This is a genomic window from Arthrobacter sp. PvP023 (genome assembly GCF_017832975.1).
Classification (GTDB): Bacteria; Actinomycetota; Actinomycetes; order Actinomycetales; family Micrococcaceae; genus Arthrobacter.
The window spans coordinates 1,595,709-2,511,666 of sequence record NZ_JAFIBI010000001.1 but is presented as its reverse complement, the minus strand read 5'-3'; the positions used below and the strand labels follow the sequence as shown (position 1 = coordinate 2,511,666).

Sequence of the window (915,958 nt, the reverse complement as noted above, 5' to 3'; positions counted from 1 at the left end):
ATGCCGAGGTATTCCTCGGGTCCGCCGACCAGCACCACGCGGGCCGGGGTCACATCGCGCCAGGTGGCGGTCGCTGACGTCGCCGGCTTGGATCGTGCTTTTTGCGCAGCGGCCACTCTTGGTTCCTCCCGGACATCCGATTAATACCTCTAAGACTCCCACGGTGGCGGCGCTCATCCAAGCCGGAGAAACCGGGCCACAGATCCAGCAGATCGACGGTCCTTCGATGCGTCGCCAGGACCAGCTCCCACAGGGCACGCGGGTGCAGAACAAGCCACAGCACAAGCAGGGTGCAGCCGGACAGCGCCGCCATCGTGGCAGCGCCGAACGGCCCCTCAGGCCACGGCAGGGCGGCACCGGGCAGGCCAGAGAAGAACCGCGCAACGGCCGCGACTCCGGCCGAGCAGCCGCCCGCCACCGCCATCGGAACCACGGCTGCCCACGGGGCCAGCGGCACCACGGGCACGGCGGCGGTCCCGAGGATGGTCACCGGTGCCACTAGGGGAGCCGCCACCATGTTCGCCGGCAGTGCGTAGGACGAAAACTGGGGCTGCAGCAGGACAATCACCGGACCGCAGAGAAGCTGGGCGGACAGCGGAACGGCAAGGCCGGCCGCCAGCCAGCGTGGCACCACCGGCGGAAGCCATTCCATGATCCGCGGTCCGGTCGTCACGATGCCGAGGGTGGCAAGCACGGACAGCAGGAAGCTGAAACTGGTCCCGAGTGCCGGATCGGCCATGAGGAGTCCGATCACGGCCAGGCAGAGGAAGCTGAGCCCGCGTCCGGTCCGGCCGCCGGACAGGGAGACCAGTCCGATCGCGCCCATAAGCCCAGCCCGGAGGACGCTGGCGTCAGGACCCACCATGAGGACGAACAGTGCCAGGCCGGAGAGGGCAGCCGCGGCGGCCGGAGCCCGCGGCAGGCGGATACTTCGGGCAGCCAGCAGCAGCGCGCCCAGGATGAGGCTGCAGTTCGCTCCGGACACTGCGGTCAGGTGGGTCATGCCGACAGTTTTCATGGCGCTTTCAAGCTGGTCATCGAGGCGGCTGGTGTCACCCGTGACCATTCCCGGCAGGAGGCCGCGGGCATCGCCACCGATCCATTCCGCAGCCTCTGCAAATCCGCTGCGGAGGGCGCCGGGTCCTTCCTGCCATGCGGAGGGGGCATCCGTGGTGGCTGGGCCGGTGGTGGCGGCCAGGGTACCCGCCTGTGTTTGGCCGTCGTCGGCCGGCCTCAGCTTTCCCGTAGTCCGGATCCGCTGTCCGGGGAGCACGTGCTGCCAGTCTCCCCCGCCCACCAACAGCAAGCGGGCATCGCTTCTGATGAGCCCGCCGTTGGCAGTGATCGCATATGCGGTGGCCTCAACCGCCCACCGGTCCGATCCGGCGCGGCCGGGAATCTTCAACTGGCGCGGTGTCCCCGCAATCTCCGCCTCAACCACCACAGCGGAGCGCGCCGCGACTGCATCCGCTACAGGCCCGTCGTGCTTCTGCGATGCGGCAACCGCCGAGTGGGACGCGATGGCAGCCGACAGCAGCAAGGCAATGGTGAGGGTGGTCAGGAAGCTCCGTGGCGCGCGCCCGACAGCGTGGCGCAGCGACCGGCGACGGCGCATCGCAGCAAACAGCACCACGGCTGCCAGAAGCAATCCCGCGATAAGGACGCCGAGCGCGGGCATCGGCAACCAGACGCCGGCGACGGCAGCGGCCCAGGCGAGGAGCGCGGGAGGCACAAGGCGCAGGTCGGTCCGGCGCCGCGGCCTGTCGCCGGTTGCACATCCGGCAGGCTTCCCTGTCCCCTGCACCCGGGCCTCCGGTCCGGGAAGGAGGCGCGCCGCAATGACGTCCCGCAGGCCGGACGCCGTTCGCGGCACGATGCCCCTGATGCCGGCAGCACGGACTTCCGCAGCCCGGCGGGGGGTCGACGGGTCGTCAGCGGTGCGCGGCAGTCGAGGGGTCCCGCCCACCTCACCTCTGACGGCTGCATCGACGAAGCGGTGCCACGGACTGACCTTGCCCACCTCAGGACACCCGAACGAGGGGCAGCAGCGTTTCCAGCATCTTGGGGCCAACACCGTCCACCGCGTCGAGCTCCTCAACGGTGCTGAACCGGCCGTGTTCCTTGCGCCAATCGACGATGCGCTGGGCCAGCACGGGACCTACCCGGGGCAATGCGCCCAGTTCCTCGGCGGACGCCGCATTCAGGTCGATCTTCGCGCCTCCCGCTCCCGATTGGGCAGGCACTGGGTCCGCCGATCCCGGGGCGCCCGGACCGGTGGCGCCGGCTGCCGCGCCGGAGGCATCCGCCGGCTCCCCGATCCGTGGAACGTGGATCTTCTGGCCGTCGGACAGGACGGCGGCAAGGTTCAACCGGTTCAGGTCAGCCCCTTCCGCACTGCCACCTGCCGCGGCTATCGCCTCGTGGACCCGGCTGCCCTGTGGCAGTTCCACAACGCCCGCCCGGTTGACGGCCCCCGCCACGTGGACAACGATCTTCGCTCCGGATGCAGCATCTGACGCCTGTCCACCCGTTGAGGCACCGCCGGATTCTCCCGGACCTGGACCGGGATGTCCTTCCTGATGCCCGCTGCCCTCCGTGCTGCTGACGTCGCTCAGCGGCACCACGTGGGGACGGCTGGCGCCCACATCCCACCAGAACCAGCCACCGAGCAGGAGACTCAGCAGTCCCAGCAGCACGGCAACGCGGAATCCCGTGCGCCACCTGAACTTCGCCGGTCCATGCGTCCCGGAAACGGCCGATGAATCGACGGCAGAGCCGTCTACCGCCCGAGGTTCCGGCTGCGCACCGCCGTCGTACGCAAAAGTCACTTGGCCGCTACCCCCGGCACCGTGCCCCAGAAGCCCCGCTGAACCTGGGTCCCCGGCTTCGGACCCGCCGCTGCCATCGCCGCCGCCGGAAGGCCCCAGGGTGGTTGTCAGGCGCCGCCGCGCACGGCTGGCCGCGGCAGGTGCTCCCGCTTCCGCGTTCCGGCGTGACATACCCCCACGCTAGGCAAATGGATGCGGAACAGACAGCGCGGATGACGTTATGTGGAAAGCGCCGCTGGCGGCCTTCTCCGCGATTCTCCGGCCGGCTACTTCTGGTAGGTGATATACGCCTCGTACTGGACCCGCCAGGACGCCGGTGCCTTGGGGTCGGGAACAGTCGTCGTCAGGAACTGGACGCTTGTCACCTGGCCCTTAAGGTACTTCAGCCAGTTGGTGACTTCTTCGGACACGTCCTTGTCGAACTGGGCAACATGGTGCACCTGCATTGTCATGGGAGCCTCCTTGCTTGGTGGGGAGACTGTACTACCGGCACAGCTATCGGACCAGAGGGGGTTCCTTCTGCGGAGTGCTGCTCTCCCCCACGATCACTGCCAGGACACCCAGTCCGGCGTGGGCAGCGAGTACGGCCGGGAGCGAACTGATCTGCGCCGCAGGGACTTCCGGGAGCGCGGCTGCCAGCCGGTCCGCAAGCTCCGCTGCCTCACCCGGGTTGCCGAAATGGTGGACTGCCAGCCTGGCCTGGCCGGCAGGCCGCGCTGCGGCGTCGGCAACCACGATTTCCTCAAGGCGCGCCACGGCCCTTGCCGCGGATCTGACCTTCTCCAACGGAACGATCTTCCCGTCATCCACGGCGAGAATCGGCTTGATGGCGAACATGGTTCCCCAGAGGGACGCCGCCGCTCCGATCCGGCCGCCGCGGCGCAGCTGCTCGAGGCTGGGTACATAGAAATAGACTTTGGTGCGGGCCATTCGGTCTTCGGCGAAGGCGCGGACTTCGGCCGCAGGGCGGCCGTCCGCGGCCGCTACCACTGCGCTTTGCACACCCATCCCCAGCGCCATTCCCACGGTCTTCGAATCGACCACTTCCACGGGGATGCCCACACGAGTTGCCGCGAGCCTGGCGGAGTCGGCAGTGCCGGACAGCGCGCCCGAGATATGCACGGAGACCACCGCCTCAAAGCCGCGTCGCAGTGCCGCAAGATAGGCCTGCTCGAATTGGCCGGGTGACGGCCGTGACGTCTTGACCGGCATCCCGGTGGCCAGCGCCACGGCGATCGTGTCGGTGATGTCATCTTCACCCTCGCCGTAAATCTCCGCCCCCACCATGACCGGCATGGGCACCACGGTCAGCCGCCCGTCGGCGGCGAAGTCCGTGACCCAGTCCGCAGGCAGCGCGGCTGCGGAATCGGTCACCACCGCGGTGCGCACGACGGCGGCCGGGACCACGGCTTCCGGCGCAGCCCCTGGCTTGGAAACCTGCCGCAGGCGGACAAGCCGTTCCTTTAGCCACGGCCAGCCGGCCGGCTCCCGGTCGTTCACGGCGTCCCCCTGCTGCTCCGGTCAAACGTCATGGCCGGCCGCCGGCAATACCGGCGGCCGGTGCCCGGGCTACGCCGGGACGATGTTGACCAGTTTAGGCGCACGCACGATGACCGTGCGGATACCCCGCCCGTCGAGGGCGCGCTGGACGTTCTCCGACGCGAGGGCCAGTTCACGCAACTCGTCTTCGCCGATCTCCGGAGAGACTTCGAGCCGGTCGCGGACCTTGCCCTGGACCTGGACGACGGCGGTCACGGTGTCCTGCACCAGGAGTGCTTCGTCATGCGAGGGCCAGCCGGCGTTCGCCACCGAGGCGGGATGCCCCAGAACGTTCCACATGTCCTCGGCCGTGTAGGGCGCGAAGAGGCTCAGGATGACCGCGACGGCTTCCGCTGCTTCGCGGACGGCGGGATCCGCCCCGCCTGCGCCGGAGGCTGCATCTATGGTTTTGCGGGTGGCGTTGACCAGCTCCATCAGTTTGGCCACCACCACGTTGAACTTGTTGCTGTCCAGCAGTGCGGCGGCGTCGGCAATGGTGCGGTGCGTGACGGAGCGCAGCGCCCGGTCTCCCTGGGCGGCGTCCGTGCCGGGCGCGCTGGTGACGTCCTGCGCCAGGCGCCAGGCCCGGGCGAGGAACTTCGCAGAGCCCGACGGCGAGACGTCCGCCCAATCGACGTCGTCCTCGGGCGGGGAGGCGAAGATCATGGTGAGGCGCACGGCGTCGACGCCGTACTTGTCCAGCTGCTCGCCGAGGTCGACGCCGTTGCCCAGGGACTTGCTCATGGCCTTGCCCCCGTTGAGGACCTGGCCCTGGTTGAGCAGCGCGCTGAACGGTTCGTCGGCCTCGATCATGCCGAGGTCGTGGATGACCTTGGTGAAGAACCGCGCGTACAGCAGGTGCAGGATGGCGTGTTCCACGCCGCCCACGTACTGCCCCACAGGCATCCAGTCATTGATCTTCTCCGGGTCGAAAGGACCCTCGGTGTACTGCGGCGACACGAAGCGCAGGAAGTACCACGACGAGTCAACGAACGTGTCCATGGTGTCAGTGTCGCGCTTGGCGGGACCGTGGCAGTCGGGGCATTCAACGTTGACCCAGGCTTCGGCCGCAGCCAGCGGGGAGGTGCCCTTCGGGGACAGGTCCTCGCCGCGAAGGTCAGCCGGCAGGGTGACGGGCAGCTGGTCGTCGGGAACAGGAACCTCGCCGCAGGCAGGGCAGTGGATGATCGGAATCGGTGTGCCCCAGAAGCGCTGGCGGCTGAGCAGCCAGTCACGCAGACGGAAGTTGACGAACTTTTCGCCCGTGCCTTGTTTCTCCAGCATGTCGATCGCCGCGGGGATGGCCTCGGCCTTGGGCAGGCCGTCGAGCACGCCGGAGTTGATCAAGGTGCCTTCCCCGGCGGTGGCCTTTCCGGTCACCGCGGGGTCGTCCTCCCCCGTGTCCAGTACGGCGCGGACGGGCAGGTCGAAGGTCCTGGCAAAGTCGAGGTCGCGCTGGTCGTGGGCGGGGACCGCCATGATGGCGCCCGTGCCGTAGTCTGCCAGCACGTAGTCGGCAGCCCAGACGGGCAGGATTTCGCCGTTCAGAGGGTTGACGGCGTAGCGGCCGGTGAAGACGCCCGTCTTCTCGCGCTCGGTGGACTGTCGTTCGATTTCGGACAGCGCCTTGACCTGTTCGCGGTACGCGTCCAGGGCCGCGGCGTGCTCGTCCGTGACCAGCTCCACTGCCAGCGGCGCATCTGCTGCAACCACAAAGAACGTGGCACCGTACAGGGTGTCGGGGCGCGTGGTGAAGACGGTGACGTCCTTGGCCGGCTTACCGCCGGCGGCTTCGATCACGAAGTTCACGTGGGCGCCTTCGGACCGGCCGATCCAGTTCTTCTGCATGGCCAGGACCCGTTCGGGCCAGTGGCCGCGCAGTTCGTCCATGTCGTCCAGCAGCCGGTCGGCGTAGTCGGTGATCTTGAAGTACCACTGGTTCAGGGACTTCTTGGTGACAGCGGTGCCGCAGCGCTCGCAGGCACCGTTGACCACCTGTTCATTGGCCAGTACGGTCTGGTCCTTGGGGCACCAGTTGACCGGGGAATCCTTCCGGTAGGCCAGGCCGCGCTCGTAGAAGCGCTTGAACAGCCACTGGGTCCACCGGTAGTACTCCGGGTCCGAGGTGTGCAGGCGCCGTGACCAGTCTGCCGAGATCGCGTAGCGCTTGAAGGACGCCGCCTGGGTGTCGATGTTGGCGTAGGTCCACTCGCTGGGGTGCGCGTTGCGCTTGATGGCGGCGTTCTCGGCGGGCAGGCCGAAGGAATCCCAGCCGATGGGGTGCAGGACGTCATAGCCCTTCTGGCGCAGGTAGCGCGCCACGACGTCGCCCATGGCAAACGCCTCGGCGTGACCCATGTGCAGGTCGCCTGAGGGGTAGGGGAACATGTCGAGGACGTAGCGGCGCTCGCGCGAGCCGTCGTCGACGGGGGTGAACACCTTGAGGTCTTCCCACACCTGCGGCCATTTGGCCTCCATCGCGGCGAAGCTGTAGGTGCCCTCCTCGGGACCTTCCGTCGCGACTGCTGCTGTTCCGGTCTCTGTCTCCGGCTGAACGCTCACTGCTGCCCTCTTCTGTTCTGTACCGCTTTTCGTACGGCCCGGGCTTGCTGTCCAGCCCCGGCCCCCTAATCCCCTGCTGCCGGCCCCGAAGGGCTCCAGACACACAAAAGCCCCTCGACATGGAGGGGCTGCCGCGCGGTAATCCGAGTTGGTCCGGGATACCGGGCGGCTAGCTAAGCAGAAGGATCGCACGCATAGAACTACTTTAGCGCACCCGCACCACCCGCTAAACGTAAGTCGCCACGAGTGGCTGAATCGCTGACGGTTGTGTTGATGGCAGCCGCACCTCGCCCGGGTGTGGTGGGCACCCGTGGGGGGCCCACTGCTGCGAGGGCCCCGACACGAGCTTGCGAGTGTTGGGAGCAGCAGGGGACGGGCGGGGCAGGTGCGGCTGCCATCAACGACAGGTCAGGCTACTTCACGTCCTCGTCGACCCAGTCCATGGACTTCGTGACGGCCTTCTTCCAGAGGCGCATCTGGCGGTCCCGCTCGGCGTCGTCCATTTGCGGTTCCCAGCGCTTGTCTTCGGACCAGTTGGCCGAGCACTCCCCGAGGTCCTTCCAGAAGCCGACGGCCAGGCCGGCGGCGTAGGCGGCACCGAGGGCGGTGGTTTCCACAACTTTGGGCCGGATCACCGGAACGCCGAGGATGTCCGCCTGGAACTGCATCAGGGCGTCGTTGGCGACCATGCCGCCGTCGACCTTCAACTCAGTCAGCGGAACACCGGAGTCCGCGTTGACGGCGTCGAGCACCTCACGGGTCTGGAAGGCCGTGGCCTCCAGCGCCGCACGGGCGATGTGGTTCTTGTTCACGAAGCGGGTCAGGCCAACAATCGCGCCGCGGGCGTCGGACCGCCAGTATGGTGCGAAGAGGCCGGAGAACGCCGGCACGATGTACACGCCGCCGTTGTCCTTGACCGAGGCCGCGAGCGTCTCCACTTCCGGGGCACTGCTGATCAGGCCGAGGTTGTCACGCAGCCACTGGATCAGGGACCCGGTGACGGCGATCGAGCCTTCCAGAGCGTAGTGCGGAGCAGCGTCCCCCAGCTTGTAGCCCACGGTGGTCAGCAGGCCGTTCTTGGAGTGGACAATTTCCTCGCCGGTGTTGAAGATCAGGAAGCAGCCCGTTCCGTACGTGTTCTTGGCTTCGCCGGCATCAAATGCCGCCTGGCCGAACGTGGCTGCCTGCTGGTCGCCGAGGATGCCGGCAACCGGCACTTCCCGGAGCAACTGGGAGGTGTGGACGGTGCCGTAGACCTCGGAGGAAGACTTGATGGCGGGCATCATTGAGGCGGGAACACCGAAGGCGTCAAGGATCTCCTGGTCCCAGGACAGCGTGTCCAGGTCCATGAACATGGTCCGGGAGGCGTTGGTAACGTCCGTGACGTGCACGCCGCCATCCACTCCGCCGGTGAGGTTCCACAGCACCCAGCAGTCAGTGTTGCCAAAGACCAGGTCGCCGGCTTCGGCTTTGGCGCGGGCGCCTTCCACGTTGTCCAGGATCCACTTGATCTTGGTGCCGGAGAAGTACGTGGCCAGCGGCAGGCCCACCTTCTGCTTGAAACGCTCCGGTCCGCCGTCCTTGGCCAGTTCATCCACGATGTCCTGGGTCCGGGTGTCCTGCCAGACGATGGCGTTGTAGATCGCCTTGCCCGTTGTCTTGTCCCACACGACCGCGGTTTCGCGCTGGTTGGTGATGCCGACCGCGGCGATGTCGTGCCGGGTCAGGTTCGCCTTGGACAGCGCCGAGGCAATGACCTCGCGGGTGTTGTTCCAGATTTCGGCGGGGTCGTGTTCCACCCAGCCGGCCTGCGGAAAGATCTGTTCGTGTTCCATCTGGCCGGAGGAGACGATGCTGCCGCTGTGGTCGAAGACGATGGCGCGCGTGCTGGTGGTGCCCTGGTCGATGGCGATTACGTACTGGTTCATGTTGACGTCCTTGTCTGTTGTCTGAGGTGCTTGACGGGGGTGTTGAAACGTGGGCGGATCAGGAAGCTGCCGAGGCGATGATCGGCACTACAGCTGCGACAGCGCCGGCCAGGGTGCCGCCGACCAGCGGTCCAACGACCGGGATCCAGGAGTAGCTCCAGTCGCTGGAACCTTTGCCCTTGATGGGGAGCAGAGCGTGCGCGATGCGGGGGCCAAGGTCACGGGCGGGGTTGATGGCGTAGCCGGTGGGACCGCCGAGGGACACGCCGATGCCTACAACGAGCAGGGCCACAGCGAGCGGGCCGAGGCCCGAAGGGGTGCCGCCGAACGTCAGGATGACGAAGACGAGCACGAACGTGCCGATGATCTCGGTGATCAGGTTCCAGGGGGTGGAGCGGATGGCGGGTCCGGTGGAGAACACGGCGAGCTTGCTGGCGGGTTCCGGTTCGGCGTCAAAGTGCTGCTTATGGGCCAGCCACATGACCACGGCGCCCAGGAACGCGCCCGTGAGTTCTCCGCCGAAGTAGGTCAGTGTGGATGCGAAGTCGACGCTAACGCCGGGAGCATACTCCGCTTTGCCGTTGACCAACAGGCCAAGGGTCACGGCCGGGTTCAGGTGCGCGCCGGACCTGGCGGCGACGTAGACGCCGGCGAAGACCGCGATGCCCCAGCCCCACGTGACCATCAGGAATCCGCCGTTGTTGCCCTTGGTGCCTTTGAGCGCGACGTTTGCCACAACGCCGCAACCCAGCAGGGTCAGCATTGCGGTTCCGAATACTTCGGAAAGGAAAACAATTCCAAGAGACATCTTTGACTCCTCTATTTTCTGTTGTCAGCCCCTAGCGATTTGAAGGGCTGTTGGGCCGGCAACGTTGTTGCGTTGCCGGCCGGCTGCTGCGCCGGCTGCTCCTCCAGCGGAACCGCGCAGCCCTTGCGCCCGGGCAAGTCCTCCCCGGGCACGCAAGCTGTCTAGGCGACCAGGCTGTGGACCTGGACGCCGTGGAAGCGTTCAAGCACCTCCTGGGCATGGTGGATTTCGGCTGCCCTGGCAGCCGCGTCCCATCCCAGCGGGGCAGCGAGGACATCTGCCACCTCGTTGAGGAGTTCGCCCGTCACCAGTCCGCGGAAGGCCAGGGAGGTGCGCCGGATCAGCACATCGACGAGGTGTCCCACCTGTTCGTTCCGGGCCATGAATTCCAGTTCGCGGACACTGAGTTCACGGGTGGAGTGCAGGAGCCGGTCGGGGCCGGCATCGAGGTAGCGAAGCACCTCTTCGGCGCGGGTCCCGTAGCGGGTCAGCAATCCGGAAATCCGGTCAGCATCGCGGCCGGCGGACATGTGGGCCTTGATCCACTGCTGGACTCCGGCCTGGCTGTCAGGGAAGCCGGCTCCGCCGCCAATGGCGAGTTTCGCCGTCGAGACTTTCCGGTCCAGGCCCAGTTCCTTGAGCACGTCGTTCGTGAGGTGTTCGGCCAGCGCCCGGAATGTTGTCCATTTGCCGCCCACCAGGCTGAGTACGACGGCGCCGCTGCCGCCGGCGTCCGCTGTTTGGCTGCCGGCCCTGCGTTCGATGCGGTAGTCGCGGCTGACGAAGCCGGGCTGGGTGGCGTCGTGCCTGGGCAGCGGGCGAACACCGGCGAAAGTGTAGACAATCTGGTCCCGGTGCACTGCGACGTCCGGGAAGACGTGGCCGATCAGGTCGAAGAAGTAATCGATCTCGTCGTCGGTGCAGACGGCATCCTCTGCCATGTCCGCGTCCACGTCGGTGGTGCCCACGAGGACCCGGTCGCCCATCGGGTAGATGAGGACGATCCTGCCGTCAGTGTGTTCGAAGAAGATCTCGCGGCCGTTGCAGGCTTCGAGGAGGCCGGGGTGGTCAAGCACGATGTGCGAGCCCTTGGTGCCGCCCATGAACGTCGAGGCGGCGCCCATGGCCTCGTTGGTCAGGTCCACCCACGCACCAGTGGTGTTGACGATGACGTCGGCCGTGAAGTCGAAGACCTCGCCGGTCAGTTCATCGCGCAACTGGACGGTGCTGCCGCCGGTGGAGCCGGCCGACGTGCCGGCAGCTCCGCCCATGGCGACGAGCGAGAGGTAGTTGCTGGCCCGCGCGTCGCTCTGGCCGCTGGCGCCGGCTTTCTCGCCATCCTGGAGCACGTCAAGAGTGAGTCGCTCGGGGTTGTGGACCGAGGCATCGAAGTAGGTTGCGGCATATTTGATGCCCGGGTGCAGCCGCGGCAGTTCCGCTAGTGCGCGCTTACGGCCCCGGAACTGGTGGCGCGGGACAGTGCCGCCGTCGCGAGAGAAGAAGTCGTACATGCTCAGGCCGACCTTGATGAGGAAGGCTCCGCGTTCCTTCGGCTTGCCCTGCTGCTTGTGGGTCAGGAACCGCAGCGGCGCGGACAGTACGCCCGAGAAGGTGCTGAAGATGGGGATGGTTGTCTGGAGCGGCTTGACGTAGTGGGGAGCGATGCGCAGGAGCCTGTTGCGCTCGACGACGGACTCCTGGACCAGCCGGAACTCACCGTTTTCCAGGTATCGGATGCCACCGTGGATCATGTGCGACGATGCACCACTGGCCCCTTGGCAGTAATCCCCCCGCTCAACGAGCGCAACGTCCACGCCCTGTAGCGCCAGATCGCGGAACGTGCCGACTCCGTTGATCCCGCCGCCGATGATCAGGACTTGGGCTCGGGGCCGCTTGCGCAGGTTCTGCACTGATGACCGCTGGCGGCTGGTAGCCGGATGGCCGGATGAATCGTTGGTTCCCAAATCTGCTCCTTTGGGTTTGGTCCTGTGCGACGCGCCTCACAGCGCGGCGCCGTTCATCACTATTCTTTGGAGTAATGGAAAATGGAGTCAAGCACTATGCACAAACGTGCAGAACGGAAGCAGAATGCCGCGCTCACGCCACTCAGAAGCCCTCAGGGCTGCACAACTGTATTACCTCCAGGACCTCACGATGGACGCCATAGCCAGAGAGCTCAGGACCTCCAGATCCACGGTTTCCCGCCTTCTTTCGGCTGCCCGGGAGACCGGCCTGGTCCAGATCCAGATCCGCAATCCGCTCGACACCGGGCCGGAACTGGAAAACATGATCCGCACCCAATACCGGGTGGATGTCCACGTCGTTCCGGTGCTGGACACCCTTAATGAAGCGGAAACCCTTGACAGGGTGGCCATGCAGGCCGCAAGGACAATCGGGCCGCTGGTTGACTCCAACGCCATCATCGGCGTCGCCTGGGGATCCACCCTCAGCGCCGTCAGCAGGCATCTCACTCGCAAGATCACCCACGACAGCGTGATCGTCCAGCTGAACGGCGCCGGCAACATGCAGACCACCGGCATTACCTACGCCAGCGACATCATGCGCAGGTTCGGCAGTGCCTACGGTGCGCGCGTTGAACAGTTTCCCGTTCCGGCCTTCTTCGACCACGCAGCCACCAAAACCGCCATGTGGAATGAACGCAGCGTCCAGCGCATCCTGGATCTGCAGTCACGCATGAGCATCGCCATCTTCGGCGTGGGGTCGGTGGATGCCGACTACCCCAGCCACGTCTATGCCGGCGGATACCTCGACGAAAACGACCTGAATATTCTGGCGAACTCGGACGTGGTGGGTGACGTAGCCACCGTGTTTTTCCGCGGGGACGGATCCTCTGACGGCATCACGCTCAATGAGAGGTCCACCGGCCCTGCCTTGGCGCAACTGCGGCAGGTCAGGCGGCGGATATGCGTTGTTTCCGGGGCCTCGAAGATCAACGGACTGCGCGGCGCGCTTGCCGCCGGCCTGGCCACGGACCTGATCCTCGATGAAGCCACCGCCCGTCGCCTCGTCAGCTTTGACGGACTGTCCTGAAGCCTGCTGCAAGTCCCGCCCGGCCTGTCCCGGGGAGCGGACGGCGCCGAGTCGGTAGAGTCAGTCCTATGAAGAACTCGCCCCGCCTGAGCCTCAACAACGGTGTGCTGATCGACCAACTGGGCTTCGGGCTCTATAAGGTTCCCCCTGCAGACGCCGCCGGCCTGGTGACCATGGCCCTCGAGGCCGGCTACCGCCACTTCGACACGGCCGCCATGTACGGGAATGAGACCGGGGTAGGCAAGGCTATCGGCGCGCTTGCCGGGTTCGCGGGCGGCGGTCCGGCCGGAGGCTCCGGCGAAGCAGCACCAGCGCTTTCCCGCGAGGACCTCTTCGTCACCACGAAGGTGTGGAATGACGACCATGGCTATGACGCCACCATGCGGGCCTTCGACACGTCCATGTCCAACCTCGGCATGGAATATGTCGACCTGTACCTCATCCACTGGCCATGCGCCCGCCGCGGACTTTTCACGGAAAGCTACCGGGCCATGGAAACCCTCTACCGCGAGGGCAGGATCCGGGCCATCGGGGTGTCCAACTTCCAGCCCGCCCACCTGGAGCATCTGCTGGAGACCGCCGAAGTCGTCCCCGCAGTGAACCAGATCGAACTCCACCCCTGGCTCCAGCAGGACGAACTCCGCCAGCTGCACGCCCGGCTTGGCATCCGTACCGAGGCCTGGAGCCCGCTGGGCCGGGGCCAGGTTCTTGCGGATCCGGTAGTCCTGGAGCTGGCAGCGGCGCACCGGCGGACAGCGGCGCAGATCATCCTGAGATGGCACGTACAGCTGGGCAATGTGGTGATCCCGAAGGCCAGTTCCTATGCCCGGATCCGGGAAAACCTGGACGTCTTCGGGTTCACCCTGGACCCAGCGGAGATGGCTGCCCTCGCTGCCCTGGAACGCGGCCACCGCACCGGCTCCAACCCTGACGACGTCAACTAGGATTCAACACCATGGAACAAGTGGACACGGGACCGGCACAGGCACCGCCCCTCTTCAGCGGGCAACTGGACGCCCGGACGCGGTCCGCCAGCGTGGACCTGGACGGCTGCAATGTGGACTACTGGATCTATGAACCTGTCAGCGTGACGCCAGAGACCCGGACCATCCTGGTGGTCCACGGATTCCGGGGCGACCACCACGGCCTGCTTCGGGTGGCGGACCAGCTCCCCGACATGCGGCTCATCATGCCCGACCTTCCCGGCTTCGGCAGCTCGGATGCGTTCACGGACGGCGGGCACAGCGTGAGGCGGTACGGGCAGTTCATCAACGATTTCATGGCCGCACTGGGCCTGGGACCGGACACGGTGCTCCTGGGGCACTCGTTCGGGTCCATCGTCGCCAGCCACTTCGTGGCTGCCAACCCCGGCGCCGTGTTCCCGCTGATCCTCATCAACCCCATTGCCGCCCCGGCGCTGGAGGGGCCCAAGGGCGTTATGACCAAACTGGCTGTCCTGTACTACGAGGCCTCCGCCAGGCTCCCCCGGGCCCTCGGCCTCTACCTGCTCCGCAGCCGGCTCATTGTCAGGGTGATGAGCATGGCCATGGCCAAGACGAGGGACAAGCAGCTCCTGCAGTTCATCCATGGACAGCACAACGCCTACTTCTCCGCCTTTGCCAACCGGGACAGTCTGCTTGAGTCGTTCAAGGCGTCAGTGGGAAGCAATGTCTCCGAGGTTGCCCCGGATCTTGCCCTGCCCGTGCTGCTGATTGCCGGGGAGAAGGATGAGATCGCGATGCTCCCGGACCAGCACAAGCTGCAGGCACTCCTGCCGGACGGCACCCTCGAGGTGATTCCCGGCGTGGGGCACCTCATCCACTACGAGACACCCCAACCGGCCGCCGGCTTCATCAGGCGCTTCCTGAAGGACCATCCCGCGTGAAAATCATTATCGACGCCCGCTTCACCCGCCTGGACCACCACGACGGCATCAGCCGGTACGGCGCCAGCCTGATCGCAGCCACGGCCAAGATCGCCGACGTCTCGATGCTCATCAGTGATCCCCGGCAGCTGGCCCTCCTCCCGGATGTGCCCTACACGCTGATCAACAGCCCGCTCTCCCCCGCGGAACTGTTCGTAGCCGGCAAGGTCAACAAGCTGGGCGCCGACGTCGTGGTGTGCCCGATGCAGACGATGGGGACCTTCGGCCGGAAGTACGCCCTGGTGCTGACCCTTCACGACCTCATCTACTACGAGCACCCTTCCCCGCCGGGCTTCCTGCCGGCACCCGTCCGTTTGCTGTGGCGCCTGTACCATAAGGCGTACTGGCCGCAGCGGCTGCTCCTGAACCGGGCGGACGTGGTGGCCACCATCAGCCACACCACCGAAGCGCTGATCGCCAAACACCGCCTCACCCGGCGTCCGGTCCGGATTGTGGGCAATGCGCCGCAGCACGGCCATACTCCGCGCGACCCCGGTGCCGGCGCGGACAGGACGCTCCTGTACATGGGTTCGTTCATGCCGTACAAGAACGTGGAAACCATGGTGCGGGGAATGGCCGAACTTCCGGACATGACGCTCCACCTCCTCAGCCGCATCACGCCGCAGCGGCGGGCGGAGCTTGAAGCGCTGGTGCCGCCGGGGGCCAACGTCGTGTTCCACAACGGCGTGACGGACGCCGAGTATGAGGCGCTGCTGGGCCGGACAACGGCCCTGATCAGCCTTTCACGAGCCGAGGGCTACGGCCTCCCGCTCGTGGAGGCCATGTCCCATGGCACACCCGTGATCGCCAGCGACATCCCGATCTTCCGCGAAGTAGGGCATGACGCGGTGAGTTATGTCCACCCGGATTCCCCTTCGGAGTTTGCCAACGCGGTCCGCAGGCTGGAAGAGCCGGAAGTGTGGAAAGCTCATTCACTCCGTTCGGTGGAGCGGGCCGCGGAATTCAGCTGGGACCACTCGGCCCGGCAGCTTGTGCAGCTGGCCGAGGAGGCCGCCCGGACCAACCGCCGCTGAGGTGGCGCCGGCGGGAGCGCATCAACTACAGCACATCCACGCCGTCGAGCCTTAACTGGACGGGATCGTCGCTGCGCCGCGCCGCTGCAGCCGCCTTGACGGCCCGCATCACCCGCGTGGCGTCGGCCGCCTGCGCGTACGGAATGAACAGCAGGGTCCTGACGTCCTCGCCGGCCTCCCGCCGCGGCGCGCGTGCGTCCGTGAGTACCAGCGGGGCCGGTCCGGCGGTGCGAAGGGTGATCCCCTGCCTGGCAAGGCTTTGTTCGATGGCGTCGGTGAAGTGCCCGACGGCGGTCCGGCCGCCGGTGACGGAGGCAATTCTGACCGCGGGGGGCAGCTGGAGCTCCTGGCGCAGTGAGAGCTCACGCTGCGCGTACCCCCCTGCGTCCCAGCGCAGCAGCGCGCCGACCCCGGCTGTGTCATCGGCGGTGATAACGACGAGGCCGCCCTCGCGGGCAGGCCTGACCAGCGCCGCGGCATTGAACCAGCGCCGGACGGCGTCCTCCCCCGCGCGGAGGTTTTCGCGGCGGAGGAGCGTGTCTCCATCCAGGAGAACTGCGGCGGCATAGCCGCCGGCCGCCACAGGTTCCGCTCCCACCGTGGCGACCACCAGGGCGTTCGTGTCCGGGACAGCGGCTTTGACGTGGTCCCCGGACGAAGTGATGACCGGCTTGCCGGGAAATGCCCGGCCCAGTTCCTCCGCGGTCCGCAGCACGCCGGTAGCGGAGCGGCGCAGCCTGGGGCTCGTGCAGTGGCTGCAGCGCCAGTCCGGCGCGGAAGCGGAACACCAGCGGCACTGCGGCACTGCCGAGCTGCCGGCGGCACCGGCAACAGCCAGGGGTCCGCTGCAGGCTGCGCACCGGGCCGGCTCCCGGCAGGAATCACAAACCAGTGACGGCGCATAGCCGGAACGGGCCACTTGGACCAAAACGGGTCCGCGTTCCAGGCCCTCCTTGGCGGCACGCCAGGCTGCACCGGGCAGCCTCGCGATCCTGGCCAGGGGGTCGCGCTCCTGCTCGAAGCTATCCGCTGTGTTCACAACCCGCGGTACTGTCCGGCGGACCTCGGGACGGTCGGCGTCCACAGGTCTGGCCCAGCCCGCCTCCACCAGCCGCTGAAGTTCTGTGCTGCGTGTATGCGCCGCCATGAGGCACGCCGCGCCGTCTTGTTCCGCCCGCAGCAGCAGGACCTCCCGGGTGTGGGCGTACGGCGCCCGCTGTTCGATGTGAAGGTCGTCGCCGTCATCCCAGCACACCACAAGACCCAGGTTGTGCACTGGAGCGTAGGCCGCCGAACGGGTACCGACGGCAACGCCGGCGCTGCCCGTGAGCACCCGCAGGTAGCTGCGGTAGCGGGGCGTTGGTCCGTCGTCGGCGGTGAGCCGGGCAATGTCTTCCCGGGGCAGCAGCTCCGCCAGCGCCTCCTCGACCCGGTCCAGGTCGCGGTAGTCCGGAACAACCACCACCGCGCCGCGGCCGGAGGCGCGGGCGGCTGCAACGGCCTCGGCAACGAGGGCGGGCCAGCCGGCGGGGCCGAAACCCTGCAGCGCGCTCAGGACGGCCCGCGGCGATTCGCCGGCCGCGAGGTGCTGCAGGAACGCCGCCCCGTTGATGTAGCGGGACCAGTGGCCCGGTGCGGGAGGAATGCGGTCCGCCTCCGGACCGGGATCCGCGGCTGGTTCGGCAGCAGTACCGCGGCTCAGGCCGAGGGTACCTTCAGCGGCAAGCTCCTTTTCCAGCCCGGCCACCCGCGGCGGAATGGCTACGCGCAGCACGTCGCTGATGGTGCCGGCGTAGCGGGCGGCCACTTTGCCGGCGAGTTCGGCGAGTTCCGGCGTGAGCACCCGGACGGGCGAAACCACTTTGTGGAGGGGCACCAGGGTATGGCCTGCGTCGGATTCCGCCAGCCTGTCCAGGATGTAGCCGCCGAGCTCCTGGCCGTTGAACTTGACCTTGACCCGGACGCCCGGCTGCGCGGCGTCGTCAATGGCTGCCGGCACGCTGTAGTCGAAGGGCCTGTCCAGGTGTGGCAACGAAGACTCGATGAGCACCCGGGCAACGGGTAGCGACGGGGCGAGGGCCGGGCCGGATGGAGACACCGGGCGGCCCGCCGGGAATCCTTGCAGGAGTGAGAGCTGGAACGGCTCGCCAGTGGCCGTTCCGTCGGAGGAAAAGGAGGTCATGGGGCCGCCCTCCGTTCAACATCGTGCCAGTTATGGTGCCAGTGGTTCCGGTGCAAGGGGCCCGGCGGCATTGGCCGGAAAGCACTGTAGCAGGGCCGCCCGGACGGGGACCCTGCTACAGCCAAGCACATGGCACCGACATTTACTCCAACCCGGCACATTGGTGCCGCGCGGATCGCGTGCGCCGCGGTTTGTTGCGGGCGGCGGTTCTCAGGCGTTGAAGAAAGCCTTGAGCTCGTCAACCCGGTCGAGCCGTTCCCACGTGAAATCGGGATCGTCGCGGCCAAAGTGTCCGTGCGCCGCCGTCTTGGCGTAAATGGGACGCTTGAGGTCCAGCGCGTCGATGATCGCACGGGGGCGAAGGTCGAAGATCTCCGAAATCGCGGCGCTGATACGCTCGGGATCCACCGTTTCCGTGCCGAAGGTCTCCACGTAGGTGCCCACGGGGCGTGCCTGGCCGATGGCGTAGGCGATCTGGATCTCGGCCCGCTTGGCGAGTCCCGCAGCCACCACATTCTTGGCCACCCAGCGCATCGCGTACGCCGCCGAGCGGTCAACCTTGGACGGATCCTTGCCGGAGAAGGCACCGCCGCCGTGGCGCGCCATGCCGCCGTAGGTGTCGACGATGATCTTGCGGCCCGTCAGGCCGGCGTCTCCCACGGGGCCGCCGGTCACGAATGCACCGGCGGGATTGAGGATGTTGTGCGTACGGGAGATGTCCAGGTTGGCTGCCGCCAGCACGGGATTGATCACGTGCGCGGCGAGGTCGGCGCGCAGCTGTTCGAGGCTGGCGCCTTCCGCGTGCTGGCTGGAGATCACGATGGTTTCGACTGAGACGGGCCGGTCGCGGTCGTAGCCGATCGTCGCTTGGGTCTTGCCGTCCGGGCGGAGGTACGGCAGGTCGCCGTTCTTGCGTACTTCGGTGAGCCGCTCCGAGAGGCGGTGCGCAATCCAGATCGGGACCGGCATGTACGACGGCGTCTCGTCGCTGGCGTAGCCAAACATCAGGCCCTGGTCTCCGGCGCCCTGGAGGTCGTAGTCATCTTCCTGGCGGCCTTCGCGGGCCTCCAGGGAATTGAAAACGCCGCCGGCGATGTCGTTGGACTGCTGGCCGATTGACACGGAGACGCCGCAGCGGGCACCGTCGAAGCCGTTGGCCGAGGAGTCATAGCCGATCCCCAGGATGGTCTCGCGCACAATCTGCGGAATCTCCACATAGGCGTCGGTGGTGACTTCGCCCGCTACGTGCACCAGTCCGGTGGTGGCCAGTGTTTCGACTGCCACACGGGACTCGGGGTCCTTCGCCAGCAGGGCATCCAGGATGGCATCGCTGATCTGGTCGCAGATCTTATCGGGATGGCCCTCAGTCACGGACTCCGACGTGAAGAGACGAAGGGATGGCGGCGTCGCGCCATGGGGAGCGGGAATGTGCAGCGGTAAAGTCACTCAACTACCTTACTGGTTGGGAATCGGTCAGGCCTCAGCATGTGTCCCCCTGCTAAGCAGGCTTTGCACACGCCGGTCTCTGAGTCTCCGGGAAACAGCTTCTCGAAAATCATGATCGTGGAAAAACACGGCTCAACTCGGAGCTGATGCGGTCAATAACGGCGGCCGCAACATCGTCCTTTGAACCGGATGCCGCCTGTGGTTCGGAGCCGGTGCGGGAAAGGATGACCACCGAGTTGTGGTCCTGGCCGAACACCAGCCCTTCACCCACATGGTTGACCACCAGCAGGTCGCAGCCTTTCTTGCGCAGTTTGGCCTCGGCGTAGGCGAGCACGTCACCGTCGTCGTCCCCGGTTTCCGCCGCAAAACCTACGATCAGCTGCCCGGGCCGGTTCGCCGCGCGCACCTCCACGAGCTCCTGCAGGATGTCCGGGTTGCGCAGCAGGCTGATCACCGGATCGGCGGTGTCGTCACGTTTCTTGATCTTGGTGTCCGAAACGTCCGCAGGGCGGAAGTCCGCCACGGCGGCGGCCATGATGACGACGTCGGAATCGGCTGCCGCGCGCAGCGCCTCTTCCCGGAGTTGCAGCGCCGTCTCCACGCGGACCACCTCGACGCCGTCGGGCGCCGGTACGTCCATGTGGGCGGCGAGCAGCCGGACGCTCGCGCCCGCGTCCCGGGCGGCCACGGCAAGTGCCACGCCCTGTTTCCCGGAGGAGCGGTTACCGAGGAACCGCACCGGGTCAAGTGGTTCACGCGTGCCGCCTGCGCTGATGGTGACGGTGCGGCCGGCCAGCGGCAACTGTCCGCGAACCCCGCTGTCCTGCGTCAGCGCCATGGCGGCAGAGAAGATTGCCTCCGGCTCGGGCAGCCTGCCGGGACCGGAGTCGGACCCGGTGAGCCGGCCGCTGGCCGGTTCGAGGACGGTGACTCCACGGCTGCGCAGCGTTTCCACGTTGGCCTGGGTGGCGGCGTGCAGCCACATTTCGGTGTGCATGGCAGGTGCCATCAGCACGGGACCGCTGGCCATCAGCAGGGTGTTGGTCAGGAGGTCGTCCGCGTGGCCTCCGGCGGCGCGGGCCAGGAGATCCGCGGTGGCCGGAGCCACGACGATGAGGTCCGCCTCATGCCCCAGGCGCACATGGTTGACCGACGGAACGTCGTCGAAGACGCTGTTGCTGACCGGATTTCCGGACAGGGCTTCCCAGGTGGCCACTCCGACAAAGCGGTTGGCGGCCTCCGTGGGGATCACCGTGACGTTGTGTCCGGCTTCAGTAAAAAGCCGGAGGAGCGATGCCACCTTGTAGGCGGCAATCCCTCCCCCGACTCCGAGGACTATGCGCACGTGACCTCCGTCAACAGGCAGTCTGTATTCCGATGAGATCCAGTCCGAAGAGTTCTTACTCTGCAGGCTCGATCGGCGTGGAAACGAGCTTGCCTTCGTTGATCTCGCGCAGGGCGATGGAAAGCGACTTCTCGTTCAGCTTGGTGTCGACCAGCGGACCTACGTACTCGAACAGGCCCTCGTGCAGCTGCGCGTAGTATGCGTTGATCTGACGTGCACGCTTGGCACCGAAGATCACCAGGCCGTACTTGGAATCAGCTGCCTTCAGCAGCTCGTCGATCGGCGGGTTGATGATGCCTTCAAGGTTCGTGGACACGAATTCTCCAAATTCTAACGGGCCGATCCGACCCTGCGGCTAGTGCGGGTGCGGGGTCAGCCCCATGAGTGAAACAAGCTCGTCCGCTGCGCGTCGAACGTCATCATTGATAACGGTGTGATCGAACTCCGGCTCAGCGGCAAGTTCTAGTTTAGCGGTTTCCAGTCTTTGCTGCTGTTCCTCGGCCGTTTCGGTGCCGCGGCCCACCAGGCGGCGGACCATTTCCTCCCAGCTGGGCGGGGCGAGGAAGACGAACTGCGCCTCCGGAACGGCCTGCTTGACCTGGCGTGCGCCCTGCAGATCTATCTCCAGCAGCACCGAGCGGCCATCGGCGATGGCGGCGTCCACGGTGCTGCGGAGGGTGCCGTAACGGTTGCGGCCGTGCACCACGGCCCACTCCAGCAGTTCGCCGTCAGCCACCAGGGCGTCGAATTCCTCGGCGGACTTGAAGAAGTAGTGAACTCCGTCCTGCTCCCCCGGGCGCGGTGCACGGGTGGTGGCTGAGACGGAAAGCCAGACTTCAGGATAGTTGTCCCGGATGTAGGTGGACACGGTGCCTTTGCCAACAGCCGTCGGACCGGCAAGGACTGTCAGTCCCGGTTTCTTGCTCACATATTCCTTTGGGCGTTATTCGGATGGACGTGGTTCTCGTTCATAAAATCTACCAGCGCCCGGCGCTGGTGAACGCCGAGTCCCCGCAGCCGGCGGGACGCGGCAATGCCCAACTCGTCCATGATGGCGGCCGCCGTGACGCGGCCGATACCGGGCAGTGCCTCAAGCATCTCCGAAACCTTCATCCGGGCAAGCGCGGAATTTCCGTCGCCGGAGGCGAGGAGGTCCGCCACGGCGAGGGTTCCGGACTTCAGCTGCTCCTTGGCTTCCGCCCGGGCAGCCCGGGCCGCTGCCGCCTTCCCCAGGGCTTCCGCGCGTTCCTGGTCTGTCAGGGGCCGCAGGCTCACTCAAGTCACCGCCGAATCGTCAGTCCGAACCAAGGCAAGGGCCGTTGGAGTCTTCCTGAACCTACCCTTTGCCCGGTCCGGAAATCAATGGCGCCGAAATCAATGGATCAGCCGGCCAGCAGGGGTTCCAGGGTACGCAGTGCAGCCTCCCGGAGGCCCCCGGCGGAGGGACCTGCCGAGAGGATGTCCCGGCTTGAGGTGCCCAGGACCTGCGAATAGGCGGCACCAAACGTTGACCGCAGATCAGCGGCCGTGGCGCCCTGCGCGCCGAGCCCGGGAGCGAGGATGATCCCCCGGACAGCCGCCAGGTCCAGCTGCAGATCCTGCAGGGCACCTCCCACGGTGGCGCCGACCACGAGGCCAACCGAACCCAGGGCACCCGCGTACCGGCGGTTTTCCCCGGCGGCGGCTTCGGTGATCCTGCGCGCAACTGAATCCGCACCGCCCACGTGCTGGACGGAGGCGCCTTCCGGATTGGACGTCAGGGCCAGGACGAACACGCCGCGGCCGTACTCTGCGGCCAGGTCGAGGGCAGGGCGCAGCGACTCGAAGCCAAGGTAGGGGCTCAGGGTCACCGAGTCCGCAGCAAGTGACGAGCCGTCCCGGAGCCAGGCGTCGGCATAGGCCGCCATCGTGGAGCCGATGTCGCCGCGTTTGGCGTCGGCAATGGTCAGCACACCGGCGCCGGCGGCGGCCGCGAGGGTGCGTTCGAGCACCGCCATGCCCGCCGAGCCGTGCCGCTCGTACAGCGCCACCTGCGGCTTGACGGCGGCAGCGAGCGAACCCACTGCGTCCACAACGGTGAGCGAGAAGCGCTCCAGGCCGGCGGCGTCGTCGTTCAGTCCCCAGGCCTTGAGCAGCGCCGGGTGCGGATCAATCCCCACACACAGCGGACCGCGGTCCGCCATGGCCCGGCCGAGCCGGGAGCCGAAGGACTCCCGGCCGGCCGTCACTCCTGCCGCTTGCTCAGCCATTCTGCAGGGCCTTCAGGTTCTCGGCGTGCTCCTGCAGGCTGGTTACGGACCATTCGTAGGTCCGCTGCGCTTCAATGGCCTGCACTGCTGCGTTGAATTCGGCAACTGTAGTGATGCACGGAATGCCGATGGACGTTGCCGCGGCCCGCAGTTCGTAGCCGTCGATGCGGGCCTCGCCGCCGGAAGGCGTGTTGAACACCATGTCGATCTCGCCAGCGATGATGAGGTCGGCAATGGTCCCTTCGCCCTCGGCGCTGCTGCCCTCGGCGACCTTGCGGACCGGGGTGGCCTGGATGCCGTTGCGGCGCAGGACGTCCGCGGTGCCGCCGGTGGAGACGATCTCGAAGCCGAGGTCCGAGAGGCGCTTCACACCCATGATCACCGAGCGCTTGTCCCGGTTGGCCACGGACACGAAGATCTTCCCTTCAGTGGGCAGCGCGTTGTTGGCGGCGGCCTGGCTCTTGGCGAAGGCGGTGTCGAAGTGCTTGTCGATGCCCATGACCTCGCCGGTGGAGCGCATTTCCGGGCCGAGGAGCGAGTCCACGACCTTGCCTTCCGGCGTCCGGAAGCGGCTGAACGGCAGCACGGCTTCCTTCACCGAGACGGGTGCGTCGAACGGCAGGGTGGAACCGTCCCCGGTTTCCGGCAGCATCTTGTAGGCGCTGCGGAGCTGGTTGATGGTCACTCCGGTGCCGATCAGTGCCGCCGCCTTGGCCATCTGGACGCCCGTGGCCTTGGAGACGAAGGGCACAGTGCGGGACGCCCGCGGGTTGGCTTCGAGGACGTACAGGACGTCAGAGGCCAGGGCGAACTGGATGTTGATGAGGCCGCGAACGCCCACGCCCTCGGCGATGGCCAGGGTGGCGGTCCGGACGCGTTCGATCACGTTGTTGCCCAGAGTGATCGGCGGCAGGACGCACGCGGAGTCGCCGGAGTGGATGCCTGCCTCTTCGATGTGCTCCATGATGCCGCCGAGGTACATTTCGGTTCCGTCGTAGAGGGCGTCGACGTCGATTTCGACGGCGTCTTCCAGGAACCGGTCGATCAGCACCGGGTGTTCGGTGGTGATCTCGGTGGCGTTGGCGATGTAGCGCGAGAGGTTGGGCTCGTCGTAGACAATCTCCATGCCGCGTCCGCCCAGCACGTAGGACGGGCGGACCAGGACCGGGTAGCCGATTTCGTCGGCGATCTTCTTGGCGTCCTCGAACGACACGGCGGTGCCGTTCTTGGGCGAGATCAGCCCGGCCTCGTCCAGCACCCGGGAGAAGGCGCCGCGGTGCTCGGCAAGGTCGATCGCCTCAGGTGACGTGCCCAGGATGGGCACGCCGGCGTCGGCAAGCTGCTGCGCGAGCTTGAGGGGGGTCTGGCCGCCGAGCTGGACGAACACACCCATCACGCCGCCGGTGCGCTCCTCCGCCGCGATGACTTCCAGGACGTCCTCGAGGGTCAGCGGCTCGAAGTAGAGGCGTGTGGAGACGTCGTAGTCGGTGGAGACGGTTTCCGGGTTGCAGTTGACCATGACGGTCTCGTAGCCGGCCTTGCGGAGTGCCATGGAGGCGTGCACGCAGGAGTAGTCGAATTCGATGCCCTGGCCGATGCGGTTGGGCCCGGAGCCCAGGATGATGATGGACGGCTTGGAGTGCAGCGCAACCTCGTCCTCCTCGTCGTAGGACGAGTAGTGGTACGGCGTGTACGCGGCGAATTCGGCGGCACAGGTATCCACCGTCTTGTAGACCGGCCGGATGCCCAGGGCCTGGCGGACGCCGCGGACCACGGCCTCCTGGTTGTTGGTGAGGGCGCCGATCTGCTCGTCGGAGAAGCCGTGGCGCTTGGCGCGCTGCAGCATTTCCGGGGTCAGGGCCGTGGACTTGCGGATCTCCTGCGAGATCTCGTTGAGCAGCTGGAGCTGGTCCAGGTACCAGGGGTCGATCTTGGTGGCCTCGAAGAGCTGCTCCACCGTTGCGCCGCCGAGCAGAGCACGCTGCACCTGGTGCAGGCGTTCTGTGGTGGGCCGTTTGGCCTTTTCGATCAGCTCCGGGACTTCCCATTCCGGAACGTGGCTGAAGTCCAGCTGTGAGCCCTTCTGTTCAAGGGAACGGAGCGCCTTCTGCAGGGCCTCGGTGAAGTTGCGGCCCATGGCCATGGCCTCGCCCACCGATTTCATGGTGGTGGTGAGGGTGGGGTCCGCTGCCGGGAACTTCTCGAAGGCGAAGCGGGGAACCTTCACCACGACGTAGTCGAGCGTCGGTTCGAAGGAGGCCGGGGTCTTCTGGGTGATGTCATTGGGGATCTCGTCCAGGGTGTATCCCAGGGAGAGCTTGGTGGCGATTTTGGCGATGGCGAAGCCGGTGGCCTTGGATGCCAGCGCGGAGGACCGGGAGACGCGGGGGTTCATTTCGATGACGACGACGCGTCCGGTGTCCGGTTCGACGGCGAACTGGATGTTGCAGCCGCCGGTGTCCACGCCCACTTCGCGGATGACCGCGATGGAGATGTCGCGCAGGCGCTGGTACTCACGGTCCGTGAGGGTCAGCGCGGGTGCAACCGTGATGGAGTCGCCGGTGTGGACGCCTACGGGGTCGAAGTTCTCGATGGAACAGACGACAACCACGTTGTCGTTCTTGTCCCGCATCATCTCGAGCTCGTATTCCTTCCAGCCGAGGATGCTCTCTTCGAGCAGGACCTCGCTGGTGGGGCTGTACTGCAGGCCCTGGCCGACGATCCGACGCAGGTCGTCCTCGGTGTAGGCGAGGCCGGAGCCGAGGCCGCCCATGGTGAAGGACGGGCGGACCACCATCGGGTAGCCGAGGTCCTCGGCGGCCTTCAGTGCTTCATCCATGCTGTGGATGATGTGGCTGCGGGCGGACTCCGCGCCGCAACGCTCCACGACACCCTTGAACTTCTCGCGGTCTTCGCCGAGTTCGATTGCAGCGATGTTCGCGCCGATGAGTTCCACGTTGTACTTTTCCAGCACGCCGTTCTTGTCCAGCGCAATGGCAGTGTTGAGGGCTGTCTGGCCGCCCAGGGTGGGCAGGATCGCGTCAGGCCGTTCTTTGGCGATGATCTTTTCCACCACCTCCGGGGTGATGGGCTCCACGTAGGTGGCATCGGCGAACTCGGGGTCCGTCATGATGGTGGCCGGGTTGGAGTTGACCAGGATTACGCGCAGGCCTTCCTCCTTGAGGACACGGAGAGCCTGGGTGCCGGAATAGTCGAACTCGGCGGCCTGGCCGATCACGATGGGGCCGGAACCGATGACCAGGACGCTCTTAAGGTCAGTTCTCTTAGGCATTACTTCTTGTCCTCAGTCTTGGATTCGGTGGCAGTCTTTGTCTCGGAAGCAGAGTCGGCAGCGGCGGCTGCCTTCTTCGTGTCCGCCATCAGCTCGATGAAGCGGTCAAAGAGGTAAGCGGCGTCGTGCGGTCCCGAGGCTGCTTCAGGGTGGTACTGCACTGAGAAAGCGGGGATGTCCAGGCAGGACAGGCCTTCCACGACGTCGTCGTTGAGGCTGACGTGGCTGACTTCGACGCGGCCGTACCGCTCCTCGGGAGCCTGGGTGGCGCCGTCGAGCGGGGCGTCCACGGCAAAGCCGTGGTTCTGCGAGGTGATCTCCACCTTGCCGGTGCGGCGGTCCATGACGGGCTGGTTGATGCCTCGGTGTCCGTAGCGGAGCTTGTACGTGCCGAAGCCGAGGGCGCGGCCCAGGATCTGGTTGCCGAAGCAGATCCCGAAGTACGGCAGCTTCTCGTCCAGCACCGAGCGGAGCAGCTTGACCTGGTTGTCTGCCGTGGCGGGGTCGCCGGGGCCGTTGGACATAAAGAAGCCGTCCGGGTTGACCGCCTTGACGTCGGCCAGGGTGGCCGTTGCCGGCAGGACGTGGACGCGGACTCCGCGTTCGGCGAAGCGGATGGGTGTCATGCGCTTGATGCCGAGGTCGATTGCGGCGATGGTGAAGCGCGGCTCGCCGTCCCAGCCCCAGTCCTTGGGCTCCACGACGTAGGCCTCGTCAACACTGACTTCCTCGGCGAGGCGGGACCCTTCCATGGGGGCGCTGGCCAGTACTGCGTCGAGAAGTTCCTTGTCCGTGGCGCGGGCTGCCTCGCCGGAGAAGATGCCGGCACGCATGGTCTTGTGTTCGCGCAGGTGCCGGGTGATGGCCCGGGTGTCCACGCCCTGGATACCCACGATGCCCTGCTCCACGAGTTCGTCGTCCAGGGAGCGTTCGGAGCGCCAGTTGGAGGGCCGGCGGGCGGCATCGCGGACAATGTAGCCGGCCACCCAGATGCGGTGCGATTCGGCGTCGTCCTTGTTGACGCCGGTGTTGCCGATGTGCGGGGCGGTCTGGACCACGAGCTGGCGGGCGTAGGAGGGGTCCGTGATGGTTTCCTGGTAGCCGGTCATGCCGGTGGCGAATACCGCCTCGCCGAGGGCGGTGCCGGTGGCGCCGTAGCTGGTGCCGCGGAAGGTGCGGCCATCCTCGAGCACCAGCACCGCGGGTGCGGCAGTTCCTTGTTCAGGTGCAGTATCTGCGTTTGCTGTTACTTCGGTTTCTGTCACGTTGTTACTTTCCACTATCGGCATCTGCCTGAGGGGCTGCGGAGATCAATTCTTGAAAGGCTGCCAGGACGGGCGGCTTGTCGGCGGCACGGCGGGTCCGGAACCCGGTATCGAGTTCCCGGCCGCCCAGGGTCCAGCTGACCACCAGGAGTCCGTCTTTTTCGACGAACTTCCCGGCCATGCCGCTGTCCTGGCGGATTCCGGTGAGCCGGTCCGCCGGGATGAAGACCGGCCCGGCCCCGGAGCGCTCGAACAACACGCCCTCCGGGTGGACGGTGAGTTCAGCGTTGGTGCGGATGCCCAGGCCATGGACGGCGATGCGGTCCAGCCAGTCGCCGGCCGTCGTGGTGGCAACATACTGGCCGTCGGCGGTGGCCAGCGGCTGGCTCAGTTCCGCCGGAACCGCGGGCAGCTGTTCGACGTCGGACTGGCGCCGCAGGCGGTTCCGCCACCCGATGCCGAGCAACACGAAGGCCACCGCGATGATCGCCAGCATGGCGAGTCCGGGGAGTACTTTGTCCATCAGTACCCGCCCGCCGGGGCGGCGGCGGTTGTTTCCTGGTGGGGCCCGTGGCGGTACGGGGTGTTGAGCTCGCCGCTAAGGACGGTGGGGTGGCCCTTGAAGAACGTCGCCACCACCTTGCCGGGGAGTTCCCTGCCGGCGAACGGAGAGTTACGGCCCATGGTTGCCATCTTAGAAGGGTCCACAGTCCAGCGCGCAGCCGGGTCCACCAGTGTGACGTTCGCGGGTTCGCCGGCCTCCAGCGGACGTCCCTGGTCCGCCACCCGTCCGATCACGGCGGGAGCGGTGGACGTCACCCGGGCAAAATCGGCCCAACCCATCAGGCCGGTCTCGATCATGGTTTCCTGGACGACGGACAGCGCCGTTTCCAGCCCGGTCATGCCCATAGCCGCCTGCGCCCACTCGCATTCCTTGTGTTCGCTCGGGTGCGGGGCATGGTCCGTTCCGACGACGTCGATCGTGCCGTCGGCAAGGGCGGCACGCAGGGCCTGGACGTCGGAGTCCGTACGCAGCGGCGGGTTGACCTTGTAGACGGGGTCGTAGCTGCGGACGAGTTCATCGGTCAAGAGCAGGTGGTGCGGCGTCACTTCGGCCGTCACGTTGATCCCGCGGGCCTTGGCCCAGCGGATGATCTCCACCGAGCCGGCCGTGGACACGTGGCAGACGTGCAGCCTGGACCCGACGTGCTGGGCGAGCAGCACGTCCCGGGCAATGATGCTTTCCTCGGCCACGGCGGGCCAGCCCGTCAGTCCGAGAACTGCCGAGACGTCGCCTTCGTTCATCTGGGCGCCTGCGGTGAGCCGGGGTTCCTGCGCGTGCTGTGCCACCACGCCGTCGAACGCCTTCACATATTCCAGCGCACGGCGCATGATCACGGGGTCGTGGACGCAGATGCCGTCGTCGGAAAAGACCCGGACCTTGGCACGGGAATCAGCCATGGCGCCGAGCTCGGCCAGTTGTTCGCCTGCGAGGCCCACGGTCACCGCGCCCACCGGGCGGACGTCCACCCAGCCCGCGGCACGTCCCAGGGTGTGCACCTGTTCCACCACGCCTGCGGTGTCCGCAACGGGATTGCTGTTGGCCATGGCGTGCACGGCCGTGTAGCCGCCAAGCGCGGCGGCGCGCGTGCCGGTTTCCACTGTTTCGGCGTCTTCCCGCCCGGGCTCACGGAGGTGCGTGTGGATGTCCACCATGCCGGGCAGTGCTACCAGGCCTTCGGCCTCAATCACGGTGGCGCCGTCTGCTGCGTCGGTGCCGGCAAGGTCAGTGCCGCGTGCGGCGATAATGCCGTCCCGGATCAGGAGGTCTTCGGCCGCGCCGCCGAGAATCGCTGCGCCGCGGATGAGGTATGCCCCGGTGGTGGCTGCATCCTGTTGATCGTGTGCCATCAGTGGCTCTCCTTGGTGGAATAGGCGGCGTTGGTGGTTACGGCTGGTTCGCGGGTGTCCCCGGAGAGCAGCAGGTACAGGGCGGCCATCCGGACGGACACGCCGTTGCGCACCTGTGCCAGCACGGTGGAACGGGGTGAGTCCGCGGCCGCGGAGGAAATTTCCAGCCCGCGGTTCATGGGGCCGGGGTGCATGATGATGGTGTCCTTCAGGCCCAGGCTGTCCAGGGCGCGGAGGCGGTTGTCGTCGAATCCCCAGCGGCGGGAGTATTCGCGGGTCGTGGGGAAAAAGGAGGCGTTCATCCGTTCCCCCTGGACACGCAGCATCATGACGGCGTCGACGCCCTTCGCCAGGGTTTCGTCCATGTCGTAGCTCACGTCGCAGGGCCATTGCCCGACGCCGATGGGCAGCAGGGTGGGCGGCGCCACGAGGGTGACCTCGGCGCCGAGCGTACGCAGCAGCCAGACATTCGAGCGGGCCACACGCGAGTGCAGGACATCGCCGGCGATGGCCACGCGCATTCCCTTGAGGTCCGCCCCGGCGGACGCCGTCCCGTGGAGCCTGGCCCAGTGCCGGCGCATGGTGAAAGCGTCCAGCAGCGCCTGGGTGGGGTGTTCGTGGGTTCCGTCGCCGGCGTTGATGACGGCGGCGTCGATCCAGTCCGTGGCTGCCAGCCGGTGCGGCGCACCCGAGGCCCAGTGGCGAATGACGACGGCGTCGGCCCCCATGGCTGCCAGCGTCTGGGCTGTGTCCTTGAGGGATTCGCCCTTGGAGACGGAGGATCCCTTCGCGGCGAAGTTGATGACGTCCGCGGACAGCCGCTTCGCTGCTGCTTCGAACGAGATGCGGGTGCGGGTGGAGTCCTCGAAGAACAGGTTCACCACGGTGCGGCCGCGGAGCGCAGGCAGCTTCTTGACTTCCCGGTCCCCCACGGCCGCCATTTCCTCTGCCGTGTCGAGGATGCGGATGGCATTGGCCAGGCTGAGGTCTTCGGTGGAGAGCAGGTGTTTCATGCGCCTGCCTCAATGACCACTTCATTGACGGGGGTTCCGTCAACGGAATCGGTCTCTTCGAGGCGGACCCGGACCTTTTCGGAGGAGGAGGTGGGGAGGTTCTTGCCGACATGGTCTGCGCGAATGGGCAGCTCGCGGTGGCCTCGGTCGATCATGACGGCCAGCCGGACGATGCGCGGGCGGCCGAGGTCCACGATGGCGTCCAGCGCTGCGCGGATGGTCCTGCCCGAATAGAGGACATCGTCGATCAGGACAACGACCTTGTTGTCGATGCCGGTGCGGGGCAGCTGCGTGGGATAGGGCGGCCGTGTGGGCTGGTGTGACAGATCGTCCCGGAACATGGTGACGTCCAGCTGGCCCACGATGGCGGCGGCATCCACGGTGGGATCGGCGGCGGCGATTTTCTTGGCCAGGCGGACTGCCAGCGGGTAGCCGCGGCGCGGAATGCCCAGCAGCACCAAATCCTGGGAACCCTTGTTGGCCTCGAGGATCTCATGGGCGATACGAGTGAGTGCACGGTCAATGTCCGCAGAGTTGAGCACAACCCTGGCCGGAACCGGTGCTTCTGTGACTGAAGTCAACGCTCGTCTCCCCTTTCCCCGCCTCACGGGACGGAATTAAAAAAGGAACATTTGCCCTTCAAAATTACCACACGCAGCAGCCACGCCCTGCTGGCCGGCGGGCGGCGGGAAGGCGTTTAACATCACACCCCCGGGGTGGTGAGGCGTGCCTTTCCCGCGCGTCTGTCGTCTTGGAAGCGACGGTTACGGGACATAGGCTCAGTTCCATGACATCGAACGCACCCTGGCCGCAGCACGATCCCTCCGGCGGCCACGGATACGGGCAGCAGCCGCCATGGCCCCGGCAGGAGCTTCCGCAGCAGGCCAATCCCACCTGGATGGGCCAGGTCCGGCCTGATCACTACCGTGCGGCACCCGCCAGCAGCCACGCGCCTGCGGTGAACACCATGATGCCGCCTGCCGCAGTCCGCGGCCGCTCAAGTGCGGGAGTTATTGGGCTGGTGGGCGGCGGCGGCTTCCTGGCTTTTGCCAGCCTCTTCCTGGTCCTCCCCTACCTTGTGGGCAACACCGGCGTCACCGGATTCGTGATCGGCTTCATTGCGTCCCTGATCCCCTTGAGCGCCGTGCTCCTGGCCGTCTACATCATTGACCGCTGGGAGCCAGAGCCCAAGCGACTGTTGCTGTTCGCCTTCCTGTGGGGCGCCGTCGTGTCCATTTCCGTCACACTGCTGATCCAGCCGGTCTTTGCGCTGGCGGCGGTGCCCCCGGCCGGCGTGGACTACCGGACTTTTGCCGTCACCGTGCAGGCCCCCGTGGTGGAGGAGTTCGCCAAGTCCCTGGGCCTGTTGCTGCTCCTCGTGCTGGCCCGGAAGCACTTTGACGGCCCCGTGGACGGTGTGGTGTTCGCGTTCACCATTGCGGGCGGCTTCGCCTTTACGGAAAACATCCTCTACTTCGGCCGGGCCATTGCCGAGTCCGCCACACCGGGCACAGACCTCGCGGTCGTGTTCTTCCTGCGGGGCGTCATGTCGCCGTTCGCCCACGCCATCTTCACGGGTACCACCGGGCTCATTCTCGGTTTTGCCGCCCGGCGCTGGCACCCGGGGATGTCCGTCGTGGCCTTTGCCGCGGGCCTGGTCCCGGCGATGATCCTGCACAGCATGTGGAACAGCATGGGCCAGGACTTCCTGGCGCAGTACATCGTGGTCCAGGTGCCCATCTTCGTGCTGGCCGTCGTCGTTATTGTGCTGCTGCGCGTGGCGGAAAACCGGCTGACACGGCAGCGCCTCCAGGAGTATGCGGCCGCGGGGTGGTTCACGCCGCCCGAGGTGGACATGCTTGCAACGGCCGGCGGACGCCGTTCCGCTGTCCGCTGGGCGAAGCAGTTCGGCCGGGGGCCGCAGATGAAAGCGTTCCTGCGATCGGCCACCCGGTTGGCCTTCATCCGGCAACGGATCCTCAGCGGCCGAGATGTTCCGGCCCACCAGCTGGATGAGCACCGCCAGCTCGCGGAAGTCGTGGCCAGGCGGGACGCCGTGCTGCGCTAAGCGGGAAAACAAAAAGGACCGGCGCCCGCCTGGGCGGGGACCGGTCCTTTCTCGTGGTGCTATGCCAGCAGCGACGGCTTCAGCTGCTGGAGCCGGCCCAGGAGGCCGTTGATGAAGGACGGCGACTCGTCCGTGGACAGCGTCTTGGCAAGGGCGACAGCCTCGCTGACGGCCACGCCGTCGGGCACGTCGTCGTTGTAGAGCAGTTCCCACGTGCCGATGCGCAGGATGATGCGGTCCACCGAAGGCATGCGTTCCAGTGTCCAGCCCTGCGAGTATGTCTCCAGGAATTCGTCGATGGCGGCCTGGTGGGAGACCACGCCTTCGACGATCTCGAGGGTGTAGGGGTTGACGATCTGGTCGGTTTTTTCACGGCGTGACCGCAGCACATCGAAAGCCGAGAGGGAGCGCTGCTCCGCCTCGAAAAGAACATCCAGGGCCCGGTTACGGGCCTTACCGCGGGCACTCACTAGTCGTTGACCCGGCCGAGGTAGCTGCCGTCGCGGGTGTCGACCTTGACCTTGGTGTTGTTCTCAACGAACAAAGGCACCTGGATCTCGTAGCCGGTTTCCAGCGTGGCCGGCTTGGTGCCGGCCGAGGAGCGGTCGCCCTGCAGGCCCGGCTCGGTGTAGGTGATTTCGAGCACGACGCTAGGCGGCAGTTCAATGTACAGCGGGGTGCCTTCGTGGATGGCGATGTTGACCATCTGGTTTTCCAGCATGAAGTTGGTGGCGTCGCCTACAGTGGCGCCGGAGACCGTGATCTGGTCGTAGTCCTGCGTGTCCATGAACACGTAGTCGGCGCCGTCCTGGTACAGGTACTGGTAGTCGCGGCGGTCCACGGTGGCGGTCTCGATCTTGAGGCCGGCGTTGAAGGTCTTGTCGACCACCTTGCCGGACATGACGTTGCGCATCTTGGTGCGGACGAATGCGCCGCCCTTGCCCGGCTTGACGTGCTGGAACTCGATGATGTTCCAGAGCTGGCCCTCAAGCTTCAGCACGGTTCCGTTCTTGATGTCGTTTGTGGTTGCCACGGGTATCCTCTGGTTTGTCTCTGACTGCTTCAAGCCGCCAGCCGGTTATGTCAGGCAGGCACGCCAAAAGGCCGCCAGCGAGTATTTGTCAAAAATCCAAGAACCATTCTACCGGTATTGCCGGCCGGGTGCTGCGACAGCCCCTAGGACGACCTTTCCAGGACGTTCCGGGCACGCTGCAGCGCGACGGTGGACGAGTAGATCAGCGCTGCATCCGCGGCCCCCGCAACGCGAAGGTCCAAGGCCTTGGCGAACTCGTCGACGGCAGCTGCCGTGTTGCCCCCGGCGTAGTAGGCACGGCCGAGGTGCTGGTGCGCCATGGCCTCCAACTCGGTTCCCTGGACCTCCGCCAACAGCTGGCGGTAAAGATCCACGGCCCGGTCATAACGCTTGGAAACCCGGAGGACCTCGGCTTCAAAGGCTCGGAGCCGGAAAGATTCGGGATCGTTGTAGCGTGCTTCGGCCAGAAGCTCCGCGGCATCGCCGGCATGTCCTTCCGCCAGGAGGACCATGATGCGGTCCGCCGGGTCGGAGGACGCCTGGAGTGCCAGGCTGCACGCCTCTTCGTTGACGATTCCCGGCATGAGGGTGTCCGGGTTGATCTTGACACCCGGGAACCCTGCATCCGGCCACTCACTCGTGCCGCCCATGGAATCAATCATGACGCCGCCCGTCATCAAGAGGCAATCTCCTGGTAGGCGGCGAACAGGAGGGATGTGTCCGGAACGTCAAGGATTCCCGGGCGGGCGATGCCGTCCAGGACCACGAAACGAAGCAGGTCGCCACGGGACTTCTTGTCCCGGCGCATGCCGTCCAGCAGTCCCTGCCACCGGTCGCGGCGGTAGGTGATTGGCAGTCCGAGCGTTTCCAGGATGCTGCGGTGACGGTCGGCGTCGGCGTCGCTGAGGCGACCCACACTGCGGGCAAGTTCAGCGGCGAACATCATCCCCACCGAAACGGCAGCGCCGTGGCGCCAGGAGTAGCGTTCCACAAGCTCGATCGCGTGGCCCAGGGTGTGCCCGTAGTTGAGGATCTCGCGCCGGCCGGTTTCCTTGAGGTCTTCGGACACGACGTCGGCCTTCACGGCGATAGCGCGCTCGATCAGTTCGCGGAGGACTGCTGACTGCGGGTCGGTGACTGCGGACGGATCCTTTTCCACAAGGTCCAGGATGGCGGGGTCGGCGATGAACCCGCACTTGATGACCTCAGCCATGCCCGAGATGAGCTCGTTCTTCGGCAGGGTGCTGAGCGTGTCGAGGTCCGCGAGGACGGCGGCCGGCGGGTGGAACGCACCCACCAGGTTCTTGCCTTCGGCGGTGTTGATGCCGGTCTTGCCGCCGACGGAGGCATCCACCATGCCGAGCAGGCTGGTGGGCATGTGGATGACTTTGACGCCGCGCAGCCAGGTGGCCGCCACGAAGCCCGCGAGGTCCGTGACAGCACCGCCGCCTACTGCCACCACGGCGTCGGAGCGGGTGAAGTCGTTTTGTCCCAGGACCTGCCAGCAGAACGCGGCGACCTGAATGTGCTTGCCTTCTTCGGCGTCCGGAATTTCTGCGGTCAGCGCAGTGAACCCGGCCGAGGCCAGCTCGTCGCGTACGGTGTCGCCGGTGAGCCGCAGGGCCCGCGGGTGGATGACCAGGACCCGTTTGACGCGCTCCCCCAGGAGCTCGGGAAGGCGTTCAAGCAGGCCGCGGCCCACAACGACGTCGTAGTTGTCAGCGGCGGACTTGCCGGTGACCGTGATGACGGTTGATTCGCTACTCACTTTTCAACTTCCTTTGTGGCGGCCACTGGCTCCGCCGCCGCGGTTTGTGCCGCCGCGTACTCACGCAGCGCCTCTTCCAGCCGGTGCCCGAGATCCGTGACGGATCCGTGGCGGACATCGAAAACAAGGTCGGCAAGCCGTTCATAGACCGGTTGCCGGGTGGCAAAAAGCGCACGCCAGCGGCCCATGGCGTCTCCGGCCAGGAGCGGTCGGCCGGAATTGCGGGCTATGCGCTCCGAAACGGTGTCGGCGTCGCACTCAAGGTAGACAACGGTGCAGCGGCGCAGCAGCTGCTGGGTGCCGGAGTCGAGTACGGCGCCGCCGCCGAGGGAAATGACGGTGCCGGTGGTGCTGGCCTCTTCGATGACCCGGGCGACGGTCCGCGCCTCAATTTCCCGGAACGCACGCTCGCCGCGGGCGGCGAAGATGTCCGGGATGGTTCCGTGGTTTTCCACAATCACGACGTCGGTGTCGACGAACGCCGCCCCCAGCTGTTGAGCAAGCTGGTGGCCGATTGCCGACTTGCCGACCGCCATGGGTCCGATGAGCGCAATGGGCCGCCGGCCCGCAGTGCCGTTCCTGCTGTTGACCGGCACTACTGTCCGATCGAGTCCAGGGACGCCGGAATGTTGTCCAGGTAACCCTTGATGTTCCGTGCCGTTTCCGCGACTGAATCGCCGCCGAACTTCTCCGCCACTGCCTCGGCCAGTACCAGTGCCACCATGGCCTCAGCGACGACGCCGGCGGCCGGAACAGCACAGACGTCGGAGCGCTGGTGGTGGGCCTTGGCGGCTTCCCCGGTGCTCACGTCGATGGTCTTGAGGGCACGCGGAACTGTGGCGATGGGCTTCATTGCCGCACGGACCCGCAGGACGTCACCGATGCTCATGCCGCCTTCAATGCCGCCGGCGCGGTTGCTGGTGCGGATGATCCGGCCGTCGGAGTCCTTGACGATTTCGTCGTGGGCGGCCGAACCCCGGCGGGAAGCCGTGAGGAAGCCGTCGCCAACCTCAACACCCTTGATGGCCTGGATGCCCATCAGGGCTGCGGCGAGGCGGGAGTCCAGGCGGCGGTCCCAGTGGACGTAGCTGCCGAGTCCAGGCGGAAGGCCGTAGGCCAGCACCTCCACCACACCGCCGAGGGTTTCGCCTTCTTTGTGGGCGGCGTCGACTTCGGCCACCATGGCGTCCGAGGTTTCCCGGTCAAAGCAGCGGAGCGGGTCTGCGTCGAGCGCAATCACATTGGCGGGTACCGGCAGCGGGCGCCCTTCCGGCACGGAGACACTGGCGATCGACACTGTATGGCTGACCAGTTCAATGCCCAGTTGCTTGAGGAACTGCGATGCCACGGTGCCCAGTGCAACGCGGGTAGCGGTTTCGCGGGCGCTGGCGCGCTCCAGCACGGGGCGTGCTTCGTCAAAGCCGTATTTCTGCATGCCCGTGAAGTCCGCGTGGCCGGGGCGCGGCCGTGTCAGCGGTGCGTTGCGTGCCTGGTCGGCCAGGATCTCGGGTGCCACGGGGTCTGCAGACATGATCTGCTCCCACTTGGGCCATTCAGTGTTGCCCACCTGGATGGCCACCGGGCCGCCCTGGGTGATGCCGTGGCGTACGCCGCCAAGGACGGTAACGACGTCCTGCTCAAATTTCATCCGGGCACCGCGGCCGTAGCCGAGGCGACGACGGGCGAGGGCTTCGGCGATCTGGCTGCTGGTGAGTTCAACACCGGCAGGGACGCCTTCAATTATTCCGACCAGTGCCGGTCCATGGGATTCACCGGCAGTCAACCAACGCAACATAAAATCCATCCTGCCACGTAGGGCGGTTAGAACACTCGTCGGGGTGCCCCGACTGCGTCACACATCACATCTATGACTTCGGCCGTGACGTCGTCGCCAAGGCCGCTGAAGAACCGGACTTGCTCCACCGCCTGGTAGAGCAGCATTTCCAGCCCGGGAACCACTGTGCCTCCCCCGTCCTGCCAGACGGAGGCCATCCTGCTGGGCCAGGGATCGTAGGCGACATCCAGCAGCACTCCCGGCGTCCGGGCCCCAAGGGCCGCGAGCTCATCCGCCAGGGCGTCGGCCCCGCGGGGCGGGAGTGTGGAAATGACGACGTCGGCGGCGGCCATTGCGGCGGCCGCGCCGGATAGCGGGAGGATGCGCACGGGAAGGCCCACACCCTGGGAGGCGGCCCGGGCTTCTGCCGCCCGTCCCACATCGCGCACGTAGACATCAGCCGACGGTGCGCCGAGATCCTTGAGTGCCGCGATAGCGGCGGCAGCGGTACCGCCGCCGCCCAGGATCACGGCTGACGGTGCGGAGACGACGCCGGCATGCCGCACGGCGTTGACGATGCCTGCGACGTCGGTGTTGTAGCCGACCCGTCGCACGGACGTCCCGTCGGCCTCAAACACCACCGTGTTGACGACTCCGAGGATGCCGGCTACGCCACGGACCTCGTCAACCTCGTCAACCATGGCCGTCTTGAGCGGCATCGTGACGGACAGTCCGCACCAGCCGGGCTGGTTGCGGACCGACGCCATGAAGGCCGGCAGCTCGGGAACAGTCACATCGATGGCGGAATACTCGACGTCGATTCCCAAACGCCCGTAGGCAGCGCGGTGCAGGGCCGGGGACTTCGAATGGCCGATCGGGTGCCCAAGGACGGCAGCCTTCAAGGTCACGTGCAACGTCCTGCGTTGGCGGCGCACCAGGCGTTGTACTGCTCCACGTACTGGTTATGCTCAGCCAGCGTCTTGGAGAACTTCGTCTCCTTGGTGTCCAGGTTGATGGTCACCCAGTACATGTAGTCGTTGGCCTTCGGCTTGGCTGCCGCATCGATGGCGTTCTTGCCGGGCGAGCCGATGGGTCCCACCGGAAGACCCTGGTTGGCATACGTGTTGTAGGGGTTCGACTTGTCGGCTTTCTGATCCTCGTCGATGTGGAAGCTCTTGATTCCCAGCCCGTACGTCACTGTTGCGTCGGACTGGATCAGGCCGGCCGTCTCGGTGTTGTTCGGCTTGAGCCGGTTGTAGATGGCGCCGGCGACGTCGCCGTACTCGGCCTGGCCGCCTTCAGCCTGGACGATGCTGGCGACCGTGACGACGTCGTACTGCTTCGCGGGATCCGTGACTCCTTGCGCTTTCAGCTCGTCGGTCGTGGTGGTCACAAGGTTTTGGAGGATCTCCTTCGCCGGCGTTCCCAGCGGGAACCGGTGCTCGCCGGGCGCCAGGTAACCTTCAAGGTTCTTGGCCTTCGCCGGCAGTCCGAACTGGGCCGGGGCGTCGCTGAGCGATTTGAGTTCGGCAACGGGGATACCCGAACCCTGGGATATGGCCTGCAGTGATTCGCCGATCCGCAATCCGGCACTCAGGGCGAAGTACATGACTTTGCCTTCGCCCTTACCCAGCAGCACGGCCACGGCGTCGGAATTCTTCATTTCCTGGCGGAACTGGAATTCCCCCGGGGCAATGGTGCCGCCGGAAGCTGTGAGCTCGCGCAGGAACGTGTCCGGATTGGCAACCACCTTCTGCTCCGCGAGCTTGGTAGCGACAGACCGGGTGCCTTCACCGGGTTCCACGGAGACATTCACCTCGCCGGTGCCGGGGCCGGGGTAATCGGCGATGGTGTTCCCGCCCAAGAGGGGTTTCAGGAACTGGGCGCCCACCACCAGGGCAGTCACGAACACTCCCAGGGTCAGCAGTAGTGCGAGCCAGCGTCGGCGACGGCGGACCTTCTTGGACGTTGCCGGAACGACCGCCACGGACGAGCCGCCGGCCATCAGCGGATGTGCAGGTTCGTCAAGATGCTCCTCGGGGTGCTCCCCCGCTGCATAGACGTGGGCGTCATCGTAGACGTGGTGCGCCTCGTCCTCGTGGTGCTCTCCATAGGCGTGGTGCGCGTCATCCTCGCGGTGTGCCTCGTCCCCGTGCTGAACGGGGTAGCCGTGGTGGGCAGCGTCTCCGTGCGGCTCGGCGTGGGCGTCGTAGGCATGCGGAGCGAACTCGGCAGAGGCATCGTGGCGCACAGGCTCTTCGGGTTGCACGTCGTGCTGCACCGGCTCGTGGTGGACGGCCTCCCGGTGGACAGGTTCCTGAACAGCGGCCTGTTGGACGGTGGGCGGCTCCGCCGGCATGGCGGGCGGAACCTGCGGCGCGTGGCCGGTTTCGAACGCCTGCGGTGGGACGACGTCGTTGCCTTCGGTGGTCAGGGATTTCTCCCTGGCTCGAATTTCCTTGCGCGTCAGCTGACGTCCGGAGTCACTGAATTCCTCACCTGAGGACTCTCCGCTGTTAACCGGGCTCACTGTTGCCTTCCATTTTCTGAAGATTGCACATTGATTCCCGGGACTGCCTGATCAGCGTTCTCCGCTGCGGCGTCCCCGGAAAGCCCCGGCTGGGAAACCGCGAACACGCGGCTTCCTACATCCGTTCCCCTGGCTTTTTGCATGTCGATTGCGTGCTGCAGTATTCCTGCGGCGGCAACCTGATCCACTACCTTACGGTGATTCCGGCTGCTCATGCCAGCTTCGTGCAGGTTGCGGTGGGCCGTCACCGTGCTCAACCGTTCGTCCACGAGCTGCACTGGAATGTCCGATCCGGAGGCCGTGAGTGCTTCCGCCAGCAGCTCCGCGTAATCCGTCGCCATCCGGGCCGAAGCATGCTCTTCCCCTTTGAGCGTGCGCGGCAGCCCGACAAAGACCTGCACGGCGCCAAGCTCGGAGGCCAGGGCCGCCAGCACACGGACATCCGTATTCTTCTTGGCGTTTCGCTCGAGCGTCTTCAGCGGTGTGGCCAGGATGCCGTCGCGGTCACACACCGCAACGCCTACACGGACCGTGCCCACGTCCACCCCCAGCTTGATGCCGCGGGGGTAGGCGTCGGATTCAGCAGATTGGTTCACGGTTCGGTTATCGCCTCGTGATTGCGTCCACGACGGCGGTCAGCGCCGCCGGCACCTTCGCGGCATCGGTGCCGCCGCCCTGGGCGACGTCGTCCTTGCCGCCGCCGCCGCCGCCGAGGATCCCGGCGGCGAGCCGGACGAGTGCTCCGGCCTTCACGCCCGCGGCACGGGCCGCTTCGTTGGTGGCGACAAGAATCACGGGGCGGTCGTTGCTCACACCGGCAACCGCAACTGCGGCGGCCTCGGAGCCAAGGCGGGTGCGGAGGTCGAGGGCCAGTCCGCGCAGGTCGTCAGCGCCGCTCACCTGTCCGGCGTCGTGCGCAATGACCTTCACCCCGGCAGCGTCCTTCGCCGTACCCACCAGCTGCGCGGCGGCAGCCGTCAGCTGCTCCTTGCGCAGGCGCTCCAGTTCCTTTTCCACCGTCTTGAGCTTGGTCAGGGTGGTGGCGATGCGGTCGGCCAGCAGCCCCGACGGCACCTTCAGCATTTCCGTGAGCTCCGTGACCAGCGCCCGCTCGGCAGCGAGGTGCCGGAAGGCCTCCATTCCCACGAAGGCTTCAACGCGGCGGTTTCCCGAGCCGACGGACTGGTCGCCCAGCAGCGACAGGCTGCCGATGAGCGAGGTGTTGGCCACATGGGTGCCGCCACAAAGCTCGCGGGACCATGCGCCGTCGATTTCCACGACCCGGACCTCGTTGCCGTAGTTCTCGCCGAAGAGCGCCATGGCGCCGAGTGCCTTGGCCTCAGCCAAAGCCATGACTTTGGTCTCCACCTGGAAGTTGTTGCGGATGGCAAGGTTGGAGACTTCTTCGATTTCGGAGCGCGTGGCGGCACTGAGTCCCTCGCCCCAGGCGAAGTCGAAACGCAGGTAGCCGGCCTTGTTGTAGGAACCGCGCTGCAGGGCCTCCGGGCCGAGGATCTGGTGCAGGGCGGCATGCACAATGTGGGTGCCGGTGTGGGCCTGCTCTGCGGAGTGCCGCCGCTCGCGGTCCACCGCAGCCTGCACGAGCGAGTCCGCGCCGATTTCGCCCTCGCGGACGATTGCCTTGTGCACGCTCAGGCCCTTGACGGGGCGCTGGACGTCCAGGACTTCGACGACGAATCCATCTCCGGTAATGAGCCCGGTGTCGGCAGCCTGGCCGCCTGCTTCCGCGTAGAACGGGGTCTCGGCAAGCACCAGTTCGATTTCGTCGCCGGTGGAGGCCTGGGAAACCTTGCGGCCGCCGGAAAGGATGCCGCGGACCTTGGATTCGCCGGCAAGCTCCGTGTAACCGGTGAAGACCGTCTCCCCCTCGGCCAGCAGCTCCTGGAAGGCGCTGAGGTCGGCGTGCGAACCCTTTTTGCCCTTGGCGTCCGCCTGGGCGCGCTGGCGCTGCTCAAGCATCAGCTTCCGGAATTCGGGTTCGTCGACCTTCAGGCCCGCTTCTTCAGCCATTTCCAGCGTCAGGTCGATCGGGAAACCGTAGGTGTCATGCAGGGCAAAAGCATCTGCGCCGGACAGCGGCTGGCCGGCTGCCTTGGAATCCTTCACGGCGTCCTCGAGGCGGGCGGTGCCGGACGCAATGGTCCGCAGGAACGCCTTCTCTTCGGCGTAGGCGATGCGGCTGATGCGGTCGAAGTCAGTCTCCACCACCGGGTAGACGCCCTTCATGGCGTCGCGGGAAGCGGGGAGCAGATCGGGCAGGCAGGCCTTTTCGACGCCGAGGAGCCGCATGGAGCGCACGGCACGGCGGATGAGGCGGCGGAGCACGTAGCCGCGGCCTTCGTTGGAGGGCGTTACGCCGTCGGCGATCAGCATCAGTGCGGACCGGATGTGGTCAGCCACCACGCGCATCCGGACATCGTCGGTGTGGTGGGGATCGTCGGCGGACTCGGCCGAGGTGTATTCCTTGCCGGACAGTGCCGCGGCCTTGTCGATGACGGGACGGACCTGATCGGTCTCGTACATGTTTTCGACGTCCTGCAGGATCATTGCCAGGCGTTCCATGCCCAGGCCGGTGTCGATGTTCTTCTTGGGGAGTTCACCGGTGATATCGAAGTCCACCTTCGAGCGCACGTTGTCGATCTGGTACTGCATGAACACCAGGTTCCAGATTTCCACGTAACGGTTCTCGTCGGCGATGGGGCCGCCTTCGACGCCGTAGGACGGGCCGCGGTCGTAGTAGATCTCGGAGCAGGGGCCGGCCGGGCCGGGCTGGCCGGTGGACCAGTAATTGTCCGCCTTGCCCATCCGCTGGATCCGTTCCGCGGGCATGCCGGTGTTCTTGAGCCAGAGCTGCTCGGCCTCGTCGTCTTCTTCGTAGACGGTGACCCACAGCTTCTCCGGCGGCAGGCCGTAGCCGCCGTCGGAAACACTCGTGGTGAGCAGTTCCCACGCGAACTTGATGGCGTCTTCCTTGAAGTAGTCGCCGAAGGAGAAGTTGCCGCACATCTGGAAGAAGGTGCCGTGCCGTGCCGTCTTGCCGACTTCCTCGATGTCGCCGGTGCGGATGCACTTCTGCACACTGGTGGCCCGGTTGTAGGGCGCCTCTTCGCGCGCCGTCAGGTACGGAATGAACGGGACCATGCCGGCCACCGTGAACAGCAAGGAGGGGTCGCTGGAAACCAGGGACGCCGAAGGCACCGCCGTGTGGCCCTTACTGACAAAAAAGTCGATCCAGCGCTTGGTGATCTCCTGCGACTTCATAACCTGGTTACTTACCCTTCTTGGTGTACTGCGTGTAGTTCTGATGCGTGCGGTTCACGCAATGCAACGCGTGGCTGCCCTGGCACATGCCGGAGCCACCGGTTTAATTCTCCCCTACGCCGGGCATTGCGATGTCCGCGCGGGTACCGGACCGGCTTCCGGGCCGTTCCAGTGGCTGCAGGTTAGCGCCGGGCCAGGTCCTGGCTGTCGATGCCCAGTGCCGCGCGCAGGTCGGTTTCCCGTTCCTGCATGCCGTCCCGGACGGCGTCTGCAAAGTCGTAGATGCCGTCGGCCAGCCGGCCCACCGCCCTGTTGAGGCCTTCAGGACCCAAGGTGGACTGGGCCTCGGTGATCTTGCGGAAGGCTATGACGCCGATGGCGACGCCGATTCCCATCCAGAGGATTCTTTTCATTGAGTGCTCCGTCGGGATTAGCGGCTGCGGCGGCCGGTGGCGGGTTTCTTGCGGGCGGAAAGGGCGGAGCGGACTCCGTAGCTGAAGGCTGCCATTTTGATCAGCGGAGATCCCACGGTTGCCGCCACCAGGGACGACAGCGCCGAGATGTTCGCTGAGGCGTCCGAGACGTTGGACGAGATGCCGTCAACCTTCTTGAGCTGCTGGTTCGTGGTGGACACCGTTGCAGTGACTTCATCCATGAGCGGTGTGGCGCCGTCGCTGATCGAACGGATGGACGTCCGGACTTCGTCAAAAACCCGTCCGAGTTTCAGGATCGGCACGGCGAGTAGCAGCACGAGGAGCGCAAACACCCCTGCCGCGATCAGGCCGGCAATATCGCCACCAGACATAGACGTTCATCTCCTTGTATTTCCGTGGACTGCTGCGGGTTCCGCACCGGCGCCGTGGCCGCTCTTGCGGAACTCCCCCCAGTACCTTACATACAAAGAAGCCCGTGGCGCTTGCCACGGGCTTCTTTGTATACGCTGCGTTTATTTAGCGTGCGTAGAATTCGACGACGAGCTGCTCTTCGCAGGTTACGGGAACCTCGGAGCGCTTCGGGCGACGAACCAGGCGTGCCTGCAGGGCGTCAAGCTTGACGTCCAGGTAGGCCGGAACCTGGGGCAGAACGTCGCGGTGTGCGCCGGCTGCTGCAACCTGGAACGGAGGCATGGTTTCGCTGCGGCTGTGGACGTGGACCAGCTGGCCCTCGCCGACGCGGAAGGACGGGCGGTCAACGCGGATTCCGTCAACCAGGATGTGGCGGTGCACAACCAGCTGGCGGGCCTGGGCGATGGTGCGGGCGAAGCCGGCACGCAGCACGAGGGCGTCGAGACGCATTTCGAGCAGTTCGATCAGGTTTTCACCGGTCAGGCCCTTGGTGCGGCGTGCTTCTTCGAAGGCACGGGTCATCTGGGCTTCGCGGATGCCGTACTGGGCGCGCAGACGCTGCTTTTCGCGCAGACGTACGGCGTAGTCGGAGTCCTGCTTCTTGCGGGCACGGCCATGCTCACCGGGGCCGTACGGGCGGCGCTCCATGTACTTGGCGGCCTTGGGGGTCAGAGCAATGCCGAGTGCACGCGAAAGGCGTGCGGTACGGCGAGCACGAGTGTTGTTAGCCACTTGTGTCCTTCCAATATCTGCGGTGTGTCAGTGTTACTGGCCTCCACGATGGAGAGCATCGGCCAACCGCTGCCTTTTGCTACTGGGCGCCGGGCGACAGACCACCAAAAAAATCAGAGCAGCATGAAATGCTGAAAATCAGTGGATTGCGCGTCCGTGCCTTGCCAGACAACGAACTATCCTACCACGATGCGGTCCGCCGTCCCTGACGCCTGCCGTCAGGTCCGCGCGTGGACGCCGCGGCTGGCCGGACGGCCGAAGGACGCGGCGCCCAGGAACTCGACCGCGATGAACGGCTCGTTCCCCACCACCCATTCATCGTGGCCCGGCGGCAGCGTGTATGTGTCGTTGGCATGGATCGAGGAACGGACGCCGTCGGGGGTTTCCACTTCCATCACACCGGAGACGCAGAATCCGAGGTGGTTGTGCTGGCAGAAGTCGGTCTTCTCGAGGGGCTTGATGCTCTCCGACCACCGCCAGCCGGGGTTGAGTATCAGCCGGGTCACTGAGTAGTCGTTGACGGTGACCAGATCGAACTCGGCCTTGTCGGGGCAGCGCTTCTTGTCCGGAGCGTCGAACGACTTCACGGACATTGCGGTGACGAAATTTGCGGACATGTGACACTACCTCGGAAGTGGGAAAAGGAGCGTAAAGGCTGTGCCGGGCTGATTCCGTGCCGGCCGCCGGCCCGGGGCCTGAGCGTATGAACAACCGGCATGTGTGCTGATGTCCCCCCCCCTCAGGGCACGCACGTACAGCAGATCTTTGCTGACGTAATTCAACGTTAGCCCTCCGCTGGCGGAAGTCAACGGAGACTTGTACCGACCGCCCGGGGCCGCCCGTCAGCCGCCGCGAATGATCTTCCGGAGCCGCTCCAGCCTGGTGGAAATCTCGCGTTCGGCGCCGTTGGCGGTGGGCTCGTAGTAATCCCGGCCGACCAGGTCGTCGGGCGGGTACTGCTGCGTGGCAACGCCGTGCGGTGCGTCGTGCGCGTATTTGTAACCCTGCCCGTGCCCGAGCTGTTTGGAACCCGGATAGTGCGCGTCCCGCAGGTGGGCCGGGATGCCGTTCCCCAGGCCGGCCCGTACGTCGGCCGTGGCTTTGTTGATACCCATGTAGGCAGCGTTGGACTTCGGGGCCGTCGCCAGGTGGACCACGGCCTCAGCCAGCACGATCCGCCCCTCGGGCATGCCGATCAGCTGTACGGCCTGCGCCGCCGCGACGGCGGTCTGCAGCGCGGTGGGGTCTGCCATCCCGATGTCCTCCGCGGCCGAGATCACGATGCGCCGGGCGATGAACCTGGGGTCCTCCCCCGCCTCCAGCATGCGGGCCAGGTAATGGAGTGCGGCGTCCACGTCGGATCCGCGAATCGATTTAATGAAGGCACTGGCAACGTCGTAGTGCTGGTCCCCCGCACGGTCGTACCTGACCGCGGCCACATCCAGGGCGCGTTCGGTGTGCCGCAGTTCCACCGCGACGGGACCGTCGTCGGCGTCGTCGGCATCACCAAAAGCCACGCCGGCGGCCGCCTCTAGTGCCGTCAGCGCACGGCGCGCGTCGCCGCCGGACAGCCTGACCAAGTGGGCCAATGCCTCGTCACTGAGCTTCACCTTCCCGTTCAGCCCGCGGGGATCAGCCACGGCCCGCTGGACCAGTCCCTCGATGTCGGCATCGGTCAGCGGGCGGAGCGTCAACAGCAGCGAGCGGGACAGCAGCGGGGACACCACCGAGAACGAGGGATTCTCGGTGGTGGCGGCTACGAGCACCACCCAGCGGTTTTCGACCCCCGGCAGGAGCGCGTCCTGCTGGGCTTTGTTGAAACGGTGGATTTCGTCGAGGAAAAGCACAGTGGTGGTCTTGTAGAGGTCCCGAGCCGTGAGCGCATCGTCCATAACGCGCCGCACATCCTTGACGCCCGCGGTGATGGCGGAGAGTTCTACGAACTTCCGGCCCGGGCCTTTCGCGATCACATGCGCCAGCGTGGTCTTGCCGGTTCCAGGAGGACCCCACAGGATGAGCGAGGTGGGGCCGGCCGGACCGGCGGAATCGGCCCCGGCACCGGCGGCCAGTTGCCGCAGCGGGGACCCCTGGCCCAACAGGTGCTGCTGGCCCACGACGTCGTCGAGGGTGCGGGGCCGCATCCTGACCGCGAGCGGGCTCCGGGGCTGCGTCCGGCCGGCGGCCAGCCCGGAAACTGCCGTCCCGGACGGCGTCACCGTCCCGCCGTCGTCGTCGTTGTCCGGCCCTTGGCCAAAGAGATCATCCACATAGATAGGCTACTTCTAGTTCAGGACGCCACTAACAACGGAGAACCACGCCATGACTACCCCAGAGTCCCGTGTGGCATTCGTCTCCGGTGAACGGCTACCGGGGTGGGTGGAGCGGTTTGCCGCAAGCCACGGCCCCCTGGTCGAAGAAGAGCTCGACGGCGGCCTGCAGCTGTCCGCCGCGGACGGTGCCGTGGCGCTGTTGCAGCCGCCGTGGCCGGCGGACGGACGGCCCGGCCGCGGCGGCGACGGCGTAGCGCGGATGGCGTCGCTGGCGGCGCAGTCCCGGACGCTCGGGCTGGTGCTTGTCCGCCGGGGCGGTTATTCAGTGGCGGCGGTCCGTGACGGCGCCGCGCTGGCCTCGAAAACCGGCACCCGCCACATCCAGTCCAGGACCGCTGCGGGCGGCGGGTCCCAGCAGCGGTTCGCCCGGCGCCGCACCAACCAGGCGGACGCCCTGGTGGAGGCGGTCGCCGGGCACGCCGACCGGATCTTCGCGGAGCACCGGATCGAATATCTGGCGCCGGGCGGCGACCGCGCCCTGGCCGAGCAGGTCCTCGCGGAACCCGCGCTGAAACGCTACGCGGCGCTGTCCCGGCTGCCGTTCCTGGACGTCCCGGACCCGCGCGCTTCTGTGGTGAAGCAGGCTGCGGCCGCCGCGTGCTCGGTCCGGATCCTGGTGACCGACCCGCCGGCTTAACCCGCCCGTTGCTGCGCCGAATCCTCCGGTGCAAGCGTGACGGTTACTCCGAAAGCCATGCGGCCGAAGGAACCTAGCAGCCGGTCAGGTGCCGCTTGGGCCGTTCCTGCCGGTAGTAGTAGCGTCCGGCTTCCGTGAATCCCGAACGGGCATAGAGCTCCCGGGCACCGGCATTGGCCGCCGTCACCAGCAGCCAGTAACCGCTGAGGCCCCGGGCGTCACCTTCACGCAGCAAGGTCCGCAGAACCCGGCTCGCGTAGCCGCGGCGCCGGGCATCAGGACGGGTGGCCATGGCGTACAGGCCGCCCTCCGAGCCGGACGGAACGGCAAGGCGCCCGACGGCGGCGGGCACGCCGTTGTCGTCCCGCACCAGGGCGTACAGCGACCGGCAGCCTTCGAGGATGCCGCGGGCGGTGGCGAGGGACTCCTCGCCACCGCGGCCGTCCACACTCCACCAGAGCCGCAGCCATTCAGCCGACGGCTCTGCCGAAAGTTCAACGCCGCCGTCAGGCGCTTCGTCAGCGGATGCGGGCTCCGCGCCGGCGTCGCGGACCAGGACCAGGGTCTCCGACTGCCGGGTGAAGCCTTCCTCGTCGAGGACAGCGTTCAGAGCGGTACTGCGTGAGTCATCGAAGACCTGGAAGATCACCGGAAGCCGGCGGCTGCGGTACCAGGCCCGGGCATCCCGGAGCCAGGCCACGCGGTCGTGCCGGGTGCCGGAAGGCTCCGAACGCGGCCAGACCGAGTTGGCCCGCTGGGTCACGCCGCCCGCGGCACGCAGCACCCAGCCGCCGGATTCTTCCCGGTCGGGGGCGGGCCAGGCGGCGTCCATGGCGGATTCAATGTCAGACAGTGCGATGCGAGCCATGCGGCTCCCTCCTATGTCAACGGCAAGAGGCTCCCCGGTTGTCCCGGGGAGCCTCTTGCTGGTGTCCGTGCCTCGGCAGATCAGGCCTTCGTGGCGCCGGGATCCGTCTTCTTTGCCTCGGGCTTGAAGTCGACGCCGGCTTCCTTGCGCTGCTGCGCGGTGATCGGCGCGGGAGCCTGGGTCAGCGGGTCGTAGCCGCCGCCGGACTTGGGGAAGGCGATGACGTCGCGGATCGATTCCACGCCGGCCAGCAGTGCCACTACGCGGTCCCAGCCGAAGGCAATGCCGCCGTGCGGCGGAGCGCCGAACTTGAAGCCTTCCAGGAGGAAACCGAACTTCGTCTCGGCATCCGCCTTGTCCAGGCCCATGAGTTCGAAGACACGCTCCTGGACGTCACGTTCGTGGATACGGATGGAGCCGCCGCCGATCTCGTTGCCGTTGCAGACAATGTCGTAGGCGTAGGACAACGCGGACTCCGGGTCCTTGTCGAACGAATCCATGAATTCCGGCTTGGGCGAGGTGAAGGCGTGGTGGACTGCGGTCCACTGGCCGGCACCGACGGCGACGTCGCCCGAGGCCACAGCGGCTGCGGCGGGTTCAAACATCGGCGCATCCACGACCCAGCAGAATGCCCAGTCGGCGGGGTTGATCAGGCCGGTGCGGTGTCCGATTTCGACGCGGGCGGCACCGAGGAGGGCGCGGGAAGGCGTCTTCTCGCCGGCGGCAAAGAAGATGCAGTCTCCGGGCTTGGCACCGACGGCGTCGGCGAGGCCGGCGCGCTCGGTATCCGTGAGGTTCTTGGCCACGGGACCGGCCAGTTCGCCGTCTTCCTTGAAGAGGACGTAGGCGAGGCCCTTGGCCCCGCGCTGCTTGGCCCATTCCTGCCAGGCGTCCAGCGCGCGGCGGGCCTGCGAGGCTCCGCCCGGCATGACGACGGCACCGACGTAGGGCGCCTTGAACACGCCGAAGTTGGTGTCCTTGAAGAACTCGGTGAGCTCGGTCAGCTCCAGGCCGAAGCGCAGGTCCGGCTTGTCCGAGCCGTAGCGTGCCATCGCGTCGGCGTAGGTGATGCGCTGGATGGGCGTCGGAATCTCGACATCGATCAGCTGCCACAGGGCTTTGACGATGCTTTCGCCGAGCGAAATGATGTCATCCTGCTCCACGAAGCTCGCTTCGATGTCCAGCTGGGTGAATTCCGGCTGGCGGTCTGCACGGAAGTCCTCGTCGCGGTAGCAGCGCGCGATCTGGTAGTACTTCTCAAACCCGCCCACCTGCAGGAGCTGCTTGAAAAGCTGCGGTGACTGCGGCAGCGCGTACCAGGAACCCGGCGCGAGGCGTGCGGGGACCACGAAGTCGCGGGCGCCTTCCGGCGTCGAGCGCGTGAGGGTGGGTGTTTCGATTTCGACGTAACCGTCGCGGTGGAGCAGTTCGCGGGCCACGCGGTTGGCCTCCGAGCGCAGGCGCATGTTGCGGGCGGGGCCCGGGCGGCGCAGGTCGAGGTAGCGGTGCTTGAGGCGGGCTTCCTCACCCACCTCGACGTGCTCGTCGATCTGGAAGGGCAGCGGATCGGAGGTGTTGAGGATGGTCACCTTCTCGGCGATGACCTCGATCTGGCCGGTGGCCAGCGCCGGGTTTTCGTTGCCCTCCGGACGCTGAGAAACGGTGCCGATGACCTGCAGGACGTACTCATTGCGGAGTCCGTGGAAGACCTCTTCTTCGCGGACGACCACCTGGGAGACGCCCGAGGCATCGCGAAGGTCAACGAATGCCACACCACCGTGATCACGACGCCGGCCCACCCAGCCGGCCAGGGTTACGGTTTGTCCAATGTGCTCGGAGCGAAGGGATCCGAGGTCATGTGTGCGCAGCACAGCACGCCTTTCTTAGGGAGACAGCAGGAATACAGAGATGATGTTCAATGGGACCGTTAGGGAACAGTCCCGTTCGAGTTTACCCGTTGGAGAGGCTTTACTTCCGCCATGCAGACCCATCAGCGGCTACAGCGACGGCTCGGAGTGTTTGACGCCACAGCAATCGGGCTCGGCTCCATGCTCGGCGCCGGCGTGTTCGTCGTCTTCTCCCCTGCCACCGCACTGGCCGGCCGGCTCATGATTGTTTCCGTGCTGATCGCCGGCGCGATTGCCTACTGCAACGCCGTCGCCTCCGCCCAGCTGGCGGCCAAATACCCGGCCAGCGGAGGCACCTACGTTTACGGCCGCAAGCAGCTGGGCGAATGGCCGGGATTTGTTGCCGGCTGGGGTTTTGTCACCGGAAAAACTGCTTCGTGCGCGGCCATGGCCCTGACTTTTGGCTACTACGCGGCCCCGGACTATGCCACGCCCGTGGCCGTTGCCGCCGTCGCAGTGCTGACGGCTGTCAACCTCATGGGTATCACCCGCACAGCGCTGCTGACCAGGGTCCTGCTAGGCATTGTTCTCGCCACCCTGGTGTTTGTCGCGGTTGCGGGCCTGATGGGCCCCCATCCGGAGCCGGGCGTGTCGGCGGAAAGCACCGGCAGCGCCTGGGGAATCCTCCCGGCCGCCGGGCTGATGTTCTTCGCCTTTGCCGGGTACGCCCGGATCGCCACGCTGGGCGAGGAAGTCAAAGATCCCACCCGTACCATTCCGCGGGCGATACTGGCCGCACTGGCCGCTGCCTTCGTGATCTACCTGGGACTCGCCGTGCTGCTGCTTTGGCACCTGTCCCCGCAGCGGTTGGCCGGATCAGCGTCGCCACTGCTGGACGCCGTCGTGTTCTCCGGCCTCCGCGCAGGCAGCCCCCTGGTCCAAGCCGGCGCAGCCGCCGCATGTCTGGGAGCCCTGCTCGCCCTGATTACCGGAGTGGGCCGCACTGCGCTGGCCATGGCCCGGGAGCGCGACCTCCCCGCGCCCCTGGCCCGGGTGGGCGGACGCCACACTGTTCCGGTCGTCGCTGAGCTCTCCGTGGCCGCCGCGGTGGTTGCCCTGCTCATCACCACGGACGTCCTCACCGTGGTGGGATTCTCCAGTTTCGGCGTGCTGATCTACTACTCCGTGACCAATGCTGCCGCCTTCACCCTGGCCGAGCGGCCGGCGACCGCACCCCGATGGATGAACGCTGCGGGATTCGCGGGGTGCCTGCTCCTGGCCGTTACGCTGCCGTTTGCCTCGGTTGCGGGCATGGCAGCGGTGCTGGCCGCCGGGATTGCCGGCCGGTTCCTGGTACTGAAGCTCCGGAAGCGGCAGCCCAGCCCTTAAAGCCGCCTAAGGCCGCTCAGGCCTTGCGGATCCGGACGTGCAGGTCCTCTTCGGCCGGCGTCCAGGAAGCGGGGTCGGCGTCCGTCTGTTCGCCGGACCGGATGTCCTTCACCTGGTGCTTTCCGTCGTCGTCCGTAAACCAGACGAACGGGATGCCCCGGCGGTCGGCGAACTTGATCTGCTTGCCGAATTTTTCCGCTTTGGCGGCCACCTCGGTGGAAATTCCGCGGGAGCGAAGCTGCGCGGCGACGTCCTGTGCCGCGCCCCAGCTGTCGTCGCTGTTCAGGGCGACCAGCACTGCGGTCGGCACCGAACGCGTGGCCTGCGCCAGTTCCTGGCTCAGGATCCTGGAGACCAGGCGGGTGACGCCGATGGACAGGCCGACGCCCGGGAACTTCCGGTTTCCCTTGCTTGCCAATGCGTCGTAGCGCCCGCCGGAGCAGATGGAGCCAAGCTGTTCGTGGCCCACCAGCACGGTTTCCACCACGGTTCCGGTGTAGTAGTCCAGGCCGCGGGCGATGCTGAGGTCCGCCACCACCTTTCCGGGCGCACGCTGGACCGCGGCGGCAATGACCTGCTCCAGCTCGTTCAGGCCCTCATCCAGCAGCTCGTCCTTCACGCCCAGGGCACGGACTTTCTCAACGAAGGAGGTGTCCTCGGTGCGGATGCCGGCCAGGCTCAGGGCGGCCTGCGCCTGTTCCTCGGACGCCCCCAACTCGGTCTTGAGCAGATCGGCCACCTTGGCAGGGCCGATCTTCTCGAGCTTGTCGATGCTCCGCAGGACTCCGGCGGTATCGGTCAGTCCGATTCCGCGGTAGAAGCCTTCGGCCAGCTTGCGGTTGTTGATGCGCAAGCGGAAGTCAGGAATCGGGAGGGCGCTGAGGGCTTCAGCGATCACCAGGGCGATTTCGACGTCGTAGCGGAACGGCAGCTCGCCGTCGCCGACGATGTCGATATCCGCCTGCGTGAATTCGCGGGCGCGGCCCTCCTGCGGCCGCTCGCCGCGCCACACCTTCTGGATCTGGTACCGGCGGAACGGGAAGGCGAGGTATCCGGCGTTTTCGACGACGTACCGGGCGAACGGCACCGTCAGGTCAAAGTGCAGGGCCAGAGAGTGGTGGTCGCCCTTGGCGGCCCTTGATTCCTCTTCGTCCTCCTGCAGGCGGCTAAGGCCGTACACCTCCTTGTCGATGTCGCCCTTGCGGAGCAGCTGGCCCACCGTTTCCACGGCACGGGTTTCGATCGAGGAGAAGCCGTGCAGCTCAAAAACCCGCCGCAGGGTGTCCAGCACATGCAGCTCCACCAGCCGCTCCTCGGGAAGCCACTCGGGGAATCCGGACAGGGAGGCGGTGCGTGCCATGGTGGATTTTCTCCTCAGGTAACAGAAGGCTGACGTCCCTTACCCGGCATTCGGGTTCCGCCATGCGGTCAAAAGCGGCGGTTAGGGCGGGAGTCCAGCCAGTCATGCATAAACTATGTGCGGCAGTCAGTTTATGCTTTCGGCGCCGGCAACTCTAATGGAGCGGCCCCGGAGCATCGCCTGCCGCTTGCTGCCGGACACCGGACGTCGCCCATGGCCCGTTCGACTGGCCGGCCCGACAACCAGGAGGACTTTTGGCGGCCAGTTCACGGAGCGCCCGCGAAGCAAAGCGGCGCATCCTGCAAATGGAAGCGAAACGCGAGCTGCGTCGGCACCAGGAGAAACGCCGCAGGCGCGACAACATCATCGCTGTCAGCGCCGGCGCAGGCGCCGTGGTGCTCGCCGTCGTCCTCCAGCTCACTGTGTTCGCCGGCAACCCCTCCGAAGAGGAATACGCGGCCGCGCAGGCCGGCCTGACCAGCCCCTCGGCGTCGCCCGCACCGTCCGCCACGAACGGCCCCAACATCCCCAAACCCGAGACCGCGGCGGGCAAAATGTTCACCGGCGAGCTCAAACTGAATGGCGGCGCCCTGGGCGTTGAGCTGGACGGAACGAAGGCACCGCAGGCAGCGGCGGTCTTCAAGTCCCTAGCCGACGAAAACTATTACAACGGCATCAGCTGCCACCGGCTGACCACAGGCGAAACGTTCGGCGTCCTGCAGTGCGGATCGAAGACAGGTGACGGACAGGGCGATCCCGCGTACACCTGGGGCCCGCTGGAAAACACGCCGGCGGACAACAACTATCCGGCCGGAACGATTGCAGTGGCGCGGACCGGCGGCAACGCCTACGGGAACGGCACCCAGTTCTTCATCGTCTACAAAGACACCGTCATCCCGGCCGATGAAGCCGGCGGATACACGGTGGTGGGCAAAGTGACCTCCGGCCTCGATGTGGTGACCAAGATCGCCGCCGGCGGTATTAAGACGGGCGCAAGCGCAACAGACGGCGCTCCTGCGGAACCAGTCACGATAGACTCGTTCTCTCTGAAGTAACCAGCCCCGGCCTCCACGCTGCGGGTGCTGGTATTTCCCTCCAAGCGAAAGACTTTTAGCGGTGACAGACAGTCAGAAATCCGACGAAACAGTAACAGCAACCTCCGAAGAAGCCGAGACCGTGGCTCAGGTGGCTGACGACGCACAGGCAGCTGGCAACGAAGCAGCTCCCGAGGCTACGGCAGAGGCGCAGTCCGCTACCCAGGAAGTTTCCGCACCGGAGGCTGAGGCACCCGCCGAAGACGCCCCCGCGGCCGAGGCACCCGCCGCTCCGGCAGAGGCCGCAGACGCAGCCCCGGAGGCAGAAGCCACCGCCGCTGCGTCCCCGGCACCGCGTCCGGCAGCCCGTCCGGCGCCCTCGCCGGCAGCCTTCGCGGCGCGGCCGAAGGCAGCGTCCTCTCCTGCGGTGCCCGTCCCCGCTCCTGTTTCCTCGGCTGCCTCCCTGGCCGAAGCCGCACGCTGGGGCCGCGTTGAAGGCGACGGACACGTGTTCCTGACCATCGACGGCGAAGAACACCCGGTCGGTCAGTACCCGGACGTCAGCGACGAGGAAGCCCTTGGCTACTTCGCGCGCAAGTACGATGACGTCGTGGCCCAGATTGTCCTGCTCGAACAGCGGGTGGGCTCCAAGGCCCCCACCACCGATATGCAGAAGACCGTGACGCACCTGCGCGAGCAGCTGGCGGAACGCAACATGGTGGGCGATCTCCGCGCCGCCGAAGCCCGTCTCGATACGTTGTCCACGCAGATCGCGGAACTTGAGAAGGCCGAAAAAGCCGAACATGACGCCGTGCGTGCCGCCGAGCTGGCCGCACGCGAAGCGATCGTTGCGGAGGCGGAAGAAATTTCCGGCCACGACCCCGCGCAAATCCAGTGGAAGACTTCCAGCGCCCGCATGAACGAGCTCTTCGAAAGCTGGAAAGCGGCACAGAAGAACGGCGTGCGGCTGGGCCGCAGCAACGAGGACGCCCTCTGGAAGCGGTTCAGGGCAGCGCGGACGGTCTTCGACCGCCACCGCCGGGCCTACTTCTCCCAGCTGGACAGCAACAACTCCGCAGCCAAGGCCGCGAAGGAAAAGCTGATCGCTGAAGCCGAGGCACTGTCCTCCTCAACGGACTGGGGTTTTGCCGCGGGTGAATACCGGCGCCTGATGGACGAATGGAAGGCCTCGCCGCGGGCCAGCCGCAAGGACGACGACGCACTCTGGGCCCGCTTCCGCGCCGCCCAGGACGTGTTCTTCACCTCGCGGCAGGCTGCCAACGATGAGATCGACCAGGAGTACGGCGCAAACCTGACCGTGAAGGAAGCCCTCCTGGTCGAGGCGAACGCCCTGCTGCCCATCACGGACCTGGCTGCCGCCAAGAAGGCCCTCCAGTCCATCCGTGACCGCTGGGAGGAAGCCGGCAAGGTTCCCCGTGCGGACATGGGCCGGATCGAAGCCGGACTTCGGAAGGTGGAGGACGCCGTCCGCCACGCCGAAGACGAAAACTGGAAGCGGTCCAACCCGGAGACCAAGGCGCGGACCAACAGCGCACTTTCCCAGCTGGAAGCCGCCATCGCCGGGCTGAAGGAAGACCTCGCGAAGGCGGAGCAGGCTGGCGACCAGCGTAAGATCAAGGCCGCCCAGGAAGCCCTGGAGGCCCGCCAGGCATGGCTTGACCAGATCTCGCGCTCGGCCAGCGAACTGTCGTAGCCAGTCAGGCTCAGCGTACAGGCCCCGTTCCGGTTATCCACATAGCCGCAGCGGGGCCTGTACCGGTTTAAGGCGGCAGGAAAAGATAGCTGAATGGCTAACTCGTTCCCCGCCCCCGCCAATTCCCGGCCTGCAGCATCCGGACGCACAGATATCGGGTCCGCAGAACTGTATTCACCCGGCCGCGTGTTCTCGTGGCCGGAGCTGCAGGCCATGGCTGCAGACGGCATTCTGAGCCAGCTGTATCAGCGCGGGTACATGCTCCCCGGAACTGCCGCCACGCCCCAACTGCGCGCCCGCGCGGCCTCCTTCGCCGTGCCGCCGGCTATCCGGCAGCGGGTGGTTGCGGGGCGGATGACAGCGGCGTGGATTTACGGCTGCGCCGGGGAGCCGGACCGGCTTGCGCTCCTCGTGGATGCCACCCGGCGTGTCTCCAGCCTGAGGTCGACCCGCGGCTGCACCCTGCACGAAGTGCGGCTCGGTCCGTTTGACGTTGTCAGCCTGGGCGGCCTGATGGTTTCCAGCCCGCTGCGGACCGCATTGGATATCGCGCTGCACGTGGATGCAGAGCGGGCACTGCCGGCGCTCCGGAAAATGCTGTCGACCCCCGAACTGGACGTCAGGCTGCGGCTGCTGACCCTCGCCGTCGAAGCCACTCCCCGGGTTCCGCACAAGAAGGCGGCACTGGAAAAACTCGCTGCCCTGCGGGCCCAGCCCGGCTAGCAGCATGCCTGTCCGGGTGGCAGAGCATGCCAGCCGGCGCGGCCGGCAGTTAGCTGCGCCGGCGGTTTCCGGTTGTGCGGTACACATCGAACACGCCGTCGATGCGCCGCACGGCGCTGAGCACATGGCTCAGATACTTGGGATCGCCCATTTCGAAGGCGAACTTCGAGATGGCCACCCGGTCCGTCGAGGTGTGCACACTGGCGGCCAGGATATTCACGTGGTTTTCGGAGAGGATGCGGGTGACGTCGGAGAGCAGCGACTTCCGGTCTAGCGCCTCCACCTGGATCTCCACAAGGAAGACGCTGGACTGGGTGGGCGCCCATTCCACCTCTACGATCCGGTCCGGCTGGTCTTTCAGGTCCGAAACGTTCGTGCAGTCCGTACGGTGAACCGATACTCCGGATCCCCTGGTCACGAACCCCAGGATGGGATCCGGGGGTACCGGCGTGCAGCAACGGGCAAGCTTGACCCACACGTCGCCCACGCCCCGGACAATCACGCCGGAGTCGGAGTACTTCGTCTTGCTGACCTGCGTGGGGATGCTGACCTCTGTCAGGTCATCCTCCGGGCCCTCATTGCCGCCAAGGGTCTCCACAAGCCGTTCCATCACGGACTGGGCCGAGGTGTGCCCATCGCCCACACCGGCGTAGAGCCCGGAGATGTCCACGTACTTGAAGTGCTCGGCCACTTCGGCGAGGGCGTCATGGGTCATCAGCCGCTGCAGGGGAAGGTTCTGCTTGCGCATCGCCTTTGTGAGGAGTTCCTTGCCGCGGTCAATGGCCTCTTCGCGGCGCTCCTTGCTGAACCACTGCCTGATCTTGTTGCGCGCGCGGGCGCTCTTAACAAAATGCTGCCAGTCCTGGCTGGGTCCGGCGCCTTCAGCCTTGGAGGTGAAGATTTCCACCCAGTCGCCATGGTTGAGTTCACTGTTAAGCGGAACCAGCTTGCCGTTGACCCTGGCGCCGATGGTCCGGTGGCCCACTTCAGTGTGGACAGCGTAAGCGAAGTCCACGGGGGTCGACCCGGCCGGCAGTGCCATGACCTCGCCCTTGGGCGTAAACACAAAAACTTCGCGGGCGTTGATTTCGAACCGCAGGGAGTCCAGGAATTCGCCGGGATCGGACGTTTCCTGCTGCCAGTCAACGAGGGACCGCAGCCACCCCATGTCGCCGTCACGGGGGCTTCCGGGGCCGGCGGCCGTCCTGTTCGGCTGGTCCTTGTACTTCCAGTGCGCCGCGACACCGTACTCGGCGCGGCGGTGCATCTCATGGGTGCGGATCTGGATCTCCACCGGCTTGCCGCCAGGCCCGATCACCGTGGTATGCAGGGACTGGTACATATTGAACTTGGGCATCGCGATGTAGTCCTTGAACCGCCCCGGGAGCGGGTTCCAGCGCGAATGCAGCGTGCCAAGGGCTGCGTAACAGTCACGGACGGAGTCCACCAGGACCCGGACGCCCATGAGGTCGTTGATGTCGTCGAAGTCCTTGTCGCGGACAATCATCTTCTGGTAGATCGAGTAGTAGTGCTTGGGCCGGCCCGTGATGGTGGCCTTGATCTTCGCGGTCCGGAGATCTTCGGTGATCTGGTTCCGGATAACGCTCAGGCTCTTCTCCCGCTCCGGCGTCCGGTCCCCCACCATGCGCACTATTTCCTCGTACACCTTCGGGTAAAGCGCTGCGAAGGACAGGTCTTCGAGTTCCCACTTGATGGTGTTCATGCCGAGCCGGTGTGCCAGCGGCGCGAAAATTTCCAGCGTCTCGCGGGCTTTGCGCGCCGAAGACTCAGCCGATACGAAGCGCCAGGTGCGGGCATTATGCAGCCGGTCGGCGAGCTTGATCATGAGCACCCGGATGTCCTTGGCCATCGCCACGACCATCTTGCGGACCGTTTCGGACTGTGCGGCTTCACCGAAGCTCACCTTGTCCAGCTTTGTGACGCCGTCGACGAGCATGGCCACCTCGGGGCCGAAGTCCCTCTTTAGGTCCGCCAGCGTGTACGGCGTATCTTCAACAGTGTCGTGCAGGAGGGCGGCTGCCAGCGTCGTGCCGCTCAGGCCCAGTTCCGCCAGGATGGTGGCCACCGCGACGGGGTGGGTGATGTACGGATCGCCGCTCTTGCGCTTCTGCCCCCGGTGGCTCTGTTCCGCCACGACGAAGGCACGCTGGATGAGGTCGAAGTCCTCTTTGGGATTGTTCGCCCTGACGGTGCGGAGCAACGGTTCGAGTATGGGTGAATACGTCGCCGTGCCGCGGCCGGTCAGGCGGGCGAGCCTGGACCTTGTGCGTTCGCGGCGTCCGGGGAAGGTCGGACGGAACCCGGAACTGTCAACCGGCACGCCTGCGTCCGGGCGCCCGGACGCTACCAGACCGGTCTGCGGACCCTGGCCCGGACCTTCACCACCGTCGGCCGTTGGCGCCGACGTCGAACGTTCTTCCAATGAAGCACCCCTCACGACCCGTTAATTATCCCAGTCTATTCCCGCGGCAGCGCACTTCCGTAACCGGAACGCAGATGCGAAGGGCCGGACCCCGTCACGGATGACGGAGCCCGGCCCTTCAGGCACGGACAGCTAGGTTGTTGCAGTCTCCGGCGCAGCCGATTCCTTCGCGGCCGATTCCCTGGCAGCGGACTCGGCCCGGCGGCGTTCCACACGCTCAGCCTGCTTCACCAGCTGCGGTTCGCCCTGGCGCAGCCAGGCATACAGCGGGGCCGCGATGAAGATCGTCGCCGCTGTGCCGATCAGGATGCCGACGAAAAGTGCAAGCGACAGATCACGCAGGGTACCTGCGCCCAGGAGGCCGGCGCCGATGAAGAGGATGGCACCCACGGGAAGGATGGCAACCATCATGGTGTTGATGGACCGGACCAGCGTCTGGTTGACGGCAAGGTTGACCTCTTCCGCAAAAGTTCGGCGGGTGGAGGCGTCAATGTCGGCCGTGTTCTCACGGATCTTGTCGAAGACCACCACGGTGTCGTACAGCGAGTAGCTGAGCACCGTCAGGAACCCGATGATGGCGGACGGCGTGACTTCGAAGTCGCTAAGTGCGTAAACGCCCGCCGTGACGAACATGGTGACGAGCATGCCCACGAGCGCCGAAAGCGACATCTTCCAGGTGCGGAAGTAGAGCGCCATCAGGACCGCCGCGATGACGACGAAGATCACCAGGCCCAGGAGTGCCTGCTTGGTGACGTCGGCACCCCAGGTGGGGCCAACGAACGTGGAGGTCACCTCGTTGTCCGTGACACCGTAAGCGGTGGTCAGCCCTTCCTTGATCCGGAGGGTTTCCTCATCAGTGAGCTTGTCTGTCTGGATCCGCATGGTGTTGCCGGCAACGTTGGCCACGCGAGGAATACTGCCCTCCACCACGTCCTGGACGGCCTTCTCACCGAGGGACGCATCCGTGGTCTTCACGTTGGACACGGTGAATTCCGATCCGCCCCGGAACTCGATGCCCAGGTTGAACCCGCCTTTGGCCACCGGGAGGAGGATGGAAAGCGCCACGGCGACGGCCGCAATCAGGAACCAGATCTTCTTGGCGCTGACAAAATTGTACGAGCGCTTGCCCGTGTAGAGCTCATTGCCGAACGTGGCAAAATTCGTGGTCATTTACTTGCCCTCCTTGGTCGTGCTCTTGGAGGAACCGGCAAGCTGCTCCTGCTTTTCCGCGAGGCGGCGTTCTGCGATGGTCATCCGGCGCTCCGCTTCGGCGGCTGCTCCGGTGTTTTTGGCGCGCACCACGGCCGGCTTGTCTTCCGGCGTGCGGAGCCTGCCTGCACCACGGTAGAGCGGCACTGCGCCGAGGCGCTTCGGGTCAAGGCCGGAGAACTTGTGGCCCTCGCCGAAGAACTTGGTGCGGGCAAGGAGCTGCAGGGTCGGGTGGGTGAACATAAAGACGACGATGAGGTCGGCGATGGCCGTCAGGCCCAGGGTGAAAGCAAATCCGCGCACGTTGCCCACGGCCACGAAGTAGAGGACCAGTGCCGCCAGCAGGTTCACGGCCTTCGATGCCAGGACCGTGCGCTTGGCGCGCTTCCAGCCGTTCTCCACGGCGGAGACCAGACCCCGGCCCTCGCGCAGTTCGTCCCGGATTCGTTCGAAGTAGACGATGAAGGAGTCGGCTGTCTGGCCGATGGCCACGATGAGGCCGGCAACACCGGCAAGGGACAGCCGGTAGTTTTCAGTCCACCCCAGGATGGCAATCGCCAGATAAGTCAACGCTCCGGCTACCACGAGGGAGAAAATGGTGACAAAGCCCAGCGCCCGGTACTGGAAGAGCGAGTAAACCACCACCAGGAGCAAACCGATCACGCCTGCGAGCAGGCCCATCCGGAGCTGCTCTCCGCCCAGGGTCGCGGAAATCTGCTGCTCGCTCTGGATGTCGAAGCTGATGGGGAGCGCACCGAACCGGAGCTGATCGGAGAGTGCCTTCGCGGAGTCCTCCGTGAATCCGCCCGTGATCTGGGGACGGCCGTCTGTGATCACGGCGAGGGAACGCGGGGCGGAGATGACCTGGTCATCGAGGACGATTGCGAACTGGGCCTTGGGATCGTTGCCGGACTCGCCGCCGGCAGCCACGAAGAACTGGTACAGGCGTTCGGTGACTTCCTTGAACTTGGCGGTCCCTGCCTCATCAAACTGGATGTTCACTGCCCACTCGTTGGTGACAGCACCCTGTGCACCCTGCTGCAGCTGGAAGGAGGAGGACTTGATGTTCGAGCCCTTTACTTCCACCGGACCCAGGATGTACTTGATGGCCGGGGAAGTGGCCGTAGCAGGCTCACACGTCACCAGCGGCTTGGCGGGGTCCGAGCGCTCCTGCTTGTCCTGCGAGGGGTTGTCACAGTCCAGGGTCTCGAATTTCTTGTACACCTCAGCCGTGACCCAGTTGACGTCGCTGCTGTTGGTCGGCGCGGCCGTCGGCTTGGGCAGCTTGTCCTCGGGCGTCTGGGATTCCGCGGGCACTGCGGCGCCGGGACCGGCCTGGAGAACGGGCCGGAAGTTCATGTCGGCCGAGGCCTGGATGAGGGCGCGGGTCTCCTTGGAAGGCGTACCCGGGAGGCTGACCACCACATTGCGGCCGGACTGCGTGCTGATTTCAGCTTCCGCCACGCCTGAGCCGTCGACGCGCTGGCGAATGATCGCAACGGCCTGGTTGAGCTGATCCTCGTTGATGTCCGAACCGCCCTCGACCTTGGGCGCCAGGATCATCTGGGTTCCGCCTTCAAGGTCAAGTGCAAGCTTTGGTGCCCAGCTGGCCTGGCCGGAAATGGAGCCGCCGGCGAGCACGGCAGTCATGACGGCGAGGATAACGCCGAGCCAGACCAGCACCCTGAGTGCTGAGTTTTTGGGGCCAGTACGTGCCATTGTCGATCTTTCTATTGTTTACGGAGGAGCCGCCGGGGTGAGCTGGGCTCACACACCGGCGGCAGCCCGCGGCCGTCGTTAGTTCTACTTAGCGGGACTTGGCGGAAACGCCAGACTAGCTGTCTTTCTTGCCTTCGTCGTTGAGACGCTTCAGCGATTCTTCCGGCGTCTCGTTAACAGTCTCGGTGCGGTTGACGGCGTCGGCGCGGTCGGCGTCGTGGCCCGTCAGTGACGAGGCGTCGTCCGGAACGACGGCGGAGTCGGCGGGGGCTGCAACCGGCTCGACGATCTTGGTCACCGCCTGGCGGTGTACCGTGGCCAGGTTGCCCGGGGAAAGTTCGATCACAACCTTGTTCTCGGCCTCATCGATGGAGACAATGCGGCCGAAGAGGCCGAAGCTGGTCATGACCTCAACGCCGGGCGCGAACTGGGACTGAAGCGTTGCCTGCTGCTGCTGGGTCTTCTTGTTGCGGCGGAACATCATGAAGATGAAGAGTCCGAGCATCACGAAGAGCAGGATGGTCATGATGTCGATGCCGCCGCCGGCCTGCGGCTGGGTCTGGGCAGTAATGTGTCCGAACACAGGAAGTTTCCGTTCTGTACTTGCGTAGCTGATTTACAGCAACGTCGGCTTCGTTTCGGCCCACCCGGCAGAAAACCATGCCCAGCCAACGGCGGCCGAAGCCGCCCACAGAAACAAAGACCCGAACGTGCCGAGCGTCATACCAGTCTAAAGGGAAAGTCAGCCGGACGCTGCTATTGCCCGTTGGGCAGCCACTCCGCCACCGGCTCGACGCCGAGGTCTTCCACCTCAAAAAGCGCCAGCGCCTCCTGGCCGAACACCCCTTCCGGAACCGCGTAGCCAAGGTGCGTCCAGGCGGGAGCCATGGCGATCCGCCCACGCGGCGTCCGTCCCAGCAGGCCCTCGCGGACAAGATAGGGCTCAGCCACGGTTTCCACCGTTTCCGGTTCCTCCCCCACCGCAATAGCCAGCGTGGAAAGTCCCACCGGGCCGCCGCCGAACTTGGTGATGAGGGCTTCGAGGACGGAGCGGTCCAGCCGGTCCAGGCCCCTTTTGTCCACTTCGTACATGTCCAGCGCGGCCGACGCTGCCCGGGCATCGATTTGCTCGATTCCGTGGACCAGCGCCCAGTCGCGGACTCGGCGGAGCAGGCGGTTCGCAATGCGGGGGGTGCCCCGGGACCGGCCCGCGATTTCGCTGAAGCCTGCCGAATTGACCTTGAGGTCCAGCAGCCCGGCCGAACGCCTCAGGACTAGCTCCAGCTCCTCCACGGAGTAGAACTCCAGGTGGCCCGTGAACCCGAACCTGTCCCGCAACGGTCCCGGAAGGAGCCCGGCGCGGGTGGTGGCGCCCACGAGGGTAAACGGAGGCAGCTCGAGGGGAATTGCCGTGGCGCCTGCGCCTTTGCCCACCACGATGTCCACACGGAAATCCTCCATGGCCATGTACAGCATTTCCTCCGCAGGACGGGACATCCGGTGGATCTCGTCCAGGAACAGGACCTCCCCCTCCGACAGCGAGGAAAGGATGGCGGCGAGGTCGCCGGCGTGCTGGATGGCCGGACCACTGCTGATCCGCAGCGGAGCATTCATCTCTGCGGCGATGATCATGGACAAAGTGGTCTTGCCGAGGCCGGGCGGGCCGGAGAGCAGGACGTGGTCGGCACTGCGTCCGCGCATCCGCGATGCTTCCAGCACCAGCGACAATTGCTTGCGGACACGGTGCTGGCCTACGAAGTCGTGCAGGTTCTTGGGACGAAGGGCCGCCTCAATGACCCTTTCCTCGGGCTCCTCTCCCCCGCCCACCAGGGAAGAATCAGCCACGGCTGCCTACCCTGTTGCCGGCACGCGCGCCGTCCTGCCCCAGCCAGCGCAGCGTGGCCCGCAGGATTTCGGCCACCTGGCCGCCGGCTTCGAGTTCCGGGGAATCAGAGAGTGCTTTGTCGATGCTGGACGCGGCGTCTTTTTCGGACCAGCCAAGACTCGTCATTGCCGCCACCACCTGCGGCTTCCAGGGCGCGGGCGCGGATGCTGCCGGAGCCGCCGCTGCACCGGTCCCGTGCGGCACGAGTTTGCCGGCCAACTCCAGCACAATCCTGCCGGCAACCTTGGGTCCGATCCCGGGGACTTTGGTGAAGGCCTTTCCGTCCCCGGTGTGCGCGGCCACCCGGATTGCCTCGGGATCATGGACGGCCAGCACGGCCAGGGCAAGGCGCGGCCCCACGCCGCTCACGCTGAGCAGGACATCGAAGACCTCGCGTTCGTCGTCGCTGGAGAACCCGAAAAGCGTCAGTGAATCCTCACGCACGATGAGGGAGGTAAAGAGCTTGCCCTCTTCGCCGGTGCGCAACCCGCTGAGGGTTTGCGGTGTGGCGTTAACGCTCATGCCGGCGCCGTTGAGGTCGATCACGGCGGAGGACAACCCGACGTGCGCTACGGTTCCGCGGAGAAAACTGATCAAGGCCGGGCTCCTGGGTCTACAGCAAAATGCAGCCGGCGCTAAACCGGCTATCCGAACATATCTACGAATACCCTAGCAAGGGGTCCGGACATTCACCGTGCACGGCGCGCCTTGGCTTCCGCCTCGGCCCACGCGCGCTGGGCCGGGGTCAGCGACTGGCTGCCCGGTCCGGTGGTCGCTATGGCGGCTCCGCTCCCGGCCCGCCACGCATGCGTGATGGCCAGTGCCAGCGCATCGGCGGCGTCCGCCGGGCGGGGCGGGGCATCCAGACGGAGGATCTTGGTGACGAGTTTCGTGACGGCGTCCTTGTTGGACGTTCCGCTGCCGGTGACGGCCGCCTTGACCTCCGACGGGGTATGCAGGGCAACCGGGATGCCGCGCCGGGCGGCGGCGGCAATCACCACACCGGATGCCTGGGCGACCCCCATCACCGTGCTGACGTTGAGCTGGGAGAACACCCGCTCCACGGCAAGGACGTGGGGTTCGTAGCGGTCCAGCCAGTCGTCGATGGACGTGGCGATAAGCAGCAGCCTCCGGTCCAGGCTCTCATCCGGGGACGTACCCACCACACCGACAGCCACCATGGTGGCCCGCCGGTTCTTCTCGACGTCCACGACGCCGATGCCGCAACGGGTGAGGCCCGGGTCGACTCCCAATACTCGGAGGGTCAAGGCCGGGCCTCAGTTTCACAGCAGGGCTGCGGGATCACTCGGCTTCCAGTGCGGCCTGCACTTCGTCGCTGAGGTCGGCATTGCTGTAGACGTTCTGCACGTCGTCGAGCTCCTCCAATGCGTCCACCAGCTTCATGAACTTCTTGGCGGCGTCGAGGTCCAGCGGGACCTCCATGGACGGGACGAACTCCGCTTCGTCGGTGTCGTATTCGATCCCGGCTTCCTTGAGGGCGTCGCGGATGGCCTGGAGATCCTTCGGGTCAGAGTGGATCTCGAAGGTTTCGCCGTTGTCCTTGACTTCCTCGGCGCCGGCGTCCAGGACGGCCATCAGGACGTCGTCCTCGCTGAGGCCGTTCTTGGGCAGGGTGACTACGCCCTTGCGGGAGAAAAGGTAGCTGACGGAGCCGGGATCGGCGATGGTGCCGCCGTTGCGGGAGATGGCGAGGCGGACCTCGGACGCGGCGCGGTTCTTGTTGTCCGTGAGGCACTCGATGAGCAAGGCCGAGCCCTGCGGGCCGCGGCACTCGTACATGATCTCCGTGTAGTCCACGACCTCGCCGGTGAGGCCGGCACCGCGCTTGATGGCGCGGTCAATGTTGTCAGCGGGAACTGAGGTCTTCTTGGCCTTTGTGACGGCGAGTTCCAGGCTCGGGTTGCCCGCGAGGTCCGGGCCGCCCATCCGGGCGGCGACTTCGATGTTCTTGATCAGTTTGGCGAACGATTTTGCCCGGCGGCTATCAAGGATGGCCTTCTTGTGCTTGGTCGTCGCCCATTTGGAGTGGCCTGACATGCTTTACGCTTCTCCTCTGATCATTCGAATAAACAGTTCATGCACGCGCTTCTCCCCCGTCACTTCCGGGTGGAATGAGGTGGCCAGCAGGTGGCCTGAACGCACTGCAACAATTCTAGCCGTCCCCTGCAGCGCGGCCGCATGCGAAGCATGCTCCGGATCCGCGGGTTCCACCTGTGCCAGGACCTCCACGCCCGGGCCTACGCGCTCCACCCAGGGGCCGCGGATGAACACCGCGTGTACCGGCGCGACACCCGAACCGGTGTCGCTGAAGCCGAGCCCCTTGAATTCGAGGTCGGTTTCAAAGGATTCCCGCTGTCGGCCGAACGCGTTGCGTCGGACGGTGATGTCCAGTCCGCCGAACGTCTGCTGTGGATTGCCGGCCAGGTCCGTGGCGGGGTCCGCGATCTCGTCGGCGAGCAGGATCATGCCGGCGCAGGAGCCGTATACGGGCAGTCCTTCGGCGATGAGCTTACGCAAGGGATCCGCGAGTTCGAAGGCCCTGGCCAGCTTGTCGATCGCGGTGGATTCGCCACCGGGAATGATCAGGCCGTCGATGCCGTCAAGTTCGGACGGGCGCCTGATTCCGATGCCGGCGGCGCCGGTAGCTTCTGCGGCGCGCAGGTGCTCCCGGAAGTCGCCCTGAAGGGCCAGGACACCGATTCGCAGGCCTGCGCCCGCGCGGGAATAGTCCGTGGAAGGGGGGTTGGTCATCCAATCAGCATAGTGGCCACCGCGGTCGGAGGCTTGCCGGAACAGGCCGGCCGGCCCGGTTCCATGCCGCGACTGGGATATATTACTGAGCATGCTTTACATCAGCGTTCCGCTCGGCAAGCTCGTCCGCCGGGTCTCCCGGCTCAGGGGCGGAGGCTCCGCCCTCCCCGGCCTTGTGGTGGAGAAAATCGACCCCGGATTCATGCAGCGGACACTGTCCACGCTCCCGTTGGGCGTCGCCGTCGTGAGCGGAACGAACGGCAAAACAACCACCACCAAAATGGTGGTGGAACTGCTCGAGAGCCAGGGGCTGAAGGTCTTTACGAACCGCACCGGAAGCAACTTCACCCGTGGTGTGGCTGCGGCTTTGCTGGGCGACGTCGACTGGCGGGGCCGGCTGAACGCGGACATCGCGGTGCTGGAGCTGGATGAGGCGCACGCCGTCCACTTCGTCAACAGGGTTCCGCCGCGCTACAGCCTGCTGCTCAACGTCCTCCGCGACCAGCTGGACCGCTTCGGCGAGATCGACAAGACCGCCCAACTCCTGCAGCACATCGCTTCAAAAACCACCGGAACGGTGGTCCTGAACCGTGAGGATCCCCGCGTCGCCCGGATCGCCGACACCCTGCACGGACCGGACGTCCGCTACTTCGGGCTCGACGATTCCCTGCTCAGCACGTTCCCGAACGACGACGACCTCCGCGCCGGCCCGGGCAGCCCTGTGCCGGCAATGCCCGAAAAGCCGCATGCCGACGTCGTGCTCAGCCGGGTGGGGGCGGACGACGCCGATTTTGAGTACGACGGCGCCACGGTCACCACCGGGATGAAGCTCCGGGGGGTCTACAACATCTTCAACGCGGCGGCCGCGCTTGCACTTGCCCGCTGCATCGCCGGGAACGGCGACACCCCGACGGATCATGATGGCCTCCTCAAGGCCCTGTCACAGGTAGCACCTGCCTTCGGCCGGGGTGAGAGCCTGGGGGTCGACGGACTGCCCCTGGACCTGGTGCTGGTCAAGAACCCCAGCGGTTTCCGCCTGGGCCTGAAGTCCTTCCCGGCCGGCGGCTACGCCACGATGGTGGCGATCAACGACAACTATGCCGATGGCCGCGACATGTCCTGGCTTTGGGACGTGGAGTTCGATTCTCTGCGTGAAGGCGGCGTGGACCAGTTGACCGGTTCCCGGGCCTACGACATGGCCCTGCGGCTGCAATACGACGACGTTGCCGTCGGTGCCGTCAACCCGGAGATCGCGCCGGCCCTCGCGGCCTTTATCCAAGGTGCGAAAGGTAAACCCAAACGCATCTTCTGCACCTACACCGCAATGCTCGCCATCCGCCGCGAGCTCTCCAAAATCACTACCGTGGAGGTGGTCTCATGAGCAAGGGAACCATCCGTGTCCTGCAGCTGTACCCGCGCGACATGAACATCTACGGCGACTGGGGCAACGCGCTGGTGATCCAGCAGAGGCTGCGCTGGCACGGCTACACCCCGGAACTCCTCGAATACAACGTCGGCGACGAGTTCCCGGCCGGCGTCGACCTGATCGTGGGCGGAGGCGGCCAGGACAGCGGCCAGCTGGTCATTCAGGACGACCTGCTCTCCCGCGAATCGACGCTGAAGGAACTGGCAGAAGCAGGTACGCCCATGCTGCTGATCTGCGGGATGTACCAGCTCTTCGGAAAGTTTTTCAAGACCCGCACGGGATCGGTCATTCCCGGTATCGGCGTGTTGGACGTGGAAACCCACGGAACCGACGAACGCCTGATCGGGAACGTTACGGTGGCTTCTCCCGAGTTCGGCGACATCCTCGGTTACGAAAACCACAGCGGACAAACGACGCTCGGCCCCGGGGTCCAGCCCCTTGGCAGCACCCCCAAGGGCATCGGCAATAACAGCAAGGACTGTCAGGAAGGGGCGCGCTACCGGAACATCGTGGCCAGCTACCTCCATGGATCGCTCCTGCCGAAGAACCCTGCGATTGCCGACTTCCTGATCCGCACCGCCGTCGAACGCAAATACGGCAGCTTCACACCGGGTGCGCCGGATGACCGCTACGCCGTGCTGGCGCGTGAACACGCCTCACGGCGGCCACGCTAGGGACGGCCGGTTCAGTTCCGCCTGCCTTTCCGCGCGGAACGCCGGTGACGGTTTGTGACCGCCAGGAGACCGGGCGTGGGAAACTGGTCCCATGGACACCGCAGCTGCCAGCTTCCCGGAACACCTTCGCAACCCGTCCCGCCCCCGCGATCCAGGGGACGCCTGGGTCGAAGGCGCTCTGGGCAGGTTCTGGGGCCGCTTCGGGTCTGCCGGGCTCCTGGTACAGGATCCCGGCAAAGGCATCCTGCTCCAGCACCGGGCCACCTGGAGCCACCATGGCGGCACCTGGGGCCTGCCCGGCGGGGCGTTGCACCAGGGCGAAGACGCCATTACGGGCGCCCTGCGGGAAGCACACGAAGAAGCGGCCGTCCCGCCGGACAACGTGCGCGTCCTCTTCACGTCCGTGTTCGACGTCGGATACTGGTCATACACCACCGTGGCGGTGCGCGTTGTTGAATCCTTCGAACCGGCCATCAACGATCCGGAGAGCATCGAGCTGAAGTGGGTCCCGGCCGGTTCCGTTGAAGACAGGGAACTCCACCCGGCGTTCGCCACGGCCTGGCCTGAGCTATGGCGCCGGCTGGTGCATCCCCGCTGATCCCCTGGTTTTTCTGCCTGGTTTCTCTGACGGCGTAGCAGTGGCCGGACTAGTGGCGCGAGCACAGCCGTTGACATAGGTAGGCACCATGTCAGGAGGCACACCATGGCGGCAGCCAGCAGCGGGATCAACGGAACCCACACCCTTGAAGACCCGCTCGATTCCTATTCCGCAACAGTCATCCGCGTCGCGGAAACCGACACCCCGCACGTAGCTGCCGTCGAAATGACCGGCACGGGCCGCAACGGCAGATACCGGGTTGGCGCAGGCTCGGCTGTCCTGTTCACCTCCGACGGCTACCTGGTGACCAACGCGCATGTGGTGGGCTCTGCGGGAAAAGGACACGCCGTGTTCGCCGACGGCACCCGGACGGCTGTTGAAGTGGTGGGCGCCGATCCCCTGTCCGACCTCGCTGTTGTCCACGGTAAGGCACCCATGGTCCGGCCGGCCGAATTCGGCGACGCCGAACTCCTCAAGGTCGGGCAGCTGGTGATCGCGGTGGGTAATCCGCTGGGACTCTCGGGCTCCGTGACCGCAGGAGTGGTCAGCGGCCTGGGCCGTTCCATCCCCGTGTGGTCCGGACGCAACCGGCGCGTGATCGAGGACGTCATCCAGACCGACGCCGCGCTTAACCCCGGCAACTCCGGAGGCGCCCTGGCCGACGCACGGGGCAGGATCGTGGGCATCAACACGGCGGTCGCCGGAGCGGGACTGGGTTTGGCGGTTCCTATCAACGCCACGTCTCGCCGGATTATCGCCTCGCTCCTCTCGGACGGGCAGGTCCGGCGGGCCTACCTGGGGCTCGTGAACACACCCGTGCAGCTTCCGGTCAGCTCGGTGGTCCGAACCGGCCACCGGGATGGCCTACTGGTTGTCGAAGTGCTTCCGGGATCACCCGCCGAACGGGCGGGCCTTCGCGCCGGAGACGTGCTGTTGAGCGTAGGGCGGAAATCCGTTTCGAACGCGGAGAGCCTCCAGAAGCTGCTCTTCTCGGAGGCCATCGGGGCACCGTTGGACATTTCGGCGCTCCGCGACGGCACCGAACTCCACGTAGTGGCCGTACCGGAGGAAATGAGCGCGCCGTAACATTCCGGAGGGCCGGGGTGCGGAACGATGCCGAACGGCCGAAATGGCGCCAATTTCACACAAATCCGACAGAGGCAGCTGATGAAACTGTCCCGCGATGAGGATACCGCAATCCCGCCTGTAATAAACCCCTGAGCCTATTCTGATCCGGGTCACACCGCTATCGTTGTTAGTGGACATCCCCCCGGTTCACAGCGACGTGGCGGACGGGCGATGTTCCGGCTTTACAGCCGGGTTGCCGGACCACTGTTCCTGGACCCGGGTTATTGGGGTATTGGGGTAGGCACCGGGGGGTGCCCTCATATCGATACCGTGCACCGACGCCAGTTATGCGCAGCGCGGTGCGCGGGGGTTTCCCGAAAGCGGCAGGACTCTGCGTTGCCGCGATGAATCGAGTCGCCAAAAATGGGGCACAAGCCGATTCACGGAACGTATCGCCGCATAAATTTGGGGCCACAAACCGCAGGCAAACATTCGAACAGGAATCTTGAGTCCGGCACTGTCCACAGCGGGCGCACCGGAAGTCATGCGATTCACCACCGAGATTCCGCCTGCCCGGATGAGCCTGCGGGCAACCATCAGGAATTAACCACAAGTTAGGACGATCTCATGAAGAGGTCAATGGGATTACTCGCATCCACCCTGCTGGCCGCGGGACTCGGTATTGGCGGAACGGCAATGGCTGCCGGACCTGCCGCAGCGGATACGGGACTGCAGTCCGTCACGATTTCCGCTGAGAACTACCAGGGTTACACGGACCACAAGAGGGACGACGACAAGCGCGACTGGCGTCACGACCGCAGGTGGTGTGAGCGGAACGGCTACTGGCACCACCACAGGGGTGACCGGGACCACAGGGGTGGCTGGCACTTCCACAGCTACTGTGACGACGACCATCGACGCGGCCACCACTAGGCTGCCAACCGGCGCCTGACCGGCCGGTCTCAGGCGCCGCCGGTCTGAGGCGGCACGGGAGGGGCACCGCATCACAGCGATGCCCCTTCCTTGGGCGCCACACCCTTCCCGTTCCGGCGATTGGATGCCAGAGTCAGTCCATGAATACCTGGGACCCACGGGCTGCCGGCGTCGTCAGCTTCCCCTCCGGCAGGCTGATCCGCGCGCGGGCGCTCCGTCAGCCGCTACCGCCGGGTCCCCGCCCCGACTTCGCCGTGTACCTGCTCGGCAGGCGCCCGGCTCCAGCGGGATGGGAGCAACGGTGGGTGCGTTGGCCGGATTTCTGGCTGCCGGTCCACGAGACAGATGCCCTGGATGCGTTGCGGGAAGCATGGCTGCGATCGGAGGCGGAGCGGGTTGAAATCGCCTGCCGGGGCGGTCGCGGCAGGACCGGCACTGCCCTCGCCTGCCTCGCCGTTATGGATGGCATCCCGCCCGGGCGGGCGGTGTCGTTCGTAAGGGAGCAGTACGGGCGGGCGGTGGAGGCACCCTGGCAACACTGGTTTGTCAGGCATGTTGCCCGCAGGATCAAGTGAACCGCTGTCCCGCAGCCATGGCCGACTGCCCAAGGTTCGCGAACTCACAGGTCCCGCTTCTCCAAGCCAGCACTTGGCGCCGTCTCTATCGTTCGGCGGAAATGATCAGTTCCCGGGCACCCGCCGCTGCGGCCCCCATGGATTCCACTACCGTCCGGGTCCTCAACCGCGTGGCAGCGTCCGCTTCGGAGCCGGCGCACGGTCCCTGCGGCGCATCGGCAGCCACGGAACACCAGCGGTAGGGGTTGCGGACGATCACCGAGGGCACCCAGGCAAGGTCCGACGCCTGCCATTTTCCGACTGCGTCCTGGCTGAACTGCGCCCGCACCAGCAGGCCCTCGTTGTTCACCACATACCAGGGGGACAGCTCGGTCACGCCGTTGCCCAGACCGTAAACGATCCACGTCCCTTTGTAGTTTTCAATGGGCAGCACGGAGTGTGTGTGATGGCCGTAAATCATGGTGAATTCGCCGCTGTCCACCAGGGCATGGGCCGTGTCCTGCTGCTGGGCGTTCGGGGTGCTGGCATATTCGTCACCGGCGTGCATGACTCCAAGTACGATGTCCGCACCGAGCGCCTTGGCCTTCTTCGCTTTGGCAATCATGGCCGGCGCATCGAGCATGTCCACCTGCCAGGCGTGCTCGGGGTATTGCCCGTTCAGGCCGTAGGCGGCTTCGATCACCGCTATCCTGGCGGCATCGGTCTGCAGGATCAGGATGCCCTGCGAGTCGGCCTCGGTCCGGTAGGAGCCCGTGTGTTTCAAGCCGGCGGCATCCAGCGCGTCGAGGGTCCGGACGAGGCCGCTGGTCCCTTGGTCGATGGTGTGGTTGCTGGCGGTGGTGCAGGCCTGGTAGCCAACGTTCTTCGACGCGGTGACGATCTGTGGCGGCACGTTGAACGAGGGGTAGGCCGAGAAGGGACCCTCCGGTTCCGCGACCGGAGTTTCCTGGTGGCAGATGGCGAGGTCGCTTGCCCTGATGTACTCACGCTGGCCTTCGAGCAACGGGGCGAAGTCCAACCCGGGTTTTCCGAGCGCCGCCGCGTCGGCACGCGCCTGGTCCCACAACTGGGCATGGACCAGCATGTCCCCGGTCACCAGCACGGACGAGCACCGGACAGCCGCGCACGCCGGGCCCTTGCCTGCTGTCGGTTCCGGAGAAGGGGCCGGCGCCTCAGGTGCAGCTGACGACGGCGGTGCGGAGGCCGCCGTCGTGCCCGCCGCTTCGGCGGAACGCTGCCCGGCGCCCTGTTCGGCCACAACGCCGCACGACGACAAGCTCAGCAGCAGGGCAACAGCGGCCAACGCCGCGACTCCCCGTCCAGCGGTTGATTTACGGTAGCATCCGTGCGATTCCCCCATGGGCGCCATCCTACGGCGGGCCATCCCGGAATACCGAAAATTCACCGTTGAGAACCGCCCGGTTACATGAAAGGGTTGCTTCATGACCAACCCCCTCCTGAGCCCCAGCCCTTTGCCGTTCGGGCTCCCCCCGTTTGCCGAAATCGAAGAGTCCCACTATTCCGAGGCGGTCCGCGCAGGCCTTGCCGGGCACTTGGCTGAGATCCGGGTAATCGTGGGCAATCCGGAACCCGCAACCTTCGAAAACACCGTGCTGGCCATGGAGCGTTCCGGGCAGCTCCTCCAGCGCGCCGCCGCGTCGTTCTACACGCTGGTCTCTGCCGATGCCTCGGACGGCATCCGCGCCCTCGAGACGGAACTGTCCCCGGAGTTTTCCGCCCATCAGGACGCCATCTACATGAACCGGGGGCTGTTTGACCGGTTCGCCGCCGTGGACGTCACCGGGCTCGACGAAGAATCCGCCAGGCTCGTGGAGGAGTACCTCAAGGAGTTCCGCCAGTCGGGCATCCAGCTCGATGACGCCGGGCAGGAACGGCTCAGGACGGTAAACGCGGAGCTGTCCCGGCTCGGAACTGAATTCGGTCAGCGCACCAAGGAGGCCATGAAGACCTCGGCCCTGCTTCTCGACGACGGCGCGGAACTGTCAGGGCTGCCGGCGGACGACGTCGCCAGCGCCGCCGAAGCAGCCCGCGCGGCCGGGCACGACGGAAAATTCCTGCTCGCGCTCATCCAGCCCAGCAACCAGCCCGCCATGGCGTCCCTGGAAAACCGCGACGTCCGGCGCCGCCTCTACCAGGCGTCCATCAGCCGGGGAAGTAGCGGGGGCAGCCTCGATGTGCTGGAGCTGGTGCAGTCCATGGTTGCGCTCCGCGCCGAGAAGGCCCGCCTGCTGGGGTTCGCCAACTACGCCGAGCTCACCGTGGACCGGCAGACGGCACCCGATTTCGAAGCTGTGCAGACCACGATGAACCGGCTGGCTCCTGCCGCCGTCCGGAACGCCGACGCCGAAGCGGCCGCCCTGGCAGAGGTGGCAGGCCATCCGCTCGAGGCCTGGGACTGGGCCTACTATTCCGCGAAAGTGCGGCGCGAGCGGTACAGCGTGGACGAGCAGGCGTTGCGCCCGTACTTCGAACTGGACCGGGTCCTGCGCGACGGAGTCTTCTTCGCCGCCACATCCCTGTACGGGGTCACCTTCCACGAACGCACCGACCTCCAGGGCTACCACCCCGACGTCCGGGTCTGGGAAGTCCGCAACGAGGACGGATCAGAGCTGGGCCTGTTCCTTGGGGACTACTACTCGCGTGAAACCAAACGCGGCGGCGCCTGGATGAACTCGCTGGTGGACCAGTCCGCGCTGCTGGGCACACAGCCGGTAGTGATCAACAACCTGAACATTTCCAAGCCGCCGGCCGGAGAGCCCACACTGCTGACCCTGGACGAACTCCGGACTGCGTTCCACGAGTTCGGGCATGCCCTGCACGGACTGTTTTCCCGCGTGACCTTCCCGCGGTTCTCCGGTACCGCCGTTCCGCGGGACTTCGTGGAGTACCCCTCCCAGGTCAACGAAATGTGGATCATGTGGCCCGAGGTGCTGGCCAACTACGCCCGCCACCACGTCACCGGCGAGCCCCTGGCCCAGGACATCGTGGACAGGCTCAATGAATCGCAACTGTGGGGCGAAGGTTTCGGCACCACGGAGTACCTGGGCGCTGCGCTCCTGGACCTTGCCTGGCATGTCCTGGACGAATCCGGGGTCCCGGCCGATGTCCTGGCGTTCGAAGCCAAGGCCCTGGCGGCCGCCGGTGTTGCGCACCATCTGATTCCGCCGCGGTACCGCACCGGCTACTTCCAGCACATCTTCGCCGGGGACGGCTACGCTGCGGGCTACTACTCCTACATCTGGAGCGAGGTACTTGATGCGGACACCGTGGAATGGTTCAAGGAAAACGGCGGGCTCAGCCGGGTCAACGGCGATTTCTTCCGGAACGAACTGCTGTCCCGGGGCAACAGCCGCGAACCGCTGGATTCGTTCCGTGCCTTCCGGGGCCGGGACGCCCGGCTGGAGCCGCTGCTGAAACGCCGCGGTCTCGAATAGCTTCCTCCCCCCCAACTGACTGGCAGTTAAGGTCGTGAAAGGCGAGTTTCGCGACGTTAACTGCTAGTCAGTTGGGTTAACCGACGACGGCGGCGGGCCACCTTCCCGGGTGACCCGCCGCCGTCGTACTGCTGTTGAGCTGTTACCAGCCGCGCTCGGCGAGGCGGTGCGGCTGCGGGATTTCGTCGACGTTGATGCCCACCATGGCTTCGCCCAGGCCGCGGGAGGCCTTGGCGATCACGTCGGGGTCATCGAAGAAGGTGGTGGCTTTCACGACGGCGGCGGCACGCTGGGCCGGGTTGCCGGACTTGAAGATGCCGGAGCCGACGAACACGCCGTCAGCGCCGAGCTGCATCATCATCGCGGCGTCGGCCGGGGTGGCGATGCCGCCGGCGGTGAATAGGACGACGGGGAGCTTGCCGGCGGCAGCAACTTCCTTGACCAGTTCGTACGGGGCCTGCAGTTCCTTGGCCGCGACGTAGAGCTCGTCTTCGGGCAGGGCCGCGAGCTTGGCGATCTCGGAACGGATCTGGCGCATGTGACCGGTGGCGTTGGAGACGTCGCCCGTACCGGCTTCGCCCTTGGACCGGATCATGGCCGCGCCCTCGTTGATGCGGCGCAGCGCCTCACCAAGGTTGGTGGCGCCACAGACGAAGGGAACCTTGAAGTTCCACTTGTCGATGTGGTTGACGTAGTCGGCCGGGGTCAGGACCTCGGACTCGTCGATGTAGTCCACGCCGAGGGACTGCAGGACCTGGGCTTCGACAAAGTGGCCGATCCGGGCCTTGGCCATGACCGGCACGGAAACGGCTTCGATGATCTTGTCGATCATGTCCGGATCGGACATGCGGGACACGCCGCCCTGGGCCCGGATGTCGGCCGGAACGCGTTCCAGCGCCATCACGGCCACGGCACCGGCGTCTTCGGCGATGCGGGCTTGTTCGACGTTGACGACGTCCATGATGACGCCGCCCTTGAGCATCTCTGCCATGCCGCGCTTGACGCGGTTGCTGCCCGTGACGCTGTTGGCGGACGAGCCGGCTTCGCTGCTTACATCAGGTGTAGACACAAAAACCCCTATGGGTAGCTAGATGTTACGTAGATCCGGTCTCTCGGTTCCGGCGCAGGCGGCAGCATAGACGGGATAAGCCACGCCGCGCGCACACCGGATTACCGGATCCAATGACCAGGTACTGCTAATACTAGTCCCACGCTGCGACGCAGCTGAATTCGGGTTACCCCGGCAGTCCCGTCTCTTCCAGCGACTGCCGGTGCACGGTGGCGATCCGCTGGATCACGGTGACCAGACTGGCAGCGGCCAGGAGGACCAGCGTCACCAGCAGGACCACGCTGGGAAGGCCGATCCCGGTGAATCCGGTGACCACGAGCACCGACACGAGCCGTTCCGCGCGCTCGGCAATGCCCACGTTGGCGTGGAAGCCCAGGGCTTCGGCCTTCGCCCGAGCATAAGAGACCACCATGCCCAGCACCAGGCATACGACGGCGGCGACGGCGATCGCGCGGTCCGCGCCTCCCGTGAAATACCAGATGGCAAGGCCGGCAAACAGCGCGCCGTCGGCGACCCTGTCCAGGGTGGAATCCAGGAAGTTGCCCCAACGGCCGCCGCGCTCCTGCATCCGGGCCATGATCCCGTCGAGCACGTCCGAGAAGATGAACGCCGTTATAAACAGCGTTCCCCACCAGAGCTCGCCCAGCGGGTAGAGGACCAGCGCGCCCACCACGACGCCGGCCGTGCCCACAATGGTGATGGCGTCCGGTGAAACACCGATCTTCAGCAGCCAGCGGGCAAGCGGTGAGAACAGGGCGGTGAAGAACCCGCGGGCATGCCGGTTAAGCATGTTCGTCCTGGGGCCAGGCCTCGGCAACCTGCTGGCGGACCTCGCCCAGCGTCTGGGTGATCGCTTTTGTCTGGGCGATGATGGGGAAGAAGTTGCCGTCCCCTCCCCAACGCGGGACCACGTGCTGGTGCAGGTGGCCGGCTATTCCGGCCCCGCCCACCACGCCCTGGTTCATCCCGAGATTGAAGCCACCGGGGTTGGAGACCTTCCGCAGGACCCGCATGGACGTCTGCGTCAGTGCCGCGAATTCCGCCGTTTCCTCCACGGTCAGGTCCGTGTAATCCGGGATGTGGCGGTAAGGGCAGATCAGCAGGTGGCCCGGGTTATACGGGAAGAGGTTCAGCACCACGTAGCCGGTGCGTCCGCGGTAAACAATCAGCGAGTCTTCGTCGCTGCGGGCAGGGGCCACACAAAACGGGCAGTCATCCTTGTTCTTGAACTGGTGCTGGCCACCCTTGATGTAGGCCATGCGGTGCGGGGTCCACAGGCGCTGGAAAGCGTCCGGGACTCCGGCCAGACCGAATTCATCGGTCACGTCGCCGTCGCCCGGATATCCCCCGCCAGCGCCTGTGTTCTCCTGCACGTCGCCTGCCATTCCGCTTTCGCTAGCTGGTCCGGTTGCGGACGGCTTCGACAATCCTCTGGACAGCCTCGGCCACCGGCACACCGTTGTCCTGGCTGCCGTCGCGGAACCGGAAGGACACTGCTCCGGCCTCGGCATCCTCGCCGCCGGCAATCAGGACAAACGGAATTTTGTCCTTGCTGGCGGTGCGGATCTTCTTCGGGAAGCGGTCGGAGGAAATGTCCACTTCCGCCCGGATGCCTGCGGCCTTGAGCTGATCCACGACGTCGAACATGTAATCGTTGAAGGCTTCCGCCACGGGGATGCCAACAACCTGCACGGGTGCCAGCCACGCCGGGAAGGCGCCGGCGTAGTGTTCCGTCAGCACGCCCATGAACCGTTCCACGGAACCGAACAGGGCGCGGTGGATCATGACCGGACGCTGGCGGGTGCCGTCGGCGGCCTGGAACTCAAGCTCGAAGCGCTCAGGCAGGTTGAAGTCCAGCTGGATGGTGGACATCTGCCAGGTCCGGCCGAGCGCGTCTTTTGCCTGGACGGAAATCTTGGGGCCATAGAACGCGGCTCCGCCCGGATCCGGGATGAGCTCCAGCCCGGACGCTTCAGCCACCTCGGCCAGCGTGCGGGTGGCTTCCTCCCAAGTAGCGTCGTCTCCCACGAACTTGTCTTCGTTCTTGGTGGAGAGTTCCAGGTAGAAGTCGTCCAGGCCGTAGTCCTTGAGCAGGCCCAGCACGAAGTTCAGCGTGGTGGTGAGCTCGTCCTTCATCTGCTCGCGGGTGCAGTAGATGTGGGCGTCGTCCTGTGTCATGCCGCGCACGCGGGTCAGGCCGTGCACCACGCCTGACTTTTCGTAGCGGTACACCGAACCGAATTCGAAGAGCCGCAGGGGCAGTTCCCGGTAGGACCGTCCGCGCGAGCGGAAGATCAGGTTGTGCATGGGGCAGTTCATCGGCTTCAGGTAGTAGTCCTGGCCGGGCTTGCGCACGGTGCCGTCCTCGTTCAGTTCCGCGTCGATGTGCATCGCCGGGAACATGCCCTCCTTGTACCAGTCCAGGTGGCCCGAGACTTCGTAGAGGTGCCCCTTGGTGATGTGCGGCGTATAGACGAAGTCGTAGCCGGCATCCACGTGGCGCTGGCGGGAGTAGTCCTCCATGGCCTTGCGGATGATGCCGCCCTTGGGATGGAACACCGGCAGGCCGGAGCCAAGCTCGTCCGGGAAGGAGAACAGGTCCAGCTCGGCGCCGAGCTTGCGGTGGTCGCGGCGTTCGGCCTCCGCGATGCGCTCCTGGTAGGCCTTCAGGGCGTCCTTGGTGGGCCAGGCGGTTCCGTAAATGCGCTGCAGCTGCTGGTTGTTCTGGTTGCCGAGCCAGTAAGCGGCTGAAGACCGGGTCAGGGCGAACGCGTTGGAGATGAGCTTGGTGTTGGGCAGGTGGGGTCCGCGGCACAGGTCGCACCAGACGCTGTCCCCGCTCTTGCGGTCCACGTTGTCGTAGATGGTGATGTCTCCGGCGCCCACCTCGACGTTGACGCCTTCTCCGGCGTCAGCCGCGTTGTTCTTTTTGCCCAGGAGTTCGAGCTTGTAGGGCTCGTTCTTCATGGCTTCGCGTGCTTCATCCTCGGACACCACGCGGCGGACGAACTTCTGGTTCTGGTTGATGATTTTGAGCATCATCTTTTCCAGGGTCTTCAGGTCTTCCGGGGTGAACGGCTCGGCGACGTCGAAGTCGAAGTAGAACCCGTCCGTGATGTAGGGGCCGATGCCGAGCTTGGCGTCAGGACGCAACTGCTGCACGGCCTGGGCCATCACGTGTGCGGTCGAGTGCCGGAGGACATTGAGCCCGTCCGGCGAATCAATGGTGACGCCTTCGATGTCCGCCCCCTCGGGGAGCGGCTGGTCGAGGTCCTTCAGTTCGCCGTTTACTCGGGCAACTACAACGTCGCGGCGCTCAAAGAAGAGTTCCGCGCCGGTGGTCCCGGTAGTCACCTTGGTCTCTTCGCCGTCGACGATGAGGGTGATCTGCTGGGCATCTGACACGGGTGTCTCCTATTCAAAGTTAAGGCTTCGTAGCTTGTGGCGTACGGGGACCACAGCCAGCCTCGTCCATGCTATCGGTTGAGAGATGGGCCGACCAAAGCGGCGCGCGTCCGGCCCACGCGCCTGGCCCTTCCGGAGGGAAGCTCAGCCGCCGAGACCCGTGATGGCCAGGCTGCGGCTGATTCCGTCCAGCGGCCCCTGCAACTGGAGGGCCGGATCCCAGGAGTCGGCGGATTGCTTTTCCGGGTACGGGAGGGTCTCGGTGCGGCTGAGGTCCCACGCCATGGTGGCGCTGATGCTGATCCCCCGCGGCCCGGTCCTGCGGGTGTTGCCGCGAATCAGGAGCAGCCGGGTGCCGAACAGCAACGGGCCGGCCAGCTCCTGGGCCTCATGGAAGAACACCGAGTCCACGCAACCGGTGCCGTCGTCGATGCTGATGAAAACGACCCTTCGCCCTCCGCGCATCGGAGGCGTCTGCGTGGCGATCCGGACCCCGGCCACCAGTACTTCGGTGCCGTTCCTGAGCCCCAGGAGCTTATCCGCCGTGGTGACTCCCAGTTTGTCGAGAAGCGGCCGGTGGCTTGTCATAAGGTGTTCGCTGACATCCACTGCCATCAGGTCAAGCTCTGCCCTGACGTTCTCCACCATGCTTGGCGCAGGCAGGGCCGCTTTCAGGTTCCGAAGTTCAACATCGCCCAGGGGCAGCGACAGTTGGCCGTCGATGACCTCAACACCCTTCTTTCCCGGCCGGTTCTGGAGGGTCTGCAGGTGCTGGACAAGGTCTGCCCGGTTGGCGGCTCCCCCGGATTCGCGATGCAGGGCGTCGAAGGCTCCCAGCTGGGCAAGCCGCTTGATGCTGGGCTTGGTAAGCCTGGAGCGGGCCCGCAGGTCTGCCAGCGAGTCATAGGGCTGCCCTGCCACGATCCTTTTGAGTTCGGCCCCTGAGAGCCCGTAGATGCCGTTCAGGCTCAGCCGGATGGCCAGCTTGCCGCGGTCCGGACCGGACGCGACCCGCTCCACCCTGTACTCGGCCTGGCTCCTGTTGATATCAAGGGGCAGGATAGGGATTCCCATCCGCCGCGCTTCGGCCACGAGGAGCCGCTTGGGGTACATGCCGGGATCGTGTTCCCACAGACCGGCCAGGAAAGCCTCCGGGTGGTGGGCCTTCAGCCAGGCCGACTGGTAGGTGGGCACGGCGAAGGCAGCCCCGTGTGCCTTGCAGAAGCCGAAGCTGCCGAAGGCCTTCAGCGTTCCCCACACCTTGTCCACGACCTCGGGGGTGTACTTCCTTTCCCGGGCTTCCTTGCGGAAGAACTCCTCCACTTGTGGCTCCAGGAGTTCGTTCCCCAGGGCGCGCCGGAACTCATCGGCCCTGGCGAGCCCGCAGCCGGTCATGACATCAAAGGTCTTCAGGATCTGTTCATGGAACACCGTCACGCCATGGGTTTCCTGGAGCACGGGCTTGAGGTCCGGGTGCGGATAGACCTCCGGCGCAAAACCGTGGCGGTGTTCCAGGAAGGGGCGCACCATGTCCGACTTCATGGGCCCCGGACGGAACAGCGAAATATCGATGATGAGGTCGTTGAATTCACGCGGGGCCATCTTGCCGATCAGTTCCCGCTGCCCGGGGGATTCGATCTGGAAGCAGCCCAGGGTGTGCGTGCTCCGGATCAGCTCGTAGGTTGGTTCGTCGTCCAGGGGTACGGCGTTGAGGTCTATGCGCCCGTCAGTTGCGATGAAGTCCGGTCCCGAACCGTCCGGCCCGGGAGGATGGGCACCGGCCGCCACCACTTCGGCCTTCGAGGGGTGCAGGCGGATGACCTCACGGACAGCAAAGGCCATGGCACTTTGCATCCGGACGCCGAGGACATCCAGCTTGAGCATTCCCATCGGGTCCATGTCGTGCTTGTCGAACTGGCTCATGGGCAGGCCGAGCCCGCTGGGCTGGACGGGTGTCCGGTCCAGCAGGGTGGCGTCGCCCAGGATCACCCCGCAGGGGTGCATGGAGATGTGCCTCGGCAGGCGGTCCAGCCTCTCGGTCAGGTCAACGAGAAGGTCCAGTTGCTGGTTTTCAGTGAAATCGCGCTGCTCCACCCGGCCCGCGAACTCCTTAAGCTCGGGTTTTTCCGCCAGGGCTTCCCGGAAGTTCCTGGCAGAGAAGCGCCATAGCTGCTTAGCGATTTCGCCGATGTCGCCGTCGTCCATGCCAAGCGCCATGCCGGCATCACGGACGGCACCGCGAGCGCGGTAGCCGTTTTGCATGCTCATGAGGGTGACGCGTTCCGCTCCGAAGCGGTCAAAGATCCGCCGGTAGACATTGTGCCGCTCGGCACTTTCGACGTCGATGTCGATGTCCGGCAGGGTTGCCCTGTCGCGGGAAAGGAACCGCTCGAAGATGAGGTCGTGCTGCAGGGGGTTCACCTGGCTGACATCGATGAGGTAGTTCACCAGGCTGGAGGCACCGGAGCCCCTGGCCGCAGCCCTGACCCCCATGTCCAGGATCATCCGGGAAACCTCGGCCACGGTCAGGAAGTAGGAGGCGAACCGGAGGTTGGCGATGATACGCAGTTCGTGGTCCAGCCGTGCCCGCATTTCCGCCTCTGCCCGCCCTGATATGCCCGGAAACCGCCGGCCGATGCCGGCCTCGCAGCGCAGCGTCAGCTCCACCAGGGGGTCGCCTTCGATGCCAATGACGGAAGCTTCAGGAACAACTGGCTGCTTCCATCCCATATCCGTCACGGGATCCATCCGGCAGCGGTCCGCGAGCGCCTCGGTTTGGCCGAACAGCCTCGTAAGGTCAGTGGCGCCGTATCCCGCGGCATGGATGATTTCCTGCCCGAGTTCGACCATTTGGGCGGATGTTTTCAGCCACCCCCGTCCGTTGGGCTGGAGCAACGGCTCCGCTGTCAGTTCGGGCAGCGATTTCAGGGTGCGGGCTGAATCCAGCACATCCGCCGTGGCGGCGCCGTCCTCCGCGCAGTACCGCACCGCGTTGGTTAGTACTGCCGGAACGCCGTGCTCGGCGGCCAGCTTGAGCATGCGCACCGCGTGGGCGGTGCTCAGCGGCTCCCCGGGGGCACTGAGATGCGACACCACTTCGGCTGCCACGGTTCCCTTCGGCATGCCGTCCAGCCATTGTTTGAAGAGCGTGCGGGGGCGAAGGTACCGGCGTCCGCCCATTGCCCTGCCGACGTCTGAATCCGGCCCCACCAGCACCGTCAGCACCGGTTCGAGGGTTTCCGGGTGCAGTACCCGGGAAGCGATTTCGGCGCGGGTCACCGCGACGGGCACCGCTCCCCCGGCTTTGCCGGAGGTACGGGCATGGGCATCCGAAATCAGCCGGCAGAGGGCGCGGTAGCCGGCACCGTTGTTGTGTCCGTGGGCAAGTACGACGACGCGGCCCGCGAGCTGGGTGCGGAGGTCGCCGTCGTCGTCAAAGACCGCAAGGTCAACCCCGACGACAGGATCCAGGCCCGACGCCATACAGGCTTTGAGGTGTTTGACGGTGCCATACAGTCCGTCCCTGTCAGTGCAGGCAAGCGCCGTTGCCCCGTCGGCGGCAGCCGCCTGGGCGAGCTCATCCGGCCAGGAGACACCATAGTGGGCGCTGAAGGCGGTGGAAACGTGAAGATGGGTGAAACTCATGCTGATTGCGGCCTCAGGGCATCGTGGATCTTCAGCAGTCTCCACCGTCCGCTTCCGACGTTCCGAGTCAGGTCCAGGGTGAGGGTTTCAGGGGGTTCCGGTGCTGCTTTGGCATCGGCAAGCCGGACCTGGACGCGCCAGATCTCGTGATCCACCAGTCCCGGGCCGGTTCCCAGCGGCGCCCGGGTTTCCTCGACCCACCACTGCCGGCGTTCAAACCAGTGCACGGGCTCTTGGCAGACCGTGTAGTGCCGCCCTGCCCAGGTGAGCGCGGACGGCTGGCCGGCGGGCGTGCAGAGGACGTCGACACCCTCGCTGAACAAGCCCATCGGCGCCTCCCGGAACTGCACTCCCCTTCCCGTAACGGGCGATCGCACCGCCGGGAGGTAGAAATCTGAAATGATTAGTTCGAATATATCTTCGAATAAATCAAGTCTACGCCGGAGCCCGGACAAAACCTACACATGTTCCCGGTCCGGCCTCCGACGAACGGGTTGCCCGGGTTTACCCCCACGTATTCAGCGGCGGTAGGGCAGCTGGCACCCCCGGCTTCAGCGCTGCCAACGATAGGGGGTTGTTGTTGAGACCCGGAGAAACCCATAGCGCTCAAGGATCGGTCGGGAGCATTCGGTCGAATCACTGTGGATCAGTTTCTTGCCCTGCCTCAAGGCGGACTGAGCCCGGGCCGCGGTGACGGCCCGGTAGATCCCTCGGCCACGCCACTGTTCGCGGGTCGCCCCGCCCCAGATTCCCGCGAATTCGGTACCCGGAACCGGCTCCAGGCGGCCCGCGCTCACAATCGACCCTCCGTGTTCGGCAACCCAGAGTTCCATCCCGTCGTCTTCCGCCAGGCGGCGCAGGAGCGCCTCTGCGTTGCTGTCCGACACTGGACCGCCGAAAACTTCGTCCTGCATTGCGCTCATGGCGCGGATATCCGGCTCTTGATCCACTCTCCGCAGGGTCACCCCGGACGGCAGTTGCACATCGACATTCAATGCAAGGGCGTGGCCGATCATGATCGACTCCGTCTCATCAGCCTCAAATCCGTTCCCCAGCAACGCGTCATGGAGGCCGGGCGCAGCATCATGACCACGCGTTTTCCACTCCACCCGCACGATACTTGGATCTTTGCGGAAGTGAGTGAGCGCTTCGGCCACCCACTGCGCAATCGCTTGGGCGCCGGCTCCCTCGAGGTTTCCGTAGGTCACAAAACCCCGGCCGCCCACGAAGGTCACAAGGCGCAAGGGCCCCAGCCGTTCGACGGCGATCGCACCTGGAGTCTCCGCATCCGTCCTGAGCTGCCGGTCGTACGCCGCGAGTAAATGCTTCGCAGAAGTCATAGTTCCCCACGGTACCGCCGCCGGCCTTGCGCCGGAGGAGCCGGAGGACCGGATCGATGCCGGCAGTCCGGCTCTACTCGAATATATCTTCTAATAAATAACGGCCCGGTCGAAGCCCGGACAAAACCCCGATCAGGGGTGGACGGACGGGAGCGCAGGGAGCAGGATGGAGCCATGAGCTCCCATGACGCACTCCTGAAGCACGTAGCCATCGCCGCCAAGGACTCCACCTTGGTGGCGACTTTTGATATAGACGGAAACATCCCCGGGGCGGGCGCCTACGTAGTGGGGCTTGTCGCGGCCACGCCGGATCATTCCCATCAACGAAGAATGGGCATTGAGTTCATGAACGGCGAGGCTGTGTCCTTCTACTGCTTCAGCCACGACGGCACAGAGGAGAATTTCGACCTCAGCGGCGTGACGCACTCAGGCAACACCATTACCGGCAACTTTCCCATGAGTACCGTCCTGGGCCTGGAAAAGGGTCACCTGATGACTGCCTTCAGCGACGCCGACGGCAGGGACTATCAGGCCAACGTGCCCGTGGAAGAATCCCTCTGAGCACCTAGTTGCCGGCAGCTAGTTGCTGGCGTTGTGCACTTTCATCTCAAGCTCGGTGAAAGCCGTGATCATCGCCCGGTAGGTCTTCTCCACGATGTCCGGGTCGATGTCCTTCTTCTCGGCGGCGGCGCGGACATGTTCGATGACCTTCTCCACCCGTCCGGGAGCCCGGACCTCCGCGTCATCGCCCTTCAACGTGCCTGAAATCCGGATCAGGCGTTCACGGCGGGCAATCAGGGTAACAATCTGCTCATCCACTTCATCGACGGCCACGCGGACAGCTGCGAGCTGCTCCCTGTCGGCCTGGGCGTCTTTGTCGTGTCCGTGATTTGTGGGCATGTGCATGACAGTATCTAAGAATGCAGCCTCGAGTCGACTTCATTTCATTGGGCGTCCGCAGTGTTGATGCCTCCCGCGCCTTTTACGTCAACGGCCTCGGCTGGCCGGTCCACCGGGAAGTCCCCGGCGAGGTGGTGTTTATCCAGGCCAACCACGGCCTCATTCTTTCCCTCTGGGATGCCGGCCAGATGCAGACCGAGGCCGCCGTGGACAGCCCTGCCGGGGTCCCCTGCATCACATTGAGCCATAACGTGGGCAGCACGGCGGACGTTGACCGGGTCATGGCCGATGCCGAGGCAGCCGGGGCCGCCGTGGTGGCCTCGCCGAAAACCCAGCCATGGGGCGGGTACACCGGATATTTCGCGGACCCGGACGGATTCCGCTGGGAAATCGCCTTCAATCCCACCTGGGCCGTGGACGCAGCCGGCAACGTCACGGTCTGAAAGCCGGCTAGAACAGGCCTTCCACCGGCCGGATAAGTTCCGGCGAGTCATTTTTTACATTCCCGACGGCGGTGCCAACGGCGTCGATGGTCCAGCCTTCGGCAACGTCGTGCGCACCGGCCCGGACCAGATCCACCAGCCCCGCGGCATCGTCCGCCTGCGGATCCAGCCATGCCTGCATGGTCCCCCGGTCCATGGGCAACGGCACCCTGTCGTGAAGGGCGGTGAGTTCAGCCAGCACTCCCCCGGCGTAGCCGTCCGGCGGCGAATCGGTCGTCATGATCGAGGTGGACAGCATCCAGCGCTGCGGGTCTCCCTCGGGCTTGGACGGATCTTTCCACCATTCATACAAACCGGCGAACACTAGCGGCCGGCCGTCCTTCGGGTGCACGTAGTAGGGCTGCTTGCTGCGGCCTTCACCCTTCCACTCGTAGTAGCCGTCTGCCGGAACCGCGCAACGCCTGGACCGGGTCGCCTTGCGGAAGGCCGGCTTCTCCAGGACGCTCTCGCTTCGCGCATTGATCATTTTCGAACCGATGGAAGGGTCCTTGGCCCAGGACGGCACCAGCCCCCAGCGGGCCACGTGCAGCTGCCGGACCGGGCTGCCGTCCACCAGCCGCTCCAGCAGGATGGGCACGTCCGCGGTCGGGGCAACATTCCACGACGGCGGAACCACCAGCTCCTCTTCCAGTTCAGCGTCAAATTCTGCCAGCAGGTCCCCGACGGCCCTGGCCATCACGTAGCGTCCACACATGGCACCAGCATGCCACCGCCCGCATGCAGTGTCACCCGGCGTAACCCGGGAGTGGCTTCGGCGGCCCGGCGTCCGGGGAATACCGGCAGCCGGGTTACGGTTGAGGACAAAGACATCTGATTTGATAACGACGAGCAATAACGAGCTTGAGGAGAACTCCGTGGATTTCACCCCCGAATCCGGCACCATCACCATGTTTTCGACCACTTGGTGCGGATACTGCAACCGCCTGAAGAAGCAGCTGGACGCCCAGGGCATCGGCTACACCGAGATCAACATCGAAGAAGTCGAAGGCACCGCTGACCTCGTTGAACAGCTCAACGGAGGCAACCGCACCGTCCCCACCGTGCTCTTCCCGGACGGTACCGCCGCCACCAACCCGTCGGCAGCTGAAGTGAAGAGCCGGCTCGCGGCCTAGGCGCCATCTCTTGAAGTTCATAAGGCCGGGCACCGCGGGTGCCCGGCCTTTTGCGTGCCCGACCGCCGTCCGGGCAGACCCCCAGTCTCCGGCCCGCCCGCCGTCCGGGCAGACCCCCAGCCTCCGGCTAGCCCCGCAGGCTGGCGAAGTCCGCGTAGTCCAGCTGCGCATATCCGCCGTAGGTGTTGATGACGGCCGCTTCGATGGCCGCAACGTCGATTCCGGGAACCAGGTCATCCACCGCGCCGGCGGTTGCAGGGTCCCAGTCGAGCCCCAGTGCCGCGTAGCTGGCTTCCAGGACTTGGCGGATCGGTGCCGAATTCTGCACCACGATGACCGAGCTGAACAGCCAGCCGCCTGAGACCACCCGCTGGGCCGTGCCGATCAGTTTGACCTTGTGCTGCGGATCTGCCGGGTCCAGGCCGTGGACGCTGAACTCTCCGGGGCAGTACTCGCCCGGGATTTCGCCGACGGCAGCGTGGACCCCGGCGCTTCGAAGCGCGTCCGCCAGCATTTCGCCGAAGACGGCGAAGCGTCCCTTGGCACCGGCAATGGCGTCGGCATGCGGTTCCACGTGGTCGACGATCAGCGTTCCCTGGTGATACGCCGCGGCCCGGCCGCCGGCCTTCCGCACCAGCGGTTCAAAACCCAGTTCGCGGCAGGCCCGCGCGGCAGCCTCAAAGCCCGGAAGGTGCGCGTCGCGTTGGCCGAAGGCCACAGTGGGAGCGGGGCGGTAGAGCCTGAGCGTCGGGCCGACCTGCCCGGTCTTGGCCAGGCCCAACAGTTCGATGCCGAATTCGAGGTCACGCGCCGCACCCAGCGACTCCTCCTGCCGGACAATGGTCAGCGTGGCGGGTGCGCCGGCCGCATGCTGCATCTTGCTAAGCTCCCTCATGGTCATTCTGCAATTCCTGGTCGTCGCCGCTGCGTTCGCCGTCATTGACGCCATCTGGCTCAAGACGATGAACCCCTATTACCGCCGACAGATTGGTGGGCTGCTGGCCGACAAGCCCAATCTAGGGTACGCGGTGGTGTTCTACGTGATCTACATTGCCGGCATTGTGTTCTTCGCCCTGCGCCCCGCGCTCGACGGCGGCAGCTGGCTCAGCGCCGTTGGCTACGGTGCCGCCCTGGGCACCTTCGCCTACGCCACGTACGACCTCACCAACGCCGCGACGCTGAAAACGTGGCCCTTGCAGCTGATCATCGTGGACATTCTGTGGGGCGCGGCGCTGACCGGCCTGGCCACACTGGCCGGCTGGCTGGTGTTCCACCAGAACTAGGGACAGCGACAACAGCGCCGCACCGGGGCACTTTCGCAGCAGCTACGTCCTGCGGAGGGTCAGGATCTGCTCTGCCCGGCCGAAGGGCCCGGCGAGGTCGTGGAGCACTGTTGACGTCAGGCCGATGCCATCCACACCGAAGGAGACTGCGTTGTCCAGGCCCAGCCAGTCACCGGAGGGTTTCCGGTACATGTGGATCTGCAGGTCCAGATTGGGGAACGCGTAGCTGTCCTTGCCCGGAGGCACGCGCGCCGCTATTCCGTTCGCAGTATCAACCAGCCCCATCAGCCGTGCGACGTCGCCGCTGTCCGCCCTGTCAGTGAGCGGATGCGAGGTGCGCAACCAGACGGTCCCGGAGCCCGGACGGTGTCCGTCCGCAACGCGCATCTCCAAGGACCGGATGTAGCCTCCCGGCCAGACGCTGGCGCCGTCGTATGGCGAGCACTCCTCCGGCCCGGGAATACGGGTGTCTTCCACCGCGGCCACTGCCGATGTGTCGGAGGTGATCATCCGCCATGCGGTGGCCCGGATGGCCACCCGCCCCTCAGCAACCAGTTCGGCCTGCAGCAGTTCAATGGTGCGTCCGGGCCGGAGCGTGGTGGTCACGACTTCGAAGTCGCCGCCCGGGATGAGTCCCAGGATCTCGTAACTCAGGCGGGCCATCCTGACGTCGTCGCGCGGGGAGTGCCGCTCCAGGCAGTCCGCCATGATCCCGGAGGCGGGCGCCATGTGCTGTTCATGCTCGTTCCAGGCGCCCTGGGCGTGAATCGTTGAACGGAACCGTCCGCCGCCCAATGACTGGTAATAGAACCCGCCCTCGGCAAGTTCCGGAAGTGGAGCAGTCAACGTCGACCCTTTCGCATGGCTGGTGATGATCCCAGAACACACTATCGCCTGCGGGCCCGCACCATCCCCTCATCCTCACAGCTTCCTCATATCAGGGCCTCATGGCCGGCGTAAGTCCGAAGCCTAGAAATAAGGGCATGACTCTTCTCAAGAACAAGCAGCGCAAGGGCAGCCGCGTACGGCGCGCCGTCGTGGCGGGGGCGGTTGCCCTTACCCTTTCGGCCGGCGGGGCCACCGCCTGGGCGCTGGACCGCTTTGTGGTCCAGCACGTGGAAATCCCGGACGTGTCCGCCTACCAGGCGAGCCAATCCGGCACAGCCACCGGAAACACCGCCAAAGAATCCGGCAGCACCTCCTCCGCCGTCACCACCGACACTTCCTATGACTCGGACAGTTCCAACATCAACATCTCCACGGTGACCACCGGCAGCGGCGACAGCACCGTCGCCTACTACGTTGCCGACGTCGTACTGGATGACGCCAATACGCTGCAGTCCGCGTTCGCGAACAACAGCTTCGGCGAGAACATCACCGAAACCACCTCGGCGATCGCCGAGGCCAACAACGCCGTGTTCGCCATCAACGGCGACTATTACGGATTCCGCGACACCGGCATCGTGATCCGCAACGGTGTGGTGTTCCGCGACGACGGCGCCCGGCAGGGCCTGGCCTTCTACCGCGACGGAACGGTCAAGGTCTATGACGAAACCGCCACCACTGCCGAGCAGCTGCTGGCGGACGGTGTCTGGAACACCCTCTCCTTCGGCCCGTCCCTGCTCGACAACGGCGAAATCGCCGGCGGCATCGAGGACGTGGAGGTGGACACCAACTTCGGCAACCACTCCATCCAGGGCGAGCAGCCGCGAACAGCCGTCGGCGTCATCGACGAAAACCACCTGGTGTTCGTGGTGGTTGACGGCCGCAGCCCCGGGTACAGCTCCGGCGTGACCATGACGGGGCTGGCGCAGATCATGAAGAACCTCGGCGCCACCACCGCCTACAACATCGACGGCGGCGGATCCTCCACCATGTACTTCAACGGGGAACTGGTCAACAACCCCCTGGGCGAGAACAAGGAACGCGGCACCTCCGACATCCTCTACATCGCGCAGTAGGCGGCGGACATGATCATCCTCATCCCGGCCTACGAGCCGGACCAGCAACTTCCGGCCCTGATCCGGTCCATCCGGGATGCCGAGCCGCGGGCCACCGTGGTGGTGGTTGATGACGGCAGCGGACCCGCGTTCCGGGACGTGTTCGACGGCGTCAGGGCACTTGGGTGCCACGTCATCGGTTACGCCCTAAACCGCGGCAAGGGCTTCGCGCTCAAGACCGGTTTCGGCTTCATTGCCGACCACCTGCCCGGCCGGAACATCATCTGCGCCGACAGCGACGGGCAGCACACCATCGTGGACATCCTCAAGGTGGCGGCAGCTGTGCAAAGCACACAACACGGCGGCTCACCGGCCATGGTCCTCGGCACGCGAGGCTTCACCGGCAACGTCCCGGCCCGCAGCAGGCTCGGCAACAACGCCACCCGCCTGCTGTTCACCCTCGCCACCGGCCAGCGGATTTCCGACACCCAGACGGGCCTTCGCGGTTACCCCGCCTCCATGGTCCCCTGGCTCCGGTCCGTCCACGGCGAGCGCTACGAGTACGAGCTGAACCTGCTGCTGGAAGCCAAACAGGCGGGATACGCCATCAACAGCGTGGACATCGCGACGGTCTACCTGGACCACAACTCGGGTTCGCACTTCAGGCCGGTGGCGGACTCCGCCCGGATCTATGCCCCGCTGCTGAAGTTCCTGGCGTCGTCCTTCACGGCCTTCCTGGTGGACACCCTGATGTTCCTGGCCCTCACCGCGGCCACCGGCTCCCTGCTCCTGGCGGTGGTTGGCGCCCGGGCCGTAAGTTCGGCCGTCAACTTCGCCGTCAACCGGCAGTTGGTCTTCCGGCGCGGCCGCGAGAAGCCCGCGGCCCGGACCGGCGCCCGCTACTTCGGCTTGGTGGCGGTGCTGCTGGCCGCCAACTACGGGTTGATTGCCGCCTTTGAAGCGCTGGCCCTGCCCATGCTCCCCGCCAAGATCCTTGCCGAAACCGCCCTGCTGGCCACCAGCTACGCGGTGCAGCAGCGGTTCCTCTTTGCCGGGAAAAATGCCGGCAAGGTCAACGGCAAAGCCGCGGCGGAAACAGCAGATGAACTCCCGGCAAACACTCATATTCCGGCCTAGGTTCCGTCACAGCACCTGCACAGTTCGGCCGTGGATCGTGGGAACCAGTCCACCAATCAGATTCCGGAGAATTCCATGACACCACTCGTCCTCATCGCCGCCGACCTTGCCGCGATCAGCATCCTGACCTTCGCCCTGTACCTCCGCCGGCACCGGCGCCGCGACCTGGTGGTGTCCTACCTCGGCATGAATGTCGGCGTCATGGCAGTTGCGGCCGCACTCTCCGGCTCGGCCGCCGGCGTGGGCCTGGGCCTCGGCCTCTTCGGAGTCCTGTCCATTATCCGGCTGCGTTCCACCGAACTGGCCCAGCACGAGGTGGCCTACTACTTCTCGGCCCTCGCCCTGGGCCTCATCGCCGGCCTCGGCATCGACCCCGTGTGGCTGCCGCTGGCGCTGATGGGCATGATCCTGCTGGTCATGTTCGTCGGAGACCATTCCCGTGTCCTGCCCGCCTACCGCCACCAGACGGTGATCCTGGACCGCGCCATCGCCGTTGACGAGGAACTCTACGCCCGGCTGGAAGAAGTGGTCCACGGCAAGGTCCACTCGGCCACCGTGCAGGAGCTGGACCTGGTCAACGACAAGACCATCGTTGATGTGCGCTACGCCTACATTCCGGCAGCAATCCCCGCCGCAAGCTACCTGGCCGCATTTCCCGCCCCGGGCCCCGTCTCCGCTCCGGCTTCCGGTCCCGTCCACGCCTCGGCCGGTGCGGCATGAGCGGCCCGTCGCAGGCCGTCATCCCGGGCACCCTGCGCCTGCTGCCGTCCGTGGGGCTGGACGAACTGAATGCGGAAGCCGCCCTGCAGACCCGGGTGGACCGGAAGTATGTGGTCCCCGAGGCGCAGGCGCAGGAGCTCCTGGCCTCCTTCGAAGCCGACGTCCGGGTGCTGGAGATGGACGGCTGCCGCTGCTTCGCCTACGACTCCGTCTATTTCGACACGGCTGAGCTGGACAGCTACCTGCTGGCCGCCCACGGCCGCCGTCGGCGCTACAAGGTCCGTACCCGGACCTATCTGGACAGCGCCGTCAGCTTCCTGGAGGTCAAAACGGAAGGCGCCCGTGAGGCCACGGTCAAAGAGCGCATCCCGTATGAACTCACCGACCGCGCCCGATTGACGGCGGAGGGTCTGGAATATGTCCGCGAAACCCTCACCGCCGCCGTGGGCGCAGTGCCGGACGGACCCCTTGGCCCCGTGCTGGAAACCCGGTATCACCGCACCACCCTGTACCTGCCGGAATCCGGCAGCCGGGCCACCATCGACACGGATGTTACCTGGCAGCGGCCGGGCGGGCAGCCCTGGGTGCTGGACGGCGCCGTGATCCTGGAGACCAAGTCCGGATCGACGGCTGGCCCGCTGGACCGGCACCTCTGGGCCCATGGTGTCCGGCCGTCCAGGATCTCCAAGTTCGCGACCGGCCTGGCAGCCCTCTGCCCCGAACTGCCGGCCAACCGCTGGAACCGGACCCTGCGCCGGACCCTGACGCTCCGTCCTGCGGCCTGAACGCGGCTCCCCCTTCTCCTTTCCTCCGTATCACCCACAAACTTCCCGAAGGAACACACACCATGAAAAGCTTCCGCACTTACCTCTCCGTCACCGCCCTGGCCCTTGCCGTGGGGCTGGCCGGCTGCTCCGCCGCCGGAACCACGTCCAGCGGCACCTCGATCACCGGCGGCACCGGCTCAGGAACGTCGGCGTCGTCCGGAACGGCAGAGGCCGTCTCCCTGGACACCCTCGCTGCGGACACTCATTACGACGCCGATGACCTCACCTGGGACGCCGCCTCCGAGGTGGCCGTGACCCTGGCCGACGGCGCCAGCTCTGTGACTTCGGGTTCTTCGGACGCGATAAAGGTCGACGGCGATACCGTCACCATCAACGGTGCCGGAACCTACCGCCTGAACGGATCACTGTCGGACGGCCAGGTAGTGGTCGCGGCCGGCGAGGAGGACGTTGTGCGCATCATCCTGGACGGCGCGGACGTGGCCAGCTCCACCGGCTCACCGTTTGTGGTGCAGAGCGCCAATGAGGCAATCGTCTTCCTGGCAGACGGCACTTCCAGCACCCTGAGCGATGCCGCCGGCTACACGGACCAGGGTGACGATGCCCCCAACGCGGCGCTGTACTCCATGGCCGACCTCACCATCGCCGGCACCGGCTCACTGACCGTCGATGGCAACTACAACGACGGTATCTCCGCCAAGGACGGCCTGGTGCTGGCGGCGGGCAAGGTGACCGTGGACGCCAAGGACGACGGGATCGTGGGCAAGGACTACGCAGTCCTCCTCGATGGCGCCTACCAGGTCACGGCCGGCGACGACGGATTCAAATCCGACAACGAGGAAGACGAAGGCCGCGGCTGGGTCCTCGTCAACGGCGGCACCCTGACCGTGAGCGCGGGCGACGACGGAATCAAGGCCTTCAACACGCTGACCATCGCGGCCGGCACCGCCACGGTGAAAAAGTCCGAAGAAGGCCTGGAAGCCCAGCACATCGTGATCTCCGGCGGCACCGCCAACGTCACCTCGAACGACGACGGCGTGAACGCGTCCGGGGGCAGCACGGGCACCACCTCGCAGGGCGGCATGGGCGGCGGTATGGGCGCCGGCGAGATGGCCGCGGGCGATTACACCGTGGAAGTCAGCGGCGGCTCCCTCACCATCAATTCACAGGGCGACGGCCTGGATTCCAACGGCAGCGCCACCATCACCGGCGGCACGGTGGTGGTCAACGGGCCCACCAACGACGGCAACGGCGCGCTGGACGTCAACGGCGAACTTGTGGTCAACGGCGGAACCGTCGCAGCAGCGGGAAGCTCCGGCATGGCTGTGACTCCGGGAACGTCCTCATCGCAGTCCGGCGTTCAGCTCACCTTCGGCACAGCCCTTCCGGCCGGCACCACCATCCAGCTCGCGGACCCGAGCGGCGCCGTGGTGGCGACCTTCGTGACGGCGAAGCAGGCAGCTTCGCTGGTCTACTCCTCCGCGGCCGTCACGGCCGGCCAGGAATACACCGTTTACACCGGCGGCACTGCCCGCGTCACCGCCGGCCTCGGTGAAGGAACGCTCGACGGCGCCCAGGAGCAAGGCACTGTCACAGCCGGCGAATACACGGCTGCGCGCGGACCCGGCGGGCACTAACGGCACGGCCGCCCGGCAGGCGGGGGACGACGGCACGGCCGCGTCCCCCGCCGTGATGCTGCAGTGTTTCTGTGGTGTCTTTCTGTGCTGTCTTCCTGTGCTCAGCACAATGCACGGACTAGACTCAGGAGTCGGTTCTCCTAACTACGCTCGGAAGAGGTAATCCCCTGATACGAGTCATCAGCTACAACCTTCGCAAGCACGCGGCACGCGGCGAACTGCTGGATCTGGCCCGCGACTTCGGGATAGATGCCTTGTGCCTGCAGGAATGCGACACCACGGATTTGCCGGACACGCTGGGCCCGCTTCACCTGGCCGATTCAACGAAGGGCAACCGGCTGGGGCTCGCCATCTACTACCGGATGGACCGATTCACGGCCTTTGATACCAACACGTTCGCGTTGAAGAAGTCGTTGCATGACCGGGTTCTGGCGCCGGCCCATGAGCGTTTGATCGGCACACGGGTGGTGGACAATGAAACGGACCATGAGCTGGTGATCGCCTCATTCCATGCGGCGCCCCTGACGGCCTCCAATTCGTTGCGCCGCAAACAGATCAAGGCGGCACACGCGGAGCTCCTGGGCATGGGCAGCGGCCTGATGACGCTTATGGTGGGCGACTTCAACTATCCGTTCTTCACCAAAAACCTCACCGAACACATGAAGAATTCCGGCTACGAACTCTCCCTCAGCGACCGGCGGACCTACACGCGGTACAAGGTCTTCAAGGGCCATTTCGATTTTGCCACGTCACTCGGCTTGGATATCGAGAGCGTGGAAACCCTGCCGCGCGGTGCTTCGGACCACCTTCCCATCCTGGTATCCGCGGAGTACGGCCAGGATTATGGCCCCATCCAGGGAACGCCGCAGCCCTGACGCCGACCACCAGCCCGGGAGGCCACCAGTGCGCCGCGATTGGATCCTGAAAGCCGTTCCGGGCATCCAGCTGGCACGGACATATCAGCGGTCTTGGCTCCAATCGGATCTGGCCGCCGGAGCAGCCCTGAGCGCGGCGCTGATTCCGGCCGGAATGGCCTACGCAGAAGCCGCCGGTCTTCCCGCGATCACGGGACTGTACGCGTCTGTGGTTCCCATGCTGTTCTACGCTGTTTTCGGGCCTGCCCGGGTGATCATCGTGGGGCCTGATTCTTCGCTGGCGCCCATGATCGCCGCCGCTGTGCTCCCCCTGGCAGGACGGGATCCTGACCATGCCGTGGCGCTCGCAGGTGTCCTGGCCATCCTCATTGGAATCTTCCTGGTCGCCGGCCGGATCTTCAGGCTGGGTTTCGTCACCGGACTGCTGTCCAAGCCGATCCGGGTGGGCTACCTCAATGGCATCGCGCTCGCCATCATGGTCAGCCAATTTCCCAGGCTGCTCGGCATCACGGTCTCAGCAGACTCGCTGCCGCCCCGGGCCGCGGAGACGGCCGAAGCCGTTCTGCGGGGAGCCACCAACCCCGTGGCGCTGCTGTTCGGGGCTGCGACGGTGGCAATCATCGTGGCCGGCCGCTTCCTCCCCGGCAAGGTGCCCGGCGTGCTCCTGGCTGTGGTGGCCTCCATCGCAGCGGCAGCCGCCCTGGACCTCAAGGATGCCGTGCCCATGGTCGGAGCGCTTCCGGCGGGCCTGCCCGCACCGGCCCTTGAGGGCATCACCATGGACGACGTTGCCGGTCTCATCGGCCCTGCTGCCGGTATCGCCCTGATCGCCTTTGCCGATACCTCGGCGTTGTCCAAAAGCCTCGCAGGACGGCGCGGCATCCACACAAGCGGCAACCAGGAAATGGGGGCGCTGGGGATCGCCAACGTGGCCAGCGGCATGCTGGGCGGCTTCCCGGTCTGCGGCAGCTCATCCCGGACACCGATAGCGCTCGACGCAGGGGCGCGCACCCCCTTCAGCGGCATCGTGGCCGCGGCCCTGGTAGTGATGTTCATGGTGGCAGCCCCCGGGGTGACAGCCTTCCTCCCCACCACCACACTGGCCGCCGTCGTCATGGTTGCAGCGGCCTCGCTGGTGGATGTCAAAACCCTGCTCCGGCTGGTCCGGATGAGCAAGATGGAAACGGTCCTGCTCATCGCCACGTTCCTTGGGGTCGCTTTTGTGGGGGTGCTGCAGGGCATTGTCATTGCCATTGCCCTCTCGCTGATCGCGTTCATACGGCGGGCGTGGGATCCGTACCGCACCGAACTGGCGAGCCTGGAAGACATCCCGGGCTACCACGACCTCAGCCGGCACCCGGAGGGCAAGCGCGTCCCCGGCCTGGTGATCGCCCGCTTCGATGCGCCGCTCTTCTTTGCCAACGGAGCGGTTTTTGCGGAACACATCCGCAATCTTGTGGCGAACGCCCCGGGGCCGGTGAAATGGGTCATTGTGGCCGCCGAGGCCATCACGGACCTGGACACCACCGCTTTGGACGACCTCGTGGAGCTCGACGACGAACTTGCCGGCCAAGGCATCAGCCTGGTTTTTGCAGAGTTGAAGGGACCGGTCAAGGACCGCCTGCTCAAGTTCGGCGTCAGCAGCAGGTTCGGACCGGACCACTTTTTCCCCACGGTCAACAACGCTGTGCGCACCTACAAGCGGACGTTCGGAATCTAGCCGCTGTTGTGAGCCTGCTCAGTCCGAACCCAACGGGATCACCTCGAGCCGCGATCCCGGGCCTATGACTACGAGGACGCGGTCCGCCGCGACACCCTCCAGTGCCTGGGCGAGCCGTCCGGGCAAGTCGCCCGCCGCACCCTCCGCAGTACCGGAAGTCGCGGTACCGGCGGTCGCAGCACCGGGAGTCGCGGCACCGGCGGTCGCAGCACCGGGAGTCGCGGCACCGGCGTCCGCAGCGTCGGAGGTCCCGGCGTCGGCCTTCCGCCAGACGGTGACAATCGCACCGGTAACCTCCGCCGCCACGCGAACCAGCGGCTCCGGGTCACCGCCGGCCACCAGGATCACTTTCCGGACCGTGCGTTTGCGGGGCGCAGCGGCTGCGGTGAGGGAACGGTCATGCCGCCATACCGCGAAGTGGTAGCCGGCGGCGAGTCCCGTGGCCACGAGCAGGCCCAAGGGCGCCCTGAGGCGGTCCACCAGGCTGCCGCCGCTGATGTCGTCGAGCAGGAATTCGAAGACCCGGTACCCGATCACCAGGAGCGTGATGACGGCGACGATCGCGCTCAGGCCGAAGACTGCGATGAGGTAAACGCGCCGGCCGCGGCGGCCAAGTTCAGTCGGTTCCGGCGGCACCCCGGGCTTCCAGGTCAGCCACCACAGCGGGCCCCCGACTGCCAGGGCACTGATGCCGCCCAGCAGGAGGGTACGAATACCGTCGCCGGCCAGAGGCGTCGCTGCGATGCTAAGAGCCGAGTTGACCACGATGCCGATGCCGGTGGCCGCAGCAACCAGGCCGACGCCGGAGGTCACTAGCTTTGCTGCCTGCAGGGTGGTGTCTGACCGTCCCATGGAAACGGTCCGGTGGTAGGCCCAGATGAGGGAACCCACCGCGCCCGCAGCTATCGCCGCGCCAAGCGGTTCCAGGATTTCGCCGACCGGGTCCGAGCGGTCAAAGGCCAGCCGGAGCAGGACGAACAGGACAGTGCCGGTGCCACCCACAGTCAGGAGAACGGCCCCGAGGATTCCGACCACCACCAGCGCCACGTTGGCAAAGTCCGTTTTCAGCCGGCGCCCGCCGTCGTGGATCCAATGCCACCACCAGATGGCGGCACCGCCGGCGCCCCAGGCGAGCGACTGCAGCACGAACCTCCACCACGGATCCCCGATGGACGCAGATGACGTAAAGCCCTGGATCGCAGTGTCGAGGAGATTTGCGAGCGCTGTCACAGTGCCGCCCACACCGATGATGAGTCCGAAGACCGACCCCACCACCGTCGGAACATCCGGAATCAGCGAGGGGCTCTTTCGCGGATGCCGCCACATCCAGCGATGCCAGGCCAGCACTCCTGCCCAGACCAGCCCGTTGGACAGTGACAGCTGCCACCCCAGACGTTCGCCTCCGATGACGGATGCCGCGGCGCTGAGCAGCCCGGTGGCAGACGTGATGAGCGAAACCGCATACATGCCGGTCAGGTAAAGCCCCCAGCCCGCGGAGGACCGCTCAACGGCGTCGTCGAGCCGCCGCCACACGAACCACCAGAGGGCTGCTGCCATGGGCCCGCCGATCAGTGTGAACGCCAGCGACCGGGCCAGGCCTGCCACGTCGCCTGCGACAAGCACCGTGCCGGCGCCGAGGAGCCGGCCCAACAGGCCGCTCAGGCCGATGGCCGTCACCACAACCAAGGCGAAAAGCAGAGTGTATACGATGAGGCGGCGGACCGTCGGCTGGGCGGAACCCGCCGCCGGAGCAGGCACCGTCCGGGCGGCGGTCATTGCTTCACCGTCCGGTTCGTACAGACCCTGAGCTGCCATGGCGCGGAATCGATCAACCATTTTCCGTCCGTCTTGACGAGGTCAAACACGTCCTCCGTCTCGTACTCCGAGTTCCCGAAGGGTCCGCCCCCGTTGGACACCACGATAAGGACCCGTACGTCCGCAGACGAGGCGCGCTCCGTGGTGGACACCAAAGTGACCCGCAGGTTGTCCGTGGAGGCCCGCTCAAAGTCGACACACTGCGTCCGGGCGGATTCTGTCAGGTAGGCGGTGGCCGCCGACTCGTCGCCGTCGATGACGGCTGCGGAGTAGCGCTGCACCACGCCCTGTGGCGTGGACTCGTCCAGCAGGGCCGGTTCGCCCCGCGAGAAGACCACCGCCAGGGCAGCCACCGCCAGGACGGCAATGACTGCCAGGATAATCACGAGGATCCTGTTCGGTCTTCCCGCCGCTGCTTCCATGTGGTCAGTATGTCGCACTGCCCACACCCTAGCTACGGTACTTTCGGCCCTATCAGCGGTGGCTGGCATGAACGAGGCTGAAGACAATCGTTGCCTCATGGGAAAGGAATCATGCGGAGAGCACTGGCTGCCGTGTTGCTTGTATTGCTCGGCCTGCTCTGCGGTTCAGCCGCCGCCCTCGCGGAGCCGCCGGTGGAGATTGTGGTGGAAGACGGTGCCGGAGTCCTGGACCGCACCCGGCTGATCCCGGCGGTGGAAGCCATCGACTTCTACGAACCAACCCGGGTTGCCGTATTCACGTACCGGGGCTCGGCGGATGCCAACCTCAATGAAGAAGTCCTCCGCTTCGCCCGGGCCGAACATCCGGAATGGATCAGCGGGGACGGCCAGAAGTGGGCGGACGGTCTGTTCATTTTCGCCGTGGACCCGGTGGGACGCCATGTGGGCACCTACATGGGCGAGGACCGTAAAGTCTCCCTGGAACAGCGCGAGAACATCCAGGACGCCTCAAAGGATTTGCTTCGGGATGCCCAATGGACGGACGGAACCATCGCCGGCATCCGGCGCGGGGCGGAGCTGATCAACCAGCCCTGGTACCGGTCCACGGCATTTCTGGTGACGGCATGGAGCTCTGTGGCCGCGGCTGTCCTCGGTGCCGCGGCATGGTTGATTGTGCGCTGGCGGACCAGGGCGGACAGCCGCAAGGAGCTCGCCCGCGGGGACGCCAGCTACTCCAACGTCAGCATGGATCTGCAGGTCACCGAGCTGAACGCCGGCACCATTCCGGAGTCCTCGCGGTACGGCAGCACCGTCCTGGAGAAGCACCGCACGTTCCTGGCCAGGTACAAAACCGCCACCGAGCTGGCCAACCGGGCGCACGCGCTGACTCCACGGGCCATGAGCCGGCGGCCGAACCTCAAGCTGGTGCGGGATTTTGCCGACGCTTCCGCTGAACTGGATGCCCTGGATGACGTCATTGCGGACACCAACGCATTGCTCAACCGCGGATCAGCGTGGGCTTCCGCGTGGGACCGGCAACTCGCACCATTCCGCAGTGACCTGGCAGCCCTGGAACAAATGCTCAGCAAGCGGCACGCCGCGGGGGACTCGGCGACCGCAGCGGCGCTGCGGTCCTTCCGCGACGAGAGCCACCGGGAGATCGAACGGTGGTCGGCCGAACTCGCCGAGGGCACCATCAGCCCGGAAACGGCCCTGGACCGGCTGCGGGATGCCCGGACGCACCTGACTGAGCTCCTGAAAAGCCACGCAGACACAATAATCGCAGGCTTCGCCAAGACCGACCGGGAAGCCAGGCTGATGCGCGAGGAAATGGAGAGCTCCCAGGCCGGTACCAAGGTCAAGCACGGCCGTACCTACGAGCCCAGCATCCTTGGCACGGTCTATCCGTCGTACTACTTCTTCTCAGTCCCCGCCTTCAACACGGGGTTCAGCACCGGCGTGGGCAGCGTCAGCACAGCCCGCGGCGGGGGCAGCACCACCGGCTACGGCGGCAGCGGAGGCAGTTTTTCCGGGTCCGGGAGTTCGTCCAGTTTCTAGGCGCCGACGGGTCTCGACAAGGATCCCGGATCGGAGGAAGCTGAGCATCGTATAGCGATCACTTCATCGGTTCGCCGCATCGATCCAGACCAGGCAGACCGACTCCGCTGTCCGGTCGCGCTAGCGGGACCGGACAGCCCCATCCGCAACTCCGATTGATGGAGAGAGCCATGACCACAAATGTTGTCGCTCAGCTGGCAGTAAAGTCGCACAATTCTCCGGACGAAAAGCGCCGCCCTGACAAGACGGAAGTGGATCTTGTATCCGTCGACGCCTACACCATCGGAAGATTTACCTTTGAACCCGGCTGGCGTTGGTCCGAATGCATCAAGCCCGTCGCTCAGACCGATTCATGCCAGCTCAGCCACGTTGGTTTCTGCGTTTCCGGCAAACTCACGGTCAAGACCTCTGACGGCAGCCAGATCACCATCGCCGCTGACGACTCCTACAGCATCCCGCCAGGGCATGATGCATGGGTTGAGGGAGACGAGCCCTTTACGGGCATCGAGTTCGTCAGCGCCGCAGTGTTCGCCAGGGCACCCGAATAGCAGACAGGCGGCGTCTGGCGCCCAGGCAGCGAACCAGCCCAGCGGCTTCACAGTTCACAGCGGCTTCGCTACTGCGGGTGGATCCTGTCAATAACGAAATCCCCGCCGGGAATGACCGTGGTTTCATGGCCGTCGTCGAAACGCACCACGTAGGGCGGCGCTCCGTCAGCGCCATGGACCTCAATGATCTGGCCGTGCCGCTCCGCCGATCCGACCGTCTTGCCCCGGATAGTGATCCGGTCTCCCTGGGTTGCCTTCATGGCAATCACCTCCAAAGACCAGAGTACGAGTGTCGGGGCATGGATAACAGGGCCGTTCCGCACTGGCAGGCCGGGGTATCGGCCGGGCTTCCATGCGGCACCACCCGGGATCTGGCGCTGGTGGCCGCCTGGCAGGAGTATTGGGATACAACGGATCTTGACCCTGGCACCGGACCGAGGGGGAACGGCTATGGCGGAGGAGAAACCCACCAGCTGGTGGGCTACGCTGCCCGGTCTGCTGACCGCCGCTGCAGCGGTGATCACCGCTGTGACGGGGCTGCTGCTTGGCCTGGGGCAGCTTGGGGTGTTCGACGCCGGCAAGCCCGCCGCTTCAACGGCGGGCTCCTCCGCCACCGGCGCCTCCGCACAGCCGGACGGCACTGTCCCGCCGTCGGGTGCCGGGTCCGGCGGCGGTAACAGCCCGGAGTGGGCGGTAGCCCTGCCGGCCGAGCACCGCTACAGGGCTGCCGACGTCGAATATGAAATTCTTGGTGCCCGTGCGCGCCCTGACGTGTCCGGCAAGATCGCGTTGACGTTCACGCTCAGATGCACCAACCACGGCAGGTATGACATCAACTTCTGGGACTCAACGTTCAGGCTCGGCGCCGTCGGAGTCAGCCACTCCCCCGATTCCGGCCTGAACGAGCTGGTGGCTGGCGATTCAAGCAAAACGGGCGATGTCCGCTTCACTATCCCGGCGGACACCCGCGATGCCGTCCTGCGGATCAAGTTCGCACAGGGCGAGAGCACGGTTCCGGTCGCGATCTCCCCGCCCTGAAACCCCGGGCAGATGTGTGGCGACGGGGAAGGCCGGTGACCGGCTGCCCCCAAGGCAGCTGATCACCGGCCTGTCATCCGGTTTCCCGGCCCCTCGGGGAGAACGGGACCGGCAGGCTAGGCTCCGGCGCGGACGAAGGTCACGCCGCCGGTGGCCGTCAGCCAGGACAGCGGGTGGGTGACGGTGGCGTTGACACCGTTCATGCCGCCGCTGATCACCTGTCCGTCGCCGATGTAAATGCCCACGTGGCCGGACTGGACCACCATGTCGCCGGGCTGGGGTTCCGCCACCACTGAGCCGTAGTTCATGAACTGCATGGGTCCCAGGTCGCCGACGGGAATGCCGGCGGAGCCAAGTGCCTTTTCCACCATGGCGGTGCAGTCCTGGGTGATGCCCAGTTGCGCGTAGGCGGCAGAAACCATGGCGGCGTTGACACCGCCGGCCGCCGGGGCAGGAGCCGGAGCCGGCGCAGCTGCCTGGACCTGGACGGAAACGGCAGGAGCCGCCGGCGCCGCAACCGGTGCCGGCGCTGCAGCCGGGGCCACCGCTTCTGCCGGGGCGGGCTCGCCAACCGGCACTTCCACTGGAGCGGGGGTGGTGCTGACGTCCGGCCGCTCGAAACTGATCCTGACGTGGGAGTCCGCGCTGAGCGGGGCACCCACCTGGGCCTTGGCGTCGAGGCCGGATGCCGGTGCCGAATCGCGTTCCGCGGGAGCCTCGGCGGCCTGCGCAGCCATCCCGCTGGACAGGACCAGGCCAGAAGCCGCCGCAATCGCCGCGGCCTGGCGGCCAACCTTGCTTCTGCCGCGGGCCGTTGTGACGCCGGAGCGTCCTGCGGGCGCGGTTGACGGATGGTGAGCGGGCAGTTTGCGTGAAGACATGAAGTAACCTCTCCCGATGCCTGCGAGGTTAGCTGTCGGATTCGGATGGGAGACACCCGGCCGCAGTTGCCATCCGCTCAGCGGACGGCTTGCGGCTTCACCCCGAAGACCTGCACAACAATCCTGCAGGCCAAAAGTGGTTTCCCCGTCCCTGCCGGATGGTTTCGATCGGATCCCGGGCCGCGGCAGGGTTAGGCAATCCGCCCGGGAGTGCCCGTATCGGAGATAACCGGCACTGTCCCACCGTACGCGCGCCCCTCGGCCGATGTCACATTCGGATAACGCACTGCCGAACCAAGCGCGGAATGCAGGTAGCTGCGGTGTACTCGGGTACTGCGTTAATCAAAGTCGAGTGTTTTGCCTTGACGCCACGAGGCGTAGTCTACGTGCATGTTCTTGCGGGGGGACTCACACGCTTGGAGGCATCATGCGTTGGTCCAATCAGCCTGTCCGCAAGCCCGCGCGTCACGTGGCGGATCCCCCTGAACCTTTGGCCGGAGGCCCGCACGGCAGGCGCTGGGTTGCAATCCTGGGTGCGCTGCTGCTTGCTGTCAGCACAGTGGCGGGCGTGGCCGGCACTTCGAAGGCCGCGGGGCCGACCATCGTCAGCCTGACGTTCGACGACGGACTCGGCAGCCAGTTGGCCGCAGCGCAGGAGCTGAAAGCCCACGGCCTGGTAGGAACTTTCTTCATCACCACGTCCTTTGTGGGCCAGTCCGGGTTCCTCACCCAGGCAAACCTGAACACTCTCGTGGCCGATGGCAACGAGATCGGCGGCCACAGCGTGACCCACCCGGACATGACAACGCTCAGCGCAGCGGCCGCCAGTGCGGAGGCCTGCAACAGCAAGTCCACCCTCGAAGGCTGGGGCTTCACCGTCCGTAACTTCGCCTACCCCTTCGCGGCGGAGAACGCCACTGCCCAATCAGCGGTCCGCGGCTGCGGCTACGCCAGTTCCCGGGGCCTCGGTGACATTCGATCTCCGGCCAGCTGCGCCGGCTGCCCTGTTGCCGAGACCCTGCCGCCGGCTAACCCCATGGTCACCCAGGCACCGGACCAGGTGGACAGCACGTGGACCATGGCAACTCTTCAGGCTGCCGTCACCAACGCCGAGTCAACAGGCGGCTGGCTGCAGCTGACCTTCCACGAAATTGCCACCGGAACTGATCCGACGTTGTCCATCAGCCCCGCACTGTTCAAAGAGTTCGTCACGTGGCTGGCTGCGCGGACAGCAAACGGTACGACGTCGGTCCGTACAGTGGCGCAGGCGCTGGGCCAGTCCCCTGTGGCGTCACCGCCTCCGTCACCTTCGCCGTCACCGTCACCATCACCGACGCCCACTCCTTCAGCCGGGCCGGCCGTTAGAGGCGCCATTGGGGCGCTCTGGGTGGCGCAAGGCGCGGGAAACGGACCGCTCGGTTCCCCGGTCACGAATGAAGTCTCAGGACTCCGAAACGGAGGCGTTTACCAGAGTTTCCAAGGCGGCCAGGTCCATTGGTCGCCGACTACCGGAGCGCACAGCACCAGGGGTGGAATTGGCACGGTCTGGGCTGGGCAGGGATGGGAGAACGGTAAACTCGGCTACCCTCTTTCGAGCGAAATCCCGGGGCTAAAGGGCGGCGGCGTTTACCAGGTCTTCCAAGGCGGACAGATTCACTGGTCACCAGCATCAGGAGGACATGCCACGCTAGGGGCCATTGGCGCTGCGTGGTCCGCGCAGGGGTGGGAAAACGGTGGTCTGGGATACCCGGTCTCACGTGAAGTCACAGGGCTCAGGAATGGCGGCGCCTACCAGGTTTTCCAGGGAGGTCAGATCCACTGGTCGGCCGCTACGGGCGCCCACGGCACCAAAGGCGCCATTGGCGCGGCCTGGGCAGCTCAGGGGTGGGAAAACGGCCTCCTCGGCTACCCCACCAGTGACGAATACATCGCATCCGGTGGCGTCGCAGCACAAAATTATCAGGGAGGACAGGTTACGTGGTCACCGGCTCGGGGAATCTCCATCACGTACTAGGCCGAACCACTGCATCGGATGACGCGGCAATCCGTCTTAGATGGGCGGTCCGTAGGTGAAAAACTATTGCGTGGCCATCTGCCAGCTGAGCGATCAGCCGCCGGAGGATTTCGACGTCAACACGGAGCTCTTGATCCTCGAGGGCAAGGAACTGCATGTGGCGACGTGGGACGCCGAGCCGCGGGACGGCGGCTTTGACGTCCTGGTCCTCAACGACCGCGTCAGCGCCCTGGGGTTCATGGTGGTTACAGACTGGGAGTTCCTGGAGGGCAGGGCCTACGCGGTGGTGGAGCGTCGGGCCGGCGGCTGAGCGGCGTCCCCAAGCGACAGCGCCGCCGCGCGCCTCAGCCACGGATCAGGATCCCGCGCCCAGCGCCCCAGCACAGCATGTGCCCGCATCCCAGCTTGTCCTTCCAGCGCCGTCACCAAGGGACGGACGACGTCGACGGCGAGCGGGTCCACCAGCTCACCCAGCTGCGCCTCCCGCACAAAGCCCTCGATCCGGGTGAGGTCGGAGTTGTTGAGCAAGGCCACCCTGGACTGCAGCAGGACAACCGCCGCCAGGCGGCGCTCGAAGACGGGCACGGACCACAGCTCGGTGCTGAGGGCAGTGATGTCATCGTGGACGAGGTCACGGTGGCGGCGCAGCATGTCACGGATGGTCCCCCGCACCGCGCCGACGGATGCACCGTAGAACTGAAGCCGGTCGCCCAGCCGGGCCTGCGCCTCTTCTGCCCTGAGCCAGGAACTCTCCCGCTGCAGCGAGGCATCCACGAAGTCACAGGCATCGGTCACCCGACTATTCTGTCCTAATATCGTGTGTCGCACATGGGCGCCGGCGCCCGCGTGCGGCCCGCGAGCGCGTTCCGCGGCAACGTGAGAAACTCAGTCCCATGCGTGAACTGGTCGTCCTCGGAACCGCCTCGCAGGTCCCCACCCGGACCCGAAACCACAACGGCTACCTGCTTCGATGGGACGGCGAAGGGCTGCTCTTCGATCCCGGCGAAGGCACTCAGCGGCAGATGATCCACGCTGGCGTTTCAGCCAGCCAGATCACGCGGATCTGCCTCACGCATGTTCACGGGGACCACTGCTACGGGCTTCCGGGCGTGCTCTCACGAATGGTCCTCGACGGCGTGCAGCACCCGGTGGACCTGCACTTTCCAGCCGCCGGCGGAGATGTGGTCCGCGCCCTCGTGTCCCTCGCCTCCCCCGGCCTGGACCTGCGGCTGCATCCGCACTCCGGTCCGGGCCCGATCGCGCCCGGGCTGGAGGTGCGGCCCCTGCGGCATCGCATCGACACATTCGGCTACCGGCTGGTGGAGCCCGAGGGGCGAACACTCCTGCCCCATCAGCTCGCAGCGGCGGGGATCGCCGGGCCGGAGATCGCGCGGCTGCAGCGTGAGGGGACAGTGCGCGGCGTGCGCCTGGCGGACGTGAGCGTTCCGCGCCCCGGCCAGAGCTTTGCCTTCGTCATGGATACCGCGGAATGCGACGGTGCACGGGAACTCGCCGACGGCGTGGACCTCCTCGTGGCGGAGTCCACCTTCAGCGACGACGACGCCGCGCTCGCCGCCCGGTATCTTCACCTCACCGCCGGGCAGGCAGGCGCGCTGGCCGCCACCGCCGGGGCCGGCACGCTCCTCCTCACGCATTTCTCGTCTCGCTACAGCGACGTCAGTGGGCTGGCGGAGCAGGCCCGTGCACGTGCGCGCCTGGCAGCCGTCATCGCCGCACAGGATCTGGACAGAATCCCCTTGCCCAAACGGCAACGGGACTCCCGGCCGGCTGGCGAGTTTGCCGCCCCGAGGGGAACAGTGTCAGTAGACGAAGATGTCGATCCAGGCGCGGTTGTGTGCATGCAGCAGGACCAGGAACAGCACAAAGTCGAACAGCAGGTGTACGGCCACGATGTAGGACAGTGACTTCGTCCGGGTGAAGATGAACGCCTGGAGCATGGCGAAAGGAAAGATAAACACCGGCGCCCACGCGTGGAAACCCAGTTCCCAAAGGAACGATGTGAACAGGACGGCCTGCAGCACGTTGGCTTGCGCAAGCGGCAGGTGCCGGCGCAGGAGCGCAAAGACGGTGCAGATAAAGAACAGCTCGTCCCAGATGCCCAGCGCGTTGGTGCCCAGGAAGAGGCGGAAGATTCCTTCGGGGTCCGATACCGCTGGCCAGTTGCTGTATACCCCGGTATTGACCATGTACGCCGGGAGAAGGGCGTATCCCATCAGCACGACGGCGGCGAGGTACCATTTTTCCGTTCGCGTCCATGGGTGCCCGGTCAGCACGGGAAACCTGACCGCGTGGTCCTTGAAGACCCATCGCGACACCGCATAGGGAACTCCCACCGCGACGATCATCGCCGTGCCCATGACCACCATGTGCCCGGTGCTGATGTCAGTGGTGATCGGGACCAGGCTGATGGCTACGAGCCCGGCAGCGATCAGGGCGAGGTCCCGGAGGAGCGCACGGTCAATGAACCCCGCCAGCACCAGGGCCAGCGCCAGCAGCCCGTACCCCGGAAGTTTCTGTTCCAGGACGTACAGGACGAAGCCGGAGAGCGACACGAGGGACGAGGGAATCAGCTTCAGCGTTAGGCCGTTGCGGACGCTGGTTCCCGCCGCGGGCGCACGGCTAGACATATTTGCCGAACCAGGCAAGCGTGTCGTTCCAGGCTGCGGTGGCCTGCGCCTCGTTGTAGCGCTCGCCGGTGTCGTTGTGGAACGCGTGGTCGACGCCGGGATACACCTTCAGCTCGTGCCTGACCTCAGTGCCCGCAAGGGCATCCCGCAGGGCCGGCATCGCACCGGTGATCCGATCGTCGAGTTCGGCATAAATACCGAGGACGGCGGCTGTGATGGCGGGGACCTTGTCCAGGTCGGGAGCAGGTCCGTAAAACGCCGACGTGGCCTTTAACCCGGACAACTCCGTGGCCGCCTGCCAGGTGATGCCTCCGCCGAAGCAGAAGCCCGTCATGGCGATCCGCCCGGCGTCGACGAAGTCCTGCGAGTCCAGGAAGTCGAACGCTGTCGCGAAATCCGCAACGTGGCGTTGCACTCCCGCCCGGGTCAGCGCGCCGGGGACGGCGTCCCGGTCCAGGCTTTCAGTCCCGCCCTCCCGGCTCAGCAGGTCCAGGGCGAGAGCTGCGTAGCCTGCTTTGGCGAACCGACGGGCCACATCCTGGATATGCGGGGTCAGCCCGCGGTTCTCGTGGCAGATGAGCACGGCCGGTCCGGCTTTGTCTCCCGCAGGCCGGGCAAGGTAGCCGCCAATCTCGGTGCCGCCGGCGGGCAGCCGCACCGTAGCTGTCAGTAGTCCGGCCGCGCCTTCGGGAACGGATAAGGGACTTTTGGCGCCCGGCACGGCGCCGGCGGCAGAGGAGCCGGACGGCGTGCCGGTGCCGGTTGGCGTTGCGGACGGGGTGGGCGTCGGCATCGGGTCGGTGCTGCGCGGGAGTTCCTGCGGCGTGCAGCCGACCAACGCCATGGCGGCCGCGGCGGCCGCCATGGTGCCGGTGATGAAAGCCACCCGGCGGGTGAACGTGAGTTGGCTCATGGCACCGGCACGGTAGTCGTCAAAGAACTCCTCGATCAGGTATCTCTCAAACTTGCCGAGCTGCACTGTCATGGCGGGCCTCCTGCCGTTTGCCACATATACTCCCCTGCCGCCCGTCGCGAGGCAAGGGCTCGAAGTCAGCCATTACGCGCGCTCGGCGCCCTGCCTAGAACGGGTTGAGCAGCCGGTCCACGAACTGCCGGGTGCGTTCCTCCCGGGGGTCTCGCAGGACGGTGTCCGGATGGCCGCGTTCGACGACGACCCCTCCGTCCATGAAGATGACCTCGTCCGCCACCTGCCGGGCGAACGCCAGCTCATGGGTGACCACCACCATGGTCCAGCCTTCATCCGCCAACTCCTTGATGACGGTCAGGACATCCCCAACAAGCTCCGGGTCCAGGGCCGAGGTCGGCTCGTCAAAAAGAAGGAGCTGCGGCCGCAGGGCCAGGGCACGCACAATGCCCACGCGCTGCTGCTGCCCGCCGGAGAGCTCGAAGGGGTAGCTCTTCTCCTTTTCTGCGAGGCCGACGCGGGCCAGAAGGTCCCTGGCCTCGGCAATAGCATCGGGTTTAGGGCGTTTCTGCACCTGGACCGGGCCTTCGATGATGTTCTCCAGCACGGTTTTGTGCGGGAAGAGGTTGTAGTGCTGGAACACCATGGCGCTGCGGTCCCTGAGCGCGGCCAGCTGCTTCTTTGAAACCGGCCCGGAAAAATCGACGGCGAGTTGGCCTACAAAGTCCACCACGCCGTCGTCGGGTATTTCCAGTCCGTTCAGGCACCGCAGGACGGTCGTCTTGCCGGACCCCGACGGTCCGATCAGGGCGACGACTTCGCCCCGGCGGACGTCCAGGCCGACGGATTTCAGCACCACATGGCTGCCGAATGCCTTGCGCAGTCCGCGCACGGAAAGCAGCGCCGCGGCGTCAGGTGGTCCGGGTTCGGTGGGCGTCGGCTCAGTGGATGACGGTTCAGTGGGCGACATAGCGGTCCAATCTCTTCTCCAGGACGGACTGGCCGCCGGCGAGGACCAGGCAGATGATCCAGTAGCTGACCGCTGCCTCCAGGTACAACAGCATGAATTCCTGGCTGAATGCCGCCACCTGCTGCGCCTGGCGGAACAGCTCAGTAACGAGGATCAGGGATGCCAGCGACGTGTCCTTGACCAGGCTGATGAAAGTGTTGGACAGGGGCGGGACCGACACCCGTGCCGCCTGCGGCAGGATGATCCGCACCAGCGACTGGCGGCGGGACATGCCGATCGTATGGCCTGCCTCCCACTGCCCCTTGGGAACGGAGAGGATGGCCGCCCGGATGACCTCCGCAGCGTAGCCGCCCACGTTCAGGGAGAACGCGATGATGGCACTGGGCCAGGGGCTGATAGTGACGCCGATCGAGGGAAGCCCGTAGAAGATGACGAACAGCTGGACCAGGAGGGGCGTGCCGCGGATAACCGAGATATACATGCGCGCCGCGGTTGAAAACACCGGGTTCCGGCTCAGCCGCATGAGAGCGACGAGCAGGGCCAAGAGGAGACCGAGACCGAAAGACGCCAGTGCCAGCGGAATGGTTCCGGTGATGGCGCCGATGAGGATAGGCCCCAGCGAGCTCCAGACGAGGTCCCAGTTGATGTTCATGCTCTGATGCTGCGTTCGCCGCCGGCTTCCACGTGGCTACTTCGAAACGTCCGCGTCAAAGTACTTCTGCGAAATTTTGGTCAGGGTGCCGTCGGTTTGCAGCTCGTTGAGGGCCTTGTTCACGGCCTCGGCCAGGCTCGTTGACCCCTTGCGGAAGGCGAGGGCGCTGAGCGACTTGTCCGTGGTCTCGGCGGCGATCTTGATGTCGCTGTCCTTCGCGGTCTTTTGGTAGTCCAGATAGGTCAGTTTGTCGTTGATGGTGGCGTCGACGCGTCCCTGTTTGAGTAGCGTGACCGCCTGCGCCCAGCCTTCCACGGCCTCAACATTGGCGCCGCTCTCCTGCGCCAGTTTGTACCAGTTGCTGGTCAGCGATTGCGCAGTGGTCTTGCCCTTGAGGCTGTCGAAGGAGCTGATGCTGCCGTCATCGGCCTTGGTGACAATAACGCCGGTGCTCACCGTGTACGGCGCGGAGAATTCGTATTTCGCCTTGCGTTCGTCGGTGATCGAAACCTGGTTGGCCACGACATCGAACCTTTTGGCCTCCAGGCCGGCGAAGATGGCGTCGAACTGGGTTTCCTGGAAGGAGGGCTTCACCCCGAGCTTCCCGGCGACGGCGGTGATGATCTCGACGTCGTAACCGGTCAGTTCGCCGCTGCCCTCAGCGTGGAAGGAAAAGGGTTTGTAGGTGCCTTCCGTGCCGATCTTGAGCTCGCCGGCGCTCTTGACGTCACTCAGGGAGGTGTCCGCGCCGCCCGTCGGCGCCGAGCCGGACGGGGTGGTGGACCCGGACCCGCAGCCGGCCAAGGCAAGGGCTGCCGCTGCAACGAGGCCGAGAGCGGAAAGGCGTGTGCGCTTCATGCTGAACCTTCGTCCTGTAGCCGGAAGGGCTCGCCAGCTGTACCACACGCCGGCAGTCCACTTCCGACGATAGCAAGATCTGCTTTTGGGGAGAACAGTTGCCCCGTAGGCTCATGTCATGTCGCCCGATCGCTACCTCGCCGAGCTGGCCGGTTTCCTGGACAGTCTCACGGCACTCGCCCGCCAGCCCGACGATGTGCTGTCCCGTTCCGTTCCGGCGTGCCCCGGCTGGACACTCGAACAGCTTTTCGGGCACCTCGGTTCCATCGAACGCTGGGCTGCCGCTGTGGTTCGTGGCGGGAATTACGTTGACGAGCCGGCACCCCCGGCCGCGGGTGCCGCCGCATGGTTCATCGAGGGCACTGAACCGTTCTTAGAGACGATGGCGTCCCTTGAGCCCGCGGCACCGTGCTGGAACTTTGGACCTCCGCCACGCACGGCGGGTTTCTGGCTTAGACGCCAGGCGCACGAGCATGCCATCCACCTCATCGACGCCAGCCGGGCGTCCGGACTTGCTGCGCCGGTTCCCGCCGCGGACTTCATGCTCGACGGCGCCGACGAGGTCCTGTCGATATTCACCCCGCGACAGCTGCGATTGGAGCGGATGCAGCCACCGGAGCAAGCGGTCGCGTTCCATGTGGCGGGGGCGGGCGCGTGGACGGTGGGCAGCGGTACCGCGGCGGCGTCTGTCACCGCGTCGGTAGCGGACATGTACTTCGGCCTCTGGGGCAGGGCCAGCCTCAAAGACGGGGCGATCATCGACGGCGACGCAGACCTTGCGCTTCGCGTCCTCCGGGGGCCGCTCACACCGTGAGCGGGCCGTCCCCCCGCCAACGGCCGCCGTCGTGCCGGTTCAGGGCCGGGGAAACAGCCTTTCGATGCGGCGCAGCCAGCGCCCGCCCGCAGTCCCTGTCGGTCACAGTCGGACGGAGGCTACGATCTTGCAGGGTAACCAAGCACGCGGCTAGGAGTACAGGTGGTCAAGACGCAGAGCGGGGATGATGGCGGGAGCGGGCCAGCGAGGCAAGGCGGACCGCACTGGCGGCGGGTGCTGGCAGCCCTCGGCAACGATGATGCACGGACGGCTTACGCTCAAGTAGTGCTCGGCGCCAAGCTCCCGGAAGCGATCGCTGATCTGAACGAACAGCGGCGAAACCGGGCCGTTACTGCCCTGCTCGAGTCCGGGCTCGTCGAACCCAACGCTGCCGGCGAGCTGGAGGCTTCCGGGGCGATCTTCCGCCGCCTTCTCACGCAACAACCCCGGCGACAGCCGCAGACCGGATTGGACCGGTTTTTGCGCTTGGGCAGGATCGAGCGGTATCCGGCCAACAAGGCGGAACGACGGGAGCTCCTCGCCTGGATTCTCAGCAATTCCATCAGGCCCGACGAAGACCTATCGGAACGACAGGTCAATGAACGGCTTCTCAGTTATACGGACGATGTCGTGCTGCTGCGCCGTTACATGGTCGACTTCGGCCTGTTGGAACGGACCCCTTCGGGGTCCTCCTATTACCGGCCGAAGGAAACATAACGCCTAGGGCGGCAACGGCTGATGGCGGTTCCAGCAGCCGCATCAATAATGTCAGTGGCTCCAGAGATGCTGTGGGTATGGACAGCAGCACAGCCTGGAGCGGGGAGATGAGGGAGGCCATGGCGGCCGTCCTGGCCTCCACTGCTGCGCTTTCGTCCATTATCGAAACCGGCATGGACCGGGCCGGTCCGCCCGGCACCGATCCGCTGCGGGATCTGGCAGATGACTGCCTGGACGGACTCGCCGAATTGGCCCGGCTGGAAGCCCGGACCGCCGCGCTGAAAGTCAGGCTGGCTGCCGACTATGTGGAGGCAACCAGGGCTTTGGCATCACCGGCGGCATCCCTGCAGGACCGCACCGCCCAGGAGATGGCCACCGTTGCCGAGGTCGCCTGCGTCCTGACCGTCAGCGAACGTTCCGCCGGAGCCCTCCTGTCCGACTCCCTGGCACTGACAACCTCGCTCCCGCTGACGCTGGCGGCACTGCGGGCCGGGAAGATCTCCTGGCAGCACGCCCGGATCATCGTCGACGAAACCACCAGCCTGGATCCCGCCGGAGCGGCCGCCCTGGAAGCGCACTTCCTGAATCCCGAAGCCCCCAACCCCGCCCGCGGATGCACAGCCGGGGACCTCGTCCCGTCCCGCTTCCGGGCCAAGGCACGCACCTGGCGGGAACGCCACCACCCGGTCAGCATCGAAACACGCCACACCAAGAGTGCCGGGGACCGGCGGGGCGAGTACCACCCGGACCGGGACGGCATGGCATGGCTCTCCGCCTACCTTCCCGCCGACACAGCTGCGGGAATCTGGGAACGGACCACCGCCGCCGCGCGCTCCCTGCAAAGCCCGGACGAGGCCAGGACCCTCACCCAGCTCCGCGCCGACATCGCCGCCACGTGGCTCCTCGGCGGCCACGCCATCGGCGGCGGAACCGCTGACGGAACGGCCGACGGCGGCACCGGCTTGGGTGGGGAACTGGCCGGAGACGTCCCGTCCCCGAGGGCGCAGGTCCTCATCACTGTCCCGGTCTTGTCAATGCTGGGCGCCACGGATGAACCGGCCATGCTGGACGGGTACGGGCCGATCCCGCCGTCCACGGCCCGCCGCCTGATCGCCGACGGCGCCGATTCCTTCCACCGCGTCCTGGTCGACCCGCGCGACGGTGCCCCGCTGGAAATCGGACGGACCAGCTACCGGCTCACGAAGGCCCAACGTCAGTGGCTCCGCCTCCGCGACGGCAGATGCCCGTTCCCCGGCTGCAGCAACCAGTCACTGGACAACGAAGCCGACCACCTCCTGGCCTGGGCCGACGGCGGCACCACCGGCATCTCCAACCTGGGCCAGCCATGCCGCAAGCACCACCGCCTCAAACACAGCTCTGCCTGGACACCAGCCGGTGCCAGCAAGGACAACCCGCCCGGGTGGACTTCGCCGGCAGGGCGGCACTACCCCAGTGAACACCAGGACTGGGAGCCACCCCGATGGCCGGACAACCTGATGATCGGGGACGCACTCCCGGAATCCGACTCGGCACTACCGCAGGATCCCTTCCCGGAATGGCACTTATTCACGTCCGCGTACCGGCTCCCCGCCCCAGCCGTTGACGATATGCCGTGGCCAATGCCCTTGGACCACTTCCTCCCTGAAGAGCTCATGCTCCAACGGGTCTGATCGACCACCTTGGTGCCGTTTCTGCGCGCCCCTCGACGCACTGTGCAATGCCCCGGCCCGGATGCATACTGAGATATGACCGACGCCGAAGATTTCTTAGCCTGGGTTAAGTCCGCGCTGCACGAAGCGGAACGGGCGCTTCATGACGGCGATGCGACACCCCGGCGGGCACTATGGTCCCGGAATGAACCCGTAAGCATCCTGGGCGCATGGCGCAATGCGTACGGCCGTGAGGAGATTGAAGAAGCCTTCGCCGCCCTGGAGAAGTCCTTCTCCAACTGCACGTCCTACAGTTTCGAATTACAGGCCTATGACGTGGCCGGCGCCATGGCATACACCGCCGGCCTGGAGCATGTCTCCACCTCCGTGGACGGTCAGCCGCGCAGCTACACCCTGCGCGCCACCCAGGTCTACCGCCGTGAAGACGGCGGATGGAAGGTGGCGCATCGGCACGCCGACACCGTGACCGAGTGAGAACCGCTAACGGCACCCCGGAAGTGTCCCTGCAACGACGAGTCTTCCGCGGACGCGTAGCCGTCGTGACGGGCTCGACACGCGGTCTGGGGTTTGCGATGGCCCGTCTGCTGGGCCATCACGGCGCAACTGTGGTGCTGGCATCCAGGTCGGACGTCGACGTCGCGGCCGCCGTCGAGATCCTGCACGCGGAAGGGATCGCGGCGTCCGGACGTCGCTGCGACACTGCTGACCTGGCCGACGTCGAGGCCCTGCGCGACGAGGCCCAAAACCATGGGACGCTTGACATCTGGGTCAACAATGCCGGAGTCTCCGGTGTCTTCGGGCCCACGGCGTCCACGCCGGTCGACGACTTCACGCGGGTGGTTCGTACGAACATCCTCGGCACGTTCCACGGGTCCAGGGTTGCGTTGCCGGTCTTCCTCGGCCAAGGCCGCGGCGACCTTGTCAACGTGTACGGCCAAGGCGACCAGGGGCCGGTGGCGCTACAGAACGCGTATGCGTCGAGTAAGCGGTGGGTCCGCCAGTTCACCGAGACGTTGCGGCTGGAGACCCGAGGCACCGGCGTCCGGGTGCATGGCATGAACCCGGGCCTGGTGGTGACAGACATGTTGGGGCACGTTACGACCCAGCCGGGGTATGAGCATCGACTGGGCGGCCTGCAGGTCGTCGTCGGACTATGGGGGCAGACGCCCGACGAAGCCGCGCGCCCGCTTCTGGACCTCGTAACGTCGGACGCAGGCGAGTTCCGGTATCTGACCAAGACGAACATGGTGACCCGCGGGGTGCGCAATTTAGTCTCCGGACGCCTCCGCCGCGCCAAGCGCATGCCCCTGGACGTCACCGTTCTCGACACGGACTCCAAGGGCTGACCAGGCCGGGTCACCCTTGCGGCATTTGTGCAGGACGGTTCATCCCGACGGGGGCGTGAACTGGCTGACAGTGAACTCCGCTCCCTGGGGGTCCCGGATCAGTACTGTAAGCGTCCACTTGGTTTCGTTTTGGCGGAGGACCTGGGCGCCCAGTCGCCGGCATCGGTCAGCACCGCACTTCCGTCGCCTTCGCCCGCATCGGCAGGCGCCGATCGCACCGCGGCACCGGCAGCAACCGACCGCTGCACTGCGACATCCGCGTCCTCGACGGCTATGTAGGTGCTCCACACCGCGGCACCGCCCTGGGTGCTGGCCAACCCGCCGACGTCCTGGCCGTTGAGCTTTGCTATCAAGTGACGGCCCGGTACTCCCGGCCGCGTGACGTCTTCGAATGTCCAGCCGAAGAGTCCTAAGTAGAACTCTGCGGCGGCCTCGACGTCAGATTGCCCGGTATCGATCCAACATGGGACGCCCTGCGGGTAGGTCCGTTCAGTCATGTCTGACTCACCTCCACCATCGCCGGCAGCCCGGTTCATCGCAGGGCTTCGCATCCCCCTGTAGGCGGCCCCGGCCCCAGCCAGGAAAATCAGGACAGTGAGGTTAGACCGGGCCCAGCTGCCCAAGCGTGGCCAGACCCCACGGGTAATGGGCGGGGAGGGCCACTGCGAGCCCGACGGTCGGGACCATAACGGCTGTTGCGAAGGCCCACCGTTCACCTCGGCCCACCCCGCACCAGGACAGGCCCGCGATGGCCAGTCCTGTCACAGAGATGAAGCCGCTGAGCGCAATGTGCAGATGGCTGATGTCAAGGAAGACCACGGCGTACGCAACGAAGGCCAGTCCGGCAAGCGTCAAGAGTGGCTCCGGAACAGGAGACGCGCGTGGGCGGCGACCACGAAAAGGATACTCTCCTCGACACATTGTGGTGTGCGGTCGCGCAAGAAAGCCGCGCCACAGGATGCGGCGCGGCTTTCAAGGGAGGTCGGCTGAACCTCGAAGAACAAGAAGACTTAGAAGTCCCAGTCCTCATCCTCGGTGTTGACAGCCTTGCCGATCACGTAAGACGAACCCGAGCCCGAGAAGAAGTCGTGGTTCTCGTCAGCGTTCGGGGACAGGGCCGAGAGGATGGCCGGGTTCACGTCGGTGACGGAGGCCGGGAACATGGCTTCGTAGCCCAGGTTCATCAGGGCCTTGTTGGCGTTGTAGTGCAGGAACTTCTTGACGTCCTCGGCCAGGCCGACGGAGTCGTAGAGGTCGTGCGTGTATTGGACTTCGTTTTCGTACAGCTCGAAGAGCAGTTCGAAGGTGTAGTCCTTGATCTCCTGGCGCTTCTCCTCGGAGACCTTCTCCAGGCCCTTCTGGAACTTGTAGCCGATGTAGTAGCCGTGCACGGCCTCATCGCGGATGATCAGGCGGATCAGGTCTGCCGTGTTCGTCAGCTTGGCCCGTGAGGACCAGTACATCGGCAGGTAGAAGCCCGAGTAGAACAGGAAGCTCTCCAGAAGCGTGGAAGCCACCTTGCGCTTCAGGGGGTCGTCACCCTGGTAGTAGTCCATGACGATCTGCGCCTTCTTCTGAAGGTTCGCGTTCTCGGTGGACCAGCGGAACGCCTCGTCGATCTCCTTGGTGGAGGCCAGCGTGGAGAAGATGGATGAGTAGCTCTTGGCGTGCACGGACTCCATGAAGGCGATGTTCGTGTACACGGCTTCTTCATGCGGGGTGATCGCGTCCGGGATCAGTGAGACGGCGCCAACGGTGCCCTGGATGGTGTCCAGCAGGGTCAGGCCGGTGAACACGCGCATAGTGAGCTGCTGCTCGTCCGGCGTCAGCGTCGCCCACGACTGGACGTCGTTGGACAGCGGCACCTTCTCCGGCAGCCAGAAGTTGTTGACCAGGCGGTTCCAGACATCCACGTCCTTGTCGTCCTGGATGCGGTTCCAGTTGATGGCCTCGACGTGGCTAAGCAGCTTGACCTTCTCGGTCATGTCATCCCCTAAACGTTGGGTGGTTTCTCTAAGTTAAAGCGTACGACGGCGGGCGGGCGCCCGCCGTCGTACTCAAGCTATGGTCTCGACAGGCTCGACCACGGGGGTTACAGCATGCAGCTGACGCAGCCCTCCACCTCGGTCCCTTCCAGCGCAAGCTGGCGGAGACGGATGTAGTAGATGGTCTTGATGCCCTTCTTCCAGGCGTAGATCTGGGCCCTGTTGATGTCGCGCGTGGTGGCGGTGTCCTTGAAGAACAGCGTCAGGGACAGGCCCTGGTCCACGTGCTGCGTGGCAGCGGCGTAGGTGTCGATGACCTTCTCGTAGCCGATCTCGTACGCGTCCTGGTAGTACTCCAGGTTGTCGTTCGTCAGGTACGGCGCCGGGTAGTACACGCGGCCCAGCTTGCCTTCCTTGCGGATTTCGATCTTGGACGCGACCGGGTGGATCGAGGAGGTGGAGTTGTTGATGTAGCTGATCGAGCCCGTCGGCGGAACGGCCTGCAGGTTCTGGTTGTAGATGCCGTGCTCCATGACGGACGCCTTCAACTCGCGCCAGTCATCCTGGGTGGGGATGTGGATGTTCTTGAACAGCTCCGCAACCTTGGCGGTCTGAGGCACCCACTCCTGCTCCGTGTACTTGTCGAAGAACTCGCCCGAGGCGTACTTGGACTTCTCGAAGCCGCCGAAGGTCTGGCCTGTCTGGATGGCCAGCTTATTGGAGGCGCGGACCGCGTGGTACACCACCGAGTAGAAGTAGATGTTGGTGAAGTCCAGGCCCTCTTCGGAACCGTAGTGCACCCGCTCACGTGCCAGGTAGCCGTGCAGGTTCATCTGGCCCAGGCCGATGGCGTGGCTCTGGTCGTTGCCGCGGGCGATGGACGGCACCGAGGTGATGTTGGACATGTCCGACACAGCCGAGAGCGAGCGGATGGCCGTCTCGATGGTCAGGCCGAAGTCCGGCGAATCCATGGTCTTCGCGATGTTCAGCGAGCCCAGGTTGCAGGAGATGTCCTTGCCGGTCTGGTCGTAGGACAGGTCATCGTGGTACGTGGTGGGCTGCGAAACCTGGAGGATCTCGGAGCACAGGTTGGACATGATGATCTTGCCGTCGATCGGGTTTTCCCGGTTCACGGTGTCCTCGAACATGATGTACGGGTAGCCGGATTCGAACTGGATCTCGGCGAGGGTCTGGAAGAACTCGCGCGCCTTGATCTTGGTCTTCTTGATCCGGGAATCGTCCACCATCTCGTAGTACTTCTCGGTGACCGAGACATCGGAGAACGGCATGCCGTAGACGCGTTCGACGTCGTACGGGGAAAACAGGTACATGTCCTCGTCCCGCTTGGCCAGCTCGAAAGTGATGTCCGGGATCACGACGCCGAGTGAGAGGGTCTTGATGCGGATCTTTTCGTCCGCGTTTTCCCGCTTGGTGTCCAGGAACCGGTAGATGTCCGGGTGGTGGGCGTGCAGGTACACCGCGCCGGCACCCTGGCGGGCACCGAGCTGGTTGGCGTAGGAGAAGCTGTCCTCGAGGAGCTTCATCACGGGGATGACGCCGGAGGACTGGTTTTCGATCTGCTTGATCGGCGCGCCGACTTCGCGGATGTTGGTCAGCGCGAACGCCACGCCGCCGCCGCGCTTGGACAGCTGCAGGGCGGAGTTGATGGAACGGCCGATCGACTCCATGTTGTCTTCGATGCGGAGCAGGAAGCAGGAGACGAGCTCGCCGCGCTGCTTCTTGCCGGCGTTCAGGAACGTGGGGGTGGCCGGCTGGAAGCGGCCCTCGATGATCTCGTCCACCATCTGCAGGGCAAGCTGCTCGTCGCCGCGGGCCAGGTGCAGGGCAACCATGCAGACGCGGTCCTCGTAGCGCTCCAGGAAGCGCTTGCCGTCAAACGTCTTCAGCGTGTAGGACGTGTAGAACTTGAACGCGCCCAGGAAGGTCTCAAAGCGGAACTTCTTCTTGTAGGCGCGGTTGAAGAGTTCACGGATGAAGTTCATCGTGTACTGGTCGAGGGTCTCGCGCTCGTAGTACTGGTTCTTCACCAGGTAGTCGAGCTTCTCTTCCAGGTCGTGGAAGAACACGGTGTTGTTGTTCACGTGCTGCAGGAAGTACTGGTGCGCGGCCTCGCGGTCCGCCTCGAACTGGATCTCCCCGTTCGGTCCGTACAGGTTCAGCATCGCGTTCAGTTCGTGGTAGCCCAGCCCCTTGTAGGCGGCGGGCAGCGCGGGCTTCTCTGCGGTCTTCTCGACGGCGGCCCCCGCGCGGGGACCCTGACCCTCAGGCATGGTTACTTCTGTGTCTGCGACAGTAGTGTCCAAAACTTGTCCAATCCTTGGTTTACCAGGCGGACGTCTTCAGGCGTCCCCATGAGTTCGAAGCGGTAGAGGTGCGGTATCTGGCATTTGAAGGCGATGATGTCGCCCGCCATGCAGTAGTTGTCCCCAAAATTCGTGTTTCCTGCGCCGATCACCCCGCGGATCAGAGCCCTGTTCTGCGGGTTGTTGAGGAACCGGATCACCTGTTTCGGCACTGAACCCTCGCCGCCCGTTCCTCCGTAGGTGGGAACCACCAGGACGAAGGGTTCGGTAGCTACGAGTTCAGTTTCACGCTGATGCAGGGGAATCCGGGCTGCATCCCGGCCGAGCTTCTCAATGAAGCGCCGGGTATTCTCGGAAGCCGAGGAAAAGTAGATGAGGTGACTGGAGGTCCGGTTCATGGGCGTCGTATTCACAGCATCTGCTGCGAGCGGCGCATCGGCAAGTGCCGGCGCTGCCATGGGAGTCACCTCATCTACGTAAAGTTCTTTGCCGGAAGCGGCGGGCGGCGCCTAGGCCACTGAGGCGGCTGCGCTCAGCGCCAGCTCCTCGATCTTGTCCGGGCGGAAGCCTGACCAGTGATCCTGGTCCGTGACCACGACGGGAGCCTGCATGTAGCCGAGGGCCTTCAGCCGCTCGAGGGCATCCGCGTCCTGGGAGATGTCGACGCTCTGGTAGGTGATGCCCTTCTTGTCCAGCGCGCGATATGTTGCGTTGCACTGAACACAGGCCGGCTTCGTGTAAACCGTAACGGTCATGGTTCCTGTCCCCTTTGTTGAAGTCACTGCTTTTTGAAGTCTCTGGATCATCGTTGCGGTAGACACTGCCCGGATCTGAAACCCCTGCTCGATGCCGGTCCTGCGTCCCGCTCAATCTGTATGTCGATACTACATGTAGTGCACGGCCCCGATGTGGACCCCAACATGATGTATTACAAGTATGTCATTTAATGCACCGTTAATCCACAGGCCAGGGGCTGAAAAATGTCCGTGTTTCAGCTGTTTTAATGGACGAAATCCACACCCTGTGGAGGAGTTAGCCACAATTAATCCCCCAGCGTGTCGCGCCGTAGACGGCGTGTCGCCGCCGCGCGGCAGGCGTGTCGGAGGGCACACAAAAGGGGTCCTGAAACCTTTTTCAGGACCCCCGATGTGATGAAAGGAACTGCGTGGCGGCCAGAGCCGACCCGCCGGACGGTGTCGGGCTCAGCCGCGCGGAGCCGGCCGGCTGCAGAGAATCTGTTCCACGCCCATCCTGCCTTCAGCGAAGCTGCGCAGGGCACCGACGAGGTAGAGCCGCCAGACGCGCGCTATCTCCTCCCCCATCATGTCGACGGCGGCTTCCTGGTTCGCCTCGAAATTGGCGTACCAGGCCTCAAGGGTGCGCACATAGTCCGTCCGCATTGCCTCCACGGCCTGGACCTCAAAGCCGGCATCCTCCAGGAAACCGAGGGTCTCGCCGACCGGGCGCATGTGCATGTCCGGTGCGATGAAGGATTCGATGAACGGCCCTCCCCCGGGGTGCTTTCCGCGCCGGGACATCTGCTGGACCAGAACGCGCCCGCCGGGAACGACGTTATTGAACAACGCAGCTGCATACACGGGGTAGTTGCGCTGGCCCACGTGTTCGCCCATCTCCAGGGAGGCGACGGCGTCGAACGGCCCGTCCGGGATCTCGCGGTAGTCCTGGATCCGGATGTCCACACGGCCTTCCAGTCCGCGTTCGCCGATCCGGGCGTCGATGAAGGCCTTCTGTTCCGTGGAAAGCGTGACACCCACGACGTCGGCACCGTAGTGCTGTGCTGCGTGCAGGCTCAGCGAACCCCAGCCGCAGCCGACATCGAGCAGGCGCATGCCGGGCTTAAGCCCGATCTTCCGGCAGACGAGGTCCAGCTTGTCCCGCTGGGCGTCCTCCAGCCCGTAGTTCTCGGAGGAGTCCGTCCAGTACGCGCTCGAGTAGGCCATCTGGGGATCAAGGATGAGGCCGTAGAACTCGTTGCTGAGGTCGTAGTGGTGGCTGATGGCCGCCCGGTCCCGGAGGAGGCTGTGGAGCTTTCCCTTCACCCGGGCCTGGCTGGCGGGCGGCTGCGGCGGAGTGCCGATGGCACCTGCCGCCTTTGCGATCCTGCCCACGCCTGCCAGGACGGCAGGCGTGGGCCGGATCCCGGAGAGTCCTCGTTCGCGGACCACCTTCCAGAGGTGTTCCAGGGCTGAGTTCAGGTCGCCGTCGACGTCCAGTTCGCCGGTGACGTACGCCTGGGCTGCCCCGAGCTCCCCCGGCGCCCACAGCAGCCGGCGGATGGCGTCGGGATCCTTCAGCCGCACTACCGGAGCGTCGGCCGGGCCCGCCTCGCTGCCGTCCCACACCTTGAGCCGGACGGGAAGTTCCCCGCCGACCACCGGGCGCAGGACCTCGGCGATGGTGTCCGCGAGCGGAGCCGTCATACTGCGGCTCCGCCGGCCGCACGCCTGGATGCTGCGTGGTCCAGGACAATCTGCTGGACGTCGAGGTAGCCCGTCTCAAAGCCTGCCCTGGAATAGCAGAGGTAGAACAGCCACATCCGCTGGAAGATCGAATCGAACCCCATGGCCGCTACCTCGTCGGCGCGGGACATGAAGCGTTCCTCCCAGAGCCGCAGGGTCTGCGCATAGTGCTCGCCCATGGCGAGGCGTTCGCGGACCCGGAGCCCGGTCTGCTTCTCGGTGATTTCCTCGATGGCCCGGACGGATGGAATGACGCCGCCGGGGAAGATGTACTTGTGCACCCAGGTGTAGCTTGTCCGGGTGGCGATCAGCCGGTCGTGCGCGATGGTGATCGCCTGGATGGCCACCTTCCCGCCGGGTGCCAGGACGCGCTCGATCGTCTGGAAGTAGGTGGCCCAGTATTCGTAGCCGACGGCCTCGATCATTTCCACCGAGACAACGGCGTCGTACTCGCCTTCCACCGCCCGGTAGTCCTTGAGCTCAATGGTGACGGCATCGGCGTAGCCGGCCTCGGCCACGCGCTGGCGGGCAAGTTCCTGCTGTTCGCTGGAGAGCGTGACCGAATACACCGTGGCGCCGCGGGCAGCAGCACGCAGCGCGAGTTCGCCCCAGCCCGTGCCGATTTCCAGCACGCGCGTCCCCTCGCCGACGCCGGCTTTGTCCAGCAGCCGGTCGATCTTCGCCTGCTGCGCGGCGGCGAAACCGTCCCAGGCCACCGTCCGCAGGGAGTCGCCCCGTTCCGGGAACAGCGCACTGGAGTAGGTCATGGTGCTGTCCAGGAACGAGGAAAACAGTTCGTTGGAGAGATCGTAGTGCCGGGAGATGTTGGAGCGTGTGTTCTGTTCGGTGTTCCGTTCCCTGCGCGGCTGGCGCGGCAGGTAGAGTGCGCGCAGTTTCTGCAAGGGCTCGGGCACGAGGGTCCCGACGCGGGCCGCGAAGACTTCCATGACGGCGGTGAGATCGTCGGCGTCCCAGTCGCCGGCCATGTAGGACTCGCCGAGTCCGATCAGCCCGCCGTCGCCCAGCCGGGCAGCGAAAGCCTCCGGCCGGTTCATGGTCATGACCGGGTACGGATTGCCGGGTGCCGGATCGGACGCCGCTTTGCCGAGGACGGTGCCGTCCGGGTACCGGACTTCCAGCGGCAGGGTACGGACGGCGGCCCTGAAGATGGCGTCCGCAATCCGCCCGGCCACCCGTGCCTTGAGGCTGTCAGGCGTGGTGGCGATGCTGGGCCAGATGGCGGCGTCGATAGTGACGGGCGGCTGTGGAACCGAGTACGGAACCCGGCCTGCGTGGCCTTCGCCCTGTCCGCGCCCCGCTGCGGATCCGGTAGCTTCGGTGATGGTCACTGTACTGCCTCCTGTGAAGGGTGTTGTGGTCGTTTGATGATGGGCAGCCGACGCGCCCAAAGTTTGATGCCCTGCCAGCGGATCTGCGCAGACACTCGGAGCGGCGCCAGCGGAACCGCTAGCGCGGCGGAGAGGATGTTCGGCACCGATGCCTCGCGGCGTTCGCCGTCAACCGTTGCCACGAAGGGCTTCTGGCCTTCGCGCTCCAGCACGATGGATACTGCGAGCCGCTCCCCCGGTTCCGGAAGTTTCATCCGGTACTGGCCTTCGACGTCGTTGAACGGGGAAACGTAGAACGCTTTGGGAACGCTGGCCCTGCCAGAATGGTCTGTTTCGAGCAGGTAACAGTGCCGTTCACCATAGGTGTTGTGGACCTCCGCAACCACGCAGCGCAGGCCGCCGGAGGCGTCATGGCACCAGAACAGGCTGAGCGGGTTGAACACGTGGCCGAAAACCCGGGCGCTGGCCAGCATGGTGATCCTGCCGCCGTCGAGCTCTATTCCCCGGGTCCGCAGGAACCGTTCGACATTGCCCCGGAGCGAGCCGGCCGGGTCGCCAAGATGATCCGAGACGCGAAAACCGGCCAGCGGCCGGAGCGGCCACGGAAGTAACGGAAGCCTGTCGACGTCGACGTACCAGCTGTAGCTGCGGTAGGTAAAGGCATTCTGCAGGGGTGTGCGCCGCACATGGGCTATGGACGTACGGTAGATGGCTGCCCCTTGCATCAGGCGACCTCCGCGGCAACGCTCTGCAAGCCTGGACCGGAAACCGGCTGCTCCTCCCAGTTCCGGCCAAGCCGGGCAGCCGCTTTCACGCCGGAGAGGGCACCGTCCTCGTGGAAGCCCCAGCCGTGGTACGCGCCGGCGAAGGCCAGGTGTTCGTCCCCCAGGGCCAGGATCTGCTGCTGTGCCCGGAGCGAATCCGGCGTGTACTGCGGGTGCTCGTAGACCATCCGGTCCAGAACCGTCCCGTCGGCGATGAGTTCGGATTCCCCGAGGCTCACGATGTAGCGTCCGCCGTCGGCAGGTTCGAGTCGCTGCAGGCGCGTCATGTCGTAGCTGACCAGCACCTTGTCCGGACGTGCGTCGCAGGACGGCAGACGGTAGTTCCAGGACGCCTGGGCGTTTGCGCTGCGCGGCAGGACGGCTTCGTCGCGGTGGAACAGTGTCTGGTTCACCGAGTAGGGCATGCCGGCGAGCGCCTCGCGCTCGGCTGATGAGGCATCGGCGAGCATGCTCAGCGCCTGGGCCGGGTGGGTGGCAATCACGACGGCGTCGAAAGATTCCGTGCCCTGCGCGGTGGTCAGCTCAACGCCGTCACCGCGGCGGTGCACCGAGGTGACCGGGCTGGACAGCCGGATGTCCGTCAGCGTCGCGGCCAGCTTATCCACGTACGTGCGTGAGCCCCCCTTGACCGTCCGCCACTGGGGTGAGCCTGACACTCCGAGCAGCCCGTGATGGGCAAGGAAAGTGAACAGGTAGCGGGCCGGGTACGCCAGCGCCGTGGCGGGGTCGCAGGACCAGACGGCGCTCACCACGGGGGTCATAAAGTGCGAGATGAAGTAGTTGCTGAACTTCTCCCGGGCGAGGAAGTCCCCCAGCGTCAGTTCCGGTTCCCCGCCGGCGGCCGCATTCCGGGACGCCCCGGCAAGCAAAGCCCGGGCACGGCGGTGGAAGCGTGTCACCTCCAGCAGCATCAGCAGGTACCGGCCGCGCAGGAGGGTGGACGGCCGGGGAATGATGCCGCGCCCCTTGGCGCGGGCGCCGGCATATTCCAGGCCGCAGCCGTCGCAGCGCACCGACATGCTCATCTCGGAGTCCTGCGTCTCCACGCCGAGCTCCGCGAAGAGCCGCAGGAGCGTGGGGTAGGTGCGTTCGTTGTGGACGATGAAACCCGTGTCCACGCCAAGGTCAGGGCCGCCCTCCTGCCCTACATCGTGGGTGTGGGCATGCCCGCCCAACCGGGAGTCCGCCTCGAATAACGTCACGTTGTCCCGCTGGTTCAGGACATATGCCGCGGTCAGTCCTGCCACGCCGCTGCCAATGACGGCTACCCGCCGGCCGTCCGGAATGCTTGCTGCTTGCGACACTGATCTGCTCCTGTTGGCTTCGCCTGAATCGTCCTGATGAATCGTCTTATGGGCAATTCGTCACCGAGGGGTTCCCGGATGACTACGAATTCCAGCCGGGCGCCTTGACGCGATTCTGCCCCATGAACGCGGCCCGCCTGACGCGACATTCCGGGGCTGAGGGGCGATATGCCACAATGAAGCGGGATTTCCAAGGCGAAGGGCAACAATTGATCAACCCCGTTCATCTGCGGACCCTCGTGGAGGTCACCCGCCTTGGCTCATTCGCGGCAGCCGCCAACCGGCTGGGCTACACGGCTTCCGCGGTTTCCCAGCAGATGTCTGCCCTGGAACGGGACACGGGCGTGGACCTCTTCCAGCGTTCGGCCAGGAGCATCCAGCCCACCGAGGCCGCCCTGGTGATGACGCGGCACGCCGCCAAGGTCCTCACCGACATTGAGGCCCTCATGGCGGCCGCCTCCCGGACGCACGACGCCACCCATCAGGAGCTCAGGCTGGGCATCTTCCCGAGCCTGGCAACGTATGTCCTGCCGCGGATCCTGCAGAACCCGAAGTGGAAGGACCTGGGCATCGACCTCAGGGTGTCCGTGGCTGAGCCGTCCCAGACCATCCAGGGGCTGCGCACTGGCGGCGAACTAGATGTGGCCCTGGTCTACCAGGTGGGCCAGTCCGGCCTGGCATGGCCCCACACCGTGAACCGGCAATGGATCGGCGACGACGAATTCCGTGTGGTGCTGCCGGCAGCCTGGGGTTTCCGTGCCGAGGCCAAAGTGGCGGCGGACCATCTGTCCGATATGCCATGGATCGTCCACCACCCGGGCACCAGCGACGCCACGGTCATTGAACGGCTGTTCGCCAGCTGCAACCTGCACCCCCGCGTAGTGGCCTACAGCGACGATTTCCATGCCAGCCTCGAAATGGCCGCCGCGGGGCTGGGCGCCGCGCTGGTCCCTGAGCTTGCCCTGCGTCACCGGCCTGCCGGGGTGGTGGTCCTGGACGTTCCGGAGATCCGGCTGGCACGGAACGTCTTCGCCCTGCTGATCAATGACAAGCGGACGGCGCGGGTGCAGCTCTTCGTCGAACTCCTGGCTGACACCCTGCACAGCATGGGAACCGCCCGCTAGGCCTGAGGGGCACCGGGACGGCCGACTTTCGGACGGCCCGCTCTCGGACGGCCCGGCACCCGCCCGGCCAATGACAGCAGGGCGGTCACCACCTTGTCTTTCGCCCCTCCGTAAGGCGGATAGGCCAGCCGGAGGGTGTCCGGCCACATCGGCTTGTCCATGCCTGCCCGTTCGTGCGAGAACGTCCGCACGGAATGTTCACCGTGGTATGCCCCCATGCCGCTGCCGCCCACCCCGCCGAACGGGAGGCCCGGAACCGTGAGATGTGCCGCCGGTGCTCCGTAGGCCAGCGCGCCCGACGACGTTTCCGCTGCGAAGGCGCTGCGCACGGCGTCCTCTTCACTGAAGACATACACTGCCAGCGGCTTGGAACCGGAATTGATCATGCGGATGGCTTCATCACGCCCGGATACCGGCACCAGCGGCAGCAGCGGACCGAAGATTTCCTCGCCCAGGACTGCATCGCCGGGGGCGGGGCGCAGCAGGGTCGGTGCAAAATACCTGCTGCCCGGGTCCCGCTGGCCGCCGTGCACCACGGTGCTGCCGTCCGCCAGTTCAGCGATTCTTTCAAAGTGCCGGCCATCCACGATCCGGCCGTAGGAAGCGCTGGACGCCGGGTCCTTGCCGAACATGGCGGTGATGGCGTCCACAAGCAGCGGTTCCAGCGCGTCCAGAACCTCGGGGGCGGCCAGCACATAATCCGGTGCGACGCACGTTTGCCCGGCATTCATGAACCTGCCCCAGGCAAGGCGTCCGGCGGTGGTCGCGAGGTCGGCGGTCCCGTCCACGAAAGCCGGGCACCTGCCACCCAGTTCCAGGGTCACCGGCGTCAGGTGTTCGACCGCAGCCCGCATGACCACCCGGGCCGCGTCCTGGCCGCCGGTGAAGAAGATGTGGTCGAAGCGCTCTGCCAGCAGTGCCTTGGTTTCCGGGATGCCTCCGGGCACCACCTCGGCGGCACCGCCCAGATACTCCGGCACCCAGCGGACCAGGGCGGCCGATGTGGCAGGGGCGTGCTCGCTCGGCTTGACCACCACGGTGTTGCCGGCCGCCAGGGCCCCGGCCATCGGCGCCAGCGTCAACTGGACCGGGTAGTTCCAGGTACCGATCACCAGCACCACTCCGAGCGGAGTCAGCTCGGTCCAGGCCCGGGCCGGCTGCACGGCAAGCGGAACGTCCACCCGGCGGCGCCGAAGCCAGCCCGCAAGATGCCGCTCCAGGTGGGCCACTTCCGCGGTCACAAAACCGATCTCGGTCAGCTGGGACTCGCTGCGGTGCTTGCCCAGATCGCTGAGCAGCGCAGCGGCAAAATCCTCCCGGTGTTCAGTCAGCATCCTGCGCAGATTGCCCAGCTGTTCGAGCCGCCAGGCCAGCGGGCGGCTCACCCCGCTGTCGAACAGTTCTCGGGATCGGGCGACGGCGGCAGCGGCAGTAAGCATCCGATCAATGTACCCGGGCAAGGACGCAACGAGGGTTATGGACCGGGGGTCCGGCGCCAGATAAAAATCCCTGATGCTGGAATGGACTGCCCGAGAGGACTATGTTGAACATATGAACAAGGTAGCGAGCCGGCTCTTTGGTGAGATCGAGCTTAACCACGGCCGGGACCACAACATTGCAGCGAAGCATGAACTGGGCGGGCAGCCGGTTGAGCTGGACCTCAACATCAATGCGCACGACCACTTCGACGAGGCGGCCATGCACAAGGTGGACTACCGGCTGCGGTACCTGCCCGAGCTCGTGGACCAGGTGCGGGACATGATCGCCGAGGAGCTGGAACAGGAGGGCACCAGCCCCCAGGAGTACCGGCACTTCCACTGCAACGCCATCAAGGATGAGCACCTCAAGAAGGTCTTCGGCGTGGAAGACAAAAGCCAGCTGACGAATGCGGTGTTCCTGAAGGCCCTGAAACTCGGCCACGTGGGAATCTACCCCGGCCAGCCTGAACGCTACTTTGTCCTCGACTTCACCCTGGGCGAGCATTTCACTGACGAAGTCCTGGTGGCCTCCGCGGATGAAGACGGCGTCGTCGACGACGAAATCGTCTGGGAGTCCTAAATCGACTGCTCCGTGGGCGCCCTTTTGAGCGGTCAAAAGGGCAGTTGCTCAGCAGTCGATGCGTGATTAACGACGACGGCGCCCGGTCACCTAAAAAGTGACCGGGCGCCGTCGTGCTTTAGTCAGTGGTTGTTACCTGGCTGCTTCGAGCAGTTCAGCGCGGACCGTCTTGGTGGCCGCGACGAGGTTACGCAGGGACTCTTCGGTCTCTGCGTAGCCGCGGGTCTTCAGGCCGCAGTCCGGGTTGACCCAGAGCTGGCGGGACGGGACGTGCTTCACGGCGGTGCTGAGCAGCTCGGTGACTTCCTGCTCACCCGGGACGCGCGGCGAGTGGATGTCGTAGACGCCCGGGCCAACGCCGCGGCCGAAGCCGTGGGACTCGAGGTCGTGGACAACTTCCATGCGGGAGCGTGCGGCCTCGATCGAGGTGACGTCAGCATCCAGTCCGTCGATCGCGTCGATGATGGCGCCGAACTCCGAGTAGCACAGGTGGGTGTGGATCTGCGTGGAATCGGCAGCACCGGCAGTGGCCAGGCGGAACGAGTTGACGGACCAGTCCAGGTACGCGGCCTGGTCGGCTTTGCGCAGGGGAAGGAGTTCGCGCAGTGCGGGCTCGTCCACCTGGATGACCTTGATGCCGGCTGCTTCGAGGTCGGCGATTTCGTCGCGCAGGGCCAGGCCGACCTGGTTGGCGGTTTCGCCCAGCGGCTGGTCGTCGCGGACGAAGGACCAGGCCAGGATGGTGACCGGACCGGTGAGCATGCCCTTCATCGGTTTGCTGGTCAGCGACTGGGCGTACTCGGCCCACTTCACCGTGATGGGGGCGCTGCGGGTGACGTCGCCCCACAGGATGGACGGACGGGTGCAGCGTGAGCCGTAGGACTGGACCCAGCCGTGGACCGTGACGTCGAAGCCTTCCAGGTTCTCGGCGAAGTACTGGACCATGTCGTTGCGCTCGGGCTCGCCGTGGACCAGGACGTCGTAGCCGAGCTCTTCCTGGAGCTCCACAACGCGCTTGATCTCGTCCTTCATGAGCTGCTCGTACTGCTCGTCGGTGAGGTCGCCCTTGTTGTTACGGGCGCGGGCGGAACGGATTTCGGAGGTCTGCGGGAAGGAGCCGATGGTGGTGGTGGGCAGCGGCGGCAGGTGCAGGGCCTCTTCCTGGGCTGCTTCTCGGACCGAGTACTCGGAGCGGTTGAAGTCGGCCGGGGTCAGGGCGGCGGTGCGGGCCCGGACATCGGCGCGCTGCACACCCTCGGCGGCGGCGCGGGACGCGATGATGCGGGTGGCTTCGTCGATGGCCTGCTGCACTGTGTTTGTTTCAACACCGGCGGCATCCGTCAGCAGGCCGGCGAGGGTTGCCACTTCAACGGCCTTCTGGTCGGCGAATGCCAGCCAGCTGCGGAGCTGCTCGGACAGCTGGGTCTCTTCCTCGACGTCGTGCGGGACGTGCTGGGTGGAGGTGGAGGTGCTGACCGCGAGCTTGGCCACGGACTTCTTCAGTTCGGCGATCTTCTCCGCAGAGGCGGCGAGATCGTTGCGCCAGATGTTGTGGCCGTCAACGACGCCGGCGACCAGGGTCTTGCTGCCCAGTGCAGCGAGTGCCGCTGCGGAGGGAACCGCGCCCTTGAAGACGTCGATGTGCAGGGCGTCGATATTGGTGGCCGCGAGGGTGCCAAGCTGGCCATTGAGTGCGCCGTACGGGGTGGAAACGAACAGCTGCGGGCGGCGGGCTGCAGCGGACAGGACCTCGTAGGAGCGGGCAACGGCGGCCTGGATCGCTTCGGCGGAGGTGTCCTGGTCAACCACGAGGGCGGGCTCGTCGAGCTGGATCCAGCTTGCTCCGGCGGCGGCCAGCTTCTCCAGCAGTGCAGTGTAGACCGGCAGGACGTCCTCGAGGCGGGATAGCGGGCTGAAACCGGCCGGGGCGTCGTCGGAAGCCTTGCTCAGGAGCAGGAAGGTGACCGGACCCACAATGTACGGGCGGGTCTCCACGCCGTTGGCGAGGGCGTACTCAAACTCCTCTACGATGCGGTTGGAGGTCAGCGCGAACTTGGTCTCGGGGCCGATTTCCGGCACCAGGTAGTGGTAGTTGGTGTCGAACCACTTGGTCATTTCCAGCGGCTGCTCGTCCTTGGTGCCGCGGGCCAGGGTGAAGTAGCCGTCGATGTCCAGCTGTCCCTCGGCGTTGAGGAGGTTGCCGAAACGGGCCGGCACGGCGCCGAGGTGGGCGGCGGCGTCGAGCACCTGGTCGTAGAAGGAGAAGGTGCCCGGAACAGCGGCGGCTTCGGTCAGGCCGAGTCCCTGCAGGCGCTTGGCGGTGCCCAGCTGGATTTCCTTCGCTGCGGCATCGAGGGCGGCGGCGTCGATCTTGCCGGCCCAGTAGGCTTCGACGGCCTTCTTCAGTTCGCGGCGGCGGCCGATGCGCGGGTAGCCCAGGATCGAAGCGGACGGGAAGGGAGTGGTCACGGCCGGGGTGTTCTGCTCAGTCATGTGGAATTCCTTGGGTGTTGGTGAAAGTCAGGGGTGTTGGATGAAAGTGTCAATGCCGGAGGGCGCGCCGGAGCCACGGGCGGGCGGTGCTGCCGAACGTGCGGTGCGTGCCGCGGGCGGGCGGTGCTGTCGGGCGGGCGGTGCTGTCGGGCGGAGCCGGCTCAGCTGGCCATTTCCTGGTGGCGGCGGGCAATGGCATTGAGCCTGCTCGCCGGACGGGCCGGGCGCGGCAGGGCCAGCTTGTCCAGGACCTCCAGAGCACACGCGTGTTCGTTGAAGGTGTACAGGTGGATGCCCGGTGCTCCGGCATCCAGGGCTGCGTTGGCCAGGTCCACCGTTGCCCGGACTCCGATCAGCCGGCGCTCGGCGTCGGTGTCCGCGGCTGCCAGGCGCGCCATCAGTTCCGGTGCGGGTTCGACGCCGGTCAGCTCAGCCAGCCGGTTGAGCCGCCGCACGCTGGTTAGGGGCATAACGCCCGGGATGATGGGGATGGTGACCCCGGCCCGGCGCGCCCTTGTGATGAGGTCGGCGAACTGCTCCGTGTGGAAGAACACCTGCGTGATGGCGAAGTCCGCCCCGGAGCGCTGCTTGGCGAGCAGCACCTCGACGTCGTGGGCTTCGGTGGGTGATTCCGGGTGCCGCGTCGGGTACGCGGCCACGCCGACCGCCACTTTGCCGGCACACAGCAGGGCCGAACGGCGCTGCTCCACGCGGCGGATCAGTTCGATCAGGTCCTGGGCGTACCGAAGGGAACCGGTAACCGGTGCCGCTCCGTCCTTGGGCCTGTCACCGCGGAGGGCCAGGATCCCGCGGACGCCCACGTCGAGGAGCTCACCGATGATCTCGGAGAGTTCCTCCGGCGTGTTGCCTACGCAGGTCAGGTGGGCCAGCGGGCGCAGCGTCGTCTCGAGCAGGAGCCGGTTGATGAGTTCGACGGCGGTGTCCCGGTTTGATCCACTGGCGCCGTACGTCACGGAAACGTAGTCCGGGTCCGTGGCTTCCAGCTCGCCAATAGTCGTCCAGAGCGACTCGGCGGCCGCCGGAGAACGCGGCGGGAACAGCTCGTACGAAAGCGCCACCGGGGCGGCGTCGGAGAGATTCGGATGTGTGTCAATAAGGCTAGGTGGAGACATTTGCGTCCTTGGCTTTGAGCCATTGCCGGCAGCCGAGCCTCAGTCCAGGGGACCTCGGAAACGCTGAACCGTCAATGAATTTGAGTTTGGGAACACGGAGAAAACTTCGGCAGGGCGCAGCCGCGACTGTTACGCCTGACAGGAAGTTGTCCGTGAGCAAATGTCAGGCCCACATGGGGGCACCCACACCCTCCTGCCGGAGGATCGCTGACACGTTACCTCGGTAACTTGTATAAGACTCTAGGGCCCTGCTCCGCGGCGTTCAAGCTGGCTCCCGAATTAAGACGCACCTTTACGCTCTGTTGCGTCGCCGCGCAGAACATTGTTCGCCGAAACGCCTGCAATTGACCAGCACCCGGAATGATGTGCGCGGCTGCCTGCGGATTCAGGGCTGGCGGCCGGCTGCCTTCCGTATCCTCCGGTGCCCCAACCACACCGCGGCGGCCATCAGGCCCAGGACATCGGCGAATCCAAGGATCGCTTCCCAGGGCAGCTCGATATCCCCGCTGTTGAGGTTGTTGAAGAACGAACCCAGCGGGGTGAGCAGCGGCCACAGGACAAGAACGTTCCGGACCAGCGCAAAGGCCACGGCGTAGACGACGCCGAGGCCGAACAGGAAGACCATCCCTTGCCCGCTCATCCCGTAGCCGACGTGGTACACCGCGTACAGGGCCGCCGCCAGCGCGATCCCGGGGGCCGGGCCCAGGCTTGCACTCAGGCGCGTCTGGACGAATCCTCTAAAGAAGACCGTCTCAAAGGCCCCGACGGTCAGCGACATCACCAGCAGCGGAATCCAGTCCACGGGCGCCGGCAGCGTATAACCCCGGAGGGTGATGGCGAACTGGATTGCGGAAAGGACAAGGCCCAGGATGACAGCCTCTTTCCAGTTTCCCAGCCACAGGCCCAGGTCAGACAAAGGCCGCCGCCGCCGCACCGTGTAGAAGACCGGCCCCGCGACTCCCAGGACAAGCCCGGTGCCGAAGCACAGGAAGAGGCCCAGGACGTTGGCCGTGGTGAAGACCGTGAATGCCAGTCGGAAGAGCGCGACGACGGCGAGGTACAGTGCCGCAACCACGGCCAGGTCCAGCTTGTCGACTCGTGGCCGTGCGTTCCCGGACCTCCGGAGTCCGGGACCTGCGAGGAGAGCGAGCACAAGTGCTGAAGCCGGGATCACCAAACCGTAGAGAGTCAGGTCCAGGAACGCCAGCGAGAGCATCGCCGCAACCAGCCACGAAGCCCACATCCATTGAGGCCCGTTGACATACCTTGCGATTTTCATCCGCTGCCGCCGCTCTGTTGTTCGGCTTCCCCCTTATCAGCGTGGTGGAGGATAACTCCCGGCGCTAGGGGAATTGGTCGCAACCTCCGCGGATCACCAGGGTTTGTCTGTGCTAGATCCGGTGTCGGCCTTCCTGAGGTACTCGTCCCGCTGCATGCCACCGTTGCGTTCCCGCTGCGCGGACCTGGCCTGCTCCGCCAGCTTGTCCAGCTGGCTCTGCTGCGGTTCCGGATCGGGCTGCGGCTGCTTGTCGCCGGACCCGGGTTCGGTGCCGGACGCGGCGTCTCCGAGTTTGTCCGCTTTGCCCTGCAGCCGTTGTTCCGCTTCCCTGAGGCGGTCGCCTTCGCCGTCCGCCCCGTTGGCGGCGGCCTCGCTGCCCTGGGGATTGAAGCACCCGGGCGGAGCGGCCTTGACCGCCGCCAGTCCGTCGCCGTAAAGGTGGCCGGCTTCGGCGCCGGAGCCACCCGACTCGACGGCCTTGTCTGCCAGCCGTTCGATGCTCAGGACCAGGTTGACGCGCACCTTGCATTCGTCAGCCGGCGGGGCGTCAGCGAGGGCTGCCTCGAAGAGGACCCGGGCACCGTCGTAGTCCCCGCCCAGCACCAGTGCATCGGCGGCCGCAAAAGGCGCTTTGTGCCGTTCCACGATATTGGCGATGCCCAGTCCGGATGCCGCGGAGGCAAGGGCGGCCTGGTCGCCGCGGCCGAACGATCCTGCCGCCTCGCCGCCCAGGTAGCCGACGCTCAGGAGCTTGACGGCGAGCGCCACGGCGATTGACCCAGGCACTGCGGACCCCAGCAGCAAACGGCGCCGTCGACGCTTGCGCAGGTCCTGCACCGGTTGCAGGCCCGCGGCCCGGGTCATGCGCGGGCCTCCTGTCTTCCGGGCCTGAGCTGCCTCAGCTGGCGGAGCACCGTGAGGCTCTCCCACAGCGCGAGGAAGAACGCGGCCAGTGCCGGGGCCCAGTACAGTTCCACCCTGCCCTCGAGTGACTCCGTTGCTTCCTTGAGGGCGCCGGGCCGGGCCGCCTGCATCATCGGGGCCACTGCATCCCCAGCTGCCCGGTGGACATAGGGAACGCCGAGCTGCGCTGCGATCCCCCGAAGCCTATCCTCGTCGATTCGGGACACGGCGTCCCCTGCGTTTTCCCCGCTGCGGTCCTGGATGTAGCCGGTGGCTTCGTCGGCTGAATAGCTGCTCTTCTCCTTCATTCGCCCGCCCTGGCCTGTGCCGTAGCCGAGCACCGCGCCGCCGTTGACCAGCGAAGCATCCACGTTCATAGGCTCCGGTGCCCTTCCGCTGGTCTGCTCGCCGTCGCCGAAGTAGTAGACGATCCGCGCCCGCTCCGGGTGGCTCTCCCGCGCTGCCCCCAGCCGTTCGTTAAGGACGGTCCGGGCGGCAGTGACGCTGCTGCCTGTCGAGTACATGGTGATCTGGGGTTCCAGCACGCCGGTCAACGTATCAAGGGCTGATGTGTCCGTCGTCAGGGGCATCCGGACCACCGCCTGTGAATCGAACGTGATCATGGAGAACCGGGCCCCGGCCAGCTCCCCGGCTATGGCCATGATGTCCTTCCGGACGCCGTCCAGTCTTGGACTTCCCTTGCCGTAGTCTTCGGCGGAGATGCTGCTGGTGGTATCCACCACGAAGAAAACGTTCACGTCGGTTGCCGCGGCCCGGACGCTCCCGCCGGGCACACCCGGGCGGAGGGCCGCCAGCAGCAGCAGGACCACAAGTCCGGAAGGCAGCAGCAACCCGCGAAGGCCGGCGCCGCGGAGCCGGCTTCCGACGGCCGTCCACGTAAGGAAGACGACGACGGCGACAACAACTGGCAGCATGATCCACCACGGCCAGATGGGCTGGAACGTCATGACCGCAGCCTCCACGTAGCGCCGGCCAGCACCAGCCCGGACAGCAAAGCGATGCTCAGGGGAATCTCGGCACGGTCCGAAACGGCAGCTTGCGGGGCGGCTTTGAAGACGCTGGCCTCTGTGGACTGGACCCTGCGGATGATCTCCGCGACGGCTTCCGGGCTGTCCAGCGGGTAGTAAGCACCGCCGGTGCCTTCCGCAGCGGTGCGTAGCTGAACGCCTGGCTGGTCGGGGTCCGTGCCGTAGTCGAAGTCTCCGGGGTTGAGGGCGTAGACCCGGACGTCCTTCTTTTTGGCCAGTGCCGCTGCTTCCTGCAGGGTGAAGATGGGCTCACCGGAAATGAAGTTATCGGTGGCCAGTACTACGGAGCGGGATCGTTCCTCCGTGCCGTCGGTTGCGTTCCCACCCGTGCCGGTACCGCCGCCGTTTGCCGGGAAGCCCTGCACGCAGGAGGCCAGCCCGTCGCCGATCAGCGAGGAACCTGCGCCGTTCCATGTGCCGTCCAGGAACGCGGCGCTGCCGGGTGCGCCATCAAAAGCTTTCCGGGCTGCCTCAAGCTGCTCCTGCACGACGTCGTAATCATCGGTGAGGGGGAAGACCTGTACCGCGCTGCTGTCGAAGACGGTCAGGCCCAGCCGTTCGCCGTCGAATCCCTCTGCGAGCCGGGCAAAGACTTCCACCACCGCCGCGTCGGCGCTGCTCATGGATCCCGAGGCGTCAAGGCACAGGATGATGTCGCGGTTGCGCTGTTCGGGGCTGACTGTGGTTCGTTCGGCGGGACGTGCTGCTGCCACCACGGCTGCCGCCATCAGCACCCCGCCGGCGACGGCGGCAACTGTGAGCAGGCGCCGGTGCCGCCGCACGGCGGCCCGATACTCCGGCAGCTCGGTGATCCGGCTGCCGTGGGCCACGGGCCGCCGGGTCGCTTGGTCGCCCCGCTGCCTGCGCGCCATCCAGTACGCCCCTGCGCCAAGAAGCAGGGCCACTGGAATCATCCACCAGAAGATCAGCTCCATGTCCTGACCACCTCCCGGGCCGTTTCCGCCGCCATCGCCGCAGCGTCGCGGGGTTCAGTGGCGGGAGATTCAGTGGAGCGGGGTTCAGTGTCCCGGGGTTCGGGGCTGAATTCCGCCGGGTAGAAGCTGCTGACAGCCAGGGCGGCCGCCGGAATGTTCTGCTCGTTGAGCTCAGCCAGGGTCATCCGTGGAGCATTGATCCCGGTGACGTCGCGGACAAAACTCCGGATAAGCAGGCTCAGCTCCTGGTGCGCGGCGCGGGCGGACAGCCGGCCGGCCGCGGCATCAGCCGCCACACCATCGATCCGGCGCAGGTAGTCCCGTTTCAGGCCGGACGGATCCGATGGCGGCGCGGGCGGAGGTACGGCGAATACGTCGGGCCGCCGCCGGGTGCTCAGGAGCACGTAGGCCAGCCACGCAGCCACGAGCACCAGCACGCCGAGGCCGGCCCACGGCAGCCAGGCACTGTATTCCAAGGGGCCATAGAACCCGGAGTCATTTCCCACGGCGGTGCCGTTCCAGCAGGGTGAACACCGCAGGCATTAGATCATGGCTGCTGCCCGCGTGGACGTGGGCTATGCCCATCCGCCGCAGCACAGCTTCCCGCGCTGCATCGCGCTGCTCCTGCGCCGCGGCATAGGCACGGATGATGGCCTCGGACGCCGCCAGGCGGCCGGGAAGGAAGCCGGCGTCCGCAACGTCGTACCGGTCGGCTGGTCCGGCGGCGGCTGCCTGTGTCCCGGTGGAGTTTGGTACGGCGGAGTCGGGGCCGGCCAGCTGCGCGTCGCGGACGGTCAGCCAGAGGACTTCGTGCTGGGCGCGCAGGCGGCGAAGCAGCCGCTCCATTCCGGCGTCGGGCACCACCTCATCGGCCACAACGAAGAGCAGCATGCGCTGGCCGAAGTTGCGTGCCACATAGGAGAGCTGCTCGCTGATGTCGCTGCGGGGCGAGGTCAGCGCCGTGCCATCGTTGACTTCGCGAAGAAGCCTTTCCAGGTGGGCCTCGCCGGCTTTCGCGGGCAGGGACCGGGTCGACGTCCCGTCGCCGCAGACGAGCCCCACCACGTCGCCGTGACGGTGGGCAAGGTAGCCCACCACGCCCAAGGCCATCACGGCAATGTCCTTCTTCTCCTCGCCGCCGAGCGCAGAGGCAGCCATGTTGCGTCCGGTATCCGTGACCAGCAGCACGGTCTGCCGCCGCACTGCAACATAGCGCTTGATGAGCGGGGATCCGTGCCGGGCAGAGGCTTTCCAGTCGATGTCGCGGACTTCGTCTCCGGGAATGTAAGCCCGGAGGTCGTCAAAGTCCAGGCTGCGGCCCTTGAAAACGGAACCGTATTCGCCGTCGAGCATTCCGCGTGCCTTGCGGTGGGCGAAGATCGACATCTTCGATTTCACCCTGGTCAGGAGGCTGGACATGCGGGCGCGCTCAGGGGGTCTGGACGGACGCCACGATGGCATCAATGACGGTTTCGACGGGAACCTGCTCCGCCACCGCTTCGAAGCCGAGGATAATCCTGTGCCGGAGCACGCGGTGGGCCAGTGCCTTCACGTCCTCGGGAATCACGTGGTCCCGGCCGTTCAGGAGGGCGACGGCGCGGGCGGCCTGGCTGAAGGCGATGCTGGCGCGCGGGCTGGCTCCGAATTCGATAAAACCCGCCAGGCGGGAGTCGATGTACTGGGCCGCGTTCCGGGTGACAAACACCAGCCCCACGATGTACCGCACTATTGCGGGATCGATGTAGACGCGTTTGACCAGCTCCTGCACTTCCGAGACCGCGGCCAGGGACGCAGCCGCGGCGGGGCGCTGTTCGTCGGTGAAGACGCCGGAATCGATCCTGCGGATGATCTCGGCCTCTTCGGCAGGCGTGGGGTAGTCCAGGACGTCTTTGAGCATAAAGCGGTCCATCTGGGCCTCGGGCAGCAGGTAGGTGCCCTCCTGCTCGATGGGGTTCTGCGTCGCCAGGACAAGGAAGGGGGAAGGCAGCCGGTGCACCACTCCCCCGATGGACGTCTGCCTCTCCTGCATCGCTTCGAGCATGGCGCTCTGGGTTTTCGCGCTGGAGCGGTTGATCTCGTCCAGGAGCACGATGTTGGCGTGGACCGGGCCAAGCTGGGTGACGAACGTGCCCTTGGCGGCATCATAGATCTGCGTGCCCACGATGTCGCTGGGGAGCAGGTCCGGCGTGCACTGAATCCGCCGGAACTCTGCGCTGACGGCCTCCGCGACCGTCTGCGCGGCCGTGGTCTTCGCCAGTCCGGGGACGCTTTCGAGCAGGATGTGGCCGCCGGTCATGAGCCCTACCAGCAGCGATTCACGGAGCCTGGCCTGGCCCACAACCTTTGCGTCGAAGCTGCGGGAGATGCTGCCCATGACCTGCTGCGCCCGGGCCAGTTCCGCCGCTTCGATCCGGACGGCGGCCGTAGTCTGAAGCACTGGAATTCCCCCTGGTTGCAGTTCATGAACGGCCGCTGCTGCTGCCGGATGTCCGGCGGTCACTAGGCGCCCGCCACGGGCCATACTATCCAAGCCCCGGGCGGCAGATTCCACAATGGGGACCACTCCCCATGCGGGCCGCGCAGGACTATCCTGATGGCATGATTCAGCTTCCAGCCAGTTACCAGGAGTACCTCGCCGGTAAGAGCGAGAGTTTCATCAACACTGTCCGTCCGATCCTCATGCAGTCGGCGGCGGAAAAAGTACACGGAGTCCGGGTGCTCAACCTGCCCCACGGCCATCAGGCCCATCTGGACAACACGATTCCGTTCGGGACAGTGGTCGAGGACATCGACTGAAGGCGGCTCAGCCTTTCATCGCTCCGGACAGCGCAAACGACCCGCCGGCTCCCCGCGCCACCAGCACGTAGAGGACCAGGACCGGAACCGAATAGAGAATGGAGAATGCGGCCAGCTGGCCGTAGGCGACTGCGCCGTGCTGTCCGAAAAAGCTGAAGATTGAAACCGACGCGGGCTGCTTTGACGGCGACAGCAACAGGATGAACGGTACGAAGAAGTTCCCCCAGGTCTGGATGAAGACGAAAATAAACACCACTCCCAGCCCCTGGCGCATGAGCGGCAGCACCACGGAACGCAGGGCAGTCAGCCCGGAGGCGCCGTCCACCCAGGCGGCCTCCTCCAGCGAAACGGGCACCGCGTCCATGAAGTTCTTGGTCATCCAGATGGCCATGGGCAGGGAAGTTGCCGCCAGGAAGAGAACTGTGGCCGGCAGCGAATCCAGCAGGCGCAGCTGGACGAACAGGCCATAAACGGGCACCATGATGGCCGTAATCGGCAGGCAGGTGCCGCACAGGATCGAATACAGGAACGGCCGGTTGAACCTGGACTGGAAACGGGACAGCGGGTACGCGGCCAGAACGGCTGCGCCCAGGGTAACTGTTGCCGTCCCGGCGGAGAGCAAAAGGCTGTTCCAGAGCGGTCCGAGCAGCAGTTCGGGAGTGAGGACAGCCGCAAAGTTGTCGAGCGAAGCACTGGCCGGCAACTGGGTCCGGTAACCCGCCGTTGTGTCCAGGGAGGCGAATACCAGCCAGAGCAGCGGCAACACGAAGCAGGCGCCGATCAGCAGCAGGGCCGCGTCTGCCGGAGTCCGGGCCCGGCGGAATCCTGGCGAGGCAACTCCCCTGCGGGTGGGCCGCCGTGAAGCCCCCTCAAGGGGCCGCCGGCCTGTCGTCGTCATCGTTTGTCCCCCTTGAGCAGCCGGACGTAGGCAATCCCGAACACCAGGCCCAGGACGATGAGCACCGAGGCGATGGCCGTGCCGTAGCCGATGTCGCCGAACTTGAAGGCCTCCTGGTAGGCGAGGACCGGCAAGGTGGTGCTGGCATTGGACGGCCCGCCGGCCGTCATCACCCAGATCAGGGTGAACACGGCCAGGGTCTGGAGCGTCACGAGCATCAAATTGGTGGCGATGCTGGACCTGATCAGCGGCAGCGTGATGAACACCAGGCGCTGCCAGCCGGAAGCGCCGTCCATCAGGGCTGCCTCGGAGATGTCCCGGGGAACGTCGGCCAGGGCCGCCCGGTACACCAGCATGGAGAACGCGGTGCCGCGCCAGATGTTGGCCAGCACCACGGCCACCATGGGATAGGCATAGAGCCAGTCCGGCCCGGCAGCGCCGGCATTGCCGAGCAGCTGGTTCAGCGTCCCGTCCTTGCTGAAATAGGCATAAGCGGCAAAGGCCGCCACAATCTCGGGAAGCACCCAGGCGGCGACCACCGCAGTACCCACGACTGCGGACACCGGCTTCCGGGCGCGCGTCATCAGGCCCGCAATCAGGAGTCCCAGCAGGTTCTGGCCCACCACCGCTGACGCAACAACAAAGACGATGGTCAGGAGGACCGCGGCCGGGAACGCAGAGTCACTGAACAGCCGCACATAATTTTCGACGCCGGTCCAGGCCGGGTTCCTGGCGTTGCGGCCGGTGAGGGCGGCATTGGTGAAGGAAGCGTGGAAGGACCACAGAACGGGCGCCGCCAGGAAGAGGAGAAGCAGCAGGACAGAGGGCACCACCGGCAGCAGCCGGAGCTGCCGCCGGACAGTTCGTCGTTCAGCCATGCGTTATTTCTGCAGGACCTTGGCGTCACCCACCTGGTCCCTGACTGACTTGTCGTACTGCGCGGCGGCCTCCTGCGGCGAAAGGGCACCGGTGATCACGGCTTCGGTGGCCTCCTGGACCGCGGCGGAGATACGCGGATAGTCCGCCGTGGCGGGCCGGTAGTGCGTGACGGATACGAGTTCGGAGACGTCCTTGACGAACGGATTCGCCGCCAGGTACTCCGGTTCGGCGGCGACATCTGTCCGGACCGCGATCTGGGACCCGGACACGGTGAACGCCAGTGAGTTCTTCTTGCTCAGGGCCTCGGAAAGGAACTTGAACGCCAGGTCCGGGTTCTTCGAGTCGGCTCCGACGGCCAGGGTCCAGCCACCGGACATGCTGACGCCGCCGGGTTCCTGGCCACGCTGGGTGGGGAACTTTGCCACTCCCATGTCCTCCGCATAGCCGGCCCATTCGTAATTACCGCCCTTCTGCCAGAACGACGGCGTGTACGAACCTTCCACTGTTGCCCCCATCTTGCCCTGCGGCAGCCAGTCGCCGAAGACCTTCTTCCACACGTTTGCGTCAAGCGCCTCGGCAGGCGTGACGGCAAGTCCTTCGTCGTAGAGTGTCTTCAGGAAAGACAGGGAATCGGTGAACCCCCGGGAACCGATCACCCATTTTTTCTCCTGCTGGTCATAGAGTTCGCTGTCCGTGCCGTACAGCAGTTCGTAAAAACTCTGCATGACTGTGCCTTCACCGGTGGCCTTGCCGGCATACATGTTGAACGGGACCAGGGACGGGTCCGCGGCTTTCATCTTGCGGGCGGCGTCAAGGATCTCCTCCCAGCTTCGGGGCTGCCAGGGAACCGAAATGCCTGCCTTTTGAAGGACCTTCTTGTTGTACCAGATGGCGCGGGTGTCAGTTCCGAGGGGCACGGCGTAGATCCCGCCGTCGTCCCCGGTGCCGGCAGCTTTGGCGGCCTCGTTGTACAACTTCCAGTCGGCCCATTTTTCGAGGTATCCGTCCAGTTTCAGGAGGTATCCGGCGTCGACGTCGGACCTCACCTTGAACGTGTCCTCGTAAAAGACGTCGGGGGCGGTCTCAGAAGACCGCAGGGCCAGCGCCAGCTTGGTGCCGTAGTCGTCGTCGTTGGCTTCGATGGGCTGCAGCTCCACGGTGGTGCCCTGGTTGGCAGCTTCGAAATCCTTCTTGGCGTCCTTGAACAAGGTGTCGAGGGCGGTAAACGAGTCAGTCTTCTGGTAAACGATCTTCAGGGTCCGGTTCTCGGCCGCCGGTTGTTCGGCGGAGCAGGCTGATGTGGCCAGCAGCGCTGCCGCCGACATCATCGCCGCAAGGAATTTGGCAGGGCGGTGCATGACGCTCCAATCTTCGAGCGGCTGCAGCCCCCAATATCCTCCAGCTGGCCCCAGCCTTTAGCCGATATGCAATTTCAGGTTAGTGCTCCCCACTGACAGAGCAGCGGAAGGCCGGCGTCAGCCTTCCAGCAGCAGCCGCTGTGCGCGCGGTGCCAGCATATGCTCCAGCACCAGGCAGGCAGCACCGATGGCTCCTACGTCCTCTCCCACTCCGGTTCCAACAACTTCTATCCCGTGGATCTGGCGGGCTGCGCTGTTGTCTGCCAGCAGTTGGGGAACCCGGTCCAGGTACCTCCGTGAGAGGCGCGTCCAGAAGGGGCCGCCGAAGACAACCCTTTCGACGTCGAGGGTGTTCGTGACCACCGCCACCGCCCGGGCGACCAGGACGGCGGAGTGGTCGATGATCTCCCCCGCCTTGCTGTTGCCGGCGTCGGCTTCGTCGCACAGTTTGGCGAAGCTCTCCTGGATGTCCAGGGCACCGGAGGGTTGGCGCACAACCTCCAGCACGCCGGCGGCTTCGGCCTGCGCCACGAGGACCTGCGGGATGCTGCTTGACTTCACGCAGCCCCGAAGACCGCAGTCGCAGGGCGGACCGTCCGGGTCAACAATGATGTGCCCGATTTCGCCGGCATTCCCCGACGTCCCGCGCACCACTTCATCGTTCAGGACGATGCCGCAGCCGATGCCGGTGCCCATGTACATAAAAACGAAACTGCCGGAGCCGCTGGGGCCGCCGGCCCAGGTTTCGGCGACGGCCGCGCTGGTGACGTCCTTGTCCACCAGGGTGGACAGTCCGGTCGCCTCCGCGAGGGCATCGCGCAGGGGCACACGGTCCCAGCCCAGCAACAGCGGCGGGTCAACGACGGTTCCCTCATCCAGGTTGATGGGACCGGGGGCTGCGACGCCGAGCCCGGCGATCTTGTCCGGGTCGACGCCGGAGGCTGCCACCAGGTCCTTGATCTCGGCGGCAATGGTGGCGATGATGCCGTCGGGGTCGCTGGCGCCCGGGGTGTTGATCCGTGAGTGCCTGACAACGGAGCCCACGAGGTCCAGCACCACGAAAGTGGTCACGGCGGGATCCAAGTGGACCCCCACGGCATACATTCCGGCGGGGTTCAACCGGAGGATGGTGCGCGGCTTACCCGGCCCGCTTCCTTCCTTCCCGGCTTCGACGATGAGGTTCTGGTCAAGCAGCCGCCGGGAGATGTTGGAGATCGTTTGCGGGGAGAGCCCTACGATCTGGGCGAGTTCCACCCGGCTGAGGCCTCCCGAGGACCGGCGGATGGCATCCAAAATCACCGTGAGATTGAAGTCCCCCATACGGGGCAAATTGGTTCCGCGCCTCGGCGTTGGCGTGCGGATCTCAGTCACGGATTCCCCTAAACGTCTTCGGTTATGCACTACTGATGCTTGAATCGTACGTTACCTGCGCGCGCGGCGGTACGCTCCCACGCGGAGTTCCGGGACCGTGGTGTCACTTGCAGGGCCGGGTCGCGCCGCGGGCCGACCTGCCGGCGTTCGCGCTGCTAATGGTGCTGGGCGCGTCCGGTGCTGACAGCCACCGTAAACTTCGCGTTCCTGCCGGCCACGCGGGTGGGACCGACGTACCGTTCCAGGGCGGGCAGGTAATGCAGGTGGCTGTTGTATACGGTCCAGAGTTCCCCGCCCGGCTCCAGCACTCTCCCGGCGGCCCCGAACATCTTGATTCCTGCCCCGGCATGGACGCTGGCACCCAGGTGGAAGGGCGGATTCAGCAGGATGAGGCCGGCGCTGCCGTCCGGCAGCGAGCTCATGGCGTCGTCCTGGAGAACGGTGATCCGGCCTGCGAGTCCGTTGGCTTCCGCTGTGGCCCGGGCGGAGTCGACGGCGGCCGCCGACTGGTCTGTCGCCGTAACCTTCGATTCCGCGTGGCGCCTGGCATACATGGCGGCCAAGATGCCGGTACCGCAGCCGAGGTCCACCACGTTCCCGGCCGACGGCATGTCAGGCAGGTACCTCAACAGGAACCGTGTCCCGATGTCGAGCTTCGTGCCGGCGAACACCGCGCCCCGCGCGCAGACAGTGAGCTCCAGTTCGCTGTTGCGGTCGGCGACGGGAAACGGCGGCGGTCCCGTAACGGGCCGGGGGTCCCTGGCTATCAGGACCCTGGATTTCTGCCGCGCCAACTGTGGCTGGACGTCGCTGAAGTGGCGTTGCAGGACGGCGTTCATACCCAGGCTCATGTGCTTGATCCGGCCGCCTGCAAGCAGGACAGTGTGCGGCCCTGCGTAGCGGGCCACGGCGTCGGCCACTTCTTCCAGTTCCGCGAGCGTTTTGGGCAGCTGGAGCAGCACCACGTCGGCGCCGTCGAAAAGGGCCGGACCGAGCGGCAGCTGCTCAAAACCGGCGTCGGCGCCGAGCGGCGCAGCGTTATTGCGGAGGGCCCGCTCCCCCGTAATCAGGTCCTGGTGGACTCGCACGTGCCGGACCCCGCAGGCAGCCAGTGCCCCGAGCGTGAGGGCGCCGTAGCGGTCACCCACCACCGCGACGCGGCTGTCCGGGGCCAGGAGTCCGGCCGCTGTTTCGAGGAGCAGCTTGTCCGTGGCATCCCAGGCCTGCAGGTTGGGGGCTTCGACATCCGGGAACCGGCGCAGACCGGAGAGGACTGATTCCAGGGTGTTTTCCGCCACGTCCAAGCTGCCTTCTTCTCTGTTCATCGCCTTCGGCCGGCAATCATCCTGCCGACCATGGCTCCGCCGTCGGGGAGGGATCCCCCGGCGAAAAGCTACCCGGTAAACCTACCGTGAAACGGCCCCGACTGACGCCGCAGGCACCCCGTCCGGGCGTCGCCGGCCGAGCATCTTCATGATGCCGGCCACTGCCGCGCGGCCGGCCCGGTTGGCGCCGATGGTGGACGACGACGGCCCGTAACCCACCAGATGGATCCGTTCGTCCGCTGCCACCTGCGTGCCGTCCATAACGATCCCCCCGCCGCTGCCGCGAAGGTGCAGCGGGGCAAGGTGTTCCAGCTCGGCCCGGAACCCGGTGGCCCACAGGATCACATCGGCTGCCAGGAAGGTTCCGTCGTCCAGCCGGACCCCGTGGGGCTCTATTGATGTGAACATCGCGTGCCGGTCCAGGGCGCCGCGCGCGGCGGCCGCACGCAGCGAAGGCGTCCAGATCAGTCCCGTGGCTGACACCACGCTTTGCGGAGGAAGTCCCTCCCGGACCCGCTCTTCAACGAGCGCGACGGCGTCGTGCCCCGCCTTCCGGTCGAAGCCGGCATCGCGCCACACCGGTTCCCGGCGGGTGAACCAGCTCGTGGTGGTCACCCGGGATATTTCGTCGAGCAGGCCGACGGCCGAGATGCCGCCGCCCACCACAATGACATGCTTCCCTCGGAATTCCTCTGCCGCCACGTAGTCGGCCACGTGCAGCTGTCTGCCCCGGAAGGAGGACTGGCCCGGGTAGATGGGCCAAAACGGCCGGGTCCAGGTGCCTGTGGCATTGATGACCGCCTGCGCGGACCAGGTGCCCGCAGAGGTTTCGATTCTTAGCCTCCCGGACGGGGCGCCATCTTCCCGGGATACCGAGCGGACTCTAACGGGGCGGACGATGTTCAGCCCGAGTTCCTCCTCGTAATCCCCGAAGTAGCGCGAAAGGAACTCTGAACTTGGCTCAGCCGGGTCTACTTCGGGCTGGGGAATGCCCGGCAGGTCGCTGATGCCGTTGACGGTGGCCATCCTGAGGCTTTGCCAGCGGTGGCGCCAGGCCCCGCCGGGTCCGGCTTCGGCGTCCAGCACCACGTAGGTTCCCGGGACGTCCTGCACGGCAGCGGGACCCGCGGTCTGCCCCGCGGGCAGGAAGCTGCGCCGCTGCAAGTGGTAAGCGGCAGACAGACCGGCCTGGCCCGCACCGACCACCACTACATCTGCGGCGTGCAGTTCCGCCGCCTGGGCATCGGGGATGTCGGGACCCGCCTAGACCTTTTTGACGACGCTGGACTTCAGCTGCATAGGGCCGACGCCGTCCACCTTGCAGTCGATGTCGTGGTCACCCACGCCGTCCATGAGCCGGATGCCGCGTACTTTGGTCCCCACCTTGATGACTGTGGAGCTTCCCTTGATCTTAAGGTCCTTGATTACGGTCACAGTGTCACCGTCGGCGAGGACATTGCCCACCGCGTCCTTGATAACCGCGTCAGCGGCTCCTGGCGCCTCCGGGGCCTCTGCGGACCACTCGTGTGCGCACTCGGGGCACACCAGCAGCGCTCCCATTTCATAGGTGTATTCACTGGAGCATTCCGGGCAGGGCGGAAGGGATTCGTTCACGCTCCCATATTAGTCGAGCGTTAAACGGCAGAAGCCGCCCGACCGGGCGGCTTCTGCTGTTCAATCCAGGGTGGAGCTGAGGGGACTCGAACCCCTGACCCCCTGCATGCCATGCAGGTGCGCTACCAGCTGCGCCACAGCCCCAAACTCTTGTTTCTTTCGGATCGATCTCCGTAAGCAACTTGATTATCTTAAACCACAATTGTGTAAGACGCCAATTCGGGTCCGGAACCCTGCAGTTGGTCGGCCGTAGGTGGTGGAACCAGCGAACCTCAGCAAGGAAACAGGGTAATAAACAAAAAAGTCCGCCGGAATCTCTCGATTCCGACGGACCATTCGGTGGAGCTGAGGGGACTCGAACCCCTGACCCCCTGCATGCCATGCAGGTGCGCTACCAGCTGCGCCACAGCCCCGAATTTTCATTGCTCCGGCACCTTCAGTCTTCACTGTCGGGCCCGGTTCTGCGTCCGGATCTCTCCGAAGCAACTCAAATATCTTAGAACAGCCGTTCCGAAAATTCCAAATCGGGCATATTCGGCGGCCGGCCCGGGATTACTCGCTGTCCGAGGAAACGGCCGCCTTGGCGGACGAGTCTTCTCCGAGCTGGAGGTCAACCACCGGGCAGTCCTTCCACAGGCGCTCCAGGGCATAGAACACACGGTCTTCCTCATGCTGGACGTGGATCACCACGTCCGAGTAATCCAACAGGACCCAGCGTCCGCCGGAACGGCCCTCGCGGCGGACAGGACGGAGATCCTGCTTGCCCAGTTCCTCTTCGATGCCGTCGACGATGGCGTTGACCTGGCGCTCACTGGGCGCGGAGGCGATCAGGAAGACGTCGGCCAGGGCCAGCCGCTCGCTGACGTCCAGGCCAACGATGTCCTGGGCTATCTTGTCCGCTGCAGCGCGCGCGGCGACGCGGGCTATGGCGATGGATGAATCGGTTGCAGTCACGGGACTCCTTGTAGTGGTTTAAAGCTATGTAGGTCCGGCGCCGTTGATGTCGGCGCCGTCATGCGTGAGGATGGCGGCGCCCTGATGGGCCGGTGCGGTTGGTCAGGGCGTCAGGCCGCTGATGATCATGGTGACGCCTGCAATCAGCGCGACGATCCCCAGTGCGAGGACGGCGAGCTGCAGCAGCCGGATACGGTGTGCCCTGCCCAGGCCGGCTGTTACGGCGTCGAGCGGTTCCAGACCGTAGGCGGTGTTGGCGGCGACGCGCGGCTTGTCGACGAAATTCTCGCCGGCTTCAGCAGCCCACGGCTCACCGGGGGCGGATGCCTGGACTACCGCCGCTGGATCGGCTGCCGCCTGGGCGGCTGCCTCAGCGCGGGCAAGCACCCCGGCCCGGCCTGTCGCAGGCCTCGCGGTCCGCTTCGCGGGGCCAGGCTTGCGCGCACCCTTGGTGCCGGCCGGCTGCAGCCTCGGGCCGGGATTGGTGACCACCGGCACGTAGGAGGTGGCAGGCTTCTTCATCACCGGCCGGTCGATCCCTGGAACCTTCTCGAACTCCAGCGGCGTGACCATCGCAAGGTTGCTGACGGCTGATGGTTCGGTCTTTGGGTGGGCCGGCTGGCTGGCCTGCTCGGCCAGCTTCTGCTTGGCCATGGCCCGCTTGTTCAGGACGGCGGCGCGCTCGGCCAGGGCGATCTGCTCCGCGAGGATTTCCGGATCCACCGCTTCGGGGTCGTTCGCCGCGATGTGCTCCATCTTGGCGATCTGGTTCCGGGCCTGTTCGGCGATGAGTGACCGCGCTGCGAGGGCCTGTTCGACAGTCATGCCCTCGGGAAGCTTGCTGTCCGTGCTTGCCTCCGGCGAGTCCGCCCGCGGAGCTGCTGCCTGCGGGGAGGGCCCCTTCGGCGGCGAGGCCTGCCCCGGCCGCGCCTGCGGCGCTGACTGTCCCGTCCGGGCTGGCGGCACGGTGCGCTGTGCGGAAGTGCGGGCCGGCGGGACGATCACGTTCGCGGCCGTAGCGGGCGCAGCCTCGGCCTGGAGCTGCTGGAGCCGGAGCTGGCGGCGCGTGGGCGGACCACCGCCGGAGAGCCGCTCCTCCTTCTCCGCAAGTTCCTTGATGGTGCGCAGGGCGGCGCGGTCGCGCGCCCGGCTCTGCGAGGACCGCTCGGATCCCGACGGTGTACGGACGGAGTCGACGGGACCGGGAGCCACACGGCGGATGCGGCCGGTGCCGTCCTCCCGGGCAGGCGCCGGCGTGCCGTTGCCGGGCGCGTTTGAGGCAGGGGGAACCGGACCCGGGGCAGAGGTCCCCGTGTCCTGGCGTGATTCCGCGCGCTCATCTCTGGCCTGCCGCAATTCGCGACGGCTACGGAGGGGAGGCTGTTCCTGGCTCATCTCACAACTCACTCGGTACTGGCTGGTTCGTGTAACTCGGTAAGTGCGGCACTGGGGTCGGGGTCGGACTGCCCGGCGTACAGGCCGTATTTCGCAATATATTGGACCACCCCGTCGGGTACGAGGTACCAGACCGGGTTCCCGGCCGCCACCCGCGTCCTGCAGTCAGTGGAGGAAATCGCCATCGCAGGCACTTCCAGGAGGCTGACGTCTTTCCTGCCCATACCGTCGAGGACGTGCCCCGGCCGGGTCACACCGACGAAATGCGCCAGCGACCACAATTCATCGATGTTCTTCCAGGACAGGATTTGTGCCATGGCGTCCGCGCCGGTGATGAAGAAAAGATCCGCATCCGGCCGTTGCGTACGCAGGTCCCGCAGGGTGTCGATGGTATACGTGGGGCCGGGACGGTCCACATCGACCCTGCTGACGGTGAACCTGGGGTTGGACGCCGTGGCAATGACAGTCATCAGGTACCGGTGCTCCGGTTCGCTGACCTTCTTGCTCATTTTCTGCCACGGCTGGCCGGTCGGTACAAATACCACTTCGTCGAGGCCGAACTTCGCCGCAACTTCGCTGGCCGCAACAAGGTGGCCGTGATGGATGGGATCAAATGTCCCACCCATCACACCTAAACGCAGGCGGCGCTTGGCGCCGCGCCGCTTCAGGACCGCAGTGATGTTAGTGGCCTTGGCCGTGATCGTGCTTGTTCGGGTGCTGGCGGTGGGGGTCGGAGTGCTCCTCGACGGCCTCGTGCCGGTTGCCCAGGTTGCTGTAGGACAGCGTCACGAACATCAGGACCAGCATGATCGCAAAGATCGATACACCAAAGACCCACGGTTCGGCCCACAGCGGAGCCAGTTCTTCATGTTCGGCGACGGACGCGCCCACCTGCTGCAACAGCATTTTCTCCCCTAAAGAGTTCACACAATGACGACGGCGGTCATTCCCGCCGTTCCGGACTTCTGTTCCATGTTACAGCGTTGCTAGCTGCGAATCTGGCCCTCGCCCTGGACGATCCACTTCGTGGTCGTGAGCTCGGTGAGGCCCATGGGGCCTCGTGCGTGGAGCTTTTGGGTGGAAATGCCCACCTCGGCGCCGAGGCCCAGTTCCCCGCCGTCCGTGAACCTTGTGGAGGCGTTGACGATGACCGCTGCCGAGTCGATTTCGGAAATGAAGCGTTCGGCATTGGCGAGGTCGTTGGTGATGATGGCCTCGGTGTGTCCGGTCGACCACTTGCGGATGTGCTGCACCGCTTCGTCAAGGCTGTCCACCATGCCCACCGCGAGGTCCAGGTCCATGTACTCGGTGGCCCAGTCCTCGTCAGTGGCGGGGACGGATTCCACGGATGCGGGCAACGCGGCGCGGACCCTCTCGTCGGCGTGGAGGGTGACTCCGGCTTTCCGGAGCGCCGCGGCGACGGCGGGCAGGACGGTGGACCCGGAATGCACCAGGAGGGTCTCCACGGTGTTGCAGACGCTGGGCCGCTGGGTCTTGGCGTTGAGCAGGATGTCCACGGCCATGTCTTCACTGGCGGATTCGTCGATGAAGATATGGACGTTGCCCTCGCCGGTCTCGATGACCGGGACGGAGGAATTGGTGACGACCGTCTGGATCAGGTCCCTGCCGCCGCGGGGAATGAGGACATCCACCCGGCCGCGGGCCCGCATCAGCACATTGGCTCCTTCACGGCCGAACTGGTCGACCGTCTGAACGGCGTCGGCGGGCAGTCCAACGGAAGTGAGGGCATCCCGGAGGACCCTGATGAGGGCTTCGTTGGTGGCCGCGGCGGCGGTGCCGCCGCGCAGGATCACCGCGTTGCCGCTTTTCAGCGCCAGCCCGGCAATGTCCACCGTCACGTTGGGACGGGCCTCGTAGATGGCGGCAACGACGCCCATGGGAACGTTGACCTGCCGCAACCGCAGGCCGTTGGGAAGCGTCTGGCCGCGGACCACGTTTCCCACGGGATCCGGCAGGCCGGCGAGGTTTTCCAGGGCGGCGGCAAGCGCCTCGATCCGTGCGTCGTTCAGCGTCAGTCGGTCAAGCAGCGCCGCCGACGTGCCGTTGGCGCGGCCGGCGTCCACATCCTTGGCGTTGGCGGCCAGGATCTGCGCCCTGCTGTCGAGCAGGGCGGCGCCGATCGCGCGGAGGCCTTTGTCCTTCCAGGCGCGGTTGGCGCGTGCCATGCTGCGGGCAGCGTGACGCGATCGGTCAGCGATCGCGTACACGGCAGCCTCGACGTCAGCCGGGGACAGCTGGGCATTTTCCGGCGTGGGAGATGCCTCCGTGGAGTCGTTGGATTTCTCGGCCGCTTGGTGAATCAGTGCCTCAGTCATCATTCAAGTCTAGGCGAATCAGTCCGCTAGACCAGAACCAGGTCATCAACGTGAACAACCTCACGGTCAAAGCCGCGTCCGAGGGACTCCCCCAGTTCCACGGTGGAACGCCCCAGCATCTGTGGCAGTTCGTCCGAGGAATAATTGACCAGCCCGCGGGCGATCACGGTGCCGTCCGGCGAAACCATTTCGACGGCGTCGCCCGATTCAAAGGTGCCTTCGACTGACGTGATACCGGCGGGGAGCAGCGAAAAGTGCTGGTCACGGACAGCCGTGACGGCGCCGTCGTCAAGGAGCAGCCGGCCCTGCACGTGTGCAAGGTGCGCGAGCCACATCATGCGCACCGACTTGCGGCCGCTGTTGACGGAGAACCAGGTTCCGACGTCTTCGCCGTTCAGGGCTGCGGCGGCGTTCGCGGTGGAGGTGACCAGTGCGGGGATGCCCGAATCGGCGGCCATCGTGGCGGCCTCCACTTTCGTCTGCATGCCGCCGGTTCCGACGCCGGCCTGACCCGGCTTGCCGATGTTGACGCCCTCAAGGTCCTGGGGTCCGTCCACCTGGGGAATGCGCTTGGCCCCCTTCGAGGGCGGCCCGTCATAGAGCGAGTCGACGTCGGAGAGCAGCACCAGGGCATCGGCGCGGACCAGGTGCGCCACCAGGGCGGAGAGCCGGTCGTTGTCACCGAAGCGGATCTTGTGCGTTGCCACTGTGTCGTTCTCGTTGACCACGGGCACAACGCCCAGGTTCAGGAGCCGGTTCAGGGCACGGAAGGCGTTCATGTGGTGGCTGCGCCGCATGAGGTCGTCCGCGGTCAGCAGGACCTGGCTCACGGTCACGCCGTGCGCTGCGAAAGCGTGCGTGTAACGGGCCATCAGGAGGCCCTGGCCAACGCTGGCGGCTGCCTGCTGGGTGGCAAGGTCCCGGGGACGCTTCACCAGGCCAAGGGGGGCAAGGCCTGCCGAGATCGCGCCGGAGGAAACGAGGATGATCTCGGTTCCGCCGTTGTGCTTCGCAGCCAGCGCGTCGGAGAGCTCGATCAGCGCCTCTTCAGAGATTCCACCCTTGAGGCTGGTGAGCGACGACGACCCGACCTTGACAACGATGCGGCGTGCCCTGGCGAGCATGCTGCGGTCGTCGGTCCTGGGTTCCTCGATGACAATTGCGGAATTATCGGTCACGTGTGGGGGTTCACTCCTCATTTTCGGTGGTCAGTCCGCTCTCCTGGAGCGGCCGTGCGGCACGGCGCCCGCTGACTGATTCGGTCCAGATCCCGGCCTTGCGCTCGGCTTCCAGCTCGGCCCGGGCCGCTGCCTTGGCGTCGCGGCGCTCCTGCTGCTCGTCGCGCTTCTGGCCGCGGGTGGGGCGGTCGCCGATGTCGGCGAAACGCACGTCGGTGCCACGGGGCGAAGCGAGCAGTTCGGCGCCGGCCATCATGGTGGGCTCCCAGTCGAAGACCACGCCGTCGTCTTCACCGATCACTACGGTGTCGCCCGGCTTGGCACCCTGCTTGAACAGTTCGTTTTCCACGCCCAGTTTGGCCAGGCGGTCGGCGAGGTAGCCGATGGCTTCCTCGTTGGTGAAGTCGGTCTGCTTGACCCAGCGCACGGGCTTGTCGCCCAGGACCCGGAACAGCGGCTCGAGGTTCTTTTCCTCGCGCCGGATCTTGAAGCCGGCTTCGTTGACCGCGCGGGGGCGCAGTACGGGCGCGTGCACCTTCGGCGGGGTGGCGGCCACGGCGTCGCGGGCCGCCTTGACGATCTCTGCCATGGCGAAGCCAAGCTGGCGCAGGCCCTCGTGGCTCGTGGCGGAGATCTCAAACACCCGGTAGCCGCGGGACTCAAGCTCGGGCCGGACGAATTCGGCCATGTCCTTGCCGTCAGGCAGGTCGACTTTGTTCAAGGCAACCAGCCGGGGCCGGTGGTTCAGCGGGACGACTTCGCCGTCGGTGCCGGCGTAGCTCATGTCAACGGCGTATTTTTCGAGTTCGGCTTCGATGATCGCCAGGTCGGAGAGCGGATCACGGTCAGCTTCGAGCGTACCGCAGTCCAAAACGTGAACCAAAGCTGCGCAGCGCTCCACGTGCCGGAGGAAGTGGTGGCCCAGGCCCTTGCCTTCGCTGGCTCCTTCGATGAGGCCGGGCACGTCTGCGATGGTGAAGCGCACGTCGCCGGCCTGGACGACACCAAGGTTGGGGATCAGCGTAGTGAAGGGGTAATCGGCGATCTTGGGGCGTGCAGCGGACATGGCGGCGATCAGGCTGGACTTGCCGGCGGACGGGAATCCCACGAGGGCGATGTCCGCGATGGACTTCAGTTCCAGGACGATGTCGCTGGACTCGCCTTCAATGCCGAGCAGGGCGAAGCCGGGGGCCCGGCGCTTCTGCGAGGAGAGCGCGGCGTTGCCCAAGCCGCCCGGTCCGCCTGCGGCCGCGATGAACTCGGTGCCTTCGCCGACGAGGTCGGCCAGGACGCGGCCGTCCTTGGTCTTGACGACGGTGCCTTCCGGAACGGGCAGGATCAGCGTTTCGCCGTTTTTGCCGCCGCGCCAGTCACCCATGCCGGGTCCGCCATTGGTGGCGTGGCGGTGGGGTGCGTGGTGATAGTCCAGCAGCGTGGTGGTCTGCGGGTCGACGCGCAGGATGACGTCGCCGCCATCACCGCCATTGCCGCCGTCGGGACCGCCCAGGGGCTTGAACTTCTCGCGGTGGACGGAGACACAGCCGTGACCGCCGCTACCGCCGGATACGTGCAGTACTACCCGGTCTACAAAGCTCGCCACGTGAATCTCCTCTATTGCTTAACCTGACCGTCTTGGACGCCCAAATTGATTGTAATGCGGTTAAAAGAACAGTGGAGCGGGCCATCATGGCCCGCTCCACCGGTTTGGATCTAGTTGTTACTCTGCAGCTGCAGCAGCAACGATGTTCACGACTCGACGTCCGCGGCGGGTACCGAATTCAACGGCGCCGGGGGTCAGTGCGAACAGGGTGTCGTCGCCGCCGCGGCCAACGCCGGCACCCGGGTGGAAGTGGGTGCCACGCTGGCGGACGATGATCTCGCCAGCGGAAACTACCTGACCGCCGAAGCGCTTGACGCCGAGGTACTGGGCGTTGGAGTCACGACCGTTGCGAGTGGAGCTCGCGCCTTTTTTATGTGCCATTTGAAATGCCTGCCTTAAAAATTCTGGGGAATCTGCTGAAAACCTGAAAAGTAACGGAAGGTTACTTGATACCGGTGATCTTGACCTTGGTCAGTTCCTGACGGTGACCCTGGCGCTTCTTGTACCCGGTCTTGTTCTTGAACTTCTGGATGACGATCTTCGGACCACGAAGGTCCTGAAGGATCTCAGCCGTAACCGTTACCTTGGCCAGGTCCGCAGCGGCAGACGTGACTTTGTCACCGTCTACCAGGAGCAGTGCGGGCAACTCAATGGTGCTGCCGGCTCCACCGGGGACGCGGTTCAGGGTAACGAAGTCTCCAACGGAAACCTTCTCTTGGCGGCCGCCTGCGCGGACAATCGCGTACACCACTGGGGAACTCACTTCTCTCGACGTTTATTACTAGATTTGCGTGCGGAACCTGGGTCCAATTGTTTGGCCTGGTTCACGCTGTGCCTCAACGCCGGTGGGTTCCCCGGGGGAACCCATGAGTTATCCAAGGAACAATGCCATTTGGAATTCCAAACGGACTGTTCTGAGGTTATAACCCAAGTGTTGGCGTAAGCACCGAAGATCTAGAATACGCTAATTTTGCCTTCGGCCGCAAATGAGGCTGGCTCCGGTAGTAGTACGTGATAGGCGCCACTCTGCTGAAAACAGACTGTTGCCGCAACGACTTCCGGAACCGTGCCCCACTATCGTACCGGCTCGGGAATGGTTTGCGGTGCAGCGTGACGCCTCGGCGCGTCGAAGAACTCCACCTCGTAGCGGCACGACTGCCGGAAGGCCACCCGCATGGCTTGCCGTTCCTTGTCAGAGGCGGAACGGGCAGCGTCGTCGGTAATGCGCACCGCCTGCCGGGTGGCCGCGGCGAATCCTTCGTCCGCGTAAGTGCGGAGCCAGTCGGCATAGGGATGGTCCGACGGCGAGCCTGCCGCCAGGAACTGCCCGTGCAGGGCGGCACCCACTTCGGCGTACAGCCAGAAGCACGGGAGAACGGCCGCCACGAGCACGCCGTAGCTGCCGGAAACGGATGAGGCCAGCAGGTGGTCCACATAGGACTTGGTGACCGGCCCCAGTCCGCTGTCCACACTCCGGGTGCTGAGCCATGTCCGGTGCAGTTCGGACTCGACTTCGAGGCATTGCTGCGCCGACCGCGCCCAGAACAGCTGCTCCGCCTCGGTGGGGGCAATCGCGGCGGCACGGGACAGCACCCGGGAATAGCCGTTCAGGTAGATGGCATCCTGGGCAAGGTAGTACGCGAAGTGGTGCTCGGTGAGGGACCCGTCGGCCAGGCCGCGGATGAAGTCGAGCCCGTAAACGGCGTCCAGGTCCGGCCCGGCATCCTGCCAGAGGACCGCTGCGAAACGGCCTTCGGCCGGCGTTTCATTGCCTGTGGGGGCCAGATGGTGGAAATGGTGTACCGGGCCGTTGCCTGTTCCCACGTCCAAGGCGCCGGCTTCCCGGAGCGCCCCCTGCAGCCACGGCTTCACTGTCCGCAAGGATGCCTCCCAGTCCCCCAGCCTCGCCTGCGCGGTGGCCATTGCCGAGGACAGGGAACACCCGGTGCCGTGGCTGTTCGTGGTGTCAATCCGCTCGCCGGGCACAACCACAACGTCCTGGGCGAGCAGTCCTGCCGTGTTGACCAGCGCGTCAGGGCACTCCCCGCCGTCGAGGTGTCCGCCCTTGACGAGCACCGTGGTGCCGGCCTGGGCGGCGAGGCGCTTCCCCTGGGCGAGTGCCGCCTCCCAGTCACCCGCGAGCGGTTCATCGAGGAGCATCGCCAGTTCCGCCAGGTTGGGAGTGACAAGGTCGGCAAGGGGCAGGAGTTCGCGCAGTGCCGCCTCGGCCGCTTCCTGCAGGAGTCTGTCCCCGCTGGTGGCGACCATCACGGGGTCGAGAACCACGACGGCGGGACGGGCCTTCTCGAGCCAGCTGCGGACGGCGGCAATCACGGCGGAGTCACCCAGCATGCCGATCTTGACGGCGTCAATGCCGATGTCGTCGCTGATGGCCTCAAGCTGGGCCGTCAGGAAATCCGCCGGGGGCACGTGAACGGCACGAACGCCACGGGTGTTCTGCGCCGTCAGGGCGGTGATGGCAGCCATGCCGTATCCGCCGTTTGCGGCAATGCTTTTGAGGTCGGCCTGGATCCCCGCCCCGCCGGACGGATCGGAGCCGGCGATGGCCAGGACCCGCGGCGTACTGCGCAGGACAGTGCCGCCCTGTGATGATTCGCGGGCGGCTTCGGAGGCAGGGGTGGGCAGGAATGATGAGGCCAAAGGAGACATCCCTTCGCCGGTGCTAACCGGACAGGTTCAACGGGTGTGGATCTCAGCCGGCCCTGTGCGCGGCACCCCGTGTCAGACCCCTAGCCTAGCTGTTCCACCGCAACGAACTCACGGGTACGGCCCGAAACCGGCGTATTGCTACGCCAGTCCCGGACCGCACCCGCGATGTCAGCGTGTGGGACCGTGGTGCTGTGGGATCAGAGCTCGGAGGCCGGTACTCCCACACCGAGGATGATCGGCTCGCTGGCCGGTGCCTTGGCGGGCATATCCTTCTTCGCCGGCTCGGGAGCCTTTGCTTCGTGGGTGTGCCCTGACGCGGCCACAGGAGCAGTTTCGTGGTGTTCCACGGACGTCTCGTTGGCTGCGCCCTGGGCGCGGCTGGCACTCCGGTGACGGCGGGGACGGCGCGCCCTGCCCTGCACCGCGGTGTGGTCGGTGTAGTCGGCTTCAGCAGCGGGTGCTGCCGGGGCCTGGGTCCGGGCTGGAGCCTGGGCTTGGACCGACGGAACACGGGCGGGTGCCTCGGCCGGTGACTGGGCAGGCGGAGCCTGCTGTTCAGCCGGTGACGCCGGAGCCTCAGCGGCTGCAGGCTCACCCAAGTGCGCGAAAGCCTCCGCGAGCCGATCGAGTGTCAGGGCCGCTCCGGACGCAGGTGCTTCGCCGGCATGCTCAACAAACGGCAGTGCCACCTTTTCGCCGCCGAAGGTCAGAACGGCCGCGGGCCGTCCTGCGGCTACTGCTTCAGTTTCCGACACCTTGGCCGGCCGCGCCGTGGCGGGCTGGGCGGCGGACGGCTGGGCAGCCCCTCCCCCGGCCGGCGCTCCGGTTTGCCCGGAAGGAGCCTGGGCGGCGAGTGCCTGGCCCACTGCCTGGGCGGCACTTGCCTGTGCTGCGGCGGCGGGGGCTGCATGGCCGGTCTCGGCGTCGTGCAGGTGGGCGGCATGTGCTGCCGCAGCGATGTTGGCCAGGGCAACGCGGGTCGCTTCAGCCTTGGCATGGCGTTCGGCGTCGGTGGGTTCGTGATGCACCGGAGCCGGCGTCGACGGAGCGGCCTCGGAAACAGGCTGGCCGCCCTTGCCGCGGCGGCGGCTCTTGCGCTCCGTCCTGGGAGGCTGCTGGGTTTCAGCCCGCTGCACGTGGTGCTCTGCGGCAACGGTGTTGGCACGGCGGTGTTCCACCGGTTCGTCGTGCGTGACGATGCCGCGGCCGGCGCAGGCCTCGCACTGCTCGCCGAAGACTTCCAGCAGGCCGGTGCCCATGCGCTTGCGGGTCATCTGCACGAGGCCCAGCGAGGTCACTTCCGCGACCTGGTGCTTGGTCCGGTCGCGTCCGAGGCACTCCACCATGCGGCGCAGCACGAGGTCGCGGTTGGATTCGAGCACCATGTCGATGAAGTCGATGACGATGATGCCGCCGATGTCGCGCAGCCGCAGCTGGCGCACCACTTCCTCCGCCGCTTCCAGGTTGTTCTTGGTGACGGTTTCCTCCAGGTTGCCGCCGCTGCCGGTGAACTTGCCGGTGTTGACGTCCACCACGGTCATGGCTTCGGTGCGGTCGATCACGAGGGAGCCGCCGGAGGGCAGGAAGACCTTGCGGTCCAGGGCCTTGTGGATCTGCTCGTCGATCCGCCAGGCCGAGAAGATGTCCGTGTCCTTGGTCCACTTTTCGAGCCGGCCCACCAGGTCCGGAGCCACGTACGTTACGTACGCCTCAATGGTGTCCCAGGCTTCCTCGCCCGAAACGATCAGCTTGGAGAAGTCCTCGTTGAAGACGTCGCGGACCACCTTGATCGTGAGGTCCGGTTCGCCGTAGAGGAGCTCCGGGGCAAGGATCTTGGTGGACGTGGCCTGGCTTTCGATGCCTTCCCACTGGGCACGCAGGCGGTTGATGTCGTGCGTCAGCTCTTCCTCGGACGCGCCCTCGGCCGCGGTGCGCACGATCACGCCGGCGTCTTCCGGCAGGCGGTCCTTGAGGATCCGCTTCAGGCGGTTGCGTTCGACGTCGGGCAGCTTCCGGGAGATGCCGGTCATGGAACCGCCGGGAACGTATACGAGGTAGCGGCCGGGCAGCGAGATCTGGCTGGTCAGGCGGGCACCCTTGTGGCCGACCGGGTCCTTGGTGACCTGGACCAGCACGGAGTCGCCGGACTTCAGCGCGTTCTCGATCCGGCGCTGCTTGCCCTCGAGGTTGACGGCGTCCCAGTTGACTTCACCGGCGTAGAGGACGGCGTTGCGTCCGCGTCCGATGTCCACGAAAGCGGCTTCCATGGAGGGCAGCACGTTCTGGACCTTGCCCAGGTAGACGTTGCCGATCAGGGAGTCCTGCTGGGTCTTGGAGACGAAGTGCTCAGCCAGGACGCCGTCCTCCAGGACGCCGATCTGGATTCTGTCGTCGCGCTGGCGGACGATCATCTGGCGGTCCACCGACTCCCGGCGGGCCAGGAACTCAGCCTCGGTGATGACGGTGCGGCGGCGACCGGTGTCGCGGGATTCGCGGCGGCGCTGCTTCTTCGCCTCAAGGCGGGTGGAGCCCTTGACGGACGTGACGCGGTTGTTGACCGGCGCCTCGCTGATGGCCCGGGGTGCACGGACCCGGGTCACCGTGTTGGGCGGGTCATCGTCTCCCCCGCCCGTCAGTTCGAGGTCCTGGTCACCGCGGCGGCGACGGCGGCGACGGCGGGAGGTAACGCCGTCGTCGGTGGTCCGGGTGGACTCCTCATCAGAATCCTCGTCGCCCGCGGCGCCTTCGGCGGATTCCGTCTCACCGGCAGTGTCCCGGTCGGTCACGCGGCTGCGGCCACGGCGTCCGCGGCTGCGGCGGCGGCGGGAGCCGCCGGCGTCTACATCTTCGGAGTCTTCTTCCGTGTCTTCCTCGACGTCTTCCTTGGCCACAGCAGGAGCGGCTGCCGGGCGGACCACGGTGCTCAGGTCCGGTGCCTGGAAAATCATGGACGTCACCGAACCGGGCTCGAGGAAGAGCGCGCCAACAGGGCTGGCCGCTTCGGCTGCCGCCGGCTGCTCAGTGGCAGTCACGGGAGCGGCGGATTCCAGGACTTCAGTTTCCTGGCCCGCGGCGGCCACTTCTTCTTCGGCTGCCGGCTCGGCAACGGCCGCGGCGTCCCGGATGTCGGTACCCTTGGCAGGCTCGGCGGCCTGGGAGGCTTCGGCAGCTTTTGCGGGGGCCTTGGCGCGAGAGGCGCGGCGACGGACGGGCTTTTCGACGACTTCTGCTGACTCTGCTGCCTCCCCTGCGGGTGCAGTGTCAGCCTGCGCTGCCTCAACGGGGGCGGCGGAATCATCGGCGAAAACCGGAAGCGGCTCGGCGGGCTCCACCTTCTTGCGCGAACGGCTGCGGCGCACCGGGGGCTTTTCCTCCGCAGCGGCATCAGCTGCGGGAGCCTCCGCGGGGGCTGCGTCCGCTTCGCCGGCTTCTGCGGCTTCTACTTTCGGGGCGGCCTTGCGCCTGGTGCGGACTGCCCTCTTGGGCGGTTGGGGCGCTGCAGCCTCTTCGCTGGCAGCGGCTTCTTCATTAACGGCTAGAACCTGGTCATTATCCATATGTGGCGACGCTCCTGCCCCTGACGCACCGCCACATCCGGCACCCATTGGGGCACATATTGTCAAAACCCGCAGGCGTTGACAGAAGTCAATTGGATACCCTCAGGTTCGCACCGGCAGTGGGGTGCGGCAGCCCTGGAGGGCCGGCGACGTTGTTCTGAAACCCGTTGTTCCTCAAAGCCACAACCAGGTGCCGTCCAATGGCATTGCGGGGAGGCCGGGATCTATCGTGGATCCGGAGCGTGCCCTGCTCATCATTGGCGGTCTTACAAACAAGCCACCGGACCGGAATCCGAATGTGGATCGTATTCCAGCCAGCTTCATTCTCTCATACGCTCACTCAAACGAGGGGGAAGCGGGGCAGGCAGGCGGATAATCAGGGCAGGGCCGCGAGGAGTCTGTGCGGCCCGCCCAGTCTCCGGCGTTACAATCAGGGCGAGGAGCCCTCGAGAAAAAGGACGCAACATCCCATGCCCAGCATCTCCAATTCCATGCAGAACAACGTGGTGGACGGCGACCTCCGCGAGCGTTCAGCGGCCCAGGAAGGCCTGCCTCCCATGACCCGGGACAAACCGTTTGGCTGGCTTCTGGTCATTACAGGCGTTATCGGCTGGCTCGCCTCTGGCGCCCTGGTCCTGGAAAAGCTGGCAGTCCTTAAGGATCCGAACCACGTCACGGCCTGCGACGTCAATCCGTGGGTCTCCTGCGGCGCCGTCATGCAGACCTGGCAGAGTTCCCTCTTCGGCTTCCCCAACATGTTCATCGGCATCGTGGCCTTCGCCGTGGTGATCACCACCGGCATGGCTGTGCTTGCCGGCGCCAAGTTTTCCCGCTGGTACTGGCTTGGCCTGCAGGCGGGTGTCACGCTCGGTTTTGCCTTCGTGGTGTGGCTGTGGTCGCAGGCACTGTACTCGATCCACATCCTGTGCCCGTTCTGCATGGTGGTGTGGGCAGCGATGATTCCGCTCTTTGTGTGGGTTACGGTCCGGAACATCACGCACGGAGTGATCAAGGTTCCGGCCGGCGCCGCAAAGATCGCCGGCGACTCCGGCTGGATCGCCCTCGCCCTGCTGTACGTGGCCGTCATCGCCACCATCTTCTTTGCCTTCATCCAGGTGTTCATCGGGACGTCCGGCTACTAAAGCCAAAGAAAGTGCGAACGTACAGTTGAGGCCCCCGTTTCTTCGGAAAAGGGGGCCTCAACTGTACGTTCGCGCTGGTGGCTGTTAGTCCTGGAACCAGATCTTGATCTCGCGTTCGGCGGCCTCGACGGAGTCTGAACCGTGGACCAGGTTCTGCTGGACCTTCAGGCCCCAGTCACGGCCGAAGTCGCCGCGGATGGTGCCGGGCGCCGCCGTCGTCGGATCCGTTGTACCGGCGAGCGAGCGGAAGCCCTCGATCACGCGGTGGCCCTCGAAGATTGCAGCGACAACCGGCCCGCTGAGCATGAACTCGACGAGCGGCTCGTAGAACGGCTTGCCTACGTGCTCCTCGTAGTGCTGCTCCAGCAATTCGCGGCTGGCGTCGACCTTCTTGAGCTCGGTGAGGGTGTAGCCTTTGGCTTCGATCCGGCCGAGGATGGAGCCGGTCAGGTTGCGGGTCACGCCGTCAGGCTTGATCAGGACGAGGGTGCGCTCAATGCTCACAGCTGCTCCAATGTGGTTGGTGTGGGGTTCGGAATAAGTCTAGTTGCTTTCGCCGTCAGGGTGGGCGGCGTCCCATTCGGCCTGTTCGCGTTCGCGCTGGGCGGACTCGCGGTCAATCCGGATGCCGGTCCTGATGCCGTACCACCAAGCCACGGCAAAGAGGATTCCCACCACGAACATCATGGGTTCAATGAATCCGGTGAAGATCAGGACGAGCTGCAGGATCCACCCCAGTGCCACACCCCACGGCTTGGACAGCACCGCGCAAGTGAACACCAGCACCAGGCTCAGGACGATGCCCACCGAGAGGATCACTGCCGGCGGGAACTCGTCGCGGCGGAGTCCAAAGACCGCCAGCGTCGCGAAGAATGCGACGAACCCCTCGAGAACCAGGACCGTGGAGGCGAACATGACTTTGGTGGAGCGCCTCTTCTTGGGCATGCCGGGCCGCCACTCCCGCTGCGCCTTTGTGAGTCGGGCCATGGTCAGGCATCCGCCTTTCCGAGCAGGATCCGTGCTTCCGCCACGAGGGTGATGGAACCGGTCACCAGGACGCCGCCGGCGAGGTCCTCGTTGGCTTCGGCGTGCTCCACTGCCCACTCCAGGGCATCGTCGAGTTTTTCGGCAACATGGATGTTGTCCTCACCGAAGCCGAGATCGAGCGCAATTTCCGCCAGGTCCTCGGCAGGCACTGCACGGGGCGAGTTGGACTGGGTGAAGCAGTATTCGGCGGCGAGGTCGCCCAGGGACTCCTTGAGCTGCCGAAGGATCTCCTCGGCGTCCTTCTCCTTCAGGACGCCCACCACTACCACCAGTCGGGTGAAGCTGAAGGCTTCGTGGATGGCCTCGGCTGAAACCCGGATGCCCTCCGGGTTGTGGGCGGCATCCACGATGATGGTCGGGGCAGTCCGGAGCACTTCGAGCCGGCCCGGTGACGTGACCGAGGCAAAGGCCTCCTGGAGGACCTCGGGGTCGAGCGGCTTCTCGCCGCCAAAGAACGCCTCGAGCGCGGCAATCGCGACGGCGGCATTCTCCGCCTGGTGCGCTCCGTGCAAAGGCACCAGGAGTTCCTCGTACCGTCCGGCCAGGCCCTGGATGGTCACCATCTGGCCGCCTACGGCAACCGTCCGGGATTCGACGCCGAATTCCACGCCTTCGAAACGGTAAGGAACCTGGACTTCGCGGGCCTTCTCGAGGAGCACCTGGGCGGCGCCGACGGGCTGCGCGGCGCTGACCAGGAAGCCTCCCGGCTTGATGATGCCGGCCTTCTCGTAAGCGATGTCTTCCGTGGTGTCGCCAAGGAGGTCCGTGTGGTCCAGTGAAATGGGAGTCACCACCGACACCTGGCCGTCACCGACGTTCGTGGCGTCGGTGATACCGCCCAGTCCCACCTCCATGACGGCGACATTGACCGGCTGGTCCGCGAAGATGGCGAAGGCCAGGATGGTCAGGCACTCAAAGTAGGTCAGCCGGGGCTGGCCCTCTGCCTCAAGCTCGCTGTCCACAATTTGGAGGTAAGGGCGGATTTCGTCCCAGATCCGGACGAAGGTCTCATCCGGCACGGGGGCGCCGTCGATGCTGATCCGCTCGGTCACTTTCGACAGGTGGGGGCTGGTGTACCGTCCGGTGCTTAGCCCGTGGGCGCGGAGCCCCGCTTCGATCATGCGGGCCGTGGACGTTTTGCCGTTGGTGCCGGTGATGTGGATGATCGGGAACGCCTTGTTGGGCTCCCCCAGTACGTCCATGGCCCGGAAGAGCGGCGCAAGGCGCGGCTCCATTTTGTTTTCCGGCGCCCGGCCCAGCAGCTCGGCGTAGACGCTCTCTACGGAAAATTCGTCAGTCATTGCTTAGGCCTCTACTTTTTCTGCCGCGGTCTTGACAACACTGACCTGCGGTTCATTGATATAGGCCGGGACGGTGTCCAGCTTTACCGTCAGTGTTTCGGTCTTGACGAGCTCCGCGTTCGCCAGCAAAGCATCGACGACGTCCTGCTTCGCGGTAACAGTGGTGTGGATCCGGTCGCTTACGTTGAGTCCGGCGTCCTTGCGGGCCTGCTGGATGGCGCGGACCATGTCGCGGGCGGCACCCTCGGCTTCCAGTTCCGGGGTGACCTCGGTGTTGAGGACCACGAAACCGCCGCCGGGCAGGACCGCCGCCGCGCGGGATCCTTCTCCTTCCGCGGCTTCTGCCACTACCGTCTCCAGTGTGTACTCCTGCGGCTCCAGCTCGAGCCCGCCCGCCGTCACCACGCCAGCTTCCGAAACAGACCAGTCGCCGGATTTGGAGCCCTTGATGGCCTGCTGGACGTTCTTCCCCAGGCGCGGGCCCGCTGCCCGGGCGTTGACCACGAGCTTCTGTTCGATGCCGAACTCCTCCGGGGAGGCGCTGTCGGCGTCGAGCAGGCGGACGGAACGCAGGTTCAGTTCATCGGCGATGACGGCGGCGAAGCCTTCCAACGCGTCCGCGCCGGGTGCCACGACGGTGAGCTCCTGCAGCGGCAGCCGCACGCGCAGGTTGGCGGCCTTGCGCAGCGAAGATCCGGTGGAGCAGATCTGCTGGACGCGATCCATTGCTTCCACCAGGGAAGCGTTGGCAGGGAATAGCCCGGCGTCCGGCCAGTCGGCCAGGTGCACGGAGCGCCCGCCGGTGAGGCCGCGCCAGATCTCTTCGGAAACCAGCGGCAACAGGGATGCCGCCACGCGGGAGACGGTTTCCAGCGCGGTGTATAGCGCATCGAAGGCGTCAACGCTCTCGTCGAAGAAGCGCTGGCGGCTGCGGCGGACGTACCAGTTGGTGAGCATGTCCAGGTAGCTGCGCAGTTCGTCGCAGGCGCCGGAGATGTCGTAGCTGTCCAGCTGCGCGGTCATGTTCCGGACCAGGTCCCCGGTGTTGGCCATCAGGTACTGGTCCAGGGTGTCAGCGTAGCCGTCATAGCGCAGCTTGGCATCATAGCCGGCACCGCCGGCTGCCGCGTTCGTGTACAGCGTGAAGAAGCTGTACACGTTCCACAGCGGCAGGATGACCTGGCGGACGCCGTCGCGGATACCCTGCTCGGTGACCACCAGGTTGCCGCCGCGCAGGATCGGGCTGGACATCAGGAACCAGCGCATGGCGTCGGAGCCGTCGCGGTCCAGGACCTCGGAGACGTCCGGGTAGTTGCGCAGGCTCTTGGACATCTTCTGCCCGTCCGAGCCCAGCACGATGCCGTGGCTGATGACGTTGCGGAAGGCAGGCCGGTCGAACAGCGCGGTGGACAGGATGTGCAGCATGTAGAACCAGCCGCGGGTCTGGCCGATGTACTCGACGATGAAATCAGCCGGGTTGTGGGTGTCGAACCATTCCTCGTTCTGGAACGGGTAGTGGACCTGGCCGTAGGGCATGGAGCCGGAGTCGAACCAGACGTCCAGGACGTCCTCGACGCGGCGCATGACGGACTGGCCTTCTTCCTGCGTGCGGGGATCATCCGGGTTCGGGCGTGTCAGTTCGTCGATGAACGGCCGGTGCAGGTCAACCTGCCCGTCCTTGTTCAGCGGCAGCCGGCCGAAGTCTGCTTCGATCTCGGCGAGCGAGCCGTAGACGTCGGTGCGCGGGTATTCGGGGTCGCTGGACTGCCACACCGGGATGGGGCTGCCCCAGTAGCGGTTGCGGCTGATGGACCAGTCGCGGGCGTTGGCCAGCCACTTGCCGAACTGGCCGTCCTTGACGTTGCCGGGGATCCAGTTGATCTCCTGGTTCAGTTCGGACATGCGGTCCTTGAACTTGGTGACCTCGACGTACCAGGAAGACACCGCCCGGTAGATCAGTGGGTTGCGGCAGCGCCAGCAGTGCGGGTAGCTGTGCTCGTAGCTGGCCTGGCGGACCAGGCGGCCCTGGGCACGCAGCACCTGGGTGATGGGCTTGTTGGCCTCGAACACCTGCAGGCCAACGATGTCGTGCAGGTCGCCGTGTGAGAAGAGCGGCAGGAACTTGGCGCCCTCGTCCACGGACAGCACCACGGGAATGCCGGCCTCTTCACAGACCTTCTGGTCGTCCTCACCGTAGGCGGGTGCCTGGTGGACGATGCCGGTGCCGTCGGTGGTGGTGACGTAGTCCGCCACCAGGAAGCGCCAGGCGTTCTCGGTGCCGTACTTTTCGGTATCGCTGAAGTCGTTCCAGAGCGGCTGGTATGCCAGGCCGGCGAGTTCGGCGCCCGTGTACGTGGCGGTGACCGCGGCTTCCGCCTCCTCAACGCCGGCGGTGCCGTCGCCATAGCCAAGGTCCTTCGCGTAAGCGCCCAGCAGGTCTGCGGCGAGCAGGAAGCTGCCTCCGACCGGGGCATCCGGGGACGCCGCTTTGATGCCGTTGGGTCCGGCCGGAAGCACCGCATAGGTGATGGACGGCCCGACGGCGAGCGCCAGGTTGGTGGGCAGTGTCCACGGCGTGGTGGTCCAGGCGAGCGCCTGGACTCCGGCAAGCTGCCGGGACAGTTCCGACTCCCCCGCCGTGATGGGGAAGGTGACCGTGACGGTCTGGTCCTGGCGGTTCTTGTAGACGTCGTCATCCATGCGCAGTTCATGGTTGGACAGCGGGGTCTCGTCCTTCCAGCAGTACGGCAGGACGCGGTAGCCGTTGTAGGTCAGGCCCTTTTCGTGCAGCTGCTTGAAGGCCCAGAGCACTGACTCCATGTACTCGACATTGAGCGTCTTGTAGTCGTTTTCGAAGTCCACCCAGCGGGCCTGGCGGGTGACGTAGCTCTTCCACTCGTCCGCGTACTTCATCACGGAAGCGCGGCAGGCGTCGTTGAACTTGTCAATGCCCATGGCCTCGATCTGGGTCTTGTCCGTCATGCCCAGCTGCTTCATTGCTTCCAGTTCGGCGGGGAGCCCGTGGGTGTCCCAGCCGAAGCGGCGCTCGACGCGGCGGCCCCGCTGGGTCTGGTAACGGCCCACCAGGTCCTTGGCATAGCCGGTCAGCAGGTGGCCGTAGTGCGGCAGGCCGTTGGCGAAGGGCGGGCCGTCGTAGAAGACGAATTCGTTGGACCCGTCTTTGCCCGCTTCGCGCTGGTCGATGCTCGCTTGGAAGGTGCCGTCCTGGTCCCAGTACTTGAGGATGCGCTCTTCGATCTCCGGGAACTTCACAGAGGCGGAAACGCTGCTGGTGCCTGACGGTGCGGCTGACGCCTTGGGGTAATAGGTCATCTCGACATCCTGGGTTGAGCTAGTGAACAAGTGGATCATTCAGGATGCGAGGACGGCCCGTACGCTGTTCTGCAACAGCACCGGCACCGCGGTACCACCTCACTTACCGTCGCCGGACCCCCGTTGAGGGAGAGCACCGGCGTCGGCCGCTCATTGCTGCTGTGACGGGCTTACCCGTCCGGTTCTACTGCTCCGGGTTCCTGCGCTGGCAGGGGTCCGAAGGTTCTTCCGGAAGCTCACCGGTGATGGCCGGGTCGAAGCTGATACTCGATTCTACCCGGAGTTGCAGTGTTCTTCCGTAACCGGGGGCGTGCCTAGACTCGGGCGTATGACTTTCACTGCCCCGGCCGCTGCCGGAGTCCGGCCACGTAGCCGCTGGTCCGCCGTGTGGGCGGTGCCCGCCGTGCTGTTGACCCTGCCGGTTGCGGTCCTCTCTGTGGTCCGCGCCGTCCCGGCGGAATGGCCCACCCTGGCCGTCCAGCTCCAGTCCTTCACTCCATGGCTGGTGGTGCCGGCCGGCGCCGCAGTGCTCCTCGCAATCCCGGGGCGGCGCCGTTTTCTCGTCTGGATGACGGCAGCCCTCGCGGCCGTCCAGCTCTTCTGGCTGTTCCCGCTGGACCACGGCCGGAGCATCACGGAGGCCGGAGCGCCCGCGGCGAAGCTGACGGCGATGAGCATCAATTCGGAGTTTGGCCAGGCGGAGGCGGCCGGCATTGTGCGGCTGGTCCGGGAGAACGGCGTGGGGCTGCTGACGGTGCAGGAGCATTCGCAGGCGCTTGAGGACGGGCTGGCCGCTGCCGGGCTGGCCGGCCTGCTGCCCAACAGGATCAGCTCTCCAACGGACGACGGCGCCGGCAGCGCCATCTACTCGGCCCACCGCCTGGAAGCGGTTGGCGTCCTGCCTGACACCCCGTTCCATATGCCGATCGTCAGGCTCACGGTGGAAGGTACGGGAGCGCCGGCGGTCCTGGAGGTGACGAACGTCCACGCGCTTCCGCCGGTGGACGTGCGTGTGGACCAGTGGCGCAGCGACCTGGCTGCCCTCGCCCGCCTGTCCGCGCGGCCGGGCAACCGGCTGCTGATCGGTGATTTCAACGCCACGTACGATCACGCCGAGTTCCGCGCGCTGCTTGGCGCCGGGCCGGACGGCCGGAAGATGGTCGATGTGGGAACAGCCGCCGGCATGCGGCTGGTGCCCACCTGGCCGATGGAGGGTCACCGGCTGCCCGGCATTGCCATCGACCACCTGGTGACCAGCTCCGGCATCGCCGCTTCCGGCTACGCGGTCCACCGCGTACCCGGAACCGATCACGCCGGTGTGCTGGCGACGCTGAGCCTGCCGGCGGGCGGATAGTCCCCGGCTCAGCCCTGCTTGCGGATGAGCTTATAGTTGGCAGCCTGCGCCACGGGCCGGATCACGATCTGGTCAAGGTTGACGTGGTGCGGCGCCGTGACAGCGTAGCGGACCACATCGGCCACATCCCCGGCCGTGAGCGGCTTCTCGACGCCCTGGTACACCTTCCCTGCAGCCTCCTCGTCGCCCAGCCTGTTGAGGGCGAACTCCTCTGTCTGTACCAGGCCCGGGGCCACTTCGATGACACGGAGGTTGTTTTCCACTTCTTCCAGCCGCAGTGCTCCGGTCATGGCGTGCTGGGCGAACTTGGCAGCGTTGTAGCCGGCGCCGCCCTCGTAGGCGGAGAGTCCCGCCGTCGAAGTCAGGTTCAGGACTGTTCCTTCCCCGCAGGCCCGGAGCATCGGAAGGAAGGCACGGGTCAGTTTCATGGTGCCCAGGACGTTCACGTCAAACATCCATTCCCAGTCCTCGGTTTTGGCATCCGCGATCCGGTCCGCGCCCCGCGCACCGCCGGCGATGTTGATGAGGGTGTCAATCCCGCCGGCCTGCGTCACCTCGGCGAGGAGGCGTTCCACGTCAGCGTCGTCGACGATGTTCGCCGGAATCGCTGTGGCCCCGGTGGCTTCGGCGAGTGCGGCGAGCCGGTCAGCCCGGCGCGCGACGGCAAAAACAGTCCACCCTTCGGCCCGCAACGCGCGGACGGTGGCCTCGCCGATGCCTGTGCTTGCTCCTGTAACTACTGCTGCTTTCGTGCGCATTTCCTCAGTCATGGCACCACCCTAGCGCCGGAGGAAGCCGAGCAGCACACGGGTTAACTGGATACTGCTGCAAGGCGGGGCCGGGGATCATGAAACAATTGCTCCATGGCTGAAGACAATCAGGGTACAGACACGCCCACCACCGCCCCTATCAACGTTCCGGATAAGCCCGCCCTGGAGGGGTTGGAAGCTGCCCTGACGCAGCGCTGGCTTGACGAAGGGACCTATAAGTTCAACCGGGAGACCACCAGGGAGCAGGTCTACTCGATCGACACTCCCCCGCCGACCGCGTCGGGATCCCTGCACGTGGGGCACATGTTCTCCTACACCCAGACCGACGTCCTGGCGCGCTACCAGCGCATGACCGGCAAGAATGTCTTTTATCCGATGGGCTGGGACGACAACGGCCTGCCCACCGAGCGCCGCGTCCAGAACTACTACGGTGTGCGCTGCGATCCGGCGATCCACTACGACGCCGGCTACCGCCCGCCGGCTGAGCCCGCCAAGAACCAGCGCGACTTCGATGTCATCTCGCGCCGGAACTTCATCGAGCTGTGCGAGGAACTCGCGGTCGAGGACGAGAAGGTCTTCGAGAACCTGTTCCAGACCCTTGGCCTGTCCGTTGACTGGGACCTGACCTACCGGACCATCGATGACAAGTCACGGGCCATCTCCCAGCGTGCGTTCCTCGCGAACCTAGCCGCCGGCGACGCCTACATGGCCGAGGCCCCCACGTTGTGGGACGTCACCTTCCGCACGGCCGTGGCCCAGGCTGAACTTGAGGACCGCGAGGTCGCAGGCGCCTACTACCGCTACCCGTTCTTCACCGAAGACGGCGAGAAGCTCTACATTGAGACCACCCGTCCGGAACTGCTGGCAGCCTGCGCCGCCCTGGTGGCAAACCCCGACGACGAGCGGTACCAGCCGCTGTTCGGCAAGAAGGTCACCTCTCCCCTGTTCGGTGTCGAGGTGGAAGTTAAGGCCCACCACCTTGCCAAGGCGGACAAGGGCTCGGGCATCGCCATGGTCTGCACCTTCGGCGACCTCACCGACGTGACATGGTGGCGCGAACTCCAGCTTCCCACCCGTGCGATTGTGGGCCGCGACGGCCGCATCGTCGGTGAGACCCCGGAATGGATCACCACCGACGAAGGGCGGGCGGCCTTTGCAGCGATCGCCGGCAAGACGGTCTTCAGCGCGAAGGAAGCGGTCGTCGAGCAGCTCGCTGCTGCCGAACTCCTCGACGGCGAGCCCAAGAAGATCATGCACCCGGTCAACTTCTTCGAGAAGGGCGACAAGCCCCTCGAGGTGGTGACGTCGCGCCAGTGGTACATCCGCAACGGCGGACGCGACGAGGACCGCCGCGAACGCCTGATCGGCCGCGGCAATGAGATTGAGTTCCACCCCGCCTTCATGCGTTCGCGCTACGAGAACTGGATCTCCGGACTGAACGGCGACTGGCTCGTGTCCCGCCAGCGCTTCTTTGGCGTGCCCGTGCCGGTCTGGTACCCGCTCGACGCCGACGGAAACCCCGACTATGACGCCCCGGTCCTGCCGACCGACGAACAGCTCCCGGTCGACCCTGCCGCTGACGCCGCCCCCGGGTACGAAGAAGCCCAGCGCGATCAGCCCGGCGGCTTCACCGGCGACGCCGACGTCCTCGACACCTGGGCCACGTCCTCGCTGACGCCGCAGATCGTAGGCGGCTGGAGCACGGATGAGGACCTCTTCGCCAAGGTCTACCCGTTTGACGTGCGCCCGCAGGCCCACGACATCATCCGGACGTGGCTGTTCTCCACTGCCGTGCGCGCCGATGCCCTGCAGAACACCGCACCGTGGAAGCACGCGGCCATCTCGGGCTGGATCCTCGACCCGGACCGCAAGAAGATGTCCAAGTCCAAGGGCAACGTGATCGTCCCGACCGACGTCCTGAACGAGTACGGATCGGACGCCGTTCGCTACTGGGCGGCCTCGGCCAAGCTCGGGGCGGACACCGCCTACGAGATCGCCCAGATGAAGATCGGCCGCCGCCTGGCCATCAAGCTCCTCAACGCCTCGAAGTTCGTCCTGAACCTCGGTGCCACGGAAAACTCGGTGGTCTCCACGGACCTGTCGGTGCTCACGAACCCGCTGGACCGCGCCGTGCTGGCGCAGCTCTCGGACGTCGTGGCACAGGCCACCAAGGCCTTCGCGAACTACGACTACGCCCGTGCCCTGCAGATCAGCGAGAGCTTTTTCTGGCAGTTCACGGACGACTACGTGGAACTCATCAAGGACCGGGCCTACGGCGCCGCAGGCGAGGCCGAGCAGGCGTCCGTGCTGGCAGCCCTGGCCACCACCCTCGATACCCTGCTGCGGCTGTTCGCGCCGTTCCTGCCCTTCGCCACCGAAGAGGTCTGGGGCTGGTGGCGCAGCGGCTCGGTGCACCGTGCCGAGTGGCCGTCCGCCCTGGAGGTGTCCGACGGTGACACGACCATGCTCGCGACTGTGGGGATTGCGCTGAGCGGTATCCGCAAGGCCAAGTCAGAGGCGAAGGTCAAGCAGCGCACTGAGGTGCTCTCCGCGACGATCACCGCCACTGAGTCGCTCACCACGCAGCTGAAGGCCGGCCTTGCAGACCTGAAGGCAGCCTCCAATGCGCGCGAACTGACCCTTGTGGCGGGCGAGGGAGAACTCACCGTCAGCGACGTTGTGCTGGCCCAGCCGGAAGACGCGCCGGGCGCTTAGCCGTTCACCGGCTACCGGACATACGTGAAGCCCCATCAGCGTTCAACGCTGGTGGGGCTTCTGTCTTTGGCGGAGTCCCTTGCTTTAAGTCGGTTCACCCTGTTTTCGGGCAGTTCACCTGTTTTTGGGCAAAGGGGAAGCCCCATCAGCGTTTTGCCGTTGGTGGGGCTTCGACTTTTTCGATTGTCTCGTGACGTCTGTGACAATCTGGCGGAATCCTCGGAATTTCAGGTCTTCCTACCTCGTCACTGGTAGCCAGCTTCTGACTTTGCCGAAGGCTGCGTCAGATGCGTGTCACTGAATCTTTGGTTTCCGTGTCCCGCTTCTTTCGAAGTGGGTAAGAACTATTGTTGTCCCACCCAGGGGGATTAGCAAGGGTGCCGAAAGAACTACAAGGCAGTAATTCCCACGCCCCGCCGGGAGGCCGCCAGGGGGACCGTCAGTTGAATTCGGGCCGCTCCGTGCGGCTGCGCTTGATCTCGAAGAAATGCGGGTACGAAGCCAGGGTCACCGCGGCGTCCCACAGGCGGCCCGCTTCCTCGCCGCGGGGAATGCGGGTCAGCACCGGGCCAAAGAATGCCGTGCCGTTGAAGGCCACTACGGGCGTTCCCACATCCTGCCCCACGAGGGAGATGCCCTCTTCGTGGCTGGCGCGGAGCTGCGGGTCGAAGGCGTCTGAGGATGCTTCGGCCGCGAGGTCTGCCGGGAGGCCGCACTCCGCCAGCGCTTTGCTGATCACGATGCCGAAATCCTTCTCGCCGCCGTCGTGAATGAGGCTGCCCATTGCGTCGTAGAGGGGCTTGATGACCTGGTCACCGTGCTGCTCACGGGCGGCGATGATGACGCGGACCGGGCCCCATGCCTTGTCCATTGCCTCGCGGTATCCCGGGTCCAGCTCGCGGCCCTCATTGAGGACGGCAAGGCTCATCACGTGCCATTCGGTTTGGATATCGCGGACTTCCTCCACCTCGCCCACCCAGCGGGACGTGATCCAGGCGAAGGGGCACAGGGGGTCGAACCAGAAGTCGGCTTTGCTCACGGCGGTTTCAGGCACGGAGATCTCCTCGTAAAGTCATCAGGGCGTGGCGCACTTCAGGCGCACGTCTACCTAGAGCGACGAACTAAGCGGATTTATTCCGCCGCTTCGCGACCACGTCGTGGGCGATCATGGTGGGAGGGGCCTTTTTTGCCACGACATCCGCGGTGATCACAACGCTGGCGATGTCGTCCCTGCTGGGGAGATCAAACATCACGGGGAGGAGCACTTCCTCCATGATGGCGCGAAGTCCGCGGGCACCGGTGCCCCGTTCCAGGGCCTGGTCGGCGATCATGTCCAGCGCGTCGTCGTCAAAGAGCAACTCCACGCCATCCAGCTGGAACATCTTCTGGTACTGCTTCACCAGTGCGTTCTTGGGCGTGGACAGAATTTGGATCAGGGCCGGCCGGTCCAGGTTGGAGACCGTTGTGATGACGGGAAGACGGCCGATGAATTCCGGGATCAGCCCGAACTTGAGCAGGTCCTCCGGCATGACCTCGCCGTAAGAGTCGGAATTGTTCTTGACTTCGTTCAGCGGAGCACCGAAGCCGATGCCCTTGCGGCCGGAACGGGAGCCGATGATGTCCTCGAGTCCGGCGAAGGCTCCCGCAACAATGAACAGCACGTTGGTGGTGTCGATCTGGATGAATTCCTGGTGCGGGTGTTTCCGGCCGCCCTGCGGGGGCACCGAGGCCACCGTGCCTTCCAGGATCTTCAGGAGGGCCTGCTGCACGCCCTCGCCGGAGACATCCCGGGTGATGGACGGGTTTTCGCTCTTTCGGGAGATCTTGTCGATCTCGTCGATGTAGATGATGCCTTGTTCGGCCTTCTTGACATCGTAGTCAGCGGCCTGGATGAGCTTCAGGAGGATGTTCTCCACGTCCTCGCCCACGTACCCGGCCTCGGTCAGTGCCGTTGCGTCCGCGACGGCGAACGGAACGTTGAGGCGCCGGGCCAGGGTCTGGGCCAGGTAGGTCTTGCCGCAACCGGTGGGGCCGATCAGGAGGATGTTCGATTTGGCGATCTCGACGTCGTCGTGATGGACGCCTTCGGCCAGGCTGCCGCTCTTCGGGGCGTGGCCGGCCTGGATCCGCTTGTAGTGGTTGTACACCGCGACGGCGAGGGAACGCTTGGCCGGTTCCTGGCCGATGACGTATTCCTGCAGGAAATCGAAGATTTCGCGCGGCTTGGGCAGTTCGAAGCTGCCAAGGTCCGCTACTTCCGCGAGCTCCTCTTCAATGATCTCGTTGCAGAGCTCAATGCACTCGTCGCAGATGTATACGCCGGGCCCGGCAATGAGCTTTCGCACCTGCTTCTGGCTCTTTCCGCAGAAAGAGCACTTCAGCAGATCCGTGCTCTCGCCAATCCGAGCCATATGTGAACCCCTTAGTATCCTGCTGCTACCGCAGCACTGCACCGGTTGCTGGAATCACGGTGGGTCCGGAAGGTCCGGCCGTGACATCTTCCACTCTAGGTCACATTCGGCCTGAGAGGTGGAACCTTACGCGTTGAAAACGAAAGCCGGTGCGGTCCATTTTTCATGAACCGCACCGGCTCCGCGTGTCCTGCTGACTACCTGGTGATCGCCTGCGGCTTGATCTTGCGGGAATCAAGCACCTGGTCGATGAGCCCGTAGGACTGTGCCTCTGCGGCCGTCAGGATCTTGTCCCGCTCGATGTCGTTGTTGACCTGCTCGGACGTCCGGCCCGAGTGCTTGGCCAGCGTGTCTTCAAGCCAGGAGCGCATCCGCATGACTTCCGCAGCCTGGATCTCGAGGTCCGAGGCCTGGCCGCCCTGGCCGCCGGACAGTGCCGGCTGGTGGATCAGCACGCGGGCGTTGGGCAGTGCCAGGCGCTTGCCCGGCGTACCGGCCGCCAGCAGGACGGCCGCGGCGCTTGCTGCCTGGCCCAGGCACACCGTCTGGATCTCGGGACGGATGTACTGCATGGTGTCGTAGATCGCAGTCATGGCCGTGAATGAACCGCCCGGGGAGTTGATGTACAGCGTGATGTCGCGGTCCGGGTCCGTGGACTCAAGCACCAGCAGCTGCGCCATGACGTCGTCGGCGGAGGCGTCGTCCACCTGCACGCCAAGGAAGATGATCCGGTCCTCAAAAAGCTTGGTGTACGGGTCCTGGCGCTTGAAGCCGTAAGGGGTGCGCTCCTCGAACTGCGGCAGCACGTAGCGGCTGGTGGGCAGGTTCTCGGCAGACGATCCGAAATTGTAGTTCATGTTCATTTCTCCTGGAATCATTTCTGTCTACCCCGGTTACTTTTCCGCGCCGCTGGCGTTTTGGGTTCCGCCGCCGCCGGCCACAGATCCCGCGTGCGCGGCGATCTTGTCGAAGAAGCCGTACTCAAGGGCTTCGGGGGCCGTGAACCACTTGTCGCGGTCGTTGTCCTTGAGGATGGTTTCCACGGTCTGGCCGGTCTGGTCCGCGGTGAGTTCCGCCATGACCTTCTTCATGTGCAGGATGAGCTCAGCCTGGATCTTGATGTCCGAGGCGGTGCCGCCGATGCCGCCGGACGGCTGGTGCATCAGGATACGGGCATTGGGGGTGGCGTAACGCTTCCCCTTGGTGCCCGAGGACAGCAGGAACTGGCCCATGGACGCAGCGAGGCCGGTGGCGACGGTGACGACGTCGTTCGGGATGAACTGCATCGTGTCGTAGATGGCCATGCCTGCCGTTACGGAGCCGCCCGGCGAGTTGATGTAAAGGTAGATGTCCTTCTCGGGGTTCTCCGCGGACAGCAGCAGCAACTGCGAGCAGATCGCGTTGGCGTTTTCATCGCGGACCTCGGAGCCGAGCCAGATGATTCGCTCTTTCAGCAGGCGGTTGTAGATGTAGTTGTCCTGGGCTGCCGGATCGACAGTAGCCATCCGGGGGGCCCCTGCTTGCTGTGACATATGTACTTACCTCTCGCTGGCGACGGTGACGTCACGGGACGACGTCACTGAAAATCACTACTTGGACACTAACCGGTTTGGCGGCCGTTTTGTTCTCACGGATCGCGCTGTTCGCTGACGGCGCACGATTGCCCGCAACGGCACCGCAGAGCACGACACAGCCGCAATTCCGGGGTTAAACGGCGGAAGCCCCCGGATCAGGGATCCGGGGGCTTCCGTGCAACGCGTGCTAGAACTTCACTGCTGCCGGATCGTCGCTCGGCGCAGCTTCTTCGGTGGCAGCTTCGCCTTCAACGGCGTCGCTGTCGACGGCGGGGGCTGCTTCAGCCTCAGCGGCCGGCTCCTCTTCGCCGCCGGGGCGGACGAAGTCGCTCAGGTCAACCTTGTTGCCTTCGGAGTCAGTAACCTCGGCCTGGCCCAGCACGACAGCCAGCGCTTTGCGGCGGCGAACCTCGGAAACCATCATGGGAACCTGGCCGGACTGATCGATGATCTGGGCGAACTGGTTCGGGTCCATGCCGTACTGGCTGGCAGTGGTGACGATGTAGTCGATCAGCTCGTTCTGGCTGACGCCGACTTCTTCCTTGTCAGCGATGGCGTCGAGGATGATCTCGTTCTGGAAGGCACGCTCAGTGTTGGCCTTGACCTCGGCGCGGTGCTCTTCGGTGTCGTGCTCGCCGTCGCCGTGGGAGTTCTCAGCCTTGAAGTGCTGCTCCAGCTGCTCTTCGACGACCGACGCGGGAACGGGAACCTCAACGAGCTCAACGAGCTTGTCCAGGACCTTGTCGCGTGCCTCGACACCCTGCTCAACAACCTTGGATTCGGCAGCCTGCTTGGCGAGGTCCTCGCGCAGTTCGGCCAGCGTGTCGAACTCGGATGCCAGCTGGGCGAAGTCGTCGTCGGCCTCGGGAAGCTCGCGCTCCTTGACGGACTTGACCACTACCTTGACCTGGGCAGCTTCGCCGGCGTGGTCGCCGCCAACGAGCGTGGTGTCGAAGATGGCGTCCTCGTCGGCGCTGAGGCCGGTGACAGCCTCGTCCAAGCCTTCGAGCATGGTGCCGGCACCAACCTGGTAGGACAGGCCGGAAGCGGAATCAACTTCGGCGCCGTCGATCGAGGCGGTGATGTCGATCGTCAGGAAGTCGCCGTCGGCGGCCGGACGGTCCACGGACTTCAGCGTGCCGAAGCGGCCGCGGAGTTCGTCGAGCGCCTTGTCAACGTCTGCCTCGGAAGACTCGGCAGCGGCGACCTCGACCTTGATGCCGGAGTAGTCAGGCAGTTCGATCTCGGGACGGACGTCAACTTCGGCGTGGAACTTGAGTTCGCCGTCGGTCGCGGTGGGATCCGGGACCTCGGTGATTTCAACCTCGGGACGGCTCAGCGGGCGGATGCCGGTTTCCTGGACAGCCTCCTGGTACCAGCCGTTGAGGCCTTCATTGATGGCGGTTTCCAGCACGTAGCCGCGGCCAACGCGCTGGTCGATCAGCTTTGCGGGGACTTTGCCCTTGCGGAAGCCAGGGACCTGGATCTGCGAAGCAACAGTCTTGTATGCCTCATCGATGCTGGGCTTCAATTCCTCAAAGGGGACCTCAACATTGAGCTTGACCCGCGTGGGGGTGAGGTTCTCGACAGCGCTCTTCACAGTCTAAGTACTCCTGGTTTTGTGGGATGGGGTTCTGCAAACGCAATGATCTGACAAGCTGCAGAGTCGGGGTGACAGGATTTGAACCTGCGACTTCCTGCTCCCAAAGCAGGCGCTCTAGCCAAGCTGAGCTACACCCCGTAAGTGCACAGAACAGTCTACGGTCATAACGGCCGGATATGCACATTTGACACTGGGGCCCTGAATTAGGTTTAGTTATATCCGGCTCGAGCAGCCGACCGGAAGAAATGCACCAACAGCCCCTGCGGATCAGCAGCAAGGCCGGATGCCTTTCCACGGGGACGTAGCTTAATGGTAAAGCCTCAGTCTTCCAAACTGATTACGCGGGTTCGATTCCCGTCGTCCCCTCCAGGACACCACAAGAAAGCCCCTCTCCGGAGGGGCTTTCTTGTTGTCCCGGCAACTTGCCTCAGGACCCCTGCTGGCACACGGGGCACCAGCAAAGCTTGCGCGCGCCAAGATCCGTCAGTGCCACGGGGGAACCGCAGATCCGGCAGTCAAGGCCGTGCCGCCGGTAGACGAAATGGGACTCCCCGGGCGCTGGCAGGCCGGCCCCGGGTTCCGTCCAGTATCGGGGAGGCGTGGTGATGATCCTGCCGTCGCGGACGCCGTCGGACATCATGGCGACAGTGTCCTCCCAGAGCCCGTCCGCCGCGTCCGCGCCCAGGGAGCGCCCTGGAAGCCAGGGATCCAGGCCCTGGCGGAAGAGCAGTTCGGCGCGGTAGACGTTCCCGACGCCGGCGATCACCTTCTGGTCCATCAGCAGCGCCGCGAGGGGCGTCTTGCGTGCACGAACACCGGAAATGAAACCTTCCTTGTCCCCGGGAAGGTTACGCAACGGGTCGGGCCCCAGCCGGGCCAGGACGGCATCGGCCTCCGCCTCCGTGATGGCGTGGCACGTGGTGGCACCCCTGAGATCCGCCCACCCGTGGGCACCGGCAAGGCGGACACGGACGGCGCCCACCGGCGCCGGCGGCCCGGTGTATTCCGGTCCGCCGCCGGCCCCGGGGTCCGTTGCGCCGTCGTCGAACACTTCCCGCTCCCCCACCTTCCGGGGTGCGCCGATGCTGGACGCGCCCCGGAAAGTGGCGTCACCGCCGAAATCCCAGGCGCCATAGAGGCCCAGGTGCACATGCAGGGCGAGTCCGTTGTCGAAATGCAGGAACATGTGCTTCCCGTGCGCCACCGTGCTGAGCAAGGTGCGGGCGTCCAGCAGGGCCGCGCCGTCGGCGAACCTGCCCTGCGGACTGGAAACGGCGAGGCGCTGGCCGGCGAATACGTCCCCGAACTGGCGGGCCAGCCGATGGACCGAATGCCCCTCAGGCACTAGGCGATAACCTCGCCGGTGTTCTCGTAGGCCGCGATCTTGCCGATGCGGCGGACGTGCCGTTCATCGTTGCTGAATGGTTCCTGCAGGAAGGCTTCGATGATTTCCGTCGCTTCGTCCACGCTGTGCTGGCGGCCGCCGACCGCCACGACGTTGGCGTCGTTGTGCTCGCGGGCCAGGGTGGCCGTGGACAGGTTCCAGGCCAGCGCCGCACGGACGCCCTTGACCTTGTTTGCGGCGATCTGCTCGCCGTTCCCCGAGCCGCCGAGCACGATGCCCAAGGCATTGATTCCCGCAGCCTGGTCCGCCACGACGGCAAGCGCCGCGTTGATGCAGAAGGACGGGTAATCGTCCAGCGCGTCGTAGACCTTGGGCCCGTGGTCCACCACGGTGTAGCCCTTGGCCGTGAGGTGGGTTACGAGGTGGGCGCTGAGCTCCATGCCGGCGTGGTCGGTGGCGATGTGGACGCGCGGAAAGTCGGAGGATGTGGTCACGGCAATGTCCGTTCAGTCATAAGCACCGGTAGGCTTCCGGGCTGCTTCGGGGGTCGGATCCAAGCGTACTAGCCCGCGGGCGCCGGCTGCCTGCCGTGAACACTCTGCGGACGCCGGGAGGTGCAACAGGCGTCGGAACCCGGATCGCGGGGGGGCTATTTCCCGCCGCGGGCCCTGGCGGCCACGCGGGACAGGACGGCGGCCACCCGTTCGGCGGAATCGGCGCTGCCGCCGCTGATGGCCACCTTCTTGCCGTCGGCGCGGTTGACCACGACGGCGGGTCCGCTGCTGACCAGCATGGCGGTGGTTCCGCCGTGGTGGCGGTAGCCCCAGCCGCCGTAGTCTGCGGCACGGACAACGGCCGGCGTTGCGGAGGAAATCGCCGACGCCGGGACTTCCATCACGCGGACGAATCCTGCAGCGAATACCCGCAACCCGCTCCGGTCAACGATGACCCTGGCGAAGAGGAAGGCGGCTGCCAGCACCGCCAGCGCCACGAGGAGCGCACCCAGCCAGGGGACGGCGATGGAGATCAGGGCTGCCGGGAAGAGCGAAGCGACGCCAAGCATCACAAACACGGAACTACGTGCATGGACCCACAAACGGACTGAATCCGCCGCCAGCTCAGGGTCGATTTCGCGGTCCAGCGCCTGCCGCACAGCGCGGTCATCATCCACCGACCACCGTTCGTCGGCCTTGAAGACGAAACCCATGATGACGCCGAGCGGCAGTGCGGCCCCGCTCCCGAGGGCAAGGACGGTCATGTCCACACGGGCTTCGCGGACGTCGGCGATTCCCGCCTGGCCTACGAGCACCGCAGCCAGCACCGTGGTGACGAAGAGGCTGACCGTCAGTCCGGCGCCCATCATGAGACGCCGCATGACGGCGGGCCGGCTCAACGGTACGGCCTGCCCCAGGACCAGCCAGCCCACCAGCGCGATGATCAGGCCCCCGAAGGTCACGAAGGCGGAGAACGGCGCAAAACCGGCCGGTCCGGCCTCAGTCCAGCGCACCGCCATGGGGTCCGGTATGTCCGGCCGGATCAAGAGTGCGCAGACAACGAACGCGGCGGCCAGCAGCACGGGGAACACCAACGCGAACCGCAGTGCCCTGGCGTCCACCGAATCCCTGATCATTCCCATACCCCCAACGCTACTCCGCGCCGGCGCCGCGTGATCCACCTAACTTGCCATCGCCCACTGAAGTGAAAGAATAACTTCACAGTGCCGGCAATGACCGTTGCCGGCCGGCAACCGCAACCCATTCTGGAGGCCCCCCTTTGCCAGGCATGAACCTGACGCGCGCCGAAGCCCGTGAGCGCGCCGACCTCATCTCCGTTGAGTCCTACGACGTCAGCCTGGACCTGACCCGGGGCGACAAAGTCTTCGGGACTACCACGGCCGTTAAGTTCAGCGCACGGCCCGGGTCCTCCACCTTCATCGACGCGGTGACCGATAAGGTCCTCAGCGTGATGCTCAACGGCGAGGAACTCGACCCCGCGGAAGTGTCCGACGGTGTCCGCATCCAGCTCCCGTACCTGGCCGCGGAAAACGACCTGCTGGTAGTCGCCGAAGCGCCGTACATGAACACCGGCGAAGGGCTCCACCGTTTCGTGGACCCGGTGGACAACGAGGTCTACCTGTACACGCAGTTCGAGGTTCCGGATTCCCGCCGGATGTTCGCAGTGTTCGAGCAGCCCGATCTGAAGGCGAGCTTTACGTTCACCGTCACCGCGCCGTCGCACTGGGACCTGGTGTCCAACTCCCCCACGCCTGTCCCCATCGAAACCATTCCCGGCGAGGACGGCGGCGCCCGCTCCGTCTGGGAATTCGCCGCCACCCCGCGGCTGTCCTCCTACGTCACGGCGCTCGTCGCCGGCCCGTACCAGTCCGTGCGCAGCGAGGTGAAGTGCGCCGACGGGCGCGTTGTTCCCCTGGGCGTGTTCGCTCGCAAGTCGCTCATGCAGTACCTGGATGCGGACAACATTTTTGAGCTCACCCGGCAGGGATTCGAGTTCTTTGAGGCGCAGTTCGGCTGCCCCTACCCCTTCGAGAAGTACGACCAGCTCTTCGTTCCCGAGTTCAATGCCGGCGCAATGGAAAACGCCGGCGCCGTGACCATCCTGGAAGGTTACGTGTTCCGCGGCAAGGTCACCGGCGCGCAGGTTGAACGCCGTGCCATCACCGTGCTGCACGAGCTCGCACACATGTGGTTCGGGGATCTCGTGACCATGCGCTGGTGGAACGACCTCTGGCTTAACGAATCGTTCGCCGAGTACATGTCCCACCTGGCTGCCGTGGAAAACACCGAGTTTGACCACGCCTGGACCACGTTCGCCTCGGTGGAGAAGTCCTGGGCCTACCGCCAGGACCAGCTGCCCACCACGCACCCGATCTTCGCCGAGATCAACGACCTGCAGGACGTGGAGGTGAACTTCGACGGCATCACGTACGCCAAGGGCGCCTCGGTGCTGCGCCAACTGGTTGCCTGGGTGGGCCCGGAGCAGTTCATGGCCGGTGTCCGCGAGTACTTCGCCAAGCACGCTTGGAAGAACACCGAGCTCAGCGACCTCATGGTGGAGCTGGAGAAAGCCAGTGGCCGTGACCTGGACCAGTGGGGCAGGCTGTGGCTGGAAACCGCCGGCGTCAACACGCTGACTCCTGATGTGGCGGTGGATTCCGCAGGGGTCATCACGTCCTTCTCCATCGTGCAGTCCGCGGTGCCCGAGCAGCCCACCATCCGGCCGCACCGGCTCGCGGTCGGCTTCTATAACGTCGCCGACGGGCAGCTTGTCCGGGTGCACCGCGAGGAACTGGACGTCGACGGCGAACGCACCGACGTGCCTGCCCTCGCCGGCCTGCAGCAGCCGGATCTGATCCTGCTCAACGACGACGACCTCGCCTATGCCAAGGTCCGGCTCGATCCGAAGTCGCTGGCCACCGCGACGGCCCACCTGAAGGACTTCCGCGAGAGCCTGCCGCGGACGCTCGTCTGGGGCTCCGCCTGGGATGCGGCGCGCGACGGCGAAACACCCGCCCGCGGCTACGTCGAACTAATCCTCGCCAACATCGCCTCCGAATCCGATTCGTCAGTGATCCTGGTCCAGCTTCGCCAGCTGGCCACGACGCTCAGCTACTACGTTGCCGAAGAGCACCGGGAGAAGACGTCCGTGGCCGCAGCGGACACCCTCTGGGACCTTGCCGGTTCCGTCCCGGCGGGATCGGACGCGCAGCTGCAGTTCGTCAAGTCCTTCGCGCTGCTGGCGCGCAGCGACAGCCAGCTGGATACGGTTTCCGCGCTGCTGGACGGCTCGGCGGCACTGGACGGCCTCACCGTCGACCAGGACTTGCGGTGGGAGCTGCTTGCGTCGCTGGTGGCAGGCGGCCGGGCCGGCCAGGACCGGATCGACGCCGAACTCGAACATGACAACACCGCCAACGGCCAGAACGCGGCGGCACTGGCCAAGGCGGCCATCCCCACGGCCGAGGCCAAGGCTGCGGCTTGGGAGTCCATCGTGGTGAAGGGCGAACTGTCCAACGCCCTCCAGGCGTCCGCGGTGGCAGGTTTCACCCGCGTCCTGGACCCGGCGCTGCTGGAACCTTACACGGAGAAGTATTTCGACGCCGTTCCCGGCATCGTGGCGAACCGCACCCACGCGCTCGCCCAGCAGATCGTCGTCGGGCTTTATCCGGCACAGCAGACCACCCAGGCCACCGTGGACCGGACGGACCAGTTCCTGGCTTCGCTTCCCGAAGACAGCGCCGCCCTGCGGCGCATGATGCTGGAAAACCGCGACGGCGTTGCCCGCGCGCTGCGGGCCCGCCAGGCTGACGTCGGATAGCCAACGGCATGAGCTTCGATGAGCACCGCTACGCCGTGACGGTCCGGTGGACCGGGAACCGGGGAGACGGAACGTCGACGTACCGGGGGTACTCCCGGGACCACGACATCGAAATCCCCGGGCTTCCGGTCCTCAAGGGTTCCGCGGATCCCACCTTCCATGGCGACAGGACACGCTACAACCCCGAACAGTTGCTGCTGACTGCCCTGTCGCAATGCCACATGCTGTCCTTCCTGCATGTCGCGGTGAAGCACGGCGTGGTGGTGACGGCCTACGAGGACAGCGCCGAAGGCCTGATGCGGACCAACCGCGACGGCAGCGGCCAGTTCGAGTCCGCCACCCTCCGGCCCGAGGTGACCGTTGCCGCCGCCGTGGACCCCGCACTGTTGGAGCAGCTGCATGAGGAGGCAAACAAGATCTGCTTCATTGCCCGGAGCGTGAACTTTCCCGTCCTGCACGAACCCTCCGTGCGGGTGCGGGAAGCCTAGCCGCGGGCTTCCACGAGCCGCTTTTCGGTGTCGGCACTGAGCCCGGCTTTCCGTTCCCGGTCCAGGCCGCGGCGGCGTTCGTCGTCGAGCGTATCCTGCAGCGTCTCCTGCCACGGCCGCAGGCTGAGGCCGGCTTCCAGCGCGGCGTCGTTGGAGCGTGTGGCAAACCCGTCGTGTCCCGCAGGGAGCCAGAGCGGCAGTGAATCGGGGCCTGCCCAGTAGCTGATCCCCCGGGCAACCAGCCAGTCCTCCGGGACCGCCAGCATGCGGCCCGAATAGTTGGCTGCACGCTTTGCTTCGTCAAGGTAGTCATCGAACCCCACGACGCCTCCCACCGCGTTCAGGGCTCCGGTAATCTTCAGTCCGGCTGCCTTCAGGATCCACGCGGCGAGGTCGCGGACGTCGATGACCTGCGTCGCACTGGTGCCTGTGTCCGGAACGATGACCGGTCCTGCGTCACGGGCAAACCGGGCCGGCCAGTAGCCGTATCGGTCCGAACTGTCGCCAGGACCGCCGATCAGCCCGGCCCGGCAGAGGTGGGCCCTCCCGCCGGTGATGGCGATGGCATGGTGCTCGATGGCCGACTTCGCCTCGCCGTAGTTCTCCGGCGCGAAGCCGGTGCCCAGCGTGAGCGGGGGCAGCAAAGCTGCACCCTCATCCGCGCCGGGCACTGAATGGTCGGCGTAGACAGAGCAACTGGACACCACGGTCCAGTGCGCGGCCGTGGGCGCCAGGGCCTCGAGCGCGTCCCTGGCCTGCTCCGGGTCACGGGCCACGTCAATGACGGCGTCCCAGTCTCCTGCCGCCTCGGCGTAGGCCGGCGGCCCCATGGTCCGATCGGCCCGCAGCCAGGCCGTTCCTTCCGGCGGGGTGGCCGCCGAGCCGCGGGCGAGGCACGTCACAGCATGGCCCGCGGCAGCTGCCTGCCGGGCAATTTCGGCCGACAGGAATGCGGTGCCGCCAAGAATCAGGATGCGCATGTGGCCACGCTACGGCGCTACTGTTGAAGGTGAAAAGAGTGTTATGCGCCCGGCGAACGCCCGGCAGCTCCGGCGAGAGCCGCTAAGCAATAAGGAGCATCCCTGCCGATGTACAGCATGTTGTCGATCACCCCGCCCGCCACCCCGGACATGTCCGGAATCAACGCCGCCGGGATCGTGATCAGCATCGGAGTGGGCGTCACAATCTGGCTCGTAGCCTCGTTTGTGATTGCCGGAATCACCAAGAGTGTGGCCGCCGGAACCACGTTCTTCAAGAAGCCGCACTTCCGCTGGGTCGCCCCTGCGCTGCGGGCCCTGGACCACGAACGCCGCGTTCAGCGGGCCAAAACCATCGGATCGCTGCTGAACAGCGTGGCGGGTGTCCTGATCGCCGTGATCACCATCATGTACGTCCTCAAGAACCTGGATGTGGACATCGCGCCGCTACTGACGAGCGTGGGCATCCTGGGTGTCGCCATCGGCTTCGGCGCCCAGCAGCTCATCCGCGACTTCCTGGCCGGCATCTTCATCACAATCGAGGACCAGTACGGCATCGGCGATGTCATCGAGACCAGCGAAGTGGTGGGCACTGTGGAGTCCATGGGCCTGCGGATCACCCGCGTCCGTTCCGACGACGGCGCCATCTGGTACCTGCGCAACGGTGAGATCCTGCGCGTGGGCAACCGCTCGCAGGGCAACTACGTCCCGCCGGCGGACGACACCGCGGACGTGCCCGACCCCGATACCGCACCCCAGCAGAAAGCCGGAGAGTAGCCATGAGCACGCCAACCCCTGAACCGCGCCAACCGAAGATGCTGATGCAGAACGATCCGTTCTCCCGTCCCGGGTATACGGACAATTTCTACGACGCCGTGGGCGGCCACGAGACCTTCGTGAAACTCATAGACGTCTTCTACGACGGCGTGGCCACCGACCCGCTGCTCCGGCCGATGTATCCGGAAGAGGACCTGGGACCGGCGAAACGGCGTTTCCTGATGTTCCTCGAGCAGTACTGGGGAGGCCCCACCACCTACGGCGAAGAACGCGGACACCCCCGGCTGCGCATGCGCCACATGCCGTTCCGCGTTACCCCCGAAGCCAAGGACCGGTGGCTATACCACATGCGCACGGCAGTTGACGCGCTGGAACTGCCGCCGCTCTACGAGGGCACGCTGTGGGATTATATGGAGCGCGCTGCACTGTCCATGATCAACAGCCCCTCGGACGCCTGAGGGCGGTCCACCCTCCGTGTGGACGCGTCGGCGGCAGCAGGTCCCGGCGCGGCATGGTCCGGTGATCAGCGCCGCTCGTGCCGTACCGCGAGTGCTGCGCGGGCATTGCCGGCGACGTGCAGGAGGACCGCCACGATGAGGAAGGCGACGAGCACCTGCGCCGTCGTCGCCAGCGCGGCCGGCCAGCCGCCGTCGAGCGTCGGATCAAGGAAATCGTAGACATACCAGCCGTCGACGGCTCCGCGCACCCACGAGAAAACGAGGAAGGCGGCAGGGTATCCGAGCCAAACGAGCGGACGGATCTGTGTGCCCCGCACCGTCCTCGTCACGAGGAGCCAGTCGAGCGCGGCGAACAGCGGCGCCACGCGGTGGTGGGCCAGCTGTGGCCAGTACATGTCCAGGCTCCACCACGGCTCGCCAGGCGGGGCCACGAGGACCACATAGATGAGGCCCGTCATCACCAGGTACAGCGCCAACGCACCGAAGAGGCGGTCCCACCATTCCGGGAGGCGGGTGCGCGGCATGGCGGCTGATGCGACGAGCACGAGTCCCAGGACAAGGTTCGACTGGACCGTGAATTCCGAATAGAGCTGGGCGACGTCCACGTCATTGCCCGGGAGCGTCGCATCATACGTCTTCCGGACAAGGGCGATAAGCACAAAGGCGCCGACCGCGAAACGCAGCGCGCGGATCCACATTCGGTCCGGATGCAGCGCGTCGTTAAAGCCAAGGTGCCTCTCGACCGGGGGAACCAGCACCGACATGACGCTCATGCGCCCCAGTATGGCAGGCCCGTTCACACCCTTACGAGGGTCTTAAAGCCCCGATCCGGTGCGGGCCAGGACGTGTCCGCGGGACCCGCTGAGCCGGAACCACCGCCCAGCCCGGTAAAGCTGCTGTTCACCGTCGGCCAGGAAACCGAGCGTCAGGGCCGCAAACGCGGCCCCCAGTGGCAGTCCGGCGGCACCCGGCAATTCCCTGCCCCAGACGGTGGCACGGGCGTTGTTGACGATCAGGGCGCCGGGTTTGTCGGGAATGATGGCGGCGATCTCGGTGATCCCGGCCTCGGCGGCCTCCCGCAGCGTGGCGTCCGGCAGCGCGCCGACGGACTCCCACCCCGAGCGCGGCGCGCCGACGCCGGCCCATGACTCGGTAACGGTCACCGGCGGCAGCGGCAGCTCAACGTCGTTCTCCCCTGCCCGGGCGAGCCGGTCCAGTACCGCCGAGATCGGAACGGTGACGTCGGTGTCCGCCGGCCGTGCCAGGGCCATGGTCCGCAGCCCAAGGATCGTCGGCGTCGCCTCGCCCAACAGCCTGGGCCGCAGCACGCACACGTAGGCGGCGAGCACCGGGCCGGAAGCCTGGAGGCGGATGGCGCCGTCGTCGATCGACTTGGCGCGGGTGGCAAAGGTGCGCAAATCTGCGAGGTCTCGGGGATCGGTGAACTGCAGGGACTGGGTTAGGACGTCAGACACAATATCGACTCTACCGGCTGCGCCTCTTTGGGAGGGTGCCGGGGGACGTCTAAAGTCGAACCATGACTGAAGCCGATGCCGGACTGCCGGGGCCACCGACACAGGACCCCACCTCCTCGCTCATTGAACTCCTTGACCTCGGCGAACTTGAGGGTGCCCGGACCGATGAGGACATCTTCATGGGACCTTCCCAGCGGCAGCCGCGGCAGCGGGTCTTCGGCGGCCAGGTCCTGGCACAATCGCTGATCGCCGCCAACCGCACCCTTGATCCCGCCCGCAACGTGCATTCCATGCACGGCTATTTCCTGCGCCCGGGGGACGCCAACAAGCCCATTACCTTCGGCGTCCAGCGGCTGCGGGACGGCCGGTCATTCTCTGCCCGACGGGTCCACGCCTACCAGGACGGAATGCCGATCCTGTCCATGATCGCGTCTTTCCAGGAGGAAGACGAGGGAATCGACCACCAGTCCCCCATGCCCGAGGGCATCCCCGACCCCGAATCGCTGCCCAGCACGGCAGACCTGCTGGGAAAGTTCGACCACCCGGTGGCACGGCACTGGGCCTACGAGCGTCCTTTCGACATCCGGCATGTGGACCCGCCGCTGTACGTTTCCGCAAACGGTGAACGGGAAGCCCGCAATGCCGTCTGGATGAAGACCTTCGGGCCCATGCCGGACGACGCCAATACACACCGCGCAGCCCTTGCCTACGCCAGTGACTACACGCTGCTGGAATCCATCCTGCGCAAACACGGACTCAGCTGGATCACGCCGGGCATGAGCGTCGCAAGCCTCGACCACGCCATGTGGTGGCACCGCCCGGTGCGCGTCGATGAGTGGCTGCTGTACGTGCAGGAATCACCGAGCGCACAGGGCGCACGCGGGCTGGCTACGGGCAGGATATTCAGCCGGGACGGACAGCACGTCGCAACGGTGGCCCAGGAGGGCATGGTCCGGGTGCCGACCGACCTCAAGAACAAAGTGGTGGGCGCCTTCCAGACAAAGGTACTCCAGCACCAGATGCGCAAGGCCGGGAAGGACTAACCGGCCTATCCGGAGCAGAGCCGCCGGGCGACAGCGGCCGGCGGCCCGGTCCGGGCTTGCACAGGCAAAAGGCCGGTTCCCGTCGGGGAACCGGCCTTTTGCCTGCCTTGACGTGGGCGCGGAGCCTAGTCGCGGGTCAGGCGGCGGTGCGTCACGCGGTGCGGCTTGGCCGCATCGGGGCCGAGACGCTCCACCTTGTTTTCCTCGTACGATTCGAAGTTGCCCTCGAACCAGTACCACTTCGACGGGTTCTCCTCGTCACCTTCGTAAGCCAGGATGTGGGTCGCCACGCGGTCCAGGAACCAGCGGTCGTGCGACACCACGACGGCGCAGCCGGGAAATTCCAGCAGGGCGTTTTCGAGGCTGCTGAGCGTTTCGACGTCGAGGTCGTTGGTCGGTTCGTCAAGGAGCAGCAAGTTGCCGCCCTGCTTGAGGGTCAGGGCCAGGTTCAGGCGGTTGCGCTCACCACCGGAGAGGACACCTGCCTTCTTCTGCTGGTCCGGGCCCTTGAATCCGAACGCCGCGACGTAGGCACGGGACGGCATTTCAACGTGGCCCACCTGGATGTAGTCGAGGCCGTCCGAAACAACCTCCCAGAGGGACTTGTTGGGGTCGATGCCGCCGCGGCTCTGGTCGGCGTAGGAGATCTTGACCGAGTCGCCGATCTTCAGGTCGCCGCCGTCAAGCGGTTCCAGACCGACGATCGTCTTGAACAGGGTGGTCTTGCCGACGCCGTTGGGGCCGATGACGCCAACGATGCCGTTACGGGGAAGCGTAAAGGAGAGTCCGTCGATGAGGGTCCGGTCCTCGAAGCCCTTCTGCAGGTTCTTGGCTTCGAGCACCAGGCCGCCCAGGCGGGGTCCCGGCGGGATCTGGATCTCTTCGAAGTCGAGCTTCCGGGTACGGTCCGCCTCGGCGGCCATTTCCTCGTAGCGTGCAAGGCGCGCCTTGGACTTGGTCTGGCGGCCCTTGGCGTTGGAGCGGACCCACTCGAGTTCCTCGGTGAGGCGCTTCGCCTGCTTGGCGTCCTTCTTGCCCTGGATTTCCAGTCGGGCGCGCTTCTTCTCCAGGTACGTGGAGTAATTGCCTTCGTAAGGGTAGAGGTGGCCGCGGTCCACTTCCGCAATCCACTCGGCCACGTGGTCGAGGAAGTACCGGTCGTGGGTGACGGCGAGGACGGCGCCGGCGTAGTTCGAGAGGTGCTGTTCCAGCCAGAGGACGCTTTCGGCGTCGAGGTGGTTGGTGGGCTCGTCGAGCAGGAGGAGGTCCGGCTTCTGCAGCAGGAGCTTGCACAGCGCAACGCGGCGGCGCTCACCACCGGAGAGGAGGGTGACGTCGGCATCCGCCGGCGGGCAGCGGAGGGCATCCATGGCCTGCTCGAGCTGGGAGTCGAGGTCCCAGGCGTCGGCGGCGTCGATGGCTTCCTGGAGCTGGCCCATTTCTTCCAGAAGCGTGTCGTAGTCCGCGTCAGGGTTGGCCATTTCCTCGGAGATCTCGTTGAAGCGCTGGATCTTCCCGTAGATCTCGCCTACGCCTTCCTGGACATTGCCCAGGACGGTCTTCTCCTCGTTCAGCGGCGGCTCCTGGAGCAGGATGCCCACCGTGTAGCCGGGGCTAAGCCGTGCCTCGCCGTTGGAGGGGGTGTCCAGGCCAGCCATGATCTTAAGGATGGTGGACTTACCGGCACCGTTGGGGCCAACAACACCAATCTTGGCCCCCGGGAAGAAGGACATGCTTACGTCGTCGAGAATAAGTTTTTCGCCAACGGCCTTGCGGGCCTTGGTCATTGTGTAGATAAATTCCGCCATGGTTCCAAATCTAGTGGGTCGGCGGGGTTAACTCACATTCGCGGCTGTCATTCGTGGGCAACCCGGCTCAGCCTCAGCCGCCGACGAAGCACTTTCCGGTTGCCAGCACGGGCAGGACGGTGACCACGACACTTCCGTCGCGGATCTGGCCGATCACACAATCCCTACCCTGAAGCGCTGCGGCCTCTATGGCGTCGACTTCCAGGCCGGTGGGCGTGCGGCTGGCGGATACCTGCAGGGAACCGGCGGGTATCCCGGCGCCGGTCAGGGCCGCCGTCAGCTGGTCCTGCCCCGGCTTGGGGTTGGCCGCGGCGACTCCGCGAAGGGCATTGCCGACGGTTTCACTCAGCCGTGCGGTGGCAGCGTCCAGTTCGGGCAGCTGCGCCGGAGCGCCCGGGGGTCCCGCAGTAGCTGACGCTGCCGGCTGCGCGACCTGGGATCCGGGCACGGCGGCGGCCTGAGAGGCAGAGGCCCCGGAACCCGCACCCGCACCGCTGCAGCCTGCGGCGCCCGCCGCAAGCATGGACGCCCCGAGGAGCACAACTGACGCGCCGCGCAGCCGCCGCCCTGTGCCGGACTGTTGCGTCCCGGACTGGCGACCGTGGTGTGGCTGGGGTGTCTTTGCTCGGATCACCTTGCCATTCTGCCATGCGGCACCGCAGGGGACGGTGCCGCACGCGGGGCATCAGCGGGGCATGTTCAGGCAGCCGTTCCGGTAAGTTCACCGGTCTCCGAATCGAGCTGCAGGACGTCACCGTTCTCGTCGTCGATGAAGATACCTTCAGCTGCGGGATCCGGGTCGCCCCCGTCCTCCCTGAGGCCTCCGGCGTCATCGGGGTCCTCCCCGCCGGGCCCGCTGTCTTCCTGCGGTCCGGACGCGTGGTCCTGCTGCCCCTGGGCCGGGCCGGAGTGGGCGGAGTTGCCGGCTGTGCGGGTGAAATTGGCAGAGCCCCACATGAGGTCATGGCCAACCGACTCGGCATCGATCTCGGCCGCGTGATAGATCCTGCCGTCCTTTTCCCAACTTCGCATCTTGAGCCGGCCCACGATGATGACGCGCTGGCCTTTCTTGATGCTGCAGCCCATGTTTCCGGCAAGCTGCCGGTAGCCCTGGACAGTGAACCAGTTTGTATTGCCATCGACCCACGTGCTCGATGCGCGGTCATACCGCCTGTCCGTGGAGCCGAGCCGAAACGACGCGGTGGCGACTCCCCCGGGCGTGGTCGAACTCTTGATTTCCGTGGCGACGAAGCCCCGGACGGTGATGTTGTCGGTCATCTTGGTGTCCTGTCTCGAATGGTGATGCCCTAGCAGGCATCTTCAGCTTCAGGCCGGATAAGCGCCGGGGCGAGGGGCCCGCGTCGCTATGTGGACAACTCCGGGTGCACCCGGGATGTTGGGGACGAGTCAAAACGCCGCGACGGGGCTGACTGGCCGGAGGCGCGTGGCACTGTAAACTTTTCTAGGCGCTGCCGGATTGGTCCGGACACGCCTACGTGCCCCAGTAGCTCAGGGGATAGAGCAGCGGCCTTCTAATCCGCCGGTCGGGGGTTCGATTCCCTCCTGGGGCACTTAACAGGAAGCGGCTTCCACTTGCGTCAACGCAGTGGGGGCCGTTTCGTTCATCCTGGGGTCAGCCGGATCCGGGCCCTTCATCGTGGCGGCAAGGGCAATGCCGCCCCGGCCTTTCCAGACGCGAGTCTCCGGAGGACAGTGTTAACTGACATGCCGGATGTAGGACACCATGCTTCTGCAAGCAATTCACGCTAAGCATGCTTATCATTTGAGGGCGGCGCCGACTCATTTGAAGTGGCGTCGGCGCCGCATCTTCCGCCGCGGTGGATCATCTTGGAGAGGATGGACCGAATGACTCAGCAATCACCGGACTACGAGCCGCAGGAAACAACTACGTCATCACCGCAAACGGGCCCCGGTGCGGCCCAGAGCACTCCGCCGGCGGGCGAGCCCAAGGCGTACCGGTACAGCGCGGAACGGAAGAGGCTACACCGGCCCGGCGCGTTCCGTCCCCCGGCGCACCCGCAACGCAGTCGACTGCGCCGACGGAGGAACGGCACGTGACACGCGCCGGGATGGTCTGGGCCGCCGTCGCCACTGCATTGGCGGTAATGGTGCTCCTGATCATCTTCATCCTGCAGAACCAGGACTACGTGCAGGTCAGGTATTTCGGGCTGGAGGGCGCCGTTCCGCTGGGGATTGCACTCTTCATTGCCGCTGTGGGCGGCGGGGTGCTGGTGGCTCTTGCCGGCGCAGCCCGGATCATCCAGTTGCGTGCCGCGGCCCACCGCCGCCGGGTGCTTGCGCAGCGGGTGCGCTAAAGCACCCGTTGGCGGCACCGCCAAGTCATTCCGAAGCGGTCCGTGTCACCCGTGCAACCTCACCCGAAATCCACGTCTCCGCGGTGTCCTTCGGGGGTGTCGTCCATGTCGGCGATATCGGGCTCAACCGTTTCCGCCAGGTCGCCGGCGACGGAAACCCGGGCGGCCTCTTCCGCCGGCCGGACCGTACCGTCGTCGCCCCGGGCGGTGCCGTTTTCGTCTGGAATCTCAGTCATGTGCCCAAGCTAGTCCGGAACGTTCGGCTTGTCGACGCTTCACACGTGCGTCCCAGGCAACCACTCCGTCCGGCAGGAACCGTCAGCGTTCAAGCAGCCCCTTGAGGTTTCCCAGGACCATTTCCCAGAGCTTCGCAGACTCCTCCGCCTCGGAGTCACTCTTGTTGTTCCCCTGCGTGATGGTGACCTGAGTGCCGTCCGGCTTCTCATCCAGCCGGTACTCCACCGTATGGTAATTTTCCGGCATGTCCGGCAGCCCGGTCAGCGGGCTGTAGTGGCTGATGCGCAAGAGGTCCTCAGGCCGGTTCTCCAGCACGACGCCCTTGTCCTCGTAGTGTTTGCCTTTCCACTCCCCGGCGAAAGTCACCGGCTCGCCTTCGCGCCAGGTAGTGGTCACAGTAGTGCCGAGGAAATACTGCTTGACGATTTCCGGATCGGTCAGCGCCTGCCATACCCGGCTCCGTGGGGCTTCCACCAGCACGGATGCTTCCGCGAGCTTGATCTGATCATTCATGTCAGTCCCTCCTGCGCACGACCCTACGCGCCACGGCGGGCGTTGTTAAGGACCCCGAAGAGTTACGGCCCCGGAAGATCGGAGGAGCCAAAAACGGCCCGGCACCGCTGCTCGGTGCCGGGCCGTTCGGTGGGGCGCAGGCCCCGGCCGTGACGAAGCAGGGGCCCGCGGTCTGCATCAGGAATCGCGTCCCCGCGGGAAGACGCTACGGCCGGTCAGGCGTACGGCAGGACGAGTCCCGCGTAGCGCTCCTTCATGGTCGCCAGAACGCTGTCGCCGTCGGCGTCCCAGATTTCCTGGTTGAAAATTTCCACTTCGATGTCGCCGGTGTAACCGGCATCGCGCACCCAGGTGCCAATGGTTGCGAAGTCGATCACGCCGTCGCCCATCATGCCCCGGGACAACAGCGCGTCTGCTGCGATGGGCAGGTTGAAATCGCAGACCTGATAGGAGGCGATGCGGTTCTCCCGCCCGGCACGTTCGATCTGGGCCTTCAACTCGGGGTCCCACCACACATGGAAGGTGTCGACGGCGACGCCGACGGCCTTCGCGTCGTACGGTGCCGCCAGGTCAAGGGCCTGGCCCAGGGTGGAGATCAGGGCGCGGTCGGCGGCGTACATCGGGTGCAGCGGCTCCAGCACCAGCCGGACGCCGTTCTTGGCAGCGAACGGAACCAGGTCCGCGAGGCGGTCGGCGACGCGCTGGCGGGCAGCCACTACGTCCTTCTCCCCCGGTGCGAGGCCGCCGACCACCAGGAACAGCTCCCGGGTGTCCAGCGCCACGGCTTCCAGGATGGCTGCGCGGTTGTCGGCGAGCGCCGCAGCCTGCCCCTCCGCGTCGGCTGCCGTCAGGAAGCCGCCACGGCAGAGCGAGGACACCCGCAGTCCGGCATCCCGGATGAGCTTGGCGGCCTTGTCCAGGCCGGCCTCGTGAACGCGGTCACGCCACGGGCCGATCGCCGGGATCCCCGCACGGGCGCAGCCATCAACGGCCTCGGCCAGGGTCCACTTCTTGGTGGTGGCGCTGTTGAGGGAAAGTCGCGAAAAAGGGGACTGCCCTGAATTGAACGTCATACTCCCACCCCGTTGATGCGCAGGTAGTCGGACATCCGGAACGCAGCCAGGGCGGGGTCCTGCAACAGTCCGGCCTGGTCGGCAAGTTCGAAGGTCTTGGCGAGGTGCACCACGGATCGGCCGGAGTGCAGCCCGCCCACCATCTGGAAACCGGGCTGCTTGCCGTTGAGCCAGGACATGAACGCGATGCCGGTCTTGTAGTAGAACGTGGGGGCGCTGAAGATGTGCTTGCCCAGTTCCCGGGTGGAGTCCAGGATGGCACGCGCCTTGACTGCATCGCCGGCGTCGTAGCTTTGCAGCGCTGCCGATGCTGCCGGGTAGATGGCGGCGAAGATGCCGAGCAGGGCATCCGAATGGTGGGTGCCGTCGCCGTCGATCAGTTCCGGGTAATTGAAGTCGTCGCCGGTGTAGAGACGGACGCCGTCGGGGAGTGCGGCGCGCAGCGCCACCTCGTGGCTGGCATCAAGAAGCGAAACCTTGACGCCGTCCACCTTGTCAGCGTGCTCGCGGATCAGGGAGAGGAACGTATCAGTGGCCGTGGAGACGTCGTCGGAACCCCAGTAGCCGGCGAGCGCGGGATCGAACATGGTGCCAAGCCAGTGCAGGATGACCGGCTGGTCCGCTTCCCGCAGCAGCGTGGAGTACACGTGCAGGTAGTCATCAGGCCCGCTGGCCACTTTGGCCAGGGCGCGTGAGGCCATCAGGATGACCTTTGGCCCGGCCTCGGAGACGACGGCGACCTGTTCACGGTATGCGTCCAGGACGGCCTGGATGCCGGCGGCGCCCGTCGGCAGGGCGGCCGGATCCAGCTGGTCGGTGCCGGCCCCGCACGAGACGAGGTCGCGCACCGACTTGCCGGCCGTGGCGGCAGCGCCCCCGGCGACCACCGACGCCGCCTCGACGCCGGTGCGCTTGATCAGCTGCTGGGTGGCAGCCCAGTCCAGGCCCATGCCGCGCTGGGCGGTGTCCATGGCATCGGCCACCCCGAGGCCGTAGGACCAGAGTTCGTGCCGGTAGGCCATGGTGGCGTCCCAGTCGAGCCGGGCCGGCGCGCCGGGGGTGTTGTCCGCGGTGACTTCCGGGATGACGTGGGCTGCGGCGTAGGCGTGCCGCGAGGTGATGGGGGCCGAGGGCTTTGCCCAGGCGGGCGCGGACTTAAGACGGTATTCGCGGGTTCCGCCGTCGTCGGTGGGAAGGATCAGGGATGTCATCAGAGCGAGATCTCCGGGATGTCGATGGTGCGGCGTTCGTCGTTGGACTGCAAGCCGAGCTCGGCGAGCTGGACGCCGCGGGCCGCGGAGAGCAGGCCGAAGCGGTGTTCGCGGCCGGCAACGACGTCGCGCAGGAACTCTTCCCACTGCAGCTTGAAGCCGTTGTCCAGGTCGGCGTTGGCCGGCACTTCCTGCCACTGGCTGCGGAAGGACTCGGTCACGGGCAGGTCAGGGTTCCAGACGGGCTTGGGGGTGTGGGCGCGCTGCTGTGCGACGCACTTGTTCAGGCCCGCGACCGCCGAACCGTGGGTGCCGTCGATCTGGAATTCCACCAGTTCGTCGCGGTAGACGCGGACCGCCCAGGAGGAGTTGATCTGGCCGACGACCTGGTCGCCGCCCGGGGTTTCCAGCTCGAAGATGCCGTAGGAGGCGTCGTCGGCCGTGGCCTTGTATTCCTTGCCGGCTTCGTCCCAGCGGGCCGGGATGTGGGTTGCGGTCTTGGCGTTGACGCTCTTGACCTTGCCGATGATGCCTTCGAGGACGTAGTTCCAGTGGCAGAACATGTCCGTGGTCATGCCGCCGCCGTCTTCCTTGCGGTAGTTCCAGGACGGGCGCTGGGCTGCCTGGACGTCGCCTTCGAAGACCCAGTAGCCGAATTCTCCGCGGATGGACAGGATGCGGCCGAAGAAGCCTTCGTCAACGAGGCGACGCAGCTTGACCAATCCGGGCAGGTAGAGCTTGTCGTGGACGACGCCGGCGGTGACCCCGGCTTCCTTGCCGATCCGGGCCAGTTCAATGGCCTCCGCCAGGGTTTCCGCCGTGGGCTTCTCCGTGAAGATGTGCTTCCCCGCGGACATCGCCTTCTTCAGGGTGGCGGCGCGGAGGCTGGTCATGGACGCGTCAAAGACCACGTCGACTGTGGGGTCGTTGATTACGGCGTCCAGGTCGGTGCTCCACTCGGAGACCTTGTGCAGTTCGGCGAGTTCCCGGATCTTGGCTTCGTTGCGGCCGACCAGGATGGGTTCGACCTGGACCTTTGTGCCGTCCTCAAGGGTGAAGCCGCCCGCGTCGCGGATGGGGAGGATGGAACGCAGCAGGTGCTGGCGGTAGCCCATCCGGCCGGTAATGCCGTTCATGGCGATACGGATCGTCTTTGTTTCGAAGCCCATGTGTCCTCCACGGTGAGTTGGTTCAGTACGGTGTGCTGGGAAAGCGCATTCCCACTGCATTTATGATGCATCTTCCCGCGCCGCATGGCAAGCGCTTTCCCGAAAGTCGTTCAAACTGCCATAATGACCACTACGCGCACGTTGGCTGAACAGGAGAAATATCAGTGGCTGCAAGTACCCTCACCGAGGTGGCACGATTGGCCGGGGTCTCGCCGGCTACTGCGTCACGCGTCCTCAATGGCTCCGCCCGCAAACCCGGCCCGGGAGTGTCCGAGCGGGTACGGCAGGCAGCCGAGACCCTTGGTTACATCCCCAACGCCCAGGCCCAGGCACTCGCGAAGTCCAGTTCGGGACTGGTGGGCCTGATTGTGCACGACATCGCGGATCCGTATTTCTCCGCCATAGCCCGCGGCGTCCAGGAAGTGGCCCGCGAGCAGCACAAGATGGTGCTGCTGGCCACGACAGGCGGAACTCCGGCCGATGAGAAGGAAGCCGTCGCCGCCTTCGCTGCCAGGCGGGCCGACGCCATCGTCATTGCCGGCTCACGGTCCAGCCGCCCGGAAGACCACCAGGGCAACGCCGAACTTGCCGCCGAACTGGACCGCTACTGCCGCAATGGCGGGCACGTGGGGGTGGTGGGCCAAGCCATCGTCGGAGCCGCTGAACTGGACGGCTACCACCTTGTGGAAGTGCCGAATGAGCAGCTGGCCGCGGAACTTGCCGGAAAGCTCACAGGCAGCCATTCAGGCGACTTCGTCATCATCGGCGGCCCCGAAGGCCTGATCACGTCCGACGACCGGATCCGCGGCTTCCAGGCCGGCCTCGCCTCGACCGGCCGCCCCGAAGCCGAAGTCCTCCGCGCCTCCTTCAACCGTGCCGGCGGCTACGAAGCCGGACTCGTGCTGGCCGAACGGATCCGGAACGCCCGGAACTCCGCCCCCGCGAACGAGGGCGGGAAGCCGGATCTGTGCATCTTCGCGGCGAACGATGTCATGGCAATCGGCGCAGCTGCAGGGCTTCGCTCCCAGGGATTCCGAATTCCCCGCGACGCGCTGATCGCAGGGTTTGACGATATCGAAACGCTCCGGGACTTCCGCCCGGGGCTTTCAACGGTGCGCCTTCCGCTGGAGGAAATCGGCCGCCTGGCCACCTTGAGCACGGTGGGGTCCACAGCGGCCGCCGGAACTGAAGGAAAACACGACGACGGTCCGGCCGTCACCGGTCAGGTGACGCTCCGGCGGAGCACAGAATGGACCGCCTGACCGGCAACTCCCGGATGCCAGCCGGCCTCACCGTTGTCCCGGCCCGCCACGGTCCTGCCGCGCCCGGAGGCGGCACGTCACCGGCCCGCGCACACTCGGACGGCGGGCAATCCCCCCGGCGGTTCCCGGCAATCCTGGTCCTTCCCGGCGGAGGCTACGCGCGCCACGCAGACCACGAGGCAGAGCCGGTGGCCGAATGGCTGGCGTCCCTGGGCATCCACGCCTTCGTGCTGCGCTACCGGGTGGCTCCGCACCGCCACCCGGCCCCGCTGGCGGACGCGAAGGCGGCCCTGGCATGGATCAGGTGCGGCGGCCACGGACTCGAAGTGGATGGCTCCCGCGTGGGTGTCCTGGGGTTCTCCGCCGGAGGGCACCTGGCTGCCACCCTCGCCGGAGGCGTTCCCACCGGAGACGAGACACTCGACGCGCCGGGGTCCCGGCCGGACCTCGCCATACTGTGCTACCCAGTGGTGTCCTTCGAATCGGCCGTCCATCAGGGCAGCATCGACAACCTGCTCGGCGCGGCACCCTCCGGTGACCTGCTGGCAGAGCTGTCCGCCGAGCTCACCGTCACAAGCAGCACTCCCCCGGCGTTCATCTGGCACACGTTTGACGACGCAGCGGTCGATGTTGAACACAGCCTGCGCTACGCCATGGCGCTGCGCAAGGCTGCCGTGCCTGCGGAGCTGCACGTCTTTCCGCAAGGCCGGCACGGGCTGGGCCTCGCTCCCGGGGTGGCCGGCGTGGAGCGGTGGACAGAGCTGTGTGCCACCTGGCTTACCGGACACGGCTGGCGGCCGTGACCGCATCACCCATAATCACAGGACCGGCGGAAGGGCCCGACGTCGGGCGTCCTCGCCTTCCATGACGGAGCGCCGGTGGGCTGGTGTGCCGTGGAGCCGCGCGACTGCTACCCGCGGATCCTCCGGTCCCAGGTGTTAAAGGCGGCGGGTCCGGTGGCCCACGGCGGTCCTGGCGGGAAGCCGGAAGGCCCTCTCTGGTGGGTGAGCTGTTTCGTCGCCGCCCCGGGCCGCACCTAGCCGGCAGTCGTCAGGCCGGAGGGAGCGGCAAGGACGGAACGCAGGGCGCTCCCGGCCGCGCCCAGGAGGGCAGCCGACTGGCCGAGTTCCGAAACCGCCACCCTGGCAGGACTGACGACGCCGGGCGCATGGACGGCGAGGCTTGCTATTACGGCCGGTGCAATCCACGGCCCCATCCGGGTGAAGTGGCCGCCGAGGACAACGGCGGAGAGGTTCATCAGCCGTGCCGTGGAGGCTGCGGCGATGCCAAGGTAGCGGCCGGCACGGGCCACGGCCGATGCGGCGGCAGCATTGCCGGCGCCAAGTTGTTCCACGAGTTGCCCCAGCCGCACGGAGGCAGTTCCTGCCGGAATGCCGGCCTCGGCAAAGATGGCCTCCTGGCCGGCGAATGTTTCCAGGCAGCCGCGGCCGCCGCACGAGCAGTCCGGACCCGACGGATCAACCACCACGTGGCCCACCTCCCCCGCCTGCCCGTGGGGTCCGGCAAAGAGCCGGGAGCCGATGACCAGGCCGCCACCGACACCCACCTCACCGGAAACAAACAGGTAGTCGCGGAATTCCGATCCGTGCCCGTACCAGAGTTCGGCCAGGGCAGCGCAGTTTGCCTCGTTATACAGAACCGTGCCCAGAGGTGCGCCCGGCAGCAACCCGCCCAGCTCAAGGGCAACATTGTGCCACTGCAGGTTGGGGGCGCTGGAAACCGTTCCGGATGCCGTGTCCACGAGTCCGGGCACCGCCAGTCCGCCGCCCAGGATTGCGATCCCGGCGGCTGCTGCCTCGGCGACTACGTCGTTCACGAGCCCGGACAACAGGGCCATGACGGATTCCGGCGACTGGCCGCGGTTTCCGCATTCCAGCGTCCTGAACGCGCGCAGCGCACCGCCGAGGTCCAGAAGGCCTGCCGAGATGTAGTCCACGTTGATTTCCATGCCCACCACACCGCGGCGGGTGCTGAGCTGGAGGCCTACCCCGGGCCTGCCGCGTTCACCGTCGCGCGTGGCGCCGGACTCCATGACCAGGCCGGAGTCGGCGAGCTCGGCGACCAGGCTGGACACTGAAGCCTTGGTCAAGCCGGTCAGGGAGGCCAGCTCAGCACGCGTCGGGTAGCGCTGCGGATCCGTCCGTGCCTGCGCAATGGCCGCGAGGACCCGGACGAGGTTGCCACGCCGGACGTCCTCCACCCGGCCGGGTGCCGGACGCGCCGCACTGCCGTCAACATTATTTTCCCGTGACATTTCCGCCGCCTTAATCATTGACCCAAGTCAATCATGACGCATATAGTTCAGATTGAAAACTAATTCACCGGCCTGCTTTCCTACCTGGCCGACAGCTTCCACTACACCTCCGAACCAAGGATGTTTCATGACCCTCCAGCCCACCCCTGCAGACCGCTTCACCTTCGGCCTTTGGACCGTCGGCTGGACCGGGGCGGATCCCTTCGGCGTCGCCACCCGTCCCGCCCTGGACCCCGTCGAAGCCGTCCACAAGCTCAGCGAACTGGGCGCTTACGGCATCACCTTCCATGACAACGATCTGGTCCCGTTCGACGCCACAGCCTCCGAGCGCGAGCTGATCCTGAAGAACTTCAAGGCCGCCCTGGCCGAGACGGGCCTCAAGACCCCAATGGTGACCACCAATTTGTTCAGTCATCCCGTCTTCAAGGACGGCGGCTTTACCTCCAACGACCGTTCAGTCCGCCGGTTCGCGCTCAGCAAAGTCCTTCAGAACATCGACCTTGCAGCAGAGCTGGGTGCAGAGACCTTCGTCATGTGGGGCGGGCGCGAAGGCAGCGAGTATGACGGTTCCAAGGACCTCTCTGCCGCCCTGGACCGGATGAAGGAAGGCGTGGACACGGCCGCCGCCTATATCAAGGACAAGGGCTACGGCCTTCGGATCGCCCTGGAACCAAAACCCAACGAGCCCCGCGGCGACATCTTCCTGCCCACCGTCGGCCACGGACTGGCCTTCATCGCACAGCTGGAACACGGCGACATCGTGGGCCTCAACCCGGAAACCGGGCACGAGCAGATGGCCGGGCTGAATTTCACCCATGGCATCGCCCAGGCGCTGTGGGCCGGGAAACTCTTCCACATCGACCTCAACGGCCAGCGCGGCATCAAGTACGACCAGGACCTCGTCTTCGGGCACGGCGACCTCACCAGCGCATTCTTCACCGTGGACCTGCTCGAAAACGGCTTCCCCAACGGCGGCCCGAAGTACGACGGCCCGCGTCACTTCGACTACAAGCCCTCACGCACCGACGGATACGACGGCGTCTGGGAATCCGCGAAATCCAACATGTCCATGTACCTCCTCCTCAAGGAGCGTGCCCTGGCCTTCCGCGCCGACCCCGATGTCCAGGAAGCCCTGAAGACCTCCGGCGTCTTCGAACTCGGCGAACCCACCCTCGCCGCCGGAGAGACCACGGCGGATCTGCTGGCTGACGCTTCCGCATTCGCGGAGTTCGACGCCGATGCCGCCGCCCGGCGGTCCTTCGCCTTCGTCCGCCTCAACCAGCTGGCCATCGAGCACCTGCTCGGCGCCCGCTAGGCCAGGCTCCCCCAACCAGCCAGCTCCACTGCCGCCGGATCCGGACCGCCGGATCCGGCGGCAGCCCTTCAGAAAGAACCCGCCATGCCGTTGGTAGCAGGAATCGACAGTTCCACGCAGTCATGCAAAGTGGTGATCCGGGATGCGCACACCGGCACGCTGATCCGCCAGGGCCGCGCCGCCCACCCCGACGGCAGCGAGATCCACCCCGACCACTGGTGGGCCGCGCTCCAGGAGGCCATCGCACAGGCCGGCGGCCTGGACGATGTGGCCGCCGTCTCCGTAGGCGGCCAGCAGCATGGCATGGTGTGCCTGGACGTCTCTGGTGCGGTGGTGCGCCCCGCCCTGCTCTGGAACGACACGCGCTCCGCGGAGGATGCCGAACAGCTCATCAAAGAGGCGGGCGACGGCGACGCGGGAGCCGGAGCCGCCTACTGGGCGAAGGCGACGGGTACCGTTCCGGTGGCTTCCCTTACCATCACCAAACTTCGCTGGCTGGCCCGCCATGAGCCGGACAGCGCACGCCGCGTGGCGGCCGTCTGCCTGCCTCACGACTGGCTCAGCTGGCGTCTCGCGGGCCATGGCCCGGGATCGGGACCCTCCTCGCTGCAGCTGCTCAGGACGGACAGGTCCGATGCCTCCGGAACCGGATACTTCTCCACGGCCGCGGGGACCTACCTCCCGGAACTCCTCCGGAAGGTACTGGGACATGTCCCCGTTCTGCCCGCCGTCGCCGGTTCGATGGAGGCCGCAGGCACAACGCCGTCGGGCGCAATCATCGGCCCCGGCGCCGGCGACAATGCGGCTGCAGCCCTTGGCGTCGGCGCCCGTCCGGGCGACGTGGTGGTATCGCTGGGGACGTCGGGGACGGTTTTCGCCGTCTCGGAGACTCCGGCCGCCGATGCAACCGGACTTGTGGCCGGATTTGCCGACGCCACCGGCAACTTCCTCGCGCTGGCCTGCACGCTGAATGCCACCCGGATCTTCGATTCCACGGCCGCGTTGCTCGGCGTGACGCTGGGCGGGCTCAACGAACTCGCCCTTGCCGCCCCGGCAGGTTCGGGCGGCCTCACGCTCGTTCCCTATTTCGAAGGCGAGCGCACACCCAACCTGCCGCACGCCACCGGTTCGCTGCACGGTGCCACTCTGGCGAGCTACACGCGGGCCAACCTGGCCCGGGCCGCCGTCGAAGGCGTGGTCTGCTCCCTCGCGGACGGGCTGGCGGCCCTGCAGGCGCAGGGAGTTACGGCCGCACGCGTCATCCTCGTGGGAGGCGGCGCACAGTCCGCTGCCGTGCAGCAGATTGCCGCGTCCGTCTTCGGCCTTCCCGTCGTGGTGCCCGAGCCCGGTGAATACGTGGCCGACGGCGCCGCCCGGCAGGCGGCGGCCGTCCTCGCGGGCCGGTGGCCGGAGTGGGAGTCGTCCGGCACCGAAGTGACGGCGGCCGACGGCGGCGCGTCCGAGGTGCTCGAACAGTACCGGCGCTTCGCCAGGACGTACCTCAACGGGTGAGCCCCAACTTAACGGCTGATCGCCCGAATGGTCCAGCCGGCCTTATGGGACTCCCCCGGAGCCAGCCGGACCACATCCGTTCCGCTATTGAAGGCATCAGGCGGGCACGTCATGGGTTCAACGGCGAGGCCAAGCCGGGAAGGCCCTGACGGCTTGTCCGCGGTATGGATCTGCAGCCAGGGCCACGCCCTGTCCCATTCCAGCTCCACTCCGGTGCCCGAGGGGTCATGAATGCGCACCGCGGCAAGACCGTCCGCGTTGGAAGTCAGGCCCGTGAAAGCGTGGTCGATTTCCACGGCTCCGAGGACCTTCCCTGCCCGGAAATCAAAGGCATGGCCTTCCACCCCGGCCATGCCTTCCGGGAGCAGCCGGTCGGCGGAGACCTCCATGAATTCCGTGGCCGGGATCTGCACGGTCCACTCATCAAGCGGGGCCGGACCGGCGATAAGGTACGGGTGCGGGCACACGCCGTAGGGGGCTGCTTCAACGCCAATATTCCGGGCACGCACAGTGCTGTGAAGCCCGTCTGCCCGCAGCTCGTAGTCAACTGACACGTCAAGGCGTCCCGGATAGCCGTCCCCCGGCTCGATGCGGGTTCCAAGGCGGACGGAGGACGCAGTGTGTTCCTGCGGTTCCCAGTCCGCCCCGAACACCAGCCCGTGCAGTGCAGTCCCCCGCTCATCCTCGTTGACCACCGCCTGGAAGTCCTTGCCCTCGAACCTGTACCGGCCATCAGCCAGCCGGTTCGGCCACGGTGCACAGATGACGCCGCGGTAGTCCGGAATTTCGCCGTCGGCACCGAAGCCGACCACCAGGTCGCGGCCCTCATGCCGCAACTCGCGGAGCGCTCCTCCACGCGCTGTGGCGACGGCCGTGTAGGGGCCGAAACTGATCTCATGTTCGGTGTGGGTCATGGCTTTCCAATGCTGCCGGAATACTTGTGTTAGCGCTCACTATTATAGTGCCTGTCGGCCCGTCAGTAGAGTATCCACCATGGCCAACGACGAACTGATCGCCGGGATCCGCACCAGGCTGAAGGCAGCGGCGGATCAAGGCCGGGCCGCGGGAAGCCAGGCCTACATGAAATCGGACATGCCGACGCTGGGAGTCAGGGTTCCCGAGGTCCGCAAGATCGCGAATGCCGCCGCCGGGCAGTGGCCCTGCGGGTCGTTCGAGGAGCTGCGCGACACTGTCCTGGAGCTCTGGCGTTCAGCAGCCTTCCGCGAAGAGCGTTACGCCGCCATTGACCTGACGGGTGCGAAGCCGGCCAGGGGCAGGCTGGAGATGCTTCCCGTGTACGAGGAGATCATCCGCACCGGTGCATGGTGGGATCTTGTGGACGGAGTGGCGCACCGGATCTGCGATCTGCTGCAGGCACACCGTCCGGAGCTCGGCCGGGTGCTCCGTTCATGGAGCAGCGACCCTGACATGTGGGTTCGCAGGGCTGCCATCACGGCGCAGCTCGGGGCAAAATCCGCTACCGATCCGGGGCTGCTCGCCTCGGTCATCGAGCCCAACCTGGCCGACCGGGAGTTCTTTATCCGCAAAGCGATTGGCTGGGCCTTGCGTGAGTACGCAAAAACCGATGCGGACTGGGTCCGTCAGTTTGTGGCCAGGCACGACACCGTGCTCAGCCCGCTCTCCCGCCGCGAGGCCCTCCGGAACCTGCCGGTTAGATGACCGGGCGGGTGGTTACCGGCTCGTCGGGTTTGCTGAACAACTGCTTGGTCTTGGGATCGAGGAAGATCAGGTACAGCGCGAACATCAGCGCGATAATGGCCGCCGCGTTGCGCGCCAGGGCCAGGGGAAGGCCCAGGTCCTCCGTCTGCAGGTACGGGAAGACTTCCAGCTGGTCGGAAATGGCGTAGACCATAAAGAAGGACACGATGAAGTAGAGTGCCTTCACCTGCCAGTCATCCCGGATACCCGTCACGGCGAACAGCGGGATAAGCCACACGACATACCAGGACTGGATCATGGGCGCCAGCAGGACCACTGCCGCGAACCCCAACGTGAGCCGGCGCATCAGGCGGTCGTGGTCGCCGCGGAAGATCTGCCAGGCGACAATTCCAACGGCCAGCAGCTTGCCGGCGTCGTAAACCCATTTGGCCAGACCCCAGCCGTCCAGGCCGAAGGCGTTGGAGATGGAGGCCACCACAAGTCCCAGCAGGCCCACCGGCGCGTACCAGATCCAGATGCTGCCCGGGGCGGAGAGTCCGTTCACCCAGCCGAAGCCAAAGCCGTTCACCATGCTCATCAGGTACAGGATGGCCAGGCTGATGCCGGCAGTGAGCCCCCAGAAGACGAACTTCCGCGGCCAGCCGGCGTTCTTGCCGGCCCACAGGAGCCCTATGAACGGCAGGAAAACGATGGTGATCGGCTTGACGGAGATGGATAGCGTCACGAGGACCAGGCCGAAAAGAACGCGCCGGGTGGCACAGTAGTAGAGCCCGGCCAGCGCCAGTCCGATCATGAGTGCATCGTTGTGGACACTGGCGATGAAGTTGGTGAGGAACAGCGGGTTGGCTGCGGTGAGCCACAGTGCCCGGTGTGGATTGACGCCGTGCAGCTCTGCCAGTTTGGGGACGTACACGATACACAGGACCACGCCGACCAGGGCGGCGACGCGGAACAGCATGATGCTGGCCTCAGGCTGCACATTGGTGGACCACACCACCAGCTGTTCGATCCAGAGAAACAGCTGGCCGTAGGGAACGGGCGCTTCAGTCCACATCTTGTCGGCACCGAGCTGGAAGTAGTTGGACAGCGCCGAGATCCCGTTTTCGTAAGGGTTGAAGCCTTCCACCATCAGGCGTCCCTGCCCGATGTAGGCGTACACGTCCCTGCTGAAGAGCGGCACGGAGAACATCATGGGCAGCCCCCACAGCGCCACAGCCTGCAGCGTGGCCTTGCGGGCGCCTGCACCCCAGACCCGGACCCGCTGGCCAAGGCGAAGCCAGGCACGCACCAGGAGCATGCCGCCCACGGCCAGCAGCACAATGGAAAGCGCCACCCCTACGGCTTCCGTGCGCATCCAGATGAACAGCGGCAGGCGGCGAAGCTCGGAAACAGGCGCGAGCCAGCCCACGCCCAGCGAACCGATCGCCATGAACATCGAGCCGGCGAACCCCGAGAGGAGCGGCGAGAGCGCGTTGTCCACTTCGGCAGTGGCCGGCTCCGGCGACCTGCCGGCAGCCACTTTTCCCGCCGCAGGCACACGCGCCGTCATCTCAGGATCGTCCAATCTGTTGTGGGGCGTTTTTCACCCGGTGATAGCCGGGCAAGCCGGCGGGGGTGGGGCCGCAGCAATGAAAAAGAGGCACCGCCACGTATCCGAAATCCTAGCATCGGACAGCTCCGTGGCAGCTGAACGGTAGGCTGGGCGGGTGCCTATAACTAACGAACGCATTGTCTGGATCGACTGCGAGATGACCGGCCTGGACATCAAGAACGACGCCCTCATTGAGGTGGCCGCCCTGGTGACGGACTCCGAACTCAACATCCTCGGTGACGGCGTCGACGTCGTCATCCGCCCGGACGATGCCGCGCTGGCCCAGATGAACGATTTCGTCCGCGACATGCACACACGCTCGGGGCTCCTCGAAGAGCTTCCGCACGGCAAAACGATGGCTGAGGCCGAAGCAGTGATCATGGACTACATCGCAAAGTGGGTTCCGGATCCCCGCAAGGCTCCGCTGGGAGGCAATTCCGTGGGCACGGACCGCGTCTTCCTCGCCCGGGACATGCCTGCGGTAGTTGAGCACCTGCACTACCGGGTGATTGACGTCAGCACCATCAAGGAACTCTCCCGTCGTTGGTTCGCGCGGGCGTACTTCCAGGCTCCGGCCAAGCACGGCGGGCACCGCGCGCTCGGAGACATCAAGGATTCCATCGATGAGCTGCGCTACTACCGGGAGGCAATCTTTGTCCCCGCGCCGGGTCCGGACAGTGCCACAGCGCAGCGGATTTCCAAGGCCGTCATGGCCTCCGCCGAGCCCCTGTCGGAACCGTCGGAGAAGTAATCTGCGCCACGTTTGAGGGAAATTTCCTCGAAACAGGCAAAAGTGGCAAAAACAGCTCCGCGGAGCAGGTAGGCTATATGACGTTGCCTTCCAAGACAGCCGGTTAGCCGGATGGTCCTCAGGCACATGGTGGGCTTAGCTCAGTTGGCAGAGCGCCTGGTTGTGGTCCAGGAGGTCGCGGGTTCAACCCCCGTAGCTCACCCTCACAGGATGGTATTGCCGCCGTCCAGCAAGGAGGCCGCACCGGATATCCGGTGCGGCCTTTTGTGTTTCACCGCACTGCATCAAAGGAACCGCCTGACATGACCGTTCTGCCGATCACCATCTGGGGCGAGCCGGTTCTCCACCGCCGGGCCGCCGAAGTGGAAGTCTTCGACGACGAACTCCGCACCCTCATCGCCGACATGTTCGAAACGAACGACGCCGCCAACGGCGTGGGCCTCGCAGCCCCCCAGGTGGGCGTGGGCAAGCGCCTCTTCGTCTACAAGTTCGCCAACGACGACGGCGTGCCCCCCACAGGGGTTGTGGTGAACCCCGTCCTGACGCTGTCCAAGGTTTCCGGCGCACTCCCGGACCCGGACGAGGAAGTGGAGGGCTGCCTGTCGTTCCCGGGCGGCCAGTACCCGCTCAAGCGTGCGGAGTGGGCGCGGGTGCAGGGATTCGACGGGGACGGGAACCCGGTGGACTTTGAGGCGACCGAGTGGTTCGCCCGGATCATCCAGCATGAGTACGACCATCTGGACGGCAAGCTCTACGTGAACCGGCTGATGGATCGCTATGCCCGGAAAGCCATGAAGCAGGCTAAACGGAGCGGCTGGGGGGTTCCCGGTTTGACGTGGATGCCCGGCGTCGACCCCGACCCGTTCGGTCACTAACCCGCAGGACTCCTTGCTGCCCTACCGCGGTATGACAGTCTGCTGCTGCGGACATGAGTCGAGGACCCGCTTCATGGCGTCCTTCTCCGCCTGGGTCACCCACAGGCCGTAAGCGGCCTTAACGGAGATCTGGCGCGCCACGTAGTGGCATCTGAAGGCCTTGTTCTTCGGCAGCCAGCTGGCTGCGTCCGAAGCGCTTTTTTCCTGGTTGGCCGGACCGTCCGCGGCCACGAGGTTGAGAGGATCGTTGGCCAGGCTTTGGCGCTGTTGCGGCGTGAGCTGCTGGGCGCCTTTCTGCCAGGCGTCACCGAGTGCCACGACATGGTCGATCTGGACGGCCTTGCTGCTCTCCGCTCCCCGGGAAAACGTGACCACCGCGCCGGTGTACGGCTCATGGAATTCACCGCCTGCCACCCGGCACCGGGAGCCCTCCGTGAACTGTGCGCCGTCGAGGTCCCGCCGCAGGATGTCATTGCGGGTGTCGCAGCCGTTGCGGTCCACGTCCAGCCAGGCCTGGCCGAATGCCGTGCGCTCGTAATTGTCGTTGGCCGCCCGGCCCTTCACCGCAAGTGCCTCCAGCGCTTCCACAGCCCGGCCCCCGGGCACCGGCCGGACCGAGGGAACGGCTTTCATCCACGCAGTATCCAGCACGGGGGCTTCGCTCGGGCCGGTGACAGGCGGCTCTGCCGCGGCGAACTGGCCTGCGGTGAAAAACCAGCAGACGGCGGAAACCAGCCCCACAGCCAGCACGATCAGGACCGCCCAGGCCTGGCGGGAGCGGCGCCGGGCACGGCGGTACGCCGCCCAGCTGATGGTCATGGTTGCCCTGCCCGGTGAAAATTCCTATGCACCGGACGAGCCTAGGGCAGGCCACCGACAACGTGGCCTCTTATCCACAGTGTGGAGGAGGTGTTACTGCTCCTTCAACACACGTTTAAGGTCGTTGGCGGCAAGGTCGAGCAGCTCCTCAAGCTGTTTGATCCTGCTGTCGGGAATCTCTCCCGCGGCATGCGACACTCGCGCCTGGTCCAGGAGGCGAGTGGCTTCCTTATGGTTTTTCCGTGCTACGTCGAGGGCGTGTTCGAGGGTGGTTTCATGTTCGAGAGTCGATTCGTGTTCCATGACTCCATTTTGGGTCCGTTTCCCGGCCGATGCCAGAGCATCGGCCGGGAAACCTCAGACCGGACCTGTCCCGGGAATTAGACCGCGATGGCTGCCAGTGCGGCGGCCGGTTCCTTGACGGGGAACGACGGCGGGTTGACGCCGGCCATTTCCTCCATCACGCGGACTACCTGGCAGCTGTAGCCGAACTCGTTGTCGTACCAGACGTAGAGGACCAGGTTCTTGTCGTTGGAGATGGTGGCCAGGCCGTCAACGATGCCTGCGCGGCGGGAGCCGACGAAGTCGGTGGAAACAACCTCGGGGGAATCGATGTAGTCGATCTGCTTGCGCAGCTCGGAATGCAGGGACATCTGCCGCAGGTAGTCGTTGACCTCGTCCTTGGTGGTGCCGCGTTCCAGGCTCAGGTTCAGGATGGCCAGCGACACGTCCGGGGTGGGAACGCGGATGGAGCTGCCGGTGAGCTTGCCCAGCAGCTCGGGCAGTGCCTTGGCGACGGCCTTGGCGGCACCGGTTTCGGTGATCACCATGTTCAGCGCGGCGGAGCGGCCGCGACGGTCGCCCTTGTGGAAGTTGTCGATCAGGTTCTGGTCGTTGGTGAAGGAGTGCACCGTCTCGACGTGCCCGTGGACTACGCCGAACTTGTCGTTGATGGCCTTCAGGACCGGAGTGATGGCGTTGGTGGTGCAGGACGCGGCCGTAACGATCTTGTCCGAGTCAAGGATGGTGCCGTGGTTGATGCCGTGGACGATGTTCTTCAGCTCGCCCTTGCCCGGTGCCGTGAGCAGGACGCGTGAAACGCCCTTGCTCAGGAGGTGCTGGGACAGGCCCTCGGCGTCGCGCCAACGTCCCGTGTTATCCACCACGAGGGCGTCCTTGATGCCGTAGGCGGTGTAGTCCACTGTTGAGGGGTTGTCCGAGTAGATGACCTGGACCTGGACTCCGTTGGCCGTAATGGTGTTGTTGTCGGTGTCCACCTTGATGGTGCCCTCGAACGAGCCGTGGACCGAGTCCCGGCGGAGCAGGCTGGCACGCTTGGCGAGGTCGTTGTCCGAGCCGCGGCGGACCACGATGGCCCGGAGCCGGAGGCCGTGGCCGCCGCCGGCCTTTTCAATGAGCAGGCGCGCGAGCAGGCGGCCGATGCGGCCGAAGCCATAGAGCACGACGTCGGTGCTGGTGCGGTCGTCGCCGCCGCGCTTCCCGACGATGTCGGCAAGTTCGGCGCGCAGGAACTCATCCAGGCTTGCACCGTTGGCCTCGGTCTTGAACTTCTGGTTCAGGCGGGCAATGTCGATAGCCGCAGCGCCCAGGTCCAGCCCGGCGAGGGCATCCAGCAGCGGGGCCGTCTCTTCCAGGAGCAGCTCGTCCTTGCTCATCCGTCGCGCAAAGCGGTGCGCCTTCAGGATGTTCATGGTGGATTTGTTGATCAGGCTGCGGCCGTGGATGGAGGTCACCACGTTGTTCTCGCGGTACAGCCGGCCGATGACCGGGATCATGGCCTCGGCTAGCGCCTCACGGCCCATCCACGTATCAAGACAAGAATCTGACGTCTGGCTCACAGAACTACCTTCCTTGGGTCAACCACATACGTCCTCGTATGCGGATGTCGGCCACCGGAGGTATTCCGGGGCACAGGCATCGGCGGGGATTCGGTCCACCCCGGACACCTTGGAGAAGCGCAAAGAAAAACCGCCGGCTGCGAACGCAGACCCGGCGGCAGAACTTCTACGTTCGCTATCCATTCTAGGGCGGCGGCGGGTTCTCCCGCGCCCGGAAAAGCGTGAAGTCACTCACACGCCGGACCGCACTCCCTTGACATAGGATGTCCGAATGGGACTCATCATTGCACTTCTTGTCATATGGCTCATTCTTTCCATCCTGGGCTTCGTCGTGAAAGGCCTGCTTTGGCTGGCTGTCATCGGCCTCATCCTGTTTGTCGCTACGGCGGCCTGGGGATGGGTGAAGCGGAAGGCCAAGGCCTGACCTGAAACCCGGTCTCTACCGGCGGGGGCTGGCACCACACGGTGCCGGCCCCTTGTCGTTTTCACGGACGGTTGCCGACGCCCTGCCACGGGCCCCGCGGCGCCGGTGGTGGTGGATGGGTTGACCGATACGCCGGGTTCTGTGTTCCCGCGCCGTTGCCGGGGCAGGAATAGCGGCCATCCATCTACGAACGCCGTTGCCGACGCCCTCCAGCGGCCTACCCGGACACTCGGGCGAGCAGCCCTCGAACGTGTCCTGTCTGGCCTTGCTCCGGGTGGGGTTTACCTAGCCTTCCCGGTCACCCGGGAAGCTGGTGGTCTCTTACACCACCGTTTCACCCTTACCTGTTCACGGACCGTGCGGACACGGACCGAGGCAGGCGGTCTGTTCTCTGTGGCACTGGCCTGCGGGTTACCCCGAGTGGGCGTTACCCACCACCCTGCTCTGCGGAGCCCGGACGTTCCTCGAGCCACTTGCGTGACGCGCGGCCGCCTGGTCAACCCATCCGCCGTCCATTCTACGGGCAACCCGGGCGCCCGTTTGCGCAGCGGGTGCCGGGCGCTTTTTGATCCCTTGGTGGGACAATTGAACAAGACCACACCAGGCAAGAAGGAGGGGATCCTGATGGACCCCACCAATTCGTTTATCGCCATCGCCGTCGCACTGCTGCTGCTCATCCTCCTCAAGATGTCCATCCGGATCGTCCGGCAGTACGAGCAAGGCGTGCTATTCCGGCTGGGAAGGGTCATTGGCGTCAGGATGCCGGGACTGCGGTTCATCATTCCCGTTATAGACCGCCTTCCGCTGGTCAGCCTGCGGATAGTGACCATGCCCATCCAGTCGCAGGGCATCATCACCCAGGACAATGTGAGCGTGGACATCTCCGCTGTCGCCTACTACCGCGTGGTGGACGCCGTGAAGTCCGTCGTGGCCATTGAAAATGTCGCAGCGGCAATCGACCAGATCGCCCAGACCACCCTGCGGAAGGTGGTGGGCCGCCACAGCCTGGACCAGACGCTGTCCGAAACCGAGCGCATTAACAGTGATATCCGGGAAATTCTGGACCAACTGACCCTCGCCTGGGGCGTCGAGGTGGTGTTGGTGGAGCTGAAGGACATCCAGCTTCCCGACAGTATGAAGCGCGCCATGGCCCGCCAGGCAGAGGCCGAGCGGGAGAAGCGGGCGAAGATCATCGCCGCTGAAGGCGAAGCCATCGCGGCAGCCGCCCTCGGCGAGGCCTCGGACACCATGATGGCCCACCCGCTTGCCCTGCAGTTGCGGAATCTGCAGTCCCTGGTGGAAATCGCCGTGGACAAGAACTCCACGGTCGTCTTCCCGGCGCCGCTGATGAGCACCATCGGCGAACTGTCCGCGTTCCTCGCCCGCGAGAACCAGGCGGCCACGGCTGCCGCCAAACCGCCGGTCAAGGCGGCCTGAGCCGGCCCGGTATCCGGAGCCTCCGCGTCTATGATCGGCGTATGGATCTTCCGACGCTCGGACGCCGGCGGTTGCTGGAACTCGGAGCCGGGGGCGTGACTGCCGCCGTGCTGGCCGCCTGCGCGCCCGTCAGCGCCGGCCCCGAGGGTTCGGCCGCGGAAGTGCGCAGCGGATCCTTCACGTCGAAGTTCCGCCCGGACACCGACACGAACTGGTCCGTAGCCGTTCCGGACCGCGGCGCCAGCGGCGATCAAGGTCCCCTCCCCGTTGCCGTCTTCCTGCACGGGACGGGCGCTGACCATCGTATGGTTTTTGACGATCTCCGAGCGGACCGGCTCCTGGCACAGCACGTGGCCCGCGGCGGGACTCCGTTCGCGGTCGCGGCGGTGGATGGCGGCGAAAGCTGGTGGCACCGCCGGGACACAGGCACCGACACCCAGGCCATGGTGGTGGAGGAATTCATCCCCCTGCTTGCCGGGCAGGGCCTCGACACCGGCAGGCTCGCCGTGTTTGGGCTGTCCATGGGCGGCTTCGGCGCACTGCTCCTCGCCTCGCAGCACCGCATCCCCGGGCTCCGCGCCGTCGCAGCGATGAGCCCGGCCGTCTGGAGCCTGTACGACGACGGACGCGCGGACAACTTTGACAGCGCCGCCGACTTCGCGGCCAACGACATTTTTGCGCTCAGGCCGGAACTGGAAACGTTGCCCAAGAGAATCGATTGCGGCACCTCAGACAACCTGCTCTTCAGCGTCAAGGACTATGTGAGCGGGCTCCCGGGGGAACACGAGGGGGGATTCCAGGACGGCGGCCACGACAGCGGCTACTGGCGTTCCATCCTCCCGGATGTCTTCTCGTTCCTGGGCCGGAACCTGGCCTAAGGCCGCACCGCACAGCACCCATCCCCGCCGCCGGTAAGATCGTACGGTGCTGATTCTGCTCCCCCCGTCCGAAGGCAAGACCCCCGCTGTCCATGGCGACTCCGTCGACTGGAGCGCCCTGAGCTTCCCCGGACTGAACACGTACCGCGCGAAGGTCCTCGACGCACTGGGAAACGTCAGTGCCCACCGGGACGCCCTCGCACTGCTGGGCGTCGGCGCCTCGCTGAGTGCCGACGTCGAACGCAACACCCGGCTGCACAGCGAACCGGCGGCCCCCGCGCACCAGGTCTATTCGGGCGTCCTGTACGACGCGCTGGGCTACCGGTCGATGACGGCGGCGCAGCGCCGCAAGGCGGATGAATCGGTAGTGGTCATCTCCGCGCTCTGGGGCGCCATCCGCTTCGCCGACCGGGTGCCGGCCTACCGGCTGTCGATGGGAACGTCACTGCCCGACGTCGGCCGCCTCGCCTCGTTCTGGAAGCCCCAGATTTCCGAGGCCCTGGCGGCCGAGACCGAAGGGGAGCTCCTGGTGGACTGCCGCTCGAGCACCTATTCCGCCGCCTGGGCTCCCCCGCCGGCGCAGACGGTCGCCGTCAACGTCTTCACCGAAACCAACGGTGTGCGCAAGGTGGTCAGCCACTTCGCCAAGCACACCCGCGGCGAGCTGGCCCGGCACCTGCTGACACGCCGGGGCTCCGCTCCCGGGACCCCGGCCCAGCTGCTCAAGGCGGCCCGCGAAAAGTGGGAATCCGAACTAGTGGACGGTACTCCCCGCAAGGCGCACGCATTGAACATCGTCCTGCCGGCTTAGGCCCATTCGGCCGAGCGCACCAGGATGCAGCCGGAGTCGGGGCAGAAGACGATGTCGTCCTCGGCGGCTGCTTTGATTTCGGCCAGGTCACCGGGGCTGAGCTGCATGCCCGAGCCTTCGGACTTTCCATGGAAGAGCCGGGCCGCGCCCACTCCGCGCTTGGCCAGGGTCTTCTCATAGATTGCCAGCAGGCCGGCATCAAGGCCTGCGGCGAACTCTGCACGCCTGGCACCTACCTCTGCGGCCTCTGCGGCAATCTCGGCCAGGGCGGCGTCGAGCTCCGCGCGGATCCCGCCAAAGGAGCCTTGGACATCGTCCACGATCTTCTGCTGGGCCGACTGACGCTCACGGAGCCCCTCCAGGCGTTCCATGACCTCCAGTTCCACGTCTTCCAGGGCCGACCGGCGTTTGTTGAGCGAGGCAATGTCGCTTTGCAGGGCAACAAGGTCCTTGGACAGGCCGGTGCCGCTGTTCAGCCGTGCTTCGTCCCGTTCGATCCGCGAGGCCACCTGCTCCACGTCCGCTTCAGAGCGCTTGAGCTCGGCTTCGGCGTCGTGAACGGCCACTTTCGCCGCTCCGAGTTCGCCGTTGGCAACGGACAGCGCCGCTTGGAGGTCACTGATCCGTGGATCGTTTTCGATGGTCCGGCGGCGGTTGGACAGCGATTTGAGCCTGGCGTCGAGTCCTTGCAGTTCGAGCAATTTCAACTGTTCCGCCGGTGCTGCCTTGGCCACTATTACCTCCGCTTGTTCCTACCGGCCGCAGCCGGGCACCGGACCGGCGCAGTTTAGACTCTAGTCCCCGCCCGGAGTCAGAATGAAGTCCCACGGATCGCTGTTGGTGGTGCTGACCCTGATGTCGACGTCGTGGCCCTGGTCGCTGAGGACGTTGCCCAATGCTTCGGCCGCCGCCGGCAGCCACAACCACTCGCTGGCGAAGTGCGAAACGTCGATGAGGTAGGGCCGGTCATTCAGGGCATTCTCACGGGCTTCGGACGCCGGGTGGTGGCGGAGGTCCGCGGTTACAAAAAGGTCGGCGTTGCTCGCCCTGACCTCATTGAACAGGGAGTCCCCCGCGCCGCCGCACACGGCGACGCGCCGCACCAGGCCGTCCTTGTCTCCTGAGACCCTCACGCCGCCGGCCACCGAGGGCAGGATGCCGAAGACCCGGGCGGCGAAGTCTCCCAGCGTCATGACGTCCTCAAGGTCGCCCACCCGGCCGATGCCTTCTTCCGGCAGGCCGTTCGGCGCGGGCGTGAGCGGCACTACATCGTGGAGGCCCAGTGCGTCCGCCAGGACATCGGAGACGCCCCCGACGGCGGAATCACCGTTGGTGTGGACGGTCAGGAGACCGGTCCCTGACTCGATGAGTCGGTGGACCGCCTTGCCCTTCGCGGTCGTGGCCGCAACGGAGGTGACTCCTTTAAGCAGGAGCGGATGGTGGGTTATCAGGAGTTCGGCGCCCCACTCAATGGCTTCCTCGATGACGTCAAGGGTGGGATCCACCGCAAACATGATCCTGCTGACCTCTGCCGACGGATGGCCGGCGACCAGTCCCACCTCGTCCCATTCCTCGGCCAGGGACTCCGGCCAGAGCTCTTCCACTGCCAGCAGGACCTCGCCGAGCGTGGGTACAGCGGATGATTCGGCGGGTTCGGCGTGCTCGGCACCGGCGGGATCAGCAGTATTTCGCGCGTCTTCTGCAACGTCGGTGTTCACAGGTTCCATACCCTCATTTTTACCCTATCCGCCGGCTTCGCCTGCACCCGTAACAGTCTCGTAAGGTGGTGGGGGAATCATCAGCACGCTTCGACCATTGAAGAGGACATGAAAACTTTTGTGCTTGGCGGAGGCTGCTTCTGGTGCCTTGACGCCGTCTACCAAAAAACCAAAGGGGTCACGTCGGTCATTTCGGGCTACACCGGCGGCCACGACCGCCATCCGGACTATTACTCGGTCTGCTCGGGCACCACAGGACATGCCGAAGTGGTTGCGGTCAGTTTCGAGGAGGACGTGATCCCGGCAGAAGTCATCCTGGACATGTTCTTTGCCCTTCACGATCCCACCACGCTCAACCGCCAGGGCTACGACGTCGGCACCCAGTACCGCTCCTCCATGTTCTACGAGACCACGGAAGAAAAGATCCTCTTCGAAGAAGCCATCGAACGGAACCAGGCGCTGTGGGCGCATCCGATCGTTACCGAGGTCAGCAGGCTGCCCGTGTTCCATGTGGCGGAGGATTTCCATCAGGACTATTACGCCAAGCATCCGGAGCAGGGCTACTGCCAGGTGATCATCAACCCGAAACTGGCGAAGGCGCGGAAATATTACTCTGCATGGCTTAATGCTTAGCAGCGGTCCTGCCGCCCTCGTTAGGCTGACCTCAGTATTCGCTGTTCAGAGAACTCTTCAGAGATAGGCACAAATACATGGCACGGATCTACGACGACGTCACCCAGCTTGTCGGCGGCACCCCGCTGGTAAGGCTCAACCGGCTGACTGAGGGCCTCGACGCCCAGGTGGCGGTCAAGCTCGAGTTCTACAACCCGGCCAACAGCGTCAAGGACCGTATCGGTGTGGCCATTGTCGACGCCGCCGAGAAGTCCGGTGCCCTCAAGCCCGGCGGAACCATCGTCGAAGGCACCTCCGGCAACACCGGCATCGCCTTGGCCATGGTGGGTGCGGCCCGCGGCTACAAGGTCATCCTGACCATGCCGGAGACCATGTCGACGGAACGCCGAGTCATGCTCCGCGCGTTCGGCGCGGAAATCGTCCTGACCCCCGGCTCTGAAGGCATGCGGGGCGCCGTGGAAAAGGCCCAGGAGATCGTGGCCAACACGGAGAACTCCATCTGGGCACAGCAGTTCGCCAACGAAGCCAACCCGGAGATCCACCGCACCACCACTGCCGAGGAAATCTGGTCCGACACCGACGGCAAGGTGGACATCTTCGTCGCCGGCATCGGCACCGGCGGCACTGTCACCGGCGTCGGCCAGGTCCTGAAGGAACGCAAACCGGACGTCCAGATCGTCGCCATCGAACCGAAGGACTCCGCCATCCTGAACGGCGGCGCTCCCGGCCCGCACAAGATCCAGGGCATCGGCGCCAACTTCATTCCCGAAATCCTGGACACCAACGTCTACGACGAAGTCCTGGACGCCACCCTGGAGGACTCCGTCCGCGTTGCCCGCGACCTCGGCGTCAAGGAAGGCATCCTGGGCGGCATTTCCTCCGGTGCAATCGTCTGGGGAGCCCTCGAGCTCGCCAAGCGCCCGGAGAACGCCGGTAAGCTCATCGTCGCTGTTGTCTGCGACTTCGGCGAGCGTTACATCTCCACCGTGCTCTATGACGACATCCGGGGCTAAGCCTTAGCCCGACATTCACCGTTTCCTGTAGAAAGGTCTTTGTGAGCTTTTTCGCAAGACTTAAGGAAGACCTCGACGCCGCCCGGTCGCACGATCCGGCGGCTCGAGGTTCTTTTGAGAACTTTTTCGCCTACTCCGGCCTCCACGCCATCTGGGCGCACCGCCTCACGCACAAGCTCTGGCAGAATCCCTCGCTCCGCTTCCCTGCACGCTTGATTTCGCAGCTTGCGCGCTTCCTGACCGGGATCGAGATCCACCCGGGCGCCACGATCGGCAAGCGGTTCTTCATTGACCATGGCATGGGCGTGGTCATTGGCGAAACAGCGGAAATCGGTGAGGACGTCATGATCTATCACGGTGTGACCCTTGGCGGCCGCTCCCTGGCAAAGGTCAAACGGCACCCCACCATCGGGGACCGCGTGACCATCGGTGCCGGCGCCAAGATCCTGGGCCCCATCACTATCGGACGCGACAGCGCCGTGGGCGCCAATGCCGTGGTGGTCAAAGACGCTCCGCCGGAATCCATCATCACCGGCGTCCCGGCGACCTGGCGCCACCGTGATGCCCAGCGTGAAACCAAGCCCGCCGTGGATCCGGCCGAATACTACATCGAATACCGGATCTAGGCGGCAAACCGCTTGTAGATCGTCCAGAGCACCACGTCGAAGACGGTGTCCGGAAGGATCCTTCGCAGGGTCAGGATGGCTCTCGCCCCCTTGCCCACCGGGTATCGGGTCTTGGGCCGGGCGGCGGTGGCGGCATGGACAATGGCGTCGGCAATGACGTCCGGATGCGTGGACATGCCGGAGCCTTCAGTGGAGGCCAGCGCCGCCGCGACGATTTTGGCCTGGTCCCGGTAGGGACCGTGCCCGGACGTTTCCAGCAGGCTCTCGCCGGAGATGGCGCCCCACTCCGTCTGTGTGCCCGCCGGTTCGATGATTGACACCTTGATGCCGTGGGGCGCGAGTTCGAGGCGCAACGAGTCGCTCAGGCCCTCGACCGCGAACTTCGTAGCGTGGTACCAGGCCCCCAGGGGCTCGTACATCTTGCCGCCGATGGAGGACACGTTGATGATCCTCCCCTGCGCCGCTGCGCGCATGGCCGGCAGGACCAACTGGGTCATGCGTGCCAGGCCAAAGACGTTGACGTCGAACTGCCGCCGGCCTTCGGCCAGCTCCACTTCTTCCAGCGATCCGTAGGATCCGTAGCCGGCGTTGTTCACCAGGACGTCGATCCGGCCGTGGGCCTCGAGGATTCCGCCCACTGCTGCTGCCATGGACGCTTCATCAGTGACGTCCAGCGCCAGTACGTTCACGCCGAATGCTTTCAGCGGCTCCATCTTCTCAACCCGACGGGCCCCGGCATAAACAGTGAATCCCTGCCCACTGAGCTTCCTGGCTGCCTCGAACCCGATGCCGGTGGACGCACCGGTGACAAACGCTACTGGCTGCGACATGGGCTGCACTCCTTGGAAACGGCAAATCAGTGAACGGACGGCGCCCATGGGACGGACAAAGCCCGTTAACCCCAACGGCCGGCGCCTCCCAGAGTATCCGGGAAGCGCCGGCCGTTGATGTCACCGTTGGTGTCTGAGCCGGTGTGGCGTTGAAGCTAGTGGGTGTCCACTGCCTCGATTTCGGACTTGTCCTCGCCCCAGAGGGTGTGGAAAGTGCCTTCGGCGTCGACGCGGCCGTAGGTGTGCGCGCCGAAGAGGTCGCGCTGGCCCTGGATTACGGCGGCGGGCAGGCGCTTGCGGCGCAGGCCGTCGTAGTAAGCCAGCGAGGAGGAGAACACCGGCACGGGGATGCCCAGCTGCACAGCAGTGGCAACAACACGGCGCCAGGCCGGCAGCACCTCGGCGATGGCCTTGGTGAAGGCCGGTGCGAACAGCAGGTTGGCCGGCTTTTCGTCCGCGGCGTAGGCCTTGGTGATTTCCTTCAGCAGTTCCGCACGGATAATGCAGCCGCCGCGCCAGAGCGAAGCGATCTCGTCCAGCTTCAGGTCCCAGCCGTATTCCTTCGCGGCCGAGGTCAGCATGTCCAGGCCCTGGGCATAGGAAACCAGCTTGGAGGCGTACAGCGCCTGGCGGACGTCCTCAACGAACGTCTCCGGAACCTCGACGGCGATTTCCTCACCGGCGAGCAGCTCCTGGGCCAGCTTGCGCTGTTCGGCCTGGGACGAGAGGGCGCGTGCGAACACGGATTCGGCAATGCCCGACGTCGGGGATCCCAGCTCGAGTGCCGAGATGACAGTCCAGCGGCCGGTTCCCTTCTGGCCGGCGGCATCCACCACGACGTCGACGAACGGCTTGCCCGTGCGGGTATCCACGTGGCCGAGGACCTCGGCGGAGATTTCGATCAGGAAGGAGGCGAGCTCACCCTTGTTCCATTCGGCGAAGATCTTGGACTGCTCGGCCGGCTCGATGCCTGCACCGGAGCGGAGGAGGTCGAAGGCTTCGCCGATGACCTGCATGTCGGCGTATTCGATGCCGTTGTGGACCATCTTCACGAAGTGGCCCGCGCCGTCGGTACCGATCCAGGCGCAGCAGGGCTTGCCGTCAACGTGGGCGGCGATCTTTTCCAGCAGCGGTCCGAGGGCGTCGTAGGACTCCTTGGAACCGCCGGGCATGATGGACGGGCCGTTCAGGGCGCCTTCCTCACCGCCGGACACGCCGATGCCCACGAAGTGCAGGTCCTTCTTCGCAAGTGCGGCTTCGCGCCGGCGGGTGTCCTCGTAGTGCGAGTTACCGGCGTCGATGATGATGTCGCCTGCCTCCAAGAGGGGCTCAAGCTGCTCTATCACGGAGTCGACCGGCTTGCCGGCCTTGACCATGATGAGCACGCGGCGCGGCTTTTCCAGGGAATCCACAAGCTCCTGGAGGGTTTCGGTACGCACGAAGTCGCCGTCGTGTCCGTGCTTTTCCAGCAGCGCGTCAGTCTTCTCAACAGACCTGTTGTGCAGGGCAACGGTGAAGCCGTTCCGGGCCAGGTTGCGGGCAAGGTTGGCCCCCATCACCGCAAGGCCGGTGACACCGATGTGTGCTGACATCAAAACTCCAATTCATTTCTGTGCAACGTGTGCATTCTGTTCCGCACTTCCTGCGGAACACGCTTTAAGAACCAGTGGCTGTCAATAAACCATATGTATTTCCGCCGACTACCGGAAAGTTGCGCCCACGTTTTGGAAGGTGGCGCGTCACAAAACAGTCTATGATGCCGCCGGCGTTCCGCCGGGCGGACGCCCGGCGGGGTCCGTGCACGCACAGGACGGCAGCGCCGGCCCGATTATGCTTACGACTATGTCAACCAGCCTCCACCACCGCGCCATCGAACACCTCGGCACCCGCATCGTCAGCGGCGCGCTTCCCACGGGCCATGTGATGCTGGCTGAGCAGCTCGAAGACGAGCTGAAGGTCTCGCGCTCAGTGGTGCGCGAAGCGGTCCGGGTCCTCCAGTCCCTCGGCCTGGTGGAGACCATCAAGCGCGTAGGTATCCGGGTGCTGCCGTCAAGCCGCTGGAATCCGTTCGATCCATTGGTGATCCGCTGGCGCCTGGCCGGCGACGGCCGCGGCGCCCAGCTGAGGTCCCTCGCGGAGCTGCGCTCCGCCGTCGAACCTGTGGCCGCCGAGCTGGCCGCCGCAAACGCCCCCCAGGAGATCCGCAGGGAACTGCTGGATGTCTCGCGGGCAATGCGCGACGCCGGCCAGGCCGGCAGCGTGGCGGAGTTCCTGCAGCTGGACATCAAGTTCCATTCGCTCCTCCTCACGGGCTCCGGAAACGAAATGTTCGCGAACCTGGTCGGGCAGGTGGCCGAAACGCTGACCGGCCGGACCATCCACGGCCTGATGCCGGACCATCCGCGTGAGACCGCCCTGCAGTGGCATGTGGACGTTGCTGAGGCCATCGCAGCGGGGGATGCTGCCGGAGCCCGCGAGGCGTCCAGCCGGATCATGCGCGAGACGATCTCCGAGATGGAAGCCGGCTGGCGGGACCAGCCCAGGGTTTTCATCCCCCTGCAGCAGGGCTGAAGTCCAGCAGCACCTTCCCCGATTCGGCCGAGTTCCTGGCCACCTCGAAGGCCTCGAGCCCACGTTCCAGCGGGAAGTCGTGGGTGACCACGGGGTCAACGAACAAGGTGCCGTCGGCGAGTGCGGCAATGACCTCGTCGATTTCGCCGTTGAAGCGAAAGGAGCCCAGGAGTTCCAGCTCGCGGGTGATGGCCAGCGAGATCAGGACGGGCTGGGGTCCGGACGGCAGCAGGCCCACCATCACCACCTTGCCGCCGCGGACAGCGCCCTTGATGGCGGAGGCAAGACCGTGGTGGCTGCCGGAGGATTCGATCACCACGTCCGCCTCCACCGCTGCGATGGCGTCGCTTTCGTCTCCCTTGAGGACTTCGTCGGCGCCTACGGCCCGGGCTATTTCCAGTGGCTTTGGATGCATGTCCACGGCCACAATCCGCCGGGCACCCGCGCGTTTCAGCACGGCGACGGCAAGCGCACCGATGGGGCCGCTGCCGATCACAAGGGCAGTCTTTCCGCGGACGTCCCCGGCCCGGCCGACGGCATGCCAGGCGACGCTGGCCGGTTCGGCGAGTGCGGCAGTCCGGAGGCTGAGTCCAGCAGGCAGTGCACGGAGCATCCGCGCCGGCAGGTTCACGTAGCGGCTGAAGGCCCCGTCGGTGTGCGGGTAGCGGGCGGCGCTGCCCAGGTAGGTGCACCCGGGCGAGAGGTTGGGCCGGTCCGCCGGATACCGGGCTGCGCCGGGTGCCGGAGTTGCCGGGTGAACGGCGACCGGGGTGCCGGCTGCAGGTCCGGTGCCATCCGCAGCCGCGTGCAGGACCGTTCCCACAATTTCATGCCCCAGGACCATAGGTGCGCGGAGGATGGACTCACCCGCGGCACCGTGGAGCCAGTAATGGAGGTCCGAGCCGCAGATGCCGCCGAAGGCCACCTCCACCACCGCTTCGTCGGAACCCGGGGGCGGCACAGGTATGTCTTCGATCCGGAGGTCACCGGCCGCGTGGGCTACTACGGCGGCCGAGGTGGCCGGGAGCTGGTGGAAACCTGGCATCAGACCACCACCGTCATTCCGCCGTCGATGAAGATGGTCTGGCCGTTCACGAAGTTGGAACCGTCGGAGGCCAGCCAGACGGCCGGGCCTGCCAGGTCCTGCACGGTCCCCCAGCGGTGGGCCGGGGTGCGTCCCAGGATCCAGGCGTTGAACTGCTCATCGTCCACCAGGTTCTGCGTCATCTCAGTGTGGATGTAGCCCGGCGCGATCCCGTTGATCTGCAGCCCGGACGCCGCCCATTCCGCGGTCATGGCCCGGGTCAGGTTCCGCAGCCCGCCCTTGGCCGCGATGTACGGGGCGATGGTGGGGCGTGCCAGGTCGGTCTGCACCGAGCAGATGTTGATGATCTTGCCCCGGCCGCGCGGGATCATGTGCCGGGCAGCTTCCCGCCCCACCAGGAATGCGCTGGTCAGGTCCGTGGAGATGACGCGTTCCCAGTCCTTCACATCCAGCTCCAGCATGGGCACCCGGTGCTGGATTCCGGCGTTGTTCACCAGGATCTCCAGCGGCCCCACGTTCTCTTCCACCCAGGCGACGCCGCGCGCGGCCTCGGCGTCGCTGGTGACGTCGAAGGCGCAGCTGTGTACCCGCCCCGGCGGATAGTCGGCGGCCATCGCGGCTTCGGCGGATTTGAGCCGTTCCGGGTTGATGCCGTTCAGCACCACGGTGGCGCCGGCATCGGCCAGGGCCCTCGCCAGCGCGTTGCCGATCCCCCTGCTCGAACCGGTCACCAGGGCAACGCGCCCCGTCAGGTCAAAAAGTGCACTCATGGTTGGCTGTTCCTCAATTGGTCTCGACTGCCGGGTGTGGCTGCCGGTTCTGACTGCTGTCATGACTTCTGGTTGTTACTACTGCTTGTGACTTGCGTCCCTGCTGAGATTGGCGATGGTTTGCCGGACGGCGGCGAGGTCCAGGTCCCCGAGTCCCTGGCGCTTCAGTTCGGCGTACAGTTGGGCGCCGGCCGTGGCCATGGGTACGGCGGCTTCCACGGCGGCGGCACTCTCCAGGACGAAGGAAAGGTCCTTGTGCATGAATTTCGCGGGTCCGGTGGGCTCGTAGTCCTTCGCAGCGAGGCGGGGCCCGACGATGTCCAGGACCCTGCTGCCTGCCAGCCCGCCGGCGAGCACCTCGTACAACGCCGCAACGTCCATGCCGGAGCGTTCGGCGAGCTCGGCGGCTTCGGCGAGCGCCGCCGTCGTGGTTCCCACGATGAGCTGGTTGCAGGCTTTCGCCAGCGATCCGGAACCCAGCGGCCCCAGCCGGCGGACCGTGCCGCCCATAGCGCTGAAAAGGGGAAGGAGCCGCTGGAAGTCCTGCTCCCTTGCGCCCGCCATAATGGCAAGGGTTCCGTCCTCGGCACCTTTGGTGCCGCCGCTGACGGGTGCGTCGACCACGACGGCGTTGCCCCGGCTCGCGGCGGCTACCCTCACCCCGAACTCCCGTACGGCCGCAGGCGACACGCTGCTCATGACCACGACGACGGTGCCCGGCCCGGGCGGCTCTTCGGCCCAGCCTGCGAGGAGCCCTGCCGCCGCGTCCTCGATGTAGGACAGGTCAGGGAGCATAAAGATGATGACCGGTTCGTCGCGCAACGAGGCAACATCCGCCGCGCGCATGCCGCCGCGCGCGGCGAAATCGTCCAGGGCGGCCGCGGACCTGTTCCAGCCGGTGACGTTCCAGCCGGCCTTCAGCAGGTTGGCTGCCATGGGGCCGCCCATCAGGCCCAGCCCTACGAAGCCGGCCCTCTTCCGGCTCAACTCTTCCCTCACATCAGGGTCTGTCTGCACACTCATCGGCAGCGCCACCTCACTTCATTGTGGTTGATCGTCGGATTAATGGGAGGAAATCTGTTCAATATCCTAGCCTCCATTCAGTATGATGAACACCATGACGACTAAAACCACCGTCGCAATCGCCGTCCCGCTCGAAGCTGAGCTGGTGGAGCGCATCCGCGCCGTAGATCCTTCCGTGACCGTCCTGTACGAGCCCGACCTCCTCCCGCCCGAACGCTTTCCCGCCGACCACGCCGGCGACCCGGACTTCAAACGCACTCCGGACCAGGAGGAACGGTACTGGGACATGCTGAACAAGGCTGATGTCCTGTACGGCTTTCCCAACGAGAGCCCGTCCGGACTTGCCCGCATTGCCGGCAGCAACCCCCGGCTCCAGTGGATCCATGCCATGGCCGCGGGTGCAGGCGGAGCAGTGAAGGCATCCGGCCTGGACCAGGAAACCCTGCAGAAGTTCAGGGTCACCACCTCGGCCGGCGTGCACGCCCTGCCGCTGGCGGAGTTCGCCGCGCTGGGCATCCTCAACGGATTCAAGCGCAGCGCCGAGCTCGCCGCGGACCAGGCAGCCAGGGTCTGGCCCGAACTGCGGACGCCGACCCGCCTGGTCAACGGCTCCACGCTCGTGGTGACCGGCCTCGGCGAGATCGGGCTGGAGACGGCCCGCATCGCCCGCGCACTGGGAATGAAGGTCAGCGGTACCAAACGGAACGTGGAGCCGATCGAGGGAATCGTTGACGTTGCCGACAACGACGGACTGCCCGGCCTGCTCGCTTCGGCTGACGCAGTGGTCAACACCCTGCCGGGCACGCCCTACACGGAAAAGCTGTTCAACCGTGACGTGTTCGCTGCCATGAAGCCGGGAACGGTTTTCGTTAACGTAGGCCGCGGCACCGTGGTGGACGAAGACGCGCTCCTGGAAGCGCTGGACAACGGCCAGGTGGGGTACGCCTGCCTGGACGTGTTCGCCGTCGAACCCCTGCCGCAGGACAGCCCGCTCTGGAACCACCCCAAGGTGATGGTGTCCCCGCACACCTCGGCGCTGAGCGCAGCCGAGAACCGGCTGATCGCCGAACGCTTCAGCAGCAATCTGCGCACGTTCCTTGACGGCGGGGAACTCCCCCACCTCGTGGACACCGTGCACTTCTACTAAGCCGCACTAATCCGCGGTCCATCAGACTGCGCGGCACACCGCACCACACGGGCGGCCCCTCCGGCGAACGGAAGGGCCGCCCTGTGCTGTGGGCTCCGGACTTACGGGCGCTTACGGCTTCCTTGCCCGCTCGACGTCGGAGGCACTCTCTGCCTGGCCCCTGGCAGCAAGTCCCGCCACCACGCCGTCAACGTCCGCATCAGGCCGGTTCTGGCTCAGCTTGGCCTTCGCCTCGATCCTGGTGATCACCAGCTCAAGGCCGACGATGGCCCGCAACTGCCCGGCAATATAGCGCTCCGGGGCATCGTCCACGCTCCACGGCTGACCGAAGCCGGCTTCGTTCACGCCCGTCAGCCGCCTGACCTGGCTGGCCAGCCAGACCGGGTCGTCGTGGATCACCAACTCGCCGTATACGTGCGCCGTCGTGTAGTTCCAGGTGGGTACGACGCGCCCGTGCTCAGCCTTTGAGGCATACCAGGACGGTGAAATGTAAGCGTCCGCGCCCTGGACGATGACGAGTGCCTCGCCTATCGCCGGTTCGGACCACTGCATGTTGTTCCGGGCCAGGTGGGTGTGCAGGGCGCCGTGGCCTCCGACAGACGGATCGAAAACGAACGGCAACAGCGTTGCGAGCAGGCCCTGCGAGGTCATGGTGACCAGATTGGCTGCGGCCGGCCGGGCCAGGAGGTCGCTGATGGCGTCAGGTCCGGCTTCGAAGTGGGCTGGGGTGTACATGGTGCTAATCCTTTGCGGGCTGGAGGGATCTTGTGGCGTGAAGGTTGGGCTGCGGAGTCGGCACCGGGCTGAGTCGGACCCGGACAGCTGCGCCGGCGCAGAGGACGACGGCCAGGCCACCGATGATGGTGGTCCAGGTCAGGGCCTCGCCCAGTAGGAGCCCGGCCCAGCAGATGCTCAGTACGGGCTGGATGAGCTGTACTTGGCTGACCCGCGCCATGGGCCCAATGGCCAGGCCCCGGTACCAGGCGAAGAACCCGAGGAACATGCTCACCACACCGAGATAGGCGAACGCCGCCCACTGGACCGGAGTGGCCGTCGGTGGTTGCTGGACCATGGCAAACAGTGTCAGGATCACCATGAGCGGCGACGCAAGCACCAATGCCCAGGACACGGTTTGCCACGGGCCGAGCTCACGGGCCAGCAGGCCGCCCTCCGCGTAGCCGATGGCCGCTGCGACCACTGAGCCAAGGAGCAGCAGGTCCGCCGAGTGCAACTGTCCGAATCCGCCGGACTGCATCGAAGCGAAGCCGATGGCCGCCAGGGCGCCCACACCGGTGATAAGCCAGAACAACATCGGCGGACGCTCGCGGCCCCTCAGCACTGCCGCCGTCGCGGTCACAGCCGGGAGCAGTGCGATGACCACCGCGCCGTGGCTGGCCGGAGTGGTGGCGAGCGCGAAGGATGTCAGCAGGGGAAAGCCAATCACGACGCCGGCGGCCACCACCGCGAGGCGGGCCCACTGCACGCCGCGGGGAAGTCGCTGGCGCGCGAGTGTGAGGGCGGCAGCGGCCAGGACAGCGGCCACGACCGCGCGTCCGGATCCGATGAACAGCGGCGACATTCCCGCGACGGCGACCTTCGTGAACGGAACGGTGAACGAGAAGACCGCTACTCCAAGGATGCCCCACCAGAGGCCGGAAGGCGGTCCGGTCAGTATCACTCGAGCTTTTGGCGCAGTAGCGCTACTATGGTCTTTCATGAACAACGATAGCAGTTCCCGGATTGCCACGCGACTGCGGGAATGGATCGCCGCAGCAGCACCCGGGGCCCGCTTGCCGTCCACGCGATCGCTGGTGGCTGAATACCAGGCAAGTCCGGTGACCGTTCAAAAGGCACTGCAGACCCTTACAGCGCAGGGGCTCATTGAGAGCCGGCCCGGCGTCGGAACCTTCGTCCGGGCCGTCCGGACCGCACGCCCCTCGGACTACGGCTGGCAGACGGCGGCCTTGCGGTCACCACGGGCACCGCTTCCGTCGGCCTCCACCACCATGCGCGACGTCGCGAACAACGCCATCGCCTTCCACTCCGGCTACCCGGACCGGGAACTCCTGCCGGAGCGACTGGTGCGTGCAGCACTCACCCGCGCAGCCCGGGGCGACGCCGCGTTGTCCCGTCCACCCGCAGCGGGCCTGCCGGAACTGCAATCGTGGTTCGCCCGCGAACTCGGCGCCTCGACACCCGCCGGAACCACACCGCCGAACCCGAGCGACGTCGTCGTACTGCCGGGAAGCCAGAGCGGGCTCAGCTCCATCTTCAGCGCGCTCGCGGGCCGCGGACAGCCTCTGCTGATGGAATCCCCCACCTACTGGGGAGCCATCCTCGCAGCGGCCCAGGCCGGAGTCCGCGTCGTCCCGGTACCCAGCGGTCCGGACGGCCCGGACCTGGCGGAACTGGCCCGGGCGTTTGACGAAACCGGCGCGCGCCTCTTCTACGCGCAACCCAACTACGCGAACCCGACGGGTGCTCAGTGGGCGCCGGGGCGGGGGGAAGAGGTCCTGGAGGTAGTGCGGGGGAAGGGTGCATTCCTGGTGGAGGACGACTGGGCGCACGACTTCGGCATCACCACCAGTCCGGTACCCGTCGCCTCCCGCGACGACTCCGGCCATGTGGTGTACCTGCGTTCCCTGACCAAGAGCGTGTCGCCGGCCATCCGCATTGCCGCCGTGATCGCTCGCGGCCCGGCACGTGAGCGCATCCTCGCGGACCGGGCAGCCGAGTCGATGTACGTCAGCGGGCTGCTCCAGGCCGCAGCGTTGGACGTCGTGACGCAGCCCGGGTGGCAGACGCACCTGCGCAGCCTCCGCCACCAGCTCCAGTCGCGCCGCGACCTCCTGGTGACCAGCATCCGCGAGCACGCACCGCAGGCGCACATCGATCAGGTTCCCAAGGGAGGCCTGAATCTTTGGGCACGGCTGCCCGACGGGACGGACCTCGATCGGCTGACCCGTGAATGCGAAAGCCGGGGCGTCATCATTGCCGCCGGGCGGGAGTGGTTCCCGGCCGAACCGGCCGGCGCATTTATCCGCCTCAACTACTCCGGGTCCAACCCGGGCGCCTTCCCCGAAGGGGCGCGGATCATCGGCGAGTCAATTGAACGGAACCGTTCCTAAACCAGAAGGGATGACTGGTGGCGGGCGCAGCAAAGGACGCGGCTCCTTCCTTGCGGAGGGAGCCACGTCCTTAGCTTTGGAAATGCACTTCCGGCGCTGCCGGGTCCGTGCGGGGCTTAGCTCGCATCCTCCGTGAGGACGAGGTCGCGGCCCACGGTCTCCGGAGTGAAGAACGTGGTGGCGAACGAGATCAGGGCGAGCACCAGCGAGTAGATGGCGAGCACCAGCCACGAGTGATCCGTTGCAGCAAGGAGCGATGCGCCCACGAGGGGCACAAGACCGCCGGCCATGACGGCAGAGAGTTCGCGGCTCATGGCCACTCCGGTGAAGCGGTACTGGGAGCCGAACAGTTCAGGCAGGAGCGGGCACTGGGGGCCAAGCATGGACTGGACGCCGATGGCGATGCCCACCACCATGACCACCCAGACAAGGGTAACGTTGCCGAGCGTCACGAGGTAGAACGCCGGAAGGGCGATGACGGCCTGGAACAGGGCGCCGTAGCGGTATACCGGGACGCGACCGTAACGGTCCGAGAGTGCGCCGAACGTGACCACCATGACGGCAGCAAAGCCGGCCGCAATGAGCAGGCCTACAGGCCCGATGAACTTGTCGCCCGGGAACACGCCGTCCTTTGCCGCCAGGAACGCGATCAGGAGCGCGGAATAGATCGAGGAGTTGCCGTTCTCTCCCATGCGCAGTCCGATGCCGATCAGGACGTTCTTCTTGGAGTGCTTCCACAACTGGCCGATGGGGTTCTTGACCACGTTCTTGTGCTTTTCGAGCTCCTGGAATACCGGCGTTTCCTTGAGCCGCAGCCGAATGAAGATGGCCACCGCAATAAGGATGATGCTGGCCAGGAACGGCACACGCCACAGCCAGCCTTCAAGGACGGCTTTGTCAGCCATGGCGATCAGTGCAAACGTGCCGGCACCGAGGAGGGTGCCCAGCTGGATGCCGACGAACGGCAGGGAAGCAAAGAATCCACGGCGACGGCGCGGCGCCACTTCGGAAATCAATGTTGTTGCACCGGCCTGTTCAGCACCGGCACCGAGGCCCTGGAGGATGCGCAGGGTCACGAGCAGGACCGCGCCCAGCATGCCCGCCTGCTCGAAGGTGGGCAGCAGCCCGATGGCGAAGCTTGCGGTTCCCATCAGGCCGATCGTGAGGATCAGCACCATTTTTCGGCCGAACCTGTCACCGATGACGCCAAAGATGACTCCGCCGAAGGGACGGGCAGCAAACCCGACGCCGTACGTGGCGAACGACGCGATCAGCGCGCCGTCCTCACCGAGGGGCTTGAAGAAGAGGGGACCGAAGATCAAGGCTGAAGCCAGGCCATAAATGTAGAAGTCGTAATACTCCAGAGCGGAGCCCACGGAGCTGGCAAGAGTTGCCCTCCGCAGTTGTTCCGGTTCGACGACGGCGCCGTCCGCATCGGCAAGCGGTGATTCAGTACGAGTTGTCACTAGCACTCCCTTAAGAACACTCCAGACCCCCGTTGGTCTGGTGGGATAGCGGCGTCACCGGTGGTGTCGATCACTATATTGAACAGAGTACAGCACTCTGAACGGATAGCCAATGATGAAATCCGATTTACTTTTCCGGCCGCGCGTGATCGCACGCGCGGGCCCGGCCTAGCCCATGGGATTGCCCAGGGACCGGGCCAACTCCTTGAGCTCCTTGACCATGAGGGCGCCCTGCTCGTCGGAGTACGTGGCCTTCAGGGCGGTGACCGACAGGCCCAGGCTTGGCCCGTGGGCTCCCCTCGTGGGGACGGAGACGGCGAGGCAGACGACGCCGGTGGTGGATTCCTCATCCTCGAAGGCATATCCCTGCTCGCGGATGACCGGCAACTGCTTCTTAAATTCGGCACCCGTCCGCAGCGACTTCGGCGTGAGCACCGGAAGCTCCGCGTCATCGGGGAACAGCTCGTCAATGTCGTGGTCGTGCAGCCGTGCGATGAGCGCCTTGCCCACCGCGCAGAGCGACACCGGCATCTTGTCGCCGATGTTCGACGTTAGCCGGACCGCAGGGTGGCCCTCATAACGGGCCAGGTAGATGACGTTGGTTCCGTCAAGCATCGCGATGCGGACCGTCTCCCCGGACAGGGTGGGAGCCTGTTCGCAGAAGCGGTAGAACTCCTGGACCTCGTCAAGCCGACTGAGGTACGCGGCGCCAAGTTCCACGAGCTTGCGCCCGAGCGTAAAGTCGGCTCCCTGCCGGTTGATGAGGCGCGCCTCTTCGAGGGCGAGCAAAAGGTTCGAGGTGGACGACTTGGGGATGCCGAGTTCACGCGAAAGGTCACTTAGCGTGAGCCTGCCCGTCGCGGAGGCAGCCAGGGCCTCCAGCACGGCGGCGGCGCGCGTCACAGCCGGCGCGGGGGACGCACTACCCAGTCCGTCGGAGGTGCGGGGAGCCCGGGAATCGGCCATGATTCTCCTTCAGTTAAAGCGCGTCCGTTAATGCGCCGTTCATTCAAACCTGTTCATTCAGCTGAACAGTAACCATCATAATGTCTGGGGACGCGAATTGTTCCCCTGCGCCCCGCTTGCCGGGACAGGGGAAGCCGGCAGTCCTGGACCGCTAAGTCCGGCAGCTCAGGACCTTTGACTCTGGAGAGCGCGGACGCCACGCCTCAAACTGTTTCACATTTCGAAAAATTCACTGTATATTCAATTCAAGCCTTCCACCGCGGCATCCCCCAATAGCCGCGGTGGAAGGCTTTTCCAATTCCCCGGCAGCATCGCCGGGCCGGGAATCACGCGGCGTCCGCAATAGCCTCCCTCAGCCGCCAGCCTCCGCCAAGTCCGTCGCGGATCAGTTCCATGGTGGTCAGAGCCGAATTCTCGTTCCTGCCCAGCCTTGCCTGGACCCGCCACACCTCGATGTCCACCCTGCCCAGGCCCTTGGGCATCCTGCGCTCGGCCTCCCACCAGCTCACGCGCTCAAACCAGCGGACAGGCTCCGCGCCGATGGTCCATTCGCGGCCGCCGCGGAGAATCGAGAGCGGCCGCCCGTCCGGGGCCATCCTCATCATGATGTGTTCCATGCCGCCACACTATGGACGGGGTCCGACAATGTATCTTTGGCGTTGGACCCAAAAAACCCCGCTATTGCGGCCTGTTCAGCCTGCAATGACGGGGTTCTGGTGGTGGGTCCTACCGGGATCGAACCGATGACATCCACGGTGTAAACGTGGCGCTCTACCAGCTGAGCTAAAGACCCAAACGATGATTTCCGCGCCTCAGCGCTTCAACCAACGAACAGCAACTGTACCGGATGCAACGTGCAGAAAGCCAATCGGCAACCGTCTCAACGTGCGGGTGAGGTGCACGTCACAGATCCGGAAGCTCGGCGGCGAGCCACGTGAGCGATTCGCTAACGCCGGCCTCCAGCTTGATGGTCGCAAGGTCGTCGCCGCGCGTCGCTCCCCTATTGATGATGACCACCGGCTTCTCCTGCTTGGCGGCGTGCCGGACGAAGCGAAGCCCGCTCATGACCGTCAGTGAGGATCCGGCGACAACCAGCGCGCCGGCCTCATCGACCATGGCATAGGAGCGTTCAACCCGGTCTTTTGGTACGTTTTCGCCGAAGTACACAAAGTCAGGCTTGAGGGTTCCCCCGCAGGCCGGGCAGTGCGCCACGACGAAACTGCGGATGAGGTCCGAGTCTTCCACCGTTGCGTCGGCATCCGGAGCCATCTCAACCACACCGTCAGCCAGGGCCTGCTCCAGGAATCCCGGGTTCAGCTCCTCCAGCACTCCGGCCAGCAGCGTCCTGCTGTAGCGGCGCGCGCAGGACAGGCAGGCCACCCGGTCAAAGCGGCCGTGCAGGTCCACCACGTTGACGCTCCCGGCGTCCTCATGGAGCCGGTCCACATTCTGGGTGATCAGGCCGGTCAACAGGCCGCGCTTCTCAAGCCGGGCCGCTGCCGCGTGCCCGTCGTTCGGGTCCGCACGCCGCAGGTGGGACCAGCCGATATGGTTGCGCGCCCAGTACCGTTGGCGGTTGCCGGCGTGTCCGATGAACTCCTGGTAGGTCATCGGCGCCCTGGGGGCAGCATCCGGACCCCGGTAGTCCGGTATGCCGGAGTCGGTGCTGAGGCCGGCTCCGGTGAGGAGCGCGAAGCGCGTTCCGGCTATTGTGTCCCTGATGCCCCGGAGGACACCGAGCTCATCGGGTGCAGGAGCGGCGGCACCCACCGGCGGCAGACTGGCGAAGCCAGTCATGCCGAGCCCGGGGTGCCGCTGCCTCATTGGGTCAGTTCCCGCCGAGCTCCGACAGGGCGGCACGGTAGGCGGCCAGGTCGCGGGCCTGGCCGCGAGGATTCACCACGACGTACCGAATGATGCCGTCCGCATCGATGATGAACGTACCCCGTTGAGCCATGCCGCTATTGGGGTCGAAGACGCCGTATTGGGCGGCAACTGCCCCATGGGGCCAGAAGTCAGCCAGCAGGTCGAATCCGTACCCCTCCTTTTCCGCGTAGGCCCGCACAGTGAACTTGCTGTCCACGGAAAGGGCAAGGACGGTGGCATTCGCGTCCTCAAACAGGGAGAGGTTGTCCCGGATTTCACAGAGCTCGCCCGTGCAGATTCCGGAAAAGGCGAACGGATAGAAAACGACGACGACGTTGCGTCCCCGCAGTTCCGACAGCCGGACGGGTTCGCCGTACTGATTGACCAGTTCAAAGTCCGGTGCCAGGTCTCCGACCTCGGGAACAGCGGGGGCCGCACCGGCGTCGTCAACCGTTTGCAGTTGCTGCAGCGTCACTTGTTCTTCCTGGTGACCAGGCGCGTGGCGCTCCAGTCCTTGGAAACGCCCGCGGAAGTAGTGAGATGGAGCCCTGCCGTGGGTGCGGCTTCCTGAATCTCCGCCGGCGACACGTAGCCGTGCCTTCCCGACTTCGGAGTGAGTACCCAGACCACACCGTTCTCACTCAAAGTGGTGAGGGAATCCATAAGGGTGTCAATCAGGTCCCCGTCGCCGTCCCGCCACCAAAAAATGACGGCGTCAACCACGTCATGGTCGTCTTCATCAAGGAGTTCAGAACCGGTCAGGTCCTCAATATCGTCACGTAAGTCGAAGTCGACGTCGTCGTCGTAACCGAACTCCTGAATCAGATCCCCGTTTTTGAAACCCAATTTTTCCGCCACATTTACCGAAGTGGCGGCGTCGGCCTCGCTCACGTGTTCCTCCAATGCTTAGTCATCTGCATAAATCTAGTGATTTCCATTACTACAAGCCAACACCCTTTGTGCCTGCTCTTCAAGCTGTTGCCCCCGCGATCCCACTTATTCTGCGTCACATCAGGGCCTGGCGACGGACCGGCCGTTCGGCTTTCCGTCACAAACCAGTATGACGTCAAATACGACAGGCACGTCAGGCGGCGGCTACGCATCGGATAGCTCTCACGGCTAGAGTGGCTGATGACGACTATGCCGGCGGGGCGATCGCCCTGGTTTTAAGAGGACATAGACGTGATAGGACCCTGCCCGGCGCACATGACCGGGCTGATGTAACCGATACGTCGCACACGTCGCGTTCACGCCAGGCAGTTACCCTGCCGGACCTGAGGGCGCCGATGCATGCGCGCAAAGAGAGGTTGGACGTGGCTGCAGGAGAAGATACCTCCCATATCCTCAGCGGGTTGACTAACCAGCTGCCTGATCGTGATCCGGAAGAGACCGCCGAATGGATTGAGTCCCTGGATACGCTGATCAGGGAACAGGGCACTGAGCGTGCCCAGTACATCATGCGCAGTCTCCTGCAGCGTGCCGGCGCCCAGAGCGTCGGGGTTCCGATGGTCACCACCACGGACTATGTGAACACCATCCCCGCGGACCAGGAAGCACCGTTCCCCGGCAACGAGGAATACGAGCGCCGCTACCGGGCGTACATGCGCTGGAACGCCGCGGTCATGGTGCACCGGTCCCAGCGCCCGAACATCGGCGTCGGCGGGCACATCTCCACCTACGCCGGTGCCGCGACCCTGTACGAGGTCGGGTTCAACCACTTCTTCCGCGGCAAGGACCACCCCGGCGGCGGGGACCAGGTCTTCTTCCAGGGCCACGCCTCCCCCGGCATGTACGCCAGGGCGTTCATGGAAGGCCGGCTGACCGAGGAGGACCTGGACGGGTTCCGGCAGGAAAAGTCCAAGGCCGGGCATGCCCTGTCCTCCTACCCGCACCCGCGGCTGATGCCCGGGTTCTGGGAATTCCCCACCGTGTCCATGGGCATCGGGCCGATGAACGCGATCTACCAGGCCCAGTCCAACCGGTACCTGCACAACCGCGGCCTGAAAGACACCTCGGACCAGCAGGTCTGGGCGTTCCTGGGCGACGGGGAAATGGACGAGCCCGAGTCCCGCGGCCTGCTCCAGCTCGCCGCGAACGAGAACCTGGACAACCTGAACTTCGTGATCAACTGCAACCTCCAGCGCCTGGACGGGCCGGTGCGCGGCAACGGGAAGATCATGCAGGAACTCGAAGCGTTCTTCCGCGGCGCGGGCTGGAACGTCATCAAGGTCGTCTGGGGCCGGGAATGGGATGAGCTGCTCGCCAAGGACTCCGACGGGTCGCTGGTGAAGATCATGAACGAAACCCCGGACGGGGACTACCAGACCTACAAGGCCGAATCCGGCGGGTTCGTCCGCGAACACTTCTTCGGCAAGGACCCCCGCACCAAGGACCTCGTCGCGGACCTCACCGATGACCAGATCTGGAACCTCAAGCGCGGCGGCCACGACTACCGCAAGGTCTACGCCGCGTACAAGGCAGCCACCGAATTCAAGGGCAAACCCACCGTCATCCTGGCCAAAACGGTCAAGGGCTACGGCCTCGGCCCGCACTTCGAAGGCCGCAACGCCACGCACCAGATGAAGAAACTCACCCTCGACGACCTCAAGTCGTTCCGGGACCACCTGCGCATCCCGATCACGGATGAGCAGCTCGAGGGCGATCCCTACCAGCCGCCGTACTTCCACCCCGGCAACGATGCGCCGGAAATCGCGTACATGATGGAGCGCCGGGCAGCGCTGGGCGGCTCCGTTCCGGAGCGCCGCAGCAAGCATGCCGCCATCACGCTTCCGGACGCGAAGTCCTATGAGGTGGCCAAGCGCGGTTCGGGCAAGCAGCAGGCAGCCACCACCATGGCGTTCGTCCGCCTGCTCAAGGACCTCATGCGGGACAAGGAGTTCGGCAAGCACATCGCGCCGATCATCCCCGATGAGGCACGCACGTTCGGCATGGACGCGTTCTTCCCCACGGCCAAGATCTACAACCCCAAGGGCCAGAACTACCTCTCCGTGGACCGGGACCTGGTCCTGGCCTACAAGGAATCCGCCCAGGGCCAGCTGATCCACCCCGGCATCAACGAAGCCGGCGCCGTCGCAGCCTTCACCGCCGCCGGCACCGCCTACGCCACCCACGGCGTACCGCTGATCCCGGTCTACGTGTTCTACTCCATGTTCGGCTTCCAGCGCACCGGCGACGCCTTCTGGGCAGCCGCGGACCAAATGACCCGCGGCTTCATCATCGGCGCCACCGCAGGACGGACCACCCTCACCGGAGAAGGACTCCAGCACGCCGACGGCCACTCCCCCATCCTCGCCGCCACCAACCCGGCAGTCGTCACCTACGACCCCGCCTACGGCTACGAAATGGGCCACATCATCCGCGACGGCATCGAACGGATGTACGGACCGGACTCCACTGACCGGAACCTGATGTACTACATCACCGTCTACAACGAACCCATCACCCAGCCGGCCGAGCCGGAAGAGCTGGACGTTGAAGGCGTGATCAAGGGCATCTACCTGCTCGCACCGGCCAAGATTGACGGCCCCCGCACGCAGATCCTGGCCTCGGGCGTTTCGGTGCCCTGGGCGCTGGAAGCCCAGCGGATCCTGGCCGAGGACTGGGGCGTCTCCGCGGACGTCTGGTCCGTCACGTCCTGGAACGAACTCCGCCGCGACGCCATGGCCGCCGAGGAAGAGGCCTTCCTCAACCCGGGCCAGCCGGCGCGGGTACCGTTCGTCACCGCGCAGCTCGAAGGGGCCACCGGCCCCATCGTGGCGGTCACGGACTACATGAAGGCCGTCCCGGACCAGATCCGCCAGTTCCTCCCGAACGAGTTCGCCTCGCTCGGCGCGGACGGCTTCGGCTTCTCCGACACCCGCGCCGCCGCCCGCCGCTTCTTCAAGAACGACATCCACTCCATCGTGGTCCGTTCACTGGAGATGCTCGCTCGGCGCAGCGAAGTTGACGCCCAGGCTCCCGCCCAGGCCATTGAGAAGTACCGCCTGCACAATGTGAACGCGGGTTCCACCGGAAACGCCGGAGGCGAATCCTGACGTTCCGCCCCTAGCCAGGGAGATTGACGACGGCGGTCCCCACCAATGGTGGGGGCCGCCGTCGTCGTTGCTGCCCTGTCTTGGCCTGACCGGGCGGGGTGTTGCGCGTACCGGGCTGGCCTGTGACGCAGCGCAAACCGAGTTGTAGCCTTTGCACAAATGGAGCTTGGCCTGCGCGCACCGTATGCTCGATGCATGGCAGAGCCAACCCCCACCCCCGCAAAGCGCAAGCCCGCCTCGCGCGCCCTGACGCCGGAAAAAGCCCAGACGCTGAAGAAACTCCGGGCGAGCGTGGGGCAGCTGTCCACCACCACGATGCGCCAGCTGGAGAAATCGCTGCCGTGGTACAGCCGGCTCAGTTCCGATGAGCGGTCCGCCCTCGGGATGGTGGCCCAGAACGGTATTGCCGCGTTCGTGACCTGGTACGAGCGGCCAAGCTCGCCGTCGTGGATCCTCACCGACGTCTTCGGGACCGCGCCGACTGAACTAACCCGCTCCATCAGCCTGCAGAAGGCCCTCCAGCTCATCAGGATCGTGGTGGAGGTGGTGGAGGACCAGGTGCCCGTGATCGCCCCGGAGGCGGATCAGCCCGCACTCCGTGAAGCCGTGCTCCGCTATTCACGTGAAGTGGCTTTTGCCGCGGCTGACGTCTACGCCCGGGCGGCCGAGTCCAGGGGCTCCTGGGACACCCGGCTGGAAGCCCTGATCGTCGATGCGATCCTGCGCGGCGAGAATACCGATGCCTTAAGGTCCCGCATTGCCGCCCTCGGCTGGAAAGCCCAGGAACGTTTTACCGTGATGGTGGGAAATTCGCCGTCGGAACCCAGCGCCAGCTACGTCAGCGAACTGCGCCGGACCGCCGGCAGGTTCGCCGAAGACGCGCTGGTGGGGATCCAGGGCGACCGGCTCATCCTCATCCTCGGAGGGGTCCAGGACCGGGAGAGCGCCTACCTGAAACTCAGCGAACTCTTCGCCCCGGGTCCTGTTGTCTACGGGCCGGAAGCGGGTTCCCTGCTGGAAGCGAGCAGTTCGGCCCAGTCGGCTTTCGCCGGGCTGACAGCTGCACGCGCGTGGCCCTCGGCGCCGCGCCCGGTTGCTGCCGACGACCTGCTGCCGGAGCGGGTCATTTCCGGGGACGATGCCGCCCGCCGCTCGCTTATCAAGAACATCTACCGGCCATTGATCGCAGCGTCCAACGGGCTGGTGGAGACCCTCGGTACCTACCTCGAACTCGGGCACTCACTGGAAGCAACGGCCCGTGAACTCTTTGTGCACGCCAATACCGTCCGCTACCGGCTCAAGCGCGTCTGTGACGTCACAGGCTGGGATCCGCTCCTTCCCCGGGAGGCGTTTGTGCTGCAGGCAGCCCTCGTGGTGGGGCGGCTTTCCGTGCCGCCCAAGGCACCCGCCGAACGCCAGCCGTCCCGGAACGGCAGCTGAACCGTTGTAGACTTCCTACAAACTGACCCAGTGAGCTTGGTGCATGAATACACCGAGAATCACGCGGTAATTTGGAAAGCTGGATACGTGCTTGCAATCGTCTGCCCTGGACAGGGCTCCCAGACCCCTGGTTTTCTGGCCCCCTGGCTGGAACTGCCTCCCGTCGCAGGCCATTTGGCCTCCCTCAGTGAAATAGCAGGCATCGACCTCACCGCACACGGCACCACGTCGGATGAGGAAACCATCAAGGACACGGCGGTGGCCCAGCCATTGATCGTTGCGGCCGGACTGGTGGCCGCCAAGTCGCTGTTCGACGTCGAACTCAGCACCCTGCCCGTCATCCTCGCCGGGCATTCCGTCGGCGAGATCACGGCGTCGGCGCTTGCGGGTGTCCTCACCGAGACCGAGGCAATGACCTTCGTGCGGGAACGTGCCAACAGCATGGCCGCCGCAGCAGCCGTCACGCCCACCGGCATGAGTGCCGTGGTTGGCGGGGACCCTGCCGAGGTCCTGGCGGCCATTGAGGCCTCCGGAGCCACGCCTGCCAACGTCAACGGTGCCGGCCAGACCGTCGCCGCAGGCACGTTCGAGCAGCTCAAGGCCCTCGCGGAGAACCCGCCGGCCAAGGCACGCGTGATCCCGTTGAAAGTGGCCGGTGCCTTCCACACCTCGCACATGTCCCCGGCGGTCGCTGCCCTGGAAGCCCTGGAGCCGTCGCTCAAGCCCCGGAACCCCCAGGTACCGCTGCTGTCCAACTTTGACGGCAAGGAAGTGACCGACGGCGACGCAGCAGTCGGCAGCCTCATCGCCCAGGTTTCCCGCCCGGTCCGCTGGGACCTGTGCATGGAAACGCTGGTGCAGCGCGGCGTCACCGGAGTCATTGAACTTGCACCGGCCGGAACCCTGGCCGGACTCGCCAAGCGGGGCATGCCCGGAGTGAAGACGGTCGCCGTCAAAACCCCGGACGATCTCACCGCCGCCCTTGCACTATTCGCAGAACTGGAGGGACAGGCATGAGCGCCCCCGTACTCAAGCAGGCACCGCTGCGGGAACACACCCGCATCCTCGGACTTGGCGCCTACCGGCCAAGCGTCATCGTCACCAACGAGGATGTGTGCCAGTGGATCGACTCCTCGGATGAATGGATCCGGCAGCGTACCGGCATCGTGACCCGTCACCGGGCCCCCGCAGACGTCAGTGTCATTGACATGGCGGAAGGCGCGGCCCGCGAAGCCCTGGCGAAGGCCGGCATCGAAGCCAGCCAGCTGGGCGCCGTCATCGTCTCCACTGTTACGCACCCGTACGCGACGCCATCTGCTGCTGCAAGCCTGGCAGACCGCCTCGGCGCAACGCCTGCTCCGGCCTTCGACATCTCGGCTGCGTGTGCCGGCTATTGCTACGGCATTGCCCAGGGCGACGCCCTGGTCCGCTCCGGAGCGGCCGAGTACGTGCTGGTGGTGGGAGCCGAGAAGCTCTCCGACGTCATCGACAACACCGAGCGCACGATCTCCTTCCTGCTTGGTGACGGCGCCGGCGCCGTGGTGATCGGCCCATCCGACACCCCTGGCATCGGTCCCTCGGTCTGGGGTTCGGACGGCAGCAAGTGGGATGCCATCGGCATGACACATTCGCTGCTTGATGTGCGGGAACTCGCCTTGGCCGCGAACAAGTCCGGCGCACTGAGCGCCGAGGAGGCCGAGGTAACCGACGCTGCCATCTGGCCCACCCTGCGCCAGGACGGCCAGACCGTATTCCGCTGGGCGGTTTGGGAGATGGCCAAGGTCGCCCAGCAGGCCCTCGACGCCGCCGGGATCACGGCTGACGACCTAGTGGCTTTTATCCCCCACCAGGCCAACATGCGGATCATCGACGAAATGGTCAAGAAACTCAAGCTCCCCGAGACCGTCAAGGTGGCCCGGGACATCGCTGAGGCCGGAAACACCTCCGCAGCTTCCATTCCGCTGGCCACCCACCGCCTCCTGCAGGAAAATCCCGAACTCAGCGGCGGACTCGCACTACAGATCGGATTCGGCGCAGGTCTGGTGTTCGGTGCCCAGGTCATCGTGCTCCCGTAGCCGAACCTTTTACCCACAACTGAATACGTTCTGAACAGTACGGATTCGCGAAGCAAGCCGTAACCGCGGCTTGAATCATTTCCGGCAGTACCTGCCGGCAACAACAAGAAAAGGAGCCATCAATGGCTAGCAACGAAGAGATCCTGGCCGGCCTGGCTGAAATCGTCAACGAAGAGACCGGCCTCGCCACCGAAGCAGTCGAGCTGGACAAGTCCTTCACCGAGGACCTCGACATCGACTCCATCTCCATGATGACCATCGTGGTCAACGCCGAAGAGAAATTCGGCGTGCGCATCCCGGACGAAGAGGTCAAGAACCTCAAGACCGTCGGTGACGCTGTCAGCTTCATCGCAAACGCACAGGCCTAGTCCTGGCTCCTGCCGGCAACGGCCTGCACTGGTATCCGGTCCGGAGCGCTGACCACGCGCCCCGGACCGGGCACCGCTGAATGACCTCAAGTTTTCCCCACGCATCCCCGGCCAGGCATCTCCCCGGATACGGCATGCGCACCGATAGAGAGTGATCCCATGGCACGCAAAGTAGTCATTACCGGTCTGGGTGCCACCACGCCCATTGGCGGCGATGTCCCCACAATGTGGAACAACGCGCTGAAGGGCGTCTCCGGCGCGCGCACGCTCGAGGATGACTGGGTGGCGAAGTATGAACTGCCCGTTCACTTCGCAGCCCGCGCCTCCACCCCCGCCCTGGATGTCCTGAGCCGTGTGGAAGCAAAGCGCATGGACCCGTCCACACAGTTCGGCGTCGTCGCCGCACGCGAAGCCTGGGCTGACTCCGGCATCACCGAAGTCGACCACGACCGCCTGGCGGTGGCCTTCGCAACGGGCATCGGCGGCGTTTGGACGTTGCTGGACGCCTGGGACACCCTGCGCGAAAAGGGCCCGCGACGCGTTCTGCCCATGACCGTGCCCATGCTCATGCCCAACGGCGTGGCCGCAGCGGTTAGCCTTGACCTTGGCGCCCGCGCCGGCGCCCACACCCCGGTGTCCGCCTGCGCGTCCGGCACTGAGGCCCTGCACCTCGGACTGGACCTCATCCGCTCAGGCAAGGCCGACGTCGTGGTCTGCGGCGGCGCCGAAGCCGCGATCCACCCGATGCCCATTGCCGCGTTCGCCTCGATGCAGGCACTCTCCCGTCGCAATGACGATCCCGAGCACGCGTCCCGCCCCTACGATACGGGCCGCGACGGTTTCGTCATGGGCGAAGGCGCCGGAGCCCTGGTCATCGAGGCTGAGGAACACGCGCTTGCCCGTGGAGCCCGGATCTACGGCGAGCTCGCCGGAACCTCTGTGACGGCAGACGCCTACCACATCACCGCGCCGGACCCCCAGGGCCTGGGCGCCACCCGCGCCCTGAAGGCGGCCATGTTCGACGGCCGTATCCAGGCCGAGGAAGTCGTGCACGTCAACGCGCACGCGACGTCCACGCCCGTAGGTGACAAGCCCGAGTACACGGCCCTTCGAGCCGCCCTGGGATCGCACGTGGACAACGTGGCGGTCTCCGCGACGAAATCCCAGATGGGTCACTTGCTGGGTGCTTCGGGCGCCGTAGAGGCCGTACTGACCGTACTGGCCGTGTACGAGCGCAAGGCTCCCGTAACCATCAACCTGGAAAACCAGGATCCGGAGATTCCGCTGGACGTCGTCACGAAGACCGCCCGCGAGCTGCCCTCGGGCAGCATCGTGGCGCTAAGCAACTCGTTCGGCTTCGGCGGCCACAACGCCGTCATTGCCGTCCGCAGCATCTAGCGTCCGCGATTTCACAGTAAGAGGCCCCTGCCGTCCGGCAGGGGCCTCTTACGTTATGGAGGGTATTGCTGAGCGATCCGGTTGTGTCCGCCCGCGCTGTGTCCGCTTGCGCTGAATCCGCTCGCGGGGGCCGGGTCGCGGGGGCCGGGTCAGCCCACCTGGTGTAGCCAGCGTACTGGAGCGCCCTCGGCAGCGTGCCGGAACGGCTCCAGCTCTTCGTCCCAGGCTTCACCGAGCGCAAGGGACAGCTCGTGGTAGACGGCGGACGGGTCGCCGGCACCGGACTCGTAGGCATAGCGGATGCGGTCCTCGGAGACCATGATGTTTCCATGCACGTCCGTGACGGCATGAAAGATTCCCAGTTCCGGGGTGTGTGACCATCGGCCGCCATCCACGCCCTGGCTCGGCTCCTCGGTGACCTCATAGCGCAGGTGCGCCCAGCCACGTAGGGCTGACGCCAGCAGCGCACCGGTCCCCGGGCTGCCTGTCCAGGAAAGCTCCGAACGGAACATTCCGGGCGCAGCAGGCTGGGCAGTCCACTCCAGGTCCGTCCGCTTATCCACGACCGACCCGATGGCCCACTCAACGTGGGGGCACAGGGCGGTCGGGGCCGAGTGAACGAACAAGACACCGCGGGTCATTGCAACAGACATTCCATCCTCCATAGCTGTAGGTACGTCTTCCCCAACGACCTCTGCCTGGATGTGTGTCTGCCGCGCCGGGTCCGCATGCTGCCGGTGGTCCCTGCAAGACTATGAAATTAGTGCCCGGCGAAACTTGAAACCGCTTGAGGGCGAGCTTCAAGCCTGACTTGAGAGTTGCCGAGCGTGATTCTTATTGTGCCGTACCCCGCCTAATTACGCCAGTGCAATTCGGCGCGCCGGAAGTGATCAAGAAATCCTGCACTCCGGCTGGCGGGGCTCTGCAGGCGGCCCCGGCGGGGCCGAACGTGAGAGCGAGAGGCCCAACGGCGGCCCCTGGATACGTTTCAGGCTCGCGGATGCGCCTGCTGGTAGCTTTGCCGCAGCCGGTCGACCGAGACGTGGGTGTAGATCTGCGTGGTCGCCAGGCTGCTGTGGCCGAGGATTTCCTGAACTGCCCTCAGGTCGGCTCCTCCGTCCAGCAAATGGGTGGCGGCGGAGTGCCGGAGAGCGTGGGGTCCAGTGGCAGCAGTGTCTCCCAGCGCGTCCAGCACGTCTTTCACCACCGTGCGAACCTGCCGCTGGTCCACCCGTCGGCCCCTTGCTCCGAGGAACAGTGCCGGACCGCTCCCGGTAACTGCCAACGCCGGACGTCCGCGGCGCAACCAGTCGTCGACGGCGACTGCTGCCGGCAGCCCGTACGGAACTGTCCGCTCTTTGTTGCCCTTGCCGACAACCCTGAGCGTCCGCCGGTCTGGATCGAGGTCGTCCACGTCCATGCCTGCCAGCTCCCCGACACGGACGCCGGTGGCGTAGAGCAACTCCACCATTGCGCGGTCCCGGAGGGCGAGCGGGCCGCCGTCTTCAGCTGCCGCCTTCAGCCGGTCGACGACGCGCAGTACCTGTTTCTGGTGCAAGACGCCCGGCAGGGCTCGTTCCCGCTTTGGCGCCTTCAGTCGCAGCGCCGGATCGGACCCCAGGAGCTCTTCACGCACCGCCCAGGAGGTGAAGGACCGGGCGGTCGCGGCGCGCCGGGCCAGCGTGGACCGGGACATGCCCGCCTCGCTCTGCGCGCCGAGCCAGCGCCGCAACGTGGACAGTTCGATCCCGGCGAGGTTGGTGGCACCGTCTGCTGCCGCCACCTGGAGCAGGCTCTGGACGTCGGAGAGGTAGGCGCGCACGGTGTGGGGCGACCTGGCACGTTCGCCTTCCAGGTAGCGGCCGAAACCGCGGGCGGCGTCAGCGAGGGCCGGAGGGAGGTCAGGAGTGTCCACGGTCCAACTTTCCCCATTATTCGACTGCCAATCAAGGAACCACGCAGCCGGGGCAGCCGGTTAACGGAACTCGCAGGCCTGACGGCAGCGAGTGCAGCGGCCACATGGCCGGCAGGAGGGATACGGTCAGCCGGCTTTCCGGGACCGTTTCCAGCCGCCGCGTTCGGATTCGGCAAGCCCCAGCAACCCCAGCCTGCCCAGCCCAGCCCTGACCGCCTCAGTACTCAGTCCCGCGACCGACGTCAGTTTTTCGACTGAGCTGGTGGATCTGAGCGGCAGTGCGTCCAGGAGGATGAGGTCCTCCAGGGTAAGTCCGTCATGGTCGGCACGCTCTGCCGGGGCCTCGTCTGCCAACGATTCGCCGCTGGGTGAGGCAAGTTCCGCGATTTCGCCGGCGTCCGTGACGCAGACGGCTCCCCCTTCGCGAATCAGCCGATGGCACCCGGCGGAATTTGCGCTGTGGACGGACCCAGGGACGGCCCCGACGGCCCTGCTCAGGCTTTCCGCGTGGTGGGCAGTGTTCAGTGCACCGGAGCGCCAGCGGGCCTCCACCACCACGGTCACCGATGACAACGCAGCGATAAGGCGGTTCCGTTGCAGGAACCGGTACCTGGTGGGTGCGGATCCGGGCGGTACTTCAGCCAGGACGGCACCTTGGTTCGCGACGGTCCTGAGCAGGTCTTCGTTGCCGGACGGATAGAAGCGGTCCACTCCCCCGGCCATGACAGCGATTGTGGGCATCGTGTCACCGGCACCGGCCAGCGCAGCCCGGTGGGCGTGCGCATCGATCCCGTAAGCCCCTCCCGACACAATGGTGAAGCCCCGCTGTGCCAACGAATAGGCCAGATCGCCCGTGACGGCCGCGCCATAGCTGGTGCTGTCGCGGGAACCAACCAAGGCGATGGACTTCGCCGCCGCAGGCAGCGGGAGTTCCAGTCCGCGCCACCAGAGGCAGATGGGCTCATGAAGGTCCAGGTCGGCCAACTGCCCGGGCCAGAGTGAATCGGACGGCATGATCATCCGGCCGCCCAGCCGGTGCATGGTGGCGAGATCCCGCTCCGGAGCCAGGTCCGGAATGCGCGGGGCCCAGCGCTTGAGCGAAGCGCTCATTCCGGGCCAGCTCGCTGTCCCGTTCTCCGCAAGCAAAGCCGTGACGTCCTGTTCCAGCTGCGGCCCGGACCCCAGTTGGCCGGTGGCGATTCGGAGCGCGTCCACTGCGCCGGCCGCCCTGACAAGTGCCAGGCCTACGGCGTCCTGCGGCTCCATAAGTCGCGATAGGGCGGCACGGGATATGCGTTCTTGGTCAGTCATCGTTTTCCTTTCAGGCGGCAGCCGAGACAGCTTGCCGGAGTCCCAGCGCCTGCCCGATGTCGTCGAGATCCGGGGTGTCACGGCATGCCAGGTCCGCCAGTGTCCAGGCAAGGCGCAGAACACGGTCGTATCCGCGGGCAGTCAGGACACCGCGTTCAAGCGAGTGGTCCAGGATGCGTGTGGTGGGTGATGCAAGGCGCAATGCCCCGCGAAGGACACGGCCGGGCACCTGGGAGTTGGTTTCCAGCCCAAGGGGCCGAAGCCTCTGCAGTTGGCGCAGGCGGGCGTCACGGACCCGTGCGGCAATTGCAGTAGTGTCTTCCTCCGCACCGGTACGCCCGAAATCGGCAAGCGAAACCCGCTCCACCTGCAACTGGATGTCCACCCGGTCCAGGAGTGGCCCGGACATCCGGGCGAGGTAGCGGCGCCGCATCATCGGGGTGCAGGTGCAATCGAGCCCCTTCCCCGAGGCCTTGCCGCAGGGGCACGGGTTGGCGGCCAGCACGAGTTGGAATCTTGCCGGATAGGCAGCTGTACCGGCGGACCGGTGGATCACCAGTTCGCCGCTCTCCAAGGGTTGCCTGAGGGCATCGAGGACACGCCGTTCGTATTCCGGGGCCTCATCCAGGAACAGCACGCCACGATGTGCCCTGGAGGCGGCGCCCGGCCGCGGCAGCCCTGATCCGCCTCCGATGATGGCGGCGGCGGTGGCGCTGTGGTGGGGATTCTCAAACGGCGGCCGTCGAAGGAGCTGCACGGAGGCTGACGGCAGGGCACACAAAGAGTGGATGGCCGTCACTTCCATGGCCTCGGTGTCAGCCAGGTCCGGCAGCAGGCCCGGGAGCCGTTCGGCGAGCATTGTCTTCCCGGCACCGGGCGGACCGGACAGGAGCAGATGATGGGCACCCGCGGCCGCGACTTCGAGTGCCCTCCGGGCCTCCCCCTGGCCCGACACATCGCACATGTCCGGTGCCACGGTGGGTCCGGCCGCAGCTTCGCCGGAGCATGCCTCGTCTTCGGGTTCGAAGTCAAGCGCAAGCTCCATCGGATCAGCCCCGAAGTCACAGGCAAGTCGGGCAAGTGTCTTGTAGCCGCGTACGCGGGCGCCGGGTACAAGGCCGGCCTCAGCCGCATTCGCCTGGGCCACCACTATGTCCGGGTAGCCCGCCTGCACGGCGGCCATCACGGCGGGGAGGATGCCGCGGACCGGCCTGAGCCTGCCGTCAAGGCCCAGTTCAGCGATGAAGATTGTCCGTTCAGTTGAGTGGATGTCATTTGCGGCCCGAAGAACCGCCATGGTGATAGCCAAGTCGAAACCCGAGCCCCGTTTTGGCAGCGACGCAGGGATGAGGTTGGCGGTGATCTTGCGCCGGCTCAGCGGAATGCCGGAGTTTTGCGCGGCCGACCGGATCCGTTCCTTGGCTTCGTTCAGCGAAGCGTCCGGCAAACCGAGAATCACGAAGGCCGGGAGAGTCTGGCCGATGTCAGCTTCAACTTCCACGATGTACCCATTGAGTCCCACGAGCGCCACGGAGTACGTCCTGCCCAGGGCCACCTACCCCACCCCCCTGAGATGCTCCACGCGCGGCTGGCCGGCGCCGTCGTCCAGGACGGCAACCACGTCGACGCGGCGGCAGGGCATGCGCAGTTCGTGGTCTCGGCACCATGCCGATGCAAGCCTGTGCAAGCGCGCCAGTTTGGCAACGCCGACGGCTTCAAAGGGATGCCCGTACGCGAGGGACTTCCGCGTTTTCACCTCGGCGATGACGAGCGAATCGCCGTCAAGGGCCACGATGTCGATTTCGCCTTCGGAACAGCGCCAGTTACGGTCCACGATCCGCATGCCCTGTGATTCCAGATATCCGGCGGCTAGTTCTTCCCCGCGCCGGCCAAGCAAGTCTTTGGCTCTCATTCTTACCTCCGCCACCAGACTGCGGGAGGGCGCGGAGGCGGGCATAGCAGCGAACGCCGCTATGTGGGAAAGCCTGCTAATCGGGTGCTGTGGAGGAGATGTTGGATCCGGGAAGTACGGCTAGGCACGGGTTCCGCATCTCATGCAGTGGGCAGACTGGTGCGGCCGCTCATCGTAGAAGCCGGCATGGCTGCTCCAGATGTGCCCTAGGAACCAGCAGAGTATTTTCATGGTGAGATCTTCTCTGATTTCAGCCGGGTAGGCGGTGCCAGTACGAGCCCGCGGCGCTCGACTCAAGCACCGCCAGTATTTATCTGCAGGACGCGAGACCCCTCCGCATCGCGGTAAGCCGTCGGAACAGAACTGCGAATCAATCCCTTACAGTAGTCTCGCGCCAAGGATGGCAGGGATGCCAGCCCCCGGGCAAAAAACAAGTAGTGCGAACCGCCGAACCGGTGGTCAGAGGCGAAGGTCAGGTGCCTGGGCCAACGGCCACGTCAGTTGCCGAGATCCACGTCCTTGGGAAGGGCCAGTTCCTCGTTGCGTGGCAGCTCTTCCACGTTGACGTCCTTGAACGTGATCACCCGGACGCTCTTGACGAATCGGGCCGAGCGGTAGACATCCCACACCCAGGCGTCCTGGAGGGTGAGGTCGAAATAGACTTCGCCGTCTGCGCTGCGCGCCTGAAGGTCCACGTGGTTGGCGAGGTAGAAACGCCGTTCGGTCTCGACTACGTAGCTGAACAGCCCGACGACGTCACGGTATTCGCGGTAGAGCTGAAGCTCCATGTCGGTTTCATAGTTCTCAAGATCCTCGGCACTCATGGTTCCATCTTGCACTATTCCGCGCTGCCCCGCGGCCAGGGCGGGGAGCCGGAGTTAGAGAATCTGCCAGCTGACCCGGTGATAGGGCGTCGGGCCCGCTGCTTTGAGCGCTATCTTGTGTGACGCCGTTCCGTAGCCTTTGTTTTCATCCCAGCCGAAGGCAGGGTACTCCTCGTGCAGCGAACGCATCAGCCGGTCGCGTTCCACCTTGGCCAGGATGCTGGCGGCGGCCACGCTCAGGCACTGCATGTCCGCTTTGATGAGGGTGTGGACCGGCGCGTCGCAGCCCGGACCCGCCGGGGCATCGTCGAACAGGGAGGCCTGCGTCTCCGGGGAGAGCCAGTTGTGGCTGCCGTCGAGCAAGACCACATCCGGGGTGACCCCGGCGGCCAGGATCTGCAGCCAGGCCCGCGTGCCGGCTGTCCGCAGGGCAGCGATGATACCCAGTGCGTCGATCTCGCCGGCGGAGGCGTGCCCCACCGCCGAGGCGACGCTCCAGCTCCGCACCAGGGGTTCCAGCCGCTCACGGTCGGATTCTTTCAGGAGCTTGCTGTCTCGGACGTCGTCCAGCAGCACCGGCCGGCTCAGGTCCACGACGGTGATCCCGACGGTCACGGGCCCCGCGATGGCACCCCGGCCTACTTCGTCGATGCCGGCCAGCAGCCTGGCGCCGGAACTCAAGAACCGGTGCTCGTAGTCGAGGGTGGGTGCAACGGACATCTATTTTCCAGCCGGCGCAGGGACGTTCCGGAACACGTCGGGATAGTTGCCCAGGCCAGTCAGCCGGTTGAGGGGCCACGCAATAACGGCCGCTTTGCCCTCAATATCGGGCATGTCGATGAAGCCGCCGTTGCTGTCCTGGTGGGCGCGGGAATCGGCCGAGTGGTTCCGGTTGTCTCCCATCACCCAGATCTTGCCGTCCGGGACAATGACGTCAAAGTTGCGGATGTCCGGCACCTCGGCGGGGTTGACGTAGGTCTCGTCCACGGCGGTGCCGTTGATGGTGAGCTTGCCGCCGGCGTCACAGCACACCACATGGTCACCCGGGAGGCCGATCACGCGCTTGACCAGGTGCTGCTCCGAATTGTCCGGCAGCAGGCCGACGAACGTCAGGCCGTCCTGGACCCAGGTATACGGGCCGTCGGCCTTCTCCGGTGAGGGCACCAGCCATCCCTTGGTGTCCTTGAAGACCACCACATCGCCGCGCTCAAGGGCGAAAGGTTCAGGCACAAGCAAGTTAACGAAGATCCGGTCGTTCACATCCAGTGTGTTGACCATGGATTCGGAGGGGATGTAGAACGCCCGGAACAGGAAAGTCTTGATCAGGAAGGACAGCACCACAGCGATGGCCACCACCGTGAGCACCTCCTTGACCCAGAGGTACACCGCGCCATGGGCTTTGCCTTCTTTAGGCGCTTTCGACGGGCCGGATTTCGAATGCGCGCCGTGCGAACCGGCCGCCCGGCTCCCGGCTCCGGCGGGCAGGCCGGTTTCGGCTGACGGATCAGCAGGTGTGCCTGCGGACGGAAGGGCGGTCTCCCTGTCCGTGGCGGTTCCCGTTTGGTCGCCTCCGGCCGAGGCGCGTCCGGTGTCGTGCTTGAACGGATCAGGAGTCCGGGGGTCGGTCTCGGGCATCTACTGTCCGTCCTTCGTCGTCGTGCTGGTTTCTGCTGGCCGGGGAACGGCCGCAAATCTGTCGAGTGGCCAGATGATCTGGACCGGCCTGCCAATGACCCGCCCCAGAGGCACCATGCCGCCGCCCGGCGCGCCCAGGAGGCTCCGGGAATCGGCGGACATCGAGCGGTGGTCCCCAAGCAACCATAACCGTCCCGCTGGAACGATCACGCTGAACTTCTGCTTGCTCGCAACGTCTCCGCCATAGAGGTATGGTTCCTCAAGCGCCTGACCGTTCACTGTGAGCCGCTGCTGGTCGTCGCAGCAGACAACATGATCCCCGGGCAGCCCGATAACCCGCTTTATGTAGGTTGTATCACTCCCGGTAACGCCAAGCCAGTGGCCCGCCGCCGCAGCGGCGTCCTGGAGCGGGCCGTTGCCGCTGTTGAGCGGGGCGAACGTCCCGCGGCCGTCAAAGACTACGACGTCACCCCGCCGGACCGGCTCGGACTGGAAGTCGGTCCGGGACACCAGAATCCTGTCCCCCGCGCCGAATAGCGGCTCCATGGAGGCGGACGGTATGTAGTACACATCCAGCCAGAGGGCGCGGACAAGTCCGCTGATCAGAACGGCCAGCGCCAGTGCCAGCAACACAAAACGCCAGCCCGGTTTCCTGGGCTGGCGTTTTGACTGGTCCATGATCCGTATCCTGTGGCGCTGTTGCGGAAGGCTCCGGCGCGGACCGGATCCGGGTTCTGGACCCGCCGTGGAAGTCCGGGGACTTACTTGGCGGTGCTGAAGTCGCGCTTTTCCTTGATCTTCGCGGCCTTACCGCGCAGTGCACGCATGTAGTAAAGCTTGGCGCGGCGGACGTCACCCTTGGTGACGACCTCGATCTTGTCGATGATCGGGGAGTGTACCGGGAAGGTACGCTCTACGCCGACACCGAAGGAAACCTTGCGGACCGTGAAGGTTTCGCGGATGCCGTCGCCCTGGCGGCCCAGGACGAAGCCCTGGAATACCTGGACACGGGAGTTCTTGCCTTCGATGATGTTCACGTGAACCTTGAGGGTGTCACCCGCGCGGAACTGGGGAACATCGGTGCGCAGCGACGCTGCGTCTACGGTATCGAGGATATGCATTGATCCACTCCTGGTGAACGCCACAGGTCATCCACTTTGGGTCACGGCGGCCAAGCCCGGGAACAGTCCCGGAAATCACTGCCGAAAATTTTCCGATCCGGCTCCGTCACTGATTGACGGGACCGGGGTGCCGGGCTGTTGGTGGCGCTCCCCCTGTGGCAGGTGCGCACCCAGCAGGCACAAGGACTAATTTTGCCACATTCGAAGGATTCCGGCGAATCCTTACCCGCCTGACGGCTTCGGCGGTTCCGCGAGGCGTCAGCCGTCCGCCGGCGCGCCGTTCCCGGGCTCCTCCGGGCGGAGCCGGAGACGACCGTCGACGACGTCGTACCCCAGGTCACCGAGCGCGGTGCGGTCCGCGCGGGGAAGATTGCCGGCGTCGAACTCTGCAAGCAGGTCGGGGCGGCGTTCGGCGGTCCGGCGGTACTGCTGGTGGCGGCGCCACTGGGCAATCTTGCCGTGGTTGCCGCTCAGCAGAACCGGGGGAACCTCGCGGTCACGCCAGGAGGACGGCTTGGTGTACACGGGGTACTCCAGCAGGCCGTCCGAGTGTGATTCCTCGACGAGGGACTCAGGATTGCCCACAACGCCCGGAAGGAGCCTGACGATGGCTTCCGTCATGGCGAGCACAGCCACCTCGCCGCCATTGAGGACGTAGTCGCCCAGGCTCATGGGCCGGACTGTGAAGTGCTCTTCCGCCCACTCGATGACCCGCTCGTCGATGCCCTCATACCGGCCGCAGGCAAAGACCAGCTGGTCTTCTTCGGCCAGTTCGTGCGCCAGCGCCTGGGTGAACCGTTCCCCTGCCGGGGAGGGGACGATCAGCACCGGCTTGCGGGCGGCGTCGCCGCCCCTGGCTCCGGCTACAGAACTGAGCGCCTGCGCCCATGGTTCCGCTTTCATCACCATGCCGGCTCCGCCGCCGTACGGAGTGTCGTCTACTGAGCGGTGCTTGTCAGTGGTGAACTCCCGGAGATCATGGACGTTCAAGTCCAGGATGCCGTCCTGGCGTGCCTTCCCGATCAGCGAAAGTTCCAGGGGCGCAAGGTACTCCGGGAAGATGCTGACGACGTCGATCCTCATTTAGGCGTTGTCTCCGGCCTGAGGCTTGCCCGGCTCCGCCTCGTCCGCTCCGGCCCCGCCGGCGCCCGGGGTTTCGCCGGAATCGTCAACGTTGATTTCGAACAGGCCGGGCGGCGGGGTGACCAGGATGTACTTCTCGCCGACATTAACCTCAGGCACGATTTCCTCGACGAAGGGAATCAGGATTTCCTTGCCGTCCGGCGCCTCCACCACAATGAGGTCCTGGACCGGAAGGGTACGGAGGCCGGAAATCCTGCCGACCACGGCGTCGCCGACGCGGACTTCGAGGCCGACGAGCTCGTGCTCGTACCAGCCTTCGTCGTCTTCCTCCTCGAGTTCCTCGGTCTCAATGAACAGTTTGGCACCGCGCAGGGCTTCGGCCTGGTTGCGCGTCTCGATGCCTTCGAAGCCCAGCAGCAGGATGTCCTTGTTCCAGCGGGCACTGTCAACGGTGAGCGGCCCCGCCGACGCGGGTTCAACCATGAACCGGGTGCCCGGAATGAATCGGTCCTCCGGCGCGTCGGTCAGGACCTGGACGGTCACTTCGCCGCGGATGCCGTGCGGTTTGCCGATTCGTGCCACCTGAAGCTGCATCTGTTCCTCTGTTCCGGGGTTCGTTCTGTTGTGGTTCTACTGCGGCCGAAAACAGTCCGGCCCCTCCACCATAATCTGGTGAAGGGGCCGGACTTGAGACAAGTATTGCGGGGCGTTTACCGGCGGCGGTCTGTGTCGACGACGTCGACCCTGACCTGCTCGCCGCCGGCCAGCGCCGCCACGACGGTGCGCAGTGCGCGTGCCGTGCGGCCCTGACGACCGATCACCCGTCCAAGGTCGTCCTGGTGAACCCGCACCTCGAGGGTGTCCCCGCGGCGGTTGTTCTTGGCACTGACCTTGACGTCCTCGGGACTGTCAACGATCCCGCGGACAAGGTGTTCGAGCGCTTCTGCCAGCAATTTACTCAGCCTCGGTGGTCTCTGCTTCAGCTTCGGTGGAAGCGTCGGCTGCCTCGTCCTTCTTGGCCTTCTTGGTGATGGCTTCCGGGATGATCACGGAACCCTTTTCCGGGGTAACGAAGGCAGCCTTGGGAGCCTTGGTCTTCAAGGTGCCCTCCTGGCCGGGGAGACCCTTGAACTTCTGCCAGTCACCGGTGATCTTGAGGATCGCAGCAACCTGCTCGGACGGCTGTGCGCCGACGCCGAGCCAGTACTGGGCACGGTCCGTGTCGACCTCGATGTATGAGGGCTCTTCGGTGGGGTGGTACTTGCCGATCTCTTCGATGGCACGGCCGTCACGCTTGGAGCGTGCGTCCATGACGACGATGCGGTAGTACGGTGCGCGCATCTTGCCAAAGCGCTTAAGGCGAATCTTTACGGCCACTTTTGTGGTCACTCCTGTTTCTGAAACGGGGTCGAGCCCGGCGTTCTGCACCCGTGGGGCGGGCCGTACTAGGGGGTTCTAAAAGGACAGGATCCGGACGCGGAGAGAGGGGCCACGCAGATCGAGTACCTGTTTATTGTGCCAGATCAGCGGCGGGATTTCGACTTGACACCCGGCGGGCCGTTCAGGACGACCACACGTACAGCCCGGTCCGCGCGTTCGGGTCCACGCTGCCGGCCATCTGCGCGAGCCGCTGGACATACCCGAGGGCCTCTTCGGAACCAAAAGGCATATCCTCCTCCGCCGCCCACCTGGCCGCCACGTCCTCCAGGACATTGCCCTCGCCTTCGGTCTCATAGCTGAGGAGTTCGGCGAGCGCACGCACCATGGCGGCCGGCACGCCCAGGAGCGAATCGCTGGCCACGTCCACCATGGCGAGCTCATAGTCCGCTCCTGACGCGTGGACCGCCGCTCCGGCGAGGTCGCCCAGCTGCTCAATCTCAAAATCGCTGATGTCCGTAATCCGAAGCGCGTCCGGAGCAGCGGGGCCTCCGCCGTCGAGTGCCGCCGCGCGCTTGAGCGCCTCGTCGTGGGTGGAAACAAAGATTTCGGTGAAACCCATGGAAATCATCCTCATTCCGTCGGCGGTGTCATGGTCCGGCAGGGCAGCTTCGCAGCCTCCACGGACTTCCGGCTTCAGCCTAGCCCAGAAGAACGCGCAGCTCGGCGCCGCCTCAGCGGACGGCGACGCGGATCCGGTTGCGCCACGGATCCTCAAACCGCAGCTCGGCTCCCGTATGGTGCGAAGCAACGCCGGCGACCCGCAAACGGTCGGCGAGCGCGCCGACGTCGTCCGTTCCCGGCACCTCGATCAGGACTTCACCCAGCCCCAGGGTGTCCCGGCGGGGCCCGGCGCCCCTGCTGTTCCAGACGTTCATGGCCATATGGTGGTGGTAGCCGCCGGCCGAGACGAACAGGGCCTGCCCGTGCCATCCGGCAGTCTTCTCGAAACCGAGGGTGCCCACGTAGAAGTCGTGCGCCGACTGGACATCACCCACTTGCAGGTGGACGTGCCCGACGCCGGCCGCGGCCTCGCGCTGCCCGCTCACCGCGTCCTCGCTTAGGAAGTCCTGGAGGAAGCGCTGCGGCGGCAGGGCAAGGCTGTCCATGACCACATTGGTTCCCTCCCAGGACCAGTCGCTGCGGGGACGGTCCCAGTACAGCTCGATGCCGTTCCCCTCGGGATCGTTGAAGTAGAAGGCCTCACTGACGAGGTGGTCTGCGCTTCCGGTGAACAGCCGCGGTTCATACCGGGCGGCAGAGGCCACCGTGGCAGCGAGCGACGACCGGTCCTCGAACAGCAGTGCCGTGTGGAACAGCCCCGCCTCGCCACGGGCCGGGAGGTTCAACCCGGGGGCCGCGGCCAGGTGGACCAGCAGTGCACCCCGGCGGCCGAGGTACACCCCGCCATCCTGCTCAGCCACGACGTCCAGCCCGAGCGCGCGCTGGTAATAGTCCGTCATCAGCTTCATGTCGCCCACCTTGAGCATCACCGTGCCCATGGTGAGATCGGCGGGCAACAGGTCCTTGCTGCTGGATTCCACGGTCATTCCAACTCCAAACTCTGGAAACTCGGCCGCCGGCGACCGGCGACGATTACATAGAGTAAATTACTTGAAGCTTCAATTTATTCCTAGCGGAGCTGCCGGCCCCGAAGAACGATGTGCTTGAGGTCCCGCAGTGTTGCCGGATTGAGCCTGGGGTCCAGTTCGCACAGCACGACGTCGGCGCTGGCACCTTCGGCGATGCCGTCGGCCCCCAGCCACTCACGCGCGGCCCAGGAAGCGGCGTCCAGGGCTGAGGCCGCCGGCAGGCCGGCGGCGTGGAGCGCCTGGATCTCGTCCACGATCCTGCCGTGGCTGATGACACTGCCCGCATCGGTCCCGGCGTAGATCGCCACGCCGGCTTCGAAGGCCTCGAGGATGCGCTCGTTCCGCCGTTCCCAGAGCCTTTGCATGTGCGCCCCGTACACCGGAAACTTCGCTTTCGCACGGGCCGCAATGTCGGGGAATGTCGCAATGTTGATCAGCGTGGGAACGATGGGGACGCGCTGGTCCACGAAACGGGGGATGTGGCGCGGCAGCAGGCCGGTTCCGTGTTCGATGCAGTCGATGCCGGCGTCGAGCATGTCATCCAGGGTGTCCTCCGCGAAACAGTGGGCGGTCACCCTGGCGCCTTCGTCGTGGGCTGCGCGGACAGCGTCCCGCACCACTGCGGCGCGGAACGACGGCGCCAGGTCGCCGGCGTCCCGGTCGATCCAGTCCCCTACGAGCTTGACCCAACCGTCACCCGCCAGCGCCTGCTTCCGCACGGCCTCGACCAGTCCGTCCGGCTCAACTTCGACGGCGAATCCCTGCAGGTAGCGGCGCGTCCTGGCGATGTGGCGGCCGGCGCGGATGATGCGCGGCAGCTCCGGCCGCTGCTGGAGCCAGCGGGTGTCGTGGACGGCGCCGGCATCCCGGACGAGCAGCGTACCGGCATTCCTGTCCGTGAGGGCCTGTTCCTCGGCCACGGAATCCGGAACGTCACCGGCTGGTCCCAGCCCGATGTGGCAATGCGCATCCACCAGGCCAGGCAGCACCCAGCCGTTCAACACCAGGTCAGGCGGAGCGGCCGGCCGTGTGAACGTCAGCCTGCCGTCCACAGCCCAGAGGCCCTGCCGTTCCCGGTCCGGGGCGGTGAGCACGGTTCCGCTGAATTCGATGACGCCACGCATGCTTCAAGCCTAGACCGGCCGGGCACCCTCCCCTGTTGTGACCTGCATGTGACATGGACCCGCCCCGGCCCTGTGGTAGCTTCGTCTACGACCACACGGGTGCCCTTGCAAGGGCTGAGATCGGGCTGACGCGGCCTGCGACCGTTGAACCTGTCCGGGTAATGCCGGCGAAGGAAGTGAGTATTCCGTGAATACACAAGAAACACAGCTGATCCGTGCCCAAAACAAGACCGCACCCGGCAATTCGGCACTTGCCGAAGCGCAGTCCCTGAAGTCCCACTCGCTGGCATTCATCGCCGATGAGGCCACCGGGATCCGGGTTCCGGTGACCGAAATCGCCCTTGAGGACTCACCGGGCGGGGCAGCCAACCCGCCGTTCCGCGTGTACCGGACTGCCGGGCCCGGCAGCGATCCCGTGGTGGGCCTGGAGCCTTTCAGAACCCGGTGGATCGAGTCGCGGGCAGACACCGAGCCCTATGGCGGAAGGGAACGGAACCTGCTCGATGACGGCAGGTCGGCAGTGCGCCGCGGCGCCGCGTCCGCGGAGTGGAAGGGCGCGCAGCCCGTGCCCCACCGCGCCGTCGAAGGCAGAACAGTCACGCAGATGCACTACGCCCGGCAGGGTGTGGTGACGCCCGAGATGCAGTTCGTTGCCCTCCGCGAAAACTGCGACGTGGAGCTGGTCCGCAGCGAAGTCGCTGCGGGCCGCGCCATCATCCCCAACAACATCAACCACCCGGAATCCGAGCCGATGATCATCGGCAAGGCCTTCCTGGTGAAGATCAACGCCAACATCGGCAACTCGGCCGTCACGAGCTCCATCGCGGAGGAGGTCGACAAGCTGCAATGGGCCACACAGTGGGGCGCCGACACCGTGATGGACCTGTCCACCGGCGACGACATCCACACCACCCGTGAGTGGATCATCCGCAACTCGCCAGTCCCGATCGGCACCGTTCCCATCTACCAGGCCCTGGAAAAGGTCAACGGCGAGGCCAACCAACTGACGTGGGAAATCTTCCGCGACACCGTGATCGAACAGTGCGAGCAGGGCGTGGACTACATGACCATCCACGCCGGGGTGCTGCTGCGGTATGTGCCGCTGACGGCCAACCGGGTCACCGGCATAGTCTCCCGCGGCGGCTCCATCATGGCCGGCTGGTGCCTTGCCCACCACCAGGAGAACTTCCTGTACACGCACTTCGACGAGCTGTGCGAAATTTTCGCCAAGTACGACGTCGCGTTCTCGCTGGGCGACGGGCTGCGGCCAGGTGCGACCGCGGACGCGAACGACGCCGCCCAGTTCGCCGAGCTGGATACCCTGGCCGAACTGACGCAGCGCGCCTGGGAGTTCGACGTGCAGGTGATGGTGGAAGGACCCGGCCACGTGCCTTTCCACCTGGTACGTGAAAACGTGGAACGCCAGCAGGAACTCTGCAAGGGAGCACCGTTCTACACGCTGGGGCCGCTGGTGACGGACATAGCCCCGGGCTACGACCACATCACGTCCGCCATCGGCGCCACGGAAATCGCCCGCTACGGCACGGCCATGCTCTGCTACGTCACGCCCAAGGAACACCTGGGGCTGCCCAACAAGGACGATGTCAAGACCGGCGTCATTACCTACAAGATTGCCGCCCACGCCGCCGACCTGGCCAAGGGCCACCCCGGCGCGCACGAACGCGACGACGCCCTGTCCAAGGCCCGGTTCGAATTCCGCTGGCGGGACCAGTTCGCCCTCTCACTGGACCCGGTCACCGCCGAATCCTTCCATGACGAGACCCTCCCCGCGGAACCGGCCAAGACCGCGCACTTCTGCTCCATGTGCGGGCCCAAGTTCTGCTCCATGCGCATCAGCCAGGACATCAGGGACGAGTACGGTTCCGCCGAAGCACAGTCGGCACTCGCCGAGATGGCGGCAGGCATGCGTGAAAAGAGCAACGAATTCCTGGCAGCCGGCGGCAAGGTTTACCTTCCCGAGCTGCAGCTTCCAAACCCGGAACAACCGGGCCGGCGCAGTGCAGCGACGGGCGACGCTACGACGCCTGTGAGTGCTGACGCCTGCTGACTTCTGCGATGAAGGACCGGATAACCCGGTCTCCCTCCACCGAATCCTGAGGCCGGTGTCCGCCCGCGGCAACGCGGTGCTGGGCACCGGTTTCACGCAGGTAGCCCGCAATCTCTTCGTAGAGCGGCTCCCAGCCGCCGGTCAGGACGAGCGTGGCGACACCCGGCACGATCTGCAGCGGCGCCTCCCACGGAGGCGCCTGTAACCGGAGCCGGCGGGCAGCGTTGAGTGCTTCCGGCGTGGCGGGGCCATCACTGTGCACGGAAAACGCCCGCCGGACAAACTCCCGCTGGAAGTCGTCGTCGCCGAGCTGGTGCCGCACGTCAAAAAGCGGCTGCATCAGTGCGCGGTGCGCAGCAGTGGCAGGCAGTTCAGCGGTCAGTGACAGGCAGGCGGGCTCCACGAGGGTGAGGGACTGCACCAGATCCGGGCGTTCCACGGCCGCCATCATAGCCGCAATGGCGCCCTGGGCATGCGCCACCACATGTCCGCCGGCAGCGCCCCGGCCCTCGTCCGCCAAGGCCCCCAGCACAATCCCGGCGTCCGTCTGGAAGTCCGATTCGACGGGCTCCGCAGACGCGTCAAAACCGTGGCGGCGCAGGAACAGTGCGTCGTAGGCCAAGGCCATGCCGTGTTGCTTGGGCCACGCGGCAGACCCGAAGGCTCCCGAACCGTGGACGAACACTACGCGCTGCTTAAACATGCCCCAACCCTATGGCAATGGCCGGACAATTCGGCCGGACGACATCGAACCTGCCGGCAGCCACGTTGACCGTACGTAAAACCGCGCCGCCAGTAACTACTTGCTCCCGCCGAGGAACTTGTCGAACCCCTTGGGCAGGTTGAGCTGCGACGGGTCGAAGTCCGCTCCCTGCTGACCGAAAGCCGCCCCGGTCGGAAGTGCCTTGCCGGCGCTGGCGCGCCGGGCCTCGGCGTCGCGGAGTTCCTGCGCTGCCTTGGCCGGGTTTCCGGACTTGGCCTTCTTCTTCGGCGCGTTCTTGGCGCCCTTGCGGGCTCCTCCGCCGCCCATGCCAGGCATTCCAGGCATGCCCGGCATTCCGCCGCCGGCTGCCATCTTCTTCATCATCTTCTGCGCCTGGGCAAACCGCTCCAGCAGGCCGTTGACGTCCGACACATGCATGCCCGAGCCCTTTGCGATGCGGGCCCGGCGTGAGCCGTTGATGATCTTGGGGGCAACGCGCTCATGCGGGGTCATGGAGCGGACGATCGCTTCGACGCGGTCGATTTCGCGTTCGTCAAACTGCTCGAGTTGCTGGCGGATGTTCTGCGCGCCCGGCATCATCATGAGCATTTTCTTCATAGAGCCCATGTTGCGGATCTGCTGCATCTGGGCCAGGAAGTCGTCCAGCGTGAAGTCTTCCTGGTCGGCGAACTTCTTCGCCATCCGGGCCGCTTCGTCCTTGTCCCAGGACTTTTCAGCCTGCTCGATCAGGGTGAGGACGTCGCCCATGTCGAGAATGCGGGACGCCATGCGGTCCGGGTGGAACAGCTCAAAGTCGTCCACGCCTTCGCCGGTGGAGGCGAACATGACGGGCTTGCCGGTGACCGACGCAACGGACAGCGCGGCACCGCCGCGGGCGTCGCCGTCGAGCTTGGAAAGTACGATGCCGGTGAAGTTGACGCCTTCATCGAAGGCAAGCGCCGTGTTGACGGCGTCCTGTCCGATCATCGAGTCAATGACGAAGAGCACTTCGTTGGGCACGATCGCCCGGCGGATCTGGCGCGCCTGCTCCATCATTTCGGCATCCACGCCAAGGCGCCCGGCGGTGTCCACAATGACGACGTCGTGAAGCTTCTGGCGCGCTTCTTCGACACCGGCCCGGGCAACTGCCACGGGGTCGCCGGCCGGGTGTTCCAGCTCCATGGAGGTGGCACCCGGGTGCGGGGCGAAGACGGGCACCCCGGCGCGCTGTCCGACAACCTGGAGCTGGTTGACAGCGTTGGGCCGCTGGAGGTCACAGGCCACGAGCATGGGGCTGTGGCCCTGGGACTTCAGCCATTTGGAGAGCTTGCCGGCGAGGGTGGTCTTGCCGGCACCCTGGAGGCCCGCGAGCATGATGATGGTGGGGCCGGTCTTGGCCAGGCGGATACGCCGGGTCTCGCCGCCCAGGATTTCGACGAGTTCCTCGTTGACGATCTTGACGATCTGCTGGCTGGGGTTCAAGGCACCGGACACCTCGGCGCCCAGGGCACGCTCGCGCACCCGGCCCGTGAACTCGCGGACCACGGGCACGGCAACGTCGGCGTCCAGGAGGGCCCGCCGGATCTCGCGGACCGTGGCGTCAACGTCCGCCTCGGTGAGGCGGCCCTTGCCGCGGAGATTCTTGAAGGTTGCTGTCAACCGGTCAGAGAGTGAATTGAACACGCGCCGTGCACTTCTTTCAGTGGATCTACAGCTGGCGGCCGGTGCGGCTCGCCAGAGTCGTGACTGTTGTTGGCCTGGACCAACTGCCTCGACAACGGGACTCGACTATCTAGGGTACCAAGACAGCCCTTTAAGATGGCATGCTGGCAGGATGGCCGCCCAAACCACTGTAAAAACATTGCTCATCCTCGGCGCGTCCGGGGACCTCACCGGCCGGCTGCTGCTGCCTGGACTCGCCCGCCTCGCTGCCCGGGGGCGTGCCGACGGGCTGACGCTAGTGGGTGCCGGCTCGGATCCCTGGACCCAGGAACAATGGCTGGAACGCGTCGAGACGTCCTTTGCCGATTCGAACTCCCAGGCAGATGCCGCCGGCAAGCGCGAGCTCAAACGCATTGCGGGATCAACGGCATACCACCAGCTTGACGTGACGGCGGGCGGCGAGCTGGCCTCCCTGCTTTCCGGCCTGGAAGCCCCGGTGGCCGTGTACTTCGCCCTGCCGCCGCACGTCAGCCAGAAGGCCTGCGAAGTGCTGGCCCCGGAGGAAGTACCCGCCGGCACCCGGCTGGTGATGGAAAAGCCCTTCGGATCCAGCGAGGATTCCGCCCGCCACCTCAACCAGACCCTCGCGGCGCTGGTCCCCGAAGACCACATCCACCGGGTGGACCACTTCCTGGGCAAGGCAACGGTACTCAACATCCTCGGCCTTCGCTTCGCGAACACCTTCCTGGAACCGATCTGGAACCGCGATTACATCGAAAAGGTGGAGGTCATCTTCGACGAGGACCTCGCCCTCGAAGGCCGTGCCCGCTACTACGACGCCGCCGGCGCGCTCAGGGACATGATCCAGAGCCACCTGCTGCAGATCATGGCGCTGATGGCCATCGAGCCGCCGGCTTCCGTTGACGAGCGAGACCTCCGGGACGCTGTGGCCACACTCCTTCGCGCCAGCAGAGTCAAGGCGCCCTACCGGTCAAGCACCCGGCGTGCCCGGTACACTGCCGGGTCCATCGACGGGCGGGAAGTGCCGGACTACGCCAGGGAAAAAGGCGTGGACGCGTCCAGGAACACCGAAACACTCGCGGAAGTGCAGGTTGACATCGACAACTGGCGCTGGGCGGGCGTGCCCTTCTTCCTCCGTTCAGGCAAGGCGCTCGGGGCAAAACGCAAGGAAGCCGTGATCACCTTCAAGCCGGTGCCCCACCTTCCCAAGGGATTCACCGGCGTCGATTCGCCGAATCAGCTCCGCATCGGGTTCGGGCCCGACACACTTCAGTTCGACGTCGACGTGAACGGCCCCGGCAATTTCCTCAGCCTTGACCGGGCCACCCTGAACGCCGAACTCAGCGCATCCGAGCTGCTCCCCTATGGCGAAGTACTCGAGGGAGTCCTCACCGGTGATCCGCTGCTGTCCGTACGGGCGGACACGGCAGAGGATTGCTGGCGGATCATTGAGCCGGTCATCAAAGCGTGGAGCCGCGGCAGTGTTCCGCTGGAGGAATACGCTGCAGGAACATCGGGGCCCGAAGGCTGGCCTGTCTAGGTCGTTTCGAATGCACAAAGCGGGCCGCTACCAGAAGGTAGCGGCCCGCTTCATGCGTTGTGCGTGGGCTAGATAGCGGCCGAGCCGCGTTCTCCCGTTCGTACTCTTACAGCTTCAAAAACGTCCACCGTCCAGACCTTGCCGTCGCCGGCACGCCCTGTGTTGGAGCTGGCGATGATGACATCCAGGATGTCGTCCGCCTGTTCGTCCGTGGCCAGGACCTCAACGCGGATCTTAGGAAGCAGGTCCACGTTGTACTCAGCCCCGCGGTATACCTCCGTATACCCGCGCTGCCTGCCGTATCCGCTGGCCGCGCTGACCGTGAGGCCCTGCACACCATAGGATTCGAGCCCCTCCCGGATGGAGTCTAGCTTTTCCGGCCGGACGATTGCTGTGATCAGTTTCATGCCCCCACACTTTCCTTACCTGTTGCTGCGTCAGTCTTCTTACCGTCTTCGGTTACCGGAGCGGACTCATCGCCCTGCTTGCCGGTAATCAGTTCATGCAGCGGCTGGAAGCTTCCGCCGTGGCCGCCGACACCGAACTCGTAGGCGGTTTCTGCGTGCAGGCTGAGGTCCACGCCCACAACTTCCTGCTCCTGTGAGACACGGAAGCCCATCGTCTTGTGGATGGCCAGTGCAATCACCGACGTCAGGATGGCCGAGTAGGCGATGGCGATTCCTGCCGCTGCGAGCTGGGCCCACAGCTGGGTCAGGCCGCCGCCGTAGAAGAGGCCGCCGCCGACGCCCTCAACCGGGAGGGCGATGAAGCCCAGGGCGACAGTGCCGATGATGCCCGATACAAGGTGGACGCCGACGACGTCCAGCGAGTCGTCGAAGCCCCAGCGGAACTTGAGGCCGACTGCCAGGGCGGAGGCCACACCGGCGACGACGCCCAGGCCAAGTGCACCGACCGGGCTGACATTGGCGCAGGCCGGGGTGATGGCGACCAGGCCGGCAACAACACCGGAAGCGGCACCAAGTGAGGTGGGGTGGCCGTCGCGGATGCGTTCGGTGACGAGCCAGCCGAGCATGGCAGCTGCCGGTGCGGCAAGGGTATTGACCCAGATGAGGCCGCCCTGTTCTGCCGTGGTTGCCGCGCCGCCGTTGAAGCCGAACCAGCCGAACCACAGGATGGCCGCGCCGAGCATCACGAACGGGATGTTGTGGGGACGGTGGTTCGGGTCCTTGCCGAAGCCCTTGCGGTTGCCGATGATCAGGACAAGGATCAGGGCTGCAACACCGGCGTTGATGTGGACTACCGTACCGCCGGCGAAGTCGATTGCCGGACCGAGAGCCTGGCCGACTGCGCCTTCAGGCCCGAAGAGGCCTCCGCCCCAGACCATGTAAGCGATCGGGCAGTAGACCAGCGTTACCCAGACAGGGACGAACACGGTCCATGCGCCGAACTTTGCGCGGTCCGCGATGGCGCCGCTGATCAGTGCCACCGTGATGATGGCGAACGTTGCTGCGTAGCCGACCTTGATAAGCCCGTCCGGAGTGGTGATGCCTTCAAGTCCGAACGTTGCGAACGGGTTGCCGACGATCTGCATGAAGCCTTCGCCGGAGCTCATCGATGCGCCCCACAGCACCCACACCACGCCAACCATGCCGATGGAGATGAAGCTCATCATCATCATGTTCAGCGCGGCCTTCGCACGTGTCATGCCGCCGTAGAAAAATGCCAGCCCTGGTGTCATGAACAGCACAAGTGCCGCCGCAACCATGAGCCATACGTGACCTGCGGTAAGTTCCATGGTGCACGTCCTCCCTTGCCTAGATGCTTAGTTGATCCTGCGGACTCGTCCGCTTGCCCAACGCCTTTTTGCGTTCTTAGACGATTTTTGCCGGGCAGTGTTTCGCCGGCGGAGGAATTAGATGTCCGGGTTGTTACAACAACCTCCCGGAAGTAAATGGTGCATATCCTGCTTGTTACGGATATGTTTCACCAGTCCCAAACCGCACTTCCCAGCACCCTGCAAGGACCACGGCACCATGACCGATCGTTTCCGCTCCGGCAAGGCCCTGCCCCGCCGGGATGGTGGCCAATCCGACCACCCCGACGCTGCAATACAGCCTGCTTCCACAAGGCTCCCCCGCGACATTAAGGTGATGCTGGCCGCTGCGTTCCTGATCGCGTTGGGGTTCGGGCTCGTTGCGCCGGTATTGCCCCAGTTCGCCACCACGTTTGACGTCGGGGCAACGGCCGCGGCCGTGATCGTGAGTATTTTTGCCTTCATGCGGCTGCTGTTCGCGCCCGCCGGCGGCGCGCTGGTCGTGAAGCTGGGCGAACGGCCGGTCTATGTGGCCGGCCTGTTGATCGTGGCAGCCTCAACTGCGGCCTGCGCCTTCGCCCAGGATTATTGGCAGCTGCTCATTTTCCGGGGCCTGGGCGGCGCCGGTTCGGTGATGTTCACAGTCGCGTCCATGGCGCTGGTGGTCCGGCTGGCGCCGCCGGAGAGCCGGGGCCGGGTCTCCGGCGCCTACGCGTCCGCCTTCCTCATCGGCAACGTCTGCGGCCCTATCGTCGGCGGAATGCTTGCCGGTTTCGGCCTCCGCATCCCGTTCCTGGCGTATGCCGCTGCGCTGGTCCTGGCCGCGCTGGTGGTCCAGACGCAACTCAGCCATGTGCCCGGCAAATCACGGAAGGATGGCAGCCTGGAGCCGGCGATGAAGCTCGGCGAGGCTTTGCATGACAGTGCCTACCGTGCGGGGCTGTTCTCCAGCTTCGCCAACGGCTGGGCAACGTTCGGTGTCCGGATGGCCACCGTGCCGCTTTTCGCCGTGGCTGCGCTGAACGCCGGACCGGCTGCGGCGGGTTGGGCGCTGGCGGTTTTTGCCGGCGGCAATGCGGCAGCGCTGACCGTCTCGGGGAAACTTGCCGACAGCCTGGGCCGCAAGCCGTTGATGATCTCCGGGCTGGTACTCACCGGTGTGGCGACCGCAGGCATCGGACTGACCCACGACATGCCCTGGTTCCTGGCGGCCTCCGCCGTCGCCGGAATAGGTTCCGGCCTGCTGGGTCCGGCCCAGCAGGCCGCCATCGCCGATGTGATCGGCAACGGCCGTTCCGGCGGCCGCGTGCTGGCGGTCTTCCAAATGATGTCCGACGCCGGCGCCATCATCGGCCCGGTCCTTGCCGGGCTCCTGGCGGACCGGCTCGGATACGGGTGGGCATTCGGCGTGACCGGCGGCGTGCTCGTCGTGGCCGCGGCCGGCTGGCTGCTCGCGCGGGAGACCCTCAAACGGCCCGCTTAGTTCAGCGGCATGCCGGGTTCAGTAGCCAGCCGGGTTGGGTAGCCTGCTCAGTTCAGCAGGGCGTCCACGAAGCTCTCGGCATCGAACGGGGCCAGGTCATCCGCGCCTTCGCCCAGCCCGATCAGCTTGACCGGAACCCCGAGCGTCTTCTGGATTGCCACCACGATGCCGCCCTTGGCAGTGCCGTCCAGCTTGGTGAGCACAATGCCGGTGATGTTGACTACTTCGGAAAACACGCGGGCCTGGTTCAGGCCGTTTTGTCCGGTGGTGGCATCCAGCACCAGCAGGACTTCATCCACCTCGGCCAGCTTTTCAATGACTCGCTTGACCTTGCCAAGCTCGTCCATCAGGCCCACTTTGTTCTGGAGCCGGCCGGCGGTGTCGATCATCACCACGTCGACCTCCTGGTCGATGCCTGCCTTGACCGCTTCATAGGCGACAGAGGCGGGATCGGCGCCGTCGACGTCGGACTTCACCGTGGGGACACCGACGCGCTGGCCCCACGTGGCGAGCTGCTCCGCGGCGGCCGCACGGAAAGTGTCCGCGGCGCCCAGCAGAACGTCCTTGTCCTCGGCCACGAGGACGCGTGCGAGCTTGCCCACCGTGGTGGTCTTACCGACGCCGTTGACGCCCACCACCATCATGACGGCGGGCTTGTCGGCATGGCGTTCGGTACGGAGGCTGCGGTCCATGGTCGGGTCCACGAGCTTGATGAGTTCTTCACGAAGCAGGGCTTTGACCTGTTCGGGGGTCCGCGTGCCCAGCACCTTGACGCGCTCCCGGAGGGCGTCAACCAGCTGCATGGTCGGCTCGGTGCCAAGGTCCGCGAGAAGGAGGGTTTCCTCGACCTCGTCCCAGACGTCCTCATCGATCTTGTCGCTGGAGAGGAGCGCCAGCAGGCCCTTGCCGAGGATGTTGTTGGACCTGACAAGGCGTTCCCGGAGCCTCGTCAGCCGTCCCGCAACGGGCAACGGTGTCTCTACTGCAATGGTCTCAAGCCCCGCCGCGTCATCGGGTACCTCGGCGGTCTCCAGGTCTTCGAGGTCGACGGCGCCGGGCGCCTTGCGCTCGGGCGTCACCGCCGGGCGGTCCTCCACCAGCGTTCCGCCCGCGCCGCGCACGGGCTCGACGGGATCGTTGGCGTCGCGGGTGCCCGGGTACTTGGTGATGTTCCGGCGGGTCTTCAGGAGGACCGGGATCAGTCCGCCAATGACCACCAGGGCAGCGAGGATGGCAAGAATAATGGGGAGGATGTCATTCACTCCCCTAGCTTCTCACACACGTTTCACCCATGTGTCACACATGAAATGCTGCGGTCCGGGCCGCTATACGTCCGCGCCGAGCCGCTGACTGATGACGGTTGAGACCCCGTCACCCCGCATGGTGACGCCGTAGAGCGCGTCGGCAACCTCCATGGTCCGTTTCTGGTGCGTGATGACAATCAGCTGGCTGGACTCGCGGAGTTCCTCGAAAATCGTGATCAGCCGGCCCAGGTTGGTGTCGTCCAGGGCGGCCTCCACTTCGTCCATCACATAAAACGGGGATGGCCTCGCTTTGAAGATGGCCACCAGCAGGGCCACTGCGGTCAGCGAACGCTCGCCCCCGGACAGCAGTGAGAGCCGTTTGATCTTCTTGCCGGCCGGCCGCGCCTCCACTTCAATTCCGGTGGTGAGCATGTCTGAAGGGTCGGTCAGGATAAGCCGGCCTTCACCGCCCGGAAAGAGCCGGGCGAAAACCCGGACGAACTGTGCCGAGGTATCAGCGAACGCTTCGGCGAACACCTTCTGCACACGGTCATCCACTTCCTTGATGATGTCCAGCAGGTCCTTACGGCTGGATTTGAGGTCCTCGAGTTGGCTGCTAAGGAACTGGTGCCGTTCCTCGAGCGCGGCGAATTCCTCCAAGGCCAGCGGATTCACCCGTCCCAGCGAGGAAAGGTCCCGCTCTGCTTTGCGGAGCCGTTTTTCCTGCTCATCGCGGACGAAGGGCTTGCCTTCCAGGACCGGCGCGCCGTTCTCGTCCACCGGTGCCCGGAGGGCGGCCCACTTGTCATTGGACGTCCCCGCCGGCACCGGCACCAGCTGGTCGGGTCCATAGTCTGCCACGAGCTGGTCCGGTGATAAGCCGAGTTCCTCGACGGACCGCAATTCGAGGGATTCGATCCGCAGCCGCTGCTGGGTGCGGGCAAGCTCGTCGCGGTGCACCGAATCCGTCAATTCCGCAAGCTCGCGGCTCAGGGAATCGTTCTGGGACCTCACGTCGACCAGTTCACGGTCCCGGAGCTCCCGCTCTTCCTCTGCCAGATCCCGCGAATGCCGGGCAAGCTCCACGGAGATGTCCATGAAGCCGATGACCTGCTCCACCGCAGCTGATACGGCCGCCGCCCGGCGCGCCTGGAGCCTGCGGCGGCGGGCGCGCTGAGCGGCTTCTTCCCGTGCCCGACGCTCCGCCGCCGCCGCCCGCTCCAGGGACAGGGCGCGGTTGCGGGTGGCGGTCAGCTGCTCTTCGGCGCTCCGCAGCGAAAGCCTGGCCTCCATCTCGGCCGCCCTCGCAGCAGACGCAGCCAGGGCCAGTTCGTCCCTGAGCTCAGCCGACGGTTCCTCATCCTCAGGGGCCTGCCGGGCTGCTTCCAGGCGTGCGACTGCAGCCTGCAGAGCCTCCTCCCCGGCCACCATATTGGCCTCTGCCCTTGCCAGCGAAGCACCAAGCCGTTCGCTCTCGCCCACGGCGCTCCTCAGCACCGAGTTCAAATGTCCCAGCCTTTCGGCCACGGCCGCCAGCCGGGCATCCGATTCGTGGAGCCGCTCCAAGGCGGCATCCGCGCGTTCCTGGGCCTGTGTCTTTCGTGCCTGGGCGGCGGCGAGTGCGAACCGGTTCCGTTCAAGATCAGCGCTGACCTTGGCGAGCCTGGTCCCGGCGTCGTCGACGGCGGCCTGCACCTCCAGCAGTGACGGTGCACTCGCCGAGCCGCCCCGGACGGTGAATGCGGTGAAGACATCGCCCGCCCGTGTCACGACGGTCAGACCGGGCTGCGCGTGGATGAGCGCCGACGCCGACTCCAAGTCTTCAGCAACGACAGTACCCGCCAGCAGCCTGCGCAGAAGGGCGTGCATCGGGGCGGCCGTCCCGGAGGCGTCATCCTCCGGTGTTGACGGGAACCCGTTAAGTCCGGCGGCAGAGGCGGCGACCAGGTCCGCGGCCCAGCGGGCACCCCCGGGAAGGGGCCCCGGCGCTGGCGCGGCTTCGACGCCGGACGGCGGGTCCGCGGCGACCTGCCCGGCCGGCACCGCCAACAGCAGCGAGGCAAGGCCGGCGTCGTCGGCCTTCAGTAGCTCCAGGGCCTCGACGGCGGTGCCGGCATCCCTGACCACAACGGCATCCGAACAGTTTCCCAGCGCGGCAGCGATTGCCGCTTCATACCCGGGCTCGACCGAGAGCATGGATGCCAGGGGCCCCATGATCCCGGGCAGTCCCGAGTCCGCCACCCGGCCTGACCCGTCCTTGCGGTTGAGCCCAAGCTGCAGCGCGTCCCGCCTGGCCTGCAGCGAATCGCGCTCCCGTTCCCCCTCGCGTTCGGCAGATTTCAGCGCCTCGATGTCCGCTAGGATTGCGTCCAGCGAATCGCTGGCATCCTCGTAATCAGCGTCCAGGGATTCCTCGCCGTCCTCGACGCCCGCGACCTGCGATTCCAGCGCCGTGAACTCGCTCTGGGCGCGGCGTCGGCGCTCATCACCGGCCGTTTGGGATTCCCGGAGCCGGCCAAGCTCGGCCTGCGCAGCTTCCACGCGTGAGCGCGCCGCACCCACCTGGCCGGCCAATTTTGCCAGACCTTCACGGCGGTCGGCGGCGGCACGGAGCACCGCAGCCAATCGTTTGTCTTCGGCACTTGCAGCACTTTCGGCTTCCTGCTTGGCTGCCGACGCGGCTTCAAGTGCCGTTCGCTGTCGCAGGATCGCGTCTTCCAGGGCGGCCTGTTCTTCGCGGACCCGGGCGGCATTCCTTTCGAGCTGGTCCGGGTCCCTTCCGGAATCCGGTATCTCGTCCGCAGCTCCCAGCAGCCGGCGGCGTTCCTCAGCAAGCGACCCGAGGGAACGGAATCTTTCCCGGCCCGCCGATAGCTGGTACCAGGTGTCACGCGCTGCATTGAGCCGCGGGGTTGCCTCGGCCGCGAGTTGTTCCAACGCCGCCTGCCGCTGACGACCGGTTTCAAGGCCCTCCTCCACAACGGCCCGGCGCGCCTTCAGCGCGGATTCGTCGGCCACGTCCTGGGCAAGGGCGGACTGCAACTGCACCAGGTCGTCCGCCAGGAGCCTGGCACGGGCGTCCCTGACGTCAAACTGGACACTTTGGGCCCGGCGCGCCACTTCCGCCTGTTTGCCCAGGGGGGTCAGCTGTCGCCGGATTTCACTGGTGAGATCGCTCAGTCTTTGCAGGTTTGCCTGCATCGCTTCCAGCTTCCGGACCGTTTTTTCCTTGCGCCGGCGGTGTTTGAGGATGCCCGCCGCCTCTTCAATAAAGCCGCGCCGGTCCTCGGGGGTGGCGTGGAGGACCTTGTCCAGCTGCCCCTGCCCCACGATCACGTGCATTTCCCGGCCCAGGCCGGAATCGGAGAGCAGTTCCTGGATGTCCAGGAGACGGCAGCCCGCACCGTTGATGGCGTACTCGGACCCGCCGGTGCGGAACAGCGTCCGTGAGATCGTCACTTCGCTGTATTCGATCGGCAGGGCGCCGTCAGTGTTGTCGATGGTCAACGAGACGTGGGCCCGGCCCAGCGGCGGGCGGCCGGACGTGCCCGCGAAGATGACGTCCTCCATCTTGCCGCCGCGCAGTGTCTTAGCACCCTGTTCCCCCATGACCCAGGCCAGGGCATCCACAACATTGGATTTGCCGGAACCGTTCGGACCGACCACTGCAGTGACGCCCGGCTCGAAGTCGAACGTCGTGGCTGACGCGAACGACTTGAATCCGCGGACGGTCAGGCTCTTGAGGTGCAAGGTGGTTCGGATCTCCTGAATGGCTGAAGCGGTCTGTTCCCGGCTTAAATCTACTGCGTGCCTATGACAAGGCCCGGATTTTGGCCTTGGCTCACCACCGGCCGTTGCGGGGACGCGGCTGGCAAACGGGGCAGGTATAGGACGACCGGTTCATGAATTGTTCGCGCTTCATCAGGCTGACGATGCCTGCAGCGGCGCAGCGTTTACACTCCTGGTTTTCCCTGCCGTACGCGTTAAGCGACCGGTCAAAGTACCCGGAGGCGCCGTTTACGTTGACGTAGAGGGAGTCGAAGCTTGTCCCGCCGGCGGCCAGGGCGTCCAGCATGACCTCACGGGCGGCGTCGAGAACCCGCACCGCATCGGCGCGGCGGAGCGTGTCGGTGGGCCGGGCGTAATGGAGGCGGGCACGCCACAGTGCCTCGTCCGCATAGATGTTGCCGATCCCGGAAACGAGTCCCTGGTCCAGTAGCGCCCGTTTGAGCCCGGTCTTCCGGGCGCGCAGCCGGCGGTAAAAGGAATCAAAGGAAAAATGGGGATCCAGGGGATCCCGGGCAATGTGGGAGGCTTCCCCGGCAATGAAGGGCGACGGGGTCTCCCCCAGGCCGCCGGGTCCGCCGTCGTCTGTTGGTACCAGCGATGTGACGAACAGGCCGCCAAAGATGCGTTGGTCCACGAATCGAAGCTGTTCCGGCATGCCATCGGCGGGGCTCAGCCGCAGGCGGACTTTCAGGTGCTTCTCATCCGGCACGAGGGAATCCTGCATCAGCAGCTGGCCGCTCATTCCCAGGTGGGCCATGAGCGCTACTCCCGGCCGGGTCATGCCCGCTGCCGGGACACCGTCCGCATCTGGCTGCCCCGCGGTAGCCTCCTCAAGCGGAAGCCAGAGGAACTTTCCGCGGCGCACCACGTCCAGCACCCGGGCGCCTTCGAGGTTGCCGGCAAAGTCCTGGGCGCCGAGGGCGTGCCGCCGGATTGAACGCGGATCCAGGACGTCGACAGAGGTGATTGTCCTGCCGCGGACCCAGCTCACCAGGCCGCGGCGGACAACTTCGACTTCCGGCAGTTCGGGCACGGAAAGACCTAGAGGCCGGCTTCGGATTCCGCCGGAAGACTTGACGTCCCGGCAACGGACAGCTTCCGCCAGGCGTCAGCGGCAGCTTCCTGCTCCGCTTCCTTCTTGGAACGTCCGGCACCCTGCCCGTAGTCGGTCCCGCCGATCCGGAGCACGGCGACAAAGGTCCGTGCGTGGTCCGGGCCGGAACCTTCCACGGCGTAGTAGATGCTGCCCAGCTGGCGGCTTGCCGCCAGTTCCTGGATGCTGGTCTTCCAGTCGGTGCCTGCACCAAGGGCAGCGGCGTCCTGCAGCAGCGGGCCGATCAGCCGCATGACCAGTTGGCGCGCCGTCTCGATGTCGTTGGACACGTAGGTGGCGCCAATGAGCGCTTCCATGGTGTCCGCCAGGATGGAGGCCTTGTTCTTGCCGTCGGTGAGCTTTTCGCCCTGCCCGAGGTAGATGTACTCGCCGATGCCAAGGCTGCGGCCGATTCCGGCAAGCGCCCTGGTGCTGACCACAGCTGAACGCCGCTTCGCGAGGTCACCCTCAGGCAGTGCAGGGTTGTCGCGGTACAGGGCATCCGTCACGGAAAAGCCCAGGATGGAATCACCCAGGAACTCGAGGCGCTCGTTGGTGGGTATGCCGCCGTTTTCGTAGGCATACGAACGATGTGTCAGAGCAAGACGAAGCGTCCCGGCATCAATAGAGACACCGAGACGCTTCAAAAGCTCTTCAGTTGAAGACGTCATGTTCAGCCAGTGGGCCGATTAGACGTCCGCGACCTTGCGGCCCTTGTACTCAAGGAACAGCGCAGTGCCAGCCGAGTCGGTAACGACCTTTGCCTGGTGCGGCAGGCTGTACGTAACCTGGCCGTTCTCAACGGTCTTCACCAGGTGGGGGGCGGTTGCCTTCCACTGGGAGCGGCGGGCGCGGGTATTCGAGCGAGACATTTTCCGCTTCGGGACAGCCACGGCTAACTCATTTCTCTCTAGAAAAACACTTACAAATCAATTTTGCCGGTCAGGCTTAGCCAAGTCAGCTAGGGCAGCCCAGCGAGGATCTACGACCTCGTGGTGATGCCCCGGCTCGTCTTCCAGGCGTACTCCGCATTCGGAGCAAAGGCCCTGGCAGTCTTCCCGGCACACCGGCTGGAACGGCAGCATGGTTATAACCGCGTCCCGCAACACCGGCTCAAGATCGATTAAATCGTGCTCGATTCGATATTGCTCTTCTTCGTCTTCTTCGGCGGAGAACTGGGCGTCCTCGTAGAAGAAAAGTTCTTGCACATCGACCTCGAGGTCATACGCAAGGGGATCCAGGCATCGGCCGCACTCGCCGGTTACTTCGACGTGAACGGTTCCTGATACCAGAATTCCTTCGTGTACGGCCTCCAGCCGCAGATCCAGCCCGACATCCGAGCCTTCCTGAACGCCAATGAGTGCCACACCAAGCTCAGCTGGTGCGGGTACATGTTCTTTCAGCGTCCGCATGCTCCCCGGGCTGCGCCCGAGGTCCTTGACGTCGAACGCCAAGGGCGAACTAGCATCTCGTTTAATGAGAACTCCTGTTGAACATATGACCGACGTACTATCTTAGCCTGATCTTCCGGGCGGACTCAAACCGGCTGAATGCCACGCAGTTGAGCACCGCGGGACGGACAGGGAATGGGCCGCAAAACCGGCAGGGGCCGTTGCGTACCGATCAAGCCTACCCTCTGCCGGGCTGATCCGGGGACGACTCGCCCGCCAGCAGCCGTTTCAACACTGATCGCGGCACATACTCGGACACGTTGCCGCCGAGGCTAAAGACTTCCTTAATGAGCGTTGACGACAAGTGGAGGTAGTGGCCCTCGGTGGGAAGGAAGACCGTTTCCACGCCGCTCAGCTGCCGGTTCATGGTTGCCATCGGGAGCTCGTAGTCAAAGTCCGACGACGATCGAAGGCCCTTCACAATTGCGGACACACCCCGCTGCCTGCAGTATTCGGCCAGCAGCCCTTCGCCCACCGGCTCCACCACAATGCCGCGCAGCGACGCGAGGGTCTCCCGGGCCATGTCGATCCGTTCCTCCAGCGGGAAGCGGTACTTCTTGGCGTAGTTGGTGGACACCGCCACGATGACTTCGTCAAAGAGGCCTGCGGCCCGGGCGATGACTTCCAGGTGGCCATTGTGGATCGGGTCGAAGGAGCCTGGGCATACGGCGCGTCTCATGTTCCGAACCTACCGCATCCCTCGAGCGGGATAACATGACTGGATGCCCGAGTCGAACATTCCCTTCACTGTTGCAGGGGGCGTGGTGCTGGTCACCGGCGCAGCCATGGGCATGGGCCGGCTGCACGCACTACGCGCCGCGAGCGAAGGCGCCGCAGTGGTGATCCTGTGGGACGTGGACGCTGCCGGACTCGAGGGCGTTGCCCACGAAGTCACTGCGCTTGGCGCCCGGGCCGTCGCCCGCGCCGTGGATCTTGCAGACCGTGCCGCCATCGCCGAGGCCGCGCGGGAATGCCGGGCGGAAGGCGCCCTTACCCTACTTATTAACAACGCTGGAATCGTGCGCGGTGCCTTCTTCTGGGAACACCGGCCCGGCCCTGACATTGCGTTGACCATGGACGTCAACGCGCTGGCGCCGATGTACGCCACCCTTGCCTTCCTTCCGGACATGATGGCCGACGGCGGGCGCGCCCGCCGGATCCTGAACGTCGCCTCCGCCGCCGGCACGGTCTCCAACCCCAGGATGAGCGTTTACGCAGCCTCCAAGTGGGCTGTAGTGGGCTGGAGCGACTCGCTGCGGCTTGAATTGGAACAGGAAGGCTACCGGCATCTGCGGGTCACCACCTTCTGTCCGAGCTACATTTCCACCGGAATGTTCGCCGGCGCCCGCGGCCCCCTGCTCACGCCGCTCATGACTCCCCATAACGCCGTCGACCGGGCATGGCGGGCCATGGCCGCTGGCCGCCCGCTCCTCATTGCTCCGGCGACGGCCAATCTTGGCAAGGTCCTGCGGGGAATCCTCCCGGTCCGCGTATGGGACTTCATCGGCGGTCGGGTCTTCCGGATCTACGCCGGCATGGAAAAATTCACCGGGCGCGCAGAGGACGCCGCCTCCAACCGACAGGCAGGCAGACAGTGAACGCAACAGTTCCGGCACCGTGGCAGCGGGCAGCGTCGGGTGCCAATCTCCTGGCAGCCAACGGCACCCTCGGGGTGACGATCTTCGAGGAGATGACCACCCTCGCGGTCCGGACCGGCGCCATCAACCTTGGCCAGGGCTTCCCCGATGAGGACGGTCCGATGGAAATCAAAGCGGCCGCCCAGGCGGCGATCGCCTCCGGCGCCAACCAATACGCACCCGGCAAGGGAATACTTCCCCTCCGGGAGGCCATCTCGGCGCACCAGCAGCGGTTCTACGGGCTCACGCCGGATCCGGAGACTGAGATCATCGTCACGACGGGCGCCACCGAAGCCATCGCTGCCTCGTTGCTGGCCCTCGTGGAGCACGGTGACGAGGTGCTCACTTTTGAACCCTTCTACGACTCCTACGGCGCCATGATCGGGCTGGCGGGAGCCACGCATGTGACAGCTCCGCTGCTCGCTCCGGATTTCATGCCGGACATGGCGGCCCTGGAAGCGGCCTTCAGCAACCGCACGAAAGTTGTGCTGATCAATAATCCGCACAACCCCACCGGCGCGGTCTTTCCGCGTGAGGTTCTCCAGCGCGTCGTCGAACTTGCCGCCAGGCACGACGCCGTCATCATCACCGATGAGGTCTACGAGCACCTGACGTTCGGGGAACAGCACATCCCGGTGGCAACGCTGCCCGGAGCCGCCGGGAGGACCGTCACCATCTCTTCCGCCGGGAAGACCTTCTCCTTTACGGGCTGGAAAATCGGCTGGCTGAGCGGACCGGAACACCTCGTATCCGCCATCAGGACGGTGAAACAGTTCCTCAGCTACAGCTCCGGCACGCCGTTCCAGGGCGCCATCGCCGTGGGGCTCGCCCTGCCCGACGACTTCTACAGCGGGATCTCCGAGACACTCAGGCGCAAACGGGACATCCTCAGCGACGGGTTGAAGGCCGCCGGCCTGGACGTCTTCACACCGCAGGGAACCTACTTCGTGAATGTGGACACGGCTCCCCTGGGAATCTCGGATTCCGTCGACTTGGCCCGGAGGCTTCCGGAACTGGTGGGGGTTGCCGCCATCCCGGTTCCCGTCTTCTGCCATCCTGCGGGCGCCGAACGGACCCGCAGCCTGCTCCGCTTCGCGTTCTGCAAGAAGACCGAGGTCCTCGAGGAGGCCGCATCACGGCTCGCCACCCTCCGGGACAGGCTGTGACGATGCCCGCCCGGACGCCGGCGGGATCACGTTTCCTCCGGACCACCGGACAGCACGCCACCATCGAACCGGATGCCTTTACCCCGGGGTCCTATGTGCTGAGTATCGGCGGAGCGGAGCAGTCCCACGTGAACCTCGCCGAGCCGGGCGAAATCTTCTACGAGTACCTCCGCCGGATCGGGCACGTCGTGGATCTGGCGGCGCCTGCCGGCGAACCGGTCAACGCGCTGCACCTTGGAGCCGGGGCGCTGACGCTGGCCCGCTACATCCAGGCGACCCGCCCGGGGTCCCTGCAGTACGCCGTCGAGCTCGAACGCGAGCTGCTGGACTTCGTCCTGCAGCAGTTGCCCATGCCGGACGGAACGGTGCTGCACACGTTGATCGGCGACGCACGGGACGCTCTGGCGGAACTGCCGGCTGAACTGCGTTTCGACGTCGTGATCCTGGACATATTCTCCGGGCCGGAGGCGCCGGAGCACATTGCCTGTGCCGGTTTCTACGAGGAGGCTGCGGCCAGGCTGACGCCACGCGGGGTACTGATCGTCAACGTGGGCGATGAACCGGGGCTGACCCTGGTACGGAGCCAGGTGGCAGCCATGCGGCAGGTCATGGGCGGTGTCGCCGCTTTCGCCGAGTCCGGGATGTTCGCCGGGCGGCATCCCGGCAACATCATCCTTGCCGGCACAAGGCGTCCGTGGCCTGCGGAATGGACCCAGGAGCTGGCGGCACGCGGTCCGCACCCCGCGAAGGTGCTGGCCGGCGTGGACCTCGACGCGATCTCGGACTAAGTCAGCTGCCGCCGCCCACGGGTTCGGCAAACCAGAGCTTGGTCTCGCCGTATTTCTTCTCGGCGAACCGCTCCAGCGACGCAGGCCATGACGGCTCCGGGCTGCGGGACGAACGCTCCACCACCACGACGGCAGACTCTGCCAGGTACGGCGACAGCTCCTCCAGGACCGCGCCCATGGCGGGCTCGTCCAGCGGATACGGCGGGTCCAGGAACACGAGGTCCCACAGCGTGCCCGGCACGGTCCTTTCCAGGAAGGACTCCACCCGGGAGCGGTGGACAGACACCGTCTTGTGACCAACGGCCCCGTTGACAAGGTCCGCATTGCGCTGGCAGACCTCACTGGCCTTCCCGTCGAACTCCACGAGGTCCACAGTTTCAGCCCCGCGGCTGGCACTTTCCACGCCCAGCGCGCCGGAGCCCGCATAAAGATCCAGGACGCGGGCACCCGCCACCACATTGAAGGCCTCCAGGCGCGAAAAGAGTGCTTCCTTGACGCGGTCGGTGGTGGGGCGGGTCAGGGACCCGGGCACGCTGGCCAGCGGCATTCCCCCGCAGGCCCCGGCGATGATGCGGCTCACGCCGGATCCGTCCCGTCATGTCCAGCCACACACCATGTCCTAGCCACGCTCAAGGAAGGCCTCCTTTTCCGGGTTCAAATACTCATCGATTGCCTCCGCGAGTGCGGAATGGTCTGTCAGGCCGGGATCGGCGGCCACGATGTGTTGCGCGTCCCGGCGTGCCTTGGCAATGACGCCCTCATGCTCCAGCACGCGCAGCAGCTTGAGCGTGGAGCGTCCGCCGGACTGCGATGCGCCGAGGATGTCGCCTTCGCGGCGCAGCTTCAGGTCCTCCTGCGACAGCTCGAAGCCGTCCGTCGTGGCCGCCACGGCGTCCAGGCGGCGGCGGCTGGGATGTCCGGGCTCAAGCGTGGTGACCAGAAGGCAGGTGCCGGGCAGCCCGCCGCGGCCCACCCGTCCGCGCAGCTGGTGCAGCTGGGAGATGCCGAACCTGTCCGCATCCAGGATCACCATCAGTGTGGCGTTGTGGACATCAACTCCGACCTCGATCACGGTGGTGGACACCAGCAGCTTGGTTTCATTCGCCGTGAAGGATGCCATCATTGCGGATTTGAGCACGGGATCCTGCCTGCCGTGCAGCGGTGCCAGCGGAACACCGGCCAGCGCGGGTTCGTCCTGCAGGTGTTCGACGACGGCGGTGACGGATGCGAGCTCGCGGGCCGGGCCGTCACCTTCCAGGTCCGCCGCGGAAGGCTCCGCTTCCCCGGGGCTGAAGTCGCCGTCGTCGTCTTCGCCGATCTTGGGGCACACCACGTAGACCTGGTGCCCGGCGTCGATCTCCTCCCGGGACCGGGACCAGATACGTCCGGCCCACCCGGGGTTTTCGGCGAGGCCAACGACGTGCGTGGAAATGGGGGCACGGCCCGCGGGGAGTTCGTCCAGCACGGAGGTTTCGAGATCGCCGAACACGGTCATGGCCACGGTCCTCGGAATGGGCGTGGCAGTCATGACGAGCAGGTGGGGCGGTTTGCTGGCCTTCGCACGCAGGGCGTCGCGCTGCTCCACCCCGAAGCGGTGCTGTTCATCCACCACGATCAGGCCGAGGTCGTAGAACGAGACATTGTCGCTCAGCAGGGCATGCGTCCCGATCACGATCCCGGCAGTCCCTGACGCGGCATCCAGCATGGCCTGTTTGCGGGCAGCAGTGGGCATCGATCCGGTAAGCAGCGTGACCTGCACTGCGTCGGGACCTGATCCGCCCAGCAGGCCGTCCCGGGACAGCGGACCCAGGGTCCTGCGGATGGATTCGAAGTGCTGCGCGGCCAGGACTTCCGTGGGCGCCAGCAGGGCGGCCTGGCCCCCCGCGTCAACCACCTGGAGCATTGCGCGCAGGGCGACGATGGTCTTGCCTGACCCCACCTCGCCCTGGAGGAGCCGGTTCATGGGGCTGTCCTGCGAGAGCTCCTCCGCAAGTGTTTTCCCGACGGCGGACTGGCCGGCGGTGAGCGTAAAGGGCAGCTGGCGGTCGAACGCGGTCAGGATTCCGCCGGTAACCGGCCGGCGGGCCGTGGCCTCCTCGGCGGCCAGCTGGGCGCGGCGCCGCGCGAGGGCGGTCTGCAGGACCAGGGCCTCCTGGTACCTGAAGCGGTCCCTGGCCCGCTGCCAGTCGCCGGGCACCTCCGGGATATGGATCAGCCGGTAGGCCTCCGAAGACGGCAGGAACTTCTCCCGTGACGAGACTTCCGCCGGCAGGGGGTCGTCCAGGAGGTCCAGGTCGACCGTGTCCAGGAGGGTTGAGATCACTTTCTGGATGGACCAGCTGGTGAGTTTGGCTGTTGCCGGATAGATCGGGATGGGCCTGGCGGCGAGCTTCTCCGGATCCATGCCCGGAGTGTCAGGGTCTTCATCGAGCAGCTGGAAGTCAGGGTTCGTGAGGCTCAGGCTGCCGGCGTACCGGGTCACTTTGCCCGAGAACAGTGCCCGCCGGCCCGGGAGCAGCTCCGCTTTGGCGCGGTAACCGTTGAAGAAGCTCACCTTCAGGGTGCCTGCGTCGTCCGTAATCACGACGTCGGTCAGCGTGCCGCGGCGCGCCCGCATGGCCCTGGTGCTGTTGGACACGACGCGCGCAATCAGGGTGACCTCTTCGTCCAGTGGCACCTCACTGATGGGGGTCAGCTCACCCCGGCTGAGGTACCGGCGCGGAAAATAGTTGAGCAGGCCGCCGACGGTGGTGATGCCCAGGTGTTTCTCAATGACGGCTGCGGACCGTTTGCCGATGCGGCGTTCCAGGCCCAGTTCCAGCTCAGTGTTCATGTCCGTCGGGGTCCCGCGGCAGGGCGAGCTGGCTGACCGAAATGTCCGTGGGTTCGCCGAGGGAACCGATGAGCGCCACGGCCGGTTCCGGGGCGGGCACGTGGACGTGCACGCGCCAGCGGTACTTTCCGTCGGCGTCGATTGCACCGCCAACCTGGCTCATGATCACCGAATCACCCATTTCGTCCAGCCGTTGCCGCAGGGTGGCCGCATCCAGGGGCGAAAGGTTGATGGTGCACATGACTTCCACGCCGTCGTCGTCGGGCATGTCTGCATGGATGTGGGGGTCCTGGACGTTGTAGCCGTGCAGGCCGTCCAGCATGTCGCCTTGAAGTTCTTCGCCGAGCACCGCGGAACGCAGGCAGTCAAGGATCAGGAGCATCCCCACTCCGCCGGCGTCCACGACATGGGCCTCGTGCAGGGCTGCCAACTGGTCTTCGGTGCGGACCACGGCTTCGAGGGCCGCCTCCACCGCTGCGTCCAGGGCGAGTCCCAGGACATGGTTGCTGTCGTCGCCGTTCTGCTCGGCGTCCACTCCGGCGGCGGCGCGCGCAGCAGCCTCCATAACCGAGAGCATGGTCCCCGGAACAGGATCGCTCAACGCCGACCAGGCGCGGATCTGGGCGCGGTTAAGCGCGGCTGCGAGCAGCGGCGAGCTCAGGCGGGTATGACCGGCCAACGGCTCCGCAGCGGCGCACAGGAACACAGCGAACAATGTGCCGGAATTGCCGCGCGCCTGCTCCATCGCAGCCTGGCCTGCCCTTGCCAGTACGGCCCCGACGTCCTGCTGGCCCGGGGTCCCCCCGGACTGCGGCGCAAATTCGGGGTCCGGTGACGTTGCGGGGCCATGGAGGGCCTGTGCAGCTGCACGGACCGTCAGATAGAGGTTGGTGCCGGTATCGCCGTCCGCCACAGGGAAAATATTGATGGCATTGAGGCGGTCGCTGTGGTTCCCCAGGACTGTTTCGGCCTTGCCCAACCACCGCTTCATCGCTTGCGCGTTGGCGGCAATCTTAGTCTGCAAAGTGATCCCATCCCACAGTTTCCGCGGGCCGGCCCGCTATCGTCACGCCAGTGCTTTCCATTGGTGCAAGGGCTTCTACTGAGCCTATCGCAGCGAAACCCGGAGGCAGCTGAACGTCCGCGGGGAATGTGGCAAGAAGTCCATGATCTTCCCCGCCGCCGAGCACCCAGCCCATGGGGTCACCGTCCACCGCGTCGGCGACAGCGGCCAAAGGCTCTGCGAGCTGCTTCAGGGCGGCGGGATCAAGATCCAGCATCACACCGCTGGCGGCGGCCAGGCGGTTGCCGTCGCGGACCAGTCCGTCGGAAACATCCATCATGGCCGAGGCGCCTGCCGCGAGTGCGGACGGCCCCGCATCCAGCGGCGGCAGCGGCCGGCATTGCCTGTCCATGATGGTCCGCTGTTCCGGCGTCAACCGTTCAACATCCAACGCCGACTCCAGCAGGGCAAGGCCCGCCGCCGCGACCCCGAGTGTTCCGGCCAGCGCGACGGTGTCCCCGGGACGGGCCCCGGAGCGCAATACCGGCTCACGCCCGTCCAGGGTACCCAGGATAGCCACGGTCACGGCCAGTTCGCGGCCCCGGCCCAGGTCCCCGCCGGCCACGGAACATCCGGCGGCACCAAGGCCGCTGATGGCGTGGGACAGCCCGTCCGCGAAATCCTCAACCCAGGAAACCGGCGTCTCCGGAGGCAGGGTCAGGCTCACCACCATGGACACGGACCGCGCACCCATGGCGTTGATGTCGCTGAGGTTCTGCGCCGCGGCCTTCCAGCCGACGTCGAAGCCGGTGGTCCGGTACCCGTTGCGCCACACCAGCCGGAAATCCTGGTCCTGGACCTGCGTGTCAATGCTGACCACGGTCCGGCCGTCCGGGGCTGCCACAATTGCGGCGTCATCCCCGGGTCCCAGCAGCAGCGCAGTCCCCTCGGAAGGCCCTTTATTCAGGCGCGGAAAGATCCTGGCGAGGAGCTCGGATTCGGAAAGTCCGTCAACGGTGAGGTGAGATTCAGGCACACCACTACGCTACAGTCAGGGACCGACATCCGTTCGCGGGCACCGTCCACAAGGTCCTGTCGCGCCCCTCCCGGGCAAGGCGGGAAGCGGGGACAGAGCGGACGGACGGCGTCCGGCCAGCCGTCCGGACCGGGATAGGCTTAAACAATGCACCAGCTCCGCACCCCGGTTTCCACCCGTTCGCTTCGCCTGCCGGCAACGGCCGCCGCAGTGGTGCTGGCCCTCAGCGCATGCGCACCGGTGGTGGACGTCGCGCCGGCCAAGGATGCGGCCAACCCGGCCTGTGCACCCATGATGGTGGCCCTTCCGGACACGATGGGTGACGCGGCCCTGCGGAAAACCAACAGCCAGGCAACCGCCGCCTGGGGCGATCCGTCCAAGGTCATCCTGCGCTGCGGAGTCAACGTTCCCGGTCCCACCACAGACCGTTGCGTCAGCGTCAACGGGATCGACTGGGTCATCAAGGAAGGCGACCCCGTCTGGACGCTGACCACCTTCGGCCGCGAACCGGCCACAGAGATCCTCATGGACCCGGATCAGATCAGTTCCGCAACCGTGCTGGCCGAACTGTCCGCCGCCGCCGGGAAAATCAAGGCCACCAGGAACTGCGTGGGCCAGGAAGAGCTGCAGAACCTGCCCACCGGACGATAGCGGCCTGAGGTCCCGGCAGCCGGCTGCAATAGCGCTTAGCGCAGCCCGGTCTTACGGTTCAGGGCAAGGTGGATCAGTTCGTCGATGAGTTCCGCGTAGCCCAGTCCGGAGGCAGCCCACATCTGCGGGTACATGCTTTTCGGCGTGAAGCCGGGCATGGTGTTGATCTCGTTGATGATCAGCTCGCCGTCGGGAGTGTAGAAGAAGTCCACCCTGCTAAGCCCCTCGGCCCCCACGGCGTCGAACGCGGCGGCGGCAAGCTCACGGACCCTGGCGATCGCCTCCTCAGGGAGGTCGGCCGGGCAGCTCAGCGAGGCGGCGTCGTCTTCCACGTATTTTGCATTGAAGTCATAGAACTCGTGCTCCCCCGGGGCCACGGCGATCTCTCCCGGCATGGAGGTCCGCGGCGGTTCCGTACCGCGCCCTTCAAGGACGGCGCATTCGATTTCGCGGCCCACGATGCCGGCCTCGATCACCAGTTTGAGGTCATGCTCGCGGGCGGCCGCGATGGCCGCGTCCAAGCCCTCCAGGGAGTCCACTTTGGAGATGCCCATTGAAGAGCCTGCCCGGGCGGGCTTGACGAATACGGGGTAACCCAGCCGGTCAACGCGTTTACGGACGGATTCCGGGTCAGTGAGCCACTGCCGGTCCGTCACGGCGATGTACGGGCCCACCTGCAGGCCGGCGGCCTCAAAAACCACCTTCATGTAATGCTTGTCCATCCCGACAGCGGACGCGAGGACACCGGCACCGACGTAGCGGGTGTCCGAGAGTTCCAGCAGTCCCTGGATAGTGCCGTCCTCACCGAACGGGCCGTGAAGCAGCGGGAACACAACGTCCACGGCACCGAGTTCCTGCGGAACTTCGTTCGGGGACGCCACGATCAGCTGGTGTTCGCCACCGATTTCGGCGAGTGTGACCGTGCGGGCGGAGGGCGACACCTCGGGAAGCGAGGAGGCCGAGAGGGACCATTGCCGGGTGTCCCCCGGAGCAAGGACCCACTGTCCGGTCTTTGCGATGCCGATAGGGATGACATCGTACTTGTCGTAGTCGATGGCCCCGAGCACGCCGGCTGCTGTCACGCAGCTGACGGCGTGCTCGCTGGAGCGGCCACCAAACAACACGGCGACGCGGGGTTTGGCGTGGCCGGGTCCGGTGTGCTTGTTCACTTGTTCTTCCGACACAGTCAGTAATCGCCTTCGGATTTCAGGTCCCGGGCCAGCAGCAGCGGTCCCAGTTCGTCAACGGACAATTTTCCGGCCAGCACGGCAACCACGGCGGCGGTGATGGGCATCTCGACGCCGAGCTTTCCGGCAAGATCATGCACGGCCTGGCCGGACTTGATCCCTTCGGCCGTTTGGGTCATTTCCGCGGTCACCTGCTCCAGCGTCAGGCCCTTGCCCAGCAGGCGGCCCGCGGTGTGGTTCCGGGACAACGGCGAGGAGCAGGTGGCCACCAGGTCTCCGAGGCCCGCCAGGCCGGCCATGGTCTGTGCCTCTCCCCCAAGGGCAAGGGCAAGCCTGGACGTCTCCGCAAGGCCCCGGGTAATCACGGACGCCTTGGTGTTGTCGCCCATACTCTTGCCTTCGCAGATACCCACGGCAAGTGCAATGACGTTTTTCACGATGCCGCCGATTTCGACACCGACGACGTCCGTGGTGGTGTACGGGCGGAAATAGGGTGCGGTGCAGCTGCGGGCGATCCAAGACGCCACCTCGGCGTCGGCGCACGCCACCACTGAGGCGGTGGGTTCCTCGCGGGCGATTTCCATGGCCAGGTTCGGTCCGGACACCACGGCAATCCGGTCCGGCTTGATGCCAAGCTCCTCACTGATGACCTCGCTCATGCGGGCATCGGAGCTGAGCTCCAGGCCCTTCATCAGGGAGACCACATAGGCGTCCGGCGAAATCAGGTGCCGCCACTCGCGAAGCTGCAGGCGCAGCGACTGGGCCGGCACCGCCAGAACCACAAGGTCCGCCCCGGAGAGCACCTCCGCCACGTCAGTGGAGGCGGTGATGGTGTGCGGGAGGTCGATGTCCTTGAGATACTGCGAATTCCGGTGCGTGGTGTTGATCTGCTCAACAACCTCGCGGCGGCGTCCCCAGAGCCGGATGCTCCGCCGGACACCGGAGGCGGTGGCGGCATCGGCGAGGATCTTGGCAAAGGTGGTGCCCCAGGAACCTGCTCCGAGGACGGCGACCGACATTGCTGAGCCGGCTGCGGCCTGGTCGGGGGTCATGTGCCGCTCCCCTCGATGTTGCGTCCATGCTTGGTCTGGTTGTGGGCGGCAGGATCCCACCGCTCAGCGGGAGGCTGTTCCCCCCGCAGGGTGGCCAGCAGGCCCGTAATGGCCTCCATGATGACCGCCGTGGCGGCCGTCAGCGTGGCCTTGTCCAGCGGACGGCCCTCGAAAGCACTCAGGTCCACGGGGTCGCCCACGATGACACGGGAGGTCCGCCGTGGGAACAGATGGAACCGCTTCGCATAGCGCGGAAAGACCTGGTGTGCTCCCCAGTGGGCCATGGGAACCACGGGAATGCCGCTCTCCAGTGCCATCCGGGCCGCACCGGTGTGGCCCTTCATCGGCCACAGCTCCGGGTCACGCGTCAGCGTGCCCTCGGGGTAGATGATGATCGCACCGCCTTCGTCCACCACTGCCTTGGCGACCTGCAGCGAACGGTTGGCGCCCGCCGTCGAACGTTCCACCGGAATTTGCTTGGTGGCGCGCAGCACCGCCCCCAAAACCGGCACCTTGAAGAGTCCGCCCTTGGCCAGGAAGTGCGGCATCCGCTTCTGGTTGTACAGCATGTGGCCGATCACCAGCGGGTCGATCTCGGTGCAGTGGTTGGGTGCGGCGATGAAGCCGCCCGCCGGAAGCTTTTCCAGCCCTTCCCACTTCTTGTTCATGAGCAGGTTCATCACGGGCCTGACGATCCCGGCGACGATGACAAAGGTGGTGCGGCTCTTGGCCGTTTCCTTCACTGGGACCCCGTTACTTGGCTGCGGTGATGTCGAAATCGGCGCCCAGGCCTGCGAGCTTCTCGGTGAAACGCTCATAGCCGCGGTTGATGATGTCGATTCCGGTCACCCGGGACGTGCCGGTGGCAGCCAGTGCGGCGATGAGGTGGCTGAAGCCGCCCCGGAGGTCCGGGACGTCGATGTCGGTGCCCTTGAGCTGCGTGGATCCCGAGATGACGGCCGAGTGCAGGAAGTTCCGCTGGCCGAAGCGGCACGGCACGCTGCCGAGGCACTCCCGGTGCACCTGGATGTTGGCGCCCATCCGGATCAGGGCGTCGGTGAAGCCAAACCGGTTCTCGTAGACGGTCTCGTGGACGATCGACACACCCTCGGCCTGGGTCAGGGCCACCACAAGGGGTTGCTGCCAGTCCGTCATGAATCCCGGGTGCACATCCGTTTCAAGGACAAGCGGGTTCAGTTTGCCGCCGCGGTGGTAGAAGCGGATGCCGTCCTCGCCGATGTCCATCCCGCCGCCCACCTTGCGGTAGGTGTTCAGGAACGTCATCATGTCGCGCTGGGAAGCGCCCTCGACAAAAATATCTCCGCGTGTCACGAGTGCCGCTGAGGCCCAGGACGCGGATTCGTTCCGGTCCGAGAGTGCCCGGTGGTTGTAGCCGCCAAGGTCCCTGACGCCTTCGATGCGGATGGTGCGGTCCGTCTGGACGCTGATGATGGCGCCCATCTTCTGCAGCACGGCAATGAGGTCGATGATCTCCGGTTCCGTGGCGGCCCCGGAAAGCTCCGTGATGCCTTCAGCCCGGGTGGCGCTGAGCAGGACCTGCTCGGTGGCCCCTACGGACGGGTAGGGCAGCGAGATCTTGGCGCCCTGGAGTCCCTTGGGCGCGGAAATGTGGATTCCGCCCGGACGCTTTTCGACGACGGCCCCGAACTGGCGCAGGACGTTCAGGTGGTAATCAATGGGTCGGTCACCGATCTTGCAGCCGCCAAGGTCGGGAATGAACGCTTCACCGATGGCGTGGATCAGCGGACCGCACAAGAGGATGGGAATCCTGGAGTCGCCTGCATGGGCGTCGATTGCGGTGCTGGACGCGGTCTTGGCGCCCTTCGGATCCAGGGTCAGGTCTCCCGTAACGGGGTCCTTTTCGACCGTGACGCCATGAAGCTGGAGCAGGCTGGTGACAACCTCGACGTCCTTGATTTCAGGGACGTTGCGCAGCACGGACGGCTCGTTGCCCAGCAGGGCGGCCACCATGGCCTTGGGGACAAGATTCTTGGCCCCGCGAACGGTGACGCGTCCAGTTAGCGGGACGCCTCCGCGGATTGTCAAAACACTACTCATATACCGGTTTCCTCACGACTACTCGCCCCCAAATCCTTACAAAGGCTCCAGCTAAGCATAGGAGCTAGCGTTACCGATCTGAAATACGGCGCGTTTTTCCGGAGGGCGCAGCGGGGCCGGTAAGGGTGCAGCCGGGACCAGGTCAGGACAGCCGTGCGGGCAGGGTCTTCGGCTTGAAGGCGGGCCTGGTGGCTTCGTAGGCAGTGATGTCTTCTTCGTGCTGGAGGGTCAGCCCAATGTCGTCCAGGCCCTCCAGGAGCCGCCAGCGCGTGTAGTCATCAATCTCGAACGGCGCCACCACGTTGCCGCACATCACAGTCTTCGAAACGAGGTCCACCGTCACCTCGGTGCCCGGAGCGTTCTCCAGCACTTTCCAGATAAGCTCGATGTCATCCTGGGCGACTTCGGCTGCCAGGAGGCCCTGCTTGCCGGAGTTGCCGCGAAAGATATCGGCGAACCTGGAGGACAGGACGGTCTTGAACCCGTAGTCCTTCAATGCCCATACTGCGTGCTCGCGGGAGGACCCGGTGCCGAAGTCCGGTCCGGCCACCAGCACGGAGCCGGCGTTGAACGGTTCCTGGTTCAGAATGAAGGCAGGGTCCTTGCGCCAGGCCGCAAACAGTGCGTCCTCAAAGCCCGTGCGGGTAATGCGCTTCAGGTAGACGGCCGGGATGATCTGGTCGGTGTCCACGTTGCTCTGGCGCAGCGGTACGCCGATTCCGGTGTGGGTACTGAACTTTTCCATGGCGGATCCTTTGATGCTGGGTGGGTGTGGGCTGCGCGGGCTAGTCGGCGTTATCTAAGCGGCACTGCTGCTGACGGCGGCGGACTCCGGAGCGGGGTCCAGGTCCGACGGCGAACTGAGCGTGCCGCGCACCGCCGTGGCTGCCGCCACGACCGGTGAGACGAGGTGGGTGCGGCCGCCCTTGCCCTGGCGTCCTTCAAAGTTGCGGTTGGACGTGGAGGCACAGCGTTCCCCCACCTCCAGCTGGTCCGGGTTCATGCCCAGGCACATGGAGCAGCCGGCAAAACGCCACTCAGCTCCAAAGTCCTTGAAGACCTTGTCCAGGCCTTCGGCTTCCGCCTCGAGCCGGACGCGTGCCGAGCCCGGGACAACGAGCATCCGGATGTTCGGGTCCTTGGTGCGCCCGCGGATGATGTCCGCCGCGGCGCGAAGGTCTTCCATCCGGGAGTTGGTGCAGGAGCCCAGGAAGACGGTGTCCACCCGGATCTCCTTCATCGGGGTGCCGGCTTCCAGCCCCATGTACTGCAGTGCCCGTTCGGCCGCGGCCTTGGCGTTTTCATCGCCGAAGTCCTCCGGCGAAGGCACCTTGGAAGACAGCGAAACGCCCTGGCCGGGGTTCGTGCCCCAGGTGACGAAGGGCTCCAGGGTGTCGGCGTCCAGGTCCACCTCGACGTCGAACGTTGCGTCGTCGTCCGAGCGGAGCGTGTTCCAGTACTCGACGGCGGCGTCCCACTCCGCACCCTGCGGAGCGTGCGGCCGTCCGTACATGTAGTCGTACGTGGTCTGGTCCGGGGCAACGAGGCCCGCTCGGGCGCCGGCTTCGATGGACATGTTGCAGATGGTCATCCGGGCTTCCATGGACAGTGCACGGATGGCTGAACCACGGTATTCGAGGACGTAGCCCTGCCCGCCGCCGGTGCCGATCTTCGCGATGACCGCCAGGATGATGTCCTTTGCCGACACTCCGGGGCGCAGGGTTCCCTCGACGTTGACTGCCATGGTCTTGAACGGCTTCAGGGACAGCGTCTGGGTGGCCATGACGTGCTCCACCTCGGAGGTGCCGATGCCCATGGCCAGCGCACCGAAGGCACCGTGCGTGGACGTGTGCGAGTCGCCGCAGACCACGGTCATGCCGGGCTGGGTCAGGCCAAGCTGGGGACCGACCACGTGGACGATGCCCTGTTCGGCGTCGCCCAGGGAGTGCAGGCGGACGCCGAACTCCTTGCAGTTGTTGCGCAGCGTCTGGATCTGGGTCCGGCTGGTCAGATCAGCGATAGGCTTGTCGATGTCCAGCGTGGGGGTGTTGTGGTCCTCGGTGGCGATGGTGAGGTCCGGGCGGCGCAGCGGGCGTCCGGCCAGCCGGAGTCCTTCAAAGGCCTGCGGCGAGGTGACTTCATGCACCAGGTGGAGGTCGATGTAGAGAAGGTCCGGCTGGGCATTGGCACCTTCGCCGTCGCCTTTGCGCACCACGTGCGCGTCCCAGACTTTCTCGGCCAATGTCTTTGCCATGGCCATCTCCCTTCACTGCTGTTGGCTGTTTACATCCACTGAACCAGCACGCCCGCGTAATACGCCAGCCAAATGATTTGCATCTCAGATATTGAGACGGCAATATCATTACATGGACAATTCTAGTGGCGTCGGTGTCATCGATAAAGCGGCCCATGTGCTTGACGCACTTGAGGCCGGGCCCACCACTCTGGCGCAGCTGGTGGCTGCCACCGGACTGGCGCGCCCGACCGTACACAGGCTTGCCCTGGCACTGGTCCATCACCGGCTTGTCAGCCGCGACATCCAGGGCCGTTTTGTGCTGGGAAGCCGCCTGGTGGAGCTCGCCTCCGCCGCAGGCGAGGACCGGCTGATCGCCTCCGCCGGCCCCGTCCTGATGCAGCTGCGCGACGCCACCGGCGAAAGCGCCCAGATCTTCCGCCGGCAAGGTGACTGGCGGGTGTGCGTTGCGTCCGCCGAGCGTCCCATCGGTCTCCGCGACACCATCCCGGTGGGTACCCAGCTTTCGATGAAGGCCGGCTCCGCCGCCCAGGTCCTCCTGGCCTGGGAGGACCACGACCGGCTCCTCGAAGGACTGCAGGCGGCGCGCTTCACCCCCACCGTCCTGGCAGGAGTACGACGGCGGGGCTGGGGCCAGAGCCTCGGCGAACGCGAGCCGGGGGTCGCCTCTGTGTCGGCGCCTGTCCGCGGCCCGTCCGGACGGGTGATTGCCGCCGTGTCCATTTCCGGTCCGATCGAGCGCCTGACCCGCCAGCCGGGCCGGTTGCACGCCGAAGTTGTCTGCAATGCCGCCCGGGTGCTGACCGAGGCGCTCCGCAAGAACAACGACTGACACCCCGTGGCGGCGCAACCGCCCGTGGCGCCGCAGCCGCCCGTGGCGCCGCAGCCGCCCGTGGCGCCGCAGCCGCCGCAGCCGGCCGGCTCCTGCAGGCTCCGGGTATTAGGCTGTGCCCATGAACAGCTATGCGGTCTTCCTCCGCGGCATCAACGTGGGCGGAATCAACATCAAAATGGCGGACCTCAGGGGCGCCCTGGCGGAACGCGGCTTCGGCGGAGTGAAGACGCTCCTGGCCAGCGGCAACGTTGCCCTGGCCAGCCCTCTCGGCGCCGCCGCAGTCAAGAAGGAAGTCGAAGCCTGCCTGCGCGGGTCCTTTGGCTATGACGCATGGGTGGTGGTTCTGACCGACGCGAGGGTTGCCGCACTCGTCGAGGCATGCCCGTACCCTGCCGAGGACAAAACGACGCACACCTATATCACCCTCAGTTCGGATACAGACGTGCTGGACGAGCTGTTCGAGGCCGGTTCACGGCTGGACGGAACGCAGCAGCAGCGCCTGGGTCCCGAGGCCATGGCCTGGCTTGCACCCGCCGGAGGCACCCTGGACAGTCCCTTCAGCAAACTTTCATCCAAAGCGCGCTACAAATCGACCACCACGACGCGCAACCTTCGCACCATGATCAAGGTCCGCGACGCCACGAAAGCACTGGGAAACGGCTAGTCGCGGCCCGCGGCTTTCAGGGCCGCGTTGAAGGACTTCAGCCTGCTGACTTCAACTTCCACCGGTTCAACCACGCGTCTGTCCGCAACGGCGGCCACGGCCGCCCTGAGCTTCTTCCCCGCCGCGCCGCCCCGCACTCGGGCCGCCGCGCCGGCGATGGCCTTTCCGGCGAGGGCCAGCACTACGCCCAGTAACACTCCCCCGGCGATCATCAGCGTCGGAACCGGCCAACCTTCCACCCTGGGCACCGCCGGAACAGGCAGCTGGAGATACCCTAGCCCGGCCAGGACCCCGAGCCAGCCCACGCCGCCCAAGGCCGCCACGAGGGCCAGCCATTGGGCAACGTTGAACAGTCCCCACCACCACGACTTTCTGCCGGCCATCAGCTCAGTACCGGCAATTGCCTGGTCCAACGCGTCCGGCAGTTGGTCCCGGCCTTCACGCGCCGCGCCCCGGATGGCCGCGCGCCACGGTCCCGGAGCCCCGGCACTGGCGGCATCCGCGAATTCCCGCACGGCAGCGTCCGTCCTGGCGCGTTCCGGGGCACCGGCCGGCGGCAGCGATGTCCGGTTCACCTCCGCTGCGGCACCTTCCCGCCGCAGGTTCAGCCGCCGCAACGGGTCCGGGCGGAAACGGACCAGCCAGCGGGTCAGCGGCCAGCCTGTGCGCCTGGTGGCTTCCTGCCGGTACGACGTCGCCACAGCATCAGCAACGAGCGGGACGTTGGCGGCCGCCGCAAGCTCGTCAGCCAGCCGGGACCTGGTGCCGGCTTTGACTCCGGCTGCCTCCCCGGTTCCGGATGCCGCCGCAAGGCGGGCCGTGGCCTTGGAGACATCCGCGGCCAGCCGCTGCGACAACGCCTGCCGTTGCACCACCACGTGCCGAATGGCGGCCCGGACTTTGTCGATGCCGGTCCCCTCCAGCGCCGAGGCGCCAAGGACCTGGACCTTCCCCAGGCCGTCCCGGGCAAGGATGGCTTTAAGGGATTCCAGCACCGGTCCGATGTCCGACGGCGGAAGCCGGTCGACCTGGTTCAGGACCACCAGCGTGACCGCCCCGTGCGACGCCAGGGGCGCAAGGAAGTCGTTGTGCACCGCGGCGTCCGCATATTTCTGCGGGTCCAGCACCCACACCAGGACGTCCACCAGACCCACCATCCGCTGGACAATCTCCCGGTTGGCGGCCTTCGTTGAATCGAAATCCGGCAGGTCCAACAGGATCAGGCCCGTGGATTCATCGGCGAACCCCGGCAGGGCCGAGGAATGGTGGCGTTTGGTGACCCCGAGCCAGTCCAGCAACGGTTCGCTGCCGTCCTGTCCCCAGACACCGGCCAGCGGTTCGGACGTCGTGGGACGGCGCACCGCCGCCGTTGCTATTTCCGCACCGCTGACCGCATTGAAAAGCGACGATTTCCCGCTGCCCGTGGCGCCGAAGAATCCCACCACAGTGTGCACCGCGGACAGTGAACGGCGGGAACTGGCGCGCTCAAGGACCTGAAGCACGTCGTCCAGCGCCTCGTCCGGCAACACCCCGCCGGCGAGCTCCCGCGCATCGTTCAGGGCTTGCAGGCGGGCGTCGAGCCGGGAGGCTTCCCGGGTTCCGCTGTGCCGGCTCATGCGGTTCCGGCCAGTTGCAGGAGGGCGCGCGCATGATCGGACAGGACCTCCGGCGGAACCCCGGTACTAACGTCCAGGCGGTCCAGGAAGCGCTGCTGTTCTGCCTGCAGCAGCTTGTGGCACCTCGAGTTCAGGTCCTCGCGCGCAGTTTGCGCGAGGCGCCTCACTGCGTCCTCGCCGAAGACGGCCTCCAGGAGCCGTTGACCTACGACGGCGGTACCTCCCGCCACTCCGATCTCCAGTCCCGTCAGCCCGGCGGTCATGGAAAAAACCACGATCATGAGGGCCGCCCCGAGTCCGTTGACCCCGAAGGAAAGCCACCGGGCCTGGGTACGCTTGCCCTGCCCTTCCGTACGGATCAGCTCCATCAGCGCTCCCTGCCACGCCCTGATCTCTGCCGCCACCGCGTCCGCGAAGCCGGCGCTGGTGCCGGACAGGTCGTCCGCGCCCAGCAGCTGGCGGCCTGCAGGGTCCGAGCGCCAGCGCTGGTCAGCGTCCTCGGCCGCGTTGGCGGCTTCGTCCACGATGACCGCCTGCAGCCCCGTTTCAATGGCTGTTTCCACCTTGACAGCGGGAGCCGGCTCACCGCGGAAAAAAGCGCCCATCCGGTCCCGCATGCGACCGATGTTCTGTTCCAGGACGCGAAAGAACTCGCCGGTACCAACAAAGTCCTGCCAGCGGGCCAGAACTTCGCCGCGGAGGAGGGCACCGTCCCGCGTTGCGTCCAGAATCCTGGACCCGGCATCCTGATAGGCGTTGCGGACATCCCTGGCGAGGACGTCCCGCGACTGCTGTTGCTCCCTCGATGCCTGCGCAAGGGCGGCAACGCGGCCGCTGAGCGCGCGTACAGTGCCATTGAGCGTCCGGCGGGCAATCTCAGCCCTTCCGGCAGAATCTGCTGCCAGTTCACGCAACCAATGACCCAACGGTTCCACGGCGCCGTCGGGCAGCATTCCGAGACCGTCCAGGGTCACCTCCGGAATAATGAACAGCCGGGCTGCACCCAGGCCCTCCCGCTGCAGCATGGTCCGGAGGTCCGCGCTGACCTCCGCCTCGGCGGCCGGGGGCACGCGGTCCAACACCACCGCCACCATGATGTCCCTTGACGCAGCGTCGAGGAGCAGCTTCCAGGGCACGGCGTCGGCATAGCGGTTGGCTGTTGTCACAAATATCCAGAGGTCGGCTGCAGCCAGCAAGTGGCCCGCAAGCGTCCGGTTGCCATCCGAGACGGAGTCGACGTCGGGAGCATCCAGTATGGCGATTCCCTGCGGCACGGCAGGGTGTCCCAGGAGCACCAGGGAGGATATGGCTGCCGCATCGGGTGCAGCACCGGCCCGGCTGGCGGGCAAAGGCGTTTCCAGCACTGCGCCGCGGATGCGGCTCAGGTTCGGCAGCACGCGCTGGTCTTCGAACCAGCCGGAGTCCGCCGGGTTGTGGACCAGGATCGGCTGCCTGGTGGTCGGCCGGATGGCGCCGGCCCTGGTGACAGGGTGACCCACCAGGGCGTTGACCAATGTGGACTTGCCGGCTCCGGTTGATCCGCCCACAACTGCCAGCAGCGGAGCGTCCAGGCTGCGGAAGCGCGGAAGCATATAGTCGTCCAGCTGCGCCAGCGCATTCCGGATATCCAGGCGGGCGGCGTCCGCGCCGGGAAGTGCGAGCGGAAGCCGGGCCTCACCGAGGTCCCTGCGGACGGTCTCGAGCAGGTCCACGGCCGCTACTGCGGGCGTATGGTGCACGGCGGGGCCCGCGGGTGAACTCTCAGATGGGGACGTCACAGCTTCATCATGCCAGTTCAGCACGCGTCCGGCCCGAATCCGGCGCAGACCGCGCGGCAAGAGCGGTCACCTAGGCGACAGCTGAGCTTAAGCAAACAAAACAAAGCGGCCCCGGGCAATTGCCCGGGACCGCTTTAGTGGTGACCCCAGCGGGATTCGAACCCGCGTTACCGCCGTGAGAGGGCAGCGTACTAGGCCGCTATACGATGGGGCCGCGTACTTCCGGATGGTATTTCTACCATCAGGCTCAGTGATTGTTTCATACACAAAGCCAGTGTTTCAAATCGGCTAAGCCGCTTGAAACCCCTGATCCGCCGCACCGGAATGCGACTTTTTCAGAGCTGGGATACCAGGACTCGAACCTAGAATGACGGTACCAGAAACCGTAGTGTTGCCAATTACACCATATCCCAATGGCACTTTCGGGCCGGACATTCAGGCCTAAACCTTCGCTCCCTGCGCCTCAGCACGAGTAATTACTTTACCCGAGACTTTTGGCTGGCACAAATCGGCGCCGACAGCCCCTCCGGAGGCCGCCAAACAGCCCGTCCGGGTACGCCGCAACCGGCCGCAGGGCAAAGAAACCCTTGCAATTACAGGGCCGACAAGTTTACTCTCGGTAAGTTACCGAAGAGTAACAACTCCCCTGCACCCCTCCCGACCGGCAGTTCCACGCTCACTTTCGGATGTTAGCTGCATCACGGCCGGGGGCCGGGGACCACAGGAGTCCGAGACCACCGTCGAGAGGAACCAACCGTGCCACAGAGTCGTGCCACTGCTCCCCAAAACGCCCGCACCCGCGGCCAACAGATCTCCATTGCGCTCCTTGCCTTGCTCCTGATCGCCCTGCTGGGCTTCTACACTCTGGTCACCGGGCGCATCACGGACGGATCCGGGCGCCTGAAGGACGGAGCCGGCCAGGCTTCCGCCGGCGCCGATCAGCTTGAGGACGGCGCCGGGAAGCTTGCCGCCGGCGCCACTCTGGCGGACACCGGGGCAGGCAGGCTCTCCGCCGGGGCGCAGAAGATCCATACCGGCATCACTACCAAGCTCGCTCCCGGTGCGGACCAGCTCCAGGCCGGCGCCGGGAAACTCGCGGCCGGGGCGGTGAAAATCGAGGCAGACGTCAACAACAAGCTGGCCCCGGGGGTGTACAAAGTCGATGACGGTGCGCGCAAGCTTGCTTCCGGAGTGGAGCAACTCTCCGCCGCGCTGACCCCCACTGCTTCGGGAACCGCGGAAAACAACCTCGCCGACGGCGCCACGCAGCTCAGCGACGGAGCGTCCCGCTTGGAGGGCGGCGCCGGCCAGCTTGCGGCGGGGACAACTCAGCTCAAGGGCTACCGCGGCGCCAACGGCAGTCCGGAGGCGGGCACGGGCACCGCAGCCCTGGCCCAGGCGCTGGAGCTGTTGCAGGCTGCGGCCGACGACCCCGTCCAGGGGCTCGTGCCGCTCTCCGTGGTCAAGGACAAGATTGCCAAAATTGCGGCCGGTGCCCACAAGCTCGACGCCGGAGCCGCCCAGCTCCAGTCCGGGGCCTCCAGGCTCCACGAAGGTACCGGAGAACTGCGGGCCGGTGCCGGGAAGCTGACTGCGGGATTCTCAACCCTGAGCGGCAAGCTCAACAGCCAGGATCCCGAAAACCCCGGGGTTGTCCTCGGCACGCGTCTCCTTGCCGACGGGACAGCGAAGATCAGGGAAGGCATGGACGGAATACCCGGGAACCCGGACCGTCCGGGCTTGCTCAAGGCGACCGCAAGTATGACCGAGGGCTCCTCCCGGCTTGCCGCCGGGACCACGGCATTGAATGCAGGCATCAAGGGAGACCCCGCGGATCCCGCTAATCCCGGGCTTCTGAGAGGCTCCGAAGCCTTGGCCGCCGGAGCCACCGAGCTCTCGGAGGGCAACACCAAGCTCGCGTCCGGTTCCTCGCAGCTGGCCACCGGGGCAAGCAAGCTCGCGGAGGGGAATGCAAAAGTGGCAGCCGGAACAGAGACACTGCACTCAAGCGCAGCGGCGGTCTCGCCGTCGGACGTGGTGGGCCGGCCCGACGTCGGAACTGCCGTCGGCATGGTGGGCGTGCTGGGATTCGGTTCAGTGGGCGCCTTTATGGCGCTGCGCAACCGTCGGAAAGCGGGTTAACCCGCCTGAGCCGGCAGCCGGCCCGGCAGTGATCAGGCGCTGATCAGGCGGTGATCAGGCCGGGCCAGCCGGCCTGCCGGCGCTCCTACCCCAGCAAATCCGCGAGGGAACCCACCTGATGACCTGCAAACTCGGACTCAGTTTCCCCGCCGCGGTTCAGCCAGACGCCCAGCAAGCCCGCCGCCGTCGAACCTTCCGCGTCGAGCAGGCGGTTGTCGCCCACATAGAGGGTCTCAGCGGCGCTGCTGCCCAGGAGGCGTACGCCTTCGAGGTAGATGGCCGGATCCGGCTTGGGTACGCCCACGGTGTCCGTTCCCACCAATACGGTGATCCGCTGGAGCCCCGCGGTATCGAGCTTCACCCGCTGGTAGTCGTGCACGTTGTTGCTGACCGCACCGTAGGGAATTCCCGCGGCGTCGAGGGCGTCCAGGACCGGGGCAACGTCCTCGAACGCACGGACGTAGCCGTGCTGCAGGGCTGCGTAGGACGTGACCCAGGCGTGGGACTCCTCGCCCTCTTCCAGTTCCACTCCGAAGTGTCCCAGGGCCGCCCTTCCCCGGAGCAGCCGCTGCTCGTTGAAGGTCAGCTCGCCGGCCAGGTAGCGGTCATAGAAGTGCGTGGTCTCGTGCGTGAAGATGCGCCCGAACTTCTCCCACCCGGCCTGGTCCAGGCCGGGCAGGAGATGTTCGCTGACGTCACGCAGCGCCGTGGTCATGGCGTATTCAAGGTCCACCAGGGTGTCGTCAATGTCGAACAGCACACCCCGGACGACGCCAAAGCCCGTGTGCAGGACACGGCCGCCGTCGCCGCGCATGGCAGTCATCAGCCGCGGAAAGCGTGGAGGCGGGCCAGTGAGGATGCCTTGCCCAGGATGACCATGGATTCAAAGAGCGGCGGGGAGATCCGGCGCCCCGAGACGGCTGTCCGGACCGGGCCGAAGGCAAGCCTCGGCTTGATGCCCATGTCCTCCACGAGTGCCTGCTTCAGCGCGGCCTGGATGCTCTCGGCGCTCCAGTCGGTGACGGCGTCCAGGGCCGCGATCGCAGCGTCCAGCACCTCGGTGAGGTTTTCCGGAAGTCCCTTGCGGGCGTCATCCGCTACGTCGATGGCGTCGTCGTTCTTGAACAGGAAGGAAATCATCTCCGGCGCCTCACCCAGCAAGGCGATGCGCTCCTGGATCAGCGGTGCGGCCTCGGCGAGGATCTCCTCCTCGCGGGCGGTCAGCGTATCCCCCACCAGGTTCGCTGCCCGGAGGTACGGAACCAGGCGGCCCCTGAAGTCGTCTGCGTCCAGCATCCGGATGTGGGTGCCGTTGATTGCTTCGGCCTTCTTGATGTCAAAGCGCGCCGGGTTGGCCAGCACGTCGTGGACGTCGAAGTGCTCGATCAGCTGTTCCACCGTGAAGATGTCTTCGTCGGCGGACAGGCTCCAGCCCAGCAGCGAGAGATAGTTGAGCAGGCCTTCGGGGATGAATCCGCGGTCCCGGAGCAGGAAGAGGTTGGACTGCGGATCACGCTTGGACAGCTTCTTGTTGCCCTCGCCCATAACGTACGGAAGGTGCCCGAACACAGGCATGTAGCTTGCGACGCCGATCTCCATCAGGGCGCGGATCAGCACCACTTGGCGGGGCGTGGAGGAGAGCAGGTCCTCGCCGCGCAGTACGTGGGTGATCCCCATCAGGGCGTCATCCACCGGGTTCACCAGGGTGTACAGCGGGGAACCGTCGGCGCGGACAATCACATAGTCCGGGATGCTTCCGGCCTTGAAGGTGATATCGCCGCGGACCATGTCGGTGAAAGTGACATCCTCGTCGGGCATGCGGACACGGAGCACCGGTTCGCGGCCCTCGGCCTTGAACGCGGCCACCTGCTCGGCGCTGAGGTTGCGGTCGAAGTTGTCGTAGCCAAGTTTGGGGTCGCGGCCGGCCGCACGGTGGCGCGCTTCAACTTCCTCCGGCGAGGAGTAGCACTCGTAGGCGTAGCCGGCCTCCAGCAGCTTGGCCACCACGTCCTTGTAGAGGTCAAGACGCTGTGACTGGCGGTATGGCTCATGCGGGCCGCCCGTTTCCACGCCTTCTTCCCACGAGATGCCCAGCCATTTCAGCGCCTCAAGCAGCTGCTCGTAGCTTTCTTCCGAGTCCCGCGCCGCGTCCGTGTCCTCGATGCGGAACACAAACGTGCCCTGCGTGTGCCGGGCGTAGGCCCAGTTGAACAGCGCCGTGCGGATCAGACCCACGTGCGGGGTGCCCGTGGGCGATGGGCAGAACCGCACCCGGACCGGGGTTTCGGCGGTGACGGCAGGACTGGAGACAGCGTTGGACACAGAAGGAGTAGTCATAGTGACTCCAACTTTACCGCCTGCCCGGGACTCGGACCCGCCGCGAAATCCGGCACGGAAACGGACAGCCGCCCCGGGATCCCCGGGGCGGCTGCCGTGACGTCGGTGCTGTGTGCGGCTAGCGCCGGACAACCGGGTTGGAAAGCCGCCCGATGCCTTCGATCTCCACGTCAAACCGGTCGCCGGCCGCCACCAGGCCCACGCCCGCAGGCGTGCCGGTCATGATGACGTCGCCGGGAAGCAGCGTGAAGGCCTGCGACACGACGGAGACAAGCTCACGGACGCCCCGGATCATCTGGCTCGTGCTGCCGTCCTGGCGGAGTTCGCCGTTGAGCCAGCCCTGGATCCGGAGGTCGTCGGTGTCCAGCTCGGTTTCGATCCACGGGCCCAGGGGCGCCGAGGTGTCAAAACCCTTGGCCCGGGCCCACTGCAGGTCTGTCTTCTGGACATCCCGGGCCGTCAGGTCGTTGCCGCAGGTATAGCCGAAGATGACGTCGTCAACGCGGTCCTCGGGAACGTCCTTGCAGATGCGTCCGATCACCACGCACAGCTCGGCCTCGAAGGAAACCTCCTCCGAAAACTCCGGCAGCACTATGGGATCGTTGGGCCCCACCACCGACGTGTTGGGCTTCAGGAACAGCAGTGGCTGCTGCGGCACGTCATTGCCGAGCTCCCTGGCATGCTCAACGAAGTTGCGTCCGACGCCCACCACCTTGCTGCGCGGAATGATGGGTGCGAGCAGCCGCACGTCCTCAAGCTTGTACTTGACGGTGCTGCGTTCAACGCCGTTGAAGAAAGGGTCACCCTTGATGACAGTGACTTCCTCACTGCCGGGCTCGCCTTCCACAACGCCGTAAAGGGGATCAGAATCAGCTACAAATCGGGCGATACGCATGGTTCCTAGCGTACAGTCCTCCGGAACGGCGTCCTGCCCCGGGCGGCGCTGCCGTGCAGGCCCCGGCCAGGTGCTCAGCTGCGGAGGAACTCCAGCTGGGCTGCGACTGAATTCTCCGCGGCCGCACGGACGGCGGGATCGATGTCCGCATAGACGGCATCCGTGATGTCGCCCACCTCCGCATCGGGTCCCAGCTGCGCCAGGGCCATACGGATCTGCGCCAGCCGTTCCTGGCGGTGGTGGCGGTAGGCGCGGACCACCGCGTCCAGCGCCGGCAGCACCGCTCCATGCCCGGGCAGGACCGTGGCCGGGCCAATCGCTTCCAGCCTGTCCAGCGTTCTCAGGTAGTCGCCCAGTTTGCCGTCGGGAAAATCCAGGACCGTGGTGCCGCGGCCCAGGATGGTGTCGCCGGTGAGCACGGAGCCGTGCGGGCCGTCACCCGGCAGATGGAAACAGAGCGAGTCGGACGTGTGGCCGGGAGCGGCAATGACGCGTAGCTCCACGCCCGCGGCAAGGAGCGTTTCACCGTCAGCCAGCGGATTCCCGCCGTGACAGTGCCGGGCATCAGCAGCACGGACCGGCGCCCCCGTGAGTTCATGGAAGCGCCCCGCCGCCGCTGTGTGGTCGGCGTGGCGGTGCGTGATGAGGATGAGCTCCACCCGACCCGCCGCGGCCAGTTCCCGCAGGTGCCGTTCGTCCAACGGCCCGGGGTCCACCACCACGGTGGTCTCCGATTCCGGCCGGCCCAGCAGGTACGAATTGGTCCCGTCCAGGCTCATGGGGCCGGGGTTGGGTGCCAGCCGGAACCGCGCCAGGCCGCTGGCTGGAAGAATCGACGGAGAAGATTCGGGATTCACCGTTCCATCTTCGCATTTAAAACGCACGACGCCGGGCGGACCGAAATCATTCTCGGTCCGCCCGGCGTCGTGATTCAGCCGGGAACGGCGCCAGTCTTTAGGACTTCAGGCGAGGCGGGTCAGCCAGCCGTGCGTATCCTCGACCGTGCCTGTCTGGATGCCGAGGAGCTGCTCGCGGATGGCCATGGTGGTCTCGCCTGCCTTCGCGTCCTCGGAGCCGATGAACTCCGTGGCGTCCTTGAGGACACCGATGGGCGTAATCACGGCGGCAGTCCCGCAGGCGAAGACCTCGGTGATCTCGCCCGAAGCCACGCCGTCGCGCCATTCGTCCAGGGTGATCTTGCGCTCGGTGACGGTGCGGCCCATGTCCTTGGCCACCTGCATGACGGACATCCGGGTGACGCCCTCCAGGATGGTTCCGGTCAGGGCTGGCGTGACCAGCGAGCCGTCCTTCATCACGAAGAAGACGTTCATGCCGCCCAGTTCTTCAACGGCATTGTCATTGAACTGGTCCAGGAAGAGGACCTGCTTGCAGCCGTTGGCCTCGGCCTCCTGCTGGGCGATCAGCGAGGCGGCATAGTTGCCTCCGCACTTGGCTGCGCCGGTGCCGCCGCGGCCTGCACGGGCGTACTCGCGGGAGATCCAGATTGACACGGGCTTCAACTCGCCGCCGAAGTAGTTGCCGGCCGGGGAAGCGATCACGCGGAAGGAGACCTCCCTGGCCGCGCGCACGCCAAGGAATGCTTCGGTGGCGATCATGAAGGGGCGGAGGTAGAGTGCCTCGCCGTCTCCGGCCGGAACCCACTCCCGGTCGGCCTGGACAAGCTCGCGGATGGCGCCGAGGAAGTACTCTTCTGGAAGTTCCGGCAGCGCCAGCCTGCGGGCGGACTTGTTCAGGCGGGCGGCATTGGCCTCCGGGCGGAACGTCCAGACCGAGCCGTCGGCATGGCGGTAGGCCTTGAGCCCCTCGAAGATCTCCTGGCCGTAATGCAGCACGGCTGCCGACGGGTCAAGCGAGATGGGACCGTATGCCTCGATGCGTGCATCATGCCAGCCGCCCTTGCCGTTCTCGTCAACGCTGTAGTCGACAATCGCAGTGTGGTCGGTGAAATAGTTGCCGAAACCCGGGTTCGCCAGGATGGCTGCACGCTCTTCAGCAGACTTCGGGGTTACCGAGGGCTGATGGGTGAATTCGACGCCATGGGCAGTCTGAGTCATGGTTCCTCCACGGTCGGCTGCCTGGTGTGTGAACGTGGTTCAGCGTCGGACCACGGCAGCATTATTGGTGATTCGAGACAAGCTTACGCCCGATGCGGGACCCTAAAGGGCGGCGGCGATTGCGTCGCCGATCGCACTGGTGGTGCGCTCCCGGCCATCGCGGCCTTCGACGTCGGCAATGACTGCCGCTTCGATCTTCTTCGCTGCATCTGCATAGCCGAGGTGGTCCAGCAGCAGTGCCGCTGACAGGATTGCCGCCGTCGGATCGGCTTTTTGCTGGCCGGCGATGTCGGGGGCAGATCCGTGCACGGGTTCGAACATGGAGGGGGCGGTGCGTTCCATGTTGATGTTGCCGGAAGCCGCCAGGCCGATGCCGCCGGTGATGGCTGCCGCGAGGTCCGTGATGATGTCGCCGAAAAGGTTGTCCGTGACAATGACGTCGAAGCGCGCGGGGTCGGTGACCATGAAGATCGTGGCTGCGTCGATGTGCAGGTAGTCGTGGGTGACATCCGGGAATTCCTTGGCCACCGCCTCAACGGTTCGCTTCCACAAGTGGCCGGCATAGACAAGCACATTGTGCTTGTGCACCAGCGTGACGTGCTTGCGCGGACGTTCGCTGGCGCGGCGGAACGCGTCGCGGACAACCCGTTCCACGCCATGGGCAGTGTTCAGCGAAACCTCGGTGGCAACCTCGTGGATTGTCCCGGCGCGCAGTGTGCCGCCGTTGCCGACATACGGACCCTCGGTGCCTTCGCGGACCACAATGAAGTCAATCTTGCCGGGGTTGGCGAGCGGGCTGCCGACACTGCCGAAAAGGCGCGACGGCCGCAGGTTGACGAAGTGGTCGAGGCTGAAGCGGAGCTTTAGCAGCATCTCGCGCTCGATGATGCCGGACGGGATCCGGGTGTCACCGGGGGCTGCACCGACGGCGCCGAACAGGATAGCGTCCCGGGTGCGGAGATCGCTCAGCACTTCCTCCGGAAGGGTCTCCCCTGTCTCAAGCCAATGCTGGGCTCCGAGCTTGTAATGGGTCTGGTCCAGGGTGACGCCTTCGGCGGCCACAACCTTTTCCAGGACCTTCAAGGCTTCGGCGATGACCTCCGGGCCGATGCCGTCGCCGGGAATGACAGCAAGATTTATCGTGGGTGCGCTCATGTTTTCAGGGTAGCCAAGGCATCCACATGATGGTCAAGTTGTCTCAATATTCGAACACAGCAAACAGCGGGTAGGGGCCGAGGGACTACCCTTCGGCCGGTTCCTCGTACTTCGGAAAAATCGGGGAAGGAGCCGGGAGTTCCGTCCCGGGAACGAGCGGCTTGGCGATCGCCGCGAAGAGGCGGGCGTCGCCGTCGGGCTGGCCGAGGGTCGCCAGAAGCGCTGCCGACGCCGTCGGCATAACCGGCTGGACCAGGATGGCCACGATCCGTAGCACCTCAAGGGTCACGTACAGCACCGTGTTCATGCGTTCGACGTCGGTCTTCCGCAGGACCCACGGTGCCTGCTCGGCGAAGTACGCGTTGGTGTCGCCCAGGACGCCCCAGATCGCCTCCAGGGCGCGGCTGAATTCCTGCTTCTCGAACGCCGCCCGGGCAGCGTCCAGCAGGCCATTGGCCCGGGCCAGCAGCGCGCTGTCCTCCGCCGTGAAGGCGCCCGGGACCGGGACCCGTCCCTCGCAATTCTTGGCGACCATGGACAATGAGCGCTGTGCCAGGTTTCCGAAGTTGTTGGCGAGGTCGGAGTTCATCCGGCCCACGATGGCTTCATGACTGTAGCTGCCGTCGGCGCCGAAAGGAACTTCCCGCAGGAAGAAGAAACGCACCTGGTCAAGGCCGTACTGGGCCACGAAGTCGGACGGCGCCACCACGTTGCCCAGCGACTTGGACATCTTGACGCCGTTGTTGTTCAGGAAGCCGTGGATCATGATCCGCTTGGGCAGCTCCAGCCCGGCGCTCATCAGGAACGCCGGCCAGTAAATGGCGTGGAACCGGGAAATGTCCTTGCCGATCACGTGGACGTCGGCCGGCCAGTACTTCTTGAACGATTCCGATTCGGTGTCCGGGTAGCCCACGCCGGTGAGGTAGTTGGTCAACGCATCCACCCACACGTACATCACGTGCTTGTCATTGCCGGGGACGGGAACGCCCCAGTCGAACGTCGTCCGGCTGATGGACAGGTCCTCGAGTCCGCGCTTGACGAAACTGATGACCTCGTTGAAACGGGACTGGGGGGCACCGAATTCGGGGTGTGCTTCATACAGCGCCAGCAGCTTGTCCTGGTAGGCGGAAAGCCGGAAGAAGTAGCTTTCCTCGGCCGTCCACGTCAGTTCGGTATCCGTCTCGCGCGAGTAGCGGAGGCCGTCCTCCTTGACCACGGTCTCGTCTTCAACGTAGTACGCCTCGTCGCGGACCGAGTACCAGCCCTCGTACTTGGACAGGTAGATGTCCCCGTTGGCCTCCATCTTCTTCCAGATGGCCTGGGATGCGGCGTAGTGGTCCTCGTCCGTGGTCCGGATGAAGCGGTCGTACGAGATTCCCAGGGCGGAATGGGCGGCCTTGTAGATCTCAGCGTTCCGGTCCACCAGTTCCTTCGGCGTAATGCCTTCCTTGTCGGCCGTCTGCGCGATCTTCATGCCATGTTCGTCAGTTCCGGTCAGGAAGAAGACGTCGTAACCGTCCAGGCGCTTGAACCGTGCCATTGCGTCCGTAGCAATGTACTCATAGGCGTGGCCGATGTGGGGCACACCGTTGGGGTACGTGATGGCAGTGGTGATGTAGAACGGGGTCTGGGCTGAAGACGACACTCTGGGAAGTTACCTTTTTTCGAAAGCGTGGCGGACCGGGAGCTGGGAGTACTACCCCCAAATCTAGATCAGTTCGGTCAGGGTATCGCTGAGCCGGACAAGTTCGTGGTCATGTGACGCCACCAGCACGGCTATTCCGTCGGACGTGGTGTCCTTGAGGATGCTGATGATGCGGTTGGCCGAAGTGCGGTCCAGGCTTGCCGTGGGTTCGTCGACCACGAGGACGCGTGTTCCGAGGATCAGTGCGCGCGCAATCGCCACGCGCTGACGCTCGCCGCCGGACAGCTGCGCCGGGCGGTGGCGCATCCGCCGCCCCAGGCCGACAAGGTCCAGGAGGTCCTTGGCCATGTCGCGGCGCTGGTCCACTTCACCGTCCGGCACGGCGGGCAGCAGCACGTTCTCGAGGGCGCTCATGCCGTCGATCAGCGCGCCGCCCTGGTCAACGTAGCCGATCAGGGCCCGGCGGCGGTCGGCGATTTCGTCGTCGCCCATGCTCTCCAGTGACTGGCCCTCCCAGAAGACACGGCCCGACGTCGGCAGGGTAAGGCCGGCGCCGACGGTCAGGATACTCGTCTTGCCGGAGCCGCTTCGGCCGGCGACGCAGTGCATCTCCCCGGCGTGGAGCGTCAGGTCGAAGCCTTCGACGACGTTGACGGCGTCGGCGCCGCCCTTCTGCCCGCCGTAGCGGATGGTGATGTTGCTCAGTTCCAGCGGGGTCCCGTGGTCCGCGGCCTTCAGGATGGTGTTGGCACGGGTCTGGAGCGAGCCGTCCCCGGCGTCATCCTGGGGAATCCGGTCGAGATTCAGGTCGTTGTTCATTGGACCACTTTCGTTGCAATTGGAATCCAGCAAAGTACAGCCACGAGTCCGGCCAGGGCGGCCCAGAGCGCGGCATAGGGTGCAAGCAGGAGCCCGATGCCGAGGGCGCCGACCACGCCCAGCGGCAGGGCCACCGTGCCCACGAGGGCGTTTTCGAACAGCCGGACCTGGCCAAGCATGTCCGGGTTCCAGCCCATGGCTTCAAGGGTGCCGAGGTACTGGCGTTTGGCCTGCAGCTCGAAGCGGCCGGTGACGAGGGTCAGCACCAGGCCCACGGCTACGCCAGACAGTGCCAGGACGATGCTGGGCAGCGCCACGCTGGCCGCCGCCAGCCCGCTCAGGGCGCTTGCGCCGGCGGCCCGCGGGATGTCGATCAGCAAGGCGATGAGTCCGCCCACTGCGGCGCCGAACACACCCACTGCCACAGCCAGTGAGATCGTGTTGAATTTGTTGGTGCTCAGCTGGCGGTTGGCGAACGTGAGCGGGGAGTCGACGGCGATCAGCCGCTCGTCGTGCTGCGGCTCCTGGTCCACTTCGTCACGGTGCCTCAGCTGCCGTGCCGCGAAGTAGGCCGCGGCGGCGTAGAGAACCAGGACTGAAACGGAAACGATGACCGTGGCGAGGTTCCAGCTGAGCAGGCTCAGGATGGTGCCGGCGATCGCCAGGAGGGCGGCGCCCACGCCGAACTCCGCGAGCACCCAGCTCCGGATCCTCTTCTGGGTCCAGCCCATGGCCCGCAGGGTGCCTGCTTCGCGGCGGCGCTGGCGGATGTAGCTGACGGTGGAGGCACCGGTGAGCAGGGCCGCGCCGCACAACGTGAGGAACAGCAGTGTGATATTGGTACCGGTCAATGAGCCGGACACGGCGTCGGCGGCATCCTGGCGGACCCACGACTGGGTGACGGTGCCGAGCGCGGATTCCTTGCCGGCGTCGTCCTTGGAGTAACCCGGCACAAAGATGTTGGCGTCTTCACGCGCGGAGCCGGCAACCACGGTCGCTTCCAGTCCCATGTCCCGGATTTCGTTCGCGAGCTTCTCCACCTCCGGCTGCGACTCCTTCCAGCTGCCGGGCGCCTTGGCCCGGACCCGGACGGCGTCAATCACCGAAGCATTCTCTTCATATCCGCGGGCCGCGGCGAGGCCGTAGTAGTCCGTAATGGCACCGGCGGACTGGCTGACCAGGCCCGTGGCGCTCAGTGAGGGCTTGAGTACGGTGTTCTCCACCTTCTTGCCCTGGGCATCCTCGGTCAGGGTCAGCGGTGAGGGGTCGTACCCGCCCAGCGGCAGCCGGTTGACGTCCCCCGCAGCTTCCTTGACCTTGTCGGCGTCGAACGTGCCGTAGACCATGGCCAGCGGTGCCGCGACCTTGGTGCCGGTCTGCAGGCTTTCGCGGTAGGAACGCTCGTCCACCGGCTCGCGCTGGGTCTGGTCGACCGGTGCGCCGCCGGCGCCCTTCTCCGGGAGCCGGTTGACGGTGATCCACTCCCCCGGCGTTGCGGTCTTGTCCACGGCGCCGTTGCCGGCGGTGGCACCGTCGGTGTACTTGGGGGCGGAGGCGAAGTCGGTGCTCCACGTTGCCGGGTTGTAGAGGCCCTGGCTGAAGTTGCCGGTGTTTCCCAGGAGCTGGGAGTAGTCCTGCGAGCCCGGCCAGGAGAGTGCAAACGGTGATTTTGAAACGAACGGCAGGTAGTCCTTGTCCAGCGACCTGGTCACCGTGCCGACATCCTTGACCACGTTTCCGGAGTCGTCGATTTCTTCGATCTTCACGGAGTACTTGAGGTCCAGGGACGTGCCGGAGCGCACAATCAGCGGGATGGCCTGGGAATCTGCGGTGAGCTGGCCGTTCCGTTTTGCCTGCTGGTACTGCGTCATCAGGGGCGCCCAGTACTTGAGCTTGACGCCGAGGAAGTCCGGACCTTCTTCGAGCTCCTTCATGCTGATGCCTGTGGTGAACAGGCTCTCGAAATGCCGGCCAATGGCGCCGGCGTTCCGGGCGTCCGCCGGCGGCGCCTTTTCGAGCGGAGCCAGGAAGTCGCCGGCAGTGCCCAGCAGTGCACGTTCGGAGACGGGGTCGACGGCGACGACGGACTCGGTCACCTGCGGGGCCAGCGGCAGTGACACTGAAAGGTTGAAGAGGTTGTGTTCGGATCCGCCCGCGGGGGCCGGGAATTTGATGCCGGTTTCCCCTTCGGCGCCCGCGATGCGGATGCTCTTGCCGCCTGCGGCCTGCTCCTCGACGAGTCTGGCCTTGCCGAGGGAACCCTCGGCCATGGACTTGAACAGGGTCTGTTCCGACTGGCCGTCCGAGCTGACGGCGCTGGCGGTCAGCCGGTACTTCTTGGCCTCGTCAGTGAGGACCGATTCCGCTGCCGGCCATTTGCTGGGATCGGTTGCGCCGGGTTCCCCGGCGGTCGCCGTACCCACGAGTCCGGAGTTGAAGCCCAGGTAGTCCATGGCGTCAAGGCGCGGCGACTCGAGGTTCTGGGATACCCGTGACACGAGGCTGATGGGAGCCGCCACGGACGTACCGGACAGTTTCCGGATGCCGTCCAGCTGGTCGAAGCTGATGCCGCCCTGGCCGTTGGCGATTTCCGGCTGCATGAGCGCTCCGCCGGACCCCGCCTTGGCCTGGACCAGGATGTCATAGAGTCCGCGGGAATTCTGGTCGACTGTTCGGTTGAGCGCTGCCTGCGACTGGCCCTGGACGAGGACGGACAGGCACATGGCGACGATCAAAATGGCCGCGGTCAGCAAAAGCACTCGGCTTCTGATGAACCTCTGGACGGCGTTCATTGGGCTCCCTGAAAAGCTGGATTGCGTGAGCGCACACCTCAGTCCACACCAAATGGATGTGAAGGCGTCCCCTGCCGGATGTGCAAAAAATAATGGCCGGTCTGCGGGCCGGATCCGAAAATCGGACCCAGCCATTGTACGCAGACCGGCCAATCATACGTGGCAGAAGTTAACGTCTGTCACGAGAAGTTCACCGAATAGGCGGGAGGTCAGTCTTCGAGGTCGACTTCCCGTACCATCTCGGCGCCGATGCCGGCCTTGATCGCATCAAGGACCTGCTGCGGAACCGAGCTGTCAATGGTCAGGAGGGCCAGGACCTGGCCGCCCTCAGCCTGGCGCGCAACCTGCATGCCGGCAATATTGATGTTGTTCATGCCAAGGATGTGCCCGATCGTGCCGATCACGCCGGGGCGGTCCGCGTAGGCCACCACCACCAGGTGCTCGCTGATGGGGATTTCCACCTCGTAGCCGTTGACGCCCACGAGCTTCTGGATCTGCTTGGGACCCGTCAGCGTTCCGGCCACGGAGATCTGGCTGCCGTCGCTGAGGGCACCACGCAAAGTCAGGAGGTTGCGGTACGACTCGGTGTCGGGGGTGGTGATGAGGCGGACGTTGATGCCGCGCTGCTCGGCAATGACCGGGGCGTTGACGTAGGAAACCTGTTCCGTCACGACGTCGGCGAAGATGCCCTTGAGCGCCGCCAGTTCAAGCACCTTGACGTCGAGGGAGGCGATCTCACCGGCAACTTCAACATCGAACTGCGTCAGGGATGCATGGGTCAGGGCGGTGAAGATGCGGCCCAGCTTCTCGATCAGCGGGATGCCCGGACGGACGTCCGGCGCGATGACGCCGCCGGCAACGTTGACGGCATCCGGAACCAGTTCACCGGCCAGGGCGAGCCGTACCGACTTGGCCACGGAAACGCCTGCTTTTTCCTGCGCTTCGTCAGTGGATGCGCCCAGGTGCGGGGTCACCACCACGTTGTCCATCTCGAAGAACGGCAGGTCGGTGCTGGGTTCCTTGACGAAGACGTCAACACCGGCGCCGGCAATTTCGCCGTCCTTCAGGGCGGCGTGGAGGGCTTCCTCGTCCACCAGTCCGCCGCGGGCCACGTTGATGACGTAGGCGGTCTTCTTCATCTTCTTGAACGCCTCAGCGCCCAGCATGCCCACCGTTTCAGGCGTCTTGGGCATGTGGATGGTGATGAAGTCGGACTGCGCCAGCAGTTCGTCCAGGGTGACCAGCTGCACGCCCAGCTGGGCGGCACGGGCGGAGGTGATGTAGGGGTCGTACGCCAGGATCTTGGTGTCGAAGCCCTTCAGGCGGGCTGCCACCAGGGCGCCGATACGGCCGAGGCCGATGATGCCGATCTTCTTTTCGTAAAGTTCAATGCCCGTGTACTTGGAGCGCTTCCATTCGCCGTCCTTGAGCGCGGCGCTGGCCTGCGGAATGTGGCGGGCGAGGCTCAGGATGTGGCCCACGGTCAGTTCGGCGGCGGAGACGATGTTCGACGTCGGCGCGTTGACGACCATGACACCGGCCTGCGTGGCGGCCTTGATGTCGACATTGTCCAAGCCGACCCCTGCGCGGGCAATGACCTTGAGGTTCTTGGCCGCGGCGATGGCTTCGGCGTCCACCTGTGTGGCGGAGCGGACCAGGATTGCGTCAACATCCGCGATGGCAGAGAGCAGCTGGGAACGGTCGGCGCCATCGGTCTGGCGGATTTCAAAGTCCGGGCCGAGGGCCTCGACTGTGGCGGGTGAAAGTTCTTCGGCGAGCAGTACTACGGGTTTTGACACGGCTGATCCTCTGCGTTGCAGTCCGGGGGATGAATCAAGTCTAGGCTGACGGAAAGGCCGGGCTCACATTGTTAAGTGTGAACCCGGCCTCACTGTTGACTCCTGAAGGGCGCCTGGCCGACGGCCTGGGCGGCAGGCAGCCTTAGCGGGCTGCCGAGCCCTCGACGTAGTCCTCGTCCTGCTGCTGCCAGGAGAAGAGCCCGCGCAGTTCGCGGCCAACGCTCTCGATGGGGTGCTGCTCTGCCTTGGCCCGCAGCGCCTTGAACTCGACGCCGCCGTTGTCCTGGTCCTCGATGAAGCGCTTGGCGAACGCGCCGTTCTGGATGTCGGCGAGGACAGCCTTCATGTTTTCCTTCACCTCGGGGGTGATGACGCGCGGGCCGGAAACGTAGTCGCCGTACTCTGCGGTGTCGGAAACGCTCCAGCGCTGCTTGGCAATGCCGCCTTCCCACATGAGGTCAACGATGAGCTTGAGCTCGTGCAGGACCTCGAAGTAGGCGATCTGCGGCTGGTAGCCGGCCTCGGTGAGGGTCTCGAAGCCGTACTGGACCAGCTGGGAGACACCGCCGCACAGGACTGCCTGCTCGCCGAACAGGTCGGTCTCGGTCTCTTCGGTGAAAGTGGTCTTGATGACACCTGCGCGGGTGCCGCCAATTGCCTTGGCGTAGGACTTCGCGAGGTCCCAGGCTGCGCCGGTGGCGTCCTGCTCGACGGCGATGATGTCCGGGATACCGCGGCCGGCTTCGAATTCGCGGCGCACGGTGTGGCCGGGAGCCTTCGGGGCGATCAGGATGACGTCAACGCCCTCCGGTGCCTGGATGTAGCCGAAGCGGATGTTGAACCCGTGCGCGAAGGCCAGGGCCTTGCCGGGGGTCAGCTTGTCCTTGATGGAGTCGTTGTAGATCGAGCGCTGGTACTGGTCCGGCGCCAGGATCATGATGACGTCTGCCCATTCGGCGGCGTCGGCGACGTTCTTGACCGTGAAGCCGGCCTCCTGGGCCTTGGCGATCGAGGAAGAGCCCTCCTTGAGGGCGATCGTCACCTCGACGCCGGAGTCGCGCAGGTTCAGGGCGTGGGCGTGGCCCTGCGAGCCATAGCCGACGATGGCCACCTTCCGGCCCTGGATGATGGAGAGGTCTGCGTCGTCGTCGTAGAACATTTCAGTCACTTGCGTAACTCCTTTTGAGTGGATTCTCTGGTGTAAATAGTCTGTGGTGTTGCGGTACTGCACGGGCGTTGCTCCGCAGGCGGGACTGTGCCCCGCCTGCGGCCGAGACTGTGTCTTAAGCGGAGCGCAAGGCCCTGTCACTCATGGAGCGGGATCCCCGTCCAACGGCAAGGGTGCCGGACTGCACAATTTCGCGGATGCCGAAGGGCTCGAGCACTGACAACAGCGCGGTGAGCTTTTCGGGATGGCCGGTTGCTTCAATGACCACCGAGTCTGTGGAGACGTCGACCACTGAAGCGCGGAACAGGTCTGCAGCCTGGGTCACCTGCAGGCGTGTTGCGGCATCCGCACGTACCTTGACCAGGATGTGGTCGCGCTGTACGGAAGATTCTGAGGTGAGTTCAACAATCTTGATCACATTGATTAGTTTGTTCAACTGCTTGGTGACCTGTTCGATCAGGTCACCGTCGGCGTCGACGACGACGGTCATCCGGGACATGCCCGGAACTTCCGTCGGGCCGACGGCCAGTGAATTGATGTTGAAGGCCCGGCGGGCGAAGAGGCTCGCGACTCGGGTCAGCACACCGGGTTTGTCTTCGACCAGAACGGACAGCGTGTGGCGGGTCATGATCAGTCCTCCTCTTCCCATTCCGGGGTCATGTTGCGGGCGACCTGGATCTGGTCGTTACTCACTCCGGCGGGCACCATTGGCCACACCATGGAGTCCGGGCTCACCACGAAGTCGATGACCACGGGGCGGTCATTGATTTCCAGGGCTTTCTGGATGGTGGCGTCGATGTCCTCAGCGCGCTCGCACCGGAAGGATGCGCAGCCATAGGCCTCGCCCAGTTTCACGAAGTCCGGGATCCGGACGGTTTCGTGGCCGGTGTTCAGGTCGGTGTTCGAGTAGCGGCCTTCGTAGAAGAGGGTCTGCCACTGGCGCACCATGCCCAGCGAGGAGTTGTTGATGACGGCAACCTTGATGGGGATCTTGTTGATGGCGCAGGTGGCCAGTTCCTGGTTGGTCATCTGGAAGCACCCGTCGCCGTCGATGGCCCAGACCACGCGGTCGGGCGCGCCCACTTTGGCGCCCATGGCTGCGGGGACGGCGTAGCCCATGGTGCCGGCTCCGCCTGAGTTCAGCCAGGCGTGGGGGCGTTCGTACTTGATGAACTGCGCCGCCCACATCTGGTGCTGGCCAACGCCAGCGACGTAGATCCCTTCGGGACCGGTCAGGGCACCGATGCGCTCAATGACGCGCTGCGGTGCGGTGAGCCCGTCCTCCGGCTCGGTCCAGCCCAGCGGATACGTTTCCTTCAGGTTGTTCAGGAACGTCCACCAGTTCTCCAGGTCCGGCTTACCGGAAGCCGCAAACTGCGTCTTCACGGCCTCGGTGAGCTCCGGGATGATCTCCTTGACGGAGCCCACGATCGGAACGTCCGCTGTGCGGTTCTTGGAGATCTCGGCAGGATCGATGTCCGCGTGGATCACCTTCGCATTCGGCGCGAACGTCTTCAGGACGCCGGTTACCCGGTCGTCGAAACGGGCTCCCAGCGTGATGAGCAGGTCGGACTGCTGTAGCGCGGTCACGGCGGAGACCGTGCCGTGCATGCCCGGCATGCCGACATGCTGCGGGTGCGAGTCAGGGAACACGCCCCGCGCCATCAGGGTGGTGACCACGGGCGCGCCGGTGATTTCTGCGAGTTCCCGCAGCTCAACGGAGGCGTGCGCCTTCACCACGCCGCCGCCGACGTAGAGGACGGGCTTGCTGGCCGCGGCAATCAGCTTCGCTGCTTCGCGAACCTGCTTGTTGTGGCCGCGGAGCACCGGGCGGTAGCCGGGGAGGTCGATCTTCGGCGGCCAGGAGAAGGTCATCTGGCCCTGCTGGGCATCCTTGGCGACATCCACCAGCACCGGGCCGGGCCGGCCCGTGGACGCAAGATGGAACGCCTCCGCCATGACATGCGGGATGTCGTTGGGGTCGGTCACCAGGAACGAGTGCTTGGTGATAGGCATGGTGATGCCCACGATGTCCGCTTCCTGGAAAGCATCTGTACCAATGACTCCGCTGGACACCTGGCCGGTGATGGCCACGAGCGGCACGGAGTCCATGTGCGCATCCATGATGGCGGTAACGAGGTTGGTGGCCCCGGGACCCGAGGTGGCAATACAAACGCCAACCCGCCCGGTAACCATGGCGTAGCCTTGCGCGGCGTGGCCGGCTCCCTGTTCGTGACGGACCAGCACGTGATTCATGCTTGAGGCCATCAAGGGGTCATAGGTGGGCAGGATCGCGCCACCGGGCAAACCAAAAATATCGTCCACGCCGAGTTCTTCGAGCGAGCGGACAATTGCTTGTGAACCGGTCATCACCGTCGGGGGTACGACGTTGTTCGGTCCAAGGACAGGAGAGACAGCAGCAGCGTGCTCGACGCCGGCATCGGCCGTGCGGTCGGCGCGTTCCGGAGCCTTGGGGGCTCCAGCGGACTTTGTAGCCATCAGCGAGGGGCTGATCGGCGATCCTTTGCTCATCGGACTCTTCCTTTGTGGATCTTTATTAGCGGGTGGTTCTCATGACGGGTGCAATAACTGAAACAAATAAAAAAAACCCCTCAGCCTGGCGGCTCTTCGAGGGGTTGCGCGTGACGGTTCGTTACCAGTCGGGCTATTGAGCCACGCGCTTGGTAAGGACGACGACTGCTTCTGCAGCGGCGCAGTTGGTAACGAATGCGATCATGCGTTCAGTTTTCCCTCTAAGTGAGACGGGTGTCAACGACACACATCCCCGTCTCACTATATGGACTCCATTGTCCACGGATTGAGCGCCATCCCCAACCGACTCGCAGTTAACGCTCCGAAAAGCGTGTTTGACGACGTTAACTGCCAGTCAGTTGGGTCAGCGCGGCTGCGGGGTACTACCCGCAGTATGCGCCGGTGGAGGCGCTGTGCACCAGCTTGGCGTACTTAGCCAGGACGCCCTTGGTGAACTTGGCCGGGAGCGGCTCCCAGCCGATCTTGCGTGACTCGAGCTCAGCGTCGTCCACGAGCAGGTCGAAGCTGCGGGCGGCAATGTCAACGCGGATGCGGTCGCCGTCCTTGACGAAGGCGATCGGGCCGCCGTCGACTGCTTCAGGGGCGACGTGGCCGATGCACAGGCCGGTGGTACCGCCGGAGAAGCGGCCATCCGTGAGAAGCAGGACATCCTTGCCCAGCCCGGCACCCTTGATGGCGCCGGTGATGGCGAGCATTTCGCGCATGCCCGGGCCACCCTTCGGTCCTTCATAGCGGATGACCACGACGTCGCCCTTGGCGATTTTGCCGTTGTCGAGCGCGTCAAGGGCACCCTGCTCGCGCTCGAACACGCGGGCCGTGCCTTCGAAGACGTCGGCGTCGAAGCCTGCGCTCTTCACGACGGCGCCTTCAGGTGCCATGGAACCGTGCAGGATGGTGATGCCGCCGGTTTTGTGGATCGGGTTGTCCAGGGCACGAAGGATCTTGCCGTCCAGGTCCGGTGGGTTGATGGACGCCAGGTTTTCCGCCAGGGTCTTACCGGTGACGGTGAGGCAGTCGCCATGCAGCAGCCCGGCGTCGAGCAGTGCCTTCATGATGACCGGAACGCCGCCGATCTTGTCGACGTCGGTCATCACGAAACGGCCGAACGGCTTCAGGTCGCCCAGGTGCGGGATCTTGTCGCCGATGCGGTTGAAGTCGTCCAGCGTCAGTTCCACTTCAGCTTCGCGGGCGATGGCCAGCAGGTGCAGCACGGCGTTGGTGGAGCCGCCGAATGCCATGGTCACGGCGATGGCGTTCTCGAAGGCCTTCTTGGTCATGATGTCGCGTGCGGTGATGCCGAGGCGGAGCAGGTTGACCACCGCTTCACCGGACTTGCGGGCGAACTCGTCACGACGGCGGTCTGCCGAGGGCGGGGCTGCGGAGCCCGGCAGGGACATGCCCAGGGCTTCGCCGATGCAGGCCATGGTGTTGGCCGTGTACATGCCGCCGCAGGCACCTTCGCCGGGGCAGATGGCGCGTTCGATGCGGTCAAGGTCTCCCCTGCTCATCTTGCCCGCGGCGCAGGCGCCCACGGCCTCGAAGGCGTCGATCAGGGTGACTTCCTTCTCGGAACCGTCCTCCAGCTTGACCCAGCCGGGCATAATGGAGCCGGCGTAGAGGAACACGCTGGCGAGGTCCAGGCGCGCGGCTGCCATGAGCATTCCGGGCAGGGACTTGTCGCAACCGGCCAGGAGCACCGATCCGTCAATGCGCTCGGCCTGCATCACTGTTTCCACGGAGTCGGCAATGACTTCGCGCGAGACGAGGGAGAAGTGCATGCCTTCGTGGCCCATGGAGATGCCGTCAGAGACGGAGATGGTGCCGAACTGCATGGGGAACCCGCCGCCGGCGTGGACGCCTTCCTTGGCGCCCTGGGCCAGCCGGTTTAGGGAAAGGTTGCAGGGAGTGATCTCGTTCCAGGAACTAGCCACGCCAATTTGGGGCTTCGCAAAGTCGTCGTCGCCCATGCCGACCGCCCGGAACATTCCACGCGCGGGAGCGGCGTGGATTCCATCGGTTACGACCCGGCTGCGGGGCTTGATGTCCGGCTTGTTTTCTGTCGCGGTTTGGGTGTCCTCACTCATGCGTCAAAGTCTATGGCGCAAAGATGGGCACCAACGACCCGGAATGGACCGTTAAGCCGAAAAGCGGGAATATTTCGATCAAATAGTGGACTCTCGTCTCACATAATGAGATTAGCGCGGCGCGCAGGGTCGAAAAAGTGTCAGCCGTCACTCAGGCCTGCCGCATCAATGGAGGCGGCTTCAGCCTCGAGCATGGACAAAACCTGCGCAATGGTGGTCCGGGCCGCCACGTCCGGACGGGCGAGCGCCACGATGCTGCGCCGGGCAGTGACGCCAAGCAGTGGACGGAGGACGAAGCCGCGCTCCTGGTTGCCCAGGGCCGTGTACCGCGGCAGCAGGCTCAGCCCGTGGCCGGCGCTGACAAGGGCCTCCAGGACACGAAGGTCCGGAAACAGCTGCGCGCGGACCGCAGGGGAACCTGCCTGGACCTCGATCTGCCGCAGCACGGTATCGAATGGAAAGCCTTCCGGGACGCCCATCCAGGGAAAGCCCACCACATCGCCGGCCGTTAGCGAAGGCTTCGCCGCCAGGACGTGCCCCGCGGGCACGGCCACATCAAGCGGTTCGTTCAGGAGCGGAACCACCACCAGCCCCTGCCGGGCAAAAACATCGGGACCATCCACGCTATGGGCCAGCACGATGTCGTAATCGGCGGCGAGGGCAGCAAATCCCGCGACGCCCGGGTCTTCGAAACAGGCCTCGAACCGCAGGCCCTCCACCGCCTTGACGCGGTGCAGGAGGCCGGGGAGGAACATTTCCGCTGCGCTCGGGAAGAAGGCCGCTTTGACATGCGTTTGCCAGCCCCGCCGGTACGTGTCAATTGTGGCTTCGGCGCGCGCCATGGCTGTCGAAACGTCCGCCGCGGCCGCCGCCATGGCCCGCCCTGCTTCGGTCAGACGCACTCCCCTGCCGGACTTTTCAACGAGGACAACGCCCAGTTCATCCTGGAGGGTCTTAAGCTGCTGCGAGACGGCCGAGGGCGTCACCTCCATCGCTTCGGCCGTGGCGCCCACTGTGCCCCGGTCCGAGAGTTCACGGAGAATCCGGAGGCGTTTCAAATCCATGAGGCGAGGCTACAGGACGGCACCCTGAGTGGGGCCGTCGCACCCCGGCGTGACACGGAGCCATGAGCCGGGTCTGGTAGCGTGCGAGCCACTCTGCCTGCCCGACCATCAGGACTCCACTGTGAACAGCAAGCCCTTGCCGATCAACCCGGCACCCGACCCCGCGCCCCTTCCTCCCGCGCCCACCAGCGACGAGCTCAAGGCGACGCTCCGGGCCGTGTTTGAGCGCCAGATCCCCAACTACGGCGACTATAACCTCGTCTGCGGTTCGAACAGCTTCGAGGCCCCGGGGGCGGCAGCCCGGGGCTGGGCTCCCCCGCGGAGACGGAATTTTGTTATCGGCTACCGCTGGCACCCGGCCGAGGTTGTCGTGGCCCCTTTCGATGAAGAGTCCCTGGCGGCCACGGGTGTTCCGGTCGCGATCAATATGACCAATCTCGCCCGCGTCCGCCGGCTGCCGGGAGTCAACTCGTCCCCGGGCGGTTACGAAGTGGCGGCAAGCACGGGAAAAGCATTCCGATTCGGAGTGGACGACTCCATGCCCCTGGCTCCGCCGTCCGCACGTCCGGGTGAGCGCGCCACTCGCGGGACCCGAAGCATCGAACAGGCCCACGACGCCGCGGACTTCCATGAATTCATGGCCGACTTTGTGCAACGCGGCCTGCCGCTCTGAGCCTTTACAGCCCTAATCACACCGACGTAACGTCAAGCAACGGCAACCTTGCCTTGTGGACAGAAGGGCACTGCTATGGACTGGATTATCTGGGTCATCGTCATCGTAGTAATCGTCGGAGTGGTGTGGTGGCTCCTGAACCGAAATAGTTCAGGGAACACCACGGGCACACCGGCAGCCTCCGATTCCGGCATGTCCGTTCCACAGCCACGGCAGTCCGCCGTCGACCGGTCCGCGGGAGGCGGTGCAGCAGCGTCGGCAGACGCCGCAGCCACGGCCGGAATGCCGGGCGCGGCAGGTTTCAGCCAGACGGCCAACGCTTCGCCGTCGCCGTCCGTGCCGGCCGAACCCGGGCCGGGCCTTTCCCCGACAGCGAACGCCGCACCCGGCGGCGGAGACGTGGATGACTGGGACGATGACGCCGAGGCGACCAGCGGCGCGCCCGCCGCGGACACCGGGCTTACAACGACAGCTGACGTGACAGCCAAACCCGAGGGCACTGCAGCTGGGCCTGAAGCTGCAGCCCGCACAGAGGACAAAGCGGAGTGGGAGGCGCAGTGGTCCGAGGCGGCCAGCACCCCGCACGCGGACCAGGTGCACACCAAGGAGGTTCCTACCAGGGAATCAGCGGCCGGGAAGACTCCCGCCGCGGCGACCGGCCAGCAGGTTCCGGTTCACCACCCTGAGTACACGGAGCACCATGCACCCACGCTTCCCGGCGCCGAATCGGCCGCGGCGGAAGATGTCCAGGACACAAACGTCAAGGATCCAGGAGCCGACGCCGGGCTGCCGCCCGCCGGCGGAAGCGGCACGGCCGCCGTAAGCAGCACGGAGGTCCTCTCCGAGGGAGACGCAGAGACAATGCAGGCGGCCGCATCCTCGGCGGCGACGGAAGCAGCCGCAAGCCATGCGGCAGAGCCCGCCGGACACCTGGCTGCGGACAAGCCGTATGGCGAGGGATCGGCAGCCCCGGGGCCTGACGGCAGCGGACCGGACGGCTATACGGTCAAGGGCAATGCGCAATCGATGATCTACCACGACGAAACCAGCCCCGGATACGAGGAAACAACTGCGGAAGTCTGGTTCGAGTCGGCCGCGCACGCGGAAGCGGCAGGATTCCGCGCCCCGCGCCGGAGCCGGCACTAGGCCGTCCGGCCAATGGGGGTCGGCGTCCGGATGCATCAGGAGCGAACGGTGCCTGCGTCCAGGCCTGCACTCCGCCTTATGCCTGCCGCCGCCCTCGTCTGGACGCTGGTTTTGTCCGCCTGCACCGGAGGCGGCGACGGCGGTCCCACCGGTACCGCAGGTTCAGCCTCGGGCGGCGACGAGGCGTCCGGGGAACTCCGGGTACTCCGGACGGTGGAAGGGCTGCGGCTGCCCTGGTCCGCCGTGTTTTTGCCGGATGGCACAGCCGTCATTTCTGAACGTGACAGCGGCGACGTCAAAACGGTCAAGGACGGCAGGACGACGCTGCTTGGCAGCATCCCCGGGGTTGTGCCCGGAGGCGAAGGCGGCCTTCTGGGGCTGGCGGTGTCACCGAACTACGCGTCGGACAAGTCGATATTTGCCTACTTCACGGCCCGGGCGGACAACAGGATTGCCCGCCTCACCCTGACTGAGGCCGAGCCGGGAGGCACGCTGAGCCTTGGGCCGCCGGAGATAATCTTCTCCGGCATCCCCAAGGCGTCAACCCACAACGGCGGCCGCATACGTTTTGGGCCGGACGGGAACCTCTATGTGGGAACCGGTGATGCGCAACGGCGCGAACAGCCCCAGGATCCGAACGCGCTTGGCGGCAAGATCCTCCGGATCACTGCTGACGGCAAGCCGGCGCCGGGTAACCCGTTTGGCGACAACCCGGTCTACAGCCTTGGCCACCGGAATGTGCAAGGCCTCGACTGGGACGACGCGGGCAGGCTGTGGTCCAGCGAGTTCGGGCCCGCCGTGGACGACGAACTGAACCTGATCCAGCCGGGCGGCAATTACGGCTGGCCGGAGGTCACCGGGGCGCCCGGCAAGCCGGGCTTCATTGATGCCAAGGTGGTATGGCCTTCCACCGCGGAATCTTCCCCGAGCGGACTGGAGATCACCGGGTCCACGGCTTACCTCGGGGCGCTACGGGGCCAGCGGCTGTGGGCCGTCCCCCTCGACGGTGAAAAAGCGGGCAAACCTGTGAGCCATTTCACAGCGAGGTTCGGGCGGATCAGGGACGTTTCACTCGCCCCGGACGGCAATTTGTGGATGCTCACCAACAACCAAAACCCTGATTCTGCGCTGATTTTGGCGCTTCCGGCCAGGGCTGGAAGCTGAAACGACCGCCGATTTCACACGGGGCTAAATCTCGTGTAGAGTTTCATGTCGTTGCGGAGATGAACGAGGGAAACAAAAGCCCCCGGGAAGAACCAAAACAACAGCTGCACCTCTAGCTCAACTGGCAGAGCAATTGACTCTTAATCAATGGGTTCCGGGTTCGAGTCCCGGGGGGTGCACCACAGAAACCCCGTCTTCACAGGCCACAAGCCACGAAGGCGGGGTTTTGTTTTGTCCGGAAGTCGCCGCCGATGTCCGCGGATCGGCACGTGCCTACGCTTCGCTCGTCACAAACTTCAAGCTGATGGGTGTGGACTGCTCCACAGCCGTATGCCGCCCCGTGACCCCGGGCACTTCTTTGGGAAAAATTCATCCTAAGCATCGGAATAGCTGAGCCGAACTGGATAGAGTGGCGTCACTACTAGGGGTGGGAGGGCAAACCATGGCTGTTTTTCGGTTTACTGTTACCGGCACGATCGAAGCCGATGCCGAAGCCATAGGCGCGGCCATGGCCGCCTCGCTGCCGGCCCCGTCCACGGACTCCGGAACGCTGGCGGCACTGGAGACAAGCCTGGAGTTCAGTGAAAACCCCGGCTCGGCGCTACAGGCGTTGTTGGAGATGGGCGTGATGGCGATCCTGCAAGCCAAACTGGGCCCCTTGAACAAGGGCTGGGACGTTCAGGCGCTGGAGGCGATCGCCGTCCGCCTTCTGGGGTAGGACCGGGTGGTCAGTTGACGCTGTTCGCTTCCACGGTGAGGCCGGACTCGGCACCTGCCACGATTGCTTTGGTCTCCGGCGAGGAAAAACGGCTGGCCAGGACGGTCACTACGGCCTGGAGCTCCTGCCGGAGAACGTCGGGATCGATCGATGCGGCCGCCAGCACGGTTCGTTCCATGTCGGCTGCAGCGGCCACGGCTTCAACTCCGCGCTCGGTCAGGGACACCACGTGGCTCCGCCGGTCGGACGTGCTGCGTTCACGGCGGATGTGCCCATGCACCTCGAGCCGGCTGAGGGTTTTGCCCATGGTCTGCGCCTGCACGCGGACCAACTGAGCCAGCTGTGCCTGGGTCATGGGTCCATTGTGGGCAAGAACTTCCATGGCGATGACCCCCGCATGGGTGAGCCCAATGGCTCCCAGCTTCTCGTTCCAGGAGTGTTCCACGAGCCGTGCCGCGGTGGACAAGAGGCGCCCAGTGGGCCAGCGATCCATATCAGGCATACAACTTAGTATAGCCAGCGTGGGATTCGTCCCTCGCTTCCCCCGCTTACTAAGCTTAAATGTCCACAACATTCCTAAGGAGAAAATATTGGCTGAACGACTCATTCCCGGCACTCCGGCGCCGGACTTTACTCTGAAGGACTCCGCAGGGAAGGACGTCAGCCTGAAGGACTACCGCGGCCGGAACACCATCGTTTACTTCTATCCGGCCGCATCCACGCCCGGCTGCACCAAGGAAGCGTGCGACTTCCGCGACACCCTTGCCTCCCTGCAACGTGAAGGCTACGACGTCCTGGGTGTCTCCCCCGATCCGGTCGGGAAACTCGCCACGTTCGCCGAGAAGGAAGGCCTGACTTTCCCCCTGTTGTCCGACGAGGACCACGCCGTGGCTGAGGCTTACGCCGCGTGGGGGGAGAAAAAGAACTACGGGCGGACATACGAGGGCCTCATCCGGTCCACTGTCGTAGTGGACCCGGACGGCAACGTCGCCGTGGCACAGTACAACGTGCGGGCCACCGGCCACGTGGCCAAGCTCCGCCGGGACCTCGGACTGGCCTAGCCGGACTCCGGGCGCCAGCGGGCGCTGCTGATCCGCCCCCAAGCGGAAGGCGCGCCCGGCAGGTACACTGGAGCCTGGAATCCGCCGTCGAACGTCTTTTCGCTTTCCCCGGACAGCAGGAAAAACACGCACGACGGCGCCGCGCGCGAGTGGTGAAATTGGCAGACACGCAGGATTTAGGTTCCTGTGCCTTCGGGCGTGGGGGTTCAAGTCCCCCCTTGCGCACAGCAGCACAACCCTCGGAATCCCGGGCCCCACGGTCCGGGATTCCTTTGTTTAACGCCGCCGCACCGGCACCGGAAGGCCCCCGAAAAAAAGATTCTCCCCCGTCACCCATCCATTACTGCCGAACTGCCGAATACCCATTGAGACACCAACCAAGGGTCGGTGCCCACAGTCGGAAACAGCCAGTGCAGTGATCGAAGAAGTCGTTCGCCGCAGGCAATAATCGGCACTAACAAGGAGAATCGAAATGCAGTCATTCAAGCGCACAACTTTCACCGTTGCAGGTGTTGCAGCTGCAGCTCTGCTGAGCCTGACCGCATGCGGCGGATCGGCCACCACGGCCAACAGCTCCTCCGCACCGGCTTCAACCCCGTCTGCTTCGAGCATGGCGCCGTCACCGTCGGCCAGCTCCGCGGCGGCGATGGATCCCGCCGCCAACCTGGTGGGCCCCGGCTGCGCAGGTTACGCCGAGAAGGTTCCCAGCGGTGCAGGATCGGTATCAGGCATGGCCCTCGATCCGGTCGCGGTCGCAGCCTCGAACAACCCGCTGCTGACCACTCTCACGGCGGCGGTTTCCGGCAAGCTCAACCCCAAGGTCAACCTCGTGGATACGCTCAACGGCAGTGAATTCACGGTCTTCGCACCGGTGGATGATGCGTTCGCCAAGATCGACGCCGCCACTATCGAAACGCTCAAGACCGACGATGCCCTCCTGAGCAAGATCCTGACTTACCACGTTGTTCCCGGCCAGATCACCCCCGACAACATTGTGGGCACCCACAAGACTGTCCAGGGCGGCTCGGTCACCGTGACCGGCACCAAGGACGCACTGAAGGTCGATGACGCCAGCGTCATCTGCGGCGGCGTCAAGACGGCCAACGCCACGGTCTACCTGGTGGACTCCGTCCTGATGCCGAAGTAGGCAACCACGAACACTCCTGTCCCGGCTCCAGCCTGACTCCCTGGGCCGATCCTGGAGAAACTGAGGCCCGCACCGTCCGGTGCGGGCCTCAGCTTTGTCTTCCGGAGGGCGCGGCCGGCATCGGGTGGCGCACCCGGCGAGTGTCCAGGATCGTTCAATTAGACTGGGGACCGGTCCGCTGTCCGCGGACCTTCCGGCCTGCCCAGAGGTGATCATCGAGTGCCCAGCAGTAAATCGCGCCGCATTGCGGTCAGTATCGGTGCAGGGGTCCTGTCGCTGCTGCTGGCCGCATGCACAGGAACGCCTGCCCCGGCTCCGGCGTCGCCCTCTGCGGCTCCTGCAGGCACTACTGCCGCTGCCCCTACCGCGACTTTCACCTTCGGCACGGCGGCCCAGCCGCTGGGACTTGATCCCGCGCTGGCATCCGATGTGGAGTCCTACCGGATCACCCGCCAGGTCCTGGAGGGCCTTGTGGGAGTGGACCAGACCACGGGGCTGCCCACTCCCCTGCTCGCCACTGAGTGGGCGGAATCCAACGAGGGCCGCGCCTACACCTTCAAGCTCCGTGAGGGCGTCATCTTCCAGGACGGCACACCCTTCGATGCCGCGGCTGTCTGCTCCAACTTCAACAGATGGTTCAACTTCCCGGCGAGCCTGCGGAAGCAGGCGCCCGGAACGTCGTTCAAGGGCGTGTTCAAGGCCTACGCCGACCAGGCGTCGCTCTCCATCTACAAGGGCTGCACCGCCGTTTCTGCGGGGAACGTCCGGATCGACCTCACCCAGCCGTTCACCGGGTTCCTCCAGGCGCTGACGCTCCCGGCCTTCGCCATGTCCTCCCCTACGGCCATGGCGGCGCAGAAGGCGGACAGCCTCAGCCAGACCCGGGACGGCCAGCCCGTGTCGGCCTATGCCCTGCACCCCGTCGGTACCGGTCCCTACAGCTTCGCCGCGTGGCAGGACTCCAGCGTCAAGCTGGTCAGCAACAAGGACTATTGGGGTGACAGGGGGCAGATCGGCACCATCAACTTCGTCACCTACGATCACCCGCAGTCCAGGCTCCAGGCTCTCCTCGACGGCAAGATCGACGGCTATGATGCCGTCACCGTGGGCAACTTCGACCAGCTCGTCAAACGCGGACAGCAGATCATCCAGCGCGACCCGTTCTCCGTGATGTACCTGGGCATGAACCAGGAAGTGCCCATCCTGCAGAACATCAAGGTGCGCCAGGCCATCGAGTTGGCGGTGGACAAGGAAACGCTGATCCGCCGGTTCTTCATCGACAACACCGCGCAGGCAACCCAGTTCGTCCCGCCCAAGCTCAGCGGGTTCAACAACAACGCCCCCTCCCTGGGCCACGACCCGGCCAAGGCGAAGGCGCTTCTGGAGGAAGCCGGGTACAAGGGCGAGGAACTCAAGTTCTACTACCCCCTTAATGTCACCAGGCCATACCTTCCCACACCGGAAAAGGTGTACGCAGAGCTCAGCAAGCAACTCACCGCCGTGGGGCTGAACATCAAGCCGGTTCCGGTGGAGTGGTCGGACGGGTACCTGCAGAAAGTCCAGTCACCCGGGGACCACGCCCTGCACCTGCTCGGCTGGAACGGTTCCTACTCCGATCCGGACAACTTTGTGGGTCCCCTGTTTGGCGAGAAGAACGGCGAATTCGGCTACCAGGACCCGCAGGTCTTTTCGAAGATCGCGCGGGCACGCGGCTTGCCTGAGGGCGAGGAGCGGACGGAGCAATACCGCACCATCAACGCCCAGATCGCCGAATCGGTCCCCGCCGTCCCCATCGCTTTCCCCATTTCAGCGCTGGCACTCTCCGACCGGGTGCTGAAGTACCCTGCCTCACCGGTATTAAACGAGGTTTTCACAAAGGTGGAGCTAAAACCTTGACGGACTGCCCCAATTTCAGTTAGTAGGGTGCTCGGGGATATTCTGTGACAGCCAGAGCCGCTGCTATCGGAGACTGATTGTGACTTTCATTTCCAAGACCCAACATGCCGACGTCGTCCTGATTGGCGGCGGCATCATGAGCGCCACGCTGGGTGCGTTCATCAAGCAGCTCGAACCGAACTGGACCATTTCGCTGTTCGAACGGCTCGACGAAGCCGGCCTGGAAAGCTCGGGCCCGTGGAACAACGCAGGCACAGGGCACGCCGCCCTGTGTGAGCTTAACTACTCGCCCGCAGCCAAAGACGGCTCGGTTGATCCATCCAAGGCGCTGCACATCAACGAGCAGTTCCAGCTGTCCCGCCAGTTCTGGTCCCACCTGGTCAGCAACTCGCTCATCGGCTCCCCCAAGGGGTTCATCAATACGGTCCCCCACATGAGTTTCGTCATCGGGGACGCCAATGCGGACTTCCTGAAGACCCGGTACGAGGCACTGAAGCCGAACACCCTCTTCCGTTCCATGGAGTACTCCGAAGACCACGCACAGATTGCCAAGTGGGCGCCCTTGATCGTCAAGGGCCGTGACCCGAAGCAGAGGATTGCGGCCACGCGCGCGGCCGAGGGAACCGACGTCGACTTCGGCGCACTGACCCGTGAGCTGACCACGTACCTTGGCAACAACGGCGTGGAGATCAACTACGGACACGACGTCAACGGCATCCGGCGCGCCCCTGGTGGCGGCTGGGACCTGACGCTCAAGCACAAGAAGTCCGGAGAGCACGGCAACATCCACGCGAAGTTCGTGTTCGTCGGTGCCGGCGGCGGTGCACTGCATCTGCTGCAGGCCTCCGGCATCCCCGAGAGCAAGGGCTACGGCGGTTTCCCGGTTTCCGGCCAGTTCTTCCGCTGCACCGACGAGGCCCTCGCCGCCCAGCACAGCGCCAAGGTCTACGGCCAGGCGTCCGTGGGAGCCCCGCCCATGTCCGTTCCGCACCTTGACACCCGTTACGTCGACGGCAAGCGTTCGCTGCTCTTCGGGCCCTACGCCGGATTCTCAACCAACTTCCTGAAGAACGGCTCGTACCTGGACCTGCCGTTGTCGATCCGCCCGGGCAACATCATTCCGATGCTTGCCGTGGCGAAGGACAACATGGACCTGACGGCCTACCTGGTCAAGGAAGTCGCGAAGCGGCACGGCGACAAGGTGGAGGCCCTTCGCGAGTATTACCCGGAAGCAAAAGACGGCGATTGGGAACTCATTACCGCCGGCCAGCGTGTTCAGATCATCAAGAAGGATCCGAAGAAGGGTGGTGTCCTCCAGTTCGGTACTGAAGTGATCGCCGCGCGCGACGGTTCCATCGGTGCGCTGCTTGGTGCTTCCCCGGGAGCCTCCACCGCAGTCCCCATCATGATCGAACTCCTCCAGAAGTCCTTCCCCAGGAACTTCAAGGGCTGGCAGTCCAAGCTCAAGGAAATGATGCCCGGCTACGGCATCAAGCTCAACGACAACCCGGAATTGGCCGAACGGCTGGAGGCGGAAACCGCCAAAACCCTCCAGCTGGAAGCCATAGACGCACCCTCCAGCTGAGACCCTGTTCGGGTTACGGCAGGTTCCACCCCCAACCACAAGACCGTTAACCCACCAGGAGACAATGAGATGTACCGGCTGGCAAAACTATCGCTGGCAAACAGGGCACTGATCGCGCTGATCACCGTCTTCGCGTCGGTGTTCGGCGTGATCACCATGTCCTCGCTCAAGCAGGAACTCATTCCCTCCATCGAGTTTCCGCAGATCACGGTCATCTCGGCCATGCCCGGTGCATCGCCGGAGGTAGTGGACAAGCAGGTGAGCGGGCCCCTCGAGACTGCACTGAACGGTGTCGAGGGGCTTGAATCGACGTCGTCCACTTCCCGCACGGGCGTTTCGCAGATCACCATGGTGTTCACCTACGGTTCAAACCTGGACCGGGCACGGAACCAGATCGACCGTGCCATTTCCAACGCCAAGCGCGCCCTGCCCGATGATGTCCAGCCGCAGGCCATTGCAGGCAGCATCAGCGATTTCCCGATTGTGTTCCTGGCAGTCTCTTCCGACAAACCGCTCAGTGAACTAAACGCCGACCTGCAACGCCTCAGTGTCCCCCGGCTTCAGAAGCTCGACGGCGTCAGGGGCGCCGACGTCACCGGCGGCGCCAGCCAGCACATCCAGATCCTCCCCCGCCCCGAGGCCATGGCGGCCAAGGGCGCCACCATCCAGTCCATCAGCAATGCGCTGAAGAACAACGGGGCGCTTATTCCGGCGGGCACCATCGAGGAACAAGGCAAAACGCTCTCGCTGCAGATCGGCAGCCCGGTGGACTCCCTGGACGCCGTCAAGGCCCTGCCGCTTGGCGGCGCCAAAGACGCCGCCACCATCGGCAGCGTCGCGGACGTCAGCATCAAGGATGACGTCCGCACGTCGATTACCCGCACCAACGGCAAGGAAACGCTGGCGCTCTCCGTGACCAAAAAGCCCGAGGGCGACACGGTGGCGATCTCGCATGCAGTGAAGGACTCCATCGGCCAGCTCGAGGCTGAGCTGGGCTCCAACGCCAAGTTCACCCCGGTGTTCGACCAGGCCCCGTTCATCGAAAAGTCCATTAAAGACCTCACCACGGAAGGCCTGCTGGGCCTGGGCTTTGCCGTCGCAGTGATCCTGGTGTTCCTGATGTCCGTGCGGTCCACGCTGGTCACTGCCGTCTCCATCCCGCTGTCCCTGCTCATCACTTTCATCGGCCTCTCCGCAACGGGTTACTCCCTGAACATCCTGACCCTCGGAGCACTCACCATCGCAATCGGACGCGTGGTGGATGACTCGATTGTGGTGATCGAGAACATCAAGCGCCACCTCAGCTACGGCGAGTCAAAACTGTCAGCCATCCTGACCTCCATCCGCGAGGTCGCCGGCGCCATCACGGCGTCGACGCTGACCACAGTGGCAGTCTTCCTTCCGATTGCGTTCGTCGGGGAACTGGCCGGCGAGCTGTTCCGGCCCTTCGCCCTGACGGTGACCATCGCGCTGCTCTCGTCGCTGCTGGTGTCCCTCACCATCGTCCCCGTACTGGCCTATTGGTTCCTCAAGTCACCGGCTGACAGCACAGGGGCTTCCCTGTCCGCCGCGGCGGCGCGCGAAGCCGCGGCCAAGGCGCATGAGGCCGAGCAGCGCAGCCTGTTGCAGCGCGGCTACCTGCCCGTCCTCGACAAGACACAGAAGCACCCGGTGGTGACACTCATCGCCGCAGTCCTGGTCCTCGGCGGGACGGCGGCGATGACGCCGCTGCTCGCCACCGACCTGCTGGGCCGTTCCGGCGAGAACAGCATGACTGTCAAGCAGGTCCTTCCGGCCGGTACGAGCCTCACGGACACCAGCGCGGCAGCAGTGAAGGTCGAGGAAGTACTGCGGAACATCGACGGCATCAAGGACGTACAGGTCACGTCGGGGAACGCGCAGACCGGCTTCACCGCGCTCACGTCCAGCGGCGCCTCGAACTCCTCGTTCACCGTGGTCACCGAGGAGAAGGCCAACCAGGCCCGGCTGCAGGAAACCGTCCGCAACGAACTGGCGAAGATCAGTGACGCGGGAAAGATCTCCGTGGGATCCCAGCAGGGCGGATTCGGCACCACCTCGACGGTGGACATCACCCTGAAGGCGGCCAACTCAGCGGACCTCAGGACCGCAAGCGATGCCATGGTCAAGGCCATGGAGGGTGTCCCGGGCAGTACTGAGGTTGCCACGAACCTTGCAGCCAGCCAGCCGGTGGTTCAGGTCAAGGTGGACCGCGCCAAAGCGGTCGCGGCCGGCCTGAACGAGGAGCAGGTGGCCGGCGTCCTGGCCTCCACGATCAGTCCGTTGCCAGCCGGAACAGTGCGCATCGATACCAACGATTTCCCGGTGCAGATCGGCGAGGGCACGCGGTTCACAAGCGTCGCCGCGGTGCGGAACATCCCACTGCCGGCATCCGGCGGGGCCGTGACGCTGGGAAGCATCGCCACCGTGGAACAGGTTGACATCCCCGTGTCCATCACCGCCAGCAACGGCCAGCGTACCGCGCGGGTCTCGGTGACGCCGTCTGGCGCCAATCTGGGCGCGGTGAGCACCGAGGTGCAAAGCCGGCTCAAGGGGGTGGAACTCCCGGCCGGCGTCACGGCGGAGATCGGCGGCGCCACCACGCAGCAGACGGAGTCGTTCCAGCAGCTGGGCCTGGCGCTACTGGCCGCGATCGCCATCGTGTACGTGATCATGGTGGCGGCCTTCAAATCGCTCATCCAGCCGCTCATCCTTCTGGTATCCGTTCCGTTCGCAGCCACGGGGGCCGTTGCCCTGCTGCTGGCGACCGGCGTGCCGCTGGGCCTGCCGTCACTGATCGGCATGCTCATGCTGGTGGGCATTGTGGTGACCAACGCCATCGTCCTGATCGACCTCATCAACCAGTACCGGCAGCCGCGGAACGGCCAGCCCGGAATGAACGTGGCCGACGCCATCACCCACGGTGCGCGGCAGCGCCTGCGCCCCATCCTGATGACAGCCCTGGCCACCGTTTTCGCACTCACGCCCATGGCGTTGGGCCTCACCGGCGGAGGGGGTTTCATCTCCCAGCCCCTGGCGGTGGTGGTGATCGGCGGCCTGGTGTCCTCGACGGCGCTGACGCTGGTCCTGGTGCCGGTCCTCTATCGGCTGGTGGAAGGGCGCCGTGAGAAGAAGGCGCTGCTCCGTGCGATGCACGAACGCCCCGACTTCGGGCCGCCGGACGACGTCGACGCAGAGTTCCGTGACTGGACAACAGGCATGGTCCCCAAGGTCTCCGGCCGCCGGGCTGCAGCCGGCGAACCCGAGTAGCCCCGGACCCTGAAGAACTGACGATCCTGAACCAAGCAGTGCCCGTGCCGCCCCGGTGGCACGGGCACTGCTGTTTAACCGGGCGGGAATATCCTGGCGCGCCGGACGTTACATCCAACGATAGATGCAAATGCATGTAAATCGGCTATAGTGGAACAAGACCCGGAGCAGTTCGGAAAACGGAAAGGCACACCATGCAGATCGGCGTATTCAGTGTCAGTGACATCACCACTGATCCCACTACGGGGCGCACGCCCACGGAACACGAGCGCATCAAAGCGTCCGTTGCCATTGCCAAGAAGGTCGAAGAGATCGGCATGGACGTGTACGCCATTGGCGAGCACCACAACCGCCCCTTCTTCTCTTCCTCCCCCACCACCACACTGGCCTACATCGCGGCGCAGACGGAACGAATCATCCTGTCCACCGCCACCACACTGATCACCACCAACGACCCCGTGAAGATCGCCGAAGACTTTGCGATGCTGCAGCACCTGGCGGACGGTCGCGTGGACCTGGTAATGGGCCGCGGCAACACGGCGCCGGTGTACCCCTGGTTCGGCAAGAACATCCAGGACGGCATTGAACTGGCCATCGAGAACTACAGCCTACTGCGCCGGCTCTGGGACGAAGACACCGTGAACTGGTCCGGCAAGCACCGCACGCCGCTGCAGAACTTCACTTCCACCCCACGACCGCTCGACGGCGTGGCCCCCTTTGTGTGGCACGGCTCCATTCGCACGCCCCAGATCGCTGAAGTGGCCGCGTACTACGGTGACGGCTTCTTCGCCAACAACATCTTCTGGCCCAAGGAGCACTACCAGCAGCTGATCGGCCTCTACCGCGAACGCTACGAGCACTACGGCCACGGCAAGGCCGACCAGGCGATCGTCGGCCTCGGCGGGCAGTTCTTCATGCGGAAGAACTCCCAGGACGCAGTGAAGGAGTTCCGCCCGTACTTCGACAATGCGCCGGTTTACGGCCACGGCCCCTCGCTGGAGGACTTCACCTCGCAGACCCCGCTGACAGTCGGCAGCCCGCAGGAAGTCATCGAAAAGACCCTGACCTTCCGCGAGTACTTCGGCGACTACCAGCGCCAGCTGTTCCTGATCGACCACGCCGGCCTTCCCCTGAAGACCGTCCTGGAGCAGCTGGACCTGTTCGGCGAGGAGGTCCTGCCGGTGCTGCGCAGGGAGTACGCCGCCCTCACCCCCGCCCACGTGCCGGAACCGCCCACCCATGCCGGGCGGGTGGCAGCCAGGATGGCTGCCCAGGTGCAGGAGGACTCACTCACCAAGCCCACGGCGCAGGACGCCTGATGAGCGCGCAGCCGGGCGAGTCGCCTGTACGGCTCGCCGCCGAAACCTGGGAATCACTGTTCCGCGCCCAGGTGGCGGTAATGCGGAAGCTTCAGTCCGGCCCTGCTTTCAAAGCACTGGCCGTCAACGAATACGACGTCCTGTTCACGCTCTCACGCTGCCCTTCCGGCTGGCTGCGCCTGAACGAGCTGAATGACAACGTACTCCTCAGCCAGTCCAGCCTCAGCAGGCTGGTGGAGAGGCTGGAGAAGCGCGGACTCGTGGAGCGTATGCCGGCACCCCAGGACGGACGCGGTGTCCTCCTGAAACTGACGGACGCCGGCCGGGAGCTGCAGAAGCAGATCGGCCGCGAGCACGTACGTGATATCTCCGCGCTAATGACGCCGGCGCTGACCGCCGGCGAACAGCGCGAACTGTTGCGGCTCACCGAGAAGCTGCGCGGGTCCGTGTCAGGGCGCTAGGCGTCAGGAAATCGCGACGAGCTTCGCGGGGTCTTCCCGGGGCAGCTCCCCGTCCACCACTGCGGTGACGCGGAGCTCCCTCAGGGACAGGCTTCCGCCGACCGTGGACAGGAACGCTGTGTCCGAGGAGTCCCGGCCGGCGGTGATCCTCAGCATGCTCTCCCGCGGGGCGAGCCCGGTGGGATCGATGACGTACCAGGCCCCGTTAATATAGGCCTCGGCCACGGCATGGAAATCCATCGGGCTAAGCCCGGGAGCATAGACCGCCACCAGCCTCGCGGGCACATCCTTGGAGCGCAGCAGTGAAATGGCAAGGTGGGCGAAGTCGCGGCACACCCCGCGGCGGTGCAGGAGCGTCTCCACCGCGCCGTCGGTCCCGCGCGAGGAGCCGCTGACGTAGCGGAGCTCGCTGAAGACCCAGTTGCGGACGGCGTGCAGGAGCTCTTCGCCCTGGAGGCCGCCGAATTCGGCGTAGGCCGTAGGCAACAGCCGGTCCGACTCCGCGTAGCGGCTGGGCCGGACGTAGCGGATCAGTTCCATAAGGTTGGGCTCCTCCGGAACCGCCAGCCCGGAAACAGTTGCCGTGTAGTCAACGGTCACCTCAGCGGGCTCCGCGAACTCCATGTAATGGAACCGTCCGCCGTGGTGGTCGGAAAGTTCCGTCACAGGCACCGGGTCCTCCCCGGAGGTCACCGACATCGTTTCCACGAGCGACGAATAGCCCGCATTCCTTGCGACGGCAACCGCCAGTGCGACTTTGGTTTCGGCTGCGGTCTTGAAGACGAGCCGAGCGGCCACGCTGCGTTCCATGTATCTCCGGGGTGTGAGGTAGTTGCAGAACAGTACCCGTGCCGGCCGGTGGGGTTTACGGGCGGGCGGCGGGACTAACTTTTGATCTTCAGAGACATTAGCATCCGCTGGACATTCGCGAATTCAGAGCCCTCGTTGACATACTTGGCCGCCTGGTCAAGGGTATCGAAGGCCTTGGCGGGGGCCACTTTCTCGTCCGGGGCGAACGCCTCGAGTGCGGTCAGGTCACCGAACGAGACATCCCCCTTGCCCTCCGGACCGCGCACAATGTTCTGCAGGGCGCAGGCTCTGCCGTCACTTCCTCCCACCACGTTGGTGATGCCGTAGGAACCGAAGTACCTGTAACCCTGGATCACACGGAAAACCACGTGCGGCGCAATCAGACCGTCTCCTTCGCGGTGCGGCAGGTCCACCGGAACGCTGCTGACCACCACGTAAGGCTTTCGGGCCGCTTCCTGGCAGGCGGCAGCCGACGGCGATGGCAGGCCCGTCTGCAGCGTCGCCAGATAACCTCCCTTGGCATCCTTGACTTCGATCTTGATGGCCCCCGGAAGCGTCCCCTGGTCGGGCGTGACGGACTGCGCAATCCAGTCCTGCGGCAGTTCAAAACTGACGTTCTTGCCGGAATCCGAGAAGGCCTTCCACGCCGCCGCCGTCGCGCCGGCGGACGCGGATTCCGTACCCGTTGGCGAAGGTTGCGCTCCGGTGTCCGTGGCGCCGGGAGTTGCCCCTGGCGACGCGGCCGGCGACGTGCCCGCCGTCGTCGTGCTTTCCGTTGGACTGCCGCCCGCCGTCCAGGCGGGTTCCCCCTTGCCCTCGCCGCTGCAACCGGACATCACTACGGCTGCGACGATGAACGCCGCCCCCAAACGCGCCCTGCGGGCTGCTGCCTTCCCTGTCATGACGCAAGCGTAGCCGCGCCGCCGCCGCAGGCGCCGCGTTCCGGGCGGAGTGTTGGCCGGGCGGGGTTTCCCGTCCGCAAAGAGGGTTACGCTGGGGACATGGCGGAACAGCACTTTGACACGGAGCAGGACAGCGTAGCGGACATCTCGGCCCTGGACATCGCCGACTGGAGGATCCGCACTTTCGCCATGTACCAGAACGTCCGGAGAATAGCCGCGGACAGTCCCGCTGAGGCCCACTCATATTGGCGCCAGGAACGCGACCGGATGTTCGGCACCCACCCGGCATCCGCGCTCACGGCGGAAGCCAAATCCACCTTCAGCGGCCTCCGGACAGCTGACTACGACCCCATTTACCGTTTCCACGTTCCCCTGACAAAGGAGGGCGCCGGCCGGGAGATGAATGTTGAGACCGGGACCGACGGCGTTGTCAGGTTCGTACGCCTGGGTACCTTCGACCTGCCGGAGATGGGGCAGCTGGCCGTCTGGAAGCTGCACGGCTACGGCGGCGGCATCTTCGTGCCCTTCCGGGACGCGACCGCGGGACAGCCCGGCGGCAGTTACGGCGCCGGACGGTACCTGCTGGACACGATCAAGGGAGCCTTCCACGGGGTCCAGGGATCAGGGCCCGGCGCCGAATTCATCCTGGACTTCAACTTTGCGTACAACCCGTCCTGCGCCTACAACGAAGCCTGGGCATGCCCGCTGGCGGGGCCGTCCAACCGGCTTGCAGTGGAGATCCCGGCGGGCGAACTGTACTGACCGACTTCCCCGGGAGCCGCTCGGCCGAAACAGTCCGCCCCGGCCACGGGCAGGACGTAGGATGTCATAATGACCGCCATCCAGCCGCGCCGAATTGCCCGGGTCCGTCCGCACTCCCCCGCCTCCGCGCTTGAACAGTTCTTCGTTGCCAACGACGCCCACGACTTCGGCGGCGACACGGGAAAGCTTTGGACAGTCATCGACAGCCCCTTCCCCGGCTCCCTGGCGAACGCCGGAGCCGCTCCGCGGGCAGGCTGGGAGCCTGGCTCCGCTGTCCACGAGGACTCATTCACTTTCCTGGCACCCAGTGTTCCAGCCAATGTCCTGGGCATGGCCCACAACACGGGGCAGGCCGGCCGGGACCTTCCTCCCCAGGCATTCCACAAGGCAGCCACCAGCGTGGTGGGACCGGGCGACGCCATAGAACTCGCGCCGGGAGTGGGGCACGTGGACCCGGAAGCCGAGCTGACCGTCGTCGTCGGACGCAAGGCCCGCGGGCTGACGCTGGAGAATGCGCGGGAGGCCGTTCTCGGCTTCACCATCGGCAACGACGTCACGGCCAGGGAGTTGCAGAAGACGGACGAGCTGTGGATCAGCGCCAAGAGCCAGGACACGTTCACGCCGGCGGGACCGTGGATCGTGACGGGCCTGGATACTGCCGCACTTTCGATCGGCATCGTGCACAACGGCAGTGAGCTCAGGGTTGCCAGCTCGGCGGACCTTGGCTGGGGCGTTGACGAAATCCTGGTGTACCTGACGTCCTTCATGACGCTCCACCCCGGAGATCTGGTCCTCACGGGATTTCCTGCCGAAAGCGCGCGGCTGCACCCCGGGGACACGGTGACCTGCCGCGTCGAGGGAATCGGCGAACTGACAAACCCGGTCAGGGGCGCTGCCTGACCGAATATGCCGGCGCGGTGTGGCAGGCTTGAGCGATGGAATCACCTGCTGCGCCCGCCGTCCCGCTGACGCAACAGTCCGGTTCCGCAACTGCCGCGCGGCGCCTTCCAGCCACGAAACACTACCGTGGCATGCTTCGCTTTCCGGCCGTCCGGCAGCTGCTCCGGTTCACCGGCGTGGGCATCGTGTGCACCCTGACCTCACTTGCCCTGTACGCCCTGCTCCGGCCCTGGCTGGGGTCCCAGCTGGCCAATGCCGCAGCGCTGATCATTACCTCGGTCATGAACACGGCCCTGAACCGGCGGCTGACGTTCAAGATTTCGGGCCGCGGGAAAGTTGGCAGGGATCACCTGAGCGGCCTCGTGGTGATCGTCATTGCGCTGGTGATCACCGGCGGCAGCCTCGGCGTGCTGCACTGGCTCAACCCGGAGGCCACCATGTCGGATGAGCTGTGGACCACCACGCTGTCCGGGTTCCTGGCAACCGCCGTGCGCTTCGCGCTCCTGCGGCACTGGATCTTCCGCCGCGCACGGCACCGGTGACGCAGCACCGCTGCCGGCGCGATGTTGCCCGCCTAGCGGATACCGAGCGTCAGCACACTGCCCACGGCGTTCCTGACGGCTGCTGCGGCTTCGTGCAGTTCCGCCGCTGTCACTGCGGCATCAAAGCTGAAGCGGACGGCGGTCTGGGCAACCTCGGACGGAACGCCCATTGCCAGTAGCACCGGCGAGGCGGCGTCGGACCCTGCCGCGCAGGCCGATCCGCTGGAGCACACCACGCCTTGCCGTTCCAGTTCAAGGAGCACTGATTCGCCGCTGGTTCCCGGGAAGCAGAACGAAGCCACCGACGGCAGCCGCTCCAGCGGGTGGCCGGTCAGCTGCGCGCCCGGGACTCCCGCCAGGACCTCGCGGATGAATTCGTCCCGCAGGGCGGCCACGTGCTCCTGTTCGGGGCGGACCAACGACAGCGCGGTGGCCAGGGCCACGGCGCCGGCAACGTTCTCTGTTCCTGAGCGGCGGCCGCGTTCCTGCCCGCCGCCATGGAGCAGGGGCTCAACGCGGGTGCGGCTCCGCACGAACAGGGCCCCGTTCCCTTTCGGCGCCCCGAGTTTGTGCCCGGAGATGCTCATGGCGTCCACGCCCAGAATCTTCGTGTCCAGCGGCAGCCAGCCCGCAGCCTGGACGGCATCGGTGTGGAACGGAATCCCCGATTCCCGGGCCAGGCCGGCGAGCTGCCGGATGGGCTGGACGGTCCCCACCTCATTGTTGGCGTACATCACGCTGACCAGCGCGGTCTCCGGGCGCAGGACAGCCGCCAGGGCGTCCGGCGTGACCTGCCCGAAGCCGTCCACCGGGACGATATCAACGGTGAACCCGTGGAAGCGTTCGAGGTAGCGCGCAGATTCCTCCACCGCGGGATGTTCGACGGCGCTGATCACCACGCGGTTGAGGGCCGGGTCCGCAGCCTGCCGGGCCAGCGCGATGCCCTTTACGGCGAGGTTGTCCGCCTCGGTGCCGCCGGAGGTGAAGGTGATCTCGGCCGGACGGCAGTTCAGCGCCCTGGAGGTGGCTGTGCGGGCGGTTGCGAGCGCCGCGGCGGCGGACTCGCCGAGCGAGTGGTGGCTCGACGGGTTACCGAATTCGCCGGTGAGGTAGGGCCACATGGCTTCCAGCACTTCGCGGCGGACCGGCGTGGTGGCCGCTGCGTCAAGGAAGATCATGGCCGGTTCAGCCCACCGTCAGTTCAACGTCCAGGCCCAGGTCAAGGGCGATGACGCTGTGGGTGAGGCCGCCGATGGAAATGACGTCCACACCCGTGGCAGCGATCGCTGCCACGGTCCCGAGGTTGACGTTGCCGCTGGCTTCCACCCGTGCCCGCCCGTCCACCAGGGCCACTCCGGCGGCCAGTTCCTCGAGCGTGAAGTTGTCCAGCATGATGGTGTCCACTCCAGCGGCGAGGACCGGCTCCACCTGTTCCATCCGGTCCACTTCAACCTCGAAGTGGGTGGTGTGGCCGAGCTGCGCCTTGGCCGCCCTGAGCACAGCGGTGAGTTTCGCCGGGTCCCCTCCGGTGATGACCGCGAGGTGGTTGTCCTTGGCCAGCACGGCGTCGGACAGGCTGAAGCGGTGGTTGGCGCCGCCGCCGCAGCGAACGGCATAGCGTTCCAGCACGCGCAGGCCTGGCGTCGTCTTCCGGGTGTCCGTGATCCGGGCTTTGGTTCCCTGGACGAGGTCCACGAATTCAGCGGTTTTTGTGGCGATCGCACTCAGCCGCTGGACCAGGTTCAGAGCCACGCGCTCGGCCAGCAGGACCGCGCGGGCGTTGCCGGTCACCCTGGCCAGCGGTGTCCCCGCGCCGAACCGTTCGCCGTCCGCCACCAGCAGCTCGACGACGGCGTCCGGGTCCGTCAGCTTCATGGCCGCTGCGAACACGGTTCCTCCGCTCAGGACTCCCGGCACCCGGGCGTTCAGCACCGCCGTCGCGCGGGCCTCCGCGGGGATGAGGGCCTGCGAGGTGATGTCGCCATAGGGGGCATCCTCGGCGAGCGCAGCGCGCAGCACATCCTGCACTGCTGCTTCGGGAAGGCTGCCGGTCGGCTCAACGCCCGTCAGGGCTGTCGTTTCAGCGGCTGTGGTGGTCATGAGGAGATCCTTTGCATGGAATGGGTGGGGGCGGGCGCATGGTCCGTGTCGGCCCGGTGGTGGGCGCCCAGGGATACCGTCCGTTTCCGGGCTGCCTCCACCAGCAAGCGGGCGGCCAGCAGCAGGTTGCGGTCCTCGTGTTCGCGGGGGTCCCGGGCTTCAGTGGAGCTGATTGAGGCCTGCCACAGGGCAAGCTGCGCGGCTGTGGCGTCGAGTTCCGCACCTGTGCGCAACACCCCGGCAGCACCCGTCATCAACCGCCCCAAAGCGTCACGGGAAAACGGCCCGGGATCAGTCGCAGTCCCAACAACACCTTCGGGGGCCTCCGCTGGGGAACTTTCCCCGTACGCGAAAGTGAGATGTGAGTCGTCGACTGCGGGTGTTCCGGAAGCGTGCGTCAAGGTGAGGCCGCCCGCGGCCGAGACAGCACGCAGGGGAACGCCGGCAGTCGACACCCAACCCGGCTCCCCATCAAGGAAGGACTCCACAGCACGCCGCCCGAAGACCAGCCCTTCGAGCAGCGAATTGCTGGCCAGCCTGTTGGCGCCCTGGGCGCCGGTGCAGGCCACCTCGCCTGCTGCGTAGAGTCCCGGAACGGTGGTTCGCCCGTCCACGTCCGTTACCACTCCGCCCATCCAGTAATGGGCGGCCGGAGACACCGGCAGCGGTTCAGCGGTCCAGTCGAAGCCTGCTGCTGCCGTGGCGGCGGAGATCGTGGGGAACCGCCGCGCCAGGAAACCGGAGCCCCTTGCCGCTTCAATGCCCCGGGCGTCGAGGAACACCGGACTGTCCGCCGGTGCGCCGGTCCGGGCCAGATGCAGCGCGATGCTGCGGGAGACGACGTCGCGCGGCGCGAGTTCCGCGTCCGGATGATAGTCCGGCATGAAACGGTGGCCGTCGGCATCCAGCAGCACCGCGCCTTCGCCGCGGACTGCTTCAGACACCAGCAGGGGCGGCGGGCCGCCTGCTGCCTCCGGCATCGCCATGGTGGTGGGGTGGAACTGGAAGAATTCGAGGTCGCCCACCACGGCGCCGGCGCGCCAAGCCAGCGCCAGTCCGTCCGCCGTGGCAACCAGGGGGTTGCTGGTGCGTGCGAAGATCCTGCCCGCGCCGCCGGTGGCGAGCAGGACGCCCGCCGCCGGCAGGCTCTTGAGTTCGCCGGCCTGCAGGTAATTCACGCCGGTCACCCGACCGTCCGTCGTCGTCAGTTCAGTGACAAACGCACCGGTTTCCAGCCGGAGCCGGCCGGACACCGCGCGCTCCAGGACGGCGGCGATCAGGCCGCGGGCAATGCGGGCTCCGGTGGCGTCTCCACCGGCGTGCAGGATGCGTGGCGCGGAATGGGCAGCCTCCAGCCCCAGCGCGGTGTCCCCCTGCGCGTCGGCGTCGAAAAGGACTCCGTACCGCCGCAGACCGGCGATGTCCCGCACTGCTTCCGTGCAGAGGATCCGCACGGCTTCGAGGTTGTTCAGGCCCGCACCTGCTGCCAGCGTGTCGGCGACATGCGCATCCACGGTGTCGCCGGGGGCGGCTTCGCCGGGCTCCAGCACGGCCGACACGCCGCCCTGGGCGTAGAAGGTGTTGCTGTGCTCCAGCTGCCCCTTGCTCAGCAGGACAACGTCCGCCGCAGTGCCCCCTTCGGCGTCGGCCGCCAGCAGCGCTGCGTAGAGCCCGGCAATCCCGCTGCCCACCACCACGAGGCGGCGGCGCTGCGGCGCATCTTCGAGCGCGCCCTTGCGGGCCGCACGGGCCGTGGTCACGGCCGCGCCGCCAGCATCCGCTCGAGGGCTACGCGCGCGGGCGCTGCAACGTCGTCGTCCACGGTGATGCGGTTCAGGGTTTCACCGTTGACCAGCGCCTCCAGCACCCAGGCGAGGTAGCCCGGGTGGATCCGGTACATGGTGGAGCACGGGCAGATCACCGGGTCCAGGCAGAAGATCGTGTGCCGGGGGTACTCCGCGGCGAGCCGGTTGACCATGTTGATCTCGGTGCCGATGGCAAACGTGGTCGGTTCCGTGGCCGCAGCGATGGCCTTCCTGATGAAGTCGGTGGACCCCGCGGAATCGGCGGCGTCCACAACTTCCATGGGGCACTCGGGGTGCACAATCACGTTGACGCCCGGGAACTCGGCGCGGGCCTTCTCGATCTGCCCCACGTTGAAGCGCTTGTGCACCGAGCAGAAGCCGTGCCAGAGGATCACGCGGGAATCGAGCAGGGTCTGTTCGTCGTTCCCTCCGAAGTCCTTGCGCGGATTCCACAGGGGCATCTGCTCCATCGGCACGCCCATGGCCTTGGCGGTGTTGCGGCCCAGGTGCTGGTCCGGGAAGAAGAGGACCCGCTGGCCGCGCTGGAAGGCCCACTCGAGAACCGTGGCGGCATTGGATGACGTGCAGACGATGCCGCCGTTCTCGCCGCAGAAGCCCTTGAGGGCGGCGGAGGAGTTCATGTAGGTGACCGGGATGACCGGAACCCGGCCGTCGGCGTCGGGCTCGGTGCCGAAGAGTTCCTCCAGCTGTTCCCAGCACTCGGTCACGGAATCGATGTCCGCCATGTCCGCCATGGAGCAGCCCGCTGCGAGGTTGGGCAGGATGACCGCCTGGTCAGGCTTGGACAGGATGTCCGCGGTTTCCGCCATGAAGTGCACGCCGCAGAAGATGATGGCTTCGGCGTCCGGCCTGGTGAGAGCGGCATTGGCCAGCTGGAAGGAGTCGCCCACGAAGTCGGCGTATTCGATGACCTCGTCCCGCTGGTAGAAGTGCCCCAGGATAACGGCTTTGTCCCCGAGGGTTGCTTTGGCGGCCCTGATGCGGGCGTCCAGTTCGGCGTCACTTGCCTTCTTGTATTCCTCCGGCAACTGGCCCTGGCGCGGGGTGGTGGCGGGGGCGACGTCGGCGCTTGAGGCGCCCGGACCGTAGGCGGGCACACCGGCGAGGGCTTCGGCGAGATCGTAGTCCCAGGGCCCGCGGGCCAGTGCCGGGCTACACGTTGCAGCAGCGGCAGTGCCGGCTGCAACGCCTGCGGCCTTTCGTTCGGCCTGTTCGCGAGTGATCAACTGGATTGCCGTGTTGACGCTGCTCATGGTGTGCTCCTGTTATCTGGGTCAAGGCCGGGGCGGCCGGTAAAGCGGTAGAGGCGGGGAGGGCGGTGTTTCCCGCCCTGCAGGTATTCGCCGGTTTCTTCGATTTCCGGCGTGGACTTGAGCTGGCGGCGGAAGTTTGCCGGATCCAGCTCACGGTCAAGGACGGCTTCGTAGACCTCCCGGACCTGGGCCAGGGTGAAGTACTCCCCCAGCAGGTGGTAGGCAACGGAACCGTAGGCCAGCTTGTTCCGCAGGCGTCCGAGGGCGTAGTCCACGATCGCGTTGTGGTCGAAGGCCAGGTCTCCCAGGCGGTCCGCGCGGAACCACCTGACGTTTTCGGACTCGTCGGCGAGCGCGGCTTCCGTGGGCTGGACCAGCGCCCAGTACACGATCGACACCACGCGTTGGGTCGGAGAGCGGTGGAGGCCGCCGAAGGCGTAGAGCTGCTCCAGGTAATTGGGGGCCAGCCCGGTGGTTTCCCGAAGGTTCCGGGAGGCCGCATCCTGGAGGGATTCGGCGTGGGTCAGCGGACCTCCGGGCAGCGCCCACAGGCCCTTGAACGGCTCACGGATGCGGCGCACCAGCGGGAGCCACAGCGTGGGACGGCCGGACGTCTCGCTGGGGCGGAGGGCGAAGATCACCGTGGAAATGGCGAGCGACGGCGGCGCCGACTGCCGCTCAGCAACGTTGGCAGAGCTTGTGTACACAGCGGTTCACCCCGCTTTCCTCGCGCCTGGCGGCGCCTCTGGGCTTCGACCGGCGTCCCCATCCGGGTCGCTTCGGCTAGTTATAGTCAATATGACTAGAACTAATGGTACGACTGCCCGGCCCTGAGGCAAAATGCTTCAGGTCACATTGCGGCAGCAGCCTCGAGCAACGGCAGGGTCCGGCCCTGGAAGTGGGTGTTTAGCACGATCACGGACGAGGACCGGAGCACCGTCTTTGTGGCGATCATGGCATCCAGAACCCGCTGCAGGTCAGGGTTGGACCGTGCCACGACCCGTGCCATCAGGTCCGAACTGCCGGAAACCGTGTGGATTTCCGTGAGTTCAGGAATGCGGGCAAGCGCTTCGACCACCGCGTCATGGCCCAGGTCCTGGTTGATGGTGAGCGAACAGAACGCCACCACGGGGTAGCCGAAGCGGGACGGGTCCGGCTGGGGTACCCAGGACCCGATAACCCCGCCGGCGGTCATCCGGTCCAGCCGGGACTGCACCGTGGCGCGGGCAATCTTCAGGACCCGCGAGGCTTCGAGCACCGACGCCCTGGGTGAATCCGTGAAGAATCGGACAATTTTTGCGTCCAGCGTGTCCACGTTCATCGATTTTCCTTTCAACCCGGCCAAACAGGTCACAAATCGCCGAAAAAGAAGGCGCTTCTCCCGCAAACTGCCCCCATGCTCTCACGAACGGAGTGCGAAGCGTTCCGCCCGGGGCGGTAAATTCAATATGTCCTAAAAGGACCAGACCACCGACCACAAGAAGGTTCGCAAGCATGACGATGAAGTCCACCGCAGAGCGCCCATCCACCTCGCTCGGCCACAGCATGAAACCCCGCCAGCTCACCATGATGGGACTGGGAAGCGCTATCGGAGCCGGACTGTTCCTGGGCTCGGGGGCGGGCGTCCAGGCCGCAGGGCCGGCCGTCCTGATCTCCTACCTCGTGGCCGGCACGCTGATCATCCTGGTCATGTGGGCCCTGGGTGAGATGGCTGCAGCCAACCCGAACAGCGGCGCGTTCTCCGTCTATGCGGAGAAAGCCATGGGCCGCACTGCCGGGGCAACCGTGGGCTGGCTGTGGTGGCTGCAACTGGTGGTGGTCATTGCCGCCGAGGCACTTGGCGCAGCCGGCCTGCTGTTCACGGTGTGGCCGGTGGTTCCCGTCTGGGCGCTGTCCCTGGTCTTCATGGCCCTCTTTACGGCCATCAACCTGGCCGGCGTGAACAACTTTGGCGAATTCGAGTTCTGGTTCGCGATCCTCAAGGTGGCGGCAATCCTGCTGTTCCTTGGCATCGGAACGGCTCTTCTCCTGGGCCTGCTGCCTGACGCGCCAAGCCCGGGCCTGGGCAACATCACCGGCAACTTCGCGCCGGCAGGCCTCGGTGGAATTGCTACAGCGCTCTTTGTGGTCATCTTCGCCTTCGGCGGCACTGAGATCGTGAGCGTGGCTGCGGCTGAGACCGAGAACCCGCGCCACAGCGTGGGCCTTGCCATCCGTACGGTGCTTTGGCGAATCCTCGTGTTCTACGTCGGCTCCGTCTTTGTCATTGCCGCGGTCCTGCCGGCGACTTCCGAATCCCTGTCGTCACCGTTCGCCGGTGTCCTCGACGCCGCACGCATCCCGGGTGCCGGCACGGCCATCACCCTTGTGGCAGTCATCGCGCTGTTGTCCGCCCTGAACGCCAATCTCTACGGCTCCTCCCGGATGATCTACTCCCTGGCCCAACGCGGCGAGGCTCCGCGCTTCCTGTCGAAGCTGAACAAGGCCAGGGTGCCGGTGGTTGCCGTGGGCGTATCCGTGGCCTTCGGCTTCATTGCCGCCGTATTGGAGCTCCTTTTTCCGGAACAGATCCTGCCGGCGCTCTTCCAGCTGGTGGGCTCAACCTGCCTCATGGTCTGGGGTTCCGCCCTCATCTCCCAGCTGATCCTGCGCCGCAGGGCGGACCGCGACGGCACTGAGCTTCCGCTGCGGATGAAGGGATTCCCGGGCCTGACGATCTTCGGGCTGGTCCTGCTGGCACTGATCTTCGCCGTCGGCTTCAGCGGCGCCGAGAGCAGCCGGCAGCTCTTCAGCACCATCGCCCTGGTTGCCGGGATTGCCGGCGCCTGCTGGCTCGGGGCACGAGTGGCAGCGTCGCGGCAGGGCAGCGCAGCCAAGTAGGCCCGCTCCCCGACCAAGTCGCGCCACGGCTGCGGACCACTCCCGATTCCGCTAAGCAAATTGCTATGAGATTCGGCTCTGCTCATGGCAGCTTCCGGCAATCTGGCTAGTGAACAATGAACTGATTGCCGGGCATTCCGCAGGTGACTAGGGTCACAGCTATGGATACCTCGCCTTCCCCCGCCGCCAGCAACGACGCCGGCCTACTTCCGGGACCGCTCTCCGGCCAACTGTCCGGCCAGCCGGCCGAGCCGCTGACCGGTGACCAGCTGCGTGAACTGTATTCGCTGATGGTCGCCGTCCGGCACCTGGACACCTCGGCGATCGGCTGGCAGCGGCAGGGCCTCATCCCCGGCTACGCCCCCGAACTGGGCCAGGAGGCCGCACAGGTGGGAAGCGGGTACGCCGTGGACACCACCCGCGACTTTGTCTTCCCCACCTACCGCGAAATGGGCGTGGCCCGGGCCATGGGCGTGGACATGGTGGCCTATATGTCCACGCACAAGGCCACGTGGCACGGCGGCCTCTACAACCCCCTGGAATCCCGGCTTGCACCCATCCAGGCCGTGGTTGGCGGATCCGTGCTCCACGCCGTGGGCTGGGCCCACGGCCAGACCCTGGATCAGACGGACGGCGTGGCAATGGCGTATTTCGGCGACGGCGCATCATCCCAGGGCGACGTCCATGAAGCCATGAATTTTGCGGCGGTCATGAAGGCCCCCGTGGTCTTCTTTGTCCAAAACAACGGCTGGGCCATCTCGGTTCCCGCCGAACGCCAGGTGGCCGGCGGCTCGGTGGCGGCCCGCGCTGCCGGCTACGGCCTCCCGGCACTGCGGATCGACGGGAACGACGTGGTAGCAGTGGTGGACGCGACCCGGCGCGCCTTGGCGCACGCACGGGCCGGCCACGGCCCGGTCCTCATCGAGGCGATGACCTACCGCCGCGGCCCGCACTCCACGTCCGATGACCCTGGCCGGTACCGTTCGCTCAACGAAGAGCGCGACGACGCCGGGGAAGACCCGCTGGAGCGTTTCCGGAAGCGGCTGCTCGCCGACGGAGTCGCCGACGAGGCCTTCTTCGCTGAGGCACTCGCAGCCGCCAAAGCCGAAGAAGAACACGTCCGGGCGGGGATCCAGTCGCTCGGCTCACGCCCCGGCGTCGAAATGTTCGACCTGGTCTTCCAGGAAACCACGCCTGCCCTGCAGGCCCAGGCCGCCAACTGGCGCGAGGAGTCCGAACATGTCTAACTCCATCCTGGAAAGCGGGGCCGCCATGGCCGACGGAACTCCACGCCGCGGAGTGGAACAGCTTTCCATGCAGCAGGCCCTGAACCGGGCCCTGGACGAGGTGCTGGCCGGCAACCCGAAATCGCTGGTCTTCGGTGAGGACTGCGGCCGGTTGGGCGGCGTGTTCCGCATTACGGACGGCCTCCAGGCGAAGCACGGCACCGGCCGGGTGTTTGACACCCCGCTCGCCGAATCAGGCATCCTGGGCATGTCCGTGGGCCTGGCCATGGCCGGATTCCACCCCATTCCCGAGGTCCAGTTCGACGGCTTCGCCTATCCGGCCATCAACCAGATCGTCTGCCAGATCGCCCGGATGAACTACCGCAGCCGCGGCACCCTGCCGATGCCGATCACCCTGCGCGTGCCCAGCTTCGGCGGTATCCGCGCCCCGGAGCACCACGGGGAAAGCCTTGAAGCGCTCTTTGCACACGTGCCCGGGCTGAAGGTGGTCTCGCCGTCGAACCCGCACGAGGCCTACCACCTGCTCAAGTACGCCGCCACGCGGCCGGACCCGGTGATCTTCATGGAACCGAAGTCCCGTTACTGGCAAAAAGGCGAGGTCGACTTCGACTCCGCGGACCCTTCCGGTTCCCCCGATGGTGGCTCCCCCGCGGGAGGCGCCCCCACCGGTGCGAAGGTCATGCGTGAAGGCCGCCATCTCACCGTGGTTGCCTGGGGCGCCATGGTGGCCCGCTGCCTGCAGGTGGCCGGGCTCGCCGCGGAGGACGGAATCGATGTGGAGGTCCTCGACCTGCGCTGGCTCAAGCCGATCGACGAAGCCGCGCTGGCGGCGTCCGTACGGAAGACGCGGCGCGCCGTCGTCGTCCATGAAGCACCGCGGACTTCGGGGCTTGGCGCCGAAGTCGCCCAACTGATCACACAGAACTGCTTCGACACCCTCAAGGCTCCCGTGGAACGAATTACCGGCTTCGACGTCCCGTACCCCTCCGGCGACCTCGAAGACGAATACATCCCGAACATTGACCGGATCCTCTTCGGAATCCAGCGAGTATTGGAGTACCGCCGTGGCTGAAATTTCCTTCCCGCTTCCCGATCTCGGTGAGGGCCTGATCGAGGCGACCGTGCTGGAATGGCTGGTTTCACCCGGTGACCAGGTGGAGCGGAACCAGCCGCTCGTCGAGGTGGAGACCACCAAATCAGCTGTTGAACTGCCCAGTCCGCAGGCGGGTAAAGTGGTGCGTATCCACGGCGGGCCCGGTGACAAGATCAATGTCGGCGAGCCCCTGATTGTGTTTGAGGTACCGGACAACACCGCCGGTATCGTGGGCACGGTCCCGAAGGAAGAGGCACCGAAGCGCCGGGTCCGCCTGAGCGCCGTACTTGATGAGGACTGACACCATGAGCGGCAGGCACACCGGCGAGCAGCACCACCACACTGTGGAGGGCACCGACCCCCAGCTTTACGTGGAGGTGCACGAACCGGAAACCGATGCCGGCCTGCGCCCCGTCCTCCTGCTCCACGGATTCTCCTCCTCCACCAAGCTCAACTGGCAGGACACCGGCTGGCTGGCCGCGCTGCTGGACGCCGGCCGCCGCGTCATCACCGTCGACCTGCCCGGCCACGGCCGCAGCGGAGCCCCGGAAGACATGGACTCGTACAGCCCCAGCAGGATCCGCGCGGACCTCCTGCAGGTAGCGTTCGACGCCGGCGTCCGTCCTTTGCGCGACGGTGACCCCGCCAGCGGGCTTGACGTGATCGGCTACTCCCTCGGGTCCCGGCTCGCCTGGGAATTCGGCGCCACGCAGCCCGAACTGGTTCACCGGCTGGTGCTTGGCGGCCCCAACATCGCGGACCCGCTGGCGGCCTTCGACCTGGTGGCCGCACAGCGCTACCTCGCCGACGGCACGCCCATCGCGGACGAGTCCACGGCCGCCCTCCTGAAGATGGCCCTGGGGCTGCCCAGCAACAACATCTTTGCCCTGCTGTCCCTGGTGGAAGCGATCAAGGGCGAGCCTTTCGATCCTGCCGAAGCCGTCCCTCACATGCCCATGCTGCTCGTCGCCGGGGACAAGGACGGCCGCGCCGCAACCATGCCCGAGCTCGCCGAACTGGGTGCAAAAACAGGGGCACTCGTGGAGCAGCTGCTGATTCCCGGCCGGAACCACAGCAATGTGATCACCAGCAGGGCGTTCAAGCAGGCGGCAACGGAGTTCCTGGGCGTTTAGTAGTCCCGGGGCCTGCCGGACAACGCAAAAGCGGGCGCGGACCGTATGGTCCGCGCCCGCCGTCGTGCATGCAACGCCGCTTGGTTCAGCCAGCGGCTAGTGGTGGCTGCTGACGCCCAGCGGGCGGCCCTTGGTTTCCCCGGCCAGGAGTACACCGATTGCCGAAATGACGCACAGGATCATGATGTAGATACCGATCGAGCCGGTCCACTTGGTGCTCTGCAGGAGCGTCTCCGCGATGGTGGCCGCAAACGCACCGCCCAGGATCGCACCGAACGCATAGCCGATGGAGATGCCGGAGTAGCGCACGTTGGCCGGGAACATCTCGGCGTACATGGCGGACATGGGGCCGTAGGACAGCCCCAGGCCGACGGTCAGCACGAAGAGTGCCACGCCGTAAAGCATGATGTTCTTGGTGTCGATCAGGGCGAACATCGGAATCATCCAGGCGAACACGATGCCGTAGCCGATGAGGAACGTCTTGACGCGTCCGATCTTGTCGGAAAGCCAGCCTCCCACCAGCGTGAAGATCAGCCAGCCGAAGGAAGCCAGGGTGGTGGCGAGGAGGATCTCCGCGACCGGCATCTTCAATGACTTGGTGGCGTAGGAGATGAAGAACGCGATCAGCAGGTAGCCTGCCGCGTTGTTGCCGATGAAAATCATGGTGGAGTAGAGCACGGACTTCTTGTGGGACTTGATCAGCTGGCCGAGAGGCGCCTTGGCCTTCTCCTTGCGCTCGATCATTTCCTGGAAGACCGGGCTTTCGGCCACCGCACGGCGGATCAGGTAGCCCACGACGATCAGCACGATGGACAGCAGGAACGGCACCCGCCAGCCCCAGGAAGCGAAGTCTGCCTTGGACATGCCCGTGTTGAGGAAGTACAGCAGGCCGGTGGCCAGGATCATGCCGACGGGAACGCCGATCTGCGGGTAGGCGCCGAACAGCCCGCGCTTGCTCTTCGGAGCGTGCTCCACGGCCATCAGGGCGGCGCCGCCCCATTCACCGCCGGCAGAGAAGCCCTGGATGACGCGGAGCAGGATCAGGAGGATCGGAGCCCAGACGCCGATGTCCTTGTAGGTCGGCAGCATGCCGATCAGGGCAGTGGCGGCGCCCATCATAACGAGGGTGAAGACCAGCATGGCCTTGCGGCCCAGGCGGTCGCCGAGGTGGCCGGCGATGATGGCGCCGAGCGGACGGAACAGGAAGCTGATCCCGATCAGCGCGAAGGACAGAATCTGCGCAAGTCCCGGGTTGGCGTCGTTCAACGGGGCAAGGAACAGTGGGGACAGCAGCGTCGCTGTCAGCTGGGCGAAGATGAAGAAGTCGTACCACTCGATGGTGGTGCCTACCAGCGTGCCTGCGAGGACTTTCCGTTCCTCGTGCTTGCTGCTGGGACCCGCCTCTGAATCGACGTGTGAAGTTGCGGTCATTGGAACTCCGTGGCTGTGGGCAGTACCGATACGTGCTACTACCGAATGTGGAATGACGTCGAACGAATTACCGATCGAACGGTCAGTTAGTATGAGGATACTCGAATGTGTGACAAAGCGCACTAAGTCTTTCGGGTTCTGCTGCCTACGGCCTTTTGGGCTTCGGCAGCAGGGCCCTGCCAGGCGCGACGGTCAGTCCTGCCTGCTGAGGAATTCGCGGACCCTGGCACGGACCGGCTCGCGGTCGTAGCTGCTCACGAGGGCGCCGGCCATCCGGACGGGATCTCCGAAAAAGAAATACTCATAAAGGGACTGCCGGCCCGAGAACCCCGAGATGGAGGCGTCAAAGGCAAGCTTGAACAGGCGGACGCGCTCCGGGCCGGTGAGCGTCTTGCCCTGCAGGTACATCTCAATGTCCGCCCTGGCCTCGCTGTTGACATCGGCTTCACCGGGTAATGCCATCAGCCCGGACGCCGAGAACTTCCGGATGATCTGCGGGAAGCGCTGGGCAATCTTGGGGTACCAGTTCCTGGCGGCATTCAGCGTGGTCCACTTGGGCAGCATGACGCCGGACTCGTTCAGGCCAGCGTCGGCCTCCGACGCACGGACCAGCGCCTTGCCGATTTCGACGTCGATGATCAGTTCCGCGATGTCCTCCTGGATGTGCTGGAAGCCGTCGATTCCGATGGACTCTGCCAGCTCTGATGCCAGGCCAAGGAAGAACTCGCTTTTGGCGATGGTCCGGGTTACCACCTGGTGCGTCATGAGGGCGCCCGCGCCGGTTTCCGAATAGAAGGCGTTACAGAGCTGCGGGTGGCCGAGCATGAAAATCCGCTCGCTTGGCACGAAAACGTTGTCGAAGATGGCCACCGCGTCCATTTCCTCATAGCGCGAGGCCAGAGGCTCGTCGTGGGTGCTGCCGCCGTTATACAGCGAAGTGCGGCAGAGGTAGCGCAGGCCCGGAGCATCATTGGGGATGGCAAAGGCGTAGGAATAGGGGGCATCCTCCGGCGTGCCCCGCAAGACGGTGGACGGAAACACCAGGAGCTCGTCGGCAATGGGAGCGATCGTGGCCAGCATGCGGGCGCCGCTGATCACGATGCCGTCATCCCGCTCCTCGATGATGCGCGCCGACAACTGCCCACCCATCTGTTCAGAGCCCGAGACCGAGCGGTTGACCTGGGGCGGGATGAGGGTGTGCGTGGCCAGGACGTCATTCTCCCGCGCCCATTCGTAGTACCTGCGGATGTTCTCGCCGAACGCGGGGTCGGCCTGGGCGAACCACTTTTCCGCGGTGCTCAGCGCGGTCAGGGAGGAATTCATGTAGTCCCCGGAGCGGCCCAGGAAGCCATTGGAGGATTCGGCCCAGGTGGAGATGGCCCGGCGGCGGCGCTGCAGGTCCTCGATGGTCCGGGGAACCAGGAAGGACGCGTTCACCAGGTCGCCCGTGGAGGGCGAGGTGTACGTCAGCGCTTCCTGGTAGGCGGGGTCGTGCTGCATGTCGAAGAGCTTGGCGTAGGACCTGGCCACGTTCCTGAACGCGGGATGCTCGGCGATTTTTTCACTGACGACTTCCCCGTCGATCACCACGTGGGGCGTCATGGCGTTGAGTTTGTCCAGGTACTGTCGGCCGGTGCGGATGCCCATAGTTCTTTCTCCAGTCTTCGTTGAGCTGCAGTGCGCTTCTATCTGATGCGGGGCGTCGGGGCTACAGCAGGTCCTCCATGCCCAGCTGGCTTTCCGGGATGGTGGTGTAGCTGCCGTTCGCAAACGCCAGGGCGTCGCCGCTGCGGTAGTCGAAGTTCACCACTTCCCCGAGATACAGGGTGTGGTCGCCGCCGTCGTATTCAGCCCAGGGCCTGCACTCGAAGTACGCCAGGACACCGGCGAGGCGCGGCGCCGTGCCACCTTCCACCCACCGGGGTTCCGGCCCGGGCCAGCCGGCGAAATGCGTTGCCAGATACCGCTGTTCGGCGCCCAGGATGTTCACCGCAAACGGACGGCCCGCGAGCTCGTCGTGCGCCCTGGCCGTCCTGGCAATGCTCACCAGGACCAGTGGCGGCTCCATGGACACGGACGTGAACGAATTGACGGTGATGCCGTGCCGCTTGGTAGCGCCGTCGAAGGTCACAATCGCGACGCCGGTGGCGAACCGCCCGAGGCTCCCGCGAAAATGATGGGCCCTCGGAGCCGACGCGTGGCCGACGGCTCCGCGAGCCTCCCCCGGGCGGGGCTTGGCAATCATCATTGACCCCTTGGATGGTCTGCTCTGTCGATTTCGATGGGAGTCATCCTTGAAATGTTCTATATTTGAACATATAGTTCCCATATAGAACGCTAGCTCAAAGTGAGTTGCAACACAAGACCCGCAGGGCGGAGCGCCACTGTTCCCGGCCTAGGATGGACAGCATGACTCAAACCGCCGGCGCCGGCACGCAGGCCGCGACCGCCCAGGCTTCCCCGTCGCAGACCCTTTCACGCGGGATCCGCGCGCTGGAAATCCTGGCGGAAGCCGAGCAGCCCCTCACCATCGCGGAACTTGCCGATGCCATGGGCGTCCACCGATCCGTGGCCTACCGCATCCTGCGCACATTGGAGGATCATTCGCTCCTGGTCCGGGACGACGCTGGCAAGGTCCAGCCCGGACCGGGTCTGGCGGTCCTGGCCCGCGGCGTTTCACGCAACCTGCAATCGGCAGCCCTGCCTGAACTCACCCAGCTTGCGAACACACTGAACATGACGGCCTTCGTTGCGGTGTGGGACCACCAGGACTGCATCACACTGGTGACGGTGGAGCCCAGGCATTCGGCAGCAACAGTGGTCCAGCACCCCGGCTCCCGGCACCCGATCAGCGCCGGCGCCCCGGGCATAGCCATCCAGTCGGCCCTCACGGAACAGGAATGGACCCTGTTGGCGCCGGACATCCCCTACCGGCCTGAGGCAGCCGAGGCCCGTCAACGCGGCTACGCGGCAAGCCACGATGAAGTCATTGCAGGTGTTTCGTCTTTGGCGGCCCCCATCAACGTGCCGGGCGGCCGCCCGGCGTCGGTTGCCGTCGTCTACATCCGCTCAACGCAGGACCCGGCCGAAGTGGCAGCAGCCCTGACGTCGAGCGCCGCACGCATCGAGAAGCAACTGCTCTAGATCGTTCCCGCGTTAGCGGCCGCCCGTGCCGTTGCCCCGGCGGCTCGCTTTGCCGTTTCGGAGGACGACGGCGGCGGCGGTCCCCAGCAGGAACAGCGCCGTTGCGGCGCAGACCGGTACCAGGAAGGCTGCGGAATACCCGTGGTGCTGCGCCAGCTGTCCGGCGACCGAGGACCCCAGTGCCGTGCCGGCAACAATGCCGCTGGCCAGGGCGGTCATCACGGTTCCCAGGCGCCCGGCAGGAGCCACTTCCCCGCCGATGGCGAACACGGTGACCATCAGCGGGCCCACCGGCAGCCCCAGGACGAGCAGCACCAGCACCATGGGGAACACCGATTCCGGCAGCAACAGAAGCACCGCAAGGCCGGCCATCAGCACGGCGCTGACCATCCAGCGCGCCGGGAAGGTGAATCGCTTGGACCAGTAGGCGACACTCAGTGCGGCTGCGGCGGAACTGAGGCCCATCACGGCATACAGCAGTCCGGCAACCTCGGCCGTGGCAAAGCTCGCCGAGAAAGAGCTCAATCCCGTCTGGGTGGAACCGAAGAATGTTCCCATGCACAGCATGGCCAGGAAAGGCAGGGCAACGGCAGCCATACCGCGGGAACCGGTCGTCCGGGAACCGGTCGTCCGGGAACCGGCTGCGGAGTCCGCGCTGGTGGCCACGGCGTCGTGCGGCGCCGCCCGGTCCGCAACGGCCGGGGCGCTGCGGCGCCGGCGCACGCTTATCGGTACGGCGAGGTGGGTGCGGTGGACCGCGAATGCGGGAACCAGGGTGAGCGTCAGGGCCGCGGCCACGGCCAGCGGGAGCCACGGGGCAATCAGGCTCGCGAGGATGCCCACCAGTGCAGGGCCGAGGACGAAGGTCAGCTCATCCGCGGTGCTCTCGTAGGACAGGGCGGCGTCCAAATCCTCCGCGTTGCCGCTTCTGCTTCGCGCGGTAAGGGCCATCCAGCGGACACGGGCGAGCGGGCCCACCTGGGGGCAGCTGGCTCCAGCCACGAAAGCCGCGGCAAGGACGGGGAGCGCCGCTGCCAGGTCCTGGCCCGCCGGAACGAGATACGCCATGAGGATCAGGGCCACCACCGCGGCAGTGTTGAAGACTGCGGCGAACAGCAGCACGGGGCGCTGTCCAAGCCGGTCCGCCCATGCACCCAGAACGGGCGCTCCCAGTGCTGAGCCGATGCCCACGGCACCGGCTGCTGCCCCGCCAACGGCGTACGAGCCGGTGACGGCCGTAACGAGTGTCAGGGCGCCTACAGTCAGCATGGCGAGGGGCAGCCGGGCGAAAAGGCCAATCGGGATGAAACCCTTGCCGGCCAGCAGCGGAAGCCGGGCGAATCGGCCTCCCGTGCCCGCAGGAGGGGCGGGGAAGCCCTGCCCGGACGGGGCTTCGGGCTTTGCGGTGTCAGCTGCTGCGGTTACGGCAGGGGGTGTGGCGGCGGGTGCCTGGGAAGAGAGTGAAGGGTTCATTGTTCCGGGTTCGCTCAATGGTGCGCATCGTCCCTCCTCCCGATGCGCGCGACCCGGTAACTCCTCAATTGTAGCCGAGGGCGCGGTGCGTCTCCGGGCCGACCGGGCGGGAGGCGCGGGAAGCGCGGGCGGATCCGCCGGCTCAGGCCAGGGCGTCGTCCGAAATGTGGAGGGTGGAACCGTTCCGTCCCTTGACCACCTGGAGCTGGGTGCTGATGCGCTGCTTCATCTCGGGCACATGGCTCACCAGTCCGACCACACGACCGCCGTCCCTCAGCCCCTCGAGGGCATCCATCACTTGTTCCAGCGCCTGCTCGTCGAGGCTGCCGAAGCCCTCGTCCACGAAGAGCGTCTCGATGTCGACTCCGCCGGACTCCTGTTGCACCACGTCCGCGAGACCCAGCGCCAGGGCCAGGGAGGCCATGAACGATTCACCGCCGGACAGCGTGGCGGTATCCCTGCGCTGCCCGGTCCACTGGTCCACGACTTCCAGACCCAGACCGGACTTGGCACCGCGGGCGGCTTTGGCGTCCGTGTGCTGCAGGGTGTACCGGCCATCGCTCATGCCGACCAGCCTTTCCGAAGCGGCAATGGCCACTTGCTCGAGCCTCGCCGCGAGTACGTAGCTGTTCAGGCTCATGCGGTAGGTGTTGTCGCCGGCGCCGCGGGCGGCCTCGGCCACCGCCGTGAGCAGCGCGGCACGTTCCCGCGGACCTTGGCCCGACGCCGCGAGGCGGCCGTAGTCCTCCGCGATCCGGCGGAGGGTCAGGACTGACTTCTCGGCGAGCCCCGCCGCGACGACGGCTTGCCGGACAGTCCGTTCGGCGGCAGCGTCCTCCGCGCGGAGCTGTTCCAGCACGCCGGCCTCTACCGGGCCGTCCTCCTCAAGCTCGCGTGTGGCCAGGACCAGTTCCTCGCTGGCGAAAAGTTCCCCGACCCGGGCTTCTTCATCCTGGCCCGCGCGGATTGCGGCTTCGAGCAGCGCTGCTTCCGGGACCGGAAGCAGGACGGACCGGGCGGCCGCGTCGGATTCGAACCCGGACTCCGGAAGCGCCTGGTCCAGCTGCTGGCGGGCATCCCTGGTGCGCTGCCCGGCCTGTTCGAGGCTGCTCCTCGCGGCGTCTGTTCTTTCCAGGAGCGCCGTGGATTCATCGAGGGAGCCCAGGCGGCTGCCGAGTGTCGGGTAGCCCGCACGCAGTTTGCCCAGTGCGTTATCCAGGGCGTCCGTCTGTTCCTGGACTTCCATGAGGGTGGACTCAGTCTTCGCCATGCCGGAATCGGCTGCGGCCCGAGCCGATTCCGCAGCAGCGATGTGTTCGTCCAGTTCTGCCCGGCGCTCGCGGCTGGCGGCGAGGTCAGCGGCCGCCCGGACTGCCTCGTCCGCCCGCTCCTTCGCCCGGGCCGCGTCCGCGCGCGCTTCCTCCGGCGGGAGATCGCCGCCCTGGGCCGCCAGCACGGCGACCCGCTGCCGCGCTTCGGCAAGTTCTTTGTCCAGCGCTGCCAGGACCGCTTCCGCAGCCTCGCAGGCTTCCTGAGCCGCGCGTTCCGCATCAGCAACGGCCAGCGCGGCCGTGGCCGCCGGAGCCGGACAAGGGTGCTCGGGGCTGCCGCACACGGGGCAGGGCTCCGTCGGCCGCAGCTGGGAAGCAAGCTCCGCAGCTGCATTGGCGAGCCGCTCTTCCCTCAGGTCCAGCCACCGCTGGCGGTGGTTCTGGTGGTCGTCCCGGGCCAGGCGGTGCCGTTCGGCAACGCCGGAACTGACCCGGACCGCTGCAGCGTAGCGGCCTACGACAGCTACGAGTTCCTCCGCGGCTGCGGCCTCTTTGGTCCGCAGCTGGGCTTCGGCAGCAAGCTCCTCAAGGGGTTTCACGCCCGCAAGCAATTCGGCGGCCTCCGCCCGCAAACCGTCGAGCGCGGCGGCGCCGGCCCGCCTTCCCTCACGCAATTGGTCAAGGGTCTTCCGAAGTTCCGCGCCGCGGGCCACCATCCCGGACAGCCTGGCTTCGTCCGGCAGCCGTTCCTCAAGCACCGCGCGGAGGGACCTCAGGCGGCTGAGTTCACTCCGTACGATTGCAGCATCGAAGAATTGTCCGTCCGCACTGCCGCTTTCCCGGCGGGCGGAGGCGGACAGGGCGGCGAGCTCGGCGTCCACGAGGACTGCAGCGTGCAATTCGTCGGCCGCCATTGCCATGGCCCGGGCAGCCCGCTCCTCAGCGATGTCGGCCTTGTCCACGGCCTGCAATTGGCCGCCGAGTACCTCGGCCTTGCGGTGAAGGCCAAGCTGCCGTGCCTTTTCCCGGAGTTCGGGCGCTGCGGCGTCTGCAGCCGATCTCCGGCGTTCCGCCGCAGCAAGCTTGGCCTGGCGGGCAGCACGCGCTTCGGCGGCCTCGAGGCGGCGCGCAGCCCCGGCGCGTCCTGCTGCCGCCTGGTCCGCTTCGGCCTGCGCTGTCCCGGCTCTGGCCGCAGTGGTGTCCTGCAGCCACTCGAGAAGGAGTCCGGCGTCTTCCGGCGCTGCCGGGACATCCGGCAGTTCCTCTTCCGCCGGAGTTGCTTCGGACCTGGCCTGTGCCATCAGGAGGTCCAACTGGCTGTTGAGGCTGGCCACCTGGGTGCGGGCATCCGCGGCACGCCTGGCGAGCTCCTGTTCCACGGCCTCAAAGCGCTGCGTGCCGAACAGGCTTTGGAGCAGTTCCAGCCGCTCGGCAGGCTTGGAGCGGAGAAAAGCGGCGAAGTCCCCCTGCGGCAGCATGACCACCCGGGTGAACTGCTCACGGTCCATGCCCAGCACGGAGCTGATTTCCGCGCCGGCTTCATCGTTACGGCCGGACTTCTCGATCCACTGCCCGTCAACGCGTTCGCGCAGCAGGGTGTTGGCCTTCTGTTCCGTGAATCCGTTCCGGCCCCTGGCGCTGGGCCTGTTCCACGCAGGAATCCTGGAGACTTCAAAGTGCCGTCCCTTGGCCGAAAACTCGCAGGTGACACGCGGTTCCGCGGCGGCGTCGGCGTGGTCGCTGCGGAGGCGCTTGCCTTCCTGGCGTGCACCGGGCACGGACCCGTACAGGGCAAAGCAGATAGCGTCCAGGACGCTGGTCTTGCCGGCTCCGGTTGCGCCGTTCAGCAGGAAGAGCCCGTGGGCGCTGAGCCGGTCAAAGTCGATGTGTTCGGTGCCCGCGAAGGGGCCGAAGGCGGAAATTTCGAGCCGGTGGATCCTCACAATGACATCTCTTCCAGCCGTGCGGCGTCGAGGGCTTCCCGCAGCACAGCCGCTTCGGCGTCGTCGGTGCTGCGGCCGCGGACGTGTTCCAGGAAGCCGCAGCAGATGGACAGATCGTCATCTGCTGCGGCGAGCCTGGTGCTGTAACTCGTCCTCACATCAGCGGCTGCGCCTTCGGGCTCGAAGCCGAGGACCAGGGTGTCAGGAAAACGGGCCCGCAGTTTGTCCATGGCCTGGGCGGGGCGCTGCGGGTCCGTCAGGGTGATCTGGCAATAGGCGGCCTCGGCCCAGGCATGTTCCTCGGCTGAGAGGAGGTGGTCGATGGTGCCACGCAACACGGCGAGTGCCCGCGGCGCTTCCCAGAAGACCTCCGTGACGTCGGTGATGCCGGTGGCATCCGCTTCGACCAGCCAGCCGCCTTTCCGGTGCGTGGCTTCAGAGAAGGAGTAGGCAAGGGGCGATCCGGAGTAGCGGACGGTCGGCGACAGCGACTGCCGGCCGTGCAGGTGGCCCAGCGCGGTATAGCCGAACCCGTCAAAGAGGTCCAGCGGAACGGCTCCGACTCCACCGATGCTCAGGTCCCGTTCGCTGTCGGAGCTGATCCCGCCGCTCGCGAATGTATGGGCCAGCACAACCGGATGGACCGTCCTGGCCTTGGACCGGGTGGCCACGTCGGCCCGGATCATTTCCGTCGCCGCACGCGTCACTTCGAAGTGGCTGGCGGGTTCAACGCCCAGTTGCCCGGCGACCAGCCGCGGCTCAAGCCATGGAATTCCGTAGATGGCCAGCACGGGACCATCCGCCGCGGTGTCCAACGGCAACAGGACCGGTACGTCCAGTTCCGCGAGCCGGGTACGCAGGTGCACTCCCCCGCGCTCCAGCAGCCGTGACGCAAAGCCGAGGCGGATGGCGGAATCATGGTTTCCGCTGGTGAGAACCACCTGCGCACCCGCCTCCGTCAGCCGCACGAGGGCGTCGTCCAGCAGGCGGACCACGTCAACTCCCGGCAGGGCGCGATCGTAAACATCACCGGCGATCAGGACAACGTCCACTTTCTCGTCGCCAACGAATTCGACCAGCTGGTCAATGAAGCCCTGCTGGGCGTCCAGCATGCCGACGCCGTGGAACGACCTGCCCAGGTGCCAATCGGAAGTGTGCAATAACCGCATGTTCTTAAGCTATCCGCGGGTACCGACAGTTTTGCGGCACAGACACGGCACGGCCGGGCAACTACTGTCCGCGCTTGCCGTCAAAGAAGTCCCGGGCGTCATCGTCGGCCGAGGCGCCGGCAGGCCGCGCGTCGGAGCGGCCGGCGGCGTCGCCTTCAAAATCGGTGGTGTCATCGTCAACATCGTCGCGGAGATCGTCGTCGGACCCGTCCGCAGCAGCGTCGGCCCGGGCACGGGCCGGAACAGCGGCAGGGGTCTCGGCGAACCCGCGGAACACGAGGCCGGCGATGGCGGCACCCACCAGCGGGGCCACCCAGAAGAGCCACAGCTGCCCGAGGGACCAGGAGTTGCTGAAAATGGCCGATGCGGTGGCGCGGGCGGGGTTGAACGGGGTGTTGCCCACGGCCTGGCCCAGCTGCAGCAGGACGGCGAGCGTGAGTCCCACTGCGAAGGGGGCTGCTGCTTTGTTGGTGTTGCGTGCAGCCGTGGTGCCCAGGAAGACGGCCACCAGGATCGCAGCGCCGAGCACCTCGACGAGCAGGACTCCGGCCATGGGCGCCTGGATGATGGAATGCTCCCCAAAGCCAGCCGTCACGGTGTCAAAGGCGGCGCGGGTGTCTTCGATTTTGGGCACCGTTCGCAGGATTCCGAACAGTGCCAGGGCTCCGGCGACGGCGCCGACAAGCTGCGCTCCGAGGTACGCCGCAGCCTCCGGCAGCCTGATGCGGCCTGCGATGGCGTTGCCCAGCGTCACGGCCGGGTTGAAGTGGCCGCCGGAGACATAGGCGAATGCGAGCATGGCGGCCGTGACGGCAAGCCCGGCGGCCAGCGAGGCGGACAACGGGTTGGATTGCGGGATCGTGAACAGCGGCACGCCCAGTCCGGCGATCACCAGGAAAAGGGTTCCAAAGGCCTCCGCTGACAGACGTGCCGCAAGCCCGGGTGTGAAAGCCTCCGGAGCGGAGCGCAAAACGGGACTTGTGGTCTGGCGTGCAGGCACGGGGGAGGTCATGTTCTGGAAATCCTTTGCTTCGTTGCCCGCCCGGTGATTCCGGCGGGCGTGCGGACGGCGGTGCGCCCGGCAATGTACTGTCCGACGTATTCTGCCAACGGAGTCTGGACGCTTGCTGGATTCGAGCTTAGCCCGCGGCACGCCGTCGCAGCGACCGGGGCCCCGGCTCCCGGCGACTCGGCGGGCCTGCCCGGGGTAAATTTACAGTCATGAGCACTGAACCTTCCCGCCCGCCGGCACCGACGCCCCAGTCCCGGATCCATGGCTGCCTGCTGGGCGGCGCACTGGGCGATTCCCTCGGCTACGCCGTGGAATTCGACGATATTTCCACCATCCGGAGCCGGTTTGGCCCCGCGGGACTTCAGGATTTTTCAGCGCTCGACGCCGGCAGCCACTTTTCGGACGACACCCAAATGACGCTGTATACAGTTGACGGCCTGGTGGAGGCACTGGAATGGGCAAATGCCGGCACGGCCGCCGATGCCAACGCCTGTGTGTGGCTCGCCTACCTGCGGTGGCTGGCTACCCAGGGTGTGCCTGTCCCGCCGTCGGCTCCGGTTCCGCAGCCGCGGTGGATTGACGGCCAGGCGGCCCTGAAGCACCGGCGGGCGCCCGGAAATGCCTGCCTCAGCGGCCTGGCCACAGGTGAAATGGGAACCGTGTACCGCCCGGTCAATCCCGGGTCGAAGGGCTGCGGAACGGTGATGCGCTCGGCACCGTTCGGCCTGATTCCGCATATTCCTGCCGACGCGGTGTACAAGCTGAGCACTGACGCGGCTTCATTGACCCACGGCCACCGTTCAGCGCGGCAGAGCGCAGGAACGTTCAGCCTCCTGATCCATGCCCTGGTAAGTGGCCAAAGTCTCCTTGAGGCGGCTACCTATGCCTTCGCCCATGCCCGGGGCCGGGACGACGCCGAGCCGGCGCTTATCGACCGGCTGGAACGGGCCTTTCAGCTCGCGGGAGTTTCCGGGCCGGCGGCCGGTGCCGGCCGCCTCGGCCCCGAGGACCTGGTGCGGGAACTCGGAGAGGGCTGGGTGGCAGAGGAAGCCCTCGCCGTCGCGCTTTACGCGGTGCTGGCCACGGCACCGGATGTGGCCGGCGACACCGCGCCGGAGACCGCGGGCGTCGACCCGCAGTCACACTTCCGCGAGGCAATTGTGCTCGCTGTGAACCACAGCGGAGACAGCGACTCCACCGGCTCCATTGCCGGGAACATCCTAGGAGCCCTTTACGGTGAGGACTGCCTTCCGGCGGAGTGGCTGGATTCCCTGGAAGCACCGGACGTCATCCGGGGCATGGCCGGTCAGCTGGTCAAAGTTACGATCGCCTGAGGGTGATGTTGTTGCACGCCTCGCAGATGTCCTCCGGGATCAGCCCGCGGCTCTGAAGGAAGCCGAAGATCGCGCAGCCAAGGCAGAACCCTGCGAACGCCTCCAGCGAGGCTGCCAGGACCAGGACCGCCAGGAGCGACCAGGCAGCCGGAGCGAGCCCTGCCGCGAGCAGCAGCGCCGCGGCAGTCGACATGGCTGCACCGATGCCCTGCGCGAAGCGCTTGGGCGGACCGGGGACAAGCTTGGCCCGGCCAAGGCGCGGCGCCAGGACCTTGACGGAGAGCTGGGCCAGCGGTGAAATCCGGGGACCGAACAGCACGCGCAGCCAGAAGCCGGCGGCAATGACGGCCAGCCCCCAGCCCCAGCCGGTCATCAGCGTCACGGCGGCCAGCAGCACGACCAGGCCCGCCGTGATCCGGGCGGCATACTCGTTGACCGGGTTGGGGAACTCGAACACCTTGCGCCAGTCCACCCCGGCGCGCTGGTTCTCAGCCGCAATGGCAGCGCCGGTGGCGGGGGCGGCATCAGCCGCAGTGACAGTGGTGGAATCGGTGACCCGCAGTTTGCCCATGGTGCAAGGCTAGGAGGCCGCCGGCAGCACCGGAAGCATTGTTGCGCCATATGACCCTCCGGCGACCGCCCGGGAAGCAGCTGCTACATCAGGGCGGCGGCAGCGGTCACCTGCCCGCCAACCATTTGCAGGAACTCACCTTCGGACAGCACCTCGATACGCTGGCCCCGCTCGTGGAGTTCCAGTACCCGCCGCGCCTTGCCCGTCAGGCGGCCGGAGCGGAGATCCGAAGCCACAAAGCCGTCGCCGACCACCAGCACCGTGGTCCGGCCGGTCACCCGGCTTTCAGGCTGTGCACCGAACTCCGCGGACAGGACCTTGGCTTCGGGCCGGGGCATGGCCAGTTCCCCCGTGAACACGACGGTCTGCCCGAACAGCGGATGGCCGGGTTCGGCGTCGGAATTCGGCGCGGGGTTGGCCCCTTCCTCGGGCCAGCCCGGCGTGAACGGCCGTGCCGCGGTCCCGGTGCCGCCGGCCGCCCCCAAGGCTGTCAGGGTTGCTTTCGACAGGCCGTCACGGGCGGGATCAAACGCCTGCTGGTGCTGCAGCGGGAGCCCCAGGGACAGGTAGAGTTCGGCGATGCTGCCGGCACCGTTCCGCTGCGCAATGTCGATCAGGATTCCTGCACATGCCCTGGCATCCTCAGCCGCGTCATGGTGGTTGACCAGCGGGACGCCCGCTTCCTCGGCAGCGTAGGGCAGCGAATTGGAAACCAGCGAATAGCACCGGCGGGAGAGCATCACCGTGCACACATAGTCGTAGGCGGGGCCCGGCAGCCCGGACACTTCCAGACCTGACCGGATCACGCCCAGGTCGAAGGCGGCGTTGTGCGCGGCCAGGACATCGCCGCCAATGAATGCGCCGATCTCAGGAAAGAGTTCGCCGAAGCGCGGCAGGCCGGCCACGTCCTCGGGCCTGATGCCGTGGATCCGCACATTGTGGTAGTCGAACCGGTCGTGGTTTTCGGGCGGCCGCATCAGCCAGGAGGCTTCCTCCACCACCACGCCGCCGCGGACCTTGCTCAGGCCAACGGCGCACGGCGAACCGCGGAAGCCGTTGGCTGTCTCGAAGTCGATCGCCGTAAAGTCCAAACCCACGGGTCAAACTTTACCGCCGGTCGGCCCGCGCCCCGGCACACTAAGCCGGCTTGTCGCGGGTGTCGATGGTCACGCAACGGCCGTGCAGGACGGGCCCGGCACCGGAGGTCCAGTAACCTTGAGTGGTGAACCTACATGCGATGAGTGACTTTGCCGTGTCCACCCTCGGGGGTGCGGGACCGGTGCAGCCGCACCTGGCCTCGTTCCTCCCCGACTGGCTCAACCCCCAGATCTTCCTGGCCGATCCGGCACTTGCGCCCTGGGTTGTGCTGCTGGTCTGCGGCATCATCTTCGCCGAGACAGGTCTGCTGATCGGCTTCTTCCTCCCCGGCGACTCCATGCTGTTCACTGCCGGGCTTCTGGTAGCAACGGACACCATCAAGTTCAACATCTGGCTGTTCTCCGCCCTGATCATCGTTGCGGCCATCATCGGCAACCAGACCGGCTATTTCATCGGTTCCAAAGCCGGTCCGGCCATCTTCAACAAGCCGGACTCCAAACTGTTCAAGCGTGAAAACGTCGAAAGCGCGCACGCCTTCTTCGAAAAGCACGGCGGCAAGGCGCTAATCCTGGCACGCTTCGTTCCCATCATCCGCACCTTCGTCCCGGTCATCGTGGGCGTCGCGCAGATGAGCAAGCGCAAGTTCTTCCTCTTCAACGTCATCGGCGCCGTCCTTTGGGGCGGCGGCGTCACGCTGCTCGGCTACCTGCTGGGCGACCGGGTGCCGTGGGTCCGCGAGAACCTCGACATCATCTTCATCGTGATCGTGCTGGTCTCCGTGATCCCCATCGGCATCGAAGTGCTCCGCGGGCTGTCCGCCAAGCGCCAGGCCGCGCACTTCGGCACGGACGCCGTGGACGAGTTCATCGAAGAGCACGAACCCGAAGAAGAACGCAAGACGAACATGTAGCTCCGGCTGACGGATAGCACTGCAAAATGATTGAAGGCGCCCCCTGCGGGGGCGCCTTCAATCATTTCTGACCGCTAGAACCGGTTCCGCGGGCTGTGCTCGGCCAACGCCTCAACGATTGAGGGCAGGAGCGCCCTGAACGCCTGGCCCCGATGGCTGATGGCGTTCTTCTCCTCCGGGCTCAACTCGGCGCAGCTGCGGTCCAAGCCGCTCGGCTGGAGCACCGGGTCATAGCCGAATCCACCCTCGCCACGCGGTTCGCGCAGCAACGATCCTTCGAGCTGGCCGTACTCCACCACTTCGCGGCCGCCATCCGTTGCGTGGCCCGGTACGGCGAGCGCCGCGGCGCAAACGAAGGCAGCGCCGCGGTACCCGTCCGGAACATCGGCCAGCTGCGCCAGCAGAAGCTGCAGGTTGGCGGCGTCGTCCCCGTGCCGGCCGCTCCACCGTGCCGAAAAGATCCCCGGCGCCCCGCCGAGGACATCCACCGAGAGACCCGAATCATCCGCAATGGCCACCAGCCCGGTAGCCTCCGCGACTGCCCGTGCCTTGAGCAGGGAGTTCTCGGCAAACGTCACTCCCGTCTCAGCGACGTCCGGTGCGCCGACGGCGCCGGCGTCCACTACCTGGGTGTCGACGTCGAGCCCCGGCACCTGCCCGCGCAAAAGCTCCCGCAGTTCCCGGAGCTTGCCTTTGTTGTGCGTTGCCAGGACCAGCACGGGAGCCGCAGCGGCGGAGCCGGGAACGCCGTCGCTGCGGATCCCGTCGGGCTGGGTCACGGGGCTTCCGCCAGGGTTTCGCGCTGGATGGCGGCGAGCTGCTCGGTGCCCAGCAGGGCCAGGTCCAGCAGCTTGTTCAGCTCGTCGCGGTCGAAGGGTGCCCCCTCTGCGGTGCCCTGCACCTCCACGAACTTGCCGGAGCCGGTGACCACCACATTCATGTCCGTCTCGGCGCGGACATCCTCGACGTACGGCAGGTCCAGCATGGGGACGCCGTCGATGATGCCGACCGACACGGCCGCGATCGTGTCGATGAGGGGCTGGGCGTTCTTGGAGATGATCTTGTTTTCGCGGGCGAAGCGGATGGCCTCGGCGAGCGCCACATAGGCTCCGGTGATGGCGGCGGTGCGCGTACCGCCGTCGGCCTGCAGGACGTCGCAGTCCAGCACGATCGTGTTCTCGCCGAGAGCCTTGGTGTCGATGATGGAACGGAGCGAACGGCCGATCAGCCGGGAAATCTCGTGGGTGCGGCCGCCGATCTTGCCCTTCACGGACTCACGGGCGGAACGGGTGTTGGTGGCGCGGGGCAGCATGGCGTACTCGGCGGTGACCCAGCCGCGGCCCTCCCCCTTGAGCCAGCGCGGCACGCCTTCGGTCAGGGAAGCCGTGCATAGCACCCGGGTATTACCGAATTCGATCAGGGCCGAACCTTCGGCCTGCTTGGACCAGCCGCGGGTGATGCTGATCGGGCGGAGCTGATCAGGGGTACGGCCGTCGGCACGAATGACGGGGGTGGCAATTGCTTCAGAAGTCATGCCTTTAGCTTATCGACCCGCCCAGGCGTGCCCGGACCACAACTGCCCCGGGCGGCCGGCGCCTCAGATGGTGTAGTGCACGCCCGCCACGGCCACAGCAACGTGCTGCCCGAAGACCTGCTTGGCTTCCGCCATTACGGTTGTCTGCGAGGTCCACACCGGAATGTGGGTCAGCAGCAACCGGCGGGCACCGGCGGCCACAGCGGCCTCACCGGCGCGTTTGCCGGTCAGGTGGACGTCCTTGATGTCGTCGTCGCGGCCTTCCTCGAAGGCTGCCTCGCACAGGAACAGGTCGGCGTCTTTCGCGGCCTCCTCCAGTCCGGAGCAAGAGTCAGTGTCACCCGAGTACGTGAGTACACGGGTGACGGGGGCGCCGTCCGCGGATGGTTCGGTGACTTCGACACGGAGGGCGTAGGCCTCCTCCACAGGGTGGTTCACCGCGAAGGGCGTCACGGTGTACGGCCCGACGGTGACCGACTGCCGTTCCGTCCAGTTGGTGAAGTCGAATTCCTCATGCATGCCCGGATCCAGTTCCAGCCCGTACGCCGTGGCCATCCGGTCGGCCGTGGCGGCAGGTCCCCACACCGGGATCCGGTCACGGCCCCAGCCGCCCGGCTTCCAGCGCACAGCCACGTGCAGCCCGCACAGGTCCATGCAATGGTCCGGATGAAGGTGGGTGAGGAAGATCGCATCGATGTCCTCGAGGTCCGTGTACCGCTGGATGGCGCCCAGCGCCCCGCTGCCAAGGTCCATGACGATCTTCCAGGTCCGCTCGCCGTCGTGGGCGGTCAACAGGTAGCACGACGCCGGGGAGCCCGGTCCGGGGAAGGATCCGGTGCAGCCAACAATGGTCAATTTCACCGGCGGGACCCCCCGGCCGCGGATCCGCCGACGAAGTTGGAAATCCGCGGCCGGGAGGCGCCGGCCTGCGCGGCCGCGATCATTTCCGGCGTAATTTTCGCCAGGCTGCCGGTGGGGTACTGCGCGGCAACGTGGTCCACGTGCCGCACGCTGAGCACCTCGGGCCCCAGGAAACGCCTGGCCAGGGTTTCGAACTGGCCTGCTTCACCGGTGGCAATGAAGTGGTGCTCGGGCGGTGCTTCGAGGGTCCGCTGCAGGTCGTGCGAGACGAGCGCCCGGTACACGTCCTTGGCGGTTTCCTCGGCACTGGATACGAGGGTGACGTCCTCCCCCATGACATAGGAGATGACGCCGGTCAGCAGCGGGTAGTGCGTACAGCCGAGCACCACCGTGTCCACGCCGGCGGAGCGCAGCGGCTCAAGGTACTCCCGGGCGACGGCCAGCAGTTCCGGGCCCGTGGTGATGCCGGCCTCCACGTAGCTGACGAATGCCGGGCAGGCCACGGAGGTGATGTGCAGGTCGGGCGCGGCGGCGAAGGTGTCCTCGTAAGCGCGGGAGCCGATGGTGGCGGAGGTGCCGATGACGCCCACCCGGCCGCTCCGGGTGGCGGCCACTGCCCGCCGCACGGCCGGCTGGATGACTTCGATGACGGGGATTCCGTAGCGGGCCGTGTACCGTTCACGGGCGTCCCGCAGCACGGCGGCGGAGGCCGAGTTGCATGCGATGGTCAGCAGCTTGACGCCGGAGTCCACCAGCTCATCCATGACGCCGAGGGCGTTGGCGCGGACCTCGGCGATGGGCAGCGGGCCATAGGGGCCGTTGGCCGTATCCCCTACGTACAGGATCGATTCATTCGGCAGCTGGTCGATGATGGACCGTGCCACGGTCAGTCCGCCGACGCCGGAGTCGAAGATGCCGATGGGGCGCGAGCCCATAGGGCTGTCGTCCGGGCTGCTCGCTGGGGAATCCGCCACAGCTGCCGCTGCCGGATCCATGCTCGATGCTGAAGTCATGATTATTCGAGGATAGGGCTTCCCTGATGGTGCGGCCATTACATTGTGTCGCCCGACTCATGTCGGATGGGTCACAATTGGCCGGCCGGCCGCACGGGGGCGCGGGCCGGTCCGGTCAGCCGCGCGGCTCCATGGACTGCAGCATGGCCTGCACCAGAGATTCCTGCAGCCACGTGGTGAAGTTGTACACCAGTGCCAGGTAGCTTTCAACGTCCTCGGCCTGGGACCAGTCCTGCATGGCATGGACATGTTCGGCATCGGCGTCATCGCGGATGTCGAGCCTTTCGGCCAGGACAAGCCGGACGTCGTTGAGCGCCTGCGACCAGTGCCTGGCATCGGCCGGCGAAAGAACCAGTTCGTTGGTGTCCAGCCCCAGGGCGGCTGCCCGCAGGGCGCCGATCTTGTTTTCCCGCAGAGAGCGTTCGGTGAGTTGGCGGAACTCCAGTGAGGCGGCGTCGTCGTCCTTCGTCACGTTGGGCAGCAGCCGCCGCAGCGCACGGTCCGACGGTTCCCGGACATTCATGTCCAGCCCGATCAGGGCGGTGAGCGGATCTTCACTGGCGCTTTCGGCCGGCTGGAGCATGGAGATGACGTCGTCGATCAGGCTGCGCAGCAGTTCCCGCTCCGCCGGCTCCAGGTACCCGGTGATGCCTTTGATCCCGTATTTGAATGCCTTAGCCACGTTTGCCTTTGCCCTTGCCGGATCCGCCGTCTTTTCCGCCGCCGGCGGCTTTCTCCACCGTTGCCCACAAACCGAAGCCGTGCATGGCGACGGCGTGCTGCTCCACCTGCTCCTTGCTGCCGTGCGCCACGATGGAACGTCCTTTCTTGTGGACCTCCATCATGAGCTTGTTGGCCTTGGGCTCGGAATAGCCGAAGTAACTCTGGAAGACGTAGCTCACATAGCTCATCAGGTTGACGGGATCGTTCCAGATCACCAGGTTCCAGGGAATGTCCGGGGCCGTCAGGGCGTCGGTGGACGTCACAGTTCCGGTCTGGGTGCTCTCCCGGGTGTCGGGGCCGAGCGCAACGCTAAGGGTCATCTGTCCATTCTAGGGCGATGATGGGCCCACGCCGGCGAGGGCCCCGCGGCGAAGCGAAGCGAGACGTGGGAGCCGGTGGGTGGGCCCACGCCGGCGAGGGCCCCGCGGCGAAGCGAAGCGAGACGTGGGAGCCGGTGGGTGGGCCCACGCCGGCGAGGGCCCCGCGGCGAAGCGAAGCGAGACGTGGGAGCCGGTGGGGACTAGAGTGAATTTGTGAGTACCTCTGCTGGCTGGGACCATCCCCGCACGTCCTTGTACACCGACCATTACGAGCTGACCATGCTCCAGGCCGCGCTGCACTCCGGTGCCGCACACCGGAAGTCGGTGTTTGAGGCGTTCGCCCGCAGGCTCCCGGACGGCCGCCGCTACGGGATCGTGGCCGGAACGGGCCGGCTGCTGGAAGGCATCGCGGACTTCAGGTTCGGCGGCCCCGAGCTGGACTTCCTCCGCAGTTCCGGAGTGGTCAACGCCGAAACCCTGGACTATCTGGCCGGGTTCCGTTTCAGCGGGGAAATCTGGGGCTATGCCGAGGGCGAAGCGTACTTTCCCAACTCCCCCATCCTGATTGTGGAGTCGACGTTCGCTGAGGCCTGCATCCTGGAAACCTATATCCTCTCGGTGCTCAACCACGACAGCGCCATCGCCTCCGCGGCGTCCCGGATGATCACCGCCGCAGGCAACCGCCCCTGCATCGAAATGGGATCCCGGCGGACCCAGGAGGAGTCAGCGGCCGCGGCTGCACGTGCAGCCGTCATCGCCGGCTTCGACAGCACCTCCAACCTCGAAGCCGGCCGGCGTTACGGCATCAAGACGGTGGGCACCGCCGCCCATTCCTTCACGCTTCTGCACGACACCGAACGGGAAGCCTTTGAGGCGCAGATCGCCTCGCTCGGCAGCGGAACCTCGCTGCTGGTGGACACGTACGACGTCGAAGCGGCCGTCCGTACGGCCGTTGACCTGGCGGGTCCCCAACTGGGAGCCGTCCGGCTGGACTCCGGGGACCTCGTGGCGCAGGCCCAGTGGGTCCGTCAGTTGCTGGACGAACTGGGCAACGAGAACACCAAGATCGTGGTCACCTCGGACCTGGATGAGTACGCCATCGCGGCGTTGCAGTCGGCGCCGGTTGACTCCTATGGCGTGGGCACCTCGCTGGTCACCGGCTCCGGCGCCCCCACCGCGAGCATGGTGTACAAGCTCGTCAGCCGCACCGACGACTCCGGGGAATTCGTGTCCGTGGCTAAAGCGGCCAAGAACAAGACCAGCAAGGGCGGCCGGAAGTACGCGCTGCGCAGGCTGAATGAACGGGGCGTCGCCACGCACGAGATCGTGGGGGTGGGCCACCGTCCCGAGGACGACGGCAACGACCGCCAGCTGCTGCAGCAGTTCGTCAAAAACGGCGAGCTCCTCCCCGGTTGGACGGGAACCGAGGGCGTCTTCCGCGCCCGCCAGCGCCACATGGACTCAATGGCGGAACTGCCGCCCGTCGTCAACCGCCTGCAGCGCGGCGAGGCGGCCATCCCCACCGTTTATGAGGAGAACTGATGTCACGCGCCCTGATTATTGTTGATGTGCAGAACGATTTCTGCGAGGGCGGTTCCCTGGCCGTCAAGGGCGGGGCCGACGTCGCGGGCGCCATCAGCGAGTACGTGGACGCCTACCACGGCCAGTTCGACCACATCGTGGCTACGCAGGACTGGCACATCGAGCCCGGCGCCCACTTCTCCGAAGCCCCCGACTTCATTGACAGCTGGCCTCCGCACTGCGTTGCCGGCACGCCCGGCGCGGAGCTGCATCCGGATCTGGACACGGAGTACATCCAGGCCTATTTCCGGAAGGGCCAGTTCACAGCCGCCTACTCCGGCTTCGAAGGCATCCTGGCTCCGGAGGACGAGGTGCCCACGGGCGAGCGCAAACCCGGGGCCCTGTCTTTGCCGGACGACGTGGAGGCGCTCACCGCGGCTTCATTCGCCGACGAGGACGCCATCGGACTGGACGACTGGCTGCAGAGCCACGATGTGGAGGACGTCGTCATCGTGGGCATCGCCACCGACTACTGCGTCATGGCCACGGCCCTGGATGCCGTCCAGGCCGGTTACTCGGTCACGGTGGTCCGGAACTTGACGGCCGGGATCGCGGCCGACCTTGACGACGCGTTCGCCGAGATGGAACTCGGCGGCGTGGACCTCGCCTGATCCGGCGCTCCTTCGGCAGCCCGCCCCGGCCGCACCCTCATCGGCCGCGCCCTACTTGCGGCCGATGAACCAGTCCTGAAGCTTCCGCAGCCGGGCCTGCAGCTGTTCCTCATTCGCCTGCGCCACCGGCGGGCCGCCGCACACGGTGCGGAGCTTCGTGTGCACCACGCCGTGCGGAGTTCCGGTCCGCGCGGACCAGGCAGCCACGTTCTTGGCAAGTTCGTTGCGCAGGTCCATCAGCATCCGGTGGTCCGGCACGGTGGGAGCCGGTGCGTTCTCGGGAGCCCTCAGCTTCTTACGGCTCTGCTGCTCGTGCTGGCGCTGGCGCAGCAGCGTTCCAACCTGCTCGGCGTCCAGGAGGCCCGGAATCCCCAGGAAGTCCAGTTCGTCGTCGGATCCGATGTCGCCGCCGGTGCCGAACTCGCCGCCGTCAAACAGCACGCGGTCGAATGACGCCTGCGAGTCCAGGGCCTCAAACTTGCCCTTGGTGAGGCTGTCGGACGCCTTGTCCTCCCGGTTGGCCTCGTCCATGAGCGAGTCTTCGGGGTTGAACAGGCCGTCGGCGTCCTCCTTCTCCGGCCGGTCCAGGGCGTGGTCCCGTTCGGCTTCCATCGAGTTCGCCAGTGCAGTCAGCTGCGGCACTGACGGCAGGAACACGGAGGCGGTTTCGCCGCGCTTGCGGGCGCGCACAAAACGGCCCACGGCCTGGGCGAAGAACAGCGGCGTGGACGTGGAGGTGGCGTAGACGCCCACCGAAAGCCGCGGCACGTCAACGCCTTCGGACACCATCCGGACGGCCACCATCCAGCGCTTTTCGCTGGCGGTGAATTCCTCGATCTTGCTGGAGGCCTTGGCGTCATCGGAAAGGATCACGGTGGGGGATTCACCGGTGATCTTCTTCAGCTGGCCCGCGTAGGCGCGCGCCGCGTCGTGGTCCGTGGCGATCACCAGGCCGCCGGCGTCAGGCACGGTGCGGCGGACCTCACTCAGGCGCTTGTCCGCCCCTGCCAGGACAGCCGGGATCCACTCGCCGGCCGGGTTGAGGGCAGTCCGCCAGGCATGCGCAATGATGTCCTTGGTGACCGCCGACTCGCCCAGGGATGCCGCCATCTCCTCGCCGCCGCTGGTGCGCCAGCGCATCTGTCCTGAGTACGCCATGAACATCACGGGGCGGACCACATGGTCGCGGAGGGCGTTGCCGTAGCCGTACGTGTAGTCCGCCTTGGAGCGGCGGATGCCGTCCCGGTCCTCGGCGTACTCCACGAACGGAATGGGTGATGTGTCGGAACGGAAGGGAGTACCCGTCAGCGATAGCCGGCGTGCCGCCGGGTCGAAGGCCTCGCGGAGGCCGTCACCCCAGGACAGGGCTTCGCCGCCGTGGTGGATCTCGTCGAGGATCACCAGGGTCCGGGCTGCTTCCGTCTTGGCGCGGTGCAGCATGGGCTTGCTGGCCACCTGGGCGTAGGTCACCGCCACGCCGATGAAGCCGCGGCCGTGCTGTCCGTCCGAATTCTTGAAGTTGGGGTCGATCGCGATGCCGACCCGTGCCGCAGCATCAGCCCACTGGCGTTTGAGGTGGTCCGTGGGCGCCACGATGGTCACACGGTTCACGGTGCCGGCCTCGATCAGCATCGACGCCACACGCAGGGCGAAGGTGGTCTTTCCTGCCCCGGGGGTTGCCACCGCCAGGAAGTCTTTGGGGCCGGTTGCAAAATAGCGGTCGAGCGCTTCCTGCTGCCACGCACGGAGCTTCGGAGCGGTTCCCCACGCTGCCCGTTCCGGGTAGGCCGGTGGCAGCGTTGGCCCGCCAAAGAGTGTCTCCGTCACGCAGAGCCCTCAATTCCCCGCATTGCGGCAGCCGTGAGCGAAAGACACATAAACATAAACACCAATCTGTTCCGGAGGAGCCGCACTGGTCCGGTCATCAAAATCTTCGTGGGCACGGGGACGCGCAGCAGAGATCAGCGCCCCGTGGTTGTATTGCCCCGCCACCGCAGGGCGGGCCGGTCACCCGAATCAGCCGGGTGACCGGTACGCGGCACTATTTGCCGGAATCGCCGTCGGAGCCCTTGCCGCCGTCCGAACCGGGACGAAGGCCTTCATAGACCTCTTTGCACTGGGGGCAGACCGGGAACTTCTGGGGATCGCGGCCCGGGGTCCACACTTTTCCGCACAGTGCGATGACCGGATCGCCCGTCATGGCAGATTCCATGATCTTCTCTTTGCGCACGTAGTGGGAGAACCGTTCCCGGTCGCCGGGTTCCACTTCCTGGCGCAGTTCCTCGCGCTCGATAGTGGCTGTGGACGTTCCTGCTCCGGAAAGCTCACGCATCGGGTCGTTTTCGAGGGGGTCCGTCATGCTAGTCATGGCATCCATCTTAGCCGTTGCGCCGGACAAAAAACCTGACCTCCGGGCTACAGGCCCTGCCAGGCCGGCTTGCTGTCATACGTGTGGCGGTAGTAGTCCGCCAGCCGCAGGGATGACGCGGCGGCCTCGTCCACCAGGACGGTGACGTGCGGGTGCATCTGCAGGACGGACGCGGCACATATGGCGGCCACCGGACCTTCCACGAAGTCCCGGACCGCCTGCGCTTTCTGCGCACCGGTGGCAACCAGGATCACATGGCGGGCCTCCATGATGGTGCCCAGCCCCTGGGTGAGCACGTGGTGGGGAACATCATGGATGTTTGTGAAGAACCGGGCGTTGTCCCGGCGTGTCTGTTCGATGAGGCTCTTGATCCGCGTCCTGGACGCCAGCGAGGAGCCGGGCTCGTTGAATCCGATGTGGCCGTCGGTGCCTATTCCCAGCAACTGGAGGTCCACCCCTCCGGCGTCCTTGATGGCGTCTTCGTAGGCCTGGCAGGCCGCCGGGATGTCCGCCGCGGAGCCGTCGGGATGATGCACGTTCCCGGGAGCAATGTTCACCCGGTCCGTGAACTCCCGCCGGATGACCTCGCGGTAGGACTGGGGGTGCCCCGGTTCCAGCCCCACGTATTCGTCCAGCGCAAACGCCTGTACGCGGCTGAAGTCGAGGCCGGCCTGCGCGTGCCGTCGGGCGAGTTCGTCGTAGATCGGCAGCGGTGACGACCCGGTTGCCAGGCCGAGTACCGCGTCCGGTTTCCGGCGCAGTAACGCCTCGATGGCATCCGCGGCGAGCGCCCCGATCTGTTTGCTCCCCGGAAGAATAACCACTTCCATGGCGTACCGCCTTTCGCGTGCTGTAGTACCCATCATGCCCCTATCAGGCCTAACGGTTGACTGAGAGCTGGGCCAGGAGTTCAGGGCCGCGGGCGTCGAGCCATTTCCCGCCGAGGCGGACCCCTACGGCGAAGAGGAGCAGCCCCAGGGCCGGGCCCAGCACCAGATTGATCCATCCGGGCACCATGCTGCCCGTGACGGACTGCGCGACGACCAGGGCAGCTTCCGGCAGCACCAGCACCAGCAATACGCCCATCCCGCCGAACTGGACAGCCATGGTCTGGGCGACGTTTCCCGGCGGTTTCTTGAACGGGCTGTCGCCAGGGAGCGGGACCGCCACCGTATACCGCGCCGAGATGACCGATGCCAGGCCCAGGCCTGTGAACAGGACACCCAGGGAGAGGCCCAGCAGCGCCGGCAGCCATTCCCAGTCGCCGGTAAAGAAGAACGGGCCGACGCTGAAGACCAGCACGATGGGAAGTGCGAACGCCAGGCAGGCGAGGGCGCGCCCCAGCCTGTCATGGACGCCGCGGACCCCGCTGGACACATGCAGGGCGAACGCCGTGTTGTCATAGGACACATCCGCGGAAATCGACCACGCCAGCAGGAACGCTGCCAACGGACCGATGATCGCCAGTACCCCGTAGTCCCCGGTCTGGCCCGCTTGGAAGAACATCAGGACGGGCAGCAGCGGAATGACCACCAGGGATCCCGAGTACCGGGGGTCCCGGATCCAGTAGGTGAGGGCCCGGGCCGTAATGGCGCCGGTGGGCGTGGCCGGCAGCACCCCGAAGAGGCCCATCCGGCCGGCGCGCTTCCTGCCGCTCGCGGCGTAGGGCGGCGTGACCAGGGCACGCTGCAGGAGCATCTTCCAGCACCAGGCCAGGCCGGCCAGTGTTGCCAGGGCGATCAGGAGCTTCAGCACGGCAGGTCCGTACTGGCCCGCCGCGGTGTCTCCGCCCAGCGACCACGCGGCACCGGCAGGTGTCCAGGCCAGGGTCCGGGCCAGGCCGGTCATGAAACCGGCGGAGCCGGCGGCTCCCTGGGCCAGGAAGGCCACGATCGGCCCCATCAGCATCAGCGGCACCATAAAGGCGAGCGCACTGACGTCCTTGAACCGCCGGGAGGATGCCAGGCCTGCAGTCGCCGTCGTCACCACTTTGGAAAGGACAATGCATGTCAGCACGCCCAGGACGGCTCCCGCTGTGGCGGCCACAACCGGGGGCCATCCCCTGCTCCAGGTGCCGACGGTGGCCAGCGCTACGAGGGTGGTGGCGATGCCGGGAATCCCGATCAGTCCGCCGAGGGCAAGGCCGGTGAGCAGCTGGGGCATGGGAACTGCCGCGGTGGTGAAACGCGCCGGGTCCAGGGTCATGTCCGCGGACGAGGCAATGACGGGCACTATTGCCCAGCCCAGGAACGCCGCGGTACCGCCCAGTACCACCACGGTCTGGGCGAGCTCAAGGTTGGCGGTCCGGAGCAGCACAAGTGCCGCCCCGAAGAAACCCGCAATGCCGACGGCGTAGAGTCCCCCGATGATCAGCCCCAGCAGCTGCCAGGGGCTGCGCCGGAGGCTGTTGCGCAGGAGCGTCAGTTTGAGCCTTAGAAGGTGCGTAACCATTCCAGGCCCTCCGTTTGGCTGCGGCCGCCCACCAGCTGGACAAACCGGTCCTCCAGGGAGGCTCCGGCCCGGACTTCCTCCACCGTGCCGGCTGCCAGCAGCCTGCCTCCGGCAACCACTGCAACGTGGTCGCACATCCGCTGCACCAGGTCCATGACGTGGCTGGAGACGATCACGGTCCCGCCGGATTCAACGTAGCGGTCCAGGATGTCCCGGATATTCGCCGCGGAAACCGGGTCGACCGATTCAAAGGGTTCATCCAGCACCAGCAACCTGGGGGCGTGGATGAGGGCGGAAGCCAGTGCGATCTTCTTGGTCATGCCGGCGGAATAATCCACCACCAGCGTCCCGGCGTCGGCGCTGAGATCAAGTGCGGCGAGGAGTTCCGCAACCCTTGCGGACACCACGTCCTTGTTCATCCCCCGCAGCAGGCCCGCATAGCTCACCAGCTGTTCGCCCGTCAGCCGGTCGAACAGCCGGACGCCGTCGGTGAGGATGCCCATAAGCTTCTTGGCGTCGAGGGGCCGGGCCCAGACGTCCACGCCGTGCACCAGCGCCGTGCCGAAGTCCGGCCGGAGCAGCCCCGTAGCCATCGAGAGCGTGGTGGTCTTCCCCGCGCCGTTAGGACCCACAATGCCGTAGAAGGACCCCGCCGGCACATCCAGGCTGATCCCGTCCACCGCGATCTTCCCGCCGAAGCGTTTTGCCAGGCCGCGGATCGCCAAGGCGGGAACAGGGTGCTGCTGGGGGCTGTCAGGCGGACGAATCCCGGGTTGCGGTTCAGTCATGCTGCCAGCGTAGCCTCCCGGGCGCTTGGGGAGGATCGTCCGAAAGGGCTACTTCCTAGAACGAATGGCGTGGAACGGCACGTTCGTATTGCGGGACCCACGGCAGTTCGTGGCCGAGCTCAAAGGCGGCGCGCAGCCACCAGTGCGGATCCCGGAGTGCGGCGCGGGCAATGAAGACCCCGTCAGCCTGCCCTGTGGCCACGGCGTGTTCCGCCTGCCCGGCCGATGTCAGCAGTCCCACGGTGCCGGTGCGGACGCTTGCCTCGCGCCGGATCCGGGCTGCAAACCCCGTCTGGTAGCCCGGGCCGGCCGGAATCTGCTGGTGCGCCACGGCACCCCCGCTGGAGACGTCCACGAGGTCCACTCCGCGTTCTGCGGCGGCACTGGCCAGCCGGACCGAGGCGGCGGCGTCGATCCCGCCGTCGGCCCAGTCCGAGGCGGAGATCCGCAGCAGCAGCGGCATCGAATCAGGGATGACATTCCGGACCGCGTCCACCACAGCCAGGGTGAGCCGGTTGCGTCCGGCTTCGTCGCCACCCCAGGCATCCGTCCTGTCGTTGATGAGCGGGCTCTGGAACTGGTGCAGCAGGTAACCGTGCGCGCCATGGATTTCGATCGTGTCGAACCCGGCGTCGACCGCCCTGACGGCGGCCGCTGCAAAATCGGCAATAACGCCGTCAATCTCCGCCGCTGTCATGGCTGCGGGTGGCGCATAGCCGTCGAAGGCGCCGGTGCCCGGCCCCACCGTCTCCCAGCCGCCGTCGGACGCCGGCACGGAGCCGTGCTTCCCGGAGAAGGGCCAGTAAGTCGAGGCTTTCCTGCCCGCGTGCGCCAGCTGCGTGCCGATCTTTGCGTCAGCGGCGCCGTAGCGGTGCACAAACGCCGTGATCCGCTCCCATGCCGAGGCCTGTTCGTCGTTGTAAAGGCCGGCGTCGCGCGGGCTGATGCGGCCTGCCGCATTCACTGCGGCCGCCTCGGTGAGGATCAGGGCCGCTCCCCCGGCGGCGAAGGACCCCAGATGCATGAGGTGCCAGTCATGCGGGACGCCTTCACCGGTGTCCGGTCCGCAGCTGTACTGGCACATGGGCGAAACCCAGCCGCGGTGACGCAGCTTCAGTGAGCGCAGCTCCAGCGGCGAAAACAGTGCCGAGTGCATTAAAACAGCACCCGCGCCAGTCCCTGCCGCGCCTTGGCAACGCGCTCATCAGACGGACCCACCACCTCGAAGAGCTCGAGCAGCCGCACGCGGGCGGTCTCACGCTCCGGACCGAAGTTCCGGCCGATGAAGCCAACGATCCGGCCCAGTGCGTCATCGATGTGTCCGCCGGCGATGTCCAGGTCCGCTACGCCCAGCTGTGCATCAAGGTTGTCCGGCTCATCGGCCGCGACTTTGCGGAGCGCTTCGCCGTCCGGACCGGTCAGGGACTGCAGCCGCTCCATCAGCTCCACCTGGGCGAGTCCGGCCTTGGCTTCGGCATCCGCCGGCATCTCCAGCAACGCCTGGCGGTAGGACGCGGCCGCGGCAGCATAGTCTCCTGCTTCGATGGCATCGTAGGCGGCCTGGTGCAGTGGCGGCAGCGGGGCCGGTTCGGCCTCGGCAGCTGCCGTTCCGGAACCGCCCAGACTGCCCGTAACGCCGTTGGCGGCTGCGACCTTCAGAAGTTCATCCAGCAGGCTGCGCACCTGTTGTTCGTCGGCTCCGCCCTGGAACAGGGGAACGGGCTGTCCCTTTACCACCGCCACGGCGGTGGGGACGGCCTGGACCTGGAATGCCTGGGCAAGCTGGGGGAAGGCGTCGATGTCCGCGGCACCAAGGACCAGCCGGCCGCCGTAGCTGTTGATGATGCCTTCAAGGACGTTGATCAGTTCGCCCGAGGCGGGTGAATAGCTTGCCCAGAGGCCGAAGACCACGGGCACCTGGGCGGACAACTCAACAAGCTGCTGGAAGTTTCCTTCGGTGACGTCCACGCGGAGCGGCTGACCGCCGGTTTCCGGCGCCGCCCCCGGGGCAGGCGTCCCCGGCTGGCCGGCGCCAGGGCCGGGCTGGCCGCCGGCAGGAGACTGTCCGGCCGGTGGCGCGGTGCGCTGTTTCAGGCTGGAAAGGTCGACGGCGCCGCGCAGGTTGAGCTGGCTGGCAGCGGCTGGAGGGACTGGACGGGAGGCTGGCGAACTCATAGCCTCCACTCTAGCCACTCCGGCCGCTGCCGGTCATACCCGCGACGCGGGCTACTTGAAGCTGGCCCCCACGAGTCCGCGGGTGGCGGCCACGAGCTTCATCGGGTCCTTGGATCCGGCCGGCGGGATGTACACGGCCGCTGATTCGGCGAAGTTGAGCACCATGCCGGAGCTCGTTTCCTTGCCACCGGCCAGCACGGCTGCGTCGTCACCGATCGCGAGCTTGTCGCCCTCAGCCTTGGGTGTGCCGTCGAACGCGAAGTTCAAACGGCCAAGAACCAGGGCGCCGCCGTCCGCGGTGCGGAATACCACAGTGTCCTCGGGGACCACCTTGTGCGTGAAGCTGAAGTTGCCGTTGACGCCCGTCTTGGCCACATCGGCCTGGTAGGCCAGGGTATCGGCGATGTACGGCGAGGACTGGCCCTCCACGAGCTTGTCCTTGAATGTCGAATCTGCCTTGGTCAGGCGGTCGCCCAGCCCGGCAAGGGCTTCCTGGCCGCTGTAAAGCAGGCCCGACTTGTCGTCAGCGGCAAGGGTTTCCGTTCCGGTGCGTCCAATGGCGGGGAACGTGGTGCCCGGCTGCAGCGGGCTGGTTTGCACGAGCTTGTAGTTTTCGCGGGGGGACTTCTGCACGAGGGTCAGCAGCTGGGGCACAACGTTGCCCTCGCCCTGGGTGACGGCCATGACCGAGCGGGGCCAGGCACGCTTGCTGGTGACAACGGTGGTCAGCAGCTTGGTGGCGCGGACGGGCATGCGTGCCTCGTAGGCGCCCACCTGTGAGCGGATCTTATAGTTCTGGGTGCGCACCTCAAGCTCCGTGCGGTCCACGCGGGGCTTGAGCTTGGCCGCATCCTTGGCGGCGTCGCCGGCGTCCACAGTGCTGGAAACCTGTTCCAGGATGCGGCGGAACTGGGCATCCAGCAGCACCGGTGCGTCGGGGGCGGCGTCCGCGGCGGCGGACTCACTGGACGACGGCGACGGCGCGGGGCTTGTGGCTGCCTGGGCAGCTACGCCGGTTCCGGCCACGATGGTTGCGGCAAGGGCGGCCATGGCCACTCCCGCGCGCGTCGGGCTGAAGGTGGCGGTGCCGGGCCGCTTTTCCCCAGGCGACTCAGCGGGTGACTCAACGGGCGAGGAAGCGTCAGGCGCCGGCTTGCCGGCCGGGCGGGCTGCGCGTGCACGGCGGACAAGCTTGTCCTTCAGGGATTCGCCGGCGTCGTCCCCGCCAACTCCGGCGGGCCTGCCGCCCTTGGGCTTGATCACCAGCAGCGCCAGTCCGGCCAGCATCAGGAGGCCGCCGAGCACCATCAACGGCACGGCCCACGGAGTGGACGTGTCATTGGGGAATGTCATGGAGATGGACGACGGTGCCGGCTTGGTGCCGTCCGAGGCCAACAGCAGCGACCACTCGCCGTCTGCCGGGGCGCTCCAGGTGTAGTTCAGTTCGCCGCTGGCGTTCTCGGTGGTAACCCAGAGATCGGAGCCGGCGGGCGACGGCGCGGTTGCTTCGCCGTCCGTGTGTGTCAGCTGGAGCGATTTGCTGTCTTCGGAGACTCCGGAGACCGTGTTGTGGGCTGTCTTGCCCACCCAGGCGTCGACGTCGTCAGGACGGCCTGCTGCCAGCATGAAGCTGCCTTCGCCCTTGACATTGATCTTGACCGTACCCCCGTGAAGGGTCCGCAATTTCTGGTCGATAACGGTCAGTGGTGCGGCGGTGCCGTCGGAAGGCGCCGAGGCTGTCACGGTCTCGGCCGGAGCCCAGATGGTCTTCTGTCCTACGCCGGCCAGCAGTGTCAGGAGGCCGAGCAGCACTAGTGCAACTGCAGTCTTGAAACGCAAAGGGATACCTATCATCAGCGGGGGTTTACTTTCAATAGTAACCATTTTGTTACCAATGAGTCAGATCGGAGCTTGGTTCCCAGCCTAGGGCAACCGGGCTCGCCAAGGGGAAAACGGGGCGCTGACAGGCCTGCTGATAGTGTTTGCGATGATCATCACACGGTCCCGCAGCAGCGGCGCCACAGACGGTAAAGGGCCCAAAAACGCAGTGACTGAACACACGGATTCGTCCACCCCAGGACAGGAAGCCACGCCCGGATCCGGTACCCGCGACAGTGTCCCGGGCAGTTCGCAGCACGAGCGCAAACCGGTGCTGCCGGGCCTGGCCGCGGCATTGCTGCGCAGGCTGCGGACGCCCCTTCCCGGAGCGCAGCCCCGGCTCCGCTTCGAAATGCCGCCCGACTTCGACGAAGACGCCACGACTCCCGAAACCGAGACCGGCACCCGCTTTGGACATCCGGGGCCTCGGATGTCGTCACAGCATCCCTTATATATGGGCTTCATGGGCACCGTGGGCGTCGGCCTGGCCCTGCTCGTGTATTGGATCGGGTCCAACACCACGCAGCTCCTGCTCTGGATTGTGACCGCGCTCTTCATCGCGTTGGGCCTGGATCCGGTGGTGCGCTGGCTTGAAGGCCGCAAGCTTCCCCGGCCCATCGGCATCCTGGTGTCGGTCACGGTCCTCGTCTCGGCCGTCGCCGGCTTCTTCGCCACGCTGATCCCCACCATCGTCCAGCAGGTGACCCAGATCGTGCAGGAGGCACCCCGCTGGATCCAGGACTTCATTGACTCGGATTTCTTCCGCAGTGTTGACGACCAGTTCGGCGTGCGGGAACGCATTACGCAGGAGCTGGAAAAGTTCGTCAATAATCCGGATGCCATGGGTGGCATCTTCGGCGGCGTCGTGGGCTTTGGATCCACGGTGGCCAACGGACTCTTCGGAACCCTCATCGTCCTCGTGCTCAGCCTTTACTTCCTTGCTGCACTCCCCGCCATGAAGAAGTGGGGGTACCGGCTCGCGCCCCGCTCCCGCCGGGCCCGGGTGGAAGCGCTTTCGGAAGAGATCACCGGGTCAGTGGGTAACTACGTCATCGGCCAGGCCTGCGTAGCCCTCCTTAACGCGACGTTTGCGTTCATCGTGATGTCCATCGTCGGCGTCCCCTTTGCCGTGCTGCTGGCGTTCGTTGTGGCCCTGCTGGCGTTCATCCCCCTGGTCGGCGGAATGATTGCGGGCGTAGTGGTCACGCTGATCGCACTGACCGCAGGCTGGCAGACCGCCCTTGTCTACGCTATTTGCTACTTTGCCTACCTGCAGTTCGAGGCCTACTTCATCTCGCCCCGCATCATGCAAAAGGCTGTGGCCGTGCCGGGCGCTGTGGCTGTCATCTCGGTGATCGCCGGAGGCAGCCTGCTCGGCGTCCTCGGCGCCCTTATCGCCATTCCCACCGCCGCCGCGGTCATGCTGCTCGTGAAGGAAATCTTCATCGTCCGCCAGGACAAGCACTAGCGCCGGGGCTTACGGCGCCGCCGAGGCCACGGGCCCGTTCCATTCCTGTGGCAGGCCGTCGGGACCAGCGCCCCGCGCCGTGACCTCGTCCACGATTTCGTTGAGCACGCGGGCGGCGTATTTCTCCCCCACCCACAGGTGCTTGGCGCCGTCGACCCCCACAACCTCGGCCTGCGGCACCAGGCTGAAGCGCTCCTCAGCGGCCGCAGGCTGGAGGTAGTCGTCGTGCTCGGGAACCAGCACCTTCAGGGGCTTCCCTGCGGCTGCCCACTCCCGCAGGTGCGCGTCGGTGGCACGGTGCAGCGGAGGTGAAAGCAGCACGGCACCTTCCACCAGGGATGCCACCGGCTCCGTTGCGCCGTACATCAGCGCCAGTTCCGTTCCGAACGACCAGCCCACCAGCCAGCGGTTGGGCAGGTTCCTGGACGCTGCGAACCGGACCGCCGCCTCGACGTCGAGCCGTTCGCCGACACCCTCCTCGAACCGGCCCTCGCTGGTGCCGCGGGGCGAACTGGTTCCCCTGGTGTTGAACCTGAGGACGGCGACGCCGGCGAGTGCCGGCAACCGGTAGGAGGCCTTGCGGTACACGTGCGAGTCCATGAAGCCGCCGTGGGTGGGAAGGGGATGCAGCGTGATCAGCGTGGCGTTGATCCCGCCCGATTCCGGGACAGCCAGCTCGCCGACGAGGACGTGACCGTCCTCGGTGCGTAATTCGATGTTTTCCCGGCGGGCCGGGAGGACTGTTGAAGCCCGGATGGCGGTTGCTGCGGAAGGCTGGCTGAATACGAACGACGCCGGGTCAAAAGTCATGACCAACAGCTTAGCGATAGCGGTACGTGCGTGACGTCCAGCAGTTGGAGTGCCAGTGCCGGCGCTCCGCAAGGCCCGCGGCCGCGCCGAAGAGGTGGTCCTCCGCCCAGACCACCAGGTGCTCCACCCCGGGGAGGACTGCAGTTGAGCAACCCGGGCAGATGTAGGCCTTTTCGGCACGTTTGGCCGTCATGGTGCGGACCATCCATTCGCCGTCGGGCGCGCTCTCCCGCCGTGCTATCCCCGACCGGGCACGCTCAAGATCCAGCTCCGGCACGGGGCCCGCCGCGTGCTTGCGACTGGCCTGCCCCAGTTTTCCGGAGGCGGCACGGCGGGGGCGGTTGGAACGGGGCATGCTTCCATTCTGCCCCAGCAGGCGAACTGTGCTGTCGCATGCTGTCGCTGTGCGGCGCCCAGAAGGTAGTGTTTACCGGGTGCGTTTAGTCATAGCCCGTTGTTCTGTTGATTACGTCGGCCGCCTCAAGGCCCATCTCCCCCTTGCCACCCGGCTTCTGCTGGTCAAGGCGGACGGGTCCGTGCTGGTGCACTCCGACGGCGGCTCCTACAAGCCGCTGAACTGGATGAGCCCTCCGGCCAGCCTGAGGGTCTCCACTCCCGACGAAGTGGACCTGGAGCTCGGCGTCACTGAACAGTGGACCGTCCAGTCCGCGAAGACAGATGACCGGCTCATCATCAACATCCACGAGCAGCTGCACGATACGTCCCATGAGCTAGGCCAGGATCCGGGCCTCATCAAGGACGGCGTCGAGGCCGACCTGCAGAGGCTGCTGGCTGACCAGATTGAGCGACTCGGCACCGGATTTTCCCTGATCCGGCGCGAGTATTTCACCGCCATTGGCCCCGTGGACATCCTCGCCAGGGACGCCGACGGCGCCACGGTGGCCATTGAGCTGAAAAGGCGCGGCGATATCGACGGAGTCGAACAGCTGACCCGCTACCTTGAGCTTCTCAACCGGGATCCGCTGCTGGCACCGGTCCGAGGCATCTTCGCCGCCCAGCAGATCAAGCCGCAGGCCAAGGTGCTGGCCAACGACCGCGGCATCGACTGCGTCACCCTGGACTACGACGCCATGCGCGGCGTGGATGATAGCGAATCGCGCCTCTTCTAAATAGGCGGCCGGTCACTAGCCCGGTGCACTGTCATAACGAAGCGGTTCACGAGGGCTTTACGCAAAATTTATCGAATTCCCTCTTTTGCCCGTTGACCTGACGCAACCCACGTGAAATTCTTATATAAGTCTTTGTGTAGGTGTTTTTCATGCTCGCAAGACATGTTGCGAGCGCGAAGCTTCGTCAGCTAGTGTCCGGTACCACCGGGCGGCAAGCCAGGATTCTTCTCGCGGAGTGACCAAGCACGGCACGAAGTGTGCCGAGCTTAACCAAGTTCCATAATGAGGAGAAATAAATGGCACAGGGAACCGTCAAGTGGTTCAACGCTGAAAAAGGCTTCGGCTTCATTACCCCGGATGACTCCGATGGTGATGTCTTCGTTCACTACTCTGAGATCCAGACCGGCGGATTCAAGACCCTCGACGAGAACCAGCGCGTTCAGTTCGAGATCGGCCAGGGCGCCAAGGGCCCCCAGGCTACCGGCGTAACTCTGGTCTAGTCCCTCGTCGGATTGCCGCCTGTCAGCGGCGTCCTGCGAATTAGTGATCCCCGGTATTAGTGCCGGGGATCATTTTTTGGGCATTTTCCTTTGGCCCCTTCGACGCATTGTTGCTTGTCACAAATGTTTTCGGAATCTGAAATCATGATGCCCATAAACTTCGACCGGCTTTACGGAATTAGCGGACCATCGTCCTCAGCAGTCGTGCGCTCTGACGGACCGAAAGGCCCGGCAGATAGGCACGGCTTAGTGCCCGGCCGATCGCGGGCAGTTGCAGGGGGTCCTGGTAGTAAAGGTAGAGCGTGCGGTAATCAGGCTTGAACCTGGATTTGAAAGTGGCCAGGGAGCGGAAGCCGTACACCGGCTCGAGTGCCCGCCCCACCACATCAAGGATCGCGGTGAGGGCCTCGGGCTCCCGCCCGCTCCCCCGGTCCGGCTCCTGGTCCGTGTCCCGGCCGGTTTCCTGGTCTGTATCCCGAGGTGCGTCGGATACTGCCGCTTCCTCGGGCTCCTTAGCCAGGGGTGAGCCGGAGAGGGAAATAACTTCAACCGAATTTCGCAGCTCAAGCACTGCGGAGGCAATCAGGAACTCCATGACTCCGGGTAATCCGTCCTCCCGCCGGCGCATGAAATCGAGCGTCCAGCTGACCACGCGTCCCTCCTCATATACCGGGAGCCAGCTGGTCACGCCATGCACCACTCCGTCAGGGTCGACAGCGACGCAGCACAGCACGTCGTCATCCATCAGCTCGTCCATGCCGCCGAGCGTAAATCCCATTTCCGGAACGGATTTCTGCGCAGCCCATTCCTCGGATACCTCGAGGAGCTGGGCGCGCAGCGCCGCAGGCAACCCGCTGTAGCGTCCCCAGACGGCCGTGACGCCGGTCTTTCGCGCACGGTTCAGTGCGGTACGGACGTTTTGCCATTCTTTGCCTTTGAACTCGAGCTCCCTGACGGCCAGCCGCGTCTCCTGAGCTACGGCAACCCGGCCGAACGCACGGGAGTGCAGCATGGGCCACAGCTCGTCGGTGCAGGAATAAAAGCACGGCACCAGCGCATGCTCGGCGCAATACTGCATGAATCCGGCAGCGGCTTCCTCCCGCAGCGCCGGGTCTCCGAACGGACCGCCCAGCGTGAGGGCAACACTGCCATGCTGCTGGTAGGCCACACCGGCATCGCCGCCGGGTGTGAACCAGTATTTGTTGGGTTCCCAGAGCGCCATCCAGGACAGCGAGTCGCCGCCGCGGCGCACCAGCCGGCGGGCCACATCCCTCTCCTCGACACCCGCGCCGGCACCGTGGTGCCGCCCCAGCAACACCACCCACACGCCCGCCAGTGCCACCGCCCAGAACGCGATGCCGGAATAGGCAAACAGGAAGGCCTCCACCGACTGCCGGTCCTGGAAGATGCGGTTGTAGAGGCTGGGGATGGGAACCGGAAGGTACTGGCGTGCCAGCTCCGCCGCGAGCCCGGACAGTCCGCCGTCACGTTCCATTCCGCCGGCTCCCAGCCACGCCACGGTGTAGGTACCGGCAAGTGCAAGCCAGGTTCCTGCCAGCACCCGGGTGAGGGTACGCCGTCCTCTTGCCGAAGTTTCCACACGGAACTGGCGCCGATTAATCCACAGCAGCAGCATGAGGAGCATCGGAACAGCCACGAGCGGGAGCACGTGGACGAATCCTGAGCCCATGACGGCCGTGTGCGGCCGTGACGGGTAGTGGGGTATCCGGGCAAACAGCGTGAGGTACACGGCAGACAATGCCGTGACGGCCAGCTGGACACCGATGGTGATCCGCCAGGCAAGCCTGCGGCCACGCCGGAGGCCGTCCGCGCAGATCAGCAGGAGCAGTACGGGCACCACGGCCAGCGCAAGGCCCAGCGGTCCGGCAAACCCCGTCCGCCCGATTTCCAGGCAGCTCACGTCCACAGTGCCGCCGCAGTTCTGCTCCAGCTGGCTCAGGGTGGGCAACGGATTAAGGACGACGTCCCGCAGCAGCGCCAGCGGCCCGGTGGGGCTGCGGACGGCGGCGGTCAGGATGGGTCCGACGGCAAAAATCCCCACGATCAGGGCCAGAAGGTTACGCGTCTCGCGGCCGGTGGAGCGGTGCCGGTGGAGGGTTCCCTGGTCGCTCTGGATCCACCACCCGGCGGCAAGCCCCGCCAGGGCACCCAGGAAACCGACCACGGTCTCCGGATGCCCGACGTAGAGGACGAGGAGCAGCGACGCTGACACAATGCCCGTACGAAGGCGCCGTTGCCACAGGGTGGGCGCGAGGCCGCTGGCCCCCAGCACGGCCGCCAGCACAGCTGCGTAGGGGCCAATGAGCCGGGCATCCACCATCAGGCCCAGCCAGCCGTCCCCGGCGAAGCGGGCGAGCTGGGTAACCAGCAGAAACAGTGAGACGGCCGCGAACTGCCCGCCGAAGAAGAACGCCGCGGTCCGCAGTGTCCCCAGCCTGCGCTCGGCCAGGCCCAGGAACAGCAGGACCATTGTTGCGGCCGTGAGGTACGCCGCCGGGTTCGTGGCGAAGAAGAGCGAGGTAAACATGGACCACCAGCGGCCGTCCTTCAAGGCGGTCGCGTGCACCGAGGCCACGTCAAGAAGTGCTTCCGGAGGCCCGGACAGGAAGCTGTTGGTTGCCGCGCCCGCGCCAAGGAACAGGCCAAGGACAGCCAGGGTGAACGGCACGGCCTTGAAATGCTGCTGCGTGCGGCGCAGGGCCCGAAGCGCAACGTCAGCCCACCTGACGCCGCCGTCCGGCACGGAGCCCTTTCTGTCGATCACCTGGGCAGGGTTCGATTGCCCGTTCATGGCGCGATTCCCCATCGTGATGACAGGAAATCCAGGGCAGCCGGAAGGGCCTTGGACGCCGCCTCCCAGGAATGGCCGGTGTTGGCCACCGGCTCAGCATGAACGGAGAAGCCTGCCCGCCGGGCCGCTGCGGAAAGCTCATCCATGTAGGCAAGGAATTCCGGATCCCTTGCACCGGCGCCGAAATAGACGGAGTGACCCTCAAACCGCGTTCTAGCCATGATGTTCAAGGGAGTCTGCTCATCAAAGGCTGCAACATCGCCGCCGAACGAGGCGTCGATGGTCTTCTGCCGCTCCTTCGCGAGCGCCGGCTCACGTTCGCTCGAGAACGCAAGGACAGAGGCGTAGATGCCGGGATGGCGTGTTCCCATCTGCAGCGCGCAGGTGGCACCAAAGGAAAATCCGCCCGCAGCCCACTGCCGGTGGTCCGCGGAAACGTCCAGGGTCTGCTCGATCCAGCGCGGTACATCCCGGGCAAGAAACGTATCAGCCTTGGCTATGCGGCTATCCATGCAGAGAGTATTGGCCGATGCTGTTCCGTTGGGATCCACCACCACGACAACCGGCGCCACGCCGTTGTGGTCCGCTGCGAAGCGGTCCATCCGGCTGCGCAGGGCCCCTCCTGTAAGCCAATCGGCCGGCCCTCCGGGCTGTCCGGAAAAGAGGACCAGGACGGGGAGCGCTGGGCGGGGCACGGCCTGGTAGGCCGGCGGCAGGTAGACGTACGCCTCACGGCTGCTGAAACCCGAATCAGTGCCCGGGATCTGTGCCTTCCGTACGACGCCGTCGGAGGGCATTTCCACCGGCGGCCGCCAGGCTGCCAGGGCGGCAGGGGCGGCGGCCCCGGGCTGGCGTTCCAAACCGGTTTCCAAGGGCTGGATCCTGGCTACGGCCGTGCCCATGACATCACTGACTGTATGGTTCAGGCCGAAATAGGCGTTGATCTGGACGGCCCCTAGCAGCAGGACGCCGAGGATCGACGCCACGGCGGCGGCCCTCCCCCGCCAGGCAGGCCGGCGGGCCGGCGGAGAAGATCCCTCCGGCGAAGAATACCGTCGAAGCTTCCACAGCCGGAGCACCCCCAGGAAAAGGGCAAAGACCATTGCCGCAAACCACGCGAGTACTTCGCGCGGGAGACTCTCGGGCAGGGTCGAAAAAATGTACATCAGCAGCCAGTGCACCGTGGCCACAACGCCGGCGGCCAGCAGGAGGGCAGCGCCGGCACTCAGGAGCCAGCGGCGTCCGCGTGCCCAGAGCAGCCAGCCGAAGCCTGCGGCACCGGCGGCCCAGGCAATCCACAGCACGGGTCCGTCGGTCAGATGGACGTCAGCGACAAGATCCACCGGCGTTAGCGCCAGGTGCCCACACCGATGACCGGCCCGGCTTCCAGCCACGAGGACAGTCCTGTGTAGGCGTCGAACTTCATGGCCAGCAGCACGTCCTGGCCTTCGTAGTGAAGTTCCACGATCACTGAGTCAGGCTGGACCTTCACGCGTTCCGCCTCAGTAGGCTGACGGCGTCCCACGAGTTCCAGCGAGCTGCGCCGGAACGTGTATTTGGGGCGGACGCTGAGCGAGAGCAGCTTGAACCACTCAAGGTCGTTGTCCTGATAACGACAAACCCCCATCTGCCAGCCTTTTCCGGCCGTGCAAATGGAGGCGTCCACTGTGCCCAGGGCACGCCGCAGGTTAAAGCGGCGTACCCCGGACAGGCACAGTGCAAAAATCAGCAACGCAAAGACAGTTGCCAATGCGATGAACGGAAAACCAGGATCGTTCATCAAGGTCGTGCTAGCGGATCCCCGCAGTAGCTGCTTCACCCATTTGGGCGTTGTCAGCGACAATGACCACCCTGTTGTTGTCGACGGAGAAGAATCCGCCGTCGACAACTACAGCAATGCGTTCACCGGAAACCGGCTCAATGGCCAGTTCACCCTCGGCCAGAATCGCCAGCAGGGGCGAGTGGCCGGGCAGGATTCCGATTTCACCATCGCTGGTGCGGGCCTTGACCATCTTGGCCGCTCCGGACCACACGAAGTGATCCGCTGCGACAATCTCAACCTCAAGCTCAGCCATATTACTTGGTCTGTTCCTGGATCTTGGCCCACTGGCGCTCAACGTCATCCAGGCCGCCGACGTTGAAGAACGCCTGCTCTGCAATGTGGTCAAGCTCGCCGTCGCAGATGGCGGTGAAGCCTTCGACCGTGTCCTTGATGGAAACGGTGGAGCCTTCCACGCCGGTGAACTGCTTGGCGGTGTAGGTGTTCTGGGAGAGGAACTGCTGGATGCGGCGTGCACGCGACACGACAATCTTGTCCTCTTCAGACAGTTCGTCAACGCCGAGGATGGCGATGATGTCCTGGAGTTCCTTGTTCTTCTGCAGGATCTGCTTCACACGGACAGCCGTGTTGTAGTGGTCCTTGCCGATGTACTGGGGATCCAGGATTCGGGAGGTCGACGTCAGCGGATCCACGGCCGGGTACAGACCACGCGAAGCGATTTCACGGGAAAGTTCCGTGGTCGCGTCGAGGTGTGCGAACGTGGTGGCCGGTGCCGGGTCGGTGTAGTCATCCGCGGGAACGTAGATGGCCTGCATCGAGGTGATGGAGTGGCCCTTGGTGGACGTAATGCGCTCCTGGAGGAGACCCATCTCGTCGGCAAGGTTCGGCTGGTAACCCACGGCGGACGGCATGCGGCCGAGAAGGGTGGAAACCTCGGAACCTGCCTGCGTGAAGCGGAAGATGTTGTCGATGAAGAGCAGCACGTCCTGGTTCTGCACATCGCGGAAGTACTCCGCCATGGTCAGTGCGGACAGCGCCACGCGCAGACGCGTTCCCGGCGGCTCATCCATCTGGCCGAATACAAGGGCGGTGTCCTTGAGGACGCCTGCCTCTTCCATTTCGACCCAGAGGTCGTTACCTTCACGGGTACGCTCGCCGACGCCGGCGAACACCGAGGTGCCGCCGAAGTTGCGGGCAACACGGGTGATCATTTCCTGGATCAGCACGGTCTTACCGACACCGGCACCGCCGAAGAGGCCGATCTTTCCACCCTTGATGTACGGGGTGAGGAGGTCGATCACCTTGATGCCGGTTTCCAGCATCTCGGTGGAGCCTTCGAGGGTTGCGAAGGCGGGAGCCTTGCGGTGGATTGCCCAGTGGTCCGAAGCCTGGATCTCGGACTCGTCAACGTCGAGCGGCTTGCCGAGGACGTTGAAGATGTGACCCTTGACGCCGTCGCCGACGGGCACGGTGATGGGCGAGCCGGTGTCCACAACGTTGGTGCCGCGGACGAGTCCGTCGGTGGCCTGCAGGGAGATGGCGCGAATGAGGTTGTCACCCAGGTGGAGGGCAACCTCGAACGTGATGGTCTTGGTCTCACCGTTGAGAGTAATCTCCGTGGTGAGTGCGTTGTAAATCGAGGGGATTGCGTCAGCCGGGAATTCGACGTCGACAACCGGGCCAATAACACGTGCAATACGGCCGGTAGCACCGGACGTTGCGGCTACGTGTTCGGTAGCGGTGGCAGTCATCTCTCTCACTTCACTCAGTAGATGGCGTGGGGGTTAAGTTTATCTTTTGGTGCAGGTACAGCTGGATCCGCAACCGTGCCGGCTAGGACGCGTTCAAGGCGTCGGCACCGGCCACGATTTCGGAAAGCTCCTGCGTAATTTCAGCCTGGCGGGCAGTGTTGCGCAGACGCGTGTACTTCTTGATGAGGTCCGTGGCGTTGTCGCCGGCAGACTTCATCGCCCGCTGACGGGCTGCGAGCTCGGAAGCTGCTGCCTGCAACATGGCGGCGAAGATACGTGATTCGATGTAGCGCGGCAGCAGGGCATCGAGCACCTGCTCCGTTTCCGGCTCGAATTCGTAGAGCGGCAGGAGGTCCGATTCGGACGCGGCCTGCTCTTCGACGACCTCGAGGGGAAGCAGGCGGATGACCGTCGGTTCCTGCGTCACCATGGACTTGAAGCGGGTGTAGACGACGTGGATCTCGTCCACGCCTCCCTCTTCGTAGGCGGTGGCAAAATCCTCGAGCAGCGCTGCGCCGATTTCCTGAGCGGTCGCAAACACCGGTGAATCGGTGTTTCCGGTCCATACCTGTGCGTAGGGACGGTTGCGGAAGTCGAAGTACGCCTGCGCCTTACGGCCGACGACGTACGTCTTGACTTCTTTGCCTTCCTCACGGAGCAGCTCGGTGAGGCCTTCCGCCTGCTTGAGCACACTTGCCGAGTAGGAACCTGCGAGGCCACGGTCCGAAGTGATGACCAGGACGGCGGCGCGGCGGATCTGCTCGGGCTCGGTGACCAGCGGGTGGTCGATTTCACTCTGGCTTGCGACAGCAGAAACGGCACGCGTGATCGCGTTTGCGTAAGGCAGTGAAGCCGCTACGCGTGCGCGGGCCTTGCCGATGCGCGAGGTAGCGATCAGTTCCATCGCCTTGAAGATCTTGCGCATCGACGTCGTCGAGCTGATCTTCTGGCGGTAGACCCGAATCTGGGCTCCCATACTTATCCTTTCCTAAGATCCCGGTGGCCGGGACTGCCGGAACCCGTGGGGGTCCCGGCAGTCCCTGCCAGCGAAACTAGCGCTTCTGCTTGACGATTTTTTCCTGGTCGACCTGCGCCTCGTCGATGGGGGCGTATTCCTCGTGCCCCGCACCAACCAGGAGGTTGTCGCCCTCGCCGAAGAAGCCCTTCTTGAAGGCCACGATCGAGGTCTTCAGTGCTTCAGCGGTGTCATCGTCCATGACGTTGGTCTGTGCCAGCGTCGTCAGGATGGAGGACTTGTGCTTCAGGTGCTCCAGGAACTCGGTCTCGAAGCGGCTGATGTCCTCAACCGGAACGTCGTCCAGGTAGCCGTTGGTACCGGCCCAGATGGACACAACCTGGTTCTCGACCGGGAACGGCGAGTACTGGCCCTGCTTGAGCAGTTCCATCAGGCGTGCACCACGGGTCAGCTGCTGGCGCGATGCGGCGTCGAGGTCCGACGCGAACATTGCGAACGCCTGCATGTCGCGGTACTGGGCCAATTCCAGCTTCAAAGTACCGGAGACCTTCTTCATGGACTTCACCTGCGCTGCGCCACCCACGCGGGAAACGGAGACACCCACGTCGACGGCGGGACGCTGGTTGGCGTTGAAGAGGTCCGACTGCAGGAAGATCTGGCCATCGGTAATGGAGATCACGTTGGTCGGGATGTAAGCGGAGACGTCGTTTGCCTTGGTCTCGATGAGCGGCAGGCCGGTCATCGAGCCTGCGCCCAGCTCGTCGGAGAGCTTGGCACAACGCTCCAGCAGACGGGAGTGCAAGTAGAAGACGTCGCCCGGGTAGGCTTCGCGTCCCGGCGGGCGGCGGAGGAGCAGTGAAACTGCACGGTAGGCCTCAGCCTGCTTGGAGAGGTCATCAAACACGATGAGGACGTGCTTGCCGCCGTACATCCAGTGCTGGCCGATAGCCGAACCGGCGTAAGGAGCCAGGTACTTGAAGCCAGCGGGGTCGGACGCGGGGGAAGCCACGATGGTGGTGTATTCCAGTGCGCCGTTATCCTCGAGCGTCTGGCGAACAGCCGCGATGGTGGACGCCTTCTGGCCGATGGCCACGTAGATGCAGCGCACCTGCTTGGTGACATCTCCGGAAGCCCAGTTGGCCTTCTGGTTGATGATGGTGTCGATGGCGATTGCCGACTTGCCGGTCTGGCGGTCGCCAATGATCAGCTGACGCTGGCCGCGGCCGATCGGGATCATGGCGTCGATAGCCTTCAGACCGGTCTGCATCGGTTCGTGAACCGACTTACGCTGGGTCACGCCGGGCGCCTGAAGTTCCAGTGCACGGGTGGTTTCAGCCTTGATTTCGCCGAGGTCGTCGATCGGCTGGCCCAGCGGGTCAACCACGCGGCCGAGGAAGGCGTCGCCAACCGGCACGGACAGAACCTGACCCGTGCGGTGGACTTCCTGGCCTTCTTCGATTCCGGTGAAGTCACCGAGCACGATGACACCGATTTCGCGGACGTCGAGGTTCTGGGCCAGGCCCAGCGTGCCGTCTTCGAAACGAAGCAACTCGTTCGCCATGACCGAGGGAAGGCCCTCAACACGGGCGATGCCGTCACCTGCGGTGGTCACACGGCCGACCTCTACGCGCTCTGCGTTTCCGGGTTCGTAGGACGCCGCGAACTCGTTCAACGCAATACGGACGTCGTCGGCGTTGATGGTCAATTCGGCCATCTGCAGTCCCTGCTCTCCTGTTTTCGTGATCATCGTTGTCACGATGACCGGGGTTTCTATCAGTTAAGTTGTGCTTGTCCGGTTAGCCGGCAAGCTGACGCTGGAGCTGGCCCAGGCGGGTGAGCAGCGAAGCGTCTACCACTTCATCACCAACCTGGATCCGGATGCCACCGATCAGTGCCGGGTCAACGTTCATGTTGATCTTGAGCTCGCGCCCGTACAGGGCGTTCAGCCCTGCCTGCAGCCGGCCGGTCTGCGACTCCGTCAGCGGACGGGTGACGCTGACCGTTGCGATCCAGCGCTGCTGGCGCTTGGCTGCAAGTTCGGCGAACCGACGCACAAGGTTGGTCGCCTTGAGGCCACGGGGATGCGAAACTGCCTGTCCGATAAGGACTTTCGCTTCCTCGCTTGCATTGGGAACGAGCTTTTCGGCGAGGGCAATCTTGGCAGCCGGGCTCGCCTGCGGCTCGGACAGAGCACGCTGTACCTCGTGGCTGGAATCAACGGCGTGGTTGAAGGCGAACAGATCGTTCTCCAGCGTTTCCAGTCCGGTGATTCCTGAGGCAGAGACGGCCGACTTGTTCTCAGCAACGGCAATTACCACCGAAGCGGCAAGAGTCTCGAGTGCATCGCCGATATCCCGAGCCGACGCCCAGCGTGAACCGGCCAGTCCGCTCGCAATTTCCGCAGCATCGGTGGAGACTTTTCCACCGAAGAGCTGCTTGACCAGTGCCGACTTTTCGTCGCCGCTGCGGGACGGGTCAGTCAGGGCACGGCGCAAGCCAGCCGAGCTGTCCACTGTTCCCAGGATTCCGAAGAGTTCCTTTGCCAACTGCAGCGAAGCGAAGGGAAGCTTGGCTTCCAACGCAACCAGCGCCGCGGTCAGCGATTCGCTCGATACACCTGCCATTACTTAGCTGCACCTGCGTTCTGGTTCTCCAGATCTGCCAGGAAACGGTCAACCACACGGGCTGCACGTGCATCATCGCTCAGTGACTCGCCGACGATGCGGCTTGCCAGCGTGGTGGCCAGCGTGCCGACTTCGGCGCGCAGGGACACAACGGCTGCCTGGCGCTCGGATTCGATCTGCGCGTGGGCGTGGGCGGTGATGCGGGCAGACTCTGCAGCTGCCTTTTCCTTCAGGTCCGCCAGGATCTGGGCGCCTTCTGCACGGGCTTCCTCGCGGATGCGGTTGGCTTCTGCACGGGCGTCGGTGAGCTGCTGCTTGTACTCTTCGAGTGCAGCAGAAGCCTCTGCCTGGGCCTTTTCGGCTTTGGCAATGCCACCTTCAATAGCCTCGGCACGCTCTGCGAACGTCTTCTCGAACATCGGGACAACGAACTTGACCACGATGTAAAAGAGGACAGCAAAGCCGGCCAGGACTACGCCCATTTCCCAAGGGTTGGGAACGAGCGGATTAGTGCCTTCGGTGGCGGCTGAGATGATCGTCTGATTCATATTTCACCCGTCCTTATCTACTCGGTTCTGGATGTTCGCTAGGTTCTAACGATTAGGAGAGAACGAAAGCGAAGACCAGGCCGAGGATGGCGAGTGCTTCAGTCAGCGCGAGGCCGAGGAATGCGATCGGCTGCAGGACGCGCTGGGCTTCCGGCTGACGTGCCACACCATTGATGTAAGCCGCGAACACGAGACCCACACCGATACCACCGCCGATAGCGGAGAGGCCGTAGCCGATGAGGTTGAGGGAGCCGTTGATGGAGCCTTCCATTTTTCTTCCTTTCAAGATGCCACCCGTGTGGCAGGTTGTTTGGGTTGCTTCATCCCCGCGAAGGGGAAGTATGTGGGTGCCTAGTGGCTGTCCGCGTGCAGAGCGCCTTCAATGTAGATGGCAGTCAGCAGCGTGAAAACGTAAGCCTGCAGCGCCATGATCAGCGCTTCCAGCATGTACATGGCGATAGCGCCGACGAGCACCAGTACGGAGGTGCCCTTGAGGAGGATGTTCTCCTGCATGACGAGGTACTCGATGCCGGAACCGGCAATCATCACGATCAGGTGACCGGCCAGCATGGTGGCGAACAGACGGAGGCTGTGCGTGACCGGGCGGACCAGGAAGTTGGAGATGATCTCGATAGGGATAACGATCGGGAGAATGTAGACCGGCACGCCCGTGGGAACGGTGGCCAGCTTGAAGTACTTGATCCCGTTCTTCTTCACGCCAATGGCGATCCAGGTCAGGTAGACGATGGCCGCCAGCACGTAGGCGCCGCCGACGTGCGAGAAGCTCGGAAGCTGGATCAGCGGGATGGCGCCGTAGATGTTGTTCACCAGGATGAAGAAGAAGAGGCTGAACAACAGCGGGACGTACTTCATGAAGTCCTTGCCGCCAATGATGTCCTTGGCGATGCTGTTGCGGACGAAGCCGTAGGCGGCCTCACCTGCGAACTGCAGTTTGCCGGGAACAAGCTGCTGCTTCCGCGCAGCTAGCAGAAAGAATGTAGCGATAATGACGACCGACAGGATTACCAGCAGCATCTGCTTGGAGAATCCGTCTGCCGCACCCCACGGCAGGATTGCCGGCAGGTGCATTTCTTCAATTCCAGGAGGATTGAACTCTCCTGAATCTTGGGCCGGGAGCGCAAGCGCGATCAACGCGTTTCCTCTCTGCAGTGTCCATCATTGGGCGTTGGTGAGGGTCCGGCGATCATCGTGTCCGCCCTTCCCCTTGTGAAATTGTTAGGCATTACTGTTCCTCGTCCTTGGACGGGCCGCTGGCTGCACTGTCTTCACCAGTTGACGTTCTGTTACTGGTGAGGCCGTGCATATGAGAAAGATAGAACCCTCCCGCAGCTCCAAGCAGAGCGCCTGCGAGCACAATCCAGCGGGTTCCCCACAGATAATCCAGACCCCACCCTATCAAACTCCAGACGATGATTCCGCCAATTATGTAGCTGAAGACGGCGATGCCGGCGTTGTATCCGCCGTCCCCGCCATCGGAAGATACGCCTGCTGAACCTTGGGTGGATTTGGGGATTTCCCGCATGTTTTTTCGCTTCGAATTACGGCTGTTCATCATTGCCGTCTTTCACGGGTTGGGGGTCGTTATAAATCCGGAGGCGGGCCTTGCTGAATCCGTAGATCTCTGCTGCCTGCCACAATACGACGGCGGTAACCGCGCCGATCAGGAACCAGCGGCCATGAAGCCAGGCGGGAGCACCGATAACGAAGAGCACCAGGGCAAAACCAACTACTTTGACGAAGTAGGTGACTACGAAGACCCCGATGGCACCCGATGGATTGTTCCGCCCGACAAAATGGCCGACCAGGAGGCTGATTCCGAAGAAGGCCATCACCAGGAGTCCGCCGAAAGTACTGGACAGCACTCCCCCGGAGCCGTTGAGCATGGCGGCCGGTATGCCGGCGAGCACAAGGCCGGCCAGCGCCGCTCCCGCGCTCAGCTTCAAAAGTCCCAGCCACAGTGACTTTGTGGGGCCGGAGACACCAACGGGTCCGTTGCCGGATCTGTGTCCGGGTTCGGCGTTGGAGGTCATAAGATCCCAATCGTCGTGTACTGCGGGCTGGCAAGGGAGGGTGCGGCGAAGAGCTGCACTGAAATTCTACATGAGATAGAAATTATTCGGAAAAAGGGTGTCCAAAGGTCACTCCTGCCCCGCCGCTTCAGCTTCGGCCTCAGACTCCGCTTCCGACCTCGGCCCCGCTCCGGGCGCCTTGTCGCGAAGGTAAGGCCACGCGGTGACCACGGCCATGATGGCGGCCGCAGCAACGTCCACGGCCAGTACTGTCTGCCACGGGAAAATCGCGAAAGCCAGACCGCCGAAGGCCAGGACACAGGTCCATGCGTACATCAGGAGGACGGAGGCCCGGTGGGAATAGCCGATGTCCATGAGTTTGTGGTGCAGGTGTCCGCGGTCGGCTGACCAGGGCGAACGGCCCAGCGCAGTCCGCCGTACGACAGCCAGGCAAAGATCCAGCAGCGGCAGGAACAACACGGCGAAGGGCAGCAGGATGGGAATGATCGTGGGGATACCGTTCGCACGGTCGTAGAGGCCGGAGGTGATCTGTCCGGTCGACACTATGCCCGCGGAGGCCAGCAGTAGACCGATCAGCATGGCGCCGGAGTCGCCCATGAAGATCTTCGAGGGAAACCAGTTATGGGGCAGGAAGCCCACGCAACTGCCCACCACTACCGCGGTCAGGAGCGTCGCAAGGTCCGAATAGTCCAGCAGCACTGCCGACCGGTGCACCCAGTATGCGGTCAGGAAGAATGCTGCACCGCCGATGATGGCTACTCCTGCGGCCAGCCCGTCCAGTCCGTCGATGAAGTTGAAGGCGTTCATGGTGGTCACGATCAGCCCGGCGGTGAGGACGATGCGGACCATCTCGTTCTCGAGGATGATGGGCTCGGGAACAAAGGGGACGATGGTCATCCTGACGCCCCAGATGGCCACGACCATGGCAGCGGCGCTTTGGCCGATCAGCTTCACCCACCACCGCAGGTCGAGCAGGTCGTCGGCGAGGCCCACAATGACGATCAGCGTGGCGCCGGCGAGGACCCCCCACGGGGAGGCGTTGCCGCGGAAGATGTCCTTGACGAAGAATGACTGGCTCGCCACGACCAGCGCCACCAGGAACCCTGCGTAGATGCCCAGGCCGCCCAGCCTGGAGACCTTGTGGGAGTGGGTGTCGCGGCTGCGGATCGGCGAGAAAAGTTCGAGCCTGTTGCCGATGAACCGTGCGCCCCAGGTCGCGGCGAACGAAACGCCTGCTGCCGTCAGCATCATGAGCAGGTACATGATCATGGGGAAACCACCGTCCCCGCACCGTCAGCGGAACCAACCCCTGGCAGCGTGTACCCCTGCGGCCCGGTCAGTGCCGGGTGGCAGGGATGGCTAGGGTGCGATTGCTGTGGAACTGACTTTCGATAAATGAAACTTCTCCGTCGCCGTGCGCGCGGCAGGCAGTGCGTAGTGCCTGACAGGGCTGTATTACAGTGGACTCTAGTCAAGATACTAATGCCAACGGCTAGCTGGCTTCGCGTCACACGGCCCACTGCCGGCGGGAAAACCACCGGCAGCCGTGTTGAAAGGAACCAGCAATGTCCCTGTCGGTTGCAGTTGCCGCCGTGACGTTTGATCGTCCCCGTGAGCTCGCCGTTCTGCTGGATGCAATCAACAGGCAGACCGCTCCGGTGCGTTCCATTTGCCTGGTGGACAGCGGCACCGCGCCCGCAAAAGACGTGGCTTCCCGGCACTCCAACGTGGAATATGTCCGGTCAGAAGCGAACCTTGGCGGCGCAGGCGGCTTCTCCCTGGCCATCCTCAAGGCGGTGGCCAGCGGCGCTGACTGGATCTGGATGATGGACGACGACGCCGAGCCCGGCGACCCGGAGTGCCTCGCCACGCTGCTCCGCGAGGCACAGGCGCGCGGCCTGGATGCCGTGGTTCCGCTGGTTGCCGCGCCGGGCCACCCTGACCGGCTGTCTTTTTTCTTCCGCCTCGACGGCAAAGTCACCCACGACCGCGCAGAGGTGGAAAAACTCGGATTCCTGCCCGATGACGGCCACTTCTTCAATGGCGCGCTGATCCGTTCAGACGTCTTCTTCAAAGTAGGTTTGCCCGACATGCGGCTCTTCATCCGTGGCGACGAGGTGGACTTCACCATCAGGCTCCGGAAAGCCGGCATCCGCTTCGGTACGGTCACCACCACGGCCATCACGCACCCCCACGCCTTTGCAGAGACTCAACATGTTTTTGGGGCCCGGTGGCACGTTATTGTTCCTGAGACCGCGTTCAAGCGCTACTACTACTATCGGAACCGCGGATACCTGATCCGCCGCCACTTCCGGGTGAAGTCGCTCGTGGCCGACGTGGGCGGCTACCTCGGCTACTTCCTGCGCCGCGGCGACTTCCGCGGGCTGGCCGACTGGTTCCGTGCGTTTTCCACCGGCCTCAGGGGCAAGGGCTTCGGGCCCCTGAAGGACCAGAAGTTCTAGCGCGCTCGGCGGCGACCCTAGCGGTTTGACGTGAGGCGTCGCCGGACCAGAAGCGCCAGGAGCACCCACGGCTCGCCGAACACGCGATAGGCAACCCTGCGCGGATGCAGTATGAGCCGCCAGGCCCATTCCAGTCCCAGGCGGCCCAGCCAGCGCGGAGCGAGTTTCTGGATTCCGGCAATCTGTTCGATCGCACCGCCCACCGCGCAATACACGGCAGGGGGAAGAACGGAAAGCCTGCGGCGGAGAACCATCTCCTGCAGCGGCATGCCCAGCCCGAGCAGCACCATCTGGGGACGCAGTTCCTGCAGCCAGGCAACAGCTTCGCCCTCCAGGGCACTGTTCCATCCCTCGCCTGGCATGCCGGCCACCTTGGCGTTGGGAACGATTCCGGCCAGGCGTGCCACAGCCCTGGCATTGGCTTCCGCTCCGGCTCCGATCACGGCAATTCGTTCAAGCCCTTCGACACTGCCGAGGGCAGGTATCCAGTCGGTGGAGCCCAGCCGGTAGTCCATGACCGGCCCATCGGCCTCTCCCGATCTTCCCCACAGCCACAGGACGGGGGCGCCGTCGAGCAGCACGACGTCGCTGTCTTCATAGAGGGCGCGGAACTCCGGGTCCGAATGGAAGAGTGTCACGCTGTGCAGGTTGTGGCCCACCACTGTGCGGGTGCTGCCTTCGGCAACAAAGCGGTTGAGCGTCGCCGTCATCTCGGAAACAGTCAGCGGCGTGGCGTCAACGCCGAGGACAGGTATGTGGTGCCGGGTGAGGATCATTCGGCGTCGGGATCCGTCACTGATTCCGTGTCCGTCGCCGGCTCAGCCGCAGGGACGTCGGCCGCGTTGCCGTCAATGTCCAGGAGACCGGGTACGACCTCGCGAAGCCGTTCCACGCTGATGGCACCCTGGCGTACCACCCTGAGCGGCAGAGCTGTGGCGTCGACGATGGTGGACGGGAGGGCGTCCGCGTCGCCGTCCGGGCGCAGTCCCCCTTCGAGGTAAACCTCGACGGATTCAGCGAGCTGGGTCATGGCTTCGGCGGCAGTGCGGGCAGCAGGCTGGCCGGTTCGGTTCGCGGAGGACACCGCCAGCGGTCCGGTCAGCGTCAGCAGGTCCTGCGCGACGTCGTCGGCCGGCATCCGCAACGCGACAGTGCCCTTGGTCTCGCCCAGGTCCCAGTCCAGCGACGGCTGTGCGTGGAAAATCATGGTGAGGCCTCCCGGCCAAAACGCTTCAGCAAGCTTGCGGGCCTCTGCCGGAACATCAGTTGCCAGTCCGTCCAGTGCGTTGAGGCGCGGAATCAGGACGGGCGGCGGCATCTTCCGGCTGCGGCCCTTGGACGCGAGCAGCAGGGTGACAGCCTGTGGCGAGAAGGCGTCAGCACCGATTCCATAAACCGTGTCCGTCGGGAACACCACGCATTTGTGTTGGCGGATGGCCCGCTGGGCGTTCTCCAGCCCTTCAGCCCGCTGGTCAGCTGCCGTGCAGTCATAGGTTGTGGTCACTGGCCTATTCTTTCATCACTTCGTGCACTGATCCGTATCCACCGGTCCGTGCCGTTTACTGGGCTTTGCCGTTGACTACGCTGTTCCGTTTACCGCTCCGGCAAGGACGGCACTGGTGGCACGCTCCCTGCCGTTGAGGTCCAGGTGCGTCGTCACGTCGGACCAGAGGCCGGACTTCTCCATCATGGCGGCGATCCACGTCGCCTGGACTTCGGCGTGTTCCATCACGAAGTAGCCGCCGGGAACCAGCAGCCGGGCGGCAGACGCTGCCGCCGCCGTCGGGAGCTCCATTCCGTCCGCTCCCCCGCCGTACAGGGCTTCGGGCGGATCGTGCAGCGCCACTTCGGGTTCGTTGGGGATTGCTTCCGCGGGAATGTAGGGCGGATTGGAGACGACGACGTCGAAGGTTCCGTTATGGTCCGGAAGCGCGTCGCGCAGGTCCCCCCGGAGGAGGGTGACACCGAGCGGGCGCAGGTTCCGTTCGGCCCAGGCGTGCGCAAACTCGCTGAATTCCACGGCGTAGACTTCCGCTCCGGGGACTTCGAGGGCGATGGACCCTGCAATGGCACCGGATCCGGTGCCCAGGTCCACTACCTTGGGGTAGGTCCGTCCGGGCAGCCGGTCACGGTCGTTGAGCCAGTCAATGACCAGCTGCACCACGGATTCGGTCTCCGGCCGCGGAATGAAGACCCCCGGCCCCACGGCAAGCTGCAGGTACCGGAAATGGGCCACACCGGTGATGTGCTGCAAAGGCACCCGGCGCGCGCGCTCGGCCACCAGCTCGGGGTAACCCTCGGGAGCCGGGGAATCGCCCAGGAGCATGGCCCGCAGCCTGCCCAGTCCGACTCCCAGGAGGTGGTCCGCCAGCAGTTCCGCGTCCACCCGCGGGCTGGGGACACCGGCATCGGCCAGGAGCGCGGTTGCCTGGCGGACTGCCTCCGCCAGGCTCAGTCCTGTTCCATGTGTCATCAAACGACCGGCCCGGGGCTATTCGCCGATGGCGTCCAGGCGGGCCTGTTCGTCCATCTCGATGGCCGACTGGATGACCGGTTCAAGGTCGCCGTTCATGACCTGGTCCAGGTTGTAGGCCTTGTAACCGGTGCGGTGGTCCGCGATCCGGTTTTCCGGGTAGTTGTACGTGCGGATGCGCTCGGAGCGGTCCATGGTGCGGATCTGCGATTTGCGCTGGGCCGAGTTCTCGGCGTCAATCTGCTCCTGCTGGTGCGCCAGGATGCGTGCCCGGAGCACGCGCATGCCGGCCTCACGGTTCTGCAGCTGGGACTTCTCGTTCTGCATGGCCACCACGATTCCGGTGGGAAGGTGGGTGATGCGCACCGCGGAGTCGGTAGTGTTGACGGACTGTCCGCCGGGCCCGGAGGACCGGTAGACGTCGATCTTGAGGTCGTTCTGGTTGATCTCGAGTTCCTCAGGTTCGTCCACTTCGGGAAGCACCAGCACGCCGGCAGCCGAGGTGTGGATGCGGCCCTGGGATTCCGTCACCGGGACGCGCTGTACGCGGTGCACGCCGCCCTCGAATTTGAGCCTCGCGTAGACGCCCTCTGCAGGGTCGTTGGAGTTGCCCTTGACGGCCATCTGGACGTCCTTGTACCCGCCGAGGTCCGATTCGGTGGCCGAGATCAGCTCCGTCTTCCAGCCGCGGGATTCCGCATAGCGGGAGTACATCCGCAGCAGGTCCGCAGCGAACAGCGCAGCCTCGTCGCCGCCCTCTCCGCCCTTGACCTCGAGGATCACGTTGCGGGCATCGTCCGGATCCCGCGGGATGAGGAGCCGGCGCAACTTGGCGGCAGCCGTCTCCAGCGAAGCCTCCAGTTCCGGCACCTCCGCGGCAAACTCGGGGTCCTCGTCCGCCATTTCCTTGGCAGCCGCCAGGTCGTCGCGGATGCTTTCCCAGCGATGGTAGGCCTCCACAATGCCGTTCAACTGTGCAGAACGCCGCCCCAGTTTCCGGGCAAGCTTCTGGTCAGCATAAACAGCAGGATCCCCCAGCTGCGCCTGGATAGCTGCATGCTCATCCAACAGGCCCTGTACGGACTCAAACATTTTCAAAACCTCTTTCGACTCTTACAAGTCTAGTAACGCCGCGCGTTTGGGTGGGACGAGTGCAGGTCGTTCCGTTTTTTGCCGCCCAGGGAGTGGCATCGGGCCTGCCGGAGCGTGGAGGCTCAGATCCGTCAGGATCGAGCCTCCACGCGTAGGGGCGGGGGCGGCAAAAACCGAACGACAAAGGGGCGGGGCCGGCTAAACAACCGACGGCCCCACCCCTGCGTCAACTACTTGTCGTTATCGGACTTCGCACCAAGCGTCGTCTTCTGCACCTGCATGAGGAACTCGACGTTGCTCTGGGTCTCCCGGATCTTGTTGGTCAGCAGCTCAAGGCTCTGCTGCGTCTCGAGTCCGGAGAGGACGCGGCGCAGCTTCCACATGATCTTGACTTCCTCGGGGGAAAGCAGGTTCTCTTCGCGGCGGGTACCGGACGCGTTGACGTCCACGGCCGGGAAGATGCGCTTGTCAGCCAGCTGGCGGGACAGGCGCAGTTCCATGTTGCCGGTGCCCTTGAACTCTTCGAAGATGACCTCGTCCATCTTGGAACCGGTCTCGACGAGAGCGGTGGCCAGGATGGTGAGCGAGCCACCGTTTTCGATGTTGCGGGCTGCACCGAAGAAGCGCTTCGGCGGGTACAGCGCTGCGGAGTCAACACCACCGGACAGGATGCGGCCGGAGGCCGGTGCTGCCAGGTTGTAGGCGCGGCCCAGGCGGGTCATGGAGTCCAGGAGCACCACGACGTCCATGCCCATTTCCACGAGGCGCTTGGCGCGTTCAATGGAGAGCTCGGCCACGGTGGTGTGATCGTCGGCGGGACGGTCGAAGGTGGAGGCAATGACCTCACCCTTGACGGTGCGCTGCATGTCCGTGACTTCTTCAGGGCGTTCGTCAACCAGCACCATCATGAGGTGGACCTCAGGATTGTTGGTGGTGATGGCGTTGGCGATGGACTGCAGGATGAGCGTCTTGCCGGCCTTCGGCGGCGAAACGATCAGGCCGCGCTGGCCCTTGCCGATCGGGGCAACCAGGTCGATGACGCGGGGGCCGATCTTCTTGGGATCCGTCTCGAGGCGCAGACGCTCGGAGGGGTACAGCGGGACGAGTTTCGCGAATTCGACGCGGTCCTTGAGTTCCTCGGGGGTCTTGCCGTTGACCGAGGTGACACGGACCAAAGCATTGAACTTCTGGCGGGCGGACTGCTGGCTGCGGTCTTCGCCTTCACGAGGTGCACGGATGGCGCCCACCACGGCGTCGCCCTTGCGCAGGTTGTACTTCTTGACCTGGGCGAGGGAAACGTAGACGTCGTTCGGGCCCGGCAGGTAGCCGGAGGTGCGGATGAACGCGTAGTTCTCCAGTACGTCCAGGATGCCGGCGACGGGCAACAGGACGTCGTCCTCAGTGACCTCGACGTCGTCGACGTCCGGTCCCTGGGCACGACCCCGACGGCGGTCGTTCCGGTCGCGGAAACGGTCGTTGCGGGAATTGTCGCGGTTGTCCTGGCCCTGGCCGCCCGAGCGGTCGCTGCGGTCGTTGCGGTCACGGCGGTTGCGGCGGTTGCGGCGGCTTCCGCCGTCCGAATCGTCGCTGTCGCGTGTGTTGTCGCGGGTGTCATCGCGGCGGGGTGCACCGGAGGTGTCTCCACCGTCGCGTCCGCCACGGGTGCGGGTTGACTGGCGTTCGTTGCGCTGGCCGGCGTCGGCTGCTTCGCCGCCCTGGTCTGCACCGCGCTGTTCGCGCTGCTCGCCGGAACGCTGTTCGGTGCGCTGTTCAGCACCGCGCTGTTCGGCAGGAGCCTCGGCCTGCGCTTCGCCTTCGGCTGCCGGGGCAGTCGTCTGGGCTGCCGCTTCACCGCGGCGGCGGTTGCGGGTGCGCGGCTGGCGGCGCTCTGCAGCTTCCGGCGCAGCACCTTCGGACACGGCGGCCTGGCCGGCGTCAGGAGCGGATACAGGGGCCTCGCTGGGAGCGGCTTCCGGAGCCGGAGCCTCGGTGGCGGGAGGGGTGATCACGCCGTCGCTGCCTGCGCGGCGGCTGCGGCCGCGCCGGGCCCGGGTGCCTTCCTGGGCGGGAGCCTCGGCGGCTTCTGCTGCGGTTCCTGCCGCAGGAGCGCCTGCTGCAGGAGCAGCTGCTGCCGGAGCCGTGGCCCGTGCCGAGATGGTCTCGCCGGTCTTCTCCGCACCCTTGGCAGGAGCCTTGGTGGCTGGAGTACCCGCACGATGGGCGGAAATGGCGGTCACCAGATCGCCCTTACGCATGCGGGATCCGCCGGAAATACCCAACTGGCTGGCGAGGGCCTGCAGCTGGGCGAGCTTAAGGCCGGCAAGGCCGCTGCTCTTGGCGGGTGCTGCCGACAACTCGGTAGCAGAAGATGTGTCCACAGCTGGAGACAGCTCAGTGGTTTCGGTCACGAAGGATCCTTCCCCCTCGACGGCGTCCAGACTGGGAGCTGGACGCGATGATTTGATCTGGGCTGCAGTTCAGATCTACAGCCGGATTTCGGCCTTGCCGGATGGAATTTCGGCCAGCAGGGCCGGATACTGATACGCCTCGCACACTCCAACAAGACCGGAATGGCGGACTGACGGTTCAGGGGTGCAGAGCGATTCTGCAGATTCCTGCGACAGACCAAGCAGGCGGCACCGGAGAATGTTGCGCAGTTGAAGTTCAGAGCAGCAAACGATCAGACAGGCGCCATGGCCAACATCGGATTCTTTTGACTGCGGGTTCTGGTTCGTATAACTAACTGCCTGCGGGATTACCGCCGGTGCACTCCCACTTTAGCACCTTCAACGTCCACCGCCAGCTTCATCACGCGCCATCCCACATCCGGCGTGTTGGCCCGGGTATAGGCCTCGATGAAGTCCACCACCGCGGCTGCCTCTTCTTTCCCGTTGGCCAGCACCAGCACAGTTGGCCCGGCCCCGGAAACAACGGCCGCGTATCCTGCGTAGCGCAGTGCTCGGATCAGGTCCGCGCTGGGGCGCATGGCCTCAGCCCGGTAGCTCTGGTGGAGGTAGTCTTCCGTGCCAGCCAGCAGGAATTCAGGCTTGCTGGTGAGTGCGTGGATGAGCAGTGCGGCCCGGCCGGAGTTCATCGCGGCGGCGTGATGGCCCACCGACGCCGGCAGGAGCGCACGCGCGGCTTCGGTGGACAGTTCATAATCTGGTACTGCGACGACGGGAATCACGGAATCCGCCACGGTGGCGCAGGTGCTGCTGTACTGGTCACTGTCCTGCCACGACAGCGCCAGACCGCCGAATATGGCCGGTGCGACGTTGTCAGGGTGGCCTTCCATTTCGCTGGTAAGCTGCAGGATCCAGTCCTTGCCGCGGCGCGAGTCCTCCGGAACCAGGGCGTTCGCCGCGGTCACGGCTGCCACCACGGCCGAAGCCGAGGAGCCCAGGCCGCGGCCGTGCGGGTTGACGTTGTCTGCTGTGATCCTGAGGCCCTCGTGCCGGAAGCCAAGCCGGTGCAGGGCCTCAGTGATTGCCCTGACCACCAGGTGGCTCGCGTCCCGCGGGAGCGTCTCCGCGCCTTCGCCGCTGAGTTCGAATTCAAGCTCGCCGCTGCCGAGCGTTTCCACGGTCAACGTGTCGTGCAGCGAAAGAGCCAGTCCCAGGCTGTCATATCCCGGTCCGAGGTTGGCGCTCGTGGCAGGCACGCGGACGGTCACCAGCTGCCCGGCCGGGACTGCCGGCGCGCCTGCGGCAGACTCGGCCGGGACGGTGAGGGTGGTTTCCAAGGCTATTTTTCTTCCAGGCCAAGCTCGGCGGCCACGGTGACCACATCGTTGGACACCTTGACGGGCTGGACATCGCTGCCGTCTTCGGTGCGCAGCGCCCACTGGGGGTCCTTCAGGCCGTGGCCGGTCACCGTGATCACGATGGTCTTTCCGGCGGGGACCTGCCCGGCGGCGTGCTTCTTGATCAGGCCTGCAACGCCGGCGGCGGAACCGGGTTCAACGAAGACGCCTTCCTTGGCGGACAGCCAGCGGTGCGCTGCCAGGATTTCCTCGTCGGTAACGGCTTCGATCAGCCCGCCCGATTCGTCACGGGCGGCGATGGCACCGTCCCAGGACGCGGGGTTGCCGATCCGGATAGCCGTCGCGATGGTGTCCGGCTCGGTGATGGGGTGGCCGGCGACAAACGGCGCCGCGCCGGCGGCCTGGAAGCCCCACATCTGCGGGGTCCTGGTGGACACGGCGGGAAGGGTTCCGGCAGTGTCGGATTCGAACGGTGCCGAGTACTCCTTGTAGCCCTTCCAGTACGCGGTGATGTTACCGGCATTCCCTACCGGAAGGACGTGGATGTCCGGGGCATCGCCGAGTGCGTCCACAACTTCGAAGGCGCCGGTTTTCTGCCCCTGGATCCGGGCAGGGTTGACGGAGTTCACCAGGAAGACGGGGTAGGACTCCCCCAGCTTCCGGGCGATGTCCAGGCAGTTGTCGAAGTTCCCGTCCACCTGCAGGAGGGTGGCGCCGTGGGCGATCGCCTGGCTCAGCTTGCCCATGGAAATCTTGCCTTCGGGAACCAGCACCGCGCACTTGAGGCCCGCTGCCGTGGCATACGCCGCCGCGGACGCGGAGGTGTTCCCGGTGGAGGCGCACACCACGGCCTCGGCACCGGAGGCCACCGCAGCAGTCATGGCCATGGTCATGCCCCGGTCCTTGAAGGAACCGGTGGGATTCATGCCTTCCACCTTGAGGTACACGGTGGAACCGGTCAGCTCGGAGAGCTTCTGCGCGTGGACAAGCGGCGTGCCGCCCTCACCGAGGGTGATGACCTTGGTGCTTTCCGTTACGGGCAAACGATCAGCGTATTCGCGGATGACACCGCGCCATTGGTGAGCCACTTAGACTCCTTCTACCCGCAGTACGGATGTAACGGAATTGATGACGTCGAGGCCCTTCACGGCCTGGACGGTTGCTGCCAGTGCAGCTTCGGTTGCGCGGTGGGTGACGATCCGCAGTTCGGCCGATTCCACATTGGAGTCGGCATCGCGGTGGATGGTCTGGCGCATGATCTCGATGGACACGCCGTGCTCCGCGAACAATTGGGCGATCTTTGCCAGCACACCCGGCTGGTCGGCAACGTCAAGGCCGATGTAGTAGCTCGTGTTGACGGCGTCGATCGGCAGGGCGGGAACCTTGCCGATGGTGGTCTCGGTCTGCGCGGGTCCGCCAAGGACGATCCGGCGTGCGGCGGAGACGAGGTCGCCCAGTACGGCCGATGCCGTGGGAGTCCCGCCGGCGCCCTGGCCGTAGAACATCAGCTCGCCGGCGTTCTCGGCCTCAACGAAGACGGCGTTGAAGGCACCGTGGACGGCGGCCAGCGGGTGCTCGCGCGGCAGCAGGGTGGGGTGGACGCGGACAGACACGCCCTCGCTGCCGTCTGCGGCCGTCAGTTTCTCGGCAATGGCCAGCAACTTGATGACGAACCCGGCGTCCTTGGCCGCGGCGATGTCCGCCGCGCTGACTCCGGTGATGCCTTCGCAATGGACGTTTTCCAGGTCAAAACGGGTGTGGAAGGACAGCGAGGCGAGGATGGCTGCCTTGGCCGCGGCGTCGAGTCCGCCCACATCGGCCGTGGGGTCCGCCTCCGCGTAGCCCAGGCGCTGCGCCTCAGCCAGGGCGTCCGCGAACGTCGCGCCCGTGGTGTCCATCTGGTCGAGGATGAAGTTGGTGGTGCCGTTCACGATGCCCAGCACCCGCGTAATGCGGTCACCGGACAGGCTGTCGCGGATGGGGCGCAGGATGGGGATGGCGCCGGCCACCGCTGCTTCGTAGGACAGCTGGACGCCTGCCTTGTCCGCAGCTTCATAGAGCGTGGGGCCGTCCTGGGCCAGGAGCGCCTTGTTGCCGGTGACCACGCAGGCGCCGTTCTGGATGGCGGCGAGGATCAGGGAACGGGCAGGTTCGATGCCGCCCATCAGTTCGATCACGAGGTCCGCGTCCTTGACCAGGGTGTCTGCGTCCGTGGTGAAAAGCTCCCGCGGCAGCTCAACGTCACGGGGTGCATCGATGGTGCGTACGGCGATGCCGGTCAGCTCCAGGCGGGCTCCGGTGCGTGCGGCCAGTGCGTCGGCGTCATCAATGAGAATCCGCGCCACCTGGGCCCCAACGTTGCCACAGCCCAGCAGGGCTACCTTCAGGGTTCGCAATTCAGTCATTCAGACTCCCATGTCGCGGTTCAGCAGATCTTGTTCGGTTTCCCCGCGGACAATCAGCCGGGCTGATCCGTCGCGCACAGCGACAACGCCCGGCCGGGCCAGATAGTTGTAGTTGCTGGAGAGGGCCCAGCAGTAGGCGCCGGTCCCCGGTACAGCGAGCAGATCACCGGCTGCCACGTCCTCGGGCAGATATACATCTCTAACAACTATGTCGCCGCTCTCGCAATGTTTGCCCACTACGCGGGACAACTGCGGTGCCGCGCCGGAGGTCCGCGAGGCCACGATCGCCGAATAATCCGCGTCGTAGAGCACCGGGCGGGCGTTGTCGCTCATGCCGCCGTCCACCGACACATAGCGGCGCGGGTACGTAACGTTTTTGGCAGCATTTCCTGCCTGGTCGGCGGCTGTGCCGTCCGCGGCGGCCGGCGCGTCGACGCGGACGGTCTTGAGCGTTCCCACTTCGTAAAGGGTGAACGTGGAGGTGCCCACGATGGCGCGCCCCGGCTCGATCGAGATCCGGGGGGCCGTGATGCCCAGCTCGTTGCAGGTGGAACGCACGACGGCGGCCATCGCCTGGGCGATCTCGGCGGCGGGCCGGGGGGTGTCCACCGGCGTGTAGGCGATGCCGTAGCCGCCGCCGAGGTCCAGCTCAGGCAGGACGATGGAGTACTTTTCCTGCATTGCAGCCAGGAAACGGAGCAGCTTTACCGCTGCCAGCGCGAAGCCGTCCGGTTCGAAGATCTGCGAGCCGATGTGGCAGTGCAGGCCCAGGAGCTCGATGCCGGCGTGGCCGGTGGCGGCGGCCACGGCCTCCTCCGCCGCGGACAGGCCGGCCTGGTCCGTGGAGTCCTCTGCCATGGAGAGGCCGAACTTCTGGTCCTCATGGGCGGTGGCAATGAACTCGTGAGTGTGCGCGTGCACTCCGGGGGTGAGCCGGAGCATCACTTTTGCGGTCTCGCCGCGGGCAGACGCGATCGCGGCGATGCGGTCCAGCTCGGCAAGGCTGTCCACCACGATCCGGCCCAGCTTCATGTCCAGGGCCCGGTGGATCTCGGCGTCGGATTTGTTGTTTCCGTGCAGGGCGACGTCCGCTCCCGGGATGCCGGCGCGGGCGGCGACGGCGAGTTCCCCGCCGGAGGCGGTGTCCAGGCGCAGCCCTTCTTCCTCCACCCAGCGGACAACCGCGGTGCACAGGAACGACTTCCCGGCGTAGTAGACGTCCACTCCCCCGCAGATGTCGGCGAAGGCGTTGTTGAAGGCATCACTGAAAGCGCGCGCCCGGGCCCGGAAGTCGTTCTCGCTCATCACGAACAGCGGTGTGCCGAACTCGCGTTGGAGCTCGCTGACCGGAATGCCGTCAATGGCGAGTTCGCCGGCGTCGTTCCGGGCAACCCCGGCGGCCCACATGGGCTCGTGGAGTGCATTGAGGTCGGCCGGCACGGCAAGCCACTCCGGGGCCAGGGGGGATGCTTGGTTCAAGGAATTCCCGGTCATGGCGGTCACATCCGTTCCGGCGCCGAAACGCCAAGCAGTTCCAGTCCGTTGGCCAGCACCTGGCTGGTGGCATCGTTGAGCCACAGCCGCGTGCGGTTGACGTCGGTGATGGGCTCGTCGCCCTGCGGCGCCACACGGCAGGCGTCATACCAGCGGTGGTAGGCGCCGGCGATGACCTCCAGGTGGCGGGCCACGCGGTGGGGTTCGCGCAGCTCGGCGGCCTTGGCCACGATGGAGGGGTAGCTGCCCAGGTAGGACAGCAGTTCATTCTCGGTGGCGTGGTCGAGCAGCGCGGCGTCGAACGCGTCTTTTCCATCGACGCGGCGGTCCACTCCGGCGGCCACCGCGTTGCGGGCTGTGCCGCGGGAGCGTGCATGCGCGTACTGGACGTAGAACACCGGGTTCTCGTTGCTGTGCTTCTTCAGGAGCTCGGGATCCAGCGTGAGCGGGGAGTCCGCCGGGAACCGCGCCAGCGAATAACGGACGGCGTCCTTGCCCAGCCAGGAAATGAGGTCCTTGAGTTCGATGATGTTGCCCGCGCGTTTGGACAGCTTGGCGCCGTTCACCGACACGAGCTGGCCGATCAGGACCTCAATGTTGGCCTCGGGATCGTCTCCGGCGGCGGCGGCGATGGCCTTCAGCCGGTTGATGTAGCCGTGGTGGTCTGCTCCCAACAGGTAGATCTTCTGGTCGTAGCCGCGGTCCTTCTTGGACAGGTAGTACGCGGCATCCGCGGCGAAGTAGGTCGGTTCGCCGTTCGCCCGGATCATCACCCGGTCCTTGTCGTCACCGAAGTCCGTGGTGCGCAGCCAGACGGCACCGCCGTCGTCGAACACGTGGCCCTGCTCGCGAAGGCGGGCGACGGCACTTTCGATGGCGCCGGCGTCGTGCAGCTCCTGCTCCGAGAAGTAGACGTCAAAGGCGACGCCGAAGTCGGCGAGGGTGTCCTTGATGTCCTTCATCTGTGCCTTGTACGCGGCCCCGCGGATCACCGGCAGTGCCGCTACGTCGGTCAGTTCCCGGATGTCCGGGTGTTCCGTCAGGACATGGTGGCCCAGCTCGGAAATGTACTCACCGGGGTAGCCGCCCTCAGGCACGCCGCGGCCGTGCAGGCGGGAGAGCACGGAATGCGCAAAGACGTTCATCTGCGATCCGGCGTCATTGATGTAGTACTCGGCGGTGACCTTTGCGCCTGAAGCCCGGAGCACCCGTGCGATCGAGTCGCCCAGCGCCGCCCAGCGGGTGTGGCCGATGTGCAGCGGACCGGTGGGGTTGGCGGAGACGAATTCCATGTTGACCACATGCCCCGCGAGCGCCGAGTTGGTACCGTACTCCGGGCCGGCTTCGACGATGGCTTTGGCGAGAGCCCCTGCGGCCGCGGCGTCAACCGTGATGTTCAAGAAGCCCGGGCCCGCGATGTCCACGGCTGACACGCCGTCGATGGTCGTGAGCCGGGTGCTGAGGATGGTGGCGAATTCCCGGGGATTGACGCCTGCCTGCTTGGAAAGCTGGAGGGCAATGTTGGTGGCCCAGTCGCCGTGGTCCCGGTTCTTCGGCCGCTCCACGCGCACCTCGTCCGGCACGGCGGACGCGGAAAGAGTGATTTCACCGGCGGCGACGGCGTCTTTCAGGCAGGCGGATATGGCGAGGGAGAGTTCTTCGGGAGTCACGCATCTAGCCTACCGGTGGCCCGCGAAAGCCGCGGAATCGGGGGAACGCCATGACGCCTATTGCGTGCACAGGAAGGCATGGGCTTGGTCACAGGCTGAACCATTACGCTGATTCCGACGTTGTCCATCCTGTAACTGCCTGCAACTACACGAAACGAGCCCTGCATGAGCTTCCCGGTACGCAAGAGCCTGTTCGTCGGCATCGCCGGCATGTCCCTGATCGGAACCGTAGCCGGCTGCGCGCCGTCCGCCCAGGCACCCGCCGCCCAGTCCGCTGCCGCTTCACCGGGCGCAGCAACCGGGAGCGCGCCGGTCGCCGGGACGGGCGGATCTTCCCCGGCCGCGTCAGGCTACAAGGACGGCACCTACAGCGCGGACGGAAACTATGTCTCCCCCAACGGCACGGAAACGGTGGGCGTTGAGCTGACGCTTTCGGGCGGCACGGTGTCCGGCGTGAACATCACCCAGCATCCTTCCAACCCCAACACCCGGAAGTTCCAGGGCGAGTTCGCCGGCGGGATTGCGGCGCAGATCGTGGGCAAGAGGCTGGATGAGCTGAATGTCTCCAAGGTGGCCGGTTCCTCGCTCACGAGTGGAGGCTTCAACCAGGCCGTGGAGAAGATCAAGTCCGAAGCCCGGTAAGTACCCCCTGTTCCCGCCTACCACGCCAAGAGGAGACAACGTGCCGCACCCGGGCTGGGCAGCGTTCAGTTTCGACGGAATCGGAACCAGCTGGGAGATTTCAACGCCCGGCGCTTTGGACGGCAGCCAGCGCCGCCGGCTGCTCGACGCGCTGGAGAGGTACGACGCCGCGTGGTCCCGTTTCCGGCCTGACTCGATCGTGGCGCAGGCGGCCAGGGAGCCCGGCCGGTTCCGCATGCCGGACGGTGCAGGCGCGCTGGGCCGCCTGTACCGGAGCCTCTACCGGCTGACGGACGGCGCCATGACACCGCTGATCGGCGGCAGCCTGGAACAGCTGGGCTACGATCCGGATTATTCGCTCCGGCAGCGCGGAATCCCGCTGCCCGCCCCGCGGTGGGAAGAGGTGCTGGACTGGCAGGACACCGTGGTGACCACCAGCGCTCCCGTGGTGCTGGACGTCGGCGCCGCCGGCAAGGGGCAGCTCGCAGATTTGCTCGCCACGGAACTCCGGTCGCAGGGCATCACGGAATACTTCATCGATGCCAGCGGCGACCTGCTCAATTCCGGCCCCGTGCCGGTATCCGTGGGCTTGGAGCACCCTTACGATCCAGGCCGTGCCATCGGCACGATCAGCCTGGGAACGGGAGCCCTGTGCGCCTCGGCAGCCAACCGCCGGGCCTGGGGAGACGGGCTTCACCATGTGCTGGACGGCACCACGGGGACTCCGGTCAAAAAAGTGGTTACCACGTGGGCACTCGCCGGGAATGCCATGACGGCCGACGCCCTGGCCACGGCGTTGTTCTTCGTTTCCGGCCAGGCGCTTGAGCAGGATTTTGATTTTTCCTGGCTTACGGTCTTCTCGGACGGAAGTGCCGCCTACTCAGCAGGTTTCGAAGGAGTGCTGTTCGAATGAGTTCCATGATCCAGCGGGCGGACACGTCCTTGAACCGCTTCACCATGTACCGCCTGGTGTTGTGGGTGCTCGTCGTGCTGGCCGCGTACAGCCTGCTGCTCAATGTCCTGGGCTGGCTGACCTTCGGCATCCCAGAAATGCTCACGCACCTGGCGCTCTGCCTGGGACTGACCTACGTCTCCAACCGCGGGCTTGCTGCGCTGTTCCGCGTCCGGCCGCACTCGGAATCATCCCTGATAACCGGCCTCCTGCTGTATTTCCTGTTCTGGCCCAGTTTCAAAACGCTGGATGTTGCCGGCGTTGCCCTCGCCTGCGTCCTGGCATCAGCGTCAAAATACGCCCTGGCCTGGCGCGGCCGGCACATTTTCAACCCGGCCGCGGCCGGGGCCTTCGTGACCGGGCTGACCGGCCTCAACATCGCCACGTGGTGGGCGGCCACCCCCTCAATGCTCTTCCTCCTGGTTCCCGGCATTCTCCTGGTGCTCTACCGCACCCGCAAGATGCTCATGGGTGCCGTGTTCACGGCGGTTTCAGTTTCCATCGTGGCCACGGAACTCCTCCGGGCCGGCATGTCGGCGGGCCAGGCACTCTGGCAGCCTCTCGCGCAGCGCCCTGTACTGTTCTTCGCCGGTTTCATGCTGACCGAACCGCTGACCCTTCCGCCCCGACGCCGGCAGCAGCTGGCGCTCGCCGCCGTCGTCGGCGCTATCTTTGCCGTCCCCTACAACCTGGGGTTCGTGGCAAATTCTCCCGAACTCGCACTGCTCGTGGGGAACCTGATCGCGTTCCTGGCGGGGCAGCGCGGCGGTATCCGGCTGAACTTCCAGGAGTCACGGCCCCTGACGCCGACGACGACGGAATTCAGCTTCCGGCCCGACCGCGCGGTGCGGTTCGCGCCCGGACAATACATCGAACTGCACCTGCCCCATGGCAAGTCGGACGGCAGAGGCCTCCGGAGGGTCTTCAGCCTGACCAGCGCCCCGGACGCGCAGGACGTGACCATCGGCGTGGGAACAGCCGAGCCCGTGTCCGCCGCCAAGCGTGCCCTGCTCGCACTGCGGCCCGGGGACTCCGTGACGGCCACCGCGGTGGGCGGCGACTTCGTCATCCCGGGCGGGTCCAGCGGCCCGGTCCTGCTGGTGGCGGCCGGCATCGGCATCACGCCCTACCTTGCCCAGCTCGCCGCAGGCGCGGCCAGGAACCGGGACGTCGTCCTGCTGTACCTGGCGAAGTCGGCGGCTGAACTCGCTTACGCGGATGCGCTGGAACAGTCCGGTGCCCGGGTCATTGCCCGACTCTCCGACGGTTCCGCGCCGCCGCCGTTCATGGAAGACGCCGGCACGGTTTCCCGGCCGCCGGAGCGGATCGACAGTGCGGCCCTCAAGGAACTTGTTCCGGACATTACCGCCCGCACAGTGTTAATTTCCGGCTCGCCCGCCAGGGTCCGCTCGCTCCGGGCCGCGGCCCGCAGCGCGGGTGCGCGGCGGGTCCGCACCGACTCGTTTTCCGGATACTGAACGCCGATTTTCCTTTGAAGGCCACCTTCCTGCTAAGCTCTAGGACGTCCCGCCGGAAACGGCAGGAAACCCTGATTGCCCTCGTAGCTCAGGGGATAGAGCGTCTGCCTCCGGAGCAGAAGGTCGTAGGTTCGAATCCTATCGAGGGCACAGACAAACCCCGCCAGCCCAGCTGGCGGGGTTTCCTGCTTAACGCGTGTCCCGCCGCAATGTCGCAACCCCCTCGTAGGCTGTCTTCATCGCCGACGAGTAAAGGGGACATATATGTACTGCTCCATCATCCCGCCCTACCTGCTGCGGCGCCTTGCGGCCCAGCACGAACCCCGCATGCACGCGGTGGCCCGGGCGGCGAAGGAAGCCCTGCTCCACATCAGGTCCATCCAGGCCAGCCGCGCGCTTCCGCTGCCTGCGGTCCCGTCCGGCATCCGGCAGCTGAAGCCCGGTCCGCCGAACCGCACCGTGTACGACGCCGGAACCTCCGAGTCCCTTCCCGGTCAGCTGGTCCGGAAGGAGGGTGAACCTGCCACGGGAGACCCCTCGGCGGACGAGGCCTATGACGGCCTGGGCCACACCCACCGGCTTTACGCAGAAGCCTTCGGCCGGAACTCGATCGACGGCCAGGGGCTCGCCCTGGATGCCAGCGTCCACTTTGGCAAGCTCTACGACAACGCCTTCTGGGACGGACACCAGATGGTGTTCGGCGACGGCGACGGCGAAATCTTCCAGCGATTCACCCGGTCCCTGAGCGTCATCGGCCACGAGCTGGCGCACGGCGTGACGCAGCATTCCGCCGGACTCGTCTACCGGAACCAGGCCGGTGCCATCAACGAATCGCTGTCGGACGTGTTCGGCGCGCTTGTGGAACAGTACCTCGCGCAGCAGTCGGCATCGGAGGCCAGTTGGCTGATCGGGGAAAACCTGTTCACCGACAAAGTGCAAGGCTCAGCCCTCAGGTCGTTGAAGGCTCCCGGCACCGCGTACGACGACGACGTGCTTGGCAAGGACCCCCAGCCGGACTCCATGGATTCCTACGTCCGGACCAGTGCGGACAACGGCGGCGTGCACATCAACTCCGGCATCCCCAACCGCGCGTTCTACCTCGTGGCGTCGGCACTTGGCGGCAACGCCTGGGAAACCCCGGGCCGGATTTGGTACGACACCCTTACCGGAGGTTCACTGCCTGCCAACGCAACGTTCACCAAGTTCGCCAAAGCCACCGCGGCGTCGGCCGCGGAACTGTTCGGCGCCGGTTCCCCGGAACATGACGCCGTCCGGAAGGCGTGGGAAACTGTGAAGGTAAAGCTGTAACTGGGATCGCCGCCGGAGCGGTCAGCCGGCGGCCAGGCAGTACCGGAAGCACAGGAAACCAGGCCATGAAGATCACTGTCCAGCGCAGCGGCGGGATTGCTGCGCTCAAGCGGGTGTGGAGCATCCAGGCCACGACCCCCACGGACAAGAGCCGCTGGGAGCCCCTGGTTGAGGCCTGCCCGTGGGACGCCGTGCCGCGCACGGCCGAGGCCGGCGGCCAGCCGGACCGGTTTGTGTATTCGATCAAAGCCGGCCAGCACCGCGCCACCCTCCCGGAACAGGCCGTCACCGGCCCGTGGCGCGTCCTTGTCGACAACACCCGGGCCGCGGCCGAAGCCGCAAGGAACGGCGAGCGCCGTCCGGATTAGCTACGCTCCGTCGTCACGTGTCCCGTCGTTAGGTGCCGGATGCTAGACGGCGGGTTCGAGGTGGCCGCGGAACGCCCGCCGGTACGATTGCGGGCTCGTCGCCAGCACCTTGCCGAAATGGTGCCGGAGCAGCACGGAATGGCCGAACCCCGACTCCCGGGCAATCTCGTCGATGTTGAGCTCCGTTGATTCCAGAAGCTCCTGCGCCCGCAGCACCCGCTGGGAGTTGAGCCAGGCAGCAGGCGTGGCGCCCGTTTCAGCCCGGAAGCGGCGCGCGAACGTCCGCGGCGACATGTGGACCCGCGCCGCGAGCTCATTGACTGTGTGGTCGTGCTCGAGGTTGCGAACCATCCACTGCAGCAGTTCCTCCATGGGCTGCGACCCGCAGGACGGAATGGGCCGGTCGATGAACTGGGCCTGCCCGCCGTCGCGGTGGGGCGGGACCACCATGTCGCGGGCAATGCTCGCTGCCACGCCGGCTCCGAGTTCCACCCGCACCAGGTGCAGGCAGGCGTCGATGCCCGCCGCGGTCCCGGCGCTGCTGATGATCCGGCCGTCCTGGACGTACAGGACATTCTCGTCCACGAGCGCCGCCGGGTAGCGGCTGGCCAGTTCCCGGGAAAAGTGCCAGTGCGTGGTGCAGCGGCGGCCATCGAGCAGGCCGGCACGCGCAAGCGCAAAAGCGCCCGAGCAGATGGACATCACCCAGGCTCCGCGCGAATGGGCGGCGCGCAGAGCATCCAGCACCGTTTCCGGGACATCCTGGTCATGGCCGTAAGGAGCCATGATCACCAGGTCCGCATCGGCGGCCGCTTCCAGGTCCAGCTCGACGTGCATGGTCAGCCCGGACTTAAGCCGGACATCACCCGGTTCCGGCGTGCAGACGCGGAAATCGAAGGCCGGCACACCGCTCCCCCGCGCCGACCTGTCGATGCCGAACACCTCGAAGGCGGTCCCGAACTCGAAGATGGAGAAGTTGGGAACCACAATCACTGCGACTGAGTTGAGCATGCTTCCATTGTGGCAGAAATTATAGCTTTTTGGGCATTTCTGCCACTGTTTTGCCGAACCGAAGGGGAGAAACATGGAGGCATGGAAACCTTCGGAGTTGTACTCATCGTCCTGTTGCTCATCATCCTGCCGGCCACCATCGCCGCCCTCCTTAAAGACGGTCGGGGCCACACACCTCCCGAACGCTCGGAGCAGGACTGGTCCGCGCTGGACCTGCCAAGCATCAGCTACACCCTGCGGAACTACTGACAGCGGTGACGCCCGGATCCCGTTTCACCCCGGGCAGCGGGCACAACAACCAGGAAGGACCCGGCCCGCCTGCGGGCCGGGTCCTTCGCCCTGGGACAGCAGAACGCAGCAGCCGGCCGCGGCCGCAGTAGACTGTGTCCAGCCATGACTTTTCATATTTCCTACCCCGCCGAGCTGCCGGTTTCCGAGCGCCGCGAGGACCTGATGGCCGCCATTGCGGCCAACCAGGTGACGATCATCGCCGGCGAGACCGGCTCCGGCAAGACCACCCAGATTCCCAAGATGTGCCTCGAACTGGGCCTGGGCGACAACGGACTGATCGGCCACACCCAGCCGCGCCGGCTTGCTGCCCGCACCGTGGCCGAGCGCATCGCGGAGGAGCTCGGCGTTGAAATCGGCCAGGAGGTGGGCTTCCAGGTCCGCTTCACCGGCGAGGTCAGCCGGTCCACCAAGGTCAAGCTCATGACCGACGGCATCCTGCTCGCGGAGATCCAGCGCGACAAGCTGCTGCGCAAGTACAACGCCATCATCATCGACGAAGCGCACGAGCGCAGCCTCAACATCGACTTCATCCTGGGCTACCTCAAGCGGATCCTGCCGCAGCGCCCGGACCTGAAGATCATCATCACCTCCGCCACCATCGATCCCGAGCGGTTCGCCAAGCACTTCGGCACCGAGGACGAGCCGTCCCCTATCATCGAGGTGTCCGGCCGGACGTTCCCGGTGGAAATCCGGTACCGGCCGCTGTCCCAGCCGGCTGGCGGAGCCGCGCCTGGCGACGAAGAAGACAACACCTCCGACGATGAACTCGAGGAGGACCGTGACCCGCTCGACGCCGTCTGCGACGCCGTCGACGAACTGGCCCTCGAGGCGCCGGGCGACATCCTCATCTTCTTCTCCGGCGAGCGCGAAATCCGTGACGCCGCCGAGGCCCTCAACGCCCGTATCCAGTCGAACCGGCGGCTGGCCGGCACGGAGGTTCTCCCCCTCTTCGCCCGGCTGAGCCTGCAGGAACAGCACAAGGTGTTCCACCCCGGCAGCAAACGGCGGATCGTGCTGGCAACCAACGTCGCTGAAACGTCCCTGACGGTGCCCGGCATCAAGTACGTCGTGGACACCGGCACCGCGCGCATCTCGCGGTACTCGCACCGGACCAAAGTGCAGCGGCTGCCGATCGAACGCGTGTCCCAGGCCTCGGCCAACCAGCGTTCCGGCCGCTGCGGCCGCGTGTCCGACGGCATCGCCATCCGGCTGTACTCGGAGGAAGACTACGAGTCCAGGCCGCAGTTCACCGACCCGGAGATCCTGCGCACCAACCTCGCGGCAGTCATCCTGCAGATGACAGCCATGGGGGTGGCCCGCGGACCCAAGGACGTGGAAGACTTCCCGTTCGTGGAGCCGCCCGATTCACGCGCGATCAACGACGGCGTCACGCTCCTGCGCGAACTCGGCGCCCTGAGCGCCGCCCGTCCGCAGGGTGCCGCAGGGGCTGCGGCTGGCAGGAACGGCGGCGGCGGACTGACCGCCGTCGGGCAAAAACTCGCCCAGTTGCCGGTGGACCCGCGGCTGGGCCGGATGATCGTGGAAGCGGGCAAACGCGGCTGCGTCCGCGAAGTCATGATCCTCGCCGCTGCGCTGACCATCCAGGACCCGCGCGAACGACCGACCGACAAGCAACAGCTCGCCGCGGAAAAGCATGCGCGGTTCCGGGACGAGAACTCGGACTTCACCGGTTTCCTGAACCTCTGGAACTACCTCCAGGAGAAGCAGCAGGAACTGTCCTCCACGCAGTTCCGCCGTTTGTGCCGGACCGAGTTCATCAACTACCTGCGGGTGCGGGAATGGCAGGACCTCTTCGCCCAGCTCCGCCAGCTCGCCCGCCCGCTGGGCATCAGCCTGGACAACAAGCGCCTGGCCGATCCCGTGGGAAACCATGAGGGTATCCACATCAGCCTGCTCTCCGGCCTGCTGAGCCACATCGGCATCCTCGACGAGCGCAAGCGCGAATACGCGGGCGCCCGCGGCAGCCGCTTCGCGATCTTCCCCGGCTCGGCACTGTTCAAGAAGTCCCCCACCTTTGTGATGGCCGCCGAACTGGTGGAAACGAGCCGGTTGTGGGCCCGCGTCGCCGCGAAGTTCGATCCGCTCTGGGCCGAACAGGTGGCGCCGGACCTGGTCAAGAGGAGCTACAGCGAGCCGCACTGGTCCAAGAAGATGGGCTCGGTGATGGCCCACGAAAAGGTCACCCTGTATGGAGTCCCCATCATCCCCAGCCGCCGGATCAACTACGGCAAGGTGGATCCGGAGCTGTGCCGGGAACTCTTCATCCGGCATGCCCTCGTCGAGGGCGACTGGCAGACCCACCACAAGTTCTTCCACCGCAACCGTGCCCTTCTTCAGGAGATCGAAGAGCTTGAAGCGCGGATGCGTCGCCGGGACATCCTGGTGGACGACGAGACGCTCTTCGAGTTCTACGACGCCCGGATCGGCAAGGACGTGGTGTCCGAGCGGCACTTCGACAAGTGGTGGAAGGAAGCACGCCAGCAGGACCCCGCCCTGCTGGACTTCGACCAGTCCCTGCTGATCAGTGAGGACGCCGACGCGCTGGATGATTCGGCCTACCCTAAAACCTGGCTGCACAAGGGCTTCGAGCTTCCGCTGAGCTACGAGTTCCATCCGGTGGCGCCCGGCTCGCCGCCCAACCCGTCCGACGGCGTCACCGCCGAGGTTCCGGTGCTCTTCCTGAACCAGCTCGACGACGCCGCCTTCCGCTGGCTCATCCCCGGCCAGCGCGTGGAGCTGGTCACGGCCCTGATCAAGTCGCTGCCCAAGCAGGTGCGAAAGAATTTCGTGCCCGCCCCGGACGTCGCCCGCCAGGCGGTGGCGGCACTGGAGGCGGACTTCGATCCGGCCGCCGACGATCTCGAACCCTCGCTGGAACTGGTCCTCCGCCGGATCCGCGGACAGGTCATTCCGCCGGGTTCGTGGAACTGGGATGCCGTGCCCGCCCACCTCAGGGTGAGCTTCCGCGTGGTTGATTCCCGGGGCAAGGTCCTGGATGAGGGCAAGGACCTTGCGGCACTGCAGGAGCGGCTGGCCCCGGCCACCCGGCGGGCGATCGCCGAATCGCTGGGGGCAACCCCCGTGACAACAGCCCCGAAGGGCCCGAAGGGCGCACAGCGCGGGCAGTCCGCGCAGGCACCGAAGAACGCCGGCGCCTTAACGCCGTCCCCAAACGGTGCCGTGACACCCGGCTTTGCAGAGAAGTCCGGGCTGACGGACTGGACCTTCGGAACCGTGCAGCGCCAGGTCCAGGGCATGGTGAAAGGGCATACTGTCACCGGCTACCCCGCCCTGGTCGACGAGGGCACGTCCGTTGCACTCCGGCTGTTCCAGACCACCTCCGAACAGGAACAGGCCATGCGCGGCGGCGTCATCCGCCTCCTTGCGCTGAAGGTCCCGGCGCCGGACCGCTACGTCCTGGAACACCTGAACAACACGGAGAAGCTGACTTTCAGCCAGAATCCGCATGGCTCCGTGTCCGCCTTGATTGCGGACTGCGCGCTGGCCGCGATCGACAAGCTCACCCCGGCCGAACTGCCCTGGGACGAGGCGTCCTTCAAGTCACTGTACGAGCAGGTCCGGGCCGAGCTCATCGACACGGTGTTCACGGTCACCGCAGTGGTGGAGCGTATCCTTGCCAGCACGCGCCGGATCGAGAAGCAGCTGAAGGGCACCACGAGCCTGGCACTCATCAGCGCGCTCAACGATGTGAAAAGCCAACTCGAACAGCTCGTCTTCCCCGGCTTTGTGGCACGGACGGGCTACGCACAGCTCAGCCAGCTGCCGCGCTATCTCGCCGCGATCGAGAAGCGGCTGGAGAAGCTGCCCGGCAACGTCCAGCGGGACGCCCTGAGCATGGCAGCCGTCCAGGGGCTGGAAGACGACTACGATGACGCTGTCTCCGCGTTGCTGCCGGGGCGCCGCGCGGGCGCGGAGTTAACACAGGTGCGCTGGATGATTGAGGAGCTGCGGGTGAGCCTCTTCGCCGTCGAACTCGGGACGGCCTATTCAGTCTCCGAGAAGCGGATCCGCACGGTGCTGAACAAGGCGCTGGCCCCGGCGTAGCACCCGCAAGGGAGCCACGCCGGTGCCTGCGGCGGATACGTTAGGCCGTGGGAACGTGGTCTCCGTGGCCCGCCTCGCGGAGCCCCTCCCGGAGCTTTTCGGCGTTGGCGTCCAGCTGCGCGGGGTCCGGGTTGTGGTCCACCGAGCCGAAGTCGTAGTCGGCCATGGAGTTGGACGGCCACACATGGACGTGGAGGTGGTTGACCTCGTACCCGGCCACGATGAGCCCTGCCCGTGCGGCGTCAAAAACATCGACCTGGACAGCACCTATCTTCCGCGCAACTTCCATCACGCGGGCCAGGAGGGCGGGCGGAGCGTCCGTCCAGCGGTCCACTTCCTCCGTGGGAACCACCAGGGTGTGGCCGTCGGCAAGCGGGCCCATGGTCAGGAATGCCACTACGTCCTCGTCCCGCCAGACGAAGCGGCCGGGGATCTCGCCGTTGATGATCTTGGTGAAAACGGTGCTCATGCGTCTGCCTTTTCCGAAGGGGTCCCGAGGGTACTGGTGTCCAGGACAAAACGATACTTGACGTCACCTGCCACCATACGGTCATAGGCCTCGTTCAGCTGCTCCGCGCCCACCACCTCGACATCGGAAACGACGCCGTGTTCTGCACAGAAGTCCAGCATCTCCTGGGTCTCGGCGATGCCTCCGATGAGTGAGCCCGCGTAGGCGATCCGGCGCCGGATCAGGGTCCCCGGGTTGACTGGCGGCATTGCGCCTGAAGGCAGGCCGAGCTGGAAGAGGGCTCCGTCCCGGCGAAGGGTCCGGAAGTAGGGGTTTAGGTCATGCGGTGCCGCCACCGTGTCGATGATGACGTCGATACTGCGGTCCGCGGCCGTCATGGACGCTTCGTCGCGGGACAGGATGACGCCGTCAGCGCCCAGCTCACGGGCCGCGGCCACCTTCGACTCCGAGGTGGTGAACACCTTCACCTCGGCACCCATGGCCTTGGCGAGCTTGACGGCCATGTGGCCCAGTCCGCCGAGCCCCACCACCCCCACAACGTCTCCGGCTTCGACGTCAAAGTGCCGCAGCGGGGAATAGGTGGTGATGCCGGCACAGAGGAGCGGTGCGACGGCGGCGGGGTCAAGGTTTTCCGGAACCCGCAGCACATACCGGCGGTCCACCACCACAGACGTGGCGTAGCCGCCCTGCGTGACGGCGCCGCCGTTGCGGGCATCCACCGCTCCGTAAGTGCCGGTCATGCCGTTTTCGCAGTACTGCTCCAGCCCGTCCAGGCAGCTGTCGCATTCACGGCAGGAATCCACCATGCATCCCACGCCGACGAGGTCGCCCGGCGCGAAGTCTTCCACGGCGATTCCCACGCGGCTGACGCGGCCCACGATTTCATGGCCCGGCACCAGCGGGTAGTTGTGGGCGCCCCACTCGCCGCGCGTTGCGTGCACGTCCGAATGGCAGAGGCCGCAGAACTCTATGGCGATCTCGACGTCATCGTCCTTCGGAACCCGGCGGGCGACGGTCAGCGGAACCAGTCCGCTGCCGGCGGCCGTAGCCCCGTAGGCCGCGGCGAGCCGCGGCGGCGTGGGGGATGCAGGTTCAGGCTGGTGTCCGCCTGGCGGCGGGTTGCCGGGGAGCGGCTTGGCGAGGGGCGGTGGTAAGGGGCGTCCAGGAGTCATCCTCCGACGCTACCCCTGCCCCCGGCCGGCGCTCCAATCGGAGTCGGGCTCACGGGGCCGCTCCCGTGGCCACCACGTTGGCGGGGTCATTGGACCATTGCGAAAACGAACCTGGGTAGAGTGCAGCCGGAAAACCGGCGATTTCCAGTGCGGCTATTTCGTGCGCAGCAGTGACGCCGGAGCCACAGTAGACAGCGGTGGGCACATCCGCCCTGACGCCCAAGGCGGTGAAACGCCCGCGCAGCTCCTCCGGCGGCAGGAAACGTCCGTCGCTTCCAATGTTGCCGGCCGTCGGGGCGCTCACAGCGCCCGGAATGTGCCCTGCCCGCGGATCCACCGGTTCGATCTCGCCGCGGTAGCGTTCGGCCGCCCGCGCGTCCAGCAGGACTCCCCGCCCGGGCCACTGCGCGGCCTGGGCTGCGTCGATAACGGGCATCGCTCCGTCGGTCAGTGTGACGTCACCCAGCGAGGCCTGCTCGAGGCCGCCCTCCACGGGGTATCCGGCGGCCCGCCAGGCGGACAGGCCGCCGTCGAGCAGGAAGACGGTGGACACCCCGGCGTTGCGCAGCATCCACCACAGCCTGGCGGCAGCGGTGCTGCCCGTGTGGTCATAGGCCACCACGACGTCGTTGTCCCGGATTCCCCAGCACCGCGCCGATTCCTGGAACTGCTGCAGCGGCGGCAAGGGATGCCTGCCCTGGCCGGGGTCCGCCGGCGCTGCCAGCGCGGTGGGCAGGTCAACGTAGATAGCGCCGGGAATATGCGCCTCAAGATAGTGTTGGCGGCCATGGGGATCGCCCAGTGCCCAGCGCACATCCAGCAGAACGGTGCGCCCGCCGGAGGTCATCCGGTGGTTCAGCGCGGACACGTCCATCAGGGGGTTCATCAAATCTCCTTTAATTCGGATGACAAACTGTCCGGCCGGCGCACAACGCGGACGGGCAGCCGGTACCCACTGTATCCGTGGACGCCCGCTGTCCCGGGTAGGCTGAATTGGTGAACAAAATGGGCAACCGTGCGGGCAAACAGGACCGGGCGTGGGCGGATGAAGCCGTCCGCAGGATCAACGCCGAGAACAACAGGTCTGCGGACACGCACCTCTACTCCGTTCCGCTTCCGCAGCACTGGGGCGTCCAGCTCTACCTGAAGGACGAGTCCACGCACCGCTCCGGCAGCCTGAAGCACCGGCTGGCGCGCTCATTGTTCCTTTTCGGCCTGGTCAACGGCTGGATCCGGGAGGACACCACCATCGTGGAGGCCTCCAGCGGCAGTACGGCTGTCTCGGAGGCCTACTTCGCCCAGCTCCTTGGCTTGCCGTTCATCGCTGTGATGACCCGCACCACCAGCCCGGAGAAGATTGCCCTCATTGAGCAGTTCGGCGGGTCCTGCCTCCTGGTGGACCATGCTTCTGAGGTGTATTCCGCCGCGGAGGAAGTCGCGCGCACCGCTCGCGGGCACTACATGGACCAGTTCACCTACGCCGAGCGGGCCACGGACTGGCGGGGCAACAACAACATCGCCGAGTCCATCTTCCAGCAGCTGGCCCTCGAAGAGCACCCCGTCCCCCGCTGGATCGTGGTGGGTGCCGGTACCGGCGGAACCAGCGCCACCATCGGCCGCTACCTGCGCTACCACCGCCATGACACGGAGCTCGCGGTCGTGGACCCCGAGAACTCCGCCTTCTACCCCGGCTGGCGGGACGGCGTCGCCGGCTTCAGCACCGGTATGCCGTCCCGCATCGAGGGCATCGGCAGGCCCCGGATGGAACCCAGCTTCGTGCCCGCCGTGATAGACCACATGATCCAGGTCCCCGACGCTGCCTCGGTGGCGGCCATGCGGCACCTGCGGGACCTGGCCGGGCTGCATGCGGGCCCGTCCACCGGAACCAACCTGTGGGGCGTGTGGCAGCTGATCGCCGGAATGGTCGCGGAGGGACGGCGGGGAAGCGTGGTCTCGCTGATGTGCGACGGCGGCGACCGGTACGCCGGGAGTTACTACAACACCGAGTGGCTGGCGGCGCGCGGGTTGGACCCGAGGCCGCACGAGGCCGCCATCAGGGACTTTTTCGACACCGGAACATGGCGCGCCTAGACCTCCACGGATTCCCCGCTGGAGAGGTGGGCGTACTCGGTGCCGTATTTTGCCCCGAGCCGCTTCACGTGCCCTTCGATCAGGCCGAGTCCGGTTTCATTGAGCAGGGCGTCGTGGATGGGGAATGCCTTGGCGGCGCGGACACCAATGACGAAATCCACCACCTCGCCCACTTTGTTCCAGGGCGCGTGCACCGGGACCAGGAGTGTCCGGACGCCAATGCCGTCCGGAATCACGAATGAGTCCCCGGGGTGGTACACGTTCGAGTCGATCAGGTATCCGATGTTCGCCACCACGGGGATCTGGGGGTGGATCAGGGCGTGCTGTCCGCCGAACGCCTGAACCTCGAAGCCGACGGCGGTGAATGCCTCGCCAGGTTCGACGTCGCTGATCCGGGACTCGGCAAACGGCGCCTCCGACCGCAGTTTTGCCGCCACTCCCGCCGGGGCAAAGACCTGGAGCGAGTCATTGTCCCGCAGCGCTGACACCACGGCCGGTACATCAATGTGGTCGCCGTGCTCGTGGGTGACCAGGACGGCTCCTGCCGCTTCGAGGGCCTGTCCGGTTTCGGAGAACGTGCCGGGATCTATCACCAGCACCTGGCCGTCCTTCTCGAGCCGGACACAGGCGTGGGTGTATTTAGTCAGCTTCATGGAGCCAGCCTAGGGTGGGCCGCGCGGCAGTGTCCACGAACCCGTCCACGAACCCGTCCTTGAACTCCCGGCTGGTAATCTTGGACATTGCCAACACCCCTTAGGGAAGCGAGTCAATCCATGGCCCACGGCGCCAAAGCCGAAGGCACAAAGCTATCCGCACCGGTTTCCGCCGGCGGCCGGGAGCAGCGTGTCACCAAGCAGCGACTGGCGGTGAGCGCCGCCCTGGATGAGCTGGACGACTTCGTCAGCACCCAGGAGCTCTACCGGATGCTGCAGAACCAGGGCACCTCGGTGTCGCTGGCCACTGCCTACCGGATCCTTCAGTCGCTTGCCGACGACGGGCTCGTGGATGTCCTGCGCAACGGCGAGGGCGAGGCCGTCTACCGGAGGTGCGCCGTCACAGGCCACCACCATCACCTGCTGTGCCGCAACTGCGGCAAGGCCGTGGAAGTGGAAGCTCCCGCTGTGGAGACCTGGGCTGCGCGGACCGCCGCGGAGCACGGTTACACCGAAGTGGCCCACACCGTGGAGATTTTCGGGCTGTGCCCGGACTGCACGGCCCGCAAGGCCGCGGCGGGCTAAGAGGCGCCAGCCCCGGCCGGCAGGACGCGTCCGTTGAGGCCGCGCCCGGCCCGTATGCCGCCAATGATCCGGCACACAACGTAGATCAGGAATGACAGGGTGGTCACGTAGGGGCTGATGGGTATCCGGCCGCCGAGGGCCAGCATGATGCCGCCCACGGTGGCGGTCACCGCGAAGGCCACGCTGAGAATCACCACCAGCGGGGGCGATGAGGTTACGCGAAGCGCGGCAGCGGCCGGAGTGATCAGCAGGGCGAGCACCAGGAGTGCCCCCACCACCTGGATGGACAGCGCCACGCTGATTCCCAGCAGCACCATGAACCCGATGCCCAGCGTCCGGACGGGTACCCCGCGGGCTTCCGCCACTTCCGGGTCCACGCTGGCAAATGTGAGCGGACGCCAGATGGCCACCAGCGCGATCATCACTACCAGCGCCGCCGTGGCCAGTACCTGCAGTTGAACCGTATCCACGGACACGATCTGCCCCGTCAGGAGGCCGAACTTGTTGGAGGCCCGCCCCTCGTACAGCGAAAGAAAGAGGATGCCCAGGCCCAGGCCGAACGGCATGATCACGCCAATGATGGAGTTTTTGTCCCGGGCACGGACTCCCATTACGCCCAGGAGCAGCGCCGCGAGCACCGAACCGACGAGGGATCCGAACACGACGTTGGCTCCGATCAGCAGCGCGAAGGCTGCACCTGCAAAGGAAAGCTCGGAGATTCCGTGGACCGCGAAGGCGAGGTCCCGCTTCATCACAAACGTACCCATGAGCCCGCCCAGCAGGCCAAGCAGCGCTCCTGCCCAGATGGAGTTCTGGACCAGGGCCAGGAGCTCGCCGTAGTTGTCAAAATTGAAGATGGAACGCAGGATGCCGTCGAAATCCATCTAGCCCACCTCCCCTGCCACTGAATGTGCGTCCTCGTGGTGGTGGGTGACACCCTCCGGCAGCCCCACGACGATCATCCGGCCGTTGGCCCGGATTACCTCAACCCGGCTGCCGTAAAGCCCGGAGAGCACCTCGGTTGTCATCACCTCTGCGGGCTTGCCCACCCGGAACCGTCCGCCGGCAAGGTAGAGGACGCGGTCCACATAGTCGATGATCGGATTGATCTCGTGCGTGACAAATACGACGGCGCTGTCCTTGCTGCGGCATTGCTCGTTGATCAGTGCGCTGACGGCCTGCTGGTGCTGAAGGTCCAGGGACAGCAGCGGTTCGTCGCACAGCAGGACCCGCGGATCCGAGGCCAGCGACTGGGCGACCCTTAGCCTCTGCTGTTCGCCGCCCGACAGCTGGCCCACCGGGACCTTGGCATAGTCTGCCGCTCCCACGAGGTCCAGCAGCTCGTCGATCCTGCGGTTGGCCTTGGCGGCGCCCAGCCGGAGTCCCCAGCGGTGGCCGTCCACGCCAAGTCCCACGAGGTCCCGGGCACGCAGTGGCGTATCCGGTGCGAAGGATTTCTGCTGCGGAATATAGCCGATCAGCTTACTGCCCCGCTCCACCGGGCGGCCGCCCAGTGTTGCGGTCCCGGAATGGAGGTCCTGCAGGCCCAGCAGGACTTTCAGGAACGTGGTTTTGCCGCTGCCGTTCGGGCCGAGGACCGCAAAGAACTCGCCGGGGTTGATGTCGAGGTCCAGGTCCTCCCACAATGTCCGTTTCCCGAACTTCAGGGTGGCTCCGCGGAGGCTCACTACCGGTTTCAACGTTCTTAATCCTCGATTCATACGGGGCGAAGCGCCCCCACCATCTTAGGACGGGCCGGCCGGGGATGGTTCAACCCGTGCGGTCCGTTGCCGGGGGAGGTGATTTCCCCCGGCGGGACGGCGGGGCCGCGGGGCGACGGCTACTTTTTCAGGGCCTGCGCGATGCTGTCCACGTTACTGCTCATCCACTGCACGTACGTCGTCCCTTCCGGAAGGGTTTCGCTGAAGTCAAGCACGGGGACGCCGGCGGCCTCGGCGGCCTTCCTGAGGGCCTGCGTCTGCGGACCTTCCGTCTGCGTGTTGTACGCCAGGAACTTGATGTCCTTTGATCCTGCCAGCTCCGTGGCTTCCTTGAGGGCAGCGGGCGGCACATCGGCATCTTCCTCGATGGCGGCCGTGTAGTCGGCGGGAGTTTTGTTCACCAGGCCGGCGGCCTCGATCAGGTACAGCGGCACCGGTTCGGTCACCGCAACGGGAGCCTGGGCTGCCGTGGCGGCCAGACCGGCCACCGTTGCGTTCAGCCCGGCGATCTCCTTTTTGAAGGCGGCGGCATTGGCCTGGAAGGTCGTCGCGGACGCCGGCTCCAACGCTGCAAGCTTGGCTTCGACGGCGTCGGCCAGCTTGGTCATGGCATCGAAGCTGTACCAGACGTGCTCATTGAAGGCTCCGTGATCGTGGGCATGCCCGTGGTCGTCGGCCCCGGCCGTGGACCCGGACGCCGGCTCTTCTTCGGGGGCAAGCCCGGAGACTTCGACTGCGCTGATGATGTTGTCGTGGCCCACGTTGCTGTCGTCGGCCAGCTTGTGGATGAAGTCGTCATAGCCGCCGCCGTTTTCAACCACCAGCCGGGCCTTCGAGACCGCAAGCTTGTCCTGCGTGGTGGCCTCATAGGAATGCGGATCCTGGCTGACCTTGCTGATGAGTGCTTTGACGTTCACTTTGTCGCCGCCGATTTCCCGGACGATGTCCCCGTAAACGTTCGTGGAAGTGACAACTTCAATGGTGCCGGACGCCGCAGGCTGGCCGCCCGTCGTCGTACTGCAGGCTGACAGCACCAGGCTCAGGCCGGCAAGGGCGGTGACGGAGAAGACTGCGGAACGGCGCACGGAAGGACCTCGGATCTGGTTGTCTGGACTTGCTACATGAGAATCAGGAGCATTAGCAACAAGACGAGTGTAGCCCTAAATAGGAATCATTCCTATTTAGGGCTACCGCGTCCGGTTGCGCCCTCCGCTGACTCCTAGTCGCCGTTCCGCTGGCCAAGCCGGCGGATTCCCTTCGCCTGGGTGGCATCACGGATCTCACCCACGAGCTGTTCGATAACGTCTTCCAGGAACAGCACACCCCTGGTCTTACCGTCCGGTCCGATGACGCGCGCCAGGTGCGAGCCGGTGCGTTGCATCACGGACATCGCCTTCTCGATCTCGTCATCCATGGACAGGTTCGCCAGGGACCTGATCCGGCTTTCGGCAATCGGATGCTCATATCCGGCTTCCGGGATGGACAGCACATCCTTGATGTGAAGGTAGCCCGAAAGCATGCCGTCCTCGTCCATCATCGGGAACCGGGAGAACCCCGTACGGCTGACGGCTTTTTCGAACTCAACCGGCGTGGTGGGCGACTGCATCATGACCAGCTTGTCCAGCGGAACCATGACCCGGGACGCCGTGTGCTCGGAGAATTCCAGTGCGCCGGTGATGAGGCCGGCGTCGTCATCCACGAGTCCGTGCCGGGTGGACTCCTGCACGATGGACTGGACCTCCTCCAAGGTGAACGAGGAGTTGACCTCGTCCTTGGGCTCGATCCGCAGCAGGCGCAGGATGTGGTTGGCAGACCAGTTGAGGGCCACGATCACCGGGTTCACGAGGCGTGCGATGAACATCAGCGGCGGCGCCAGCAGCAGTGCCGCCTTGTCCGCGACAGATACCGAAATGTTCTTGGGCACCATCTCGCCGAACGTCACGTGCAGGAAGGTCACCGCGAGGAGTGCCACGGCGAAGGCCACGACGTCCGCGAGTTCCGTCGGCACACCCACGGCTTCCAGCGGCACGGCCATCAGGTGGTGGATGGCCGGCTCAGCCACCTGCAGGATCAGCAGGGAGCAGACCGTGATGCCCAGCTGGGCGCACGCGAGCATGAGGGACACGCTTTCCATGGCCCGCAACGTGGTCTGAGCCCGCAGGGACCCCGCTTCAGCCAGCGGCTCGATCTGGCTCCGCCGGGCGGACATCACTGCGAACTCCGCGGCCACGAAGAACGCGTTCCCGATCAGCAGGAGCACCAGCCAGACAATTCCTACCCAGTCGCTCATGCCGTGCCTCCCTGGCCGGCCGCGTGTTCTTCGCCGAGGACGGGAACAGGCTTGAAGCAGATCCGGTCGATCCGGCGCCCGTCCATCCGGGTCACACTCAGGGTGCCCCCGCCGACGTCCACGGTGTCCCCGACTGCGGCGATCCGGCCGAGCTGGCTCATGACATAGCCGCCCACGGTTTCATAGGCGGACTCATCAGGAACCGTCAATCCGGGGATCTGTTCGGACAGTTCGTCCGGACGCAGCAGGCCGGGGAAGTACCAGTCCCCCGAGGCGCTCTGGAGCAGTCCCGGCCGCACCTTGTCATGTTCATCGGCGACTTCCCCGACGATTTCCTCCACGAGGTCCTCAAGCGTGGCGATGCCGGCCGTGCCGCCGTATTCATCCAGCACCACGGCCAGCTGCATGTTTCCTTCGCGCAGTTCTGCCAGCAGTGCATCCAGGTGGATGGTCTCGGGAACCCTCAGGACGTCCGTCATGATGGCTCCGGCCTCAAGGTTGGCGCGCCGGTCCGAAGGGACGGCGATCGCCTTTTTCACGTGCACCAGGCCCCGGATGTCGTCGGCGGACTCACCGATGACCGGGAAGCGTGAATAGCCTGTCCGCCGGGCGGCGTCGATGATGTCCGACACGGGCTGCGCGGCGCCGATGGTTTCCAGCCGGATCCTGGGCGTCATGACGTCGGCGGCGGTCCGGCCGGAGAACTTCAGCGTCCGGGCAATGAAGTTTGCTGTTCCGGGGTCAAGCGTTCCCATGGCGGCGGAACGGCGCACCAGGGATGCCAGTTCGGCCGGTGTCCGGGCACCGGAGATCTCCTCCTTGGCTTCGAGTCCAAAGACATTCAGCACCTTGTTGGAGAAGCCGTTCAACACAATGATCGCCGGCTTGAAGACGGCGGTGAACACCAGCTGCGGCCGGGCGACGGCCTTGCCGATCGGCAAGGACAGCGCAATGGCCATGTTCTTGGGCACGAGCTCGCCGATCAGCATGGACAGCAGGGTGGCAATGGTCATGGCCATCACGAGGGAGACCGAAGCAGCTGCCGCTTCCGGAACGCCGGCCACGGTCAGCGGCCCTTCCAGCAGCTTGCCTACGGACGGCTCAATGACATAGCCGGTCAGCAGGGTGGTCAGCGTGATTCCGAGCTGGCAGCTGGACAGCTGGGTGGACAGCGATTTCAGGCACTTGAGCAGCGGTACGGCCGCGGCGTCGCCGCTGTCTACGGCCCGCTGGACAGTGGCCTGGTCAAGGGCAACGAGTGAGAACTCCACGGCGACGAAGAAGCCCGTACCGAGGATGAGCAGGATGCCTGCTCCCAGGAGAAGCCATTCCATCAGCGGCTTGCCTCCGGCCGTCCCGGGAACGGTATCCGCTTCCGGGAGCCGGCAGGCGCCGGGTACGGAGCTACCCGGGGGAAGACGGTGTTGCCGCGAAGGCGGGCCGGCGGAGGATGGTCGGCCGGTGCCGACCCTGTTTCCTGGAAGGCTGCGGCACGGACTGCTGCAGAGTGATGGGCGCGTGAACGGGGTTTGCCGGCTCTGTGGGTGGGCTGCGGGGAGCTGGTGTTCATGCTCCGCTGACAGCGCCCAGGCCGGCACCTAGATTTACTGTCCATAAGAATTTCAGTCTACAGGAGCAGCCACAGCGCACAGGAGCGGTTCTGCAGGGACTAACCGCTCCCCTGCGCGCATCCGTCACCAGCTCTGCGGAACGGGACGGCCCTCCTCGTAGCCGGCAGCCGACTGGATTCCCGCCACGGCGCGCTCGCGGAAACCGGCGAGGTCCGCGGCGCCGGCGTAGCTCATCGAACTGCGCAGCCCTGCAGTAATCGTGTCCACGAGATCCTCCACCCCCGGACGGGCGGGGTCCAGGTACATGCGTGACGTGGAGATGCCTTCTTCGAAGAGTGCCTTGCGGTCTTTTTCGAAAGCGCCCTCCCGCTGGTTCCGGTTCTGCACGGCCCTGGCCGATGCCATGCCGAAACTCTCCTTATAAAGGCGTCCGTTCGCGTCCGTCTGCAGGTCCCCCGGGCTTTCATGGGTCCCCGCGAACCACGAACCGATCATCACCTGGCTGGCACCGGCCGCCAGTGCCAGGGCCACATCCCGCGGATACCGTACGCCGCCGTCGGCCCAGATCCGCCCGCCGGCGTCGCGCGCAGCAGCCGCGCACTCCAGCACGGCGGACAGCTGGGGGCGGCCCACCGCCGTCATCATGCGCGTGGTGCACATGGCCCCCGGTCCGACGCCCACCTTGACGATGTCCGCCCCGGCGTCGATCAGCTCCCGGGTGGCATCCCCCGTGACGACGTTGCCGGCCACAATCGGAACGGCGGGGTCAAGGCTCCGGACGGCCGCCAAGGCGTCGAACATCTTCTGCTGGTGCCCGTGCGCGGTATCGATCACCAGGACATCGACGCCGGCGGCGAGCAGTTCCGCTGCCCGGCCGGCCACGTCGCCGTTAATTCCGACGGCGGCAGCCACCTTGAGCTTCCCCGCCGCGTCCAGCAGCGGACGATAGATGGTGGACCGCAGGGCACCCTTGCGGGTGAGGACTCCCGCGAGGGAGCCGCCGAGCTGGACGGGCGCAAAGTCCGTCCCCGCGGCGTCCATGGCCTCGAAGGCATTTCGCAGCGAAGCGTCACGGCCGCCCGCGGCCGCGTCCCCCGCGACCGGCCCGGCGCCGAAGGCGGAGGCATCCAGCACCAGAGCCTGGCGCATGACCGACGCCAGCGAGGCAAAGCGGTCCTGCCCCTCGCAGTCCGCGGCGCGGACCACGCCGGCAACATTCCCGGCGTCGTCCATGACAGCCACTGCTCCATGGGGCCGTTTGCCCATCAGGTGGAGGGCGTCGATGACGGTTTCCGAGGCCAGCAGGCTCACCGGTGTTTCGAAGACGGTATGGCGCGACTTGATCCAGGCAGTGACGTCGCGGAGTACATCGAGCGGAACATCCTGCGGAAGGACGGCCAGTCCCCCGCGGCGCGCCATGGTCTCGGCCATGCGCTTTCCGGTCACGGCCGTCATGTTCGCCACCACCAGCGGAATGGAGGCGCCGGTGCCATCGTCCGCCGCCAGGTCAACATCCAGCCGCGATGTGACGTCGGAACGCGAGGGCACCAGGAAGGCGTCCGAGTAGGTCAGGTCGGTGGACGGTTCACTCAAAAAACGCACGGCTGCTCCTCGTCGAAAATGGTGTTCCCAGTGCGAGTCTAGGCGAGAGCGCGGTCCCCCGCGGGACGGCGCCGGGAGCAGCGCCAAGGACGTCTCCCAAGGCGGCTCCGGGGGCAGCTCCGGGGGCCGATTTGCCCAATAGTTTCGCCGCTACATGATTTGGGTCACCCTTATTGGCAGTTAACCGAGGATCGTCACTAGACTGGCAAAGGTCTGGGTTCACAGGACGCAGAGAACTGGTTCGATTGTTGTGCTGAGGCACCGAAGGCGACCAGAGGGAAATCAAACTCATGGAAGAGGCGTATTTCAAGTGCCAGAGCAGCCTAGCCACCGTCTACCAGAGGAATTTGGCGGAAACGAGTGGCTCGTTGACGAACTGTACGAGCGTTACCAGCAGGACAAGAACACGGTAGATGCCAAGTGGTGGCCCCTGTTCGAATCCTTCGACGCCGGTGACAGCTCGTCTTCCAACGGGACCTCGGGTGCACCGGCTCCCGCAGACCCCGCAACCCGCGAACTTCCAGTTGTAGCTCCCGCTCCGGCCGCACCGGCACCGTCGCCGGCAGCACCGGCGAAACCCGCAGCGGCTGCAGCTGCACAGCCGGCTTCCCCCCAGACCGCTTCCGCCCAGCCGCAGGCAGCTCCGGCTGCAGCACCGGCGAAGAAAGCACCTGCAACTGTAGCCCGCGACGGCGCAAAGAAGCCCGAATCCGCAGGCACGCCGCCCATCCCGGCCCAGCTGCCCAAGAACATCAAGGCCCCCACCGCTCCGGAAGAGGACGTCGTCTCCGTCCTCCGCGGACCGGCGAAGGCCATCGCTTCCAACATGGTCACCAGCCTGGAAGTTCCCACGGCAACCAGCGTCCGCGCCATCCCGGCCAAGCTGCTGATCGACAACCGCGTGGTCATCAACTCCAACCTGGCCCGCGCCCGCGGCGGCAAGGTTTCCTTCACGCACCTGATCGGCTATGCCGTCATCCGCGCCCTGTCCCAGTTCCCCTCCATGAACGTCTACTACGACGAAGTGGACGGCAAGCCCGTTGCGGTCCAGCCCGCACACGTGAACTTCGGCATCGCCATCGACATGCCCAAACCGGACGGCACCCGCCTGCTGATGGTGCCGAACATCAAGAAGGCGGAGACCCTCAACTTCTCCGAGTTCTGGCACACCTACGAGGACCTGATCAAGCGCGCCCGCAACGGCAAGCTGACCGCCGATGACCACTCCGGCACCACGGTTTCCCTCACCAACCCGGGCGGCATCGGCACCGTACACTCCGTGCCCCGCCTCTCCAAGGGCCAAGCCGCCATCATCGGCGTCGGCGCGCTGGATTACCCGGCCGAGTTCCAGGGCGCCAGCGAGAAAATCATCGCGCAGAACGCCATCAGCAAGGTCCTCACGCTGACGTCCACGTACGACCACCGCGTCATCCAGGGCGCCGGCAGCGGCGAGTTCCTGAAGCTCGTGCACCAGCTACTGCTGGGTGCCCAGAACTTCTATGACGAAATCTTCGAGGCCCTGCGCATCCCCTACGAGCCCGTGCGCTGGAGCCCCGACCTGCAGGTCGACCCGGCCGACCAGATCAACAAGGTCGCCCGGATCCAGCAGCTGATCCACTCCTACCGCGTCCGCGGCCACCTCATGGCGGACACGGATCCGCTGGAGTACGTCCAGCGGAAGCACCCGGACCTCGATGTCCTCACCTACGGCCTGACCCTGTGGGACCTTGACCGCGAGTGGCCCACCGGCGGCTTCGGCGGCAAGCCCATGCTTGCGTTCCGCGACATCCTCGGCGTGCTCCGTGACGCTTATTGCCGCACCACCGGCATCGAATACATGCACATCCAGGACCCGGCCGAGCGCAAGTGGTTCCAGGACCAGCTGGAGCACGAGTACTCCAAGCCGAGCCGCGAAGAGCAGCTGCGCATTGTGTCCAAGCTCAATGCCGCGGAAGCCTTCGAAACCTTCCTGCAGACCAAGTTCGTGGGACAGAAGCGGTTCTCGCTGGAGGGCGGCGAATCGCTGATCCCGTTGTTGGACGCCATCATCTCCGATGCAGCCGACGACGATCTCGACGAAGTGGCCATCGGCATGGCCCACCGCGGCCGCCTGAACGTGCTCACCAACATCGCCGGCAAGACCTACGCACAGGTCTTCCGCGAATTCGAGGGCACCCAGGACCCGCGCTCCGTACAGGGCTCCGGTGACGTCAAGTACCACCTCGGCACCGAGGGTACCTTCACCTCGGACAGCGGCAAGGAGACCAAGGTCTACCTGGCCGCCAACCCCTCGCACCTCGAGGCCGTGGACTCGGTCCTTGAAGGAATTGTCCGCGCCAAGCAGGACCGTCTGGACCAGGGCGAGGCCTTCCCCGTGCTGCCCATCATGGTGCACGGCGACGCGGCCTTCGCGGGCCAGGGCGTGGTGGCGGAAACGCTCAACCTCTCCCAGCTGCGCGGTTACCGCACCGGCGGTACCATCCACGTGGTGGTCAACAACCAGGTTGGCTTCACCACTGCTCCGTCCTCGTCGCGTTCCTCCACCTACTCCACGGACGTCGCCAAGATGATCCAGGCTCCGGTGTTCCACGTGAACGGTGACGACCCGGAGGCCGTGGTCCGCATCGGCCAGCTCGCTTACGAGTTCCGCCAGCGCTTCCACAAGGACGTTGTCATCGACATGGTCTGCTACCGGCGCCGCGGGCACAACGAGGGCGATGATCCCTCGATGACCCAGCCGCTGATGTACAACCTGATCGAAGCCAAGCGCTCGGTCCGCAAGCTGTACACCGAGTCCCTGATCGGCCGCGGGGACATCACCGAGGAAGAAGCCGAGCAGCTGCTCCGCGACTACCAGGAACGGCTGGAGCGGGTCTTCGCCGAGACCCATGCAGCCCAGACCTCACCGATCCCGATCATCACGGCGGATTCCGCCGCAGTGTCCGACATCGAGCGGCCCAGCGCCCAGCAGTCCGATTTCGGCATCAACGCTCCGGCGTCCACCGCGATCTCCGCGGAGACCCTGGCGCGTATCGGCAAGGCCCACATCGAGATCCCCGAAGGCTTCACGGTCCACGCCAAGCTCAAGCAGCTGCTGGAGAAGCGCGAACAGATGTCCCGCGAAGGCGGCATCGACTGGGGCTTCGGCGAGATCGCAGCCTTTGGCTCGCTGATCATGGAAGGCGTTCCGGTCCGGCTCGCCGGCCAGGATTCCCGCCGCGGAACCTTCGTGCAACGCCACGCAGTGTTCCACGACCGCGCCAACGGCAATGAATGGCTGCCCCTGGGCAACCTCTCCGATGACCAGGCCAAACTGTGGATCTACGACTCCCTGCTGTCCGAATACGCTGCGATGGGCTTCGAATACGGCTACTCCGTGGAGCGCCCCGATGCCCTGGTGCTGTGGGAAGCGCAGTTCGGTGACTTCGTCAATGGCGCGCAGACCATCATCGATGAGTTCATCTCCTCGGCCGAGCAAAAGTGGGGCCAGCGTTCCTCGCTGGTGCTCATGCTGCCCCACGGCTATGAAGGCCAGGGCCCGGACCACTCGTCCGCACGGATCGAGCGCTTCCTGCAGCTGTGTGCCGAAGAGAACATGATCGTGGCCAACCCCACGACGTCGGCTTCGCACTTCCACCTGCTGCGCCGCCAGGCGTACAGCCGGCCGCGCAAGCCGCTCATCATCTTCACGCCCAAGCAGCTGCTCCGCCTGAAGGCTGCGGCCTCTTCGGTGGAGGACTTCACCACCGGCGCGTTCAAGCCCGTCATCGGCGAGCACGAACAGCTGCAGGCAGACGCCGTCGAGCGTGTGCTGCTGGTGTCCGGCCGCCTGTACTACGATCTCCTGTCCACGCGGCAGAAGACCGGCGACAAGACGACGGCGATCGTCCGCGTCGAGCAGCTCTACCCGCTGCCCGCCGCTGAAATCGCTGCCGAGCTCGCCAAGTACCCCAACGCCGAAGTGGTGTGGGCACAGGACGAACCGGCCAACCAGGGCCCGTGGCCGTTCATGGGCCTGAACCTGCCCGAGGCACTGGACCGCCGGGTGAAGCTGGTTTCCCGTCCGGCTTCGGCGTCCACGGCAGCCGGTTCCATGAAGCGGCACGCTGCGGAGCAGGATACCCTCCTCAAGCAGGCGTTTGCTCGGAAGTAGCTTGAACGCTGCCCGGTCGGAACTCGAAATACACGACTCCGGCCGGGCAGCGCTGCTTAATGGAAGCGGCAGCGCTGCTGAGCGGACGCTGCCGCCGCCAGCTGCCGGAGTTGGCCAGGAACCCGTTTCCATGGAACGCTGAAATTTGTTGCACATTGAGGTTAAGAGGTAGTCGTGGAAGACAGGAAGCTGCGGATTGCGGCTGTTGGGGATGAGCTGTTGGCCGGCCTGGGTGACCCCCGGGCGCTTGGCTGGCTGGGCCGTGTGCTGGCCCGCACCCCGCAGGACGGCATCACCCTTGAGTGCTACGCCCTCCCCTGCCCGCAGGAAGGCACCGAAGGCCTGGCCGCCCGCTGGCTGGATGAGGCCGGGCGCCGTTTTGGCAACAATCACGAAAACCGCCTGGTGATCGGACTGAGCGGACGGGACGTCGAATTCGGCCTGTCCACAGCCCGCAGCCGCCTGAACCTTGCCAACATCCTGGACTCCGCTTCCCAGAACAAAATCGAGGTCTTTGTGGTGGGTCCGCCGCCGTCGCTGGACCCCTCGCAGAACCGCCGCCTTGGGGAACTGAATACGGCCTTCGCGGATGTCACCACGCGGCGCAAGCACCTGTATGTGGATACCTTCTCCCCGTTGCTCAACCACGAACAGTGGCGCCAGGACCTGGCCGCCAACGGCGGAACGCCGGGACAGGCCGGCTACGGGCTGATGGCGTGGCTTGTGCTGCACCGCGGCTGGTTCCAATGGCTCGGCATGGCCGTCCCGGAGTAATACCGGAGCTACTGCACGTGCTGCGGAGTGCTTGACACCCAAGCGCCGCCCGTGAACCTATGGCGTGCGAAGCGTGGGCGGCGACGATCCCGTAACACCGTCGGACCATGTCCGGATCGGCTCCATCACGAAGACCTGGACCACCACCGTCATTCTCCAGTTGGTCCAGGAAGGGAAGATCAAGCTCAACGACCCGGTGGCCTACTGTCCGGATGTGCCGGGCGCCGCAAACATCACGATCGAACAGTTGCTGACTATGCGCAGCGGACTCTACAACTACACCGAGGACCTTGAAGTCAACAAGGTCCTGGATTCCGATCCCGGCAAGGTGTGGACCACGGATGAACTGCTCGCCGCGGCATTCCGCCATCCGCCATACTTCGCTCCCGGCGGGGGTTTCCACTATTCCAACACCAACACGGTGCTGCTCGGCCTGATCGCGGAAGTCCTGGACGGCAAACCGATTGCCGCCTCGTTCCGCGACAGGCTGTTCACCCCCCCTCGGACTCACCGCATCCGTGTTTCCGGAACAGGCGTCCAACGCAATTCCGGCACCGCATCCGCAGGGGTACATGTACGGGAACAAAGTGCTGACCCTTGATGATCCGGCCCTCCCCGGGGACATGCAGAAGGCTGCAGCCGATGGCACCCTGAAGCCCGAAGACCAGACATCCATGAAAACCTCGTGGGCCCGAGCTGCAGAAGCTGCGGCTGGAAAGCCCCCGGCCGGTGAAGGCTGACGACCCGGGCGGCGCACTCTATGGGCTGGGGATCGCGAAGTTCGGCCAGCTGTTCGGGCACACCGGTGAACTGCCCGGTTTCAACAGTTTCGCGGGCCACGATCCGGCGAACAACGTCACCCTCGTTGTCTGGACCAACCTGGCCCCGGCGCCGGACGGCCGGGACCCCGCCACCACCATTGCCCGCGCCCTCATCGGAAAGATCTACCGGTAGGCGCATTCGTCTATTGCTTTTGCCCAAGACGCGATATATCGTCTAACCATATTCACGATATATCGCAACTTGGAGGAACTGTGGACGAGAAAACCTGGACCGTCACCGGTCCGCAGACCATCGACGTCGACGGAGTGAGGTCACTCAAGCTCGGAATCATCCGTGGACGGTTCGACGTGGTGACCCACGCCGAGGACGTCACGCGGATCGAAGTGTCCGACATCCACGGGGACCCGCTGGCCGTCTCCCTGACGAACGGGAGGCTTGAGGTGCGCCACCAGCTGCACGGCGCGCAGGGCTGGTTCAAGAACCTCATGGGCACCGTCAACAACAACAGCACCAACTCCGTGGTCATCAGCATCGCACTACCGGCCGGAGTGGAAGTGGAAGCGGGCACTGTCAGCGGCGATGGCCTGGTCTCGGGCATCAGCGGCCACACGAAGCTGAATACCGTCTCCGGATCCGTCATGGCGGACAACACTGCCGGCGAACTCCATGTCAACACCGTCAGCGGCGAAGTCATCGCCCGGAACCACGACGGCGTCCTCACCGCCAAGAGCGTCTCCGGCGAAGTGACAGCGTCCGGCCGGTTCAGCAACATCCGCGCAAACACGGTCAGCGGCGACATGAGCTTTGACCTCCAGGGATTCACGCACGACTTCGGAGCCAACTCCGTCTCGGGCGACCTCACTATCCGGCTGCCGCACGACGTCGGCGTGGACATCGTGGCCAAATCCGCCAGCGGCGCCGTGGTCATCGACGACCAGAGGTACATCCAGCCCAGCGGCAAGATCCAGACCATCGCCGGCCCTGACGCGCAGCTCATGATCGTCCGGACCAACTCTGTCTCCGGAAAGACCTCGATCATCCACAGCAAGTCGCCCGCGGACGCCGAAACGGAGGCCTAGATGCCTCCCGTCTTCGCCCATGGAGCGCTTCGCCTCTATCTGCTCTCCCTTCTGGAGTCCGGCCCCAAGCACGGCTACGAACTCATCAAAGCGCTCAGTGAGCGCTTTGGCGGGACCTACTCCCCCAGCGCGGGCACCATCTATCCGCGGCTCGGCAAGCTGGAAGAAGAGGGGCTCGTGGCCACGGAGGCAGCGGGGCGCCGCACCAACTACCGCATCACCCCGGCCGGGCTGGTGGAGCTCAACCGGCGCAGGGATGAACTCGCCGGCGTCGAGAATGACATCTCCGATTCCGTACGCCGGCTGGCCGACAATCTCCGGGAGGACATCCGGGCCAACATGCGCGGGCTCCGGGCCGATCTTGCCGCCACCGCAGAAGCCGCCAGGTCGGCTGCCCGTTCCGCAGCCTTCCCCGACCGCGGAAGCCGGCATACTCCCGAAGGCGACCGGACGCTGAAGGAAGCGGAAATGCTAATCCAGGCATTCAGGGACGACCTCCGGGTTGAGCTTCGGGTCCAGGCCGCCGCAGCACCCATCAGCGGCGTCACACTCGAAACGATCCGGATGGTCCTCGACCAGGCCCGCATTTCCATCCGTAACTCCCTGAACGCCGACAGTCACTAAGCGGGCCTGGTTCGCGGGCCGTCGCGTGATGTGGGAGACTTGAGGGCAGCTCTTTTGAGTACCAAGATTAAGGAGGCCAGCTATGAGCAAGCGTGCACGTAAACGTCGTGACCGTAAGCGTGGCGGCGCGAACCACGGGAAGCGCCCCAACACCTAAGCTACGGTTTGGATTATGAGCTTAAAAGCGAAGGGCCCCGGAAACCACATGGTTTCCGGGGCCCTTCGTCGTGAATGCCGTGAGTGTCAGGATGCGACGCCGTCCGGCAACGTCATGGGAAGCTACGCTTCGACAGGGCGGATCGCGTGGATCCGGTCCAGGATGGCACTCTTCAGGTTTTCCGGGGCGGCTTCCGTACAGGACCGCTTGACCACCTTGCGAATGACGCATTCGAGGTCGTACTCCTCAAGGCACTCCGGGCAACCGTCCAGGTGATCCTTGATCTCGGCGATGTCGCTGTGTGTCAGCGCACCGTCCAGGTATTCGTAAATACGTTGCATCCGGGCGTCGTCGCAATCGCCCAGTCCCTGGCAGTCGCTCATTTCCTGTTCTCCTGTTTTGTGCTATCGGCCGCTGCGCCGGTTTCGGTTGCGGCTTTGAAACCCCGCTCTGCGGCGTAGTCCCCGAGCATGTCGCGCAGCATTTTGCGGCCGCGGTGGAGCCGGGACATCACAGTGCCGATGGGGGTGTTCATGATGTCTGAGATTTCCTTGTAGGCAAAGCCCTCCACGTCAGCGAAGTACACCGCCAGGCGGAACTCTTCCGGAATCGCCTGCAGTGCCCGTTTGACATCGGAATCGGGAAGGTGGTCCAGTGCCTCCGCTTCGGCGGAGCGGAGCCCTGAAGAGGTGTGCGACTCCGCCCGGGCCAGCTGCCAGTCTTCAATGGTGTCCGAATTCGACTGCAGCGGCTCGCGCTGCCTCTTGCGGTAGAGATTGATGTACGTGTTGGTGAGGATCCGGTAGAGCCACGCCTTGAGGTTGGTTCCGGGCTTGTACTGATGGAACGCGGAGAAAGCCTTTGTGTAAGCCTCCTGCACCAGATCCTCAGCGTCGGCAGGATTCCGTGCCATCCTCATGGCAGCCGAATACAGCTGGTCGACGTACTGCATGGCGTCGCGTTCGAACCGCAGCCTGCGCTGCTCGGAGGTTTCGGAGACAACGTCCACCTCAGCTTCCGGCTCCGCAGCTTCCAGCGCCGCGGCGGGGCGTACCCCGCCGTCCTTGCTGCCCCCGGCGTCCGCCGGACGCTCGCTGATGGTCTTGGCGTCGTTTCCGGCAGCCTCATATATGGCCGCAACGGCCGGATCAATGGTGCTCATTGCCTTCAAGTCTACTGTGACGCGTCGCGAAGCTCCCGGCGGTCGTCCGCCGGCCTCATCCCCGCGCCCGGAAAACTCCAGTGGCGCAAGGAGTTCCACGCTGTCCCTAACCAATGTCAAAGCTCCATCTCCGCTCAGTGTCCTTGCAACCGGCCCTGTGTTGCTGTGTCGGCGTCCACGGCGCGGGCGCCGGGGCAGCAGGCCAAGGCGTGCGGCATTCGCCAGCGCCGGAGGCCGTGAACAAGTACCTTCCCTCACCCACCGGGACCTGCTTTTCACAACCACGGCCGGCGGGCAAATATTCCGCAAAAGTGCAAGACTAGAACCGGTTCCCCCGCAGAAGTTCCGCGGCTCGTCCACCCAGGAGGAAATTCATGTCGTTTGTCCGTATTCTCGCCCGCCCCATGCTGGCCTCCAGTTTCGTTCTCGCCGGCCTGGACAAGCTCAAGAACGCGGATGACACTGCGACGCAGCTGTCCCCCCTGCTGCGCCGGGCAGCGGAATCCCTTCCCTTCACCACGAACGAAAAGGTCCTGGCCCGCGTCATCGGCGGCACCCAGGTGGGCGCCGGAGTGCTCTTCGCCCTGGGCAAGTCGGCACGGCTCGCTGCCTCCGTCCTGGCGGTCATTTCAGCGCTGAACGCCTTTGTCGAGTGGCGCAGCGCGGACATCACCACCAAGGAAGGCCGGGACGCGCGGCGCACGCAGCTGCTGAAGAATGTCACCCTCACCGGCGGGGTGCTGCTTGCATCCGTCGACACCGCGGGCAAGCCGAGCCTTGCCTGGCGGGCTGAGCACCTGGCTGCCGATGCCCGCAAGGGTGCCAGCCACCTGGCCGCTGACGCACGGAAGACCACCACCAAGAAGCTCAAGAAGGCCGACAAGGCTGTCCGCAAGGCCGTGGACCACGCAGTGAAAGCATAGGCACGAATGACAGGCACCGCCCCCACCGCGTCGACTACCTCAGGACCCGTTGCCGACGTGCCGCACTGGCCGGCACCTTTCGCCGGCGCGCCGGTCGACGCCACGGTCACCGTCCCGGGATCCAAGTCCCTCACCAACAGGTATCTGGTTCTTGCGGCCCTGGCCGACGGCCCGTCCCGTCTGCGAGCACCCCTTCATTCGCGCGACTCGGCCCTCATGATCCAGGCCCTCCGGCAACTGGGAGCAGGCATCAGGGAAGTTCCCGGCGACGGCTCGTTCGGGCCCGACCTTGAGGTCAGCCCCCTCAGCTCCGACGCCGCGGCGGCCGACGCCGCCATCGACTGCGGACTCGCCGGAACAGTCATGCGCTTTGTTCCGCCGCTAGCTGCGCTCCGCAACGGGGCGACAGTCTTCGACGGCGACCCGCACGCCCGCAAGCGTCCTATGGGCACCATCATCGAGGCACTGGCCGCCCTCGGCGTTGACGTCCGCGCTGCGGACGGGGCACGTCCGTCGGCACTTCCCTTCGCAGTGGCGGGCACTGGCCAGGTTCGGGGCGGCCACCTTGTGATCGATGCAAGCGCCTCCTCGCAGTTCGTGTCGGCGCTGCTCCTGGTGGGCGCGCGTTTCACCGAGGGCCTGCACCTTGAGCACGTGGGCAAGCCGGTCCCCAGCCTGGACCACATCAACATGACCGTCGCCGTCCTGAGGGAAGTTGGGGTGTCCGTCGACGATTCCGTCCCGAATCACTGGGTCGTCGCGCCGGGTCCCATCCGGGCCTTCGATCGCCGCATCGAGCAGGACCTGTCGAATGCCGGGCCGTTCCTCGCCGCCGCGCTGGCGACCCGGGGCACGGTCCGTATTCCCAACTGGCCCTCCCCCACCACGCAGGTGGGCAACCTTTGGCGCAGCATCCTGACTTCAATGGGCGCCACGGTCACGCTGGACGACGGCACACTCACCGTTACCGGCGGGCCCGAAATCACGGGTGCGGACTTTGCCGACACCAGCGAACTTGCACCGACAGTAGCCGCACTGTGCGCCTTGGCCACGGGTCCGTCGCGGCTCACCGGCATCGCGCACCTCCGCGGCCACGAGACGGACCGGCTCGCGGCACTCGTCACGGAGATCAACCGCCTCGGCGGGGACGCCGAGGAAACCTCCGACGGCCTGGTGATCCGGCCCGCCAAGCTCCACGGCGGCGTCGTGCACAGCTACGCGGACCATCGCATGGCCACCGCAGGGGCCATCCTGGGCCTTGCCGTTCCCGGCGTGGAGGTGGAAGACATCGGCACCACGTCCAAGACGATGCCGGACTTTCCGCAACTGTGGGAAGCCATGCTCACACAACAGCCGGGCCGGCAGACGGAACAGGCCCGTGGGGCGTAGCACCGGTTCCTGGGACGAGTCCGATATCCGGATCCGTCCCAACAAGAAAGGCTCCCGTCCCCGGACCAAGGACCGCCCCAGCCACGACGACGCCGTGACCGGCAGGATCATTACGGTGGACCGCGGGCGCTATACGGCAGTGGTGGGCGAGGACAGCGGGAACGAGCGCACGGTGATTGCCGCGCGCGCCCGTGAACTGCGCCGTTCGCCTGTGGTGGCCGGGGACTTCGTCTCCCTGGTGGGAGATGTTTCGGGGGCCCCGGACACCCTTGCGCGGCTCGTGAAGATCCAGGACCGCCGCACGCTGCTGCGGCGCAGCGCCGATGACACGGACCCCATCGAGCGGGCAGTGGTCGCGAATGCGGACCAGCTTGTGGTGGTGGTTGCCGCCGCCAATCCGGAACCGCGCACCGGCTTCATTGACCGGGCCCTGGTGGCGGCGTACGATGCCGGGATTGAGCCGTTGCTGCTGGTCACCAAAGCGGACGTCAAGGATCCCACGGAGCTCCTGTCCAACTACCGGCACTTGGATTTTCCGGTGATCATCAGCCGAACTGCGGACGCCGCGGCCTCCGGAATCGATGCACGCTCGGATGACGGGCTCTCGGCCCGCCTGGACAGTGACGCCGTCTCGCAGCTGCGGGCCCACCTCGACGGCAAGGTCACCGTGATGCTCGGCCATTCCGGTGTAGGGAAGTCCACCATGGTCAATGCCCTGACGGGTGCTGAGCGGGCCACGGGAGGCGTCAACGCCGTCACCGGGAGGGGACGGCACACGTCGTCGTCCGCGCTTGCCCTGCGGATCAGTGACGCGCCCGCCGGTAGCTGGATCATTGACACGCCCGGCATCCGGTCTTTCGGCCTTGCCCACGTGGATCCGGACCGCATCCTGCGTTCGTTCCCCGATCTCGAACCCGGCACGGATGCCTGTGAACGCGGCTGCAAGCACGATGCCTCCGCCGTCAACTGCGGCGTGGACGCCTGGGTGGCCGAAGGACACGCCGGCCCGTCCGGCGCGGCACGCCTGGCGTCCCTTCGGCGGCTGCTCGGCACCGACCCCCGGATGGAAGCGCAGGACGCCAAGGAACTCGGCATCGTTTCGTGACATCCCGGCCCGCCGGCTGCAGAGACGGTAGTTTGGAACCATGACCCAACCCGCTTCGAGCTACAACGATGACCTGCGCCTCGCCCATGTCCTGGCCGACTCTGTTGACTCCCAGACCATGAGCCGCTTCAAGGCGCTGGATCTTCAGATTGAAACCAAACCGGATCTTACGCCGGTAACGGATGCTGACAAGGCAGCTGAAGAGTCCATCCGCGGCCAGCTCTCCCGTTCCCGTCCGCGAGATGCCGTCCTCGGCGAAGAGTTCGGCAGTTCCGGACATGGTTCCCGCCGCTGGATCATCGATCCGATCGACGGCACCAAGAACTTCGTCCGCGGCGTGCCGGTGTGGGCCACCCTGATCGCCCTCGTGGATGAAGGTGAGCCGGTGGTCGGGCTGGTCAGCGCGCCGGCGCTGGGCAAGCGCTGGTGGGCGGCGAAAGGCGCAGGCGCCTACATGGGACGATCGCTTGCTGCCGCCACCCGCCTCAAGGTTTCGAACGTGTCCAAACTTTCCGACGCTTCCCTCTCCTATTCAAGCCTGGGCGGCTGGAAGGAACGGGGCAACCTGGACGAGTTCCTGGGACTCACTGAGGAAGTCTGGCGGACCCGCGCCTACGGTGACTTCTGGTCCTACTGCATGGTGGCCGAGGGGTCGGTGGACATCGCCTGCGAGCCGGAACTGAACCTCTACGACATGGCGGCGCTCGTGCCGATTGTCACCGAAGCCGGCGGACGCTTCACCTCGCTGGAAGGAGTGGACGGCCCCTTCGGCGGAAACGCCCTGGCCACCAATTCAATCCTTCATTCCGAGGTCCTCAAGCGGCTGAACCCGGAACTCGACGACCTCCTCTGACGCGCGACCCGGCCCGGTGCCCGGCCCGCCGCCAAGCGGTTCCGGACCGGGCGCATCACCCGCGGGCACATCAACCGGTTGCCGAATAAACGACGGCGGATTCCCTCCTTAGGGGGTGTCCGCCGTCGTTTTATTCGGCGCTATCCCCCTTCTTCCGACGCGCGTAACAAAGAGCTTAATAATTGCCGCGACTTTCCCGCTCCGCGGTGAATGTCCTAATCTCGAAACAGGTCACGAGTGCCAGCGCTAAACCCCGGTTTGCTGGCCGGCAACCCTCCATTCGCGGTGGGGTGCCCCGGGTGACGACCAGGCCGGTCCGGAACGGACCCGGCAAGCGCGGATCCCCGGAGTGCGGGGTCCCTTTACAGTGAGGTCCCCATGACTACTGCCACTTTCCCCGCAAACGCCGCAACCACGTCCGCTGCAGGCCGTCTGGACCCGCGGTTCACCGTCGCCCAGCGCCCCCTCTCAGCCGTTACCGGCGCAGAGATCCAGGCTCCGCTGATCCAGGGCGGGCACGTCCGTTACGCGAACCTGGACTACGGCGCATCGGCCCCGGCGCTGTCCGTTGTCTCGGCCTACCTCAACGAGATCCTGCCGTACTACGCCAGCGTGCACCGCGGCGCGGGCTATGCCTCGCAGATCAGCACGTCGGTGTACGAAAATGCCCGGGACATCGTCCGCGGGTTTGTGGGCGGCAGGGCAGACGATTCCGTCATCTTCACCCGGAACACCACGGACTCACTGAACCTGCTGGCCGGGTGCCTGCCGGTGTCCGACGGCCGCCACACCGGCGAAGTGCTGTACCTCGACATCGAACACCATGCCAACCTGCTCCCGTGGCAGGGTGTGCCGCACCGGAGTGTTGTTGCCGCTCCGACGCTCAGGGCCACCCTGGAGAACCTGCGGTCCGAGCTGCGGCGGGGTGACATCAGCCTGCTGGCCGTCACGGGCGCCTCCAACGTCACCGGCGAAATTCTTCCCGTCCGCGAGCTGGCCGCACTGGCTCACGAACACGGCGCAAGGATCGTTGTGGACGCGGCGCAGCTGGCCCCGCACCGCCGCATCGACATCGCCGCGGACGACGTCGACTACCTCGCCTTCTCAGGCCACAAGCTGTACGCGCCGTTTGGCAGCGGCGTCCTCGTGGGCCGGCCGGACTGGCTCGACGCCGGGACGCCCCACCTCGCAGGCGGCGGAGCCGTGCGTGAGGCCCGGCTGGACTCCGTCAGCTGGACTACAGGGCCGGCACGGCATGAAGGCGGCTCACCGAACGTCCTTGGGGCCGCCACCCTGGCCCGGGCCACCCAGGTCATCGGCGCCCTGGACCAGGACCTGTGGCACGCCCATGAGACGGCCATCCGGTCCTTCCTCGTCGAGGGACTGCGGAAGATCGACGGCGTCACTGTCCACCAGATCTTCAGCGACACCGACCAGGCCACGGACACCATCGGTGTGGTCAACTTCTCCGTCGCCGGCTACGACGCCGGCCTTGTGGCCGCCTATCTCTCCGCGGAGCACGGCGTAGGCCTGCGCGACGGCCGCTTTTGCGCCCACCCGCTGCTGAAGCGGCTGGGACTGCCGTCAGGCTCGCTGCGGGCAAGCTTCGGCGTCGGCTCCCGGCTGGAGGACGCCCAGCGCCTGCTCGCCGGGGTCGAGGAACTCCGCCGGACCGGCCTCGGCTGGGACTACGTGGTGGACTCGGGCCGCTGGGTGCCGGCCAACGACACGCGCAGTTATCCGGACTGGGCACCCAACACCCCCGGCACTGCCGGCGCGGCACCCTGCACCGAAGACTGAGGGTGCGGCGTGTGCGGTAAATTCGAGGGGTAAGAATTCCAGCCTGCCCGAAGGAGACTGCACGTGGCACGGGGAGGCCCCAAACTGCACCACCAGCGCCGGTACGAGCTCGGCCGGAGTTTCCAGGACGGCGGCGAACACTATGACCGGGTCCGTCCCGGCTATCCCGCCGATTCCGTGGACTGGCTGCTCCGAAGCGTCGGCGGGATAGGCGGCGCGTCCGGCGCCGCTGACATCGGCGCCGGGACGGGAAAGTACACCGCTTTGCTGGTGCAGCGCGGCCTGAATGTCACCGCAGTGGATCCCTCACCGGATATGCTCGCCCAACTCCGGCTGGCCCTTCCGGGGGTTCCTGCGACGGAGGGCACAGCGGAGTCCACCGGACTCCCGGACGCCGCGTTCGACGTCGTGACCGTTGCCCAGGCATGGCACTGGTGCGATCCCCGTTTGGCCAGCACCGAACTGTCCCGCATTCTCCGTCCGGGGGGCGTGCTGGGGCTGATCTGGAACCAGCTGGATACGTCGGTCCCGTGGGTCCACCGGCTCTCCCGGATCATGCATGCAGGCGATGTGCACAAACCGGACTTCCGCCCCGCGATCGGCCCGGAGTTTGCCGGTCTTGAGAGCCACCTGACGCGCTGGGAAGATCCCGTGACCACTGAGGACATCGTTGAACTGGCAAAGTCCCGCAGCTACTACCTCGCCGCCGGAGAAAGCATCCGGGCCAAAGTCCGCGCCAACTTGGACTGGTACCTCCACGAGCACCTGGCACACTCCGCCGGAGACGTTATCGGACTCCCCTACCTGACCCAGACCTGGCGGGCGTTCAAGGCATGAGTCCCGTAGCCAAAGCGGTAGGCTTGGACTCGTGAAGACCGGCGCACCCTCCTCCTCGATCGAGGACTACGTCAAGGTCATCTACTCCTTTACGGAGTGGCAGGACAAACCCATCACATCCTCGCAGCTGGCACTGCGGCTCGGCGTCGCCAACTCCTCGGTCTCGGAAATGGTCCGCAAACTCAAGGACCAGGGCCTCGTTGACCACAAGCCCTACAGCGCCATTACGCTCACGTCCGACGGAGTCCGGCTCGCGCTCTCCATGGTGCGGCGCCACCGCCTCATTGAGACCTACCTCGTGCAGGAACTCGGGTACAGCTGGGACGAAGTCCACGATGAAGCCGAGCTTCTGGAGCACGCGGTGTCTGACACATTCATCGAACGGATGGCCGGAAAGCTCGGCAACCCCCTGCGGGACCCGCACGGTGATCCCATCCCGGCGGCCGACGGTACGGTCCACATGCCGAACGCGCACCGGATGAGCGAACTCGACGAGGGCCATAAAGGCCGCATCACCCGGATCAGCGACGACAATCCCGAACTCCTGCGCTACCTTTCCGCGCAGGAAATCGACCTGGACGCCGACATCGAAGTACTGGGCCGGAAACCGTTTGGCGGCGCCCTCGTGGTCAGGATCGGTTCCGCGGGCGCAGACCGCGAATTCGACCTCGCCGACGAAGTGTCGTCAGCGCTGTGGGTCTACAGCGAATCCCGGCACGCCGGATGCCGGCTGGCGGATGGCTGAAGGGGCGCCGCCTGAATGAGTGCCGCCAGTAACCCGGACTGGCGGGCGTGGGCGGCGGTGGCTGCCGGGGCGCTGGCGGGCACAGAGCTCCGCTACGGCCTGGGCTTGCTCTTTCCGGACGCTGCCGGCGCGATTCCCTGGACCACGTTGGTCATCAATGTGTGCGGAAGCTTTGTCCTCGCCTCCCTCACCACCCTGTGGATCGCACGCCCCAGGACCGCATTCTGGCTCAGGGCCGGGATTGGTCCGGGGCTGCTGGGATCCTTCACCACCTTCTCGGCCGTGGTCTTCTCCGTTGACCAGCAGGCACGGTCCGGACAGCACGTGACCTGGCTGATCTATCTGGCACTTTCCCTGGTGCTGGGGCTTGCTGCGGCCGCTGCAGGCTGGAAAGCCGGCAAGGCCTTGAGCGACCGGACGGGTGGAGCCTCATGACGGCGCTTTTGGTGGGCATCTTCGGGGTTGCGGGGGGACTGCTCAGGTTTGCCATCGACACCTGGTTCGCGCACCGTGCCGGGACCCGCCGGCACTGGCCCTGGGCAACCCTGGTGGTCAACGTCGTCGGTTCGCTGGTCATCGGCCTGTCCGTGGGCGTTACCGGCCGGCTGGGGCTCGGCGAGGAATGGCATGCGGCGATCGCCACCGGACTGGCCGGCGGGCTGACCACGTTCAGTTCCTGGACCACGGCCACCATCCGGCTTGTCAGTGAGGTGCGGTACCTCGCTGCGGCCCTGAACGTTGCCGTCAATCTCGTGGCCGGGCTCTCCGCAGCAGCCGTGGGGATCGCCCTCGCCGGCTGACAGCGCGTGGCTGACCGTCGGTGGAGGCCGGACGCCCGCCGTCGTGAATCTGAGGCGGCCCGGCGTCCCGTATCGTTAAACGAATGGTTACGCGACGTGAAGCAGCTCAGATCCTCGATATTCCCCTGGAAATGGCGCACCGTCACGGTATTCCCGCCCGGCTGTCTGAGGCCGAACTGTCCGAGCTCCTGGACAATCCTCCGGCCTGGCTCATCCAGTCAAGGGCCAACCGGACCGGCAAGAGGCCAGTCTGGGTCCAGCTGACCTGTGCTGTGTGCGGTTTCTCGGAGGCCGCGCGGCCGAAGAAGTGGTGGCCACCGTTCACGTACGTCTGCTGCGTCCATCACGCACCGGGCGACCTTCCGCCGGTACTTCCGGGGCTGGTGCGCAGCGAGTACGAGGGAATCGGCAGCCGGTTCGTCGGCATAGTTGACGTTGAAGTGCCTGTTTCGTAGGCCAGTTACATTCGTGGCAAAACAGGCGTACCTTACAAGCACGGGGCTTATTCAAGGCCCCGAGGTAAGGGAGGGCGACATGCCTGACAAATCGCCGCACCGGCAGGTCACCAAGAAATCGGACAAGACCATCAAGCAAAAGAGGGCCGAAAAGAAGTCCAAGCATGATCTGGACACCCACGTGGACCCCGTGGCGCACATCAAGAAGCGCTGACCCCGAGGCCACGGACGGCCGCTGGAGAATGCAGGAACGGTGCAGAAAACAAAAGGCCGGAAGCTTTCGCTTCCGGCCTTTTGCACGGGGTGGAACTGCGTTGCCGCCGTCCCGATGGTGGAGATGGGGGGAATTGAACCCCCGTCCGATGTCGTGTTGTCAGGGCTTCTCCGGGCGCAGTTTGCGTCGGATTTTCTCGGCCCCAGCTATCCTGCAAACAAGTAGCTGATCCGGGCCCAGTCATCTAAGAGTCCCGTTCACCCCAATGACGAAGGTAAACAGCAGTGGCTATCTTAATGACGCCAGGATCCGGGACGATAGCAATCCCGGGCTGACGGACTGTCTTACTGCTTAGGCAGCGAGAGCGAAGTCAGTGCGCGTTTGTTTGGCACTTATTGTTTTGCAGACAGCGTTTACGAGATAATTCTGCATCCTCGGCCCGCTTCACCTGTCGCGACTAACATCGTCGAAACCGATCATCCCCGTATTTTGTTACCAAACCGGTGAGGCTCGTTGCCGAATCTTTGCGGATTCCGCGCCGTTCCTTCCCGGACTACCAATCATAACGCACTGCGGCCCGGATTCATTCCCGGCATCCGGCAGGCAGCCCGCGGCAGGTTCAGCCGCGGTTCCTTTCGCGCATGACGCGCAACGCTTCGCGCTTGTCCTGCTGTTCGCGGAGGGTCTGCCGCTTGTCGTATTCCTTCTTACCGCGGGCGACGCCGATCTCCACTTTCGCCTTGCCGTCCAGGAAATACAGCTGGAGCGGAACGATGGTGAAGCCGGATTCGCGGATCTTGTGAGAGATCTTGGTCAGTTCCTCACGGTGCAGGAGCAGCTTGCGCCGCCGGCGGGCGGAGTGGTTCGTCCAGCTCCCCTGGTTGTACTCGGGGATATGGATTCCCTCCATCCACAGTTCGTCGTTGTAGAACGTACAGAACCCGTCAACCATGGATGCGTGGCCCTCGCGAAGGGACTTCACTTCCGTCCCCATCAGGGCGATACCGGCCTCGTAGGTGTCGAGGACATGGTAGTCATGCCGGGCCTTCCGGTTGGTGGCCACTACCTTACGGCCACTTTCTTTCGGCACGGTGGAACTCCTCAGCTCTCGGTCTGGATGGTTGCCCCCGGCCGTGGCGGCTGGGGGCTATTCAATTCTACGGCAGGCCCGGGCCCGCCGTCGGTACCGGTCAGCGCCCGGACCAGGCCGGGCCGTCAGAGCAGGATCATGGGGTCGACGGCCTGCCCGTTGAGCCAGGTCTCGAAGTGCGAGTGGCAGCCGGTGGAGTTACCGGTTGTTCCCGAGTACGCAATGAGCTGTCCCTGGCTGACCTGCTGGCCCAGAGAGACCACGACGCTGCTGTTGTGGTAGTAGATGGTGGTCAACGAGTTGCCCTGGACCACGCCATGCGAAATCTTGACGTTATTGCCGCCGCCGTCATTGCTCCATCCGGCTGAAACGATAGTTCCGGCCGCCGGGGCGTAGACGGGGGTCCCGCAACTGGCACCGAAGTCGATACCCGTGTGCATGTATCCGCCGGAGCCGTAGAAGTCGACGGTACCGGGCGGGGTCGCGCGCCACCCGAACCCTGAAGTGATCGGGACGTCGGCCGAAAACGGGTGCCGCAGCCCGAAGGCCGACGGCGGCCCGACCTGGGGGACGTAGGGCTGGGCAGCCTGACCGGCGGCCCTTGCCGCGGCGGCGGCCGCTTCAGCGATGCGGCGCTGTTCAGCTTCCCACGCTTCGCGCAGTTTACGGTCACGTTCGACGATCTCCGCGGCAACGGCGTCCTGGGCGGCCTGGACCTTGGAGAGCTGGTTCTGGATGCCCGGCTTGGCAGCCTGGAGCTCGTTGTTGATCCGGGTGGTGTCAGCGATCAGCTTGTCCACCTGTTCCTTCTTGGCGGCGGCTTCGTCCCGGGCCGCCTTCTCCTTGGCCAGCGCGGCATCTGCCTTGGCTTTGAGGTCCTTGATCTCCGCCTCAACCGCCTGAAGGCGCGCCTGCGAATTGACGTTGGTTGCATTCTGCTGGGAGAGCTTGTCCATTGCGGAGTTCTGGCTTCGCATGGCCTGGTCTGCGAGGTCCATGGTGTCCGTCAGGCTGCCGCCGCTTTTGGATCCAAAGAAGAGCGTGAGGTTCGAGGGGACGCCGCCGGACTTGTAGGCCTGTGTGGCAATCTGGCCGATGAGCTTCTTGGTGTCAGCGATCTTCTGTTTATCGGATTCAAGCTGCTGCGTGATCTTGGCCTTGTTCTGCTGCGCCAGATCCACACGCGCCGCGAGCGCTTCGACTTCCTTGACAGCACTCGCAACCCGGCCCTGCGCCTCGAGCAATGCCTGCTGCGCGGCAGGAAGCTGTCCCTGGTAGATCACCAGGTCCCCGGCGGCCTTGGCGATCTTGGCGTCCACAAACTCAAGGGACTGCTGCACGCGGGCCGCCTCGGCTTCAAGTGCAGCCTGTTTGTCTTCCAGCTCGTCCGCGAAGGCCACAGGGGTGGAGGCGCCCAGGCTCGCGGCAAGGATCAGTGCCAGGGCGGCGCTGACAATGCGGCTGCCCTTCCCCGCGGTCCGGAGCCGGCGGGCCTTGCGGTCCAGTTCTGTCATGGTCATTCCTTCGTTGGTATGCACAGCCTAGACCCGCAAATATCTACGTAAGGTCAAGAGAGACGAAATTCCAGCCAAAGTTGCGCCCAGCCCGATCAGCGCCGGCGCGAGGATGAGAGTCTGCGCCGGAGAGATGAATGCCGTGTCGGGATACTGCTTTGACATGTACTCGCCAAGGAAGAAATGGGCCACGGCCCAGAGCGTGCCAGAGGCCAGCGCCGCTCCGATCACGGCGGCAATGACGCCCTCAAGAATGAACGGCAACTGAATGACCGTCTTGGAGGCGCCGACCAGGCGCATGATTCCGGTCTCCCGGCGCCGGCTGAACGCGGACAGGCGGATGGTGGTGGCGATGAGCAAGATGGCGCAGACAATCATGACGCCGGCAATGATGACGGCGACCAGGGACGCCGCGTTCATCACCGAGAAGAGCCGTTCCAGAACCTGGCGCTGGTCAATCACTGTCTCGACGCCGGGCTGCGAGGAGAACGTCTCACTGATGATCTGGTACTTTTCCGGATCCTTCATGTTGATCCGGAAGGAGGCGGGCAGCTGGTCCGGCGTCACCGAGTCGACGATCGGAGAGTTGGAGAACTGCTCCTTGAAGTGCTTGTAGGCATCGTCTTTGGACTCGAACTGGAAGTCATTGATGTATTGGGCCACGGCGGGCGATTCAAGCAGCGTGCGCAGGTTTTCCTGCTGCTCCGGTGTGGCCGTCCCCGTAGCGCAGCCGGCCGCCGTCGAGCCGTCACCGCAGAGGAAGATGGCCACCTGGACTTTGTCGTACCAGTAGCCCTTCATCTGGTTGATCTGGAGCTGCAGCATCCCCGCTGCACCGACGAATGTCAGCGACACGAAGGTCACCAGGATGACCGACACCACCATGGACAGGTTTCGCCTCAGGCCGCTGCCGATCTCGCTGAGGATGAAAGCCAGCCTCACAGTGCCTCCCCCGTCTGGGAGGAGACTGATCCGTCGCCGGGGTCCGCAGCGGAGCCGTCCGGGCGTCCGCTGGCGTCCTTGAAACGCCGCGACTGCCCGACCACCGGAATCATCGAGGTGTACAGGGCACGGGCTTCGTCACGGATGACAACACCGTTCCGCAGTTCCACCACCCGTTTGCGCATTTCATTGACGATGTCGTCGTCGTGAGTGGCCATGACAACCGTGGTGCCGTTCTGGTTGATCTTGTCCAGGACGCCCATGATGCCCATCGACGTGGTGGGGTCAAGGTTTCCGGTGGGCTCATCCGCCAGGAGGATACCCGGGCGGTTCACCACGGCGCGGGCGATCGCCACACGCTGCTGCTCACCGCCGGAGAGTTCATGCGGCATGCGGTGTTCCTTGCCTTCAAGGCCTACCGTCTTGAGGACTTCCGGGACCGTATCCCGGATGATGCTGCGGCTCTTTCCGATGACCTGCATGGCGAAGGCAACGTTCGCGAAGACATTCTTTTGCGGCAGCAGCCGGAAGTCCTGGAACACGACGCCGATGCCCCGGCGCAGCCGCGGGACCCGCCAGCTGGAAATGTTCGCAACGTTCTGGCCGGCAACGTAGACGGCGCCGGATGTGGCCCGGTCTTCCTTGAGTACCAGGCGAAGGAAAGTTGATTTACCGGAACCGGAGGCGCCCACGAGGAACGCAAACTCACCACGGTCGATTTCAAGGTTGACAGAGTCCAGCGCAGGCCGGGCTTTCTGGTCATAGACCTTGGTGACATTCTCGAAACGGATCATTGCCCTAAGAACCCTGCAGGACATGGCTGATGGAGCCCCGTACTGCAGCCGGCGCACGGGCTTTCTTTTGGGGGAAGTAGAGCTCCGGCTCCTCGACTATACGCACGGACACCTGCAGAAAAGCTGGAGTCCCGGGGCGTGTCGCAGGATTTCGGCAGCGAATGGACGTCCTCGCCGGGCGGCAGTCTTAGTTGGCTGCGTTCCGGTTGTCAGTGCGCCAGCGGATCCCGGCGTCAATGAAGTCGTCGATTTCACCGTCAAACACGGCCGAGGTGTTACCGACTTCGTGCTCGGTCCGGAGGTCCTTGACCATCTGGTACGGGTTCAGCACGTAGGAACGCATCTGGTCGCCCCACGATGCCTTGACGTCACCGGCGAAGGCCTTCTTTTCCGCGTCTTCCTGCTCCTTCTTGAGAAGGAGGAGCCGGGACTGGAGGACGCGCAGGGCAGCGGCCCGGTTCTGGAGCTGGGATTTTTCGTTCTGCATCGACACCACTGTCCCGGTGGGAATGTGGGTCAGGCGCACCGCGGAGTCAGTGGTGTTAACGGATTGGCCGCCGGGGCCGGAGGACCGGAAGACATCCACGCGGATTTCGTTGTCCGGGATGTCGATGGAGTCCGTCTGCTCGATCAGCGGAATGACTTCCACGGCCGCGAACGACGTCTGGCGGCGCCCCTGGTTGTCGAAGGGGCTGATCCGGACCAGGCGGTGGGTACCGGCTTCCACGCTTAGCGTGCCGTAGGCGTAGGGAGCGTTGACCTCGAAGGTGGCGGACTTGAGTCCGGCTTCCTCTGCGTAGGAGGTGTCCATGATGGTGGTCGGGTAGCCGTGGCGTTCCGCCCAGCGCAGGTACATCCGGAGCAGCATCTCGGCGAAGTCCGCGGCATCCACGCCGCCGGCCCCGGCACGGATGGTCACCACTGCTTCACGTTCGTCAAACTCACCGGACAGAAGCGTCACCACTTCGAGGTCCTTCAGCGACTTACGGATGGACTCCAGTTCCGCTGCGGCCTCGCCCATGGAATCGGCGTCGTCCTCGTCCTGTCCGAGTTCCACCAGGACTTCGAGGTCGTCAATCCGGGAAACCAGCGTGTTGAGGCGTTCGAGTTCACTCTGCCGGTGGGAGAGCCGGGAGGTGATCTTCTGTGCGGCGGCCGGGTCGTCCCAGAGGTTGGGCTCTCCTGCCCGCTCGCTCAGTTCGGCGATGTCTTCCTTCAGCTCCTCAACATTCGAGACGTTTTCGATGGAGGAGTAGGTGGCGCGCAAAGCGCGGATTTCTGCGGAAAAATCTATTTGAGCCATGGTTGTTAAAGCCTACGCTATCCTTCCTAGCCGACCCGCACCGCTACCGGACGAGCCTGGAACGCGCAGTGGATGTCGCGTCGATCCTGATTCCGTCCGGGATAAGGAAGTTCACGATCGGAGGATGCACCTCGGCACTCAGGACAACGACGGCGGTGGAACCGTCCGGGCTTCCGGTATCGGGCGCGACGGCAAGTCCGTCGAACCTGCCGTAGGCGCCGTTCCGGCTCAAGTAGTCCGCGGCAACACTGCGCACCCGCCCGCCGCTAAGCACCGCGGACGGGCTGCCGCCGTCCGTCTCGACCTGGCCCAATGTGTAGCTGTCCGCCGCGGCTACGGACGCCCCGTCTGCCGCAGACAACAGCTTCTTGTGTTCCAGGTACAGGGAGGACGCCGCCATCACTGCGGTGGTGACCAGAAGCGCCAGGAGAACGTAGCCGATGATCAGGACCATCATCTGCCCGTCCTCTTCGGCGTGACGATGGTTCCGCGTCACCGGAACCGCCCCACGACCTGGGTGGCCGAGGCGTCCAACCGGCTTGCGTTGAGCTGCAACGAATCGCTGAACGGCACAAAGGGCAGAGGAACTGTCAGGTGGACGGTAACTGTGACGGCCGACCCCGGGGCAAGGCAGTCCGAGGCCTGGCAGCTTGCCTCCATGCGCGCATTTTCCGCCGGATGCCCGTAGTCCGCGAGCGCGAGCATGACTGCCTGTTCCGCTGCCGCGCGGCCGCTGCCTGCATCGGGCTGTGCCACGTAAACCTTTGCGGCCTGGTCGGCTGCACCGACGACGGCGAAGGCACCTCCCTGGATCTGCCCCACCGTTATGATGAAGTACACGAGCGGGACCATCAGCAGAAGGGCGAGGAACGTGAATTCGACGACGGCACTCCCCCGCTCCCCGGGATTCGCATCCGTGCTCACTGCCGCACGGAATCGGCGAGTCAGGAAGGCGGAAGCCTTACGGCTGGATGGCAGCATGGCCTTTCACCTCCAGTGCCTCCCGGGGACCGATCAGACCTATCACGGGCAAAGGGGCCCTGACTGTCACTTCGAGCGCCCGGATGCCCTGGTACGTAACTTCGGAGGTGCTCACGTCCCGGGCGAAGTCTGCGTTGAGCGCCATTCCGATTAGCTCGCCCGTGCGGTCCCTGGCATCTGCCGCATTCCGGTCGGCGAGTGTGCCGTACCTCGCGCCCGACGCAGCAGCGTCGATCAGGGTGTTGCGTACGTGCAGCACGAGCGCAAGCTGGATCACCGCCAGGAAAAACATCGTGAGGAGCCCGCCGACCAGGACGAAATCCACAACGGCGGAGCCGCGTTCCCTCACGGATTTGTCATCGCGCCCGATCGGCTTTTCCGCCGACCGGCAAGGCGCAGCCTCCCCTACCCGGCAAGGCGCATCATCCGCCGCCCGGACCCCTGCGGTCATGCGCTAGTTTCCGACCTTGTCCATGGCCTGATTGAAGAGTCCCTCCAAGGCTGGTCCGGCCAAGGCCAGCAGCGCGGCCACGAGCACTGCCGACATGAGCGTGATCATCACCCAGCCCGGCACATCCCCTCTTTCCGGATGGTCCGTGTTCCGGTGCAACTTCCCGCCGCCACTGTCGGTGGACGCTGCCGTTGACCGGAGCAACAGGGCGATGGCATGGATCAGGGCCAGGGCGCGGATTCCGAGGTGTTTCATCGAGCTTCCATTCTGTAGTTCGGCTGATCTTGTCCCGGCATTCCGGGTGGTCTGTACTCGGTCAGAGTCCGAGGCTGATGGCGGCGAGTCCCGGGAACACTGCAAAGATGACGGTCAGCGGCAGGACACCAAAGACCAGCGGGACCATCATGGCTATCTCCTTCTTTCCGGCCGACTCCATCAGGTCGCGTTTGGCGGTGTCACGGACATCCTGTGCTTGGGCGCGAAGGACGTCTGCCAGAGGTGTTCCCCGTTCAACTGCCACGATGATTCCGTCTACGAAACGCACCAAAGGTCCCAGGTCGGTCCGTGCGGAGAATCTCTGTAGTGCTTCGACGAGCGGCTTTCCGGCCCGGGTTTCACCAAGCACCAGCTCAAATTCCCTGGCGAGTTCGCCGTGTGAGCTGCGGCAGACGCGGTCCAGGGCACCCGTGGCGCTTTCCCCGGCGCTGACGGCGAGTGCCATCAGCTCGGCGAGGCTCGGGAACTCCGCCATCATGAACTTTTCCCGCCTCTTGATCTGGGCGCCCAGCCAGTAATCCCTGAAGAGGAACCCTCCGAGGGCACTGCCCAGAACGGCGACGACGGCGAGGAAAGGATTGAACTGTCCTGATGCGGCTCCGGCCAGGATCAAGCCGGTGGCGAGCACGAACCCCAGCACAGCCCAGAGCAGTTGCTCGGCCCTGAAGTCGACGACAGACTTGCGGACGCCGGCCTGCGCCAGCCTCCGGCTCAGCGCCGACGAGCCCGGGTTGAATCGCATCAGGACCGAGAGCCCGTCCTTCAGCATCGGGCGAAGTATGCGCTCCAGCGGCCCGAACGGGGTGAGGTTGTCGGTGGAAGCCAACAGCAGCTTGGATTCCAGGTTTTGCGACTTGAGTTGCGGTTCGATCCGTTCGGCAAAGCTCATTGGCCTCATGAACGGCAACCGCACAACAAGGAGCCAAAGGCCGGCTCCGAGCAGGAGTCCGCAGACAACGGCAACAGCGCCGGGCGACGTCATCTCAGGACCCTTTCGTCCTCAGGCAGTGCACCGATCCGCAACATGACGGAGTAGCAGATGGCGGAAACCACCAGTCCGCCGAGAAGCACAGCCGCCCCGGTCGCCGTGTTGTAGGCAGCGACCGCTTCGGGCCGGGTGGCCAGCAGCACCATGACGATCCAGGGTGCCGCTACTGCAAGCCGTGCTGCATTCACTGTCCAGGACTGCCGGGCCTCCAGCTCACTTCTGGTTCGCGCGCTTTCCCGCAGGAACTCGCCCAAGGTTCCCAGCAGGCGGCCGAGGTCGGAGCCGCCCACCTCCCTCGTAAGCCTGAGGGCTTCCACGATCCGGTCGGCGACAGGGTCTGCAAGCCGTTCCTTAAGCCTGTTGAGGGCTGGATCGAACTGGCCGCCGGCGCGGTAGTCGGCCCCAAAATCCCGAAAGACATGCCGCAGCTCCTCGGGTCCCTTCTCACCCAGCTGGATTAGCGCCTCGGGAAGGGACAGCCCTGCCCTGATCGCGGACCGAAGATGGTCAACAACATCGGGCCACAACTGACGCAGGGTGGCCGAGCGTTTGCGGGCCCGCCATCTGACGACGGCCATCGGTAACCATCCCCCAAACAGGCCGAAGCAGGCAGAGATGGGCCAGGACCTTGTCCCGGCGAAGAAAACGATGCTGACGAATGCTGCCACGCCAAGACAGGTGGATACCAGGCCGAGCCCGGAGACGTTTTCAATTCCGGCTGCACGCAGCAGGTCCTGGAGCCGGCTGGACCGTGGACGCTGCCTGGCGGACCGGGGCTGTTCCCAGGCCGACCACCAGATGAGGAACAAGCCGGCACCCAGAGCCACCCCCAGCACCGGTGCCATCAGCGGACCTCCAGCAAGGCTGCAACGTCGAATCCCGCACTGGCAAACTTCTCGACGGCAGGCATGGAGCTTGCTTTGGGCTGCAGCTCGCCGTCGGTGATAGCAAAGACCATGGATGACTCGATGATGCCGTTTTCGACGCGCCGTCCGAGTGACAGAATTTCCGTCACCTGGCGGCGGCCGCTGGACTGCCGGCTGCAGTGGACCACCAAATCAATGCACGAGGCGACCGTCGGCACAACGAAGGCACTGGAGATGTTGTCGCCGGCCAGGAGCGGCAGGGTGCATAGCTTGGTGACGGCGTCATGTGCTGAATTGGCGTGAACAGTGCACATGCCGGGAAGCCCGGACTTCGCTCAAGGGCTATGAGCATGCCACTCCCTTCTTTTACCTGCTAGTGGCACTGGTCCCTCCGGCACTTCGGGCTGCCGCCTTCCCGTATTGATGGGGCGAGCACGATTCTGTGTTCGCTCCGTGCGCGCCCGCCCGATCCCACGCGGCTTAACTATCGTGTCACGCCGCTTAACAGGTCTTGAAAGGAAATCGTGCGGGAGCGACGGTCCGAAAGCTGGGGCTCCTTGCTTGCAGTTGGTCAGCACCAAACGCGAAGCATTGAGATTCTGCCGCCAGCGAACAAATTTCTGAATTCTCTGGAAACGGATGGAAGGGACCACTAATGGATCTCATGAAGGAAACGCGCCTCCCGCCCGGGACGCAAGCGGCTGCAGGGCCGCTCGCGTCAGCAACCACGAGACACCCAGAGTCCGAGTGGCCGGAACACCATCCAGGGTGTTCCGGCAGCGTCAAGAACCCAACTGACAGGGTGGCGCTCTGTAGTAATAACACCCAAGATGGCGGACCTGTGATGAGGCGCCGCTTTCCAGCTACCAGTAGGTAAGCGCGGTCATGAATGTCCCGGGCAAAGCCTTCAAAAACGTGACACGCGAAAGGACGATCCTACTGCCCAAGACCAGTCGCCCCGAGTGCAGTATCTCGGGTTGCCGCAAACCCCATCACGCCCATGGTTATTGCAACTCCCACATGCCTCGTGCTGGCCGCAAGGGCGTCCAGCAATGCAGTGAACCCGCCTGCCCTACGTCGTCGATCAAGCTGGGATTCTGCCGCCGCCACGAGTCGCTTGCTCTCGTACGGCTCCCCAAGACTGCTTTGGCAGAACTATTGGAACAGATCGCTTCGCTTATTGCGCCAGACCCCGCAACGGGATGTTGGCTATGGAACGGAAGCATCGACGACAACGGTTACGCCCATTGTTTCGTCGATCGCTCCGACTGGCTCGTTCACCGCCTCATGTATGTCCTGTTCATTGGGACCCACTTACAATCCCGACAACTGGACCACCTTTGCGGCGGTCCTTCCGAGAACGGCTCGGAGGAAAGCGACAAACTGCGCCGGCGCTGCGTCAATCCGCGCCACATGGAGCCCGTGACAGGACGGGTCAACATCCTCAGGCGTGACCGTCGAGCGCGGCACCCGGGAGCAGCATTCTGGATCGATGCTGACGACCGGGGCAGGACCTCCATTGCGCTCATGCTCTGGGCAGCCTCTCACGGGTTGCCCGGCGCAGTCCCTGGCCATTGGCACATTCACAATGACCCCAGATCAGATTCATAACGAAAAGGAAGGAACATCAATGTACAAAAAGACGGGCATCACCCTGCCGTACAGCCAAGAGATCATCGAGCCCTGGCCGGGAGTCTGGCAGTTCGACTTCAAGCGGTACTACTCGCTCGCCGCAGCCCGATCGGCCCGGGCTGAATACAACAAAGCCAACGGCATTTACAACTACGAAGATGCCATCTACCACTATGAGGAAGCCAACAACGATGACTGAACATAACTACGACTACTTCGGCGTCCGCAAGTCTGTGGCTGAGCACCTCGCCGATGCCACCGCCGCAGCCGGTGATGCCGTGCCCCCTCCCGACCCCAAGACTCTCACCTTCGAACCGGTGGAGGTGAGCCCGGGCAGGTGGCAGCTTCCCAACGAAACCAACCCCAACCGCTTCTTCCGCACTCATGACGAAGCCCGGCGGGCAGGCTTCACAGCAGAAGCACACGCCCAGCGCGAGTATGCCAACTACGTGAATGCGCTTCCCATTGAGACCAAGACAGTCGGCCAGGAGGCCAACGAAACCTACGAGGCCGGGCGGGCCACAGCCATGAGCGAAGGCATCACGCCGGAAGCTTGGGCCGTCTCAGCCGAGATCAGGGCAGCGTACCTGCCGGAAACCAAGACGGGCGCCGAACTCTGGCAGGAGCATAAGCGCAACCGTCATTAACTAAGATCGGGAGCGGGTGGGCCTCATAACCCACCCGCTCCCTAGCTTTTAAACCCGTACGCGACCCTAGGCGCTACCACGGCCGGGAAGGCACAGTGAGCGCTTTTGGGTCTCCCCCCAGGGGTCTGTGGGGATTGAGCTGTCCAGGAACCCGCAGCGGGCGACCCTTGGCACACGTCGGCCCACGGTGGCAGGTCTTGCCCGTACTCTGATCACAAAGGTGATGGGGCGCACGCCCCACCCTGAGGAAGATACCAAGCACATGCAGCGCGGGCTCTCGCTGCTCGGAACGGGGAGGTAGCATGCCTGCGCGTGGGACTATCCAATGCCACACCTGCGGGCGATTCAAGCCCATGGCCGACTTCTTTGCCCGTGGCGTAGCGCTGGTCATGTGCACGAGCTGCACAGTGGCCAGTGTGGACCCGTTGCTTGCCGTCCGCATTCGCCAGCGCTACGGCATCACGGCCGTCGAGTATGCGGCGATGCTCCTGGACCAGCACAACCTGTGCGCCGTATGCGAGAAGTTACGCCCACTGCACGTCGATCACTGTCACATTACCGGGAAGGTGCGGGGGCTGGTGTGTAGGCCCTGCAACACTGGCATGGGCATGTTCAATGACGATGCCGACCGGCTGCTAGCCGCAGCGGAGTACATCACCTATCACAAAGACATGATGGACTGACGGAAGAGAACTGTGATCGTTGAGACCGAGAGCGCCATCTATGCACTGGACCTTGTGTCCATGAGGCTGAAGCGCATGCCGCGGGACAGTCCCATCGTCGTGAAGAACCCACGCGAAGGGTTGCCGGCGGTCGTGGCCTCACTGCGTCTGGATGGGGAGGTGCTTGGGATTCTCGACAACGCCTCGGCACGCCCGCACCGTAGGTCGGGCCTGATCCAAGGTTGGGGTTTTCCGGCTGTGGGCGCGGCGCCAGTTGGGCAACGCTCTCGCTCGTGCAGGCGCGAGAGGCCAGAGTGGTCGAGAGCCGTCGGGCAGGAGAATGCGAAGGCCAGGGATCCGCTTCACAAGACGCGGAGGTGGGCTCACAACGAGCCATGAACGCCCGCAAGACGCGGGTGCAGTCGCGAAGCACCGTCAGCCGGCAAGAGACGCAGGTGCGCCAAGAGTGTACCTTGCATTGGGGGGTAGGAGACGCAAGTGCCAGGGAGCGGGATTAACTCGAACCTCCGCACCAGACCAATGCGCTGGTCCGCTATGGGTTTAGTTCTCGCCAGGTGAGGTTGTCCCGGATGGCCCTTATGGTGCCATGGACCACGCCGTATTCTCTGGCCAGACGGGCTATTATTCCCCGCGTACCCGGTAGTTGGGCGCGAATGGCGTTGACTTGTTCCTGCGTCAGCTTTGCTCCGTTAGCGTCGGCACCTCGAAGGACCGTCCCATGCCGTAACCTGTCCTGCCCGATGTTCTCCAGTGGTGTTGCCCAACGAAGATTCTCGGGGCTGTTGTCCATCGAATCCCCGTTCCGGTGGGCGGCATGCATTCCTGGCGCCGGCCGGGGACCGTGCCACGCCTCGCAGACTAAGATGTGCACCGCTTGGGGATTCCGATTTCCGCAGTGGACGATAGCGTAATCTCCCTCCCTGATGAACAGTTTGAGGATAATCATCGTCCTCCCGCGGACTCTGCCGAGGGAGCTGACCATGTAGCCCTCGAACGGTGTTGGCCGCCATTCCTCGCCGACGATTTCATCGTCCGGGTGGACGACAGAGATGATCTCATCGATTCTCTGCCGGTTGGCACTGGCCCTGGCCTCCCGCTCCCGTTGGGCGAGGATCGCCGGCGATGGCTCGCTGGTCGGGTGGGCGCGGATTTTTCCTCGCGCGATCGCAGAGATGTACGACTGGGAACACTCGAAGAGCGCAGCAATCTCGCGCTGCTTCATTCCTTCCGCGATCATTTCACGCATGCGGGCGACTTCTTCGTCGGTGAATCTGGCGAATGAACAGCTCATGCCCCGAGTAGCGGCATAGTTGCCGGCGGCCACCCTGTCTGCCATGTTCTCAGCGTGCGTTCCAATCCTTAGGTGGGAGACTTCCACGCAGGACGGGACATTGCATGAGTGCAACAGCAATTGGTCTCGCGAAAGGATCTCACCGTGCTCAAAAAACCACGCCATGCGGTGGGCAAGCATGGTCTTACCGTGGAACATGAACTTCCCATGTCCTGCCAGGGTCTTGCCCGCAGTCCAAAGCAAGCACCCACCCTCTCCCGGGCGCGTCTTATCGTAGAAACGCTCACGATCTGACCTCATCGGGGGTGTCGCGACGGGATGATCACTATCCGGTCTGGGTCCAAGTCTGCTGCATTCCTTGGATTCCGTTGGCTTAGATCCCACGGCACCCGCCGTGTCAGTAGGAGTTATCGTCCCAGGTTGTGGTGTCTCCATCGTCCGCTCACATCGTGTAGGCGAGCACCAGTCGGTGCATGTAGCACTAGTAGAGCAGACAAGTCTGACATTATTGGCTGGCATTGATCTATGCCCACTCGCCCGCACCAGTCCTCCCAGGAGCAGACACTCCGGTGGGCTGAACGTAGGGCAATCGTCGGGGCGCGGATACGAGAGCTAAGACTTGAGCAGGCACTCTCCCAAGAAGCTTTGGCCTTGGAGTCCGGGTTGAGCCGGAACATGATCATCGGGATCGAGTGGGGCAAGAAGAGCGTGGCCTACGAGCGACTTTGGGATATTGCCGATGTGCTCGACGTACCAGTGACCGCGCTACTTGTCCCGCCAGATTCGGCAGCAAGGAACACGCCCTATCGCGGCGGTCGGCGACCGATGGGCCGGTAGCGCGGGAAGAACCGCCTAGTGCCATGCCTGGACGATGCCCTCTGGCCACCGACGTGGTTGCTTCCGACGGGAGAGCACCAGCCATGAGTCGTTCCATCGACCAGGCGACCCAGTCCAACGGTGCAGCCCAGGTTCCGCGGCCGCGAAATTGACACGCTTCCTGGACCGGGGCGCTGACGGTTGGCACACACCGCAACCTGGGCGCCCGCCCCACAATGTGTCCAATGCCTGCAACGGCGCAATTGGCCGTCGGGTGACTGCAGTTGCGCTTCAGGGGGCGCCGCTGCGACGAATTTTGTCCGCATACTCGTCGGAAGGAACCCGAGTCGACTCAACGAGGCCGGCGGAACCACCACGCCTCAGGCATGACGACGGTCCCTCGAATCGTCTCGGACAGTCCCCGCTGAGCGGGCTCTCCGACGGATTTCGCTAGTGTCTTTGGCTTGGCGCTCCGCCTCCTGTGCCTCACCTCATCGCGGTCCCTAATCCCTGATACTTCGCACAAGGTGGCATCCTTCATAGTTCGCTACCAGCCGGACCGCGTAACCCATAGCGCACAACAATTGGAACTCGGGTCGACCCTACCCATTAGAGAAGCTTTTTCCTCGGAAACGGTTTGCAGGAATGCGGTGGAAACGAAAACCATTGACAGCAAGAGTATGTGGGCGTAGACCATACCCTACTTAGCGCATTGACTTGCTGAGAGCGAATTCTTCTCAGACTTCTTTGATTCTGGTGGTCGGCTCGCAGTGATTATTTGGCACGGCCGCGGCGGTGCACGTACTGATAGAGGCTGGGCTATCACATCTACTCTTTAGACAGTCGCGTCCTCATAGTGGGACCTTCCTTTGCGGGGGAATCCGTGCGTCTTAGACTCAGGCACCGGCGGCTATCCCACAGCCTTCTTGTGGCGGCTGTCCTGGCATTACCTGTAAACACAACGGTGGCCAGGACTGCGAACTTCAATAGCATGATTCGTCCTGGTGATGATGACCGCTTGGGCCAAGCCCAGCAAATACTTGACGAGGATGCAAGACCGGCGCTTTCGTATAGTGTGCCTGGGCGTTTCGACGAGAGCTGGCAGGCCTTCATCCCCAGCAAGGGAACATATCAGGAGTCCTTCGTCAACCCAGCGTCGTGGCCTGTGAACCTCGATGCATGCAGTTCCAGATCCACCCGCCGCATCACCGACTACACATTCGACGTGACCGGCGTCGGTTCGTGGAATGTAACGAGGAAGACCTCTAATTGCAGTTTGAAGGTCCAACTTCCAAAACTGGGCAACTATGTTGTCAACCTCACGCTTCACACTGCTTGGGGCGGGGGGACGGAAGGGGTCAGCCGAGAACACCGTCAAGTAATCACCGTCAAAGACCGCCTCATTGTAGTTATCGGTGATTCGTTGGCTTCTGGCGAAGGAAATCCAGACAAGCCGGGTCAATACGTCACAAGGGGGGACGATACGTTTTACGCTGAAATGAGCGTTTGGTTCACGGTGAAGGATGTCGAATGGGCCGATCGGAGATGTCATCGATCAAAGAACAGTGGCCCTGCACGCGCGGCCAGATCCTTCGAGGATAGCCACACATCCGTAACATTCTTAAGCTTTGCCTGTTCCGGAGCCAGGATCTGGGAGCTCATCGACACCCGATACGCGGGTGCGGAACCTCCCCCAAAATCCACAATCGGTTCAACCCTGATACTGCCTACGCTTCCTCCCCAGATACTCGCCGCGCGTGAATCTGTGAGGAGACCCGGGGAAGCGAGCGGTCGCGTCATAGACGCCTTAATAGTGTCCGCCGGCATCAACGACCTTCATTTCAGTACCATAATCTCCAATTGCGTTACGACCGTAATCCGTAACGGCTGTGTCGGAGCCCCGGCCTGCTGGCCCGGAGGTTACAAGCCAGTCAAGAGACCCGGCTCATATGATGCGCTGTACGTGCCAGCAGATAGGATCGGTCATTCTCCAGCCACACCACATCGACCGGAGATTGCCGGCCATATCGACTGTCTGGGAGATGGGGGTATCTCCGACCAAATCGATGGTGCCCGGGGTGAGGATCCTGCCCTCAGGAAGAAATACGACGCTCTTGCGGATGCCATTCAAGTACATCTTCCGCAGACACGCGAGATCTACGTTAATGATTACCCGGCAGACGTTTTCAAAGGCGGGGCCTGCGGTAAGCTGCATCTCCAGGGACGAGGGCTGGGGGAAGCTGACGGAAGATCCATGCGAGCGTGGGGTGACAGGCTGAATCAGAAGGTATCTCAGGCCGCACACAAGTACCGAGTCGATTCTCATCGATGGAACAAGATTTCGAGCCTGACAGAGCTCTTCACTGATCATTCCTACTGCCCCGCCGGCAGTGTTGCAGAAGCAATCCAGGGCGGGATCGGCAACCAGAGTTGGTTCACTAGCTACGAGAGTTCATATAAGACTCAGGGAAACAAGCTCGGAACTGCACACCCAAACGACAATGGTCACATCGCGTACGGGAATGCCATCCGCAACGCAATGGTGATGGATCCCCCTGCGAAGCCATACCAGATGAAGATGGTTCTCCTTGAGGTTAAAGCCGAGCGAGACTCGAGCGGGCCATACGATATCGAGTTGTCGATGCAGGAATATCAAAACGACAACGTCCTAGTTCGGCGTTTTCTGCCGGTCGTCCGTGACGGCAATTGGAGGCCGGTGCCAGAGGACGTGGCACGCTTCAACTTGGCCATTTTTCCAGCGCCAGCATCCCCACGCCATGCCACCTACATCTACGCTTCGGTGGGGCAGGTGCTGCCTATTCATCACGTTTTGCGGGACGCCTACGGCCGGGGAGAACACGAAATCACGAACTCAGTTGCTGGACTCAGTCTCAAGTACAAAATAGAGCTTGAAAAGCCCCCTCCTGAACCTGGCAGCGTATTCAGGTAGCACCCGCAGCAGTACAACCCGTTAATCTCGCGATCGAGTTCATAGGGGGACTGAGCATGCCTAGTCCAGCGTCCCCTCGGACGGCGCTACTCGTCACGGCAGCCGACTGCAGCCAGTGACGCCAACCCCGACATACAGCGTGCCCTCCCCGATAGGAGAATGTTGAGAGACAGCACAGAGCCTCATCTCCGCAACAACCAGTCATCCAGCCGTCACAGCAAGCGGCCCCAGCAACGGACTATCAGAGTCGTTGCCAGATACAAACCGAGCATGAGCGACAAATCCCATCCCAAGACCCCGATTTTCCAAGTAGCGAGGCCAACGCCGGGCTCCTTAAAATTGCTGCGTCGGCCATGCGCGATTGAATTACGTGCGGCGGTCAGTGAAGTCGCTGGGACAGGTCAAGCACGTATGACCACGGCGATGCGTCCCGGTTGGTGCGTGCCTGGCGCAGATCCAAGACCTTACCAGCAGCGAACAGCGCCAAGGTAGCTGCCAATCCAATTGGACCGATAACGCCCGACTGAAGCACCGATTCGGCGGCTGTGGCTAAGGCGGGGGGAGTGAGTGACACCATTAGCGCCTGCGGCGACACGTCAAACTTAGCTCGACGGTAAGTTCGCTGCGTCTGTTTGATCCGTTCTTGGCCGATCTGGACAAGCTGACCCTTAAGCGATTCAAAAGTATCGACAGATGCTACCTCTGAGAATGTTTTCACCAAGCCGTGGATCTCTGCCTGGAATTTGAGTCGATTGACACTTAGTTCTTCACGGCACTCAGCCAGTCGCTGAACCTCAACATGGAGAAGATCAGCGGGAAGGTATGCCTCAATAACCGCTGTGGCCACCTCCCCCCGCAACTGAAGATCGCTCGACAGAACGACGTCGGTAAACTGCCCCCGGTCAGTTACGAGGTCTCGCTGGCCCATTACAGCAAGTCTGCCCGCGCATAGGGAGAGATAGTGAAAGGCCACATCTCTCGGGAGGTAGTATTTGCCCAATTTGGGGACTGTGACTTCGTTTCGTCGCAGTATTTCGCGGGCTGCGGCGCGCAACGCAGTTGCAGCTTGGCTGTTGCCGCCACGACCTTCAAGATCTGCCTGACGAATCAACGTCTTGTAGCGTTCCTCGTCGGATCCTTGTTCTGGGTCCCGCAACGGAGTTTCATAGCCCACATCTTTTTCCCACCGAGGAATTCGCCGGTCGCCGGGCTCATCCTGGTAGCGGAGAAGACCATGCTCGGAAAGCAAATCGAGCACGGGCCCCCCCCCAACTTCCCCCTGCTCAGCATCGCCATATCCGATTGCGACTCTTCCATCTGTCTGGACAAGAGCTCCGATCTCAGATCCAGCCAAGAGGCGAATTGAGCTACGGTCTCGTTAGAATCCGTAACCTCATCCACCCTCACAGAGCGTTCTTCGGTACGTTTCTCCCACCTGGTCGGTGCGACGTACATTTGTAGAGCCTTATCCCACCGTTCATCTCCCCTAATGGGGACCTTAATCTCTTTTTGTACTGTCGCGACGGTGTCCCAGGGCTTGACGATCTCCAACACCCCGCCCAGGGCTTCGTCGAGTTCGTCCAGAGAGGCTGACATTCGCGGCGCATCGTCCGTGTGCATCACGTAGACACGTTCCCAGAGAAGTGACGCCATTCTGAGCCACGACTCAGACGGGTAGAACAGCGGGTAGTACATCGCGGTATTCATGACTTCGCCTGCCTATGATTGGCGATTTACCTCGTCGGCCGATTTTAGCGGCTTTATGCTCGGACCGATAGGAGCAAGAAAATGGAGTTGCTCCTGAATGTGCTGCATCAGCCTTGCCGCAGCTATTAGTAGCGCTCCCCAAGGTAGCTTTCCGCAAAGCCGTGGCGCCACTAATTCGCAGTCCTCCTCCGCTTAACGTGGTCTGGTCGTCATTTACATCTCCGGCGTCGAAAACGCCTGTCCTGCTGCGCACGGTTCTACAACCACAGGGATCCCCCCTTATGCTTGGGTTTCAGCCGGGTTTGCTTCGACAGCCTCCATCTCACGACGCTCGGCGGTCTGGCGGTATGCCTCGGTTATGTAATCCTCAAAGTCCTGCACGCCTATTCTCCACAGTCCCCGGGCACCTATCTGCAGTCCCCGCAGCTCCCCGCTCTTAAGCAATGAACGGACCTGGGGAATGCCGACATTTAGCTCTTCGGCGACCTGCTCCATGGTCATGAAGCGCGCAGCGGATTTGTTTTGTGCGGTCATAGCCCAATCGTATGCAGGTAATGGCTTAGTTGCTGGCCGTTCCTGGCAGCACAAGTCCCTCTTTGCCAGAGCTTCCACGGCTGACGGCCCCCATAACATCGGTGCCACTGGGAGCGGTTTGTTTGTGCACACTAGCGCCCAGATGGAGCCCTCCGCACAGCTCAAGCTGCGTGACCTATTCCCATGTGGCCAGTCCGGGTCGGGAACGACGAGCGCCGGACACCTAGGAATAGGTTTCCCCAAGTTGCGGACATCACGATCAAGGGACCGGCCGGTACCCCACTTCGAGCCACGGGTTGCTCGAAGTCGGGTCGCCACCGTGAATTCTCCCAGGGAAACAGAGGCGACCCTGTGAAAGGCGGCAACGTCAGGACTTAGGTCCGGACCTCGCCTTAACCTCCGCGCGCGCGTGGCCGCAGTGCTGAAGTTCGGATGTAGCAGAGCCGGCGGTCACCCGGCAACCGAATCATTTGCTTCGGGAGCTTCAGAAGCTTCGAACTTCGTTACGGAGCTTGGCGAGGAATCTGCCAGAAACGGGTTATCCCAGGCAGACCTCACGGTCGGATCGAGCCTTCTATCTGTCACCACCATGTACGGATTCCCCGAGAAGATGGCCAGGACAGTAGCCTGATCAACCAACCGATCGGTACTTTCCCTGCGTGTGGCACCCCTTCCAGTCACCTTCTGCCTTGTGCCCGATAGCGGCTTACCAATCTCTGCAGTCCACGTCTCTACCGGAGTCTTGTCCCAAGTGATTGATTGGATGCGTTGGCCATCCGGCAAGGGGCGCATTCTGCACATGGCAGCGAAGGTCTCATACATTTCCTCCTGCTTGTCGGGCTCAACGTCGGGGATGAAGAATTTCACGCGCTTCCTTTCGCTCGGTTGGACTCTGTACCAGCCTGCATGAGCATGTCATCGTGCGAGCCGGAAGTGTGGGAGGCGCCCTTAGTAGGGAGGCCAAGGTCTGAGGCAGGTTGCAGTCACAAGGGACGGCCCTTCCGACTTGCTCGGCAAGACCGTCCGCTATTTCTGGCAGACTGACCGCATGGAATTCGACCCGTCATCGTGGGGAACCGTCGGGCAATGGGCGTCAGCCGTCTTCGCCGGCTCGGCCTTCTTCGCCACCTTCTACGTCATCCGCAGAGATTCAAAGCTGCGCCGCACGTCTCAGGCCCGCCGCATCGTGTACTACTTCAGCTACTTCATCCCGGGTGAGCCGATGGAGGACCGCTGGTTCCACATCCGCAACAACAGCGACGAGTCGGTCTACGATGTCTTTTTCTACCACCATGGTGGCCGGCAGATTGAGGCGGGAGCGCGACAGGTGCTCCACCCTGGCGAGGAGACGACGTACCGGAGCTTGGAAGTGCCGCGGATCTCCTTTCGGGACGGGGCGCGGGTACCGTGGCTGCGGAACATCGAGGGAGACTTGACGACTGGCCGACCTAAGTACAGCAAGTGGTTCAGGCAGCACCGACGAATGTTGCAGAAGAAACCGAGCTAAACCTCTGTGGCCTGTGGTTGTCGATGCCCTGTCTTGAACCTTGGCGCCGCTATCAAGCCCTTCATCAGCTCGACGTTCACTGGCCTCTTGGCGGCGCGCAAGGAGTTTAGTGGGCGCTCTGAAACTCGACTTCCCGGCCGGCCGGGATAGAGATGTTCCTCTCAGACCGCGAAGCGCAGGACCACCGCAGCCGGCATCCGGCAGGTACCCCGGAGCTCGGCGGGTTCCGACCCGTCGACTGCCTCCGTGAGACAGCGAGGCTGCAACATGCGCTGAGGCGCTTCGCCACGAACCTGCCAGGTTCATGGCGGGTAACCCGGAGAGCCGTTTAGGCTGATCCGATGGACCTTATCGGAACGATCCAGCGAGCCGACGGCAGCATTGACTACATCACCGTCCAGGGCGACAGCTACGACAACGCCAAGGGCGCCATCGAGGCTGCCGTCCCGGGAAGCACGAAGCTGATCGCCAGCCGCACGGACCACTGATCGGCCATGCCCGAATACAAAAGGACGGCACCTCACTCGGAGTGGGTCCAGATGTACCGGCAAGGCCTCACAACCGCAAAAATCGCTGCCACTGCTGGTGCTGCCCAAAGCACCGTGCGCTACCATCTGGCCATCGCCATCACGGCGGAACCGTCCATCAGGGACGAGCACCGCAACGCAACCCGAGTGCCCCCGGTCACCCGCCTCACGTCAGGCGGGCTGCAAAACCTCACCGACACCATCGCCTTATACAGGGCCGAAGGCCGGCTGCCTTCGACGAAGTCCGCCTCACCAAGGGAACGTGCTCTCGCGACGTGGCTGACGAGACGACGCCAGGACCGAGATCGGGGCACCCTCGCTTCCACCTACAGCGACGGCCTCCAGGAAATCCCCGGTTGGGAACAGCGCACCCGCACATCCAATGACGAAGCCCGCTGGGTCCAACGCCTGCACGAGCTCACCGCCTACATGGCCGCCGGGAACGACTGGCCACGCCACAAGAAGACAGACACCGAAGAAGAACGGCTCCTTGGTATGTGGCTGCACATCCAACGCATGAAATACCGCCGCAAAGAACTGGACCAGGACAAAGAAATACAGCTGAACACGCGTCTACCTGGCTGGCCGGACGGCAGGACCCGCGGCCGACCACCGGGAGCGCGGAACGTCCGGCTTGGATAGGCGGCTCAGTCCTAGCCACTGATCACAGGCTCCCGGGCAACTCGACTTTGCTCCGCGGACGCCCGTCCTGCTGTTCGTTGCCGTGCGCATTCCCCGGCTCCGACGTACGGAAACGCCAATCATCGGCTGCACATTTAGCTGAATTCAGCACACAGTCACCTTTATGGGCAAGAATAGGTGTATGTCAAACATTTTTGGTGCTCCCAAGGCCGGCAACCCTAACGGGGCCGACGACGCCCGCATGGTTCCGGTCGGTGACACCGTCGGCTCGTACACCTCCTACCTGGATGCCCAGAAGGCGGTGGACTACCTCGCTGACCAGCAGTTCCCGGTCCAGATGGTTTCCATCGTGGGCAACGAACTCAAAATGGTGGAGCGGGTAACCGGCCGCCTCAGCTATCCCCGGGTGGCCCTCTCCGGCGCGCTCAGCGGTATGTGGTTCGGCTTGTTTGTCGGCGTGATGCTGTCCTTCTTTGCGCCCTCCCCGGGCTACTTCTCCATCCTGGCTTCGGTGCTGATGGGTGCTGCCTTCTTTATGCTGTTCGGCATCGTCACTTATGCCATGCAGCGCGGAAAGCGGGACTTCACCTCAACCAGCCAGGTTGTGGCCACCAGCTACGACGTCGTGGTGTCCGTTGAAGCCGCGCACGAGGCCCGCCGGCTCCTCCAGCAGCTGCCCATGACCCGCTCGGATGCGGCCGCTGCTCCCTACAGCGCGCAGGGGTATCAGGGCCAGCAGCACGGCCAGCCGGGTCAGGCGCAGCAGCCGGGTCAGGCACCCGCCCGTCCCGCGGGCTGGAACGACCCCTATGGCCAGCAGGGCGCCGGCGATCCGGCTTCTGGCACTCCGGGACAGGGCAGTAGTGCAGGAGAGCAGGGTGGCCACACAGAGAGTGCGCCCCAGCCCACCCAGGCGCCCGTCGCAGCGGTCCGCTACCCCGACCTTCCGGACGGCCGGCCCCAGTACGGGGTCCGCGTGACGGACCAGCCCGGGGCCGGCCGCGGAGCGCCGACCCAGGACCAAGCACACGGGCCCGCGGAAACCGAAGACAGGAACACTCCTAAGGAGTAGGACCGGCCCAATTGCAGCGAGATTCGAAGGGAAGTTCCGCCCGATGCCGGCGGAACTTCCCTTTCTGGTATCTCATGCGACCACGAGGACTCGGCGTCCCCGGCTTGGCCGGGCACGGCGGTGCTTACGTCATCTGTAGTCGGCGGTCATCAAGGTGGAGAATGGCACTATGGTTTGCAACCGGTAACTACTACTCAACGATCTCTAGGGCGGGCAGGTTAGCGACAATCATGACGGTCTCCACCGAAACGGTGACGATGCGTTTGATGAGCTCCACGATATAGCGGGGATTGCCGATTTCACGGCAGTAGTCGTTGGGGTCGTTCGTAATTTGTGAGTCCTTGTGTGTGGTCACCTGGTAGCGGTCCAGTATCCACTCAAGTGCAGATTTTCCATTGACTTGGTAGTTGAGAGCATTCTCGGGGATGCCGGACAGCGTAATGTGCCCGTTGTAGATGATTTTGGAGCGGTCCTTGCGTGCTCCAAAGGAAAGTTTCGTCACCCGATAGAATTCATACTGCTCCAGCAACGATCCAGGCTCAGCCACCGTTCGAGTCTCGTCCAAGCCATACGGTTCAACTGATTCGTAATTGAGATGAAGATCCGCCAATTGTCGGCCCGCCTTGCTGAAGCCCCAGAAGTCCGTGGCCTTGGGTACTCGAGGAAGCATCTTCATGAGGTCTGCTTTGTAATTCTCCCTGTATGCAGGGCTGTGCAGTAGGCCGTAGACGTAATAAAAGATATCTTCCTTGGCCACCTGCGGGTCTTCGTAGAAGCCGCGATAGGCGGCGAGCGTTGCGTCGGTGATGTTGTCTTTGCGCCGGTAGCCATCGACGATTGCCTCAGCATCAGTAAACAGGTCCACTTGGTCCTCGGAAGCCGGCTCGTACGTGTACAGGCTGAAGGCCTGACCAGTGTGGATCAAATGCAGGTTGGGGATTGAATCCACAATCATGGGTGAGAACTGTTTGGAGGCGCCCGGGCTGCTCATGAACAAGGCAATATTCGGCAGCCCTTCGGTCGGGAACATTGTCGGCAATTGATAGGTGCGTTCATTCATAGACTGGTGAAAGTACACAGCCTGACGGCAAAAGGGTCGATACAACCCATGACGAACACTGGCTAAGTAAAATTCGTGCTTTAGCCCGCGTTTAAGGTCATCGGCTAGGCCTCCGCCCCACGCAATCTTGGTGGGGTCATTGTCGACGGGCCCTCCGGCTAGACGCTGCGCCTCGTAGTTCGCGATCATGCGCCGCATGTTCGATTCCAGAGCTTTGCGGGAGAAGTTGTAGCACCAAGCATCGCGGCTGGTAGCCAAACCGCGAGAATAGTTCTCAAAAATACCGTCGGTGTTTGATTTGCCCTTTGTCGCTTTGTCTCCGAGCGGCTGGTACTTGTCGTAGTTCTCATCCCGATGGTTAATCCAGTCACCGTGATCGTTTGGAACGATCGTCTCCCAGTCAGTGCCTTCAAGCGATTGCTCTATCTCAAGGATATCGAGTTTCTGATCGCGCGTGAGATAGTCACCGATGTCCCGGTACTGGATATCGGCTGGCCCGACGCTGGAGGTTTTCTTTATGAGGATACAGATGGCTACTTGGGTGCGCGATCCGCTCCCGAATATTTTGCCCCCCTCCCTTCGGGATTGTTCTCCCGACGTCCTCTGATTTCCCCGAAGGTTGTAGACGAAGATGCGACTGAACTCGTTGACGAATGTTTTGCGGATGCCGTCCGCCGTATTGCCGTCGATAAAACTTCCGTTGGATACGAAGGCAATCACGCCATCTTCTTTGATCCGATTGGATGCCCAACGGATTCCGCGGATGTAGGAATCATAGAGACTATTTTTGTTGCTCCCTGTCGAGAGCTTCGCGTAGCTGTCGGCGATGGACGCATCCAGCAGCGGATATTTCTGGTTCTGATTGTTGTCGTTGGCGTTGGTCTGCCCGGCCGAATACGGCGGATTCATCACGATGACGCGGATGTTTTGGGTCTTCTGCCGTTTGACTCGCTCGGAGTTTTCCGGAAAGACAACGGAGTCGAAGGCGCCGTCGGTCTCATTGAGTTGGAAGGTGTCGGTCAGTGCGATGCCGTCGAACGGCACGTAACCGTGCTTGAGGCCATTCTTCGTAGATTCTTCGGCGAAGACTGTTTCGATGTTAATGGCGGCGATGTAGTAGCTGAGGAGGACGATCTCATTTGCGAACATCTCCTGGGTGTACTTGCGGTGCAGGTCCCTAGGCTTGATCAACCCGGACTGGAGAAGCCGCGTCACGAAGGTGCCGGTGCCGACAAAGGGTTCGAGGATGGAGACGCCCTCGTCCGAGAGGGATTTGCCGAACTCGAGTCGCAGGGCTGCATCCGCGGATCGCAGGATGTAGTCCACCACCGGAACCGGTGTGAAGACGATGCCGAGGCGGTCCGCGACGCGGGGGAAGGCGTTGCGGAAGAAGTTGTCGTACAGCTCCAGGATGATCTTCTGTTTGGCGGCGGCGTTGTCGATGGACTCCACCCGGGCGCGGACGGAGTCGTAGAACTTCTCGAGCCCGGCGCGTTCCTTCTCGAATGCAGAGTGGTCATCCAGCTGGTTCAGGATGTTCTGCATCGCCACCGAGACGGGGTTGTGATCGGTGAAGTTGGAATCCGTGAACATGGCGTCGAAGACGGGCTTGGTGACGAGGTGTTGGGCGAGCATTTCTACGGCCTGGGCCTGGTCAATCTCCGGATTCAGGTTCTCCTGCAGGCCCTGGATGAAGTCGTCAAAGGCTTTGCGGTGTTCCGGTTGCGCCTCCGTCAGCAGGGCGTTGATGAGTGTGATGTGTTTGCTTGCAATGTCTGCTATGTCTTTGGACCAGTCTTCCCAGTACATGCGGTTGCCGCACTTGTCGACGATCTTCGCGTAGACAGAATCCTTCCACTCCCCCACCGGGAACTGCAGCGCCGGCTGCACATAAGTCTGTTCATCCTCGCCATCGTTGTCTCTACCGCCACCCGCGGCTCCCCCGCCGCCGGCATTACCGCCCACGTTCGTCCGGGTCTTCTTTTTCGGTGACAGGTCCACGGTGTCGACAAGGATGGATTCAGGCGCCTTGGCGTTGAGCTCGATCTGGTTGATCGCGGCGTCCATGCGTTCATCGTGGGCCCGGAGAGCCTGCAGGACCTGCCATACGACCTTGTAGCGGTTGTTGTCCCGCAGCGCCTCGGAGGTAGACATGCCTTCGGGGATAGCGATGGGCAGGATGATGTAGCCGAACTGCTTTCCCTTGGCGATACGCATCACCCGGCCGACGGCCTGGATGACGTCGACCATGGAATTGCGCGGGTTCAGGAACAAGACCGCGTCCAGGGACGGGACGTCCACGCCCTCGGTGAGGCAGCGGGCGTTGGTCAGGATCCTGCAGACGGGCTGATCTTCGGGGCCGTCGAGGTCTTCCTTGAGCCAGTCGAGCCGTTCAGCTCGGGTGATGGCGTTGAAGCCGCCGTCCACGTGCTTGACCTCGACCTTCAGGTCATCGGTGGGGTCATCGTTGTCCAGGTTGGCCAGGTGCACCCGGACCAGATCCGGGAATTCAGACTCGACAAGCTTGGAGGATTTGATGTCCCGGTTGAACGCCACCGCCCGTTTCATCGGCGCCAGGTCGTTGCCGAAGGACGTCTCGTGAGTGCCGGAGCGGCGCTTGGCGAGTCCGTTCCAGCAGCCGATGAGCTTGGCGACGTCGTCGATCTGCAGTTCCATATCTGAATCCGCCAGCTGGTCCTGGAAGCTGGAGACAACCTGGCTTTGTTCCACTCCGAGGACCAGGACCTTGTAATCAGTCAATAGTTTTTTCGTCACGGCTTCGCCGAAGCCGATCCGGTAGAACACCGGCCCGTACATGGTCTCATCGTCCATGGAACACAGGATCGCGTCCCGCTCGAGCGCCTTGTTCTTGGTGTCGTCGTTGAATAGCCGCGGGGTGGCCGTCATGTAGAGGCGCTTGGTGCCGGCGACGACGTCGTTGCGGTGAACTTTCACGAAGTGGGAATCCTCGGTGCCGGCCAGAGTGGCACCGGTGGTGCGGTGGGCTTCGTCGCAGATGATCAGGTCGAAGTCCGGCAGGCCGGCTTTCTGTGCCTGCGACACTGCCTCGATGGACTGATAGGTGGAAAAAACCACCGTCATTCCCTCGTCCAACTCGCGGGCGCCCATCGCTTCCAGCAGCGTGGATCCGTCTGTGGTGGCCGGGATCTGCAGGTCGTGGATGGCCACATCGGTGAAGTCCGAATTCTTCTGCCGACCGACCTTCGTGTCGGAGCAGACTGCGTAGGCGTGCATCGTCTGCGTGGTCTCGTCCGACCACTCCTTAAGCGACTGGGACATCAACGCCAAGGAGGGGACGAGGAACAGGATCCGGGCGTGGCCTTCCTGCTCAGCGACCCGTTCGGCGATCTTCAGGGCGGTGAAGGTCTTGCCGGTGCCGCAGGCCATGATCAGTTTGCCCCGGTGGCGGGTTTCAAAGCCCTTCAACGCGGCGTTGACCGCTTCGTGCTGGTGCGTGCGCAGCTGCTTCTTCTCATGAAGCCGGGGAGCCTTTGAAGGATCGGTCAGTTCGTAGGTAGCCCAGTCGATATTGGAATTCCGGAAGTCGGTCAGTCCGATGCGCTGGATAGGGAGGTGTTGATTGTCCAGCATCTCCTCCGCATTGCCTGACCAGTCCCGGCCGGTCGTGTCGACGATGAGCCGGTGTGTGAACGGCGCCTTTCCGGACGCGGAGATGAATGAATCAATGTCTTGCTTCTGAATCCGATGGCCCTCGGCGTAGAACTTGCACTGGATCGCGGTGAAGCCACCATCCTGACGCTCGCCCACCAGGTCGATGCCGTTGTCCTTCTTACCTGCACGGGCCGGCCAGTCCCTCCACAACCACACGTTCCGGTACTGCGGGGCCTGGACGCCGTCCTTCTCCAAGTACCGGCCAACGAGCTGCTCGAAGTAGTTCCCCTTCATCCGCTCGGAGTCCGCGAGGTCACGGTACGAATCGAGCAGTACATCGAACGTCGTTGCCAAAGAGAAAACCCCCAGAGAAGAGAAGCATGTGAATCCGGCGTAAACCGGTGCCTCTGATCATATGATCTTCTTGAAGCCGCTCCCGGCGCTGGATGTGGCTCGCAGCCATCCCCTGCTGTCAGACGGCGATGCATTTGATCCTCACAGTGGTCGTTTGACCTGCGTTAGGTGCACTCGACACTGGACCGTCGGACACCGGCCGCTCAGCCATTCTGGGATATTGTTCTGGCATGTCAGGGGAAGAAACACATGAGAAGGGTCGCGAAGGAGCACGGCGAGCCAAAGAATGGCTCGAGTCCACAACGCGCGTCAATGCATGTTGGGTAAACCCCGACAAGCTTGCTGTACGCAAGCTGACCTTCCCTTGGGCCGGCAGCGACCGCCAGCCCTTCTCGTACGACCTCGGCGGACTGCTAAGACGCGGAGACCTTGAAGGCCAAAACTTCTACGCCGAGGTAAAAAATTACAGAAATACTCGGAATCACCAGGCATCCGAGTATGAGGAGTATCTGGCCAAGAGCTACTGTGCCTATGTCTCCCGCCCTGAATATTGCGACAGCTTCATGTGGATCACGTGGCACCCATTCAGCTCTACAAAGTGGGAGCATCTGTGTTCAGCCGAGACGGTCTTTGAGGCTGTCGTCAAGCACCGCACTGACACCCTCGGCATTGCGGACGAGGCGGAGGCGGCGGCCGCGGTTGACCGCGTGATCTGCAAGGCTGTGGCGGACAGGCTCTGGCTCATCGTTTTGTCCGATAAGCAGGAGATGCTGACGGTTTCAGCCGAACATCGAGGTCTCATCGAGCAGCACGACACGGCAAGGGGTGTGAGGTGAAACCCAGCACGCAGCCAAGCTTCGCGGGTCAGATTCTGAGCGCCCTGGAGATCCGTTCGCCGCAGGACTCAATAAATGCGGTAAAGATCGCCGTGATCAAAGAGCTCGAAGCCCTCGACTCGTCCGTAAGCATCCATGACACTAGCTACTTCAACCACACTTTCGCGCCAGATCTCGTATTGAGTTGGCGAGAGAAAGCTGAACGACCTGTGTACCTGCGGTTCACCGATAACCTGGATGAACTTAGAGACGGGATGTCAAAGATTGATGTCCTGAACCCGATGTTCTTCGGTTTGACGAGCCCGCCGCCGGGCAACGATGAAGCATATGCCAGTTTGGAAAAGACGGCACAGCACAACCATGCGTTAGTGACAGACGCTGAAGGAGTTGACACCCTTATTGAGCGGCGGCAGTCGAATGCCGGGGTCAACTTGTTGAGCCAGGCGCTCACGCGCGGAGGAAAGGGCTTACTGGCTCGACCCCAAGTCGAAGAAGTGACGAGAGCGATATCGGACGGCTTCACCGGTGCTCTCGAAACAAGAAGCGATCCAACCCGTCTAGCTGTGGCTAGGATCGAGCAGTACCTGGACGAGCCTCAAGCTGCGCGCATGACGCGCGTTTTGCAGGCCGTGTGGGAGGGGAGCGAGGGGAGGCTGGACCAGTTCCCAGGGCCAGCTGATTTTTCTCGCATGCTGAACGATGATTCGCTTCAATACATCCTGGACGTCGTCGGTGCGGAGGACCCGGAGTTCTGGCGGCGGATCGGAAGGGCTCTTACAGTTACCCAGTTGTCGAACATGAATGTCACCGACACCAATGGGAAGGGATTCCAGCAGCTCGTAAACGCCAATCTCGACGTCATCAGATGCCGTGCCGCTGCCGTTAATTCGACGAACGCAACGCTGGGCTCAGAGGAAAAAAAGTTCCTTTGGTCGGTGCGAGGTGGGACGTTGGCCATCGAGGGGTCCGATTTCACAGCCTTTATCGGTGACCGCAAGGATGATGTCGATAATAGAGCCAATGGCCCTCAGATCGGGATAGCCGTCGACGTACTCTCCCGAAAATCTGTAGGCATGAAGGTCTCAGAGGTTACACTCCGAGATGGCGGTTCCGCCGTTCAGTTCATGTCTGATGAAGGTGTTGGACAAGACGGGCGACTTGCGACGATAGCTGCCGACCTATCTACCAGCAGCCGAGCCGAAAAGGCGGTGGTCCTCATTCCTGATGGACAACTTTCCCTCGACTTCAAGGAGGCGACGGCAACCGCAAAGACACGGAGCACACCTCTGATGGCCCATCTATTGGTGGCAGCGTTGCCGTTGCTTCACGAGTTCGCGGACGAAAGACTCGAGGCGCTGGAAGCATTTCTCCATGTCGAAGGGGCAACCGAATCTTCCGGCAATTCCGGCACCGTGGAGGACTTGCTGACGCTTTTGCTGGAAAGAACCTCAGAGGACCCTGAATGACGCAGGTTGGCCGTCTGAGAGTCTGCGGCTACGCTCCGTTTTGGTCGGGCTCTTTGCGCAGCCTCTCTCGTTCCTCTTTGTGCCACTCTTCCTGGGCTTTCCAAGATTCCTCTGCCATAGAGCACGCCTCCTGATAGGAATCATCGTAGGACTTGATGTGGTCCGGCGGGTCCGGAAGCGCTACATCCGTCAGGTACGCCGTGACATTGTCGCTGATCCAAGATTCCAGACGACGGGTGGTCGCAACGACGGCTTCGCCCTCGAGATGCTGGAATTCATGTGGGGCTGAGAGATAAGTCGCGGCCGATTTGATACGAGCTTGAAGTTCCAAGTTGGTTATGAGGCGGGCCGATCGTTCCAAGTCCACGATTCGAGCGTTGACGAGGTCTGTCCCCTCAGAGGAGAGCCAGAAGCCTGGCCATCCTCCTCCTTTGTGCGGATGATTCTCGGCCGTTTTTCGGATGTCATGCAGAATGGCCATTGATTCAGCAGCTGAATCCTCGGAGCGTCTGCGGACCTCTGCTCGCCTTTGGCGAGTAGCGGCACGGCTGGCTTGCCAGGAGCCGCCAAGAAATGACAGGCCGCCTCCGATGACAGCCCCGCAAGCGGCTGGAATGACGGCTGTCCAGTCCATAGAAGTTCCTCCAAATGCAGTGTTCGTTCAGTACCTCTCATCATGCATCAGCTTCCACTCAAACTCTGTTGAGAAACTCGCGGTGCATGGCAGTGCTTCCGGGTGGGGCGGACGGCGACGACGACCTGGATCTGTCATTCGTTTCGGAGCTGATAAGAGGGTGAGGGGCCGGTACCTTCTAGCGCAGACACGAAGTACAACCACTTTGTGAAATACGAACGTCCGAAGTGTTTGATAGCGCCTTCGTGGTACAACAGGCGGTAGGCCTCCTTGGGTCCGGCCGTACGGGCCGCCTGGGCGCCGGCTTCCAACCTCTCACTCGCGGATGCAGCGACTGGGAGGGGCGCTGGGGGGTGGCTCCTGTCGGCAATTTCAGTAAGTATCCAATGCGTTCGAACAGCGCCGCGGCCTGACGTCGTACCCCAGCCCCAAACATCGAGTCAGTGGACGGTCACCTCGGTCTGGGAGTTAGTCCAAGGTTGCGAGCACTTCCGGCCCGGCGTGCATCTGATCGAGCCACGGTTGGCGAAACCACCACCGAAAAGGCTCCTGCGGGGTTGGCTCTTCTTCAAGGAGGGTGAGGAGCGCCAAGGGTAGATCAATCGTCATAGTGCCATCCTGCCGTCTCTCGGCCTGATTTCACACCAGCGCCACAGAGCAGTTCTTATTAGTCAGCGGGGCCCAGTACGGTTGCTGCAGTCAGCAACGCACATCTTGCGAGAGCTGAGGCTGACGCCCTTTACCAGCGACCTACGACTACCAGGGTGTTGTCGCCTGATCCAGGCTGACAACCGAGCTTCGTCAACAAACGAAAAAACCCCGTGTAAAAACTGGGAACAGCGGGGTTCTAGCTGGTGGCTCCGACCGGCGCCGATCCGGTGACCTTTCGATTTACAGACGGACGGTCGCCCCGCACCGTCGGAGATATCGTTTTCCAGACGCCCCGTAGCTTTGGCAGGCAAGTCCCCGCCTTGGCCATATATGGCACAGTCAGCGAACGTTCGATATGACCGTAACGATCTGCGTGCGTCGCCAATTGGGCGCTCAAGCGCCCTCTGCGGCTCCGGGAGGGTTCGTATGCGCTGAGCAGCCGGTGCAGGGCGGCCAGTCCCTTGTAGGGGCGACTGAAGGCCGCACGGCCACGATGAACCTGAGCGCGCTCGAGGAACATCCATTTAGTAGCCACGTCTTGGAGATTTGGCGATCACACAAGGGGATACAGGAGATTGGCCACCTGTCAAGGTTTAATTTCGCTTAACTAGAAACCCCCGGAATATCGGGGATTCCGGCGGCTTAGCCTGTAGCGGTGGGGAGGCTCGATCTCCCGACCTCACTGGCCCCTTCCGAACGTCGCCAAGATCCCGCCCGTAGAACCGTGTCAGCCAGGCCGCCCCCCGTCGCATCGTCCTACTGCTGGTTCCTGCAATCGTTTCTACGCTCACGGCATGGATCGTTCGCCCGCGCAACGGGCCCCTTCCGCGAAGCCCGGGGGGGCGGCGGCGCCCACCTGATGAATAGCTCCCGGTGAGCGAGGGCCTACCAGTGCGGGGATAGGTTGGGAAAGGAGAAGGGCGCCTGCAGGCACCCTAAAGCCGGCCACTAAAGGGCAGGATGCCCGTCTCTCCCCGCTTAGCGAGAAGAATATTATGCATTTGCCCCCGAATCCCTGCGTTCTTTGCGCCTGCGCTCGATGAGCTGAGCCAGTCCGGGGTGCTGTTGGAGTAACTTTTCAAAGCTCTCACGGTTCTTGATCTGACGGTCGTAGACGCTTCCCCTACGGCTGGCACGAAACGACTCGAACCACTGCCGTAAACCTGGCCCCAGTGATACCCGCCCCATCGCGGCAATGTCCTCACTCGTAAGGACACGACGGGAATCGCCAGCTGGTTTGACGTAGACACAGACCGTATCGGGGTCAAAGACCCGGGCAGACCCCTCAGTATGAGGGTGCAGCACTACGTGAAAACGCGAACGGATGTAATCGCGGCGATCATCGATGGGAAGCGCCAGCCAGGCATTGAACCGCTGCTCAACAGTAAGTATTTCTCGGTCAAGCTTTGCCACGGGGTCCAAGCTTGCCGCCTGATCGAAGCCGAACTGAGCCATCCTTTCCTCTAACTCGGACCTACGACGCTGAATTGTTTCGTTGAACTCCCGCATCTGGCTGGCAGCAAGAACTCCTGACGCAAGCAAGCCTCCTGCTTCCTGCTCTCGAACGTGCAGGGCCTCAAGCTCGGCAGTGATGGACGTCCTCTCCGCGCGGGATACAGAACTCTCCGGCTCTGCCCTGTAGGCCTGAGCCATAGAACGGAACGCCCACATCTCCACCACCAAATCCACGAACTCTTCCCGCTTACCGACATGTCCTGAACCCTTGGCAGGACAGCGGTACACAGTGTGTTTTTGCTTATCACCCGTTACCGGATCGGCTCTGCCGTACACCGTGGCTGAACGAACCGCCTCCCCACAGTGGCAGAGGGCTATGCCGGATAGGAGGTGGGCAGCCTTGTTTGACTGCGAGCGCCGACGCTCAGGCATCTCAAGAATGGTTTTAACAGCGCGCCACACAGACTCGGAGACTATGGGCGGTATCTGGTCACGACTCAGAATCTCGCCACGGAACTCATAGAGCCCGGCGTTGCGTGGACGAAGCAGCGCTTGACGCAACTGTGCATACGCCCAAGGCAGGGCCGCTGTCGTGAGCAGCGGCTGACCATCCCACCCTTGGTCGTTCCACTGAGCGATGATTGCCCCCAGCGAGCGCCCCGCTAGGACATCTTCATGCGCCGCCGCAAGGGCTTCGGCCTCTCGCGGATTAAGCACAAGCCGCCCATCCACCACGTCCCACCCGAAAGGTCGTCGCCCTCCGGTCCAGCGGCCCTCTGAGGCAAGCTGCTGCGCCTTTGCTCTTGCACGGTCTCGCTTCGTCGCCGACTCGAATCTTGCCACCTGTCCCATAATGCCTGCTCGCAGCAGGCCGTCAGCTGTGGAGAGGTCAATCTCGCCGCCGGCCGTAACGGCATACGTGAGTATGGGTTTATCCGCCCGTTTCCCTTGGCAGATGTCTGCGTACTCCTCCAGCTCAATCGGGCGACGGTGGAGCCTATCCATACGCCAGCACAGAACTGCGTCGGCCTCCCGGGATCGTAGGCGGTCAAGCATGGCTGCGTAGGCCGGACGGGCCCGGCCGCTAAACGCCGAAGTAGCGTTGTCACTGAACACCTCCATGACATCCATATCGTTGCGAGCGGCATACTCCCTACAAGCCTCTTCTTGGCGCTGGATGCCAAGCCCTTCCGCTCCCCTGTCCTGGGATATGCGGGTGTAGATGAAAACGCGTTGGGTCACGTTACGATTCTACAGTGCACTGTGCGTGATGCAAGTCGGGGAGTCCCGAATTAAGCGCGATCAGCATGTCCAGACTTTCCGCTTCACGGACCTCTCCCACGACCAGGCGGTCCGGCCGCATCCTGAGGGCTTCCTTGACGAGCCTTCGCAGCGGAATCTCGCCCTCACCCTCCAGGTTGGGCTGCCGGCACTGCAATCCGACAACATCGCGCAACGGAAACTGCAGTTCAAAGATCTCCTCGACCGTAATGACGCGCTCCCGGGCGCCGATGCTGGCAGCCAGGCAGTTCAGCATGGTGGTCTTCCCGGCCTGCGTCGCACCGGAGACCAGGATATTGAGTCCGCTGGCTACTGCAGCGCCCAGGAACCGGGCGGCCTGCGGAGTCAGGGTGCCAAGCTCCACGAGATGTTCGAGCCGGCTGGCCTTGACCACGAACTTGCGGATGTTGACCGCCCAGTGGCGCCGCGTCACATCAGGAATGACGACGTGCAGGCGGGATCCGTCCGGGAGGGCCGCGTCCACAAACGGCGAAGACATATCAAGCCGGCGGCCCGAGCTTTTCAGCATGCGTTCCACGAGGTCCCGTACTTGCTGGTCCGAGAAACTGAGCGAGGTGAGCTCGGATTCGCCGTTGCGTGCCACGTAAATTTCGTTGGGTGCGTTGAGCCAGATTTCTTCGATGGTGGGGTCATCCAACAGCGGCTGCAACGCACCGAAACCGGCGACGGCGTCGTAGACATGCCGGCGGGCGGACTCCAGCGGGCCGATCGGCGGAAGCGGCCCCACCAGTGCGCGTTCGTCATAGTCGCTGACGGCTGCCTCGACCAGGCGCCTGACCTCGCCGGCCTGCCGCAAAGGGTCCAGGCCGCGGCGCCGGATCAGCTCGCGAACCTCGTCCTCCACGATTCGAACAGCATCCATGAGTTCCCCCAATTCGACTGCCGCCCCCGGCTGAGGCAGTACAACTGCGTTAAAGCTAAAGGAGCATGCACATGTCGGCCAAGTCATATTTTCGGTCTGTGGACAAATCCCTGATGGCGCTGAGTTGAGAGTGACCTATTTATAGCTGAACCTCGTGACCGTGGAGGAGGGTCCTGTCTGGCTCTCGGCGGCAAAATAACCCAGGTTTTCGAGGGCATCAGCCATCCCGGATTCACCGGACCTTTCAATAAGGATTACCGTGCGATATTGCCGAATCCGTTCCGCCGAAGTCTGTATGTCGAACCGTTGGTTGAATATCCTCTTCCACTGGACGGCCGTGATTCCAAGGGTGGGGTCGCCGAGTCCTGCAAATGCGTCAGGGTAGGCCTGGTACGCCAAGTCACTGGCCGGACTCATTACGAAGCAATCGCCGCGACTTCCCAACTTATCAACCGACTCCGCGATGAAACGGAAATCGTCCCCGCGGTCTCTCCCGAACTGTGTCCGTTGGCCTACGTATGACGGGAGCGAAATTAGGAGAAGCGCTACAGCTGCAGCCCCCGTGGCAACCTTGATCTGTCGCCAGGGCTTTTCCGACGCGACCGTTGCCAGTCTGGCGACGGGCGTGGCTGCCAGTAGCGCCATGGCAGGGAGCTCAAACGTCAGGTACCGAGGCAGGTAGTAGTTCCCCCCTGTCACCAGAGAGCCACAGATCACAGCTAGGGCGGGGAGGACCAGCCAAGGCAGTGCCAGGCGCACAAGAAACTGCCGCCGGCACAGCACAATGCCGGTTGGTACGGCCAACCACATGAAGGTTGCCAGTCCCACCATGGACCACTCCTCGCCCGGTGTGGGTGTAGGGACAATCTGACCGTTTTGGACGAAATAGCCGTCGGCGAAGAACTGCAGAAAGGTGAACTCGAACGGAAATGCCGGACCCACGTCTCGAATCCACGCGATCTGGAACTGCTGCCTGCTCGCGGCGATGCCGACCCATAACGCCGGAATGATCCACCCTGTGGAGCTGGCGAGCATCGACCGCCATTGGCCTCGCAGCCTCGCGTCGAGTACGACGGTCACGGCGTGTGCGCAGTACAGGAGTATGCAATAAAACGACAAACTGACTGTGCAGAACCCAATAGCGGCATAGCCAACCCATTTGGCTTTTCGCGGATGTTCGCGAAGCGAAACTAAGAGGTACGTCGCCGCCACGGCACCCAAAAGCGTCAATGCATAGGACCGGGCATCCGTCCCCGCATATTGCGTCCGCGGCATAACCACAAGGAACGTTGCGGCAAGAATGCCGAATGACGTGCTGGCCATCTTCCGACCAAGCTCCACAAGCAACACGGCAGCACAACTAATAGCTACCAGGCTGGGAAGGCGGAGCGCCACCTCTGAAAAACCGAACAGCCGGGTCCAGCCGAACATCAAGTAGTAGTAGGCCCCATGGACTGCGTCCACAGTCCCCAGCAGCGCCTGTAAGTCTGGGAATTCGCGCCTCACAGCGCTTACTGTAGCCGCCTCATCCGTCCAAAAGCTCGGCCGCCACAGGCCAATCCCGGAGTAGATAAAGGCCAGGAGTCCCATGGTCCAAGACCACTTGGAGAAGCCGGTTGCCGAATACTCCAGCGCGACAGGGCCGGGGCCTGTGCCCCGAAAACCGGATCGATGAAACCTACTCAGGATGGATTCACTTGGTTGAAGCGGTGCTCAAGCACGGGAGTCACTGACTTGATGTAGCTGCGCGAGGCATGGTCGGCGTCAAAAAAGACATGACTTCCGCCGATCGCCGCGTAGCAGCGGGTGTCGTCGCAGAACTGATCGGAAAGATCCAGTACGTGCACTTGGGCGCTTTTCATTGATTTGGCAGCTTCGGCCAGCGGGTCAGGGGGTAGCGCTTCCTGCTTTGGATTGGCACAGGCCAACGGAGTGTCCCGGTTCATCTGCAAACATTCTGCCGGGCTCTTCCGAAGAGTCAGCGGAGTGTCCCTGAGTACAAAGACGTTACTGCCGGCTCCAGTCCAAGCCTTTACGCGGTCATTTACAGCGTCCCGGTACTGGTCCAGCTGGGACCGGCCCGTACCGTCGTCGATCGTCTCCTTGGCAGCGAAAGACGAGAGGAATACATACTGCGGCCGCTCCTGCCGAATGCGATCGGACACGGCATTCGCCCATTGCCGGCAACGCTGTTGGTTGTTGGGGTCGCGGTTTTCCACGTCCATAAATGCAACACGGTCAACGTCCACAAGAGGACAGCCGCCCATGAGGCTCTCGCGAATCCGCCACTTGTGCTTTCTGGCCAGCTCGTAGACCGCCACTTTCCATTGCTCCGCGTGCGAGTCGCCAGCAAGCCACACCGTGGCGGTAGCTTTGCCGGGCGCCGCGAAATCGCAGTCCCGCAGAAGCTTCATGTCTTTGACCACGATAGGGTCCGGGGCCGGCGAGCACTCCGGAGTATCAAACCATGGCGCTTCACTCGGTCCGACGTTTGCAACCTCGGGCGGACCGTAGGGATCGGGGCAATCGGCACCGGCCGTCAGGCTGCCCGCTCCGTAACAACGCCCGCTCGCGATATTTTCAAGCTGGCGGTCAGCCTTCTGCTGCGCTGCCTGCGTCGCTATCAGGAGTGCTCCACACAGCGCCACACAAACTGCCATCGCCCCGGCCATGGCGATGAACGTCGACCTCACCGGCGAATTTGGCAAGAGTTTGACTCGGCCCGGATCTTCCACGAACTTCTTCGTGGCTGCGGCCAGAAGCAGCGCCGCCAGCAGGATTCCGCCCCGGTCAACGGTGGTAAGCGTTCTGTCCAGCAGCGCCGGGGAAAGGATGATCAACGGCCAATGCCACAAATATAGAGAGTAGGAAATGTCGCCGATGTACTGAACCGGCCGGGCAGCAAGGAAACCGTTCGGTGACCATCGCGGAGAGAACGGGCCGGAGGCTATGACCAAGATGGTTCCTGTTACGGGAACAAGCGCTGCATATCCAGGGAAGTACGTGGTCTCATCGAAGGTGAGGGCCGCATATGCAATCAGGGCGAACCCGACCCATTGGCCGATTCCCCGGAGGGCCAGTGATCTGGCACGGAGTGGTCCGGAAGAATCCCCCGCCACCATTAGGCCAACCAATGCTCCTGCCCCAAACTCCCAAACCCTTGCAGGGGTGACAAAGTACGCCTGGCTCCGGTTCGTGAACGTGCAGTAAATGCAGAAGATCAATGCCAGAAGACTGACAAGCGCCAAGCCCGAAATGATGATTCGGCGGGTATGCAACTGGAGCTTTCCAGCGAGGGCAAAAAGGCCAAGCAGGAGCAAGGGCCAGAAGAGGTAGAACTGCTCTTCCACCGATAACGACCAGAAATGCTGCACTGTTGAAGCGGCGTCGTTGTGAGCGGAGTAATCGATGGATTTCGCAGCCAATGCCCAGTTCTCGAAATAAAGGACCGAGGCAAACGTTTCCTGGACTATCACCGCCCAACGCGAAAATGGCAGGAATAGCCAAGCACCGACTAGACTGACTGTCGCAACCAGCAGCGATGCTGGCAGCAACCGCTTAGCCCTTCGTGCGTAAAAGGCCCCGAGGCGGATCGAACCTGAGCTGTTCAACTCGCGCCCGAGGTGTTGTGTGATCAAATAACCGGAGATCACGAAGAAAACGTCAACCCCCACGTACCCGCCGGGCATCCGACCCGCCCACAAGTGGTTGAAGACGACCAGCGAGACCGCAATAGCCCGTAGGGCTTGGATGTCCTTCCGGGTCGCAGTGGTTGCCAGTTCAGTGCGCCAACCTGCCCGCCTAGCCGTAGCCGCGACTTGATGCGCCACGCATTCTCCTTTTGCTCAGTGTTCGGCCGGAAGCGGGATGACATCAGGCACCATCTAATCGATTAGCTTTATGTTGGCCGGTGCGCTGCATACCCTACCGCGACACGCCAAGCGGCGTGCGGGATCACCCGCCAAAAATCGGAAGCAGGCCGGTCACGTGAGGGCCCGGCCCCGCATCACCGCACTCGAACCCTCGTGGGGGCAGGACTCTAGCACTGCCAGCCGATTCTACCCGTATGCTCCGCCACCTAGCGATTCAACCGAAGCCATATAGTTCGTCTAATGGCTCCGCAACCTTCTCAAGTAGAAGATTCCGGCCACGAGGCCTACTGCGCAGGTGGCAGTTGCACTCCCGATGCCCCAGCCGATGGAGTCCGGCAACAGCAGCATCAGAAGAGTGACGCCGACTGCACCCGCCATCCCTTTGAGCATCAATACCAGGTCCACGAGCTTGCGGTCGTAGCTCCGGACCACCAGTGCGTAGACCACTCCAAGGAGGAGGTAGGCGACGACCTTGATCACTCCGACCAACAGGAGATTCCCGCCGCCAGCCGGGAAGAACGCTAGTCCCAGTCCGACGACTGCGATCACCGGAGTGACGACGGCCATGAGCCGCGTCTTCCCGATGGCAAACAACTGTGACGTGGAAATGAGGAAGACCACGTAGCCGTAGCCGAGAAGCGGCAGGACCCGCGCCAAAAGGAGGAGGACCGGCTCGGGATTGTTGACAAGCACGTGGGTAGCAAACACCGCCACGCCGCTGCCCCCCAGGGTCAGCATGAGGCCAATGAAGACCGCCTCCCGCTGCACCTTGGCGACCTGCCCTGTGCTGTCAATTCCCCGGTGGGAAAAAATAGTCGTCTGCCACACGTTGGAGAGGGCCATGATGACCGCGAGGGGACCCAACGCCAACGGCATCACTGCGTTGTAGCGTCCGACCAGTTCCTCGCCGCGAAGAACGGTGATGAGGATTGACTCACCCTGGAGCATCAAAACCAGCGCGATGCTATGCGGCAGGACCGGCAGGGACGTTCTCACTGCGGACCTGATGGATTCACGATATTTCAGTGGTGCCCCGGGCTTGCTGAGCGCAAGCCCCGCCAGCGAAGCCAGCAAAACGCACACGGCGAAACTCGCCATGTACACCGTCGCTGTGGGCGCGATTATCAGGATGGCTGCGAGGCCCGCGACGTGTCCCAACACAGTGGCTACGATCGTTATCACTACGAACGCCAGGGCTCGGTGCTGAGAACGCAAATAGGCGAGCGCCATTTGCGTAATGCCGTGGAGGCCGATTATTCCTATGGAAATCAGGTAAGCAGAGACATCGCCCAGGGACCCGGCAACGGACGCAATGACGGCGAACAGCAGACCAGCCACGCTGGCACCGACAATGCTGAGTCCGACGCCGAACCCGTTCAGGGAGCGCGCCCGCTCGGGTCCCCGATCAGGATCGAAGTACATCGTGCTGAGGACCATCGGGAGGCCCGCCGAGAGTGCAATCAGGCCAATCGAAATGAAGGACAGGGAGAAACTCACCTGTCCCCACTGTTGAGGGTCCAGCAAGCGTATGGCGAACGGCTGCACTGCTACGGCCCCAATGCCCTGGGCGACGGCGGCGACGAGATAGAGAAGACGGTGGTGTGATGGAACTGCCACCGGTGACGTCTCGCCGGTCAGCCGCGGTTCAGTAGTCATCTACTTGGCCATGTCGAAGGTCCGCCGGACATGCCAGAGATAGAGCTTGGCATACAGTGCCGGGAAGACTTTGATGAGCATTCCGGACAGGCCCAGGTGCGGCGCAGCCAATGTCACGTCAGCAAGATCCCTGAACGAGAGTTCCTCACGAACGTAGCGCACAATCCTGTCGACGCTGTGTTTAGGGCTCCCCGCAAACAGCCCGCCCGAAATGGTGAGGACACCCAGAAACGTCCGCAACGTGTTCCAGGAACGCTTCTTGATCTGGGACGCAAGCTCCGGGTTGAGCCCTGAACGGACGCAGTCCAGCGGACCTTCGACAAATGCCATCGAAGGTTCCTGGCTCCAGGTGAGCGACTGGGCTTGAACATGGTAGACGTACACCGGCGTGGGCACGATCCGGACTTGCCGGCTGTACGAGTAGGCAATGGAATTGACCACCAGGTCCTCGTACCGGACCAAGTGGTCGGGAAAGGAAAAATGATCGAAAAGCGAGCGGCGGTAGACCTTGGCATGAAGGAAGTTCCAGAGCTTCCCTTGCAGCGCGGCATCCACCGTCTCCAGCCCGGTCAGCAGACCCTGCGCGGAATCCGGCCGGGGATACCTGCGGCCCGCCGGAGTCTGCGCAACATGTGCGGCGACCACGATGTCGATACCGTCCGCCATGTTCGCTTCCATCGTTGCGAGGTAGTTGGGGAGCAGCTCGTCATCGCAGTCCAAGAACCCGACGAATTCGCCGACAGACCCGGCAATGCCAGCGTTCCTGGCGGCACTCGGGCCGCCGTTGCGCTCCTGCCTGATGAGCCGGATCCGGTTCTGCCCATCCGCTTGGACGAAAGCCTCAACCAGGTCACGGCTATTGTCCGCGGAGCAGTCATCCACGACCAGCAACTCCCAATCATCGCGATCCTGTGCCAGCACACTCCTGATGGCACGCTCCACCGTGGCGCCTCCGTTGTAAAGGGGCATCACGAAGCTGGTCCTGATAGGCATGGAGAGTCCTTACTTAGTGCTCACGGAACGGATCCCACGTAGGGTCGCCGGCCCTGCCGCAGCGTCCGCGGCAGCATGTCCACTCTACCGGTCGCAGCACTCAAGCTGCCGCGCAGACCCGCCACTATCGTCACTCCAGCAACCCTAGTAACACACGCAACAGGAGTGTTATCTTAGATCAGCTATTCGGGACCGTTGACATGGTCGACCTAACCGCCACTGCCCCCCCCGCTGATCCCGACGGTCACTCCGAGTTCGCACGGTCACCCGAGGGAGCCCGTTCCGGAGTTGCATATGAATAAGTTCAAGCGCCAAAAGCCAAGCTTGCACCCGGGAAGGGTGCGGCGCCGGCAGATCATGCCAGTGCTCACGGCAGCATGCGCGGCGGTGGTCGTCGGGGTAATGGGGAGCCTGATAACCACCCCATCCGCCACAGCGTCGCCGCTGCCATCACCGACTGCCACAGCTTCCTCTACGCCATCGCCTGCGGCCACGAACCAGACGACTACCAGCAAGGCACCCACTCTTCCGGCGCAACCTGAGTTCGCTGCAACGGCGATCGCGGCTCCAACCGCGACGGCGACGCAGACTGCCGCTGCGGCTCCGTCACCAACCGATGCCGCCACCAATCCGAATGCCGACCGTTCCGGCATCATGCCTCTTTCTCCTGCCGATGCTGCCGCGCTCGAAGCCGAAATGGGGCAGGGCGGCGGATACATGGGCGTCGGAACCCGGGCCGCCTCCGAACCGGGACCGGAATCTCCGCTGTCCGGCAGGACCACTTTGCTGTCCACAGAAGCTCTTAGCACCTGGAAGCCGGAAGGCATCCAGGGCGTGGATGTCAGCGGCTGGCAGACAGGCATCGACTGGGACGCACAGTTCAACCAGGGAGCCCGCTTTGCGTACGTCAAGGCCACGGAGAGCACCACCTACACAAATGACGAGTTCTCAAGTCAGTACTCAGGGTCGCGGAACGCAGGAATGATCCGCGGCGCCTACCACTTCGCCACACCGAGCACATCGTCCGGCGCTGACCAGGCACGGTATTTCGTGGCACACGGTGGCGGTTGGTCGGCGGACGGAATGACCCTACCGCCGCTTCTGGACATCGAATACAACCCTTACAGCACGCTGGGCAACCTTTGCTTCAACATGTCCCCGAGCCAGATGGTCAACTGGGTGCGGGACTTCTCAAACACAATGGTGGCGTTGACCGGGCGCAAGCCAGCAATCTACACCACTACAGATTGGTGGAGAACTTGCACAGGGAATAGCGGAAGCTTCGCCGACCATCCTCTACATCTGGCCAGCTACTCAACTAGCCCAGGAGTCCTGCCCAACGGTTGGACCTTCTACAGCATCTGGCAATATTCCCCCGACGGTCCCTATGTTGGCGATTCCAATGTGTGGAACGGCACCTATGCCAACCTCAAGGCCTTCGCTTACGGGCGGTCACTAGGCGCCGGCGAAGGTGCTATATCCACTTTGGCAGAAGACATGCCGCTTGGTGCGCCGCTGGGCACAGTCGTCTGCGGGATCAAGGACAATGGATGCTATCAAAGCTTCCGGAACGGCGAGATCCTCTGGTCCTCATCAACCGGGGCACGAACCACACGCGCCGGTGCCATTCGCTCGTTGTATCGTCTCGTAGGCGCCGAAAACAGCTCCTTGGGCTATCCCGGTAGCGGTGAACAGTGCGGGCTCAAGGCCGGCGGTTGTTACCAGATGTTCCAAGGCGGAGCCATCATGTGGTCCCCACAGACTGGTGCCCAAGTCTCCCGCTATGGAGCCATCCGCAATGCATGGGCCGCTAGCAATTTCGAGAACGGGGTCCTGGGATATCCATCCAGCGGGGAGATCTGCGGACTGAAGAACAACGGCTGCTACCAGGCCTACCAAAATGGCGCCATCCACTGGAGTGCCGACACTGGCGCCCGTCCCACCCGCAATGGCGCGATCCGAAGCGTCTGGGCCTCCATCGGATACGAAACAGGCGTGCTGGGCTACCCAACAGGTACTGAAACCTGCGGGCTCAAAGACGGGGGGTGTGTCCAGTCCTTCGAGAACGGACAGGTTCATTGGACTGCTGCAACCGGTGCGAACCTCACGCGCGGCGGTGCTATCCGTAGCCTTTGGCTTTCGACCCGTTCCGAAGAGGGAGTGTTGGGCTACCCCACCGGCACGGAGACCTGCGGACTCAAAGACGGGGGTTGCTACCAGTCCTTCCAGAACGGCCAGATCCACTGGACTGCGAAGACCGGGGCCCAGCTGACACGCAACGGTGCCATCCGGAATGTATGGGCTGGCACCGGATACCAGGACGGCGGCCTGGGATTCCCCACCGGCATCGAGACCTGCGGCCTCAAAGACGGAGGCTGCTACCAGTCCTTCCAGGGGGGCCAGATCCACTGGTCGCCTGCAACCGGAGCGCACCCCACGAGGGCCGGCGCAATTTCCAGCTACTGGGCACAGTCCGGCTGGGAAAACGGACCGCTCGGCTACCCGACGGGTACCGAAACGTGCAAATTAGGCGGCGAGTGCTATCAGCTGTTCCAGAATGGCACCCTGAAATGGACGCCGATAAATGGAGTAACTCGCAGCTGACCGCACCTCCGCAGCGGCCTGCGTCACCCACTCCAGTCATACCGACGACGGGCCGCCCCTCGGCGGTTACTAGGGGTCGTTGCAACACCCAATTTTATGGGAGCTGCAACGACCGTGTCGCCTTTAACGGAGAAGCCTGCTGGGCGGCGGAGAAAGGAGACAAGACCATGGTGATCATCGGAATCGATGCGACCATGCGCTCCCACACGGCCGTGATCGCGGACACGGTTGTCAGGCAGATCGCGGTCAAGACGATCGGCACGACCAGCAACGATCATCTCGCCCTGCTGGCATGGGCGAACAAGCATAATGATCAAGAACTGCTCTGGGCGATCGAGGACTGCCGGAATCTGAGCAGACGACTGGAAAGCGACCTGCTCGCGGCGGGCGAACAGGTCGTGCGGGTGCCGCCGAAGCTGATGTCCCATGTTCGAGACAGCGCCCGCACGTTCGGCAAGTCCGACCCGATCGATGCTCTCTCGATCGCGCGTGCCGCCCTGCGAGAACCCGATCTGCCCGTAGCCCGTCTCGATGGCGCCGAACGCGCAATCCGCCTCCTGGTCGACCACCGCGAGGACCTCGTCGCTGAACGGACCCGCGTGCTCAGCCGGCTCCGCGGGCACCTGCACGAGCTCGATCCTGCATGGGCGGCCCCGGTCAACTTCGACCGGGCCGGCGCGTTCGCACGCATCAAATTCCACCTGGACGACTTCTCCGGGATCGTCGCCGACCTCGCTCAACGGCTCCTCACCCCATCTGCACCGCCTCACCGAGGAGATCGATGAATGCACGGCCGAACTCAGCCGTCGCATCCCAGTCATCGCTCCGGCACTACTGGCGATCGTCGGCTGCGGGTCGTTGACGGCGGCGAAGATCCTGGGCGAGACCGCCGGCGTCACGCGGTTCCGCTCGAAGGACGCCTACGCACGCCATAACGGGACTGCCCCGCTGCCGGTGTGGTCGTCGAACAAGGCCCGGCACCGACTCTCCCGAGCCGGGAACAGACAGCTGAACGCTGCGCTGCACCGGATCGCACTCACCCAGGCCCGCTGCCATCCGGGCGCGCGAGAGCTTCTGGCCCGCCGCAAAGCAGGCGGGGACGGCGGCCTGGAAGCGCTGCGTATCCTCAAACGCCGACTATCCGACGTCGTAAACCGAGCACTGATCGACGACCACCCCACATCCGCAGCCCGCACGCTCATCCTCGCCGCTTGACAGAGGAGCTAGAGACAGTCCCCCAAGATGAACTGCTGGGGTTCGGGCAGCGGAATTAGTGGATTCTTCGACGCTGGTAGGGCTGGCTGTTGATAACAATAGTGGACTTCGTTAGGCCGGCGGCAACCGAGCGCGGAGTGACTGCGCCGGCTGTTGTAAAACCCCTCAATGAAGCAAATGACGTCGCCTCTGGCCAGAGATTTAGTCGCGTAACCGGTCCGATACATACGCTCACTTTTCAGGACTGAGAACAACGATTCGGCCATGCTGTTGTCCCAGCACACCCCTGTCAATGGCCATGAGTTTCTGCCCACGGGCGGCCAGTTGATGTGCCCGCTGGTGGCCAGTAAAACTGCCCGGTGATGGCCAACAGATCTGCCCACTGATTGGTTCGGCGGGGTTGGCCATCGTGGGGTTGGTCAGTTCAGTCGGGTGACTCCTTTTCCGGCGAGGGCCTGGGTGAGGCGGACGGAATCACCGCTGGTTTGGCAGACGTGAGCGTGGTGCAGCAGCCGGTCAACGGTCGCGGTGGCGAGGGTTTTGGGCATGAGTTCGTCGAACCCAGCGGGGTGGAGGTTGGAGCTGATCGCGACGGAGCGTTTTTCGTAGGCTGCGTCCACGACCCGGTAGAGCCCTTCCGCGGCGTCCGTGGCCACCGGCAACAGACCAATGTCGTCGATGACCACGAGCTCGGCGCGGAGGATCCGGGCGACCGCGCGGGTGACGCTGTCATCGGTGCGGTGGGGCCGGATCAGGACGCCGAGGTCTTCGAGCCTGAACCAGGCGACGCGCATCCCGGCTTCGACGGCCAGCTGGCCAAGGGCTTCGAGGAAGAACGTCTTCCCGGTGCCGGAGGGCCCGCAGATGACCAGGTTCTCCCTGCGGGTGATCCATTCCAGGGTCCGAAGCGCCTGCTGGGTCGGTGCCGGGATGGAGGACGCTGCCGGGTCCCAAGCATCGAAGGTTTTCCCGGTCGGGAAACCAGCGGCCTTGCGGCGGGAAGCGAGTATGGACCGGGCAAGGCCGGCGGCTTCCTCGGTGAAGAGGGCTTTGATGATCTCGACCGGTTCCCAGCGCTGCGCGCGGGCGGTCGCGATCAGGTCCGGGGCCAGCGCCCGGGCGTGGGGCATTTTCAGGGACCGCATCAGGGCTTCCAAGTCCGCCGGCAACGGCGGGGTCGCGGTGTTGGTGGTGGTGACGGGGCTCATCGGGGATCCTTCCTCGCGGTGTCCAGGGCCCGGTTGCCGATCGCGGCCCACGCACCAGTTCCCTGGATCAGCGAAGTCGACTCGTTGGCGGCGTGCGTGGTGGTCCGTCGGATGTTGGCGTTCAGAATCGAGGCGAGGTCCGGGTGCGCGAAACGGCCATGCAGGGCGGCGTCGCCCAGCGCGCGGTCCACTTGGTCGGTGCCGGCGATTTTGGCCAGCGTGACGGCTTCGGCCATTTTCACGTTCATCCGTGCCGTCCCGGCCGCGGCGGCTTCCAGCAGCCAGGTCCGGGCACCTTCGCCGATCGCCAGGAACGCGGCCTCGTCCGCGTTGCGGGCCCTGACCTCATAATCGCCAGGGACCTTTGACCGGTTTCCGGGGAAGTGGTCATCGTTGATGGCGGGGCTGCCCGGCCGTGGCGGGCGATCTCGACGGGCCCGGCGGCGCCGTGGTGGACGATAATGACCTGCTCGTCCGGTCCGGTGCCGTGGGTGCGGACTAACACCCGGGCGCCGAGCAGGTGGGCCGGGACCGAGTACCGGGCGTTTTCGAAAATGACCATCGGGGTGTTTTCCGGGACCGTGCGGGCCAGCCCAAACGCGACCGTGTGGGCGGCCTCCGGTATCCGGTGCAACCTGGGGACTTCCTCGGCGAGCACGGCCGCGGGTTTGCGCCGGGTTACCCGGCGCTCACGGTTGTTGACGTTCTCCATGAACGCCGCGCAGGCGGCCTCAAGTTCCGCGAAGGAGGCGTACTCGCTGCGGAGGTTGGTGTCCTTGGGGACGAGGTCGGCCTTGGCGAGTTTCACGGACGCTTCAACCCCGCCCTTGGTGGCCGGGTCTGCCGGCTGGCAGGTCAGCACCGTGATCCCGTAGTGCCGGGCGAAGTCCAGGGTCTGCTGATTCCTGACCGGACCCCCGGCAACATGGGCCGTGGTCACCGTCTTTTCGTTGTCAGGGAGCACATACGTCGGCGCCCCGCCCAGAATCCGGAAGCACCGGTCCAGGGCCGCGAAGACACTCGGCGCGGTCCGGTCCCTGAGCGGGATCACGATCCGGAAGCGGGAGAATGCCAGCCAGGCCACGAACAGGATCGTCTTCACCCCGCCGATCCGGGGCCCGTCGCCGAAGTCGTACTGCAGCCACATGCCCGGCTCGGTGATCCAGGGCCGGTGGACGCGGGTATGGCCCAGCCGCCACGCGGCTTTGACCTGCGCGATCGCCCGGCGGTGGACCGTTCCGAACCCGTGTAACCCAGGGCGAGGAGCTTCTCGTGAGCCTTATCGGCCCGGATCCGGCCTTTGGAGGTCTCGATCCATTCCTCGATCTTGGGCAGGAACGCGTCCGTGACCCGGCCCGGGCCGCGGGTTCCCCGATCGGCCGGCCAGCGTCCCTGGCCTGAACGTGTTTGGCAACGGTGTGGTGCGAGCAGCCCGTGAGCTCCGCGGTGGCGCGCAACGACCCGGTCAGATCGTAGGCAGCAAGAATTTCCATGATTTCTCCGTCAGACTTCATACAGGGCCTCTTCCTGGTTCGCTTTTGGTGCGCTTAGACACCGTCATCAAACCCCAGGGAGAGGCACCCACCGCTTAAGACGCGGTCGGTTCAGTAAGGAAGTGGGCAGATCTCATGGCCACCGGCGGGCACTTCTGCTGGCCGCCAGCGGGCACTTTCGTGGCCGCCTATGGGCAGTTTTCATGGCCGCTAGCACACCCCGGTGCGTCCCATCGAGGAGCGCATGTCGGCCAAGGTGTGGACGCTGCCCCGATCGGATTGCCAGATTGCGTCAGGCTCGATCCGGTTTGTAGCGGCGTTTTTGAGCGCATCGGCGAAGAGCTCGGTGCGCATGTGATCGGCGACGGACCAGGCGACGACTTTCTTCGAATAGCAGTCAATGGCGGTGGCGAGGTAGACGGACCTTTGCCAGGTGTGGATGTAGGTGATGTCCCCGACGAACTTCACCCCGGGGCGGCGAGATCGACGTGGATGCGCCGGTAACCGTAGGCGCCCTCGGACTCCTCGAAGTAGTGCCGGATCCGCTCTGTCAGGGCCTGGCGGCACGCCAGTGTGGCCGATTGCGGACGTGTGGCCCAGTGATAGAAACCGGACGTTGAGACGGCCAACCAGCGGCACATTCTCACCACCCAATTCAGATTGGTGGGCTCAGTCTTTTGGGAATCGATGAATTCATATTTGCTCACTACCGCTGCTCCCGCGACAAGCAAGCGCTGGCTTTCTTCAAGAAGGCAGTCTGCGCCCGCAGCTCTTGAACTTCACGCTCGAGCTCCTTCAGCCGCGCCCGTTCCGTCACCGTCGGGTCCGCCGCCGTGCCGCCGTTGGCCTCGTGGTACCTGACCAGCCAGTGGCGCAGCGTTTCGGGGCCGCCGCCATACGCGGTGGCCACGTCCTTGATCGGCTTAGATGTGTTGATCATCTCCCGGCACAGCTCGTCCTTAAACTCCTGGGTAAATCGTTTACGTGATGCCGTCATGCTGATCTCGACCTCATTTTAGGAGGGCCCACTGTCCAAGATCTCCCCCGGCAGCTCAAGACTTCCCCAAAGGCGCCGACCTGTCCGTCTACGGTCTGACCACCTCGAACACGTCGTGCAGGAACTCAACGGCCGCCCACGCAAAACGCTCGACTGGAAATCTCCAGCCGAGCGTTTACGTGACTTACTACTAACCACCTAACCAACAGGTGTTGCAATGACCCCTAGAAACCGCCCCTCAGGCGACCGGCCGGCCGTCGTGGTTTATCCAAACTTCCCTGGTCCGCCCCGATCAGGGACGGAACGCGTGCTTGACCAGTTTGCCAAGGCCGGGCCACATCCGCTTGCTGACCACCTTGGGGGTCAGCGACACAGCGTTGAGCCGGGAGGTCAGGTGAATGCGGGCAGCCCGGGCTGCCTTGTTCCAGCCCAGTTTGGCAAAATCGCGTGCGCACTCGTCAAAAAAGGCCCGCTCCTCCGCGAACCGGCGCCCGTCGAGGGCCCGCACTGAGGAGTCCGACTCCCTGTGGCGGCGGTACTGGAAGCAGACGGTGTCTGTGACGAGCATTTTGCCGCCGTCCATGATGATGTCCATCGCCAAGGCAATATCCTGGACAACGTTGTACTGCTCACGGAAGTCGTGCTTCAGGATCGCGTCGGCACGCCATGCGACGGACGGGAAGTACAGCCAGTCCCCCGTGATGAGGCTTTCAGCGATGGGTTCTCCGGCGATGATCGCTTCAGACGAGCCGCCCACGGCCAGGCGGCGCAACCCGGCTTTGACCTTGTCCCCCAGCGGCTCGTAAACCGCACCGTTTTCGTCGATGACCTCAACGCCCGGCTGGACAATCTTGATCTCAGGGTTCTGGAAAGCCTTGCGGACCGTTCCCACGTAGTTGGGCAGCATGATGTCATCAGCGCCCATGACCACAACCACGTCGTGCTGCACAAGGCCAAGGCACTTCTTGTAGTTACCGTTTGCGCCGAGGTTGACTTCGTTACGGAAGTAGCGCACGCGCCCATCAGTACCCACAAGGTTCTGAAAATAGGCCGGCAGGGATTCATCCGGGTAGCCATCGTCGACGATCGTCAGGACAAAGTCCCGGTCCTCTTGGCCCAGTACCGAGTCGACGGCAGCCTTCATCATCGCCACGTCGCCGTAGTAGGGCAGCATCACATCAATGGTCAATTTTTACTCTTCTCTGGAATTACTGGTCTGATCTGCAACATGGTCTGCAGCGGGAGGACGGCCGCTCTCCGACTTTCCATCGGAAAGCCTCGCGATGGAAGAACGCAGGATCGCCACTTCTTCGGCCAGGATACGTGTCTCGTCTTCAAGGATGGTCAGCTCACGGGAAACGTGAAGCCCCACTCCCACCAACAGCACAATGGACAACGCGAAAAGCAGGTTCGCTGGAACACGAACGCCAACGGCCGATGCGGCGAAGTCCAGCATGCTGGGAAAAAGTCCCAGCACAATAGTCAAACCGCCAACGACGAGCCAGAGGACCGCGTATTTTTCGCGAAGTTTCCCCACGCGGAGCATCAGTAGAACGGCCAGGACCATCCCTATGGACGTGACCAAAGAAAAAGCAACACTCACGCGGGAACACTTCCTTCTCCGGCGATGTCGCCCGGCCGGGGTGTAGCTGTATCGGTCTGCACGCGTGGCCTACGACGGGCCAGGGCAAAACAAAGGACAAGTCCAGAACGTGCGAGATAGATCATCGCTTTGAAAGGACTATGACTGGGAGTGCCGGCCTGTCGAACCTTCATCTCGACTGGAATCTGTACCACCTTGCACCCGGACTTTATCGCCACCACAAGGGAATCAATCGTGTCGCCCAGGTACTCCGCCGGAAAGTGGTCGATGTATTGGTGTAGCGCACGTTCGTTCGCGGCCCGAAACCCTGAAGTGACGTCCGTCAGTTGTGTCCGCGCAACATTGGAGATCACCCTGGCAAGGACCGACATGGCCCAACGCCGCGGTCCTTTGGCGTCGTACGAACCGCGACCCGCAAAGCGCGCTCCAATCGAGATATCCGCGGTTTCCAACCCTGCCAGGACCCGGTCAATATCGTGGGGATCATGCTGGCCATCTGAATCCACTTGGATAGCAGAGCTGTAGCCGTGCCGGATGGCATACTTGAAACCGGTCCGCATGGCGCCACCAACACCCAGATTAAATGGCAGCCGGAGAACCGAAGCACCTGCTTGTTCCGCGATGAGTGCGGTGTCATCGTGCGACCCGTCGTCGACCACAAGGATGTCATGCTGGGGAACGACGCGGCGTACTTCCCTGACGGTATTGCCGATTGCTTCGGCCTCGTTCCAAGCAGGCATGATTATCAGCGTGCCGGACCGCGTCTTGTTACTCATGATTTGTAACTATAGCAAGGGGCCCGGCGCTCCATACGCCCGCCTGACCGTGCCCCGGAGCCGCAACCTGCATAATTGTACGGTTGACAACACACAATGAGGAGCCTTAATCGATGACTTGGTGGCAGACCGTTCCGACTTTTGCGTTGGCGGCATTGATCTACTTCTTGCCGGGACTGTCCATTCTTGCGGCGGCGGGAGTTCGCCGACTTAACCTCATTGCCCTCGCGGCCCCCGTGTCGACGTCGGTGGCCGCGTGCGCCGCCGTCGTCGCTCCTTACCTGCATCTGCCGTATACACCACTTGCGTACTTCGCCATAAGCGGTGTCCTGGCACTCCTGACGCTGGCTGCCCGATGGTGGTGGGTTCGTGGGGGAAGGACTGTGGGCTCCCTAGCGGACAACGGCCCGCTCAACGCAAGTGACCTTGGTCGGTGGACCGCCATTCTGGCCGTCCCGCTGGGGCTCGTATTCGCAGCTCTGCTGATTGCCAGGCGCTTCGTAACCGGCTTCGGAAGCCCTGAAAACTTCTCCCAGACGTTCGACAACGTGTATCACTTGAATGCCGTGCACCATATTGCACAGACACAAAACGGGTCATCCCTGTCGCTGGGCAACCTGACTGAGGCCTCAAGCTACTTCTACCCCGCAGGCATGCACGACATGATGGCCCTCCTCCAAATGCTGACGGGAAGCCCTGTTCCCGTTGTCGTCAATGTCGGCACTATCGTGATCGGTGCAATTGTCTGGCCGCTCGGGTGCATGTTCCTTGTTTCCCGACTGGTCGCCTACCGGCCGGTGGCACTTATTGCCGCTGCAGTCCTCTCCGCAGGCTTCAGTGCTTTCCCTTACCTCCTCATCGGTTTTGGCGTGCTGTATCCGAACAACGCCGCTATTGCGCTGTTGCCGGTCATCCTGGGACTTGCGGTGGAGATGCTGGGCATGTCGCGGAGCGCGGCTTCCTCGTTCGTTGCCCCCGCAGTCGCGTTCTGCGCTGCCCTGCCCGGAATGGTCCTCACGCACCCCAGTGCAATGGTGGCACTCCTGGGCTTCCTTGTTCCAGTCCTACTCGGCCGGCTGGTAAGGGTCTTCTCAGAATGGCGGGAAGGCACCACACCCAAAAAGGCTGTAATTCGGTGGTCAGCCGCGTGTACGGGGTACATTGCCGCCGTGGTCGCCGCCTGGATGGTCCTGCGCCCAGGGCTGGGCGCGGCACCGTGGCTGCCTTTCCAGTCGAATGCCCGGGCGATCGGTGAGATCCTGGGCAGTGCTCCCATGGGCACAACCACCGCATGGATCCTGGCCATCCTCACCGTTATCGGCCTGTACGTCGTTGCCCGCACGCTGCGGCGCACGTGGTGGATCCTGGGAATGTACCTGGTCGCCGCGCTGCTCTACATGGTCGTGTCGAGCTGGCCGCCCGGCACGTTCAGAACGCTGCTGACTGGCGTGTGGTACAATGACAGTTTCCGACTCGCAGCCCTGCTTCCTGTTGTAACACTGCCTATCGCCGTCTTCGGCGCCGAGTGGCTCCTGTGGCGCATCCGCGCCCTGGTGGACCATGTCTCCACGCTCAAGGCGGGGATCGGCTCTGCGCCGGCGGCGCCAATTGCGGATCTCGGCAAGGTCCCGTTTCCTGCAGCCAGCAAAGCGGTTTCCGTCTGGGTAGTACTCGGCCTACTGGGCATCGCCGCGCAGGGAGGCACCCTGTCCCAGGTCCAGGACCGCCTCCACTCGATCTTCGACATCACTGAGACGTCCGATCTTGTGGACGAGGATGAAATGAAGATTCTCGATGAAGTGGGCGCCAAGGTCCCGGCCGACGGGGTCGTTGTGGCCAACCCGCTCACCGGCGGCTCACTGGTCTACGCGCTGGCGGACCGGCAGCCGCTGGCGCCCCACATTTTCGGTGAACGGACCGAAAAGGAGCAGCTCTTGCTGGACCACTGGGACGAGGCCGCGTATAACAAGGACGTCTGCCCTGCGATCAGGGAACTCAACGCCTACTGGGCGCTGGATTTCGGTACGAAAACCGTCATCCCCACCGAGGATCCATTCCCCGGCCTGGCCGATGTGGCAGCCGGGACAGCTCCGGACATCGAAATCCTGGCAACTTCGAATGAGGCCCGCTTGGTCCGGACTACGGCGTGTGACTGAGTTTCCTGAATACCTAGATGTGGGCTCCGCAAGGTCTTGTGGAGCCCACATCTATGTCTGCCCGGGTCTTCATTAACCGGAACCGGCTGCCCTACGGCCTGCGCTTCGTCTCGTAGGCCGCCCTTGCCAGTTCCGGCAACACTGTGAGAGTCGCCCATTTAACTCCAAGAGGCGATGCCTCCACCAATGCGAGGGCATCATCAGATGTCTTCACGAGCACGAGGGCGTCCCGTTGGGCTCCGGGAAGTGCGTCGAGAACCCCATCTTTCAGGATGATCTTCTTGTCCGAGATGACAGAAACAACATTGATGTCGGCTTCAAGTTCACGCGCCCGCCTCGCCTCCCAAAGAACCGGACCGGTTCCCGCTTCGACGCGTTTGCGTTCGCCTTCCTCCACCACCTTCGCCAAGACAGGGGCCGGCACAACGCCGAAATCCTTAAGGATTCGAACGGGGTTCGAATCCTCGTCATAAACTTCGAAATCGGCGCCTGGTGCCAGGCTTGCCCCTAGATAAAGGAACGTTGAACCGTCCAGCACATCGTAGCTGGACCTTGCTTTTGTGATGCCCTCTTCGACCTCCTCGATCAGCCTCTGCGCCCCTTGGGGTTTGCCAATCGCCGCACCGACCATCGTCGTCGTCGTGCGCCAATCCGTCTCAAACGGGGTGCCCGGATAGGCCACTACCGGGGCAATCTCGCTCAGCTCATCGTATTGTTCTCTTGTCAAGCCGGAATTAACGGCGAGAATCAGGTCCGGCTTGAGTGATTCCAACTCTTTCAGCGGCGGTTCCTCACTGTCCCTGTACTGGGCAGGCATTACGGCATTCATCGCCGTAACAGCCTTGTTGAACCAGAGGCTAACACCGAATCCGCGCAATTCATACTGCGGCACCGCAGCCGGGACGACTCCCAAAGCGATGCAGACATCTTGGCTCGCATAGCCCAGGGTGGCGATTCTCTTAGGGGGAGCCTTGATGGTCGTGGAACCGAAGGAATGCGCCAACGTAACGGGAAATGTGGATGTCTCCCCCTGGCCGGAAGGTCCGTCGGGCTGGCCGAGGCAGCCGGACAGCAGCAGCGGCGAAGCGGCCGCTGCTACTAGGAATGAACGGCGTCCCATGCTCTTTGCGGAGCCGGACATGTGTTCCTGCATACTGTTGTTCTCCCGTCCTTCCCCCGTTGCGGAGGCCCGCCCAAATTGGGCAACTTGCTAATTCTAATGGGAATCTTCAGCAGCCGACCGGCGGCTCACAGGGCCCTTGAACGCTCCCGGAGTTCAGCGATAACCTCGTGGACATCGCCGTCCATCACGATGTGGCCGTGCTCCAGCAATACGCCACGTTCACAGATCGTAGACACAAGGTCAAGATCATGGCTGACTACAAAAAGCGTCTTACCCTTCGCCGCTAGTTCCTTGATCTTTGCAATGCACTTGCGCTGAAACGGTTCGTCTCCCACGGCAAGGATCTCGTCTATGAGGAATACTTCGGGATCAGTGTGAACAGCAATGGAGAACGCCAGCCGCAGGTACATTCCCGACGAATAGAACTTCACTTCCGTATCGATGAATTCGCCGATCTCCGAAAACGCTACGATCGAGTCGAATTTCTCGTCGATTTCGGATTCGGTCATTCCTAGGATCGCACCGTTAAGGTAGACATTGTCCCGACCGCTCAGGTCATGATGAAAACCTGCGCCCACTTCAATGAGGCCCGCAACCCGTCCGCGGGTCAGAACTGTTCCACTGTCTGGCTGCAGAACCCCAGAGATGAGTTTCAACAGTGTGGATTTTCCGGAACCATTAAGGCCCAGGAGAGCTACGGTCTCGCCATGCTGAACGTCCAAAGAGACGTCCTTTAAGGCGTCGAATTTCTTCGACAAGTCACCCTTGCGACCCCGGATCAGCCACACGAGCGCTTCCTTCATGGAACGGGTGTGGCGCAGCACGAATTGCTTGCGAAGTCCGACGCAACTAATCGCCCGGTTGTCTACGATCATCTAGAGCTCCTGGGCGAAGTGGATAGCTAGCTTGCGGAATACCAGTTGACCCACAAAAAGGACTAGGAGGGAAATGCCAAACGCGACGGGCAGCCAGAGCGAGATGAGGTCGGGCGGCAGCGGGGCCAAGGGTATTTGGTCCGGTTTCAGCGTCGGGTACCAGAACGCCCAGTGAAATATCTCAACGCCTACAGTGAGGGGATTCAGCTGGTAGATCCAATACCACGGCCCCATGACCCGTTCCACCATGGTCCACAGGTACAGGACCGGGGACGCCCAAGTGACAATCATCAGAATCATGTCGACAAGGTTTTCCGAATCCCGGAAGTAGACGTTGGCCGCTCCGAAAAGGAGACCCAGTCCCGTTGCCAGAATCGCGACCATTACAAAAGCTGCAATCACTGTCAGCAACTGAACAACGGAGGGTGCCCAGCCGGCGATCAGACAGGCCCCGACGAGCACTGCCGCCTGCGGCAGGAAGTGCGCAGCGGACACCCAGACTGTAGCCACTGGAAACAGCTCACGCGGAAGGTAGATCTTCCGTATCAGGTCACGATTGTCAACAATAGAACGCGTGGCATTGCCCAGCGATTCGGTAAAAAAGTTCACGAATACAATGCCCGAGAACAAGTATATGGCGTAGTTTGGCGTCCCGTGCTGCAGGTTGAGGAAGACTCCCAACGCCACAAAATAGATTAGAAACTGCATCAGTGGCTTGACGTAGGACCACAGCAGACCCAGAGCCGAGCCTCGGTAGCGGATCTTAATTTCCTTCCGGACCAGCAGCTTCAACAGGAAGCGATTGGCGTAGACGTCCAGCAATCCTCGACCGTAGCCCGGCTTAATTAGCTCCTCGGACGGGACCATCTACCTGCGATCCTTCATTGGTGTACCCACAGGGGTGCCAAAGGCCTTTTCCCACGATTCCATAGAGGTGATCTCCGGGAGCGCCTTTCGGTATTCAGCCGACAGGCTTTCCCATTGCTGGAAGAGCCGAGCCTGTAGCTTCGAGGCTTCCATCAACTTGCTCTTCAGCAGACGTGGATCCCTCCGATACCACGAAATGCCGGTTCCCTCGGCGTTGGACACAAGGACACTGTCGTATTTGGACAAGGTCCACCACTTGTTCTCGCGGTGTGCAAGATGCGCCTGAGGCCGCTCCAAGGCTTGCGGATCCGGTTTGCGGAAAACCTGCCGCAGGACCGTCTTAGCAGCCCACCTGACGAGGTCTTTCTTGGCCGGCATTTCGTTGAGCGCGCTGCCGCGACCGCCGCGAGTCAACCCGGGCGCCGGGAAGTCGTCGATGTCGGACAGGATTTGGGCCTCAGGATGGCGTGAACGCAACGCATTCACCTCAGCAAGTTTAGTACCGAGATCAGGGTGAAGGCCCGCGGGTCCCCGCAAGACATCGCGAAGCGCCATAATGCGCGCTTCCTGGGCGAAGTACTGCATGGAAATCAAATGCTTGACGTTATTTTGGAAAGACTCCCGCAATACACGCCCTCCCTTAGGGAATGGGCTGTGAATCAGCGCAGCGATCAGACGGTTCCGTTCGTGGAAGTACGACTGCCAACCCAAAGAATCGTCTTTGTCAATCCACGAAACGTGCCACAGCGCAGCACCGGGAAGCGACACAGTGGAGTAGCCTGCTTCCTTGGCCCGCAGAGAATACTCCGCGTCGTCCCATTTAATAAAGACGGGAAGCGACAGGCCGATTTCACGAATGATGGCCGTAGGAATCAGGCACATCCACCAGCCGTTGAAGTCTACGTCGACGCGCCGGTGCATCCAAGGAGTCTGACGAAGGTTTCGCTGCCGGAAGTCGTGGCGGTACTCAATATCGTTGTCCGGGCTGATCCAGCTCAGACGGTAGGGATCTACTACCTCTCCGAAAGTGTGCAAAGTTGTGCGGCTGAAGAGATCAAACATATGTCCACCAACGATCGTTGGCTTCCGGCTGAAGCGGGCGAAGGCGATGAGCCGTTCAACGCTGTCCGGTTCAACCACCACGTCGTCGTCCAGAAGCAGGACAAACTCGCTGCCGTTCCGGACTGATTCTGCCATCCCCCGGGAGAACCCGCCGGAGCCGCCGAGGTTGGCCTGATCAACTACTCTAAGCTTGCCTCCGAGAAGCTGGCTCACTTCGGCGAAGTCGTCCGCAGCTGTCACCTTATCAGTCCCCTGATCAACAATGAGGACCTCCTTGACGCTTTTCAACGCATGAGGGTTGGAGCCCAGAATTCTTGCGTTGGCAATGCAAAAGGCCGGCTTATTCATCGTCGTGATTTGCACAGTGGCCACTTCACCAGCGGGAATCGTGGGACTATCAGACGTAGCCCAAGCGGCTTCCAGCAGCTTAAGCTCGGATTTGCCTGCCACCAGCTCGAACCAGTACCAGCCGCCGTCGCCGAACGTCTCCAGCGGTAGATCCAGCCTCACTTCGTCCATACCCTGGACCCCGATGGATTCAAGGCGCTGCGGGACACCGCGCGCGTTAGATTTGTAGACCACAACGCTTCCGGTCCCCTCCGTGCGGACGGCAAGTTGCACGGATCGGACTGTCGTCCATCGGCGCCAGTAACTGGCAGGGAACGCATTGAAGTAGGTTCCGAAGGAAACATGCTGCCCGGCGCGGATCTTCATCGACGTTCGAGACAGGAAGTCTTCATGGTGCGCTTCGATCGCGGTGGCCCCAACAAGGTGAAGCTTGTCCTCGGGCAACTTCGGCGACCGGTAGAGGCCGTCGTCCTCTACCAGGTGCAACCCGACCGCACTGCCGGCATCGACGTAGAGCTCGATGGCATCCAACTCACCCGGGGGCGGAAAGATAACCCTCTGCAGTTCGAACTCCGCGGAGACACTCATGCGTCTACGCCTCCGCTTTCAAGCTTTGCGCCACCCTCAAAATGCGGCCGGATCTGGTTGTCGAACATGGTCAGTGCTGAGCCGATTGCCATGTGCATATCGAGGTACTTGTACGTACCCAGCCGTCCGCCAAAGAGAACGTCCTGCTCCGCAGCCGCGAGGTCGCGGTACTTCAGCAGGCGTTCGCGGTCGGCGGCAGTGTTGATCGGGTAGTACGGCTCGTCGCCCTTCACAGCGGCCCGCGAGAACTCCCGCATGATGACTGTCTTTTCAGTCTGGTATTCGCGCTCCGGGTGGAAGTGGCGCGGTTCGATGATGCGCGTATAAGGGACGTCGTCATCGTTGTAGTTGACCACCGATGTTCCCTGGAAATCGCCGACGTCGAGCACTTCTTCTTCGAAGTCGATGGTCCGCCAGGACAGGTCGCCCTCCGAGAAGTCGAAGTACCGGTCCACGGGACCCGTGTAGATCACCGGGATGTTTCCCACGACCTTGTTCTTGCTGTACTCGTGCGACTCGTCGAAGAAGTCGGTGTTGAGCCGGACCTCGATGTTCGGGTGCTCGGCCATCTTCTCGATCCACGCGGTGTAGCCGTTGGTGGGCAACCCCTCGTACTTATCGTTGAAGTATCGGTTGTCGTAGTTGTAGCGCACCGGGAGGCGGGAGATGATCCCCGCGGGCAGGTCCTTCGGGTCCGTCTGCCACTGCTTGCCCGTGTAGTGCTTGATGAACGCCTCGTACAGCGGCCGGCCGATCAGCTGGATGCCTTTGTCGTTCAGGTTCTGGGGATCGGTGCCCGCGAGCTCGCCGGCCTGCTCCTGGATGAGGGCCTGCGCCTGTCCCGGGGTCAGGTTGGCGCGGAAGAACTGGTTGATCGTCGCCAGGTTGATCGGCAGGGAGTACACCTCGCCCTTGTGGACTCCATAAACCTTGTGCACGTAATTCGTGAACGTCGTGAATCGGTTGACGTACTCCCAAACACGCTCATTGGACGTGTGGAACAGGTGCGCACCATAGCGGTGCACTTCGATGCCGGTCTGCTCTTCCTTTTCGCTGTAGGCATTGCCGCCGATGTGGTGGCGGCGGTCGAGGACAACGACCTTCAAGCCAAGCTCAGTGGCGGCCTGTTCTGCGATTGTCAGGCCGAAAAAGCCTGACCCTACGATGACGAGGTCAGCGGTCACAAAATCTCCTGATTCGAATGCGGGCAGCCCAATGTTGTGCATTGGCTGCTGCTCTAGCCTACCCGAGACTATGCCGACACTAGTGAATCCCGGGACCGGGCCGGGCTTATCCACATAGGCCATTGCGGCCGATGCCACGCGGCGGTGCCCGGCGGTAGCTTGGGCAGAAATCTACTCCTTCCCAACGGAAAGCACGTGATGACGCTCCACTGCACCCTGGTCCGGGGGCCCGACGCCGGCAGCGCCGGTCCCCCGATCGAACTCACTATTGAGTCCCCGCCCGGGGGTGCCGGCCTCGTGCTGCAGCAAGCCCTGGAGCGGGACTACGGCACGGGGCAACTGTCAGTATCAGGTCTTCCGTTGTCCGGCCTCATTCTGGGCGCCCCGCCGTTGGTCAACGGGGCCGTCATCGTTGACGGGGCCGGAGAAAGACCTCCAGAGGTCGGCGACGGAAGGTCCGCGACGCTGCTGATCGCCGTACACAGCGGTCCGGCCGCAGGGACAGTGGTGCCCCTGCGGCGCGGCACGTACCGGATCGGCCGCAGCGGCACGGAAATCGCCCTTCCGGATGCTGCCCTGTCGCGCGAGCATGCCAGGTTGGACGTCACGGACACGGCTGTCACCATCGCCGATTTGGATAGCGTCAACGGGACCTTCGTGGATGGAAAGCGGGTGGCGCAGGCTTCGGTTTCGACGTGCTCACTCATCAGCTGCGGGAATTCGACGCTGTCCATAGTGTTCGGTCCCGGGCCGGCATGTCGGCTTCCGGAGTGGGAGTCGGCCGGAGCCAGCGTGGCCGAGCCACTGAAGATTCCGCATCGGCCGGAAGGGGGCAACAGAGGTGTTCTCCTCCTCACCGCGGCACTGCCGCTACTCATTGGCGTGGGTCTGGCAGTCATCACCGGGATGTGGATGTTTCTGGCGTTTACGGCGGTTTCTGCGTTCTCGGTCCTCGTTCCCGTGATGGCCGGCCGCCGCCAGCGGCGCCGGCTCAAGTCATTGGTCACTGCCGCCGTTGAAGAGGACGTGGAACGACGACGACGGTCCGCGCCGTCGGCTGCCGAACTCGTTCTCAGGGGGCAAACCGACCATTCCGGTCCGCCAGAAGGACCGACGGTTCCCGACGACGTCACGCTGCGGCTCGGACTGGCAGAGCAATTGGCCAACATCAGCCTGGATCCGGCCGACCCGGACTTCGAGGCGCCACCTGCGGGGCTCATGCCCGTCACCATTCAGCTTTCTGGCCTCACATCTGTCCGTGGCCCGCAGCAGGACGTCGCCGGCCTGGTCCGGTTTGTGATCATGCAGCTCACAAGCTGCCGGTCTTCGGCGCTGACCCGGATCCTGGTGCACGGGCCACCCTCGTCCCTCCCGCTGACCGCCCGCTACCTGACGCCGGTAACGCTTTCGTCCAACCTGAGGACAACTTCACACCTTCTGGAGCGAGGCATAGACCGGGACCATGAACGTGGCGTACTAATACTGACCGGTGGCGCCGACGGCCCCGCCGGACTTCCAGGCATATCTGCCGCCGCGATCAGCCGAGGCTGGCAGGTTCTTGACTGTACACAGGCCGGTACCGCCACATCGGGCAGTCTCATCGAACTGGGTGGTCCCGCGGCCCGGGTAAGCGTTGCGGACTCCGCGACGGACTTCTTCCCGGATTTCGTCCCGGAAAGATTCTTCGACCGATATTGCCGAAGCATGGCACCGTCGTTTGAGCCCGGTCCGAGTTCCGGGCCGGCCGTGCCGCAGAACTGCTCCCTGGCCGACGTCCTTGCGGGTTCCGCCGCGGACACCTCGGCTCGTTGGGCTTCCGGGCACCGGAGTCCGGGCCTATCCGTTCCCATCGGGATGGCGGCACAGGGTCCCCGCATGCTGGACCTTGAGTCGGACGGCCCGCATCTCCTGGTGGCCGGCACCACGGGTTCCGGGAAATCCGAACTTCTCCGGAGCCTGGCGGCCGGACTTGCACTCAGCTACCCGCCAGATCGGATCAGTTTCCTCTTCATAGACTTCAAAGGCGGTTCGGGCCTGGGTCCGTTGACGGGGCTTCCCCACTGCGTGGGTATGCTCACAGACCTCACCAGGCACGAGTTGGAACGCGCGCTGACCTCCCTCCGCGCGGAAATCCGGTACCGGGAGGAAATGCTTGCCGCCGCGCAGGCCCCGGACCTGGCGGGCTACAGGTCCGCGGGCTACCCGGCCGGTCCGCTTCCCAACCTGGTCCTCATCATCGACGAATTCCGAATGCTCGTCGAAGACGCCCCTGAAGCGCTGAAGGAACTGATGAGAATCGCGGCGATCGGACGGTCGCTGGGCATCCACCTGATCATGGCCACGCAGCGACCCCAGGGAGCGCTTACGGCGGACATCCGCGCGAACGTCACCACCAGTATTGCGCTGCGCGTCCAGTCGGAAATGGAATCGGTAGACATCATCAATTCCAGGGTCGCCGCCGGAATTCCCCTGTCCAGCCCCGGACGGGCCTACTTCGCCCGCGGGATGGAGGATCCCGTCGAGTTTCAGACGGCCTCCCTGGCCGGTGCCGAAGCTGCGTTGGGTGCTTCCGCGGTCCGGGTCCGCGGCGCTGTGGAGGCCCTCGGGGCGTCCGCAACTGACCCGGCCGTGTATGCAGCCCCTGCGCTGGCACCCTCTCCGGCGCGGGCAGCCGGCCCTCTTGTCACATCGCTGGTGCAACTCTGGGACAGCATGGGAGGCGTCGCGCCCCGCCGTCCCGTGGCCATGCCGTTGCCATCGATAGTGTCCCTTCCCGGCACCGGCGCGGAAGACAATTCCGATCCCTGCGGCTGGTCCGTACAACTCGGACTACTGGACGAGCCCGGCCGGCAGCGGGTTTCCCGGCTGGGATGGCAACCGTCCGGCCACGGCCATCTGGCCCTCATCGGCGGAACAGGCAGCGGGGTGGACGAAGCCCTGGACCTGACCCTGCAGCAGCTGATCGCTCACGACGTGGAATCGCACGTCTACCTGCTCGACGCCGGAAACTCCTTCAGCTCCGTCCGTTCCCTGCCGCGGGTGGGCGCCGCGGCAGGGCTTCACGAACTTCGCCGGGCCGTCAGAATCCTGGAACGGGTTGCACTCGAACTGTCCCTGCGGCTTAGCCGCCCTGCGGAGGAGGCTGCGCGGCCGCCGCTTGTGCTGGTGCTTGCGGGCTGGGGTTCGTGGGTCTCATCGCTTCGGGCCGGGCCACTGGCCTGGGCGGAAGACCTGGTTCAGGACATCATCCGGGACGGTGCCAAGGCTGGCGTGACGGTGCTCCTTGCCGGAGACCGGGAGGTAGTAACGTCCCGATACTTCGCGTCCGTCCCCAACCGGGCCTTCTTTCCCACCGGCTCCACTGAGGAGGCCCGACTTGCCTGGCCGCGGCTGCCGGACGTCTCAGCGGTCCGCGGACGGGCAGTCGTATTCGGTGCGTTCACGGGCAGCCAGGGATCGGCAGCCCAGTTTTATGCCGCGCCCCCTGCGGGAATGACAACCACGGCCACGGTTAAGGAACCAGCCGTCAGGCCTTTCAGAGTCGAAGCGCTGCCCACACGTCTGAGCGTGTCCGATGTCCTGGCGCGTGTCACTGCCGTCGCGGCGTCAGCTGCAAGCAGGGAGGCCGGCGCCGGAGGCATACACAAGAACCGCAAAATAGTCATCGGCATCACCGGTGACGAACTTGTCCCGGCGGTTGTCCCCCTGACACCGGGAAGCGTCTTGCCGGTTCTGGGAGGCCCATCTTCCGGCAAGAGTTCCCTTCTTGCAGCCATTCCGCACTTGAATACTGATGCTGCCGGATGGTTCTTTCCCGGCCCCCAGGATATTGCAGCCAACTATTGGGCGGGCGTTCTGGCTGGCGCTGATTCCGGCGGTCTCACCAACGACTCAATATTGCTCGTGGATGATGCCGATATGCAGACACCGGAAGCGAGCCGGCACCTGGCAGCCCTGCACGGGTTGGGGTTCTCGATAATACTGACGGCGGGGTTCAGCCCGACACTCAGCCACCGGGTGCCGCTGGCTGCACACGCCCGCGGGCAGGGTACTGGAATCCTTATCGGGCCGAGGAACATCATGGACGGCGAGTTCTTCGGCATCCGCTTCGAGGTGGAAGCCAACCCGCCGCCCGGGCGGGCGGTCCTGATTGCCGAGGGCCGGACAACTCCCGTGCAGCTGGCAGCCGGACCCGGTCCGCACGCGCAGGTCACAGAGCGGGAGGTGCCCCGCCGGCCCGCGAAGCAAAACTGATCACTGTCTTGTTGAACAACAGCACCACTGCGCTGACCGCGGGGATGACCATGGCGATTCCCGCGGCAATGTAGCCGCCGCTAAGCGTCGGAAATCCTATCGTCAAGACAAACAACTGGGCCACCAGGGCCCCTGCCCTGGGCCACCGGAATCCCCGGAAGAGGAAATACGCAACAGCGTAGAGCCAGGCGGCAAAGGACAGCAGGAGCGCCAGGGTGAACACAGCTCCCCAAAACGAAAGCACCGGCGCTCCCGTGACCAGCTGAATGGCATACCAGCCGGCTGCCACAAGGAGAGCCGTGGCTTCCACGGCCACGATCAGGGATAGCACGGTGACGGCCGGGGGCCGGGCAGCCCGGGCTCCCGGGGAGGCGGAACTGGGGCCGGCGTGGTTCTCTGGGGGTCTTGACACACTGGCACCATACCGGACATAGTCGGTTAGCGGGGAGGGCGCTGGCGACCTATGTGACGTATCGCTCACGCTTAAGAGGCACTTCTTAGACGATTACCCCTTGTTTACACAGCGTTAACATGACACGCTTAATTCAGATGACCAAGGGGACCCGGCAGGGTCCCTTTCTTATGTAGCCTCTAGTGAATATTTTCACAAGATGCTTCCAACGAGTTCCCAGGAATGGAGTGACTGATCAGCATGGATTGGCGTAACCGCGCAGCGTGCCTCGACAAGGACCCGGAGCTGTTCTTCCCAGTAGGAAACACCGGGCCGGCTCTCCTCCAGATCGAGGAAGCGAAAAGTGTGTGCCGCCGCTGCCCGGTGGTGGACACCTGCCTCCAGTGGGCCCTCGAATCGGGACAGGACGCCGGAGTCTGGGGCGGAATGAGCGAAGACGAGCGCCGGGCCCTCAAGCGCCGTGCTGCACGCGCCCGTCGGGCTTCCTGACCACGGATATTCCAGCCTTCGGGCCAAAGGCAGAGGCCGCGGACTTCACAGTCCGCGGCCTCTGCCATTTAAGGGTCCTGCCTCATCGGTTCTGCAGGTTCAGTACGATCTGCACGGCAGTGCCGCCGCCTTCACGGGGTTTCCACTGGATACTCCCGCCGAGCTCGCTCGTGACAAGGGTCCGGACGATCTGCAATCCCAGACCCTCGACGTGAGGCGTGTCCGGCAGGCCGACGCCGTCATCGGCAACAGTGACTGTCAGGAACTCGTCTCCGTCATCACCTTCCGACCGGTCGGCCAGGAGCCAGACAGTTCCGGTCCTTCCCTCCAAGCCATGTTCTACGGCGTTCGTCACCAGCTCGTTGATTACCAAGGCCAGCGGGGTGGCGAAATCACTGGGGAGCTCACCAAACAGCCCGGATCTCGCCGTCTTGACCTGCTGTGAGGGTGACGCGACTTCGGCCGAAAGACGGAACTGACGGCCAATCAGCTCATCGAAGTCGACGCTCTGCGTCAGCCCCTGGGAAAGCGTCTCGTGGACAAGGGCAATCGTTGCGACTCGTCGCATGGCCTGCTCCAGGCCCTGCTTGGCCTCATCACTGACCATCCTTCGCGACTGCATCCGCAACAGCGCCGCCACGGTCTGCAGGTTGTTTTTCACCCGGTGATGGATCTCGCGGATGGTGGCGTCCTTGGTTACGAGTTCCATTTCCCGGCGCCGAAGTTCAGAAACGTCACGGCAGAGCACCAGAGCCCCGAACCGCTGCTGCTCATCCCGCAACGGGATGGCCCGAAGTGACAAGCTGACTCCTCGGGATTCGATTTCGCTGCGCCACGGCATCCTGCCGGTCACGACGAGCGGCAGGGTTTCGTCCACCATGCGACGGTCCCGTAGCAGTCCTGCTGTGACTTCTGCCAGGGACCTGCCTTCGAGGGATTCACCGTCACCAAGGCGCCGGAATGCCGATACCCCGTTGGGGCTGGCATACTGCACAATTCCGTCGGCGTCGAGCCGGATCAGACCGTCGCCCACCCGCGGGGCGCCGCGGCGGGACCCGGTCGGCGAAGCAAAGTCGGGCCACAGGCCAAGGGTACCCATCCGCAGCAGGTCGTAGGCGCACTGCCGGTACGTCAATTCGAGCCTTGACGGCATCCGTGAACTGGACAAGTCCATGTGTGTGGTCACCACAGCCAGCGTCCGGCCGTTTCTGACCATGGGAACTGCTTCGACCCGGAGGGCCATGTCGCTGCTCCAGTTGGTTTCGCTGGACCGCTCAATGGTCCGGCTGCTCCAGGCCTTGTCAACCAGGGGCTGCAGATCCGACCTGATACCCTCCCCCACGAAGTCGGTGTGGAACACCGTGTGCGTGGTGGAGGGGCGGACGTGGGCCAGAGCCACGTAGCCAAACTCAGGATGCGGAAACCACAATGCAAGGTCAGCGAAGGCGAGGTCGGCGACCATCTGCCAGTCGCCCACCAGGAGGTGCAGCCACTCGGCATCCCCCGGCCCAAAATCAGCATGTTCCCTGATGGGGTCCGTAAAGATTGCCACTACACCTCCAGATTCGACGCTTGGAACGGGTCCCTAGCGTCGGACGATTGACCTCAAGAGCCTCAATGCTACCGACAGTGACGCCATATCGTCCGCTTCGAGTGAGTTGACCTCGTCAAACATGCTCCTGGCACGGTTGAGCTGCTCGGCATTCAGGCCTTCCCAGTCCAGGACCCGGCCCTCCGCGGGGGCTCCGGCAGAGGTGGACTCAAGGACCGACGTCGTAATGTCCGAAATCGTGGAGTAAAGGTCGTCGCGCAAGGCAGCGCGGGCAAGTGCCTGCCAGCGGTCCCGCCTCGGAAGCTTGGTGATCCGTTCCAGGAGGGAGTCCACATGGAAGCGGTCAAACACCGTGTAGTACACGTGCGCAATGTCCTCCACCGGCTCCGGACTGATGTGGGCAATCTTGGCGATGTCGAGCAGCACAAAGCTTTCGAACAGCTCGGCCCAGCGGTGGGCAAGTTCCTCCGGAAGTTCCCAGCTTCGGGCTTTTTCCAGCCACGCGGCGACGCGTGCACGGTCTTCACCACGCAGGTAATCGAGGAGACGGGCACGCATCGGATCCATCAGCGGCTTGAATTCGTCCACGATTTCCGAAATCGGCCGGGAGGCGCTGCCCTGGCCCAGCACCCACCGGACCGCGCGGTCCAGAAGCCGCCGAATGTCCAGGTGGACGGTGCTCCAGTGCTCGGTCGGGAAGGAGGCCGGCAGTTCGTTGAGCTCTCCCACCATGACGTCCAGCTCGTAGATCTCGCGGAGGGCGACGAATGCTTTGGCCACGGCCGCTTCGTTGGCGGAGGTTTCCTCAAAGGTGCGGAACGCGAACGTAATGCCGCCGAGGTTGATCATGTCGTTGGCCACGACAGTGGCGATGATCTCCCGCCGCAGCGGATGGGTGTCGAGCTCGGCGTCGAACCTCTCCCGAAGCTGCTTGGGGAAGTACTCGCGCAGGGTCTGCCTGAACCAGGGATCGTCCGCGAGATCGCTCTCACGCAGCGCCGTGGCGAGTTCGATCTTCGCGTAGGCCGCCAGCACCGAAAGCTCGGGCGAGGTCAGTCCCTGCCCCTGTTCCAGGCGTTCACGAAGCGTCGCCGTTGTCGGCAGGGCTTCAAGCTCCCGTTTGAGGTCGGCGGATTTCTCCAGCCAGTCCATGAGGCGCTCATAGCTGGGGCTCCACTCCGCAACACGGATGCGGTCGTTGAGGAGCAGGATGTTCTGGTCGATGTTGTCTTCCAGGACGAGCCGCCCGACTTCATCCGTCATCGATGCCAGGAAGTCCGCCCGCTCCGCGGCCTCGAGCTTGCCTGCGGCAACCATGCGGTCAACAAAGATCTTGATGTTGACCTCGTGGTCCGAGCAGTCGACGCCGGCCGAGTTGTCGATGGCGTCGGTATTCAGGATGACTCCCTGAAGCGCTGCTTCAATACGTCCGCGCTGGGTCATGCCCAGGTTTCCGCCTTCTCCGACCACTTTGACGCGGAGGTCGCGGCCGTCGACGCGGATGGCGTCGTTCGCTTTGTCACCCACCTCGGCATGCGTTTCGGTGCTTGCCTTGACATATGTTCCGATGCCGCCGTTGTACAGCAGGTCCGCTGGCGCCAGGAGAATGGCTCGAAGGAGTTCCGGCGGGCTCAGTTCGGTGGTGCCGTCAGGCAGTCCGAGGGCAACGCGCACCTGATCGGAGACCGGAATAGACTTTGCCTGCCGTCCGAAGACGCCGCCGCCTTCGCTGATGAGGGATTTGTCGTAATCGTCCCAGGAGGACCGAGGCAGATCGAAGAGCCTCTGCCGCTCTGCATAGGACGTCGCCTCATCGGGATTCGGATCCAGGAAGATGTGGCGGTGGTCGAATGCCGCCAACAGCCGGATGTGCTGCGAAAGCAGCATTCCATTGCCAAAGACATCCCCGGACATATCGCCGACGCCCACCACTGTGAACGGCTCCGACTGGGTGTCCAGGTCCAGTTCGCTGAAGTGGCGCTTGACCGATTCCCACGCGCCGCGCGCCGTGATCCCCATGGCTTTGTGGTCGTAGCCCACGGAGCCGCCGGAAGCGAATGCATCGCCAAGCCAGAAGCCGTACTCTGCCGACAGCCCGTTGGCGATGTCCGAAAACGTTGCGGTTCCCTTGTCGGCAGCGACGACAAGGTAATTGTCGTTGTCGTCGTGGCGGACGACGTCGGCCGGCGGAACCACCGCTTCGCCGTCCGGAGTCGTGATCAGGTTGTCCGTAAGGTCCAGAAGACCACGGATGAACGTCTTGTAGCTTTCCACGCCCTCCGCCATCCACGCCGCCCGGTCGACGGCAGGGTCCGGGAGCTGCTTGGCGAAGAATCCGCCCTTGGCGCCGGTGGGCACGATGACGGCATTCTTGACGGTCTGTGCCTTAACAAGGCCAAGGATTTCGGTGCGGAAGTCCTCGCGCCGGTCAGACCAGCGCAGCCCGCCGCGGGCCACCTTGCCAAAGCGCAGGTGCACGCCTTCCACCCTGGGCGAGTACACCCAGATTTCGTACATCGGGCGCGGGAAGGCCAGGCCGTCGATCGCGGCCGGATTCAGTTTGAAGCTCAGGTACGGCTTCTGCTGGTAGAAGTTCGTACGGAGTGTTGCCTCGATGAGGTTCGCGAACGTCCGGAGCACACGGTCTGCGTCCAACGTGGCGACCTGTTCGATGGCGGCTGCAAGTTCCGCGCGGACGGTCGCCTGGCGCTCAGCCCGGACGTCGTCCTCGACGGCGGGGTCAAAGCGCGCCGCGAACAGGGCGCTCAGGGAACGAGTCACGTCGGGATTGGCCAGCAGCGTGTCGGCAATGAATCCGAACGAATTCGTGTTGCCCATCTGGCGCATGTATTTCGCATACGCGCGGAGGACCACAATCTGGCGCCAGTGCATGCCCTCGCGCAGGACCAGCCGGTCGAAACTGTCCGACTCGACATCACCGGAAACGGCGGCGCCGAAAGCGTCCGCCAACAACTGGCCGGTCGCGAGGGGGGCCACCCCCGCGGGGTATTTGAGACCGAGGTCGTACAGGAAGAAGTCCCGCTTGTCCGCCGTCTCGATCTCGAAAGGCCGTTCATCGAGCACTTCAAGACCAAGATTATGGAAGTACGGCAGAATCTGGCTAAGGCTCTTCGGCTCAAGCATGTAGAGCTTGACCCGGGCGTCCTCTTCAAGCGTGGCTCCGGCCCCCTCCGGCAGGTACACGTGGACCCCCGGCCGCTCCTGAGTGCCCTTTTCAGCCAGCTCGGCAGCCGACCCGTATTTCTCGAACCGCGCGATGTCCGTCAGGGCGTCCTCAACCTCGTAGTCCACGCGGTAGCTGGCGGGGAAGGCCTCAGCCCAGGCCGAGGCAAGCCCTTTGTTGTCGTCGTCGGTGGCGCTGGCACGCAGCACTTCGGTGATGCCCTCACTCCACGAACGAGCAGCCCGGACGAGCCTCTTCTCAAGCTCTTCAACATTGACGTCGCTGACGTCGGCGTCCTTGGGCAACCGGATACGGAAGAACAACCTGGCCAACGCGGACTCGGTCATCCTTGCCTCGTAGTCAATGGAGACTGCGTGGAAGGTCTCGCGGAGTTCCTGCTCAATGCGGAGGCGGACGTTGGTCGTGTAGCGGTCGCGGGGAAGATACACGAGTGCGGACATGAACCGACCGTAGATATCAGGCCTCAGGAACAGCCGGGTGCGCCGCCGCTCCTGAAGCCGCTGGATCCCGGTTGCCGTCGCAGCAAGGTCCGAAATCTCGATCTGGAACAGCTCGTCGCGGGGGTACGTTTCAAGGATGCCCAGCAAGTCCTTGCCGGAGTGCGAGTGCGGCGGGAACCCCGCATTGCGAAGGACAGCTTCAACCTTCTCGCGAACAATCGGAATGTTCCTAACGGAACCAGCGTAGGCGCTGGTGGCGAAGAGGCCGATGAACCGCTGCTCGCCGTTTACGTTTCCGGCGGCGTCAAAGCTCTTGACTCCGATGTAGTCAAGATATGCCGGGCGGTGCACTGTGGACCGGGAATTGGCTTTGGTAATGACCAGGGCGCGCTTTTCACGCGCCTTCCTGCGGCCAGCAACCGTGAGGTGCTGGACGTGGTGTCCGTCGGCTCCGCTGCGCAGCAGCCCGAGGCCGCTCTCCTCCCGCAGTTCCAGCACGTCCTCGCCGGACTCGTTGACGAGGTCATATTCGCGGTAGCCAAGGAAGGTGAAGTTGCCGTCGTCGAGCCACCGAAGGAGGTCCTGGGCCTGGCGCAGTTCCTCGATCTGCGAGGGGTTGGCCACGTTGTCCAGGTCCTGGGCGATCTGAAGCGCCTTGTTGCGCATCTTCGGCCAGTCTTCCACAGCTGCCCGGACGTCCCCGAGGACTCGTTCGATGCCTTCGATGAGCCGCGCATGCGCTTCCTCGCTGGCAGGTCCGATTTCGACAGCGATCCACGACTCCATATGCGAGGCGTTGTCGCCCTGGGCAATAAGGTGCGACAGGCTCGGCATGGCTGCAGTGTCGCCACTGGAAATGCCGATGCTGGACGGGACCCTGTCCACTTTTGTGAGCCGAGCGGTTTCCCGGTTACGCGTCACAACAAAAAGCGGGTGGAGGACGAGATGAATCGCCGAGTTCTGGCGAACGAGCTCGGCGTTTACCGAGTCCACCAGGAACGGCATATCGTCCGTGACGATGTACACGACGCTGCAATCGGGTTCGTCCACAATCCGGACGTTGGCCGTGCCCGGGACGCGGACAGCAGCCACCTCGCGGTGGGTTTCGGCGCGGGCGGCAAGGACATCCGGTGAGTAAGCCCGGGAGTCCTCCTCCGCTAGGTGCTCGTAGTAGTCTCCGAAGTACCCTTCACGGGCTCCGAGCAAAACGGACTGATCCTCCACGCTGGACCCAGACGACATCGACAAACGCCTCCATCACAAGTTCATAGTTGCCTCTTTGCAACCCTTATGGCGAGCCTAGCCCTTTAGATGACGCTTCGCTGTGGAAGAAAAGACAGAGGATCGGCGTTTTTGCTGGGCGGGTGCACAAACGATTTTCGCAATCGCCTGACGCAGCCCCGATTCGGGTGCGGCCTCGAGCAATAGGTTTCCGGACAACAGTGCCGTGTCACAGGAGACGCTGTCCGATGGGAGGAACGCGGATATGCCTTCCGCCGGCCCGTACCTTTCCCACGCCGCCCGGAGCTGACGCTCGGGGAAGCGGCCGGCGGCCGAAGCACGGACTTTGTTCAGGATCACCTGCGGCGACGCTTGGGGAACTGCAGCTTCAAGCTCGGAAAGGCCCCGGACCAGCCGCGGCACGCCAATGGAGTCGGCCGACCCCACAGCGTAAACGGTGTCCGCCAGTTCAAGGCTCCGAAGCGTGGCGGCGTTCCTGCGCGGGGCCATGGTGTCAAAACTGAGTTCTTCATCTGCCTCGAGGCAGAATCCGGTGTCCACAACTGTGTACTCTGCCACTTCACGGGCTTTCTCGAAGACCACGCCAAGGGCGGAAGCGCGCAACTCCGTCCAGCGATCAGCGCGTGTGATCCCGGTCAGAACCTGGAGCGTGCCCGTCTTCAGGGCGACTGGGGTGGCGATCTTCAGCAAGGCGTCGGCATCCAGTTGGCCCAGGTCGGCCAACCGGCAGGCCTGCGCCAGCCCCGCAGATTCGTCCAGCAATCCCAGTACTCCCGCGACACTCGCTCCATAGCTGTCAGCGTCGATCAGGAGGACTGAGTTGCCCGCAGCAGCCAGTTCACCGGCCATGTTGGCTGCCACCAGCGTCCGGCCCGGCGACCCGGCCGGACCCCATACGCTGATGATCCGGCCCGTACCGGACGGCTCTGCCTGGACATCAACTCCCGCGCCCGGCACGGTCCGGATGGCGGCACCCGTGTCTGCGAACCCGCGGTCATCCGCCTGAAACGAGCCGGGAGGCGCCCACTGGGCAACTGCGCCCGAGATCCTGCCCGCCAGTGCTGCCGAATCCACCCCCGCCGGCGCAACAGTAACGCCGATCGCGGTCAGCCGAGCCGTCTCGGCTGCGCTGTCCGTCAACGCAACGATCACGACCCCCACGGCTGTGAGCCGGTCAACAAGCGAAGCCGTCAGTTCGTCGCTTCCTTCGGCGACGACGGCTGCCCGCGCAAGTCCGCTCTGGCAGGCGGCCAGAAGCTCAGTCAGTTCCGAGCACCTCCGCACGACGGTGACCGGTCCATGGAGGCGTTCCAAGCCACCGACCAGGTCCTCGCGGGATTGCCCGACCGTGACCACCGGAATACTCATGAGGTTCCACCGCCCGGGTTCCAGACGACGGATATCTTGGCCTTGTTCGCCTGCGCTCCCAGCAGCCTCGGCATCTGCTCGTCAGTGACGAGCACCATGACCACAGTGGACCGGGAAGACCCCAGGGCGGTCGAGCCGGGAGTGACCTCGGCTATCTCGGCCCCGGGAAGCAGTAACTTCGGCTCGCTGAACCCGTTGCGGGCATCCGGAAGCGCCACCCAGGCGTCCACCCGCGAACCGGCGGCGACCTGCTCCGGCAGAGCTTCGTCGATGGTGATGGCAACCGGTTTGCGGTCTAGTGCATCGGGCTTGCCGAGGCTGTCCCGCGGGACCAACTGGTCCGGGCCGATGCGCTGGACCGCAACCACGCCTTCGGGAAGCCCGGCTTCCGCCGTGACGTAGTGCCCTTCGACGTCACCGAGCCTGACTTTTACCCGGTTGACGTTCTCCGCCGTGAGTTTCTCCCCCACGGCGATCGGCCCTTTTGCCGCATAGACCTCGGTGGTCTGGTCGGCCGCACTAACCAGCGAGACCACACCCGCCACGGACGCCAGAACCAGCAGGAATCCGAGCAGGAGCCGCGGATCCTTCCAGGAAGGCTTCTTCAGCCTGACTGCCGTAGTCGTCGTGCTTGCACTCACGTACTGCTCCCCCCATCGGTGCCGGCCGGGCTGGTTCGTGCGCCGGACTCCCTCATTGTTACGGCAAAACGGCCGGATCGAAAGTCACAAGGTCAAACGACGCCAAACTGTGGATAACCGCATCATTCGGCACCAATAGTGGCAAAATAGTGGCATGCCCCGATTTCTGACCCTCGCAGACGTAGCCGAACAGCTGCAGATCAACTCCCCGGCAGCCTACGCGCTCGTGCGAAGCGGGGAACTCAAGGCCATCCAGGTGGGGGGCCGCGGACAGTGGCGTGTCGAAGAAAAGATGTTGGAACAATACATCGAAGAGCGCTATGCCGAGGCGGACCGAATGATCCAGCAAACCAAGTCCAAGTCCGTCTGAGCCAGCGGCGGACGCTGAGGCGTCCTACTGCCGCGGATACATCCTACTGATGATGATCCGCGCCGCGGACGGACCGTAGCGCACCAAGCGACGAAAACGGTACCGACGCAATCTGACTGACATTGGCGGCACGGCGGGCTTCTCCGGGCCGGGTTACGGCCAGATCCAAATAGTCCCGCCCCACGCGGTCTATGACACCGCTCAACCCCGCGGCTTCCGCGGTAGCTCCGACGAGGACGACCGTGACATCAGCCCTGTCACGCGCCAGGGCGCGAAGTGCACTGGCCAGTCCCAGTTTTCGCCTGACGGATGACGGCTCCGACACTGCGAGCCTGCCCAGGCCCTGGTAGCGGGAAGCCGCTGCAAACGGAATCAGCACTTGGTGATATTGATCGTTGAGGAGCAGGCTCTCTCCCCCGACGTGGCTCAATGTTCCCTCGAACGCGGCACCGGATGCCAAATGGACCGCCACCCTGAGCCCAAGGGATCCGCGCAATCTGTCCGCCAACTCTATGCCCGCAACGTCCGCCCGCGACCTCTCGGCGATTTCTGATTCAAGCTCCAAGCGGTCAACTGAGGCCAACTGCGCCTCCAGGTCCTCAAACAAGGCATCCCATCGCATGCCGCAAATCTAGGCCGGTGCCGCCCGGCGGTCAATTCACGGCCGTCCCGCGGGCATCGAAAAAACAAATGACTAGACAAAACTCGAAGATGGAGGTCAAACTAGTTTTAGTTACATCAAACGGCATCAAACAGCATCAAATGAAGTGAGGAGCTGGGTCCTGGTGGTTTCACGCGGCAGGTTGCTCGGCTCGGACGCAACCCTGGCGGTGGCGATTTTGCTCCTTGGTTTCTTTCTGGCGGCAACCGGAGCCTCACTGATGGAGCGCTGGCAGCGGTCGTCTGCAAAGGCCCAGTCCCCGGACTTCGAAGACCTGCTCGGATTTGTCGTCAACACCGCAGGGCTCATCGTCGTCACCTGGTGGGTCCTGTCCATGCTGTCCGCATTCGCCTCCGCGGTCCTCGAGCGTGCCGGAAGCAACCGGGCTGCCGAAGTCACCGGAAAGTTCAGTCCAGCGTTCATGCGCAGGCTCGCCCTCGCCGCAGTCGGAGTCCAACTATTGGGGGCGCCGTTCGCCCATGCAGCGGCGGATCCGGCGGACCCTCGGTGGAGTCCAACGTCCAATCCCGCCACTGCAGCGGTTTGGACCCCCACCGGGCAGCCTGCTGACGGCCGCGCCACCCTTATGTCCGCCCTGCCCGCAGTATCCACATCCGTTGAGGGCTCGGATCCACGCTGGAAACCGAATGCACCCCACGTGGCCCCGGGTCCTTTGGCGGCACAACCTGCAAGATCCGCCCGCCAGCAACCTGGTGATGACCGCGGGCACGTCACCGTGGTGGCCGGGGACTCGCTGTGGAGCATTGCGGCCAGGCAGCTGGGCGGGTCCCAGGTGTCCGATCTCGATATCGCCCTGGAATGGCCGCGATGGTACGAGGCCAACAGGGCTGCCATAGGAGACAACCCCAACGCACTTCTTCCGGGACAGGTCCTCCGGCCTCCTTCCGGATCCTAGATCCGCAGCCGGCCATAGCTATCAAATATCCGTCATCAATCAGAGGAAGCATCATGAGCGCATTGCAGCTGGTCCCCACATCACCCGCGTTGGAACGCTCGGCGGCCGGTGAACAGCCAGCCCGCAGACTGGCAGCAGTCCCGGCAGCCGGCAGCCGTGCCCCGCTTCAGGGCGGGGCCGGCACGCCGTCAACGCCCCGGCCGGGCAACCCGGGTCAAGCCACCAAGAACGGGCCGACCCTGCAGATAGTGAGCGAGAACAAGGAGGTCTGTGCAATTACCCGCGGGACCGTCCAGGCCGCCATCGAAGTGCTGGCCGGAACACGTCCCATCCAGCAACTCTCCCGGAGGCTTGATCAGCGGTGCCTGGCCTCACTCCAGCACCGCGCGGCGCTGACCCGTCGGCTGGCGGCGGGACCCTCACCCACGGCAGGGCGCCTGCACCGTAATCCCGCAGTCAGATCGGTCCGCGCCTGCGAAGTCGCGTCCGGAGTCTACGAGGCAAGTGCCGTAGTAGTGGATGAACTAAGGGTTCGCGCAGTCGCCGTGCGGCTTGAGCGCAGCAATCAGGTATGGCGGATCACGGCACTGGAGATCGGCTGAGGGATCGGCCTGTATTCAATGTCCCGCCATCCTGGCGTTCAGACACCAATGGAATCAGGTGAGGACCGGAACAACTGTTCCGGTCCTCACTTGTGCTTTAATCTACTGCCGCTGAGGCAGCCCCTAGCGTTTCTAGCGCTTCTTCTTTTTCGGGGCCGGTTTCCGGGCGCCGTCCTGGGCAGCCTTGGCCGGATTCCCGGAACGCCCCGCCGACCTGCCTTCGACGCGGGTCTGGCTGGCGCCGTCTTCGCCCGGAGCAGTGTATTGCAGCTGGGCGGGCTTCTCCGGTGCTTCCAGTCCTGCTGCATGGATCTGCGGCTCATGATGCTCCGTGTGTTCCCCCGCGCCATCGGCGACAACGACGTCCTCAGCGGGGGTCACCTCAACCTCAAGGTTGAACAGGAAGCCAACGCTCTCCTCCCTGATGGCCTCCATCATGGCCTGGAACATGATGAATCCCTCGCGCTGGTATTCCACGAGCGGGTCACGCTGTGCCATGGCGCGGAGGCCGATGCCCTCCTTGAGGTAGTCCATCTCATAGAGATGCTCCTGCCACTTCCGGCCGATCACGGACAGAACCACGCGGCGCTCCAGTTCGCGCATGCTTTCGGACCCGATGGCCTGCTCCCGGGCCTGGTAAACCAGCCGGGCGTCGGAAAGAATCTCTTCCTTCAGGAAGTCCACAGTGATGCGGGACTTGCCGCCGGCCTCGTCGATGACGTCGTGGGATGTCACGCTGACCGGGTAGAGGGTCTTAAGGTTCGTCCAGAGCTGGTTGAAGTCCCAGTCGTCCCCGGTGCCCTCGGAGGTTGCTGCGTCGATGAGGGCAGTGATGGTGTCTTCGAGGAAGAACTGCACTTTCTCGTGCAGGTCATCACCTTCGAGGATACGGCGGCGGTCCCCATAGATGGCTTCACGCTGGCGGTTGAGGACGTCATCGTACTTGAGGACGTTCTTGCGCTGTTCCGCGTTGCGGCCTTCAACCTGGCCCTGCGCAGAGGCTATGGCACGCGAAACGAGCTTCGATTCGAGCGCGACGTCGTCGGGAACGGAGCTGTTCATGAGCCGTTCGGCCGCCCCCGAATTGAACAGGCGCATCAAATCGTCCGTCAAGGAGAGGTAGAACCGCGACTCGCCGGGGTCGCCCTGGCGTCCTGAACGTCCGCGGAGCTGGTTATCGATCCGCCGGGACTCGTGGCGTTCGGTACCGAGGACGTAGAGCCCGCCGAGGTCCAGCACTTCCTCGTGTTCGTCCTTCACCGCCTGCTTGGCGGCCTCGAACGCCGCGGGCCACGCGGCCTCGTACTCTTCGGAGTTTTCTTCCGGATCCAGGCCTTTGGCCGCCAACTCGGCGACGGCAGTGAATTCTGCGTTTCCGCCCAGCATGATGTCGGTTCCTCGACCGGCCATGTTCGTGGCTACGGTTACAGCACCCTTACGCCCGGCCTGCGCGACGATCGCGGCTTCACGGGCGTGGTTCTTCGCGTTAAGGACCTCGTGGCGGATGCCTTGCTTGGCCAGCAGCCGGGAGAGGTATTCGCTCTTCTCCACGCTGGTGGTTCCCACGAGGACAGGCTGGCCTTTTTCGTGCCGTTCGGCAATGTCCTTGACCACCGCGTCGAACTTGACGGCCTCGTTTTTGTAGACGAGGTCAGGCTGGTCAATGCGCTGCATGTCGCGGTTGGTGGGGATGGCCACCACGCCGAGCTTGTACGTGCTCATGAACTCGGCGGCTTCGGTCTCGGCGGTACCGGTCATGCCGGCAAGCTTGTCGTACATGCGGAAGTAGTTCTGCAGCGTGACCGTGGCCAGGGTCTGGTTCTCCGCCTTGATCTCGACGCCTTCCTTGGCCTCGATCGCCTGGTGCATTCCCTCGTTGTAACGCCGGCCGGCGAGGATGCGGCCGGTGTGCTCGTCAACGATCAGCACTTCGCCGTCGAGGATGACGTAGTCCTTGTCCCGCTTGAAGAGTTCCTTGGCCTTGATGGCGTTGTTCAGGAAGCCGATCAGCGGGGTGTTGGCGGACTCGTAAAGGTTGTGAATGCCCAGGTAGTCCTCGACCTTCTCGATGCCGGCCTCGAGCACGCCGACGGTGCGCTTCTTTTCGTCGACTTCGTAGTCTTCATCGGGCTTGAGCCGGATTACCACCTTGGCAAACTCGCTGTACCAGCGGTTGGTGTCACCCTGGGCCGGACCGGAAATGATTAGCGGGGTGCGGGCCTCATCGATGAGGATCGAGTCCACTTCGTCAACAATTGCGAAGTGGTGGCCGCGCTGAACGAGCTCGGACTTGTCCCAGGCCATGTTGTCGCGCAGGTAGTCGAAGCCGAATTCGTTGTTGGTGCCATAGGTGATGTCCGCGGCGTACTGCTCGCGGCGCACGGCAGGGTCCTGGTTGGACAGGATGCAGCCGCTGGTCAGGCCGAGGAAGCGGTAAACCCGGCCCATGAGGTCCGACTGGTATTCAGCCAGGTAGTCGTTCACGGTGATGACGTGCACCCCGTTGCCGGTGAGTGCGTTCAGGTAGGCCGGAGCGGTGGCCACGAGGGTCTTGCCTTCACCGGTCTTCATTTCGGCGATATTGCCCAGATGCAGGGCCGCGCCGCCCATCAGCTGGACGTCGAAGTGGCGCATGCCAAGCGTTCGGGAGGAGGCTTCACGGACTGCGGCGAAGGCCTCTGGCAGGAGGTCGTCCAGCTTCTCGCCGTCCTGGTGGCGTGCCCGCAGCCGGTCGGTTTCTTCGCGTAGTTCGGCGTCGGTGAAGGTCTGGAAGGAGCTTTCCAGGGCATTGATGGAATCGGCATAGTTCCGCAGTTGCCTCAGGGTTTTTTTGTCACCCGTGCGGAGAAGTTTTTCGATAAGTGATGCCACGTGAAGTTGCTCCCAGTCTCAAGCTGCCGAATTCTGGCGTGTTCAGTCTACGGGAGAGACACAGGGACGGTTACGCCTGTTCCCTCTCAGCGGATACACCGCTCCCTGCCCCGGACACGGCGTCTGCGAGCGCCGGTGCCAGGTCTCCTTTCCGGGACACAACAACCCGGTCCAGTTCCAACCACTCTGCCATGAGCTGCAGTTCCGCGGCGAGTTCGACGGCAGTGTCGGCGGGCGCCCCGGGCTCCGCGTGGGCAGCCTTCGCCAGCAGGAGGCCGTTGGCGCGGTCCGCCTTCAGGTCGATGCGGGCCACGATTCCGTCCCGCAGCAGGAAGGGCAGCACGTAATAGCCGAAGCGGCGCTTCGGCGCCGGGGTGTAGATCTCAAGGCGGTAGTGGAAGCCGAACAAGGCTTCAAGGCGCTGCCGCTCAAAGACCAGCGAGTCGAAAGGGCTCAGCAGTGCGCGCCCGGTGGCCGTGCGTGGCAGTTTCGCCTCGGCGTGCCGGTAGACGGACTTGTTCCAGCCGGCCACAGTGACGGGCACCAGCCTTCCGGTTTCGACGAGACGATCAACGGCTAGTGCTGAGGCACGCATCGGCGTCCGGAAGTAGTCGGCAAAACAGCGCAACGTGCCTATCCCGTGTGCCCGGGCAGCGGCTTCGATGAGGCGCACCAGCGCAGCCTCCTTGTCCGACCCGGCGTCCGGAACGCCCGGAACTGCCCCGGGCCGTTCGGGCAGGACCTTGGCGGTGAGGGTGTAGCGCCGTTCAAAGGATTCCGTGCGCGAAGCGGCCGAGATGAGGCCCGCTTCGAAGAGGTGCTCCAAAACCCGTTTGACGGCATTCCAGTTCCACCCCCAGTTGTCCTGCTGCCGGTCCTCCACGTGACCCAGGTGCGTGGTGAGTTCGGCGGCGGTCATCGGCCGTCCGGCGGCCAGGGTCTCGAGCACCCGGGTGGCGACACCGCACCGCAGCTCAGGGTCCATGGAGTGGGCTCCCACCCACTTCCGGCTTTGCCATAGGACCAGGTCCTGGAAATGGTCAGGACGGATAAAGCTCGCCTCGTGTGCCCAGTACTCCATCATGCGCCGCGGGTGAGCGCCCGCCATTCGCTGGAGGATGGCGCGGTCGTAGTTACCCAGGCGGGAAAAGAACGGCAGGTAATGGCTCCGCGAGAGCACATTGACGGAGTCGATCTGGACGAGGTGGAGGCGGGCAAAAGTACGGCCCACCGCCCGTGCAGTCACGGGTCCGGCGGGCCGTACCTTGTCCAATCCCTGGGCTGCCAGTGCGATCCGCCGCGCCTGTTTGAGGCTCAGCACTTCCTGCACGTCAGTCCCTTCGTTGGATGGTCAGCTCCAGCTTATGCGCTGGCTGGCTCATCCTCGGAGCGGTAGGCGAGGATCTTCTCTTCCAGCGGAGCCACACCCGGCTCGCAGGTCTGGTCAAGGGAGATCACACCATAGGTCCAACCGTCGCGGCGGTAGACGACGGACGGCGCTTTGGTTTCCTTGTCGACAAACAGGTAGAAGTCGTGGCCGACGAGTTCCATGTTGTCGACGGCGTCGTCGAGCGTGAGGGATGCCGCCGGGAATACCTTGCGGCGGATCAGAACAGGCGAATCCCCCGCAGGGATGTCGTTGTCGACGTCGTACGGCGACTTTTCGACCGGTGCGGCCTGGGGCTCCTGATGGTTGCTCGCCTCCACGTACAGAGGCTCCGTGGTGCTGGCCGGCTCAAGGCTGGCTGTTGCCTCGGTGACAGACTTGGGGGTGTGCCGGCCATGGTGGACCTTCTTGCGGTCCTTGGCCCGGCGCAGGCGTTCAAGAAGCTTGTTGTAAGCGAGGTCGAACGCGGCGAACTTGTCGGCGGCGCTGGCCTCTGCCCGAATGACGGGGCCCCGGCCCAAGACAGTCAGCTCGACCGTGAGCAACTCTGCGGTCTGGCGGGCCTTAGTCTCCTTGGAGACCTTCGCGTCCACCCGTTGGACCTTGTCTCCCAGCGATGCGATCTTTGAGATCTTCTCGTCGGCGTATTCGCGGAAGCGGTCTGAAACCGTCAAATTCCGTCCGCTGATCATGAACTCCATGGTGCCCTCCAAATGACTTCGGTGACACGACGGCGACACTTCCCGGGGCCGATCTGACTGACAGTCGAGCCCCTTTCCGAGCCGCTATCGACAGGTACAACTGATCTTGGTACCCACAACCGACGTTAGTTCATCGCTACCCGTTATTCACCTTTTCTTCGTTTATTTTTTTCAAAGTCGGCCGCCCATCACTGCTGTGACACGGGGAACGGCCGGTGGATCTGCCACGTCCGGCGGGCGTGTCGCCGCCAGTACGACAGCGCCCAGCACGACGCCTCCCGCCTGATGGACGGCCCGTGCTGCTTCCGCCAGCGTGGCCCCCGTGGTCAGTACGTCATCCACGATGATGCAGGGCCGTCCCCGGATGTCGGGCGCGGGGAACGCCGACCTTGCCCGCATGGAACCCCGGACACGTTTGGCACGGGCGCCTCGTCCGAGTCCTTTTTGCCCTCCCGCCATTGCATGGGCGGGAACCAGCGCCTGCAGCCGTTCGGGCAGGGCACTGGCGGATCCTGGCCACTGTCCGAAGGTCCTTCCCTTACGCAGTGCATCGGCCGGGCTTCCTCCGCCGAGGCGGCCGCTGCGGTCCAGGTTCCGCAACAAGAGGTGCACGGGGCTAAAGCCCCGCTTCCTGAACGCGCTGTTGGTGGTAGGTACGGGTATCAGGCAGAATCCGTCCATCGTGCCGGCGGCCCCTGTGATCGCCCTCCCAAGCGCCCTGGACAGCACCGATTCAAGCTGGCCCTGGCCGTATTTCTTGAACGACAGCACAGCCTGGGCGAGCTCCTCCCGATAGACCCCGGCGGCCACGACGGGAAGAATCACTGAACCGTTCACATCCATCAGGGCGGGTGCCTGGCCCTCGGCACGGAACGGGGTCCGCGTGAGCAGCCGCAGCGCCCGCTCACAGGGTCCGCACAGCGAGAAGTCTTCCGACCCGCAGCAGACGCACTCCACGGGTGCGGCGAGGGCCAGCAGTTCGCGGCCCGCGTCCGCTGCGCGGTCCGCGGCCCGCAGCCACCATCGTGCGTAATCGCTGCGGTGCTTTGCCGACGCCGGCGCAGGCGGCTCGAGATCGGGATCGGGGCTTCTTGTCACAGACCAAGCCTGCACCGCGGGGTATCCCGGCGGCAGCTCGCCGTTCGACTATGTGGGCCCGGCGCTTATGTGGATAACATCCAGCCCGTACAACCGGCCAGCACGGCGATGCCGGCAGCGGTGTCAGCCCGGGAATGACGGGTCCACGGGCCCCTTCAGCTGAGGCGACCAGCCGTTTCCAAGTCGCTGGAAGATACCGTCGGCGGACTGCCCGAAGATTTCCTCGGGTCCGTTGCCGGCACTGATCGCGGTGAGCCCGGGCCAGGGCGCCAATTGCTGGGGCTGCGATGCTGCGAGGGAGAGCAATTCCGGGGTGACGTTGTCAGTGGCCGACGCCTTCATGACGGCTACCGTCGTGTCACTGACCCATACCCCCTGGTCCGGTTCCCGGTCCGTCAGGAGGGTTGTTGGGGCGGTCAGGTCACGGGGGGTCCCGTCGGCATTGCGTACGATTCCGGTCACCTGCACGCGGGTCTTCCCGTTCTGCTCGGAAATCACGAGAGCCCGTACCCCCTCACGCGACACGCGGAATTCTTTGACGGTGCGTCCGGCGAGCCAGGCAGGCGCCAGCGTGACAGTGGGCATGGCGGCCGCTTCGGCAACGTTCGTGGGGCGGTAGGCAAGCACTTCCGTTGCCCCGTTGGCCCCGGGTCCGGCCGTCCAGACCCAGTCCTGCTGCCCGAACGACGGGTGGGTGAGGGTGGAGCGGGTGGTCAGTGCCCGGGCGGGCTGGCCCGGCACGATCGAGTAGAGGGTCGTCCGGCTGCCATTGAGGAACGCCACCGACTGCGAAACGGGCGATTCGGCAGGGGAAACCGGGCCGAGGGCGCCCACGGACTGAATGTCCGGCAACGGCGAAATGCGGTTGTTCTCGTACCGGACCAGTTGGCCGTCATTCACGGCAATCTGGCGGGCCGGGACGTTCTTGTCCCTGACCGGAGGCAGCACGGAGCCGTTGTCCTCGACCCGGACCAGGTCCTGGTTTGCCCGGAGTTCGACGTTGACGACGTCCGGCTGGCCACGGAAGGTAAGAGCCAGCTGGGTCTGCATCCTCAACCTGTCCTCGCTGGAGGCTTCGACGAGTTCCTTGGCCGAAAGGTCCACCTGGGCTGCACCGGAGACGACCGGAACGGACTCCCGCGTGAGCTTCATTCCTGACGGAAAGGCACTGACCACGGCCCCCTTGAGGTACGGGGCCGGCCCGCTGAGCAAGGCGCTGGTCATGGCTTTGACCGTTTTCTTCTTGTTGAACCACCGGACGTCGGGCACGGCGTACGTGAAGCCTGGATCGTAGAAGTAGATGGGGTAGGCGCCGTAAATCACCTTGAATGTCTGCTCGGGGATGGCAATTCCGTCAGGGATGGCTGAAATGCGCCACTGACCGTCCACCTGCGTCAGCGTCACCGGAATGTTTTCCTTGGTTCCTTCGGGGAACTGCGTCGCGATCCCGTCTGCATCGACCGAGTAGGCAACATCCAGTTCGTAATTGAAGACGTTTTCCACACCGGTCCGGACCACCCTGGTGGAGCGGAAAACGAGTGTGCGCTGATCCGGTTTCCAGGCAACGGAAGCTGCCTGCGTCAGGTATTCCCTCGCAACGGCGTAATCGTCCTCGTAGCCGCTGCCCGCGAGGTAGAAGTCTTCAATGACGGACTCCGGTCCGGCGCCTTCGCGTGGCGCCACCGGAAAGAAAACGGGCGCGTTGTTGGGCTTGCCGGCGCTCTCATCCGTACTTTTTCCCACCGGCCCGGAGCGCGGGATCTGTGCGCAGGAGGTCAGCAGCAGGAGCAGTAGCGTCATCAGGGCAAGGGCCGCGTTGCGCAACCGTGGTGGGGTGCCGGTCATGGTGTTTCTTCCGTTTCCGCCGCCGGCTGTGCATGTGGCGGCGCTGCCGACGGTCCTGCCGGTTCCATCCCCGGACGGGCATCCCCGCCGGGGGCCGGGACGGGCGCATCCGTCGAGTCCGCGGGCGATGCTGCGGTTCCCAGGAGCAGCATGGTTCCCTGCCCCGATCCGCCAGGCAATTCGACGTCGGCCGGTTCCAGCTGGAGCGGCGATTTGGAGATGACCTCGCCCTGCCTCAGCGGAAGTGTCAGCCTGAAGTTTGATCCCGTTCCCTTGCTGCCCCAGGCCTGAAGCCATCCGTTGTGGAGTTTCGTGTCTTCCGCGGCAATGGAAAGGCCCAGCCCGCTGCCGCCCGTGGTTCGCGCCCGGGCGGGGTCCGCCCGCCAGAAACGGTCAAAGACCCTTGCGGCCTCAGACTGCGTCATTCCGATGCCGTGGTCGCGGACAGCGACAGCGACGGCGGTTTCATTTGCAGCTACCGAAATATTGACCGGGTTCCCTTCGCTGTGCTCCAGCGCGTTGAGCACCAGGTTGCGTAGGATCCGCTCGATGCGCCGGTCGTCCATCTCTACCACGATGCTCTCATCCCGCGAATTAATGGTGACCTGCGAACCGTACTCCGCTGCGACGGGCCCTGCGTCCTCCACGACTTTCGCCACGAGCTGCAGGATATCGGTGGGTTCGGCGTCGAGCATGGCCACACCCGCATCGAACCGGGAAATCTCCAGGAGATCAGCGAGCAGGGACTGGAAGCGCTCAACCTGGTTGTAGAGCAGCTCAGCCGAGCGCTTGTTGATGGGGTCGAAGTCGTGCCGTGCGTCGTACAGGACCTCGGCCGCCATCCGCACGGTCGTCAGGGGCGTGCGAAGTTCGTGGGAGACATCGGAAACGAAGCGCTGCTGCATTTGGGACAGAGTCGCCAGCTGGGTGATCTGTTCCTGGAGGCTGGCAGCCATGTGGTTGAAGGACGCACCCAGCCGTGCCACCTCGTCCTCGCCCTTGACCACCATTCGCTCCTGGAGCTGACCGGCCGCCAGTTTCTCCGAGACCACCGCGGCATGGCTGACGGGGCTGACCACGTTCCGGGTCACGTACCAGGCGATGGCACCGATGATCAGGACCAGCACCGCTCCGCCGGCGAGCAGGACGTTCTGTATCTCGTCCAGGGTTTTCTGCGCGGTGTTCAGGTCGTAAATGAGGTACAGCTCGTACACAGTGCCGTTGAACGTGACTTTGTTGCCCACGGCGATGCCCGGACGGTCTTCGGTACCCACCGGGAATTCCGTGGATGCCCAGAACTGGTCTTTTCCGGACTCCTGGACTGCCTTCCGCAACTCGGGCGGAATGACACTGACCGTCAACTGGTCCGAAGCCCGCGATTCCACCCAGCGGTTGCGGGGCTTGGTCTGTTCCGGCATCGCCTCAAACACATACCGGCGCTGGATGACGTTTCCGCGGCCCTCCACGGCATTCAGGGTGTCGTACACCAACGTGATCACGCTGGACTGGTCGGTGACCTGGGCGCCGTCGAACGTGTCCTGGACCTGCTTGACGTTGTACAGGGTCTCCGACTCAGCCTGCGTCAGCCGTTCCTGGAACAGGTTGTTGGCGATCTGGTTCGACAGGTAGGCCCCGACCACGGCGAACGAGCCGATCGAGAGCAGCAGCGTGGTAAGCACTGTGCGGAACTGCAGGGAACGGCGCCAGCGCCTGTGCACGGCCCGCAGCAGGAACCGGACGCCGGGAAGGAGCCGGAGCAGCCCGGTCCGGACGAGCCTCGCGACCCGCAGTCCCACGATCCGGGCGCGGCGGAGCCAAATTCGGGTCCGGAACGGTACGTCCGAGAATACGCCGGCCATCGCGTCCGTATGCTCCGGAGCGCCGTGCGAGTGGGAGTGTTCCGTCTTTTGCGGGCGGGCTACCTCCGGCTCACGGCCGGCTTCGCCGCTGGACGGTTCAGGAACCTGCTTTGTAGCCGACACCACGGACCGTCAAAACTACCTCGGGGGCTTCGGGGTCCCGCTCGATCTTCGACCTCAGCCGCTGGACATGGACGTTCACGAGGCGCGTATCTGCCGCGTGCCGGTATCCCCAGACCTGCTCCAGGAGCAACTCGCGGGTGAAGACCTGCCATGGCTTGCGCGCAAGGGCAACGAGCAGGTCGAATTCGAGGGGAGTCAGCGAAATTCGTTCGTCGTTCCGGCTCACCAGGTGGCCGGCCACGTCAATGGTGATGTCGGCGATGCGCAGGGTCTCCGGCGCCTTTTGGTCCCCCGGCCGCAGCCGGGCCCTGACGCGGGCCACCAGTTCCGCCGGCTTAAACGGTTTGGGCACGTAGTCGTCAGCACCGGATTCCAGGCCGCGGACCACGTCCGAGGTATCGGACTTGGCGGTCAGCATAACGATGGGCGAATCCGACTCCGCGCGGATCTGCCGGCACACTTCGATGCCGTCAATGCCCGGAAGCATCAGGTCCAGAAGCACAAGATCCGGTTTTGAGGAACGGAAAACCTCCAGCGCCTGCCCGCCGTCAGCGCAAAAGACCGGCTCGAAGCCGTCATTGCGCAAGACAATCCCGATCATCTCGGCCAGCGCCTCGTCATCGTCCACTACCAGAATGCGTGCCTTCATAGTTATATATTCGCCTATTGAATGGGCTTTGTCCCGTTGAGGGCCGACACGGCATGGCGCGGACACTGCCGCCAGGGAAGCACGCCGGGAGGGCGCGGCGACGCCACAGCGGGAAGAATCAGCCGGAAGCTATGTGGCTTACGGCCAAAACTATAGGCTGGGAGCGGGCCGGACAATTCAAGCCACAACCGACCCGGAGCGCCTGGCGGAAGCGGTGGCCGGTCAGCTCGCGGACAGCGTCTTTTGGGGAGGAACAGGTTGTCAGAGCAGGATCCGAACGTGCCGTCCCGGGAGGGTCAGCCACAGCCGGTGCAACCACTCCCTTGGGACGCGCCCGCGCAGTGGAACCCACCGTCGACGACCCCGAGCGGACAGCCGCCATGGGGACCTCCTTACGCCGGACAGCAGCCAGGACGGGCTCAACCGGCATACGTAGCCCCGCCAAAACCCGGCATCGTGCCGCTACGGCCCTTGATGTTCGGCGAAATCCTTGACGGGGCCTTCCAGACCATCAGGCGGAATCCCGCGGCGATGCTGGGTGCTGCGATGCTGGCACAGACCTTGGCGACCGTTGTCGGTGAAGCCTTCGCAGCCGAGACCGAATCGCGCGGACAGTCGCTGGGCCTGTGGCTGGCCGGCATGGCTCCCCCGGAAATGCTCAACCTCGGAGGGGGCCTCCTGATCGGCGCCGCCCTCCTGGGACTGGTCTCCTTCTTTATCTCCATTGTGCTTCAGGGTGTGATGGTGGTTCCGGTGGCCCGGTCGGTCCTGAACCGACGCACCGGTTTCAAGGAGATGTGGAAATTGTCGCGGTCCAGGATCCGCGCACTGCTCGCTCTTGGCGGTCTGCAGATCCTGGCCGGCATCGCCTTCGGAGTAGTGCTGGTGGGAGGGACGTTCCTGCTGGCCGATTCCATGGGCGCAACGTCGGCGTTGATCATCGTCCCCCTGTTCCTCGCAAGCATGGCGGCCATACTCTTGGTCTCCATCCGCCTGATGGTGACGCCGGCGGCCATCGTGGTCGAGGAACAAGGAGTTCTTGACGGCCTGCGGAGGTCCTGGCAGCTCACCCGGCACAACTGGTGGCGCATCTTCGGCATCGTGCTGGTCATTTCCCTCCTGATCGGCATCATCAGCCAGATTGTCCAGATCCCCATCGGCCTCGCTACCGGCGGCTTCTCCTCCGTCATCGCTCCCCATGGCGGAGACGACGGGCAGCGCGCCCTTTCCGCGGTCGTCGGGATCGCATCGATCCTTGTCACAGCCGTTATCGGTGCCGTGGGGTATGCCTTCCAAACCTCCGTCATGGGCCTTCTGTACATGGACCTTCGGATGCGAAAGGAAGGCTTGGACCTCGCCCTCCAGCGGCAGCTCGAATCAGGCAACGACTCCGACGGCGTTCCCGGGCGCGGTGTGGCGCCCGAGGGCAACTTTGCGGGCACCCCTGCTTCCGGCATCTGGACCCGTGCGCCGTACGGCCCGCCACCGGGCTACGGCCCTCCACCGGGCTACGGCCCGCCACCGAGCTACGGCCCCCCGCCGGGGTACGGCCCTCCGCAGGGGTACAACCCACCGCCCTCCGGCCCGCCGCCGGGCGCCGGATGAGCCGGCCTGGCTTTTTCGAGTCGGCGTTGGAGGCCGCGTCCGCAGCAGGTGCGGTTTTGCATTCGACGTTAGGCCGCACGCTGGCCGAACCTCCTGTTGAACCCGACAGGCAGGAAGCCCGCAGGTGGGCGGTCGAGGAGCTCTCAAAGCCCGTATACCGGGATGCCGAGCCCGACTGGCTGACCGGTCTCTGGCGGCAGTTCACAGAATGGCTGCGGTCGCTTGGCAGCGGCGACCCCGCAATCGACGGCGGTGTCGCTGTACCGGCCATCGGAGTGACGATTATCGTCCTTATCGCCGGGGCCATCCTTCTGGCGCGCCCCCGGCTGAACGCCCGGCGCCGCCGCCCGGACAGGAACGACGTCGACGCCGATCCTTCCATCAGCCCGGCAGAATACCGCCGGCTCGCGGCAGCCGCGGCAGCTCGCGCCGACTGGCGCACCGCCGTCGTCGAACAGTTCCGTGCCATCGTCCGGGCCGCCGAGGAGCGCACCATTATCGACCACTTGCCCGGCCGCACCGCGGATGAAGTGGCCGGCCAGCTTGCCGGCGCATTTGGCAGCTACGCCGCTGAGCTGCGGCGTGCCGCCGGCATCTTCGACGGCGTACGGTATGGCAGCGCCGATGCCGCAGCCGGGGACCACGCAGGCATGGTGGAGTTGGACCAGCTACTTGAAACAGCAAGGCCCGACTACGGCCGGACCGCCGCGGATCACCTGGAGCTGCCCCGATGACGCCTGTCCTGGAGTCGGAGAATGGGCCGGCGCCTGCGGTGGCCGGGGGCGGCAGAGCGGGTCACGCCGTCACGGCATGGATCCGCCGGCACCGGACGTGGACCCTGCTGATTCTGGTCTTCTCCGTGGGCGTGGGGCTGACAATCGTGGCCCAGCAATCGCCCCGCAGCGACGGCCTGTCCCTGTCGGCACGCAACGCTGCTCCGGAAGGAGCCCGGGCAGCAGCGGAGATACTGGGAAGCCGGGGCGTGAACATTCGCCAGACCGACACCTTCGACGCAACGATGTCGGCGCTGGACCGGGCCTCGGAAGACAGCGCGTCAGAATCTGCTGACGGCCCCGGACCCACATTGTTCCTTTACGATCGAAACGGCTACCTGGACCCCGACCAGCTGCAGGCTTTGCAGCAGGCCACGGACAGGATGGTGATTATCACTCCCCGGCTGAGCACGCTCAGCGCGCTCGGCGGCGACATTCGTCCCGCCGGAGTCGTGCCGGCGGAAGTGGCAACCCTGGACCCCGGCTGCGCGTTGGACGCTCCCGCTGCCGCCGGAGCGGTCTCGGCGGACTCCGCCTACCTGTATCAGGCCAACCGCGTTTGCTACGAACCCGCAGCAGGCATGGGCGGGCTCTTTGCCAGCAGTGACGACGGCAGGCTGACAGTGGTGGGTAGCGCTCAAATCTTCAGCAACCGCCTGCTCGATGAACACGGCAACGCCGCCTTGGCGCTCAGGACACTGGGGTCGTCGGACACACTCGTCTGGTACCTTCCGGGCTTGGCGGATGTCACGGCAGAGGACACCCCGAAGACGCTGGATGAGCTCGCCCCTCCGTGGGTCGCCTTCCTCGGCCCGTGGCTTGCCTTGGTAGCCGTTCTGGCGATGGCCTGGCGGGGAAGGCGGCTGGGACCACTGGTCTTCGAACCGCTGCCCGTGGTGGTCAAGGCCGTGGAGACTGCTGAAGGCCGCGCACGGCTGTACCATGACGCCCACGCCGTGGACCGTGCAGCGGACAGCCTCAGGGCGGGTGCGCTGGTCCGGCTCGCCCGGGCCCTCCGGCTGGGAACGGATACTGAATCACCGGCGATTGTCGACGCCGTCGCGAGGCACCTTGGGCGCACCCGCGAAGACACGGCCGGTGTGCTGGAGGCCCGTCCCCGGACGGAGACCGAGCTGGTGCGCTGGGCCCAGCAGCTTGAATCACTAGAGAAAGAGGTAACCGCCCGATGAGTGAGCAGACCAACGGATTCACGCAGGGCGGCCCCGGCGGCCCCGCGCTCGCAACCGCCGAGGCCACGGCGGCCGCCGATCCCGTCCGCCAGGCCTTGCTCGATGTGCGGCACGAGGTTGCCAAGGCCGTGGTCGGCCAGGACTCCACCGTCACCGGGCTGCTCATCGCATTGCTCTGCCGCGGTCATGTCCTGCTCGAAGGGGTTCCGGGCGTGGCCAAGACACTGCTGGTCCGCACGCTCTCCGCGGCGCTAAGCCTGGACACGAAGCGCGTGCAGTTCACCCCCGACCTGATGCCGGGCGACATCACCGGCTCGTTGGTCTTCGACTCCCGGACCTCGGAGTTCAGCTTCCGCGAAGGCCCCGTCTTTACCAACATCCTGCTGGCCGACGAGATCAACAGGACTCCGCCGAAGACGCAGGCATCCCTGTTGGAGGCCATGGAGGAACGCCAGGTCTCTGCGGACGGAACCTCACGCCCGCTTCCGGTTCCGTTCATCGTGGCAGCCACGCAGAACCCGGTGGAGTATGAGGGCACCTATCCCCTGCCTGAGGCCCAACTGGACCGTTTCCTCCTGAAACTTGCCATGCCGTTGCCGGGGCGTGCCGACGAGATCGAGGTCATCCGCAGGCATGCGGCCGGCTTTGACTCCAGGAACCTGGCTGCCGCCGGCGTCCGGGCGGTGGCGGGTGCAGCCGAGCTGGAGCAGGCCCGCCTGGCGGTGGCTGCGGTGGAGGTGGCGCCTGAGGTGGCCGCCTACATCGTTGACATCGCGAGGGCCACGCGCGCGGCACCGTCCTTCCAGCTCGGCGTGTCCCCGCGCGGCGCGACAGCCCTGCTGAGTGCCGCCCGGGCGTGGGCCTGGCTCTCCGGGCGGCAGTTCGTGACACCGGATGACGTAAAGGCCCTGGCTCTCCCCTGCCTTCGGCACCGCGTGGCCCTGCAACCGGAAGCCCAGATGGACGGCGTGCACGTGGACGGCGTCCTCGCCAGCATCCTGGCGACCGTTCCCGTGCCCCGCTGACGCCATGGCCATATCGGGACGGTTCGTACTTCTGGCGCTGGCGGGCCTGGTGCCGGTCATGCTGTATCCCGGCTGGGGCACGGTCCTGCTGGTCTGCCTGGTCCTGTGCGCTGTCCTGCTGCTGGACCTCGCCATGGCCGCGTCCCCCCGGAAGGTCACATTGTTCCGGACCCTGCCGGGGAACGTCACCCTGACCGGGAGCACCGAATCCGTCCTGACCATCGGGAACACCGGCTCACGCCCGCTCCGTGCCCTGGTCCGGGACGCCTGGCAGCCATCTGCCGGGGCGCAGAACCCGCGCCAGCGCGTGGACGTTCCGGCCGGTGAGCGGAGGCGAATGAAGGTACTGCTGAAGCCTGCCCGGCGCGGCGACCTCAAGGCACCGCATGTGACCCTCCGTGCCTTCGGGCCGCTGCAGCTGGCAGCCCGGCAGCGGACACTTCCGTGCCCAGGCTCCGTCCGGGTGCTGCCGCCGTTCCACTCGCGACGCCACCTTCCCTCGAAGCTCCGTAAACTGCGCGAGCTCGACGGAAAAGCGGCGGTCCAGATCAGGGGGGCCGGCACCGAGTTCGATTCCCTCCGCGACTATGTCCGTGGTGACGACGTCCGTTCCATTGACTGGCGCGCCACGGCGCGGCGCTCCGCCGTCGTCGTCCGTACCTGGCGTCCTGAACGGGACCGTCGCGTGGTGATCATGCTCGATACCTCCCGGACGGCGGCCGCGAGGATCGACGACGAACCCCGCCTTGACACCGGGATCGAAGCGGCCCTGCTGCTGGCCGTCCTCGCCGAACGCGGCGGCGACCGCGTGGATTTCTTCGCCTTCGACCGGCGGACCCGTGGACGGGCCGGATCCGCGTCGAAAGGTAATCTGCTGGGGCAGCTCGTGCAGGCCATGGCGCCGCTTGAACCGGAACTCATTGAGCTGGACTGGAGCCAGGTCCCGGGCCAGATCCGGCAGATATCCGCGCACCGCTCACTGGTGGTGCTGCTGACCCCGCTGGACAGCGGCGCACCGGAAGAGGGACTGCTGCCGATGGCCGCGCAGCTCGCGCAGCAGCATGTGGTGGTGGTCGCCTCCGTGCGCGACCCCATGCTGGGCGCGATGCAGAAGGAACGGACGACGGCGGCACAGGTGTTCCGCGCGGCAGCCGCCGAACGCGCCCTGCTGGAACGTGAGGCAGTGGCCATCCAGCTGCGCCAGATGGGCGTCGAAGTGGTGGACGCCGAACCCCACCAGCTGCCGCCCGCACTCGCGGACGCCTACATCCGGCTCAAAGCGGCAGGAAGACTATGATCCGCGTGTCGAAAACCAGGAGGCTATTGTGAATACCCCTATCTATGAGCGTGCCCTGGGCAGCGACTTTGCCCGCCTGCAGCCCGAGCTTCAGGAATACTTCTCGCTCGCCCCCGGCTCCGGACGCTATGGCGTCGGAGAAGGGGTGTTCGACGTCGTCGGCTGCCGGCAGGCATGGCTCCGCCCGCTGCTTCGGTTGACTACCGGGGAGGAAGCGTTCTTCCCGGAGTACGGTGAGCGCATTCCTTTCCGGATCGAAAACCACGCGCACCTCGATCCGTTCGGCCGGTCAAGCCTGACCGCCAGGCGCGAGATCCACTTCCCCGGCCGCACCCGGTTGCTCCACGACACCACCAGCTTTGACGAGTCCCGAAGCAGCCCGGGACTCGTGGACTACGTTGGCCGCTACCGGCGCCTGGTCACCGACCTCAACCTCAGCGTGACCGCTGAGGGCAGGCTCCGCGGCGTCTCTGAGGCGTCCCGGCTGTTCCTGGGACCGCTGCGCATCCCGCTGCCGGCGGCACTGGACGCCAAGGCCTGCGCAGAGCAGTGGTGGGAACCGTCGGAAGGCGTCCGCGGAAAACACCGGATCCAGGTCAAGGTGATCCAGCCGCAGCTGGGACTTGTCCTGGTCTATGCCGGAAGCTTCGACTATCGGCGCCGTTCCTACCCGGGAACGGCCACGACGCCGGGCCACCTCCCGGGCTACGCCCGGCCCGACAGGTGGGAAAGCCGGATCTAGCCGAGTGCCAACTGGTTGAGCCCGTCCGCCACCTGGGTGAGGCGGACCAGGACGGCCGTGGCGGAGGACGGCGTGTGCCCGGATAGCCCCTCGGACGGCGTCACCCGGATTGAACCTAACGAGGAAGCCGGAAGACCCATCTGCCGCCAAGGCCGCCAGACGCTCTCCACAGCTTCCTGGACGCGCGGCAGTGAGGCAGCACGGTGGCTGGCGGGCAGCACTCCGGCCCACAGGCTCTTCCCGGCCTCGACCGCACCGGCGAGCTGTTCCCATTGGCGGGACGTCAGCGCCTTAAGCGGAACTGCTATCCCGTCCGCCCCTGCGGAGAGAATACGCTCGAAAGGCGCCTCAATCTCGGCAACCGCGATGACGGTTTCGGCCGCCCCGGCCGCCCTGATCGCATCAATGACCAAGCGCCACGACTCTGTCACTTCCCGGCCCGGTACAGCGCGCAAGGTCCGGTAGCCGCTGGATGTTGGAATCGTGCCGGCGAGGACTGCCGCAATATCGGGTTCATCTATCTGGACCACCAGCCGGGCCCCGGGCACAGCAGTGCCGATGCGTGCCAGGAAATCGCCAACACCGGCCGCCAGCGATTCGGCAATGTCACGCCGTGCGCCGTAGTCGAGCAGGGCACGTTCGCCGTTGTGGAGGTGCAGGCCCGCGGCCAGGCTGAGCGGTCCGCGCACTTGGACCTTGAAGTCCGGCGCCGGACTGTCTTCGGTCCCGGCAACGTCGGCCAGGACGTTGATGTCCGTGGAGAGCGCCGACTTTGCCCGCATGAGGTCCTTGCCCGGCCGATCCACGATCCGCCATCCGTAGGGCTGGACGTCCACGGATAGGTCAACCAGGAGCGAGGCCGTCCTGCCGAGCGCATCCGAGCCGACTCCGCGGTCCGGAAGCTCCACGAGGAACGGCAAGTGCGGGCTGCCGAGTTCGCCGCGGATGATCCGCGTTGCCTCCAGCGGATCCTCACCCGGCCATGGTCCCAGGGCGGTGGCAGTTACCTGCGATTCGGGCATGGCCTAGGCGTCGACGGCGGTTGAGGGGGCGGGCGAGGAAAGCACCGGCGGGCCTGCCGCCGCCCCGTTGTTCTCGGCCGCCTGGTGGTCTTCGGCAATGGCTTCGTGGTGCCGGATCACCTCGCCGATGATGAAGTTCAGGAACTTCTCCGCAAAGGCCGGATCCAGGTGCGCTTCTTCGGCAAGGCGGCGCAGCCGTGCAATCTGGGCGGTCTCCCGGCCGGGGTCCCCGGCGGGAAGTTTGTGCGCGGCCTTGAGAAAGCCCACCTTCTGGGTGGCCTTGAACCGTTCGGCCAGGAGAAAGACAAGGGTGGCATCGATGTTGTCAATGCTGGACCGGATAGACAGCAGTTCCGCCATGACCGCTTGGTCCACCTGTCCGGCCAATGAGCTGGCTGCGGGGTCGTAGGAATCGGCGTCTGGAAGATCTTGGTTCTGCTCGGTCATGGTTCCAGTCTATGGGCACCCCGCCAATTCCCTGTGGCTGTTAAGCGTCCGTGCAACGTTGCCCAGGGGACGAAAATGCCCGCCGTCCGGCCTGGACAGCGGGCATCTCCACCACGGAACGGAACTAGCCGGCGAGCAGCGCCCGGTTCGCTTCCCGGCGCCTGGCCTGTTCATCCGGATCGGGCACGGGGAGCGATGCGATGAGCCGGCGCGTGTAGTCATGCCGGGGAGTTCCCATCACCTGGGTGCCAAGCCCCTGTTCCACGAGCTTGCCCTTGTAGAGCACACCAACCCAGTGGGACAGGATATCCACCACCGCGAGGTCGTGGCTGATGAACAGCGCGGCAAACCCGAACTCTGCCTGGATGTCCTTGAACAGTTCCAGCACCACGGCCTGGACTGAAACGTCCAGCGCCGACGTGGGCTCGTCGGCAATCAGCAGCTTCGGGTTCAGGATGAGGGCCCTGGCCAGCGACGCCCGCTGCCGCTGTCCGCCGGACAGTTCGTGCGGGAACCGGTCAGCATACGACGCTGGCAGCTGCACCGATTCGAGCAGCTCACCAACGCGTTTCCGCGCCTGTGCCGGCGTGGGATTGCTGTGGATGATGAGCGGCTCGGCGACGCAGTCACCGATGGTCAGCTGCGGGTTGAAGGAGGCGGCCGGATCCTGGAACACGAAGCCGATCTCCTTCCGGAGCGGCTTGAACGTCCGTTCCTTGAGGTTCAGCATCTCGTAGCCCAGCACCTTCAGGCTGCCGCCCGTGGTGCGGTTGAGGCCCGCGATGGCGCGTCCGATGGTGGTCTTTCCGGATCCCGATTCACCGACCAGACCGAATACCTCACCTTCGGACAGCGTGAAGCTCACGCCGTCCACGGCCTTGAAGCCGGGACTGCCCAGCCTGCCGGGGTATTCGATGGTCAGGCCCTTGGCTTCCACCAGGACCTTACGGTCCTGGTGGGCCCGCACGGTCATGCCCTGGGAGGCGGAATTCCTGCCCAGGTGCGGAACAGCGGCCAGGAGCTTGCGCGTGTACTCCTGCTTCGGCTCGGCAAACAGGACCTTGGCGGTTGCCTCCTCGACGACGTCGCCCTGGTACATCACCACCACCCGGTCGGCAAGATCGGCTACCACTCCCATGTTGTGGGTGATCAGCACGATCGAGGTGCCGTACGTATCCCGCAGGTCCCTCAACAGCTGGAGGATCTCCGCCTGGACCGTGACGTCAAGGGCTGTAGTGGGTTCATCGGCGACGATCAGTCCCGGGTTGAGGGCAAGCGCGGCCGCAATGACCACACGTTGCTTCTGGCCTCCGGAAAACTGGTGGGGATAGTAATCAACGCGGTTTTCGGGATCCGGGATGCCCACTTTCCGGAGTGCGTCGATGGCCCGGGATTTAGCTTCCTTTGCCGATATCCGCCCGCCCTTGCCGTGGGCGTGGGCGCGGATGCCTTCGGCGATCTGCCACCCCACGGTGAAGACGGGGTTCAGGGCCGTGGAGGGTTCCTGGAACACCATGGCGACGTCCCGGCCGCGGATCTGCCGGAGCTTGGCCGGGCTGACGCTGATCACGTTGTTGCCGTTGATCAGGACAGCGCCGGAACTGATCGCCGTCTCCGGAAGCAGTCCCAGGATCGTTTTGGCGGTTACCGTCTTGCCCGAACCGGACTCGCCGACGATTGCCACGACTTCGCCCGGATTGACCTCAAGGCTGACGTCCTTGACGGCGTAAACGTCCCCGGCGTCGGTGGCAAACGTGACCCTCAGGTGGTCGATGTCGAGGACGGGCCCGGTGCCGCGACTGTCGATGTTGGTGCTCATGAACTACTCACTTCTGATTGGTGCGCTGCCTGCGCCGCTGGGGTGGAGTCCGGCCCGCCCTTGCCGGAAACGGCCTTCTTGCGGCCGCGCAGCCGCGGATCGTTGAGGTCGTTGATGCTTTCGCCCACGAGCGTCAGCCCCAGGACTGTCAGCACGATTGCCAGGCCGGGGAACACGCCCGTCCACCAGATCCCGGAGGTGGTGTCCGCCAGGGCTTTGTTGAGGTCGAAGCCCCACTCTGCGGCGGACGTCGGTTCAATGCCGAAGCCCAGGAAGCCCAGGCCTGCAAGCGTCAGGATGGCTTCCGAGGCGTTGAGTGTGAAGATCAGCGGCAGGGTGCGGGTGGCGTTCTTGAAGATGTGCCGGCTCATGATCCGGACATTCGACGCTCCCACCACCTTTGCGGATTCCACGAAGGGTTCGGCTTTCAGGCGGATGGTTTCCGCGCGTATCACCCGGAAGTACTGCGGGATGAACACCACGGTGATCGAAATTGCCGCGGCCACAATGCCGCCCCACAGGCTGGACCTGCCGCCGCTGATGACAATGGCCATCACGATGGCAACCAGGAGTGAGGGGAAGGCGTAGACAGCGTCTGCGATCACCACGAGGATGCGGTCCAGCCAGCCGCCGATGTAGCCGCTGACCAGGCCCAGGACCACGCCGATGAAGATGGACATGACCACGGCCACCACAATCACCATGACGGCGGTCTGGGCGCCCCAGACAACCCGGGAGAAGACGTCGTAGCCGCCCACGGTGGTGCCCCAGAGGTGCTTTCCGCCCGGTGCCTGCTGGGCGGGGAACCCGCCGTCGGCGTCGGATATCTGCGAGAAGCCGTAGGGGGCGATGAGTGGCGCAAGAATGGCGGTAAGGAGGAAGATGCCAGTCAGGACGAGCCCGGTGACAAGCATTCCGCGCTGCAGGCCGACGCTCTTGTTGAAATGTGAGACGACGGGCAGGCGGCGGAACCAGGAGGCCCGCGGATCCTTGTAGGTAGTCGCCAGGGAATCGGTGCTCATGTCAGTACCTCACGCGGGGGTCGATCAGCGCGGCGACAATGTCCACGATGAAGTTGGTCACGGCCACGATCACTGCGAGGAGAACCACGATGCCCTGGACGGCCACGAAGTCACGGGCCGTCAGGTAGGTGGCCAGCTGGAAGCCCAGGCCTTTCCATTCAAAGGTTGTTTCGGTCAGGACCGCGCCGCCGAGCAGAACTGCGATCTGCAGGCCCATCACGGTGATGATGGGGATAAGGGCAGGCTTGTAGGCGTGCTTGGTCACCAGGCGGAATTCGCTGACGCCGCGTGAACGGCCTGCTTCCACGTAGTCCTTGCCGAGGGTGCCGATGACGTTGGTGCGGACCAATCGCAGGAAGATGCCGGCCGTCAACAGACCGAGGGCGAGGGCCGGCAGCACGGCGTGGGCCGTGACGTCGCCGAGTGCTGCCATGTTGCCGCTGCGGACGGCATCCAGCCAGTAGATGCCGGTGGGGGCCTGCAGCGAGGTGAGTTCCAGTTCGCTTGACGTTTTGGCGCGTCCGGCAACCGGGAGCCATCCCAGCCATACGGAGAAGGTCAGCTTGAAGAGCAACCCGGAGAAGAACACCGGCGTTGCGTAGCAAAGGATCGCAAAGATGCGCAGTACGGCGTCGGGTGCTTTGTCGCGGCGGTGCGCCGCGATCATGCCGAGCGGGATGCCCACCAGCAGTGCGACCAGCAACGCATTGATGGTCAGTTCAAGGGTGGCGGAACCGTAGGTGGTCAGCATCTCCGTGACCTGGCGGTTGTCAGAGAGCGTCGTGCCGAAATTGCCGGTCAGCAACTGCCCGAGGTACTCGAAGTACTGCACGAGGATCGGGCGGTCGTAGCCTGCCGCCGTGATCCTTTCGGCAAGCTGCTCGGGCGGAAGCCGCCCGCCGAGCGCGGCGGTAATCGGGTCACCGGTGATCCGCATCAGGAAGAACACCATCGTGACCAGAATCAGGATGGTTGGAAAGATCAGGAGGAACCTGATCAGGATGTATTGGCCCAGTCCCCCGCCGGACGACTTCTTCTTTGACGGCAGCAGGCCGTCGGCGTCGGTTGGCGGCGCCTCGATAAGTGTTGTCATTGGTACCTAAATGTGTGCTTCCGGCGGCCTCGTGAGTCCCGGAATCTGTTGCCCTGCCTCAGCACGAAAGGCGGGACGCCTTGGCGCCCCGCCTTTTCGGCTGGTCAGGACCGGATGGGGAACTGGCCCTACTTGGAAATTACGCCAAGACGGGTCTTGAAGGACGCGTCCAGGGTCTTTTCAACACCCTTGACGTCCTTTCCGGCGACCATAAGCTGGGCGCCCTGCAGCAGCGGCAGCGTGGAGAGATCCTTGGCGACTGCCGTCTGGGCATCACCCAGGACCTTCTCGCGCTCTGCCTTGTCAACCGTGGTGAGCTGTTTGGTGATCAGGTCGGTCACGGTCGGGTTCTCGTAGTGGTTCTTCAGGAAGTTGCCCGGTACGAAGAACGGGGTCAGGTAGTTGTCCGCGTCCGAGTAGTCCGGGAACCAGCCAAGCTGGTAGACCGGGTAGACGTCCTTGGTGCGGTCCTTGGAGTAGGTCACCCATTCAGTGGACTGCAGGTCCACCTTGAAGAGGCCGGACTTCTCCAGCTGCTCCTTGATCATGGCGTACTCGTCGCCCGAGGACTTACCGTAGTGGTCCGGGTTGTACTGCAGCTTGATGTTGACCGGAGCCGTGACACCTGCATCGGAGAATGCCTTCTTGGCCTTGTCCAGGCTGGGCTTGCCGCTGCCGTCGCCGTACATTTCCTTGAGCGGCTGGATGGCTCCGACGAACCCGTCGGGGACCACGGAGTACGCGGGCAGGTAGGTGCCCTTGTAGACCTGGGTTGCGATGGCGTCGCGGTCAACTACGTTCGCCATGGCCTGGCGGACAGCGAGCGCCTTGGCGGGATCCGCCTCGGCGGTCTTCGCACCGAACGGCATGGTGTCGAAGTTGAACACGATGTAGCGCAGCTCGCCGCCGGGACCCTTGTGGACGGTGACCTTGGAGTCCTTTTCGAGGTCAGCGGCGTCGGTAGCGGTCAGGCTGCGGCCGGCAACGTCGATGTTGCCCTGCTGGACGTCGAGCTTGAGGTTGTTCGAATCGGCGTAGTACTTGATGCTCGCGCCGTCATTGGCGGGCTTGCCCAGGAGGCCCTTGTAATCCGGGTTGACCTTCAGGCTCACAAGCTCGTTCTTCTTGTAGCTTTCGATCGTGTAGGGGCCGGCGAACGGCTTGCCCTTGACGATTTCGTCGTCGCTCATCAGCTTGTCCGCCGGGAAGACCTCTTCATCGACGATGGGTCCTGCATTGGCAGCAAGGACGCCCGGGAAGACCTGGTCATTGCCGGCCTTGAGCTTGAAGACCACCGTGGAGTCGTCCTTGGCGGTAACCGACTCCAGGTTGCCCAGGAGTGAGGCCGGTCCGTTGTCGTCCGCGATGCTGACCACACGGTCAATGGAGAACTTGACGTCGGAGGATGTGAGCGCGTGTCCATTGGCAAATTTGAGGTCCGACTTGAGCTTGACGGTGTACTCCGTGGGGCTCGTGAATTCCGCGGACTCTGCGATATCGGGCGTGGCGTCCGCAGTGCCGGGCTTGGCGTTCAACAGGAACGGGTAGATCTGGTTCATCACCATGAAGGAACCGGCGTCGTACGAGCCCGCAGGATCGAGGGTAACGACCTTGTCTGTGGTGCCGTAGGTAATGGTTCCGCCTCCGGCGCTGCCGGTGGAAGTTCCGCCGCCGCCGGACGGACCTGTGCAGGCTGTCAGTGCAAACGCGGAAACACCCGCGAGCGCGATAGCGCTGTGCAGGGCCTTTTTGTTCATTGCCATCTGTGGACTTTCTGTTCGATGAGTACACGCGTGCCGCCGCGCAACTGGATCAGTTGGACTCGGTGGGCGGGACGTTGTCCTGATCACACGATTCAATCAGACGACGGCGCCATGAATCGTTACAACCTGTGAGATGAGACACAAAATTTACCTGATTGGGGCAAAACTATCGTTTTCTTCAGGATTCGGCCCGGATCAGCCTCCGGCCGAACGATTGCGAAACGTCATCGGTGATTGCCATTGAAGAGCCCCCTTCCCGGGAATAGAGTTGCCCTACCCCGGCTGAAGGAACACATCATGAGCAAAGCCGCCCTCTGTGTAGGGATCAACGAATTTCACCATTTGCCGAAATCCAGCTGGCTGCAGGGCTGCGCCAACGACGCCCGGGACCTCGCCGGACTGCTGCAGGCCGAATATGGGTTCGCCCCCTCGGAGATCTCGGTGCTGCTGGATTCCCAGGCCACGAAGGAGCAGGTGATGGCGCAACTCAATTCGATGATGGACCGCGCCGCCGCAGGCGAACTGCAGCACATCGTCTTCACTTTCTCCAGCCACGGAACGCAGATTCCGGACACCAGCGACGACGAGGCGGACCGGCTGGACGAGGCCTTCGCCTGCTACGACATCAACAACACCGGCGATTCGTGGGACCCCGGCACCGTCATCTCGGACGATGAACTGTTCACCCTCTTTGCCCGGCTGCCTGACGGCGTGCTCATGGACGTTGTTCTGGACACCTGCCACAGCGGCACCGGCCTGAAATCACTGGACCTCCTGCCCGGGCGGCGCCCCCGCTTCCTGCCGGCACCGACAGCCCGCGGCGTTGCCGCCACCGAGTTCAGCGAAACCAGGGCACTGCGCGACCTGGTCAAGGCCGGCAGGGGCGTCAAGCCGGTCCTCCTGGCTGCCTGCCGCGCCGACCAGACGGCCGCCGATGCCTTCCTCGACGGCCGCTACAACGGCGCCTTCACCTACAACTTCATCAAGGCCGTCACCGGCGACGGCACCCTGGGCAGGGCGGACCTGCTCAAGCTGGTCAGCAAAGGCCTCCGGGCCGGCGGGTTCGACCAGGTGGCCCAGCTCGAAGGCTCGACGGCGGCACGCAAGGCTCCTTGGGGAAGCTGACGGAGGGGGAAGCCGACGGAGGCTCACTCCCGGCGTTCATCCTCGGGGTGGAACGTCGCCGTCGGCACTTTTACCCCGGCTTCCCGTTTGATGGTTTCCAATTTTTCCTGCTGCCACTCCGCGTCCATGACCGGCTTGAGCGCGGCGAAACACAGCCTCCCGCCCTCATCGAACCGCAGCAGTCCCCCGCCGCGGACTGTGTAGTACTCGCTGTCCACCCGGAGGCCAAGCTTGTTCCTTGCTTCGGATTTCGACATGGTGACTGACTGCACGTAGGAGGCGCCGATTTCGGAGACGACGAATCCATCCGGCCCCACGCGCGTGCTGGGGCGCACCCGGCTCACAATGGTGCTCGTGTTCTGATCGATGCCGGCTGCCTCGATCAACCGCGGATTTTCCCACATGAACCGGTTGACCTCCTCGGGATCGGCGGCCAGCGCAGACAACCGGACCGGGTAGCGCAGGTCGCGAAGATGCTTCAGCCCGTCCAGGAGTTCATCGGGTTCCGTGGAAAGGTCAATGTCCCAGAAGGCGTCGCGCACGGCCTGCCTGTACCCCATCATGTCCGTCGGCACCAGCACGGCATCGGCTGCGAGGATTCCGCGCAGCAGGTCTTCCCAGCCCGGGTCCACCGGCGGCATGTAGGCGAGCCCCCTCAGCACCATCCCCAGCATCTGGTGTCCAAGATGCGCCCCGGCTTCGGCCACCTGGTAGCGACTCGAGCGACCCCCCGGCTTTTCCAGCCGCTGCAGCCAGAGTTTGACGACGGCGTCCAGCACCGCCTTCACGGCAATCTCGCCCCGCCGGTGTGGTTCCGGATCCAGCCGCCACTCGAATGGCACGTCCATGTCGAGCGGACGACGGGCGGCGCCGCGGGTGAACAGTCCGTCCGCCAGCCCGAAGAGCCCGGACGCCAGGACTTCCTTTTCCATGTTCCGGGCGGGTACGCCGCTCCGCCTGCCGTCCGGGCCCGGAACGGCCACTGACAACTGTTGCTCCACCCGTTCGGGCGATGAAAACACGCTCAGCATTGCCACGAGATCCGCTATGCATTCATGCATGGCATAGCCGTCAAGCAACGCGTCGCTGTCCGTCCACAGGCGCCGGTAACCGTCAAGGACTGCGTGCGTCACTTCATGGGCCACAAGGTCGTGATAAAGGGCCAGGGGGACAGACCGCTTGGACCGGTCGTCGGTTCTGTGCCCAAACCGGATCAGGCCGCGCTCGCGGTCGTAGCCAGTAGAGGCGTACGGGATCTTGTCATAGACGCTGATCACCAGCCGGTGGCCCGAGGCCCAGCCCATCCGGCGGCCCAAGGTGAATTCAAAGGCCTGGAGAGTTGCCGTCGCCACCGCGTAGACATGTTGGGCCAAAAACCGGCTGTCGGCCAGCAACTCATCGAGCCCGGCCGGTGCGGGTTGGTCGTCGATGCACCATTCGTTACGGTCGACGGACAGGGAAATAGGCCGCGGCCCTTCGGCTCCGGGGGCCCGCACCCGCAGCGCCAGACGTGCTCCAACCGGGCCGTCGACGAGCCTCTCCACGGGAACCCTGACGCTGGTGGTGAGCGGCTTTCCTGATTTGCGGGTGAAGGGGCCCTCGGCGAGCGCAGTAAGCGCGACCATCTCGAGGCCATGCCCGATTCCGAGCGCTGCAGAGACCATAGTGGGCCCGCTTTCCTCAACTTTGCAGCCTCACCTGGTGAAGGGGCGGTCTGCATCAAGTCTGGTTCCCCAGGCCTCAATTATTGCGGTCGCGGGCATGATTGACTACGGCGGCGCGCGCCGCGTGGCGGGGAAAGTCGGCCTTTTAGAGGGCCGCGCGCTGCAGCGAGCGCGCTGTATCGATGGTGGCCTGCCCCAGGACCCGGCTGCCCTGGTAGAGGACCACCGTCTGTCCGGGAGCTACTCCGCGCAGCGGAGTGGCCAGCGTGACCACAAGGTTGGTCCGCTCCGCGCCGTCGTCGTCCGTCAGCTGTTCCATGCGGGCCGTCGCCGGGACAGGGTCCCCGTGGGCTCGGACCTGGGCATGGCAATCGAACTCTTCGCCGGTGGCGACCTCTGCAATCGGAAGTCCGGCCCAGGATACTTTGATGCCGCGGATCTCGTCGATGGCCAGGAGCGCTTCCGGTCCCACCACCACCTTGTTCTCCTTCGGGCGGATCTCCAGGACGAACCGCGGCTTGCCGTCGGCGGCGGGGGTGCCCAGCTTGAGTCCCCGGCGCTGGCCAACGGTGAACGCGTTGGCACCAGGGTGCTCGCCGACCTTCGTGCCGGACTCGTCCACGATGTCGCCTGTGGTCATCTCGATCTTTTCGGCCAGCCAGCCGGCCGTGTCGCCGTCCGGGATGAAGCAAATGTCATGGCTGTCCGGCTTGTTGGCGACAGAGAGCCCGCGGCGTTCCGCTTCGGCGCGGACCTCGGCCTTGGACGGCGTGTCCGCGAGCGGGAACATGGAGTGCTTCAGCTGTTCGTGGGTGAGCACGCCCAGCACGTAGCTCTGGTCCTTCGCCCAGTCGGCTGCGCGGTGGAGTTCCGGGTTTCCGTCGGCATCGGTGATCACCTTGGCATAATGGCCGGTGCAGACGGCGTCGAAGCCCAGTGCGATCGCCTTTTCGAGCAGCGCAGCAAACTTGATGCGTTCGTTGCAGCGCATGCAGGGGTTCGGGGTGCGTCCGGCCGCATATTCGTCAATGAAGTCCTGGACCACATCCTCCTTGAACCGCTCGGAAAAGTCCCACACGTAATACGGGATGCCCAGCACGTCGCAGGCGCGCCAGGCATCACGGGAATCCTCGATGGTGCAGCACCCGCGGCTGCCGGTACGGAGTGTTCCGGGCATCCGGGACAACGCCAGGTGGACACCGACGACGTCGTGTCCGGCCTCGACGGCGCGGGCGGCGGCAACGGCGGAATCGACTCCGCCGCTCATGGCTGCAAGAACTCGCATGCTGGCTTTCTTTAGGGGGAGGTTTTCATGGTGCTGCAGCAGCGCGCTCGTGGCCGGCCTATTGCGCACCGGCGGACACACTGCATGCGCATCTATTCTACTGCCTCGCCAAAGGGTGCCCGGAAATCACCTCAGTACCCCTTGACTGCCATGCCCGCGGCTTCTATTGTCAGGATTACTATTTTTAGAGCCTGCCGGCAGGAGGCGCCGGCATTTCCGGAATCGAGCGGCATCATGACTGTCGGACGCACCATCGAAAGCATCGTGATCGCTGGCGCGGGCCTGGCTGGCGCCACCGCAGCCCGCACCCTGCGCAGCGAGGGCTACCGGGGCCGGATCAGCCTCATCGGCGCCGAACCGCACCACCCTTATCTCCGCCCGCCGCTGTCCAAGGAATACCTCCTGGGCAAAGCGGGAGAGGACGCCGTCCCGGTGGCACCGGACGCCTGGTACGCCGAGAACGACGTCGACCTCCGCCTGGGCGTGACGGTCGCCGCCGTCGACCCCGGCCCGCACACGGTACATCTCAGCGGCGGTGGCTCCCTGGGCTATGACGCACTCCTGCTGGCCACGGGCGCACTCCCCCGGCGCATCCCGCTGCCGGGGAGCGGGCTCGACGGCGTGGCCACATTCCGGACCCTGGATGACAGCCGCCGGCTCCGGGAGCAGCTTTTGCCGGGCGGAAAGAACGTCGTGATGATCGGCTCCGGCTGGATCGGAATGGAACTTGCGGCTGCGGCCACCGCTTACGGCAACCAGGTGACGCTGCTCGGGCTTGAGGACATCCCGCTGGCCGCCGCGGTCGGACCTGAGCTGGGCACGTTCTTCCGCTCGCTCCACGAAGCCAACGGTGTCCGGTTCCGCCTGGGCGCAACCGCAGCTGAACTCCGGGGCGATTCCGGCCGCGTCACAGCGGTGGTCACCGGATCAGGAGAGATACTGCCCGCCGATGTAGTGGTGGTGGCCGTGGGCGTCGCTCCGGACATTTCGCTCGCGGAGGCGGCAGGGCTGGCCATTGACAACGGAATACTGGCAGACGCCTCCCTGCGGACAAGCGCTACTGACATCTTCGCCGCAGGGGACGTTGCCAACGCCCTGCATCCGTTCACCGGGCAGCACCACCGCAGCGAGCATTGGTCCAATGCGCTCAACGGCGGCAAGGTCGCCGCGAAATCCATGCTTGGACAGGAGGCAACGCTGGACACGATTCCGTATTTCTACACCGACCAGTACGACATCAGCATGGAGTACTCGGGTTTCCCCACGTTGGCGGCGGGCGCCGAGCCGGTCATCCGGGGCACGCTGGCAGGCAAGGAATTCATCGCCTTCTGGCAGCATGAGGGCAGGGTGGTGGCCGGTATGAACGTCAACATTCCGCGCACGCAGAAAGCCATCAAGGCCCTGATCTCCAGTCGGGCAACCATCAAGCCGGGCCGTCTGGCCGATCCCGCAGTCGCGCTTGATCAGCTCCTGGCGGACTGACGGGCCACCGTCGCGGCCGTCTGGATGGTTGATTCGTGCCCTGCCATCCCTGCCTGGCGGGCCCGTTCATAGGCACCCGGCAGTGCTGCCAGAAGCGCGTCGACGTCGGCCTCCACTGAAGCGTGGCCGAGGGAGAAACGCTGCGCGCCCCGGGCGGTCTCCTCGTCCAGGCCCATTGCCAGCAGGACGTGCGAAGGCCGCGGCACACCGGCGGTGCAGGCGGAGCCTGTGGAGGACTCCACACCCGCAAGGTCCAGCAGGAACAGCAGGGAGTCGCCCTCACAACCAGGAAAAGTGAAGTGCGCGTTGCCGGGGAGGCGGCCGTCCCCCGGAGCTCCGCGCAGGACGGCTTCCGGGATGGCCTCCCGTACGCCCGCGATCAGCCTGTCCCGCATCCCGGCGATCCGGGCAGCCTCCTGCGGGAGGTCCTTGGTCACAGCTTCCGCCGCAGCGGCGAAGGCGGCGATCGACGCCGTGTCCAGCGTCCCGGAGCGGACATCGCGCTCCTGGCCGCCGCCGTGCTGCACCGGCGTCAGCTTGACGGCGCGGCCCAGCAGCAGGGCGCCGACGCCCACGGGGCCGCCGATCTTGTGACCGGAGACGGACATGGCATCCAGCCCGCTGCCCCGGAAGTCCACCGGCACGGAACCGAAGGCCTGGACGGCGTCGGAATGGACCGGCACTCCCACGGCATGGGCCAACTCAACCACTTCGTGCACCGGCTGGATGGTACCCACCTCGTTGTTGGCCCACATCACTGTGACGAGGGCGATGGACTCCGGCTCCCGGGAGAGCTCGGACTTCAGCACATGAAGGTCAACAACGCCGCTGGAATCCACAGGCAACCAGGACACTTCTGCCGCCTCGTGCCGTTCCAGCCACTCGACGGCGTCCAGGACAGCATGATGTTCGACGGCGGAGCAAAGGATCCGCGTGCGCGCCGGGTTTTCGCCGCGGCGGGCCCAGTACAGGCCCTTCACAGCCAGGTTGTCAGCCTCCGTGCCGCCCGAGGTAAAGATCACCTCTGAGGGGTGGGCACCGGCTGCGGCAGCAATCGACTCCCGGGCGTCCTCCACCGAACGGCGGGCGCGTCGTCCCGAGCCGTGAAGCGACGACGGGTTCCCGGTCCGGGCGAGTTCGCGGGTGAGGGCCGCCAATGCCTCAGCGGCGATAGGCGTGGTGGCGGCATGATCGAGGTAGACGGACACAACTCAATTCTAGCCGCGGCCACCCCGCACGCTCAGGCGCCGGTGTAGATTCGAGCGGTGAAAGCCTCGATATACCTGGTGCTGGCCACCCTCTTCTGGTCCGGCAACCTCGTGGTGGGGCAGGCCGCCGTGAACACCATGACGCCGCTCGAACTCACCTTCTGGAGGTGGGCGCTGGCCGCCCTTCCGCTCGTCGCGCTGGCCCACTTCGTGGAACGTCCGGACTGGCGCGCTGTCCTGGGCCGCTGGCGGGTGCTGTTGCTCCTGAGCGTCCTGGGCATGGGCTGCTACACCCTGCTGCTTTATGTTGCCCTCCAGCACACCTCGGCGCTCAATGCTTCGCTGATCACTGCCGCTAATCCGGCGCTGATCGTAGTGATGGCCATTTTCATTCTCGGCGAATGGCCCGGCGTCTTCGGCTGGCTGGGCATAGCTTTGGGCCTCGCCGGCGTGCTCCTGGTACTGACCCGCGGCGAACTGCAGCGGGTGTTCAGCATTACCTTCAATTCTGGCGAACTGTTGATGATCGGGGCGATCACAGTGTGGGGCTTCTACACCATCATTTCCCGTCGGCTTGGGCTGCCGGCCATTGCGGCCACGGCTGTGCAGGTGGTGATGGCAACCGCCTTCCTAGCTCCGGTCGCGATTGCAGGTGGAGCCGGATTCCCCTCGACCGCAGCAGAAGGCTGGTCGATCGCGTACATCGCCGCTTTCCCCTCGCTGGGGGCGTATCTGTGCTGGAACCTCGCACTCAAAACGACGGCACCGGCGACCGCCGGCAATTACCTGAACCTGATCGTCGTGTTCACGGCAGCCATCACGGTCATGATGGGCATTCCGGTCAGCCTGCCCCAGGCGATCGGGGGGCTGCTTGTGATAGCCGGCGTCCTGCTGGCGAGCCGGCCCAAACGGTCTCCGGCAATCAGGGCGGCGTAACCCTGGCGCAGCACTGGCCGGGTGTTGCGTTCCCTACTATCCGGCTTTCCTCAACACCGCACCCGGCGGCCGCGCCGCAGAGGATTGCGCCGTTCATGGCACAGACCACCTCCGCGTGGCCGTCTGCAAGCCGGTGGAACGGGCAGTTTTCAAGCGCAAAGCCTCCGTCTCCGTCGGGATTCGGCATGTAGCCCTCCGCCGAGAGGAATTCCTCGAGGCTCTGACTCCCCTCCGCCATTGCCAGGCCCTTCGCATACGCGGTGGCCAACAGAGCTTCCCGGACAGGTTCTCCGGCGCCACTCGACCGTTCGATGGCGGTGGCCATCAGTTCACCGGCGAGATCGTAATTGCGGTCCGGAACGGACGCCCCCACTTCCGACTGCGCCAGCCGGTACATTTTTGCCGGTCGCCCGGAGCCGGGCCCGGCCTTGCCGCCGAGCTTGCGGAATTCGACGGCCAGAACGCCATCCTGCACCATTCTGTCCAGATGGAACGACGCCGTGCTTCGCGGCATTTCCAGCGCAGCGGCCGCTTCGTCGCGTCCCACCGGACGGTACGAAGCGGCGATAAATCCGAAAAGTTTCCGGCGGTTTTCATCGCCCAGCGATGCCACGGCCACGATCCGGCGGGCCCAGGGAAGTCTGCGCATGGAACACCCTAACTCTAAAAACAAGATTCATTGCTTAATTACTCAAAGGTTTCTAAAATCAGAATACCTACTTTTAGAAGGAGCTGTCATGAAATCTTCCTTTGCACTGAACGCGCCGGGCACCGTACTGGCGTCGGAACCGGGCAGGCAGGCGTTCCTGCTGCTTCGCACAGTGTTCACGGTCGCACCGATCATTTTCGGCCTCGACAAATTCACCAACATCCTGGCCGACTGGACCGTGTATTTGGCGCCCGTGGCAACGGGCGTGGTGCCGCTCCCCGCCCAGACGATCATGTACATCGTCGGCGTCGTGGAAGTGGCGGCCGGCATCGCGGTGGCAGTCCGGCCGCGTTTCGGATCGATACTCGTGGCCGTGTGGCTGCTGGGCATCATCATCAACCTGCTGCTCCTGGGCAGTTTCTTTGACGTCGCGCTTCGCGATTTCGGACTGCTCGTGGGCGCGCTCGCCCTCAACCGGCTGTCACCCCGCAGTTCCCGCAAGCCGTAGTCGCACAGCTCAGCCGCTCAGCTCAGTTCGTGGGCGGAACAACCACCAGTCGTTCCGCCACGTCCGCCCGGGCCGCCGCGAGCGCGGCCGGGTCAGGACACGAGAGCGAGATGAAGACGGACGAACCCGCTGTGGCAAAGAGCCGGGCCAGCACTGCGTTCGATTTTCCGCCTGGCGCAGATCCACCCTCGAAGACGAGCACTTCCGCCCGTGGCCCGGGCTTGTCCGGCTCACCGCCCCAGCGCAGGGTGTCGGTCTTCAGGTAGCCGGGCAGGATGGTGGGATCCAGATATTTGAACAGTTCAACCGTGGAGGCCCTGTCATCCCCGGCCACGGCAAGCGCCGTCTGGTTCACGCGGACCCGCGCCGAGACCACGCATCCGTCGGCTTTGAGGTAGCGGTTCTCCCCCGCCACGTCCTCCTTGATGGTCTTCCACCCCGGCGCCTCACGGAGTCCGTCGGAAAGTCCGACGGCAACTCCTGGGGCCAGCGAGTCTCCGGCCGTCAACGGAAGGTCCTTTGCCGCCACCGCAGCCGCATCGTAGCCCGGGGTAATGGTGGGTGTTGCAAGCGCGGGCGTGGTCCGGACGTCACCCGGGGCGGCAGGATCCGGAACGCCCACGCTGCATCCGGCCACGGCGGCCACCGCTACGGCCAGGGTCAACGCCACAACTATCCCCCTGGTTGCCCCGGGTACTCTTCGCGACCGGACCGCAGCGGGTCCCCTGTCCGTCGATTGCACATTGCCCCCACGTACGGTCTGCCGGCGGCACTGCTCCGGCCGGTCCTCCGCAAGAGTTTAGACGGTCCGGCCGGCATGTCGTCGCGGCGCGGCCAGCACCCTGATGGCAGCGGGCACCACCTCCACGGTCAGCGGCAGCGGGCCCACCCTCTCGCCGTCGGCATACGCAACGACGCCTCCCGCCGAAAGCTCAACCCGTCGCACCTGCCGGATGTGCACTGCCTGGTGCCCGGTATGGCGGCCGGAAAAGACCTTCGGGAAGACGGCAAGGAACCGCAGGCGGGATAGTGGTTCGACGATGAACAGATCCAGGAGTCCGTCGTCCAGCACGGCGTCAGGAGTAACTTTCATGCCGCCCCCGATGGACTGACCGTTCGCCACCGAGATGAGCATGGCTCCCTGCCGCCAGGTTTCCCCGTCAGCCGTTACCGTGTAGTCGATGGCCTTGAAGGTGGCAAGTTCGCGGAGCATGGCCAGGTTGTACCTGCTCCTGCCGCGGGGCCAGCGCCAGGAGTTGGCACGTTCGTTAACGGCGGCATCGAACCCGGCGGAGACAACGCCGGCAAACCAGCGGCTTGTGCCGTTGCCGGTAACGCGCCCGGCATCGATGAGGCGGCCGCCCGCCTCCATTGCGGACCACATACGGTCACAGGCAGCAGCTGTGTCATTCAAGGGAAGACCCAAGGCCCGGGCCATGTCGTTCCCTGTGCCGCTGGGAACGATACCCAGCGGCACCGTGCCGTAGGGGGCACCGGACTCGGCGAGCGCATTGATGCCCAGGTGGACCATGCCGTCACCGCCCACAACAACCAGCGCATCGCAGCCTGAAGCCAGCACCTTGCCCACCGCAGCTGCCAGCCGTTCATAGCTGGCCTTCCGCAGCACGATCACGCGGGCCCCGGCGGCGCGAAAGTAGTCCACCACCGTGTCGCCGGTGCGCTGTGCGCCGCCGAAGGAAGCCCGGGGGTTAATGGCAACGGCGATGATCGTGCGCTGAATTATGCCAGCAGCGGGAACCCTGGCTGTGGGCGCGGACGTTGAGCCTATGCACGGTTAAACTGGGCGGACCGGACTGCCTGAGTGGACTGGAACCTACAAGAAAAGGATCAGTGTTTGACCCAGGGCAGCAGCTCCCATTACCAGGTCCTTCGTCTTCCTGTGACGGCGACGGACAAAGAGATCAAAGTGGCTTACCGCAAGGCTGCCCGGCGGGCACATCCCGACCATGGCGGGGATGCCGCCGTCTTCCGGCAGGTGACGCTGGCTTATGAGACGCTGATAGATCCGAAGCGGCGCGCCGCCTACGACCGCTCGTACGCGCACGGGACCCCCGGCGCGACAGCCACGGAGGGCGCCCATTTCGATGCGCCGCCAGCCGGAAGCCGCGCATCGGCAACCGTCCACCGGCCCAACACGCCGCGCAACACAGCAGGCGATCCGCCGGTGTACGTCCCGCCGTTCGAGCATCCGGAGTCCGGCAACGTGCCGCTGATTCCGGAGGAGCTTGCGGCCCGGCAGATCCACGGCATGCCGCGTAAACGGGGTATCTTCGGAGCGGAAGCCCGGATCCAGCGGGAGATGCGGACCGTCCAGCTGATCAGCAAGCAGATCCTCCCGGCCATTCCCGCGGCAAGGTTGATCAACGGGCTGCAGTCGCCCGCGGACAACAGCCACATCGACCATGCGCTGCTGTCCGGCTACCGGCTGGCCTTGGTCGGATCCATGCTGCTTCCCAAGGGTGCCTACGCCTGGAACGGAAGCACGCTCACGCACGGCGGCCGGGCCATTGCGCCGCCGCAGCTGGCGCACATCGTGCGGCGCATGCAGGACATCTTCCCGGAGCTCAACGTGACGGGGTGGACTGTCATCCACAGTCCCGACGGCAACCTCCATGAACCGGTGATCGACCACCACCGGCGCTCGCACCGCGGGCATGAAACCTTCCAGGTGGTCAACGGGGCCGGACTGGTCCGCGGGCTCAAGGAGTTCCTGGGCTCCGGGCCTGCCCCCAACACGGTCAATGTCCCCGTCCTCGCCAGGCTGCTCCGGGGAATGCACTAAGGCCCGAAGTGGCTAGGATGGGACGGTGTTCCGCATTCTCTTCCACACTCCTGAAATTCCCGGCAATACGGGCAACGCCATCCGGCTGGCTGCCATCACAGGCGCCGAACTGCACCTGGTGGAGCCTCTGGGCTTTGATTTTTCCGACGCCAAGCTTCGCCGCGCCGGCCTGGACTACCATGACCTCGCCGTCGTGACGGTGCACAAAAGCATCGAGGCCGCCTGGGAGGCTTTGCAGCCTGAGCGCGTCTACGCGTTCACGTCCGACGGCGAAACCTCCTATTCGGACATCAGTTACCTCGCCGGCGATGTCCTCCTCTTCGGACCGGAATCTGTGGGACTTCCGGAGGAACTCAAGCACGATCCGCATGTGACGGCCCGGGTGCGGCTTCCGATGCTGCCGTCCCTGCGGTCCCTGAATCTTGCCAACGCGGCTTCGATCGCGGTCTTTGAGGCCTGGCGCCAAAACGGCTTCGCCGGCGCCAAGCTCTAGCGCGGCAGCGCCCGGAGGCTTCCGCTCCCCCGCGCCGGCAGCCCGCCAATTTGCAGAAATCGCCGCCCATCCATCGGTGCATGCACTCCGAATTACCTGTAGAGGCCAACCCGGCCCAACCACAGGATTGCGAGGAGCGGCAGGTGACTACATTGCAGGTCCGCCGGTACCAGGCCCGGCGCCCGGAGACCCACCGCGACGTTCCCAGCGCCCCTGCTGACAAAAGATCGGCCGGGATCGACTTATGCTTGGGAGTGATGGAAACTCCCAACGCCCCAAACCCAGAGGCCACTGCTTCCCCTGGCACTTCGGCCGACGTGAACCGCCGGCTTGGCGACCTGCTGGCTCGAATCGCCGACGGGGACCAAGAGGCCTTCGCGGAGTTCTACGAATTGACGTCGCGGCGTGTGTTCGGCATGGCCCGCCGCGTCCTGATCGACCCCGAGCTCAGTGAGGACACCACCCAGGAAGTGTTCCTCCAGGTCTGGCAGAACGCGGCAAAGTTCAATCCGGAGGCAGGCAGCCCGCTGGCCTGGCTGATGACTATTTCGCACCGCCGGGCGGTGGACAAGGTGAGGTCCTCCCAGTCGTCAACCGACAGGGAGGCCAAGTACGGGGCCAGCAGCCAGGAGATTGACCATGACTCCGTCTCGGACGAGGTCGGAAGCAGGCTGGAAGCCGAGGCCGTGGTCAGGTGTCTGGATACCCTCACCGAGACCCAGCAGCAGTCCGTCCGGCTGGCCTACTACGGCGGGCTGACGTACCGCGAAGTCGCGGAGAAACTGAACGCCGCCGTGCCCACCATCAAGTCCCGCATCCGCGATGGACTGATCCGTTTGAAGACCTGTCTGGGGGTGAGTTGAGATGACCGACATGAACCAACCTAACAGCAGCCGTTCCTCCGGAATGTTTGCCCATGACATCGCCGCGGACCTGGCCGCCGGCCGCGCGGTGGAACTGGCGGAATTGTATGCCCTGGACGCCGTGGACCCCGCCGAACGTTCTGCCATTGAGGACTACATCTCGGCCGCGCCGGCGCCGGAACGGGAGGCGTTCGATGAGCGTGTGCGGCAGGGACGCGAAACGCTGGCCGTTACCTTTACTGCCGAGGAGGAACCGCCCGCCGGGCTGTTCGACCGCATCCTGGCACAGCTGCCCGCGCAGTCCCGGAGCCAGCTTCCGGCACAGCCCGGCACCATGCCCACAGCTGCTCCCCCGTTCCACGGACATGCGCAGGAACCGGGCCGGGCTCCCGTCGCCGATGAACTCGGTGCGGCCCGCGTGCGCCGCGAAGAGCGTCGCCGGGCACCGGGGCTCCGCAACTGGCTGGTGGGCGTGGCAGCGGCCGCTGTCATCGCCCTGGGCGGAGTGGGAGTGGGCGCATACGTGGCCAACCAGAACGATCCGCTCAACCAGGTGCTCCAGGCCCAGGATGTCCGGGAGGCAACTGTCGATGTCAGTGGCGGAGGCACGGCCACCGTGGCCATTTCGACCTCCAAGGACGCAGTCGTGGTCAAGATGAATGGCGTCCCGGCTCCTCCTGCCGGCAAGGTGTACCAGATGTGGCTGATCCCCAAGGACGGTTCCGCTCCGGTTTCGCAAGGGCTCATGGACGCGGAGGCACTGTCCAAACCGGCCGTCGTGAAGGGCATTCATTCGGCGGCGGCACTGGGCATCACGGTTGAACCGGTCGGCGGTTCGGCGTCGCCCACTCTGCCGACGGTTGCCGCGGCTCCGCTCGGAGCCTAGCGGGACCCTGTTTTCCAAACCGGCCTGCCGGTGCCGCCACACTGGCGTGCACCGGCAGGCCGCGGGCTTTAAGCACTACCCCGATTCACCGCTACGAGTGTTGACTTTGACGCAACGTCAACTTTTACGATGGAAGCATGAAGCAGAAGGAGCCCCGCGGCTGGTCCATCGCCGAGGTTGCGCGGCTGAGCAACGTCTCGTCCCGCACCCTCCGGCACTATCACCAGCTGGGTATCCTGGATCCCGCTTACACCGGGCAGAACGGCTACCGATATTACGCCCAGGAGCAGCTGCTCCGGCTGCAGCGGATCCTCCTGCTTCGCGAACTTGGCCTCGGCCTCGAAGCCATCGCAGAGGTCCTCGCCGGACAAACCAGCCAGCTGGACGCACTTGCAGTGCACCGTGAGTGGCTGCTGGCTGAACGCGACCGCCTCAGCCGGATGGCCGCCACCGTAGATGCCACCATGACCGCGCTAAGACAAGGAGACACCATGTCCGCCGAGGAAATCTTCAAAGATTTCGACAACAACCCGTACGAGGAAGAGGCCCGGCAGCGCTGGGGCGACCAGGCCGTTGAAGACAGCAAAACACGTCACGCCGCGATGAGCGACGTCGCAAAAAAGGCGTTCATGCAGGAAGCACAGGACATCAACGAGGAGCTGGCGCGCTGCTTCGATGCCGGCCTGAAGGCGGCAGCGCCGGAAGTCCAGGCCGTCGTCGACCGGCACTACAAGTGGGTTTGCGCCAGCTGGACCCCGGACGCCGAAGGCTACGTCGGCCTGGGCCGCATGTACGTCGAGGACCCCCTGTTTACTGCCTTCTACGACAAGCGCCGCGCAGGCCTGGCTCCCTACCTTTTCGAGGGGATCAAGACCTACGCGGCAGCACGGCTCAGCTAGTCCTGCGCGGGCGCAGCGCTAGAAGCCCGCAATAGTCCCCGGGCCGTTAACGGAGACCACGTGGAAGGCCTCGGCGCTGTGCCCGGAGGGCATTCCCGCCCGTTCGCCGGTAGCCAGCATGAGCCCCCGGACCGTCCGGTCCATCGCTTCGAGGTCCGGGTGCTGGCTGGCGTGAACGTGGATGGCCTCGAGTTTGTTGTCCACGTGGGCAGTGACGTCCACGAAGTGGTTTTCCCGCTCCTCCGGCCCGGCAAACAACCACAGCCAAGGTAACTTGTAGGCCGCCAGGCCCGCTTCGGCAAGGTCGGGGTAGGCGAAAGGGTTTTCCAGGGCGGGATAAACCGCCCGGGTGACGGCTTCGCCCACGGCCAGGTGATCCGGGTGGCTCTTCTGGATGCGGTTCCAGTTGCGTTCAGGATGCATGGAAAGAACGACGTCGGGCCGGATCTCACGGATCAGCTTCACCACTCCCCTCATCACCTCGTGCGTGGGCTCCAGATAGCCGTCCCGTTCGTGCAGGTAGTGGATGTCCGTCACGCCGACCAGTGCGGCGGCGCGGCGCTGCTCTTCGGCCCTCATGGCCACTATTTCCTCGCGCTGCGCGGGGTCGAAGCCGCCGGCATCGCCGTCGGTCATGATGCAGTAGCTGACCTCAACCCCCGCCCCGGTCCAGGCTGCGATGGTTCCGGCGGCACCAAAGTCGACGTCGTCCGGGTGGGCGGTAAAACAAAGGACCCGCTCAACCCGGTGGTGTTCCGGATTGAACGGGCTTTGCGCCGTAGCGTTGGTGCTCAAATCATCAGCCCTTGCGCTTCTTGATCTCTTCAGTCGCCTGCGGAAGGACCTGGAAGAGGTCCCCGATGATCCCGAAGTCGGCAATTTCGAAGACGGGCGACTCGGCATCCTTGTTGACAGCAACGATGACCTTGGCGGTCTGCATGCCGGCCTTCTGCTGGATCGCGCCGGAGATGCCCGCCGAAATGTACAGCTGAGGGGAAACGGTCTTGCCCGTCTGGCCCACCTGCGCATCGTGGCCGATCCAGCCGGCGTCCGTAGCGGCGCGGGACGCACCCACGGCAGCGCCAAGGGCGTCGGCAAGCTCCTCCACCGGGCCGAAGTCGCCATCCACGCCGCGACCGCCTGCCACCACGATCCGGGCTTCGGTGAGGTCCGGGCGGCCGCTGGCGGGCTTGTCCTTGCGTCCAGTGATGCGGGCAGCGCCGGCCGTGGCAGAGCCCGGAACGTCAACGGTGAGGACTTCCGGGCTCGCTGCCGCAGCGGCGGGTTCCGGCGTGACACTGTTCGGCTTGACAGTCAGCACGGAAACGGCCGTGGTGGCCTTGGCCGTGGTGGTATAGGAGCCTGCCAAGACGGACTTGTGGGCAGTGCCGTCCGCTTCGACGCCCACGACGTCCGTAATGACACCCGCGCCGAGCTTGATGCCCAGCCGGGCTGCGATCTCCTTGCCGTCGAACGAGTTCTCCAGGAGCACAGTGGTGGCGCCTGAAGCCGCAACGGCACCGGCAAGGTAGGCGGCCTTGGGACCAATCAGGTAGGCGTCCAGGTCCTCGGACGACGGGCGGAAGACGGCCGTGGCACCTTGGGCGCCCAAGGCGGCTACGACGTCGTCGTTCAGCGCGCCGTTCACGGCGACGGCCGTCTCACCCAGCGAGCGGGCGATTGTCAGCAGTTCCAGGCTGCTCTTCTTGAGGGCCTGGCCGGGGTTGTCAATGAATACAAGTACTTTTGCCATGTCGGGGATCCTCTTAGAGCAGCTTCTGGGCGGCCAGGAAGTCCACCAGCTTGATGCCGGCGTCGCCTTCGTCGGTGATGATGGTGCCGGCGGTGCGCGGCGGACGTGCAGCCGCCGTCTTCACTTCGGTCCAGGAACCGGCCTTGCCCACCTGTGCGGGGTCCACACCGATCTCCGCCAGCGTGAGCGTGGTGATCGTCTTGCGCTTGGCCGCGATGATTCCCTTGAAGTTGGGGAACCGGGGCTCGTTGATCTGGTCGGTCACGGACACGACGGCGGGCAGTGTTGCCTCGACGGTGTCGTAGTGGGTGTCGCTGTCGCGGCGGGCGATGACGCGGCCGCCGTCAACTTCGAGTTCGGAGGCAAACGTGACCTGCGGGAGGTCAAGCCGCTCTGCAAGCTGCGCGGGCACCAGGGAGGTTTCGCCGTCGGTGGATGCCATGCCGGTCAGGACCAGGTCCACCGGGCTGTCGGCCCCGAGGTGCCGGACGGCTGCAGCCAGCGCCAGGGAGGTTGCAGCGGCATCGGATCCGGCCAGGGCGTCGTCACGGAGGTGTACGCCCTCGGTGGCGCCGATCTGGAGTGATTTCTTGATGGCGTTAACGGCGCCCGCCGGACCCATGCTGAGGGCGATGACCTGGTTGCCGGCTTTGGCTCCGCCGCGGGCCTCGGTCAGTTGCAGTGCAGCTTCCAGGGCGTATTCGTCCAGCTCGGACAGGATGCTATCGGCGCGGTCGGTGGTGTTGTCCTCGTCGCTGAGGTGACGGTCCAATTGCGCGTCTGGTACATGTTTGACCAGAACGATGATCTTCAATGTCTCTTCCACTTTCTGTACAGCAGCCTTCCATGCTTGTGGATAGCCAGCCGGGTGAGGTTATGGCCGCGGATCTCCCCCGGGGTGCGGGTAGATCCAAGCTAACCATATAGCGGGGCACCCGCGCCGTCCCGTTAACGCCTGTGTCAGGCCGCCCTCAGGACCGCGGGTTAACACCGTGGAGGCGGGACCACCGTACCGGTGTCCCCGCCTCCACGGTCGGGTTACTGCGTGCCCGGGGCGTGTCCTGCCCTTTGCCCGGCACGTAGTGCGGACATTACTGCTCCGCTGCCGCGCCAAGCGTCACGTCAACCTGCTGTTCCTGGCCCCCGCGCTGGATAGTGACCTTCACAGACGCGCCCGCAGGCTGTTCCCTGACCGCTGCTGTCAGCTGGTTGGGATCGCTGATGGTGAGGTCGTTGAACTTCGTGACGACGTCGCCCACCTTAAGCCCGGCCTTGGCAGCAGCGGAACCGGACTCCACCGTGGCCACTTCGGCGCCCACCGAGAAGGAAGAGCTTGACGACGTCGATGACTTCGCCTTGACACTGACTCCGAACTGGCCGTGCGTCGCCTTGCCGTTATCGATGATCTCCTGGGCCACGCGTTTGGCGTGGTTGATGGGAACGCTGAAGCCCACGCCGATGTTGCCGCTCGTGCTGGAGCTTGAGTCACCACCCGCCGAGGCGATGGCCACGTTCACGCCGATGACTTCACCCTTGCTGTTGACGAGGGCGCCGCCGGAGTTGCCGGGGTTGATGGCGGCATCGGTCTGGATAACGTTGATCGAGATGGAGCCCTGGTTCGAGGCGTTCTGGCTCTGGCCGCCGTCCGGCGGCGCAAACTGGAAGCCGCCCTCGCCATTGCTTTGCGAATCGTCCGCTCCGTCCTTCGGCGCGGCAGAAGAAGCCACGCTGATGGTCCGGTTCAGGGTGGAGACGATGCCGTCGGTGACGGTGCCCGTCAGGCCCAGGGGTGAGCCGATGGCGATGGCGGTGTCCCCCACATTCAGCTTGCCGGAGTCACCAAGGGTTGCCGGAGTCAGCCCGGACGCGTTGTCCACCTTGATGACAGCCAGGTCGCTCAGGGGATCCGTGCCCACGATCTTCGCGGTGAGGACCCTGCCATTACTCGTGCGGACTTCGATGGTGGCGTTGGCCGTTTTGCCGTCCAAGGTCACCACGTGGGTGTTCGTCAGGATATGGCCCTCGTCGTCGAGGATAATGCCCGAGCCGGTGCCGCCGTCGCTTCCGCTCGTCGCCTTGATGGTCACAACGCTCGGCGACGCTTTCAGGGAGGCAGCAGTGATGACGTTGACGTCGTCCTTGTTGTTCACGATCACGGTGCCGGGCTGGCTGCCGGTACCGCTGACGGCAGACGTGGAACCGTTGTTCAGGAAGGCGTCACTGGCCGCCACCACGCCGCCGCCCACGAGGCCGGCGGCAAGGATGCTGGCCACCAGGGTTCCCACCCCGAAGGCAGCTTTCCGCTTCGGGGCACTCGCGGGGTCCGAGGCATAAATGCTGCCCTGGTGGTGCTGGTTGGCCTGGTAGGGGCCACTGGCCTGGGGGGCTCCGGCACCTGAGTACGTGCCGCTTCCTGTGTGGGCGCCATGCTGGGTGGAGGCACCGGCCTGCTGACCGTAGAACGGCTGGTGCTGCGGATAGACGGGCTGCGGAGCACCGTCCGCGCCGGGGTGCAGCTGTCCATTGTCGGACCGCGCCTGATCCAGCCGGACGGTCGGGTTGTCATGGTCTGAGTCTCCGGCCGGCTTCTCCGCTGACTGCGGCTGCGCCCGGTGCGCCGCATCCAGCGGCTGGGTGTCCGCATGAGGAGGCTGCGCCGGCCAGCCATCCCGGGGCTTTTCCGGACCCCTGTTCTCAGGCGATCCACCCTGTGCTGGGTTCTCAGTCATTAGACTTCCTTTCGTCCTTGTCTGCCTTTAACTATGGACCCTCAGACTGAAGCTAAAGCGGACGTTGGCTGGGAGGTTCCTGAACGCCGTCGGAATCCATTTTTCGCGGTGCGAACCATGCGTGCAGCGCTTTTCGCTGGTGGCATATTCCCCGTTGTGGACGGGCAATTTGGTGCACCATAGAATCAAATGGAATTGCCACAGCGACCTGCGGCTTTACACATGCGTGGGGGCGCTGCTGCATTCTGTGACGACTGGCTCGGCCCGAATCAGTCGCAGAAGTGCTGAAGGGTTGCACATGCGGTCTAAGTTCAAACGTCTCCTCGCCGTGATCGGCCTTGCCGGGTTGCTGGCGGTCCCCGCCACCTCAGCCTGGGCCGAGCCACCGGTGACCATCCCGTCCGGCCAAAACATCGTGGACAACGCCAATGTGCTCGGAAGCCGCAAGGCCGAAGTCCAGGAAGCAATCCAGAAGCTCCTTAAGGACCACAAGTACAACCTGTACGTGGTCACCGTGAAAAAGTTCGAAAGCCCCACGGATCCCAAGGCATGGGCCCAAGAAGTGGCTAAGAACAAGGGCATGGGTAAGGCCGACGTAATACTGGCTATGTCGGACGAGGGTAAGTACTACTTCGCCCCGAATTCAACGAGTTCCATAGCCTCCAAAACGAGCAACATCACCCAGAACGCCATCGTGGCCAACCTTGCCGGTGGCAAGAAGGACTACGCCCAGGCCGCCATAGACACCGCCTCGGCAGTCGGCGACGCCGCCGGTGGCGGCAGCGGAACCGTCTCGTCCGGTGATGGTGCCGGAGCGGCAGTACTGGTCGGCACCGGCGTCGTTGTGGCTGGTGGCGCCGGTGCTTACCTCTACTTCCGGAACCGCCGAAAGAAGGCTGCAGCGTCGAGCGCCAGCTATGGCCCGCAGGGTGCGGAACTGGACCCCTTGGCTTCACTCAGCGTGGACGAACTGCGCCGGAAGAGCGGTTCGCTGCTGATTGAGGCCGACAACGCCATCAACTCGAGCGAGCAGGAACTCGGCTTCGCCCAGGCGCAGTACGGAGACGCCGCCGTCGGGAACTTCACCAAGGCGCTGCAGGAAGCCAAGGGCCACATGTCCGAGTCGTTCAAGCTGCAGCAGCAGCTTGACGACCACATTCCGGACACCGAAGAGCAGCAGCGCAGCTGGCTCGGCGAAATCATCCGCCGTTCGGAGGCGGCACTGGCCTCCCTCCAGGAACAAAAGGCCGACTTCGACTCCCTGCGTGAGTTGGAGAAGAACGCGCCGCAGGCCCTTGCCGCAGTGAACGCCGGTGCCGCGGATGCTGACGCCCGGATCGCCAGTGCGGAGCAAACGCTGACTGAACTGCGGGCCAAGTATGCAGACAGCGCCCTTGTCCAGGTCTCGGACAACATCGGCCAGGCCAAGGAGCGGCTCGCCTTCGTGCAAAATGCCAGTTCAACAGCCCGGGACAAGCTGGCCGCCGGCGAGGGCAGCCTGGCCGCTGTGGCCGTCCGCGCCGCCGAAGAAAGCCTGCACCAGACAAAAGTACTGCTCGAAGCCATCACCAAGGTCTCGGGAAGCCTGGACGAGGCACGCAACAGGCTTGAGGCCGCCGTGGTTGACACGTCCCAGGACCTCGCCCAGGCCAGGGCGATGATCCAGTCGGGAGCCCACCCGGAACTTGCCGGTCCGGTAGCCGGAGTGGAAGCTGCCCTGGCACAGGTCAAGGCGGAGATCCAGGGTGGAAAGATCGATCCGATTGCCACGCTGGAACGGGTGGAAGCGGCCCATCAGTCACTGGATCAGTCCCTGACCGGCATCCGCGACCAGCAGGAGCAGGCCCGCCGTGCGCAGGCCTCGCTGCAGCAGACCATCATGTCGGCCCAGGCCCAGATCAGTGCCACCTCGGACTACATCACCGCACGCCGCGGCGGTGTAGGAACCGAGGCACGGACGCGCCTTGCCGAGGCCCAGCGGAATCTGGACTATGCCCTGTCCATATCCCGCAATGATCCCGTCACCGCCCTGACCTATGCCCAGCAGGCCCACGCACTGGCAGCCCAGGCTGCGCAGCTCGCCCAGGGGGATGTGGACAGCTTCGGCTACGCAAACCAGGGCTACGGCCGCGGCGGCATGTTCGGCGGCGGCGGTGGCGGCGGCCTCGGCGGCGCCATCCTGGGCGGCATCCTCATCAACTCCATCCTCAACGGAGGCAGCGGCGGCGGCTGGGGCGGCGGCCACAGCGACGGCGGCGGCTGGGGTGGCGGCGATTTCGGCGGCGGAGGCGGGGACTTCGGCGGCGGCGATTTCGGTGGCGGAGACTCCGGCAGCTTCTAGCCGATCCACAGACTAGGCGGCGGCCGGTTCCGCCGGCCGCCGGGTAGAAACGGTACATCAACTGTTCACTGAATTCAGTGGCGACCACTGAGCAGGATGAAAGGCAACACCATGGTTAAGCAGTCCATTTTCGGCCGTATGGCGCAGCTGGCAAAGGCGAACATCAACTCCTTGCTGGACCAGGCTGAAGATCCGCAGAAGATGCTGGACCAGATGGTCCGGGACTACACGAACAACATTGCCGAAGCTGAATCTGCCGTTGCGCAGACCATCGGAAACCTGCGGATGCTCCAGGACGACTACAACGAGGACGTCAAGAACGCCCAGGACTGGGGCAACAAGGCCCTGGCAGCGTCCCGCAAGGCCGACGAGTACCGGAACAGCGGCGACACCGTAGACGCCCAGAAGTTCGACAACTTGGCCAAGGTCGCCATCCAGCGCCAGATGTCGGCCGAGAACGAGGCCAAGGCTGCCGAGCCCAGCATCGCTTCGCAGACCGAAGTTGTGGAGAAGCTCAAGACCGGCCTGGACCAGATGAAGGGCAAGCTCAACGAGCTGACCAGCAAGCGCAATGAGCTGGTGGCCCGCTCCAAGACCGCCGCCGCGCAGTCCCAGGTTCACGACGCACTCAAGAGCATCGACTTCATGGACCCCACCAGCGAGGTGGGCCGCTTCGAAGAGAAGATCCGCCGCGAAGAAGCCAAGGTCCGCGGTCAGCAGGAACTGGCCGCTTCCAGCCTTGACGCACAGTTCAACCAGCTCGAAGACCTCGGCGAACAGACCGAGATCGAAGCCCGGCTCGCGGCTTTGAAGTCCGGCGGCGCGAAGCCTGCCATCGGATCGTCGGCCAATTCCACGGCTGCCGGCTCCACTGTTGAAGAAGCTGATTTCGACAAGCTCTAGGCACCGCCTCCGGTGTTTGGCCGGACATCAGAGAGGCCGGGGTCCCATCAAGGGGCCCCGGCCTCTCTGCGTTGCTCAGTGCGGGCAGTGCTAGCGCACAGTGACAGCAGGTTCTCCTGCCGTGGTCAGCCCGGCTCCGGACGCCACGCAGCTCCCGGAACGGACATCGCCGTCGTTATAGACCTGGCGCAGGCAGTTGCGCAGGGCCAGCTGGCCCCAGTAGTTGGGATGCAGCGATTCCTGGATGTAGTAGTCGCTGAACACGGTACTGGCGGTCCGGACCTCGTTGATCCATTCGCTGACGTCCGCGGCGCCGGCGCTCCGCCAGTCAGTCAGCGCTGTGTTGTTCAGTTTCTTCGTTGTGTCCGCACACAGTTCGTGGCCGGTAAACAGCGCGGCCACGTTCAGCGTGTGAACGCCGTCCAGGCCCGAAGCAGCGATGCCGGCCGAAATGGTGGAGTTGATGGCGGGGACGGCAGTACCCGAAGCCCAATCCAGGTCCGCGTTCCAGAATCCGCAGCCGTAGGTGCTCTGCCTGCTGAACCCTGCTTCGGAGTAGGCGATGTTGGAACTCCGTGGCAGGGGCGAGACGTAGTTTTGCACCACCAGACTGTATTCACCGGGCGCGTAGCCGGCGCCGGCCATGGCCTTGGCCACGTTCGCGAGCGAGGCGCCGATCCGGGATGCCACTGCGGCCCGGTTGGTGGCCGAAAAGTTCGTAGCTACCGTGGTGGAGTCCTTGCAGTAACTCGGAGCCCAGGACGGGCTGGTCATGAACTTCGAGACACACGTGGCGATGATGCCTGCAAAACCAAGATCGTTTCCGCCCACGGAGACCACCACCATCGTGACCCGGTGGGCCGATGCGAAGTTCTGCAGGGCAAGGGCCTGACCCATATTGCCTGCAGCATCCTTGTAGAAATCCAGTCCCGGCTTGAATTCGCCGGAGGAGTTCCAGGACGTGGCCGTCTTGGCACCGGAACACGCCAGATTCGCTGACTGTGCCTGCCCGATTCTGATCTCCGCCGAGGAGGAGCGGTGGCAGCCGGCCGTGCTCTCGGATTGACCGGCATCAAGATAGGCCGCGTCACCCAGCGCATCAGTCTGGCCGGGATCGCTCGAGTTGCCGGCCCAGCGGCCCGCTTCCCCCGAAATGTAGGAATCCCCTACGCTGACCACCCACTCACCACCGCCGACGGGCGCGGCGTGGGCCGGAGGGGCAATGACAGCGGACACAGTGGCAGCGGATGCGATTGCCGCAACGAGCGCCCTGGTGGCCCAGCGCCATCGGCGAGCTGTCCCGGGCCGCGTGGCCGGGGAAAGGAGTAGCTTCATTGGTCATCCTTTTTTCTGCGCGCGGCAACGTTGCGGCGAACAGGTGGCCGGCATCCGGCCGCCTCCAGCCGGGTGCCGATGTCAACAGGAAGAGGCCTGATCCGAACGGAACCGTCCGTGCGGAGAATGAACGCAGGGGACGACTGGAGCGAGTCTACGGCCAAGTTACCGGCCGGTAAATAGCTCCGTGCTGCGTGTACCGTGGAACCATGCCTTCCACCATTGTCTGGCTCCGTGACGACCTTCGCCTCGATGACAATCCGGCCCTGGCCGATGCGGCGGCCCTGGGCCATCCGCTGACCGTCGTCTACATCCTGGATGAAGAATCACCGGGGGTGCGGCCGCTCGGCGGGGCGGCCAAGTGGTGGCTCCACCATTCACTGGCGTCCCTGGCCGGCGCCCTGGAAGCGGCGGGCTCCCGGCTGGTCCTTCGACGCGGGAGCGCCGCCGGAATCATCCAGGAGCTGGCTGCCGACACCGGAGCCACCCACCTCAGGTGGAACCGCAGGTACGGCGGACCCGAACGCAGCGTCGACGCCGGGGTCAAAGCCTGGGCAGGGGAACAGGGACTTGATGCGGCGAGCTTCCAGGCCAGCCTCATGTTCGAGCCATGGACCGTCCGCACCGGGGCGGGCGGGCCGTACAAGGTGTTCACGCCATTCTGGCGCGCATGCCTCGAAAGCGGGGAGCCACGGGTGCCCGCCGATGCCCCGGGCACCCTGCCTCATCCAGCCGGGCACAGAGACGGCGGGCTGCCGCAAAGCGATGACCTGGATGGCTGGGCGCTGCTCCCCCGCACGCCCGACTGGAGCGCAGGACTCGCAGAACAGTGGACGCCCGGCGAAGCCGGCGCCCACAGCCGGCTGGAGGACTTCCTGGACGGCCCTGTCGAAGAGTATGGAACCGGCCGCGATCGGCCGGGAGTCGAAGGCACCAGCCGCCTCTCCCCCCACCTTCGCTTTGGTGAGATCAGTCCCTTCCGCGTCTGGCATGCGCTCCGTGAGCGCTTCCCGCGCCAGGCTCCCGCCGACGTCGGAATCTTCCGCTCCGAATTGGGCTGGCGCGAGTTTTGCTGGCAGCTTCTGTACGAGAACCCGGAACTGGCCAGCCGAAACTACCGTCCCGACTTTGACCGGTTTGAGTGGCAGACGCCGTCCGACGCCGAGCTGGATGCCTGGCAGCAGGGCCGGACGGGCTACCCGCTGGTGGACGCGGGGATGCGCCAGTTGTGGCAGACGGGTTGGATGCACAACCGCGTCCGCATGGCTGCCGCGTCCTTCCTGGTGAAAAACCTGCTCGCGGACTGGAGGCTGGGCGAAGCGTGGTTCTGGGACACGCTGGTGGACGCCGATTCCGCAAGCAACCCGGCCAACTGGCAATGGGTGGCGGGCTCCGGAGCGGACGCCTCCCCCTATTTCCGGATCTTCAACCCCGTGACGCAAAGCAAGAAATTCGACGCCGCCGGCCGCTACCTGCGGGAGTTCATTCCGGAAATCGCGGACCTCAGTGACAAAGAGATCCACGAACCGTGGAAGGCGCCGGAACTGGCCGCCGGGTATCCCGAGCCTGTGGTTGGCTTGCCGGAGTCACGTGAGAGGGCCCTGGAGACCTACCAGAAGCTCAAGGACAGCTAACCGGCGGCGCGGTTCAGGAGCCCCTGCTGCGGACCGCTCAGCGGCTGCTGACCTTGCCCATCAGGGAAGCTATGGGACTCAGGAAGAGCGGGCGTGCCAGGAACCATGCGGCGACCATCACGGCAACTGACGCCGCGAAGATGCCGAATCCCACCCAGCTGACGTCGTCGCTGCCGCCGTACATGTGGTTGAGGTTCCGGAGGGCGCCGGTGGCCAGCACCAGGAAAACGTGGACCACAATGAAAGCGACGAAGTAGATCATCACCGGGAAGTGCACGGCGCGGGCAGCCTCGATCGGGTAGGCCTTGTTCAGCGCCTTGGCATTCTTGGGCCAGGCCGAGGACATCCGCAGACCTGTGATGAACGCAAGGGGCGTCGCGATGAAGACAGTGAGGAAGTACGTCAGCAGCTGGAGGGCGTTGTAATTGACCCAGCCGTTCTCCGTTGGCCAGTTCAGCGAAGCGTACTGCAGCGCGGCCGAGAGCGCGTTGGGGAAGACATCCCAGCTGGTAGGCACGATCCTGGCCCACTGGCCGGTGGCGAAGAGCAGGCCGGCGAACACGATGCCGTTGAGGATCCACAGCGCGTCAAGGACGAGATGGAACCACAGCGCCAGGCTGATCTTCGTCGGCGCGTTCCTGGTGCGGACCAGGCCCTTGTTGTTCCGGGTCCAGTAGGCGGCCGGACGCGTCTGCGTGCGCACCTGCCAGCCGGAACGGATGATCAGCAGCACGAAGAAGCCGTTGAGGAAGTGTTGCCACGCCAGCCATGCCGGGAAGCCCACGGGAGTTCCCTCGGGCAGCTCTGAATGGCCCGGGTAGGCCGCCAGGAAGTCCTTTACCCCGGCGAGCCCTGTGACCCACTTAGCGAGCAGTACCACGAGAAGAAGGGCTACGAGCGCCGCCGGCACTGCCCAGTACAGCTTGGCCCATTTGCTCTTCGCAGTTCCGGACTTCTTCTTGGTTGGTAGAGACATCGAGCAGCATTCCTCTCGAGAATGATCGACTAGAAACAGGCGGGTCCACCCTGCCGGGTGCACCGACAGGAGCGGCGGCCGGGTTAAGTGCGCCTTAATAGCTTGAATCATGAACAGCGGAAGAGCGAACCCGTGCGGGGCGGCGGTCATGCCCCGCAATATAGCGTCCACTTCCTGGCAGCGACGGCCTGCCCACCGCAGGACGTTGCCTCCGCGAATGAGAATACTAGGAAATGCTAGTAGTCGGTGCGCCTCAGACAAGAAAAGAGGCCCTGACCGGAATAATTCCCGGTCAGGGCCTCTCATATGGTTGCGGGGACAGGATTTGAACCTGTGACCTCTGGGTTATGAGCCCAGCGAGCTACCGAACTGCTCCACCCCGCGTCGCTTGATCAACACTACCCTACTTTTGGGACCGCCCCGACCACCACCAAGGCCGGGCCACGGCCGACGCGCCGGACGGCCCGCCGTGCGGTCCGCCGGACGGTCCAGGAGCAACCCGGTGGCGGCAAAGCAAAAGGCCCGGAAATCTCTTTCGAGTTTTCCGGGCCTTTTCCATCAGTTGCGGGGACAGGATTTGAACCTGTGACCTCTGGGTTATGAGCCCAGCGAGCTACCGAACTGCTCCACCCCGCGTCGCAAGAACAACATTACCTGCCGGTGAACTTCAGACCAAATTGAGAGGACGTGATCTGCGTCTCCGCGCCGAAACGGGCCTTCCGGACCGGCGATGCCCGGCCCGGGAATTGGTTCCCCGCCGGAAACGGCAAAGGCCGGTTTCCCCTTCCTTGTGGAAGGGAAAACCGGCCGGCGCGGGCGGGCGTTACGGGGACGCCGCCCTCCTGATCAATTACTCGGAGACGGCGACGGCGTCGCGGCAGCCGATGGGGCCGCCGTGGGAGCAGTGGTGGCTCCGGGCGTCGGCGAGGCACCTTCGGCACCGAGCTTCGCTTCGGCGTCGATGGCCTTCTGCAGGGCCGCGGACAGCTTATTCTGCTGCTCGCCGTAGGCGGCGAAGTCCCCCTTGGCCAGAGCCTCCTGGCCGGCACGGATGGCTGCGTTCGCCTCATCCAGCGCGGCCTTCAGCTCCGCCTTGGCGTCCGTACCGCCGGTGGCCGGCGGAGTGCTTCCTCCGGCTGCGGGCGGCGGCGTCTGGCCGTTATTGGCAAAGTCACCGGCCTTGGCGCCCGACTGGCCGCCGAAGAGCTGGTTCAGCGCTTCATCCAGTGTCGGCGCGAACCCGATCTTGTCACCGAAGGCAACCAGCACGCGCTGCAGTGTGGGGTAGGACGTTTCGCCCGTGGAGCGCAGGTAGACGGGCTGCACGTACAGCAAACCGCCGCCCACCGGGAGGGTCAGCAGGTTGCCGTTGAGGACGGCGGACGCGCCTTGCCGGAGCAGGTTCAACGCCTGGGACACCGTGGGATCGGAGTTGAACTTGTTCTGGGCCTGGCCCGGGCCCGGGACCTGAGCTTCCGGGGGAATCTGCAGCAGCCGGAGCTGGCCGTAGCTTTCCGCCTTCACGCCCTTCTGGTTGCCGGCATCGGAGTCCGCAGCCAGGAAGCCATAGAGCACGTTGCGGGCGGTCCCGTTGACCACCTGCGGAATGAACGAGGAGGTGAGCTGGAAGGCCGGCTTGTCCTGGTCAGGCATCTGCAGTGACATGTAGAACGGCGGCTGCTTGACCTCTTCCTTGACCGTTGGATCGTTCGGCACGGACCAGGCATCGTTGTTCGTGTAGAAGTTGTCCGGCTGGGTGACGTGGTAGCGGCCCAGCAGCTCACGCTGAACCTTGAACAGATCCTCGGGGTAGCGGACGTGGCTCATGAGCGCACCGGACATCTCCGAGTACGGCTTCAGGGAGGTCGGGAAGACGTTCTGCCAGGCCTTCAGCACGGGGTCCTGGTCGTCCCAGGCATAAAGCGTCACCGAGCCGTCATAGGCGTCAACCGTTGCCTTCACGGAGTTGCGGATGTAGTTCACCGAGCTGTTCGGCAAGGCGACCGTGCGTCCGGCCGTGGTCTGCGAATCTGCGGTGGCCGCGGAAAGCTGCTCCTGCTGCGAGTACGGGTAGTACTGGCTGGTGGTGTAGCCGTCCACTATCCACTTCACGCGGCCGTCAACCACCGCCGGGTAGGCGTTGCCGTCGACCGTGAGGTAGGGGGCGACCTTTTCGACGCGGTCCCTCGGGTTGCGGTCGTAGAGGATCTGCGACTCGGTGTTCACGCCGTCGGACAGCAGCAGGTCGGACGATTGGAACTTGATGGCGTAGAGGACCTTGTTGAAGAAGCTGCCCACGTTCGGGCCGCCGTTGCCGGTGAAGGTGTACTGGGTTTCGCCGTCGCCTTCCTTGCCGGCAGGGCGGTCCTGCTCACGGTGCGGCGAACCCTCGGGTGCCCCTACGATCGAGTACTCGGGCGAATTTTCGCCGAAGTAGATCCGGGGCTGGTAGGTCGAATCGTTGCCGAGCACGCCGGTGGATGGAATGCCCGCCTGTAGGAACTCAGGCTTGCCGTCGGCGGTGAACTTGTTGCCCTTGGCGGCCACTACGCCGTAACCGTGGGTGTAGACCACGTGCCGGTTCAGCCAGGACTGCTGGTTGGCGCTGAGGCCGTCCGGGTTCAGCTCGCGGACGGCAATCACAGTGTCCTGCACCTTGCCGTCAACTTCATACCGGTCCACGTTGAGCGCGCTCGGGAACTGGTAGTAGGGACGGTACTGCTCGAGCTGGGAGAAGGCGTCCGAAATCAGGTTCGGGTCCAGGAGGCGGATATTGGCAGTGGTCTGCGCGTCCGGTGCCAGGGCGCCCGTGGTGGCGTTAGTGGTGGCGTTGTACCGCTTCTCCTGGATCTTATCCAGGCCGTAGGCGGCACGGGTCATGCTGATGTTCCGCTCGATGAACTGCCTCTCCAAGGTCTGTTCCGACGGGCGCACCTGGAACTGCTGGATGACCCACGGGTAGACACCGCCGGCAAGGATGGAGGTGATGACCAGCATTGCCGTGCCGATGACGGGCAGGCGCCATTTGCCGATCACTGCGGCGACGATGAACAGGATTGCCACCAGCGCAGCCGCTACAGCCAGGATCGACTTGGTGGGGATGACGGCGTTGACGTCCGTGTAAAGCGCGCCGGCCCAGCGTCCGTTGCTGTTCTGAACTGAGGAATAGCGGTCCAGCCAGAAGTTCACGCCAAGCAGAAGCAGGAAGACCGCACCGGTGACGGCGAGGTGGATTTGCGCAGCACGGCTGGTGAAGATGCCGCGTTCCATGATCCGGATGCTGCCGTAGAGGTAGTGCGTCAGGATTCCCGCGATACCGGCGACCACAACAACGCTGATGAGGAAGCCGGTCACGAAGCCAAGGAACGGAAGGGTCATCAGGTAGAAGCTGATGTCCAGGTTGAACTGCGGATCGTTCTGGCCGAACGGCTCCTGGTTCAGGAACAGCAGCACTTTCTGCCACTGGCTGGCGGCAGCGCTTCCGGCAAAGAGACCGAACAGCACCGGCAGGCCGATCATGACCACGCGGCGGACGGGTTCCAGTTGCGCCTGGTAGCGGTTCAGGTTGTCCCTGATCTCCGAGTCCGGCGCGTAGACGGGACGGGCGTGGTACGCGATGCGGATGGCATAGAACATGGCAACGAACATCAGCGCGAAGCCGGCAAGGAAGATAATGATCCGGGCCAGGTTCTCCGTGAGGAATACTTCAAAGAACCCGAGCTGCTGGTACCAGAGGACATCGGTCCAGACATTGGCGAAGAAGATGAATCCGACCACAACCAGTGCTACGACGATCAACGTCGGCGTCAAGGCACCTCGCCTTGGCTGGGGTCTTCCGGGCGGAGTGGAGCTGGCGGGACGGGACAAACTCGGTACCTCATAGCTGGTTGTCAGTTACTGGTCTTGTCAAAAAATCAAGGTGCGGGTGATGATGTGCTGCCGGAACTACCGCGTCGCCCCGAAGACGGGGCTCAGCAGCAGTCACTAGTGCCACGAGTGGCACTGGTGCTTAGTTCCTGCAATTAGTCTAGTTGCTGGTGCACGCGGGAAGCCCGGATGTGTCCCCGCCTGAACCGATCACGGTGACGGCTTCCCGTGCCTCAGCCAGGTTCTCGACTTTGACCACCTGCAACCCGTCCGGAATGTGTCCCACCACTTCCGAGCAGTTGGCCGCCGGCGCCAGGAACACGTCGGCGCCGTCCGCCCTGGCCCCGTACATCTTCTGTCCGATCCCGCCGATGGATCCCACGACGCCGTCGGGCGTGATGGTGCCGGTCCCGGCGATGTGTTTGCCTCCGGTCAGGTCCCCCGGCGTGACGGTGTCGATGATGCCCAATGCGAACATCATGCCCGCGCTGGGGCCGCCCACCTTGTCGAGGGAAATCTTGACGTCAAAGGGAAACTTGAAGTCGTACTGCAGCAGCACACCGAGGATGAACTTGCCTGCCGCGTTCTCGGTGGGGGTGATGGTTTCGGTCACCGGCGAACCGTTCCGGTCGACGACGACCGTGGCCGGCTTCCCCTGCCCGGCGGCAAGTTCCTCCTGCACCACGCTGAGCGACGTCACAGGCTTGCCGTTCACAGTGTTGAACACATCGCCGGCCTGCAGTTTGCCGGCGGACGCCGACCGCTCTGCAAGGTCCGCCACCCGCAGTTTCTGCTCAAAGGGAATATCAAGTTCCTTCAGGGCGGAAGCCGTGGCGTTCTCCTGGGAGGTGGTCATGGCCACGGCACTTTCCTGCTGGGATTCCTCCTTGGTGACCCCGCTCGGAAAGATGAGCTCTTCCGGATAGACAGCCTTCGACTTATCCAGCCAGGCTGAGAAAGCCTCGAACACGCTGACCGGGCCGTTGGGTCCGCCGTCGACATAGACAGTGGTGAGGTCCAGGTTGCCCTTGGCCGGAAACGTCTCGCGGCCGGTAACGCTGATGACCGGTTTCCCGTTGTCATTGGCGAGGGTGTTAAAGGTTGGCCCGGGCGATTCCACGACATAAGGCACGGGAAGGCTCGCGGCGGTGACACCCAGTGCCAGTGCCACCAGCCCTGAGGTCACCATGGCGGGGTAGCGGTTGTCGCGTGCTTTGGCCCGTCGGGACTTCGGCCGGCGCAAAAGACTGCCGCGTGTGCTCCCGCTGCCGTTTCCGGATTCCGCCGGATCCCCCGGAACCTGGTCACCCTGAGTGATTGACAATGAAGGACCTCTCCGTACCTGCGCCCGCGGACGCGGCCCCGTGGCTGAACCGGATCGCACTGACGGCAGCCTGCAAATATTCCGATTACTAACACTACGCGTTGAGCAGGCGGTGCCGCTCTTTGCCTACAGCGAACGGGGCCGGATTCGGCAGACAGCCGCCAACGCACCGGGGTACCGTGAAGGTGAGCAACAGTCACACCGACGATCGGCGGGATCATGACCTCCAACCCACTCAATCCGTCCAATGGCGACGACGACAACCCCAAGGATCCGCTTGCGGAGATGCTTCAGAACCTTATGGGCGGGAAGGGCATGGGCGACATAGACCCCGCCGAACTGGCCAAGGCCGCAGGCCTTCCTGACGATCCGAACCTGCTTGCCCAGATGTTCTCGCAGGCACAGGCCATGATGAGCGCCCCCTCTGAAGGGCCCGTCAACTGGCAGCTTGCCCACGACAATGCGAGGCGGGTAGCGGCGAGCGGCACCGACCCCTCGGTCACGGCGCAACAGTCGCGCGATATCGATGAGGCACTGCGCTTGGCCGAATTGTGGCTTGACCAGGTCACGGACCTCCCCGCGACAGGCTTGATCGGCCGCGCATGGTCCCGTGCAGAGTGGGTCGAGGAGACGCTCGGCACGTGGAAGCGGCTCACTGAACCGGTGGCCAACAGCATTGCCAATGCACTGTCCACCGCCATGACCGAGCAGATGCCCGAAGAAATGAAGTCCATGATGGGCGGGGCTTCATCCATGCTGCAGAACATGGGCGGCGCCATCTTCGGCATGCAGCTCGGCCAGGCCATCGGGGCGCTCTCTGCGGAAGTAGTGAGTTCAACGGACATCGGGGTGCCGCTGGCCGACCTTGAAATGGCCCTTCTCCCGGCCAACGTGGCCAAATTCGGCGAAGGCCTGAGCCTGCCCGAGAACGATATCCGGCTTTTCCTGGCGGTGCGGGAAGCGGCGCACGCCCGGCTCTTCGTCCAGGTGCCCTGGCTCCGCGGCCACCTCCTGGGTGCCATCGAGGCCTATGCCCGTGGCATCCACATTGACACGTCCAAGATCGAGGAACTGGCGCGGGAAATCGACCCCGGCAACCCCGAAGGCATCCAGGAAGCGCTCTCCCAAGGTGTCTTCATGCCCCAGCGGACGCCCGCCCAGGAACAGGCACTGGAAAAACTGGAAACGGCGCTGGCGCTGGTTGAAGGCTGGGTGGATGAACTGACCGCAGCGGCCACGGAGAAGTTCCTGCCCTCAGCATCGGCACTGCGTGAGACCGTCCGGCGGCGCCGCGCCACCGGCGGCCCGGCAGAGCACGCCTTCTCATCCCTGGTGGGACTGGAGCTGCGTCCCCGCCGCCTCCGCGAGGCTGCCGCCCTCTGGGCGTCCCTCAAGGAAGAACGCGGCACCGAAGGCCGGGACGCCATCTGGCAGCACCCGGACCTCCTGCCCACGGGCGAGGACCTGGACGACCCCCAGGGATTCAGTGCGCGGCGCAAGCTTGCCGAAGCGAGCGATACGGAAGTGGATGACGCCCTGCAGAAACTGTTGAACGGCGGATTTGACGAACCGGCCGCGAACGATGCAGGCTCCGACCACGACAATGACGGCACTGGCACGGAAACGGGCGGTGCGGGCAAGGACGACGACGGCGGGACGCCGCGGGCCTGACCTGCTAGCTTTCCTGCCCGCTAGCTGAGCACTGACGGAACGTTGGTTCCGTCAGTGCTCGTGCTTTCTCCGTCAACGTCCGGTGAAATTCCGCGGGACGTGGCGAACGCGACGCCCTCCAGGAACGCCTTGGCCCGCTGGGTTTCGGGGTAGGCCTCCAGGAGGCGCCAGAACGCGGCGTTGTGCCCGGCGACGAGCAGATGCGCCAGTTCGTGCAGCAGCACGTAGTCGATCACCCATTGCGGCATGGGCCGCAGCTTGTCCGAAAGCCTGATGGTTCCGTCCGCAGGTGTGGCCGAACCCCAGCGGGAGTTCTGGTTACTGACCCAGCGCACCGAAGTCGGCACGGAACGGCCCCCAAGGTACTTGGCCGACAGTTCGGCTGCGTGCGCGGCGAGCGCGGCGTCAGTGGCCGGCTTGCGTTGTCCTGCCCCGCGCGACCGCCGGACTCCCTGCAGCCGGAGCTTCTCCAGCATCCGGTGGACCCATTCGCTTTCCTGTGCCTTGCTGAAATGGGCGGGGATGGCCACCACTGCCGTGCCGTTCTCCCAGAACGCGGCCACGGTCCGGCGCCGGCGCGCGGAGCGGCGGACCAGCACCGGGGCACCGTCGGAAGTGGTCAGCGGAATCGCCCGTGGTTGGGCGCTTCCGGCCATCAGGCGCTGCCGCTTTCCGTGAGGACCTCGAGCACGGCTTCGCCGTATTTTTCCAGCTTCGAGGGACCGATTCCGGCCAGCTGGGACAATTCCTCCAGGGACGCCGGCCGTGCCTCCGCGATGGCAGTCAACGTCGCATCGGTAAACACCACGAACGCCGGAACTTCGGCTGCAAGAGCCACGTCCTTCCGCCACTGGCGCAGCGCGTCGAAGGTCTGTTCTTCATAGCTCGGCGGGCACTGGCTGCAGCGGCCGACTTTGCGTTCGGCGCCGGTGGACAGCATGCTTCCGCAGACCCGGCACATCGCAGGTGTCGCCGCCTTCCGCCGGGGAGCCGGACCCTTGCCGCGCGCCGTCGAACTGGCCACCGAATCCGGCCGAAGGCCGTCCAGGAACCGCGACGGCTTCCGGTTGGCCCTGCCGCCGGGGGTCCGGGCCAACGACCAGGACAGCGACAGATGCTCCCGCGCCCGGGTGATGCCCACGTAGAGCAACCGGCGCTCCTCATCCACGTCCTCCGGGGAGTCGGCGAACGAGATCGGCATGAGCCCTTCGCAGAGGCCCACGAGGAAGACCGCATCCCATTCGAGGCCCTTGGCGGCGTGCAGGGACGCCAGGGTCACCCCTTGAACGGTGGGGGCATGCTGGGCAAGCGACCGTTCCTGCAGTTCGTTGACAAAATCCGAGAGGCTGAATTGTGGGCCCCGGCTCAGCACCAGCTCATCCGCCAGTGCAACCAGTGCGGCCAGCGACTCCCAGCGTTCCCGCAGCGCTCCGCCGTTGTGCGGGGCGGATTCCGTGTAGCCCAGGGACGCCACGATGTCCCGGACCAGCTGGCCCAGGGGCTCGGGTTCCGAGGTTTCGGCAGCGGCCCGGGTGGCAGCCCTTAGTTGGAGGATTGCGTCCCGGACTTCCTTGCGGGCGAAGAACCGTTCTCCGCCGCGCAGCTGATAGCCGATTCCGGCCGAAGCCAAAGCCTGTTCATAGGCCTCGGACTGCCCGTTGGTGCGGAACAGCACGGCGATCTCGCTGGCCGGAGTGCCGGCGTCGAGCAGTTCGCGGATCTTGATAGCTACCGTGGCGGCTTCGGCTTCATCGTCAGCGCACTCAGTGAACTGCGGCGGAGGCCCCGGCTGCCGTTGCGCGACGAGCTTGAGCGGCGCCGCCCAGGCGGCGTCCGCCACAGGGCCGCCGCTGCGCCGTCCCGCGAGCAGGTCATTGGCCAGCTTGACCACCTGGGGCGTGGAGCGGTAGTCCCGGATCAGTTTGACGACGTTGGCGCCGGGGTACATGGCTTTGAAACCGAGCAGGTGTTTGGGTGAGGCGCCGGTAAACGAGTAGATGGTCTGGCTGGCATCGCCTACGACGCACAGCTCGTCGCGTCCGCCCAGCCAGAGCTCCAGGAGCCGCTGTTGCAACGGCGAAACGTCCTGGTATTCGTCCACCACGAAGTGGCGGTACTGTTCGCGGACAGTGGCTGCCACCTTCGGGTCCTCCTGCAGGATCCCGACAGTGATCAGCAGGACGTCCTCAAAGTCGATGACGTTGCGGTCCGTTTTGACGTCCTCATAGGACTGGAACACCCGCGCCACGGCTGTCAGGTCGAACCCTCCGGGGTTGCCGCGGTCCTGCGCATTCTCGAGGTAGTTCGCCGGCGTCAGCATGGATACCTTGGCCCACTCGATCTCGGAGGCGAGGTCCCTGATGGATGCACGGTCTGTGCTGAGCCGGAGGCGGCGGGCGGCTTCGGCGATCATCTGCGCCTTGTGGTCGAGGAGGTTCGGCAGCGCTCCGCCGACGGCCTGCGGCCAGAAGAATTGCAGCTGCCTCAGCGCTGCAGCGTGGAACGTCCGAGCCTGGACGTTGCCCACCCCCAGGTCCCGGAGCCGGCTCCGCATCTCCGCCGCAGCGCGCGCAGTGAAGGTCACGGCCAACAGCCGCTGCGGGCTGTAGACGCCTGAGTGCACCCCATAGGCAATGCGGTGGGTGATGGCGCGCGTCTTGCCGGTGCCTGCACCCGCGAGCACGCAGAGGGGCCCGTTCAGCGTGCTCGCAACCTCCCGCTGCTCGTCGTCCAAACCGCCGAGAATGCGCTCTTCCAGGGACCGGCTGTCCGGTAGGGCGGTACCGGGGGACGCGCCGTCGCCGGGCAAAGTGCGTTCAAAATTGTCAGTTGTCACTTGCTGCTCATGTCGATTGGTGCTTGGTGGATCAGTTCTGTCAGTCGGAGGTCCGCAGTGCGTGGTGAAGTCATTCGCCGGCCGGGCGGTCCTGGATGACGCCGCCGTACCAGTGCTCAATCAGGGAACGGGCAATGGACAGCCGGCTGGAAATAACGATCTCCCCGCTCAACACAGCGGCCTGGAGTTCCGCGCGGCTGAACCAGCGCGCCCGGGTGACCTCCACGCCGTCGGGCGTTGCCTCGGTGTCCAGTGTCCTGGCCGTGAAACCCAGCATGAGCGAGGCGGGAAAAGGCCACGACTGGGAACCGAGGTACTGGGTGGCCGTAATCCGGACACCAACTTCTTCCTGGATTTCGCGGACGACTGCCTGTTCCAGGGACTCCCCCGGCTCCACGAATCCGGCCAAGGTGGAATAGTTTTTCGCATCGAGGGGCCCGCCGCCACCCAGCAGGAGCCGGTCATCCGGGCCCACCACGGTCACGATTATCGCGGGGTCCGTCCGGGGGTAGTGTTCGGAGTTGTCGGCGGGACAGCGGCGGACCCACCCCCCTGCTTCCACGACAGTCGCGGCACCGCACCGCGGGCAATGAACGTGCGTTGCGTGCCAGTTGGCGATGGCACTGGCCTCGATGAACAGGGCGGTGTCCGTGGCGTTCAGGCTGGCCGCCACGTCCCGGAACCCCGTCCACACGGCGTCCGACGGGATTCCGGCGATGCCGCGTTCGAACTGCTCCGCCCGGACCTCGAACGGCTCGGGCAGGACAAAAAGGACAATTTCCGTACCTTCGTCCAGGTGCGAGCCAGCGAGGGCGGAACCGAGGTAGATGGTCATCGACGGCGGCGTTCCGGCCTCGCCCAGGCTCTCCGCGAGTCCGGCGGCATCCGTCAGCAGGAGGCTGTCGCCGCGGACCAGAGCCTGGCGGTGCGAGAGGACCATGGCCAGCGCCCGTCCTGAGCTGACCACGGAGTCAACCATGCCCGGTTTCATCCGGGCACCCGATCCCCTGTCAATGAGGGCCGGACGGACCGGTAGGACCGTGTCCATAAGGTGGTTCGCCGGGAGCCGCGTCAACGGTGGCATGCTGCCCCGGGACGCATTTTCTGTTAACTGGTTTTTGGATGCCGGGGACTCCGCAAGACTCATGTACCCACCGTACTGACTCCGGCTGACAATTGACATTTGCTCCGGCCGCTCCGGCCGCCCCGGGAAGGGTTCCATGTGCTGATCTGACATGGGAAATCGTCACGATCTGGAGACTCGCCGTAGTACATCGCCATCTTGGGCGCCAGTCAATCTACCGTGGACGGGTGAGAAGAAAACCGATCGAACTTGCAGCTGTAGCAACCGCGGCAGTCCCCGGACTGACGCCGACCGCCGTGAGTTCCGCCCCCGACGATCCGGCGGACTTCGATTCGGCACTTCTCCTGGACTCCGAGGGGAAGCAGTGGCGGGTACGTTCGCCACGGCACGCGGAAGCCAGCGCCCGGCTGGAAACTGAGTTCATGGTCCTGCGCGCATTTGCCCCGGGAATCAGGGCAGAGCTCCCGTTTCTGATGCCCACGGTGGCAGGCACCGTGCGGCAGGGCGCACTCAGCACGTTTGTTTACTCTCATCTGGCGGGAACCACCCGGAGCGTCGAGGAGCTGACTGCAGGTCCTGAAGGACTCGCCCGGGAAGTGGGAGCGGCGCTGGCTGCCATTCATGACCTTCCGAGGACTTTGGTCAGCAATGCCGACCTCCCCAGCTACACACCCAATGAGTTCAGGCAGCGCAGGCTCAACGAACTCGACCAGGCGGCGACCACCGGGAAGATCCCTCCCGTGCTGCTGCGCCGGTGGGAGCACGCCCTCGAGGACGTGTCGCTCTGGCGCTTCAATCCCTGCGTCGTCCACGGCGACCTGCACGAGGACAACATCCTGGTTGAGGGTCAGCGCGTGACGGCGGTGACAGGCTGGACCGACTTGCGCATTGGCGACCCCGCCGACGATATGGCGTGGCTGGTCGCCTCCAATGAACAGGGTTTCGTGGACGCCGTGCTGCGCAACTACACATCGAGCCGCAGGGACGCACCCGATGCCCACCTGCTGCGCCGTGCGGCGCTCTCTGCCGAGTTCGCGCTGGCCCAGTACCTGGTCAAGGGGCTGGCAGCCGGAGACCAGTCCATGATCGGCGAAGCGGAAGAAATGCTGGCATCGCTGGCCGAGGACATCACTGAGCACGGCGGACAGCCCATCAGCGTGGAACCGTTGCCGCAGTCCGTCCCGGCCGTGCAGGTGGAGCCTGTGCCGCTGGAGGAACCGTCAACGGCCGCCGCCATGCCCGCCGTGCACGTATCACCCATCCCGGTCGAGCCGGCTGCCGAACCCGATGCTCCGGCCCCGGCTCCGGCTCGGGCTCCGACGGACAGCGACTCCGGCCGGGAGGCTGACGGGCCGGGAGAAACCGCTCCCCCGCGCCCGCCCGCAGCAGAGGACACGTCCACTGCCGCCCTCAAGATTGTGGACGCGAAGTCCCACTAGCCGGTCCGGAGGCGTTTAGCAGGGCTGTCGTTCCGCCAAGGGCAGCTGTGACGATGTCCTCCAACTGCTCTGCTGTGCCGAGGTCGTGGGGGCGGACCACCTGGTTTTCCCCGACGTAATAGAAAGCTGCCCGGACACTGTCCAGCGGAACTCCCTTGAGCCGTGCCCAGGCGAGACGGTAGACGGCCAACTGGACAGCCTTTACCTTCAGCTGTCCCGCGGCGGGGCGGCGGCCCGTCTTCCAGTCCACCAGGTCCCAGCCGCCGTCGGCGTCGCGGAACACGGCATCGATCCGGCCGCGCACCACAACGTCCCCGATGCGCGTCTCCACCGGAACCTCCACGTGGGCCGGCGCACGGTGCGCCCACTCCGAATTCCTGAACGTTTCCACCATGGAATCCAGCCCGTAGGCCTCGTCAATGTGGTTGTCCGAACCGGGGGCCTCGTCCAGGTCCAACATGCCCGCCTTGCCGAAGTACTCTTCCACCCAGGCGTGGAAAGCCGTGCCTTTACGGGCGGACATGCCTGGTTCCCTGGGAACCGGTCGCCGCAGCCGCGCCAGCACTGCTGCGGGATCGTCACCCAGATCCACGAACGTCGACGCGGAAATGTGGCCGGGCAGGTGGACGTCCTGCACCGTGGCCCTGCGGAAACGGCGCTCCAGCAGCAGGTCAGCTTCCTTCGCCCAGTTGGCCGCGAAACTCCGGAGCTGCCGGGGGCCCTCCACTGCGGCCGAATCCGCCGCGGGCTCCCAATCGGGGCCCGCGGCCAAGGCTTCGCGGACCCGTCCGGCGGCTCTTTCCATCGCTGCCCGCCGTCCGGGAACCAGCCTGAGCCTGGCACCGGTGCGCGGATCGGCCGGTCCTTCCAACGGGTCATACGGCCATTGGGCGAGTTCGAGGTCCTGGGTCAACGGACTTTCGGCAGGCAGCGATGGTTCCTCCACCGATGCGGGATGCACGACGGCGGCGGTCCCAGCCGACGCTTCTGTCCGCCCGTGGGTGCTGCCCTCCGCTGCCACGGTTTCGGCGTCGCCTGCCCCGACCCCAGCGAGGGGCGCCAGCTCCGAGAGGAACGGCGACATTTCCGCCATTCCGGCCCGGGAACCGACCCAGGCCGCGCTCGAAACCCACAGCACGAATTTGGCCCGGGTGTAGGCCACGTAGGCCAGCCTGCGTTCTTCGGCTTCTCCGTGCGCCTGGACGTCGGCTTTGAAGTCCTTTTCGGCGTCCAGCCAGCCCTTTTGGTCCGGCTGGTCTGTGTCCCACTGGGGCAGGTCTGCACGGTCTCCCCGCAACGGCCAGGGCAAGGCAGCACTTCCGCTGCTCCAGCGCGAATCCCGGCTGCTCGGAAACGCTCCCGCGTTCAGGCCGGGAACGAACACAACGTCCCACTCCAGGCCCTTGGACGCGTGGACCGTCAGCAGCTGCACCGCTTCGTGGTTGACCTCCGGGGCCGCGACGTCCAGCCCGCCCTCCTCCGTTGCCGCGGCTTCCAGCCAGGCCAGGAACGCCAGGACATCCACGCGGTGCGAGGTGTGGAGGAATCCTGCTGCGGCGTCGTGGAATGCGTCCAGGTTTCGCCGGGCCTGGTGGATGCTGACGCCGGGGCGCGCCGCCACTTCGATGTCCAGGAGCATGGCCCGTTCCACTTCGCCCAGCAGTGTCGTGAGGTCATCGCCCATAAATCCGCGGAGCTGCCGGAGTTCAGCCGAGAGGGCATGCAGCCGGTCGAGGGCTGCCGGGCTCAGCGTCCGGCCGTGGGCCGAGGTCCATCCTTCGCGCGGCAGCCAGTCCAGGGCTTCCACAAGGCTCGGCGAATCGGTGATGTCGCTCTCGATGACCGCGGCGTCCGGATCGTCAGCTTCATCTGCGTCCGTCCGCGGTTGGCCCCGGCGGCGTGCGAGGAATGATGACCAGTCCCGGAACGCCATGAGGTCGGCCGGGCCTATGCGCCAGCGCGCACCGGCGAGGAGCCGCATGAGGGAGTCCGAACGTCCCGGATCCGCGAGTACCCGCAGGGTGGCGACCAGATCCACGATCTCCGGAGTGTCCAGGAGCCCGCCGAGGCCCACGATTTCGTAGGGGATCCCGCGCAGCTCGAACTCGCGGCGGATGCATTCCATCTGTGCGCGGCGCCGGCACAGAACCGCCATGGCAGGAGGTACGCGGTCGGCGCCGACGGGTTCCTCGAAATCCGTGACGCGGTACCGCAGGACATCCGCTGCGATGGCCCTGGCTTCGTCCTCGTCCGTCGCAAAGCGTCCGATGACAACCTTCCCCTCGGCCGCAGCCGGACTGGGCTGCAGCGGCGGGACTTCCACGGAGTCCGCTGACTGCCGTTCCCCCGCCGGGCCGGCCTGCAGCGCGGCGGCGCTAAGGGGCGCCGAAATGACGTTGGCTGCGGAAAGGATGTTGCGCCCGTTACGCCACGCGGTTGTCAGGTAGGAGGTGGGTGCCACGGCGAACGAATCGCCGACCCGGACGGGGAATTCCCTTACGAAATGGAAGAGCTGGCCGGCAGACGCCCCCCGGAACCCGTAGATCGACTGGTTGGGGTCGCCCACCGCCGTCACGGCATGGCCGCCGCCGAATAGCCTGGAAAACAGCACCAGCTGGGCATGCGAGGTGTCCTGGAATTCGTCGAGCAGCACCACTTTGAACCGCTGGCGTTCCACTTCGGCGGCCAGCGGAATCTCGCTGGCGACCCGCGCGGCGAGCGCCACAAGGTCACCAAAGTCCAGCGCGCCGCGGACCCGCTTCGCGTCAGCGTACCTGCCCACCATTTCGGCGACGCTGGCCCTGGTGCGCAGCATGGCGCCGAGTTCTCCGGCTGCCTGCGTCGGGTTCTTTTTGGCCCCGGCCACGTAGGGCAGGCCTTCAAATTCCGCGACCCGCTTCATCAGCCATTCCTGCACCTCGGCCGGATCGCGCAGGTGTTCAGCGCACTCGCCCGCGAGCTGGATGACGGCTTTGACCAGCGTCGATTTGGCAGCACGGAAATGTTCGTATTCGCCGTCGAAGGCCTCAACAACTTCGCTGGCCAGCTGCCAGGCCTGCGCTCCGCCCAGGAGGACGACGTCACGTTCGACACCGAGCCGGAGCCCGTAGTCGGACACGATGCCGCTGGCGTAGGAGTGGTACGTGGAGACTTTGGGTTCCAGGGCATCCTCACTGAGCAGACCCTCGGGAAAGATCCTGTGTTCGGTGTCCTCCGCCGCGATCCGTTGCAGGGCCGAGAGCTTGGACCGGATCCGGCTGGCCAGTTCCCCGGCCGCCTTGCGCGTGAACGTTACGCCCAGGACTTCTTCCGGCCGGACCCAGCCGTTGGCAACGAGCCACACCACACGGTCCGCCATGGTGGCGGTCTTGCCGGATCCGGCACCGGCAATGACCAGCCGCGGAGTGAGCGGCGAGGAAATGATGGCGGACTGCTCTGCAGTGGGGCTGTTACGTTCGCCCAGCATGGCAGTCAGTTCTTCCGGGGAAAACCGGGCGGTCGGGACCTCGGGGGGCGTGGTCATTCGGTAACCTGCTTTCCGCGCGGACACAGGGGACATACCTCCGGCAGCCGGCAGCCGTGGCCGCCGTGACCCGATTTTGCCGGATCGTGGCGCGCTTCGAAGACGTTGCCGGACATGAGCCGTGCGGCATCGTTCACCATGTCGAGCGCCCAGTTGTTGTCGGTGCCGTCCAGCGGCTCCTGGACCTGGATGCCGGGGCTTTTGTTGCTCGTGCCAAGCTGGGCAAGGACGGCCCCGCCCGGCTGAACGTGGCCCGGCTGAATATCACTTTCCGCCGCGCCGGGTTCCGTGAATCCCCCGGCCAGTACCGCGGCCTGGTAGGCACCCAGCTGGGGATGGCGGGCCAGGTCTGCTTTCGACGGCTGGCGTTTGCCGGTTTTGAGGTCCACGATCACCAGGCGTCCTTCTGAATCGATCTCCAGCCGGTCCACCTGTCCGCGGAGGACCGCGGACCTGACCTCGGGCTCGGCATCAGGTGCCGCCGGTACTGAGAATCCCGGGTCCGGGAGGTCCACGATGTCGGGCAGTTTCACTTCGAAGTCCCGCTCGACGCCGACAAGGCTCCGGCCTTCGCTGCGCATGACCAGGATGTACTGGGCGAGCTTCCGGACCATGCCTTCGGCGCGCTGGAAATCCAATTTTCCTTCCCAGTTGTCCTTCATGCCGAGGGCCGGCCACCGCCGGACCAGCTCCACCAGGTATTCCGCGCCAGAAGCGTCGGGTAGGTCCTGCGCGATGGCGTGGACCAGTGTTCCCAGGCTCCTGGCGAAGTCGGTGGCTGCTTCACCGCCGGCAGCCTGGACGAACCAGTCAAGGGGCGATTTCTGCACGGATTCCACCTTGGACGGCGAAACGAACACCGTTCCTCCTGGCGGAACGATCCGTTCCCCCGAAGACAGCGCCGCGAGCCCCCACCAGGAATCCGGATGGGCGCCGGGCACGGAAGGTTCGACAGCGGCGAGCCCTGCCAGGACCCTGGCTGCTTCGACGGATTCAGCGACGAACCTCCCGTCCAGCTGCGCGTGCTGCCGAAGTTCGGCCACGAGGGCGCGGAGGGTCATGGGCCGTTCCACCGGGGTGAAGGTCCGCCTGTCCTGCCCGGGATCCAGCGGCGCGACATAGTCGAGGAAAGAGGAAGGCTGTTCGTCCTCTGATGACACGGCGGTGCAGATCAGCACTTCGCGGGCACGGGAGACAGCCGTTGAAAAGCTGCGGAGTTCGTCGTACCGGATTTCCCGCAACCTGCTGATCGGCCCGAGTTGCAGGGCATGGGCCACCCCGTGCTCCACGGCGTCAGCGAAGAGCGTGCTGCCCAGGAGCTCCCCCCGGAGTCTGGTGTTGGGCCACACTCCTTCCTGCAGGCCTGCGATGATGACGACAGGCCATTCACGTCCGGCGGCACTCGCCGGGGTCATGAGTTCCACGGCGTCCTCCAGCTGCGCGCGCGCCGCCAGGGTGTCCATGGGGAGCTCCTGGCTGAGCAGGTACTCAAGGAACTGGTCCGGGCCTGACCCCGGCAACTGGTCCACATAGCGTTCGGCGGTGTGGAACAAGGCCATCATGGCGTCCAGGTCGCGGTCTGCCCGCGCCCCCGCCGCTCCGCCGGACAATGCCGCGTCAGTCCAGCGTGCGGCAAGCCCGGTGGAGTTCCACAATGCCCAAAGCACCGTCTCAGCGTTTGCTCCCGGTGCCTGGGCAGCCGCCCGGCCGGCCTCGATCATCCGCGCCACACGCCTGGCTGAGCGGCCTTCGATACCTGTGGTGGCCAAGGCGCCCGGTTCAAGCAGCGACTCGACCAGCAACGCGTCACTGGTGCGGCCGCCGCCGCCGAGGATCTCCTCGCGGCGCAGCGACTGGCGCAGCCGGCGCAGCTCGATGGAGGTCGCTCCGCCGATTCGGGATGTCAGCAGTGCCACTGCCGCTTCCGGGGTCAGCACCGCGGGATCCAGCGCCACTGCATAGGCATCCAGCAGGGGGCGGACCGCCACTTCGTCGCGGACGGCGGACTCCGCCACAGGAACACGGACGGGGATGCCGTGACCGGCCAAGTGCCGCTGCAGTTGGTTCAGCTGCCCGCCGTTCCGCACGATCACCGCGATGTCGCCGAGCTCACGCCGGTCGTTCAGGTGCGCATCCAGGATCCGCTGGGCCACGTAGCGCAGCTCTTGGACCGGCGACGGAAGGACATGGCCCTCAACTCGGCCGCGTCCCGGGACCGCGCCGGCCGCGGGATGGTTGGATGCCGGTTCGGCGCTCTCCAGCCTGCGCGCCGACTGGCTGCCTGCCCGTTGGGAGATCCGTCCCGCCACCGAACGCCAGGCCTGGGCGACGGCGGGAGTATGGCGATGCGTACGCCAGAGCGGGCGCTCCAGGGCAGTACCCGGTGTGGCGGCATCCCGGGGGGCGCGTGCGGTTGCGTCCGCTGGAGCCAGCAGGTGCGGCAACTCAGCTGTGAGGTCAGGCCGGGCGCCGCGGAATCCCTGGACGACAGTGTCCGGGGAGAATGCCACGTAGGCGTCCTTGCCTGCCGCGATATCCGCCAACAGTTCGAATATCGCCGGGTTGGCTTCCTGGATGTCGTCCACCAGGATCAGCTGGAGGCGTTCGCGCTCGGCGGCCAGGAATTCGGGGGCATCCTGGAAGATCTGGCGGGCCGCCGTGATGATTCCGGCGGGGTCGAATGCCTCCGGCATCCGCAGGTCCAGCACATCGCGGTACTCGGCGTACAGTGCGGCGGCAGCGATCCAGTCGGGACGGTTGCACTGCTGAGCCAAAGCCACCAGATCGGCGGGCGTCCGGCCGGATTCGATGATCCGGTCAAAGAGCTGGCGTACTTCTTGGCGGAAACCGCGGGTATCCAGGGCGGCACCGAGATCTTCCGGCCACGGCAGCTCAAGGCCCGGCAGGGTGTGTCCTTCCAGCAGTTCCTTGATAATGAGGTCCTGCTCGGGTCCGGACAGTAGACGCGGCGGCCGCGGCAGCGGGAGGATGCCTTCGGCCTTGGCACGCCGGATCAGGTCGAAGGCATACGATGCCCAGGTGCGTGCCGGCGTCGTGCTGAGGCTCCGGTTGAGGCGGGCCGTGAAGCGGTCCCGGAGCGAGTCTGCAGCGAGGCGGCTTGGGGCCAGCACGAGCATTCTTTCCGGATCCAGGCCGTCGCGCTCTGCCCGGCGCACTGCTGCTTCAATGAGCACGGTGGATTTTCCCGTCCCGGGAGCACCCGGAACCAGCACCGGGCCGGAGCCGTGGGGGACGTCCACGGCCGCCTGCTGGTCCGGTGTCAGGACAGGAACGGCGCTGTGGAGCTGGCGGGGAGGGAGGAGCCTCAGGCCGGCGGGCGTTCCGGCTGGCTTGGCGACTGTTAGCTGGCCGGACTGGAGTCGTTGCCCGGACCGGACCTCCGGGGAATCGCTGGTAAGTGTCACACAGTCATTTCATCATCGGGGACGGACATTTTATGGAGCCGCCGCTCCAACCGCTCTGCAATCAGGTCAATGAGGTCAAAATCACCGTCGACGGGGGCCCACCGTGCCTCGGTAAGGTCAACGCGCCACCGGCCTTCCCCGGTCCGGAGGAAGTCCAGGTAGCGGCCAAGGAGCGGAGTGCCTTCCTGGATGTAGAACGTCAAGGCTTCGGTTTCCAGCCCCTGCGGTGCTTCGCCGTTTGCCCTCAACACGCGCCACCAGGGAACGGAACTGCCGTGGTGGCTCATGACGGAGCCCACCTGCCGCGCGCCGCCTGACCCGAGGAGCTCAGCAACGTCCCCGTACGCCACAGCTGATCCCGGAGGGACGAGCCGGACCAGGGCCAGCACCGCCTCGACATACTCCGTGCGCATGGATCCAGCGTAGCGGGTCCCTTGCGGCGGCACGCCACCGGCCTGGCACAAAACTGTCGGTGGCAGCAGGTAGCTTTGAAGTATGAGCAGCAGGAACACCAGTACCACCAGTAGCACCAGCACCGGCAGCACGGCTACCGGCACGTGGGACAAGCGGCCGCGGGCTGCATTCGACTTGGAGACCACCGGCCGCAACTCGCGCGCCGCGCGCATCGTCACGGCGTCGGTCACGGTGGTGGACGCGGACGGAAGTGTCATCAAGGAGCATGAATGGCTCGCGGATCCTGGAATCGAGATCCCCGCCGAAGCAAGCGAAGTCCACGGCGTCACAACCGAAAAAGCCCGGCTGGAGGGCCGTCCGGCCGCGGAGGTGACCCGCGAACTGGCCTCCGTGCTGCAGGGGTTGTTCGACGACGGGATCCCGGTTATAGCCTTCAACGCAAGTTACGACTTCACGGTGCTGGCTGCCGAATCGGCCCGCTACGGCATTCCGCAGCTGAACCGCTTCCCCGTGCTGGATCCCTACATCATGAACAAGCAGGTGGACCGGTACCGCAAGGGCAAGAGGACGCTGACCGCACTGTGCGAGGAATACAAGGTCAACCTTGACAACGCCCACACGTCCGCCGCGGACGCCCTCGCGACGCTCCGGATGCTGGACGCCATGGCCGGCAAGTTTCCCAAACTGCGAATGGCAGCCGGGCAGCTCCATCAGCTGCAGGTCGGCTGGGCGGCCAGCCAGGCCGCAGACTTCCAGACGTATCTGCGCAAGACCAAGCCCGCCGCCGTGATCGAAGGCGAATGGCCCGTCCTCCCCCCTGAGGACGCCAGCAAGGGCGACTTCTAGCCACTGCCCCGAGCGGGGCACCCGGGAGGGGCCCGCCCTCTGGGATGAGGATCACAGTCTTTGGCGCGTTCAGCTGCCGGCAGCTTCGTCCCATTCAATTTGGCCTGCAACTGCGGGGCCGCACGAGTAGCGCCGCTGGGGGTTCCTGGCGCACCTTTATGCGGCTGCAAGCGCTTCGAGCCGAATAATATGCGGAAGTGACTCGCCTCAGGGTCCGCTGACATAATTAAGTTCAAAAGCGTGCTTGTGCTATGCCCTGCCCGAGGCCAACCTCCTGAGGATAAATGATCACAGTTACTGACCTTCGAAAGGTCTACCGCCAGGGGAAAAAGGAAGTAGTGGCCCTCGACGGCGTCACCCTTTCCGTTCCCAAAGGTTCCATTCACGGAATCATTGGCCATTCAGGCGCCGGAAAATCCACCCTGGTGCGTTGCCTGACTCTGCTGGATCGTCCGACGTCCGGCTCCGTCAGCATTGACGGCACAGAACTGAGCTCCGTCCGGGACTCCGAAATCCGTGCGGCGCGGCGCCGCATCGGCATGGTTTTCCAGCATGCCAACCTCATGGACTCACGCACTGCCGCCGGCAACGTGGCCCACCCCCTGGAACTCGTCAAAACACCGAAGGACAAGATCCGGGCCAAGGTTGCGGAGCTGTTGTCCCTTGTAGGACTCGAAGGTTTCGAAAACGCCTACCCCTCCCAGCTTTCCGGTGGCCAGCGCCAGCGCGTGGGCATCGCCCGGGCGCTGGCCGCCGACCCCGATGTGCTGTTGTGCGATGAGCCGACCTCGGCGCTGGATCCTGCGACCACTGACGAAATCCTGGACCTGATCCAGGACCTGACCAAGCGCTTGCAGCTGACGGTGCTCATCATCACGCACGAAATGAACGTCGTGAAGCGCGTTTGCGACTCGGTCTCGCTGCTGTCCAAGGGCCGGATCATCGAGCACGGTGCCCTCAAGGACGTGGCCGGAGACCTCGAGAGCAAACTGGCCAAGGCGCTCCTTCCCCTGCCGTCGTCCGAGCCCCTGAAGGGGGCGCTTCAAGGCGGACCGGTCCTGGAAATCCTCTTCGCCGGTGACAATGCCAAGGAACCTGTCCTCACCGGCGTTGCGCGGCACTTTGACATCGACCTGAACGTCCTGGCCGGCAGCGTCGAAACTCTGGGCGGACAGCAGTTCGGGCACCTCCGTGTCCAGCTCGCTGAAAATGCGGACTACGACGCCGTCCTCAACTATCTCCACCAGCGCGGAATTGGCGCAAAGCTGGCTGCGACCAGTACAGCAGCCAGTGACCCCCTCGAAGCGGACCCCCTGGAAGTGGATGCTGCGGAATTGAACGACGTGACGGGAAGGAACCCATGAACGACATCTTCAGCAACCCCGTCCTTGCCAAGGCCCTGCCCGAAGCAATCGTAGAAACCCTGCAGATGGTCGGAATTTCGGCCTTCTTTACGGTGCTGGTTGGCCTGCCCCTGGGCGTCTTCCTGCACGTCACGGCGCCGGGCGGCCTGCGTCCGATGCCTGTCACCAACCGGATCATGAGTGACGTCATCGTGAACATCACCCGCTCCATCCCGTTCGCAATCCTGATGGTCGCCCTCATCCCGCTGGCCCGCCTGCTGACCGGCACGAGCCTGGGACCTGTGGCGGCCTCGGTATCGCTGTCCATCGGCACCATTCCGTTCTTTGCCCGCCTGGTGGAGACCTGCCTCCGGGACGTCCATCATGGCAAGATCGACGCCGCCCAGGTCATGGGTTCCACCAAGATGCAGGTCATCAACAAGGTGATGCTGCGCGAATCACTCCCGGCCCTGGTAGCCGCCACGACCACCACCGTGGTCACCCTGGTGGGGTACTCGGCCATGGCCGGCCTGGTGGGCGGCGGCGGACTCGGGAAGCTGGCGTACAACTACGGCTTCCAGCGCTTCGACGTCACGGTCATGATCGTGACCATTGTGCTGATCATCGTCCTGGTGCAGGTCATCCAGCTCGTGGGCGAACAGATCTCCCGCAGCCTCGACCACCGCTAAGCCTTTACCACCGCTAAACCATCACCCTCGGCCGTCGTCCAACGGCCGCGGCAATCTTCACCGCAGCAGGTAGCCGCCCGCTGCATCTGTGCCGGAGCGGGCGCCGGGCGCAAGCCCGCCGTCGGACTCCCAGCAATTCGAAAGGAACGCATCCGATGCGTAAATCACTCTCCCTCCTGGCCACCGGTATTGTCACCGCCCTGGCGCTGACGGCCTGCGGCGGCTCGTCCAGCCCGAGCTCCGAAGCCACGACCCTCGACCCCGCCAAACCGGCCACCCTGACCGTCGGCGCCAGCCCGGTCCCGCAGGCGAAGATCCTGGAGTTCATCAACCAGGACCTCGCGCCGAAGGCCGGCCTGAAGCTGGACATCAAGGAAATCGAGGACTACCAGACGCCGAACACTGCCCTGAGCGACGGCTCGCTGGACGCCAACTACTACCAGCACCTGCCGTGGTTTGAGGACCAGGTCAAGACCAAGGGCTACAAGTTCGGCCACGGCGAAGGCGTCCACATCGAGCCGTACGCCGCGTTCTCGGAGAAGGTCAAGGACATCAAGGACATTCAGGAGGGCGCCAAGGTCGCCATCACGAATGACCCCTCCAACCAGGTCCGGGCCCTCAAAGTCCTCCAGGTAGCCGGGCTGGTGAAGGACATCAAGGATGATTCCTCCGTGCTGACCCTGACCGACGAGCAGAACCCCAAGAAGCTGAAGTTCTCCGAGAACCAGCCTGAACTGCTGATCAACGACCTCAAGGACCCGTCCGTGGACCTTGCCCTGATCAACGGCAACTTCATCCTGAAGGCCGGCCTCAGCACCAAGGACGCCCTCGCAGTGGAGTCCGTGGAGAACAACCCTTACGCCAACTTCCTGGCCTGGCGAGAAGACTCCAAGGATGACGTCCGCATCAAGAAGCTGGACGAACTCCTGCACTCCCCCGAGGTCAAGGCCTTCATCGAGAAGGAATGGCCGAACGGTGACGTGACGGTGGCTTTCTAAGCCTTCCGCTACTCAGCATTAGCAAGAAATCCCCGGCTCCCGGACATTTCCCCCTCGTTTGTGGCGGGGATTCGTCCGGGAGGCGGGGATTTTTGTTATGAGCCGTTATCCCGCCGGCACCGTTGCCGACGCTGCCGCCCTGGCTGCGGCGGGGAGGGCGTCGAAGATCCGGTTCATGGCGGCGTCGTCGTGTGCCGCAGAAAGGAACCAGGCTTCGAAGACAGAGGGCGGCAGGTAGACGCCGGAGTCCAGCATCGAGTGGAAGAACGGGGCGTACCGGAACACTTCCTGGCCCTGGGCGTCGTCATAGTTGTGGACGCCCCGCGCCGAGGTGCCGAAGGCTACCGAGAACAGGTTGCCGGCCCTCTGGATGGAGTGGTCCACCCCGGCGGCATCCAGTGCCGAGGAGAGCGCAGCGGAAAGCTCCAGCGAGCGTGCGTCGATGAACGAGTACACCTCCGGGGTGGCATGGGTCAGTGTTGCGACGCCGGCTGCCATGGCCACGGGGTTTCCGGACAGTGTGCCTGCCTGGTAGACGGGACCGAGCGGCGCCAGGTAGTCCATGATGTCGGCACGGCCGCCGAGGGCTGCCGTCGGCATGCCCCCTCCAATGACTTTGCCGAAGGTGAGGAGGTCCGGGCTGTACGGCTCAGCGGCATCCGCCGCGCCGCCGGTGAGGCCCCAGTAGCCTGAGTAGCCGGTACGGAACCCGGTGAGGACTTCGTCCACGATGAGCAGGGCACCGTGTTCGCGGGTGATCCGCGACAGTCCAGCGTTGAAGCCTTCGCCGGGCGTCACCACACCCATGTTGGCCGGCGCCGCCTCCGTAATGACGGCGGCGATGTTGCTGCCATGGGCGGCGAACGCGGCCTCCACGGCGGCGAGGTCGTTGTAGGGCAGGACCAGGGTCTCGGCGGCGGTGGCGGCCGTGACGCCGGCGGATCCGGGCAGCGCCAGGGTGGCCACCCCGGATCCGGCCGCGGCCAGGAGTCCGTCGAGGTGGCCGTGGTAGCAGCCGGCGAACTTGATGACCAAGTCGCGCCCGGTGAAGCCGCGGGCCAGGCGGATGGCGGTCATGGTGGCTTCAGTTCCCGTGGACACCATCCGGACGCGTTCGGCAGCCGGCACACGCTCCTTGACGATCGCAGCCAGGTTGGCTTCGTCCGGGGTGGAGGCACCGAACGAGAGCCCGCGGTCCACGGCGGCGTGGACTGCCTCGAGGACGGCCGGGTGGGCGTGGCCCAGCAGTGCAGGACCCCACGAGCACACCAGGTCCACATACTCGGCGCCGTCGGCATCGGTCAGGTACGCGCCTTTTGCGGACACCATGAACCGGGGGGTACCGCCCACGGAGCCGAAGGCCCGGACGGGAGAGTTGACGCCGCCCGGCATGAGCTGGCGTGCACGGTCGAAGAGTGCCTCATTGCGAGGAGAGCTGGAAGTCATGGTTCCTATTCTTTCAGTTTCCGGATGCGTGCCCGGACAGGAGCTCGTCCACCCGGGGTGCCACCGCTGTGCCAAGCAGTTCAATGGACCGCATCATGGCGGTATGGGGCAGGGAGCCGCTGCTGTACTTGAGATCAAAGCGGTCCACGCCCAGGTTCCGCTTGAGCAGGACGATCTTCCGCGCAACCGTCTCCGGTGACCCCACATAGAGGGCGCCTTCGGGTGTGCACATGGCGTCGAATTCGTGCCGGCTTCCCGGGCCCCAGCCGCGTTCGGCTCCGAGCCTGTTCCGCAGTGCCAGCCAGTGCGGGAAGAACTCCTCGCGCGCTTCCTCGTCTGTCTCGGCAACATGTCCGGGCGAATGGGTGGCCACTTGCTGCATCGGGTGCCCGTATTTGCCCATGGCCTCGCGGTAAAGGCTGGCCAGCGGAGCGAAGGATCGCGGTTCGCCGCCGATGATAGCGAAAATAATCGGGTAACCGTATTGCGCGCAGCGCAGCACGGACTCCGGGGTTCCGCCCACGCCGATCCAGGCCGGCAGCAGATGGTGCTCCAGTGGCGGATAGACGCTCAGCCCGTTGATGGCCGGACGGGTCCGCCCTTCCCAGTGAACGGGCTTCTGCGCGCGGACCTTGTCAAAGAGCTCCAGCTTTTCCTCGAAGAGGATCTCGTAGTCGGCAAGGTCCAGGCCAAACAACGGGAAGGATTCGATGAAGGACCCGCGGCCCAGCATGACTTCCGCGCGGCCGCTGGAGATGGCGTCCACCGTGGAGAAACGCTGGAAGACGCGGATGGGGTCATCCGAGCTCAGCACGGTCACGGCCGACCCCAGCCGGATGCGCTTGGTCCGCGCGGCGGCGGCCGCCAGGAACACCTCGGGTGCCGAGACGGCGTAGTCCTTGCGGTGGTGCTCCCCCACACCGAAGGCATGGAGTCCGACGTCGTCCGCCAGTTCCGCCTGTTCCAGCAGCTGGCGAAGCACTTGCGCGTGCGGCACCGGGTGCCCGTCGGGGTACACCCCGACGTCGCCGAAAGTGTTCAGCCCGAGCAAGACCTTCCCGGGGCCGACGGGAGCGGTGGGGGCTTCGGCGCGGGCAGCGGCGGGGGCCAACGGCCCGCCGGTTCCGGTAACGGACGCGTCGCTCATCAGGACTCCTTCAGCCAGCCGGCCAGCTCGGACGCCCAGTAGGTCAGGACCATGTTTGCTCCGGCCCGCTTGATTCCGAGCACGGATTCGGTGATGGCCGCGCGCCGGTCGATCCAGCCGTTGGCGGCGGCCGCCTCGATCATGGAGTACTCCCCCGAGATCTGGTACGCAGCCACGGGCACGGGGCTCATGGCGGCGACGTCGGCGAGGATATCGAGGTAGCTCATGGCGGGTTTCACCATGACCAGGTCGGCGCCTTCAGCCAGGTCCAGCTCCACTTCGAGGATGGCTTCGCGGCGGTTGGCGGCGTCCATCTGGTAGGTGCGGCGGTCGCCCTTGAGCTGTGAATCCACGGCTTCCCGGAACGGACCATAGAACGCGGAGGCGTACTTTGCGGCATACGCCACCACGGCCGTGTTGGTGTGTCCGGCGTCTTCCAGCGCCTGCCGGATCACACCGATCTGGCCGTCCATCATTCCCGAGGGGCCAAGCATGTGCGCCCCGGCGTCCGCCTGCGCCACGGCCATGGCCGCGTAGATTTCAAGAGTCGCGTCGTTGTCCACGTAGCCCTCGTCATCGAGGACGCCGCAGTGGCCGTGGTCGGTGAATTCGTCCAGGCACACGTCGCTCATGACCACCAGGTCATCGCCCACTTCGGCGCGGACGTCCCGGATGGCCTTGTTGAGCACGCCGTCGGGATCCAGCGACGCGGTGCCGCGGGCATCGCGCTCGGCGGGGATGCCGAAGAGCATGATTCCGCCGACGCCCAGTTCCACGGCCTCGGCCGCAGCCTTCTTGAGCGAATCGGTGGTGTGCTGCACCACGCCGGGCATGGAGGCGATGGGGTTGGGTTCCGTGAGCCCCTCGCGGATGAAAGCCGGAAGGATCAGTTCCGGCGCCGCCAGCCGGTTTTCGGCCGTCATCCTGCGCATGGCCGGGGTGGTGCGGAGCCGGCGGGGGCGGTGGGTCGGGAAGCTCATGTTCTGTCCTTCACGTAGGTCTCGGTGGCGGGCGGTGGGGTGGAATGTCCAGGTGAAAGGGCCTGGATGACGGCGGACACCAGGCCGGATGTTGTGGGTTCCTCAGCGATGGCGGCCACCGGCACGCCCAGCGACTCCGCCTCAGCGGCCGTTGACCGCCCGATCGCCACGAACCTGCACTCGCCCAGCGGCGACAGTCCGGCGTGGATGCGGCGGGCCGCGCTGGGTGAGGCAGCGACGACGGCGTGGAGCCGCCCGGCGTCGAGCTCTGCTTTTGCTTCGGCGGGGGTGAGCACTCCAGTGCCCGGTGGCGCGGCTGACGCATCGTTGCCGGCGGAAGGGGTGAAGCTGCGGGCCGGATCGGCCGGATAGTTCACCGTGTGATAGGCGGTGACAGCCTGAACCCTGGCGCCCAGTGATTCCAGCCCCTCGGCAAGCCTGGCGTCTGCTATGTCTGCCTGGGGCAGGAACACGCTGCCCTGGCCTTGCGGCCAGATGTCCAGGAGTCCGACGCCGGACTGGAGCCGGGCCGGGGCCAGGTCAACAGTGATTCCGCGCAATTCGAGTTCGCGCCGTGTGGCGGGACCAATGGTGGCCACCTGGAGGGAGCCGGGCAGCCACCGGCTCAGCGTGGAGCCCCGCTCACGGGCGAGTTCCTCGAGGGCCTGCACCGTGGTGACGCTGCTGATCACCAGCCAGGTGTATGCTCCTGCGCCCAGGGCGTCGAAGGCGACTTCCAGGGAGTGCAGGTCGCGGGCGCGTTCGAAGTCGATCAGCGGCAGCAGCAGCGGTTCGGCGCCGGTTTCCCGAAGGGCCGCGAGGAGCGCCCCGGCCCGGTCCGGGCTGCGTGTGACCAGGACGCGGGCGCCCTCGAGGACCCGCAGCCCGTGGTGGCCCTCACCGCGGGCACTGCGCCGCCCCATCATCTGCCCGGCTCCGCCGGTTCAGGAAGCGGCAAGGTCCGCGATGTCGGCTGCACCGGCTGCCAGCAGCGCCTCAGCCAGTTCGATGCCAAGAAGCGTCGCGCCGACCTCGGTGAGCCCGTCCGTTGCCCGCTTGTCGCGGACGGTGGCTGACCCGTCGACAGCGCAGACGGCGGCCTCCAGGTAGAGCATGCTTCCCTTGCGGAAGGCGTAGGCGCCCACCGGGGCTGCGCACCCTGCCTCCAGACGGGCCAGGAGCGCCCGCTCGGCCGTAACCGCGAGCCTGGTGTCCGTGTCGTCCAGGGCTGCCAGCGCCTGGGCCAGCGGCCCCTGGGACCCTTCGGTGGATCCCGGCCTTCGCGGTGCGTCGGCAGTGCGGCACTCGATGGCAAGCGACCCCTGGCCGGCGGCCGGGAGCATGACATCTGTTTCGAGGTATTCGGTAACGGTGTCCAGCCGGCCGATGCGCTCGAGGCCGGCGGCGGCCAGCACGACGGCGTCGAGGTCGCAGGATTTGCCCTGCACCACGGCATCCGTGGTGTTGCCCGGCAGGCCGGGAACACGACCCAGGCGGGTGTCCACGTTGCCACGGATGTCCACGACGTCAAGGTCGGGACGGGCCGCACGGAGCTGCGCCGCGCGGCGGGGGGAGCCCGTTCCCACCCGGGCGCCCTGCGGGAGGTCGGCCAGCTTGAAACCGTCGCGCGCGCAGAGGACGTCACGGACGTCGACGCGCTTCGGCGTCGCGGCGAGGTTCAGCCCGGGTGCGGCGCCGGTGGGCAGGTCCTTGAGCGAGTGCACGGCAACGTCGCATTCGTCCCGCAGGAGCGCGTCCCGCAAGGCCGCCACAAAAACTCCCGTGCCGCCCATCTGCGAGAGCGAACCAGTCAGGACGTCCCCGTCCGTCCTGATGTGCACCAGTTCCACCGGGAACCCGCCAATGGCGGCGAGCTGGTCGGCTGTTTGCTGGGTCTGGGTCAACGCCAGCTTGCTGGCACGCGTCCCGATGCGGACCGTCACAGTGAGTCCTGTCCCGCCGCCTGGGCAGCCGGGGCGTCAGCCGAACCCGAAGGGTAGGGGGCGTGGCCTGTGCCCACTGAGGTGTCAGCTCCTGCGATGGTGGGCTTCTCGCCCCGGAAGTTGGCGCAGCAGCCGGGGCGGCAGACGTCATACCAGGGGCCCAGGTCAGTCAGGTGCGGCCGGTCGGCAATATTGTTCGCGGCAGTGCGCTCACAGACCAGGTCCACAATGCCGCTCACGAATTTGCGGTGGGTGCCGGGGGTGGGCACACGGGTTGCGGCGAGGCTCAGGTTCCGGCAGGTTTCCAGTGCTTCGGTGTCCAGGTCCCAGACAACCTCCATGTGGTCGCTGACAAAGCCAAGGGGGACGATCACGATTCCCTTGACACCCTGGCCGGCGAGCTCCTCGATGGCGTCGTTGATGTCGGGTTCGAGCCACGGAACGGAGGGAGCGCCGGAGCGTGACTGGTAGACGAGGGACCATGGGGCGCTCAGGCCGGACTCTTCCTCGACCCGGCGGATGACCTCGGCGCCGGATGCCAGGTGCTGCGCCACGTAGGCCGAGCCCTCAGCGAACGTGCGCGGCTCGCCCTCGGAGCGTCCGGCAGCTTCGGCATCACGCGTGGGAATGGAGTGCGTGGCGAACAGGATGTGGACCGGTGCGTCCGGAGTACCGGCGGCCGCAAGCTGGGCGCGGACGTCGGCAAGGCCGACAGCGGTCCCTTCCACGAAGGGCTCCACGAAGCCCGGGTGGTCGAAGTACTGGCGGACTTTGTCCACTTCCAGCTTCCCGTCCAGGCCGGTCTCGGTCAGCGCCATGCCGATGTCCTCGCGGTACTGGCGGCAGCTGGAGTAGCAGGAGTAGGCGCTCGTGGTGACCATCAGGACCTTGCGGTGGCCGGCGTCGTACAGATCCTGGAGGGTCTGCGGGATGTACGGGTCCCAGTTCCGGTTGCCCCAGAAGACGGGCAGGTTGATGCCCCGGGCCGAGAGTTCCGCTTCGATCCCGGCCTTGAGCTCGCGGTTCTGCTGATTGATCGGGCTGATGCCCCCGTTGGCACGGTAGTGGTGCGAGACCTCTTCAAGGCGCTCGTCCGGGATTCCGCGCCCCCGGGTCACGTTGCGGAGGAAGGGGATGACGTCATCCTGGCCCTCGGGGCCGCCAAATGAGGCGAGGAGGACGGCGTCGTATTCCTTCGGGGCCATACGCCCGGATTCGGTGACCGGGTTGACGGCCGTCACGGAGGCCGGAGCCTCCTGTGATTCAAGCGGGCTCATGCGAGGACCTCAGCGATCTCGTCGGCGGTGACCCGCCGGCCGGTGTAGAAGGGGATTTCTTCGCGGACGTGGTGCCGGGCCTCGGTGGCGCGCAGGTGGCGCATCAGGTCTACGAGGTCCACCAGTTCGGGGGCCTCCAGGCCGAGGATCCATTCCCAGTCGCCCAGGGCGAAGGATGAGACGGTGTTGGAGATGACCTGCGGGAAGTCGCGGCCCAGCAGTCCGTGGTCTCGAAGCATGGCGCCGCGTTCCGCGTCGGGGAGCAGGTACCACTCGTAGGAGCGGACAAACGGGTACACGCACAGCCATTCGGCCGGTTCCACGCCGCGGGAAAATGCCGGGGTGTGGTTCTTGGCAAATTCCGCCTCGCGGTGGACGCCCATGGCGGACCAGGCGATCTCCGTGCCGGCGAAAAGCGGGCTGCGGCGGATATCACGGATGGCCTGCTGCAGGGCCTCGGGCTTGGGTCCGTGGAGCCACACCATGATGTCCGCGTCTGCCCGCATTGCCGAAACGTCGTAGCTGCCCCGGTGGACCACTCCGCCGTCGGCCAGGCGGCCCAGCAACGCTTCGAAGTCCGCGGCAGCATCGCCGCTGCGCGTGACGTCGGAGGAGCGCTTGAATACCGTCCAGAGAGTGAAGAACTGCTCTGTTTCTTCGGCTACTGAATTTTCGGTTTTACTGACAGATTCGGCAGAAGTGTGGCTCATGGTTACCAGTCTGCCCCTTCAATGCCACCTAAGTCGAAACAGCACAGTTCTACAACGTGTAGAAGTGTGGAATTTCACATGTTTCGGCGATCTGGCCTGAAAGGACAGTGGACGGCTGGCTTAGATCCGGCGCATCCGGACGAAGGCAACCCCTGCGGCGCAGGCCAGTGCCACAAGTCCGGCACCCCACCAGACCTGGGGCGACATTTCACCCACAGGCGAGACACTCACTGCCGACCGCATGACCGGCGCACTGGACACGCCGTAGCCCGGGCCGGACAGCGGCACGACGCCTGCCGAGGTCAGGATGGCCATGTTTGCCGGACCGAACACATTCGTGGTTTTCCACGCGGAGGCCGGAGCAGCCGCAGCGGGCCCCGCGGCCGTGCTGCCTGATGGCCGTGCTGACCCAACCGAGGCAGGCACATCAGCCGAGGAGCCGGGAGTGGTGGCGCCGGCGGCGGGAGCACCGGGTGCGGAAGTTCCCGGAAGAAGTGGCGGCGCCGCAGGAGTGCCGGCCGGTGCCGATCCGGTGGCCGGTGCAGGTGCGGCAGGCACCGGCGCAGGAGCTGCAGCTCCGCCGGTGGGCGATGGTGCGGGAGTGCCCGACGGAGGAGCGGCGCCTCCGGAGGGCGACGGCGCAGCCGGAGACGGGGCGGGCGACGTCGGGACGGGCGACGGTGCGGGAGACACGGGGTCGGTCGTCGGAGTCGGTGAGGGCGTGGGCTGAGTGCGCTGCCCCGGAGGCTTCGGCTTGCCGTTGCCTGGTGCGGACGGGCGGGTGGGATCCGGCTTGGGTCCCAGGACCACGGATGCCCAGACGTCCAGCGAGGGAACGCCCGCTTCCACGGACGTCGTGGCGGCGGCGTCGGCGCCGTCCGTGGTGTCCGGAGCCGGGACGAGCGAGACAGCGTTGGATGCAGGAACACCTGCGGAAAGGACTAGTACCGCTCCGAGCGCCGCTGCTGCAGTGCCGCGCCGAAGACCCCCATGGAAACCAGTCAGCGTTCGAGTTTCTTCGGACTTCTGAATGACCATGGTCATCGACCCTAGCCAGAAATACGCGCCATTAGAAACTTGCAAAGAAGCCCGGTACGCGTTACTCGCGGGCTAGCGCAGGGCGTCCGCGACCTGCCTCCTGGTGTCATCCACCACGGCGGCCAGGCCATTGCCCGCCAGCCATCCGCCCACCATCACGAGGCTTCCTTCAGCGGCGCAGACCCTGCGGACCTCCGCCACCCGCTGGCGGTGGCCCACGGCGGCGAACGGCAGCACTCCGCCCCAGCTGACAACGTCCCAGTCGAGCACGTCATCGGCTGTGACAGGCACCGTCAGGAGGGAGGAAGCATCCCGTAAAGCAGCCTCAAAAAGTCTCTCGTCACCGGCCCCCGGCCCGGCACCGCCCGGCAGGCCGGCGGCGGCATCCTGGGCCTCGGGGCTGACAGTCTGCCGCGGGCCCTCTCCCCGGCCATAGGACAGCCGGACGACATGGGTGCCCGGCCCCGACGCCGCCGCCAGCCAGTCCCATTTCGCGGTGGCGTGGGTCAGCGCCTTGGCCTGGATGCCGGGCGTTTGCGGCGCCACCAGGATGCCAGTTCCGCGCGGCCGGCGGTCCAGTTCCGGAAGGTCAACAACAAGCGTCACGAGCTTTACATCCGGACCGGCGTCCGGCCGGTACGCAGTCAAACCGGGCACGGCATCCTGTAGCAGCCCGACGGCGGAGGGGCCGTCAAGTCCCACCACCAGCAGGCCGGCGTCGTACGTCCGTGTCCCCGCCGAAACCCGCCAGCCGTCCGCGGTCCTGGCCACCGCCTCCGCCCGGGTACCGGTCAGGAGCGTCACGCCGCGACGCCGCAGTTCGGCTACCAGCGCGGTGACCAGCGAATGCATGCCGCCCCGCAGTCCGGCGACGGCGGATCCGGCTTTGGCACCCTGCGCAGCGGTCCCCCGGCGCTGGGCGGCGACGGCGGCTGCCAGGGAGCCGTGGGCACGGATCCCGGCGCGGAGTCCGGGCGCCACCATGTCAACGTCGAGCAGAGCCGGATCGGCCGAATGCACGCCGCCCACGACGGGTTCCACGAGGCGTTCCAGGACGCGCCGGCCCATCCGCTGCCGGACCAGGTCCGACACGCTGGTGATGGCGGCGCGGGTCCCCACGCCAGCCGGAAGGAGCTTGTCCAGGGAAGCGCGGAGGGAGCCGGCAAGCCCCAGCGTCCGTCGGACTTCGGCATCCCACGGGTTGGCCGGAATTCCCAGGACACCGGTTTTGGGCAGTTCCCGGGCGCCCTCGGGGAGCTGGACCCAGGCCCCGCCCGGATGGGGCGCAACAATGGTGCCCGCGATGCCGAGCTCCGCCGCGAGATCCGCCACGGCACTCGAGCGGGTGGCAAAGGACTCCGCTCCGCTGTCCAGCGTCAGGCCTCCCACCACATGGCTGCCTACGCAGCCGCCCCAGGCCTCGCCGGCTTCAAGGACGGTGACCTCCCGGCCGGCTTTGGCAAGCTCCAGGGCCGAGAGCAGGCCCGAAATCCCGCCGCCCACCACCACGGCCGAGGTCACGGACGGTTCCGGCGTGGCTGCGCTCACCGGTTTACTCCGGGGAAATGGAGTGAATGAGTTCGACGACGCGCGTCAGGACGTCCGGGTCGGTCTCCGGCGGCACGCCGTGGCCCAGGTTCAGGACGTGGCCGGGCGCGACGGATCCCGCCCTGATGACTTCCCGCACGTGGGCCTCGAGGACTGCCCACGGGGCCGACAGCAACGCGGGGTCGATATTGCCCTGCAGCGGCACGGTGCCGCCCAGCCGGCGGTTGGCTTCGTCGAGCGGAAGCCGGTAGTCGACCCCCACCACGTCGACGCCGACGTCGCGCATCGCCACCAGCAGCTCCGAGGTTCCGGTACCGAAGTGGATCAGCGGCGCGCCCAGGTGCCGGACGTGGTCCAGCGCGCGGGCGGAGGCCGGGGCCACGAAGCGTTCGTAATCGGCCAGCCCCAGCGAGCCTGCCCAGGAATCGAACAGCTGGCCCGCGGAAGCGCCGGCTTCCAGTTGGGCGCGCAGGAACATGCCGGACGCGTCGGCAGCCCAGTTGGCCAGTGCCGTCCAAGTTTCCGGATCGGCGTGCATCATGGTGCGCGGGCCGAGGTGGTCACGGGAGGGCTTGCCTTCCACCATGTAGGCGGCAAGGGTGAACGGCGCGCCAGCGAACCCGATCAGCGGGGTCTTGCCCAGCTGGGCCACGGTGAGCCGGACGGCTTCCCGGATGGGCTCCAGCGCTTCCCAGGTCAGTTGCGGGAGTGCCGCGACGTCCTCGGCAGTGCGGACCGGCTTGTCCAGGACCGGGCCGACGCCCGGAACGATGTCCACTCCCACGCCGGCGAGCTTCAGCGGAATCACGATGTCCGAAAAGAAGATGGCTGCGTCGACGTCGTGCCGGCGCACCGGCTGCAGGGTGATCTCCGAGGCCAGTTCGGGTCGCAGGCACGAGTCCAGCATGGCCACGCCCTCGCGCACCTTCAGGTACTCGGGCAGGGAGCGGCCGGCCTGCCGCATGAACCAGACGGGGCGGCGGACCGGCTTGCCGCCGCGGTAGGCGGTGATGAGCGGCGAATCAGCCGTGCGGCCGTCCATCAGCGGGTGTCCTGCATCCAGGGTGGCATCGGAGAACGGGACGTCGGATACTGTGCCGTTGGACGTTGCAGCGCTTGAAGTCATGACTCCGATTGTCCCTAAAATCGCCGCCAAAAGATAACGACAGGCTGTCATCCGCGGCCCGCCGCCGCCCTCCGTGGCAGGAATCACAGGCCCCCGTGCCCTTTGCCACGGAGCATTGTTGTTCGCCGCCGCGACTCAAAAGCTATGATTGTGATGCTGTGGTTCTTTTTTCATTGGTGGCTACACACGCCGACATCGACCTCGAGACCGTTGCTCAACTGAGCACCGGTGCTTCCGAGCTGGCTACATCCGCACTCTCCGGGTCGCCGGCAGTGAAGGGTGCGGTGGTGCTTGCCACCTGCAACCGCTTCGAAATCTATGGCGAAGCGCCCCATCCTGATGACGTGGAAGCGGCACGGGCCGCCCTCGTCGCCCAGATCAGCGAACGCACCGGGCTCAACGAGCAGCTGGTCTCCCGCTCGTTCAATACGCGCACAGGCGGCGAGGTCAGCCAGCACCTTTTCGCCGTGAGCTCCGGCCTGGATTCGGCCGTGGTGGGCGAACGCGAAATCGCCGGACAGGTTCGCCGCGCGCTCATCAACGCCCAGCATGAAGGCACTGCCAGCTCCGGCCTCGTCCGTCTCTTCCAGGCCGCGTCCAAGACCGCCAAGGATGTCGGCGCCCAGACTGCGCTGGGATCACGGGGACTGTCCATCGTCTCGGTGGCCCTGGACCTGGCCACGGACCTTTCCGAGAACCCCGACTGGTCCACCAAGAAAGCCGTGGTCTTCGGTACCGGCGCCTACGCCGGGGCCACCATGTCGTTGCTCCGCGAACGCGGATGCACGGACATTTCCGTCTTTTCCTCCTCCGGACGCGCCGAAGGCTTCGTGGCCACGCGCGGAGGCAAGGCCCTGGACGCCGATTCACTTCCCGCCGCGGTGGCCGCCGCGGATGTCATGATCGGATGCAGCGGCTCTGACACGCGTGTGGAAGCCGAGGAGCTCGCCCGCGTGCGGGCCGGGTCCGCCCAGACGCTGATCGCCATCGATCTGGCACTCACCCATGATTTCGATCCGGCCGTTGGAGAGCTCGACGGCGTGGAGCTGCTGACGCTCGAATCCGTGCGGCTTGCTGCTCCCCAGGAGCAGGCCGAGTCGCTGGCGCAGGCCAGCGGCATTGTCACCGGCGCCGCCGCAGCTTTTGAACAGGAGCGCGAAGCCAGGTCCGTTGACTCGGCCATCGTGGCCCTGCGCCGCCACACCATGAATGTCCTCGACGCCGAAATGGAGAAGGTCCGGGCACGCCACGGCTGCACGGCCGCCGCCGAGGAAGTCGAGTTCGCACTGCGCCGGATGGTCAAGCAGCTGTTGCACGTTCCCACCGTCCGTGCACGTGAGTTGGCCTCCAACGGCCAGCAGGAGCAGTACATCGCGGCACTTGACGCGCTGTACGGCATCACCGTTGAGCAACCGGCCGCCGCTCCGGCCGCCGAATGCCCCGTGGACCACAGCCTGGCAGGCCAGGCGTCTGCTGGTGCGCGGCGGGAAACCGCCTAACTGCCTTTCGCCGCCGGGCTGGCAGAACTCAGCCGAAGGCGTCCACACCGGTCATCTGCGCCGAGAGGGCCCACAGGCGCGCTGCATCCGACGGATCCACTGCGTGCGCATCCACTCCCCTGATCCGTGCTTCGGGGCTTCCCGTCCGGGTGGGCTCCGCGATATCGCAGTCCTCGCAGTAGACCCCGCCCATCCCCTCCAGCAACGGAGACGTGGCGGCCCACACCGAGGTTGCGGCACCCTGTTCCGGGGTCTTGAACCTGGCATCGACGTTCCCGTTCTCGTCCATCCAGCCCGCGGCCACCATCTCCTCCCGCGGCAAGTGGCGCTGCAGTTCAGTCATAATGCCGCCGGGATGCACGGCGAAGGCCCGAACGCCCGCGTCCCGGCCGAGATAGTCCAGCTGCACGGCAAAAAGGGAGTTGGCAGTCTTGGCCTGGCCATAGGCTTTCCATTTGTCGTAGCCGGCGTCGAAGTTGATGTCGTCGAACCGGATGGGCGAAAGCTTATGCCCGGTGGAGGACAGCGACACCACCCGTGCGCCATGCCCGGCCGCGAGCGCAGGCCACAACAGGTTGGTCAGCGCAAAGTGGCCCAGATGGTTGGTGGCGAATTGCGACTCCCAGCCGGGGCCCACCCGTTGCTCGGGGCTGGCCATGATCGCGGCGTTGTTGACCAGGATGTCCAGGCCCGTGCGGGGTTCTTCGGACCCCGGGGACAGGAAGCTGTCCGCGAAGTCCTTTACGCTTGCCAGGTCCGCCAGGTCCAGGGCGGACACGCCCACACTCCCGCCCGCTGTTGAGGACGCCGTCGGGCTCCACTCCGAGGCGGCAATCCCTGCCGCCTCCAGCACCTACCGTGCATGCTCCGGCCTCCGCGCTCCCACCAGGACGCGGGCACCGGCGGACACCAATGCCCGGACCGTCTCCAGTCCGAGGCCGGAGTACCCGCCCGTCACCATGGCCGTCTTTCCGCTGAGGTCGATGCCGGCAACGACCTCAGCGGCCGTCGACTCCTTGCCGAATCCGGAGCCGATCTTTCGCTGCGGGGTCCTGCCGTGGTCCTGGTTCATGCCGGCCTTCCTCGGGCGGTGGTTCGGCTGCTCAATCTGATGCTCAGTAAACCGGTTTGCCCGGTTCCACTTCGCGCACCCAGGCCAGGATGCCGCCGTCGAGATGGCTGACCCGCTGATAGCCGGCCTTACGGGCCGCAGCCAGGACCGCTGCTGAGCGGGTCCCGGCCTTGCAGTGGAAAACGATGTCCTTGTCCTGGGGCAGCTCCGTCCAGGCCTCGCCCGCCAGGATCCTTCCCTGCGGGATGAGGACGGACCCGTCAATCCTGACGATGTCGTGCTCGCCCGGCTCCCGGACGTCCACGAGGTCAAAGTCCTTGAGCCCGGCTTTGCGCGAAGCCAGCATGGTGGCCAGCTGCGTGGCCGTAACAGTGTTCTCTTTCGCGGTGGCCGGCTCCGGAACGATTCCGCAGAACGCCTCGTAGTCAGTGAGTTCCGTGACGCGCTCGGCCGCCGGGTCCCGGGCCACTTTGATCTCCCGCCAGCTGCCGCCGAGGGCGTCGAACAGCGCTACGCGCCCCAGCAGGGAACGCCCGACGCCGGTGATCAGCTTGACCGCTTCGGTCACCATGAGCGAGCCCACGGCGGCGCACAGCATCCCGAAGACTCCGCCTTCGCCGCAGGACGGCACCGAACCTGCCGGCGGCGCCTCCGGGTAGAGGTCGCGGTACGTCGGGCCGTGTTTCTCCCAGAAGACGCTCACCTGGCCGTCGAAGCGGAAGATGGAGCCCCAGACATAGGGTTTGCCGAGAATGGCGGCGGCGTCGTTTACCAGGTAGCGCGTGGCGAAATTGTCTGCGCCGTCCAGGATGAGGTCGTAGCCCGCGAACAGCTCCAGTGCGTTCGAGGCGTCGAGCCGCACGTTGTGGAGCCGAACGTCCACCAAGGGGTTCAGCGCGGCAATGGAGTCGCGTGCTGACTCGATCTTGGACCGGCCCACGTCCGCAACGCCGTGGATGACCTGGCGCTGCAGATTGCTCAGGTCAACCGCGTCGTCGTCGACGATTCCCAGGGTTCCCACCCCTGCGGCGGCAAGGTAGAGGAGGGCCGGGGAACCCAGGCCGCCGGCACCGATGACCAGGACCTTGGCGTTCTTGAGCCGGCGTTGGCCCAGCGCGCCGATCTCCGGAATGATGAGGTGGCGGGAGTAGCGCTCCACCTCTTCGGCGGTCAGGGCATCCGCCGGTTCCACGAGCGGATCCAGGGTTGCGGGGACAGCAGTTGCGGTGAACGTGGAAGCCATACTTCAATGTATGCCCGAAGATGCCGCAAGGTCATATTACCCGCGCGTAAAGTGTAGGTAACTGCAATGGAAAGAAGGCCAACAGTGGTTCATCAGGCACCGGTTGATCGGACACAGGCCGGGAAGGCAGCCGCGGGACCAGCGCGGGCCGGCGGTGCGCGTTCGGCGCGGCTCCCGCGTGACGAACGACGCGCCCAGTTGCTGGCAGCCGCCCAGGAAGTTTTTGTGGCCAACGGGTACCACGGTGCTGCCATGGACGAGATCGCTGAGACGGCCCATGTCAGCAAACCGGTGCTGTACCAGCACTTCCCTTCCAAACGCGAGCTCTACCTCGCCCTGCTGGACAGCCACCTGAGTGCTCTGACCGAGCTCATGATGGGCGCACTGAATTCCACCGACGACAACGACGAACGCGTCCAGGCGGTCATGCGCGCCTACTATCACTTCATTGCCAGCGATGACCAGGCGCACCGCCTGGTGTTTGAATCGGACCTGATCAATGACAGCGACGTCAGTTCCAGGCTCGAAACATTCAACAAGACTTTTGCCGACGCCATTGCGCGGGTAATCGCCGAGGACACCAAGCTCCCTATGCTGGAGGCCCAGTTGCTGGGGCGCGGACTCGCCGGAATGGCGCAGGTCAGTGCACGCTACTGGCTTGAAACCGATGGAAACCTGGACCTCGATGTGGCCAGTGACCTGATCTATCGTTTAGCTTGGCGCGGAATCTCGCGCTTTCCCAAGGAAACCTAGACTACAAATAGAGAACACCTTTAGAACTTTGATTGGCTGGGAGGCCTCGCTGTGGAAGTAAAGATCGGCATTCAGAACATTGGCCGCGAAATTGTGCTGGAATCGGCTCAGGATGCTGACGCGGTAGCAAAGCTCGTCGAGGAATCCATCACCAAGGGGTCCGAACTGCGCCTGACTGACGAAAAGGGCCGTGTGATCCTCATTCCCGCCAACGTCCTGGGTTACGTTGAGATCGGCGCCGAGGAGGCCCGCCGCGTCGGATTCGGCCAGCTCTAAGCCACCGTTTCACCTGTCCCGAAACGCCCTGCAGCAAGGAGTTCGCTGAATGCTTTCCCTGGTAATCGTGGCCCTCGTGACTGTGGCCGCAGGCTTTGTTGTCTGGGCCAACGACAGGCGGCATGCGAAGTACGGCATCGGCATGCCGGCAGGCGTGGCCACCGCCGTGGGGATGCTGAGCTGGATCATCTTCATGGCCGCAGGGCTTGGTTACCAGCCCGGCCTGACGTGGATTCCGTGGGTGCTGCCCATGGTCCTGGGCACCGGGGCGGCTCTTGCCGCCGCGGTGTACCTGGGCCGGAAGCGTTCCCTGCATGACACGAAGGAGCTCACCGCGGCGCTGCGGCTCTAAGTACTTGAGGCGCCGTACTTGAGGCGCCGGGCGGGTACTTGGCTGGAACGGCCACAGCTTCCACGACGGCGGCAGCGGCGCTGACGGCCGCCGCGGCGGCGACGTCCCGCCCTGTCACCTGCGTACCGGCGTCGTGTGAGGTGAAGCGGATGAACACCCTGTTGTAGCGCCAGTCCAGGTCCGGGTGGTGGTTTTGTTCCTCGGCCAGGCGCCCGACGGCGGCAATCAGCTCAAGCGCAGCTGCCGCGGTCGGTGCCTTGAAGACGGTCACCAGACCACCGGATTGGTACCGCCAGTCGGGCAGCTCTGCGAGTGCGGCGTCAATCTGGGTTTGGCTAAGAGTGTCTTCCGTGCCTGTCACCGCTGGCTCCTTGGATGGTACGCCTACAGGAACTCCGCCCGGCCTTCCATGGCCGACGAGGCAAGAGCGTGCTCGCGGCGCGGAATCCGTCCTGCCGCTTTCGCCAGCCTACCGGCGATGACCGCGTGTTTGAAGGCCTGCCCCATCATCGCCGGGTTCTGCGCCCGGGTCACTGCTGTCGCCAGCAGCACCGCGTCGCACCCCAGTTCCATGGCGAGCGCAGCGTCGGACGCCGTGCCGATGCCGGCATCGAGCACCACGGGAACGGATGCCCTGGAAACGATGAGCTCAATGTTATGCGGGTTCAGGATGCCCAGGCCGGTGCCGATCGGGGACCCGAGCGGCATCACGGCGGTGGCTCCGAGGTTCTCCAGCCGAAGCGCCAGCACGGGATCGTCATTGGTGTAGGCGAACACCTTGAACCCGCGGTTAACCAGCTGCTCGGTGGCGTCCACCAGCTCCACGGCGTCCGGCAGCAGGGTGTGCTCGTCGGCGATCACTTCAAGCTTCACCCAGTCCGTCTCCAGTGCCTCCCGCGCCAGTTCCGCCGTCATCACGGCGTCCCGGGCGGTGAAGCAGCCGGCGGTGTTGGGCAGCACCCGGATGTTGTGGTCCACCAGGAGCTGGAACAGCGAGCCTGTTTCGGCCGGCGAATAGCGGCGCATGGCCACAGTGGTCAGCTCCGTGCCGGACGCGATCAGGGCAGCCCCCAGCCCGTCCAGGCTGGGTGCACCGCCGGTGCCCATGATCAACCGTGATCCCAGCGGGATGCCGTCCACGATGAATGCGTCCGCCGCCGCCTGCTGTCCGGTCCCTGCCGTGCCGGCAACCGTTGTTCCTGCCATGATGCTCAACCTCCCTGTACCGCGGTAACAAGTTCGACGTCGTCGCCCTCGGCCAGCGCCGTGACGAACCACTGGCTGCGCGGCACCACCTCGGAATTCCGCGCTACCGCCACGCCCAGTTTTTGGCCGTCGGCAGCCTGCCCGTTGGGCGCGAGGTTCCTGCCGGTGACCTGGCTGACGAGGGTGGTGACGGACGCGCCGTCGGCCACCGCATGTGCCGTGCCGTTCAGTGTGATGTTCATGCTGTTTCCTTGTTCGGGTCAATTGTGACGGTGTGTGCAGGCGTTGCCGGTCCGGCCGAAAGGCCGGAAAACCGGTCGGGCCGGACCGGAGCCCAGCGTGGATCGGCGTCGCCGTCCATCAGCTGCCTGCAGATGGACGCCGCTGCAGGGGTGAGCAGGACGCCATGCCGGAAGAATCCGGTGGCAATGATCAGGCCCTCAATATCCAGGCCGGTTCCTGCGGCCGCTACCCGGCCCAGCAGCGGCGCGTTGTCCGGCGTTCCCGGACGGGCCCTCGCCGTGGCTTCGAGCAGTTCCAGTTCCGCGACGGCGGGAACCAGCACCTGTGCGTCACGGAGCAGCTGGTAGACGCCGCCGGCGGAAACGGCCGATCCTGCGGGTGTTACGGGTCCCGCAGGCGCCGTAACGGGGGTGTCGATACCCGCTCCCGACAGCGAATCTTCACGCTGCGTGGCCCCGATCACCACGGTGCCGTCCTGCCGGGGCACGATGTAAACGGGAACTCCATGGACCATTCCACGGACTGTGGATGTCAGCAGGGGCTGCAGGTAGGCGGGGACGCGCAGGCGCAGGATGTCGCCGTACACGGGGCGGAGCGGCAGCTGAAGTCCGGGCGGCAGTCCGCCCAGGGACGCGGATTCCAGTCCGTTGGCAATGATCGTTTCGCCTGCGTGCACGGTTCCTCCACCGGCCAGGCTGACGCCGCTGACATGCCCGTCCTCCCAGAGCAGGCCGGCGGCCCGCTTACGCACGGCGGACCCCGGCAGGGAATCCGAGATCACGGCCAGCAGCTTGCGGGGATCCACCTGATGGTCGGCCGGAATCTCGAAGGCGCAGGAGATTCCGGGGCTCAGCAGCGGCTCCCGTCCCCGGGCTTCCCTGACCGTCAGCGGTTCCACCGTCAGCCCGCCGGCCTGCTGGACGCCGCGCAGGTCGGCGAGCGCCCGGCGGTCTGCGGCGTCGGCACCCACGGCGAGGGTCGGCGTCGTAAGGTAGCCGGTGTCCGGGCCGTCGGCGCCGGGTTCACGGGACGCACGCCCGGTTTCCAGGCCGGCTGCGAAGGTCGGCCACAGTCCCGAGGAGTGGAGCATGAGTTCCAGGAGGTCTTCCTCCTGGTAATGGAGTTCGCTGACCGGCGCCAGCATGCCAGCGGCGGCCCAGCTCGCGCCCGTTCCCGGTGCGTCGTCGATGATGACCACGGACCTGCCCGACTGCCCGGCTTCCCAGGCAATGCCGTGGCCGATGATACCTCCGCCGACCACGGCAACGTCGGCCCTGATGTCCACGCCGTGCTCGCCGCGACTGCGCGCGGGCGGCCGGCCTGCCGGGGATTGCGGGGTCATTGTCATCCTTCCCTACGCCGGTACTAACCGGATCAGGTCAAGCGGTCGGCTCTGACGCCCTCTCAGCCCTGCAGCTTTGTGACAGCTGCGGCGGGCTCCCGCGGTACTCCCCCAGTTTAGGGGAACTAGGCTTGTGCCATGACCGAGCAAGCTCTCCTTACCGATGCCCGCCTGTACCTCTGCACTGATGCCCGCACCGAGCGGGGCGATTTCGCCGACTTCGTCGATGCCGCCTACGCAGGCGGCGTGGACATCATCCAGCTCCGCGACAAGGGCCTGGAAGCGGCCGAGGAGCTCGAGCTGCTCGAAGTACTGGAAGCCGCGGCCCGCCGCCACGGCCGTCTGTGGTCGGTCAACGACCGCGCGGACATCGCCTCGCTCTCCGGTGCCCCGGTGCTTCATGTCGGGCAGAAGGACCTCCCCCTGGCGTCCGCCCGGAAGTTCCTTGGCGGTGAGGCCGTGATCGGCCTGTCGACGCACAGCCCCGGGCAGATCGACGCCGCCATCGCCGCATCCGGTGGTGCCGGGGGCCTGGATTATTTCTGCGTCGGGCCGGTGTGGGCCACTCCCACGAAGCCGGGCCGTGCCGCCGTCGGCCTCGACCTCGTCCGTTATGCGGCAGAGGCCACCGGCGAAACAACCGGCAGCGCTGCGGGGGCAAGCGTTGACGGAGCGCCGCTGCCGTGGTTCGCCATCGGCGGCATCGACCTGGGCAACGTTGAGCAGGTGGTGGCGGCAGGAGCGCAGCGGATCGTGGTGGTCCGCGCCATCACCGAGGCCGATGACCCCGCCGCAGCCGCGAGCTCGCTGCTGGCAGCGCTCGACGCCGGCGCATCCTGACTATCCGGTCAGGCCGAGCTGCCTCATCCGGCTGGAATGCTTCTCCGCCAGCCCCGCGATCAGCCCGCTGACCAGCTCTTTCGCAGCAGCGCTGTCCCCGCCACCGGTCAGGCTTCCCGGGAAGGCATGTTCGCAACTGACCCGCTGCGCCTGGGTCAGCGCTTCGCCCAGTAGCCGCCTGCCCCAGAGTGCAAGCCTGGAAGCCAGCCTGGGATCATCGGCGAGGGCACTCCTCAGCCGTTCGCGGAGGACTTCCGTTGTCTCGTCGGAAGCCTGGATCTGTTCGATGACGTCCCGCGTTCCGGCGTCAAGTTGGCGGGAGATGGCCCGGTAGAAGTCGGCTGATACGGTATCGATCACGTAGGCCTCCATCAGTGATTCGTACCAGTCGGCCGGGCGCGTCCGCGAATGGAAATAGTCCACGGCTGCCTGGAACGGCAGCATGGCATCCTCGGCGTCGATCCCCATGGCCTCCAGGCGGGCGCTCACCAACTCGTAGTGCCGGAACTCCACCACGGCAATCCTGCCGAGCACGGCCCGGTCGTGGAGGGTGGGCGAATACCGCGCGTCAGCGGCGAATCTCTCGAAGGCTGAGAGCTCGCCGTAGGCCATCATTCCGAACAGGCCTGCGATGAAGCGGTTGTGGCGAGCCGTGTCGGCCGGAGATGAGCTCATCGTCCAAGACTAATGGCGCAAATAGAGCTAATCTGACTTTCGTGTCACATCATCATCTGACTCCAAGTGTCCACGAACAGACCAACCGCCTGGCCGAGGCGCTGAACGCGCTGCGCACGGAGTTGGAGCTGCCCGGGCCCTTCCCCGATGATGTCCTGCGGGATGCGCTGGCGGCCATTGCGGAGCACAAGATGCCTGACCTTGACCTCACCGACGTGGGCTTCGTGACCATCGATCCCCCTTCTTCCACTGACCTGGATCAGGCCCTCTTCATCGAGCGGTCAGGCGACGGGTACAAGGTTTTCTACGCCATCGCCGACGTGCCGTCCTTCGTGGCGCCGGGAGGAGCGCTCGACGCCGAGACGCGCCGCCGGGGGCAGACGTTCTACGCCCCGGACGGGCGGATTCCCCTGCACCCCGAAGCCATTAGCGAGCAGGCCGGCAGCCTCCTCGCCGGCCAGTTGTGCGGCGCCTTCGTGTGGGAGTTCGACCTGGATGCGACGGCCCGCGTGGAGTCGGTGCTGGTGCGCCGGGCCAGGATCCGGAGCCGGGCGAAGCTCAACTATAAGGGCGTCCAGGCCGAACTGGATTCCGGCAGTGCCGCCCCCGTCCTCCTGCTCCTCAGGGAGGTGGGGATCAAGCGCGTGGAACTGGAACGGCTCCGCGGCGGCGCCAGCCTCAACATGCCGGAACAGGAAATCGAACAGCTGCCCGACGGCGGCTACCGCATCGTGGCGGCGCCACCCCTGCCCGTGGAGGACTGGAACGCCCAGATTTCGCTCATGACCGGCATGGCTGCGGCTGACCTTATGCTCGAGGGCAAGGTTGGGATCCTGAGGACCATGCCCGCCCCGGACGAACGGTCTCTCCTGCACTTCAAGCGGCAGACAAAGGCGCTCGGCAGGCCGTGGGACGGTGAGGCCAGCTACGGCGAGTACCTGCGTTCACTTGATCCCACCGACCCCCGGCAGCTGGCCATCCTGCACTCCGCCGGAATGCTGTTCCGGGGCGCCGGGTACACGCCCTTTGACGGCACAGTGCCGGAGGACGCCGTCCAGTCGGCCATCGGGGCCGCGTATGCGCACACCACGGCACCACTCCGCCGCCTGATCGACCGCTTCGTCCTGGTGATCTGTGAAGCGCTGAGCAACGGCACCGCGGTTCCCGACTGGGCCCGGGAAGCACTTCCCTCGCTGCCGGAAATCATGGGGGCCTCGGACCAGCTGGCAGCGAGGATGGAACGGCTGGCCCTGGATACGGTGGAGGCTGCCCTCCTCGTCAACCACATCGGACAGGAGTTTGACGCCGTCGTCATCTCCGGGTCGAAGCCGGGCAAGCCCAACGGGAACGGGAACGGCGGCAACGGGAACGGCAACGGCCCGTCCGGGATCATCCAGATCGCGGACCCTGCGGTGACGGCCCGGTGCCCCGGCGAACTCGAATCCGGCACCACGGTCCGGGTCAGGCTGATCTCGTCGGACATCCGCACGCGCGTGATCCGGCTTGAACTGGTGGAGTGACTGCCGGCTGATTGTGGACCGCGTCCGGGGCGTCAGTCGGTGATGGTTGCGGTCAACAGCTAGACTGAGGGGGTAGTAATGGATGCCCGGTCGTTGATTTCCATGATTTTTGAATTCAACAAGCCCGCCCCTACGCGATCTTGAGATACGCCCGCTGGTCCCCAGTGCCAGCATTTAGATAGCCCGCGATCGGCTTCCACTGGATTTGCTTGCGCGCCCGAGCGTGCTCCGGAACGGCCTCGCGGCCGGCCCCGTTGAGCAAGCAGCGCCAATGCCCAAATGAATAAGGAAACTCCCCTGTGAGTGAATTGCATACGCACCAACTTCTGACCGACGAAACCGGCACTGAAACGATTGAGCCGGAAGAGACCATCATCTCGGACGAAAAGCCGCACGAGATCGAGGAGAAATCGTTCGCGGACTACAACGTCCGGGCCGACATCGTCGAGTCCCTGGCCGACGCCGGAATCACCCACCCCTTCCCCATCCAGGCAATGACGCTGCCCGTGGCCCTCGCCGGCCACGACATCATCGGCCAGGCCAAGACGGGCACCGGCAAGACCCTGGGCTTCGGCATCCCCGCGCTGCAGCGCGTGGTGGGACGCGACGACCCCGGCTACGACAAGCTGGCAGTCCCGGGCGCTCCGCAGGCACTCGTGATTGTTCCCACCCGGGAGCTCGCCGTCCAGGTTGCCAAGGACCTGGAAAACGCCGCCCGGAAGCGCAACGCACGCATTGCCACCATTTACGGCGGCCGCGCCTATGAGCCGCAGGTGGATGCCCTGCAGAAGGGCGTAGAGATTGTTGTCGGCACCCCCGGCCGCCTCATCGACCTGTACAAGCAGAAGCACCTGAGCCTGAAGAACGTCAAGATCGTTATCCTCGATGAGGCCGACGAGATGCTGGACCTCGGCTTCCTGCCGGACGTCGAGACACTGATTGCCGGGACCCCTGCCGTCCGCCAGACCCTGCTGTTCTCGGCCACCATGCCCGGCCCGGTCATCGCCATGGCCCGCCGCTACATGACCCAGCCCACGCACATCCGTGCGGCTGACCCGGACGATGAAGGCCTGACCAAGCGCGACATCCGCCAGTTGATCTACCGTGCACACAGCATGGACAAGATCGAAGTCGTGGCCCGCATTCTGCAGGCACGCGGCCGTGGCCGCACCATCATCTTCACCAAGACCAAGCGCACTGCCGCCAAGGTGGCCGAGGAACTGGTGGACCGCGGGTTCGCCGCGGCCGCCATTCATGGCGACCTGGGCCAGGGTGCCCGCGAACAGGCCCTCCGGGCCTTCCGCAACAACAAGGTTGACGTCCTGGTGGCCACCGACGTCGCCGCCCGCGGCATCGACGTCGACGACGTCACGCACGTCATCAATTACCAGTGCGTCGAAGACGAAAAGATCTACCTGCACCGCGTTGGCCGCACCGGCCGCGCCGGTAATAAGGGCACCGCCGTGACCTTCGTCGACTGGGACGACATGCCGCGCTGGGGCCTGATCAACAAGGCGCTGGGGCTCAGCGTGCCGGAGCCGGTGGAAACCTATTCCTCGTCCCCGCACCTCTATGAGGAACTGGACATTCCGGAAGGCACCAAGGGGCGCCTGCCCCGCGACAAGCGCGTACTCGCCGGCGTCGACGCCGAGGTCCTCGAGGACTTGGGCGAGACCGGCAAGAAGCCCGGGCGCGGCAGCGCAAGGGACGGCGGACGTGACACCGCCCGCGGCGGGAGCACCGGCGGCGGACGGGACAGCGGCCGCTCCGGCGGACGCGATTCCCGCCGCAGCGAGGCCGGCGGCAGCCGGGACGGCGCCGGACGTGAGGGCGGACGTTCGGGTGACCGCCGCCGTCGTTCTTCCGACAACGCTGCAGCAGCCGCTCCGGCAGCCGACGCAGCCCCCGTGGCCGCAGCGCCCGCTTCAGCGCCGGCCGAAGTGGACCGGGCAACCCGCGCCCGCCGCCGCACCCGCACGCGCCGACGCAATGGCGAAGTAGTCGGCGGCGGTAACGCAGCGCAGGATGGCGCACAACGCGGCAATGCTGAGGCCTAAACCCCTCAATGACTGACACCGTCTGGGCGCCGGACGGCAGCAACCTGGTGGTACACGCGGACAACGCCGAGTACCTCCCCACGCTGCCGGACGGCGCCTTCACACTCATCTACGTTGACCCGCCCTTCAACACGGGCCGGGCCCAGACACGCCAGCAGACCACCATGGTCCGCAACGCTGAAGGCAGCGGCGACCGCGTGGGGTTCAAGGGCCGCTCCTACGACACGATCAAAGGCGCCCTGCACAAGTACGACGACGCCTTCAGCGACTACTGGTCCTTCCTGGAGCCCAGGCTCGTCGAGGCGTGGCGGCTGCTGGCTGACGACGGCACCCTGTACCTGCACCTGGACTACCGGGAAGTCCATTACGCCAAGGTCATGCTGGACGCCATCTTCGGCCGGGAGTGCTTCCTGAACGAAATCATCTGGGCCTACGACTACGGAGCCCGGGCCAAGTTCCGCTGGCCCACCAAGCACGACAACATCCTGGTGTATGTCAAGAACCCTGCCAAGTACCACTTCAACAGTGCTGAAGTGGACCGCGAACCGTACATGGCGCCCGGGCTCGTGACACCCGAAAAGCGGGAACTCGGCAAGTTGCCCACCGACGTCTGGTGGCACACCATCGTCTCCCCCACCGGCAAGGAGAAGACCGGCTACCCGACGCAGAAGCCCGAGGGCCTGATCCGCCGCGTGGTGGCCGCCTCCAGCAGGCCGGGTGACTGGTGCCTGGACTTCTTCGCCGGCTCCGGCACCCTCGGTGCCGTCGCCGCGAAGCTGGACCGGAAATTCGTCTGCGTGGACCAGAACCAGCCTGCCATCGACGTCATGGCCAAGCGGCTCAGCGCCCTGGCGTCGTTTACGTCGTTCCCGTAAAGGACGGAAGAGGTCAAGGACGCACGACGGCGGTTCCGCTGGCCTGCTCTTCAATCCTCGTCAAGACCTCGGGTGCCGTGAGGTTCTCGCCCAGCAGGTTCGGTTTGCCGGTGCCGTGGTAGTCGGAGGAGCCTGTGACCAGCAGGCCGTGTTCCTCGGCGAGTGCACGCAGGTAGGCGCGGCCCTTCTCCGGGTTGTCGCGGTGGTCGATCTCCAGGCCGGCCAGGCCGGCGTCGATCATCTCCAGGTAAGTACGCCTGCCCACCACCCGGCCACGCGCCGACGCCACCGGGTGGGCGAACACGGGCACGCCTCCCGCCTCCCTGACCAGGGCCACGGCAACGGCCGGATCCGGGGCGTAATGCTGGACAAAGTACCGGGACTGAGACGTCAGGATCGAGGCAAAGGCTTCGGTCCGGTCCGCGACCACCCCGGCCGCCACCAGGGCATCGGCAATGTGCGGCCGCCCCAGCGTCGCGCCGGGTGCCACATGGTGGATGACGTCGTCCCAGGTCAGCGGGTAGTCCTCGGCCAGGAGGGTGACCATGCGTTCGGCCCGGATGAGGCGGGCGTCCTTGGCCTTGGTGATTTCCTCCAACAGGCCGGGGTGCGATGGATCGTGCAGGTAACTGAGCAGGTGGACGCTGATGCCCTCCTCCGTCCGGCAGGAAATCTCCATGCCGGGTACCAGGACAATGCCCTCAGTCCGGGCCGCCGCCGACGCTTCCGCCCAGCCGTCGGTGGAATCGTGGTCGGTCAGGGCCACCACGTCCAGGCCCGCGGCTGCGGCGGCCGCCATCACCGCTGCGGGCGCCTCCGTGCCGTCGGAAACATTCGAGTGGGCATGCAGATCAATCCTCACCTGCCCAGCCTAGTAGATGGCCGGTGCGGACGGCCCGTGCGGTGTTCGGTGGCCCCGGCCACGCAGCTGGTGAGACTATGGGACGGTGAACGATGCAGACAACACCTACAACGGTGAAAATACAGCAAACCAGCCACTCGAAGAGCGCGTCAACAACCGCTCGCAGCGGCCCAGTTCCGACGCCTTCAAGGCCTTCATGGCCAGCAACTGGGCGCCCTCGGCACAAGAGCTCCCCGATCGGGACGCCGTGGCCGACCACGCCGCCGCCCGGCGTCGCACCATTTCCGGCCTTTTCAAGGGCGAACGACTGGTGGTCCCTGCCGGGCCGCTGAAGGTCCGCTCCAATGACTGCGACTACCGCTTCCGCCCGCACTCCGGTTTTGCCCACCTGACCGGCCTGGGCCTCGACCACGAGCCCGACGCCGTGCTCATCTTCGAACCGGTGGAAGAAGGAAAGGGCGACGACGGCGGGAACCACCGAGCCACTCTTTACTTCCGCCCCCTCGCCGGCCGCGACACCGAACAGTTCTATGCAGACTCCCGCTCGGGCGAATTCTGGATCGGTGCCCGCCCCACGCTGGCAGAATTCGAACGCAGGCTGGGCCTCGCCACGGCCCACATCGACGAGCTCGAACTGGCAATCACCAAGAATGTGGGCGCCCCCGAGATTGGCGGTATCTCCATCCGGCTGGTGCGCAAGGTGGACGAGAACATCGACGCCCTGGTGGACACTGCCCGCTACAACACGGCCAAGGACCCGGACAACCTGGACCTGGGCGTGCTGGATGCCCTTGATGAGAAGCTCACCGAGGCCCTCTCCGAGCTCCGCCTGCTCAAGGATGCGTGGGAAGTCGAGCAGATGAGGATCGCCGTGGCCGCGACCGTGGAAGGGTTCACCGAGGTGGTCAAGGCCCTCCCCCGGGCCCTGACGCACCAGCGCGGCGAGCGCGTGGTCGAGGGTGCCTTCTTTGCCCGTGCCCGGGAAGAGGGCAATGAGCTGGGCTACGACACCATCGCGGCCTCGGGCAACAACGCCACCGTGCTGCACTGGACCCGCAACACCGGAACGGTCAGCGCCGGCGAGCTGCTGCTGCTGGATGCCGGCGTTGAGGCCGATTCCCTCTACACGGCCGACGTCACCCGTACCCTGCCCGCCAGCGGCACGTTCACCGAGGTCCAGCGCAAGGTTTATGAGGCTGTCCTGGACGCGGCGGACGCGGGCTTCGCCGCCGCGCAGCCCGGCACCAAGTTCCGCGACATCCACACGGCCGCCACCACCGTCCTAGCCGAGCGCCTCGCGGAATGGGGACTGCTGCCCGTGTCCGTCGAGGAAGCCATCAGCCCCGAAGGCCAGCAGCACCGCCGCTGGATGCCCCACGGCACCAGCCACCACCTGGGCCTCGATGTGCACGACTGCGCCCAGGCCAAGCGTGAGCTCTACCTGGACGGCGTCCTCACCCCGGGAATGGTGTTCACGATCGAGCCGGGCCTGTACTTCAAGAACGAAGACCTCGCGATTCCGGCGGAATACCGCGGCATTGGCGTCCGGATCGAGGACGACATCCTCATGACTGCCGACGGTCCGGTCAACCTCAGCGCCGCACTCCCCCGCAAGGCGGACGACGTCGAGTCCTGGATGGCGGGCATCTACCAGGAAGCAGAGCACACACAGCCGTAAGCCGCTAAACACAAAGGCCTCCGTCCGGATCATCCGGACGGAGGCCTTTGTGTAAGGGGGACTACTACTGCTGGTTTCCGCCCTCAGCGGGCTCCTGCCTGGGTCCGTCCTCCTGTTTGTGGGTGTCGGTCACGCGGACACCGTACTGCGGCCGGCCGTCCGGGAGATCGGGGTAGCGCACTGCGGGTTTCGGCGCGGCCTGATGCTGTTCCTCGGAAGCGGCCTGCGGTCCGTTGCCGGGCGCGGCCGCTGCATGCGCGCCGTAGGAGGGCTGGTTCCCTGCCTCAGGCGTCCTCTGGCCGTAAGGATCGTTCCATCCTGCAGGACGCTGGGGTCCGGATCCCTGCTGCGGGCCGTGCTGGTGCCCCGGCTGGAACGGCTGGGTCTGGCCGTACGCTGCGGTTCCGGCGGACGCATCCGACGTGGTCATGGGCAGCTGCTGCAGCATGCGCCGTGCCTCATGGGAAGCCTCAAAGGCAACCACGACGTCGTAGTTGGTGGCCACCACCTGGCTGGTTGAGGTGAAGTCGCGCTTCCCGCGCTGCATTGCGTAGGTGACGATGCCAAAGAGCATAAAGAACGCCGCGCCCATGAGCACCGAGGTCACAATCGAGAAGTATCCGCCGGTAGGCGAGAAGAAGGACAGCATGACGCCCACGAACAGGCCAAACCACATTCCGCTGAGTGCGCCCGACAAGGCGACCCGGGGGTAGCTCAGCCGGCCGGTGACGCGCTCCACCATCTTCAGGTCGTTGCCCACGATGGACACCAGTTGGACGGGGAACTGCTGGTCTGCGAGGTAGTCCACCGCCTTTTGGGCGTCCAGGTAGGAGGAATACGAACCGACGGTGTCCCCGGCCGGAACCGTGCGGAACTCGTCCGGCCCGTTCGGGACACCGGCCTTGGGGGCACCAAAAATGTTTGACATACATCCATTCTTGCCCATCCGGCTGTGTGCAGGCTGAAATTCAGCTAAAAGAGAGCAGACTCGGTAGCCTGTAGTGGTGAGCACAAATATTTCGCGGGTGTTTGTTGCGCGCCTCCTCGGACTGGATGTCTTCGACCCCCTGGGCGACCGTCTCGGCAGGTTGCGCGACGTCGTCGTGCTCTCCCGCGGCACCCGGGGCGCCCCGCACGTTGTGGGCATCGTGGTGGAAGTACCCGGTAAGAAGCGCGTCTTCGTACCGATGACCCGAATCACCTCGATTGACCAGACCCAGATCATTTGCACGGGCCTGGTCAATCTGCGCCGCTTCGAACAGCGCGGCGCGGAAACCCTCGTGGTGGCTGAGATGTTCGACCGCCGCGTGACCCTCGCCGATGGCAGCGGCGATGCCACCATCGAGGACATCGCGATGGACAAGCACCGTTCCGGCGACTGGTTTGTCAGCAAGCTCTTCGTCCGCCGTGGACACTCCCTCTCGCCGCTGAGCCGGCTGCGCCGCAATGAGACCATGATCATCGACTGGGCCGACGCGCAGCAGGGCGCCAAGACGGAGCCGCAGGCCGCAACCCAGTTCGTCGCCACCCACGAGGACCTGAAGCCTGCCGACTTCGCCGAGGCCCTCCAGGAAATGAGCGATAAGCGCCGTTTCGAGGTCGCCAGCGAACTCCAGGACGAGCGCCTCGCCGATGTCCTGCAGGAGATGCCCGAAGGTGACCAGGTGGAAATCCTCTCCGCCCTCGACGTCAACCGCGCCGCCGACGTCCTTGAAGAGATGGACCCCGACGACGCCGCCGACCTCCTCGCCGAACTCCCCAGCGCCCAGGCGGAGGAACTGCTTCAGCTCATGGAACCCGAGGGCGCCGAAGACGTCCGCCGCCTGTTGGAGTACGACGAGGACACCGCCGGCGGACTGATGACCCCGGTCCCGGTCATCCTCCCGCCCGAGGCCACCGTCGCCGAGGCCCTCGCCCACGTCCGCCGCGAGGAACTCTCCCCCGCCCTGGCCTCGTCGATCTTCATTGCCAGGCCTCCGCTGGAGACGCCGACCGGCCGTTTCCTCGGCGTCGTCCACATCCAGCAGCTGCTGCGCTTCCCTCCGCCGGAACCCCTCGGAAACCTCGTGGACAAAACCCTGGAACCGGTCTCGGACCAGGCGCACATCAGCGAGGTGGCCCGCACCCTGGCCACCTACAACCTCAACTCGCTCCCCGTGGTCAACAGCGACGGTCGGCTTGTGGGGGCGGTGACTGTTGATGACGTGTTGGATCACCTGCTCCCGGATGACTGGCGCGCCCACGAGGACGACGCCCCGATAAGGAAACTTGGAGGCCGCGTTGGCTGATAACAGCACACCCAGAACCTCCACTGCCCGGCCGGGCGGTAAAGGCGGCGGCAAAGGCAGCCTCGACACTCCCCTGAGCGGGCGCCAGCGGATCCTGCCGAAGTTCTCACCGAACCCGGACGCCTTCGGCCAGACGACCGAAGGCTTTGCCCGCTTCATGGGAACGCCGCAGTTCCTGGTCTACATGACGGTGTTCTGCATCTTCTGGCTGGTCTGGAATACGTGGGCCCCGCTGGAATGGCAGTTCGATTCACGCGAGCTCGGCTTCACGTTGCTGACGCTGATGCTCTCCCTGCAGGCGTCCTATGCGGCCCCGCTGCTGCTGCTCGCCCAAAACCGCCAGGACGACCGTGACCGCGTGTCGCTGCAGCAGGACCGCCAGCGCGCCGAACGCAATCTCTCGGACACCGAATACCTCACCAGGGAGCTTGCGTCGCTGCGCATCGCACTGCGTGAAGTTGCCACCCGTGACTACGTCCGTGCCGAACTCCGCAGCCTCCTCGAGGACATGCTGGAGGCGCAGGAAGAACTCCGCACCCATGATCCGTCCGGCACGGGAAGCCACGAGTCCCCCAAGGACAAGGTCAAGGAGAAGTTGAAGGAACGGCGGGACAAGCAGCGCAACCCGCGGACCCAGCAGATCCCCAGGGTGAAGCCCGAACATACCGGCTACCCTGCGCACCTCAACACCCCCGAAAGCTGAGTACTGACCGTATGATCACCCCCCTGGCCCAGGCAGTGGACGCTGCACTGGCCACTGTCATCGATCCCGAACTGCGCCGCCCCATCACCGAACTCGGCATGGTGGAGTCGGTGACCATTGACAAGGGCGGACGCGTCCGACTCGTTGTGCTGCTCACCATTGCGGGCTGTCCCCTGCGCGGCACCATCACCGCGGACTCAACCGCCGCGCTGTCCGCGGTCCCCGGAGTGACCCACGTCGACGTCGAGCTCAAAGTCATGACGCAGGAGCAGCGGGACGCGTTGAAAGAGCAGCTCCGCGGCCCCGGCGGCCAGCGCGGCATTCCGTTCAACCAGCCCGGATCCCTCACGAAGGTCTTCGCCGTGGCCAGCGGCAAGGGCGGAGTGGGCAAGTCCTCCGTGACGGTCAACCTCGCCTGCGCCATGGCAGCCCAAGGCCTGCGCGTCGGCATCATCGACGCCGACGTGTACGGGTTCTCTGTCCCTGCGCTGATGGGCATCGACCAGGCTCCCACCCGGGTCGACGACATGATCCTGCCGCCGGTGGCCTACGGAGTCAAAGTCATTTCCATCGGCATGTTCGTCAAGGGCAACCAGCCGGTCGCGTGGCGCGGGCCCATGTTGCACCGGGCCCTTGAGCAGTTCCTCACCGACGTCTACTTCGGCGACCTGGACGCCCTCTTCCTTGACCTGCCCCCGGGAACCGGGGACATCGCCATCTCCGTGCCGCAGCTGCTTCCGAAGGCCGAGATCCTGGTGGTGACCACGCCGCAGACCGCCGCCGCAGACGTCGCCGAGCGGGCCGGCGCCATCGCTACGCAGACAGGCCAGTCGGTGGCCGGGATTGTGGAGAACATGTCGTTCCTTGAAATGCCCGACGGCGGGAGGATGGAACTGTTCGGCAGCGGCGGCGGCGCTGTGCTCGCCGAACGGCTGTCCGCCACGGTCGGTGCGGACGTGCCGCTCCTGGGCCAGATACCGCTGGACATCCTGCTGCGCGAGGGCGGTGACGCCGGCCGGCCCATCGTGCTCGGCCGGCCCGAGACGCCTGCGGGCCAGGCACTGACGGGAATTGCGGGGAAGCTCGCAGCGAGGCCACGTGGGCTTACGGGAATGAAGCTGGGCCTGCAGCCCCGCTGAGTAAGCCTGGCGATATCCGCCTCGGCGATTGCGGCCGTCAAAATCCCGGCCCCGCGATGGAGGCTGCCGGACTTCCGGCCTAGGTGGCCTCGGAATCGAACGGTGCACGCTCGCCGTCGGCCAGCCGTTCAATGACGCGTGCCGGGCGCTCTTCCGCATAGGACGCGGCAGAGGCCGAGGCAACGGCCGCAACCGCTGCCGGTGCACCGGCGCTGACGGGCTTTGTGTCGTCGTCGAGCAGGGCTTCCTTGATGATCCGGCGGGGATCGTATTGGCGCGGGTCGTATTTCTTCCAGTCGACCTCGTCGATGTCGATGCCGACTTCGTCCTTGATCTGTTCCCGGGCGCCCGACGCCATCCGGCGGACTTCCTTGACCAGGTTCGCCAATTTCTGGGTGTATTCGGGCAACCGGCTGGGGCCGATCACCAGGACGCCGATGATCAGCAGAAGTAGAAACTCCGGACCGTTGATTCCAAACACCCTAGGAAGATTACCCTCTCCGGGACACTGGTGACGATTCTGACGCGGGCCGCACAACGGCCGTCCCGGCGGGCAGCCGCCTCATGGCGTGAAAAGCTCCACAATGCGCCCCAGCCCGCGCTGCAGCCTTGCGGTCAGGTCTTCCGGGGCGGCCGCGGTGCTGGCGGCCGCTGCGGACCCCGCAACGTCCTTGATGCCGTGTACCGGCGTGACCGAACCTGAGCGAACCAACTCCGTCACGCCGTCGTCGGCCGTGTCTGCGGGCAGGTCCGAAATGTAGGTAAACGTCACACCGGGCGCCTGGTAAATGGCACGCCACGGGGCTGCTGCGTTGATCCAGAGCGACCCGGCACCGCCCGCCGGACTGCCGGCAGCGCCTTGGGGCGCGGGCACGAACCCGTCGTCCGCTGCAGGACGGCCGGTCAGAATATTCGTCGGCGATGTCACCGGGACGGTGGATGGTGCAGCACCTGCCGGGCCCGGCTGCGGATGCTGTTCCAAGACGGTGGCAAAATGCTTCCCGTCGGTGAGCCTCATTTCCAGGATTCCCTGCCCCGCCACAGCTTCGCGCCGCGCCCAGAGCAGGTGGAAACCCATCTCCCGAAGCTCCGGGCAAGACCATCCCTGCGTACGGAGTTGTTCAAGATCGGCACTTGTCAGCATGCCGGCCGTCCCGAGGGACGCGGAGCCCGCCGACGACTGCAGCCCGAAGGTGGCTTCCTCCTGCTGGACCGACGTTGCGGGTGCGGCGCCTGCCTCAGGCGCGGGATCACCGGCCATGAAATATGCGGCGGCAGTGACCACACCGGCTGCGGCAAAGGCTCCGCCTGCTGCGAGGCCGAGGCCCCTCAGCGTCAGGGATCCTGCAGCGGCGTAGCCGGGTGCGGGGGGCCGGGCAGCGGTGTTTTCGGCCGCCCCTGACGCCGTGGCGAGCTGCTGCGTCCGGGCCAGGAGCCTGGCCGTGAAGTCATCGCTGGCAGCCGGGATCGAGGCACGCCGCATGCGCTCCAAGTACTGGCGCTCACGCCACTGCAGCGACATGCATTCAGGGCAGGACTTTATGTGTTCCGCGCTGCGTCCGCGCTTGCTGCGCGGTAGCAGTCCGCGCGTACAGTTGCCTCCAAGGCCACGCAGCAGGTTTCTCAGCTGACCCATGGAGCCGATCAGAGGATGCCGGCGATGCGCGGCAGCTTGAGCCGTGGCTTGAGGGACTGCCTGGTGCGGGGATCCCGGTGCGCCAGCTTCTCCCGGAGCATGGTGCGTCCGCGGTGGATACGGGACCGCACGGTTCCGAGTTTGACGCCCAGCGCCTCGGCCACCTCGTCATAGGACAGGCCTTCGAGGTCGCACAGGACGACGGCGGCGCGGAAGTCCGGCGGCAGTTCCTCCAGGGCGGCTTGGACATCGAGGTCCAGGTTGTTGAATTCAAAGCTCTGTTCGGGGCCAGGTTCACGGCCGGGCAGCCGTGATTCGGCGTCTTCGGCAAGGGCATCGAAGCGGATGCGGCTCTTGCGCCGCGCCTGGTCCAGGAAGAGGTTGGTGGTGATCCGGTGCAGCCAGCCGTCGAGCGTGCCGGGTTTGAAGTTCTCCAGCGACCTGAAGACGCGGACGAACACCTCCTGGGTGAGGTCCTCGGCGTCATACTTGTTGCCGGTCAAACGGTAGGCAAGGCGGTAGACCTTGGCGGAGTGGTTGGTTACCACTTCCTCCCAGGTTGGCCTGACCCACTCCGCTTCTGACTGGGCCACTGAATCTTCAATTGCCGGGACAGGTGCCACAACTGATGCTGACATCGTCCACTCCCCTCGTGGATGGTACTAACGCCTGGACGGTGCTGACACCAGTGCTTCGGCGCCGATCACCTCCTGGATGAGCGGATTAACATCATTTCAAAGTTGGCTGGGAATTTCCTGACTATCAGGGGTCTTCAGCCTTGGGCGGAAACCCGCACTGCCCGGGCGACCGGAGGAGTGGCGCCCGTCACATCGGACCGCAGCCACAGCCTGCCGGGCCGTCACCTCCGGGCCGGGCGCCGCCGGACACAGTACGCTGTTAGGAACAATCCCCTGCCGCCCAGAAAGCGAATCCTCATGAGCGCCGATAAGTCCACGAGCTGGTCCTATGCAGAAGATCTGCCTGCCGAGGATGAAGTATTGCTGCATGCTCGGGAGCGTTCCTTTGAGCTGGGCGTCACCCCGGTCGGACCGGGCGTGGGAGCGGTGCTGACGGTTCTGGCGGCAGCTTCAAAAGCGCAGACGGCTGTGGAAATCGGAACAGGAGCCGGTGTCTCCGGTGTTTGCCTGCTCCGCGGCCTTGGCCCCCAGGCGGTCCTGACCACCATCGACGTGGACGTGGAACACCTCCGGGCGGCACGGGAGGCTTTCCAGGAAGCCGGAAGCCCCGCCAACCGGACCCGCACCATTTCCGGCCGTGCCGGTGACGTGCTGCCGCGGCTGACCGACGGCGCCTACGATCTGGTGTTCATCGACGCGGACAAGCCGGGTATCCCGGGGTATGTCGAGCAGGCCATCCGCCTGCTGAAACGCGGAGGCCTGCTGGTCATCAACGACGCCCTGGACAAGGACCGCGTAGCCAACCCGGCGGCCCGGGATTCAACCACCGTGGTTCTTCGCCAAGTGGGCAAGGCAATTCGCGACGACGAACGGCTGGCCTCGGCCATGCTGCCCACCGGTGACGGCCTGTTGGTAGCGGTCAAGAAATAAGGAAGGGCCCGCAGCCAAAAGCCGCGGGCCCTACCAGAGCAAATCTATTCGGTAACGCCGACGAGGCATTCCTTGAGGTTTGCCGCCTCTGCCGCGTTAAGTTCGACCACAAGCCGCCCCCCGCCTTCGAGCGGCACACGCATAATCAAGCTGCGGCCCTCTTTGGTTACTTCCATAGGGCCGTCGCCGGTGCGTGGTTTCATAGCCGCCATGAGGAAAATCCCCTCCAATAGTCCCAGGACCTACCAGCCCGGGCGGGCTGTGGCCGCGTCGTCAATCAAGCCGCTATGACGGCTTAGCAGCAACCGCCATGGCTGAACAGTTTTGAATGCAATTTGTTCATGCTTAACCCCTATTATCCTGTAATTACCCGGCTGTAGCTAATTGATGGATTTTCTTCATCACTTGGAAAATTGTGGCCGCGGTCATAGCGCCCGTGCCCGGGTCACGGCGGGTAGTCTCCCCCGCCGGGCAGCTGGGCCCAGGCCCACAGCCACACGATCCAGACGATCTGGAGCAGGACGAACATGGTGACCACGGTTCCCCGGTAGGCGCGGGAACGCGACATGAGGGCTGCACTCAGCGCCAGCGGGAAGAGTGGCAGAAGCATCCGGAACGTGCTGGTCTGGGGATGCAGGAACACGAGCAGGTAACCCATATAGCAGACGCACCAGAGCCGCAGCTCCGTCCCCAATGCCGCCACTGGGGAGGATGTCATGACAAGCCCGAAGGCCGCTACAAATATGAATGGAGCCAGCACCCCCAATGCTGGCCCGAAGAGCTGGATTCCGGTGTCGAACCACGGCTTGAAGGGCACAAGGTCATGGCCGCGCCAGACGGTTTCCGTCTTGGTGTATGCCGCAGGATCTCCGGTGACGGCCCAGGCGATGGCAGGCCACATCAGGGCGCCGAGTCCGCTGACTGCGGTCAAACCCGCCAGGCCCAGGAGGTCCCGTCCACTGTGAGCCGGGGCCTCATCGCCGCGTCGGATGCCGGGACGGGTGCGCTCCCACAAACGGTAGGCCAGCAACCCTCCAGCCACGGCGGCAAACGGAACCCCCGTGGGCCGGGAAAGGCACATGAGGACGACTACCGGCATAGCCCACAGATATCGCCTCTGCATGACCAGGAGCAGTGCCGACGCCAGCAGCAAAAGGTTCAACGACTCGGCATAGGGAACCTGGAGGACGGCGGCCACGGGAAAGGTGGAAAAGAAGACCACACCCCACATCGCCGTGCGGTGGGCGGCTTTCTGCCGAAAGAGGCGATACACCACCAGCGCGGCACCCAGCCCGGCAGCCATCGCGATGACTGTGAGGGCCAGCGCGGGGTCCATGCCCGTCATGGCCGAGACTGCCCGCCCGAGCATCGGAAAGAGCGCATAGAAAGCCCAGGCGTTCTCCTGGACGTTGCCGCCGTCGTCCACGGGAAGCTGACTCGGGTAGCCGTTCCGGAGTACCTCGCCGTACCAGCGGGCGTCCCAGATATTGATGAAGTTCCAGTAATCAGGCTTTGCGGGAAACCACGGGTTGACTCCCTGGTGCAGGGCGGCCGCCATGAAGATGCAGGCGCTGACAAGCCGTGCGGCAGTGTAGACGCAGGCAACTTGCGCCCACCACGGCCATAGGCCCGCGCGCGCAGCGGCCGACCCCATGCGTTTACGCAGCAGGGCATTCACTCCCTGGTTTCCCTCCGGCACCACCCGACCGGCTGACGTGCCCTGTTGGCTCAAGGCCCGCTCTCCCCTGGCTGCGCGGGCGCGAGTTCCGCGCGCAAGCGTTCAATTTCGTGGTCCTTGGCGGCAAGCTGGTCCCGGAGGTCGTCCAGGACCTGGTCAACCTGATCCATGCGGTATCCGCGCAGCCCCAGGGCAAAACGGATCCGGTCGACATCGGCAGGCGCCGCCTCGGCCGGAAGCAGCACCGGGGGAAGCGAGGCCACGGGTTCGTCGAAACCGTCCAAAAGCGCGGACTCCGCGGACCGCCGGCGCCGAAAAATGCCCGACGCGGAATCCGCTCCGAAGAAGAGCGCGGCGCCGATCAAAGCGATGGCGAGGAATATCAGGAAGAAACTCACAGGATCCATCGTGCCAGACACCGGAGCGGCAGCTATTCCGGCCGCTGATTGCCGTTCGGCCCGCCTGCGCCATTGCCTGTGCTGCTTCCCGGCGACGGGCGGATGGCGCCGTGGATGACCAGGTCCACCGCATGGCCGGGCTCGTCGACCACCTGGATGAGGCTCAGGTCCTTCTCGGAGATCATCCCGTCCTCCACAAGCGTGCCCCTGATCCAGTCGATCATGGGTCCCCAGAAGGCAGTGCCCAGCAGGACGATGGGGAACGAGGTGACCTTCCGGGTCTGGACCAGGACCATCGCTTCGAAGAGTTCGTCCAGGGTGCCCAGGCCGCCGGGAAGCACAATAAAGCCCTGGGCATACTTCACGAACATCGTCTTCCGTGCGAAGAAATAGCGGAAGTTGATTCCGAGGTCCACCCACTGGTTGAGGCCCTGTTCGAACGGGAGCTCAATGCCGAGCCCCACGGAGACGCCGTTTCCCTGAACGGCACCCTTGTTGGCCGCCTCCATGGAGCCCGGGCCACCGCCGGTAATAACGGCAACTCCCGCTTCCGCCAGTTTGCGGCCCACTTCAACGCCCAGTTCGTAGTAGACGGATCCGGGTTTGGTGCGGGCGGATCCGAACACGCTGACGGCCGGCCCCAGGTCCGCGAGGGCACCAAAGCCTTCCACGAATTCACTTTGGATCCTGAGCACGCGCCAGGGGTCTGTGTGGACGAACTGGCCCGGGCCTTTCGTGTCCAACAGGTGCTGGTCCGACATCTCCACTGCCGCCTGTTTGCGTCGCAGCTCCAGCGGACCCTTGTGGCGGGTGGCAATGGGAGGTACTGGAGTTGGAGAAGGCTGCGGATCGGTACTCATCCACCAAGGCTAGCGCGGTTCGACAAGCCCGACCGTCCGGCACGTCCGAACCCGCAGCAGCGGGCACCCGGGGCGCTGACCTGCAGGTATCTCTTGAATTACGATCTGCATGAAGTTGGAGTGATTGCCGTCATATCCCGCTAATGTTCGCTAGATTCTCTCTTATGACTACTCAAGTGCCCGGCGATGCGCTCGTCTCCCTGAAAGCCGTGAACAAGCACTACGGCCAGCTGCACGTACTGAAGGACATCAACCTCAACGTCCGCAAGGGCGAAGTTGTTGTGGTCATCGGACCGTCCGGTTCCGGTAAATCGACTCTCTGCCGGGCCATCAACCGTCTGGAGACGATCGATGACGGCAAGATCGCCATCGACGGTAAGGAACTCCCGGAGGAAGGCAAGGAACTCGCCAAGCTGCGGGCCGACGTCGGAATGGTGTTCCAGTCCTTCAATCTCTTTGCCCACAAGACGATCCTCGAGAACGTCACCCTGGGGCCGATCAAGGTTAAAGGTGTGCCCAAGGCGCAGGCCGACAAGGACGCCATGGCACTGCTGGAACGCGTCGGCGTCGGACACCAGGCACCCAAGCTGCCGGCACAGCTCTCCGGCGGCCAGCAGCAGCGCGTGGCCATTGCCCGCGCCCTGGCCATGAAGCCGAAGGTCATGCTCTTTGACGAGCCCACCTCGGCCCTTGACCCGGAGATGATCAACGAAGTCCTTGACGTCATGATCCAGCTGGCCAAGGAAGGGATGACCATGATCGTGGTCACCCACGAAATGGGCTTCGCCCGTAAAGCCGCTGACCGCGTGGTGTTCATGGCGGACGGCCAGATCGTCGAGGATTCGACGCCCGAGGAATTCTTCACGAACCCGCAGAGCACCCGCGCCAAGGATTTCCTCTCCAAGCTCCTCACTCACTGATTCCCCAAGACCGCACCAACTCAGTTCGCACCCAGGCCACCACAGTGGCCGCCAATGAAAGGTAATGTCATGAAGGCATTTATGACCCGACGAAAGTCCTTTGTGGTTGCCGCATCAGCGGCCCTCGCACTCACCCTGAGCGCGTGCGGTGGCGGCGGGGGTTCGTCAACCACGAACCCTCCGGTTGCGGAGAAGCCGAGCTTTGCGGCCGACACGACCATGGCCAAGCTGTCCTCAGCCGGCAAGATCACCATCGGTACCAAGTTCGACCAGCCGCTGTTCGGCCAGAAGGGCCTGGACGGAAAGCCGGTCGGCTTCGACGTCGAAATCGGCAAAGCCATCGCCGCCAAGCTGGGAATCGCCGCCGACAAGATCGAATGGGTGGAAACTGTTTCCGCGAACCGCGAACCGTTCATTGAGCAGGGTCGCGTTGACATCGTCGTGGCTACTTACACCATCAATGACGCCCGCAAGCAGAAGGTCTCCTTCGCGGGCCCCTACTACGAGGCCGGCCAGGCGCTGCTGGTGAATAAGGACGACAACTCCATCACCAAGCCCGAAGACGTCAAGGGCAAGAAGGTCTGCTCCGTGACCGGCTCCACCCCGGCCAAGACCATCGTGGACAAGTACGGCGCCGAGCTTGTCCCGGCTGCCAACTACACCGCCTGCCTGGAGCCGCTGCGCAACAAGCAGGTAGTTGCCGTGACCACGGACAACGTGATCCTCGCCGGATACGTGGACAAGGAACCTGAAGCCTTCAAGCTCGCCTCGGAAGAGACCTTCACCAAGGAGCCTTACGGCATCGGCCTGAAGAAGGACGACACCGTTTTCCGTAACTGGATCAACGACCAGCTCGAAGGCTTCGCCAAGGACGACACGTACAAGAAGGCCTGGGAAGCTACCGCCGGCAAGGTCATCAAGACCGTGCCGGACCTCCCGACTATCGACCGCTACTAACGGGCATCCGGTGGTTGCCGGCGGACGTGCAGGTCCGCCGGCAACCACCATCCGCAGGTTCCGCCCCTAGTTCCGCCGTCGCCGAAGGACATCATGGACGTCATCATCGAAAGCCTCCCGCAGTATTGGGACGGTTTCCTCCGCACACTCTTCCTGGCCGCCGTCTCCGGTATCATCGCCCTGGTCTTCGGCACGATCCTGGCCGCCATGCGAGTTTCACCCGTGGCGGCGCTTCGCGGCTTCAGCATGTTCTATGTGGAAGTCGCCAGGAACACCCCGCTCACCATCATCTTTTTCTTCTCGGCCATCGTGCTGCCGCGCCTGGGCGTTAAATTCGACCAGTTCGAAGTGGCCGCCATTATCGCGTTGAGCGGTTACACAGCCGCCTTCGTGGCCGAGGCCGTACGCTCCGGCGTGAACAGCGTCGCCGTTGGCCAGGCTGAGGCCGCCCGCAGCATCGGCATGACCTTCGCGCAGGTCCTGGGCCTGATTGTCCTGCCCCAGGCACTCAGGACGGTGGTCCCGCCCCTGATCAACATTCTCATCGCCCTCGTGAAAAACTCCTCCGTGGCCGGCGCCTTCTTCGTTCTCGAGCTGTTCGGTTATGGCCTGCAGCTCTCCAACTCGCGCGGCGACGCGGTGATGTGGGTGCTGATCGGCGTCGCATTCTTCTACCTGCTGCTGACGGTGCCGCTCGGCCTCCTTGCCCACTATGTCGAACGTAAGGTGGCGATCGCCCGATGACTTCAGTTCTGTACGACGTTCCCGGACCCAAAGCCCGGCGAATCTCCCTCATTGGCTCAGTAGTCGGTTCCATCGTCATCGCCGGCGGCGTTATAGGCGCGGTGGTCATCCTTTCCAGCCAGGGCATCTTCGACGCTGACCGGTGGGCCGTGTTCGTCAATGAGTATGCCAGGGACGTCTGGACCCAGCTGGGACTCGGCGTTCTCGCCACCCTGCAGGCCGCGGCGGTTGCTGCTGTCATTGCATTCCCGCTGGGTGTGGCTCTGTGCCTGCTCCGCATTTCGCTCATTCCGTGGATCCGCATCCCCACGCAGGTGGTACTGGAATTCCTCCGCGGCATGCCGGTGGTCCTGATGATCCTGTTCGTGCTGCTGGTCTTCGCCACGAGTCCCTACGTGGCCGTCGTGTCGGGCCTGGTGCTGTACAACGCGGCGATCTTCTCCGAAATCCTGCGCGCCGGGATCCAGTCCCTGCCCAAGGGCCAGCGCGAAGCCGGACTTGCCATCGGCCTGCGAAGCTTTCAGTCACGGCTGTCCGTCGAGTTCCCGCAGGCCATCCGGCGCATGCTTCCCTCGTTGATCGCACAACTGGTGGTCCTGCTCAAGGACACCTCACTGGGCTACATCGTGGCGTACGAGGAACTGCTGCGTAAGGTCAAGCTGATTTCCGACCTGGAACCGAGCCTGCTCTTTTCGGCATTCTTCGTTGGCGCGGCCATTTACATTCTGATCAACCTGTCAGTGTCCCGACTGGCTATCTGGATCGAACGCCGCGGCTCCAAGAAGGCCGCCGGCGGCGTTGCCAAGGCCGAGCCAGCCTTGGTTGAGACCGCTGCCAAGTAAATCCTGGAAAACATTGAAGGCCCGGATCCGCAAGGATCCGGGCCTTCTCTATGTCGTCTGAGGCCAGCGGATGTCAGCCCAGCCACGTCCGAAGCGCCCGAAGGCATTCGCGGATCGCGTCGGCGTCGACGTGCTCGTTATCCTTATGCGCCAGCAGAGGATCGCCCGGGCCGAAGTTCACGGCAGGGATACCCAGCTCGCTGAAACGTGCGACGTCGGTCCAGCCGTATTTGGGTTTCGGTTCCGCGCCGACCGCGGCCACGAAGGACGCGGCGGCCGGATGGTTCAGGCCGGGCCGCGCGCCGGCGGCACTGTCCGTTTTGACGACGTCGAACCCCTCGAGAAGATCCCGAACGTGGGCTTCCGCCTGTTCCGGGGTCTTGTCCGGAGCAAAGCGGTAGTTGATTTCCACCACGCAACGGTCGGGGATGACATTGCCGGCCGTGCCTCCGTTGATCTTCACCGCATTGAGGCTTTCGCGGTAGTCCAGGCCGTCCACATTGATGGTGGCCGGTTCATAGGCGGCCAGCCTGGCGAGGATAGGGGCCGCGGCGTGGATGGCGTTGCTGCCCATCCAGGCCCGGGCGGAATGCGCAGCTTCGCCGACGGTGGTTGCCTCGAAGCGCATGGTGCCGTTGCATCCACCTTCCACAGTCCCGTGTGTCGGCTCCAGCAGGATGGCAAAGTCGCCGTTCAGGAGCTCGCCATGGTTTCGGACCAGGCGCCCGAGTCCGCTCTTCACCGCTTCCACTTCCTCATGGTCGTAGAACACGAAGGTGACGTCCTTGCTCGGTTCCGCGCCGCCGTCGAACATTGTTGCCGCCAGTGCCAGCTGCACCGCGACTCCGCCTTTCATGTCCGTGGTGCCGCGGCCGTACAGCAGCCCTTCCCCCGGCGCGCCGGACGGCCAGAACGATGGGACGGTGCCCAGTGCCCCTTCGGTGGTCGGCAGGGGCACCGTATCCAGGTGCCCGGCCAGGATGACCCGCTCCGGGCGGCCGAGGTCGGTACGGGCAATGATGGAGTCGCCGTCCCGGACGATCTTGAGCTGCGGAATCTTCAGCAGGGCGTGTTCGACGGCGTCAGCCAGTTCCTTCTCGTTAGCCGAGACGCTGTTGATGTCGATGAGCGCAGCGGTGAGGAGGGCGACGTCCTGGTGGAGGTCCAGGCGGACAGAGGCGGTTTGAGCAGTCACGATGACAGTCTAGTTCGAGACCTGCTCCCGCCTCTCGATAGACTGGGACCATGACTGAAACCGCTGCTGCTTCCGCCGTGCCCGCTGACAATTCCGCGTCCGCCGACGCCCGCTCCGCCTATGGCTACGGTGTGGCCACCATTTCCACCCGTAACGGCGAGGCTACGGTGCTGGACGTCTGGTTCCCCGCGCCGTCCCTTGGAACAGCAGCGGACAGCCTCCGGAATGTGGAAAGCGCCGATCCCGTGCTGGCCGAGATCGCTGCCGCCGGCGCCGACGCGGACCGCGGGACGGAACAGCAGGTTGTGTTTGTCCAGGTCCACCTGGACGAAGCCCCCGCCGATACCGCGGACGCCTACCTGCGCCTGCACCTGCTCTCGCACCGGCTGGTCCGGCCCAACACCATCAACCTGGACGGCATTTTCGGCAAGCTCCCCAACGTCGTGTGGACGAACTTCGGCCCGGCTGCCGTTGACGGCTTCGAAATGACCCGGGCCAAGCTGCGCAAGCGCGGCGCCGTGACGGTCTACGGCGTGGACAAGTTCCCCCGCATGGTGGACTATGTGGTGCCTGCAGGTGTCCGGATCGCCGACGCTGACCGCGTCCGGCTTGGCGCGTACCTTGCCGAGGGCACCACGGTAATGCACGAAGGGTTCGTCAACTTCAACGCCGGCACCCTGGGCACCTCCATGGTCGAAGGCCGCATCTCAGCGGGTGTCGTCACGGGCGACGGCACCGATGTGGGCGGCGGCGCGTCGATCATGGGCACCCTGTCCGGCGGCGGCAAGGAGAAAATCTCCCTCGGCGAACGTGTGCTGCTGGGTGCAAACTCCGGTGTGGGCATCAGTATCGGCGACGACTCGGTAGTGGAGGCCGGCCTGTATGTCACGGCCGGGACCCGCGTGCGCGTGATCGGACCGAAGGACGCCGACGGTGAGGACACCACCAGGGTGGTCAAGGCAGTTGAGCTCTCCGGTGTGCCCAACCTGTTGTTCCGCCGCAATTCCGCGAGCGGCGCTGTTGAAGTGCTCCCCCGCAAGGGCCAGACAGTGGAACTCAACGAGGCACTCCACGCCAACTGAGTCCGCCGCCCAAAGAAGTCAACCGGCCCGTCCAGGGCCTGAGGGAGTAGCCCCGTGTCACGGAGACGCGGCCTGCGCCGCCTGCTAGTACTGGGGCTGGCCCTGGCCCTGATTGCCGGCGGCATCTACACTGCCGTGGCCTTTATCCAGCGCTCGGAGACGCTCATTGCCGAGAAGTGCACCGCCGCCGTCGGGTCACGGAAGGCCGACCTGGCCACTGACCAGGCGGCGAACGCGGCCCTGATCAGCGCTGTCGCCGTGCGCCGCGGGCTGCCGCCCAGGGCGGCGAGCATCGCTTTGGCCACGGCCATGCAGGAATCCAAGCTGCGCAACATCGAGCACGGGGACAAGGCGGGGCCGGATTCGCGCGGCCTGTTCCAGCAGCGCCCCTCGCAGGGCTGGGGCACCGAGGAACAGGTGATGGACCCCTACTATTCGACCGGGGCCTTCTACGACGCCCTGGTGAAGATCCCGGGGTATGAGTCGTTGGAAGTCACGGCCGCCGCGCAGCAGGTCCAGCGCTCGGCCTACCCCGCAGCTTACGCGGAGCATGAGGATATGGGCCGGGCCTTTGCCTCTGCCCTGACCGGCCAGTCCCCCGCTGCGCTGGACTGTACGCTCAAGTCACCGGAGGGTTCAGGTGATGTCCAGGCCGTTCTCGCCGAAATGAACGCCGCTTTCGGGAACCTCCAGGCTTCGGCAGACGGCAGGACGATCGTGCTGCAGGCGGAAGGCAGCGGGGCGTGGGCCGTTGCGCAGTGGGCTGTGGCGAACGCGAAGTCCCTGTCGGTGACGGAGGTCGGAGTGGATGGCCGCAGCTGGGACCGGGCGTCCAGGAACGGCTGGCAGCCTTCGGGTGACCAGTCCGGCCAGGTCACGGTCACCGTCGCCGCCGGGGTTCCCTGACGGTCAGACGAGCAGTTCCACCACGGGTTGGACGTAGCTTCGGAACACCTCTGGCTGGGAGAGCAGTTCCTTGCTCATGATGATCTTGTCCGGCTCCAGGTACCACGCCCTTGGTTCCGTCAGCGGAAGTTCGATGATGGTCAACGTAAAGTCACGCGAACCGCGGCCCACTTCCAGCAGGCGGTCCTCCACCATGTCGCCGAGGAGTTGAGGGGCGCCGCTGGCCTCCCGTTCGGCTTCGAGCGCCGCGTATTCAGCACGGCGCTCCCGTGCCCACGTCAGGGCCGAACCGAAGTGGGCCTGCAGCACGCGCTGAAGAGCCGGAGAGTTGCCAAAGGCCTCGAAGTCCGGCGGCGTTACGTCCGGGGTCATTTGGGGATGCGCCTTGAGCAGCTGCTCCCACCAGGCCTCCCATTCCGTCTTCAGCGCACTGATTCCGCCTACTTCGGAGGTGAGGCTGGTGTGGTCCACCGGACGGATTTTGGGTGCCAAATGGCAAAGCGCCGGACGCCCGGCGGAGTTGAGACCTGCGGCGTCGCGAACATAAAGCGCGATGAGCATAGGACCCGAGGTGTCCATGGTGATTCGCCAGCCAGGACCGCCTGTTTGGTGCATCCGAATGGCCTCCCTTGGCATGTTTACTGTCCTAGTGTATTCCTGATGACTAGCGACGTTAATGGCTGGTTGAAGACTAGCCCAGACTCTGCAGATGCGATGACAGGACGTCCCGGCACATCTCGGCCGTCATCCATTCCGGTTGCAGTAGGGCGTGCATCGTCAATCCGTCCAAGGTCGCCAGCAGCCTCTCCGCCTCGGTGACCAGGGCCTGGTGACCGTCGCCGTCCCCCGTTTCTCCGGGTCCCCGGAGTTCCATAATCAGCCACCCCACGACGGCGGCAACAGCGCGGTGGCTGCGGTCGGCCTCGGCGGCCAGGAAAGGCCTGATCCGCGCGGCATTCTTGAACGCCATCCAGACACATGCGTCCACTGCCCGCTCCTCGTCCAGCGGGAGGAACTGGCCCAGCAGGGTTAACACGCCCTCGGCGTGCCCGGGTGTCCCGGGGTCCTGCCGGCTGAGGTGCTCCCGGGCTACGTCCAGCCTGCCGGTGATCCTGTCCACCACAACGCCAAAGGAATGGGCCAGCAAGTCGTCGCTGCTGGCGAAGTAATGGCGGACGGAACCTACCGCCAGTCCAGCCTCGTCAGCTACCTCACGCAGGGACGCCCGTTCCAGCCCGTCCGCCGCGATGATTCTAAAAACTGCTTCGACAACTTCCTGGCGCCGGACTGCGGCATCAACAATTTTGGGCACCCCTATTATTTAGCACAGTTGTGCCGCCAAGGTGTGGGCAACACGGGCGGAAGCCTGATGAATTGGGATAGCGTTGGGTCCATGAGAATTCTGGTTACGGGCGGCACCGGCTACATCGGGTCCCACACTGTTCTGTCCCTGCAGGAAGCCGGCCATGAGGTAGTGGTCATCGACAACCTGGTCAATTCAAGCGAAGAATCGCTGCGCCGCGTAGCCGAGCTCAGCGGCAAGGAGGCGGTGTTCCACAACGTGGACCTCGTGGACGAGGCGGCCGTGGACGCTGTCTTCGCGCAGGACCGGATCGATGCAGTGATCCACTTCGCCGGACTCAAGGCCGTGGGCGAATCCGTTCGGGAGCCGCTGAAGTATTACTACAACAACCTCGTCGGCACGCTGAACCTGATCCGCGTCATGGACCGGTATGACGTCCGCTCCCTGGTGTTCAGCTCCTCCGCTACCGTGTATGGCGAGCACAATCCCATCCCCTACGTGGAAAAGATGGAGATCGGCGCCAACAATCCCTACGGCCGGACCAAGGAACAGATCGAGGACATCCTCTCGGACCTCGGAGCCGCAGACACCCGCTGGCACATCGCACTCCTCCGGTACTTCAACCCGGTGGGAGCACACCCGTCCGGCCGGATCGGCGAAGACCCCCAGGGCATCCCCAACAACCTGGTTCCGTTTATCGCCCAGGTCGCCGTGGGCCGCCGCGAGAAGCTGATGGTCTTCGGCGGCGACTACGACACTCCTGACGGAACCTGCCTGCGTGACTACATCCACGTCGTGGATCTGGCCGAAGGCCACGTCGCGGCCCTCAACCACGTGGCTGACCGTACCGGAGTCTTCCGCTGGAACCTCGGCTCCGGCAAGGGATCTTCCGTCCTGGAAGTTCTGCGTTCCTTCGAAAAGGCCGTGGGCCACGAGCTCCCCTACGAGATCACCGGCCGCCGGGCGGGAGACCTTCCGGCGTTCTGGGCTGATGCCACGTCCGCGCTGGCCGACCTGAGCTGGTCCACCACCAAGACGGTGGACCAGATGTGCGAGGACCACTGGCGCTGGCAGAAGAACAACCCGCTGGGCTACAACTCCTGATCTCGACAGGCTCGATCACCAGAAAAAACGACGCCGGCTGCGCACCCAAGGTGCACAGCCGGCGTCGTTCTTTGGTCACCGGTGTAGTTCGACCCGGCTAGCTGGCCGGGTAGTTGCGCTCCGGCTCTCCTGTGTAGAGCTGGCGCGGACGGCCGATCTTGGTGCTGGGATCGTTGATCATTTCGCGCCACTGGGCAATCCAGCCCGGCAGGCGGCCGATCGCAAAGAGGACCGTGAACATCTTTTCCGGGAAGCCCATGGCCTTGTAGATCAGGCCGGTGTAGAAGTCCACGTTCGGGTAGAGCTTGCGCTGGATGAAGTAGTCGTCGCCCAGGGCCTTCTCTTCGAGGCGCATGGCGATGTCCAGCAGTTCGTCGTTGCCGCCAAGCTTGCCGAGCACTTCGTGTGCCGTGTCCTTGACGATCCTGGCCCGCGGATCGTAGTTCTTGTAGACGCGGTGACCGAAGCCCATGAGGCGGACGCCGTCTTCCTTGTTCTTGACCTTCTCCATGTAGTCCTCAGGCTTGATGCCCTCGGTCTGGATCTGGCGCAGCATCTTGAGCACTGCCTCGTTGGCGCCGCCGTGGGCAGGGCCGAACAGTGCGTTGATACCTGCAGATACGGAGGCGAAGAGGTTGGCGTTGGACGAACCCACCAGGCGCACCGTGGACGTGGAACAGTTCTGCTCGTGGTCCGCATGCAGGATCAGGAGAAGGTCCAGGGCCTTGACCATGACCGGGTCCAGTTCGTACTGCTCGGCCGGAAGCCCAAAGCTGAGGCGCAGGAAGTTCTCCACGAGGTTCATGGAGTTGTCCGGGTAGAGCATGGGCTGGCCGATGCTCTTCTTCAATGCGTAGGCAGCGATGACCGGCATCTTGGCCAGGAGCCGGTAGGTGGACACTTCCACATGCTCGGCGTTGAAGGGGTCCAGGGAGTCCTGGTAGAAGGTGGAGAGGGCGGACACGGCCGAGGACAGTACGGGCATCGGGTGTGCGTCGCGCGGGAAGCCGCCGAAGAAGCCCTTGAGCTCTTCATGCAGCAGGGTGTGGCGGCGGATGCGCTGGTCGAAGGCATCCAGCTCGGTGGGCGTCGGCAGGTTGCCGTAGATCAGCAGGTAGGAAACTTCCAGGAAGCTGGAGTGCTGGGCCAGCTGCTCGATCGGGTACCCGCGGTACCGCAGGATTCCGGCATCGCCGTCGATGTAGGTGATGGCCGAAGTGGTGGCCGCGGTGTTCATGAAACCGGGGTCAAAGGCAACGGCGCCTGTCTGCTTCAGCAGTTTGGAAACGTCATAGCCTTCGTTTCCTTCTACAACCTTGATGCGCGGGAGTTCGAGTTCGCCGCCCGCATGGCGCAGGGTTGCGCTGGTGGTCTCAGTCATGGAGTCTCCTCATGAGGCGCCAGGGCCTCTCTGTAGAAAGCTTGATCCAACCTCCGGTGGAGCCGCCCGAGGAGCCTGCAAGGCAGGGATTCCAACGGCCGGGCTGCCTTCTTGTAGAAAGCCACCATTGATAGTCAGTTAAAAAGTACCGCTCCAAGGCAAGGTGACACTAATCCGGTAGTGCCTAAATGCCTCGAAAACGCCCCCGTTGTGTTGCGTGTCACACCATTGTTACGGACCCGTAGCCGCTAAGCGCCGGCGGTCAGCCGGGCCACTGCCGCGTCGATCCGCTCGTCCGCGGCGGTCAGCGCCACCCGGATGAACCCGTTGCCGGCGTCGCCGTAGAAGACGCCGGGCCCCACCACGATTCCGAGTTCGGCCAGCCTGCCCACGGTGTCCCACGTGGCCTCGCCGGCAGTGCACCACAGGTAGAGCCCGGCCCTGGACTCGTGGATTGCCAGCCCGAAGGCCTCAAGTGCGGGAACTATCCGTTCCCGCCGTCCGCGGTAAAGGTCTTTCTGTGCCTCTACGTGGGCGTCGTCCCCCAGTGCGACCCGCATGGCTTCCTGCACCGGATAGGGAACGATCATGCCCGCGTGTTTCCGGCTGTTCACCAGGTTGGCCATGATCACCGGATCGCCCGCGACGAACGCGGCACGGTACCCCGCAAGGTTCGACTGTTTGCTCAGCGAATACACCGCGAGCAGGCCGTCATGTGATGTTCCGGCAACGCGGGGGTCCAGGATGCTGGGCACCGGGTGGCCGCCGCGCTGGACGTCCCACTCCCCCCAGCCGAGTTCCGCATAGCATTCGTCGGAAGCAACCACGGCGCCTACCTCGCGGGCCTGGTCCACGATCCGCTTCAACGACGCGGCGTCACGGACGCTTCCGGTGGGGTTGGCCGGCGAGTTGACCCAGACGAGCCGGACGCGCTGCCGCGTCTCGTCATCCAGTTCATCAAGGTCGTCGGCGGCGATCTGTTCAGCGCCGGCGAATGACGCCCCGATGTCGTACGTGGGGTAGGCAACCGTCGGACGGACGACGACGTCTCCGGGCTTCAGCCCCAAAAGGAACGGCAGCCAGGCCACAAGTTCCTTGGACCCGACGGTGGGCATCACGTCCCGGGGGTCCAGCCCGGGAACGCCGCGGCGGCGCGCGAACCAATCCGCGATCGCTGCGCGGAGCGCCGGCGTTCCATGCACCGTGGGGTACCCCGGGGCGTCAGCGGCCCGCTGGAGCGCCTCCTGGATCAGGGCAGGCGTATGGTCCACGGGGGTTCCGATGGAAAGGTTGACTGCCCCTCCGGGGTGCTCCGCGGCCCTGGCAAGATACGGTGCCATGGCTTCCCATGGGTAGTCGGGCAGGCTGAGTCCGAAGCTGCGTACCGCGGAGGTCACGCCAGACGCCTCAGTGATCCTGGTTCTGGGGCGGCAGGGCGGCAATCATCGGGTGGTCGGTGTGCGTGTTGCCCACCTTCGCGGCACCGCCGGGAGAGCCCAGCTCGTCGAAGAATTCAACGTTGGCCTTGTAGTAGTCGGCCCACTCGTCGGGGGTGTCATCCTCGTAATAGATGGCTTCGACGGGGCAAACCGGTTCGCAGGCGCCGCAGTCGACGCATTCGTCCGGATGAATGTAGAGGGACCGCTCACCCTCGTAGATGCAATCGACGGGGCATTCCTCAATACATGCCTTGTCCTTGACATCTACACACGGCTGCGCGATTACGTACGTCACGTCCCTTGCCTCTCCACGTTGGTTCCGGCGTTCGGCCGGATATCACTCCCGGCCTGAGCGCCGGGCTGCTGACTTCTGAGCCTATTATCTACCAGCCTGTTCCCGCGAACCTAGCCCGTCATACAAAGCCCGGCGTCATACAAGCCCGGCGTCCTAGTATGAAGTGGTGAATTCGCAGATCCCCACTCCCCGGCAGTTCCTTGAAGGCGCCTCCCTGGGCACAAGGGTGGTGGTGCGTTACAGGATATCGGAGGGCCTGACGGATGCGCTGGGCGACCTGGTGGGAATCAACCAGGCGGAATGCACCGTCCGGACCCGGCGGACCGACGTCGTCATTCCGTTGGCCATGGTGGTGGCAGCGAAGCCGGTGCCACCGGCACCGGCGCGGCGTGCCCCGCGCACCGCCCCCTAGCCCTCCGGACAGGCTTGGCTACACTTTCCCTATGAACCGGCCGGAGCAGGACCCTGATGCGGACGTTGCCGCCAAGGGCCGCGCCCTCAGCTCGCCGCTGCGGCTTCGGATCCTGCGGATGTGCCTGCACCAGTCACGGACCAACAAGGAGATCGCCGAACTCCTGGGCCTCAACCCGGCGTCAAGCCTGCACCATGTCCGGACTCTCGTGCGGACCGGGTTCCTGGTGCCTGGAGAGCGCCGGAAAGGCAAGAGGGGCGCCGTCGAGGTTCCCTACACGGCCAGCCGCACGTCCTGGCATACGCCCGTGGACAACGTGGCTCCGATCCTGATCGAGACGTTCCTGCAGGAGACCAGGGATCTTCCGTCGGAAGACATCGAGGTGTGGCGCCTCGGGGTGAAGTTCAACGCCGAGCACCGGGAGGAAATGCTCGCCAAGCTGAGGGCGGTAATGGAAGAGTACGTCCGGCTCCCGGCCGACGACGACGGCGAAGCCACCTCGCTGATGATCGCCCACCACCGGGACCCGAAAGCCGGTTGAGCCGGCACTGACGAACCCTCAGGCCGGCGGGCGCAGCCTCCGGTAGCGCCGGCACCACAGAAGCATGAGGACGGTTGTTCCCGCGATGCCGTAGATCCAGGTGTTCCCCGGTAGGTCTCCGACGATGAGCCGTTTGCCGGGCTCCAGCATTGACAACCAGCCCGCCAGAACATAGGCGAGGCCGCCGCACACCGCCGTCGGGACGACTGAGCGGAAGCCTGCCCCGAGGAGCAGCTGGACCGATCCGAGAAGGGCCAGCGCTGCCACTGCACCCCAAGGGAGCACGACGCCGGCCAGCATCCACTGCTGGCGGTGCAGGACCGTACCTGCCGTGGCAACGAAAAGAGCTGCCGGCACGGCGACGGCAATACCGCCTGCCATGCCGGCAGCTCTAGTGTTCACGAAAGTGATAACCCGAACGTGCCGGGATCAGACCTTGGCGCGGGCGCGGTTGGCCTTGGCGCGCTCGTTGGTGTCCAGGATGACCTTGCGGATACGGATGGACTCCGGGGTGACCTCAACACACTCGTCCTCGCGGGCGAATTCGAGGGACTCTTCGAGGGTCAGGTCGCGCGGCGGCGTCAGGTTCTCGAAGGTGTCGGAGGAGGCTGCACGCATGTTGGTGAGCTTCTTTTCCTTGGTGATGTTGACATCCATGTCGTCCGCGCGGGAGTTCTCGCCGACGATCATGCCCTCGTAGACCTCTGAAGTGGGCTTCACGAAGAAGGAGCCGCGTTCCTGCAGGTTGATCATGGCGAAAGGCGTCACCACACCGGCGCGGTCGGCGATCATCGAACCGTTGGTACGGTACTCGATCGGACCGGCCCAGGGCTCGTAGCCCTCGGAGATGGAGGCCGCGATGCCGGCGCCGCGGGTGTCCGTGAGGAACTTGGTGCGGAAACCGATCAGGCCGCGGGCCGGAACGATGAACTCCATGCGGCACCAGCCGGTGCCGTGGTTGGCCATGTTGGTCATGCGGCCCTTGCGGGCTGCCATGAGCTGCGTGACGGCGCCGAGGTACTCTTCCGGTACGTCGATGGTCATGTGCTCCATCGGCTCGTGGATCTTGCCGTCGATGGTCTTGGTGACCACCTGCGGCTTGCCGACCGTCAGCTCGAAGCCTTCGCGTCGCATCTGCTCGACAAGGATGGCCAGCGCGAGCTCGCCACGGCCCTGGACTTCCCAGGCGTCGGGACGCTCGGTGGGGAGAACCTTGATGGAGACGTTACCGATCAGTTCCTTGTCCAGGCGGTCCTTCACCTGGCGGGCCGTGACCTTGGCGCCCTTGACCTTGCCGGCCAGCGGCGAGGTGTTAATGCCGATGGTCATGGAGATCGCGGGATCGTCCACGGTGATCAGGGGCAGCGGCTGCGGGTTCTCGGCGTCGGTCAGGGTCTCACCGATCGTGATGTCCTCGATGCCGGCGACGGCGACGATCTCGCCCGGGCCTGCGGACTCGGCCGGAACGCGGTCCAGGGCCTTGGTGGCCAGCAGTTCGGTGATCTTGACGTTCTTCAGCTCACCGTTGGCGCGTGCCCAGGCAACGGTCTGGCCCTTGCGCAGGGTGCCGTTGTAGATGCGGAGCAGAGCCAGGCGGCCGAGGAATGGGGAGGCGTCCAGGTTGGTGACGTGGGCCTGCAGGACGCCGTTAGGGTTGTACGTCGGGGCCGGGATGTGTTCGATGATGGTCTTGAACAGCGGCTCAAGGTCCTCGTTCTCCGGAGCCGTGCCGTCGGCCGGCTGCTCGAGGGAAGCGCGGCCAACCTTGGCAGCGGCGTAGACGACCGGGACTTCGAGGATCTTGTCCAGGTCCAGGTCCGGGACTTCATCGGCAAGATCGGACGCCAGGCCCAGAAGCAGGTCCATGGACTCGTGGACAACTTCTTCGATCCGCGCGTCGGGGCGGTCGGTCTTGTTGACCAGGAGGATCACCGGCAGGTGCGCGGCGAGGGCCTTGCGGAGCACGAAGCGGGTCTGGGGCAGGGGTCCTTCAGAAGCGTCAACAAGGAGCACAACGCCGTCAACCATGGACAAGCCGCGCTCCACCTCGCCGCCGAAGTCGGCGTGGCCGGGGGTGTCGATCACGTTGATCGTGATGGTCTCGCCCTTGGAGGACGGTCCGTTGTAGGCCACCGTGGTGTTCTTGGCCAGGATGGTGATGCCCTTTTCGCGCTCCAGGTCACCGGAGTCCATGACGCGGTCTTCGAGGTGGTTGTGCTCGGCAAAGGAGTTGGTCTGCTTGAGCATGGCGTCGACCAGGGTGGTCTTGCCGTGGTCAACGTGGGCCACGATCGCGACGTTGCGCAGGTCACTGCGCGATGCAGTGGCTACCGCGGTGTTGGTGGTGGTTTCAGACATGCGTTATTGCTCGATTCAGTGGTGAAGTCAGCTGTGGTATCGCGACATTTCCAACCGGAACGCACGACGGACGAGACCCTTTGGCACAGGGCGCCTTCTACAAGTCTAAGCGCTAGGTCATTTATTGGCCTAAAAACCCCAAATCCGCGCCCGCGCGCCCCCGTTACCGAAGCGTCACTTGAATGGAAAGAATAGTGCGTAAAGTTACTGGATATTCCCAGTGCTATGCCTCATGATTGCGGAGGTAACAGCACGCACAGCCCGGAGACCATAGATGCGAATTGCCTCAGCTTTGCCCCGCTTCATCGCACCTATGATCGCTGTCGGCGTTCTGATGGCTGGCTGTGGCCAGGCGCCGCAAGTACCGGACGCCGCCACGGAATCGAACGGTTCCGCCCTGGCGCAGCCGTCAGCCGGTGCTGTCCCGCTGAAGTCTGCGTCCGCTCCCCGGAAGTCAGCCGCCGCACCGGTGGCTGCTGCGCCGGGTGAACCCGTGGCCGCGGGTTCTGCGGCGAAGGCACAGCTCACCCCGGAACTTGATCCGGCAACCATGGCCCCCGGGTCCGTTTACAAGAACCCTGCAAACGGCCGCAACGAAGTGATCGTGGCCAACATCAGGCGGACCGCCGTCCTGATCGGGGATTCCCAGTCCGAACCGGAAGCCGGCTGGCCGCGCCAGGGCCTGGCCGCCATGGGCTACAACGTCTTCTTCTGCGGCCGCGGTGGCACCGGGTACGTTGCCTCCAACGGCAAGACCGGCAACTACATCGACGCCCTGCAGCGCGGTGACTGGCAGCTCCCCTACGGTTCCCCCGCGCTGGTTGTCATCGAGGGCGGTGGAAACGATGCTGCACGTGGAGCAACCGACGCCCAGATCGTAGCCAATGCCGAGCGCCTGATCGCGTCGCTCAAGCAGCGCTACCCCGGGTCCAAGTTCGCCATGATCGGCACCTTGGCCCGCGGGGTCAACTACGGCGGCGGGCGCCGGTCACAGGTGGATACACTGCTCAGCACCGTCGCGGCCAAGCACGCCATCCCCTTCATCAGCGTTGGAGACTGGCTGACCAAATACAACCTGGCGAAGGAACTGGCGGACGGCGTGCACATGAACAGCGTCGGACACAAGGCGCTGGGCACGATTCTGGCCGCACGGCTGAAGGAACTGGGCCTTGAGGCCCCGGCTCAGCCGGCCACCTCGGCGTTGCCGGTTGGCTAGGCCGGCGTCCCGCCTTTGAGCTTCACGTCTTCACCACGCAAGCGGACAAAGAAGGAGCCGGTATCCACCCAGCGGGGCGGATACCGGCTCCTTCTTTAGGCAACTGGCGTCTGTTCAGGCGACGTCTGTTCAGGCAACTTCGGGCGGCAGCATGAGCCGTGCACCCGGAATGGCGTTGAGCAGCGCCTTCGTGTAGTCCTTCTGCGGCGCGTCGAAGACGTCATCCGTTGAACCGGTTTCAACCAGCTTGCCCTTTTCCATCACGCAGACGTGGTCCGCGATCTGCCGGACCACGGCGAGGTCGTGGGTGATAAACAGGTAAGTCAGGCCCAGCCTGGACTGGAGCTCAGCGAGCAGGTTCAGCACCTGCGCCTGGACCAGCACGTCCAGGGCTGAGACCGCCTCGTCGCAGATGATCACTTCCGGATCGAGTGCCAGTGCACGGGCAATGGCAACACGCTGACGCTGACCGCCGGACAGTTCATTCGGGTACCGCTGCATGGTGGACTGCGGCAGCGCCACCTGGTCCAGGAGCTCGCGGACCTTCTTCTCGCGGCTGGCCTTGTCCCCGATCTTGTGGGTGCGCAGCGGTTCCTCGATGGTCCGGAAGATGTTGTACATCGGGTCGAGGGAACCGTACGGATCCTGGAAGATCGGCTGCACGCGGCGACGGAACGCGAAGATCTCCTTGTTGTTCAGCGTGGACGTGTCCACACCGTCAAACACGATCTTGCCGGACGTCGGCTGCAGGAGGTTAAGCACCATCTGCGCCACAGTGGACTTGCCGGAACCCGACTCCCCCACAATCGCCGTCGTGGTCCCGCGTTTGACGCTGAACGAGACGTCGTCCACGGCGGTGAAGTCGGTGGACTTCCCGAAGCCGGAACGGAGCTTGAACACCTTACGGAGGTTCTGGATCTGGAGCACGTCTTCAGTCATGGTCGGCTCGACGACGACTGCCTCGCCGGGAGCCAGCAGTTCGTCCGACTCGACGCCGAGCTCCTTGGCCACCTGGATGCGCCGTGAGGCCAGTGACGGGGCCGACGCCACAAGCCGCTGTGTGTACGGGTGCTGCGGGTTCTGCAGCAGCTCCAGCGACGGCCCGGCCTCCACGACCTGGCCGCGGTACATCACCACCACCTTGTCCGCACGTTCGGCGGCGAGGCCCAGGTCGTGGGTGATGAGCAGGACGGCCGTGCCCAGCTCGGTGGTCATCTTGTCCAGGTGATCCAGGATCTGACGCTGCACGGTCACGTCCAGGGCCGACGTCGGCTCGTCGGCGATGAGCAGGCGCGGCTGGCAGGACAGGCCGATCGCGATCAGGGCACGCTGGCGCATGCCGCCGGAGAACTCGTGCGGGTACTGCTTTGCGCGGCGTTCGGCGTCGGGAAGGCCTGCCTGGGCGAGAACCTTCGCAACGTCCGCCGGCCCGCTGGGGCGCCCGTTGGCCCGCAGCGTTTCCTTGACCTGGTAGCCGATCTTCCACACCGGGTTGAGGTTGGACATCGGGTCCTGCGGGACCATGCCGATGGTGTTGCCGCGCAGCTCGATCATGCGCTTTTCGGGGGCATCGGAAATGTCCTCGCCGTCGAGGAGGATCTGTCCGCCGGAAACCCGGCCGTTGGCGGGCAGCAGGCCGATGGCGGCCAGCGCCGTCGTCGACTTTCCGGAGCCCGACTCACCCACGATCGCGACCGTTTCACCCGGCATGATGGTCAGGTGGGCGTTCCGGACGGCCTGGACCTCACCGGAACCGGTCTTGAAGGAAATGGCGAGGTCGCGGATTTCCAGGAGCGGCTTGTCCGCCAGGTCTGCCTCACGGATGCTGACATCGGAACTTGTCATGATTGCCTCGTTCATCGTTGGCGGCTCTTCGGGTCGAGGGCGTCGCGCAGGGCATCGCCGAGCATGATAAAGCTCAGGACAGTGACGGAGAGCGCCATTGCCGGGTAAAGCAGGATCGCCGGGTTGGTGCGCACAGAGGACTTGGCTGCGGCGATGTCGTTACCCCAGGACATGATGCTGCCTGGCAGGCCGATGCCGATGAACGACAACGTGGCTTCGGCAACGATGAAGACGCCGAGTTCCATGGTGGCGAGGACGATAATCGGCGCAAGGGCGTTCGGCAGCACGTGCCTGATGAGTGAGCCGATGCGCGAGACGCCAAGGGACCGGGCCGCAGTGACGAAGTCGGCGTTGCGCACTTCGATCACGGCTCCGCGCGTGATACGGGCCATCTGCGGCCAGCCGAGGATCACCAGGACCATGACCACTGTCCAGACGCCGCGGTTTTCACGCATGAACGGCAGCTGCGAGACCACCAGCGCGCCCAGAATAAGCGGCAGGGCGAAGAAGATGTCGCCAAGACGGGCAATGACGGCGTCGATCCAGCCGCCATAGAAGCCTGCGAGGGCACCGAGTGTGACTCCGATGATGAGGACGAACAGCACGGAGAAGACGCCCACCATGAGCGACGCCTGGGTACCGTGGATGAGGCGGGAGTATACGTCGCAGCCCTGGAAGGTGAATCCGAGCGGATGCCCGGTTGCCGGGGCGCCGTCGGAATTTGCCAGCTGGCAGTTGTCGTTCGGCGCCACCTGGGTGAACAGGCCCGGAAAGAGCGCCACAACAATAATCAGGGCAATCATCACGGCTGAAATGATGAACAGCGGGCGACGGCGGAGCTTGCGCCAGGCATCGGCCCAGAGGCTAAGCGGTGCCTGGTCTACTTTGAGCGAGTCTGTTGCCAGCAGAGGGGTCTCCTCAACGGGGGCAACGAAGTGCTCGATTTCGCGATTAGTTTTCATAACGGATCCTTGGATCAAGCCAGGCATAGAGCAAGTCGACCAACAGGTTGGCAATTACGAAGACGAGCACCAGGACGCTGACAATCGCGACCACGGTGGGGCCTTCGCTGCGGATGACGGCCTGGAACAGCTTCTGGCCAACGCCCGGGACGTTGAAGATACTCTCCGTAACGATGGCGCCGCCCATCAGGCCGCCGAGGCTGGCGCCCAGATAGGTGATGACCGGAATCATCGAGTTACGAAGGATGTGCGTGATCACCACGCGCGGCCGTGACAGGCCTTTCGCGGTGGCGGTGCGCACGTAGTCGGCATTCATGTTTTCGATGACCGATGCACGGGTGAGCCGCAGGACGTAGGCGAAGGAAACCAGTCCAAGCACAGTGGCCGGCAGGATCAGGTTGCCCCAGTCCGCGTTTGCTCCAACAGTGGGTTTGGCCCAGCCAAGCTGCACACCAATCAGCAACTGCAGGACGAAGCCGAGGACGAAGGTCGGGATGGCGATGACCACCAGAGACGCAACGAGCACCGTCGCGTCGAAGATCTTCCCCTTGCGCAGGCCGGCAATGAGGCCGAAGGTGACGCCAAAGACAGTCTGGATAATGAGGGCCTCGACGGCAAGCATGACCGTCACCGGAAAAATCCGGCCAAGGGACGCCGCAATCGGCTGGCCGGTGAAATCGACTCCGAGGTTGAAGGTGAACAGGTTCTTGAGGAAGAGCCCGTATTGCACCCAGAACGGCTGGTCGAGGTTGTACTGCTGGCGGAGCTGCGCGATCACGGCTTCGCTGGGGGGACGGTCGCCGAACAGCGCCCGGATGGGGTCACCCGGAAGCGCGAAGACCATGAAGTAGACGAGCAGGGTGGTTCCGATAAACACCGGAATGATCTGCAGCAGGCGCCGGAGAATGTACTGGATCACAGCGACATCTCCCGCGCGTTTGTGGGGCTATGGGGGATCATGTAGGACAGCTTTCGTGCCGGTTCCAAGGCTATGGGGGCCCGGCTTTGTGGCCGAACCCCCATTAGCTTTTGACGTGGATATGTTCCGAGAACTACTTGGCGGTGATGGCCCAGTACTGCAGAACACCGTTCCAGCCAGAGTCAACATTGCTGACGTTCTGGCTCCAGACGGCCTGACGTGCGGAGTACCACAGCGGCAGGTTCGGGAGTTCCTCGAAGAGAATTTCCTGTGCCTGGGTGAACTTCTTGTTGGCGTCGTCCGTGGACTTGGCGCCGAGGCCTTCGGTGAGGAGCTTGTCGAACTCGGGGTTCGTGTAGCCCTCGTAGTTGGCGCTGGCGCCGGTCTTCAGGAGCGGGCCGAGGAAGTTGTACAGCGACGGGTAGTCTGCCTGCCAGCCGGCACGGGTCAGGCCGGGAAGGTCCTTGGCGGTGCGCAGCTTCAGGATTTCAGCAAACTTGGCGAACGGCTGGCCCTCGGCCTTGATTCCCAGGTTGTTCTTGAAATTGTTGGCAACGGCGTCGATCCATTCCTTGTTGCCGCCGTCAGTGTTGTACGCAAGCTGCAGGGTCTTGTCAGCCGGCCACGGGCTGATGGCGTCGGCCTTCGTCCACAGGTCCTTGGCCTTGGCGGCGTCGAACTTGAGAACATCGGAACCGGCAACATTTTCGTTGTAGCCGTCAACGGCCGGGGAGGTGAAGTCCTTGGCCGGGATGCGGGTTCCGGAGAAGATGACTTTGGTGATCTCTTCGCGGTTGATGGCCATGGACAGCGCCTGGCGGCGGAGCTTGCCCGCCTCGCCCTGGAACTCGGGCAGGTAGCCCGGGATGTTCAGGGTGGAGTTGCCTGCATACGGCTTGTTGAGGTGGTTCTCAGGGAAGTCCGTGGTGTAGGTCTTCAGGGCATCCGTCGGCAGGACGTCCGTGACATCGAGGTTGTTGCCCTGGATGTCGGTGTAGGCCGGGGCCGGGTCGGTGTAGAACTTGAACGTCACGCCGCCGTTCTTGGCAGCACGCGCACCCTGGTAATCAGCGTTCTTGACCAGTTCGATCTGGCTGTCGTGCTGCCAGGCACCTTCCTTGGCCATCTTGTACGGGCCGTTACCGACCGGGTTCTCGCCGAATTTCTTCGGGTCCTTGATGGCGTCAGCGGGCAGGGGCATGAAGGCCGAGTAGCCAAGACGCAACGGCCAGTCGGCTTCAGGCTGCGTCAGCTTGACCGTGATGGTGGAATCATCCTTCAATGCAAGGCCTGAGAGGGTCTGTGCAGTGGGGGCAGGAACGTCGGTGTCCTTGCCGTCCGCGCCCTTCTCCGTCTTGGTGGCGCTGACTGCGTCATAGCCTTCGATGGATTCGAAGAAGCTGCTGTTGCTCTGGGCGTTGGTGCTCAGAGCGGCGAAGTTCCATGCGTCAACAAAGCTCTTGGCGGTAACTTCCTCGCCGTTGGTGAACTTGCTGCCGGACTTGACCTTGATGGTGTAGTTCTGGCCGTCCGGGGACTCGATGGACTCTGCCAGCGCGTTGACGGACTTGCCGCTGGGGTCGTAGCTCCGAAGTCCTTCGAACAGGAGCTCCACAACGCGGCCACCGTACACTTCGCCGGTATCGGCGGGCATCAGGGGCTTCTGCGGTTCGTTGCTGTACGCGGTGATGACCTTGTTGGGGTCGCCTGCAGCCTGGCTGGCACCGTCTGTGGAGCCGCCTCCGGCACCGCATCCGGTCAGGGCAAGGGCCGCGATGGCAACCATGCCCAGTGCTTTGGAAGTGCGCGAAAAACGCATTCCGCCTCCTATGAGTTGTGGGAGTTGAGTTAGGGAAATCTTGTGCTTCCCCGCAGGCCGGGCACAGAGGTGTCCTGTGACGTGGCATACATAAGTGAGTAGCCTAACCTCAAAATGTCCAAATATTGGAACTCTGTTGCCAAACTGTGACCCGGTCACAATTTGACCATTAGCGTCAACAGCGGCGCATTTCAAGTCACATGTTACTCACTGGTATGCTACCCCTGATGTGACGGACGCTACTCCACTCCACTCGCCAGCAACTGCGCCCTCAGCTCCCTCCGCTCACGCTGTTTTTCGGGGTCCGGAAGCGGCACGGCGGCAAGCAGCCGCTGCGTGTAGGGCTCCTGCGGATTGCGCAGAATCTGGTCCCGGGTGCCTTGCTCGACGATCCTGCCGCGTTGCATCACACAGATCCGGTCGGCCAGTACGTCGACCACTGCCAGGTCGTGAGTCACGAACAGGCAGGCGAAGCCGAGGTCCTTTTGGAGGTTCTGGAACAGTTCAAGCACTTTGGCCTGCACAGAGACGTCAAGAGCCGACGTCGGCTCATCCGCCACCATCAGCTTCGGCTTGAGCGACAGCGCCCGGGCAATGCCCACGCGCTGCTTTTGCCCGCCGGACAGTTCATGCGGGTACCGGTTGCGGTAGCTCCGCGGCAGCTCAACCTGGTCAAGCAGGGCCTCGATCCGCTTCTGCAGCCCGCTTCCCTTGGCTTCCCCGGCAAGGAACATCGGTTCGCCGATGCTCTCGCCGATCGGAAGGCGCGGGTTCAGCGACGAGGACGGGTCTTGGAACACCATGCCGATGTGGCGGCGGACCTGGTGCAGCTGTTTGCCGTTTTTCTTGGCGGCGGAGATGTCCTGGCCTACGACCCGCATGGTGCCGGCGGCGACCGGAAGCAGCCCCACGGCCGCCCGGCCGATGGTGGTCTTGCCTGAACCTGATTCGCCGACCAGCCCAACCACTTGGCCCGGGTAGATCACGAGGTTTGCGCCTTCGACGGCCCTGAAAGCCGGCACACGGCCCTGTTTGGGGTACTCGATCGCCACATCGGTCAGTTCAAGGACAGGCTCGCCCTGGGGCCGTTCCGCAGCCGCAGCAGCCAGCGCCGCAGCGTTCTCGCGTTCGCGCCGGGCCAGTTCCGCGTGGTCCACCGATTCGAGTTCGGCGTGTGTAGCGGCAGCCAGCGCGGCAGTGACGTCCACCTCTTCGCCGGGCTCCGCACCTCCTTGGCCGAGGTGCGGCACTGCCGCCAGGAGAGCCTGGGTGTACTCGTGCCGGGGGTTGCGGAAGATTTGTTCGGCCGTTCCCGTCTCGACAATCAGACCCTGCCGCATCACGGCGATCCGGTCGGCAAGGTCCGCCACTACACCCATGTCATGGGTAATGAGCACGATGGCGCTGTCCAGTTTGTTCCGGAGGTTGCGCATGAGGTCCAAGATTTCGGCCTGGACCGTCACGTCCAAGGCAGTCGTGGGCTCGTCGGCAATAAGGAGTTTGGGATCGCAGGACAGTGACTGCGCGATCATGGCCCGTTGCCGCTGGCCTCCGGACAACTGGTGCGGGTAGGACCTGAAGGCCTTCTCCGGGTCCGGGAGCTCCACCAGTTCCAGCATCCGCAAGGCACGCTCCTTGGCCTGCTCAGGCGAAACTTCGTTGTGGAGCCGCACCGTCTCCACGATCTGCGCCCCAACTGTGTATACCGGGTTGAGGGCGGTCATCGGCTCCTGGAAGATCACGGCCACATCCTTGCCGCGGACCTCGCGGATGTTGGCTGCGTTAGCGCCGAGCAATTCTTTACCGGAGAGCCGGACGCTGCCGGACACCCGGCTGTTGCTGGGCAGGAGGCCCAGGAGGGCCATGGAGCTGGCACTCTTGCCGGAACCGGACTCCCCCACAATGGCCAGGACTTCGCCTGCCCTGACCTCGTAGTTCAGGCCGATGGCCGCGGGCACCCACTTCTTGTCCACGCCGAAGTCAACGCTGAGATCGCGGACCTCAAGGACAACTGCGCCCTTGGCGGGATCCTGTGCCGGGGCGGTGTCCTGGTTAGGGGTGATGTTGTCAGTCATGACGCGTTCCCTTCCGCCCAGGCCACGACTGCACTGAAGATTAGTGCTGTGGCCTGGAATCCTGAATTATTAGGGGCATGAGCAGTGTGCCGCACGCCGGAAATGTTGAAGTCTTCAAAGCCCGCACCAACAAGTGGTTCGCCTGGCTGTCCTGGCTGGTCGCAGCACTTGGCCTCGCCGTCACTGCGGCGGCCGGAGAGCCGGCGGCGCTTCTGGGCACAGGCCCGCTGCTGCTGGTCGGCTTCCTGGGCTGGCTGCTGTTCTGGATGCCCGCTGTGGTGATCCACGACGGCGGCATCACGCTGGAGAATCCGTTCCGCTCCGTCGACGTCCCGTGGTCCGCCCTCGTGAACGTCGACACCCGGTACGCGCTGACGCTGGTCACGCCTGCACGGAACTATGTCTCGTGGGCTGCACCCGCGCCGGGCATCTGGGGTGGGCGCAACGCCCGTCCCGAGGATCTCAAGGGCCTTCCTTCCGCGACCTACGGACCGGGAAAGTCCGTGCGTCCCGGGGACCTGAAGACCACCGATTCCGGCCAAGCGGCCCGGCTGGTTCGCGGACGTTGGGAAGAGCTGGTCGAAACGGGCGCCCTGGACGCGGGAAATGCCGAAGCAACGGCTGTCAGGGTGACCTTCCGCTGGACGGCCATTGCCGCCACTGCCGTGCTCTTGGCCGCCAGCTACTGGGGCGTGGCAGTTCCGTAGGGCGGATGCCCGGACAGGGCGCATTCAGTCGCCCGCAGAGCCGTCGGCTGCTGCAGCGGGGGCCTTCCGCACCTCAGCAGGCTTCACGTCCTTGGCCTTCTTGGCGTTGAACTTCTTCTGCCGCGGATCGAACGCATCGCGAAGTCCGTCGCCGATGAAGTTGATGCTGAGGCAGATCAGGACAATGAAGAGCCCGGGGAACCAGAACAGCCATGGCCGGGTGGCAAATGCTTCCTGGTTTTGTGAGATCAGCAGGCCCAGTGAGGTGTCCGGGGATTTCACGCCGACGCCGAGGTAGCTCAGGGCCGTTTCCAGCAGGATGGCAGCGGACATGGTCAGGGTCACGTTAACGATCAGCACACCGATGGCATTGGGCAGGATGTGCTTGAAAATGATCCGTGAATTGCTGGCGCCCGAGATGCGTGCCGCATCGACGAACTCCCGCTCACGCAGCGTGAGGAACTCCCCGCGCATCAGCCGGGCGAGGCCAACCCAGCTGACGAGGCCAAGGAAGATGCCAAGGATCAGGATGCCGTTGCTGGCCGCGAAACCCGAAAACCAGCCTCCCTGGTCCCGGCGGTTGACGCTCTGGGCGACTACGGCGGCGAGCAGCAGCACGGGGATGATGATGATGACATCGGTGATCCGCATCAGCACGGCCTCGACCCAACCTCGGAAATAACCCGACAGGCCGCCTACCACGGTGCCGAGCAGGCCAGCGATGGTCCCGATGAGGAGCATGATGATGATGGACTGCTGGGCTCCACGCATGGTCATGGCGAAGAGGTCGCGGCCGATGCGGTCCTGCCCGAACGGGTGTTCGCCCCAGGCCGGCGGCCACAAGGACGCGGTCGGAACGCCGTCATTGACGAGCGGTGAGACGTCCAGGTGGTTGTATTTCCACCAGCCCGGAATTCCGGCCCAGCCCACTGAAGTGAACGCCATCAAAAAGATGATGGCAAAAATGAACAGGCCTGCAATGGCTCCGCTGTGGCCCAGGAACCGCTTACGTACTATTTGTCCCTGGCTCAGCCCCTTTGCGTCCGGCTCAAGGGACGCACCCGGCGGCCTGGGGTGTGAGTGCTCGGCGAGGAATTCTTCCTGCTGGGTTGGCTGGCTCATGCCTTAATCCTTACGCGGGGATCGAGTGCGGAATACGCAAGGTCTGCGATCAGGTTGAACACCATCGCGGTCACTGCCACGCATACGAATACGCCCATGACCGGGTTTGGGTCCGTATGCATGATGCCGTCCAGGAAGAGGAAACCCATGCCTCGAACGGAGAACACGGTCTCCGTGATGACGGCTCCGCCTATGAGCGCCCCGATATCAAAAGCAACGATGGTGGCAATGGGAATCAGTGCGTTGCGGAACGCATGTCCCATCACCACGGACCTTTCAGAGAGGCCCTTGGCCCGGGCTGTCCTGATGTAGTCCATATTCATGATTTCCAGCATGGACGATCGGGTGAACCGCGTGTAGCTTGCCAGCGAAACAAGGATGAGGGCCATGGTCGGGAGAATCAGGTGGGTGAACGTGTCCAGTGTCAGGATCCAGAAGTCGCCCTGGATGTTGGGGGTGCCCGCACCGATGGTGGCGATCGGCCTGCCCCGGACCCTGCTGTTGCTGAAGTAGCTGGGCCAGGCCTGCATGAAGCGGTCCATGAGGACGAGCCCGCCTACCAGGAAGGAAGTTATGCCGGCAGCCCGCATGGACTGGCCCCGGTCGTAGCCGCCCATCAGGTAGCCCACGGCTACGCCCACGCCGACGGTCGCGATGCCCAGCAGGACGATCATGACGGCCGTCGCCTGGTTCAGGAGCGGCTGGACTGCGAAGTACGCCACCAGTCCAACTGCCACAACGATCAGCGACGCTTGCAGCGCCTTCCGGTTCTTGAGCCCCGCCACCAGGAGGGTGACGGCGAATGCGAGGCCCACCCCGGCAATTGCTATGACCACCGGTCCAAGGCCGGGGTTCCGGAACCACTGGACAACAGAGAAATAGATCAGGATAAGGCTGACCGCGAGGAACACGGTACCGCCTGAAACGATGCGGCGGCGGGCTGCCCCGCCTACGGCAACGGCAACTATCAGGCCTGCGATGGCCCCGATCCCGAGTGCCACCGGCAGCGGAATCTCAGGATTGCGGAGAAAATCGTTGAAACCGATGGCCCCGTATTCCTTCAACAGCACCGCAACCCAGAAAATGGGGAGCGAGAAGAAGAGGAAGGCCATGAACGTCACGCCGTAGTCCAGGGCACTGTACTGCCGAAGCGCCGTGATGATGCCCAGCGCGATACCGATGAGGATTGCCAGAATCGTGGCGCCGGTGACAAGTGTCAGGGTTTGCACCAGCGCAAATCCGAGCGCATCGGTAATCGGCTGTCCGGCGATGTTCTTTCCGAGGTCACAGGAGCTGCCGAAAGGGACCAGGCACCTGGCTGCTCCGCTGAGCCACTTGAAGTACCTGAGGGGTGCCGGAGTATCCAGGTCAAGGAGCTGGCTGCGTGAGTCCATGAGCTGTTGTTTGTTCGGAGCGCTGCTGGCGCGGAACTCCTCCAGCGGATCCCCCGACGACGCTGTCAGGAGATACACGAGGAATGATGCCCCGAGAAGTATAAGTGCGGCCGTAATCAGTCGCCGGACGATGTACGTCACCATGGTGGAAAGCCTCGATATCCGGGCCGGGATCTCACCGCGCCCATCGCAGAATCAGTCCGGCTTCCCGAGTGAGGTGGGCGGAAAGCCGGCAGAGTGCCGGTGCTGCCGGCGAAGGCGCCGGGACGTTCGTGCATTTGTCCCGGCGCCTTCACCTGCTGTTTGCTCGTTGAGCGGGGGCTCTACTTCTCAGCCCACTCCCAGAAGTTCCACCAGACACCGGTCTGGTTCGGCATGAACTTCACGCCCGTGATCCGGTCGCTGTAGGCGTCAACTCCGACGGACTGGAAGAGCGGAAGGCCGTAGGCGGACTCCCAGATCTTCTTGTCAATCTCCTTGCTGAGCTCATCCTGCTTGCTGCGATCGGTGGTGACGATCAGCTCGTCCATCAGCTTGTCAGCTTCCGGATCGCTGAACTGGTTGAAGTTCGATCCGTTGCCGCTGCGGAAGATCTGCGGCACGCCGGAAACGCCGACACCCGGGTTGATCCAGCCGAAGATGGTGGCATCGTAGCTGCCGTCGCCGAGGGCCTTGCCCCAGTCAGACTTGCCAAGGCCGCCGTCAACGATCTTGAAGCCGGCCTTGGTGGCCGACTCGCGGATCAGGGAGAAGGCGTCAACGCGGTTGGGGTTGTCCTTGTTGTACATGATGCGGATCTCAGGCGTCTTGCCGGCGAGGAGCGCCTTGGCACCGTCGATGTCCACGTCCTGGTATGCGGAAGAACCGTTGTTCTTGACCGAATCAGCGTAGGCCGCCTGGGCAGGAACGAACAGCTGCGAGTCCAGCGGCTTGGCCTCCGGGTCGAGCTTCTTCACGATCTTGTCCACGATGTCCTTGCGCGGGACGGTCTTCATGAACGCCTCGCGGACGCTCTTTTCGGCCAGGGGACCCGAGTAGTTCAGGTCGATGTGGTCGTAGGAAAGCTGGTTGCCCTGTTCAACGGTGACACCCTGGCTTTCAAGCGCCTTGAGCTGCTCGATGGTATCTGCTGAGGCCTGCGGAGCAATGATGTCCGCTTCGCCGTTCTTAAGTGCCTGCACCTGCGCCGGCGCGGAACCGATGTAGCGGACCGTGATTTCGTCCAGGCTGGCTTCCGGGCCCCAGTTGTAGTCCTTGTTGCGGACCATCGTCAGGGACTGGTCCTGCGTGACGCTCTTGACGATGTACGGGCCGTTGGAGAGGAAGAGGCTCGGGTCAGACGGCAGGGTCTTGGTGTCGAAACCGGTGTTCCAAAGATCCGCCATGGCCTTCAGCTTCTCGTCGGCCGGCTTCGGGGCTTTGGGATCACCCTTCGGCTTCTCCTTCAGGTAGTCCACCAGGGCCTGCGCGTCGGTCAGGCCGGCTTTCTTGGCCAGGACGTGCGCTGCGATGTCGATCCCGGGACCGCCAAGGATGGTTTCCCAGTCAGCGAAGGGCTTGGAGTACTTGATGGTCATGGAACGGTTGCTGTCACCGATTTCGGGGAAGTCAGTGAGCTTGAGACCGGTGGGATCGCCGGCGTAGGAGAAGTAGGATGTGCCGGTCTTCGCCTCGGAGTCGGCATCGTCGTAGTAACCCGAGAAGGCCGCCCATTGCAGCAGGAGGTCAGCCGCCGTTACCGGCGTACCGTCGGACCATTTGACTCCCTCATTGATGGTGTACTTCACCGTCAGGGGATCATCGGAAGTCTTTTCCATCTTGCCGAACTTCTCGTTGCGTACAACGTTCAGCTGGTTGTCGATGTAGTAGAAACCCGAGTGGGTGGCATAGCTGATCTTTGAGTTGATGTCCGTGTTGCCATCGGCAGTGTTCGGATTGAACGTGTTGAACGCGTTCACCTCGACCACCGTGGCTGAACCACCCTGTTTGCCGGCAGTAGCGCTTGACGGGGTTGTCCCGCCGCTGTTGCCGGCGCAGGCGCTGAGAGCTAGCGCGGCAGCAGCCGCGACGCCTACCGCTTTGGAAATACGACCTAAGCGCATTCCGCCTCCTATGTTTCTGTGGTGTTGAAAAGACCGCCGCTGTAGGCGCCGGCCAGACCGCCCATTCCCCCAGTGAGAATGTGGCTCGTCTCACATGAGCAGTAGCCTAGACCCGAAAAGAATGCGCATGGGACCAAAGTTGCCCGTGAGTAAAGGTTGTTACCGAGCTGCAACAATGGACAGGCGGAGCCGTTTTAATTCTTAAGGAAGCCGGGCGCGGAACACCAGCCCGGAGGGCGGGTCCAATCACAACAAAAGCCCCGATTCTATGGAATCGGGGCTTTCACCGTTAATGCTCAATCACTGACTTTTGGGTGCTGCTGCTACACGTTGAAGCGAAACTCCACCACGTCGCCGTCGGCCATGACATATTCCTTGCCTTCGATGCGGACCTTGCCGCGGGCCTTTGCCTCGGCCATGGAACCGGCCTCCATGAGGTCGTCGAAGGAGACGACTTCGGCCTTGATGAAGCCGCGTTGGAAGTCGGAGTGGATCACACCGGCGGCCTGCGGTGCCGTGTCACCCTGGTGGATGGTCCAGGCGCGTGTCTCTTTGGGTCCTGCCGTCAGGTAGGTCTGCAGCCCGAGGGTGTGGAAGCCGACCCGTGCCAGCTGGTCGAGGCCCGATTCGTCCTGGCCGTTCATTTCCAGCATCTCGCGGGCTTCTTCCTCGTCCAGTTCCACGAGGTCCGATTCAAGCTTGGCGTCGAGGAAGACGGCGTCCGCCGGGGCAACCATGGCCCGCAGTTCTTCCTGCTTCCCGGGGTCGCCGAGGATTCCTTCGTCAGCGTTGAAGACGTAGATGAACGGCTTGGCCGTGAGCAGGCCGAGCTCCTTGAGGTGCTCCATTTCGAGCTTGTCGCTCTTGATCGAGGAGAAGATGGTGTCGCCGCGTTCGAGCACGGCCTGCGCCGCCTTGATGGCGGCCAGTTCGGCCGCGTCGCGCTTCTTGATCTTGACTTCTTTTTCGATCCGGGGAATGGCATTTTCAATGGTCTGAAGGTCAGCCAGGATCAGTTCGGTGTTGATCGTCTCCATGTCCGAGCGCGGATCCACCTTGCCGTCGACGTGGATGACGTCGGGGTCATCGAACACGCGGACAACCTGGGCAATGGCCTCGGCCTCACGGATGTTGGCGAGGAACTTGTTGCCCAGGCCTTCGCCCTCCGACGCACCCTTGACGATCCCGGCGATGTCGACGAACGACACCGGAGCAGGCAGCAGTCGCTGGGATCCGAAGACGGCGGCCAGCTTGGCGAGCCGCGGGTCCGGCAGGTTGACCACACCGACGTTCGGCTCGATCGTGGCGAACGGATAGTTCGCCGCGAGCACCTGATTGCGGGTCAGTGCGTTGAAAAGGGTTGATTTGCCGACGTTGGGCAGTCCGACGATGCCAATAGTAAGAGCCACGAGCACTAATTCTACCGGCAATCGGGCCGGAGCCCTGCGTCCGTTGGTTCCTGATCGCCTCGGACCATGACAGGCGCGTGCGTCTGCGCCAAAAATGTCAGGGGCCCGTGCCAAAGTGAACACATGGACGCTTTTGCACTGATACTTGCCCTGCTGATGCTGATTCTCGGCGCCGTGATTGGCGCAGCCTCCACCTACGTGGTGCTCCGGCGGCGCAGCGTGGCCCTGGAGCAGGACTTCGACGGCGTTTCGGCCCGCCTCTCGGAGGTCAGCGCCCAGTTCGCGGCAGCCGACGCCGAGCGGCGCCTTTTGTCGGCACAGAACCGGGAGCTGGGCGAGTCACGCAATCAGGACGGCAGCGTCCTTCGCGCCCTGGCGCCTGTGGCAGAGAAACTTACGGCGGTGCAGCAGCAGGTGTCCCTGCTTGAACGTGACCGACTGGAGCAATACGGGCAGCTGGCACAGCAGCTGCAGGAGGCCCGCCTCTCCGACCAACAGCTTCTTCGCTCAACCCACGCCCTTGAATCCGCCCTGCGCTCCAACAGCGCCCGCGGTCAGTGGGGCGAAGTCCAGCTCCGCCGCGTCGTGGAAGCCGCAGGCATGCTCCGCCATGTGGACTTCCACGAGCAGCAGCACAGCGCCGGCGCGGGGAACGCCGTCCGGCCCGACCTCGTGGTCCAGCTACCGGGCGGGAAGCAGCTTGTGGTGGACGCCAAGGTGCCCCTGGCGTCGTACCTGGAGGCCCAGGACCTGGGCTCCTCGGCGGGGCAACAGCAGACCGGGCCGGCGCTCACCGGCCAGAACGCGCTGCTGGCGGCACACGCCAAGGCGTTGAAATCACACGTGGACGCCCTGAGCACCAAGAAGTACTGGGACATTCCGGGCAACTCGCCGGAACTCGTGATCTGCTTCCTGCCAGCGGAATCCATCCTGGCAGCCGCGCTTGCGGCGGATCCCGCCCTCTTGGACTACGCCCTGAACAAGAACGTGGTACTCGCGTCCCCCGGCACTCTCCTGGCCGTCCTGAAGTCAGTGGCGTTCACCTGGCGCCAGGATGTCCTGACAGACAGTGCCCGCGAGCTCTTCGAGTTGGCACGGCAGCTCTACGAGCGGATGGGAACGCTCGGTGAAAACGTCACCAAGCTGGGGTCCTCGCTGAAGACTTCCGTTGACCGCTACAACTCCATGGTCGGAACGCTCGAAGCCCGTGTCCTCCCCACCGCACGGAAACTCAACGCCCTCGAGGCCGAAGGACTGACGACGCCGCCTGCAATCGAGGTGACTCCCCGCTCCGTGGCAGCACCGGAACTCCAGTCGGAGGAGTCCGCCGCCTAGTCGGCAGCCGGACAGGAACCAGCCGGGAGTGCGTCAGGCCCGCGCGCCTCGTCCGCCGAGGGCTCGGGTCACGTCGCCGGACTTCTTGAGCGTTGCGCGAAGCTCCTTGGGCAGGGAGAAGAGCAGGTCTTCCTCCGCTGTGACCACTTCCTCCACGCTGCCGTAGCCGTAGTCCGCAAGGAGCCGGAGCACATCCTTGACCAGCACCTCCGGAACCGATGCGCCGGAGGTGACGCCAACCGTGGCGACGCCCTCGAACCACGCCTCATCCACTTCGTTGGCGAAGTCGACGCGGTAGGACGCCTTGGCACCGTATTCCAGTGCAACTTCCACTAGCCGGACAGAGTTGGAGGAATTGGCCGAACCCACCACGATGACCAGGTCGGCCTGCGGGGAGATCTTCTTAATGGCCACCTGGCGGTTGGTGGTGGCGTAGCAGATGTCGTCGCTGGGCGGGTCCTGCAGCGTCGGGAAGCGTTCCTTCAGCAGCCGGACTGTTTCCATCGTTTCATCCACGCTCAGTGTGGTCTGCGACAGCCAGATGACCTTTTCCGGATCCCTGACCGTCACCTTATCCACTTCGTGCGGGCCGTTGATGATCTGGATGTGCTCAGGAGCTTCACCGGCCGTGCCTTCAACTTCCTCGTGGCCGTCGTGGCCGATGAGGAGGATGTCAAAGTCGTCCTTGGCGAATCGGACGGCTTCCCGGTGCACCTTGGTGACCAGCGGACAGGTGGCATCAATGGTCCGCAGGCCACGGTCCTCTGCCGACTGCACCACTGCGGGCGATACCCCGTGGGCGGAAAAGATGACCAGCGCACCTTCGGGGACCTCATCGGTCTCATCAACGAAGATGGCGCCCTTCTCCTCAAGCGAGCTCACGACGTGAACGTTGTGAACGATCTGCTTTCGGACGTACACAGGCGGACCATAGTGCTCCAGTGCCTTCTCAACCGCAATGACTGCCCGGTCCACTCCGGCGCAGTAGCCGCGGGGAGCTGCGAGAAGCACTTTTTTGGGACCGGGCACCGGGGCCGCAGCCAGCACGTCCTCAGGCGATCGGCGCCTGCGTGGAATTGACGGCATGGGTATGGAGACAGCTGAGGTGGTCATTGTTCAATGCTACCGGGAACGCTGGTCGCGTCCGGTGCCCGCGCCGACGGCCCCAGCAACGACGCGGAGAATGACACCCGCCACGATGAGGACTGCGCCGGCCATGAGCCCCGCCACGATCCACTGCCCGAACCGTTCGGAGGATGCCGCGACGAATTCGCTTTTGAAGATGTCCGCCACCTCGTTCCCGCTGGCTGTCCCGCCCACTGCGAGTCCGGCCGCGTCTGAGCCGAGTTTCCAAACCGCCGCCAGCACCAACGCCCCGGCTCCCGTGCCCACCAGCACAGTCCAGCGGCGGCGTGCGGCAATGAGGGCCAGCAGGAAGGCGATGGCGGAGCCGGCGGCCAGCGGCCAGCCCATGGGGGCATACGCCGAAACCTGGTCCACGAGTTGACGCTGGCTCGGCTGTCCTATGTTGATCAGTGTCTGGTCCGGCGCGTCGAGCGGAATATTCATAGCTTCCGAAATCTGTTTGGTCAGCAGGCCAACCAGGGGCGCCACATCCAGGGTGAGGGACGTGGACGGTTCCGCCTCCGTCGAGGCGGCCCCGGAAGCCGGGAAATTGAGCCGGTGGCTCTTCCTCAGTGTCTCTTCCCAGGCTGCCGGATAGCCGGGGAGCGTCGTCAGGGATTTGGCGGCTGAGTCGAGGATCGGCTGCACCAGTTCCGTGAACGGCTCAGGAATGCGGCCGGCCGGATCGATGCTGCCAACTGCTGCCGAAGCCAGCCGTTCCTGGAAGACGGTGTCCTTGCCCAAGGGAGCGGCGAGGGAAACGAAGCCGTCCTCCTGCACAATGTTCCGGTCAACCCAGATGGCTGGAACAGCGACGGCGGCCAGCAGCAGTCCAAGGATGACGGTGGCAGCTGAGACGAAAGTGCGCAAGGGATTCCTCGGTTGTGGTGGGCGGTACTGCCATCCTAGGGGTGCCGGCAGGGAAGCAAAAAATGTCGGCTGACAGTGGTAGAGCTATGGATAGAGTTGATTTGGTTTGATGCCAGTCCGTTTTTGAAGCACTGCCACCCGCAAAGGATTCCCATGCCCAAGGCTCCCTTCCCGTCACGGTCCGACCGTGCCTGACAATGTGCCCGCGGCCACCACGGTTCCTGCCACGGCTGCCGAAACGAGCCCGGACAATCCCTGGCCCCTGCAGTTACTGTCCCAGAAGCTCAAAGCCCACATCGACCGGACTCCCTCCGCTTGGGTCGAAGGCCAGGTCATTGAGTTGAACCGCCGCGGCGGCAGCGCCTTCATGACGCTCCGGGACGTAGACGCCGAAATATCGCTGCCGGCGTCCATCTGGTCGAATGTGCTGGATCGCCAGGACGTTCCCCTGGAACGGGGTTCCAGGGTGGTGGCACTCCTGAAAGCCGAGTTCTGGCTGAAGACCGGACGCCTCAACATGTCGGTGAAGGACATCCGGCCGGTGGGGCTGGGAGACCTGTTGGCGCGGATTGAGCGGCTCCGCCACGCACTTTCCATGGAAGGGCTCTTCGCGGACTCCCGGAAGAAACGCCTCCCGCTCCTCCCCCACCGGATCGGCCTGATCACCGGACGCGATTCCGACGCCAAGAAGGACGTCCTGCGCAATGCCGCCCTCCGGTGGCCCGCGGTCGAATTCGAGATCCGGGAAGTCGCTGTGCAGGGAAACACGGCTGTGTCCCAGATTATGGGCGCGCTGCGGGACCTCGATGCCGACCCGCATGTTGACGTCATTGTGATTGCCCGCGGCGGCGGTGCGCTTGAGGACCTCCTGCCCTTCAGTAATGAGGATCTGATCAGGGCAGTGTCCAATGCCTCGACGCCGGTGGTCAGCGCGATCGGCCACGAGGCGGACCGTCCCATCCTCGACGACGTCGCTGACCTACGGGCCTCCACGCCCACGGACGCGGCAAAGAGGATTGTTCCTGACGTCGTGGAGGAGCTCGCCCGGGTACGGCAGGCCAGGGACCAGCTCCGGCGCGGCGTGAACCGCCTGGTGGAGCGGGAAGCCGACCGGCTGGCCTCCCTGCATTCACGGCCCGTGCTCGCCGCGCCGGAGGTCATGGTCAGCGCCCGGGCCGAAGACGTGGCCCGGCTCAGCAGCCGCTCCCGTGCAGCCATCAGCACGGCAGTACTGCGAGGGGCTGACCAGATCCTCCATCTCCGCAACCAGGTCCGATCCCTCTCCCCGCAGCAGACGCTGGATCGGGGCTACGCAGTGGTGCAGGTCGCCGGGAGGGCCCCGGCCGAAGACGCACCGCTGGACGTCGTTCGGCACCCTTCGCAGGCTCCGGAGGGCTCGGATCTATTCGTACGGGTTGCCGGCGGGTCCTTTGCCGCCCGGTCCACGGGCGGCCAGCGAATAACCGATACCTAAACCAGCCCCGCGCCGGAGAAATCCCCCGTAGCGCCCATCCACTCATCACCAGCAGGGAGCAATCACATTGGCAGCAGAACACAACCCGAACGCGGACATCGAAGCGCTGAGCTACGAGGAGGCACGCGAGCAGCTTGTGGCTGTCGTGGGCAAGCTGGAAGCCGGCGGGGCCAGCCTGGAGGACTCGCTCGCGCTGTGGGAGCGGGGCGAGGCCCTTGCCAGGCGCTGTGAGGAGTGGCTGGAAGGCGCCCGCAAGCGGCTGGCCGCCGCCCGTAACCAGGCCGGCCCGGAGTCGTAGGACCAGGGTCCCCGGGCCGTGTCCGTCAGGACCTTTCCACGAGGCTCCGCTCAAAGTCGACGTCGAATTCCGCAGCGGGCCATTCAAGGTGGAGGTCTTCCAGGGCCTGGAGCAGCAGTTGTTGCACGGCGATGCGCGCGTACCACTTCTTGTTCGCCGGGATCACATGCCAGGGCGCCACTTCGGTGTGCGTCTTGTCGAAGGCCGCCTGGAAGGCGGCCATGTAGTCGTCCCAGAAGGCACGCTCCTTCAAGTCGCCGCTGCTGTACTTCCAGTGCTTCGAAGGATCGTCCAGCCGGGCCAGCAGGCGGGCTTTCTGTTCGTCCCGGCTGATGTTCAACATCACCTTGACGATTCGGGTGCCGCTGGCTGAAAGCCTGGCTTCAAATTCGTTGATCGCCGTGTAGCGCCGCTCCAGCTCCTCCGGGGAGGCCCAGCCGTGGACGCGGTGGATGAGCACATCCTCATAGTGGGAGCGGTCAAACACGCCCACCATGCCGGCCGCGGGTACTTCCTTTTCGATCCGCCAGAGGAAGTCGTAGGACTTTTCCTCATCGGTGGGCGCCTTGAACGCCTTGAGCTGCACACCCTGCGGGTCCATGGCACCCACGACGTGGGCCACAATGCCGCCCTTCCCCGCCGTGTCCATGGCCTGGAGGATCAGCAGGACGCGCTTGGTGCCGCCGAATTTGGCTTCGGCGAACAGCTTCTCCTGGAGGGTGGCAAGTTTGCCGTCGAGTTCGGCCAGGAGTGCCTGTCCGTCCGATTTGCCGCCAGGGTACCCCGGAGTGGAGTCCGGATCGACGTCGGACAGCCTGAACCCCTCACCGGCTGCGAGGGTTCCCGAGGGGTGTTCGTCGAATGTTTCGATTCCTGACATGTGAAGCCTTCCGCCGATGTGCCGCCAGTCCGGAGCCCCGCTTCCTCGCGGCCGCGTCCGGCTGCCGCCGCCCGGGAGACACCGGGCGGCGCTGCTGCCATCAGGCTAGTTCCCCTGGTACCGGCTCAGGAAGTCCCCCATCCGGCCGATTGCCTCTTCGATATCCTTCACGTTGGGCAGCGTGACCATCCGGAAGTGATCCGGCCGGACCCAGTTAAAGGCGCGGCCGTGGGAAACGAGGATCTTCTGCTCACGGAGCAGGTCCAGGACAAACTTTTCGTCGTCCCGGATGTGGAAGACCTCCGGATCCAGTTTCGGAAACAGGTACAGCGCCCCCCTGGCCTGCTGCGTACTGACGCCGGGGATGGCATTGAGCAGGTCGTAAGCCTTGTTCCGCTGTTCCAGCAGGCGGCCCCCGGGCAGGATCAGGTCATTGATGCTCTGGTATCCGCCCAATGCCGTCTGGATGGCATGCTGGGCAGGCACGTTGGCACACAAGCGCATGTTGGCAAGCAGGCTGATGCCTTCGAGGTAGTCGGCGGCGTCCTTCTTTGGCCCGGAAATCGCCATCCAGCCGGCCCGGTACCCGCACACGCGGTATGCCTTGGACAACCCGCTGAAGGTCAGGCACAGGACGTCGTCGCCGGTGAGGCCGGCCAGGTTCACATGGACAGCGTCCTCGTACAGGATCTTCTCGTAGATTTCATCCGCGAAAAGGACCAGGCCGTGCTTTTCAGCCAGGGCCACGATCCTTTTGAGGGTTTCCTCGGGATACACCGCACCGGTGGGGTTGTTCGGGTTGATCACCACAATTCCCTTGGTGCGCGGAGTGATCTTGGATTCGAGGTCCTCCAGGTCCGGCTGCCAGCCGGACTCCTCATCACAGAGATAATGCACCGGGCGCCCGCTTGCGAGGGCCACGGAGGCGGTCCAGAGCGGGTAGTCAGGCGTGGGAATCAAAACCTCGTCGCCGTCGTCGAGGAGGGCCATGAGCGACATGGTGATGAGCTCGCTGACGCCGTTGCCGAGGTAGATGTCGTCCACGTGGATGTTCTGGATACCGCGGGTCTGGTAATACTGAGACACTGCGGTCCGGGCGGAGAATATGCCGCGGGAGTCACTGTAGCCCTGGGCATGGGGCAGATGGCGGATCATGTCCACCAGGATCGCGTCCGGCGCTTCAAAACCAAACGGGGCCGGGTTTCCGATGTTCAGTTTGAGGATCCGGTGACCCTCTGCCTCCATTTGCTGGGCGGCCTGAAGAATCGGTCCACGGATGTCGTAGAGGACATTATGAAGCTTGGTGGACTGCTTGAATTCTGCCATTCATCAAATATGCCATATGGAGGATGTACTTCCGCTGAGACTTGACTCACACGGAGAACGACGGCGGCGCCCGCCGGACCCCGTGAGGTCCGGCAGGCGCCGTCGGACTTGCGTCGGCTGGTTTGGCCTACTTGACGAGGCCCTTGTCCTTGAGCCAGGCCGCCGCAGCATCCTTCGGGTTTTGCTTCTGCGTCCCGCTGACTGCACGGTTGAGGTTGATCAGGTCATCCGTGGTGAGGATCTTGGAAACGGAGTTGAGCGCTTCCTTGGCCTTATCGGTCATCTTGGCCTTGTTGTACAGCGGCAGGACCTGCTGGGCGATGAAGTTGTTCTTGGGATCATCCAGGACCACCAGGTCGTTGTCGGCAATGGCCGGCGTGGTGGTGTAGATGTCCGCAACCTGCACCTGGTCCTCAAGCAGCGCCTTGACGGTGATGGGGCCGCCGCCGTCGCTGAACGGTTCCAGCTTCTTGGGTTCGCAGCTGTAGTTCTTCTTCAACCCCGGCAGGCCGTAGGCGCGCTCTGCGAAGGTAGCCGGAGCTCCGACCACAAGCTCGCTGCAGACCTTGGCGAGGTCTTCAATCGATTTGAGCTGGTATTTTTCAGCCGTAGCTTTCGTCACCACCATGGCGTCCTTGTCCTCCGCCTTGGACGCTTCCAGTACGGCCAGGCCCTCCGGCAGCTTGGCCGGAAGCGCCTTGTAGATGTCCTCCGCCGAAACCTCGGTGGCTTCCTTGTTCACATGCAGCAGGAGGTTTCCGCTGTAGTCGGGAATCACGTCCACAGAGCCGTCCTGGACAGCCTTGAAATACACCTCGCGCGAGCCGATGTTGGGTTTGGTGCTGGCGGTGACGCCGGCGGCGTTCAGGGCACCGGCATAGATTTCAGCGATGATCTGGCTTTCGGGGAAGTCCGCAGACCCGATCACCAGCGCCGATCCTGCCCCGGAACCGCTCGTGGCCGGCGCACTTCCAAGCGGATCCGAACCGCCGCCGCACGCGGACAGGGCCAGGGCTAGGCCCACGCCGGCAGCCAGGCCGCCGAAGGCGCGGCGGCCCAGGTTACTAGGGTTGGTTTCCTTCATGATGTACCTCCTTGAACAACAGGCTCCGCGGGCACGGGGTCTGTGAGATCAACCGGCGCCTGCTGGCTCCGGCCTGGCGTGGCAGAGGCTCCCCGGGACAGGAAAAGCCTCTGGAAAACAGCGAGCAGCAGATCGACGGTGATGGCCAGCGCTGCGATCAGCAGCGAACCGCCCAGCATCTGCGGAAAATCAGACAACACCAGGCCGTCAAAGAGATACCGGCCCAGTCCGCCGAGGTTGATGTAGGCCACCACCGAGACGGTGGCGATCACCTGGAGCACACCGGTCCTGAATCCGCCGAACATCACGGTCAGTGCGTTGGGAAATTCCGCCCGGAACAGCACCTGCAGTTCGGTCATGCCCATGGCCCGGGCCGCGTCCACGACGTTCCGGTCCACGCTGGCAATCCCGGCGTAGGTACCCGCGAGCAGCGGGGGGACCGTGAGAATCACCAGGGCCCAGATGGGAGGCATCAGGCCGATGCCGGCCAGCAGCACGAAAAGGGTCAGCAGGCCCAGGGTGGGCAATGCCCGCAGTGCACCGGCCAAGGCAACCACCGCCACCCGGCCGCGCCCGGTGTGTCCGACATAGAGGCCGATGGGGACGGCGATGGCGGTGGCAATCAGCATCACGAGTCCCGTGTACTGCAGGTGCTCAGCGAGCCTCGCGGGAATGCCCGAGCTCCCTGCCCAGTTCAGCGGGTCTCCCAGCCAGGCGAAGGTGTCCGTAAAGACGTTGCTCATGCCGACGCACCCTCCGCCCGGACATCGGACAGCCGTTCGGCCGCGGAAGGGAGCCCGGCCTTGTCCGTTCTGCCGGCAGCCCTGGTCCAGGGCGTCAGCAGACGTTCCAGAAGCACGAGGACCGCATCCATCAAAAGTGCCAGCACCAGGATGGCAATGATCCCGACCACGACTTCGGTAATGAAGCCCCGTTGGAGGCCGGAGGTGAAGAGCATGCCGAGGTTACCGATTCCCAGGAGGGCCGCCACGCTCACCAGGGAGATGTTGCTGACAGACACCACCCGCAGTCCGGCGAACAGTACCGGCAGGGAGAGCGGGAGATCGACCTGGAGGAAGCGCGCGCCCGGTTTGAACCCCATGGCGACGGCGGCCTGCCGGAGATCTTCGTCCACCGAGTCGAAGGCGTCGAGCGCGGCCCGCACCAGCAGCGCCACGGCGTAGATCGTGAGGGCCACGATCACGTTGACAGGGTCAAGGACCCTGGTCCCCAGAATTGACGGGAGAATGATGAACAGGGCAAGGGACGGGACTGTGTAGAGCAGGGACGTTGCCGTGACAACCACGGAGCGCAGGGTCCTGTTTCGCCGGGCAAACTGGGCCAGCGGAATCGAGAGCGCCAGGCCAAGGACCATGGGCACTATGGCCAGCACGAGGTGCTGGCCGGCGAGCTCGAACACCCGTCCGCTGTTGGCCAGGAACCATTCCATCAGAGGGCACCCTGCCGGACCAGCCGGGCCGATTCGATGACAGCGAGCACCTCATCCGCCTTAAGGACTCCGGCGAACCTGCCGTCCGCGTCCACGGCCACGCCCAGACCCGAGGGCGACGACAACGCTGCGTCAAGGGCGCGCCGGAGCGTATCCCCCTTCCGGAATAGCGAACCCCCGGGTATCAGCACGGAGCCGGCACCGGGGTTCGTCCAGCCGAGCGGGCGGGACTCCGCATCCAGTACCAGCTGCCAGTCGCCGCCCAATCCGGCAGCACCGGCCTCCAGCTCCCTGCGGCTGACCGTCGGAACGTCATGGATCGTGACGGCGTCGGAGGGGCTGAACGCCAGGTGACGAAAACCCCGGTCCTTGCCCACAAAGGAGGCCACGAAGTCGTTGGCCGGCGCCCTGAGGATCTCCTCCGGAGTGGCATACTGTGCCAGCTTGCCTCCGGTCGCGAAGACAGCAACCTTGTCCCCCAGCACGGTGGCTTCATCGATGTCATGGGTGACGAAAACGATCGTCTTTGCCAGGTCCCGCTGCAGCCGGAGGAGCTCCTGCTGCAGTTCGTCGCGCACCACAGGGTCCACCGCGCTGAACGGTTCGTCCATCAGCAGCACCGGCGGGTCTGCCGCGAGCGCCCGCGCCACTCCGACCCGCTGCTGCTGACCACCCGACAGCTGGGAGGGATAGCGTTTGCCGAGCACCGGGGCCAGCCCGACGACGTCAAGCAGTTCTTCGGCACGCTTGCGCGCCTCGGCCTTGGGGACGCCATTCAACCGCGGGACCGTGGCGATGTTATCCAGAACCGAGCGGTGCGGCATGAGCCCGGAGGACTGCATGACATAGCCCATGGACCGCCTCAGCTGCGCAGCGGGCACTGAGGTGACGTCTTTTCCGTCCACGGTGATAGTGCCGGAGGTGGGCTCCACCATGCGGTTGATCATCCGCAGGGAGGTGGTCTTGCCGCAGCCTGAGGGTCCGACGAAGACCGTGATGGAGCCCTTGTCAATGGACATGGTGAGGTTGTCCACGGCCGGCTGCCCGCCCTGGTACTGCTTGGTGACGCTCTGGAATTCGATCATGGCTTCAGCCATTTCCGGGCTTACCTAACTGTTGGCGGCACATCGGACGGTCAAGCCGGAAGATCATAAGCTTGCTGACTTTCGGCTGTAAAGCGGGTAATACACAGCGTAACCAGCGGCCCCGACAAAGTCAGCGGTGCCGCGGCTACCGTAAGCATTCGGTGACCTGCGCCTTTTGGATGGGTGGCGATGCCGGATTGCGCAATCCGGCACCGCCGTCGTCCCCCTCCGCGCGTCAGCTGCGCTTCCGCTTCCCCCGTTTCCCGCCGCCGGCGCGGTCGGCGTCCAGTTCGTGCCCGTAACGCTCGGCAGCCCGTTGGCTCTTGCCGGCTACCACCACCTTCTGGTGCCATTCCCGCTGGTACGCCCGCCGGGCTGCTGCGTCGTGCCGGCGGTTGAGCGCCGCAAGCTCACGTTGGAGTTTGAGGTAGCTCTCCCATCGGCGGATCTCCAGCGTCCCGTCGGCGAGCGCGGCCTGGACAGCACAGCCAGGCTCCCGATCATGTGCGCAGTCGGCGAAGCGGCACCGGCCGAACAGCTCCTCGAGGTCGCCGAACATCTCCCCCATTCCGTCCTCGGCGTCGAAAAGCCCGAAGCCGCGCACGCCGGGGGTGTCCATGAGCACAGCTCCCCCGGGCAGCGGGACAAGTTCGCGGGAGGTGGTAGTGTGCCTGCCTTTGCCGTCGCCGGACCGGACCGGCCCGATAGCCTGCGCGCGATGCCCGGCAAGGGCGTTGATCAGTGTGGACTTCCCGGCACCGGAGGGACCCAACAGGACCAGGGTCCCGCCGGCGGGCAGGTGGCCGAGCAGCTCGTCGAGGCCGTCGCCCTGTTCCGCTGACGTGGTGACCACAGCTACGCCGGCGGACTGCAGGATGACCTTTCCGACGACGTCGTCCGCGATGTCGGCAAGGTCCGCTTTGGTGATGATCACCAGCGGGGTGGCCCCCGAGTCCCAGGCCGCCACCAGCGTCCGCTCCAGCCGGTTGTGGGTGAGCGGCCGGTCCACCGGCACCACGACTCCCACCACATCGACGTTGGCGCCCAGGACCTGGGCCTCCGAGGATGCTTCGAACGCCCGTTTTCGGCTCAGCGCCGACTGGCGGGGCAGCACTGCGACGACGGCGGGCTCCCCTGCCAAGTTGGAACCGAGCCACACCCAGTCGCCGGTGGCAGGGATCTCGCCGTGGACCGGGTAGGGCAGGTGCCGAAGCTCCGCAGCCCCGGCAACAAGGATCCGGTTCCGGTCCACGCGGACCACCCGTCCGGGAGTCTCACCGCCGGGGGCGGGATGGGCGTCAAAAAAGGCTGCCGTCCGCGCTGTGAAGCCGTAGTGCACGGGACCGGCCAGCGTTGAAACTGAGTTGGTAGGTGTTGAATCTTTTGCGGTCAGCACGTGACCTGGAGTTGTTTTCACTGAAGAACCTCTGGTGAGGCCCCGTTGGCACGGACTCCGCTGCTTGAGTCTGCTGGTGCGACTCAGCTGCTGCGGGTCAGGACGTGCTGGTGTCCGGGGCAGGAATAAATGACGTTGCTGGCGCTCTTGGCGCGAAGGAATATTGCAGTCATCGTCTCCACCTCCCCGTGTCCGCGGTCATGACCCTTGATGCCATGCCGTCTGCTTCGCCGGGCGCATCTGCCGGCGCCTTTTCAAGGCTAAACCGTCCGGCCCGGCTTGGCTAGGGGTCAGGCCGTCCCGCGTGCATCTGCTGTTGCCGCCCCCTGCCCGGCAACCGGTTCTTCGGCCTAGAGTTGGTCTGTGACGAACCTTGAAGTGAGACCCGTTGAAGAAGTGTGTCCGCCAGGACAGCCCGGAGGGTACGCCGGAAACGGTCCTTGCCTCCAGCTATGGCCGGCCCGGGAAGTTCCGCTCGGCGGAGTCCGGGCCATGAACGTCTTCCGGACCCTTCCGCAGCGGGGCCTGCCTACCGTGGGCGCCTGGTGCTTCCTGGACAGCTTCGGCCCGGACCGGGTGGCCATGTCCGTGCTCCCGCACCCGCACACCGGCCTGCAGACCGTAACGTGGCCCCTGGCCGGCACCATCAGGCACCGTGACAGCGTGGGCAGCGATGTGATTGTGCGTCCTGGCGAGCTCAACATCATGACGGCGGGCAACGGCGTCTCGCACTCCGAGTTTGCAGTGCTGCCGCACCGCCCTTCCCCCGGCGAAACGACGGACGCCGGGCCGTCCGGCGCGGCGACCGTTCCGGCGGCGGCTTCCGACGCCGGGACTTCCGACGACGGGACGGAACTGCCGCTGCAGCGCGGCCTCCAGTTGTGGGTCGCCCTTCCGGACGGCGAGCGCCACAGGGCCCCCGCGTTCGAGCAGCACCGCAACCTCCCGGAGGTCACCGGAGACGGTTTCACCGCGACGGTGATGGTGGGAAGCTTCGCCGGTGTGGCCTCGCCGGCCACGATGTATTCACCCATCGTCGGTGCGGACATCACCTGCAGCGGATCAGTCGTCCTGCCGCTGGACCCCGAGTTTGAGCATGCAGTGCTGGTGCTCGACGGCGGACTCACCCTCGACGGGCAGGACGTGCCGCCGGGCCCGCTGGGTTACCTCGGGACCGGCCGCCGCCTGCTGGAAGTCGAGGCGCTGCCCGGCACCCGCTTCATCCTGCTGGGCGGCGAGCCGTTCCAGGAAGAGTTGCTGATGTGGTGGAACTTCGTGGGCAGGACCCACGATGAAGTGGCACAGGCCCGCCAGGACTGGGAGGACCAGGCAGACCTCCCGGACCCGACAGCCGAAGGCTCCCGGTTCGGACTCGTCCGCGGCCACGGACCGGAGGCGGGCGCCGAGGCCGGGCGCATTCCGGCGCCTCCCTTGCCGGGAGTCCGGCTCCGGCCCCGCACCCGTTCGTGACCGGCTCCTTCTGACCGGCCGCATCTGACGGGCGCCCTGGGCCCTAAGCCCTGGGCCTTGAGGCTATCCCTGTTCAGCCACCAGTTGAAGGACGCCGAAGACAGGATCCTGCTCCAGGACCCGCACGTCCGTGACGCCATCGGCGGCAAGGCTGCGCTTGAAGGAATCCTGCAGCCTGGCCACGTTCATGCCGAGGCCGCTGCCCAGGATCACCGGGCCCTGGATGCCCAGCTTCCGCAAAGCTTGGGCGGCCAGGCCGGCGAGGTCCCTGCCTGCCTGCTCAACGAGCGCCTGGCTGGCGGCGTGGCCTGCGTCCGCCGCCTCCACCACGAGCCGGGCTCGTTGCGCCCAGTAACGCCGGCCGGTCTCCGGTGAGTGGAACAGCGCAATCAGCTTGTTGGGGTCGTCGATGTTGCAGGACCGCAACAGGGCGGTGGTGAGTTCGTCGGGTTCCAGGCCCTGGTTCATGCGGCGGAGGCTGTGCCGGACAGCTTCACGGCCCAGCCAGTAGCCGCTGCCTTCGTCTCCGAGCAGGTAGCCCCAGCCGCCTGCCCGTGCTTCCTCGCCCCGGTCGTTCTTTCCCCAGGCGGCAGAGCCGGTCCCCGCGATGACAGCCACCCCGGTACTCGCCCCGCCGGCCGCCAGCAACAGCCGGGAGTCATGGACCACTGTGATCCTCGCGCCGGGCACATGGGGCGCGATCAGAGCTGAGAGTGCGGCCGCGTCCTCGTCCGTGTCGATGCCGCCGGCCCCGGCGTAGACCTGGGACACCGCGCCTCCGCCGATCTTCGCGAACAGCTCCGCCAGGTGCAGGGCAGCTTCCTCACGGCTGACGTTCTGCACGTTCGAGCTGCCGACGCTTTGATCGGCTACGGCCTTGCCGTCTTCGAAGCGGACGCCGCGAGTCTTGGTGCCGCCAATATCCAGCCCGATGACGGCGCCGGGGATCGTGGCGGGCGGTGCAGCGGACGTCGCGGCGGGGAGCCCCCCGGGGGGAGGAACAGAATCCGTTGCCGGAAGGTTGTCAGAATTAGTCACGTGAACAGACTACTGAGTCACCACAAGGAGCAGGAATGACGGGCACCATTTTCGGTACACGGATCATCGCCGCACCCATGGCAGGGGGGACTTCGACGCCCCGGTTCGTGCAGGCCGCGCACCAGGCCGGCGGGTTGGGCTTCCTGGCCGCGGGCTACAAAACCGTGGCAGCCATGCAGTCCGATATCCGCGAGGTGCGCTCCGCCGGGGCGCGCTTCGGCATGAACCTCTTCGTCCCGGACCGGACGCAGCTCAATCCCCCGCCCGCTGTCAGGGAACAGTTGGAGAACTACCGGCGGAACCTCGAGCCGGACGCCGGGCGGTACGGGGTGGCCCTTCCGGGGCTGCGGCTCGACGACGACGACGAGTGGCAGGGCAAGATCGACGCCCTGCTGGCGGATCCCGTGGAGTTTGTCAGCTTCACCTTCGGGCTCCCGGAGCAGGCTGAAGTGCGAGCGCTCAAACGCGCCGGTTCCACGATCATTGCCACGGTCACCAGCCCGGCGGAAGCCTCGCTGGCCGTGGAGCGCGGAGCGGACATCCTGGTGATCCAGCACGGCAGCGCCGGCGGCCACAGTGCGGCCTTTCTGGCCCGGGAAAGCACAACGGACTCCCCCGGCCCCGCGACGACGGCGGAGCTGCTCGCCGCGGTGCGCACCGCCGTCGGCGTTCCCCTCGTCGCGGCCGGTGGAATCATGGATTCCACGAACCTCGACTCGGTGCTCGCCGCCGGCGCAACGGCAGCCCAGCTGGGTACCGCGTTTCTGCGCAGCGACGAAAGCGGCGCCCGCCAGCTCCACAAGGACGCCCTCGCCAGCCAAAGCTTCACGGAGACACGATTGACCCGTGCGTTCACCGGGAGGCAGGCAAGGGCCCTGGTCAATTCGTTCGTCCGCGACCATGGCGACGCACCGGAGGGGTACCCTGCCCTCCACCATCTCACCGCTCCGATCCGCGCGGCGGCGGCCGCGGCGGGTGACCCGGAAAGGCTGAACCTGTGGGCCGGAACCGGATGGCGCAAGGCGGAAGCCGGTCCGGTCTCGGACATCATTAACAGGATGCTTGCGGGTTCAGCCTTTTCCTGAACAGATCGGCCTCTCGAAGCGCGCGGATCAGCCCTCCGAACGCGCGCGGATAAGTCCCGCCAACAACCCGGGCCCCTCAGTAAGGACCATTTCCCGGAACAGTCTGACCTGATCGGCCTCGGCCTCGTGGCCGGCGCGGCGTTCGCGCCATGCCAGGCCGATTTCGCGGAATGCCAGTCCCGATGCCACCGGCACCTCCACCCAGCCAAGGTTTCCGGTGTGCTCAGTCACTGTCCGCCCCGGAGCCCGGCCACCGGGCGGGAGGATGCTGACACCCAGCCCGGCTGATACCAGCCCGCGGACCGTGTGGGAATCCTGGCTTTCGAAGGCGATGCGCGGGCGGAAACCGGCCTCGCGAAACAGTGCGTCCGTCAGTGACCGCATGCCGAATCCGTGCCCCATGGCCACGAACGGGTCCTGCCTGATGTCCGCAAGCCGGGCGCTCTTCCGGCCGGCCAGGGGGTGTTCATGGTGCACCACCAGCCTCAGGGGCTCCCGGTACAGGGCAGCGGAGCCGATGCTGCGGCCCGCGGGGGCGACGGGTGCCGTCAAGGCGAGATCCGCGGTCCCCGCCGCAAGTTCCGCCAGGCAGCCGTCCCGGGCTCCCTGGCTGAGGTCGAAGGCAGTCTGCGGGTGGCGGTGGTGGAACGCATTGATCAGTAGCGGCAGCGTCGCCTCGCCAAAGGTGTGTTGGAATGCAACTGCGATCCTTCCCCGCACCACCTCGGATTCGTGCCGCACCAGGTCCAGTCCGGTCCGGAATTCGTTCAGCGCCGCATCAATGTAGGGCAACAGCGCCTTGGCTGCCGGCGTCAGCCGCACTCCCCTGCCGTCCCGGATCAGGAGTTCAGTGCCCACCACGGCACTGGCGCGGGCGAGCGCCCGGCTGACGGTGGACTGGGGCATGCCCAGCAGTTCCGCCGTTTCCGTCACGTGCTGCGTCCGGCCAAGTTCGGACAGGACGGGAAGTAACGGCAGCAACTGCGCCAGCTGTTTGTGTTCAATGTCCATCGTGGCCTCCTTGAGATTGATCCGTTTTCAGCATTTGTTCTATGTAAATCATGCATTGGAAGCATGCCATCCGGCGATCTACGCTGGCTTGGTGCACATGACGGCAACGCAGGACACCCCCCAACCCGGCCCGTGGGCAGGCCATCCCAAGGGCTCGGCCGCCTACGGAAGACTGCTCGCGGGGCTGGCTTTCGCCGGGGTGGCGACATTCGCGCAGCTTTACTCCACCCAGGCCGTGCTGCCGATCATGGCCGCGGACCTGCAGATCACGGCCGCCGAAGCCGCGCTGACGATCTCGCTGGCGACGGTGGGGCTGGCCGTCACTGTCATCCCGTGGTCCTTCCTGGCTGACCGGATCGGCCGGGTGCGGGCGATGACCCTGGGCATCACGGCCGCGACCGTCCTGGGCCTGCTGGTTCCCCTGGCCGCCACCTTTCCCATGCTCCTGGGGCTCCGCTTGCTTGAGGGCATGGCGCTCGGCGGAATCCCGGCAATCGCCATTGCCTACCTGAATGAGGAAGTCCACAAGGCGCACGCCGCCATGGCGGCCGGAAGCTACGTCGCGGGAACCACGCTGGGCGGGCTTGCGGGACGGCTGGTTGCGGGCCCCGTCGCTGAACTGTGGGGATGGCGGGCGGCCACATTGGCCGTCTCCGTCCTGGCCGCCGTTGCTGCCGTCCTGTTCCTGGTCCTGGTGCCCAAGGCCCGCGGCTTCACACCCGCACACGCCAGCGGATTCCGCGGGGCCGCAAGGATGCTGGCCAGCCACCTGCGCAATCCCCGCCTGCTGGCCCTCTATGTGCAGGCGTTCCTGCTCATGGGCGGCTTCGTGGCCGTGTACAACTACCTCGGCTTCCGGCTGTCCGGTGATCCGTTCGGGCTGCCGGCCACCGTGATCAGCCTCATTTTTGTGGCATACCTGTCCGGGACGGTGACCTCCAGGCTGGCCGGCGGGCTCACGCAGAAGTTCGGACGGCGGACCATCCTGCTGGCGGGAATCGTGCTGATGGTCCTTGGCCTGGCGCTGACATTGACGCAATTGCTGGTCCTGATCCTGGCCGGTCTAGTGGTTTTCACCGGAGGATTTTTTGCGGCGCACAGCATCGGGGCAGGCTGGACCGGAGGGATCGCCACCACCGGCCGGGCTCAGGCCGCCTCGCTGTACAACCTTGCCTATTACCTTGGCTCCAGCGCAATCGGGTGGGCAGGCGGCCTGGTATTCCAGTCCTTCGGCTGGACGGCGCTCGCCCTGACGGTCATCGGACTGGGATGCACGACGGCGGTAATCACCGCCGTCGTGCATCCTGCGTCGGGCGCCGGTCAACAGGCCTCCGGGCAGGAGAATCCGGCCGGCTAGCGCGTTCCTTCGACTGCCTGCAGAAGGTCCGCCACAACGTCCGCGACGTCCTCCAGCCCCACGGACAATCGCAGCAGGCTGGCACGCGGCCTGGCCTCGGAGGCAACGGGCCGGTGGGTCAGTCCGGCCGGGTGCTGGATAAGGGTATCGATACCGCCCAGGGACACGGCGTGGGTGATCATCCGGACCGCCGCCGGCACGCGCTCTGCGTGCTCGGCGCTGGCCAGTTCAAACGCCAGCAGCGAGCCGGGGCCGGACATCTGCGTCCCCACCAGCCCCAGCGGGTCGCACTCCGGGAGCCCCGGGTAGTGGACCGCTTTCACGAGCCCGTGTCCGGCCAGGGCAGCGGCAACCTTGTGCGCGGTTGCCTGCTGTGCCCGGACGCGCACCGGCAGGGTGGCCAGCCCGCGGTGGAGCAGATAGGCCGGCCAGGGAGTCAGGATTCCGCCTGTCACGGCACGGACCTGGCGGAGCCTGGTGGTCCACTCCACCGAAGCCGCAACCACACCGCCCATCGCATCCCCGTGCCCGCCGAGGAATTTGGTGGCGCTGTGCAACACGAGCGTGGCGCCGTGGACCAGGGGCTGTTGGAGCACCGGACTTGCGAAAGTGTTGTCCACCAGGAGCGGGACGCCGTCAGCGTCACGGGCAAGCTGCGCAATGTCCACAAGCTCCAGGCTGGGGTTGGCGGGCGTCTCCACAATCACCAGTCCCGTATCCGGACGCAGGGCCTCGCGGACACCGTCCGCCGTCGTGAACGTCACTTCGGTGCCCAGGACGCCCGAGGCGAGGATGTGGTCGCTCCCGCCATACAACGGCCGGACTGCCACCACGTGCTTCCTGCCGGCAGCCACAGTGGCGAGCAGGACGGCTGAAAGGGCAGCCATCCCGGTGGCGAAGGCCACCGCCTCGGGTGCGCCCTCCAGGACGGCCACGCCCTCCTCGAAGCGGGCCACCGTGGGATTCCACAGGCGCTGGTAGACGGTGCTCTGGCCTTCCAGGGGCATCCCGCCGGTGGCCATTTGTTCATATGCCCGGCCGCCGTCGTGGACCGACGGAAGCGGCGCAGTGGTGGAGAGGTCAATCGGCACGGCATGCACGCCTTGTTCGGTGAGGCCGGCCCGGCCAGCATGGACAGCCAGTGAATCGGGAGAAAGCACGGGACTCCTTTGAATTATTCGCCATTGAATCCGGCAAGTCTCTGGCAATAATTCGGAGTTTCCTAGGGCTTACGAATGGAACTGTCGGAAAGTGGAGTTTATGATGAACTCATAACACTTTGAGGAGGCGCTGTGAGTAGCGGTGCGAAGAATATTCGGCTGGGCGCGGGAACCGAACCGCTGGACGCCATCGACGAGAGGCTGCTGGCAGCCCTCGTGGACGACGCACGGATCTCAAACAAGCAGCTGGCCGAGCTCGTGGGCATTGCCCCGTCCACGGCCCTCATGCGCACGCGGGCACTGTCCGAACGCGGCATCATCCAGGGCTTCGAAGCGAAACTGAGCCTGTCAGCCATCGGGCGGTCCGTCCAGGCACTCATCGCTGTGCGGCTCCGCGCCCACGACCGCGAACAGATCGACCGGTTCACGTCACGGGTGCCCCGGCTCCCGGCCGTGCTGTCCACCTTCCACACTTCCGGATCGGTGGACTACCTGCTGCACATTGCCGTGGCCACTACCGAGGACCTGCGCGACTGGGTCCTGGACAACCTGGCCACCGATCCCGTGGTGGGCCACACCGAAACCACACTGGTGTTCGAACACATCCCCGGCAACCACGGGCCACTGCCGGACTGACCGGCCAGCCAGCCGAATCACCGCGACGAGCGGGCAATCCGGCCGGGGTTTCACGGTTCGGCTGCGGGACTCCCCGCTAGTGCCAGATGTAGAGCCCTGAGTGCGCGGCGCCCATGATGTCGCTGCGAAGGACATCCAGCTGCTCCCGGCGGAGCACGGCAGCGCGTTCGCGTTCGGCCCAGTCGGAGAGAATGACCCGCCGGCGTTCAGCCCAGCGGACCAGCGCAGCACCCAGTCCTGCCGCAGCCGACTCGACGACGGTGGGCCTGCGGTACAGGCTGCAGGCAGCTGATCCGGTGGCGGAGACTGTGCTCATGGCACTTTCCTTTCAGGACTTTCCGGTTGTGTGTTCTGGCGTTCTACGTTCCGCGACGTGCGGGCCCGGCCTCCCGCTGATGCGGGAACGCCGAGGATGGGGAAGGCGTTCAGGTGGATCTGAACCGGGCGGGCGCCTTCCTGCTCGCCTTCATTCCTGATGTCCTCCAACAGGCGGTGTCCGTAGGCTTCCAGGGCGGTGGTGTACCTCGCCAGCTGGTCCGCTGTGAGCCGCGCATTCGCAGTGCTTATCAGGGCCGCATGGAGCCATTCGGCATCAAGGCTGTCGCTGCCGTGTGCCATGAAGTCCGCCAGGACCGCCTGCCTGCTGTGTTCAAACTCGCGAGTGACCAGCCGGGAGGCTTCCTCCGTGGCAGGAGATGTTGCCAGTTCCGGAGAGGTGATCTGGATAGCCCCGCGCGGGCGTTCCCACCAGCGTTCCCGGGCCGTGCCCTTGCCCTCAACTTCCCGGACGAAGTCATGCTTTGCCAGCTGCCGAAGGTGATAGCTGGTGGATCCGCTGGATTCGTTGAGCAGTTCACCCAGGCTACAGGCCGTCTGCGCCCCGTAGCGGGAGAGCATCTCGAGGATCTGCACACGCAGCGGGTGTGCCAACGCTTTCAGTGACGCCGTATCGACCCGGCGAACCGGAAATGGCGCATCCTGTTCAGCTTGGGGGGCCGGGGCCGATGAACCCCCGGGTGGCCGGGCTGGTGCTGGTGCGGTGTCCGGTGAACTGTCCATGCATCAAAAATACGCTTGCAAAGAAAGCTTTGCAAGCGTTTCTTTGCAATGACTTGTTTGCAATAGTTTCTTTGCATGTCGACGTCCCGTCGAGGCGGCTCAGGCCGGCTGGCGGAGGGCTGCGGCCAGGCTCACGGCAGCCAGGACAAACGCGAGGAGGGCGCAGAGCACCACGAATCCTGCCACCGCCGCCTGCAGCCCGTACACCGTCGTCGCCATTCCCAGGCCGATCACCGGCAGTGCGCTGCCAAGGTAGGTGATCACGTAGACGGTGCTGATGATCTGGGCATGCCTCGACGCCTCCACTTTTCCGGCCACATCGTTGAACACGGTCCGGAAGGACACTCCCTGGCCGACGCCTGCGGCCAGGCTCGCGGCGATGAGCAGCCAGGGGCTCCTCCAGGCGGCGGCAGCGGCAATCAAGAGCACTGATACAGCCAGCACAGCCAGGCCGGCAGGCACCACAAACCTTCCGCGGACGGCCAGCAACTGGCTGAGGGCGGAAGCTCCGAGCGTCAATCCGGCGAGCACTCCAATGAGGGGGCGGGAATCGGCGCCGACGATCTGGGCAAAGTAGCCGGGCGCGAGCGAAAGGCAGAAGCCGAAAACGGTGAAGCTCAGGAACCCGACGGCGGACGCCAGCCAGAAGGCGCCCCGGGCTGCACTCGAGACGGAGGGACGGCGGGGCGCCAGCACCTTCAGCGGCTGCGGGCCGGCGACGGAACTGATGGCCGGACGCGCTTTGAGCAGGTAGAGCGGAACCAGCATGGCGATGAGAACCACCGAATGAAGGTAGTACGGCGTGGAGGTGGGCCCCGGCAGGAGGGAAAGGATGCCGCCGATGGCCGGACCGGCGGCGACTCCCCCGGCGGAGGCCAGCAGGGTGAAGCGCGAGGCCCAGTCGGGGCGGGCCGGCAGCAGTTCGCGCAGGGCAGCGGAACTGGCTCCGGTGGCCAGGGCCACCGCGATGCCCTGGAGGGCGCGCCCGGCGGACAGCATGGCCAGGCTGTCCGCGTTGGCAAAGATCATTCCGCCGGCCAGGCCCACGACGACGGCGAGCAGCAGCGCGGCCCGGCGGCCGATGTGATCTGACCAGTGCCCGGCCAGCATGAGCGTGGACACCAGCGCCAGGACATAGGCGGAAAACGCCACAGTGATGCCGAAAGACCCGATGCCCAGGTTCGCCTGGAGCAGCGGGTACAGCGGGGTTGCCAGGTTCGCACCGACAAGGAGCGTGAAGATCACCACGCCGGCCATCACCAGCCGTGCCGTGGTGGAGGCGTCCCATGCCCAGCCGCCGGCGGTAGCCGGGCGCATGCGGAGTTCGCTGAAGACAGTCATGTGCGTGCCTTTGCCTGCAGAGCCGGCCCGTGGCCGTTCCTTGTGGGAAGGCCGCGGTCAGGCGAAAAGAATTTGGTACTAACAGGATGGGGCACATCTGACTTTGGGAACCAAGTTCTATGCCAAAATTGAGCAAAACAGTCAATGCTGACTCGCAGAAATGAACTGGAGTGACGATTTGAACAGCCTGGACAACACGGACCTCAAAATCCTGCTGGAACTGATCCGGGATCCGCGGGTCCAGATCGGCGAACTCAGCGACGCCCTCGGCATCGCCCGCAACACGGCGCAGTCGCGGGTCCGCCGCATGCTCCGGTCAGGCCTGCTGCACGACGGCGGCCGGGAAATTGACCTCGAGGCGGTGGGGTACGACGTCGTCGCTTTCGTGACGATCGAGGTCAGCCACCGGGAGCTTGACGGTGTGGTGGGCGCCTTGCGCCTGATCCCGCAGGTCCTGGAGGTCCATGAGATCTCCGGGCGTGGCGACGTCTGGTGCCGGGTGGTGGCAACCGATACCCACAACCTGCAGTCGGCCCTGCGATCGATCCTCAGGATCAAGGGCGTCATCCGGACGGAGACTGTCCTCGCGTTGCACACGCACATCCCCTACCGCACGGAGCCGCTCATCAGCCGGCTAGCCCAAGGCGGGGCGCCGACGGCAACACGCAAGTGACTGGGATAATGACTCGTGACCATCATTGACAACGCCGTGTATGTGGACGGCCGCCGGACCGCCGAGCCCCACAGCCTTGAGCAGACCTTTGAGACCCTGGCAGACCACGGCGGCATGGCCTGGATCGGACTGTACCGGCCCAGCGAGGCCGAAATGTCGGCGGTGGCCCGGGAGTTCGGCCTTCACCTGCTCGCCGTGGAGGATGCCATCTCCGCCCACCAGCGTCCCAAGCTGGAACGCTACGACGACGTCCTCTTCACCGTGCTCCGCCCCGCGCGGTACCTGGATGAAACGGAAACTGTTGAGTTCGGCGAACTGCACGTCTTCACGGGCAAGAACTTCGTGATCACAGTCCGGCACGCGGAGACAGCCGGCGTGGCCCAGGTGCGGCAACGGCTGGAGGACCGCCCCGAACTCCTGTGCCACGGACCGGAAGCCGTGCTCTACGCCCTGATGGACCGGGTCGTGGACGACTACGTTCCTGTGGTTGCCGGCCTGGAAAACGACATTGACGAGATCGAGGACCAGCTGTTCAGCGGTGATTCCGCTGTGTCCCGGCGCATCTACGAGCTGGCGCGCGAAGTGATCCAGTTCCAGCGGGCCATCCATCCTCTGCCGGGAATGATGCAGCTGCTTCGGCGCGGGTTCGACAAGTACGAAGTGAACACGGAACTGCAGCACCACCTCCGCGACGTCGAGGACCACGTGGAGCGACTGATCTCACGCGCCGACACCTTCCGCGACATCCTCCAGAATGCACTCACCCTGGACGGCACCCTGACCGCCAACCGGCAGAACGAGGCAAGCGCCCAGCAGAACGAGCAGGTCAAGAAGATCTCGTCGTGGGCAGCAATTTTCTTCGCGCCGTCCTTCGTGGCGGGCGTCTACGGCATGAACTTCGACCACATGCCGGAACTGCATTGGGCTTTCGGCTATCCGCTGGCGATTGCCATGATGGCCGCAACGGCAGCACTGATGTACACGATCTTTAAGCGGAAAGGCTGGCTCTAGGAGGCACCGGCATGACTGGTTCACCGGCGGAAACCCCGCAGCAGGCATTCCGACCGGGCCGGATCATCGTCCCCGGCACTGCCCGGCAGCTGGGTACGTTCGGATTGTTCGCCCCGGCCCCCGGCCAGCGGCGGATCCTGGACGTGGCCGGACGGCCGCTGGAGGTCAAAAGCGCCGAAGGGGACCTTTTGTGGGTGGGTTTCCGCGAACTCACCGGCGCGGCGGCGCCCGCACGGGACTTCGCCTCCCTGGCGGTCCGGTTCAGGGAGTGGGTGGTTGACGGTCTCCCGTCCCAGGCGGGTGCCGCCGGCTCTCCGGAGTGGCAGCAGTTCCTGGACGTCGTGGACCTGTTATTTGCCGCGGACGCCACCTTGTTCGCCATCGGTCCGGGGGTCCCGGAACTCGGCCCCGACAGCCCGTTATCGCGCCTGCTCCGGGTCGAATCCGACGAAGAACCTCCGGCGGCGCACAGGTCCGGAAGCTAGTCCCGCCCGGACTGGACAATGGTTACGGTGCCGGCACCGCCGTCGACCTCTATCCGCTGTCCGCTCGTGATCCGGCGGGTCGCCACACCAGCGCCCAGAACCGCCGGGATGCCGTATTCCCTGGCCACAATGGAGCCGTGGCTCAGCGGGCCGCCAACATCCGTGACCACGGCCGACGCCATGGCGAACAGCGGTGTCCACGCCGGAGTGGTGATGCGGGCCACCAGCACCTCCCCCGGCTGCATCAGGGAGAAGTCTTCGGGACCCGCCAGCACCCGGGCAGGAGCACTGACCCGCCCCTGGCTGGCGCCCACGCCCTTGATCGTGTTCCCCCGCTGCTCCTGGGACCCCTCCGGCATCATCCCGGCGAGGGACCGCTGGAGCCACCGGATCTCGGGCAGCATCTGCGGGGCGGCGGCGTTGCGCTGGCCCCGCCAGCGCAACTTCCGCTCAGCGACAGACTCCGCCAGGACCGGCCGGTCAGCGCCCGTGATCGCCGCCGGACCGCCCGGCGCGGCAAGGCCGAATTCGACGGCGCTGCCGATTTCCTGGTGCCGGAGCCAGAACACGTCGCCGGAATCTGCGATGAGGCCGGCCGCGACCAGCCGCTGCCCCAGTTCGCGCAGCATGCGCCGCATCAGCGGCCACCCGAGGCCGACGTCGGCAAGCGCGTCTTCGCGGATCGGCGCCGGCCCCTGCGCCCATCGGAGCAGGCGAACGAAGGCCTTCCTGCGGGCAGGGTGCAAGCGGGCCAGTATCCTGCCCGTGCTGTCCTCACGGCGGGCGGCAGCGAGTTCCTGCCGCCGGTGCGGGTCGTTGCCCTGCCCGCGCAGGTAGAACTTCAGCGTATCCAACAGCGGGGACGCGTCGTCTGCCGGCACGGGATTGATGAAATCCAGGTTGTAGACCGTGTGGCCGAAGCGGTCCAGGTGGAGCTGGAGCCGGTGTTCCCACTGCTGCCACAAGCCTGGATCCATCCCGACCGGAGGCGTCCCTGACCCCTGGGCCCGGGCCAGCAATTTTGTCGGCGTCGCCAGGATGGCCTCGGCGAGCCCCGGGACTCCGAGGGACCACCCTGCCAGGTCGAAGAGGGATTTTTCCGCCCGGATCGGCTGGCTGTCGTAGCCGAGCAGGAACGTGGCAGCCGGCGGGTCCCCGTCCTGCCGGACAAACTTGTCATAGAACTTCTGGAAAGCGAGTTCGCTCGAGGTCGCGATCGGAATGATCGACTGGACGGCTGTGTAGTACACCGTGCCGGCATCGAGCAGGGCAGACACCCCCTCCAGCAGCTCCTCCCCGGTCAGGTCTGCCAGGGGCTTCGCGGACCAGGACTCCACCACGCGCACATACCGCGGATGCGAATACTCCCGCCAGCCCTGGACCCCCATGTGCGCTTCTCCCCGGATCAGCGCCCGGACAGCGGCCGGCGTCTTGCCCATCAGCCGCCACAACGCCGCGGTCCGGTAGTAGTAATAGGCGTAACCGTTGATGGCCGGCAGGCCAAGATCGCCGTCGCGGAGGCTGCTTTTGCCGAAGGCCTGGTCCATCAGGGCATTCAGGGACCGGGACACCGAACCATCAATCAGGTCGGCAAACAAGGGTGAGAGCGGATCGGGAAGCTGCTCCACGATGCTGGCCCTGAAATACAGGCCCTTGGGGTACGGCACGCTCCAGTCACGAGGGGTTTCGCCCGCAGGTTCGGGCAGGGCGGTGACGGGCCGTGACTGCAGGATGAAGAATTCGCCGCCAGCCCGTGCCCACTCGATGTCCTGCGGGGAGCCGAAGTGCCGGGCGATGCGGGTTCCGTAGCCGGCCAGCGCCGCTGCCGCAGTGTCGTCCAGCACGGGTTGATGTCGGAGGGATTCGGGCACAGGCTCCTCGCGCGTGCCCTGGTCGGCGTAGGCCGTCATGACCGCCTTGTCGGCTGTCCGGCGGGAAACCACCTTGCCGGTCGCGGCCTCGACCACGACGTCGTCGGTGGATACAGCTCCGCTGACGACGGATTCACCCAGCCCCCATGCCGCAGCGAGCACGATCTGGTCGCGGCGCCCGGAGGCCGGGTTGGCGGTGAACATGACTCCAGCGGCGTCAGCAGCCACCATGTGCTGGACCACCACAGCCAACCGGACCTGGTCCGGGCGGACGCCCTCCCGGGCACGGTAGGCCATCGCCCGGGAGGTCCACAGGGAGCCCCAGCAGTTGATGACTGCATCCATGAGGGCATCGGCGCCGTGGACGTTGAGGTACGTGTCCTGCTGGCCCGCGAAGCTGGCCGAGGCGAGGTCTTCGGCGGTGGCGGAGGAACGCACCGCCACCGCCGTCTCAGTGCCTGGATCGGTGCCCGCGGCTGAGCCCAGCCGGCGGTAGGCATCCCGGATTTCGGCGGCCACCTCTTCCGGCATCGAGCCTCCGGCGAAGAGTGCGCGGATCTTCCCGGACGCTTCCTCGTAGTCGCGGGACGTGGCTGCGGCCGGCACGGCGGCGTATTCCTGAATGCGCCCGGCCAGCTGGTTGTCCCGGACGAACAGCTCATAGGCACCGGTGTTGACCAGGAATCCAGGGGGCACCGGCACGCCCGCCCGAACGAGTTCGCCCAGCCCGGCACCCTTGCCGCCCGCCGTCGCGACGTCGTCCCGGCCGACTTCGCTGAAATCATTGATGTAAACCATGACCGCGGTGCCTCCTATCCGGCCGGGCCTTCCCGGCAGCCCCTGATTCACAACATACTGGCACGCGCACCGCCATCAGGCCACGGCCGGGCTTTCCGGTGCCGGACCTGTCCTAAGGCCCTTCCGCTGCCCCGCCCGTGTCCCTAGTGTGGGTCCATGGCTGACGCATTTTCCTCCCTCGTGGAGACGTTCAGGAACGTGGGTGTGGCGCGGGCTTACGGCGCTCCGGTGCAGATCGGAGGCGAGGAGCTGATTCCCGTGGCGCTGGTCTCCTTCGGCTTCGGCGGCGGGGGTGATTCCGGTCCGGAGGGCGCCAACGGGTCCGCGGAAGGCGGCGGGGGCGGGGGCTTCGTGCTCCCGCTCGGCGCCTACCTGGCAAACGGGCAAGGCAGGGTGGTGTTCCGGGCCAACACATTAGCGGTTCTCGCGGGGCTGGTCCCGGTGGTGTGCGCCATAGGGATGTCCGTCCGCGGCGTGCTCAAGACGGTCAGCGCAAACCGGCGGTAGCCCTGATCCAGTCCAGTTCGTAGGGGACGGACGCCGACAGGTTGAGATAGGCAGGGGCGGGCGGCAGTTCAATCGCATTCGTCACCCCGACCAACTTCTGTTCACCGTGGTCTAACCAGATGACAGGGCCGCCGCTGTCGCCGCGGTTCGCTGACGTATCCGGTGAGTACGTGCAGAACTGCCAGGGCCCTGCGATATCCGGGCACGCCTCCGTGGGGACTGCTGTGAGCCGGGTTTCCACGAGCCGGGGCGCGGGATCGCACTGTGCCGCCGGGTTGAACGGGTCGCCTGTACAGCCATAACCGGCCACGGTGACTTCTGCCCCGACGGGAGCCGGCGTGGACGCCAACTCGATGGTGGGCTCGGACACGGCCGATTCAAGGAAGAGCAAGGCTATGTCGTCTTTGATCCTGGCGGGGTCGTAGTGCGGCATGGGAACGGCCGTCGCCACGCCGATGGTGTACTCGGAGCGTTTCTGGCCGTAGTGGAATGTCACGGCGATGGCGGACGGGCTGCGACCGTTGTTGCGGATGCAGTGCGCCGCCGTGACTACGGTGTCTTCCGCGATCAAAGATCCGGTGCAGGAAGCAATTCCTTCCGGGTAGGCCAGTTCCACCCTGACGGCCCAGGCGTACTCGTCGGAGTCCGCCCTGCTCCCGTTGTAGACGGCGTGGGCCGGAGCGGCCGAGGCTGCCGCAAGGACTGCAGCGAAGATCATCGACAGCAGCGGCGCCACTAACCGCCGGCGCCGGCGAGCGGAACTTGAGTGGATTCCGTCTCCGGTGCGGGCCGGGGTCTGCGGGGGGATTCTTGTGCGCATGAGGGTGCTCCTCATCATTTGCCTGAAGATATATCGCGGATGTGGTGGAGGAACCGTGACGAACCTGGTTCCCGGAGATCACACATCTGCCCCCCAGTCGCAGCACCATAACTCTGCTCCTCCCCGCGTGCGGCCGTCAAGGCAGATTGCATGCCGGCGGGCAGGTCCCGGCCAGCGGCCAGGCGTCAGCGGTCAGGCGGCGCGTACCTCGACCTCACCGGGCAGGGCCGCATCGGCACCGAAGACCAGGTACCGGTTGGCGATCTTCTCACTGAAGAACCTGTCGTGGCTGACCACCACCACGGCGCCAGGGAAGTGCATGAGCGCCCGCTCCATGACCTGGGTGCTGGACAGGTCGAGGTGGTTGGTGGGCTCGTCCAGCAGCAGGACCGAGGCGCCGGACAGCAGGCACTGAGCCATGGCCACGCGCGCTTTCTGGCCGCCGGAGAGGTTCCCGATTTTCTGCTTGAGGTCCGCTTCGGAGAACTGGAACATCGCCAGGAACCTGTTGACTGACTTCCGGGTGGCGCTAAAGGCCAGGCTGTCCGGCAACGCGTTGACTGCGTGCGAAACGGTGTCGGCGTCGTCGAGCTCCTCAAGCATCCGGTTGTAAGAGACGAAGCCGGGCCCCTTCGCCCAGGAGACGACGCCGGCGTCTGCCTCTTCTTCCCCGGTCAGCACCTTCAACAGGGTGGACTTGCCGCTGCCGTTGGCTCCCAGGACCACGATCCGGTTGCCGCGCCTGATCTCGAAGCCAAGATCGGTAAACAGCGCCTTGTCCCCGTACGACTTACCCAGCCCCTCGACGCGGCAGAGGACGTCCTTGACGTGCAGGCCGCCGTAGATCTCGGTGACGATCTGGTCCACCGGACGGGGTGTGCGGGACTTCTTGATTTTGGCTAGCTGGTTTCCGAGACCCCGGCCCGCCGCCTTGGCGGCTTCACGCCGGTCGGCGATCCCTTCAGCCTCGAACGCCAGCAGTTCGGATTCATGCACAAACTGCTGCTCAAGGGACTTGAGGCGGAACTGCTTTTGCACGATGTATTCGCCAAAGTTGCCGGGGTACTCGTGCAGGTGGAAGTTCTCCACTTCGATGATCCTGGTGACGACGGCGTCTAGGAACTTCCGGTCGTGCGAGACGATAATCGCGGCGCCCTTAAAGTCACGGAACCAGCTCTCAAGCCATTCGACGCCGGCAACGTCCAGGAAGTTGGTGGGCTCGTCCAGGAGCAGCACGTCCGGGTTTTCCAGGAGGATCTTTGCCAGGGCGGCCCGGTTGCGCCAGCCGCCGGACAGTTCGTCGATGGCGCACACCCGGTGGGCGTCGCTGAAGCCCAGCGTCGTCAGGACCTTGTCGATCCGCCGGGGGTAGTCCCAGCCGTCGAGGCGGTCCATCTCCTCGAACAGTTCGGCCTGGCGGGCGATCAACCGGTCAAGTTCTGCACCCGCAGGGTCCCCGGCGATGGCAGTGTCTATGGACGCCAGTTCTGCTTCGACGGCCTTGATCTCCGAGAACAGTCCGTCCAGGACGTCGCTGATGGTTGATTCGCCGTTCAGCTCGGAGAACTGGGAGAAGTAGCCGATCCGTGTTCCCGGATCCACTGTGACTGTTCCGGAGTCCGGGGTGATCCGGTCAAGGATCAGCTGCAGCATGGTGGTCTTGCCGGAACCGTTCTTCCCGATGAGGCCCACCCTGTCGCGCGGTTCGAGGCGGAAGAAGCTCTCACGCAGTATCTGGGTGTTGTCGAATCGCACGCTGACATCTTGCAGCCGGACAAGGCTCATTGCTGCTGTCCTCTCGAGGGGTGGTTCACGGGTGCGCAGTGCCGGGCCGGCAATGGGAAAGCTCCCCCACCCGGCGCTGGCGCCGGATGAGGGAGCTTGTTTTTGTGGAGCTAAGGGGATTCGAACCCCTGACCTCTTCGATGCGAACGAAGCGCTCTACCAACTGAGCTATAGCCCCCAGCCTGCTGCCATTCCTTCGGAGGAACTCCTGGAACAGGCAAACCGGTGTCCCTAGGCTACAAACTATCGGCGCGCTTCGCCAGCCAGCCTTCGAATGTCTCACTTCCGTAGCGGTGCTCCGGGACCAGGTTTCCGCCTTCCCGCAGGTATTTGCCGGTGGCTCCGGGCAGGGGTAACCGGACCAGGCGCCCACGGGATCCGCTAAGTCGCTTCCAGGTTTCGGCCAGTTCCGCCATTCCGTTGACTTCCGGCCCGCCCACAGTCCGAAGCCGGTGCAGCTCCTGCGAGGGCTCTTCGAAGGCTGCTTCGAGCAGTGCCGAGGCGGCCTCGCCAGGCGCGATGGTCTGAAACCGTGCACCCTTGACTACCGGGACGAGTCCCACCTTCGCGCCGGCCGCGAACAGCTGCACCAAAAGGCTGTGAAACTGGGTGGCGCGCACCGTGACGGTCTCCAGGGCAGACGCCGCATAGCGGCGTTCCTTATCCGCCTTCGACCGGTAGAAGCGCAGGGGCACCTGGTCGCAGTTGATGATGGACAGCAGGACAGCTTTGCGGACACCCGCAGCGTGCGCGGCGCTGAGGAGGCGGGCGCCGCCGTCGGCAAAGTCTTTGAGGGCCCGTCCTGATCTGCCCTCGAGGCAGTCAATCACGACGGCGGCACCGGCCAGGGCGGCGGCCAGCCCTTCACCGGTGGTGACGTCCCCGCTGTAGTAGTCCGCGCCGTCGTCCGCCCCTTTGGTCCCGGGGGCCGGCGGATGGCGGCTGATAACGGAAACTTCGTGGCCCAGCTGCAGGGCCTGGCGTACCACCTCACGGCCAACCTGGCCGGTGCCGCCGGCAACACAGATGCGGGTCATGCTCCAGAGGCTACAGACTCAGGCCCGGCGGCGCTGCAATACGTCGTCCAGGTTGCTCAAGGCACTCTGCGCCTTGGTCAGGGGCTTGGTGGCCGCACCGCTGGCTGCCGGCGCCGCCGCGGGACCCTGCTTGAGGGACGGCTTGCCTACAGCTTTCGGAGCTTCGGGAAGGTCAAGCGGATCAGGAGCGGCACGTTCCGCCTTCGCAGCTTCCACATAGGTCGGTTTAGGCACGTCGACGGGTTCCCAGCTGGAGTCCGCGCCCGCGGCTGAGCCAGGGGCGGTGGCAGTGCGGAGCGCAGTGTCCCCGGATGCCTTCGCCTCGGCGAGGGCCGCTTCACGCAGTTCCTGCGCCGTCAACGGCTTCACCTGAGGTTTGTTTCCCGCTTCGGCGTCGAAGAGGGGGATATCCGGCGCATCCACCGCCGGTTCGCGGCTGGGACGCGGCACGGCCGCGCGCATCTGCCGCTCCGGGGCTGTCATGGCCGCACGGAATGCAGCGTTCATTTTGGCTCGCCGGTCACGCACCGCCAGCCTCCGCAGCAAAGCGACGGCCGCAATAGCTGCGAGGAGGGACCCGACGGGCAACCAGGATGAGCCCATCCCGAAAATACGGAAGATACCGGCCACCACCCCGGTGAGCAGGGCTGCCACCCCCACGAGTGCGATCGCGCATCGTCCGTATCGGATCCTCAGTGCACCCGGTCGCGCCGTCGCCGGCCCCGGGCCGGCTGCGGTTGTCACGGACCCCTGGGCGGATCCGGTGGACTGCTTGGTTACCATTGATTTCTCCTGCTGGGCGGCCATTTTCATGACGTTTCCGGCTTGGGGGTCTGCGGGTTCGGCAAAGTTAATTTCGGCCATCAGCTCGGCTGCGGGCTGAAGCTGATGACGGCGGTTCCTGAGTACATAAGGGGCCACCCACACTATCCAGAGCGCAACAGCGACAACAAGGATCACTGAGCTGCTAAGGGGGAAGTCCACAATCAAAACCGTATGAGCAATTGGCCGACAGCTCTGGCATTAGCTCCGGTGTGTCGCAGGGCAGGTGGCAAATCAATGGATTTATGACGAAAGACACACCAATGCAAACTCGGGGAACGGCTGGGAGCCGGTCTGCAGGTCAGGCCGGGCGGCTGCGCAGCCACCTGGCCAGCAGCCCTTCGGGAACTTCCTCGGACGTCAGGGCGAAGGACCGGTGGTCCGCCCATTCGCCGTTGATATGCAGGAAACGCGGCCGGTAGCCTTCGTCCCGGAATCCGAGTTTTTCCACCACCCGGAGGCTGGGCCCGTTTTCCGGCCTGATGTTGATCTCCATCCGGTGCAGCCCGAGGGTCCCGAAGCAGTAGTCAGTGGCCATCGCCACGGCAGTGGGTGCGATCCCCCTGCCGGCACAGGACTGGTCCACCCAGTATCCAAGCGTCGCCATCATCGCCGAGCCCCAGATGATGGATGACACTGTGAGTTGCCCAACGATGACGGGGTCACGGCGGGCCGGCGTGCGCTCCGCGATCACAAAGGGCAACGCCGTGGCCTGAGCCGCCTGCGCGTTGAGGGACCTGACCATTTGCCGGTAGTCCGGCAGCGCCCCTCCCGGAGCCGGGTTCGAGGCCTCCCATGGTGCCAGCCATTCGGAATTGCGGGACCGGACCGCCATCCATTCCTTGCGGTCACGGTAACGGATGGGGCGCAGAACAATGTCGCCGCATTCCAGCGTCACCGGCCAGATGCTGCCCCGCATGGGACGTTACTTGGCCAGGGAGGCGGTGAATTCCGGCAGCCACTCCCGCAGCCCGGGGCCGAGGTCGTCGCTGTCGCAGGCCAGCTGGACGCAGGCCTTGAGGTAGCTGAGCTTGTCGCCGGTGTCGTAGCGGCGGCCGCGGAACACGACGCCGTAAACGCCGTACCCTTCGCCCTCCCCTGCAGCAAGTTCCTGGAGGGCGTCCGTCAGCTGGATTTCCCCGCCCCTGCCCGGTTCGGTGCGTTCCAGAACATCGAAGACTGCGGGGTGGAGGACGTAGCGGCCGATCACGGCCAGGTTGGAAGGCGCCTCCGCGGCGTCCGGCTTTTCCACGAGCTTCCGGATCCGCACGAAGCCGTTCATGTCGGTCTCGTCGATGTCCGCGCAGCCATAGGCACTGATCTGGGAAGGCTCCACCTCAATGAGGGCCACCACGGAGCCACCGGTCTTGGCCTGCACTTCGATCATCTTGCTGAGCAGTTCGTCGCGCGCGTCGATGAGGTCATCGCCAAGCAGAACCGCAAAGGGCTCATAGCCGACGTGCTGCTTCGCGCGCAGCACGGCGTGGCCGAGGCCCATGGGGTCGCCCTGGCGGACATAGTGGATGTCGCCGAGGTTGCTTGCGGCCTGGATCGCTTCGAGCTTGGCGGTGTCGCCCTTGGCTTCAAGGGTGGCCTCCAGCGAAGGGACCCGATCGAAGTGGTCTTCGAGGGCGCGCTTGTTCCGGCCGGTGATCATCAGGATGTCGGTGAGGCCCACGTTGACGGCTTCTTCGACGACATACTGGATCGCGGGCTTGTCCACGACCGGCAGCATTTCCTTGGGCATGGCCTTGGTTGCCGGGAGGAACCGGGTGCCGAGGCCGGCAGCAGGAATGACAGCCTTGCGGACGGAGGTATTGGTGGTAGTCACTGGACTAATCTAACGTCAGGGACCAAACATTGGGTAATTGCCCGAACAGCCATGGCTGGCCCCGCACCGGGGCCTCCGGTCACGGCCTCCTGACCTGGAAGGACGGCATCGATGCCATCGAAGGAAGAGATCCGCTCGGCTCACAGAAGCCAGCGTGCCGCCTTCTCTCCCGCCGCCCTGGAAGCTGCCGGCGCCGGCATCGCCCGGCACGGGCTCCAGTGGTCCGCCATGGTTGCAGCCGGTGAGCGAAGTACCTTTGCGGTGTACCTCGGGGTGGGATTCGAACCTCCGACCCTGCCCCTCATCACCGCCTTGCACGGCACCGGGCATCGCGTGCTGTTGCCGGTCTGCGGACCTGACCGGACCCTCTCCTGGGTCTACTGGACTCCGGCAACCGAATTCGTCCGCAGCAGTTATGCCCCCATCGAGGAACCAGTGGGAGAACAGCACGGCAGTGAGGCCATGGACGGAGTTGCCGGGATCTTTGTCCCCGCCACGGCGGTCGACTTGTCGGGGAACAGGATCGGGCAGGGCGGAGGCTACTATGACAAGTTCCTCACCGGACTGGAGGCTGCGGGCCGGTCCGTGCCCGCCGCCGCGGTGGTCTTCGACAACGAAGTCCTGCCGGCCGGCAGCATCCCCGCAGAGTCCTTTGACCGCAAGGTCCCGGTTGCAGTCACACCGTCACGCCTCACGCAGCTAATGTGAAGCCCGCCCGTTGCGGATGATAGAATTGGCACTCAGGCCCTGCGACTGCTAAAGGACGAAACCTGCCGGGACACCTCGGCAGTGATTTCCACCAGGCAGCACGGGACCTGCTCGTTTGTCCCAGAGGAGGATTTCCAGTGCCCACGTATGCATATGCCTGCAAGGACTGCAGCCACGCCTTCGAGATCGTGCAGTCGTTCACCGACAGCTCCCTCACCTCCTGCCCTGAGTGCGAGGGGACCCTGCGCAAGAAGTTCAACAGCGTAGGCGTCGTCTTCAAGGGTTCGGGCTTCTACCGGACGGACTCCCGCGATACCAAGGGCAGCAGTGTTTCACCTGCCCCGGCAGCCGCCCCGGCGCCTGCCACCGCAGCCGCCAACTAACAATTACGCCGGCTTTTCCTCGTTCCGGTTACCCTCCTCCAGCGGAGTAGCGGCAACAAGGTTGCGCCCGGCCGGGGCCGGTTTTCCACATAGGACCTGGCCGTTCTGTCCTGCCACGCGGGGCCTCCGTAGCGTGACGGTATGCCCTCCATCCTTCGCACCAACGGATTTTCTTCGCCCCGGCAGAGCATTGGAACCGGACGCCCCGCCCGTCCGGGGTCATCGCGCGTGCGGCGCTTTTCGTCGTGGCTTAACCGCAACCGGAGGCTCGTCGTCGCGCTGTTGCTGTGTGCTGCCGCGGGCATCGCCGTGCAGCAGCTGACACCGGCGCCAGCCCACACCGTCACTGCCCTGGCCTCTGCCCGCGACCTTGCCGCCGGAACTGCGCTGTCAGGCAATGAGGTGGTGCCGGTCAAGGTGCCGCCGGGAATGGTGCCCTCCGGAGCCGTCGCGGACGTCTCCGCCATTCAAGGCAAACAGCTGGCCGCCCCGGTGCGCAAGGGCCAGTTGATCTCCGACACGCAGATCCTCGGACCGGGGCTGCTCGCGGGCGCGAAACCCGGATCTGCAGCGGTGCCCCTGAGAATGGCGGATCCGTCGTCCATCCAGCTCGTGGCGCCGGGCCAGCTGGTCAACATTGTGATGACCAACGGAACCGACTTTGGCAAGACCGCGGAATCCGAAGTCCTGGCAGCCTCCGTGCCGGTCCTCTGGACCTCGGGACAGGGCGGGCAAACCGGACAGTGGCTGGGAACCGGCGAAACCGAGGGGCTCATAGTGGTCGCAGCGGATCCGGACCAGGCGCGACGCCTCGCCGGCTCCTCAACCCAGGGAAAGCTCTTCTTTGTGCTGGTGGGATCACAAGGCTAGCTGCGCCGGGCTCGCTGCACCGTCCTCGCGGGCCGTCCACCTCGGCTGCGGGCGGCTCAGCCCCAGTGCGGCGGCTTCTGCTCCTGAAGCCAGGCATCGTGGTCGTAGTCAGAAGCGTGATCGCCCCAGCGCTTGGGGTCATCCTCGGAGGCCTTGTTCGGCAGCACTCCTGATGGAACGCCGACACCGGCCGGCTGCCGGGACCTGTCCGGAGCTGAATCGTCCGACCCGCTGTGGGGGGCGTCCTGGCGGTCCGCTGCGCTGATGTTTGTGTCCATGCCGTTTTCCTTGATGCCTTCCGATGCTTCAGTGCCGGCGCCACGGGGCTCGTCCGTTGATGCGCCGCGCTGCTCCAAGGATACCGAGTGCGTAACCCCGTCAGCCACACTGCCGGAGTTGCCACTTTCGGATTCGGCTACCTCGCTTGACCCGTTGTTGCCGCGGTCGGCGCTGTTCAGCGTCAGGTTGTCGACGTCGTCCTCGAAGAATGCCTGTGAGGTGGCGGAGAAGCCGGTGACCACCGGTTTCTCCAGCCCGAGGTATCCGCCGATCCGGTCAGCGCAGGCGGACGGGTCCGTGAATACCTCGATCGTCCACAGCGGCATGTAGCGCCAGCCAAGCCGTTCCAGCAGTTGCGGCCGGAGCCTGCTTCGTTCGCGGACGCTCATGCGCCGGTACTGCTCAGTTCCGTCGGACTCGATTGCCACGGGCCTGGGGATTTCGGCGTCATCATGGCCGATGGAATTCACCGGATCGGCGGCAGCGGCAACGTCAAGCACGCCGTCATACTGATGCCAGACCCGGGCTCCCCGGGCACGCAGCCTGTCAGCCAGGTCTGCCACGAGGGGATCGGCCCCCAGCGCCTGCTCGCTCGCCGCGGCGCGGGACGCGGGCGTGCCCAGGTCAGTGTTGCCGGCAATCTCGCGGTCGAGCAGTTCATAGAAGTCGAGGGCGCCGTGGCTGAGGCGGCTGACGTCCAGGTCTTCCGGTTTGAAGCAGCTGAGCACATGCAGCGAACGCCGGGCACGGGTCATGGCCAACGCAAACTTCGCCCGGCCGCCTTCGGCGGACAGCGGCCCGAAGTTGTGGAGCGCGCGGCCGTGCGGCGTGCGGCCGTAACCCGGGGAGAAGATCACGTGGTCGCGGACCAGGCCCTGGGCCCGTTCCAGGTCAACCACCCGGAAGGATTCGGGACCGGCCGTGAAGAAACTTGCCAGCAGCGGGTAGTTGGGCAGCTGCAGCCGGATGGCCTCGCCGATCCTCGCGGCGTGGCGGAGGCTGGCCGTGACCACGGCGAGGGAGGTCCTTGGCCGCAGGCGGGCGTGCTCAAAAACGAGCTCAACCACCCGGTTGACCTCGGCCACGGCGGACTCCACGCCTTCCTGGTCGGCGCTCGGAAGGCCGGTGCCGTCCGGGAGGTATTCCACCAGCAGGGCGCGGTCCAGCCCGGTGGCGGTCTGCCCCTCGGGGAGCCTGTGCAGGCGGCCGTCGTAGAAGCTCTTGCTCAGCTGCAGCACGAGGTCCTCGTCGACAGCCCGGTACGCGCAGGTCAGGCGCCGGGTCGGCAGCACCGCGGACAGTGCCGTGTAGGCACTCTCGACGCTTTGGTGGGCAGTCTCGCCGGCAGCCAACCGCTCGACGCCGACAGTAAACGTGCGGGGGCTGGCGATCTTGTCGTCGCCGAAGGCAATCACCTGCCTGGCCCGGGCGATCGCCGGGAGGACTGCCTGAAGGGAGGTTGCTTCGGCGTCGAGGATAACAACGGCGTCGAACTTCTGCTCAGCCGGGAGCAGTCCGGTCATGAGGTAGGGGCTCACCGACCACACCGGCACCAGCATGGGGACCAGGGCCGGCGCCTGCGCCGTCAGCGCGGCAAGGGTGACCCGGCCGTCCTTCAGGAGGCTCCGGAGCAGGTCAGCCTGCCGCGGGTTCTCGGCAATGCCGGCGCGCCACCGTTCGGACAGCGCCCACCGCAGCCGTGCCGCGCCGCTGGCGATGTGGGCGTTGTCCGCCAGGCGGTATTCGGCTTCAAGCTGTCGCAGGGCATCGCCGTCGGACATCGCCAGGTAGTCATCCCCGCTGATCATCGCTTCAAGGGCTGACTGCCACCAGGCAAGATCCAGCTCTGCCGCCACGGATTCGGCGGGCACCTCCCGCTCCGCCAGGTCCGCGAGCAGTTCCCCGAGCCCGTGCTCACGCATGTTCTCGATGAGAAGCGTCCGCTCCGGGAGCGTCTTGAGCGTCCGGGTGTCGGCAACCAGCCGCTCCAGGCGTTCCATCAGTTCCTCGTAGGGCGTGTGCTGAAGGTCTCCGCCCGCCTCGGTGTGCTTGATGGCCGCGCCCAGCTGGGCCAGTTCACGTTCCAGGCTGCGGTACATCACGTTCACTTCGCCCAGACCGGACGGCACTGCGGGGTGCCGCTGCGTGGTGGCATAGTCCGCCCACAGCGCCCGCTGTTCCTGGACGAGCACCAGGGAACTGTGGAGATCGGCGATGTGCACGCCGGGACGGACGTATTCCTTGGCCACGCGGCGCAGCCGGGACCGCTGCATGGATGGCATGTCGATGTTGCGTTCGCGGCGCCACGGGGAGGTGGCTGTCGCGGAGATGAGGTCGTGCACCGGCCGGTCGAAGATGTCCGGGGTGAACTTGTCCAGGCTCTCCCTGACCGCCATCAGCAACTCGAGCTGGGCACCCCATTCGTGGAAGGTGGTGCCAAGGCGGATCTGGGCGTGCTCGGCGACTTCGTTCATGCGGTGGCGGAGCACCGGCAGGTTCTTCTCGACCGAGCGCGCAACGTCCTGCGCCTCTTCGGTTTCCTTGCGGGTTAGGAGCCGCGCGCCGTGCCAGGGGCTGGCCGTGGAAGCCCGGCTGAAACTGCCCAGTTCGGCTGCACGGCGAAGGCGTCCGGCGAGTTCCTCGCGGTCGCGGATATTGTCCAGCACACTTCGCTTCAGCCGCACCGTGGTGGCGGGCGGCGTCGGCTGGATGGATGTCAGCTCGGCCAGCGACTGCATGGCCTGATACGGCGAGCAGCCCCACCGCTGGCGGACGTTGTGGAGCGACGCCACATGGTCCATGAGGGCATGCCGGTGCTCCGCAAGCGTGGTGTGCAGGTTTTCGAGCTGGGGCTGAAGCGACTTTTCATTCCGGACGATGGCGCGCACCAGCTGGCCCTTGAGCTGCAGGGGCGTCGCCGTACCTGACAGGGCAAACAGGATGGACTCCAGGCCCAGCGTCTCCAGCTGGCCCCCGATTTCACTAAGGCTGGCTCTGCGGTCGCCCACCACCAGGACGGTCTTTCCTTCGTCCACCAGGGCGCCGATGGTGTTAATGGCAGTCTGGGTCTGCCCTGTGCCTGGCGGGCTGCTGACAAGGAGGGAGTCGCCGGCGCGCACGGCGTCCACCACATGCTGCTGGTCGGCGTCGGCGTCGAGAAGCAACAGCTCATCAGCGGGGTCCCGCTGGTCAATGTCCTGGAAGCGGTCCTCGGCGAGCTCGGCCACTTCCACGGCCTCACCGGCCCCAGCACGGGCAAGGGCCGCGACGACGGGGTTGTTCTGGTTGATCCACGGGTCATCGAGGTTGCCGGAAAGGTCCGCGAAAGTGGAAACGAGCAGGTTGTGTTCCACCTCGGCGCCGTGGATGGGCTTGATGAGCGTCCCCAGGCGGTCCAGGACGGGCTGGGGATCGAACCGTGCCGTGCTGTAAGCCATCCGGGTTACAGCGTTGACATCGAAAACTATGCCGTGAATGGTCTTCAGGTGCCTGATGAGCGCCGGATTGATCTGGGCCTGCTCCGTCAGCTGGAGTTCGTAGTCGTCCTCGCCCGGACGGACGGTGAGGGAAATGGCGGTCAGCATTACCGGCGCAGAAACGCGCTGGGGCTTTCCGCCCACGGCCGACGTCCAGGACACAGTTCCGGCCGAGAAATACCCGGCGTCGATGCCGCGGTCGTTGCTGAGCTCAAAAATTTTCGAGCGGAGGTTGCGCGAAGCCCTCGCCGCAACCACGTACTGGTCGTGGTCACGGATCAGCGTGGACAGGCGTGTGCGCCGCCCAGCCATGAGCTGCGCCAAGCCGGACGGATGCGCATGCGTGATGTCGATGGAGCCTTCCGGCGTTTTGGTGAAACGCAGCATTGTGTCTGCTCCGGTGACCGGCTTAAGCCCCGACAGCCACTTCCTGAGCTCTTCGGAGCCCTCTGGGAGGCCTTGAACAACTGACACTACTGCCTTCTTTTCTGCGTTTGCACGTGACGCCCTGGACCATACCGGCATACTTTCGAGCGTAGCCCGTATCGGGGCCCAGTGAGAGACCGCAACACTGGAGCGGGCCAAAATTGCGCCGGATTTGGGGAGAAAAAACAAAGTGGCCGGCCTCATCGCTGAGGCCGGCCACTCACAGTGCTATTCCCACTCGATGGTTCCCGGCGGTTTGCTGGTCACGTCCAGCACCACCCGGTTGACGCCTTCCACCTCGTTGGTGATGCGGTTGGAGATCTTTGCCAGCAGGTCGTACGGAAGCCGTGACCAGTCGGCGGTCATGGCGTCCTCGGACGAGACGGGTCGCAGGACGATCGGGTGGCCGTAGGTCCGGCCGTCACCCTGGACGCCGACGCTGCGGACATCCGCCAGCAGCACGACCGGCATCTGCCACACCTCGTTGTCCAGGCCGGCCGCAGTGAGCTCGGCACGGGCTATGGCGTCGGCCTTGCGGAGCAGGTCCAGGCGTTCCTTGGTCACTTCGCCGACGATGCGGATGCCGAGGCCGGGCCCCGGGAACGGCTGGCGGCCCACGATTTCCTGCGGCAGCCCCAGCTGGGCGCCCACGGCACGGACCTCGTCCTTGAAGAGCGCACGAAGCGGCTCGACGAGTTCGAACTGCAGGTCCTCCGGCAGTCCGCCCACGTTGTGGTGGCTCTTGATGTTGGCCGCACCTTCACCGCCGCCGGATTCAACGACGTCCGGGTACAGGGTCCCCTGGACCAGGAACTTGATCTTTTCACCGTGGGCGGCCGCCTCGGCGATGATGGCAAGTTCGGCTTCCTCGAAGGCACGGATGAATTCGCGGCCGATGATCTTGCGCTTGGTCTCGGGATCGCTGACCCCGGCCAGTGCCGCCTGGAACCTCTCCTGCTCATTGGCAACGTACAGTTTGACGCCCGTGGCTGCCACGAAGTCGCGTTCAACCTGCTCGGCCTCGCCTTCGCGGAGCAGTCCGTGGTCCACGAACACACAGGTCAGCTGATCGCCCACCGCGCGCTGGACCAGGGCAGCCGCAACCGCAGAGTCGACTCCGCCGGAGAGGCCGCAAATGACCCTGGCATCGCCGATCTGCTTGCGGATGCGGTCCACCTGTTCCTCGAGGATGTTCCCCGTGGTCCAGTTGGGTTCGAGCTTGGCGCCCTTGAACAGGAAGTTCTCGAGCACCTGCTGGCCGTATGCGGAGTGCTTTACCTCGGGGTGCCACTGCACGCCGTAGAGACACTTCTCTTCGTTGGCGAATGCCGCCACGGGAGCGCCGGCGGTGGTGGCCAGGACTTCAAAGCCTTCCGGTGCTTCCTGCACGGAATCGCCATGGCTCATCCAGGTGTTCTGGTGGTGCGGCAGGCCGTCCAGGATGGACCGGGCCTCCCCGACTGTGGTGGCTTCCGTGGCGCCGTACTCGCGCAGGCCCGTCTGGGCTACAGTGCCGCCCAGGGCGTTGGCCATCGCCTGGAAGCCGTAGCAGATGCCGAAGACCGGGATCCCGGCTTCAAAGAGGTCGGCACCCACACTCGGTGCACCTTCCGCGTACACGCTGGAAGGGCCACCGGAAAGGATGATGGCGGCGGGGTTCTTGGCCAGCAGTTGTTCGGTGCTGTAGGTATGCGGAACCACTTCCGAATACACATTTGCTTCCCGGACGCGGCGGGCAATCAGCTGCGCGTACTGGGCACCGTAGTCAACAACCAGCACCGGCTTCTGGGAAGTCTGGGATGCAGTGGGAGTAGTCACCGTACTAGCCTACTTGGCACCGCCGCCCGGCCGCACATTGAGAAGCCCCGGGTAAGCGAACTCACAGGCCGCGCCCGCCGGCTCAGTAGCGCTTGGACGCCTGCGGATTCGCGGCGAGTTCCGCCTCCACCTCGGCGTGGAACTTCTTCTCCACGATGAAGGACAGGAGCGGGATAACACCGCCCAGGGCCAGGAGGATCAGTTTGGCGAACGGCCACCGCATCAGCGACCACAGCCGGAAGTTGGACATCAGGTAGACGACGTACATCCAGCCGTGCACAATCAGCACCGCGACGGAGACGTTCACTCCCCCGAGGACGCCCTGCGGCTCGGCGTCTGCGAACCCGAAGCCGAACGGCTGGCCTGTCACCGCGTTGGTGCCGCCTGCGAACAGGTACTGGCCGAAGGCGTACCGCGCAACCAGTTCGGCGCAGAGCAGGAGGAGCATTCCGCCCGTCAGGTATGCCATGACTTTGTAGAACTTCAGGGCGGACCGGATCTGGGCTTCAGTCCCGCCGAACCTGCGCTTCTTGACGGTGCCCGATCCGCCGGTCTGGGACGGCTGGGGCTGGATGGCCGGCTTGGGATCGATCATGGCTGTACCTTTTGTTCGGTCGGGCTGGGGGTTTCTGATGTGCCGGCGTGCGGTCCGGCCTGCGGAGCTTCTTCTGTGCCTTCGCGGTGCGCACCGTTTTCGTCGTGTTCGTCGTCGAGCTCGTCCTCGAGGTCCCGGCGGTAGTCGTCCTTCACCATCCGCCACCAGATGAAGAGCGCGAAGCCGGCGAAAACGATCCACTCCACCGAGTAGAAGAGATTGAGCCAGTTCACCTGCTGGGCCGGGGGCTGCGGGCCGATGTTCAGGGGCTTCAGGTCACCGTTGACGGCCGCGGCGCTGACGTCGGTGCCGGCGGCCATTTCGGAGGTTGCCGCCACGAATCCCGGATAGCTGCTGACTTCCCAGGCGTTGATCAGTTCCGCCACGGACACTGCCGTGGCACGGCCGGGTTCGGGTGCGGTGCCTGGCAGCGGGGCTTCGGACGGCAGGAGCCGTCCGGTCAGTTCAATGATGCCCGACGGCGGGGCGCCGGCTTGCGCGGCGTCGGCCACCCATCCGCGGGCGACCGGGATCCATGTCCGGGGCGTCGCCCCGACGCCGCTGAGGACAGGGGCATCCTGAACCGAAAACGCCGATACGACCCAGAACCCGGTGGCACCATCATGAAGGCGGCCCGGGACCAGCACCTGCTTGTCGGGATCGTAGGATCCCTTGGCGGTGACCATCTGGTCCGCCACGGAGCCGTGGAAGAATTCACCCGGCTGCAGCACCCTGACCAGCGGCTTGGCGTCTTCCGTGCCGGACGAAACCGGTGCTTCCGGCTGGGTGGAGCGGCCGAACTGCCACTGGCTCAGCAGCACAAAAACCCCGGAAATGACGATCGCAAACACCAGTCCTGCGATCCAGCGGGGTTTGAGGGCAGTTTTCAACACACCTTAACCGTACTTCGTCCTTGTGTAGAACAACGAAACGGGCGTTGTCCCTAGTGGTCGAAGAACACCAGGCTGGAGTTGATGAGTTCGGCGATCACTTCGGGGTCGTAGGCCCGGCGAAGGGACTCCCTGAACGATTCCTTTGACAATGAGCGGGCCAGGGTGGCCAGGACTTCGAGGTGGTCCGAAAATGAACTTGCCGGTGTCGCGATCAAGAGAATGACCGTCGCCGGACCGTCAGCCGCCCCGAAGTCCAGGGCCTTGCCGTACTTGGTGATCCCGACCGCGATTGATGTCCGCGAAACGAACTCACTGCGGGCGTGCGGCAGCCCGACTCCCCCGGGCAGGCCGGTGGCCAGCTGGTGCTCCCGGGCGTTGACATGCTTCAGGAAGCCCTCGAGGTCCGAGACCCGCCCCGCCGCATAGAGGCGTTCAGCAAGCTGGGTCGCCGCATCGGTCTTGTCCTTGGCATCAAGTTCAAGAATCACCATTTCCGGTGTGGTGAGTTCGGCATCGTACCGGTCCAGTGGTTCCGCCAAGAGTTGTCCCTTCAGTGAGGCAGGAGGCGCGCGTCAGGCATCAGCCTTGCATCAGCGCAACGGAACGATGTCCTCGACACCCAGGCGTGCGGCGTCGGCAGATTCATCGTCCGGCTGCTCCTGGCTCAGCCGTTCGGCTTCCACCCGGGCAAGGTAGTGCTTGATTTCGCTTTCGCGCTGCGCGTCGCTCCAGCCAAGAATTTCTCCCATCAGCTTAGCGACTACCGGGACAGCGGACACACCACGGTCCCAGGACTCGATGGAAATCCGCGTCCTACGCGTCAATACGTCGTGCACATGACGTGCGCCTTCATGGGTGGCCGCGTAGACCGCCTCGGCCTGAAGGTAGTCGTCGGCGCCGGGCAGCGGTTCGGCCAGGGCCGGGTTCTCCTTGATGAGCGCCAGGACCTCCGTGGCCATCGACCCGTACCGGTTGAGCAGGTGTTCAATCCGGGCCACGTGCACGCCGGACTCTTCAGCGGTCCGGTTACGCCGGTTCCACGCCGCTTTGAACCCGCTGGCGCCCAGCAGGGGAATGGAATCGGTACAGCTGGGCGCCACGCGCTCGTCCATGCTGCGCGTCGCTTCATCGACGGCGTCCTTGGCCATGACCCGGTAGGTAGTCCATTTTCCGCCGGCCACCACCACGAGGCCCGGCACCGGGTGGGCCACCACGTGTTCGCGGGAAAGCTTGGCCGTGGAGTCGTTCTCGCCCGCCAGGAGCGGCCGGAGCCCGGCGTAGACGCCTTCGACGTCTTCCCTGGTCAGGGGCCGCTTGAGCACCTTGTTGACGTGTTCAAGGATGTAGTCAATGTCCTTGCTGGACGCTGCCGGATGAGCTTTGTCGAGATGCCAGTCAGTGTCCGTGGTGCCGATGATCCAGTGGCGGCCCCACGGAATGACGAACAGTACCGATTTCTCGGTCCGCAGAATCAGGCCGACGGTTGACTGGAACCGGTCGCGCGGCACCACGAGATGGATGCCCTTGGAGGCGCGCACCTTCAACTGCCCGCGGTCCGTCACCATGGCCTGCGTTTCGTCGGTCCAGACACCGGTTGCGTTGATGACCTGCTTGGCCCGGATGCTGAAAGTGGAGCCGTCCTCGCGGTTCACCACTTTGGCGCCTACCACCCGCTCTCCTTCGCGCAGGAAGTCCACCACGGCCGTTTGGTTGACTGCATGGGCCCCGTAGTACGCGGCCGTTCGGATCAGGTTGGCCACGTACTTGGCGTCGTCGACCTGGCCGTCGTAGTAGCGGATGGACCCGACGAAGGCGTCGTCCTTCAGGCTTGGCGCAGCGCGCAGCGTGCCGCGGCGGGACAGGTGCTTGTGGAACGGCACGCCCCGCTGGTGGCCGCTGGAAATGGACATGACGTCGTACAGGGCAATTCCCGCGCCGACATAGGGCCGTTCGAGGAAGGGCCTGGTCAGTGGGTAGAGGAAGGGAACGGGCCGGGCCAGGTGGGGGGCGATCTCCGAAAGAAGCAGTCCGCGCTCGTGAAGCGCTTCTTTCACCAGCCCGAAATCGAGCATTTCGAGGTAGCGAAGTCCGCCGTGAATGAGCTTGGAGGAGCGGGAGGACGTCCCAGCCGCCCAGTCACTCGCTTCCACGATGCCCACGCTCAGGCCGCGGGTCACAGCGTCCAGGGCAGCGCCGGTGCCCACGATGCCACCGCCGACAATGAGGATGTCGAGTTCCTTGCCGGGCTCCATGGTTGCCTTGAGGGCAGCGAGCGACGCTTCCCTTGCGGCGGGGCCGAGCGCCCCCTGTTGAAAGGACGAACCTCCGGAAGAACTGTTCATTTCACGCCTCCATCCGCATCAAACCTCGTAGGTCACCAGCCTACTTCCTAGGCTTGCGGATGGGCAGGGTTCAATTTGCTGCCGGTCCCGGGGGCCGGGACCGGCTCAGTTCCGGGGGCTCATCAGTTTCCGGAGTAGGGGGAAACGACGACGTCGACCCGCTGGAATTCCTTCAGGTCCGAATAGCCGGTGGTCGCCATGGAGCGGCGGAGGGCGCCGATCAGGTTGGACGTGCCGCTGGTGTGGTGCCCCGGTCCGAAGAGGACCTCTTCCAGCGGACCCACGGTGCCAACGTTGACCCTGTCGCCACGCGGCAGCTCCAGGTGGTGTGCCTCCTGGCCCCAGTGCCAGCCCTTGCCCGGCGCTTCTTCGGCGCGCGCCAGGGCGCTGCCGAGCATCACGGCGTCAGCGCCCATGGCGATGGCCTTGACGATATCGCCGGACGATCCCATGCCGCCGTCGGCAATCACGTGAACGTAACGGCCGCCTGACTCATCCATGTAGTCGCGGCGGGCGGCGGCGACGTCGGAAATCGCCGAAGCCATGGGTGAGTGGATTCCCAGGGCACGGCGCGTTGTGGTGGTGGCACCGCCGCCGAATCCCACCAGCACGCCTGCGGCACCGGTGCGCATAAGGTGCAGGGCCGGGGTGTAGCCGGCGGCGCCGCCCACGATCACCGGAACATCGAGCTCGTAGATGAACTGCTTGAGGTTCAGCGGTTCATGGTCCTTGGAGACGTGCTCGGCGGACACTGTGGTTCCACGGATCACGAAGATGTCCACGCCGGCGGCCACGACGGTCTTGTAGTGTTCCTGGGTGCGCTGCGGAGTCAGCGAGCCGGCAACGGTCACACCGGCGGCACGGATTTCGGCCAGGCGGGACGTAATCAGTTCCGGCTGGATGGGCGCCTGGTAGAGCTCCTGCATCCGGCGGGTGACGGCGGGGCTGTTGGTCTCGTCCTCCAGCGCCCCGATCTGGTCGAGTACCGACTGGGGGTCCTCATAGCGGGTCCACAGTCCTTCGAGGTCCAGCACGCCCAGTCCGCCGAGGCGGCCCAGGGCAATGGCGGTCTCGGGGGACATCGCTGAATCCATGGGCGCGGCGATGACCGGCATGTCGAACTTGTAGGCATCTATCTGCCACGAGACCGAAACGTCCTTGGGATCACGCGTCCGACGGTTGGGGACGATCGCGATGTCATCCAGGGAGTAGGCACGACGCCCACGCTTGCCACGGCCAATCTCAATCTCATAAGTCACGTGACCACTTTACTTGACCACGCGGGATACGGCGGGGCGACTCCCCGCCGTCGTCAGGGAAACTGATAGTCCACACTTTATTGACACGTTTTGTCAATCATTTACAAGTTATGAAAATACCTTTACGTTTACTCTCGGTTACCACCTGATCCACCACGTGACCGTCCATCACTCCACCATCCGGGCCACACCCATGCCCGATCCGAGAAAGAAGCTCCTTTTGGCAAAAGCAGCAAGTGCACCTATCAGGCGCCATCGCATACTGGCCCTGTCGCTCGCGGCAGCAGTCGGGACCCTGGCCTTCGCGAGTTCACCGGTCTTCGCCACCACCGAAACCGGCGACGGTTCCGGCCCCGGACCCGCCGCAGTCCAGAGCCCGGCGGTGCAGGCAGTGGCCGCGGGCGAGGCCTATACGAAGTTCATCGTGGACTACAAGGAAAGTGCGGCCAACTCCACGCCAAACGGCCGCGCCAATGCCTGGGGCAAGGCAGCCAACGCGCAGGGCGTGACAGTGAAGGAAGTCCGCACCCTGGCTACCGGCGGAACGCTGATCGAGGCGGACAAGGCCCTGGCCGGGCAGGCGGCCGAGGACTTCATGGCCGGGATTGCGGCCTCGGGAGCGGTCGAATCCGTCGAGCCCGACGCGCGGATGACCGTGGCGCTCACACCCAACGACCCGCGCTATGGCGAGCAGTGGGACTTCACCGCGACGAACGGCATGCGGATTCCCGGCGCGTGGGACGTCGCCACCGGCACCGGCGTGACAGTGGCCGTGATCGACACCGGCATCACTGCCCACCCCGACCTGGACGCCAATGTGCTCCCCGGTTACGACTTTGTCTCCGACGCAACCGCTGCGCGGGACGGTAACGGCCGCGATGCCAACGCGCAGGACCAGGGCGACTGGTACGCCGCCGGCGAGTGCGGCCAGACGACGGCCGGCAACAGTTCCTGGCACGGCACCCACGTGGCCGGCACCGTGGCAGCCGTGACCGGCAACGCGACCGGAGTGGCAGGCGTGGCACCCAATGCCAAGGTGGTCCCTGTCCGCGTCCTCGCCAAGTGCGGCGGTTCCCTGTCCGACATCGCCGACGCGATCATCTGGTCAGCCGGCGGAACCGTCTCGGGTATCCCGGCCAACGCCAACCCGGCAAAGGTCATCAACATGAGCCTGGGCGGGTCCGGTTCCTGCGGCACTACTTACCAGGCGGCCATCGATTCCGCGGTTTCGCGGGGAGCCACCGTGGTGGTTGCCGCCGGCAACAGCAACCAGGATGCTTCCGGTTTCCGCCCGGCGAACTGCAACAACGTTGTGAGCGTGGCTGCGAGCAATCCGAGCGGCAGCCTTTCCTACTACTCCAACTACGGTGCCACGGTTGACCTGACTGCGCCGGGCGGAGACGTCAGGGTGACCGGCGGCGGAATCCTCTCCACCATCAACACCGGCACCACCACGCCGTCCTCCGCGGGCTACGCCAATTACCAGGGCACCTCCATGGCGGCTCCGCACGTGGCCGGGCTCGCCGCACTCATGAAATCCAAGACCTCCTCCCTCACCCCGGCCCAGGTCGAATCCACGCTCAAGCAGGGAACCCGCGCCATGCCGGGCGGTTGCACCACCGGCTGCGGCGCCGGCCTCTCCGACGCCACCAAGACCATGGGGCTACTGGGCGGGACCACTCCCCCGCCGACGGGCAATCTCCTGCTGAACCCCGGCTTCGAAGAGGGCGCTGTCTCATGGACCTCTGACCACGCCGACACATTTGAAACCGGAACGAACGCCCGGACCGGTTCCCGCTTCGCAGGACTCAACGGCTGGGGCCAGGCGACGTCCTACAAGCTGGACCAGGCATTCGCCGTCCCCTCCTCTGTGTCCGCCGCCTCGCTGTCCTTCTATTTGAAGGTGCAGTCCGACGAAACCACCGCCAGCTCGGCCTACGACACCCTCAAAGTCCAGGTGATCAGCGGCGGCACCACCGCCACGCTGGCCACGTACTCCAACCTCAACGAGTCCACCGGCTACGTGCAGAAGCAGCTGGACCTTTCCGCCTACAAGGGCAAGAGCGTGACACTGCGCTTCCTGGGTGTCGAGGATTCGTCACTGTCCACGTACTTCTTCCTCGACGACACCGCTGTGACCACGTCCTAGCTCTTTGCTCGGATAACGCATGAACCGCCGGCCGCGCGCTCCTGCGCGGCCGGCGGTTCCTGCGCGGGAACAAGTCCCCGTCGCACGACTTCGGTTCATGGAATAGTTTGGACGGACAAACCGCAGGCAGGCATCGCCGGCACAAACAATTTGGGGGACACTGTGGCGACGAGACGTACGGGCATGACGGACACGGCCAAGGACCCCCGCGCGACGGCCTTCGGCTTCGCCCAGCGCCGTGTCTGGGTTTTTTCCGCCTGGTGGTACCCGGTAGTGCTGGCGATCTCCGGTGCAGTGCATGCGGGAGTCGCTGCGGTCCTTGGACAAAGCCTGGAACTTGGAACCGTCATGGTAATCCTTGGCGCAGTCTTCGCGTCCTTGGGCTGGGTCTCCACAGCGTGGCCGCGTTTCACGCGCAAGGCTCCAAAGCCTGCTTCGGACATCCCCCGGGTGGAGCAGGGAATTCGGATCACACCTGGCATGATACGGACCTTCCTGATCGCCACCGCACTGGGTATTGCTGCGCTTGTGCTGTTCACGCCCGAGGGCGGCTGGCCGGAAACGCTCCCCATCCTGGGAATGCTCATGACACTGCCGCTGGGGGTGGCCGCAGGCCTGGCCTATACCCGCCGGCTCATGACGAACAGCGCCGAACTCTACGCCCGGTGGCTCGAACGCCGCTGACTGCGCCCCGGCGGAACGGTCAGATCCCCTCGGCCTCGTCCACTGTGAGCTGGGATTCGAACATCCGGAAGTACCTTCCGCGGAGAGCCACCAGTTCGCGGTGGGTTCCCTGTTCCACGACCCTGCCGTCTTCGAGCATGTAAACGATGTCCGCTTTTTCGATCGTGGCGAGCCGGTGGCTGATGGCGATGATGGTGCTGCTGCGGTCGGCGAAGAGCCGGGTGAAGATCCGGTGTTCGGCGAGGGCATCAATCGCCGACGTCGGCTCGTCCATCACCATGAAGGAGGCATTCCGGTAGAAGTTCCGGGCCATCGCGAGCCGCTGCCACTGGCCGCCGCTCAGTCCGCTGCCCTTTCGCCCGCGGGGATCCTCCATCCAGTTGCTCACGTGGTTGTCCAGGCCGTTGGGCAGTTTGGTGATGAACTCGAGGGCCTCGGCGTCGGACGCCGCCCGCCGGATCCGCTCATCGTCCCGTGGCGAATCGACGTCGCCAAAGAGAATGTTCTCCGCCGCAGTGGCGAACTCATACTTGAGGAATTCCTGGCTTAGTACCGCCAGATGGCGGTGCCAGGATTTCACGTCGACGGCGGCGAGGTCCACGCCGTCGAGCATCACCTGGCCCGAGTCCGGGCGGTAGAGCCCGGCGAGAATCCGGATCAGGGTGGACTTGCCGGCACCGTTCTCCCCCACGATGGCGATGTGCTGGCCCTCGCGGATGGTGATGGTGATCCCGCGGATCACCTCGATGTCGCTGCCTGTGTACGTGAACCGGATATCCCTCAACTCCACGGTCTTCGGCGCCTGCAACAGGGGCGGGGCATGCTCGGAGTGAACCGGCAACGCCATAAAGAGCTCGTAGTCTTTCAGGTTCGCCAGGTCCTCGTCGATGGAGCTGAGCGAGGAAACAAGGTTGTTCGCCGTGGACAGCGCCCTGCTGACGATCTGCTGGACGTAGAGGAACTGGCCCACCGGCTGGGCACGGGCGATGATCTGGCCCACCACCCAGATCAGCGAAACAACCTCAGCACCGTACTGCAGGGCATCAGCCGCGAGCTGCTTGGGGATGTAGCGCTTCTGGAAATCCAGCCGCCGCTTCTCGTCGGCGTCCCGGAGGCGGGAACGAAGTCCCATGAGGTACCCGACGATCCCGTACAGGCGCATCTCGGCAATGTGCTGGGGACGGAGGAGGTTGGTTTCGATCATGCGGCGCTGGCGGCGGGAGTCCACCTGCGTGTTCCAGTGGGCGATCTGTTCACGCGAGAGTTTGAACTGCAGGTAGACGCTGGGGACGATGGCCACCAGGACGATCACGGCGATCCACCAGCTCACCAGCAGCAGCGCTCCGACCGCCAGGATCACCGAGACCAGCTGCGTGAAGATCGCGGCGATCCGGTCCAGGACCCGGGCATAGGAATCCGAGAACCGCTTGGCGCGGTCGTACAGGTCCACCGTTTCCTTGTCGTCGTACCGCCAGAACTCGAGTGCCAGGAACCGCTCGTACATGAGGTCCCCCACGATGGCCCCCACCCTGAAGCTCATGAGCTGCTGGATGTAGCGGTCCACACTGCTGAAGGCGCCCCAGAAGAGACCCAGCGCGGCGGTGATGATGACGTAGACGATCGCCCGCTGCCCCTCGGCGGCGTCACCGGCGTACGCGGCAGCCAGCGCGGTGGTGGTCAGCGCGGCAAAGTAGGTGGTGACCAGGGGCAGCAGCGCCGAGATCAGCGAGCCGACCACCTTCATTACGACGGCGGCGGGCGAGGCCCGGAAGCTGACCCGCAATACCTGCGCCACGGCACGGGCGTAGGGCCGCACGGCCAGCCGCCGCTGAGCGTCCCTTTTCGGGTTCAGTTCGGCGGGATGGCGTGGTTGGGACATGCCTCCAGCCTAGTGCTGCCGCAACGGCCTGGCGGCAGGGTCAGTACTTCTCACCGTACTGGTATTCAGGGAGATCAAAGCATGCGCTGTAGCCCGCAATACGAAGCGTTTCCGGTGGCTCCTCGAAGGAGACCAACAGGTGGGTGCCGTCCTCGTGCAGGAGATCGAGCGACCGATCCCCGCTTAAGGTCCTGTCTTCTGAAACCCTCCACCCTGCCCGTCCGGACATTGCAGCGGCCACCATATCGAGGAACCCGTCGCGGTCCACTCCCGGCATCAATTCGGCTTCGGCATCACCGGCCCATTTTTTCCGATCGCCCTCGCAACGCAGCAGGCTTGAGGTGTCGTTGGCCCACGTTGACAGGACCGCGTCTTCGGGCAGCAGCGCCACGATTTCCTGTTCCATCGACATGACCTTGGATTTGGCTGATTCGAGGCTGATGTCCATGTCTTTTCCGTTCCCGGCCTGCCCGCATGAGGCCATCATTGCAGTGAGTGCTGTTGCCCCGGCTACCCGCCAGGCGGTCGTCCACCCGCGTCCGGCCCTACCGATCACGGAGTTCCGTACGGACGTCGTTGATGGCCTTCTCATTCCAGGGATCCGTGGTGGCGATGAGGCTGTGGTTGTCGATGCTGTAAGCCTCCGTCCATCCGAAGCCCCCCGGCGGCTCATAAACGTGCTTTTCAAACGCGGGCTCCTTCATCGGGTAATTCTCCCCCACGACCCCGTTTGCTTCGGCGGTCAGCAGGATATCGGGGTAGGTGAAGCTGGAATAGTCGGTGCCAGGGTCAGGCTCCCAGCCAGGAGGCATGGCAGCGCCGGACAGGGCAATGAGCTTGTCAAAGTGGGCTCCTTCGGTCTCCGCCCCGGTGAGGTTCCGAAGTCCCCAGCTGTGGCCCATGCCCACCGATTGGGCCCCGGACGGCAGCTCAAGGTCAACAGCGTCCTGGAAGGCCCGCAGGACTGGTGCCGAATCGGCCACGAACTCATCGCTCTTGGCCTCCACCAGGAATGCCTCAACAAAGCCACCGTCGGGAAACTCCGATCCCTTGTACACAAACGCCGCGGTTCCGCCCGATTTGTCCGCCTCGACAAAGCGGTTGGCCAGCTGCTGCGGGCCGCCGCCATAGAACGACGCTTCGTTGGTGGTGGTGCCGGGAACATACGTGATCACCGAGGTCGTGTGCTCGTCAAAGTTGCCGATGAGTTCCACGATGGACTGTTCATCGGGGTCATAGGCCGCGAGCTGGATTTTCCCGGCGACCGCCTGCTGGAGATACTCCAGTCCGGACTGCCGTTCCCGCCAGGTCTCGTGCTCGGCGGCGAAACGCAACGGATAGGTTGAATCCACGTTCCAGGGGTTGAATTCCGGTTCCGGATCCTTTGTTTCGAGCCAAACAATCCGTTCCTGGGCGTTCAGTCGGTTGGCCTCGACCCGCGCATTGAACGGTATGCCGTTCGTATTCCCCGCCAGGCCCGGGTGGTCCCGGATGAAGTCCTGATGCTGGGCGTCGGTGAGACTCAGCCACCAGTCCCGGACTTCGGAGGCGGACTTGCCGGCGACATCCCCCGGGCCGGGCGTTCCGGAGCTGCCGCCGGACGGCCCTGACACCGCAGAACCTCCGGCGGCCGAGCTGGCCGAGTCCTGCTCGTTTGCCTGGCGCAGCAGTGCGTCCGCGGCCTGGTCAAGGAACAAGGCTGCTGCCCCCATCGAGCGGCTATGGCTCCCTTTCCAGTCCTGGCGGAACCTCTCTGCATCAGGACCGGGCCACGGGGTTCCCACCACGCCGGCATTGAAGGCAAGCCGCTGGCCGTCCAGCATCCGCCCGGCCGACCGCATCGTGGCGGCGAGCTGCCTCAGCTGCGCCACATCGGCCCCGTGGAATCCGCCTGCCAAACCATCCCCCAAGGCCGGTGAAGTATTTACTCCATCGAATATACAGACTCACTAGTCCGAAGGGGATGGGAAAGACTCCCCATCCCCTTCGGACTGGCGGACCGGCGGACCTAGCGTGAGCCGTAGTTCGGGGCTTCCACCGTCATCTGGATGTCATGCGGGTGGGATTCCTTGAGGCCGGCCGGCGTGATCCGGACGAATTTGCCCCGCGCCTTCAGCTCGGCAACGGTGGGAGCACCGGTGTAGAACATGGTCTGGCGGAGGCCGCCCACCAGCTGGTACGCAACGGATGCCAGCGGGCCGCGGTAGGCCACACGGCCTTCGATGCCTTCCGGAATCAGCTTGTCGTCGCCCGAGACGTCGGCCTGGAAGTAGCGGTCCTTGGAGTAGGACGTGTTCTTTCCGCGGGTCTGCATGGCTCCAAGGGAACCCATGCCGCGGTAGCTCTTGAACTGCTTGCCGTTCACGAAGATGAGCTCGCCGGGTGATTCGTCACAACCGGCCAGCAGGGAACCGAGCATCACGGTGTCGGCGCCGGCAACCAGCGCCTTGCCGATGTCGCCCGAGTACTGCAGGCCGCCGTCGGCAATCAGCGGGACGCCGGCCGGGATGGCCGCCTTCGCGGACTCGTAAATGGCGGTGATCTGCGGAACGCCCACGCCGGCCACTACACGCGTGGTGCAGATGGAGCCAGGGCCCACGCCCACCTTGATGCCGTCGGCGCCGGCGTCGATGAGCGCCTGGGCGCCTTCGCGGGTGGCAGCCTGGCCGCCGATGATGTCCACGTGCGCGGCCACGGGGTCGGACTTCAGCCGGCGGATCATGTCCAGCACGCCCTGGGAGTGTCCGTTGGCGGTGTCCACGAACAAGGCGTCCACGCCGGCGTCAACGAGGGTCATGGCACGTTCCCAGCCGTCACCGAAGAAGCCGATGGCGGCGCCGACGCGCAGCCGGCCTTCGTCATCCTTGGTGGCAAGCGGGTATTGCTCGGCTTTCGTGAAGTCCTTGGTGGTGATGAGGCCCTTGAGCCGGCCCTGGTCGTCAACCAGCGGAAGCTTTTCGATCTTGTTGGTGGCGAGCTTGTGCGAGGCTTCCTCGCGGCTGATACCCACGTGCCCGGTGACCAGGGGCATCTTGGTCATGACGTCGCTGACAAGGCGGATCGGGAAATCCGCTTCCGGCACGAAGCGGGTGTCGCGGTTGGTGACAATACCGAGGAGCCGCATGCCCTCGTCCACCACCGGCAGGCCGGACACGCGGTAGTGCGAGCAGATTTCGTCCAGTTCAGCCAGGGTAGCTTCCGGCCCGATGGTCAGCGGGTTGGTGATCATCCCGGATTCGCTGCGCTTCACACGGTCCACCTGATCGGCCTGGTCCTGGATGGACAGGTTGCGGTGGACCACGCCCAGGCCGCCCTGGCGGGCCATGGCGATGGCCATGCGGGACTCGGTGACGGTGTCCATGGCAGCGGACAACAGCGGCGTCTGGACAGTGATGCGCTTGGAGATGCGCGAGGACGTGTCTGCTTCTGACGGGATGACGTCGGTGTGTCCGGGCAGGAGCAGGACGTCGTCGTAGGTCAGGCCGATAAAGCCGAACGGGTTGTGCTCGGGCTGGGTCATGAGTGCGCCTCTTACCTTAATTCCGGGGTTCACGGGTAGGGGTTGCAGCTGATGACCAGCCCGTCATTACGGGACTGGCCTGTGCAGATGGTGGTGCCTTGGTGCGGAAGTGTTGAATAAATTCTAGAACCTCGGCGGCAATCCCCATATTCCGCGGCGGTAATGTGAGCAACCGCACCTGCCCGCAGGTCACGCCGGCTTAGGTCCAGCCGGTGGCGGCCAGCAGCCGTTGCTCGAACATGGGAATCATGCTCTGCACATACGTTTTGGTCAGGTGGTTGTCGTCCTTGTAGACATAGACGTTGCCCACCACTGCCGGGCAGATTCCGTCCGCGCAGATGAAGTCGCTCATGTCCATCAGGTGGAGGCCGGCCACCTTGCCGCGGTATTGGTCCAGCGGTGACGAGTCGGCGAGCGATTCACCGAGCGGCGGATTGCATTCCTCCGCGGCGGCTCCCCTCTTTTGCACGCACTCCGGCATGTTGAACCCGAACCGCGGATTGTCGCGCACGCCGACGACGTCCATCCCGGCATCCGTGAACGGCTTGATGCCCTCCAGGTAGCCGGGGACTTCGGTTTCGAACGGCGCCTCAGTGTGGGTGAGGGACGCGACTGTGAATACGGCATCCGGTTTGTGTTCAAGCACGTATGCGGCGCTGGCTTTATTGAAGGCGTTGCACTCAGCATCGCGCTCGGCCGACTCCGCACCGAAGCGGCAGCTGCCCTTGAGGAGCGTGACCACTTCCCAGCCGTGCTCCTTGGCGATCGGACCCAGGGCTGCCATGTATTGCTGTGCATGAGAGTCGCCCAGCACCACGATCCGCTTGGTGACAACGTCGGGCTTGCTGTTCTGCAGGCAGCCCGACAGCAGCGGATCACTGGGCACATTGCCGTCGGTGCAGAGGCCGTCGATATCCGCCCACTCATTCTTCATGGCAACCGGCGCCGGAATGATCCTGGCCTCCGGCATTGGCTTGCCCGCGTTTTCGGGCGTCAGCACGGCGGCGCCCGGCGTCAGTTCCCTGGGCTGTGCCGCGGCGGCTGCTTCCTCGGCGGTCAGTTTGGTCTGCCACAGTGACACCGGCCCGGCGAGCAGGGCTCCGCACGCCACAATCACGACGGCGTTACGCCAGACCCGACGTTGCGGCCAGTGCCATTCACGCAGCGGTTTCTCCACGAACCGGGTGGTAAGGACGGCCATCACCACGGAGGCCGCCACGATCGCAAGACCCTGGACGAGGTTGGGCGAGACAATTCCTGTGCCGGCGAGGGCCAGGACCAGCAGCGGCCAGTGCCACAGGTACAGTGCGTAGGAGTTGTCACCAAGTGACACGAGGGGTTTCCAGCTGAGGAGGCGGTCGGCACCAAAGCGGCTGCCGCTCTGGCCGGCTACAATGATTGCCGCCGCCGCCAGCGTGGGCCACAGTGCCACGAAACCGGGAAAGGACCGGTCCACTGTCAGCAGCAGGCCGCAGGACACCATGGCCGCCACGCCCGCCCAGCCGAGGATGACCCGAAGGAGCTTTCCCGGCTTCAGGTAAGGAAGTGCGAGAGCCAGAAGGGAGCCCAGTGCGAACTCCCACAGCCTGGTCCTGGTATCAAAGTAGGCGTAGGCCTGGTTGGTGGCCGTCTGGTCAATGGAGAAAGCCAGCGAGGCCGCAAAGATCACGCCGAAGGCAAGGGCCAGCAGCAGGCGGAAACTGATCCCGGGCCGGCGCAGGACCCGGTGCAGCACGGCTATTCCGGCAAACACCAGGGGCCACAGGATAAACACCTGCCCCTGGATGGACAGTGACCAGAAATGTTGCAGGGGGCTCGCGCCGGAGTGGTCCTGGGCATAGTAGTCAACCGCCGAGTCCGCGAGCAGCCAGTTCTGCCGGTAGAGCAGTGAGGCCCAGGCCTGGTCCAGGACGTCCGGCCAGCGGCTTTGCGGAAGTAGTGCCCAGGTGCCGGCGAGGACACCCAGGATAACGACGACGGCGGCAGGCAGCAGCCGCTTGAACAGGTGCAGCCAGTGGCTGACCAGCTTGAGCGGGCTGCCGCTTTCCACCTTCCGCACGAAGGAGAGGGTGAGCAGGAACGCGGAGATAAGCAGGAAGATGTCCACGCCGCCGGACACCCGGCCCAGCCAGACGTGGTACGTGACCACCATCAGTACTGCGAGGGCGCGGAGGCCCTGGACCTCGGGGCGGTACCCCTCCTTCCTGGCTGCCTTGTTCGTGGTGACTTTCCCGGCTCCGCTTGTCGATTCCGTAGCCATTAGTCTGTCCAAGCCGTCGCCGCCATGAGCCGTTCCCCAAATGCTGCTGACATGCTAGCGACGTAAGTCCGGGTGAGGTGATTGTTGTCCAAGTACACGAAAGTGTTTCCGACCACCCCCGGACAGGACGTTCCATCACAGATCAGGTCCGTCATGTCCACAAAGGACAAGCCGTCAACTTTTCCGTTCAAAGCAGAAAACGGGCTCTCCGAGGCCAAGACGTCAGTTACGGCGAGTCGGCAATCCGGGCTGTCTTTGCCCTTGGTCACGACGCAGTCCGCCATGTTGAAGTCAAAACGAGGGTTGTCCCGGATCGCAACCACATCGATTCCTTGGTCGCTCCATGATCTAGCGCTTTCTTCAAGTCCCGGGGTGAGGACTTCCGCCGGAGATGATGGTGCGGCCGCGGTCCCAACAACCATGATGGCGTCGGGCGGGGTTTTGGCAATCTGCTCCCGAACCGCTTCGTTGTAGCGCGCGCAATCGGGGTTGGTTTGTTCCAGTTCCGGCGTTGAGGGCTGAACCTGGCACCCGCCCTTGAGCATGGCGTATACAGTCCAGCCCTTCTGTTGACCTACTTCGCCGATGGCCGCAAGCCATTGCTGAGCGTGCGAATCGCCGAGAACCAAAACGGACTTAGCCGGCTCATCGGCTTCCTGGTTTTGGCTGCAGGTATCCTTGACGATGTCGACATCGGGCTCCAGTTCACCAGTGCAGGGACCGGATAAGGTAGCCCAATCCAAAGGAAGCTGCTCTGCTGTAGGGAGTAGCGCCGCATCGCTGTCGCTCCGGTCAACAAAACCCGGCAGTAGTGCCTTGGCGCCGGGATTGTTTCTCTCTGCTGCGGCTTGTGCCGCCTCGGCAGCAAAGTGCTGCTGCACTTGAATCGCCGTCAACGGGACCACAGCGGTGATGACGCATGCCGCCACCGCCAGGACTGCACGACGGCGGTTTACCTCGGGCCACCCCCATTCGCGCCAAGGCTTCTCGATGAATTTGGTGGTGATGAACGCCAGCCCCATCGACAGCACAATAATGATAGTTCCGGAGATGGGACCCGCATGGTCGCGGCCTGTCGCCGCCAAGGCGATGACCAGCACCGGCCAGTGCCACAGGTACAGGGCATATGAGTTGTCACCTAAGCGGACGAGCGGCCCGCTGCTCAGGATCCTGTCTACGCCATAGCGGCTCCCGGTTTGGCCTGCTGCGATGACGCTCGCGGCGGCGAGCGTGGGCCAAAGCGCTGCCACGCCGGGGAAGGCAGCCTGGACGTTGAGTAAGATTCCACAGCACAGCATGGCCGCGATTCCAAACCAGCCGAGAGCAATCCGCCCACCTCGGGGAATCCGAAGCCCGGGGAGGAGCAAGGCTACCAGGGTGCCAAGGGCAAATTCCCACAGTCTCGCCCCAGTGTCGAAATAGGCCTGCGCTTGATTGTCAGCGGTGAAGAGAATCGAGTAGATGAGCGAGACCACGAAGATGGCGCCAAAGACGTAGCAGAGCAGGACGCGGTAATGAAGCCGGAACCGCACTGCCAGCAGGGCAGCTGCGGCAAAAGTCAAGGGCCAAAGAATGAAGATCTGACCTTGGATGGACAACGACCAAAAGTGCTGGAAGGGGCTGGCCAGGCTGTGGTCGGTGGCGTAGTAGTCGACCGCACGGGCCTGGAGCAACGCGTTTTCATAGTAGAAGAGGGACGCCCAGGCTTGATCCACAATCTCCAACCAACGGGTTCGTGGCAGAAAGAGGTAGCTCGCTGCCAACGTGGCAACTATCACCGTGACAGCGGCGGGCAACAGTCGGCGGAAGAGGTGCAGCCAGTGTTTGAACAATGCCATCGGGCGGCCCTGCTCATATTTGCCCACGAACTGCAACGTCATGAGGAAGGCTGAAATTAGCAGAAACACGTCAACGCCGCCGGAAACCCGGCCAAACCAGACGTGGTAGCTGACCACCATCAGCACGGCGAGCGAGCGCAGGCCTTGGATTTCCGGCCTGAATTTCGATTTTCGGTTCGTTCCAGTATCGGCGCCAGTACGGCGCGGCGAAGCCAGGGCTCTCGCTATGGACATACAAAAACCCTTCAGGCGGACAACCAAAGCATCCATGTTACCGAAACGTAATTTTCATCGCCAATCGCCGGCGCATTCGAAAAGAACCCCCGCCTCCCATTAAGGCACTCCAAGGAGGGAGTTTCCAGAGGAAGGCGGCGGTTAGGGGCCGGCCGGGAAACTAGGCTGGTGCCGACGCCGGATCGCGGAACCGGAAAAACACGGAGGGGTGGCCATAGTGATCGTTCAGGTGCGCATTTGCATACCCGCGGAGCTCTCCGACCTGGTCGTGGAAAGCTGCACACAGCAAACCGGCGCGGCGGAAGTGGCCGTGCACAAAGGAGCGTCCATCCAGCCGCCCGGGGATGTGGTGGTGGTCCATGTAGCCAGGGAATCGGTCGAGGAGCTGCTGGAAAAGCTGCATGCCCTGAACGTCCAGGAGGTGGGCTCCATCGCCATTTCCATGCCGGAGCTCATGCTCTCCCGGCGTGCCGACCGGGCTGAAGCAGCAGCGCCCGGCGACGGGGCCGACGCCATGATCTGGGATGAGGTGACCCGCCAGACAGGCGAGGATTCGCGGCTCACGTGGAGCTATTTGGCCTTCCTCGTCCTGGCCACGCAGCTGGCCGCGATCGGGATCGTCACCGATTCAACCATTGCCATCGTCGGGGCCATGGCCGTCGGGCCGGAGTTCGGACCGCTGGCAGCCCTGGCTGTCGCGCTGGCGCAGCGCAAATGGAAGCTGGGACGCAGCGCCGCGCTTGCTCTGGGCGTCGGCTTTCCCGTAGCAATGCTCCTGGCAGCCCTGACGGCCTGGTTGTCAGTCCCATTGGGGCTCTTTCCTGCCGACACCCTCGACACCGGGTCAGCCGTTGAATTCATCTACCATCCGGGGCCTTACTCGCTGATCGTTGCGGTGCTGGCCGGTACCGCCGGAATGCTCTCCATGATCAGCCGGCGCTCGGCCGCACTGATCGGAGTCTTCATTTCGGTGACCACCGTTCCAGCCGCCGGGTTCGTCGCCGTCGCTCTGGTCCTGGGTGAGTACCAGAAAGCGGCGGGGTCTGCGCTTCAGCTGCTGCTGAACCTCGTGGGAATCGTGGTTTCTGCGCTTGCCGTCCTCATCTTCTACCGGATCATCACCAAGCGGCTGCCGGAGGGCATGGCCGGGCGGCTGAGGCGACAGGCCTTGCGTGCCCGGAGCTAGGCACGAAAAGCCGGCCCGGCGCGGATGGTTTCTGGAAACCGTCCGGCCGGGCCGGCCTTTGTGGCGCTGGCTGGAAGCTAGTGCTTGTGGCCTGCGTGCTCGTCATCGTCGGCCGGCTTCTCAACAACGAGGGTCTCGGTGGTGAGAACCAGCGCTGCGATGGAAGCGGCGTTACGGAGAGCTGCGCGCGTCACCTTGACGGGGTCAATGACACCGGCAGCGATGAGGTCTTCATATTCGCCGGTCTTGGCGTTGAAGCCCTGGTTGACTGCAGACTCGGCAACCTTGGCGGTCACCACGTAGCCGTCGAAACCGGCGTTCTGGGCGATCCAGCGCAGCGGCTGGACGAGTGCGCGGCGCACGATGCCCACAGCCGAGGCTGCGTCGCCTTCGAGGGCGGTGACTGCAGGGTCCTCGTCGAGTGCCTTCAGGGCGTGGATGAGGGCCGAGCCGCCACCGGCAACGATGCCTTCTTCAAGGGCAGCGCGGGTCGAGGATACTGCGTCCTCGATGCGGTGCTTCTTTTCCTTCAGCTCCACCTCGGTGGCTGCGCCAACCTTGATGACACCAATGCCGCCGGCCAGCTTGGCCAGGCGTTCCTGGAGCTTTTCCTTGTCCCAGTCGGAGTCGGTGCGGGTGAGCTCTGCACGCAGCTGGGCAACACGTGCCGCTACGTCCTCGGCCGTGCCGGCGCCGTCAACAATGGTGGTGTTGTCCTTGGTCACCGTGATGCGGCGGGCCGTGCCCAGCACCTCGAGGCCAACGGAATCAAGGCTGAGGCCGAGTTCCGGGGAGACAACCTGTGCACCGGTCAGGGTAGCGATGTCCTGCAGCATGGCCTTGCGGCGGTCGCCGAAGCCCGGAGCCTTGACGGCCACGACGTTCAGGGTGCCACGGATGCGGTTGACGATCAGCGTGGACAGGGCCTCGCCCTCGACGTCCTCGGCAATGATGAACAGCGGCTTGGAGCTCTGCAGCGCCTTCTCCAGGAGGGGCAGGAATTCCTGCACCGAGGAGATCTTGCCCTGGTTGATCAGGATGAGGGCGTCTTCGAGCACTGCTTCCTGGCGTTCCGCGTCAGTGACGAAGTACGGGGACAGGTAGCCCTTGTCGAACTGCATGCCCTCGGTGAGGACCAGCTCGGTCTGCGTGGTGGAGGACTCCTCGATGGTGATCACACCATCCTTGCCGACCTTGCCGAAAGCCTCGGCCAGCAGCTCGCCGATCTCATCGCTCTGGGCGGAGATGGCTGCAACGTTCGCAACCTGGGAGCCTTCGACCGGGCGGGCGTTCTCCAGCAGGCGGGCGGCAACGGCTTCGACGGAAACTTCGATGCCGCGCTTGATCTGGCCCGGGGCGGCGCCAGCCGCCACGTTGCGCAGGCCTTCCTTGACCAGTGCCTGGGCCAGCACAGTGGCGGTGGTGGTGCCGTCGCCGGCAACATCGTTGGTCTTGGTGGCGACTTCCTTGGCCAGCTGAGCGCCAAGGTTTTCGTAGGGGTCGTCCAGTTCGACTTCACGGGCGATGGTCACGCCGTCGTTCGTGATGGTGGGAGCGCCCCACTTCTTGTCCAGCACGACGTTGCGGCCGCGCGGACCAAGCGTCACCTTGACCGTGTTGGCGAGCTTGTCGATGCCGGCTTCAAGCGACCGGCGGGCAGCGTCGTTAAACGCAAGCTGCTTTGCCATGGTTTTGTCCTTTCAAGACAGAAACCCCGCGCCGCTGACCTGTCAGACATGAATCAGACGGATCGGCTGCGCGGGGGTCCAAGAGTTACTTTACGACGATCGCCAGAACGTCGCGGGCGGACAGCACGAGGTACTCGGTGCCGCCGGTCTTGACTTCGGTTCCGCCGTACTTGGAGTAGATAACGACGTCGCCAACGGCTACGTCGACCGGAACGCGGTTGCCATCTTCAAAGCGGCCGGGGCCGACTGCAACAACTTCGCCTTCCTGCGGCTTCTCCTGCGCGGAGTCCGGGATAACCAGGCCGGAAGCCGTGGTCTGCTCTGCTTCGAGCGGGCGGACAACAATACGATCCTCAAGAGGCTTAATAGAGACCGACACTCGGACCTCTCCTTTACGTCAGCAAATTTATGGACTGGAAAACTGTTGCGCCTGCGCATGCAAACCGTCGTCGCGGTGCCGGCAGCAGCGTGGCTGGCAGTTCTTCATGTGTTAGCACCCTCCTAGGGAGAGTGCTAATGATGACTCTATGTAAGTGGTTAGCACTCGGTCAAGGCGAGTGCCAGAATTTCGTCCCGGGTGAACGGCTAGCGCCCTGCCAGGTCCTCAAAGTCGACGTCGTCGCCGTCGTCCGTATCGTCGTCGTTCGTAACGTTGCGGTTCCGGTAAAGCACGACGGCGGCGGCGAGCGCCGTAACCACCGAGGCAATGAGGAACACGAGGCCGCCCGTGCGGACGGCAGCATAGGACTCGCGGATTTCCCGGGCCTCGTCGGTGGCGTCCTGGATGTTCTTGCCGCCGACCGAGTACACCGTTGCGTTGAAGGAATCCAGGAAGAAGATGATGACCAGGAGCGCCAGGCAGACCACGGCGATGGCGGAACCGGCGATCAGCGCAGTCCGGGCATATTTGGCAAGTCCAGTGTGCTGCGGGCGGTCATTGCCCTGATCATCGACGGGTGGCTGCTGCACTGCGCTGTCTTCCATGTCTCCAACCCTAGCCGCACCGCGGGTGCAGGGCTCCTCGATTAGGCTTGATGACATGGCTGACGCACTGCAGGACCTGATCGCCCCGCTCCTGACCAGCGAAGGCTGGGAGCTGCTGGCGTCGCTGGGGCCCTACCGGGAGGACGAAGCGTTCCGGCTTAACGAGTCGCTCCGAAAGGCCGGCCACTCCCCCGCGCTGGTGTCCGCCGTCCTCACCCAGTCCAGGCTGCGGACCAAGGCCGAGACCAAATTCGGCGAATTCGCCCGGCAGATGATCTTCACGCCGGCCGGGCTGGAGCAGGCCACCCGCCTCAACGTCGCCGCCCGGCACGCAGAACGGTTCGCGGCCGCCGGTATCGAACATGTGGCCGATCTCGGATGCGGGCTGGGTGCCGATTCCATGGCCCTGGCCTCCATGGACATCCGGGTGACCGCCGTGGAAATGGACGAGACCACGGCGGCCTGCGCCACCATGAACCTGATTCCTTTCCCGCACGCCAGTGTGGTCCACTCCGATGCGACCTCCGTCCCGCTCGAGGGAGTGGGCGGCGTCTGGCTGGATCCGGCCAGACGCACCACCTCGACCTCGGGCACGCGGCGGATCTGGGATCCGGAGGAATTCTCCCCGCCGCTGTCCTTCGTGGAATCCCTTGCTGAGTCCGGGCGGGCCGTGGGCGTAAAGATGGGGCCGGGCATTCCGCATGACTCCGTGCCGGCCGGCTGCGAAGCGCAGTGGGTGTCCGTGGGCGGCGACGTCACCGAGGTGACGCTGTGGTTCAACGCGGTCAGCCGGCCCGGCATCCGGCGGGCGGCGCTGCTGCTGGGCCCGCAGGGCGCGGCGGAAATTACCAGCGGGGAAGAGTTCGACGGCGGCCCGGTGGCGCCCGTGGGTCCGGTGGAGGGGTACTTGTACGAGCCGGACGGGGCCGTCATCCGGGCCGGGCTCGTGGCTGATGTCGCGGCGCGGCTGGGCGGCCACCTCCTGGATGAGCACATTGCCTACATCTGTGCCCCGGAAATCGTGGACACCCCGTTTGCCAGGGCCTACAAAGTCCTTGAGGTCATGCCGTTCAACGTCAAGGCCCTCAAGGCCTGGGTGAAGCAGAACAACATCGGCGTACTGGACATCAAGAAGCGTGGCACATCCGTCACCCCGGAGGAACTCCGCAAGCAGCTTTTTGCCGGAGGCAAGAACGGCGGCAAAGGTTCGAAGGGCAAAAAGACAGCCACCCTGGTCCTCACCAGGATCGGCGAGGACAGGGTGGCCATCTCGGTGGAGCCGGTACAGCCCCGGATCTAACTGCGGGCCGAGGCGACCGGGCCCTAAGCGACTGGCCCTAAGCTACTGGGCCTAAGCTACTGGGCCCGCATGAACTCTTCTGCCGCCCGGACCTGCTCGTCGGTGGGCCGGACGCCGGTGTAGAGCACAAACTGCTCCAGGGCCTGGATGGTGGCGACTTCCGCGCCGGTGATCACGGTCTTGCCGGCGGTGCGGGCCGCCTTGATGAGCGGCGTCTCGGCGGGCAGCGCGACGACGTCGAACACCACCTTCGCGGCGTCCACTGCCTCCTGCGGGAAGGACAGCGAGTCGGCATCCGGCCCTCCCGCCATGCCGACGGGCGTGACGTTGATGATCATGTCCGCCGTTCCGCCCGCATCCGCTGCCGGCAGCTCGGGGATCCACGCGAAGCCGTAGAGGTCCGCCAGCGGCTTACCGGACGCCTCGTTCCGGGCGACGATGGTGACGTTCGTGAATCCCGCATCACGGAGGGCGGCGGCGGTGGCTTTGGCCATGCCGCCGGAACCCTTGAGCAGCACTGAGTAGTCGGTGGGGACGGCGTTGCGCTGCAGCAGCTGCTCGATGGCCGTGTAGTCGGTGTTGTAGGCCGTGAGCCGGCCTCCGTCATTCACGATCGTGTTGACGGAATCGATGGCCTTGGCGGAGGGGTCCATAGCGTCAACCAGCGCGATGACGTCTTCCTTGTACGGCATGGACACAGCGCAGCCCCGGATGCCCAGGCCCCTGACGCCGGCGATGGCCTGCGCCAGGTCCGTTGGGGCGAAAGCCTTGTAGATCCAGTTCAGGCCCAGCTGCTCATAAAGATGGTTGTGGAAGCGTGTCCCGTTGTTGCTCGGCCGGGCCGAGAGCGAGATGCACAGGGTCATGTCTTTATTCAGAATTGGCACGGGTCCATTAAACGCCTCCGGAGCCCGGTCAGCACTGTTACGCCACACGGCAGGGCGTCAGCAACCGCTTCCGGGGGCATACGGCCCGACGGCGGCAGGCAGCTTTCCGGGTGCCGGCGCCTTGCCGGCCAGGACGGCAGCCAGGGCATTGAAGGCTTCCTGGCTGCGCCCGTAGAGAGCCACCTTGGCGGGTGCCGACGAGCCGGCCAGCGGCCACGGGGCATCAAGGGCCACGACGACATCGCCCGTGGCCGGCGGCCCTTCGTAACCGATCAGCGTCACGAGCGGCCCGGCGCCGAGCGTAATTCCGGCCGCCCGGGCAGCCCTGGCGAACCGGGCGCGGTCCTGTTCACTGCCGCCAGCCACGCGGACGCTTCCCGGCACCATCGGCCCGTGGCACGGTCCGGCCAGGACGGTCACCGCGGCCGCGGAAATACGCTGGGAGAGGGCGGAGCCGCTTCCCGGGGCGGCGCCCTGTGGCGCAGGAGTCCGTGCACGCCACATCATCATGGTCACCACCCGCTGCGCGGCCTCGTCGAGGCGTGATGCCGGCACCGCACCGGTCTTGACGGCGCTGACCACTGCCGCGTGGGCGGCCGCCACGTCCCCGGGCATGAGCAGCAGATCCGCCCCCGCTGCCAGGGCCAGCGGCGCGGCGGAGTCCCCGGGGTACTGCTTCTTGATGGCACCCATGTTGAGTGCGTCGGTCACGGCAACGCCCTTGAAGCCCATGCCGCGGAGGGCGGCGTAGCTCTGCTTGGACAACGACGCCGGCACCCCCGGTTCCAGCGCGGGCACGGAGATGTGGCCGGTCATGATCATGGGCAGCCCGGCATCGATGGCGGCCTGGAAAGGTTTCCAGTCCTTTGCGCGGAGCTGCTCCACCGTTGCTTTCTGCACCGGCAGGTTCTCGTGCGAGTCGACGGCCACGGAGCCGTGCCCCGGGAAGTGCTTGGCGGAAGGCAGGACCCCGGCCGCCAGCATTCCCTGGGCAAAGCCGACGCCCAGGCCCGCTGCCGCGTCCGGGTCGCCGGACATCGCCCTGGCACCGATCGTCGGGTCCTGCGGCCCCGCTGTGACATCCGTGTCCGGTGCGAAATCCGCAGTGAAGCCGAGCCCGGCCAGCTCCGAGGCGAGCGCCTTGCCGGCGTCGGTTGCGAGCCCCACATTGCCGGCGGCGCCAAAGCTCATGGGCGCCGGCCATTCCGTCAATGGAGCGCGCAGCCTCGCCACGACCCCGCCCTCCTGGTCCACGCCGATCAGTGCCGGCCAGGTGCGTCCGTCCGCCTTGGCCGCGTTCCGAAGGCGGCTGATGCCTGCCGCCATGGCGGCGGTGTCCACGGTTCCGTCGGCGGAGAGGGGCACGTTGTCACCCATCACGATCGCCCCGCCCAGGTGCAGCCGTTCCATGGTGGCCGCGTGCGCAGCAAAATCCGTTCCGGCAAAGAACGGCATCATCACCTGCCCGGCCTTCTGTTCAACGCTCATTGCTGCGACGGCGGCGCGGGCTGAGTCTTCGTCCTGCTGCTGCGGCCCCCAGCCGAGCTGGCGTTCTCCCGGCGCCGGGGTGGCAGGCACGGACGAGTGCGGGGCGTCCGAAGCAGCGGGTTCGGACCGCATGGCTCCGCCGGACGGCGATGCCGTTGCGGGGGACGTTCCCGATGGCGACGGTGAAGGCACACCGGTGCAAGCAGCCGTCGCGAGCATGGCCGCCGTCATGGCGAGGGCCAGCGCTGATTTTTGGAAAGTCTTTGTGTCCGGCGTTTTTTCGTACGGCGTTTTTTTGTGGGAACTGTCACTGCGTCCTTGAAACCAAGCCATCAACTCGATGCTACCCCTGCACTAGAATTGAACCACCCGTTGCCCGCCCGCAGGCGGCTTCGGCAACGGACGGCGGAACAGTGAAGGGACCACATGAAGATTGATTTCGCTTCATCCAGGCAATCAACTCTTGGTGTGGAATGGGAGCTGGCGCTGGTCAATGCGCAAACCGGCGAACTGGCCTCAGTGGCCAATGAAGTGCTTCGCGGCGTCGCGGCCAACCATCCCGAGCTCAACGAGGACGACGAACACCCCCACATCAAGCAGGAACTCCTGCTGAACACAGTGGAGCTCGTCACCGGCATCTGCGAAACAGTGGCGCAGGCCAAGGCCGACCTCAGCAGTTCCCTTGCCGCGGTGCGGGAAGTCACCGACCCCATGGGCGTCGAGGTCTTCTGCGCCGGAAGCCATCCTTTCAGCCCTCCCCAGCTGCAGCCGGTCACGGACAAGGCCCGCTACGCCAAGCTCATCGACCGCACCCAGTGGTGGGGCCGCCAGATGGTGATCTACGGAGTCCACGTCCATGTGGGCCTGGACAGCCGCGACAAGGTCCTGCCGGTACTGGACGGCCTGGTGAACTATTTCCCGCACTTCCAGGCGCTGTCCGCGTCGAGTCCGTTCTGGGGCGGCGAGGACACCGGCTATGCTTCCCAGCGCGCGCTGATGTTCCAGCAGCTGCCTACCGCCGGCCTGCCGTTCCAGTTCTCCACCTGGGCGGAGTACGAGTCCTATGTCCAGGACATGTTCACCACCGGAGTGATCGACACAATCTCGGAGATCCGCTGGGATATCCGCCCGGTCCCCAACTTGGGCACCATCGAGATGCGCATTTGCGACGGCCTGGCCACGCTGGAGGAGGTCGGCGCGATCGCGGCGCTGACCCAGTGCCTGGTGGACGAGTTCTCCACCATCCTGGACAACGGCGGCACCATTCCCACCATGCCTCCCTGGCACGTCCAGGAGAACAAGTGGCGTGCCGCGCGGTACGGCCTCGAGGCGATCATCATCCTCGACGCCGAGGGCAACGAGCAGCTGGTCACCGAGCACCTGCTCGAAACCCTGAACCGGCTCGAGCCCGTGGCTGCGAAGCTCGGCTGCTCCGACGAGCTTGCCGACGTCGAAAAGATCATCAGCCGCGGTGCCGGATACCAGCGCCAGCGCCGCGTCGCCGCGGAACACGGCGGAGACCTCCGGGCCGTGGTGCTGGACCTCGTCAAACAGATGCGGAACGGCCCCACCGCCTGAACTTCTTAGCTGCGCTCCGGACGGGGGGCCGCGGCGCTGTGCGGGCTACGCCGAAACGGTGGTGACCGGCATGGACGAATCCGGGGCGAAGCCGATGCCGCTCGGCTCGATGCCGGCCATCACCAGCTGGGCACCGAGGGCGGCCACCATGGCACCGTTGTCTGTGCACAGCTCGAGCGGCGGAACAGTCAGCCGGATTCCGGCCGCCCTGCACCGCTGTTCGGTGAGCTGGCGCAGCCGCGAATTCGCGGCAACCCCGCCGCCCAGCAGGAGTTCGGTAATGCCGTTTTCCCTGCAGGCGAGCACCGCCTTGGAAGTGATGACGTCCACCACGGCTTCCTGGAAGGCGGCCGCGATGTCCGCGACCGGCACGTCGTCGCCACGGGCTTCGAACTGTTCCACGCAACGGGCGACAGCGGTCTTCAGTCCGCTGAAGGACCAGTCGTAGCGGTGCGGGCCGGGTTCGTCCGCGGTGCCCATGTACTTGGGTTGCGTCAGTCCGCGCGGGAACCGGATGGCCTTGGCGTTGCCGGTCCGGGCCAGTTTGTCGATGGCCGGCCCGCCGGGGTAGCCGAGCCCCAGGAGCCGGGCCACTTTGTCGTAGGCTTCGCCGGCGGCGTCGTCAATCGTGGAGCCCAGCAGCTCGACGTCGTCGGTGATGTTCCTGATCCGGAGGATTTCGGTGTGACCGCCGGATACCAGCAGAGCGCCCAGGTGTTCAGGCAGCGTGTTCTCTTCCTGCAGCAGGCCGACGCCCACATGGGCCACCAGGTGGTTGATGGCATACAGCGGCTTGCCCGTGGCCACCGCGAGCGCCTTGGCGGCGCACACACCCACCATCAGCGCCCCGGCCAGCCCGGGACCGGAGGTGACGGCGATAGCGTCCACGTCGTCGAGCCGGACTCCCGCCTCCGCGAGGGCTCCCTGGAGAGTGGGCACGAAAGCGTCCAGGTGTGCACGGGAGGCGATCTCGGGGATGACTCCGCCGAAGCGGACATGCTCTTCCATGGAGGAGGACACGGTGTTGCTGAGCAGCGCAGTTCCGCGCACGATTCCCACGCCAGTCTCATCGCAGGAGGACTCGATGCCCAGGACAAGGGGCTGTGTTCGGTTCATGGTGTGTCTGCCTCCGTGGCCGGCATAGTGTCTGTAGTCGCGCCGGTGCCCGCCGGCCGGTCGATCAGGGCGGAGTCCTGAAGCTGGAGCCGCATGATCAGGGCGTCAACGCCGTCCCGGTAATACCTCGGCCGGACATGGATCTGCTCGAAGCCGAAGCGGCGGTAGAGATCCTGGGCCCGGGGGTTGTCCGCCCTGACCTCCAGCAGCACGTCCGCCGCGCGGCGCCGCCGGCTTTCGGCGATGAGCTCGGTCAGCAGGGCCGAGCCGATTCCCTTGCCTTCGCACTCGGGTACCACGGCGATGGTCTGCACATCCGCAATCGGTTCGATGCACATCAGGCCGGCATAGCCCACAATGTCACCGGCAACCTCGGCCACAAGATAGTGGCGTGTCTCAGCCTGCGCCAGTTCGTCATGGAACATCTGCAGCGGCCAGGCGTCCACGGGGAACAGCCTGCATTCGAGGGTGTGCACCGCGGGGATGTCCGCCGCGTTCATGCTGCGCAGCGTCACCCCTGCCGGCACGGGGCCGGCCGCCATCCCGGTCACAGCGCACGCTTCCGGGGCCCGGGAACCTGCGCATCGGACTCGCGGAGGTACAGCGGCGTGGAGTCCAGCAGCTGCTCCCCCGCGGCCAGCCTCGCCAGGGCGAACTGGCCAAGATACAGGGCGTCCGGCTGCTCGGTGCTGAAATCCGGATCGGCTTTCAGCACGTCCTCGTAGATGCCCGCACCGGCACCGTAGGCCGGAAGGTCGGGAAGATCGGCGGCGAAGCCCACGTGAGGTCCGTCAACGAGCAGGGGCAGCTGGCCGTCCACGAGTGAATAGCGCGCCCAATAGACCTCTTTGCGTCGGGCATCCGTTGCCACCAGGAACTCCGGCACGGCAGCAGTCGATTCGGCCACTTCCAGGGCCATGGCGTCCAGGCTCATCAGGCCGTACAGGGGTTTGCCCCAGACGTAGGACAGGGTCCGCGCCGTGGCGATCCCGGACCGCAGTCCCGTGAACGGCCCCGGGCCCACGCCGGTCACAATCGCGTCAATGTCCGCACCGGTCACTCCGGCGTCAGCGAGCAGGGCGTCGATGCCGGGGGCCAGCACTTCGGCGTGGCTGCGGGTGTCCTCCGTGGAGAAACTCGCCAGCACGCCCTCCGGCGCGTCGTCCGAAACCAGCGCCGCACTGGCCACGGCTGAGGTGTCGATGGCAAGGATGAGCATCAGGAATTCCCTTTCAGGACGGCAGGCAGCAGGGGCTGTTCAGCCCAGCGGGGGCCGTAACCGCGGATCATGATGGTGCGGGGCTCATCGTCGTCGTCCGTATCGAAGTCCAGCACGCCGTCAGCGGCGCCCGGCGCGGAGCCTCCCGCAGCGCCGGGTGAGGAGCCCAGGTGACGGTGCAGTTCGACGTCGAGCACGCTGTCACTGAGGTGTTCCACCCGTCCGCGGCCCCACTCCACCACGGTGACGGTGCTGTCCATGGTGTTTTCGAGGTCGATGTCATCGATCTCCGCCGCGCTTTCCAGCCGGTAGGCATCCACGTGCACCAGGTCGGGGCCGCCGGGACGCGGGCCGTCCGGAAGGTTGGGATGGATGCGGACCAGGACGAACGTGGGGGAAATGATGCCGGCCCGCACCCCCAGCCCTTCGCCGAGTCCCTGGGTAAAGGTGGTCTTGCCGGCGCCGAGCTCTCCGGTCAGGATGACGAGGTCGCCCGCGTCAAGAACGGCGCCAAGGGCCGCCGCAAGGGCATGGGTTTCCTCGGCGCTCTGCACCGTCAGGGACAGCTCCCACTGCGGATCATTCATCGCGCCTCACCCGGTCCGTCCGTATGGCTTTCGTTGACGTACCGTCGGGGAACACGCGGACTGATCCGGGTCACGATCTCGTAGTTGATGGTGCCCGCCGCGCGGGCCCAGTCGTCCGCCGTCGGGCCGCCGTCTGTGCCGTCGCCGAAGAGGACGGCCTCGGCACCCAGCACGCTGGCCCCGCCGGACGACACGCGGCGGGGTCCGAGGTCGATCACCATCTGGTCCATCGCAATCCTGCCTACCACCGGGTAATTCCGGCCTTCCACCCGCACCGGGCCGCCCGTGGCCACGCGGGGCACACCGTCCGCGTAGCCCAGCGGGATCAGTCCCAGCGTGCTGGCGGCGGCGGTCCGGTAATTGAGGCCGTAGGAAACGCCCTGGCCCGCGGGGACGTCCTTGCAGTGGGACACCTTGGTGCGGACGGTCATCGCCGGGCGGAGGCCCAGCTCGGCCGGCGACTGGCCCTCGAAGGGTGAGAGTCCATAAATGCCAAGTCCCACGCGGACCAGGTCGAAGTGCGTGTCCGGGCGGGACAGTGCGGCAGGGGTGTTGGCCAGGTGCCGCACTTCGGGGTCCACGCCGGCGTCCTCCGCAATGGCCAGGACTTCGCGGAAGGCCTGCAGCTGCTGGTCCGTTTCCGGACGGTGCGGCTCATCCGCCACGGCGAGGTGGGAGAAGATGCCCACCACGCGGAGCAGGCCTTCGTCCTGGTATTCCATGGCTTCGCCCACCAGGCTGTCCCATGCCTCCAGCGTTGAGCCGTTGCGGCCCAGGCCGGTGTCCACCTTCAGGTGGATGCGCGCGGGGCGTTCCTGCTCCCGGGCCGCCAGGACGATCTTTTCCAGCTCCCAGCCGGAGCAGCCGATGTCTATCCCGGCGGCGACGGCGGCACCGAAGTTGCTGTCCGGCGTGTGCAGCCAAGCGAGCAGCGGGGCCTCGATGCCTGCAGCGCGCAGGGCAAGCGCCTCTGATATGTGCGCAACACCAAGCCAGCGGGCACCGGCTTCCAGCGCAGCACGCGCCACCGGAACGGCACCGTGCCCGTAGGCATCGGCCTTCACCACGGCCATGACCTGCGCGGGAGAGGCGACGGCGGCCAGATGGCGCACGTTGTGCCGGATGGCGTCCAGGTCGATCACTGCTGAACGTTCGCTGGCTGAACGTTCGGTTGCTGCTGGGTAAGTCACCCTAGTGATTCTAGTGGCGGCACGGCGGGTGGCTTAATTCAGCTAGGCGTCGGAGAGGTGGGCGATGGTTGCCGTGGCCCGGCGCAGGGCCTGCGGGGGAACATCGCGGACGATTTCCTCGAGGAAGCTGAAGCGCCGCAGCCACTGGCTGCTTTGCCGTTCCGGCCTAGCGTTGGCCCGCTTCCACCAGTCGGCGATGTCGCCCCAGCCGGGTGCTGCGAGGGACCCGCCCACTTCCTGGACCGCCAGCGACGCGCACAGGTTGGCGAACCGCAGCCGGTCCGCCAGCGGCCAGCGCGCCAGGCTGCCCACAATGAAGGCAGCGCCGAAGCAGTCCCCGGCCCCGGTGGGGTCAAAGGCCGAGACGGGCAGCGACGGCACCCATTCCTCCTCGCCCGTTTCGGAGTCCACGGCCATGGCACCTTGCGGCCCCAGGGTCACCACGGCCACCGGAACCCGGTCGGCGAGTGCATACAGCGCCGCCCAGGGCGTGTCCCGGCCGGTGAACGCCATGGCCTCGCGCTGGTTGGGCATAAATGCGTGGAAGTACTCGAGGTTGTCCAGCCTGGTGGACGACCATTTGCCGGTGGCGTCCCAGCCGACGTCGCCGAAAAGTTTGACTCCGGCGCTGTGGGCGGCAACCGCCCACGGGGCCAGTTCCTCATCCAGGTCGGCGACGGCGGCGAGAGCGGCCGGCGGCGTCCCGATCAGTTCCGAGGAGGTGACCGGCGCCGGGTGGCCGTGGGTCACCATGGAGCGGTCGTGCTGCACGCTCAGCGAGACGGTCACGGGCGAGTGCCAGCCTGGTACCCGCTTGGACAGGGACAGGTCCACGTGCTCCTGGGCGGCCAGGATCTTCCAGTTGTAGTCCCCGTAGCCGTCATCGCCGAAGGCAGCCGCCAGCCCGGTCCGCAGTCCCAGCCGGGCGGCGGCAATGGCCTGGTTGGCCACACCGCCCGGGCAGCTGCCCATTCCCTCGCTCCAGATTTCAGTGCCTGGCTCCGGCGCGTGGGGCAGCCCGGTGAAGATGATGTCCTGGAAGACCGTCCCCGTCAGGAGCAGGTCGAAGCTCCCGTCCGCGGGAGTGCGGACGGCGGAGAGCGGGTCGAACCGGCGCTCTGGTATCGCGTCCATGTTCGGCAGACTACGCCCTCGCGCCACGCCTGCAAAGAGCCCTGCCGCGGGGCGCGCCACGGGCTGGGCGCGGGTCCCCGTGAGTGGCCGGCCGCAGCAGAATAGACTGCGAGGTATGCGGCTCATGATTGCCGGTGGCGGCGGGTTCCGTGTCCCGCTCGTGTACCGGGCGCTCACCTCCGGCCCCTTCGCAGGGCTGGTTCGCGAGCTTGTGCTCTTCGACGTCGATCCCCTGCGGCTGGCCGCGATCAAGGCCGTCCTGGCATCAATGGGTGCGTCCGGCGGCGCACCCGGTCCTGCGGTCAGCACCACCACATCGTTGGCCGAGGGCCTCGGCGGCACCGACATGGTGTTCGCGGCCATCCGCCCCGGAGGAACAGCGGGCCGGACCGCCGACGAACGCGTGGCAATCGGCCTGGGCCTGCTGGGCCAGGAGACCACGGGCGCAGGCGGAATCTCCTACGCCCTGCGGTCCATCCCCGGGATGCTGGCCCTGGCCCGCGAAATGAAGCAGCGATGCCCTGGGGCATGGCTGATCAACTTCACCAACCCGGCCGGAATGGTCACCGAGGCGCTGGTCCCCGTGCTGGGCACCAGGGTGATCGGCATCTGCGATTCGGCCGGCGGCCTGGTCCACCGCGCTGCCCGGGCAGCCGGCGCCCCGCTGCCTGAGGGAAAGCTCGACGGCGTGGGCTACTACGGACTCAACCATTTGGGCTGGCTGTACCGGCTGGAGTCGGGGGGTCAGGACCTGCTGCCCGGACTGCTGGCGGACGCACAGGCCCTGTCCGGCTTCGAGGAGGGACGGCTCTTCCCGCAGCCCTTCCTCCAGGCACTGGGCTGCCTGCCCAACGAGTACCTCTATTACTACTACGACACCGAACGGGCCGTCGGCGCCATCCGCGCGATGCGGCAGACACGCGGCGAATCGATCCACGACCAGCAGTCCGGGCTGTACCCGGCACTGGCCGCGGCCGGGCCCCGCGCCTACGAACTGTGGGACTCGGCCCGACGTTCGCGCGAGGAAGGCTACCTGGCTGAGGCACGCGCCGGCGGCGAACAGCGGGACGAGGAGGACCTCGCGGGCGGCGGGTACGAGCGCGTTGCCCTCGGCGTGATGCGGGCTCTGTCGGGTGGTGCGCCGGCCGGGGGTACGGAGCTCATCCTGAACACCCCAAACGCAGGTTCGGTTCCCGGGTTGCCGGCGGACGCCGTCGTCGAGGTTCCCTGCCGGGTGACCGCCGACGGCGCGGTGCCGCTGCCGCAGGAACGGCCCGGAGACGCGCAACTTGCCCTCATGCAGCGGGTCAAGGAGGTGGAGCGGCTCACGGTGTCGTCGGTGGTGCAGGGACGACGGGCCGACGCTCTTCAGGCGTTCGCGTTGCACCCGCTGATCGATTCCGAGGAGCTGGCTGTGAAGCTGTTGGCCGGCTACGAAGCGGCGTTTCCGGCTCTCGGACAGCTGTGGGGCGACGGGGCCTGACTCCGGCGGTGCTGGTTCCGGCTGTGCCTACAGCTTGCGGTACATCACCTTCAGGCCCACGTAGCCCAGCGTCGGGTGGTTGAAGGCGTCCGGAATGGTGGCCAGGACTTCGAAGCCCATGGCCTGCCAGGCCGCCACGGCACGGACGTTGCTCTCCACCACGGCGTTGAACTGCATGGCCCGGAAGCCTGCCGCCCGGGCCGCGTCCAGCGAATAGGCGCAGAGGGCCCTGGCCAGTCCTTTGCCGGCGTGGTCCGGGTGGACCATGTAGCCTGCGTTGGCCACATGGCTGCCTCCCCCGCCCTGGTTGGCGTGCAGCTCTCCTGTCCCCAGCACCGACCCGTCCTGGACAGCCACGAATGCCTGGCCCGGGGCGTCCTTGAACCAGCGCGCGCGGGCCTCGTCCTCCGTGGTGCCGCGGTCCCACGTGAAGGTCTCCCCGGCCCGGATGACGGGTTCCAGGATGGCCCACATGCCGGGCCAGTCGGCTGCGGTGGCGCCGCGGATTTGGATGCCGGCCGGGTGCCGGCTTGACTCTGCGGTTGCGTCTGCGGTTGCGCTCACACGCGCCACGTTAGCAGGAGGGCTCTCGGTGCTCGGGACAGTGCTCGGGACACTGTGAAGGCCGGGTCACTTCAGGAGTAGTGTTTTATCGGATGCAGTTCCGCCAGCCGAAGGGAGAGCCGTGACTCTGATCCGCCGTGTCGCGTTCCTTTCCCTGCACACCTCGCCCATGGAACAGCCCGGTTCCGGCGACGCCGGCGGCATGAACGTGTACGTGCGGGCGCTGGCCTCGGCGCTGGCCGCCAGCGGCGTCGAGGTGGAAATCTTCACCCGGTCCACGTCGTCGGGGCAGCCCGCCGTCGAACACCCGGATCCCGGTGTGTGCGTCCACAACGTGATCTCCGGACCGCCGCGGAAGCTGCCCAAAGAGGAGCTTCCGGAGCTGCTGCACAGCATGGTGGCGGAAATTGAGCGCATCCGGCAGCGCCAGCCGCACGGCCGGTACGACCTCATCCATTCGCACTACTGGGTGTCCGGCGTGGCCGGGCTGGAGCTTTCCCGGCTGTGGGGCGTGCCGCTGGTGCACACTATGCACACCATGGCCAAGGTCAAGAACCTCCTCCTGCAGTCCGGTGAGAAGCCCGAACCGCGGCGGCGTGAGGACGGCGAACACCGCATCGTCGACGGCGCCACCCGGCTGATCGCGAACACCCCGGCCGAAGCCGCGGAACTCGTGTCGCATTACGACGCCGACTTCGACCACATCGACGTGGCTCCCCCGGGTGTGGACCTGACAGTTTTCACACCCGCCTTCCGCCCCCGGTCCCGTGCACAGCTCGGAGTACCCGCCGGCAAGTTCCACCTGCTGTTCGCCGGACGGATCCAGCGGCTCAAAGGACCGCAGGTCCTCGTCAAGGCAGCTGCCCTGCTCCGCTCGCGCCGCCCCGACATCGACCTCCAGGTGACCATCCTGGGCGCCCTGAGCGGGGCCAAGGACTTCGACCTGAAGGCGCTGATCAGCGCTGCCGGAATGGACGACGTCGTCACCCACCACCCGCCGGTGAACGCACCGGAGCTGGCCGGCTGGTTCCGCTCGGCCGACGTCGTGGTGATGCCGTCCTACAGTGAATCCTTCGGCCTGGTGGCGTTGGAAGCCCAGGCCTGCGGGACTCCGGTGGTGGCAACCCGGGTGGGCGGACTGTCCCGGGCCATCTTCGACGGACGGACCGGGCTGCTGGTGGACGGGCACAAAGCCGCTGACTGGGCCGATGTCCTGGAAGCGCTCTATGACGATCCCGCCACCCGCGGGGACATGGGGCGGGCCGCAGCCCTGCACGCCCAGGGCTTCGGCTGGCAGCGCACCGCCGCCATCACGCTGGAAAGCTACCACGCCGCCGTCGACCAGTACATTGATAGTCACAGAATTCCGGTGGGCCACACGCCTTGAGCCGGAAGCGCCGGGCGGGACCCCCGAACGGCTTTCCCTGAAGCCACGAACTGAAGGACAACGATGTCTGACAACAACGTCATGAGTGACCTGGAAATCGCCCAGCGCGCCACCATGCGGCCCATCGGTGACATCGCAGCCGCGGCAGGCATCAACGCCGACGCCGTGGAACTCTATGGCCGGTACAAGGCGAAGATCGATCCGGCGAAGCTTGTGGCTCCGGCAGGGGCACCGGACCGCCTGCCGGGCAAGGTGGTGCTTGTCTCGGCGATGTCCCCCACTCCGGCGGGCGAGGGGAAGTCCACCACCACGGTGGGCCTGGCGGATTCCCTGGCCCGGGCGGGCCGGAAGGTGATGATTGCCCTGCGCGAGCCGTCCCTGGGTCCCGTGCTGGGCATGAAGGGCGGGGCCACCGGAGGGGGCTACTCCCAGGTGCTGCCCATGGAGGAAATCAACCTGCACTTCACCGGCGACTTCCACGCCATCACCTCGGCGAACAACGCACTCATGGCCCTGGTGGACAACCATATTTTCCAGGGCAACGAACTCAACATCGATCCCCGCAGGATGACCTTCAAGCGGGTCCTGGATATGAATGACCGCTCCCTCCGCGAAGTGGTCATTGGCCTCGGCGGACCGGCCCAGGGCGTCCCGCGGCAGGACGGCTTCGACATCACCGTGGCTTCGGAGATCATGGCGGTGTTCTGCCTGGCCACGGACATCGCCGATCTCCGTGCCCGGCTGGGCCGCATCACCTTCGGCTATACCTACGACCGCGAACCCGTCACGGTGGCGGACCTCGGCGTCCAGGGCGCACTGACCATGCTGCTCAGGGATGCGATCAAACCCAACCTCGTGCAGACCATCGCCGGGACCCCAGCCCTGGTGCACGGCGGCCCGTTCGCCAACATCGCACACGGCTGCAACTCGCTGATCGCCACCCAGACCGCCCGCCGGCTCGCGGACATCGTGGTCACCGAAGCCGGCTTCGGGGCCGACCTGGGGGCCGAAAAGTTCATGGATATCAAGGCGAGGGTGGCAGACGTGGCGCCGTCCGCCGTCGTGCTTGTGGCCACGGTCCGGGCGCTGAAGATGCACGGCGGGGTGGCAAAGGACCGGCTGAAGGAGCCCAACGTGGAGGCGCTGGCCGCCGGCACGGCAAATCTCCGGCGGCACATCCGCAACGTGGAGAAGTTTGGAATCACTCCCGTGGTGGCCGTCAACAAGTTCGCGACGGACACCCGGGAGGAGCTGGACTGGCTGCTGGAGTGGTGCGCCGGCGAAGGAGTGCAGGCCGCGGTGGCCGACGTCTGGGGCCGGGGCGGCGGCGGGGACGGCGGCGACGAACTCGCGGCGAAGGTGCTCGCAGCCCTTGATGCCCCGCACACTTTCCGGCACCTGTATCCGCTGGACCTGTCTGTGGAGGACAAGATCCGCACCATCGTGCAGGAAATGTACGGGGCCGACGGCGTGGACTTCTCCGTGCCAGCGCTCAAACGCCTGGCCGAAATCGAGAAGAACGGCTGGGCCGGCATGCCCGTCTGCATGGCCAAGACCCAGTACTCGTTCAGCGACGACGCCACGAAGCTGGGTGCGCCGAAAGGCTTCACGGTGCACGTCCGGGACCTCATCCCCAAGACCGGGGCGGGCTTCATCGTGGCGCTGACCGGCGCGGTGATGACCATGCCGGGCCTGCCCAAAGTTCCTGCAGCCCTGCGGATGGACGTGGACGACACCGGCAAGCCCCTGGGCCTCTTCTAGACGCTCTCTCACTTCCTGCCGCCTTTTCCCGGACGCTCTCTCACTTCCTGCCGGTTTTTCCCAGACGCTCTCTCACTCCCTACCGGTTTTTCCCCGACGCTCTCTCACTTCCTCCCGACCAAACAGCTGCCTGTGGATAACTTCTGCAGCGCGAGTGGTTTTCGGGTAACAATGCCAGCATGCAAAAGCGCAACGAATTGCCCGGCCATCTGGCGGCGGCTCCATTCACGTTGGATTCAGCGCGGGCGTCCGGAGTTTCCAGGGCCAGGCTGCGGCGGAAAGATGTGGTTCATGTGGGCCGCGGACTCTACCGCCCGTCAGACTGGAACTTCGAACTGGAGGCCGCGGCAAGGGCGTTGTCCACCGCGTCGCCAGGGGCTTGGATATCCCACGTCACGGCAGCTCGGCTTCACTGCCAACTCCTGCCACCCTGGCTAGCTGACTCGACGGAGTTGCACTTGAGCAAGCCCCGGGCCCTGCCCTCTGTGCGCCGCAACGGCGTTATCGGCCACACGGTGGTGGCCCTCGAAGACGAGATTGAATCGATCGATGGCCTCCGCGTCAGTACCCGTTCGCGGACCTGGCTGGATCTGGCGCGACGGCTGCCGGTGAGCGATCTGGTGTGCATGGGCGATCAACTAATCCGTGTCCCGCGAGTGGCGTTCGAGGGACGCACCCGGCCTTATGACACTTTGGACGGTCTCCGCACCTTAGTTGGCCGCCACCCAAACCTGCAGGGTGTAGTACGCGCCCGGGAGGCGCTGCACCTCATGCGGGTCGGTGCGGACTCCGCGCCTGAATCGCTTCTCCGCCTGGCGATGGCCGACGCCGGCCTCCCTGAGCCGGAGCTCCAGTTGGCGTTGCGCCCAACGGATGCCGTTTCGCCGACGGCCGATCTGGGCTACCGTCATCGGCGTCTCGCCATCCAGTATGACGGCGAACATCACCTTCTCGACGCCCAGATCTTCAGCGACCGACGGCGGGACAAAGCATTTGAGTCGGCTGGCTGGACGGTCCTGATCCTCGGCAAGGACGATCTTGCTGATGGTTGCCGGCCGGCCGTCAGCAAGATCAAACGACTGCTGCGCACCGCATGGCTCGATCATCCCCAAGCGTCCGGTTTTGCCGACGCCGGGTGAGAGAGCGTTGCGCCAAAACCCGCCAAAAGTGAGAGAGGATCAATCTTAAACCTGCAGGGAGTGAGAGAGCGTTTGGTCCTTCACCTTGGCCCCCACCCCCGCACGGCCACCGCGCTTGAGCGAAACGAAGACCACCACGACGCTTAGCACCACCAGACCGGCGACGTACGCCGCGGTGGCCGGGTCCTCGGCAAGAAGTTGCGGGATCGCCCGCCCCGGGACGGCGACGGCAAAAATGAAGGCCACGGCAATGCCGACGTAGCTGCCCACCATGTTGCCCAGGTGCGACGGAACGTTACGGCGAATTGCACTGACAAGGCCGAGGGTAACAGTCACGATGGTGAAGGCGGACAGCCCGTGCAACCAGGTGAAATGTTCTGCGGTCACAATCCAGAAACTACTGAAGCAGACGTAGTACATGGCCGCCACCCAGAGGTATCCCATGGTGCGGTGGATGCGGTCGCGGCGCCGTCGAAGAATCTGAAAGGGGCCAATCACAAGGACGAACAGCGCTGCGATCACATGGCTGACTAGCAGTACATTCCAGGGCTCCATAGCTTTAGGGTAGAGGCACTAGGCGGTTTCTCACCAACGTCGCAACACCGACTGAAAGTGGTGTTGATTCATGCGCAGTTCGACGCGCCGATCGAGGAAAATGGGCCCAGAGGGCTTGGTTGAGAAGAAGCCCTTGTACGTTCAGCTGATGAAGCAGGGATATTCCAACTCCGAGGCCTGCAGGGTCCTCGGCATAGGCCGGAACACAGGCCATCACTGGTTGCATGGACGCAACGGTGTGGAGGGCTTGATCCAGCAAGGTTTGGATCCGAGGCCGCGCGTCGCGGTGCCTGCGGCCGGCGGATCCCTCCGTTACTTATCAGAAGATGAACGCATCTTCATTGCCGACCGTCTATTGGCCCGTGCAAGCCTTCGATCCATCGCCCGGGAGCTTGGGCGTTCGGCGTCCACGATCAGCAGGGAGTTAGCCCGAAACCGTCCTGACTCCCGCCGCTATCATCCGTTCCGTGCCCAGAAAATGGCGCAGAAGAGACGCCCGAGACCCCGGCTTTCCAAGCTGACCGGTGACGCCGACCTGCGGCAGTACGTCGTGGAATGCCTGTCGAAGCGATGGAGCCCGCAACAGGTCTGCCGGGCGCTGAAGGAACGGTTTCCAGGCGAACTCCACAGACATTTGGTCCACGAAACGATCTACCGCGCGCTTTACGGCCTGAGCATTCGCCCTGTCCCATCGGGCTCTGCCCGGCTGTTGCGTTCCGGAAAATACAGCCGGCGCCCGCGGTCGCGGACCAAGGTGAAGCCTCGCCAATACATCACCGATGCCCTGAAGATCGGGGATCGGCCGGCCCATATTGCCACCCGGGAGGAGGCAGGCCACTGGGAAGGCGATCTCATCATGGGGAAGGCGAACAAGTCCGCGATAGTCACCCTGGTGGAACGGTCCTCACGGTTCCTCATCGCCTTTGCGCTTCCGCCAGGGATCAGGTCTGACGTCATGCGCGACCGGCTCATAGAAGTTCTCGGAGTCCTGCCGGCCACACTGCGGAGAACATTGACCTGGGACCGGGGTTCCGAAATGGCCAGGCACGCCGAGGTGACTGTAGCGCTCGGTACGCTCGTCTACTTCTGTGATCCTGCCAGCCCCTGGCAACGGGCTTCGAACGAGAACGCCAACGGTCTGCTCCGCCAATACTTCCGGAAAGGAGCCGACCTCAGCACGGTAGAACCAGCCGATGTCCGCTTCGCCGCGGACGAGATCAACGGTCGGCCCCGTGCCGTCCTCGCGTGGAACAGTGCAACCGTCCGGTTTACTTCCCTCCAAACCATTGCCGCGCTTCAGAACACTGCGATTTCCAGCGGCACCGAGGGCACGCTTCCTCCGCCCACAGCCGGGGACAATCCTTTATGAGTTATCCACCGCTACGGCTACCAGGGAGCTACCCCAATGGCTCCCCATTCCCAGCCCTGGATAACCCGAATTGACCCCAACCGTGGACGGCAACGTGTTGTGCCGGGACTCTCGTTCCGGAACCCTGACCGGGCCGAAAAATGGGTCTCCGACGGGTAGCACCAGTTGTTACCGGGAATTGGTCGTTTAGGGCGATAGCTACCTTGACCGGGCTCAGTTAGAGGAGAACGTCAGCCGTCAGCGACGTCCCAGGCTGTGTGATTTGCTCTCCCTTCGGAGGACCGGCATCGCGGTGAACTTCTTGGGCGCCGCGGGCGGTCGTGTTCCCTCGCGGCATGCCGACCCCGGTTCAAATGCTTCACCCCGAATCGCTCTTAATGTGGGGCCGTCCAAGTGAAAGTTTCTACCCAATGCTCGTCCAGGAGGTCGGTCAGCAGTCGTTGCTTATTACGTTCGAGCACGTTAACGACCCCGCTTTCCGCGCCACGGCCGTCGTCAATAGCCTCACCGGCATTGTCGAGAGGCTGGCAATACTCGGTGATGTCACCATACTGACCGAAATCGAGTTCGGCGGCCCACTTGTGAGGGAAAGCGAAGTTGGGTTCGCGCCAATCACCGATTGGGTTCGACCTAACTATTGATCTCTCTGAATCTCCGTGCCGTAAAAGGGTCAGCGAGGGAACCCTGACCGGGGCGGAAATGGCGGTCTGAGTCGTGAGCACGAAAATGGGGCTGCCATGGCGTGGAACGAGTATCCCGGGCCGAAGGCTACCTTGGGCAGATATCCAGCCACGGGCACTACCGCCGACGTGCAGAAAAGCAGGTATCCCGCACTCATTCCCCGAGAATGTCTCGTGGGTAGTCTTTGAATAGCAGGACGGGTTCCCTGAGCGCAGGCCGAAGGCGGCGCGCATCAGGTCAGTTTGAGGACACGCGCTCGACCGCAGAACGGCAACTGCGGCAAAGAGGAGTTAGAACATGATCAAAATGCTGTATGTCCTGATCGCCATTGGGTTCGTCTTGATCGTGACGGGCATTTACCTTGATTCGTGGGTAATAATCCTCGAAGGCGTCACGCTAGCGCTCTTGTTGGGGATTCTAGTTTTGGTCATCAGGTTCAGGGCCCGTCGGGCCGGAGACGTAGAGGGGCTTAGTACAAGGCAAACCCGCAGGCGTTGACGAGAATGGCCGGCTGAGCCTTTGCACTAAGCCGAATCCCTTTCGGGACAGTCCACGCCGTTGTTCCGAGGAATTAGGGTCAAGGCTGGCGGCTAGGCTCGTCAGCCGCAGCGCTACATTGAGATCTGCTGGACCGCGCTTGGTATGAACGCCAGAGTGTTGATCAATGCCAGCGTGGCTATGCCATACCCAATGACCAGGGCAGCGATGGCTAGCCCACGGCCACTTTCGCCTCTCAGAGGGATCTGATTGAGGGCAACGTGTCCGGCCCCGACTGCAAAAACAGCGAGAACCGCGACGCCGAATACCCAGAATCCTGAGGCAGCGATGACGGCGAAAATGATGGCCGCAAGGGCCAGTTTGTTTGGTCGTCCAGTTGCTGTGCGAGCCGGCACCATAGGCGTACTCATTTCGGTTCCCCCAACCTCGTTAGTACAAGCGAGTTTAGCGGGCCACATGCGCAGACAGAATGGACTTGAAGCGTTTGTTTCGGGAACGCTCTCAAAACCCGAGGTACCCTTCCGGGCACCCGGGCGGGCCCACCACCTCACGAAACACAGCGAAACATTTCTCGCATACCCGCCCGTTCAGACCGTCCCGTTAGCCGGTCCCTGATCCGGGCAGACTGCCGGACTACTTCATGGCCGGATTTAGTCTCGTTTGCGCGACCGTAGAACTCCCATAGAACCTGTCCGGTTAACCGCACGGTCACGGGGCCTTCTGCGGCACTGTAATCCGGCAGCCGTCGTGGGCGCGGTCAGGCCGGCAAAGGGCAACCGAGCGATATGGTTGCCCTTCAAATGGAGCCGTTGCGACGATCGTTGGAAACCGCCCTATCCAGTCTGTGTACATCAGGATAGTTGCCGCCGGACCCACTATCCAACGGACCCGGCTTCCGACCAAAGAAGGCGCGGATGCAGCTTAAGGAACTCAGCGAGCGGTCGGGAGTCTCGGCCGCCAGCATCAAGTACTACCTGCGCGAGGGCCTGTTGCCCGCCGGGGCCGCCGTCCACGCAACCCGCGCGCAGTATTCGGCGCGGCACGTCGAGCGGCTCGAATTGATCCAGGCGCTCCGCCGGATAGTCGGACTGAACATCGAACAGATCCGCGGCCTCCTCGGAATGGCCGACGACGGCGCGCCGCGGCTCGACCTGCTGGCGGCAGTCCAGCGCGTGGTGCTGGAGCTGGACACCTCCGCCACAGCGGGTGGCAGCGTCGGCACACCGGCGGCTGACGCCGTCGTACGTCTTCGGGGCTGGCCCGATTACCCGAGTGACGCCCGGAACGCACTGAATGCCCACCTGGCGCTCATGGAGAGCCTCAACATCCGTGTCTCTCCTGAGGTGCTGGGCACGTACAGCAAGGCTATGGATGACGTCGCAGGGATCGACATCGCGGCCACGACGGCCCCGGACAGCGTCGACCAGCTTATTCTCACGGCCGCAGTCGGGATGCACATGCACAGCCGGCTGCTGCTCAAGCTCCTTGCTTTCGCACAGGCCAGCCACGCCATCCGCCGATATGAGAATGACGTTTAAAGCGCGACGCTCCCCCACCAGAAGTGAGAGAGCATCGCGCCAAAACCGACCAAAAGTGAGAGAGCATCGCGGCAAAACCCACCACAAGTGAGAGAGCATCGCGCGGGGGGAACGGAAGAGTTTAGCGCTCCAGGTCTCCGCGGATGAAGGCCTCGACCTTTTCACGGGCGAGGTCGTCGTTGAACTGCTCCGGCGGGGACTTCATGAAGTAGCTGGACGCCGAGAGCAGCGGGCCCCCGATGCCGCGGTCCAGGCCGATCTTGGCCGCGCGGATGGCGTCGATGATCACGCCGGCGGAGTTCGGTGAGTCCCAGACCTCCAGCTTGTATTCGAGCGACACGGGGGCGTCGCCGAAGTTGCGTCCTTCGAGGCGCACGAAGGCCCACTTGCGGTCGTCGAGCCACTGGACGTAGTCGGACGGGCCGATGTGCACGTCCTTGGCAGCCAGTTCAGCTTCAACGTTGGACGTAACGGCCTGGGTCTTGGAGATCTTCTTGGACTCGAGGCGGTCGCGCTCCAGCATGTTCTTGAAGTCCATGTTGCCGCCGACGTTGAGCTGGTAGGTGCGGTCCAGCGTGACGCCGCGGTCTTCGAAGAGCTTGGCCATGACGCGGTGCGTGATGGTGGCACCAATCTGGCTCTTGATGTCGTCGCCCACGATCGGGACACCGGCGGCAGTGAACTTGTCCGCCCATTCCTTGGTTCCGGCGATGAACACCGGCAGGGCGTTGACGAACGCCACGCCGGCGTCGATTGCGGCCTGTGCGTAGAATTCGGCGGCTTCCTGCGATCCAACGGGCAGGTAGCAGACCATGACGTCAACTTTGGCGTCCTTCAGGGCCTGGACAACATCGACCGGCTCCGCCGGGGACTGCTCAATGGTCTCGAGGTAGTACTTGCCGAGGCCGTCCAGGGTGTGGCCGCGCTGGACCGTTACGCCGGTGGGCGGAACGTCGGCGATCTTGATGGTGTTGTTTTCGCTGGCCAGGATGGCGTCGGCCAGGTCAACGCCGACCTTCTTGCCGTCAACATCGAAGGCTGCAACGAATTCAACATCGTTGACGTGGTACTCGCCGAACTCCACGTGCATCAGACCGGGAATCGTGGCCTGGGGGTCGGCATCCCGGTAGTAGTGGACACCCTGGACCAGGGACGCGGCGCAGTTACCCACACCGACGATGGCAACACGAATCGGATTTGAAGACACGAAACTCCTTTGAGAACAAACTTCAGTGCCCGGCGCGGCAGCACTCTGATGAGCGACGGCGGCTGATGGGCACGGCGCCATTGGGCGCCCTTGCATTGTAGCCAACGCCGCCGGGGCCGGAGTTGTTCCCGGCCCCGGCTTTATGACATGGACAGTTCTGTTACGCGGCCCGGTTGGGCACGTCGGCCCTGTTAAGGGTGCGCTACTTCTGGGCCCAGAGGTTGATGTCGGATTCGACGGCGAACTCGTCGATCGCTTTCAGCTCCTCCTGCGAGAACGCCAGGTTGTTGATGGCGGACAGGGTGTCCTCCAGCTGTTTGACGCTGGACGCGCCAACCAGCGCGGACGTCACGGGTGAGCCCTTGGGCTGGTCGCGGAGGATCCAGGCGATGGCCATCTGTGCGAGCGACTGCCCGCGGCCGGCGGCGATGTTGTTGAGCCCGCGTACCCGGTCCAGCTTGTCCTCGGTGAGCGCCGATTCAGAAAGGAACCGTTCCTTGGCTGCACGGGAATCGGCCGGGATGCCTTTCAGGTAGCGGTCCGTCAGCATGCCCTGCGCCAGCGGGGAGAACGCAATGGAACCCGCGCCCACCTGGTCCAACGTCTCGTAGAGGTTCGGGGCGCCGTTCTCGGTCCAGCGGTTCAGCATGGAGTAGCTGGGCTGGTGGATGAGCAGCGGGGTGCCGAGTTCCTTCAGGATCCGGGCGGCCTCGAGGGTCTGTTCCGGGGTGTACGAGGAGATGCCCGCGTACAGGGCCTTTCCGGAGCGCACGGCGTAGTCCAGCGCACCCATGGTCTCTTCCATCGGCGTTTCCGGATCCGGGCGGTGGCTGTAGAAGATGTCCACGTAGTCCAGGCCCATGCGCTGCAGCGACTGGTCCAGGCTGGAGATCAGGTATTTGCGGGAGCCCCACTCACCGTACGGGCCGGGCCACATGTAGTAACCGGCCTTCGTGGAGATGACCAGCTCGTCGCGGTACGGCTTGAAGTCGTCCTGCAGGTGGCGGCCGAAGTTGGTTTCCGCGGAGCCGTCCGGCGGGCCGTAGTTGTTGGCCAGGTCAAAGTGGTTGACGCCCAGGTCGAAGGCGCGGCGGAGGATGGCGCGCTGCTCGTCGAAGCGCTTGTCGTCGCCGAAGTTGTGCCAGAGCCCAAGGGAGATGGCCGGAAGTTTCAGGCCGCTGCGTCCGACGCGGCGGTAGGGCATGGATTCATAGCGGTTGTCCGCTGCAGAATAAGTCATACCTGCAATCCTGCCAGCTGTGACGCAGGCGACAGCCAACAAATCCGTTGTTACGCCGCGGCCTGACACAAACAGCCCGCGGCGCAGCAACAGCGGTCAAACGGGTCAGGCCTTCAGGATGGCGGCACTCCATGGCGCCAGCACCAGCGAGCCGCCGTCGCCCACTGACGCCTCGTCGGTGGAGAGCAACACGGATCCGGCAGTGTCCTCGAGCTTGACCGCCTGCTCCGAGAAGTTCAGCGCCACGATCACGTCTCCGCGCCGGAACCGCAGCCACCCTTCCTCTTCGCTGTAGTCCACCGCGGTGCCCGTGAACCCCAGCCCTGCCAGTTCCGGAGTGCTGCGCCGCAGCGCGGTCAGCGAGCGGTAGAGGTCCAGGAGGCGGGCATGGTCGCCCTCGGCGGCCTCGGCCCAGTTCAGTTTCGACCGGTTGAAGGTCTCCGGATCCTGGGGATCGGGCACGACGGCGGGATCCCACCCCATGCGCTCGAACTCCTTGATGCGGCCTTCCGCCGTCGCCTTGCCCAGCTCCGGCTCGGGGTGGGAGGTGAAGAACTGCCACGGCGTGGTGGCGCCGTATTCCTCCCCCATGAAGAGCATGGGCGTGAACGGGGACGTCAGCGTGAGGACCGCCGCAAGGGCCAGCTGGCCGTAGGACAGGGACTGGGAGAGCCTGTCGCCGGTGGCGCGGTTGCCGATCTGGTCGTGGTTCTGGCTGCACACCACCAGGGCCGCGGGGTGCACCAGCGACGTGTTGATGGGCCGTCCATGGTGCCGGCCGCGGAAGCTGGAGTAACTGCCGTCGTGGAAGAACCCGTCGCGCAGCACCTTGGCCAGGGCGCCCAGCGAATCGAAGTCGCTGTAGTACCCCTCCGTCTCGCCGCTGATGTTCACGTGCACGGCGTGGTGGAAGTCGTCGCTCCACTGGCCTTCCAGCCCGTACCCGTTGACGTCGCGGGGGTACAGCAGGCGGGGGTTGTTGAGGTCCGACTCCGCGATCATGGTGATCGGCCGGCCGGTTTCCGCGGCCACCGTATCGCCCAGGGCGCCGAACTCCTCGAGGAGATGGACCGCGCGCTCGTCCTTGAAGGCGTGCACGGCGTCGATCCTCAGGCCGTCAACGTGGTAGTCCCTGAGCCACATGGCCGCATTGTCCAGGATGTACCGGCGGACCTCGTCTGATCCGTTCCCGTCCAGGTTGACCGAGTCGCCCCAGGTATTCCCTTCCCCTGACTTCAGGTAGGGCCCGAACTTCGGCAGATAGTTTCCGCTGGGACCGAGGTGGTTGTAGACGACGTCCTGGATGACGCCCAGGCCGGCGCCGTGGGCGGCGTCCACGAAGCGCTGGTACGCGGCAGGGCCGCCGTAGCCCTCATGGACGGCGTACCAGAGGACTCCGTCGTAGCCCCAGTTATGGGTGCCGTTGAAGCCGTTGACGGGCAGGAGCTCCACGAAGTCGACGCCGAGGTCCTTGAGGTAGCCCAGCTTTCCGGCTGCGGCTTCCAGGGTGCCCTCCGGCGTGAACGTGCCGATGTGCAGTTCGTAGATGACGGCGCCCTGCAGCTCCCGGCCCGCCCAGTTCCCGTCGGCCCACTCGTGGGCGGACGGGTCGAAGGTGCGGGACAAGGCGTGCACGCCCGCCGGCTGGCGGCGGGACCGGGGATCCGGCAACGGGGTGGTGTCCGTCCCCGGCAGGTAGCCGTAGTCCACCTCTCCCCCGGCCGGGGCATTGACCGCCGTCCACCAGCCCTCGCCGCGCTGGCTCATGGGGTATTCAGCGCCGTCTGCCAGCAAGGTGATGGCAGTGACCTCGGGGGCCCAGATGTCGAAGCGTCCGCTTCCGCTTGCGGGGTACGTCATCCGTGGTTCTCCGATCCGTGAGTGGGTGCCAGCAAGGCAACGGGGTAGCGTGCCAGGATGTCCGCAACCTGCACCGGCCCTGGCCCGAAACTGTTGCCTGTGAGTTCGTCCGTCATTTCAGCGGGCAATGCCACGGACGTGTCCCGCCAGCCGCCGGACTGTTCCAGCCGGCGCGGCAGCCTGGTGGCCAGCGTCAAGGCGCCGGCGGACTCACCGGCACCGCGGCTGAACGCCACGAGGTGCGCCGCCGCGGGACCGCTCGGCGTGACTGCCGTGTAGGCGGTGAAGAGCTCCGGCCGGTCACGCCGGAGCCTGAGCGCCCGCGAAGTCACCAGCAGCTTGGCGGCGTCGTCCTGGTACGACGCCGGACGCTCGCCGGAGTCGAGTGCCGCCAGCGACTCCTGACGCGCGGCAAAGTCGACAGTACGGCGGTTGTCCGGATCGGTGAGGGAACGGTCCCAGAACTCGGTGCCCTGGTACACGTCCGGAACGCCCGGCATGGTCAGCTGCACGAGTTTCGCGGACAGCGCGTTTGCCGCGCCGTACGGTTCCAAGAGCGCCACGAAGGCCTCCAGTTCCGCACGGACTTCGGGGTTGTCGAACGCTGCGTCGACGGCGGCAGCCAGCTTCTGCTCGAACGCTTCGTCCGGGTCCAGCCAGTCGGTCGAATTGCCGGCCTCGCGGGCGGCTTTGGTGGCGTACTGCTGGAGACGCTCACGGGACGCCGGCCACGCGCCGGCGATGGCCTGCCATAGAAGGCTGGCAAGCGGCCCGTCGGGCAGCGGCACCAGTTCCTGCAGCTTGGTCAGCACCTTGTCCCATTCCGCCACGAACTCGGAAATCACGGAGATCCGGGCCCGGGTGTCCTCGCTGCGTTTGGTGTCGTGCGTGCTCAGCGTGGTCATGGACAACGGCAGTTCGGCTTCCCGCCGCGCCATCCGCTGGTGGAACTCGGCCGGGTCGAGGGCGAACTCGGTGGGGTCGGCGCCCACCTCCGTCAGTGTGCCCAGCCGGGTGTAGCGGAAGAACGCTGTGTCCTCCACGCCCTTGGCCATCACCATGCCGGAGGTCTGCTGGAACCGCTGTGCCAGCGCCGAGCCGGCGTCCAGCAGCAGCGGCTGCAGCAGTTCGATGGCCGCAGCGAGGTCCGGCCGGTTCCGTGCGGCGAGGCTGCAGGCCTCCCTGAGGACTTCCTCGCCGTACGGCAGGTAGGTCCGATAGACGGGAAAGGAAGCGATGATCTCGGAGATCGCGTCGGCTGCGAGTCCGGCATCCAACGCCGCCCCGGCAAGCTCTGTCCCGGCCGGAATGAGCCTTCCCAGCCGGAGGATCTCGGAGTGCAGGATGCCGTCGGTGATCCGGCGTTTGGTTCCGCGGATCATTTCCTCATAGTCTGCGGGTTCTCCGCCGCGGAGCCTGCCGTCGAGCTGGTCCAGGGCCGTCTGCGCCGAGGCGTCGACGAAGAGGCGGTCCACGTCAGCCAAGGCGTCGTAGCCGGTGGTGCCTTCGCATTCGAAGGAGGCCGGCAGCTCCTCCCCCGGTTCCAGGATCTTCTCGATCAGCAAGTAGCTGCCGCCGGTGGCTTCGCGGAGCCGCCGGAGGTAGCCCTCGGGGTCAGCGAGCCCGTCCGGGTGGTCGATCCGCAGCCCGTTCGCCAGACCTTCGCGGAACCAGCGGATCACTTCAGCATGGGCTTCGTCGAACACCCGGGGAACTTCCACCCGGACGCCGGCCAGAGTATTCACGGCGAAGAAACGTCGGTAGTTGAGGTCCGTATCCGCGCGGCGCCACCCCACCAGTTCGTAGTTCTGGCGGGCGTGGACGTCACGGGGGTCATCGCCGTCGGCAAAGCTGCCCTCGGCCAGCGGAAAACGGTGGTCGTAGTAGCGAAGTTCGCCGTCGCGGATTTCCAGCTTGTCCAGGTCGTCGTCGCTCCCCAGCACGGGGAGCCGGACGCGTCCGTTGCCGAAGTCCCAGTCGACGTCGAACGCCTCGGCGTAAGGTGACTTCCGGCCTTCCTTGAGCAGGGACCACCACCAGGGGTTCTGGTACGGCGACGCGACCCCGACGTGGTTGGGCACAATGTCCACGAGGACGCCCATGCCGGCGGCGCGGGCCGCCCGGGACACCGCTGCGAGGCCCTCGGGGCCGCCGCGGTCGGCGTCCACCGTGGACGGGTCGGTGACGTCGTAGCCGTGGTCTGATCCTTTTTCCGCCGTCAGGATCGGGGACAGGTAGATCCAGTCCACGCCCAGCGATTTCAGGTAAGGGACCTCGGCGGCAGCGTCCTGGAGGGTGAAGGACGGGCGGATCTGGAGGCGGTATGTGGAGACAGGGGTCCTCATGAATCCTCCTGCCCCTTCGACCTGACCTTCTTGGTGTGCGGCGGCTCAGGGACAATCGGCGTAGTCAGCGCCTCGGTTTCACTGGTAGTCGTCTGGGACAAGGCAGCGAGCGAAGCGGCCACTGAATGATCCGGTTCCACTTCGGGGGTGCTGTGGGCCCGCAGGACCACGAGGGACTTCGCATCGACGGGCAGCGATCCTCCCGCCTCCACTGGTTCAGTGTCGGCGTTATGTCCTGCGGTGTCGATGATGATGTCCCAGGCCGGAGCATATTCGTCGGAGGGCAGCGTGAACTTTACTTCGTCGTCGTGCGCATTGAAGTAGAGCACGAAGTTGACGTCCGTGATGCGGCGGCCGCGTTCGTCGCGGCCACGGATGCCGTCGCCGTTGAGGAACATGCCCACCGAGCGGCCGAAGCCGCTGTCCCAGTCTTCGGGTTTCATGGTGGAGCCGTCCACGTCCAGCCATTCGATGTCCGGAAGCCGTTCACCTTCGCCTCGCAGGACCGGCCTGCCATCGAAAAAGCGGCTGCGGCGGAAGGTGGGGTGCTTGTGCCGGAGGGCGTTGACGGCGGCGGTGAATTCCACCAGCGGCTGGTCCACCGCGTCCCAGTTGATCCAGGTCAGTTCGGAATCCTGGCAGTAGCCGTTGTTGTTGCCCTGCTGGGTGCGGCCCATCTCGTCGCCGTGCAGGATCATCGGCACGCCCTGCGAGAGCAACAGAGAGGCGATGAAGTTGCGCTGCTGCCGGGCGCGGAGGCCCAGGACCTTGGGGTCGTCGGTGGGGCCTTCGGCGCCGCAGTTCCAGGAGCGGTTGTGCGATTCGCCGTCGTTGTTGTCCTCGCCGTTGGCCTCGTTGTGCTTCTCGTTGTAAGACACCAGGTCGTGGAGCGTAAAGCCGTCGTGGGCGGTAACGAAGTTGATCGAGGCGACCGGACGGCGGCCGGAGTGCTCGTACAGGTCGGCAGAGCCGGTGATCCTGGAAGCAAATTCACCCAAGGTGGCCGGTTCTCCACGCCAGAAATCGCGGACGGTGTCGCGGTACTTTCCGTTCCATTCCGTCCACTGCGGCGGGAAGTTGCCCACCTGGTAGCCACCGGGGCCAACGTCCCACGGCTCCGCGATCAGCTTGACCTGGGACACAACCGGGTCCTGCTGGATGAGTTCGAAGAAGGTGGACAGCTTGTCCACGTCATAGAATTCCCGGGCAAGGGTGGAGGCGAGGTCGAACCGGAAACCGTCCACGTGCATTTCGGTGACCCAGTAGCGCAGGGAGTCCATCAGGAGCTGCAGAGAGTGGGGGTGCCGGACGTTGAGCGAGTTCCCCGTGCCCGTGTAGTCCATGTAGTGCTTCTCGTCGCCGTCCATGAGCCGGTAGTAGGCGGCGTTGTCGATGCCCTTGAAGGACAGGGTGGGCCCCAGGTGGTTTCCTTCGGCCGTGTGGTTGTACACGACGTCCAGGATCACTTCGATGCCCGCCTGGTGCAGCGAGCGGACCATGGCTTTGAAGTCCTGGACCTGCTGGCCGGTATCGCCCGTGGAACTGTAGCTGTTATGCGGGGCGAAGAAGCCGATGGTGTTGTAACCCCAGTAGTTGTTCAGGCCCTTGTCTTCGAGGATGCCGTCGTTGACGAACTGATGCACCGGCATCAGCTCGATGGCCGTGACGCCCAGCTTCTGCAGGTGGGAGATAACCGAGGGGTGGGCCACGCCGGCGTAGGTGCCGCGCTGGTCCTCCGGAACCTCGGGGTGCAGCTGGGTCAGGCCCTTGACGTGGGCCTCGTAGATCACGGACTTGTGATACGGGACGCGGGGCAGGTGGTCACCGTCCCAGTCGAAGAACGGGTTGATCACCACACCCATCATCATGTGCGGGGCCGAATCGGCATCGTTGCGGGAATCGGGATCGCCCATGTTGTAGGAGAACAGCGCGGGGTCCCAGTCGATCTGGCCGTGCACGGCCTTTGCATAGGGATCCAGGAGCAGCTTGTTCGGGTTGAACCTGTTCCCGGAGTCGGGATCGTAGGCGCCGTGGACGCGGTATCCGTACTTCTGGCCGGGCTGGATGTGGGGCAGGTAGCAGTGCCACACATAGCCGTCGACTTCGAGGAGCTCGATCCGGGTTTCAACACCCTCGTCGTCGAAGAGGCACAATTCAACCTTTTCGGCCCTTTCGCTGAACAGCGCAAAGTTCGTGCCAGTGCCGTTAAAGGTGGCTCCCAGCGGGTATGCCGATCCGGGCCAGACTTCCATGTGTACTCCTCGTGCGTAACGAATAAATCTCTAGACAGACTACTAGTAAGCAGGTTTAGTAAATGTTTGTTGCCGCGGTTTTCGCTGAATCATTACAAAGTGCGCATCACCTCGGGCACGAAATGGGCAATCGAACCGGCAGTCACCGGGCCGCCGGCGGAGGCGAGGGTCCCTGCACGGCCGTGCAGGCTTGCCGCGATGGCGCCGATGGCCGCCCAGCGCTGGTCCGCGGAGATCCCGCACGCCCCAAATCTTTCCTCGTCATCCGAATGCTGGGCCAGCAGGGACCCGAGTACCCCGGCCAGGACATCACCGCTTCCGGCAGTGGCCATCCACGGCGTGGCTTCAGCCTGGCTGAAGACCGGGCCGTACGGCGCGGCCACCAACGTGGTGGCGCCCTTGAGCAGGACGGTGGCCCCGGTCCTTTCAGCCGCCTGGCGCACGGCGTCGAGGGTGGCACCGTCAACTCCCTGCCGCCCCAGGTCGATCCCGTAGCGCTGCAGGACATGCGCCAGCTCGCCGCCGTGCGGTGTCAGCACCACGTGCGGAGGCAAGGCATCGGGGAGGGCAGGCAGCGCACCGGCGTCGGCGGCCACTGGCAGTCCCGTCTCCACGGCGTCGCGCACCCGCTGCAGCTGTTCGTCGTCACCGTCGGCGATCCCTGAACCGACCAGCCACGCCTGGACGTGCGCGTCAGCCACGTTGTCCGGCCCGCACACCACTTCCGGGCAGGCCTGGCGCACCAGACGGGTCGGCTCGGGCGGCCCGAGGTACCGGACCATCCCGGCGCCCGCCGCGAGGGCACCGAGGCAGGCGAGGACGGCAGCACCCGGATACTGATGCGATCCCGCCACAACGCCCAGGACGCCCCGGGTGTATTTGTGGGAGCGGCGGGTCGGCGGGGGCAGCAGCCTGGCAAAGTCAGCGGATTCCAGGCGCCGCAGCACCGGCGACGGCAATTCCGTTTCAATGCCGATGGGGATGACCAGGACGCGCCCGGCATGGTCAGCGCCGGGATCTGCGAGCAGTCCGGCTTTCGCTCCCCCGAACGTCACGGTGAGGTCGGCCGGAAGGACCGGGTCATAGGCCACGCCCGTGTCGGCGTCCACGCCGCTGGGAATGTCGCAAGCCACCACAAACCCGTGCGCGGCGGCGCGCAGCTTCCCGACGAGGGAGGCCGTTGCGCCGCGGAGCCCGCCTTGGGCTCCGGTCCCCAGCACCGCGTCTATCACGACGTCGGCACTGGCGGCTGCCGCTGCCAGCTCACCGGCGTTGTGGTCGGTGAGGGTCCGGGCGCGCCCGCCGGCCCGTTCAAAGGCGGCCAGTCCGTCCGGGTGGGCCTCGCCGGCGGTGAGCACCGCCGTCGTACGCATTCCGCGGGCTGCCAGGAAGGCGGCGGCGAAGAGCCCGTCCCCCCCGTTGTTGCCCTTGCCGGCAAGAACCGCCACGCCGGCCCCGTAGGGACGGATCCCCCGGGCAACGAGTTCACGGATAACGGCGTTGGCCAGACCGTAGGCGGCCCGCTGCATGAGGACAGCGCCCGCCCCGGCAAGAAGAAGGGGTCTTTCGGCCTCACGAATCTGGGTGCCGGTGTAGGCGCTGATCATTGGTTCAGTCCAATCGGTGCTGGGTCCGCTGCGGGCCGTCAGGTCGAGAGTGCGCGCTTACCCTTCTGCGAGGACGGTCGCTGTCGCGATTCCGCCGTCGTGGCTCATCGACAAGTGCCAGCGCTTGACGCCCTTGGACTCGGCGACGGCCAGCACGGTGCCCTTGACCTGGATGGTGGGGCCGTTCTGGTCCAATCCGATCCAGCAGTCCTGCCAGTTCATCCCGGCGGGAGCGCCCAGGACCTTGGCCACGGCTTCCTTGGCCGCAAAGCGCGCGGCCAGGGAGCGCGTGTTCAGCTCACGCTCGGCCGGGACGAACAGCCGGTCCCGGAGCCCGGGGGTCCGTTCCAGCTGCCTGCCGAACCGTTCAATGTCTACGACGTCTACGCCAATGCCAACAATCATGCGGCTTATTCTACGGTCACGCTCTTGGCCAGGTTGCGTGGCTGGTCCACGTCGTATCCCTTGGCGGTGGCGAGTTCGAGGGCGAAGATCTGCAGCGGCACGGTGGCCAGTAGCGGCGCCAGGAGCGTGGGCGTTTCGGGGATGTAGAAGACGTGCTCGGCGTACGCCTTCACGGCCTCGTCACCCTCTTCGGCGATCACGATGGTCTTCGCGCCGCGGGCCCGGACCTCCTGGATGTTGGAGACAACCTTGGCGTGCAGCGAGTCCCTACCGCGCGGAGAGGGGACCACCACGAACACCGGCTGGCCTTCCTCGATCAGCGCGATCGGGCCGTGCTTCAGCTCGCCGGCGGCGAAGCCTTCGGCGTGGATGTAGGCCAGTTCCTTGAGCTTGAGCGCGCCCTCCATGGCAACGGGGAACCCGACATGGCGGCCCAGGAACAGCACCGACTTGGCGCCGGCCATGGAGCGGGCAAGCTCCTTGATCTCGCCCTCGTGGTCCAGGATCTCCTGGATCTTGGCCGGGATCTTGCCGAGATCGGCCAGGATGTCCTTGATCTCGCCCTGGAACTTGTTGCCGCGCAGCTGTGCCAAATACAGGCCCAGCAGGTAGGCGGCAGCGATCTGCGCCAGGAACGCCTTCGTTGAGGCGACGGCGATTTCCGGGCCGGCGTGCGTGTAGAGCACGGCGTCGGATTCGCGCGGGATGGTGGACCCGTTGGTGTTGCAGATGGAGAGGGTCTTGGCGCCCTGTTCCTTGGCGTACCGGACGGCCATCAGGGTGTCCATGGTCTCGCCGGACTGGGAGATGGACACCACCAGGGTGTTCTCGTCCACGATCGGGTCGCGGTAACGGAACTCGTGGGAGAGCTCCACCTCCGTGGCGATCCGGCACCAGTGCTCAATGGCGTACTTGGCCACCTGCCCGGCATAGGCGGACGTGCCGCAGGCGAGCACGATGATTTTGGTGATGTTCTTCAAGTGCTCGGGGTCGATGCGCATTTCATCGAGCGTGAGCTTGCCGTCCAGGTCGTAGCGGCCCAGCAGGGTCTTGGCCACGGCGTCCGGCTGGTCGTGGATTTCCTTCTCCATGAAGGACGGGTAGCCGCCCTTCTCCGCCGACGCCGGATCCCAGTCCACGTGATATTCCTTGCCCTCGGCCGGGGCCCCGTAAAAGTCGGTGATCTCCACGCTGTCCGCGGTGATGGTCACGATCTGGTCCTGGCCCAGCTCCACGGCCCGGCGCGTGTAATCGATAAAGCCGGAAACGTCCGAGCCGAGGAAGTTCTCGCCTTCCCCCAGGCCCACCACGAGCGGGGAGTTGCGGCGGGCGGCGACAACGACGTCGGGCTGGTCCGCATGCACGGCCAGCAGCGTGAACGCGCCTTCAAGGCGCTGGCAGGCAAGCTGCATGGCCTTGGTCAGCCCGCCCTTGGAAGCCTCGCCGTTCAGCTCGTTCCGGAAAATGTCGCCCAACAGCGCCGCGGCCACCTCGGTGTCCGTCTCGGACGCGAACACAGTGCCCTTCTCCAGCAGCTCCAGCTTCAGCTCAGCGAAGTTTTCAATGATGCCGTTGTGGATCAGGGCCAGCTTCCCGCCGTCGGACAGGTGCGGGTGCGCATTCTCATCCGTGGGCCCGCCGTGCGTGGCCCAGCGGGTATGCCCGATCCCGGTCACCGAATCCGGCAGCGGGGACGCTTCCAGCTCGGCGAGCAGGTTGCTCAGCTTCCCGGACTTCTTCCGCGACGAAATGGTTCCGTCCGCCACCACAGCAACACCCGCCGAGTCATACCCCCGGTACTCCAGACGGCGGAGTCCCTCAAGGACAACGTCCAACGCGCTATGGCCAACATTTACCCGGCCTGACGAATGGCCTACGTATCCTACGATTCCACACATAGAGCCAAGCTTATATGGCGGAGCGGCCCGCTGACGTTCGTTGCAACCGCCGCGCGGCTGCCGCCGTGCCCCGTTACAGCGGATGCGACGGCCTCCATTTCGCTCTCAGCGTCGCGGAGGGCAGAATCTCTAACGTGACTTTGCAACGCAACGAAGCGAATGGAGAGGGTGTCTCCCCGTTCGTGGAGCTGGACAGGCAGACCTGGTCCCGGCTCGCAGCCCAGATGGAACAGCCTCTGAACGAAGAGGACGTGGTCCGTCTCAGAGGGCTCGGTGATCCGCTGGACATGAAGGAAGTCCGCGAAGTCTATTTGCCGCTCTCCCGGCTGCTTCATCTCTATGTGGAGGCGGCGGGCCAGCTGCACGCAGCCACCACCACGTTCCTCGGCGAACAGACGCAGCGCACGCCCTTTGTGATCGGCGTGGCCGGTTCGGTGGCGGTGGGCAAGTCCACCATCGCCCGCGTGCTCCGCGAGATGCTCCGCCGCTGGCCCGGCACGCCCAACGTGGAACTCATCACCACCGACGGTTTCCTGTATCCCCTGGCCGAGCTCAAGCGCCGGCACCTCCTGGAACGCAAGGGGTTTCCGGAGTCGTACGACCGCCGCGCGCTCCTCCGCTTTGTGAGTGAGATCAAGGGCGGCGCGGAAGAGGTCCGGGCGCCCTGGTACTCCCACGTCACGTACGACATCGTGCCCGGCAAGGAAGTGGTGGTCCGCAGGCCCGACGTGCTGATCGTTGAGGGCCTGAACGTCCTGGCCCCCGCCCGTCCCCGCCACGACGGCAAGCAGGGGCTGGCACTGAGCGATTTCTTCGACTTCTCCATCTATGTGGACGCGAAGACCTCCTACATCGAGGAATGGTACGTCGACCGGTTCCGCAAGCTGCGCACCACCGCCTTTGCCCAGCCCGAGTCCTACTTCCACCGCTATGCCACGCTGTCCGACGAGGAAGCCGAAAGCACCGCCCGCGAAATCTGGAAGCGCATCAACGAGCCCAACCTCGAGGAAAACGTGCTCCCCACGCGAGGCCGGGCGCAGCTGGTGCTCACCAAGGAAGCAGACCATTCCATCCGCCGCATGCTGCTGCGGAAGGTCTAGCACACGTGTGCCACAACTGTTCCACTGCTGCCGCCGGGCCTGCCACCGCGGGTGCCAAAGCGGGCGCGGTGCCGAGCAGGCGGTCTGTCGCAAGGTTCCTGGCCGCCGGCGCAGGACTGACCGCACTGGCAGCCTGCACGCCCGACGCCGGAACCCGGCCGCCGTCGTCGTCGTCCTCCCCGTCTGCAACGTCCGCCTCCGCCTCACAGACGGCGGCGCCGTCTACAGCGGGGCAGCCGACGTCCCCCGCTGTCACTGAACCGGGCACGCCGCCTCCAACCTCCGCACCGACACCCGCTTCGCCGGCGGCCGGGCTGGGCCAACAGCATTCACTGACGGATCCAGCCAGCCCCTGGCTGGTAGTCAACAAGCACCGGCCGCTCTCCCCCGCCGATTACGTCCCGGCGGACCTCGTCCAGCCCAACATCTCACTGGCAGTTTCGGGCGAGGCCGCCCAGTTGAACAGCACGACGGCCGCCGCTGCTGAGCAGATGTTTGCCGCGGCAGCGCGGGACGGCGTCACCATGACCCTGGCGAGCGGCTACCGTTCGTACGGTACGCAGGTGGCCACGTACAACAGCTATGTAGCGTCCCGCGGACAGGCAGAAGCTGACACGGCCTCGGCCAGGCCGGGCTTCTCGGAACACCAGACCGGCTGGGCCTTCGACATCGGCGACGGCGGCGGGGCGTGCAGCTTCCAGCCGTGTTTCGCCGAACAGCCGGCGGCGGTGTGGGCCAAGGCCAACGGGCACCGCTTTGGTTTCGTGGTGCGGTATCCGTGGATGTTCCACGAGGTCACGGGTTACTACTACGAGTCCTGGCATCTGCGGTACATCGGCGTGGAGGCGGCAACGGACATGTCAGCCAAGGGCGTTGCGACGCTGGAGGAGTACTTCGGACTGGAAGCGGCGCCAGGGTACTAGTACGGCCGCGCCTCGGTCCGGGTGACCGGCGACACACCTCCGCGAAATTACCCTGCCGTCACATCGTGTTCACAGGGCCGCGCTAGTCTGGGTCCCATGTTGACCGGATTCAAGAATTTCATTATGAAGGGCAACGTCGTAGACCTTGCCGTGGCCGTGGTCATGGGTGCGGCTTTCGGCGCCGTCGTGACCTCAATCGTTGAAGGTCTGCTGACCCCGCTGATCGGCCGCCTCTTCAACGCCAAGGGCATCGAAGAGATGCAGTGGGAGGGGTTCATGTACGGCTCCGTCATCTCCTCCCTCATTTCTTTCCTGCTTGTGGGCGCTTCCATCTACTTCGTGGTCGTCCTGCCGATGAACCACATGATCGAACGCCGCAACCGCCGGCTCGGAATTGGTACCGAGGTCAAGGAAGAAGCCGCCGAGGACCCCCAGATCGCACTGCTCACCGAAATCCGCGACTCACTCCGGAGCGGCAACACGCGGGCTTAGGTTCCTGAAGACAACAAAATGGTCCGCCTCCGGATGGGGCGGACCATTTTTTGTTTGTGGGCGCCTTGAGTTAGACCGCCGGCGCGACCGCCAGGCGTTCCTCCACCACGGCAGCAAGGTGCTTGCAGATGCGTTCGGCGGTGGGCATGTCGGCCGCCTCCACCATCACCCGGACCAGGGCTTCGGTTCCGGATGGGCGCAGAAGCACCCGGCCGGTCTCGCCGAGTTCCGCGGAAGCTTCAGCGACAGCGGCCAGCACACCCTCATCGGTGCCGGCCCGGGCCTTGTCCACGTTCTTGACGTTGATCATCAGCTGTGGAAGCTTGGTCATCACCGTGGCGAGTTCTTTCAACGACTTGCCGGTGAGGGCCACCTGTGCGGCCAGCTGCAGGCCGGTCAGGAGGCCGTCGCCCGTGGTGGCGTGGTCTGCGAAAATCACGTGGCCGGACTGCTCGCCGCCGAGGTTGTAGCCGCCGTCGCGCATTTCCTCGAGAACATAGCGGTCCCCCACCGCGGTCTCCCGGATGCTGATCCCGGCGTTGCGGAGGGCGATCTTCAGCCCGAGGTTGCTCATGACGGTGGCCACCAGGACGTTGTCCTTGAGCTTCCCGGATTCCTTCAGCGCCAGGGCGAGGATGGCCATGATCTGGTCACCGTCCACCTCGTTGCCTTCATGGTCGATGGCAAGGCACCGGTCGGCGTCGCCGTCGTGGGCAATGCCCAGGTCGGCGCCGTGCTCCACTACGGCCCTTTGGAGAGCGCCGAGGTGGGTCGAGCCCACGCCGTCGTTGATGTTCAGGCCGTCGGGCTCCGCGCCGATGACCACGATCTCGGCGCCGGCATCGTTGAAGAGCTGCGGTGAACAGCCGCTGGCAGCACCGTGGGCGCAGTCGAGGACCACCTTCAGCCCGTCGAGGCGGTGCGGCAGCGTCCCCAGCAAGTGGACGATGTAGCGGTCCTCGGCGTCCGAGAAGGTCTGAATGCGGCCTACGTCGCTACCGGTGGGCCGGAACGGATCTTTGCCCATCTGCGCCTCGATGGCGTCTTCCACCTCGTCTGGCAGCTTCTGGCCGCCCTTGGCAAAGAATTTGATGCCGTTATCCGGGGCTGGGTTGTGGGAGGCCGAGATCATGACGCCGAAGTCGGCGTTAAGGTCGGCCACCAAGTAAGCAGCGGCAGGGGTCGGGAGGACACCGGCGTCGTAAACGTCGATACCGGAGCTGGAGAGTCCTGCCGCGACGGCGGCAGAGATAAACTCGCCGCTGGCCCGCGGATCGCGGGCCACCACGGCGCGCGGCCTGGTGCCGTCGGCCGTGCGTTCGTGGCCGAGCACGACGGCGGCCGCTTGCGCCAACTGCATCGCCAGCTCTGCTGTGAGCAGGCCGTTAGCCAGGCCCCGGACACCATCTGTTCCAAATAATCTAGACATCGGGTCAAGTTTAGACGATTGAGCTGCCAAGGCTGGCGTCGGCCCGCGCCGTGACGCGGGCTGCCAGTATTCCCTACCGGCCGCAGCACCTTTTGCACGCAGCGGGGCTTAAACGGCGGAAGCCCGTACCGACGAGTGTCGGGACGGGCTTCCGGTAAGCGGATTTAGCGCTTGGAGTACTGCTGAGCCTTGCGGGCCTTCTTGAGACCGGCCTTCTTGCGCTCGATGACGCGTGCGTCACGAGTGAGGTAACCGGCCTTCTTCAGCGTGGCGCGGTTGTTCTCGACGTCGATCTCGTTCAGTGAACGGGCGATTCCGAGACGCAGCGCACCGGCCTGGCCGGAAGGGCCACCGCCGTGGATGCGGGCAATGACGTCGTAGGCGCCGTCAAGATCGAGGATCTTGAAGGGCTCGTTGACGTCCTGCTGGTGCAGCTTGTTCGGGAAGTAGTTCGCCAGCTCGCGGCCGTTGATGATCCACTTGCCGGAGCCCGGCACAACGCGAACGCGTGCAACGGCTTCCTTGCGGCGGCCAACAGCTGCGCCGGCAACGGTCAGTGCCGGGCGCTCCTTCTTCGGCGCAGCAGCTTCAGCAGCTCCGCTTTCCGAGGTGTAGCTGGTCAGGGTTTCCTCTGCCTCAACGGCTTCGGTGGTCTCTTCGTTCTGAGCCACGGTTCTCCTTGTATAGATAAGTTGTTTGGTGGCCAGGACTACTGGGCGACCTGGGAAATTTCGAAAGTCTTGGGCTGCTGGGCGGCGTGCGGGTGCTCTGCACCGCGGTAAACCTTCAGCTTGCCCAGCTGCTGTGCAGCGAGGGAGTTCTTCGGGAGCATGCCCTTGATGGCCTTCTCCACGGCGCGGACCGGGTTGGATTCCAGCAGCTCCGCATAGTTGACGGAGGTCAGGCCGCCCGGGTAGCCGGAGTGGCGGTAAGCGCGCTTCTGCTCGAGCTTGGCGCCGGTCAGGGCAACCTTCTCAGCGTTGATGATGATGACGAAGTCGCCCATGTCCATGTGGGGAGCAAAGGTGGCCTTGTGCTTGCCGCGCAGCAGGATTGCGGTCTGGCTGGCGAGACGACCAAGGACAACGTCGGTGGCGTCAATGACGTGCCACTGGCGGTTGATATCGCCGGGCTTCGGGGTGTACGTACGCACGGTGTTTGCCTCGTTCTTGTTCTGGCGTTCTTGTTTAGGTGTCACGTAAGCGTGTGCACCTACTATCTATGCGCTACCGGAACAGAGGTGAGGGCTCTATGAATCCAGTGGTCCAGAAGTCTCGAATGTGCCCGAGGAGTAGTTATCCTGCAACCGGATTCTCAGCGGGCACGCATCATCGAGAAAGGACACGCACAACGACTATCAAGAATAGCGGGTACAGAGGCTGCTGGTCAAAATAGGCTCTAGGTAGCCAGCCTGCGCCGGTCCTGATGCCGCGTCCGGCGACTTTGACCGCGAACAACTTCAAGCTTAGGTGCCCCGTTGACTGAAATGCCCCCGGTTGCTCTGTTGGTCGCTGCCTGCACCCTTTTGGGCCTTGCCGCAGCACCCGCTGCCCTTGCAGTCACGCGGCGGTTGCTGCCCGGCATCGAGCTGGGGCACGTCCGCTGGCATGCTGTTGCCGGCTCTGTCGCCACAGCAGCGCTGTTTGGGGCGATGGCTTGGCGGTTCGGCTGGACCTGGGTGCTGCCGGCCTTCCTGTTTCTCTGTGCAGCTGGTCTTGTGCTGTCGCGAATTGACCTGCAACACAAACTATTGCCCAACAGGATTGTTGTTCCCGCGCTCGGAATCGGCCTCCTGCTGCTGCTTATGGACGCCGGCATGAACCAGCGATGGGGAAATCTGCTCGTGGCAGCCATCGGATGTGCCGTAACTTTCGTGTTTTATCTAATTTTGGCGCTGATTTCTCCCCGCGGAATGGGGATGGGCGACGTAAAGCTCTCAGCACCACTCGGTTTGTACTTGGGGTACCTCTCTGTGGGGCACTTGATACTGGGTATTGCTCTTGGTTTTGTTGTGGGCGCTGTGACCAGCGTGCTCCTTGTTATAGGCGGATTGGCGGGGCGGAAGACGTCAGTGCCCTTCGGGCCGTCGATGTTCGCTGGCTGTGTCCTGACAGTGCTGTGGGGCACCGAGATCGGGCGGGTTCTCTTACCGACGGTCTTCCCCCGCTAGCCGTTTCCGCGTACACCAAGTAGTCGCGTACTTGGGGAGCCCCCATTAAGTTGTGTTACAGCAAGTAGACGACTGATTCTCGTGTCAAAAAGACGAGTACATCCACTCATTGTGGGGCTATTTGTTACTCCTGTATTCCTTAGTGCATCGAAACTTCTAGCAACGCCAAGTTGGGGGGAGCTGGAAATTCGAAACCAATTCAGCACTCACAAAAGGAACACGAAAATGAACTCAGCACTGGTCTCCATGATCGCTTTTGTCGCCGGCGTCAAGAACCGCCTCACGGGTGAAGAAAAGGGCGCAACGGCCGTTGAATACGGTCTAATGGTTGCCCTCATCGTCATCGCCGCCATCGCCGGTATCACGGCAGTCGGAACTAATCTGCAGACTCTCTTCAACACGGACATCGCCCCCAAGCTTCTCTAAGAGCAGCTTTTCAGATCGCCGGCATGATGGCGGCTCCCAGGCCATCTGGGAGCCGCCATTGGCTTTTCGAGACATGAGGATCGAAAAATGCGTAAGAAAAATGAAAAAGGTGCAGCCGCAGTGGAATTCGCATTAATTCTGCCGGTCTTACTGCTCATATTGATCGGCATCATCGAGTTTTCCTTGGCTTTCAACGCCCAGCTTTCCCTCAATCAGGCTGCAAGGGAGGGTGCACGGTATATGGCCATCCACAACAACACCGGAGCGGCGGCTACTGCGGCTAGCAATGCAGCCGGCAGGCTGGCACCGAGCACTGTGACAACTACGTTCGCTGTCAGCGGTGGCGGAACCGCCTGCTCGGCCGGCAAGCAGGTGACGGCCACCACTAGCTACACCCTCACCACGGTCACCGGCTTCCTCGACGCCTTCACTGGAACCATAGTCCTCACCGGAAAAGGAACAATGCAATGCGGTGGTTAGTCGATGACAACGAGAAGCAACGCGGCGCCACGGCCGTCCTGGTGGCCGTCCTGATGGTTCCCCTGCTCGGATTTGGAGCAATCGCCGTGGACGTCGCCGCAATGTACGCGGAGAAATCCGTAGTGCAGAACGGCGCAGATGCTTCAGCCCTTGCCGTGGCTCAGACTTGCGCCAAAAGCACCGCCAACCCGGGCTGCGCTACGGGTTCTTCGCTCTCCGGTCCTCTTGCCAACGCCAATGCCAAGGACAATCTCACCAATGTGGCTTCGACGGTCGTGGACAAAACGGCCGGAAAGGTCACCGTCACCACAAACGCCCAGGACACCTCTGGTGTTCATTTCTCGACCTTCTTTGCGAGGATCTTCGGCACTGACACCACTAACATCGGGGCCGTTGCCGAAGCGAAATGGGGCGGCGCCCAATCCGGAAACGTCTTTCCCATTGCTTTTTCCGAATGCGAAGTTGACCTCAGTGTCGCGGGCGATGGGTCTACACAATTCCTCCTCTCCCACGGCACAGGAGCTGGCAAGAAGGACACCTGCCACAACACCGCTTCGGGGCTTGAGATTCCCGGCGGTTTTGGCTGGCTCGTCACGGGCGGTTCATGCACCGTGACGGTCGACCTGTCATCACCGTGGGTTGACAGTAATACGGGAAACAACCCTGAAAAGGGTTGCGACACTATCCTCCAAGGTTGGAAGGACAAGCTCATCGCAGGGCAGAAAGTTATCGCTCTCTTCCCGGTCTTTGACAACGACAACAACGCGAGAGGCGCGAACGGCAAGTTCCACCTGAAGGCCTTCGCGGCCATCGATCTCATGGGCTGGGACCTGGCCAACCAAGACCCATTCCACTACATGCCAACGGCAGCACAGGCGTTCAAGGACGCTGGCGGCTGGAAGAGCAGCGACCTCGGCATCGTCGGCAAATTTGTCCGCTACGTAGCACTCGACGAAGCATTCGACGTCGGCGGACCCACCACCTACGGCGGAACCGTCGTAGAGCTCACCAAATAAGAACCAAAGGAGAATCCCGTGAAATCCAGGCTGCTGGGGGGCCTAGCAGCATTGCTCTTGGCAATTGTCGGATCTGTACTGATGTTCAATTACGCACAGGCAGCCGACAGCCGAGCTCAGCAAGGCTTAGAGCCCGTTGAAGTTCTTGTTGTTCAGAAAGCCGTTACGGCGGGCACCCCGGTGTCCAAGCTTTCCGAATCCGTTAAGCTAACGTCCATTCCAGGGACTGCTGTTCCTGCCGATGCAGTGAAGTCCCTAAGCGATTTCTCCGACAAAGTCACCGCAGTTGACCTCCAGCCTGGGGAACAACTCCTGAAAGCCCGTCTCGTTGATCCGAACGCCTTGGCGGCGCCTGGCACTGTTCCTGTTCCGGCCGGCATGGAGGAGATCTCGGTGCTGCTGGAACCGCAGCGCGTGATTGGTGGCCGCTTGGCTGCAGGGGACACCGTAGGTGTTTACATCTCATACAAGATGGACGACAAAGCTGGCGCGGACGCACCGGTCAGTAATGACATCAAGGGTTTCAAGGAGTTTACCGGGAAGGCTTTCCACAAGGTGCTCGTCACCAGCGTTCAGCAGGCTCCCCCGGAGACCTCCAAGGATGCAAGCTCCGCTGACGGCCCGGCGTTGCCTTCAGGTTCTGTTTACGTGACGCTTGCCCGTGAAGACGTTGACGCCGCCGAAATCGTTTTTGGTGCCGAGTTTGGAAAGATCTGGCTCTCTAAGGAGACCAACGAGTCGAAGGATTCCAAGCCTGGCTTGGTGACCTTGGGGAAGGTCGCACAATGAGCCGCTTCGTGGTCATCACCGCCGCGCAGGATTTCCAGCGCAAGGTACAGTCGGCGGTGCGCGGTGCACTCCACGGCACTGTGCAGATTCTTCCACCGTCAGTGATGCTCGGCGGCCCTCAGGAGCTCTTCGGCCGACTCTCCGGCGAACCTCCGGAAGTTCTTGTCTTAGGCCCGGGACTTCCGGGCGACGAGGCCCTCAAGCTGGCCACGGTGTTCGACCTCCAGTATCCGGAAATCAGCTTGGTGCTCGTGGAGGACATGGCCTCAGAGCAAGTCATCAATGCAATGCGGGCCGGCATACGGGACATCGTCAGTCCCAGCGCGGAGGTGTCTGAACTGCGCATCTTGCTGGAGCGGGCGTGCCTGGCCTCGGCAGGGCGCCGACGGGGATTAGTTGCAGCCGCCGGCCCTGAACGGCCGGCGGGTCGGGTCATCGCCGTAATGTCGCCAAAGGGTGGTGTTGGCAAGACTACGGTGGCCACAAACCTGGCGATTGGGCTGGGCAAGATTGCTCCCATGGGCGTCGTGATCGTTGATCTCGATGTTCAATTCGGCGATGTCGCAACCGGGCTCCAACTGGAGCCCGAGCACACTCTCCGTGACGCTGTCGGGGGCGCTGCTTTCCAGGATTCAATGGTTCTCAAGGCTTTCCTCACCGTTCATCCCAGCGGGATCTATGCCCTATGTGCACCAAATACGCCCGGCGAGGCCGACCATATTAGCGGCGAAGCCGTCAGCCATCTTCTGAACCAGATGGCTGCCGAATTCCAGTACGTCGTTGTTGACACGACTCCTGGCCTGGGCGAGCACGTGCTGGCAACCCTCGAGCAAGCCACGGACGCCGTGTGGGTCTGCGGTATGGACATTCCCAGCATCCGTGGATTGCACACGAGCTTCGAAGTACTACGGGAGCTCCAGCTGCTACCGCAGGGCCGGCACGTTGTACTCAACTTCGCTGACAGGCGGAGTGGTCTTACTGTCCAGGATGTTGAGGCGACCATTGGGGTCCCCGTTGACACTGTGGTTCCGCGCTCACGGGCAGTCCCGTTTTCTACCAACAAGGGTGTGCCCTTGCTGCAGGACTCGTCACATGACGGTGCTGCTCGCGCCTTCGCCAAATTGGTGGAGCGCTTCGACCCCAAGAGGGCCACACAACCACAGAAGAAAGTACACCGTCGGATGGTGATCTCATGAGCCTCGCAGATCGACTGGAAGCCGCCCGAGGCGGCATTGCTACTACCAGCATTTCAAGCCCACCTCCATACGAAGCCCAATCACCACCGTCCGCTAACGCTGGGAACGGTGGATCAGCCCCGGTCGATGCCCTTGCCGGTCTAAAACAACGCGCTGGGAAAGCCCTTTTTGAGAGGCTTGGCGCGCGGCTAACCGACTCATCGCTGACTGACGAAGAGTTGCGCAAGATTGCCCGCGATGAGCTAAGCCTGGTCATCGACGAGGAGCAGGTGCCACTCAGTCCGGAAGAACGGCGTCGCCTCATCCGCGATGTGGGAGACGACGTGCTGGGCTATGGCCCGCTGCAACGGTATCTCGAGGACCCGTCTGTCACAGAAATAATGGTGAATCGTCCGGATCAGGTCTACGTGGAACGTGATGGGCGCCTGATCCTAACCGACGGCCGATTCAGTTCTGAGGAGCACCTTCGCAAGGTCATCGAGCGGATCGTCGCAAAGGTTGGACGCCGGATCGACGAATCCTCACCATTAGTGGACGCCCGATTGGAGGACGGATCCCGTGTCAACGCAATCATTCCCCCGCTAGCGGTCAATGGATCCTCGCTCACTATTCGAAAATTCAGCAAGATCCCACTGACTGTCCAGAACCTGATCGACTTCGGAACACTGACACCGGAAATGGCTGAGCTCCTGAACGCGTGTGTCCGGGCCAAACTCAACATCATCGTGTCCGGCGGTACAGGTACGGGAAAGACGACGCTACTCAACGTGCTGTCATCCTTCATCCCTTCCGATGATCGCATCGTCACAATTGAGGACGCTGTTGAGCTCCAGCTGCAGCAGAGCCATGTGGTGCGGTTGGAAAGCCGCCCTGCCAATATCGAAGGCAAGGGCGCCGTCACTATTAGGGATCTGGTTCGGAACTCCCTCCGCATGCGGCCGGACCGGATTGTTGTGGGTGAGGTTCGTGGCGGTGAGAGTCTGGACATGCTCCAGGCGATGAACACAGGTCACGACGGCTCGATTTCAACTGTGCACGCAAACTCACCCCGCGACGCCGTTGCGCGCTTGGAGACGTTGGTGCTGATGGCTGGCATGGATCTTCCACTGCGCGCCATCCGGGAGCAAGTATCGTCGGCTGTTAACCTCATCGTTCATCTCTCCAGGTTGCGTGACGGCACTCGTCGGGTAACGCACATCACTGAGGTACAAGGTATGGAAGGCGAAATCGTCACGCTTCAGGACGCCTTCGTCTTCGACTATGCCGCCGGCGTCGATGCCAATGGCAGGTTCCTCGGCAAGCCTATTTCGACAGGGATTCGGCCCCGCTTTGTTGACCACTTTGCCGATCTGGGAATTGCCATCTCCCCAGCTGTCTTTGGTGGCCGGCCCATGCCGGTTGGAAGGCGATGATTGCAATGACACCTGCAATATTCGCTGTCGGCATGGTGCTCCTGGTCGGAGCAGTACTCGTTTTTGTATTCGTGGTGTTCCGCCCATCACACGGCTATGTTGCGCTCAGCCGCAGACGGCCGTTCGGTGGTGCCGAACACTCCGCGTTGACTAAATTCACTGACTCAACAGTGGGTGCAGTGGAACGGGTCCTCGCTGGCGGCAACAAGTCCCCGGGTGAGCGGGCCACACTGGATCAGGCTGGCCTCAAGATAGCCCGCGCAGACTTCATCGTGTTGGTGGGTGCCACTGCGGTGGTGGCCGGCTTCGTGGGCCTCATCCTCCAAGGACCGGTGTTCGCTGTGCTCTTCGCTGGCCTTACTCCGATCTTGGCTGCGATGTATCTGTCATTCCTGACGCAGCGCCGACGCGCACGCTTTGAGGCGCAACTCGGTGACACCTTGACCATGGTGTCCGGTGGTCTTCGGGCTGGTCACAGTGTTCTTCGTGCCATTGATGCAGTGGCGCAGGAAGCCAGCGAACCCACGGCCACGGAGTTCTCCCGGGTGGTCAATGAAACCAGGCTGGGCCGTGACCTACAGGACTCATTGAACGACGTCTCACTACGAATGAAGAGCGAGGACTTCAACTGGATGGCCCAGGCCATCGAAATCAACCGGGAGGTCGGCGGAGACCTCGCAGAAGTATTTGACCAAGTCGGCGAAACAATCCGTGAGCGCTCCCAGATCAAGGGAACGGTAAAGGCACTGAGTGCAGAAGGAAAGCTTTCCGCAATCATCCTCATGGCGCTACCAGTACTTCTGTTCATCCTCATCGGGTTGGCCAATCCCAAATACAGCGGCCAGCTAACCGGGCATCCGATCGGCTGGATGATGCTAGGCATTGCCGTGGTGATGATGACCATCGGCGGTCTGTGGATCCGCAAGATCAGCGATCTGAAATTCTAAGGGGATTACAAAATGCAACCTATAGCTTGGGGGATCATCGCCCTCACCGTTATACCTGCCTCGTACCTCGCTTGGTCACTGATTGTGGCGGACCGTAGATCCCGACTCGTCATTCAGGGCAACCTCAGCAAAGGCCTTGAAACCAGCGGGGCAGCAACCGCACCCCAAAACATGGATTTGGAGCGGATAGCTCGAAGGCTCACACCGACCGGATACGAAGCCAAGCTCGACCGTTTGTTGGCGCTGGCAGGCCGACCCTCCTCAATGCCGCTACCGCGGCTGCTGGTGGCCAAGCCCGCCCTCGCCCTCGTTGTGGCGGTCCTCATGATGCTCATGCTCAGCCGCGATGGCAGTGCACAGATGATTCTTCTGGCGGTCTTCGCAACTGGACTAGCGTATTTCGTTCCCGACCTTCTCATCTACAGCCGTGGGCAGGAACGTCAGAAGAAGATTCAGCTAGAACTGCCCAATACTCTGGATCAGATGTTGATCGCGGTCGAGGCCGGCCTCGGCTTCGAGTCCGCAATGGCCCGTGCGGGCCAGAATGGCAAAGGCCCGCTCGCGGAAGAACTCATCCGGACGCTACAGGACATGCAAGTTGGCCGCTCGCGCAAGGATTCCTATCTCGCATTGGCCGAGCGCAGCAATGTGCAGGACCTGAGAACCTTCGTGCGGGCAGTGGTACAGGCCGACGCCTACGGCATTGCCATTGCGAAGGTCCTCAAGGCCCAGGCGAAAGAGATGAGGGTCAAACGTCGTCAACGCGCCGAACAGAAGGCCATGAAACTTCCAGTGCTCGTACTGTTCCCGCTACTGCTCTTCATCTTTCCCGTTATCTTCATCGTGATTCTGGGGCCCGCCGTCATCAACATCATCGAGGCGTTCTCGTAGATCGGCTGGACCCCAGGGTCCCAAAAGCTGGGGTGTTGGCGCCCCGAGCCGCCCGACCGAGTCGCGGGATCTCAGGTCGGGAGAAGGCCCTGAGCGCGTGTGAGTGCTCGTTCAGGGCCTTCATGGGGAGAGAGCCTTCGTTTCCCAAAATGGCTAGTTCCATTCAATTGCATGGTGTTCATCACAGACCGGACCCCCTCGGCACCCAGCGCCGTGGGGGTCCTCTTGCGTGCCAGCCTCGCCAGGTCACAGCGATTCCGCATGAAAGAAACACTCGTGACGCAGGCAAAGCGCAGTTTGGGCAGGATTGACGCAGAATGCTCAAAGATCAGTCAAGGAACGGGAAAGTGGTTGCTACTTTTTTGGCAGAGCTGGTGCAGGACCAGCCACCCAAAACTCGCTCAGGAGTCCCCATGCTTTCTCTCTACACCAACCTCGCCATCCGCCTCCGCCGTGAAGAAACCGGCGCCACCGCCGTCGAATACGGCATTATGGTCGGGCTGATCGCCGTGGTCATCATCGTCGCCGTAACGCTCCTCGGTGGAACGCTGACCACTATGTTCGAATCAGTAAAGTGCCAGGTTGGTGGCGGGACATGGACTGATGTCGCCCAGACCACCACCACGGCCGCTGGCGGAACCTGCGCCCCGTAACTCCTCCCACCTCCCGACGCGCCCCCCGGACACGTCAACCCGAAGTGGCGGCGGCAACCAAGCCGCCGCCACTTTGGCTGTCACCACCCTCCCCACCGGCCTGAACGAAAGGCACCACCATGTCCAGGGCATCCGAGCGCGGAGCCGTTGCGGTCGAGTTTGCGATCCTGGCGCCTGTCCTCGTCATGCTGCTCCTGGGCATCATGGAGTTCAGCCGGGCCTACAACGTTCAGGCTTCCCTCTCCGCAGCCGCCCGCGAAGGTGTGCGCGTCATGGCCATCTCCAACAGCGTCTCCGCTGCCAACAAGGCCGCGAAGGATAGTGCGGTATCCCTTCAGCCCGTGCTGAAGGACACCGACATCAAGTTCAAGAATCTCGATACCGGCACCACCAGCTGCGCGCCGGGTAACCGCATGACCATCACCATCAGCTACAACCTCTCCACCATGACCGGCATCGCCGGCCCGTTCCCCATGACCGGCAAGGGAGCCATGCTGTGCGGCGGCTAGAAAAGCACGACGGCGAACGCGGCGCCGTGAGCGTGCTGGTCGCCATCTTGCTGGTGGTGCTCCTGGGCTTCGGAGCGATCGCTGTAGACGTCGGAATGCTCTACGCCGAACGGACCCAGCTTCGCAACGGTGCGGACGCAGCTGCCCTTGCCATAGCCCAGAAGTGTGCGAAGAGCGCCACCGATCCCGACTGCTCCCCCACATCAACCCTGGCAGCCACCCTCACCAACAGCAACGCCAACGACGGCCTCAGCCACATCAAATCCATAGCGCTCAGTGCGACCAATCGCACCGTCACCGTCACAGCCGGCGCGCAGGAAGCCGGCAAAACTCCCAACGAAGTTTCGCTCTTCTTCGCCCGTGTGCTCGGCATGAACTCAGCCGAAGTCAATGCCCCTTCAACAGTTGTGTGGGGCAGCCCCGAAAAGGGGACCTCTCCCTTTCCGATCACCGTGTCAGTCTGCCAGGTCCGCAACACCACGAACATCATGCAGTTGCTCCAGTTGCATGGAAAAAACGCCAACCCCGACTGCAATTACGGGCCATCGGGTGCATTCGTAGAGGGCGGCTTCGGGGGCCTCAAGCAGGATCCCGGCCAGTGCGGCGCCTTCATCGATATCGCAAAGAGCACCGCCGGCGGAGATACCGGCAACAATGCGCCGCCAAATTGCGAGGCCAGGCTCAACGGCTGGGCGGCGGACATGAACGCCGGCAAGGACGTGATCGTGCTGCTGCCGATCTTCAATTCAGTGACCGGAACCGGAACCAACGCTATCTACGGACTGACAACATTCGCCGCGTTCAAGGTGGCCGGGTGGAAGGTCGGCAGCTCAGGGCTTCCCTATACCTTCCGCAACCGAGCTCCAGACGTCCCGGCCAGTCTTGAGTGCAAGGAACCTTGCCGGGGAATCATCGGAACCTTCGTCAAGTACGTTTCCTTGGCCAATGGCTACACGCTCGGCCCCATAAACCCGGACGGCGCAACCGTCGTTGCGCTCAGCAAGTAGCTCATGAACCCCCGCAATTCCCGCAAGCACAGGAGCAGTCAGTGAAGTCACGTTTGTTGGCAGGAGTGGTGGCAGTCCTCCTGGCCATCGTCGGGGCGGTCCTCGTCGTCACGTACGCCCAGGGCGCTGACCAGCGCGCCGTCAAGGACCTGGACCCGGTGGGCGTACTCGTGGTCACCAAAGCCGTCCCCGCCGGCGCAACCGTAGACACAGTTAAAGCATCGGTGGCCTTGGAACAGGTGCCTGGCACCGCCGTCGCAAAATCCGCGCTGGACACCCTGGACGAATCCGCCGGCAAAGTGGCCGCCGCCGACCTCGTCCCGGGCGAACAGCTGCTGGCGGAGAAGCTCGTCGCCCCTGAAGACCTCCAGACTTCCGGTTCGGTGAAGGTGCCGGCCGGCCTCCAGGAAGTCTCCTTCCAGCTGGAGCCGCAGCGGGTGGTCGGCGGGCGCCTGGAGCCCGGTGACCACGTGGGCATCTTCATCTCCATGAAGGCCGGCGGCGTCGAGTCGAAGCCCGACAAAGAGACCACCCAGCTGTCCATCCACAAGGTCCTGGTCACCGCAGTGCAGCGCGCCCCCGAAGGAGCGGCCGCCAAGCCGGCACCGTCGGCGAGCGCCGGAACAGAACCTGACCCCCGGGACGTGAACCTGCCTACGGGCCTCCTGATGGTCACTGTGGCGGTCAACGACATCAACGCCAGCAAGATAGTTTTCGCATCTGAATTTGATTCCATCTGGCTCAGCCGGGAACCGCTCGATGCCGAGGACAACGGACCGCGCATCATGATCCGGCCGGACGTCTACAAATGAGCCGCTTCGTCCTGATCACGCCCGACATCGACTTCGACGGCCGCCTCCGCCAGGCCGTTGCTGGCGGCCTCCAAGGAGGCGTGCAGACCTTCTTCACCAGCCTCCTCCCCGCCGATCCGAACGATCTGTTCGCCCACCTGGACCAGGAACGTCCCGAAGTACTCATCCTGGGACCGGAGGTTCCGGTGGAAGAAGCGCTGCGACTCGCCACCGTCATGAATGTCCGGTTCCCGGAGCTCAGTGTCATCCTCGCCAGCGAACCGGACCCGGACTTCATCCTGCAGGCCATGCGCGCGGGCGTCAGGGACATCCTCTCCCCCGACTCCGACGCGGCGCAGATCCGGGTCCTCCTGGAACGGGCCAGCCAGCAATTCGCCAGCAGGTACCGTGTCCAGGCAGCCCCGCCAATGACGGAGACCAACAAGGGCCTGGTCATCGGCGTCTTCTCCCCCAAGGGCGGGGTGGGCAAGACCACCATCGCCACCAACATTGCCATCGGCCTGGGCAAGATCGCCCCGATGAGTGTGGTCATTGTGGACCTGGACCTGCAGTTCGGGGACGTCGCTTCCGGGCTCTACCTCGATCCGCAGCACACCGTCACGGACGCCGTGTCCCCGGCCGCGAGCCAGGACTCCCTGGTCCTCAAGGCCTTCCTCACCGTCCACCCGGGCAGCATCTACGCCCTGTGCGCTCCTCCAACGCCAGTTGATGCGGACGAGATCACGCCGGAACAGGTCAGCCGGCTGCTGGAACAGCTGTCCGAACAGTTCCAGTACGTGGTGGTGGACACCGCTCCTGGCCTTCCCGAAATCGGGCTGGCGGCCATGGAACAGTGCACGGATGTGGTGTGGGTCAGCGGCATGGACATCCCCAGCGTCCGCGGCCTGCGCTCCGGCCTGGACGTGCTGCGCCAGCTGGACATCCTGCCGGAAACCCGGCATGTGGTGCTCAACATGGCCGATTCCAAGCTGGGGCTCACCGTCCAGGACCTCGAATCAACCATCGGCGCGCCAGTGGACGTCAGCATTCCGCGGTCCCGCGCAGTGGCCCTGTCCACCAACCGCGGCATCCCCGTCCTCCAGGAGTCAGCCAAGGACCCGGCAACCAAGGGCCTGAACCAGCTCGTCAACCGGTTCAACCCCGCTTGGCGGGCCACATCGCAACGCAAACTGCACCGAAGGGTAGTGGTCTAGATGAAACTTTCAGAGCGCATCAGCGCAGCTCAGGCCAAGTCGCAGTCACTGTCGCCCTCACGTACCCCAACCGTTGCCCCGCCGTCGCCGGTTTCCCGCACCGCCACCGCAACCCTCGAGCTGGACCGCCCGGAACTGCCCGCCCGGCAGCCGGAACCGTGGACACCGCCAGCACCGGCAAAGCGGACGACGGCGGCGGCACCGGCTGCCGCCGTCGTCGCACATTCAGCGGTGACCGACCACGCCGACGAGGCAAAACCGAAAGTCCAGCAGCCCGTGGACGTATTCGCCGCGTTGAAGGAACGGGCGGCCACGGCGCTGTTCGAACGCATGGGTGCCCGGTTCAACGACTCTGCCATCACCGAACTGGAGCTCCGGACGTCCGCCCGTGAGGAGCTCACCCGCATCATCGATGCAGAGCAGGTGCCGCTCTCCTCGGAGGAGCGCACGCGCCTGGTCCAGGACGTTGCCGATGACGTGCTGGGCTACGGCCCCCTGCAGCGGCTGCTGGACGACCCCGCCGTCACGGAAATCATGGTCAACCGGATGGACCAGATCTACGTGGAGCGCAAAGGCCACCTCACGCTGGCAGATTCACGCTTCAGCTCGGAAGAACACCTGCGGAAGGTGATCGAGCGCATCGTGTCCAAAGTGGGCCGCCGCATTGACGAGTCCTCTCCCCTGGTGGATGCCCGGCTGGAGGACGGCTCCCGCGTCAACGCAGTGATCCCGCCGCTGGCCGTGGGTGGATCGTCGCTGACCATCCGGAAGTTCAGCAAGGTTCCCCTCACCGTCCGGAACCTCATCGATTTCGGAACGCTGACACCGGAAATGGCGGAGCTCCTCAACGCGTGCGTCAAAGCCAAGCTCAACATCATCGTCTCGGGCGGAACGGGAACCGGGAAAACCACCCTGTTGAACGTGCTCTCCTCCTTCCTGCCCTCGGACGAACGGATCGTCACCATCGAGGACGCCGTGGAACTGCAGATCCAGCAGGAGCATGTGGTCCGGCTGGAAAGCCGTCCGCCGAACACCGAAGGCAAAGGCGAAGTGACCATTCGTGAACTGCTGCGCAACTCCCTGCGTATGCGGCCGGACCGCATCGTGGTGGGTGAGGTGCGCGGAGGCGAGTCGCTGGACATGCTCCAGGCCATGAACACAGGCCACGACGGCTCCCTGTCCACCGTTCACTCCAACTCCCCGCGCGACGCCGTGGCACGCCTCGAAACCCTGGTGCTGATGGCTGGGATGGATCTGCCGCTGCGGGCCATCCGGGAACAGATAGCGTCCGCGGTGAACCTCATCGTCCAGATTTCACGCCTGCGGGACGGCAGCCGCCGCATCACCCACGTGACCGAGGTGCAGGGCATGGAAGGCGACATCGTCACCCTGCAGGACGCGTTCGTCTTCGACTACTCCGCTGGCGTCGACGCCCAGGGCCGCTTCCTCGGACGTCCCGTCGCCACGGGAATCCGGCCGCGCTTCATCGACCGCTTCGAGGACCTGGGGATCCACGTCTCCCCCGCGGTCTTCGCCACGCCCGGCGGCCCGGCTGGCCCTGCTGGTCACGCCGGCCCCGCCGGTCCCGGAATCGCGTAGGGACGCCGCCGTGCTCATCACCATAGGAGCCGCGCTCCTCTTCCTCGCACCACTGCTCTTGGGCGTGGCACTGCTGATACCCGGTGCTCCGGAGATCGCCCTCAGCCGCCGCCGTCCCTATGACTCCGACCCGCCGTCACGGCTGACGCGCCTGGCCAACATCACAGTCGGAGCCCTGGACCGCTTCCTGGCCGCCAGGAACCTGCGTCTCTACAACCGGGAGACCCTGGAAACTGCCGGCGTCCGGCTCAGCCAGGCCGAGTTCATCGTCCTGGTCGTGGCCGGCGCCATCGTGGGTGCACTGGTGGGCCTGGTTATCGGTGTGCCTGTGGTCTCTGTCCTGCTTGTCATCCTCGCGCCGTTCGTGGGGCATCTTGTTTTGGGCTTCCTCGCCGGGAAGAGGCGGGCCAGGTTCGACCAGCAACTCGGCGACACCCTCCAGCTCCTCGCCGGCGGGTTGCGGGCCGGCCACAGCATCCTCCGCGCCATCGACGCCGCCGCTGCCGAGTCACAAAGCCCCACCTCGGAAGAGATGCGCCGGGTCATCACGGAAACCAGCCTGGGCCGCGACCTGCTGGCTTCCCTGACGGACACCTCGGAACGCATGAAGAACGAGGATTTCGTCTGGATCGCGCAGGCCATCCAGATCAATCGGGAAGTGGGCGGCAACCTGGCTGAGGTCCTGGACCAGGTCAATGAGACGATCCGTGAGAGGTCCGAAATCAAGGGCCACATCAAGGCGCTTGCGGCGGAGGGCAAGTTCTCCGCCTACATCCTGATCGCCATGCCCATTGGTATTGTGCTGATGCTCATGGGGGTGAACCCCGGCTACATGGATGCGATGTTCACCCATCCGCTGGGCTGGGCAATGATCGCAGCATCCGTGGTCTTTATGACCATCGGCAGCCTGTGGATGCGCAAAATCATCGATCTGAAGTTCTGAGGTGCCCATGAATCCCGTGGTGCTGTCCGCGCTCCTCCTGGTAAGCCTCCCGATCGGCTACCTCGCATGGTCCGTCCTGTCCGTGGACCGCAAGGCCCGAAGCGCAACGGTGGCTATCCTGACGCGCGGCAGGAGGGCTGCCGAGGTCCCCGAAAAGACACCGGGACGCTTCCTCGACAGGATCGGCTACGGCCTGGCCCCCGCAGCCTATGTCCGGAAACTCGACCGGCTGCTCTCCCTCGCCGGACGGCCCGCTGCCTGGCCCCTGGGCCGCATCCTGGCGGCTAAGCCCGCCCTCGGCCTGGTGGGAGCGTCCCTTTTCATCCTTGTCAGCATGAGCAGCCCCAAACCCATCATCAAGCTTGCCGGCCTGTTCCTGCTCTTCCTGGGCTATTTCATCCCGGACCTGCTCCTCTACAGCAAGGGCATGGAGCGGCAAAAGGCCATGCAGCTGGAACTCGCCAATACCCTGGACCAGATGCTCATCTCAGTGGAAGCGGGACTGGGCTTCGAGGGTGCCATGGCCCGTGCAGGGGAAAACGGCAAAGGACCGCTGGCCGAAGAAATCATCCGCACCCTGCAGGACATGCAGGTGGGACGCAGCCGCCGGGAGTCGTACCTTGCGCTTGCCGAACGCACGAACATCCCGGAGTTGCGCAGCTTCGTCCAGGCGATTGTCCAGGCTGACACCTACGGCATCGCCATCAGCCGGGTCCTCCGCATACAAGCCAAAGTGATGCGGGTGAAGCGACGGCAACGTGCAGAGGAAAAAGCAATGAAGCTCCCGGTGATGATCCTGTTCCCGCTCCTGTTCTTCATTTTTCCAGTCCTGTTCATCGCAATTCTCGGTCCTGCCGTCATCAACACCGTTGTCACATTCAGCGGTCAATAGGGTGCCTAAGTGACAGCTGTGAACCCCTGATAACCCAAGAGACTCAAGGTTTCCACAAGATCTGCCGAAGTCGAGTGAATTGACAGATTCAGGAAGTAGCGTTGTCATATGTCCATTTCAGGCAGGTACACCGAAGGCGAGGGCGCGGAGCAATTCCCCGCCCTGTCCCCGGCCGCTGCTGCCCCGGGCACTGAAGCCGGCGCGGCTTTTGAGGAAATCCCGCTCGTGGACCTCCTGGTGCTGCAGGACCTCGAGAGCCAGCTGGCCCAGCCGGCCGTTGCAAGGAAGTTCGCCCTGGACTACATCGAGATCTGGGAACAGCGCTTTCTCAACCTGACGAATGCCATCTCCGGCCAGGACCGCACCACAGCCTTGGACGCCGCCATCAGCCTGAAGATCGGCTCGGCGATGGTGGGCGGCCTCCGCCTTGCCCGCCTGGCGGAAGACATCGAGAGCGCGATCCGTTCAGGGAGTTGGGACGCAGGCCAGTCAATGCTGGCATGCGTCTCCGACCTCGGCCACGAAACGGTTGCCCAGCTCCGCCAAAACTACCTGCCGGCAGGCTAGGTCACCGTCACGCCACCCGGGGAGGCTGCGAGCGGTTCCCCTAGAGTTTGCCTGCTCCGAGCCGGTATCCGACTCCCCGGACTGTCTGCAGCAATTGCGGCGAATGGGTATCTTCATGCAGTTTCTTCCGAAGGTTCCCGATGTGGACTTCCACGGCACGCTCGTCGGCCTCGCTGATGTACGTGTTGTCCTGGTAGTAGTCCCCGCGGACCACCTTCACCAGATCCGCCCGGGTGCATACTGCCCCGCCAGCCCGCAGGAGTTCCTCCAGCAGGACAAACTCGCTGCGGGTGAGCTCCAGTTCCTTGCCCGCCAGTTCAGCGGACCTGGTCCGGGGGCTGAGCCTCAGGTCCCTGTGCTCCAGGACGTCCCGTGATCCTGCTCCCGTTGTTGCAAGCGGTACCGGCTTCGCGGCCGGCGTCGGCCTCTGGGCGTCGCCGTTCCTCGGCCGCCGCATCATGGCCGCCACCCTCGCCCGGAGCTCTAGCGGACGGAACGGCTTGGTGATGTAATCGTCCGCCCCCGAGTGCAGCGCGGTCAGCATGTCCGGCTCCTCGGTCCGTCCGGTCAGCATCACCACGTAGGCATCGCTGAACTGCCTAATGCGCCGCAGCACCTCGTATCCGTCGATATCCGGCAGGCCAACGTCCAAAGTGACAACATTCGCGTGCTGATGTCGGACCAATTCCACGCCTTCGCGGCCGTCCGCGGCGGTATGCACCTCGAAACCCGCTTGAAGGAAAACCGATTCCAACAAGTTACGTATGTCCTTGTCGTCCTCGACAACCACAGCTACTCCCAGATCGCTCATGGCCAAACCCCATACATCCCCAGAGACCCCATGCAGGCACCTGCCCATCGCAAATGCCTGTTACACCCCCCGAGGGACTAGGCTACAAGAAATCTCGCCTTTAGTCGGCTGTTTTTGCTCGGCAAATTTCCGAATTGTCAATTAGCGTGACTTGCACGTTAACTTTGTCCGCCAGGAAAGGGCCGGGCGCTTTATGCGCTGCCCCATGGGTATCTATTTCCGCAGCGCCCTGGTCAGTTCGGCACGAGCCAGCATCTCGCTCTCCGAGGGATAGGCCACTTCCTCGAGCACCAGGGGATGCGGCGCTGAGAGCACGGACTTCGCGTCACGCTTCTGCTCGAGCAGCCGCTCGTAGAGCCACCCCGGTTTCTCGGCCCCGGAACCGACGTACAGCGCGGACCCCACCAGGGCCCGCACCATGTTGTGGCAGAACGCGTCAGCCTGCACGGTGGCCACGATCACGCCGTCGGTCCCCCGTGCGAATTCAAACCGCTGCAGTTCCCGGATGGTGGTGGAGCCCTCCCGGGGCTTGCAGTAGGAACGGAAGTTCTGCAGCCCCAGGAGCTTGGATGCCCCCTCGTTCAGCAGCGACACATCGAGCTGTTCCTTGTGCCACAGCGTGGAATACCTGCCCAACGGATCCCACAGCGCCGGGCCGTCCGCGATGCGGTAACTGTACCGGCGCCACAGGGCCGAGAACCGCGCGTCGAACCCTTCCGGCGCCACGGTGACACTGTGCACCTCGATCGCACCGGTCAGGTCGCCCAGTCCCCTGCTCAGTGCCCCGCGCAGGCGCCGCAGGAGTGCGACGGCGGGATCCAGCTCAACGCCGCGGTTCAGTCCCTGCCACTCCTCTTGGGTGAGGTCCAGGTGGACCACCTGCCCGCGGGCGTGCACGCCGGCGTCGGTGCGCCCCGCAACCGTCACCCGAACCTTGCGCCTGATCAGGAGCGCCAGGGCACTCTCAAGCACCCCCTGAACTGTCCGCAGGCCGGGCTGCACTGCCCACCCGCTGAAGGGGCCGCCGTCGTACGCCAAATCCAAACGGATACGCAAAAACCCGCCGCCCCCCAAAACGGGGGCAGCGGGTTTCTGGTGGTTCATAGACTTAAGTCTAAGCCAAGGATTTAGCGAATTACTTCGCGTCCTTTTCCTCAGCAGCAGGCTTCTCAGCAGCTTCGGTGGCTTCTTCCGCAGAAGCAGGGGCCTCTTCGGTTTCAGCAGCCTCAGCCTTGGGGGCTTCCGCAGCTTCGGCTTCCGGAGCAGCTTCAGTCTCAGCGACCTCAGCCTCGGCGGCCGGAGCAGCAGCAGCTTCCTTCTTGTCGGCGTCGCGCTTTGCAGCGGACGTAGCCTCAGCTACAACAGCCTGCTTGGCGGAAACCGGCTCAAGGACCAGTTCGATTACAGCCATCGGAGCGTTGTCGCCCTTGCGGTTGCCGATCTTGGTGATGCGGGTGTAGCCGCCATCGCGGTTCTCCACTGCCTGTGCAATGTCGGTGAACAGCTCGTGGACAACGCCCTTGTTGCTGATCAGGCCGAGTACACGACGGCGGGAAGCGAGGTCGCCGCGCTTGGCGAAGGTCACCAAACGCTCTGCGTACGGCTTCAGGCGCTTGGCCTTGGTCACCGTGGTGGTGATCCGCTTGTGCTCGAACAGTGCTGCTGCCAGGTTCGCGAGCATAAGACGCTCGTGAGCCGGGCCGCCTCCGAGGCGCGGACCCTTAGTGGGGGTAGGCATAATTGTTTCTCCTCATATGGAAGCCGGTGGGCTGCGCACACCATGGTGCATCCAGCCAGCCGGCCAAGATCTGCTTGTTAGAGCTCGTCGTCGCTGAACGCGGCGTCGTCCTCTTCGATGGCTGCGGCGCGTGCTGCCAGGTCGAAACCGGGAGGCGAGTCCTTGAGGGACAGGCCCAGTTCAACCAGCTTGGCCTTGACCTCATCGATGGACTTCGCACCGAAGTTACGGATGTCCATCAGGTCGGCCTCGGAGCGGGCAACGAGTTCACCCACGGTGTGGATGCCCTCACGCTTGAGGCAGTTGTAGGAACGGACGGTGAGGTCCAGATCCTCGATCGGCAGGGCCATGTCAGCTGCCAGGGCAGCGTCAGTCGGCGACGGGCCAATCTCGATACCTTCAGCTGCGGTGTTCAGCTCGCGGGCCAGACCGAACAGTTCCACCAGGGTGGTGCCTGCGGAAGCAACGGCATCGCGCGGGGCGATGGCCTGCTTGGTCTCGACGTCGACAATCAGCTTGTCGAAGTCAGTGCGCTGCTCAACACGGGTGGCTTCCACGCGGAAAGTAACCTTCAGCACCGGCGAGTAGATCGAGTCGACCGGAATGCGGCCGATCTCGGAGTCGCCGGACTTGTTCTGAGCTGCCGAAACGTAGCCGCGGCCGCGCTCGATGGTCAGTTCGAGTTCGAACTTGCCCTTCGAGTTCAGCGTGGCAATGTGCAGATCCGGGTTGTGGAATTCGACGCCGGCCGGCGGAGCGATGTCCGCGGCGGTGACGACTCCCGGGCCCTGCTTGCGCAGGTAAGCAACAACCGGCTCGTCGTGCTCGGAGGAAACCGACAGGTTCTTGATGTTCAGGATGATCTCGGTGACATCTTCCTTGACACCCGGAACCGTGGTGAACTCGTGCAGCACGCCATCGATCCGGATGCTGGTTACAGCAGCGCCCGGGATGGAGGAGAGCAGGGTACGGCGGAGGGAGTTTCCGAGAGTGTATCCAAAGCCCGGCTCCAGCGGTTCAATGATGAAACGGGAGCGGTTTTCGGAGACGACCTCTTCAGAGAGGGTGGGGCGCTGTGCAATGAGCACTTAGGTTTCCTTTCGGCGAGCATCCGCTATATGACGCAACACAGGTGGTGGAAATTCGGTCTGAAGACTTAACGCGGCTGGGCCTGCCCGGACCCGTAAAGGTCCGGGCAAGCTCCAGCTGCTGGAAACGTCTTAGACGCGGCGGCGCTTCGGCGGGCGGCAGCCGTTGTGCGCGGCGGGGGTGACGTCCTGGATGGAGCCAACCTCCAGGCCGGCGGCCTGCAGCGAGCGGATTGCGGTTTCGCGGCCCGAACCCGGTCCCTTGACGAAGACGTCAACCTTCTTCAGGCCGTGCTCCTGGGCGCGCTTTGCAGCAGCTTCGGCAGCCATCTGGGCAGCGAACGGGGTGGACTTACGTGAGCCCTTGAAGCCAACCTCACCGGCGGAAGCCCAGGAGATGACAGCACCGTTCGGATCCGTGATGGAAACGATGGTGTTGTTAAAGGTGCTCTTGATGTGCGCCTGGCCAAGCGCGATATTCTTCTTGTCCTTCTTACGCGGCTTGCGAACCGCGCCACGAGTCTTCGGGGGCATTATTTCTCCTACAGAAAGTTATCGGGGGAAAGTCAGCGGCTATTTCTAGCGGCCGGCTTTCTTCTTGCCGGCGACGGTGCGCTTCGGACCCTTGCGGGTACGAGCGTTGGTCTTCGTACGCTGACCGCGTACGGGCAGGCCCTTGCGGTGACGCAGGCCTTCGTAGCTGCCGATTTCAACCTTGCGGCGGATATCAGCGGCTACTTCGCGGCGAAGGTCACCCTCAACCTTGTAGTTGCCTTCAATGTAGTCACGCAGCTCAACCAGCTGCGCATCGGTCAGGTCCTTGACCCGAACGTCAGCGCTGATGCCGGTAGCAGCCAGGGTTTCGTGTGCACGGGTCTTGCCCACGCCGTAGATGTAAGTAAGCGCAATTTCCAACCGCTTTTCGCGGGGAATGTCTACGCCAGCGAGACGAGCCATAGTGGCGGTACTCCTTGTATAAACCGGAGGTCGTAGGCAGTACACCCGCACTTTCAGTGCGGCCCCAGCCTCCGACCGGGGGTTAGCTGTCCGGGCCCTGTCGAGCTAATGTCCCAGTTCAGCTTGTGCTGCCTTTATTTACTTGCGTGGGTTAGCAACCCAGGGTTTCCCGTGAAGGAAATTAGCCCTGGCGCTGCTTGTGGCGCGGGTTCTCGCAGATCACCATGACCCGGCCATTACGGCGGATCACTTTGCACTTTTCGCAGATCTGCTTGACGCTCGGCTTGACCTTCATGGCGTTCCTTTGCGTGTTGCAGTTGGTCAGCTGGACCGGCCTTCGGCTAATGCTCTGGCCGCCCAGTGTTTACTTGTAGCGGTAGACGATACGACCACGTGTGAGGTCGTACGGGCTCAGCTCCACCACTACCCGGTCCTCAGGGAGAATCCTGATGTAGTGCTGGCGCATTTTTCCAGAGATGTGCGCCAGAACGATGTGCTTGTTGGTGAGCTCAACGCGAAACATCGCATTAGGCAGCGCCTCAGTCACAACGCCCTCGATCTCAATGACCCCGTCCTTCTTGGCCATACCCTCCGCTAACTGTTGTTGTCACAGCCTCCCGATTGGCACCGGACATGACTGCGAACGTTTTTGATTGATTGGCTTCTGCCTTATGACCGCAAAAGGGCACAAACAGGGCAGACAACCAACAGACAACACTACGCCATCTCGGCGGGAATGTTAAATCGGACCATGGTAGCGCACCACCGGGCCATACGCAGCAAATACCCCCGCCGGCGTTGAGATGCCCTCGGCCCGGGAGACGCCGTCCAGGATGGCTTCAGTCACGACGTCGGCCGCCGCGCTCTGCAGCGTGATGAGGCTGAAATGCCGGGCAGTGTCAGAACTGCGGTCAAGTTCAACGGCGCCCGTCGCCAGTGCGAACACGGTGTCGCCGTCGGCCAGGGTGTGGGACGGATTCAGCGCACGGGCCAGCCCCGCATGGCAGGCCGAAGCGGTTCGCTTGCACTCCACCTTGTTCAGGACAGCGTTGGTGGCGACGACGACGAGGGTGGTGTTGAGGGGCGGCGGCTGGGCATTCCGGCCGGGCCCGGGCTCCGCCCGCTTCGGCGACGTGCCGAAAGGCATCCCCACCGCATTCACGACCGCCAGGGCTCCAATCACAACCCCGTTCTCGAGGGTGATGGAGGCTGTGCCGACTCCGCCTTTATACGCCCCTCTTCCGAGGACGGCTCCGGTGCCGGCTCCCACGTTGCCGCGTTCGACGTCGTGCCCTTCCGTTTGGGCGGCAGCGGCGGCAGTTGCCGCGTAGCCCATCTCCTCGTCGGGACGGGCGGAGAAGTCGCCGCCGCGGCCCAGGTCGAAGATGGCGGCGGCCGGAACGATCGGCACCAGTCCCCCGGGCACGGCGAATCCCCGGCCGTTTTCCTCGCACCAGCGCTTGGCGCCGTGAGCGGCCACCAGGCCGAAGGCACTCCCGCCGGTGAGCACCACGGCGTCCACCCGCTGGGAAAGCGTGGCGGGATCCAGGGAATCCGTTTCATGGGTGGCCGGGCCACCGCCGCGGACGTCAACGGAACCAATCGTGCCGGGCGGCGGAAGTACCACGGTCACGCCGGTGAGCCAGCCGCTGTCTGACTCCTCGCCGTCGGGCCCTTGGACAGATCCGGCTCGTTGCGTTTGGCCCACCCGGATTCCGGTGACGTCGGTGATCGCTCCCATGGCTCCATTGTGCGCCTCGCGCAAAACTGAGGGTACGCTCCCGGGCATTCCGCGACCCGCGGGGCCAACTCCGGCTGGCAAAACAAACGTTATGTAATACTGCAAGCAACACGGCGTTAACGGGCAAGGAAGCCTTGACTAACAATCCTCTGACGAGGGCTTGTGCGGGATTCTGCCCACCAACCATGTGGTGAAGTGAAGCTAGATCCCCACGCCCACTGGCCTGCAGTACGCAGGCCCGGATTCGTTAGAGACCGAATGACAAGACAACTGACCGACAGGCCACCCGCCGTCGCGGAAGCCGGTCCGGCCCTTCGGCGCCGGCCCAAATGGTCCGGCCGGACCCGCCGGGACTTCTTCGTGTTCCTGGCCCTCGCACTGCCCAACCTGGTGCTGATCGGGGTCTTCACGTACCTCCCGCTCATCAACAACATTTACTACTCCACCCTTGACTGGACGCTGGGATCGGCGTCCGCCACCGTGGTGGGACTGGACAACTACGTCACGTTCTTCACCAGTTCCGATGCCGCCAAGGTGCTCGGCACCACAGCCATCTTCACCCTCGTCACCGTTGGCGGCTCCATGGTGCTGGGCCTGCTGATCGCACTCGCACTGAACTCCAAGGTCCGCGGCACCACGTTTGCCCGTTCCGCGGTTTTCGCCCCCTACGTGCTCAGCGGCGTCGGCGTGGGCCTGGTCTGGTTGTTCATCTTTGATCCCGGCTACGGTGTCCTCGCCTGGGTCCTCCGCGGTCTGGGCCAGCAGAGCCCGCAATGGATCAACGATCCACAGCTCTCGCTGGTCATGGTGATCATCGTGTACGTCTGGAAGAACCTGGGGTACTGCGCGGTGGTGTACCTCGCGGGGCTGCAGTCGCTCCCGCAGGACGTCATGGAGGCCGCTTCCCTGGACGGCGCCAACGGGTTCCGGCGCTTCCTGAGCATGTCCGTCCCGCTGCTCTCCCCCACCACCTTCTTCCTGCTCATCACCACCATGCTCAGCTCGCTGCAGGCGTTCGACCTGATCAGGATCATGACGCCCCTGGGCAACGGCACCAGCACGCTGATCTACGAGGCCTACCTCCAGGCATTCGGTGCCTTCAACCGGGCCGGGTACTCGGCGTCCATCTCGGTGGTGCTCTTCGCCATCCTGCTTATCATCACCGTGCTGCAGCTGCGGTTCGTCGAACGGAAGGTGCACTACTCATGAGCACGCACCGGCCACTCTCCCGCGCCAACATTGTCCAGACCATCGCCGGCGGCTACGTTCCGCTGATCCTGGCCACCCTGGTGGTGTTCCTCCCTTTGCTCTGGATGATCCTGAGCTCGTTCAAGCAGCCCGGCGAGATCATCACCATGGATCTGAAGATCCTCCCGGAGAGCGTGAACCTGGAGAACTACAACATCGCCATGACCACGGTGCCCTTCGCGCAGTTCTTCCTGAACAGCACCATCGTCACGCTGGTGGGCGCCACCGTCAAAGTGCTGCTGGCCATCCTCACCGCCTACGCCCTGGTCTTTGTGCGCTTCCCGTTCAAGAACGCCATCTTCGTGCTGATCCTCGTCGCCCTGATGGTTCCGCCGCAGGTGTCCATCCTGCCCAACTACATCCTCATCGCCGGGATGGGCGGCAAGAACACCCTCTGGGGCATCATCCTGCCCGGGCTCGGCACCGCCTTCGGCACCTTCCTGCTCCGGCAGCACTTCATGACGCTACCGGCCTCCATCCTTGAATCAGCCGAGATCGACGGCGCCGGCCACTGGCGCAGGCTCTGGCGGATCGTGGTCCCGGTGTCGGTTCCCTCGATCGCCACTGTTGCCCTCGTCACCGTGGTCAGCGAGTGGAACGACTACATCTGGCCGCTCATCATCACGGACCGCCCCGAAACCATGACCCTTCCCGTCGGCCTTACCCTGCTGCAGAACTCCGAAGGGAACGGGTCCGGCTGGGGCATCCTCATGGCCGGTGCCGTGCTGGTGATCGTCCCCATCCTGGTGGTGTTCGCAGCACTCCAGCGCTACATCGTGGCCGGCCTCACCCAGGGCAGCGTCACCGGCTAGCGCCGCGTTACCTGGCCTGTGCACCACAGCTATCCACCCCTCACCCAACCCGTACAACGAGTCAGCACGAGCAATCACCTTTGAGAGGATCCACAATGGGTATGAATCTTGACCGCAGGCATTTCCTGGGGCTTGCCGGCGCAGGAGCCGGTGCCGCTGCGCTGGCAGCGTGCGGCGGCCCGTCCACCGGCGGAACAACGCCTGCGAGCGAAGCCGCCGAGATCGACTTCAGCGGCGTCAAGCCTGCCGCCTCCATCGACTTCTGGACCAGCCATCCGGGCAAGTCCCAGGACGTGGAAAAATCCATCATTGCCAAGTTCCACGCCAAGTTCCCTGACATCAAGGTGAACCTGGTCACCGCGGGCGCCAACTATGAGGAGATTGCCCAGAAGTTCCAGACCTCGCAGGCGGCCAAGGAGGCCCTGCCGGGCGTTGTGGTGCTCTCCGATGTCTGGTGGTTCCGCTACTTCACCAACGGCAACATCATTCCGCTGGACGGACTGGTGAAACAGCTGGATATCAAGGTGGACGACTTCCAGAAGTCCCTCGTGGCCGACTACCAGTACGACGACAAGCAGTGGGCCCTCCCCTACGGCCGGTCCACGCCGCTCTTCTACTACAACAAGGACCACTTCAAGGCTGCCGGGCTTCCGGACCGGGCACCGAAGACCTGGCAGGAATTCGCCGAATGGGCGCCCAAGCTGAAGGCAAGCTCCGGCGCCCAGTACGCCTACATTTACCCGGCATTGGCCGGCTACGCGGGCTGGACCCTCCAGAACAACCTCTGGGGCTGGGGCGGCAGCTGGTCCAACGAGTGGACCATCAACTGCGACTCGGCGGAATCCGTGGAAGCACTGCAGTGGGCCCAGGACTCCATCTACAAGGACGGCTGGGCGGGTGTTTCCTCCAAGGAGGCAGCTGACGACTTCGCAGCCGGCATCACGTCCTCCACCATCTCGTCCACCGGGTCTCTGCTCGGTGTGCTGAAGTCCGCCAAGTTCAACGTGGGCGTGGGCTTCCTGCCGGGCGGCCCCAAGGTGGAAAGCGGCGTATGCCCCACCGGCGGTGCCGGCCTGGGCATTCCCAGCGGCGTGAGCAAGGAAGTACAGCTGGCTGCCGGCACCTTCCTGAAGTTCATGACCGAACCGGAAAGCACCGCAGAGTTCTCCGCGGCAACCGGCTACATGCCTACCCGCGTTTCGGCCGACATGACGTCGGTGCTGGCCAAGACACCGCAGATCAAGACGGCGATGGACCAGCTCGCGGTAACCCGGGTCCAGGACAACGCCCGCGTGTTCCTGCCCGGCGCGGACCAGGAGATGGCCAAGGCAGCGGCGAAGATCCTCACCCAGCAGGGCGATGTGAAGGCCACCATGACCGCGCTGAAGTCCACGCTGGAGGGCATCTACACGAAGGACGTCAAGCCCAAGCTCAAGAGCTGAGGCTTGGGTCTCGACACGCAAAAGGCCCCGCGATACGCAAAATCCCTGGCGCACCCGGAATTCCGGGGGCGCCAGGGATTTTCTGCGTCGTCAGGGATTTTACGCGTCGAAGCCTACGGAATCGGAACGGGGACCACGCCCAGCGGCGCAAGACGCTCCGCACCGCCGTCGGGCGCGGAGAGAACCCAGATGCCCTTTTCATGGACGGCGACCGAGTGTTCCCACTGGCACGACCGCTTGCCGTCGGTGGTCACCACGGTCCATTCGTCCTCGAGCACGGCCGTGTCAATGCTGCCACGGACCAGCATGGGCTCAATGGCCAGGCACAGTCCCGGGCGGATCTTGGGGCCGCGGTGGCTGGTCCGGTAGTTCAGCACATCCGGTGCCATGTGCATTTCGGAGCCAATGCCGTGGCCCACGTAATCTTCCAGGATGCCCAGCGGCTTGCCCGGGACGGAGGACACGTAATCGTCCACGGCGCAGCCGATGTCGCCGACGAATTTTCCGGTGGCCAGCGTCGCGATGCCGCGCCACATGGCCTCTTCGGTGACTTCGGACAACCGGACGTCTTCGGGGTCGGGGGTGCCCACAATCACGGTGCGGGCGGAGTCGGAGTGCCAGCCGTCAACAATGGCGCCGCCGTCGATCGAGATGATGTCGCCGTCGTTCAGGACGCGGGCGCCCGGGATCCCGTGGACCACTTCCTCGTTGACCGAGGTGCAGATGGTGGCCGGGAACCCGTGGTACCCGAGGAAGTTGGACTTGGCGCCTGCCTCGTCCAGGACTGCGCGGAAAACGGCGTCCAGCTGCGCCGTGGTGGCGCCGGGTACGGCGGCCGCCACCGCAGCATCCAGGGCGCGGCTCAGGACCAGGCCGGCCTCATGCATGATGCGCATTTGGGCGTTGGTCTTGTATTCAATCCGGGGCTGTCCGAATGCCATGTATACCTCAGTGCTTCGTCTCGCGGGCGGGATGCTTTCATCCCAGGTCTCTGATCCATTCTCCCGCACCTGCGAAGCTGCTGGGGACAGGGAGTGCCGCCCGCCGTGGTCGGCAAACGCCTGGGCAGCGGCACCCGGCACAAGAAAGGGCGCGTCCCGTACACGAAGGTACGGGACGCGCCCTTTTTGGCACTGGAGTCAAACCGGGTCCGGCGGCCTCGGTGCTCGGCTAATCCTGGATCAGGCTGCCTGCGCTGCCTTGATCGCCTGCATCACGCGGTCAGTGACCTCGTCGATGCCGCCGATGCCGTCAACCTGGGTCAGGATGCCGCGCTCGGCATACTTGGCCACAACGGCCTCGGTCTGCTCGTGGTAGAGGTCCAGCCGGTGGCGGATGACGGCTTCGTTGTCGTCGCTGCGGCCGGTTTCCTTGGCACGGCCCAGGAGGCGCGTGACCAGTTCCTCGTCATCGGCGGTCAGCTGCAGGACGACGTCCAGCTTCTGCTCACCGTTGGCAAGGATCTCATCGAGGTAGTCCACCTGAGCGGTGGTGCGGGGGTAGCCGTCCAGGAGGAAGCCGTTTTCGACGTCGTCCTCGCTCAGGCGGTCGCGCACCATCTTGTTGGTGACGCTGTCCGGCACGAAATCGCCGGCGTCCATGTACTTCTTGGCTTCGACGCCCAGCGGCGTCTCACCCTTGACGTTGGCGCGGAAGATATCGCCGGTTGAGATCGCAACGACGCCGAGGCGCTCGGAGATCCGATCCGCCTGCGTTCCCTTGCCGGACCCGGGAGGTCCGATAATCAACATTCTCGTCATCGCAAAAGCCCTTCGTAGTGACGTTGTTGTAGCTGCGCGTCAATCTGCTTGACCGTTTCCAGGCCCACGCCCACCATGATCAGGATCGAGGTGCCGCCAAACGGGAAGTTCTGGTTGGCATTGATCAGGACCAGGGCGACCAGCGGGATCAATGCCACGAAGCCCAGGTAGAGGGCGCCGGGCAGGGTGATCCTGGAAAGGACGTACTGCAGATAGTCCGCCGTCGGCTTGCCGGCCCGGATGCCCGGGATGAAGCCGCCGTACTTCTTCATGTTGTCGGAAACCTCTTCAGGATTGAAAGTGATTGCGACATAGAAGTAGGTAAAGAAGACGATCATGGCGAAATAAAGCGCCATGTAGATAGGGTGGTCACCCTTCGTGAGGTTGTTGTTGATCCACTCAACCCAGGGCTGCATCGCTTCGCCCTGCTTGGGCTGGTTGAACTGCGAGATCAGGCCCGGCAGGTACAGCATCGAGGACGCGAAGATGACGGGCACGACGCCGGCCATGTTCACCTTGATGGGAATGTACGTGCTGGTGCCTCCCACGGTCCGCCGCCCGATCATGCGCTTGGCGTACTGCACGGGAATCCTGCGCTGGGACTGCTCCACGAAGACCACAAGGGCGACGGTGAGCAGGCCGATCACCAGGACCATGAAGAAGGTGCCAGGGCCCTGGGCCTTCCAGATGGCACCCAGGGAGGTCGGGAAGCCGGCTGCGATGGAGGTGAAGATGAGCAGCGACATGCCGTTGCCCACGCCCTTCTCCGTCACGAGCTCGCCCATCCACATGATCAAGCCGGTACCGGCCGTCAGCGTGATGATGATGAGGATCGTGGTGATGACGCTCGCGTCGGGGATGATGTCCAGCTGGCAGTTGGGCAGCAACTGGCCGGAACGCGCCAGCGACACCAGCGTCGTGGCGTTCAGCAGCCCCAGGGCAATTGTCAGGTACCGCGTGTACTGGGTCAGCTTGGACTGCCCCGATGCGCCTTCTTCATAGAGCTGCTGGAACCGGGGAATGACCACCCGGAGCAGCTGCACAATAATGCTGGCCGTGATGTACGGCATGATGCCCAGCGCGAAGATGGACACCTGCAGCAATGCACCGCCACTGAACAGGTTGACGAGCTGGTAGATCCCGCCCGAGGTCTGACCGTTCTGCAAGCATTGCTGGACATTCTGGTAGCTCACACCAGGCGAGGGGATGAAGGCACCCAAGCGGAAGATTGTGATGATTCCCAGCGTGAACAACAACTTGCGTCGCAGATCAGGCGTGCGAAAGGCCCGGCCAAATGCGCTAAGCAAGCGTCCTCCTGTTGTGTTAATAAAGTCGTGTGAGATAGGTCAATAAAACCCAACAACCGAGTCTAACGGGTTGATGCGCCCCGCGAACAATCGGTGAGGTCCCAAATGAGAAAAAACTCCCGGTACGCAGGGCCTGGGCCCCGTGTACCGGGAGTTCACAACGGGCGTCTGCCCCGCCGTCCTCTATTAGAGGGCGGTGGTGCTGCCGCCTGCTGCTGCAATCTTTTCTGCGGCGCTGGCCGAGAATGCGTGGACCGTGACGTCAACCTTGACGGTGATGTCACCGGTGCCCAGCACCTTGACGGGCTGGTTCTTGCGAACGGCACCCTTTTCGACCAGGTTCTCGACGGTGACTGCGCCACCTTCCGGGAACAGCTCGTTGAGCTTGTCCAGGTTAACAACCTGGTACTCAACCCGGAACGGGTTCTTGAAGCCGCGCAGCTTCGGCAGGCGCATGTGCAGCGGCAGCTGGCCGCCGGCAAAGCCAGCCTTGATCTGGTAACGGGCCTTCGTACCCTTGGTACCGCGACCAGCGGTCTTACCCTTGGAACCTTCACCACGACCAACACGGGTCTTGGCGGTCTTGGCACCCGGGGCGGGACGCAGGTGGTGAACCTTCAGTGCGTTCTGCTTCTCAGCAGCGGCGCCCTGTGCCTTTTCGGCGGTGTTCTTCTCTGCCATTTACTTCGCCTCCTCTACCTTTACCAGGTGCGGAACCGTGTTGAGCATACCCACGGTCACGGCGTCGGCGGTGCGGACAACGGTGTGTCCGATCCGCTTGAGGCCGAGGGACCGAAGCGTGTCGCGCTGGTTCTGCTTGCCGCCAATGGCGGACTTGATCTGAGTGATCTCCAACTGAACGTCAGAGGGAATCAGGTTCTTAGCCATGACTCAGACACCTGCCTTCTGGTTCATGAGCGCCTTCACCATTGCGGCCGGAGCGATCTCATCGAGCGGGAGGCCGCGGCGTGCTGCCACTGCTGCCGGCTCTTCGAGGCGCTTCAGCGCATCAACGGTCGCGTGAACGATGTTGATGGCGTTGGAGGAACCGAGCGACTTGGAGAGGATGTCGTGGATACCCACGCACTCCAGTACTGCACGGACCGGACCGCCGGCGATAACACCGGTACCGGCGGAAGCCGGACGCAGCATTACGACGCCTGCAGCGGCCTCACCCTGAACACGGTGCGGGATGGTGCTGCCGATGCGGGGAACGCGGAAGAAGGACTTCTTGGCCTCTTCGACGCCCTTTGCGATAGCGGCAGGAACTTCCTTAGCCTTGCCGTAGCCAACGCCGACCATACCGTTGCCGTCACCGACAACGACGAGGGCGGTGAAGCTGAAGCGACGACCACCCTTGACGACCTTGGAAACGCGGTTGATGGTTACAACGCGCTCTACGAACTGGCTCTTTTCGGCTTCGCGGCCACCATCGCGGCCACCACGGCCACCACGGTCGCCACGGCCCTGGCCGCGGTCGCCACGCTCGCCACGACGAGCGCCGCGGCGGTCGTCAGTGGTAGCAGGCGCAGCGGTCTCAGTTGCCGGAGCAGCTACAGCTTCAGTCACCTGAATGTCCTTTTCGTTATTTTCGGTCACAGTGACAGCCCACCTTCACGTGCGCCATCAGCGACGGCGGCGATCCGGCCGTGGTACTTGTTACCACCGCGGTCGAAGACAACAGCTTCGATACCGGCAGCCTTGGCACGCTCGGCGACCAGTTCGCCAACGCGCTTGGCCTTGGCGGTCTTGTCACCGTCGAATGCACGAAGGTCGGCTTCCAGTGTGGACGCGCTCGCTACGGTCAGGCCCTTGGTGTCATCGACAACCTGGACGAATACGTGGCGTGCGGAGCGGTTGACGACCAGGCGAGGGCGTACAGCCGTTCCGGAGATGCGCTTGCGGATACGAAGCTGGCGACGGCTGCGTGAAGCAGACTTGCTCTTGTTCGTACGCTTCTTGTTAATTGCGATGGCCATGGTTACTTACCAGCCTTTCCGACCTTGCGGCGGATGACTTCGCCGGCGTAGCGGATGCCCTTGCCCTTATAGGGGTCCGGCTTCCGCAGCTTGCGAATGTTGGCAGCAACCTCGCCGACCTGCTGCTTGGAGATACCTGAAACAGAGAGCTTGGTCGGGGTCTCTACTGCAAAGGTGATGCCGTTCGGTGCCGAGACGTTAACCGGGTGGCTGTAGCCCAGAGCGAACTCCAGGTCAGAACCCTTGGCCTGGACGCGGTAACCGGTACCGACAATCTCAAGCTTCTTCTCGTAGCCTGCGGTGACGCCCTGGATCATGTTGGCGATCAGGGTGCGGGTCAGGCCGTGCAGCGAACGTGAGGCGCGCTCGTCGTTCGGGCGGGCGACAGTCAGGGTGCCATCTTCCAGGGTGACCTCGATCGGGCTGGCCACAGTGTGGCTCAGCTCGCCTTTGGAACCCTTGACGCTGACGACAGAGCCGTCAACCTTGACCTCAACGCCGGCAGGAACGGTGATGGGGAGACGTCCAATACGTGACATTATTCTCTTCCTTTCCCGTTACCAGACGTAAGCGAGGACTTCGCCGCCCACGCCCTTCTTGCCGGCCTGCTTGTCAGTCAAGAGGCCGGAAGAGGTGGACAGGATTGCGACACCCAGGCCACCGAGCACGTGCGGCAGGTTGGTGGACTTCGCGTAAACGCGGAGTCCCGGCTTGGAAATACGACGAACGCCAGCGATTGAACGCTCGCGGTTCGGACCGAACTTGAGCTCGAGGGTCAGCTTCTTGCCAACCTCAGCGTCTTCTTCTTTCCAGGAGGCGATGTAACCTTCGGCCTTCAGGATGTCGGCAACGCGTGCCTTGAGCTTGCTGTACGGCATAGTCACGGTGTCGTGGTATGCCGAGTTTGCGTTGCGCAGACGCGTAAGCATGTCTGCGACGGGATCTGTCATGGTCATGTTGGGCTCTTGCCCTTCCTCATAACGGTTTCCGCCCTGCCATCCCCTGGGGGAAGCGGCAAGGCCGGACCTTCTATGTAGCTAGATTAAGCTTCGGTCTTGAACGGGAAACCAAGCGCCTTGAGCAGCGCGCGGCCTTCGTCGTCGGTCTTGGCAGTGGTCACGACCGTGATGTCCATACCGCGAACGCGGTCGATGGAATCCTGGTCGATCTCGTGGAACATAACCTGCTCGGTCAGACCGAAGGTGTAGTTGCCGTTGCCGTCAAACTGCTTGCCACTGAGGCCCCGGAAGTCACGGATACGCGGCAGAGCCAGCGTGACCAGACGGTCCAGGAATTCCCACATGCGGTCTCCACGCAGAGTTGCGTGTGCACCGATGGGCATGCCTTCGCGCAGCTTGAACTGTGCGATCGACTTGCGGGCCTTGGTTACCTGCGGCTTCTGACCGGTGATCAGGGTCAGATCGCGGACAGCGCCGTCGATCAGCTTGGAGTCCTTAGCGGCATCTCCAACACCCATGTTCACAACGACCTTCACCAGACGGGGAACCTGGTTGACGTTTTCGTACTTGAATTCCTCGATGAGCGTGCTCTTGATGGAATCCGCGTACTTGGTCTTCAGACGAGGAACGATCTTGCTTGCCGGAGTCTCGAGAGTCTCAGTCATTAGATGTCCTTCCCGGAGCTCTTGGCCACGCGTACGCGCACTTCACGCTTCTTGCCGTTACGTTCAACGGTCTCGGTACGGAAACCGACGCGAGTGGGCTTCTTGGTGGACGGGTCAACCAGGGCCACGTTGGAGATGTGGATGGAAGCCTCGACGACCTCGATGCCACCGGTCTTGGTGCCGCGCTGCGACTGACCGACCTTGGTGTGCTTGGTTACGCGGTTAATGCCTTCAACCAACACGCGGTTGGTATCGGGGAATACGCGCAGAACCTTGCCCTGCTTGCCACGGTCGCCGCCGCGCTCAGCCTTGGCGCCAGTGATGACCTGAACGAGGTCACCCTTTTTGATCTTAGCCATGGACTAGAGCACCTCCGGAGCCAGAGAAACGATCTTCATGAACTTCTTGTCACGGAGTTCACGACCAACCGGTCCGAAGATACGGGTACCGCGGGGGTCACCGTCGTTCTTCAGGATCACAGCTGCGTTCTCGTCAAACTTGATGTAGGAACCATCCGCACGGCGGCGTTCCTTCTTGGTACGGACGATGACAGCCTTGACGACATCGCCCTTCTTTACGTTGCCGCCCGGAATTGCGTCCTTGACGGTAGCGACGATGACGTCGCCAATGCCTGCGTAGCGACGGCCAGATCCACCGAGAACGCGAATGGTAAGGATTTCCTTAGCACCCGTGTTGTCGGCGACCTTGAGTCGCGACTCCTGCTGAATCACTATTTACTCCTTGCGTCGCGCTGGTTCTCAGACCGAAAATCTTCCTACGGAATGAGCCTTGCGGAACGGTTGATCGGGGTGTCTCTTGACCTGCCTGGATTTTGCCAGACCAGGCCTAAACTCCCGTGCCAAAAACATTTGCTTCCCAGGCGGTTCCGACGGATCGGGGCGCAAGGGGGCACTATGCCGTGGCACGATTGTTTACGAGGTTGATGACGGCGCACGAACGGCGCCATACAAACTCAAAATCTTAGCACGTTTTGGGCCAATCCCCATATCACAGCCACGGTGCCGGCGCACGGCACGGCGGTACCCCCGGGTTGCTCCCCCACTGGGCACCGCGGACACGGAGAAGCCCCCGCTCCCGCAAGGGGAACGAGGGCTTCTCGGCATTTCTGCAGGTGTTACTTAGCCTTCTCGAGGATCTCCACCAGGCGCCACCGCTTGGTAGCGGAGAGCGGGCGGGTCTCGGCGAGGAGAACGAGGTCGCCGATGCCGGCGGTGTTCTCTTCGTCGTGAGCCTTGATCTTCGTGTTGCGGCGGATGACCTTGCCGTAGAGGGCGTGCTTCACGCGGTCTTCAACCTGGACAACGATGGTCTTTTCCATCTTGTCCGAGACGACGTAGCCGCGCTTCGTCTTACGGTAACCGCGCTCGTCAGCCTTGGCTGCGCCGGAAACAGTTTCCGTCACGTTCTCGTCCTTTTCACTCACTTGGCATCCTCCTCGGTCTCAACCGTTTCAGCCTTGTCGGCCTTCTTGGTTGCAGCCTTCTTGGATTTCTTTTCTTCCTTGGCTTCCACAACCGGTGCGGCAACCTCGGCACGAATGCCCAGCTCGCGCTCACGAAGAACGGTGTAGATGCGGGCGATGTCCTTCTTTACCGCGCGCAGACGACCGTGGTTCTCCAGCTGACCGGTGGCGGACTGGAAACGCAGGTTGAACAGCTCTTCCTTGGCCTTGCGGAGTTCTTCAACGAGACGCTCGTTGTCGAAACCGTCCAGCTGTGCGGATGCAAGTTCCTTGGATCCTACTGCCATTTCTACTCACCACCTTCGCGACGCACAATGCGTGCCTTCAACGGCAGCTTGTGGATTGCCAGGCGCAGTGCCTCGCGAGCTACCTCTTCACTGACACCGGAGAGTTCGAAGAGAACCCGGCCCGGCTTGACGTTTGAGACCCACCATTCCGGAGAACCCTTACCGGAACCCATACGGGTTTCAGCAGGCTTCTTCGTCAGCGGACGGTCCGGGTAAATGTTGATCCAGACCTTGCCGCCACGCTTGATGTGGCGGGTCATAGCGATACGGGCAGATTCGATCTGACGGTTCGTGACGTATGCCGGGCTCAGAGCCTGGATGCCCCACTCACCGAAGGAGACCTTGGTGCCGCCCGTAGCAGCGCCGGAACGACCCGGGTGGTGCTGCTTACGGTGCTTGACTCGACGTGGGATAAGCATTTAAGCCTGTCCTCCTTCTACTGCCGGTGCAGCTGCCTCAACCGCAGGAGCTTCAGCAGCAGGTGCTGCTTCGGCTGCCGGGCGGTCGGTACGACGACGGCGGTCACCACGGTCAGCGCCACCCGGGCGGCCCGGACGATCGCTGGCACCACGGCCGCGGGACGGAGCAGCAGCTGCCTGCTGAGCCAGTTCCTTGGAGGTGACGTCACCCTTGTAGATCCAGACCTTCACACCGATGCGGCCGAAGGTGGTCTTGGCTTCGTAGAAGCCGTAGTCGATGTTCGCACGGAGGGTGTGCAGGGGCACACGGCCTTCGCGGTAGAACTCCGAGCGGGACATTTCAGCGCCACCCAGTCGACCGGAGCAAGCGATACGGATGCCCTTGGCACCTGCACGCTGTGCGGACTGCATTGCCTTCTTCATTGCACGGCGGAATGCCACGCGTGAAGTCAGCTGCTCCGCAACGCCCTGGGCAACAAGCTGTGCTTCCATCTCGGGGTTCTTGACCTCGAGGATGTTCAGCTGAACCTGCTTGCCGGTGAGCTTTTCGAGCTCGCCGCGGATGCGGTCTGCTTCAGCACCGCGGCGGCCGATAACGATGCCCGGACGTGCCGTGTGGATATCCACGCGGACACGGTCGCGGGTGCGTTCGATCTCAACCTTGGCGATACCGGCGCGCTCCATGCCCGTGGACATGAGCTGGCGGATACGGATGTCTTCGCGAACGAAGTCCTTGTACCGCTGGCCGGCCTTGGTGCTGTCAGCAAACCAGTGCGATACGTGATCGGTGGTGATGCCGAGTCGGAACCCGTGCGGGTTAACTTTCTGTCCCACTTAGCGAGCCTCCTCTTTCTCCGGGGTAGCGACTACCACGGTGATGTGGCTCGTGCGCTTCTTGATCTGAAATGCACGACCCTGGGCACGCGGCTGGAACCGCTTCATGGTCGGGCCTTCATCAACAAACGCTTCGCTGATGATGAGGTCACCTTCGTCAAACGCCACGCCGTCGCGGTCCGCGAGGACCCGGGCGTTGGAGATTGCCGACTGAACTACCTTGAATACCGGCTCAGAAGCTGCCTGGGGGGCAAACTTCAGAATTGCCAGAGCCTCGTTCGCTTGCTTACCACGAACAAGGTTGACGACGCGCCGGGCCTTCATAGGCGTTACGCGGATGTGACGCGCAATTGCCTTGGCTTCCATTGCTTTCCTTCTCTCGTCTTTGACGTAAGTGCAGGCGCCTAGCGGCGCTTGCCCTTACGGTCGTCCTTGACATGGCCGCGGAAAGTCCGCGTGGGAGCGAATTCGCCGAGCTTGTGCCCGACCATCGACTCGGTGACAAACACCGGAATGTGCTTGCGTCCGTCGTGCACGGCGATCGTGTGCCCGAGCATGTCGGGAATGATCATCGAGCGGCGGGACCAGGTCTTGATGACGTTCTTGGTGCCCTTTTCGTTTTCCCTGTCCACCTTTACAAAGAGGTGCTGGTCAACGAAAGGACCTTTTTTCAGGCTGCGTGGCATGTGTCCAGGCTCCTATCGCTTGTTCTTGCCAGTACGACGGCGACGAACAATAAGCTTGTCGCTCTCTTTGTTGGGACGGCGGGTGCGACCTTCGCGCTTACCGTTGGGGTTGACGGGGTGACGTCCACCGGACGTCTTACCCTCGCCACCACCGTGCGGGTGGTCAACCGGGTTCATCGCGACACCACGGACGGTCGGGCGAACGCCCTTCCAGCGCATGCGGCCGGCCTTGCCCCAGTTGATGTTCGACTGCTCGGCGTTGCCGACCTCGCCGATCGTTGCGCGGCAGCGCACGTCAACGTTGCGGATTTCGCCGGAAGGCAGACGCAGCTGGGCGAAGCGGCCTTCCTTGGCAACGAGCTGGATCGATGCGCCGGCGGAGCGGCCCATCTTGGCGCCGCCACCCGGACGCAGTTCAACTGCGTGGATAACGGTACCCACCGGGATGTTGCGCAGGGGCAGGTTGTTGCCAGGCTTGATATCAGCGTTGGCACCGGCCTCTACGAAGTCACCCTGGGACAGCTTGTTCGGGGCGATGATGTAACGCTTGGTGCCATCAACGTAGTGCAGGAGGGCGATGCGAGCCGTACGGTTCGGATCGTACTCAATTTCGGCAACGCGGGCGTCAACGCCGTCTTTGTCGTGGCGACGGAAGTCGATCAGACGGTACTGGCGCTTGTGGCCACCACCCTTGTGACGGGTCGTGATCTTACCGGTGTTGTTACGGCCGCCCTTTTTGGGCAGCGGACGTACCAACGACTTTTCCGGCGTCGACCGCGTGATTTCAGTGAAGTCCGCTACGCTCGAGCCGCGACGGCCCGGGGTAGTCGGCTTATATTTACGGATTCCCATAATTCATTTCCTCGTTAAAGTGGTCTCCGCTACGCGAGCGGACCGCCGAAGATGTCGATCGTGCCTTCTTTGAGGGTCACAATCGCACGCTTGGTGTTCTTGCGGGTTCCCCAGCCGAATTTGGTGCGCTTACGCTTACCGGCACGGTTGATGGTGTTGATCGATTCGACCTTGACGGAGAAAATCTTCTCCACGGCCAGCTTGATCTCGGTCTTGTTCGAGCGGGGGTCCACCAGGAAGGTGTACTTTCCCTCATCGATCAGGCCGTAGCTCTTTTCCGATACGACGGGTGCAAGCACGACGTCGCGCGGGTCCTTGATGGTGGCTGCGCTCACTTGGCATCCTCCTCGTTCTTTGCCTTGGCGGCAACGAATGCCTCGTAGGCAGCCTTGGTGAAGACTACGTCGTCAGAGACGAGCACGTCGTAGGTGTTCAGCTGGTCTGCGTACAGAACGTGAACATCTGCGAGGTTGCGCACGGACAGTGCGGCAACATCGTTGGCGCGCTCGATGACAACGAGCAGGTTCTTGCGCTCGGAAACTCCGCGCAGCGTTGCCAGTGCTTCCCTGGCGGACGGCTTGGTGCCGGCTACCAGTTCAGCGACAACGTGGATGCGGCCGTTGCGGGCGCGGTCAGACAGTGCGCCGCGAAGTGCAGCAGCAATCATCTTCTTGGGGGTCCGCTGGCTGTAGTCGCGCGGGGTCGGGCCGTGGACAACGCCACCACCGGTCATGTGAGGAGCGCGGATTGAACCCTGACGGGCGCGGCCGGTGCCCTTCTGCTTGAACGGCTTGCGGCCTGCACCGGAAACTTCAGCGCGGGTCTTGGTCTTGTGGGTACCCTGGCGAGCAGCAGCGAGCTGTGCAACGACGACCTGGTGCAGCAGCGGCACGTTGGTCTGTACGTCGAAGATCTCTGCAGGCAGGTCAACCTTGACAGTGCTAGTCATTGAACTAGGCTCCCTTCACGGCGGTGCGTACGAGGACGACCTGGCCGCGGGCACCGGGAACGGCGCCCTTGATGAGGAGCAGCGACTTCTCGACGTCAACTGCGTGAACCGTGAGGTTCAGCGTGGTGTGACGAACGGCGCCCATGCGGCCGGCCATTTTCATGCCCTTGAAGACGCGGCTCGGGGTGGATGCGCCACCGATTGAACCGGGCTTACGGTGGTTCTTGTGTGCACCGTGGGAAGCACCAACGCCGTGGAAGCCGTGACGCTTCATAACACCGGCGAAGCCCTTACCCTTGGTGGTGCCAACGACGTCGATCTTCTGGCCGGCTTCGAAGACCTCAACAGAGAGCTCCTGGCCCAGCTCGTACTCGGCAGCATCTGCGGTACGGAGTTCGACAACGTGGCGGCGAGGCGTGACGCCTGCCTTTTCAAAGTGACCAGCCAGCGGCTTGGTGACCTTGCGGGGATCGATCTGGCCGTAGCCGATCTGAACGGCGACGTAGCCATCAACGTCTGCATTGCGCAGCTGGGTGATGACGTTTGAGTCAGCCTGGACAACAGTGACGGGGATGAGCTTGTTGTTCTCGTCCCAGACCTGGGTCATGCCGAGCTTCGTGCCCAGCAGGCCCTTTACGTTACGGGTTGCGGTCATAGTCTCTCAGCACCTCCCTACAGCTTGATTTCGATGTTCACGTCAGCCGGCAGGTCGAGACGCATAAGCGAGTCAACAGCCTTCGGCGTGGGGTCGATGATGTCGATCAGACGCTTGTGCGTGCGCATTTCAAAGTGCTCGCGGCTGTCCTTGTACTTGTGCGGAGAGCGGATAACGCAGTACACGTTCTTCTCCGTCGGCAGCGGCACGGGGCCGACTACCGTTGCGCCTGCGCGCGTGACCGTCTCAACGATCTTCCGTGCTGAAACGTCAATGACCTCGTGGTCGTATGACTTCAGCCGGATGCGGATTTTTTGTCCCGCCATGTCGCCTGACTCTCTTTCAGTCTGTGCTTCCCCTGTTTGGGGCTGCCCTGTTTACTTACGCGTTGTGCGGCTGCCGAAGCATTTGAAGTCGTAACTACCACCCGCCGCACAAGCTGAATCCGGAAGAATCCGGGTTCCTCAACCTGCCGGCGTAACCGACCCCCGCGGTCGGGCGTGTCGCGCTGTGCACGCGTACTCGTCCGCAATTCCATGGGGAGTGGGTTATGTTTGGTCTCCTACCTGGACCCTGACACCCGGCATTATCCGGATCGGGACGCGAAGGAGCGCTTGAACAACTCATCTAGTATGCCGGATTTTGCAGGCAGAAGCGAATCAGGATATGCCGGGCCCCTTCAGCACCCGGAGATAGCGGGTCATTGCCTTCAGCAACAGTCGAATGGATGATAGGGGCATGACTGTGCAGAACTCTGCGGCGTTGCAGAGCCTGGCCGAGCGGCTGGACCCGGAGTTCGTCCTGGGTGTGGCCGCCGCCGCGTTCCAGATCGAAGGATCCCTCAAGGCTGACGGGCGCGGCCCGTCCGGCTGGGACGCCTTCGCCGAGAAACCTGGCAGCATCATGGACGGGCACTCCCCTGCCATCGCCTGCGACCATTACAACCGTTCCGGCGAAGATGTGGCCCTGATGCGCGAACTCGGCGTGGACTCCTACCGGTTCTCCATTTCCTGGCCCCGCATCCAGCCAGACGGCCGCGGCTCTTTCAATAATCAGGGCCTTGATTTCTACGACCGGCTGATCGACCAGCTGCTCGACGCCGGCATCTCACCGATGGCCACGCTGTACCACTGGGACACTCCCCTGCCGCTCGAACACGGCGGCGGCTGGCTGAACCGCTCCACCGCGGAACGCTTCGCCGAATACTGCGCAGCAGCCGGAGAACGGTTCGGGGACCGCGTGGCGCAATGGGTCACACTGAACGAGCCGGTGTCGGTGACACTGAACGGATATGCACTGGGCGTCCATGCCCCAGGCCACAATCTCCTCTTCAACGCCCTGCCGTCAATTCACCATCAACTGCTGGGGCACGGACTCGCCGTCCAGGCCTTGCGAGCCGCGGGCGTCACCGGGGCCATCGGCGTCACCAACCTGCACTCCCCTGTCCGGCCGGCAACCGGCAAGCCTGGCGACAGGATGGTGGCGCGAATCTTCGATATTTTGATGAACCGCGTCTACGCGGACCCCGTTCTGCTGGGCCGTTACCCGAAGCTGCCGCTGGTGGCCCGGCCATGGTTCCGCTCCATGGGCAAGATCTCCGACGCCGACCTCAGGACCATCCACCAGCCGCTGGACTTCTACGGGCTCAATTACTACTACCCCGTGAAAGTAGCCATGGGCCGGGGGCCCGTGAGCATACCGGCAAACAATTCGGCCGCGCTGGCCCAGTTGCCATTCCACGAAGTGGGCTATCCGGAGTACGAAACCACCGGCTTCGGCTGGCCTGTGGCCCCCAAACACATCGGCATCCTGCTCCGCGAAATGAAGGACCGCTACGGGGATGCTTTGCCGCCGCTGTACATCACTGAGAGCGGAGCGAGCTTCCCGGAGCCGGAGCATGTGACCGGTCCGATTGCCGACTCCAACAGAATCGAGTACCTCGCCAGCCACCTGGGCCATGCGCTGGCGGCCACGTCACCCGGCGGCCTGGCCGAGGACGTGAAACTCCTGGGCTACTACGTGTGGACGCTTCTGGACAACTTTGAGTGGGCCGCTGGGTACTCGCAGCGTTTCGGCCTGATCCACGTGGACTTTGACACGCTGGAACGGACACCCAAGGAGTCCTTCTATTGGCTCCAGGCGCTGATCCGGGCCCGGAAAGCCTAAGCCCGGACCTACTGGTTCTTGTTGGCGCGGTTGATGCGCTTGGCGCGTTCGATCTCCTGGCGGAAGTGCTTCTTCGCCCAGAAGACGCCGACGACGACCGCAGCGGCAACCAAGAGGAAAATTAACCATTCCATGTTGCTGTCCTTTCGTTGTCAGCAACCTTACCAAGGCATCAGGAAGAACGATCCTGCCGCCCGTCGGGCGTCGGCTGCGGTTCGGGCAGGGACGCCGCATCAGCCGGCGCCACAGGCTTGGCACGCGACAGCTTCCACAAGGCAAAGACGATGAGCCCGACGGCGATCAGCGCCAGCAGGGCGAACGTGTAGGACCGAAGGGCCCACATCAGGCACAGCGAAACACCGGCGGCGCCCCACCAGACGAACATCCGCTCACCGATGAGCAGCCCGGACAGCAGGAGCGCCGCGTGCAGTGCCAGGATCCACAGCTGCTGGCCGCCGGATCCGCCAAAGAGAATCCCCACGCCGCTCAGCCCGAGCAGGGCAGCGCCCGAAGCCAGCAGGATGCGCCCTGCCCTCCCGGATCCGATGGTATAGCGGGCCGCGGCCATGGTCGCGGCTAGCAGCACGTACCACTGCACCGCCCAGAACGGGGACTGGAGGTGGCCCTCCGTGACAAGTAGTGCACGCTGTACGGCAACCGTCACGACGAATGTGCCAATTTCGGCGGCCAGCCACCGCATCCCGACCGGAACTTCCCGGACGATCACGGCCACTGTCGCGGCCACCAGCAGGGACGCCGTCAGGGAGGTTGCGTCGCGCACCAGCCCGGCCAGGGCGGGCACGGCCAGGCCAAGCGCACCCGCGCACACCAGTGTCCGGCGTCGCACTCCGTCCTGGGCACTGAACGCGAAGCTGACCCCGTAGAGGACCGCGGCGGCCAGCCCGCAGCCGGCCAGCCATGGCAGGTAGGCTCCCCATACGCCCGGAGTGCCGCGAAACACGGTTTCGGCAATATGCGTGGCCCCGGTCAGGACGAGTGCTGCGGAAGGCGGGTACAACAGCGGCAGGCGTTCCACGTGCGAGGCAGTGAACCCGGTGGCGGCCAGGACCAGAAGTGCGGCACCCGTGATCCAGTCCGCTGCCTGGGCGGCGGTCAGCATGGCGGCGACTGCAGGAACAGCAGCGCCGGTCAGCCAGAACCAGCGGTCCACCGCGGCCACTTGCTGCCCCTCGCGGCGCCGTCCTCGTAGAAGTCCGAAAGCGTTGAACGCGAGCGACACGGCAAGCAATGCCAGCGGAACGCCGGCCCGGCTGAGAAGTGGCGCTTCGAGGAAGGTTCCGGGCCCGAAGTGCAACGCCGGTCCCGCCGCGACAATGCCGAACAGCGCTGCATACACACTCAGGTACAGCGCACCGCGTGCCGCGAACAGCCGATGGGCAGCGACCGCACCAAGCAACAGCAGAAGCAGTTCCGCCAGGACGACGCCGCGCCCGCCTTCGGCTGCGGACACAGCGGACGCACCGCCCCCCTGGACGAGATACAGCGCCGGCAGAAGCGCCTGCGCCGCCAAAGTAAGCCACACTGCGGCATCCTGGAACGGCACCTGCTCCAGACGGTGCCGCATGAACCAGCGGACCACGTGTTGGAAAGCCAGCACTCCTGCGAAGGTCAGCGACACTGCCGTCGCCGACGCCGTGACATCGTAGCTAAAGGCAATTGCCAAGGCGGCAGTTAGTATGCGCGCCGAAGCAAAGTACGCGCCCTTGGCCTGCCGCGGTTCCGCCGCGACAACCATGACCGCGCTGTAAACAGCGAAGATTCCGAGCAGGAGCTCCACATCGGGCAAAATCCCGGCACTGCAGACCAGCAGGACGGCCAGCATGGACGGCGCGAAGGCTGAGGCCGCGGGCAGGTCGCGGAATACGTAGCCGGACGCGGCGGCACTGAGTGCCATGACGGTGATGGTCACGGTTCTCTGCCAGTCCGCTGCGCCGCCGAGGGCCGCTTCGGGCAGGATTACACCCAGCGCCAGCGTGGCGGTTTGCAGCACCAGGACCAGTGCGACGTCGGCTACCACGGCGTCCGGGGCACGGTCGCGGACTGCGGCCCCGAGCGGGAAAACGAGCTGGACTCCCAGGGCAAAGATCAGGACCGTGGGCAGCGAGATGTCATCTCCGGCAATGACCAACGGTCCGGACTGCTCCTGAAGGTCGCCGTAGGCCAGCGCCAGCAGCAGGGTTGCCGCTCCCCGCGTCATCCACCAGTAAGCCCAACGCCGGCTGATCGCAGCGGAGCGAAGCGCCGACGATCCCAGGTAAAGAACCACCAGCACAAGAAAGCCATTGGCGAGGCCTGGAGAGACCCCGGAGTAGGCCGTTATGACGGCGGTCAGCGCTATTGCCAGCGGCAGCCACTCCACTACCCCAGGTTGCCAGGTCGCGCCCGCAGCGGCCCTCGGAAACAGGAGGGCCCCGGCCGCCAGCGAAGCCAGCAACTGGACCACCAGGGCTACCGCCGAAAGCACGTTGCCCGACGTGGAATCCGTGAGGGGCAAGGCCATAAGGCAAAGGGCGCCCGCGGCGGTAAACCCGGCAAGGGTGGGCACAGGCACCAGCGCCGCGGCACCCGCCCGTTCCGCCACGGCCGAAGTCACCTGTTGGACCACAAGGCTGAGCGAGAGTGCGAAGACAGCCGCAGCAAGCGCTTCGTGGCTTCCCTCCATCACCGCCGTCACCAAAGCAGGAACGGCGAAGGTTGCGGCTACGCGCGCGGCAACGATAAAGTGCCGGCGCAGCCCCGGGCGGGATGGCATCGAGCGAACCGCCCAGAAGAGTGTCGCTGCCGCAAGCAGATTGAAGGCCAGCCAAGGGCCGAGCTGGAAAGTGGCGACGAGGCCGGTTGCCAGAGCTGCCGGAGGCGCCCATTCAGCGGCTCCCCCGGCTCTAACCGCGGTGTACATGCCAGTAGCGGTGCCGGCAAGAACCGCCCAGAGCAGCAAGTGCTCCGTGCTACCGGAAACCCGCATGACCATGATGATGACCAGCACCAGCTGCCCGCCAAGCGTAACGAACGAGTCGGCGGTCCAGTGCTGCCTGCCTGCCCGGGCCGGACTCCATCGCTGGAGAGGCGCTGCCGCCGCGATTACGGCCGCCGACTGAAGGGCAAGCAGGAATGCGCCCGCGAAAAGGGCCCAGACGAAACTGCCGGAGAGGTGCCACGCCCAGGCCGACGCCGCGACGGTCAGCGCGAGGCGCGCGCCGTAGATTTTCGCGAGTCGTTGCCCGGCTGCGGGCACCACAGCCGCCACGGCGAAATAGGCTCCGCAGAGCGCCATGATCAAGGCAAGCTCACCGCGCTCCAAACGCAACGGAAGAAGCATCGCCGCGAGGGCGACGGCAGGAACAACGAAGGGGTCGAGAGACATGATGGGACGCAGGAACAGAGGAGTAACCCAGCCGGGCTTCACTAGTGTCACCGCCGTCGCGGCCACGGCAACGCCGATCATGGCCGCGAAGTACCAGACGAGCGGAGCACCGAGCACGGAGACACCTGACCACGCCGTGGAGACCACGAAGGTGAGCGACAGATATGCAAGGACCCTGCTGTCCAGCCTGACGGCGGCAACCACGTACGCCAGCGTTCCAACGAGCGACGTGAGGAGCCACGCCAGCGGTGCGTCCTGCACGGCAAAGTTATACATCGCCAGGCCGGACACGGGGACCAGCGCCAGCCCGGTACCCGCGAACGCTACGGCGGCCGGCCGCAGCCTCGGAGCCTTGGCATGGATTGCCAGTCCGGCACCATAAAAGAGCACCGTGATGAGGCAAACTCCTGCGAAACGCAGCACGGCAGGGAGGCTGGTCCCCACAAAGAGCGCACCAGCCGCAACAAGCAACAGGCTCGCTACATAAAGCGTGACGTTGATGTTCTGGCGTTCGCGCCTCTCCTTGCGGGCCTGCAGTTCCTCCGCGGACTCCGCAACGAGTGGCTCATCAGTAGCCGGCCCAGGAGCCGGAGGGGCGGCAAGTCCTCTCGGGGTGACCGCGGCGTCGGAAGGCTGGCGCGGGGACAGCTCGCCGGCCTGAAACGAGGGCCGCGGGGACAGATCCACAGAGTCCGCATTAGGCGCTTCCGCTGCCGCGGGGCGGCTGGCCCAGGCTGTCCCGCGGACATTTGCAGCAGCGGCGGGAAGCCCCGCACCGGGTGTGCGCTGAACAGAGGCCGCGGTTGCGCAGTCGTTCCACCCCTGGACGTGCCCAGCCATGAAGCCGCTTCGGTAAGCCTCGGCGTTAGCGTCCCTGAGCTCTCGGATGGAGCGCCGGGAGGAGACCAACAGAACGGTGGCAATGATGAACAGAAACGTCATGAGGGCAGACCACATCAAGGTATTCCTCTCGGTGTCATTGCCGCCAAATGGACCCGGTATTTTATCCAGCGACTGGACTAACTCTAGCAAAAAAACAGCCCCGCTGCGTAGAAACGCAGCGGGGCTGTTGATAAGTATCAGAGGTCCGTTAGCCGGCTCCCTGATCCTTGATCGTCAAGTACTACTTGATGATCTTGGTGACACGTCCCGAACCAACGGTGCGGCCGCCTTCGCGGATTGCGAAGCCGAGGCCCTCTTCCATAGCGATCGGCTGGATGAGCGCAACGGTCATCTCAGTGTTGTCGCCGGGCATAACCATTTCCGTGCCTTCCGGCAGGGTGATAACGCCGGTTACGTCCGTGGTGCGGAAGTAGAACTGCGGGCGGTAGTTGGAGTAGAACGGGTTGTGACGTCCGCCTTCGTCCTTGGAGAGGATGTAGACGTTAGCCTCGAAGTCGGTGTGCGGGGTGATGGAACCCGGCTTGACGACAACCTGGCCACGCTCTACGTCATCACGCTTCAGACCGCGGAGCAGCAGGCCACAGTTCTCGCCGGCCCATGCTTCGTCGAGCTGCTTGTGGAACATCTCGATACCGGTAACCGTGGTCTTCTGGACCGGACGGATGCCGACGATCTCGACCTCAGAGTTGATCGCGAGGGTTCCACGCTCGGCGCGGCCCGTAACAACGGTGCCACGGCCGGTGATCGTGAAGACGTCTTCGATCGGCATCAGGAACGGCTTGTCGCGGTCACGTACGGGGTCCGGAACGGACTCGTCGACAGCAGCCATCAGGTCCTCAACGGACTTGACCCACTCCGGGTCGCCTTCCAGAGCCTTCAGGCCCGAAACGCGAACGACCGGTGCTTCGTCGCCATCGAAGCCCTGCGAGCTCAGGAGCTCACGAACTTCCATTTCAACGAGGTCGAGGAGTTCCTCGTCGTCGACCATGTCAGCCTTGTTCAGTGCCACCAGCAGGTAGGGAACACCAACCTGGCGGGCGAGCAGAACGTGCTCGCGAGTCTGTGCCATCGGGCCGTCAGTGGCGGCAACCACGAGGATTGCACCGTCCATCTGGGCAGCGCCGGTGATCATGTTCTTGATGTAGTCAGCGTGACCCGGAGCGTCTACGTGTGCGTAGTGGCGCTTCTCGGTCTGGTACTCAACGTGGGAGATGTTGATGGTAATGCCGCGCTGACGCTCTTCGGGAGCAGAGTCAATCGACGCGAAGTCACGCTTCTCGTTGAGAGTCGGGTACTTGTCGTACAGCACCTTGGAAATGGCGGCCGTCAACGTCGTCTTACCGTGGTCAACGTGACCAATGGTACCGATGTTAACGTGCGGCTTAGTCCGCTCGAACTTTGCCTTTGCCACAGGTTCCTCCTAGAACGTTTTCAAATGACTTACCCTTCAGCTGCGCTTGTCGCGGCCGAAACTTCAGTAAGTCTACTTGGGGGGCTTTGGATTGGTGAAATTGCAGATTCAGGAACTAATACTAGTCCCTCGAGCCTGTTCGTGCAGATGGCCGGAGCCCGGCTTGACCGGACTGCATCTAACCGGGAACCGGCCACCTGCACCGGGTGAGTTTCCGAAATCGGAAATACACCCAAGTTTGTCGCTTTGAAAGTCCGGTGGACTACTCGCCGCGGTTCTTCTGGATGATCTCGTCGGCGACAGCCTTCGGGACCTCGGCGTAGCTGTTGAACGTCATGGAGTAAACAGCACGGCCCTGGGTCTTGGAACGCAGGTCACCGATGTAGCCGAACATGCCGGACAGCGGGACGTGTGCGCGGATTACCTTGACGCCCTGGGCATCCTCCATGGACTGCATCTGGCCACGGCGGGAGTTGAGGTCACCGATAACTTCACCCATGTATTCCTCAGGGGTGCGGACCTCAACATCCATCAGCGGTTCAAGCAGAACAGGGTTCGCCTTGCGTGCAGCTTCCTTGAAAGCCATACGGCCGGCGATCTTGAACGCCATTTCCGAGGAGTCAACATCGTGGTACGCGCCGTCAATCAGCGTGGCCTTGATGCCGACAACCGGGTAGCCGGCCAGGACGCCGTCGTTCAGTGCATCCTGGATACCGGCGTCGACCGACGGGATGTATTCGCGCGGAACGCGGCCACCGGTGACCTTGTTCTCGAACTCGTACAGCTCGCCTTCAGCGGTGTCCAGCGGCTCGATCGCAATCTGGATCTTTGCGAACTGGCCGGAACCACCGGTCTGCTTCTTGTGCGTGTAGTCGTGACGCTCTACAGCGCGCTTGATGGTTTCGCGGTAAGCAACCTGCGGCTTGCCAACGTTTGCCTCGACCTTGAATTCGCGGCGCATGCGGTCCACCAGGATGTCTAGGTGGAGCTCGCCCATGCCGGCGATGATGGTCTGACCGGTGTCTTCGTTGAGGGAGACCTGGAAGGTCGGGTCCTCAGCGGAGAGCTTCTGGATGGCCGTGGAGAGCTTCTCCTGGTCACCCTTGGTGTTCGGCTCGATGGCAACCGAGATCACGGGCTCCGGGAAGCTCATGGACTCGAGGACGATCTGGTTGGCGGAATCGCACAGGGTGTCACCCGTGGTGGTGTCCTTCAGACCGATGGCTGCGTAGATGTGGCCGGCGGTAGCGCCCTCAACAGGCATTTCCTTGTTGGCGTGCATCTGGAACAGCTTGCCGATGCGCTCTTTCTTGCCCTTGGTGGAGTTAACCACCTGGGCGCCTGCTTCCACGTGACCGGAGTACACGCGGATGAAGGTCAGCTGGCCGAAGAAGGGGTGCGCGGCGATCTTGAAGGCCAGTGCGGAGAACGGCTCTTCAGAAGACGGCTTACGAGTCAGTTCCTTCTCTTCGTCGCGAGGATCGTGACCGATCATCGGGGGGACGTCGAGCGGGTTCGGCAGGTAGTCGACAACCGCATCCAGCATCGGCTGAACGCCACGGTTCTTGAACGCGGAACCGCAGAAGACCGGGTAGATCTCGGAGTTGATCGTCATCTTGCGGATGCCGGCCTTGAGCTCGTCGATGGAGATCTCTTCGCCCTCAAGGTACTTCTCCATGAGTTCTTCGGAGGACTCTGCAACGGTCTCAACGAGCGTTGCGCGGTACTCGTCAGCCTTCTCCTGGAGGTCAGCCGGGATCTCGCGGATCTCGTACTTGGCACCCATGGTGACGTCACCCTTGGCATCGCCGGGCCACACCAGTGCGCGCATGTAGAGCAGGTCGACGACGCCGATGAAGTCGTTCTCGGCACCGATCGGCAGCTGCATAACAAGCGGCTTCGCACCAAGGCGGCTGATGATGGTGTCCACGGTGAAGTAGAAGTCAGCGCCCAGCTTGTCCATCTTGTTGACGAAGCAAATACGCGGAACGTTGTACTTGTCAGCCTGGCGCCACACAGTCTCAGACTGCGGCTCCACGCCTTCCTTGCCGTCGAACACGGCAACTGCACCGTCGAGGACGCGCAGGGACCGCTCAACCTCGACCGTGAAGTCCACGTGGCCGGGGGTGTCGATGATGTTGATCTGGTTGTTCTCCCAGAAGCAGGTCACGGCGGCAGACGTGATGGTGATGCCGCGTTCCTTTTCCTGTTCCATCCAGTCGGTGGTCGAAGCGCCGTCGTGCGTTTCGCCGATCTTGTGGTTCACACCTGTGTAGAACAGAATGCGCTCGGTGGTGGTGGTCTTGCCGGCATCAATGTGGGCCATGATGCCGATATTGCGGACCTTACTAAGGTCGGTAAGCACGTCCTGTGCCACGGTGTCTCCCTTTCGGATGGACTACACGTTCGCCGCCGGCTCGTCAGAGCCGGCGGCGTCCGGGAAGTATTACCAGCGGTAGTGTGCGAAGGCCTTGTTGGACTCGGCCATCTTGTGGGTGTCTTCGCGACGCTTCACAGCGGCACCGAGACCGTTCGAGGCATCCAGGATTTCGTTCTGGAGACGCTCGGTCATCGTCTTTTCGCGGCGGGCCTTGGAGTAGCCGACCAGCCAGCGGAGGGCGAGGGCCGTGGAGCGGCCCGGCTTGACCTCAACCGGAACCTGGTAGGTTGCGCCACCGACGCGGCGTGAGCGGACCTCGAGGGAAGGCTTGACGTTGTCCATGGCCTTCTTGAGGGCTGCTACAGGGTCGCCGCCGGACTTTGCGCGGGCGCCTTCAAGGGCACCGTAAACGATGCGCTCAGCGGTGGACTTCTTGCCGTCTACCAGCACCTTGTTGATCAGCTGGGTGACCAGCGGGGAGCCGTAAACGGGATCTAGTACTAGCGGCCGCTTGGGGGCCGGACCCTTGCGAGGCATATTACTTCTTCTCCATCTTTGCGCCGTAGCGGCTGCGGGCCTGCTTACGGTTCTTCACACCCTGGGTATCGAGGGCGCCACGGACGATCTTGTAACGGACACCCGGGAGGTCCTTCACACGACCGCCACGGACGAGCACAATGGAGTGCTCCTGGAGGTTGTGGCCTACACCGGGGATGTAAGCGGTAACCTCAACGCCACCGTTAAGGCGCACACGTGCAACCTTACGCAGAGCCGAGTTCGGCTTCTTCGGGGTGGTGGTGTAGACGCGGGTGCAAACACCGCGGCGCATCGGGCTGCCCTTAAGCGCGGGAGCCTTGGTCTTTGAGACCTTAGGCGTGCGGCCCTTACGGACCAACTGGTTAATCGTAGGCACTCTCGTGTTCTCCGTTTTATCCGGAGCGGCCGCTGACAGCCGCTCTCCTTTTGCTTTGCCCCGCCGCCCGAGCTTTGAAGAATCTCCAGAGCAGCTGAGGCGAAGCCTTAATAGTCGGATCGCAGACCGGGACCCAGACTTACGTCATGATCGGTCCCTAGGCATGCAAAAATGTGGCATACGTTGCACAAGAACCCTGCAAACCGGAAACGTCGCTCTGGCTTTGCCTTTCAGCTCAGCCGGCGCTCTCATCCACTGCCACAATAACAATTGGTATCCAGTCTAACATGGACGGCCGTCAAGCCTTAATCGGGCCAACGGAAAGGCCCCGCCACCGCTCCGTTGTTCAAAACAGAGAGGTGGCGGGGCCCGACGCCGAACTAACGGTTAGCGGAAGTCGCTGCCGAGATCGTAGTCATCCAGCGGGATGGCGTGGAACTCAGGAGCTCCGTCGCCGCCCAGGGTGTCGTAGGAGAAGTCGCTGAATGCGCTGGGACCTGTGAACAGGTTTGCCTTTGCTTCTTCAGTCGGCTCCACCGTGACCTCCGTGTAGCGCGGGAGACCCGTGCCGGCCGGGATGAGCTTACCGATGATGACGTTTTCCTTGAGGCCGAGCAGCGGGTCGCTCTTGCCTTCCATGGCCGCCTGCGTGAGGACGCGGGTGGTCTCCTGGAAGGAAGCTGCCGACAGCCAGGACTCGGTCGCCAGGGATGCCTTGGTGATGCCCATGAGCTCGGGACGTCCGGAAGCCGGAGTCTTGCCCTCGGACACAACGCGACGGTTGGCGTCTTCGAAGCGGCTGCGCTCGGCGAGTTCGCCGGGGAGCAGGTCGGATTCACCCGACTCGATGACCGTGACGCGTCGCAGCATCTGGCGAACGATAACCTCGACGTGCTTGTCGTGGATACCGATGCCCTGGCTGCGGTACACGCCCTGGACCTCGTCCACCAGGAACTTCTGTGCAGCACGGGGACCCATGATGCGAAGAACCTGCTTGGGGTCGACCGGACCGTTGATGAGCTTCTGGCCCACCGCGACGTGCTGGCCGTCTTCAATCAGGAGGCGTGAGCGGCGAAGGACCGGGTAGGCGATCTCTTCGCTGCCGTCATCCGGAGTAATGACGAGGCGCATCTGGCGCTCGGACTCTTCGATGGTGATGCGGCCGGCTGCTTCTGCAATCGGTGCGACACCCTTCGGAGTACGGGCTTCGAAGAGCTCCTGGATACGGGGCAGACCCTGGGTGATGTCGTCGCCGCCGCTGGCGGAAACAGCACCACCGGTGTGGAACGTACGCATGGTCAGCTGGGTACCGGGCTCACCGATGGACTGTGCGGCGATGATGCCCACCGCCTCACCGATGTCCACGGTCTTGCCGGTGGCCAGCGAACGGCCGTAGCACAGGGCGCAGGTGCCGACGCTGGACTCACAGGTGAGTACGGAGCGGACCTTGACCTCGGTGATACCGGCTGCGAACAGTTCGGCAATGACCACGTCGCCGCAGTCGGTGCCGCCGGCAGCCAGGACCTTGCCCTTGGAGTCAACGACATCCACGGCCAGGGTACGGGCGTACGCGCTGTTCTCAACGTTCTCGTCCAGGACCAGCTCGCCGTTGGCGTCAGCCACGGCAATCGGGGTGACGAGGCCGCGTTCGGTGCCGCAGTCCTCTTCACGGACGATGACGTCCTGCGAGACGTCCACCAGACGACGGGTCAGGTAACCCGAGTTGGCGGTACGCAGGGCGGTGTCAGCCAGACCCTTACGGGCACCGTGCGTCGCGATGAAGTATTCCAGCACGGACAGGCCCTCGCGGTAGGAGGACTTGATCGGACGCGGGATGATCTCACCCTTAGGGTTGGCCACCAGGCCACGGATACCCGCGATCTGACGGACCTGCATCCAGTTACCACGTGCGCCGGAGGACACCATGCGGTTGATGGTGTTCATCGGCGACAGGTTGTCGCGCATGACCTGCGCGATCTCGTTCGTTGCCTTGTTCCAGATCTCGATCAGTTCCTGGCGACGCTCGTCGTCGTCGATCAGGCCCTTGTCGTACTGGCCCTGGATCTTGGCGGCGCGCTCTTCGTAACCGGCAAGGATGACCGGCTTCTCAACCGGGACCTCGATGTCGGAGATGGCGACCGTGACGCCTGAGCGGGTGGCCCAGTAGAAACCGGCATCCTTCAGGTTGTCCAGCGTTGCCGCGGTGACAACCTTCGGGTAGCGCTCGGCGAGGTCGTTGACGATGCGGGACAGTTCGCCCTTGTCGGCAACAGCCTCAACCCACGGGTAGTCCTCGGGCAGGGTCTGGTTGAAGATGACCTGGCCCAGGGAGGTCTGGACGAGCGCGGTCTGACCCGGCTCCCAGCCTTCCGGAGCTTCCCAGCCGGCGTAAGGGACAAAGCCCTCAAGACGGATCTTTACCTGGGAGTTCAGGTGCAGCTCGTGCAGGTCGAACGCCATGATGGCTTCCGAAACCGAGGAGAAGATCCGGCCTTCGCCAGCTGAACCGACACGCTTGGTGGTCAGGTGGTAGAGGCCGATGATCATATCCTGCGAAGGAAGGGTCACCGGGCGGCCGTCAGACGGCTTCAGGATGTTGTTCGAGGACAGCATCAGGATGCGTGCTTCAGCCTGGGCTTCGGGGCTCAGCGGCAGGTGGACTGCCATCTGGTCGCCGTCGAAGTCAGCGTTGAAGGCGCCACAAACCAGCGGGTGCAGCTGGATTGCCTTGCCTTCAACAAGCTGGGGCTCGAACGCCTGGATGCCGAGGCGGTGCAGGGTAGGTGCACGGTTCAGCAGCACAGGGTGCTCGGTGATGATCTCTTCGAGAACGTCCCAGACCTGCGGACGGTAACGCTCAACCATGCGCTTGGCCGACTTGATGTTCTGGGCGTGGTTGAGGTCAACCAGGCGCTTCATCACGAACGGCTTGAAGAGCTCCAGAGCCATCTGCTTGGGCAGGCCACACTGGTGCAGCTTCAGCTGCGGGCCGACAACGATGACCGAACGGCCGGAGTAGTCAACGCGCTTGCCGAGCAGGTTCTGGCGGAAACGACCCTGCTTGCCCTTGAGCATGTCGCTCAGGGACTTCAGCGGACGGTTGCCCGGACCCGTAACCGGACGGCCACGACGGCCGTTGTCGAAGAGGCTGTCAACAGCTTCCTGAAGCATGCGCTTCTCGTTGTTGACGATGATCTCCGGAGCACCGAGGTCAAGCAGGCGCTTGAGGCGGTTGTTGCGGTTGATCACACGGCGGTAGAGGTCGTTGAGGTCGGAGGTCGCGAAGCGGCCACCGTCCAACTGGACCATCGGGCGCAGTTCCGGCGGGATCACCGGGACGGCGTCCAGCACCATGCCGAGCGGGCTGTTGTTGGTGGTCAGGAACGCGTTGACCACCTTCAGGCGCTTCAGGGCACGGGTCTTGCGCTGGCCCTTGCCGTTGGCAATGATGTCGCGCAGGAGGTCCGACTCGGCCTGCATGTCGAAGTTCTCAAGACGCTTCTTGATGGCTTCGGCACCCATGGAGCCTTCGAAGTACATGCCGTAGCGGTCACGCAGTTCGCGGTAGAGGCCTTCATCGCCTTCGAGGTCTGCGACCTTGAGGTTCTTGAAGCGGTCCCAGACCTGCTCGAGGCGCTCGATGTCGGCGTCGGCACGCTTACGCACATTGGCCATCTGACGGTCCGCGGAGTCGCGGGCCTTCTTCTTGTCGGCAGCCTTGGCGCCTTCGCCTTCGAGACGGGCAAGCTCGTTCTCAAGGTCGCGGGCGATCGTGGCGATGTCGGAGTCGCGGTTGTCAACCAGCTGCTTCTTCTCGATGTCGTGCTCAACCTGCAGGTTGGGCAGTTCCTCGTGGCGGCTGTCGGTGTCGACGCTCGTGATCATGTAGGCAGCGAAGTAGATGACCTTCTCAAGGTCCTTCGGTGCCAGGTCAAGGAGGTAGCCCAGGCGGGACGGAACACCCTTGAAGTACCAGATGTGCGTTACGGGCGCAGCCAGTTCGATGTGGCCCATGCGCTCACGGCGGACCTTGGCACGGGTGACCTCAACGCCACACCGCTCGCAGATGATGCCCTTGAAGCGCACGCGCTTGTACTTGCCGCAGTAGCATTCCCAGTCGCGGGACGGGCCGAAGATCTTCTCGCAGAAGAGGCCGTCCTTCTCGGGCTTGAGCGTGCGGTAGTTGATGGTTTCCGGCTTCTTAACCTCGCCGTAAGACCAGCCACGGATGTCTTCCGCGGTGGCGAGGCCGATCTGCATGAGGCCGAAGGAGGATTCGCTGGACATATGGTCCCTGTTCTCTCTTGTTCTCTAAATTCTGAAGTCTTGGGTTACGGGAAGAGGGAGGTGGTTTACCGGGAAAAGACAGCGCGGGTGGTGCGCTGCTTTTCCCGGTAAACCCCCTCTTAGACCTCTTCTACGGAACTGGGCTCTGCACGAGACAGATCGATGCCCAGTTCTTCCGCAGCCGTGAAGACTGCGTCATCAGAGTCACGCATTTCAATTGTGGTTCCGTCCGTGGAAAGCACTTCCACGTTCAGGCACAGCGACTGCATTTCCTTGATCAAGACCTTGAAGGACTCAGGAACGCCCGGCTCCGGGATGTTCTCGCCCTTGACGATGGCTTCGTAGACCTTCACACGACCATGGATGTCATCCGACTTGATCGTGAGGAGTTCCTGGAGCGTGTAAGCGGCGCCGTAAGCTTCGAGCGCCCACACTTCCATTTCACCGAAGCGCTGGCCACCGAACTGAGCCTTACCACCCAGCGGCTGCTGCGTGATCATGGAGTACGGGCCGGTGGAGCGCGCGTGGATCTTGTCGTCCACCAGGTGGTGGAGCTTCAGGATGTACATGTAGCCGACCGAGATCGGATCCGGGAACGGCTCGCCTGAGCGGCCGTCGAACAGGCGGGTCTTGCCCGAAGAGTTGATCAGGCGGTCGCCGTCGCGGGTCACGTTGGTGGAGTCGAGCAGGCCCGTGATTTCTTCTTCACGAGCACCGTCGAAGACCGGCGTTGCAACGGTGGTCTGGCCACTCTCGCGCGGCAGGTTCGGCAGCTGCTTGACCCACTCGGGCTCGCCTTCGATCTTCCAACCGGTCTTGGCAACCCAGCCGAGGTGCGTTTCGAGCACCTGGCCGACGTTCATACGGCCCGGAACACCCAGCGGGTTCAGGACGATATCAACAGGGGTGCCGTCGGCAAGGAAGGGCATGTCCTCGATCGGAAGGATCTTGGAGATAACACCCTTGTTGCCGTGACGGCCGGCGAGCTTGTCGCCGTCGGTGATCTTGCGCTTGGCGGCCACGTACACGCGGACCAGCTGGTTGACGCCCGGGGGCAGTTCGTCGTCGTTGTCGCGGTCGAAGACGCGGACGCCGATGACGGTGCCGGACTCGCCGTGCGGAACCTTCAGGGACGTGTCGCGCACTTCGCGGGACTTCTCACCGAAGATGGCGCGCAGCAGGCGCTCTTCCGGGGTCAGTTCGGTTTCACCCTTCGGGGTGACCTTTCCGACCAGGATGTCGCCGGCTTCAACCTCGGCACCGATGTGGATGATGCCGCGCTCGTCCAGGCCTGCCAGGACTTCCTCGGACACGTTGGGGATGTCACGGGTGATTTCCTCGGCACCAAGCTTGGTGTCGCGGGCATCGATCTCGTGCTCCTCGATGTGGATGGAGGAAAGAACGTCCTCGGCAACAATGCGCTGCGAGAGGATGATGGCGTCCTCGAAGTTGTGGCCTTCCCATGACATGAATGCCACGAGCAGGTTCTTACCGAGCGCAAGTTCACCCTGGTCCGTTGCCGGGCCGTCAGCGATGATGCCGCCGACCTCCAGGCGCTGGCCTTCGCTCACCAGGACACGGTGGTTGTAGCAGTTGCCCTGGTTGGAACGCGCGAACTTGTTGATGCGGTAGTTGGTTTCCGTGCCGTCGTCGTTGAGCATGATGACGAGTTCAGCGGACACCTCGGTGACCACACCGGCCTTCTTCGCGATAACGACGTCACCGGCGTCGACTGCAGCGGCGCGCTCCATGCCGGTACCGACGAACGGCGCCTCGGAACGGACCAGCGGCACGGCCTGGCGCTGCATGTTGGCACCCATGAGTGCGCGGTTTGCATCGTCATGCTCGAGGAACGGAATCAGGGCCGTAGCCACGGACACCATCTGGCGCGGGGAAACGTCCATGAACTCGACGTCGGCGGCGGGGACCAGCACGGGCTCGCCTCCACCACCACGGGCGCGGACCAGGACGGTCTCTTCGGCGAACTTCTTGTTCTCGTCCAGCGGAGCGTTGGCCTGAGCAATCAGGACCTCTGCTTCGTCGTCGGCCGTCAGGTACTGGACCTCATCGGACACGACGCCCTCCGATACGAGGCGGTAAGGCGTCTCGATGAAACCGAAGGGGTTGATGCGGCCGTAGGATGCCAGCGAACCGATCAGACCAATGTTCGGGCCTTCAGGGGTTTCAATGGGGCACATACGTCCGTAGTGGGACGGGTGAACGTCTCGGACTTCCATGCCTGCACGGTCACGGGACAGACCACCCGGGCCAAGCGCGGACAGACGGCGCTTGTGGGTCAGACCCGACAGCGGGTTGTTCTGGTCCATGAACTGGGACAGCTGGGAGGTTCCGAAGAACTCCTTGATGGCTGCCACCACCGGGCGGATGTTGATCAGCGTCTGCGGCGTGATGGCTTCGACGTCCTGCGTGGTCATACGCTCGCGGACGACGCGCTCCATACGGGACAGGCCGGTGCGGACCTGGTTCTCGATGAGCTCGCCGACGGCGCGGATGCGGCGGTTGCCGAAGTGGTCGATGTCATCGATTTCGACGCGCAGCTCGTGGTCCTGGCCGTCGCGCTTGCCGGTGAGGGTCTTCTCGCCGGCGTGCAGTGCAACCAGGAACTTGATCATTGCAACGATGTCTTCGACGTGCAGGACCGATGCTTCCTTGTCGCCAAGGGAGCGGTCGATGCCAAGCTTGCGGTTGATCTTGTAACGGCCGACCTTGGCCAGATCGTAGCGCTTGGAGTTGAAGTACAGGTTGTCCAGCAGGGACTGGGCAGCCTCGACGGTGGGCGGCTCGCCCGGTCGCAGCTTCCGGTAGATGTCCAGCAAGGCGTCTTCGCGGGTTTCGGTGGCGTCCTTCTCCAGCGTTGCGCGCATGGAGTCGTACTGGCCGAACTCTTCGAGGATTTGGCCTTCGGTCCAGCCGAGGGCCTTCAGCAGCACCGTGACGGACTGCTTGCGCTTGCGGTCAAGGCGGACGCCGACCTGGTCGCGCTTGTCGATCTCGAGCTCGAACCAGGCACCGCGGGACGGGATGATCTTGGCAGTGAAGATATCCTTGTCGCTGGTCTTGTCAGCGGTGCGCTCGAAGTAGGCGCCCGGGGAACGGACCAGCTGGGAGACAACGACGCGCTCGGTGCCGTTGACTACGAAGGTGCCCTTCTCGGTCATCAGCGGGAAGTCACCCATGAACACGGTCTGCTGCTTGATTTCGCCCGTGTTGTTGTTCATGAACTCGGCTTTAACGTACAGCGGAGCCGAGTACGTAGCGTCCCGGTCCTTGCACTCGGCCATGGTGTATTTGGGATCAGCGAACTCCGGATCGGAGAAGCTCAGGGACATGGTGCCCTGGAAATCCTCGATCGGGGAGATCTCTTCGAAGATGTCAGACAGACCGGAGCTAGTGGCGACGCTGAGGTCGCCTTCTTCGACGGCCTTCGCAACGCGTGCCTGCCAGCGTTCGTTTCCGACCAGCCAGTCGAAGCTGTCCGTTTGCAGGGCAAGCAGATTCGGAACGTCAAGAGGTTCGTGAATCTTTGCGAATGAGAGCCGGCGAGTGGCACCATCGGTGCTGTCGGCATTGATAGCGGTAGCGTTGTTTACATTAGAGGTGCTCGAGGCGACCAAGAGGGATCCTTCCACAGACCTTCAGGCGTTTTCAGATCTCCCCCGTTGCAAGCCCTGCAGAATGACTCCGCAGCGCTACCAGTCCGGTTCCGCTATATGACCCGGGACCCAGGCTGCCCATGGTGTGACACGTCTTTGACGGCACGTTGATGGATCAGCTGCTAGGCATAGCCCACCGCTATATGAAGGCTGAAGGTAAACAGGGAAGACGCAAATATCTACGATACGGCAAAACAGCGTACGTGTCTACCCCACTTCCCCGCTTATTGCAAGCACTGTTGCCGCGGGCACCTAGTTGGTCTGCGCCCCGCCGCGGGCGGGCCGGCACAAGCGCACCGCCACGGGCGGGCAGCCGCAGGCGGACCGCTACAGCGTGAGGGTCACGCCTTCGGCGGTGCAGGCGCCGGCGTTGGCGAACACCGCATCGCGGACCGCGTCCTTGGAAGCCTGCTCCGGCTCGCCGTTCCCGCCAGCTGCTGAATGGTCGATGGCGATGAGGCTCAGTGCAGCAAAAAGGCCCTCGAGGTCTCCGGAGACGGCAGCTTTGGCGTCCTCGGCCTTGAGGTAGATGTCCTCGTAGGCATTGGCGTCGCCGCCCGCAGCCTTGTACTCGGCGTAGAGGGTGTTGAACTTCTCGCAGGCTTCCTTCACGCCCGCACTTCCGGCGTCGGAACTGTCGGAAGACTGCGACGGGGACGCCGGGGACGGCGCGGAAGAGGAGGTGGCGGGGGCCGCCGTCGACGTCGTGCTGTCCGGCGCGGGAGTGGAAACGCTGCAGGCCGTGAGTCCGGCCAGGCCTGCGATGGCCGCGACTGCAAGTATCTTCTTCATTTGAGCTCCTGTTTCCCCACAACGTCTTCCCGGGACGGGCGTATCCGCCATCCACCCTACTCAGCCCTGACCGGCGCCGCACATTCGCCTGATGGGCAGGCCTACCCATCAAGGCAGCGGAATGGAGCCTGCCGCGCATGCGTTTGAATGGATAGGTGATTCGGCTCACGATAGCCTTGGCCTACATCGTCACAGATCGGAAGAGATAACCATGAGCAACTCCCCAGACAACAACGATGTTGTCATCCTCGCTGCGGCCCGCACGCCGCAGGGCCGCCTCAACGGACAGTTGGCCGGCTTCACGGCGGTGGAGCTCGGGGCGCATGCCATCAAGGCGGCCCTCGCCGCGAGCGGCGTTGCCGCGGACCAGGTGGATGCGGTCATCATGGGCCAGGTGCTGCAGGCGGGAGCGGGCCAGAACCCGGCGCGGCAGAGCGCCATCGGCGCCGGCATCGGCTGGAACGTCCCCACGGTCACTATCAACAAAGTGTGCCTTTCCGGCCTCACAGCCGTGATCGACGCCGCCCGCATGATCCGCAGCGGTGATGCCGCCGTCGTCGTCGCCGGCGGCCAGGAATCCATGTCCCGGGCGCCGCACATCCTGCCGGGTTCCCGCCAGGGTTGGACTTACGGGAGTGTCCAGGCGCTGGACGTGGCCGCGCATGACGGCCTGACCGATGCCTTCGACGGACAGTCCATGGGCCTGTCCACGGAAAGCAAGAACCTGGTTCTGGGCATCGACCGGACCTCGCAGGACAATGTGGCGGCCCAGTCCCACCAGCGCGCCGCCCTGGCCGCGAAGAACGGAGTTTTCGACGACGAGATCGCCCCGATCAGCGTCAAACAGCGGAAGGGGGATCCGGTGGTGGTGGCCACTGACGAAGGAGTGCGCCCAAACACGTCGATCGAGTCGCTGGCCGGGCTCCGTGCGGCGTTCGTCAGCGACGGCACCATCACGGCGGGCAACTCCTCTCCCCTGTCCGACGGCGCTGCCGCCCTGGTGTTGACCAGCCGGAAGTTCGCGGAAGACAACGGCCTGGACTATCTTGCGGTGGTGGGCAAGCCGGGCCAGGTTGCAGGCCCGGACAATTCGCTGCACTCGCAGCCGTCCAATGCAATAAAGAGCGCCCTGGACCGTGCCGGATGGACCACTGCGGACCTCGACTTCATTGAGATCAACGAGGCCTTCGGTTCGGTTGCCGTCCAGTCGCTCAAGGACCTCCAGTACCCGCTGGAGAAGTGCAACATCCACGGCGGCGCCATCGCCCTCGGGCACCCCATCGGGGCCTCGGGCGCCCGCCTGGCCGGACATGCCGCACACGAACTGAAACGCCGCGGCTCCGGCAAGGCCGCTGTTTCCCTGTGCGGCGGCGGCGGGCAGGGCGAAGCCCTCCTCCTCTACCGCGACTGACGACTGTGGCTGGCAACGCCGTGGCTGGCAACGCCGACAACGCCACCGGCGGCACGAACGGAACCGACGGCACCGGCGGCACCGGCAGGGAGCGGTTCCTTGCCGATGCCGCCGCCCGCGGGCTGGAGGTCCAGCTCGTGGAGCGGCTCGCCGCGGACAGCCTCCAAGAGGCGGCCCGGATCCTGGGCATCCAGCCGTCGGACATTGTGAAGTCCCTGGTGGTCAAGCACAAGGACGGCAGCTTCCTGTTTGCCTTGGTGCCGGGAGACCGCCAGATTTCCTGGCCGAAGCTCCGCAGCCTGCTGGGTGTCAACAAGCTTTCCCTGCCGCCGGCCGACGTCGCGCTCGAGGCCACCGGTTACGAGCGCGGTACGATCACCCCGCTGGGCAGCACCACGCCGTGGCCGGTCTACGCGGACGCGGCCATCACAGGGCGGCGGATTTCCATGGGTGCCGGGCAGCACGGCTACAGTGCCTTCGTGGACGCCGATGCCCTGACCGCGGCGCTGGACGCCGTGGTCGCGGACATCAGCGACGCCGTCCAGGTCCCGGCGCCGCCCGGCGGCCACGTCTAGGGTGTGACCGTCAGCGGCTGGCCGTTGACCACAAGCCGCCAGTCATTCCGGCTGAACAGGGCTGCATCAAGGGTGCCGTTGTCAACAACGTAGTCAATGATCCGCTGCCGGATCTCCTGCTGGCTGTTGGACAGGACGGGCGCCGTCTTGACTGCCGGGAAATTCCCGCCGCCGCTCTGGCGGTAGTTGTTGATGGCCATGGCGAATACCTGGTCCGCACGCAGCGCCTCTCCCCCGTAGCTGAGGTTGACGATACGCCCGCCAACGGGCCGCGCCAGGTCGATGTCGTAGGTCAGCGGCGCATCAAGGCCGTAGACGACGTCGTAGTTGTAGTCCGGGGTCCCGTTCGGCGCCATAGCGGTGCCGGCGTTGGTGACGTCGGCCGCGCGGGCCGTGGCGGAACTGACCGGCTTGAAGTACTGCGCTGACCATTCGAGGTAGGCCTTCACCTGGGCACCGGTGACCTTGATGGACAGCAGCGTGTTGTCGAATATGTAGAGCCCCGCGACATCACGGATGGTCAGGGGCCCGGCTTTGACGTCCACGGCGCGCGAAAACGCCGCGGCAATGGACAGCACCGGAAGGCCGGCCGCAGTGCCGCCGGCCAGTTCGGCCTTGATGGTGCTGGCCTGGACGTAGTTGATGGCGTCGATGGCCGCGGAGTCCTCCCAGCAGGCGGTGGCCGTGCTGAGCGGGGCCGTGGACGTTCCAATCACCTCGTTCACGTACGCCACCGTAGCGTCGTGCCCGGCCTGAACGGCGCGGACGACGGCGGGATCCGCCTCTACGGTCTTGGCGTCCAGCAGGTGGGACGACGCTGAAGTGACGCTCCACTGCCCCTTCTCCTTGGCCAACTGAAGGTCCATCACGGCAACCCGCATGCCCCACTTCAGCGGCTCGGTGAGGAGCACCTGCTTGCCGGTGGCCCTGTTACGGACGAATCGTTCCGGGATCTCCACGTGGGCGTGGCCCACCAGGATGGCATCGATCCCCGGCACTTCCTCCGCCAACTGTGTGGAGGCATTTTCAGGGAACGGAAGGGCGTCTCCGTAGGAGGATCCCGGCGTCGCGCCTGAATGGCTGGAGACGATCACGACGTCGGCTCCGGCGGCCTTCATTTGCGGGATGACGATCCTGGCTTCTTCAACAATTCCGTTGAAGTCCAGTTTTCCCTGGACGTTGTCGCGGTCCCAGAGTGCGCAACCGGGTGTCACGAAGCCGACCAGTCCCACGGTCAGCCAGCCGTTGTCCGTCTTCACGCGCTTGAGCACATACGGGGTGAAGGCCCGCTCCCCGGTCACGGCGTCGTGGACGTTGGCACCGAGGAGCGGGAAGTCGAGTTGCTTCTCCCAGGTGCGAAGCAGCGGGATGCCGTAATTGAACTCGTGGTTGCCAAGACCGACGGCGTCGTAGCCCACCGCGTTCATGGCGAGGGCCATGGGGTGCGTGACCGACTCGGAAATTGGGCGAATTTTGGCAAAGTAGTAGGCCAGCGGCGTTCCCTGGATGGTGTCGCCCGCGTCGATGGTCAGCGTGCCTTGCGCCCCCCGCTCGGCCCGCATTGCCTTGATCAGCGTGGCCGCCTGGGCGACGCCGATCTTGTTGCCCGCCGCGTCCGCGTAGGCCGTGTCCTTGAAGTAGTCCCAGTTGAAGACGTTGTTATGCAGGTCGGTCGTGCCGAGCACTGTCAGGGTGAACTGCTTCTTTCCTCCGGGCTGGAGCGCCGGCAGGGCCTGTGCGCCGGGGGCTCCGGCCAGGGTGGCTGCGGCGGCGGTCCCGCCGACGAGGGCGGCCGTGAGCATGGCGCGGCGGGAGGGCGGAGAGGTCGGATCGGTCATCGTGTGAACTCCTTGACGTAGGTGGCCGGTAGGCACAAATCCAAAGTCTAGGGCTGCCTGAAGACCATGAAAAGGAGAGTCCACAATCTTTTTTCGGAACTTCACCCACTGTTGGTGCAGGTCCCGGACGCAGGAAACCCCGCCCACCGGAGTGGACGGGGTTTCCCGGAGCAGAAAGGAAAGCTGAACGCTTCCCGGAGCTCGAAGTGTTACTTGAGGGTAACGGTGGCGCCGGCAGCTTCGAGCTGCTCCTTTGCCTTCTCGGCAGCTTCCTTGGTGGCGCCTTCGAGGACGGCCTTCGGAGCGCTGTCAACCAGGTCCTTGGCTTCCTTGAGGCCCAGGGAAGTGATGGCGCGAACTTCCTTGATCACTGCGATCTTCTTGTCGCCAGCAGCTTCGAGGACGACGTCGAAGTCGGTCTTCTCTTCAGCTTCTTCAGCAGCGGCAGCCGGGCCGGCAACGGCAACGGCAGCAGCGGTAACTTCGAAGGTCTCTTCGAAGAGCTTGACGAACTCGGAGAGCTCGATGATGGTCAGTTCCTTGAAAGCTTCAATGAGCTCTTCGTTGGTGAGCTTCGCCATGGTGTGGCGTCCTTCCTATAGGTGGTGCTTGGCGGCCTGGGCCGTTGCCTTCACACCGGAGTCTGGTTTGAAAGAGAGTTAGTTCTCTTCGGTGGCTGCGGCTTCGGCCGGAGCTTCGGTCTCTGCTGCTTCTGCTGCCGGGGCTTCTTCAGCGGCGGGCGCTTCGGCAGCTGCCGGTGCACCGTTCTCTTCTTCAAGCTTGAGGCGCAGGGCGTCGATGATGCGTGCAGCAGCGGCAGCAGGAGCCTTGAGGATGCCTGCAACCTTGGCGAGCTGCAGCTCGCGGGACTCGAGTGCTGCCAGGGCAGCAACTTCGCTGGCGTTCAGTGCCTTACCCTCGAAGTAACCGGTCTTGATAACCAGCTGCTTGTTGGTCTTGGCAAAATCCGTCAGGCTCTTGGCAGCTGCAACTGCGTCACCCTTGATGAACGCGATTGCAGTGGGGCCGGCGAGCTGACCGTCGAATGCTTCGACACCAGCTTCCTTGGCTGCAATTGCGGTCAGGGTGTTCTTGACGACCGCGAACTTGGTGTCCTGGCCGAGAGAAACGCGCAGCTGCTTGAGCTGTGCAACGGTGAGCCCACGGTATTCGGTCAGGACAGCGGCGTTCGATTCCTTGAAATCGTTAGTGATCTCAGCTACTGCTGAAACCTTGGTAGGCGTTGCCATAACCCTCCTTCCGGGGATAGTGCCGGTGTTCCGGGTCCCCGCTCAGGTGAGCTAAAACTAAAAACGCCCCGGGCAGATGCACGGGGCTTGGCTCGACACGGTCCATGACTGTGGAGCTTTACTTCGTTCACCTGCGCTGGCCGCCCTATGTTCAGGGTCCTTCGTCCGGAGATCCACTGGCTCTCCCGCACACAACTGCAGAATTGAGCGATGCCCAGGAGAGTGGATTTCCAACAACCGACGGTCTTTGGTCCTCCAAGCTTACGGGCAACGCGGCCCGTACTCCAAATCGGCGCCGTTCAGCTGCTGCTCGGCCCCAGGTCCGGGAGGTCCTTCTGCCATATCCCCGTAACGCCTGCGGTATTGAAGCCCAGCTGCTGGTTCACTTTGAGCAGATATCTGTTTTCCGGGGCATTCCAGGTGTAGATGACCCTGGCGTCGGGGAACTGCTCGGTGAGGCGCACCATGTTCGCCACCTTGATCAGGAGGCCCAGCTTGTTGCCCCGGTGTTCCTGCATCACCACGGTGTCGTCCTGGAACACAACGTCCTGCCTTTGGGACAGGACGCTGATGGTGGTCAGCCCCACCAGCATGCCGGTGGCGATATGTTCGACGGCGGTGACCACCGTCCGCCGTCCCTGCGCGATAGTGGCGTCTTCCGCCTTCCGGATCATGGCGCCGTCGAACACCATCTGCTCTTCAGTCCGAGCGGACGGTTCGGTGTCTTCACCGGCCTGGTTCTCCAGGGCGGCCACGCCCTCGAGCCAGACGTCCGGGCACCTGTCCGTCCAGTGATGCAAGCGGTAGCGGCCCGAATTGGCCTGCTCGGCTTCGTCGGACAGCTCCGCGACCAGCTTGGTGTCCAGCGGCAACAGGCACGAACTGAACTGCTCGATGTGCTGCAAGGTGTAGCCGGTCTTCCGGGCGAACTCCACTTCCCGGCTTCCCATCGGAACAAAGCCGAGCCCGGAACCGGGGACAAGCTGGTCATCCACGGAGCTGCTCAATGAAACGCCAGGATGGTTGGTGTCGATCAGGATCAGGCTCCGGCCTTCGGCCCGGGCAAACTGCTCCGCCGCTTCCAGCAACTGACGCCCCACTCCCTGGCGCTGGAATTCCGGCAGAATGTCCAGTGTGAATTCCGCGAGGTCAAGGTTGTCGGCGAGTGGCAGGGCGATGTCCACCGTGCCCACAATTTGGCCCTGCACCTTGGCCACCAGGATGACCTGGCGCTCGTAGGGATCGGCAAGTTCCAGGAGCTTTTCAAGCGGCGTGTAGGCGAGATCATCACTCCCCCACGTTTGCATTCGCACCTTCCGGCCAACTTCGACGGCGGCCAGGAAGTCGGCGCTGTCGGGCCCGTCGAGGGAATCGGGAATCCAGAGTTGTTCGATCCGTACGTCTTCAACCATAGAGGGCGTCATTCCAGTCGTTTCTGCCACTCACCTTCAAAGCCGGCGGGCTTGAATCCAAGCGAATAATTATCGCCAGCATATGCCGGTTTGCGCTGGTATTCCACGTAATGACCGGCTCCGGTCAGAGCGTCCGCTGCCATTCGCCGTCATACCCCACGGGCTCCGGCAAACCAACGGGCGCAAACGCAGAAAGACCGTCCCGCAGCTGCGGGACGGTCTTTCAGGCGGAACAGGCGAGGATTAGACCTCGGTCAGGACCTTGGTGACGTTGGGGTCAACCGAGATACCCGGGCCGAACGTGGTAGCCACGGTGGCCTTCTGGATGTAGCGGCCCTTGGAAGCGGAGGGCTTCAGGCGAAGGACCTCTTCCAGTGCGGCTGCGTAGTTCTCTGCCAGCTTGATGGCGTCGAACGAAACCTTGCCGATGATGAAGTGCAGGTTCGAGTGCTTGTCGACGCGGAAGTCGATCTTGCCGCCCTTGATGTCGTTGACAGCCTTGGTGACGTCGGGGGTCACGGTGCCGGTCTTCGGGTTCGGCATCAGGTTACGCGGACCCAGGACCTTACCGAGGCGGCCAACCTTGCCCATGAGGTCAGGGGTGGCGACGGCTGCGTCGAAGTCGGTCCAGCCTGCTGCGATCTTTTCGATCAGGTCATCGGAACCAACGAAGTCGGCGCCGGCAGCGATTGCTGCTTCTGCCTTGTCGCCCGTTGCGAAGACGAGGACGCGGGCAACCTTACCGGTGCCGTGGGGCAGGTTAACGGTGCCGCGGACCATCTGGTCAGCCTTACGCGGGTCTACACCCAGGCGGAAAGCGACCTCAACGGTGGCGTCGAACTTGGACGGGTTGGTGTCCTTGGCCAGCGTCACTGCCTCGAACGGCGCGTAGAACTTCTCCGCGTCGATCTTGGCGGCGGCTGCCTCATATGCTTTGCTGCGCTTTGCCATGCTGCTTATTCTCCTTGTGCAGTTGTGGTCTGCGGACCGCGCTGGGCCCTGCCACAGTTGGATGATCGGGCTGGATCTCCAACATTTCAATGATTCAGTGGTGCCGGTCTCCCGGCGGTGCCGTCCGGCGTCGTGATCGGTTGCCCGAATACGCGAGCCGCATCAGCGGTGGGGAATTAACCCTCGACGGTGATACCCATGGAGCGGGCGGTGCCGGCGATGATCTTCGCTGCGCCTTCGAGGCTGGTGGCGTTGAGGTCTTCCATCTTGGTGGAGGCGATCTCGTTGACCTGGGCCTGGGTCAGCTTGGCAACCTTGACGGTGTGCGGGGTAGCTGAACCCTTGGCGACGCCTGCAGCCTTTTTGATGAGCTCTGCAGCCGGCGGGGTCTTGGTGATGAACGTGAACGAGCGGTCTTCGTAGACCGTGATTTCAACAGGAATAACGTTGCCGCGCTGGGCTTCCGTCGCAGCGTTGTACGCCTTGCAGAATTCCATGATGTTGACACCGTGCTGGCCAAGCGCAGGACCGATCGGCGGGGCCGGGTTGGCGGCACCTGCCTGGATCTGCAGCTTGATGAGGCCGGTGACCTTCTTCTTGGGAGCCAATGTAGGGTCCTTCTCTCAATTACGTCCTGGGACACAGGAGCGTGCCTCAGGTTGGTGGCCGCCATGGCGAGGCGGCCGGCCGCTTCGTGGCTGCTAAGCGGGCAGCCCCGGAGCGAATTCTGTGGGTGTTACTAGATCTTGGTGACCTGGTTGAATGCCAGGGTGACCGGGGTCTCGCGTTCGAAGATGGAGACCAGCACCACGAGGGTCTGAGAATCGACCTTGATCTCGGAGATCGTCGCGGGGAGGGTCTCGAACGGACCTTCCTTGACGATGACGGACTCGCCAACTTCGAAGTCGACGTCCACGGGAGCCGCGGCGTGCTTGACCGGTTTGCCCTTCTCGGCCTGCTCTTCTTCGAAGACCGGGGCGAGCATGGAGAAGACCTCGTCGAGGCGGAGCGGCACGGGGTTGTGGGCGTTGCCCACGAATCCGGTGACACCCGGGGTGTGCCGGACGGCACCCCACGAGGCATCCGTCAGGTCCATGCGGACCAGCACGTAGCCGGGGATGCGCACGCGGTTGATGACCTTGCGCTGGGCGTTCTTGATCTCCACGACTTCTTCCATGGGAACCTGGATTTCGAAGATGTAATCTTCCATGTCCAGGGTCTGGATGCGGGTTTCAAGGTTGGCCTTCACGCGGTTTTCGTAACCTGCGTAGGAGTGGATGACGTACCAGTCGCCTTCCTGGCGGCGCAGCTTGGCCTTGAACTCCTCGGCCGGATCAACCTCGGCCTTGGCGGCAGCTGCGGCCAAGGCGTCGGCCTCATCTTCGTCGGATTCAGCGTCGTCGCCCGTTTCGGCGTCGGCATCTTCGTCGCGTTCGGCGTCGTCAGCATCAGCGTCAGCGTCGGCTTCAGAGGAATCGTCGATGGAATCGGGCGCAGCAGACTCAACCTCGGACTCTTCCCCGGCTACCACCGCGGCGTCTGTTGTGCTGTCCGTGGACCCATCCAGCTCAGTCTCAGTTACCTCGAGCTCCTGCTCAGACACTTGGTCTCCTGCTTCCTCATTGCCTAACATGCCTATTTAAATGGCTCAATTCCGCACACCCCGTGAACGCTTCCGGATTATCGGGAGCATTCCACGCAGTCTGCGGACGGATCGCCTTAGCGGTCCGTGGGGCCTGTGCCGCCGAAGACCCAGCTCACTCCGGTCCCGAAAGCCAAGTCCAGGACGGTAACAATGAGCATCATGATGATCACGAACACCAGCACCACGAGCGTGTAGTTGATCAGTTCCTTGCGGGTGGGTGCTACGACCTTCTTCAGTTCGCCGATGACCTGGCGGATGAAGAGTGCGATGCGAGCGAAGAAGCCGGACTTGGCGGCGTTCTTGGCGGGGCGGCCCTTGGAGCTGCTTGCAGCCGTTTCGGTCACCTGGTCCTCACTCATCCTCGCAAATGTCGGATACCCGGCTCTGAACTGAACCATGGTTGCTGCGCTGGCTCCGACTAAACGCCGGAACCGCTTGCGCAGGGCAGACAGGACTCGAACCTGCAACCTGCGGTTTTGGAGACCGCTGCGCTACCAATTGCGCCACTACCCTATGGATCGAAAACCAATCACACCACACTTCCCGCAGACTTCACGGGGCGCAGGCCATCATCGTGTTTTCAACACCGGAGAACTAGTCTACGCAACAACTGCGCTTACGTCGAACCAGCCTCATTTCGGACCTTCTTCGCGACTGCCAGGGCCTGCCGACCGGGACACGGTCACATTCCTGGCCGTCACGCTGAACGATCCGCTGAACAGCATAGAGTAGATCTCGTCGAATCCCACATCCAGCCATCGAGCTGCAAGCGAAGAATGGACCCCGCCATGCCTGCCGCCCGCGTTTCCCAACGCATTTCCGCTATTGCCGAATCCGCCACCCTGGCCGTTGATGCCAAGGCCAAGGCACTCAAGGCAGCCGGACGGCCGGTCATCGGCTTCGGCGCCGGGGAACCCGATTTCCCGACCCCCGGCTACATTGTGCAGGCCGCCATTGAGGCCGCCGGCCAGCCGAAGTACCACCGCTACTCCCCCGCCGGAGGGCTGCCGGAACTCAAGCAGGCCATTGCGGACAAGACGTTCCGGGACTCCGGCTACAAAGCCCAGGCGTCACAGGTCCTGGTCACCAACGGCGGCAAGCAGGCCGTTTACAACACCTTCGCCACGCTGGTTGATCCGGGCGATGAGATCATTGTTCCCACGCCGTTCTGGACCACCTACCCGGAAGCCATCCGGCTGGCCGGCGGTGTGCCGGTGGAGGTCTTCGCCGGCCCGGAACAGGACTACCTGGTCACCGTGGAGCAGCTGGAAGCGGCCCTGACCGAGCGCACCAAGATCCTGCTGTTCGTCTCGCCGTCCAACCCCACCGGTTCCGTGTACTCGCCGGAGCAGGTCCGCGAGATCGGTCTCTGGGCAGCTTCCAAGGGACTCTGGGTGGTCACCGACGAAATCTACGAACACCTCACCTATGACGGCGTTCCCTTCACGTCCATTGCCACAGCGGTTCCCGAACTGGGCGACAAGGTGGTCATCCTCAACGGCGTCGCCAAGACCTATGCCATGACCGGCTGGCGGGTGGGCTGGATGATCGGTCCGGCAGACGTCATCAAGGCGGCCACCAACCTGCAGTCCCACGCCACGTCCAACGTCTCCAACATCATGCAGATCGCGGCCCTCGCCGCCGTCTCCGGCCCGCTCACCGCGGTGGACGAGATGAAGGTGGCCTTCGACCGCCGCCGGAAGGCGATTGTCGCCGGCCTGAACGCCATCGACGGGGTGGAATGCCCGACGCCGAAGGGCGCCTTCTACGTCTACGCGGACGTCCGCGGCCTGCTGGGCAAGGAATTCGAGACGGCGAACGGCACCGTGCGCCCGCAGACTTCAGCCGAGCTCGCTGCGCTCATCCTGGATGAGGTTGAGGTTGCGGTTGTGCCGGGCGAGGCATTCGGCCCTTCAGGCTACCTGCGGCTCTCCTACGCCCTTGGCGACGACGACCTCGCCACCGGAGTGGCGCGCCTCCAGGGCTTCCTCGGCAAGGCCAAGTAGGCACGCTCTCTCACTTTTCGCAGGAAAAGCTCAGACGCTCTCTCACTTTTCTCAGGAAAGTGAGAGAGCGTCCGTGTTTGGGCGGCAGAAAGTGAGAGAGCGTCTGTGTTTGGGCGGCAGGAAGTGAGAGAGCGTCCGTGTTGGGGCGGCAGGAAGTGAGAGAGCGTCCGGGGCGCGCTAGAGGAGGCGGCGTTCGGCCGCCCATTTGGTCAGTTCGTGGCGACTGGAGAGCTGCAGTTTCCGCAGCACGGCGGAGACGTGGGTTTCCACGGTCTTGATCGAAATGAACAGCTCCTTGGCCACTTCCTTGTAGCTGTAGCCCCTCGCGATCAGCCGCATGACCTCCAGCTCACGGGCGGAGAGGCGGTCCAGTTCGTCGTCGGCGATATCCGCGGGCGCCGTGCCGAACGCATCCAGCACGAAACCCGCCAGGCGGGGCGAAAAGACGGCGTCACCGCCGGCCACGCGGAGTACGGCGTCGGTGATTTCCGTGCCGGAGATGCTCTTGGTCACGTATCCGCGGGCACCGGCGCGGATGACTGAAACGACATCTTCAGCGGCGTCCGAGACGCTCAGTGCCAGGAACCGGGTGGTGCCCAGCAGCGCGGTTGAACCGGCGATCACCTCGCGGCCCCCGCCGCCCAGCCCGCCCGGCAGGTGCACGTCCAGCAGGACCACCTCAGGCCGGGTCTGCGCGATCACCGCGATGGCCTGTTCAACCGTTCCGGCCTCGCCCACCACGGTGACCCGGGCGTCCAGGTCCGCTTTGAGCCCCGACCGGAAAATGGCGTGATCGTCCACGATGACCACCCGGATCGCCGGGGTGGCACCCGCTTCGGCACTCCCAGGTACGACGTTGTTCACGATTTTCCCTCTCCGTTGTCCGCGGCGTCGGAAGGCAGCCTGAGCCTTACCTCCGTGCCGTCCGAGCTGCTGCTGATGACCGCGGTCCCGCCGTGCCGGTTCATCCGCCCGACAATCGATTCCCGGACCCCCATGCGGTCCTCCGGAACCGACTGCGGGTCAAAACCGGGACCACGGTCCTTCACGTAAACTTCCGCGCCGCCGTCGGCCACCTCAAGATACACGGATACCGCGCCGCCGCCGTGGCGCGACGCATTCACCATGGCCTCGCGGCTGGCCTGGACCAGGGCCTCATGCCTCGGGGTCATGACGGTATCTCCCACGCTGACCACGTCCACGGCATGGCCCAGGGAATCCTCAACCTCCGCGGCGGCGGCCCTGATGCGCTCCGACAACTGCCCCGCCTCCTTGCCTGGATCACGGTACAGCCACCCCCGCAACTCGCGTTCCTGCGCGCGGGCCAGCCGCACGACGTCGTTCTCGTTGCCCGCCCGCCGCTGGATCAACGCGAGCGTCTGCAGCACGGAATCGTGCAGGTGGGCGGCAATCTCCGCGCGCTCCGTTGCCCGGACGCGGCCTGCGCGCTCGGTTTCAAGATCCCGCCAGAACTTCAAGCCCCACGGAAGCAGCACCAGTGCCACCCCGCCAAGGACCGCCACGGAAGCCAGCAGCGCCAGCCAGGTCTGTTCCCAGGAGCCGGAGCCGGACACCATCACCAGGACGCCCGCCACTACCAGGGCCAGCCCGGCGGCAAGCCTGGCCCAACCGCCGGCCTGGTCTGCCTTGGTCTTGTCGAGCAGTCCGGCACGGCGGGTTTCGTCCAGTTGGATCCAGGCGATGGCTGCCCCGCCAAGGATCGCCGCGGCCGGGATGAGCGTCCCAAGCGGAACGTCCACACCCAGCATGCGCGCGATCAGGATTCCGCCCGCCAGCAGCAGACCAGCGCCCAGGAGCACTTCCTTGCCGTACGGCATGCTCCGGATGCGGAACCACGGAGCGGTGGCCGCGGGCCCACCGGCGGCCGCACCGGCGGCCCCCTGGCTGGTACCGGCTGCGGCCCCAGCCCTGGACCCCTGGCCCGCTCCGGAGGCTAAGCCCTGATCCGGCGTATCGGGCAGGGCGGCCGTGGCCGGGAAGGCTGCTGCGGCAGGGAACGGGCCGGAGGCAAAGTCCGGCGGTACCGGCAGCTGCCCCGGTGCGCTCACGGCAGGCGCAATGGGCGACGCCGGGCGCCGCGCGTTCCGCTTCGCGTTCTCGTCCGCAGTAGGAACCATGATCCAGAGCCATGCATAGAACGCCAGCCCCGCCCCGCCGGCGAGCGCCGCCACCGCCATGCCGATCCGGACCATCCGCACCGGCCAGCCCAGGTGGGCGGCCAGGCCCGCGCAGACGCCTGCAATAACGCGGTCGCTGCTGCGGACCAGGGGAGGTCGGGTAAAGGCCGTTGTCATGTGTCAATCCAAACACGTATCAGGGTCCCGCATGCCTGATTTCAGGCGGAACCGGGGGTCAGTCAGGGGTAGCTCAGGGTGTTCCCCAATAGAGCGCAGGCGGCGCAGACGGCAGGATCGAAGTATGAACTCGCACAATGCACACCCAGATGAAGATCCGCTGCCGTCCGGCCGTCCCGATTCCGGTTCCGCCACGTCAGCTGAAGGCGGTTCCGACGGCGGCGCCCCCGTCCGGGACGGGACCGGCTCCGGTTTCGGTTCCGAGCCGGTCTCCGGGTCAGGTTCCGGCCCGGACTCGGACTCCGCGCAGGGCAGCTTCCCCGACGGCCCGCCACCGCTCTATCCCACGGCCGGGTTTCCCGGCACCCAGTACCCGGGCGGCCAGCTCCCCCCTTCCCCGCCGGCGGACGCCCCCTACGCTTACCCCCAGTCCCAGCCCCAGAACTTCTTCAACTGGGTCCGGAGCCACGGCATTCAGCGCGGACGGGACCGCTGGATTGGCGGTGTGGCCAGCGGCATCGCACACCGGCTGGGCGTCGATCCGCTGATCGTGCGCGGCGTCTTCATTGTCCTGTCGATTTTCGCCGGAATCGGAGTATTGCTCTACGGCATCGCCTGGGCCCTGCTGCCGGAGCCCGATGGCCGCATCCATGTGCAGGAAGCCGGCGCCGGACGCTGGTCCACCGGCATGACAGGGGCACTCATCACCACGGTGATCGGCTTCCCCAGCCTGGGCAGCGGGTTCTGGGGCTGGGAACGGAACGGATTCGGCGGCTTCTTCTGGACAGTCTTCTGGATAGCCGGCGCCATCTATCTCATCTACTACCTCTCGCAACGCGATAAGGCCACCACCGGAGCGCCCATCATGACCACCCCATCAGACACCGGCGCGGCCACCGGCGGAACCGCCTTTGCAGCCACGTCGCCCGCCGGTACCTCCTCCCCTGCAACGGGCACGCCCTACGAACCGGGTGCCTACGCCGGCGGCCCGTACACCGGCGGGCCCTCTGCCAGCGGTCCGTACGACGGCGGCGCTCCCGGCTCGGGCGGCTACGGCGCCATCCCGCCATACGGCGGCGGCGCTCCCGGCTCGGGCGGCTACGGCGCCATCCCGCCGTACGGCGGCGGGTACGGCGGCCCGTCCGCTCCCGCGCCCAAGGCACCGAACCTTGGCCCGGGTGCCCCTGCCGTGGCGGTAACAGCAGGTCTTGCCCTGCTGGTGGGCGGAGGCATCAAAGCCCTCGAAGCCCTCAACATCACCAACCTCGGTGACGCCACCAACGCCGTGGTGTGGGCCAGCGGCGCCGCCGTGCTGGGCCTCGGCATCCTGGTCGCAGGACTCAGGGGCAGGACCTCCGGCATCCTTGGATTCTTCGCCGTCGTGGCCCTCATCATTGGCGGGATATTCAACGTGGTGCCCAACGGAGACCGCTTCCGCTTCCAGGACGCCAACTGGAACCCGGCCAGTATCGAACAGGCGCGGGAAGGCTTCGACATCACCGGGGGCAGCGGAACAGCCGACCTGACCCGGCTGAACATCACCCCGCCGCTGGGCACCGACGTCGTCATTCCCATGGATGTCACTGCAAGCAACCTGACCGTCATCATTCCGGACACCGTTCCCGTGGAAATCCGCGCGGACATGACCCTGGGCAACCTTAATGAAGGCTCGCAGAACCACGGGGGCATGACCACCAAGCAGAGCAATTACAACACTGACAAGCCGGGCGCCGCGCTCATCCTCGAAATCGACGGCACCATGAGCAACATCACCATCCAGGAAGGAAAGTGACATGAGCAGCTACGAACCTGCCCCGGACTCCACGCCGCAGGCAAAACAGCAGGCAAAAGGACAGGCAGCGCCCTCACCCGCGGAAGCGACGCCCAGCGCCGGAGCACGCCACGGCGGCCAGTCACCGGCCAGGGTGGGCACAGTGGTCTGGGGACTTATCGTCCTGGCGCTGGCGGCGTTGATCATCATCGGCCAGCTCGGCATCGTGGTCCTGAACGGAACGTACGTGCTCATCGGCCTGATGATCGGCGCCGGTGCCGCACTGGTGGTTGGCGGGCTCCTCTCAGCCCGCGGACGTGACAAAGAATCCACAACAGGGAAGTCTTGAGGCATGGATAAGTTCTTCAGCATCGTCAGGGGCCTCGGCCTGAAACGCGGACCGCAGCGGTGGCTGGGCGGCGTGTGCGGAGGCATCGCCGCAAAGCTCAACGTGGACGTCGCCTTCGTGCGGATCGCGTTCCTGCTCCTCAGCCTCCTGCCCGGGCCGGCCTTCGTGTTCTACGTGGCAGCGTGGCTCATTCTCCCGGACCAGCGGAACGCCATCATCCTGCAGTCGTTCCTGGATAAACGATCAATTAACGGATCCTGACCACGAGGTCCAGGGGCCCCGGCTCTGCAGAGCCGGGGCCCCTTTCGTTCGCCATGAATGAGCTGCCCTTTGTAACCGGTTTGTGTCGTAACCCACACTCACCACTACAATCTAGGTGAGCTCAGCGTGGCGCTCTGCCTGTACACCCCCTCACCAGGATTTGAGCCGAGACATGAAAATTGGAATTCTCACCAGCGGTGGCGACTGCCCCGGACTGAACGCCGTGATCCGCGGTGCCGTCCTCAAAGGGATCGCCATCCACGGCCACGAATTCGTAGGATTCCTCGACGGCTGGCGCGGCGTCGTCGAAGGCGACGTCATCGACATTCCCCGCACCATGGTCCGCGGCATCGCGAAGCAGGGCGGTACCATCCTCGGCACGTCCCGGACCAACCCGTTCGAAAACGGCGGCGGCCCCGACGTCATCAAGGCCCACATGGACCGGCTCGGCATCGATGCGATCATCGCCATTGGCGGCGAAGGTACGCTGGCCGCAGCCAAGCGGCTGACCGACGCCGGCCTGAAGATCGTCGGCGTTCCCAAGACCGTGGACAACGACCTTGACGCGACGGACTACACCTTCGGCTTCGATACCGCCGTCCAGATCGCAACCGAGGCCATCGACCGCCTCCGCACCACCGGTGAATCGCACCACCGCTGCATGATCGCCGAAGTCATGGGCCGCCACGTGGGCTGGATTGCCCTGCACGCGGGCATGGCATCGGGCGCCCACGCCATTCTCATTCCGGAGCAGAAGGCCTCCATGGACCAGATCACCGAGTGGGTGGAGGAAGCCCACGCGCGTGGCCGCGCGCCCCTGGTGGTTGTGGCCGAGGGCTTCGTTCCGGAAGGCCAGGAAACGCCGCATTCCGAGCGCGGACTGGACACCTTCGGTCGTCCGCGGCTGGGCGGCATCGCCGAAATGCTGGCTCCCGAGCTTGAGGCACGCACCGGTATTGAGACCCGCGCCACCGTCCTGGGTCACATCCAGCGCGGTGGCGTCCCCTCCGCATTCGACCGTGTCCTGGCCACGCGCCTGGGCATGGCCGCCATCGACTCGGTGGTGGACCAGCGCTGGGGCACCATGGTGTCGCTGCACGGCACGGACATTGTCCACGTTGGCTTCGATGCCGCCCTGGGCAATCTCAAGCGCGTTCCGCAGCACCGCTACGACGAGGCCGCAGTCCTCTTCGGCTAGGCCAACGGCCACAGCAGGCCAACAGCGCGAACGGACATTTATGGCGCCATGAACAGGGCCGCAAATGTCCGTTCGCGCTTCGCACCGCTGGGTAGGGTTGAGTCATGACTCTCGACCCCGGTTCCGCAGACATCATCCAGCTGGCATGGGCCCGCCATTTGGGCCTCGATGACGGAGCCTTTGCCGCGGCCCGGAAGCTCGACGCCGATGCGGCGGTTTCCGGGGCAGGCCCGCTGGCAGCAGGCGCACGTATCACGCGGGCGGACGAGTCCCGGAAATCAGTGGACTTTGTGCGGTTGTTCGGCGCTTCGGCCCTGGTGGGACCCCAGTGGGTCATCGACGCCGCAGAGGATATCCCGGACGAGGACCTCGCCCAGCACGTGACGCTCCTGACCATCACGCGGCAGCATGGCGGCCACGGCCAGGGGGCAGCCGCCCTCTTCTTCGCCGACGATCTCCCCCTGCGCCAGCCGGCCGAGGAGCTGACCGTCTCGCACGGGAACCCCGAAGCCATTGAACTGGAAGGCCTGTGTCCGCCGGACGACGTCAACGAGGTGGGATTGTCCGATCTCGAACATCGCTTCACCATCCTGCGCGATGACAACGGCCGCAAGGTCCCGGTTGCCTGTGGCGCCTACTCCGAGTGGGAGGGCATCCTGGCCCAGATGGGGGTCCTTGTGGATCCCGACTGGCGTCGCCGGGGGCTCGGCTCCCTGGCAGCCTCCATTGCCGCCCATGAAGCCCTGGCGGCGGGGCTCACCCTGCAGTGGCGCTCGGACGTCAGCAACAAGGGCGCACTGGCAATAGCGCGCAGCCTCGGGTTCTCGACCGGCGGCATCCACACCAGCGTGCTGCTGGGCTGACCGGAATCAGCCCGGCACACGTTTAGGCGGACTTGGTCTGCGCTGATTCGGCTTCGGTTGCCGTTGCGCCTTCCGCTGACGCGGGGGCACCGGACCCACCCCAGTTGTGAACCGGCTTCGGTTTGGCGAAGAACAGCGCCACGGCCGCGCCAAGCAGGATCACCGCCGCCGGCAGCAGGATGGACTGGCCCATCGCCGTCGAGAACCCTTCATGCAGTGCCTCCGGCAGTGTGCCGCCGAACGCCATGGGGCTGGCCCCGCCGGAACCGTCAGGTGCCGCCGGAAGCTCCGCCGCGAGGCGCGACTGGATCAATACCGCTATGGCGGCGCTGCCCAGCACCGCACCGATCTGTCGGGTGGTGTTGTAGACGCCCGAGCCGGCGCCAGCCTGGCGCGGCGGCAGGTTCCGGGTGGCTGTGGAGCTCAGCGGCGCCCAGATGCCCGCGTTTGCGAACCCCAGCACTGCACTGGGCAGCAGGAACAGCCAGATGGGTGTGTCCGGGTGCATGAGGGAGGAATTCCAGAACAGCGCCACCGACATCAGGACCAGACCGGCCGCGGTGATGTACCTCGGGTTGACCCGGTCAATAATCCGCCCCACAACCGGCGCCAGCCCACCCGAGATCAACGCCATCGGGACCATCATCAGCGCAGACTGCGTAGGTGTCAGGCCACGGACCACCTGGTAGTAGAAAATCAGCGGGAGGCTGAACGCCGTCACCGTGAAGCCCACCGTGGTGATACCGATGTTGGCCAGAGAGAAGTTGCGGTCCTTGAACAGTGAAAGCGGGAGAAGCGGCTCGCCCTTGTTGAACCGCTGCCACAGCACGAAGCCCACCAGGACCACAAGGCCGGCGATGATCAGGCTCCAGACGGTGATGGGCCCTGTGATGGTGCCCCAGTTGTACGTCTCGCCTTCCTGGATGCCGAACACCAGCAGGAAGAGCCCGACGGCGCTGAGCAGCACGCCGGGGATGTCGAACTTGTGCGGGTGGGTGCTCAGGGAGGGGACAAAGCGCAGGGCCAGGATGAAGCCGATAAGGCCCACAGGCACGTTGATGAAGAAGATCCATTCCCAGCCGAGGCCGTCCACCAGCACGCCGCCCAGGATCGGCCCCACCAGCGTGGCGACCCCCGCTGTGGCACCCCAGATCCCCATGGCGGCACCGCGCCTGTCCGGCGGGAAGATCCGGGTGATCACCGCCATGGTCTGGGGCGTCATGATTGCGGCGCCAAAGCCCTGGACCACGCGGGCCAGAATAAGCGTCTGGACGTCACCTGACAACCCGCACCACAGGGACGCCAGGGTGAACACCACCAGGCCCGTGAGGTAGAGCCTCTTGGGCCCGAACCGGTCGCCCAGCCGGCCGGTGATCAGCAGCGGCACGGCGTACGCCAGCAGGTAGGCGCTGGTCACCCAGATGACGGAATTGATATCCGCGTTCAGGCCTTCCATGATCCGGGGGTTGGCCACCGAGACGATGGTGGTGTCGATCAGGATCATGAAGAAGCCGATCACCAGGGACCATAGGGCCGGCCACGGCCTAGCTACGTTTTCCATGTGAATCCTTCAGGTGTGGTTGTGGAGTGGTCCGCTACCAGGGGAGTTCCCCGGAGCGGAGCTGGTCCTGCAGGCTGCGTATCCAGCCCGTCTCGGACCGCAGCATGGTCTGTTGGTACTGGAGGTCAATCCAGTACTTGCGTGCCACGTCCTTCGTCCGGACGGCCGCCTCGGCTGTCTGCAGGAACTCCAGTTGTTCCTGCAGCAGAACCAGCCGTCGGTCCAGGAGGTCCAGGACGACGCCGGCGGGCAGGTTGTACGCCTCGGCCACGGCCAGCGGGAACGACGGGTATTCGTTGACCGGCTCGGCGAGCATGTCCTGCAGGCGGGCCGTCAAGGCTTCCCGGCCGGCGGGCGTAATCCGGTAGGTGGTCCGTTCCGGCCGGTTGCCCTCCCGGTCCGTTCCGGCCGCTTCCACCAGGCCCCGCTCTTCGAGCCTGCCGACGGCGTGATAGAGGGTTCCGGGGCGGACCTTGACCAACCGGTCTTCGTGTCTGGCCATCAGCAGCTGGTACATCTCGTACGGGTGCATCGGTTCTTCGACGAGGAGCGACAAGGCAGAGATGCCGAGCGGCGTCAGCGGGGCGGATCGGGGCATTGTTCCGGTCACTCCCCTGCCTCACTCCCTACTTGGACGGCTTCTTGGCCAATATTCGGCTCCAACTATTCCACATGGAATATTAGGGCGCAAGAAAGCCCGCGCATCCAAGGATCCGCGGGCTCCCGGCCTTCCCGTTGCCGGCCGGGGTCAGCCGAGCAGGGCCTGGATGTCGGTCCTTGCAAACATTTCTGCCGCAGCCCGTGCCGACGGCGCTCCGGCATCCGGGTCAGCGCCTGCTCCCAGGAGTGCCTCGGCGACGTCCGCGTAGCCCTTGAAGGCGGCGCCGGCGAGCGGCGTCTGGCCCCGGTCGTTGACGGCGTTGGCATCGGCACCGTGCTGCAGGAGCAGCTGCACTGCCGGGGCGTGGCCGTGGTATGCAGCCAGCATCAGCAGGGAGTCGCCGGAGGCGTTGGTCATGTTGGCCGGCGCGCCTGCATCGAGGTAGCTGCCCAGGAGCGCGGTGTCGCCTTGGCGTGCCGCGTCAAAGAGGGCGTGGGCCAAGGCCAGTGTTTCGTCGTCGGGGCCGGCGGGGCCGGCTCCCGGGATGTCAGCGTGGTCAGTCATCGGTGTGTTCCCTTCAGGAATCCGGTCTGGCGGCCCACAACTTGCCCTGCATCGGGAGCCACAATGACTTCCTGCGCGGCCGTGTAGGGTTCGTCGCCGTCTACGACCGTCAGTATTTCATCCGGAGAGACCGAACGCTTTATGACTGCGAGTGCCACGGGGCCCATTTCGTAGTGCTGCACCACGGAGGTCACCGTTCCCACTTTGCGCTCCCCCAGGCGTACTTCGCTGCCCACAGCCGGGAGGGTGTGCTGCGAGCCGTCCAGCTGGAGGAAGACCAACCGCCGCGGCGGATGGCCCAGGTTATGAACACGGGCGACCGTCTCCTGGCCCTTGTAGCACCCTTTGGCCAGGTGGACTGCGGTGCGCAGGAGGTCAAGCTCATGCGGAATGGTCTTGTCATCGGTTTCCGCGCCAAGACGGGGACGCCAGGCGGCGATGCGCAGCGCTTCGGCGGCCCAGACGCCGGCCAGCGGCCGGTCACCCACGGTGGCTTCGAGTTCCGCGGCCGGCACCAGGTATTCAAACCATGGCCGCTCCATGCCCGGGTGCGACTCTTCCGCGACAACCGAGTAGGCGTAGCCACCGGCTCCCACATGCGGCCAGGGGTCTTCCCACACTTTCAGGCCGGACCACTCCTCAACCCGCCGCGTGGATCCGAGGACGGCCCAGTCGCCGGAAACATCCGCAATTTCAACGCGGAGCATGAACTTCATCCGGTTCAGCCACTCCGCCAAGGGTGCCGCTTCGGCGGCCTCAACGATCAGCCAGGTGGTCCCGCCGTCGTCAATGACCCGCGCGTCGTACTCAATGCGGCCCTGGACGCTGAGCAGCAGCAGTTCGCTGGACTCCCCCGGCGCAAGGTTGGTGACCTGCTGGGAGGAGAGGGTGTTGAGCCAGCTCAGGCGGTCCGGACCGGAGACGGTGACCACGCCGCGGTGGGAAAGGTCGACGACGGCGGTGCCGGCTGCCAGCGCCCGCTGCTCCCGCAGCGGTTCACCATAATGCGACGCGACGCCGGAGTCCGCACCGCCGGCCTCGACGGCGCCCGGGCGCGACAACAGGGGGCTCTTGATAGTCATATGTAGTAGAAGTCCTTAGGGGCTAGCGGTATTCCGGATTCTCGAAGTCGAACCGGGTGCCGGCTTTCCATTCCTCCGGCAGGTTGCCGTAGGCGGGGATCCCGCCGGCGTCCTTCAGGATTCGGGCCAGGTGCAGCAGGTTCCACGTCATGAACGTGGTGTTGCGGTTGGTGAAGTCGCTTTCCGGTCCGCCGGACCCTTCGTCGAGGTAGCTCGGGCCCGGCCCCACCGGTCCGATCCAGCCGGCGTCAGCCTGCGGAGGGATGGTGAAGCCGATGTGCTGGAGGCTGTAAAGGACGTTCATCGAGCAGTGCTTAATGCCGTCCTCGTTGCCGGTAATGAGGCAGCCGCCCACTTTGGGGTAGAAGGCCCACTGGCCTTTGTCGTTCAGTTGCCCCGAGTGCGCGTAGAGGCGTTCGATCAGTTTTTTGGTCTGGGAGGAATTGTCGCCCAGCCAGATAGGGCCGGCCACCACCACGATGTCCGCTTCCTGGACCGCGGGGTACAGCCCGGGCCACTCGTCGGTTGCCCAGCCGTGCTCGCGCATGTCCGGATATACGCCGCTGGCAATGTCGTGGTCAACGGTCCGGATCACCCGCGTGGCGACGCCCTGCTTCTCCATGATCCGGCGGCTGACCTCGATCAGGCCGTCCGTGTTGCTGGTCTCCGGAGATTTTTTGAGGGTTCCGTTGAAGAAGACGGCCTTGAGATCGCCGTATTTAGCTTTGGTCCGCTGATCTGGCGTACCCGGGTCCGGATGAAGGCTGTTCACGGTCTTGCTCCCTGCGCTCGTTGCGGAAAACAATAATCGGTGAGGCCTGCCGGCCGGGGTGTCAGAGTCCGGCCGGCCTAGGAAATCTTGCTGAGGATGGCCGAAGCGTGGGCTTCCAGGCCGCCGCCCTGAGTGGCGCCCGCCCCGCTCGCCACGTCCCACCGCCAGAGCAGCTTCCCGTCCACCAGACCGAAGATCCGGGTTGCCGCCGTGTACTCCTTGGAGTGGCTCCCACGCATGACCATGTCGGTGCTCAGCTGGATCTGGGGGCCCTTGATCTGGCCGTAGTACAGCTCGGAGATGCCGCCGGGATGGGAGATGGAAACGGAGATGTCGAAGCCGCCGTCGCTGTTGCGCAACGCTTCGACTTCGTCGGCGCTTTTCAGCACCGGAACGATGTCGGCCGGGATCAGCCCCGGACCGCCGTCCTCCTCCCGCTGCTTCCGCTCCAACGCCCAGAAGCCGGTCTCCACCGTCAGCGGGCGCAGCCTGGTGCCCTCATCGTCGGTCAGCCAGCTCTCGGCGCGGTACTGGAGGTACGGCAGGCCGTTGTGCGTGAAGGACACATGCTGGGAGAAATGCTCGGAATCTTCCTCGCCGGCGCCCAGGCGTCCGCTGCCCTCCCACTCACCAATGAGCCAGGACAACGGGACGAGCTCGGGCGTGAGGTCTGTAGGAATTTCAATCGGCACAGTAACTACCTCCGCAGACAACTAGCTCTGGACTGGTATTACTTCTGGCCCTTGAAGAGGCGGTAAACCACGAACCCAGCGAACCATGCCATGGAAAGGCTGGCAATGCCAAGCAGGACAAGGAAGAAAATCTCAAATGCAAGTACGGACATGATGCCATCCTAACGCGTTAGTAGATGAGTAGTTTGTCTATGAAGTACGCGAGCGAACCCACCGCTGCCACGGGTGCAAGGCCCATGCCCAGGGCGGCCGGAAAGTTAATCCGGTCCCCGCGGAGTATAACCAGCCTGCGCAGGCTGACGAGAACTGCGCCTACCGTAACGCCCACCACGGCGGCGGGTATTACGGCGATGTTTGAGAAGATCAGGCCTGCCAGCGGAGCAGTGAGGCCGGCCAGCACAATGCCCAGCGGCGCCACAATCCGGTCCGGCCAGCGGATGAGCCCGGCCAGCAGGGCAAAGGCGGCACTGATGCCGGCCACGAGCAGCATTTCCTTGACGCCGTTGAACCTCGAAGCCGCAATCCACCCTGCACCAAGACAGGACAGCAGCACACCTGCGCTAGAACCCAGCGTGGATTCCAGCCGCTGCGCCTGGCCCGTGCCGCGAAGCAGCTGCATCAGGAAAACAGCCATCACGCCTGCCGCAATAAACGCCGGGGTCCAGTCGAGGAAACCGGGCGCCGGGACATAGGTGGCTGCCACAGCCGAGCCCGCTCCGGGCAGTCCGATAATTGCTGCGAGGGTCTTCTTGGCGGGGATGTCCAGGAAGTGGGGCCAACCGACTCCGACGGCCAGGGCTACGAGTATGGCGACACCAAGCAGCACTTCAGGGGAGGTGTAAGCGCCGCCGATAAAGACAGCAAGCCCGGCCAGCCCGATGGTTCCGATGGTCCACGGCTTCACTGTTTACCCGCGCTCACTCTCTGCTGACATCTTCTTCGCTGCGTCCAATCCTGCCTTATGTGACCTGCTTATGTCGCAAAACGCGAATTGAAACAGGCCTGATCAGTGTCTGTTAAGGGGCAATTGGGTATACTCAAAGCTCAGCTACGCTTCCTTCGGAGGATGCGGGCCCGGCCGGATTTCCGGCCGGCCACGACCGACGCGGGCAGCCAGTACCGGCCGGTGAAAGCCCGGTTCAGACGCCCAAAGATGCGCGGACAGCCCCTTGGAGGAACAATGTCGCACATCCTGCTACTGACGAACAGCACCGGATCATCGGTGGACATTCTGCCTGCCTTGGAATTGCTCAACCACCGCGTTCATATCCTCCCGGCCGAGCCCACCGCCCTGCTGGAAACCGACCCCTGCGACGTCGTCCTGCTGGATGCCCGCAAAGACCTGGTCGGTGCGCGGTCCCTCACCCAATTGCTCAAGGCCACCGGGCTCAGTGCACCATTGATGCTGATCCTCACAGAAGGCGGCATGGCAGCCGTCTCCTCGGCCTGGGCAGTGGACGACATCCTGCTGGACTCCGCGGGTCCGGCTGAAGTCGAAGCACGGATCCGGCTCTCTGTCGCGCGGGCCGTCCCGGAGAAAGAGGATCTTCCCACCGAAATCCGCGCCGCCGGCGTCGTCATCGACGAAGCAAGCTATACGGCCAGGGTCAACGGCGCTCCCCTGAACCTGACGTTCAAGGAATTCGAACTCCTGAAGTACCTGGCGCAGCACCCCGGCCGGGTGTTCACCCGGCAGCAGCTCCTCACGGAGGTGTGGGGCTATGACTACTACGGCGGCACCCGCACCGTGGACGTCCACGTCCGGCGGCTGCGGGCCAAGCTCGGCGCCGACCACGAAAACCTGATCAGCACGGTACGCAACGTAGGCTACCGCCTGACCCTCGTGCGGCAGCCCGAGGAGGAGCTGACGGAGGCATAGCCTTCCGCAGCGGCTGCAGCTGCCGGCGGCGCGAGCCGCTCCCGCAAACTCAACGCAACGAAGAAGCCCCGGACCAATGGTCCGGGGCTTCTTCGTTGGCTTAGAGGCCTGCAGTGGAGGACATACGGGTCGAACGTATCGAGGCCACCCCAGTGGTGGATCCCCCTCAGTTCCCGCTTCAGGAAGCCGGAACAGGTAATGACTATACGTGCCGGATCCGGCCGCATCAAATCGACCCGAATCCCGCCGTCAGCCGGACGGGCCGTATAGCCTGTACACCATGAGTCCTGCACATCCCGAGAACTGGCCCGTACTCGTCATCAAAGGCGGAGTGGACGATGAACTGCTCAGGGATTTCACAGCCCTCGCCACGGCCGCCGAAGAGTCTGACGGAAACCCTCCCCTGTCCGAGCAGACTTTTGTGACCCTTCGCGCAGGCGAGTCGGGAAGCCACTCACTCCTGACCCTGGCGCTCTATGCGCCCGATGAAGATTCGGATCCCGCCACCGCCCAGGACCTCGCCGGCTTCGCAGTGGTGGTGGAGGAAGCGGACGGTACAGGTGTGCTGGAGGTGGCGGTGCATCCGAGCTACCGGAACCAGGGCGTAGCCGACAGGCTGGTTGCCACGCTCAAGGCATCACGGGGTTTCGACGGGCTCAAGGCGTGGTCCCACGGAAACCACGAGGCAGCAGCGGACCTTGCGGCCAAGTACGGTTACGCCCCCATCCGCGAGTTGTGGAAGATGCGGCTCACAGCGTCTGACGCTGAACTGCCCGACGCCGCCCTCCCGGACAACGTGAGCCTGCGGGCCTTCGTCCCCGGGCAGGACGAGGAGGCCTGGCTGGCAGCCAACAAGGCCGCCTTCAGCCACCATCCGGAGCAAGGCAACATGACGCGGCAGGATCTGGACGCCCGGATGGCTGAGGACTGGTTCGACGCCGCCGGCTTCCTCCTCGCCGTCGACCCGTCCGGCCGGATCCTCGGCTTCCACTGGACCAAGGTGCACCCTGGCCACGGCGGCCATCCCGCCATCGGTGAGGTCTATGTGGTGGGTGTGACCCCCGAAGCCCAGGGCATGGGACTGGGCAAGGCCCTCACCGTGGCCGGCATCAAATACCTGCAGAACAAGGGCCTTCACGCGGTCATGCTCTACACGGATGCGGACAATACGCCGGCCGTTGCGCTGTACCGCCGGCTCGGCTTCACGCGGTGGGATGCGGACGTGATGTACGGACCCAAAAACGGCGGTTAATCCAATCGGCAGACGCATGCGCCGCGGTTCAGGAAATCTGCGTATCCCCTGAATCGAATGCTTGTAAGGTTGAAGGTAAACCGCGCCAGCAAAAGGAGTGACCATGCAACCGGAATCAGCCGGAATCGCCACGTCTGAGGCCAAGGTGCTTCCGGTGCGCGCCCGCTTCGGGTCCTCCGAGGTCCCTGCTTCCCGTGCCACGCAGGACCGGATCGACATTCCCGAGTTCGCACCCAATCTTGAGCCCGAGGGAGACATCAGCCCGGACCGGTTCCTGGACCGTGAATTGAGCTGGCTGGCTTTCAACTCCCGGGTGCTGGAACTTGCCGAGGACCCCACCCTGCACCTGCTGGAGCGTGTCAGCTTCCTGTCCATCTTTGCCTCCAACCTGGACGAGTTCTTCATGGTCCGCGTGGCCGGCCTGAAGCGCCGGATCGCCACCGGGCTGGCCGTCCCGTCGCCGGCAGGACTGAGCCCCATGCAGGTTCTGGACCAGATCGGCGAAGCCGCCCACCGCCTTGCGCAGCGCCACGCCCGGGTCTATGCCGAACAGATCCGGCCGGCCCTGGCGTATGAGCACATCCACCTCATGCACTGGGATGAGCTTGACGACCAGGCCAAGGACCAGCTCAGCGCCATGTTCGCGGAAAAGGTCTTCCCCATCCTGACCCCGCTGGCAGTGGATCCCGCCCACCCGTTCCCCTACATTTCGGGACTGTCGCTCAACCTGGCCGTGGTGGTCCGCAACCCCGTCAGCGACAAGGAACTGTTCGCCCGCGTCAAAGTTCCGGACCAGCTGCCCCGCCTCATATCCATTGACGGCCCGCGTGCCGGCTCGGTCCCCGGCCGGGTGGCCCGGTTCATCGCACTGGAAGAAGTCATCGCCGTCCACCTGGACCAGCTGTTCGCCGGCATGGAGGTCCTGGAGCACCACACGTTCCGCGTCACCCGCAACGAGGACGTTGAGGTGGAAGAGGACGACGCCGAGAACCTGCTGCAGGCGCTCGAAAAGGAACTGCTGCGCCGCCGGTTCGGCCCGCCGGTGCGACTCGAAGTCACCAACGACATCAACCCGAACATCCGGGCGCTGCTGATCCGCGAACTGGGCGTGGAGGAGTCCGAGGTCTACTCCGTACCTGCACCGTTGGACCTCCGCGGCCTGTCCGTCATTGCCGGGATCGACCGCGCGGACCTGCATTACCCGAAGCACGTTCCGCACACCTCGCGGTACCTGAACGAATCGGAGACGTCGAAGGCAGCCAACGTGTTCGCGGCCATGCGCCGGCGGGACATCCTGCTGCACCACCCGTACGATTCGTTCTCCACGTCCGTCCAGGCCTTCCTGGAGCAGGCAGCGGCGGACCCCAAGGTGCAGGCCATCAAGCAGACGCTGTACCGCACTTCGGGCGACTCCCCCATCGTCGATGCCCTCATTGATGCGGCAGAGGCAGGCAAGCAGGTGCTGGCCCTGGTGGAGATCAAGGCCCGGTTCGATGAACAGGCCAACATTTCCTGGGCACGGAAACTGGAACAGGCCGGCGTGCATGTTGTGTACGGCATCGTGGGCCTGAAGACCCACTGCAAGCTCTCCCTCGTGGTCCGCCAGGAAGTGGACGGGCTGCGGCGCTACTGCCACATCGGCACCGGCAACTACCACCCGCGCACGGCCCGCTACTACGAGGACCTCGGGCTGCTGACGGCCAACGAGCAGGTGGGCGAGGACCTTTCCAGGCTCTTCAACCAGCTCTCCGGCTACGCTCCGAAATCCACTTTCAAGCGACTTCTAGTGGCGCCCCGTTCGGTGCGTTCCGGGCTCATTGACCGCATCGAGAAGGAAATCCGCAACGCCAAGGCAGGCATTTCGGCCAGGGTGCAGATCAAGGTCAACTCCATGGTGGACGAGGCAATCATCGATTCGCTCTACCGTGCATCACAGGCCGGCGTGAACGTGGACGTAATAGTCCGCGGCATCTGTTCACTGCGCCCCGGCATCCCCGGGCTCAGCGAAAACATCACGGTGCGTTCCGTACTGGGACGTTTCCTGGAGCACTCGCGCGTGTTTGCCTTCGCCAACGGCGGGGACCCCGTGGTCTATATCGGCTCCGCCGACATGATGCACCGTAACCTTGACCGGCGGGTGGAAGCGCTGGTCCAGCTGACCAGCGGCGACGACACGTCCTACGTGCTGGACATGCTCCGCCGCTACATGGACCCGGCAACGTCCAGCTGGCACCTGGACAGCCAGGGTGAATGGACCAGGCACCACATCGGTGACGACGGCAAGCCGCTGGAGGACGTCCAGTCATGGCTGCTCGCTTCGCGTTCCCGCCAGCGCCCGACGATTAGGCGGTAGGACCCTGGCCTCGAAAAGTGATGCGAAAAGCGATGCCGTCAATGACTCGGCGAACGATTCGCTTATTGCGGACCAGACCGACCATCCCGGGGAACCTGTAGCGGTCACCGCTGCGGGCGCCCTGCCGTGGCGCGTCAGCAAGGACAAGCTCGAGGTCCTGCTGATCCACCGTCCAAGCTATGACGACTGGTCGTGGCCGAAAGGAAAGATCGACGCCGGCGAGACCATTCCGGAGTGCGCCGTCCGTGAGATCGAAGAGGAGATCGGGCTCAAGGCCACCCTCGGCATTCCCCTTCCTCCGATCCACTACCACGTGTCCGCCGGCCTGAAGGTAGTCCATTACTGGGCCGTGGACGTGGACGGTGCCGTGCTGCGCCCGGACGGCAAGGAAGTGGACAGCGTGATGTGGTGTTCACCGGAAAAGGCCGCGGCCCTGCTGAGCAACCCCGGTGATATTGCGCCGCTTGAGCACCTGGTGGCAGCCCACGCACGCAAGGAACTGGATACGTGGCCGCTGCTGGTGGTGCGCCACGCCAAGGCCAAGCCCCGCTCCTCCTGGACCAAGGCGGAAGGGGACCGTCCGCTCGCGGCTACAGGTTTGCGGCAGGCCCAGGCTGTCCGACGGCTGCTTCACGTGTGGAAGCCCCTCCGCGTGCACTCAAGCCCGTGGCAGCGCTGTGTCGCCACCATTGCGCCGTACGCCAAGTCCGCCGACGCGAAAGTAAAACTGCACGACGCCCTGACCGAACACCGCCATGCCCGGAGCCCGAAGAAGACCGCAGCCGTTGTGGAAGCACTCTTCGACAAGCAACGCGCCATTGCCCTGTGCACCCACCGGCCGGCCTTGCCCACGGTGATCTCGCAGCTGGGTGAGCACATGAACGGCCGGCTGCGTGCCCTGCTGCCATCCTCCGACCCCTACCTGGCCCCGGGAGAGATCATTGTGTGCCACGTAGCCCGCGGCAATAACCACAAAATTGTCGCCGTGGAACAGTTCAGGCCTTTCGACGACTAGAAGGGCCTCCCCGGCCTCTCCGTGCGTCAGGCCACGAGCCCGCTTGACCCGTAGGCCTTTGTATCAAATACTCAGTACATTGATGCAAAATCTGGGGGGATTATGCCGGTCCAATTCGAACTGCCGCCAATGCTGCTGCTGGGACCGCTGGTCGCCGCCGTCGTTCTCTACCTCATCCTGAGGTGGGTGGTGTGGGAACCGAGGATGGGCGCCTCGCCCGAAACTGTTTCGCAGCACGCGCTCTGGGTGGGCGTCATCGGCTGGATGGCAAGCTCCCTCCAGGGGGCCACGAATATCGGCATCATCCCGGCCGGTAGAACCACCAGCCCCGTCATCGGCCCTTTCCTGGTCACCCCGGACAGCATCATCCCGGCACTGGCCTGGCCCATCCTCGGAACCCTCGGGATCCACGCACTGGGCCAGCTCAGCTATCCGCGGCCTCAACGCCCCCGCCGCAAGGCCAGCCTCCATGTCCGGAATATCCATGATTTCCTGCCGCGGCCGCTGGCCTGGACAACGCTGGCCATTTTCACGGGCACCGCCGCTTACATTGGCTGGACGGCGACGCTCACGGGCTTCGAAGCCATTGCGTACGGGTCGGTCCGGGAGGATCCGCAGGGCTATCGGACCATCGGCGGCGACGGGCGCATCCCCGGCACCGAACTGGCCGGTTGGCTGGGATCCGCGCTGGTTGTCCTGGCTGCGGGCACTTGGCTGGTGCTGCTGCTGATCTGCCGCCGACGGCAGCTCGAGCAGCTGACGGACCACGACAATTCGCTTCTGCGAACCATCGCCATGAACAGGTTGCTGCGCACGGTCGCCACGATGGCGTCGGGCCTCGCCGTCATCGCGGGTAACTATGTGGCCCGTCCGGAGCCGGCTGCGGGCAGCACGTCGTGGACCAATTTCGCGGCCTTTGCGGGCATGGCGGTTCTGCTGGCCATGCTGGTCTGGTCGCCGCCAAAACTGACGGGAACCGCAACGGCTGCCAGCCTCCGGAACGCGAAGCCCGGGCACTTCGGCGCCGGACCGCACCCGGCAACCAGGCTTGTGGTTTCGGTCGGCGCCGGACTCGGCGCCGCCGCAGCCCTGCCGGTGCTTGCGGGAGCGTTCCTGGTCCCGGCCATCATCGCGGCGGGGCCGTCCGGGCCGGCGGTTTTCATAACAGTGGTTGCGGGGCTGATGCTTCTGGTCCTCGCCGCCGGCGAGCTGTTGCTGCAGCGCAACTACACGAGTCAGGATGAACCGCGGACGTGGCCACGGCAGCCGGTGGGGCCGGCCCTCCTCACCACACTGATCCTGGCGCTGTTCGTCTTCGTCGCAACTCTTGTGGTCTCAGCCACCGGGAACTCGCTGATTGGCAGGGACGGGGGGTGGATTCCTGCCGCCGTCCTCAGCGGCGTCGGCGCGGGCCTGGCGCTTCCGGCCTTTTTTGCAGCCCGCCTGCGGCACGGCATTCCCGGCGCTCCCGGCGGCCTCGATGCTGCCCTCCGCGCCATCACCGTGCACCGGGTGGCGCGCACGCTTTCGGCCATGCTCATGGCGCAGGCGGCGATGGTGCTGCTGATGAACAGCCAGGCGTGGGCCGCTGTCTTCGGGGTGGCGTTCCTGCCGTCCGTCCCGTGGTGGCCCGCCTCCCTTGCGGGCACGCTTTTGGCGTGCGGCGCGATCGTCACCGCCCTGGTGCCGGTGCGGACCTTCCCGGGCTCCCCTTCCCGGCCCGCTCCCCTGCCCCGCAAGGACCACGTCACATGACGGCGGGGATTGCCGTTGACCTGCGGTCGGCCGTGCCGCCCTATGAGCAGATCCGCACCCAGATTTCCTCGTTGATCGCTGTCGGCTCGCTGGCTTCCGGAACCCGGCTGCCCACTGTCCGCAGCCTGGCGGCGGACCTGGGCATCGCAGCGGGGACGGTGGCGCGCGCTTACAAGGAACTCGAGCAGGCGGGCCTGATTGAAACACGGCGGCGAAACGGGACCGTCGTCGTCGGCATGCCCGGCTCCGTACGCCCGGCGGGCGGCTCCATACCCGCGGACCTGACCGCCGCCGTCGACCGTTACATCGCTGAAGGCCGCGCCGCGGGCCTGGACGACGGCACGCTCCAGGACATACTGCGCCTCCGGCTTGGCCATCCTCAGTAGACTGGGACCGTGAGCATTCCAACGCCCTATGAAGACCTCCTGCGTGACGTCCTTGCCAACGGCACGCACAAATCTGACCGCACCGGCACCGGCACGCTCAGCGTGTTCGGGCGGCAGATGCGCTTTGACCTCAGCCAAAGCTTTCCGCTGATCACCACCAAGCGCGTTCATTTCAAGTCGGTAGCGGTTGAACTTCTATGGTTCCTGCGCGGTGAAACCAACGTGAAATGGATGCAGGACCAGGGCGTCACGATCTGGAACGAATGGGCCGATGCCGACGGCGAACTGGGTCCCGTTTACGGTGTGCAGTGGCGCAGCTGGCCGACGCCCGACGGCGGCCACATCGACCAGATCGCCGAGCTGGTGGAGAACCTCAAGTCCAACCCGGACTCGCGCCGGCACATCGTGTCCGCCTGGAACGTGGCTGAGCTTCAGGACATGGCCCTGCCGCCGTGCCACGCGTTCTTCCAGTTCTACGTTGCGGACGGCAAGCTGTCCTGCCAGTTGTACCAGCGCTCGGCGGACACCTTCCTGGGCGTCCCGTTCAACATCGCCTCCTATGCGCTGCTGACCTGCATGCTGGCCCAGCAGGTGGGCCTGGAGCCCGGTGAGTTCGTCTGGACCGGCGGCGACGTGCACATTTACGACAACCACATGGACCAGGTGCTCAAGCAGCTCAAACGGGAGCCGTACGCATACCCGCAGCTGAGAATCCTCCGCAAGCCGGACTCCATTTTTGACTACACGCTGGACGACTTTGAAGTGGTCGGGTACCAGCACCACCCTACGATTAAGGCGCCGATCGCAGTATGAGCACCGACAACGCCATGGACCCCCTGGCCTTCACTGAAAAAATTGCCGACGGAACCACCGGAGTGGGGCTCGTCTGGGCCCAGACCACGGCGGGCGTGATCGGCAAGGACGGCGACATGCCGTGGCACCTGCCCGAGGACATGAAGCATTTCACCCGGCTCACCACCGGGCACCCGGTGATCATGGGACGCAAAACCTGGCTCTCGTTCCCGGACAAGTACCGGCCGCTGCCCGGTCGCAGCAACATTGTGGTGACGCGCCAGGAAGGCTGGGGCGACACTCCCGAGGGTCAGGGCGCCATTGCGGTGAAGTCGCTTGACGACGCGCTGCTGGAATCACAGTTCGCGCCCGGCCATGAAACCGTATGGGTGCTCGGCGGCGGCGAAATCTTCGCGCAGACCCTGGACATCGCCGATGTCGCGGTGGTGACGTTCATCGATTCCGAGACCGACGGCGACACCTACGCACCCGAGCTCGGCTACGAATGGAAGCTGGCTGCCAGCGAGCCGGCCAGCGGCTGGCTGACGTCGGCCACCGGTACCCGGTACCGCTTTACCATGTGGCGCCGGACGGAGGCCTAGGACCATGCTGAAGAAGCCGGAAACACTCTTTGTCCTGGGCTACATGCTGCTCCCGCTGCTGGCCCTTCTCTCCGCAATCGTCGGCCTGACCATGATCCTCGGCGGCAACAAGATCGCCGGTGCGATCGTGCTCGTGGTGGTGACGCAGGCATTCGCGTTCGGTGCCGTCTACGCGCTGCGCCTCCGCAAGGCCGCGGTGCTCGAACAGCACGACGCCGAGTAGCGGCTCAGGCGGTTCGTTCCCATAGCCCGGGCCTCCTACTTCAAAAAGCGCACGGCAGCGCGCCTCCGCAGGCACTGCATCCCGGGCGTGACGTAACCGACTGCGCCGTGCCGGTTCCGAAGTCTAAACTGGTCGAATGACTACAGCAGCTACCCCCTCTGTCGGCCTCGTCGGATGGCGCGGCATGGTCGGCTCCGTCCTGATGCAGCGCATGCAGGATGAAGGCGACTTCGCCAACATCAACCCGGTGTTCTTCTCCACGTCCAACGCCGGAGGTGCCGCGCCTTCCTTTGCAGAAGGTGCAGGCAAGCTCGAGGACGCGTTCGACGTCGACACGCTGGCTAAGCTGCCAATTATTGTCACCGCCCAGGGCGGCGACTACACGAAGCAGGTCCACGGCGAGCTGCGCAGCCGCGGCTGGGACGGTCTCTGGATCGACGCTGCTTCCACCCTGCGCATGAACGATGACTCGATCATCGTGCTGGACCCCATCAACCGCGACGTCATCGACAAGGGCCTCGCAAACGGCACCAAGGACTTCATCGGCGGCAACTGCACCGTGTCCTGCATGCTGATGGGCCTCGGCGGCCTCTTCAAGAACGGCCTCGTCGAGTGGGGCACCTCCATGACTTACCAGGCTGCCTCCGGCGGCGGCGCCCGCCACATGCGCGAGCTGCTCAGCCAGTTCGGCACCCTCAACGCCGAGGTCAGCTCGGAACTGGACGACCCGGCGTCGGCCATCCTGGAAATCGACCGCAAGGTCCTGGCACACCAGCGCACCGACATCGACGCGACGCAGTTCGGCGTCCCGCTGGCCGGCTCGCTGATCCCCTGGATCGACGCGGACCTGGGCAACGGTCAGTCCAAGGAAGAGTGGAAGGCTGGGGTGGAGACCAATAAGATCCTCGGCACCGCCGGCGAAAACCACATCATCATGGACGGCCTGTGCATCCGGATCGGCGCCATGCGTTCGCACTCCCAGGCCCTCACCCTCAAGCTCCGCGAAGACCTCGCAGTGGCCGAGATCGAGAAGCTCCTGGCCGAGGACAACGAGTGGGCCAAGGTGGTGCCGAACACCAAGGAAGACTCCATGGCGAGCCTGACCCCGGTGGCCGCCTCCGGCACGCTGGACATCCCGGTGGGCCGTATCCGCAAGCTCGAAATGGGCCCGGAATATATCAGCGCCTTCACCGTGGGCGACCAGCTCCTCTGGGGCGCCGCCGAGCCGCTGCGCCGCATGCTCAACATCGCCACCGGGACCCTCTAAGGACCTCCCCCGTTCCCTGCACGGTGCGCTACGGCGCTTGGCCGAGGAATTTCAGGTACCTCGCGGCCTGCAGCTCAAATGACTTTTGGGCTGCAGGCCGCAGTCCGTTAACGGAGTCGAACGGTTCGGGCACGACGGCGGCCGTCCGCCCGGTGCCTTTGAGTGCCCAGGTGCCGACCACTTCGCCGCCAGCCACGATGGTCTTCTTGAACATCCCGTTGCCGCCGGGGACCACCTTCTGGGCGTGCTCGGGCGGAAGCACCAGGGACCGGTCGGTGTATCCCAGCACGAACTCATCGAAGCCCGGCAGGACCAACACGGAGCGCTGGCCGGGCACGCCGTCGTCGAGCAGTGCCGCGGTGGCCGGAGACATCCAGTAGCTGGTTCCTTCGAACTCCAGCTCAACGAGCTGGTCCTTCACCCGGGCCAGGGCGCTGCGGACCTCCGTGACACGTGTGCCGGACCACCACGCAAAGTCACGTTCCGTCGCAGGCCCGTGGCTGATCATGTACCTCAGCACCAGCTCGGCGATGCCCTCCGCGCGGTCCAGCTCGCGGGACTTCGGGATCCACTCGTCGAACGCCTTGACGAGCTGCTGGTTCCCCGCTAGCGGCCCCTGCACAAGCCAGGCCCGCTGACACAAAACCCCCAGCAGGTGGATGCCACGCTGGCCGGCGGTGGACTGCCCAGCGGCTTCAAAGGCCTGAAAGAGCTGCTGGCGCGTGGCCGATCCGCCGCCAGAGACCAGTTCCAGGGCCGCATCACGGGCAGCGTCCACGTCCCGGGCATCAATCTCCAGCTCCCGGTGGCGGCCGCTCATTCCCTGGATCAAGCGGTCCGCCGTGATGTCCAGGATCCAGCGCAGATCCTCCGGAGCCAGCAGGTGCAGCGTCCCGCGCATGGGCCATGAGCGGACAACGAGCCCTTTATCCAGCGCGGACCGGACGGTGTCAATCCCGGCGTTGCGGACCCTCAGCCCCACGGCCCAGAGTGCCGCCTGCATGTCCTGGGCCTGCATGGCGGTCATCCACCGCACGGCGTCCGGTGCAGAATCGAACGCCGGCGCCAGCAGCGCCTGTGCGGCGAGGCGCAGCCGTCCGATGACGTGCCGGGTGACCCGGGTCCGTGCGCCTGTTCGCATACCCCCATCGTAGGTCGCACCCCTGACAACGCACGTCCGCAGTCCCGGCCAGTCCTGTACGGGGAGTGCACGGCATGCTCCCAGCCGATTTACAGCCGGGGTCCCTACGCTTGTTGGATGACTATTGGAGAGCTCTGGCCGCACCTGCGGCCCCTGTGCCGGGCCCTTGCCCTGCTGGGCTGGGCCACAAGTGCTGCCGGAATGGCCGCAGGGCTCTCCATCGCGGTCGCCGGCGGAACGAGCCTCTCGCCCACCGTGGAGGCCCTGCAGTTCTTTTCGGCGGTCAGCATGGGGGTGGCGGTCATCAGTTTCGTCGCCGCCTCCCTGCTGCAGCCCCGACACCGCGGCTGGCGGGCTGTTAACCATGACGCCAACGGTGCTGCCCAGGATCCGGGCGGCGACATGCCGCCCACCATCAGGAGCTTCCTGCTGGCCGCCTTCGCGCTGCTGGCTGGAGCCGTGGTGTTCGCCTGTGCCGGGCTGGTCCTGCGCAACGGCCCCAGCGCACAGTCCGTGGCCTTTTGCCAGGTTTTCCTGCTGGGTGCAGCGGCTTCCGGGTTCACTTTTATGCTGTTCAGCAAAGTCACCCCGCGGCACCGCCGGAACTGACGTCCGGAGCGTGCCGGGTCAGCTGAGCGGCTAGAGCTCGACGCCGATCAGCAGCGGCTCCGGGTGTAGTTCAATGCCAAAACGCTCGACGACGCCGCGCCTCACCTCGCGCGCCACGGCCACCATGTCTGCCGCACTAGCTGCACCACGGTTGGTGATGGCCAGCGTGTGCTTGGTGGACAGCGACGCCCGTCCGCCGGAGACACTCCCGTCCTCCAGCCCGTATCCCTTACCGAAGCCGGCATGGTCGATCAGCCAGGCGGCGGACAGCTTGACGAGGCCGTCCGCCCCGGCCGGGTAGCGGGGAGCGTTTTCGGGGAGCCGCCCTGCCGCCTCCGCGGGGACAATCGGGTTCGTGAAGAAGGATCCTGTGGAATAGGTGTCCCGGTCCTCCGGGTCCAGGACCATGCCCTTGGAGGCACGGAGCCGCAGGACCTCACGGCGCACATCGTTGGAGTACGCCCTTTCGCCCGGTTCGACGCCCAGGGACTTCGCCAGCTCGGCATATCGGATGGGCGCGCTCATCCGGCCCAGCGGCAGCTGGAACTCGACCGTGAGCACAACGAAGCGCGGGGACCCCTGGACAGTGGTCTGTTTGAGGATCGAATCCCGGTAGCCGAACTTCAGCTCGGAATTCGTGAAGGTGCGGACGGCGTTCTTTTCCCGGTCCCAGGTCCGCACCGCGGCAATGGTCTGGGAGACGTCCGCGCCGTAGGCGCCCACGTTCTGCACAGGAGTGGCTCCGGTGGATCCCGGGATGCCGGAGAGCGCTTCGATCCCGGACCACGCGTGGCGCACGGCGTGCTCCACCAGGGCGTCCCAGCTGTGCCCTGCCTGGACCACCACGGCGACGCCGCCGCAGGAATCCTCGGAGTTGACCGTGAACCCCTCAGAGGCGATCCGGAGCACGGTGCCGGGGTATCCGTCGTCGGAAATCAGCAGGTTGGACCCGCCCGCGATGATCAGCAGCTTCTCACCGGCGGCGTCCGCTGAGCGGACGGCGTCAATGATTTCCGCCTCCGTGCGGGCCTCGATGTAGTTGCCGGCAGGACCGCCGACGGCGGCAGTGGTCAGGTCGGAAAGCAAAGTCTGGGTCACCTGTCCAGCCTATCGGTCATTGGCATCGGACCGGATCAGGAAAGCTTCCGGGCCACCGGGGACAGCAGGAAGCTGACCACGAGCATCACCATCACGGCAAGGAGGGAGTGGAGGATGCCGACATGTTCGGCCAGCAGCCCCAGCAGCGGTGGACCGCACAGGAACGCACCGTACCCGATGGTGGACACCACGGACACGCGGGCGGCCGCCTTGACCGGATCGTCGGCCGCGGCGGACATGCCAACCGGGAATCCCAGCGAGGCGCCCAGGCCCCAGACAGCCAGCGCCACGAACGCCAGCCATGGCACCGGGGCGAACACGAACAGCCCCAGGCCGGCCACTGCCAGCGCGGCGCACCAGCGCATCACCGGCACCCGGCCAAAGCGGTCCAGGACCAAGGTTCCGGCAAAGCGGCCAATGGTCATGAAAGTGACGAACAGGCCGTAGCCCGCCGCCCCGGCAGCATCCGTCTGGCCGTGGCCGTCGGCCAGGGCCAGCGCCACCCAGTCGCCCGCTGCCCCTTCAGCGAGGGCAAGGCCGAGGACCAGCACGCCCAGCAGCAGCGTGCGCTTGTCGCGCCAGGCCTGGGCGATCAGGCGTTTGTTGTCCAGCGGCTGTTCCGGGACGGCGTCCGTCTGCCGGACGATGGGAATGGGGCCCGTGGACGGGTCTTCGAACGTGTCCGTACCGGACGCCTTGAAGGGTCGTTCCCCCTGCACCGGCGTAATGTCCGCACGGAACCACGAGGCGGCGGTTGCCACCGAGCCGGCCACCACGAGCCCTCCCGCCGCAAGATGCCAGAACACGGGAATGCCGGCGCCCGCGGCCCAGGCGCCCAGCCCGGCTCCGGCAACCGTTCCCAGGCTGAAGGAGCCGTGCAGCCGGGGCATGATGTGCCGGCGGACCGCGCGTTCCACTGCGGCACCTTCGACGTTGGATGCGGTGTTCCAGCTGGCCGTGCCGAGCCCGATGACCGCCAGGCCGGCGGCAACCGCCACCGGGCTCGCCAGCACCGAGGTGCCGAATCCGGCCAGGAGCAGCCCGGCGCCCACCATGATGCTGCCGATCCGGATGGTCCGCTTGGAACCCAGCCGGAGGACGATCAGCCCCGAAGCGGAGACGGACAGAAACGAGCCGGCCGTCATGCAGACAAGGAGAAGTCCTACCGTGCCTGGGGTCAGGTCAAGGCCGTCCCTGATGGCCGGGAGCCGGGACACCCAGGTGGAAAACGCGAGTCCGCTTGCCCCGTAGGCCACCACCACGGCGTTGCGCCAGTGCGTGATCTCGGCAGACGGTCTGAAGACGTCCTTGGTCACGGGAGCATCGTGGTCAGGCAAGCCTGACGACAGCCTGGGCCTTCACCAGGACCTTCTGGCCGGCGGAGACCACGGTGAGGTCCACGCGGGCGGTGCCGGCCTCGGCGTCGAGAGCGCCAATGGCGCCGCTGACCTCGATAACGGCCCCGGGCTCGTCGGTGCCGGTAGTGTCGGCGACCAGGACCGGTTTGGTGAACCGGGTCTGGAAATCCACGACGGCGGCCGGGTCGCCGGCCCAGTCGGTCACCAGCTGGACTGCTGCGCCCATCGTGAACATGCCGTGGGCAATGACGCCGGGCAGGCCAACTCCGGTAGCGAAAGCCTCGTTCCAGTGGATCGGGTTGAAGTCGCCGGACGCACCGGCATATTTCACCAGGTCCTGGCGGGTGACGGTGATGCTGCGGCTGCCGAGGTCCTGGCCGACGGCAAGCTCAGAAAAAACGGGGGCAATGGATGCAGTGCTCATGGTTACTGTCCCTCTCCGCGGACCAGGATGGACGAGGTGGTGGTGGAGACGGCTTCCCGGGAAACACCCGAGCCGTCGGCGCCGTTGAGGGCGAAGATTTCCGAGCGCGTGGTGATCATTGCGCCGCCGCCCATGGCGCGCACGCCGTCCACGTGCAGCTCCGCCACCAGGCGGTCACCGGCGAAGATGGGCCGGTGGTGGACGAAGCGCTGGTCCGCGTGGACCACGCGGGAGAAGTCAATGCCGGACTCCGGATCCTCGATCAGCTGGGCATCGGCGCGCTGGGCAATGATGATGGCGAAGGTAGGAGGGGCCACGAGGTCGCTGTGGCCCAAGGCCCGGGCCGCTTCCAGGTCGAAGTGCGCGGGATGGGTGGCCTTGACCGCCCTGGCGAACTCGCGGATCTTCTCGCGGCCAACGTCGTACACCTCTGCGGCAGGGTAGCTACGGCCCTGCAGATCCGGATTGATAGTCATGGCCTCAAGCCTATCGCTCCCCCGCCGTCAGGCCAGCGGCAGGTTACGAGGAGGGAGGCGGGCCGGTTCACGGCCTGTTGGGCACCAGAGGCCTGGCAGGATATGGCCGTCAGCGGTATGATGAAATTATCATTCCATCAATTCGCGCGGTGACCCTTCGTCCGGCTGCTGCGCGAACCAGGCGACAGCAGGTCCCCATGCTTTCCGCGGCGCAGGCCCCTTTGTACGAAATCAAGGCCAACCTCTTCAAGGCCCTCGCCCACCCGGCGCGCATCAGGATCCTCGAACTGCTGGCTGCCGCGCCGGACACAACAGCACCGGTCAGCTTCCTCCTGGCCGAAACCGGGCTGGAGGCTTCCCACCTCTCCCAACACCTGGCAACGCTGCGCCGGCACAAGGTGGTGACCTCGGTCCGGTCCGCGAACGCCGTGACCTACCGCCTGGCGCACCCCAAAATCGCAGAGCTCCTGGCCATTGCCCGGACGTTCCTGCTGGATACCCTGGCGGACTCAAACGAGCAGCTCCGGCTGGCGCAGGAATTGCCGGTCGCCCACCTCTCCGGCCCGTCCTCGTGAGCCGGCTGCGGACACTGCGGGCATTCCTGCCGTCCCGCCGCGACTACGACGGGCTGCGCTCCTCGTGGAAGACGGACCTCACTGCGGGCATCACGGTGGGGATCGTCGCACTTCCCCTTGCGCTGGCGTTCGGCGTCAGCTCCGGAGTGGGCGCCGAAGCCGGACTGATCACCGCAGTGGTTGCCGGCCTCGTGGCGGCCATCATGGGCGGCTCCAACGTCCAGGTGTCCGGCCCCACCGGCGCCATGGTGGTGGTCCTCGCCCCGGTGGTGGCCAGCCACGGCGCCGGCAGCATTCCGATTGTTTCGCTGCTGGCAGGGCTCATTGTCTGCGCGCTCGGCATCAGCGGACTGGGCCGCGCCGTTGCTTTCATCCCCTGGCCTGTGGTGGAAGGATTCACCCTCGGCATTGCCGCCATCATCTTCCTCCAGCAGGTGCCGCTGGCCACCGGAACAGCGGGCATCCCGGGCCACAACACCCTCGTGGCGGCGATCGAAGCCGCGTCGGGAGCCGCGTTTCCCACCGTCATCCAGACCCTCGCCGTGGTGGCTGCGGTCGCGGCCATCATGTTTGTGGTGCCCAAGGTTCACAAGTCGCTACCTGCCAGCCTGACCGCCGTGCTGCTGGTCACCGTGGCCGCGGAGCTGCTTCGCCTGGACATTCCCCGGATCGGCGCGTTGCCGCATTCCCTGCCCGCCCCGGCCGTGCCCTCGATCGATCCCGCAGCGCTTGGCGACCTCATGATGCCCGCACTGTCCATCGCCGCGCTGGCGGCCATTGAGTCACTGCTATCCGCCCGGGTGGCGGCGGGAATGGTGGGGCCGGACGGCAGGCCCGGCGGCCGCTACGGCCCGGACCGCGAACTGACCGGACAGGGGCTGGCGTCCATCGCGGCCGGACTGTTCGGCGGAATGCCCGCAACCGGCGCCATCGCCCGGTCCGCCGTCAACGTCCGGTCCGGAGCGAAGACACGACTGGCAGCTGTGGTCCACGCACTGGTGCTATTGGCCATCATCTATCTCGCCGCCGGATTGGTCGGCCGGATTCCGCTGGCCGTGCTGGGCGGAGTCCTGATGGTCACGGCCATGCGGATGGTCTCGACCCAGACGGTCAGCGCCATTCTCCGTTCCACCCGGTCTGATGCGGCAGTCTTCATCCTCACTGCCCTGATCACCGTGGCTTTCGACCTGATCATCGCCATCCAGATCGGTCTGGCCGCTGCCGCCCTGCTGACGCTGCGGAAGTTTGCCTCACTGAGCGGTGTCCGCCGGGAGGCCCTCACGGGCGCGCCCGCCGAAGGAGATTCCCACATCGCCATCTTCAGGCTCGACGGTGCCATGTTCTTCGGTGCGGCGGAACGGATCCTGCAGGAAATCAGCGAGGTAAAGGACATCCAGGTGGCCATCATCCGCTTGTCCCAGGTGCGCATGCTGGACGCCACGGGCGCACACGCCCTGGTGGAAGTCATCTCGGCGCTGGAACTCCGCGGAATCACCGTTTTGCTGAAGGGGGTCCAGCCGGAGCACCTGGAACTCGTGACGAACGTGGGTGTGATCCGTTCCCTCCGGCACCACAAACACCTGTTCAGCACACTCCCGGCGGCAGTGGAGCACGCCCGGAGCCATGTTTTGCGGAACACCGCCGCTAACGCTTGAGGTTCTTCCTGATCTGTTGTCCCCGCACCACGATCCCCACAACGTGCAGGACCAGGCCAAGGCCGATCACCGGCAACGAGGCCACAGCGAGGCCCTGGTTGCCGGAGGTGTTGCCCACCAGGTTGAGGACAATGCCGACGGCGATCAGGCCCATGGCGCTGAAAACGAGCACCTTGTAAGAGGTGGATGCGGTGGCCCAGAATTCGTTCAGCACCGTCCCATTCTATGTGCCGGCCTCAGAACAGCGATTCCTGCACGGCCGGAACCTCCGACGAGTAGTGCTCGCCGAGTTCCACGCTCCGGGCCTTCAACTGCCCGTGGTTCACCACGAACTCAAGTTCGGTGCCTGCCAGGGCCGCTACGGCAACGCTGCCGCTCAGCGCGGCAATCAGGAATCCGTGCGCACCGCTGCCGAGGTCCTGCGGGTAAGCGTGCCGGACCGCGTCCGCGCACGCCCGGTCCGCAAGGCCCGGGCGCACCCACTGTTCATCCACCACCTCGAACCCCTCCCCGCCGGCGAGGACCAGCAGTGCGCGTGCATCACCGGCCAGCTGCCGGTTCAGGGCATCAAGTTCGACGGCGGGCGCCGGTGCCGCCAGGGCGGCGGCCTTGGCGGCCGACCTTACCTGCTGCGGGAGACCGGCGTCGCGGGTCAGCATGTCTTCAAGAATCCGGACCACCCTACCGTCGTCCGTGCGCGCAATGTACCTCGCCGCGACGGCCCCCTGCTCGGCCAGCCGGTTCCATTTGCGCAGGTTCGAGGCGGTGCCGACTTTGCTGGCGCCGTTGGCGAACGTTGCCACGTACAGCCAGTGCTGCTGCATCAGGTAGGCACGAAGCCCCGGCGGGACGCCTCCGCCGCGGTGGAAATCGTGGATGAGCCGGGAGTCGTCCACCACGAAGCAGCGCTCGCACTGGCTGCCCCTGACGGCCGGCGCCTTGGCCGGGCAGAGGACGTGGTCCCGGTCGGCAGGACCGTGCACCTTGTGATGGCCCAGGCAGGACTTGCCTTCGGCGGCGACCCGGAAACCCAGCCGGCTGCCGGCGTCGAGCTCGAGCTCCCGGAAGCCGCCGGAGGGGTCCTGCAGGCGCATGACCGGAGTTCCGCCGTCGCGCTTTACTGACCCGGGACCGGCCGGGGAACCGGGCGGCGCGCCATCCCAAAAGACCCCGTGGACCAGATAGCGGGTATCGGTCACGGGGTCTCCTTTTGGCTGGGCTGCGGCGGAGCTAGAGCTAGAGTGCCGGCTGCACCCCAAAGGCTACCGCGAGCTTCATGATCTTCTCGGCGCGGCCCAGGCGGGGCAGGTCGGAGCCGTCGCGGATGACGCGGCCGTTGGCTTCGAAGTCGGCCATGAAGTCCGTGGCCCAGGCGACGTCCGACGGCGTGGGGCTGATGACTTCATTGATGACGTTGGTCTGGTCGATGGCCAGGCAGAGCTTGCCGGTCATGCCCATCATCACGGTGATGCCGGTCTGCTCGCGCAGGATCGGGTGGTTGGTCCCCACCGTGGGGCCGTCGATGGGGCCCGGGAGGTTGCCCACGCGGCTGGCGACAACCAGCTTGGCCCGCGGGTACGCCATGGCCTCGGGAGTGGCCGCCATGCCGGTGTCGCGGCGGAAGTCGCCGGAACCGAACGCCAGGCGGAAGGCGCCCTGGGCCTTGGCGATGTTGTTGGCTTCCTCGATGCCGACGGCGGATTCCACCAGCGGAATCACGGGGGTCTTGCCGTCCATGCGGTGGTAGCTCTCGGTGACCTGGTCCGCGGACTCGGTCTTGGCGAGCATAACGCCGAGCAGGCCCGGGGTGCCGCGCAGTCCGGCGAGGTCATCGGCCCAGAACGGGCTGGTGGCGTCGTTGATGCGCACCCAGGCCTGGCCGCCGGCGGTCAGCCAGTTGATGACGTGTTCGCGGGCAGTGTCCTTCTGCGAGGGGTCCACTGCATCTTCGATATCCAGGATGATCGAGTCCGCGCGCGACACGGCCGAGACGTCAAAAAGCTCAGGCTTCATTGCGTTCACCAAAAGCCACGAACGGGCAATTTCAGCGGGGATGTTTCGTTCGGGCCGTACGGTGTCGACGGCGGCGGAGGTAGAGGTGGTCATACTCCTACCGTATCCGCCCGGAGCCCTCCAACGCTAAGTAACAGCCGCCCGCCCTCGGAACAATACCGCGAACAATACGACCAAAATCCGGCGCAACCGGCGCTTCAAACTCCTTCACGGGCCGTTACCGGGCGAAACGGGGCGTCTTGTGACCCGCCGTTTCGCCCTGTTTCCGCGCATTTACGCGGGTTTCCCGGCGTGACAGCAACGCTTCCCCTCGCCCCGCAAGGTGCGCTTACATCGTTCCAGCGGCAGGCAAACGGCCACCGCCCCTTCAGTCCAAGACTTCCCCCTCCCTCGCAAAGGAACCCCGAATGAAACGACACCTGACCATCATGAGTGCCGCGGCCGCCGTCGTCATCGCGATGACGGTGTCGGGCTGCGGCGGCGAAGCCGAAGCCGGCGGAGGACGTGACGACGGCGCCACCGAGGTCAAGGAGCTCCGCTACCAGGGCTCTGCCAACGCCGTCACCCTTCCGGAGCTGGCACAGGACCTCGGCTATTTGGGCGACATCAAGCTCAACTGGGTGGGCAACACCACCAGCGGACCGCAGGACATCCAGTCCGCGGCCACCGGGCAAACGGACTTTGGCGGCGCGTTCGCCGGAGCGGTGGTGAAGCTGGTGGAAGCCGGCGCCCCGGTCAAGGCCGTCATCAACTACTACGGCGAAGACGAGAAGACCTTCAACGGCTTCTACGTCAAGGAAGACAGTCCCATCCGCAGCGCCCGGGACTTCATCGGCAAGAAGATCGCGGTGAACACCCTCGGCGCACACGCGGACGCCGTCATCAACACGTACCTGCAAAAGAACGGCCTGAGCGCCGAGGAAATCAAGCAGGTGCAGCTGGTGGTGGTGCCGCCCAACGACACCGAGGAGGCCATCCGCCGCGGCCAAGTGGACGCCGGCTCACTGGGAGGAGTGCTGCAGGACAAGGCGATCGCCGGCGCCGGCCTGCGCTCGGTGTTCAGCGACGCCGAACTCTTCGGCACCTTCGCCGGCGGCCCCTATGTGCTCCGCACCGACTTCATCGCGAAGAACCCCAACACCACCCGGACATTCACCACGGGGGTGGCCAAGGCCATCGAATGGGAGCGGACCACCCCCCGCGAGGAAGTGATCGCCCGCTTCACCAGGATCCTGCAGGAACGCGGCCGCAACGAAAACCCGGCAGCACTGCAGTACTGGAAGAGCGTAGGCGTTCCCGCCAAGGGCGAAATCAAGGATGAGGACTTCACCCGCTGGGGCAAGTGGCTCAAGGACACCGGAATCATCAAGGGCGAACTGGACCCGAAGAAGCTCTACACCAACGAGTTCAACGCCCTGGTGACCGGATGAGTGCCGGTACCCGTCAGCGCGCCGGAATCAGCAATAGCAGCCGCAATACGAAAGGACAGCCATGACGCCGAAAATCAGCCTCCGGAACGTCACCAAGGAATTCGCGGTGCGCCAGGGCAAGGGCACGCGGAAGCAGGCAGGTCCGTCAGTCCTGACTGCCTTGGATGACCTCACCCTGGACGTGGCCGCCGGCGAGTTCCTCACGCTGGTAGGCCCCAGCGGCTCGGGCAAGACCACACTGCTTGACCTGCTGGCGGGCCTCTCCCGCCCCACCTCCGGAAGCGTGCTGGTGGACGGCAAGGAGGTGACCGGGCCGGGCCAGGACCGCGCGGTGGTCTTCCAGCAGTACGCGCTCTTCCCCTGGCGGACCGCTTCGGCCAACGTGTCCATCGGGCTGGAGGGCTCCGGCCTGTCCCGGAAGGAACGGGCCGCGAAGGCCAGCGAGTTCCTGGATCTCGTGGGGCTGGCCGGATTCGAGGACCGATACCCGCATGAACTGTCCGGCGGTATGAAGCAGCGCGTGGCCATCGCCAGGAGCCTCGCCTATGAGCCGGACATCCTGCTGATGGACGAACCCTTCGCAGCCCTCGACGCGCAGACCCGCGAGCAGCTCCAGGACGAACTGCTGCGGATCTGGAAGGCCACGGGCAAAACCATCGTCTTCATCACCCACGGAATCGACGAGGCCGTCTACCTGGGACAGCGCGTGGCCGTGCTCAGCGCACGCCCTGGCCGGCTCAAGGAGTTCGTGGACATCAACATCCCGGACCGCGACGGCGACGGCGAAGGCGATGTCCGCTCCCACCCGGCGTTCGTGGAACACCGGCACCAGGTCTGGTCGCTCCTGCATGACGAGGTCAAACTCGCCCAGGACTCCGGACACCGCAAGATCCTCCCCGACGGCACGGCCCCTGACGAACAACCCCAGGAAAGGAGCGCTGCCTGATGAGCGCAGTGTTGACCCGACCGCCCGAGGCGGCTGCCGCCGTCGAACGTTCCTTGCCTGACGGACCGTCCGGTCCGACTAGCGGACAACGTCCGACGCCGGGTGCCCGGCTTGGAGGCGCGGCTCGCCTCGCCGGACGGGCCGGCTGGAAATCACTCGCCGTGCTGCTGTTCCTTGCACTGTGGGAATTCGGCCCGACGTACCTGGCCAGCCCGTCCACGCGGGTGTTCCTGCCGCCGCTGCACGACGTCATCGCGGCCGGCGGGAAGCTGCTGGAAACCGGGCAGCTGCAGAACCACCTGCAGGCAAGCCTCACCCGGTCGGTCTCGGGGTTCAGCATCGCAGTGGTTGCCGCCGTGGCGCTGGGCCTGCTGATCGCCTGGTACGGCTGGCTGAGTTCCTTCCTTAACCCGCTGCTGGAATTGTTCCGGAACACGGCCACGCTGGCGCTGCTTCCGGTATTCACTCTGCTGCTGGGCATCGGCGAGGAATCAAAGATCACCATCGTGGCCTACGCGGCGTTCTTCCCGGTGCTCTTGAACACCATCGCCGGTGTCCGGACTGTGGATCCGCTGCTGATCCGGGCGGCGCGGTCGTTGGGCCTGAACAGTTTCCGGCTCTTCCAGAAGGTCATCTTGCCCTCCGCAGTCCCCACCATCTTCACCGGCATCCGGATGGCGGGCACGTCCTCCATCCTGGTGCTGATCGCGGCCGAAATGGTGGGTGCCAAGGCCGGGCTGGGCTACCTGATCGTGAATTCGCAGATGAGTTTCCTCATCCCGGACATGTACGCCGGCATCCTCACCGTCTCCATCCTGGGGCTGGCGGTCAACATCCTGCTCGTGGCCCTGGAACGGCACTTCTCCCGCTGGCGCACCGCCGTCGGGTCCGGCAACTAACCGCTTCCAACCGTTTCACCAATCCGCACGATCAACCAGTAAGGAAAAAGCAATGACCACCATCACCGAAACCAAGCTCGAATTCGCCAAACTGGGTTCCCGCATCGGGGCTGAAATCCGCGGCCTGGACTTGAGCGGGGACCTCTCCGCCGGGACCGTCGCGCAGATCCGGGCCGCACTCAACGAGCACAAGGCGCTGGTGTTCCGCGAGTCCAACATCCTCACGGACGAGGCACAGGTGAAGTTCGCCAGCCACTTTGGTCCGCTCACGAAGGCGCACCCCACCGTGGCCTCCGTGGACGGCGAGGAGAACGTCCTGCCGGTGGACAGCGAGAACGGCTCCGCCAACAACTGGCACACGGATGTCACGTTCGTGGTCAACCCGCCGCAGGCCTCCACCCTGCGCAGCATCGACCTCCCCGCGTACGGCGGCGAAACGCTGATCGCGTCCTCGGCCGGCGCCTACCGCGACCTGCCCGAGGAGCTGCGGAACTTCGCGGACACCCTCTGGGCCATTCACACGAACGACTACGACTACTCGGTGCCGAAAAACCTGGAGCACGAAAACGCGGAGGAGCGCCGCAAGGAGTTCACCCGGCTGAAGTTCGAGACGGCCCACCCGGTGGTCCGGGTCCACCCGCTGACCGGCGAGCGCGGGTTGTTCATTGGAGGCTTCGCGCAGCGGCTGCGGATCGTGGGGCTGTCCAACACCGAGTCCAAGGACATCATCCGGCTGCTGCAGGCCTACGTCACGCGTCCGGAGAACGTGGTGCGGGTGAACTGGGAGCCGAACCAGCTGGTGCTCTTCGACAACCGCATCACCCAGCACTACGCCCCGGACAACTACGACGGCCAGCCGCGCAAGCTCAACCGCGTGACCATTGCCGGCGACATCCCCGCGGGCATCGACGGCAAGCCGAGCCATTCCCTGCAGGGCGACTCCTCCACCTACTCGGTGGTGGCGCCGCTCTAGTCCCCCCACCCAACTAGGTAGCAGTTAACGTCGTTTAGAGGGCTCATAACGACATCTACTGCGACCTAGTTGGGCTGAGCGGGCACTTAGGGGATGTTGCTCCCCCGGGCCGTCACCCAGAGCCGGTACCACTCGGCGCGGGTCATGGCCGCGGCAACCCGGGCCGCTCCGGCACACGCGCGAATGCGGTCCGAGTTGGCGGTTCCGATCACCGGTGCGATCCCGGCCGGGTGCCGCATGAGCCAGCCGAGGAGGATGGCCTCACGCGTGGTTCCCTTGGCCTTCGCCATGTCGGCAACAAGGGCCGCAGTGGCGGCCTCGGCCGGCGTCGGGCTTTCCGGCGGAGCTCCGCTGTAGTGTCCCCGGGCCAGCGCCCCGTATGCCTGCAGGGTGATCCCCTGCCGGCTGCAGTACTCCACGGTGCCGTGCGGGAAGCTGTAATCCAGCCCCTCCGCGTGGTTCACCAGCACTGTGCTTTCCAGCCAGGCCCGTTTCAGCAGGCTCATCTCCAGCTGGTTGGCCACCACCGGGGTTTCCAGGTGGTCCTGCAGCATCTCGATCTGCGGTGCGGACATGTTGGACACGCCCACCTGCCGCACTTTGCCTTCCTGCATCAGCTGCCCGACGGCGGACGCCACCTCAGCGGGGTCCGCCAGCGGGTCGGGGCGGTGCAGCAGGAGGACATCCACGTAGTCCGTCTTCAGCCGTTTCAGGCTGCCATTAACCCTCTCGAGGATGCCGTCGCGGCTCAGGTCGTAGTGGGTTTCCAGTCCCTGCTCGTTGAGCCGGATCCCGCACTTGGTCTGGAGCCGGATCCGTTCCCGCAGCCCCGGCGTGATCGCGAGGACTTCACCGAAGACGGCCTCGGACTTGCCGCTGCGGTAGATGTCCGCGTGGTCGAACAGCGTGATGCCTGAGTCCAGGGCGGCGTCAATCGCAGCGGCTGCCTGCTCCACGTGCCCGGTCGCGTACGGCTCGGCGGACCAGCTGCCGCCAAGGCCCATGCAGCCATAGATGAGCTCCTGGCCGGACTGACCGGGCAGGCCGGGCGCCGGGGTTTCCCCCTGCGCCCGGCCAGCCTTTCCTTTCAAAGGAGCGCTCACCGCAGCCAGACAGTGGTGTTGCCGGGCAGCAGCTTTCCGTCCAGCGGGGCGCTGCTGAGCAGGACCTCGCCTGCCGGGAGTTCCACCGGCTCCGCACCGAAGTTGGTCACAGACTGCCAGCCGCCGTGGCGGCTGAAGTGCAGGACCTCGGGGTTGCCGGTCTCCACCCATTCCAGCTCTTCGGCCGTCTGCAGCTCGCGACGCAGTTTCAGCGCCTTGCGGTACAGCTCCAGGGTGGAGCCCTCCACACCGTCCTGGGCGTCCACTGCGTAGCGGGCGAACCATGCCGGCTGGGGCAGGTGGGCATCGCCGGCGCCGAAGCCGAAGGACGTTCCATCCGTGGACCACGGCAGCGGCACGCGGCAGCCGTCACGGCCAATCTCCACGCCCTTGTTGCGGAAGAAGGACGGGTCTTGGCGCTCCGAGTCCGGGATCTCGGCCACTTCCTGCAGGCCGAGTTCCTCGCCCTGGTACAGGTAGGCCGAGCCCGGGAGGGCAAGCATCAGCAGGCTGGCCGCACGGGCGCGGCGCAGGCCGAGCTCGACATCCAGTTCCTCAGCCGGCGCGCCGGCCAGCAGCCAGCCCTTGCCGTCCTGGCCCTTGGCGTGGACTCCGCCGCCCATCGGGAGGCCATAGCGGGTGGCGTGCCGGACGACGTCGTGGTTGGAGAAGACCCACGTCGAGGATGCGCCGGTAGCCGTTGCCTCGGCGAGGTTCCGGGTGATGATTTCCTGGAACTCCTCGGCATCAAAATCGGCCTGCAGGAGGTCGAAGTTGAACGCCTGGCCCAGGCCCTGCGGGCTGGCGTAGCGGGCGCGCCGGGTGGCGTGCACCCAGGCTTCGGCGACGGCGGTGCGCGGCGGGTTGTACTCGTTGAACACCTCACGCCATTCGGCGTAGATCTCGTGGACTTCGTCGCGGTCCCAGAACGGGTGCGAGCCGTCGGCGAAACCGTCAGTGCCGGTGTGTGCCTCGCTGAGCTCGACCTTCGAGAGCAGCGGTTCGGTGAGGTCCTTGGTGAGGGCGTGCGCCACGTCCACGCGGAAGCCGTCCACGCCGCGGTCGGACCAAAAGCGCAAGGTCTTCAGGAAGTCGTCGCGGATTTCGCGGTTGGACCAGTTCAGGTCCGGCTGCTCCTTGGCGAAGATGTGCATGTACCACTGGCCCGGCGTGCCGTCCGGTTCCGTGATGCGCTCCCAGGCGGGACCGCCGAAGACGGAGTCCCAGTCCGACGGCGGCAGCTCGCCGTTCTCGCCCAGGCCGTCACGGAAGATGTAGCGTTCGCGGGCGGCGGAGCCCCGCGGTGCGGCGAGTGCTTCCTTGAACCACTCGTGCCGGTTCGAGGAGTGGTTGGGGACGATGTCCGCGATGAGCTTGATGCCGGCTTCGTGCAGCGCGGCGGACATTTCGGCGAAGTCCTCCAGGGTGCCCAGCTTGGGGTCAACGTTGCGGTAGTCGTCGACGTCGTAACCGCCGTCCGCGAGCGCGGACGGGTAGAACGGGCTGAGCCACACGGCGTCGATCCCCAGTTCCTTCAGGTAGGGCACTTTGGCGGTGATGCCCTTGATGTCGCCCAGGCCGTCACCGTTCGAATCCGAGAAGCTGCGCGGATAGATCTGGTACACGGAGGCCTGGCGCCACCAGTTGGGATCGGCTGCGAGGTTTGAGTCGGACAGGGTTGCCAGAGTGGCGGTGGTGGACAAAGGAGATTCCTTTTCTTGGGTTAGTTGTTGTTGTGTCGGGAAAAATGGATGGGCCGGGAACTGCGCCCTGCTTCACTGCGTCCTATTTCACTGCGCCGCGCATGACTCCGGACAGTACCCAACGTTGCGCCAGGATGTAAACCACCAGCGTGGGTGCCATGGCCATGAGGTAGGACGCGAAAGCGAGGCTGTAGTTGGTGTTGAATTCCCCCTGGAACAGCATCTGCACCACGGGCAGGGTCTGCAGGGCGGGATCCGCAATCATCATCTGCGGCAGGAGGAAATCGTTCCAGGAACCGAGGAAAGCGAAGATCCCGACGGTGGCGTTCATGGGGGCCAGCAGCGGGAAGATGATCTTCCGGAACACCTGCCACGTGGTGGCGCCGTCCATGCGGGCCGATTCCTCGAGCTCCACCGGGATGGAGCGGACGAAGGCGATGTAAAGCAGGGTGTTGAAGGAGATGCCGCCGAGGACGTGCAGGAACACGACGCCGGCGGGATTGTCCAGGCCGAGCAGTGCCGTCTGCTTGATCAGGGGCAGAATGATCACCGGGAACGGGATGAACATTGCCGAGAGCAGGTAGACGAACGAGCCCCGGAAGAACCGGTGGTTCCAGTTCCGTGCAATGGCATAGGCCACCAGGGAGCTGCTGGCCAGCGAGCCGAGGACGCTCAACACGGTAACAAACGCCGTGGACATGAAGGCCCTGGGAAAGTTGGTGGCCACATAGGCGGCGGCAAAGTTCTCCCAGTTCATCGGGTTCGGCCAGGCGAGGCCCGTGCCGGTGCCGATCTGGTCCGGGGACTTCAGTGCCATGGCCACAGTGAAGTAGAGCGGCAGCAGGACGGTCAACGACGCGGCCAGCATCAGTGCGGTGAGCCACCAGTTGATCTTGAAGCCTTCGCTGTTGGACCGGCGGGTCGTGGCGGCCCGTGGCTTGGGTCCGGACGCCTTCGGCGCGGCAAGTGTGGATGCGGTCATTAGAGTGAAACCCCCCGGCGCTGGATAAGGCGCAGCTGGATGACGGAGATCAGCAAGGTGATCAGGAAGTAGATGACGGCGTTGGCCATCTGGTACGAGTAGTCGCCGCCCGTGAAGCCGGAAAAGATGCGCATGGCCACGGACTGCGTTGCCATGCCGGGCCCGCCGCCGGTGAGGCCCACAATGATCTCGTAGGTACCCAGGAAGCCTTTGAATCCGAGGATGATGTTGATCACGAGGTACCCCATGATCAACGGCAGCGTCAGGCTGACGAACTGCCGGAGACTGCCCGCACCATCGAGGTCCGCGGCTTCGTAGACCTCGGACGGCACGCTCTGGAGGCCTGCCAGGTAGATGATGGTGGCGCCCGGCGCCGCCTGCCATACCGTGACGAGCACGATGGCGAGCCAGGCAAGGTTTTCGTTGGCAAGGATGCTCGTGGCTAGCGGAGTGACGCCGAACCGTTCAGCCAGCACCGGAAGCGTGTTGGAGAACAGGTAGTTGAACACGAACGAGACGATCAGGGCGGAGAGCACCATGGGAATGAAGAACACGGTGCGGATGCCGGTGCGCCATTTGATCTTCGCATTGAGGCCCAGGGCGATGGCGAGCGCCACGACGTTGACCACCACCGTGGTGGTGAGGGCGAACACGAACGTGAAGATGTAGGACTGGAGAATTGCCGGGTCTTTGAAGATGTTGACGTAGTTCATCAGTCCGATGAACTTCCAGTCACCGTAGCCGGCGTAGTTGGTGAGGCTGAAGAAGACGCCCACGAGTGCCGGCAGGGTGATGAAAAAGGCGAACAATGCCAGGACGGGCACCACCATCCAGTAATACGTGGGGTCGATCCTGCTCCTGGTCCGGATCGTGCCGGCGGGGGCGGACGTCGGGTTCTGGGGTGCTGCGGGACGGGCTGTCCGGGTCACCCTGGATGTTGTAGTCATTGAGGCTCCTGCATTCGGGGTGGGGGTCAGACCGCGGTACGCTCGGCGACTCGTCGCCATTCGTCGTCGAGCGCGGAAAGGAACTGTTCGCCGTTCTTGCTGTACACGAAGGACTGGATGTAGTTGTTCACGGGGACCGACGGCGGGAAGTAGGTAACGGCACCCTGGAAGTAGCGGGCCTCTTCGACTGCTGCGTTCAGCCCGGTAATCTGCGGATTACTGACGGCGGGAGCGTCCTTGAGCGGCGAGAACGCAGCGTTCTTCTCGTTGTACGTGTTCACCACGGACGGTTCCAGCAGGTAGTTGACGAACCGCCGCGCCGCAGCCATGTTGGGCGTATTGCGGGTGATGGAGAGCGCCATGTCCACGTTCACGCGGGCCTTGGTCTCCGCCGGGTTGTTCGTCACCGGCAGCGGGAACGTTCCCAGCCTGATGTTCTTGTTGGCTGCCACGAGCTGCGATAGCGCCCACGGGCCCTGCAGGTACATGGCCGCCTGCCCCTTGGCGAATGCGGCATTGCCGTCCGCGTAGTTCTTGCTGGCCGCTCCGTTCTGCGAGAACGAGGCGAGCTGGAGCATCTTGGGCAGGGCCGGGCCGAAGTTGTTGGCAAACGATTCGGCGGCGTCGCTGGTGATGCCGGCACCCTTGGCCTTGAGCTTCGTGAAGAATTCCGCAATGTCCAGCGTGCCGCCGGACGCGTAATCGAACATGCCCTGGGCGAGGGTCCAGGGGTCCTTGTACGTTCCGTAGATCGGAGCGATGCCGGCCGCCTTGAACTTCTCGCAGGCCGCAACGAAACCGTCCCAGGTGGTGGGGACGGCGACCCCCTGGGCCTCGAAGATGTCGCGGTTGTAGATGACGCCGGCTGCCGCAAGCGAGAACGGCAGGGCACTGATCTCGGTGCCCTTGTACTGACCCCAGGAATTGATCAGCTCCTGCATCTTAGGGTCGATGGTGGTTGCTACGGGCATGTCCGAGAGGTCGGCGAAGATGCCCTTCTTGACGAAGTCGGCGGTGGCCTGCGCGAAACCGCGGGTCACCACGTCCGGCGGATCATTGCGGACGAGGCCGGGAACAAAGTTGCCCTCGTTGAAGTCCTGAATCACCCGGATGTCCGGGTTCAGCGCCTCAAAGTCCTTGATCACCTGGTTGAAGTAGTCCACCACTTCGGGCTTGTTCTGCATGAACCGGAGCGTGGTGACCCCGTTCTGCGCCGCGGGCGTGGCGCCGCAGCCGGAGAGGGGAACCATGAATGCGGCGCCGGCCAGGCCTGCAGCCCGGAGCAGCGCACGCCGGCTGAGCGGCGACGCGGGGAGTACCGCGCTCACTGGGCAGGGGCTGACGTGCGGAGATGACGGGGCTGTGCCTGCGGTGCGGGCGGGCAGTGCTTCAGGATGCGGTTCACAGTTGCTCCTTTGCAAAAGGCGGGTGAAGGGCTGGGAGAAGAGCCGGCGTTCGGCGGCCGTCCTGCCCGCCATGCTCTGCGTGTAGATACAATCAATGTTTATTTGGAATCTAAATTTAGTTCCTCAAGTATTATGTGGTGCAAAGCACAGAGAGGTCAACACCATGTCGGAAATGACTGCTGCAACGCCCCAGCTGCTGCGCCGGGTGAGCGCCGGGGCAGTGCTCGACTTCATGCGTGCTTCCCAGGCGGTGACGGTCACGGAAGTCATGGAAGCCACCGGGCTGACCCGGGCAACGGCAATTTCCGTCTGCGAGGACCTCATGGAGCGCGGCTGGATCCGGGAACTGGAAAACCAGCGGGCCTTTGGCGGCTACCAGAAGGGCAGGCCGGCGCGGCGGTTCGAGCTCGACGAGCGCGCCGGATACGTCCTGGGCATGGACGTGGGTATCTCCAAGGCCACCGTGGTGGTGGCCGATCTCCGCGGCAAGGCCCTGGGCCGGTCCAGCCAGCCGTTCGCCGGCGCCGAGATCACGGCGGAAGAACGCGTCGCCGTGGTTGACCGGACCGCCATGATGGCCCTGCACAGCGTGGGAGCCTCCCCTGACGCGGTGCTCGCCGTCTGCGCCGGGATCGCGGCCCCGGTGGACCGCAACGGCGAGGTGCTGGTGACCCAGCACTTCTGGGGACTGTTCGACGTCGGCCTGAAGGCGGCGCTGCGGGACCTTCGCGGGTGGACGGTGCTGCTGGAAAACGATGCCAACCTCGCCGCCCTGGGTGAGCGCTGGCGCGGTGCGGCGGCCGGTGTGGACGACGTCGTGGTCATTCTCGCCAGTGAACGCCTCGGCTCGGGAGTGATCGACGGCGGGCGGCTGCTGCACGGCCGGGGCGGCGGCGCCGGCGAGCTGGCGTTCCTTGACATGGTGGAGGGTGTGGGAGACACCTTCGGTATCGCTTACCTGGCCCGTACCTGGGCCGCGGAGGCGCTGGCCGGGAAGGCCAAAACCTCGCTCCGGGAGCACACGGCCGGCACCGTCGAGGCGGAACACGTTTTCGCCGCTGCCGCCGCCGGGGACGCTGTTGCCTTGAAGATCCTGGAGCGGCTGGCCGACCGTATGGCCAGGGTCATCGGGGCCGTGGCCACCATCATCAACCCTGAGCTGGTGGTCATCGGAGGCGCCGTGGCCAACTCGGCGGGCGTGCTGCTGGAGCCCATCGCGGCACGGCTTCCCGGGTTCACCGCCACTCCCCCGACCGTAGCGGCTTCCCCCCTGGGCGACTCAATCGTGACCGTGGGCGCGGTGCGGTGCGCCCTGGACTACGTGGAGAAGAACACCCTTGACCTGGAGCTCGCGGCCACTGCCTAGGGTGCCCCGTGACCTACTCCGGCATGATCATGGTGCGGAGGTCCAGCTGGCGCAGCACGCGGTCCGCCACTTCCGGGTCCATGTCCGGTTCATTGCGTGCCGCCACCACTTCCTGGCGGGCGGCGTCGAGCGCAATGGTCTGCACGGCAATGGCGAGTTCGCGGCCGCGCTGCCGCTTCTCCCCCAGGGATTCGTTCCGGAGGCTTCCGTCCAGGAGTTCCGCGTGCAGCCGCGTCATTTTCTCCTTGACCAGCGCCACCTTCTCCGGCGGGAGCTCCTTCACGAGGTCGTTGTCCTTCAGGGCAGCGACGGCGGCCTGCTGCGCCCGTTTGGCCAGCACCCGGGCGGCGTCCCGCTCCTCCGAACCGTCGCCGGTGGCTTTCAGCACCTTCATCAGCCAGGGCAGGGTCAGCCCGGGCAGCACCAGCGTTGCCAGCAGCACTGCGCAGGCGATGACCAGCAGGTGGTCCCGCGCCGGGAACGGCGTGCCGTCATCCAGCGTCAGGGGCAGTGCCAGCGCGAGCGCCAGGGTGGCCAGGCCGCGCATGCCGCACCAGGTCAGGATCAGGACCTCCTTGGCCGAGGTGGGCTGCAGCAGGTTGCTGTTCTTGCGTGCCGAGGCCGCCAGGAGGCCGAGCCACAGGAACCTGACCGCGAACACGATGACGCACACCACCGCCGCGCTGCCGATCATCCCGTAGATCTCAGTGCCTTCATCGTGGACGACCTGGCGGATTTCCAGGCCCACCAGCCCGAAGGCCAGCCCGGTCACCAGAAGTTCCACCACGTCCCAGAAGGCCGTCCGGGTGACCCGTTCGGCGGCGTCCTGCGGACGCGAGTGGCGTTGCATCTCCAGGGCGGTAACGACGACGGCGATCACGCCTGAGGCGTGCACCTCTTCGGCGAGGATGTAGGCGGCAAACGGCACAACCAGGGTGACCGCGCTGCGCGCCACCATGGAGGTCACCAACCGGGTGATCAGCGCCGTGACCCAGCCCATGGCGACGCCCACCAGCACCGCAACCGCAGCCCCCACGAGGAACTTGAGGACGACGTCGGGCCCTATCCTGCTGCCGGATACCGCCGCCGCCACGGCAGCCTGGAAGATCACAATGGCGGCGGCATCATTGAAGAGGCCCTCGCTTTGCAGGACGGTGATGAGCCGCCGCGGCATATGCACCCGGCCGGCCACGGACTCCACGGCTACGGGGTCCGGCGGAGCCACCATGGCGCCCAGGGCGATCGCGGCGGGGATCCCGATGCCGGGAATCATGAGCCAGGCCGCCCCGGCGACTGCTGCTGTGGATACCACCACCAGGGCCACGGCGAGCATGACCAGCGTGCGCCAGCGGACCCGGAACACGGCCCAGGAACTGCGCTGGGCCGTCGCGAACAGCAGCGGCGGCAGGAAGATGGGCAGGATCAGCTCTGGGGAGATCTCCATCTCCGGGAAGCCGGGAATAAACGTCAGCGATGCCGCCAGGATCAGCATGAGCACGGGATAGGGAAGCCGGAGCCTATCCCCCAGACCCACCGCCACCACCGTGGCAAGCAGGAGTCCGATAATAAGTGCCAGCTGGTCCATAGGCTCACTTTCCCCGAAGCGGAGGCGCCGCGGTCATGCGCGGGCGCCTCCCCCACAGTATCGGGTGCGGTCCGGGGGCCGGCCCGCCTAGCGGGCGGGCTGCAGCGCTGCCGCGACCGGGAGCGTGCCGTCCCGGAACTCGATGGTGCGTCCGGCGGTTTCCGGCAGGCCCAGGACGGCGGCCGTCACGAGTGCCACGTTGGCCCGTGAGGTGGCCGTGCCCGCGGAGGTGTCCGCCGGATTGACGTCGATGAGGCCGTTGCCGGGGCCGTCCGTCAGGGTTCCCGGGCCCAGGATGGTCCAGGCCAGGTCCGTGCCGCGGAGGTACTGGTCCGCGGCGGCCTTCGCCTCGGCGTACGCGTGGAAGCTGTTGTCCGCCGGGACTCCGTGGTCCGGGCCTGCACCGAAGTAGGAGACCATGACGTAGCGCCCGACGCCGGCCTCAGCCGCCGCGTCCATCGAACGGATGGCTGCGTCCCGGTCCACGGCGTAGGTGCGTTCGGGGCTGCCGCCGCCGGCACCTGCGGACCACACCACGGCGTCGTGGCCGCTGAGGGCGCCGGCGAGTTCCGCCGTCGTCGTATTTTCAACGTCCAGGACCGACGGCGTAGCGCCGGTCGCCGCGACGTCGTCCGTGTGGTCCGGGTTGCGGAAGAAGGACGTGACGTCCTCACCGTCCGCCGCGAGGATTCTGGCCAGTTCCAAAGCCACTTTGCCGTGGCCGCCGATGATTGCGATGCGCGTCATTGACCCATTCTGTCCCACGGGTGGCGTGGCCGCACCCGCGCTCGCGCTTGGCTTAACCGAAAACTAGGTCCTCCCACCCTGCTCGGGCGGGAGGACCTTGTCCATGGAGGCCGGACCAGGCTACGAGTAGCGCAGGCTGAGGAGAAGAGCCTTCAACTGCGCGTACCGTTCGCCTGCCATCCAGTCCCTCGCCGCATCGGGTGTGGCGAAGGCCGGCTGCTTTTCGAAGTCGAACACAGCGTAGGCCGACATCACCCCGTTCGGCAGGCGAATCTGGTTGGTCCCCGAAGTGTCCTGCGTCGGCAGGAACTCCTGGGCCAGCCTGACATCCATGAAGTAGTAGAGGGCGGTGCCGTCGGCTGGCTCGGTGGGGGCCGGCATTCCGGGATAGGAGACGGGAAGGATCTGGTCCGCGGCGAAGCCGAACTCGGCAGGGTTCCCTGAGACGTCGGAAATCCCCGGCACGGGCGTGTGGTCAAGGACCGTGCGTTTGACGCTGCCCGCCGCCCCGTCGCCGTACATCCCGCTGAGGACCCGCGCCACCTCGGAGCCGGAGTCGTCAGCCACCACCGCGACGACGGAGCCGGCCTTTGTCTCTTCAGACAGGTACGGGCCCTGTTCCGTCCGGACGCTCCACCCTTCGGGGTATGCGAAGGAGAGATGTCCGTCCGGGAATACGAAGGTCCGCCCCGAGGCGGCCTGCGGCGGCGCCGTCGCGGCCGGCTCTGTTGCAGCCGGCTCTGTTGCAGCCGGCTCTGTTGCAGCCGGCGTCGGCGTTACCGATCCGGTCACCGTGGCGGCCGGCCCTGGCGCGGGCGTCACCGGACCAAGATTGGTGGCCGCCAGGACTCCCGCGGCGACAGCTGCGGCCGCCAAGGTGATCACGCCGGCGAGCCGGGCGCGCCGCAGCCTTCGGTCCTCGAGCGAGGTTGCACCGGCCGGGAGCCGGTCACTGAACGCGGCCGGTTCGGCCAGCATCCGGCGAAGGGCCGCTTCGCCGTCGGGTGTGGACGGATCGTGGCGCACGGGATCCGTCGCGGAAATCATGGTCTTGATTGGATCCATTTCAGGCACCCATCCTCTGTGTGATCGTTTCTACTCCAGCTGGCATCTGCTTCCGGAACGCAGCCCGCGCCCGGTGCAGCCGAACCTTGGCGGCGGACTCGCTGCACTGGAGCACATCAGCGATTTCCGGCGTGCCAAGCCCGTCCCAGTAGGCGAGCTGGAGGATGTCCCGGTCTTTCTCCCGCAGACCGGCCATGGCATCATGCACGGCCAGGTATTCGGATCCGTCTCCGAAACTGAGGATCGCCGTGGCCCGCAGCTTCTCCTGCAGCGCGCGTTGGCGGTCACGGCTCCGGTACGCATTGCCGATCATGTTCCGCGCTACGGTGACCAGCCAGGCGATATCAGCCCTCGGCTGGTCGCCCCACTTCTGCCACACAACCCGGAAGACATCGGCGGCGATTTCCTCCGCCACCTCCGGGGATTCCACCCTCCGGCGCACATACCGGAAGACCGCTGGATAGTTGTCCTTGTGTAGGGCTATAAACGCCAGTTCACGCTCGGAAAGCACAATATCCCCCTGATGAGTAGTCCTGAGCCGCGTTCTATCTGTATTGTTTCCGGCCCAACGCCAGGCGTTACTCACATCGCAGGGAATTTTCGGCGCTGCCCGCCCCGGCAATGCTCACGGCACCCTGCCGGGGCCGGATGCCCGGCCCCTCACCACGAATTGCTGCGCCAGCGTCCACAGGTTGGAAACGGTCCAGTAGATCAGGACGCCGATGGGAAACACGATGCCGCCGGCCCCGAAGATGACCGGCAGGATGTAGAGAATCATCTTCTGCTGGATCATCGCCGGACCGGCCGCGGCCTCTTCGGACGTGTACCTGGCCATGATCAGCTTCTGCGTCAGGAACTGCGCAGCCGTCATGGCCAGGATCATCACGATGGCCAGCAGCGTCACCGCAAGGGCATCGCCGCCGCCGTGCAGCAGCGACGCGGACAGCGGGGCTCCGAAGATGCTGGACTGATCGAACTGCACCACCTGCTCGTGGCTCATGGTCCCGATCCCCTCGCCGCGCCCGGCCGCAGAGGAGATGCCGGAGAGCACTTGGAAGAGGGCCAGGAAGAACGGGGCCTGGATCAGCAGGGGTAAGCAGGCTGAGAACGGGTTGGTTCCATGCTTCTTGTAAAGGGCCATCTGCTCCTGCGCCATGGCCTGGCGGGACAGTTGGTCGGCCTTGCCCTTGTACTTGTCCTGCAGTCTTTTCAGGTCCGGCTGCAGGAGGCGCATTCGGCGCTGGGCGTTGACCTGCTGCAGGAACACGGGGATCAGGGCGGCGCGGATGGCCAGCACCAGCCCGATGATGGACAACGTCCAGGTCCAGCCGCCGGCAGGGGGCATCCCCATAGCTCCCAGTCCGTCGTGGAAGCCCACCATGATGGTGGAAACCAGCCACTTGAACGGAAACATGATTCCTTCAAAAAGCTCCACTGAGATCCCCATCCGCCAGTTGCTGCCAAGCTACTGGCGGATCGCGGCCCTTGTCACGGTCCCTGCATACGTCAGGGGGCCACCGATTGACAACAGGGAAGCCCATTCCGGTCTTTCGGGCCGTATGGCGCGTTTCATAAGTTCGCTTACTATTGAGCAGGCGGTCCGCTTCCGTTGTGCCCACTCTGAAGCGGGCCGTCCCTCACTCCAGCCACATGCACACTCAACGAGGAGACCCCGGCCTTGCCATACGTCGACATCAACCCGCACCGTCCGCGACGCCCCCGATGGCTGGCACATGTCGGGCTCAGCGTCCTGACCGTGGCCACACTTGCTGTCGTCACGCTGGCGCTCCACTGGCGGTAGCTCTGGGTTGTGTGGCCGGTACGCCGATACCCAATTGTGAGCAACCGACACGGCGATCCTCCGCTAACACCCCGCCGGGGCCGGTAGCTTCGGTGCACTACTAGATGGAAGGTGTGCCGAAATGACTTTCACTGAATACCTCTCAGGCGTTGCCATCATGGTCGGATCCCTGATAGCCGCCGCAGGTCTTGCCTCGGCCACGGTCCGCGCAAGGTCTCACCGCCACTAAGGACGCCGGTCTGGCCAACACCTGCGAGCACCAGGCCCTCTATGCCTGTGCTGACTGCCATGCCGTCCCGGCAGCCGACCGGTACGCCTAAGCAGGGGTTCCGTTGGATCGGGTGCTTAAAACAAAAGCAGGTCAGAGGCAATACGCCTCTGACCTGCGGTTTTGGTAGCGGTGGGGAGGCTCGATCTCCCGACCTCACGATTATGAGTCGTGCGCTCTAACCAACTGAGCTACACCGCCACGAATGAGAAAACCTGCATCAAGCCGGTCAAAAACCGCCTTGACACAGGCTCTCATTCAGAGCCCCCCACCGGAATCGATCCGGTGACCTCGTTCTTACCAAGAACGCGCTCTACCACTGAGCTAGGGGGGCAACGAGTAAATACTCTACCGGAAGATTCCGCTCCCAACAAATCGGCGGCAGGACAGGCCCCAACTGGCCGAAAACCCCGGAAATCCGGGCCCAAAAACGCCGCCGAGGGCCCTGACGGAAGCTCCTGCAGCAACGTTGCAGGCTCCGTGTGACGAAGCATACACGGGGCTGCGTGCGGGGTGGACGGGTTAAACGAAAACGGGCCGGCTCGAAAGCCGGCCCGTTTTCAGTGCCTGGTGCTGCTAGGGCTTACCACTTGCCCTTGCGGTTGAAGTCGCGGTGTCCGCCTTCGTTGCCATGGCGCGGCTTGCGTGCACCGTCGCCGTGGCCGCCGAAGCGGGAGTCGCTGGCCTGGCCGCGGCTGGCGCCGCTGTCAGCGCCCACGCTGCGCTCCGAACGGTCGCTGAAGGAGCGGCCGCCACGGTCAGCGGAGGACCGCTCGCCGTCGTTCTTGCGGAATTCCTTCTTGAACCCGCCGTTGCCCTTGAAGTTGCCGCCACGGTCTCCGCCGCCGGAGTACCCGCCACGGTCGCCGCCACGGTTGCCCTGGTAACCGCCACGCTCACCGGCGCCACCGGAGGGCTTGCGGCCGTTGTCCAGCTCGAGGTGGATCAGCTCGCCGCCAATCCGGGTGCGGGACAGTGCACGCAGCTGCTCGGGGCTGAGGTCCGCCGGAAGCTCCACGAGGGAGTGGTCCGATCGGATGTCAATGCCGCCGATCTGGGCCGAGGAAATGCCGCCTTCGTTGGCAATGGCGCCGACGATGGAACCCGGCATGACGCGCTGGCGGCGTCCGACGGCGATCCGGTAGGTGGCGTTACCCTCGGTCAGGGTGCGGGTCGGGCCGCGTGAGCCAAAGCCGTCCTTGGAGCGCTCGCGCTTCTGGAACTCGGGAGCTGCAGGCAGTTCCTTCACCAGGAGCGGCTGGCCGCCCTGCGCCATGACGGCCAGTGCTGCCGCGATCTCCGAGGCCGGGACGTTGTGCTCTTCCTCGTAGGAGGAGATGAGGTCGCGGAACGGTGCAACATCTTCGGACGCGAGGGTCTCGGTGATGCGCTCGGCAAACTTGCCCAGGCGCAGCGTGTTCACGGTCTCGGCCGTGGGCAGGTGCATCTGCTCCACCGGCTGGCGGGTGGCCTTCTCGATGGAACGGAGCAGGTACTTCTCCCGCGGCGTCATGAACAGGATCGCGTCGCCGGAACGGCCTGCACGGCCGGTGCGGCCGATGCGGTGGACGTAGGACTCGGTGTCGTGGGGGATGTCGTAGTTGACCACATGGCTGATGCGCTCCACGTCAAGGCCGCGGGCCGCGACGTCGGTGGCCACCAGGATGTCGATGCGGCCTTCCTTCAGCGCGTCCACAGTGCGTTCGCGCTGCTGCTGCGGGATGTCACCGTTGATGGCGGCAGCCTGGAAGCCGCGGGACTTCAGCTTGTCGGCGAGGTCCTCGGTGGCCATCTTGGTGCGCACGAAGGCGATGACGCCGTCGAACTCTTCGACCTCGAGGATGCGGGTCAGCGCGTCGAGCTTGTGCGGGCCCATGACCTGCAGGTAGCGCTGGCGGGTGTTCGCACCGGTGGTGGTCTTGGATTTCACCGAGATCTCGGCCGGGTTGTTCAGGTACTGCTTGGACATCCGGCGGATCTGGCTCGGCATGGTGGCCGAGAACAGCGCAACCTGGCGGTCCGAAGGAGTCTGCTGGAAGATCTGCTCCACGTCTTCGGCGAAGCCCATGCGCAGCATTTCGTCGGCCTCATCCAGCACCAGGTACTGGAGCTCGGACAGGTCCAGGGAACCCTTGGAGATGTGGTCGATCACGCGGCCGGGGGTACCGACGACAACCTGGGCACCGCGGCGCAGGCCGGCGAGCTGGGGGCCGTAGGCGGAGCCGCCGTAAACCGGCAGGACCGTGAAGTCGTCAATGTGCTTGGCGTAGGAGGTGAAGGCCTCGGCAACCTGGAGCGCCAGCTCGCGGGTCGGGGCGAGGACCAGGGCCTGCGTCTTGCGGGACGGGCCGTTGAGGTCGTGGAGCTCGGCCAGGCGGGACAGTGCCGGTACTGCGAATGCTGCAGTCTTACCGGTACCGGTCTGGGCCAGGCCCACGACGTCGCGGCCTTCGAGCAGCAGCGGAATGGTTGCTGCCTGAATGGGGGACGGCTTCTCGTAGCCGACGTCCTGCAGTGCGGCGAGGACGCGGCCGTCGATGCCGAGGTCGGCGAAACGAATGCCTTCAGCTTCGGTGTCAGCCTCGCCGCTGGTGGGGTCGGCCTTGGGGGCTTCGGTCTTCGGGGCTTCAGCGGCGGGCGCCTCGGCGGCCGGACGTTCTTCAGCGGCGGGCGCCTCGGCGGGTGCCGGGGCCTCGGTGAAAACGGGGGCGGAACCGGCTACGGGAGCGGCGGTCTCGGGGGTTTCTACGGCCGTCTCGGTGGTCTCGGCAGTAGCCGTTTCGTTGATGGCGTCGTTGTGATTTTCGGGCATAGGGAAGTTTTCCTCATCCATAGGGGGCCAGGCGGCACAACCCGAGGTGAGCGGAGCCGCAGTACATGTGCCGTTTGGACGCCGGGCAGACATTGACCGGCCGGTCACGTAGAAGTCCGGCGCTTTCGCAATCCCGTGGCAGGACTTCCCGCTGCATCTCTTGGCTGCTATCCCAGCAGTCTGCACAGCGTTTTCTTTAGCCGGCTCTCCCTATGAAAATGCCCGCATCGCTTGTGCGGGCCCCAACACTTGCCAGTCCTGCCTCAAAAATTGGGCAGGAATAAGGGATTTCCGGAGTGGGGGATATTTCAAGTGTAAGGCATGGTTCCTCCTTGCACTAACCCGCCGGCGGCCAGCGGCGGGTGACGTTGGGCACAACGGCCCGTCGGGGCAGCACCTGCCGGCCTCTGCACGGGTCACTGCGGCCGTCCGGGGCCCGGTGGCGCTAGACGCCCAGACGCCGCTGGATCTTCTCGAATTCCTCGTGGTACTCCGGCTGCAGGCGGATCTCGCCGTCCGCGTCCGCGTCCCGCAGCGCGTCCATGTACTCGATGGTGGGAGCGCTGAACCAGCTGCCGATGGTCACACCGTGGTTGGGAACGAACAGCCGGTGGACATGGTCGCCGGCCTGGATGGTCCCCGTCTTGATGACGCGAAGATAGGTACCCACCCGGCCTGCCTCGGTGAACCGCTTGACCCACCGCGCCTCGTCCATGCGGCGCTGGAACGTGGCACAGGGAACGCGGGGCGACGTCACTTCGACTTCGACGTCCAGGCCGATCTTCCACCGTTCGCCGATCACCGCAGTGGTGGTTCCTATTCCGGCGACCCGCAGGTTCTCGCCGAATACTCCCGGCGGCAGTTCCCGCTGCAGCTCCCCCGCCCAGTAGTCGGCGTCGTCCTGGGAGTAGGCGTACAGCGCCTGGTCCGCACCGCCGTGGTGGATGCGGTTCGCCTGGACGTCGCCGTGGAGCCCGAGTTTGTGAACCTTGACCGGACCATCGACGGCACGCTTGTCGATGGCCGTGACGCCCACGCTCCCTTCATCGCTCAGAAGCTGGTGTACCCGGCACACGGCAAGCACAGATGCGGTTTCCATGGCTACAGTCTAGATTCTTCGGACCGGATTGCCGGGGGAACTTACGCGGCCAACTTCCGCGGGCCACTTCCCGGAGAACTTCCGCGGCGGGCGTCAGGGATCGAAGCGGTACCCCATGCCCGCTTCCGTGTGCAGGTGGCGCGGCCGGGCCGGGTCCTGCTCGAGCTTGCGCCGCAGCTGGGCCAGGTAGACGCGCAGGTACTGGGTCTCTTTGGCGTACGCCTGGCCCCAGACCTGGGTGAGCAGCTGTTGCTGGCTAACCAGCTTTCCCGGATTGCGCACCAGCAGTTCGAGGATGTTCCACTCGGTGGGCGTAAGGCGGATTTCGTGTCCGTCCCGGACAACCTTGCGCGCCGCCAAATCCACCACGAAGTCCGCAGTTTCAACGGTGGGAGCCTCACGTTGGGCCGGCGAGCGCCGGGAGGCTGCGCGCAGCCGCGCCAGCAGCTCGTCGAGGCCGAACGGCTTGGTCACGTAGTCGTCCGCCCCGGCGTCGAGCGCTTCCACTTTGTCCTCCGAAGCGTGGCGGGCGGAAAGCACGATGACGGGAACGGAGCTCCAGCCGCGGATCCCCCGGATCACGTCCACTCCGTCCATGTCCGGGAGCCCGAGGTCCAGCACCACGATGTCCACGGGGTGCTGGGCGGCCAGTTTCAGCCCGTCCGCTCCCAGGCCCGCGGTGATTGCCTGGTAACCGTGGGCGCGGAGGTTGATCTGCATGGCCCGGGCCAGCTGTGCCTCGTCTTCGATAATCAGGACCAGGGTCACGGCAGCGGACCCTCCCACAGCGGAAGGGTGACCACCATGGTCAGCCCGCCGCCCGGCGTCGGCTCCGCCGCTAGGATTCCTCCCATGGCTTCGGTGAAGCCGTTGGCAACGGCCAGGCCAAGCCCGATCCCCACGGTGCGGCCGCCTCCGGTGCGCTGGGAATCGTTGAGCCGCTGGAACGGCTGAAACATGTCCAGCACCGCCGCCGGGGCAACTCCGGCGCCATGGTCCACCACGCGGAATTCGCTGGCAGGCCTGCCTGCCAGTGCGATTCCCTCCCCCGCCCGCGCTGTCAGCACCACATCGGCGTCCGGCGCGTACTTGAGCGCGTTCTCCACCAGGTTCGCCACCACGCGCTCCAGCATCCCGGCGTCGGCCTCCACGCGGGGCAGGTTGGGCGGCAGTTCCACGCGGATCCGCGCCGCAGGCAGCCCCTTGAGCGCATCGGGCAGCACGTCCGCCCAGCCCAGCCCGCGCAGGAGCGGGTTGACCGAGTCAGCCGTGATCCGGGACATGTCCAGCAGGTTGCCGATCAGGTGGTCCAGCCTGTCGGCCGAATCCTCGATGGTGGCGAGCAGTTCGCGTTCGTCCTCCGGGGAAAACTGCACATCCTCCTGGCGCAGGCTGCTGACGGCCAGCTTGATCCCGGCCAGCGGGGTGCGCAGGTCATGGCTGACCGCCCTCAGGATGGACGTGCGCATCTTGTTGCCCTCGGAGAGCCGCTGGTTGTCCTGCATGCTCGCCGCCAGTTGGCGCCGTTCCAGGATCGCCACCAGGAACGCCCCGAAAGCGGCCAGCATGCGCTGGTGCTGTCCGGAAAACGTATGACCGGCCGGCGGTCCGCCGTTGATCAGCAGCGTGTAGCGGGAATCGACGACGACGGCGTGGTCGGCAGCCGCGTGCGTCACCGGCGCGCTGGTCCCGGCACTGGCGAGCACTGCCCATGAGGTGTTGTTGCTACGGGGCCGCCCCGGAACGCTTCCGGCGGCGGGTCCCGCCCCATGCGGGCTGCCGGGTGAACTGCCGGGTGAGCTGTCGGCCAGCAAGGTCACGGCGTCCACCCCCAGCCTGCTGCGGACCTTCTCAAGGAACGTCTCCAGGCTGCCGTCGGAACTGAGGATCCGCAGGGACAGCTCGCTCAAAGCCGTGGCTTCAGCCCCGGACCTGGCGGCTTCCTGCGCCCGGCGGGTCGCCAGGCCAACGGCAAGGGCCACGCTGCAGGCGACGGCCAGGAACACCAGGAGGGTGAACAGGGTGGAGGGATCGGCGATGGACAGCGTGCCCACGGGATCGGCTGAGAAGTAGTTGAGGAGCGTGGTGCCCAGGACCGCTGCCACGACGGCGGGCCAGAATCCCCCGATGGCAGCCACCGCCACCGCGACCGCGAGATGTAGCAGCATGATGATGGCGAAGTTCCGGTATCCCGCCAGGGTCACCAGTACTTCCACTCCGGGCGGCAGGACCACGGCAAGCACCATGCCGACGACAAAGCGGCTCCGCCCGATGCCCTGGAGCTCCGGGGCTGCCGTCCCCGAACCTGCCGTCCCCGACCGTCCGGGGCCGGATCGGGCGGCGCCGCCGCGGGCGGATTCAACTGCTGCCATGGCTCCATCTTGGCATGGGCAGTTCTCCCCCGTTTTCCGTTAACAGCACCTGCTGTCAGGCACTAGGCTAACTTCAGGTTTACACAGCAGTGTCTTGCCGCGTCGGCGTCGCCGCGCGGCCTCAGACGTGCGCGTGGAGGATCACAGCTTAAGCATGGACAACCAAGGGGGACCCATGGAACCGCAGGACCCGAGCCAGGACCCTTCGAAGGATCCAACGAAGGATCCAGAGGACAACCGTTCCGGCCAACAGCGCCCGGATAGCGAGCCGGCAGGAGCCGGTGGTCCCGGGGCTTCCGAACCCGGGTGGATGACCGCGCCCGGGGACTTCACGCCGCAGCCCCATGATCCGGCGACGGGTCAGCTGCCGCCCTGGCAGGTTCCCAAACCGGAGCTCCGCCCGGAACTGCTCAACGATTCGGCAGCGGGCAGAGGAGCGCCCGAACCGGGGAACCCCGGCATGAAGCCCGGACGGCGGCAGAAGGGCCAGGCCGGAGGGACGGGTGCTACGCCGGGCGCGGGCCCGCTTCCGTCACCGGGGGCAGGACCGGGCCCGGTCATCGATCCCTTTGAGCGTGAACGCAAGCGGGAGGCAGCGGCACGGAAGAAGCGCTCGCAGCGCCGCACCGTCGTCGTCGGCCTCGGCGTCACTGCCCTGCTGGCAGGCACCATCACCGCCATCGTGGCCAGCAACGAGGCGGAGGCCGACTACGCCCAGGTCTGTTTCAACGACGAAACCGGCGAGCGCGTGGACGACGCCCAGTGCGACAACAGCAGCAGCGCCGGGCGGAGCTCCGGCATTTACGCCTGGTACTTCTACTCGCGCGGCGCCAGCGTTCCGGCGGTCGGGCAGAACCGTTCTCAGTACACCGGCTTCACCAAAACTGTGCCGCAGGGGGCGAAATCGTCCAAGGGCTACAGCACCAAGGGCGGCACGGTCAGCAGGGGCGGCTTCGGCAGCAGCTCCAAGGGCGGAAGCACGGGAGGCTAGGCGTGAAGAGACTGACTGCAACCCCCAGGCCCGACTGGAAGCGGAAGATCGAGGAACAGGGGCTGGTCTTTTCCACCACCACCATGCCTGACGGCAAGAAGATCGAGTACTGGAACGAGTCTGCGTACTACGAATTCACCATGGACGAGGTGGAAACCCTCGAGAAGACCGCCGAGGACATGCACCTGATGTGCCTTGAGGCAGCCAAATACCTGGCCACCGGGGCCATGGGCAACATCGGTATCGGTCCGCAGGCGCTGGAGCTGGCCGCGGAATCACTGCAGGCCGGGGACATGGACATCTACGGCCGCTTCGACTTCGTCTACGACGGCCACGGCGGCCCTGCCAAGATGCTCGAGTACAACGCGGACACGCCCACGGGGCTGATCGAGGCCTCCGTGGCGCAATGGTTCTGGCTGCAGGACGTATTCCCGGAGAAGGACCAGTGGAACGGCATCCATGAAGCCCTGATCCGGCAGTGGAAGAAACTCCAGTACCGCACCGGCATGAGCACCCTGCACATTGCGCACTCGGAAGCCGAGCAGTCCGGCGAGGACTGGATGACGGCGGCCTACATGCGGGACGTCGCCGGCCAGGGCGGCTGGACCACCATCGGCATCAACATGTCCGACATCGGCTGGGACCCCAACCTGAACCGCTTTGTGGACCTGGACAACTTCATGATCAGCACGATATTCAAGCTGTATCCGTGGGAACTGATGATTAAGGAACCCTTCGGCCAGCGGCTGCTGCAACGTGCCCACAATCCGCGCTGGGTGGAGCCGGCCTGGAAAATGCTCCTGTCCAACAAGGCACTCCTGGCCGCGTTGTGGCACCTGTACCCTGACCACCCCAACCTCCTCCCGGCTTACCTGAACGAACCCGGGCCGCTGAAGGAATGGGTAGCCAAGCCGCTGCACGGCCGCGAAGGGGACAACATCAAGATCCACGCTGCCGGCATCAACATGGAGCAGCCGGGCGGCTACGGGCGCGAGGGCTGGTGTTACCAGCAGTTCCACTCCCTGCCCGACTTCGACGGCAACCACCCGGTTCTGGGCCTCTGGGTGGTGGATGGCGAGTCCGTGGGCTGCGGCATCCGCGAATCGGACGGCCCCATCACCGATTACTTCTGCCGGTTCGTCCCCAACACGATCGACGCCCCGGCACCCCTTTCAGTCCAGGCCGCTTCGGCCTCCTCCAGCAAAGCAGGTATCGCACTATGAGCACAGGGACGACGACGACGGCGGAGGTCCCGTCCAAGGGGCTGCGCGCCGGCATCCTGGACCTGGGCGACTCGGTCATGCTGGGGCTGGCGTCCACCGCCCCCGTCTATTCACTCGCCGCCACGCTGGGCCTGATCGTGGCGGTCAATGGCAACTACACCCCGCTGATCCTCCTCTTGGGCTTTGTGCCGGTGCTCTTCATCGCCTACGCCTTCCGAGAACTGAACAGCGCCATGCCGGACTGCGGCACCACCTTCATCTGGGCCCGCCGGGCATTCGGCCCGTGGGCGGGCTGGCTGGGCGGCTGGGGCGTTGCCCTTGCGGGCATCGTGGTGCTAGCCAACCTGGCCCAGGTGGCCGGGCAATACCTGTGGCTGCTGGTCGGCGACGGTTCGCTGGCCGAAAACGACCTTCTGGTGACGGCCACCGGCGTCGTGTTCATTGTCTTCATGACCCTGGTGAACTACCGGGGCATCCGGCTCGGCGAGCACGTCCAGCGGGTGCTGACCTACGTGCAGTATGTTTCGCTGGGCATATTCGCGCTGGCCATCGTGTTCCGGATTGCGGGCGGAGCACCGGAGGGCCAGGCATTCGACTTCGAATGGTTCAACCCCGCCGGAGCCTTCGCCGATCCCGGCGCAGTGGTTCACGGTGCCCTGCTGGCCCTTTTCATCTATTGGGGCTGGGACACCTGCCTGGCCGTGAATGAGGAAACCGAGAACCCGTCCAGGACGCCCGGCCGCGGTGCCGTCATCTCCGCCTTCGTCCTGATGGCCATCTACGTTTCCGTGGCGCTCCTGGTGATGATGTATGCCACCGTGGGCACGGACGGCATCGGCCTCGGCAATGCGGAAAACCAGGATGACGTCTTCCTGGCCATGAAGGATGTTGTGCTTGGCCCATGGGGCTGGCTGATCGTGGTGGCCGTGCTGGCCTCGGTACTGTCCTCCACCCAGACCACCATCCTGCCCACCGCCCGCGGGACGCTGTCCATGGGCGTCCACGGCGCCCTGCCGGCCAAGTTCGGCGAAGTCCACCCGCGAAACCAGACTCCGGGGTTCTCCACCCAGGTGATGGGGGCCGCCGCCGTCGTGTACTACGTGGCCATGAGCTTCCTGAGCCAGAACCTGCTTTCCGACTCCATCAGCGCCATCAGCCTGTTCATTGCTTTCTACTATGCGCTGACCGGCTTCGCCTGCTTCTGGTTCTTCCGCGGTACCTTGCGCGTTTCCGCCCGCAATCTCTGGTTCCGGGGCATCCTGCCGCTGCTCGGCGCACTGATGCTGACTGCGGCGTTCTTCATCTCCGCCGTCCAGATGTGGGACCCGGCCTACGGCGATACGGAGATCTTCGGCGTGGGCGGCGCCTTCGTCAGCGGCGTGGTGCTGCTGGCGCTGGGCGTGGTACTGGCCGTGGTGTGCCGCTTCTCCCCCGCCACCCGGGACTACTTCGTGGCACGGCAGGCGGAGCCCAGCAAGCTATAGGAACATGGGGTACCGGCAGTCCGGACAAGCACGCCGTAGGATGCTCCAATGAGCAACGCCGCTGACCTCCCCGCTGTTTCCGACACCTCCGATGTCCTGGGCCTTGACGCCCTGCTGACGGCTGAGGAGCTGGCTCTCCGGGAGCGCATTCGCGATTTCACGGAGCAGCGGATCAAACCGGATATTGCCCGCTGGTACGACGACGCCGTGTTTCCGCTCGACCTTGCCCCCGAACTCGGCGAGCTGGGCGTGCTCGGCATGCACCTGGAGGGTTACCGGTGCCCCGGGCGCTCCGCCGTCGAGTACGGCCTGGCGGCCATGGAGCTGGAGGCCGGGGACTCCGGAATCCGCACCTTCGTCTCGGTGCAGGGTTCCCTGGCCATGACCGCCATCCACAAGTGGGGGTCCGAGGACCAGAAACAGGAGTGGCTCCCCCGGATGGCCGCCGGCGAGGTAATCGGTTGTTTCGCCCTGACCGAACCGACTGCCGGATCAGATCCGTCCTCCATGACCACGACGGCCCGCCGCGACGGATCCGGGGACGACGCCGGGTGGGTGCTCGACGGCGCCAAGCGCTGGATCGGGCTGGCTTCCGTGGCCGGGGTGATGGTGGTGTGGGCCATGACCGAAGACGGCGTCCGCGGCTTCCTGGTGCCCGCCGGAACTCCCGGGGTCACCGCGACGCCGATCAACCGGAAACTTTCGATGCGCGCCTCGATCCAGTGCGACGTGGCGTTCGACGGCGTGCGGCTGGGTCCGGAGGCCCTGCTGCCGGGTGCCCGAGGCCTGCGGGGCCCCTTCACCTGCCTCAACGAAGCGCGGTACGGGATTGCCTGGGGTGCCATGGGTGCTGCCCGTGATTCCTACGAGGCCGCCCTGAAGTACTCGCAGGACCGGCTCCAGTTCGGCCGGCCGCTGGCCGGGTACCAGCTGACCCAGGAGAAGCTGGTGAACATGCTCCTGGAGATCCAGAAGGGGACCATGCTGGCGCTCCACCTGGGCCGTCTGAAGGACGCCGGCACCCTGCGGCCGGAACAGATTTCACTCGGCAAGCTGAACAACGTACGCGAGGCGCTGGGTATTGCCCGGGAGGCCCGCTCCATCCTGGGCGGGAACGGGATCACCCTTGACTACTCGCCGTTGCGGCACGCCTCGAACCTCGAGTCGGTCCGCACCTATGAGGGGACCGACGAGGTCCACACCCTCATCCTGGGCCAGCACATCACCGGCATCGGCGCCTTCCGCTAATTCCCTGGCCCAACTGACTCGCAGTTAACGTCGTGAAACGCGCTTTTCACGACGTTAACTGCGAGCTACTTGGGCTGGAATTGCGAGTCAGTTGGGCGGGCGGGCGGATGGGTGAACCTAGGCCGAGAAGCCGCCGTCGGCCTTGATCAGCTGACCGGACACCCAGCGGCCTTCCGGCGAGAGCAGGAACGCCACGGTTCCGGCCACGTCCGCGGGGGTACCGAGTCTTCCGCCGGGTTGTTGCCGGGTGAGGTCCTCCCGCAGGGCCCTGTCCATCCAGCCCGTATCCACCGGCCCGGGGTTCAGCACGTTCGCGGTGATGCCGATCGGCCCCAGCTCCCGTGCCGCGGCAATGACGGTCCGGTCCAGCGCCCCCTTGGAAGCGCCGTACGGCAGGTTGAACGCCGTGTGGTCACTGGTCAGCGCCACGATGGCGCCGCCGTCGTCCGACGCCTGCCGGGCGAAGGCCGCGATCAACTGCCAGCTGGCCCGGGCATTGACGGCAAAGTGCCGGTCCCAGCTGGCCAGGGTGGTGTCCAGGATGCCGGAGTCCACGGACTCGGCGTGGCTCAGCACCAGCCCCTGCAACGTTCCGGCCTGCTCCGCCACGGCGGCCATGAGCCGATCCACGGCCAGCGGATCCTCCAAGTCCGCAGGCACGGCAACGACGCGGGCGCCGGTTGCTTCAAGTTCCGCCGTGAGGCGTTCAACATCCTCCGGCTGGACTCCCCAGGGCATCCGGGAATCGTAGTCCTGCCAGTACGTCAGCACCAGGTCCCAGCCGTCGGCAGCGAGGCGGCGGGCAATGCCGGCACCGATACCGGCAAGGCGGCCGACGCCGGTCACCAACACTGTCCTGCTCATGCGGGCACCTCGGCCAGGGACCCCCGCCGGAGCACCACGAGCCAGCACGCCAGGATGGCCACGGCGCAGAACACGCCGGCGCTGGAGGCCATCAGCCAGGGCTCCGGCGTTTGGAAGTCCAGGTTCTCCGCGCCCAGGGCCTCGCCGATGCTCTTGGGGGAAAAGAAGAACACGATGATCGAGGCCCCCAGCACTCCGCCCATCAGCCAGCGGGTGGCACGGTAACGGTGCGGCGTCTCACGCAGGGTCCAGGCAAAGGCCGGGAGGACTGCCGCCATCCAGACCCAGTGGTGGGACCACGAGACGGGGCTGATGAGCAGCATAGTGAGGGCTGTGGCCGAAATGGCAACCACCCGTGAGCCCTGGTCGTTTGCGGCCTTGATCACCATGGCGCCCATGCCTGTCACCAGCAGGCCCAGCAGCAGCCAGGGAACCGTGACGCCGGCTTCGGGAACACCGAAATGCAGCAGGGCACCTTTGAGTGAGAGGTTGTCCACGTAGCCTGCGCCGCCGATCCTGGACGTGTCCGGGAGGATCTCCAGCCAGAACCGGAACGATTCCGCCGGGCGGACCAGCCAGCCCAGCAGCACAGTGAAGGCGAACCCCCCGGCCATGTTGAACAGGCCGCGCCAGTCCTTGCGCACCAGGAAGTACAGGCCGAAGACCAGTGGCGTCAGTTTGATGCCGGCCATCCCCACCAGGAAGCCCCGGCCCGGAAAACCGCGGACCCACCGCTGGTTCCTGGCCAGCAGGTCGGCCGCCATGATCCCCATCAGCAGGATGTTGATTTGGCCGAACGCCAGGGTCTCACGCCACGGGCCCAGGTTCAGGACGGCAAGCAGCAGGATCACGGCGCCCCATTTGTTGCGTGTTGCCTGGAATCCGGAAGCTCCGAAGGTGGAGCGCCAGTCCTGTTTCGCGCTCCAGTAGCGCACGCCGCGCACGGCAACCCACACGGCAACTGCCGCCCCGGCGGCATTGAAAAGCATCAGCGCGGATTTCTCCGGCAGCCTGGCCAGCAGGCTGAATAGCAGCGCGGCGAAGGGCGGGTACGTGAACGGCAGCTCCGGCCCTCCGGCCCAGCCCACGGTCAGGCTGTACAGGTCCGACGGCGACTGGCCGGCCTCGTTGAGGATCTTGCCGCCGTGCCAGTACACGCTGAAATCGAGACCGTGCCCGGCCCAGGCGTCAAGGCGTTGGGCGACGAACCAGGCTGCGGCCAGGACGGCCAGGAGCGTCACCAGCTCACCGGCGACGCCCAGCGCCGGCCGGCTGCGGTACCAGGATCCGGCGGCCCCGGCGAGTGGCCCGGGTTCCGCCCCCGCGCGTAGGCGAGGTCCGGCGTCGAGCTCTTTTTCGGCGTCGAGCAGTGCCATCCCGTGTCCCCAAACGTTGTTCCTGCAGAGCGGCGCCACTGAAGGCGCGGTGCGCGCGTATCGCGAAGTTGTGCCGGCTGACTCGCGCCGGATCCGGCGCATCGTCCTCACATCCTACTGAAACAGCGGCCCTGTCCCCTGCTGCGCGGTCCCGGCGTGGCACCACAACCCGGCGGAACCAGCCTCCGGGCTTTATGCGCTCCCGGCTGCCGGCCCGGCCGCCTGGGCGGCTCGCTCAGCCCTCGGCGGCCCTTGCCTCCACGAGGACAGGTTCCCGTGCCGCGGCGTCCTTGCGGATGGTGGCGCTGATGACGGCGGCAATGGTGCACATGGCGGCTGCGCCGAACCAGGCGTACGTGTACTGGCCGGTGGCGTCACGGATGGCGCCGGCGGCCAGGGCGGCGGCGGCCGCGCCGAGCTGGTGGGCGGCGAAGACCCAGCCGAACACCACGCTGCCGTCAGCGCCGAACACCTGGCGGCAGATGGCAGCGGTGGGAGGGACGGTGGCCACCCAATCCAGCCCGTAAATCACCACGAACACGATCATGCTGGGCTGGACCGTGGCGCTTAGCAGGAGCGGCAGCACCAGCAGTCCGATGCCGCGGAACTGGTAGTACACCGCCAGCAGGATCCGCGGGTTGAAACGGTCGGTCAGCCAGCCGGATGCGATGGTGCCCACGATGTCGAAGATTCCGACGACGGCGAGCAGGCCTGCAGCGGTGGTTTCGGCCATGCCGTGGTCGTGCGCGGAAGGGATGAAGTGGGTGCCGATAAGCCCGTTGGTGGTGGCCCCGCAGATGGCGAAGCCGGCCACCAGCGCCCAGAACGTCCGGACCTTGCTGGCGCGCCTGAGCACCTTCAGCGCCCGGACGGCGGCGTTCCCCCCGGGCGCGGCGTTCCCGTCGGGAGCTGTGCCGTTGCCGCCGGGAACGGCGGCGCCGCCGGACGCTGGTGAAGGGGCCGGTTCCGCGGCGGCGTCGGAGCCGTAGGGCAGCACTCCGGCGTCGGCGGGAGAGTTCTTTAGGAATTTAAGCACCAGCGGCACCACGGCCAGGGCACCGGCGGCGATGAGCAGGGAGGCCTGCCGCCAGCCGGGATCCTGCGCCAGCATGGCGATGAAGGGCAGGAAGACCAGCTGCCCGGCGGCACTCCCCGCCGTCAAAATACCGATCACCAGGCCGCGGCTCTTGGCGAACCAGGTGTTGGCGATGGTGGCGGCGAAGACCAGTGCCATGGAACCCGTACCCAGTCCGATCAGCAACCCCCAGGTCAGGAGGATCTGCCAGGACTGGTTCACCAGCACGGTCAGGGCACTGCCGGCGCCGATCAGGACCAGCGCCACCGAGGTCACGGCGCGGATGCCGAACCGTTCCATGAGCGCCGCAGCAAAGGGGGCGGTGAGGCCAAAGAGCACCAGGTTGATGCTGACCGCCGCGGACAGCACGGTGGTGGACCAGCCGAATTCGTTCTGCAGCGGCACCATCAGGACCCCGGGGGCCGCCCGGAAGCCGGCTGCGCCCACCAGGGCAAGGAATGCGACCGCGGCCACGATCCACGCGGGATGCAGCCGGCGGCGTGGTTTCGTGTGGGGAGCGGAGGGCAGGGTGGTCTTGGGGGCGCTCATGCTGCGGTTCCGTTCCGTAGGGCTGCCGTGGCCAGCGGAACCGGATCCGGGGTGCGGGTGAGGCTGTGCCAGCTGGTGTTGTCCGCGCTAAGACGCTCACCGCAGGCCGTGCAGGTGTCCGCGGAGGACGTCCGCTGCCCGCAGGTGGAGTGGATGACAAACATGTGCGCCGTTTCGGACGGCGCCGGGAGGTGCTTTTCAGCCCAGATCACGACGGCATTGAGAACCGGCAGCGCGTCCTCGCCCTTCCCGGTGAGGACGTACTCCTGCCGGGTGCGGCCGCCGTCGTCGTACGGTTTCCGCTCGAGCAGCCCGTCGTCCACGAGGCCGGCCAGGCGTTTGGTGAGCACGGAGTCGGCCACCATCAGCCGCTTCTTCATGGCATCGAAGCGGCCGTTGCCGAAGAAGACTTCGCGGAGCACCAGCATGCTCCAGGGATCGCCAAGGATATCCAGGCCGCGCGCCATGGCGCACGAGCGTTGGGACCAGTCAGAGCGGAGTGCCATGCAGGCTACCGTAGCTGACTTTCTTCAAGAAAGCTAGGTTGTGCGGATACCCGTTTTATCCGCTGGAGATGAGCGAAGCGAGGCCCTCGAGGGACGGTACGCGAGGGCCCAGTACGCCAGCATCGCGATGCCACACACCACACCCAGGCTTGACACCGTGAGCTGCCACTGCGTCTGCGGGTCCTTGCCCCATTCGGCTGCTCCGGCCCAGACCGCCAGGTTCTTGGGCGTCATGTAGAAGGCGATGGTGGAGAAAACAACGATGACCCAGCCGGCAGTCCGCATCCTGCCGTTGCGCGACGGCACGCGGTGCATCGCAAATGCCATGCTGGGCAGCGCAACAGCCACCCAGACCCAGTGGTGTGACCAGGAAACCGGGCTGATCAGCAGCATGAGCACGGCGGTGGCGGACACGGCGATGAAGTTCTCGTCAACGTCCACCGCCCACTTGATGACCACCGCAGCGAGAACTACCAGCGCCAGCGAAAGGACCAGCCACGCCAGGTTGGTCACGGACGAATCCGGCATGCCGACGTGCAGCAGCAGCCCCTTCAGGGAAAGGTTGTCCACGTAAGCCGGTCCGCCGATCCGTCCGGTGTCAGGCAGGATCTTGGTCCAGAAAGCCAAGGACGCCTGCGGCAGGATTGCCCAGGACAGCGCAATGGAACCGAAGAAGCCGGCAGCCATCCAGCCGAGCGCCTTGAAGTCGCGGCGCACCAGGAAGTACAGGCCGAACGCGAGCGGGGTGAGCTTCACTCCGGCGGCCAGTCCGATCAGCAGGCCGGCAGGCCACCGGATTTCACCCGCACGCGACTTCCCGTACAGGGCGAAGTCCGCGAGGATCAGGCCCATCAGGATGATGTTGATCTGGCCGAATACGAACGTGTCCCGCCATGGCCCCAGGAGCAGGATCGCGCCGGTTCCCACCAAGGCAGTGGTCCTGAAGCGGTAGTCCGCGAAGGCTGCGCGCCACGACTTCATGCCGAAGTAGTGCCGGGCCAGCCAGCCTGCCACCACCGCTGCACCGGCCAGGGCAGCAACGATGAAGACCATGCTGCTTGCGTCAAAGCTCATCGTCGCCAACAAGGCAAAGAGCAGGGCAGCAAACGGCGGGTACGTGAACGGAAGGCCGTCACGCGGTGCGTAGAGCTCGTTGGCGCCGCCTTCACCTGATGCCAGGACGCGGCCGCCGCCGTAGTAGTAGACCTCGAAGTCGTTCAGGAACGGTTTGTAGTCCGTGTACAGGAACCACACTGCTACGGCAAGAATTACGGCACCGGCCGCGGTCGCGAGCCAGCCGCGGGTGGCGGGCGAAATAGCCCGAAGCGAGATGGTCACCGGCTGCTAGCTGCCCGCACCAATGAAGGTGAAAGCGTGCTCCAGGTCCGCAATCAGGTCCTCGACGTCCTCGATGCCGCAGGAGAGCCGGATCAGATTGACCGGCACTGCCAGTTCCGTCCCCTTGACCGAAGCGTGCGTCATTTCCGACGGGTAGTTCATCAGGGATTCAATGCCGCCGAGGGACTCGGCCAGGGTGAACACCGACGTGTTTTCCGCAACGGTACGGGCCGCGGCTTCGCCGCCCTTGAACTGCACGGAAATCATGCCGCCGAACTTCTTCATCTGCTTCTTCGCGAGTTCGTGGCCGGGGTGCGACGGGAGGCCCGGGTACAGCACCGCCTCCACTTCCGGGCGCTGCAGCAGCCACTCGGCCACGGCCTGGGCGTTGTCGCTGTGCCGGTCCATCCGGACGCCGAGGGTCTTGAGCCCGCGGGTGGTGAGGAAGGCGTCCATCGGCCCGGAAACGGCGCCGACGGCGAACTGGACGAAGCCGATCTTCTCGGCGAGTTCCGCGTCGTTGACCACGATCGCTCCGCCGACGACGTCGGAATGGCCGCCGATGTACTTGGTGGTGGAATGCACCACGATGTCGGCACCAAGGGCCAGCGGGGTCTGCAAATAGGGCGACGCGAAGGTGTTGTCCACCACCAGGAGGGCGCCGGCGTCGTGGGCCAGCGCGGCGAGCGCTTCGATGTCGGTGATCTTCATCATCGGGTTGGAAGGGGTTTCCACCCATACGAGGCGGGTGGTGCCGCCGTCCGTCCCGCCCGCGGCGATGGCCTTTGCCACGGCATCAAGGTCCGCCATGTCCACGGGGGTGTTGCCGATGCCCCATTCACCCAGCACACGGCTGATCAGGCGGTAGGTTCCCCCGTAGGCGTCGTTGCCCAGCACGATGTGGTCCCCGGGGCGGGTGAGCGCCCGGATGAGGGAGTCCTCCGCGGCCAGGCCCGAGCTGAAGGAGTAGGCGTGCGAGCCGCCTTCGAGGGCGGCAAGCTGTTCCTGCAGCGCGTCGCGGGTGGGGTTGCCGCCGCGGCCGTATTCATAGCCGTCACGGAGCCCGCCGATCCCGTCCTGGGCATAGGTGGAGCTGAAGTGCAGCGGGGGCACCACGGCACCGGTGCGCGGCTCGAAGGCTTGGCCGGCGTGCACGGCGCGGGTGTTGAAGCCTTGGTTTTCTCTGGACATGACGTTCCTTTCGGCTGGAGTCCGGTGATCGAGCCTGTCGAAATCCTGGTCCGGCACAGGCTCAACCACCGGGTCAGTTGCTGAGGTAGGCGAGAAGGTCGTGGCGGGTCAGGATGCCCACCGGGGCGCCAACGAACGTGACCATCACGGTGTCGACGTCGGAGAGCAGTTCGCGGGCGGCGGAGATGGTTTCCAGCGATCCGATCACGGGCAGGCGCTCCCCCATGTGTTCGGCGATCTTGTCCGTCAGCTTCGCCTCGCCGCGGAACAGCTTGGAGGTGAGGCTCCGCTCGTCCACGGCGCCCAGCACCTCGCCCATGACCACCGGCGGCTCCTGGGACAGGACCGGGATGTGGGAGACGCCGAACTCGTTCATGATGTTGATGACATCGCGCACCGTTTCGTTCGGGTGGATGTGCACCAGCTCGGGGAGCTCACCGGTCTTCGACTTGAGCACCTCACCGACGGAGGACTCTTCGCCGCCGGACAGGAAGCCGTAGGACCGCATCCACTGGTCGTTGAAGATCTTCGCCAGGTAGCCGCGGCCGGAATCGGGCAGGATCACCACCACCACGGCGTCCTCGGGCAGGTCCTTGGCGACCTGCAGGGCGGCCACCACGGCCATGCCGGAGGATCCGCCCACCAGCAGGCCCTCCTCGCGGGCCAGCCTGCGGGTCATTTCGAAGGACTCGGCATCGCTGACGGCAATCACCTGGTCCGGAACGGACTTGTCGTAGTTGGCCGGCCACATGTCCTCACCGACGCCTTCGACGAAGTACGGCCGTCCGGTGCCGCCCGAGTACACGGAGCCTTCGGGGTCGGCGCCGATGATCCGGACGCGTCCGCCGTCGGCTTCGGAACGGTTGGCGGAAACCTCCTTGAGGTACCGGCCCGTGCCGGTGATGGTGCCGCCGGTGCCGGCCCCGATCACGCAGTGGGTGATCCGGCCGTCGGTGTCGCGCCAGATTTCCGGGCCGGTGGTTTCGTAGTGGCTCCCGGGGGCGGCAGGGTTGGAGAACTGGTCCGGTTTATAGGCGCCGGGGATCTCGGTGACGAGGCGGTCGGACACGCCGTAGTAGCTCTGCGGGCTGTCAGGTGCGACGGCGGTAGGCGTCACCACCACTTCGGCGCCGTATGCCTGCAGGACGGCACGCTTGTCCTCGCCCACCTTGTCCGGCACCACGAAAACGCAGCGGTAGCCCTTCTGCTGTGCCACCAGTGCCAGGCCAACGCCGGTGTTCCCCGAGGTGGGTTCAACGATGGTCCCGCCGGGCAGCAGCTTGCCGTCCCGCTCCGCCTCCTCGATCATCTTCGCCGCGATCCGGTCCTTGATGGACCCCCCGGGGTTCAGGTATTCCACCTTCGCCAGGACGGTGGCTTTGATGCCATCGGTGACGTGGTTGAGCTTGACGAGAGGCGTGTTGCCGATGAGGTCCAGGACGGACTGGGCGTACTTCATAGGTACAAAGTTACCGTCTCTGACCTGTTCCCCTTGCCTCGGCGGAAGAGCATGCCGGCAGGCGTCCGAGCGTCGCTCGCGCACGCACACGGCAGCGGATGGGACGATGGGGCGGTGGAGCGGTTCGCGTGGCTGACGAAGATACGGAGCTACCTCCTGCCGGGGGCCGTACTGGCGGCAGGCATGGGCGCCCTGGCGGTTGGTGCGCTCCCGGGGCGCGCTTTCGAGGAACTGGCAGCCCGCACCATCCCGATCCTGTCCTTCGTGCTGGCCATGTCACTGGTCACCGAGCTCCTGGACGAGGCGGGGCTGTTCCGCGTGGTGACGGACCGCCTGGCTGCCCTGGGCCGGGGCCGGGTGTTCTCCTTGTGGCTCCTGGTCATCGCGGTGGCCACTGTCTCCACGGTGTTCCTATCCCTGGACACAACGGCGGTGCTGGTGACTCCTGTGGTGGTGCTCCTGGCCGTCCATGCCCGGATTCCGCCCCTGCCGTTCGCCCTGACCAGCATCTGGCTCGCCAACACGGCCTCCCTGTTGCTTCCGGTGTCCAACCTGACGAACCTTTTGGCGCAGGACAGGCTCGGGCTCAGCCCGCTCGGCTTTGCGGCTTTGGTCTGGGCGCCCGCCCTGGTGGGATTGCTGGTCCCGCTGGCCCTGTTGTGGCTGGCGTTCAGGCGGGAGCTGCGCGGAACCTACGGTCCGCAGCCTGTCCACCGAGTGAGGGACCGCAGCCTGCTGATATTTGCAGCCGGCACGCTGCTGGTGCTGCTGCCTGCGTTGGTGTCCGGAGTTCCGGTGCAATACCCCGCGATGGTAGCCGCGGCTTTCCTGCTGGCGGTCTTCCTGCGGCGCCGCCCGGCCGCGCTGCGATGGTCCATGGTTCCGTGGCGTCCGCTGATGCTGACGGTGGGCCTGTTCATGATCGTGGAGGCCCTGCACGCCAACGGCCTGACCTCGCTCCTGGCCGGAGTGTCCGGATCAGGCGACAGCCTGCCCGCCCTCCTGCAGTTGGCGGGGCTGGGCGCGGGCGCCGCAAACGCTGCCAACAACCTCCCCGCCTACCTGGCCCTGGAACCTGTGGCCGGCTCGCCCGCCCGGCTGGCCGCCCTTCTTATCGGCGTGAACCTTGGCCCGCTGGTGAGTCCGTGGGCGTCGCTGGCCACGTTGCTCTGGCACGAGCGGCTGCGGGCGCTGAACGTCCGGATCAGGTGGGGCGGATTCGCCCTGGCGGGCCTGGGGGCTGCAACGCTGACGGTTCCCCTGGCAGTCGTGGCGCTGTGGGCGGCTTCAGGCATGCAGTGAGGCGTCACGCGCCGATGTCGTTGGCAGCGGCGTCAGGGCTGACGGCGGGGCCCGGTTCGGCGTTTTGCCACAAGCCCACGATGTTCCCCTCGCTGTCCTTGAAATAGGCGTTCCACCCCATGCCCGGAACCTCCATTTTGCCCCGGAAGACTGAACCACCCACGGCGGCAATCTTCGCCAGGGTGGCGTCAATGTCCTCCACGTCAACGGTGACCACCGGCGCCGCCATCTCCCCCTCCCGGCGGAACATGCCCCCGTTGATGGAACCGGCCGCGGACGGCATGCCGGTGTCATCGACAGGCGTCGTCATGATCAGCGTGTAGCTCATATCCGGCAGCGGATTCATCTCCCAGCCAAACGCCGAACTGTAAAAATCCCGTGCGCGGTCTTCGTTGTCGGCGGGGATCTCGAAGTGCACTACTCCTCCGGCCATTGTCTTCACCTGGCATTCCACACTCTGGCCGCAATCGGCCCGGCGCGGGCGGTCCACGCCACACCTGGAGTCTAGGCCCGGGGGTCGGTGACGGGCAGGGCCGTTCGGCCTTGCCGGTTTCCGGACCTGTCAGCCCCGCGTGGGACGATGGGTAAATGACCATCGCAGACGTCCCCGCCGGCCTGGCCGCCGCGGCGGATGCCTCCCTGCGGTGGCATGCCGGCGGCCCGTTCAACCTCCTGCAGACGCTCGGCACACTCATGCGCGGCAATGGCGATCCGGCGTTTGCTGCCGCACCGGACGGGCTCTGGATGGCATTCACCACGCCGTGCGGGCCGGCCACCCTGCGCCTCGCCGTGGCCGGGGACCCCCGCGAACCGGCGGTGGACATCCAGGCCTGGGGACCTGGTTCGGAGGAGGCCGTGGCCGGCGCGCCGCGGCTGCTGGGCAGCGGGGACGACTGGTCCGCGTTCGACCACCCGGAGTTCCACTCCACGCTCCCCCGGATGGTGGTGGAAGCCCGACGCCGGAACCTGGCGCTGCGGCTCCCGGCCACCGGCCGGATGGTGGACTCCCTGGTGCCCACCATTCTTGAGCAGAAGGTCACCGTCATCGAAGCCCGGCGCGGCTACCGCTACCTGATGTACCGTTACGGGGCGCCGGCTCCGGCTGCCGGTTCGGCCGCTCCGGCCGGCCTGCGGCTGCAGCCCACACCGGAGCAGTGGCTGCGCATCCCGTCGTGGGAGTGGCACAAGGCCGGCGTGGGTCCCCAGCGTTCGGCCACGGTCATGCGGGCGCTGCGTTCCGCCGTCGCCCTTGAACGCCTTGCGGCGCTGCCGGCAACAGAGGCGGCCGCCGGGATGCAGACCATTCCGGGCATCGGGGTCTGGACCACGGCGGAGGTGGTGCAGAGGACGCACGGCTGCCCTGACTCCATCGCGGTGGGCGACTACCACCTCGCGGCCTACGTCGGCGCAGCGCTGACCGGCCGGAGGACGGACGACGCCGGGATGCTGCGGCTGCTGGCGCCGTGGCAGGGTCACCGGCAGCGGGTGGTGCGGATGATCGGCCTCAGCGGTTTCCGGAAACCCACGTTCGGCCCCCGCATGACCATCCAGGACCACCGACGGCACTAGGCGGCAAGTGTGAATGGAGGCCTGGGAACCCTCGCGAGCGGATGGGTTTCCCCATCCCGGCGGGCACGTTAAGGTGCCTTATCGCCGGCCCGGGCGGCCACCGCACGCGCGAAGGCTACAACCCCAGCCGGGCCACGGCCTCCTGCCGCATCTCCACTTTCCGGATCTTCCCTGACACCG

The 915,958-nt window shown here is 65.1% G+C and carries 832 protein-coding genes, 18 tRNA genes, 2 other RNA genes, 9 pseudogenes and 5 riboswitches (2 of these 866 only partly in view); of the genes and pseudogenes, 298 read left to right on the top strand and 563 right to left on the bottom strand.

Annotation, left to right across the window (positions count from 1 at the left end; genetic code table 11):
* The 9 genes from holA to JOE31_RS11555 form a co-directional block, all read right to left on the bottom strand.
* Nucleotides 1–116 carry the start of a DNA polymerase III subunit delta gene (holA, locus tag JOE31_RS11595; protein WP_209744504.1) on the bottom strand. The gene continues 901 nt to the left of window position 1, outside the view, so only the first 116 of its 1,017 coding nucleotides appear in the window; the start codon lies at nt 114–116; its stop codon lies off the left edge, out of view.
* On the bottom strand, nt 50–2,020 hold the full coding sequence (locus JOE31_RS11590) for a ComEC/Rec2 family competence protein (RefSeq protein ID WP_209744501.1): 1,971 nt from the start codon (nt 2,018–2,020) through the stop codon (nt 50–52). Before JOE31_RS11590 ends, holA begins: the two co-directional genes overlap by 67 nt.
* A gap of 1 nt (nt 2,021) precedes the next feature.
* Entirely contained in the window at nt 2,022–2,999 is a 978-nt protein-coding gene (locus JOE31_RS11585; RefSeq protein WP_209744498.1) for a helix-hairpin-helix domain-containing protein, read from the bottom strand.
* Nucleotides 3,000–3,094: 95 nt separating this feature from the next.
* The gene (locus JOE31_RS11580) at nt 3,095–3,280 is read right to left on the bottom strand and encodes a hypothetical protein (protein ID WP_209744495.1); all 186 of its coding nucleotides are present in this window, start codon (nt 3,278–3,280) and stop codon (nt 3,095–3,097) included.
* A gap of 43 nt (nt 3,281–3,323) precedes the next feature.
* The gene (locus tag JOE31_RS11575) at nt 3,324–4,328 is read right to left on the bottom strand and encodes a DegV family protein (RefSeq protein WP_209744493.1); all 1,005 of its coding nucleotides are present in this window, start codon (nt 4,326–4,328) and stop codon (nt 3,324–3,326) included.
* A gap of 69 nt (nt 4,329–4,397) precedes the next feature.
* Entirely contained in the window at nt 4,398–6,929 is a 2,532-nt protein-coding gene (gene leuS / locus JOE31_RS11570; protein WP_209744490.1) for a leucine--tRNA ligase, read from the bottom strand.
* 413 nt (nt 6,930–7,342) lie between these two features.
* Nucleotides 7,343–8,857, bottom strand: coding sequence for a glycerol kinase GlpK (gene glpK / locus JOE31_RS11565; protein ID WP_011692092.1), 1,515 nt, complete (start codon nt 8,855–8,857; stop codon nt 7,343–7,345).
* A 58-nt stretch (nt 8,858–8,915) separates the two neighbouring features.
* Complete coding sequence (locus JOE31_RS11560; RefSeq protein ID WP_209744487.1) at nt 8,916–9,665, bottom strand: MIP/aquaporin family protein; 750 nt, start codon at nt 9,663–9,665, stop codon at nt 8,916–8,918.
* 161 nt (nt 9,666–9,826) lie between these two features.
* Nucleotides 9,827–11,629: a glycerol-3-phosphate dehydrogenase/oxidase gene (locus JOE31_RS11555; RefSeq protein WP_209744484.1), complete on the bottom strand. Its 1,803-nt coding sequence runs from the start codon at nt 11,627–11,629 to the stop codon at nt 9,827–9,829.
* A gap of 124 nt (nt 11,630–11,753) precedes the next feature.
* Between JOE31_RS11555 and JOE31_RS11550 the strand changes: the two genes are divergently transcribed.
* The 4 genes from JOE31_RS11550 (at nt 11,754) to JOE31_RS11535 (ending at nt 15,674) form a co-directional block, all read left to right on the top strand.
* On the top strand, nt 11,754–12,716 hold the full coding sequence (locus tag JOE31_RS11550; RefSeq protein ID WP_209744481.1) for a sugar-binding transcriptional regulator: 963 nt from the start codon (nt 11,754–11,756) through the stop codon (nt 12,714–12,716).
* Nucleotides 12,717–12,784: 68 nt separating this feature from the next.
* Nucleotides 12,785–13,660 carry an aldo/keto reductase gene (locus JOE31_RS11545; RefSeq protein WP_209744478.1) on the top strand — a complete coding sequence of 292 codons (876 nt, stop codon included), beginning with the start codon at nt 12,785–12,787 and terminating at the stop codon, nt 13,658–13,660.
* An 11-nt stretch (nt 13,661–13,671) separates the two neighbouring features.
* On the top strand, nt 13,672–14,601 hold the full coding sequence (locus tag JOE31_RS11540; RefSeq protein WP_209744475.1) for an alpha/beta fold hydrolase: 930 nt from the start codon (nt 13,672–13,674) through the stop codon (nt 14,599–14,601).
* Nucleotides 14,598–15,674, top strand: coding sequence for a glycosyltransferase family 1 protein (locus JOE31_RS11535; RefSeq protein WP_209744472.1), 1,077 nt, complete (start codon nt 14,598–14,600; stop codon nt 15,672–15,674). The genes JOE31_RS11540 and JOE31_RS11535 overlap by 4 nt, the downstream gene beginning before the upstream one ends.
* Nucleotides 15,675–15,699: 25 nt before the next feature.
* Here the strand turns inward: JOE31_RS11535 and JOE31_RS11530 are convergent, their stop codons facing one another.
* From JOE31_RS11530 to pyrR, 13 genes are all read right to left on the bottom strand, one after another.
* Nucleotides 15,700–17,856 carry a primosomal protein N' gene (locus JOE31_RS11530; protein ID WP_209744468.1) on the bottom strand — a complete coding sequence of 719 codons (2,157 nt, stop codon included), beginning with the start codon at nt 17,854–17,856 and terminating at the stop codon, nt 15,700–15,702.
* A gap of 210 nt (nt 17,857–18,066) precedes the next feature.
* Entirely contained in the window at nt 18,067–19,302 is a 1,236-nt protein-coding gene (metK, locus tag JOE31_RS11525; RefSeq protein ID WP_209744466.1) for a methionine adenosyltransferase, read from the bottom strand.
* Between the two features lie 109 nt (nt 19,303–19,411).
* Entirely contained in the window at nt 19,412–20,647 is a 1,236-nt protein-coding gene (gene coaBC, locus JOE31_RS11520) for a bifunctional phosphopantothenoylcysteine decarboxylase/phosphopantothenate--cysteine ligase CoaBC (protein ID WP_209744463.1), read from the bottom strand.
* 55 nt (nt 20,648–20,702) lie between these two features.
* Complete coding sequence (rpoZ, locus tag JOE31_RS11515) at nt 20,703–20,963, bottom strand: DNA-directed RNA polymerase subunit omega (RefSeq protein ID WP_011692102.1); 261 nt, start codon at nt 20,961–20,963, stop codon at nt 20,703–20,705.
* Between the two features lie 39 nt (nt 20,964–21,002).
* On the bottom strand, nt 21,003–21,575 hold the full coding sequence (gmk, locus tag JOE31_RS11510) for a guanylate kinase (protein WP_209744460.1): 573 nt from the start codon (nt 21,573–21,575) through the stop codon (nt 21,003–21,005).
* Nucleotides 21,572–21,922: an integration host factor, actinobacterial type gene (gene mihF, locus JOE31_RS11505; protein WP_209744457.1), complete on the bottom strand. Its 351-nt coding sequence runs from the start codon at nt 21,920–21,922 to the stop codon at nt 21,572–21,574. The genes gmk and mihF overlap by 4 nt, the downstream gene beginning before the upstream one ends.
* Before the next feature lie 107 nt (nt 21,923–22,029).
* Nucleotides 22,030–22,896, bottom strand: coding sequence for an orotidine-5'-phosphate decarboxylase (gene pyrF / locus JOE31_RS11500; RefSeq protein WP_209744454.1), 867 nt, complete (start codon nt 22,894–22,896; stop codon nt 22,030–22,032).
* Nucleotides 22,889–26,188 (bottom strand): carbamoyl-phosphate synthase large subunit, encoded by a 3,300-nt coding sequence (gene carB, locus JOE31_RS11495; RefSeq protein ID WP_209744451.1) that lies wholly within the window; start codon nt 26,186–26,188, stop codon nt 22,889–22,891. Before carB ends, pyrF begins: the two co-directional genes overlap by 8 nt.
* The gene (carA, locus tag JOE31_RS11490) at nt 26,188–27,477 is read right to left on the bottom strand and encodes a glutamine-hydrolyzing carbamoyl-phosphate synthase small subunit (protein WP_209744449.1); all 1,290 of its coding nucleotides are present in this window, start codon (nt 27,475–27,477) and stop codon (nt 26,188–26,190) included. The genes carB and carA overlap by 1 nt, the downstream gene beginning before the upstream one ends.
* A complete protein-coding gene (locus JOE31_RS11485; RefSeq protein WP_209744446.1) occupies nt 27,458–27,976 on the bottom strand; it encodes a hypothetical protein in 519 nt (172 codons plus the stop codon). Before JOE31_RS11485 ends, carA begins: the two co-directional genes overlap by 20 nt.
* The gene (locus JOE31_RS11480) at nt 27,976–29,364 is read right to left on the bottom strand and encodes a dihydroorotase (RefSeq protein ID WP_209744443.1); all 1,389 of its coding nucleotides are present in this window, start codon (nt 29,362–29,364) and stop codon (nt 27,976–27,978) included. The genes JOE31_RS11485 and JOE31_RS11480 overlap by 1 nt, the downstream gene beginning before the upstream one ends.
* A complete protein-coding gene (locus tag JOE31_RS11475) occupies nt 29,364–30,377 on the bottom strand; it encodes an aspartate carbamoyltransferase catalytic subunit (RefSeq protein ID WP_209744441.1) in 1,014 nt (337 codons plus the stop codon). Before JOE31_RS11475 ends, JOE31_RS11480 begins: the two co-directional genes overlap by 1 nt.
* Entirely contained in the window at nt 30,374–30,958 is a 585-nt protein-coding gene (pyrR, locus tag JOE31_RS11470; protein WP_028269121.1) for a bifunctional pyr operon transcriptional regulator/uracil phosphoribosyltransferase PyrR, read from the bottom strand. Before pyrR ends, JOE31_RS11475 begins: the two co-directional genes overlap by 4 nt.
* Before the next feature lie 206 nt (nt 30,959–31,164).
* On the opposite strand from pyrR, the gene JOE31_RS11465 reads away from it, so the two are divergent.
* Entirely contained in the window at nt 31,165–32,445 is a 1,281-nt protein-coding gene (locus JOE31_RS11465) for a PrsW family intramembrane metalloprotease (RefSeq protein ID WP_245199140.1), read from the top strand.
* 59 nt (nt 32,446–32,504) lie between these two features.
* Here the strand turns inward: JOE31_RS11465 and nusB are convergent, their stop codons facing one another.
* The 15 genes from nusB to JOE31_RS11390 form a co-directional block, all read right to left on the bottom strand.
* Nucleotides 32,505–32,915 carry a transcription antitermination factor NusB gene (gene nusB / locus JOE31_RS11460; protein WP_011692113.1) on the bottom strand — a complete coding sequence of 137 codons (411 nt, stop codon included), beginning with the start codon at nt 32,913–32,915 and terminating at the stop codon, nt 32,505–32,507.
* Complete coding sequence (efp, locus tag JOE31_RS11455; RefSeq protein WP_209744438.1) at nt 32,915–33,478, bottom strand: elongation factor P; 564 nt, start codon at nt 33,476–33,478, stop codon at nt 32,915–32,917. Before efp ends, nusB begins: the two co-directional genes overlap by 1 nt.
* 143 nt (nt 33,479–33,621) lie before the next feature.
* Nucleotides 33,622–34,140, bottom strand: coding sequence for a tetratricopeptide repeat protein (locus tag JOE31_RS11450; protein ID WP_209748360.1), 519 nt, complete (start codon nt 34,138–34,140; stop codon nt 33,622–33,624).
* 14 nt (nt 34,141–34,154) lie between these two features.
* Complete coding sequence (gene aroB, locus JOE31_RS11445) at nt 34,155–35,246, bottom strand: 3-dehydroquinate synthase (RefSeq protein ID WP_209744433.1); 1,092 nt, start codon at nt 35,244–35,246, stop codon at nt 34,155–34,157.
* Nucleotides 35,243–35,782 carry a shikimate kinase gene (locus JOE31_RS11440; protein ID WP_209748358.1) on the bottom strand — a complete coding sequence of 180 codons (540 nt, stop codon included), beginning with the start codon at nt 35,780–35,782 and terminating at the stop codon, nt 35,243–35,245. The genes aroB and JOE31_RS11440 overlap by 4 nt, the downstream gene beginning before the upstream one ends.
* 59 nt (nt 35,783–35,841) lie before the next feature.
* A complete protein-coding gene (aroC, locus tag JOE31_RS11435) occupies nt 35,842–37,041 on the bottom strand; it encodes a chorismate synthase (RefSeq protein ID WP_209744428.1) in 1,200 nt (399 codons plus the stop codon).
* Nucleotides 37,042–37,067: 26 nt separating this feature from the next.
* Nucleotides 37,068–37,928, bottom strand: a complete 861-nt coding sequence (locus JOE31_RS11430; protein ID WP_209744425.1) for a shikimate dehydrogenase — start codon at nt 37,926–37,928, stop codon at nt 37,068–37,070.
* Complete coding sequence (gene mltG / locus JOE31_RS11425; protein ID WP_209744422.1) at nt 37,925–39,550, bottom strand: endolytic transglycosylase MltG; 1,626 nt, start codon at nt 39,548–39,550, stop codon at nt 37,925–37,927. Before mltG ends, JOE31_RS11430 begins: the two co-directional genes overlap by 4 nt.
* Nucleotides 39,547–40,146 (bottom strand): Holliday junction resolvase RuvX, encoded by a 600-nt coding sequence (gene ruvX / locus JOE31_RS11420; protein ID WP_209744419.1) that lies wholly within the window; start codon nt 40,144–40,146, stop codon nt 39,547–39,549. The genes mltG and ruvX overlap by 4 nt, the downstream gene beginning before the upstream one ends.
* Before the next feature lie 7 nt (nt 40,147–40,153).
* Entirely contained in the window at nt 40,154–42,832 is a 2,679-nt protein-coding gene (alaS, locus tag JOE31_RS11415; protein ID WP_209744417.1) for an alanine--tRNA ligase, read from the bottom strand.
* A 182-nt stretch (nt 42,833–43,014) separates the two neighbouring features.
* Nucleotides 43,015–43,245: a DUF6167 family protein gene (locus JOE31_RS11410; RefSeq protein ID WP_245199135.1), complete on the bottom strand. Its 231-nt coding sequence runs from the start codon at nt 43,243–43,245 to the stop codon at nt 43,015–43,017.
* 17 nt (nt 43,246–43,262) lie between these two features.
* A complete protein-coding gene (locus JOE31_RS11405) occupies nt 43,263–43,637 on the bottom strand; it encodes a DUF948 domain-containing protein (RefSeq protein WP_209744414.1) in 375 nt (124 codons plus the stop codon).
* A gap of 145 nt (nt 43,638–43,782) precedes the next feature.
* Nucleotides 43,783–44,409: a 30S ribosomal protein S4 gene (rpsD, locus tag JOE31_RS11400; RefSeq protein WP_011692125.1), complete on the bottom strand. Its 627-nt coding sequence runs from the start codon at nt 44,407–44,409 to the stop codon at nt 43,783–43,785.
* Between the two features lie 218 nt (nt 44,410–44,627).
* Nucleotides 44,628–45,026 (bottom strand): cupin domain-containing protein, encoded by a 399-nt coding sequence (locus JOE31_RS11395; protein ID WP_209744412.1) that lies wholly within the window; start codon nt 45,024–45,026, stop codon nt 44,628–44,630.
* Between the two features lie 225 nt (nt 45,027–45,251).
* Nucleotides 45,252–46,676 (bottom strand): replication-associated recombination protein A, encoded by a 1,425-nt coding sequence (locus JOE31_RS11390; RefSeq protein ID WP_209744408.1) that lies wholly within the window; start codon nt 46,674–46,676, stop codon nt 45,252–45,254.
* Between the two features lie 52 nt (nt 46,677–46,728).
* Between JOE31_RS11390 and JOE31_RS11385 the strand changes: the two genes are divergently transcribed.
* Nucleotides 46,729–47,376: an acVLRF1 family peptidyl-tRNA hydrolase gene (locus JOE31_RS11385; RefSeq protein ID WP_209744406.1), complete on the top strand. Its 648-nt coding sequence runs from the start codon at nt 46,729–46,731 to the stop codon at nt 47,374–47,376.
* Between the two features lie 73 nt (nt 47,377–47,449).
* Here JOE31_RS11385 and JOE31_RS11380 read toward each other — a convergent pair whose 3' ends face one another.
* Together JOE31_RS11380 and aspS are read right to left on the bottom strand one after the other, a co-directional pair.
* Entirely contained in the window at nt 47,450–48,244 is a 795-nt protein-coding gene (locus JOE31_RS11380) for a GNAT family N-acetyltransferase (RefSeq protein WP_209744404.1), read from the bottom strand.
* 80 nt (nt 48,245–48,324) lie between these two features.
* A complete protein-coding gene (gene aspS / locus JOE31_RS11375; RefSeq protein ID WP_209744402.1) occupies nt 48,325–50,115 on the bottom strand; it encodes an aspartate--tRNA ligase in 1,791 nt (596 codons plus the stop codon).
* Nucleotides 50,116–50,223: 108 nt separating this feature from the next.
* On the opposite strand from aspS, the gene JOE31_RS11370 reads away from it, so the two are divergent.
* On the top strand, nt 50,224–51,480 hold the full coding sequence (locus JOE31_RS11370) for an APC family permease (RefSeq protein ID WP_209744400.1): 1,257 nt from the start codon (nt 50,224–50,226) through the stop codon (nt 51,478–51,480).
* Between the two features lie 16 nt (nt 51,481–51,496).
* Here JOE31_RS11370 and hisS read toward each other — a convergent pair whose 3' ends face one another.
* Nucleotides 51,497–52,840, bottom strand: a complete 1,344-nt coding sequence (gene hisS, locus JOE31_RS11365; protein ID WP_209744398.1) for a histidine--tRNA ligase — start codon at nt 52,838–52,840, stop codon at nt 51,497–51,499.
* 254 nt (nt 52,841–53,094) lie between these two features.
* Between hisS and JOE31_RS11360 the strand changes: the two genes are divergently transcribed.
* The 3 genes from JOE31_RS11360 (at nt 53,095) to JOE31_RS11350 (ending at nt 56,311) form a co-directional block, all read left to right on the top strand.
* Nucleotides 53,095–53,895, top strand: a complete 801-nt coding sequence (locus tag JOE31_RS11360) for a peptidylprolyl isomerase (RefSeq protein WP_209744396.1) — start codon at nt 53,095–53,097, stop codon at nt 53,893–53,895.
* 61 nt (nt 53,896–53,956) lie between these two features.
* Complete coding sequence (locus tag JOE31_RS11355) at nt 53,957–55,588, top strand: DUF349 domain-containing protein (protein WP_209744393.1); 1,632 nt, start codon at nt 53,957–53,959, stop codon at nt 55,586–55,588.
* Nucleotides 55,589–55,681: 93 nt separating this feature from the next.
* Nucleotides 55,682–56,311 carry a type IV toxin-antitoxin system AbiEi family antitoxin gene (locus JOE31_RS11350; RefSeq protein ID WP_209744390.1) on the top strand — a complete coding sequence of 210 codons (630 nt, stop codon included), beginning with the start codon at nt 55,682–55,684 and terminating at the stop codon, nt 56,309–56,311.
* Between the two features lie 49 nt (nt 56,312–56,360).
* Here JOE31_RS11350 and JOE31_RS11345 read toward each other — a convergent pair whose 3' ends face one another.
* From JOE31_RS11345 to pdxT, 9 genes are all read right to left on the bottom strand, one after another.
* Nucleotides 56,361–58,754: a bifunctional (p)ppGpp synthetase/guanosine-3',5'-bis(diphosphate) 3'-pyrophosphohydrolase gene (locus JOE31_RS11345; RefSeq protein ID WP_011692141.1), complete on the bottom strand. Its 2,394-nt coding sequence runs from the start codon at nt 58,752–58,754 to the stop codon at nt 56,361–56,363.
* A 132-nt stretch (nt 58,755–58,886) separates the two neighbouring features.
* On the bottom strand, nt 58,887–59,924 hold the full coding sequence (secF, locus tag JOE31_RS11340; RefSeq protein WP_209744387.1) for a protein translocase subunit SecF: 1,038 nt from the start codon (nt 59,922–59,924) through the stop codon (nt 58,887–58,889).
* Complete coding sequence (gene secD, locus JOE31_RS11335) at nt 59,925–61,682, bottom strand: protein translocase subunit SecD (RefSeq protein ID WP_209744385.1); 1,758 nt, start codon at nt 61,680–61,682, stop codon at nt 59,925–59,927.
* Nucleotides 61,683–61,797: 115 nt separating this feature from the next.
* Nucleotides 61,798–62,208 carry a preprotein translocase subunit YajC gene (gene yajC / locus JOE31_RS11330; RefSeq protein WP_209748354.1) on the bottom strand — a complete coding sequence of 137 codons (411 nt, stop codon included), beginning with the start codon at nt 62,206–62,208 and terminating at the stop codon, nt 61,798–61,800.
* Nucleotides 62,209–62,438: 230 nt separating this feature from the next.
* Nucleotides 62,439–63,527, bottom strand: coding sequence for a Holliday junction branch migration DNA helicase RuvB (ruvB, locus tag JOE31_RS11325; protein WP_209744383.1), 1,089 nt, complete (start codon nt 63,525–63,527; stop codon nt 62,439–62,441).
* The gene (gene ruvA / locus JOE31_RS11320; RefSeq protein WP_209744381.1) at nt 63,520–64,164 is read right to left on the bottom strand and encodes a Holliday junction branch migration protein RuvA; all 645 of its coding nucleotides are present in this window, start codon (nt 64,162–64,164) and stop codon (nt 63,520–63,522) included. Before ruvA ends, ruvB begins: the two co-directional genes overlap by 8 nt.
* 92 nt (nt 64,165–64,256) lie before the next feature.
* A complete protein-coding gene (gene ruvC / locus JOE31_RS11315; protein ID WP_209744379.1) occupies nt 64,257–64,835 on the bottom strand; it encodes a crossover junction endodeoxyribonuclease RuvC in 579 nt (192 codons plus the stop codon).
* 34 nt (nt 64,836–64,869) lie between these two features.
* Nucleotides 64,870–65,625 (bottom strand): YebC/PmpR family DNA-binding transcriptional regulator, encoded by a 756-nt coding sequence (locus JOE31_RS11310; protein WP_209744377.1) that lies wholly within the window; start codon nt 65,623–65,625, stop codon nt 64,870–64,872.
* Between the two features lie 3 nt (nt 65,626–65,628).
* The gene (gene pdxT / locus JOE31_RS11305) at nt 65,629–66,339 is read right to left on the bottom strand and encodes a pyridoxal 5'-phosphate synthase glutaminase subunit PdxT (protein WP_209744375.1); all 711 of its coding nucleotides are present in this window, start codon (nt 66,337–66,339) and stop codon (nt 65,629–65,631) included.
* A gap of 91 nt (nt 66,340–66,430) precedes the next feature.
* Between pdxT and JOE31_RS11300 the strand changes: the two genes are divergently transcribed.
* From JOE31_RS11300 to JOE31_RS11275, 6 genes are all read left to right on the top strand, one after another.
* Nucleotides 66,431–67,720 carry a Mur ligase family protein gene (locus JOE31_RS11300; RefSeq protein ID WP_209744372.1) on the top strand — a complete coding sequence of 430 codons (1,290 nt, stop codon included), beginning with the start codon at nt 66,431–66,433 and terminating at the stop codon, nt 67,718–67,720.
* Nucleotides 67,717–68,439 carry a type 1 glutamine amidotransferase gene (locus JOE31_RS11295; RefSeq protein ID WP_209744369.1) on the top strand — a complete coding sequence of 241 codons (723 nt, stop codon included), beginning with the start codon at nt 67,717–67,719 and terminating at the stop codon, nt 68,437–68,439. The genes JOE31_RS11300 and JOE31_RS11295 overlap by 4 nt, the downstream gene beginning before the upstream one ends.
* A 91-nt stretch (nt 68,440–68,530) precedes the next feature.
* Nucleotides 68,531–69,037 carry an NUDIX domain-containing protein gene (locus JOE31_RS11290; RefSeq protein WP_209744367.1) on the top strand — a complete coding sequence of 169 codons (507 nt, stop codon included), beginning with the start codon at nt 68,531–68,533 and terminating at the stop codon, nt 69,035–69,037.
* 105 nt (nt 69,038–69,142) lie between these two features.
* The gene (locus JOE31_RS11285) at nt 69,143–70,123 is read left to right on the top strand and encodes a S1C family serine protease (RefSeq protein WP_209744365.1); all 981 of its coding nucleotides are present in this window, start codon (nt 69,143–69,145) and stop codon (nt 70,121–70,123) included.
* Nucleotides 70,124–70,744: 621 nt separating this feature from the next.
* A complete protein-coding gene (locus JOE31_RS11280; protein ID WP_209744363.1) occupies nt 70,745–71,038 on the top strand; it encodes a hypothetical protein in 294 nt (97 codons plus the stop codon).
* 140 nt (nt 71,039–71,178) lie between these two features.
* Nucleotides 71,179–71,613: a protein phosphatase gene (locus JOE31_RS11275; protein ID WP_209744361.1), complete on the top strand. Its 435-nt coding sequence runs from the start codon at nt 71,179–71,181 to the stop codon at nt 71,611–71,613.
* A gap of 85 nt (nt 71,614–71,698) precedes the next feature.
* On the opposite strand, the gene JOE31_RS11270 is transcribed toward JOE31_RS11275, so the two are convergent.
* The gene (locus tag JOE31_RS11270) at nt 71,699–72,973 is read right to left on the bottom strand and encodes a CapA family protein (RefSeq protein WP_209744359.1); all 1,275 of its coding nucleotides are present in this window, start codon (nt 72,971–72,973) and stop codon (nt 71,699–71,701) included.
* 82 nt (nt 72,974–73,055) lie between these two features.
* Between JOE31_RS11270 and JOE31_RS11265 the strand changes: the two genes are divergently transcribed.
* Nucleotides 73,056–75,068, top strand: coding sequence for a M3 family metallopeptidase (locus JOE31_RS11265; protein ID WP_209744356.1), 2,013 nt, complete (start codon nt 73,056–73,058; stop codon nt 75,066–75,068).
* Nucleotides 75,069–75,210: 142 nt separating this feature from the next.
* On the opposite strand, the gene pdxS is transcribed toward JOE31_RS11265, so the two are convergent.
* The 7 genes from pdxS to JOE31_RS11230 all read right to left on the bottom strand — a co-directional run bounded on the left by pdxS (nt 75,211) and on the right by JOE31_RS11230 (nt 84,527).
* The gene (gene pdxS / locus JOE31_RS11260) at nt 75,211–76,137 is read right to left on the bottom strand and encodes a pyridoxal 5'-phosphate synthase lyase subunit PdxS (protein ID WP_011692158.1); all 927 of its coding nucleotides are present in this window, start codon (nt 76,135–76,137) and stop codon (nt 75,211–75,213) included.
* 166 nt (nt 76,138–76,303) lie between these two features.
* Nucleotides 76,304–76,927, bottom strand: coding sequence for a phosphatidylinositol phosphate synthase (pgsA, locus tag JOE31_RS11255; protein WP_209744353.1), 624 nt, complete (start codon nt 76,925–76,927; stop codon nt 76,304–76,306).
* A complete protein-coding gene (locus JOE31_RS11250) occupies nt 76,920–77,510 on the bottom strand; it encodes an HIT domain-containing protein (protein WP_209748352.1) in 591 nt (196 codons plus the stop codon). The genes pgsA and JOE31_RS11250 overlap by 8 nt, the downstream gene beginning before the upstream one ends.
* Before the next feature lie 22 nt (nt 77,511–77,532).
* Nucleotides 77,533–79,542, bottom strand: a complete 2,010-nt coding sequence (thrS, locus tag JOE31_RS11245) for a threonine--tRNA ligase (protein WP_209744349.1) — start codon at nt 79,540–79,542, stop codon at nt 77,533–77,535.
* Between the two features lie 144 nt (nt 79,543–79,686).
* The gene (locus tag JOE31_RS11240) at nt 79,687–83,187 is read right to left on the bottom strand and encodes a DNA polymerase III subunit alpha (protein WP_209744346.1); all 3,501 of its coding nucleotides are present in this window, start codon (nt 83,185–83,187) and stop codon (nt 79,687–79,689) included.
* Nucleotides 83,184–83,516 (bottom strand): DUF6504 family protein, encoded by a 333-nt coding sequence (locus tag JOE31_RS11235; RefSeq protein WP_209744343.1) that lies wholly within the window; start codon nt 83,514–83,516, stop codon nt 83,184–83,186. The genes JOE31_RS11240 and JOE31_RS11235 overlap by 4 nt, the downstream gene beginning before the upstream one ends.
* A 222-nt stretch (nt 83,517–83,738) precedes the next feature.
* Nucleotides 83,739–84,527, bottom strand: coding sequence for a GNAT family N-acetyltransferase (locus tag JOE31_RS11230; RefSeq protein ID WP_209744340.1), 789 nt, complete (start codon nt 84,525–84,527; stop codon nt 83,739–83,741).
* Between the two features lie 174 nt (nt 84,528–84,701).
* Here JOE31_RS11230 and JOE31_RS11225 point away from each other — a divergent pair, with 174 nt between their 5' ends.
* Nucleotides 84,702–85,088 (top strand): hypothetical protein, encoded by a 387-nt coding sequence (locus JOE31_RS11225; protein ID WP_209744337.1) that lies wholly within the window; start codon nt 84,702–84,704, stop codon nt 85,086–85,088.
* Nucleotides 85,089–85,106: 18 nt separating this feature from the next.
* On the opposite strand, the gene JOE31_RS11220 is transcribed toward JOE31_RS11225, so the two are convergent.
* Complete coding sequence (locus tag JOE31_RS11220; RefSeq protein WP_011692165.1) at nt 85,107–85,433, bottom strand: chorismate mutase; 327 nt, start codon at nt 85,431–85,433, stop codon at nt 85,107–85,109.
* Nucleotides 85,434–85,447: 14 nt separating this feature from the next.
* Here JOE31_RS11220 and JOE31_RS11215 point away from each other — a divergent pair, with 14 nt between their 5' ends.
* Entirely contained in the window at nt 85,448–85,870 is a 423-nt protein-coding gene (locus tag JOE31_RS11215) for a VOC family protein (RefSeq protein ID WP_209744334.1), read from the top strand.
* A gap of 7 nt (nt 85,871–85,877) precedes the next feature.
* Here the strand turns inward: JOE31_RS11215 and JOE31_RS11210 are convergent, their stop codons facing one another.
* The gene (locus JOE31_RS11210; RefSeq protein ID WP_245199600.1) at nt 85,878–86,606 is read right to left on the bottom strand and encodes an SOS response-associated peptidase; all 729 of its coding nucleotides are present in this window, start codon (nt 86,604–86,606) and stop codon (nt 85,878–85,880) included.
* A gap of 178 nt (nt 86,607–86,784) precedes the next feature.
* Here JOE31_RS11210 and JOE31_RS11205 point away from each other — a divergent pair, with 178 nt between their 5' ends.
* Nucleotides 86,785–87,042, top strand: a complete 258-nt coding sequence (locus JOE31_RS11205; RefSeq protein WP_011692168.1) for a mycoredoxin — start codon at nt 86,785–86,787, stop codon at nt 87,040–87,042.
* A 127-nt stretch (nt 87,043–87,169) separates the two neighbouring features.
* Here JOE31_RS11205 and JOE31_RS11200 read toward each other — a convergent pair whose 3' ends face one another.
* On the bottom strand, nt 87,170–87,919 hold the full coding sequence (locus tag JOE31_RS11200; protein WP_209748350.1) for a lipoate--protein ligase family protein: 750 nt from the start codon (nt 87,917–87,919) through the stop codon (nt 87,170–87,172).
* Between the two features lie 16 nt (nt 87,920–87,935).
* Here JOE31_RS11200 and JOE31_RS11195 point away from each other — a divergent pair, with 16 nt between their 5' ends.
* The gene (locus JOE31_RS11195) at nt 87,936–88,325 is read left to right on the top strand and encodes a DUF2177 family protein (protein WP_209744327.1); all 390 of its coding nucleotides are present in this window, start codon (nt 87,936–87,938) and stop codon (nt 88,323–88,325) included.
* A gap of 42 nt (nt 88,326–88,367) precedes the next feature.
* Here JOE31_RS11195 and JOE31_RS11190 read toward each other — a convergent pair whose 3' ends face one another.
* Entirely contained in the window at nt 88,368–89,171 is an 804-nt protein-coding gene (locus tag JOE31_RS11190) for a thioesterase family protein (protein ID WP_209744323.1), read from the bottom strand.
* Between the two features lie 137 nt (nt 89,172–89,308).
* Between JOE31_RS11190 and JOE31_RS11185 the strand changes: the two genes are divergently transcribed.
* From JOE31_RS11185 to JOE31_RS11155, 7 genes are all read left to right on the top strand, one after another.
* On the top strand, nt 89,309–90,286 hold the full coding sequence (locus tag JOE31_RS11185; RefSeq protein ID WP_209744319.1) for a phosphodiester glycosidase family protein: 978 nt from the start codon (nt 89,309–89,311) through the stop codon (nt 90,284–90,286).
* A 9-nt stretch (nt 90,287–90,295) separates the two neighbouring features.
* The gene (locus JOE31_RS11180; protein WP_209744316.1) at nt 90,296–91,402 is read left to right on the top strand and encodes a bifunctional glycosyltransferase family 2/GtrA family protein; all 1,107 of its coding nucleotides are present in this window, start codon (nt 90,296–90,298) and stop codon (nt 91,400–91,402) included.
* A 75-nt stretch (nt 91,403–91,477) separates the two neighbouring features.
* A complete protein-coding gene (locus tag JOE31_RS11175; RefSeq protein WP_209744313.1) occupies nt 91,478–92,122 on the top strand; it encodes a DUF4956 domain-containing protein in 645 nt (214 codons plus the stop codon).
* Entirely contained in the window at nt 92,119–92,907 is a 789-nt protein-coding gene (locus tag JOE31_RS11170; RefSeq protein WP_209744310.1) for a polyphosphate polymerase domain-containing protein, read from the top strand. Before JOE31_RS11175 ends, JOE31_RS11170 begins: the two co-directional genes overlap by 4 nt.
* A 62-nt stretch (nt 92,908–92,969) precedes the next feature.
* A complete protein-coding gene (locus JOE31_RS11165) occupies nt 92,970–94,544 on the top strand; it encodes a carbohydrate-binding domain-containing protein (RefSeq protein WP_209744307.1) in 1,575 nt (524 codons plus the stop codon).
* A 170-nt stretch (nt 94,545–94,714) separates the two neighbouring features.
* Nucleotides 94,715–95,419: an endonuclease/exonuclease/phosphatase family protein gene (locus JOE31_RS11160; protein WP_043429816.1), complete on the top strand. Its 705-nt coding sequence runs from the start codon at nt 94,715–94,717 to the stop codon at nt 95,417–95,419.
* Nucleotides 95,420–95,447: 28 nt separating this feature from the next.
* Entirely contained in the window at nt 95,448–97,139 is a 1,692-nt protein-coding gene (locus JOE31_RS11155) for a SulP family inorganic anion transporter (protein WP_209744305.1), read from the top strand.
* A gap of 18 nt (nt 97,140–97,157) precedes the next feature.
* Here JOE31_RS11155 and JOE31_RS11150 read toward each other — a convergent pair whose 3' ends face one another.
* Nucleotides 97,158–98,954 (bottom strand): DUF5671 domain-containing protein, encoded by a 1,797-nt coding sequence (locus JOE31_RS11150; RefSeq protein ID WP_307864406.1) that lies wholly within the window; start codon nt 98,952–98,954, stop codon nt 97,158–97,160.
* On the bottom strand, nt 98,912–99,340 hold the full coding sequence (locus tag JOE31_RS11145) for a hypothetical protein (protein ID WP_307864405.1): 429 nt from the start codon (nt 99,338–99,340) through the stop codon (nt 98,912–98,914). The genes JOE31_RS11150 and JOE31_RS11145 overlap by 43 nt, the downstream gene beginning before the upstream one ends.
* 147 nt (nt 99,341–99,487) lie before the next feature.
* On the opposite strand from JOE31_RS11145, the gene JOE31_RS11140 reads away from it, so the two are divergent.
* Together JOE31_RS11140 and JOE31_RS11135 are read left to right on the top strand one after the other, a co-directional pair.
* Nucleotides 99,488–100,933, top strand: coding sequence for a DUF5129 domain-containing protein (locus JOE31_RS11140; RefSeq protein ID WP_209744301.1), 1,446 nt, complete (start codon nt 99,488–99,490; stop codon nt 100,931–100,933).
* Between the two features lie 170 nt (nt 100,934–101,103).
* Complete coding sequence (locus JOE31_RS11135; protein ID WP_209744299.1) at nt 101,104–101,481, top strand: cupin domain-containing protein; 378 nt, start codon at nt 101,104–101,106, stop codon at nt 101,479–101,481.
* Nucleotides 101,482–101,549: 68 nt separating this feature from the next.
* Here the strand turns inward: JOE31_RS11135 and JOE31_RS11130 are convergent, their stop codons facing one another.
* Nucleotides 101,550–101,741, bottom strand: a complete 192-nt coding sequence (locus JOE31_RS11130) for a DUF1918 domain-containing protein (RefSeq protein WP_209744297.1) — start codon at nt 101,739–101,741, stop codon at nt 101,550–101,552.
* Between the two features lie 190 nt (nt 101,742–101,931).
* Here JOE31_RS11130 and JOE31_RS11125 point away from each other — a divergent pair, with 190 nt between their 5' ends.
* The gene (locus tag JOE31_RS11125) at nt 101,932–102,519 is read left to right on the top strand and encodes a hypothetical protein (RefSeq protein ID WP_209744295.1); all 588 of its coding nucleotides are present in this window, start codon (nt 101,932–101,934) and stop codon (nt 102,517–102,519) included.
* Nucleotides 102,520–102,635: 116 nt separating this feature from the next.
* On the opposite strand, the gene JOE31_RS11120 is transcribed toward JOE31_RS11125, so the two are convergent.
* The gene (locus JOE31_RS11120; protein ID WP_209744292.1) at nt 102,636–103,400 is read right to left on the bottom strand and encodes an NlpC/P60 family protein; all 765 of its coding nucleotides are present in this window, start codon (nt 103,398–103,400) and stop codon (nt 102,636–102,638) included.
* A 3-nt stretch (nt 103,401–103,403) separates the two neighbouring features.
* A riboswitch (cyclic di-AMP (ydaO/yuaA leader) is annotated at nt 103,404–103,598 on the bottom strand.
* 229 nt (nt 103,599–103,827) lie between these two features.
* On the opposite strand from JOE31_RS11120, the gene JOE31_RS11115 reads away from it, so the two are divergent.
* Nucleotides 103,828–105,414 carry a polysaccharide deacetylase family protein gene (locus JOE31_RS11115; RefSeq protein WP_209744289.1) on the top strand — a complete coding sequence of 529 codons (1,587 nt, stop codon included), beginning with the start codon at nt 103,828–103,830 and terminating at the stop codon, nt 105,412–105,414.
* Between the two features lie 70 nt (nt 105,415–105,484).
* The gene (locus JOE31_RS11110) at nt 105,485–105,724 is read left to right on the top strand and encodes a hypothetical protein (protein ID WP_011692182.1); all 240 of its coding nucleotides are present in this window, start codon (nt 105,485–105,487) and stop codon (nt 105,722–105,724) included.
* Here the strand turns inward: JOE31_RS11110 and JOE31_RS11105 are convergent.
* Nucleotides 105,691–106,209, bottom strand: coding sequence for a DNA alkylation repair protein (locus tag JOE31_RS11105; protein ID WP_209744284.1), 519 nt, complete (start codon nt 106,207–106,209; stop codon nt 105,691–105,693). The two genes, JOE31_RS11110 and JOE31_RS11105, sit on opposite strands and share 34 nt — an antisense overlap.
* A gap of 98 nt (nt 106,210–106,307) precedes the next feature.
* Here JOE31_RS11105 and JOE31_RS11100 point away from each other — a divergent pair, with 98 nt between their 5' ends.
* The gene (locus JOE31_RS11100; RefSeq protein WP_209744282.1) at nt 106,308–107,339 is read left to right on the top strand and encodes a ribonuclease Z; all 1,032 of its coding nucleotides are present in this window, start codon (nt 106,308–106,310) and stop codon (nt 107,337–107,339) included.
* On the opposite strand, the gene JOE31_RS11095 is transcribed toward JOE31_RS11100, so the two are convergent.
* The 5 genes from JOE31_RS11095 to JOE31_RS11075 form a co-directional block, all read right to left on the bottom strand.
* The gene (locus tag JOE31_RS11095; RefSeq protein WP_209744280.1) at nt 107,235–108,062 is read right to left on the bottom strand and encodes a CPBP family intramembrane glutamic endopeptidase; all 828 of its coding nucleotides are present in this window, start codon (nt 108,060–108,062) and stop codon (nt 107,235–107,237) included. The two genes, JOE31_RS11100 and JOE31_RS11095, sit on opposite strands and share 105 nt — an antisense overlap.
* Nucleotides 108,055–109,047: a dienelactone hydrolase family protein gene (locus JOE31_RS11090; RefSeq protein ID WP_209744278.1), complete on the bottom strand. Its 993-nt coding sequence runs from the start codon at nt 109,045–109,047 to the stop codon at nt 108,055–108,057. The genes JOE31_RS11095 and JOE31_RS11090 overlap by 8 nt, the downstream gene beginning before the upstream one ends.
* Nucleotides 109,048–109,141: 94 nt before the next feature.
* Nucleotides 109,142–109,957 carry an amino acid ABC transporter ATP-binding protein gene (locus JOE31_RS11085; RefSeq protein WP_280872792.1) on the bottom strand — a complete coding sequence of 272 codons (816 nt, stop codon included), beginning with the start codon at nt 109,955–109,957 and terminating at the stop codon, nt 109,142–109,144.
* Nucleotides 109,944–110,609 carry an amino acid ABC transporter permease gene (locus JOE31_RS11080; protein WP_209744276.1) on the bottom strand — a complete coding sequence of 222 codons (666 nt, stop codon included), beginning with the start codon at nt 110,607–110,609 and terminating at the stop codon, nt 109,944–109,946. Before JOE31_RS11080 ends, JOE31_RS11085 begins: the two co-directional genes overlap by 14 nt.
* Before the next feature lie 36 nt (nt 110,610–110,645).
* A complete protein-coding gene (locus JOE31_RS11075; RefSeq protein ID WP_209744274.1) occupies nt 110,646–111,467 on the bottom strand; it encodes an amino acid ABC transporter substrate-binding protein in 822 nt (273 codons plus the stop codon).
* A 118-nt stretch (nt 111,468–111,585) separates the two neighbouring features.
* Between JOE31_RS11075 and JOE31_RS11070 the strand changes: the two genes are divergently transcribed.
* From JOE31_RS11070 to JOE31_RS11050, 5 genes are all read left to right on the top strand, one after another.
* Entirely contained in the window at nt 111,586–112,281 is a 696-nt protein-coding gene (locus JOE31_RS11070; RefSeq protein WP_209744271.1) for a maleylpyruvate isomerase family mycothiol-dependent enzyme, read from the top strand.
* A 162-nt stretch (nt 112,282–112,443) separates the two neighbouring features.
* Nucleotides 112,444–112,998 (top strand): DUF2087 domain-containing protein, encoded by a 555-nt coding sequence (locus JOE31_RS11065; RefSeq protein WP_307864404.1) that lies wholly within the window; start codon nt 112,444–112,446, stop codon nt 112,996–112,998.
* 77 nt (nt 112,999–113,075) lie between these two features.
* Nucleotides 113,076–114,668: an HNH endonuclease signature motif containing protein gene (locus JOE31_RS11060; protein WP_209744268.1), complete on the top strand. Its 1,593-nt coding sequence runs from the start codon at nt 113,076–113,078 to the stop codon at nt 114,666–114,668.
* A 75-nt stretch (nt 114,669–114,743) separates the two neighbouring features.
* Nucleotides 114,744–115,142, top strand: a complete 399-nt coding sequence (locus JOE31_RS11055) for a nuclear transport factor 2 family protein (RefSeq protein WP_209744265.1) — start codon at nt 114,744–114,746, stop codon at nt 115,140–115,142.
* Nucleotides 115,139–116,014, top strand: coding sequence for an SDR family oxidoreductase (locus JOE31_RS11050; RefSeq protein ID WP_307864403.1), 876 nt, complete (start codon nt 115,139–115,141; stop codon nt 116,012–116,014). The genes JOE31_RS11055 and JOE31_RS11050 overlap by 4 nt, the downstream gene beginning before the upstream one ends.
* A gap of 98 nt (nt 116,015–116,112) precedes the next feature.
* Here JOE31_RS11050 and JOE31_RS11045 read toward each other — a convergent pair whose 3' ends face one another.
* The 10 genes from JOE31_RS11045 to JOE31_RS11000 all read right to left on the bottom strand — a co-directional run bounded on the left by JOE31_RS11045 (nt 116,113) and on the right by JOE31_RS11000 (nt 126,241).
* Nucleotides 116,113–116,511, bottom strand: coding sequence for a VOC family protein (locus JOE31_RS11045; protein ID WP_245199129.1), 399 nt, complete (start codon nt 116,509–116,511; stop codon nt 116,113–116,115).
* 103 nt (nt 116,512–116,614) lie between these two features.
* Entirely contained in the window at nt 116,615–116,869 is a 255-nt protein-coding gene (locus JOE31_RS11040; protein WP_245199123.1) for a hypothetical protein, read from the bottom strand.
* Between the two features lie 155 nt (nt 116,870–117,024).
* Nucleotides 117,025–117,999, bottom strand: a complete 975-nt coding sequence (nrdF, locus tag JOE31_RS11035; RefSeq protein WP_011692198.1) for a class 1b ribonucleoside-diphosphate reductase subunit beta — start codon at nt 117,997–117,999, stop codon at nt 117,025–117,027.
* A gap of 107 nt (nt 118,000–118,106) precedes the next feature.
* Entirely contained in the window at nt 118,107–120,290 is a 2,184-nt protein-coding gene (gene nrdE / locus JOE31_RS11030) for a class 1b ribonucleoside-diphosphate reductase subunit alpha (RefSeq protein WP_374100835.1), read from the bottom strand.
* Between the two features lie 2 nt (nt 120,291–120,292).
* Nucleotides 120,293–120,781, bottom strand: coding sequence for a class Ib ribonucleoside-diphosphate reductase assembly flavoprotein NrdI (gene nrdI / locus JOE31_RS11025; protein WP_209744259.1), 489 nt, complete (start codon nt 120,779–120,781; stop codon nt 120,293–120,295).
* 51 nt (nt 120,782–120,832) lie between these two features.
* Complete coding sequence (gene nrdH, locus JOE31_RS11020) at nt 120,833–121,078, bottom strand: glutaredoxin-like protein NrdH (RefSeq protein ID WP_011692201.1); 246 nt, start codon at nt 121,076–121,078, stop codon at nt 120,833–120,835.
* 447 nt (nt 121,079–121,525) lie between these two features.
* On the bottom strand, nt 121,526–122,764 hold the full coding sequence (locus tag JOE31_RS11015) for a cyclopropane-fatty-acyl-phospholipid synthase family protein (protein WP_209744256.1): 1,239 nt from the start codon (nt 122,762–122,764) through the stop codon (nt 121,526–121,528).
* On the bottom strand, nt 122,761–124,152 hold the full coding sequence (locus tag JOE31_RS11010) for a class I SAM-dependent methyltransferase (RefSeq protein ID WP_209744254.1): 1,392 nt from the start codon (nt 124,150–124,152) through the stop codon (nt 122,761–122,763). Before JOE31_RS11010 ends, JOE31_RS11015 begins: the two co-directional genes overlap by 4 nt.
* Nucleotides 124,149–124,877, bottom strand: a complete 729-nt coding sequence (locus JOE31_RS11005; protein WP_209744251.1) for a DUF1365 domain-containing protein — start codon at nt 124,875–124,877, stop codon at nt 124,149–124,151. Before JOE31_RS11005 ends, JOE31_RS11010 begins: the two co-directional genes overlap by 4 nt.
* Complete coding sequence (locus JOE31_RS11000; RefSeq protein WP_209744248.1) at nt 124,877–126,241, bottom strand: FAD-dependent oxidoreductase; 1,365 nt, start codon at nt 126,239–126,241, stop codon at nt 124,877–124,879. The genes JOE31_RS11005 and JOE31_RS11000 overlap by 1 nt, the downstream gene beginning before the upstream one ends.
* Before the next feature lie 209 nt (nt 126,242–126,450).
* Here JOE31_RS11000 and JOE31_RS10995 point away from each other — a divergent pair, with 209 nt between their 5' ends.
* Nucleotides 126,451–127,365, top strand: coding sequence for a LysR family transcriptional regulator (locus JOE31_RS10995; RefSeq protein ID WP_209744244.1), 915 nt, complete (start codon nt 126,451–126,453; stop codon nt 127,363–127,365).
* Here JOE31_RS10995 and JOE31_RS10990 read toward each other — a convergent pair.
* Nucleotides 127,362–128,804, bottom strand: a complete 1,443-nt coding sequence (locus JOE31_RS10990; RefSeq protein ID WP_209744240.1) for an aldehyde dehydrogenase family protein — start codon at nt 128,802–128,804, stop codon at nt 127,362–127,364. The two genes, JOE31_RS10995 and JOE31_RS10990, sit on opposite strands and share 4 nt — an antisense overlap.
* Before the next feature lie 112 nt (nt 128,805–128,916).
* Here JOE31_RS10990 and JOE31_RS10985 point away from each other — a divergent pair, with 112 nt between their 5' ends.
* Nucleotides 128,917–129,423, top strand: coding sequence for a DUF2004 domain-containing protein (locus tag JOE31_RS10985; protein WP_209744237.1), 507 nt, complete (start codon nt 128,917–128,919; stop codon nt 129,421–129,423).
* Between the two features lie 132 nt (nt 129,424–129,555).
* Here the strand turns inward: JOE31_RS10985 and metE are convergent, their stop codons facing one another.
* The 9 genes from metE to JOE31_RS10940 all read right to left on the bottom strand — a co-directional run bounded on the left by metE (nt 129,556) and on the right by JOE31_RS10940 (nt 139,652).
* Complete coding sequence (gene metE, locus JOE31_RS10980; protein ID WP_209744235.1) at nt 129,556–131,916, bottom strand: 5-methyltetrahydropteroyltriglutamate--homocysteine S-methyltransferase; 2,361 nt, start codon at nt 131,914–131,916, stop codon at nt 129,556–129,558.
* 161 nt (nt 131,917–132,077) lie between these two features.
* Complete coding sequence (locus tag JOE31_RS10975) at nt 132,078–133,049, bottom strand: methylenetetrahydrofolate reductase (RefSeq protein WP_209744231.1); 972 nt, start codon at nt 133,047–133,049, stop codon at nt 132,078–132,080.
* A gap of 385 nt (nt 133,050–133,434) precedes the next feature.
* Complete coding sequence (locus tag JOE31_RS10970; protein WP_209744228.1) at nt 133,435–134,328, bottom strand: CPBP family intramembrane glutamic endopeptidase; 894 nt, start codon at nt 134,326–134,328, stop codon at nt 133,435–133,437.
* A gap of 93 nt (nt 134,329–134,421) precedes the next feature.
* Nucleotides 134,422–135,192, bottom strand: coding sequence for a hypothetical protein (locus tag JOE31_RS10965; protein WP_209744225.1), 771 nt, complete (start codon nt 135,190–135,192; stop codon nt 134,422–134,424).
* A complete protein-coding gene (locus JOE31_RS10960) occupies nt 135,189–136,199 on the bottom strand; it encodes a vWA domain-containing protein (protein WP_209744221.1) in 1,011 nt (336 codons plus the stop codon). Before JOE31_RS10960 ends, JOE31_RS10965 begins: the two co-directional genes overlap by 4 nt.
* Nucleotides 136,196–137,215, bottom strand: coding sequence for a VWA domain-containing protein (locus JOE31_RS10955; RefSeq protein ID WP_209744218.1), 1,020 nt, complete (start codon nt 137,213–137,215; stop codon nt 136,196–136,198). Before JOE31_RS10955 ends, JOE31_RS10960 begins: the two co-directional genes overlap by 4 nt.
* The gene (locus JOE31_RS10950) at nt 137,206–137,691 is read right to left on the bottom strand and encodes a hypothetical protein (RefSeq protein WP_245199120.1); all 486 of its coding nucleotides are present in this window, start codon (nt 137,689–137,691) and stop codon (nt 137,206–137,208) included. The genes JOE31_RS10955 and JOE31_RS10950 overlap by 10 nt, the downstream gene beginning before the upstream one ends.
* Before the next feature lie 19 nt (nt 137,692–137,710).
* Complete coding sequence (locus JOE31_RS10945; protein ID WP_209744212.1) at nt 137,711–138,634, bottom strand: DUF58 domain-containing protein; 924 nt, start codon at nt 138,632–138,634, stop codon at nt 137,711–137,713.
* 10 nt (nt 138,635–138,644) lie between these two features.
* Nucleotides 138,645–139,652, bottom strand: a complete 1,008-nt coding sequence (locus tag JOE31_RS10940) for a MoxR family ATPase (RefSeq protein WP_209744209.1) — start codon at nt 139,650–139,652, stop codon at nt 138,645–138,647.
* A 161-nt stretch (nt 139,653–139,813) separates the two neighbouring features.
* Between JOE31_RS10940 and JOE31_RS10935 the strand changes: the two genes are divergently transcribed.
* Entirely contained in the window at nt 139,814–140,011 is a 198-nt protein-coding gene (locus JOE31_RS10935) for a hypothetical protein (protein WP_245199119.1), read from the top strand.
* A 7-nt stretch (nt 140,012–140,018) separates the two neighbouring features.
* On the opposite strand, the gene JOE31_RS10930 is transcribed toward JOE31_RS10935, so the two are convergent.
* From JOE31_RS10930 to JOE31_RS10835, 20 genes are all read right to left on the bottom strand, one after another.
* Entirely contained in the window at nt 140,019–140,909 is an 891-nt protein-coding gene (locus JOE31_RS10930) for a carbohydrate ABC transporter permease (protein ID WP_209744205.1), read from the bottom strand.
* The gene (locus JOE31_RS10925) at nt 140,906–141,787 is read right to left on the bottom strand and encodes a carbohydrate ABC transporter permease (RefSeq protein WP_209744202.1); all 882 of its coding nucleotides are present in this window, start codon (nt 141,785–141,787) and stop codon (nt 140,906–140,908) included. Before JOE31_RS10925 ends, JOE31_RS10930 begins: the two co-directional genes overlap by 4 nt.
* Nucleotides 141,788–141,790: 3 nt before the next feature.
* Complete coding sequence (locus JOE31_RS10920) at nt 141,791–143,146, bottom strand: extracellular solute-binding protein (protein ID WP_209744199.1); 1,356 nt, start codon at nt 143,144–143,146, stop codon at nt 141,791–141,793.
* A gap of 117 nt (nt 143,147–143,263) precedes the next feature.
* Nucleotides 143,264–144,466 (bottom strand): ROK family transcriptional regulator, encoded by a 1,203-nt coding sequence (locus tag JOE31_RS10915; RefSeq protein WP_209744197.1) that lies wholly within the window; start codon nt 144,464–144,466, stop codon nt 143,264–143,266.
* 206 nt (nt 144,467–144,672) lie between these two features.
* Complete coding sequence (locus tag JOE31_RS10910) at nt 144,673–145,815, bottom strand: class I SAM-dependent methyltransferase (protein WP_209744194.1); 1,143 nt, start codon at nt 145,813–145,815, stop codon at nt 144,673–144,675.
* Nucleotides 145,816–145,923: 108 nt separating this feature from the next.
* A complete protein-coding gene (locus JOE31_RS10905) occupies nt 145,924–147,051 on the bottom strand; it encodes an NAD(P)-binding domain-containing protein (protein ID WP_354298641.1) in 1,128 nt (375 codons plus the stop codon).
* Between the two features lie 54 nt (nt 147,052–147,105).
* Nucleotides 147,106–147,456 (bottom strand): zinc ribbon domain-containing protein YjdM, encoded by a 351-nt coding sequence (locus JOE31_RS10900; protein WP_209744190.1) that lies wholly within the window; start codon nt 147,454–147,456, stop codon nt 147,106–147,108.
* Between the two features lie 71 nt (nt 147,457–147,527).
* A tRNA-Ala gene (locus JOE31_RS10895) sits at nt 147,528–147,600 on the bottom strand.
* A 196-nt stretch (nt 147,601–147,796) separates the two neighbouring features.
* A tRNA-Ala gene (locus tag JOE31_RS10890) sits at nt 147,797–147,869 on the bottom strand.
* 139 nt (nt 147,870–148,008) lie between these two features.
* Nucleotides 148,009–148,410: a ribosome silencing factor gene (gene rsfS, locus JOE31_RS10885; RefSeq protein ID WP_209744185.1), complete on the bottom strand. Its 402-nt coding sequence runs from the start codon at nt 148,408–148,410 to the stop codon at nt 148,009–148,011.
* Between the two features lie 102 nt (nt 148,411–148,512).
* The gene (locus tag JOE31_RS10880) at nt 148,513–149,805 is read right to left on the bottom strand and encodes a hypothetical protein (RefSeq protein ID WP_209744182.1); all 1,293 of its coding nucleotides are present in this window, start codon (nt 149,803–149,805) and stop codon (nt 148,513–148,515) included.
* A gap of 8 nt (nt 149,806–149,813) precedes the next feature.
* Entirely contained in the window at nt 149,814–150,431 is a 618-nt protein-coding gene (gene nadD, locus JOE31_RS10875; RefSeq protein ID WP_245199116.1) for a nicotinate-nucleotide adenylyltransferase, read from the bottom strand.
* A gap of 55 nt (nt 150,432–150,486) precedes the next feature.
* Nucleotides 150,487–150,711: a hypothetical protein gene (locus JOE31_RS10870; RefSeq protein WP_011692229.1), complete on the bottom strand. Its 225-nt coding sequence runs from the start codon at nt 150,709–150,711 to the stop codon at nt 150,487–150,489.
* A gap of 80 nt (nt 150,712–150,791) precedes the next feature.
* Nucleotides 150,792–152,141 carry a glutamate-5-semialdehyde dehydrogenase gene (locus tag JOE31_RS10865; protein WP_209744179.1) on the bottom strand — a complete coding sequence of 450 codons (1,350 nt, stop codon included), beginning with the start codon at nt 152,139–152,141 and terminating at the stop codon, nt 150,792–150,794.
* 26 nt (nt 152,142–152,167) lie between these two features.
* Nucleotides 152,168–153,265, bottom strand: coding sequence for a glutamate 5-kinase (proB, locus tag JOE31_RS10860; protein WP_209748336.1), 1,098 nt, complete (start codon nt 153,263–153,265; stop codon nt 152,168–152,170).
* Nucleotides 153,266–153,329: 64 nt separating this feature from the next.
* On the bottom strand, nt 153,330–154,919 hold the full coding sequence (obgE, locus tag JOE31_RS10855; protein ID WP_209744176.1) for a GTPase ObgE: 1,590 nt from the start codon (nt 154,917–154,919) through the stop codon (nt 153,330–153,332).
* Between the two features lie 117 nt (nt 154,920–155,036).
* Nucleotides 155,037–155,300, bottom strand: a complete 264-nt coding sequence (gene rpmA / locus JOE31_RS10850) for a 50S ribosomal protein L27 (RefSeq protein ID WP_009372867.1) — start codon at nt 155,298–155,300, stop codon at nt 155,037–155,039.
* A 61-nt stretch (nt 155,301–155,361) separates the two neighbouring features.
* The gene (gene rplU / locus JOE31_RS10845) at nt 155,362–155,670 is read right to left on the bottom strand and encodes a 50S ribosomal protein L21 (protein WP_011692233.1); all 309 of its coding nucleotides are present in this window, start codon (nt 155,668–155,670) and stop codon (nt 155,362–155,364) included.
* 323 nt (nt 155,671–155,993) lie between these two features.
* Nucleotides 155,994–157,589: a bifunctional hydroxymethylpyrimidine kinase/phosphomethylpyrimidine kinase gene (locus tag JOE31_RS10840; protein ID WP_209744173.1), complete on the bottom strand. Its 1,596-nt coding sequence runs from the start codon at nt 157,587–157,589 to the stop codon at nt 155,994–155,996.
* Nucleotides 157,572–157,669, bottom strand: a riboswitch (TPP riboswitch). (Overlaps the previous gene by 18 nt.)
* Nucleotides 157,670–157,786: 117 nt before the next feature.
* Nucleotides 157,787–161,146 (bottom strand): Rne/Rng family ribonuclease, encoded by a 3,360-nt coding sequence (locus JOE31_RS10835; RefSeq protein ID WP_209744170.1) that lies wholly within the window; start codon nt 161,144–161,146, stop codon nt 157,787–157,789.
* Between the two features lie 470 nt (nt 161,147–161,616).
* Here JOE31_RS10835 and JOE31_RS10830 point away from each other — a divergent pair, with 470 nt between their 5' ends.
* Nucleotides 161,617–162,288 carry a vitamin K epoxide reductase family protein gene (locus JOE31_RS10830; RefSeq protein ID WP_209744167.1) on the top strand — a complete coding sequence of 224 codons (672 nt, stop codon included), beginning with the start codon at nt 161,617–161,619 and terminating at the stop codon, nt 162,286–162,288.
* Nucleotides 162,289–162,372: 84 nt separating this feature from the next.
* Here the strand turns inward: JOE31_RS10830 and ndk are convergent, their stop codons facing one another.
* Genes ndk through ileS form a run of 4 tightly spaced genes read right to left on the bottom strand, consistent with a single transcriptional unit; the run spans nt 162,373 to nt 167,969 of the window.
* Complete coding sequence (gene ndk, locus JOE31_RS10825) at nt 162,373–162,792, bottom strand: nucleoside-diphosphate kinase (RefSeq protein ID WP_209744163.1); 420 nt, start codon at nt 162,790–162,792, stop codon at nt 162,373–162,375.
* A 39-nt stretch (nt 162,793–162,831) separates the two neighbouring features.
* Complete coding sequence (locus JOE31_RS10820; protein WP_209744160.1) at nt 162,832–163,275, bottom strand: DUF4233 domain-containing protein; 444 nt, start codon at nt 163,273–163,275, stop codon at nt 162,832–162,834.
* Nucleotides 163,276–163,277: 2 nt separating this feature from the next.
* Nucleotides 163,278–164,636 carry a folylpolyglutamate synthase/dihydrofolate synthase family protein gene (locus tag JOE31_RS10815; protein WP_209744157.1) on the bottom strand — a complete coding sequence of 453 codons (1,359 nt, stop codon included), beginning with the start codon at nt 164,634–164,636 and terminating at the stop codon, nt 163,278–163,280.
* Between the two features lie 3 nt (nt 164,637–164,639).
* Nucleotides 164,640–167,969 carry an isoleucine--tRNA ligase gene (ileS, locus tag JOE31_RS10810; RefSeq protein WP_209744154.1) on the bottom strand — a complete coding sequence of 1,110 codons (3,330 nt, stop codon included), beginning with the start codon at nt 167,967–167,969 and terminating at the stop codon, nt 164,640–164,642.
* A 328-nt stretch (nt 167,970–168,297) separates the two neighbouring features.
* Between ileS and JOE31_RS10805 the strand changes: the two genes are divergently transcribed.
* Nucleotides 168,298–169,323 carry an endonuclease/exonuclease/phosphatase family protein gene (locus tag JOE31_RS10805; RefSeq protein WP_209744151.1) on the top strand — a complete coding sequence of 342 codons (1,026 nt, stop codon included), beginning with the start codon at nt 168,298–168,300 and terminating at the stop codon, nt 169,321–169,323.
* Nucleotides 169,324–169,331: 8 nt separating this feature from the next.
* On the opposite strand, the gene JOE31_RS10800 is transcribed toward JOE31_RS10805, so the two are convergent.
* Nucleotides 169,332–170,093 (bottom strand): SDR family oxidoreductase, encoded by a 762-nt coding sequence (locus JOE31_RS10800; protein ID WP_209744148.1) that lies wholly within the window; start codon nt 170,091–170,093, stop codon nt 169,332–169,334.
* A 93-nt stretch (nt 170,094–170,186) separates the two neighbouring features.
* On the opposite strand from JOE31_RS10800, the gene valS reads away from it, so the two are divergent.
* Nucleotides 170,187–172,808, top strand: a complete 2,622-nt coding sequence (gene valS, locus JOE31_RS10795) for a valine--tRNA ligase (RefSeq protein ID WP_209744145.1) — start codon at nt 170,187–170,189, stop codon at nt 172,806–172,808.
* Between the two features lie 439 nt (nt 172,809–173,247).
* Here valS and JOE31_RS10790 read toward each other — a convergent pair whose 3' ends face one another.
* The 6 genes from JOE31_RS10790 to JOE31_RS10765 all read right to left on the bottom strand — a co-directional run bounded on the left by JOE31_RS10790 (nt 173,248) and on the right by JOE31_RS10765 (nt 178,534).
* A complete protein-coding gene (locus tag JOE31_RS10790; protein ID WP_209744141.1) occupies nt 173,248–173,862 on the bottom strand; it encodes a disulfide bond formation protein DsbA in 615 nt (204 codons plus the stop codon).
* Nucleotides 173,863–173,929: 67 nt separating this feature from the next.
* Complete coding sequence (clpX, locus tag JOE31_RS10785; RefSeq protein WP_209744138.1) at nt 173,930–175,219, bottom strand: ATP-dependent Clp protease ATP-binding subunit ClpX; 1,290 nt, start codon at nt 175,217–175,219, stop codon at nt 173,930–173,932.
* 197 nt (nt 175,220–175,416) lie between these two features.
* Entirely contained in the window at nt 175,417–176,076 is a 660-nt protein-coding gene (locus JOE31_RS10780; protein WP_209744135.1) for an ATP-dependent Clp protease proteolytic subunit, read from the bottom strand.
* A 36-nt stretch (nt 176,077–176,112) separates the two neighbouring features.
* Nucleotides 176,113–176,724: an ATP-dependent Clp protease proteolytic subunit gene (locus JOE31_RS10775; RefSeq protein ID WP_209744133.1), complete on the bottom strand. Its 612-nt coding sequence runs from the start codon at nt 176,722–176,724 to the stop codon at nt 176,113–176,115.
* Nucleotides 176,725–176,980: 256 nt separating this feature from the next.
* A complete protein-coding gene (gene tig / locus JOE31_RS10770; RefSeq protein WP_209744130.1) occupies nt 176,981–178,393 on the bottom strand; it encodes a trigger factor in 1,413 nt (470 codons plus the stop codon).
* Nucleotides 178,394–178,459: 66 nt separating this feature from the next.
* Nucleotides 178,460–178,534: transfer RNA gene (locus tag JOE31_RS10765), tRNA-Pro, on the bottom strand.
* Nucleotides 178,535–178,691: 157 nt separating this feature from the next.
* Between JOE31_RS10765 and JOE31_RS10760 the strand changes: the two genes are divergently transcribed.
* Nucleotides 178,692–178,765: transfer RNA gene (locus JOE31_RS10760), tRNA-Gly, on the top strand.
* Between the two features lie 58 nt (nt 178,766–178,823).
* On the opposite strand, the gene JOE31_RS10755 is transcribed toward JOE31_RS10760, so the two are convergent.
* The 3 genes from JOE31_RS10755 to JOE31_RS10745 form a co-directional block, all read right to left on the bottom strand.
* Nucleotides 178,824–179,741: an Fpg/Nei family DNA glycosylase gene (locus JOE31_RS10755; RefSeq protein ID WP_209744127.1), complete on the bottom strand. Its 918-nt coding sequence runs from the start codon at nt 179,739–179,741 to the stop codon at nt 178,824–178,826.
* Nucleotides 179,741–180,235: a ribose-5-phosphate isomerase gene (locus JOE31_RS10750; protein WP_209744124.1), complete on the bottom strand. Its 495-nt coding sequence runs from the start codon at nt 180,233–180,235 to the stop codon at nt 179,741–179,743. The genes JOE31_RS10755 and JOE31_RS10750 overlap by 1 nt, the downstream gene beginning before the upstream one ends.
* 155 nt (nt 180,236–180,390) lie before the next feature.
* A complete protein-coding gene (locus JOE31_RS10745) occupies nt 180,391–181,377 on the bottom strand; it encodes a hypothetical protein (RefSeq protein WP_209744121.1) in 987 nt (328 codons plus the stop codon).
* A 146-nt stretch (nt 181,378–181,523) separates the two neighbouring features.
* Between JOE31_RS10745 and pepN the strand changes: the two genes are divergently transcribed.
* Both pepN and JOE31_RS10735 read left to right on the top strand, forming a co-directional pair.
* On the top strand, nt 181,524–184,076 hold the full coding sequence (gene pepN, locus JOE31_RS10740) for an aminopeptidase N (protein ID WP_209744118.1): 2,553 nt from the start codon (nt 181,524–181,526) through the stop codon (nt 184,074–184,076).
* Between the two features lie 8 nt (nt 184,077–184,084).
* Nucleotides 184,085–184,564, top strand: coding sequence for an OsmC family protein (locus JOE31_RS10735; RefSeq protein WP_209744115.1), 480 nt, complete (start codon nt 184,085–184,087; stop codon nt 184,562–184,564).
* Here JOE31_RS10735 and JOE31_RS10730 read toward each other — a convergent pair.
* On the bottom strand, nt 184,561–185,544 hold the full coding sequence (locus JOE31_RS10730; protein ID WP_209744112.1) for an NAD-dependent epimerase/dehydratase family protein: 984 nt from the start codon (nt 185,542–185,544) through the stop codon (nt 184,561–184,563). The genes JOE31_RS10735 and JOE31_RS10730 overlap by 4 nt on opposite strands.
* A 108-nt stretch (nt 185,545–185,652) precedes the next feature.
* On the opposite strand from JOE31_RS10730, the gene JOE31_RS10725 reads away from it, so the two are divergent.
* Nucleotides 185,653–186,318, top strand: a complete 666-nt coding sequence (locus JOE31_RS10725; protein ID WP_209744109.1) for a mechanosensitive ion channel family protein — start codon at nt 185,653–185,655, stop codon at nt 186,316–186,318.
* Between the two features lie 2 nt (nt 186,319–186,320).
* Nucleotides 186,321–186,776, top strand: coding sequence for a globin (locus tag JOE31_RS10720; RefSeq protein ID WP_280872740.1), 456 nt, complete (start codon nt 186,321–186,323; stop codon nt 186,774–186,776).
* A gap of 65 nt (nt 186,777–186,841) precedes the next feature.
* Here JOE31_RS10720 and JOE31_RS10715 read toward each other — a convergent pair whose 3' ends face one another.
* Together JOE31_RS10715 and JOE31_RS10710 are read right to left on the bottom strand one after the other, a co-directional pair.
* Nucleotides 186,842–187,549: a Pr6Pr family membrane protein gene (locus JOE31_RS10715; protein WP_209744107.1), complete on the bottom strand. Its 708-nt coding sequence runs from the start codon at nt 187,547–187,549 to the stop codon at nt 186,842–186,844.
* 42 nt (nt 187,550–187,591) lie between these two features.
* Entirely contained in the window at nt 187,592–188,251 is a 660-nt protein-coding gene (locus JOE31_RS10710) for a hypothetical protein (RefSeq protein WP_209744104.1), read from the bottom strand.
* Nucleotides 188,252–188,313: 62 nt separating this feature from the next.
* On the opposite strand from JOE31_RS10710, the gene JOE31_RS10705 reads away from it, so the two are divergent.
* A complete protein-coding gene (locus JOE31_RS10705) occupies nt 188,314–189,294 on the top strand; it encodes an acyl-CoA thioesterase II (RefSeq protein WP_209744101.1) in 981 nt (326 codons plus the stop codon).
* A gap of 125 nt (nt 189,295–189,419) precedes the next feature.
* Here the strand turns inward: JOE31_RS10705 and ettA are convergent, their stop codons facing one another.
* The 3 genes from ettA to ssb all read right to left on the bottom strand — a co-directional run bounded on the left by ettA (nt 189,420) and on the right by ssb (nt 192,380).
* Nucleotides 189,420–191,102 carry an energy-dependent translational throttle protein EttA gene (ettA, locus tag JOE31_RS10700; protein WP_011692260.1) on the bottom strand — a complete coding sequence of 561 codons (1,683 nt, stop codon included), beginning with the start codon at nt 191,100–191,102 and terminating at the stop codon, nt 189,420–189,422.
* A gap of 73 nt (nt 191,103–191,175) precedes the next feature.
* Nucleotides 191,176–191,736, bottom strand: a complete 561-nt coding sequence (locus JOE31_RS10695; RefSeq protein ID WP_307864402.1) for a hypothetical protein — start codon at nt 191,734–191,736, stop codon at nt 191,176–191,178.
* 65 nt (nt 191,737–191,801) lie between these two features.
* Entirely contained in the window at nt 191,802–192,380 is a 579-nt protein-coding gene (gene ssb / locus JOE31_RS10690; protein ID WP_209744098.1) for a single-stranded DNA-binding protein, read from the bottom strand.
* Between the two features lie 220 nt (nt 192,381–192,600).
* Here ssb and JOE31_RS10685 point away from each other — a divergent pair.
* Nucleotides 192,601–192,673, top strand: a tRNA-Arg gene (locus JOE31_RS10685).
* A gap of 504 nt (nt 192,674–193,177) precedes the next feature.
* Nucleotides 193,178–193,438, top strand: a complete 261-nt coding sequence (locus JOE31_RS10680) for a lipopolysaccharide assembly protein LapA domain-containing protein (protein WP_307864401.1) — start codon at nt 193,178–193,180, stop codon at nt 193,436–193,438.
* Between the two features lie 59 nt (nt 193,439–193,497).
* Here the strand turns inward: JOE31_RS10680 and JOE31_RS10675 are convergent, their stop codons facing one another.
* From JOE31_RS10675 to JOE31_RS10655, 5 genes are all read right to left on the bottom strand, one after another.
* Nucleotides 193,498–193,674, bottom strand: coding sequence for a hypothetical protein (locus tag JOE31_RS10675; protein ID WP_209744095.1), 177 nt, complete (start codon nt 193,672–193,674; stop codon nt 193,498–193,500).
* Nucleotides 193,675–193,756: 82 nt separating this feature from the next.
* Nucleotides 193,757–194,188, bottom strand: coding sequence for an SRPBCC domain-containing protein (locus JOE31_RS10670; protein WP_209744092.1), 432 nt, complete (start codon nt 194,186–194,188; stop codon nt 193,757–193,759).
* Nucleotides 194,189–194,403: 215 nt separating this feature from the next.
* Nucleotides 194,404–195,261: a sugar phosphate isomerase/epimerase gene (locus JOE31_RS10665; RefSeq protein WP_209744089.1), complete on the bottom strand. Its 858-nt coding sequence runs from the start codon at nt 195,259–195,261 to the stop codon at nt 194,404–194,406.
* Nucleotides 195,258–196,472: a dihydrodipicolinate synthase family protein gene (locus JOE31_RS10660; protein ID WP_209744086.1), complete on the bottom strand. Its 1,215-nt coding sequence runs from the start codon at nt 196,470–196,472 to the stop codon at nt 195,258–195,260. The genes JOE31_RS10665 and JOE31_RS10660 overlap by 4 nt, the downstream gene beginning before the upstream one ends.
* The gene (locus JOE31_RS10655; RefSeq protein WP_209744083.1) at nt 196,472–197,641 is read right to left on the bottom strand and encodes a Gfo/Idh/MocA family protein; all 1,170 of its coding nucleotides are present in this window, start codon (nt 197,639–197,641) and stop codon (nt 196,472–196,474) included. The genes JOE31_RS10660 and JOE31_RS10655 overlap by 1 nt, the downstream gene beginning before the upstream one ends.
* A 164-nt stretch (nt 197,642–197,805) precedes the next feature.
* Here JOE31_RS10655 and JOE31_RS10650 point away from each other — a divergent pair, with 164 nt between their 5' ends.
* Both JOE31_RS10650 and JOE31_RS10645 read left to right on the top strand, forming a co-directional pair.
* Nucleotides 197,806–198,903: a LacI family DNA-binding transcriptional regulator gene (locus JOE31_RS10650; RefSeq protein ID WP_209744080.1), complete on the top strand. Its 1,098-nt coding sequence runs from the start codon at nt 197,806–197,808 to the stop codon at nt 198,901–198,903.
* On the top strand, nt 198,891–199,706 hold the full coding sequence (locus tag JOE31_RS10645; protein WP_209744077.1) for an alpha/beta hydrolase: 816 nt from the start codon (nt 198,891–198,893) through the stop codon (nt 199,704–199,706). Before JOE31_RS10650 ends, JOE31_RS10645 begins: the two co-directional genes overlap by 13 nt.
* Before the next feature lie 233 nt (nt 199,707–199,939).
* Here JOE31_RS10645 and JOE31_RS10640 read toward each other — a convergent pair whose 3' ends face one another.
* On the bottom strand, nt 199,940–201,178 hold the full coding sequence (locus JOE31_RS10640; RefSeq protein WP_209744073.1) for an ROK family transcriptional regulator: 1,239 nt from the start codon (nt 201,176–201,178) through the stop codon (nt 199,940–199,942).
* A 127-nt stretch (nt 201,179–201,305) separates the two neighbouring features.
* Here JOE31_RS10640 and xylA point away from each other — a divergent pair, with 127 nt between their 5' ends.
* Together xylA and xylB are read left to right on the top strand one after the other, a co-directional pair.
* Nucleotides 201,306–202,493 (top strand): xylose isomerase, encoded by a 1,188-nt coding sequence (gene xylA, locus JOE31_RS10635; RefSeq protein WP_209744068.1) that lies wholly within the window; start codon nt 201,306–201,308, stop codon nt 202,491–202,493.
* Nucleotides 202,494–202,577: 84 nt separating this feature from the next.
* Nucleotides 202,578–204,005, top strand: coding sequence for a xylulokinase (gene xylB / locus JOE31_RS10630; RefSeq protein WP_209744065.1), 1,428 nt, complete (start codon nt 202,578–202,580; stop codon nt 204,003–204,005).
* Nucleotides 204,006–204,013: 8 nt separating this feature from the next.
* On the opposite strand, the gene JOE31_RS10625 is transcribed toward xylB, so the two are convergent.
* On the bottom strand, nt 204,014–204,919 hold the full coding sequence (locus JOE31_RS10625) for an aldose 1-epimerase family protein (protein ID WP_209744062.1): 906 nt from the start codon (nt 204,917–204,919) through the stop codon (nt 204,014–204,016).
* 79 nt (nt 204,920–204,998) lie between these two features.
* Here JOE31_RS10625 and JOE31_RS10620 point away from each other — a divergent pair, with 79 nt between their 5' ends.
* A complete protein-coding gene (locus JOE31_RS10620) occupies nt 204,999–205,685 on the top strand; it encodes a DNA alkylation repair protein (RefSeq protein ID WP_209744059.1) in 687 nt (228 codons plus the stop codon).
* Here JOE31_RS10620 and mptB read toward each other — a convergent pair.
* Nucleotides 205,678–207,234, bottom strand: a complete 1,557-nt coding sequence (mptB, locus tag JOE31_RS10615) for a polyprenol phosphomannose-dependent alpha 1,6 mannosyltransferase MptB (protein WP_209744056.1) — start codon at nt 207,232–207,234, stop codon at nt 205,678–205,680. The genes JOE31_RS10620 and mptB overlap by 8 nt on opposite strands.
* A 157-nt stretch (nt 207,235–207,391) precedes the next feature.
* Between mptB and orn the strand changes: the two genes are divergently transcribed.
* The 3 genes from orn to def all read left to right on the top strand — a co-directional run bounded on the left by orn (nt 207,392) and on the right by def (nt 208,902).
* A complete protein-coding gene (gene orn / locus JOE31_RS10610; protein ID WP_209744053.1) occupies nt 207,392–208,027 on the top strand; it encodes an oligoribonuclease in 636 nt (211 codons plus the stop codon).
* Between the two features lie 129 nt (nt 208,028–208,156).
* Nucleotides 208,157–208,229, top strand: a tRNA-His gene (locus tag JOE31_RS10605).
* A gap of 100 nt (nt 208,230–208,329) precedes the next feature.
* Nucleotides 208,330–208,902 carry a peptide deformylase gene (gene def, locus JOE31_RS10600; protein ID WP_209744050.1) on the top strand — a complete coding sequence of 191 codons (573 nt, stop codon included), beginning with the start codon at nt 208,330–208,332 and terminating at the stop codon, nt 208,900–208,902.
* A gap of 21 nt (nt 208,903–208,923) precedes the next feature.
* On the opposite strand, the gene JOE31_RS10595 is transcribed toward def, so the two are convergent.
* From JOE31_RS10595 to JOE31_RS10585, 3 genes are all read right to left on the bottom strand, one after another.
* Nucleotides 208,924–209,721: an HNH endonuclease family protein gene (locus JOE31_RS10595; protein ID WP_209744047.1), complete on the bottom strand. Its 798-nt coding sequence runs from the start codon at nt 209,719–209,721 to the stop codon at nt 208,924–208,926.
* Between the two features lie 93 nt (nt 209,722–209,814).
* A complete protein-coding gene (locus JOE31_RS10590; protein ID WP_209744044.1) occupies nt 209,815–210,024 on the bottom strand; it encodes a hypothetical protein in 210 nt (69 codons plus the stop codon).
* A gap of 77 nt (nt 210,025–210,101) precedes the next feature.
* Entirely contained in the window at nt 210,102–211,580 is a 1,479-nt protein-coding gene (locus JOE31_RS10585; protein WP_209744041.1) for a glyceraldehyde-3-phosphate dehydrogenase, read from the bottom strand.
* Nucleotides 211,581–211,851: 271 nt separating this feature from the next.
* Here JOE31_RS10585 and JOE31_RS10580 point away from each other — a divergent pair, with 271 nt between their 5' ends.
* Entirely contained in the window at nt 211,852–212,004 is a 153-nt protein-coding gene (locus JOE31_RS10580) for a hypothetical protein (protein ID WP_011692281.1), read from the top strand.
* Between the two features lie 112 nt (nt 212,005–212,116).
* Here JOE31_RS10580 and rnpB read toward each other — a convergent pair.
* An RNA gene (gene rnpB / locus JOE31_RS10575) (RNase P RNA component class A) lies at nt 212,117–212,508 on the bottom strand.
* An 81-nt stretch (nt 212,509–212,589) separates the two neighbouring features.
* On the opposite strand from rnpB, the gene JOE31_RS10570 reads away from it, so the two are divergent.
* From JOE31_RS10570 to JOE31_RS10560, 3 genes are read left to right on the top strand one after another with little or no spacing between them, the layout of a single operon-like run.
* A complete protein-coding gene (locus JOE31_RS10570) occupies nt 212,590–213,441 on the top strand; it encodes an SPFH domain-containing protein (protein WP_209744038.1) in 852 nt (283 codons plus the stop codon).
* 41 nt (nt 213,442–213,482) lie between these two features.
* Nucleotides 213,483–214,319, top strand: coding sequence for an alpha/beta hydrolase family protein (locus JOE31_RS10565; RefSeq protein ID WP_209744035.1), 837 nt, complete (start codon nt 213,483–213,485; stop codon nt 214,317–214,319).
* A gap of 46 nt (nt 214,320–214,365) precedes the next feature.
* Nucleotides 214,366–215,130: a YaaA family protein gene (locus tag JOE31_RS10560; RefSeq protein WP_209744032.1), complete on the top strand. Its 765-nt coding sequence runs from the start codon at nt 214,366–214,368 to the stop codon at nt 215,128–215,130.
* On the opposite strand, the gene JOE31_RS10555 is transcribed toward JOE31_RS10560, so the two are convergent.
* Both JOE31_RS10555 and JOE31_RS10550 read right to left on the bottom strand, forming a co-directional pair.
* Nucleotides 215,127–215,864 carry a zinc ribbon domain-containing protein gene (locus JOE31_RS10555; protein WP_209744029.1) on the bottom strand — a complete coding sequence of 246 codons (738 nt, stop codon included), beginning with the start codon at nt 215,862–215,864 and terminating at the stop codon, nt 215,127–215,129. The two genes, JOE31_RS10560 and JOE31_RS10555, sit on opposite strands and share 4 nt — an antisense overlap.
* 60 nt (nt 215,865–215,924) lie before the next feature.
* Complete coding sequence (locus tag JOE31_RS10550) at nt 215,925–216,857, bottom strand: Nif3-like dinuclear metal center hexameric protein (protein ID WP_209744026.1); 933 nt, start codon at nt 216,855–216,857, stop codon at nt 215,925–215,927.
* A 99-nt stretch (nt 216,858–216,956) separates the two neighbouring features.
* Here JOE31_RS10550 and msrA point away from each other — a divergent pair, with 99 nt between their 5' ends.
* The 3 genes from msrA (at nt 216,957) to epsC (ending at nt 219,120) form a co-directional block, all read left to right on the top strand.
* Complete coding sequence (gene msrA, locus JOE31_RS10545; RefSeq protein ID WP_011692287.1) at nt 216,957–217,481, top strand: peptide-methionine (S)-S-oxide reductase MsrA; 525 nt, start codon at nt 216,957–216,959, stop codon at nt 217,479–217,481.
* Nucleotides 217,482–217,558: 77 nt separating this feature from the next.
* Nucleotides 217,559–218,494 (top strand): cysteine synthase A, encoded by a 936-nt coding sequence (cysK, locus tag JOE31_RS10540; protein WP_011692288.1) that lies wholly within the window; start codon nt 217,559–217,561, stop codon nt 218,492–218,494.
* A gap of 41 nt (nt 218,495–218,535) precedes the next feature.
* A complete protein-coding gene (gene epsC / locus JOE31_RS10535) occupies nt 218,536–219,120 on the top strand; it encodes a serine O-acetyltransferase EpsC (RefSeq protein WP_011692289.1) in 585 nt (194 codons plus the stop codon).
* Here the strand turns inward: epsC and JOE31_RS10530 are convergent.
* Both JOE31_RS10530 and gndA read right to left on the bottom strand, forming a co-directional pair.
* The gene (locus JOE31_RS10530; RefSeq protein ID WP_209744023.1) at nt 219,117–219,950 is read right to left on the bottom strand and encodes an oxidoreductase; all 834 of its coding nucleotides are present in this window, start codon (nt 219,948–219,950) and stop codon (nt 219,117–219,119) included. The genes epsC and JOE31_RS10530 overlap by 4 nt on opposite strands.
* 155 nt (nt 219,951–220,105) lie before the next feature.
* On the bottom strand, nt 220,106–221,542 hold the full coding sequence (gene gndA, locus JOE31_RS10525; RefSeq protein ID WP_209744020.1) for an NADP-dependent phosphogluconate dehydrogenase: 1,437 nt from the start codon (nt 221,540–221,542) through the stop codon (nt 220,106–220,108).
* 250 nt (nt 221,543–221,792) lie between these two features.
* Between gndA and JOE31_RS10520 the strand changes: the two genes are divergently transcribed.
* Nucleotides 221,793–222,521: a FadR/GntR family transcriptional regulator gene (locus JOE31_RS10520; protein ID WP_209744017.1), complete on the top strand. Its 729-nt coding sequence runs from the start codon at nt 221,793–221,795 to the stop codon at nt 222,519–222,521.
* On the opposite strand, the gene JOE31_RS10515 is transcribed toward JOE31_RS10520, so the two are convergent.
* The 3 genes and pseudogenes from JOE31_RS10515 to JOE31_RS10505 form a co-directional block, all read right to left on the bottom strand.
* Entirely contained in the window at nt 222,499–223,566 is a 1,068-nt protein-coding gene (locus tag JOE31_RS10515; RefSeq protein ID WP_209744014.1) for an L-idonate 5-dehydrogenase, read from the bottom strand. The genes JOE31_RS10520 and JOE31_RS10515 overlap by 23 nt on opposite strands.
* Nucleotides 223,566–224,336 carry an SDR family oxidoreductase gene (locus JOE31_RS10510; RefSeq protein WP_209744010.1) on the bottom strand — a complete coding sequence of 257 codons (771 nt, stop codon included), beginning with the start codon at nt 224,334–224,336 and terminating at the stop codon, nt 223,566–223,568. Before JOE31_RS10510 ends, JOE31_RS10515 begins: the two co-directional genes overlap by 1 nt.
* A gap of 81 nt (nt 224,337–224,417) precedes the next feature.
* Nucleotides 224,418–225,359 (bottom strand): annotated as a pseudogene (locus tag JOE31_RS10505) (NAD(P)-dependent oxidoreductase); the annotation flags it as partial.
* 82 nt (nt 225,360–225,441) lie between these two features.
* Between JOE31_RS10505 and JOE31_RS10500 the strand changes: the two are divergent.
* Entirely contained in the window at nt 225,442–226,506 is a 1,065-nt protein-coding gene (locus JOE31_RS10500) for a D-2-hydroxyacid dehydrogenase (RefSeq protein ID WP_209744002.1), read from the top strand.
* A 111-nt stretch (nt 226,507–226,617) separates the two neighbouring features.
* On the opposite strand, the gene JOE31_RS10495 is transcribed toward JOE31_RS10500, so the two are convergent.
* A complete protein-coding gene (locus JOE31_RS10495) occupies nt 226,618–227,241 on the bottom strand; it encodes an FMN-binding negative transcriptional regulator (RefSeq protein ID WP_209743999.1) in 624 nt (207 codons plus the stop codon).
* A 4-nt stretch (nt 227,242–227,245) separates the two neighbouring features.
* The gene (locus JOE31_RS10490; RefSeq protein ID WP_209743996.1) at nt 227,246–228,223 is read right to left on the bottom strand and encodes a DMT family transporter; all 978 of its coding nucleotides are present in this window, start codon (nt 228,221–228,223) and stop codon (nt 227,246–227,248) included.
* Here JOE31_RS10490 and JOE31_RS10485 point away from each other — a divergent pair.
* A complete protein-coding gene (locus tag JOE31_RS10485) occupies nt 228,222–229,634 on the top strand; it encodes a PLP-dependent aminotransferase family protein (RefSeq protein WP_209743993.1) in 1,413 nt (470 codons plus the stop codon). The genes JOE31_RS10490 and JOE31_RS10485 overlap by 2 nt on opposite strands.
* Before the next feature lie 116 nt (nt 229,635–229,750).
* On the opposite strand, the gene JOE31_RS10480 is transcribed toward JOE31_RS10485, so the two are convergent.
* The 7 genes from JOE31_RS10480 to JOE31_RS10450 all read right to left on the bottom strand — a co-directional run bounded on the left by JOE31_RS10480 (nt 229,751) and on the right by JOE31_RS10450 (nt 234,823).
* The gene (locus JOE31_RS10480) at nt 229,751–231,100 is read right to left on the bottom strand and encodes an MFS transporter (RefSeq protein ID WP_209743990.1); all 1,350 of its coding nucleotides are present in this window, start codon (nt 231,098–231,100) and stop codon (nt 229,751–229,753) included.
* Nucleotides 231,101–231,268: 168 nt separating this feature from the next.
* Nucleotides 231,269–232,066 (bottom strand): IclR family transcriptional regulator, encoded by a 798-nt coding sequence (locus JOE31_RS10475; protein ID WP_209743986.1) that lies wholly within the window; start codon nt 232,064–232,066, stop codon nt 231,269–231,271.
* Between the two features lie 326 nt (nt 232,067–232,392).
* On the bottom strand, nt 232,393–232,683 hold the full coding sequence (locus tag JOE31_RS10470; protein ID WP_011692302.1) for a hypothetical protein: 291 nt from the start codon (nt 232,681–232,683) through the stop codon (nt 232,393–232,395).
* A gap of 100 nt (nt 232,684–232,783) precedes the next feature.
* Nucleotides 232,784–232,859: transfer RNA gene (locus JOE31_RS10465), tRNA-Val, on the bottom strand.
* 110 nt (nt 232,860–232,969) lie between these two features.
* Entirely contained in the window at nt 232,970–233,890 is a 921-nt protein-coding gene (locus tag JOE31_RS10460; RefSeq protein WP_209743982.1) for an NAD-dependent protein deacetylase, read from the bottom strand.
* 4 nt (nt 233,891–233,894) lie between these two features.
* The gene (locus tag JOE31_RS10455) at nt 233,895–234,407 is read right to left on the bottom strand and encodes a peroxiredoxin (protein ID WP_374100832.1); all 513 of its coding nucleotides are present in this window, start codon (nt 234,405–234,407) and stop codon (nt 233,895–233,897) included.
* The gene (locus JOE31_RS10450; RefSeq protein ID WP_043482300.1) at nt 234,404–234,823 is read right to left on the bottom strand and encodes a DUF3052 domain-containing protein; all 420 of its coding nucleotides are present in this window, start codon (nt 234,821–234,823) and stop codon (nt 234,404–234,406) included. The genes JOE31_RS10455 and JOE31_RS10450 overlap by 4 nt, the downstream gene beginning before the upstream one ends.
* Nucleotides 234,824–235,218: 395 nt before the next feature.
* Between JOE31_RS10450 and aceE the strand changes: the two genes are divergently transcribed.
* The 6 genes from aceE (at nt 235,219) to fabF (ending at nt 243,268) form a co-directional block, all read left to right on the top strand.
* The gene (gene aceE / locus JOE31_RS10445; protein ID WP_209743979.1) at nt 235,219–237,987 is read left to right on the top strand and encodes a pyruvate dehydrogenase (acetyl-transferring), homodimeric type; all 2,769 of its coding nucleotides are present in this window, start codon (nt 235,219–235,221) and stop codon (nt 237,985–237,987) included.
* Nucleotides 237,988–238,182: 195 nt separating this feature from the next.
* Complete coding sequence (locus JOE31_RS10440; protein WP_209743976.1) at nt 238,183–239,427, top strand: CdaR family transcriptional regulator; 1,245 nt, start codon at nt 238,183–238,185, stop codon at nt 239,425–239,427.
* 87 nt (nt 239,428–239,514) lie between these two features.
* The gene (locus JOE31_RS10435) at nt 239,515–240,444 is read left to right on the top strand and encodes an ACP S-malonyltransferase (protein ID WP_209743973.1); all 930 of its coding nucleotides are present in this window, start codon (nt 239,515–239,517) and stop codon (nt 240,442–240,444) included.
* Complete coding sequence (locus JOE31_RS10430; protein WP_209743970.1) at nt 240,441–241,502, top strand: beta-ketoacyl-ACP synthase III; 1,062 nt, start codon at nt 240,441–240,443, stop codon at nt 241,500–241,502. The genes JOE31_RS10435 and JOE31_RS10430 overlap by 4 nt, the downstream gene beginning before the upstream one ends.
* A 122-nt stretch (nt 241,503–241,624) precedes the next feature.
* Nucleotides 241,625–241,870, top strand: a complete 246-nt coding sequence (locus JOE31_RS10425; protein WP_011692310.1) for an acyl carrier protein — start codon at nt 241,625–241,627, stop codon at nt 241,868–241,870.
* 159 nt (nt 241,871–242,029) lie between these two features.
* A complete protein-coding gene (fabF, locus tag JOE31_RS10420; protein ID WP_209743967.1) occupies nt 242,030–243,268 on the top strand; it encodes a beta-ketoacyl-ACP synthase II in 1,239 nt (412 codons plus the stop codon).
* Between the two features lie 149 nt (nt 243,269–243,417).
* On the opposite strand, the gene JOE31_RS10415 is transcribed toward fabF, so the two are convergent.
* The 17 genes from JOE31_RS10415 to JOE31_RS10335 all read right to left on the bottom strand — a co-directional run bounded on the left by JOE31_RS10415 (nt 243,418) and on the right by JOE31_RS10335 (nt 257,222).
* Entirely contained in the window at nt 243,418–243,921 is a 504-nt protein-coding gene (locus JOE31_RS10415; protein ID WP_011692312.1) for a DUF3145 domain-containing protein, read from the bottom strand.
* Between the two features lie 335 nt (nt 243,922–244,256).
* Complete coding sequence (locus JOE31_RS10410; RefSeq protein WP_209743964.1) at nt 244,257–245,183, bottom strand: tyrosine recombinase XerC; 927 nt, start codon at nt 245,181–245,183, stop codon at nt 244,257–244,259.
* A 126-nt stretch (nt 245,184–245,309) separates the two neighbouring features.
* Complete coding sequence (dprA, locus tag JOE31_RS10405) at nt 245,310–246,494, bottom strand: DNA-processing protein DprA (protein WP_209743961.1); 1,185 nt, start codon at nt 246,492–246,494, stop codon at nt 245,310–245,312.
* 10 nt (nt 246,495–246,504) lie between these two features.
* Complete coding sequence (locus JOE31_RS10400; protein WP_209743958.1) at nt 246,505–248,049, bottom strand: YifB family Mg chelatase-like AAA ATPase; 1,545 nt, start codon at nt 248,047–248,049, stop codon at nt 246,505–246,507.
* A complete protein-coding gene (locus JOE31_RS10395; RefSeq protein WP_011692316.1) occupies nt 248,050–248,406 on the bottom strand; it encodes a YraN family protein in 357 nt (118 codons plus the stop codon). It abuts the gene before it with no gap.
* A gap of 497 nt (nt 248,407–248,903) precedes the next feature.
* The gene (locus JOE31_RS10390) at nt 248,904–249,230 is read right to left on the bottom strand and encodes a DUF2469 domain-containing protein (protein WP_003806068.1); all 327 of its coding nucleotides are present in this window, start codon (nt 249,228–249,230) and stop codon (nt 248,904–248,906) included.
* Nucleotides 249,231–249,284: 54 nt separating this feature from the next.
* Nucleotides 249,285–249,950, bottom strand: a complete 666-nt coding sequence (locus JOE31_RS10385; protein ID WP_209743954.1) for a ribonuclease HII — start codon at nt 249,948–249,950, stop codon at nt 249,285–249,287.
* Nucleotides 249,951–250,865, bottom strand: coding sequence for a signal peptidase I (lepB, locus tag JOE31_RS10380; protein WP_209743951.1), 915 nt, complete (start codon nt 250,863–250,865; stop codon nt 249,951–249,953). It abuts the gene before it with no gap.
* Nucleotides 250,866–251,543: a signal peptidase I gene (gene lepB / locus JOE31_RS10375; RefSeq protein WP_209743948.1), complete on the bottom strand. Its 678-nt coding sequence runs from the start codon at nt 251,541–251,543 to the stop codon at nt 250,866–250,868. It abuts the gene before it with no gap.
* A gap of 83 nt (nt 251,544–251,626) precedes the next feature.
* Nucleotides 251,627–251,986, bottom strand: coding sequence for a 50S ribosomal protein L19 (rplS, locus tag JOE31_RS10370; RefSeq protein WP_011692321.1), 360 nt, complete (start codon nt 251,984–251,986; stop codon nt 251,627–251,629).
* A 258-nt stretch (nt 251,987–252,244) separates the two neighbouring features.
* Nucleotides 252,245–253,069, bottom strand: a complete 825-nt coding sequence (trmD, locus tag JOE31_RS10365) for a tRNA (guanosine(37)-N1)-methyltransferase TrmD (RefSeq protein WP_209743946.1) — start codon at nt 253,067–253,069, stop codon at nt 252,245–252,247.
* Nucleotides 253,070–253,663, bottom strand: coding sequence for a ribosome maturation factor RimM (gene rimM, locus JOE31_RS10360; RefSeq protein WP_209743943.1), 594 nt, complete (start codon nt 253,661–253,663; stop codon nt 253,070–253,072).
* A gap of 116 nt (nt 253,664–253,779) precedes the next feature.
* Nucleotides 253,780–254,022, bottom strand: a complete 243-nt coding sequence (locus tag JOE31_RS10355; protein WP_011692324.1) for an RNA-binding protein — start codon at nt 254,020–254,022, stop codon at nt 253,780–253,782.
* 1 nt (nt 254,023) lies between these two features.
* Nucleotides 254,024–254,446 carry a 30S ribosomal protein S16 gene (gene rpsP, locus JOE31_RS10350; RefSeq protein ID WP_043429855.1) on the bottom strand — a complete coding sequence of 141 codons (423 nt, stop codon included), beginning with the start codon at nt 254,444–254,446 and terminating at the stop codon, nt 254,024–254,026.
* Between the two features lie 184 nt (nt 254,447–254,630).
* The gene (locus JOE31_RS10345; RefSeq protein WP_209743942.1) at nt 254,631–255,068 is read right to left on the bottom strand and encodes a hypothetical protein; all 438 of its coding nucleotides are present in this window, start codon (nt 255,066–255,068) and stop codon (nt 254,631–254,633) included.
* A 112-nt stretch (nt 255,069–255,180) separates the two neighbouring features.
* The gene (locus JOE31_RS10340) at nt 255,181–256,056 is read right to left on the bottom strand and encodes a VOC family protein (protein ID WP_209743939.1); all 876 of its coding nucleotides are present in this window, start codon (nt 256,054–256,056) and stop codon (nt 255,181–255,183) included.
* A gap of 83 nt (nt 256,057–256,139) precedes the next feature.
* Nucleotides 256,140–257,222 carry an amidohydrolase family protein gene (locus JOE31_RS10335; protein ID WP_209743936.1) on the bottom strand — a complete coding sequence of 361 codons (1,083 nt, stop codon included), beginning with the start codon at nt 257,220–257,222 and terminating at the stop codon, nt 256,140–256,142.
* Between the two features lie 85 nt (nt 257,223–257,307).
* Nucleotides 257,308–257,415, top strand: a riboswitch (TPP riboswitch).
* On the opposite strand from JOE31_RS10335, the gene thiC reads away from it, so the two are divergent.
* A complete protein-coding gene (gene thiC / locus JOE31_RS10330) occupies nt 257,410–259,290 on the top strand; it encodes a phosphomethylpyrimidine synthase ThiC (protein WP_209743934.1) in 1,881 nt (626 codons plus the stop codon). Its footprint overlaps the riboswitch before it by 6 nt.
* Here thiC and JOE31_RS10325 read toward each other — a convergent pair.
* On the bottom strand, nt 259,259–259,993 hold the full coding sequence (locus JOE31_RS10325; RefSeq protein ID WP_209743931.1) for an alpha/beta fold hydrolase: 735 nt from the start codon (nt 259,991–259,993) through the stop codon (nt 259,259–259,261). The two genes, thiC and JOE31_RS10325, sit on opposite strands and share 32 nt — an antisense overlap.
* A 96-nt stretch (nt 259,994–260,089) precedes the next feature.
* Nucleotides 260,090–261,676: a signal recognition particle protein gene (gene ffh, locus JOE31_RS10320; protein WP_209743928.1), complete on the bottom strand. Its 1,587-nt coding sequence runs from the start codon at nt 261,674–261,676 to the stop codon at nt 260,090–260,092.
* A 151-nt stretch (nt 261,677–261,827) separates the two neighbouring features.
* On the opposite strand from ffh, the gene JOE31_RS10315 reads away from it, so the two are divergent.
* Nucleotides 261,828–263,216, top strand: a complete 1,389-nt coding sequence (locus JOE31_RS10315; protein ID WP_209743926.1) for a glucose-6-phosphate dehydrogenase — start codon at nt 261,828–261,830, stop codon at nt 263,214–263,216.
* A gap of 68 nt (nt 263,217–263,284) precedes the next feature.
* Here JOE31_RS10315 and JOE31_RS10310 read toward each other — a convergent pair whose 3' ends face one another.
* Entirely contained in the window at nt 263,285–263,623 is a 339-nt protein-coding gene (locus JOE31_RS10310; RefSeq protein ID WP_011692333.1) for a P-II family nitrogen regulator, read from the bottom strand.
* Nucleotides 263,620–264,972, bottom strand: coding sequence for an ammonium transporter (locus JOE31_RS10305; RefSeq protein ID WP_209743922.1), 1,353 nt, complete (start codon nt 264,970–264,972; stop codon nt 263,620–263,622). Before JOE31_RS10305 ends, JOE31_RS10310 begins: the two co-directional genes overlap by 4 nt.
* Nucleotides 264,973–265,210: 238 nt before the next feature.
* Here JOE31_RS10305 and JOE31_RS10300 point away from each other — a divergent pair, with 238 nt between their 5' ends.
* A complete protein-coding gene (locus JOE31_RS10300) occupies nt 265,211–266,473 on the top strand; it encodes an MFS transporter (RefSeq protein WP_209743919.1) in 1,263 nt (420 codons plus the stop codon).
* Nucleotides 266,474–266,520: 47 nt separating this feature from the next.
* Here the strand turns inward: JOE31_RS10300 and ftsY are convergent, their stop codons facing one another.
* The 7 genes from ftsY to coaD form a co-directional block, all read right to left on the bottom strand.
* On the bottom strand, nt 266,521–267,735 hold the full coding sequence (ftsY, locus tag JOE31_RS10295) for a signal recognition particle-docking protein FtsY (protein ID WP_209743916.1): 1,215 nt from the start codon (nt 267,733–267,735) through the stop codon (nt 266,521–266,523).
* Between the two features lie 63 nt (nt 267,736–267,798).
* Nucleotides 267,799–271,467 carry a chromosome segregation protein SMC gene (gene smc, locus JOE31_RS10290; RefSeq protein WP_209743913.1) on the bottom strand — a complete coding sequence of 1,223 codons (3,669 nt, stop codon included), beginning with the start codon at nt 271,465–271,467 and terminating at the stop codon, nt 267,799–267,801.
* Between the two features lie 91 nt (nt 271,468–271,558).
* Nucleotides 271,559–272,539 carry a bifunctional DNA-formamidopyrimidine glycosylase/DNA-(apurinic or apyrimidinic site) lyase gene (gene mutM, locus JOE31_RS10285; RefSeq protein ID WP_209743910.1) on the bottom strand — a complete coding sequence of 327 codons (981 nt, stop codon included), beginning with the start codon at nt 272,537–272,539 and terminating at the stop codon, nt 271,559–271,561.
* Between the two features lie 8 nt (nt 272,540–272,547).
* Entirely contained in the window at nt 272,548–273,270 is a 723-nt protein-coding gene (gene rnc / locus JOE31_RS10280; protein WP_209743906.1) for a ribonuclease III, read from the bottom strand.
* A gap of 18 nt (nt 273,271–273,288) precedes the next feature.
* On the bottom strand, nt 273,289–273,492 hold the full coding sequence (gene rpmF / locus JOE31_RS10275) for a 50S ribosomal protein L32 (RefSeq protein WP_009356569.1): 204 nt from the start codon (nt 273,490–273,492) through the stop codon (nt 273,289–273,291).
* Nucleotides 273,493–273,528: 36 nt separating this feature from the next.
* Nucleotides 273,529–274,053 (bottom strand): DUF177 domain-containing protein, encoded by a 525-nt coding sequence (locus JOE31_RS10270; RefSeq protein ID WP_209743903.1) that lies wholly within the window; start codon nt 274,051–274,053, stop codon nt 273,529–273,531.
* Between the two features lie 175 nt (nt 274,054–274,228).
* The gene (gene coaD, locus JOE31_RS10265; RefSeq protein ID WP_209743900.1) at nt 274,229–274,729 is read right to left on the bottom strand and encodes a pantetheine-phosphate adenylyltransferase; all 501 of its coding nucleotides are present in this window, start codon (nt 274,727–274,729) and stop codon (nt 274,229–274,231) included.
* A gap of 43 nt (nt 274,730–274,772) precedes the next feature.
* Between coaD and JOE31_RS10260 the strand changes: the two genes are divergently transcribed.
* From JOE31_RS10260 to JOE31_RS10250, 3 genes are read left to right on the top strand one after another with little or no spacing between them, the layout of a single operon-like run.
* Nucleotides 274,773–275,648 carry an SDR family NAD(P)-dependent oxidoreductase gene (locus JOE31_RS10260; protein ID WP_209743897.1) on the top strand — a complete coding sequence of 292 codons (876 nt, stop codon included), beginning with the start codon at nt 274,773–274,775 and terminating at the stop codon, nt 275,646–275,648.
* A complete protein-coding gene (locus tag JOE31_RS10255) occupies nt 275,645–276,853 on the top strand; it encodes an aminotransferase class I/II-fold pyridoxal phosphate-dependent enzyme (protein ID WP_209743894.1) in 1,209 nt (402 codons plus the stop codon). The genes JOE31_RS10260 and JOE31_RS10255 overlap by 4 nt, the downstream gene beginning before the upstream one ends.
* Before the next feature lie 2 nt (nt 276,854–276,855).
* Nucleotides 276,856–277,641: a spermidine synthase gene (locus JOE31_RS10250; RefSeq protein WP_209748327.1), complete on the top strand. Its 786-nt coding sequence runs from the start codon at nt 276,856–276,858 to the stop codon at nt 277,639–277,641.
* Between the two features lies 1 nt (nt 277,642).
* Here the strand turns inward: JOE31_RS10250 and rsmD are convergent, their stop codons facing one another.
* From rsmD to JOE31_RS10230, 4 genes are read right to left on the bottom strand one after another with little or no spacing between them, the layout of a single operon-like run.
* Entirely contained in the window at nt 277,643–278,221 is a 579-nt protein-coding gene (gene rsmD / locus JOE31_RS10245; protein ID WP_209743891.1) for a 16S rRNA (guanine(966)-N(2))-methyltransferase RsmD, read from the bottom strand.
* Nucleotides 278,222–278,260: 39 nt separating this feature from the next.
* Nucleotides 278,261–280,474, bottom strand: coding sequence for an ATP-dependent DNA helicase RecG (locus JOE31_RS10240; protein WP_209743881.1), 2,214 nt, complete (start codon nt 280,472–280,474; stop codon nt 278,261–278,263).
* The gene (locus JOE31_RS10235; protein ID WP_209748325.1) at nt 280,464–281,465 is read right to left on the bottom strand and encodes a DAK2 domain-containing protein; all 1,002 of its coding nucleotides are present in this window, start codon (nt 281,463–281,465) and stop codon (nt 280,464–280,466) included. Before JOE31_RS10235 ends, JOE31_RS10240 begins: the two co-directional genes overlap by 11 nt.
* 22 nt (nt 281,466–281,487) lie before the next feature.
* Nucleotides 281,488–282,513: a thiamine-phosphate kinase gene (locus tag JOE31_RS10230; RefSeq protein WP_209743879.1), complete on the bottom strand. Its 1,026-nt coding sequence runs from the start codon at nt 282,511–282,513 to the stop codon at nt 281,488–281,490.
* 147 nt (nt 282,514–282,660) lie between these two features.
* Between JOE31_RS10230 and JOE31_RS10225 the strand changes: the two genes are divergently transcribed.
* Nucleotides 282,661–283,164 (top strand): DUF3515 domain-containing protein, encoded by a 504-nt coding sequence (locus JOE31_RS10225; RefSeq protein WP_209743876.1) that lies wholly within the window; start codon nt 282,661–282,663, stop codon nt 283,162–283,164.
* 35 nt (nt 283,165–283,199) lie between these two features.
* Here the strand turns inward: JOE31_RS10225 and JOE31_RS10220 are convergent, their stop codons facing one another.
* The 6 genes from JOE31_RS10220 to leuC form a co-directional block, all read right to left on the bottom strand.
* Entirely contained in the window at nt 283,200–284,348 is a 1,149-nt protein-coding gene (locus JOE31_RS10220; protein WP_209743873.1) for a D-alanine--D-alanine ligase family protein, read from the bottom strand.
* Nucleotides 284,349–284,350: 2 nt separating this feature from the next.
* On the bottom strand, nt 284,351–285,403 hold the full coding sequence (locus JOE31_RS10215; RefSeq protein WP_209743870.1) for an NAD(P)H-dependent glycerol-3-phosphate dehydrogenase: 1,053 nt from the start codon (nt 285,401–285,403) through the stop codon (nt 284,351–284,353).
* Nucleotides 285,400–286,146, bottom strand: coding sequence for a 1-acyl-sn-glycerol-3-phosphate acyltransferase (locus JOE31_RS10210; RefSeq protein ID WP_209743868.1), 747 nt, complete (start codon nt 286,144–286,146; stop codon nt 285,400–285,402). Before JOE31_RS10210 ends, JOE31_RS10215 begins: the two co-directional genes overlap by 4 nt.
* Before the next feature lie 10 nt (nt 286,147–286,156).
* Nucleotides 286,157–287,482, bottom strand: coding sequence for a UDP-N-acetylglucosamine 1-carboxyvinyltransferase (gene murA / locus JOE31_RS10205; RefSeq protein WP_011692358.1), 1,326 nt, complete (start codon nt 287,480–287,482; stop codon nt 286,157–286,159).
* Nucleotides 287,483–287,624: 142 nt separating this feature from the next.
* Complete coding sequence (gene leuD / locus JOE31_RS10200; protein ID WP_209743865.1) at nt 287,625–288,227, bottom strand: 3-isopropylmalate dehydratase small subunit; 603 nt, start codon at nt 288,225–288,227, stop codon at nt 287,625–287,627.
* A gap of 54 nt (nt 288,228–288,281) precedes the next feature.
* On the bottom strand, nt 288,282–289,736 hold the full coding sequence (gene leuC / locus JOE31_RS10195) for a 3-isopropylmalate dehydratase large subunit (RefSeq protein ID WP_209743862.1): 1,455 nt from the start codon (nt 289,734–289,736) through the stop codon (nt 288,282–288,284).
* 112 nt (nt 289,737–289,848) lie between these two features.
* Here leuC and JOE31_RS10190 point away from each other — a divergent pair, with 112 nt between their 5' ends.
* Both JOE31_RS10190 and JOE31_RS10185 read left to right on the top strand, forming a co-directional pair.
* Entirely contained in the window at nt 289,849–290,568 is a 720-nt protein-coding gene (locus JOE31_RS10190) for an IclR family transcriptional regulator (protein ID WP_011692361.1), read from the top strand.
* Nucleotides 290,569–290,689: 121 nt separating this feature from the next.
* Nucleotides 290,690–291,235: a DUF1697 domain-containing protein gene (locus tag JOE31_RS10185; protein ID WP_209743859.1), complete on the top strand. Its 546-nt coding sequence runs from the start codon at nt 290,690–290,692 to the stop codon at nt 291,233–291,235.
* Here the strand turns inward: JOE31_RS10185 and JOE31_RS10180 are convergent.
* The 4 genes from JOE31_RS10180 to JOE31_RS10165 all read right to left on the bottom strand — a co-directional run bounded on the left by JOE31_RS10180 (nt 291,232) and on the right by JOE31_RS10165 (nt 295,042).
* Entirely contained in the window at nt 291,232–292,851 is a 1,620-nt protein-coding gene (locus JOE31_RS10180) for a GTPase (RefSeq protein WP_209743856.1), read from the bottom strand. The genes JOE31_RS10185 and JOE31_RS10180 overlap by 4 nt on opposite strands.
* Nucleotides 292,848–294,629 carry a dynamin family protein gene (locus JOE31_RS10175; protein WP_209743853.1) on the bottom strand — a complete coding sequence of 594 codons (1,782 nt, stop codon included), beginning with the start codon at nt 294,627–294,629 and terminating at the stop codon, nt 292,848–292,850. Before JOE31_RS10175 ends, JOE31_RS10180 begins: the two co-directional genes overlap by 4 nt.
* Before the next feature lie 138 nt (nt 294,630–294,767).
* Nucleotides 294,768–294,843, bottom strand: a tRNA-Glu gene (locus JOE31_RS10170).
* Nucleotides 294,844–294,970: 127 nt separating this feature from the next.
* Nucleotides 294,971–295,042 (bottom strand) — tRNA-Gln (locus JOE31_RS10165).
* Nucleotides 295,043–295,385: 343 nt separating this feature from the next.
* Here JOE31_RS10165 and JOE31_RS10160 point away from each other — a divergent pair.
* Entirely contained in the window at nt 295,386–296,771 is a 1,386-nt protein-coding gene (locus JOE31_RS10160) for a hypothetical protein (RefSeq protein WP_209743850.1), read from the top strand.
* A gap of 85 nt (nt 296,772–296,856) precedes the next feature.
* Here JOE31_RS10160 and JOE31_RS10155 read toward each other — a convergent pair whose 3' ends face one another.
* The 15 genes from JOE31_RS10155 to JOE31_RS10085 all read right to left on the bottom strand — a co-directional run bounded on the left by JOE31_RS10155 (nt 296,857) and on the right by JOE31_RS10085 (nt 317,157).
* A complete protein-coding gene (locus JOE31_RS10155) occupies nt 296,857–297,594 on the bottom strand; it encodes an HAD family hydrolase (protein ID WP_209743847.1) in 738 nt (245 codons plus the stop codon).
* Entirely contained in the window at nt 297,594–299,108 is a 1,515-nt protein-coding gene (gene gltX / locus JOE31_RS10150; protein WP_209743844.1) for a glutamate--tRNA ligase, read from the bottom strand. The genes JOE31_RS10155 and gltX overlap by 1 nt, the downstream gene beginning before the upstream one ends.
* 118 nt (nt 299,109–299,226) lie before the next feature.
* Nucleotides 299,227–300,003 (bottom strand): fumarylacetoacetate hydrolase family protein, encoded by a 777-nt coding sequence (locus JOE31_RS10145; RefSeq protein ID WP_209743840.1) that lies wholly within the window; start codon nt 300,001–300,003, stop codon nt 299,227–299,229.
* A 74-nt stretch (nt 300,004–300,077) separates the two neighbouring features.
* Nucleotides 300,078–300,860 carry an MBL fold metallo-hydrolase gene (locus JOE31_RS10140; protein ID WP_209743837.1) on the bottom strand — a complete coding sequence of 261 codons (783 nt, stop codon included), beginning with the start codon at nt 300,858–300,860 and terminating at the stop codon, nt 300,078–300,080.
* 105 nt (nt 300,861–300,965) lie between these two features.
* Complete coding sequence (locus JOE31_RS10135) at nt 300,966–302,078, bottom strand: branched-chain amino acid aminotransferase (protein WP_209743834.1); 1,113 nt, start codon at nt 302,076–302,078, stop codon at nt 300,966–300,968.
* A 102-nt stretch (nt 302,079–302,180) separates the two neighbouring features.
* Nucleotides 302,181–303,233: a 3-isopropylmalate dehydrogenase gene (locus JOE31_RS10130; RefSeq protein WP_209743831.1), complete on the bottom strand. Its 1,053-nt coding sequence runs from the start codon at nt 303,231–303,233 to the stop codon at nt 302,181–302,183.
* Nucleotides 303,234–303,318: 85 nt separating this feature from the next.
* The gene (gene metG, locus JOE31_RS10125) at nt 303,319–304,878 is read right to left on the bottom strand and encodes a methionine--tRNA ligase (protein ID WP_209743827.1); all 1,560 of its coding nucleotides are present in this window, start codon (nt 304,876–304,878) and stop codon (nt 303,319–303,321) included.
* Nucleotides 304,879–304,941: 63 nt separating this feature from the next.
* Nucleotides 304,942–305,697, bottom strand: a complete 756-nt coding sequence (locus JOE31_RS10120; RefSeq protein WP_011692375.1) for an ABC transporter ATP-binding protein — start codon at nt 305,695–305,697, stop codon at nt 304,942–304,944.
* A complete protein-coding gene (locus JOE31_RS10115; RefSeq protein WP_209743825.1) occupies nt 305,694–308,489 on the bottom strand; it encodes an ABC transporter permease in 2,796 nt (931 codons plus the stop codon). The genes JOE31_RS10120 and JOE31_RS10115 overlap by 4 nt, the downstream gene beginning before the upstream one ends.
* Nucleotides 308,490–308,698: 209 nt before the next feature.
* Nucleotides 308,699–310,288 (bottom strand): phosphoglycerate dehydrogenase, encoded by a 1,590-nt coding sequence (gene serA / locus JOE31_RS10110; protein ID WP_209743822.1) that lies wholly within the window; start codon nt 310,286–310,288, stop codon nt 308,699–308,701.
* A 142-nt stretch (nt 310,289–310,430) separates the two neighbouring features.
* Nucleotides 310,431–311,456 (bottom strand): ketol-acid reductoisomerase, encoded by a 1,026-nt coding sequence (ilvC, locus tag JOE31_RS10105; protein ID WP_209743818.1) that lies wholly within the window; start codon nt 311,454–311,456, stop codon nt 310,431–310,433.
* Nucleotides 311,457–311,571: 115 nt separating this feature from the next.
* Nucleotides 311,572–312,084 (bottom strand): acetolactate synthase small subunit, encoded by a 513-nt coding sequence (gene ilvN / locus JOE31_RS10100; protein WP_011692379.1) that lies wholly within the window; start codon nt 312,082–312,084, stop codon nt 311,572–311,574.
* A 2-nt stretch (nt 312,085–312,086) separates the two neighbouring features.
* Nucleotides 312,087–313,988 carry an acetolactate synthase large subunit gene (locus tag JOE31_RS10095; protein WP_209743816.1) on the bottom strand — a complete coding sequence of 634 codons (1,902 nt, stop codon included), beginning with the start codon at nt 313,986–313,988 and terminating at the stop codon, nt 312,087–312,089.
* A 383-nt stretch (nt 313,989–314,371) separates the two neighbouring features.
* The gene (gene ilvD / locus JOE31_RS10090; RefSeq protein ID WP_209743813.1) at nt 314,372–316,093 is read right to left on the bottom strand and encodes a dihydroxy-acid dehydratase; all 1,722 of its coding nucleotides are present in this window, start codon (nt 316,091–316,093) and stop codon (nt 314,372–314,374) included.
* Between the two features lie 140 nt (nt 316,094–316,233).
* Nucleotides 316,234–317,157 carry a LysR family transcriptional regulator gene (locus JOE31_RS10085; RefSeq protein WP_209743810.1) on the bottom strand — a complete coding sequence of 308 codons (924 nt, stop codon included), beginning with the start codon at nt 317,155–317,157 and terminating at the stop codon, nt 316,234–316,236.
* A gap of 121 nt (nt 317,158–317,278) precedes the next feature.
* Here JOE31_RS10085 and JOE31_RS10080 point away from each other — a divergent pair, with 121 nt between their 5' ends.
* The 5 genes from JOE31_RS10080 to JOE31_RS10060 all read left to right on the top strand — a co-directional run bounded on the left by JOE31_RS10080 (nt 317,279) and on the right by JOE31_RS10060 (nt 320,858).
* Nucleotides 317,279–317,830 (top strand): hypothetical protein, encoded by a 552-nt coding sequence (locus tag JOE31_RS10080; RefSeq protein WP_307864400.1) that lies wholly within the window; start codon nt 317,279–317,281, stop codon nt 317,828–317,830.
* A gap of 75 nt (nt 317,831–317,905) precedes the next feature.
* Nucleotides 317,906–318,976 (top strand): hypothetical protein, encoded by a 1,071-nt coding sequence (locus tag JOE31_RS10075; RefSeq protein WP_209743807.1) that lies wholly within the window; start codon nt 317,906–317,908, stop codon nt 318,974–318,976.
* Between the two features lie 30 nt (nt 318,977–319,006).
* Complete coding sequence (locus JOE31_RS10070; protein WP_209743804.1) at nt 319,007–320,140, top strand: sorbosone dehydrogenase family protein; 1,134 nt, start codon at nt 319,007–319,009, stop codon at nt 320,138–320,140.
* 106 nt (nt 320,141–320,246) lie between these two features.
* A tRNA-Lys gene (locus JOE31_RS10065) sits at nt 320,247–320,322 on the top strand.
* A 260-nt stretch (nt 320,323–320,582) separates the two neighbouring features.
* Nucleotides 320,583–320,858, top strand: a complete 276-nt coding sequence (locus JOE31_RS10060) for a hypothetical protein (RefSeq protein ID WP_209743801.1) — start codon at nt 320,583–320,585, stop codon at nt 320,856–320,858.
* Between the two features lie 10 nt (nt 320,859–320,868).
* Here JOE31_RS10060 and JOE31_RS10055 read toward each other — a convergent pair whose 3' ends face one another.
* Nucleotides 320,869–321,351 carry a MarR family winged helix-turn-helix transcriptional regulator gene (locus JOE31_RS10055; protein WP_209748321.1) on the bottom strand — a complete coding sequence of 161 codons (483 nt, stop codon included), beginning with the start codon at nt 321,349–321,351 and terminating at the stop codon, nt 320,869–320,871.
* 97 nt (nt 321,352–321,448) lie between these two features.
* On the opposite strand from JOE31_RS10055, the gene bcp reads away from it, so the two are divergent.
* From bcp to JOE31_RS10015, 8 genes are all read left to right on the top strand, one after another.
* Entirely contained in the window at nt 321,449–321,919 is a 471-nt protein-coding gene (bcp, locus tag JOE31_RS10050; protein WP_209743798.1) for a thioredoxin-dependent thiol peroxidase, read from the top strand.
* Nucleotides 321,920–322,062: 143 nt separating this feature from the next.
* Nucleotides 322,063–322,144 (top strand) — tRNA-Leu (locus JOE31_RS10045).
* 247 nt (nt 322,145–322,391) lie between these two features.
* On the top strand, nt 322,392–323,066 hold the full coding sequence (locus JOE31_RS10040; RefSeq protein ID WP_209743796.1) for a fasciclin domain-containing protein: 675 nt from the start codon (nt 322,392–322,394) through the stop codon (nt 323,064–323,066).
* Between the two features lie 219 nt (nt 323,067–323,285).
* Nucleotides 323,286–324,962 (top strand): ABC transporter substrate-binding protein, encoded by a 1,677-nt coding sequence (locus JOE31_RS10035; RefSeq protein WP_209743794.1) that lies wholly within the window; start codon nt 323,286–323,288, stop codon nt 324,960–324,962.
* 79 nt (nt 324,963–325,041) lie between these two features.
* On the top strand, nt 325,042–326,547 hold the full coding sequence (locus JOE31_RS10030; RefSeq protein WP_209743792.1) for a malate:quinone oxidoreductase: 1,506 nt from the start codon (nt 325,042–325,044) through the stop codon (nt 326,545–326,547).
* A gap of 69 nt (nt 326,548–326,616) precedes the next feature.
* Entirely contained in the window at nt 326,617–329,835 is a 3,219-nt protein-coding gene (locus JOE31_RS10025; protein WP_209743790.1) for an efflux RND transporter permease subunit, read from the top strand.
* Between the two features lie 194 nt (nt 329,836–330,029).
* Nucleotides 330,030–331,154, top strand: a complete 1,125-nt coding sequence (locus JOE31_RS10020) for an LLM class flavin-dependent oxidoreductase (RefSeq protein ID WP_011692392.1) — start codon at nt 330,030–330,032, stop codon at nt 331,152–331,154.
* Nucleotides 331,154–331,615, top strand: a complete 462-nt coding sequence (locus JOE31_RS10015; protein WP_209743788.1) for a MarR family winged helix-turn-helix transcriptional regulator — start codon at nt 331,154–331,156, stop codon at nt 331,613–331,615. Before JOE31_RS10020 ends, JOE31_RS10015 begins: the two co-directional genes overlap by 1 nt.
* A gap of 3 nt (nt 331,616–331,618) precedes the next feature.
* On the opposite strand, the gene JOE31_RS10010 is transcribed toward JOE31_RS10015, so the two are convergent.
* The gene (locus JOE31_RS10010) at nt 331,619–332,425 is read right to left on the bottom strand and encodes a transglutaminase family protein (RefSeq protein ID WP_209743784.1); all 807 of its coding nucleotides are present in this window, start codon (nt 332,423–332,425) and stop codon (nt 331,619–331,621) included.
* A 74-nt stretch (nt 332,426–332,499) separates the two neighbouring features.
* Nucleotides 332,500–333,327 carry a hypothetical protein gene (locus tag JOE31_RS10005; RefSeq protein WP_209743782.1) on the bottom strand — a complete coding sequence of 276 codons (828 nt, stop codon included), beginning with the start codon at nt 333,325–333,327 and terminating at the stop codon, nt 332,500–332,502.
* Between the two features lie 99 nt (nt 333,328–333,426).
* On the opposite strand from JOE31_RS10005, the gene JOE31_RS10000 reads away from it, so the two are divergent.
* The 3 genes from JOE31_RS10000 to JOE31_RS09990 all read left to right on the top strand — a co-directional run bounded on the left by JOE31_RS10000 (nt 333,427) and on the right by JOE31_RS09990 (nt 335,531).
* Nucleotides 333,427–334,089, top strand: a complete 663-nt coding sequence (locus JOE31_RS10000; protein ID WP_209743779.1) for a DUF1684 domain-containing protein — start codon at nt 333,427–333,429, stop codon at nt 334,087–334,089.
* A 69-nt stretch (nt 334,090–334,158) separates the two neighbouring features.
* Nucleotides 334,159–334,989 (top strand): fumarylacetoacetate hydrolase family protein, encoded by an 831-nt coding sequence (locus JOE31_RS09995; protein WP_209743776.1) that lies wholly within the window; start codon nt 334,159–334,161, stop codon nt 334,987–334,989.
* A 35-nt stretch (nt 334,990–335,024) separates the two neighbouring features.
* Nucleotides 335,025–335,531, top strand: coding sequence for a GtrA family protein (locus JOE31_RS09990; protein ID WP_209743773.1), 507 nt, complete (start codon nt 335,025–335,027; stop codon nt 335,529–335,531).
* Between the two features lie 32 nt (nt 335,532–335,563).
* On the opposite strand, the gene JOE31_RS09985 is transcribed toward JOE31_RS09990, so the two are convergent.
* The 6 genes from JOE31_RS09985 to JOE31_RS09960 all read right to left on the bottom strand — a co-directional run bounded on the left by JOE31_RS09985 (nt 335,564) and on the right by JOE31_RS09960 (nt 342,031).
* Nucleotides 335,564–336,709 (bottom strand): cysteine desulfurase family protein, encoded by a 1,146-nt coding sequence (locus JOE31_RS09985; protein ID WP_209743770.1) that lies wholly within the window; start codon nt 336,707–336,709, stop codon nt 335,564–335,566.
* A 7-nt stretch (nt 336,710–336,716) separates the two neighbouring features.
* Nucleotides 336,717–337,631 (bottom strand): carboxylating nicotinate-nucleotide diphosphorylase, encoded by a 915-nt coding sequence (nadC, locus tag JOE31_RS09980; protein ID WP_209743766.1) that lies wholly within the window; start codon nt 337,629–337,631, stop codon nt 336,717–336,719.
* Nucleotides 337,628–339,391, bottom strand: a complete 1,764-nt coding sequence (locus JOE31_RS09975) for an L-aspartate oxidase (RefSeq protein WP_209743763.1) — start codon at nt 339,389–339,391, stop codon at nt 337,628–337,630. The genes nadC and JOE31_RS09975 overlap by 4 nt, the downstream gene beginning before the upstream one ends.
* Nucleotides 339,388–340,710: a quinolinate synthase NadA gene (gene nadA, locus JOE31_RS09970; protein ID WP_209743758.1), complete on the bottom strand. Its 1,323-nt coding sequence runs from the start codon at nt 340,708–340,710 to the stop codon at nt 339,388–339,390. The genes JOE31_RS09975 and nadA overlap by 4 nt, the downstream gene beginning before the upstream one ends.
* Nucleotides 340,707–341,417 carry an NUDIX domain-containing protein gene (locus JOE31_RS09965; protein WP_209743754.1) on the bottom strand — a complete coding sequence of 237 codons (711 nt, stop codon included), beginning with the start codon at nt 341,415–341,417 and terminating at the stop codon, nt 340,707–340,709. The genes nadA and JOE31_RS09965 overlap by 4 nt, the downstream gene beginning before the upstream one ends.
* 143 nt (nt 341,418–341,560) lie before the next feature.
* Nucleotides 341,561–342,031 (bottom strand): Lrp/AsnC family transcriptional regulator, encoded by a 471-nt coding sequence (locus JOE31_RS09960; protein ID WP_209743751.1) that lies wholly within the window; start codon nt 342,029–342,031, stop codon nt 341,561–341,563.
* Nucleotides 342,032–342,204: 173 nt separating this feature from the next.
* On the opposite strand from JOE31_RS09960, the gene JOE31_RS09955 reads away from it, so the two are divergent.
* The 5 genes from JOE31_RS09955 to JOE31_RS09935 all read left to right on the top strand — a co-directional run bounded on the left by JOE31_RS09955 (nt 342,205) and on the right by JOE31_RS09935 (nt 347,063).
* Complete coding sequence (locus JOE31_RS09955; protein WP_209743747.1) at nt 342,205–343,590, top strand: amino acid permease; 1,386 nt, start codon at nt 342,205–342,207, stop codon at nt 343,588–343,590.
* A 290-nt stretch (nt 343,591–343,880) separates the two neighbouring features.
* On the top strand, nt 343,881–344,837 hold the full coding sequence (locus tag JOE31_RS09950; RefSeq protein ID WP_374100881.1) for a thiamine pyrophosphate-dependent enzyme: 957 nt from the start codon (nt 343,881–343,883) through the stop codon (nt 344,835–344,837).
* A complete protein-coding gene (locus JOE31_RS09945) occupies nt 344,830–345,909 on the top strand; it encodes an alpha-ketoacid dehydrogenase subunit beta (protein ID WP_209743741.1) in 1,080 nt (359 codons plus the stop codon). The genes JOE31_RS09950 and JOE31_RS09945 overlap by 8 nt, the downstream gene beginning before the upstream one ends.
* Complete coding sequence (locus tag JOE31_RS09940) at nt 345,902–346,231, top strand: biotin/lipoyl-containing protein (protein WP_043482513.1); 330 nt, start codon at nt 345,902–345,904, stop codon at nt 346,229–346,231. Before JOE31_RS09945 ends, JOE31_RS09940 begins: the two co-directional genes overlap by 8 nt.
* 4 nt (nt 346,232–346,235) lie before the next feature.
* Nucleotides 346,236–347,063, top strand: coding sequence for an alpha/beta fold hydrolase (locus JOE31_RS09935; RefSeq protein ID WP_209743738.1), 828 nt, complete (start codon nt 346,236–346,238; stop codon nt 347,061–347,063).
* 96 nt (nt 347,064–347,159) lie between these two features.
* Here JOE31_RS09935 and JOE31_RS09930 read toward each other — a convergent pair whose 3' ends face one another.
* The 3 genes from JOE31_RS09930 to JOE31_RS09920 form a co-directional block, all read right to left on the bottom strand.
* A complete protein-coding gene (locus JOE31_RS09930; protein ID WP_209743735.1) occupies nt 347,160–348,494 on the bottom strand; it encodes an MFS transporter in 1,335 nt (444 codons plus the stop codon).
* A 192-nt stretch (nt 348,495–348,686) separates the two neighbouring features.
* Nucleotides 348,687–350,141: a 4-hydroxyphenylacetate 3-monooxygenase, oxygenase component gene (hpaB, locus tag JOE31_RS09925; RefSeq protein WP_209743732.1), complete on the bottom strand. Its 1,455-nt coding sequence runs from the start codon at nt 350,139–350,141 to the stop codon at nt 348,687–348,689.
* Nucleotides 350,142–350,202: 61 nt separating this feature from the next.
* A complete protein-coding gene (locus tag JOE31_RS09920; protein ID WP_209748319.1) occupies nt 350,203–350,739 on the bottom strand; it encodes a flavin reductase family protein in 537 nt (178 codons plus the stop codon).
* A gap of 164 nt (nt 350,740–350,903) precedes the next feature.
* Here JOE31_RS09920 and JOE31_RS09915 point away from each other — a divergent pair, with 164 nt between their 5' ends.
* Nucleotides 350,904–351,638 (top strand): IclR family transcriptional regulator, encoded by a 735-nt coding sequence (locus tag JOE31_RS09915; RefSeq protein ID WP_209743729.1) that lies wholly within the window; start codon nt 350,904–350,906, stop codon nt 351,636–351,638.
* A gap of 12 nt (nt 351,639–351,650) precedes the next feature.
* On the opposite strand, the gene JOE31_RS09910 is transcribed toward JOE31_RS09915, so the two are convergent.
* The 4 genes from JOE31_RS09910 to JOE31_RS09895 all read right to left on the bottom strand — a co-directional run bounded on the left by JOE31_RS09910 (nt 351,651) and on the right by JOE31_RS09895 (nt 358,506).
* Nucleotides 351,651–353,111: an MFS transporter gene (locus JOE31_RS09910; RefSeq protein WP_209743726.1), complete on the bottom strand. Its 1,461-nt coding sequence runs from the start codon at nt 353,109–353,111 to the stop codon at nt 351,651–351,653.
* A 142-nt stretch (nt 353,112–353,253) separates the two neighbouring features.
* Nucleotides 353,254–356,325: an AAA family ATPase gene (locus JOE31_RS09905; RefSeq protein WP_209743723.1), complete on the bottom strand. Its 3,072-nt coding sequence runs from the start codon at nt 356,323–356,325 to the stop codon at nt 353,254–353,256.
* A complete protein-coding gene (locus tag JOE31_RS09900) occupies nt 356,322–357,494 on the bottom strand; it encodes an exonuclease SbcCD subunit D (RefSeq protein WP_209743719.1) in 1,173 nt (390 codons plus the stop codon). The genes JOE31_RS09905 and JOE31_RS09900 overlap by 4 nt, the downstream gene beginning before the upstream one ends.
* Before the next feature lie 61 nt (nt 357,495–357,555).
* Nucleotides 357,556–358,506, bottom strand: a complete 951-nt coding sequence (locus JOE31_RS09895) for an MIP/aquaporin family protein (protein ID WP_209743716.1) — start codon at nt 358,504–358,506, stop codon at nt 357,556–357,558.
* A 209-nt stretch (nt 358,507–358,715) separates the two neighbouring features.
* Here JOE31_RS09895 and JOE31_RS09890 point away from each other — a divergent pair, with 209 nt between their 5' ends.
* A complete protein-coding gene (locus JOE31_RS09890; RefSeq protein WP_209743713.1) occupies nt 358,716–359,840 on the top strand; it encodes an ADP-ribosylglycohydrolase family protein in 1,125 nt (374 codons plus the stop codon).
* Here JOE31_RS09890 and JOE31_RS09885 read toward each other — a convergent pair.
* Both JOE31_RS09885 and JOE31_RS09880 read right to left on the bottom strand, forming a co-directional pair.
* The gene (locus JOE31_RS09885; RefSeq protein ID WP_245199110.1) at nt 359,827–360,411 is read right to left on the bottom strand and encodes a DUF4395 domain-containing protein; all 585 of its coding nucleotides are present in this window, start codon (nt 360,409–360,411) and stop codon (nt 359,827–359,829) included. The two genes, JOE31_RS09890 and JOE31_RS09885, sit on opposite strands and share 14 nt — an antisense overlap.
* Before the next feature lie 83 nt (nt 360,412–360,494).
* Nucleotides 360,495–361,508, bottom strand: coding sequence for an exonuclease domain-containing protein (locus JOE31_RS09880; protein ID WP_209743711.1), 1,014 nt, complete (start codon nt 361,506–361,508; stop codon nt 360,495–360,497).
* A 140-nt stretch (nt 361,509–361,648) separates the two neighbouring features.
* On the opposite strand from JOE31_RS09880, the gene JOE31_RS09875 reads away from it, so the two are divergent.
* Entirely contained in the window at nt 361,649–362,419 is a 771-nt protein-coding gene (locus tag JOE31_RS09875; RefSeq protein WP_209743709.1) for a VTT domain-containing protein, read from the top strand.
* Nucleotides 362,420–362,493: 74 nt separating this feature from the next.
* On the opposite strand, the gene rdgB is transcribed toward JOE31_RS09875, so the two are convergent.
* From rdgB to clpS, 6 genes are all read right to left on the bottom strand, one after another.
* Complete coding sequence (rdgB, locus tag JOE31_RS09870; protein WP_307864399.1) at nt 362,494–363,198, bottom strand: RdgB/HAM1 family non-canonical purine NTP pyrophosphatase; 705 nt, start codon at nt 363,196–363,198, stop codon at nt 362,494–362,496.
* Nucleotides 363,195–363,953, bottom strand: a complete 759-nt coding sequence (gene rph / locus JOE31_RS09865) for a ribonuclease PH (protein WP_245199109.1) — start codon at nt 363,951–363,953, stop codon at nt 363,195–363,197. The genes rdgB and rph overlap by 4 nt, the downstream gene beginning before the upstream one ends.
* Nucleotides 363,954–364,016: 63 nt before the next feature.
* On the bottom strand, nt 364,017–364,814 hold the full coding sequence (locus tag JOE31_RS09860; protein WP_209743707.1) for an MBL fold metallo-hydrolase: 798 nt from the start codon (nt 364,812–364,814) through the stop codon (nt 364,017–364,019).
* A complete protein-coding gene (murI, locus tag JOE31_RS09855) occupies nt 364,811–365,827 on the bottom strand; it encodes a glutamate racemase (protein WP_245199108.1) in 1,017 nt (338 codons plus the stop codon). The genes JOE31_RS09860 and murI overlap by 4 nt, the downstream gene beginning before the upstream one ends.
* 115 nt (nt 365,828–365,942) lie before the next feature.
* A complete protein-coding gene (locus tag JOE31_RS09850; protein WP_209743704.1) occupies nt 365,943–366,509 on the bottom strand; it encodes a DUF2017 domain-containing protein in 567 nt (188 codons plus the stop codon).
* On the bottom strand, nt 366,502–366,870 hold the full coding sequence (clpS, locus tag JOE31_RS09845) for an ATP-dependent Clp protease adapter ClpS (protein WP_011692426.1): 369 nt from the start codon (nt 366,868–366,870) through the stop codon (nt 366,502–366,504). The genes JOE31_RS09850 and clpS overlap by 8 nt, the downstream gene beginning before the upstream one ends.
* Nucleotides 366,871–367,083: 213 nt before the next feature.
* Here clpS and JOE31_RS09840 point away from each other — a divergent pair, with 213 nt between their 5' ends.
* A complete protein-coding gene (locus JOE31_RS09840) occupies nt 367,084–368,412 on the top strand; it encodes a nicotinate phosphoribosyltransferase (RefSeq protein WP_307864398.1) in 1,329 nt (442 codons plus the stop codon).
* The gene (locus JOE31_RS09835; RefSeq protein ID WP_209743702.1) at nt 368,412–369,062 is read left to right on the top strand and encodes an isochorismatase family protein; all 651 of its coding nucleotides are present in this window, start codon (nt 368,412–368,414) and stop codon (nt 369,060–369,062) included. Before JOE31_RS09840 ends, JOE31_RS09835 begins: the two co-directional genes overlap by 1 nt.
* A 51-nt stretch (nt 369,063–369,113) precedes the next feature.
* On the opposite strand, the gene JOE31_RS09830 is transcribed toward JOE31_RS09835, so the two are convergent.
* The 8 genes from JOE31_RS09830 to JOE31_RS09795 form a co-directional block, all read right to left on the bottom strand.
* A complete protein-coding gene (locus JOE31_RS09830) occupies nt 369,114–370,889 on the bottom strand; it encodes a DEAD/DEAH box helicase (protein WP_209743700.1) in 1,776 nt (591 codons plus the stop codon).
* A gap of 214 nt (nt 370,890–371,103) precedes the next feature.
* The gene (locus tag JOE31_RS09825) at nt 371,104–371,439 is read right to left on the bottom strand and encodes a DUF3039 domain-containing protein (protein ID WP_043429870.1); all 336 of its coding nucleotides are present in this window, start codon (nt 371,437–371,439) and stop codon (nt 371,104–371,106) included.
* A gap of 38 nt (nt 371,440–371,477) precedes the next feature.
* Nucleotides 371,478–372,260: a glucosamine-6-phosphate deaminase gene (gene nagB / locus JOE31_RS09820; RefSeq protein ID WP_209743698.1), complete on the bottom strand. Its 783-nt coding sequence runs from the start codon at nt 372,258–372,260 to the stop codon at nt 371,478–371,480.
* Between the two features lie 49 nt (nt 372,261–372,309).
* On the bottom strand, nt 372,310–373,881 hold the full coding sequence (locus JOE31_RS09815; protein ID WP_209743697.1) for a transporter: 1,572 nt from the start codon (nt 373,879–373,881) through the stop codon (nt 372,310–372,312).
* Entirely contained in the window at nt 373,863–374,669 is an 807-nt protein-coding gene (locus JOE31_RS09810) for an ABC transporter ATP-binding protein (RefSeq protein WP_209743695.1), read from the bottom strand. Before JOE31_RS09810 ends, JOE31_RS09815 begins: the two co-directional genes overlap by 19 nt.
* Nucleotides 374,670–374,724: 55 nt before the next feature.
* On the bottom strand, nt 374,725–375,825 hold the full coding sequence (locus JOE31_RS09805; RefSeq protein ID WP_209743693.1) for an NADH:flavin oxidoreductase/NADH oxidase: 1,101 nt from the start codon (nt 375,823–375,825) through the stop codon (nt 374,725–374,727).
* Nucleotides 375,825–376,844: a tetratricopeptide repeat protein gene (locus JOE31_RS09800; RefSeq protein ID WP_209743690.1), complete on the bottom strand. Its 1,020-nt coding sequence runs from the start codon at nt 376,842–376,844 to the stop codon at nt 375,825–375,827. Before JOE31_RS09800 ends, JOE31_RS09805 begins: the two co-directional genes overlap by 1 nt.
* A 51-nt stretch (nt 376,845–376,895) precedes the next feature.
* Nucleotides 376,896–378,698, bottom strand: a complete 1,803-nt coding sequence (locus tag JOE31_RS09795) for a hypothetical protein (protein WP_209743688.1) — start codon at nt 378,696–378,698, stop codon at nt 376,896–376,898.
* Nucleotides 378,699–378,993: 295 nt separating this feature from the next.
* Between JOE31_RS09795 and JOE31_RS09790 the strand changes: the two genes are divergently transcribed.
* Nucleotides 378,994–380,190, top strand: coding sequence for an AI-2E family transporter (locus tag JOE31_RS09790; RefSeq protein ID WP_209748309.1), 1,197 nt, complete (start codon nt 378,994–378,996; stop codon nt 380,188–380,190).
* A gap of 9 nt (nt 380,191–380,199) precedes the next feature.
* Here JOE31_RS09790 and JOE31_RS09785 read toward each other — a convergent pair whose 3' ends face one another.
* Together JOE31_RS09785 and JOE31_RS09780 are read right to left on the bottom strand one after the other, a co-directional pair.
* Complete coding sequence (locus JOE31_RS09785; protein WP_209743687.1) at nt 380,200–381,000, bottom strand: alpha/beta hydrolase; 801 nt, start codon at nt 380,998–381,000, stop codon at nt 380,200–380,202.
* Nucleotides 381,001–381,010: 10 nt separating this feature from the next.
* Nucleotides 381,011–381,355 carry a hypothetical protein gene (locus tag JOE31_RS09780; protein WP_043482553.1) on the bottom strand — a complete coding sequence of 115 codons (345 nt, stop codon included), beginning with the start codon at nt 381,353–381,355 and terminating at the stop codon, nt 381,011–381,013.
* 79 nt (nt 381,356–381,434) lie between these two features.
* Here JOE31_RS09780 and nucS point away from each other — a divergent pair, with 79 nt between their 5' ends.
* On the top strand, nt 381,435–382,130 hold the full coding sequence (gene nucS, locus JOE31_RS09775) for an endonuclease NucS (protein ID WP_011692440.1): 696 nt from the start codon (nt 381,435–381,437) through the stop codon (nt 382,128–382,130).
* Between the two features lie 296 nt (nt 382,131–382,426).
* A complete protein-coding gene (locus tag JOE31_RS09770; RefSeq protein WP_011692441.1) occupies nt 382,427–382,630 on the top strand; it encodes a cold-shock protein in 204 nt (67 codons plus the stop codon).
* 178 nt (nt 382,631–382,808) lie between these two features.
* Here JOE31_RS09770 and JOE31_RS09765 read toward each other — a convergent pair whose 3' ends face one another.
* From JOE31_RS09765 to JOE31_RS09700, 14 genes are all read right to left on the bottom strand, one after another.
* Complete coding sequence (locus tag JOE31_RS09765) at nt 382,809–385,442, bottom strand: bifunctional lysylphosphatidylglycerol flippase/synthetase MprF (RefSeq protein WP_245199104.1); 2,634 nt, start codon at nt 385,440–385,442, stop codon at nt 382,809–382,811.
* Nucleotides 385,439–386,785 (bottom strand): alpha/beta hydrolase family protein, encoded by a 1,347-nt coding sequence (locus JOE31_RS09760; RefSeq protein ID WP_209743685.1) that lies wholly within the window; start codon nt 386,783–386,785, stop codon nt 385,439–385,441. The genes JOE31_RS09765 and JOE31_RS09760 overlap by 4 nt, the downstream gene beginning before the upstream one ends.
* 5 nt (nt 386,786–386,790) lie before the next feature.
* Nucleotides 386,791–387,222, bottom strand: a complete 432-nt coding sequence (locus tag JOE31_RS09755) for a DUF2550 domain-containing protein (RefSeq protein ID WP_209743682.1) — start codon at nt 387,220–387,222, stop codon at nt 386,791–386,793.
* Between the two features lie 10 nt (nt 387,223–387,232).
* Complete coding sequence (locus JOE31_RS09750; RefSeq protein ID WP_011692445.1) at nt 387,233–387,517, bottom strand: F0F1 ATP synthase subunit epsilon; 285 nt, start codon at nt 387,515–387,517, stop codon at nt 387,233–387,235.
* Between the two features lies 1 nt (nt 387,518).
* Complete coding sequence (gene atpD, locus JOE31_RS09745; protein WP_209743680.1) at nt 387,519–388,973, bottom strand: F0F1 ATP synthase subunit beta; 1,455 nt, start codon at nt 388,971–388,973, stop codon at nt 387,519–387,521.
* An 82-nt stretch (nt 388,974–389,055) separates the two neighbouring features.
* Nucleotides 389,056–389,949 (bottom strand): F0F1 ATP synthase subunit gamma, encoded by an 894-nt coding sequence (locus JOE31_RS09740; protein ID WP_011692447.1) that lies wholly within the window; start codon nt 389,947–389,949, stop codon nt 389,056–389,058.
* 76 nt (nt 389,950–390,025) lie between these two features.
* Nucleotides 390,026–391,663, bottom strand: a complete 1,638-nt coding sequence (atpA, locus tag JOE31_RS09735; protein WP_011692448.1) for a F0F1 ATP synthase subunit alpha — start codon at nt 391,661–391,663, stop codon at nt 390,026–390,028.
* Between the two features lie 82 nt (nt 391,664–391,745).
* The gene (locus JOE31_RS09730) at nt 391,746–392,573 is read right to left on the bottom strand and encodes a F0F1 ATP synthase subunit delta (protein WP_209743678.1); all 828 of its coding nucleotides are present in this window, start codon (nt 392,571–392,573) and stop codon (nt 391,746–391,748) included.
* On the bottom strand, nt 392,573–393,121 hold the full coding sequence (locus JOE31_RS09725) for a F0F1 ATP synthase subunit B (protein ID WP_011692450.1): 549 nt from the start codon (nt 393,119–393,121) through the stop codon (nt 392,573–392,575). The genes JOE31_RS09730 and JOE31_RS09725 overlap by 1 nt, the downstream gene beginning before the upstream one ends.
* Before the next feature lie 52 nt (nt 393,122–393,173).
* Nucleotides 393,174–393,392: an ATP synthase F0 subunit C gene (atpE, locus tag JOE31_RS09720; protein WP_011692451.1), complete on the bottom strand. Its 219-nt coding sequence runs from the start codon at nt 393,390–393,392 to the stop codon at nt 393,174–393,176.
* Between the two features lie 80 nt (nt 393,393–393,472).
* Nucleotides 393,473–394,273, bottom strand: a complete 801-nt coding sequence (atpB, locus tag JOE31_RS09715) for a F0F1 ATP synthase subunit A (RefSeq protein WP_011692452.1) — start codon at nt 394,271–394,273, stop codon at nt 393,473–393,475.
* A gap of 91 nt (nt 394,274–394,364) precedes the next feature.
* Nucleotides 394,365–394,664 (bottom strand): hypothetical protein, encoded by a 300-nt coding sequence (locus JOE31_RS09710; protein ID WP_011692453.1) that lies wholly within the window; start codon nt 394,662–394,664, stop codon nt 394,365–394,367.
* Nucleotides 394,665–394,680: 16 nt separating this feature from the next.
* The gene (locus JOE31_RS09705; protein WP_209743676.1) at nt 394,681–395,172 is read right to left on the bottom strand and encodes a hypothetical protein; all 492 of its coding nucleotides are present in this window, start codon (nt 395,170–395,172) and stop codon (nt 394,681–394,683) included.
* Between the two features lie 108 nt (nt 395,173–395,280).
* Entirely contained in the window at nt 395,281–396,441 is a 1,161-nt protein-coding gene (locus JOE31_RS09700) for an MraY family glycosyltransferase (protein WP_209743674.1), read from the bottom strand.
* Between the two features lie 296 nt (nt 396,442–396,737).
* Here JOE31_RS09700 and JOE31_RS09695 point away from each other — a divergent pair, with 296 nt between their 5' ends.
* Nucleotides 396,738–397,634, top strand: a complete 897-nt coding sequence (locus JOE31_RS09695; protein WP_209743672.1) for a glycosyltransferase — start codon at nt 396,738–396,740, stop codon at nt 397,632–397,634.
* A 17-nt stretch (nt 397,635–397,651) separates the two neighbouring features.
* Here JOE31_RS09695 and JOE31_RS09690 read toward each other — a convergent pair whose 3' ends face one another.
* The 10 genes from JOE31_RS09690 to argS form a co-directional block, all read right to left on the bottom strand.
* Nucleotides 397,652–398,410 (bottom strand): WecB/TagA/CpsF family glycosyltransferase, encoded by a 759-nt coding sequence (locus JOE31_RS09690; RefSeq protein WP_209743670.1) that lies wholly within the window; start codon nt 398,408–398,410, stop codon nt 397,652–397,654.
* Entirely contained in the window at nt 398,407–399,138 is a 732-nt protein-coding gene (locus JOE31_RS09685; protein WP_209743668.1) for an L-threonylcarbamoyladenylate synthase, read from the bottom strand. Before JOE31_RS09685 ends, JOE31_RS09690 begins: the two co-directional genes overlap by 4 nt.
* A 75-nt stretch (nt 399,139–399,213) precedes the next feature.
* Entirely contained in the window at nt 399,214–400,107 is an 894-nt protein-coding gene (prmC, locus tag JOE31_RS09680) for a peptide chain release factor N(5)-glutamine methyltransferase (RefSeq protein ID WP_209743666.1), read from the bottom strand.
* A gap of 18 nt (nt 400,108–400,125) precedes the next feature.
* On the bottom strand, nt 400,126–401,199 hold the full coding sequence (gene prfA / locus JOE31_RS09675) for a peptide chain release factor 1 (RefSeq protein WP_011692460.1): 1,074 nt from the start codon (nt 401,197–401,199) through the stop codon (nt 400,126–400,128).
* Between the two features lie 230 nt (nt 401,200–401,429).
* Nucleotides 401,430–403,607 (bottom strand): transcription termination factor Rho, encoded by a 2,178-nt coding sequence (gene rho, locus JOE31_RS09670; protein ID WP_209743665.1) that lies wholly within the window; start codon nt 403,605–403,607, stop codon nt 401,430–401,432.
* Between the two features lie 347 nt (nt 403,608–403,954).
* Nucleotides 403,955–404,941, bottom strand: a complete 987-nt coding sequence (gene thrB / locus JOE31_RS09665; protein WP_209743663.1) for a homoserine kinase — start codon at nt 404,939–404,941, stop codon at nt 403,955–403,957.
* A gap of 2 nt (nt 404,942–404,943) precedes the next feature.
* On the bottom strand, nt 404,944–406,050 hold the full coding sequence (gene thrC, locus JOE31_RS09660; RefSeq protein WP_209743661.1) for a threonine synthase: 1,107 nt from the start codon (nt 406,048–406,050) through the stop codon (nt 404,944–404,946).
* The gene (locus JOE31_RS09655; RefSeq protein ID WP_011692464.1) at nt 406,051–407,367 is read right to left on the bottom strand and encodes a homoserine dehydrogenase; all 1,317 of its coding nucleotides are present in this window, start codon (nt 407,365–407,367) and stop codon (nt 406,051–406,053) included.
* Nucleotides 407,368–408,861, bottom strand: a complete 1,494-nt coding sequence (gene lysA, locus JOE31_RS09650; RefSeq protein ID WP_209743659.1) for a diaminopimelate decarboxylase — start codon at nt 408,859–408,861, stop codon at nt 407,368–407,370.
* A 5-nt stretch (nt 408,862–408,866) separates the two neighbouring features.
* Complete coding sequence (argS, locus tag JOE31_RS09645; RefSeq protein ID WP_209743657.1) at nt 408,867–410,531, bottom strand: arginine--tRNA ligase; 1,665 nt, start codon at nt 410,529–410,531, stop codon at nt 408,867–408,869.
* Between the two features lie 165 nt (nt 410,532–410,696).
* Between argS and JOE31_RS09640 the strand changes: the two genes are divergently transcribed.
* The 6 genes from JOE31_RS09640 (at nt 410,697) to JOE31_RS09615 (ending at nt 415,279) form a co-directional block, all read left to right on the top strand.
* Nucleotides 410,697–411,173 (top strand): FMN-binding protein, encoded by a 477-nt coding sequence (locus JOE31_RS09640; RefSeq protein WP_209743655.1) that lies wholly within the window; start codon nt 410,697–410,699, stop codon nt 411,171–411,173.
* A gap of 40 nt (nt 411,174–411,213) precedes the next feature.
* Nucleotides 411,214–412,086, top strand: a complete 873-nt coding sequence (locus tag JOE31_RS09635; RefSeq protein ID WP_209743653.1) for an FAD:protein FMN transferase — start codon at nt 411,214–411,216, stop codon at nt 412,084–412,086.
* Nucleotides 412,087–412,091: 5 nt separating this feature from the next.
* A complete protein-coding gene (locus JOE31_RS09630; protein WP_209748305.1) occupies nt 412,092–413,603 on the top strand; it encodes an FAD-dependent oxidoreductase in 1,512 nt (503 codons plus the stop codon).
* A gap of 77 nt (nt 413,604–413,680) precedes the next feature.
* Nucleotides 413,681–413,753, top strand: a tRNA-Arg gene (locus tag JOE31_RS09625).
* 114 nt (nt 413,754–413,867) lie between these two features.
* Complete coding sequence (locus JOE31_RS09620) at nt 413,868–414,911, top strand: M4 family metallopeptidase (protein ID WP_209743651.1); 1,044 nt, start codon at nt 413,868–413,870, stop codon at nt 414,909–414,911.
* 65 nt (nt 414,912–414,976) lie between these two features.
* Entirely contained in the window at nt 414,977–415,279 is a 303-nt protein-coding gene (locus JOE31_RS09615) for a protealysin inhibitor emfourin (RefSeq protein ID WP_209743649.1), read from the top strand.
* A gap of 42 nt (nt 415,280–415,321) precedes the next feature.
* On the opposite strand, the gene JOE31_RS09610 is transcribed toward JOE31_RS09615, so the two are convergent.
* Complete coding sequence (locus JOE31_RS09610) at nt 415,322–416,290, bottom strand: GlxA family transcriptional regulator (RefSeq protein WP_209743647.1); 969 nt, start codon at nt 416,288–416,290, stop codon at nt 415,322–415,324.
* An 81-nt stretch (nt 416,291–416,371) separates the two neighbouring features.
* On the opposite strand from JOE31_RS09610, the gene JOE31_RS09605 reads away from it, so the two are divergent.
* Both JOE31_RS09605 and hrpA read left to right on the top strand, forming a co-directional pair.
* Complete coding sequence (locus JOE31_RS09605; protein WP_209743645.1) at nt 416,372–416,539, top strand: hypothetical protein; 168 nt, start codon at nt 416,372–416,374, stop codon at nt 416,537–416,539.
* 144 nt (nt 416,540–416,683) lie between these two features.
* Nucleotides 416,684–420,667, top strand: coding sequence for an ATP-dependent RNA helicase HrpA (gene hrpA / locus JOE31_RS09600; protein ID WP_209743643.1), 3,984 nt, complete (start codon nt 416,684–416,686; stop codon nt 420,665–420,667).
* Nucleotides 420,668–420,707: 40 nt separating this feature from the next.
* On the opposite strand, the gene JOE31_RS09595 is transcribed toward hrpA, so the two are convergent.
* Genes JOE31_RS09595 through JOE31_RS09585 form a run of 3 tightly spaced genes read right to left on the bottom strand, consistent with a single transcriptional unit; the run spans nt 420,708 to nt 423,194 of the window.
* Nucleotides 420,708–421,136, bottom strand: a complete 429-nt coding sequence (locus JOE31_RS09595; protein ID WP_209743640.1) for an HIT family protein — start codon at nt 421,134–421,136, stop codon at nt 420,708–420,710.
* On the bottom strand, nt 421,133–422,308 hold the full coding sequence (locus JOE31_RS09590; RefSeq protein ID WP_245199100.1) for an NAD(P)-dependent alcohol dehydrogenase: 1,176 nt from the start codon (nt 422,306–422,308) through the stop codon (nt 421,133–421,135). The genes JOE31_RS09595 and JOE31_RS09590 overlap by 4 nt, the downstream gene beginning before the upstream one ends.
* Before the next feature lie 49 nt (nt 422,309–422,357).
* Nucleotides 422,358–423,194: a sulfurtransferase gene (locus JOE31_RS09585; RefSeq protein WP_209743638.1), complete on the bottom strand. Its 837-nt coding sequence runs from the start codon at nt 423,192–423,194 to the stop codon at nt 422,358–422,360.
* Between the two features lie 119 nt (nt 423,195–423,313).
* Here JOE31_RS09585 and JOE31_RS09580 point away from each other — a divergent pair, with 119 nt between their 5' ends.
* Nucleotides 423,314–424,399 (top strand): PLP-dependent cysteine synthase family protein, encoded by a 1,086-nt coding sequence (locus tag JOE31_RS09580; protein ID WP_209748301.1) that lies wholly within the window; start codon nt 423,314–423,316, stop codon nt 424,397–424,399.
* Here JOE31_RS09580 and JOE31_RS09575 read toward each other — a convergent pair.
* On the bottom strand, nt 424,396–425,052 hold the full coding sequence (locus JOE31_RS09575) for an MBL fold metallo-hydrolase (protein WP_209743636.1): 657 nt from the start codon (nt 425,050–425,052) through the stop codon (nt 424,396–424,398). The two genes, JOE31_RS09580 and JOE31_RS09575, sit on opposite strands and share 4 nt — an antisense overlap.
* Nucleotides 425,053–425,172: 120 nt before the next feature.
* On the opposite strand from JOE31_RS09575, the gene JOE31_RS09570 reads away from it, so the two are divergent.
* Entirely contained in the window at nt 425,173–425,637 is a 465-nt protein-coding gene (locus tag JOE31_RS09570) for a Fur family transcriptional regulator (protein WP_209743634.1), read from the top strand.
* On the opposite strand, the gene JOE31_RS09565 is transcribed toward JOE31_RS09570, so the two are convergent.
* From JOE31_RS09565 to JOE31_RS09540, 6 genes are all read right to left on the bottom strand, one after another.
* Nucleotides 425,634–426,521, bottom strand: coding sequence for a metal ABC transporter permease (locus JOE31_RS09565; RefSeq protein WP_209743632.1), 888 nt, complete (start codon nt 426,519–426,521; stop codon nt 425,634–425,636). The two genes, JOE31_RS09570 and JOE31_RS09565, sit on opposite strands and share 4 nt — an antisense overlap.
* Nucleotides 426,522–427,358, bottom strand: coding sequence for a metal ABC transporter ATP-binding protein (locus JOE31_RS09560; protein ID WP_209743630.1), 837 nt, complete (start codon nt 427,356–427,358; stop codon nt 426,522–426,524).
* A 119-nt stretch (nt 427,359–427,477) separates the two neighbouring features.
* Entirely contained in the window at nt 427,478–428,443 is a 966-nt protein-coding gene (locus JOE31_RS09555) for a metal ABC transporter solute-binding protein, Zn/Mn family (protein WP_209743628.1), read from the bottom strand.
* 134 nt (nt 428,444–428,577) lie between these two features.
* Nucleotides 428,578–429,648, bottom strand: a complete 1,071-nt coding sequence (locus tag JOE31_RS09550; protein ID WP_209743626.1) for a hemolysin family protein — start codon at nt 429,646–429,648, stop codon at nt 428,578–428,580.
* Nucleotides 429,645–430,982 carry a hemolysin family protein gene (locus tag JOE31_RS09545; protein ID WP_209743624.1) on the bottom strand — a complete coding sequence of 446 codons (1,338 nt, stop codon included), beginning with the start codon at nt 430,980–430,982 and terminating at the stop codon, nt 429,645–429,647. Before JOE31_RS09545 ends, JOE31_RS09550 begins: the two co-directional genes overlap by 4 nt.
* A gap of 360 nt (nt 430,983–431,342) precedes the next feature.
* Complete coding sequence (locus tag JOE31_RS09540) at nt 431,343–432,821, bottom strand: GuaB1 family IMP dehydrogenase-related protein (protein WP_209743622.1); 1,479 nt, start codon at nt 432,819–432,821, stop codon at nt 431,343–431,345.
* Nucleotides 432,822–433,131: 310 nt separating this feature from the next.
* Here JOE31_RS09540 and JOE31_RS09535 point away from each other — a divergent pair, with 310 nt between their 5' ends.
* From JOE31_RS09535 to JOE31_RS21920, 7 genes are all read left to right on the top strand, one after another.
* Nucleotides 433,132–436,974, top strand: a complete 3,843-nt coding sequence (locus tag JOE31_RS09535) for a multifunctional oxoglutarate decarboxylase/oxoglutarate dehydrogenase thiamine pyrophosphate-binding subunit/dihydrolipoyllysine-residue succinyltransferase subunit (RefSeq protein ID WP_209743620.1) — start codon at nt 433,132–433,134, stop codon at nt 436,972–436,974.
* A gap of 174 nt (nt 436,975–437,148) precedes the next feature.
* On the top strand, nt 437,149–437,748 hold the full coding sequence (locus tag JOE31_RS09530; protein ID WP_209743618.1) for a GDSL-type esterase/lipase family protein: 600 nt from the start codon (nt 437,149–437,151) through the stop codon (nt 437,746–437,748).
* A 64-nt stretch (nt 437,749–437,812) separates the two neighbouring features.
* Entirely contained in the window at nt 437,813–438,349 is a 537-nt protein-coding gene (locus JOE31_RS21510; RefSeq protein ID WP_307864397.1) for a serine hydrolase domain-containing protein, read from the top strand.
* A gap of 128 nt (nt 438,350–438,477) precedes the next feature.
* Nucleotides 438,478–438,702 carry a serine hydrolase gene (locus JOE31_RS21505; RefSeq protein WP_307864396.1) on the top strand — a complete coding sequence of 75 codons (225 nt, stop codon included), beginning with the start codon at nt 438,478–438,480 and terminating at the stop codon, nt 438,700–438,702.
* Between the two features lie 80 nt (nt 438,703–438,782).
* Nucleotides 438,783–439,610, top strand: coding sequence for a DUF4097 family beta strand repeat-containing protein (locus tag JOE31_RS09520; RefSeq protein WP_209743616.1), 828 nt, complete (start codon nt 438,783–438,785; stop codon nt 439,608–439,610).
* On the top strand, nt 439,611–440,234 hold the full coding sequence (locus JOE31_RS09515) for a PadR family transcriptional regulator (RefSeq protein WP_209743614.1): 624 nt from the start codon (nt 439,611–439,613) through the stop codon (nt 440,232–440,234). It abuts the gene before it with no gap.
* Nucleotides 440,235–440,316: 82 nt separating this feature from the next.
* Nucleotides 440,317–440,391: a 50S ribosomal protein bL37 gene (locus JOE31_RS21920; RefSeq protein ID WP_369299106.1), complete on the top strand. Its 75-nt coding sequence runs from the start codon at nt 440,317–440,319 to the stop codon at nt 440,389–440,391.
* 122 nt (nt 440,392–440,513) lie between these two features.
* Here JOE31_RS21920 and rsrA read toward each other — a convergent pair whose 3' ends face one another.
* Both rsrA and JOE31_RS09505 read right to left on the bottom strand, forming a co-directional pair.
* Entirely contained in the window at nt 440,514–440,774 is a 261-nt protein-coding gene (rsrA, locus tag JOE31_RS09510; RefSeq protein WP_011692491.1) for a mycothiol system anti-sigma-R factor, read from the bottom strand.
* Nucleotides 440,771–441,553: a sigma-70 family RNA polymerase sigma factor gene (locus JOE31_RS09505; RefSeq protein ID WP_245199099.1), complete on the bottom strand. Its 783-nt coding sequence runs from the start codon at nt 441,551–441,553 to the stop codon at nt 440,771–440,773. The genes rsrA and JOE31_RS09505 overlap by 4 nt, the downstream gene beginning before the upstream one ends.
* Before the next feature lie 374 nt (nt 441,554–441,927).
* On the opposite strand from JOE31_RS09505, the gene JOE31_RS09500 reads away from it, so the two are divergent.
* The 11 genes from JOE31_RS09500 to JOE31_RS21720 all read left to right on the top strand — a co-directional run bounded on the left by JOE31_RS09500 (nt 441,928) and on the right by JOE31_RS21720 (nt 450,674).
* Nucleotides 441,928–442,476, top strand: coding sequence for a DoxX family protein (locus JOE31_RS09500; RefSeq protein ID WP_209743612.1), 549 nt, complete (start codon nt 441,928–441,930; stop codon nt 442,474–442,476).
* A 6-nt stretch (nt 442,477–442,482) separates the two neighbouring features.
* Entirely contained in the window at nt 442,483–443,865 is a 1,383-nt protein-coding gene (aroA, locus tag JOE31_RS09495) for a 3-phosphoshikimate 1-carboxyvinyltransferase (protein ID WP_209743610.1), read from the top strand.
* Complete coding sequence (locus tag JOE31_RS09490) at nt 443,855–444,970, top strand: ribosome small subunit-dependent GTPase A (RefSeq protein ID WP_043482600.1); 1,116 nt, start codon at nt 443,855–443,857, stop codon at nt 444,968–444,970. The genes aroA and JOE31_RS09490 overlap by 11 nt, the downstream gene beginning before the upstream one ends.
* Nucleotides 444,971–445,010: 40 nt before the next feature.
* Nucleotides 445,011–445,823, top strand: coding sequence for a histidinol-phosphatase (gene hisN, locus JOE31_RS09485; RefSeq protein ID WP_209743608.1), 813 nt, complete (start codon nt 445,011–445,013; stop codon nt 445,821–445,823).
* Between the two features lie 229 nt (nt 445,824–446,052).
* Nucleotides 446,053–446,166: riboswitch (SAM riboswitch) on the top strand.
* A 35-nt stretch (nt 446,167–446,201) separates the two neighbouring features.
* Nucleotides 446,202–447,623, top strand: a complete 1,422-nt coding sequence (locus JOE31_RS09480) for an aminotransferase class V-fold PLP-dependent enzyme (protein ID WP_209743606.1) — start codon at nt 446,202–446,204, stop codon at nt 447,621–447,623.
* Between the two features lie 63 nt (nt 447,624–447,686).
* Nucleotides 447,687–448,460, top strand: coding sequence for a class I SAM-dependent methyltransferase (locus JOE31_RS09475; RefSeq protein WP_209743604.1), 774 nt, complete (start codon nt 447,687–447,689; stop codon nt 448,458–448,460).
* A 31-nt stretch (nt 448,461–448,491) separates the two neighbouring features.
* Nucleotides 448,492–449,205 (top strand): metal-dependent transcriptional regulator, encoded by a 714-nt coding sequence (locus JOE31_RS09470; protein ID WP_209743602.1) that lies wholly within the window; start codon nt 448,492–448,494, stop codon nt 449,203–449,205.
* Between the two features lie 15 nt (nt 449,206–449,220).
* The gene (locus JOE31_RS09465) at nt 449,221–449,640 is read left to right on the top strand and encodes a CrcB family protein (protein ID WP_209743600.1); all 420 of its coding nucleotides are present in this window, start codon (nt 449,221–449,223) and stop codon (nt 449,638–449,640) included.
* Nucleotides 449,637–450,005: a CrcB family protein gene (locus JOE31_RS09460; protein ID WP_209743598.1), complete on the top strand. Its 369-nt coding sequence runs from the start codon at nt 449,637–449,639 to the stop codon at nt 450,003–450,005. Before JOE31_RS09465 ends, JOE31_RS09460 begins: the two co-directional genes overlap by 4 nt.
* A gap of 83 nt (nt 450,006–450,088) precedes the next feature.
* Entirely contained in the window at nt 450,089–450,460 is a 372-nt protein-coding gene (locus tag JOE31_RS09455) for a hypothetical protein (RefSeq protein ID WP_209743596.1), read from the top strand.
* A 79-nt stretch (nt 450,461–450,539) separates the two neighbouring features.
* The gene (locus tag JOE31_RS21720; RefSeq protein ID WP_280872711.1) at nt 450,540–450,674 is read left to right on the top strand and encodes a hypothetical protein; all 135 of its coding nucleotides are present in this window, start codon (nt 450,540–450,542) and stop codon (nt 450,672–450,674) included.
* A 115-nt stretch (nt 450,675–450,789) separates the two neighbouring features.
* On the opposite strand, the gene ssrA is transcribed toward JOE31_RS21720, so the two are convergent.
* From ssrA to JOE31_RS09390, 13 genes and pseudogenes are all read right to left on the bottom strand, one after another.
* Nucleotides 450,790–451,158: a transfer-messenger RNA gene (gene ssrA / locus JOE31_RS09450) on the bottom strand.
* Between the two features lie 135 nt (nt 451,159–451,293).
* On the bottom strand, nt 451,294–451,764 hold the full coding sequence (smpB, locus tag JOE31_RS09445) for an SsrA-binding protein SmpB (RefSeq protein WP_011692503.1): 471 nt from the start codon (nt 451,762–451,764) through the stop codon (nt 451,294–451,296).
* Between the two features lie 125 nt (nt 451,765–451,889).
* Nucleotides 451,890–453,278 carry a peptidoglycan DD-metalloendopeptidase family protein gene (locus tag JOE31_RS09440; protein WP_209743594.1) on the bottom strand — a complete coding sequence of 463 codons (1,389 nt, stop codon included), beginning with the start codon at nt 453,276–453,278 and terminating at the stop codon, nt 451,890–451,892.
* A gap of 27 nt (nt 453,279–453,305) precedes the next feature.
* Nucleotides 453,306–454,220, bottom strand: a complete 915-nt coding sequence (ftsX, locus tag JOE31_RS09435; RefSeq protein WP_209743591.1) for a permease-like cell division protein FtsX — start codon at nt 454,218–454,220, stop codon at nt 453,306–453,308.
* Nucleotides 454,217–455,014: a cell division ATP-binding protein FtsE gene (ftsE, locus tag JOE31_RS09430; protein ID WP_209743589.1), complete on the bottom strand. Its 798-nt coding sequence runs from the start codon at nt 455,012–455,014 to the stop codon at nt 454,217–454,219. Before ftsE ends, ftsX begins: the two co-directional genes overlap by 4 nt.
* Nucleotides 455,015–455,201: 187 nt before the next feature.
* Nucleotides 455,202–456,317, bottom strand: coding sequence for a peptide chain release factor 2 (gene prfB, locus JOE31_RS09425; protein WP_011692507.1), 1,116 nt, complete (start codon nt 456,315–456,317; stop codon nt 455,202–455,204).
* A gap of 43 nt (nt 456,318–456,360) precedes the next feature.
* On the bottom strand, nt 456,361–456,774 hold the full coding sequence (locus JOE31_RS09420; RefSeq protein ID WP_209748297.1) for a pilus assembly protein TadG-related protein: 414 nt from the start codon (nt 456,772–456,774) through the stop codon (nt 456,361–456,363).
* Nucleotides 456,775–456,809: 35 nt separating this feature from the next.
* On the bottom strand, nt 456,810–457,298 hold the full coding sequence (locus tag JOE31_RS09415; RefSeq protein ID WP_209743587.1) for a hypothetical protein: 489 nt from the start codon (nt 457,296–457,298) through the stop codon (nt 456,810–456,812).
* On the bottom strand, nt 457,279–457,590 hold the full coding sequence (locus JOE31_RS09410; protein WP_245199535.1) for a TadE family protein: 312 nt from the start codon (nt 457,588–457,590) through the stop codon (nt 457,279–457,281). The genes JOE31_RS09415 and JOE31_RS09410 overlap by 20 nt, the downstream gene beginning before the upstream one ends.
* 162 nt (nt 457,591–457,752) lie before the next feature.
* On the bottom strand, nt 457,753–458,004 hold the full coding sequence (locus JOE31_RS09405; RefSeq protein WP_209743583.1) for a hypothetical protein: 252 nt from the start codon (nt 458,002–458,004) through the stop codon (nt 457,753–457,755).
* 61 nt (nt 458,005–458,065) lie between these two features.
* Nucleotides 458,066–459,007 carry a type II secretion system F family protein gene (locus tag JOE31_RS09400; protein WP_209743581.1) on the bottom strand — a complete coding sequence of 314 codons (942 nt, stop codon included), beginning with the start codon at nt 459,005–459,007 and terminating at the stop codon, nt 458,066–458,068.
* Entirely contained in the window at nt 459,004–459,858 is an 855-nt protein-coding gene (locus tag JOE31_RS09395; RefSeq protein WP_209743579.1) for a type II secretion system F family protein, read from the bottom strand. Before JOE31_RS09395 ends, JOE31_RS09400 begins: the two co-directional genes overlap by 4 nt.
* Nucleotides 459,858–460,208 (bottom strand): annotated as a pseudogene (locus JOE31_RS09390) (CpaF family protein); the annotation flags it as partial. The pseudogene JOE31_RS09390 and the gene JOE31_RS09395, both read right to left, overlap by 1 nt.
* 1,301 nt (nt 460,209–461,509) lie before the next feature.
* Between JOE31_RS09390 and JOE31_RS09385 the strand changes: the two are divergent.
* From JOE31_RS09385 to JOE31_RS09375, 3 genes are all read left to right on the top strand, one after another.
* Nucleotides 461,510–461,710, top strand: coding sequence for a hypothetical protein (locus tag JOE31_RS09385; RefSeq protein WP_209743577.1), 201 nt, complete (start codon nt 461,510–461,512; stop codon nt 461,708–461,710).
* Complete coding sequence (locus tag JOE31_RS09380) at nt 461,703–462,158, top strand: hypothetical protein (RefSeq protein WP_209743575.1); 456 nt, start codon at nt 461,703–461,705, stop codon at nt 462,156–462,158. The genes JOE31_RS09385 and JOE31_RS09380 overlap by 8 nt, the downstream gene beginning before the upstream one ends.
* 353 nt (nt 462,159–462,511) lie before the next feature.
* Nucleotides 462,512–462,841: an endonuclease VII domain-containing protein gene (locus JOE31_RS09375; protein WP_209743573.1), complete on the top strand. Its 330-nt coding sequence runs from the start codon at nt 462,512–462,514 to the stop codon at nt 462,839–462,841.
* Between the two features lie 532 nt (nt 462,842–463,373).
* On the opposite strand, the gene JOE31_RS09370 is transcribed toward JOE31_RS09375, so the two are convergent.
* Nucleotides 463,374–464,177, bottom strand: a complete 804-nt coding sequence (locus tag JOE31_RS09370; RefSeq protein WP_245199534.1) for an HNH endonuclease — start codon at nt 464,175–464,177, stop codon at nt 463,374–463,376.
* 480 nt (nt 464,178–464,657) lie between these two features.
* Here JOE31_RS09370 and JOE31_RS21915 point away from each other — a divergent pair, with 480 nt between their 5' ends.
* Nucleotides 464,658–464,969 (top strand): helix-turn-helix transcriptional regulator, encoded by a 312-nt coding sequence (locus JOE31_RS21915; RefSeq protein WP_209743569.1) that lies wholly within the window; start codon nt 464,658–464,660, stop codon nt 464,967–464,969.
* A gap of 997 nt (nt 464,970–465,966) precedes the next feature.
* A complete protein-coding gene (locus tag JOE31_RS09360; protein ID WP_209743566.1) occupies nt 465,967–467,898 on the top strand; it encodes a hypothetical protein in 1,932 nt (643 codons plus the stop codon).
* 379 nt (nt 467,899–468,277) lie between these two features.
* Here JOE31_RS09360 and JOE31_RS09355 read toward each other — a convergent pair whose 3' ends face one another.
* The 4 genes from JOE31_RS09355 to JOE31_RS09340 all read right to left on the bottom strand — a co-directional run bounded on the left by JOE31_RS09355 (nt 468,278) and on the right by JOE31_RS09340 (nt 471,006).
* Nucleotides 468,278–469,072, bottom strand: coding sequence for a hypothetical protein (locus JOE31_RS09355; RefSeq protein ID WP_209743564.1), 795 nt, complete (start codon nt 469,070–469,072; stop codon nt 468,278–468,280).
* Nucleotides 469,006–469,605, bottom strand: coding sequence for a hypothetical protein (locus tag JOE31_RS09350; protein WP_209743562.1), 600 nt, complete (start codon nt 469,603–469,605; stop codon nt 469,006–469,008). The genes JOE31_RS09355 and JOE31_RS09350 overlap by 67 nt, the downstream gene beginning before the upstream one ends.
* A gap of 279 nt (nt 469,606–469,884) precedes the next feature.
* A complete protein-coding gene (locus JOE31_RS09345) occupies nt 469,885–470,139 on the bottom strand; it encodes a helix-turn-helix domain-containing protein (RefSeq protein ID WP_209743560.1) in 255 nt (84 codons plus the stop codon).
* Nucleotides 470,140–470,589: 450 nt separating this feature from the next.
* Complete coding sequence (locus JOE31_RS09340) at nt 470,590–471,006, bottom strand: hypothetical protein (RefSeq protein ID WP_209743558.1); 417 nt, start codon at nt 471,004–471,006, stop codon at nt 470,590–470,592.
* A gap of 181 nt (nt 471,007–471,187) precedes the next feature.
* On the opposite strand from JOE31_RS09340, the gene JOE31_RS09335 reads away from it, so the two are divergent.
* The 4 genes from JOE31_RS09335 to JOE31_RS09320 all read left to right on the top strand — a co-directional run bounded on the left by JOE31_RS09335 (nt 471,188) and on the right by JOE31_RS09320 (nt 473,887).
* Complete coding sequence (locus JOE31_RS09335) at nt 471,188–471,646, top strand: hypothetical protein (protein WP_209743556.1); 459 nt, start codon at nt 471,188–471,190, stop codon at nt 471,644–471,646.
* A gap of 341 nt (nt 471,647–471,987) precedes the next feature.
* Complete coding sequence (locus JOE31_RS09330) at nt 471,988–472,134, top strand: hypothetical protein (RefSeq protein ID WP_209743554.1); 147 nt, start codon at nt 471,988–471,990, stop codon at nt 472,132–472,134.
* Nucleotides 472,135–472,140: 6 nt separating this feature from the next.
* The gene (locus JOE31_RS09325; protein WP_209743552.1) at nt 472,141–472,815 is read left to right on the top strand and encodes a helicase associated domain-containing protein; all 675 of its coding nucleotides are present in this window, start codon (nt 472,141–472,143) and stop codon (nt 472,813–472,815) included.
* A 181-nt stretch (nt 472,816–472,996) separates the two neighbouring features.
* Nucleotides 472,997–473,887 (top strand): general stress protein, encoded by an 891-nt coding sequence (locus JOE31_RS09320; protein ID WP_245199097.1) that lies wholly within the window; start codon nt 472,997–472,999, stop codon nt 473,885–473,887.
* 190 nt (nt 473,888–474,077) lie between these two features.
* Here the strand turns inward: JOE31_RS09320 and JOE31_RS09315 are convergent, their stop codons facing one another.
* Nucleotides 474,078–478,934 (bottom strand): type ISP restriction/modification enzyme, encoded by a 4,857-nt coding sequence (locus JOE31_RS09315; RefSeq protein WP_245199095.1) that lies wholly within the window; start codon nt 478,932–478,934, stop codon nt 474,078–474,080.
* Nucleotides 478,935–479,164: 230 nt separating this feature from the next.
* Between JOE31_RS09315 and JOE31_RS09310 the strand changes: the two genes are divergently transcribed.
* Both JOE31_RS09310 and JOE31_RS09305 read left to right on the top strand, forming a co-directional pair.
* Nucleotides 479,165–479,770, top strand: coding sequence for a hypothetical protein (locus JOE31_RS09310; RefSeq protein WP_209743550.1), 606 nt, complete (start codon nt 479,165–479,167; stop codon nt 479,768–479,770).
* Nucleotides 479,767–481,236: a hypothetical protein gene (locus JOE31_RS09305; RefSeq protein WP_209743548.1), complete on the top strand. Its 1,470-nt coding sequence runs from the start codon at nt 479,767–479,769 to the stop codon at nt 481,234–481,236. Before JOE31_RS09310 ends, JOE31_RS09305 begins: the two co-directional genes overlap by 4 nt.
* Nucleotides 481,237–481,264: 28 nt before the next feature.
* On the opposite strand, the gene JOE31_RS09300 is transcribed toward JOE31_RS09305, so the two are convergent.
* From JOE31_RS09300 to JOE31_RS09270, 8 genes and pseudogenes are all read right to left on the bottom strand, one after another.
* On the bottom strand, nt 481,265–481,870 hold the full coding sequence (locus JOE31_RS09300) for a hypothetical protein (RefSeq protein ID WP_209743546.1): 606 nt from the start codon (nt 481,868–481,870) through the stop codon (nt 481,265–481,267).
* A 134-nt stretch (nt 481,871–482,004) separates the two neighbouring features.
* Nucleotides 482,005–482,292: pseudogene (locus tag JOE31_RS21910) on the bottom strand (hypothetical protein); the annotation flags it as partial.
* Nucleotides 482,293–483,514: 1,222 nt separating this feature from the next.
* Entirely contained in the window at nt 483,515–485,218 is a 1,704-nt protein-coding gene (locus tag JOE31_RS09295; protein ID WP_209743544.1) for a recombinase family protein, read from the bottom strand.
* A gap of 4 nt (nt 485,219–485,222) precedes the next feature.
* A pseudogene (locus tag JOE31_RS09290) lies at nt 485,223–486,140 on the bottom strand (CpaF family protein); the annotation flags it as partial.
* Nucleotides 486,141–486,275: 135 nt separating this feature from the next.
* On the bottom strand, nt 486,276–487,646 hold the full coding sequence (locus JOE31_RS09285; RefSeq protein ID WP_209743542.1) for a glycosyltransferase family 39 protein: 1,371 nt from the start codon (nt 487,644–487,646) through the stop codon (nt 486,276–486,278).
* Nucleotides 487,647–487,822: 176 nt separating this feature from the next.
* Entirely contained in the window at nt 487,823–489,970 is a 2,148-nt protein-coding gene (locus JOE31_RS09280) for an acyltransferase family protein (protein ID WP_307864395.1), read from the bottom strand.
* A gap of 279 nt (nt 489,971–490,249) precedes the next feature.
* The gene (locus JOE31_RS09275) at nt 490,250–491,668 is read right to left on the bottom strand and encodes an oligosaccharide flippase family protein (protein ID WP_209743540.1); all 1,419 of its coding nucleotides are present in this window, start codon (nt 491,666–491,668) and stop codon (nt 490,250–490,252) included.
* Nucleotides 491,669–492,661, bottom strand: coding sequence for a glycosyltransferase family 2 protein (locus tag JOE31_RS09270; RefSeq protein WP_209743538.1), 993 nt, complete (start codon nt 492,659–492,661; stop codon nt 491,669–491,671). It lies immediately after the preceding gene.
* Between the two features lie 294 nt (nt 492,662–492,955).
* On the opposite strand from JOE31_RS09270, the gene JOE31_RS09265 reads away from it, so the two are divergent.
* From JOE31_RS09265 to JOE31_RS09255, 3 genes are all read left to right on the top strand, one after another.
* Nucleotides 492,956–495,265 (top strand): GH25 family lysozyme, encoded by a 2,310-nt coding sequence (locus JOE31_RS09265; protein WP_209743536.1) that lies wholly within the window; start codon nt 492,956–492,958, stop codon nt 495,263–495,265.
* Nucleotides 495,266–495,432: 167 nt separating this feature from the next.
* On the top strand, nt 495,433–496,050 hold the full coding sequence (locus tag JOE31_RS09260; protein ID WP_209743534.1) for a transposase: 618 nt from the start codon (nt 495,433–495,435) through the stop codon (nt 496,048–496,050).
* A gap of 73 nt (nt 496,051–496,123) precedes the next feature.
* Nucleotides 496,124–496,480, top strand: a complete 357-nt coding sequence (locus JOE31_RS09255; protein ID WP_209743532.1) for a transposase — start codon at nt 496,124–496,126, stop codon at nt 496,478–496,480.
* A 71-nt stretch (nt 496,481–496,551) separates the two neighbouring features.
* Here JOE31_RS09255 and JOE31_RS09250 read toward each other — a convergent pair.
* The 4 genes and pseudogenes from JOE31_RS09250 to JOE31_RS21480 all read right to left on the bottom strand — a co-directional run.
* Nucleotides 496,552–496,788: pseudogene (locus tag JOE31_RS09250) on the bottom strand (IS3 family transposase); the annotation flags it as partial.
* Nucleotides 496,789–496,899: 111 nt separating this feature from the next.
* Nucleotides 496,900–497,688: an ATP-binding protein gene (locus JOE31_RS09245; RefSeq protein WP_209743530.1), complete on the bottom strand. Its 789-nt coding sequence runs from the start codon at nt 497,686–497,688 to the stop codon at nt 496,900–496,902.
* Nucleotides 497,685–499,202, bottom strand: a pseudogene (gene istA, locus JOE31_RS21830) (IS21 family transposase). The gene JOE31_RS09245 and the pseudogene istA overlap by 4 nt, the downstream one beginning before the upstream one ends.
* A 192-nt stretch (nt 499,203–499,394) precedes the next feature.
* Nucleotides 499,395–500,178: pseudogene (locus JOE31_RS21480) on the bottom strand (DDE-type integrase/transposase/recombinase); the annotation flags it as partial.
* A 56-nt stretch (nt 500,179–500,234) separates the two neighbouring features.
* On the opposite strand from JOE31_RS21480, the pseudogene JOE31_RS21475 reads away from it, so the two are divergent.
* Nucleotides 500,235–500,380 (top strand): annotated as a pseudogene (locus JOE31_RS21475) (IS30 family transposase); the annotation flags it as partial.
* Between the two features lie 90 nt (nt 500,381–500,470).
* Here the strand turns inward: JOE31_RS21475 and JOE31_RS09220 are convergent.
* From JOE31_RS09220 to JOE31_RS09210, 3 genes are read right to left on the bottom strand one after another with little or no spacing between them, the layout of a single operon-like run.
* Nucleotides 500,471–501,367, bottom strand: coding sequence for a glycosyltransferase family 2 protein (locus JOE31_RS09220; RefSeq protein ID WP_209743526.1), 897 nt, complete (start codon nt 501,365–501,367; stop codon nt 500,471–500,473).
* Nucleotides 501,368–501,370: 3 nt separating this feature from the next.
* A complete protein-coding gene (locus JOE31_RS09215) occupies nt 501,371–501,781 on the bottom strand; it encodes a DUF2304 domain-containing protein (RefSeq protein ID WP_209743525.1) in 411 nt (136 codons plus the stop codon).
* Nucleotides 501,778–502,557 carry a glycosyltransferase family 2 protein gene (locus JOE31_RS09210; protein WP_245199088.1) on the bottom strand — a complete coding sequence of 260 codons (780 nt, stop codon included), beginning with the start codon at nt 502,555–502,557 and terminating at the stop codon, nt 501,778–501,780. The genes JOE31_RS09215 and JOE31_RS09210 overlap by 4 nt, the downstream gene beginning before the upstream one ends.
* A 113-nt stretch (nt 502,558–502,670) precedes the next feature.
* Between JOE31_RS09210 and JOE31_RS09205 the strand changes: the two genes are divergently transcribed.
* Entirely contained in the window at nt 502,671–504,713 is a 2,043-nt protein-coding gene (locus JOE31_RS09205; protein WP_209743524.1) for a DUF6541 family protein, read from the top strand.
* 91 nt (nt 504,714–504,804) lie between these two features.
* Here the strand turns inward: JOE31_RS09205 and JOE31_RS09200 are convergent, their stop codons facing one another.
* The 5 genes from JOE31_RS09200 to glf all read right to left on the bottom strand — a co-directional run bounded on the left by JOE31_RS09200 (nt 504,805) and on the right by glf (nt 510,760).
* Nucleotides 504,805–505,866, bottom strand: coding sequence for an ABC transporter substrate-binding protein (locus JOE31_RS09200; protein ID WP_209743522.1), 1,062 nt, complete (start codon nt 505,864–505,866; stop codon nt 504,805–504,807).
* A gap of 95 nt (nt 505,867–505,961) precedes the next feature.
* Nucleotides 505,962–506,711, bottom strand: a complete 750-nt coding sequence (locus tag JOE31_RS09195) for an ABC transporter ATP-binding protein (RefSeq protein WP_209743520.1) — start codon at nt 506,709–506,711, stop codon at nt 505,962–505,964.
* Nucleotides 506,712–507,578: an ABC transporter permease gene (locus JOE31_RS09190; protein WP_209743518.1), complete on the bottom strand. Its 867-nt coding sequence runs from the start codon at nt 507,576–507,578 to the stop codon at nt 506,712–506,714.
* Complete coding sequence (locus JOE31_RS09185; protein WP_209743516.1) at nt 507,579–509,576, bottom strand: glycosyltransferase; 1,998 nt, start codon at nt 509,574–509,576, stop codon at nt 507,579–507,581. It lies immediately after the preceding gene.
* Nucleotides 509,573–510,760, bottom strand: coding sequence for a UDP-galactopyranose mutase (gene glf / locus JOE31_RS09180; protein ID WP_209743513.1), 1,188 nt, complete (start codon nt 510,758–510,760; stop codon nt 509,573–509,575). Before glf ends, JOE31_RS09185 begins: the two co-directional genes overlap by 4 nt.
* 198 nt (nt 510,761–510,958) lie before the next feature.
* Here glf and JOE31_RS09175 point away from each other — a divergent pair, with 198 nt between their 5' ends.
* On the top strand, nt 510,959–515,014 hold the full coding sequence (locus JOE31_RS09175; RefSeq protein ID WP_209748289.1) for an FtsK/SpoIIIE domain-containing protein: 4,056 nt from the start codon (nt 510,959–510,961) through the stop codon (nt 515,012–515,014).
* On the opposite strand, the gene JOE31_RS09170 is transcribed toward JOE31_RS09175, so the two are convergent.
* Nucleotides 514,971–515,426, bottom strand: a complete 456-nt coding sequence (locus JOE31_RS09170) for a hypothetical protein (protein WP_209743511.1) — start codon at nt 515,424–515,426, stop codon at nt 514,971–514,973. The genes JOE31_RS09175 and JOE31_RS09170 overlap by 44 nt on opposite strands.
* A 240-nt stretch (nt 515,427–515,666) precedes the next feature.
* Between JOE31_RS09170 and JOE31_RS09165 the strand changes: the two genes are divergently transcribed.
* Nucleotides 515,667–515,915 carry a WhiB family transcriptional regulator gene (locus JOE31_RS09165; protein ID WP_003804966.1) on the top strand — a complete coding sequence of 83 codons (249 nt, stop codon included), beginning with the start codon at nt 515,667–515,669 and terminating at the stop codon, nt 515,913–515,915.
* A gap of 82 nt (nt 515,916–515,997) precedes the next feature.
* Here JOE31_RS09165 and JOE31_RS09160 read toward each other — a convergent pair whose 3' ends face one another.
* The 4 genes from JOE31_RS09160 to JOE31_RS09145 are packed head-to-tail and all read right to left on the bottom strand — an operon-like array spanning nt 515,998 to nt 524,363.
* Complete coding sequence (locus JOE31_RS09160; protein ID WP_209743509.1) at nt 515,998–517,467, bottom strand: sensor histidine kinase; 1,470 nt, start codon at nt 517,465–517,467, stop codon at nt 515,998–516,000.
* Between the two features lie 33 nt (nt 517,468–517,500).
* Nucleotides 517,501–522,354 carry an NAD-glutamate dehydrogenase gene (locus tag JOE31_RS09155; RefSeq protein WP_209748287.1) on the bottom strand — a complete coding sequence of 1,618 codons (4,854 nt, stop codon included), beginning with the start codon at nt 522,352–522,354 and terminating at the stop codon, nt 517,501–517,503.
* Nucleotides 522,355–522,411: 57 nt separating this feature from the next.
* Nucleotides 522,412–523,722 carry a chromosome partitioning protein gene (locus JOE31_RS09150; RefSeq protein ID WP_209743507.1) on the bottom strand — a complete coding sequence of 437 codons (1,311 nt, stop codon included), beginning with the start codon at nt 523,720–523,722 and terminating at the stop codon, nt 522,412–522,414.
* The gene (locus tag JOE31_RS09145) at nt 523,719–524,363 is read right to left on the bottom strand and encodes a hypothetical protein (RefSeq protein ID WP_209743505.1); all 645 of its coding nucleotides are present in this window, start codon (nt 524,361–524,363) and stop codon (nt 523,719–523,721) included. Before JOE31_RS09145 ends, JOE31_RS09150 begins: the two co-directional genes overlap by 4 nt.
* A 154-nt stretch (nt 524,364–524,517) precedes the next feature.
* On the opposite strand from JOE31_RS09145, the gene JOE31_RS09140 reads away from it, so the two are divergent.
* On the top strand, nt 524,518–524,733 hold the full coding sequence (locus tag JOE31_RS09140; RefSeq protein WP_209743503.1) for a helix-turn-helix domain-containing protein: 216 nt from the start codon (nt 524,518–524,520) through the stop codon (nt 524,731–524,733).
* Between the two features lie 43 nt (nt 524,734–524,776).
* Here JOE31_RS09140 and JOE31_RS09135 read toward each other — a convergent pair whose 3' ends face one another.
* Complete coding sequence (locus tag JOE31_RS09135) at nt 524,777–525,355, bottom strand: hypothetical protein (RefSeq protein WP_209743501.1); 579 nt, start codon at nt 525,353–525,355, stop codon at nt 524,777–524,779.
* Between the two features lie 145 nt (nt 525,356–525,500).
* Here JOE31_RS09135 and JOE31_RS21825 point away from each other — a divergent pair, with 145 nt between their 5' ends.
* Together JOE31_RS21825 and JOE31_RS09125 are read left to right on the top strand one after the other, a co-directional pair.
* Complete coding sequence (locus JOE31_RS21825) at nt 525,501–526,310, top strand: LysM peptidoglycan-binding domain-containing protein (protein WP_209743499.1); 810 nt, start codon at nt 525,501–525,503, stop codon at nt 526,308–526,310.
* A gap of 53 nt (nt 526,311–526,363) precedes the next feature.
* A complete protein-coding gene (locus tag JOE31_RS09125) occupies nt 526,364–526,912 on the top strand; it encodes an Rv3235 family protein (protein WP_245199085.1) in 549 nt (182 codons plus the stop codon).
* Nucleotides 526,913–527,044: 132 nt separating this feature from the next.
* On the opposite strand, the gene secA is transcribed toward JOE31_RS09125, so the two are convergent.
* The 7 genes from secA to mtrA form a co-directional block, all read right to left on the bottom strand.
* Nucleotides 527,045–529,783 (bottom strand): preprotein translocase subunit SecA, encoded by a 2,739-nt coding sequence (secA, locus tag JOE31_RS09120; protein WP_209743497.1) that lies wholly within the window; start codon nt 529,781–529,783, stop codon nt 527,045–527,047.
* 70 nt (nt 529,784–529,853) lie between these two features.
* A complete protein-coding gene (locus JOE31_RS09115) occupies nt 529,854–531,113 on the bottom strand; it encodes a winged helix-turn-helix domain-containing protein (RefSeq protein ID WP_209743495.1) in 1,260 nt (419 codons plus the stop codon).
* Nucleotides 531,114–531,145: 32 nt separating this feature from the next.
* A complete protein-coding gene (hpf, locus tag JOE31_RS09110; protein WP_011692548.1) occupies nt 531,146–531,871 on the bottom strand; it encodes a ribosome hibernation-promoting factor, HPF/YfiA family in 726 nt (241 codons plus the stop codon).
* A gap of 171 nt (nt 531,872–532,042) precedes the next feature.
* Nucleotides 532,043–532,969, bottom strand: a complete 927-nt coding sequence (locus JOE31_RS09105) for a ComF family protein (protein WP_209743493.1) — start codon at nt 532,967–532,969, stop codon at nt 532,043–532,045.
* Nucleotides 532,970–533,092: 123 nt separating this feature from the next.
* Nucleotides 533,093–534,814: an LpqB family beta-propeller domain-containing protein gene (locus JOE31_RS09100; protein ID WP_209743491.1), complete on the bottom strand. Its 1,722-nt coding sequence runs from the start codon at nt 534,812–534,814 to the stop codon at nt 533,093–533,095.
* Complete coding sequence (gene mtrB / locus JOE31_RS09095) at nt 534,811–536,673, bottom strand: MtrAB system histidine kinase MtrB (RefSeq protein WP_209743489.1); 1,863 nt, start codon at nt 536,671–536,673, stop codon at nt 534,811–534,813. The genes JOE31_RS09100 and mtrB overlap by 4 nt, the downstream gene beginning before the upstream one ends.
* Nucleotides 536,674–536,770: 97 nt before the next feature.
* Nucleotides 536,771–537,445 carry an MtrAB system response regulator MtrA gene (gene mtrA, locus JOE31_RS09090; RefSeq protein ID WP_209743487.1) on the bottom strand — a complete coding sequence of 225 codons (675 nt, stop codon included), beginning with the start codon at nt 537,443–537,445 and terminating at the stop codon, nt 536,771–536,773.
* 456 nt (nt 537,446–537,901) lie between these two features.
* Here mtrA and JOE31_RS09085 point away from each other — a divergent pair, with 456 nt between their 5' ends.
* From JOE31_RS09085 to JOE31_RS09060, 6 genes are read left to right on the top strand one after another with little or no spacing between them, the layout of a single operon-like run.
* Nucleotides 537,902–539,050, top strand: a complete 1,149-nt coding sequence (locus JOE31_RS09085; RefSeq protein ID WP_307864394.1) for a glycerophosphoryl diester phosphodiesterase membrane domain-containing protein — start codon at nt 537,902–537,904, stop codon at nt 539,048–539,050.
* A 56-nt stretch (nt 539,051–539,106) separates the two neighbouring features.
* A complete protein-coding gene (locus JOE31_RS09080) occupies nt 539,107–539,784 on the top strand; it encodes a DUF4129 domain-containing protein (protein WP_307864393.1) in 678 nt (225 codons plus the stop codon).
* Nucleotides 539,781–541,013, top strand: coding sequence for a DUF4350 domain-containing protein (locus JOE31_RS09075; RefSeq protein ID WP_245199084.1), 1,233 nt, complete (start codon nt 539,781–539,783; stop codon nt 541,011–541,013). The genes JOE31_RS09080 and JOE31_RS09075 overlap by 4 nt, the downstream gene beginning before the upstream one ends.
* Nucleotides 541,010–542,038 carry a MoxR family ATPase gene (locus JOE31_RS09070; RefSeq protein ID WP_209743483.1) on the top strand — a complete coding sequence of 343 codons (1,029 nt, stop codon included), beginning with the start codon at nt 541,010–541,012 and terminating at the stop codon, nt 542,036–542,038. The genes JOE31_RS09075 and JOE31_RS09070 overlap by 4 nt, the downstream gene beginning before the upstream one ends.
* A 4-nt stretch (nt 542,039–542,042) precedes the next feature.
* Complete coding sequence (locus tag JOE31_RS09065; RefSeq protein WP_209743481.1) at nt 542,043–543,335, top strand: DUF58 domain-containing protein; 1,293 nt, start codon at nt 542,043–542,045, stop codon at nt 543,333–543,335.
* 28 nt (nt 543,336–543,363) lie between these two features.
* Nucleotides 543,364–544,077 (top strand): DUF4166 domain-containing protein, encoded by a 714-nt coding sequence (locus tag JOE31_RS09060; RefSeq protein WP_209743479.1) that lies wholly within the window; start codon nt 543,364–543,366, stop codon nt 544,075–544,077.
* Here the strand turns inward: JOE31_RS09060 and JOE31_RS09055 are convergent.
* The 6 genes from JOE31_RS09055 to JOE31_RS09030 form a co-directional block, all read right to left on the bottom strand.
* A complete protein-coding gene (locus JOE31_RS09055) occupies nt 544,074–545,099 on the bottom strand; it encodes a hypothetical protein (protein ID WP_209743477.1) in 1,026 nt (341 codons plus the stop codon). The genes JOE31_RS09060 and JOE31_RS09055 overlap by 4 nt on opposite strands.
* A 3-nt stretch (nt 545,100–545,102) precedes the next feature.
* The gene (locus JOE31_RS09050; protein WP_209743475.1) at nt 545,103–545,546 is read right to left on the bottom strand and encodes a chorismate mutase; all 444 of its coding nucleotides are present in this window, start codon (nt 545,544–545,546) and stop codon (nt 545,103–545,105) included.
* Nucleotides 545,547–545,670: 124 nt separating this feature from the next.
* Complete coding sequence (locus JOE31_RS09045; protein ID WP_209743473.1) at nt 545,671–547,365, bottom strand: ABC transporter ATP-binding protein; 1,695 nt, start codon at nt 547,363–547,365, stop codon at nt 545,671–545,673.
* Nucleotides 547,362–548,387, bottom strand: coding sequence for an ABC transporter permease (locus tag JOE31_RS09040; protein ID WP_209743471.1), 1,026 nt, complete (start codon nt 548,385–548,387; stop codon nt 547,362–547,364). The genes JOE31_RS09045 and JOE31_RS09040 overlap by 4 nt, the downstream gene beginning before the upstream one ends.
* 1 nt (nt 548,388) lies before the next feature.
* Nucleotides 548,389–549,480 carry an ABC transporter permease gene (locus JOE31_RS09035; RefSeq protein WP_209743470.1) on the bottom strand — a complete coding sequence of 364 codons (1,092 nt, stop codon included), beginning with the start codon at nt 549,478–549,480 and terminating at the stop codon, nt 548,389–548,391.
* A gap of 128 nt (nt 549,481–549,608) precedes the next feature.
* A complete protein-coding gene (locus tag JOE31_RS09030) occupies nt 549,609–551,243 on the bottom strand; it encodes an ABC transporter substrate-binding protein (RefSeq protein WP_209743468.1) in 1,635 nt (544 codons plus the stop codon).
* 297 nt (nt 551,244–551,540) lie between these two features.
* Here JOE31_RS09030 and JOE31_RS09025 point away from each other — a divergent pair, with 297 nt between their 5' ends.
* Nucleotides 551,541–552,368, top strand: a complete 828-nt coding sequence (locus JOE31_RS09025; RefSeq protein ID WP_209743466.1) for a caspase family protein — start codon at nt 551,541–551,543, stop codon at nt 552,366–552,368.
* Between the two features lie 23 nt (nt 552,369–552,391).
* Here JOE31_RS09025 and JOE31_RS09020 read toward each other — a convergent pair whose 3' ends face one another.
* Together JOE31_RS09020 and mnmA are read right to left on the bottom strand one after the other, a co-directional pair.
* On the bottom strand, nt 552,392–554,032 hold the full coding sequence (locus JOE31_RS09020; RefSeq protein WP_209743464.1) for a hypothetical protein: 1,641 nt from the start codon (nt 554,030–554,032) through the stop codon (nt 552,392–552,394).
* A gap of 145 nt (nt 554,033–554,177) precedes the next feature.
* Nucleotides 554,178–555,317, bottom strand: coding sequence for a tRNA 2-thiouridine(34) synthase MnmA (gene mnmA / locus JOE31_RS09015; RefSeq protein ID WP_209743462.1), 1,140 nt, complete (start codon nt 555,315–555,317; stop codon nt 554,178–554,180).
* 234 nt (nt 555,318–555,551) lie between these two features.
* Between mnmA and JOE31_RS09010 the strand changes: the two genes are divergently transcribed.
* A complete protein-coding gene (locus JOE31_RS09010) occupies nt 555,552–556,799 on the top strand; it encodes an NAD(P)/FAD-dependent oxidoreductase (RefSeq protein ID WP_209743460.1) in 1,248 nt (415 codons plus the stop codon).
* Here JOE31_RS09010 and JOE31_RS09005 read toward each other — a convergent pair.
* Nucleotides 556,781–558,007 (bottom strand): cysteine desulfurase family protein, encoded by a 1,227-nt coding sequence (locus JOE31_RS09005; protein WP_209743458.1) that lies wholly within the window; start codon nt 558,005–558,007, stop codon nt 556,781–556,783. The genes JOE31_RS09010 and JOE31_RS09005 overlap by 19 nt on opposite strands.
* Before the next feature lie 57 nt (nt 558,008–558,064).
* Between JOE31_RS09005 and JOE31_RS09000 the strand changes: the two genes are divergently transcribed.
* A complete protein-coding gene (locus tag JOE31_RS09000; protein ID WP_209743456.1) occupies nt 558,065–558,943 on the top strand; it encodes a DMT family transporter in 879 nt (292 codons plus the stop codon).
* Here JOE31_RS09000 and JOE31_RS08995 read toward each other — a convergent pair.
* Nucleotides 558,930–559,592 carry a metalloregulator ArsR/SmtB family transcription factor gene (locus JOE31_RS08995; protein ID WP_209743454.1) on the bottom strand — a complete coding sequence of 221 codons (663 nt, stop codon included), beginning with the start codon at nt 559,590–559,592 and terminating at the stop codon, nt 558,930–558,932. The genes JOE31_RS09000 and JOE31_RS08995 overlap by 14 nt on opposite strands.
* Nucleotides 559,593–559,680: 88 nt before the next feature.
* Between JOE31_RS08995 and JOE31_RS08990 the strand changes: the two genes are divergently transcribed.
* Nucleotides 559,681–560,100, top strand: coding sequence for a hypothetical protein (locus JOE31_RS08990; RefSeq protein ID WP_209743452.1), 420 nt, complete (start codon nt 559,681–559,683; stop codon nt 560,098–560,100).
* A gap of 22 nt (nt 560,101–560,122) precedes the next feature.
* Here the strand turns inward: JOE31_RS08990 and JOE31_RS08985 are convergent, their stop codons facing one another.
* Nucleotides 560,123–560,770 carry a hypothetical protein gene (locus tag JOE31_RS08985; RefSeq protein ID WP_307864392.1) on the bottom strand — a complete coding sequence of 216 codons (648 nt, stop codon included), beginning with the start codon at nt 560,768–560,770 and terminating at the stop codon, nt 560,123–560,125.
* 129 nt (nt 560,771–560,899) lie between these two features.
* Complete coding sequence (locus JOE31_RS08980) at nt 560,900–561,841, bottom strand: YegS/Rv2252/BmrU family lipid kinase (protein WP_209748279.1); 942 nt, start codon at nt 561,839–561,841, stop codon at nt 560,900–560,902.
* Between the two features lie 114 nt (nt 561,842–561,955).
* On the opposite strand from JOE31_RS08980, the gene JOE31_RS08975 reads away from it, so the two are divergent.
* From JOE31_RS08975 to JOE31_RS08955, 5 genes are all read left to right on the top strand, one after another.
* The gene (locus JOE31_RS08975; protein WP_209743450.1) at nt 561,956–562,903 is read left to right on the top strand and encodes a J domain-containing protein; all 948 of its coding nucleotides are present in this window, start codon (nt 561,956–561,958) and stop codon (nt 562,901–562,903) included.
* Nucleotides 562,904–562,928: 25 nt separating this feature from the next.
* On the top strand, nt 562,929–563,396 hold the full coding sequence (locus JOE31_RS08970; RefSeq protein WP_209743448.1) for a tRNA (cytidine(34)-2'-O)-methyltransferase: 468 nt from the start codon (nt 562,929–562,931) through the stop codon (nt 563,394–563,396).
* Between the two features lie 257 nt (nt 563,397–563,653).
* Nucleotides 563,654–564,259: a sigma-70 family RNA polymerase sigma factor gene (locus JOE31_RS08965; RefSeq protein ID WP_209743446.1), complete on the top strand. Its 606-nt coding sequence runs from the start codon at nt 563,654–563,656 to the stop codon at nt 564,257–564,259.
* Nucleotide 564,260: 1 nt separating this feature from the next.
* Nucleotides 564,261–565,145, top strand: coding sequence for an anti-sigma factor domain-containing protein (locus JOE31_RS08960; protein ID WP_209743444.1), 885 nt, complete (start codon nt 564,261–564,263; stop codon nt 565,143–565,145).
* 137 nt (nt 565,146–565,282) lie between these two features.
* A complete protein-coding gene (locus tag JOE31_RS08955; RefSeq protein ID WP_209743442.1) occupies nt 565,283–566,044 on the top strand; it encodes a MerR family transcriptional regulator in 762 nt (253 codons plus the stop codon).
* 18 nt (nt 566,045–566,062) lie between these two features.
* Here the strand turns inward: JOE31_RS08955 and JOE31_RS08950 are convergent, their stop codons facing one another.
* From JOE31_RS08950 to JOE31_RS08935, 4 genes are all read right to left on the bottom strand, one after another.
* Nucleotides 566,063–566,839, bottom strand: a complete 777-nt coding sequence (locus JOE31_RS08950) for a PIG-L deacetylase family protein (protein WP_209743440.1) — start codon at nt 566,837–566,839, stop codon at nt 566,063–566,065.
* 4 nt (nt 566,840–566,843) lie between these two features.
* Nucleotides 566,844–567,797 (bottom strand): electron transfer flavoprotein subunit alpha/FixB family protein, encoded by a 954-nt coding sequence (locus JOE31_RS08945; protein ID WP_209743438.1) that lies wholly within the window; start codon nt 567,795–567,797, stop codon nt 566,844–566,846.
* A 13-nt stretch (nt 567,798–567,810) separates the two neighbouring features.
* Complete coding sequence (locus tag JOE31_RS08940) at nt 567,811–568,611, bottom strand: electron transfer flavoprotein subunit beta/FixA family protein (RefSeq protein WP_209743436.1); 801 nt, start codon at nt 568,609–568,611, stop codon at nt 567,811–567,813.
* Nucleotides 568,612–568,888: 277 nt separating this feature from the next.
* Complete coding sequence (locus JOE31_RS08935; RefSeq protein ID WP_209743434.1) at nt 568,889–570,526, bottom strand: S1C family serine protease; 1,638 nt, start codon at nt 570,524–570,526, stop codon at nt 568,889–568,891.
* 298 nt (nt 570,527–570,824) lie between these two features.
* Here JOE31_RS08935 and JOE31_RS08930 point away from each other — a divergent pair, with 298 nt between their 5' ends.
* Complete coding sequence (locus tag JOE31_RS08930; RefSeq protein ID WP_209743432.1) at nt 570,825–572,867, top strand: TPM domain-containing protein; 2,043 nt, start codon at nt 570,825–570,827, stop codon at nt 572,865–572,867.
* Between the two features lie 111 nt (nt 572,868–572,978).
* Entirely contained in the window at nt 572,979–573,770 is a 792-nt protein-coding gene (locus JOE31_RS08925; RefSeq protein WP_209743430.1) for a PspA/IM30 family protein, read from the top strand.
* 90 nt (nt 573,771–573,860) lie between these two features.
* On the opposite strand, the gene JOE31_RS08920 is transcribed toward JOE31_RS08925, so the two are convergent.
* On the bottom strand, nt 573,861–575,105 hold the full coding sequence (locus JOE31_RS08920) for a hypothetical protein (RefSeq protein WP_209743427.1): 1,245 nt from the start codon (nt 575,103–575,105) through the stop codon (nt 573,861–573,863).
* Nucleotides 575,106–575,314: 209 nt separating this feature from the next.
* On the opposite strand from JOE31_RS08920, the gene JOE31_RS08915 reads away from it, so the two are divergent.
* On the top strand, nt 575,315–576,739 hold the full coding sequence (locus JOE31_RS08915; RefSeq protein ID WP_209743426.1) for a deoxyribodipyrimidine photo-lyase: 1,425 nt from the start codon (nt 575,315–575,317) through the stop codon (nt 576,737–576,739).
* A 37-nt stretch (nt 576,740–576,776) separates the two neighbouring features.
* On the opposite strand, the gene JOE31_RS08910 is transcribed toward JOE31_RS08915, so the two are convergent.
* The 5 genes from JOE31_RS08910 to JOE31_RS08890 all read right to left on the bottom strand — a co-directional run bounded on the left by JOE31_RS08910 (nt 576,777) and on the right by JOE31_RS08890 (nt 582,906).
* Entirely contained in the window at nt 576,777–577,715 is a 939-nt protein-coding gene (locus JOE31_RS08910) for a cytochrome b/b6 domain-containing protein (RefSeq protein WP_209743424.1), read from the bottom strand.
* Nucleotides 577,716–578,022: 307 nt separating this feature from the next.
* Nucleotides 578,023–578,099: transfer RNA gene (locus tag JOE31_RS08905), tRNA-Met, on the bottom strand.
* A 178-nt stretch (nt 578,100–578,277) separates the two neighbouring features.
* A tRNA-Met gene (locus JOE31_RS08900) sits at nt 578,278–578,351 on the bottom strand.
* A gap of 210 nt (nt 578,352–578,561) precedes the next feature.
* Nucleotides 578,562–581,582 carry a UPF0182 family protein gene (locus JOE31_RS08895; RefSeq protein WP_209743422.1) on the bottom strand — a complete coding sequence of 1,007 codons (3,021 nt, stop codon included), beginning with the start codon at nt 581,580–581,582 and terminating at the stop codon, nt 578,562–578,564.
* A 160-nt stretch (nt 581,583–581,742) separates the two neighbouring features.
* On the bottom strand, nt 581,743–582,906 hold the full coding sequence (locus tag JOE31_RS08890; protein WP_209743420.1) for a PDZ domain-containing protein: 1,164 nt from the start codon (nt 582,904–582,906) through the stop codon (nt 581,743–581,745).
* A gap of 219 nt (nt 582,907–583,125) precedes the next feature.
* Between JOE31_RS08890 and JOE31_RS08885 the strand changes: the two genes are divergently transcribed.
* Entirely contained in the window at nt 583,126–584,577 is a 1,452-nt protein-coding gene (locus JOE31_RS08885; protein WP_209743418.1) for a zinc-dependent metalloprotease, read from the top strand.
* 20 nt (nt 584,578–584,597) lie between these two features.
* Here JOE31_RS08885 and JOE31_RS08880 read toward each other — a convergent pair whose 3' ends face one another.
* From JOE31_RS08880 to nudC, 3 genes are all read right to left on the bottom strand, one after another.
* Entirely contained in the window at nt 584,598–585,233 is a 636-nt protein-coding gene (locus JOE31_RS08880; protein ID WP_209743416.1) for a M48 family metallopeptidase, read from the bottom strand.
* Nucleotides 585,233–587,413: an ATP-dependent DNA helicase UvrD2 gene (locus JOE31_RS08875; protein ID WP_374100824.1), complete on the bottom strand. Its 2,181-nt coding sequence runs from the start codon at nt 587,411–587,413 to the stop codon at nt 585,233–585,235. The genes JOE31_RS08880 and JOE31_RS08875 overlap by 1 nt, the downstream gene beginning before the upstream one ends.
* Nucleotides 587,414–587,483: 70 nt before the next feature.
* Nucleotides 587,484–588,497, bottom strand: coding sequence for an NAD(+) diphosphatase (gene nudC, locus JOE31_RS08870; RefSeq protein WP_209743414.1), 1,014 nt, complete (start codon nt 588,495–588,497; stop codon nt 587,484–587,486).
* Between the two features lie 227 nt (nt 588,498–588,724).
* On the opposite strand from nudC, the gene JOE31_RS08865 reads away from it, so the two are divergent.
* A complete protein-coding gene (locus tag JOE31_RS08865) occupies nt 588,725–589,936 on the top strand; it encodes a macrolide 2'-phosphotransferase (RefSeq protein WP_209743412.1) in 1,212 nt (403 codons plus the stop codon).
* Here the strand turns inward: JOE31_RS08865 and JOE31_RS08860 are convergent.
* The 3 genes from JOE31_RS08860 to JOE31_RS08850 form a co-directional block, all read right to left on the bottom strand.
* The gene (locus tag JOE31_RS08860) at nt 589,908–593,459 is read right to left on the bottom strand and encodes an ATP-dependent DNA helicase (protein WP_209743410.1); all 3,552 of its coding nucleotides are present in this window, start codon (nt 593,457–593,459) and stop codon (nt 589,908–589,910) included. The two genes, JOE31_RS08865 and JOE31_RS08860, sit on opposite strands and share 29 nt — an antisense overlap.
* A complete protein-coding gene (locus JOE31_RS08855) occupies nt 593,456–596,788 on the bottom strand; it encodes an ATP-dependent DNA helicase (protein ID WP_209748275.1) in 3,333 nt (1,110 codons plus the stop codon). Before JOE31_RS08855 ends, JOE31_RS08860 begins: the two co-directional genes overlap by 4 nt.
* Nucleotides 596,789–596,880: 92 nt before the next feature.
* Nucleotides 596,881–597,297, bottom strand: a complete 417-nt coding sequence (locus tag JOE31_RS08850) for an MGMT family protein (RefSeq protein ID WP_209743408.1) — start codon at nt 597,295–597,297, stop codon at nt 596,881–596,883.
* 82 nt (nt 597,298–597,379) lie between these two features.
* On the opposite strand from JOE31_RS08850, the gene JOE31_RS08845 reads away from it, so the two are divergent.
* The 4 genes from JOE31_RS08845 (at nt 597,380) to JOE31_RS08830 (ending at nt 601,174) form a co-directional block, all read left to right on the top strand.
* Entirely contained in the window at nt 597,380–598,144 is a 765-nt protein-coding gene (locus JOE31_RS08845) for a 3'-5' exonuclease (protein WP_209743406.1), read from the top strand.
* A gap of 284 nt (nt 598,145–598,428) precedes the next feature.
* Nucleotides 598,429–599,508, top strand: coding sequence for a methionine ABC transporter ATP-binding protein (locus tag JOE31_RS08840; RefSeq protein ID WP_209743404.1), 1,080 nt, complete (start codon nt 598,429–598,431; stop codon nt 599,506–599,508).
* On the top strand, nt 599,505–600,176 hold the full coding sequence (locus JOE31_RS08835) for a methionine ABC transporter permease (RefSeq protein ID WP_011692601.1): 672 nt from the start codon (nt 599,505–599,507) through the stop codon (nt 600,174–600,176). The genes JOE31_RS08840 and JOE31_RS08835 overlap by 4 nt, the downstream gene beginning before the upstream one ends.
* Before the next feature lie 155 nt (nt 600,177–600,331).
* The gene (locus JOE31_RS08830) at nt 600,332–601,174 is read left to right on the top strand and encodes a MetQ/NlpA family ABC transporter substrate-binding protein (RefSeq protein ID WP_011692602.1); all 843 of its coding nucleotides are present in this window, start codon (nt 600,332–600,334) and stop codon (nt 601,172–601,174) included.
* 105 nt (nt 601,175–601,279) lie between these two features.
* Here the strand turns inward: JOE31_RS08830 and hemL are convergent, their stop codons facing one another.
* From hemL to hemE, 10 genes are all read right to left on the bottom strand, one after another.
* Nucleotides 601,280–602,620 (bottom strand): glutamate-1-semialdehyde 2,1-aminomutase, encoded by a 1,341-nt coding sequence (gene hemL / locus JOE31_RS08825; RefSeq protein ID WP_209743402.1) that lies wholly within the window; start codon nt 602,618–602,620, stop codon nt 601,280–601,282.
* Between the two features lie 13 nt (nt 602,621–602,633).
* Entirely contained in the window at nt 602,634–603,767 is a 1,134-nt protein-coding gene (locus tag JOE31_RS08820; protein WP_209743400.1) for an LLM class flavin-dependent oxidoreductase, read from the bottom strand.
* A complete protein-coding gene (gene hemB, locus JOE31_RS08815) occupies nt 603,767–604,747 on the bottom strand; it encodes a porphobilinogen synthase (RefSeq protein WP_209743398.1) in 981 nt (326 codons plus the stop codon). Before hemB ends, JOE31_RS08820 begins: the two co-directional genes overlap by 1 nt.
* Nucleotides 604,744–605,673 (bottom strand): uroporphyrinogen-III synthase, encoded by a 930-nt coding sequence (locus tag JOE31_RS08810; protein ID WP_209743396.1) that lies wholly within the window; start codon nt 605,671–605,673, stop codon nt 604,744–604,746. Before JOE31_RS08810 ends, hemB begins: the two co-directional genes overlap by 4 nt.
* Nucleotides 605,674–605,691: 18 nt before the next feature.
* Nucleotides 605,692–606,690: a hydroxymethylbilane synthase gene (gene hemC / locus JOE31_RS08805; RefSeq protein ID WP_209743394.1), complete on the bottom strand. Its 999-nt coding sequence runs from the start codon at nt 606,688–606,690 to the stop codon at nt 605,692–605,694.
* A complete protein-coding gene (locus JOE31_RS08800; protein ID WP_209743392.1) occupies nt 606,687–607,967 on the bottom strand; it encodes a ferrochelatase in 1,281 nt (426 codons plus the stop codon). The genes hemC and JOE31_RS08800 overlap by 4 nt, the downstream gene beginning before the upstream one ends.
* Nucleotides 607,964–608,677 carry a hydrogen peroxide-dependent heme synthase gene (gene hemQ / locus JOE31_RS08795; RefSeq protein WP_209743390.1) on the bottom strand — a complete coding sequence of 238 codons (714 nt, stop codon included), beginning with the start codon at nt 608,675–608,677 and terminating at the stop codon, nt 607,964–607,966. The genes JOE31_RS08800 and hemQ overlap by 4 nt, the downstream gene beginning before the upstream one ends.
* Nucleotides 608,678–608,797: 120 nt before the next feature.
* Entirely contained in the window at nt 608,798–609,721 is a 924-nt protein-coding gene (locus JOE31_RS08790) for a hypothetical protein (protein ID WP_209743388.1), read from the bottom strand.
* A 66-nt stretch (nt 609,722–609,787) separates the two neighbouring features.
* Entirely contained in the window at nt 609,788–611,263 is a 1,476-nt protein-coding gene (locus JOE31_RS08785) for an FAD-dependent oxidoreductase (protein ID WP_209743386.1), read from the bottom strand.
* A 4-nt stretch (nt 611,264–611,267) separates the two neighbouring features.
* Nucleotides 611,268–612,389 (bottom strand): uroporphyrinogen decarboxylase, encoded by a 1,122-nt coding sequence (hemE, locus tag JOE31_RS08780; protein WP_209743384.1) that lies wholly within the window; start codon nt 612,387–612,389, stop codon nt 611,268–611,270.
* 158 nt (nt 612,390–612,547) lie between these two features.
* Between hemE and JOE31_RS08775 the strand changes: the two genes are divergently transcribed.
* A complete protein-coding gene (locus JOE31_RS08775) occupies nt 612,548–613,888 on the top strand; it encodes a glutamyl-tRNA reductase (protein WP_209743382.1) in 1,341 nt (446 codons plus the stop codon).
* A gap of 28 nt (nt 613,889–613,916) precedes the next feature.
* Here the strand turns inward: JOE31_RS08775 and JOE31_RS08770 are convergent, their stop codons facing one another.
* Genes JOE31_RS08770 through moeB form a run of 3 tightly spaced genes read right to left on the bottom strand, consistent with a single transcriptional unit; the run spans nt 613,917 to nt 616,203 of the window.
* A complete protein-coding gene (locus tag JOE31_RS08770) occupies nt 613,917–614,741 on the bottom strand; it encodes an SDR family NAD(P)-dependent oxidoreductase (protein ID WP_307864391.1) in 825 nt (274 codons plus the stop codon).
* The gene (locus JOE31_RS21465) at nt 614,742–614,960 is read right to left on the bottom strand and encodes an SDR family NAD(P)-dependent oxidoreductase (protein ID WP_245199081.1); all 219 of its coding nucleotides are present in this window, start codon (nt 614,958–614,960) and stop codon (nt 614,742–614,744) included.
* Between the two features lie 43 nt (nt 614,961–615,003).
* Entirely contained in the window at nt 615,004–616,203 is a 1,200-nt protein-coding gene (moeB, locus tag JOE31_RS08765) for a molybdopterin-synthase adenylyltransferase MoeB (protein ID WP_209743380.1), read from the bottom strand.
* Nucleotides 616,204–616,269: 66 nt separating this feature from the next.
* On the opposite strand from moeB, the gene JOE31_RS08760 reads away from it, so the two are divergent.
* The 3 genes from JOE31_RS08760 to JOE31_RS08750 are packed head-to-tail and all read left to right on the top strand — an operon-like array spanning nt 616,270 to nt 617,584.
* Nucleotides 616,270–616,956 (top strand): TetR/AcrR family transcriptional regulator, encoded by a 687-nt coding sequence (locus JOE31_RS08760; RefSeq protein WP_209743378.1) that lies wholly within the window; start codon nt 616,270–616,272, stop codon nt 616,954–616,956.
* Between the two features lie 51 nt (nt 616,957–617,007).
* A complete protein-coding gene (locus tag JOE31_RS08755) occupies nt 617,008–617,232 on the top strand; it encodes a DUF3107 domain-containing protein (RefSeq protein ID WP_209743376.1) in 225 nt (74 codons plus the stop codon).
* Nucleotides 617,233–617,281: 49 nt separating this feature from the next.
* Nucleotides 617,282–617,584: a hypothetical protein gene (locus JOE31_RS08750; protein ID WP_209743374.1), complete on the top strand. Its 303-nt coding sequence runs from the start codon at nt 617,282–617,284 to the stop codon at nt 617,582–617,584.
* On the opposite strand, the gene JOE31_RS08745 is transcribed toward JOE31_RS08750, so the two are convergent.
* The 4 genes from JOE31_RS08745 to JOE31_RS08730 all read right to left on the bottom strand — a co-directional run bounded on the left by JOE31_RS08745 (nt 617,562) and on the right by JOE31_RS08730 (nt 620,381).
* Nucleotides 617,562–617,945, bottom strand: coding sequence for a 4a-hydroxytetrahydrobiopterin dehydratase (locus JOE31_RS08745; RefSeq protein WP_209743372.1), 384 nt, complete (start codon nt 617,943–617,945; stop codon nt 617,562–617,564). The genes JOE31_RS08750 and JOE31_RS08745 overlap by 23 nt on opposite strands.
* A 23-nt stretch (nt 617,946–617,968) precedes the next feature.
* The gene (locus JOE31_RS08740; protein ID WP_209743370.1) at nt 617,969–618,790 is read right to left on the bottom strand and encodes a thiazole synthase; all 822 of its coding nucleotides are present in this window, start codon (nt 618,788–618,790) and stop codon (nt 617,969–617,971) included.
* A 5-nt stretch (nt 618,791–618,795) separates the two neighbouring features.
* On the bottom strand, nt 618,796–619,032 hold the full coding sequence (thiS, locus tag JOE31_RS08735) for a sulfur carrier protein ThiS (RefSeq protein ID WP_011692620.1): 237 nt from the start codon (nt 619,030–619,032) through the stop codon (nt 618,796–618,798).
* Nucleotides 619,029–620,381 carry an FAD-dependent oxidoreductase gene (locus tag JOE31_RS08730; RefSeq protein ID WP_245199079.1) on the bottom strand — a complete coding sequence of 451 codons (1,353 nt, stop codon included), beginning with the start codon at nt 620,379–620,381 and terminating at the stop codon, nt 619,029–619,031. Before JOE31_RS08730 ends, thiS begins: the two co-directional genes overlap by 4 nt.
* A riboswitch (TPP riboswitch) is annotated at nt 620,368–620,487 on the bottom strand. Its footprint overlaps the gene before it by 14 nt.
* A 26-nt stretch (nt 620,488–620,513) precedes the next feature.
* Here JOE31_RS08730 and thiE point away from each other — a divergent pair.
* Nucleotides 620,514–621,215, top strand: a complete 702-nt coding sequence (thiE, locus tag JOE31_RS08725; RefSeq protein ID WP_209743368.1) for a thiamine phosphate synthase — start codon at nt 620,514–620,516, stop codon at nt 621,213–621,215.
* Here the strand turns inward: thiE and JOE31_RS08720 are convergent, their stop codons facing one another.
* Entirely contained in the window at nt 621,216–621,890 is a 675-nt protein-coding gene (locus tag JOE31_RS08720) for a ferritin-like fold-containing protein (protein WP_209743365.1), read from the bottom strand.
* 41 nt (nt 621,891–621,931) lie between these two features.
* On the opposite strand from JOE31_RS08720, the gene JOE31_RS08715 reads away from it, so the two are divergent.
* The 3 genes from JOE31_RS08715 to JOE31_RS08705 all read left to right on the top strand — a co-directional run bounded on the left by JOE31_RS08715 (nt 621,932) and on the right by JOE31_RS08705 (nt 626,342).
* Nucleotides 621,932–623,410, top strand: a complete 1,479-nt coding sequence (locus JOE31_RS08715; RefSeq protein ID WP_209743363.1) for an RNB domain-containing ribonuclease — start codon at nt 621,932–621,934, stop codon at nt 623,408–623,410.
* A 299-nt stretch (nt 623,411–623,709) separates the two neighbouring features.
* Nucleotides 623,710–625,467, top strand: a complete 1,758-nt coding sequence (locus tag JOE31_RS08710) for a DEAD/DEAH box helicase (RefSeq protein ID WP_209743361.1) — start codon at nt 623,710–623,712, stop codon at nt 625,465–625,467.
* Nucleotides 625,468–625,475: 8 nt separating this feature from the next.
* Nucleotides 625,476–626,342 (top strand): site-specific DNA-methyltransferase, encoded by an 867-nt coding sequence (locus JOE31_RS08705; RefSeq protein WP_209743359.1) that lies wholly within the window; start codon nt 625,476–625,478, stop codon nt 626,340–626,342.
* A gap of 13 nt (nt 626,343–626,355) precedes the next feature.
* Here JOE31_RS08705 and JOE31_RS08700 read toward each other — a convergent pair whose 3' ends face one another.
* Nucleotides 626,356–627,204: a PHP domain-containing protein gene (locus tag JOE31_RS08700; protein ID WP_209743357.1), complete on the bottom strand. Its 849-nt coding sequence runs from the start codon at nt 627,202–627,204 to the stop codon at nt 626,356–626,358.
* Nucleotides 627,205–627,289: 85 nt separating this feature from the next.
* Between JOE31_RS08700 and JOE31_RS08695 the strand changes: the two genes are divergently transcribed.
* Nucleotides 627,290–628,882: an aminopeptidase P family protein gene (locus JOE31_RS08695; RefSeq protein ID WP_209743355.1), complete on the top strand. Its 1,593-nt coding sequence runs from the start codon at nt 627,290–627,292 to the stop codon at nt 628,880–628,882.
* A gap of 64 nt (nt 628,883–628,946) precedes the next feature.
* Here the strand turns inward: JOE31_RS08695 and JOE31_RS08690 are convergent, their stop codons facing one another.
* Nucleotides 628,947–629,810 (bottom strand): general stress protein, encoded by an 864-nt coding sequence (locus JOE31_RS08690; protein WP_209743353.1) that lies wholly within the window; start codon nt 629,808–629,810, stop codon nt 628,947–628,949.
* 76 nt (nt 629,811–629,886) lie between these two features.
* Here JOE31_RS08690 and JOE31_RS08685 point away from each other — a divergent pair, with 76 nt between their 5' ends.
* From JOE31_RS08685 to JOE31_RS08675, 3 genes are read left to right on the top strand one after another with little or no spacing between them, the layout of a single operon-like run.
* Nucleotides 629,887–631,170, top strand: a complete 1,284-nt coding sequence (locus JOE31_RS08685) for a magnesium transporter MgtE N-terminal domain-containing protein (protein WP_209743351.1) — start codon at nt 629,887–629,889, stop codon at nt 631,168–631,170.
* The gene (locus JOE31_RS08680) at nt 631,151–631,873 is read left to right on the top strand and encodes a DUF1003 domain-containing protein (protein WP_209743349.1); all 723 of its coding nucleotides are present in this window, start codon (nt 631,151–631,153) and stop codon (nt 631,871–631,873) included. Before JOE31_RS08685 ends, JOE31_RS08680 begins: the two co-directional genes overlap by 20 nt.
* Before the next feature lie 11 nt (nt 631,874–631,884).
* Nucleotides 631,885–633,012, top strand: a complete 1,128-nt coding sequence (locus JOE31_RS08675; RefSeq protein ID WP_209743347.1) for an Mrp/NBP35 family ATP-binding protein — start codon at nt 631,885–631,887, stop codon at nt 633,010–633,012.
* Nucleotides 633,013–633,091: 79 nt separating this feature from the next.
* Here the strand turns inward: JOE31_RS08675 and JOE31_RS08670 are convergent, their stop codons facing one another.
* The 3 genes from JOE31_RS08670 to sigE all read right to left on the bottom strand — a co-directional run bounded on the left by JOE31_RS08670 (nt 633,092) and on the right by sigE (nt 635,286).
* Complete coding sequence (locus JOE31_RS08670) at nt 633,092–633,493, bottom strand: Sec-independent protein translocase TatB (RefSeq protein WP_209743345.1); 402 nt, start codon at nt 633,491–633,493, stop codon at nt 633,092–633,094.
* Between the two features lie 81 nt (nt 633,494–633,574).
* Complete coding sequence (locus tag JOE31_RS08665) at nt 633,575–634,534, bottom strand: anti-sigma factor (RefSeq protein ID WP_209743343.1); 960 nt, start codon at nt 634,532–634,534, stop codon at nt 633,575–633,577.
* A 122-nt stretch (nt 634,535–634,656) separates the two neighbouring features.
* Nucleotides 634,657–635,286: an RNA polymerase sigma factor SigE gene (gene sigE, locus JOE31_RS08660; protein ID WP_011692635.1), complete on the bottom strand. Its 630-nt coding sequence runs from the start codon at nt 635,284–635,286 to the stop codon at nt 634,657–634,659.
* Nucleotides 635,287–635,583: 297 nt separating this feature from the next.
* Here sigE and JOE31_RS08655 point away from each other — a divergent pair, with 297 nt between their 5' ends.
* Nucleotides 635,584–636,216 (top strand): O-methyltransferase, encoded by a 633-nt coding sequence (locus JOE31_RS08655; RefSeq protein ID WP_011692636.1) that lies wholly within the window; start codon nt 635,584–635,586, stop codon nt 636,214–636,216.
* 44 nt (nt 636,217–636,260) lie between these two features.
* Here the strand turns inward: JOE31_RS08655 and JOE31_RS08650 are convergent, their stop codons facing one another.
* From JOE31_RS08650 to JOE31_RS08635, 4 genes are all read right to left on the bottom strand, one after another.
* Entirely contained in the window at nt 636,261–636,428 is a 168-nt protein-coding gene (locus tag JOE31_RS08650) for a DUF3117 domain-containing protein (protein WP_009357720.1), read from the bottom strand.
* 233 nt (nt 636,429–636,661) lie between these two features.
* Entirely contained in the window at nt 636,662–637,870 is a 1,209-nt protein-coding gene (locus tag JOE31_RS08645) for a hypothetical protein (RefSeq protein ID WP_245199507.1), read from the bottom strand.
* Nucleotides 637,871–637,944: 74 nt separating this feature from the next.
* The gene (locus tag JOE31_RS08640) at nt 637,945–638,301 is read right to left on the bottom strand and encodes a DivIVA domain-containing protein (RefSeq protein ID WP_209743339.1); all 357 of its coding nucleotides are present in this window, start codon (nt 638,299–638,301) and stop codon (nt 637,945–637,947) included.
* Nucleotides 638,302–638,324: 23 nt separating this feature from the next.
* A complete protein-coding gene (locus tag JOE31_RS08635; protein WP_209743337.1) occupies nt 638,325–639,152 on the bottom strand; it encodes a TIGR00730 family Rossman fold protein in 828 nt (275 codons plus the stop codon).
* Between the two features lie 164 nt (nt 639,153–639,316).
* Here JOE31_RS08635 and JOE31_RS08630 point away from each other — a divergent pair, with 164 nt between their 5' ends.
* The 4 genes from JOE31_RS08630 (at nt 639,317) to JOE31_RS08615 (ending at nt 642,615) form a co-directional block, all read left to right on the top strand.
* Nucleotides 639,317–640,072, top strand: a complete 756-nt coding sequence (locus JOE31_RS08630) for an amino acid ABC transporter ATP-binding protein (RefSeq protein WP_209743335.1) — start codon at nt 639,317–639,319, stop codon at nt 640,070–640,072.
* Nucleotides 640,073–640,141: 69 nt separating this feature from the next.
* Nucleotides 640,142–641,029 (top strand): glutamate ABC transporter substrate-binding protein, encoded by an 888-nt coding sequence (locus JOE31_RS08625; RefSeq protein ID WP_209743333.1) that lies wholly within the window; start codon nt 640,142–640,144, stop codon nt 641,027–641,029.
* A 93-nt stretch (nt 641,030–641,122) separates the two neighbouring features.
* Nucleotides 641,123–641,773, top strand: a complete 651-nt coding sequence (locus tag JOE31_RS08620; RefSeq protein ID WP_209743331.1) for an amino acid ABC transporter permease — start codon at nt 641,123–641,125, stop codon at nt 641,771–641,773.
* On the top strand, nt 641,770–642,615 hold the full coding sequence (locus tag JOE31_RS08615; protein ID WP_209743329.1) for an amino acid ABC transporter permease: 846 nt from the start codon (nt 641,770–641,772) through the stop codon (nt 642,613–642,615). Before JOE31_RS08620 ends, JOE31_RS08615 begins: the two co-directional genes overlap by 4 nt.
* Nucleotides 642,616–642,688: 73 nt before the next feature.
* Here JOE31_RS08615 and dapE read toward each other — a convergent pair whose 3' ends face one another.
* Nucleotides 642,689–643,810, bottom strand: coding sequence for a succinyl-diaminopimelate desuccinylase (gene dapE, locus JOE31_RS08610; RefSeq protein WP_209743327.1), 1,122 nt, complete (start codon nt 643,808–643,810; stop codon nt 642,689–642,691).
* Between the two features lie 50 nt (nt 643,811–643,860).
* On the opposite strand from dapE, the gene dapD reads away from it, so the two are divergent.
* Together dapD and JOE31_RS08600 are read left to right on the top strand one after the other, a co-directional pair.
* The gene (gene dapD / locus JOE31_RS08605) at nt 643,861–644,892 is read left to right on the top strand and encodes a 2,3,4,5-tetrahydropyridine-2,6-dicarboxylate N-succinyltransferase (RefSeq protein ID WP_209743325.1); all 1,032 of its coding nucleotides are present in this window, start codon (nt 643,861–643,863) and stop codon (nt 644,890–644,892) included.
* Nucleotides 644,893–644,946: 54 nt separating this feature from the next.
* The gene (locus tag JOE31_RS08600) at nt 644,947–645,798 is read left to right on the top strand and encodes a hypothetical protein (protein ID WP_209743323.1); all 852 of its coding nucleotides are present in this window, start codon (nt 644,947–644,949) and stop codon (nt 645,796–645,798) included.
* A 3-nt stretch (nt 645,799–645,801) separates the two neighbouring features.
* On the opposite strand, the gene JOE31_RS08595 is transcribed toward JOE31_RS08600, so the two are convergent.
* Nucleotides 645,802–646,413 carry a hypothetical protein gene (locus tag JOE31_RS08595; RefSeq protein ID WP_209743321.1) on the bottom strand — a complete coding sequence of 204 codons (612 nt, stop codon included), beginning with the start codon at nt 646,411–646,413 and terminating at the stop codon, nt 645,802–645,804.
* Nucleotides 646,414–646,489: 76 nt separating this feature from the next.
* Nucleotides 646,490–647,110 (bottom strand): TetR/AcrR family transcriptional regulator, encoded by a 621-nt coding sequence (locus tag JOE31_RS08590; protein WP_209743319.1) that lies wholly within the window; start codon nt 647,108–647,110, stop codon nt 646,490–646,492.
* 81 nt (nt 647,111–647,191) lie between these two features.
* On the opposite strand from JOE31_RS08590, the gene galE reads away from it, so the two are divergent.
* The gene (gene galE / locus JOE31_RS08585; protein WP_209743317.1) at nt 647,192–648,205 is read left to right on the top strand and encodes a UDP-glucose 4-epimerase GalE; all 1,014 of its coding nucleotides are present in this window, start codon (nt 647,192–647,194) and stop codon (nt 648,203–648,205) included.
* A gap of 97 nt (nt 648,206–648,302) precedes the next feature.
* Here galE and JOE31_RS08580 read toward each other — a convergent pair whose 3' ends face one another.
* The 3 genes from JOE31_RS08580 to fdxA all read right to left on the bottom strand — a co-directional run bounded on the left by JOE31_RS08580 (nt 648,303) and on the right by fdxA (nt 651,320).
* On the bottom strand, nt 648,303–649,586 hold the full coding sequence (locus JOE31_RS08580; RefSeq protein ID WP_043482784.1) for a citrate synthase: 1,284 nt from the start codon (nt 649,584–649,586) through the stop codon (nt 648,303–648,305).
* 248 nt (nt 649,587–649,834) lie between these two features.
* The gene (gene dapC, locus JOE31_RS08575) at nt 649,835–650,983 is read right to left on the bottom strand and encodes a succinyldiaminopimelate transaminase (RefSeq protein ID WP_209743315.1); all 1,149 of its coding nucleotides are present in this window, start codon (nt 650,981–650,983) and stop codon (nt 649,835–649,837) included.
* A gap of 10 nt (nt 650,984–650,993) precedes the next feature.
* A complete protein-coding gene (fdxA, locus tag JOE31_RS08570; protein WP_011692652.1) occupies nt 650,994–651,320 on the bottom strand; it encodes a ferredoxin in 327 nt (108 codons plus the stop codon).
* 166 nt (nt 651,321–651,486) lie between these two features.
* Here fdxA and JOE31_RS08565 point away from each other — a divergent pair, with 166 nt between their 5' ends.
* Nucleotides 651,487–651,732 (top strand): hypothetical protein, encoded by a 246-nt coding sequence (locus JOE31_RS08565; RefSeq protein WP_307864390.1) that lies wholly within the window; start codon nt 651,487–651,489, stop codon nt 651,730–651,732.
* A 31-nt stretch (nt 651,733–651,763) separates the two neighbouring features.
* Nucleotides 651,764–652,273, top strand: a complete 510-nt coding sequence (locus JOE31_RS08560) for a transcriptional regulator (protein ID WP_209743313.1) — start codon at nt 651,764–651,766, stop codon at nt 652,271–652,273.
* A gap of 18 nt (nt 652,274–652,291) precedes the next feature.
* Here JOE31_RS08560 and JOE31_RS08555 read toward each other — a convergent pair whose 3' ends face one another.
* Nucleotides 652,292–652,654: a hypothetical protein gene (locus JOE31_RS08555; RefSeq protein WP_209743310.1), complete on the bottom strand. Its 363-nt coding sequence runs from the start codon at nt 652,652–652,654 to the stop codon at nt 652,292–652,294.
* Nucleotides 652,655–652,702: 48 nt separating this feature from the next.
* On the bottom strand, nt 652,703–654,631 hold the full coding sequence (gene typA, locus JOE31_RS08550) for a translational GTPase TypA (RefSeq protein ID WP_043482792.1): 1,929 nt from the start codon (nt 654,629–654,631) through the stop codon (nt 652,703–652,705).
* A gap of 274 nt (nt 654,632–654,905) precedes the next feature.
* On the opposite strand from typA, the gene JOE31_RS08545 reads away from it, so the two are divergent.
* Nucleotides 654,906–655,847: an SGNH/GDSL hydrolase family protein gene (locus JOE31_RS08545; protein WP_209743308.1), complete on the top strand. Its 942-nt coding sequence runs from the start codon at nt 654,906–654,908 to the stop codon at nt 655,845–655,847.
* 129 nt (nt 655,848–655,976) lie between these two features.
* Here the strand turns inward: JOE31_RS08545 and JOE31_RS08540 are convergent, their stop codons facing one another.
* From JOE31_RS08540 to JOE31_RS08520, 5 genes are all read right to left on the bottom strand, one after another.
* A complete protein-coding gene (locus JOE31_RS08540; protein ID WP_209743306.1) occupies nt 655,977–657,692 on the bottom strand; it encodes an ABC transporter ATP-binding protein in 1,716 nt (571 codons plus the stop codon).
* 11 nt (nt 657,693–657,703) lie between these two features.
* On the bottom strand, nt 657,704–658,654 hold the full coding sequence (locus JOE31_RS08535; protein ID WP_209743304.1) for an ABC transporter permease: 951 nt from the start codon (nt 658,652–658,654) through the stop codon (nt 657,704–657,706).
* On the bottom strand, nt 658,644–659,573 hold the full coding sequence (locus tag JOE31_RS08530; RefSeq protein WP_209743302.1) for an ABC transporter permease: 930 nt from the start codon (nt 659,571–659,573) through the stop codon (nt 658,644–658,646). The genes JOE31_RS08535 and JOE31_RS08530 overlap by 11 nt, the downstream gene beginning before the upstream one ends.
* Before the next feature lie 133 nt (nt 659,574–659,706).
* Nucleotides 659,707–661,392, bottom strand: a complete 1,686-nt coding sequence (locus JOE31_RS08525; RefSeq protein ID WP_209743300.1) for an ABC transporter substrate-binding protein — start codon at nt 661,390–661,392, stop codon at nt 659,707–659,709.
* A 239-nt stretch (nt 661,393–661,631) separates the two neighbouring features.
* On the bottom strand, nt 661,632–663,467 hold the full coding sequence (locus JOE31_RS08520) for an ABC transporter ATP-binding protein (protein ID WP_209743298.1): 1,836 nt from the start codon (nt 663,465–663,467) through the stop codon (nt 661,632–661,634).
* A gap of 77 nt (nt 663,468–663,544) precedes the next feature.
* Between JOE31_RS08520 and JOE31_RS08515 the strand changes: the two genes are divergently transcribed.
* Nucleotides 663,545–664,174, top strand: coding sequence for a PH domain-containing protein (locus tag JOE31_RS08515; RefSeq protein WP_209743296.1), 630 nt, complete (start codon nt 663,545–663,547; stop codon nt 664,172–664,174).
* A 24-nt stretch (nt 664,175–664,198) separates the two neighbouring features.
* Here JOE31_RS08515 and JOE31_RS08510 read toward each other — a convergent pair whose 3' ends face one another.
* The 4 genes from JOE31_RS08510 to ychF form a co-directional block, all read right to left on the bottom strand.
* Complete coding sequence (locus JOE31_RS08510) at nt 664,199–665,296, bottom strand: ABC transporter permease (RefSeq protein WP_209743294.1); 1,098 nt, start codon at nt 665,294–665,296, stop codon at nt 664,199–664,201.
* Nucleotides 665,293–666,834 carry an ABC transporter permease gene (locus tag JOE31_RS08505; RefSeq protein WP_209743292.1) on the bottom strand — a complete coding sequence of 514 codons (1,542 nt, stop codon included), beginning with the start codon at nt 666,832–666,834 and terminating at the stop codon, nt 665,293–665,295. The genes JOE31_RS08510 and JOE31_RS08505 overlap by 4 nt, the downstream gene beginning before the upstream one ends.
* Nucleotides 666,835–667,013: 179 nt before the next feature.
* Nucleotides 667,014–668,792, bottom strand: coding sequence for an ABC transporter family substrate-binding protein (locus tag JOE31_RS08500; protein WP_209743290.1), 1,779 nt, complete (start codon nt 668,790–668,792; stop codon nt 667,014–667,016).
* Nucleotides 668,793–669,115: 323 nt separating this feature from the next.
* Nucleotides 669,116–670,201, bottom strand: coding sequence for a redox-regulated ATPase YchF (ychF, locus tag JOE31_RS08495; RefSeq protein WP_209743288.1), 1,086 nt, complete (start codon nt 670,199–670,201; stop codon nt 669,116–669,118).
* 123 nt (nt 670,202–670,324) lie between these two features.
* On the opposite strand from ychF, the gene JOE31_RS08490 reads away from it, so the two are divergent.
* Complete coding sequence (locus JOE31_RS08490) at nt 670,325–671,536, top strand: DNA recombination protein RmuC (protein WP_209743286.1); 1,212 nt, start codon at nt 670,325–670,327, stop codon at nt 671,534–671,536.
* A 33-nt stretch (nt 671,537–671,569) separates the two neighbouring features.
* On the opposite strand, the gene JOE31_RS08485 is transcribed toward JOE31_RS08490, so the two are convergent.
* The gene (locus tag JOE31_RS08485; RefSeq protein ID WP_209743284.1) at nt 671,570–672,649 is read right to left on the bottom strand and encodes a 4-hydroxy-3-methylbut-2-enyl diphosphate reductase; all 1,080 of its coding nucleotides are present in this window, start codon (nt 672,647–672,649) and stop codon (nt 671,570–671,572) included.
* A 9-nt stretch (nt 672,650–672,658) separates the two neighbouring features.
* A complete protein-coding gene (locus JOE31_RS08480) occupies nt 672,659–673,531 on the bottom strand; it encodes a hypothetical protein (RefSeq protein WP_209743282.1) in 873 nt (290 codons plus the stop codon).
* A gap of 187 nt (nt 673,532–673,718) precedes the next feature.
* On the opposite strand from JOE31_RS08480, the gene xseA reads away from it, so the two are divergent.
* Both xseA and JOE31_RS08470 read left to right on the top strand, forming a co-directional pair.
* A complete protein-coding gene (gene xseA, locus JOE31_RS08475; protein WP_209743280.1) occupies nt 673,719–675,005 on the top strand; it encodes an exodeoxyribonuclease VII large subunit in 1,287 nt (428 codons plus the stop codon).
* A gap of 67 nt (nt 675,006–675,072) precedes the next feature.
* Complete coding sequence (locus tag JOE31_RS08470) at nt 675,073–675,303, top strand: exodeoxyribonuclease VII small subunit (protein ID WP_011692675.1); 231 nt, start codon at nt 675,073–675,075, stop codon at nt 675,301–675,303.
* A 25-nt stretch (nt 675,304–675,328) separates the two neighbouring features.
* Here JOE31_RS08470 and JOE31_RS08465 read toward each other — a convergent pair whose 3' ends face one another.
* The 7 genes from JOE31_RS08465 to rsgA all read right to left on the bottom strand — a co-directional run bounded on the left by JOE31_RS08465 (nt 675,329) and on the right by rsgA (nt 682,524).
* The gene (locus JOE31_RS08465) at nt 675,329–676,183 is read right to left on the bottom strand and encodes a polyphosphate kinase 2 family protein (protein WP_209743278.1); all 855 of its coding nucleotides are present in this window, start codon (nt 676,181–676,183) and stop codon (nt 675,329–675,331) included.
* A 105-nt stretch (nt 676,184–676,288) separates the two neighbouring features.
* Complete coding sequence (locus JOE31_RS08460) at nt 676,289–677,509, bottom strand: pyridoxal phosphate-dependent aminotransferase (RefSeq protein ID WP_209743276.1); 1,221 nt, start codon at nt 677,507–677,509, stop codon at nt 676,289–676,291.
* A 127-nt stretch (nt 677,510–677,636) separates the two neighbouring features.
* On the bottom strand, nt 677,637–678,593 hold the full coding sequence (locus tag JOE31_RS08455; protein ID WP_209743274.1) for an ABC transporter substrate-binding protein: 957 nt from the start codon (nt 678,591–678,593) through the stop codon (nt 677,637–677,639).
* Nucleotides 678,590–679,336: an ABC transporter permease gene (locus JOE31_RS08450; RefSeq protein ID WP_209743272.1), complete on the bottom strand. Its 747-nt coding sequence runs from the start codon at nt 679,334–679,336 to the stop codon at nt 678,590–678,592. The genes JOE31_RS08455 and JOE31_RS08450 overlap by 4 nt, the downstream gene beginning before the upstream one ends.
* On the bottom strand, nt 679,333–680,043 hold the full coding sequence (locus JOE31_RS08445; RefSeq protein WP_209743270.1) for an ABC transporter permease: 711 nt from the start codon (nt 680,041–680,043) through the stop codon (nt 679,333–679,335). The genes JOE31_RS08450 and JOE31_RS08445 overlap by 4 nt, the downstream gene beginning before the upstream one ends.
* Nucleotides 680,043–681,140, bottom strand: coding sequence for an ABC transporter ATP-binding protein (locus JOE31_RS08440; RefSeq protein ID WP_280872693.1), 1,098 nt, complete (start codon nt 681,138–681,140; stop codon nt 680,043–680,045). Before JOE31_RS08440 ends, JOE31_RS08445 begins: the two co-directional genes overlap by 1 nt.
* Nucleotides 681,141–681,363: 223 nt before the next feature.
* Nucleotides 681,364–682,524: a ribosome small subunit-dependent GTPase A gene (gene rsgA / locus JOE31_RS08435; RefSeq protein ID WP_374100880.1), complete on the bottom strand. Its 1,161-nt coding sequence runs from the start codon at nt 682,522–682,524 to the stop codon at nt 681,364–681,366.
* A gap of 363 nt (nt 682,525–682,887) precedes the next feature.
* On the opposite strand from rsgA, the gene JOE31_RS08430 reads away from it, so the two are divergent.
* Entirely contained in the window at nt 682,888–683,994 is a 1,107-nt protein-coding gene (locus tag JOE31_RS08430; protein ID WP_209743266.1) for a pirin family protein, read from the top strand.
* Nucleotides 683,995–684,057: 63 nt separating this feature from the next.
* Here JOE31_RS08430 and JOE31_RS08425 read toward each other — a convergent pair whose 3' ends face one another.
* Entirely contained in the window at nt 684,058–685,032 is a 975-nt protein-coding gene (locus JOE31_RS08425) for an N-acetylglucosamine kinase (RefSeq protein ID WP_374100820.1), read from the bottom strand.
* 35 nt (nt 685,033–685,067) lie between these two features.
* Between JOE31_RS08425 and JOE31_RS08420 the strand changes: the two genes are divergently transcribed.
* Nucleotides 685,068–686,117 carry a nitronate monooxygenase gene (locus tag JOE31_RS08420; RefSeq protein ID WP_209743265.1) on the top strand — a complete coding sequence of 350 codons (1,050 nt, stop codon included), beginning with the start codon at nt 685,068–685,070 and terminating at the stop codon, nt 686,115–686,117.
* Nucleotides 686,118–686,144: 27 nt separating this feature from the next.
* On the opposite strand, the gene JOE31_RS08415 is transcribed toward JOE31_RS08420, so the two are convergent.
* Complete coding sequence (locus tag JOE31_RS08415) at nt 686,145–687,128, bottom strand: LysR family transcriptional regulator (protein WP_209743263.1); 984 nt, start codon at nt 687,126–687,128, stop codon at nt 686,145–686,147.
* 97 nt (nt 687,129–687,225) lie between these two features.
* Between JOE31_RS08415 and JOE31_RS08410 the strand changes: the two genes are divergently transcribed.
* Nucleotides 687,226–688,485: an MFS transporter gene (locus JOE31_RS08410; RefSeq protein WP_209743261.1), complete on the top strand. Its 1,260-nt coding sequence runs from the start codon at nt 687,226–687,228 to the stop codon at nt 688,483–688,485.
* Here the strand turns inward: JOE31_RS08410 and JOE31_RS08405 are convergent.
* Complete coding sequence (locus JOE31_RS08405) at nt 688,482–689,645, bottom strand: PLP-dependent aspartate aminotransferase family protein (protein WP_209743259.1); 1,164 nt, start codon at nt 689,643–689,645, stop codon at nt 688,482–688,484. The genes JOE31_RS08410 and JOE31_RS08405 overlap by 4 nt on opposite strands.
* Nucleotides 689,646–689,777: 132 nt before the next feature.
* Here JOE31_RS08405 and JOE31_RS08400 point away from each other — a divergent pair, with 132 nt between their 5' ends.
* Nucleotides 689,778–690,281, top strand: coding sequence for an Lrp/AsnC family transcriptional regulator (locus JOE31_RS08400; protein WP_209743257.1), 504 nt, complete (start codon nt 689,778–689,780; stop codon nt 690,279–690,281).
* Nucleotides 690,282–690,357: 76 nt separating this feature from the next.
* Here JOE31_RS08400 and JOE31_RS08395 read toward each other — a convergent pair whose 3' ends face one another.
* The 3 genes from JOE31_RS08395 to JOE31_RS08385 all read right to left on the bottom strand — a co-directional run bounded on the left by JOE31_RS08395 (nt 690,358) and on the right by JOE31_RS08385 (nt 692,681).
* Complete coding sequence (locus JOE31_RS08395; RefSeq protein WP_209743255.1) at nt 690,358–690,597, bottom strand: 2-nitropropane dioxygenase; 240 nt, start codon at nt 690,595–690,597, stop codon at nt 690,358–690,360.
* Nucleotides 690,594–691,211, bottom strand: coding sequence for a helix-turn-helix transcriptional regulator (locus tag JOE31_RS08390; RefSeq protein WP_245199069.1), 618 nt, complete (start codon nt 691,209–691,211; stop codon nt 690,594–690,596). The genes JOE31_RS08395 and JOE31_RS08390 overlap by 4 nt, the downstream gene beginning before the upstream one ends.
* 228 nt (nt 691,212–691,439) lie before the next feature.
* Nucleotides 691,440–692,681 carry an MFS transporter gene (locus JOE31_RS08385; protein WP_209743251.1) on the bottom strand — a complete coding sequence of 414 codons (1,242 nt, stop codon included), beginning with the start codon at nt 692,679–692,681 and terminating at the stop codon, nt 691,440–691,442.
* A 160-nt stretch (nt 692,682–692,841) separates the two neighbouring features.
* Between JOE31_RS08385 and JOE31_RS08380 the strand changes: the two genes are divergently transcribed.
* The 3 genes from JOE31_RS08380 to zapE are packed head-to-tail and all read left to right on the top strand — an operon-like array spanning nt 692,842 to nt 694,850.
* Nucleotides 692,842–693,354 (top strand): Lrp/AsnC family transcriptional regulator, encoded by a 513-nt coding sequence (locus JOE31_RS08380; RefSeq protein WP_209743249.1) that lies wholly within the window; start codon nt 692,842–692,844, stop codon nt 693,352–693,354.
* Nucleotides 693,355–693,369: 15 nt separating this feature from the next.
* Entirely contained in the window at nt 693,370–694,365 is a 996-nt protein-coding gene (gene corA, locus JOE31_RS08375) for a magnesium/cobalt transporter CorA (RefSeq protein ID WP_209743247.1), read from the top strand.
* Nucleotides 694,366–694,376: 11 nt separating this feature from the next.
* On the top strand, nt 694,377–694,850 hold the full coding sequence (gene zapE / locus JOE31_RS08370) for an AFG1/ZapE family ATPase (RefSeq protein WP_209743245.1): 474 nt from the start codon (nt 694,377–694,379) through the stop codon (nt 694,848–694,850).
* Here zapE and JOE31_RS08365 read toward each other — a convergent pair.
* Nucleotides 694,847–697,519 (bottom strand): PEP/pyruvate-binding domain-containing protein, encoded by a 2,673-nt coding sequence (locus JOE31_RS08365; protein ID WP_209743243.1) that lies wholly within the window; start codon nt 697,517–697,519, stop codon nt 694,847–694,849. The two genes, zapE and JOE31_RS08365, sit on opposite strands and share 4 nt — an antisense overlap.
* A 156-nt stretch (nt 697,520–697,675) precedes the next feature.
* On the opposite strand from JOE31_RS08365, the gene JOE31_RS08360 reads away from it, so the two are divergent.
* Nucleotides 697,676–698,026, top strand: coding sequence for a hypothetical protein (locus tag JOE31_RS08360; protein WP_209743241.1), 351 nt, complete (start codon nt 697,676–697,678; stop codon nt 698,024–698,026).
* Here JOE31_RS08360 and JOE31_RS08355 read toward each other — a convergent pair.
* The 7 genes from JOE31_RS08355 to galU form a co-directional block, all read right to left on the bottom strand.
* Nucleotides 698,007–698,846 carry a trypsin-like serine protease gene (locus JOE31_RS08355; protein WP_209743239.1) on the bottom strand — a complete coding sequence of 280 codons (840 nt, stop codon included), beginning with the start codon at nt 698,844–698,846 and terminating at the stop codon, nt 698,007–698,009. The two genes, JOE31_RS08360 and JOE31_RS08355, sit on opposite strands and share 20 nt — an antisense overlap.
* Before the next feature lie 192 nt (nt 698,847–699,038).
* On the bottom strand, nt 699,039–700,631 hold the full coding sequence (locus JOE31_RS08350; RefSeq protein ID WP_209743237.1) for an ABC-F family ATP-binding cassette domain-containing protein: 1,593 nt from the start codon (nt 700,629–700,631) through the stop codon (nt 699,039–699,041).
* Nucleotides 700,632–700,736: 105 nt separating this feature from the next.
* Nucleotides 700,737–700,809: transfer RNA gene (locus tag JOE31_RS08345), tRNA-Ala, on the bottom strand.
* A 58-nt stretch (nt 700,810–700,867) separates the two neighbouring features.
* A complete protein-coding gene (locus tag JOE31_RS08340; RefSeq protein WP_209743235.1) occupies nt 700,868–701,668 on the bottom strand; it encodes an SDR family oxidoreductase in 801 nt (266 codons plus the stop codon).
* Between the two features lie 18 nt (nt 701,669–701,686).
* Nucleotides 701,687–702,652 (bottom strand): hypothetical protein, encoded by a 966-nt coding sequence (locus JOE31_RS08335; RefSeq protein WP_307864389.1) that lies wholly within the window; start codon nt 702,650–702,652, stop codon nt 701,687–701,689.
* A gap of 139 nt (nt 702,653–702,791) precedes the next feature.
* Nucleotides 702,792–703,409 (bottom strand): GNAT family N-acetyltransferase, encoded by a 618-nt coding sequence (locus JOE31_RS08330; protein ID WP_209743233.1) that lies wholly within the window; start codon nt 703,407–703,409, stop codon nt 702,792–702,794.
* 6 nt (nt 703,410–703,415) lie between these two features.
* Nucleotides 703,416–704,321: a UTP--glucose-1-phosphate uridylyltransferase GalU gene (galU, locus tag JOE31_RS08325; RefSeq protein ID WP_209743231.1), complete on the bottom strand. Its 906-nt coding sequence runs from the start codon at nt 704,319–704,321 to the stop codon at nt 703,416–703,418.
* 111 nt (nt 704,322–704,432) lie between these two features.
* Here galU and JOE31_RS08320 point away from each other — a divergent pair, with 111 nt between their 5' ends.
* The 3 genes from JOE31_RS08320 (at nt 704,433) to JOE31_RS08310 (ending at nt 706,282) form a co-directional block, all read left to right on the top strand.
* Complete coding sequence (locus JOE31_RS08320) at nt 704,433–705,029, top strand: 5-formyltetrahydrofolate cyclo-ligase (RefSeq protein ID WP_209743229.1); 597 nt, start codon at nt 704,433–704,435, stop codon at nt 705,027–705,029.
* Between the two features lie 137 nt (nt 705,030–705,166).
* On the top strand, nt 705,167–705,412 hold the full coding sequence (locus JOE31_RS08315) for an FmdB family zinc ribbon protein (protein ID WP_209743227.1): 246 nt from the start codon (nt 705,167–705,169) through the stop codon (nt 705,410–705,412).
* 141 nt (nt 705,413–705,553) lie between these two features.
* Complete coding sequence (locus tag JOE31_RS08310) at nt 705,554–706,282, top strand: Flp pilus assembly protein CpaB (protein WP_245199066.1); 729 nt, start codon at nt 705,554–705,556, stop codon at nt 706,280–706,282.
* A 56-nt stretch (nt 706,283–706,338) separates the two neighbouring features.
* Here the strand turns inward: JOE31_RS08310 and JOE31_RS08305 are convergent, their stop codons facing one another.
* The 7 genes from JOE31_RS08305 to JOE31_RS08275 all read right to left on the bottom strand — a co-directional run bounded on the left by JOE31_RS08305 (nt 706,339) and on the right by JOE31_RS08275 (nt 717,370).
* Complete coding sequence (locus tag JOE31_RS08305) at nt 706,339–710,562, bottom strand: AAA family ATPase (RefSeq protein WP_209743225.1); 4,224 nt, start codon at nt 710,560–710,562, stop codon at nt 706,339–706,341.
* A 129-nt stretch (nt 710,563–710,691) separates the two neighbouring features.
* Nucleotides 710,692–712,281 carry a glutamine-hydrolyzing GMP synthase gene (guaA, locus tag JOE31_RS08300; protein WP_209743223.1) on the bottom strand — a complete coding sequence of 530 codons (1,590 nt, stop codon included), beginning with the start codon at nt 712,279–712,281 and terminating at the stop codon, nt 710,692–710,694.
* 82 nt (nt 712,282–712,363) lie between these two features.
* Nucleotides 712,364–712,876: a DUF3817 domain-containing protein gene (locus tag JOE31_RS08295; protein WP_209743221.1), complete on the bottom strand. Its 513-nt coding sequence runs from the start codon at nt 712,874–712,876 to the stop codon at nt 712,364–712,366.
* Entirely contained in the window at nt 712,873–713,769 is an 897-nt protein-coding gene (locus JOE31_RS08290; protein WP_209743219.1) for an SURF1 family protein, read from the bottom strand. Before JOE31_RS08290 ends, JOE31_RS08295 begins: the two co-directional genes overlap by 4 nt.
* Nucleotides 713,770–713,819: 50 nt before the next feature.
* Entirely contained in the window at nt 713,820–714,308 is a 489-nt protein-coding gene (locus JOE31_RS08285) for a PTS sugar transporter subunit IIA (protein ID WP_043482871.1), read from the bottom strand.
* A gap of 51 nt (nt 714,309–714,359) precedes the next feature.
* Nucleotides 714,360–716,111 carry a glycerol-3-phosphate dehydrogenase/oxidase gene (locus tag JOE31_RS08280; RefSeq protein WP_209743218.1) on the bottom strand — a complete coding sequence of 584 codons (1,752 nt, stop codon included), beginning with the start codon at nt 716,109–716,111 and terminating at the stop codon, nt 714,360–714,362.
* Nucleotides 716,112–716,233: 122 nt separating this feature from the next.
* On the bottom strand, nt 716,234–717,370 hold the full coding sequence (locus tag JOE31_RS08275) for a GuaB3 family IMP dehydrogenase-related protein (protein WP_209743215.1): 1,137 nt from the start codon (nt 717,368–717,370) through the stop codon (nt 716,234–716,236).
* A 220-nt stretch (nt 717,371–717,590) separates the two neighbouring features.
* On the opposite strand from JOE31_RS08275, the gene JOE31_RS08270 reads away from it, so the two are divergent.
* A complete protein-coding gene (locus tag JOE31_RS08270; protein WP_245199065.1) occupies nt 717,591–719,519 on the top strand; it encodes a S8 family peptidase in 1,929 nt (642 codons plus the stop codon).
* Between the two features lie 183 nt (nt 719,520–719,702).
* Nucleotides 719,703–720,203, top strand: coding sequence for a hypothetical protein (locus tag JOE31_RS08265; RefSeq protein ID WP_209743214.1), 501 nt, complete (start codon nt 719,703–719,705; stop codon nt 720,201–720,203).
* A gap of 19 nt (nt 720,204–720,222) precedes the next feature.
* On the opposite strand, the gene JOE31_RS08260 is transcribed toward JOE31_RS08265, so the two are convergent.
* From JOE31_RS08260 to JOE31_RS08235, 6 genes are all read right to left on the bottom strand, one after another.
* The gene (locus JOE31_RS08260; RefSeq protein WP_209743212.1) at nt 720,223–722,082 is read right to left on the bottom strand and encodes an ABC transporter ATP-binding protein; all 1,860 of its coding nucleotides are present in this window, start codon (nt 722,080–722,082) and stop codon (nt 720,223–720,225) included.
* 40 nt (nt 722,083–722,122) lie between these two features.
* Nucleotides 722,123–722,530, bottom strand: coding sequence for a hypothetical protein (locus JOE31_RS08255; protein ID WP_245199062.1), 408 nt, complete (start codon nt 722,528–722,530; stop codon nt 722,123–722,125).
* 97 nt (nt 722,531–722,627) lie between these two features.
* On the bottom strand, nt 722,628–723,980 hold the full coding sequence (locus JOE31_RS08250; protein ID WP_209743208.1) for a hypothetical protein: 1,353 nt from the start codon (nt 723,978–723,980) through the stop codon (nt 722,628–722,630).
* Nucleotides 723,981–724,090: 110 nt separating this feature from the next.
* On the bottom strand, nt 724,091–725,602 hold the full coding sequence (guaB, locus tag JOE31_RS08245; protein ID WP_011692718.1) for an IMP dehydrogenase: 1,512 nt from the start codon (nt 725,600–725,602) through the stop codon (nt 724,091–724,093).
* Nucleotides 725,603–725,801: 199 nt separating this feature from the next.
* The gene (locus JOE31_RS08240; RefSeq protein ID WP_209743206.1) at nt 725,802–727,862 is read right to left on the bottom strand and encodes an acyltransferase family protein; all 2,061 of its coding nucleotides are present in this window, start codon (nt 727,860–727,862) and stop codon (nt 725,802–725,804) included.
* On the bottom strand, nt 727,862–729,934 hold the full coding sequence (locus tag JOE31_RS08235) for an acyltransferase family protein (RefSeq protein WP_209748258.1): 2,073 nt from the start codon (nt 729,932–729,934) through the stop codon (nt 727,862–727,864). The genes JOE31_RS08240 and JOE31_RS08235 overlap by 1 nt, the downstream gene beginning before the upstream one ends.
* Before the next feature lie 217 nt (nt 729,935–730,151).
* On the opposite strand from JOE31_RS08235, the gene JOE31_RS08230 reads away from it, so the two are divergent.
* Nucleotides 730,152–731,120: a DUF389 domain-containing protein gene (locus JOE31_RS08230; protein ID WP_209748256.1), complete on the top strand. Its 969-nt coding sequence runs from the start codon at nt 730,152–730,154 to the stop codon at nt 731,118–731,120.
* Between the two features lie 77 nt (nt 731,121–731,197).
* On the opposite strand, the gene groL is transcribed toward JOE31_RS08230, so the two are convergent.
* The 3 genes from groL to JOE31_RS08215 form a co-directional block, all read right to left on the bottom strand.
* Nucleotides 731,198–732,808: a chaperonin GroEL gene (groL, locus tag JOE31_RS08225; RefSeq protein ID WP_209743204.1), complete on the bottom strand. Its 1,611-nt coding sequence runs from the start codon at nt 732,806–732,808 to the stop codon at nt 731,198–731,200.
* 85 nt (nt 732,809–732,893) lie between these two features.
* Nucleotides 732,894–733,187, bottom strand: a complete 294-nt coding sequence (gene groES, locus JOE31_RS08220) for a co-chaperone GroES (RefSeq protein WP_003805290.1) — start codon at nt 733,185–733,187, stop codon at nt 732,894–732,896.
* Nucleotides 733,188–733,393: 206 nt separating this feature from the next.
* Nucleotides 733,394–733,792 (bottom strand): hypothetical protein, encoded by a 399-nt coding sequence (locus tag JOE31_RS08215; RefSeq protein WP_209743202.1) that lies wholly within the window; start codon nt 733,790–733,792, stop codon nt 733,394–733,396.
* A gap of 55 nt (nt 733,793–733,847) precedes the next feature.
* Here JOE31_RS08215 and JOE31_RS08210 point away from each other — a divergent pair, with 55 nt between their 5' ends.
* A complete protein-coding gene (locus tag JOE31_RS08210; RefSeq protein WP_209743199.1) occupies nt 733,848–735,092 on the top strand; it encodes a class I SAM-dependent methyltransferase in 1,245 nt (414 codons plus the stop codon).
* Nucleotides 735,093–735,148: 56 nt separating this feature from the next.
* On the opposite strand, the gene JOE31_RS08205 is transcribed toward JOE31_RS08210, so the two are convergent.
* A complete protein-coding gene (locus JOE31_RS08205) occupies nt 735,149–735,979 on the bottom strand; it encodes a shikimate 5-dehydrogenase (protein WP_307864388.1) in 831 nt (276 codons plus the stop codon).
* Nucleotides 735,980–736,036: 57 nt separating this feature from the next.
* Entirely contained in the window at nt 736,037–737,467 is a 1,431-nt protein-coding gene (locus tag JOE31_RS08200; protein WP_209748252.1) for a glycoside hydrolase family 3 N-terminal domain-containing protein, read from the bottom strand.
* Nucleotides 737,468–737,893: 426 nt separating this feature from the next.
* On the opposite strand from JOE31_RS08200, the gene JOE31_RS08195 reads away from it, so the two are divergent.
* Entirely contained in the window at nt 737,894–739,045 is a 1,152-nt protein-coding gene (locus tag JOE31_RS08195; protein ID WP_209743197.1) for a glutamate--cysteine ligase, read from the top strand.
* 45 nt (nt 739,046–739,090) lie between these two features.
* On the opposite strand, the gene tsaD is transcribed toward JOE31_RS08195, so the two are convergent.
* Genes tsaD through JOE31_RS08165 form a run of 6 tightly spaced genes read right to left on the bottom strand, consistent with a single transcriptional unit; the run spans nt 739,091 to nt 744,291 of the window.
* Complete coding sequence (tsaD, locus tag JOE31_RS08190) at nt 739,091–740,161, bottom strand: tRNA (adenosine(37)-N6)-threonylcarbamoyltransferase complex transferase subunit TsaD (protein WP_209743195.1); 1,071 nt, start codon at nt 740,159–740,161, stop codon at nt 739,091–739,093.
* Complete coding sequence (rimI, locus tag JOE31_RS08185) at nt 740,158–740,703, bottom strand: ribosomal protein S18-alanine N-acetyltransferase (protein WP_209748250.1); 546 nt, start codon at nt 740,701–740,703, stop codon at nt 740,158–740,160. The genes tsaD and rimI overlap by 4 nt, the downstream gene beginning before the upstream one ends.
* Before the next feature lie 5 nt (nt 740,704–740,708).
* Nucleotides 740,709–741,380, bottom strand: coding sequence for a tRNA (adenosine(37)-N6)-threonylcarbamoyltransferase complex dimerization subunit type 1 TsaB (gene tsaB / locus JOE31_RS08180; protein ID WP_209743193.1), 672 nt, complete (start codon nt 741,378–741,380; stop codon nt 740,709–740,711).
* Nucleotides 741,380–741,967: a tRNA (adenosine(37)-N6)-threonylcarbamoyltransferase complex ATPase subunit type 1 TsaE gene (tsaE, locus tag JOE31_RS08175; RefSeq protein WP_209743191.1), complete on the bottom strand. Its 588-nt coding sequence runs from the start codon at nt 741,965–741,967 to the stop codon at nt 741,380–741,382. The genes tsaB and tsaE overlap by 1 nt, the downstream gene beginning before the upstream one ends.
* On the bottom strand, nt 741,964–743,157 hold the full coding sequence (gene alr, locus JOE31_RS08170; protein WP_209743189.1) for an alanine racemase: 1,194 nt from the start codon (nt 743,155–743,157) through the stop codon (nt 741,964–741,966). Before alr ends, tsaE begins: the two co-directional genes overlap by 4 nt.
* 42 nt (nt 743,158–743,199) lie before the next feature.
* Entirely contained in the window at nt 743,200–744,291 is a 1,092-nt protein-coding gene (locus tag JOE31_RS08165) for a PfkB family carbohydrate kinase (RefSeq protein WP_209743188.1), read from the bottom strand.
* A gap of 115 nt (nt 744,292–744,406) precedes the next feature.
* Between JOE31_RS08165 and JOE31_RS08160 the strand changes: the two genes are divergently transcribed.
* Nucleotides 744,407–745,774 carry a 6-phospho-beta-glucosidase gene (locus JOE31_RS08160; protein WP_209743186.1) on the top strand — a complete coding sequence of 456 codons (1,368 nt, stop codon included), beginning with the start codon at nt 744,407–744,409 and terminating at the stop codon, nt 745,772–745,774.
* Between the two features lie 27 nt (nt 745,775–745,801).
* Here the strand turns inward: JOE31_RS08160 and JOE31_RS08155 are convergent, their stop codons facing one another.
* Nucleotides 745,802–746,338, bottom strand: coding sequence for a GNAT family N-acetyltransferase (locus tag JOE31_RS08155; RefSeq protein WP_209743184.1), 537 nt, complete (start codon nt 746,336–746,338; stop codon nt 745,802–745,804).
* 121 nt (nt 746,339–746,459) lie between these two features.
* On the opposite strand from JOE31_RS08155, the gene mshA reads away from it, so the two are divergent.
* The 3 genes from mshA to JOE31_RS08140 all read left to right on the top strand — a co-directional run bounded on the left by mshA (nt 746,460) and on the right by JOE31_RS08140 (nt 750,625).
* Nucleotides 746,460–747,725: a D-inositol-3-phosphate glycosyltransferase gene (gene mshA, locus JOE31_RS08150; protein WP_209743182.1), complete on the top strand. Its 1,266-nt coding sequence runs from the start codon at nt 746,460–746,462 to the stop codon at nt 747,723–747,725.
* A gap of 63 nt (nt 747,726–747,788) precedes the next feature.
* Nucleotides 747,789–749,486 carry a formate--tetrahydrofolate ligase gene (locus JOE31_RS08145; RefSeq protein WP_209743180.1) on the top strand — a complete coding sequence of 566 codons (1,698 nt, stop codon included), beginning with the start codon at nt 747,789–747,791 and terminating at the stop codon, nt 749,484–749,486.
* Between the two features lie 179 nt (nt 749,487–749,665).
* Complete coding sequence (locus JOE31_RS08140) at nt 749,666–750,625, top strand: hypothetical protein (RefSeq protein ID WP_209743178.1); 960 nt, start codon at nt 749,666–749,668, stop codon at nt 750,623–750,625.
* 45 nt (nt 750,626–750,670) lie between these two features.
* Here JOE31_RS08140 and JOE31_RS08135 read toward each other — a convergent pair whose 3' ends face one another.
* The gene (locus JOE31_RS08135; RefSeq protein WP_209743177.1) at nt 750,671–751,180 is read right to left on the bottom strand and encodes a DUF2306 domain-containing protein; all 510 of its coding nucleotides are present in this window, start codon (nt 751,178–751,180) and stop codon (nt 750,671–750,673) included.
* A 70-nt stretch (nt 751,181–751,250) separates the two neighbouring features.
* Here JOE31_RS08135 and JOE31_RS08130 point away from each other — a divergent pair, with 70 nt between their 5' ends.
* From JOE31_RS08130 to JOE31_RS08120, 3 genes are all read left to right on the top strand, one after another.
* A complete protein-coding gene (locus JOE31_RS08130; RefSeq protein ID WP_307864387.1) occupies nt 751,251–752,549 on the top strand; it encodes an IS30 family transposase in 1,299 nt (432 codons plus the stop codon).
* Between the two features lie 410 nt (nt 752,550–752,959).
* Nucleotides 752,960–753,190, top strand: coding sequence for a hypothetical protein (locus tag JOE31_RS08125; protein ID WP_209743173.1), 231 nt, complete (start codon nt 752,960–752,962; stop codon nt 753,188–753,190).
* A 1,452-nt stretch (nt 753,191–754,642) separates the two neighbouring features.
* Nucleotides 754,643–755,266, top strand: a complete 624-nt coding sequence (locus JOE31_RS08120) for a MerR family transcriptional regulator (protein WP_209743171.1) — start codon at nt 754,643–754,645, stop codon at nt 755,264–755,266.
* Nucleotides 755,267–755,387: 121 nt separating this feature from the next.
* Here JOE31_RS08120 and JOE31_RS08115 read toward each other — a convergent pair whose 3' ends face one another.
* The 8 genes from JOE31_RS08115 to glmS all read right to left on the bottom strand — a co-directional run bounded on the left by JOE31_RS08115 (nt 755,388) and on the right by glmS (nt 768,080).
* The gene (locus tag JOE31_RS08115; protein ID WP_209743169.1) at nt 755,388–756,473 is read right to left on the bottom strand and encodes an inositol-3-phosphate synthase; all 1,086 of its coding nucleotides are present in this window, start codon (nt 756,471–756,473) and stop codon (nt 755,388–755,390) included.
* 202 nt (nt 756,474–756,675) lie between these two features.
* On the bottom strand, nt 756,676–757,713 hold the full coding sequence (gene mgrA, locus JOE31_RS08110; protein ID WP_209743167.1) for an L-glyceraldehyde 3-phosphate reductase: 1,038 nt from the start codon (nt 757,711–757,713) through the stop codon (nt 756,676–756,678).
* Nucleotides 757,714–757,818: 105 nt separating this feature from the next.
* On the bottom strand, nt 757,819–759,573 hold the full coding sequence (gene treZ, locus JOE31_RS08105) for a malto-oligosyltrehalose trehalohydrolase (RefSeq protein WP_209743165.1): 1,755 nt from the start codon (nt 759,571–759,573) through the stop codon (nt 757,819–757,821).
* Nucleotides 759,570–761,918, bottom strand: a complete 2,349-nt coding sequence (gene treY, locus JOE31_RS08100) for a malto-oligosyltrehalose synthase (RefSeq protein ID WP_209743163.1) — start codon at nt 761,916–761,918, stop codon at nt 759,570–759,572. Before treY ends, treZ begins: the two co-directional genes overlap by 4 nt.
* A complete protein-coding gene (glgX, locus tag JOE31_RS08095) occupies nt 761,915–764,170 on the bottom strand; it encodes a glycogen debranching protein GlgX (protein ID WP_209743161.1) in 2,256 nt (751 codons plus the stop codon). The genes treY and glgX overlap by 4 nt, the downstream gene beginning before the upstream one ends.
* 92 nt (nt 764,171–764,262) lie before the next feature.
* The gene (locus tag JOE31_RS08090) at nt 764,263–765,777 is read right to left on the bottom strand and encodes an NAD(P)H-hydrate epimerase (RefSeq protein WP_209743159.1); all 1,515 of its coding nucleotides are present in this window, start codon (nt 765,775–765,777) and stop codon (nt 764,263–764,265) included.
* Between the two features lie 57 nt (nt 765,778–765,834).
* Nucleotides 765,835–766,182 (bottom strand): holo-ACP synthase, encoded by a 348-nt coding sequence (locus JOE31_RS08085; protein WP_011692749.1) that lies wholly within the window; start codon nt 766,180–766,182, stop codon nt 765,835–765,837.
* Between the two features lie 5 nt (nt 766,183–766,187).
* On the bottom strand, nt 766,188–768,080 hold the full coding sequence (gene glmS / locus JOE31_RS08080) for a glutamine--fructose-6-phosphate transaminase (isomerizing) (protein WP_209743157.1): 1,893 nt from the start codon (nt 768,078–768,080) through the stop codon (nt 766,188–766,190).
* Nucleotides 768,081–768,205: 125 nt separating this feature from the next.
* On the opposite strand from glmS, the gene coaA reads away from it, so the two are divergent.
* The 3 genes from coaA to mscL all read left to right on the top strand — a co-directional run bounded on the left by coaA (nt 768,206) and on the right by mscL (nt 770,595).
* Nucleotides 768,206–769,180 (top strand): type I pantothenate kinase, encoded by a 975-nt coding sequence (coaA, locus tag JOE31_RS08075; RefSeq protein ID WP_209748248.1) that lies wholly within the window; start codon nt 768,206–768,208, stop codon nt 769,178–769,180.
* Nucleotides 769,181–769,185: 5 nt separating this feature from the next.
* Entirely contained in the window at nt 769,186–770,103 is a 918-nt protein-coding gene (locus JOE31_RS08070; protein WP_374100819.1) for a D-alanyl-D-alanine carboxypeptidase family protein, read from the top strand.
* A gap of 96 nt (nt 770,104–770,199) precedes the next feature.
* Nucleotides 770,200–770,595: a large conductance mechanosensitive channel protein MscL gene (mscL, locus tag JOE31_RS08065; RefSeq protein WP_209743155.1), complete on the top strand. Its 396-nt coding sequence runs from the start codon at nt 770,200–770,202 to the stop codon at nt 770,593–770,595.
* A 70-nt stretch (nt 770,596–770,665) separates the two neighbouring features.
* On the opposite strand, the gene glmM is transcribed toward mscL, so the two are convergent.
* The 3 genes from glmM to rplM form a co-directional block, all read right to left on the bottom strand.
* Nucleotides 770,666–772,024, bottom strand: coding sequence for a phosphoglucosamine mutase (glmM, locus tag JOE31_RS08060; protein ID WP_209743153.1), 1,359 nt, complete (start codon nt 772,022–772,024; stop codon nt 770,666–770,668).
* 164 nt (nt 772,025–772,188) lie between these two features.
* Nucleotides 772,189–772,695: a 30S ribosomal protein S9 gene (gene rpsI, locus JOE31_RS08055; RefSeq protein ID WP_043482963.1), complete on the bottom strand. Its 507-nt coding sequence runs from the start codon at nt 772,693–772,695 to the stop codon at nt 772,189–772,191.
* A 38-nt stretch (nt 772,696–772,733) separates the two neighbouring features.
* A complete protein-coding gene (gene rplM, locus JOE31_RS08050) occupies nt 772,734–773,177 on the bottom strand; it encodes a 50S ribosomal protein L13 (protein ID WP_011692756.1) in 444 nt (147 codons plus the stop codon).
* A gap of 333 nt (nt 773,178–773,510) precedes the next feature.
* On the opposite strand from rplM, the gene JOE31_RS08045 reads away from it, so the two are divergent.
* The 18 genes from JOE31_RS08045 (at nt 773,511) to JOE31_RS07960 (ending at nt 789,526) form a co-directional block, all read left to right on the top strand.
* On the top strand, nt 773,511–774,194 hold the full coding sequence (locus JOE31_RS08045; protein ID WP_245199487.1) for an A24 family peptidase: 684 nt from the start codon (nt 773,511–773,513) through the stop codon (nt 774,192–774,194).
* 225 nt (nt 774,195–774,419) lie between these two features.
* The gene (locus JOE31_RS08040) at nt 774,420–774,620 is read left to right on the top strand and encodes a Flp family type IVb pilin (protein ID WP_209743149.1); all 201 of its coding nucleotides are present in this window, start codon (nt 774,420–774,422) and stop codon (nt 774,618–774,620) included.
* A gap of 87 nt (nt 774,621–774,707) precedes the next feature.
* A complete protein-coding gene (locus JOE31_RS08035) occupies nt 774,708–775,100 on the top strand; it encodes a TadE/TadG family type IV pilus assembly protein (protein WP_209743147.1) in 393 nt (130 codons plus the stop codon).
* Nucleotides 775,088–776,116, top strand: coding sequence for a pilus assembly protein (locus tag JOE31_RS08030; protein WP_280872681.1), 1,029 nt, complete (start codon nt 775,088–775,090; stop codon nt 776,114–776,116). The genes JOE31_RS08035 and JOE31_RS08030 overlap by 13 nt, the downstream gene beginning before the upstream one ends.
* A gap of 18 nt (nt 776,117–776,134) precedes the next feature.
* The gene (locus JOE31_RS08025) at nt 776,135–776,905 is read left to right on the top strand and encodes a Flp pilus assembly protein CpaB (RefSeq protein ID WP_209743143.1); all 771 of its coding nucleotides are present in this window, start codon (nt 776,135–776,137) and stop codon (nt 776,903–776,905) included.
* The gene (locus JOE31_RS08020; RefSeq protein ID WP_011692762.1) at nt 776,902–778,101 is read left to right on the top strand and encodes an AAA family ATPase; all 1,200 of its coding nucleotides are present in this window, start codon (nt 776,902–776,904) and stop codon (nt 778,099–778,101) included. Before JOE31_RS08025 ends, JOE31_RS08020 begins: the two co-directional genes overlap by 4 nt.
* On the top strand, nt 778,098–779,513 hold the full coding sequence (locus tag JOE31_RS08015) for a CpaF family protein (RefSeq protein WP_209743141.1): 1,416 nt from the start codon (nt 778,098–778,100) through the stop codon (nt 779,511–779,513). Before JOE31_RS08020 ends, JOE31_RS08015 begins: the two co-directional genes overlap by 4 nt.
* Nucleotides 779,510–780,460 (top strand): type II secretion system F family protein, encoded by a 951-nt coding sequence (locus JOE31_RS08010; protein ID WP_209743139.1) that lies wholly within the window; start codon nt 779,510–779,512, stop codon nt 780,458–780,460. The genes JOE31_RS08015 and JOE31_RS08010 overlap by 4 nt, the downstream gene beginning before the upstream one ends.
* Nucleotides 780,461–780,472: 12 nt before the next feature.
* Nucleotides 780,473–781,351: a type II secretion system F family protein gene (locus JOE31_RS08005; protein WP_209743137.1), complete on the top strand. Its 879-nt coding sequence runs from the start codon at nt 780,473–780,475 to the stop codon at nt 781,349–781,351.
* Between the two features lie 413 nt (nt 781,352–781,764).
* Complete coding sequence (locus tag JOE31_RS08000; protein ID WP_209743135.1) at nt 781,765–782,004, top strand: Flp family type IVb pilin; 240 nt, start codon at nt 781,765–781,767, stop codon at nt 782,002–782,004.
* 119 nt (nt 782,005–782,123) lie between these two features.
* Entirely contained in the window at nt 782,124–782,513 is a 390-nt protein-coding gene (locus JOE31_RS07995; protein ID WP_209743133.1) for a TadE/TadG family type IV pilus assembly protein, read from the top strand.
* Nucleotides 782,501–783,520 carry a pilus assembly protein TadG-related protein gene (locus tag JOE31_RS07990; protein WP_209743131.1) on the top strand — a complete coding sequence of 340 codons (1,020 nt, stop codon included), beginning with the start codon at nt 782,501–782,503 and terminating at the stop codon, nt 783,518–783,520. The genes JOE31_RS07995 and JOE31_RS07990 overlap by 13 nt, the downstream gene beginning before the upstream one ends.
* Nucleotides 783,521–783,561: 41 nt before the next feature.
* Nucleotides 783,562–784,332: an RcpC/CpaB family pilus assembly protein gene (locus JOE31_RS07985; protein WP_209743129.1), complete on the top strand. Its 771-nt coding sequence runs from the start codon at nt 783,562–783,564 to the stop codon at nt 784,330–784,332.
* Nucleotides 784,329–785,525 carry an AAA family ATPase gene (locus JOE31_RS07980; protein WP_209743127.1) on the top strand — a complete coding sequence of 399 codons (1,197 nt, stop codon included), beginning with the start codon at nt 784,329–784,331 and terminating at the stop codon, nt 785,523–785,525. The genes JOE31_RS07985 and JOE31_RS07980 overlap by 4 nt, the downstream gene beginning before the upstream one ends.
* Nucleotides 785,526–787,124 (top strand): CpaF family protein, encoded by a 1,599-nt coding sequence (locus JOE31_RS07975; RefSeq protein WP_209743125.1) that lies wholly within the window; start codon nt 785,526–785,528, stop codon nt 787,122–787,124.
* A gap of 10 nt (nt 787,125–787,134) precedes the next feature.
* Nucleotides 787,135–788,067, top strand: a complete 933-nt coding sequence (locus tag JOE31_RS07970; RefSeq protein WP_209743123.1) for a type II secretion system F family protein — start codon at nt 787,135–787,137, stop codon at nt 788,065–788,067.
* A gap of 7 nt (nt 788,068–788,074) precedes the next feature.
* Complete coding sequence (locus JOE31_RS07965; RefSeq protein ID WP_209748244.1) at nt 788,075–788,959, top strand: type II secretion system F family protein; 885 nt, start codon at nt 788,075–788,077, stop codon at nt 788,957–788,959.
* Between the two features lie 108 nt (nt 788,960–789,067).
* Nucleotides 789,068–789,526, top strand: coding sequence for an Hpt domain-containing protein (locus JOE31_RS07960; protein WP_209743121.1), 459 nt, complete (start codon nt 789,068–789,070; stop codon nt 789,524–789,526).
* 40 nt (nt 789,527–789,566) lie between these two features.
* Here the strand turns inward: JOE31_RS07960 and JOE31_RS07955 are convergent, their stop codons facing one another.
* From JOE31_RS07955 to JOE31_RS07915, 9 genes are all read right to left on the bottom strand, one after another.
* A complete protein-coding gene (locus JOE31_RS07955) occupies nt 789,567–790,337 on the bottom strand; it encodes a response regulator transcription factor (protein ID WP_209743119.1) in 771 nt (256 codons plus the stop codon).
* A gap of 213 nt (nt 790,338–790,550) precedes the next feature.
* Nucleotides 790,551–791,441 carry a tRNA pseudouridine(38-40) synthase TruA gene (truA, locus tag JOE31_RS07950; RefSeq protein ID WP_209743117.1) on the bottom strand — a complete coding sequence of 297 codons (891 nt, stop codon included), beginning with the start codon at nt 791,439–791,441 and terminating at the stop codon, nt 790,551–790,553.
* 31 nt (nt 791,442–791,472) lie between these two features.
* Nucleotides 791,473–792,075 carry a 50S ribosomal protein L17 gene (rplQ, locus tag JOE31_RS07945; RefSeq protein ID WP_209743115.1) on the bottom strand — a complete coding sequence of 201 codons (603 nt, stop codon included), beginning with the start codon at nt 792,073–792,075 and terminating at the stop codon, nt 791,473–791,475.
* A gap of 77 nt (nt 792,076–792,152) precedes the next feature.
* Nucleotides 792,153–793,163: a DNA-directed RNA polymerase subunit alpha gene (locus tag JOE31_RS07940; protein WP_011692778.1), complete on the bottom strand. Its 1,011-nt coding sequence runs from the start codon at nt 793,161–793,163 to the stop codon at nt 792,153–792,155.
* 132 nt (nt 793,164–793,295) lie between these two features.
* Nucleotides 793,296–793,697, bottom strand: a complete 402-nt coding sequence (rpsK, locus tag JOE31_RS07935; RefSeq protein ID WP_011692779.1) for a 30S ribosomal protein S11 — start codon at nt 793,695–793,697, stop codon at nt 793,296–793,298.
* A gap of 45 nt (nt 793,698–793,742) precedes the next feature.
* Nucleotides 793,743–794,120, bottom strand: coding sequence for a 30S ribosomal protein S13 (rpsM, locus tag JOE31_RS07930; RefSeq protein ID WP_011692780.1), 378 nt, complete (start codon nt 794,118–794,120; stop codon nt 793,743–793,745).
* Between the two features lie 181 nt (nt 794,121–794,301).
* Entirely contained in the window at nt 794,302–794,415 is a 114-nt protein-coding gene (gene rpmJ, locus JOE31_RS07925) for a 50S ribosomal protein L36 (protein ID WP_009358722.1), read from the bottom strand.
* Between the two features lie 69 nt (nt 794,416–794,484).
* On the bottom strand, nt 794,485–794,706 hold the full coding sequence (gene infA, locus JOE31_RS07920; protein ID WP_009358723.1) for a translation initiation factor IF-1: 222 nt from the start codon (nt 794,704–794,706) through the stop codon (nt 794,485–794,487).
* A gap of 153 nt (nt 794,707–794,859) precedes the next feature.
* The gene (locus JOE31_RS07915; RefSeq protein ID WP_209743113.1) at nt 794,860–795,861 is read right to left on the bottom strand and encodes a P1 family peptidase; all 1,002 of its coding nucleotides are present in this window, start codon (nt 795,859–795,861) and stop codon (nt 794,860–794,862) included.
* A 258-nt stretch (nt 795,862–796,119) separates the two neighbouring features.
* Here JOE31_RS07915 and JOE31_RS07910 point away from each other — a divergent pair, with 258 nt between their 5' ends.
* The 3 genes from JOE31_RS07910 to JOE31_RS07900 all read left to right on the top strand — a co-directional run bounded on the left by JOE31_RS07910 (nt 796,120) and on the right by JOE31_RS07900 (nt 799,363).
* Nucleotides 796,120–797,070, top strand: coding sequence for a carbohydrate ABC transporter permease (locus JOE31_RS07910; RefSeq protein WP_209743111.1), 951 nt, complete (start codon nt 796,120–796,122; stop codon nt 797,068–797,070).
* The gene (locus tag JOE31_RS07905) at nt 797,067–797,921 is read left to right on the top strand and encodes a carbohydrate ABC transporter permease (protein WP_011692783.1); all 855 of its coding nucleotides are present in this window, start codon (nt 797,067–797,069) and stop codon (nt 797,919–797,921) included. The genes JOE31_RS07910 and JOE31_RS07905 overlap by 4 nt, the downstream gene beginning before the upstream one ends.
* 95 nt (nt 797,922–798,016) lie before the next feature.
* Nucleotides 798,017–799,363 carry an ABC transporter substrate-binding protein gene (locus JOE31_RS07900; protein WP_209743109.1) on the top strand — a complete coding sequence of 449 codons (1,347 nt, stop codon included), beginning with the start codon at nt 798,017–798,019 and terminating at the stop codon, nt 799,361–799,363.
* 113 nt (nt 799,364–799,476) lie between these two features.
* On the opposite strand, the gene map is transcribed toward JOE31_RS07900, so the two are convergent.
* The 23 genes from map to rpsJ all read right to left on the bottom strand — a co-directional run bounded on the left by map (nt 799,477) and on the right by rpsJ (nt 812,524).
* Nucleotides 799,477–800,304 carry a type I methionyl aminopeptidase gene (gene map / locus JOE31_RS07895; RefSeq protein WP_209743107.1) on the bottom strand — a complete coding sequence of 276 codons (828 nt, stop codon included), beginning with the start codon at nt 800,302–800,304 and terminating at the stop codon, nt 799,477–799,479.
* Nucleotides 800,305–800,544: 240 nt separating this feature from the next.
* Nucleotides 800,545–801,114 (bottom strand): adenylate kinase, encoded by a 570-nt coding sequence (locus JOE31_RS07890; RefSeq protein ID WP_197024889.1) that lies wholly within the window; start codon nt 801,112–801,114, stop codon nt 800,545–800,547.
* Between the two features lie 5 nt (nt 801,115–801,119).
* Nucleotides 801,120–802,430 carry a preprotein translocase subunit SecY gene (gene secY / locus JOE31_RS07885; RefSeq protein ID WP_209743105.1) on the bottom strand — a complete coding sequence of 437 codons (1,311 nt, stop codon included), beginning with the start codon at nt 802,428–802,430 and terminating at the stop codon, nt 801,120–801,122.
* 186 nt (nt 802,431–802,616) lie between these two features.
* Nucleotides 802,617–803,111, bottom strand: coding sequence for a 50S ribosomal protein L15 (rplO, locus tag JOE31_RS07880; RefSeq protein ID WP_011692793.1), 495 nt, complete (start codon nt 803,109–803,111; stop codon nt 802,617–802,619).
* Entirely contained in the window at nt 803,112–803,318 is a 207-nt protein-coding gene (gene rpmD, locus JOE31_RS07875) for a 50S ribosomal protein L30 (RefSeq protein WP_011692794.1), read from the bottom strand. It abuts the gene before it with no gap.
* 3 nt (nt 803,319–803,321) lie between these two features.
* On the bottom strand, nt 803,322–803,999 hold the full coding sequence (rpsE, locus tag JOE31_RS07870) for a 30S ribosomal protein S5 (RefSeq protein WP_200891032.1): 678 nt from the start codon (nt 803,997–803,999) through the stop codon (nt 803,322–803,324).
* A 26-nt stretch (nt 804,000–804,025) separates the two neighbouring features.
* Nucleotides 804,026–804,409 (bottom strand): 50S ribosomal protein L18, encoded by a 384-nt coding sequence (gene rplR, locus JOE31_RS07865; protein WP_011692796.1) that lies wholly within the window; start codon nt 804,407–804,409, stop codon nt 804,026–804,028.
* 2 nt (nt 804,410–804,411) lie between these two features.
* Entirely contained in the window at nt 804,412–804,948 is a 537-nt protein-coding gene (rplF, locus tag JOE31_RS07860) for a 50S ribosomal protein L6 (protein WP_028269576.1), read from the bottom strand.
* An 18-nt stretch (nt 804,949–804,966) separates the two neighbouring features.
* Entirely contained in the window at nt 804,967–805,365 is a 399-nt protein-coding gene (gene rpsH, locus JOE31_RS07855; protein WP_011692798.1) for a 30S ribosomal protein S8, read from the bottom strand.
* Nucleotides 805,366–805,451: 86 nt separating this feature from the next.
* On the bottom strand, nt 805,452–806,033 hold the full coding sequence (gene rplE, locus JOE31_RS07850; protein ID WP_011692799.1) for a 50S ribosomal protein L5: 582 nt from the start codon (nt 806,031–806,033) through the stop codon (nt 805,452–805,454).
* Nucleotides 806,033–806,392: a 50S ribosomal protein L24 gene (gene rplX, locus JOE31_RS07845; protein WP_011692800.1), complete on the bottom strand. Its 360-nt coding sequence runs from the start codon at nt 806,390–806,392 to the stop codon at nt 806,033–806,035. The genes rplE and rplX overlap by 1 nt, the downstream gene beginning before the upstream one ends.
* 3 nt (nt 806,393–806,395) lie before the next feature.
* Entirely contained in the window at nt 806,396–806,764 is a 369-nt protein-coding gene (rplN, locus tag JOE31_RS07840) for a 50S ribosomal protein L14 (protein ID WP_003803789.1), read from the bottom strand.
* 404 nt (nt 806,765–807,168) lie between these two features.
* Nucleotides 807,169–807,477: a 30S ribosomal protein S17 gene (gene rpsQ, locus JOE31_RS07835; protein ID WP_011692801.1), complete on the bottom strand. Its 309-nt coding sequence runs from the start codon at nt 807,475–807,477 to the stop codon at nt 807,169–807,171.
* The gene (gene rpmC, locus JOE31_RS21705) at nt 807,474–807,803 is read right to left on the bottom strand and encodes a 50S ribosomal protein L29 (RefSeq protein WP_011692802.1); all 330 of its coding nucleotides are present in this window, start codon (nt 807,801–807,803) and stop codon (nt 807,474–807,476) included. Before rpmC ends, rpsQ begins: the two co-directional genes overlap by 4 nt.
* A gap of 2 nt (nt 807,804–807,805) precedes the next feature.
* Nucleotides 807,806–808,222 (bottom strand): 50S ribosomal protein L16, encoded by a 417-nt coding sequence (gene rplP, locus JOE31_RS07825; RefSeq protein ID WP_011692803.1) that lies wholly within the window; start codon nt 808,220–808,222, stop codon nt 807,806–807,808.
* A complete protein-coding gene (gene rpsC, locus JOE31_RS07820; RefSeq protein ID WP_011692804.1) occupies nt 808,223–809,056 on the bottom strand; it encodes a 30S ribosomal protein S3 in 834 nt (277 codons plus the stop codon).
* Nucleotides 809,057–809,422 (bottom strand): 50S ribosomal protein L22, encoded by a 366-nt coding sequence (rplV, locus tag JOE31_RS07815; protein WP_003803798.1) that lies wholly within the window; start codon nt 809,420–809,422, stop codon nt 809,057–809,059.
* Between the two features lie 38 nt (nt 809,423–809,460).
* The gene (gene rpsS / locus JOE31_RS07810) at nt 809,461–809,742 is read right to left on the bottom strand and encodes a 30S ribosomal protein S19 (protein ID WP_011692805.1); all 282 of its coding nucleotides are present in this window, start codon (nt 809,740–809,742) and stop codon (nt 809,461–809,463) included.
* A gap of 12 nt (nt 809,743–809,754) precedes the next feature.
* On the bottom strand, nt 809,755–810,594 hold the full coding sequence (gene rplB, locus JOE31_RS07805; RefSeq protein ID WP_104172031.1) for a 50S ribosomal protein L2: 840 nt from the start codon (nt 810,592–810,594) through the stop codon (nt 809,755–809,757).
* A gap of 29 nt (nt 810,595–810,623) precedes the next feature.
* A complete protein-coding gene (rplW, locus tag JOE31_RS07800; protein WP_011692807.1) occupies nt 810,624–810,929 on the bottom strand; it encodes a 50S ribosomal protein L23 in 306 nt (101 codons plus the stop codon).
* Nucleotides 810,926–811,543, bottom strand: a complete 618-nt coding sequence (rplD, locus tag JOE31_RS07795; protein WP_209743104.1) for a 50S ribosomal protein L4 — start codon at nt 811,541–811,543, stop codon at nt 810,926–810,928. The genes rplW and rplD overlap by 4 nt, the downstream gene beginning before the upstream one ends.
* 4 nt (nt 811,544–811,547) lie before the next feature.
* On the bottom strand, nt 811,548–812,198 hold the full coding sequence (gene rplC / locus JOE31_RS07790) for a 50S ribosomal protein L3 (RefSeq protein ID WP_011692809.1): 651 nt from the start codon (nt 812,196–812,198) through the stop codon (nt 811,548–811,550).
* 17 nt (nt 812,199–812,215) lie between these two features.
* Nucleotides 812,216–812,524, bottom strand: a complete 309-nt coding sequence (gene rpsJ / locus JOE31_RS07785; RefSeq protein ID WP_003803825.1) for a 30S ribosomal protein S10 — start codon at nt 812,522–812,524, stop codon at nt 812,216–812,218.
* Nucleotides 812,525–812,936: 412 nt separating this feature from the next.
* On the opposite strand from rpsJ, the gene JOE31_RS07780 reads away from it, so the two are divergent.
* A complete protein-coding gene (locus JOE31_RS07780) occupies nt 812,937–814,364 on the top strand; it encodes a GH1 family beta-glucosidase (protein ID WP_209743102.1) in 1,428 nt (475 codons plus the stop codon).
* Nucleotides 814,365–814,372: 8 nt separating this feature from the next.
* Here JOE31_RS07780 and JOE31_RS21700 read toward each other — a convergent pair whose 3' ends face one another.
* From JOE31_RS21700 to JOE31_RS07740, 9 genes are all read right to left on the bottom strand, one after another.
* Complete coding sequence (locus JOE31_RS21700; RefSeq protein ID WP_280872676.1) at nt 814,373–814,498, bottom strand: hypothetical protein; 126 nt, start codon at nt 814,496–814,498, stop codon at nt 814,373–814,375.
* 38 nt (nt 814,499–814,536) lie between these two features.
* Nucleotides 814,537–818,691: a hypothetical protein gene (locus tag JOE31_RS07775; protein ID WP_209743101.1), complete on the bottom strand. Its 4,155-nt coding sequence runs from the start codon at nt 818,689–818,691 to the stop codon at nt 814,537–814,539.
* A gap of 181 nt (nt 818,692–818,872) precedes the next feature.
* On the bottom strand, nt 818,873–820,063 hold the full coding sequence (gene tuf, locus JOE31_RS07770; RefSeq protein WP_003803827.1) for an elongation factor Tu: 1,191 nt from the start codon (nt 820,061–820,063) through the stop codon (nt 818,873–818,875).
* A gap of 262 nt (nt 820,064–820,325) precedes the next feature.
* Nucleotides 820,326–822,440: an elongation factor G gene (gene fusA, locus JOE31_RS07765; protein WP_209743099.1), complete on the bottom strand. Its 2,115-nt coding sequence runs from the start codon at nt 822,438–822,440 to the stop codon at nt 820,326–820,328.
* 69 nt (nt 822,441–822,509) lie between these two features.
* A complete protein-coding gene (gene rpsG / locus JOE31_RS07760; protein ID WP_026531948.1) occupies nt 822,510–822,980 on the bottom strand; it encodes a 30S ribosomal protein S7 in 471 nt (156 codons plus the stop codon).
* Nucleotide 822,981: 1 nt separating this feature from the next.
* On the bottom strand, nt 822,982–823,356 hold the full coding sequence (gene rpsL / locus JOE31_RS07755; RefSeq protein ID WP_009358312.1) for a 30S ribosomal protein S12: 375 nt from the start codon (nt 823,354–823,356) through the stop codon (nt 822,982–822,984).
* Between the two features lie 387 nt (nt 823,357–823,743).
* The gene (locus tag JOE31_RS07750) at nt 823,744–827,643 is read right to left on the bottom strand and encodes a DNA-directed RNA polymerase subunit beta' (RefSeq protein WP_209743097.1); all 3,900 of its coding nucleotides are present in this window, start codon (nt 827,641–827,643) and stop codon (nt 823,744–823,746) included.
* 119 nt (nt 827,644–827,762) lie between these two features.
* Nucleotides 827,763–831,278 carry a DNA-directed RNA polymerase subunit beta gene (gene rpoB / locus JOE31_RS07745; protein ID WP_209743095.1) on the bottom strand — a complete coding sequence of 1,172 codons (3,516 nt, stop codon included), beginning with the start codon at nt 831,276–831,278 and terminating at the stop codon, nt 827,763–827,765.
* Between the two features lie 366 nt (nt 831,279–831,644).
* Nucleotides 831,645–832,109, bottom strand: coding sequence for a hypothetical protein (locus JOE31_RS07740; protein WP_209743093.1), 465 nt, complete (start codon nt 832,107–832,109; stop codon nt 831,645–831,647).
* A gap of 211 nt (nt 832,110–832,320) precedes the next feature.
* On the opposite strand from JOE31_RS07740, the gene JOE31_RS07735 reads away from it, so the two are divergent.
* Both JOE31_RS07735 and JOE31_RS07730 read left to right on the top strand, forming a co-directional pair.
* A complete protein-coding gene (locus tag JOE31_RS07735) occupies nt 832,321–833,520 on the top strand; it encodes an acetyl-CoA C-acetyltransferase (RefSeq protein ID WP_209743091.1) in 1,200 nt (399 codons plus the stop codon).
* A gap of 20 nt (nt 833,521–833,540) precedes the next feature.
* Nucleotides 833,541–834,095, top strand: coding sequence for an aminoacyl-tRNA deacylase (locus tag JOE31_RS07730; protein ID WP_209748241.1), 555 nt, complete (start codon nt 833,541–833,543; stop codon nt 834,093–834,095).
* On the opposite strand, the gene JOE31_RS07725 is transcribed toward JOE31_RS07730, so the two are convergent.
* The 9 genes from JOE31_RS07725 to JOE31_RS07685 form a co-directional block, all read right to left on the bottom strand.
* On the bottom strand, nt 834,092–835,933 hold the full coding sequence (locus JOE31_RS07725) for a bifunctional UDP-sugar hydrolase/5'-nucleotidase (protein WP_209743089.1): 1,842 nt from the start codon (nt 835,931–835,933) through the stop codon (nt 834,092–834,094). The genes JOE31_RS07730 and JOE31_RS07725 overlap by 4 nt on opposite strands.
* 209 nt (nt 835,934–836,142) lie before the next feature.
* Complete coding sequence (rplL, locus tag JOE31_RS07720) at nt 836,143–836,514, bottom strand: 50S ribosomal protein L7/L12 (protein ID WP_011692821.1); 372 nt, start codon at nt 836,512–836,514, stop codon at nt 836,143–836,145.
* 78 nt (nt 836,515–836,592) lie between these two features.
* Nucleotides 836,593–837,183 (bottom strand): 50S ribosomal protein L10, encoded by a 591-nt coding sequence (gene rplJ / locus JOE31_RS07715; protein ID WP_011692822.1) that lies wholly within the window; start codon nt 837,181–837,183, stop codon nt 836,593–836,595.
* 299 nt (nt 837,184–837,482) lie between these two features.
* The gene (locus tag JOE31_RS07710) at nt 837,483–838,595 is read right to left on the bottom strand and encodes a GNAT family N-acetyltransferase (RefSeq protein ID WP_209743087.1); all 1,113 of its coding nucleotides are present in this window, start codon (nt 838,593–838,595) and stop codon (nt 837,483–837,485) included.
* Between the two features lie 243 nt (nt 838,596–838,838).
* Nucleotides 838,839–839,546 (bottom strand): 50S ribosomal protein L1, encoded by a 708-nt coding sequence (rplA, locus tag JOE31_RS07705; protein WP_011692825.1) that lies wholly within the window; start codon nt 839,544–839,546, stop codon nt 838,839–838,841.
* 176 nt (nt 839,547–839,722) lie between these two features.
* The gene (gene rplK, locus JOE31_RS07700) at nt 839,723–840,154 is read right to left on the bottom strand and encodes a 50S ribosomal protein L11 (protein ID WP_003803853.1); all 432 of its coding nucleotides are present in this window, start codon (nt 840,152–840,154) and stop codon (nt 839,723–839,725) included.
* 131 nt (nt 840,155–840,285) lie between these two features.
* Nucleotides 840,286–841,149 carry a transcription termination/antitermination protein NusG gene (gene nusG, locus JOE31_RS07695; RefSeq protein WP_209743085.1) on the bottom strand — a complete coding sequence of 288 codons (864 nt, stop codon included), beginning with the start codon at nt 841,147–841,149 and terminating at the stop codon, nt 840,286–840,288.
* 116 nt (nt 841,150–841,265) lie between these two features.
* Nucleotides 841,266–841,550: a preprotein translocase subunit SecE gene (secE, locus tag JOE31_RS07690; RefSeq protein ID WP_043430893.1), complete on the bottom strand. Its 285-nt coding sequence runs from the start codon at nt 841,548–841,550 to the stop codon at nt 841,266–841,268.
* Between the two features lie 81 nt (nt 841,551–841,631).
* Nucleotides 841,632–841,704, bottom strand: a tRNA-Trp gene (locus tag JOE31_RS07685).
* A gap of 275 nt (nt 841,705–841,979) precedes the next feature.
* On the opposite strand from JOE31_RS07685, the gene JOE31_RS07680 reads away from it, so the two are divergent.
* On the top strand, nt 841,980–843,197 hold the full coding sequence (locus JOE31_RS07680; protein ID WP_209743083.1) for a pyridoxal phosphate-dependent aminotransferase: 1,218 nt from the start codon (nt 841,980–841,982) through the stop codon (nt 843,195–843,197).
* Between the two features lie 177 nt (nt 843,198–843,374).
* Here the strand turns inward: JOE31_RS07680 and JOE31_RS07675 are convergent, their stop codons facing one another.
* Both JOE31_RS07675 and JOE31_RS07670 read right to left on the bottom strand, forming a co-directional pair.
* Nucleotides 843,375–844,061 (bottom strand): response regulator transcription factor, encoded by a 687-nt coding sequence (locus JOE31_RS07675; RefSeq protein ID WP_307864385.1) that lies wholly within the window; start codon nt 844,059–844,061, stop codon nt 843,375–843,377.
* On the bottom strand, nt 844,058–845,512 hold the full coding sequence (locus tag JOE31_RS07670; RefSeq protein WP_209743081.1) for an ATP-binding protein: 1,455 nt from the start codon (nt 845,510–845,512) through the stop codon (nt 844,058–844,060). The genes JOE31_RS07675 and JOE31_RS07670 overlap by 4 nt, the downstream gene beginning before the upstream one ends.
* A gap of 124 nt (nt 845,513–845,636) precedes the next feature.
* On the opposite strand from JOE31_RS07670, the gene JOE31_RS07665 reads away from it, so the two are divergent.
* The 5 genes from JOE31_RS07665 (at nt 845,637) to JOE31_RS07645 (ending at nt 849,954) form a co-directional block, all read left to right on the top strand.
* Nucleotides 845,637–847,304: a PspC domain-containing protein gene (locus tag JOE31_RS07665; protein WP_209743079.1), complete on the top strand. Its 1,668-nt coding sequence runs from the start codon at nt 845,637–845,639 to the stop codon at nt 847,302–847,304.
* A 1-nt stretch (nt 847,305) separates the two neighbouring features.
* On the top strand, nt 847,306–847,632 hold the full coding sequence (locus tag JOE31_RS07660) for a hypothetical protein (RefSeq protein WP_209743077.1): 327 nt from the start codon (nt 847,306–847,308) through the stop codon (nt 847,630–847,632).
* Nucleotides 847,633–847,635: 3 nt separating this feature from the next.
* On the top strand, nt 847,636–847,893 hold the full coding sequence (locus tag JOE31_RS07655) for a PspC domain-containing protein (RefSeq protein WP_209743076.1): 258 nt from the start codon (nt 847,636–847,638) through the stop codon (nt 847,891–847,893).
* Between the two features lie 172 nt (nt 847,894–848,065).
* Nucleotides 848,066–849,091: a 6-phosphofructokinase gene (locus tag JOE31_RS07650; RefSeq protein WP_209743074.1), complete on the top strand. Its 1,026-nt coding sequence runs from the start codon at nt 848,066–848,068 to the stop codon at nt 849,089–849,091.
* Between the two features lie 104 nt (nt 849,092–849,195).
* Nucleotides 849,196–849,954: a GNAT family N-acetyltransferase gene (locus JOE31_RS07645; protein ID WP_209743072.1), complete on the top strand. Its 759-nt coding sequence runs from the start codon at nt 849,196–849,198 to the stop codon at nt 849,952–849,954.
* A 22-nt stretch (nt 849,955–849,976) separates the two neighbouring features.
* Here JOE31_RS07645 and JOE31_RS07640 read toward each other — a convergent pair whose 3' ends face one another.
* The 7 genes from JOE31_RS07640 to JOE31_RS07610 form a co-directional block, all read right to left on the bottom strand.
* Nucleotides 849,977–851,515 carry a DHA2 family efflux MFS transporter permease subunit gene (locus tag JOE31_RS07640; RefSeq protein ID WP_209743070.1) on the bottom strand — a complete coding sequence of 513 codons (1,539 nt, stop codon included), beginning with the start codon at nt 851,513–851,515 and terminating at the stop codon, nt 849,977–849,979.
* Nucleotides 851,516–851,549: 34 nt separating this feature from the next.
* On the bottom strand, nt 851,550–852,113 hold the full coding sequence (locus JOE31_RS07635; protein WP_209743069.1) for a PadR family transcriptional regulator: 564 nt from the start codon (nt 852,111–852,113) through the stop codon (nt 851,550–851,552).
* Between the two features lie 150 nt (nt 852,114–852,263).
* Nucleotides 852,264–852,680 carry an ankyrin repeat domain-containing protein gene (locus JOE31_RS07630; RefSeq protein WP_209743066.1) on the bottom strand — a complete coding sequence of 139 codons (417 nt, stop codon included), beginning with the start codon at nt 852,678–852,680 and terminating at the stop codon, nt 852,264–852,266.
* A complete protein-coding gene (locus tag JOE31_RS07625; protein ID WP_209743064.1) occupies nt 852,677–853,762 on the bottom strand; it encodes a folate-binding protein YgfZ in 1,086 nt (361 codons plus the stop codon). Before JOE31_RS07625 ends, JOE31_RS07630 begins: the two co-directional genes overlap by 4 nt.
* Before the next feature lie 22 nt (nt 853,763–853,784).
* Nucleotides 853,785–854,534 carry a flavodoxin family protein gene (locus tag JOE31_RS07620; protein ID WP_209743062.1) on the bottom strand — a complete coding sequence of 250 codons (750 nt, stop codon included), beginning with the start codon at nt 854,532–854,534 and terminating at the stop codon, nt 853,785–853,787.
* A gap of 77 nt (nt 854,535–854,611) precedes the next feature.
* Nucleotides 854,612–855,226 carry an FABP family protein gene (locus JOE31_RS07615; RefSeq protein ID WP_209743060.1) on the bottom strand — a complete coding sequence of 205 codons (615 nt, stop codon included), beginning with the start codon at nt 855,224–855,226 and terminating at the stop codon, nt 854,612–854,614.
* A gap of 169 nt (nt 855,227–855,395) precedes the next feature.
* Nucleotides 855,396–856,130, bottom strand: coding sequence for a permease (locus tag JOE31_RS07610; RefSeq protein ID WP_209743058.1), 735 nt, complete (start codon nt 856,128–856,130; stop codon nt 855,396–855,398).
* Nucleotides 856,131–856,406: 276 nt separating this feature from the next.
* On the opposite strand from JOE31_RS07610, the gene JOE31_RS07605 reads away from it, so the two are divergent.
* The 10 genes from JOE31_RS07605 (at nt 856,407) to asd (ending at nt 866,750) form a co-directional block, all read left to right on the top strand.
* Complete coding sequence (locus JOE31_RS07605; RefSeq protein ID WP_011692843.1) at nt 856,407–857,105, top strand: response regulator transcription factor; 699 nt, start codon at nt 856,407–856,409, stop codon at nt 857,103–857,105.
* Nucleotides 857,106–857,385: 280 nt separating this feature from the next.
* Nucleotides 857,386–858,357, top strand: coding sequence for a mycothiol synthase (mshD, locus tag JOE31_RS07600; protein ID WP_209743056.1), 972 nt, complete (start codon nt 857,386–857,388; stop codon nt 858,355–858,357).
* Between the two features lie 103 nt (nt 858,358–858,460).
* Nucleotides 858,461–860,710, top strand: a complete 2,250-nt coding sequence (locus JOE31_RS07595) for an RNA degradosome polyphosphate kinase (RefSeq protein ID WP_209743054.1) — start codon at nt 858,461–858,463, stop codon at nt 860,708–860,710.
* Nucleotides 860,711–860,774: 64 nt separating this feature from the next.
* The gene (locus tag JOE31_RS07590; RefSeq protein WP_209748237.1) at nt 860,775–861,725 is read left to right on the top strand and encodes an NUDIX hydrolase; all 951 of its coding nucleotides are present in this window, start codon (nt 860,775–860,777) and stop codon (nt 861,723–861,725) included.
* A gap of 102 nt (nt 861,726–861,827) precedes the next feature.
* Nucleotides 861,828–863,480: a hypothetical protein gene (locus tag JOE31_RS07585; RefSeq protein ID WP_245199054.1), complete on the top strand. Its 1,653-nt coding sequence runs from the start codon at nt 861,828–861,830 to the stop codon at nt 863,478–863,480.
* The gene (locus JOE31_RS07580; RefSeq protein WP_209743052.1) at nt 863,477–863,866 is read left to right on the top strand and encodes a GntR family transcriptional regulator; all 390 of its coding nucleotides are present in this window, start codon (nt 863,477–863,479) and stop codon (nt 863,864–863,866) included. Before JOE31_RS07585 ends, JOE31_RS07580 begins: the two co-directional genes overlap by 4 nt.
* A 9-nt stretch (nt 863,867–863,875) precedes the next feature.
* Nucleotides 863,876–864,679, top strand: coding sequence for a thymidylate synthase (locus tag JOE31_RS07575; RefSeq protein WP_209743050.1), 804 nt, complete (start codon nt 863,876–863,878; stop codon nt 864,677–864,679).
* A complete protein-coding gene (locus JOE31_RS07570) occupies nt 864,676–865,260 on the top strand; it encodes a dihydrofolate reductase (RefSeq protein WP_209743048.1) in 585 nt (194 codons plus the stop codon). Before JOE31_RS07575 ends, JOE31_RS07570 begins: the two co-directional genes overlap by 4 nt.
* Nucleotides 865,261–865,264: 4 nt before the next feature.
* Nucleotides 865,265–865,483: an NF038396 family protein gene (locus tag JOE31_RS07565; RefSeq protein ID WP_104171996.1), complete on the top strand. Its 219-nt coding sequence runs from the start codon at nt 865,265–865,267 to the stop codon at nt 865,481–865,483.
* 136 nt (nt 865,484–865,619) lie between these two features.
* Nucleotides 865,620–866,750, top strand: a complete 1,131-nt coding sequence (gene asd / locus JOE31_RS07560; protein ID WP_209743046.1) for an aspartate-semialdehyde dehydrogenase — start codon at nt 865,620–865,622, stop codon at nt 866,748–866,750.
* Between the two features lie 28 nt (nt 866,751–866,778).
* On the opposite strand, the gene JOE31_RS07555 is transcribed toward asd, so the two are convergent.
* Nucleotides 866,779–867,891: a winged helix DNA-binding domain-containing protein gene (locus JOE31_RS07555; RefSeq protein WP_209743044.1), complete on the bottom strand. Its 1,113-nt coding sequence runs from the start codon at nt 867,889–867,891 to the stop codon at nt 866,779–866,781.
* A gap of 117 nt (nt 867,892–868,008) precedes the next feature.
* Between JOE31_RS07555 and JOE31_RS07550 the strand changes: the two genes are divergently transcribed.
* A complete protein-coding gene (locus tag JOE31_RS07550) occupies nt 868,009–868,500 on the top strand; it encodes a hypothetical protein (RefSeq protein WP_209743042.1) in 492 nt (163 codons plus the stop codon).
* A gap of 30 nt (nt 868,501–868,530) precedes the next feature.
* Here JOE31_RS07550 and JOE31_RS07545 read toward each other — a convergent pair whose 3' ends face one another.
* Genes JOE31_RS07545 through JOE31_RS07530 form a run of 4 tightly spaced genes read right to left on the bottom strand, consistent with a single transcriptional unit; the run spans nt 868,531 to nt 871,856 of the window.
* Nucleotides 868,531–869,598 (bottom strand): UDP-N-acetylmuramate dehydrogenase, encoded by a 1,068-nt coding sequence (locus JOE31_RS07545; protein ID WP_209743040.1) that lies wholly within the window; start codon nt 869,596–869,598, stop codon nt 868,531–868,533.
* Nucleotides 869,599–869,633: 35 nt separating this feature from the next.
* Nucleotides 869,634–870,914, bottom strand: a complete 1,281-nt coding sequence (locus JOE31_RS07540; RefSeq protein ID WP_209743038.1) for a sugar MFS transporter — start codon at nt 870,912–870,914, stop codon at nt 869,634–869,636.
* 13 nt (nt 870,915–870,927) lie between these two features.
* Entirely contained in the window at nt 870,928–871,380 is a 453-nt protein-coding gene (locus JOE31_RS07535; RefSeq protein ID WP_245199052.1) for a MaoC family dehydratase, read from the bottom strand.
* A gap of 2 nt (nt 871,381–871,382) precedes the next feature.
* Complete coding sequence (locus JOE31_RS07530) at nt 871,383–871,856, bottom strand: MaoC family dehydratase N-terminal domain-containing protein (protein ID WP_209743036.1); 474 nt, start codon at nt 871,854–871,856, stop codon at nt 871,383–871,385.
* 197 nt (nt 871,857–872,053) lie between these two features.
* Between JOE31_RS07530 and JOE31_RS07525 the strand changes: the two genes are divergently transcribed.
* Complete coding sequence (locus tag JOE31_RS07525) at nt 872,054–872,431, top strand: helix-turn-helix transcriptional regulator (RefSeq protein WP_209748227.1); 378 nt, start codon at nt 872,054–872,056, stop codon at nt 872,429–872,431.
* The gene (locus tag JOE31_RS07520) at nt 872,428–874,086 is read left to right on the top strand and encodes a SulP family inorganic anion transporter (protein ID WP_374100818.1); all 1,659 of its coding nucleotides are present in this window, start codon (nt 872,428–872,430) and stop codon (nt 874,084–874,086) included. Before JOE31_RS07525 ends, JOE31_RS07520 begins: the two co-directional genes overlap by 4 nt.
* Here JOE31_RS07520 and JOE31_RS07515 read toward each other — a convergent pair.
* The 3 genes from JOE31_RS07515 to JOE31_RS07505 are packed head-to-tail and all read right to left on the bottom strand — an operon-like array spanning nt 874,076 to nt 876,192.
* Entirely contained in the window at nt 874,076–874,300 is a 225-nt protein-coding gene (locus JOE31_RS07515) for a DUF3188 domain-containing protein (RefSeq protein WP_209743035.1), read from the bottom strand. The genes JOE31_RS07520 and JOE31_RS07515 overlap by 11 nt on opposite strands.
* A 22-nt stretch (nt 874,301–874,322) precedes the next feature.
* Nucleotides 874,323–875,285 carry a DUF2797 domain-containing protein gene (locus JOE31_RS07510; RefSeq protein ID WP_209743033.1) on the bottom strand — a complete coding sequence of 321 codons (963 nt, stop codon included), beginning with the start codon at nt 875,283–875,285 and terminating at the stop codon, nt 874,323–874,325.
* Between the two features lie 37 nt (nt 875,286–875,322).
* Nucleotides 875,323–876,192, bottom strand: coding sequence for a CoA ester lyase (locus JOE31_RS07505; protein WP_209743031.1), 870 nt, complete (start codon nt 876,190–876,192; stop codon nt 875,323–875,325).
* A gap of 314 nt (nt 876,193–876,506) precedes the next feature.
* Between JOE31_RS07505 and JOE31_RS07500 the strand changes: the two genes are divergently transcribed.
* From JOE31_RS07500 to JOE31_RS07485, 4 genes are all read left to right on the top strand, one after another.
* Complete coding sequence (locus JOE31_RS07500) at nt 876,507–877,529, top strand: ABC transporter substrate-binding protein (protein ID WP_209743029.1); 1,023 nt, start codon at nt 876,507–876,509, stop codon at nt 877,527–877,529.
* Nucleotides 877,530–877,590: 61 nt separating this feature from the next.
* Entirely contained in the window at nt 877,591–878,475 is an 885-nt protein-coding gene (locus tag JOE31_RS07495) for an ABC transporter ATP-binding protein (RefSeq protein ID WP_209743027.1), read from the top strand.
* Nucleotides 878,475–879,374: an ABC transporter permease gene (locus JOE31_RS07490; RefSeq protein WP_209743025.1), complete on the top strand. Its 900-nt coding sequence runs from the start codon at nt 878,475–878,477 to the stop codon at nt 879,372–879,374. Before JOE31_RS07495 ends, JOE31_RS07490 begins: the two co-directional genes overlap by 1 nt.
* A gap of 52 nt (nt 879,375–879,426) precedes the next feature.
* Nucleotides 879,427–880,347, top strand: coding sequence for a TauD/TfdA family dioxygenase (locus tag JOE31_RS07485; protein ID WP_209743023.1), 921 nt, complete (start codon nt 879,427–879,429; stop codon nt 880,345–880,347).
* A gap of 86 nt (nt 880,348–880,433) precedes the next feature.
* On the opposite strand, the gene JOE31_RS07480 is transcribed toward JOE31_RS07485, so the two are convergent.
* The 5 genes from JOE31_RS07480 to JOE31_RS07460 form a co-directional block, all read right to left on the bottom strand.
* Nucleotides 880,434–881,390, bottom strand: coding sequence for an aldo/keto reductase family oxidoreductase (locus JOE31_RS07480; RefSeq protein ID WP_209748225.1), 957 nt, complete (start codon nt 881,388–881,390; stop codon nt 880,434–880,436).
* A gap of 56 nt (nt 881,391–881,446) precedes the next feature.
* Nucleotides 881,447–883,153, bottom strand: a complete 1,707-nt coding sequence (locus tag JOE31_RS07475) for an alpha-amylase family glycosyl hydrolase (RefSeq protein ID WP_209743021.1) — start codon at nt 883,151–883,153, stop codon at nt 881,447–881,449.
* A gap of 82 nt (nt 883,154–883,235) precedes the next feature.
* Nucleotides 883,236–884,135: a carbohydrate ABC transporter permease gene (locus JOE31_RS07470; protein WP_209743019.1), complete on the bottom strand. Its 900-nt coding sequence runs from the start codon at nt 884,133–884,135 to the stop codon at nt 883,236–883,238.
* The gene (locus JOE31_RS07465) at nt 884,135–885,082 is read right to left on the bottom strand and encodes a carbohydrate ABC transporter permease (protein ID WP_209743017.1); all 948 of its coding nucleotides are present in this window, start codon (nt 885,080–885,082) and stop codon (nt 884,135–884,137) included. The genes JOE31_RS07470 and JOE31_RS07465 overlap by 1 nt, the downstream gene beginning before the upstream one ends.
* Before the next feature lie 26 nt (nt 885,083–885,108).
* Nucleotides 885,109–886,410 (bottom strand): extracellular solute-binding protein, encoded by a 1,302-nt coding sequence (locus JOE31_RS07460; RefSeq protein WP_209743015.1) that lies wholly within the window; start codon nt 886,408–886,410, stop codon nt 885,109–885,111.
* A gap of 241 nt (nt 886,411–886,651) precedes the next feature.
* Between JOE31_RS07460 and JOE31_RS07455 the strand changes: the two genes are divergently transcribed.
* Complete coding sequence (locus JOE31_RS07455; protein WP_209743013.1) at nt 886,652–887,854, top strand: ROK family transcriptional regulator; 1,203 nt, start codon at nt 886,652–886,654, stop codon at nt 887,852–887,854.
* 13 nt (nt 887,855–887,867) lie between these two features.
* Here the strand turns inward: JOE31_RS07455 and JOE31_RS07450 are convergent, their stop codons facing one another.
* The 5 genes and pseudogenes from JOE31_RS07450 to yidC all read right to left on the bottom strand — a co-directional run.
* Nucleotides 887,868–889,439 (bottom strand): Na+/H+ antiporter, encoded by a 1,572-nt coding sequence (locus tag JOE31_RS07450; RefSeq protein ID WP_209743011.1) that lies wholly within the window; start codon nt 889,437–889,439, stop codon nt 887,868–887,870.
* Nucleotides 889,440–889,526: 87 nt separating this feature from the next.
* Nucleotides 889,527–890,186 (bottom strand): SDR family oxidoreductase, encoded by a 660-nt coding sequence (locus JOE31_RS07445; protein ID WP_209743009.1) that lies wholly within the window; start codon nt 890,184–890,186, stop codon nt 889,527–889,529.
* A 120-nt stretch (nt 890,187–890,306) separates the two neighbouring features.
* Nucleotides 890,307–891,251, bottom strand: a complete 945-nt coding sequence (locus JOE31_RS07440) for a hypothetical protein (protein WP_209743007.1) — start codon at nt 891,249–891,251, stop codon at nt 890,307–890,309.
* A 1-nt stretch (nt 891,252) separates the two neighbouring features.
* Entirely contained in the window at nt 891,253–891,762 is a 510-nt protein-coding gene (locus JOE31_RS07435; RefSeq protein ID WP_209743005.1) for an RNA polymerase sigma factor, read from the bottom strand.
* Nucleotides 891,763–891,888: 126 nt separating this feature from the next.
* A pseudogene (gene yidC, locus JOE31_RS07430) lies at nt 891,889–892,686 on the bottom strand (membrane protein insertase YidC); the annotation flags it as partial.
* 243 nt (nt 892,687–892,929) lie between these two features.
* Here yidC and JOE31_RS21695 point away from each other — a divergent pair.
* Entirely contained in the window at nt 892,930–893,052 is a 123-nt protein-coding gene (locus JOE31_RS21695) for a hypothetical protein (RefSeq protein ID WP_280872671.1), read from the top strand.
* Nucleotides 893,053–893,444: 392 nt separating this feature from the next.
* Here JOE31_RS21695 and JOE31_RS07425 read toward each other — a convergent pair.
* From JOE31_RS07425 to JOE31_RS07400, 6 genes are all read right to left on the bottom strand, one after another.
* A tRNA-Met gene (locus tag JOE31_RS07425) sits at nt 893,445–893,521 on the bottom strand.
* Between the two features lie 61 nt (nt 893,522–893,582).
* A tRNA-Thr gene (locus tag JOE31_RS07420) sits at nt 893,583–893,654 on the bottom strand.
* Between the two features lie 249 nt (nt 893,655–893,903).
* The gene (locus JOE31_RS07415) at nt 893,904–896,132 is read right to left on the bottom strand and encodes a DEAD/DEAH box helicase (RefSeq protein ID WP_209743003.1); all 2,229 of its coding nucleotides are present in this window, start codon (nt 896,130–896,132) and stop codon (nt 893,904–893,906) included.
* Between the two features lie 445 nt (nt 896,133–896,577).
* On the bottom strand, nt 896,578–897,231 hold the full coding sequence (locus tag JOE31_RS07410) for an MOSC domain-containing protein (protein ID WP_209743001.1): 654 nt from the start codon (nt 897,229–897,231) through the stop codon (nt 896,578–896,580).
* Between the two features lie 93 nt (nt 897,232–897,324).
* A complete protein-coding gene (locus JOE31_RS07405; RefSeq protein ID WP_209748221.1) occupies nt 897,325–897,999 on the bottom strand; it encodes a response regulator in 675 nt (224 codons plus the stop codon).
* Entirely contained in the window at nt 897,996–899,603 is a 1,608-nt protein-coding gene (locus tag JOE31_RS07400; protein ID WP_209742999.1) for a DUF4118 domain-containing protein, read from the bottom strand. The genes JOE31_RS07405 and JOE31_RS07400 overlap by 4 nt, the downstream gene beginning before the upstream one ends.
* Nucleotides 899,604–899,778: 175 nt before the next feature.
* Here JOE31_RS07400 and JOE31_RS07395 point away from each other — a divergent pair, with 175 nt between their 5' ends.
* Genes JOE31_RS07395 through JOE31_RS07380 form a run of 4 tightly spaced genes read left to right on the top strand, consistent with a single transcriptional unit; the run spans nt 899,779 to nt 904,549 of the window.
* The gene (locus tag JOE31_RS07395; RefSeq protein ID WP_209742997.1) at nt 899,779–900,594 is read left to right on the top strand and encodes a Tat pathway signal protein; all 816 of its coding nucleotides are present in this window, start codon (nt 899,779–899,781) and stop codon (nt 900,592–900,594) included.
* A gap of 2 nt (nt 900,595–900,596) precedes the next feature.
* Nucleotides 900,597–901,817: a glutathionylspermidine synthase family protein gene (locus tag JOE31_RS07390; RefSeq protein WP_209742995.1), complete on the top strand. Its 1,221-nt coding sequence runs from the start codon at nt 900,597–900,599 to the stop codon at nt 901,815–901,817.
* Nucleotides 901,814–903,301 (top strand): APC family permease, encoded by a 1,488-nt coding sequence (locus tag JOE31_RS07385; RefSeq protein WP_209742993.1) that lies wholly within the window; start codon nt 901,814–901,816, stop codon nt 903,299–903,301. Before JOE31_RS07390 ends, JOE31_RS07385 begins: the two co-directional genes overlap by 4 nt.
* A 48-nt stretch (nt 903,302–903,349) precedes the next feature.
* The gene (locus tag JOE31_RS07380; RefSeq protein ID WP_209742990.1) at nt 903,350–904,549 is read left to right on the top strand and encodes an acyl-CoA dehydrogenase family protein; all 1,200 of its coding nucleotides are present in this window, start codon (nt 903,350–903,352) and stop codon (nt 904,547–904,549) included.
* Nucleotides 904,550–904,666: 117 nt separating this feature from the next.
* Here the strand turns inward: JOE31_RS07380 and JOE31_RS07375 are convergent, their stop codons facing one another.
* From JOE31_RS07375 to JOE31_RS07345, 7 genes are all read right to left on the bottom strand, one after another.
* Nucleotides 904,667–905,413: an SDR family oxidoreductase gene (locus JOE31_RS07375; protein WP_209742988.1), complete on the bottom strand. Its 747-nt coding sequence runs from the start codon at nt 905,411–905,413 to the stop codon at nt 904,667–904,669.
* Complete coding sequence (locus JOE31_RS07370) at nt 905,410–906,789, bottom strand: glycosyltransferase 87 family protein (protein ID WP_245199050.1); 1,380 nt, start codon at nt 906,787–906,789, stop codon at nt 905,410–905,412. The genes JOE31_RS07375 and JOE31_RS07370 overlap by 4 nt, the downstream gene beginning before the upstream one ends.
* 235 nt (nt 906,790–907,024) lie before the next feature.
* Nucleotides 907,025–908,413: an MFS transporter gene (locus JOE31_RS07365; protein ID WP_209742984.1), complete on the bottom strand. Its 1,389-nt coding sequence runs from the start codon at nt 908,411–908,413 to the stop codon at nt 907,025–907,027.
* Nucleotides 908,410–908,919, bottom strand: coding sequence for a helix-turn-helix domain-containing protein (locus JOE31_RS07360; protein ID WP_209742981.1), 510 nt, complete (start codon nt 908,917–908,919; stop codon nt 908,410–908,412). Before JOE31_RS07360 ends, JOE31_RS07365 begins: the two co-directional genes overlap by 4 nt.
* A gap of 33 nt (nt 908,920–908,952) precedes the next feature.
* On the bottom strand, nt 908,953–910,257 hold the full coding sequence (locus JOE31_RS07355) for a glycosyltransferase 87 family protein (RefSeq protein WP_209742979.1): 1,305 nt from the start codon (nt 910,255–910,257) through the stop codon (nt 908,953–908,955).
* A gap of 6 nt (nt 910,258–910,263) precedes the next feature.
* Complete coding sequence (locus JOE31_RS07350; protein WP_209742977.1) at nt 910,264–911,448, bottom strand: cystathionine gamma-synthase; 1,185 nt, start codon at nt 911,446–911,448, stop codon at nt 910,264–910,266.
* Between the two features lie 73 nt (nt 911,449–911,521).
* Complete coding sequence (locus JOE31_RS07345; protein ID WP_209742975.1) at nt 911,522–912,907, bottom strand: cystathionine beta-synthase; 1,386 nt, start codon at nt 912,905–912,907, stop codon at nt 911,522–911,524.
* Nucleotides 912,908–913,021: 114 nt separating this feature from the next.
* Between JOE31_RS07345 and JOE31_RS07340 the strand changes: the two genes are divergently transcribed.
* Nucleotides 913,022–914,209 (top strand): SLC13 family permease, encoded by a 1,188-nt coding sequence (locus JOE31_RS07340; protein WP_209748219.1) that lies wholly within the window; start codon nt 913,022–913,024, stop codon nt 914,207–914,209.
* 4 nt (nt 914,210–914,213) lie between these two features.
* Here JOE31_RS07340 and JOE31_RS07335 read toward each other — a convergent pair whose 3' ends face one another.
* Nucleotides 914,214–914,642, bottom strand: a complete 429-nt coding sequence (locus JOE31_RS07335; protein WP_209742973.1) for a VOC family protein — start codon at nt 914,640–914,642, stop codon at nt 914,214–914,216.
* Nucleotides 914,643–914,797: 155 nt separating this feature from the next.
* Between JOE31_RS07335 and JOE31_RS07330 the strand changes: the two genes are divergently transcribed.
* Complete coding sequence (locus tag JOE31_RS07330; RefSeq protein WP_209742971.1) at nt 914,798–915,778, top strand: DNA-3-methyladenine glycosylase; 981 nt, start codon at nt 914,798–914,800, stop codon at nt 915,776–915,778.
* Nucleotides 915,779–915,893: 115 nt separating this feature from the next.
* Here JOE31_RS07330 and JOE31_RS07325 read toward each other — a convergent pair whose 3' ends face one another.
* A protein-coding gene (locus tag JOE31_RS07325; protein ID WP_209742970.1) for an AMP-binding protein crosses the window boundary here: on the bottom strand, nt 915,894–915,958 show its 3' end. The gene runs 1,612 nt beyond the window's last position; only the last 65 of its 1,677 coding nucleotides appear in the window; the start codon falls outside the window, past its right edge — the gene reads right to left on this strand; its stop codon occupies nt 915,894–915,896.

Excerpts from the sequence above, each read along its gene's own strand:
- galE (WP_209743317.1), top strand. The coding sequence starts at position 647,192 with ATGAGAATTCTGGTTACGGGCGGCACCGGCTACATCGGGTCCCACACT.
- JOE31_RS09335 (WP_209743556.1), top strand. The coding sequence starts at position 471,188 with ATGGAATTCGACCCGTCATCGTGGGGAACCGTCGGGCAATGGGCGTCA.
- JOE31_RS09695 (WP_209743672.1), top strand. The coding sequence starts at position 396,738 with ATGTCCCTGTCGGTTGCAGTTGCCGCCGTGACGTTTGATCGTCCCCGT.
- JOE31_RS10665 (WP_209744089.1), bottom strand. The coding sequence starts at position 195,261 with ATGACGTTCAATTCAGGGCAGTCCCCTTTTTCGCGACTTTCCCTCAAC.
- def (WP_209744050.1), top strand. The coding sequence starts at position 208,330 with ATGACCGTTCTGCCGATCACCATCTGGGGCGAGCCGGTTCTCCACCGC.
- JOE31_RS10645 (WP_209744077.1), top strand. The coding sequence starts at position 198,891 with ATGGACCGCCTGACCGGCAACTCCCGGATGCCAGCCGGCCTCACCGTT.
- JOE31_RS10925 (WP_209744202.1), bottom strand. The coding sequence starts at position 141,787 with ATGGCTGAACGACGAACTGTCCGGCGGCAGCTCCGGCTGCTGCCGGTG.
- JOE31_RS08085 (WP_011692749.1), bottom strand. The coding sequence starts at position 766,182 with ATGATTGTTGGCATTGGCGTAGACGTCGTAGACATTGAACGGTTCGGC.
- atpA (WP_011692448.1), bottom strand. The coding sequence starts at position 391,663 with ATGGCCGAATTGACCATCAACGCCGACGACGTCCGTATTGCGTTGAAC.
- JOE31_RS10390 (WP_003806068.1), bottom strand. The coding sequence starts at position 249,230 with ATGAGTGCCGAGGATCTTGAGAACTATGAAACCGACATGGAGCTTCAG.
- JOE31_RS10625 (WP_209744062.1), bottom strand. The coding sequence starts at position 204,919 with ATGACCCACACCGAACATGAGATCAGTTTCGGCCCCTACACGGCCGTC.
- ssb (WP_209744098.1), bottom strand. The coding sequence starts at position 192,380 with ATGACCGACAACATCACCGTCCGGGGCTTCGTCGCCACGGAAATCAAG.
- JOE31_RS08750 (WP_209743374.1), top strand. The coding sequence starts at position 617,282 with ATGCTTTCCCTGGTAATCGTGGCCCTCGTGACTGTGGCCGCAGGCTTT.
- JOE31_RS11280 (WP_209744363.1), top strand. The coding sequence starts at position 70,745 with ATGGGATTACTCGCATCCACCCTGCTGGCCGCGGGACTCGGTATTGGC.
- nudC (WP_209743414.1), bottom strand. The coding sequence starts at position 588,497 with ATGCCACCGTTGACGCGGCTCCCGGCGAACCACCTTATGGACACGGTC.
- JOE31_RS07955 (WP_209743119.1), bottom strand. The coding sequence starts at position 790,337 with ATGAGCGATCTGGGAGTAGCTGTGGTTGTCGAGGACGACAAGGACATA.
- JOE31_RS10075 (WP_209743807.1), top strand. The coding sequence starts at position 317,906 with ATGGACTGGATTATCTGGGTCATCGTCATCGTAGTAATCGTCGGAGTG.
- JOE31_RS08730 (WP_245199079.1), bottom strand. The coding sequence starts at position 620,381 with ATGACAATGACCCCGCAATCCCCGGCAGGCCGGCCGCCCGCGCGCAGT.
- JOE31_RS09770 (WP_011692441.1), top strand. The coding sequence starts at position 382,427 with ATGGCACAGGGAACCGTCAAGTGGTTCAACGCTGAAAAAGGCTTCGGC.
- JOE31_RS07660 (WP_209743077.1), top strand. The coding sequence starts at position 847,306 with ATGAGCAGCTACGAACCTGCCCCGGACTCCACGCCGCAGGCAAAACAG.
- JOE31_RS10235 (WP_209748325.1), bottom strand. The coding sequence starts at position 281,465 with ATGAAGCGGTGGTTGGGCAAGGCCGAAACAGTCCTGGGGAACCACAGC.
- clpS (WP_011692426.1), bottom strand. The coding sequence starts at position 366,870 with ATGACCCTTAGCGTTGCGCTCGGCCCCGACACCCGGGAGAGCACCCAG.
- JOE31_RS08165 (WP_209743188.1), bottom strand. The coding sequence starts at position 744,291 with ATGGACGCGATACCAGAGCGCCGGTTCGACCCGCTCTCCGCCGTCCGC.
- JOE31_RS09205 (WP_209743524.1), top strand. The coding sequence starts at position 502,671 with ATGACTTGGTGGCAGACCGTTCCGACTTTTGCGTTGGCGGCATTGATC.
- rimM (WP_209743943.1), bottom strand. The coding sequence starts at position 253,663 with ATGCAGCTTCAGGTGGCACGAATCGGCAAACCGCACGGCATCCGCGGC.
- aroC (WP_209744428.1), bottom strand. The coding sequence starts at position 37,041 with ATGTTGCGTTGGTTGACTGCCGGTGAATCCCATGGACCGGCACTGGTC.
- JOE31_RS07780 (WP_209743102.1), top strand. The coding sequence starts at position 812,937 with ATGACTGTGCAGAACTCTGCGGCGTTGCAGAGCCTGGCCGAGCGGCTG.
- rplE (WP_011692799.1), bottom strand. The coding sequence starts at position 806,033 with ATGACTGAGACTCTCGAGACTCCGGCAAGCAAGATCGTTCCTCGTCTG.
- thiS (WP_011692620.1), bottom strand. The coding sequence starts at position 619,032 with ATGAACATCACACTGAACGGCACGGCACATGCGGTGGCCGACGGCGCG.
- nadD (WP_245199116.1), bottom strand. The coding sequence starts at position 150,431 with ATGGGTGGGACATTTGATCCCATCCATCACGGCCACCTTGTTGCGGCC.
- rplC (WP_011692809.1), bottom strand. The coding sequence starts at position 812,198 with ATGACCGCAACCCGTAACGTAAAGGGCCTGCTGGGCACGAAGCTCGGC.
- typA (WP_043482792.1), bottom strand. The coding sequence starts at position 654,631 with ATGTCTGAAACCACCACCAACACCGCGGTAGCCACTGCATCGCGCAGT.
- JOE31_RS08995 (WP_209743454.1), bottom strand. The coding sequence starts at position 559,592 with ATGCGCAGACTTCCCTGGGCCCGCCGGATCGTGGCCGTGGCATCGCTG.
- glmM (WP_209743153.1), bottom strand. The coding sequence starts at position 772,024 with ATGTCTAGATTATTTGGAACAGATGGTGTCCGGGGCCTGGCTAACGGC.
- JOE31_RS07890 (WP_197024889.1), bottom strand. The coding sequence starts at position 801,114 with ATGTTGATTATCGGACCTCCCGGGTCCGGCAAGGGAACGCAGGCGGAT.
- JOE31_RS10185 (WP_209743859.1), top strand. The coding sequence starts at position 290,690 with ATGAACAGCTATGCGGTCTTCCTCCGCGGCATCAACGTGGGCGGAATC.
- hisS (WP_209744398.1), bottom strand. The coding sequence starts at position 52,840 with ATGGCACGCACCGCCTCCCTGTCCGGATTCCCCGAGTGGCTTCCCGAG.
- JOE31_RS07365 (WP_209742984.1), bottom strand. The coding sequence starts at position 908,413 with ATGAGCGCCCCCAAGACCACCCTGCCCTCCGCTCCCCACACGAAACCA.
- JOE31_RS09565 (WP_209743632.1), bottom strand. The coding sequence starts at position 426,521 with ATGGATTTCGACGGCATCCTGCGTTCCATCTTCAATTTTGACAACTAC.
- JOE31_RS08160 (WP_209743186.1), top strand. The coding sequence starts at position 744,407 with ATGCGGCTCATGATTGCCGGTGGCGGCGGGTTCCGTGTCCCGCTCGTG.
- JOE31_RS09415 (WP_209743587.1), bottom strand. The coding sequence starts at position 457,298 with ATGCTGCCATCCAGCCGTAAGGCTTCCGCCTTCCTGACTCGCCGATTC.
- JOE31_RS09570 (WP_209743634.1), top strand. The coding sequence starts at position 425,173 with ATGGCCCACGGCGCCAAAGCCGAAGGCACAAAGCTATCCGCACCGGTT.
- JOE31_RS10720 (WP_280872740.1), top strand. The coding sequence starts at position 186,321 with ATGAGCACGCCAACCCCTGAACCGCGCCAACCGAAGATGCTGATGCAG.
- JOE31_RS07495 (WP_209743027.1), top strand. The coding sequence starts at position 877,591 with ATGACGCCGAAAATCAGCCTCCGGAACGTCACCAAGGAATTCGCGGTG.
- JOE31_RS11370 (WP_209744400.1), top strand. The coding sequence starts at position 50,224 with ATGCAGACCCATCAGCGGCTACAGCGACGGCTCGGAGTGTTTGACGCC.
- JOE31_RS09990 (WP_209743773.1), top strand. The coding sequence starts at position 335,025 with ATGGAATCACCTGCTGCGCCCGCCGTCCCGCTGACGCAACAGTCCGGT.
- rpmA (WP_009372867.1), bottom strand. The coding sequence starts at position 155,300 with ATGGCACATAAAAAAGGCGCGAGCTCCACTCGCAACGGTCGTGACTCC.
- pepN (WP_209744118.1), top strand. The coding sequence starts at position 181,524 with ATGAACCTGACGCGCGCCGAAGCCCGTGAGCGCGCCGACCTCATCTCC.
- JOE31_RS09050 (WP_209743475.1), bottom strand. The coding sequence starts at position 545,546 with ATGACCGAGCAGAACCAAGATCTTCCAGACGCCGATTCCTACGACCCC.
- JOE31_RS07550 (WP_209743042.1), top strand. The coding sequence starts at position 868,009 with ATGACTATTGGAGAGCTCTGGCCGCACCTGCGGCCCCTGTGCCGGGCC.
- JOE31_RS10985 (WP_209744237.1), top strand. The coding sequence starts at position 128,917 with ATGAACAAGGTAGCGAGCCGGCTCTTTGGTGAGATCGAGCTTAACCAC.
- JOE31_RS09075 (WP_245199084.1), top strand. The coding sequence starts at position 539,781 with ATGACGCCTGTCCTGGAGTCGGAGAATGGGCCGGCGCCTGCGGTGGCC.
- JOE31_RS10675 (WP_209744095.1), bottom strand. The coding sequence starts at position 193,674 with ATGACTGAGATTCCAGACGAAAACGGCACCGCCCGGGGCGACGACGGT.
- ettA (WP_011692260.1), bottom strand. The coding sequence starts at position 191,102 with ATGGCGGAATTTATCTACACAATGACCAAGGCCCGCAAGGCCGTTGGC.
- JOE31_RS11385 (WP_209744406.1), top strand. The coding sequence starts at position 46,729 with ATGACTACCCCAGAGTCCCGTGTGGCATTCGTCTCCGGTGAACGGCTA.
- JOE31_RS10145 (WP_209743840.1), bottom strand. The coding sequence starts at position 300,003 with ATGCGTATCGCCCGATTTGTAGCTGATTCTGATCCCCTTTACGGCGTT.
- treY (WP_209743163.1), bottom strand. The coding sequence starts at position 761,918 with ATGAGGACCCCTGTCTCCACATACCGCCTCCAGATCCGCCCGTCCTTC.
- JOE31_RS08640 (WP_209743339.1), bottom strand. The coding sequence starts at position 638,301 with ATGGATCCTGTGAGTTTCTTCCTGATATTCCTCGCCATCGCTTTGATC.
- JOE31_RS10495 (WP_209743999.1), bottom strand. The coding sequence starts at position 227,241 with ATGTACACCCCAGCCCACTTCGAAGCCGGACCTGACGCCATCAGCGAC.
- JOE31_RS08935 (WP_209743434.1), bottom strand. The coding sequence starts at position 570,526 with ATGACTGAGAACCCAGCACAGGGTGGATCGCCTGAGAACAGGGGTCCG.
- xylA (WP_209744068.1), top strand. The coding sequence starts at position 201,306 with ATGACCCTCCAGCCCACCCCTGCAGACCGCTTCACCTTCGGCCTTTGG.
- prmC (WP_209743666.1), bottom strand. The coding sequence starts at position 400,107 with ATGACACATGGAACAGGACTGAGCCTGGCGGAGGCAGTCCGCCAGGCA.
- JOE31_RS07775 (WP_209743101.1), bottom strand. The coding sequence starts at position 818,691 with ATGACGTTTCTGTTCATCATTGCCACCGTTCTGTTGGTCTCCTCCCGG.
- moeB (WP_209743380.1), bottom strand. The coding sequence starts at position 616,203 with ATGGCTTCCACGTTCACCGCAACTGCTGTCCCCGCAACCCTGGATCCG.
- JOE31_RS07605 (WP_011692843.1), top strand. The coding sequence starts at position 856,407 with ATGTCGCACATCCTGCTACTGACGAACAGCACCGGATCATCGGTGGAC.
- JOE31_RS08385 (WP_209743251.1), bottom strand. The coding sequence starts at position 692,681 with ATGACTGTCTTCAGCGAACTCCGCATGCGCCCGGCTACCGCCGGCGGC.
- JOE31_RS07735 (WP_209743091.1), top strand. The coding sequence starts at position 832,321 with ATGAGCAACTCCCCAGACAACAACGATGTTGTCATCCTCGCTGCGGCC.
- JOE31_RS09400 (WP_209743581.1), bottom strand. The coding sequence starts at position 459,007 with ATGACGTCGCCCGGCGCTGTTGCCGTTGTCTGCGGACTCCTGCTCGGA.
- JOE31_RS07570 (WP_209743048.1), top strand. The coding sequence starts at position 864,676 with ATGAGCACCGACAACGCCATGGACCCCCTGGCCTTCACTGAAAAAATT.
- nadA (WP_209743758.1), bottom strand. The coding sequence starts at position 340,710 with ATGAGCAGCGTCAACACGGCAATCCAGTTGATCACTCGCGAACAGGCC.
- JOE31_RS10000 (WP_209743779.1), top strand. The coding sequence starts at position 333,427 with ATGGCGGAACAGCACTTTGACACGGAGCAGGACAGCGTAGCGGACATC.
- JOE31_RS10945 (WP_209744212.1), bottom strand. The coding sequence starts at position 138,634 with ATGTCCAGCCTCCTGACCAGGGTGAAATCGAAGATGTCGATCTTCGCC.
- JOE31_RS09420 (WP_209748297.1), bottom strand. The coding sequence starts at position 456,774 with ATGATGGTCCTGATCATCGGCTACGTTCTCCTGGCGCTTCTGGTCACC.
- JOE31_RS08820 (WP_209743400.1), bottom strand. The coding sequence starts at position 603,767 with ATGAGCGACGCGTCCGTTACCGGAACCGGCGGGCCGTTGGCCCCCGCC.
- JOE31_RS07470 (WP_209743019.1), bottom strand. The coding sequence starts at position 884,135 with ATGACCGCATCCACACTTGCCGCGCCGAAGGCGTCCGGACCCAAGCCA.
- JOE31_RS07965 (WP_209748244.1), top strand. The coding sequence starts at position 788,075 with ATGAATCCCGTGGTGCTGTCCGCGCTCCTCCTGGTAAGCCTCCCGATC.
- JOE31_RS09930 (WP_209743735.1), bottom strand. The coding sequence starts at position 348,494 with ATGACCGCAACTTCACACGTCGATTCAGAGGCGGGTCCCAGCAGCAAG.
- rplA (WP_011692825.1), bottom strand. The coding sequence starts at position 839,546 with ATGGCAAAGCGCAGCAAAGCATATGAGGCAGCCGCCGCCAAGATCGAC.
- JOE31_RS21915 (WP_209743569.1), top strand. The coding sequence starts at position 464,658 with ATGCCCACTCGCCCGCACCAGTCCTCCCAGGAGCAGACACTCCGGTGG.
- JOE31_RS09375 (WP_209743573.1), top strand. The coding sequence starts at position 462,512 with ATGGCCGACTTCTTTGCCCGTGGCGTAGCGCTGGTCATGTGCACGAGC.
- JOE31_RS09910 (WP_209743726.1), bottom strand. The coding sequence starts at position 353,111 with ATGAACCCTTCACTCTCTTCCCAGGCACCCGCCGCCACACCCCCTGCC.
- JOE31_RS07415 (WP_209743003.1), bottom strand. The coding sequence starts at position 896,132 with ATGCCCGAAAATCACAACGACGCCATCAACGAAACGGCTACTGCCGAG.
- JOE31_RS10485 (WP_209743993.1), top strand. The coding sequence starts at position 228,222 with ATGAACAACGATAGCAGTTCCCGGATTGCCACGCGACTGCGGGAATGG.
- JOE31_RS08210 (WP_209743199.1), top strand. The coding sequence starts at position 733,848 with ATGGCTGACGCACTGCAGGACCTGATCGCCCCGCTCCTGACCAGCGAA.
- JOE31_RS08615 (WP_209743329.1), top strand. The coding sequence starts at position 641,770 with ATGACTTCAGTTCTGTACGACGTTCCCGGACCCAAAGCCCGGCGAATC.
- JOE31_RS10460 (WP_209743982.1), bottom strand. The coding sequence starts at position 233,890 with ATGAGGCAGCGGCACCCCGGGCTCGGCATGACTGGCTTCGCCAGTCTG.
- JOE31_RS08510 (WP_209743294.1), bottom strand. The coding sequence starts at position 665,296 with ATGAGCCAGCCAACCCAGCAGGAAGAATTCCTCGCCGAGCACTCACAC.
- hemQ (WP_209743390.1), bottom strand. The coding sequence starts at position 608,677 with ATGAGCCACACTTCTGCCGAATCTGTCAGTAAAACCGAAAATTCAGTA.
- valS (WP_209744145.1), top strand. The coding sequence starts at position 170,187 with ATGGCTGAAGACAATCAGGGTACAGACACGCCCACCACCGCCCCTATC.
- ftsE (WP_209743589.1), bottom strand. The coding sequence starts at position 455,014 with ATGATCCGTTTCGAGAATGTCACCAAGGTCTATGACCAGAAAGCCCGG.
- JOE31_RS11290 (WP_209744367.1), top strand. The coding sequence starts at position 68,531 with ATGGACACCGCAGCTGCCAGCTTCCCGGAACACCTTCGCAACCCGTCC.
- JOE31_RS10120 (WP_011692375.1), bottom strand. The coding sequence starts at position 305,697 with ATGAACAACGACCTGAATCTCGACCGGATTCCCCAGGATGACGCCGGG.
- JOE31_RS09825 (WP_043429870.1), bottom strand. The coding sequence starts at position 371,439 with ATGGATGCCATGACTAGCATGACGGACCCCCTCGAAAACGACCCGATG.
- nrdI (WP_209744259.1), bottom strand. The coding sequence starts at position 120,781 with ATGGCAGCGCCGGCACTTGCCGATGCGCCGCTCGCAGCAGATGCTGTG.
- JOE31_RS08355 (WP_209743239.1), bottom strand. The coding sequence starts at position 698,846 with ATGCGCACAAGAATCCCCCCGCAGACCCCGGCCCGCACCGGAGACGGA.
- rplL (WP_011692821.1), bottom strand. The coding sequence starts at position 836,514 with ATGGCGAAGCTCACCAACGAAGAGCTCATTGAAGCTTTCAAGGAACTG.
- JOE31_RS11275 (WP_209744361.1), top strand. The coding sequence starts at position 71,179 with ATGAATACCTGGGACCCACGGGCTGCCGGCGTCGTCAGCTTCCCCTCC.
- JOE31_RS09815 (WP_209743697.1), bottom strand. The coding sequence starts at position 373,881 with ATGGTTACGCACCTTCTAAGGCTCAAACTGACGCTCCTGCGCAACAGC.
- JOE31_RS08545 (WP_209743308.1), top strand. The coding sequence starts at position 654,906 with ATGCGAATTGCCTCAGCTTTGCCCCGCTTCATCGCACCTATGATCGCT.
- JOE31_RS07455 (WP_209743013.1), top strand. The coding sequence starts at position 886,652 with ATGTCGGAAATGACTGCTGCAACGCCCCAGCTGCTGCGCCGGGTGAGC.
- JOE31_RS10970 (WP_209744228.1), bottom strand. The coding sequence starts at position 134,328 with ATGAAAATCGCAAGGTATGTCAACGGGCCTCAATGGATGTGGGCTTCG.
- rpsJ (WP_003803825.1), bottom strand. The coding sequence starts at position 812,524 with ATGGCGGGACAAAAAATCCGCATCCGGCTGAAGTCATACGACCACGAG.
- JOE31_RS09210 (WP_245199088.1), bottom strand. The coding sequence starts at position 502,557 with ATGAGTAACAAGACGCGGTCCGGCACGCTGATAATCATGCCTGCTTGG.
- rpsG (WP_026531948.1), bottom strand. The coding sequence starts at position 822,980 with ATGCCTCGCAAGGGTCCGGCCCCCAAGCGGCCGCTAGTACTAGATCCC.
- JOE31_RS09630 (WP_209748305.1), top strand. The coding sequence starts at position 412,092 with ATGATCCAGCGGGCGGACACGTCCTTGAACCGCTTCACCATGTACCGC.
- JOE31_RS09200 (WP_209743522.1), bottom strand. The coding sequence starts at position 505,866 with ATGCAGGAACACATGTCCGGCTCCGCAAAGAGCATGGGACGCCGTTCA.
- JOE31_RS11580 (WP_209744495.1), bottom strand. The coding sequence starts at position 3,280 with ATGACAATGCAGGTGCACCATGTTGCCCAGTTCGACAAGGACGTGTCC.
- JOE31_RS07330 (WP_209742971.1), top strand. The coding sequence starts at position 914,798 with ATGACCATCGCAGACGTCCCCGCCGGCCTGGCCGCCGCGGCGGATGCC.
- hisN (WP_209743608.1), top strand. The coding sequence starts at position 445,011 with ATGACCCAACCCGCTTCGAGCTACAACGATGACCTGCGCCTCGCCCAT.
- JOE31_RS10745 (WP_209744121.1), bottom strand. The coding sequence starts at position 181,377 with ATGGGAATGATCAGGGATTCGGTGGACGCCAGGGCACTGCGGTTCGCG.
- JOE31_RS09920 (WP_209748319.1), bottom strand. The coding sequence starts at position 350,739 with ATGATTGCCAAGCCCCGCCCGGGGGAGGCTCGCGGAGCCGTCGGCCAC.
- pgsA (WP_209744353.1), bottom strand. The coding sequence starts at position 76,927 with ATGCTTAACCGGCATGCCCGCGGGTTCTTCACCGCCCTGTTCTCACCG.
- glpK (WP_011692092.1), bottom strand. The coding sequence starts at position 8,857 with ATGAACCAGTACGTAATCGCCATCGACCAGGGCACCACCAGCACGCGC.
- JOE31_RS08380 (WP_209743249.1), top strand. The coding sequence starts at position 692,842 with ATGAACTGGAGTGACGATTTGAACAGCCTGGACAACACGGACCTCAAA.
- rsrA (WP_011692491.1), bottom strand. The coding sequence starts at position 440,774 with ATGAGCGACTGCCAGGGACTGGGCGATTGCGACGACGCCCGGATGCAA.
- JOE31_RS08460 (WP_209743276.1), bottom strand. The coding sequence starts at position 677,509 with ATGGCAGAATTCAAGCAGTCCACCAAGCTTCATAATGTCCTCTACGAC.
- JOE31_RS08455 (WP_209743274.1), bottom strand. The coding sequence starts at position 678,593 with ATGAAGGAAACCAACCCTAGTAACCTGGGCCGCCGCGCCTTCGGCGGC.
- JOE31_RS11135 (WP_209744299.1), top strand. The coding sequence starts at position 101,104 with ATGACCACAAATGTTGTCGCTCAGCTGGCAGTAAAGTCGCACAATTCT.
- JOE31_RS08515 (WP_209743296.1), top strand. The coding sequence starts at position 663,545 with ATGAGCAGTGTGCCGCACGCCGGAAATGTTGAAGTCTTCAAAGCCCGC.
- JOE31_RS09595 (WP_209743640.1), bottom strand. The coding sequence starts at position 421,136 with ATGAGCACCGTTTTCACCAAGATCATCAACGGCGAGATCCCCGGCCGC.
- JOE31_RS10470 (WP_011692302.1), bottom strand. The coding sequence starts at position 232,683 with ATGGAACACATCATGATGAGGATGGCCCCGGACGGGCGGCCGCTCTCG.
- JOE31_RS08650 (WP_009357720.1), bottom strand. The coding sequence starts at position 636,428 with ATGGCGGCTATGAAACCACGCACCGGCGACGGCCCTATGGAAGTAACC.
- JOE31_RS08440 (WP_280872693.1), bottom strand. The coding sequence starts at position 681,140 with ATGGCTGAAGCCATGATCGAATTCCAGAGCGTCACCAAGCAGTACCAG.
- JOE31_RS09740 (WP_011692447.1), bottom strand. The coding sequence starts at position 389,949 with ATGGGAGCCCAGATTCGGGTCTACCGCCAGAAGATCAGCTCGACGACG.
- JOE31_RS09515 (WP_209743614.1), top strand. The coding sequence starts at position 439,611 with ATGCCTCCCGTCTTCGCCCATGGAGCGCTTCGCCTCTATCTGCTCTCC.
- JOE31_RS11170 (WP_209744310.1), top strand. The coding sequence starts at position 92,119 with ATGAGCGGCCCGTCGCAGGCCGTCATCCCGGGCACCCTGCGCCTGCTG.
- JOE31_RS10640 (WP_209744073.1), bottom strand. The coding sequence starts at position 201,178 with ATGTCACGGGAAAATAATGTTGACGGCAGTGCGGCGCGTCCGGCACCC.
- JOE31_RS11185 (WP_209744319.1), top strand. The coding sequence starts at position 89,309 with ATGACTCTTCTCAAGAACAAGCAGCGCAAGGGCAGCCGCGTACGGCGC.
- ilvN (WP_011692379.1), bottom strand. The coding sequence starts at position 312,084 with ATGACCCGCCACACGCTGTCCGTTCTGGTCGAAGACAAACCCGGTGTG.
- JOE31_RS07535 (WP_245199052.1), bottom strand. The coding sequence starts at position 871,380 with ATGAGCACTGCATCCATTGCCCCCGTTTTTTCTGAGCTTGCCGTCGGC.
- JOE31_RS10325 (WP_209743931.1), bottom strand. The coding sequence starts at position 259,993 with ATGTTTAAGCAGCGCGTAGTGTTCGTCCACGGTTCGGGAGCCTTCGGG.
- JOE31_RS08960 (WP_209743444.1), top strand. The coding sequence starts at position 564,261 with ATGACCGACATGAACCAACCTAACAGCAGCCGTTCCTCCGGAATGTTT.
- glgX (WP_209743161.1), bottom strand. The coding sequence starts at position 764,170 with ATGGAAGTCTGGCCCGGATCGGCATACCCGCTGGGAGCCACCTTTAAC.
- JOE31_RS09380 (WP_209743575.1), top strand. The coding sequence starts at position 461,703 with ATGACTGAACATAACTACGACTACTTCGGCGTCCGCAAGTCTGTGGCT.
- asd (WP_209743046.1), top strand. The coding sequence starts at position 865,620 with ATGACTACAGCAGCTACCCCCTCTGTCGGCCTCGTCGGATGGCGCGGC.
- JOE31_RS11270 (WP_209744359.1), bottom strand. The coding sequence starts at position 72,973 with ATGGGGGAATCGCACGGATGCTACCGTAAATCAACCGCTGGACGGGGA.
- JOE31_RS11485 (WP_209744446.1), bottom strand. The coding sequence starts at position 27,976 with ATGGACAAAGTACTCCCCGGACTCGCCATGCTGGCGATCATCGCGGTG.
- JOE31_RS08445 (WP_209743270.1), bottom strand. The coding sequence starts at position 680,043 with ATGGAATGGTTCCTGGCCAACAGCGGACGGGTGTTCGAGCTCGCCGGC.
- JOE31_RS11285 (WP_209744365.1), top strand. The coding sequence starts at position 69,143 with ATGGCGGCAGCCAGCAGCGGGATCAACGGAACCCACACCCTTGAAGAC.
- JOE31_RS11005 (WP_209744251.1), bottom strand. The coding sequence starts at position 124,877 with ATGCAAGGGGCAGCCATCTACCGTACGTCCATAGCCCATGTGCGGCGC.
- JOE31_RS09730 (WP_209743678.1), bottom strand. The coding sequence starts at position 392,573 with ATGGCAGGTGTATCGAGCGAATCGCTGACCGCGGCGCTGGTTGCGTTG.
- JOE31_RS09550 (WP_209743626.1), bottom strand. The coding sequence starts at position 429,648 with ATGAGCGACTGGGTAGGAATTGTCTGGCTGGTGCTCCTGCTGATCGGG.
- JOE31_RS08145 (WP_209743180.1), top strand. The coding sequence starts at position 747,789 with ATGTCTGACAACAACGTCATGAGTGACCTGGAAATCGCCCAGCGCGCC.
- JOE31_RS21465 (WP_245199081.1), bottom strand. The coding sequence starts at position 614,960 with ATGAACCAGGACCACGGCAGGACCCCGCAGCGAAAGATCGGCTCCGGA.
- JOE31_RS08215 (WP_209743202.1), bottom strand. The coding sequence starts at position 733,792 with ATGGAAGACAGCGCAGTGCAGCAGCCACCCGTCGATGATCAGGGCAAT.
- JOE31_RS07565 (WP_104171996.1), top strand. The coding sequence starts at position 865,265 with ATGCTGAAGAAGCCGGAAACACTCTTTGTCCTGGGCTACATGCTGCTC.
- JOE31_RS09605 (WP_209743645.1), top strand. The coding sequence starts at position 416,372 with ATGGAAACCTTCGGAGTTGTACTCATCGTCCTGTTGCTCATCATCCTG.
- rplB (WP_104172031.1), bottom strand. The coding sequence starts at position 810,594 with ATGGGAATCCGTAAATATAAGCCGACTACCCCGGGCCGTCGCGGCTCG.
- JOE31_RS10800 (WP_209744148.1), bottom strand. The coding sequence starts at position 170,093 with ATGACTGAGGAAATGCGCACGAAAGCAGCAGTAGTTACAGGAGCAAGC.
- JOE31_RS10960 (WP_209744221.1), bottom strand. The coding sequence starts at position 136,199 with ATGACGTTCCAGCCCATCTGGCCGTGGTGGATCATGCTGCCAGTTGTT.
- JOE31_RS10670 (WP_209744092.1), bottom strand. The coding sequence starts at position 194,188 with ATGAATGATCAGATCAAGCTCGCGGAAGCATCCGTGCTGGTGGAAGCC.
- JOE31_RS08885 (WP_209743418.1), top strand. The coding sequence starts at position 583,126 with ATGACCTCCAACCCACTCAATCCGTCCAATGGCGACGACGACAACCCC.
- hpaB (WP_209743732.1), bottom strand. The coding sequence starts at position 350,141 with ATGGGCATCCGCACCGGCCGACAGTACCTGGACAAACTCAACGCCATG.
- prfA (WP_011692460.1), bottom strand. The coding sequence starts at position 401,199 with ATGTTTGAGTCCGTACAGGGCCTGTTGGATGAGCATGCAGCTATCCAG.
- JOE31_RS09150 (WP_209743507.1), bottom strand. The coding sequence starts at position 523,722 with ATGAGTATTCCGGTGGTCACGGTCGGGCAATCCCGCGAGGACCTGGTC.
- JOE31_RS10590 (WP_209744044.1), bottom strand. The coding sequence starts at position 210,024 with ATGGAACACGAATCGACTCTCGAACATGAAACCACCCTCGAACACGCC.
- cysK (WP_011692288.1), top strand. The coding sequence starts at position 217,559 with ATGGCACGGATCTACGACGACGTCACCCAGCTTGTCGGCGGCACCCCG.
- JOE31_RS10715 (WP_209744107.1), bottom strand. The coding sequence starts at position 187,549 with ATGAGCGTCATGTCGGTGCTGGTTCCCCCGGTCGAGAGGCACCTTGGC.
- mgrA (WP_209743167.1), bottom strand. The coding sequence starts at position 757,713 with ATGACTTATTCTGCAGCGGACAACCGCTATGAATCCATGCCCTACCGC.
- JOE31_RS10260 (WP_209743897.1), top strand. The coding sequence starts at position 274,773 with ATGCCCGAGTCGAACATTCCCTTCACTGTTGCAGGGGGCGTGGTGCTG.
- JOE31_RS09950 (WP_374100881.1), top strand. The coding sequence starts at position 343,881 with ATGGTCGCCGTCCGGCACCTGGACACCTCGGCGATCGGCTGGCAGCGG.
- JOE31_RS10870 (WP_011692229.1), bottom strand. The coding sequence starts at position 150,711 with ATGCTGTTGCAGCAGGTGGGCGCGTCCGTCGCCGAACATGAAGAACTG.
- JOE31_RS11240 (WP_209744346.1), bottom strand. The coding sequence starts at position 83,187 with ATGAGTTTCACCCATCTTCACGTTTCCACCGCCTTCAGCGCCCACTAT.
- JOE31_RS08630 (WP_209743335.1), top strand. The coding sequence starts at position 639,317 with ATGACTACTCAAGTGCCCGGCGATGCGCTCGTCTCCCTGAAAGCCGTG.
- JOE31_RS08920 (WP_209743427.1), bottom strand. The coding sequence starts at position 575,105 with ATGAAGCTACTCCTTTCCCCGGCCACGCGGCCCGGGACAGCTCGCCGA.
- thiE (WP_209743368.1), top strand. The coding sequence starts at position 620,514 with ATGACCGAGCAAGCTCTCCTTACCGATGCCCGCCTGTACCTCTGCACT.
- JOE31_RS09955 (WP_209743747.1), top strand. The coding sequence starts at position 342,205 with ATGACGATGAAGTCCACCGCAGAGCGCCCATCCACCTCGCTCGGCCAC.
- JOE31_RS11310 (WP_209744377.1), bottom strand. The coding sequence starts at position 65,625 with ATGTCAGGCCACTCCAAATGGGCGACGACCAAGCACAAGAAGGCCATC.
- rplV (WP_003803798.1), bottom strand. The coding sequence starts at position 809,422 with ATGGAAGCCAAGGCAATTGCGCGTCACATCCGCGTAACGCCTATGAAG.
- alaS (WP_209744417.1), bottom strand. The coding sequence starts at position 42,832 with ATGAAGTCGCAGGAGATCACCAAGCGCTGGATCGACTTTTTTGTCAGT.
- JOE31_RS07680 (WP_209743083.1), top strand. The coding sequence starts at position 841,980 with ATGCCTGCCGCCCGCGTTTCCCAACGCATTTCCGCTATTGCCGAATCC.
- JOE31_RS08915 (WP_209743426.1), top strand. The coding sequence starts at position 575,315 with ATGCCTTCCACCATTGTCTGGCTCCGTGACGACCTTCGCCTCGATGAC.
- JOE31_RS10340 (WP_209743939.1), bottom strand. The coding sequence starts at position 256,056 with ATGACCGTGGAATCCAGCAGCAAGGACCTGTTGCCCGCCGATCTCACC.
- JOE31_RS09260 (WP_209743534.1), top strand. The coding sequence starts at position 495,433 with ATGGTGATCATCGGAATCGATGCGACCATGCGCTCCCACACGGCCGTG.
- JOE31_RS09960 (WP_209743751.1), bottom strand. The coding sequence starts at position 342,031 with ATGAACGTGGACACGCTGGACGCAAAAATTGTCCGATTCTTCACGGAT.
- hemB (WP_209743398.1), bottom strand. The coding sequence starts at position 604,747 with ATGAGCTTCCCGACCCACCGCCCCCGCCGGCTCCGCACCACCCCGGCC.
- JOE31_RS11380 (WP_209744404.1), bottom strand. The coding sequence starts at position 48,244 with ATGGCTCGCATCGCACTGTCTGACATTGAATCCGCCATGGACGCCGCC.
- JOE31_RS09795 (WP_209743688.1), bottom strand. The coding sequence starts at position 378,698 with ATGATAGGTATCCCTTTGCGTTTCAAGACTGCAGTTGCACTAGTGCTG.
- JOE31_RS10830 (WP_209744167.1), top strand. The coding sequence starts at position 161,617 with ATGCCCAGCATCTCCAATTCCATGCAGAACAACGTGGTGGACGGCGAC.
- JOE31_RS09800 (WP_209743690.1), bottom strand. The coding sequence starts at position 376,844 with ATGAGTTCGCCAGCCTCCCGTCCAGTCCCTCCAGCCGCTGCCAGCCAG.
- JOE31_RS07380 (WP_209742990.1), top strand. The coding sequence starts at position 903,350 with ATGAGCAACGCCGCTGACCTCCCCGCTGTTTCCGACACCTCCGATGTC.
- JOE31_RS07580 (WP_209743052.1), top strand. The coding sequence starts at position 863,477 with ATGACGGCGGGGATTGCCGTTGACCTGCGGTCGGCCGTGCCGCCCTAT.
- aroA (WP_209743610.1), top strand. The coding sequence starts at position 442,483 with ATGACAGGCACCGCCCCCACCGCGTCGACTACCTCAGGACCCGTTGCC.
- rimI (WP_209748250.1), bottom strand. The coding sequence starts at position 740,703 with ATGGCGGCCGGCCCCGTGCCGGCAGGGGTGACGCTGCGCAGCATGAAC.
- JOE31_RS09275 (WP_209743540.1), bottom strand. The coding sequence starts at position 491,668 with ATGACTACTGAACCGCGGCTGACCGGCGAGACGTCACCGGTGGCAGTT.
- JOE31_RS09155 (WP_209748287.1), bottom strand. The coding sequence starts at position 522,354 with ATGTCGTCTGGGTCCAGCGTGGAGGATCAGTCCGTTTTGCTCGGAGCC.
- JOE31_RS09615 (WP_209743649.1), top strand. The coding sequence starts at position 414,977 with ATGAAGATCACTGTCCAGCGCAGCGGCGGGATTGCTGCGCTCAAGCGG.
- JOE31_RS11440 (WP_209748358.1), bottom strand. The coding sequence starts at position 35,782 with ATGGCGGTCGGCAAGTCGGCAATCGGCCACCAGCTTGCTCAACAGCTG.
- JOE31_RS10060 (WP_209743801.1), top strand. The coding sequence starts at position 320,583 with ATGGCTGTTTTTCGGTTTACTGTTACCGGCACGATCGAAGCCGATGCC.
- ilvD (WP_209743813.1), bottom strand. The coding sequence starts at position 316,093 with ATGAGTGAGGACACCCAAACCGCGACAGAAAACAAGCCGGACATCAAG.
- JOE31_RS08280 (WP_209743218.1), bottom strand. The coding sequence starts at position 716,111 with ATGAACAGTTCTTCCGGAGGTTCGTCCTTTCAACAGGGGGCGCTCGGC.
- JOE31_RS09010 (WP_209743460.1), top strand. The coding sequence starts at position 555,552 with ATGACTGTCGGACGCACCATCGAAAGCATCGTGATCGCTGGCGCGGGC.
- JOE31_RS11235 (WP_209744343.1), bottom strand. The coding sequence starts at position 83,516 with ATGGGCTTGTTCAGCGAGGGTGTCGACGTCCTCTGCACGCCCGCCGGC.
- JOE31_RS08310 (WP_245199066.1), top strand. The coding sequence starts at position 705,554 with ATGCCCTCCATCCTTCGCACCAACGGATTTTCTTCGCCCCGGCAGAGC.
- JOE31_RS09245 (WP_209743530.1), bottom strand. The coding sequence starts at position 497,688 with ATGAGCCCCGTCACCACCACCAACACCGCGACCCCGCCGTTGCCGGCG.
- mnmA (WP_209743462.1), bottom strand. The coding sequence starts at position 555,317 with ATGCGAGTTCTTGCAGCCATGAGCGGCGGAGTCGATTCCGCCGTTGCC.
- JOE31_RS08790 (WP_209743388.1), bottom strand. The coding sequence starts at position 609,721 with ATGACCATGGTCATTCAGAAGTCCGAAGAAACTCGAACGCTGACTGGT.
- JOE31_RS11480 (WP_209744443.1), bottom strand. The coding sequence starts at position 29,364 with ATGGCACACGATCAACAGGATGCAGCCACCACCGGGGCATACCTCATC.
- hemE (WP_209743384.1), bottom strand. The coding sequence starts at position 612,389 with ATGACTTCAAGCGCTGCAACGTCCAACGGCACAGTATCCGACGTCCCG.
- JOE31_RS08265 (WP_209743214.1), top strand. The coding sequence starts at position 719,703 with ATGACGGACACGGCCAAGGACCCCCGCGCGACGGCCTTCGGCTTCGCC.
- JOE31_RS11220 (WP_011692165.1), bottom strand. The coding sequence starts at position 85,433 with ATGCACATGCCCACAAATCACGGACACGACAAAGACGCCCAGGCCGAC.
- JOE31_RS07995 (WP_209743133.1), top strand. The coding sequence starts at position 782,124 with ATGTCCAGGGCATCCGAGCGCGGAGCCGTTGCGGTCGAGTTTGCGATC.
- JOE31_RS11585 (WP_209744498.1), bottom strand. The coding sequence starts at position 2,999 with ATGTCACGCCGGAACGCGGAAGCGGGAGCACCTGCCGCGGCCAGCCGT.
- JOE31_RS10240 (WP_209743881.1), bottom strand. The coding sequence starts at position 280,474 with ATGAACACTGAGCTGGAACTGGGCCTGGAACGCCGCATCGGCAAACGG.
- zapE (WP_209743245.1), top strand. The coding sequence starts at position 694,377 with ATGACTGGTTCACCGGCGGAAACCCCGCAGCAGGCATTCCGACCGGGC.
- JOE31_RS08020 (WP_011692762.1), top strand. The coding sequence starts at position 776,902 with ATGAGCCGCTTCGTGGTCATCACCGCCGCGCAGGATTTCCAGCGCAAG.
- JOE31_RS11125 (WP_209744295.1), top strand. The coding sequence starts at position 101,932 with ATGGCGGAGGAGAAACCCACCAGCTGGTGGGCTACGCTGCCCGGTCTG.
- rpmC (WP_011692802.1), bottom strand. The coding sequence starts at position 807,803 with ATGGCAGTAGGATCCAAGGAACTTGCATCCGCACAGCTGGACGGTTTC.
- JOE31_RS11015 (WP_209744256.1), bottom strand. The coding sequence starts at position 122,764 with ATGACGGCTCCGCTCGCGGACACCATCGCCGAGGTCCTGCGCCCGGTG.
- JOE31_RS07750 (WP_209743097.1), bottom strand. The coding sequence starts at position 827,643 with ATGTCCAGCGAATCCTCCTTCGGCCTCATGCAGATCGGCCTCGCCACC.
- JOE31_RS07445 (WP_209743009.1), bottom strand. The coding sequence starts at position 890,186 with ATGACGCGCATCGCAATCATCGGCGGCCACGGCAAAGTGGCTTTGGAA.
- JOE31_RS07650 (WP_209743074.1), top strand. The coding sequence starts at position 848,066 with ATGAAAATTGGAATTCTCACCAGCGGTGGCGACTGCCCCGGACTGAAC.
- JOE31_RS09835 (WP_209743702.1), top strand. The coding sequence starts at position 368,412 with ATGTCACGCGCCCTGATTATTGTTGATGTGCAGAACGATTTCTGCGAG.
- proB (WP_209748336.1), bottom strand. The coding sequence starts at position 153,265 with ATGCTCGCCAGGGCACGCCGCATCGTTGTCAAGGTCGGGTCGTCGTCG.
- JOE31_RS11165 (WP_209744307.1), top strand. The coding sequence starts at position 92,970 with ATGAAAAGCTTCCGCACTTACCTCTCCGTCACCGCCCTGGCCCTTGCC.
- JOE31_RS11550 (WP_209744481.1), top strand. The coding sequence starts at position 11,754 with ATGCCGCGCTCACGCCACTCAGAAGCCCTCAGGGCTGCACAACTGTAT.
- secD (WP_209744385.1), bottom strand. The coding sequence starts at position 61,682 with ATGGCACGTACTGGCCCCAAAAACTCAGCACTCAGGGTGCTGGTCTGG.
- rplS (WP_011692321.1), bottom strand. The coding sequence starts at position 251,986 with ATGCATATCCTCGATACCGTAGACGCAGCGTCGCTGCGCACCGATGTT.
- JOE31_RS09185 (WP_209743516.1), bottom strand. The coding sequence starts at position 509,576 with ATGAGTGTCTCCGCGGAGTTCGAACTGCAGAGGGTTATCTTTCCGCCC.
- JOE31_RS08990 (WP_209743452.1), top strand. The coding sequence starts at position 559,681 with ATGAAATCTTCCTTTGCACTGAACGCGCCGGGCACCGTACTGGCGTCG.
- leuC (WP_209743862.1), bottom strand. The coding sequence starts at position 289,736 with ATGGCAAAGACATTGGCCGAGAAAGTCTGGGACGCGCACGTGGTGCGC.
- JOE31_RS09325 (WP_209743552.1), top strand. The coding sequence starts at position 472,141 with ATGCCCGAATACAAAAGGACGGCACCTCACTCGGAGTGGGTCCAGATG.
- JOE31_RS09705 (WP_209743676.1), bottom strand. The coding sequence starts at position 395,172 with ATGACCTCCAACGCCGAACCCGGACACAGATCCGGCAACGGACCCGTT.
- treZ (WP_209743165.1), bottom strand. The coding sequence starts at position 759,573 with ATGACGTACCCCGCAAGCGGAAGCGGACGCTTCGACATCTGGGCCCCC.
- JOE31_RS11530 (WP_209744468.1), bottom strand. The coding sequence starts at position 17,856 with ATGACCTCCTTTTCCTCCGACGGAACGGCCACTGGCGAGCCGTTCCAG.
- rplD (WP_209743104.1), bottom strand. The coding sequence starts at position 811,543 with ATGACTAGCACTGTCAAGGTTGACCTGCCTGCAGAGATCTTCGACGTA.
- JOE31_RS09035 (WP_209743470.1), bottom strand. The coding sequence starts at position 549,480 with ATGACAACACTTATCGAGGCGCCGCCAACCGACGCCGACGGCCTGCTG.
- JOE31_RS07910 (WP_209743111.1), top strand. The coding sequence starts at position 796,120 with ATGACAAGACAACTGACCGACAGGCCACCCGCCGTCGCGGAAGCCGGT.
- JOE31_RS07370 (WP_245199050.1), bottom strand. The coding sequence starts at position 906,789 with ATGGCACTGCTCGACGCCGAAAAAGAGCTCGACGCCGGACCTCGCCTA.
- JOE31_RS11140 (WP_209744301.1), top strand. The coding sequence starts at position 99,488 with ATGCGGAGAGCACTGGCTGCCGTGTTGCTTGTATTGCTCGGCCTGCTC.
- JOE31_RS10415 (WP_011692312.1), bottom strand. The coding sequence starts at position 243,921 with ATGTCTGTTGCAATGACCCGCGGTGTCTTGTTCGTTCACTCGGCCCCG.
- JOE31_RS09310 (WP_209743550.1), top strand. The coding sequence starts at position 479,165 with ATGTCAGGGGAAGAAACACATGAGAAGGGTCGCGAAGGAGCACGGCGA.
- JOE31_RS10725 (WP_209744109.1), top strand. The coding sequence starts at position 185,653 with ATGTACAGCATGTTGTCGATCACCCCGCCCGCCACCCCGGACATGTCC.
- groL (WP_209743204.1), bottom strand. The coding sequence starts at position 732,808 with ATGGCAAAGCAGCTTGCGTTTAACGACGCTGCCCGCCGGTCGCTTGAA.
- JOE31_RS10775 (WP_209744133.1), bottom strand. The coding sequence starts at position 176,724 with ATGGCTACTGTCGATCCGGCAGCCCAGGACAACTACATCTACAACCGC.
- JOE31_RS08690 (WP_209743353.1), bottom strand. The coding sequence starts at position 629,810 with ATGTCAAACATTTTTGGTGCCCCCAAGGCCGGTGTCCCGAACGGGCCG.
- JOE31_RS07345 (WP_209742975.1), bottom strand. The coding sequence starts at position 912,907 with ATGAAGTACGCCCAGTCCGTCCTGGACCTCATCGGCAACACGCCTCTC.
- JOE31_RS08645 (WP_245199507.1), bottom strand. The coding sequence starts at position 637,870 with ATGGGGTCGGCCGCTGCGCGCGCGGGCCTATGGCCGTGGTGGGCGCAA.
- JOE31_RS09945 (WP_209743741.1), top strand. The coding sequence starts at position 344,830 with ATGTCTAACTCCATCCTGGAAAGCGGGGCCGCCATGGCCGACGGAACT.
- nagB (WP_209743698.1), bottom strand. The coding sequence starts at position 372,260 with ATGGAAGTGGTTATTCTTCCGGGGAGCAAACAGATCGGGGCGCTCGCC.
- JOE31_RS09655 (WP_011692464.1), bottom strand. The coding sequence starts at position 407,367 with ATGACTGAATTGCGAACCCTGAAGGTAGCCCTGCTGGGCTGTGGCAAC.
- JOE31_RS08005 (WP_209743137.1), top strand. The coding sequence starts at position 780,473 with ATGCAACCTATAGCTTGGGGGATCATCGCCCTCACCGTTATACCTGCC.
- JOE31_RS09755 (WP_209743682.1), bottom strand. The coding sequence starts at position 387,222 with ATGAACGATCCTGGTTTTCCGTTCATCGCATTGGCAACTGTCTTTGCG.
- JOE31_RS07555 (WP_209743044.1), bottom strand. The coding sequence starts at position 867,891 with ATGCGAACAGGCGCACGGACCCGGGTCACCCGGCACGTCATCGGACGG.
- JOE31_RS07350 (WP_209742977.1), bottom strand. The coding sequence starts at position 911,448 with ATGTCCAGAGAAAACCAAGGCTTCAACACCCGCGCCGTGCACGCCGGC.
- msrA (WP_011692287.1), top strand. The coding sequence starts at position 216,957 with ATGAAAACTTTTGTGCTTGGCGGAGGCTGCTTCTGGTGCCTTGACGCC.
- infA (WP_009358723.1), bottom strand. The coding sequence starts at position 794,706 with ATGGCCAAGAAGGACGGGGTCATTGAGATCGAGGGCGTTGTGACTGAG.
- JOE31_RS10005 (WP_209743782.1), bottom strand. The coding sequence starts at position 333,327 with ATGACAGGGAAGGCAGCAGCCCGCAGGGCGCGTTTGGGGGCGGCGTTC.
- JOE31_RS09935 (WP_209743738.1), top strand. The coding sequence starts at position 346,236 with ATGAGCGGCAGGCACACCGGCGAGCAGCACCACCACACTGTGGAGGGC.
- JOE31_RS09885 (WP_245199110.1), bottom strand. The coding sequence starts at position 360,411 with ATGGGCAAACTGCGGGTCACCGATTCCACCACTGTCACTGCGGCTGAT.
- JOE31_RS08840 (WP_209743404.1), top strand. The coding sequence starts at position 598,429 with ATGATCACAGTTACTGACCTTCGAAAGGTCTACCGCCAGGGGAAAAAG.
- JOE31_RS07630 (WP_209743066.1), bottom strand. The coding sequence starts at position 852,680 with ATGACTGACCACGCTGACATCCCGGGAGCCGGCCCCGCCGGCCCCGAC.
- JOE31_RS08845 (WP_209743406.1), top strand. The coding sequence starts at position 597,380 with ATGAGCAGCAGGAACACCAGTACCACCAGTAGCACCAGCACCGGCAGC.
- JOE31_RS09890 (WP_209743713.1), top strand. The coding sequence starts at position 358,716 with ATGAGCACTGAACCTTCCCGCCCGCCGGCACCGACGCCCCAGTCCCGG.
- JOE31_RS10055 (WP_209748321.1), bottom strand. The coding sequence starts at position 321,351 with ATGGATCGCTGGCCCACTGGGCGCCTCTTGTCCACCGCGGCACGGCTC.
- tsaE (WP_209743191.1), bottom strand. The coding sequence starts at position 741,967 with ATGAATGATCCGCAGTGGGAGCTGTCCCTGACGGTGCAGAGCGCCGAG.
- coaD (WP_209743900.1), bottom strand. The coding sequence starts at position 274,729 with ATGAGACGCGCCGTATGCCCAGGCTCCTTCGACCCGATCCACAATGGC.
- glmS (WP_209743157.1), bottom strand. The coding sequence starts at position 768,080 with ATGTGTGGAATCGTAGGATACGTAGGCCATTCGTCAGGCCGGGTAAAT.
- JOE31_RS08040 (WP_209743149.1), top strand. The coding sequence starts at position 774,420 with ATGAACTCAGCACTGGTCTCCATGATCGCTTTTGTCGCCGGCGTCAAG.
- JOE31_RS08465 (WP_209743278.1), bottom strand. The coding sequence starts at position 676,183 with ATGTCAGGAATCGAAACATTCGACGAACACCCCTCGGGAACCCTCGCA.
- JOE31_RS10250 (WP_209748327.1), top strand. The coding sequence starts at position 276,856 with ATGCCCGCCCGGACGCCGGCGGGATCACGTTTCCTCCGGACCACCGGA.
- JOE31_RS11130 (WP_209744297.1), bottom strand. The coding sequence starts at position 101,741 with ATGAAGGCAACCCAGGGAGACCGGATCACTATCCGGGGCAAGACGGTC.
- JOE31_RS10115 (WP_209743825.1), bottom strand. The coding sequence starts at position 308,489 with ATGAACGCCGTCCAGAGGTTCATCAGAAGCCGAGTGCTTTTGCTGACC.
- JOE31_RS07410 (WP_209743001.1), bottom strand. The coding sequence starts at position 897,231 with ATGGAAACCGCATCTGTGCTTGCCGTGTGCCGGGTACACCAGCTTCTG.
- lysA (WP_209743659.1), bottom strand. The coding sequence starts at position 408,861 with ATGACCGGGAATTCCTTGAACCAAGCATCCCCCCTGGCCCCGGAGTGG.
- JOE31_RS08835 (WP_011692601.1), top strand. The coding sequence starts at position 599,505 with ATGAACGACATCTTCAGCAACCCCGTCCTTGCCAAGGCCCTGCCCGAA.
- JOE31_RS09395 (WP_209743579.1), bottom strand. The coding sequence starts at position 459,858 with ATGGCACCGGTGCTGGGGGTGGCTCTGGGTGCCGGCTTGTTCCTCATC.
- JOE31_RS08500 (WP_209743290.1), bottom strand. The coding sequence starts at position 668,792 with ATGCGCTTAGGTCGTATTTCCAAAGCGGTAGGCGTCGCGGCTGCTGCC.
- JOE31_RS11115 (WP_209744289.1), top strand. The coding sequence starts at position 103,828 with ATGCGTTGGTCCAATCAGCCTGTCCGCAAGCCCGCGCGTCACGTGGCG.
- JOE31_RS11210 (WP_245199600.1), bottom strand. The coding sequence starts at position 86,606 with ATGGCCAGGGCCGTCGGGGACCTGCTGGCAGAATTTGACGCTGAACTG.
- rplR (WP_011692796.1), bottom strand. The coding sequence starts at position 804,409 with ATGGCCATCGCAATTAACAAGAAGCGTACGAACAAGAGCAAGTCTGCT.
- rnc (WP_209743906.1), bottom strand. The coding sequence starts at position 273,270 with ATGACGTCTTCAACTGAAGAGCTTTTGAAGCGTCTCGGTGTCTCTATT.
- JOE31_RS11150 (WP_307864406.1), bottom strand. The coding sequence starts at position 98,954 with ATGGCAGCTCAGGGTCTGTACGAACCGGACGGTGAAGCAATGACCGCC.
- guaB (WP_011692718.1), bottom strand. The coding sequence starts at position 725,602 with ATGACCCAGCCCGAGCACAACCCGTTCGGCTTTATCGGCCTGACCTAC.
- mtrA (WP_209743487.1), bottom strand. The coding sequence starts at position 537,445 with ATGAAGGCACGCATTCTGGTAGTGGACGATGACGAGGCGCTGGCCGAG.
- JOE31_RS09025 (WP_209743466.1), top strand. The coding sequence starts at position 551,541 with ATGAGCAAAGCCGCCCTCTGTGTAGGGATCAACGAATTTCACCATTTG.
- mscL (WP_209743155.1), top strand. The coding sequence starts at position 770,200 with ATGTTGACCGGATTCAAGAATTTCATTATGAAGGGCAACGTCGTAGAC.
- JOE31_RS07975 (WP_209743125.1), top strand. The coding sequence starts at position 785,526 with ATGAAACTTTCAGAGCGCATCAGCGCAGCTCAGGCCAAGTCGCAGTCA.
- JOE31_RS10915 (WP_209744197.1), bottom strand. The coding sequence starts at position 144,466 with ATGGGGGACTTCAATCTCACGGTGATTTTGGATGCCATCCGCCGGTCC.
- JOE31_RS10660 (WP_209744086.1), bottom strand. The coding sequence starts at position 196,472 with ATGACATCCCTGATCCTTCCCACCGACGACGGCGGAACCCGCGAATAC.
- lepB (WP_209743948.1), bottom strand. The coding sequence starts at position 251,543 with ATGGACCAGTCAAAACGCCAGCCCAGGAAACCGGGCTGGCGTTTTGTG.
- JOE31_RS09190 (WP_209743518.1), bottom strand. The coding sequence starts at position 507,578 with ATGGTCCCGTCCGAGGAGCTAATTAAGCCGGGCTACGGTCGAGGATTG.
- JOE31_RS10865 (WP_209744179.1), bottom strand. The coding sequence starts at position 152,141 with ATGACTGAGGCACTGATTCACCAAGCGGCCGAGAAATCCAACGACTCC.
- JOE31_RS09135 (WP_209743501.1), bottom strand. The coding sequence starts at position 525,355 with ATGCGATGGGATGCCTTGTTTGAGGACCTGGAGGCGCAGTTGGCCTCA.
- JOE31_RS09370 (WP_245199534.1), bottom strand. The coding sequence starts at position 464,177 with ATGGCAGACAGGGTGGCCGCCGGCAACTATGCCGCTACTCGGGGCATG.
- JOE31_RS08420 (WP_209743265.1), top strand. The coding sequence starts at position 685,068 with ATGACGGGCACCATTTTCGGTACACGGATCATCGCCGCACCCATGGCA.
- JOE31_RS09505 (WP_245199099.1), bottom strand. The coding sequence starts at position 441,553 with ATGAGCACCATTGATCCGGCCGTTGCGGCCATATATGAGGCTGCCGGA.
- JOE31_RS07375 (WP_209742988.1), bottom strand. The coding sequence starts at position 905,413 with ATGAGCAGGACAGTGTTGGTGACCGGCGTCGGCCGCCTTGCCGGTATC.
- JOE31_RS09750 (WP_011692445.1), bottom strand. The coding sequence starts at position 387,517 with ATGGCTGAGCTTGAGGTTGAGATTGTCGCAGCGGATCACTTCGTGTGG.
- JOE31_RS08120 (WP_209743171.1), top strand. The coding sequence starts at position 754,643 with ATGCAGCTTAAGGAACTCAGCGAGCGGTCGGGAGTCTCGGCCGCCAGC.
- JOE31_RS11350 (WP_209744390.1), top strand. The coding sequence starts at position 55,682 with ATGGCTAACTCGTTCCCCGCCCCCGCCAATTCCCGGCCTGCAGCATCC.
- JOE31_RS08305 (WP_209743225.1), bottom strand. The coding sequence starts at position 710,562 with ATGCCGGTATGGTCCAGGGCGTCACGTGCAAACGCAGAAAAGAAGGCA.
- dprA (WP_209743961.1), bottom strand. The coding sequence starts at position 246,494 with ATGACTGACCAAGAACGCATATCCCGTGCCGCCCTATCGCGACTTATG.
- JOE31_RS09140 (WP_209743503.1), top strand. The coding sequence starts at position 524,518 with ATGCCCCGATTTCTGACCCTCGCAGACGTAGCCGAACAGCTGCAGATC.
- JOE31_RS09585 (WP_209743638.1), bottom strand. The coding sequence starts at position 423,194 with ATGAACCCCCTGATGGACGTGTCCGCGCTGAACCACCGGATGACCTCC.
- JOE31_RS10975 (WP_209744231.1), bottom strand. The coding sequence starts at position 133,049 with ATGTCTCCACCTAGCCTTATTGACACACATCCGAATCTCTCCGACGCC.
- gndA (WP_209744020.1), bottom strand. The coding sequence starts at position 221,542 with ATGTCAGCACACATCGGTGTCACCGGCCTTGCGGTGATGGGGGCCAAC.
- secF (WP_209744387.1), bottom strand. The coding sequence starts at position 59,924 with ATGACCACGAATTTTGCCACGTTCGGCAATGAGCTCTACACGGGCAAG.
- JOE31_RS09440 (WP_209743594.1), bottom strand. The coding sequence starts at position 453,278 with ATGACAGAACTGGACCGCAAGGCCCGCCGGCTCCGGACCGCGGGGAAG.
- JOE31_RS08910 (WP_209743424.1), bottom strand. The coding sequence starts at position 577,715 with ATGTCTCTACCAACCAAGAAGAAGTCCGGAACTGCGAAGAGCAAATGG.
- xylB (WP_209744065.1), top strand. The coding sequence starts at position 202,578 with ATGCCGTTGGTAGCAGGAATCGACAGTTCCACGCAGTCATGCAAAGTG.
- JOE31_RS09040 (WP_209743471.1), bottom strand. The coding sequence starts at position 548,387 with ATGAGCACCGATTCCCTGGCGACTACCTACAAGGATCCGCGGGCCTCC.
- JOE31_RS10835 (WP_209744170.1), bottom strand. The coding sequence starts at position 161,146 with ATGGATAATGACCAGGTTCTAGCCGTTAATGAAGAAGCCGCTGCCAGC.
- aceE (WP_209743979.1), top strand. The coding sequence starts at position 235,219 with ATGCATGCGCGCAAAGAGAGGTTGGACGTGGCTGCAGGAGAAGATACC.
- JOE31_RS10180 (WP_209743856.1), bottom strand. The coding sequence starts at position 292,851 with ATGAGCCGGCACAGCGGAACCCGGGAAGCCTCCCGGCTCGACGCCCGC.
- JOE31_RS08810 (WP_209743396.1), bottom strand. The coding sequence starts at position 605,673 with ATGATGGGGCGGCGCAGTGCCCGCGGTGAGGGCCACCACGGGCTGCGG.
- JOE31_RS10135 (WP_209743834.1), bottom strand. The coding sequence starts at position 302,078 with ATGACTCAGACTGCCCATGGCGTCGAATTCACCCATCAGCCCTCGGTA.
- JOE31_RS08740 (WP_209743370.1), bottom strand. The coding sequence starts at position 618,790 with ATGGCAGGAACAACGGTTGCCGGCACGGCAGGGACCGGACAGCAGGCG.
- JOE31_RS10955 (WP_209744218.1), bottom strand. The coding sequence starts at position 137,215 with ATGGAGCTGATCTTCTGGTGGATGATTCCAGTGGCCCTGCTTCTTGGC.
- JOE31_RS09610 (WP_209743647.1), bottom strand. The coding sequence starts at position 416,290 with ATGCTCAACTCAGTCGCAGTGATTGTGGTTCCCAACTTCTCCATCTTC.
- JOE31_RS10595 (WP_209744047.1), bottom strand. The coding sequence starts at position 209,721 with ATGACCATCAGCTGGGCGGCGTACCGCCGTGCCCGGCGCCGCTCCCGC.
- JOE31_RS09300 (WP_209743546.1), bottom strand. The coding sequence starts at position 481,870 with ATGGACTGGACAGCCGTCATTCCAGCCGCTTGCGGGGCTGTCATCGGA.
- JOE31_RS09410 (WP_245199535.1), bottom strand. The coding sequence starts at position 457,590 with ATGTTTTTCCTGGCGGTGATCCAGCTTGCGCTCGTGCTGCACGTACGC.
- JOE31_RS08490 (WP_209743286.1), top strand. The coding sequence starts at position 670,325 with ATGGACGCTTTTGCACTGATACTTGCCCTGCTGATGCTGATTCTCGGC.
- JOE31_RS07710 (WP_209743087.1), bottom strand. The coding sequence starts at position 838,595 with ATGGTTGAAGACGTACGGATCGAACAACTCTGGATTCCCGATTCCCTC.
- JOE31_RS08505 (WP_209743292.1), bottom strand. The coding sequence starts at position 666,834 with ATGGTGACGTACATCGTCCGGCGACTGATTACGGCCGCACTTATACTT.
- rpmD (WP_011692794.1), bottom strand. The coding sequence starts at position 803,318 with ATGGCTAAGAACCTGATTCCCTCTGACGTTCAGTTGGAGATCACTCAG.
- JOE31_RS10935 (WP_245199119.1), top strand. The coding sequence starts at position 139,814 with ATGATTCAGCTTCCAGCCAGTTACCAGGAGTACCTCGCCGGTAAGAGC.
- JOE31_RS10040 (WP_209743796.1), top strand. The coding sequence starts at position 322,392 with ATGCAGTCATTCAAGCGCACAACTTTCACCGTTGCAGGTGTTGCAGCT.
- JOE31_RS08295 (WP_209743221.1), bottom strand. The coding sequence starts at position 712,876 with ATGATCGATCCCAAGCCGGCCATCCAGCCCCAGCCGTCCCAGACCGGC.
- JOE31_RS09070 (WP_209743483.1), top strand. The coding sequence starts at position 541,010 with ATGAGTGAGCAGACCAACGGATTCACGCAGGGCGGCCCCGGCGGCCCC.
- JOE31_RS21700 (WP_280872676.1), bottom strand. The coding sequence starts at position 814,498 with ATGGAATGGTTAATTTTCCTCTTGGTTGCCGCTGCGGTCGTCGTCGGC.
- JOE31_RS10015 (WP_209743788.1), top strand. The coding sequence starts at position 331,154 with ATGAGCGCGCAGCCGGGCGAGTCGCCTGTACGGCTCGCCGCCGAAACC.
- JOE31_RS10225 (WP_209743876.1), top strand. The coding sequence starts at position 282,661 with ATGCACCAGCTCCGCACCCCGGTTTCCACCCGTTCGCTTCGCCTGCCG.
- JOE31_RS08125 (WP_209743173.1), top strand. The coding sequence starts at position 752,960 with ATGCTCGTCCAGGAGGTCGGTCAGCAGTCGTTGCTTATTACGTTCGAG.
- JOE31_RS08860 (WP_209743410.1), bottom strand. The coding sequence starts at position 593,459 with ATGACCACGCCCCCCGAGGTCCCGACCGCCCGGTTTTCCCCGGAAGAA.
- fabF (WP_209743967.1), top strand. The coding sequence starts at position 242,030 with ATGGCACGCAAAGTAGTCATTACCGGTCTGGGTGCCACCACGCCCATT.
- dapD (WP_209743325.1), top strand. The coding sequence starts at position 643,861 with ATGACTGAAACCGCTGCTGCTTCCGCCGTGCCCGCTGACAATTCCGCG.
- JOE31_RS10345 (WP_209743942.1), bottom strand. The coding sequence starts at position 255,068 with ATGGGTTTCACCGAAATCTTTGTTTCCACCCACGACGAGGCGCTCAAG.
- rplJ (WP_011692822.1), bottom strand. The coding sequence starts at position 837,183 with ATGGCAACGCCTACCAAGGTTTCAGCAGTAGCTGAGATCACTAACGAT.
- pyrF (WP_209744454.1), bottom strand. The coding sequence starts at position 22,896 with ATGGCTGAGCAAGCGGCAGGAGTGACGGCCGGCCGGGAGTCCTTCGGC.
- JOE31_RS10530 (WP_209744023.1), bottom strand. The coding sequence starts at position 219,950 with ATGTCGCAGCCAGTAGCGTTTGTCACCGGTGCGTCCACCGGCATCGGG.
- JOE31_RS07450 (WP_209743011.1), bottom strand. The coding sequence starts at position 889,439 with ATGGACCAGCTGGCACTTATTATCGGACTCCTGCTTGCCACGGTGGTG.
- JOE31_RS07900 (WP_209743109.1), top strand. The coding sequence starts at position 798,017 with ATGGGTATGAATCTTGACCGCAGGCATTTCCTGGGGCTTGCCGGCGCA.
- JOE31_RS09700 (WP_209743674.1), bottom strand. The coding sequence starts at position 396,441 with ATGATCATGTACCTGCTCATGATGCTGACGGCAGCAGGCGTTTCGTTC.
- JOE31_RS11540 (WP_209744475.1), top strand. The coding sequence starts at position 13,672 with ATGGAACAAGTGGACACGGGACCGGCACAGGCACCGCCCCTCTTCAGC.
- JOE31_RS10335 (WP_209743936.1), bottom strand. The coding sequence starts at position 257,222 with ATGCGTGGCGTCATCGAATTCAGCGGAACCGTGCTCACCGCCCCGGAC.
- JOE31_RS10395 (WP_011692316.1), bottom strand. The coding sequence starts at position 248,406 with ATGAGAGCCAAAGACTTGCTTGGCCGGCGCGGGGAAGAACTAGCCGCC.
- JOE31_RS11200 (WP_209748350.1), bottom strand. The coding sequence starts at position 87,919 with ATGCAGCATGCGGCCGGCGCACCCGCCACGCTGACCATTGTCCGGCAG.
- JOE31_RS09985 (WP_209743770.1), bottom strand. The coding sequence starts at position 336,709 with ATGATCTTCCTTGACGCAGCGGCCACCACGCCGGTCCGCCGCGAAGTG.
- JOE31_RS09330 (WP_209743554.1), top strand. The coding sequence starts at position 471,988 with ATGGACCTTATCGGAACGATCCAGCGAGCCGACGGCAGCATTGACTAC.
- hrpA (WP_209743643.1), top strand. The coding sequence starts at position 416,684 with ATGACTTTTCATATTTCCTACCCCGCCGAGCTGCCGGTTTCCGAGCGC.
- JOE31_RS08665 (WP_209743343.1), bottom strand. The coding sequence starts at position 634,534 with ATGTCGCTGCAGTGGCGTGAGCGCCAGTACTTGGAGCGCATGCGGCGT.
- JOE31_RS09460 (WP_209743598.1), top strand. The coding sequence starts at position 449,637 with ATGACGGCGCTTTTGGTGGGCATCTTCGGGGTTGCGGGGGGACTGCTC.
- JOE31_RS10070 (WP_209743804.1), top strand. The coding sequence starts at position 319,007 with ATGCATCAGGAGCGAACGGTGCCTGCGTCCAGGCCTGCACTCCGCCTT.
- JOE31_RS09580 (WP_209748301.1), top strand. The coding sequence starts at position 423,314 with ATGGGCAACCGTGCGGGCAAACAGGACCGGGCGTGGGCGGATGAAGCC.
- JOE31_RS10475 (WP_209743986.1), bottom strand. The coding sequence starts at position 232,066 with ATGGCCGATTCCCGGGCTCCCCGCACCTCCGACGGACTGGGTAGTGCG.
- JOE31_RS09100 (WP_209743491.1), bottom strand. The coding sequence starts at position 534,814 with ATGACCGGCACCCCACCACGGTTGCGCAACGCGGCCCTTGCCCTGATG.
- JOE31_RS10620 (WP_209744059.1), top strand. The coding sequence starts at position 204,999 with ATGGCCAACGACGAACTGATCGCCGGGATCCGCACCAGGCTGAAGGCA.
- JOE31_RS10020 (WP_011692392.1), top strand. The coding sequence starts at position 330,030 with ATGCAGATCGGCGTATTCAGTGTCAGTGACATCACCACTGATCCCACT.
- JOE31_RS11070 (WP_209744271.1), top strand. The coding sequence starts at position 111,586 with ATGTCGCCCGATCGCTACCTCGCCGAGCTGGCCGGTTTCCTGGACAGT.
- JOE31_RS08525 (WP_209743300.1), bottom strand. The coding sequence starts at position 661,392 with ATGCGTTTTTCGCGCACTTCCAAAGCACTGGGCATGGTTGCCATCGCG.
- JOE31_RS11560 (WP_209744487.1), bottom strand. The coding sequence starts at position 9,665 with ATGTCTCTTGGAATTGTTTTCCTTTCCGAAGTATTCGGAACCGCAATG.
- JOE31_RS11475 (WP_209744441.1), bottom strand. The coding sequence starts at position 30,377 with ATGAAACACCTGCTCTCCACCGAAGACCTCAGCCTGGCCAATGCCATC.
- JOE31_RS07665 (WP_209743079.1), top strand. The coding sequence starts at position 845,637 with ATGAACTCGCACAATGCACACCCAGATGAAGATCCGCTGCCGTCCGGC.
- atpD (WP_209743680.1), bottom strand. The coding sequence starts at position 388,973 with ATGACTGCCACCGCTACCGAACACGTAGCCGCAACGTCCGGTGCTACC.
- JOE31_RS11465 (WP_245199140.1), top strand. The coding sequence starts at position 31,165 with ATGACATCGAACGCACCCTGGCCGCAGCACGATCCCTCCGGCGGCCAC.
- JOE31_RS08360 (WP_209743241.1), top strand. The coding sequence starts at position 697,676 with ATGGCTGACGCATTTTCCTCCCTCGTGGAGACGTTCAGGAACGTGGGT.
- JOE31_RS08365 (WP_209743243.1), bottom strand. The coding sequence starts at position 697,519 with ATGGTTTACATCAATGATTTCAGCGAAGTCGGCCGGGACGACGTCGCG.
- JOE31_RS21720 (WP_280872711.1), top strand. The coding sequence starts at position 450,540 with ATGCCTGACAAATCGCCGCACCGGCAGGTCACCAAGAAATCGGACAAG.
- JOE31_RS08045 (WP_245199487.1), top strand. The coding sequence starts at position 773,511 with ATGCCCCCGGTTGCTCTGTTGGTCGCTGCCTGCACCCTTTTGGGCCTT.
- JOE31_RS09175 (WP_209748289.1), top strand. The coding sequence starts at position 510,959 with ATGACGCTCCACTGCACCCTGGTCCGGGGGCCCGACGCCGGCAGCGCC.
- JOE31_RS09125 (WP_245199085.1), top strand. The coding sequence starts at position 526,364 with ATGAGCGCATTGCAGCTGGTCCCCACATCACCCGCGTTGGAACGCTCG.
- JOE31_RS08830 (WP_011692602.1), top strand. The coding sequence starts at position 600,332 with ATGCGTAAATCACTCTCCCTCCTGGCCACCGGTATTGTCACCGCCCTG.
- JOE31_RS10215 (WP_209743870.1), bottom strand. The coding sequence starts at position 285,403 with ATGACCCCCGACCAGGCCGCAGCCGGCTCAGCAATGTCGGTCGCCGTC.
- JOE31_RS08535 (WP_209743304.1), bottom strand. The coding sequence starts at position 658,654 with ATGAAAACTAATCGCGAAATCGAGCACTTCGTTGCCCCCGTTGAGGAG.
- JOE31_RS11450 (WP_209748360.1), bottom strand. The coding sequence starts at position 34,140 with ATGATTGATTCCATGGGCGGCACGAGTGAGTGGCCGGATGCAGGGTTC.
- JOE31_RS08450 (WP_209743272.1), bottom strand. The coding sequence starts at position 679,336 with ATGAGCAACGTCTTTACGGACACCTTCGCCTGGCTGGGAGACCCGCTG.
- JOE31_RS10990 (WP_209744240.1), bottom strand. The coding sequence starts at position 128,804 with ATGCTTACTGCCGCTGCCGCCGTCGCCCGATCCCGAGAACTGTTCGAC.
- JOE31_RS07625 (WP_209743064.1), bottom strand. The coding sequence starts at position 853,762 with ATGACTATCAAGAGCCCCCTGTTGTCGCGCCCGGGCGCCGTCGAGGCC.
- JOE31_RS11265 (WP_209744356.1), top strand. The coding sequence starts at position 73,056 with ATGACCAACCCCCTCCTGAGCCCCAGCCCTTTGCCGTTCGGGCTCCCC.
- JOE31_RS08340 (WP_209743235.1), bottom strand. The coding sequence starts at position 701,668 with ATGACCCGCATCTGTGTTGCCGGCGGCACCGGCCAGGTTGGCCGTGAG.
- JOE31_RS10130 (WP_209743831.1), bottom strand. The coding sequence starts at position 303,233 with ATGAGCGCACCCACGATAAATCTTGCTGTCATTCCCGGCGACGGCATC.
- JOE31_RS08010 (WP_209743139.1), top strand. The coding sequence starts at position 779,510 with ATGATTGCAATGACACCTGCAATATTCGCTGTCGGCATGGTGCTCCTG.
- JOE31_RS10385 (WP_209743954.1), bottom strand. The coding sequence starts at position 249,950 with ATGTCCGTTGCACCCACCCTCGACTACGAGCACCGGTTCTTGAGTTCC.
- JOE31_RS08415 (WP_209743263.1), bottom strand. The coding sequence starts at position 687,128 with ATGGACATTGAACACAAACAGCTGGCGCAGTTGCTGCCGTTACTTCCC.
- JOE31_RS10190 (WP_011692361.1), top strand. The coding sequence starts at position 289,849 with ATGGACAATTCTAGTGGCGTCGGTGTCATCGATAAAGCGGCCCATGTG.
- JOE31_RS10920 (WP_209744199.1), bottom strand. The coding sequence starts at position 143,146 with ATGCACCGCCCTGCCAAATTCCTTGCGGCGATGATGTCGGCGGCAGCG.
- JOE31_RS10580 (WP_011692281.1), top strand. The coding sequence starts at position 211,852 with ATGGGACTCATCATTGCACTTCTTGTCATATGGCTCATTCTTTCCATC.
- JOE31_RS07465 (WP_209743017.1), bottom strand. The coding sequence starts at position 885,082 with ATGACTACAACATCCAGGGTGACCCGGACAGCCCGTCCCGCAGCACCC.
- mptB (WP_209744056.1), bottom strand. The coding sequence starts at position 207,234 with ATGACGGCGCGTGTGCCTGCGGCGGGAAAAGTGGCTGCCGGCAGGTCG.
- JOE31_RS09620 (WP_209743651.1), top strand. The coding sequence starts at position 413,868 with ATGTACTGCTCCATCATCCCGCCCTACCTGCTGCGGCGCCTTGCGGCC.
- rplX (WP_011692800.1), bottom strand. The coding sequence starts at position 806,392 with ATGGCTAAGATCAAAAAGGGTGACCTCGTTCAGGTCATCACTGGCGCC.
- rplF (WP_028269576.1), bottom strand. The coding sequence starts at position 804,948 with ATGTCACGTATTGGACGTCTCCCCATCACCGTTCCTGCCGGCGTTGAG.
- JOE31_RS08625 (WP_209743333.1), top strand. The coding sequence starts at position 640,142 with ATGAAGGCATTTATGACCCGACGAAAGTCCTTTGTGGTTGCCGCATCA.
- JOE31_RS08760 (WP_209743378.1), top strand. The coding sequence starts at position 616,270 with ATGGAAAGAAGGCCAACAGTGGTTCATCAGGCACCGGTTGATCGGACA.
- hpf (WP_011692548.1), bottom strand. The coding sequence starts at position 531,871 with ATGGAGTTCATGATCAGCGGACGGAATTTGACGGTTTCAGACCGCTTC.
- JOE31_RS09575 (WP_209743636.1), bottom strand. The coding sequence starts at position 425,052 with ATGAAGCTGACTAAATACACCCACGCCTGTGTCCGGCTCGAGAAGGAC.
- JOE31_RS08485 (WP_209743284.1), bottom strand. The coding sequence starts at position 672,649 with ATGACCACCTCAGCTGTCTCCATACCCATGCCGTCAATTCCACGCAGG.
- JOE31_RS10010 (WP_209743784.1), bottom strand. The coding sequence starts at position 332,425 with ATGGAACGCAGCGTGGCCGCTCGGCTCGTCTTCAAGACCGCAGCCGAA.
- JOE31_RS10490 (WP_209743996.1), bottom strand. The coding sequence starts at position 228,223 with ATGAAAGACCATAGTAGCGCTACTGCGCCAAAAGCTCGAGTGATACTG.
- hemL (WP_209743402.1), bottom strand. The coding sequence starts at position 602,620 with ATGACTTCCAGCTCTCCTCGCAATGAGGCACTCTTCGACCGTGCACGC.
- JOE31_RS08620 (WP_209743331.1), top strand. The coding sequence starts at position 641,123 with ATGGACGTCATCATCGAAAGCCTCCCGCAGTATTGGGACGGTTTCCTC.
- rpsM (WP_011692780.1), bottom strand. The coding sequence starts at position 794,120 with ATGGCTCGTCTCGCTGGCGTAGACATTCCCCGCGAAAAGCGGTTGGAA.
- nrdF (WP_011692198.1), bottom strand. The coding sequence starts at position 117,999 with ATGACCGAGAAGGTCAAGCTGCTTAGCCACGTCGAGGCCATCAACTGG.
- JOE31_RS07505 (WP_209743031.1), bottom strand. The coding sequence starts at position 876,192 with ATGACCACCTCTACCTCCGCCGCCGTCGACACCGTACGGCCCGAACGA.
- ileS (WP_209744154.1), bottom strand. The coding sequence starts at position 167,969 with ATGACCTATTACCCCAAGGCGTCAGCCGCACCGTCAGGCACCAGCAGC.
- JOE31_RS09055 (WP_209743477.1), bottom strand. The coding sequence starts at position 545,099 with ATGCCCGAATCGCAGGTAACTGCCACCGCCCTGGGACCATGGCCGGGT.
- JOE31_RS07335 (WP_209742973.1), bottom strand. The coding sequence starts at position 914,642 with ATGGCCGGAGGAGTAGTGCACTTCGAGATCCCCGCCGACAACGAAGAC.
- JOE31_RS08880 (WP_209743416.1), bottom strand. The coding sequence starts at position 585,233 with ATGGCCGGAAGCGCCCAACCACGGGCGATTCCGCTGACCACTTCCGAC.
- carA (WP_209744449.1), bottom strand. The coding sequence starts at position 27,477 with ATGCCGATAGTGGAAAGTAACAACGTGACAGAAACCGAAGTAACAGCA.
- JOE31_RS09875 (WP_209743709.1), top strand. The coding sequence starts at position 361,649 with ATGAGTGACTTTGCCGTGTCCACCCTCGGGGGTGCGGGACCGGTGCAG.
- JOE31_RS07980 (WP_209743127.1), top strand. The coding sequence starts at position 784,329 with ATGAGCCGCTTCGTCCTGATCACGCCCGACATCGACTTCGACGGCCGC.
- JOE31_RS10305 (WP_209743922.1), bottom strand. The coding sequence starts at position 264,972 with ATGGAACTTACCGCAGGTCACGTATGGCTCATGGTTGCGGCGGCACTT.
- tsaD (WP_209743195.1), bottom strand. The coding sequence starts at position 740,161 with ATGAACCGAACACAGCCCCTTGTCCTGGGCATCGAGTCCTCCTGCGAT.
- metE (WP_209744235.1), bottom strand. The coding sequence starts at position 131,916 with ATGACTGAGCAGAACACCCCGGCCGTGACCACTCCCTTCCCGTCCGCT.
- JOE31_RS09065 (WP_209743481.1), top strand. The coding sequence starts at position 542,043 with ATGGCCATATCGGGACGGTTCGTACTTCTGGCGCTGGCGGGCCTGGTG.
- JOE31_RS11405 (WP_209744414.1), bottom strand. The coding sequence starts at position 43,637 with ATGTCTGGTGGCGATATTGCCGGCCTGATCGCGGCAGGGGTGTTTGCG.
- JOE31_RS07635 (WP_209743069.1), bottom strand. The coding sequence starts at position 852,113 with ATGCCCCGATCCGCCCCGCTGACGCCGCTCGGCATCTCTGCCTTGTCG.
- JOE31_RS10880 (WP_209744182.1), bottom strand. The coding sequence starts at position 149,805 with ATGAGCCAGGAACAGCCTCCCCTCCGTAGCCGTCGCGAATTGCGGCAG.
- JOE31_RS11180 (WP_209744316.1), top strand. The coding sequence starts at position 90,296 with ATGATCATCCTCATCCCGGCCTACGAGCCGGACCAGCAACTTCCGGCC.
- JOE31_RS09805 (WP_209743693.1), bottom strand. The coding sequence starts at position 375,825 with ATGCACTCGGCACTGTTTTCGCCGCTGGAGCTGCGCTCACTGAAGCTG.
- murA (WP_011692358.1), bottom strand. The coding sequence starts at position 287,482 with ATGAGTAGTGTTTTGACAATCCGCGGAGGCGTCCCGCTAACTGGACGC.
- nadC (WP_209743766.1), bottom strand. The coding sequence starts at position 337,631 with ATGACCACCACAGCCGCTGAAACGACAGCCCTGACGGGCGTTGAGCCG.
- JOE31_RS09350 (WP_209743562.1), bottom strand. The coding sequence starts at position 469,605 with ATGAATACCGCGATGTACTACCCGCTGTTCTACCCGTCTGAGTCGTGG.
- JOE31_RS08395 (WP_209743255.1), bottom strand. The coding sequence starts at position 690,597 with ATGAGCACAGTCTCCGCCACCGGATCAGCTGCCTGCAGCCTGTACCGC.
- JOE31_RS09545 (WP_209743624.1), bottom strand. The coding sequence starts at position 430,982 with ATGGAATGGCTTCTCCTGGGAGCAGGCATCCTGCTCATCCTCGGTACG.
- JOE31_RS11195 (WP_209744327.1), top strand. The coding sequence starts at position 87,936 with ATGGTCATTCTGCAATTCCTGGTCGTCGCCGCTGCGTTCGCCGTCATT.
- JOE31_RS09045 (WP_209743473.1), bottom strand. The coding sequence starts at position 547,365 with ATGAGCACCAACATCGACAGTCGCGGCACCGGGCCCGTCCTCGACATC.
- JOE31_RS09690 (WP_209743670.1), bottom strand. The coding sequence starts at position 398,410 with ATGATCCTCACCCGGCACCACATACCTGTCCTCGGCGTTGACGCCACG.
- JOE31_RS07670 (WP_209743081.1), bottom strand. The coding sequence starts at position 845,512 with ATGACAACGGCCTTTACCCGACCTCCCCTGGTCCGCAGCAGCGACCGC.
- JOE31_RS08200 (WP_209748252.1), bottom strand. The coding sequence starts at position 737,467 with ATGAGCGTTGAACAGAAGGCCGGGCAGGTGATGATGCCGTTCTTTGCC.
- JOE31_RS10735 (WP_209744115.1), top strand. The coding sequence starts at position 184,085 with ATGAGCTTCGATGAGCACCGCTACGCCGTGACGGTCCGGTGGACCGGG.
- JOE31_RS07485 (WP_209743023.1), top strand. The coding sequence starts at position 879,427 with ATGACCACCATCACCGAAACCAAGCTCGAATTCGCCAAACTGGGTTCC.
- JOE31_RS07595 (WP_209743054.1), top strand. The coding sequence starts at position 858,461 with ATGCAACCGGAATCAGCCGGAATCGCCACGTCTGAGGCCAAGGTGCTT.
- JOE31_RS10840 (WP_209744173.1), bottom strand. The coding sequence starts at position 157,589 with ATGTCTCCTTTGGCCTCATCATTCCTGCCCACCCCTGCCTCCGAAGCC.
- JOE31_RS07640 (WP_209743070.1), bottom strand. The coding sequence starts at position 851,515 with ATGGAAAACGTAGCTAGGCCGTGGCCGGCCCTATGGTCCCTGGTGATC.
- JOE31_RS09590 (WP_245199100.1), bottom strand. The coding sequence starts at position 422,308 with ATGACTCCTGGACGCCCCTTACCACCGCCCCTCGCCAAGCCGCTCCCC.
- JOE31_RS11215 (WP_209744334.1), top strand. The coding sequence starts at position 85,448 with ATGCAGCCTCGAGTCGACTTCATTTCATTGGGCGTCCGCAGTGTTGAT.
- JOE31_RS10095 (WP_209743816.1), bottom strand. The coding sequence starts at position 313,988 with ATGAGCAAAGGATCGCCGATCAGCCCCTCGCTGATGGCTACAAAGTCC.
- JOE31_RS11300 (WP_209744372.1), top strand. The coding sequence starts at position 66,431 with ATGCTTTACATCAGCGTTCCGCTCGGCAAGCTCGTCCGCCGGGTCTCC.
- JOE31_RS09725 (WP_011692450.1), bottom strand. The coding sequence starts at position 393,121 with ATGAATCAGACGATCATCTCAGCCGCCACCGAAGGCACTAATCCGCTC.
- JOE31_RS09895 (WP_209743716.1), bottom strand. The coding sequence starts at position 358,506 with ATGACCTCCCCCGTGCCTGCACGCCAGACCACAAGTCCCGTTTTGCGC.
- JOE31_RS08945 (WP_209743438.1), bottom strand. The coding sequence starts at position 567,797 with ATGGCAAAAGTACTTGTATTCATTGACAACCCCGGCCAGGCCCTCAAG.
- JOE31_RS08090 (WP_209743159.1), bottom strand. The coding sequence starts at position 765,777 with ATGATCAGCGCCTACACCGGCACCCAGATTCGTGAGGCCGAAAGACCC.
- JOE31_RS08140 (WP_209743178.1), top strand. The coding sequence starts at position 749,666 with ATGCAAAAGCGCAACGAATTGCCCGGCCATCTGGCGGCGGCTCCATTC.
- JOE31_RS08595 (WP_209743321.1), bottom strand. The coding sequence starts at position 646,413 with ATGCACCAAACAGGCGGTCCTGGCTGGCGAATCACCATGGACACCTCG.
- JOE31_RS10510 (WP_209744010.1), bottom strand. The coding sequence starts at position 224,336 with ATGAGTGCACTTTTTGACCTGACGGGGCGCGTTGCCCTGGTGACCGGT.
- atpE (WP_011692451.1), bottom strand. The coding sequence starts at position 393,392 with ATGGAAGGCTCCATCAACGGCTCCCTCAACCTCATCGGCTACGGCCTC.
- JOE31_RS11075 (WP_209744274.1), bottom strand. The coding sequence starts at position 111,467 with ATGAAGCGCACACGCCTTTCCGCTCTCGGCCTCGTTGCAGCGGCAGCC.
- prfB (WP_011692507.1), bottom strand. The coding sequence starts at position 456,317 with ATGGCTCAAATAGATTTTTCCGCAGAAATCCGCGCTTTGCGCGCCACC.
- JOE31_RS07490 (WP_209743025.1), top strand. The coding sequence starts at position 878,475 with ATGAGCGCAGTGTTGACCCGACCGCCCGAGGCGGCTGCCGCCGTCGAA.
- JOE31_RS08520 (WP_209743298.1), bottom strand. The coding sequence starts at position 663,467 with ATGACTGACAACATCACCCCTAACCAGGACACCGCCCCGGCACAGGAT.
- JOE31_RS09780 (WP_043482553.1), bottom strand. The coding sequence starts at position 381,355 with ATGCCCCGTTCCAACCGCCCCCGCCGTGCCGCCTCCGGAAAACTGGGG.
- JOE31_RS10820 (WP_209744160.1), bottom strand. The coding sequence starts at position 163,275 with ATGGCCCGACTCACAAAGGCGCAGCGGGAGTGGCGGCCCGGCATGCCC.
- JOE31_RS07740 (WP_209743093.1), bottom strand. The coding sequence starts at position 832,109 with ATGAAGAAGATACTTGCAGTCGCGGCCATCGCAGGCCTGGCCGGACTC.
- JOE31_RS08240 (WP_209743206.1), bottom strand. The coding sequence starts at position 727,862 with ATGGCTACGGAATCGACAAGCGGAGCCGGGAAAGTCACCACGAACAAG.
- JOE31_RS11085 (WP_280872792.1), bottom strand. The coding sequence starts at position 109,957 with ATGTCGCCCACTGAACCGTCATCCACTGAGCCGACGCCCACCGAACCC.
- JOE31_RS08965 (WP_209743446.1), top strand. The coding sequence starts at position 563,654 with ATGGAAACTCCCAACGCCCCAAACCCAGAGGCCACTGCTTCCCCTGGC.
- JOE31_RS10500 (WP_209744002.1), top strand. The coding sequence starts at position 225,442 with ATGATGAACACCATGACGACTAAAACCACCGTCGCAATCGCCGTCCCG.
- JOE31_RS10310 (WP_011692333.1), bottom strand. The coding sequence starts at position 263,623 with ATGAAACTGATCACAGCAATCGTCCGGCCGGAAAAGCTAGACTCCATC.
- yajC (WP_209748354.1), bottom strand. The coding sequence starts at position 62,208 with ATGACCATCCTGCTCTTCGTGATGCTCGGACTCTTCATCTTCATGATG.
- JOE31_RS11060 (WP_209744268.1), top strand. The coding sequence starts at position 113,076 with ATGGACAGCAGCACAGCCTGGAGCGGGGAGATGAGGGAGGCCATGGCG.
- JOE31_RS09500 (WP_209743612.1), top strand. The coding sequence starts at position 441,928 with ATGTCGTTTGTCCGTATTCTCGCCCGCCCCATGCTGGCCTCCAGTTTC.
- JOE31_RS10515 (WP_209744014.1), bottom strand. The coding sequence starts at position 223,566 with ATGCCAGGTTTCCACCAGCTCCCGGCCACCTCGGCCGCCGTAGTAGCC.
- JOE31_RS10300 (WP_209743919.1), top strand. The coding sequence starts at position 265,211 with ATGACCGATCGTTTCCGCTCCGGCAAGGCCCTGCCCCGCCGGGATGGT.
- JOE31_RS09270 (WP_209743538.1), bottom strand. The coding sequence starts at position 492,661 with ATGCCTATCAGGACCAGCTTCGTGATGCCCCTTTACAACGGAGGCGCC.
- JOE31_RS09195 (WP_209743520.1), bottom strand. The coding sequence starts at position 506,711 with ATGATCGTAGACAACCGGGCGATTAGTTGCGTCGGACTTCGCAAGCAA.
- JOE31_RS11225 (WP_209744337.1), top strand. The coding sequence starts at position 84,702 with ATGAGCTCCCATGACGCACTCCTGAAGCACGTAGCCATCGCCGCCAAG.
- JOE31_RS10440 (WP_209743976.1), top strand. The coding sequence starts at position 238,183 with ATGGCAGAGCCAACCCCCACCCCCGCAAAGCGCAAGCCCGCCTCGCGC.
- JOE31_RS07385 (WP_209742993.1), top strand. The coding sequence starts at position 901,814 with ATGAGCACAGGGACGACGACGACGGCGGAGGTCCCGTCCAAGGGGCTG.
- JOE31_RS07655 (WP_209743076.1), top strand. The coding sequence starts at position 847,636 with ATGGATAAGTTCTTCAGCATCGTCAGGGGCCTCGGCCTGAAACGCGGA.
- JOE31_RS09785 (WP_209743687.1), bottom strand. The coding sequence starts at position 381,000 with ATGACTTTTGACCCGGCGTCGTTCGTATTCAGCCAGCCTTCCGCAGCA.
- JOE31_RS10155 (WP_209743847.1), bottom strand. The coding sequence starts at position 297,594 with ATGACTGCCATGCGCGGCGACGGCGGCCGTGTCCTGCACACGGGCTTT.
- JOE31_RS08930 (WP_209743432.1), top strand. The coding sequence starts at position 570,825 with ATGCGGTCTAAGTTCAAACGTCTCCTCGCCGTGATCGGCCTTGCCGGG.
- JOE31_RS09030 (WP_209743468.1), bottom strand. The coding sequence starts at position 551,243 with ATGGCAATGAACAAAAAGGCCCTGCACAGCGCTATCGCGCTCGCGGGT.
- rpsH (WP_011692798.1), bottom strand. The coding sequence starts at position 805,365 with ATGACCATGACAGATCCCGTCGCAGACATGCTTACGCGTCTGCGCAAC.
- map (WP_209743107.1), bottom strand. The coding sequence starts at position 800,304 with ATGGCATTCGGACAGCCCCGGATTGAATACAAGACCAACGCCCAAATG.
- JOE31_RS10655 (WP_209744083.1), bottom strand. The coding sequence starts at position 197,641 with ATGGGCTTCGAAACAAAGACGATCCGTATCGCCATGAACGGCATTACC.
- JOE31_RS08675 (WP_209743347.1), top strand. The coding sequence starts at position 631,885 with ATGATCACCCCCCTGGCCCAGGCAGTGGACGCTGCACTGGCCACTGTC.
- JOE31_RS11395 (WP_209744412.1), bottom strand. The coding sequence starts at position 45,026 with ATGTCCGCAAATTTCGTCACCGCAATGTCCGTGAAGTCGTTCGACGCT.
- JOE31_RS10705 (WP_209744101.1), top strand. The coding sequence starts at position 188,314 with ATGACTGAAGCCGATGCCGGACTGCCGGGGCCACCGACACAGGACCCC.
- JOE31_RS07360 (WP_209742981.1), bottom strand. The coding sequence starts at position 908,919 with ATGGCACTCCGCTCTGACTGGTCCCAACGCTCGTGCGCCATGGCGCGC.
- JOE31_RS09640 (WP_209743655.1), top strand. The coding sequence starts at position 410,697 with ATGAGCTTCCCGGTACGCAAGAGCCTGTTCGTCGGCATCGCCGGCATG.
- JOE31_RS08255 (WP_245199062.1), bottom strand. The coding sequence starts at position 722,530 with ATGGACATCAGCCTCGAATCAGCCAAATCCAAGGTCATGTCGATGGAA.
- mshD (WP_209743056.1), top strand. The coding sequence starts at position 857,386 with ATGAGTCCTGCACATCCCGAGAACTGGCCCGTACTCGTCATCAAAGGC.
- JOE31_RS10805 (WP_209744151.1), top strand. The coding sequence starts at position 168,298 with ATGACTTTCACTGCCCCGGCCGCTGCCGGAGTCCGGCCACGTAGCCGC.
- rplO (WP_011692793.1), bottom strand. The coding sequence starts at position 803,111 with ATGGCAGAGAAGAACACCGCCGAAAAGGCACAGGGCGCCGCTGCTGAG.
- JOE31_RS10565 (WP_209744035.1), top strand. The coding sequence starts at position 213,483 with ATGGATCTTCCGACGCTCGGACGCCGGCGGTTGCTGGAACTCGGAGCC.
- trmD (WP_209743946.1), bottom strand. The coding sequence starts at position 253,069 with ATGAGGATCGACGTCGTCAGCATCTTCCCGGAGTACCTTGCGCCCCTG.
- rplP (WP_011692803.1), bottom strand. The coding sequence starts at position 808,222 with ATGCTTATCCCACGTCGAGTCAAGCACCGTAAGCAGCACCACCCGGGT.
- truA (WP_209743117.1), bottom strand. The coding sequence starts at position 791,441 with ATGAACCACCAGAAACCCGCTGCCCCCGTTTTGGGGGGCGGCGGGTTT.
- JOE31_RS09465 (WP_209743600.1), top strand. The coding sequence starts at position 449,221 with ATGAGTGCCGCCAGTAACCCGGACTGGCGGGCGTGGGCGGCGGTGGCT.
- leuD (WP_209743865.1), bottom strand. The coding sequence starts at position 288,227 with ATGGAAAAGTTCAGTACCCACACCGGAATCGGCGTACCGCTGCGCCAG.
- sigE (WP_011692635.1), bottom strand. The coding sequence starts at position 635,286 with ATGTCAGCATCAGTTGTGGCACCTGTCCCGGCAATTGAAGATTCAGTG.
- carB (WP_209744451.1), bottom strand. The coding sequence starts at position 26,188 with ATGCCTAAGAGAACTGACCTTAAGAGCGTCCTGGTCATCGGTTCCGGC.
- JOE31_RS09405 (WP_209743583.1), bottom strand. The coding sequence starts at position 458,004 with ATGAAACACCTCGGAATCCGCGCCCTGGCCCTGATCCATGCCATCGCC.
- JOE31_RS08195 (WP_209743197.1), top strand. The coding sequence starts at position 737,894 with ATGAAGATTGATTTCGCTTCATCCAGGCAATCAACTCTTGGTGTGGAA.
- JOE31_RS08705 (WP_209743359.1), top strand. The coding sequence starts at position 625,476 with ATGACTGACACCGTCTGGGCGCCGGACGGCAGCAACCTGGTGGTACAC.
- JOE31_RS07530 (WP_209743036.1), bottom strand. The coding sequence starts at position 871,856 with ATGACTATCAATCCGGATCTGCAGGGCCGTAGCTACCCTGCCGCAGAG.
- JOE31_RS09265 (WP_209743536.1), top strand. The coding sequence starts at position 492,956 with ATGAATAAGTTCAAGCGCCAAAAGCCAAGCTTGCACCCGGGAAGGGTG.
- clpX (WP_209744138.1), bottom strand. The coding sequence starts at position 175,219 with ATGGCTCGGATTGGCGAGAGCACGGATCTGCTGAAGTGCTCTTTCTGC.
- JOE31_RS11175 (WP_209744313.1), top strand. The coding sequence starts at position 91,478 with ATGACACCACTCGTCCTCATCGCCGCCGACCTTGCCGCGATCAGCATC.
- JOE31_RS07960 (WP_209743121.1), top strand. The coding sequence starts at position 789,068 with ATGTCCATTTCAGGCAGGTACACCGAAGGCGAGGGCGCGGAGCAATTC.
- pdxT (WP_209744375.1), bottom strand. The coding sequence starts at position 66,339 with ATGACCAACCCCCCTTCCACGGACTATTCCCGCGCGGGCGCAGGCCTG.
- JOE31_RS09710 (WP_011692453.1), bottom strand. The coding sequence starts at position 394,664 with ATGCGGGAAATCCCCAAATCCACCCAAGGTTCAGCAGGCGTATCTTCC.
- JOE31_RS10965 (WP_209744225.1), bottom strand. The coding sequence starts at position 135,192 with ATGACCCGGGCCGCGGGCCTGCAACCGGTGCAGGACCTGCGCAAGCGT.
- JOE31_RS10930 (WP_209744205.1), bottom strand. The coding sequence starts at position 140,909 with ATGACGACGACAGGCCGGCGGCCCCTTGAGGGGGCTTCACGGCGGCCC.
- JOE31_RS08925 (WP_209743430.1), top strand. The coding sequence starts at position 572,979 with ATGGTTAAGCAGTCCATTTTCGGCCGTATGGCGCAGCTGGCAAAGGCG.
- rpmJ (WP_009358722.1), bottom strand. The coding sequence starts at position 794,415 with ATGAAGGTCAAGCCGAGCGTCAAGCAGATCTGCGAAAAGTGCAAAGTG.
- mtrB (WP_209743489.1), bottom strand. The coding sequence starts at position 536,673 with ATGGCCGGCGTATTCTCGGACGTACCGTTCCGGACCCGAATTTGGCTC.
- JOE31_RS10430 (WP_209743970.1), top strand. The coding sequence starts at position 240,441 with ATGAGCGCCCCCGTACTCAAGCAGGCACCGCTGCGGGAACACACCCGC.
- JOE31_RS10815 (WP_209744157.1), bottom strand. The coding sequence starts at position 164,636 with ATGACTGACGAATTTTCCGTAGAGAGCGTCTACGCCGAGCTGCTGGGC.
- JOE31_RS08130 (WP_307864387.1), top strand. The coding sequence starts at position 751,251 with ATGCGCAGTTCGACGCGCCGATCGAGGAAAATGGGCCCAGAGGGCTTG.
- JOE31_RS11090 (WP_209744278.1), bottom strand. The coding sequence starts at position 109,047 with ATGACAGTGCAGCTCGGCAAGTTTGAGAGATACCTGATCGAGGAGTTC.
- JOE31_RS07440 (WP_209743007.1), bottom strand. The coding sequence starts at position 891,251 with ATGGATCCAATCAAGACCATGATTTCCGCGACGGATCCCGTGCGCCAC.
- JOE31_RS08800 (WP_209743392.1), bottom strand. The coding sequence starts at position 607,967 with ATGAGCCCGCTTGAATCACAGGAGGCTCCGGCCTCCGTGACGGCCGTC.
- JOE31_RS07645 (WP_209743072.1), top strand. The coding sequence starts at position 849,196 with ATGACTCTCGACCCCGGTTCCGCAGACATCATCCAGCTGGCATGGGCC.
- JOE31_RS10025 (WP_209743790.1), top strand. The coding sequence starts at position 326,617 with ATGTACCGGCTGGCAAAACTATCGCTGGCAAACAGGGCACTGATCGCG.
- JOE31_RS11095 (WP_209744280.1), bottom strand. The coding sequence starts at position 108,062 with ATGTCTAGCCGTGCGCCCGCGGCGGGAACCAGCGTCCGCAACGGCCTA.
- JOE31_RS08850 (WP_209743408.1), bottom strand. The coding sequence starts at position 597,297 with ATGCGCACGGAGTATGTCGAGGCGGTGCTGGCCCTGGTCCGGCTCGTC.
- JOE31_RS09995 (WP_209743776.1), top strand. The coding sequence starts at position 334,159 with ATGACCGCCATCCAGCCGCGCCGAATTGCCCGGGTCCGTCCGCACTCC.
- tsaB (WP_209743193.1), bottom strand. The coding sequence starts at position 741,380 with ATGCTCATCCTTGCCATCGACACCTCAGCCGTGGCCAGTGCGGCGCTG.
- nrdE (WP_374100835.1), bottom strand. The coding sequence starts at position 120,290 with ATGCCTGAGGGTCAGGGTCCCCGCGCGGGGGCCGCCGTCGAGAAGACC.
- lepB (WP_209743951.1), bottom strand. The coding sequence starts at position 250,865 with ATGCCCGAGACCGACCCCCGGACTCCTGATCCGTTCAAGCACGACACC.
- JOE31_RS11230 (WP_209744340.1), bottom strand. The coding sequence starts at position 84,527 with ATGACTTCTGCGAAGCATTTACTCGCGGCGTACGACCGGCAGCTCAGG.
- JOE31_RS10425 (WP_011692310.1), top strand. The coding sequence starts at position 241,625 with ATGGCTAGCAACGAAGAGATCCTGGCCGGCCTGGCTGAAATCGTCAAC.
- JOE31_RS09810 (WP_209743695.1), bottom strand. The coding sequence starts at position 374,669 with ATGACTGAACCGCAACCCGGGATTCGTCCGCCTGACAGCCCCCAGCAG.
- secE (WP_043430893.1), bottom strand. The coding sequence starts at position 841,550 with ATGAGTGAGGACCAGGTGACCGAAACGGCTGCAAGCAGCTCCAAGGGC.
- JOE31_RS08330 (WP_209743233.1), bottom strand. The coding sequence starts at position 703,409 with ATGCGGGGCAGCATCTGGCCGGTGACGCTGGAATGCGGCGACATTGTT.
- rpsS (WP_011692805.1), bottom strand. The coding sequence starts at position 809,742 with ATGCCACGCAGCCTGAAAAAAGGTCCTTTCGTTGACCAGCACCTCTTT.
- JOE31_RS09915 (WP_209743729.1), top strand. The coding sequence starts at position 350,904 with ATGACTCAAACCGCCGGCGCCGGCACGCAGGCCGCGACCGCCCAGGCT.
- JOE31_RS11045 (WP_245199129.1), bottom strand. The coding sequence starts at position 116,511 with ATGACTGAACGGACCTACCCGCAGGGCGTCCCATGTTGGATCGATACC.
- JOE31_RS08135 (WP_209743177.1), bottom strand. The coding sequence starts at position 751,180 with ATGGAGCCCTGGAATGTACTGCTAGTCAGCCATGTGATCGCAGCGCTG.
- JOE31_RS08030 (WP_280872681.1), top strand. The coding sequence starts at position 775,088 with ATGCGGTGGTTAGTCGATGACAACGAGAAGCAACGCGGCGCCACGGCC.
- JOE31_RS08350 (WP_209743237.1), bottom strand. The coding sequence starts at position 700,631 with ATGAGCCTTGTCCGGCTGCAAGATGTCAGCGTGCGATTCGACAACACC.
- gltX (WP_209743844.1), bottom strand. The coding sequence starts at position 299,108 with ATGACTACTCCTTCTGTGTCCAACGCTGTCTCCAGTCCTGCCGTCACC.
- JOE31_RS09345 (WP_209743560.1), bottom strand. The coding sequence starts at position 470,139 with ATGACCGCACAAAACAAATCCGCTGCGCGCTTCATGACCATGGAGCAG.
- murI (WP_245199108.1), bottom strand. The coding sequence starts at position 365,827 with ATGACTTCAGCATCGAGCATGGATCCGGCAGCGGCAGCTGTGGCGGAT.
- JOE31_RS09020 (WP_209743464.1), bottom strand. The coding sequence starts at position 554,032 with ATGGTCTCTGCAGCGCTCGGAATCGGGCATGGCCTCGAGATGGTCGCG.
- JOE31_RS09455 (WP_209743596.1), top strand. The coding sequence starts at position 450,089 with ATGGTTACGCGACGTGAAGCAGCTCAGATCCTCGATATTCCCCTGGAA.
- JOE31_RS09765 (WP_245199104.1), bottom strand. The coding sequence starts at position 385,442 with ATGAACGGGCAATCGAACCCTGCCCAGGTGATCGACAGAAAGGGCTCC.
- JOE31_RS10780 (WP_209744135.1), bottom strand. The coding sequence starts at position 176,076 with ATGAACTACAATTTCGGATCGTCTGCCGAGAACCTGCCCACCAGCCGC.
- JOE31_RS07725 (WP_209743089.1), bottom strand. The coding sequence starts at position 835,933 with ATGACCGATCCGACCTCTCCGCCCTCCCGCCGCGCCATGCTCACGGCC.
- JOE31_RS09165 (WP_003804966.1), top strand. The coding sequence starts at position 515,667 with ATGGATTGGCGTAACCGCGCAGCGTGCCTCGACAAGGACCCGGAGCTG.
- JOE31_RS09385 (WP_209743577.1), top strand. The coding sequence starts at position 461,510 with ATGTACAAAAAGACGGGCATCACCCTGCCGTACAGCCAAGAGATCATC.
- JOE31_RS08580 (WP_043482784.1), bottom strand. The coding sequence starts at position 649,586 with ATGACTGAGACCACCAGCGCAACCCTGCGCCATGCGGGCGGCGAACTC.
- JOE31_RS08635 (WP_209743337.1), bottom strand. The coding sequence starts at position 639,152 with ATGAGTACCGATCCGCAGCCTTCTCCAACTCCAGTACCTCCCATTGCC.
- JOE31_RS07395 (WP_209742997.1), top strand. The coding sequence starts at position 899,779 with ATGGAACCGCAGGACCCGAGCCAGGACCCTTCGAAGGATCCAACGAAG.
- JOE31_RS11100 (WP_209744282.1), top strand. The coding sequence starts at position 106,308 with ATGCGTGAACTGGTCGTCCTCGGAACCGCCTCGCAGGTCCCCACCCGG.
- JOE31_RS08320 (WP_209743229.1), top strand. The coding sequence starts at position 704,433 with ATGCCATCGAAGGAAGAGATCCGCTCGGCTCACAGAAGCCAGCGTGCC.
- JOE31_RS10085 (WP_209743810.1), bottom strand. The coding sequence starts at position 317,157 with ATGGATTTGAAACGCCTCCGGATTCTCCGTGAACTCTCGGACCGGGGC.
- JOE31_RS07905 (WP_011692783.1), top strand. The coding sequence starts at position 797,067 with ATGAGCACGCACCGGCCACTCTCCCGCGCCAACATTGTCCAGACCATC.
- JOE31_RS11055 (WP_209744265.1), top strand. The coding sequence starts at position 114,744 with ATGACCGACGCCGAAGATTTCTTAGCCTGGGTTAAGTCCGCGCTGCAC.
- rplQ (WP_209743115.1), bottom strand. The coding sequence starts at position 792,075 with ATGCCTACCCCCACTAAGGGTCCGCGCCTCGGAGGCGGCCCGGCTCAC.
- JOE31_RS08015 (WP_209743141.1), top strand. The coding sequence starts at position 778,098 with ATGAGCCTCGCAGATCGACTGGAAGCCGCCCGAGGCGGCATTGCTACT.
- JOE31_RS08235 (WP_209748258.1), bottom strand. The coding sequence starts at position 729,934 with ATGTCCATAGCGAGAGCCCTGGCTTCGCCGCGCCGTACTGGCGCCGAT.
- JOE31_RS08560 (WP_209743313.1), top strand. The coding sequence starts at position 651,764 with ATGAACCGGCCGGAGCAGGACCCTGATGCGGACGTTGCCGCCAAGGGC.
- JOE31_RS08540 (WP_209743306.1), bottom strand. The coding sequence starts at position 657,692 with ATGACAAGTTCCGATGTCAGCATCCGTGAGGCAGACCTGGCGGACAAG.
- JOE31_RS08955 (WP_209743442.1), top strand. The coding sequence starts at position 565,283 with ATGAAGCAGAAGGAGCCCCGCGGCTGGTCCATCGCCGAGGTTGCGCGG.
- JOE31_RS11545 (WP_209744478.1), top strand. The coding sequence starts at position 12,785 with ATGAAGAACTCGCCCCGCCTGAGCCTCAACAACGGTGTGCTGATCGAC.
- JOE31_RS08000 (WP_209743135.1), top strand. The coding sequence starts at position 781,765 with ATGCTTTCTCTCTACACCAACCTCGCCATCCGCCTCCGCCGTGAAGAA.
- nrdH (WP_011692201.1), bottom strand. The coding sequence starts at position 121,078 with ATGACCGTTACGGTTTACACGAAGCCGGCCTGTGTTCAGTGCAACGCA.
- rph (WP_245199109.1), bottom strand. The coding sequence starts at position 363,953 with ATGACTTCTGAAGCAATTGCCACCCCCGTCATTCGTGCCGACGGCCGT.
- JOE31_RS08655 (WP_011692636.1), top strand. The coding sequence starts at position 635,584 with ATGAGCGCCGATAAGTCCACGAGCTGGTCCTATGCAGAAGATCTGCCT.
- JOE31_RS11120 (WP_209744292.1), bottom strand. The coding sequence starts at position 103,400 with ATGTCTTCACGCAAACTGCCCGCTCACCATCCGTCAACCGCGCCCGCA.
- JOE31_RS10315 (WP_209743926.1), top strand. The coding sequence starts at position 261,828 with ATGGCCGCCCAAACCACTGTAAAAACATTGCTCATCCTCGGCGCGTCC.
- JOE31_RS11295 (WP_209744369.1), top strand. The coding sequence starts at position 67,717 with ATGAGCAAGGGAACCATCCGTGTCCTGCAGCTGTACCCGCGCGACATG.
- JOE31_RS11410 (WP_245199135.1), bottom strand. The coding sequence starts at position 43,245 with ATGAAAAGAATCCTCTGGATGGGAATCGGCGTCGCCATCGGCGTCATA.
- JOE31_RS07525 (WP_209748227.1), top strand. The coding sequence starts at position 872,054 with ATGCTTTCCGCGGCGCAGGCCCCTTTGTACGAAATCAAGGCCAACCTC.
- JOE31_RS09900 (WP_209743719.1), bottom strand. The coding sequence starts at position 357,494 with ATGCGGTTATTGCACACTTCCGATTGGCACCTGGGCAGGTCGTTCCAC.
- JOE31_RS10730 (WP_209744112.1), bottom strand. The coding sequence starts at position 185,544 with ATGCGCATCCTGATTCTTGGCGGCACCGCATTCCTGTCGGCCGAAATT.
- rpsK (WP_011692779.1), bottom strand. The coding sequence starts at position 793,697 with ATGCCCCCGAAGACTCGTGGCGCGGTTCGCAAGCCGCGTAAGAAGGAC.
- JOE31_RS09480 (WP_209743606.1), top strand. The coding sequence starts at position 446,202 with ATGACTACTGCCACTTTCCCCGCAAACGCCGCAACCACGTCCGCTGCA.
- JOE31_RS08720 (WP_209743365.1), bottom strand. The coding sequence starts at position 621,890 with ATGAGCTCATCTCCGGCCGACACGGCTCGCCACAACCGCTTCATCGCA.
- JOE31_RS07915 (WP_209743113.1), bottom strand. The coding sequence starts at position 795,861 with ATGGGAGCGATCACCGACGTCACCGGAATCCGGGTGGGCCAAACGCAA.
- JOE31_RS11080 (WP_209744276.1), bottom strand. The coding sequence starts at position 110,609 with ATGAACATCAACTGGGACCTCGTCTGGAGCTCGCTGGGGCCTATCCTC.
- JOE31_RS07500 (WP_209743029.1), top strand. The coding sequence starts at position 876,507 with ATGAAACGACACCTGACCATCATGAGTGCCGCGGCCGCCGTCGTCATC.
- JOE31_RS08035 (WP_209743147.1), top strand. The coding sequence starts at position 774,708 with ATGCGTAAGAAAAATGAAAAAGGTGCAGCCGCAGTGGAATTCGCATTA.
- JOE31_RS08260 (WP_209743212.1), bottom strand. The coding sequence starts at position 722,082 with ATGTCCCAACCACGCCATCCCGCCGAACTGAACCCGAAAAGGGACGCT.
- JOE31_RS08555 (WP_209743310.1), bottom strand. The coding sequence starts at position 652,654 with ATGGCAGGCGGTATTGCCGTCGCCGTGCCGGCAGCTCTTTTCGTTGCC.
- JOE31_RS07585 (WP_245199054.1), top strand. The coding sequence starts at position 861,828 with ATGCCGGTCCAATTCGAACTGCCGCCAATGCTGCTGCTGGGACCGCTG.
- JOE31_RS10550 (WP_209744026.1), bottom strand. The coding sequence starts at position 216,857 with ATGGAACCTGTGAACACCGACGTTGCAGAAGACGCGCGAAATACTGCT.
- JOE31_RS07400 (WP_209742999.1), bottom strand. The coding sequence starts at position 899,603 with ATGGCAGCAGTTGAATCCGCCCGCGGCGGCGCCGCCCGATCCGGCCCC.
- JOE31_RS10520 (WP_209744017.1), top strand. The coding sequence starts at position 221,793 with ATGTCAACCAGCCTCCACCACCGCGCCATCGAACACCTCGGCACCCGC.
- JOE31_RS08410 (WP_209743261.1), top strand. The coding sequence starts at position 687,226 with ATGACGGCAACGCAGGACACCCCCCAACCCGGCCCGTGGGCAGGCCAT.
- JOE31_RS09320 (WP_245199097.1), top strand. The coding sequence starts at position 472,997 with ATGTCAAACATTTTTGGTGCTCCCAAGGCCGGCAACCCTAACGGGGCC.
- JOE31_RS09560 (WP_209743630.1), bottom strand. The coding sequence starts at position 427,358 with ATGAATCGAGGATTAAGAACGTTGAAACCGGTAGTGAGCCTCCGCGGA.